Origin of the sequence: Mucilaginibacter ximonensis (assembly GCF_042686265.1) — a bacterium.
Classification (GTDB): domain Bacteria; phylum Bacteroidota; class Bacteroidia; order Sphingobacteriales; family Sphingobacteriaceae; genus Mucilaginibacter; species Mucilaginibacter ximonensis.
In genome coordinates, this window is record NZ_JBHUPD010000001.1 from 980,418 (window position 1) to 1,693,421 (window position 713,004).

General features: G+C 43.3%; 631 protein-coding genes, 7 tRNA genes, 1 other RNA gene and 3 pseudogenes (1 of these 642 cut by a window edge). 301 read left to right on the plus strand and 341 right to left on the minus strand.

What is annotated here, in order from left to right; translation table 11 throughout:
- The 14 genes from ACFS5N_RS04445 to ACFS5N_RS04510 all read right to left on the minus strand — a co-directional run.
- Window positions 1-758 carry the 5' portion of a vWA domain-containing protein gene (locus tag ACFS5N_RS04445; protein ID WP_377182649.1) on the minus strand. It extends 283 nt beyond the left edge of the window, so 758 of the gene's 1,041 nt are visible here — the first part of the coding sequence; the start codon lies at window positions 756-758; its stop codon lies off the left edge, out of view.
- On the minus strand, window positions 758-1,762 hold the full coding sequence (locus ACFS5N_RS04450; RefSeq protein WP_377182651.1) for a vWA domain-containing protein: 1,005 nt from the start codon (window positions 1,760-1,762) through the stop codon (window positions 758-760). Before ACFS5N_RS04450 ends, ACFS5N_RS04445 begins: the two co-directional genes overlap by 1 nt.
- On the minus strand, window positions 1,749-2,726 hold the full coding sequence (locus tag ACFS5N_RS04455; RefSeq protein WP_377182653.1) for a hypothetical protein: 978 nt from the start codon (window positions 2,724-2,726) through the stop codon (window positions 1,749-1,751). The genes ACFS5N_RS04450 and ACFS5N_RS04455 overlap by 14 nt, the downstream gene beginning before the upstream one ends.
- Window positions 2,723-3,604: a DUF58 domain-containing protein gene (locus tag ACFS5N_RS04460; RefSeq protein ID WP_377182655.1), complete on the minus strand. Its 882-nt coding sequence runs from the start codon at window positions 3,602-3,604 to the stop codon at window positions 2,723-2,725. Before ACFS5N_RS04460 ends, ACFS5N_RS04455 begins: the two co-directional genes overlap by 4 nt.
- Before the next feature lie 84 nt (window positions 3,605-3,688).
- Window positions 3,689-4,720 (minus strand): AAA family ATPase, encoded by a 1,032-nt coding sequence (locus ACFS5N_RS04465; RefSeq protein ID WP_449289009.1) that lies wholly within the window; start codon window positions 4,718-4,720, stop codon window positions 3,689-3,691.
- A gap of 100 nt (window positions 4,721-4,820) precedes the next feature.
- On the minus strand, window positions 4,821-5,108 hold the full coding sequence (locus tag ACFS5N_RS04470; protein WP_377182657.1) for a hypothetical protein: 288 nt from the start codon (window positions 5,106-5,108) through the stop codon (window positions 4,821-4,823).
- A gap of 285 nt (window positions 5,109-5,393) precedes the next feature.
- The gene (gene ggt / locus ACFS5N_RS04475; RefSeq protein ID WP_377182659.1) at window positions 5,394-7,082 is read right to left on the minus strand and encodes a gamma-glutamyltransferase; all 1,689 of its coding nucleotides are present in this window, start codon (window positions 7,080-7,082) and stop codon (window positions 5,394-5,396) included.
- Window positions 7,083-7,116: 34 nt separating this feature from the next.
- On the minus strand, window positions 7,117-9,267 hold the full coding sequence (locus tag ACFS5N_RS04480; protein ID WP_377182661.1) for a S9 family peptidase: 2,151 nt from the start codon (window positions 9,265-9,267) through the stop codon (window positions 7,117-7,119).
- A gap of 19 nt (window positions 9,268-9,286) precedes the next feature.
- Window positions 9,287-11,893 carry a zinc-dependent metalloprotease gene (locus tag ACFS5N_RS04485; RefSeq protein WP_377182663.1) on the minus strand — a complete coding sequence of 869 codons (2,607 nt, stop codon included), beginning with the start codon at window positions 11,891-11,893 and terminating at the stop codon, window positions 9,287-9,289.
- Window positions 11,894-11,915: 22 nt separating this feature from the next.
- Window positions 11,916-13,406, minus strand: coding sequence for a RagB/SusD family nutrient uptake outer membrane protein (locus ACFS5N_RS04490; RefSeq protein ID WP_377182665.1), 1,491 nt, complete (start codon window positions 13,404-13,406; stop codon window positions 11,916-11,918).
- Between the two features lie 11 nt (window positions 13,407-13,417).
- Entirely contained in the window at window positions 13,418-16,765 is a 3,348-nt protein-coding gene (locus tag ACFS5N_RS04495; RefSeq protein WP_377182667.1) for a TonB-dependent receptor, read from the minus strand.
- Window positions 16,766-17,116: 351 nt separating this feature from the next.
- A complete protein-coding gene (locus ACFS5N_RS04500; RefSeq protein ID WP_377182669.1) occupies window positions 17,117-18,271 on the minus strand; it encodes a FecR family protein in 1,155 nt (384 codons plus the stop codon).
- A gap of 175 nt (window positions 18,272-18,446) precedes the next feature.
- Window positions 18,447-19,001: an RNA polymerase sigma factor gene (locus tag ACFS5N_RS04505; protein WP_377182671.1), complete on the minus strand. Its 555-nt coding sequence runs from the start codon at window positions 18,999-19,001 to the stop codon at window positions 18,447-18,449.
- 421 nt (window positions 19,002-19,422) lie between these two features.
- On the minus strand, window positions 19,423-20,292 hold the full coding sequence (locus tag ACFS5N_RS04510) for an AraC family transcriptional regulator (RefSeq protein WP_377182673.1): 870 nt from the start codon (window positions 20,290-20,292) through the stop codon (window positions 19,423-19,425).
- Between the two features lie 142 nt (window positions 20,293-20,434).
- Between ACFS5N_RS04510 and ACFS5N_RS04515 the strand changes: the two genes are divergently transcribed.
- The 6 genes from ACFS5N_RS04515 (at window position 20,435) to ACFS5N_RS04540 (ending at window position 29,740) form a co-directional block, all read left to right on the plus strand.
- Window positions 20,435-23,374: a PVC-type heme-binding CxxCH protein gene (locus ACFS5N_RS04515; protein ID WP_377182675.1), complete on the plus strand. Its 2,940-nt coding sequence runs from the start codon at window positions 20,435-20,437 to the stop codon at window positions 23,372-23,374.
- 12 nt (window positions 23,375-23,386) lie between these two features.
- Window positions 23,387-24,940: an MFS transporter gene (locus ACFS5N_RS04520; protein WP_377182677.1), complete on the plus strand. Its 1,554-nt coding sequence runs from the start codon at window positions 23,387-23,389 to the stop codon at window positions 24,938-24,940.
- A gap of 9 nt (window positions 24,941-24,949) precedes the next feature.
- On the plus strand, window positions 24,950-25,810 hold the full coding sequence (locus ACFS5N_RS04525; protein WP_377182679.1) for a sugar phosphate isomerase/epimerase family protein: 861 nt from the start codon (window positions 24,950-24,952) through the stop codon (window positions 25,808-25,810).
- An 18-nt stretch (window positions 25,811-25,828) separates the two neighbouring features.
- The gene (locus ACFS5N_RS04530; RefSeq protein ID WP_377182681.1) at window positions 25,829-26,944 is read left to right on the plus strand and encodes a Gfo/Idh/MocA family protein; all 1,116 of its coding nucleotides are present in this window, start codon (window positions 25,829-25,831) and stop codon (window positions 26,942-26,944) included.
- A gap of 4 nt (window positions 26,945-26,948) precedes the next feature.
- Entirely contained in the window at window positions 26,949-28,583 is a 1,635-nt protein-coding gene (locus tag ACFS5N_RS04535) for an alpha-L-fucosidase (protein ID WP_377182683.1), read from the plus strand.
- A gap of 95 nt (window positions 28,584-28,678) precedes the next feature.
- Window positions 28,679-29,740, plus strand: a complete 1,062-nt coding sequence (locus tag ACFS5N_RS04540) for an endo-1,4-beta-xylanase (protein ID WP_377182685.1) — start codon at window positions 28,679-28,681, stop codon at window positions 29,738-29,740.
- Window positions 29,741-29,958: 218 nt separating this feature from the next.
- On the opposite strand, the gene ACFS5N_RS04545 is transcribed toward ACFS5N_RS04540, so the two are convergent.
- The 5 genes from ACFS5N_RS04545 to ACFS5N_RS04565 form a co-directional block, all read right to left on the minus strand.
- Window positions 29,959-30,372: a DUF6691 family protein gene (locus ACFS5N_RS04545; protein WP_377182687.1), complete on the minus strand. Its 414-nt coding sequence runs from the start codon at window positions 30,370-30,372 to the stop codon at window positions 29,959-29,961.
- Entirely contained in the window at window positions 30,369-30,929 is a 561-nt protein-coding gene (locus ACFS5N_RS04550) for a YeeE/YedE family protein (RefSeq protein WP_377182689.1), read from the minus strand. Before ACFS5N_RS04550 ends, ACFS5N_RS04545 begins: the two co-directional genes overlap by 4 nt.
- Before the next feature lie 43 nt (window positions 30,930-30,972).
- Window positions 30,973-32,388: an MBL fold metallo-hydrolase gene (locus tag ACFS5N_RS04555; protein ID WP_377182691.1), complete on the minus strand. Its 1,416-nt coding sequence runs from the start codon at window positions 32,386-32,388 to the stop codon at window positions 30,973-30,975.
- Window positions 32,389-32,707: 319 nt separating this feature from the next.
- Complete coding sequence (locus ACFS5N_RS04560) at window positions 32,708-33,511, minus strand: sulfite exporter TauE/SafE family protein (RefSeq protein ID WP_377182693.1); 804 nt, start codon at window positions 33,509-33,511, stop codon at window positions 32,708-32,710.
- A 75-nt stretch (window positions 33,512-33,586) separates the two neighbouring features.
- Entirely contained in the window at window positions 33,587-34,228 is a 642-nt protein-coding gene (locus ACFS5N_RS04565; RefSeq protein ID WP_377182695.1) for a Crp/Fnr family transcriptional regulator, read from the minus strand.
- 822 nt (window positions 34,229-35,050) lie between these two features.
- Between ACFS5N_RS04565 and ACFS5N_RS04570 the strand changes: the two genes are divergently transcribed.
- From ACFS5N_RS04570 to ACFS5N_RS04585, 4 genes are all read left to right on the plus strand, one after another.
- The gene (locus ACFS5N_RS04570; RefSeq protein WP_377182697.1) at window positions 35,051-35,683 is read left to right on the plus strand and encodes a hypothetical protein; all 633 of its coding nucleotides are present in this window, start codon (window positions 35,051-35,053) and stop codon (window positions 35,681-35,683) included.
- Between the two features lie 446 nt (window positions 35,684-36,129).
- Window positions 36,130-40,371 (plus strand): hypothetical protein, encoded by a 4,242-nt coding sequence (locus ACFS5N_RS04575; protein ID WP_377182699.1) that lies wholly within the window; start codon window positions 36,130-36,132, stop codon window positions 40,369-40,371.
- 188 nt (window positions 40,372-40,559) lie between these two features.
- The gene (locus tag ACFS5N_RS04580; RefSeq protein ID WP_377182701.1) at window positions 40,560-44,225 is read left to right on the plus strand and encodes a hypothetical protein; all 3,666 of its coding nucleotides are present in this window, start codon (window positions 40,560-40,562) and stop codon (window positions 44,223-44,225) included.
- Window positions 44,226-44,327: 102 nt separating this feature from the next.
- A complete protein-coding gene (locus ACFS5N_RS04585) occupies window positions 44,328-44,837 on the plus strand; it encodes a murein hydrolase activator EnvC family protein (protein ID WP_377183892.1) in 510 nt (169 codons plus the stop codon).
- A 268-nt stretch (window positions 44,838-45,105) separates the two neighbouring features.
- Here ACFS5N_RS04585 and mnmE read toward each other — a convergent pair whose 3' ends face one another.
- The gene (gene mnmE / locus ACFS5N_RS04590; protein ID WP_377182703.1) at window positions 45,106-46,467 is read right to left on the minus strand and encodes a tRNA uridine-5-carboxymethylaminomethyl(34) synthesis GTPase MnmE; all 1,362 of its coding nucleotides are present in this window, start codon (window positions 46,465-46,467) and stop codon (window positions 45,106-45,108) included.
- A 65-nt stretch (window positions 46,468-46,532) separates the two neighbouring features.
- On the opposite strand from mnmE, the gene ACFS5N_RS04595 reads away from it, so the two are divergent.
- On the plus strand, window positions 46,533-47,591 hold the full coding sequence (locus tag ACFS5N_RS04595; RefSeq protein ID WP_377182705.1) for a nucleoid-associated protein: 1,059 nt from the start codon (window positions 46,533-46,535) through the stop codon (window positions 47,589-47,591).
- A 217-nt stretch (window positions 47,592-47,808) separates the two neighbouring features.
- Here ACFS5N_RS04595 and ACFS5N_RS04600 read toward each other — a convergent pair whose 3' ends face one another.
- On the minus strand, window positions 47,809-50,001 hold the full coding sequence (locus ACFS5N_RS04600) for a hypothetical protein (protein ID WP_377182707.1): 2,193 nt from the start codon (window positions 49,999-50,001) through the stop codon (window positions 47,809-47,811).
- Window positions 50,002-50,155: 154 nt separating this feature from the next.
- On the opposite strand from ACFS5N_RS04600, the gene ACFS5N_RS04605 reads away from it, so the two are divergent.
- The gene (locus ACFS5N_RS04605) at window positions 50,156-51,247 is read left to right on the plus strand and encodes an AAA family ATPase (protein WP_377182709.1); all 1,092 of its coding nucleotides are present in this window, start codon (window positions 50,156-50,158) and stop codon (window positions 51,245-51,247) included.
- A 114-nt stretch (window positions 51,248-51,361) separates the two neighbouring features.
- Here ACFS5N_RS04605 and ACFS5N_RS04610 read toward each other — a convergent pair whose 3' ends face one another.
- The 3 genes from ACFS5N_RS04610 to ACFS5N_RS04620 are packed head-to-tail and all read right to left on the minus strand — an operon-like array spanning window position 51,362 to window position 53,647.
- Complete coding sequence (locus ACFS5N_RS04610; RefSeq protein WP_377182711.1) at window positions 51,362-52,225, minus strand: sigma-70 family RNA polymerase sigma factor; 864 nt, start codon at window positions 52,223-52,225, stop codon at window positions 51,362-51,364.
- Complete coding sequence (locus tag ACFS5N_RS04615; protein WP_377182713.1) at window positions 52,212-53,258, minus strand: fatty acid desaturase; 1,047 nt, start codon at window positions 53,256-53,258, stop codon at window positions 52,212-52,214. Before ACFS5N_RS04615 ends, ACFS5N_RS04610 begins: the two co-directional genes overlap by 14 nt.
- A gap of 29 nt (window positions 53,259-53,287) precedes the next feature.
- The gene (locus tag ACFS5N_RS04620; protein ID WP_377182715.1) at window positions 53,288-53,647 is read right to left on the minus strand and encodes a hypothetical protein; all 360 of its coding nucleotides are present in this window, start codon (window positions 53,645-53,647) and stop codon (window positions 53,288-53,290) included.
- Window positions 53,648-53,897: 250 nt separating this feature from the next.
- On the opposite strand from ACFS5N_RS04620, the gene ACFS5N_RS04625 reads away from it, so the two are divergent.
- The 3 genes from ACFS5N_RS04625 to ACFS5N_RS04635 all read left to right on the plus strand — a co-directional run bounded on the left by ACFS5N_RS04625 (window position 53,898) and on the right by ACFS5N_RS04635 (window position 55,080).
- A complete protein-coding gene (locus tag ACFS5N_RS04625) occupies window positions 53,898-54,092 on the plus strand; it encodes a cold-shock protein (RefSeq protein ID WP_377182717.1) in 195 nt (64 codons plus the stop codon).
- A gap of 94 nt (window positions 54,093-54,186) precedes the next feature.
- Window positions 54,187-54,636, plus strand: a complete 450-nt coding sequence (locus ACFS5N_RS04630; RefSeq protein ID WP_377182719.1) for a cold shock domain-containing protein — start codon at window positions 54,187-54,189, stop codon at window positions 54,634-54,636.
- Between the two features lie 48 nt (window positions 54,637-54,684).
- Window positions 54,685-55,080: a (R)-mandelonitrile lyase gene (locus ACFS5N_RS04635; protein ID WP_377182721.1), complete on the plus strand. Its 396-nt coding sequence runs from the start codon at window positions 54,685-54,687 to the stop codon at window positions 55,078-55,080.
- On the opposite strand, the gene ACFS5N_RS04640 is transcribed toward ACFS5N_RS04635, so the two are convergent.
- A complete protein-coding gene (locus tag ACFS5N_RS04640) occupies window positions 55,081-55,707 on the minus strand; it encodes a hypothetical protein (RefSeq protein WP_377182723.1) in 627 nt (208 codons plus the stop codon).
- A gap of 138 nt (window positions 55,708-55,845) precedes the next feature.
- Between ACFS5N_RS04640 and ACFS5N_RS04645 the strand changes: the two genes are divergently transcribed.
- From ACFS5N_RS04645 to ACFS5N_RS04660, 4 genes are all read left to right on the plus strand, one after another.
- The gene (locus ACFS5N_RS04645) at window positions 55,846-57,066 is read left to right on the plus strand and encodes an MFS transporter (RefSeq protein ID WP_377182725.1); all 1,221 of its coding nucleotides are present in this window, start codon (window positions 55,846-55,848) and stop codon (window positions 57,064-57,066) included.
- Window positions 57,067-57,189: 123 nt separating this feature from the next.
- A complete protein-coding gene (locus ACFS5N_RS04650) occupies window positions 57,190-60,144 on the plus strand; it encodes a glycosyl hydrolase (protein ID WP_377182727.1) in 2,955 nt (984 codons plus the stop codon).
- Window positions 60,145-60,159: 15 nt separating this feature from the next.
- Window positions 60,160-60,447 carry a hypothetical protein gene (locus ACFS5N_RS04655; protein WP_377182729.1) on the plus strand — a complete coding sequence of 96 codons (288 nt, stop codon included), beginning with the start codon at window positions 60,160-60,162 and terminating at the stop codon, window positions 60,445-60,447.
- On the plus strand, window positions 60,383-61,603 hold the full coding sequence (locus ACFS5N_RS04660) for an arabinose isomerase (RefSeq protein ID WP_377182731.1): 1,221 nt from the start codon (window positions 60,383-60,385) through the stop codon (window positions 61,601-61,603). Before ACFS5N_RS04655 ends, ACFS5N_RS04660 begins: the two co-directional genes overlap by 65 nt.
- Window positions 61,604-61,609: 6 nt before the next feature.
- On the opposite strand, the gene ACFS5N_RS04665 is transcribed toward ACFS5N_RS04660, so the two are convergent.
- Window positions 61,610-61,846: a 4a-hydroxytetrahydrobiopterin dehydratase gene (locus tag ACFS5N_RS04665; protein ID WP_377182733.1), complete on the minus strand. Its 237-nt coding sequence runs from the start codon at window positions 61,844-61,846 to the stop codon at window positions 61,610-61,612.
- Between the two features lie 288 nt (window positions 61,847-62,134).
- Here ACFS5N_RS04665 and ACFS5N_RS04670 point away from each other — a divergent pair, with 288 nt between their 5' ends.
- The 3 genes from ACFS5N_RS04670 to ACFS5N_RS04680 all read left to right on the plus strand — a co-directional run bounded on the left by ACFS5N_RS04670 (window position 62,135) and on the right by ACFS5N_RS04680 (window position 66,217).
- Window positions 62,135-63,514 (plus strand): sialate O-acetylesterase, encoded by a 1,380-nt coding sequence (locus ACFS5N_RS04670; protein ID WP_377182735.1) that lies wholly within the window; start codon window positions 62,135-62,137, stop codon window positions 63,512-63,514.
- 46 nt (window positions 63,515-63,560) lie between these two features.
- Window positions 63,561-64,742, plus strand: coding sequence for an MBL fold metallo-hydrolase (locus tag ACFS5N_RS04675; protein WP_377182737.1), 1,182 nt, complete (start codon window positions 63,561-63,563; stop codon window positions 64,740-64,742).
- Window positions 64,743-65,011: 269 nt separating this feature from the next.
- On the plus strand, window positions 65,012-66,217 hold the full coding sequence (locus ACFS5N_RS04680) for a M23 family metallopeptidase (protein WP_377182738.1): 1,206 nt from the start codon (window positions 65,012-65,014) through the stop codon (window positions 66,215-66,217).
- A gap of 150 nt (window positions 66,218-66,367) precedes the next feature.
- Here the strand turns inward: ACFS5N_RS04680 and ACFS5N_RS04685 are convergent.
- The 5 genes from ACFS5N_RS04685 to ACFS5N_RS04705 form a co-directional block, all read right to left on the minus strand.
- A tRNA-Leu gene (locus ACFS5N_RS04685) sits at window positions 66,368-66,449 on the minus strand.
- Between the two features lie 110 nt (window positions 66,450-66,559).
- A complete protein-coding gene (locus tag ACFS5N_RS04690; protein ID WP_377182740.1) occupies window positions 66,560-67,498 on the minus strand; it encodes a KpsF/GutQ family sugar-phosphate isomerase in 939 nt (312 codons plus the stop codon).
- Window positions 67,499-67,589: 91 nt separating this feature from the next.
- Entirely contained in the window at window positions 67,590-68,369 is a 780-nt protein-coding gene (kdsA, locus tag ACFS5N_RS04695; protein ID WP_377182742.1) for a 3-deoxy-8-phosphooctulonate synthase, read from the minus strand.
- A gap of 153 nt (window positions 68,370-68,522) precedes the next feature.
- The gene (locus ACFS5N_RS04700; protein ID WP_377182744.1) at window positions 68,523-68,723 is read right to left on the minus strand and encodes a hypothetical protein; all 201 of its coding nucleotides are present in this window, start codon (window positions 68,721-68,723) and stop codon (window positions 68,523-68,525) included.
- A gap of 157 nt (window positions 68,724-68,880) precedes the next feature.
- Window positions 68,881-69,027 (minus strand): hypothetical protein, encoded by a 147-nt coding sequence (locus ACFS5N_RS04705; RefSeq protein WP_377182746.1) that lies wholly within the window; start codon window positions 69,025-69,027, stop codon window positions 68,881-68,883.
- A 75-nt stretch (window positions 69,028-69,102) separates the two neighbouring features.
- On the opposite strand from ACFS5N_RS04705, the gene ACFS5N_RS04710 reads away from it, so the two are divergent.
- The 3 genes from ACFS5N_RS04710 (at window position 69,103) to ACFS5N_RS04720 (ending at window position 71,244) form a co-directional block, all read left to right on the plus strand.
- Window positions 69,103-69,175 (plus strand) — tRNA-Gly (locus ACFS5N_RS04710).
- Window positions 69,176-69,468: 293 nt separating this feature from the next.
- The gene (locus tag ACFS5N_RS04715) at window positions 69,469-70,038 is read left to right on the plus strand and encodes a Crp/Fnr family transcriptional regulator (RefSeq protein WP_377182748.1); all 570 of its coding nucleotides are present in this window, start codon (window positions 69,469-69,471) and stop codon (window positions 70,036-70,038) included.
- A 66-nt stretch (window positions 70,039-70,104) separates the two neighbouring features.
- Complete coding sequence (locus ACFS5N_RS04720) at window positions 70,105-71,244, plus strand: serine hydrolase domain-containing protein (protein ID WP_377182750.1); 1,140 nt, start codon at window positions 70,105-70,107, stop codon at window positions 71,242-71,244.
- A 220-nt stretch (window positions 71,245-71,464) separates the two neighbouring features.
- On the opposite strand, the gene ACFS5N_RS04725 is transcribed toward ACFS5N_RS04720, so the two are convergent.
- The 8 genes from ACFS5N_RS04725 to ald form a co-directional block, all read right to left on the minus strand.
- Entirely contained in the window at window positions 71,465-72,373 is a 909-nt protein-coding gene (locus ACFS5N_RS04725; RefSeq protein WP_377182752.1) for a metallophosphoesterase family protein, read from the minus strand.
- A 126-nt stretch (window positions 72,374-72,499) separates the two neighbouring features.
- Complete coding sequence (locus tag ACFS5N_RS04730; protein ID WP_377182754.1) at window positions 72,500-73,246, minus strand: MBL fold metallo-hydrolase; 747 nt, start codon at window positions 73,244-73,246, stop codon at window positions 72,500-72,502.
- On the minus strand, window positions 73,236-73,397 hold the full coding sequence (locus ACFS5N_RS04735) for a hypothetical protein (RefSeq protein ID WP_377182756.1): 162 nt from the start codon (window positions 73,395-73,397) through the stop codon (window positions 73,236-73,238). The genes ACFS5N_RS04730 and ACFS5N_RS04735 overlap by 11 nt, the downstream gene beginning before the upstream one ends.
- A complete protein-coding gene (locus ACFS5N_RS04740; protein WP_377182757.1) occupies window positions 73,378-75,372 on the minus strand; it encodes a hypothetical protein in 1,995 nt (664 codons plus the stop codon). The genes ACFS5N_RS04735 and ACFS5N_RS04740 overlap by 20 nt, the downstream gene beginning before the upstream one ends.
- A 58-nt stretch (window positions 75,373-75,430) precedes the next feature.
- Window positions 75,431-76,300 (minus strand): inositol oxygenase family protein, encoded by an 870-nt coding sequence (locus ACFS5N_RS04745; protein ID WP_377182759.1) that lies wholly within the window; start codon window positions 76,298-76,300, stop codon window positions 75,431-75,433.
- 20 nt (window positions 76,301-76,320) lie between these two features.
- Window positions 76,321-77,946 (minus strand): sodium/sugar symporter, encoded by a 1,626-nt coding sequence (locus tag ACFS5N_RS04750; protein ID WP_377182761.1) that lies wholly within the window; start codon window positions 77,944-77,946, stop codon window positions 76,321-76,323.
- A 132-nt stretch (window positions 77,947-78,078) separates the two neighbouring features.
- Window positions 78,079-78,300, minus strand: coding sequence for a hypothetical protein (locus ACFS5N_RS04755; RefSeq protein ID WP_377182763.1), 222 nt, complete (start codon window positions 78,298-78,300; stop codon window positions 78,079-78,081).
- Between the two features lie 311 nt (window positions 78,301-78,611).
- Window positions 78,612-79,718: an alanine dehydrogenase gene (gene ald / locus ACFS5N_RS04760; RefSeq protein WP_377182765.1), complete on the minus strand. Its 1,107-nt coding sequence runs from the start codon at window positions 79,716-79,718 to the stop codon at window positions 78,612-78,614.
- Between the two features lie 208 nt (window positions 79,719-79,926).
- On the opposite strand from ald, the gene ACFS5N_RS04765 reads away from it, so the two are divergent.
- Window positions 79,927-80,511, plus strand: coding sequence for a DUF6992 family protein (locus ACFS5N_RS04765; protein WP_377182767.1), 585 nt, complete (start codon window positions 79,927-79,929; stop codon window positions 80,509-80,511).
- 165 nt (window positions 80,512-80,676) lie between these two features.
- On the plus strand, window positions 80,677-81,105 hold the full coding sequence (locus tag ACFS5N_RS04770; RefSeq protein ID WP_377182769.1) for a hypothetical protein: 429 nt from the start codon (window positions 80,677-80,679) through the stop codon (window positions 81,103-81,105).
- A gap of 49 nt (window positions 81,106-81,154) precedes the next feature.
- Here the strand turns inward: ACFS5N_RS04770 and ACFS5N_RS04775 are convergent, their stop codons facing one another.
- From ACFS5N_RS04775 to ACFS5N_RS04800, 6 genes are all read right to left on the minus strand, one after another.
- Window positions 81,155-82,072, minus strand: a complete 918-nt coding sequence (locus tag ACFS5N_RS04775; RefSeq protein WP_377182771.1) for a hypothetical protein — start codon at window positions 82,070-82,072, stop codon at window positions 81,155-81,157.
- Between the two features lie 24 nt (window positions 82,073-82,096).
- Window positions 82,097-82,699, minus strand: coding sequence for a 4'-phosphopantetheinyl transferase family protein (locus ACFS5N_RS04780; RefSeq protein WP_377182773.1), 603 nt, complete (start codon window positions 82,697-82,699; stop codon window positions 82,097-82,099).
- Window positions 82,696-82,953: an acyl carrier protein gene (locus ACFS5N_RS04785; RefSeq protein WP_345100120.1), complete on the minus strand. Its 258-nt coding sequence runs from the start codon at window positions 82,951-82,953 to the stop codon at window positions 82,696-82,698. The genes ACFS5N_RS04780 and ACFS5N_RS04785 overlap by 4 nt, the downstream gene beginning before the upstream one ends.
- 9 nt (window positions 82,954-82,962) lie before the next feature.
- Entirely contained in the window at window positions 82,963-84,228 is a 1,266-nt protein-coding gene (locus tag ACFS5N_RS04790; protein WP_377182775.1) for a beta-ketoacyl-[acyl-carrier-protein] synthase family protein, read from the minus strand.
- A gap of 10 nt (window positions 84,229-84,238) precedes the next feature.
- Window positions 84,239-84,694 carry a 3-hydroxyacyl-ACP dehydratase FabZ family protein gene (locus tag ACFS5N_RS04795; protein ID WP_377182777.1) on the minus strand — a complete coding sequence of 152 codons (456 nt, stop codon included), beginning with the start codon at window positions 84,692-84,694 and terminating at the stop codon, window positions 84,239-84,241.
- 124 nt (window positions 84,695-84,818) lie between these two features.
- On the minus strand, window positions 84,819-85,619 hold the full coding sequence (locus ACFS5N_RS04800) for an SDR family oxidoreductase (RefSeq protein ID WP_377182779.1): 801 nt from the start codon (window positions 85,617-85,619) through the stop codon (window positions 84,819-84,821).
- A 127-nt stretch (window positions 85,620-85,746) separates the two neighbouring features.
- Between ACFS5N_RS04800 and ACFS5N_RS04805 the strand changes: the two genes are divergently transcribed.
- The 8 genes from ACFS5N_RS04805 (at window position 85,747) to ACFS5N_RS04840 (ending at window position 92,124) form a co-directional block, all read left to right on the plus strand.
- A complete protein-coding gene (locus tag ACFS5N_RS04805) occupies window positions 85,747-86,238 on the plus strand; it encodes a hypothetical protein (RefSeq protein WP_377182781.1) in 492 nt (163 codons plus the stop codon).
- A 4-nt stretch (window positions 86,239-86,242) separates the two neighbouring features.
- Window positions 86,243-87,142 (plus strand): hypothetical protein, encoded by a 900-nt coding sequence (locus ACFS5N_RS04810; protein ID WP_377182783.1) that lies wholly within the window; start codon window positions 86,243-86,245, stop codon window positions 87,140-87,142.
- Window positions 87,143-87,147: 5 nt separating this feature from the next.
- Window positions 87,148-88,287, plus strand: coding sequence for a beta-ketoacyl-ACP synthase III (locus ACFS5N_RS04815; protein ID WP_377182785.1), 1,140 nt, complete (start codon window positions 87,148-87,150; stop codon window positions 88,285-88,287).
- A 117-nt stretch (window positions 88,288-88,404) separates the two neighbouring features.
- Window positions 88,405-88,812, plus strand: coding sequence for a hypothetical protein (locus tag ACFS5N_RS04820; RefSeq protein ID WP_377182787.1), 408 nt, complete (start codon window positions 88,405-88,407; stop codon window positions 88,810-88,812).
- Window positions 88,802-89,818 carry a BtrH N-terminal domain-containing protein gene (locus ACFS5N_RS04825; protein WP_377182789.1) on the plus strand — a complete coding sequence of 339 codons (1,017 nt, stop codon included), beginning with the start codon at window positions 88,802-88,804 and terminating at the stop codon, window positions 89,816-89,818. The genes ACFS5N_RS04820 and ACFS5N_RS04825 overlap by 11 nt, the downstream gene beginning before the upstream one ends.
- Window positions 89,809-90,567 carry an ABC transporter ATP-binding protein gene (locus tag ACFS5N_RS04830; RefSeq protein ID WP_377182791.1) on the plus strand — a complete coding sequence of 253 codons (759 nt, stop codon included), beginning with the start codon at window positions 89,809-89,811 and terminating at the stop codon, window positions 90,565-90,567. The genes ACFS5N_RS04825 and ACFS5N_RS04830 overlap by 10 nt, the downstream gene beginning before the upstream one ends.
- Entirely contained in the window at window positions 90,567-91,853 is a 1,287-nt protein-coding gene (locus tag ACFS5N_RS04835; protein WP_377182793.1) for an ABC transporter permease, read from the plus strand. Before ACFS5N_RS04830 ends, ACFS5N_RS04835 begins: the two co-directional genes overlap by 1 nt.
- A gap of 7 nt (window positions 91,854-91,860) precedes the next feature.
- Window positions 91,861-92,124 (plus strand): phosphopantetheine-binding protein, encoded by a 264-nt coding sequence (locus ACFS5N_RS04840; protein ID WP_377182795.1) that lies wholly within the window; start codon window positions 91,861-91,863, stop codon window positions 92,122-92,124.
- A gap of 93 nt (window positions 92,125-92,217) precedes the next feature.
- On the opposite strand, the gene ACFS5N_RS04845 is transcribed toward ACFS5N_RS04840, so the two are convergent.
- From ACFS5N_RS04845 to ACFS5N_RS04880, 8 genes are all read right to left on the minus strand, one after another.
- Window positions 92,218-92,580 carry a hypothetical protein gene (locus ACFS5N_RS04845; RefSeq protein WP_377182797.1) on the minus strand — a complete coding sequence of 121 codons (363 nt, stop codon included), beginning with the start codon at window positions 92,578-92,580 and terminating at the stop codon, window positions 92,218-92,220.
- Window positions 92,581-92,586: 6 nt separating this feature from the next.
- Complete coding sequence (locus tag ACFS5N_RS04850) at window positions 92,587-93,651, minus strand: beta-ketoacyl synthase chain length factor (protein WP_377182799.1); 1,065 nt, start codon at window positions 93,649-93,651, stop codon at window positions 92,587-92,589.
- 3 nt (window positions 93,652-93,654) lie between these two features.
- Complete coding sequence (locus ACFS5N_RS04855) at window positions 93,655-94,854, minus strand: beta-ketoacyl-[acyl-carrier-protein] synthase family protein (protein ID WP_377182801.1); 1,200 nt, start codon at window positions 94,852-94,854, stop codon at window positions 93,655-93,657.
- Window positions 94,851-95,486, minus strand: a complete 636-nt coding sequence (locus tag ACFS5N_RS04860) for a hypothetical protein (protein WP_377182803.1) — start codon at window positions 95,484-95,486, stop codon at window positions 94,851-94,853. The genes ACFS5N_RS04855 and ACFS5N_RS04860 overlap by 4 nt, the downstream gene beginning before the upstream one ends.
- 67 nt (window positions 95,487-95,553) lie before the next feature.
- Window positions 95,554-96,711 carry a beta-ketoacyl-[acyl-carrier-protein] synthase family protein gene (locus tag ACFS5N_RS04865; RefSeq protein ID WP_377182805.1) on the minus strand — a complete coding sequence of 386 codons (1,158 nt, stop codon included), beginning with the start codon at window positions 96,709-96,711 and terminating at the stop codon, window positions 95,554-95,556.
- Window positions 96,681-97,097 carry a 3-hydroxyacyl-ACP dehydratase gene (locus ACFS5N_RS04870; RefSeq protein WP_377182807.1) on the minus strand — a complete coding sequence of 139 codons (417 nt, stop codon included), beginning with the start codon at window positions 97,095-97,097 and terminating at the stop codon, window positions 96,681-96,683. The genes ACFS5N_RS04865 and ACFS5N_RS04870 overlap by 31 nt, the downstream gene beginning before the upstream one ends.
- Window positions 97,094-97,822 carry a 3-oxoacyl-ACP reductase FabG gene (fabG, locus tag ACFS5N_RS04875; RefSeq protein ID WP_377182809.1) on the minus strand — a complete coding sequence of 243 codons (729 nt, stop codon included), beginning with the start codon at window positions 97,820-97,822 and terminating at the stop codon, window positions 97,094-97,096. The genes ACFS5N_RS04870 and fabG overlap by 4 nt, the downstream gene beginning before the upstream one ends.
- Window positions 97,823-97,826: 4 nt before the next feature.
- Window positions 97,827-99,365 carry an HAL/PAL/TAL family ammonia-lyase gene (locus tag ACFS5N_RS04880; protein WP_377182811.1) on the minus strand — a complete coding sequence of 513 codons (1,539 nt, stop codon included), beginning with the start codon at window positions 99,363-99,365 and terminating at the stop codon, window positions 97,827-97,829.
- Between the two features lie 234 nt (window positions 99,366-99,599).
- On the opposite strand from ACFS5N_RS04880, the gene ACFS5N_RS04885 reads away from it, so the two are divergent.
- Window positions 99,600-100,313: a hypothetical protein gene (locus ACFS5N_RS04885; RefSeq protein WP_377182813.1), complete on the plus strand. Its 714-nt coding sequence runs from the start codon at window positions 99,600-99,602 to the stop codon at window positions 100,311-100,313.
- Between the two features lie 6 nt (window positions 100,314-100,319).
- On the opposite strand, the gene ACFS5N_RS04890 is transcribed toward ACFS5N_RS04885, so the two are convergent.
- Both ACFS5N_RS04890 and ACFS5N_RS04895 read right to left on the minus strand, forming a co-directional pair.
- Window positions 100,320-101,600, minus strand: a complete 1,281-nt coding sequence (locus ACFS5N_RS04890; RefSeq protein WP_377182815.1) for a phenylacetate--CoA ligase family protein — start codon at window positions 101,598-101,600, stop codon at window positions 100,320-100,322.
- 152 nt (window positions 101,601-101,752) lie between these two features.
- Complete coding sequence (locus ACFS5N_RS04895; protein WP_377182817.1) at window positions 101,753-102,544, minus strand: alpha/beta hydrolase family esterase; 792 nt, start codon at window positions 102,542-102,544, stop codon at window positions 101,753-101,755.
- Window positions 102,545-102,749: 205 nt separating this feature from the next.
- Between ACFS5N_RS04895 and ACFS5N_RS04900 the strand changes: the two genes are divergently transcribed.
- Entirely contained in the window at window positions 102,750-103,001 is a 252-nt protein-coding gene (locus ACFS5N_RS04900; protein ID WP_377182819.1) for a hypothetical protein, read from the plus strand.
- 81 nt (window positions 103,002-103,082) lie between these two features.
- Here ACFS5N_RS04900 and ACFS5N_RS04905 read toward each other — a convergent pair whose 3' ends face one another.
- A complete protein-coding gene (locus ACFS5N_RS04905; RefSeq protein ID WP_377182821.1) occupies window positions 103,083-103,727 on the minus strand; it encodes a redoxin domain-containing protein in 645 nt (214 codons plus the stop codon).
- A 383-nt stretch (window positions 103,728-104,110) separates the two neighbouring features.
- Complete coding sequence (locus ACFS5N_RS04910) at window positions 104,111-104,278, minus strand: hypothetical protein (protein ID WP_377182823.1); 168 nt, start codon at window positions 104,276-104,278, stop codon at window positions 104,111-104,113.
- 135 nt (window positions 104,279-104,413) lie between these two features.
- Here ACFS5N_RS04910 and ACFS5N_RS04915 point away from each other — a divergent pair, with 135 nt between their 5' ends.
- Window positions 104,414-104,656 carry a MoaD/ThiS family protein gene (locus ACFS5N_RS04915; RefSeq protein ID WP_377182825.1) on the plus strand — a complete coding sequence of 81 codons (243 nt, stop codon included), beginning with the start codon at window positions 104,414-104,416 and terminating at the stop codon, window positions 104,654-104,656.
- 1 nt (window position 104,657) lies between these two features.
- Entirely contained in the window at window positions 104,658-105,077 is a 420-nt protein-coding gene (locus ACFS5N_RS04920) for a molybdenum cofactor biosynthesis protein MoaE (protein WP_377182827.1), read from the plus strand.
- On the opposite strand, the gene ACFS5N_RS04925 is transcribed toward ACFS5N_RS04920, so the two are convergent.
- The 9 genes from ACFS5N_RS04925 to ACFS5N_RS04965 form a co-directional block, all read right to left on the minus strand.
- Window positions 105,078-106,142, minus strand: coding sequence for a ThiF family adenylyltransferase (locus ACFS5N_RS04925; RefSeq protein ID WP_377182829.1), 1,065 nt, complete (start codon window positions 106,140-106,142; stop codon window positions 105,078-105,080).
- Complete coding sequence (locus ACFS5N_RS04930) at window positions 106,139-107,311, minus strand: NTP transferase domain-containing protein (protein ID WP_377182831.1); 1,173 nt, start codon at window positions 107,309-107,311, stop codon at window positions 106,139-106,141. The genes ACFS5N_RS04925 and ACFS5N_RS04930 overlap by 4 nt, the downstream gene beginning before the upstream one ends.
- Window positions 107,292-107,798, minus strand: a complete 507-nt coding sequence (gene moaC / locus ACFS5N_RS04935) for a cyclic pyranopterin monophosphate synthase MoaC (protein ID WP_377182832.1) — start codon at window positions 107,796-107,798, stop codon at window positions 107,292-107,294. The genes ACFS5N_RS04930 and moaC overlap by 20 nt, the downstream gene beginning before the upstream one ends.
- 9 nt (window positions 107,799-107,807) lie before the next feature.
- The gene (locus ACFS5N_RS04940) at window positions 107,808-109,007 is read right to left on the minus strand and encodes a molybdopterin molybdotransferase MoeA (protein WP_377182834.1); all 1,200 of its coding nucleotides are present in this window, start codon (window positions 109,005-109,007) and stop codon (window positions 107,808-107,810) included.
- A gap of 10 nt (window positions 109,008-109,017) precedes the next feature.
- Window positions 109,018-110,007, minus strand: coding sequence for a GTP 3',8-cyclase MoaA (gene moaA, locus ACFS5N_RS04945; RefSeq protein ID WP_377182836.1), 990 nt, complete (start codon window positions 110,005-110,007; stop codon window positions 109,018-109,020).
- Between the two features lie 68 nt (window positions 110,008-110,075).
- A complete protein-coding gene (locus ACFS5N_RS04950; protein WP_377182838.1) occupies window positions 110,076-111,143 on the minus strand; it encodes an aldose epimerase family protein in 1,068 nt (355 codons plus the stop codon).
- 8 nt (window positions 111,144-111,151) lie between these two features.
- Complete coding sequence (locus ACFS5N_RS04955) at window positions 111,152-112,012, minus strand: HAD-IIA family hydrolase (protein ID WP_377182840.1); 861 nt, start codon at window positions 112,010-112,012, stop codon at window positions 111,152-111,154.
- A gap of 20 nt (window positions 112,013-112,032) precedes the next feature.
- Window positions 112,033-113,070 (minus strand): hypothetical protein, encoded by a 1,038-nt coding sequence (locus tag ACFS5N_RS04960; RefSeq protein ID WP_377182842.1) that lies wholly within the window; start codon window positions 113,068-113,070, stop codon window positions 112,033-112,035.
- Window positions 113,071-113,205: 135 nt separating this feature from the next.
- Window positions 113,206-114,564, minus strand: coding sequence for a glutamine synthetase family protein (locus tag ACFS5N_RS04965; protein WP_377182844.1), 1,359 nt, complete (start codon window positions 114,562-114,564; stop codon window positions 113,206-113,208).
- Between the two features lie 62 nt (window positions 114,565-114,626).
- Between ACFS5N_RS04965 and ACFS5N_RS04970 the strand changes: the two genes are divergently transcribed.
- Window positions 114,627-115,034 carry a gamma-glutamylcyclotransferase family protein gene (locus ACFS5N_RS04970; RefSeq protein ID WP_377182846.1) on the plus strand — a complete coding sequence of 136 codons (408 nt, stop codon included), beginning with the start codon at window positions 114,627-114,629 and terminating at the stop codon, window positions 115,032-115,034.
- A 174-nt stretch (window positions 115,035-115,208) separates the two neighbouring features.
- Here ACFS5N_RS04970 and ACFS5N_RS04975 read toward each other — a convergent pair whose 3' ends face one another.
- Window positions 115,209-116,219, minus strand: coding sequence for a glutamine synthetase beta-grasp domain-containing protein (locus ACFS5N_RS04975; protein WP_377182848.1), 1,011 nt, complete (start codon window positions 116,217-116,219; stop codon window positions 115,209-115,211).
- Window positions 116,220-116,732: 513 nt separating this feature from the next.
- On the opposite strand from ACFS5N_RS04975, the gene mdh reads away from it, so the two are divergent.
- Window positions 116,733-117,671 (plus strand): malate dehydrogenase, encoded by a 939-nt coding sequence (gene mdh / locus ACFS5N_RS04980; protein WP_377182850.1) that lies wholly within the window; start codon window positions 116,733-116,735, stop codon window positions 117,669-117,671.
- Between the two features lie 131 nt (window positions 117,672-117,802).
- Window positions 117,803-118,198 carry a hypothetical protein gene (locus ACFS5N_RS04985; protein ID WP_377182852.1) on the plus strand — a complete coding sequence of 132 codons (396 nt, stop codon included), beginning with the start codon at window positions 117,803-117,805 and terminating at the stop codon, window positions 118,196-118,198.
- 42 nt (window positions 118,199-118,240) lie between these two features.
- On the opposite strand, the gene ACFS5N_RS04990 is transcribed toward ACFS5N_RS04985, so the two are convergent.
- From ACFS5N_RS04990 to ACFS5N_RS05000, 3 genes are all read right to left on the minus strand, one after another.
- Window positions 118,241-118,732: a gamma-glutamylcyclotransferase family protein gene (locus ACFS5N_RS04990; protein ID WP_377182854.1), complete on the minus strand. Its 492-nt coding sequence runs from the start codon at window positions 118,730-118,732 to the stop codon at window positions 118,241-118,243.
- A 70-nt stretch (window positions 118,733-118,802) separates the two neighbouring features.
- Entirely contained in the window at window positions 118,803-119,912 is a 1,110-nt protein-coding gene (locus ACFS5N_RS04995; RefSeq protein WP_377182856.1) for a Gfo/Idh/MocA family protein, read from the minus strand.
- 94 nt (window positions 119,913-120,006) lie between these two features.
- On the minus strand, window positions 120,007-122,607 hold the full coding sequence (locus tag ACFS5N_RS05000) for a M1 family metallopeptidase (protein ID WP_377182858.1): 2,601 nt from the start codon (window positions 122,605-122,607) through the stop codon (window positions 120,007-120,009).
- Between the two features lie 404 nt (window positions 122,608-123,011).
- Between ACFS5N_RS05000 and ACFS5N_RS05005 the strand changes: the two genes are divergently transcribed.
- Together ACFS5N_RS05005 and ACFS5N_RS05010 are read left to right on the plus strand one after the other, a co-directional pair.
- Window positions 123,012-124,325 carry a cytochrome ubiquinol oxidase subunit I gene (locus tag ACFS5N_RS05005; protein ID WP_377182860.1) on the plus strand — a complete coding sequence of 438 codons (1,314 nt, stop codon included), beginning with the start codon at window positions 123,012-123,014 and terminating at the stop codon, window positions 124,323-124,325.
- A 96-nt stretch (window positions 124,326-124,421) separates the two neighbouring features.
- Window positions 124,422-125,444, plus strand: a complete 1,023-nt coding sequence (locus ACFS5N_RS05010; protein WP_377182862.1) for a cytochrome d ubiquinol oxidase subunit II — start codon at window positions 124,422-124,424, stop codon at window positions 125,442-125,444.
- Window positions 125,445-125,586: 142 nt separating this feature from the next.
- Here ACFS5N_RS05010 and ACFS5N_RS05015 read toward each other — a convergent pair whose 3' ends face one another.
- Complete coding sequence (locus tag ACFS5N_RS05015; RefSeq protein ID WP_377182864.1) at window positions 125,587-127,788, minus strand: GH92 family glycosyl hydrolase; 2,202 nt, start codon at window positions 127,786-127,788, stop codon at window positions 125,587-125,589.
- Window positions 127,789-128,247: 459 nt separating this feature from the next.
- Between ACFS5N_RS05015 and ACFS5N_RS05020 the strand changes: the two genes are divergently transcribed.
- From ACFS5N_RS05020 to ACFS5N_RS05035, 4 genes are all read left to right on the plus strand, one after another.
- A complete protein-coding gene (locus tag ACFS5N_RS05020) occupies window positions 128,248-130,980 on the plus strand; it encodes an outer membrane beta-barrel protein (protein WP_377182866.1) in 2,733 nt (910 codons plus the stop codon).
- A 162-nt stretch (window positions 130,981-131,142) separates the two neighbouring features.
- Window positions 131,143-133,860, plus strand: coding sequence for a PQQ-dependent sugar dehydrogenase (locus ACFS5N_RS05025; protein WP_377182868.1), 2,718 nt, complete (start codon window positions 131,143-131,145; stop codon window positions 133,858-133,860).
- A 260-nt stretch (window positions 133,861-134,120) separates the two neighbouring features.
- Window positions 134,121-134,285, plus strand: coding sequence for a hypothetical protein (locus tag ACFS5N_RS05030; RefSeq protein WP_377182870.1), 165 nt, complete (start codon window positions 134,121-134,123; stop codon window positions 134,283-134,285).
- 25 nt (window positions 134,286-134,310) lie between these two features.
- Window positions 134,311-135,189 (plus strand): AraC family transcriptional regulator, encoded by an 879-nt coding sequence (locus ACFS5N_RS05035; protein ID WP_377182872.1) that lies wholly within the window; start codon window positions 134,311-134,313, stop codon window positions 135,187-135,189.
- Between the two features lie 66 nt (window positions 135,190-135,255).
- Here ACFS5N_RS05035 and ACFS5N_RS05040 read toward each other — a convergent pair whose 3' ends face one another.
- Genes ACFS5N_RS05040 through ACFS5N_RS05065 form a run of 6 tightly spaced genes read right to left on the minus strand, consistent with a single transcriptional unit; the run spans window position 135,256 to window position 144,448 of the window.
- Window positions 135,256-136,494, minus strand: a complete 1,239-nt coding sequence (locus ACFS5N_RS05040) for a DUF6786 family protein (RefSeq protein ID WP_377182874.1) — start codon at window positions 136,492-136,494, stop codon at window positions 135,256-135,258.
- A 33-nt stretch (window positions 136,495-136,527) separates the two neighbouring features.
- Window positions 136,528-137,364, minus strand: a complete 837-nt coding sequence (locus ACFS5N_RS05045; protein ID WP_377182876.1) for a fumarylacetoacetate hydrolase family protein — start codon at window positions 137,362-137,364, stop codon at window positions 136,528-136,530.
- 14 nt (window positions 137,365-137,378) lie between these two features.
- The gene (locus ACFS5N_RS05050) at window positions 137,379-139,037 is read right to left on the minus strand and encodes a UxaA family hydrolase (protein WP_377182878.1); all 1,659 of its coding nucleotides are present in this window, start codon (window positions 139,035-139,037) and stop codon (window positions 137,379-137,381) included.
- 9 nt (window positions 139,038-139,046) lie between these two features.
- Window positions 139,047-140,627, minus strand: a complete 1,581-nt coding sequence (locus tag ACFS5N_RS05055) for an aldehyde dehydrogenase (NADP(+)) (protein ID WP_377182880.1) — start codon at window positions 140,625-140,627, stop codon at window positions 139,047-139,049.
- A 19-nt stretch (window positions 140,628-140,646) separates the two neighbouring features.
- A complete protein-coding gene (locus ACFS5N_RS05060) occupies window positions 140,647-143,226 on the minus strand; it encodes a GH116 family glycosyl hydrolase (RefSeq protein WP_377182882.1) in 2,580 nt (859 codons plus the stop codon).
- 28 nt (window positions 143,227-143,254) lie between these two features.
- Window positions 143,255-144,448: a glycoside hydrolase family 172 protein gene (locus ACFS5N_RS05065; protein WP_377182884.1), complete on the minus strand. Its 1,194-nt coding sequence runs from the start codon at window positions 144,446-144,448 to the stop codon at window positions 143,255-143,257.
- A gap of 358 nt (window positions 144,449-144,806) precedes the next feature.
- Between ACFS5N_RS05065 and ACFS5N_RS05070 the strand changes: the two genes are divergently transcribed.
- From ACFS5N_RS05070 to ACFS5N_RS05080, 3 genes are all read left to right on the plus strand, one after another.
- Window positions 144,807-147,011: a GH92 family glycosyl hydrolase gene (locus tag ACFS5N_RS05070; RefSeq protein WP_377182886.1), complete on the plus strand. Its 2,205-nt coding sequence runs from the start codon at window positions 144,807-144,809 to the stop codon at window positions 147,009-147,011.
- Window positions 147,012-147,015: 4 nt separating this feature from the next.
- Window positions 147,016-149,250, plus strand: coding sequence for a GH92 family glycosyl hydrolase (locus ACFS5N_RS05075; RefSeq protein ID WP_377182888.1), 2,235 nt, complete (start codon window positions 147,016-147,018; stop codon window positions 149,248-149,250).
- A gap of 351 nt (window positions 149,251-149,601) precedes the next feature.
- On the plus strand, window positions 149,602-150,597 hold the full coding sequence (locus tag ACFS5N_RS05080) for an MBL fold metallo-hydrolase (RefSeq protein ID WP_377182890.1): 996 nt from the start codon (window positions 149,602-149,604) through the stop codon (window positions 150,595-150,597).
- A 74-nt stretch (window positions 150,598-150,671) separates the two neighbouring features.
- Here the strand turns inward: ACFS5N_RS05080 and ACFS5N_RS05085 are convergent.
- The 5 genes from ACFS5N_RS05085 to ACFS5N_RS05105 all read right to left on the minus strand — a co-directional run bounded on the left by ACFS5N_RS05085 (window position 150,672) and on the right by ACFS5N_RS05105 (window position 155,378).
- Window positions 150,672-150,751, minus strand: a tRNA-Leu gene (locus ACFS5N_RS05085).
- Between the two features lie 125 nt (window positions 150,752-150,876).
- Window positions 150,877-151,404, minus strand: a complete 528-nt coding sequence (gene hscB, locus ACFS5N_RS05090) for a Fe-S protein assembly co-chaperone HscB (RefSeq protein WP_377182892.1) — start codon at window positions 151,402-151,404, stop codon at window positions 150,877-150,879.
- Window positions 151,405-151,430: 26 nt separating this feature from the next.
- Window positions 151,431-153,203, minus strand: coding sequence for a cytochrome-c peroxidase (locus ACFS5N_RS05095; RefSeq protein WP_377182894.1), 1,773 nt, complete (start codon window positions 153,201-153,203; stop codon window positions 151,431-151,433).
- Window positions 153,187-154,506, minus strand: coding sequence for an alkaline phosphatase family protein (locus tag ACFS5N_RS05100; RefSeq protein WP_377182896.1), 1,320 nt, complete (start codon window positions 154,504-154,506; stop codon window positions 153,187-153,189). The genes ACFS5N_RS05095 and ACFS5N_RS05100 overlap by 17 nt, the downstream gene beginning before the upstream one ends.
- Window positions 154,507-154,538: 32 nt before the next feature.
- On the minus strand, window positions 154,539-155,378 hold the full coding sequence (locus ACFS5N_RS05105) for a polysaccharide deacetylase family protein (protein WP_377182898.1): 840 nt from the start codon (window positions 155,376-155,378) through the stop codon (window positions 154,539-154,541).
- Between the two features lie 121 nt (window positions 155,379-155,499).
- On the opposite strand from ACFS5N_RS05105, the gene ACFS5N_RS05110 reads away from it, so the two are divergent.
- From ACFS5N_RS05110 to ACFS5N_RS05140, 7 genes are all read left to right on the plus strand, one after another.
- Window positions 155,500-156,609, plus strand: a complete 1,110-nt coding sequence (locus tag ACFS5N_RS05110) for an SPFH domain-containing protein (protein WP_377182900.1) — start codon at window positions 155,500-155,502, stop codon at window positions 156,607-156,609.
- 21 nt (window positions 156,610-156,630) lie between these two features.
- Window positions 156,631-157,752 (plus strand): hypothetical protein, encoded by a 1,122-nt coding sequence (locus tag ACFS5N_RS05115; RefSeq protein ID WP_377182902.1) that lies wholly within the window; start codon window positions 156,631-156,633, stop codon window positions 157,750-157,752.
- A 97-nt stretch (window positions 157,753-157,849) separates the two neighbouring features.
- The gene (locus tag ACFS5N_RS05120; protein WP_377182904.1) at window positions 157,850-158,875 is read left to right on the plus strand and encodes a basic secretory protein-like protein; all 1,026 of its coding nucleotides are present in this window, start codon (window positions 157,850-157,852) and stop codon (window positions 158,873-158,875) included.
- An 87-nt stretch (window positions 158,876-158,962) separates the two neighbouring features.
- Complete coding sequence (locus ACFS5N_RS05125; protein ID WP_377182906.1) at window positions 158,963-160,132, plus strand: hypothetical protein; 1,170 nt, start codon at window positions 158,963-158,965, stop codon at window positions 160,130-160,132.
- A 118-nt stretch (window positions 160,133-160,250) separates the two neighbouring features.
- Entirely contained in the window at window positions 160,251-162,518 is a 2,268-nt protein-coding gene (locus tag ACFS5N_RS05130) for a GH92 family glycosyl hydrolase (RefSeq protein ID WP_377182908.1), read from the plus strand.
- Window positions 162,519-163,451 (plus strand): DUF6282 family protein, encoded by a 933-nt coding sequence (locus tag ACFS5N_RS05135; protein ID WP_377182910.1) that lies wholly within the window; start codon window positions 162,519-162,521, stop codon window positions 163,449-163,451.
- 29 nt (window positions 163,452-163,480) lie between these two features.
- Window positions 163,481-164,581, plus strand: coding sequence for an aldose epimerase family protein (locus ACFS5N_RS05140; RefSeq protein WP_377182912.1), 1,101 nt, complete (start codon window positions 163,481-163,483; stop codon window positions 164,579-164,581).
- A 226-nt stretch (window positions 164,582-164,807) separates the two neighbouring features.
- Here the strand turns inward: ACFS5N_RS05140 and ACFS5N_RS05145 are convergent, their stop codons facing one another.
- From ACFS5N_RS05145 to proS, 5 genes are all read right to left on the minus strand, one after another.
- On the minus strand, window positions 164,808-165,170 hold the full coding sequence (locus ACFS5N_RS05145) for a DUF5655 domain-containing protein (RefSeq protein ID WP_377182914.1): 363 nt from the start codon (window positions 165,168-165,170) through the stop codon (window positions 164,808-164,810).
- A 125-nt stretch (window positions 165,171-165,295) separates the two neighbouring features.
- Window positions 165,296-166,183 carry a TIGR02757 family protein gene (locus ACFS5N_RS05150; RefSeq protein ID WP_377182916.1) on the minus strand — a complete coding sequence of 296 codons (888 nt, stop codon included), beginning with the start codon at window positions 166,181-166,183 and terminating at the stop codon, window positions 165,296-165,298.
- A gap of 107 nt (window positions 166,184-166,290) precedes the next feature.
- A complete protein-coding gene (locus ACFS5N_RS05155; protein WP_377182918.1) occupies window positions 166,291-167,430 on the minus strand; it encodes a cystathionine gamma-synthase in 1,140 nt (379 codons plus the stop codon).
- Window positions 167,431-167,485: 55 nt separating this feature from the next.
- Complete coding sequence (locus ACFS5N_RS05160; protein WP_377182920.1) at window positions 167,486-167,860, minus strand: four helix bundle protein; 375 nt, start codon at window positions 167,858-167,860, stop codon at window positions 167,486-167,488.
- Window positions 167,861-168,012: 152 nt separating this feature from the next.
- Window positions 168,013-169,485 carry a proline--tRNA ligase gene (proS, locus tag ACFS5N_RS05165; protein ID WP_377182922.1) on the minus strand — a complete coding sequence of 491 codons (1,473 nt, stop codon included), beginning with the start codon at window positions 169,483-169,485 and terminating at the stop codon, window positions 168,013-168,015.
- 131 nt (window positions 169,486-169,616) lie between these two features.
- On the opposite strand from proS, the gene ACFS5N_RS05170 reads away from it, so the two are divergent.
- On the plus strand, window positions 169,617-170,573 hold the full coding sequence (locus tag ACFS5N_RS05170; RefSeq protein ID WP_377182924.1) for a hypothetical protein: 957 nt from the start codon (window positions 169,617-169,619) through the stop codon (window positions 170,571-170,573).
- Between the two features lie 8 nt (window positions 170,574-170,581).
- Entirely contained in the window at window positions 170,582-172,045 is a 1,464-nt protein-coding gene (locus tag ACFS5N_RS05175; protein WP_377182926.1) for an OmpP1/FadL family transporter, read from the plus strand.
- 71 nt (window positions 172,046-172,116) lie between these two features.
- On the opposite strand, the gene ACFS5N_RS05180 is transcribed toward ACFS5N_RS05175, so the two are convergent.
- Window positions 172,117-172,596 carry a Dps family protein gene (locus tag ACFS5N_RS05180; protein ID WP_377182928.1) on the minus strand — a complete coding sequence of 160 codons (480 nt, stop codon included), beginning with the start codon at window positions 172,594-172,596 and terminating at the stop codon, window positions 172,117-172,119.
- A 97-nt stretch (window positions 172,597-172,693) separates the two neighbouring features.
- Between ACFS5N_RS05180 and ACFS5N_RS05185 the strand changes: the two genes are divergently transcribed.
- From ACFS5N_RS05185 to ACFS5N_RS05195, 3 genes are read left to right on the plus strand one after another with little or no spacing between them, the layout of a single operon-like run.
- The gene (locus ACFS5N_RS05185; RefSeq protein WP_377182930.1) at window positions 172,694-173,443 is read left to right on the plus strand and encodes a DUF4905 domain-containing protein; all 750 of its coding nucleotides are present in this window, start codon (window positions 172,694-172,696) and stop codon (window positions 173,441-173,443) included.
- A 13-nt stretch (window positions 173,444-173,456) separates the two neighbouring features.
- Window positions 173,457-174,392: a LysM peptidoglycan-binding domain-containing protein gene (locus ACFS5N_RS05190; RefSeq protein WP_377182932.1), complete on the plus strand. Its 936-nt coding sequence runs from the start codon at window positions 173,457-173,459 to the stop codon at window positions 174,390-174,392.
- A complete protein-coding gene (locus ACFS5N_RS05195; protein ID WP_377182934.1) occupies window positions 174,385-175,026 on the plus strand; it encodes a uridine kinase family protein in 642 nt (213 codons plus the stop codon). Before ACFS5N_RS05190 ends, ACFS5N_RS05195 begins: the two co-directional genes overlap by 8 nt.
- Before the next feature lie 154 nt (window positions 175,027-175,180).
- Here ACFS5N_RS05195 and ACFS5N_RS05200 read toward each other — a convergent pair whose 3' ends face one another.
- The 3 genes from ACFS5N_RS05200 to ACFS5N_RS05210 form a co-directional block, all read right to left on the minus strand.
- Window positions 175,181-175,837: a 3-oxoacid CoA-transferase subunit B gene (locus ACFS5N_RS05200; protein WP_377182936.1), complete on the minus strand. Its 657-nt coding sequence runs from the start codon at window positions 175,835-175,837 to the stop codon at window positions 175,181-175,183.
- Window positions 175,827-176,288, minus strand: a complete 462-nt coding sequence (locus ACFS5N_RS05205; RefSeq protein WP_377182938.1) for a GNAT family N-acetyltransferase — start codon at window positions 176,286-176,288, stop codon at window positions 175,827-175,829. The genes ACFS5N_RS05200 and ACFS5N_RS05205 overlap by 11 nt, the downstream gene beginning before the upstream one ends.
- Before the next feature lie 75 nt (window positions 176,289-176,363).
- The gene (locus ACFS5N_RS05210; RefSeq protein ID WP_377182940.1) at window positions 176,364-177,065 is read right to left on the minus strand and encodes a CoA transferase subunit A; all 702 of its coding nucleotides are present in this window, start codon (window positions 177,063-177,065) and stop codon (window positions 176,364-176,366) included.
- Between the two features lie 97 nt (window positions 177,066-177,162).
- On the opposite strand from ACFS5N_RS05210, the gene ACFS5N_RS05215 reads away from it, so the two are divergent.
- Window positions 177,163-177,570 (plus strand): hypothetical protein, encoded by a 408-nt coding sequence (locus tag ACFS5N_RS05215; RefSeq protein WP_377182942.1) that lies wholly within the window; start codon window positions 177,163-177,165, stop codon window positions 177,568-177,570.
- Between the two features lie 107 nt (window positions 177,571-177,677).
- On the opposite strand, the gene ACFS5N_RS05220 is transcribed toward ACFS5N_RS05215, so the two are convergent.
- The gene (locus ACFS5N_RS05220; RefSeq protein ID WP_377182944.1) at window positions 177,678-180,038 is read right to left on the minus strand and encodes an endonuclease MutS2; all 2,361 of its coding nucleotides are present in this window, start codon (window positions 180,036-180,038) and stop codon (window positions 177,678-177,680) included.
- The gene (locus ACFS5N_RS05225) at window positions 180,038-180,532 is read right to left on the minus strand and encodes a DUF4296 domain-containing protein (protein ID WP_377182946.1); all 495 of its coding nucleotides are present in this window, start codon (window positions 180,530-180,532) and stop codon (window positions 180,038-180,040) included. The genes ACFS5N_RS05220 and ACFS5N_RS05225 overlap by 1 nt, the downstream gene beginning before the upstream one ends.
- A gap of 39 nt (window positions 180,533-180,571) precedes the next feature.
- Here ACFS5N_RS05225 and ACFS5N_RS05230 point away from each other — a divergent pair, with 39 nt between their 5' ends.
- The 6 genes from ACFS5N_RS05230 (at window position 180,572) to ACFS5N_RS05255 (ending at window position 184,518) form a co-directional block, all read left to right on the plus strand.
- On the plus strand, window positions 180,572-181,261 hold the full coding sequence (locus ACFS5N_RS05230) for a YggS family pyridoxal phosphate-dependent enzyme (protein ID WP_377182948.1): 690 nt from the start codon (window positions 180,572-180,574) through the stop codon (window positions 181,259-181,261).
- Window positions 181,262-181,325: 64 nt separating this feature from the next.
- The gene (locus tag ACFS5N_RS05235) at window positions 181,326-181,814 is read left to right on the plus strand and encodes a GNAT family N-acetyltransferase (protein WP_377182950.1); all 489 of its coding nucleotides are present in this window, start codon (window positions 181,326-181,328) and stop codon (window positions 181,812-181,814) included.
- A 7-nt stretch (window positions 181,815-181,821) separates the two neighbouring features.
- Window positions 181,822-182,634, plus strand: a complete 813-nt coding sequence (locus tag ACFS5N_RS05240) for a DUF3298 and DUF4163 domain-containing protein (protein WP_377182952.1) — start codon at window positions 181,822-181,824, stop codon at window positions 182,632-182,634.
- Window positions 182,635-183,891, plus strand: a complete 1,257-nt coding sequence (locus ACFS5N_RS05245; RefSeq protein ID WP_377182954.1) for an aspartate kinase — start codon at window positions 182,635-182,637, stop codon at window positions 183,889-183,891.
- Window positions 183,892-183,934: 43 nt separating this feature from the next.
- On the plus strand, window positions 183,935-184,288 hold the full coding sequence (locus ACFS5N_RS05250) for a thioredoxin family protein (protein ID WP_377182956.1): 354 nt from the start codon (window positions 183,935-183,937) through the stop codon (window positions 184,286-184,288).
- Between the two features lie 20 nt (window positions 184,289-184,308).
- A complete protein-coding gene (locus tag ACFS5N_RS05255) occupies window positions 184,309-184,518 on the plus strand; it encodes a hypothetical protein (RefSeq protein WP_377182958.1) in 210 nt (69 codons plus the stop codon).
- Between the two features lie 3 nt (window positions 184,519-184,521).
- Here the strand turns inward: ACFS5N_RS05255 and ACFS5N_RS05260 are convergent, their stop codons facing one another.
- From ACFS5N_RS05260 to ACFS5N_RS05270, 3 genes are all read right to left on the minus strand, one after another.
- Window positions 184,522-185,208: a hypothetical protein gene (locus ACFS5N_RS05260; RefSeq protein ID WP_377182960.1), complete on the minus strand. Its 687-nt coding sequence runs from the start codon at window positions 185,206-185,208 to the stop codon at window positions 184,522-184,524.
- Between the two features lie 79 nt (window positions 185,209-185,287).
- Entirely contained in the window at window positions 185,288-185,470 is a 183-nt protein-coding gene (locus ACFS5N_RS05265; RefSeq protein ID WP_377182962.1) for a hypothetical protein, read from the minus strand.
- Between the two features lie 423 nt (window positions 185,471-185,893).
- Window positions 185,894-187,648 (minus strand): tetratricopeptide repeat protein, encoded by a 1,755-nt coding sequence (locus ACFS5N_RS05270; protein WP_377182964.1) that lies wholly within the window; start codon window positions 187,646-187,648, stop codon window positions 185,894-185,896.
- A gap of 199 nt (window positions 187,649-187,847) precedes the next feature.
- On the opposite strand from ACFS5N_RS05270, the gene ACFS5N_RS05275 reads away from it, so the two are divergent.
- On the plus strand, window positions 187,848-189,140 hold the full coding sequence (locus ACFS5N_RS05275; RefSeq protein WP_377182966.1) for a DEAD/DEAH box helicase: 1,293 nt from the start codon (window positions 187,848-187,850) through the stop codon (window positions 189,138-189,140).
- Between the two features lie 78 nt (window positions 189,141-189,218).
- Here ACFS5N_RS05275 and ACFS5N_RS05280 read toward each other — a convergent pair whose 3' ends face one another.
- The 3 genes from ACFS5N_RS05280 to ACFS5N_RS05290 form a co-directional block, all read right to left on the minus strand.
- Window positions 189,219-191,906, minus strand: a complete 2,688-nt coding sequence (locus tag ACFS5N_RS05280; protein ID WP_377182968.1) for an alpha-L-rhamnosidase — start codon at window positions 191,904-191,906, stop codon at window positions 189,219-189,221.
- Between the two features lie 107 nt (window positions 191,907-192,013).
- The gene (locus tag ACFS5N_RS05285) at window positions 192,014-192,868 is read right to left on the minus strand and encodes an OmpA family protein (protein ID WP_377182970.1); all 855 of its coding nucleotides are present in this window, start codon (window positions 192,866-192,868) and stop codon (window positions 192,014-192,016) included.
- A 222-nt stretch (window positions 192,869-193,090) separates the two neighbouring features.
- Window positions 193,091-194,479 (minus strand): S41 family peptidase, encoded by a 1,389-nt coding sequence (locus ACFS5N_RS05290; RefSeq protein ID WP_377182972.1) that lies wholly within the window; start codon window positions 194,477-194,479, stop codon window positions 193,091-193,093.
- Between the two features lie 247 nt (window positions 194,480-194,726).
- Here ACFS5N_RS05290 and ACFS5N_RS05295 point away from each other — a divergent pair, with 247 nt between their 5' ends.
- A complete protein-coding gene (locus ACFS5N_RS05295) occupies window positions 194,727-197,183 on the plus strand; it encodes a bifunctional YncE family protein/alkaline phosphatase family protein (RefSeq protein WP_377182974.1) in 2,457 nt (818 codons plus the stop codon).
- Window positions 197,184-197,239: 56 nt separating this feature from the next.
- On the opposite strand, the gene ACFS5N_RS05300 is transcribed toward ACFS5N_RS05295, so the two are convergent.
- Window positions 197,240-197,809, minus strand: a complete 570-nt coding sequence (locus tag ACFS5N_RS05300; RefSeq protein ID WP_377182976.1) for a dihydrofolate reductase family protein — start codon at window positions 197,807-197,809, stop codon at window positions 197,240-197,242.
- Between the two features lie 236 nt (window positions 197,810-198,045).
- On the opposite strand from ACFS5N_RS05300, the gene ACFS5N_RS05305 reads away from it, so the two are divergent.
- The gene (locus tag ACFS5N_RS05305; RefSeq protein WP_377182978.1) at window positions 198,046-198,432 is read left to right on the plus strand and encodes a VOC family protein; all 387 of its coding nucleotides are present in this window, start codon (window positions 198,046-198,048) and stop codon (window positions 198,430-198,432) included.
- On the opposite strand, the gene ACFS5N_RS05310 is transcribed toward ACFS5N_RS05305, so the two are convergent.
- Window positions 198,429-198,557 carry a hypothetical protein gene (locus ACFS5N_RS05310; protein WP_377182980.1) on the minus strand — a complete coding sequence of 43 codons (129 nt, stop codon included), beginning with the start codon at window positions 198,555-198,557 and terminating at the stop codon, window positions 198,429-198,431. The genes ACFS5N_RS05305 and ACFS5N_RS05310 overlap by 4 nt on opposite strands.
- A gap of 77 nt (window positions 198,558-198,634) precedes the next feature.
- On the minus strand, window positions 198,635-200,257 hold the full coding sequence (locus ACFS5N_RS05315; RefSeq protein WP_377182982.1) for a redoxin domain-containing protein: 1,623 nt from the start codon (window positions 200,255-200,257) through the stop codon (window positions 198,635-198,637).
- Between the two features lie 490 nt (window positions 200,258-200,747).
- Here ACFS5N_RS05315 and ACFS5N_RS05320 point away from each other — a divergent pair, with 490 nt between their 5' ends.
- From ACFS5N_RS05320 to bla, 4 genes are all read left to right on the plus strand, one after another.
- Window positions 200,748-201,566 (plus strand): SDR family NAD(P)-dependent oxidoreductase, encoded by an 819-nt coding sequence (locus ACFS5N_RS05320; RefSeq protein WP_377182984.1) that lies wholly within the window; start codon window positions 200,748-200,750, stop codon window positions 201,564-201,566.
- Window positions 201,567-201,651: 85 nt separating this feature from the next.
- Window positions 201,652-202,542: a helix-turn-helix domain-containing protein gene (locus tag ACFS5N_RS05325; protein WP_377182985.1), complete on the plus strand. Its 891-nt coding sequence runs from the start codon at window positions 201,652-201,654 to the stop codon at window positions 202,540-202,542.
- A gap of 62 nt (window positions 202,543-202,604) precedes the next feature.
- The gene (locus ACFS5N_RS05330) at window positions 202,605-203,072 is read left to right on the plus strand and encodes a VOC family protein (protein WP_377182987.1); all 468 of its coding nucleotides are present in this window, start codon (window positions 202,605-202,607) and stop codon (window positions 203,070-203,072) included.
- A gap of 26 nt (window positions 203,073-203,098) precedes the next feature.
- Window positions 203,099-203,977, plus strand: coding sequence for a subclass B3 metallo-beta-lactamase (gene bla / locus ACFS5N_RS05335; protein WP_377182989.1), 879 nt, complete (start codon window positions 203,099-203,101; stop codon window positions 203,975-203,977).
- On the opposite strand, the gene ACFS5N_RS05340 is transcribed toward bla, so the two are convergent.
- Window positions 203,966-204,856 carry a glycoside hydrolase family 25 protein gene (locus tag ACFS5N_RS05340; protein ID WP_377182991.1) on the minus strand — a complete coding sequence of 297 codons (891 nt, stop codon included), beginning with the start codon at window positions 204,854-204,856 and terminating at the stop codon, window positions 203,966-203,968. The two genes, bla and ACFS5N_RS05340, sit on opposite strands and share 12 nt — an antisense overlap.
- 172 nt (window positions 204,857-205,028) lie before the next feature.
- On the opposite strand from ACFS5N_RS05340, the gene ACFS5N_RS05345 reads away from it, so the two are divergent.
- From ACFS5N_RS05345 to ACFS5N_RS05380, 8 genes are read left to right on the plus strand one after another with little or no spacing between them, the layout of a single operon-like run.
- Window positions 205,029-206,276 (plus strand): efflux RND transporter periplasmic adaptor subunit, encoded by a 1,248-nt coding sequence (locus ACFS5N_RS05345; RefSeq protein ID WP_377182993.1) that lies wholly within the window; start codon window positions 205,029-205,031, stop codon window positions 206,274-206,276.
- Window positions 206,277-206,288: 12 nt separating this feature from the next.
- Window positions 206,289-207,746: a TolC family protein gene (locus ACFS5N_RS05350; RefSeq protein ID WP_377182995.1), complete on the plus strand. Its 1,458-nt coding sequence runs from the start codon at window positions 206,289-206,291 to the stop codon at window positions 207,744-207,746.
- A gap of 23 nt (window positions 207,747-207,769) precedes the next feature.
- Window positions 207,770-208,435, plus strand: coding sequence for an ABC transporter ATP-binding protein (locus ACFS5N_RS05355; protein ID WP_377182997.1), 666 nt, complete (start codon window positions 207,770-207,772; stop codon window positions 208,433-208,435).
- A 25-nt stretch (window positions 208,436-208,460) separates the two neighbouring features.
- Window positions 208,461-209,699 carry an ABC transporter permease gene (locus ACFS5N_RS05360; protein WP_377182999.1) on the plus strand — a complete coding sequence of 413 codons (1,239 nt, stop codon included), beginning with the start codon at window positions 208,461-208,463 and terminating at the stop codon, window positions 209,697-209,699.
- Between the two features lie 31 nt (window positions 209,700-209,730).
- A complete protein-coding gene (locus ACFS5N_RS05365; protein ID WP_377183001.1) occupies window positions 209,731-210,918 on the plus strand; it encodes an ABC transporter permease in 1,188 nt (395 codons plus the stop codon).
- Between the two features lie 47 nt (window positions 210,919-210,965).
- Window positions 210,966-211,352 (plus strand): hypothetical protein, encoded by a 387-nt coding sequence (locus ACFS5N_RS05370; protein WP_377183003.1) that lies wholly within the window; start codon window positions 210,966-210,968, stop codon window positions 211,350-211,352.
- The gene (locus tag ACFS5N_RS05375; RefSeq protein ID WP_377183005.1) at window positions 211,353-212,726 is read left to right on the plus strand and encodes a sigma-54-dependent transcriptional regulator; all 1,374 of its coding nucleotides are present in this window, start codon (window positions 211,353-211,355) and stop codon (window positions 212,724-212,726) included.
- Complete coding sequence (locus ACFS5N_RS05380) at window positions 212,710-214,023, plus strand: sensor histidine kinase (RefSeq protein WP_377183007.1); 1,314 nt, start codon at window positions 212,710-212,712, stop codon at window positions 214,021-214,023. Before ACFS5N_RS05375 ends, ACFS5N_RS05380 begins: the two co-directional genes overlap by 17 nt.
- Before the next feature lie 208 nt (window positions 214,024-214,231).
- Here the strand turns inward: ACFS5N_RS05380 and ACFS5N_RS05385 are convergent, their stop codons facing one another.
- From ACFS5N_RS05385 to ACFS5N_RS05415, 7 genes are all read right to left on the minus strand, one after another.
- Complete coding sequence (locus ACFS5N_RS05385) at window positions 214,232-217,063, minus strand: M16 family metallopeptidase (RefSeq protein WP_377183009.1); 2,832 nt, start codon at window positions 217,061-217,063, stop codon at window positions 214,232-214,234.
- A gap of 294 nt (window positions 217,064-217,357) precedes the next feature.
- Window positions 217,358-218,476, minus strand: a complete 1,119-nt coding sequence (locus ACFS5N_RS05390; RefSeq protein ID WP_377183011.1) for a redoxin domain-containing protein — start codon at window positions 218,474-218,476, stop codon at window positions 217,358-217,360.
- A complete protein-coding gene (locus ACFS5N_RS05395) occupies window positions 218,473-219,933 on the minus strand; it encodes a hypothetical protein (protein WP_377183013.1) in 1,461 nt (486 codons plus the stop codon). Before ACFS5N_RS05395 ends, ACFS5N_RS05390 begins: the two co-directional genes overlap by 4 nt.
- A gap of 12 nt (window positions 219,934-219,945) precedes the next feature.
- On the minus strand, window positions 219,946-220,992 hold the full coding sequence (locus ACFS5N_RS05400; RefSeq protein ID WP_377183015.1) for a redoxin domain-containing protein: 1,047 nt from the start codon (window positions 220,990-220,992) through the stop codon (window positions 219,946-219,948).
- Between the two features lie 63 nt (window positions 220,993-221,055).
- Window positions 221,056-222,456: a RagB/SusD family nutrient uptake outer membrane protein gene (locus ACFS5N_RS05405; protein WP_377183017.1), complete on the minus strand. Its 1,401-nt coding sequence runs from the start codon at window positions 222,454-222,456 to the stop codon at window positions 221,056-221,058.
- Between the two features lie 6 nt (window positions 222,457-222,462).
- Window positions 222,463-225,996, minus strand: a complete 3,534-nt coding sequence (locus tag ACFS5N_RS05410) for a SusC/RagA family TonB-linked outer membrane protein (RefSeq protein ID WP_377183019.1) — start codon at window positions 225,994-225,996, stop codon at window positions 222,463-222,465.
- Window positions 225,997-226,182: 186 nt separating this feature from the next.
- Complete coding sequence (locus ACFS5N_RS05415; protein ID WP_377183021.1) at window positions 226,183-227,388, minus strand: FecR domain-containing protein; 1,206 nt, start codon at window positions 227,386-227,388, stop codon at window positions 226,183-226,185.
- 348 nt (window positions 227,389-227,736) lie between these two features.
- On the opposite strand from ACFS5N_RS05415, the gene ACFS5N_RS05420 reads away from it, so the two are divergent.
- Complete coding sequence (locus ACFS5N_RS05420) at window positions 227,737-228,342, plus strand: RNA polymerase sigma factor (RefSeq protein WP_377183023.1); 606 nt, start codon at window positions 227,737-227,739, stop codon at window positions 228,340-228,342.
- A gap of 171 nt (window positions 228,343-228,513) precedes the next feature.
- Here the strand turns inward: ACFS5N_RS05420 and ACFS5N_RS05425 are convergent, their stop codons facing one another.
- From ACFS5N_RS05425 to ACFS5N_RS05475, 11 genes are all read right to left on the minus strand, one after another.
- A complete protein-coding gene (locus tag ACFS5N_RS05425; protein ID WP_377183025.1) occupies window positions 228,514-230,916 on the minus strand; it encodes a TonB-dependent siderophore receptor in 2,403 nt (800 codons plus the stop codon).
- A complete protein-coding gene (locus ACFS5N_RS05430; RefSeq protein ID WP_377183027.1) occupies window positions 230,913-235,115 on the minus strand; it encodes a hybrid sensor histidine kinase/response regulator in 4,203 nt (1,400 codons plus the stop codon). Before ACFS5N_RS05430 ends, ACFS5N_RS05425 begins: the two co-directional genes overlap by 4 nt.
- A gap of 809 nt (window positions 235,116-235,924) precedes the next feature.
- Window positions 235,925-239,563, minus strand: a complete 3,639-nt coding sequence (locus ACFS5N_RS05435) for an ABC transporter permease/M1 family aminopeptidase (RefSeq protein ID WP_377183029.1) — start codon at window positions 239,561-239,563, stop codon at window positions 235,925-235,927.
- 21 nt (window positions 239,564-239,584) lie between these two features.
- On the minus strand, window positions 239,585-240,475 hold the full coding sequence (locus ACFS5N_RS05440) for an ABC transporter ATP-binding protein (RefSeq protein WP_377183031.1): 891 nt from the start codon (window positions 240,473-240,475) through the stop codon (window positions 239,585-239,587).
- The gene (locus ACFS5N_RS05445) at window positions 240,472-241,215 is read right to left on the minus strand and encodes a hypothetical protein (RefSeq protein WP_377183033.1); all 744 of its coding nucleotides are present in this window, start codon (window positions 241,213-241,215) and stop codon (window positions 240,472-240,474) included. The genes ACFS5N_RS05440 and ACFS5N_RS05445 overlap by 4 nt, the downstream gene beginning before the upstream one ends.
- 3 nt (window positions 241,216-241,218) lie before the next feature.
- Window positions 241,219-241,599 (minus strand): GntR family transcriptional regulator, encoded by a 381-nt coding sequence (locus ACFS5N_RS05450; protein ID WP_377183035.1) that lies wholly within the window; start codon window positions 241,597-241,599, stop codon window positions 241,219-241,221.
- Between the two features lie 11 nt (window positions 241,600-241,610).
- Entirely contained in the window at window positions 241,611-242,381 is a 771-nt protein-coding gene (locus ACFS5N_RS05455; protein ID WP_377183037.1) for a hypothetical protein, read from the minus strand.
- Window positions 242,374-243,222, minus strand: coding sequence for an ABC transporter ATP-binding protein (locus tag ACFS5N_RS05460; protein WP_377183039.1), 849 nt, complete (start codon window positions 243,220-243,222; stop codon window positions 242,374-242,376). Before ACFS5N_RS05460 ends, ACFS5N_RS05455 begins: the two co-directional genes overlap by 8 nt.
- A 568-nt stretch (window positions 243,223-243,790) precedes the next feature.
- A complete protein-coding gene (locus ACFS5N_RS05465; protein ID WP_377183041.1) occupies window positions 243,791-244,966 on the minus strand; it encodes a hypothetical protein in 1,176 nt (391 codons plus the stop codon).
- Between the two features lie 59 nt (window positions 244,967-245,025).
- Window positions 245,026-246,237 (minus strand): SIR2 family protein, encoded by a 1,212-nt coding sequence (locus ACFS5N_RS05470; RefSeq protein ID WP_377183043.1) that lies wholly within the window; start codon window positions 246,235-246,237, stop codon window positions 245,026-245,028.
- Complete coding sequence (locus ACFS5N_RS05475) at window positions 246,234-248,306, minus strand: Piwi domain-containing protein (RefSeq protein ID WP_377183045.1); 2,073 nt, start codon at window positions 248,304-248,306, stop codon at window positions 246,234-246,236. The genes ACFS5N_RS05470 and ACFS5N_RS05475 overlap by 4 nt, the downstream gene beginning before the upstream one ends.
- A 247-nt stretch (window positions 248,307-248,553) precedes the next feature.
- Between ACFS5N_RS05475 and ACFS5N_RS05480 the strand changes: the two genes are divergently transcribed.
- A complete protein-coding gene (locus ACFS5N_RS05480) occupies window positions 248,554-251,841 on the plus strand; it encodes a reverse transcriptase domain-containing protein (RefSeq protein ID WP_377183047.1) in 3,288 nt (1,095 codons plus the stop codon).
- A 32-nt stretch (window positions 251,842-251,873) separates the two neighbouring features.
- Here ACFS5N_RS05480 and mobC (ACFS5N_RS05485) read toward each other — a convergent pair whose 3' ends face one another.
- From mobC (ACFS5N_RS05485) to ACFS5N_RS05500, 4 genes are all read right to left on the minus strand, one after another.
- A complete protein-coding gene (mobC, locus tag ACFS5N_RS05485) occupies window positions 251,874-253,835 on the minus strand; it encodes a conjugal transfer protein MobC (protein ID WP_377183049.1) in 1,962 nt (653 codons plus the stop codon).
- A complete protein-coding gene (locus ACFS5N_RS05490; protein WP_377183051.1) occupies window positions 253,832-255,016 on the minus strand; it encodes a relaxase/mobilization nuclease domain-containing protein in 1,185 nt (394 codons plus the stop codon). Before ACFS5N_RS05490 ends, mobC (ACFS5N_RS05485) begins: the two co-directional genes overlap by 4 nt.
- Window positions 255,004-255,390, minus strand: a complete 387-nt coding sequence (locus tag ACFS5N_RS05495) for a plasmid mobilization protein (protein WP_377183053.1) — start codon at window positions 255,388-255,390, stop codon at window positions 255,004-255,006. Before ACFS5N_RS05495 ends, ACFS5N_RS05490 begins: the two co-directional genes overlap by 13 nt.
- Before the next feature lie 125 nt (window positions 255,391-255,515).
- Window positions 255,516-256,400: a toprim domain-containing protein gene (locus ACFS5N_RS05500; RefSeq protein WP_377183894.1), complete on the minus strand. Its 885-nt coding sequence runs from the start codon at window positions 256,398-256,400 to the stop codon at window positions 255,516-255,518.
- A 128-nt stretch (window positions 256,401-256,528) separates the two neighbouring features.
- Between ACFS5N_RS05500 and ACFS5N_RS05505 the strand changes: the two genes are divergently transcribed.
- The 33 genes from ACFS5N_RS05505 to ACFS5N_RS05665 all read left to right on the plus strand — a co-directional run bounded on the left by ACFS5N_RS05505 (window position 256,529) and on the right by ACFS5N_RS05665 (window position 290,865).
- The gene (locus tag ACFS5N_RS05505) at window positions 256,529-256,810 is read left to right on the plus strand and encodes a hypothetical protein (RefSeq protein ID WP_377183055.1); all 282 of its coding nucleotides are present in this window, start codon (window positions 256,529-256,531) and stop codon (window positions 256,808-256,810) included.
- Window positions 256,811-256,985: 175 nt separating this feature from the next.
- Complete coding sequence (locus ACFS5N_RS05510; RefSeq protein WP_377183057.1) at window positions 256,986-257,720, plus strand: hypothetical protein; 735 nt, start codon at window positions 256,986-256,988, stop codon at window positions 257,718-257,720.
- Between the two features lie 313 nt (window positions 257,721-258,033).
- Window positions 258,034-258,603: an RNA polymerase sigma factor gene (locus ACFS5N_RS05515; RefSeq protein WP_377183059.1), complete on the plus strand. Its 570-nt coding sequence runs from the start codon at window positions 258,034-258,036 to the stop codon at window positions 258,601-258,603.
- An 80-nt stretch (window positions 258,604-258,683) separates the two neighbouring features.
- The gene (locus ACFS5N_RS05520; protein WP_377183061.1) at window positions 258,684-260,198 is read left to right on the plus strand and encodes a serine hydrolase; all 1,515 of its coding nucleotides are present in this window, start codon (window positions 258,684-258,686) and stop codon (window positions 260,196-260,198) included.
- 50 nt (window positions 260,199-260,248) lie between these two features.
- Window positions 260,249-261,349 carry a FecR family protein gene (locus tag ACFS5N_RS05525; RefSeq protein WP_377183063.1) on the plus strand — a complete coding sequence of 367 codons (1,101 nt, stop codon included), beginning with the start codon at window positions 260,249-260,251 and terminating at the stop codon, window positions 261,347-261,349.
- 267 nt (window positions 261,350-261,616) lie between these two features.
- On the plus strand, window positions 261,617-264,949 hold the full coding sequence (locus ACFS5N_RS05530) for a SusC/RagA family TonB-linked outer membrane protein (protein WP_377183065.1): 3,333 nt from the start codon (window positions 261,617-261,619) through the stop codon (window positions 264,947-264,949).
- Window positions 264,950-264,963: 14 nt separating this feature from the next.
- Window positions 264,964-266,436: a RagB/SusD family nutrient uptake outer membrane protein gene (locus tag ACFS5N_RS05535; RefSeq protein WP_377183067.1), complete on the plus strand. Its 1,473-nt coding sequence runs from the start codon at window positions 264,964-264,966 to the stop codon at window positions 266,434-266,436.
- A 44-nt stretch (window positions 266,437-266,480) separates the two neighbouring features.
- Window positions 266,481-267,815, plus strand: a complete 1,335-nt coding sequence (locus tag ACFS5N_RS05540; RefSeq protein ID WP_377183069.1) for a thioredoxin family protein — start codon at window positions 266,481-266,483, stop codon at window positions 267,813-267,815.
- 255 nt (window positions 267,816-268,070) lie between these two features.
- Complete coding sequence (locus ACFS5N_RS05545) at window positions 268,071-270,932, plus strand: amidohydrolase family protein (protein WP_377183071.1); 2,862 nt, start codon at window positions 268,071-268,073, stop codon at window positions 270,930-270,932.
- Complete coding sequence (locus tag ACFS5N_RS05550) at window positions 270,922-271,590, plus strand: SGNH/GDSL hydrolase family protein (protein ID WP_377183073.1); 669 nt, start codon at window positions 270,922-270,924, stop codon at window positions 271,588-271,590. The genes ACFS5N_RS05545 and ACFS5N_RS05550 overlap by 11 nt, the downstream gene beginning before the upstream one ends.
- Window positions 271,591-272,832 carry a YdcF family protein gene (locus ACFS5N_RS05555; protein ID WP_377183075.1) on the plus strand — a complete coding sequence of 414 codons (1,242 nt, stop codon included), beginning with the start codon at window positions 271,591-271,593 and terminating at the stop codon, window positions 272,830-272,832. It begins immediately after the preceding gene.
- A gap of 34 nt (window positions 272,833-272,866) precedes the next feature.
- On the plus strand, window positions 272,867-273,334 hold the full coding sequence (locus tag ACFS5N_RS05560) for an ankyrin repeat domain-containing protein (RefSeq protein WP_377183077.1): 468 nt from the start codon (window positions 272,867-272,869) through the stop codon (window positions 273,332-273,334).
- The gene (locus ACFS5N_RS05565; RefSeq protein ID WP_377183079.1) at window positions 273,331-274,389 is read left to right on the plus strand and encodes a metallophosphoesterase; all 1,059 of its coding nucleotides are present in this window, start codon (window positions 273,331-273,333) and stop codon (window positions 274,387-274,389) included. Before ACFS5N_RS05560 ends, ACFS5N_RS05565 begins: the two co-directional genes overlap by 4 nt.
- 9 nt (window positions 274,390-274,398) lie before the next feature.
- Entirely contained in the window at window positions 274,399-274,917 is a 519-nt protein-coding gene (locus tag ACFS5N_RS05570; RefSeq protein ID WP_377183081.1) for a hypothetical protein, read from the plus strand.
- A 44-nt stretch (window positions 274,918-274,961) separates the two neighbouring features.
- Window positions 274,962-275,990, plus strand: a complete 1,029-nt coding sequence (locus tag ACFS5N_RS05575) for a PLP-dependent cysteine synthase family protein (RefSeq protein ID WP_377183083.1) — start codon at window positions 274,962-274,964, stop codon at window positions 275,988-275,990.
- 1 nt (window position 275,991) lies between these two features.
- Window positions 275,992-276,471: an Lrp/AsnC family transcriptional regulator gene (locus tag ACFS5N_RS05580; protein WP_377183085.1), complete on the plus strand. Its 480-nt coding sequence runs from the start codon at window positions 275,992-275,994 to the stop codon at window positions 276,469-276,471.
- Between the two features lie 661 nt (window positions 276,472-277,132).
- On the plus strand, window positions 277,133-278,209 hold the full coding sequence (locus ACFS5N_RS05585; RefSeq protein WP_377183087.1) for an IS110 family transposase: 1,077 nt from the start codon (window positions 277,133-277,135) through the stop codon (window positions 278,207-278,209).
- Between the two features lie 218 nt (window positions 278,210-278,427).
- Window positions 278,428-279,027 (plus strand): Crp/Fnr family transcriptional regulator, encoded by a 600-nt coding sequence (locus ACFS5N_RS05590; RefSeq protein WP_377183089.1) that lies wholly within the window; start codon window positions 278,428-278,430, stop codon window positions 279,025-279,027.
- A gap of 115 nt (window positions 279,028-279,142) precedes the next feature.
- Window positions 279,143-279,826: a hypothetical protein gene (locus tag ACFS5N_RS05595; RefSeq protein ID WP_377183091.1), complete on the plus strand. Its 684-nt coding sequence runs from the start codon at window positions 279,143-279,145 to the stop codon at window positions 279,824-279,826.
- Between the two features lie 164 nt (window positions 279,827-279,990).
- Window positions 279,991-280,416: a hypothetical protein gene (locus ACFS5N_RS05600; protein WP_377183093.1), complete on the plus strand. Its 426-nt coding sequence runs from the start codon at window positions 279,991-279,993 to the stop codon at window positions 280,414-280,416.
- A gap of 136 nt (window positions 280,417-280,552) precedes the next feature.
- Entirely contained in the window at window positions 280,553-280,861 is a 309-nt protein-coding gene (locus ACFS5N_RS05605) for a DUF4134 domain-containing protein (RefSeq protein ID WP_377183097.1), read from the plus strand.
- Window positions 280,858-281,163, plus strand: coding sequence for a DUF4133 domain-containing protein (locus ACFS5N_RS05610; protein WP_377183101.1), 306 nt, complete (start codon window positions 280,858-280,860; stop codon window positions 281,161-281,163). The genes ACFS5N_RS05605 and ACFS5N_RS05610 overlap by 4 nt, the downstream gene beginning before the upstream one ends.
- Window position 281,164: 1 nt before the next feature.
- Entirely contained in the window at window positions 281,165-283,564 is a 2,400-nt protein-coding gene (locus ACFS5N_RS05615) for a TraG family conjugative transposon ATPase (protein ID WP_377183103.1), read from the plus strand.
- Window positions 283,561-284,229 (plus strand): conjugal transfer protein TraI, encoded by a 669-nt coding sequence (locus ACFS5N_RS05620; protein WP_377183105.1) that lies wholly within the window; start codon window positions 283,561-283,563, stop codon window positions 284,227-284,229. The genes ACFS5N_RS05615 and ACFS5N_RS05620 overlap by 4 nt, the downstream gene beginning before the upstream one ends.
- Window positions 284,226-284,858, plus strand: a complete 633-nt coding sequence (locus ACFS5N_RS05625; protein WP_377183107.1) for a hypothetical protein — start codon at window positions 284,226-284,228, stop codon at window positions 284,856-284,858. Before ACFS5N_RS05620 ends, ACFS5N_RS05625 begins: the two co-directional genes overlap by 4 nt.
- Window positions 284,855-285,469, plus strand: coding sequence for a TerB family tellurite resistance protein (locus ACFS5N_RS05630; RefSeq protein ID WP_377183109.1), 615 nt, complete (start codon window positions 284,855-284,857; stop codon window positions 285,467-285,469). The genes ACFS5N_RS05625 and ACFS5N_RS05630 overlap by 4 nt, the downstream gene beginning before the upstream one ends.
- A gap of 3 nt (window positions 285,470-285,472) precedes the next feature.
- Window positions 285,473-286,606, plus strand: coding sequence for a conjugative transposon protein TraJ (gene traJ, locus ACFS5N_RS05635; protein ID WP_377183111.1), 1,134 nt, complete (start codon window positions 285,473-285,475; stop codon window positions 286,604-286,606).
- A 2-nt stretch (window positions 286,607-286,608) separates the two neighbouring features.
- The gene (gene traK, locus ACFS5N_RS05640; RefSeq protein WP_377183113.1) at window positions 286,609-287,226 is read left to right on the plus strand and encodes a conjugative transposon protein TraK; all 618 of its coding nucleotides are present in this window, start codon (window positions 286,609-286,611) and stop codon (window positions 287,224-287,226) included.
- An 11-nt stretch (window positions 287,227-287,237) separates the two neighbouring features.
- Window positions 287,238-288,308 carry a conjugative transposon protein TraM gene (gene traM / locus ACFS5N_RS05645; RefSeq protein ID WP_377183115.1) on the plus strand — a complete coding sequence of 357 codons (1,071 nt, stop codon included), beginning with the start codon at window positions 287,238-287,240 and terminating at the stop codon, window positions 288,306-288,308.
- Between the two features lie 2 nt (window positions 288,309-288,310).
- Window positions 288,311-289,993 (plus strand): hypothetical protein, encoded by a 1,683-nt coding sequence (locus tag ACFS5N_RS05650; protein WP_377183117.1) that lies wholly within the window; start codon window positions 288,311-288,313, stop codon window positions 289,991-289,993.
- A gap of 12 nt (window positions 289,994-290,005) precedes the next feature.
- Complete coding sequence (locus ACFS5N_RS05655) at window positions 290,006-290,287, plus strand: hypothetical protein (RefSeq protein WP_377183119.1); 282 nt, start codon at window positions 290,006-290,008, stop codon at window positions 290,285-290,287.
- Window positions 290,288-290,305: 18 nt separating this feature from the next.
- The gene (locus ACFS5N_RS05660; RefSeq protein WP_377183121.1) at window positions 290,306-290,572 is read left to right on the plus strand and encodes a helix-turn-helix domain-containing protein; all 267 of its coding nucleotides are present in this window, start codon (window positions 290,306-290,308) and stop codon (window positions 290,570-290,572) included.
- Window positions 290,572-290,865 (plus strand): hypothetical protein, encoded by a 294-nt coding sequence (locus ACFS5N_RS05665; protein ID WP_377183123.1) that lies wholly within the window; start codon window positions 290,572-290,574, stop codon window positions 290,863-290,865. The genes ACFS5N_RS05660 and ACFS5N_RS05665 overlap by 1 nt, the downstream gene beginning before the upstream one ends.
- A 46-nt stretch (window positions 290,866-290,911) precedes the next feature.
- On the opposite strand, the gene ACFS5N_RS05670 is transcribed toward ACFS5N_RS05665, so the two are convergent.
- The 3 genes from ACFS5N_RS05670 to ACFS5N_RS05680 form a co-directional block, all read right to left on the minus strand.
- Window positions 290,912-291,232 carry a helix-turn-helix domain-containing protein gene (locus tag ACFS5N_RS05670; protein ID WP_377183125.1) on the minus strand — a complete coding sequence of 107 codons (321 nt, stop codon included), beginning with the start codon at window positions 291,230-291,232 and terminating at the stop codon, window positions 290,912-290,914.
- Between the two features lie 71 nt (window positions 291,233-291,303).
- Window positions 291,304-292,323 (minus strand): PDDEXK nuclease domain-containing protein, encoded by a 1,020-nt coding sequence (locus ACFS5N_RS05675; protein WP_377183127.1) that lies wholly within the window; start codon window positions 292,321-292,323, stop codon window positions 291,304-291,306.
- 96 nt (window positions 292,324-292,419) lie between these two features.
- The gene (locus ACFS5N_RS05680; protein WP_377183129.1) at window positions 292,420-293,730 is read right to left on the minus strand and encodes a site-specific integrase; all 1,311 of its coding nucleotides are present in this window, start codon (window positions 293,728-293,730) and stop codon (window positions 292,420-292,422) included.
- 578 nt (window positions 293,731-294,308) lie between these two features.
- Here ACFS5N_RS05680 and ACFS5N_RS05685 point away from each other — a divergent pair.
- Window positions 294,309-294,458 carry a hypothetical protein gene (locus ACFS5N_RS05685; RefSeq protein WP_377183131.1) on the plus strand — a complete coding sequence of 50 codons (150 nt, stop codon included), beginning with the start codon at window positions 294,309-294,311 and terminating at the stop codon, window positions 294,456-294,458.
- 67 nt (window positions 294,459-294,525) lie between these two features.
- Here the strand turns inward: ACFS5N_RS05685 and ACFS5N_RS05690 are convergent, their stop codons facing one another.
- From ACFS5N_RS05690 to ACFS5N_RS05735, 10 genes are all read right to left on the minus strand, one after another.
- Entirely contained in the window at window positions 294,526-294,675 is a 150-nt protein-coding gene (locus ACFS5N_RS05690) for a hypothetical protein (RefSeq protein ID WP_377183133.1), read from the minus strand.
- A complete protein-coding gene (locus ACFS5N_RS05695) occupies window positions 294,672-294,851 on the minus strand; it encodes a hypothetical protein (RefSeq protein WP_377183135.1) in 180 nt (59 codons plus the stop codon). The genes ACFS5N_RS05690 and ACFS5N_RS05695 overlap by 4 nt, the downstream gene beginning before the upstream one ends.
- Window positions 294,852-294,862: 11 nt before the next feature.
- Window positions 294,863-295,681, minus strand: a complete 819-nt coding sequence (locus ACFS5N_RS05700; protein WP_377183137.1) for a PRTRC system ThiF family protein — start codon at window positions 295,679-295,681, stop codon at window positions 294,863-294,865.
- Window positions 295,678-296,427: a PRTRC system protein B gene (locus tag ACFS5N_RS05705; protein WP_377183139.1), complete on the minus strand. Its 750-nt coding sequence runs from the start codon at window positions 296,425-296,427 to the stop codon at window positions 295,678-295,680. The genes ACFS5N_RS05700 and ACFS5N_RS05705 overlap by 4 nt, the downstream gene beginning before the upstream one ends.
- On the minus strand, window positions 296,402-297,523 hold the full coding sequence (locus tag ACFS5N_RS05710) for a hypothetical protein (protein ID WP_377183141.1): 1,122 nt from the start codon (window positions 297,521-297,523) through the stop codon (window positions 296,402-296,404). The genes ACFS5N_RS05705 and ACFS5N_RS05710 overlap by 26 nt, the downstream gene beginning before the upstream one ends.
- Before the next feature lie 55 nt (window positions 297,524-297,578).
- The gene (locus ACFS5N_RS05715) at window positions 297,579-297,794 is read right to left on the minus strand and encodes a PRTRC system protein C (protein WP_377183143.1); all 216 of its coding nucleotides are present in this window, start codon (window positions 297,792-297,794) and stop codon (window positions 297,579-297,581) included.
- 10 nt (window positions 297,795-297,804) lie between these two features.
- Window positions 297,805-298,410, minus strand: a complete 606-nt coding sequence (locus ACFS5N_RS05720) for a PRTRC system protein E (protein ID WP_377183145.1) — start codon at window positions 298,408-298,410, stop codon at window positions 297,805-297,807.
- A 5-nt stretch (window positions 298,411-298,415) separates the two neighbouring features.
- Complete coding sequence (locus ACFS5N_RS05725) at window positions 298,416-298,667, minus strand: hypothetical protein (RefSeq protein ID WP_377183147.1); 252 nt, start codon at window positions 298,665-298,667, stop codon at window positions 298,416-298,418.
- Window positions 298,668-298,669: 2 nt separating this feature from the next.
- Window positions 298,670-299,044, minus strand: coding sequence for a hypothetical protein (locus ACFS5N_RS05730; RefSeq protein WP_377183149.1), 375 nt, complete (start codon window positions 299,042-299,044; stop codon window positions 298,670-298,672).
- A gap of 88 nt (window positions 299,045-299,132) precedes the next feature.
- Complete coding sequence (locus ACFS5N_RS05735) at window positions 299,133-299,501, minus strand: single-stranded DNA-binding protein (RefSeq protein WP_377183151.1); 369 nt, start codon at window positions 299,499-299,501, stop codon at window positions 299,133-299,135.
- Between the two features lie 677 nt (window positions 299,502-300,178).
- Here ACFS5N_RS05735 and ACFS5N_RS05740 point away from each other — a divergent pair.
- Together ACFS5N_RS05740 and ACFS5N_RS05745 are read left to right on the plus strand one after the other, a co-directional pair.
- Window positions 300,179-300,517, plus strand: coding sequence for a single-stranded DNA-binding protein (locus ACFS5N_RS05740; protein ID WP_377183153.1), 339 nt, complete (start codon window positions 300,179-300,181; stop codon window positions 300,515-300,517).
- Window positions 300,514-302,007, plus strand: a complete 1,494-nt coding sequence (locus ACFS5N_RS05745) for a YifB family Mg chelatase-like AAA ATPase (protein ID WP_377183155.1) — start codon at window positions 300,514-300,516, stop codon at window positions 302,005-302,007. The genes ACFS5N_RS05740 and ACFS5N_RS05745 overlap by 4 nt, the downstream gene beginning before the upstream one ends.
- Here the strand turns inward: ACFS5N_RS05745 and ACFS5N_RS05750 are convergent.
- Window positions 301,992-302,405 (minus strand): hypothetical protein, encoded by a 414-nt coding sequence (locus ACFS5N_RS05750; protein ID WP_377183157.1) that lies wholly within the window; start codon window positions 302,403-302,405, stop codon window positions 301,992-301,994. The genes ACFS5N_RS05745 and ACFS5N_RS05750 overlap by 16 nt on opposite strands.
- Window positions 302,406-302,480: 75 nt before the next feature.
- Here ACFS5N_RS05750 and ACFS5N_RS05755 point away from each other — a divergent pair, with 75 nt between their 5' ends.
- From ACFS5N_RS05755 to ACFS5N_RS05765, 3 genes are read left to right on the plus strand one after another with little or no spacing between them, the layout of a single operon-like run.
- Window positions 302,481-302,729, plus strand: a complete 249-nt coding sequence (locus tag ACFS5N_RS05755) for a DUF3276 family protein (protein ID WP_377183159.1) — start codon at window positions 302,481-302,483, stop codon at window positions 302,727-302,729.
- Window positions 302,730-302,749: 20 nt separating this feature from the next.
- Window positions 302,750-303,352, plus strand: a complete 603-nt coding sequence (locus ACFS5N_RS05760) for a UPF0758 domain-containing protein (protein ID WP_377183161.1) — start codon at window positions 302,750-302,752, stop codon at window positions 303,350-303,352.
- Window positions 303,353-303,394: 42 nt separating this feature from the next.
- Window positions 303,395-303,940 (plus strand): CHC2 zinc finger domain-containing protein, encoded by a 546-nt coding sequence (locus ACFS5N_RS05765; protein ID WP_377183163.1) that lies wholly within the window; start codon window positions 303,395-303,397, stop codon window positions 303,938-303,940.
- A 7-nt stretch (window positions 303,941-303,947) separates the two neighbouring features.
- Here ACFS5N_RS05765 and ACFS5N_RS05770 read toward each other — a convergent pair whose 3' ends face one another.
- Entirely contained in the window at window positions 303,948-304,580 is a 633-nt protein-coding gene (locus tag ACFS5N_RS05770; RefSeq protein WP_377183165.1) for a GIY-YIG nuclease family protein, read from the minus strand.
- Window positions 304,581-304,751: 171 nt separating this feature from the next.
- Between ACFS5N_RS05770 and ACFS5N_RS05775 the strand changes: the two genes are divergently transcribed.
- Window positions 304,752-305,438: a hypothetical protein gene (locus ACFS5N_RS05775; RefSeq protein WP_377183167.1), complete on the plus strand. Its 687-nt coding sequence runs from the start codon at window positions 304,752-304,754 to the stop codon at window positions 305,436-305,438.
- Here the strand turns inward: ACFS5N_RS05775 and ACFS5N_RS05780 are convergent.
- The gene (locus ACFS5N_RS05780; RefSeq protein ID WP_377183169.1) at window positions 305,406-306,116 is read right to left on the minus strand and encodes a DNA/RNA non-specific endonuclease; all 711 of its coding nucleotides are present in this window, start codon (window positions 306,114-306,116) and stop codon (window positions 305,406-305,408) included. The two genes, ACFS5N_RS05775 and ACFS5N_RS05780, sit on opposite strands and share 33 nt — an antisense overlap.
- Before the next feature lie 25 nt (window positions 306,117-306,141).
- Between ACFS5N_RS05780 and ACFS5N_RS05785 the strand changes: the two genes are divergently transcribed.
- A complete protein-coding gene (locus ACFS5N_RS05785; RefSeq protein WP_377183171.1) occupies window positions 306,142-306,588 on the plus strand; it encodes a VOC family protein in 447 nt (148 codons plus the stop codon).
- A gap of 5 nt (window positions 306,589-306,593) precedes the next feature.
- Here the strand turns inward: ACFS5N_RS05785 and ACFS5N_RS05790 are convergent, their stop codons facing one another.
- Both ACFS5N_RS05790 and ACFS5N_RS05795 read right to left on the minus strand, forming a co-directional pair.
- Complete coding sequence (locus ACFS5N_RS05790; protein ID WP_377183173.1) at window positions 306,594-308,543, minus strand: ATP-binding protein; 1,950 nt, start codon at window positions 308,541-308,543, stop codon at window positions 306,594-306,596.
- Window positions 308,544-308,689: 146 nt separating this feature from the next.
- The gene (locus ACFS5N_RS05795; RefSeq protein ID WP_377183175.1) at window positions 308,690-309,217 is read right to left on the minus strand and encodes a hypothetical protein; all 528 of its coding nucleotides are present in this window, start codon (window positions 309,215-309,217) and stop codon (window positions 308,690-308,692) included.
- Between the two features lie 18 nt (window positions 309,218-309,235).
- On the opposite strand from ACFS5N_RS05795, the gene ACFS5N_RS05800 reads away from it, so the two are divergent.
- Both ACFS5N_RS05800 and ACFS5N_RS05805 read left to right on the plus strand, forming a co-directional pair.
- Window positions 309,236-310,279, plus strand: coding sequence for an HNH endonuclease domain-containing protein (locus ACFS5N_RS05800; RefSeq protein WP_377183177.1), 1,044 nt, complete (start codon window positions 309,236-309,238; stop codon window positions 310,277-310,279).
- Window positions 310,266-312,713: a UvrD-helicase domain-containing protein gene (locus ACFS5N_RS05805; RefSeq protein ID WP_377183179.1), complete on the plus strand. Its 2,448-nt coding sequence runs from the start codon at window positions 310,266-310,268 to the stop codon at window positions 312,711-312,713. The genes ACFS5N_RS05800 and ACFS5N_RS05805 overlap by 14 nt, the downstream gene beginning before the upstream one ends.
- Window positions 312,714-312,735: 22 nt before the next feature.
- Here ACFS5N_RS05805 and ACFS5N_RS05810 read toward each other — a convergent pair whose 3' ends face one another.
- Window positions 312,736-316,782, minus strand: a complete 4,047-nt coding sequence (locus tag ACFS5N_RS05810) for a hypothetical protein (protein WP_377183181.1) — start codon at window positions 316,780-316,782, stop codon at window positions 312,736-312,738.
- Between the two features lie 148 nt (window positions 316,783-316,930).
- Here ACFS5N_RS05810 and ACFS5N_RS05815 point away from each other — a divergent pair, with 148 nt between their 5' ends.
- Window positions 316,931-318,823: a P-loop NTPase fold protein gene (locus ACFS5N_RS05815; RefSeq protein WP_377183183.1), complete on the plus strand. Its 1,893-nt coding sequence runs from the start codon at window positions 316,931-316,933 to the stop codon at window positions 318,821-318,823.
- Here the strand turns inward: ACFS5N_RS05815 and ACFS5N_RS05820 are convergent.
- The 4 genes from ACFS5N_RS05820 to ACFS5N_RS05835 are packed head-to-tail and all read right to left on the minus strand — an operon-like array spanning window position 318,816 to window position 322,146.
- Entirely contained in the window at window positions 318,816-319,763 is a 948-nt protein-coding gene (locus tag ACFS5N_RS05820) for a hypothetical protein (RefSeq protein WP_377183185.1), read from the minus strand. The two genes, ACFS5N_RS05815 and ACFS5N_RS05820, sit on opposite strands and share 8 nt — an antisense overlap.
- A 3-nt stretch (window positions 319,764-319,766) precedes the next feature.
- Complete coding sequence (locus tag ACFS5N_RS05825) at window positions 319,767-319,988, minus strand: hypothetical protein (RefSeq protein ID WP_377183187.1); 222 nt, start codon at window positions 319,986-319,988, stop codon at window positions 319,767-319,769.
- 3 nt (window positions 319,989-319,991) lie between these two features.
- Window positions 319,992-320,873 carry a hypothetical protein gene (locus tag ACFS5N_RS05830; RefSeq protein WP_377183189.1) on the minus strand — a complete coding sequence of 294 codons (882 nt, stop codon included), beginning with the start codon at window positions 320,871-320,873 and terminating at the stop codon, window positions 319,992-319,994.
- Window position 320,874: 1 nt separating this feature from the next.
- Entirely contained in the window at window positions 320,875-322,146 is a 1,272-nt protein-coding gene (locus ACFS5N_RS05835) for a hypothetical protein (RefSeq protein WP_377183191.1), read from the minus strand.
- 99 nt (window positions 322,147-322,245) lie between these two features.
- Here ACFS5N_RS05835 and ACFS5N_RS05840 point away from each other — a divergent pair, with 99 nt between their 5' ends.
- Genes ACFS5N_RS05840 through ACFS5N_RS05850 form a run of 3 tightly spaced genes read left to right on the plus strand, consistent with a single transcriptional unit; the run spans window position 322,246 to window position 324,362 of the window.
- Entirely contained in the window at window positions 322,246-322,968 is a 723-nt protein-coding gene (locus ACFS5N_RS05840) for a hypothetical protein (protein WP_377183193.1), read from the plus strand.
- A 37-nt stretch (window positions 322,969-323,005) separates the two neighbouring features.
- Window positions 323,006-323,560: a hypothetical protein gene (locus ACFS5N_RS05845; RefSeq protein ID WP_377183195.1), complete on the plus strand. Its 555-nt coding sequence runs from the start codon at window positions 323,006-323,008 to the stop codon at window positions 323,558-323,560.
- A complete protein-coding gene (locus ACFS5N_RS05850; RefSeq protein WP_377183197.1) occupies window positions 323,553-324,362 on the plus strand; it encodes a TIGR02391 family protein in 810 nt (269 codons plus the stop codon). Before ACFS5N_RS05845 ends, ACFS5N_RS05850 begins: the two co-directional genes overlap by 8 nt.
- A gap of 5 nt (window positions 324,363-324,367) precedes the next feature.
- On the opposite strand, the gene ACFS5N_RS05855 is transcribed toward ACFS5N_RS05850, so the two are convergent.
- The 3 genes from ACFS5N_RS05855 to ACFS5N_RS05865 form a co-directional block, all read right to left on the minus strand.
- On the minus strand, window positions 324,368-325,090 hold the full coding sequence (locus ACFS5N_RS05855) for a hypothetical protein (protein ID WP_377183199.1): 723 nt from the start codon (window positions 325,088-325,090) through the stop codon (window positions 324,368-324,370).
- A 63-nt stretch (window positions 325,091-325,153) separates the two neighbouring features.
- Window positions 325,154-326,611 carry a hypothetical protein gene (locus ACFS5N_RS05860; protein ID WP_377183201.1) on the minus strand — a complete coding sequence of 486 codons (1,458 nt, stop codon included), beginning with the start codon at window positions 326,609-326,611 and terminating at the stop codon, window positions 325,154-325,156.
- A gap of 86 nt (window positions 326,612-326,697) precedes the next feature.
- A complete protein-coding gene (locus tag ACFS5N_RS05865; RefSeq protein ID WP_377183203.1) occupies window positions 326,698-327,675 on the minus strand; it encodes a potassium channel family protein in 978 nt (325 codons plus the stop codon).
- A 55-nt stretch (window positions 327,676-327,730) separates the two neighbouring features.
- Between ACFS5N_RS05865 and ACFS5N_RS05870 the strand changes: the two genes are divergently transcribed.
- Window positions 327,731-328,477 carry a hypothetical protein gene (locus ACFS5N_RS05870; RefSeq protein ID WP_377183205.1) on the plus strand — a complete coding sequence of 249 codons (747 nt, stop codon included), beginning with the start codon at window positions 327,731-327,733 and terminating at the stop codon, window positions 328,475-328,477.
- Here the strand turns inward: ACFS5N_RS05870 and ACFS5N_RS05875 are convergent.
- From ACFS5N_RS05875 to ACFS5N_RS05890, 4 genes are all read right to left on the minus strand, one after another.
- Window positions 328,472-328,723, minus strand: a complete 252-nt coding sequence (locus tag ACFS5N_RS05875) for an RteC domain-containing protein (protein WP_377183207.1) — start codon at window positions 328,721-328,723, stop codon at window positions 328,472-328,474. The genes ACFS5N_RS05870 and ACFS5N_RS05875 overlap by 6 nt on opposite strands.
- 74 nt (window positions 328,724-328,797) lie before the next feature.
- A complete protein-coding gene (locus ACFS5N_RS05880) occupies window positions 328,798-328,983 on the minus strand; it encodes a hypothetical protein (protein ID WP_377183209.1) in 186 nt (61 codons plus the stop codon).
- Between the two features lie 76 nt (window positions 328,984-329,059).
- The gene (locus ACFS5N_RS05885; RefSeq protein ID WP_377183211.1) at window positions 329,060-330,952 is read right to left on the minus strand and encodes an Ig-like domain-containing protein; all 1,893 of its coding nucleotides are present in this window, start codon (window positions 330,950-330,952) and stop codon (window positions 329,060-329,062) included.
- Window positions 330,953-331,147: 195 nt separating this feature from the next.
- Entirely contained in the window at window positions 331,148-331,663 is a 516-nt protein-coding gene (locus ACFS5N_RS05890; RefSeq protein WP_377183213.1) for a hypothetical protein, read from the minus strand.
- Between the two features lie 98 nt (window positions 331,664-331,761).
- Here ACFS5N_RS05890 and ACFS5N_RS05895 point away from each other — a divergent pair, with 98 nt between their 5' ends.
- Window positions 331,762-332,724, plus strand: a complete 963-nt coding sequence (locus tag ACFS5N_RS05895; RefSeq protein WP_377183215.1) for a hypothetical protein — start codon at window positions 331,762-331,764, stop codon at window positions 332,722-332,724.
- A gap of 5 nt (window positions 332,725-332,729) precedes the next feature.
- Here the strand turns inward: ACFS5N_RS05895 and ACFS5N_RS05900 are convergent, their stop codons facing one another.
- From ACFS5N_RS05900 to ACFS5N_RS05965, 14 genes are all read right to left on the minus strand, one after another.
- On the minus strand, window positions 332,730-333,542 hold the full coding sequence (locus tag ACFS5N_RS05900) for an RteC domain-containing protein (RefSeq protein WP_377183217.1): 813 nt from the start codon (window positions 333,540-333,542) through the stop codon (window positions 332,730-332,732).
- 340 nt (window positions 333,543-333,882) lie between these two features.
- Window positions 333,883-334,905 (minus strand): PLP-dependent cysteine synthase family protein, encoded by a 1,023-nt coding sequence (locus ACFS5N_RS05905; RefSeq protein WP_377183219.1) that lies wholly within the window; start codon window positions 334,903-334,905, stop codon window positions 333,883-333,885.
- The gene (locus ACFS5N_RS05910) at window positions 334,899-335,822 is read right to left on the minus strand and encodes an NAD-dependent epimerase/dehydratase family protein (protein WP_377183221.1); all 924 of its coding nucleotides are present in this window, start codon (window positions 335,820-335,822) and stop codon (window positions 334,899-334,901) included. The genes ACFS5N_RS05905 and ACFS5N_RS05910 overlap by 7 nt, the downstream gene beginning before the upstream one ends.
- A gap of 222 nt (window positions 335,823-336,044) precedes the next feature.
- On the minus strand, window positions 336,045-336,398 hold the full coding sequence (locus tag ACFS5N_RS05915; RefSeq protein ID WP_377183223.1) for a hypothetical protein: 354 nt from the start codon (window positions 336,396-336,398) through the stop codon (window positions 336,045-336,047).
- 14 nt (window positions 336,399-336,412) lie between these two features.
- Window positions 336,413-336,838 carry a protein-disulfide reductase DsbD domain-containing protein gene (locus ACFS5N_RS05920; RefSeq protein WP_377183225.1) on the minus strand — a complete coding sequence of 142 codons (426 nt, stop codon included), beginning with the start codon at window positions 336,836-336,838 and terminating at the stop codon, window positions 336,413-336,415.
- Between the two features lie 268 nt (window positions 336,839-337,106).
- The gene (locus ACFS5N_RS05925; RefSeq protein ID WP_377183227.1) at window positions 337,107-338,108 is read right to left on the minus strand and encodes a hypothetical protein; all 1,002 of its coding nucleotides are present in this window, start codon (window positions 338,106-338,108) and stop codon (window positions 337,107-337,109) included.
- Between the two features lie 65 nt (window positions 338,109-338,173).
- The gene (locus ACFS5N_RS05930) at window positions 338,174-338,434 is read right to left on the minus strand and encodes a hypothetical protein (RefSeq protein ID WP_377183229.1); all 261 of its coding nucleotides are present in this window, start codon (window positions 338,432-338,434) and stop codon (window positions 338,174-338,176) included.
- Between the two features lie 79 nt (window positions 338,435-338,513).
- Window positions 338,514-339,002 (minus strand): MauE/DoxX family redox-associated membrane protein, encoded by a 489-nt coding sequence (locus tag ACFS5N_RS05935; protein ID WP_377183231.1) that lies wholly within the window; start codon window positions 339,000-339,002, stop codon window positions 338,514-338,516.
- An 11-nt stretch (window positions 339,003-339,013) separates the two neighbouring features.
- Complete coding sequence (locus tag ACFS5N_RS05940) at window positions 339,014-340,384, minus strand: alkaline phosphatase family protein (protein WP_377183233.1); 1,371 nt, start codon at window positions 340,382-340,384, stop codon at window positions 339,014-339,016.
- A gap of 16 nt (window positions 340,385-340,400) precedes the next feature.
- A complete protein-coding gene (locus ACFS5N_RS05945) occupies window positions 340,401-342,929 on the minus strand; it encodes a zinc-dependent metalloprotease (protein WP_377183235.1) in 2,529 nt (842 codons plus the stop codon).
- Window positions 342,926-344,284 carry a redoxin domain-containing protein gene (locus ACFS5N_RS05950; protein ID WP_377183237.1) on the minus strand — a complete coding sequence of 453 codons (1,359 nt, stop codon included), beginning with the start codon at window positions 344,282-344,284 and terminating at the stop codon, window positions 342,926-342,928. The genes ACFS5N_RS05945 and ACFS5N_RS05950 overlap by 4 nt, the downstream gene beginning before the upstream one ends.
- Window positions 344,285-344,286: 2 nt before the next feature.
- On the minus strand, window positions 344,287-345,720 hold the full coding sequence (locus ACFS5N_RS05955) for a RagB/SusD family nutrient uptake outer membrane protein (protein ID WP_377183239.1): 1,434 nt from the start codon (window positions 345,718-345,720) through the stop codon (window positions 344,287-344,289).
- A 31-nt stretch (window positions 345,721-345,751) separates the two neighbouring features.
- Entirely contained in the window at window positions 345,752-349,093 is a 3,342-nt protein-coding gene (locus ACFS5N_RS05960) for a SusC/RagA family TonB-linked outer membrane protein (RefSeq protein WP_377183241.1), read from the minus strand.
- Window positions 349,094-349,287: 194 nt separating this feature from the next.
- Window positions 349,288-350,397, minus strand: coding sequence for a FecR family protein (locus ACFS5N_RS05965; RefSeq protein WP_377183243.1), 1,110 nt, complete (start codon window positions 350,395-350,397; stop codon window positions 349,288-349,290).
- A 92-nt stretch (window positions 350,398-350,489) separates the two neighbouring features.
- On the opposite strand from ACFS5N_RS05965, the gene ACFS5N_RS05970 reads away from it, so the two are divergent.
- Window positions 350,490-351,779, plus strand: a complete 1,290-nt coding sequence (locus ACFS5N_RS05970; protein WP_377183245.1) for a DUF6602 domain-containing protein — start codon at window positions 350,490-350,492, stop codon at window positions 351,777-351,779.
- A gap of 18 nt (window positions 351,780-351,797) precedes the next feature.
- A complete protein-coding gene (locus ACFS5N_RS05975) occupies window positions 351,798-352,721 on the plus strand; it encodes a hypothetical protein (RefSeq protein WP_377183247.1) in 924 nt (307 codons plus the stop codon).
- Here ACFS5N_RS05975 and ACFS5N_RS05980 read toward each other — a convergent pair.
- Window positions 352,718-353,491, minus strand: a complete 774-nt coding sequence (locus ACFS5N_RS05980; protein ID WP_377183249.1) for an ion channel — start codon at window positions 353,489-353,491, stop codon at window positions 352,718-352,720. The two genes, ACFS5N_RS05975 and ACFS5N_RS05980, sit on opposite strands and share 4 nt — an antisense overlap.
- Window positions 353,492-353,771: 280 nt before the next feature.
- Window positions 353,772-354,338: an RNA polymerase sigma-70 factor gene (locus tag ACFS5N_RS05985; RefSeq protein WP_377183251.1), complete on the minus strand. Its 567-nt coding sequence runs from the start codon at window positions 354,336-354,338 to the stop codon at window positions 353,772-353,774.
- A 506-nt stretch (window positions 354,339-354,844) separates the two neighbouring features.
- On the opposite strand from ACFS5N_RS05985, the gene ACFS5N_RS05990 reads away from it, so the two are divergent.
- Window positions 354,845-355,708, plus strand: a complete 864-nt coding sequence (locus tag ACFS5N_RS05990; protein ID WP_377183253.1) for a hypothetical protein — start codon at window positions 354,845-354,847, stop codon at window positions 355,706-355,708.
- A gap of 2 nt (window positions 355,709-355,710) precedes the next feature.
- Here ACFS5N_RS05990 and ACFS5N_RS05995 read toward each other — a convergent pair whose 3' ends face one another.
- Complete coding sequence (locus tag ACFS5N_RS05995) at window positions 355,711-357,075, minus strand: aspartate kinase (protein WP_377183255.1); 1,365 nt, start codon at window positions 357,073-357,075, stop codon at window positions 355,711-355,713.
- Between the two features lie 123 nt (window positions 357,076-357,198).
- Between ACFS5N_RS05995 and ACFS5N_RS06000 the strand changes: the two genes are divergently transcribed.
- The 7 genes and pseudogenes from ACFS5N_RS06000 to ACFS5N_RS06030 all read left to right on the plus strand — a co-directional run bounded on the left by ACFS5N_RS06000 (window position 357,199) and on the right by ACFS5N_RS06030 (window position 361,615).
- Window positions 357,199-357,714: a hypothetical protein gene (locus ACFS5N_RS06000; protein WP_377183257.1), complete on the plus strand. Its 516-nt coding sequence runs from the start codon at window positions 357,199-357,201 to the stop codon at window positions 357,712-357,714.
- A gap of 1 nt (window position 357,715) precedes the next feature.
- A pseudogene (locus ACFS5N_RS06005) lies at window positions 357,716-357,907 on the plus strand (DUF4134 family protein); the annotation flags it as partial.
- Window positions 357,896-358,456: pseudogene (locus ACFS5N_RS06010) on the plus strand (conjugative transposon protein TraJ); the annotation flags it as partial. The pseudogenes ACFS5N_RS06005 and ACFS5N_RS06010, both read left to right, overlap by 12 nt.
- Window position 358,457: 1 nt before the next feature.
- A complete protein-coding gene (gene traK, locus ACFS5N_RS06015) occupies window positions 358,458-359,072 on the plus strand; it encodes a conjugative transposon protein TraK (RefSeq protein ID WP_377183259.1) in 615 nt (204 codons plus the stop codon).
- Window positions 359,073-359,195: 123 nt separating this feature from the next.
- The gene (gene traM, locus ACFS5N_RS06020; RefSeq protein ID WP_377183261.1) at window positions 359,196-360,191 is read left to right on the plus strand and encodes a conjugative transposon protein TraM; all 996 of its coding nucleotides are present in this window, start codon (window positions 359,196-359,198) and stop codon (window positions 360,189-360,191) included.
- 1 nt (window position 360,192) lies between these two features.
- Window positions 360,193-361,332 carry a hypothetical protein gene (locus ACFS5N_RS06025; protein ID WP_377183263.1) on the plus strand — a complete coding sequence of 380 codons (1,140 nt, stop codon included), beginning with the start codon at window positions 360,193-360,195 and terminating at the stop codon, window positions 361,330-361,332.
- A 55-nt stretch (window positions 361,333-361,387) separates the two neighbouring features.
- Complete coding sequence (locus ACFS5N_RS06030) at window positions 361,388-361,615, plus strand: hypothetical protein (protein WP_377183265.1); 228 nt, start codon at window positions 361,388-361,390, stop codon at window positions 361,613-361,615.
- Window positions 361,616-361,639: 24 nt separating this feature from the next.
- On the opposite strand, the gene ACFS5N_RS06035 is transcribed toward ACFS5N_RS06030, so the two are convergent.
- Together ACFS5N_RS06035 and ACFS5N_RS06040 are read right to left on the minus strand one after the other, a co-directional pair.
- Complete coding sequence (locus ACFS5N_RS06035) at window positions 361,640-362,743, minus strand: S1/P1 nuclease (RefSeq protein ID WP_377183267.1); 1,104 nt, start codon at window positions 362,741-362,743, stop codon at window positions 361,640-361,642.
- Window positions 362,740-362,982 (minus strand): hypothetical protein, encoded by a 243-nt coding sequence (locus tag ACFS5N_RS06040; protein ID WP_377183269.1) that lies wholly within the window; start codon window positions 362,980-362,982, stop codon window positions 362,740-362,742. The genes ACFS5N_RS06035 and ACFS5N_RS06040 overlap by 4 nt, the downstream gene beginning before the upstream one ends.
- 36 nt (window positions 362,983-363,018) lie before the next feature.
- On the opposite strand from ACFS5N_RS06040, the gene ACFS5N_RS06045 reads away from it, so the two are divergent.
- From ACFS5N_RS06045 to ACFS5N_RS06055, 3 genes are read left to right on the plus strand one after another with little or no spacing between them, the layout of a single operon-like run.
- Window positions 363,019-363,498: a hypothetical protein gene (locus ACFS5N_RS06045; protein WP_377183271.1), complete on the plus strand. Its 480-nt coding sequence runs from the start codon at window positions 363,019-363,021 to the stop codon at window positions 363,496-363,498.
- Complete coding sequence (locus ACFS5N_RS06050) at window positions 363,498-364,076, plus strand: Crp/Fnr family transcriptional regulator (RefSeq protein WP_377183273.1); 579 nt, start codon at window positions 363,498-363,500, stop codon at window positions 364,074-364,076. Before ACFS5N_RS06045 ends, ACFS5N_RS06050 begins: the two co-directional genes overlap by 1 nt.
- A gap of 44 nt (window positions 364,077-364,120) precedes the next feature.
- Complete coding sequence (locus tag ACFS5N_RS06055; RefSeq protein WP_377183275.1) at window positions 364,121-365,086, plus strand: quinone oxidoreductase family protein; 966 nt, start codon at window positions 364,121-364,123, stop codon at window positions 365,084-365,086.
- On the opposite strand, the gene ACFS5N_RS06060 is transcribed toward ACFS5N_RS06055, so the two are convergent.
- The 8 genes from ACFS5N_RS06060 to ACFS5N_RS06095 form a co-directional block, all read right to left on the minus strand.
- Window positions 365,083-365,913: an alpha/beta fold hydrolase gene (locus ACFS5N_RS06060; RefSeq protein WP_377183277.1), complete on the minus strand. Its 831-nt coding sequence runs from the start codon at window positions 365,911-365,913 to the stop codon at window positions 365,083-365,085. The genes ACFS5N_RS06055 and ACFS5N_RS06060 overlap by 4 nt on opposite strands.
- Window positions 365,914-365,963: 50 nt before the next feature.
- Window positions 365,964-366,767, minus strand: a complete 804-nt coding sequence (locus ACFS5N_RS06065; protein WP_377183279.1) for a helix-turn-helix domain-containing protein — start codon at window positions 366,765-366,767, stop codon at window positions 365,964-365,966.
- Between the two features lie 19 nt (window positions 366,768-366,786).
- Window positions 366,787-367,809 carry an SDR family NAD(P)-dependent oxidoreductase gene (locus ACFS5N_RS06070; RefSeq protein WP_377183281.1) on the minus strand — a complete coding sequence of 341 codons (1,023 nt, stop codon included), beginning with the start codon at window positions 367,807-367,809 and terminating at the stop codon, window positions 366,787-366,789.
- 91 nt (window positions 367,810-367,900) lie between these two features.
- The gene (locus ACFS5N_RS06075) at window positions 367,901-368,368 is read right to left on the minus strand and encodes an HXXEE domain-containing protein (protein ID WP_377183283.1); all 468 of its coding nucleotides are present in this window, start codon (window positions 368,366-368,368) and stop codon (window positions 367,901-367,903) included.
- 2 nt (window positions 368,369-368,370) lie between these two features.
- Complete coding sequence (locus ACFS5N_RS06080; protein WP_377183286.1) at window positions 368,371-369,816, minus strand: FAD-dependent monooxygenase; 1,446 nt, start codon at window positions 369,814-369,816, stop codon at window positions 368,371-368,373.
- A gap of 71 nt (window positions 369,817-369,887) precedes the next feature.
- Window positions 369,888-370,418 carry a Crp/Fnr family transcriptional regulator gene (locus tag ACFS5N_RS06085; protein WP_377183288.1) on the minus strand — a complete coding sequence of 177 codons (531 nt, stop codon included), beginning with the start codon at window positions 370,416-370,418 and terminating at the stop codon, window positions 369,888-369,890.
- A 26-nt stretch (window positions 370,419-370,444) separates the two neighbouring features.
- Entirely contained in the window at window positions 370,445-371,044 is a 600-nt protein-coding gene (locus tag ACFS5N_RS06090) for an alpha-ketoglutarate-dependent dioxygenase AlkB family protein (protein WP_377183290.1), read from the minus strand.
- A complete protein-coding gene (locus ACFS5N_RS06095; RefSeq protein WP_377183292.1) occupies window positions 371,032-371,223 on the minus strand; it encodes a hypothetical protein in 192 nt (63 codons plus the stop codon). The genes ACFS5N_RS06090 and ACFS5N_RS06095 overlap by 13 nt, the downstream gene beginning before the upstream one ends.
- Window positions 371,224-371,335: 112 nt before the next feature.
- Between ACFS5N_RS06095 and ACFS5N_RS06100 the strand changes: the two genes are divergently transcribed.
- The 12 genes from ACFS5N_RS06100 to ACFS5N_RS06155 all read left to right on the plus strand — a co-directional run bounded on the left by ACFS5N_RS06100 (window position 371,336) and on the right by ACFS5N_RS06155 (window position 382,137).
- Window positions 371,336-372,055, plus strand: coding sequence for an ImuA family protein (locus tag ACFS5N_RS06100; RefSeq protein WP_377183294.1), 720 nt, complete (start codon window positions 371,336-371,338; stop codon window positions 372,053-372,055).
- An 18-nt stretch (window positions 372,056-372,073) separates the two neighbouring features.
- Window positions 372,074-373,552: a Y-family DNA polymerase gene (locus tag ACFS5N_RS06105; protein ID WP_377183296.1), complete on the plus strand. Its 1,479-nt coding sequence runs from the start codon at window positions 372,074-372,076 to the stop codon at window positions 373,550-373,552.
- Window positions 373,549-376,740: an error-prone DNA polymerase gene (locus ACFS5N_RS06110; RefSeq protein WP_377183298.1), complete on the plus strand. Its 3,192-nt coding sequence runs from the start codon at window positions 373,549-373,551 to the stop codon at window positions 376,738-376,740. The genes ACFS5N_RS06105 and ACFS5N_RS06110 overlap by 4 nt, the downstream gene beginning before the upstream one ends.
- Entirely contained in the window at window positions 376,679-377,578 is a 900-nt protein-coding gene (locus tag ACFS5N_RS06115) for a helix-turn-helix domain-containing protein (RefSeq protein WP_377183300.1), read from the plus strand. The genes ACFS5N_RS06110 and ACFS5N_RS06115 overlap by 62 nt, the downstream gene beginning before the upstream one ends.
- A 58-nt stretch (window positions 377,579-377,636) precedes the next feature.
- Window positions 377,637-378,071 carry a VOC family protein gene (locus ACFS5N_RS06120; RefSeq protein WP_377183302.1) on the plus strand — a complete coding sequence of 145 codons (435 nt, stop codon included), beginning with the start codon at window positions 377,637-377,639 and terminating at the stop codon, window positions 378,069-378,071.
- 1 nt (window position 378,072) lies between these two features.
- A complete protein-coding gene (locus tag ACFS5N_RS06125) occupies window positions 378,073-378,516 on the plus strand; it encodes an SRPBCC family protein (protein WP_377183304.1) in 444 nt (147 codons plus the stop codon).
- Between the two features lie 218 nt (window positions 378,517-378,734).
- Window positions 378,735-379,322 carry a hypothetical protein gene (locus tag ACFS5N_RS06130; protein ID WP_377183306.1) on the plus strand — a complete coding sequence of 196 codons (588 nt, stop codon included), beginning with the start codon at window positions 378,735-378,737 and terminating at the stop codon, window positions 379,320-379,322.
- Between the two features lie 71 nt (window positions 379,323-379,393).
- A complete protein-coding gene (locus ACFS5N_RS06135; protein WP_377183308.1) occupies window positions 379,394-379,714 on the plus strand; it encodes an ArsR/SmtB family transcription factor in 321 nt (106 codons plus the stop codon).
- On the plus strand, window positions 379,701-380,165 hold the full coding sequence (locus tag ACFS5N_RS06140; RefSeq protein WP_377183310.1) for an SRPBCC family protein: 465 nt from the start codon (window positions 379,701-379,703) through the stop codon (window positions 380,163-380,165). Before ACFS5N_RS06135 ends, ACFS5N_RS06140 begins: the two co-directional genes overlap by 14 nt.
- Window positions 380,155-380,559 carry an LIC_13387 family protein gene (locus ACFS5N_RS06145; RefSeq protein WP_377183312.1) on the plus strand — a complete coding sequence of 135 codons (405 nt, stop codon included), beginning with the start codon at window positions 380,155-380,157 and terminating at the stop codon, window positions 380,557-380,559. Before ACFS5N_RS06140 ends, ACFS5N_RS06145 begins: the two co-directional genes overlap by 11 nt.
- Entirely contained in the window at window positions 380,520-381,257 is a 738-nt protein-coding gene (locus ACFS5N_RS06150) for an SRPBCC family protein (RefSeq protein WP_377183314.1), read from the plus strand. Before ACFS5N_RS06145 ends, ACFS5N_RS06150 begins: the two co-directional genes overlap by 40 nt.
- On the plus strand, window positions 381,250-382,137 hold the full coding sequence (locus ACFS5N_RS06155) for an SRPBCC family protein (RefSeq protein ID WP_377183316.1): 888 nt from the start codon (window positions 381,250-381,252) through the stop codon (window positions 382,135-382,137). Before ACFS5N_RS06150 ends, ACFS5N_RS06155 begins: the two co-directional genes overlap by 8 nt.
- Here ACFS5N_RS06155 and ACFS5N_RS06160 read toward each other — a convergent pair.
- The 17 genes from ACFS5N_RS06160 to ACFS5N_RS06240 form a co-directional block, all read right to left on the minus strand.
- A complete protein-coding gene (locus ACFS5N_RS06160; RefSeq protein WP_377183318.1) occupies window positions 382,120-382,566 on the minus strand; it encodes a PaaI family thioesterase in 447 nt (148 codons plus the stop codon). The two genes, ACFS5N_RS06155 and ACFS5N_RS06160, sit on opposite strands and share 18 nt — an antisense overlap.
- Window positions 382,553-382,921 (minus strand): hypothetical protein, encoded by a 369-nt coding sequence (locus ACFS5N_RS06165; protein ID WP_377183320.1) that lies wholly within the window; start codon window positions 382,919-382,921, stop codon window positions 382,553-382,555. Before ACFS5N_RS06165 ends, ACFS5N_RS06160 begins: the two co-directional genes overlap by 14 nt.
- A gap of 47 nt (window positions 382,922-382,968) precedes the next feature.
- The gene (locus ACFS5N_RS06170) at window positions 382,969-383,724 is read right to left on the minus strand and encodes a class I SAM-dependent methyltransferase (protein WP_377183323.1); all 756 of its coding nucleotides are present in this window, start codon (window positions 383,722-383,724) and stop codon (window positions 382,969-382,971) included.
- Between the two features lie 133 nt (window positions 383,725-383,857).
- Complete coding sequence (locus ACFS5N_RS06175) at window positions 383,858-384,715, minus strand: helix-turn-helix domain-containing protein (RefSeq protein WP_377183325.1); 858 nt, start codon at window positions 384,713-384,715, stop codon at window positions 383,858-383,860.
- A 9-nt stretch (window positions 384,716-384,724) separates the two neighbouring features.
- A complete protein-coding gene (gene mobC, locus ACFS5N_RS06180; RefSeq protein WP_377183327.1) occupies window positions 384,725-386,623 on the minus strand; it encodes a conjugal transfer protein MobC in 1,899 nt (632 codons plus the stop codon).
- 2 nt (window positions 386,624-386,625) lie between these two features.
- Window positions 386,626-387,831: a relaxase/mobilization nuclease domain-containing protein gene (locus ACFS5N_RS06185; RefSeq protein ID WP_377183329.1), complete on the minus strand. Its 1,206-nt coding sequence runs from the start codon at window positions 387,829-387,831 to the stop codon at window positions 386,626-386,628.
- Window positions 387,798-388,199, minus strand: coding sequence for a plasmid mobilization protein (locus tag ACFS5N_RS06190; RefSeq protein WP_377183331.1), 402 nt, complete (start codon window positions 388,197-388,199; stop codon window positions 387,798-387,800). The genes ACFS5N_RS06185 and ACFS5N_RS06190 overlap by 34 nt, the downstream gene beginning before the upstream one ends.
- Window positions 388,200-388,328: 129 nt before the next feature.
- Window positions 388,329-388,604 (minus strand): hypothetical protein, encoded by a 276-nt coding sequence (locus ACFS5N_RS06195; protein ID WP_377183333.1) that lies wholly within the window; start codon window positions 388,602-388,604, stop codon window positions 388,329-388,331.
- A gap of 30 nt (window positions 388,605-388,634) precedes the next feature.
- Window positions 388,635-389,240 carry an AAA family ATPase gene (locus ACFS5N_RS06200; protein ID WP_377183335.1) on the minus strand — a complete coding sequence of 202 codons (606 nt, stop codon included), beginning with the start codon at window positions 389,238-389,240 and terminating at the stop codon, window positions 388,635-388,637.
- Between the two features lie 52 nt (window positions 389,241-389,292).
- The gene (locus ACFS5N_RS06205; protein WP_377183337.1) at window positions 389,293-389,598 is read right to left on the minus strand and encodes a hypothetical protein; all 306 of its coding nucleotides are present in this window, start codon (window positions 389,596-389,598) and stop codon (window positions 389,293-389,295) included.
- Window positions 389,567-389,878: a DNA-binding protein gene (locus ACFS5N_RS06210; RefSeq protein ID WP_377183339.1), complete on the minus strand. Its 312-nt coding sequence runs from the start codon at window positions 389,876-389,878 to the stop codon at window positions 389,567-389,569. The genes ACFS5N_RS06205 and ACFS5N_RS06210 overlap by 32 nt, the downstream gene beginning before the upstream one ends.
- 1 nt (window position 389,879) lies before the next feature.
- Entirely contained in the window at window positions 389,880-390,155 is a 276-nt protein-coding gene (locus tag ACFS5N_RS06215; protein ID WP_377183341.1) for a helix-turn-helix domain-containing protein, read from the minus strand.
- A 165-nt stretch (window positions 390,156-390,320) separates the two neighbouring features.
- The gene (locus tag ACFS5N_RS06220; protein WP_377183343.1) at window positions 390,321-390,623 is read right to left on the minus strand and encodes a hypothetical protein; all 303 of its coding nucleotides are present in this window, start codon (window positions 390,621-390,623) and stop codon (window positions 390,321-390,323) included.
- Window positions 390,624-390,629: 6 nt separating this feature from the next.
- On the minus strand, window positions 390,630-390,887 hold the full coding sequence (locus ACFS5N_RS06225) for a helix-turn-helix domain-containing protein (protein WP_377183345.1): 258 nt from the start codon (window positions 390,885-390,887) through the stop codon (window positions 390,630-390,632).
- 117 nt (window positions 390,888-391,004) lie between these two features.
- The gene (locus tag ACFS5N_RS06230) at window positions 391,005-392,279 is read right to left on the minus strand and encodes a site-specific integrase (RefSeq protein WP_377183347.1); all 1,275 of its coding nucleotides are present in this window, start codon (window positions 392,277-392,279) and stop codon (window positions 391,005-391,007) included.
- Window positions 392,280-392,533: 254 nt separating this feature from the next.
- Window positions 392,534-392,620 (minus strand) — tRNA-Ser (locus ACFS5N_RS06235).
- A 76-nt stretch (window positions 392,621-392,696) separates the two neighbouring features.
- Window positions 392,697-394,760: an HD family phosphohydrolase gene (locus tag ACFS5N_RS06240; RefSeq protein WP_377183349.1), complete on the minus strand. Its 2,064-nt coding sequence runs from the start codon at window positions 394,758-394,760 to the stop codon at window positions 392,697-392,699.
- A 113-nt stretch (window positions 394,761-394,873) separates the two neighbouring features.
- Between ACFS5N_RS06240 and ACFS5N_RS06245 the strand changes: the two genes are divergently transcribed.
- The 12 genes from ACFS5N_RS06245 (at window position 394,874) to ACFS5N_RS06300 (ending at window position 407,114) form a co-directional block, all read left to right on the plus strand.
- Window positions 394,874-395,731 carry an SPFH domain-containing protein gene (locus ACFS5N_RS06245; protein WP_377183351.1) on the plus strand — a complete coding sequence of 286 codons (858 nt, stop codon included), beginning with the start codon at window positions 394,874-394,876 and terminating at the stop codon, window positions 395,729-395,731.
- A 5-nt stretch (window positions 395,732-395,736) separates the two neighbouring features.
- Window positions 395,737-396,249, plus strand: coding sequence for a hypothetical protein (locus ACFS5N_RS06250; protein WP_377183353.1), 513 nt, complete (start codon window positions 395,737-395,739; stop codon window positions 396,247-396,249).
- An 11-nt stretch (window positions 396,250-396,260) separates the two neighbouring features.
- A complete protein-coding gene (locus ACFS5N_RS06255; RefSeq protein WP_377183355.1) occupies window positions 396,261-396,794 on the plus strand; it encodes a hypothetical protein in 534 nt (177 codons plus the stop codon).
- A 3-nt stretch (window positions 396,795-396,797) separates the two neighbouring features.
- Window positions 396,798-396,965 carry an Arc family DNA binding domain-containing protein gene (locus tag ACFS5N_RS06260; protein WP_377183357.1) on the plus strand — a complete coding sequence of 56 codons (168 nt, stop codon included), beginning with the start codon at window positions 396,798-396,800 and terminating at the stop codon, window positions 396,963-396,965.
- A gap of 64 nt (window positions 396,966-397,029) precedes the next feature.
- Window positions 397,030-398,208, plus strand: a complete 1,179-nt coding sequence (locus tag ACFS5N_RS06265; RefSeq protein ID WP_377183359.1) for an acetyl-CoA C-acyltransferase — start codon at window positions 397,030-397,032, stop codon at window positions 398,206-398,208.
- Window positions 398,209-398,248: 40 nt separating this feature from the next.
- Window positions 398,249-399,169: a hypothetical protein gene (locus tag ACFS5N_RS06270; protein WP_377183361.1), complete on the plus strand. Its 921-nt coding sequence runs from the start codon at window positions 398,249-398,251 to the stop codon at window positions 399,167-399,169.
- Between the two features lie 75 nt (window positions 399,170-399,244).
- Complete coding sequence (locus tag ACFS5N_RS06275) at window positions 399,245-400,738, plus strand: POT family MFS transporter (RefSeq protein WP_377183363.1); 1,494 nt, start codon at window positions 399,245-399,247, stop codon at window positions 400,736-400,738.
- 117 nt (window positions 400,739-400,855) lie between these two features.
- Window positions 400,856-401,587, plus strand: a complete 732-nt coding sequence (locus ACFS5N_RS06280) for a polyprenol monophosphomannose synthase (RefSeq protein ID WP_377183365.1) — start codon at window positions 400,856-400,858, stop codon at window positions 401,585-401,587.
- Window positions 401,588-401,721: 134 nt separating this feature from the next.
- Window positions 401,722-402,744 carry a Holliday junction branch migration DNA helicase RuvB gene (gene ruvB / locus ACFS5N_RS06285; RefSeq protein WP_377183367.1) on the plus strand — a complete coding sequence of 341 codons (1,023 nt, stop codon included), beginning with the start codon at window positions 401,722-401,724 and terminating at the stop codon, window positions 402,742-402,744.
- 93 nt (window positions 402,745-402,837) lie between these two features.
- Window positions 402,838-405,153 (plus strand): GH92 family glycosyl hydrolase, encoded by a 2,316-nt coding sequence (locus ACFS5N_RS06290; RefSeq protein WP_377183369.1) that lies wholly within the window; start codon window positions 402,838-402,840, stop codon window positions 405,151-405,153.
- Window positions 405,143-406,261: a Gfo/Idh/MocA family protein gene (locus ACFS5N_RS06295; RefSeq protein ID WP_377183371.1), complete on the plus strand. Its 1,119-nt coding sequence runs from the start codon at window positions 405,143-405,145 to the stop codon at window positions 406,259-406,261. Before ACFS5N_RS06290 ends, ACFS5N_RS06295 begins: the two co-directional genes overlap by 11 nt.
- 70 nt (window positions 406,262-406,331) lie before the next feature.
- On the plus strand, window positions 406,332-407,114 hold the full coding sequence (locus ACFS5N_RS06300; RefSeq protein ID WP_377183373.1) for a polysaccharide deacetylase family protein: 783 nt from the start codon (window positions 406,332-406,334) through the stop codon (window positions 407,112-407,114).
- Window positions 407,115-407,221: 107 nt separating this feature from the next.
- Here the strand turns inward: ACFS5N_RS06300 and ACFS5N_RS06305 are convergent, their stop codons facing one another.
- Window positions 407,222-407,467, minus strand: a complete 246-nt coding sequence (locus ACFS5N_RS06305) for a hypothetical protein (protein ID WP_377183375.1) — start codon at window positions 407,465-407,467, stop codon at window positions 407,222-407,224.
- A gap of 80 nt (window positions 407,468-407,547) precedes the next feature.
- Between ACFS5N_RS06305 and queG the strand changes: the two genes are divergently transcribed.
- Window positions 407,548-408,486 (plus strand): tRNA epoxyqueuosine(34) reductase QueG, encoded by a 939-nt coding sequence (gene queG, locus ACFS5N_RS06310; protein WP_377183377.1) that lies wholly within the window; start codon window positions 407,548-407,550, stop codon window positions 408,484-408,486.
- Here the strand turns inward: queG and ACFS5N_RS06315 are convergent.
- Window positions 408,483-409,511, minus strand: coding sequence for an exonuclease domain-containing protein (locus ACFS5N_RS06315; protein WP_377183379.1), 1,029 nt, complete (start codon window positions 409,509-409,511; stop codon window positions 408,483-408,485). The two genes, queG and ACFS5N_RS06315, sit on opposite strands and share 4 nt — an antisense overlap.
- Before the next feature lie 228 nt (window positions 409,512-409,739).
- Between ACFS5N_RS06315 and ACFS5N_RS06320 the strand changes: the two genes are divergently transcribed.
- The gene (locus tag ACFS5N_RS06320) at window positions 409,740-410,546 is read left to right on the plus strand and encodes a TMEM175 family protein (RefSeq protein ID WP_377183381.1); all 807 of its coding nucleotides are present in this window, start codon (window positions 409,740-409,742) and stop codon (window positions 410,544-410,546) included.
- Here the strand turns inward: ACFS5N_RS06320 and ACFS5N_RS06325 are convergent.
- Together ACFS5N_RS06325 and mutS are read right to left on the minus strand one after the other, a co-directional pair.
- Window positions 410,543-411,127: a C40 family peptidase gene (locus ACFS5N_RS06325; RefSeq protein ID WP_377183383.1), complete on the minus strand. Its 585-nt coding sequence runs from the start codon at window positions 411,125-411,127 to the stop codon at window positions 410,543-410,545. The genes ACFS5N_RS06320 and ACFS5N_RS06325 overlap by 4 nt on opposite strands.
- 85 nt (window positions 411,128-411,212) lie before the next feature.
- Window positions 411,213-413,789: a DNA mismatch repair protein MutS gene (mutS, locus tag ACFS5N_RS06330; protein WP_377183385.1), complete on the minus strand. Its 2,577-nt coding sequence runs from the start codon at window positions 413,787-413,789 to the stop codon at window positions 411,213-411,215.
- Between the two features lie 372 nt (window positions 413,790-414,161).
- Here mutS and xth point away from each other — a divergent pair, with 372 nt between their 5' ends.
- Complete coding sequence (gene xth, locus ACFS5N_RS06335; protein ID WP_377183387.1) at window positions 414,162-414,929, plus strand: exodeoxyribonuclease III; 768 nt, start codon at window positions 414,162-414,164, stop codon at window positions 414,927-414,929.
- Between the two features lie 366 nt (window positions 414,930-415,295).
- On the opposite strand, the gene ACFS5N_RS06340 is transcribed toward xth, so the two are convergent.
- Together ACFS5N_RS06340 and ACFS5N_RS06345 are read right to left on the minus strand one after the other, a co-directional pair.
- Window positions 415,296-415,586 carry an antibiotic biosynthesis monooxygenase family protein gene (locus tag ACFS5N_RS06340; protein ID WP_377183389.1) on the minus strand — a complete coding sequence of 97 codons (291 nt, stop codon included), beginning with the start codon at window positions 415,584-415,586 and terminating at the stop codon, window positions 415,296-415,298.
- Window positions 415,587-415,606: 20 nt separating this feature from the next.
- On the minus strand, window positions 415,607-416,542 hold the full coding sequence (locus ACFS5N_RS06345) for a cation diffusion facilitator family transporter (RefSeq protein ID WP_377183391.1): 936 nt from the start codon (window positions 416,540-416,542) through the stop codon (window positions 415,607-415,609).
- Window positions 416,543-416,707: 165 nt separating this feature from the next.
- Here ACFS5N_RS06345 and ACFS5N_RS06350 point away from each other — a divergent pair, with 165 nt between their 5' ends.
- Both ACFS5N_RS06350 and ACFS5N_RS06355 read left to right on the plus strand, forming a co-directional pair.
- Complete coding sequence (locus tag ACFS5N_RS06350) at window positions 416,708-417,391, plus strand: DUF4397 domain-containing protein (protein ID WP_377183393.1); 684 nt, start codon at window positions 416,708-416,710, stop codon at window positions 417,389-417,391.
- Window positions 417,392-417,530: 139 nt separating this feature from the next.
- Window positions 417,531-418,205 carry a DUF4397 domain-containing protein gene (locus ACFS5N_RS06355; protein WP_377183395.1) on the plus strand — a complete coding sequence of 225 codons (675 nt, stop codon included), beginning with the start codon at window positions 417,531-417,533 and terminating at the stop codon, window positions 418,203-418,205.
- Between the two features lie 141 nt (window positions 418,206-418,346).
- On the opposite strand, the gene ACFS5N_RS06360 is transcribed toward ACFS5N_RS06355, so the two are convergent.
- Together ACFS5N_RS06360 and ACFS5N_RS06365 are read right to left on the minus strand one after the other, a co-directional pair.
- A complete protein-coding gene (locus tag ACFS5N_RS06360) occupies window positions 418,347-419,543 on the minus strand; it encodes a GAF domain-containing sensor histidine kinase (RefSeq protein ID WP_377183397.1) in 1,197 nt (398 codons plus the stop codon).
- Between the two features lie 80 nt (window positions 419,544-419,623).
- Window positions 419,624-420,505, minus strand: a complete 882-nt coding sequence (locus ACFS5N_RS06365; RefSeq protein ID WP_377183399.1) for a LysR family transcriptional regulator — start codon at window positions 420,503-420,505, stop codon at window positions 419,624-419,626.
- Between the two features lie 101 nt (window positions 420,506-420,606).
- Here ACFS5N_RS06365 and ACFS5N_RS06370 point away from each other — a divergent pair, with 101 nt between their 5' ends.
- The 3 genes from ACFS5N_RS06370 to ACFS5N_RS06380 all read left to right on the plus strand — a co-directional run bounded on the left by ACFS5N_RS06370 (window position 420,607) and on the right by ACFS5N_RS06380 (window position 422,506).
- The gene (locus ACFS5N_RS06370; RefSeq protein WP_377183402.1) at window positions 420,607-421,329 is read left to right on the plus strand and encodes a class I SAM-dependent methyltransferase; all 723 of its coding nucleotides are present in this window, start codon (window positions 420,607-420,609) and stop codon (window positions 421,327-421,329) included.
- 106 nt (window positions 421,330-421,435) lie between these two features.
- Window positions 421,436-421,717 carry a pyrimidine/purine nucleoside phosphorylase gene (ppnP, locus tag ACFS5N_RS06375; RefSeq protein WP_377183404.1) on the plus strand — a complete coding sequence of 94 codons (282 nt, stop codon included), beginning with the start codon at window positions 421,436-421,438 and terminating at the stop codon, window positions 421,715-421,717.
- Between the two features lie 573 nt (window positions 421,718-422,290).
- Window positions 422,291-422,506: a hypothetical protein gene (locus ACFS5N_RS06380; RefSeq protein WP_345100478.1), complete on the plus strand. Its 216-nt coding sequence runs from the start codon at window positions 422,291-422,293 to the stop codon at window positions 422,504-422,506.
- A 71-nt stretch (window positions 422,507-422,577) separates the two neighbouring features.
- On the opposite strand, the gene ACFS5N_RS06385 is transcribed toward ACFS5N_RS06380, so the two are convergent.
- Window positions 422,578-423,042 (minus strand): CYTH domain-containing protein, encoded by a 465-nt coding sequence (locus tag ACFS5N_RS06385; protein WP_377183407.1) that lies wholly within the window; start codon window positions 423,040-423,042, stop codon window positions 422,578-422,580.
- Window positions 423,043-423,211: 169 nt separating this feature from the next.
- On the opposite strand from ACFS5N_RS06385, the gene ACFS5N_RS06390 reads away from it, so the two are divergent.
- The 3 genes from ACFS5N_RS06390 (at window position 423,212) to ACFS5N_RS06400 (ending at window position 427,930) form a co-directional block, all read left to right on the plus strand.
- On the plus strand, window positions 423,212-425,965 hold the full coding sequence (locus tag ACFS5N_RS06390) for a carboxypeptidase regulatory-like domain-containing protein (RefSeq protein WP_377183409.1): 2,754 nt from the start codon (window positions 423,212-423,214) through the stop codon (window positions 425,963-425,965).
- Between the two features lie 200 nt (window positions 425,966-426,165).
- On the plus strand, window positions 426,166-427,026 hold the full coding sequence (locus ACFS5N_RS06395; protein ID WP_377183411.1) for an aldo/keto reductase: 861 nt from the start codon (window positions 426,166-426,168) through the stop codon (window positions 427,024-427,026).
- An 82-nt stretch (window positions 427,027-427,108) separates the two neighbouring features.
- Window positions 427,109-427,930 (plus strand): hypothetical protein, encoded by an 822-nt coding sequence (locus ACFS5N_RS06400; RefSeq protein ID WP_377183413.1) that lies wholly within the window; start codon window positions 427,109-427,111, stop codon window positions 427,928-427,930.
- Here ACFS5N_RS06400 and ACFS5N_RS06405 read toward each other — a convergent pair whose 3' ends face one another.
- Window positions 427,931-428,221: a YciI family protein gene (locus tag ACFS5N_RS06405; protein ID WP_377183415.1), complete on the minus strand. Its 291-nt coding sequence runs from the start codon at window positions 428,219-428,221 to the stop codon at window positions 427,931-427,933. It lies immediately after the preceding gene.
- Window positions 428,222-428,350: 129 nt separating this feature from the next.
- Here ACFS5N_RS06405 and ACFS5N_RS06410 point away from each other — a divergent pair, with 129 nt between their 5' ends.
- Together ACFS5N_RS06410 and ACFS5N_RS06415 are read left to right on the plus strand one after the other, a co-directional pair.
- Entirely contained in the window at window positions 428,351-429,520 is a 1,170-nt protein-coding gene (locus ACFS5N_RS06410; protein WP_377183417.1) for a galactokinase, read from the plus strand.
- Between the two features lie 68 nt (window positions 429,521-429,588).
- Entirely contained in the window at window positions 429,589-430,119 is a 531-nt protein-coding gene (locus tag ACFS5N_RS06415) for an RNA methyltransferase (protein WP_377183419.1), read from the plus strand.
- Here ACFS5N_RS06415 and ACFS5N_RS06420 read toward each other — a convergent pair whose 3' ends face one another.
- Entirely contained in the window at window positions 430,120-431,544 is a 1,425-nt protein-coding gene (locus ACFS5N_RS06420) for an ATP-dependent DNA helicase (RefSeq protein ID WP_377183421.1), read from the minus strand.
- 60 nt (window positions 431,545-431,604) lie between these two features.
- Here ACFS5N_RS06420 and ACFS5N_RS06425 point away from each other — a divergent pair, with 60 nt between their 5' ends.
- From ACFS5N_RS06425 to coaD, 4 genes are read left to right on the plus strand one after another with little or no spacing between them, the layout of a single operon-like run.
- A complete protein-coding gene (locus ACFS5N_RS06425) occupies window positions 431,605-432,417 on the plus strand; it encodes a DUF3822 family protein (RefSeq protein ID WP_377183423.1) in 813 nt (270 codons plus the stop codon).
- Entirely contained in the window at window positions 432,393-432,926 is a 534-nt protein-coding gene (locus ACFS5N_RS06430) for an RsmD family RNA methyltransferase (protein ID WP_377183425.1), read from the plus strand. The genes ACFS5N_RS06425 and ACFS5N_RS06430 overlap by 25 nt, the downstream gene beginning before the upstream one ends.
- Window positions 432,927-432,949: 23 nt before the next feature.
- The gene (locus ACFS5N_RS06435) at window positions 432,950-433,957 is read left to right on the plus strand and encodes a hypothetical protein (protein WP_377183427.1); all 1,008 of its coding nucleotides are present in this window, start codon (window positions 432,950-432,952) and stop codon (window positions 433,955-433,957) included.
- Window positions 433,958-434,000: 43 nt separating this feature from the next.
- Window positions 434,001-434,462 carry a pantetheine-phosphate adenylyltransferase gene (gene coaD, locus ACFS5N_RS06440; RefSeq protein ID WP_377183429.1) on the plus strand — a complete coding sequence of 154 codons (462 nt, stop codon included), beginning with the start codon at window positions 434,001-434,003 and terminating at the stop codon, window positions 434,460-434,462.
- Here the strand turns inward: coaD and ACFS5N_RS06445 are convergent.
- Window positions 434,431-435,069 carry an NUDIX hydrolase gene (locus ACFS5N_RS06445; RefSeq protein WP_377183430.1) on the minus strand — a complete coding sequence of 213 codons (639 nt, stop codon included), beginning with the start codon at window positions 435,067-435,069 and terminating at the stop codon, window positions 434,431-434,433. The genes coaD and ACFS5N_RS06445 overlap by 32 nt on opposite strands.
- On the opposite strand from ACFS5N_RS06445, the gene pyrE reads away from it, so the two are divergent.
- From pyrE to ACFS5N_RS06460, 3 genes are all read left to right on the plus strand, one after another.
- Window positions 435,068-435,721: an orotate phosphoribosyltransferase gene (pyrE, locus tag ACFS5N_RS06450; RefSeq protein WP_377183432.1), complete on the plus strand. Its 654-nt coding sequence runs from the start codon at window positions 435,068-435,070 to the stop codon at window positions 435,719-435,721. The two genes, ACFS5N_RS06445 and pyrE, sit on opposite strands and share 2 nt — an antisense overlap.
- 2 nt (window positions 435,722-435,723) lie before the next feature.
- A complete protein-coding gene (locus ACFS5N_RS06455; protein WP_377183433.1) occupies window positions 435,724-436,122 on the plus strand; it encodes an SRPBCC family protein in 399 nt (132 codons plus the stop codon).
- Between the two features lie 133 nt (window positions 436,123-436,255).
- On the plus strand, window positions 436,256-437,878 hold the full coding sequence (locus ACFS5N_RS06460) for an ABC-F family ATP-binding cassette domain-containing protein (RefSeq protein WP_377183434.1): 1,623 nt from the start codon (window positions 436,256-436,258) through the stop codon (window positions 437,876-437,878).
- A gap of 27 nt (window positions 437,879-437,905) precedes the next feature.
- On the opposite strand, the gene ACFS5N_RS06465 is transcribed toward ACFS5N_RS06460, so the two are convergent.
- Window positions 437,906-439,351: a family 43 glycosylhydrolase gene (locus ACFS5N_RS06465; protein ID WP_377183435.1), complete on the minus strand. Its 1,446-nt coding sequence runs from the start codon at window positions 439,349-439,351 to the stop codon at window positions 437,906-437,908.
- Window positions 439,352-439,454: 103 nt separating this feature from the next.
- Between ACFS5N_RS06465 and ACFS5N_RS06470 the strand changes: the two genes are divergently transcribed.
- Window positions 439,455-440,726, plus strand: a complete 1,272-nt coding sequence (locus ACFS5N_RS06470; RefSeq protein ID WP_377183437.1) for an FG-GAP repeat domain-containing protein — start codon at window positions 439,455-439,457, stop codon at window positions 440,724-440,726.
- Window positions 440,727-440,770: 44 nt separating this feature from the next.
- Window positions 440,771-440,846, plus strand: a tRNA-Lys gene (locus tag ACFS5N_RS06475).
- Between the two features lie 146 nt (window positions 440,847-440,992).
- Here the strand turns inward: ACFS5N_RS06475 and ACFS5N_RS06480 are convergent.
- Complete coding sequence (locus tag ACFS5N_RS06480) at window positions 440,993-442,228, minus strand: cation:proton antiporter (RefSeq protein WP_377183439.1); 1,236 nt, start codon at window positions 442,226-442,228, stop codon at window positions 440,993-440,995.
- 403 nt (window positions 442,229-442,631) lie between these two features.
- On the opposite strand from ACFS5N_RS06480, the gene ACFS5N_RS06485 reads away from it, so the two are divergent.
- The 8 genes from ACFS5N_RS06485 (at window position 442,632) to ACFS5N_RS06520 (ending at window position 454,991) form a co-directional block, all read left to right on the plus strand.
- Entirely contained in the window at window positions 442,632-443,477 is an 846-nt protein-coding gene (locus ACFS5N_RS06485) for a 3-keto-disaccharide hydrolase (protein ID WP_377183440.1), read from the plus strand.
- Between the two features lie 365 nt (window positions 443,478-443,842).
- A complete protein-coding gene (locus ACFS5N_RS06490; protein ID WP_377183441.1) occupies window positions 443,843-444,925 on the plus strand; it encodes a hypothetical protein in 1,083 nt (360 codons plus the stop codon).
- A gap of 373 nt (window positions 444,926-445,298) precedes the next feature.
- Window positions 445,299-446,006 carry a 3'-5' exonuclease gene (locus ACFS5N_RS06495; RefSeq protein ID WP_377183443.1) on the plus strand — a complete coding sequence of 236 codons (708 nt, stop codon included), beginning with the start codon at window positions 445,299-445,301 and terminating at the stop codon, window positions 446,004-446,006.
- Complete coding sequence (locus ACFS5N_RS06500; protein ID WP_377183445.1) at window positions 446,006-447,697, plus strand: ABC transporter ATP-binding protein; 1,692 nt, start codon at window positions 446,006-446,008, stop codon at window positions 447,695-447,697. The genes ACFS5N_RS06495 and ACFS5N_RS06500 overlap by 1 nt, the downstream gene beginning before the upstream one ends.
- Before the next feature lie 57 nt (window positions 447,698-447,754).
- Complete coding sequence (gene rnr / locus ACFS5N_RS06505) at window positions 447,755-449,893, plus strand: ribonuclease R (protein WP_377183447.1); 2,139 nt, start codon at window positions 447,755-447,757, stop codon at window positions 449,891-449,893.
- 75 nt (window positions 449,894-449,968) lie between these two features.
- Window positions 449,969-450,943, plus strand: a complete 975-nt coding sequence (locus ACFS5N_RS06510; RefSeq protein WP_377183449.1) for a polyprenyl synthetase family protein — start codon at window positions 449,969-449,971, stop codon at window positions 450,941-450,943.
- 129 nt (window positions 450,944-451,072) lie between these two features.
- Window positions 451,073-452,605 (plus strand): hypothetical protein, encoded by a 1,533-nt coding sequence (locus ACFS5N_RS06515; protein WP_377183451.1) that lies wholly within the window; start codon window positions 451,073-451,075, stop codon window positions 452,603-452,605.
- Window positions 452,606-452,675: 70 nt separating this feature from the next.
- The gene (locus ACFS5N_RS06520; protein ID WP_377183453.1) at window positions 452,676-454,991 is read left to right on the plus strand and encodes a GH92 family glycosyl hydrolase; all 2,316 of its coding nucleotides are present in this window, start codon (window positions 452,676-452,678) and stop codon (window positions 454,989-454,991) included.
- A gap of 170 nt (window positions 454,992-455,161) precedes the next feature.
- Here the strand turns inward: ACFS5N_RS06520 and rpmA are convergent, their stop codons facing one another.
- The 4 genes from rpmA to ACFS5N_RS06540 all read right to left on the minus strand — a co-directional run bounded on the left by rpmA (window position 455,162) and on the right by ACFS5N_RS06540 (window position 457,976).
- Entirely contained in the window at window positions 455,162-455,608 is a 447-nt protein-coding gene (gene rpmA, locus ACFS5N_RS06525) for a 50S ribosomal protein L27 (RefSeq protein ID WP_377183455.1), read from the minus strand.
- Window positions 455,609-455,660: 52 nt separating this feature from the next.
- Window positions 455,661-455,969, minus strand: coding sequence for a 50S ribosomal protein L21 (rplU, locus tag ACFS5N_RS06530; protein ID WP_377183457.1), 309 nt, complete (start codon window positions 455,967-455,969; stop codon window positions 455,661-455,663).
- A gap of 74 nt (window positions 455,970-456,043) precedes the next feature.
- Window positions 456,044-456,550: a hypothetical protein gene (locus tag ACFS5N_RS06535; protein WP_377183458.1), complete on the minus strand. Its 507-nt coding sequence runs from the start codon at window positions 456,548-456,550 to the stop codon at window positions 456,044-456,046.
- Window positions 456,551-456,572: 22 nt separating this feature from the next.
- Complete coding sequence (locus ACFS5N_RS06540) at window positions 456,573-457,976, minus strand: dicarboxylate/amino acid:cation symporter (RefSeq protein WP_377183459.1); 1,404 nt, start codon at window positions 457,974-457,976, stop codon at window positions 456,573-456,575.
- 54 nt (window positions 457,977-458,030) lie between these two features.
- On the opposite strand from ACFS5N_RS06540, the gene ACFS5N_RS06545 reads away from it, so the two are divergent.
- The 3 genes from ACFS5N_RS06545 to ACFS5N_RS06555 are packed head-to-tail and all read left to right on the plus strand — an operon-like array spanning window position 458,031 to window position 459,679.
- Entirely contained in the window at window positions 458,031-458,558 is a 528-nt protein-coding gene (locus ACFS5N_RS06545) for a hypothetical protein (RefSeq protein WP_377183461.1), read from the plus strand.
- Between the two features lie 46 nt (window positions 458,559-458,604).
- Window positions 458,605-459,102: an RNA polymerase sigma factor gene (locus ACFS5N_RS06550; protein WP_377183462.1), complete on the plus strand. Its 498-nt coding sequence runs from the start codon at window positions 458,605-458,607 to the stop codon at window positions 459,100-459,102.
- Window positions 459,089-459,679, plus strand: coding sequence for a hypothetical protein (locus tag ACFS5N_RS06555; protein ID WP_377183463.1), 591 nt, complete (start codon window positions 459,089-459,091; stop codon window positions 459,677-459,679). The genes ACFS5N_RS06550 and ACFS5N_RS06555 overlap by 14 nt, the downstream gene beginning before the upstream one ends.
- 154 nt (window positions 459,680-459,833) lie before the next feature.
- Here the strand turns inward: ACFS5N_RS06555 and ACFS5N_RS06560 are convergent, their stop codons facing one another.
- Window positions 459,834-460,544, minus strand: coding sequence for a hypothetical protein (locus tag ACFS5N_RS06560; RefSeq protein ID WP_377183464.1), 711 nt, complete (start codon window positions 460,542-460,544; stop codon window positions 459,834-459,836).
- A 31-nt stretch (window positions 460,545-460,575) separates the two neighbouring features.
- Here ACFS5N_RS06560 and ACFS5N_RS06565 point away from each other — a divergent pair, with 31 nt between their 5' ends.
- The 7 genes from ACFS5N_RS06565 to rseP all read left to right on the plus strand — a co-directional run bounded on the left by ACFS5N_RS06565 (window position 460,576) and on the right by rseP (window position 468,266).
- Window positions 460,576-461,304, plus strand: coding sequence for a hypothetical protein (locus tag ACFS5N_RS06565; protein WP_377183465.1), 729 nt, complete (start codon window positions 460,576-460,578; stop codon window positions 461,302-461,304).
- 84 nt (window positions 461,305-461,388) lie between these two features.
- Window positions 461,389-462,342, plus strand: a complete 954-nt coding sequence (locus ACFS5N_RS06570; RefSeq protein WP_377183467.1) for a glycosyltransferase family 2 protein — start codon at window positions 461,389-461,391, stop codon at window positions 462,340-462,342.
- 161 nt (window positions 462,343-462,503) lie between these two features.
- The gene (locus ACFS5N_RS06575) at window positions 462,504-463,472 is read left to right on the plus strand and encodes a glycosyltransferase (protein ID WP_377183468.1); all 969 of its coding nucleotides are present in this window, start codon (window positions 462,504-462,506) and stop codon (window positions 463,470-463,472) included.
- Between the two features lie 6 nt (window positions 463,473-463,478).
- On the plus strand, window positions 463,479-464,207 hold the full coding sequence (locus tag ACFS5N_RS06580) for a glycerophosphoryl diester phosphodiesterase membrane domain-containing protein (RefSeq protein ID WP_377183470.1): 729 nt from the start codon (window positions 463,479-463,481) through the stop codon (window positions 464,205-464,207).
- A gap of 3 nt (window positions 464,208-464,210) precedes the next feature.
- Window positions 464,211-465,710 (plus strand): GH3 auxin-responsive promoter family protein, encoded by a 1,500-nt coding sequence (locus tag ACFS5N_RS06585; protein ID WP_377183472.1) that lies wholly within the window; start codon window positions 464,211-464,213, stop codon window positions 465,708-465,710.
- Window positions 465,711-465,713: 3 nt separating this feature from the next.
- Complete coding sequence (locus ACFS5N_RS06590) at window positions 465,714-466,904, plus strand: 1-deoxy-D-xylulose-5-phosphate reductoisomerase (RefSeq protein ID WP_377183473.1); 1,191 nt, start codon at window positions 465,714-465,716, stop codon at window positions 466,902-466,904.
- 3 nt (window positions 466,905-466,907) lie between these two features.
- Window positions 466,908-468,266 (plus strand): RIP metalloprotease RseP, encoded by a 1,359-nt coding sequence (gene rseP / locus ACFS5N_RS06595; RefSeq protein WP_377183475.1) that lies wholly within the window; start codon window positions 466,908-466,910, stop codon window positions 468,264-468,266.
- 93 nt (window positions 468,267-468,359) lie between these two features.
- Here rseP and ACFS5N_RS06600 read toward each other — a convergent pair whose 3' ends face one another.
- The 4 genes from ACFS5N_RS06600 to ACFS5N_RS06615 are packed head-to-tail and all read right to left on the minus strand — an operon-like array spanning window position 468,360 to window position 472,944.
- Window positions 468,360-468,917: a DUF4199 domain-containing protein gene (locus tag ACFS5N_RS06600; protein ID WP_377183476.1), complete on the minus strand. Its 558-nt coding sequence runs from the start codon at window positions 468,915-468,917 to the stop codon at window positions 468,360-468,362.
- A gap of 11 nt (window positions 468,918-468,928) precedes the next feature.
- Entirely contained in the window at window positions 468,929-469,594 is a 666-nt protein-coding gene (locus tag ACFS5N_RS06605) for a hypothetical protein (RefSeq protein WP_377183478.1), read from the minus strand.
- Window positions 469,591-470,853: a dihydroorotase gene (locus ACFS5N_RS06610; RefSeq protein WP_377183479.1), complete on the minus strand. Its 1,263-nt coding sequence runs from the start codon at window positions 470,851-470,853 to the stop codon at window positions 469,591-469,593. Before ACFS5N_RS06610 ends, ACFS5N_RS06605 begins: the two co-directional genes overlap by 4 nt.
- Window positions 470,854-472,944: a BatA domain-containing protein gene (locus tag ACFS5N_RS06615; protein ID WP_377183480.1), complete on the minus strand. Its 2,091-nt coding sequence runs from the start codon at window positions 472,942-472,944 to the stop codon at window positions 470,854-470,856.
- A gap of 97 nt (window positions 472,945-473,041) precedes the next feature.
- Between ACFS5N_RS06615 and ACFS5N_RS06620 the strand changes: the two genes are divergently transcribed.
- Window positions 473,042-473,758: a DUF72 domain-containing protein gene (locus ACFS5N_RS06620; RefSeq protein WP_377183481.1), complete on the plus strand. Its 717-nt coding sequence runs from the start codon at window positions 473,042-473,044 to the stop codon at window positions 473,756-473,758.
- Here the strand turns inward: ACFS5N_RS06620 and ACFS5N_RS06625 are convergent.
- From ACFS5N_RS06625 to trxB, 3 genes are all read right to left on the minus strand, one after another.
- Window positions 473,755-474,522 carry a hypothetical protein gene (locus ACFS5N_RS06625; protein WP_377183483.1) on the minus strand — a complete coding sequence of 256 codons (768 nt, stop codon included), beginning with the start codon at window positions 474,520-474,522 and terminating at the stop codon, window positions 473,755-473,757. The two genes, ACFS5N_RS06620 and ACFS5N_RS06625, sit on opposite strands and share 4 nt — an antisense overlap.
- 8 nt (window positions 474,523-474,530) lie before the next feature.
- Window positions 474,531-476,831 (minus strand): family 20 glycosylhydrolase, encoded by a 2,301-nt coding sequence (locus tag ACFS5N_RS06630; RefSeq protein WP_377183485.1) that lies wholly within the window; start codon window positions 476,829-476,831, stop codon window positions 474,531-474,533.
- Window positions 476,832-476,971: 140 nt separating this feature from the next.
- On the minus strand, window positions 476,972-477,928 hold the full coding sequence (trxB, locus tag ACFS5N_RS06635; RefSeq protein WP_377183486.1) for a thioredoxin-disulfide reductase: 957 nt from the start codon (window positions 477,926-477,928) through the stop codon (window positions 476,972-476,974).
- Window positions 477,929-478,330: 402 nt separating this feature from the next.
- Here trxB and topB point away from each other — a divergent pair, with 402 nt between their 5' ends.
- Window positions 478,331-480,139 carry a DNA topoisomerase III gene (gene topB / locus ACFS5N_RS06640; RefSeq protein WP_377183488.1) on the plus strand — a complete coding sequence of 603 codons (1,809 nt, stop codon included), beginning with the start codon at window positions 478,331-478,333 and terminating at the stop codon, window positions 480,137-480,139.
- Here topB and ACFS5N_RS06645 read toward each other — a convergent pair.
- The 6 genes from ACFS5N_RS06645 to ACFS5N_RS06670 form a co-directional block, all read right to left on the minus strand.
- On the minus strand, window positions 480,136-481,344 hold the full coding sequence (locus ACFS5N_RS06645; RefSeq protein ID WP_377183490.1) for an NAD(P)/FAD-dependent oxidoreductase: 1,209 nt from the start codon (window positions 481,342-481,344) through the stop codon (window positions 480,136-480,138). The genes topB and ACFS5N_RS06645 overlap by 4 nt on opposite strands.
- Window positions 481,345-481,507: 163 nt before the next feature.
- Window positions 481,508-483,190: an aromatic amino acid hydroxylase gene (locus ACFS5N_RS06650; protein WP_377183491.1), complete on the minus strand. Its 1,683-nt coding sequence runs from the start codon at window positions 483,188-483,190 to the stop codon at window positions 481,508-481,510.
- Window positions 483,187-484,311: a 4-hydroxyphenylpyruvate dioxygenase gene (gene hppD, locus ACFS5N_RS06655; RefSeq protein WP_377183493.1), complete on the minus strand. Its 1,125-nt coding sequence runs from the start codon at window positions 484,309-484,311 to the stop codon at window positions 483,187-483,189. Before hppD ends, ACFS5N_RS06650 begins: the two co-directional genes overlap by 4 nt.
- The gene (locus ACFS5N_RS06660) at window positions 484,308-485,465 is read right to left on the minus strand and encodes a homogentisate 1,2-dioxygenase (protein WP_377183495.1); all 1,158 of its coding nucleotides are present in this window, start codon (window positions 485,463-485,465) and stop codon (window positions 484,308-484,310) included. The genes hppD and ACFS5N_RS06660 overlap by 4 nt, the downstream gene beginning before the upstream one ends.
- A 4-nt stretch (window positions 485,466-485,469) precedes the next feature.
- A complete protein-coding gene (locus ACFS5N_RS06665) occupies window positions 485,470-486,087 on the minus strand; it encodes a flavin reductase family protein (RefSeq protein ID WP_377183496.1) in 618 nt (205 codons plus the stop codon).
- Window positions 486,084-487,013: a fumarylacetoacetate hydrolase family protein gene (locus ACFS5N_RS06670; protein ID WP_377183497.1), complete on the minus strand. Its 930-nt coding sequence runs from the start codon at window positions 487,011-487,013 to the stop codon at window positions 486,084-486,086. Before ACFS5N_RS06670 ends, ACFS5N_RS06665 begins: the two co-directional genes overlap by 4 nt.
- A 142-nt stretch (window positions 487,014-487,155) precedes the next feature.
- On the opposite strand from ACFS5N_RS06670, the gene ACFS5N_RS06675 reads away from it, so the two are divergent.
- Entirely contained in the window at window positions 487,156-487,623 is a 468-nt protein-coding gene (locus ACFS5N_RS06675) for an Lrp/AsnC family transcriptional regulator (protein ID WP_377183499.1), read from the plus strand.
- Between the two features lie 69 nt (window positions 487,624-487,692).
- On the opposite strand, the gene ACFS5N_RS06680 is transcribed toward ACFS5N_RS06675, so the two are convergent.
- From ACFS5N_RS06680 to ACFS5N_RS06730, 11 genes are all read right to left on the minus strand, one after another.
- A complete protein-coding gene (locus tag ACFS5N_RS06680; protein ID WP_377183501.1) occupies window positions 487,693-489,966 on the minus strand; it encodes a GH92 family glycosyl hydrolase in 2,274 nt (757 codons plus the stop codon).
- A gap of 122 nt (window positions 489,967-490,088) precedes the next feature.
- Window positions 490,089-490,919: a hypothetical protein gene (locus ACFS5N_RS06685; protein WP_377183503.1), complete on the minus strand. Its 831-nt coding sequence runs from the start codon at window positions 490,917-490,919 to the stop codon at window positions 490,089-490,091.
- 96 nt (window positions 490,920-491,015) lie between these two features.
- Window positions 491,016-491,936 carry a hypothetical protein gene (locus ACFS5N_RS06690; RefSeq protein WP_377183505.1) on the minus strand — a complete coding sequence of 307 codons (921 nt, stop codon included), beginning with the start codon at window positions 491,934-491,936 and terminating at the stop codon, window positions 491,016-491,018.
- 53 nt (window positions 491,937-491,989) lie between these two features.
- A complete protein-coding gene (locus ACFS5N_RS06695) occupies window positions 491,990-492,682 on the minus strand; it encodes a hypothetical protein (RefSeq protein ID WP_377183507.1) in 693 nt (230 codons plus the stop codon).
- 77 nt (window positions 492,683-492,759) lie between these two features.
- Entirely contained in the window at window positions 492,760-493,614 is an 855-nt protein-coding gene (locus tag ACFS5N_RS06700; RefSeq protein WP_377183509.1) for a helix-turn-helix domain-containing protein, read from the minus strand.
- A gap of 30 nt (window positions 493,615-493,644) precedes the next feature.
- Window positions 493,645-494,232 carry an alpha-ketoglutarate-dependent dioxygenase AlkB family protein gene (locus ACFS5N_RS06705; RefSeq protein ID WP_377183511.1) on the minus strand — a complete coding sequence of 196 codons (588 nt, stop codon included), beginning with the start codon at window positions 494,230-494,232 and terminating at the stop codon, window positions 493,645-493,647.
- A 130-nt stretch (window positions 494,233-494,362) separates the two neighbouring features.
- Window positions 494,363-495,439, minus strand: a complete 1,077-nt coding sequence (locus ACFS5N_RS06710) for a Gfo/Idh/MocA family protein (RefSeq protein ID WP_377183513.1) — start codon at window positions 495,437-495,439, stop codon at window positions 494,363-494,365.
- Window positions 495,440-495,543: 104 nt separating this feature from the next.
- Window positions 495,544-498,912 carry a family 16 glycoside hydrolase gene (locus ACFS5N_RS06715; protein WP_377183515.1) on the minus strand — a complete coding sequence of 1,123 codons (3,369 nt, stop codon included), beginning with the start codon at window positions 498,910-498,912 and terminating at the stop codon, window positions 495,544-495,546.
- A gap of 43 nt (window positions 498,913-498,955) precedes the next feature.
- Window positions 498,956-500,236 carry a Gfo/Idh/MocA family oxidoreductase gene (locus ACFS5N_RS06720; protein WP_377183517.1) on the minus strand — a complete coding sequence of 427 codons (1,281 nt, stop codon included), beginning with the start codon at window positions 500,234-500,236 and terminating at the stop codon, window positions 498,956-498,958.
- 89 nt (window positions 500,237-500,325) lie between these two features.
- The gene (locus ACFS5N_RS06725) at window positions 500,326-500,802 is read right to left on the minus strand and encodes a hypothetical protein (protein WP_377183519.1); all 477 of its coding nucleotides are present in this window, start codon (window positions 500,800-500,802) and stop codon (window positions 500,326-500,328) included.
- A gap of 70 nt (window positions 500,803-500,872) precedes the next feature.
- Window positions 500,873-500,946, minus strand: a tRNA-His gene (locus tag ACFS5N_RS06730).
- 119 nt (window positions 500,947-501,065) lie between these two features.
- Between ACFS5N_RS06730 and ACFS5N_RS06735 the strand changes: the two genes are divergently transcribed.
- Entirely contained in the window at window positions 501,066-503,156 is a 2,091-nt protein-coding gene (locus ACFS5N_RS06735) for a heavy metal translocating P-type ATPase (protein ID WP_377183521.1), read from the plus strand.
- A gap of 99 nt (window positions 503,157-503,255) precedes the next feature.
- Window positions 503,256-503,726 (plus strand): ribonuclease HI, encoded by a 471-nt coding sequence (gene rnhA / locus ACFS5N_RS06740; protein ID WP_377183523.1) that lies wholly within the window; start codon window positions 503,256-503,258, stop codon window positions 503,724-503,726.
- Window positions 503,727-503,815: 89 nt separating this feature from the next.
- Here the strand turns inward: rnhA and ACFS5N_RS06745 are convergent, their stop codons facing one another.
- The 7 genes from ACFS5N_RS06745 to ACFS5N_RS06775 all read right to left on the minus strand — a co-directional run bounded on the left by ACFS5N_RS06745 (window position 503,816) and on the right by ACFS5N_RS06775 (window position 512,126).
- Window positions 503,816-504,346, minus strand: coding sequence for a metallophosphoesterase family protein (locus ACFS5N_RS06745; protein ID WP_377183525.1), 531 nt, complete (start codon window positions 504,344-504,346; stop codon window positions 503,816-503,818).
- Between the two features lie 32 nt (window positions 504,347-504,378).
- The gene (locus tag ACFS5N_RS06750) at window positions 504,379-505,086 is read right to left on the minus strand and encodes a tRNA1(Val) (adenine(37)-N6)-methyltransferase (protein WP_377183527.1); all 708 of its coding nucleotides are present in this window, start codon (window positions 505,084-505,086) and stop codon (window positions 504,379-504,381) included.
- Window positions 505,087-505,188: 102 nt separating this feature from the next.
- The gene (gene gloA2 / locus ACFS5N_RS06755) at window positions 505,189-505,578 is read right to left on the minus strand and encodes an SMU1112c/YaeR family gloxylase I-like metalloprotein (RefSeq protein ID WP_377183529.1); all 390 of its coding nucleotides are present in this window, start codon (window positions 505,576-505,578) and stop codon (window positions 505,189-505,191) included.
- Between the two features lie 121 nt (window positions 505,579-505,699).
- On the minus strand, window positions 505,700-507,922 hold the full coding sequence (purL, locus tag ACFS5N_RS06760; protein ID WP_377183531.1) for a phosphoribosylformylglycinamidine synthase subunit PurL: 2,223 nt from the start codon (window positions 507,920-507,922) through the stop codon (window positions 505,700-505,702).
- 169 nt (window positions 507,923-508,091) lie between these two features.
- Window positions 508,092-508,928 (minus strand): energy transducer TonB, encoded by an 837-nt coding sequence (locus tag ACFS5N_RS06765; RefSeq protein ID WP_377183533.1) that lies wholly within the window; start codon window positions 508,926-508,928, stop codon window positions 508,092-508,094.
- Between the two features lie 262 nt (window positions 508,929-509,190).
- Window positions 509,191-510,228, minus strand: coding sequence for an outer membrane beta-barrel protein (locus tag ACFS5N_RS06770; RefSeq protein WP_377183535.1), 1,038 nt, complete (start codon window positions 510,226-510,228; stop codon window positions 509,191-509,193).
- A gap of 287 nt (window positions 510,229-510,515) precedes the next feature.
- Window positions 510,516-512,126: an ammonium transporter gene (locus tag ACFS5N_RS06775; RefSeq protein ID WP_377183537.1), complete on the minus strand. Its 1,611-nt coding sequence runs from the start codon at window positions 512,124-512,126 to the stop codon at window positions 510,516-510,518.
- Between the two features lie 562 nt (window positions 512,127-512,688).
- Between ACFS5N_RS06775 and ACFS5N_RS06780 the strand changes: the two genes are divergently transcribed.
- The gene (locus ACFS5N_RS06780; protein WP_377183539.1) at window positions 512,689-514,863 is read left to right on the plus strand and encodes a glutamine synthetase III family protein; all 2,175 of its coding nucleotides are present in this window, start codon (window positions 512,689-512,691) and stop codon (window positions 514,861-514,863) included.
- Window positions 514,864-515,346: 483 nt separating this feature from the next.
- The gene (locus ACFS5N_RS06785) at window positions 515,347-516,528 is read left to right on the plus strand and encodes an AIR synthase related protein (protein WP_377183541.1); all 1,182 of its coding nucleotides are present in this window, start codon (window positions 515,347-515,349) and stop codon (window positions 516,526-516,528) included.
- A 70-nt stretch (window positions 516,529-516,598) separates the two neighbouring features.
- On the opposite strand, the gene ACFS5N_RS06790 is transcribed toward ACFS5N_RS06785, so the two are convergent.
- The 3 genes from ACFS5N_RS06790 to ACFS5N_RS06800 all read right to left on the minus strand — a co-directional run bounded on the left by ACFS5N_RS06790 (window position 516,599) and on the right by ACFS5N_RS06800 (window position 519,780).
- On the minus strand, window positions 516,599-517,954 hold the full coding sequence (locus ACFS5N_RS06790; protein ID WP_377183543.1) for an OmpA family protein: 1,356 nt from the start codon (window positions 517,952-517,954) through the stop codon (window positions 516,599-516,601).
- 186 nt (window positions 517,955-518,140) lie between these two features.
- Window positions 518,141-519,322: a trans-sulfuration enzyme family protein gene (locus ACFS5N_RS06795; protein WP_377183545.1), complete on the minus strand. Its 1,182-nt coding sequence runs from the start codon at window positions 519,320-519,322 to the stop codon at window positions 518,141-518,143.
- Window positions 519,323-519,342: 20 nt separating this feature from the next.
- Window positions 519,343-519,780 (minus strand): OsmC family protein, encoded by a 438-nt coding sequence (locus ACFS5N_RS06800; protein ID WP_377183547.1) that lies wholly within the window; start codon window positions 519,778-519,780, stop codon window positions 519,343-519,345.
- 191 nt (window positions 519,781-519,971) lie between these two features.
- Between ACFS5N_RS06800 and ACFS5N_RS06805 the strand changes: the two genes are divergently transcribed.
- Window positions 519,972-521,210, plus strand: coding sequence for a nucleoside recognition domain-containing protein (locus ACFS5N_RS06805; protein WP_377183549.1), 1,239 nt, complete (start codon window positions 519,972-519,974; stop codon window positions 521,208-521,210).
- Between the two features lie 128 nt (window positions 521,211-521,338).
- The gene (locus tag ACFS5N_RS06810; protein WP_377183551.1) at window positions 521,339-521,782 is read left to right on the plus strand and encodes a hypothetical protein; all 444 of its coding nucleotides are present in this window, start codon (window positions 521,339-521,341) and stop codon (window positions 521,780-521,782) included.
- Window positions 521,783-522,002: 220 nt separating this feature from the next.
- Here the strand turns inward: ACFS5N_RS06810 and ACFS5N_RS06815 are convergent, their stop codons facing one another.
- From ACFS5N_RS06815 to ACFS5N_RS06840, 6 genes are all read right to left on the minus strand, one after another.
- The gene (locus ACFS5N_RS06815; protein ID WP_377183553.1) at window positions 522,003-522,620 is read right to left on the minus strand and encodes a TetR/AcrR family transcriptional regulator; all 618 of its coding nucleotides are present in this window, start codon (window positions 522,618-522,620) and stop codon (window positions 522,003-522,005) included.
- Between the two features lie 143 nt (window positions 522,621-522,763).
- Window positions 522,764-523,249, minus strand: a complete 486-nt coding sequence (locus tag ACFS5N_RS06820; RefSeq protein ID WP_377183555.1) for a DUF4126 family protein — start codon at window positions 523,247-523,249, stop codon at window positions 522,764-522,766.
- A 164-nt stretch (window positions 523,250-523,413) separates the two neighbouring features.
- Window positions 523,414-526,857: an efflux RND transporter permease subunit gene (locus tag ACFS5N_RS06825; RefSeq protein WP_377183557.1), complete on the minus strand. Its 3,444-nt coding sequence runs from the start codon at window positions 526,855-526,857 to the stop codon at window positions 523,414-523,416.
- Between the two features lie 24 nt (window positions 526,858-526,881).
- The gene (locus ACFS5N_RS06830) at window positions 526,882-527,985 is read right to left on the minus strand and encodes an efflux RND transporter periplasmic adaptor subunit (protein WP_377183559.1); all 1,104 of its coding nucleotides are present in this window, start codon (window positions 527,983-527,985) and stop codon (window positions 526,882-526,884) included.
- Between the two features lie 19 nt (window positions 527,986-528,004).
- Entirely contained in the window at window positions 528,005-529,369 is a 1,365-nt protein-coding gene (locus tag ACFS5N_RS06835) for a TolC family protein (protein WP_377183561.1), read from the minus strand.
- Between the two features lie 82 nt (window positions 529,370-529,451).
- The gene (locus ACFS5N_RS06840) at window positions 529,452-530,063 is read right to left on the minus strand and encodes a TetR/AcrR family transcriptional regulator (RefSeq protein ID WP_377183563.1); all 612 of its coding nucleotides are present in this window, start codon (window positions 530,061-530,063) and stop codon (window positions 529,452-529,454) included.
- A 152-nt stretch (window positions 530,064-530,215) separates the two neighbouring features.
- Between ACFS5N_RS06840 and purB the strand changes: the two genes are divergently transcribed.
- The 3 genes from purB to ACFS5N_RS06855 all read left to right on the plus strand — a co-directional run bounded on the left by purB (window position 530,216) and on the right by ACFS5N_RS06855 (window position 533,233).
- Window positions 530,216-531,559 (plus strand): adenylosuccinate lyase, encoded by a 1,344-nt coding sequence (purB, locus tag ACFS5N_RS06845; RefSeq protein WP_377183565.1) that lies wholly within the window; start codon window positions 530,216-530,218, stop codon window positions 531,557-531,559.
- A 62-nt stretch (window positions 531,560-531,621) separates the two neighbouring features.
- Window positions 531,622-532,551: a hypothetical protein gene (locus tag ACFS5N_RS06850; RefSeq protein WP_377183567.1), complete on the plus strand. Its 930-nt coding sequence runs from the start codon at window positions 531,622-531,624 to the stop codon at window positions 532,549-532,551.
- 130 nt (window positions 532,552-532,681) lie between these two features.
- Window positions 532,682-533,233: a NifU family protein gene (locus tag ACFS5N_RS06855; protein WP_377183569.1), complete on the plus strand. Its 552-nt coding sequence runs from the start codon at window positions 532,682-532,684 to the stop codon at window positions 533,231-533,233.
- 95 nt (window positions 533,234-533,328) lie between these two features.
- Here the strand turns inward: ACFS5N_RS06855 and ACFS5N_RS06860 are convergent, their stop codons facing one another.
- The 4 genes from ACFS5N_RS06860 to mtaB are packed head-to-tail and all read right to left on the minus strand — an operon-like array spanning window position 533,329 to window position 537,084.
- On the minus strand, window positions 533,329-534,123 hold the full coding sequence (locus ACFS5N_RS06860; RefSeq protein WP_377183571.1) for an inositol monophosphatase family protein: 795 nt from the start codon (window positions 534,121-534,123) through the stop codon (window positions 533,329-533,331).
- Entirely contained in the window at window positions 534,089-534,577 is a 489-nt protein-coding gene (locus ACFS5N_RS06865) for a GtrA family protein (RefSeq protein ID WP_377183573.1), read from the minus strand. Before ACFS5N_RS06865 ends, ACFS5N_RS06860 begins: the two co-directional genes overlap by 35 nt.
- Complete coding sequence (locus tag ACFS5N_RS06870) at window positions 534,570-535,736, minus strand: prolipoprotein diacylglyceryl transferase (protein WP_377183575.1); 1,167 nt, start codon at window positions 535,734-535,736, stop codon at window positions 534,570-534,572. Before ACFS5N_RS06870 ends, ACFS5N_RS06865 begins: the two co-directional genes overlap by 8 nt.
- A 28-nt stretch (window positions 535,737-535,764) precedes the next feature.
- Window positions 535,765-537,084, minus strand: coding sequence for a tRNA (N(6)-L-threonylcarbamoyladenosine(37)-C(2))-methylthiotransferase MtaB (gene mtaB / locus ACFS5N_RS06875; protein ID WP_377183577.1), 1,320 nt, complete (start codon window positions 537,082-537,084; stop codon window positions 535,765-535,767).
- A gap of 110 nt (window positions 537,085-537,194) precedes the next feature.
- Here mtaB and ACFS5N_RS06880 point away from each other — a divergent pair, with 110 nt between their 5' ends.
- Window positions 537,195-539,453, plus strand: coding sequence for an ATP-binding protein (locus ACFS5N_RS06880; RefSeq protein WP_377183579.1), 2,259 nt, complete (start codon window positions 537,195-537,197; stop codon window positions 539,451-539,453).
- A 58-nt stretch (window positions 539,454-539,511) separates the two neighbouring features.
- On the opposite strand, the gene ACFS5N_RS06885 is transcribed toward ACFS5N_RS06880, so the two are convergent.
- From ACFS5N_RS06885 to ppk1, 3 genes are all read right to left on the minus strand, one after another.
- Window positions 539,512-540,075, minus strand: coding sequence for a UbiX family flavin prenyltransferase (locus ACFS5N_RS06885; protein WP_377183581.1), 564 nt, complete (start codon window positions 540,073-540,075; stop codon window positions 539,512-539,514).
- Window positions 540,076-540,232: 157 nt separating this feature from the next.
- Window positions 540,233-541,126 (minus strand): Ppx/GppA phosphatase family protein, encoded by an 894-nt coding sequence (locus ACFS5N_RS06890; RefSeq protein WP_377183584.1) that lies wholly within the window; start codon window positions 541,124-541,126, stop codon window positions 540,233-540,235.
- Complete coding sequence (gene ppk1, locus ACFS5N_RS06895) at window positions 541,123-543,180, minus strand: polyphosphate kinase 1 (RefSeq protein WP_377183586.1); 2,058 nt, start codon at window positions 543,178-543,180, stop codon at window positions 541,123-541,125. The genes ACFS5N_RS06890 and ppk1 overlap by 4 nt, the downstream gene beginning before the upstream one ends.
- 162 nt (window positions 543,181-543,342) lie before the next feature.
- Here ppk1 and ACFS5N_RS06900 point away from each other — a divergent pair, with 162 nt between their 5' ends.
- Window positions 543,343-543,840, plus strand: coding sequence for a YajQ family cyclic di-GMP-binding protein (locus ACFS5N_RS06900; protein WP_377183588.1), 498 nt, complete (start codon window positions 543,343-543,345; stop codon window positions 543,838-543,840).
- 257 nt (window positions 543,841-544,097) lie between these two features.
- Here the strand turns inward: ACFS5N_RS06900 and ACFS5N_RS06905 are convergent, their stop codons facing one another.
- Complete coding sequence (locus ACFS5N_RS06905; RefSeq protein ID WP_377183590.1) at window positions 544,098-544,535, minus strand: Hsp20/alpha crystallin family protein; 438 nt, start codon at window positions 544,533-544,535, stop codon at window positions 544,098-544,100.
- A 137-nt stretch (window positions 544,536-544,672) separates the two neighbouring features.
- On the opposite strand from ACFS5N_RS06905, the gene ACFS5N_RS06910 reads away from it, so the two are divergent.
- Both ACFS5N_RS06910 and ACFS5N_RS06915 read left to right on the plus strand, forming a co-directional pair.
- Window positions 544,673-545,119 (plus strand): acyl-CoA thioesterase, encoded by a 447-nt coding sequence (locus tag ACFS5N_RS06910; protein ID WP_377183592.1) that lies wholly within the window; start codon window positions 544,673-544,675, stop codon window positions 545,117-545,119.
- Between the two features lie 34 nt (window positions 545,120-545,153).
- Complete coding sequence (locus tag ACFS5N_RS06915; RefSeq protein ID WP_377183594.1) at window positions 545,154-545,555, plus strand: hypothetical protein; 402 nt, start codon at window positions 545,154-545,156, stop codon at window positions 545,553-545,555.
- A gap of 63 nt (window positions 545,556-545,618) precedes the next feature.
- Here ACFS5N_RS06915 and ACFS5N_RS06920 read toward each other — a convergent pair whose 3' ends face one another.
- Complete coding sequence (locus ACFS5N_RS06920) at window positions 545,619-546,302, minus strand: SIMPL domain-containing protein (protein WP_377183596.1); 684 nt, start codon at window positions 546,300-546,302, stop codon at window positions 545,619-545,621.
- Window positions 546,303-546,372: 70 nt separating this feature from the next.
- Window positions 546,373-547,068 (minus strand): class I SAM-dependent methyltransferase, encoded by a 696-nt coding sequence (locus ACFS5N_RS06925; protein WP_377183598.1) that lies wholly within the window; start codon window positions 547,066-547,068, stop codon window positions 546,373-546,375.
- A gap of 153 nt (window positions 547,069-547,221) precedes the next feature.
- On the opposite strand from ACFS5N_RS06925, the gene ACFS5N_RS06930 reads away from it, so the two are divergent.
- The gene (locus ACFS5N_RS06930; RefSeq protein ID WP_377183600.1) at window positions 547,222-547,725 is read left to right on the plus strand and encodes a lipocalin-like domain-containing protein; all 504 of its coding nucleotides are present in this window, start codon (window positions 547,222-547,224) and stop codon (window positions 547,723-547,725) included.
- A 1-nt stretch (window position 547,726) separates the two neighbouring features.
- Here the strand turns inward: ACFS5N_RS06930 and ACFS5N_RS06935 are convergent, their stop codons facing one another.
- Together ACFS5N_RS06935 and ACFS5N_RS06940 are read right to left on the minus strand one after the other, a co-directional pair.
- The gene (locus tag ACFS5N_RS06935) at window positions 547,727-547,924 is read right to left on the minus strand and encodes a YqaE/Pmp3 family membrane protein (protein WP_377183602.1); all 198 of its coding nucleotides are present in this window, start codon (window positions 547,922-547,924) and stop codon (window positions 547,727-547,729) included.
- A gap of 58 nt (window positions 547,925-547,982) precedes the next feature.
- Window positions 547,983-548,153: a hypothetical protein gene (locus ACFS5N_RS06940; RefSeq protein ID WP_377183604.1), complete on the minus strand. Its 171-nt coding sequence runs from the start codon at window positions 548,151-548,153 to the stop codon at window positions 547,983-547,985.
- A gap of 116 nt (window positions 548,154-548,269) precedes the next feature.
- On the opposite strand from ACFS5N_RS06940, the gene ACFS5N_RS06945 reads away from it, so the two are divergent.
- The gene (locus ACFS5N_RS06945; protein WP_377183606.1) at window positions 548,270-548,692 is read left to right on the plus strand and encodes a secondary thiamine-phosphate synthase enzyme YjbQ; all 423 of its coding nucleotides are present in this window, start codon (window positions 548,270-548,272) and stop codon (window positions 548,690-548,692) included.
- Between the two features lie 113 nt (window positions 548,693-548,805).
- Here ACFS5N_RS06945 and ACFS5N_RS06950 read toward each other — a convergent pair whose 3' ends face one another.
- A complete protein-coding gene (locus tag ACFS5N_RS06950) occupies window positions 548,806-549,774 on the minus strand; it encodes a GlxA family transcriptional regulator (protein WP_377183608.1) in 969 nt (322 codons plus the stop codon).
- 146 nt (window positions 549,775-549,920) lie between these two features.
- Between ACFS5N_RS06950 and ACFS5N_RS06955 the strand changes: the two genes are divergently transcribed.
- The 6 genes from ACFS5N_RS06955 (at window position 549,921) to ACFS5N_RS06980 (ending at window position 554,269) form a co-directional block, all read left to right on the plus strand.
- Window positions 549,921-550,346: a VOC family protein gene (locus ACFS5N_RS06955; protein ID WP_377183610.1), complete on the plus strand. Its 426-nt coding sequence runs from the start codon at window positions 549,921-549,923 to the stop codon at window positions 550,344-550,346.
- 48 nt (window positions 550,347-550,394) lie between these two features.
- Entirely contained in the window at window positions 550,395-550,892 is a 498-nt protein-coding gene (locus ACFS5N_RS06960) for a DinB family protein (protein ID WP_377183612.1), read from the plus strand.
- Between the two features lie 9 nt (window positions 550,893-550,901).
- Entirely contained in the window at window positions 550,902-551,114 is a 213-nt protein-coding gene (locus tag ACFS5N_RS06965; RefSeq protein ID WP_377183614.1) for a hypothetical protein, read from the plus strand.
- Between the two features lie 43 nt (window positions 551,115-551,157).
- Window positions 551,158-552,534 (plus strand): MATE family efflux transporter, encoded by a 1,377-nt coding sequence (locus ACFS5N_RS06970; protein WP_377183616.1) that lies wholly within the window; start codon window positions 551,158-551,160, stop codon window positions 552,532-552,534.
- Window positions 552,535-552,935: 401 nt separating this feature from the next.
- Complete coding sequence (locus ACFS5N_RS06975) at window positions 552,936-553,724, plus strand: 3-keto-disaccharide hydrolase (RefSeq protein ID WP_377183618.1); 789 nt, start codon at window positions 552,936-552,938, stop codon at window positions 553,722-553,724.
- A 302-nt stretch (window positions 553,725-554,026) separates the two neighbouring features.
- On the plus strand, window positions 554,027-554,269 hold the full coding sequence (locus ACFS5N_RS06980) for a hypothetical protein (RefSeq protein WP_377183620.1): 243 nt from the start codon (window positions 554,027-554,029) through the stop codon (window positions 554,267-554,269).
- Between the two features lie 232 nt (window positions 554,270-554,501).
- Here the strand turns inward: ACFS5N_RS06980 and ACFS5N_RS06985 are convergent, their stop codons facing one another.
- From ACFS5N_RS06985 to ACFS5N_RS06995, 3 genes are all read right to left on the minus strand, one after another.
- Window positions 554,502-557,288 (minus strand): PKD domain-containing protein, encoded by a 2,787-nt coding sequence (locus tag ACFS5N_RS06985; protein ID WP_377183622.1) that lies wholly within the window; start codon window positions 557,286-557,288, stop codon window positions 554,502-554,504.
- A 74-nt stretch (window positions 557,289-557,362) separates the two neighbouring features.
- On the minus strand, window positions 557,363-560,017 hold the full coding sequence (locus ACFS5N_RS06990) for a PAS domain S-box protein (RefSeq protein WP_377183624.1): 2,655 nt from the start codon (window positions 560,015-560,017) through the stop codon (window positions 557,363-557,365).
- A 452-nt stretch (window positions 560,018-560,469) separates the two neighbouring features.
- Window positions 560,470-561,873, minus strand: coding sequence for an FAD-binding oxidoreductase (locus tag ACFS5N_RS06995; RefSeq protein WP_377183626.1), 1,404 nt, complete (start codon window positions 561,871-561,873; stop codon window positions 560,470-560,472).
- Between the two features lie 73 nt (window positions 561,874-561,946).
- On the opposite strand from ACFS5N_RS06995, the gene ACFS5N_RS07000 reads away from it, so the two are divergent.
- Window positions 561,947-563,158, plus strand: coding sequence for a glycosyltransferase family 4 protein (locus ACFS5N_RS07000; protein WP_377183628.1), 1,212 nt, complete (start codon window positions 561,947-561,949; stop codon window positions 563,156-563,158).
- Window positions 563,159-563,161: 3 nt separating this feature from the next.
- Here ACFS5N_RS07000 and folB read toward each other — a convergent pair whose 3' ends face one another.
- Window positions 563,162-563,515 carry a dihydroneopterin aldolase gene (gene folB, locus ACFS5N_RS07005; RefSeq protein WP_377183630.1) on the minus strand — a complete coding sequence of 118 codons (354 nt, stop codon included), beginning with the start codon at window positions 563,513-563,515 and terminating at the stop codon, window positions 563,162-563,164.
- 197 nt (window positions 563,516-563,712) lie between these two features.
- Here folB and ACFS5N_RS07010 point away from each other — a divergent pair, with 197 nt between their 5' ends.
- Window positions 563,713-564,894, plus strand: a complete 1,182-nt coding sequence (locus ACFS5N_RS07010; RefSeq protein ID WP_377183632.1) for an acyl-CoA dehydrogenase family protein — start codon at window positions 563,713-563,715, stop codon at window positions 564,892-564,894.
- A gap of 210 nt (window positions 564,895-565,104) precedes the next feature.
- Window positions 565,105-567,096: a tetratricopeptide repeat-containing sensor histidine kinase gene (locus tag ACFS5N_RS07015; protein WP_377183634.1), complete on the plus strand. Its 1,992-nt coding sequence runs from the start codon at window positions 565,105-565,107 to the stop codon at window positions 567,094-567,096.
- Here the strand turns inward: ACFS5N_RS07015 and ACFS5N_RS07020 are convergent.
- Complete coding sequence (locus ACFS5N_RS07020; protein ID WP_377183636.1) at window positions 567,064-568,419, minus strand: GH1 family beta-glucosidase; 1,356 nt, start codon at window positions 568,417-568,419, stop codon at window positions 567,064-567,066. The two genes, ACFS5N_RS07015 and ACFS5N_RS07020, sit on opposite strands and share 33 nt — an antisense overlap.
- Before the next feature lie 289 nt (window positions 568,420-568,708).
- Between ACFS5N_RS07020 and ACFS5N_RS07025 the strand changes: the two genes are divergently transcribed.
- The 10 genes from ACFS5N_RS07025 (at window position 568,709) to ACFS5N_RS07070 (ending at window position 576,730) form a co-directional block, all read left to right on the plus strand.
- Window positions 568,709-569,272 (plus strand): methyltransferase family protein, encoded by a 564-nt coding sequence (locus ACFS5N_RS07025; RefSeq protein ID WP_377183638.1) that lies wholly within the window; start codon window positions 568,709-568,711, stop codon window positions 569,270-569,272.
- A gap of 1 nt (window position 569,273) precedes the next feature.
- On the plus strand, window positions 569,274-569,729 hold the full coding sequence (locus ACFS5N_RS07030; protein ID WP_377183640.1) for a DinB family protein: 456 nt from the start codon (window positions 569,274-569,276) through the stop codon (window positions 569,727-569,729).
- A 69-nt stretch (window positions 569,730-569,798) separates the two neighbouring features.
- Complete coding sequence (locus ACFS5N_RS07035; protein WP_377183642.1) at window positions 569,799-570,209, plus strand: lipoprotein; 411 nt, start codon at window positions 569,799-569,801, stop codon at window positions 570,207-570,209.
- Window positions 570,210-570,215: 6 nt separating this feature from the next.
- Window positions 570,216-570,860: an SCO family protein gene (locus tag ACFS5N_RS07040; RefSeq protein WP_377183644.1), complete on the plus strand. Its 645-nt coding sequence runs from the start codon at window positions 570,216-570,218 to the stop codon at window positions 570,858-570,860.
- Window positions 570,857-571,273 carry a c-type cytochrome gene (locus tag ACFS5N_RS07045; protein ID WP_377183645.1) on the plus strand — a complete coding sequence of 139 codons (417 nt, stop codon included), beginning with the start codon at window positions 570,857-570,859 and terminating at the stop codon, window positions 571,271-571,273. The genes ACFS5N_RS07040 and ACFS5N_RS07045 overlap by 4 nt, the downstream gene beginning before the upstream one ends.
- Window positions 571,274-571,988: 715 nt before the next feature.
- Window positions 571,989-572,376: RNase P RNA component class A (gene rnpB, locus ACFS5N_RS07050), an RNA gene on the plus strand.
- Window positions 572,377-572,465: 89 nt separating this feature from the next.
- The gene (locus ACFS5N_RS07055; protein WP_377183647.1) at window positions 572,466-572,954 is read left to right on the plus strand and encodes a DUF4488 domain-containing protein; all 489 of its coding nucleotides are present in this window, start codon (window positions 572,466-572,468) and stop codon (window positions 572,952-572,954) included.
- A 410-nt stretch (window positions 572,955-573,364) separates the two neighbouring features.
- Window positions 573,365-574,744: a sigma-54-dependent transcriptional regulator gene (locus ACFS5N_RS07060; RefSeq protein WP_377183649.1), complete on the plus strand. Its 1,380-nt coding sequence runs from the start codon at window positions 573,365-573,367 to the stop codon at window positions 574,742-574,744.
- 167 nt (window positions 574,745-574,911) lie between these two features.
- Complete coding sequence (locus ACFS5N_RS07065; protein ID WP_377183651.1) at window positions 574,912-575,679, plus strand: TatD family hydrolase; 768 nt, start codon at window positions 574,912-574,914, stop codon at window positions 575,677-575,679.
- Window positions 575,680-575,710: 31 nt separating this feature from the next.
- On the plus strand, window positions 575,711-576,730 hold the full coding sequence (locus ACFS5N_RS07070; protein WP_377183653.1) for an asparaginase: 1,020 nt from the start codon (window positions 575,711-575,713) through the stop codon (window positions 576,728-576,730).
- Window positions 576,731-576,789: 59 nt separating this feature from the next.
- On the opposite strand, the gene ACFS5N_RS07075 is transcribed toward ACFS5N_RS07070, so the two are convergent.
- The 4 genes from ACFS5N_RS07075 to gcvP form a co-directional block, all read right to left on the minus strand.
- Window positions 576,790-577,698, minus strand: a complete 909-nt coding sequence (locus ACFS5N_RS07075) for a helix-turn-helix domain-containing protein (protein WP_377183654.1) — start codon at window positions 577,696-577,698, stop codon at window positions 576,790-576,792.
- A 40-nt stretch (window positions 577,699-577,738) separates the two neighbouring features.
- Window positions 577,739-579,793, minus strand: a complete 2,055-nt coding sequence (locus ACFS5N_RS07080; RefSeq protein ID WP_377183656.1) for a T9SS type B sorting domain-containing protein — start codon at window positions 579,791-579,793, stop codon at window positions 577,739-577,741.
- A gap of 117 nt (window positions 579,794-579,910) precedes the next feature.
- Window positions 579,911-580,675 carry an SDR family NAD(P)-dependent oxidoreductase gene (locus ACFS5N_RS07085; RefSeq protein ID WP_377183658.1) on the minus strand — a complete coding sequence of 255 codons (765 nt, stop codon included), beginning with the start codon at window positions 580,673-580,675 and terminating at the stop codon, window positions 579,911-579,913.
- 268 nt (window positions 580,676-580,943) lie between these two features.
- Complete coding sequence (gene gcvP / locus ACFS5N_RS07090; RefSeq protein WP_377183660.1) at window positions 580,944-583,853, minus strand: aminomethyl-transferring glycine dehydrogenase; 2,910 nt, start codon at window positions 583,851-583,853, stop codon at window positions 580,944-580,946.
- Window positions 583,854-584,014: 161 nt separating this feature from the next.
- On the opposite strand from gcvP, the gene ACFS5N_RS07095 reads away from it, so the two are divergent.
- Window positions 584,015-584,473, plus strand: a complete 459-nt coding sequence (locus tag ACFS5N_RS07095) for an Lrp/AsnC family transcriptional regulator (protein WP_377183662.1) — start codon at window positions 584,015-584,017, stop codon at window positions 584,471-584,473.
- Window positions 584,474-584,610: 137 nt separating this feature from the next.
- Here ACFS5N_RS07095 and ACFS5N_RS07100 read toward each other — a convergent pair whose 3' ends face one another.
- Complete coding sequence (locus ACFS5N_RS07100) at window positions 584,611-585,330, minus strand: pyridoxine 5'-phosphate synthase (RefSeq protein WP_377183664.1); 720 nt, start codon at window positions 585,328-585,330, stop codon at window positions 584,611-584,613.
- An 87-nt stretch (window positions 585,331-585,417) separates the two neighbouring features.
- Here ACFS5N_RS07100 and ACFS5N_RS07105 point away from each other — a divergent pair, with 87 nt between their 5' ends.
- Both ACFS5N_RS07105 and ACFS5N_RS07110 read left to right on the plus strand, forming a co-directional pair.
- Window positions 585,418-586,419 carry a polysaccharide deacetylase family protein gene (locus ACFS5N_RS07105; RefSeq protein ID WP_377183666.1) on the plus strand — a complete coding sequence of 334 codons (1,002 nt, stop codon included), beginning with the start codon at window positions 585,418-585,420 and terminating at the stop codon, window positions 586,417-586,419.
- Window positions 586,420-586,621: 202 nt separating this feature from the next.
- Entirely contained in the window at window positions 586,622-589,585 is a 2,964-nt protein-coding gene (locus ACFS5N_RS07110; RefSeq protein ID WP_377183668.1) for an outer membrane beta-barrel protein, read from the plus strand.
- Between the two features lie 87 nt (window positions 589,586-589,672).
- Here the strand turns inward: ACFS5N_RS07110 and ACFS5N_RS07115 are convergent, their stop codons facing one another.
- Window positions 589,673-590,200, minus strand: coding sequence for an SHOCT domain-containing protein (locus ACFS5N_RS07115; protein WP_377183670.1), 528 nt, complete (start codon window positions 590,198-590,200; stop codon window positions 589,673-589,675).
- Window positions 590,201-590,286: 86 nt separating this feature from the next.
- On the opposite strand from ACFS5N_RS07115, the gene lepA reads away from it, so the two are divergent.
- Complete coding sequence (gene lepA / locus ACFS5N_RS07120; RefSeq protein ID WP_377183673.1) at window positions 590,287-592,074, plus strand: translation elongation factor 4; 1,788 nt, start codon at window positions 590,287-590,289, stop codon at window positions 592,072-592,074.
- A 135-nt stretch (window positions 592,075-592,209) separates the two neighbouring features.
- Window positions 592,210-593,091 (plus strand): bifunctional 5,10-methylenetetrahydrofolate dehydrogenase/5,10-methenyltetrahydrofolate cyclohydrolase, encoded by an 882-nt coding sequence (locus tag ACFS5N_RS07125; RefSeq protein WP_377183674.1) that lies wholly within the window; start codon window positions 592,210-592,212, stop codon window positions 593,089-593,091.
- Window positions 593,092-593,170: 79 nt separating this feature from the next.
- Here the strand turns inward: ACFS5N_RS07125 and ACFS5N_RS07130 are convergent, their stop codons facing one another.
- From ACFS5N_RS07130 to ACFS5N_RS07140, 3 genes are read right to left on the minus strand one after another with little or no spacing between them, the layout of a single operon-like run.
- Window positions 593,171-593,614: a hypothetical protein gene (locus ACFS5N_RS07130; protein ID WP_377183676.1), complete on the minus strand. Its 444-nt coding sequence runs from the start codon at window positions 593,612-593,614 to the stop codon at window positions 593,171-593,173.
- Window positions 593,611-593,949: a Rieske (2Fe-2S) protein gene (locus ACFS5N_RS07135; protein ID WP_377183678.1), complete on the minus strand. Its 339-nt coding sequence runs from the start codon at window positions 593,947-593,949 to the stop codon at window positions 593,611-593,613. Before ACFS5N_RS07135 ends, ACFS5N_RS07130 begins: the two co-directional genes overlap by 4 nt.
- A 4-nt stretch (window positions 593,950-593,953) precedes the next feature.
- Window positions 593,954-594,718 carry a hypothetical protein gene (locus ACFS5N_RS07140; RefSeq protein WP_377183680.1) on the minus strand — a complete coding sequence of 255 codons (765 nt, stop codon included), beginning with the start codon at window positions 594,716-594,718 and terminating at the stop codon, window positions 593,954-593,956.
- 169 nt (window positions 594,719-594,887) lie between these two features.
- On the opposite strand from ACFS5N_RS07140, the gene ACFS5N_RS07145 reads away from it, so the two are divergent.
- Both ACFS5N_RS07145 and ACFS5N_RS07150 read left to right on the plus strand, forming a co-directional pair.
- Window positions 594,888-595,511, plus strand: a complete 624-nt coding sequence (locus ACFS5N_RS07145) for a 7-carboxy-7-deazaguanine synthase QueE (protein WP_377183682.1) — start codon at window positions 594,888-594,890, stop codon at window positions 595,509-595,511.
- Window positions 595,512-595,550: 39 nt separating this feature from the next.
- Window positions 595,551-597,449, plus strand: a complete 1,899-nt coding sequence (locus ACFS5N_RS07150; RefSeq protein ID WP_377183684.1) for an OmpA family protein — start codon at window positions 595,551-595,553, stop codon at window positions 597,447-597,449.
- 49 nt (window positions 597,450-597,498) lie between these two features.
- On the opposite strand, the gene recQ is transcribed toward ACFS5N_RS07150, so the two are convergent.
- Window positions 597,499-599,691 (minus strand): DNA helicase RecQ, encoded by a 2,193-nt coding sequence (gene recQ, locus ACFS5N_RS07155; protein WP_377183896.1) that lies wholly within the window; start codon window positions 599,689-599,691, stop codon window positions 597,499-597,501.
- A gap of 250 nt (window positions 599,692-599,941) precedes the next feature.
- On the opposite strand from recQ, the gene ACFS5N_RS07160 reads away from it, so the two are divergent.
- Window positions 599,942-601,027: a mannose-1-phosphate guanylyltransferase gene (locus tag ACFS5N_RS07160; RefSeq protein WP_377183686.1), complete on the plus strand. Its 1,086-nt coding sequence runs from the start codon at window positions 599,942-599,944 to the stop codon at window positions 601,025-601,027.
- Window positions 601,028-601,172: 145 nt separating this feature from the next.
- On the opposite strand, the gene rlmB is transcribed toward ACFS5N_RS07160, so the two are convergent.
- Window positions 601,173-601,934 carry a 23S rRNA (guanosine(2251)-2'-O)-methyltransferase RlmB gene (rlmB, locus tag ACFS5N_RS07165; protein ID WP_377183688.1) on the minus strand — a complete coding sequence of 254 codons (762 nt, stop codon included), beginning with the start codon at window positions 601,932-601,934 and terminating at the stop codon, window positions 601,173-601,175.
- Between the two features lie 324 nt (window positions 601,935-602,258).
- Here rlmB and dnaB point away from each other — a divergent pair, with 324 nt between their 5' ends.
- On the plus strand, window positions 602,259-603,818 hold the full coding sequence (gene dnaB / locus ACFS5N_RS07170) for a replicative DNA helicase (protein WP_377183690.1): 1,560 nt from the start codon (window positions 602,259-602,261) through the stop codon (window positions 603,816-603,818).
- A gap of 11 nt (window positions 603,819-603,829) precedes the next feature.
- On the opposite strand, the gene ACFS5N_RS07175 is transcribed toward dnaB, so the two are convergent.
- The 3 genes from ACFS5N_RS07175 to ACFS5N_RS07185 form a co-directional block, all read right to left on the minus strand.
- On the minus strand, window positions 603,830-604,453 hold the full coding sequence (locus ACFS5N_RS07175) for a DUF2306 domain-containing protein (RefSeq protein ID WP_377183693.1): 624 nt from the start codon (window positions 604,451-604,453) through the stop codon (window positions 603,830-603,832).
- A gap of 259 nt (window positions 604,454-604,712) precedes the next feature.
- The gene (gene chrA / locus ACFS5N_RS07180; RefSeq protein ID WP_377183695.1) at window positions 604,713-605,912 is read right to left on the minus strand and encodes a chromate efflux transporter; all 1,200 of its coding nucleotides are present in this window, start codon (window positions 605,910-605,912) and stop codon (window positions 604,713-604,715) included.
- Window positions 605,913-605,996: 84 nt separating this feature from the next.
- On the minus strand, window positions 605,997-606,335 hold the full coding sequence (locus ACFS5N_RS07185; protein ID WP_377183697.1) for a tetratricopeptide repeat protein: 339 nt from the start codon (window positions 606,333-606,335) through the stop codon (window positions 605,997-605,999).
- Window positions 606,336-606,381: 46 nt separating this feature from the next.
- Here ACFS5N_RS07185 and ACFS5N_RS07190 point away from each other — a divergent pair, with 46 nt between their 5' ends.
- The 5 genes from ACFS5N_RS07190 (at window position 606,382) to ACFS5N_RS07210 (ending at window position 611,249) form a co-directional block, all read left to right on the plus strand.
- Window positions 606,382-607,119 (plus strand): electron transfer flavoprotein subunit beta/FixA family protein, encoded by a 738-nt coding sequence (locus ACFS5N_RS07190; RefSeq protein ID WP_377183699.1) that lies wholly within the window; start codon window positions 606,382-606,384, stop codon window positions 607,117-607,119.
- 16 nt (window positions 607,120-607,135) lie between these two features.
- Window positions 607,136-608,113, plus strand: a complete 978-nt coding sequence (locus ACFS5N_RS07195; RefSeq protein ID WP_377183701.1) for an electron transfer flavoprotein subunit alpha/FixB family protein — start codon at window positions 607,136-607,138, stop codon at window positions 608,111-608,113.
- Window positions 608,114-608,135: 22 nt separating this feature from the next.
- Window positions 608,136-608,741 (plus strand): bifunctional nuclease family protein, encoded by a 606-nt coding sequence (locus ACFS5N_RS07200; RefSeq protein WP_377183703.1) that lies wholly within the window; start codon window positions 608,136-608,138, stop codon window positions 608,739-608,741.
- 106 nt (window positions 608,742-608,847) lie between these two features.
- On the plus strand, window positions 608,848-610,107 hold the full coding sequence (locus tag ACFS5N_RS07205; RefSeq protein ID WP_377183705.1) for a nucleoside permease: 1,260 nt from the start codon (window positions 608,848-608,850) through the stop codon (window positions 610,105-610,107).
- A gap of 38 nt (window positions 610,108-610,145) precedes the next feature.
- Window positions 610,146-611,249: a DUF3667 domain-containing protein gene (locus ACFS5N_RS07210; RefSeq protein WP_377183707.1), complete on the plus strand. Its 1,104-nt coding sequence runs from the start codon at window positions 610,146-610,148 to the stop codon at window positions 611,247-611,249.
- On the opposite strand, the gene ACFS5N_RS07215 is transcribed toward ACFS5N_RS07210, so the two are convergent.
- The 3 genes from ACFS5N_RS07215 to ACFS5N_RS07225 form a co-directional block, all read right to left on the minus strand.
- Window positions 611,246-611,818 carry an outer membrane beta-barrel protein gene (locus ACFS5N_RS07215; protein WP_377183709.1) on the minus strand — a complete coding sequence of 191 codons (573 nt, stop codon included), beginning with the start codon at window positions 611,816-611,818 and terminating at the stop codon, window positions 611,246-611,248. The two genes, ACFS5N_RS07210 and ACFS5N_RS07215, sit on opposite strands and share 4 nt — an antisense overlap.
- 172 nt (window positions 611,819-611,990) lie before the next feature.
- The gene (locus tag ACFS5N_RS07220) at window positions 611,991-613,619 is read right to left on the minus strand and encodes an acyl-CoA carboxylase subunit beta (protein WP_377183711.1); all 1,629 of its coding nucleotides are present in this window, start codon (window positions 613,617-613,619) and stop codon (window positions 611,991-611,993) included.
- 315 nt (window positions 613,620-613,934) lie between these two features.
- Window positions 613,935-614,519: an LOG family protein gene (locus tag ACFS5N_RS07225; protein ID WP_377183713.1), complete on the minus strand. Its 585-nt coding sequence runs from the start codon at window positions 614,517-614,519 to the stop codon at window positions 613,935-613,937.
- 103 nt (window positions 614,520-614,622) lie between these two features.
- Between ACFS5N_RS07225 and ACFS5N_RS07230 the strand changes: the two genes are divergently transcribed.
- Window positions 614,623-615,369: a hypothetical protein gene (locus tag ACFS5N_RS07230; protein WP_377183715.1), complete on the plus strand. Its 747-nt coding sequence runs from the start codon at window positions 614,623-614,625 to the stop codon at window positions 615,367-615,369.
- A gap of 77 nt (window positions 615,370-615,446) precedes the next feature.
- Here the strand turns inward: ACFS5N_RS07230 and guaB are convergent, their stop codons facing one another.
- The 3 genes from guaB to ACFS5N_RS07245 form a co-directional block, all read right to left on the minus strand.
- Entirely contained in the window at window positions 615,447-616,916 is a 1,470-nt protein-coding gene (gene guaB / locus ACFS5N_RS07235; protein ID WP_377183717.1) for an IMP dehydrogenase, read from the minus strand.
- 188 nt (window positions 616,917-617,104) lie between these two features.
- Window positions 617,105-618,394, minus strand: coding sequence for a M16 family metallopeptidase (locus ACFS5N_RS07240; RefSeq protein WP_377183719.1), 1,290 nt, complete (start codon window positions 618,392-618,394; stop codon window positions 617,105-617,107).
- Window positions 618,387-619,634, minus strand: coding sequence for a M16 family metallopeptidase (locus ACFS5N_RS07245; RefSeq protein WP_377183720.1), 1,248 nt, complete (start codon window positions 619,632-619,634; stop codon window positions 618,387-618,389). Before ACFS5N_RS07245 ends, ACFS5N_RS07240 begins: the two co-directional genes overlap by 8 nt.
- 126 nt (window positions 619,635-619,760) lie before the next feature.
- Between ACFS5N_RS07245 and ACFS5N_RS07250 the strand changes: the two genes are divergently transcribed.
- Entirely contained in the window at window positions 619,761-620,312 is a 552-nt protein-coding gene (locus ACFS5N_RS07250) for a hypothetical protein (RefSeq protein ID WP_377183721.1), read from the plus strand.
- Between the two features lies 1 nt (window position 620,313).
- On the opposite strand, the gene ACFS5N_RS07255 is transcribed toward ACFS5N_RS07250, so the two are convergent.
- Both ACFS5N_RS07255 and ACFS5N_RS07260 read right to left on the minus strand, forming a co-directional pair.
- Window positions 620,314-621,264: an MlaD family protein gene (locus ACFS5N_RS07255; RefSeq protein WP_377183722.1), complete on the minus strand. Its 951-nt coding sequence runs from the start codon at window positions 621,262-621,264 to the stop codon at window positions 620,314-620,316.
- A gap of 132 nt (window positions 621,265-621,396) precedes the next feature.
- On the minus strand, window positions 621,397-622,314 hold the full coding sequence (locus tag ACFS5N_RS07260; protein WP_377183723.1) for an N-acetylmuramoyl-L-alanine amidase family protein: 918 nt from the start codon (window positions 622,312-622,314) through the stop codon (window positions 621,397-621,399).
- A 51-nt stretch (window positions 622,315-622,365) separates the two neighbouring features.
- Between ACFS5N_RS07260 and ACFS5N_RS07265 the strand changes: the two genes are divergently transcribed.
- The 4 genes from ACFS5N_RS07265 (at window position 622,366) to ACFS5N_RS07280 (ending at window position 628,532) form a co-directional block, all read left to right on the plus strand.
- Window positions 622,366-625,221, plus strand: coding sequence for a putative LPS assembly protein LptD (locus ACFS5N_RS07265; protein WP_377183724.1), 2,856 nt, complete (start codon window positions 622,366-622,368; stop codon window positions 625,219-625,221).
- Window position 625,222: 1 nt separating this feature from the next.
- Window positions 625,223-626,470 carry a competence/damage-inducible protein A gene (locus ACFS5N_RS07270; protein ID WP_377183898.1) on the plus strand — a complete coding sequence of 416 codons (1,248 nt, stop codon included), beginning with the start codon at window positions 625,223-625,225 and terminating at the stop codon, window positions 626,468-626,470.
- A 43-nt stretch (window positions 626,471-626,513) separates the two neighbouring features.
- Window positions 626,514-628,028, plus strand: a complete 1,515-nt coding sequence (locus ACFS5N_RS07275) for a dihydrolipoamide acetyltransferase family protein (RefSeq protein WP_377183725.1) — start codon at window positions 626,514-626,516, stop codon at window positions 628,026-628,028.
- 159 nt (window positions 628,029-628,187) lie between these two features.
- On the plus strand, window positions 628,188-628,532 hold the full coding sequence (locus ACFS5N_RS07280; protein WP_377183726.1) for a phosphoribosylpyrophosphate synthetase: 345 nt from the start codon (window positions 628,188-628,190) through the stop codon (window positions 628,530-628,532).
- A gap of 115 nt (window positions 628,533-628,647) precedes the next feature.
- Here ACFS5N_RS07280 and ACFS5N_RS07285 read toward each other — a convergent pair whose 3' ends face one another.
- The 4 genes from ACFS5N_RS07285 to ACFS5N_RS07300 all read right to left on the minus strand — a co-directional run bounded on the left by ACFS5N_RS07285 (window position 628,648) and on the right by ACFS5N_RS07300 (window position 632,004).
- Window positions 628,648-629,559 (minus strand): ribonuclease Z, encoded by a 912-nt coding sequence (locus tag ACFS5N_RS07285; protein ID WP_377183727.1) that lies wholly within the window; start codon window positions 629,557-629,559, stop codon window positions 628,648-628,650.
- Window positions 629,560-629,580: 21 nt separating this feature from the next.
- On the minus strand, window positions 629,581-629,958 hold the full coding sequence (locus ACFS5N_RS07290) for an STAS domain-containing protein (RefSeq protein WP_377183728.1): 378 nt from the start codon (window positions 629,956-629,958) through the stop codon (window positions 629,581-629,583).
- 48 nt (window positions 629,959-630,006) lie between these two features.
- Window positions 630,007-630,951 (minus strand): phosphoribosylaminoimidazolesuccinocarboxamide synthase, encoded by a 945-nt coding sequence (locus tag ACFS5N_RS07295; protein ID WP_377183729.1) that lies wholly within the window; start codon window positions 630,949-630,951, stop codon window positions 630,007-630,009.
- A 90-nt stretch (window positions 630,952-631,041) separates the two neighbouring features.
- Window positions 631,042-632,004 carry a PhoH family protein gene (locus ACFS5N_RS07300; RefSeq protein ID WP_377183730.1) on the minus strand — a complete coding sequence of 321 codons (963 nt, stop codon included), beginning with the start codon at window positions 632,002-632,004 and terminating at the stop codon, window positions 631,042-631,044.
- A gap of 103 nt (window positions 632,005-632,107) precedes the next feature.
- Between ACFS5N_RS07300 and ACFS5N_RS07305 the strand changes: the two genes are divergently transcribed.
- From ACFS5N_RS07305 to ACFS5N_RS07315, 3 genes are read left to right on the plus strand one after another with little or no spacing between them, the layout of a single operon-like run.
- Window positions 632,108-632,893 carry an SAM hydrolase/SAM-dependent halogenase family protein gene (locus ACFS5N_RS07305; RefSeq protein ID WP_377183731.1) on the plus strand — a complete coding sequence of 262 codons (786 nt, stop codon included), beginning with the start codon at window positions 632,108-632,110 and terminating at the stop codon, window positions 632,891-632,893.
- Window positions 632,890-633,417 carry a hypothetical protein gene (locus tag ACFS5N_RS07310; RefSeq protein WP_377183733.1) on the plus strand — a complete coding sequence of 176 codons (528 nt, stop codon included), beginning with the start codon at window positions 632,890-632,892 and terminating at the stop codon, window positions 633,415-633,417. The genes ACFS5N_RS07305 and ACFS5N_RS07310 overlap by 4 nt, the downstream gene beginning before the upstream one ends.
- Window positions 633,418-634,812: an MBL fold metallo-hydrolase gene (locus ACFS5N_RS07315; protein WP_377183735.1), complete on the plus strand. Its 1,395-nt coding sequence runs from the start codon at window positions 633,418-633,420 to the stop codon at window positions 634,810-634,812. It begins immediately after the preceding gene.
- 230 nt (window positions 634,813-635,042) lie between these two features.
- Here the strand turns inward: ACFS5N_RS07315 and ACFS5N_RS07320 are convergent, their stop codons facing one another.
- The 8 genes from ACFS5N_RS07320 to ACFS5N_RS07355 all read right to left on the minus strand — a co-directional run bounded on the left by ACFS5N_RS07320 (window position 635,043) and on the right by ACFS5N_RS07355 (window position 642,607).
- The gene (locus ACFS5N_RS07320; protein WP_377183737.1) at window positions 635,043-635,252 is read right to left on the minus strand and encodes a hypothetical protein; all 210 of its coding nucleotides are present in this window, start codon (window positions 635,250-635,252) and stop codon (window positions 635,043-635,045) included.
- Window positions 635,253-635,501: 249 nt separating this feature from the next.
- Window positions 635,502-636,455, minus strand: coding sequence for a D-2-hydroxyacid dehydrogenase (locus ACFS5N_RS07325; protein WP_377183739.1), 954 nt, complete (start codon window positions 636,453-636,455; stop codon window positions 635,502-635,504).
- An 88-nt stretch (window positions 636,456-636,543) separates the two neighbouring features.
- The gene (serC, locus tag ACFS5N_RS07330; RefSeq protein WP_377183741.1) at window positions 636,544-637,611 is read right to left on the minus strand and encodes a 3-phosphoserine/phosphohydroxythreonine transaminase; all 1,068 of its coding nucleotides are present in this window, start codon (window positions 637,609-637,611) and stop codon (window positions 636,544-636,546) included.
- 227 nt (window positions 637,612-637,838) lie between these two features.
- Window positions 637,839-638,489, minus strand: coding sequence for a ribulose-phosphate 3-epimerase (rpe, locus tag ACFS5N_RS07335; protein ID WP_377183743.1), 651 nt, complete (start codon window positions 638,487-638,489; stop codon window positions 637,839-637,841).
- A 189-nt stretch (window positions 638,490-638,678) separates the two neighbouring features.
- Window positions 638,679-638,954 carry a hypothetical protein gene (locus ACFS5N_RS07340; protein WP_377183745.1) on the minus strand — a complete coding sequence of 92 codons (276 nt, stop codon included), beginning with the start codon at window positions 638,952-638,954 and terminating at the stop codon, window positions 638,679-638,681.
- A 232-nt stretch (window positions 638,955-639,186) separates the two neighbouring features.
- Window positions 639,187-641,319 carry a polyribonucleotide nucleotidyltransferase gene (gene pnp / locus ACFS5N_RS07345; RefSeq protein WP_377183747.1) on the minus strand — a complete coding sequence of 711 codons (2,133 nt, stop codon included), beginning with the start codon at window positions 641,317-641,319 and terminating at the stop codon, window positions 639,187-639,189.
- 126 nt (window positions 641,320-641,445) lie between these two features.
- The gene (gene rpsO / locus ACFS5N_RS07350; protein WP_377183749.1) at window positions 641,446-641,724 is read right to left on the minus strand and encodes a 30S ribosomal protein S15; all 279 of its coding nucleotides are present in this window, start codon (window positions 641,722-641,724) and stop codon (window positions 641,446-641,448) included.
- A 94-nt stretch (window positions 641,725-641,818) separates the two neighbouring features.
- Window positions 641,819-642,607: a hypothetical protein gene (locus tag ACFS5N_RS07355; RefSeq protein ID WP_377183751.1), complete on the minus strand. Its 789-nt coding sequence runs from the start codon at window positions 642,605-642,607 to the stop codon at window positions 641,819-641,821.
- A gap of 142 nt (window positions 642,608-642,749) precedes the next feature.
- On the opposite strand from ACFS5N_RS07355, the gene ACFS5N_RS07360 reads away from it, so the two are divergent.
- The 4 genes from ACFS5N_RS07360 (at window position 642,750) to ACFS5N_RS07375 (ending at window position 648,254) form a co-directional block, all read left to right on the plus strand.
- On the plus strand, window positions 642,750-643,178 hold the full coding sequence (locus tag ACFS5N_RS07360; RefSeq protein ID WP_377183753.1) for an acyl-CoA thioesterase: 429 nt from the start codon (window positions 642,750-642,752) through the stop codon (window positions 643,176-643,178).
- Between the two features lie 126 nt (window positions 643,179-643,304).
- Window positions 643,305-646,673, plus strand: coding sequence for a non-ribosomal peptide synthetase (locus tag ACFS5N_RS07365; RefSeq protein ID WP_377183755.1), 3,369 nt, complete (start codon window positions 643,305-643,307; stop codon window positions 646,671-646,673).
- Window positions 646,673-647,113, plus strand: a complete 441-nt coding sequence (locus tag ACFS5N_RS07370) for a GNAT family N-acetyltransferase (protein ID WP_377183757.1) — start codon at window positions 646,673-646,675, stop codon at window positions 647,111-647,113. Before ACFS5N_RS07365 ends, ACFS5N_RS07370 begins: the two co-directional genes overlap by 1 nt.
- A 4-nt stretch (window positions 647,114-647,117) precedes the next feature.
- A complete protein-coding gene (locus tag ACFS5N_RS07375) occupies window positions 647,118-648,254 on the plus strand; it encodes an acyltransferase family protein (protein WP_377183759.1) in 1,137 nt (378 codons plus the stop codon).
- Between the two features lie 75 nt (window positions 648,255-648,329).
- Here ACFS5N_RS07375 and ACFS5N_RS07380 read toward each other — a convergent pair whose 3' ends face one another.
- Entirely contained in the window at window positions 648,330-649,307 is a 978-nt protein-coding gene (locus ACFS5N_RS07380) for a D-alanine--D-alanine ligase (RefSeq protein WP_377183761.1), read from the minus strand.
- Window positions 649,308-649,439: 132 nt separating this feature from the next.
- On the opposite strand from ACFS5N_RS07380, the gene ACFS5N_RS07385 reads away from it, so the two are divergent.
- From ACFS5N_RS07385 to ACFS5N_RS07410, 6 genes are all read left to right on the plus strand, one after another.
- The gene (locus tag ACFS5N_RS07385) at window positions 649,440-650,210 is read left to right on the plus strand and encodes a PASTA domain-containing protein (protein WP_377183763.1); all 771 of its coding nucleotides are present in this window, start codon (window positions 649,440-649,442) and stop codon (window positions 650,208-650,210) included.
- Window positions 650,210-650,512 (plus strand): rhodanese-like domain-containing protein, encoded by a 303-nt coding sequence (locus tag ACFS5N_RS07390; RefSeq protein ID WP_377183765.1) that lies wholly within the window; start codon window positions 650,210-650,212, stop codon window positions 650,510-650,512. The genes ACFS5N_RS07385 and ACFS5N_RS07390 overlap by 1 nt, the downstream gene beginning before the upstream one ends.
- Window positions 650,513-650,527: 15 nt before the next feature.
- Window positions 650,528-651,583 (plus strand): endolytic transglycosylase MltG, encoded by a 1,056-nt coding sequence (gene mltG / locus ACFS5N_RS07395; protein ID WP_377183767.1) that lies wholly within the window; start codon window positions 650,528-650,530, stop codon window positions 651,581-651,583.
- Entirely contained in the window at window positions 651,583-651,990 is a 408-nt protein-coding gene (locus tag ACFS5N_RS07400; RefSeq protein ID WP_377183769.1) for an acyl-CoA thioesterase, read from the plus strand. Before mltG ends, ACFS5N_RS07400 begins: the two co-directional genes overlap by 1 nt.
- 11 nt (window positions 651,991-652,001) lie before the next feature.
- Complete coding sequence (locus ACFS5N_RS07405; RefSeq protein ID WP_377183771.1) at window positions 652,002-652,973, plus strand: YihY/virulence factor BrkB family protein; 972 nt, start codon at window positions 652,002-652,004, stop codon at window positions 652,971-652,973.
- 107 nt (window positions 652,974-653,080) lie between these two features.
- A tRNA-Ser gene (locus tag ACFS5N_RS07410) sits at window positions 653,081-653,165 on the plus strand.
- A 757-nt stretch (window positions 653,166-653,922) separates the two neighbouring features.
- On the opposite strand, the gene ACFS5N_RS07415 is transcribed toward ACFS5N_RS07410, so the two are convergent.
- Together ACFS5N_RS07415 and ACFS5N_RS07420 are read right to left on the minus strand one after the other, a co-directional pair.
- Window positions 653,923-654,153, minus strand: coding sequence for a hypothetical protein (locus ACFS5N_RS07415; protein WP_377183773.1), 231 nt, complete (start codon window positions 654,151-654,153; stop codon window positions 653,923-653,925).
- 26 nt (window positions 654,154-654,179) lie between these two features.
- Window positions 654,180-654,314, minus strand: coding sequence for a hypothetical protein (locus ACFS5N_RS07420; RefSeq protein ID WP_377183775.1), 135 nt, complete (start codon window positions 654,312-654,314; stop codon window positions 654,180-654,182).
- A gap of 192 nt (window positions 654,315-654,506) precedes the next feature.
- Between ACFS5N_RS07420 and ACFS5N_RS07425 the strand changes: the two genes are divergently transcribed.
- Together ACFS5N_RS07425 and ACFS5N_RS07430 are read left to right on the plus strand one after the other, a co-directional pair.
- Window positions 654,507-655,475, plus strand: coding sequence for a carboxypeptidase-like regulatory domain-containing protein (locus tag ACFS5N_RS07425; protein ID WP_377183777.1), 969 nt, complete (start codon window positions 654,507-654,509; stop codon window positions 655,473-655,475).
- A 7-nt stretch (window positions 655,476-655,482) separates the two neighbouring features.
- The gene (locus ACFS5N_RS07430; protein ID WP_377183779.1) at window positions 655,483-656,439 is read left to right on the plus strand and encodes a hypothetical protein; all 957 of its coding nucleotides are present in this window, start codon (window positions 655,483-655,485) and stop codon (window positions 656,437-656,439) included.
- Here the strand turns inward: ACFS5N_RS07430 and ACFS5N_RS07435 are convergent.
- The 4 genes from ACFS5N_RS07435 to ACFS5N_RS07450 all read right to left on the minus strand — a co-directional run bounded on the left by ACFS5N_RS07435 (window position 656,436) and on the right by ACFS5N_RS07450 (window position 661,208).
- A complete protein-coding gene (locus ACFS5N_RS07435) occupies window positions 656,436-657,560 on the minus strand; it encodes a carboxypeptidase-like regulatory domain-containing protein (protein WP_377183781.1) in 1,125 nt (374 codons plus the stop codon). The two genes, ACFS5N_RS07430 and ACFS5N_RS07435, sit on opposite strands and share 4 nt — an antisense overlap.
- A gap of 212 nt (window positions 657,561-657,772) precedes the next feature.
- Entirely contained in the window at window positions 657,773-658,066 is a 294-nt protein-coding gene (locus ACFS5N_RS07440; RefSeq protein ID WP_377183783.1) for a hypothetical protein, read from the minus strand.
- A gap of 100 nt (window positions 658,067-658,166) precedes the next feature.
- On the minus strand, window positions 658,167-659,810 hold the full coding sequence (locus ACFS5N_RS07445) for a vitamin K epoxide reductase family protein (protein WP_377183785.1): 1,644 nt from the start codon (window positions 659,808-659,810) through the stop codon (window positions 658,167-658,169).
- Between the two features lie 21 nt (window positions 659,811-659,831).
- Complete coding sequence (locus tag ACFS5N_RS07450) at window positions 659,832-661,208, minus strand: hypothetical protein (protein ID WP_377183787.1); 1,377 nt, start codon at window positions 661,206-661,208, stop codon at window positions 659,832-659,834.
- Window positions 661,209-661,408: 200 nt separating this feature from the next.
- On the opposite strand from ACFS5N_RS07450, the gene ACFS5N_RS07455 reads away from it, so the two are divergent.
- Genes ACFS5N_RS07455 through ACFS5N_RS07470 form a run of 4 tightly spaced genes read left to right on the plus strand, consistent with a single transcriptional unit; the run spans window position 661,409 to window position 666,265 of the window.
- On the plus strand, window positions 661,409-663,595 hold the full coding sequence (locus ACFS5N_RS07455) for a peptidase domain-containing ABC transporter (RefSeq protein WP_377183789.1): 2,187 nt from the start codon (window positions 661,409-661,411) through the stop codon (window positions 663,593-663,595).
- A gap of 11 nt (window positions 663,596-663,606) precedes the next feature.
- A complete protein-coding gene (locus ACFS5N_RS07460) occupies window positions 663,607-664,680 on the plus strand; it encodes an HlyD family secretion protein (protein WP_377183791.1) in 1,074 nt (357 codons plus the stop codon).
- A 12-nt stretch (window positions 664,681-664,692) separates the two neighbouring features.
- A complete protein-coding gene (locus tag ACFS5N_RS07465) occupies window positions 664,693-665,385 on the plus strand; it encodes a hypothetical protein (RefSeq protein ID WP_377183793.1) in 693 nt (230 codons plus the stop codon).
- A gap of 19 nt (window positions 665,386-665,404) precedes the next feature.
- Window positions 665,405-666,265, plus strand: coding sequence for an alpha-1,2-fucosyltransferase (locus ACFS5N_RS07470; RefSeq protein ID WP_377183795.1), 861 nt, complete (start codon window positions 665,405-665,407; stop codon window positions 666,263-666,265).
- A gap of 72 nt (window positions 666,266-666,337) precedes the next feature.
- Here ACFS5N_RS07470 and ACFS5N_RS07475 read toward each other — a convergent pair whose 3' ends face one another.
- Window positions 666,338-666,592, minus strand: a complete 255-nt coding sequence (locus tag ACFS5N_RS07475; protein WP_377183797.1) for a hypothetical protein — start codon at window positions 666,590-666,592, stop codon at window positions 666,338-666,340.
- Window positions 666,593-666,611: 19 nt separating this feature from the next.
- Window positions 666,612-666,936, minus strand: a pseudogene (locus tag ACFS5N_RS07480) (DUF5712 family protein).
- A gap of 477 nt (window positions 666,937-667,413) precedes the next feature.
- Between ACFS5N_RS07480 and ACFS5N_RS07485 the strand changes: the two are divergent.
- From ACFS5N_RS07485 to ACFS5N_RS07495, 3 genes are read left to right on the plus strand one after another with little or no spacing between them, the layout of a single operon-like run.
- Complete coding sequence (locus ACFS5N_RS07485) at window positions 667,414-668,472, plus strand: PLP-dependent cysteine synthase family protein (RefSeq protein WP_377183799.1); 1,059 nt, start codon at window positions 667,414-667,416, stop codon at window positions 668,470-668,472.
- Window positions 668,473-668,492: 20 nt separating this feature from the next.
- Window positions 668,493-668,948: a protein-disulfide reductase DsbD domain-containing protein gene (locus ACFS5N_RS07490; RefSeq protein ID WP_377183801.1), complete on the plus strand. Its 456-nt coding sequence runs from the start codon at window positions 668,493-668,495 to the stop codon at window positions 668,946-668,948.
- A 1-nt stretch (window position 668,949) separates the two neighbouring features.
- Complete coding sequence (locus ACFS5N_RS07495; RefSeq protein WP_377183803.1) at window positions 668,950-670,572, plus strand: protein-disulfide reductase DsbD family protein; 1,623 nt, start codon at window positions 668,950-668,952, stop codon at window positions 670,570-670,572.
- Window positions 670,573-670,927: 355 nt separating this feature from the next.
- Here the strand turns inward: ACFS5N_RS07495 and ACFS5N_RS07500 are convergent, their stop codons facing one another.
- Window positions 670,928-674,101, minus strand: a complete 3,174-nt coding sequence (locus tag ACFS5N_RS07500) for a TonB-dependent receptor (protein ID WP_377183805.1) — start codon at window positions 674,099-674,101, stop codon at window positions 670,928-670,930.
- A gap of 274 nt (window positions 674,102-674,375) precedes the next feature.
- On the opposite strand from ACFS5N_RS07500, the gene ACFS5N_RS07505 reads away from it, so the two are divergent.
- The 3 genes from ACFS5N_RS07505 (at window position 674,376) to ACFS5N_RS07515 (ending at window position 678,024) form a co-directional block, all read left to right on the plus strand.
- Window positions 674,376-675,398, plus strand: coding sequence for an LLM class flavin-dependent oxidoreductase (locus tag ACFS5N_RS07505; RefSeq protein WP_377183807.1), 1,023 nt, complete (start codon window positions 674,376-674,378; stop codon window positions 675,396-675,398).
- A 291-nt stretch (window positions 675,399-675,689) separates the two neighbouring features.
- Window positions 675,690-676,106: a response regulator gene (locus ACFS5N_RS07510; protein ID WP_377183809.1), complete on the plus strand. Its 417-nt coding sequence runs from the start codon at window positions 675,690-675,692 to the stop codon at window positions 676,104-676,106.
- A 22-nt stretch (window positions 676,107-676,128) separates the two neighbouring features.
- Entirely contained in the window at window positions 676,129-678,024 is a 1,896-nt protein-coding gene (locus ACFS5N_RS07515) for an MGH1-like glycoside hydrolase domain-containing protein (protein WP_377183811.1), read from the plus strand.
- A 20-nt stretch (window positions 678,025-678,044) separates the two neighbouring features.
- Here the strand turns inward: ACFS5N_RS07515 and ACFS5N_RS07520 are convergent, their stop codons facing one another.
- Window positions 678,045-678,953 (minus strand): metallophosphoesterase family protein, encoded by a 909-nt coding sequence (locus ACFS5N_RS07520; protein ID WP_377183813.1) that lies wholly within the window; start codon window positions 678,951-678,953, stop codon window positions 678,045-678,047.
- A gap of 249 nt (window positions 678,954-679,202) precedes the next feature.
- Here ACFS5N_RS07520 and ACFS5N_RS07525 point away from each other — a divergent pair, with 249 nt between their 5' ends.
- Window positions 679,203-679,649 (plus strand): SRPBCC family protein, encoded by a 447-nt coding sequence (locus ACFS5N_RS07525; protein WP_377183815.1) that lies wholly within the window; start codon window positions 679,203-679,205, stop codon window positions 679,647-679,649.
- 70 nt (window positions 679,650-679,719) lie between these two features.
- Here the strand turns inward: ACFS5N_RS07525 and ACFS5N_RS07530 are convergent, their stop codons facing one another.
- Both ACFS5N_RS07530 and ACFS5N_RS07535 read right to left on the minus strand, forming a co-directional pair.
- A complete protein-coding gene (locus ACFS5N_RS07530) occupies window positions 679,720-681,891 on the minus strand; it encodes a TonB-dependent receptor (RefSeq protein WP_377183817.1) in 2,172 nt (723 codons plus the stop codon).
- A gap of 54 nt (window positions 681,892-681,945) precedes the next feature.
- On the minus strand, window positions 681,946-682,341 hold the full coding sequence (locus tag ACFS5N_RS07535; protein WP_377183819.1) for a hypothetical protein: 396 nt from the start codon (window positions 682,339-682,341) through the stop codon (window positions 681,946-681,948).
- 276 nt (window positions 682,342-682,617) lie between these two features.
- On the opposite strand from ACFS5N_RS07535, the gene ACFS5N_RS07540 reads away from it, so the two are divergent.
- Window positions 682,618-683,283, plus strand: coding sequence for a TetR family transcriptional regulator C-terminal domain-containing protein (locus ACFS5N_RS07540; protein WP_377183821.1), 666 nt, complete (start codon window positions 682,618-682,620; stop codon window positions 683,281-683,283).
- Window positions 683,283-684,596 (plus strand): ABC1 kinase family protein, encoded by a 1,314-nt coding sequence (locus ACFS5N_RS07545; protein WP_377183823.1) that lies wholly within the window; start codon window positions 683,283-683,285, stop codon window positions 684,594-684,596. Before ACFS5N_RS07540 ends, ACFS5N_RS07545 begins: the two co-directional genes overlap by 1 nt.
- Window positions 684,597-684,652: 56 nt before the next feature.
- Here ACFS5N_RS07545 and ACFS5N_RS07550 read toward each other — a convergent pair whose 3' ends face one another.
- From ACFS5N_RS07550 to ACFS5N_RS07590, 9 genes are all read right to left on the minus strand, one after another.
- A complete protein-coding gene (locus ACFS5N_RS07550; protein WP_377183825.1) occupies window positions 684,653-685,198 on the minus strand; it encodes a lipocalin family protein in 546 nt (181 codons plus the stop codon).
- Window positions 685,199-685,232: 34 nt separating this feature from the next.
- Window positions 685,233-685,949 carry a lycopene cyclase domain-containing protein gene (locus ACFS5N_RS07555; RefSeq protein ID WP_377183827.1) on the minus strand — a complete coding sequence of 239 codons (717 nt, stop codon included), beginning with the start codon at window positions 685,947-685,949 and terminating at the stop codon, window positions 685,233-685,235.
- On the minus strand, window positions 685,946-686,413 hold the full coding sequence (locus ACFS5N_RS07560) for a beta-carotene hydroxylase (RefSeq protein ID WP_377183829.1): 468 nt from the start codon (window positions 686,411-686,413) through the stop codon (window positions 685,946-685,948). The genes ACFS5N_RS07555 and ACFS5N_RS07560 overlap by 4 nt, the downstream gene beginning before the upstream one ends.
- On the minus strand, window positions 686,397-686,930 hold the full coding sequence (gene idi, locus ACFS5N_RS07565; RefSeq protein ID WP_377183831.1) for an isopentenyl-diphosphate Delta-isomerase: 534 nt from the start codon (window positions 686,928-686,930) through the stop codon (window positions 686,397-686,399). The genes ACFS5N_RS07560 and idi overlap by 17 nt, the downstream gene beginning before the upstream one ends.
- Entirely contained in the window at window positions 686,930-687,382 is a 453-nt protein-coding gene (locus ACFS5N_RS07570) for a hypothetical protein (RefSeq protein ID WP_377183833.1), read from the minus strand. Before ACFS5N_RS07570 ends, idi begins: the two co-directional genes overlap by 1 nt.
- Complete coding sequence (locus ACFS5N_RS07575) at window positions 687,379-688,215, minus strand: phytoene/squalene synthase family protein (protein WP_377183835.1); 837 nt, start codon at window positions 688,213-688,215, stop codon at window positions 687,379-687,381. Before ACFS5N_RS07575 ends, ACFS5N_RS07570 begins: the two co-directional genes overlap by 4 nt.
- 3 nt (window positions 688,216-688,218) lie before the next feature.
- Window positions 688,219-689,709: a phytoene desaturase family protein gene (locus ACFS5N_RS07580; protein ID WP_377183837.1), complete on the minus strand. Its 1,491-nt coding sequence runs from the start codon at window positions 689,707-689,709 to the stop codon at window positions 688,219-688,221.
- Window positions 689,710-689,711: 2 nt separating this feature from the next.
- Entirely contained in the window at window positions 689,712-690,596 is an 885-nt protein-coding gene (locus ACFS5N_RS07585; RefSeq protein ID WP_377183839.1) for a MerR family transcriptional regulator, read from the minus strand.
- Between the two features lie 132 nt (window positions 690,597-690,728).
- Window positions 690,729-692,141 carry an SDR family oxidoreductase gene (locus ACFS5N_RS07590; RefSeq protein ID WP_377183841.1) on the minus strand — a complete coding sequence of 471 codons (1,413 nt, stop codon included), beginning with the start codon at window positions 692,139-692,141 and terminating at the stop codon, window positions 690,729-690,731.
- Between the two features lie 438 nt (window positions 692,142-692,579).
- Between ACFS5N_RS07590 and ACFS5N_RS07595 the strand changes: the two genes are divergently transcribed.
- Window positions 692,580-693,290 carry a response regulator gene (locus tag ACFS5N_RS07595; RefSeq protein ID WP_377183843.1) on the plus strand — a complete coding sequence of 237 codons (711 nt, stop codon included), beginning with the start codon at window positions 692,580-692,582 and terminating at the stop codon, window positions 693,288-693,290.
- 212 nt (window positions 693,291-693,502) lie between these two features.
- On the opposite strand, the gene ACFS5N_RS07600 is transcribed toward ACFS5N_RS07595, so the two are convergent.
- From ACFS5N_RS07600 to ACFS5N_RS07640, 9 genes are all read right to left on the minus strand, one after another.
- On the minus strand, window positions 693,503-694,825 hold the full coding sequence (locus tag ACFS5N_RS07600; protein ID WP_377183848.1) for a redoxin domain-containing protein: 1,323 nt from the start codon (window positions 694,823-694,825) through the stop codon (window positions 693,503-693,505).
- Window positions 694,826-694,871: 46 nt separating this feature from the next.
- Window positions 694,872-697,367 carry a M1 family aminopeptidase gene (locus ACFS5N_RS07605; protein ID WP_377183850.1) on the minus strand — a complete coding sequence of 832 codons (2,496 nt, stop codon included), beginning with the start codon at window positions 697,365-697,367 and terminating at the stop codon, window positions 694,872-694,874.
- A 12-nt stretch (window positions 697,368-697,379) separates the two neighbouring features.
- Complete coding sequence (locus ACFS5N_RS07610) at window positions 697,380-698,777, minus strand: RagB/SusD family nutrient uptake outer membrane protein (protein ID WP_377183852.1); 1,398 nt, start codon at window positions 698,775-698,777, stop codon at window positions 697,380-697,382.
- Between the two features lie 3 nt (window positions 698,778-698,780).
- Window positions 698,781-702,101 carry a SusC/RagA family TonB-linked outer membrane protein gene (locus ACFS5N_RS07615; protein ID WP_377183854.1) on the minus strand — a complete coding sequence of 1,107 codons (3,321 nt, stop codon included), beginning with the start codon at window positions 702,099-702,101 and terminating at the stop codon, window positions 698,781-698,783.
- Window positions 702,102-702,372: 271 nt separating this feature from the next.
- On the minus strand, window positions 702,373-703,545 hold the full coding sequence (locus ACFS5N_RS07620) for a FecR family protein (protein ID WP_377183856.1): 1,173 nt from the start codon (window positions 703,543-703,545) through the stop codon (window positions 702,373-702,375).
- A 65-nt stretch (window positions 703,546-703,610) separates the two neighbouring features.
- Window positions 703,611-704,213, minus strand: coding sequence for an RNA polymerase sigma factor (locus ACFS5N_RS07625; RefSeq protein WP_377183858.1), 603 nt, complete (start codon window positions 704,211-704,213; stop codon window positions 703,611-703,613).
- A 188-nt stretch (window positions 704,214-704,401) separates the two neighbouring features.
- A complete protein-coding gene (locus ACFS5N_RS07630; protein WP_377183860.1) occupies window positions 704,402-705,532 on the minus strand; it encodes an efflux RND transporter periplasmic adaptor subunit in 1,131 nt (376 codons plus the stop codon).
- A 12-nt stretch (window positions 705,533-705,544) separates the two neighbouring features.
- On the minus strand, window positions 705,545-709,909 hold the full coding sequence (locus ACFS5N_RS07635) for a CusA/CzcA family heavy metal efflux RND transporter (RefSeq protein ID WP_377183862.1): 4,365 nt from the start codon (window positions 709,907-709,909) through the stop codon (window positions 705,545-705,547).
- A 93-nt stretch (window positions 709,910-710,002) separates the two neighbouring features.
- On the minus strand, window positions 710,003-710,392 hold the full coding sequence (locus ACFS5N_RS07640) for a hypothetical protein (protein ID WP_377183864.1): 390 nt from the start codon (window positions 710,390-710,392) through the stop codon (window positions 710,003-710,005).
- Between the two features lie 78 nt (window positions 710,393-710,470).
- Between ACFS5N_RS07640 and ACFS5N_RS07645 the strand changes: the two genes are divergently transcribed.
- Both ACFS5N_RS07645 and ACFS5N_RS07650 read left to right on the plus strand, forming a co-directional pair.
- On the plus strand, window positions 710,471-710,737 hold the full coding sequence (locus ACFS5N_RS07645) for a hypothetical protein (RefSeq protein WP_377183866.1): 267 nt from the start codon (window positions 710,471-710,473) through the stop codon (window positions 710,735-710,737).
- Between the two features lie 91 nt (window positions 710,738-710,828).
- Window positions 710,829-712,994, plus strand: coding sequence for a PAS domain S-box protein (locus ACFS5N_RS07650; protein WP_377183868.1), 2,166 nt, complete (start codon window positions 710,829-710,831; stop codon window positions 712,992-712,994).
- Window positions 712,995-713,004 lie beyond the last annotated feature (10 nt).

Genomic DNA, 713,004 nt, shown 5'->3' on the forward strand with positions numbered 1-713,004 from the left:
ACGGTATGGCCGGCACTGTCCAAATGATAACCCACCTGGCGATTGCCCTGATAAATTGGTATCGGTGCGCCATTTTCTGAGCCCATACCAATTACATTAACGGTAACATCCTTATCCAGTGCATTTTTTGCTGCCGCGACAGCATCGTCCTCATGGTTTTCGCCATCTGTAATAATGATCATCGATTTGCCGGTACCATCGTTAAAATCAAACGATTTCATTCCCAAATCAATTGCAGCTCCGATAGCAGTACCCTGCGTAGGCACCATACTTGGGTTTATGGTATTTAAAAACAACTTGGCGGCCGAGTAGTCGGTGGTCATTGGCAGCTGTACGTACGCCTCGCCGGCAAATACTACTATGCCAATCCGGTCGCTATGCAAATTATCAATTAGCTGCGCGATGGCCTGTTTAGCGTTCTCTAAACGATTAGGCGACATATCCTGCGAGAGCATACTGTTGGATACGTCAAGCAAGATCATCAAATCGGCGCCTTTGCGCTTCTCTTCTACTATTTTTGAGCCTATCTGCGGGTCGGCAATGCCAACAACCAGCAGCGCATAAGCCACCAAAAACAAAATAAACTTTAAGCGCGGAGCGGTGAAAGATACGTCGGCAACAATGTTGTTAACTACGCTTCTGTTACCAAACGCGTTCAGGGCCTTACTTTTCCATCGGCTTACCCAGATAAACAACAGGACAAACACCGGGATAGCAGCCAGGGCCCATAAATATGCTATGTGTGCAAAACGAAACATTAGGTTAATGCTCCTTTCAGTACAGTATTTTTTACTATAAATTCAAGTCCCAACAGTACCAAAGCCAATATGGCCAATGGCAAAAACATCTCTGTTTTTTTATGATACTGGGTTACGTCAATCTTGGCTTTTTCCAGTTTATCAATCTGGTCGTAAATATCTTTCAACTTGTTATTATTGGTGGCGCGGAAGTATTGGCCCCCGGTTATGTCGGCAATTTTCTGTAAGGTAGGTTCGTCAATATCAACCAAAGCCTGCTGATACTGGATACCCATAGGCGTTTGCACCGGGAAGGGTGCATAACCGTTGGTACCTACGCCTACCGTGTACACACGTACGCCGAATTGTTTAGCTATTTGTGCGGCGGTTATAGGCGGTATTGAGCCCATGTTGTTTGAGCCATCGGTCAGTAAGATCACTACCTTGCTTTTAGCTTCGCTGTCTTTTAAGCGATTAACCGCAGTAGCCAGGCCCATGCCAATGGCGGTACCATCATTAATCATACCGTAATGGATATCGTTATATAAGTTTATCAATACCGAATGGTCAATAGTTAAAGGGCACTGCGTAAAACTCTCGCCGCTAAAAATTACCAGGCCAATACGGTCGTTGGGGCGATTTTTAATAAAATCGATCGCAATTTTTTTACCGGCCTCCAGGCGATTAGGCTGAAAATCGGCGGCGAGCATACTGCCCGATATATCAGAAGCGATGATTATATCAATACCCTCGGTTGTGGTGTCCTGCCAACTTAACGAGCTTTGGGGGCGTGCCAGCGCTATGATTAAGGCGGCCAAAGCCAGTGATCGTAATACAATTTCCAAAAGCCTTAGCTTAGGCACCACGCTTTTTACAGGTACCGTAAAAGCTTTAGCGGTTGATACATTCAGGTAGCCGTAAAGCTTTCTTTGTCGCCAGATGTACCAGGCTATCATGGCCGGTATCAGCAATAAGAACCACAAAAAAAACGGATTGGCAAATTCTATGCTCTTAAACAGTTGCACCGTTACCTCCTTCTGTGTTTGCTGCAGGCGTTGCCGATTGCTGCGTTTTCACCACAAAATCCAGCGATTTTTCAAGCACCTCGTCATTCTCATGCGGAGCAGGCTGTTCTTTGGCAAATTTCACCAGATCGGCCGTTACCAATATGCGTTGCAGTTTGCCAAGATTATCGGCATTAAGTTGGGTTGACTTTAATGAAGTGATGATCTCCTCAGTAGTTTTTTCATAGGTTTTAATACCGTAGCGTCTTTCCAGGTACTCGCGCAGGATATCCGTCAGTTCGCTATAGTATAGTTTGGTTTCGCCAGCCTGCCATAGCTTTTTAGTTTGTAAAGCCTTTAGTTTTTCAATAGCTACGGTATGCGCCGGTATAGTTGGCTTTTTTACTTCAACTACCGGTTGTTTGGCTTTTCGGTTACCCAGATAATAGCCCAAGCCTACAACTGCGCCAACAACCAGCAAACCAATAACAATCCATACCCAATGGTCGTGCAGCCAATCCCAAATGGTATAGCTTACCGCAATAGGCTGTTTAATATCATAAATAGATTTTGTGGTATCAACTTTTACATTTTGCACCTGTATGGTTAATTCGCCGGTTTTAAGCGTGCTGCCGTTTACAATAAAGCTAAAAGCCGGCATGGTATGTACCCCGGCATCAAAACTGGTAATAACATAGCTTTGTGTAACGGTGATCTGACCTTTGTTTTTTTGGTCGATAACGGTGTCGGCTTTACCGGTGCTAACTACCTGTACGGTGCTGGTAATGGTGTCGCCTAGTTTTGGAAAATCAACACGGGCTTTTGCCGGTTGCGTAGCCACCAGGAACAGTTTGGTTTGGTCGCCCAGTTTAATAGTATAATCGTGCAGGCGGGCGTCAACCTGTATATTTTGTGCCGAGGCGCCACTGCCAACCAAAATAAGGAGCAGCAGGATGTAATTAAAAAACAGTCTTTTATAGCTCACCTCTTCCTCTCCCGTTTTTTAAATAAGTTCATTAAAGGTTTCACGTAAGTTTCATGCGTACCAATAGCGGCCACATCAACGCCCGAGCGACTGAAGGTGTCTTTCAATATTGCATTACGCTTATTAGCCTCAGTTTTAAACGCCGCGCGGACGTCCTTATCGCCGGTATTGACCCATAACAACTGGCCCGACTCTTCATCACGGATTGGAATCAGGCCCAAATCAGGGAATTCTTCTTCATGCTTATCATACAGGCGCAGGGCAATAATATCATGCTTTTTGTTGGCAATCTTCAATTCATTATCAAACGCCGGACTGATAAAATCTGAAATAATAAAAGCCGTACATTTCTTTTTAATGACCGATGTAAAATATTTCAAAGCTACGCCTACGTCGGTACCTTTATTTTCGGGCTTAAAGTCAATCAGTTCGCGAATGATCATCAGGATATGGCTGCGTCCCTTTTTAGGCGGAATAAATTTTTCAATCTTATCACTGAAAAATATCACGCCCACCTTATCGTTATTTTGTATGGCAGAGAAAGCCAGCACCGCGCAAAGCTCAGTAGCCAGATCCTGCTTTTGTTGATTTTGGGTGCCGAAGTTTTCAGAGGCGCTTACGTCCATCAGTATCATTACCGTCAGTTCGCGTTCTTCGTCAAACACCTTAACGTAAGGGTGATTAAAACGAGCGGTAACGTTCCAGTCGATGGTGCGGATTTCGTCTCCCACCTGGTACTCGCGCACCTCGCTAAAGGCCATACCCCTCCCCTTAAAAGCAGAGTGATACTCGCCCGAGAATAAGTGATTACTTAATCCACGGGTTTTGATCTCTATCTTTCGTACCTTTTTTAATAATTCCTGCGTGTCTTTAGCCATGATTTTTGGTCCATAGTTCACGGTCCATGGCCGATAGTTATTCAATTACTGACTATGGACTATCGACTATGGACTATCAACTCCCTACGGTACTTCTACTGCGTTTAAAATTCCGGTGATGATGTCCTCGCTGGTCATGTTTTCGGCTTCAGCCTCGTACGTTAAACCTATACGGTGTCTTAATACGTCATGACAAACCGCGCGAACATCCTCAGGTATAACATAGCCGCGACGCTTAATAAATGCGTACGCCTTAGCAGCCAGCGCTAAATTAATACTCGCACGCGGCGACGCTCCATAGCTTACCAGGTTTTTATAGTTAGGCAGCTTATATTGCTCAGGGAAACGCGTCGCAAAAACAATGTCAATGATGTATTGCTCTATCTTTTCGTCCATGTACACCTCGCGCACTACTTTGCGTGCACGTACAATGTCTTCAGGCTTTATAATCGGGTTTGGTTTCAGCATGCCTTGCGGCGCTATGTTGGCGCGCACAATTTGTTTCTCATCCTCTTTAGTTGGATAGCCTATAACCACTTTAAGCATAAAACGGTCAACCTGCGCTTCGGGCAGCGGGTAGGTTCCCTCCTGCTCAATCGGGTTTTGTGTAGCCAGCACCAGGAAAGGATTCGGCAGCGCAAAGGTTTTTTCGCCGATGGTTACCTGGCGCTCCTGCATAGCTTCCAACAAAGCGCTCTGTACTTTTGCCGGGGCACGGTTAATCTCATCGGCCAGAATAAAATTAGAGAAAATCGGTCCCTGACGAACAATGAACTCTTCTTTTTTCTGATTGTAGATCATCGTACCGATCACGTCGGCAGGAAGCAAGTCGGGCGTAAATTGTATACGGCTAAAATCGGCCTGAATAGCCTTGGCAAGCGTGTTTATAGCAAGGGTTTTCGCCAAGCCCGGAACGCCTTCCAGCAGAATGTGCCCATCGGCTAACAAACCTATAAGCAGGCGGTCAACCATGTACTTTTGCCCTACTATCACCTTGTCCATCTCCAGTTTAAGCAGATCGACAAATGCGCTTTCACGCTGTATCATCTCGTTGATCGCCCTGATGTCTGTCGAGTATGACGCAGGTTGCGACGTTGTATTTATTGAATCTTCCATTAATCAGCAATTATTTTGGTAGGCAAACTTAAACAGCAAACGTTTTTTTGCCAACTAAAATAGCGGGCTGAATTGTTAAAATTTGTTAAATTTTAACAATTCATTCATCCAGATTTTTTTGACGATACACTTCACGGGCGATTAACTTCATGTTTTCTCCCAACTGATCCAGCTTACAGCATTTACTTCTGATCTTCTCCGGGAGAGCATTAACGGTCTCGATTAAATCAATATGAAAATGATAATCTTCGCGTAATTGCTTATCACCTTTCAAACTGTCAAAAAGTGCGTAAGTCAGCTCCCGGTCTGTACCCACGGTAAATTCACCGAACGTGTCATAGCCATCCGGCGTTTTTAAGCTAAATAATAAATAAAACGGCGTTTCCATAATAACTGCAAATTTTTGAACCAATAACCTTGTTTCAAGGCATGTGCCAGAGCTTAACAATGCTATTTCGGACAAATCTTTTCAATTGCCACTGAAAATTTTTCAGAAATTTTGGTGCCAGTTTTTCATAAGCTGGCGCCTGACAATACTGAGGTTAAGCGGCAACGCGCTACTAACACCAGGCAAAACAGCAGAGCCTCCAACGCGGCTGGCGTTTTCACACCTATAACAAATAACAAAGCCTTTCACAAAAAAAGCAACCAAAGGTTGCTCTTTTTGTTATTATCACCAGCCTGATATACTATCATCTCCCCTGGGGTCGGCACCGCCTTCAAGTGAACCGTCCGGGTGTATCAATATGGCGTCAACCCGTCCTACAGAGCCACGCGTAACCAGCTTATATCCTTTTTGTTCCAATACCTGAATCACATCGTCGGTTAGTGCGCCTCTTTCTACAGCTACTTCGTCGGGTAGCCATTGGTGATGAAACCGTTTGGAGCCAACAGCTTCCTGCATATTTTGCTTATACTCCAAAACATTCATGACAACCTGAAATACAGATGTGATAATGGTCGATCCCCCCGGCGTACCGACTACCATAAATAACTTCCCACCTTTTTCAATTATGGTCGGCGTCATAGATGAAAGCATTCTTTTGTTGGGTTGAATACTGTTGGCCTTACCGCCAATCAGTCCGTACATGTTAGGTACGCCCGGTTTCGAGCTAAAATCGTCCATTTCATTATTCAACAAAAATCCGGCACCGCCGACAACTATTTTTGACCCGAACGAGCCATTCAAAGTAGTTGTGATAGATACCGCCGCCCCTTGTTTATCAACGATGGAGAAGTGTGTTGTTTGATCGCTTTCATAACCCACAAAAGTACCCGAACTAACTTCGCTGCTCGGCGTAGCATGTGCAAAAGTAAAATTGCTCATGCGCGTGTCTATATAAGCGGGCTTCAGTAAGCTATCAACCGGCACGTTGTAAAAATCGGGGTCGCCCAGATATTTTGACCTGTCTGCATAAACCCGCCGCTCGGCCTCAACCATAAGCTGAACCGAAGAATCGCGATTGTGCCCATAACGGCTTAGCGGATATTTTTCGACTGAATGCAGTAACTGAAGCAACGCAATGCCGCCGCTTGACGGCGGGGGCATGGTAATTATCTTATAACTCTTATACTTACCAATAACCGGCGTGCGCCAAACCGAATGATAGTTTTTCAAATCCTCTGCCGTAATAATGCCCTTGCCGGCCTGCATTTCGGCCACCAGTTTAGCTGCAACGTCACCTGAATAAAAACCATCACGGCCACGATCACGAATTAATGATAAGGTATGAGCCAGGTCCTCCTGCTTTAAAATATCCCCCTTCTTCCATAAAGAATCTTTTATGAAATAATGTTTGCCGGGATTAAGACGCATAAACTCGGCCCGGGTACCGTTTAAACTGGCAGCCAGCCTTTCGGTAATTATAAAACCTTTAGCAGCCAGGTCAACAGCTGGTTGTACCAGGTCGGCCCATTTTAGTTTACCGTATTTTTTATGCGCCTCAAACATACCGTCAACTGAGCCCGGTACACCTGAAGCCAGATGCGTGGTCAGGCTCATGCCTTTAATCACGTTGCCACAGGCATCCTGATACATGTTTTCTTTAGCTGCAGATGGGGCTTTTTCGCGGTAATCGAGCGTATTGATTTTTCCATCGGCTGCGCGATATACCATAAAGCCGCCGCCGCCAATATTACCGGCAGTGGGATGAACAACCGCCAGGGCAAACTGAACCGCCACGGCAGCATCAATGGCATTGCCGCCTTTTTTCATGATATCTACACCAACCTTAGCCGCATCGGGATAAGCGCATACCACCATGCCCTTTTTATAGGGGGATGATGCTTGCTGAGCAGTGCAAATCTGCCCTGCGAGCAGCAACACCGGCAAGCAATAAATTATATAAAGCTTTTTTATCATATCAAGTATTCCTGATCTTAAAATTATTAATCGGTTATTTTTTCTCTAACAGTTCTCTTTTTAAAAAGTCTGCAGCGGCGCTGTTTACTTTGACAATGTCGGCATAACTCATCCAATGATGCGAGTCGCCGGGAATAGCCATGTACTCAAAATAAGGATTTCCTTTCAATTCAAACCTGCGGATCAACGAAACACCCGAACTGAAGGCCACATTACGGTCGTCATCGCTATGAATGATCATAGTTGGCGAGGTCCAGTTATCCAGCGACTCTTGTGAATTACCGTGGATAATAACGCCCGCTTTGAACAATTTTGAGTCGCGCGCCAGCGCCGTTGCCGTTAAGGCGCCACCGGCAGATCCACCGTAAACACCTAGACGTGTGGTATCAATATCGGGCTGCGCAGCTAACCATTCGCCACCGGCCTTGCAATCAATATAATTGGCACCTTGCGCCGACGGGCGGTTAAAATCATAACCATACCCAATACCGTTACGATAATTGATAGCAAGCACCTCAAAACCTAGTCCCACAAGGTATTGATTCAGGGAATAATCGATAGAATAATAATCCATAGGATGCCAGCCCAAAAGCATTTGCCGCTGCGGGCCACCATGAATATATAAGATAGCCGGTTTTTTGGCGGGGCCGCTTACCGGTTTATACAACTGGGCATGTACAATAGTACCATCAGGCGATGTATAAATAACCTGCTGTGGTATGGCCATTTGTTTTAAAGGAAAATCGGCAGCCAATAATTTTTCGCCAATCAGCTTGATCTTTTTGGTGGCCAGCGGCATTTCGGCAACTGTTAATGGTCGTTGCCCGTTCGAGCTGAACATGGCCACACCAGCGCCGTCGCCGGTTAGTACAGGGTAAGTTTCGAGCCCGGTACCGGCAGTCAGCATTTCAGGGACGGGGTTGGTTACCGATACCCGCATGATATGCCGGCGGTCAATATCTTCCTTTTTATCGGGCCCGGTGTTGGCTGCGTAGATGATCCACTGGCCGTCGCTGCTTAACTTAAGGTTATCCACCTCATAATCGCCAAGGGTAAGCAACACAGGTGCCCCACCCGATGTGTTTAAGGAATAAGCATGCGGCCATCCGTCGGTATAGGACATAAATACCAACTTATTGTTCAAGGCCCAATGCAAGTTGGCACCGCCATCAATACCGGGAAAAGAGCCTCTGGCGGTTGCCGGCGCCTTCCAAAGCGGTGCGCCCTTACCGGTGGTTACGTCTGCTGTCCAAATGGCCCAGGGCTGCATACTACCCCTGCTACCACCCTCTCTGGGTGCTACGGCCGGGGTTGCGGCCGGCATATCTGCTACAGTTTTTGTTTGCGCCGCCAGATTTCTTCGCCCGCTACCTGTCAGTGCAGTAGCCGGGCCCTGGGTACCGGGTATTGTTGCAACAGCGGCCAGCAGATCAATTCCCGGGGTACGTATAAAAGCGATCTTCTTTCCGTCGGGCGACCACCGTGGAGAGGCATCGCGCGAAAATGAAGGCTCGATCCATTGAATAGGGGTATTATTGTTAATATAAACACCAATAAATGAATGATCGGTACGGTCGCACACAAAAGCCAGCTTTGAACCATCCGGCGAAAACTGCAGAGCGCTGCAATCGCCTTTAACATCAAACATTGGCTTGCCGGTTTTCAGCCCGTTAATAGATGCAACCCAAACCTGGTTATCATTAATAAACGCCACGCGATCACTTTTTGGTGAAACCGCCGGGTAATCGCCTTCGCCCAGTAACTTAGGCACGCCACCTGTAAAAGCGACGCTCCATACTTGTATTTTGGGTGCCTGCGGCAAATTTGCGGGGTTTACTATGACACTGCGATCTCGGTTGCCGCTATGCTCGCCGCCTCGTACGTACACCACCCATTTGCCATCGTTGGATATGGTTACACTAGTAATTTCCTGCCCGTCATCCATACGGTAGCCAGTTAGTTTACGGATGGTAAAATCCGGTCCGCCGGCTACATAAATATTTCTCTTGCCTTTATCTTCGATAGTAAAGGCAATTTTTGAGCCTTTGACGCAGCTGGTCAGTTCGCGCGGGAATGGGTAGTTGGTAACCTGCTCCATAGTAAAGCTCTGCGCGCTCAATCTAAATGCCATTAACGTAAACAGCAGCACGAGGCTGCTGTTTACTGTTGATCTTTTACTGTTCATTCGTTAACCGATTTAAGATTTAAAAATCAAAATCGTTATTTAAAAATGTCATGTCAGGCTCAATCGGTGCGCCCGGAGGCATCTCCTGGCCCGGCTCGATCTCAAATTTTGAAGGCGCCGATTTAAACTCAGCAATTTCATCAAGGCCGTAAAGAATATTGGCCTTTTGCTCGGCAGATGCAGATGCCAGTTTGCCGGTCATCCAATCTTTTAACTCTTCAATTTCCAGCAATGCCTGGCCCTTTACGTTTTCAGAGGCTTTACTGTCGGCCGCCAGCGCTAATAAATATTTCAGGGTCAGGTTATTCACCATTACCTGTAACTCGCCTTTATATCCAGGTTGCAAAGGCGCTTTCCAGGTTTCGTCAAGCAACTTGTTAGCTATGGCTATAAAACCCGGTTGTTTGGCATCGCGAGCGTGGTACTCTAACAGGCGCGCCGCACGTTCTGAGTTTAATAGCGATGAAATGGTCTCCGTCGCGGCAGATTCGGCAGCGGCAATCGGGTCGAAAGTCGGGCCGGTATTACCGGTAAAAATTTCGACAGTTGCCGGATAACCGGTTGGGCGCGGCGGTATTTTAGAGATCAATTCATCAGGCAATGCCAATGCATCAGGCGACACTGTATTCATCAGCGCGTCAAACGCTTTCCACTGTACAGCCGGGTCAACCATTTTGGTAGGCTCCTGGCCGTCGCCTTTTACTGCGTGGGTAAAATATAAACCACCAACCGATTTAGCTACAGCCTCAATCTGGTAACGATGTAACAGGTAAATAGGAACCAATACTTCATTCAGCGTTGTCAACGGCGCATCTTTTTTGATGGCTTTTTCAGAGAAATTATCCAATACATGACGGCGGATCTTCATCAACTTATCCAATTCGGCAATCGGGTCCGGGCCGTCGTCCCATTGATGCGATGCAGGGTGGGTATAACCCCCGATATCCGGAATATATTTAAAGCCCAGTTTCAGGGTTTCATTCATGATCTTGTCGAGCGCGGCGTTCTCATCAGTTCCTTTTGGAAAATCGCTGTAGCCCCACATGATGGCACGTTTGTCCCACGAGCCGATCCCTTTTGCATAAGCGTCAGAAACATCGATGCTGCCATCGGCTTTCATGGTAAGGCGCGGAAAAGGATAGTCCATTACCGAAGCACGATCTTTCTCGCTTGCAGCAAAGTTGTGCGTAAAACCCAATGTATGGCCAATTTCGTGTGCCGACAGTTGCCTTAAGCGTGCATAGGCAATTTGCTCCAGGCGTTTGTCCATTGGTTTGCCGTCCACATAGGGCTGCAATAAGCCCTCCATGATCAACATGTCCTGCCTGTGCCTGTCAGAGCCCAGCGTAACCACACCTTTTATGATCTCGCCGGTACGTGGGTCAATGTAAGAAGCTCCTGAAGAGAAAGCACGTGTGGGATTAGCACGATTGATCCAGTTTACTACGTTGTAACGGATATCCATAGGGTCAGCGCCTTCAGGAAGCTCTTTAACAATGAAGGCATTTTTATAACCTGCTGCTTCAAAAGCCTGGTTCCACCACGAGCCGCCCTCAATCAAGGCTTTCTTTACCATTTCAGGTGCGCCGCGGTCGACATAATAAACAATCGGTTCAACCGGCTCGCTTACAGCAGCGTTAGGGTCTTTTTTAAACAGACGATGCCTGCGCGTAAACTTTTTCTCAACCGGCTGATCAAGCGAGGCTGAAAAATCTATATAGCTAAAAACATTGAATGATGATCTTGAATCGAATTTTCTTGGCTTGTATTTATCGTCAGGTAATTCAACAAACGCCTGGTGCATTTTTACAGTAACTGCTGATGGATCAGGAGCAATACCTGCCCCACGTTCGCCACCAAAACCACCACCGCCGCCAGATCCGCCTACCAATGTAATCAGCGCCTCAAACTCAGAGTTTTTTGGGAAGTTTTTAGTATTAGGCAGGTAAACGGCCGAGCGACTTTCGTCAATGCGATAACCGCCCCCAGCACCCGCTGCGCCTATACCCGCGCGGGCACCACGGCCAGCACCGCGACCGCCGCCACCTCCCGGTTCGCCAAAGCCCGGGCTGCCTAAACGGCTGCCAATGTTTTGGCTATCGCGAATTAAAAATGGGGTCAGGTCAATCAGTGCCTTATCTCCTTCAACAGCTACTGGTGCAAACCCCCAGATAACAGATTTGGGATAAGCATTTTCTACCGCTTTTATTTGGTCAACATTGGTAGTAATAGCCCGATAAGCATAGTTTGGTTCAACAAGCATTACTTTAGGGCCAACTTTAACAAACTTGGCAACCGCATCGCTGGCCTGGCCTCTTTCGGCACTACGGCCGGCACCATCTGTAAGCGATTTGAAGTAAAGAAACTCGGCATCCCATTTTTCAGCATCAATCTCAAGTAAAACGCGGCCCGTTTTTTCGTCATAATAAAACGGAAAGTAGCCATCAAATTTTTTCATATTCTGCGTTACGGCAGCGATACTTGTTGCAGGCCCGGCCTCAGCACCGGCGCGTGCGCCACCACCGGTAAGCCCCCGGGTACTGCGGCCGGCGGGTGGCGCATCCTGTGCAGACGAATTCAGGCACAAGCCAACCATCCCGGTAAATAGTAATAGTTGTAATTTCATGATAAGAATATTTTTAATTGATTTATGAAGGGTTTGGTACACACAAAGTATTGATTGATGTTTCATTAGCCGGGATAGGCCAGATGTATTTATTTTCTGTAGGCGCTACGGCAGGCGCTGTGCCCGATGCTGCTGTTTTTGACGGCAATGTTTGCTGCAAACGCTGCAGATCAGGCACACGGAAGCCTTCCCCTAAAAACTCTATTCTTCTTTCAGTTTGAATGGTAGTTATTAAAGCGCCTTGTGTAGCTATGCTGGCCGGAGGGAAAACATACCCGGCGTTTGAACGTGTTCTAACCGCCGACAGTAAGGAGATTGCTTTAGTTATGCTGGCCGGATCGCCTGCCTGAGCCAGCGCTTCTGCATAGTTGAGTAAAACTTCCGGATAACGGATTACCGGTACGTAATCTGAATAGGTTGAGGCTACTTTGTACTTGGATAGCCATTTTTGACCGGTATTGGTAAATACAAAACCTTTCCGCGCGTCGGTTGACGCAGACGAATAAACCGGGTCTGAAATGATACCGCCTGCGTTAAGATAAAACTCGCCGTTGCCCGGTGAAATATTGAAGTAATAGGCCAACTGATTTTGAGTTCCCGGGGTTTCGGTCGGCGTAAAAGGCATTGAAAGTAAAGCTTCGGGCCCTACATAGCTGCCTCCAAAAACAGTGGCCACGTTAGCCTCCATTTTGTTGGCAACACCGGTGGGCGCCGTGTAAGGAGCCGCGGCCGAAACTATTTTGCCGGCCTCTGTTATTACATCGGCGTATTTATTCATTACCAGGTATACCCTGGTTTTTAAAGCTATAGCTGTATTTACACTTGCACGTGTAGTATTTAAGGAAGCTGAGGCATAGCTTGCGGGTAAACCGGCCTCGGCAGCATTGAGGTCGCTGATGATCTGGGTGTATATCTGAGCCACGGTGCTCCGGGCCAGCAGATTATCTGCCGATGAAATTTCGGGCTGCAAACGTAAGGGTAAGCCCAGGCTGGCCCCCTGATCTTTGGCATAGGGTTGACAATAGGTTTGTACCAGCGCAAAGTAACATAGCGCTCTCAAAAATTTAGCTTCGCTGCTGTAGTTGCTGTATAAGGTCGCGCTTACTTTGCTTTTATTAAGCTCAAGGCCGGCCAAAAATGTGTTAACAGAATTTATAGTGGCATAGCCTGCACTCCACAAGCCGTTAACCTCGCTGGTGCCGGAGTTTACCGACTGGCTCCAGGTTTGCTGGCCGGTTACAATATTGGGTTTGTTCATAATAAACTCATCGCCACGCAACTCATTGTATATGATAAGCCTGCCCCCATAAAACTGACCGCTTTTCAAGCTAGCATATAAGCCGTTTACCTGTGCCAGTATTCGGTCAGGGGTATCAAATGCTGATTTGTCTGCAATACTTGTTATGATAGTTGGGTCAAGTAAATTCTTTTTGCATGACAATGCACTAAACATCATTACAAAGCACAAAGAACCCTTTAGTATAATTTGGTTATATGTTTTTATCTTTTTCATTGCCTTAATCGTTAAAATCCAACATTTAATCCCAACACGAATGTCTTGCCCGCCGGAACGGAGTTTTTATCGTGGCCTGCCGCCGTATTTGAGTCGGCATTGGCAGATATTTCAGGATCTGAACCGGTGTATTTGGTATACAGGATAAAGTTGCTGGCTGCAGCGTACAGTCTAAGCGAGCTTATATGCAGTTTAGTAAAATACCTTGCAGGAAATCTATATCCTAATGAAACGTAGCTCAATTTGAGGTAGCTGTCATCTTCAACGTTAAAAGAGTTTGGCAGTACCGAGCCGCTGGCCTGTTGATCATTGTAATGCAGCGCAGGTATATCAGTTACTTGTCCGGGGTGTGTCCATCGTTGTAATATCAGCGTTTCATTATTAAAGAAACGATTATCTAACAGCGTAGCTTTGGTACCGTTGTAGATTTGGTTACCGCCAGAGTAACTAAGATTAATAGCCAGATCTACGTTGCCATATGTGAAAGTATTATTTAAGCCGCCATAATAAGTTGGTAAGGTGGTACCCATTACTACGCCGTCGGCATAAGCATCAAGTGCCGAGGCCGCTGTACCATCAAGGTGCGTCCATTTGCCGCTCACCGGGCTGTATTGTACTGTTTCGCCAGCCTTGTTTAAATAAGTACGCAAACCATTTGCCGGATTAACGCCCGTAGTTTTAACCACGTATATGGCGCCTACTGGTGAGCCAACCCTGGTAATATTTGAGGTTTCTAAACTGCTCGTCCAGATATCATTAACACCCGGAGCTAATGAGGTTACTTTGTTTTTTAAAGTACTGATGTTAAAGTTAGCCTTCCACCTGAATTTTGCATGGTCTATGATATGGGCATCGATATTAAACTCGAAGCCGCGATTGTACATGGTGCCAATATTCTCAGTTAGTGTGTTATTTGGAATACCTTTTGAAGCCGCTTGTGGTACATTCAATATCAAACCATCGTCGGCATTGTTAAAGTAATCAGCATCTAAAATGATGCGGTTATTCCATAAGCCGATATTTATACCGATATCAGTTTTTTTACTGGTCTCCCATTTCAGATCGGCATTACCAATTTGCGAAGCGGATAACGTTGCTATGCCACCATAAACCCCGGAAGCATACAACGACGATGATGCATAATTGCTAACACCGCTAATGTTACCCGTTATACCGTAACTGGCTCTCAATTTCACCATGGATACAGTTTTAGCAATAGATGAGTTTAAAAAGAAACCTTCCTCAGATAAATTCCAGCCTACGGATACACCGGGGAAGTTACCCCATTTATTGGCAAGTGCAGAGTAACCATCGCGACGGAAACTTGCGCTTAACAGGTATTTTTTATCGTAATCGTAATTTACGCTACCAAAAATTGAGCGTAAGCCATTTTCGCCGTATGACGCCGTTGAACCACTTACGGTTGAATATGCGCCGAAAAAGGTTTCATAATAGCGGTCTGTAAGATTAGTTTTGGTTACACCCCATGATGAGGCGAGCGAATAGATATCTTCATAAGCCGCTAATGCGCTGATGTGGTTTTTCTCGGCAATGGTGCCGCTGTAAGTTAACTGACCTAAGAAATCAGTGCGACGGTTTAGCGCACTGGTGTTGGTAGCCGAACCATTGGTTGCATAACCGCCCGCCTGGTAAGGGTTACTAAAGCCCATGTTTACGGTGTTTAAATCATTAAGGCTATAGTTAACTTTGGCTTTTAAGTTTTTTACAAACTCCCATTCCAGAAAGATATTACCTAACAGCGATTTACTTTCTGACGTAAATTTATCATGCTGCAACTGCGGAAGCGGGTTATAATAACCCGTTAATATGGTGTTTGCGCCTGCGCCTATACCGCTGCCACTTAGGTTGTATGAACCATCGCCGTTAAATGCCGAGATGTTAGGCGGCAACACCATCGATTCGCGTACCAGATTATTTAAACCAAAGGCATTGTTAAAACCGCTGGTTAAGTTGTTATTTAGTGCGTCTGTATAAGAAATATTAGAGCCAACGACGATGTTTTTTGTCAATTTGGTATCGAAGTTAAAGCGGGTGCCGCCACGTTCAAACGTGTTTTTTACCAGGAAACCGGTTTGGTCGGTATACGAGGCCGAGAAGAAATAGTGTGTATCACCGGTGCCGCCTGAAAGGCTTAGGTTGTGGTTTTGCGAATGACCGGTTTGATATACGTAGTCATACCAGTTTGTTTCTACATTGCTGCCATCAGGATTTTTTTGCAGGAAAAAACCCGGCGCGGTACCATTATTGGCTAACGACTCATTTTTTATAGTAACGTAATCAACCGAGTTAAGTAATTCAGGTAGTTTAGGTTTTTTCTGCATGCCGAAGTAGGTATCATAATTTATCTTCATTTTACCAGCTTTGCCACGCTTGGTGGTAATAACTACTACCCCATCTGTACCTCTTGAACCATATATGGCTGTTGCTGACGCGTCTTTAAGCACTTCAATGGATTCAATGTCATCAGGGTTAATGGTTGACAAGGGGTTGTTTTCGGCTGAGTTGCCTACGTTACCTGTAAAAGCCTGTACCCCATCAATAATAATAAGCGGGTAAGCACTTGAGGTGATAGAGTTTGTACCCCTGACCCTGAAAACCGGTGGCGAGTTTAACGAACCGCTTGATGATGTAAGTTTAATACCGGGCGCCTGTCCGGAAAGCGCCTGATCAAAACTGGTAACCGGGCGCTCGGCTATTTGACTACCGCTGATGTGAGCCGATGATCCTGTAAATTCTGATCTGTTTTGTACTGTATAGCCGGATACTACAACTTCGCTTAACTGGCTTTTTGTTTCTTCAAGCGTAATATTAAACACGCGTTTGCCATCAATACCAATTTCCACGCTTTTGAAGCTCACCATACTAAAAACCAGCACACTTCTTTCAGGTACACGTAATGAAAACTTACCATTTACATCCGTCTGTGTGCCAATTTGTGTGCCCTTAACCATTACGCTGACACCCGGCAGCGCTTCACCTTTTTCGTCCTTTACCTGGCCCGATATATCGACGTTTACAGGCGCCACGTAATTTGCCGGTGATGGCTTTTTTAGCTGTACAATAATTGTTTTGTCTATAATGCTATAGGTAAGCGGCTGGTTAGCAAATGAAATATCCAGCGCGTCTTTTAAAGGGGTATTTTTTACATTAATGTCTATTTTTTTTGAAAGCTTCATCCACTCAGGATTGTACACAAAAAGGTAGCCTGTTTGGAGCTTTATCTCAGTAAGTATTTTTTCAATAGAGGTGTTACGCTGATTAATAGTAACGTTTTGTGCCGACGTACTTGCGTGCACCTGCATAAATCCAATAAATAGCAGCGCAATAATTATCTTCATCTGTAACAGTAACTTATTATCAATAGCAAAAGCTGCTATAGTTTTTATTATGTATTTGAGGGCGCTTTTATATTTAAAAGCTGTGGTTGTTTGCCGGGCGGGCGCCGCGTTTGGATTTAATAGGCTTGCAATTGGCGCTTTTAATAACGCCGCCGGCCCTGGCCCTTTGTAAAATTTTACATGGTCAGTTGTGCAAGTAGCATTTAATTGCATAGTTTTGTATCGCTTTAGGGTTAAATATTAGATTGCTTCGAACGTTTTCTTTGTTTACCCTCAATCATTTAACCGGGAGTGGTGGTACATTTCCGGTTTTTTCATGAGCTTTATTTTCAGTTCATGGTCCCATATCTTTTAATTGTTAAATATTTTAATTTTCTTTCCTTCAATCTTTAGCTTAACACCACTTAGTTCAAGCATTTTTACCACCTCAGGTAAATTTGAACTGCGCGATATGTATCCGGTTATCTGATGGTCAGGTACCTTTGCCTCATATTCAATTGTAACACTATACCATCTTTCTATTTGCCTCAACACGGTATGTATATCCGTTTTATCAAAGCTGAACAGACCGTTTATCCAAGCTATCGACTCATCTGCATTTACTTCTTTCAGATTAATCTCATCAGTAACAGTTGCCTGCTGGCCCGGCACCATCAATTTGCTTTGGTTTCCTTTCCGGATGTTTATCGAGCCTTCTAATAAAGTAGCGTTGATACTACGCTCATTATCGTAAGCCATTATGTTAAAATGGGTGCCTAATACTTGTACAGATGTATTGTTGGTCATTTTTACTTTAAAAGGCATCGCCTTATTTTTCGCGACCTCAAAATAGGCCTCGCCATTTAATTCAACCACGCGTTCCTTTCCGCTGAAAGCTGTCGGAAATTTTAATTCCGTCAACGCATTTATCCAAACTTTACTGCCGTCGGGTAATGTTATTTGATAACTACCACCAGCAGGCGTACTTATCATGTTTATTTCGGGCTTAGCATCTGCTGCCGCGTCAGTATTTGCGTATAACAGTTTACCATCCTGCGTTTTTTTTATTTCGGTATGACCTTGTTTCGCTATCAAACCGTTGCCTGATTTATTTAGTATCAGCTTTTTTCCATTAGCCAGCGTCAAGATCGCCTGATTTGGATTTGAGACTGGCGCATTTACTTTTGTTTGAAATTCTTCATTAACAATTTGCTTATTACGCGTAGCTGGTAAATAATAAAAAACCACGCCGAATGCCAAAATCAGTGCTGCCGCCATCTGATACACTAACGGCTTTTTGTAAAGCGGGCGCAATACCTGCGCCTCAGCTTTCTGCATTTCGGTAATGTTATATAAAAGCCTCTCTCGCAGTTGCTCTTCATCGGCGTCTCCCGCCTGCCATCTTAAGTCGCCCTGGGGGTGTTGGTTATACCAACCCTCCAGTTGCTCAAGCTCTTCGGGCGTTATGGCTCCTCTCAACCATTTGTCCGATAATTCTTTTAATTTCTCAGTAGATAGGTTTTGCATTGGTTTGTGGCATTTACACTATAGCGTATCAAAGCATACCAATACCCTTAGTTGGTTTTGAAATATTTTTAATAAATATATTTTCAGGTAAAAAATAAAGCAACAAAATGCCTGTTATGTTGAAATTTGACTAATCCAAACAGTTTAATGATGTAAATAATATAATCGGGCCTGATTACATGAAGAAACTTCCCAAACTTATACGCAAGGTCTTAATTGCTTTGGAAATATGGGCTTCGACAGTTTTACGGGAGATATTCAGTGTATTCGATATCTGATTGGCGGTAAGGCCTTCTTCACGACTTAATCTGAACACCAGTTGACATTTGTCCGGAAGGGTTAGTATGGTATTTTGAATTTGATCTTTTAGTTCATCAAAATCCAGCCATTGTTGGGTTGAGTGGTCGGCCGGATTGGTGAAGGCAATGTCTTCAATAAATAGAGGTTGTTTATTGCGGTTAGCCAGCTTAGTCATTACTTCATATTTAACTACAGAGGCTATATAAGTATGAAAGCTATATTTAAGCTGGATGGTTTGCCGGCGGCGCCAGAAATTAATAAAGGCATCCTGAACTACTTCTTCGGCCAACTCGTGCGATTGCAGCGTCGACAGGGCTTTGACAAGCATACGGTCCCAATACCGATCATAAAGTGTTCTGAAAGCCTTTGAATTATTTTCAGTAATTAAGGCGACTAATTCTTCGTCAGAAAGCTTTTTGAATAAATCCATCCGCAATAACTCCAATAAACTAAAAATCAGTTAATCAATATCGTTGATTAGTTACTATCAACGTTATAAATTTAGTGAAATGCAAAATTAATTTACATTTATTTTGATAATTGGAGATTTTTTTATCAAATATTCAATTAAGCTATGGTCTATTTTTAATTAAAATAAAAAACTAAAAAAATAAAATGGCAAAAATGAATTATTTGCAAACATAAAATCATAAAACTATGATAAAATATGACTTATAAGTTTGCAATCAATACGTTAAATAGCTTTCTCAAAGAAAAATTACAATAAAATTTCATAAATATTCCGACAAAAAAAGATAATGCATACATGGTTTTTACTTAACATACCGGTTTACACGCCAGAAATATTTGTTTATAGGCAGATAATATTAGCGGCGATAATATCATTTCTGTTAAATATTTAAAAACTGGTGCCGGTAATCTGACGGTTTTGCCTTCATTTCTTCTTTAAATTGTTTATTAAAGTTGGATAATGTTTTAAACCCCGACTTCTCAGCCACCGTTGCAATACTCATATCAGTTTCCGTTAGTAATTTACAGGCGTGCTTAATTCTAAGTTCGCTTATAAATCTGGCAAAGTTTTTATTATTAACCGTCGTAAAATAGCGGCTAAACGATGTGGGCGTCATACAGAGTAAATCTGCCAACTCATTTTGATTTATTTTTTTGCGATAGTTTTTCAGGATATACTCGTAAACCCTGCTCATTCTGTCGGTTTCATTTTCTTTGAATGGATCAATATATTCTGTATGCGATATGTAATGATATTCTTTAGTACCCGATAAGAGGTTTAAAATCTTAAGCAGATGAATAAATGCATCAAGTCCTTTTAATTGCAGCAGTTCTTTCATCATTGCAATTACCTGCTGCCTGACCTGGCCATAAAACTCCAGCCCGCGCGATGACCGTTTAAAAAACTTATTTAACTGCAGCATCTCTTCCTTTTTCATTAAATGGTCGCCAAGCAAACTTTCCTGTAAATAAATAACTATGCCGCTTATCTTTAATGAGGTGTTTTTTTCAAAGTACGCTTCATCGCTTCGCCAAAGGTGGGGTAAATTTGAACCTGTCAATATCAATTCATTTGGCCCGAATGATTTGATGCTGTCGCCTATAAATCGGGTTCCACTCCCCTCCAGCGGAACAAATAACTGGTACTCAGAATGTGAATGCCAAACAGGATCAAAATATTGATCGTGCAGATATTTAACAATAAATACTTGAGAATCAGGTATAGGAGACTTGTGGATAGCTGGCTTCATAAGTTATTATTAGCCCAAAATAACATAAAATTAAATAATTAATGATAAAAAACAGTCAAAATTGGATAAAAAAGAAAAAGGTTTGATTCTCATATTTGCTTATATCTAATTCATCAATTAGTAAACCTATTTAGCTCATTTCATGAAAAAGTATTTGATCCTGGCCGCGGTTTGTTTGGCGGCTGTTATCAGTTTTAAAGGCACATTAATCAAAACCAATCCGCCACGCCGCCTGGAGATTTTGTTTTTGGGGCATACCGCTAACCATCACCTGTCAGAGAAACTGGCTGAAGTTGTCCAGCAATCTTTTTTTAAAGATGGGATCAATATTACCTACACGAACAACCCCGATGATTTGAACGAGGCTAATCTTTCAAAATATGATGGGTTGATGCTTTATGCCAATTACGATACGATTTCTGCTTCGCAGGAAAAAGCTTTATTAAGTTTTGTAAAAAACGGTAAAGGCTTCATTCCTATCCATTGCGCATCATTCTGTTTCCGTAACTCTGACGAGTATGTCAAAATGGTTGGCGGTCAGTTCAGCACACATAAAACCGATACATTTACTACGGTCATTGTCGACAAAAAGCACCCCATCATGAAAGGTATCTCCCCTTTTAATACCTGGGACGAGACCTATGTACATACCAAAATCAATAAAGCTATTCATGTGCTGACTGAGCGCGTAGAAGGTGATCATCATGAACCTTATACCTGGACAAATAATTATGGTAAAGGGCGCATATTTTATACTGCCTATGGTCACGATGAGCATACCTGGAAAAATCCGATGTTTTTAAAACTTCTGGAAAACGGAACAATTTGGGCTGTGGGGAAAAAGGCGGAAAAAGACCTCGATAAGCTTTCAAAACCTGCTCCGGATTATACGGCAGCTGATATACCAAATTATGAAAACAGAAATCCGGCACCAAAGCTGCAGGAACCGCTTTCACCTGCACAGTCGCAGCTTTTAACTCAAGTTCCTGTCGGTTTTAAAATGGAGCTGTTTGCCGCTGAACCCGATATTGAAAAACCTATTGCAATGGCATGGGACGAGCGCGGCCGGCTTTGGATATTAGAGACAATTGATTATCCGAATACGGTGATTGATAATCCTGAAGAAGGCCATGACCGCATAAAAATTTGTGAAGATACCAATGGTGATGGTAAGGCTGATAAGTTCACCATCTTTGCAGATAAACTTAACATACCTACCAGCATTGTATTTGCTAATGGTGGCGTAATTGTTGCGCAGGCGCCCGACTTCATTTTTCTCAAAGACACCAACGGAGACGATAAGGCCGATGTACGGGTAAAACTGATATCAGGTTGGGGTAAGTTTGATACCCACGCCGGTCCGTCAAATCTGCATTACGGTTTCGATAATAAAATTTGGGGAACTGTTGGTTATTCAGGCTTTAAGGGCGACGTAGGTGGTGAACATTTTGATTTTTCGCAAGCTGCCTATCGGTTTACACCGGACGGCAAACACCTAGAGCACATGGGTGCCACCAGTAACAATACCTGGGGTTTAGGATTTTCAGAAAATAACGATGTATTTATTTCAACAGCCAATAATTCGCACAGCGATTATTTAGGCATGCCGTTGTCATACATCAATAAGATTGGTTTGCCGCCAATGACCTCTGTATTAAAAATTGACGGCCATTACAATATGCACGTGGTTACAAAAAACTTAAGACAGGTGGATGTTCACGATGGCTTTACCGCTGCGGCCGGGCATAATCTTTATACCGCGCGTAACTTTCCGCAGGAGTATTGGAACCGCATAGCATTTGTAAATGAACCTACTGGGCGTGTTGTCCACCGGGCAATTTTAGAACCAGATGGCTCAGGCTTTAAAGAAAAGGATGGATGGAATTTCCTGGCCAGTGCCGATGAATGGTTGGCTCCTGTACAGTCTGAAGTTGGCCCCGATGGTGCTTTGTGGGTGGCCGACTGGTATAACTTCATCATTCAGCATAATCCTACTCCCAGAGGATTTGAAAACGGCAAGGGTAACGCCTACATTAATCCGTTACGTGACCGTACCCATGGGCGTATATACCGCATTATTTACGACAATGCAAAACCTTCAGCAATAAAGGCGCTGGATAAAAACAATCCCGATCAACTGGTGGCGGCGCTTCAAAGCGACAATATGTTTTGGCGCATGACTGCTCAGCGTTTAATTGTCGAAGGTGGTTATAAACAATTGGTACCCAAGCTTTACACACTGATACAAAATAGAGACATTGATGCTATAGGTATTAACGCGCCGGCTATACATGCCTTATGGACGCTTAAAGGTTTAGGCCTGCTAGGCGGATCTGATCAGCAAGCTATCGGCGTTGCCGAAGGTGCTTTAAGACATCCTTCGGCCGGGGTTAGAAAGGCCGCCGCGCAGGTGTTGCCGTTAACCAACCAGTCAATGGTGGCTATACAAAATGCCGGCTTATTGAATGATGTTAATCTGAATACCAGACTGGCTGCTATCCTGACCATTGCCGATATGCCGCAGTCGGACGCTATGGGTACAACCTTGCAAGCTATGCAAAAGGTACCGCAAAATATGAACGATTACTGGATCAGTAAAGCATTGCAGGCAGCGATAGCCACACACGTTAAAGGTGCGGCAGAAGAAATCAAGGATGCCAATATGGCCGCAAATGGCCGGCCCCGGGTGTCAAATGCTAAGCCCGATCAAATAGTCAAAATAAACGTGGTTCAAAACGCTATGAAATTTGATACTAAGGCCTTTACGGTTAAAGCCGGTAGTTTGGTTGAAATTGACTTTGCAAATCCCGACTTTATGCAGCACAATTTCCTGATACTGCAAAAAGGAAGTTTAGAGAAGGTAGGCTCCGCGGCCGATAAGCTGGCACAAGACCCGAAAGGTTTAGAACAAAGCTATATCCCTAAAATGCCGGAAGTATTGTGGTCGACTAAATTGATTGATCCGCAGGGGAAAACCATATTGAAATTCCGTGTACCGGCAGACGCGGGCGACTATCCGTTTATATGCTCGTTCCCAGGTCACTGGCGCATCATGAATGGCCTGATGCATGTCGTAAAATAAAAAGCTAAAATCATGGTCAATCCAACTTTAAGTAAGCGCACAGCAAGTACTGCACCCGATATGAAGCTTTTTTATGCCTGCTTCATCTCATTGGTAACAACAGCCTTTGGCTTTATCCTGCGGGCGATTGTATTGCCGCAATGGGGTGTTGACTTTAAACTTACCCAAACGCAGTTAGGAGAAATTGCCGGCGTAGGTCTTTGGCCCTTCGCTATAAGTATTGTATTGTTTAGTTTGGTGATAGACAGGATCGGCTATAAAACAGCAATGTTTTTTGCCGTATTCTGTCATATCGCATCTGCTATTTTAACCATTTTTGCTACGGGCTATTGGATGCTTTACATCGGATCGTTCATTTGCGCTATTGGCAATGGCACTGTCGAAGCGGTAGCCAACCCGGTGGTGGCCACCATGTTTCCGAAAGAAAAAATTAAATGGTTAAGCAGGCTTCACGCAGGTTGGGCCGGCGGTTTAGTTTTGGGTGGTATAATGGCTTTATTTCTTGGCGTCAATACCCGCTGGGAGTATAAAATAGCCTTAATACTCATCCCTACACTTATATATGCCATTATGATCATCTCCAGGAAGTTCCCGCTTAACGAGCGTGTTCAGGCTGGAGTGTCTTATAAAGAAATGTTACAGGAAGTTGGTGCGGGTGGCGCGCTTATTATCGTGGCCCTAATCATTTTTCAACTCGGCGCCGTATTCGGGTGGACAACTCTGGCAAGCGTCATCATCACCTTATTGATAACCGCTGGTTTTGGCTATTACACACGCAGTTTGGGTAAGCCCCTGTTTATTGTTTTGTTATTGATAATGATTCCATTAGCTACCACCGAGCTTGGAACTGATAGCTGGATAACCGACCTCATGACGCCTGAGATGAATAAGATAGGTTTTCAGGCCGGTTGGGTATTGGTTTATACGTCGGCAATTATGTTTGCCTTGCGTTTTTTTGCAGGGCCAATATCACATCGCTTTTCGTCTCCGGGCTTGTTAGCTATATGTTCTGCTATAGCGGGTATCGGGCTTTATATCATGTCTTTTTCCGTCGGCAGCCTTATTTTAGTTGCGGCAACCATTTATGGTTTGGGTAAATCATTTTTCTGGCCTACTATGTTAGGCATGGTGTCAGAGCGGTTTCCAAAAGGCGGTGCGTTAACTTTAAATATTACCGGTGGTTTAGGAATGATTGCTGCCGGCGTTATCGGTGCAGGCATCCTGGGGTTCATCCAGGATAAATCAGTTGATAATAAAATAACAGCCTACGACGTAGCCAACCACACAACCATTCACAGCACCTATGTAACTGAGCAAAAGACAAGTTTTTTTGGCGATTACAAAGCGCTTGATCAGGCTAAATTAGCTACAGCTAAAGCAGATGAGCAACACACGGTAACCACTATAAGCGACGCTGCAAAAAAGGAGGCATTACGCTACATCGTTATTTTTCCATTAATTATGTTGGTAAGTTTCCTTCTACTTATCCTGTATTTCAAATCTAAAGGCGGATATAAGGCCGTCACGCTGAATCAAACCGAAGAACCGGAAGCTACACCTTATTAACGAAACCATATGCCATTACCAGTAAAATTCGGTGTCAGCACCTGGCTATTTACCTCGCCATTTCAAACATCGTCCATAGAAGAACTATTTCCAAAAATTGCCCAAATGGGATTTGATACCGTTGAGATTGCGGTTGAAGATCCCTCCATAATAGATGGCAATGCGGTTAAGGCCGCACTACAAAAATATAAACTGAATGCTGTGGTTTGTGGCGCCTTTGGCCCCACCCGCGATTTAACAAACCAGGACCCGGCTATTCATGAAATCTGTTTTAAATACATTGAAGATTGTCTGGATCTATGCGTTTTGTGGGGCACTGATTTCTTTGCCGGGCCTATGTATTCGGCAGTGGGTAAAGCGCGTATGCTACCGCCTGCACAACGCAGGGCTGAGTGGGACCTCGCAGTAACCAATTTGCGCAAGGTTTGCGATATGGCTCAACAACGCGGTTTAGAAATAGCTTTAGAACCGCTTAATCGTTTTGAATCAGATTTAGTGAACACCGCCTGGGATGTTTTGAGATTAGTAGATGATATCGACCATCCCGCGGCTAAAGTTATTCTCGATGGTTTTCACATGAGCATTGAAGAACGCAATGTTGAAGAGGCTATCAAGTTGGTGGGCGATAAACTAATTCATTTGCAGGTGGCCGAAAACTATCGCGGCACTCCTGGTACCGGCCAAACAAATTGGGACGCTTACCGGCGGGGTTTAGAAGCCATTAATTACAAAGGCACCATTTCTATTGAAAGCTTTACGCCCAATAATCAGGAATTGGCGCAGGCGGTTTGTATTTGGCATCCGCTGGCCCTGAGTCAGGAAAAATTTGCTATTGAAGGCCTGGCATTTTTAAAACAATGGGCTCAATAATATCAAACTTTATAAAACATGGAAAATAAAAAAATTAACGTAGCAATTATTGGTTTAGGCTTTGGGGCTGAGTTTATTCCTATTTACCAGCACCATCCAAATGCTAAAATGTATGCTATTTGTCAACGTGATCACAAAAAGTTGCATGAAGTGGGCGACGCTTTTGGCGTTGAAAAGCGTTATACAGATTATGACGAATTATTACGCGATCCCGAAGTCGACGCGGTACATATTAACACGCCTATCCAAAACCACGCCGAGCAGTCTTTAAAAGCGCTGCGAGCTGGTAAGCATGTGGCCTGTACAGTACCAATGGCAACAACGGTTGAAGAATGCCGGCAAATAGTGGAAGCAGTTAAAGAAACCGGTTTGACCTACATGATGATGGAAACGGTAATTTATAGCCGCGAGTTTTTATTTGTTAAAGAATTATATGAAAACGGCGAATTAGGCCGCCTGCAATTTTTACGCGCTTCGCACCAACAGGAAATGGCAGGCTGGCCGGGGTATTGGGAAGGCCTCCCTCCTATGCATTACGCCACGCATTGTGTAGGCCCTGTTTTAGCGCTGGCGAAAGCAGATGCTGAATATGTATCATGCTTTGGCTCTGGCCGTATCGATGAAAATCTGATCAGCAAATATGGGTCGCCTTTTGCGGTCGAAAGTTGTCATATCAAATTTAAAGATTCTGATCTGGCGGCCGAGGTAACACGTTCGCTGTTTAACACCGCAAGACAATATCGCGAAAGCTTTGATGTATACGGCTCTAAAAAAACATTTGAATGGACGCTTATTGAACACGAGCCATCGGTGATCCACACCGGTGAAAACCCAGAAAAAGTGACGATACCTGACTATGCGCATTTACTACCTCAGGAAATCCAGGCATTTACCACGGGCGGTGTTTATGACGCCAACAGCAACCAGCACTTATCGTTTATACAAGGATCCGGGCATGGTGGCTCGCATCCGCACCTGGTTAATGAGTTTGTTTCTGCCCTGGTAAACCATCGACAGCCTTTCCCTAATGCCCGCCAGTCTGCAAATATTACTTGTGTGGGCATTTTAGCACATGAGTCGGCAATGAATGGCGGTAAAAAAATAAACCTGCCTAATTTTACATTAATTGATTAAGGTCGTGGAAAGAAGAACGTTACTTAAAGGGATTGCAGCTGGTGTCTCGTCGTTGTATTTATCAAAAAGCTACGCCGGCAGGTTATTAAAAGCGCCTTACGCCGCACCTGCTTTTAAACCTACCTGGGATTCATTGACGCAATATCAGGTGCCAGATTGGTTTCGCGACGCTAAGTTTGGTATGTGGGCGCATTGGGGGCCGCAATGCCAACCAGAGCGGGGCGATTGGTATGCCCGCGGAATGTACCAGGAAGGCAGCGATCAATATAAATATCACTGCGAAAAATACGGTCATCCGTCAAAATTTGGATTTAAAGACGTTATTAACGATTGGAAGGCTGAAAACTGGAACCCTGATGAACTGGTTGGCCTTTATAAAAAAGCGGGGGCTAAATATTTCATGGCACTGGCTAACCACCATGATAATTTTGATTTGTATAACAGCACCCATCAGCCGTGGAACTCAACCCGTATAGGGCCAAAAAAAGATTTAATTCGCGGCTGGGCAAACGCAGCTAAAAAATATGATATACCATTTGGTGTGAGCATTCATGCCGCTCATGCCTGGAGCTGGCTTGAACCATCGCAAAGAGCTGACAAAAACGGACCGCTTGCCGGCGTACCGTATGATGGCAAGCTGACTAAGGCCGACGGGAATGGCAAATGGTGGCAAGGCGAAGATCCGCAAGAACTTTACGCACAAAACCATCCGTTGAGTATGAATAGCCTGAATGACGGCACCATTCACAGCCAATGGAACTGGGGTAACGGTGTAACACCGCCATCGACTGAATACTGCGAGAAGTTTTATAAACGAACCATAGAGCTGATAGATAAATACGGTGTAGAAATATTGTATTTTGATGATACAGCCCTACCCTTGTGGCCGGTAAGTGATGCGGGATTGCGTATAGCGGCCCATCTTTACAATACCAGTATTAAAAAGCATGGCAAGTTAAATGCGGTTATCTTTGGTAAGATATTAAACGAGCAGCAGCGAAAATGCATGGTTTGGGATATTGAACGCGGTCAAAGCAACCAGATTGAATCATTCCCTTGGCAGACAGACACCTGTATTGGGGGTTGGCATTACGACCGTCGTATTTATGAAAACGGCAGTTACAAAAGCGCAAAAACGGTTATTCAAACTTTGGTTGACATAGTGAGTAAAAACGGTAACCTTTTGTTAAACATACCTGTACGTGGCGATGGCACCATAGATGACAAAGAGAGAACTGTTGTTGAAGGAATAGCAGACTGGATGCACTTAAACAGTGAAAGTATTTATGGTACCCGCCCCTGGAAAATCTTTGGCGAGGGCCCTGCCATTGCGTCAAGCGCCCCGCTTAGCGCACAAGGTTTTAATGAAGGAAAGGGCAAACCATTTGTAGCAGAAGATATCCGCTTTGCGACAAAAGGAAAAACACTTTACGCCACCATGTTTGGGTGGCCGACAAATCAACAAATAGATATTAAGGCGCTGAACACAAACTCCGGGCGAGTTGAGCAGATTGCTTTATTAGGTAATGGCCAAAAACTATCGTTTAAACAAACTGCAGATGGGCTTATGATAAATCTACCAGACCAACCGGTCGGCGCGCATGCATTTGTGCTTAAAATTGAAGGATCGATAACATAGTACCGGCGGCAGAGATTAAATAGTGATTGTACATCAATAATTCTGGCTAAATTTAGTCGGCAAATAGTGCTATTAAGCTGTAATAAAACAGACCAATGAAAAAGACTTTAACATGCATGCTGACATTGCTGTTTATTGCATTTGCTTCGCAAGCACAGCCTCCGGTAAAAAAGGGGTTAAAAGATTATTACAAAAACTATTTCCCTATCGGTGTAGCTGTGTCGCCGCGAAGCTTAAAAGATTCGGCAGAACGGCAGCTTATTTTAGAACAGTTCAACAGCCTGACTCCTGAAAATGCAATGAAGATGGGGCCTATCCATCCTCAGGAAAATACATATAACTGGAAAGATGCGGATGCCATCGTCGGTTTTGCGCAGGCGCATCATATGCGGGTGCGCGGCCATAACTTATGCTGGCACACGCAGGCGCCCGACTGGATTTTTCACGACAAAAATGGCAACCCGGTTAGTAAAGACGTATTGTTAACCAGGTTAAAAGACCATATTAATAATGTTGTTGGCAGATACAAAGGGAAAATTTATGCCTGGGATGTTGTTAATGAAGCCGTCTCTGATAACAATGATCAACTGCTTCGAAATTCATTATGGTACCAGATATGTGGCGAAGACTTCATTTTTAAAGCATTTGAATATGCGCATGAGGCCGACCCGAATGCCGTTTTGTTTTACAATGACTACGGAACTGAAAATCCTGCTAAACGCGAGCGTGTTTATCAACTTTTAAAGAAAATGCTGGATGCCGGTATACCTGTTAACGCGGTGGGTTTGCAGGCTCATTGGTCAATCGATGACCCATCTGAAGAAGCGATAATAACCAGTATTAAAAAATTCAGTTCATTAGGTCTTAAGGTTCAGATTACAGAGTTAGACATATCCGTTTATACCGGCAAAGATAAGGACGCCGCCGATGCTAATTTTACGGCAGTGCGAGAACAAAAACAATTAGAGCAATACGCTAAAGTTTTTAAAGTATTTCGCGATTACAAACAATACTTAACCGGAGTAACATTTTGGAACGTATCTGATAAGTATTCATGGCTTGATAACTTTCCGGTGAGAGGAAGGAAAAATTATCCATTGTTGTTTGATCAAAATTTAAAACCTAAAAAGGCTTATTGGAGTGTCGTGCAGTTTTGATTATTAAGAAGATCTAAAGCTCTTGCTTATATTTTATTAGCAGTTTATTTAACTGTGGCTAATACGCCAGATCAGAGTGACCGTCACCCAAACCGCTCGGTTAGCTGCATAGTAAATAAAAACGCCGCTCTGGCAAAATCAGAGCGGCGTTTTTATTTACTATGCGATTATTCTAGGGGTATCTTCTGCCCTACCGCGCTTTTTTCGGCTGATTGCAGTTAGTGCGGCAGTTTGTTTTTGAGCAAACCGTAAAGGTAAGTGCCCATTACTGCTCCGAATATGACAATAAGCATGGTAATATACCCATAGCCAACGTTTACGAACATTGGGCCGGGGCAAGCACCGGTTAACGCCCACCCTAACCCGAAAATTAGTCCGCCAATGATGTATTTTTTCCAGCCCTTATCCTTATCGGGGATAATGATAGGATTGCCTTGGGAATCTTTTATTTTTAATTTCTTTATCAGGTAAACGGCCAGCATACCTAAAACCACGGCTGTACCAATAATACCATACATGTGGAACGACTGAAAGCGAAACATTTCTTGTATGCGATACCACGATGCAGCTTCTGATTTTACCATAACGATGCCGAATACTATTCCGGCAAGAATAAATCTAACTCCTTTCATAAACCGAATATCAGTGGTAAAAGTAAATGTGTCATTATTAGGCCGCCCATGAAAAAGCCCGCAACTGCGATTAGCGATGGTAATTGAAGGTTTGATAAACCACTAATGGCATGGCCAGAGGTGCAGCCGCCGGCATAGCGTGAACCAAAACCGACAAGCACCCCTCCAAATAGCATTATCAGCACGTTTTTAAAAGAGATATTATGTACGCCAAATAACTGACCGGGATTAAACTGCCCGTCGAAATGTATACCTATATCGTTTAAATCTTTTACAGTAGCAGCAGATATTTTTAGAGGCGCATCGTTTTTCAAAAGCGTAGCCGATATGATACCACCTAAAATGGAACCCACCAAAAAAAGCAGGTTCCATTTTTGCGTTTTCCAGTCAAAATCAAAAAATGCAACTTTTTTTCCGGCACCGGCCAGAGTACAAATGGTGCGCAGGTTTGAGGAGAAACCGAACGACTTTCCAAAATACAACAACGTAACCATAATAATAGCTATAGCTATACCCGATGTATACCAGGGCCATGGTTGCTTCAGTAATTCAATCATATTAATATTTTAATCAATTTATAAACCTGTTTTGCTGTGTGATTTACAACATAGTGCTTGGACACATGTAATCGCTTATCTCGAATCTGCCCGATTCTTTCAATGCTTTAAACCCACCTTTGATATCAATCAAATTATGAAATCCGCGGGCCCGCAATATGGAGTTAAATATCATAGAACGGTAGCCCCCGGCACAATGGACGTAATAAGTTTTATCCTTGCTAATGCCGGTCATGTTTTTATTAATATAGTCGAGCGACACGTTTTCAACATTTAAAAGGTGTTCAGCGTAATATTCACTTTCTTTACGAACATCCAGAATATTTACGGATTTTTTTTGAGCGATTTCAGCTAGTTCATCAACCGAAACGGATTGGATCGCGTCTGTTTCTTTACCGGCTGCTTTCCAGGTTTCGATGCCACCTTGCAGGTAACCAATGGCATGATCATACCCAACCCTGGCTAATCGTGTAACTACTTCCTCTTCCCTACCCGGATCGGTAATAAGCAATATTGGCTGATCAATGTCTGGTATTAGGGCGCCCACCCACGGCGCAAAGCTACCGTCTATACCAATGTTGACAGAGTTTGGGATGAATGCCTGCGCAAAAGTTTGTGCATCGCGCGTATCAAGTAAGATGGCGCCTGTGGCGTTGGCTGCCGCCTCGAACTCGCCGGGTGTTAGGGGCTGGGTGCCCTTGCTTAGTACCTGATCAAAATTTTCGTACCCTTGCTTGTTCATCTTTACGTTGAGCGGGAAATAGGCCGGTGGCGGCGTCAGGCCGCGGGTTACCTCGGTAATAAATTCATCCCTGGTCATGTTTGGCCTCAAGGCATAATTGTATTTCTTTTGATTACCCAGGGTATCGGTAGTTTCCTTGCTCATGTTTTTACCGCAGGCTGATCCTGCCCCGTGGGCCGGGTAAACAATAACATCATCACTTAAAGGCATGATCTTATTACGGAGCGAATCGAACAGCATACCTGCCAGGTCTTCTTGTGTGAGGATACCTGCTTTTTGTGCCAAGTCCGGGCGGCCAACGTCACCAATAAACAGTGTATCACCAGAAAACAAGGCTGTTTCCTTACCCTGTTCGTCTATAAGTAAATAGCAGCTCGACTCCATCGTATGGCCCGGCGTATGCAAAACTTTAATGGTGGCCCTGCCTATCTTAAATTCTTCGTTGTCCCGTGCTATGCAGGCATCAAATCCAGTTTCGGCATTAGGCCCATAGACTATTTTTGCGCCAGTTTTACGTGCCAGGTTAACGTGCCCCGACACAAAGTCAGCGTGAAAGTGGGTTTCAAAAACGTATTTAATTTTTGCACCTGCGGCCTCAGCTTTTTGTATATACTGCGCTACCTCGCGAAGCGGATCAATGATGGCTGCCTCGTTTTCCGATTGAATGTAATAAGCTCCCTGCGCTAAACATCCGGTATATATCTGTTCTACGGTCATTGTGTTTGTTCCAATTAATTTTTCTATACAAATATCAGTTTGGTAACCCGCTACCAACGGTGATAAAAGTCACCAAGCATATTTTATTTTTCAGGTAAAACGCTGCGCTCATGTTTTAGGCTTTTTACAGCGACCTAAAAGTATGCTTCAAAAAGCTACAGCAGAGCATCCAGTTGCGGTGACAGCCTGAAATAAAACGCTTCGGTCTGCAATGCCTGCTCTTTATATTACCAGCCCAAGTATTAATCAGATTATCCGCATCACATTCGAGTTATAAAGCATACCGTTTAGTGTTTCAATATTCATTGTCTCTTGTATTTCATTTCGCCAGGAATAACTCCCTCGCGATGATGTATACACCCATAACCAATACAAACCAACCAAAACCCTTTTTAAGCTTGGCTCCGTCAATCATTTTATTGATAGTGCCGCCAGCGAATATACCGGTGACGGCGATTACGGTAATCTTCGCTAAAAACCACCAATCTATTTTAAAGTGCCCCAAATCGCCGGTAAAGCCAATTAACGAGTTCAGGGCTATAATCAGCAATGAAGTTCCAACTGCCTCTTTCATCGGTAGCCCAACCAGCAGCACCAGTGTTGGGATAAGCAAGAAGCCGCCGCCCGCACCTAATATACCGGTAGCCAAACCAATTGCGATGCCGTAACCTAACAACTTAGGTATATTAAGTTTCCTTTCATTTATAGGATCAATGGTTTCTTTTTTGCCACCGCTTTTTATCATGGCAGCCGCCGCAGCAATCATCAGCATTGCAAATAGCATCATAGTCATGGTGTTCTCGGTAAGCTCAAACGAACCAAACTGTGCAATATGCTTTGGTATAAGCGGAATAAAAAATTTACGGGTAACAAAAACGGTTGTTATGGAAGTTAAGCCAAAAAGCAATGCGGTTTTAACGCTCACCAATCCTTTGCGATAATTACTGTAGGCGCCTACCATACTGGTTGAACCCACAATAAATAAGGAGTAAGATGTTGCCAAAAGCGGACTGGTACCAAACAGGTAAACCAGTACCGGCACCGTCATGATGGAGCCGCCGCCACCAATTAGTCCGAGTGAGATGCCAATTAAAGCAGAAGCTATATAAGCGAAAATTTCCATGCCTGGTAATTATTGAAAAGCACAAAACTCGGTACCGTATAAGGCTTTAAACGGTGACTTATGTCACCCAGGTAGTTATTTTTTCCATTCTATAAAATTACGATGCAGTGCAATGTCACCGCGCTGCTCCATTTTTTTCAGGAGCCGGGAGATAACTTCTCTGGATGAGTTTAGGTCGGCCGCTATTTCGCTGTGTGTGATCTTGATTTCCCTTACCTCTAAATTGTTATACTGGTTTTGGAGATAATAGAACAGGCGTTCATCCATATCTTTAAACGCAATATGGTCAATTACTACCAGCAGCTCCTCATACCTGGAACGGTAGGTTTCGAGTACGAAGTAATACCATGTTTTGTAAGTTGTCATCATTGTATCCATCAGGCCGATGGGCACGGCCAGCACAGTAGTGTCTTCAATAGCCTTGCCCATTACCTCGCTGGTTTCTTGTTTGGCAGCACAAATCATGGTTAAAGCGCAGGCATCGCCGGGCTCCAGGTAATACATGAAGAATTCGCCACCGTCCTCACCCTCGCGGTAAAGCTTTACCCGGCCCTCAATGATCATCATCGTGCTTTTAATATACTGACCGGTGCGTAGAATAACCTCACCTGCCGGAACTTTGGCAACCAACGCGTTTTCGGCTATAAAGGTGTTAAGAGCGGGCTCAAATTGAGGGAACAGTTGGTTCAGATAATGCCCGATGTTTATATCACTCATTTTGTAAAATTAGACAAACTCAAATAAATAGTTAATCTAATGTGATAGAGATAGATGTTGTGAAACTTTCATTAAAGCTCATATTATTAATATGAGCGATAACTAAATCTGAATTTTCTATTACTTAGAATTATACTTATTGAAACAGCTACAGGTACACAAACATCACAACGAGGATACTACCGCATACAACTGCACCATCAGCCCATTCTCTTCGCATCAGCCGGGAAACTCCAGTGCAACACCGCCTCAGTTTTTCATGATCTGTAAGTGCATTAAAATCGTGAAGCGTCATCACGCTAAAGATAAATTAAAGCAGTTCACGAGAAAAATAAACCCTGAAATTTGCGCTAAGGATTAATCGTCCCATCGACGGCTGTTCCCGTCGGCACGCCCATGAAAGATACTTCTACTGCACCCGTTGGTGCCGTCAGAATAGTAATGTTATCCAGAAACTCTGATATCACCTGTGTATTGGTCCGGTCAAAATACCTTACACGGCACTTAATAATTGTACTCCCTACTGCATTAGCAGTGATATCGTAAGCAGTAACGCCAAACTGGCTGGCAATTTGGGTCCACGCACTCCACGTTGATGGCCCAGCATATGCATGATAAATTCTTGTAGGCATGGTTGATCAATTAAATACCTTGTGAGTTAACTATGATATAATTATGATGGTTGCATAATAAAACATTGATAAAGTCAGGGTCACCCTATCCGGCTATTTATTAAAGGTAGAATTTTTTTTTAACCAACTGTAATTGTTACCTTAGTTTACATCAAATAATTAATTTTCAATCACATAACGCACCTTCACCATGTCAATTATCACCCTTTCTCCAATAGTAATACAAGCATTTGATGAAGCCAAAGACGCTTTTGGAACGTTGTCAGATCTTAAATCGGCAGTTAATAATGTTGAAGCTGGCCAGCATCCCGATTTGCATGAACACGGCGACTGGTCGTCGATCGTCACTAAATATAATAATGCCGCGGCCACTATAAATGGCGCGCCGGTAGTTGATAATTTCGATTCCGGACCGTATACAATTAGTGCTGATGAGCTGGCTAATTGTGCTAACCTTAATAACAATGTTGCTAAACTCAATGCCTACAAACAAGCGCTGATCGATGCTGTGGATGGTGGGAACAATGGACTGGAAGTTATCCAGGGGCAAATAGACATTATCAATCAGACGAGAGATGCGCTGACTTATTTGATCGGGGTTTTCGCCGACGCTGCAACAAATCCATTGCTCACACCCTATAACGATATTTTTGTATTAGACTGGGATGAATTACAGAGTGATGTGAATCATGCATTAGAAACTTATGCGAGTGCAGTCAACAGCCAGAAAGCCCAGCTAACTACCGTTATAGCCAATATCAATACACAAATTGGTAACCTGGCTGCTAATATCAACACGATCATTGGGCTTTGCGGTGGATAACAGATATCAGTAAATCATCCAAGGGTAGCTTGTGTACGAAAAGAGTATTTTAAGCTTAATAATTACGAATAACCAAATATCCATTAAAGTTAAAGGCCTTCTTGAAAGCCATGAGGATTTTAACTTATATCATATCTTCTTTTCAGGATTAGCAACAATAAATAAAATATTAGATTTAAATAATAAAAATACTTAAATTTATTGTATCACATAAAGCGATAATCTTCAGTTGATTAGCTTAAATATTAACTGTTTTTCATAAACCTGTCACAATAAATGAAGACCACACCTTTCCACAAGAAAAATCAATATCTGTTCATTAATTACACAGCTTTCGCCATCAATTCCGGGAAAGCTATCACTAAACTGTCGGGATAGCGCGGCGGCTCCCCCACCGATGACTTGCCCCCCTTGAATCAATTACCTTAAACCTTGATTGCGATCTTATGAAACAGCCTGACTTTAACCGCAGGGATTTTATTAAAACCTCAACAATTTCCGTCATCTCGGCAACGCCGGTCGCGAGATCATTGGCACAGTTGTTTAATGTCCCTGCCGGTAAGGTGACGACGTTGATCGACTATGCTTTCCGCCTTTCAAAATGGCAGAATTTATTAAACATAGACTTTTATTTTGTCAATGTTGGCTACAGGGATCAATGTATCTTCCGGAAACGAAAACTGATTTTCAATTATCAGGAACAGAAGTCCTTCATGATCGTGCGCCTTCCGCAGCAGCATATCGCAGAACAGTCTTATGACGCGTCCTATACCCCGAATGGTGCAGTATTTAACGATAATAATGGTCCGGGCCAATGGACAGCGGTTACGCGAATCGCTGGTTATAGTTATCTGGTCTTCCGGATTATTTTCCCGGATGAAAAAAACAAAAAAAAGATATTACTGACGGAGGAAAGCCTGATGAACTGGAACGACACGTCATTATATAAACTTGTCGTGAAGCAAAACATGACCGAATCTTTGTTTGACATTGAGATTGAAGACGGGGCGAATATATCCTATGAAAATAGATATCCATTAAACTACAGCTCCGCGGGTGAAGGCGGCGTGTATGCTTATGATTACGACGCTTACCCAAAAGCCTATGGCGATCCGGTAACCGCTATTGAAGCGCCGTGGCGGCTATTTTTGAGTCCTAAATTACCCGACCAGGACAGGTTTAGGTTCCGTTGGGAGTTTTCAGCCCCACCGGTCTATACCCGCTCACACCAGCTTCCGCAAACCTTCCGTGCTGAACTTTGGACAGCCTCACTAACTATCGAAGAGAACCCGGACTATCTCCGATTGCTGGCCTTGCGCAGATCTTTTGAAAAAAAGAAAGATGAAGATAATCATGTAGACACAGCGGATGCTGTTATCGGTAAAATCGAATTAATGCTGATCGGTTCTCCTGACCACCCAAACGCGCAAGGGGTCGACGCCATTTTTACCACAGCCGCACCTTATCGTATTTTACCTGCGGCAGCCGACCGGAAGGATCTTGTCGAACTTTACATCAAATACAAAATTGTCGCCCGTACGAATAAGCTGATATTTTCACCGTTGGGCATATCCACATTTATTGAATTCAAGAACGATAAAATCGATACTGACAAGATCAATTTATACCAATGGAAGCAGTTAATATCCTTTGGCAGGGATGAAGAAGTTGAAGTGGTTACTTTGTGTCTGGAAAAAGAACACGGACATAAATACCTGCATATCAAAACAACAAAAAGAAGAACCAAACAAGGGGTTTCTTATTTGGATTACCGGGAGTATGTAATGCCGCTGGAAATCAGCAAAGACCTGCGCAACCATACGAATGAACATATCGGTGGCAAATTAGTCACCAAGTTCGCATCGCCCTTTAATCAGATCTATGTGTTAGACACGCAGCCTAAAAGAATAGCTCCACTATCTGCCGCAAACTATAATACCCCGGGGGAGGCACTTACGGATGCTGCCAACGCGGTCTTGGCTTTTATTCCCAAGGCGATCAGTATAGGTACCGACGGACAGAACTACAAAGAAAACGTAGAGTTTCAATACAAAGGAGTGGACTGGCAGGGAAATGTCACGTTGTATAAAAAGTCATTGCAACTGATCCCATTGGAAACGATACAGGGAATTAACAAGCTGGCCACACCCGTTTTAAGAGCGGCCGATATCAAAAGATTGGAAAGCTTTTTCAGCAGCGATAAGTTGGAAAGCCTGAATCTGAAATTAGCTGCGTTTGAAACCAGTATTTCCGCGATCAGTAAGCGTCTTTCAGACCTGGAGACAACAACTTTCCAACCAGCTACACAATTAAACCGGATAAAGGCATTATTGGTCGCGTCTGAGCTGAACAAATCTGTCCAGACTGCTGTGGCAAATTTCAAAGACCGACTTAAAACCTACGAAACAGATTTGGGTGGCAAGATCGACACGCTGAATCAAAAGTTAGATGCTATCTCGGCATTGGCCGCTCCCGGAGCAGCTGTTTTTAACATTTTTGATGCAAGGGTCGCGATCCCGGCTTTTACCGCCCTTGAAAATGAGATCGGGCAAATAGATCTGTTACCACCATTACCTGATCCGCGTGCTGACCGGGTGATACACAAACTTACGCCGCTCAAAACACAGCTTTTAGCCTGGTCAACTGACCTGACCTACGCCGATCTGCGGTCACTCAACAATATTAACATAGCCGGTGTACCGTTGACGATCTATACCGAGCTCTATACCAATTGGGGCGCAATACAGGCCTTGGAAAAAGACATCCCCAATTTGATTAATACCTATAAACAAAAAGTCGGTTTTGCCGTCAAAGACTTCAGAACGACGGCCGAGCAGCAGTTAAAGACAGAAACGGACAAGAAGCTGGGTGTGGTAAAAGAAGAACTTTCGATGCTTCAGGCTAACTGGATGGCTTTTAACGGGCAGTTAAAAACGGATATCAATAATCAGATTGATTTTTTTCATGAGTATGCTGCTATGCCGCAATTACAGCAGGCCAGTGTTTTCATTAGTTCATTGAACAAATTGGTCAATGAAGAGATACCGGTAAATATTCAATACGCACAGGATTATTTAAAAAATCAGCTAGACCAGCAACAACTAGAGGTCGAGAAAAACGCCTCGCGGGTTTTTGCCGAATTAACGACCAGCGCCAAAGCGGCTGTGAACGGGAAAATTCGACAGATATCAGCGGACATGGGTGGTTATATTAACCCGGAAATCCCTGTTGAATACCTCACCTACTTAAAAGATCCGAAGAAACTTTCAGATAAACTGGTAAACGATATCTTACAACAATACCCCGAGCTAAAAGCCTATAAAAACGAGATACAGGAGCAATATAATGACCTCGTGTTTATCAGCAATACGGCAAAAGAACAGTGGAAAAAAATTCAAGCCATAAAACCAGAAGCTTATTTCGCAGCACTGGAAGCTAAGATCCTGGGTAGTATCTCGCTAAAGGATATATTGGGCGTGGATTTTGAGATGCCGCGCCTTACCAATTACCCTGATAAAATAGTTTATAATTTCATCACCGATAAAATAGTCGATAAAGATCTTGGGGTGGTCTACTTCTATGCCCAAAACAGGGGCCAGAAAACATCTTTACAGATTTATTTAGAAAAAAGTACCAAAGACCTGCACCAGGCCCTTTCCTTTACCCGGCTATCAAATTTTTCTTTATCTGTACGTGTTTCCTCAGCGGATGTGCTCGTCATTTTGTTCAATAAACTCGAAGTATCGGCATCAAACCAGGGTAAAAGCACGACGGTCAAAATCGATGATATTTCCTTTGGCGGCCCTTTGGAATTTCTTGCCAAACTCGCGGAGGCCATCCAGATACCAGGAACAGGTCTTCACGTTAACCTGTCAGCAGCAAACATAAGCATCGGGTATGCATTCGCGCTGCCCGGCATAGAAAGCCCCGGCTTTAACTTTACCAATATCAAATTTGATGTCGGGTTAAATATACCATTACCAACATTCGGTGCTATAAAACCGATATCAACCACCATTGGAATCAACAGTCCTTTTGATAAGTTCCTGATCTCCGTGGGCATATTCGGTGGGCGGGGGCATTTTCAGCTTACCGCCACGCCAGATAGCATACAAAAGATCGACTCCAGCCTCGAATTCGGCGGATACCTTGGTATCAACCTGGGCATAGCTTCCGGCTATGTATACCTTTTTGCGGGAATACGTTTCGTATACTACGGGGATGGGGACATTATTTTTGACGGCTATCTGATCTGCGGTGGCGGCGTGACCGTTTTCGGTTTTATTTCCGTAAGCGTTACATTCCTGCTTATCATGGAATACCAAAATGTCGGCGGACAGGCCTCGCTGACCGGATCAGCATCTGTGTCTTACTCCATCAAGATCGGGTTCTTTAAAAAATCGTTTACTTTAAGTTACAGCAAAACAATAGCCGGAACGGGTGGCAAACGGATCGATCCTAATTCCCAGGCATCCCTTGTAAATAAAACATCACAGCCCATTTATTATGCCGATGCGGGACCAGAATTGATTATCCCTCAGGACTTGCTTAGAAAGGAACAAACAGCTACTCCTAAGAATATCAATACGACGACAAAAGACAGCCTGCCTGATAACGCAGCCGCGTTTAAAAATGTCTATACTGAAACGACCTGGAACGAATACCTGAACTCATTTATACGATCATAATCATGGGAAAGAACATAAAGCTTATATGCACTATCGTACCGAACAAATTTGAATCGGGGAATGGAAAATATTGTTTTTCTGTTTTCATCACACCCAGGCTGCCTGATTCCGGTCATATCAAAGACTATTATCAAATTTATTATTGGCATAAATTTTACGATTTTTTCACAAAATGCCCTTTGCGGGTTATGGTGGGAAAAATAACTCCGGTAATTAACGGTACCACAGCCGACTATACGGTAAATTCGACAAACACAGCGTCGGATAGCCTGATTAACGAAACCGAAAAAAACCTGCAAAACAAGCAGTTCCCCGACAGACTGATCTATTCGGACGACATCTGGCCATTGATCTGTAAAGCGGATACGCCGGTAGAGGGCTGGATCTACGATGAAGGCCCACCCAAAAAACATGTTACCCATCTGGTGCGGCCTAAGGGTATCACCGCCGGTGAGATCGGCCTTGTTGAACAATCGGTTGAAGCGCATCTTCAATCGCTCAAAGACGTTGCAAAAAACAACAAGTCTTTTGACGAAATAAAGATCATGAATAAGGAAAACGAGGAGTTTCACCGAAAAATGTCTATGCTCGCGGATCACCCCGACCTCTTGCGGGCTATGGGTTGGATCTATGATTTCAGTATTAAAGATACTGACGGATTAATTCCGGGTAACAACATTATCAAACTGACCATGCCTTCTCCGGAAGACGTGCTGAAAAGCTTTCCTCATGCAAAGGAGGGCGATGAAGCCTATCAAAAATGGGCCGGTTTTATTAATGAGATCGACTTCAAATGTCCGTATACTGCCTACGATAAGAATTTCGCTTACGCGTACAGTCAGTTGTTGTCTAAAAGTTATTATGAGACCCGGGATGGTTTTATCAATGGCAACCCTTCCAATAAATTTTACAGCTTTAGTGCTTCACAGATCGATGATAAACAGATCAAAGGCAAACTGGCACAGTTGATCAGTAATAACTCTGATAACGACCTGAACAACAAAGCAGCCGTAGCGTTTCAACAGCAATATAACGGTAAAAATATCGAAACCAATTCGACAGGAATAGGTCTTTCAGTCGTCGTTGCCACAGCCGGAACGTCGCCTTTATTGTCAGCCGCGGCAAATTCCCCTGAAACATTCAATGTGAATGGCGTTAATAATGAAACCGCGAATATTGATGATTACATTATCTGGGGGCACCATCTTGATGCCGGGTATAGAATTGACGTTGCCAATAAGGACGGGCATTTTAACAGTAGCAAATTTGCGTCGCTTTGTTTTCGTACCGCTGACTATTACATTGACCAATCCCCGGATGCCGAAAAAACAAAAACCGAACTTATCGTGAGAAATTACGGCGATGAACCTTGGATCGCCGAGTCTGCACAGGTGGGTAAATCCGGCAAATTATACGTGGACGCTGAGCTTTTCCGTTGGAATAACTGGAGCCTTACCTGCCCGCATATTGGCAACTACCCTCAGGAAGAAGAAGCGGCAATAAACCACGAATTTAATGATTTGCAACTTCAAAATATAAGGCCGTATAAAAATATGTTACCTAGTCTAATCCCGCTTCGCTTCGGGTTGGCTTATTTTTTCAGGTTGCGAATGGTTGATATATGTGGCAACGGTCCTCAACTGGAAGATGCACCAACACCTGTTGGAAAAGAACAGCCAGGCGACTTTGTAGTAGCAAGTGATTATTACAAAAGGTTTGAACATGTCAACCCGCCGGAATTACATTATACGGAAAATATTTATCAGCAAAAACTCAGTTCAAAAAAAGGAAAAGACCGTACTTTTTATGAAAGAGTACTAAAAAAGGAACATTTTGGTGAAAACTTAAACACACTGGTGATCAAAACCAGGGTGCATGGGCATAGCTTGTTAACCGGACCTGACTGCGAAAGGGTTATTTGTCCGCCAAGGGTAACCTATCAGTTTGCTGAACTGCACGGAACGTTTGACCGACCCGATGAGGAGGGTATCATCGCCAAATTGGATAACCACAGAAACATTTTCCAGAAAGCCGCATACAATAACATAGACCAGGATATGGAGTTGTTCCATGCTTTCGAGGAACTCCCGTTTATCACCGACCCCTGTGTAGAAAATGCCGAAATAACGACCACGCTCGGTACAAGAAGTTTTGACCTTTGGGGACATCTCAAACTTTCTCTTTATCTGAAACGCCGTTTTTTCAGTTTACTTTTATCCGGATCTGAAAAAACGACCAATGATATAATGCTGGACCACAATGACACAGGCAATCCGGTTAAAAATGGTGTGGTAAAAATTGAACTAAAGCCGGGATCTATTTATAAAGCATCGATTAAGAGTACCGTTTCACCGGAACCCTTAGGATACCCCGGGCTCTCGATCTTTAATATCGCCGGCGATATCACCACGCCGAAAGATTTACTCTTTGTCCATGCTGTTCAAAAACCTGTCGTTAAAAGCCTGTCTGGTGCGGTGAGGTTTATCGAAAAACCAGATATCAGCTGTTTTAGTGTGATTGACAGGTCTCCACTGGCGACCAATTGTGTTTTCCGTTTAAACTCAACTGATTTTCTTTTCCCGGTTTCTACTGCCGCTAACTTCAAACTGATTGCTCAGTATGAGGAAATAAGCGTAGACCGGACCAGACCGGATGGAAAAAAAACAACTCATAAAAAAATCATCACTTCTTTTTCCAATATGCCGGATGATAAAACAAGCATACACCTTAAATTAGAAACAGATAATGATCCGGCTGTTTTTTTAAACGCGTTCAACGGGCTCGCCAACCAATTCCCGGATACAAAATTCCATAACGTCAGCTATTCGCTGGAAGCAACTTCAAGATATAAGGACTATTTTCCTGATGAAACTGAATTTACCGTAACCGGTCATTTCAACGGACCGCGCGTAGTAAAGAATTCAAAGACCCCTTCCGTCCCGGACATCAATATTGCTATGCCTGTTTTTGACTGGCAATTGACAGACCCTTTGGTGACGCGTAGCCATTCTACCATCCGTATCTATTTCAATGACGATTGGTTTGAAACGGGGGATAGCGAACAAATAGCGGTTTTATATCTCCCTGATTCAAATACCGTCAGTGATGAAATGGAAAACCTGATATCGGAATTCGGGAAGGACCCGATAACAGCCAGCGATGGCAAACCTACAGCGGGCATAACTAAAGGTTTTTTTAGAGCCACTAAATGGGCCAAAGTTGATTCCAGGCTGCTTCAAAAAAGTGAATCGGAATTTTCCGCTCCCCTGGCTCCTGTTATTTCATTCACATCGCTGACCGCAGCTATTTTTGACGTCGCTTTTGATCTTCAAAAACAACAATTCTATTGCGACGTGTTGATCGATATGCAGGATATCAGTTTTTATTTCCCCTTTTTAAAGCTGGCCATTTGCAAATACCAGGCAAATTCCATCGCTGTGGACCAAAAATTTGACTACCGATTCTCCAAGGTAAAAATGGTACCGACTATCCAATTAATGCCGACTATCCGGATCAATACCAGCACCTATTCTTTTGAAACCGTAAGTTACTTGCCGCTTAAGAGGGTTGAACGCTACCTGATATTGGAAAAGCGCAAAACGGGAAATTTTGACATGTATATCCATAATAAAACCCTAACTCCGGTTCTCGCTATAAAACTAACTGGACAGGATGCCGCAACTCTCAAAAAATCGATTGCTGATTTCGGAGCAGAAAGTATATACCTGGAAGAGTTTGAGATTTACGAAACAGAACCTTCATTCACTATGCAGCAAAATGACGGTAAATATCAATTGTATAACCCACGTAACGATATGAGCAGACGTTTAACATTCACTTATCAGATAATTTAACCATAATATGATGCGTACATTTTTGTTTATTTTACTGGCAATTTACGGTTCTGTAAATACCGGCTTCATTCACAAAAAGCCCCAACCAATATTTCGTTCTCTCTGTTACGCGGTGGCCCGGGTGCCTATGGCGCACCCCGGGGTCAGGGTAAGACGCATTCGGGCGTTGATATTGTGGCCAATCAAAGTTCAATGGATAAATCAACCTATTCCGTTTACGCAGTAAATAGCGGAACTGTCGCCTATGCAAAAATGAACGGAACGAGCTCAACCGGATATGGGTATACCATCGTGATCGATCATGGAGACGGCAACTACAGCCAGTATTCGCATCTGGCAACAAATGCGAGCACCGGACTGGTTAAATTGGGGGACAAAGTAACCGCAGGCCAATTAATAGGTTATATGGCTGATCTTCGTAAAAATGAACGGTCTTCAGGAAATGTGTTAGCAGAGGTAGTAAAACCTTATGATAAGATTCAACTGCATTTTGAGTGCATTTTAAACAAGACCGGACTAAGGTCACCCACATCCCTTGCTATTTTTCACACTGGCGGTTTTTTGACGGATCCGACCAAAGACTTACAAAACTTAAGTTACAAGTCATTTTAATACTGGCGGGGAGTAATCTAAATAATAAGACAATCTATCTTGGTTATCCTTACTTCTCAATGTTACTTTTGATGAAACAAATACATCAAAACGATGAGAAATGAAAACGTATGAAAAGTACATCCGACCTTCGTTTTTGTTACTCGTTTTGGCTGGTAACAACAGTAACAAAAATTAAGGCAAATAAATGAAAAGCTTAGAAACCAGACAAAAGATAACCTATTGATTACTAATACAAATTAAAACAAGTGATAGGTGTGACACGCGTTTACTTACCGATACAGAACTTACTAAAAATATTATCTAATAAATCATCGGTGGTTACAGCCCCTGTGATCTCGCCCAGGTAGTAAAGTGCCTGTTTAATATCCATCGACAAAAAGTCGGAGGTTACGGCGTCAATTCCGCGCAATACGTTGGCTAATGCACTTTCTGTTTTTTGTAAAGCGTCAAGATGGCGGATATTGGTTACCAGCGTCTCATTACCATCAAGTTGTTCTTTTATGGCAGAGTGATATATTTTTGAACGTAATTCCTCAATAGCCGTCTTTTCCCTGGCAGATATTGTGACGATATTGGCTTGATTAAGTGCTTCAATTTTTTCAGGTAACAACAGATCGGTTTTATTGGCTACGGTTAAAATAGTTACATCCTCTCGCTGTAACTTTGCTAAATCGCTATTCAATTGTTCGTCTGTTAGCACAGCTGCGTCGTAAACATAAATTACCAAAGCCGATTGCGCTATTTTTTCCATAGTGCGCTCAACTCCTATCTTCTCGATAGCGTCTTTAGCTTCACGAATACCGGCTGTGTCTATCAACCGGAAATTAATACCATTAATGTTTAGCACCTCTTCAATGGTGTCGCGGGTAGTACCAGGAATATGGCTTACAATAGCTCTTTCCTCATTCAGCAACGCATTTAGCAATGTGGATTTACCGGCATTTGGTCGGCCAGCAATTACGGTATTTACGCCCTGTTTAATAGCGTTACCCAGCTCAAACGATTGTATCAATGCAGCGATTACTTTGATTATATCATGAATCAGCTTCTTCAACTGGTCGCGATTAGCAAACTCTACATCTTCTTCTGCAAAATCCAGTTCCAGTTCAATCAATGAGGCAAACTGAACCAGTTGCTCTCTAAGTTCTTGTAACTGGTTACTGAAACCGCCACGCAATTGCTGGAGAGCAATCTGTTGCGATGCTTTTGAATTTGAAGCGATCAAATCGGCCACCGCCTCCGCTTGAGACAGATCCATCTGGCCATTCAGGAAAGCGCGTAGTGTGAACTCCCCTGCTTTCGCCAGCCGGGCTCCCTTTTTAATGAGTAGTTTAATGATCGACTCAATAATATAGGCCGACCCATGGCAGGATATTTCTACCACGTTTTCGCGGGTGTACGATTTTGGCCCGACGAATAACGAAACTAATACCTCGTCTAAAATAGTGTCATCATCCACTATAGTACCAAAGTGAATAGTGTGCGAAGGCTGCTTAGTCAGATCTTTCCCTTTGAATACGCTATTGGCGATGATAATGGCATCAGGACCCGACAGCCGGATAACGCCTATGGCGCCCGTGCCAGAGGGTGTAGCTAAAGCAACAATAGTTTCTTCTGTATTTGTCATGGGCAGCAAAGGTCGCAAATTAGTGGCAGCAGTACCAAACTAAAAAAGTAAATTGCGCGTCAATTATGGTAACTGCATTCGAAGCTTCTTTAGATACTATTTCTGTACATCACGTTGGCAACCAGGCACAGGGCGAAATGTACAGCTTGTCAGATAATCCGCTTGAACTCAAAGATGAAATAATTTCAGGCATATTGAAGCAATATTTTTTATCACCCTTTGCTAAGGCTGTTGAGGTTTACCACTTGACGCATAGTAGCGGCGACCTGGCGTTAAACGAGGTTCACAACTTTGTATCTCAAATATTTGAGGATAAGGAAAAATTCCATCAAATGTCTGAGCAGTTAGCCAGGCATCTGTACAATTCATCCAATCATCCGAATATAAAACCGGGCGAATTGTACGTAGCTTATTTTAATGATGTACAGATAGAGGGTAATTTACTGGATGCAATCGGTATTTTCAAATCAGAAAATAAAGAGACGTACCTGAAAGTTTATCCGGATAAAGGAGGCTTTGCGGTCGACTATGAAGATAACGCCATCAACATCAATAAGCTGGATAAAGGTGTGCTGATATTTAATATCGAGAAAGAAAATGGCTATAAGGTGGTAGTGATAGATACGGCCAATCGTGGACAGGATGCCGCTGTTTACTGGAAAGATGATTTCCTGCAGCTTAAGATACGCAACGACAGTTTTAACCAAACCAGCAACGTTTTGGGTATCTACAAAAACTTTGTGACTGAGAAGATAGGCGAAGAGTTTGACATGACCAAGGCCGACAAGATTGACCTGTTAAACCGCTCCATGAAGTACTTCAAAGAAAAGGAGACGTTCGACCTGGATGAGTTTGCCGACGAGGTGATCAGCAACCCGCAGGCTATTCAATCATTCAAAACCTTTAAAAGCCAGTATGAGGATGAGTTTGAAACCCGCATTGGCGATACCTTTGAAATATCTGATAACGCGGTAAAAAAGCAGTCGCGCGTTTATAAAAGCGTTTTGAAGTTGGATAAAAACTTTCACATTTATATCCATGGCGACAATAAGCTGATAGAGAAAGGTTTTGACGACGACCGCGCGATGAATTACTATAAAGTTTACTTCAAAGAAGAGCAATAGTGGTTTCAAAGTGTTTCACTAAAATATGAAACACTTTGAAACAGCAATTTCATTTAAATTACTCATTTACAAAAGTTTAACAAAACCGGGTGAAACACTTTGAAACAGTAGTAAAGGTTTAGGTGAAATACATTAAAACATTAAATATCAACAATTTAAACCAAAATAGCAACATTCGCCAAAATTGAGTGAAACACCTCTGGTGAAACACCCCGGCTCAATTTTCCAATAAAATATAATAGGCATCCTGAGGGAGCCGGAGTGTTATACCATGAGCGGTTTTTTTTAAGTCGAGCGTTTTAATGGCATGCCCGGCAGCATTAAGCTGTATGGCTTTAGAGATCAATTTATTTTTCAGGCTGATACTACCTTCGGCTGGCATACCCAGCCAGGGCATCTTACCCGTCGAGGTAATTTTGAAACCTGGTATCGGTTTACCGTTATTATTAAAATTGGCCGGTTCTTCGCTCCAACCACTCGGCCTGAAAATAGTGCCTACCTGTAATAACAGTTTTTTTGATTGAGCGACGTCTCTCCCATCCATGCTCACTAATTCTATGGTAGCGTATGGGTTGTCAGACATAATGGTCAGTTCGTTTAAATCAAATGTCTTTTTGCTGTTTAAAAAACCTGAAACTGCTTTCGCTTTGGGTGTATTCAATATAAAAATTCCGTTTTTATAATCAAGCTGCTCCTCCCCGGTTATTGAATTAACCTTAGATGCATTCATATCGGTCAATTTATTCAAGTCGGCCCATAGCTTTACCGTGTCGCTTTTACTATCATAAATAACCGACACCCTGCCGGTTATAAAGGCAAGCGGTGAATACTTTCCCTGATCTTTATTGCCGCCAATCACGAAATCGCGGTTCGGGTCAAACGATTGCTCCTCGAAAATAGGCGGTACATCGCGGTTAAGCATACTTTTTAACGTACGCTGCTCCTGTAATGCAGAGGCCTGCTTAACATAACCGAGCCTCTGTATCAGGGCGTTAGCCGGAAACATCCCCAATTCGCCTGGCGTAGAGGTAGTCCACCGATTAAGAGGATGCTGCCCTTTAATATTTAAAAAAGTAAAGTAAGGCACCTGCATATAATTAGTTGCGGTTGGCGTGAACCAGAAGAAAGCATCGAGCCCGGTAAGCGAACCGTAAGCTGCAACCAACAAAGCACCCTCAGTTTGATACCTGTTGGGCAGGTTCCAACCGCTTTCAGTCACCATCATGGGGTGGCCCTCAACCTGTATTACATTCGTGGGCAAATCTGCCGGATTTTTCAAGGCCGACGGCGATCCGTAAAAATCGCCCGGATCTACCCGCCAGCCTGCATTAGGGCCCTTATGCTGCGGATCAAAGTATTTATTAACCGCAATTACATCCGCCGCGCTGTTGGCCCACCGCTCCAAGTCTAATAAACGGCTTTGCGAGGCTGTGCGCCAGTTACTGCCATTAATTAATTGCTTACAACCCAACACATTGCGGTAATAATGCACCATATCATCATAAAATGCCCGCTGATGCTCTGCATAAAACTCAACCTCGTCATTTAGCCTGCCGCTATCCTTCGGCGTTGATGGCCTGGTCATGTTGTAAATAGGCAGCAGTTCGGTGGTATCTTTTATATCCGCCTGCGGCCCGTATTTTTTGCGCAGCCATTCAGAAAATTGCGCGCCTACCATTTTGGCCAGTTGGGGTTTTATGCTGCTCATCGTCCAAAAAAATGGCGAATCTTCATTAATAACCTGTATTAAGGCAACCGCTGGCTCATCTTTCAGCGCAACTTTGATGTACGGATTAGGCGTTGTATATAAATATTTTACCCAGGCTTTATAAGCATTCTTTAACCGTTCATTAAAAAACAACACTTCCCACAAATCATCTTTGCCTGTGTAACCGTCAATACCCCAATCGCCGGGTATCCAGCCGCCCATGTGCCCGTTAGCCGGCCAGTAGGGCGAAATTACTGTATAGATGCCTTGCTTTTTCATAGCCGCAACACAGCGCCATATGTTACGGGCCTCTGCGGTATCCACATCCATTAACCGTGTATTTCTGCCGTGGGGATTGATAGCGCCATGGTAACGTATCATGTTAACCCCCATTTTAGCCAGGAAAGCAGCCAGGCTGTCCAATTGTTGATCATTGAATCCCGCAGCCAGGCTACCGCCGTTACAGGCCCAAAAGCGCATTGGCTTATGTTTACCGTCAATAAAATAATTGCCGTCGGCGCTTAGCTGAATAAAACCGTTCTCGCCGGCAAAACGCTCGTTTAAGTAGCGCAGGTTCAGCAAATCGCTATTTGCCGGGCTGTTGGCCGGGTATGAGAATGTCCACCAACTTTTGTCAGGCACCTGGGCAACTGCGGCAAGCGTCATACAAAGCAAGTAAATTGCAGCGGCGGCTTTTTTCATAAGGATGAAATTACAAGATTATCCTGACAGATGACAAATAAGCATTGAGTTACGCTTAAAAGAACTATTATGGCTATTGCGATATGTGCTGACAAACTGATGTCACCAAAATTTATCGCAAAGCGCTGTACCTTGCAGCATTCCATTAAATTTTATGAACTATAACAACACTTTCGAGCGGCCCGCCGAGATTGAGCTGATACGGCAAATGGCCAGAGGTACGCTAAAACCCAAACAAGAGCAGCAGTTAAACGATTGGCTCGCCGGCGAACCGGACAGCATGGACGCCTTTATTGTTAAACCTGCTGCCGCATTTTTACAGCAAAAAACGGACAATTGCCATAGCAGCGCCATGTTGTTTGGCGATTTTTGGTATGAAGGCGAGCTTTGTATTTTGTTTGCCGATACCAATGTGGGTAAATCCATCCTGGCGGTGCAGATTGGAGACGCACTGAGCCGCGGAATACCCATGCCTCGCTTTGCAATGAAGCAGCAGCCCGGTACCGTGCTGTATTTTGATTTTGAACTGAGCGATGCGCAGTTTGCCAAACGCTACACCAGCGATCTGCACGGTATGCACGAGTTTCACCCAAACTTTTACCGGGTGGTGTTTAATCCGGATGCTACAGGGGCGCGCCGTTTTGCCAGCTATCATGAATATATCAATAATGCGCTTGAAAATGCGGTAATTAACAGCCAGGCGCAGGTGGTTATTATTGATAACATTACCTGCCTGCGCAGCGGCACGCAGGCCGCTGCAACAGCCGTAAGTTTAATGCAGCATCTGCAATCGCTCAAAAAGCGATACGGACTGTCGGTGCTGGTGCTGGCCCATACGCCTAAACGCAACCCGGCACGACCCGTTACGCGTAATGACCTGCAGGGCAGCAAAATGCTCATCAACTTTGCCGACAGCGCATTTGCCATTGGCGAAAGCCAGACCCAACCCAACATACGCTACCTTAAACAAATTAAACAACGCAGCGGCGGCCAGGTGTACGGAGCCGGCAATGTTTACCTGTGCGAAATTATTAAGCCGTACAATAACCTGCACTTTGACTTTTACGGGCCCGCTAATGAAGCCGACCACCTGATACCTTATACCGAGCAGCATCGTAAAACACTCGAAAGTCGAATAATTAACCTGCATCAACAAGGCCGCAGCATCCGGCAGATAGCTAATGATACAGGTATATCAATTTCAGCGGTTTTTAGGTTAGTCAATAAGTTTCGCGATGCGGGATAATAGTAACTGCAATGCCTGGCTTGATTTCGTTAGTTGTCGGTAACCTCCCAGCTATTTACGTCGCGACCTTATCCCTCACCCTCGAAGTCCTGCCAATTTATTTCGGCACTTATGTTAAACCTCTAACAGCCTGATCAAATCGTGCCGCTTGGCGTGCTGTTTCAGGTAGGCCAGCGCTTTATCTTTAAGCTGCCTTACCCGTTCGCGGGTGAGGCCGAAATGGTGGCCTATATCTTCCAGGCTGGACGGTTGCGATTGCCCGATACCAAAATACAGTACTAAAATGGATCGCTCACGTTCGGGCAATGTTTTCAGCGTATCGCGGATGGTGAATGACAATGACTCCTGTAAAAGCAGATGATCCGTTGTTTCGCCTGATGAACTGATGGTATCGAGTAACGAATTTTCTGTTTCATCGCCAAAGGGTGCATCTAATGATACCTGCCGGCGCGATTTACTCATTACATCGGCCACTACATCTACGGTTTTTTCCATAGCTTCAGCCAATTCGTCGACAGATGGTTCACGGCCGAACTCCTGTTCAAGTTTTGAAAAAGTTTTATTGAGTTGCGAGAGCGACCCTATCTGATTAAGCGGCAAGCGCACCATACGCGACTGGTCGGCAATGGCCGACAGGATACTTTGCCGTATCCACCATACCGCATACGATATAAATTTAAAGCCCTTGGTTTCGTCAAAACGATGCGCGGCTTTAATGAGGCCCAAATTGCCCTCGCTAATCAGGTCGTTCAATGTTAGCCCCTGGTTTTGAAACTTTTTTGAAACTGACACCACAAAACGCAAGTTAGCCTGTGTAAGCTTATGCAGCGCTGCCTGATCGCCCTCGCGTATCAAGCGGGTCAGCGTTACTTCCTCGTCTGGTGTCACCATCCCTATTTTTGAAATATCGCTAAGATATTGATCTAACGACTTGCTGTCGCGGTTGGTGATGGTTGGTGTTATTTTAAGTTGTCTCATGAACAGGGGCCAATACCGGCCCAACATTTATATACTTGGTTAAAAAAGAAGATTTATCATCGCGATAGCTGATTACAACTCCCAGGCGATATAAAAAACGGATGTATTGCCAGGCTAAATCTAACTGATAGCGTTTAAAACCGCTGCGTGCGCTTTTAGGGTATAAATGATGATTGTTGTGCCATTCGCCGGCAACGAGTCCGGGCCACAGCTGGTTTATTGATTTATCTTTTTCATTATAATCAATTCCCTCGCGCCGCTTGTCTTTGCCATGCCCGTGGCCGTCATAATTAAAGGTGCGCACCCCTACCGCCCAAATGCCGGCGGCAGCAAACAGCGAAACCGCAAGTGCAATGCCGCCCATTAAATAAAAAGCGGTAAACCAAAAGGCCCAGTTTAACAACCATATGCCTATGGCACGCATTGGGTGGGCGTACGAGCCCCAAAATTGATATTGCTTATAGGTATTGCCTTTAACGCCCGTATGGGCCATGAGTTGTTTTACGCGGTTATAGTTAGCCTCGCAAAGGTTTTTTGCTATGGGCTGATGATTAACGTCGGCCAGGAAACAGTACCAGAAACCGGCCCCCGCGTTATAAGGGTCGCCGGGCTGATCTGAACAGGCATGGTGCACATGGTGCGATATGACGTAAATTTCTTCGGGGATTATATTGAGGGTGAGCTGCTGGGTAATAAATCGCCAGAAGGGATTTTTAAAACGGTAGGCTCTGTGTGTACAATAGCGGTGGTGCCATACGGTGCCGTGCGTCCCCATGATGATCATTCCGTAAATAAATGCCGCGAGCAGCATGTACAACGAAAAAAATTTAAATATAAACAACACCAGGAAAGGTACCAGGCATATTATTTTAAACCAGCTAAAAAAAGGCAGCCAATTTTTTCTGTCTCTAAATATGTTTAATCTCGTAAAAAACTCTTTCAGTATTTCTGAAGTAGCGGGGCGCACTAATTCGCCCTGGTTGTTTTTCCAGCCGTATGAAGGTGGCTGCAATACCTCGTTAATAAAAGCCATTAAAAGTAGGATCTAAACAGTTAAAAGGATTATTTACGAGAGTTGCGAATTGGAAATGCCACCAGGTGGTTTTTGCCGTCGCGGGTTAGGTCGGCTTCTGAAATGATAGCGTCGCTTTTATTGGTAAACTTTTGCAGTTTAATATTCACCTGCTCATAAACATGTAAAAGCGCCTCCGGCTTTAAGCGCATATATATTACCGGATAATGGGTTCTTTTAAGCGAAATTATTTCATCGTCGGTAACCATCTGTATATTCCACGACTCGCCCAATTTAAAGCCATGCTCGCTGGCTTCGTTCTTTAAATCAAATAAAAAGATGTTTACCTGGTTGTCCAGGAAATGTTGTTGCGCATCGGCGCCTGCCACGAGGGCACGTTGATTGTTCATATTATTAAGCTGATTCGGTTTTTCTATTTAATGGCTTAAAGATCACCTGAACCAGTTTAGGGTAACATCTAAGTAGTGGGGTTTGAAGGTTATGTATGCATATATACGTAAAGCATCTTTAATTGTTGCACAAAAACCAATATTTTTAACTTTTTATTAGTTGATTTAAATTTATTTTTAATTATTTGACCAAAAGTAGAAATATACCAACTATTAGGCGTACCTTGCACACTTATTAAATAATAATTCAATGCAAAAAGAAGGAACAGTGAAATTTTTCAATACTCAGAAGGGTTTCGGATTTATTTCACAAAATGACTCAAGAACAGAAGTTTTTGTGCACTCAACAGGCCTTATCGACGAAATTCGCGAAAACGACAAAGTTAGCTTTGACGTTGAAAATGGCAAAAAGGGCTTAAACGCAGTAAATGTAAAAGTAATTTAATCGTCACTATAAAACTTACGCGTAAACACCTGCCCTCCGCGGCGGGTGTTTTGTTTTTTAACCAAATCAATTTTTTATACTACTAAAACATAATATGGCGAAATCCAACGAAACATTTAACAAAAAAGAAAAAGAGAAAAAACGACTAAAGAAACAGCAGGAAAAGAAAGAAAAAGCCGAACTGCGAAAAACCAACTCAGATAAGGGCAAAGGTTTAGAGGATATGATGGCTTATGTGGATGAAAACGGCAACATCACTACAACGCCGCCTGTTTTTAAAAAGCCAAGCCAGGTATCGGTAGAAAGCATACAGATTTCTACACCCAAGCAAATAGACGAACCTGAAGATGCTGTTAAAACCGGCATTATCAGTTTTTACAATACCAGTAAAGGTTTCGGTTTTATACGCGATAGCAAAACGCAGGAAAACGTCTTCTTCCACATGAATAATTTAACCTACCAGGCAAAAGAGAACGACAAGGTAACTTTCACTGTTACCAAAGGGCCTAAGGGTTTGAGTGCAGAAAATGTTTCAAAACTATAAACTGAAATATTAGACCTGCATTTCATCATCAATTGAAACTGTATTGATATGGAAATTACAAGAAATGCTGCTAAAGCCTCTGTTATAGGGCCGGCCGACTGGTTTACAGGTGCAGTCAGAATTGATTCTTTATTTGATCCAAACGAATCTCGCCGCGCTGCGGCGGCTATAGTAACATTTGAGCCGGGTGCGCGGACGGCCTGGCACACGCATCCGCTGGGCCAGACGCTCATCATTACTTCCGGGTTAGGCTGGGTACAACGGGAAGCCGGCCAGGTGGAAGAAGTACGCCCCGGCGATGTAGTATGGTTTGAAGCCAACGAGAAGCACTGGCACGGCGCGTCAGCAACTAATGGCATGAGCCACATTGCCATACAAGAAAATTTAAACGGAAAGGTTGTGGATTGGCTGGAGCATGTCGCTGACGAAGATTACAAACTGTAATTACATCACTTCGGCAAAAAATGCCATATAAACGTTTTTAACGTTTACCCCCTTTTGGTAAACAGCAATGCCTGTAATATTGCCGCTGCGGTCGGCGTCAAAAGCTATACCTTCGGCTTTGTCATCATAGAGCCTCCGGCTGCTGCCGTTAAGTTTAAAAGTTCCTAATGTATCCAGTTTATATTGTTTTTGCGCGTCTGTAATCAGCAGGCCGGCATACAGCTGGTTTTTCGTTTTAAATGATGGCGAACTCACGCGGATAGCTTTAACGCGCGAAGTATCGTCATTACCCATATCAGTGGCAAAATACATATGCGTGGTGTAACCGTTTTTATTATGATCAGCATACCACGCACACACACTCTTACCCATAGCAGCGTCAGAAAAATCAGGTTTACCTAACCTTGCTATCACGTCACCTGCCGGTCTATCCAGAATCGTCCCGCCGATACTTTTACCAGGCACAATTAACCGGTCGGCAGCAACCGTAGCAGACACCGCGCGGGTGGTATCCGTATGGTTTTCGCTTTCATTCCTGATAGCATCTTTAAACGTTTTACTTTTATGCTTGCAGGCAAATAAGGTGATAGTGCAAATAGCGATCACTGTGTACCGGTTAATTTTCATGGCAGCGTAATTAATAATGGTGCTAAGATAACCCGTTGCCACGATTTTTTGTTTGCCGCTTAGTACCCGCCGAATTAAACCTTTTCTTTACGCTCAGCCAACAATCATCGCTGTTTCTATTTTTAACTTTGCGGCACAATGTTCACTACACCTGCTATATCCACCTCACAAATCAAAAATCAGCGCATTTCAACAGTGTTAGCTTTTGCTTTGCTGCCCTTATCAGGCTTCGCTACTGATATTTATATACCCTCATTGCCCAATATGGGTGCCGATATGCATATCAGCAGCATACAGGTACAATTAACACTTACACTGTTCCTGATCAGCTATGGTACTTCACAGCTTTTCCTGGGTAGTATATTAGATTCATATGGCCGCTATAGGTTCAGTATGGGCGCACTGCTGGTGTTTATACTGGCGAGTGTGGTTATCGCCATCACTAAAAACATTTACATTATTTATGCCATGCGGATAATACACGGCATAACCGTAGCTATGATTGTAGTGGCTAAGCGCGCCTACTTTGTAGATGTTTATGAGGGCGAACGATTAAAACATTACCTGAGCATGTTCACTATAATCTGGTCGGCCGGGCCTATTGTGGCTCCGTTTCTGGGCGGATACTTTCAGACGACATTTGGTTGGCAGTCAAACTTTTATTTCCTGGCGGCTATAGCTTTGGTTATAGCAGTTTTGGAAGCTATTTATAGCGGCGAGACCATTCGTCACCGTACCGAGTTTCATCTGAAAAAGATAGCCGGCCTTTATGCCGAAATGATTAAAACTACCACATTCAGTTTAGGTATACTGATGCTGAGTTTCGCGTACTCGATGGTAATTATGTATAACATGACCGGCCCGTTTATTATTGAACACCACTTACGTTATACGCCTGTTGTTGCCGGTTATTGTTCGCTTATCCTGGGTTTTGCCTGGATGGTTGGCGGTTTTATCGGCCGGGCTTTAATTCATAAACCATTCTTTGGTAAGTTATTCGTTAACATATTGTTGCAGCTGTTCTCGGTAGTAATTATGATATTGAGCATTAACTTCGTGAGCAATATTTATGCGATGGTATTTTTTGCATTTATTATCCATATCGGGGCGGGTTTTACCTACAATAATTATTTCACTTACTGTTTGGGACGTTTCCCTAAAAATGCTGCTATGTCGGGCGGTTTAACCGGCGGTATGATATATGTTATACTCTCACTGCTTACTTATATTGTGGTAGCGGCTATCCCGGCAAAAGACGAATATAATCTGAGCTACAGTTATCTGGTATTTATACTGATGTCTGTTGTAGTGATGTTTATTTTGTTCAGATTGAACCGAAAGCAGCCTTTGGTCGACTAGCCCCTGTCAAATCAATCCGTCCACTTAAGCTTAAAGCAGACAGTTGGTGTTGCCCTTCCCTTTGTTATTTGGTTATATTAGCCATAACCAATTATAACGAGGCTTAATGCGGCCGATACCCGTATGAAAAAACACTTTATACTCAGTGCGCTGCTCGGCATTGCCGCCGTTGCCGTTCATAGTCAAAATATTTCCAGTCCAACCATATCTGTTTTAAAAGCCGGTTTCATTAATCCGCCCGCATCGGCAAAACCGGGTGTTTACTGGTATTTTATGGATGGCAATATGAATAAGGAATCTATCACCAGGGATTTGGAAGCTATGAAGAAAGCCGGTATTAGTAATGTGATTTTCCTGGAGGTAAATGTAGGAATCCAAAGAGGTAAAGTAGATTTTTTAAGTGCCGACTGGCAGGAGCTGTTTAAACATGCGGTAAAGGAAGCCGAACGGCTTGGCATTGCAATTACCCTGGGTATCGGTCCGGGGTGGACGGGCAGCGGCGGCCCCTGGGTTAAGCCGCAGCAATCTATGCAAGTGTTGGTTTCAAGCATGGTTATTGTTAAAGACCATCAAAAAGAAAGAATCGTACTACCAATCCCTCAACCAAAAGCGCCCTATTTTGGCGAAGGAGCGTTTACGCCCGAATTAAAAAACGAATGGCAAGCCTTTTACGAAGATGTAGCGGTACTCGCCTATCCCACACCGGCAAAAAACCAGAAAATTGCCGATATCGACGAAAAAGCACTTTATTACCGTGCTCCATATTCGTCGGCCCCACATGTAAAACAATATTTACCTTCTAAGACCCAATTTATGCCCACCGATAATAAGGAGGCTGCAGATAAGAAACAGATTATCGACGTCGCCAGGTATTTAAAACCCGACGGCACGTTGGAATGGGCACCTCCTGCGGGTAATTGGACGATCATGCGCTTTGGCCGTCGTAACAATGGCGCCATTACGCGCCCCGCGCCGGTACCGGGGCTGGGGTTTGAGGCCGATAAATTTGATACTGTAGCTTTAAATGCACATCTGGATAGTTACGTTGGCAAGCTGCTCCGTAAAACCGGCGGGGTTAACCCAAAATTGGCCGGAGGATTGAAACGGCTACACATGGATAGTTGGGAAATGGGTTCTCAGAACTGGACGCCGCATTTTCGTGCTGAATTTATCAGGCGCCGCGGTTATGACCCTCTCCCATTTTACCCGGTATATGCAGGGCAGGTTGTTGAAAGTGAAGAGATCAGCGAGCGCTTTTTGTGGGACCTGCGCCAAACGGCACAAGAGTTAATACTTGAATACCATGCGCAGGCAGTAAAAAAATATGCGCACAAAAATGGGTTAGTGTTATCCATCGAGCCTTACGACATGAACCCTACCGCCGACCTGGAGCTGGGCGCGGTCGCTGATGTACCGATGAGCGAATTCTGGAGTAAAGGCTTTGGTTTTAACTCGTCATTTAGCGCAGTTGAGGCCACATCAATAGCACACATTAACGGTCGTCCATTAACACCTGCCGAATCATTCACTGCCCAAAACAATGAAAGCTGGAAACAATACCCCGGCTCGATGAAAAACCAGGGCGACTGGGCATTTGCCGCAGGTATAAACCAATTTGTATATCATACTTTTCAGAATCAATTTTTGCCAGACTCGCTACGTCCGGGTGCAACCATGGGCCCCTACGGTGTACATTGGGACCGCAACCAAACGTGGTGGCCAATGGTAAGCGCTTATCATCAATACATAAGTCGCTGCAGTTATTTATTGCAGCAAGGCAATACCGTGGCCGACGTACTGTACCTTAACCCCGAAGGCTCACCACATGTATTCCGTCCGCCTTTTTCTGCCTTTACCGGCAATGATACCATCCCTGACAGGCGCGGTTATAATTTTGACGGATGTTCGCCGGGTTTGTTATATAAAGCCACGGTAAAAAATGGCAATATAACTTTTCCCGGAGGCGCGTGCTATCGTATTTTGGTTCTCCCTTCCTTTGCAACCATGACTCCCGCCCTGCTCACAAAAATTGGGCACCTCATAAAAGACGGTGCAACGGTAATTGGCACGCCACCTGTTAAATCGCCCGGTTTATCTAACTATCCCGAATGCGATAAACAGATACAAAGCTTAGTCAACATGATTTGGGGCGATGATATTGATTTCGCTAAACAGACTACGCGCAACTACGGCAAGGGCAAAGTGATATGGGGATATGTTATTGATGGCCAGCTCGACAATCTTTATCCCAAATATGAAGTTACTGCAGCCATTTTGAAGGATATGAATATTGCTGAAGATTTCCAATCGAACGCGCCTTTGCGCTATACCCATCGCGCCACTGCTAACTTGGACATTTATTTCGTATCCAACAAAACCGACCAAACAGTCAGCGCCGATGCCATATTCAGAAGCACTAAAGGCCAGCCTCAGCTTTGGGATGCAGTAACAGGAAAGATCACCGCTTTGCCGCAATTTAAAAAGATAGCCGGACAAACCGTAGTCCAGTTGCAATTTGCTTCTTACCAAAGCTTTTTTGTAGTATTTACTAAACAAACTTTGCCGGCTTTAAAAACTGCAACAAATATTGCACGAAGCAGCAATATCGCTACGCTTACCGGCCCATGGCAGGTATCTTTCGACCCAAAGTGGGGTGGCCCCGTAAACAACACATTTACAGCGCTGAGTGACTGGACAATAAATACCGACGATGGAATTAAATATTACTCAGGGATCGCTACCTACACCAAAACTTTTAACCTGGTCGTCAAACCCGGCAAAACCGATAAGCTATTACTTAATTTAGGCGAAGTACACGATATGGCGCATATAAAACTAAATGGTAAGGATCTGGGCGTAGTATGGACAGCGCCATGGACTGTAAACATAACCCAGGCACTGCAAACAACAAATAAACTCGAAATTGAGGTGGTTAACCGCTGGCCCAACCGGCTTATAGGGGACGAGCAAAATACCGGCAAGCATTACACGTACACTACTTATAACCCTTATCGTAAAAACTCGCCCTTATTTAAGTCAGGACTGTTGGGCCCTGTCACTATCGAGTTAAGCAGGTAATTAAACATACATACTATGATATCTTCAAAAAATAAAAACACAGTCAGGATAGGGTTATTTGGGATCGGGCTGGATACTTACTGGGATCAATTTAAAGGCCTCGAGCAACGCTTGCGGGGATATATTGATGTGGTGAGCAGCAAACTATCAGGTTATGATGTGGAGATAATTAACCTGGGCTTGATTGACAATCCGCAAAAAGCCTTTGAAGCCGGACGTGTTTTTAAGCGCGAAGGATGTGGAGCTGATATTTTTGTATATAACCACTTATGCGTTATCATCTACTGTGTTGCCGGTTGTTAAAAAAGCCAAAGTACCTGTAGTGATATTAAATCTGGCTCCTGAAGCGTCTATCGACTATAACACGTTTAATAACCTTAATAATCGAACACAAATGACCGGTGAGTGGCTGGCTTATTGTTCAGCGTGCCCGGTGCCCGAAATCGCTAATGTGTTTAAGCGATCCGGCATTCCCTTTTACCAGGTAACCGGTATGCTGAATAACGATCAGCATGTTTGGCAGGAAGTTGAAGAATGGATAGCAGCGGCTAGGGTTGCTAACGCGATGTACCATAATACAATGGGCATAATGGGTAGCTATTATGGAGGCATGCTGGATATTTACTCAAATCTTACACTGCAATGTGCAACATTTGGCGGACACATTGAGGTTATTGAGGTGGATGAATTGTCAGGACTGCGCGACAGCATCAGCGAAGCGGAAATTGACCAGAAAACTGAAATTATAAACAACTGGTTCAATATACAACCAGACTGCCCGGCAGATGAAGTAAGACGTGCGGCACGCACAGCAGTAGCTTTGGATAAACTTGTCGATAAATATAATCTGGGTTCATTAGCATATTACCACAAGGGCAGCGGCAATTGGGTTAATGAGGATACCATGAGTTCAGTAATACTGGGCACCTCGCTCCTGACCGGTAACCACATACCTGTAGCGGGGGAGTACGAAATAAAAAACGTGCAAGCCATGAAGATCATGGATAGCTTTGGCGCCGGAGGCTCATTCACGGAATATTATGCCATGGATTTTAACGACGACGTGGTGCTCATGGGGCATGACGGGCCTTGTCATCCGGCCATCGCCGAAGGCAAAATTAAAGTAAAACCGTTACAGGTATATCACGGTAAGGTTGGCAAAGGCCTATCAGTTGAAATGTCGGTAAAACACGGGCCGGTAACGCTGTTATCAGTAGTTGAAACTCCAGACGGAAAGATCATGCTGCTCATAGCCGAGGGAGAATCTGTGCCAGGCCCTATACTGGAGATCGGCAATACTAATAGCCGCTATAAGTTTTTAATCGGCGCCCGTAAGTTTGTTGAAAGTTGGAACTCGCACGGCCCTGCGCATCATTGTGCCATAGGCAGAGGTCATATTGCTTCCAAAATCATCAAATTTGGCAACCTGCTGGGTTTAGAAAGTGTGCAAGTTTGCTAACCTTGCTTAGCTTTTCAACACAGCATCAATTGATTTGGCAAGCTCATGGTCTTTGGCGGTGACTATATCCCCCGCATCATGCGTATTGAGCCATATTTCAACTTTATTGTAGGTGTTTGTCCACGTTGGATGATGGTTTTGCCTGTCGGCTAATTCTGCAACAATGGTCATAAAGGCAAAAGCCTCCTTGAAATCCTTGAAGGTGAAGACCCGGTGCAGCTTATTATTTTCTTCAATCCACATAAAATTACCAATTATATAATTCTTAAACGCGCCCGCCGCTTTTTATACAACCTAAAAACACCACGATTGTTGGCAAGTTATAGCTTATTTTCACACAACGTGTAAAGTACCGCATATTCCTCTCAATAATAAATATTTGATATTTAAAAATATTTGTATATTTATTATAACCAATTGACTTAAAGTCGCCTAAGACTTCTTATTAACTTATTTATGAGACCAAAGTGGCCGCTAATTTTATGCTGCTTACTACTCTCCTTTTGCGCTTGCAAAAAGGATGGCAGCCTTATGTCTAATACGCCGCCCAAGCAAAGCTTTAATCAAAAAATCACATCCGAGGAGTTTGGCATAAGCAATGAGTTTCAAAACAACATGGTTGTACAACGCGATAAACCTTTGCCCATATGGGGAAAGGCAACAACCAACACTACCGTAAAAGTTAAAGTTAGCTGGGACAACGGCACCTACAGCGCAGTAGCCGATACTAATGGCAACTGGCGGGTTAGCATCCCGGCGGCAGGTGCCAACACCAACGCACAAACCATTAGTTGCAGTATTGACGAAACGCACATAGTTACCCTTACAAATATTTTAATAGGCGATGTATGGCTTTGCTCGGGTCAGTCAAACATGGAAATGGAGGTAGCACCCGTTTCGCCATATTGGGGCGTAATCAACTACGAGCAGGAGGTTGCCGCGGCAAATTATCCAAATATCCGGTTTCAAACCATACAGGCCGATCTTAATTCACCGATGTATGATTACTTTAGTAATACCAATTCGTGGCAGGTATGTTCGCCGGCTACAGTAGGCAATGTTAGCGCGGTCGGTTATTTTTTTGCCCGTAAGTTACACACAACGCTCAACGTACCTGTTGGAATCATTGTTTCAGCTTTCGAGAATACTTCGTGTTACGACTGGTGGGGGGGCGGCAGATGCTATGGTGGCATGATTAACCCGATGGCTAAACTGAGCATCAAAGGTTTTATATGGTACCAGGGCGAAACCGACCAGCACATGCTGCCGGTAACCAACTACACCGATGTAACTAATCGTTTAATTCAATACTGGCGCAATGCTTTTGATCAGGGCCTCCTTCCATTCTACTTTGTGCAGCTTACCCCTTTTGCTGAGGACTATTTTGACACCAATCCCGTCGGCGGCAATCTCGCTGACGACTATCTGGCTAAGTTTAGGGAAGCGCAGGCCGGGCTGCTTAAAATACCTGCTACAGGTATGGCCGTTACTATGGACGTCGGCGAAGCCTCCAACCATCACCCCCGTAATAAAAAACCTGTAGGCGAACGATTAGCTTTGCTTGCATTAAAGAATACCTATAATCTGGACGTTACCTGTAATGGCCCCAGGTATCTTTCATATACGCAAAACGGCTTAAAGCTCATTATCAACTATGTTAACGGCACTGCCGAGGGGTTAAATACCATCAATAACGCTGCGCTTAATCAGCTTTTTTTTGTGGCTGGCGCCGATGCTGTGTTTCGTAACGCACCGGCAGTAATAACGGGCAATACCGTCGTCCTGTCAGTGCCCGATAACTTACCGGGACCGGTAGTTGCTGTGAGGTACGCTTTTACTAACGCCCCTATTACCAATCTGCAGAATGCTGCCGGCTTACCGGCCGAACCATTTCGTACCGACAACTGGTAGTTTTGACAAAACCTAAACAAAGAGCACTGCTTCAGGTTCTTCAAAAGTGATTAATTTTAAATTGAGCCGTGTTATAGTATCGGCGGCTAAGTCGGTAATAAATAAAATAATGGGCGGTTTTGGCCGTTATTTGCCTTGTATGGGATACAGATATGTGGGGATTACCATAGCGGCGTTTATGCTTACGGCAATAGTTAGCTGCGGCGTGGTCAGATCAATGGGGCAAGATCCATATGGCGACGAGCTTTCGCGTTTAGACACTTTGCCTAATTATAAAAATGGCGCTTTTGAGAATTTGGCCGAACGCGCCGATTCGACCGTTAAAAGTAAATGGTTGTTTTTACGCAGCAAGCCTGAAACCATAAGGCCCAGCCGGGCATTACCCTGGGTTAAAACAGATTTAAAAACACTGCGCGCCAAGGCCCCTACTGTGGTATGGTTCGGGCATTCGTCATTGCTGATCAAAACCGGGCAGGGCAATATACTTATCGACCCTATTTTTAGCGACCATGCAGGGCCAGTACCTGGCGTAATGACGGCTTTTGCCGGAACCAAACATTACCACGCGGAAGATATGCCGACAATTGATTTACTCATCATTTCTCACGACCATTACGATCACCTGGATTACCGCACACTCAAAAAATTAAAAAGCAAAATCAAAATGGCTGTGGTACCCATGGGTATAGCTGCTGATTTAATATACTGGGGTTTCGACCCTAAAAAAATCATCCAACTAAATTGGAATGAATCAGCTGCCTTACCGGGCGGATTAAAAGTTACCGCTACACCGGCACAGCATAAAAGCAACCGCAGCTATAAAACTGAAAATAAGACGCTCTGGGCATCTTTTGTGATACAAGCAGGTAATTACCGGCTGTTTTATAGCGGAGACAGCGGTTACGGACCGCTTTTTAAACAAATAGGGCAAAAGTACGGCCCGTTTGATTTAGCGCTGTTGGAATGTGGCCAGTACAGCCCGAACTGGCCCTGGACGCACCTGTGGCTGGGGCAGGCCGCACAAGCCGCCGTCGACCTGAATGCACGTATGCTGCAACCCGTGCATTGGGGGAAATTTGAAGAGGCTAATCACCCCTGGAATGAACCTATAGAAAAACTGGTGCCCGCTGCTGAAAAGCTTCATATGCCGCTAAACGTGCCGCGCATTGGCGAGCCTTACACCGTCGGTGAGCCACCGAAGACTAAGGTTTGGTGGGATTTTGATTGAGGATATCTGTTAGCATATGAATCGATTAATTATTATTTCTCAGGTTACATATCTATAAGTTTCAATGACTAATCAGAACGGATCGTTTTTTATAAATCCTTTAACCATTTTTTGGAATTAAAGCCCTATAATCATTGCTGGTTTCGGTTTCACATCTACAATTATCTGCTTTGTGAATAAATTCAAAGCCTTTCTTTGTTTCGTCGTTCCACTTCATCCTGATCTACCAGCTTTTCTGTTATATTTGGTAATATTTTTAGATATAACTGATGACAAGAAAGGCTGTAATTTACCCCACCCATAAAAACAGTCTTTTGATGGGCTTTTATTTACCATTAGCAACATTCCTGCTGCTTCTTATACCAGTCTTCACCGCTAGGGCACAGGTGAACAATGCCCCGATCGAAGTATTGATCCCTCATCTTCCAGCCGTTATTAAGGGCAGTGATAATAGGCTTCATTTAGCTTACGAGCTCCATATTACCAACTTCTATCATTCAACCGGCCCGTTGACGGTGAAAAGTCTTTCCGTATTTGGGGATAAATCCTTACCCATTATCAGGTTTTCTGATGTATATCTATTGAAACTGCTCAATTCTGAAGAAATGCCCGGTAAAGGGGAAGATTTGATAATACCGCCGGGACAGCGGAAGGTTCTTTTTGTATGGCTAACCCTTCCATCGGGAGCCGTACCGCCACAAAGGCTTTATCACAAAATCACTTTAACCGACAAGAAAAAGACACAATACAAGCTTACCGGAGCGGTTACCATGATTGATCAAAAAAAGTTATCGGTGCTTGGGCCACCGCTTCGCGGACATAGCTGGTTTATAGACGAAGGGCCCGGCAACCCTAAATCACATCATTGGGGCAGCTTACTTGCGCAGAACGGCATAGTGACTATTCCGCAGCGCTACGCTATCGATTTTTTCGGGCTAAATGATGCCGGACATGCTGTAGAAGCCGCGCCGGGCAAACTTAATAAGTTACCTAACAAAAAATGGACGGGATTTGGCACTGAAGTGCTTGCGGTACATGATGCAGTTGTACGTGATATGCGCGACGGCATAGCAGACCATGAGCCATTAGCTCCGCTGCCAGAGCCTAAAGAGATCACAGCACCTGGGCTTTATGGGAACTTTATTGTACTTGAAATTTCGCCGGGCGTTTTTGTACATTATGCACACCTTCAGCATGGAAGTATTAAAGTGCATATTGGCCAGCGTGTAAAACTTGGAGATATTATAGCCCGCTTAGGCGATTCGGGAAATGCTGGGGCGCCGCACTTACATTTTCATGTCTCCGATAAACCAACGTTCGAGCTTTCTGAAGGAATGCCTTTTGTATTTTCAACGATCGACCTGCTTGGAAAAACCAATGAAGCAGCCATGCTTGACCCAACTTCAAAGCTCAAGACGAAAACAGTAAAACAAAATAATGTGCTGCCACTTTTTGGTGATGTTGTGCGTTTTTAATACGTAGTAACAACGCGCTCGATTATTATAGTTCTCTTCGATACGCGTTCAGCATTTCTCCTATAGGTTGAGCCAGATCAACTTATCCTTTATAGTAAAGGCAGTGACGCAAAAAAAAGCCGTCTTTACATATATGTAAAGACGGCTTTGTGCGGAAGAAGGGACTCGAACCCCCACGCCGTGAAGCGCCAGATCCTAAGTCTGGTGCGGCTACCAATTACGCCACTTCCGCATCGTTAGGATTTTTTAGAGCTGCAAAGATAGCTCAATTTAACAGAATATAAAATTGTTATTAAAAGTTTTTCTTAACCACCTGTTTATGCGGTAATTATATTTGTTTAGTTAACTTAACTGCTGGCTGTATATCTGGTACACACCCACAATTTTGCGCCCGTTACCCACCAAAACATTGGTAATTTTCTTTTCCATCATTAATGATTCTACCTGGCTTATAAAGTCGTCTTCTTTAACAATAACCGGGTTTGGGGTCATCATTTCGCTTACTGTTAATTTAGCAATATCCTGGTTTTTAAGCAAAGCACGTCGCAAATCGCCATCGGTAATAACGCCCTCAATATGGCTGCTGTCGCCAACCATTACCATACCCAGTTTACCTTCCGACATCCGGAGCAAAACATCTGTAAATGGAGCGCTATGCGGTATAAAAGGCAAGTTATCGGTACGCATCAAATCTTTAACCCGGCTCAATAATTTCCTGCCCAAGCTGCCGCCGGGATGAAAACGTGCAAAATCTTCTTCCTGAAAATTGCGCGACTCCATCAACGCTATCGCCAGGGCATCGCCCATAACCAGGGCAGCTGTGGTTGACGACGTTGGCGCCAATGCAAGCGGGCAGGCCTCGCGGGTGATATTTATATTTAAATGATGGCTGCTGTTTTTTGCTACGGTTGAATTGATATTGCCGGTTAAGCTGATAACCAGGTTTTTGTTCCATTTTAAAAACGGAATAATTTTCAATACCTCGTCCGTTTCGCCAGAGTATGAGATGAGGATAATAGTATCATCACTGCTTATTATACCCAGGTCGCCGTGAAAGGCATCGCCCGGGTGCAAAAATAAAGACGGCGTACCTGTGCTTGACAACGTAGCCGCTATCTTTTTACCAATCAATCCGGATTTACCCACCCCAATAACAATCACCTTACCGGTATTGGCCAAAATAGCCTCAACCACGGCGGTAAACTTATCATCAATAAGCCCGGCCACGTGTTGCAGCGATTCGATCTCGACCTCAAAAACTCTTTTAGCAATATCCTTCATTTATGTTGGACGTTGTACGTATTACGTTTGGTTAGTTCTTAAATATGTTCAATACGTAAAACGTAAAACGTTCAACGTAAAACCTAATCCTCTATCCTATCAAAGGTTTAATTACTTCTTCAAGCTGGTGCAGTTTTACCATATTTGGGCCGTCGCTGAGCGCATTGTCCGGGTCCGGGTGCGTTTCCATAAAATACCCGTCGGCGCCAAAAGCTTTGGCAGCCAGCGCCATCATAGGCACAAACGTACGGTCGCCGCCTGTTTTACCGCCGGCACCACCCGGGCGTTGCACAGAGTGTGTACAGTCCATACAAACCGGGTAGCTAAACTTTTTCATATCGTATATATTCCTGAAATCAACAGCCAGGTTGTTGTAGCCATACATATTACCGCGCTCGGTTAATATCACCTGGTTATTGCCCGCTTCAACTACTTTTTGAGCCGGGTAAAACATATCCTGACCTGAAAGAAACTGCGCTTTTTTAACATTGACAATTTTCCCGGTTTCGGCAGCGGCTACCAACAGGTCTGTCTGACGGCAAAGGAATGCCGGAATCTGTAAAATGTCAACCACCTGAGCCGCAATGGCAGCCTGAAAAGGTTCGTGAATATCCGTAGTAACCGAAAGATTGAATTTCTCTTTAACATTTTGCAGCATCTCCATGCCTTTTTCAATACCCGGCCCGCGATAAGAATGAATGGAGGTTCGGTTAGCTTTATCAAAAGATGATTTAAAGATAACCTGTACAGGATACTTCTGCCCTATCTCGGCAACCTTCTCGGCAACCTGATACAAAAGTTCCTGGTTTTCCATCACGCAGGGGCCCAATATAAAAAATGGCTTCTGCTGTATGTTTTCAAATAGTGTCATGCAGCAAAGATGATAAATTTTATGTTTAAGCACGAATATGCTGAAACTTCGGACGCAAACTAACACGCCCCGACGGTATAGCCCGTTTATCAAAAACAAAAAAAGCGGGAGACTCACGCCCCCCGCTCTTATTAAGTATGTTAAAACCCGTAATTATGGTTTTACCACTGTTTCCGGTTTCTCTACTTTCTTTTTCACTTTGTAGCCGCTGTAGTGCTTGTGTTTGCTAAAAGTGTTGTGTACTTTCTGACCAAGGGTCGAAGTGTGTTTAACTTTTACTTTTTCTGTGGTTTGTGCTAAAGTTGTTAAGCTGACAAAACAAGCCAGTGTTAACATGCTAATTACCTTTTTCATAGTTGACGGTTTGTGTTGTTAAGTTTGATTGACAATAGCACAAGTCATGCCAAAGTTATTTTTTAAAAAAGCATAACGCAGTTTAAAAATGCCTTTACCGGTAAAAAACTTAGCTAAATAGCAGCCGGCTTTAATATTTTTATAGTGTAGCGACGCATCAAATGGTATAAACCTGGTTGTGCGCCTTTAAATAAACTCTTTGGATGTACTGTATGGTATGCTGGTCGGCCATGTTCTTGCCTGATAGCTGCAGCCCAGCGAAATTTTGCGAATAAGGTATTTGCAGCAGGCATGCTATATTCATTATTTATTGACAATCAGACGAAATACATTTTTTCCTTGCAAAAAATGTATTTCTACCTATATTTGCAACCCCAACGCGAAAGTAGCTCAGTTGGTAGAGCACGACCTTGCCAAGGTCGGGGTCGCGAGTTCGAATCTCGTCTTTCGCTCAAAACCCCTCCTTAAACCGGAAGGGTTTTCTTTTTAATATCGCCCAATGCCAAAGAAGCCGCGTTATAAGTCAATTATGAGGCGGCTTCAAACCTTTGGTTTATGCTATAAAACTTCCCAACTATTCTCGTTGATTTTGATTAAGATGTGAATACCGATCTTGAAAAACTACTGAGCAATAATGTTTTGTGTGTACTTTAAAGCATAATTTTAACAAAAAAAATTCTATCGATAAGTACTACTTTTGTTGGGGTTGAACTACAGACTAAACTCATTCTCTCCCAGAGAACAAATGAAAGAATTATTAGAAATTTTTCGGGAATACGCTTCATTCAAACCTCAGGAGATGGAATTGATAAGAAAAAGTATTAAATACCGCAAATTAGCGGCTAACGATCACCTGCTTAATGAAGGCAGTTATTCAAGAGAATTAGTTTTCTTATCGTCGGGAATCATTCGTGTGGCACTTTATCTGGAAAGCGGGGAAGATATTACAAGAGCCTTTATTCCAGAATATCACTTTGCCGTTAATTTCAAAAGTTTTTTTAATCATGAACCTTCCAAAGTAAATTTTATCGCAGTGACAGATTGTGAGTTGCTTGTATTTGATGAGCGCACAATTTTAAAGCTTAGCAATGAAATACTTGGCTGGCATGATTTTCTGTTAAAGATTTCAAGTAAAGCGCTATCGAATAAAATGCATGTCCTTAATAACATGTTAATACAGGATGCGGAAACCAGGTATAAAGAATTTTTAAAAATTTATCCTGGCTTGGCAAATCGCGTTCCGTTATCTACACTCGCTTCGTACATTGGTATCAATCAGGCTTCATTAAGCCGGATACGGAAAAAGATTTCATAATTTTTTGACAATTGACAAAAAGTAAAGTTCAATCTTTATTTTCTTTTGCTTGAAAATAAAGTTACCATGTCAGCAAATTCCAAAAACAATATAGATATTTCTAATTGGCAGCAATGGCCTAATAATACGTGGGCATTTCAGCATGTCGATAAAATACTACCCACCGTCATTGTTAATAGCAATGCTAAAGGACACTCTGCATTTGACCAGGGTGAAAAATTTATTGACGACCCACAATTTAATCATTTTATAAGCGAGACAGAGACCGATAGTATTTTAGTGTTGCATCATGGACATATAGTTCATGAGCAATATTTTAAAGGAAATAATAAAGATACGCGTCATATTCTAATGTCGGCAACGAAGGCTGTAATGGGGCTCCTTGCCGGAATTTTAGCGCAACGCGAAATGATAAATCTTGATAAAACGGTCGAAACCTATATCCCCGAATTAAAAGAAACCGCGTACGGTAATGTCACACTCCGGTATTTACTTGATATGCGAATTGGCTTTACACTTGATGAAGATCAACAAAAACTTTATGCCGAAGCCTCAAACTGGGATCAGGCGAGGGATGTCAATGAGCGAATAAGCCTTCACGAGTTTTATGGAAAACTGAAAGAAGTTAAAGACAATGGGAATGACACTTTTAAATACATATCTGCTAATACTGACCTGTTGGGGTGGGCTATTGAGAGAGCAACCGAAACACCGATAAACGTTTTACTTAGTGAGATGATTTGGAAGCCAATCGGCGCCCGGCATGACGCTTATCTTACCGTGGATAGCAAAGGTTCGCCAAGATGCACAGGTGGTTTTTGTGCGACACTAAGAGATTTCGCCTTACTCGGACAATCCCTATTAGGCGATGGCCGTTTGTCTTCCTCTATTTTACCGCACGCTGTTGTGGACGACATTTATAAAAATGGTGATACCCGCGCCTGGCGTGATGGAGAGTGGGGAAAAGCATTCGCCGCTATCAGTTCAGACATGGCCTATCGCTCGGGGTGGTATGTAATAAACTCCAAGCCAAAGTTAATACTCGCTATGGGCATTTATGGACAAAATCTGTTTGTAGATCCTGTTAATGAAATAGTCGTTGCAAAATTTTCTTCATGGAAAGAACAATTAGATTATAGTGCAGTCTTTAAAACTCATCAACTTGTTGCCAGAGCCGTTACTTTATTAAGTGGCCAGGAAAAATAAATAAGTAAAAGTGATTAAAGTGTTTCACAACAAAGTGTTTCACTCTAAAAGTTTATATTTTCATAAAAACCAATAATTACCTGGTATTAAGTTATTTAATTGGTTTAACCTAAAGTATTGGTACTGTTTCAAAGTGTTTCACTGATTTTTAATAAACCACTGGCAATTAATCAGTTACTTAAAAATGGTGTTTCAAAGTGTTTCATTATTAGTGAAACACTTATACCAGGTAATTCACATATTGCTCCTCGAAAGTACCATCCTCGTACAGGTCAATCAAACCGTAGCCGGGTGCGGTTTCGTGCTTATTACCCTCCCACCAGGCGCCGCTAACCGCGCCGTTGCAAATGTAGGTTACGTTGTTATACAGCAGCCGCTCGCGCAGATGGATATGGCCGCTCAGGCATAGCTTTACATTTGGGTGCTTGTAAAATAAGCGTATCAGCTGTGCAGCATCGGTGTGCATATCGCCGCCATACATCGTCCAGCGGTTTACCACGCCATCGTCAACCAGATTGGTAGCTGTAAGTATCGGGATATGCGACAAGATAAGGACTGGTGTCTTAGGGTCGGTAGACTTTAATTCGTTCTCTAACCAGGCAAACTGCTCATCGCCCAGTTTACCGATATACCAGGTGCCGTCAATATCCAGGTGAACACTGTCTAAAACAATGAACTTCCACCCCGCCTTACTAAAGCTATGATAAGGTTTACTAAGTTGCAAACGATCAAGCGCGTATTGTTTGCCATAAACGGCCTGCCCTTTATCGTTTTCGTTCCACCATATATCATGATTGCCCAGGCATGAATGGGTTAATATACCGCACTCTTGTTTGTAAAGATTGGTTACCAGGTTCCATTGGGCGTTAATGGTGTCCATGTTTTCTTTATTCATGTCGAACACAAAGTCGCCACCATTCAAAATCAGATCAGGCTTGGGGTCTTGCTGTTGTAAATGATGCAGGCATTTGGCAAATTTGGCCGGAGCGTCAAACTTGTCTTTCAAATGCACGTCAGTAATATGCGCAACGCGTAAGGCACGTTTTTTCCTGCCGGCAGTCTCACCAAACCCTATTGAGGGTACCAGCAACAGGCCCCCCAGATTCTTCAGGGCTGATCTTCTTTCCATAAACTCAAACTAATAATTGGTTTCAAAGAACAAAATAAACTATTAAGCAGGTATTATGCTATCATTATTTAAAACAAAAAGACCCGTCTTGTAAACGGGTCTTTTTGTTTTAAAGTTTGGCAACTGTTATTTAGCGTACCAGTCTCTCAGGCGCACATCGATATTTTTGTCGCCGGCATTAACCAGTTTCTTAAATTCGCCCGTATCCTGCCCGCGATAATGGTATGGATAAACCACTTTAGGTTTAAATGCCAATACGCCGCTGGCTGCAGTTTTAACATCCATCGTATACGGCAGGTTCATACATACAAAAGCTATATCGATGCCTGTTAAAGCCCGCATTTCAGGAATATCAGCAGTATCGCCCGAGATATAAACTTTTTTACCTCCGAAGGTCAGCACATAACCGTTGCCTCTGCCCTTAGTATGAAAAGCCGTTGGCGATTCGGGCAGGTTATACATTGGGATAGCAGTTATTCCGATATCGAATTTAGTGGTGCTCTCGCCATTTTTCAGTACAACCAGCTTGGATTTATCTGCGTTGGGCAATTTATCAGCAACCGCTTGTGGCACAACAAGGATGGCATGTTTTGTATTTACAGCGTCAATAGTTTTAGGATCCAGGTGATCGCCGTGGATGTCGGTAATCAGGATCATATCCGGAGCTGGTTCGCCTTTAAATGCTTCGGCCCCGCCTACCGGATCGACATAAATATTTTTATGCTGATAGGTCAGCACCATAGTAGCGTGGTTAATCGGCTGAATAGTCAGCTCACCTCCTTTTGTTTTTTCATGATCGGGCACCGGGCGCTGAGCATTCGCTATAGAAGCTACGGCCGATACCAATAGGGTAAAGATTAATTTAAATTTCATTGTTTTTTTTGTTAGATGTTTTAGCTAATAAAGGTATTAATTTACTTACAATTGCAAGTATTGGCATTACGCTGGTTAAGGCACCTGGGTTGTCTTGCCCTAAATAATCGGCTTCCGGCATCAATTCAGCATCAGTTTTTCCAGATAACACGATAGTTAAACCGGCGGTTTGGTGCGCTGTCACCACTGGTACTTAGTGAAATTGGATCAATGAGGTTTGCCGGATTGTCGCACCAGTGATAATCAAAAGTTAATGTCTTGCCGCCTAGTTTCAATATTGACCTGGGTACGGCTACCTCCAGCTTGTTACCGGCATATCGATAATTTAACTTGGCTACCGTTACCCAATGGTCGCCTGGCGCTTTCGGGTCGTAATGCATTAAGGTAGTGGTATGGTTGTCGATCACTCTCTTGTTGATCATATAATCATAGCCATACCAACCGGTATTTGAGTTTCTGTCTGCGTCGATAAATAAAAGCATCCAGTTATTTCCGTTTGATGGTGTTAAAGGCCGATCTGTCTCTGCATAAAAATTAACGTTAACAGCATCCACTGCTATCTTGCAAGTTACAATATCATTCCGGCCGGAGGTATCGCGATAATGCAAGCCTCCATACCCGTTGTAATCCCGATGGAATACATCGCCTTTGGTATCCCGGTATTCTGTTTTAACAGCGGCCCAATCTCCAAAATTACCATCGATTTTTATACGGCTCAATCCTTTTAACTCAGGTATTGGCCGTACGCCTTTATACTTGCGGATATTTTCGGCCATCTGCATATAATAGTTGTCGGTATAGCCCCCTTTCATAGGCTGTATACTGCGGTTAAACTCGGCATTGTATTGGTCTACAAAAAAATACGTGCTTTTACGCCGCATAAAATCGGTTGTCTGGCCGCCATCGGGCTGATATTTGCCTGCCGTCCACTCGTTCCAGTCGTTGATATACATAAATGTCGGATCGGCCTTCAGGGCTTCGTCCCAGCGTTCCTGGAAATAAATACCATAACCTTCCGGATGTGCCACTTTCTTTTTGAGCCAGGGTACATAAGTCGGTACCGGTAAATCATACCCGTCCAGCATTGGCTCCTTATTGTCGCGCGACCACGATTTACCAATCAGGCTTGAAGGGTGCTGTGCAGGCGTTACGGCCATTTCCTCACGTTGAGCTTTGTGGGTAGCTGCCAAACTATCTACAGGCAGCTGTTGCACCTGCCGGTTGCCCATGTCAAAACCAAAGCTCCAATGATCTTCGGTACCAACGTAACGCTTGCCGTTCCATTTGTAATAGCCCCACCACATGCCCCGGCGGGTAAAGAAATTCTTTACTTCTTGCGTGTAATCTGTATAAAGCTTGGAGGTATAATCCTTATCTCCATAATGCGGATTATTTTTATCAGTCAAAGCAGCCTCGTCATAATGCGGATTTGGATTTTTCTGGATATTACCGGTTGCATCTTTAGCTTGCGGGTCACTGTTATACAACAGCAGCGGCTTGCCATCCCAATAAAACCACAGACCAGGATATTTATTGGCTTTATATATCTTATCATATAAGTCCTGCACCACGGTAATCACAGGGCCGTTAAACGCCCAGAAACAAAACTGTGGCACCTTGTTGCCTTCAGCCTTCATTTTTTCCATAACTTTAAAAATGGTTTGCCATTCATCCCAATAGCGTACGGCATTAGTTACGTCAAATATCAAAACGTCAATACCTGCATCCGTTAACATGGACATGTCTTTACGGATCACATATTCATCCTTACTTAAAAAATAGCCATTCTCAGGCTCACCCCAGTGATATGACGGCTCTTTCCATAGCTTGTTTTTAGCGTCCAATCGCGCATTTGAGTCGGCTGCCAGTACTTTAGTAACATCGCCGGCATAAGGCGCGCTTATCGACTTATTGAGATTGTCGCTGTGCCAGGTAATGTAAAATATCCCCACTACCCTTTTATGATCTTTTTTTACCGGGCCAACCAGATCAATCGTTTGCATATTCCGGCCCAATGCATCAGTAGCCACCCAGGTATCTGCGTACAGATCGCGTGGTTTTTCCTGGGCATCCGCAGAAAGAATAAATAAAGTCAATAACAGCGTCAGGCAGATTCTCAAGTTCATAAAGGCAGCAATTAAACGCAGAAAGCCCTTCATTGCTGAAAGGCTTTCTGTTTCAGTATTATAATTTCACCGTCGCCGGCAAATATTTAGCAATCAAATCTTCGTAGTAGGGTTTTAACTCGGCTACTACAGGTGGTTTAGGGCTTTTTGAGTACAGATCGTAAGGGTTAAACTTATCCACCCATTTAAACATCTCCTGGTCGTGCGCGCTCAATAAATGATCATATGCATGCTCGCGATGCTGTGAGTAGAACGAGTGATAACGGATCATATACAAAGCCGGCTCAGGCAAATAGTCCTTAGTGATCTGATACAGGTACTCATCATGTCCCCAGGACATATTTACATTATCCAACCCGCATTGATGGGTGTAAACGCCATATTTGGTATTAAACCGCCCGTCGTTTACATCCGGGTTTGCAGCAAAAAACTCGGGATAAACAATCTTGTCAGAAAAAGCGCAACCTACCGGAAAGGTGTCGCCAACCACGTTCCATTGCGGCTCGCCAAAAAGGCAAAGCACTTTACCCAGGTCATGGATAAAACCGGTCAACACAAACCAATCCGGGTGGCCGTCGGCTCGGATAGCTTCGGCAGTTTGCAGCAGGTGCTGCAGCTGATCTAAAGCAATATCTGGGTCTGAATCATCAACCAGCGTATTCAAATATTCCATGGCCTGCCACCAGGGCATTTCCTTTTTATCAAACTTCAGGAAATTCTCTTTTTTGGCCAGCACGTTTTCATAAGTCTGGTATTTATGATTCAGGCGATAAAATTCGCGCACGCTGTCACGTTCGGGAGAGTCGTAATTTCTAAACTCTTCCTTCTTTTTCGCAGGGCCTTCTTCAGGATATCGTTGCAAAACATCATCTTCCCACACGTCTAAACTTGACAATGGCGAATGGTCTTTTTCATTTAGATTTTCCATATCTGTTTTGTTTTAAAGGATTACCAAAATACCGTGTAAAGCGCTGTCAATATACCACATATAGCAACCGAAGCTACTACAAAGCCCGGCGTAACCCGAAACATGCTTTTATCAACTACAAGCGCTTGCTTATTATATTTACTTTTAGGATCTAATAAAGTTACGACAATTGTTAGCACCATTACAATAGCAAAAACCCAGGTCATGCGGTGCAAAAATGGAATTGGTGCAATGGCTCCGTGCGTCAGCTCTGGCAAATATTTAAATATCACCGAAAGCGGAATGGTAGCAATGGCTGTAACCAGCGCAGCTCTTGATGTGGTACGTTTCCAGAAAAAGCCTAATAAAAATATAGTAAAGATACCCGGAGAAATAAAGCCCACATACTCCTGTATAAACTGGTACACCTGGTCGAAGGTACGCAATGCTGGCGCTATGGTCATAGCGATTATGGACGCTACTATTACAGTTATACGACCAACATTCACCAGCTTTTTTTCAGTTGCATTTTTATCGATATATTTCTTAAAGACATCTAACGTAAATATGGTAGCTATACTGTTGCTTTTACCGGCTAACGATGCTACAATGGCAGCAGTTAATGCAGCAAAAGCCAAACCTTTCAATCCCGAAGGCAACAAATTCATTAAGGTTGGATAAGCGTGGTCTGGTTTTAACATGCCGTTATCCATCATCTCGGTATGGAAATAACCATGCTGGTACATTACATAAGCTGCAATGCCCGGAATAACAACAATAACCGGAATTAATAATTTGAGAAAGGCCGCAAATATCAAACCCGCGCGGCCGGTTTTTAAATCGGCGCCTAAAGCGCGTTGCACAATATATTGATTACAACCCCAATAGTTAAGGTTGTTAATCCATAAACCGCCTGCCAGTACAGCAACACCCGGCAAATCGTCGAAGTATTTGTCGCCTTTGTGAAAAATCATGTGAAAGTGGTCGCCGGCCTGTTCTCTTAATATGGGTAAAGCGCCTAATACGGTTTTGGCACCTAATTTTACCGATACCAGATCGAGCGCTTTGTAACAGGTAATTAATCCACCCATAATCAATACAAACACCTGTATTACATCGGTAAAGCCTATTACCTTCATTCCGCCCAGCGTAATAATTACCGAAAAAATAGCTAAGGCAATAACGCAATAATTAAAAGAAATGCCGGTAATGGTTTCAATAGCCAGGGCACCGAGGAAAAATATGGAAGTAAGATTTACGAAAATGTAGATCAATAGCCAAAAAACGGCCATCACGCCACTTACCGTGTCATTATACCGCGTTGATAGGAATTGCGGCATAGTATATATTTTATTTTTGATGTAAATGGGTAAGAAGAAAACCGCTACGATAATCAACGTCGCAGCAGCCATCCATTCATAACTGGAAATAGCCAGACCCATGGCAAAGCCCGAGCCCGACATGGCTATAAAATGTTCAGAAGAAATATTTGAGGCGATGATGGATGCACCGATGGCCCACCAGGTTAATGAGCCTTGTGCCAGGAAATAGTCTTTGGTATCGACGTTCTTGTTTTTTTTGCTGCGATAAACCCAATAACCATAGCCTGAAACAACGATAAAATAAATTAGAAAAACGATGTAGTCGCTGGTAGAAAGGTGGTTCATTTATACGATTATATTAGGGTAATAATTTGGTTATATCGAATTACCGCAAAAATATCGTGATTAACAAATTACCACGCCCTAATTAATCATATCGACCAGACAATGAAAGACGAGTAGTAAGGGTTAAACCGCCTAATTTTCAAATTCAGGCTTTTCGTCCCAATTAACTCTGTTAATTCGTTCGAGCGTGCCGAATTCATTAATTGCGTAATTGGCATTAGAGGTATCTGTGTCTATCCTGTAACTGCGGATGGGCTTGATTGCTCTGATGTTTTTAACTTTTACCCGCTTATTTTTTAGTGGCAATGCCAGGGCTGCTAACAATAAAACCACCTGTGATATAATAATTAACATAACATTTTTTTTAAGTCAATATAACGTTAACCCAAAAAGAATGCCGAAGCGTGATTAGACCGTAGTTATAGCGTTTAAAATGAGTATTTATCCGCAAAATTCATTTATAAATGCCACAAAACGGGTAATGTCCAAAATAAGTCACAATACGTTTCCCCAAAATTCCATCAAAAACCATTTCCAATTATCAAATGGCTGAGAATAATTACAATAAAATCAGGTGCTTTTAATAATGTTGTTCAAAAAATCAGACACAAAAAAAGCCGCGTTCTCGTAGAAGACGCGGCTTTTTGATATCGTTGAATCTGTTATTAAAATTTTGCTTCTACGTAATCGTATTTGTAAGCATCGGCAACTGCTTTGTAAGCTACCGTACCTTTGTATATATTCAAGCCTTTCAACAACGCTGGGCTTTCAGCAAATGCCTTAGCATAACCTTTGTTGGCAATTTGTAAAGCATACCCCAAAGTTGCGTTGGTAAGCGCATAAGTCGATGTGTGGGCTACTGCCCCCGGCATATTACCTACCGAATAATGCAATACACCGTGTTTTACATAAACCGGGTTATCGTGTGTGGTAGCGTGGTCGGCAGTTTCAAACATACCGCCCTGATCAATAGCTATATCTACAATAACTGATCCCGGTTCCATTTCGGCAACCATGGCTTCAGTAACTAATTTTGGCGATTTTGCGCCCGGTATTAATACCGCGCCGATTACGAGGTCAGAATTTTTAACCGCGTCTGCTATTGTAGTTGCATTTGACGCTAAAGTTGTGATCTGGTAACCAAAAATATCATCCAGTTCACGCAGTCTGTTTAAGTTGTTATCAATTATGGTAACGTCAGCACCTAAACCAACCGCAATTTTAGCTGCATTGGTACCGGCAACACCACCGCCTACAATAGTAACCTTAGCCCGGCGCACACCCGGAACACCGCTCAACAACACGCCTTTACCACCGTTAGGCTTCTCCAAGAAACAAGCACCTACCTGTACTGACATACGACCTGCAACCTCACTCATTGGTGTTAACAGCGGCAACTGCCCGTTTGGCAACTGAATAGTTTCATAAGCAATCGCAGTGATTTTACTTTTAAGTAAAGCGTCGGTTAATTTTGGTTCGGCAGCCAGGTGCAGGTAGGTAAACAACACCAGGTCCTCGCGGAAATATTGAAACTCACTTTCAATCGGTTCTTTAACCTTCATTACCATTTCGGCGCTCCAGGCTTCGGCAGCGGTTTCAACCAGGTTTGCACCTGCCTTTGCATAGCTGGCATCGGTAAAGCCCGACCCTTCGCCTGCTGTTTTTTGTACAGATACCTTGTGGCCTGCAGCTATCAAAGCCTCTACACCCGCTGGAGTCAGGGCAACACGGTTTTCGTTGTTTTTAATTTCCTTTGGAACGCCAATTGTCATTTTTTCAGTTAATTATAAGATAAATAAATACCAACACCGCTATATTTAAACTTAGCGATATGGCGTAGCTATTATTTCTCTGAGAAGTTAATTTCAGACAATCAAAAATAAACAAATTATTGACCAAATATTATTTTGTCAGTAATTATTTTTTTGTTGAAAATCTGATGACAAAACAAAACATGGCCCTGATAAGTTTAGTACAAAAATGAAAAAAGCGCTCCTATTCCTCTTAATTATAGTCAGTTCGCATTGTATGGCTCAGGATAGCCTGCAAATGTTAAACTTTAAACGCAACCAAATAAAAAATGGCGGAATGCAAGTTTTAGGCTCTTGGGCAGCCGCAAATATAGTGGTTGGCGGAATTGGTTGGGCCACAACTAAGGGTCAAACCAAATATTTTTATCAAATGAATACGCTTTGGAATGTGGCTAATCTAGGCGTCGCTTTTTTAGGTTACAACAGCACTATTCGTGATAAAAACCGCACCTACACAGCTCAAGAAAGCCTGGAAGAGCAACGCAAAATCGAAAATATTTTCCTGGTTAACGGCGCATTAGATCTGGGATACATCGGCGCAGGTATTTATTTAAGGCATAGAGGAATCACCAATAGTTCAAATCAATCAAAAGGATATGGATCGGCGGTGATTATGCAAGGCGCCTTTTTGTTATTGTTTGATGCTACCATGTACACCTCAGAGCGTAAGGCCGGCAATAAACTTCGGCGCTTTCTGATCAAGAACCCAATGACTTTTGATGGGCATAAAATAGGAACGATTATTAACTTTTAGCAGCTCATTAAATAGCTGAAATTCAATATCTTTAAATAATTTAATGTTAAGTACTAACCAATCCCGCTTCAATTTGTTAACATAAATATAATATTAATTACACATTGCATTAACCTAACTTTGCAGCGTTATAACAATGTTATTTTAGATACTCACACTATATATATGAAAAAATCCAAAACCAGTTCAGAAGCTAAAAAGGCAAAGAAAGCCGCGAAAAAACAATTAAGCGATAAAATAGCTGCCCAAATAAAAGCCATTATCGGCGAACTGGGCCCCGGCCTGAAAAAAGCTGAAAAATCGATAGAAAAAGCCGCCAAAACCTTAGCTAAGAAATTATCAGAGATCACTAACGATAAACCGGCCAACGCGCCTATAAAAAAGACTGCTCCGGTAAGTGTAGCTAAAACTCCGGCCGTTACAAGCAAAACAGAAACCAAGGCTGTAGAAACCGCACCAATTAAAGCTCAACCCGCTGCCGCTACAAAACCGGCTGCTAAAGCCACTCCTGTAAAATCAGCAGCAAAACCAGCCGCTAAAACTGCTCCGGCTGCTGCTAAATTACCGGCAAAACCGGCTACCGCAAAAAAATAAGTTAAGCGATATGTTTTTTAAGGCGGGAAGGCGGTGGCTTTTCCGCCTTTTATTTTTTGGAACCTGTAATATTGATTACGATAGCGCTATTGTGCGCTATGCCCAGCGATGTACCGGGTATTACTTTGAAATAAGCTTTCAAATAGCCGGCACAAATCCCATTGATAGCATGATCAGTAACCTTTCTAAACTCCGGCTCCACATAGATCATTGATTTTTGATAATGTACTGTTCCGGTTGTATCTACCGTGGCCCAGAACGAGTAATTAAAATCCTCATAAGCCTTGCTTATCCGTATATTATATTCCGGGAACATATATTCGTCAGAGTTATCCCATTTGTTCATTACGTCAGCCTCCACTCCTTTCTTTTCTACACTGGCTAATCTATTTATGCTGATAAACTGCACCGGCTTACGCGCTGCAAAGAAGCTGTCAGGCTTTGAAGTAATTGCTTTGCGTTTAAGTATATAAGCGGTGTCGCGCTTAAGTGGCTTGCGCTGCTCGTCAATATTACTGTGCAGGGTCTGGGTAATATATTTTTCTGAATACAGCGTCATATAAACGTTAGACTTTACATAATAAACCGTTTTACCTTCAACTTTTAATACCTGAAAGATCAAACTGTCTTTACTCACCTTCATGGCCTTAAGCCAAGTACCTGAAATATTAAATATCGAATCGTGATCCAGAGTCACATTAAATGGCAAAAATATCTTCTTGTCCGGATTGTAAACTCTGGCGGCGGTATCTGATAAAAACTGCACGCGCCATATCGGTGCCAGTTGATAACCATCTTTATTAAATATAAGCCCATTATCAAAGCTGCGACGCACCTCAATAAACACGGTTCCCTTTACCGAGTTGAATGATATTTTATTTTGGATGGGATCTTGAAACTTGCAGGCAAACAGTCCGACAGCAATTAAGGCCAATAACAGATAGCGGCGTATGGAAACAGATAGCATGTCGTAAAAATGCAGATTTAATTTTTATTTAGAAATTTGATAGGCGTAAGATATGTAACGATCATGATGTGCGAACGACACCGCAATATCAAGCTCCTGCCCTTCTTTAATTAGTATAGGATACCCAGCCGCGTGTTTTTCGATTGAAACGCCCGGCATTTTCAAGTTATCCAATAAAAAGTTCCTGACGGCTTTTGACTGGGTTTCATAATCAGACGCTTCGATCTGCTTAACTGCCCAATTAACGTCGCCCTGGTCAATAACCGTAGCTATAAACTGATCTGTTACTACAGCGAGAAATGGCAAAGTAGTATGATGTAGCTGCAATTCGCCTTTGTACTGATTATGCGCGTCAATGTCACTTTTCAGCTCACCAAGTACGCTTAATTGCTGCACCGCTATTTTAGCAGGCGTAAATGTCAATTCAGTATCTAAACGTTTCTGATATTTATAAGCAGACTCTTTTGCACTCCACAACAGCCAGACAAAGTTCACCAGGGCGATCTCATTTGGGTTATGCAATGCAAGTTCTGCTGGGGTAATAAATTTCGAATAGAAAGCGGGCAACCTGGTGCGCTGTACGTCGACAGCCTGCAATGCTACAATATCATTGCCCGCGCTGATCACGCAGGCTTATTAATCTTTTCCGAAATTACATCAATACAATTACCAACATTGTACATCTTTTCGGCTGCGTCAAAATCTATTTCGATATTGTATTGTGCTTCGGCATCTATAATGATATCAACCAGGTTAGCTGAGTTGATCTTCAAATCTTTTATCAGGTCGGTTTGCTCATTGATCCCCTCAAGCATTTCCTTGTTTTCTGTATAAGGGGTCAGTACTTTTTTTAATTCAACTAAAATTTCTTTTCTATCCATCAGTCGTTTTTAATATTTAGAGATCACTAAACAAGCGTTCACATCGCCAAAACCAAAATTAGCCTTAGCTATTGTTCTGATCTCCTTGTCTACTCTTGTTGTAGGCAAATTACTTTCCCCAATTATATCTAAAATTTCCGGTATTGGATCTTCTAAATTTAAATTAGGGTGCACAAAGTTATGCTTTAATTGCAAAACTGCGGCAACCATTTCAATTGAACCGGCAGCGCTAAGCGAATGCCCAACCATCGATTTTAATGAATTTACCATCGGGAACTTATCTCCCTCACGGCCCAACGCCTTCACCCAATTCTGTATTTCCAATTTATCGGCTATAGTAGCGGTAAGGTGTCCGCTTACCAAGTCAACCTCATTGGGGTCAATATTGGCATCGGCTATAGCCTCTTTAATACAACGCACCACACCTTCAGGCCCGGGTGCAGTCATGCTGCCTCCATTTTTCTGTCCGCCCGAATTAGTTGCACCGCCTTTTAATTCGCCATATATATTTGCCCCGCGGGCGAGAGCGAAATCAAGATCTTCTAATACTAACGCTCCCGCACCCGACCCGGGCACAAAACCACCGGCCGTAGCGCTCATTGGGCGCGAGGCACGTTCTGGCTGGTCATTAAACTTGCGCGACAGCACACGCATGGAATCAAATCCACCAAAAACATACCTGTCCACATATTCACAACTCCCCACCACCATACGCTTAGCCATACCATATTTGATATACTCATACCCCATTAAAATAGATTGGGTACCTGTGGCGCAGGCGGCAGAGTTATTAATAATCTTATTTCCTAAACCCAGACGACCGGATATATAAGCCGTAACGCCGCTGTTCATAATTTGCTCAACCACACGCGAGCCTAATTTTTTTGATTCGCGTGCGTCAACTTTGTTAATGGCGTTTTTGATTACATCAGTATCAGCCACGCTGCTGCCAAATACGCAGCCCGTTTCCCAAAGGGTTTCGTCGGTTACTATCGTATTACCGGCATCAGCCCAGGCATCTAAAGCAGCTTTAATACCATAGGCTATCCCTTTGCCTTTTAAGCCATACAAGCTGGTTTCGGTAATGTAATTGTGTAATACTTCCCATTCAAAATCAGGGATACCCGCTACCTGGCAATTAAATTTCAGATCCTCATACTCAGGCACGAACCGTATGCCCGATATACCGTTTTGAATAGCATGTAGAAAGTCAGGAATATTTAATCCGTTTGGGGCTACAACACCCAGGCCTGTAATTACAACGCGGTTACCCATTATTAATTAATTATCTGACGGCATTTTTTATAATACCTGAAAATATGCCTTTTGCTACCAAATCGCCGGCTGCATTTTGCATTTCAACTGAACACTTTAACTTACCGAAACGAAAATATTGCTTTTTTGAAGTTACGGTCACTTTTTCGCCCGGTAGTACCATTTTAAAAAAATCAACATTAGTGGATGTTAACAACGGAAATGAATCTGCATTCATAACTGCGCCTTCATGCGGCAAACCATCCAACATTAAAAATATCCCTAACACTACCAAACCAATCTGCGCCATAATCTCTGTAATAATCACGCCCGGCGTAACCGGGTTACCCGGAAAATGATCTTCATAAAAAAAAGCCTCAGGCTTTAATGTATGATCGCCGGTTACACCGTTCTCGTCTAACGCAGTTATGTTGTCGACGAATAAGAAAGACGATTTGTAAGGTAAATAGTTTAATATGTCGTTCATAGACCCCTCTAAATCTTCCGCCAATCGGCGGAGAGACTATTGAAACACTTATTGTTAATTTTTGATTTTCAATTTGCAAATCCTTCATATTCAAGCTCTCCCTCGGGGAGGGTTGGGTGGGGTATTATCTACAATTCTCTCCCCCATCAACCCGTACTATGGTGCCGTTTATCCAGGCGGCCTCATCTGTACAAAGCAGGTATATAACGTTTGCAACGTCTTCTGGTTTTGTAATTCTTCCTGAAGGATTTCTGGCGATGGCGTGCGCTATTAAACGCTCGCTGTCGGGTATGCGCATCAGCGAGGGCGTAGCGGTAATCCCGGCCAATACGAGGTTGGTTTTTAAGCCATATTTGGCAAATTCGACAGCCATATAAGTGGTCAGACTTTCTAAAGAAGCCTTTGCGACAGATACCGCAGCATAGCCCTCCCAATATTTATCTGATCCTTCACTGGTTAAGCCTATTATACGGCCGTCGGTATGAAATAAGCCGGCAGACAGCAGTTCCCGGGCCCAATCCAACATACTGGTGGCCATAGCGTAAGTGGTTAACTGAATATCCTGCTGGGTTAAGGACTCCTTGCCCGCATCGCCGACAAGCGGTTTTAAGTTGCCGCGAGCTATAGAATGCAGCAATACCTTTACCTGGCCTTTTTTGCTCTGTGCAAATTGCTCAATAAACGCTTTGCGGGCAGCATCGTCGAGGGCATTGATATTATGGGCCGAAATAGTTACCTCATGTTGTGATTCAAGCTCAGTAAATTTTTGTTTCAAGGCCCTTTCAGCAGCTGCAGTTTCGCGGTAAAGTACCGCTGTGTTCATTCCGTGGCTACTCAGTTTCTCAACGGTTGCCAATCCAAATCCGCTTGATCCGCCCAGAACGATTGCCCAGTGGCCTGAAAATTGTTTATTATTAGGATGCACTTATGATTGTAGATATTATTGCCTAAAAGTAAATAATTCTTCGAATTTTATCGATACGTACGCACACTTAATTAGGCAAACTGGTATTATTAGCTATATTTGTGGCACTGACACTCTGATGACAAACATGAAAACAAGAATATTATTTAGCTTGCTTCTTTTGTTACCTGCCGCTGTTGTTTTGAGTAAAAGCATACAGCAAAAACTGGATAAAGCTGCCTTTTACGAGGTAATGGATCGTGGTAAATTAGATGAAGTTGAAAAAGAGATAGAAATAGTAACTAACTTATCATTGCCTGAAAAAGATGGTTATATAGGCGCCTTACTGATGCGCAAAGCCGATTTACAGAAACTACCTGCCCAGCGCCTTAAGTCATTCAAAGCCGGCCGTATTAAATTTGACCCGGCCATCGCTGCTGATGCCGGCAATGTTGAATTTCATTTCCTTCGTCTTGCCATACAAGAGCATGCGCCCAAAATAGTTAAGTATAATAAAGATATCGAAGCGGATAAAAAAGCTGTCATCAAGGGCTATAAAGATCAGTCACCTGCCGTACAGCATGCTATTATGGATTATACAAAGAAATCAAAAGTGCTTTTAGCAGCCGATCTTAAATAAGCGAATGAGCAAAAAGGTATTAGCTATATATTATTCGCAATCGGGCCAGTTGGGCGACATCATTGACAATTTTACGCAACCACTTATAGATGCAGGCATCGAAGTTGAAAAAGTGCGGGTGCGATTGGTAAATGAGCCGGTTTTTCCGTGGACAGCCGATACTTTTTTTAGTGTAATGCCCGATTGCCAACTGGATGTTCCCGCCGAATTAGAACCGTTCGAGCTTCAATCAAAAAAATACGACCTGGTAATTTTAGGCTACCAGGCCTGGTTTCTGTCACCAAGCATACCATTTAACTCATTAATGTTAACTGGCCAGATGCAAACCGCGGTAAAAAACACACCGGTGATAACCATAACCGGCGCCCGCAATATGTGGTTAAGCGCCTTTGTACGGGTTAAAAAAATCTTGCGCTCGGCAAAAGCGAATCACGTGGGTAACATTGCCTTAGTTGACACTCACCCTAATCCGGTAAGCTTTGTAACCATTTTCCACTGGATGCTGCACGGAAAAAAAGATCGTTATTTAAACATTTTCCCGCCTCCCGGTGTTTCTGATGCTGACATTAAACATACCAAAGTTTTCGGCAATAGCGTTATACCTCACCTGATGAATGACGACTGGGAAAGCTTACAAGCCGAGCTTGATGCTAACAAAGCAGCCGTATTGAACTATAACCTGATGGTTATTGAAAGTACAGCGAGCAAAATATTTAAAGCCTGGGCCATGTTCATCAGCAAACGAAAGAACAAATTACCCTGGATCAGAGCTTATAAATATTACCTGCTGATAGCTTTTTTTGTAGGTGCACCCATATTGATCACTTTGGATGGCATTTTGTTCAGATTTACTTCGCCTAAACGCATAAGGGCGAAAAAGCAATATTATTTAAATTTAAATTAACCGGTATGCCCGTTTATATTACTAATACGTCTAAATTTTTGCCCAACAGCCCTGTCGCTAATGATGAGATGGAGGAATACCTGGGTTTCATTAACGGTAAACCGTCTAAATCAAAAAGTATTGTATTGCGTAACAATGGTATCACCAATCGATATTACGCATTAACCAAAGGCGGTAAGCCAACGCATACCAATGCGCAAATGACTGCCGAAGCTGTTAAAGAATTATTTAAAAACGATCCTGAAAAAATAACCGAAGTTGAGTTGCTATCATGCGGTACCTCATCGCCTGACCAAATGATGCCTTCGCATGGCGTTATGACTCATGGCTGGTTGCCTGAAATGGGTCCCATCGAAGTCGTATCGCCGTCTGGCGTTTGCTGTGCCGGTATGCACTCCTTAAAATTTGCTTACCTGGCTATTAAAGCTGGTGAGGTAAAATCGGCTATTGCTACTGGATCTGAGCGTTTTTCGGGCTTATTGGTATCGGATGTTTTTGAGGAAGAGGCACATAAACTTATTGAGTTGAATGCCAACCCATTCATTTCTTTCCAAAAGGAATTTTTACGCTGGATGCTGTCTGACGGCGCCTCAGCTTTTCAATTAAGCGATGAGCCTAATAAAGAAGGTTTGAGCTTAAGCATCGACTGGATAGAAGGTGTATCCTACGCCAACGAAATGGAAACCTGTATGTATATGGGCGGCGATAAATTACCTGATGGTACATTGAAAGGCTTTATGGATTATACTCCGGAGGAGATCATGACCAAGTCTATCTTCAGTGTGAAACAGGACATTAATATCCTGAGCGATAATATTGTTCCGCTGGGTGGTAAAAAGATCAAGGAGATATTCGACAAAAAAGGCTTAACCGCTAAGGATATCGATCATTTCCTTCCCCACATTTCAAGTAATTTCTTCCGCAGTAAAATTTATGACCTGGTGGAGATATATGGGGGCGGCATTCCTTACGAAAAGTGGTTCATCAACCTGTATACCGTAGGTAACGTTGGTGCAGCTTCCATTTATTTAATGATAGATGAGTTATTCCACAGCGGTAAATTAAAAAAAGGCGAAAAGATATTGTGTTTGGTACCTGAAAGCTCGCGTTTTTCGTATATGTACGCGATGATGACGGTTTGCTAGGGAAAAACTTTTCAAAACGATGTCATTCTGAGCGATAGCGAAGAATCTTATCAAAGCGACCAACAAAGCTTATAAGATTCTTCGCTATCGCTCAGAATGACAAAGTGGTAATCGACAATGAAAAAAAAAGACGTTCCGCAGGACTTAGGCGCATTGGGCAAAGTAACCAAGGAAGTTTGCTATGCCACTGACGAGGACGGCAGATACACCACCGCGCTAAGCAACGGCTGGGACGTCAAATCGACTGCGCTTGATACGGCCTGGCAAGATGTCGAGGACCGCATCGCGGCAGCAAAACAAAAAGTGTTAAATAAAGAGGCCAGCCCTATCCTATTCTTCATGGAAAAAGCGCTGATGGATGCCGAGATATTGGCAGGCTATACCGGTTTTTGGCAGTGGCAGGTAAAAAGGCACATAAAGCCCGATGTATTCAATAGCCTGTCTGAAAAGAAGCTGCAAAAGTATGCTGATGCGTTTAATATCAGCATAACCGATTTAAAAACTATGACTGTTAATGAAGCTTGACTTTAACCACATACAGGCCGCACACTGTGAAAACGGAGTGACCGTTGGTCTGTTAAAAAATAGTGGAGTTCAGCAAATCACCGAACCCCTGGCTTTTGGTATTGGCTCAGGGCTGTTTTTTGTATACATTCCTGTTCTCAAAATTAACAATGGGCCGGTAATTGCCTTTCGCAGCATGCCAGGGTTAATATTTAAACGCACCTGCAAAGCGTTAAATATCCCAATCGTCCGCAAAAAATTCAGCTCAAAAGAAGCGGCCGAAAAGTTTTTGAACGAGCGTTTGTCCGAAGGCCACCCGGTTGGTTGTCAGGTAGGAGTTTATTATCTGCCTTATTTCCCGCGTGAATACCGTTTTCATTTTAATGCCCATAATTTAATAGTTTTTGGCGCCGAAGATGGCAACTATATGGTGAGCGACCCCGTAATGGAAAGCACAAACGTTATGTCGGCCTATGAGTTGGAACGCGTGCGGTTTGCAAAAGGCGCCCTTGCTCCTAATGGACAGTTGTATTATCCGAAGGAAAACAAACCGGTCACTAACGAACAGATCAAGGCAGGTATAATTAGTGGGATCAAGAGGAATGTATTTAACATGATCTCGCCATGGATGGGTCCAATTGCAGGAGTGAATGGTATAAAATATACCGGCAACAAAATCAAACAATGGCGCGATAAATTAGGGGTAAAAGAAGCAGGTTCATACCTGGCGCAGCTAGTGCGTATGCAGGAAGAAATAGGTACAGGCGGAGGTGGTTTCAGGTACATTTACGGGGCATTTCTTCAGGAAGCTTACAGCTATATACCCAATGATGAATTGATGGAAATTTCTAAACAGTTCACGGCATCGGGAGATTTATGGCGCGAAGGTGCCATACAAGCGGCTGGGATATATAAAGGCCGTTTGGGCAGTCAGCAAGACTTTAACAAAATGGGCGACTACCTGTTAGAGATAGCAGAAATTGAACGCAAAGCCTTTGTGGCGTTAAAAAATGTAAAATGGCATTAACCGGCGAGCCACTGGCAATACATATCGAGCACATGGGTTTTCGTTATCCGGGTAACGAGAAGGTGTCGTTTACTGATCTGAACTTACAGATTATTAAAGGTACGCGCTTTGGCTTGTTCGGCCCTAACGGTGCGGGTAAAACCACCTTGATGAATTTGATGACCGGCGTACTTTCGGCCGATGAAGGCAGTATCAAATTACTTGGTGAACAAGCTGGCAAACAGAATAAGGAATTCAATAAATTATTTGGTTTTGTGCCGCAGGATTTCTCTTTCTATCAGGAACTGTCACCTGTTGAGAATCTGGAGTTTTTTGGCGCGTGGGCCGGTCTCCACAAACAGCAGATCATAGACCGCACCAATGAGCTATTGAATATACTTGGTTTGGAGGACGTAAGAAATAAACCGGTGGAAAAATTTTCAGGCGGTATGAAACGCAGGGTTAATTTGGCTATCGGCGTGATCCATAATCCGCAGGTTTTATTTCTGGACGAACCTACAGTTGGCGTCGATGTACAAACCCGTACGGCTATCATTAGTTATCTGCTCGAGTTAAATAAAAGCGGTACTACACTTATCTATACCTCACATCAACTCAACGAAGCTGAAGACCTTTGCGAGCAAATTGCGATGATAGACGAAGGCAAAATCATCACCCATGGGCGTATTAATGATGTATTGAACGCACATAATCACCAAAGTCTGGAAGATTTATTCATTAACTTAACGGGCAAAGCCTACCGCAACTAATGTTTAAGCTCTGGACATCCATAAAAAAAGACATCCGCATTTTATTGCGCGACAAAGTGGGTATCTCACTCATGTTTGTGATGCCAATTATATTGGTTGTAGTGGTTACCAGCATTCAAAACAGTACATTTCAGCTGGTAAATAAGAACAAATTACCAATTATAATCTGCAACACAGATACCGGCAAGTCGGCTAAACAGTTCATCGAGTCAGTTAACAAGATAGGCATGTTTACGGTTACCGAAACGAGTAAAGATAGGGCCGGAACTATTTCCAATGATATGCAGGACAAAGATGCGATGCTGGGCGTAGTCATTCCTTCAACTTTTTCGGCTGACATACAGCGAAGAGCGAAGGCAGCGTCAGATAAAGCGATGGCTGCTTTTAGCGGTCAGGCGGATAGCATTAAAGCAACTCCTCAACCCGCCGTTAGTGTGGATGCCTTGACGTTATATTACAATCCTGTTTTGCAGGAGTCGTTACGTTTCTCTATTCAGGGTGCCATTCAGAGCGCTTTACAGATCGTACAAACCCGTCAAACATTACGGACTTTGTATTACGACTCCAACGAAAAAGAGCTGCCTAAAAGCCTCGAAAACGAGATGCTGAACAGTAATACTAAAATTAATATGCTGCCGGTATCTAAAGATGGTACACGCTCAACACCGAACGCATCTCAACACAATGTGCCCGCATGGACAATCTTTGCCATGTTCTTTGTCATCATGTCACTGGGCGGTAGCGTGGTTCGTGAGAAGGTTAGCGGTAGTTTTATCCGCCTGAAAACATTGCCCACCAGCTATTTGACCGGGCTTTTATCCAAACAGCTCACCTACCTGGTTGTAACCTTAATACAGGCCGCAGTTATATTTTCAATTGGCATCTGGTTATTTCCGCTGATTGGTTTGCCACCATTAAATTTACCTTCTGACCTTTTTGCCTTATTTTTGGTGACGTTGGTTTGCGGCTGGTGCGCAGTAAGCTATTCTATTTGTGTAGGTGTTTTTGCTGACACACAAGAACAATCTAATGGTTTTGGGGCAATATCTATTGTAATACTGGCCTGTATCGGCGGTTTAATGGTACCGAGTTTTGCCATGCAGGGGTTGGCCAAAACGCTCACCAATATTTCGCCTATGCATTGGTGCCTAGAAGCTTATTACCGGCTATTTCTTGAAGGGGGCTCCCTTAAAGATATTTTAAACTATATTTTCTCGTTATTTATTATTACCGTCGTTATCCAAATAATAACTTATTTAGGCTTGAAACGAAAAAATTTGATATAATTACCCCATGGAAAAAGAAGCACTGAAAGAGCAACTGAAAACTCAGATCATACAATTTTTAAACTTAACCGACCTTACCACTGCCGATATTAAAGATGACGAACCTTTATTTGGCGATGGCTTGGGTTTAGACTCTATAGATTCGCTGGAGTTAATAGTCTTATTAAAAAAGGAATATGGTATTGATATCCGCGACCCTAAAGAAGGTCGGAAAGCGCTGGTTGATATCAATACTATGGCTGATTATATAGTAGAGTACAGAACTAAGTAAATCTCAAAGACAACAGTATTTAAAAGGCGCTATAAGCGCCTTTTTGCTTTAGTAAGATTGCAACGCTAAGTTGCCATGAATTTGGAATAAATATTATCGTTCGCTAAACAAAGCCTGAAGTTTCATACAGGCCGTTTCTCCGGTTGATAAACTTGCGATTACTTTTAAGTTATTGTCAGCCTGTTGATAATTGAGGCTTAATTGAAGTGATGCTGCAGAAGGTTCAACAAGCGAGAGGAATTTAATATTATCGGCCCGTGCCAAAACCAGGTCAGACTTTAAGGTGTCCGCCAGAACCTCTTTAACAATTTGCAGCATGCAGGCTCCCGGCACCACCGGCTGGTCAGGAAAATGCCCTGTAAATATTTCATTTTGCTGATCTATTTGTAATTCAGCGTCAATTTGTCCATCTGTGTGGTTAAGCGACAAAATTTTAAACAGAGGTTTTTTTAACATAATGAATTAGCAAGCCGATACCAGCATCAAAGAATGATAATTATTTTGATAATGATTATAGATTAATATTTTTTTGGGCGACGTTCTCTTAATTGCCCCGTCAGCCACCAAAGCAGGCACCTCACCTCTTTTAATAATGTTAGCTGCCAGCCATAAAGCAAAGGAAACTGAAACCTGGTAATCGCCGGTCAGGTGTTTATAATTTGCCTGCGATGTATCAGAAAATAAAGCCGACAATGAATCATTATAAACTGCATCGTTTTTCATATCACCGTTTTTTCCTGTGATTATAAGATCGATATCTTCAGTACTGATTAAGTTATCAGCCAAAAAGCTATTGATATTTAACAAGATATCTTCAGATGTTTGCGGCTTATAAAACACTTTGGTTGCCACTAACTCAGCCAGATTATCAGCCGAAGGCCTGTCACTAAACAAAAAGAATACAGCACCCTCGCCACCTATAGTGCCGGTGGTCTCAGTTTTGTACAGATCAGCATTTGATAGCGGCCGACGTTTGTAAAGGCCCAAACGGCTTAATATTTTGAACGCGGTATCGGTCATTTCTTCGGTGCCACCTACCAGGATATCATTGGCGTCGCCTTCTTTAAGAAGCAAAGTCGCGTCTAACAATGCGCTTTCAAAAGAAATACCTTTATGTACAAATGTATTGTTATAGCTGTGGCATTTAAGCGACAAGGCAATCTGAGCAGCCACGGTGTTGTGTGTAGACTGTATAAAAGCTGTCGGGGGCAACATTTCTTCCTGCATTTCAATTATGCGGGTTAAAAATGTGACGGTATCTTCCTGGCAACCTAAAGCGGTACCGGTAATGATAGCGCCTGGCATTTCTGTATTGCCTTGTCGCAAACATTGTAACGCTGAAGCTACACCCATTTTCACCATACGGCTCATGCGCCGTGCCAGCTTCGGATCAATATAGTCTTTATAATCGGGCTCAATAGCAGAAAGTCGTACGTCATCATATTCAATCAGCTCATTTAAAAACGGAACGTTGCCGAAAGTTTTCTGAGCGGTTATTGCAGCTGCTGAGCGGATGAATATCTTCATAAATTAAACAGCCGAAAAAATTAATGATGTACAATTACCGCCAAAACCAAACGAGTTTGACAAAACGTTTTTAATGGGCTGATCTTGTAGATACTCGGTTTCTGGTGCAAACGGCAACTCGTGCATCTGTGTCTTAAAACGCAGGTTCGGGTAAACGAGCCCGTACTTGACAGACAATGCTGAAAACACAGCCTCAACCCCACCGGCTGCACCAAGTGTGTGACCAGTAAATGATTTGGTTGAACTCATAGGCGGATAGCTTGGCCCGAATAAGCGTTTTATAGCCGTACCTTCTGCACTATCGTTGTTTGGAGTACCGGTGCCATGTAAATTGATATAGCTAATGTCGGAGGGTTTTAAGCCAGCTTTGTTCAGAGCGCCTTGCATAGCCATGTACGAGCCGGTACCATCAGGCGAAGACGCTGTTTGATGATAGGCATCATTACTGTTATTATAACCACTCAAACTGCAGTATACCGGCTTGTTGAGCATTTTAACGACCTTATCAGACACTAAGACCACATAACCCGCGCCTTCTCCTAAATTAAGACCTTCCCGAGTATCGTCAAACGGCCGGCAAAATTCCTTATCAAGAATCATCAGCGTGTTAAAACCGTTTAGTGTAAATTTAGCTAAAGCATCAGCTCCGCCGGCAACCACCACATCAAGCATATCATTTTTGATAAGTCTGGCCCCATAAAATATCGCATTAGCAGACGAGGAGCAGGCTGTACTTATAGTAGTCATATAATCGGTGATACCCAATGCATCAGCCACTACCTCGGTAATACTTCCGCATTCATGGTCGAAAATATAGCGCAATTTGCCCTTATTATTATCTTTCAGGAAATCGACAAAAAAGTCTTCACTCCTGTCCATACCACCTACCGTATTTGCCGACACAAAGCCAGTACGCAAATCAGAAAAGTTTGGTATCGCAGCATCATTCAGCGCTTCGCGTGCGGCAATAAGGCTCAGCATTTTGGTACGACTGGTTTGCGCCGAGATACCTGCCAAGGCAGCCAGTGCTTCATTATCCAGCTTAACTTCTGCTACAGGTAATACGCCTTTATGCTTAGTATTGAGCATAGTTATGTTGCCGATGCCTGCCTGGCATTCCCGAAAAGCCGCCAGATGTTGAGCCACGTTATTACCGATAGCGGTGATAACCCCAATTCCCGCGATATATATCGGTGAACTCATTTATATTTATCTATTACAAGGTTATCAAATATGGTATCCATGTTCCTGGCCGAAAAGGGTATGGCATTAGCCCTCGAAGTTTTTTCGACCCAAAACAGCACGGCTTTATAATCATCATCCAATACATCAACCCAACCACAGATACAAGCCTGCAGCACATTGCTGCCAAGCAGGTTGTTTACATATTGTTCGACAAAACCGGCATCGAACTTTTCAAATATAAAAAATGCGTCTTCACCTTTAAAATTATTACGGATACAGATCTCACCAATCATAATATTAGGTAAGGTGTAAACAAATAATGCGGGACTCGGAATATCCTGAACGCTTTGTATGTAACGTTGGTCGCTGTCTAAACTGGCATTGGCATTACTCAATACCAGACCAACTTCCTCAGCCTGATAAAGTTTAATATCCGTATCCTCTAATAAAACTTCGGTGGCCAGCAAGCCTAATTTACTCAGGTTATCCATCTTATAAAACTTAGGATAGTTAAGCTCAAGATGCTGATAAACCGATAGCAAAAACGCAGGCAGCCCGGCGTTCCTGTTTTCAAAAACAGGGCGCTCGCTGTGGTAAACCACGTTTTTTACTATAGTTACATTAGACGTTATGTAATAGTTTATATTCAAGTATTTATTGTGCTGATTATAAATTAATTATATATATAAAATGCCAACATGTCAGTCCATTTAAACCCTATTTACTATATAAAACTGCCGCATTACAGCCACCAAAACCCGATGCTGTTTTTAGGCAGGTCTTCAGTCGCTTCGGCGTTAATTGTGTACAAATATTTATAGGGCTACTAACACCGATTGTTTCGAAACCTAAAGTAGGCAATATCATATTTTGTTTGAGTGACTGAACAGATATAATGGACTCGATCAAACCTGCAGCACCCAGCGTGTGCCCGTAATATCCTTTCAAGCTGTTTGCAGGCACAGTATCCAGCCCGGAAAGTGCTATGGCTTTTGCCTCCATCTCATCATTATAGCTGGTTGCGGTACCGTGTGCTGAAATCAGATCCACGTCTTCGGCCGTAAGGGCCGACATACTGAGCGTACGGTTAATTGCCCCGGAAAGCTCTTCTCCGGTGCGTGAAGGCGCCGAAATATGATTGGCATCGTTAGATACTGCCCCGCCTAAAACCTTTATCCTGCCGGCGTATTTTGAGTTTGTTGATAAAATCATGGTAGCAGCTCCCTCACCCAATGTTATTCCGTTACGATTTTGATCAAAAGGCTTACACGGCTCATCACTAATAGCCTGGAACGATTGAAAACCAGATAGCACGAACTTACTGATCTCGTCGGCGCCGACAACTATCGCCGTTTCATATTTACCCGACTGCAGCAATCGCATTCCAGCTAAAACAGCCATGATACCGGATATACAAGCGTTGGATACGACAAGCGGTTGATTCGCCAATCCAAAATATCCTGCGACAATCCTGGCAGATGTATGCAGCGCTATTTTGTTTTGAAGCTCAGCATCGGCAGCATTAGTTTCCAGCAAACTGATATTTCCTTTGGTTGAGGATATGATAAGTATAGTTTTATCGTTTTCAACATCAATATCGACCTCGCTTAACGCAGCCTCAACTGATGCTATAAGTAAATTCTCAAACTTGCTGTTTTTGAACTGTTTAAGAACCTTGTTTTCTTTATAGTTAAACAAGGATGCATAAAATTCACCGTCAGAAATGGCCGGATTTTGATGCTTTTGGATACCTGAGATGCCTTGCTTTAGCGCCTCAAAGTTTTGAGCAGTGGTGGTGCCTATAGGTGAGTAAATGTTGTCGGCAACAATATAAACCGCGGGTGTCACTGGTTGATAAATATCTTCATTTCGCATTGCGCTACCTCCACTTCATTGCAACTTACCTTACCCGAAACTATACCTGCATCGAATACTTGTACCTCTATTTTTACCTCTGTAATCAACTTATCTCCTACCTTAGGCAAACTGTAAACTTCGAAATTTTTTACCTGGCCAATGTAGCCGTTGGCAACCTCCCGGTTTTCAATCCTCGCCATATTGCCAGATCCTGCAGCGGCGGTCTGCGCCATATTTTCCATCAAACCGGCCTCACTAAATTCGTTATTGATGACAAAGATATTATCGGCAGTAACAGTAAAGGATGTGCGGGTTATATTGTCGTCAGAGAATAGCAGTTCGTCCACCATTACAAATGGCGGTTTTTGAGGTATGATTGATAATATGCTTTGTCTCTCTGTCATGAATATAAGCCGCCGTTAATAGATAAAACTTCCCCCGTGATATACCCGGCCGCTTTGGAAGCCAAAAACCCAACAGCGGCAGCTACCTCATCTGGCGTGCCGAAACGGTTTACCGGGATATTGCGCTTTAATTCTTTCTCATCCAGCCCTTCGGTCATATCGGTTCTGATAAAACCTGGCGCAACCGCGTTAACGGTAATACCACTACGACCAACCTCTTGGGCCAATGCCTTGGTTGCCCCTATTACACCTGCTTTGGCTGCCGAGTAATTAGTTTGTCCCGGTAGGCCTTTTAGCCCGGATAGCGACACCACATTAACAATACGCCCATAACGGTTAAAAACCATGCCTTCCAGTACCAAACGGGTTACGTAGAAGAAACTATTCAGGCTGGTATTGATCACGTTATCCCACTGCTCGTCTTTTAACCAGGCCATCAGGTTGTCATCACGCACACCGGCGTTATTTACAAGCACTTCTATAAGTTTATCATCCTTAGCTTTAATCCAGCCACCCAAAACTTCATTAATCTGTTCTTTATCGGCAACGTCAAACTTTATTAATTCACCATCACCTCCGGCTTGCTTAACTAACTCCAGGGTTCTAATAGCCTCGTCGGTATTGCTTTTGTAATTGATGAGAACATAATATCCCATAGTGGCCATTTTTTCGCAAATGGCGCGTCCTATGCCTCTTGAGCCACCGGTGACTAATGCACATTTCATGGTTTTAGATAGTAGGTTTTGCTGCAGCCAAAAATTGCTTCACCTTTTCCATTTCTTTGTAACGCGGTGCGTCTTCAATAAATTTAGGAAAGATTTCTCTAACCTGATTATATATCGCCAAAGTGGCCGAGGCCAGCTTATCCTGACAGTTTAAATAGTCAATAGCCTGCACAATGGTCATTAATTGGATGGACAAAACGCTGAACGCATTTTCAATAACTCTTGAAGTCATTAAAGCGGCGTTACAGCCCATACTTACAATGTCCTGATTGTCATTATTATTTGGAATACTATGCACATACATTGGGAATGACAGGGTTTGATTCTCGGCCACTGTGGATGTTGCTGTAAACTGCACCCCCTGCATACCAAAGTTAAAACCCAGCACGCCCAAATTCACAAATGGCGGGAATTTCAGGTTCAGTTTATCATTCAGAAGGTAATTTAACTGACGTTCAGACAACATAGATAGCTTGGTGATGGCAATTTTCAATTTATCCATCTCAAGCGAAACATAATCCCCGTGAAAGTTGCCGCCGTGAAAAACGTTTTGATTTTCATGGTCAATTACGGGGTTGTCGTTAACCGAATTCAGTTCGTTTACCAACACCTCTTCTGCCTGGTTAATGGTATCCAGTATCGGACCTAATACTTGAGTTACGCAGCGTAACGAGTAGTATTCCTGTACTTTATCTTCAAACACTTCCTGATCGATATTATCAGGATGATACAAGTGATCAGTACGGCTGCGAATCATTTTACTGCCTGACAAAATATCGCGCAGCATAGCCGCTATTTTATTCTGCCCCTTATGATGTTTGACGATATTCAGCTCGTGCGAATAATGGTCGTCATAAGCCTGCACAATTTCATTGGTCATCGCTGAAAACATGGCTGACCAATTCAACAGTTTATGTGCCTGGATAATATTTACCATACCAATACCTGTCATGGCCGAGGTACCGTTAATGGTGGCCAGGCCCTCGCGCACATGTATTGACAAAGGTTTTATATTTAACCGCTTGAACACTTGAGCGGTTGATTGCAGTGTGCCTTCGTAAATTACCTCACCTTCGCCTATCAGCACCAGGCCCAGGTGTGCCAGCTGCACCAGGTCGCCGCTGGCTCCTACACCGCCGTGGTCAAATACACACGGAGTAATGTCTTTATTGATTAACTCTGTCAGCAACTCAACAATATCGGTATGTACGCCTGAATAACCCTGAATCAAACTATTTAAACGGGCAATCATTAATGCCTTTGCCTGTATCGGCGTCAACAAATTACCACTGCCCGAGCTATGGCTGCGAATAAGGTTATATTGCAGTTGCAATAAATTCTCTTCGCTGACCTTGTATTGGGCCATAGGTCCGAAACCGGTGTTGATGCCGTAAATAAGTTTGTTTGATGAGAAATTTTGCAGGAACTTGAAGTTGGTATCAATTTTAGATAAGGCTGCTGGTGATAAAGCAACCGACTTCTGGTTAAACACAATATCGTTAAAGTCGGTTAATGAAAGGACGTCCTGTCCAATAGTTATCATAGGCGAATATTAATAATCAAATCTCTTAAACCCAAACACGGTCTATATGTTTGCCATGATGGATGACAAATATATTGAAAATAGTGAAAGTTGTTAGTTTCAACAGCAGTTCAGCTTAATGAAGTTTAACAGCACATTTATCCGCCTTAAACAAGTTAAAAGATGTTAAACAGGTTTTATAACAGCCACCGCTTATTTATGTTTGTGAGGTCAATTATCGGGCAATCAAAATAAATGCGCTACCTTCTGGCTATACTTGTTTTATCCATAGGTATTAAAACTTACGCGCAACGGGCAAGCGGTTTTGTAACCGATAAACAAACCGGACTGTTTATTAGCGGTGCTATGATCAAATCAGCAGCAGCGACAACAGTAAGCGATCTGCATGGCCAATTCTCCATTAAAGTCAACAAAACGGATACGTTAAGGGTGAACATGCCCGGGTATGACGTTTTTGTACACCCTGTAACTGAGGCCGGAAACACACTGATTATCTCCCTGCACAAAAACACGCAACTTAAAGAGGTTACTATATCTGCACAAAGAGACAGGATTGCCGATTCTTTAGCCACACGAAAAACTTTCGCTAAGAATTTCAATTCAGCCGCACCAAAATTTGAGGATATTGTGCAGGTGCGTGCAGTGCCCGGAATAATACCGGTTGCAGGTATAACTATCATACCGTCTCAGTTAGTCAACGCTATCACTTATAAAAGCAGCAAAGGGTATAAATTGAAGAAAAGGCTTATACAAGATGAAAACGACAAATACATTAGCAGTCGCTTTAACAAAGCTTTGATAATCCGGCTAACTGGATTTTCAGGAGATTCATTAGCAAAGTTTATGGTTAAGTACAGGCCCACCGCCGCGGCAACTAAAAAAATGACCGCTTATGATCTAAGCACTTACATCAAGAACAACGCTGTTAATTACAGAAAAGGAGACTAAATACCTTTACACCCGCTTATCAATAAACTTAACCGCTTTACGCATGCCTTCAGGAAACTGCATCTTTTGGATATGCCCGGCGCTTACATAAGTTACATGCGGACTAACCCTTAAACGTGCTTGCAAATAAGCGCGAATGCGGTTATCTGTGGCCTTGCCGGTGTCTGACGGTAAAAGGTGAAGCAATACCTCGTCCATACCAATCTCGTTCGAGTATACCTCAACCACATAATCAAGCACCTCCTCCATCTCATTCAGCAAATCAAACATAGCCGGCGGATACAAGGTAGTGCCCTTAAACTTGATCATTTGTTTTTTACGACCGATGATCGGCGACAGACGCATGGTCGTTCGCCCGCAGGCACAAGGCTCGTTGTAATACATACATATATCACCGGTTTTATAGCGTAGCAGTGGCATACCTTCAACGCCCAAAGTGGTTATAGTCAACTCACCGGGGGTGTTTGCTGCAACCGGTTTATTATCTTCGTCTAAAATCTCAGCAATCAGCAAATCTGCCTGCAAATGGCCACCATTGCCCGCGCTGCATTCTGTAAATGCCGTCTGCATTTCGGTAGATGCATAGGTTGAATACAATTGAATATCCCAGGCCTCAGTTATTTTTTTTCCGAGGATATTTAATGAGAAGTCGGTATTGCGGATATTCTCGCCGATGCAAATAGCCTTTTTAACCGATGTTTGGTTGAGGTCGATACCATGGTCTTTAGCGGCTTGTATAAGCTTTAAAATAAAAGACGGCACGGCTACTATTGCCGTAGGTTTTAGCCGTTGTATGGTTTCCAATTGAAGCGAGGGCACACCCGGGCCCAGCCTGATAATGCCCGCGCCTAGTTTACGCAAGCCCGAGTAATAGGCTATCCCGGCCATAAACTGGCGATCAAGTGTCAACATCAGCTGATAAATATCCTCGCCACTGCCGCCTGCACAGACGAAAGAATTGTACTCGTTCAACGTAAGGCGTACCAGATCGTTCTCGGTAAGTGCGATAGTAACCGGACTACCTAAAGTGCCCGAGGTTGATGCATATTCAATGATCTGATGCTTCGGCACACACAAAAAATCCATATTGCGGCGCTGCAGGTCTTCCTTATGTGTAGTTGGAATGCGCTGCAGATCCTCCAAAGTTTTGATGGTAGCCACCTCGATACCATGCTCAGTAAATAGTTCACGATAAAACGGCGAGTTTTGGCTTAGATGCGCCAGCAGTTCGGCGAGCTTTTGCTCTTGAGTTATTTTAAGATTACCGGTGCTCAGGGATATGCTCATACAGGGCAAAGAAACAAATTTTAAAAGTCTATAACAATTAATCAAACCGGGTGTCACTCTCAACTCGGCATAAGAGTAAGCGGTGGGATTAGCACGCTGTTGTTTGGCCTTTGCGCTCATGCTTCGACGAGCTTAGCATGCCCCCCACCGAATTATCTGGCTAACTTATACTCCTTAAAAAAATTCCAGATTTCCTCGCAGGCATTCAAATTATGCGTGGTTTTCCCGACAATAAATTTGGGAAAGTACTGCCAGCCGCCCGGCCAGGTGTGGCCGCCGTTGTTGATGGTATAGCTAACAACTTTATTGCCGGTTGATGAATTCAAATACTCTTCTTTCAGTATACTGGTGCCGTCGCCGGTTTTGTCGGGTATATTGGTTACATAGGGTTCTTTTCCGGCTTTATTCATCGCTATCCATTTATCAATAACAGCTTTATGCGAAAAAATACTGCGGCCAAAGAGTTTGCCGCCGTCAATAGAAACTATAGGGTCTTTGGTACCATGCATGTATAAAACAGGCATAGGCTTTTCGAGGTCGTACCCCTCTCCCACATCTAGCGTAGCTGCAACAACAGCTATGGCTGTAATACGGTCGTGTAACTGGCAGGCTAATCGCGTGGTCATAAAACCACCGTTAGATATCCCGGTAACATAAATTCTATCCGGATCGATGTGATAAGTTTTGATCATGTAATCCATAAGCTGGTCAATGAATTTGACATCGTCAATACCGTGCAAATTAGCGCCGTCATGCCAAAAATGTTTTGATGCCGGGCAAACCACTATAAATTTTTCACGCTCGGCAACAGGCCTGAAATCGGCCAGATGAAACATCCCTTTAGGGCTGGCAAAGCCTCCGTGCAACGATATCACCAAAGGCATTTTATGCGTATGGCCGGCAGGCAGGTAGGTTAAAAACGACCGTTTTATACCGTCTACCATTATATCTCCTTTAATTTGCTTACCGGGGTATTGTGCCGATGATTTAAAAAAGCTTAAAAATATCATTATGAAAAGCAGATAGCGCATAATATGTGTGATTATAAAATCAACAAACGTATCCGTTGCCTGTATGGTTTTCAAAACCCTTTGTGACTTTTTAGGTTATTACAAGTAATTAATTTAATCAACTCACTATAAAGACGTCATGAAAACAATTAAAGCACTATTAATTGGCCTGTTTACAGTAGCTACCCTGTCTGTAGCACAGGCGCAGATCCATTTACCGCCACCTCCACCGCATCCGCCACACCCACCGCTGCCGAGAATACATTTAGGCACGCCACCGCCGCCACCACGTCCTGGAGGCCGTGTAGTAGTGACAGAACGCCGACGCGGGCACGTAGTTAGACGCCATTATTATTACAAACATGGTCGTCGCTACTACAGAACTTACTAAAACGAAAAGAGCCGCTCCTCCTTGCGACGAGCGGCTTTCTTTTCTACTGTAAACCAAACCAAATAGTTTATCTTTAATATTTTATGCAGATCGTTTCTGCACCTCTATCAGCGCCGACTCATAAACTGCAGTTATTACATCGTCCGTTCTGAAATTTGTTTCCATATCGCGGTCAATATAATGATAGGCAATATGCCTGTCGGTATCAATTACATATAAAGCAAGCAAGGGGATATTCACATCAATACCTGAATAAGTGTTCCAGGTGGGATCTTTTTCTGAATAGATCCTGAACTTTGCGGCTATCTTGTTAGCCACGTCATGATAAAAATTAAGCGTCAGGCTATGCTCCCAGCTAATGCGCGCCAGTTGCTCTTCATTAACATCGTTGGTAAACACCAGCAAATTACCTCCGTTGGCTTTAATTTCATTGTGAATTACGTTTAAACGTTTTAACTGCTCTATGCCCCTATCACCCCAATGTATCGAGTAAAATGCTATGGTAAGTGGCTTGCCGTACAGTTGTTTCCAGGAAAACTGCCCTTGTGTTGGCGCACCATTGTGAAAGTTTTTCCAGCGCTTATAGTCTGAAACCAGATCGATGTCAGGAACTAGGTTGCCGGTTTTAACGGGCTTTAATTTTTGATATATTTTTGGATTGAACTCGTTTTCGATATTTAAGTCTGACAGATCAAAAAACGGATATTTATTTATAGTTGATAACATGTTTTATTGAATTGAAATTAATAATGACGTTTGGCAGATGCAGGATCGACGACGATCAAGAGCAACACATTCGGAATCCCTTAGTCTGTCTGCCAGAGAGAATCTGTAGCTGATGTGGTGTTCGTTTGATGTTTTTCATAGCTGTGTTTCAATTACAATTCAAATATAAACTATAAAGTCTATATATTTAGTATACTTTAATTAAATATTTTATAATTTACTGATTATCAGTTTAAAAATTTTCTATAAAGCCATTACTTAATTAAATAGCTTGCCTTTTACAGCGTTAAAGCCGTCTTTTATTATGCAGATAACAATCCTACCCCGCCCACTGGCTGTTTAATTTAAAGCTTACCCGAAGCCGGCGAACCTGCAGCTAACTTTTAGGTTCGGTTATTAACCATAAGTTGGTAATTGTCGGCCGGCTGATTGTTTGAATTGTCGAAGTTATCCTCAATCAGCATAAACATTTCACCGTCTTCATTTTCAAAGCACGGTTTGTCAGTGCCAGGTTGTTGGGTGATCACAATTTTTGGTATATAAGTTTTCATTTGGAAGAGCATTTGATTTGTATGATTATTATTAGCGGGTATTAGTAACTTTGATAACAGTAGATTTAACAATTGCATTTGTTGTTTGTTTACCTTTACAGCGATCTTTCTTTGCATATTTGTACAGCTAATTTTATGAAAATTAATATACTGGCTTTTGGCATTGCCAAGGATATTTTCGGTGGACCGAGCATCAGTGTCGAAATGACTAATGACGCTACCGTTTCTAACCTGAAATACCTGCTGGAAAATCAATATCCAAAACTCAGGAAACTGGCGACTTACATGGTGGCTGTAAACAATGAATATGCACTGGAAGGCGATACTGTTCATGAGCGTGATGAGATTGCCATTATCCCCCCGGTAAGCGGTGGTTAACATGAATACAGATATTCAGATATCGGCTAAACCCCTAAGCGTGCAGCAATGTATTGATTGGGTAATGTCGCCCGACTGCGGGGGGATAGACGTATTTATTGGCACCGTGAGGAGTAACACCAAAGGAAAGATTGTTTTAAGGTTAGAATTCGAAGCCTACGAAAAAATGGCTTTAAACGAACTACAAAAAATCGCGCAGCAAAGCTTTGAAAAATGGCCGGTACAAAAAGTGGTGATCCGTCACCGAACCGGCATTTTACAGATTGGTGAAATACCGGTTATAATAGCCGTAGCAGCTGCGCACCGTGACGCTGCCTTTGAGGCTTGCCGTTACATTATTGACACATTGAAACAAACCGTTCCTATCTGGAAAAAAGAATTTTTTGAGGATGGCGAGATTTGGGTTGCCGCACATCCTTAATCAGGATTCCACGTACTCAAACCAGGCTTTAAGCCCTCCGGCTAATGAATAGACCTTAGCATCAGGCGATTGCTGTTTGATATATTTAACGGCTTCGGCGCTACGTTTCCCCGACGAGCAATATAACACCTTCACACGCGCATCAGTTAAATATTCCATATTTTCGTCCAGTTCATCGGCTTCAAAATGTACACCACCAATGTCAATCTCGTCACGCTCCTGATCTGTACGGATATCAACCAAATCTAAGCTATTATCTAATAACGCCTGCCTTACCTCGGCAACAGTTAAACTTGGTATATCTGCCGATTGCTTTAATGAATGGATATGGGTATTGGTAGTTTTACCAATTTTAATCACCCGGCTTTGCATGGTAAGCGCATCAAATATCATCACCTTGCCTGCCAGTAAATTACCTGTTTGGGTAATGTATTTTATAGCTTCATTAGCCTGTATGCAACCAATAATGCCTGCCAGCGTTGGAAGTACACCGCCGTCAGTACAATCAGGTATCTGTGTTGCGTTAACCTGCGGGAAAAGATCACGATAGTTGGGCGATTTGCTGCCATCCGGCTGCGTAATGTTCCACACGGCCGCCTGGCCTTCAAACTGATAGATAGCTCCGTAAACCACAGGTTTACCAGTCATCACACAAGCGTCGTTAATCAGGTACCGGGTATCAAAGTTATCAGTACAATCAACTATAATATCATAAGGTTCAATCAATGCTATAACATTGTCAGCGTTTACCTCAACATCATACGGTATTAATTTTATTGACGGATTTTGTGTTTGCAGTTTCGCACAGGCAATTGCGGCTTTCTTTTTGCCGGCATCATCCGGCCCAAATAGCACCTGCCTGTGCAGGTTACTTATCGATACGATATCAAAATCTGCAATGCCTAAGGTACCAACACCCGCTGCTGCCAGGTATTGCGCAACCGGACACCCCAGTCCCCCTGCACCAACAACTAACACGTTGGCTTGCTGCAACCGTGTTTGAGCAGTTTCGCCAAAATGCGGTAAAGCCACCTGGCAGCTATATCTTAACCAATCGGCGTTCATGTTGGAGTATTTGCTGCTTTCGCAGTTAAATGATGTTTAATCTTTTCGAAATCCTCAACTGTGTTAACGTTGGTCAACACCTCTTCGTCCAAAGGCTGCAGCAAATGGGTATCGCTATTAATTAACACTTTACGTGGGCAAGAATAACCCTGCGCCAAAAATGACAGCAACACCGGGTAGCTTTTAGGCTCCCAAATAGTAATCAACGGCTCAGCGAAACCGTCACCAGAATTTTTATAAGCGGTGGCGATAGAAGATGTCCGCCGGTTTTCAATTAAATGTTCAAAAGTTTCTGTATTCAGCAAAGGCATGTCGCAAGCCGCTACCACCCAGGCGCTGTCAGGCTTTTCACGAAATGCAGACAATATTGCTCCAAACGGCCCAAGGCCAAGGAAAGTATCCGGCAAAGTTTTGTATTGAGGTGATATATTTTCAAGCTGATCTGCACGGCAGGAAATAAAAACGTCTTCGCAATATGGTTTTAGCATATTGGCTAAATGATATCGCTGTTCTTTACCGTGCCAGTTTAATTTACCTTTATCGCTACCCATCCTGACACTTTGCCCACCAGCCAAAACCAAGCCATTTAAAACAGGTTTGGCTTGCTGCATTTTATCTTTAAAAAACGCGATAACTTGTCCGGTTTGGTTAAGGTGGTAAACTGGTAACTGCGCCCAATTGGGCACCGCATCTTTGACGAAATCAAAAATCCCGGTTGTGTGATCAGCCAACAAAAACATTTCGACATTGGTAAGTTGCGAAAGCCGTTTTTGCAATGAAGCGGCTTTATTTTCACAAATAATGACCACCTGAGATTTTGCCGGCTGATGATTACCATTTACTAAAACCAGGTCAGCATCGGTAAACTGCTGTTTGAAGGTCATTGGTTTTATCTCCAGGCTAAAGTTAAACTGGTGATTATTGATCTGATCAGTATATTCCACTATCGCACCATTGGCAAGCCGACCAGGTGGCAATACCTCTTCGTCATTGTGTACACTATCAGCATAAGCACATTTATATTGCGGCGAAAGTGCAGCTATAATCTCGGCTGCCAATAATTTGACGCTGGTGCATGGCGCCCCGACTATGGCCCATTCGTTACGATTAAAGTTACCAATGGCCGGGCGAGCCAGTTTTGTATGTTTTTTATGCTCTTTTGAAATCACGTTTACCTCCGGTTTTCTCCATAAGCTTAGTTTCTCTGATCACGATGTCATGGCTCAGGGCCTTGCACATATCATAGATAGTTAAGGCAGCAATGCTAGCGCCTACCAGGGCTTCCATCTCTACCCCGGTTTTAGCGGTAATGGTTGCTGTACAGTCAATTACCACCTCATTATTTTTATCAACGCTGATATTGATGTGGCAATTGTCTAAACCCAGTGGATGACAAAGCGGAATCAATTCGCCGGTTTTTTTTGAAGCCATGATACCCGCTATAACGGCAGTTTGAAATACCGAGCCTTTTTTAGTCTGCAAATCACCATCCACCAACTGCAACATTACCTCCTGTGGTAAATGCACAATACTGCGGGCCGTTGCCGAGCGTTTGGTAACCGCTTTTTCAGAAACGTCAACCATGGTTGCCTTTCCGGTTTTGTCCAGATGCGAAAATGTTTGAGCAGTATCTTTTAAGGTATTCTTTGCTTCCACAGTTTATGATTACGCGTTAAACGGCCATGTTTTGTAAACCTCGCCTTTTTTGAATTCTGTTTTATCAAGTGGCAGCTCTAAAAAAGCGTCTGTTTCTGCTAAGTTAGCAAAATCGCCAGAACCGTTGCCAGCCAATGGCATTGCCATTAACTGCCCTTCTTTATTATAATGCAATTTTACCTGCAAATAGTATTCAAGAGCCGGCTCAAATTTAAAATCATGAGCCAAAATCGCGTACATAGGCTGGCGGGGCTGCAAGCCTAATGAGGCATTTAACCAGGGCACAAAATACCGGTGCGTACACATAAACGAGGCAACCGGATTACCCGGAAAAGCAAATACTACTGCACCGTTTTCATGTTTGCCAAACCAAAATGGCTTGCCGGGCCGTTGTTGCACTTTATGAAACACCTGTTCAACGCGTAAGTCTTTTAAGGCTTGCGGGATGTAATCAAATTTGCCCATCGAAATACCGCCGCTTAACAACATCACATCATAATGTTGCAGGCAAAGCCCGAGCTGCTGTTTGATGATAGCTTCATCATCAGGAATATGCCTGATAGCCCCCGTGATACCATGCTGCGAGAGTATAGCCTGTAACATGTAACTATTTGAACGTCTGATCTGGTATGGCGATGGCACATCTGACACCTCCACCAATTCATCGCCTGATGATAAAATAACAACCCGGGGAATGCGCTTCACTCTCAGTTCCGTCTCTCCTACCGATGCCCCTAAACTGATAACCTGGGGTGTGATCAATTGGCCGGGATTTAAGATTACCTCGCCTTGTTGTTTGTCTGAACCCTTTAAATGTAGGTTCTGGCCTTTACTGATACCGTTGTTTATTAAAGTTGCTGTACCATTTTGGATTTCAATATCCTCGTACCGAATTACGGTATCAACCGAATAAGGCAGGGCTGCGCCGGTCATGATCTCAATACATTCGTCATCAGCATCAACCTCAACAGGCACATCGCCGGCTGCCTGGGTTGCTTTTATTTTAAAGTTTTTGATGCCATTAGCAACAGCTTCGTATTTCACGGCGATGCCATCCATCGTCACCCGGTTAAATGGCGGCAGGTCGCGATCAGCTTTTATCTGTTCAGCCAATACGCGGCCTAAGGCTTGGTCAAATAACACAATCTCGTTGCCGTAATCGCAACTGTTTTCCAATATCAGTTTTTCGGCTTGTTGAACCGTTATCATAAGTAAATATTTATCCTCCGATTGTCGCCATAGATTCATGGACGCCAACCTGTTTATTTCTCAAGCGCTCGGCTTCCCAACCGTTAAGCGGCCGCTGATTAAAAGCTTTTAACAGCTCGTTTTTTATATGTTGGTCTGTTGCTCCACTGCGCATCAAATCTTTGATATTTAACACGCCGTCATCGTACAAACAATTTTTCAAGCTTCCCTGCGGAGTTACTCGAATACGATTGCAGGTACCACAAAACGTGCGTGAATAAGCGGCTATTAAACCTATTGTGCCTGTATAACCGGCAATTTGATAATTGTATGAGGTTGAGTACGCATCATCAACCAATTTTTTGATGGTGGGATAATGCGATTTTATCTCATCCAGTATCCGCACATAATCCCACTGCACACCGGTGTAGCTATGACTTTCGCCATTAAAAGGCATCTCTTCAATAAAACGCACACTTACCGGCAGGTTTTTGGTTAACGCCACCATAGGTAAAATATCCTGCGTGTTTTTACCTTCCATTACTACAGCGTTAATCTTAACCTCGAAATCGTGTTTTAATAATTCTTCCAGTGTATGCATCACCGCCGCAAACTCATCCCTGCGGGTAATGGCAAAAAAACGACCCGCGTCCAACGTATCTAAACTCAGGTTGACTGATTTTATACCGATAGCTTTTAACTGAGTAATGTAGGAGGCTGTTAACACCCCATTGGTGGTGATTGACAAATCTTTTAAACCGTCGATTTCGGCAATTGCTGAAAGCAACTGCATCATATCTTTACGAACAAAAGGCTCGCCACCGGTTATGCGGATCTTTTCAATGCCCATTTGCACCATTAAGCGGCACATGCGCAGCATTTCTTCATAGGTTAGCAGTTCGGCCCGCGAAAGCCAGTCCAGCCCCTCTTCAGGCATGCAATAAAAGCAGCGCAAATTGCAGCGGTCTGTCACCGCCAGGCGCATATAACTAAGTTTCTTACCGTGATTGTCTGCCAGCACTGTTAACTTTTTTGGAAAGATATAAAGTTAACACCTTAGCCTGTTATTTCATTTAAAAAGATGACAGCTTATACAGATAACTTATAGATAGTGGTTGTTTTATAAACCTCACCGGCTTTTAGTACCGTCGATGGAAATTTCGGCCGGTTTGGAGAGTCAGGAAAGTGTTGAGTCTCTAAGGCAAAGCCGGTACGGGCCTTATCTTTTACACCACCGCGCAGGGTGTTTTCGCCGGTCATGTAGTTGCCTGAGTAAAATTGCATACCTGGCTGATCAGTATATACCTGAAGCTTGATGCCGCTCAAATCACCGGTAACAACCGCTACGGGCGAATGCATTCCATGGGGGTTAAGCACATAATTATGGTCATAACCAAAGCCCATTTTTATTTGCGGATGATCGGCATTGATGCGTTTACCAATACGCTCGGGCTGCGTAAAATCAAGTGGAGTGCTTTTTACCGCGGCAATTTCTCCTGTGGGTATCAAAGTTTTATCTATAGGCGTATACTTGTCGGCATTTATCTGTACAATATGATACAGAATATCGCCGTTCCCCTCGCCGTTTAAATTAAAATAAGCGTGATTGGTTAGGTTAACTACAGTTGTTTTATCGGTAGTAGCCTCATAGCTGATCATTAGCTCATTATCATCAGTTAGCGTGTATTTTACTTTGGCCGTCAGGTTACCGGGATAACCTTCGTCCATATGTTCAGAAAAGAGTTCAAGTTCAACAGCACTGCTGTCAAGCTGTTTAGCCTCCCATATTTTAATACTGAAGTTGTCGACACCGCCGTGCAAACTGTTAGGTCCGTTGTTAATAGGTAATGAATATTTCTGGCCTTCAAGCGTGAACTTACCTTTGGCAATCCGGTTAGCATACCGGCCTACGGTAGACCCATAATAACTTTTTTGGCGCGCAAGCCCTTCTATATTATCAAAACCTAAAATTACGCTGGTTAGATTACCCCGGCGGTCGGGCAGCCAGGCGCCGATAAGATGCGCACCAAAGTTGCTCACTACAACCTGCATGCCTTTATTATTTTTCAGGTAATATAATTCAACCTGCCTGCCGCCAATTTTACGATTATAATTTGCGGCCTCGGGTACTTTTATAGCGGTAGGGTTGTAAATCATGATAGTATTTAAATTTTGTCTTTTACTACTGCATTATCGCAGATGTATGTAGGAACAATGCCTGTAGCCTCGATACGGGTGTGTGCATCTTGCGGCAACGTATTGCCCGATAGCACCAAAACGGTGTCTAAACCATATTTATTGCCACCTAAAATGTCGGTATGCAAGGTGTCGCCCACCATTACAATTTCCTTTTTACTAATAGGCCGGTATTCACGAATCAGATCGTACGCAAACATAAACATCTGTGAATCGGGCTTACCAAAGCGGATAAAGTTTTTCTCGACGATTGATTCAACCATATTGGCTAAACCGCCAATCGCTATGGAAACGTCGTGTACAGTAACCGGGTAGGCATCGTCGGTATTAGCTACAATAGCCGGGATAGTACGTTTGCGCAATAAATTTACAGCGGTATTTAACCCGGTGGCCCAGTCAAACCCTTCGTCATCTAAAAACAATAAGGCATTTACCTTATCAATATTACTGGCGTCAACTTCGCTTACCGGCATGGGGTGCAAACCCATACTCTCAATATAGTGTGCTGAGTTTTCGGTACCCAGGTAAGCTACAATACCATCATAAACTTTCAGGTATAAATATTCTTTAGTTAACATACCTGATGAAATAATCCTGTCGGGAGAGATAGCATGCAGCCCCATTTTGTGGTACGACGTTGCCAGTTGTACCGGGCTGCGCGATGCATCGTTGGTTACGATGTAATATTCCTTGTTTTGCTCTTTCAGATATTCGAAAGTTTTCTCGATACCCGGCACCAGGCCGTGGTAATTTTTAAGCACCCCAAACGCATCGAAAAAAATAACATTGTACTTATCTACTATCTCTTTAAAGTTATCAATGCGTTTCATAGTGTCGGCTGGAGCAAAAATTATTTTAAGTTTAAGGCATTTATTATTTTATCGGCATTAAAATCCCTGTCTACTGATGGTAGATAATTACTGAATGCCTCGGCCTGCAGCTTACGGGCATATTGCTCGCTGAAAAAGTGACGGCCGTCTTTAATCACATAATTTAAGATAAAAAAACGATAGGCTTCTTTTAAAAATCTGATCTCGTTAGCGGTAAGCGGATTTACCTGATGATATTCCTGTAAGAAGATAATAAAACGATCTTCCATAAGGGTGTTAATGCCGTAGCTAAATACGGTCTTATCGCCCACGTTAGAAACCACTCTGCTCAGGAAATAAAAATCAAGTATACGATAACTCATCCTGAACCAGTCATAATCCCAGCGCGAGTATAGGTTCATGTTTTGATCGACCGAGAAATTACCAATATTCCAATCAATAAATACCGGAATAATCTCGAACGAGCTCATATTATATTTAGAGCGGTTGCGCAGAAACGTTTCGCAATGGTATTTCAAAAAATCAACCTGCATGGCCGAGCCGAAGTCTTTCTCATTAATCTCCAGTTGATGCAGCAACGAGTAAATGTCAGTACGTAAGGTTTTTGAAGATTTCGGCAACACATTCTTGATCCTGGAGCAGGCTTTATGAAACTTACCTACCTGCTGCCCCAGTTTACGAATATGCTCTTCTTCCAGCCGGCGCGGCATGCGCTCCATGATGCGGGTTGGATTATAAAATACCACCCAGGCATCTTCGCCGGCATGTTTGTAATGATATATGTAAACGCGGTTGTTTTTTAGCAGCGACTTAGCCAGAAAGTTTTCAAACGGATACAGCAGGTTATTGGACAGCGCGTGGATAATACGATGATCTTCCTTAAAATGCTCGAACTTGCCAAAAAGTGAAAGCTTGGCTATGATAATATCGTCATCGTCAAACGTTACCCTGAAAACCCGGTTCGTCGATACCATTGCACTGATGTCCTCAATTTTTGCAATACGCTTTGAAGCATCATACCCATCCCAGGCCTTGTTAATTATAAGAGAATAGTCCATCAGGTTTATATATTCAACGGATGGCAAAGATATAACAGAAATAAATTACAAACGGCTAGTTTTTTAAATAAGCGCAAGCAAACTCACAAACAGACCGTGAGCTTTTAATTATCAGGAAATGGTATATATTCTGGTTTATATTATCTCAAAATATCGCTTCAGCTCCCAGTCGGTCACGCTTTTGGCAAACTGGCGCCACTCCCACAAACGCGTTGCTGTAAAGTGCTCAACAAAATCGGCCCCTAAAATTTCTTTAGCTATTGCTGATTTCTGCATGTCGGTAGCCGCTTCATATAAATTAGGCTGTATGGTGCCGTTGCTGTTGTTTTGATAACCATTGCCAATGGTTTGCGGCACGTCTAATGTCAATTTATTCTTGATACCGTATAACCCTGAGGCTAATGCCGCTGCCATTACCAGGTACGGATTGGTATCGGCGCCCGGTATACGTGTCTCTAAACGGGTGTAGCCTTTTGACGAATTGATCACGCGAAAGGCCGTGGTCCTGTTTTCAACCGCCCAGGTAATGGTGGTAGGCGCCCAGGCACCTTCAACCAGGCGTTTATAGCTGTTAATGATTGGGGCATACATAGGTAAAATATGCGGCAGACAATACAACTGCCCGGCCAAATATTGCTTATGCAGCTCGCTCATTTTATTTACATCTTTCGCATCATGAAACAGGTTTTCTGTTTGATCTTTGCTCCATAAACTTTGATGTACGTGCCCGCCGCAACCGGGCAGGTTTTCGTTCCATTTAGCCATAAAAGTGGCTGTGATACCATGTTTATAGGCAATTTCTTTAACGGCTGTTTTAAATAATGCCGCCCTGTCTGCAGCTTCTAAAACATGCGAGTGCAAAATTGCGGCTTCATACACTCCCGGACCGGTTTCGGTATGAAAACCTTCTATAGGTACATTAAATTGATTAAGCCAATCAACCAGCTCATTGCAGAAATCATTGTTCTCTGATATGCGCAGCACAGAATAGCCAAACATTCCGGGTGTTAGCGGTTGCAAATTGGCAAATTGCTTATCCTGTAAACTTTGCGGTGTCTCCTTAAAATTGAACCATTCAAACTCTTGCGCAAACTCAGGGTGAAAGCCCAGGCCCTCACACTCTTTTGTGATACGTTTCAGTAATGACCGGGGACAGGCAGCCAGGCCTTTGCCTTCCGCATCACTAAAATCGCCTATAAAAAATGGGATATTTTCCTGCCAGGGAATGGTACGAAATGTCGACAGATCGATATGACAAGATTTATCCGGGTAACCGGTGTGCCAGCCTGTAAGCGAAACGTTATCATAACAAACATCAGCGCTATCCCAGCCAAAAACAACATCACAAAAACCGTAGCCATTTTGCAGGCCATCCAGAAACTTTTTAGGGTGAATAACCTTTCCGCGCAAAACCCCGTCGATATCGGCAAACGCAAATTTTATTTTCTGTATATTGTTTTCGTGTAAGTATGCTGTTATTTGTTGCTGATTCATGGTATAGGTAATGCCAATTTTAAGCAAGATAACTATCGTAACCCAAAAAACTCAATTTAAAAATGACAAATGACCTTTTGTTTGTTTACGGCACCCTGCTACTTGCTGATAATGAGTTTGCAAACTATTTAACCCGCAATGCTGCTTTTTATAGCAAGGGCACTATCCAGGGTAAACTTTATGATGTTGGACATTACCCGGCCCTTGTAATTGACGAATATGGTAATTATGACGTTTCAGGAACCGTTTACCGCCTGCACAATCCTGATGAAGTACTCAGACATCTTGATCCTTACGAGGGTTATGGCGAAGGAGAGGAACTACCCTATTTGTTTGTTCGCGAAGCTTTGCCTATTCAGACGGGTCAGGGAGTGATAACTTGTTGGGTTTATTTGTACAATCGATCCTTAGCGGGATTAAGCGAGATTTCGACAGGAGATTATCTTGATCATTTGCAACAGAAGCATTAAAACCACGTCATTGCGAGGAACGAAGCAATCTCTACACACGCTTTTCCGACACGCTTATCGGGGATTGCTTCGTTCCTCGCAATGACGAGTGGATGAAAGCGGCTTAAAATGTCCATAAAAACAAAAAAGCGATGAGCTCTCACCCATCGCTTTTGCTTATCTGTTTAACTAAAATTAGATTTTAGCTGATTTTACAGTTTTAATAATTACTGCAGCTACTTTGTATGGATCGGCAGCAGAGTTTGGACGACGATCTTCAAGGTAACCGCTCCAGTTATGCTCAACAGCATACAGTGGGATACGGATAGAAGCGCCACGGTCAGATACACCATAGCTAAAGTCGTGGATAGAAGCAGTTTCGTGTTTACCGGTTAAGCGTTGATCGTTATCAGCACCGTAAACAGCAATACACTCAGCAACCGCCGGACGGAAGGCCTCGCAAACAGCTTTGAATTTCTCTTCGCTGTTAGCAGTACGCAATAAAGTGTTTGAGAAGTTAGCATGCATACCTGAACCGTTCCAGTCTAATTGACCCAATGGTTTACAGTGCCAGTTAATAGCAACTCCGTATTTTTCACCAATTCTTTCCAGCAGGTAACGTGCAACCCAAATTTGGTCGCCAGCTTCTTTTGCACCTTTAGCAAAGATCTGGAATTCCCACTGACCGGCAGCAACCTCAGCATTAATACCTTCTACGTTCAAACCTGCTTCTAAACATACGTCTAAGTGCTCTTCAACAATCTCGCGACCGAAAGCGTTGTTAGCGCCTACAGAGCAGTAGTAAGGGCCTTGCGGACCTGGATAGCCACCTGCCGGGAAACCAAGCGGTTTGTTAGTTGCCGGGTCCCAAAGGAAATATTCTTGCTCAAAACCAAACCAGAAATCGTTATCATCATCTTGAATAGTAGCACGGCCGTTTGACTCATGTGGCTGACCTTTTGAATCCAATACTTCGCACATAACCAGGTATGCGTCTTTTCTTTGTGGATCAGGTACAGTGAATACTGGTTTTAAGATACAATCAGAAGAACCACCCGGTGCTTGCTCAGTTGATGAACCGTCAAAGCTCCAGTTATCAAGATCTTCTACTTTACCGCTAAAACTTTTAACGATTTTGGTTTTGCTACGAAGGCTTTGAGTTGGTTTGTATCCGTCAAGCCAGATGTACTCGAGTTTAGTTGCCATGTTTTAAATTAATTTTATAAAGTTTGATTCAGATAATAGTTTTAATTGCAACGTTTCCGTTTGTCTGAGCAAATTTATATTAATAATTCGCTTTTTTACAAATTTTATCAAAAAAAGTTTAAAAAAATGAAAAATGTTACATAAAAAGCAAACATATACTTCAAAAACAGCAAAACTTTATCTTAAAAAATGCAAATAATCATTTTTTGACAGTTTATTTAAGAAATTCAAATTTCAAAAGCTGGTTTTGCGTCTATTTTTATAAATTCCTTAATCATCAAACCAGCTAGTGGTGGCGTGAGCGACGGAAGAACTCTTATACATTACCATTTTTGCGGCGAGTTCCATCTTGAATTCGCACAAAATTCTACCTGTAAAAAAACAAACCGGTATAGCTAATTATAAAACATAATGACTTTAAGCACATTTAACAATAATGCGACGATGTTTTATAATTTTTTACTAAAATTGCGTCCGATATTTCAATCCCGTCTCATATAAATTTAAAATACTATGAAAATTACTGTTGTTGGTGCCGGAGCTGTTGGCGCTACATGTGCGGATAACATCGCAAGAAAAGAATTAGCAGAAGAGTTAATTTTATTAGATATCCGCGAAGGTTTTGCCGAAGGTAAGGCTATCGATATGATGCAAACCTCTGCCCTGCTGGAGTTTGATACTAAAATTAAAGGTGTAACTAACGACTATGCTGCTACTGCAGATTCAGAGGTAGTAGTGATTACTTCAGGCTTGCCCCGCAAACCAGGCATGACCCGCGAAGAGTTGATTGGTGTTAACGCCGGCATTGTAAAAAGCGTTACCGAGAATATCCTGAAACATTCTCCTAACACCATCATCATTGTGGTTTCAAACCCAATGGATACCATGAACTACCTAACCCTGAAAGCTTCAGGCTTGCCTAAAAACCGTGTTATCGGTATGGGGGGCGCTTTAGATTCAGCCAGATTTAAATACTACCTGAGCCAGGAATTAGGCTGCTCGCCTGCCGACTTGAACGCAGTAGTTATCGGTGGTCACGGTGATACTACCATGATCCCGTTAATTAACCATGCTACCTGGAACAGCACGCCGGTTACTCAGTTTCTGAGCAAAGAACAACAAGACAAAATTGTTGCCGATACCATGGTTGGCGGCGCTACCTTAACAAAATTAATTGGTACTTCAGCGTGGTACGCTCCTGGTGCAGGTACTGCCTTCATGGTTGAGTCAATCGTTCGCGATCAGAAAAAACTGATCTCATGCGGTGTCGCTTTAGAAGGTGAATATGGCCAAAACGATATTTCATTGGTTGTACCGGTTGTTTTAGGCAAAAACGGTTGGGAGAAAATCATTGATTACAAACTGACTGCCGACGAGCAAGCTACCTTTAACAAAAGCGCTGACGCCGTACGTGCCATGAACCAGGTATTAACTGACAGCAACCTGATCTAAGCAAGATCTGCTCTGCATAAATAAAAGGCTTCTACTTTTTGGTAGAGGCCTTTTTTTACCAGCTATTGATGATTTATATTTAACATTAAACCTTTTCTACATCTGTGTATCCTACCTGCAAACACACATTTATGAAAAGATTACTTTTAATGGCAGTTTTACTGACCGGGTCGGTATTATTTGCAAATGCACAAACAGCAACCAAATCGCCAGATCAGCGCGCAGCGCGACAGGTTAAAATGCTTCAGAAAAATTTAAATCTGGATGCTACCCAATCTGATAAGATAAGCGCCATATTGACCACCAGAGCTACAAAAGTAGACAGCTTAAGATCAAACCCATCGGCAGATAAAAGATCAAACAGACAAGCTTTAAAAGCCTTGATGCAAACTACTGACGATCAGGTTAACGCTGTACTTACCCCCGATCAGCAGCAAACTTACGCTAAGCTAAAAGAAGAGCGTAAATCGAGAATAAAAAAAGGGGCTGATCAAACCCAGGACACACCGCCACCATCAAAAGGCTAACAACATAAAAAAAGCCGGTTTTAATTAAAGCCGGCTTTTTATTTACAGTTGACTGAAGCGCCGCTGCCGGCGTTTTTCATCCGGATCAATTTTACAAGGCATTACTTTAATATGCCTGACGTAATCTGCGGGTAAACCTGCCTCGGTGGCCAGTTTTAATATTTTGGCATGATACCAGTCATAAGGCAGCAAATGTGTGGTAATAGCATGCGGCTGCGTTATAAAAACTTCGGCGTGATAAATATTATCGGCCATATCAAAGCAAAGTACGGGTTCCAATTTAAGGGTCGAACTCCACATCGGGTCGTGAAAGTTTGAGCGCTCTTCGTCTGCCAGTTCAATCAGCAAGCCCCAAACCATAGCATCCAGATCAAACGACTTCACAACATTGGCTTTCGCCGATTCATCGTCGCCGGTGCTATTGAACATAAAAGTATATCCGGGTAATTTAGCTATGCCTATTTTTTTGGCAGAAGGAACTGTTTTTGCAAACTTATCCACATTCATATTGCCCGCGTACGCAAATAATATCATAGTGTTTTGTAGGTGATAGATAGTGTTTAAACGCACCTGCCTGAAAAATGTTATAAAAAACTGCCGGTTACTATACAGTCACCGACACCTTTTTACCCGTTCTGGCAGCTTCATAAACAGCAGCGATGATCTTTAGATCTTTCACCGCTTCATAACCGTCAACCGGTATTGGCGGCTGCTTGTCATGAAATATGATATCGGCAAACTCATCCATCTGTACCGCCTGATGGATAGTTGCAGGTTGCGTCAATTCGCCTTGGTTGGTGCGGCCCATTATTGGCCCGTAATTGGTAGATGGCTGCATTTCTGCAAAACCACGTTCGCCATTCAGGAAAAACTTATCCAAACCATTCATATTATAAGTTGACAGGCATGAAGCTGTTGCGCCGCTCGGAAAACCAAATTGAAATTGAATAGTCTCGTCTACACCTTCTTTGAATTTAACCGGGTCGGTTTTAGTCTCCTGAGCGGTCACCCATATTGGCTCCTCGCCGGTCATATACCGCGCACCGTTTACGGCATAAATACCAATATCCATCATTGACCCGCCGCCGGCCATCTCGGGTTTTAAACGCCATTGTTTTGGGTCGCCTATTCTAAATCCGCAGAGCCCCTGAAAGAACATGATCTTTCCAAACTCTCCCTCTTTACGCATCCGTACCACCTCCAGGGTTTTGGGTTCAAAATGCATACGGTAACCCACCAGCAACTTAACCCCTGCCTGTTTACAGCCGGCAATCATTTCTTCAGCTTGCTTTACGTTGATAGCCATGGGTTTTTCGCTGATGGCGTGTTTGCCAGCCCTGGCAGTACGTAATATAAAATCATGATGCGTACTGTTTGGCGTAATAACATAAACCGCATCGATATCTTTATTATTTCTGATATCGTCGAAGTTCTGATAGTTGTAACAGTTTTTTGCCGGGATGTTATACTTAGCGCTCCACTTGGTAAGCTTATCGGGCGAACCACTTACCAAACCAACCAGCTTAGCTTTTGTACAGCTTTGCATGGCATCGGCCACACGTGCAGCATAATTACCTAACCCTAAAATAGCAACGCGCAGAACGGGTCCATCGTATGTTTCTCTTTTAGCTCCCCACGAGGTAATTGAGGCCAACTGCAGCGCCAATGCCGACGCGCCAACTTTCTGCAAAAAATCGCGACGTGAATTTTTCATAAACGGTTTAATTGGGTTTATTAAAGTTAATGCTTTAAAAGCAAAAAGGTTCGCATTAATGCGAACCTTTTTATCAATTTTTCACGTGAAAATCTTATTTAAAATCAGCGTCTTTTAAGCCCGTGTTAGCTTCGGCGTTATTTACTTTAAATTCTACCGCATAACCTAAAATTGCTGTCTTAGCGTCATAAGGTATTTTTACGCCGGCAACCTCACGGTAATCGCTGTATTCAGTCGGCGATGCGTTTGCAGCATCGTTTACCTGCTTTAATTTTAAGCCGGTTTGCCTGTCAAAATAAGCCTTCACTTTAGTGCCGTCGGGGTGAGTAATCAAGATCAAATAAGCCAGGCTACCGCTAACATCGTGCAGTCTGCTATCTAACGTCAAAACATAGCCTGATTTGCCATAATCAAGCTCAGGGAAAAATCCGAAACGGTTGGTTAAAATATGCCTGTACTCGGCTGGTGCGTTAACCGGCGTATTTTGTTGCACTATGCTTACGCTGTCACCGGCTCCTTTTACACGCAATAAGATAAAATTATTATAGGCCGGCGCCGTCAGGTTAAAATCAAACATATTGTCGGCTTTGTACTTATTTACCAGCTGAATCTGCGTGCCCTGAAACGCTGCAGACGATGTAATGGTCAGATCTTTTAAGGCTTTGACCTTATCGGCCCCGCCAATAGCATTCAGGTATGATTTGATCACCGAGGCCGCAGTAACGTTTTTGTCGATATCCAAACCGCTTAATGAGTTATTTTCAGGGTTGGTATCAGGCAACGCATGATCAGGATCGAGTGTTACCATCATTATTTTCGAAGTGGTTTTATTCAGGAAAGTCCAGGTGCCACCGCGCTGCCAAATTTCGGCAGGTAGTTTAACGATGCTGACTTTTCCATTTTCTTCTTTGATTTGAGCGGTTACTGGCAGTGCCATTTCGCCCAGGTTCTCGATGGTGATCAGTGAGCCTTTTGCAGGGTCATTATCTACATAGTCAATTGCTTTAACCGATTGGTCTAAAGACATAGTCCCCATAAACCACTCGTTCCAGAACCAGCTCAGGTCCTCGCCTGCGGCGTTATCCATTGAGTGAAAGAAATCCCACGGAGTAGGATGCTTAAATGCCCACCGTTTTATATAAGTTTTGAAAGCGTAGTCAAAACGTTCTTCGCCTAAAATCTGTTCGCGAAGAATTTTAAGGCCCAAAGCGGGTTTCTCATAAGCTGCAAAACCCAGGTAGTCATTTTGAATCACGTCAGGCGTGCTCATAATCGGGTCGGCCTCAGGCGCGAACATTGCCGCAGCTTCGCGCTGTACATCTTGCTTTACGTAATACTCGCCGTTGTTAAATACTTTAGTATCTACCTTATTAATAAAGGTATTAAAACCTTCGTCCATCCAGGCATATTTACGCTCGTTCGAGCCCACAATCATCGGGAACCAGTTATGGCCAAACTCGTGGTTGGTAACCTCCCACAGGTCGCCTGCTTTTGATTTCCAGTCGCAAAATACAATGCCCGGATATTCCATGCCGCCTACAATACCACCAACGTTGGTAGCTACCGGATAGGTAAATTCAAACCATTCTTTTGAATATAGTTCGATACAATTTTTTACATACTCGGTTGAACGGCTCCAGGCGTCCTGACCCATAACCTCAACCGGGTAAACCGATTGCGCTAAGGCTTTTTTGCCGCTTGGCAGGTTAATACGCGCTGCATCCCACACAAAAGCTTTAGAGGCCGCCCAGGCTACGTCGCGGGTGTTTTTACACAAAAAGTGCCAGGTTAAACTTGGTTTGTTGGGGTATGATGTTTTGCTGGCAATATCTGCAGCGTCGCGAATGGTTACGGTTTTATCACTATTGCGTGCATCAGCCAGTCGTTTTTGCACAGTAGCGGTCAACACTTCAGTCGGGTTTAACAAGCTGCCTGAGCCAGTTACTACCAGGTTAGCTGGCGCAGTGATGGTATAATCAATATCACCGTACTCCAGATAAAACTCTGATGCGCCCATGTATGGAATAGTGTTCCAGCCGCTAATGTCATCATAAACCTCCATGCGTGGATACCATTGTGCAACTTCGTATATCCATCCGTTTTTGGTGTTGATGCGCCCCATGCGGTCGGTACCATATTGCGGAATATCAAAGCCATAATCAATTTTAATAGCTATCTTTTTGCCATTGGCCTTCAACGAATCTTTAAGGCGAATCTGCATGCGGGTATCATTCACAATGTAATCGGCTTTCTCGGCTTTACCATTTTGTATAATGTATACGCCTTTAATCTCGTCGCCATTGGTGTAGCTTTTATTGGCGAACCTGCCGCCGGTAACCAAACTGGTGGCCTGTCCGCGCGAATCTTCGCGATAAATATTCTGGTCTAACTGAAGCCATAAAAATGGCAAGCCATCCGGACTGTTATTGGTGTAATTAATATTTACCGAGCCGGTAACACGGTGCTTAGCGGTATCAAGCACAACATTGATTTTATAATCGGCGCGATTTTGCCAGTATTTGGCGCTGGGTGCACCGCCGGCAGTACGAAACTGATTACCATTTTGCTGGTAAAACAGCGGACCGAAAACTTTATGCTGGTCGTACTTTGAGGGATTTGGATCGGCCGTTTGCGCGTTTGCAGTCAAAGCAGACGCCGCAAATGACAATAATAAAAGAGCTTTATTAAATTTCATATTGTTTGATAAATGTGGACAGCTAAAGATATACTATAGAGGGTGATAATCAAAATAACAAGCTAAGCACATATGATTAATGTATTAAGCAGGAAAAAATGTGGGATGCGAGCATATTAACTCCCTCCCGGGGAGGGGTGCGGCAGTGCTGAGCGAAAAGGCAGGGAGGGGTTTCGCCGCTCAACAGGTCCACAAACACCTCCCTACCCTCCCGGGGAGGGAATCGCACAATCCCTGGCTTTTACACTATTTTACATCCAAAAAATCACAAAGATACGCCGCTATTATTGGCGTAAGTAACTTATTATCAATTTAAATTCAATATGTATAACACATATTTTATAAAAAATAATATGGCTAGTTAGTAAGGCTTTATATTTGAGCATCTTGTTTATCACAGAAACATGAATGATTTTTTAGCCGCCAGATCGCAGATGGCCCTATCGCTGGGTTTTCACATCATTTACTCATGTATTGGTATGGTAATGCCCGTTTTTATGGCGATATCACATTACAAATATCTCAAGACACAAAACCCGGTTTATAAAAACGTAACCCAGGCATGGAGCAAGGGCGTGGCTATTTTCTTCGCTACGGGGGCAGTGTCGGGCACCATGTTGTCATTTGAATTAGGCCTGCTATGGCCAAAATTCATGATACACGCCGGGCCCATATTCGGAATGCCGTTTTCGTTAGAAGGTGTCGCCTTTTTTATAGAAGCGATAGCGCTTGGCTTTTTCCTCTACGGCTGGAACCGTTTAAATAAGTGGTTTCACTGGGCAACGGGCGTTATGGTCGGCGTAAGCGGTATCTTATCGGGCATACTGGTGGTTTCGGCAAATTCATGGATGAACAGCCCCTCCGGCTTTGACTTTGTGAACGGGCAATACCTCAATATCAGCCCCATAAAAGCCATGTTTAACGGAGCATGGTTCTCTGAGGCCCTGCATATGACCATAGCTGCCTTCTCAGCAACAGGGTTTGCAGTAGCGGGCATACACGCGCTGATGATCTATCGTAAACAAAACGTTGAGTTTCACTCCAAAGCGTTTCGTATAGCCATAACCTTTGGCGCCATTGCGGCAATTCTTCAACCATTAAGCGGCGACTTATCTGCTAAACACGCAGCCAAACGTCAACCGGCAAAACTGGCGGCAATGGAGTCCTATTTTCATACACAGCAATATGCACCATTGGTTATTGGCGGTATACCCGACACGGTGGCCAAAAAAGTAAACTATGGCCTGGAACTACCTGGAATGCTGAGCTTTTTGGTGAACGATAATTTCAAACAGGAAGTTAAAGGGTTAGACCAGATCCCGACCAAAGATCAACCCAATGTACCCGTAACGCATTATGCTTTCCAGATAATGGTTGGCTTTGGCATGTTAATGATGGCCGCAGGTATTATATATCTTATTGCCGTTTGGAAAAAACGCGGCTGGATGAGCAAGGGCTGGTTTCTGAAGCTCTTTATTTATTCAACGCCTCTGGGCTTTATTGCGTTAGAAGCCGGCTGGACGGTTACTGAAGTGGGCCGCCAACCCTGGATAATTCAGGATGTTATGCGGACTGCGGATGCGGTGACGCCAATGCCCGGCATTCAATATTCGTTTTACCTGTTTAGCTTCATCTATTTTACACTAAGCCTGGCGGTAATATTCTTGCTGCAAAGGCAAATTAAAATGGTACCTGAGATTTATGATATTAAAAAGTGAGTAGTGAATTGTTGATCAGGTGAGCGGTTCATTAGTTGAAAAAACCAGAACAACTCACTCAATCAACTTAATCAACCCATAAACAAACACCAAAATATGCTAACCGTAGTCATCATATTTCTATTCTTCGCTATACTGCTTTACTTTTTGTTAGGGGGTGCCGATTTTGGTGCGGGAATTATTGAGCTTTTTACCTCTGATACCAATAAACATCGTACCCGCGCTACCATGTACCAGGCTATAGGCCCCATCTGGGAAGCCAATCATATGTGGCTCATCATTGCCGTGGTTATTTTGTTTGTAGGGTTTCCGGATATTTATAGCGGCATGTGTACTTATTTGCATATTCCCTTACTGGCTATGCTAATGGGCGTTATTGCGCGCGGTACAGCCTTTGCCTTCCGTAATTATGATGCTATAAAAGGCGAACGCACACAAGCGCTTTACAATAGCATCTTTGTGTATTCCAGCTTTTTAACCCCGTTGTTTTTAGGGATAACAGCCGGCAGCGCCCTGTCACGGCAAATAGATTTTGATGCTAAAGATTTCCTGACTGCTTACGTTTACAGCTGGTTTAATTGGTTTTCCATCACTGTAGGGTTATTTACTGTTGCCCTTTGTGGCTTCTTAGCTGCCATATATCTCATTGGCGAAGCTACTGATGAGTATGATGTAAAGCGCTTCGTCAAAAAAGCCAAAGTATTAAATGCAGTAGCCTTTTTTTGCGGCGGCCTTGTATTTCTTGCTGCCGAAACCAATAACATTCGGCTGGCGCATTGGATCTTTGGCAACCCGGTTAGCTTGACGGCTGTTATTGCCGCATCGATATCACTAGTGTTACTCTGGATCAGCATCGCCAAAGGCGGCAAACAATTGCCACGGGTATTTGCAGCTTTCCAGGTGAGTATGATCTTATTATCAGTCGGCTACACCCACTACCCTAATTTCATCATGGGTAAAAACGGCAAAAATCTTTCTGTTTTGACCAATCATGCTACCGCAGGTACCATTAACACTTTAGGCACCGCACTGTTAATTGGCAGTTTGTTTATTCTGCCCGCATTATTTTACCTGTTTTATAGTTTCAGGGAGAAACAAGGCGTGGAAGATTTCCATTAATCCCCGTATAAAAGCGCGTCATTGCGAGGAACGAAGCAATCTCTGCGCGACAATTACCCCTTGCTGGGTTGACTGGCATGTGTAGAGATTGCTTCGTTCCTCGCAATGACGCTATGTGAAAACATTAAAAATCGTCTATTATTTACTTCGTCGCAATCAAAACATTCCCACCATTTTTAAACAAATCGTGCGATACGTAATAGTCCTTATTTAGCTTACCATTAACTTTTATTGCGGTTATAGCCCTACCCTTGCCCGGTTTTGATATGGTGATGTATTTGCCATTGCTGGTTCTCCATTTTACTTCGTCAAACAGCGGGGCGGTAACAATATATTTCGGATCAGTGGGCGATAACGGGTACAACCCTAACGAGCTAAACACAAACCACGCCGACATCTCGCCGGCATCATCCATACCCGCCAGTTGAATACCGCGCGGGCCCATCCCGTACAGGTTATTCATAATGTTATCCAACACTTTCTGGGTTTTCGCAGGCTTGCCTATCAGCGTGTATGAAAACGGCGCCTCATGGTCGGGCTGGTTACCCTGGCAGTACTGTCCAATAAATGTTTCAACGTTACGCGCTATATAATGCGGGTTCCAGGGTGTAGTAAAAAACGAATCAAGTTTGGCCTCAAACGGTTTAGGGCCGCCGTAAAGTGCTATCAGGCCGGGCATATCATGTGGTGCAAAGAATGACACCTGCCAGGCGTTCGCCTCGCGGAACTGCCATTCATAATAAGGGTATTGCGGATTGAAATTCTGTATCCATCCGCCATCCTCGGTTCGGCCGCGCATAAAATTGGTCGATTTATCAAATACGTTTTTATAATTTTTCGATCTGGCCATCAGGATGCGGTAATTAGCCGTATCGCCCAGTTTTTTAGCTATTTGAGCAATCGAATAATCGTCGTATGAGTATTCTAAAGTTTTTGATACCCCGGCGCGGCCCTTAGCCGTTTCAGTAGCATTCTGAATTTCAGGATCAGAAATATAACCTTTTTTCAAATACTCATCCAGATACTGACGGCCGCCACTCCGCTGACCGGCAGGCGGTAAATTGGCGTTGTTTAGCAATATCCTGTAGGTATCTTTAATATCAAAACCGTCAATACCACGCAGGTAGGCTCCGGCAATTGAAGAGGCCCCATGATCGCCGTGGAAAAAGGTCGGGATATATCCGGTCTTGTCTCCCTTGTCCTCCAACGATTTGATTACATTAAGCGTGACATTCGGCGATACCAGTTCTAACAGCACATCCTTATTACGGTAAGTATCCCAAAGCGAGGGTTCGGTATAATAATCAATCCCGGTGTTTACTACTTTGTGATTGATATCTGTAAAATCACCATTAACATCACTACGCAGTACCGGCCATAAAAACGAACGGTAAAGGCAAGAATACAGCATCGTTTTCTGCTTTTCGGTACCGCCCTTTACCTGTATGGTCGATAATAATTTTTGCCAGGCAGCGTGCGCGTCTTTACGCACAGTTTCAAAACTTTTATTGGCGATCTCTTTATCCAGATTCATCCTGGCATTGTCAGTACTTACAAAAGAGAAACCTATTTTCAGGTAAACCGGCTCTTTTCCATCGTCCACTAAATGAATTATGGCGTTGCCGCTTGGAGCGTTAACTTCCCGGCCTCTTACGTTTTTGGTAGTTGTACCATGGTTATTTACCAAATCGGCTATTTTTGAGCTGAATACCGCATAAAAGAAAATATTCTCGCCGCCTTGTTTGCCTTTAACCGCATAATCGCCGTCCTGGTTTATCTCCCAATCGGTAACACCGCTAAGCGCTTTTGACAGGTCAAATAAAACCTGACGATCGTTATCAGACTTATAATCAAACCTATAATAGGCGCATCGTAAAGTTGAGGTTAGCTGTACATTAATGCCATAATCGGCAAGATAAACCTGGTAATATCCCGGCGACGAGCTTTCATTTTTATGCGAGAACCTTGAACCAATGGTTTCGCCGGGTTTTGACATAGGCAGCACAGGCACATTACCAAAGTTCCAGTGGCCTTTATTGGTATGGGTGAACGATACGATCACCGAATCCTCATACTCATATCCTGCGCCGGCAGGCTGGTACTTGGTCATGGGGCTTACCTGAACCATGGCGTTAGGAAGGGAACTGCCCGGGAAAGTTAATCCAGACCATGGCCGCCAGTTTTTTGGGGGCACATAGCCCAGTAACTTATAGTCGGTCACTGCTTCAGTACCTACAAAGGTGTTAACGTATTTGGTATTATCGGGCGCGGTTTGGGCTTTGCCTGCAATGCCAATCAACAGCATTACTGAAACATGTAAAATGTTTTTTAATTGGATTCTCATATAGTCAAATATTCAGGTCTGTGGCGGCATCTTTTCAAAATTGGCTGATGAAAAAAAGCCGGTATTGGTTTGTTCAAATATAGGGTATAAGCCCGGCTGTAATTCAATATGTTAAGATTGTTACTATTTAAAAAGTTAATACTACTCAAATCATGATTTGAGTAGTTATATAGCGAAATATAATGTTCGTTTGTTCAAAACAATTATTTCATCCCGGTTTTTTGCGGTTTGGCCCCACTTGCTTTAAACAAAAATTAAGCTGGTCTATCTTGCACTTAAAAACAACGGATCAATATCAACCCAACAAAATCACTTTAAGCAAAACCTATGTAAATTCAAATTATCATTCCCTATTTAAATAAATTAACCCTTTTTAACACTTTAAAGGCTTTTTTTAGAAACTAATTACTTAGTTTAGTAACATCACAATTATCAACTAATTCTAAACCTTATCAATTAATGCGTGCTACATTTACCTTTAGTACAAATAAACTTATTGTTTGTACTCTTTTATGCCTGTTTTCGTTAGTTGCTTTTGGACAAAACAAAGCAACCATAGCCGGCAAAATTGCCGACTCGACTTTAAAGTCACCCATTGAACATGCAACTGTTGCTATTGTTACAGCGAAAGACACCACGTTAATTTCTTACACATTAACGCAAAACGACGGAACGTTCAAGCTGTCGGGCCTACCTGCCGGTGTTGAAACCAAACTGATTATATCCTCTATGAACTATGGTACTTTCAGGCAAACCATTGTTTTTAAGCCTGGCGAAAACAAAGTAATGGGCACCATTTTAGTAGGACTTAAAGCTTTACAAGAAGTTGTAGTTAGAGGTGAAAGATCGCCGGTAGTTATCAGAAAAGACACGATAGAATTTAGCGCCGAGGCTTTTAAAACCCGCCCAAACGCTGTTGTTGAGGATCTGCTAAAATTACTTCCCGGTGTACAGGTAAACATGGACGGTTCGATAGAAATAAATGGCCGTCCGGTAAGCAGACTTTTAATTGACGGAAAGCGTTTTTTTGGCAGCGATATCACTATCGGCACAAAAAATCTGGACGCCGAGCTGGTTGATAAAGTGCAGGTATATGATGACCGTGACGATGACCCAGATCATAAACTCACCGAAATGGAGCTGAGCAAAGTCATTAACCTAAAGCTTAAAAGCAAGATCAGAAAAAGCACCATCGGTAAAATATTTGGCGGTGCAGGCACGCGCCAGCGGTATGAGGCCGGCGGTATTATCAGCACATTCAGAGATACATTACAGATGACAGCTTTTGGTTTAGGTAATAATCTAACTCACACCGGTTTCTCTAGCGCTGACTTGACCGGCCTGGGCGGTTTTAACCGTTCCGGAGGAAATATTCAGTATGACGGCACTTTTGGCGGCACCGGTAATGGAGGGATAGAACAGATGCACTCGGCTGGTTTTAATATCAACAACGACTATGGCACCAAACTTAAACTTAACTTACAATACGGCTATTATAATTATATAAAAGACTATAAGACAAAATCGCTTACCGAACAACGGTTAGACAATACTTTATTAACCACGCAAAACGCAGGTACCGAGCATTCAAAAATGCGCAAGCATACCGTAGCCACCTTAATAGAATGGAAACCTGATACTCTTAGATGGTTAAGATTTACAGCTCAATTAAATATTGCACCAACCGGCGACGTTAGAAATGGCACCACCAACAATTTCAACACACAAACACCTCAAATAAGCGACCTGTTTAGTGAGGTAACAAATACAAGCCAGACTAATGAGTTTAATGACCGTTTAATTTATCACTACAAACGCAATAAAAACTCTGTGACTATTTTTCAAACAGCCGACATCAGAAACAGCGGCTCAGACACCTATAATTACAATAGTTTACACTCGTTTGTGTCCGCCGTTCCGTCGTCGGTTTTAGATAGGTTTACAGATAACAACCAGCGCTATTATTATGGCGAGTTATCAAGCGCATTTAATCATGACTTTAATAAGATGGTGAGTTACGAGGTGTTTGTTCAGTCAAGGTTTTACCTCACCGCTAACAGGGTTACCGCTCTTGATAAAAGTCAGGACGGTTTGTATGAAAATTTTGTACCTGATCAAAGTAATAACACCATCAGGGATCATTACGTTGAAAACCTGAAAAACACGGTCACCATAAATTTAAAGAACGCAAGAATACGGGCGGCCCTTGATCTGGAAATCCAATCCCTTACCAACAGGTACCATTCAGATATTCCTAACCTATCCAAATGGTACGCTTATTTGTTCCCAAGTGTCAATTACGTAAATTTTAAAAAACATTTTCAGTTAAGTTACTACGAAATGGCAGACCCACCGACTGTCGACCAGGTGCAGCCTATAACGCGCCAGATCAGTTCGCTGGAAACCCTGACCGGCAACCCTAACCTGACGCCGGGCATTGAGCGTCATTTCAATTACAGCTACTTCAACTATAATACCGATAAGCAATCAAATACAAATATGAACTTTTATGCCGGGGTAACCAGCAATAACGTGGTGCAGGTTTCAACCAAAGATGATAACGGTTTCATAACATCAACCTATGCTAATAAAAATGGGGGCTGGTACGGCGGCGGCGGCATTAGCAACGGCAAGCAATTCAAAAAATCGCGAATCTGGAAGTTTGGTTTGGGTAACAGGCTTTCTGCCAATTTTGGCCAGCAGTCTTTCTATTTTAATGGCGATGAGGGCACACAATTTAATTATGCTATTTCAGACGCTCCAACTGCGGTAATTAACTATAAATCTACCGTAAACTTAAATTTAACCTATACGTTTACGAAAAACATAACCACTTACAGGGGCGTAAATTACCCTTCGGTATCTACCATTTATCATAATATAACCGCTGCGGCGTCTGTTAACGCGCCTGCAAATTTTATTTTTGACCTGCAGTATCAGTACAGGTATAATCCGCAAATACCGGCAGGCTTCTCAAAATCAGCCAATGTGTTAAATCCGGCTGTTACCTATATGTTCCTGAAGCAAAACCGGGCACAGTTTAAACTATCGGCTTACGATTTATTTAACCAAAACACCAACGTTTACCGTTATGCCGGAACCAACTCAATCACCAGCGGCGAAACGCAGATTTTAAGGCGTTATTTTTTATTGACCTTTCAGTATAAGATTAATAGCATGAAGAGCAAATAGTAAGTCCTGGCTATGCATTTAAATGAGCCAAGCGAAGAATGACACCTTGATATTCCGTCAAAAATATTAAGCCATATTTAATAGCATGTTAAGTGTTAAATTATTAGACTTGTACTGGTAAACCAATATAAAAATCTTAAAACGTAAAATAATACTTACTTCATGCGCAAAGCAAAATACATAAAAGCGGCATTAACCGCGTGCGTAGCTGCATCTGTTTCGGCAGGGCTATTTGCATTTGATGTGATTCATCCGCATAAAACTATCACAAAAAAAGCCACAAAAAATCCTGGTATTTCTGTACTTAAAAAGCCGGAGGACAACCGCTTTGTTAAAACTATTTTGTATAACGACCTGAACGAACCCATGGAGCTGGCCGTTGCCAAAGACGGACGGGTATTTTTTATTGAGCGGTCGGGCAGCTTTTATGTTTATACCCCCGCAACCAAACAAACAGCGTTGGTGCATAAGTTTGATGTAAAAGCCGTTGATAAAATTTTGCAGGGTATGCTGGGCATGACCATTGACCCGGATTTTGCCACTAATAACTATATTTATTTTTACTACTCAACCAACGGTGGCGATGGCCTGGTTAACCGGCTTTCGCGTTTTACCATCAGTAAAACCAACGTGCTTAACCTGGCATCAGAAAAAGACCTGCTGGATGTACCGCTGGACGCTGAGGTAAGCGCCCACTCAGGCGGCGGTATGGATTGGGATAAAAACAAAAATCTTTATATCTCGACAGGCGACAATACCGTTCCGTTTGAATCTGAGGGCTTTGCCCCTATTGACCAGCGCCCAAACCGGCAGACCTTTGATGCCGAGCGGTCGGCAGGCAACACTAACGACCTGCGCGGCAAGGTATTGCGTATTCATCCTGAAGCTAACGGCACGTACACCATCCCGGCAGGAAACCTCTTCCCTAAAGGGACAGAGAAAACCAAGCCTGAAATTTACGTTATGGGTTGCCGTAACCCTTACCGTATTTCGGTTGATAAAGCTACAAGTACGCTTTACTGGGGCGAAGTTGGGCCCGACGCCGGTAATAACGGCGCGCAAGGCCCCCGCGGTTACGACGAAATTAACCAGGCAAAGAAAGCCGGCAATTTTGGCTGGCCCTTTTTTGTCGGCGATAGCAAACCTTATAACAAAATTGACTTTTCCACCCACGCCATCGGAGATCTGTACGATATTAATGCGCCCGAGAACACATCGCCTAATAACACCGGCTTAAAGATTTTACCACCCGCCCAAAAGGCCCTGGTTTGGTATCCGTACGATACTTCGCCTGAGTTTCCGGAGCTGGGCAAGGGCGGACGTTGCATCATTGGCGGGCCGGTTTATCATTATGACCCTGCCCTACAGTCAAAAACCAAGTTCCCGGCTTATTATGACAAAGTTTTATTTGTGGGCGATTACATGCGCAACTGGATATTTGGCGTGCGCATGGATGAACACCTTAATTTTAAAGCGCTTGACCAGTTGATGGAAAGCAATGGCGACTTTCGCCGCCCTATAGATATTAAATTTGGCCCTGAAGGCTCGATGTATGTGTTGGAATATGGGTCGGCCTACGGCCTGGATAACCCGGATGCCCGTTTGGTGCGTGTAGATTATAATGGCGGTAACCGCGCACCGGTAGCCCGCATTGCTACAGCTGATACCATTGGTTTAATACCATACAAAGTAGCTTTGAATCAAAAAAGCTTTGATTATGATGCTGATGATAACCTGAGTTACAAATGGATACTGAATGGTAAAACGGTGATCTCGAAGGCCCAGGCATCAACCTATACTTTTCGCAAAAACGGGGTTTATAAGCTGACGCTGAAAGTTACAGACGCAGCCGGCAAAAGCTCGACCGATACTAAATTGATCAAAGTAGGTAATACGCTGCCTGACGTTGCCATTACCACCACGGGTAACAGTACTTTCTTTTTCCCGGGCGAGCAAACGCTTGGTTATAACGTAGGTATTAAAGACAAGGAGGATAAAACTATTGACCCTAAGCGCGCTAACATCAGCCTGAGCTATATAGCCCGTGTAGAGAATAACCAGGCGCTGGTTGGGCACCAGCACATAGCGCCTACTTATAACTACGGCAAATCGCTTATGGCAAAAAGCGATTGTAAGGCTTGCCACGCTGTAAATACAAAAGTGCTGGGCCCTGCATTTATTGATGTAGCCAAACGTTATAAAGATGATAAGGATGCAGTTGACAAGCTATCAACCAAAATTATTAAAGGCGGTAATGGGGTTTGGGGCGAACATGCCATGAGCGCCCATCCGCAATTAACTAAAGATGATGCCTCAGAAATTGTTAAATATATTTTGACTTTGAACGATGCTAAACCAGCAACATCATTACCGCTGCAGGGAAATGTAACGCTTAAAGATCATGTAGCCAACAATAACGGTGGCCGGTATGTATTAACCGCATCATACACCGATAAAGGCGGCGCTATTACACCGCTAACCACTACCGAGTCGCTGGTATTGCGCCCGGCTAAAGTAGAAACCGAAAGTGCCGATAAATTTGAAAAAATGGATCATAACGATCGCGACGCCTGGACATCGGCTAATAACGCCTATTTTATGTTGAAGGATATCGATTTGAAAGGCATTGCTCAGCTAACTTACAGTTACACTTCAAAAGGCCTGGACGGCAAAATTGAAATACATACCGACTCGCCTGACGGAGCAGTAATCAGCATGCTGAATTATACGCCGTCGCAAACAAAGCAGGCAACGCAGCAAAGCACAGGCATCAACGCCCCACAGGGCAAGCACGACCTTTATTTTGTTATAACCAAATCATCGCTTAACGCCAAGGGCACAATAGCGATCGACTGGATTAATTTTGAAAAGATCAACTAAATTATAGCGTTCTGCTAAAATTTAAAAGCCGCTTGAATGATAAACTCAAGCGGCTAATTTTTTATAATTTATTTTTTTAAAGGTATTTCAATAAAAGTGTTTCACCCCAAAATGGCTAACATCGCAAAAAAACACATAAAAACTTATTAAACAGTTAATTAAGTAAGCTTACCTAAACTATTTGTACTGTTTCAAAGTGTTTCACCCCATATATTTAAAAAACTCATTTACAGTATTTTAATCTAAAACGGTGTTTCAAAATGTTTCATATTTTAGTGAAACACCTTGCCGATGTAAACCAGCTTGGTAATGCCGGTAAAATTGTAGAGACAGTGAAAGCACCATTGCCGGTAACAGATTGCGATATTGACTTAAATAAGCACGTTATCAATAATATTTCTAAATTTAGGTTAATATTTGCATAACGCGGATAAGGCATAGTGTTGATTCATGAAACCTATATTAAGAAAAGTAGACAGCGGCAACAATTCCTTCAGTATCCGGGAAGATATCTACCCCTTCCTGTACAATCACTGGCATTACCATCCGGAGATCGAGCTTACCTATATCCGTAAAGGTACCGGCGTACGATTGGTTGGTGACAGCATGTCGCCTTTTGAGGATGGCGACCTTATTTTGCTGGGCTCCAACCTACCGCATATGTGGCGAAGCGATTCTATCTATTTCAAAAACATCCCTACCCTAAATATTGAAGCCATTGCCATACATTTTAAAGAAGATTTTTGGGGTGCAGGTTTTATGCAGCTACCCGAGTTGCGCCTTATCAGGGAGATGCTTGACCTGGCAAAACGTGGACTCCAAATCAATGGCAAAACCCGCGACTATGTTATAAAGGCTATGGAAGATAACCTGCATATAACCGGTCCAAAACGTATTGAATTTTTACTTGGCATACTGGATATAGTAAGCCGCAGCGGTGAATATAATCTATTAGCTACACCAGGGTTCAACAAAACCTATGACTTGACTACTACCGACAAGATTAATCTCATATACACTTATACTTTTAATAACTTCAAAAACAATATCTCTATAAAAGCAGCAGCCGAGGCGGCAAGCTTAAGCCCCAACTCCTTCTGCCGGTATTTTAAAACACGAACGCTTAAAACCTATTGGCAGTTTTTGTTAGAAATCAGGATAGGCTATGCCTGTAAGCTACTGATAGAAAATCAAAAATCGGTATCGCAAATCTGTTATGAATGCGGATTTAACAACCTCTCAAACTTTAACCGGCAGTTTAAATCGTTGCTAAAGATCACGCCTTTGCAATATGCCAAGTCGTACACGGTACATGTTATGCACTTATAGATGTGCAAATGTGCGGATATGCAGATTTGATTAGCTTATATCTGCATATTTGCACATCTGCACATCCTATTTAAACACAGTCTCTACATCGGTCAGGTTTACACCCAACACTTTTTGTGCTATCGTGTTCAATGCCGTTTTATCTCCGGTAAAATGAAATACTTTATGCTGATGCCGCAGCTTAGCGCCAGGCTTCAGGAAAGCGGCCGGCGACACGCTCTCGATTTCATAAAACGGCCCCATCTGGCTGCCATTGGCGAGTGGGCCGTCGTTATAGGCATTAACCGCATCGCCGCTTAATGGCGCGCGGTCAGTGCGCCATTCCTGATTCAGGTATAAGCCATTGTTGTCCACATCGAATTTGGCAATAGTCAGCACGTTATTAGCTGCATCGTAACTACCAATAACCGGCATAGCTCTTTTAGGCGTGATGCCCAGTTTACCGCGCGATTTACCGTCGGCCTTGAAATATAAAACGTTGTTTTTATAAACAATCCTATCCAACGGTATTTGCCCAAAATAATCAGTAGTAGCAACCTTGGCAGTTTTGGCGTTGTTGTATGGTATAATGATTACCACTTTTGGCGATGGGGTAAACATATCCAGGTTCCACATACAAGGTGCACCGGTAGTTTGGTTCCATTCGGTATTACCGGTATTGGTTAAAGTATTATCGGCCTGAAAACCTACAGCTTTTACCGCCGATGCCAATTTAATACCTAAAGCACTTTCTATGCCTGCATTATCAAGCAAGGTAATATCCCGATCGATCTTTATCTTTAGCTGTGTACCAGCATAGTTCTGTAAATACATATCCTTGGTCATAGCCACCTTTTTATCATCGGCAGATACGATCTTCCAGCTTTCGGTATCAAAAGCTTTAGGCGTATGCCAGTCAGGGAAAGCCATTTTAGCACCGGGCTTAAAAAACAAGGAAAACTTACCGCCCTCCGGACCTAACCACAAACGGTTTTCGCTGCCATAGGCATTCATATGCGCATCAGTGTCGGCTTTAAAAGTTTTGTAATTGATCCAGCCAAAACTGCGGCCATTTAAACCATCGGCAGTTGATGTAAAAACTTTAGCCTGGTATTTTGCAGAGACAATAATCTGCGCTGCTCCATCCGCACTTTTTAGAACCTTTACGCTGTCGTTCTTTTTCAGAAAATCCAGGTCATAACCAAAAGTACCTTTGGCATAGGCAGATACTGAGTCGGCGGCTCCCTTTTTAGTTCCAGATTGACACGACGCTAATAGCGCAACTGAGCCTAAAGCCGCTATTTTTAATTTTAAATTACTCATCATTTCAGGTTTATAAGTTGATCATTAAAATTTAGCTTACTTGTTGTGGGCAACGGTGTTTGTTAAAGTACCAATCCCATCAATGGCAATTTCAACAACATCTCCCGGGATCAGGGTAAAATCGTTTGGCGGCACCAGGCAAGTCCCCGTCATCAGGAAAACGCCGTTTGGAAAGGTAAGTTCTCTGAACAGAAAGCCAACCAATTCTGTTAATTCACGTTTCATTCTCGATAAAGGCGTACTGTCTGAATAAACCGCTTCATTGTTTCGCTTAATAACAATACTGATAACTGTTTCTTTACTGATTGGCTCCGGCAATACAGTCAGGCATGGGCCAATGGCGGCGCTTTTATCGTATGTTTTCGCCTGCGGCAGATACAGGGCATTCTCTCCTTCTATACTTCGCGAACTCATATCATTACCAATCGTATATCCCTGAATATCGCCGTTACTGTTGGCAAATACGGTCAATTCAGGCTCTGGAACATTCCAGGTTGAATCTTTACGAATACTGATATCCTGGTCGTTGCCAACCACACGCGAAGCGGTTGCTTTAAAGAATATTTCGGGGCGCTCAGCATCATAAACACGTTTATACAGGTCTGATCCTCCTGACGATTGCGACTCTTCAACCCTGGCATCGCGGCTTTGCAGGTAAGTTACACCCGCCGCCCAAACCTCCTGACTTTCAATGGGTGGCAATAAATGGCTTTGCCAGTCACTACCGGTAACTTTGATAGCAATTTGCAGCGCCTTTTTTAAAAAATCGTGCAGACCGTCGCGATTCACCAGTTCATCCCACCCGTAATTTAATTGGTAAACCGATTGATTATCCTGCAAGTAAATTCCTTTGCTTGTTTTGTATAATTTCATTTGGTATAGTTTTTTTAAAGAGAGATACCTCTTTTCCATGGAATAAAATCGTCATGACCGCCCACAACTGCCTTGGCCTTTTCTTCGCCACTGGCTATGCGGATGATATGCTCAAGGATACGCTCGCCGGCCTCATTAATTGTTTCCGCTCCGCTGATCACCGTACCTGCATCAATGTCGATTATATCGTTCATTTTGTTATAGAGTTTGGTGTTGGTAGACACCTTGACAACAGGTGCAATTGGGTTACCTGTAGGTGTACCTAAACCGGTTGTAAACACCACAATAGTTGCACCTGAACCTACCTCGGCTGTCGTTGATTCTACGTCACTGCCCGGAGTACATAAAAGTGTTAATCCCGGCTTTCTAACTTTTTCAGGATAGTCGAGCACATCAGCTACCGGAGAAGTACCACCTTTCTTGGCCGCCCCTGCAGATTTGATAGCATCGGTAATCAAGCCGTCGCGCACGTTACCGGCCGACGGATTAGCGTCAAACCCGGAACCGAAAGCCTTAGCCTTATCATGATAAGTGCGCATGAGGTGGATAAACCGGCCGGCGGTTTCATCATCCACACAACGGTCGCTTAACTCTTGCTCAACCCCGCATAATTCGGGAAATTCAGACAGTATAACTGAGCCCCCCAAGCCAACAATAATATCCGAGGCATGTCCTAATGAAGGATTAGCCGAGATACCCGAAAAACCATCAGAGCCACCGCATTCCAATCCCACACACAACTTGCTTAATGGTGCCGGTTTGCGCGTATTTTGATTAGCTTCTATCAAACCGGCAAACGTTTTCTTTATAGCCTGGTTCAGCAACTCGGTTTCGCTGCCTATTTGTTGTTGTTCCAGAAGATATAGCGGCTTAGAGAAAGCAGGGTCGCGTTTATAGACCTCCTCTTTCAGCATATCTATTTGCGCATTTTGGCAACCCAGGCTCAGCACGGTTGCACCCGCCACGTTAGCGTGTGTAATGTATCCGGCCAGTAAGCCGCACAGTCCACGGGTGTCTTCTTTAATCCCTGCGCAACCTAAAGAGTGATTTAAAAATTTAATACCATCTACATTTGGAAAAATCTTTTCGTCCTTGGCTTTAACGTCAGTCCGGCCGCCCAAATCAACGGTTAATATTTCTGCCGGATTTTTCCCTTCGCGATAAAGCTGAATCAATTGCTTTACATGGTCACGTTCAGGCGAGATATCAGTTTGATAACCCAGCTCCTTGGCAAAAGCATCCTGGATCACCTGCACATTCCGGTTTTCACAAAAAACCAGCGGTATTACCAACCAGTAGTTAGCAACCCCTACCGAGCCGTCAGCACGGTGATAGCCCATAAATGTACGGTCCTTCCATGACGACAAATCCGGTGTGAGCCAATCTGTCTTGCGTTCGCGAAGTTCATAATCGCCAGAGGCATGCTTGATATTCCTGGTGGTAACCAGCTGACCAGTTTTAACAGGTTCTACCGCTTTTCCTACCAGCACCCCGTACATCACCACATCGTCGCCCGGATTAAGGTCATGAAGCGCGAATTTGTGCTTGGCCGCAACATCTTCGGTCAGTGTTATTGGGTTTCCGTCAGAAATTACGGTATCGCCGGCCTTCAAATCGGTCAGCGCTACTTCTATGTTATCTTTCGGGTGTATTTTTAAAGTTGTATTTCGCATAATAATTTTTTAAGCCAGAGCCTCTCTGGTCATTTGCCCGTCAACCTTGCGCCAAATACCCAATGGGTTGCTGTTTTGAAGTTCAGGCGGTAGTAATTCCTGCGGAAAATTCTGGAAACAAACCGGGCGTACAAAGCGGTAAATAGCTTGCGAACCGACCGAGGTAGTCCTGCTATCGGTGGTTGCCGGATACGGGCCGCCGTGCTGCATGGCATGGGTTACTTCAACGCCTGTCGGTACGTTATTAATCATTACACGGCCAACTTTCTCTTCCAGTATATTGAACAAATCTTTATGCGCTAGTCCGTCAACCAGGTTGGCCCAAACACTTGTGGTGATCTGCCCCGGGGTATTTTCAGCGATATCTAATAATTGCTTCTCATCATCGGCAACCACCAATAATGCTACAGGGCCGAAATGCTCTTCGAATAAAGCTTTATCCTTCAGGAAATCGGCACCCGAAACCGAAAACGCCTGCGGCGTAGCCTGGTTGTTAACTGAATTTCCTTTTCCTAACGATTTTAACGAACGCATCGACTCTAATTCAGAAATCCCCTTACAGTACGCGCCGTAAATAGCATCGGTCAACATCAAGCCACCATTGGCAGCCGCTAACGACTCAGCATATTGTGCCATAAACTTATCAGCGCTATCGCCTTTAACCATCAAAATAATGCCCGGATTGGTACAGAACTGACCAACACCCAACGTATTTGAAGCAACCAGCGATTTGGCGAGCCCTTCGGGATCTTCTTTCAATTTGCCGGGCAATAAAAACACCGGATTAACGCTGCCCATTTCGGCATAAACCGGGATAGGTTCATCGCGTTTCACCGCTAAATCAAATAACGCTTTGCCACCCCGCAGTGAGCCTGTGAAACCTACAGCTTTAATTAAAGGATGACTAACCAACGCCTTTCCTCCCTCAATCCCATGGCCTTGTATTAAAGAAAAAACGCCGTCGGGCATACCTGTTTTTTTTGCAGCCTCAATAATGCAATTACCAACCAATTCAGAAGTAACCGGATGGCCAAAATGTGCTTTATAAACTACCGGGCATCCTGCAGCCAGGGCTGACACCGTGTCGCCGCCGGCAACTGAGAATGCAAATGGGAAATTGCTGGCACCGAAAACCGCCACCGGCCCTAAGGGCCTTTCCATAAGGCAAAGTTGCGGTTTAGGTAAAGGTGGCCTATCTGGTATTGCGCTGTCAATTATAGCATTCACCCATGAACCTTCTTTAAGCAGCTTTGCAAAAAGGTTTATCTGGCCAATAGTTCTGTCTATCTCGCCATTTAGGCGTGGTTGCGGCAAATGGGTTTCCTGCATAGCGATGTTTACCAGCGCTTCGCGGATGCTGTCAATTTCGGCCGCAATAGCCTCTAAGAACTTTATCCTGCTTGGCGTGGGCAAGTGTTTATATATTCTGAAAGCAGCATTAGCTTTCCTGGCAGCTTCATCTACGTTTGCAGCCGTGGCTTCAGCAAAAAGGTAAGGGCCCGAATGGTCTTCCATGGCTATAGCGCTTTTGAATTTTTGGCCCCCATCGGCTGTAGAATAACCTATAATTTGTTTTCCTGTAATTTTCATAAATAGTATTAGCGGGATCTTATCCCCAATTTTTAGTCACACTTGATACGATCACTTTATTAACCGGGATCTTGCCATATACCACATCTAAATGTGGGGTACCTGCTTTTAAAGTCACGGTACCAAAACCGGTGGCTGTTGACAAAAAGCTGGTAAAATCGCCTATACGTGAATCTACGTGGAGCGTTTTATCAATTGCGTCATAACGTACGCCGGTGAGCCCCTCGATCATGCCATAGCTTGACATGGCACGAGCGTACCAATGGCCGCATTCATATTCGTTAAATGGATTACGAACTTCGCCATCATACCTGTCGCGGCAAGCACGTACTATGTCCAATCCCTTTTGTACCTCGCCCATTAACATTAAGTGCGATGCTACCTGGTATTCTATACCTGTCCAAACTTCATTGCTGTAAACAAATGGCAATGACAACATTCCTCCTTTGGGCCACGAACAAAGCAGTAAGCCTCCTTCATCACCAATGGCATAAGTCGGCCGTTGCGGATTTGAATGTTCATGCAGATTTGTCTTGAAGTTGTATTGATGGACAGCCTTCAGATGATTGGTTGTCTTCGTTTTATCCAGCGGATCACCCAACCCGCACATTCTAGATAGCCATCCACCCATCACACCGTCTGAAAGCACGCCGGTACCGTATTGATATTTGGGGCCTTCCTTTTCGAGCACTTCCCTGGCCTCGGGGGTATACCCTGTCGCGAATGATTGTACTTTAGTTGGATCAGGCGCTTGCAGCTCTTTCCACTCTATTATTTGGCGGAAATACTCGCCATCATAAAGTTCGTTTTCCATGTATTTTTTGCCTTTGGTATAAAGTGTTTCATACTTGCCCACATCTTTACCCAACGCTTTACCCATGGTAATGAACGCATTTAATGCTCCCAGGTAAAAGCTGGTCGCAAAGCCTGTCGGCCCCCAAAACTCGATATCATAAGTGTTATGATGCGGTTCCTGAATGACACCGCTACCTTTCGGATCCCAGGTTTTGCTGCAGTAGTCTAAGCTGGCTTGCACATTGGGATAAATAGATCTTAACCATTCGGTATCTCCGCTAATGCGCCATTCGCGGTGTACTTTCATGATACCACCCAGTTGCCCGTCGGACGCAGCATGGAAATTGTGTACGACCCGTGTGATCGGCAAGTTGGAGCGGAACATCTGGTGCCCTTCTGCATTCTGACTTTCATTAAACTCAGTATTGCGCAAACTACGCTCTAACGATGGAAACAAGTGCGAAACAGCCTGCGCGTAGTTCCAAACGTGAGTACATGAGCCGTGACAACTGCCCCAGCTATCGCCTGTGCCTTCCCAGGCCCAAAACCGCCCGTCGTATTGTCTCAATACCGTGGGCGATTTCAGGATGGTCAGGTTTGCCGCCACTGCCTCTATTACTTCGGGCGGTAGCGTACTTTTATAAAATGTATCTGTGAAAAGCTTTGTTTTTTTGCGTAGCTCAGTGTAATTACCACTCCAATAATTGGCTACCTCTTCAATAGTATTGAACTTGCTGCTGTACCATGGTTTATGAAATTGTAATAGCGGATTGGCTTCTACCTTCGCTTTATCCTCTGGCGCAACCTCGCCCATGCGCAACTTAGTATTAGGTACATACCATGCCATCATCAGGCGAATGGTCTTTTCCTCGCCTGGTTGTAAAGTAAAAGGCACGAACAGAGAAGCACCAGGCGCACCCGTATCCACCGGTGGATTATTTTTGGTTTCATGATTACGGATTGCTTTCCAGGCCATGGTCAAGCCATCAAACCAACCTCCTCTGAACCAGCAATGATCTACAATAGTATGTGCGTCATCCGTATAAATGGCAAAGTCGCCCTGTTTCTGCGGATCTTCCTTGGTTCCTTCAGATGAGAGCACGAAACCATTTTTGATAGCTTTAACCAAGTTTTTGGTCCCTGGCTGCTCCATAAAATTGCGGCTATTGTAGGAGAAAATACAATCCTGCGTTTTGTTGCTTGTGTTTTTAAAATGATATTCTAACGCGCCAACAGGTAAACTTGCACTATCTGCATCGGTAGGTACAAACGGGCTCCAGCCTTTTATATCGACATGCAAAGGAATGTCCTTATCAAACAAGTTAATATCAGCAAACGGGAAACGTGCATTAAATTCAGCCGATTCAAATCGGGCCAAACCCCAGGTAGCGCCACCCGTGCCACCCAAACCAGCGTCACGATTACCAAATTTTTTCCAGGCCGGCACCTTGGCTTCCAACACTTTGGCCCCGTTTGGGATACCTTTTATGCTGATAGCCGCAAACATAGCCGGCTCGTTAAACACATCAGGGTTGTTGCGTACCGACATGTGCGATATAGCCCCCGTACCTTCCAAACAAAACATACCCGCACCAATACCGCCGATTGGGAAAGCCACACGGTTTAAGTTTTTACCCGCATAGGCGCTATTGTATTTGCGTTTACCTGTTACAGCAGCAGCTAAAGACTGGCTTTCTGCGGATGTCTTTTCGGCGGCTTTAACGCGGCCTATAGGCAAAAATGCAGCAGCGCCACCTACGCCCAAATTCCTAAGAAAACCACGACGCCCTGATCCGTTTTTCATAGCAGATGAATATTAATTTATTAGCGTATTAGTTGATCTCTAACTCGTCTTTTGACGGCAATTTTGGATAAGCGCCATGTGCACCTTGCTGATACCAGAAAGCTACAGAGATGATATCAGAATGCTGTTGCAGGTATCTGCCACCCGATTTCCAACCCAAGTCCTGAATAGTCACTTTCAGATCTTTATCAAAACGAATAGGGTCCTGAATGTGCCATCTGTACAAACCGAAGCGCTGCCGGATTGAGTAATGCCCGTCGCCTCTGATCACCTGCGGTAAACCGGCATAAGGCGTTGAAAACTCGGTATATTGCGATTCATCGCCGCCGCCGGCTTTAGGTCTGCGGGTATCAAAGTCGTACGATCCGCAGAAGTAATCCTCTGTACCTGTACCTATAATGGTTGGGAATTTGTCATCGCCATCCATATAGAATTTAATCTCGCCTTCGCCCCACCAACCGTTGTTATTGATATCAAAGCCCATGTACACACCAACATACTGGCCCTTACCTTTTACACCATCGAGTATGGTATAAACTGAATGATCATTGGGAGTTGATTTTCTGAACTGCGCATGGAAATAACCTTCGTCATCAGCAACCTTAGTTAGGGTATAGTTCACAGAATAGTAAAGGCTCATTTCGCGATCGTCGATATTTTCCATAGTGATCTTACATTTTTTGCGGAAAGGCATTTTCCAGTAGCAGTTAAACGCACTGCCCGGGTTCACCGTAACTGGTAAAGAGTTTAGCGGAGCATACTGGTTCCAGCCCATGCCAAAAAATGCACCCACCGGAGCTTCAACAGACGGCGTAGTTTCATCGTCCCAATAAATACGCAGGATGGACAAGCGCCAGTTACCGGTCGGGGTCATCCAGATGTGTTGTACAGCGCCCGGGCCCTCCATTTCAGCAATGGTAATTGTCTCGCCCGGTTTAATCAGAATATAAGGGTTAACTTTCCAGCCCTGGCCTAGGTCGCGGGCAGCGCCGGCAGCATTCGCTACATTGCGTTTGCCTTTATCTTTTGCAGGATCGGCCATACCACCCTTGCCCTTTTCGCCGGTAAAATTCTCCGGACTAATAGAACGCGATTTTGCATCAGACACTTTTGACAAGCTGCCCAGATTCATATCCAGACCGTTAAACTTCTCGCCTTGCTGCGCGCGGCAGTTAAAAGCTACAGCAATTGCAGCTACGATAAAAAGTAACTTTTTCATCATTTAAATACGGTTATAATGTTGGTTTATAATGTTAGTACAAAGAAAGAACAATGACTGATAGAAAACTTTCATTAAATAGCCAATAGTGATACAATATTGGCATTTGATATTTCCACAGCTCAAAATCACCTACAAATAGTACTAGCCCCCACAGCTAAAAAGACAACATAATACTGTTTAACTCAAATCAAACAACGGCACTTTATACTATATTTATAGATGTACGATTGAATAAGTCAATTTCAAGTTGTATATACAAGATGTAATTTTTTGTTCTATATTTATTGCGGGCTTAACCTTTAAACAAGTCCGGCGGGCTATTGCCTGATACCAATTATCCTAAAATACGAATTACCTGATGAGAAACTTCAAAGCAGTTTTCGCCTGTTTGTTGTTGCTGGGAACGGCGGCTATCGCGCAGCAAAAAAAATCAAATTTGAGCTACGTCGATCCGTCGATCGGCGGTGTTGGGTTGATATTGGAGCCCACGCGCCCTACTGTTCAATTACCTAATCAATTGATCAGGGTTTTTCCGGTAAGGCATGATGCGCTGGATGACCAGATCTCCTATTTTCCGCTAACTGTTGCTTCACACCGGGTGGTATCGCTGTTTAGTTTCATGCCGGTGAGCGGCGCAAATCCTGACGCACTTTGGGACAAAAGGCAAGTATATAACTATGAGGTATTAACTCCGTATTATTATAAATCTGAATTAGGCGATGAAGGTAATCTGATAGAATTTACGCCATCCCAAAAAAGTGGCTTCTTCAAGATCAGCTTTAAGAAGAATGCAAGTAATTATTTACGATTAGGAATCTTGAACGAAGGCGGAGAAATAACACTGGCCGACAAACGCACACTAACCGGTTCAGAGATTTTTCATGGCATGAAAGCTTACTTTTATGCTGAAACCGATGCTGATATAAGCGAAGCGATTAGCAAAACCCGGAATGCACTCATCAAATCGCCCAAAAATATCAGCTTCAAATACGCCATCTCCTACATCAGCATTGAACAGGCTAAAGAAAACCTGCAAGCAGAAATACCGGGCTGGGATTTTAATAAAGTGAAGGCCACCGCATACAATGCATGGAACAAGGTTATGTCGCAGATTAATGTCGAAGGTGGTACCCTGGCGCAAAAGCGTGTATTTTATACCTCACTTTACCGTTGCTATGAGCGTATGGTTGATATCAATGAGCACGGCAAATATTACAGCGCTTATGATCCTGCGATACACGAAAGCAACAGACCATTTTTTGTAGACAACTGGATTTGGGATACTTATATAGCGCTCGGTCCGCTGCACATGATTTTGGACCCGGTTACAGAGCAGCAAAAAATCAACTCTTATATCACCATGTACCAGCAAGGCGGATGGATGCCGTCATTTGCTTTAATTTTTGGCGACTGGCCAGCGATGACGGGCAACCATGCCGCTTCATGGATGGCCGATGCATGGTTTAAAGGTCTGCGGAATTTTGATTTAAAAACGGCTTATGAGGGCTTACGAAAAAACTCATTAGAAGCTACCCTACTGCCCTGGAATAACGGACCTGCTACGGTGCTCGACTCATTCTACAATAAACATGGCTATATGCCGGGACTGCACTACGGCGAGCCGGAAACAGTACCACAAGTAGAAAAGGTTTGGGAAAAACGCCAGGCTGTTTCTGTAACGTTGGAGAATAGCTACAGCGATTGGAACATTGGCCGCATGGCAGCCGAATTAAATAAACCTGACGACGAAAAGCTGTTTATATCCCGTTCAAAAAATTATCAAAACGTTTTTAGGAAAGACAAAGGCTTTATGTGGCCCAAGGATAAGGATGGAAACTGGATTGATATGGATCCAAAAGCGGCCGGCCGCGAATTTTTTACCGAAAATAACGCTTACACCTATAACTGGGTTGTTAAGCATGATTTTAAGGGGTTATTTAATTTGATGGGTGGCCGCGAAAAAGCCGAAGCAAAACTGGATAACTTATTCCGGGAAGATTTGGGCACTGCAAAATTTATCTTCTGGAAAACACAGCCCGATGCATCAGGCCTGGTGGGCCAGTTTGTAATGGGTAATGAGCCTAGCTTTCATATCCCTTATTTGTATAACTATATGGGTGCGCCGTGGAAAACACAAAAACGTATCCGTATGCTGCTGAACACGTGGTATACCGACAACCTTTTTGGTATTCCCGGCGATGAGGACGGTGGCGGCATGACCTCATTTGTTGTTTTCTCAATGATGGGCTTTTTCCCGGTTACGGCTGGCATTCCGGTTTATAACATTGGTAGCCCTGTTTTTACCAAGGTGACAATTAACCTGCCTAGCGGCAAAGTGTTTACTATTAACGCGCCCAATAGCTCGGCAGATAATAAATACATCCAGAGCGCGACGTTAAACGGTATACCTCTGAACAAACCGTGGTTCACACATACCGAGTTAGTTAATGGAGCGACTATCAATTTCAAAATGGGCAGCCGGCCCAATAAAAGCTGGGGTGCCGCACCCAGCGATGCCCCGCCAAGCGATTGTAATAACCTTTATTTAAATAATAAATGGTAAGGTCATGAAGAAGTTATTAATTATAGCGTCTGCTATTTTATCGGTAGCGTTCAATTGCATCGCGCAGCAAAATAAAATATCATCGCCATTAGATTACGTCGATCCAACTATAGGTGGCTCCGGTATAGTTTTACAGCCTACACGGCAAACTGTACATCTGCCTAACTCCATGTTTCGAACTTTCCCCATGAAACAGGATCAACTGGATGACCAGATCATGTTCTTCCCGCTTTGTGTAGTATCGCACCGTATTGAATATGCTTTTCAATTTTTACCATTAAAAGGTAAAGTGGATGATAGTTTCTGGGGCAAACGTTTCACCATTGCCACAGAAAAATCGACGCCTTATTACTACCAGGCTGAAGAAGAAGACAACGGAACTGTCATTGAATTTACACCATCGGCAAAAAGCGGTTTCTTTCAGGCCAGCTTTAAAAATGACGATAATAATTACCTGCGGATTGGCTTAAATGGCAGTACCGGTTCTGTAGAGCAACAAGGCAAACGTGTTATCACCGGAACCGAGGAAGTATCCGGCCTTAAAACCTATTTCTACGCGGAAGCCGATCAGGACATCGACAAGATCATTTACCAAAACGATAAAGAAAAGAAGCATTTGCTGGCCAAATTCAAAAGCAGGCTGGTGAAATTTAAATACGCTATATCGTATATCAGCATTGAACATGCTAAGTCTAATTTGGAGGCGGAGATACCAGACTGGACTTTTAATACGGTTAAAGAAAAAGCTAAAAGTATTTGGAATAAAAAGTTGAGTCAAATTGAGGTACAAGGTGGCACTGTTGCACAGAAACGCACGTTCTACACATCGTTATACAGAACCTACGAGCGCATGGTTGATATCAACGAATATGGCGAATATTACAGTGCCTACGACCACCAGGTGCATCAAAGCAAAGAGCCATTTTTTGTAGATAACTGGATTTGGGATATGTACATAGCCGACGAACCACTGCACACTATCCTTGACCCGAAAAAGGAGACGCAAAAGATAAACTCTTACATCGCTATGTACAAGCAAAGCGGTTGGATGCCGGCCTTTGCGCTGGCTACCGGCGACTGGCCGGCCATGACAGGTAATCATGCTGCCTCATGGATGGCCGATGCCTGGAGTAAGGGCTTGCGTTTTGATGTGAGAACTGCTTATGAAGGATTAAAGAAAAACTCGTTGGAAGGTACGTTACTGCCCTGGCGTAACGGGCCGGCGACGGCTATCGACTCATTCTATAATCAGCATGGTTATCTCTACTCAACCCATCCCGAAGAGCGCGGTAGCAAAGATGGCGTTGATATGGATAAATGGTGGGAAAGCCGTGGTAACGAAGGCGTTTCCATTACTTTAGAATGGAGCATTTGCGATTGGGAGATTGCACAATTGGCTGATGCAGCCGGTTATCCGCAAGATAAGTCGTTGTTTTTGAAACGGGCGAGTAATTACAAGAATGTATTTAACGTAAAAGAAGGCTTTGTTTGGCCCAAGGACAAACAGGGTAATTGGATTTACCCCTACAATACCAAACTATTGGGCCGTGAGTATGTAACCGAAAACAACTCATACACCTATAACTGGACGCCTAAACATGACCTGACCGGCCTATTCAATTTAATGGGTGGCCGCGCAAAAGCCGAAGCTAAGTTAGATCAGCTATTCCGCGAGGATTTGAGCTTGCCAAAGTTTTTGTTCTGGCTAAATCAGCCGGACGCTTCAGGGCTGGTTGGCCAATTTGTAATGGGGAATGAACCCAGTTATCATATCCCCTACTTGTACAACTACCTGGACGCTCCATGGAAAACTCAAAAGCGTATTCGTATGCTGATGGATACCTGGTACCCCGACAATGTTTTTGGTATTCCCGGCGATGAAGATGGCGGTGGCACAACATCTTTTGTAGTGATGTCAATGATGGGATTTTTCCCGGTTACACCTGGTATCCCGGTTTATAACATTGGTAGCCCAAGTTTTAACGAGATAAGTATTAAGTTACAGAATGGCAAAGTGTTTACGGTTAAGGCCGTCAATAACTCTAAAACAAACGTGTATATTAAAAAGGCAATATTAAATGGCCGGGTATTGAATAAGCCATGGTTCACACATAAAGCTATCATTAACGGCGGTACGTTGGTATTGCAAATGGGTAACCGGCCTAATAAAGCCTGGGGATCAAGAATTCAGGACGCGCCGCCATCGGCTATTGAGGTCGACCCGGGTAAATATGAATAACCCAAACAGGAAGAAATACGGCCACAAAAAAAGCCCGATACTTTCGTATAGGCTTTGTAATAAAAGCCGCAGTCCCCACGAACCAGTTTCTAAACGATTTGAAACTTTTGAACTCTCTATTGGATGATTGACGCCGATTTGAAACATCCAACCGGTTTTTGATTGAACCGGAAATAATGTTTGCTTCATAATTAGTCGGTGAGATTAGCGCTATTGTACAACGGATTAATGGTGTGTCCGTTTCGGGATCAATTTGCTATTTAGATTTAAGCATCATATTATTAAAGCTTCAAAGTAATCTAAAATGGAAATTTAGTGTGCAGCTTTTATATTAGCTTGACTATTATAATTATGAAGGCCAGAAACTGCTATCGTTTTTTTGTTGCTATTATTTGGTGGGTCAGTATGTTATCCACAATTAGTTTAAGTGCCTTTTGCCAGGCAAATGTACCTGTCGACAATTGGTGCAGCACGCCGCTGCGACCAGGGCTTGAAAAGTTTAAAGAGATCAAGACTTCCAAACCATGGTTTAAGGTTTATGACGTGGGGCATAATACTTACGCAATAGACGAGCCTTATAATTGGGAAGAAACGATTGCTTACCTCATATTAGGTAAAGAAAAAGCATTATTGTTTGATACAGGCATGGGGCTCGATACGATTTCGTCGGTTGTAAAAGAATTGACTAAATTGCCTATCGTTGTACTAAATTCGCATACTCATCCGGATCATATAGGCGGCAATCACGAATTTAGCTATATTCTAGCCATGAACACCAGATATACCCGGATCAATGCAGCTAATGGCTACCGTCATAAAGATGTAAAATGGGAAGTTAGCCCGGCCGCATTTTGCCTTGCTCGTTTACCTCATCAAGATACCGCTGTTTATAATATAAAACCCTTTAAAGTATCACGGTTCATCAAAAGTGGCTATACAATCAATCTTGGTGGAAGAAAGTTACAAGTGATTGCTACTCCCGGACATACACCAGATGCGATTTGTCTGTACGATGAAAAAATAGGTTATTTATGGTGTGGCGACAGCTTTTATGAAGGCCCAATTTTGTTATCCTCTGATGGTACCGATCTGAAGGCCTATCAACAAAGCATAAAAAGGATGGCGCAATTGGCGGCTAAATCAATCTGCGTGTTGCCAGCCCATAACCTCCCAATTGCTAAACCAGGCCTCTTAATAGAAGCCGCAAAAGAATTTGATCAAATAGTATCTGGGATGAAGAAAGGAAAGCCTGGAGATAATTACACGCTTATATTTAATTGCAATAAATTTTCATACCAAATTGGTGAAAGGCATCTTAAGCAATTAGGGCAACTAAAGAGGGATTGATTTTCGTCACACATGTTCGGAGTTTACCCCATAAAAAAAGTAGCCAATAAAAATTGGCTACTTGTCATAAAATGTACCCAGAGCCGGAGTCGAACCGGCACGGTTTCCCACAGGTGTTTGAGACCAGCGCGTCTACCAATTCCGCCATCTGGGCATTGCTGTCACTGAGGTAACCCTCAGAAGCGGGATGCAAATGTATTTAAACTCCGTTTAATTCGCAATAAATATTTGTGAATATTTAACCACGAGCTGATTTACTGTTATTTAAAATAATAAAGCCTATAATCGCGAAGCTACATTACTCATACTCTCTTTAATACGCAACAAATATTTCTGGCGGTAATAAACGTTAGCAATATCGTTGAGGCGGCTTTCTTTGGCTGTATCATCCAACTGTTCGTAGTCGTCAGTTAACTTATAGAGTTCTTCATTCATGTCTCCCTCTATGGCCAAAACTTCGGCAGTGATCTTGCTTAATTCTTCGGTGGTGTCAACTTCCATTAGCCGCTCGTTCACGTCCATCATTTCCATTAAAAAGTCGGCCGGCAACTGTGGTTTAGCGCCTTCAGAAACCAGTCCGTGCAGCTTCAAAATGTACTCAAGGCGCTTTGCAGGGTCGGATAATGTTTGGTAGGCCTTATTATTTAGCGTTGACAGTTCAAGTATTTCCTGCTGTTTGGCGTCGTCCTCGTTGGCGTAAAAATCAGGATGATATTGCTTACTTAGTTCGTAAAATTTCTTCTTCAGGTAAGCAGCGTCCGGATTGAATGATTGCGGAATAGCGTAAAAGTCAAAATAATTGATCATGGCGCAAAGTTAGCGTAAACTTTGCTTTACCTGCTATTCAAACTCTTAATAAAAGCTATAAGGTCTCGTTTTTCTTTAAGCGTTAAATGCAGTTGGTCAGCCGGCAAAGTCTGGTTAAATACTTTAATTCCCGCACCTGCGCCACCACCTTTATTGTAAAAATCAATTACTTCTTCCAAAGTTTTGTAAATTCCATTATGCATATAAGGCGCCGTACGCGCGGCGTTGCGCACTGTAGTCACTTTAAAAGCATGATTATTAAAACCTAGAGGCTGAATAGCTGCAGTGCCCAGATCCGGATCAATTTGCCTGCTGTATTTACTTTTAGGTACACCAATAATTTCGGCTTCCATTTGCATATAGCGCGGTGGCAAAGCCCCATTAAACAGCGGCAGATAATGGCAGGTGCCGCACCTTGCTTTACCCATAAAAAGGTTAAAACCGTTTATTTCTGTAGCGTTTAATGCTTTTGAATTTCCCTGCATATAATCATCGAAACGGCTATTTAATGCCGTTAGACTACGAACATAGCTAGCTAAAGCATTCACTACCTCAAAAGTATCTATAGCTGTGCGATTTTCTACCTGATAGGCCTTTGCAAATTGATTGCGGTAGCTCTCATCCATCCAAAGCTTGCCTATGGCTACTTGCATATCGCCGTGCATTTCATCGCGGTTACGCACCACATCGTTAGCCTGATCTTCGAGCGAAGGAGCGCGCAGATCATAAAACTGCGCCGGTTGTAAAGCAGCGTTGATTAGTGTTGGTGTATTACGCGCGACCAACTTTTTGCCGGTAATGTCCAGATTTTTCGGTAAACCGTCGGTAAAGGCTTTGTCGGGCTGATGGCAGGTACCACAACTGCGTACGCCGTTACCCGAAAGTATTGGGTCGAAAAAAAGATGCTTGCCCAAAGCTATCTTATCTGCTGTAGCCGAATCTTGGGGTGAGGCTATAAATGCGTTTCTATTATAAGCATTTTTATCATACAACGTAGCAGCTTCCTGGTTCAACAGGCGATTATACTTGATATCAGGCAAGTTCAATCGCTTATGTAAAGCCGTCAGCTTACGCGTAAGCGGATTGGCATAACGCGTTATAAATGCGGCGCGGTCAAATTGATTAAATTCTGATTGCCGCATTATATACTTAATCGCCGATTCAAAGTTTATTCGCGCATCATATCTGCTAACTGCCCACTGAACACCTTGCAATGCCGCCGCCGACTCATTAAAACAGTTTTGCAGCAAAGGATCATCAAAATTGTTCAAACCCAATATCTCTATCTTAAAAACCTCCAGCTTGGCCGCGTCGAGTATCTGCCAGTCCTGTATATCTGCATGCTGAAAACGATCTTTACAAACTAAAACATTTTGAGTTAGCCGCTTTAAAAGTCCTCTCATCTCGACTTTTTTGGAAGTTGCGATAGTTGGGAAAATATCAGCTTCAATAACCTGCAAACCATCGGGCTGAATAATTACCCCGCTTAGCTCGGCCTCAGGTACCGGCGGACCGTTAACTAACCGGGTATTTACCGGATCAAAATATTCGGCTGCCCATTCTATACGCTTATAAACCAGCCGTAACTGTTTAAAGCGGTATTGCAACTGCGCCTTATGTGCTGCATCAAACGGCGTAGAACGCAACAATCCGACCGCCTTTAACAGGCTGTCGGATTGTTCTATTAATTTCTGTTGAATTTGTTTGGGCGGGCTATTGTCAGACTGTCTCAATGAAAGCAATGACACCGAAATGGCAAGCAACGCCCCAACTGCAATAATTTTAAAAGTTAAACGCATGGCTAAACGGATCGGCTTTTGCGTCGCGATCGGTCAATGGTTTGATGCCCCAGCGCTTTTCAATAAAAGCCAGGATACTTACAGTTTCATACTGAGTATGATCAACGTAGCCTTTTTTAGCGAAAGGCGAAATAATCAATGCAGGGATACGTGAACCCGGCCCCCATTTATCAATAGTTGGGGGCGCTACGTGATCCCAGAAACCGCCGTTTTCATCATAAGTTAAAATGATTACGGCATCTTTACCATTCGGTCCGTTCAATACAGCATTAATTATTTTAACGGCATGTTCTTCGCCTTGCTTGATAGACGAGTTACCCGGATGCTCATTTTCAACACCGGTAGGTTTTACGAAAGATACTTCAGGTAGCGTACCATTCTTGGCAGCTACAAAAAAATCGTCCTCATCTTTTAAATGTTCTTTACGATCTTTCGAGCCCGGCGTATAACGGGCAAAGTAAACAATTGGTTGGTGATGGTAAGAAAAACCTGGATCAGCATTCCCGGCGTCGGCTTTGTTCCACCCTCCCGCGTACCAGGCCCACGAAACGCCTTTATCGGTTAAACGGTCGCCGATGTTGGGGCCGGTTTGTATTGGCACCAGCGCAGCGGGATCCTCGTTTTTACGATGCAGGTTAACCGAATTCAAAGTGTTTACCGCGTAATCATCAGGAGTTACAGAACCATCTTTAATCAATTTGCCTGAAGCATCAAGCTTAGCTTTCATAACCTCGGGAGCATTGGGGAATGTTGGCGACGCTGCAGCCACCAGCCACTGGTGATTCAGGAACGACCCGCCAAATGCGCTATGAAAAAAATTATCGCAAAGCGTATATTTTTTTGCCAGATCATACAAAGGGATATCGGCGGTTTTATAATAACCCATAGCCAGGCCTTTAGAGTTATTATACACCGCAAATTTATCCATCTTGCCACCGTCTATCTGCTCCTGTTCCTGGTAAAAGCGGTGTGTAACGTCCGGCGTTATCTGGTCGGCTGGTACATACTGGTCTATGTTAAATAAATTGTTGGGCAGATTGGTTGGAAAAGCACTGCTGCGCGGAATTGGCGGCAGGGTTTCAAAAACTTTCCCATTGGCATCAACCTGAACTATATTTTCTTTTTTAGCTTTATCTAAACCGTTAGCACCCGGAAACTGCCCCCATAAATTATCGAAGCTGTGGTTTTCCATATAGATCACCACCACATGTTTTACTTTTTTTATCTGTGCATTTGCAGACACAGCGCCAGCCAGGCTCAATGCTGCCACAATTGAAATACGCTTATTGAACTTAGTTTTCATCAGAGAAAAAATATGCTACGAATATAAGATTATCATCGGCCGGTTGACGTTAACGCTGTATTAACTTTCGTCCGTTTAACCTGGCTATATACCTCATCCAGCGCTTGCTGAAATGTAGTAACCCAAATTTCCTTTTTATGATCTTTCAGATAATTAAGGAGTTGCTGATGCGCATCGGCAGAAATTCGGATATAATCGCCGCCTACCCCATGAATCATGATTATGCCCAGACCCCCTTTTTGTACCACATTTTTTACATAAGCAATTAGCTTATCGCCGTTCTCACCACCATCTAATCCGTATGACGGGATCCGTAAGGTGTCCAGATCTTTAAAATCAGTAATTATCGTACTGCTATCGCCGCCAATGCGGGCATATTTAGCTACCCGGTACCTGCGCAGTGAATCTACATAGTCTCTACCTCCGGCCAGCGTCTCGGCACATGGGTATGCAAAAGTTCTTTTGGTTTTACCATCTACGGCAAACAGCCAGCGGTCCATAACCTCTATTTCGCGTATCATACCATAAGCTGTATAGTTTTCGGATTTGGCCGGATTATCCTCAATGGCCAAACACGGATGATAAAGCGTATGATTGCCCAGCTCATACCCTTTTTTTGCCAGTTTACGCCATTTGGGTATGCTGGTACTATCAATATCGCTGGTAAGAAAAAATGTAGCTTTAAGACCTGATTTTAGCAGTTGCGGCACCGCATTATTTAGCTGCGAGCGCAAGGCATCGTCATAAGTGAGCACTATGGCTGCTTTTTTGTTTTTGGGCCAGTGTACCTGTTGGGCACGAGTCAATACGGGCATGAGCAGACACGCCATTAGCAGAAATCTAACTCTATCGATATTAATCAGTTTTACCATAGTGTTATCGCAAAGCTAAAATTTATTACGATGTATGAAAATGTAACTAAGTAAAAGCTTTGTGATCTAAGGTTTATTTAACATCTTTAAACGATTAACTTATAAACCGTATCAATATAAAATGGGACTGTTAGGCAGACTGATGAATGAATTTATCGACGTCATTGAATGGGTCGATAATACACAAAACACTATTGTTTGGAAGTTTCCGCGTTACGACAACGCTATCAAAAACGGCGCAAAACTGATTGTTCGCGAATCGCAAGCCGCAGTTTTTATGAATGAAGGCGAAGTCGCCGACATATTTATGCCGGGAACTTATAGTTTGGAAACTAATAATTTACCGATATTAACTACACTTAAAAGCTGGAAATATGGATTTAATTCGCCATTTAAGGCCGATATCTTCTTTGTAAGTTTAAGGCAGTTTACCAATCAAAAATGGGGAACAAAAAACCCGGTAATTGTGCGCGATGCCGAGTTCGGTCCGCTTAGGTTACGTGGTTATGGTACTTTTAACTTCAGGGTTAATGATCCGAAGAAATTCATCGGCGAAGTATCGGCAACTAATCCTGATTTTATTGTTGAAGAGATTAATGAGCAACTGCGCAATATCATTACCTCTCGCGGTATGGACGCTATTGCACAATCAAGAATCCCGGTTTTAGATATCGCATCGCACTACGACGAGTTAGGTAAAAGCATAAGCAATATCATCACGCCTGATTTTAACGAATTAGGTTTAGAGCTAAGCAAATTGCTTTTAGAAAACATTTCCTTACCACCCGAAGTTGAGCAAATGCTGGACAAACGCAGTAGCATGGGTATTATTGGCAATCTGGGCGCTTACGCTCAATTTGAAGCTGCCAACGCGATGGAGAAATCCGCAGAAAACTCAATGGGTGGTAACTTGGGTGCTGCCGGTATGGGTTTAGGGGTTGGCGCTGCTATGGCCAGCCAGATTGGCAACGTGTTTCAGCAAAATCAGTTTAACCCGAATACAGGCAGCGATGTGCCGCCGCCTGTCGCGCCTTCCATACAATATCACTTTGTAAATAATGGAGCTGCCGATGGGCCGCATACCTTTGCGGAGATCAACGTTCTGATCAATAACGGCACTATCAAAAGAGATACTTTGATCTGGAAAAAAGGCATGGCTAATTGGGTTGCCGCTAACACGGTTGATGATGTAGCCACATTATTTGACAATTTGCCTCCGGCTATCAGCTAAGCGACAAACCCTTCGACTAACATGGATCAGTTATCTGAAATAGCTCAGTTAAACAGCACACTGAAGTGTGATGGCTGCGGCGCATCTGTACACTTTAAACCGGGTACAGAAAATTTGCAATGCGATTATTGCGGCAAGGAAATTCACCTTGATAAAATTCAGGATGAACTTAGTGACCAGCCACCTATTGATTTTGACGATTATTTAGCATATACGCAATCAAACCGATCAACGGCCGATGTTAAAATGGCCAGTTGCAGCGGTTGCGGTTCAACTACTGCGCTAGACGCACTTTCTGTGTCTGATAAATGCCCGTTTTGCGGCTCTCCGCTGGTGCTCGACCCAAAGAAAGAGATACAGTTTGTAAAGCCCCATTATGTGCTGCCTTTTGCTTTAAGCCGCGACGAGGCTATCAATTTTTACACATTATGGCTAAAGTCTTCCTGGTGGACGCCGAATGACCTGGCAAAAACAGCTTCGCAAAACTCGGCGGGACTAACGGGTATGTATCTGCCATACTGGTTATATGATACCGTGGCCGAAACTGATTATACAGGTGAGCGCGGCGACTATTATTACACCACCGAAACTTATACAGAGACGGTAGATGGCGAAGAACGTGTGCGCACCCGGCAGGTAAGGCATACTGCGTGGTCGCCGGCATGGGGGCATGTAACTACCAATTTTGAAGGCATTTTAATACCGGCCAGTAAATCATTGCCGGATAAAACTTTGGATGCTCTTGAGCCCTGGCTGTTTGAAAAATCGGTGATGTTTGATGAGCGTTACCTGGCAGGTTTCAGGTCTGAGACTTATGCCATCGACCCAAAATCAGGCTTTGATATTGCGGCACAACGCACTTTGTCTCAAATTGAAAGTGATATTTGTAATGATATTGGCGGCGACGAGCAACGCATTAACAACAATAATATAGACTATACTGAAAAAAAGATCAAACAAATATTGCTGCCTGTTTGGGCCAGTTCATATCGTTATAAAGACAAGGTATATCAATTTACCGTAAATGCCACTACCGGCGAGGTTATTGGCAAACGGCCAAAGAGCATTGCCAAAATTGTGCTGCTGGTTTTATTTATTTTGATAGTGATTGCTTTGGGGGTAATTTATTTCGGCAACCGATAGTGAGCCATTTATCTTACTAATGCCGTCAACTGTAGCTTCATTTTTACATGCCGGTATTTTAACTTGATTTATATTTATGGCAATTAATCAATCAAACATGATCAGACACATTACCAACCTGGCTTTTTTTACCATGCTTTCGGTAGCAGCTGTAGCACAAACGGCTCCGCAAACGGGGCAGCCTCAGCGAAGACGCTACCAACCACGCCCCTACACTTTAACGGTTAACGACATAGCAAAAACCAAAGTTGACACTGCTAAATTAGGCGCCGCATTCAGAGCTGCATATCCGGCATTTGCTTATGCCGACGGTTACCGAACCAAACGTGAAGTAACGATGCGCATTATTGATACTGCAAAAAACTTTACCTTGTCTGCCCGCGAAGGCGAAATTGTAGCAAATGCTACATGGATCAAAAACAAAAAGAATCTGGCAGGTTTCCAGCAGTCTTTAAATGATGCTTTGCACAAAAACTGGGTGTCTGTAGATACCATCAAAAAGAATGGTTACTCATTGGTTTTCATTAACAAAAATGAGAAATTCAATCCTACTGTGCAGAAAAATCTGATCAACACCTATTTTGAAATTTATCCAAAACTGTGTGATATGTTTAATCACAAAGCTACTAAGGATGTAATTTTTGTTACAGATACAGCTTACAAAGGCGTAGCCGAAACCAGCGGTAGCCGCATTTTATTTGCTACCCATTACATGAACCAGCACCCTTACGATATCGACGTGGTAACGCACGAATGTACGCACATTGTACAAAGCTATGGTTACAGCTATGGCCGCGATCTGGTTTGGTTAACAGAGGGTATTGCCGACTTTATGCGCTATAAATTTGGTGTAGATAACGTGGGTTCAAAATGGTTTCTGCCCAACTTTAAATCAACACAAAGCTATAAAGACAGCTACCGGGTAACTGCGCGTTTCTTTGAGTGGATGGATCAAAAAATTAAACCGGGCATGATTGTACAGATTGACGAGGCCCTGAGAAATGGCTCGTTTAAACCCACCATCTGGGCTGATATGTCGGGCGGCAAATCGCTTGATGAATTATGGGCCGCTTATGCAGCTGACCCGGATTTACATCTGGTTTACAGCAGTGAGAATCCGTGATAATTAATTACTTTAATAAACAAAGCCCGGTACATTGTATTGGGCTTTGTTATTAATCTGCTAAATTTAGCTCCCAAATTATTTAAGATGTTTAAATCTTTACTACAATTAAAAAACATTGCGTTAGCTAACCTATTTTGTTTAAGCGGATTAATTGTGTCGGCACAAACCAACCTTAACAAAAAAGCCGCATCCGAACTTGCGGCAAGCGAACTAAAAGCTCAATTAGCTGCGCACAAGCCGAAAGCCGAAACCGAATGGACCGCTAAAAAAATTCAGTATAAAAACTTCACCATGAAGTTTACTACGCAGATTTTTGGCGACAAGCCAGCTGATGGCCGCAGCCTGTACATTTCATTACATGGCGGCGGGGGTACCGCTCCTGCTGTAAACGATCAGCAATGGGAAAATCAAAAGAAACTTTATAAGCTTAAAGAAGGCGTTTATTTTGTCCCGCGAGCACCGGTTGATGCCTGGAACATGTGGCACGACTACCCGATGGATGAACTGATTGCTGAAGTAGTTAAAGATGAAATTGTGTTGGACGACGTGAACCCTAATAAAATATACGTTATGGGTTACTCCGCAGGTGGCGATGGCGTTTTTCAACTTGCTCCCCGCCTGGCCGATTATTGGGGCGCTGCCGCTATGATGGCCGGTCATCCCGGCGACGCGCAGATTCTGAACTTAAAGAACCTTCCATTTGATGCGTTTGTTGGCGGCAAAGACGCAGCATATCACCGCAATGAGTTAGTGGCCCAATGGGGCGCCCGACTTGATAGTTTACAAAAAGTGTACCCAGGCAGCTTTGAACACAGACTGCATGTTTATCCGGATTTGCCACACTGGATGAATCGTAAAGATACCATTGCCGTTCCGTGGCTGGCATCCCATAAAAGAAACCCGATACCGAAGGATGTGATCTGGATTCAGGATGATATCCTGCGCGATCAGTTTTATTGGTTGGGTACTGATATAGCTAGTGCAAAACAAGGTCAGAAAGTACGGGTTAAAATAGATGGTAATAAAATTGACATTATCAACAACCAGGATGATATACTTTACATCTTCCTGAACGATAATATGTTAAACATGGATAAAAAGGTTGCCGTGAGCATTAACGGCAAGAAGGTATTCAAAGGTAAAGTGTCACGCAGCCCCGATATTATCAGGCAGACAGCAGCTGTCCGCTTAGACAAAGACCTGATATTTAGCGGAAGGCTAACAGTGAAAAATGGCCGGGTAACCAACAGTTAATTATAACGTAAGGAAGTTATTACAATAACCCTTTAAGGATAAAAGATTACTATAATTGAAGCCGATATGCGCTTTACCGGCGCTGCCCTCTAAATCAATATTGAACCAACATATAACAATGAAGATCAAACATCTTTTCTTTACGCCGTTGCTTTTTGTGAGTACGGCATTTGCACAACAACAACCAGACCTGGTACATTATGTAAATACGTTACAGGGTACAAATTCTGAATTTAAATTAACCAGAGGTAACACTTATCCAACAACAGCCCTGCCCTTCGGCATGCATACATGGACACCGCAAACCGGCAAAAACGGCGATGGATGGAAATACCAATACATGAAGGATCATATCCGTGGTTTTCAACAGGCACACCAGTGCAGTTCATGGACCCGCGACTATGCCGTCTTCTCGCTGATGCCAATGAGCGAATTGGTCGTTGATGAGGACAAACGCGAAGCTAAGTTTAGCCATGCCAATGAAATCGCGAAGCCAAACTATTATAAGGTTCAGTTTGATAATAAGATCACTACAGAGATTGCTCCTACGGAGCGTGGTGCTCATTTAAGATTCACCTATCCGTCGGGCCAGAAAAGTTTTTTGGTGCTTGACGGCTATATCCGGTTAAGCGGCGTAAAGATCGATCCGAAAGCTAACCGCATTACGGGCTGGGTAAACAATGGCGAAGGCTTTAAAAAAGGCTGGAAAAGCTATTTTGTAGTACAATTTGATCAACCAATAAAAGCGTACGGCACCTGGGACAATAAAACCAATACCACCCATGCCGACTCAACCGAAGCTGAAGGGCAAGGTAAGGGCGCTTACGTTCAATTTAAAAACGGCGCTAAAGTGCAGGTTAAAACGGCATCTTCATACATCAGTCTTGAGCAAGCCGAACTTAACCTGAAACGCGAATTGGGTAATGACAAAACTTTAGAACAAACCAAAGCTAAGGCAGCTGCGGTTTGGAATAAATCATTAGGTAAAGTTGTGGTTGAAGGCGGCACTGAAGCCGACCGGGAAACTTTTTATTCTTGTTTCTTTCGCGCCAGTTTATTCTCACGTAAATTTTATGAGCTGGATGCTTCTGGTAAACCTGTTTATTTTAGTCCTTATGACGGTATGGTACACCCAGGCTATATGTTTACTGATACCGGCTTCTGGGATACTTTCAGAGCGCAGTTCCCACTCAATGCACTGTTACAAACCGAAATGCACGGCCGCTATATGCAGGCTTTAATTGACGCCTATAAACAATGTGGGTGGCTACCGGCTTGGTCTTTCCCTAGTGAGGGTGGTAGCATGGTGGGCAATCATGGTATTTCTTTATTGGCCGATGCCTGGGCAAAAGGTATTCATACTTTTGATCCTAAAGAAGCTCTGGATGCTTACTTCCACGAAGCCACTAACAAAGGCCCATGGGGACCGGCAAATGGTCGCGAAGGCTGGAAAGAATATTATGAATTAGGCTACGTTCCTTACCCTAACTATCGCGAATCGACCGCTAAAACTTTAGAATATGCATACGATGATTGGTGCGGTTACCAGTTAGCTAAAATGACCGGCAACCAGCACTATATGGATGTTTTTGCGCGGCAGATGTATAACTATCGCAACGTTTACAATCCGGCTACTCATTTTATGGAAGGCAAAGGGCCGGATGGTAACTGGAGGCCAAACTTTGACCCAATAGAATGGGGCGGCCCGTTTACTGAAGGTAACTCATGGCATTATACGTGGTCGGTTTTTCATAACATCCAGGACTTAATCAATATGATGGGTGGCAATGCCAACTTCAATGCTAAATTAGACTCTGTTTTTTCAGTTCCGAATGCTGTTAAAGTTGGTACTTATCGCGGCATGATTCATGAAATGACCGAAATGGTGGCGGCCAATATGGGGCAATATGCACATGGTAATCAGCCAATCCAGCATATGATCTATCTGTATGACTATGCCGGCGAGCCATGGAAAGCTCAATTTCATGCACGCGATGCCATGTACAAATTGTATAATGCTACCGAAAACGGTTATCCGGGCGATGAAGACCAGGGGCAAACATCGTCATGGTATGTGTTAAGCGCGTTAGGCTTATATAGCGTAACACCGGGAACCAACCAATACGCTATTGGCAGTCCGATGTTCAAAAAAATCACCCTGAACCTGGAGAACGGAAAGAAATTCGTAATTGATGCACCGGCCAATGATAAAGATCATGTGTATATCCAGTCGGCCGAGTTGAACGGTAAGGACTTTACCAAAAACTATATCACGTATGACCAATTAACTAACGGCGGCGAGTTGAAATTGATCATGAGCGACAAGCCAAACAAAAGCAGAGGTACCGCTGCCGGCGATAAACCATATTCATTAATGAACCAATAAATGTTTAAAGCGGGATTAATATTTGCAGGCTGTTTGTTGAGTGCCCAACTAATTTGGGCACAGGGCAGGCAGTCTGCAAATAGCAATCCGTTGGCGGGCACTATTGACTTTCATTGTCATGCCGGGCCTGATGTGTCCGGTCGCTCTTTAAGTGATCTGGATTTGGCCCGATTAGCAAAAAAGGACGGCATGCGGGGCATCGTCCTCAAAAATCATTACACCATGACGGCCGACCGGGCCGAAACGGCTATGAAAGAAGTTGGCGGTATAGAGGTTTTTGGTGGAATAGCTCTTAACCGCTCTGTTGGTGGATTAAATGCGGAGGCCATCCGTCGCATGGCTGCCATGGAGGGCCATCGTGGTAAAGTAGTTTGGCTGCCTACCGTTGATGCTGAGAATAACTTTGAGCATGGCCCGGGGGCCCGCAAATTTGTAAGCGTTGTAAAAGATGGCAAGCCAGTGCCTGAAATGGCTGAGGTGTTTCAAGCTATTGCCAAAAACGACCGGATACTCGAAACCGGGCACTCCACTCCTGCCGAGTCGTTGATCTTGATACAGGCGGCCAGATACGCCGGTATTGGTAAGATTATCGTAACACATGCCCAGCTTTTGGGCGCCACTGTTCAACAGATGAAACAGATGGCAGACATGGGCGCTTACATTGAGTTTTGCTGGCAAAGCTATCTTGCCAAAACCGGCAACAAAAATGACGGCGACAAAAAAGCAGTTGCCGAATGTGTTAAAGTTATTCAGGCTATCGGGGCTGATCGTTGTATTATTGATTCTGATCTGGGCCAGCCGGGAAATCCATTGCATCCGGATGGAATGCGGGCCTTTATCTCGTCTCTAAAAGCTAACGGTATGAGCGAACATGATATTGACCTCATCGCCAGAAAAAATCCGGCTAAGCTTTTAGGTTTACCTACGGAGTAGTTTGCACTTTATAAAACCAATTAAACCTGATGAAAAACGTATTATTCGCTGTAATTGCTTGTTTATCGTTTGCCGGCGCCTATGCTAAACCGCAACCGGCAGTTAAAGCCAGGATCACCAAGGCGCCTTATGGCGAAATTGATGGCAGGCAGATTTTTCAATACACTTTGACCAACAGCAATGGCATGCAGGTGAAAGTAATTAATTACGGCGCCACCATTACAGACATCATTACCCCGGATAAAAATGGCAAAATGGGCGATGTAGTTTTGGGCTTCGATTCATTAAAACAGTATTTAGGCCGAGATAACGCCCTGCTGGGGGCTGTGGTAGGCCGCGTGGCTAATCGCATTGCTAATAAAAGGTTTATGCTTGATGGCAAAGAGTATATCCTCATGTCAAACATTCACGGCGGACCGAAAGGTTTTGACAAACAGGTGTGGAACATCGAAGAAATGCCCGGCAAAGAAGTCGCCTTAAAACTCACCTACTTTAGTAAAGATGGTGAAATGGGTTATCCGGGAAATTTGAATGTAACGGTAATTTACACCCTGACCAACAATAACGAGTTGAAACTGAACTATTCGGCAACAACTGATAAAGCAACGCCTGTGGTGCTTACCAACCACACCTATTTTAACCTGGCCGGCAATACTGCTAAGGTAACCGACTGGAAACTGACCATCCTGGCTGATCAATATCTGGAAGCTGATAAAGATGTGATGCCGAGCGGTAACCTGCTTGATGTGAAAGGCACCCCTTACAATTTTACCGAACCTACAGCAATTGGTAAAAACATTGCTGCCACCGGTAATGGCTATGACCTGAGTTATGCCCTGCGCAATAAATCTGGCGAGATGGCTTTGGCGGCCATGGCTTATGAACCTTTAAGCGGACGGTTGATGCAGGTTTATACCACTGAGCCCGGTTTGGTTGTTTATACCGGTAACCATTTCAGCGAACGCATTATTGGCCGCGACGGCCTGCATTTCAACAAGTGGGGTGCGCTTTGTTTAGAAACCCAGCATTACCCCGACGCACCCAATCACGCAAATTTCCCCAACGTAATTCTAAGACCCGGCGAGACATTCAGATCAGAAACTGTTTATAAATTTTCAGTGAAAAAATAACTGTTTCTGCTTGTGTGGTGTTTCACCAAATGTGAAACACTTTGAAACAGTAGTAAAAGTTTAAATAACCGCTATAAAAAACTAACAATAAGTTATTTATACAAAATAATCCCAAAACCTGATTTTGGAGTGAAACACTTTACGTGAAACACCTTATTTAACCAAAATTGTGATGAAAACCATCGGCCTATAACTCAACTATAGGCGCTTTAAAATGCGTGTTTTGTTACTTCTCTTCATTGTAGGCGATTTGCATAAAGCCAAGTACTTCGTTATTGATATCCTCTATATGGAGTATCCGCAAATGATGGTTAAACTGCTGTGAGCCGGGCACCTGCCCTATTTTTTGAAAGCAAAAATTATCCTTATAGGGCTTCCCGAACGGAAATACCACATGAATAAAATTCTTTCCTAGTTGTGTTACCCAGGCAATGCGTTTATGCGCGTTGGATATGCCGATCATTGTTTTGGTAGGCTCGATAAGTATATCACCCACCTTTTCAAATTCTGTTAAGAAATGATGATACAGCGTCAGGGTATGCGCTGATTTACCGGTGAGAAATTGAGCGATGCGCGGGTCCTGGTTCATAAATATATTTCCATTCACATTCTGTCATTTCGACCAACGGGAGAAATCTATACATAGACATGAAATCCATGCTTATGTGTGTATAGATCTCTCACTATCGTTCGAGATGACAACTTGAATAGTTATTACCCTAATATAGGCAAAATAGCGTCCCCGCCCCAACGTTCTTCAATTCCGAGCCCAAACAAGGCAAAATCATACTTAACGGGGTCTGCCGGGTCAAACTCCCTCAAACGCTGTGTTAGTTCAATGGCGGTTTGCCAGTCGGTTTGTTTGCGGTTAATGAGTTTGAGATGCCTGGCCACGCGGTCGACATGCAGGTCGCAGGGCATGATGAGTTCTGAAGGTTTAATCTGGTTCCAGACACCGAAGTCCACGCCTTGATTGTCCTTTCTGACCATCCAGCGTAAAAACATATTCAAGCGCTTGCAGGTCGACTTCTGCGAGGGCGATGATACATGTTTTTTGGTGCGATGCGGGTAATCGGGCAACGAAAAGAAATATTGACGGAAATGATTTAGATATTCTTCTACAGGTTCAATAGCAAGGCTGTCACCCTGAGCTTGTCGAAGGGCGCGCGGAGAGGCCTGCCCGTTATGCTTCGACGGGCTCAGCATGACAGCGCTCTTTGCCTTATCTGTTGATGATATAAAAGCATCTTCCAACGACTCATGCCGTTCATAATGATATCTGAAGAAAGCAATAAAATAAAGCGTATCAATATCATTAAACGTGCGATGCTTAAAATGCAGCAGCTTTTTCAGATCGATCTCCTGGTGATTCATGATAAAATCATGCGGGGCGCCGTCCATCAGGTCAATCAGTTCTTTACATTTTTTAATGATGGTTGGGCGTTGTCCCCAGGCCAGCGTCGCCGCCCAAAAGCCCACAATCTCGATGTCCTGTTTTTTGGTGAACAGATGCGGGATGCTTACCGGGTCGTTTGCAATAAATTGAGGTTGATTGTATTGCGCGACTTTGGCGTCGAGGAAGGATTTGAGATTATCTTGCATTTTATAAGAGGTTGTCATTCTGAGCAAAACGAAGAATCTTATAAAAGCGATATAGCAAATCGTATAAGATTCTTCGCTTTGCTCAGAATGACAATAAAGAATAGTGTTTACGCCAGCGCCTGCTTCAAGTCATCCAGCAAATCATCCACATCCTCAACCCCAACGCTTAAACGTAGCAGGTTGTCAACAACACCCACTGCCTCGCGGGCTTCTTTAGGTATGGAAGCATGTGTCATGGTAACCGGATGATTAATAAGCGACTCCACGCCTCCCAAAGACTCAGCCAGCGAGAACACTTTGAATGATGACGCTACGCGGAAAGTTTCCTGCAGGTCTGCTCCTTTTAACGTTATCGAGATCATTCCACCAAAATCGCGCATTTGCTTTTTGGCGATCTCATGGTTTGGATGGTCGGTAAAGCCCGGCCAGTATATCTTGTCTACTTTAGGGTGTGTTTTCAGAAACTCAGCTATTTTACGGCCGTTTTCGCAATGCGCTTTCATACGCAGATGCAGCGTTTTAATACCCCGCAGCACCAGGAAGCTGTCCATCGGCCCCGGCGTGGCGCCGCAGGAGTTATAAATAAACCAAAGGCGTTTATACAGGTCTTCATCGTTCAACATCAAAGCACCCATTACCACATCGCTATGGCCGCCAATGTATTTGGTAACCGAATGCATTACCACATCAGCACCCAGATCAATCGGATTTTGCAGGTATGGTGAGGCGAAAGTATTGTCAACCACCGTCAACAAACCCTTTTCTTTACCAATTTTGGTTACCGCAGCAATGTCAACAATTTGCATGGTTGGATTAGTGGGCGTTTCAATCCAGATCAGCCTGGTATTGGCATTTACGTGCTCGCGGATAATCTCCGGATTTGAAAGATCCAAAAAATGAAACTTAATGCCGTAGTTGGCAAATATCTTAGTGAAGATTCTATACGAACCGCCATACAAATCATTACCGGTAATCACCTCATCGCCCGGTGCTAGTAATTTCATCACCGCATCGGTAGCGCCCATGCCGCTTGAAAAGGCCAGCCCGAATTTAGCGTTCTCCAAAGCTGCCAAACACGCTTCCAACGCCTTGCGCGTCGGGTTAGTGCCGCGCGAGTACTCAAACCCCTGGTGCTCACCCGGCGATTTTTGCCAATAAGTTGAGGTTTGATATATCGGTGTCATTACAGCACCGGTTGATGGATCGGGCTCCTGCCCTGCGTGAATTGCTTTTGTTGCGAATTTCATACTTATGGTTGATTAAGTTGATTGGGTTGATTGGGTTGATTAGGTGAGTGGTTGCTTAACTCAATTCATCGACCTTTTTCTTTTTAAGATATTGGATATAACCGTTCAACAATCTTAAGCAGCTATCATACTCTAGTTGAAAATCATCAAGGGCAGATTGTTCGATAATTTTTTCATCGACGGCAATCATTAAATGATCGAGGGTTTCAGATAACGAACCACGAGCCATGATACAAAATCGAATATTATCCTGGTAATGAAAACGGCCGTGTCCTTCTGCTATATTATTTCCAACAGAACGAGAAGATCGTATAATTTGGTCTCCGAGTCGGTACTTTTCTTCTGAAGGAAATCTTTTAGCCAAAGCCGATACCCAGATTCTAATTTTTCTGGATTGTTTCCAAACTTCAAGTTCTGTAAAGGAAGCCATGGGTTAGTGAACGGTCGAGTAAGTTAATTAGGTGAATGGTTGATTGAGTGAATAATTTTTAAATCTAAATAAAGTTTTTGATGATAGACAAGTCTTACCACTCGCTCATTAAACTTAATCAACCATTCACCTAATCAACCACTCACCCAACATTAATACGCTCGCGCAAACAGAACGCGCTGCGTACTCGGCTTACCGGTCAAAATACACTTACCTTCTTCTTGCTTGTTATTTAAAGGAATACAACGTATGGTGGCTTTAGTTTCGTCTTTGATGCGTTGCTCGGTTTCAGGCGTACCGTCCCAGTGTGCTGACAGGAAGCCCGGTTTTTCATCCAATAATCGTTTAAACTCTTCGTAATCGTTAACCTCGGTGGTGTTTTCGGTACGGAAGTTAGCGGCTTTTTGGTAGATGTTGGTTTGGATCTCGGCCAATAGGGCTTCGATGGTATCAGCCAAACCTTCCTGATTTACAGTTTCTTTAGTTTTTGTATCACGACGGGCCAGTTCAACGGTGCCGTTTTGCATATCGCGGCTACCAATGGCAACACGCAGTGGTACGCCTTTCAATTCGTATTCAGCAAACTTGGCACCAGGGCGATGTGTATCGCGGTTATCAAATTTCACAGAGATACCTTTGGCTACCAGTTCTTTTTTAAGCCCGTTTACATAGTTGGTGATATTTTCCAGTTCTTCGTCATGCTTGTATATCGGCACTACAACCACCTGTATAGGCGCCAGTTTTGGCGGTAATACCAAACCAGCATCATCAGAATGCGCCATGATCAGCGCGCCGATTAAACGGGTTGAAACGCCCCATGAGGTAGCCCAAACGTAATCCAGTTTATTTTCTTTGTTGGTGAACTTAACATCAAAAGCCTTAGCAAAATTTTGGCCTAAGAAGTGCGAAGTACCTGCCTGTAAAGCTTTACCATCCTGCATCAAGGCTTCAATACAATAAGTATCCAAAGCACCGGCAAAGCGTTCGTTAGGTGTTTTACGGCCCTTCACTACCGGTAATGCCAAAAAGTTTTCTACAAAATCGGCATATACCTCCAGCATTTGCTCGGTTTCGGCAATAGCTTCTTCGGCAGTGGCGTGCGCGGTATGTCCCTCCTGCCATAAAAACTCACTGGTACGCAAAAACAAACGGGTGCGCATTTCCCAGCGCATTACGTTGGCCCACTGGTTAACCAGGATAGGCAGATCGCGGTATGATTGTATCCAGCCACGGTAGGTGTTCCAGATAATGGTTTCAGATGTAGGGCGGATAATCAGCTCTTCTTCCAGCTTTGCTTCCTCATCGACAATAATATTACCATCGCCATCATTTTTAAGGCGATAGTGCGTAACAACAGCGCACTCTTTGGCAAAGCCTTCAACGTGGCTGGCTTCTTTTGAAAAGAATGATTTGGGGATTAGTAAGGGGAAGTAAGCATTGCTGTGACCTGTGTCCTTAAACATTTTGTCCAGTATGGATTGCATCTTCTCCCAGATAGAATATCCATAGGGCTTAATGATCATGCAGCCCCTAACTGGCGAATACTCAGCCATATCGGCCTTTATAACCAGGTCGTTATACCATTGCGAATAATCTTCTTCTTTACTAATAACACCTTTACTCATTTGTAGCAGAATATATTTTGACTATTTAATTACTTAGATTTGTGGTCAAATTTATAAATTTAAAACTTAACGGCGCGGCAAATTAAACCTTCGGCGCAAATAATAGTCTATAGCTGCAAACCAAACCTGCAATGAAAAGGAACCTGTTAAAAGTAATTATTCTGTTCAGTGCTGTTACACTGAGTTCCTGCGCTACCCTTGCCGACTTGTCGAACCCCAAACCGTTTGGCGATGACGTATATTACACCAAAGCAAAGGCCGGCGTATCCAATACTTATGTGCCTGAGTATGTCTCCCAGCCACAGGAAACAATTGTCAGAAACGACGACTATTATTACTACGGCGATTATGAATCGCGCATCAGGCGTTTTGGCTATGCCTCGCCATTTGATTATGATGATGACTATTACGGCAGTTATATACCCTATTCGCCATCAGCATATGCAGATACCACCAAGTATGCCTACAATCCAGATGATTATACCGATGACGCTTACTATGATGATTTAGGCGTTTACTCAGCCTATGATTTTGGGTATGGCGACTATTGGGGCTACGATAACTTTTGTTACGGCCTGGCTTATTCAACTTTTATTTATAGTGGTGGTACACGGGCTACACACAGCAGAGATTATTCTTACTCGAACAATAACGACGGACCTGTTTTCAGCAAACCCTACAATAGCCGTTTTGGCGATGACGCTTATATAGGCAGAAGGGGCCAGTTTGGTATCACCGTGAAAAGAGTACCAACCGATTACGACCCTAACGCTGGCGGATTGGTATTTACCAAGCCGGGGACAGTTAGCGCCAATGGTTATAACAGACCGGTATTCACCGGCGCCCGCCCGGGTGGCAGCAATGCGGTATACCCCGGTCGCCCGGGTACTAATCCGGCTTCAACAAGCTCAAACGGTACTACTTTAGCCGGCACCAATCGCCCGATACGGCAAGCCAGCGAAGCACCACGATCTCAGACAGAAACTTCACAACCAAGCTTTCAGCGCAGTTCTTCTCCTCCGCCTTCCTCTTCAAGCAGCAGTGGTGGCAGTTCAGGCGGTGGCGGCGGCAGACCGGTTAGGCCATAAGCATCAATATGAAATTTAGATATACCATTTTATTAGTTGCATTTTTAGCAATTAGCACGCATAGTTTTGCCCAATATGCTAAGGATGCGGTACGTTTTTCGACTGCCCAAACCGGCACCACCTCTTGCCTGAAAGCTATGGGAAATGCGACTACTGCCGTTGGCGGCGATATGAGCTCCATCAGTGCGAACCCGGCCGGATTGGGTTACTTTACCCATTCAGAAGTTAGTTTCACGCCCGAGTTTGACAGTTACAGCAATAAAACCAGCTATATTGGTCAGCCAAGCGCCGCCACCAGAAATACGCCGAACTTTAACAATGCCGGAGTTGTATTTTACAATCAGCTCTCAAAAAACGCCGGTACCGACAGAAACAGAGGCTGGTTAAGTTTGAATGTGGGCCTGGGGTATAACCGTACCAATAATTACTACGAAAAAGTACAATACGGCGCAAAAAATAGCGCCAATTCCATTACAGACTATTACGCAAACCTGGCTAATTCGCAAGGGCTTACGCAGGGAAGCCTGCAGGATTGGGCATCACAGTCGCAACTGATAGATGCTTACGGTACCGCGACACACTTTCAAAGCAATACCTTCCCCGGCGTGCAGCAGGCAGGTTTTATCACCCGTACGGGTGGCGAAAGCGGCTACGATATTTCTGTGGGAGCTAATTACAGCAATAAGCTTTATTTGGGAATGGGTGTCGGCATTGGCGAGATACGTTACCACACCAATACCAGTTTTGGCGAAACCGGGCAATTGAGCGTTTTAGAAAACGGCAGCGCTGTTACCCGGGGTTTTAATTCGGTTTATTCTCAATTTCAAGACACCAAAGGCGAGGGTTATAACTTCAAATTTGGGGCGATGTACAAACTTATCGAAAATGTGCGTGTAGGCGGGGTAATTACCACCCCTACTTTTTATACGGTCGACGATTCATTTAACGAGGGGCTCACCAACAAACTAAGCAATGGCCCAAATTACAGCAACGGCCCGGTTGAGTATCCGCTAACTTACAATATGCGCACGCCGTTTAAGTTTGCGGGCGGCTTGTCTGTGTTTCTGGGCAACATTGGTTTTATTACCGGCGATGTGGAGCGCGTCGACTATACCACCACCCACATCAGCAGCAATGACACCTACACCAGCGATTATGACAACGGCCTTATCAAAGCCAATTACCGTGCGATAACCAATTACCACGCAGGGGCCGAGATTAAGGTTGCCGACACTTTCTTTTTGCGTGGTGGGTACGGTCTGCAAGGAAATCCGCTTAAAGGCGGTGCAGACACTAAAATGATAACCGGGGGTTTAGGCTATCGGGTTGGTAATTATTATGTGGATGCAGCTTACATTAATGTAAAAGGCTCACAAAATGTCACACAATACGATGCGGGGCCGGCTACACCTGCCGCAGCCGTCAGTGCAACTAACAATAACTTCTTTTTAACTATCGGATTAAGATATTGATCAGCTTAAGCTAAACCAAAAGAGCCGACTAAACAATCGGCTCTTTTGGTTTAATATATTTTCTGACTGGGTTAATCTTCATTCACAAATGAACGCAGCATCCAGGTATTTTTTTCCTTGAACTGCATAAAGCGGTTCACCATGTCGTTAGTACCGTCATCGCCGGCTTCGGCGGTAAGTTCTAAGAGTTGGCGCTCCATTTCAATAAGCTGAGCCATATCTTCAATAATGGCTTTAACCATTTTAGTATCTTTCAGGCCAATGGTGTCAATTTCTTTTAAGGTAGACGTTTTGATATAATCATTAAAGGTGCTGTACGGCGCTTTACCCAGGGTGAGAATACGCTCGGCCAGTTCATCAATTGTAAGCAGGGCCTGGGTGTATAATTCTTCAAATTTAAGGTGCAGGGTGAAAAAATTCTGGCCTTTAATATTCCAGTGGCAGCCTCTTAGCTTTTGATAGTGTATGTGGTAATTAGCCAATAAATCATTTAAATGATCTACAACGGGTTTTACTTTGCCTTCTTTAAGGCTGATTTCTTTTGCGTTCATAGTGGGTAATTGTTGTGTTTGTGATAACAGTTGCTAAATGCTTTTGTCGCCTAAAATTACTAATCCTATCAATATTAAATAGCATATTTGTATCCTTATGACTATGCTATTACCATCCATCAATAAGCCTCTTAACGGAGTTATCTGGAGAATGGAAATTGATAGCCTCAGTGATACTATTTACCTGGAAACACGTACACCCGAAAAACAGGTTTCTTTTACATCCATCGATCTTGCTACCGGCAAAACCAATTTTGAAAACTATACCACACCCGAACGCTGGCTCACCGGTATAGAGGCTGCTTACGACGGTGTTTTGCTGCTGCACGGCTATCAATCAGAAAACTCACCGGTACATAAAGGGCTAACCGCTATAGATAAAAATGCCCAAACAGTTTGGAGTAATTATGCTTACGCCTTTGACCATCTAACTGTTAACGGCGCCGTTGTTTTCAACACACAATTTCAGCCCAAAAAATTATTTTTGATTGATATCAAGACCGGTGCAACACTCAGGCCGTACAACCCGTGTATTGATTTAGAGGTGAATACAAGCATTCAATTTCCAACCGCGGCTTTACCGTCTGATTTAGATTTTGAAGTACACGGAAACATTGTACAATCCCTATACTACAATAAATTGAGAATTGTATCTTTGCACACTTTAAGCAAGGGGCAGCTTGAACAACGTCTGTTAATTACTGACGCAGCGGCTCTGGTATTCGAAGATTTATTAAATACCGATATACAAAAAATGCAGCCCGAGTCGTTTATCCTGTATAAAAGCTTGGTTATTTACATTAAAGACAAAGCAATTTTAAAAGTAATTCCCCTTATAAATTACTGAATAAGAATTTATTATGAAATTAAAAACTTTATGTTTACTGGCATCCCTGATCGTCTCATCAACTACACTCTTTGCAAAAAATAAACTTACCGACTCGATTGGTATTGAGAACCTGGATGGCAAAAAAGTAATCTTACATAAATTAGATCCAAAAGACAATTACTACTCAATAGGCCGTCGTTACAATGTAAAACCCGGCGAAATCATTAAATTTAATAATAACGCCCCACTTAAAATAGGTGGCATTATTAAAGTACCTACCAACAGGTCATTTCTTGAAACCACCAAACCGGCGGTAGTACAGCAGGCCAGCAAACCGGTAAGCGCGCCACCTGCGCAGCAACAACCGATAGCCAAACCTGATACACAGCCAAGCCAGTCGCCTACTAACTCGGGGCTTGCGGCGCAGCAATACAAAGTGTCGGCCGGCGAAACCCTGTATTCAATCGCCAAACGCTTTAACTCAACTGTTGAGGAATTAACTAAACTGAACAACCTGACAAATACTACCGTTACTCCCGGCCAGATCATCCAGGTAAAACCAAGCACACCAGATGTTGCGGCTCCTGCTGATGCACTTCGTACCACACCAAAAACCGATTCAACCAGCTATGTAAGCAGCCAGGACAGTGCTGAAAGACATATAAATGCCAACAGATACGGCTTATTCGAAAAAAGCGAAAAAGGCGTAGCCACCTGGATAGATGACACCAGTTTGGACCCCAACAAAAAATTGGTTTTGCACCGCACTGCCCCTATCGGCACCGTAATAAAAATTACCAATCCAATGACCGGTCGTACTACTTTTGCCAAAGTGGTGGGGCGCTTAAATGACAGCGAATCAACTAAAGACGTGATTTTGGTGATGACCAAAAACGTGGCCGAATCAATTGGTGGCTTAGATAAACGTATCCACGTAAACATTAGCTACGGCTCGCCTAATGAATAAACCCTATATTATTGGCATAGCCGGTGGCAGCGGCTCTGGCAAAACGTTTTTTTTAAAACGATTTCTGAATCATTTTTCTGATGAAGAGGTTTGCCTGATTTCGCAGGACGACTATTATTTTCCGGTAGCGCAGGATATGACACCCGAGGAAAATAAGCTTTACGATTTCGACAAACCATCGACCATTAATGCTGATCAATTTGAAAAAGATATCAAAACCCTGATATCCGGCGAGGTCATTTACAAGGAAGAATATACTTTTAACAACCCCAATATAGTACCTAAAATGCTGGAGATTAAACCGGCACCTATAGTTATTATTGAGGGACTTTTTATTTTCCATTTTAAACCCATAGAAGAGCTGCTGGACATGCGTATTTTCATCGACGCGCATGAATCTGTAGCACTTGAGCGCCGCCTGAAACGCGATCTTATTGAACGCGGTTACTCGCACGAGGATGTGATGTATAAATGGACAAACCACGTGGTGCCCGCTTATAAAGAGTTTCTGCTGCCTTACAAAGACGGCTGTCATAAAGTAATAATCAACAACTCAAACACCGCTGAAGGTATCCAGGCTGTAACTGATGAGATTTCTGAGGAATTGAGAAAACAGGTGTTGGGTAAAGCATAGTCCGCCTACCCATACAAATAACGTCATCCTGAACTTGTTTCAGGATCCTAACCGGCAATCTAGATTTTATTGCCCCATCTATGCTTTAAGATGCTGAAACAAGTTCAGCATGACGGATAGTTTTATGACGATTGATTTCATAACGGATAGTTTTCTATATCGTCATTTCAGGCACATCCCCTTCAATAACCAATTTCCCGGCCGTGGCTTGCTTTATTTCTTCGACGGATATTCCAGGCGCGCGTTCCAAAAGTTTAAATCCACCTCCAGGTAAAACATCCAGCACAGCTAATTCTGTCACTATCTTTTTAACACAACGCACGCCCGTTAGCGGAAGGCTGCACTGAGGTAATAGTTTTGATTCGCCGGCTTTATTGACATGTTGCATGGCGACAATAATATTTTCGGCAGAGGCAACCAGGTCCATAGCGCCCCCCATACCTTTAACCATTTTCCCGGGAATCTTCCAGTTCGCGATATCGCCGTGTTCTGACACCTCCATTGCTCCAAGAATGGTAAGGTTAACCTTCCGCGCGCGTATCATCCCAAAACTCATTGCCGAATCAAATACGGCCGAGCCTGGAAGCATGGTGATGGTTTGTTTACCGGCATTAATCACGTCAGCATCCTCTTCTCCTTCAAACGGAAATGGCCCCATCCCCAATAATCCATTCTCTGACTGCAATACTACGTCCATATCCCCCGGGATATAGTTAGCTACCAGTGTAGGTATACCAATACCAAGGTTTACGTAGTAGCCGTCTTTTATTTCTTTAGCAATACGTTTTGCTATTCCGGTCTTATCCAGCATAATCAGTTAATTTCTTTAAATAATATTTAGGCGACTCAGTGTATCCGTTTCTTTCATAAAACCGATGTGCGTCAACCCGGTGCTCATTACAATGCAGAAAAACACGATCACAATGTCTGTCTTTAGCCAGTTGCTCGGCACGCTCTAATAGTACAGCTCCAATACCTGAGCCACGGGTATCAGCATCGACACAGAAATACGTTATATGGGCAAAGTCACCCAGGGTTAACTGCGAGATAAAGTGCATATCAATAAAACCGACTACCCGTTCATCCTGCTCATAAACCAGTAATTCATGATCGGGATGATCGATTAAAAAGTCGATTTTGCCGGCTATCAATTGGCTGTCGGCAGGATAACCTAATTGGGCCAATAGTGTACTTATCGGGGGCGCGTCAATCATTTTAGCTTTTCTGATCATATTTTTTTCAATATCAATTAAGCTTGTCATTCTGAGCAAAGCGAAGAATCTTATACGATTTGCCTGCAATTTTTATAAGATTCTTCGCTTTGCTCAGAATGACAATTAGTGATTTTTACTCCTCACCGTTCTCTGTTCTATTCTCTTCTCATAATTTTCACCTTGAAATATCCGATGCACATAAATTCCCGGTGTATGGATCTGATCGGGATCAAGTTCGCCGGGTTCAACCAATTCTTCCACTTCGGCAATAGTTATCTTGCCCGCCATGGCCATAACCGGGTTAAAGTTTCTGGCCGTAGCCCTGTAGATAAGGTTGCCCATGGTATCTCCTTTCCAGGCTTTAACTATGGCAAAATCCGCATCAAAAGCCAACTCCATCAGGTAATCTTTCCCGTTAAAATTCCTGATTTCTTTGCCGATAGCTACCTCTGTACCTATACCGGCAGGCGTAAATATAGCCGGCATACCATAACCCGCTGCCATACAACGTGTTGCCAGGGTACCCTGCGGAATAAGCTCTACTTCGAGCTCGCCACTTAAAAGCTGCCGTTCAAACTCGGCGTTTTCACCTACGTACGATGCTATCATCTTTTTAACCTGTCGTTGTTTAAGCATCAGGCCAATGCCAAAATCGTCGACTCCGGCATTGTTGGATATACAGGTTAAATTTTTCACTCCTTTTTTAACCAGCGCCGCAATACTGTTTTCGGGCAATCCGCATAGGCCGAAACCACCCAGCAAAAGTATAGCGCCGTCATGCACATCGCGTATTGCGTCGTCGGCATTATGAAAGACCTTGTTCATTGGTTTATAATTGATTTAATAAATCTACTAAATCGTAATACACAAAAACAATTATCAAATGCATGTATTACTATTATATAACCATAAAACACAGATTATGTTACTTAATGATGATGATTTTGAAAAGGACAAAGGCGTTGAGCAAGGCCAGCCAAACGCTTACCGTGTAGATGATGACAAAAATCCGGAAGAGAAAGATCTGAAACGCAGCGGTGAAATGCATCCTGTCACTGAAGGGCAGCCTATGGGCGGTCAAAACTTCGGCGCAAATAATGTAACATCAGCCGGCGATGACAAGAATAACCCGTCGCAAAATGCGGGTTACGACAACGCTTATTTCAAACGTAACGAACCGGCCGAAGAACACCCTGAAAACAGTAATTTTAAACCGGATGAGAAGCTGGACTACGAAGAAGGCACCGCAGATAACGACGGTGAAAGCAACGACAAACCAAATATTCCGGGGCCTGGTGAGTTGCCTGACCAGCAGAAGGTTGGGGAGTGACCTCTTTTGTCATCCTGAGCATAGCGAAGGATCTTATACGCTTTACTAATCGCTCATACAAGATCCTTCGCTATGCTCAGGATGACAATTTATTATTTAAATATCCTTTACCGCAAATAAACATACGTAATCCCATCACCACCCCTATCAGCATGTTCATCCTCCATCCTATCAACCTGGTCGTATTTTTTGAGGTATTGGCGGATCATTTTTCGCAGGATACCGTCGCCTTTGCCATGGAGAATTTTCAGGCTGCCGTAGCCCATCATCACCGCGCGATCAAACAACCGTTCAATAGCTGCAAGAGCGTCCTCGGTACGCATTCCCCGCACATCAATTTCCGGACTAAAGCTGGCAATGTCGCCGGTATTAGCCGCAAAATTGCGCCGCACCTCTTTGGGTACTGATGATTTGGATACCTTCTGAACGCGCTTGCGTTTAGCAACGGTACGCAGGTCGCCGATGGCAATAACCACGCTATCTTTTACTATTTCAATTACCTGGCCGGTAGTCTCTGAGTCGGTTAGCTTTACCCAGTCGCCAGCTTTTAGTTCTTCATCTACGGCCTGCTTTTTAGGAGCTTCCGGCCTGATAGTATTTTTCTGCAGTTCCTTATTGAGATTTTCGCGCAGGTCCCGGGTCTTTTCTTTATCGGCATTACTGCTTTTTATCTCGGCTATGGTATTCTCAATCAGCCGGTTGGCATTAACAATTATATTCCTGGCTTCCTCTTTTGCTTCGCGAATCAGTACTTTCTTATTTTCTTCGAGATAACTTTTCAGTTTTTCATTCTCAGCAAGTAAAGTATCAACGCGGCGCTGTTGTTTGTCCAATTTTACGCGGGTATCCAGAATTTCTTTCTTTTCTCGTTCAAGTCCTACCAGCAAAGTATCGACATTTTTTTGTCCTGCACTGATCTTGTTCTTCGCCAGGTCAAGCACCTGTTTCGGCAGGCCTATTTTCTGCGCAATCTCAAAAGCGTAAGAACTACCGGGCTTTCCAACTTCAAGAATATACAGCGGCTGCATTTCAACATTATTAAACAACATCGAGGCGTTTTCAATCCCCTCGGTGTTGCCTGCAAATATTTTAAGGTTTGAGTAGTGCGTGGTTACCATGCCCTTAACCTTTTTGTAATTGAGCGATTCCAGAACGGCTTCGGCAATCGGTCCGCCAAACTGCGGATCGGTACCGGTACCAAATTCGTCTATCAATATAAGCGACTTGCCGTTAGCGTTTTCTACAAACTTTTTCATTTTGGAGAGATGCGCACTGTAAGTACTCAAGTCGCTTTCTATAGATTGGTCATCGCCGATATCGACAAAAAGCTGTTTGAAAATACCTGCCACGCTATCTTCACTAGCGGGAATGAGCAAACCGGCCTGTACCATCAGCTGCAGTAACCCAACGGTTTTCATACAAACCGACTTACCACCGGCATTGGGCCCAGAAACCACTACAATGCGGGTTTGTTCGTCTATCTGCACGTTAAGCGGCACCACGGTTTTGTGCTCCTTTTTAAAGTTCAGAAACAACAGCGGATGCCGCGCATTCATCAGCCTTAGTTTAGCCTCATTGACCACCTTAGGCATTTCGGCCTCAATATCAATGGCAAACAGCGCTTTGGCACGCACAAAATCAAGTTTGGTGAGCAAACCATGATAAGAAAGCAAAAGTGGCACATAGGGCCTTAATTCATCTGTCAGAATGGTTAATATCTTAATAATCTCGCGCCGCCGGTCAAACTCCAGATCGCGCACCCGGTTGTTTAGAGCAAAAACCTCTTCAGGTTCCATATAAACCGTTTGGCCCGATGCAGATTCGTCATGAATAAAACCCTTAAGTTTACGCTTGTTTTCGGCAAGCAGGGGGATACACAATCTACCGTCGCGCACAGTTAGCGAACCATCTGCTGTCCAACCATTCGCGGTAGCATTTTTAAACACCTGGTCAATTTTGCGGCGGGCCTCCTGTTCGGCCTTGGCTATACCGGCAGTTATTTCAGCCAGTTCGCGCGAGGCGTTGGGTTTTATCTTGCCCTTGGTGTCAATCACCTGTTCAATTTTGCGGATGATGGCTTTCTCAATCGGCAAGTGCTCAAACAACGCCTCCAGGTTGGGATATTGCCCCTCGCGCTCATTGAAATATCCAATGACAGCGAACACTGTAGTAAGCGAGGCGTAGATCTGAAAAAATTCTTCTTCAGTTAAAAACGCCCCTTCAAGCCTGGCCTTGTTGGCTAGTACTTTAATATCATAAAAATGGGTAATGGGCAGCGCGGCGTCATTTTGCAGGATATTTTTAAATTCATGAGCCTGGCTTAAAAATTTGCTGATCTGCTCAAAGTTGCTCATTACCTGAATACGATCAACCATTTGCTGGCCCATCACACTGAGGCAATGTGCTTTTATTAATTCTTTTACCTCAGTAAATCCTAATTTATCAATACTATTTTCGGGGAAGATCATTATTGTAGTCGCTTTTTGAAGCTATGCAACCGGACACCAGGCACAATGACAGAATTAGGTTTAATTCCTTTTTTTGTTAATGAATCTTTTCTGGTTTTTTCCAGTTTTAACTGCTCGGCTTCGGCACGCTTTCTTTTAACCTCGTTTTCTTTCGCCATGATAGCATTCATTGAGTCAGATTTAGCTTGCAGTATTTTAATTATATCGTCATACATCTTCATGAAATCATCAGGGTGCCTACTATAATAAAGCACACTTTTTCTGAATTGAGTAGAGTCTGTATGATGCTGTTTAAAAACATATACATAATGGCCGGTGCTTCTGTATAAGCTGTCGCTGTTTGATTGGTTTGACAAGGCGCCGTCCACCAGGTGAATATCAACCAGCAGGCTTATCATATCCCGCCGCGCAAGGACACCTTTTGCATCCTTATCGTCATTGCAGGCACACAATAAAACCAAAGCTGAAAAAAACAAGAGAATATGTTTACGCATTCTTTAATTTAGCGGTTTGATTGACAAAATTACGGATTAATGAGCATTGCAGATAATATCAAACGTTTAAAAACGCAGACTGTACCCAAAAAAGTATCGCTTATTGCGGTATCTAAAACAAAATCAGTCGAAGATATTCAGGAGGCGTATGACGCGGGTCAGCGATTGTTTGGTGAAAACCAGGTACAAGAGATGGTTGAAAAACACGAAAAACTGCCTAAAGATATTCAGTGGCACCAGATAGGCCATCTGCAAACTAATAAAGTTAAATACCTGGCGCCGTTTATTACCATGATACAGTCGGTTGACAGCCTGAAATTACTTCAGGAGATCGACAAACATGCGCTGAAAAACAACCGGGTGATTGATTGCCTGTTACAGATTTATATTGCAGATGAGGATACCAAATTCGGGCTGGGTTTTGACGAAGCTATCGAACTTTTAAGATCCGAAGAATTCGCCCGGTTAAAAAATGTTCGCATTCGCGGGTTGATGGGCATAGCCACCAATACCGACAAGGAAAAACAATTGAAGGATGAGTTCCACGAACTTAAAGTTTTCTTTGATGGCGTTAAAGTAAGCTTTTTCAGAAAAGAGGATAGCTTTAATGTAATATCAATGGGTATGTCGTCAGACTACGAGATAGCTATAGAACAAGGCAGCACCATGATTCGCGTTGGAAGCACTATTTTTGGCGAGCGTGTGATTAAGCACTGGAAAAATAACTAGATCTCGGATTTCGGATGTTCGATTTTGGATTAAAAACGTCCCGATCACCAATGACGCGAAGCAAATGACTAATGACTCAATGACCAACAATATACATTTAAGAATAGCTGAAAAACAAGATTGTGTTCGCCTGCTTGAACTGGTAAATGAACTGGCTTTGTACGAGCGGGCGCCCCAAGAAGTAACGGTTACGATCGAAGAGTTTGAAGACGCAGGTTTTGGTGAACGCCCGGTGTGGAAAGCTTATGTAGCGGAGGTTGATGGATTGATCGTCGGCTTTGCGTTGTATTACATACGTTTTTCAACCTGGAAAGGCTGCCGCATGTACCTTGAAGATTTTATAGTGACCGCACCAATGCGCGGCCGCGGTATAGGTAAGCTGTTGTTTGACCAACTGATACTTGAAGCCAAAGAAATGGGCTTTGCGGGTATGGTTTGGCAGGTGCTCGACTGGAACGAGCCTGCGCTTAATTTCTATGCCAGATATAACGCGGCGCTTGATGCGGGCTGGCTAAACGCATCATTATCGAAAGAACAGTTACTAACTTATTGATACATATATGAAAACCTGGCATCTTTTAACCATAGGTCTTTTTGCAACGTTAAGCAGTTGCAACTGGGGCGAAAAAAACACCACTAAGCCTGATATCAATACAGATACATTGGCCTACATCTATAAAACCGTAAAACAACGGGCTGCCGATTGCGGTAACAAGCCCGACACTGGCTGTACAGTGGCACAGGTAAAATATCCGCTATTTAAAAATCAGCCTGTTTTAAATGATACAGTCAACAAAAGGATAATCGGGCTTTTTGGTTATAACAATCCTGACAGAAAACCTGATACTAATCTTGCCAAATATATCATGAGTTTTGTAAAGCAGTACGAAAGCGATAAAGCAAAACAATTTACCAGAAACATGTTTTACACGCTTGACCTAACGGTAAAAATAGTAAGACAAGACTCAAGCCTGACCACCATAGAACTAAGCGGTTACAATTACGAGGGTGGCGCCCATGGTGGCAGTATAACTACATTTATCAACTGGAACACCAAGGCAAATAAAGATATAAAGTTAGGCGATATATTTACAGATGGCTACAAACAACAACTAACTACCATTGCCGATACTATCTTCAGAAAACAGGAAAAGCTTACGCCTACGCAATCGCTGGCTAACGACTATTTTTTCAAGGACAATAAGTTCGCGCTGAACGAAAACTTTTTGATTACGCCACTGGGTATCAAATTCCTTTATAATCAGTACGAAATTAAACCGTATGCTGCCGGGCAAACAGATCTGTTTATCCCTTACGCCAAAATCAAATCTTTGTTAAAACCTAATACGGTTATTACTCAATATCTTAAATAAATGCTTGTTTTTAAATTTGGAGGGGCATCGGTTAAGGATGCAGAAGGTATTATTAATCTGGCCAACGTAGTCGAAAAATATAAAAATGAGCAATTGCTTATTGTTGTTTCGGCTATGGGTAAAACTACCAATGCTTTAGAGGCGCTAACCAAAGCATACATAAACCAGGCCGATGATATGCATGACATTTATGAAGGCATAAAACGCTACCATTACGAAATTATGGGTAGCTTGTTTGAAAACGGCGACCCGGTTTTTGACGATGTGGCCAATACTTTTGTAGAGATTGATTGGATGATAGAGGATGAACCCCACGATGATTTTGGTTTTACTTATGACCAGATCGTATCTGTAGGCGAATTGGTTTCGACCCGTATTGTTGCAGCCTACCTGAATAAAGCCGGCTTAAAAAGTCTATGGCTTGACGTGCGTGGTTATATTCATACAGACAACAATTACCGCGAGGGGCGTGTGCAATGGGCCAAAACCCGCGATAGCATTAAGGGCAGCATTCCCGCTCAGCTTGAGCGTAGTTTTGTAGTTACCCAGGGATTTTTGGGCGGTACGTCTGAGAATTTTACCACTACGCTGGGTCGTGAAGGTTCTGATTATACCGCTTCAATATTTGCCGCAAGCCTCGGCGCAGATTCGGTTACTACCTGGAAAGATGTGCCGGGTATATTGAATGCCGATCCGAAACTGTTTAAAGACACGGTTAAGTTTGATGAATTAAGTTATACTGAAGCTATTGAGATGACTTATTACGGCGCTTCGGTTATCCACCCTAAAACCATTAAACCGCTGCAAAACGCTAATATACCCTTGTTTGTAAAATCATTTAATGATCCGGATGCTGCCGGAACGATCATCAAAGAAAACGCTGCTAACGTATTTAAAAAGCCGGTTATCATTGTTAAACAAAAACAGGTATTGCTGTCTATTGCGCCAAAAGATTATTCGTTTGTTACCGAAGATCATTTAAGTGATATCTTCAGGAAGTTTGCCGAGCACCACGTAAAAGTAAACGTTATGCAAACCTCAGCGCTGAGCTTTAGCGTTTGCTTTGATTATAAAGAAGAATACTTTGGCGGATTGCTAAGCGAACTACACGAAAACTATAAAACCAAGTACAATAGCGACCTGAGCCTGGTTACCGTAAGACATTATTCTGCGGGGACTATTAAAGAGCTAACCAGCGATAAAACCGTTTTACTGGAACAGGTAAGCCGTAATACAGCTCAACTGGTTTTGAAATAAGCCTTTATTCTGTTAACTTGTACAGCGCATAAAATATAACACCATGAAAAAGCACCTCTTATCACTCGCAACCCTAATTCTGGCTTTCTCGCTATCAACTTTCGCGCAGGATACTCCACCTCCTGCTACAGACGTTGTATTGAAACAAGCCTATGCCCAGGCCAAAAAAGAAAATAAAAAGGTGTTATTGATGTTTCATGCCTCATGGTGCGGCTGGTGCAAAAAAATGGACGCCAGCCTGGAAGACCCAAGTTGCAAAAAATTCTTTGATGACAACTACGTAATCGCACATTTAGATGTCTTGGAGCAACCGGCAAAGGCAAATCTGGAAAATCCGGGATCATTAGATCAGCTTAAAGCTTTTAAAGGCGAAAAAAGCGGCTTGCCTTTTGGCTAATACTGGATGCAAAAGGAAAGATGCTGGCCGATAGCCAGATCAGGCAGGCGGGCGCGTCATTGGATACTCCCGGCGAAAGTATAGGCTGCCCGGCTGAGGAGAGTGAAGTAGCTTATTTTCTGAAACTGCTAAAGTCAACCTCAAAACTAACTGACGACCAGTTATCAATTATCGGTAAGCGATTTGCACAAAACAAGCCTGCGCCTGTAAAACCATCTTCGTCTAAATAATAATTAGCGGCTTTGTTTAATGCTGCGATACGGCTTATCGTAGTCTGTGCTGCTGTACATAGTCAGGATGCTGTCTTTCAATGTCATGTAGTCGCCTTGCTGGCTAACCACCATTTTGCGCACGCCTTTAACTGTAACCTCCATTGGTGCAATGGCCGACACGACAGTACCCGCGCTGTCAAGCTCTAAAATATACAATTGATTGTCTTCGTGCTTGTCTTCAGCAATAAAGCTGATAGTTTTGGTAGCATCATCAATAAACTTACCTACTATTTGTTTGCCGTTTAGTTCTTTGGGATCAAGGGACAGCAGTTGTTTAGCTTTTTCGGGCGTAAAGCCTACAAACTCAAAACTTAAAAAATTTTTGTTTTTATCTGCAACGGTATCTGCCGGCGATACCACGTTTTTATCGTGATAAGCAGCGGTTGCATAAACGGTTACTCCGGCTTTATTAGCATAACTATTGCCCGGCAAGATAAAGTCTATCTGCAAATTGTTGTATTGTGTGCTGTCGCTTTTGATATAAGAAGCGATGTCAACCATTTCACGTTTACTGATACGGTCGTTTACCTGTACATCCAGCTTTACACCATCTTTTATTTTGGTAGATTTTAATACCTGAAAAGGAGTTTTGGGTTTTGAGTTACAAGCGGTAAGGATTACCAGGCACAGGATGAGAACTTTTTTCATATCGCTACAAAAGTAGCTATTAAACCCAGAAACACCTACATAAAAAAGCCCCCGATTGTATCGGAGGCTTATCCATTTTTTATAATAATGGTTTTCTTTTTTGTTGCTTATGTGCGCTGTCTTTACTTGACGTTTGAAATGAGCGCTGCCCACCGGCATTGCTAATACCCCTTTCTTTCATCCGCTCATTCTGGTCTGTAAAACCCCGGTCGGCAGTTGATGATCCCTGTCCGTTGCCGTTTTTAAAATCCTGTGTTTTCATGGTATCATAACATTAAGTTCACAAGATACAATGCAACAACTATACCAGTTGTTCAAACAAATCTTTTTTACTTTTTTTTTTCCATACCGAACCATATATATAGGTAGTATGCCAACAAAGGTTGCATCTATATCTTTTGATAGGTAACCAAAATAAAAAGGTCTTCACTATAAAACCTCTTGGAACCCGGGTATCCAATTCGCCCTTACTGCACTTAGTGCATCTTCTTCTTTCTCTGGTTGTGTCCATGGTAAGATTTGGTTAGGTTAACTAATTAACCTTAATACGTTTGGGCGAAAGCATACCGGGTTAATTAATAGTTGAACTAAGTTAACTATAGACAATAGCCGAACGCAATTTTTGAGGGTATACAAAAAGGGGACAAAACAGGTAAAAAGAGTGGACAAAAAGCAAATCTAAGCTTCACAGTCGCGCAATCACATCGTCAATACTAATGCCCTCAGCTAAGTGCATTTTTTTGCGTAGACGCTGCCTGGCTTTTTTTATACCGTCAGGTGTAATGCCCAACATACTTGCCATCTCCTTCTTTGACGATTGCAGCTTGATTAAAGTGAGTAAGCGAATGTCTGTCTCAGACAGGTTGAGAAAACTCTTTTTCAGGTTAAACAAAAAGTCAGGATATACCTTCATGAATATTTTTTTAAACTCGAGCCAATTAGAATCGGTCATGATATGAGCCTGCATAAGCTCTTCCAGATGTTCAACTACTGAACTATCCACATTTTTATTTTTGAGCTGATCTATCTGCTCCTTGAAACTGTCAATCAGTTTATTGTTTTTGCGTATATGTTCGGTATAAGTTTGCAGCTTCATGGCAGTATACTTCAGTTCCTCGTCCACCCTGCGTTTTTCTGCGCTTAGCAGTTCTTTATCTTTCCGGGCTTTCAAAGCTTGCCTGCTATAAAACAATATCAGTATAATGATCAATAAGAAAAGAATGATAAATGCGGCATCACGCTCCCGGGCCTGTGCTTTAAGCCGGCTATCTTCAGCCCTCTGCTTACCAATAGCATACTCCATTTTTACCAAATCAACTGCAGCTATGTTATTTTGGGCAGCCAGGCTATCTTTGGTTAACTCATAAATTTTACGAAAAGTAAGCGCTTTGGCAGGGTTGCCCATTTTATCATAACACTGGGCCCGCAGATCATAGATATCCGTTTTAATGTTTAGTACTGATACCGCGCTGTATTTGATCAGCGACTCGGCAGTATCCAATAATTTTAAGCTTGGCACCAGGGCATTTTTCTGAAGGTTGATCTTTACCAGCCTTAGCAAAGCAATAGCTGCGTTATTTTTTTCGCCGTACTTAAGCGACTGCGTATAATCTGTTGTAATGGCAGGCAGCGCTTTTTCATAATCACCCAAACTTAAATAAACCGAGCCAATGTTACCGGTAGCAATCCCAACCCAAACTGTATCTTTACTTTTTTTAGCCAAATCCAGCGCCTTATTAAAATAAGGCAAAGCCTGCTGATATTGCCCGTTATTTCGCCTGATCAGGCCAAGTGTGTTAATCATCGTTATCTTTTCGCGCGGGTTGCTTATAGGGTATTTTAAAGCATTTTGCAACTGTATCTCGGCATTATTATAATCGCCTAAATGATAATAAAAGTCAGCCACCTGGCTGTAATAAGTACTCATATCAGGCACCTTATCAAAACCTATCGACTTAAATACCTCCTGTGCTTTTAAAATATTAAGGCAGGCCCTCGTGTTATGCTTAAAATTGAAATAAAACATACCTTCATGGTGAAGGCATATAGCAACATACAGCGGGAGTTTGTTCTCTGTTGCAAATTCAATGGCGCGGCGATAATAGGCTATAGTTTTTTTATTGAATCGGAGATTAACAGCGTAATAATCGGCTTTTAAATCAAACACAATACACTCCAGGGCCTTATCATCAAGCTGCCTGGCTAATGATGTCAGTTGATCAAGGTAACCCATAGCTAAAGCTTCTGGTACATGCCTGAACTTTTTTTTATAAATATTGGTAGCTGTAGAAACACGTTCCCCTGGTTTTATATTTACAAGTGAATCGAATGGGTGTAGGGTGCCTTGTTCTACAGGTATTGTATTTGCATATGCAAATTGATAATTGGAAAAGAATAGTAAAAGCAATAAGACGAATACACCCTTGAGTTTGGCTGGCATACCGCAAAGGTCTCGGTTAAAAAGGGGGTCCATGTCTGATTATCAGCGACTAAAGTAATAATTAATCTTTAACCGCAACGTAAATAAGCTGTCAATTTACAGTCAATTGTTCCTATCTGGAATAAACCGTTAAGCAAATTAACCTAAATAAGGGTTTATTAAATTATAAAGGTAATTTTGCCCGACAATAAAAACATAAATGGCAGGGTTTGAAAAAATAAAACTGAGTAAACAATTATTGAGGTCCCTTACGGACATAGGCTATACGGCCCCTAAAGAAATCCAGCACAAAACCTTGAACCGTATTATTGGCGGCCAGGATGTAATAGCTATAGCTCCGAAGGGCTCGGGCAAAACCACTACTTATGTACTCGCTGCTTTAAACCGCTTCAACTATGCCCCCGAAGGCGTACCAAAAGTACTTATCCTGGTACCAGAAAAGGAGGACGTTTTAGCTACCATTGAGCAATTTGATAAATTCAATAAAAACAAATCCATTTCAATAACCGGGCTTTATGTTGCACCAGGGCTTGAAGCGCAGATGGATGCCTTAGCCGACGGAGCCGACATTGTTGTTGCTACGCCCGACCGCGCCCGTGCCATTTACCTGAAACTAGGGCTTAATCTTAATAAAATAGAGGTTTTCATTATAGATGATGCCGACAGGATAATAAAGAAAGGCATGCAACTGCCAATGACCGAACTGGCTAACAGCATAACCAAAGCCCAACGACTGATATTTACGGATGTGCTACACAGTAAATTAGAAAGTTTAATTGAACCATTCCTGAATAACCCGGCTGTTATTGAGGTAGATGAACTTCAAGAAACCGAACTTGTAACCTATCATCAGTTGCTGTATAAAGTACCTAACTTTTTAACCAAGCAAAACCTGTTGAACTTGTTTTTACAGGATGAAGAAGTATTTACCAAGGCAGCGGTATTTATCAATAACAAAGCATCTGCCGAAACGATATACCGCAGTTTGCATCGCCGGTTTTACGATGCTGTTGGTTGTTTAAAACCGCTATTCTTTGATATGAATGGCTATCAATCTGCCGAAGAATTTAGGGCAAACGCGGAAGCCCGCATAATGATTGTAGTTACAGAAAACAATGATGATATTGATTTAGGCGGCATTCCGTTCCTGATTCATTTTGACATACCACAGGATACTGAAACTTACATTAAACACGTAACAAACACTACAGGCAGCGACGAAACCATAGCCTTAACTTTTGCTACCGATATGGAGTTAAGCCTGGTAAAAGAGATAGAATACGCAACAGGGAACAAAATGGAAGTTTCTGCCCTGCCTGAAGACCTTGTCATTGTAAACGCGCCAAAGTCAAGAACAGAACCTAAAGCTGAAAAGAAACCAGAACCCGAAGCCGGTGCAGCTTTCCATGAAAAGAAAGCATCTAACAATAAAAACTACAATTTAAGCGCCAGCGAAAAGGCCAGAATGAATAAAAAGAAAAAGCACGGTTAATTGCGGCACTTAATGTAACAAGCTCAGCAACACCCCTGGTATAACAAAGAGACCCCGCCGATTGGCGGGGTCTCTTTGTTATTTTACTATAAAATCATAGCTACCGGACACAATCTGCAATCCATTAGCGTCAACAGACTTACCATCAAGTACTACATTTTTACCTGCCGGGAATACTATAGTGGCGGTTGAGTTAGCCGGAATAACTACATGATATTGAACTGTTTTACCTTTGCGTTTCCAGTTGGATATGATTTTGCCATAAGGCCCGATATGCTCGGCTTCAAAATGCTCCAAAGTTGAAATAAAAGCCGGCGTCAGCAATACATTTTTAAAGCCCGGACGGTTTGGATCAATCCCGATACCACCAATACCTTTGTAATACCACGCTCCTATTTCGCCAAACATGATATGATTTAACGATAAATCGCTTTTGGCAAATACGTCCCAGTTTTCATAAAGGGAGGTGGCGCCATTTTTGATCCACCAGCCCCATGACGGGTAAGTTTCCTGCGAAGCAATAGCATAGGCCACCTCAGCATAACCATTATCGCTCAATGCGCCCAAAATAGCTTTAGCGCCAAGTATGCCGGCATCCAGATGATTGTTATCTTGCTTAACGCGTTCAGCTAGATTGGCGGCAACTTTAGCTTTCAACTCGTCAGGGCAAACGCCCCAGTAAAGTGGCATACTTAACTCAGTTTGGTAGCCCTGGTCATAAATGCCTGTAGTTGTATTTAAATATTTGGCATTGATTGCGTTTTTAATTTTTGCGGCGATGGCGCTGTATTTAGCCTCATCATCGGTGCGGCCAAACATTTTTGCAGCTTTGGCCAGGATATTAGCATCCGTATAATAATAAATGCTTGATACAAACTCAACCGGCGATTTTGATTTTACAGGCACCCAATCGCCCAGGCCCCAGGTAGTAAGGCCGGTTGGGTAAAGCTCGTCGATATGGTTTACGTAACGTTTTATTGCGTCGTAATTGTCGTTTAGCGTCTTGCTATCGCCGTAAAACTGGTACAGGTTCCAGGGGATGATAGCTACGGTACTTGTCCAATCGGGGCCGTTACCCCATTCATATCCCCAGCCGTTCGACGGGATGATGGAGGACAAGACACCGTTAGGCTGCTGTTCATCGCGATGATCGGCCATCCACTTTTCATAAACGGTTATGCCGTCAAAGCCGTACAAACCGGTTTCGCTGGCTATGTGCGCATCGCCGGTCCAACCGTTCTTTTCGCGCTGGGGGCAATCAGTCGGATAACCAAAAAAGTTAGAAAGGTAAGAAACATTAGTAGCTGCCCAAATCTTGTTGAGTGTAGTGTTTGACGAGTTGATGGTGCCTACCGGCGTCACATCGCTATGCATAAAATAAGCGGTCAGGCTTTCCTTTTTCAAAGTAATCGGCTTATCGCTGGTTACCTCGACATATTGAAACCCTTTGTAGTTGAAACGCGGCATAAAAGTCTCTTCACCTTTTCCGCTCAAAATGAAAATATCCGTCTGAAATGGATCGGTATCGTCTGTAGGGCGATAGTGCACATCTATATTTGATTGATCGGCGTGCCCGTCTTTACCCAGCTTCTCGGCATGTTTTAAGCGAATTATGGTACCGGACTCACCGCTAACTGTAATCTTGCTTACACCGGCAATGTTGCGGCCGATATTGAACAAATAGGTATGGTCATCGAACTTTTTCATATCCACCGCAGGTATGATTTCAATAGCCCTTATAGGCTGCATAGCCTGCGAAACGATGTTGGCCGAAGGCGCCGGGCGGATAATGGTACCATGCCAGTTGCGGCCCTCTTTAAAATCAACAGTACTCCAGCCCGGTTGCTCCAGTCGCGCATCATAATGTTCGGCAGTATAAATGCTGTTAAATATGATAGGGCTTGATGATGATTTCCAGTTCCTGTCAGAAGTAATGGTTTCTACAGTGCCATCCTCATAAGTTATCCTCAGATCCAAGCAAAACGCGGGGCGATTGCGCCAGGGAGCTTTATGAAAATCCCACACCGCGGTACTTTGCATATTATACCAGCCATTGCCCAAAAGCACGCCAATCGCATTTTTTCCTTGCTGCAGCTGCGGAGTAACATCGTAAGTAACATAAAGCGTACGGCGGTCAAAACGGGTATACATAGGGTCAAGACGATGGTTACCTATTTTTTGACCGTTGATATATAACTCGTACAAACCGGCCACCGCAATATAAGCCCGCGCTGACCTAATCTTTTTACCCAAATCAAATACGTTTCTGAAATAGGGTGCTGGTTTTACCTCAGGACCCCTGCCATCGCTTATCCAGGTACCTTTCCAGTTACTTTTCTCCATAAGCCCGGTCTCAAAACTGGTTATCGGCGATACAATCGCTTTACCTTTTTCATCCCAAACCGACACGCGCCAAAAGTATTTCGTGTAAGGTTTCAATGCCTGCCCGTTATAACTTACCAGGTTATCGGCCGATGTTACTTGCTCAGATTTCCAGGCTTCGCCATTGCCGCCGGCTACCGCTGCCGAATCTGTACCAACCACAATCTGATAAGCAGTTTGCGCGGCGCCGTGACGCGGATCATTCATCATCCACGTAAAACGGGGATGTGGGGCATCAATACCAAGGGGATTAATAAGGTATTCGCATTTTAAACCTTCAACAGTTTGGGCTCTAACAGTCGTTGTAAATAAAGCGCTTACCGTAAGAAAGAGGCAAGCTACAGTTTTTAGCGAAACAGGTTTAACAGATAAAATCGGGTTCATTAGCTATATTGGTTGGTAGGGCCAAGATAGAAAATAAACACTGCTTTTAAGCAAAAAATGCCCTTGCGATTTACACAAGGGCATTTCGTAATAAAATTATTACGACTTTATTTTTGAACCGGTTTACCAATTAAATCCATAAACTGATCCAATTTTGGTGTGATGATGATCTGTGTACGACGGTTTTTAGATCTGCCGTCTTCTGTGCTGTTATCTGCAACCGGGTTGTACTCGCCACGGCCGCCGGCGGTCAAACGCTTCGGATCTACCCCATAGGTATTTTGCAGTGACTGAACTACCGACGATGCGCGCAAAGCACTTAAATCCCAGTTGTTACGAATGTTGGTTTGTTTGATAGGTACGTTATCGGTGTTACCTTCAATCAATACATCATAGTCTGAGTAGTCTTTGATAATCTTTGAAATCTTGCTCAATGTTTCGCCGGCTTGGTCTGATATCTCATAGCTACCAGATTTGTATAACATTTTATCAGATAATGAAATATAAACAACACCTTTCAGCACCTGCACATCTACATCTTTCATCTCGGCCTGGCTTAATGAACGCGTTAAATTGTTGGTTAACACCATATTTAACGAGTCGCTTTTACTTTTTGCAGCAATCAGTTCTTTGATGTATCTGTCAGAAGCGTTGATTTGGTCTGCCAATTTTGCGATGTTTACGTTACCCTGGTTGTTACCAGCTAAACATTTGTTAAGCGCGTCTTGTAACGCAGCCCGGTTTGCTTTTTCTGATTCAATTTGCTCTTCCAAGCTTTTAACTCTTGAACGCGAACCTTCAAGCTCACGCTGGGTAAGGTCATAGCTTTGTTTTAATTCTGTTTGTTTAGTCTGTAAGGCATTATAGTTACTTTGCAGCTCGGCATACTTTTTATTGCTTACGCAACTTTGCGTAAGGGCAGCTGCCACAAATAGCAGGGGCAATATAATTTTAGTTTTCATAATAAAAGGGTGTTTATTAACTAATTACCTTTCTTAAACAAAATATAGGCCAAATTGATTTAACTATTATGCGTTTCCCAAACATTAAGTTCAAACACCAACTAAATCGTATAATATTGTTACTTATTATTTACAGCTGCACCATCTGATAATATCTGTAAACCATACAATAATATAATAAAGGGCCCAGTTTTTTGCAGCTTTAGTTTGTAAGTATTGTTTTTAAATCTTTTTAATAGGCATTGCCGTAGTTGATATCCGGCCATTGCCACCAAGCGTTTTACGGGTCAGGCTTTCCACTTTGCCCTTTGCATCGCGGTTAATATACACGCGCGAAACGTTAGGCCCAATGTTGGCATTTAAACCGGTAACAACCAACACATCCGGCTTAACTTCTTTTAGCGGGTAGCTTTCTATAGGTTTACCCGGCTCAACACGGTTCCATAATAATTCGCCCTTAACATAAGTAATGGTTAGGTTACTATTATATTTACCAATTAGTTCGCCGTATTTAGCTTTCATATTAACGGAAGCATTTGCAGCTATGCCTGCGTCGTCCAAAACCCATTGCGCGGCCGCTTTCTGCACCGTATCAGTCGAGTTTTTAAGAATGTCCTGCAATATCAAATTATGAGTTGCAGCAAGAGCGTCTTCTTTACCCGTTTCTACATCAGGTATTACGCCTATACCCTCCCAGCCATGATTATCATGCGGGCCAACCACCATTTTAACCGGTACAAAGGCAACCAGGTTATTTTTTAGCGCCACATTACCTCCTGCAATACCGGCACCCGCGCTGGTATCGCCCACGATAGTGGCGCGCTTAAGCTGTTGCATGGCATAGGCAAATCCTTCTGATGCCGAACCCGTGCCACGGCCCGTCAGAATGTAAACTTTAGCGTCGGGCATATGCCTGCCGGGTACGTATGAGTAGGTCCACTCCTGTTCGTCGCGTTGACGGTCTTTATAAAACCCGTTCAAATAAAACTGCTCGCGACCGGTAGGATAAAAATACGACGCCAAAAAACGGCCCATTTGTCCGGTACCGCCTGGGTTGTGTCTAACATCCAGAATAACATATTTACTGTAAGCACACATGTTCATACTAGCAGCAGCCATATCAAGCGCCTCTTGCGAAGCCAGGAACGGGCCTGGTATTTCAACATAAGCGGTTGAGGTAATGCCGTCTACCTCGACACGTTTAAAGCCGTAATTTGCTCTTTCGTTTGAATTGTCTTCCGATGTTCTGGCGCCGCCTCTACGGCTGCGAGGTTCGGTCATACTTTTATAGCTTTCTTCATTTCGGCTAACGCGCAGGTGTACATCTTTGTGAGTAGCGCGCATATCTGCTGTTAGTTTTGCTGCGAGCTCACTTTCACTTAAATTATGGTAGTGGCCTGCTGCCTCATTTTTAAGCAGGTCTGCCTTGTATTTAGCGCTAATTTCAGGAAACGGGTATACGTCCACCAGTCTGTCGCCAAGCTTGGCAACTATTTCATGAGCATCAGCGTCGCTAACGGTTTGCGCAAAAGTGGGCATGTTACTGCTTAACAGCAATGTGGTTGCGGCACACAACAACCGGCATGTCTGTTTGATAAAAGTGGGTTTCATTAATTGAGTTAAGTTTGAGGTGATTAATTTTCAATCAAATATAAAAGTCTGTGCAACAAAACGCTCTTTGTATAAAGTAACTTGATTGATACAACCCTTTCATATATATACCAATATCTCTTTCTATTTTTGTTAAGCATTCATTATCTAATTATTAACTATCAAAAACTTCAGAATTTATACAAAATTTCTTTCGGATTTTTATGGCGCAATAAATTCTTTAATAACCAGATCAACACCCTCTAAAATGAAGTCATTATACTTTAAATCTATTTCTTCAGGCAGGATGCTGGGTACAGCGGCTTTGCTAACGCTTGGCTTGTGTACACAAGCACAAACTCCGGGCAAAACCAAAATTCCCGGACAAACCTTGTTGCCCAACGGATGGAAACTTAGTCCCGCGGGGCGGCAGTTAGAAGTGGGCGATTTGCCGCTCAACCTTCAAATAAGCGCCAGCGGCAAATTCATGGCGGTGAGTAACAACGGGCAAAGCACACAATCTGTACAGCTAATTGATCCGCGCAGCGAAAAACTGCTGGATACCCGTGAGCTTAAAAAATCATGGTATGGCTTGTCATTTAGCCATGACGAGCGCCACCTTTACGTTGCCGGCGGGTATGATGCCATGATTTTCGACTTTCATATTACCGCTAATGGTCTTGGCGAAGCAGATACTATACGGTTAGGTAAACCGACGGCAAAAAAACCTATTTGCCCTACCGGTTTGGCTGTTGATAAAACCAATACCAACTTATACGCGGTAACCAAGGAAGACAGCACCCTATACATCATTAACCCTGCAAATTACAGCATCACCAAAAAGGTGCACATACCGGGCAACGCTTACAGCTGTTTACTATCGGCCGACGAGAAAAGTTTATATATTTCTTTATGGGAAAAAGCGGCAGTTGCGCGCTATGATATCGCCGCAGGCAAAGTTACCGCCGTTATACCAACCGGCGATCACCCTAACGAATTGCTGCTGAATAAAAAAGCAACTTACCTGTTTGTAGCTAACGCGAATGACAACACAGTGTCGGTTATCCAAACTGCTACCGGCAAAGTGGTCGAGACTATTTCGACTGCCTTATACCCGACCAAACTGGCAGGCTCGACCACCAACGGCCTGGCACTATCGGCGGATGAAAAGACGCTTTACATTGCTAATGCCGACAACAACTGTCTGGCAGTATTTGATGTAACCACCCCCGGTAACAGCAAAAGCATTGGTTTTATACCGGTTGGCTGGTACCCAACCAACGTAAAAGTACTGGGTAATAAAATTATCGTAGCCAATGGTAAAGGCCTTACCTCAAAAGCTAACCCGGGCGGCCCGCAGCCTTTTCAAAAAGAAAATAATGTGGGCGAACATGTAGGCCAGATTGGTAAAAGCAAAGTAGAATATATTGGCGGTTTATTTATCGGCACGGTATCATTTATTGATGCGCCTAAGCCCGAACAAATGAAGATTTATACCAAACAGGTTTATGCCAACACGCCGTTTACCCAAAAAGGTATTATAAACGCCAAAGGCGAAGAAGGTAATCCTATCCCGCACCGTCTGGGCGATAAATCGCCAATCAAATATGTATTTTACATTATCAAAGAAAACCGCACGTACGACCAGGTTTTAGGTGATATGACCAAAGGCAACGGCGATACTTCGCTTTGTATTTTCGGCAAAAACATTACCCCTAACCAACATGCTTTGGCTAACCAGTTTGTGTTGCTTGATAATTTTTATGTGGATGCCGAAGTAAGCGAGGACGGCCACAACTGGAGCATGGGCGCTTACGCTACGGATATCATCGAAAAAACCTGGCCTACCAACTATAGCAATCGCGGTCCATCGTACAATGGCCCGGCAACGGGTACCCGCGACGGTTATATATGGGATGCCTGCAAACGCGCAGGTGTTACCTACCGTAGCTATGGCGAATTTGGTGCATATGGCAAAGCTCAGCTTAAATCATTGCAGGGACATATGGGGCCTCATTCGCCGGGCTTCAACTTAAAGATCAAAGACCAGGTGCGTGCCGATGCCTGGATACATGACTTCGACTCGTTGATGAATATAAATGCGGTGCCACAATTAAGCACCCTGCGTATCAGCGACGATCACACCAGCGGCCAAAAAATTGGCGAATATTCGCCAATTGCAGCCGTTGCAGACAATGACCTTGCTGTAGGCCGCATTGTTGAGCACTTATCGCAAAGCCCTATCTGGAAGGAATCGGTGGTATTTATTTTGGAGGATGACGCCCAGGCCGGCCCTGACCATGTCGATGCGCACCGCTCTCCGGTTTACGTAGCCGGGCCTTTTGTAAAGCGCGGGCAGGTTATTCACAGCATGTATTCAACTACCGGCGTAGAGCGAACTATTGAGCTTATTCTGGGTTTACAGCCCATGAGCCAGTATGACGCCGCAGCGGTGCCATTCTTTGAGTGTTTTACAAGCAAGGCTGATGTAACGCCGTTTAAAGTTATACCAGCACATGTAGATATAGACCAACGCAATATTGCCGTTAATAAAAGCAGCAAACGCTCGGAGTATTTTAACCTGGCTAATGAAGATCAGGTGCCCGACAGGGATATGAATGAGGTGATATGGAAATATTTTAAAGGCGAAGACGCCGTAATGCCCGCGCCTAAGCGTAGCGCCTTTGTAATGCTTGAGAAGAAAAGAAAAGACGACGATGACTAATTCGCGTCACTAGATACTACAAAGCCTGACCGTTTGGCCGGGCTTTGTAGTTTAATTTATTGCTGAAACTGGTGTTGAAGACAAACTACGCCCGAGCTGAATACATGCGTTTTCAGAAGCTTCAATGAGTGCCTTTCTTTAATACCTTTAAACACCGGTATTCCATCACCTAACAATACCGGATTAACAAAAAGCCAGCATTCGTCTACCAAATTTTCTGCCAGCAAGGCATGGGCCGTGGTGGGGCTGCCAAATAATAAAATCTCGCCGTGCGTTTCTTCCTTTAATTTACGCAGAGCTACCGCATAGTCCGTTCCTATTACCGTCGTGTTGGTAAATGCTGTCTGGTTTAACGTAGTTGACAACACTACCTTATGCGCGTTCTTGTACCAGGCCGAATGCACCTTATCATGTTTACTTGCATCGGGCTTATCGGCTGCTGTAGGCCAGTAGCTTTCCATCATCTCAAACGTAACCCGCCCGTATAAGGCGGTATTGGTTTGTGCGATCCTTTGCTCTACAAAATCAAAAATTTCCTGATCTACACGGATCCAGTTCATCTCGCCTTTGGTACCGGCAGCAAAGCCGTCAAGCGACTGATGCATGAATAATACTATTTTTCCCATAAATGGTTATTGTTTGTTGCTTAGTTTACGACACGAATCTAAGACAAATAGATTCAATAAAACTTGGGCAAAAATGACAAACAGCAGGGGCATTCAGGACAAATGCAGTTAACTAAACCCGCCATTGTCAATATAGTGTACATACACTGTATATGAACCGATAATTTAATAGCCACATAATATTAAGTGCGCAGCCCAATGTTACTTTTAAGTAATTACTTTAAAAGCAACTAATTATGGAATCAACAGCAAATGCATTAAACTGGTTTGAGATACCGGTTGATGAAATTGAACGCGCACAAGACTTTTACGAAGGCATTTTCGAGATGGAAATGACCCCCATGCAGGAAATGCCGGGAATGAAAATGGTAGGCTTCCCTATCGACATGGAAAGCGGCAAGGTTGGAGGCAGCCTGGTTGAAAGCGACAACCACTACCCGTCTGAAGATGGCGCCGTAATTTACCTGAACGCTAACCCCGACATGCAGATTATCCTTGACCGTGTGGAAGACCTGGGCGGTGAGATCATCATGCAACGCACCCAAATAAGCCCCGAAATTGGCTACATGGCTTTTATTTTAGATACCGAAGGCAACAAAATCGGCCTGCATTCAAATAATTAAGTATCTCTTTTTTTAATGGTTTGAAGCGCCTCGGGTTGTGATGATTCGGGGCGTTTTTGTGTTGAAGGGAAATTACAAGCTTCAGACAGCGCGGTAAAATTTAAGATGGAAATTATCTGGCGCATACGTCAGCTTGTGGCTTTTCATCGTTGGCACAAGCGGACGCTTGCGCCAGATTGGGGAGAAAGTACAGAGCTGCAAATCAATCCACTAGCTTCAGAGCGGCGTTTAGCTCATGTTCAAATTGTTCTACCGGCATGGGTGTGTACGGAAAGGATTTATACCTGACAATTCGATTTTTATCGATTACATAAAACTGGCAAACATCTCCGGAGCTATAATTATCAGCAGTATAATAAAAACTGGAATTTGAGTTTTGATCTTGATGATAATTATCCATCAGCACCTTAAAACTTAAGTTATTTTTTGTTAAAAATTCATTGATTCTTTGAATACGTAATGGCCTGCCATTGGCTTCATCCTGTTCTGATACGCGCCCTTTATCAATCGCTAAAAATACAACCGGGCTTCCTGAATATTCCTTTACTATTTTATTAAAGTAATTGTTAAAGTCGTTGCGCTGCGTGTTGTTGTAATACGTAGAGAAAAAATAGAGTATCAAAGGTTTCTCTTTAAAATCGGTAAGTGATATTGTTTTACCATAAATATCTTGTAACGAAAAATTTATAGCAGGCACATTGAGTTTTCCATATTCGGGCAATACATATTTTTCTTGCCCCTTTTTCATCAGCGACTGGAAATAATTAGTGTAGCCATCTATCAGGCCGTTTTCTTTAACATAGGCCTCTTGCAAAAATTTTTTAATTTCTACTGATACCTGATCGTTTTCAATATATTTGGATGCAGCATCAAGAGCGGCTTTATTTTCGCCCGTATCCATCAGGTATTGCAGATAATGCGCCTTTATTTCAACATTGTTACTCGCCATTTTCATGGCTATGTTCAGGCAATTAATGGCCTGCTTAATGTTACCTAATTTGTACTGTATCTGCGCAGCAAGATCAAAATAATCGCCCGTAGTATTTATTACCATTTGGCTCCATTGTTTTTTATCAAAGACATAGTAAGGCATTGGTTGAAATTTTTCCAAAGCAATAGCTCGCTCAATATATTTCTCGGCCAAATGAAAGTCGGACGAGCTACTGTTTAACATGGCACGGACAACACTAACATAAAAATCTTTTTGCATGTATTTGAACCTGATTTCATCTACATAACGCTCAGCATTATTAATATCACCTTCCGCAAATAGCATATACGCAACAGTAGTGTAAATACGATCAAACTTTCCTTCGGCCACAAACTTTGGATACTTGATTTCCATAGCTGTCAGTTCGGTTAAGAAATTACCCGCAGGTATTTTGTTTTTAATCAAATCGACTGATTCTTTATTGAAGGCTGCTATATTTTTATCCTGAACAACTGCTATCTGATCGCTTTGCTTTTGACTGATATATGGTTTTCCATTTTTTGTGACGTTAAATATAAATTCTTCTGTAGTGTCGCGCTCATTGCGGGTTTTTATATCTATTGATGATGTGGAGTCGGGTATAATAAACGAGCCGGTAGTGGTTGTGCCATTGTATTTGGCGTCGAGCGTTTTCCATCTCAAATGATCATTAACTTTGTAGTACATGCTTAAACGCGGGTCTATCTTTTTGGAGAAGGCCCCGGAATAGACGAAATGAATTTCATGCCCAACTTCAAGCTTATCAGTGTTTAATTGAAAGGCCGCATATTTCTGGGCAAATGCTGAGATTGACAAAGCAAATAAAAAGATAAGTAATGCGGTTAGGTATTTCATGGTTAGCTTAGGTTAGTCGGTACCTTAACTATACTAAGTTAATATAAGTTACTGAATGCAACAAACGCTACCTTTGTTACACGGTTGTCGCAAGCCTCCTCGCTTGTGGTAATACAATTTGCCGCTTAACCACAAGCGGACACGCTTGCGGTAACGTACTAACAACTTTATCAAAGGTGTTTCACTCAAAAGTGTTTCACCCAAAAATAGCTAACATCCCAAAAAACACATAAAAAATTACTAATCAGTTAGTTAAGTAAGTTTACCTAAACTATTTGTACTGTTTCAAAGTGTTTCACCTCACATAATTAAAAACCTAATTTACAGCACTTTAATCTAAAACGGTGTTTCAAAGTGTTTCATATTTTAGGCGGAACAGTACACGCTCATGCCGTAGCCTCGTACAAATGTGCCAAACTTCCCTACTTCTGTATAAATTCTCGTGAGGCGGCCACGCTAACTTTGTCTTAGTTATTTAAACACAAACAAAATGGCAAAGACAATTTTTATTACCGGCGCTTCACGAGGCTTCGGTAAATTATGGGCCGAGGCGCTTTTGCAACGCGGCGATAAGGTAGCAGCTACAGCCCGCGATTTAAGTGCGCTTAACGACCTGGTAAACAAATATGGCGACAACGTACTGCCCCTGCAACTTAACGTAAACGACCGCGAAGCCGGCATCGCTGCTATCGCGAAAGCAAAACAACACTTTGGAAGCATAGACGTGCTGATCAATAACGCAGGTTACGGTTTGTTCGGCACTGTTGAGGAGACTACCGAGCAAGAGGCCCGCGAACAAATGGAAACCAATTTCTTTGGTTTGTTATGGTTAACCCAGGCGGTATTGCCAGTAATGCGCGAGCAAGGGCATGGCCACATCATCCAGCTATCCAGCGTATTGGGTCTGGTAACCCTGCCTGTGCTGGGCTTATACAATGCTTCAAAATTTGCCGTCGAGGGCTTGAGCGAAACCCTGGCGACAGAGGTTAAAGGTTTCGGCATTAACGTCACGCTGGTTGAACCAAATGGTTTCGCAACCGACTGGAGCGGCGCGTCGGCCACACAAACTACGGCAATGCCTGAGTATGATGCCGTACGCGCAGCTTTCCAGGAAGGTGTAAGCGGCGATATCTGGGGAGTGCCTGAAGCTACCACCCCGGCAGTACTAAAACTGATTGACAGCGAGAACCCGCCGCTGCGTTTGTTCCTGGGTAGTATGGCTTATCCTTGGGTTAAACAAGTAAATGAAGGTCGGTACGCCGAATGGGATAAATGGGCCGAAGTTTCGACCGCAGCACACGGTAAATAATTTACCCGCTTATTTAATGGTTTAATACTGACAAATCTACACCGGCTTTTGGTGTAGATTTGTCTTATACTTCAATCAATGCGTTATGCAACATTATAAAAGTTTAGCAGAGATGAACCGTGCTAACGGTTTCCCACCGCCTGAGCATCCGCTGCTGAGCGTGTACCGTTGTACGCAAACCTGCGGCATGGGCGAGCGCGCCTTCACTTCTGATTTTTATATGATAGGCTTTAAAAAGCTGCGCTCGGGCAGTATTTTGTATGGCCGCACCAAATATGATCACGACACCGGCAGCATGATGTTTGTAAAGCCCCGCCAGATCATTGAGTTTAAAAATCCCGAATTTGAGGAAGATGCCTTCATTATTTTTATTCATGAAGATTTTCTGAGCGGACATAACCTGCATGAGGATATCACCAGATATTCATTCTTTGAATATGAAACCAATGAGGCCCTGCATGTATCCCCGCGCGAAGAAAAAATCATTTGGGATCTGTTTTTCAGCATCGAAGCCGAATATAAGGACAACCCCGACGAGTACAGCCGCGACATTATCCTGACGCATATTGACTCTATGCTGCGCTACGCGCAACGTTTCTACAAGCGCCAGTTTATTAACCGGGCCGAGCTATCAGGCAAAACGGTATCAAAATTCAGCGAGGCGCTGAACACTTATTTTAAAAATGGCTCATTACTAACTTCAGGTTTGCCAACGGTTACCGCATTGGCCAATCAGCTAAATTTATCAACCCGTTATCTGAGCGATTTGTTGAAACAGGAGACCGGCAAAACGGCTATTGAGCTTATCCATATCCACCTCATCAACGAAGCTAAGAACCGCTTAAAAGGTGAAGATCGTAGTGTTTCAGAAATAGCCTACCTGCTGGGGTTTGAAAATCTACCCTATTTTTCAAGGCTATTTAAAAAAGAGACAGGCATCAGTCCAAATCAATTCAGAAAACAGATATTGAATTAGACAGCGGCAGGCTTTCCTTTTCGGTATAAAATGCACTATCTTCATTTTTAAATTCAATTGTAATGAAGATAAAAAAAGCATTGATCGTCACCGCTTTATTAGGGTCGTTTATGTTAGGCTATGGCTTTCACAGCCTTACCAAATCAGAGCAGCTGGGTCCGCGGGCAACAGGCATAGGCGGCATATTTTTTAAATGTAAAGATCCAAAGGCGCTCAAGCAATGGTATGCCGATAACCTGCATATGCAAGTAGTAGCAACAGGTGCAACCTTCGCCTGGCGCGAGGATGCAGACAGTAAAAAAAAAGGTATAACGCTATGGACGCCCTTCCGCGAAACTACGACCTACTTTGCTCCTTCCGACAAGCAATTTATGATCAATTACCGCGTGGTAGGGCTTAACGCCTTACTGGCCAATATGAAAGCCAAAGGTATTTCGCCGGTTGATTCGGTCGAAAAAACCAGCTATGGCGATTTTGTACATGTAATGGACCCTGAGGGTAATAAGATAGAGCTTTGGGAGAGCAAATAATGCTATAATATGCTGATATTCGAACCATGAAGAATATCCTGCTGCTTGCTGCGTTTTTGTGCTTTAACACGCTCGCTATTGCTCAAAAAGTTGTCGAGCCATCTACACAGGCGCATCCCGAATGGTCAAAACCTTACCCGCCGTTTCAAATTGTGGGTAATCTGTACTATGTAGGCACTTATGATCTGGCTTGTTACCTCATCACCACACCGAAAGGCCATATCCTGATCAACACAGGTCTGGCCGCATCTGCGCCAGCTATTAAAACAAGCATTCAAAAGCTGGGCTTTAAATTTTCGGACATTAAAATACTGCTCACCACCCAGGCGCATTTTGACCATATGGGTGGGATGGCTGCTATTAAAAAACTAACTCATGCTAAATTAATGGTTGATGCCGGGGACGTAGGTGTAGTTGAAGACGGCGGTAAGTCTGACTATGCTATGGGTGCCGGGGATTGTGTTTTTGAACCGGTAAAAGTGGACAGAATATTAAAAAATAACGATGTCATTAAACTGGGCGGTATGCAAATCATCATGCTACATCATCCTGGCCACACCAAGGGTTCATGTAGTTTTTTGTTTGACATGGCTGATAACACCCGTAGCTACAAAGTACTCATTGCCAACTTACCCACCATTATTACCGATAAGAAATTTTCTGAGGTTTCGGTCTATCCAACCATAGCGCAAGATTATGCTTACACTTTAAAAGCCATGAAGGGTTTAAAGTTTGATATCTGGCTCGCCTCACATGCAAGTCAGTTTGGGTTGGCGCGCAAACATCATCCGGGCGATAAATATAACCCTGCTGCTTTTATTGACAGAAAAGGTTATGATGCGCAGCTGAATGAAATGCAAAAAGCTTACGATTTAAAGGTGAAGCAAGATAAACTATCGCACTAATAACCGCTGAAAATCCAAACTGTCACCTTTAAAGGCATCAAAATCAGTTACATGGTTAATACCGTTTATAGTGGCAATATCTGAGTGTTGCCAAAACCACCAACCGGTGCTTTTTGGCAATTGCAGCTCTTCCTGGTAGTAATGGGCTATCCACAAAGGGTAACCATCAAAATATCCTTTAAGATAGTCCTGGTAATACCTTATGCCTGTGTAAATTATAGGCTTAACCCCGGTTGTGCTTTCCACTTTTTTAATGAAGGCTTTAAGCTCCTGCCGCATTTTGTCCGGGGCTACCCCGTCTAATACTTCAATGTCTACCACAGGCGGCAGATCGCCGCTTTCAAGCTTAACATTTTGCAGGAAGAAACGCGCCTGCCACAACCCGTCTTTTTTTGGGCGGAAGAAATGATAGGCACCGCAAGTAATCCCCGCTTTAGCAGCCTCGCGCCAGTTACGTTTAAAATAGGGATCGACTTTAAGCAAACCCTCCGTTGCCTTAATAAACGCAAAGCGGATGCGCACACTATCCTCTTCCATGGCTGCCACCTTGGGCCAGTTTATTTTACCTTGTGCGTAAGATACGTCGATACCATGCCATTTATAATTTGTTGGTATGGGGATACCAAAACTATGATAAGTGCGATAATTGGGCGACGATCCCATATCCGTGACCCAGCGCCAGGTAGAGCTGAACAGTTTAAGCACATAGCCATAATACAAAGGTGATAAGATAACGAGTAACAAAACCGCTAACAACCATCTGAGTGTTTTCTTCGCGCCACTGCCTGCAGGCTTCTTCTTTTTGGAGGCCGGTTTCTTCCTGGCCGGGACACGCCTGGTAATGGTTGGGGCTTTGTATTTGTGCTGCGCGCGATTCACTTTGCGAAGATACAATTTGACGCCGGTTTTATATCGCGTAAGCAAACAGCGCGATACCGAAAAATATGTTCGATATCGAACATATTTTAAAATCAAATTTCATATAAATACCTAATTTACAACAATTTAAGTTTGGTACAACCATTGCAAAGTTGTCGTCAAAATACTTTGTATGGATATAGAAATTACGCAAGAAGTTAAAAATCAAAAACGCCGCCGGTTGGTCATTATAATCGCCATAGCCGTCACGATTTTGGCAGGATTGTTCTGGCTTATAAACCTTTGGCTTAACTCCAGCATATCGCGCAGCGAATTTACTACGGCGCGCGTCGAGGTTGGCAATGTCGAAAACACCATTAACGCAAGCGGCGAAGTTTTGCCCGAGTTTGAAGAGATTATCACCAGCCCTATCAATGGCTCGATAAAAAGTGTGACCAGCGATGCCGGTGCAAAAGTAAAACCGGGTCAGCCAATATTGGAACTGGACAAGTCGGCCTCAGAAACCGAATACGACAAACTAAAATTTCAACTGGAAGATAAACGTAATGAGATAGCCAAACTAAAGCTCGACCTTGATAAAAGCTTTTATGACATCAAGGCTAACAACGATATTAAACAACTCAAAATAGGCGACCTTACAAATGCTGTTGAAAACGCCAAACGATTGTACAAAGCCGGCGGTGGTACCCGCGAGGATATTGAACAGGCCGAGCTGAACCTGAAAGTGGCCAACGTTGAAAAAGCACAATTGGAGAACGAGGTGCGCAACAAACAAAAAACCATGCTGCTGGAGGAAAAGGAAGCCGAACTGGCCGCCAGCATTCAGCAAAGCGATCTGAAACAGCTTGAACATAAACTGAAACTGGCCAACGTGTCGGCTACGCGTAACGGCGTTATCACCTACGTTAATAAAAACATTGGTGCGAATGTTAAAGAAGGCGAAACGCTGTTACGCATTGCCGACCTGAGCAGTTTTAAAATAAGCGGCAGCTTGTCTGATAACTATATTGACCAGTTGCACAATGGCATGCCGGTTATTGTAAAAATCAATGACACTCAGCTGCAGGGCCATGTCTCCAACATATCACCCTCTGTACAAAATAACCTGGTAAGTTTTGATGTTCAGCTAAATGACCGTGCGAATAAGCAGTTGCGCCCTAATTTAAAGGTTGATGTGTATTTGGTTACCGCAGTGCACAACAAGGTAATGCGCGTAGCTAATGGCGCGGCGTTTAAAGGCGCCAGTCCGCAGGATGTATTTGTGTTGGATGGCGATGGTGCTCAGCGCCGCAGCGTTCATACAGGTCTTAGCAATTTTGATTATATCGAGTTGCAGGACGGCGTTAAACCGGGCGATATAGTAATCACTTCAGACATGAGCAGCTATAAAAACACTAAGCGTATTAAGATCACTAATTAAGCCCCTGAGACCATGAAACGTATCTATTTTACACTTTTCCTGATCTTTGCTAACGCGATGTTTTGCCTGGCGCAAAGCGACACTTTAAGGCTGTCGCTGAGCGATGTGGTAGAGCTGGCCAAGGGTGGTTCTATCGAATCAAAACAAGCCACTACTACTCGTGAAACCAAGTACTGGCAATGGCGGTCGTTTAAATCAAATTATGCGCCGCAGCTGTCGCTGAGCGGCACTTTGCCTGGCTATAGCAAAACCAACCAGCAGGTTATACAACCAGACGGCACAGTACTTTTTCAGCCTATACATTACGACAACTCTCAACTTACTTTAAATTTCAGCCAAAGTATCACCGCTACCGGGGCCACCATTTATGGTATGAGCCAGCTGCAGCGTTTTGATGATATGGATCGGCATAATATCCTGTATAACGGTGTGCCTTATGCTATTGGCATCAGCCAGCCACTTGGGCAGTTTAACAGCCTGAAATGGGATAAAAAGATCCAGCCCCTGCTTTATAATGAAAGTAAACAAGCTTACATGGAAGCCAAAGAGCAAATTGCCATTAAAGCAACTGGCTACTTCTTTGACCTGCTGCTGGCACAGGTAAATCTGCAAATAGCCGAGACGAATTATAGCAATACCTCTAACATCCTGAAAATCGCTAACACCAAATTTGAGATGGGCAAGGTAAGCCGCAACGAGCTGCTGCAATTACAGCTAGAACTTTTGAATGCACGCAAGGCTGCCGGGGCTGCGCGCCGCGACCTGGAAGTAGCTTCACTGACCCTGCGCAGCTATATCGGGCAAGATGGAAATCAACCCATAAAATTGGTTACGCCGCAAACGGTGGGCGAACTAAAAATTTCTGCGGATAGTGTATTGACGCAGGCTTACGCCAACCGATCGGACGCTATTGGTTTTGTACGCCGTATTACCGAAGCCAGGCGCGATGTAGCTTTGGCTCGGGGACAGACAGGTTTGACAGCCTCGTTAACGGCAAACCTTGGTTATTCAAATAGCGCCCGTAACATTCCGGATGTATATAAATCGCCGCAAAACCAGCAACTTCTGCAGTTAACTTTCAGTATTCCGGTATTAGATTGGGGACGCTCGAAAGCTAAGATAAAAACAGCCGAGGCAAACGAGCAACTAACTACCTACACCGTTGAGCAGGATAAGCAGAACTTTAAACAACAAATCATCACCCAGGTAACCTTATTCGACCAGATGAAAGAGCAAGTGGGCCTGAGCGCCGAAGCCGATAGTATTGCCGGCGAAAAATATAAAATAGCGAAAGAACGCTATATCTTAGGCAATACGGGCATCACTGATCTGAGCATTGCCTTCGAGGAAAACGACCAGGCCAAGCGCGACCACGTAACCGCCCTGCGCGATCTTTGGGGAGCCTATTACCAACTGCGCTACCTATCGCTCTACGACTTTGAGAACCAGAAAAAAATAATCTATAAATAAACCCTAAAAATATATCAGCAAATATGATAAGCTTACAAAACATTGAAAAAGTATATCGCACCGATACAGTTGAGACCCTGGCGCTAAACAGCATCAGCCTGGACGTTGCCAAAGGCGAGTTTCTGTCAATCATGGGTCCCTCGGGATGTGGCAAAAGTACCCTGTTAAATATTATGGGTTTATTGGATGCACCCAGCAAAGGTGTAGTGAACATTGCAGGCCAGCAAACCGGCAGTCTTAATGATAAAAGCCTGGCTGCGTTTCGCAATAAAACATTGGGTTTTATCTTTCAGAGCTACCATTTGATTAATGACCTGCAGGTAATTGACAATGTCGAGCTGCCGCTACTATACCGTAATATATCGGCCAGGGAGCGACGCGAACTAGCCGCAGAGGCCCTGGCAAAAGTGGGGCTGGCCAATCGTATGAAGCATTTCCCTACTCAGCTTTCAGGCGGGCAAAGGCAACGTGTAGCCATAGCACGCGCTATTGTAGGCCGACCGGAAATTATACTGGCGGATGAGCCTACTGGTAACCTGGACAGCGCTATGGGTAATGAGATCATGGACATACTTATGCAGCTTAATCAGCAGGACGGGACTACCATTGTCATGGTAACGCACGACGAATATATGGCCGGTAAGACACACCGCCTGGTGCGATTATTCGACGGCTCGCAGGTTCAATAATAATTAACCTAAATTATTTACAACAATGCTTAAAAACTACTTTAAAATAGCCATAGCCGTACTTAAACGAAGGAAGTTCTTTACGTTTATCAGCTTGTTTGGCATTAGCTTCACGCTTACCATATTAATGGTATTAACCGCTTTTATGGATAACGTGATTAACCCCACCTATCCTGACTTAAAACGCGACCGCTCGCTGTACATTGGCCGGGTTGAAATACGCAATACCAAACTGGGCTGGCGAAATACATCTTCCCCTTCTTTTTACTTTTTGACCCGCTATGCCGGCAGTATGAAAACGCCGGTAAATATGGCCATATCATCTAACACAAGTTCATCTAACGCCTACGTTGGCGACAAAAAAATTGTGATGGAGATTAAATATACCAACGCAGCATTTTGGGACGTAGCCGATTTCGAATTCACCGAAGGTAAGCCTTATGATAAAGCGCAGATAGAGCAGTCACAACATCTGGCAGTTATCACTGAAAAAACCAAGGCAAACTATTTTGGCGACGAGCGCAGTGTAGTAGGTAAATACATCGAGGCCGACAATATTAAATATCGGGTTATTGGTGTAGTTAAAAATCCACCTATAACCAGTAGCACCTACTATGCCAGCATGTATCTGCCGTATACGCTAACTAAGGGCAATTATAAAGATACCGGCAACATGGGAGAATTCGGTGCCGTTCTGTTAGCTAAGTCAACTGCCGATGTCCCTAAAATGCAGAAAGAGTATGATCAGATAGTCACAAAAATTCCAACCGGCGATAAAAATATGGACGAGTTGTTTAGTAGCGCCGATACTTATTTCAAAGAGAAGGTCAGAGGCCTGTATGGCAACGGCCCCAGTTCAGGTTTTAGTCACTTTTCCATTCTGTTTGGCGCCGCTATCTTCCTGTTCATGTTGTTACCTACAATTAATCTGGTAAACATCAATATCACCCGCATTATGGAACGCTCGTCAGAAATTGGGGTGCGCAAAGCCTTTGGGGCATCGTCAAAAACTTTGGTGTATCAATTCATTATTGAAAATTTGATTCTGACAGGTATTGGTGGGCTTTTAGGCGTTTTGTTATCGACGCTGGCGCTTTACTTCATTAACCAGTCTGATTTCTTAGATGGCCTGCATTTAACCTTGAATTTCACCATACTTTTTTATGGGCTTATAGCCTGTTTAGTGTTTGGTATTTTATCGGGTGTTTATCCGGCCTGGCGCATGTCAAAACTGGCTATAGTAAAGGCCCTGAAGGCACAGTAGATCAATTTTATCACTCTTTATAAAAAATATTATGTTCAAGCATTTATTTAAACTGATCTGGAACAAGAAAAAGCAAAATTCCCTGCTGATAACCGAAATGCTGGTTTCATTTATGGTGATGTTTGTTGTGTTCTCCATGGTCGTTAATTTTTACAATAATTATAAAATCCCCATGGGGTTTGAATACAAACAAGCATGGTTAATAAATGTCAATAATCCACCTAAGTTTAACAATATTGACTCATCGCGCATGTATTACCGAAACCTGCGCAATGTTTTAATGTCAATGCCACAAATTGTAGAAGTAAGTTATTCTAGTGGTAACACGCCATTTACCGGCAGTATGATGAGTACGGCCTATACCTACAAAGGTAAAAAATATGATAATGTTAACTTTTATAGAGTTGACGATCATTATAAAGACGCCTTTAAAATGAACGTTTTAGAAGGTCGTTGGTTCGGCAAACAGGATGAAGCAGACGCTTATGAACCTGTGGTGATCAATCATACACTTAAAGAAAAAATATTTGGAAACGGCGACGCGATTGGTAAAAGCTTAGATGATTATGATGGTAAGCCAACAAAAAACAGGATAATTGGCGTTGTTGCCGATTTAAAATATCATGGCGATTTCAGAACGACTGAAAGCGGTTTGTATAACAGGCCTGATAGCAGTTTTTATAAATACGTAAGCCGAATAATTGTAAAAGTTGCCCCGTCTGCCGACGCCGCTTTTGAGGGCAAACTATATAAAACAGTGGCAGGTATGATGAAGCAGTCATCAATTGATATAGAACATTTCACCCAAAAACGCGACAACACAAACAAAGAAGCACTGACACCAATAATCATTTTGATCATACTCGCCACTTTCCTGATCATCAATGTGGCGCTAGGCTTGTTTGGCGTACTCTGGTATAACATCAACAAGCGCCGGGGCGAGATAGGCCTGCGTCGCGCTGTTGGGGCAACGGGCGGTTCTGTATCATGGCAAATTGTGACTGAATCAATGGTACTGGCAACTCTTTCGCTCATCATCGGGACATTCTTCGCAGCGCAGTTCCCGGTGCTAAATTTGTTTGATTTGCCGGCTGGGGTTTATATCGCAGCTATTATTTTGTCCATCCTGTTTATTTATGTGCTGGTGCTTCTATGCTCGCTTTATCCTGGCAAGCAAGCTGCGGCAGTGTATCCGGCGGTCGCCTTGCATGAGGAATAATATAACACCGTACTTGAATTTTTTAAAGAACAATCAATCCAAACAATATGAAACCAAAAATTTTAATTGCACTATGTATACTTTTCGGCGTAGCCTTGATTGGCAACCGGATGAAAGCACAGACAAAAACAGGCAACATCTCCATCAGTGTATCTGAAGATGAAAAGACCTATGAGTTCTCGGCCAAATTTGATGCAGAAAAAATGCCTAAAGTATTAGGTTATATGGATGACCATTTGAAGGGCGCCGGCATATCTTTTAAAAACACCCAGGCCGATGCCGACCTGACTTTAGATAACAAAATGATCTTCCACATGAAGTCGTCGCCGGGAAAACTTGCGTTTAAATTCGATAAACGAAAAAATTCTGCCGAATTTTATAGGCAGTTTAAAGCGATGTGCGAAGGACTCAGGGATTTAATCCAACAAAAATAAATGATACTGGTTATTGATGACGATATTGCAGTACGCGCCTCGCTTTGCCTGTTATTGCAGAGCGAGGGTCATACTGCTGCCCAGGCCGGCGGGCCGGCCGAAGCGCTGGCCATCATCAAAAAAAAACAGCCTGAGCTTATTATTCTCGACCTCAATTTTTCTATAGATACCTCGGGCGATGAAGGCATGGCGCTACTGGGCAAAATCAAACAGCAGAGCCCCAACACACCTGTTATTTTATTGACCGGCTGGGGCAGTATTGACCTGGCCGTTCGTGGTATGAAACTAGGCGCAAACGATTTTATAAATAAACCCTGGAACAATGATTACCTGCTGCAAAGCGTTAAGACCCTAATAGACCTGCAAGGCCAAAAAACCGTAAGCCATACCCGCAAACAGCTTGACAGCAAATACAATTTTCAGCACATTATCGGTCAGGACGCCAAAATGATGGATATACTGGAGACCATTGGCCGTGTGGCAGCTACTGATGCCTCAGTACTAATCATGGGCGAAAGCGGTACAGGTAAAGAATTGATAGCCGAAGCCATACATCAAAACAGTCAAAGACGCAACCGCCCTTTTGTTAAGGTTAACCTTGGCGGTATATCAACCTCTCTATTTGAAAGCGAGATGTTTGGCCACGTACGCGGGGCCTTTACCGATGCCCGTTTTGACCGCACCGGCCGTTTTGAAATAGCTAACAAAGGCACTATATTTTTAGATGAAATTGGCGAACTCGATGCAAGCAGCCAGGTAAAATTATTGCGCGTATTGCAAGATCGTACGTACGAGGTGCTGGGTAGTAGCCGTACCAAATCGGTCGATGTCCGGGTGGTTTGCGCCACCAATAAAAACCTGAACGAAATGGTGGCGCACCATAGTTTTCGCGAAGACTTGTTGTATCGCATTAACCTGATCACCATTTATCTGCCGCCGCTGCGCGACAGGCCTAAGGATATACCATTGCTGGTTGATTTCTTTATTGGTAACTTAAAAGAGATTTATAATCGCCCCAAATTATTTGTCGCGCCTGCAGCCATGAAGTGGTTACAGGCTTTGCCTTTGCCGGGCAATATCCGCCAGTTAAAAAATTTAGTAGAGCGATCGGTACTGGTGAGCAGAAATGATGAATTGACTATCGACGATCTGCGTTCGCAACTGGATATATCGCCGGCTAAAAGCGGTAAGTCGCATTTACCGGGCGTGGGTGCCTTAACTTTGGAAGAAATGGAAATAGGCATGATCAGAAAAGCGATGGAATTTCATCAAAACCGTATTGCCAAAGCCGCCCGCTCTTTGGGAATAACACGCAGCGCGCTATACCGCCGGTTAGAAAAATATCAGATACCATACGATGAAACTGAGGACTAAGTACATTGCCTTTGTAGCCATTTTACATATTGCTGCACTGGCAATGAGCTGGGTTATTTTTAATCAGAATCGCATTTTTTTTATTATTGCCGAAGCTGTTATCATCATATCTGTTATTATCTCGTGGAACCTATATCGCGAGCTTTTACGACCCTTACGTTCCATGATGCAGGGTATTGAGGCCATCAGGGATCAGGATTTCAACGTTAAATTTGTACATACAGGTAAGTATGAGGTTGACCGGCTTATTGGAGTTTATAATGATATGATAGACCATCTGCGTACCGAACGTACCAAGCAGGAAGAGCAACATTTTTTTCTCGAGAAGCTGGTACATACATCGCCCTCAGGCATTATTATTTTAGACCATGACAACTGCATTCAACAAATAAATCCAAAGGCAGCCGATATGCTGCAGATCGATGTACGTTTGTTAATGCGTCAGCCGGTAAGTAGTCTGCCAGAGGTATTTGCCAAAACAATTGGCGAGCTTAAATCGGGCGAATCAAAAACAATTAAAATAAAAGGGGCAACTACCTGCAAAATAAATTGTTCACAATTTATCGACCGGGGGTTTGCCCGCAATTTTGTGGTGATCGAAGAGCTTACGGCCGAGCTTTTAGCAGCCGAGAAAAACGTCTATGGTAAGGTAATACGCATGATGGCTCACGAAGTAAACAATACCATCGGGCCGGTAAACTCAATCATCAATACAGCATTAAACACACCAATATTGTGGCAAGCTAACGATCTGAATATGCTTAAAGATGCCATGCGTATAGCTGCCGATCGTAATCAGAATCTTAACGTGTTTATGCGCAACTTCGCCGACCTTGTCAAGCTGCCACCGCCTAATAAAAAGCAGATCGACCTTTGCCTTACTGCTCAGAACGTTGTACAATTAATGCAACTACCTGCCGAGGAAAAAAAGGTTGCCATAAGTACAGATCTGCCCCGGCAAAAAATGATGGTGATGGCAGATGAGCAGCAATTGGAACAGGTACTTATCAATGTTATAAAAAATGCTATTGAAGCCACCGAAAATAATGGCAAGGTACATATCACCATCGATGCTCAAAAAAGGCTATTAACCATAACCGATGACGGCAAAGGTATAAGCGCCGAGCAAAGTGCTCATTTATTTACCCCGTTTTATACCACTAAGTCCGATGGGCAAGGCATAGGCTTGACCTTAGTTAGGGAGATATTAACGAATCACGGTTTTGATTTTTCTTTGAGGACAATAGTCCCGAATGAAACTGTTTTCAAAATCGATATGACAAAAAAAAAGCGATAGTTACCTGACATGTGTAACCTCTCAAATAAAAAAAAGCACACGACGCCCTGGGACGATGTGCGCTTTTTTAAACTAACTACTATTAACTGTATATAAAGAACGAGTAGTGTCCGCGGGGGATGCTGTAGCCGTTGTCACCGCCGCGGATATCTTAACATTGCCGCAGACCGGGATGGCCGCAGCTGAATTTCAAACTATCTCCTGGATCTTACTTCATGTTCTCCGGCATAAGTACCAGTTTTATGTAGTTTTTTCCGCTCAGGTACTTTTGCGCTGCCACTTTAATTGCAGATGGGTCTATACTTTTCAAAACAGGGACATAATCGTCCAAATCTTGCAGACTTTCTCCATTTTGCAGACTCTCGTAGATGGATGAATGCCACCATTCATTTGTCAACACATAGGTTTCCCGCTGGCGCAGTGTTTCTGTTATCAGCTTATCTACGTTAACCTGCGGCGGGCCCAAAGTTTTTAGCTGCTCAATCTCATCCAGCGTAGAAGTAATAAGCTTTTCCACATTTGCCGGGGAGCAGCCAAACGATACGGTAAAAACATAACGCCCGGAAGGTATTTTGACACTGTGTGCAGTAACTGAAGGCGAGTAAACTCCACCTTCATCTTCACGAAGCCGCGCTATCAAACGCAAAGAGAGCGCCTCTCTTAGCGCATCAAGCTCTATCCTGTCCCTGAGGGTGTATTGGAAGGGACCTGAAAAGTACAGCTGAACGGTGGCTTTCGGCTCAGTACCTTTGTAAACCGTTTTTGAGACTATTCCGGGCGGGATATGAATACCCAAGTCATTGATTTTTGCCGGCGTATGCTTAGCTGGCAGCCCGCCGATGTATTTTTCTATAAAGCCTTTAATGCTGTCGGGCTTAAAGCTGCCGGTAAATATGAAAGTGAAACCCGAAACATCACCAAAACGTTCCTGGTAGATCTCATAGGCTCTATCAAGAGAGATCTGACTGAGCTTTTCAACACTCGGACCGGTTTTGCGGACATTATAATTACTCAGTATAGCAGCTGATGTATCCTGGAAAACACTACTCGGGTCATTTTTTCTGTTGATCAGGCCAGCTTTCGCATTTGATATGATACTGGCAAACTTCGCTGAGTCTTTCCTTGGTTCAGTCAGATAAGCATACATTAACTCAAGCATTGCCGGCAGATCTTTTGTAGTCGAGCCGCCGCTTATTTGTTGACTGGTCTCCCCTATGCCGGTACTTATCGCTATCTGTTTGCCGGTAAAATATTTACTTAACGCTACAGGTGAATAATTACCTGCACCAAAGAAGTTGATGAGGCCCGCAGCATTAGCGGCCGATTGATAGTCCTGATCGCTATAAAGATTGGTACCCCCCGGAGCGAATGCCGACATCAGCACCTGGTTGTTTTTATAAGTGGTTGGTTTTAAAACAACCTTTACATCGTTGCTTAGGGTCAGGGTAGTTATATTGAATTCCGGGTCAGTCGCCTCCTTAACGATCCTTCCGGGAACAGGAGTTTTAGTAAGAAAGGGTTGAAGACTGGATGCCTCCTGGTAAGCCTGCATCGGCTCGGCAGCCACCTCCTTAAGCCAGCTATTGATAGTTGATTCATCGGGCAGGTTTGCCTTATCCTTTTCCGGAGCCAGTACCAGTACATCCCTGTCAGTATCTTTTATGAGAGACCGTGCGGCATAGTTAAGTTCTGCTAACTTAATGCCCGGCAGCTTGGCTTTTACAAACTGATACTCAAAAGGCAGCCCTGGGGCAGATTCACCTTTTAAAAAATGCTGAACATATTCATTGACGTAGCTTCCTGATTTGACTTTGTCGGCCTCTTTGAAAATATTTTCAATACTGTTCATATAGTTTGTCTTTGCCCTGGTCAATTCAACTTCTGTAAAGCCTTGTTCACGCAGTCGGAAGGCTTCGCGCCAGATGGCTTTGAATGCCTTTTCCAATCCTCCTTTTTCGGGCTTAGTGACGGCCTGTGCGGTAAAAGATTTAAGGCCGCCAATAAAGCCGCCAATGCCGGCACTCCCCTGCAGAAATGGAACGTCTGGTTTCTGCCTTATCTCGTTCAGCCGCTGGTCCAGCATTTGATTAAACAATGCTTCAATCATGGAGTTGCGGTAATCAGCACCGGTCCTGATCTCCTTTCCCTTACTTTTAATAATTATTTCAGCGACCGTTGAGGTCATTTCCTTGTCGGTAACCGCCATGTAACGATTTTTACCGGTAAGTTCTACAGCGTAATTTGCCCTGGCCTTCTCAGGCGCCGGGTTTTTGAGATCAGCAAATTTATCCCTTATTGCCCTTTCCATTTCCTTTACGTCCACGTCCCCTACCACAATCAACGCTTGCAGATCAGGCCGGTACCAATCTTTGTAAAATGCTCTTAGCGTCTCTGGTTTAAAACCGGTAAGTACTTCGTCTGTTCCAATAGGAGAACGTTCGGCATATTTTGAACCGTTTAGCAAAAAGGGATAGTATTGTCGCTGCATACGTTCCCCGGCGCCTTTTCCAAGTCGTTTTTCCTCCAAAATAACCCCACGCTCTTTATCTATTTCGGCAGTTTCCAGCAATGCCCCATGCGCCCAATCCCTCATGATCTGCAAACCGTTCCTAAGTATCTCCGCATTATCTGAAGGCATCGGAAGCTGGTAAACGGTTTCATCAAAGCTGGTATATGCGTTGATGTCCGCTCCGAAGCGCACACCTGCCTTTTCCAAATAATCAACCAGCTGGTTTTTCGGGAAATGCGTAGTGCCATTGAAATTCATGTGCTCCATAAAATGCGCAAGGCCGCGCTGTTCCTGCGTTTCCAGGATGGAGCCGACCTTATTGACCAGGTACATAACGACCCTGTTTTTCGGCTCCGCATTATACCGGATGTAATAAGTGAACCCATTAGCCAGACGTCCTGTATGAACAGATTTGTCGAAAGGCAGTGGTTGTTGCAGCTGATAGCTAACCTGTGCGCTGCAAATACTGTTGAAAGTCACAGCGACGAGGCCAATTAGCAGCCTGCGGGTAAATTGATTGATGATTTTCATTTATTTTATTATTTATTAAGGACAACTATATCATGCTTGTCAGCCGTAAGCGGCTGCAGCTTGTAGTTATGCCCGGATATTGCCCTCTGACCCGTTGGCCGAATGAGGAATTATAGATTATTAAATTTTGCTTAAATCACAGAGTCCTTTGTATAATATATATTATCCGGTTGAATGTGACAGGTAACAGAAAAGCGCCAGGCCCGCGCCGGAGCTGACGCCTAACTAAACTAACTATATTATCATATTAATAAGATCTGCCGTTGATTTACAGCTGCTGACAAACAGGGACGGCTAAGGAATCAACTTAGAAAGCTGCTGGTCCAGCATTTCACCTCTCAGGTCCTTTGCAATGATTTTTCCCGAAGGGTCTATCAGAAAATTGGCCGGGATACTGGTGATGCCATATTTAACTGCAACGGCGTTTTTCCAAAACTTAAGATCAGAAACGTTGGTCCAGGCCAGCCCATCTTTTTCAATTGCCTTTAACCAGGATTCTTTTTTGCCAGGCTGGTCGAGAGAGACGCTCAACACGGTAAAATTCTTATCCTTAAATTTGGCGTAGGCCTTGACCAGGTTCGGTGACTCGGCTCGGCATGGGCCGCACCATGATGCCCAGAAATCCAGCAAAACGTACTTCCCTTTAAAATCAGAAAGCCTTACCGGTTTATCGTTAACATCATTTTGCGTAAAATCGATAGCTGGTAAACCTATCTTCGTTTTAGTTGCACCCTCAATCATGTCGCCAATCATCTTCCCCAGTGCCGTTTTTCTGACCTCCGGAGAAAATTTATTGTATTCTTCGGCAGTTGCATCCAGTTTATCCTTCACGTCAATTTCGTCGTTTGAAGCATAAGCTACCAAACCGATATACGAATCGCGGTGGCTCATGTAAAAGTTCCTTTTAGTGTCTTTATATGCCTTTTGTATTGCTAATTGCTTTTGACGGTAAGCGTTCAGGGTGATTGTATCCTGACGTTCCTGCTCTGTCTTACTCATCCACGCTTTTACCAAAATATTGCTTTCGGCACTCAGACGGCCAAGTTGTCCGTTATAGAGCCTGAAATCGTCGTTGACCTTTGAGCCGGTAACAACTGCATCTTTTATAAAGCCGGTTGCAGAAGTTACGTTGATATTGCACGGCTCCAGATAAATCGGCAAGATGTCTACCGATTTGTCCTGATGACTTACAGTTAACCGTGCCATCGGAAGGGTCGACGCAGAATTTGACAAGGAAAATTTCCCGTCAATAATCTTTGCCGAATCAACTATTTGTTTATCGTCTTCTGAGAAGCTCAGGTAAGCCATCAGCGGCGCGTTTGCGGTGTTTACCTGACCTTTTATAGTAAACTTTCCCTGGGCGAGCGCCATTACAGGCAGCAAGCCAATGATCGTCATTATTATCTTTTTCATATTGTTTTTTTTGTTCTGGGTTTAGTTGAACCCGTTTTTATTTGTCGTGATGGTAACAGGGTGGCTTGTATATAATTTTCGCCGCTAAAAAATTGACTGGCGGCTTTCTGCAATGACTCCTGAGAGGCTTTATGAAAGTTGTACGGATAATGCGCCACATCGTAAGGGTCGTCATGGTTCATGAATTGCAATTCGAGGTAATTCAACCAAAATGTATAGTCGAAGGTTTGCGATTTGAGTTCGCGTTTACGCAGCGCTACATACTGTTTCAGCTGTTCGGGTCTGATTTCCACGTGCAGCGCTTTGACCGTCTGCTGTGCGATGTCAACCAACTTACCGGCTTGCTGCGGGGAGCATTTGAACGCAATATTAATCGCATACTCTTCTTTTGGAAATTTATTCAGCGTAAGGGTAACAGTTGGTTTGCTAACCCCACTGAAAGCATCAAGCGTATCAAGATTTTTTTCCAACAGATAGGAAAGTACCTTTAATTGGAGATTGACTGAATCTGAATGCTGGTATTCCCCGCTGTAGATCATATGCACGGCCGCCAGCGGAGCATTGCCGTTATATACTTTTCTTACTATTCTGCCATTGGGTATTTCCGTATTTCTGTTAATAATTTTTTGCGAATCCGCGGTAGCCGGCAATGCAACGAGATATTTACTCAACGTGTCGATGGCTTCCCGCGAAGGCTGGTTCATTCCATCCACCTTAAAGTCGCCGGTAAAGATGAAGGTATAACCGTAAGCATTACCAAAGCATTTGCGATAAATTTCATATGCTTTATCCAGGTCAATCTGATTGATGTTAGCCATATTGAGGATGTTAACCCTGTTTTTATTTCGGGTTGCAAGAAACTTAACCGTGTCTTCCAATACCTGATAAGGATCTTTTTGCCGGGCGGCAGAAATTTTTTTAAGGTTCGCTATATAAGTTTTAAAATAATCCCTGTCCTTACGTGGACTGGTAAAATACAGCGTCAATGCCTGCATGAAGGTTTCAATATTACCGCGGCTAAAACTCCCTTTTAAAGTGCTGTATTTTTCGTCTATGCCCGGACTGAGCGTGATATTCTTCTGCTTAAAATACTTTTCTGTCTCGGCCCCGTTAAATGCCCCCAGTCCGCCGTTACCGACTATCGCTCCGGCGTGCATAGCAGACATAAAATCCTTGTCGTCGGCAACAGATCCGCCACCGGGACAAACGGCGGTCATCAGGATATCTTTCCTCCCTTCGTCTGCCCTGAAAACAAGGTGCACACCATTAGCAAGCGTTAATTCATAAGCCCGCAGCTCTGAGTACTTGTAAAAGGTTCGGATGGCATAAAATCCTTTTTTTGCTGCCGGAGGTTTTGCTTTAAGCAGCATTGATTCAAAAGACTGCCCCCGGGCGCCTGGGCCAAGAAAGGTGAAAGCGCCAAGTATGCTTAGGAACGTATAATTGAGTATTTTCATATGATGATCAGGCTATTTGATGAATTTCTCCAGGGTGGGTTCTACCATTTCGCCTCGCAGGTTAACAGCTATCACCTTCCCGTCCGGATCTATCAGGAAATTAGCCGGTATACCATAAATCTGGTATCTTATAGCTGCGGGTTCGTCGTGCCCCAGCAAATTAGAGATATTGAGCCATGGTACATCGTCGTTTTCGAGTGCGGATACCCAAAGCGACCTTTCGTTATCTATCGAAAAACCAAGTATCTCAAAGTTCTTGCTCTTAAAACGGCTGTAAGCTTTTTTCAGGAACGGAAACTCGGCCCGGCATGGAATACACCAGGATGCCCAAAAGTCAACCAGCACATATTTACCGCGAAAATCATGGAGATTGACAACCTTTCCTTCCGGAGTTTTGGCGGTAAAATCAGGAAGAATGCCTCCGATGACCAAACTCCTGTTATCTTCAATCGCCTTGCCAAGAGCCGCACCATCCTTTGTGCTTTTGATACGCGAAGAAAAAGCATTGTAAATGTTTAGTATTTCAGGCAACTGCTCGGGATAGCCTTTGGAAAGGTTTTGGCCAAAGCGGCCGGCAAATACAGCTAGAGCCATTTTAGAATCGGGATATTTTTGAATCACTTGCTTATAAACAGCAAGTTGTTTGTTGATATCCCTGGTGCCTGCTAAACTGTCCTGCAGGTTCCGGTAAGCTTCACTTTGTTCAGAGCCCGTAATCGTCGCCTCGCTGACCAGGCCCTTGATATTCACTGATATTTTGTCACCTTTCCTGGCAAATAATATGATCTGGCTTTCCGTCCGGCCTTTTTGCTGCAACTTACCAACAGTAATTTTGGCTTCGTTATATTCATCATTCAGCATAGTTCCTGAAAAATCAAATTCGCCGTTTTTCTTCATCATGGTTGAATCAACCGATCTCTTCTCACCGTTATCATAACTCAGATAAACCTTTTTGCGCTCGTTTCCCGGTGCGCTGATATTGCCCTTTATGGTAAAATTATTCTGCGCCAATAACACTATCGGGCATAGCATTAATACGCCGGTTATTATTTTTTTCATGGTATTAATATTGTGTAAGTAGCCGCCCGGAATGTTCCCGGGCGGCACTGATGGTAAATAAGATTAAGGATTTTGCTGCCAGTTTGCGTTAAAATACATCACCTGCGCAGGAATCTGCAGCGTGTATTTGGTACTATTTGGCGGCAGGCTTGCAATCTTTTGTCCCGATGCATCATATCTGTCTACTTCAGGCATCCGGTTTTCTGCTGCCAGTCTTTTCATATCAAACCAACGCAAACCGTTGTATGGGAATTCGAACGTGCGTTCTGCCAGTACCCTTTTTAATACATCATCCTGGTTAGTAGATTGATACTTTACATAGTTTGCCGGCAAAAACCGCTTTTTACGGACAATATCTAATTGATCTAACGCCAGCGGCAGGTTGTTTGCACGGGCCGCCGCTTCTGCAATGATCAAATACATTTCTGCGGCAGAAGTACCCCAATCCGGATAACCATTACCTACCAGGTTTCCATACGGATAGTATACAGTTTTTCCCCTCTGTGTAAAGTTTGGATCGCTGCTTTGATCATACCATAGTTTTAGCCTCAGATCATTTTTGTCAAACGACTTAAGGAAATCAAGTGTCGGAATCTCCTGTAAATAATAAGTCGAACTCTGCCTCGCATATATCTCGCTGGTGCTACGGATCATAGCCGGAAGCTGCGCATAGGGTGCCAGGGTGCTATAATCTGTAATAGTGAACTGCCCGCTGCTTAAGGCCTTTCCGGCGTTATCGGCCGCTTTTTGGTAATCTCCCATATATAAATAGGTTCTGGCCAAAACACTATAGGCAGCAGCTACCGATCCGCGGTAACGGTTGCTTTTATTGTCTGCAGGCAGGTTTGTAAGCGCTTCATTAATATCAGCAATAATATGTCCGTATATTTCTTTCACAGTGCTTCTGTTGGGCAATTTGTCTGAAATGTCCAGCGTAGTAACAAATGGCACAGCCAGGTCTTTGTCTGCAGTAGCTGCATTATACTGTTTGCCGTATAAATTGACTAATGAAAGGTAATCAAGAGCCCTGCCAAGTAAAGCTTCTGCCTTTAAGGCGTTCTTTTGCTGCGCAGTTCCATTCTCCGCCCCGTCAATATTGTAAATTACTGCATTGAAAAGGTAGATTGACTGATAGTAATTATACCAGATATAGGCCGTGCCGGTTACCTTCTGATCAAATTGGTCCTGCCAACTATAGACACGATCAATAGCATCGACTGGTGGAGAAGGAATAGTTACATTGTCAACAAGATCAGAGAGTAAATTAAGTTCTCTTGGCATTTCTGCTTCCAGCGCATAATTGTTCAACCACAAATTATAGTCGTTGACCGTCTTCAGCAGGCGCGAACCCTTGGGCTGCACATCAAGGTATTTATTGCAGGATATCAATGTCGCGGTCAAAAACAGGCTAACCAATAACCGTAACCCTTTGCCTTTATTGGTATTGAATATTGCTATTTTCATAATTTTTTATTTAAAGTTGATATTAACTGCCAAAGTATAAGTAGGTGTGATATATGATTTGGCATAACTGCCGGTTGCGAGGCTGTAATTGTCTTTATTAAAGCCCTTTGTGTAAACATTAGAAGCTTGCGCCTTAAATTCTACCGCGTTTAAGCCGATTTTTTTTACCAAATCGTTTTTCATGTTATAGGCAAAGGTCACGTCACCTAATGTAACGTAGGCTCCGTTCATTGTGTAGCGGTCAGAAGCCATTACGTAAGGGTCATAATCCCGATAATTCGCCGCGGGCAGTATGTCAGGAATATTTTCATCGCCCGCTTTTTTCCAATAATTGCTTGCGCCTTCAAGCGGCCTGCCTGATCTTAAAGTTGGAACCGGTTTGCGAATTTTGTTGCCACCGTAATAGTTAACCATGGCGTATACATAAAAACTTTTGTAATCTATTCTATTACTCAATCCAAAGTTCAGGGATGGTATAGCGGTACCTGCATAGCTAACATCATCATCCCGATCATTGGAAGTAATGCGTTTCACTTTACCGTCACTGCCGTAAATTGTCGGGAATCCGGTATTGTCAACGCCCGCCAGGTGGTAACTGAACAAGGCACCTACCGGGTATCCCTGCAGATAATTGGAGTAAACACCGGTCACATATTGGGTGCCACCGGTAACATTGCCGCTATAAACTTGTAATACTTTACTGGTGTTGCGGGAGAAAGCAAAACCTGTGTTCCAATTAAATCCCGGATGTGTGATCCAATCTGCATTGAGGCTAATTTCAAACCCCTGATTTCTGATAGACGCCTGATTGATCAAGGCAGATTGTACACCGCGGGTCGGGTCTACCTGTTGGGCCGCAAGCAGGTCTACGCTCGTCTTGACATAGTAGTCAAAGCTACCACCTATGTTTTTAAACAGGTTAAAATCCACACCGGTATTGAAGTTATGTGTTTGTTCCCAGCGAAGGCCCCTGTTAGCCGGAGATGACAAATAAAGAATTGGAATGTTGCTGTCGAAGTTATTAACACCGTTTGAAGCAATGATCTCGGGAAGAGAGTTTTTGGCTACGTTGCCATTAAAGCCGTAAGCTACGCGCATCTTCAGGGTGTTTATCCAGTCGTAGGTTTTTATGAAATCCTCCCGGTCCATGTTCCAGGCAGCTCCTACCGACCACAGCGGCCTGTATCGATATTTGGGGTCTGTACCAAATAAATTTGACTGATCTACCCTAATGCTCCCCGTTGCAGAATATTTTCCTTTGTAGGTGTAGGCCAGGTTAGAATAGGCTGACACATAACGGTTTTCCTCGTATAGAATATTGAACAGATCAGTGTATTGCGGCCGCGGATTTGCAAAGGCATAAGTCGCCGGTAAACCATTAACGAACAAGCTTTGATAATTGACCGCCTGTTGGGTTAAAGTTTGATCATTGTAACCAAAATTGGCCGAAGCATTTGACTGTGTGATGATGCCTCGAACTTCAGAACCTAATATGGCGGTTATTACATGATCCTGTTTAATGGTTTGGTTAAAATTTAACTGAGCCCGGAGGGTGTAACCTTGGGTGCTCGAAAATTGCTGTTTTAAGAACCCACCTTTTGGCAAATTAAAAACTAAAGCGGTAGCTGGGCCTGATGTGTAACGATTAATCAGCTGACGGGTTACGGATGAATTTTCACTGGCCAGCGACCGCGAGTCGCCCCTGCTGAGTTCATAAACACCTCCAAATGTGAAATTAAATTGCCTGTTAATCTTATAATTAAAATCAGCAGTAAAACGGTTGCTGATCGTTTTCAGGTCGTTATTTATCTCATGCACATCCACTAACGGGTAATACATGTTGTCCTGCAAGCCGGCTGCTATCAAGGCCTTATTATAGTAAGGGCTTGCATTAGAGCCATTGAATACAGGCAAAGGATTCCCCTTATCATCTTGCAGGCGCTCATAAGGCAGGAGGCTATTAATGTCCGGTACAGGCGCTCCGTTAGTATTGGTTTGCATAAAATTATTCGTAAGCGCCAGCGAAAAACGATCGGAGAAATTAAATGTACCCCTTCCGGATAGTTGCCAGGTTTTCTTGCCGTTCTCAATTTGTGTGGACTTGGTATCTATATAGTTGGAAGACAAATAATACAGTACGTCCTTGCTACCTCCTGACAGGTCTAAATTATATACGTTGGACACAGCGGTACGGAGGAATAATCGGGCGTAGTCATCGGCGTTATTATACGCTCCCAAAGCCGCAAACTGTGCATCCGCCTGCGCGGGTGTTATTACGCCGGCCTTCTGCTGTGCGATGATGAGGCCAGGCGTTTGGTAATTGTAAAACGCACCGTTTGTTAAGCTGTTGATGTTATTCCAGGTATTGGCGTTAATGCTGTTCTGGCTGACCGCCCGATAGTAGTCAATAACCGCCGATGAGCCGTTTTTATCCCACCGGTACCTTTCATAATTTTCTTTGGGGGTCAAGCTGGTAGTTGCACGAAAGTGTACCTGTACTTTTCCGACCCTGGCCTTCTTCCGTTCCACAATGATTACGCCGTTAGACGAACGCGCACCATATATTGCCGCAGCTGCCGCGTCTTTCAATACCGTTACCGATTCGATATCGTATGGATTGATCATCTCTAAAGTAAGCTCTGTCGGGTAACCGTCCACAACGATCAAAGGTTGTTTATTCCCTTTTATGGTGGAAATACCCCTTATCTGGAACAAGTTGTTGCCCTCGAACTTGATATCATTATTGATGAGTAAACCCGGTATCTTATTTTGAAGCCCTAGTAAGAAATCCGTCGTATTGATACGGCTGTTATAATCTTTTTCACGGATGACAGCAATACTGCCGGTGCTTTGTATCGGACTTAATCTTTGATAACCCGTGCTGATTAGCTGAATCTCTTTAAGGTTTAAAATAGCTTCTTTAAGAACAATGCTGAGGTGATCCTGATTACCAACAGTAATTTCTACCGTTTTATAATTGACGGAAGAGAAAATGAGTACGCTTTCAGGGCCCGTTGCTTCGATCTGAAAATTACCATCGGCATCTGTTATCACTCCCCTGGAACTTCCCTTGAGCCTTACTGTTACCCCTCCTATAGGGCGACCAGCCGTATCCGTCACTCTGCCATTTACAACAGCAACTTTTAGTTGTGATAGTATTTTCGAAAAAAAGGAACTTTCCTTCTCATGTAAAACAATGGTTCCTTCCTTGATCTCATAAGTTAGCGGCTGGTTGCTGAATATACGTTCCAGCACTTCTTTAAATTCCGTATTGCTAACCGTGATGTTTACGGGATAAGCCTGATCAAGAAGATTATCGGTTGAAAGAAAATTATAACCGCTTTGTTTTTTCAGTTCTTTGAGTACTGATTTCAACGTTGTGTTGGATTCTGACAAGGTAATCTTTTGCGCAGATCCGTTAACAGCGAAAACCTGCATGAGGGCAGTCAATAATATAGCGGCGGTAAGTCGCATAATCAGCCAAATTTTGGAGGCATAGGCATTCCATATACCTTGGTTTCTGGTAAGTTTTCTATACATTTGTTTGTTTGGTAAGTGCAGTCCGCTTCAGTTTACGAGGCTTTTAGCGGCTGCGTGTGATAATTAAAATTAAACGGCCAGACTTAGCCAGGGGGATATCATCCTTCTGGCTTATCTTTTTTTGGGGGTCAATTCTTTTGTAGCTGTTTTGTCATACGTTGTTTAAGGGTGAAACAAATAGTTAATTTAATTATAGGGTGATCGATTACTCTTAAAGACATAGATAGTTCTTCCTTTTATTTCGAAATGAACTTTTCCGGTTAATTCGAGGACATTCAAAACTTTGGAAACATTATCAAGACGTGAAACCCCGCCCCAGAACTTCTCTTGTGTTAGCGCCCCCTTGTACTCCACCTTGACATCATACCAGCGCTCAACCATGCGCATGATGGTTTGAATATCTTCGCTCTCAAAACTAAACTGATTATTTTTCCAGGCCACATAGGGATTTGTATCCACATCCGTGATCGTTAAACCTGCGGCGTCATTACTTTTAGATCGTTGCCCCGGTTTAAGCACCGCTGTTTTATTTTTCCAAGTTACTTTAACAGACCCTTCCAATAGTGTCGTAGCTATAGTGGGCTCATCACCGTAGCTATTGATGTTAAAATGGGTACCCAAAACCTCTACCTCATGCGCGCCGCTTCTTACAATAAACGGATGTTTCTTGTCCTTTGCAACTTCAAAATAACCTTCGCCTGTCAACTTTACACTACGGATGGGGCTATGCACAAAATTTGAATTATAAGTAAGGCTTGAACCTGCGTTCAGCCACACCTTCGAGCCATCTGGAAGTTGTAACTGATACGTCTCTCCATTTGCTGTGGAAAGCGTGTTCATCATATCAGCCTTAGAATCATGTTTGATGGTGTAAACCAATTGACCCGAAGAAGTTTTTGAGACCACTACACCGGCCTGGTTTGTTATATGACCGCTAGGGGTTTCATTCAGTCTGATCTTTTTACCGTCTGCCAATGTCAGTGTAGCACCTTGTTTTCCCGGAGATACATCGTTCGCGTAGGTCACCGGTTCTGCAACGCTATTTCGACCCTGATAATAAAACCATAATCCGGCCGCAATAAAGATAGTTACAGCAGCAGCTAAGCCAACCAACCACCTGTATCTAACCTGAATAGCCCTAATATTCAAAGCGGGTGAGCCCTTTTGTGCCATTTTTTCCTGGGTCCGCTGCCAAATATCTTCTGACTTAATTGACTCAAACCGAATAAGTTCTCGCTGAAAATTTTCGGGAGCTGTCAGAGCTTTATAAAAGTTCAAATTATCAGGTTGTTCATCGAGCCAGCGCTGTAACTGTTCAGCCGATACATCATCCAACTCATTGTTTAGTTGCGCTTTGATCAATCTTGCGATATGAAACTCCTGGTCAAGCATTATTTTAATAGTAATTTATTATTAATATAACATAGAAACACCATTTACCTGCAAAACAACCATATCTTATAAAATTATTTCTGGGGCATGTACAATTATGGCAATAAAACGACTTACAAAATGGCAAAGGCGGTATTAATTGCAGGCGCATCCAAATTCGGGTTGAAAATCAAAGATTGCTATGTTTATTACTTAAATTTTAGCCATCCGGGTACATTTTTCTAATCAAATTGAATAAAGTTTACGATTACTTAAGTAATTTAAGCCCTGTTTTGGTTTTATGTTGAATGTGCCGAATCATTCTTCATACTTCAATAACCAAAGCGCTTAGTAATAAGTTAGGTATTGATGGACGTACAAGAAATAAAAGATGCACAGGAGCAGTGGATAGAGCTTTTCAGGGAAGGCGATGACCGTGCGCTTGCTTATTTTTTTAAATTATATCATAAATCGCTCTTTTACTTTTCTTATAACTTACTGGATGATGAAGCAGCCGCACAGGAAATTGTTTCCGATTGCTTTATTAAGCTATGGCAAAAGCATGCAGATTTTCAAACATCGCAGAATATAAAAGCTTTCCTTTTCATCAGTTGCCGCAACGCCTGCTTAAACTTTATCAGACAACTAAAGGCGCATACGGCTTCGCAGGAACGTTATTTATCTGAAATGGAGTCTGACGAAGACACAAATGATTATCAGATTATCCAGGCCGAATTACTGCAACTGGTTAGTCATGAGATGGATGCTTTACCTGAAAAAATGAGGGTGGTTTTTAAATCACTTTATCTGGATGGTAAATCAACTAATGAGGTGGCCCTGGAACTAAATCTCTCCGTCCAAACTGTTCGCAATCAAAAAACAAAAGCCATCGAGGCGATTAAGAACTCCTTGTTGAGAAAAGGTATTTCATTAGGTATTTATCTTGCTTTCCTGCTGTTTATTGAGGGGAAATAGACGAACAACCCAGCCAGGTTGGCCCATAGCCTGTCAATGACAATCAGCGATTACCAATAATTTACCTGCAAGTATATTTTTACGAGGCGATCAGTTTTTTTTCAGAATAAAGCCGCGTTAGCTAAACGGGGGTGGTTTAGCACCTCCATTATAACTGAACGTATTGAAGCTCTATCGCGCTTTTCCGAATCTGTAAGTTAATGTCAGGATAAATTGGCGCAATGGCTGTACATCAAATAAATTAAATTGCCACGGGTTCAGGTAAGATACCCTATTGGTAATATTGCGAACGTTGAGTTGCACACCTATCGATTTATAATGGTAACCGGTTGCAGCGTCTAAGGTATAATTAGCCGGTACTTGCAAAATCGGGTTATTAGCTATAGTCGAGAAGAATTTATCCTTGTAAAACGCCCCGGCACCAATAAACCATCCCTTAAATATATTTTGCGGCGAATAGTTAAACCAGGCATTGGCCGTATATTTCGATGCATTAGGTAAACTATTACCGGTGGGGTATCCGGGATCATTTATTACACGAGTAATAGTATATGCTGCGGCGGCGGTTAACGACAGTTCTTTCGTTAAATAGCCATTAGCTTCTAACTCAATACCGCGGCTACGATGATGACCTTCATAATATACGTTGTATAAATCATAATCCGGATGATCTGGGTTTAAATAAACGAAGCCGTATGGATTGTGTTTATTGATCTCAAACAAGCTAAGAGTTAAGCCTAGTCTGTTTTGCAACAAACTTGTTTTGGCGCCAAATTCTACTTGCTCGCTGATGGTAGCGGGGGGCGTCATGTAATCGCGAAAATTTTGAGCAAATACATCGGGTGAGTTGATCTCGTAGCCTTTTGCCCAGGATACATAAACAGAGGTTTGTTCGCGTAACTTGTATACTATCCCTACCCGGGGTGTATAAATCATCTTTGAAATGATATTGTCTGTATAACCGGCGTAAGCGTTACCCCCTAGCTGATCCTGGAAGTAATGCTCGCCCTGGCGTGTGCTGCCCATCCGAATACCAAGCAACAACTGCAAATGCTCCTTTAGCATTTCTACCTGGTCTTGTAAAAACAAACCCCGGCGTTCGATAATAGATACCAGAGGTTGTAAGGGCGAAGAAGGAGGATCAGGCGTGATATGATTAATAACCGGCCGGTTAATATTGCTCGTGTCCAGGCGACTTAATTCGCCTAAATTTGTATAACGATGACGGGTTGACTGGTACTCGAAACCTGCCAGCAGATGATGTTTTGCACCACCGGTATAAAATGTTCCATTTACCTCAACGGTTGCGGTTCCGTTGTGCGCAATCTGGTAAAAGCCGTAAGCATTTCGACCAAAGTTACCGGCCGAGTCGGGCTGGTCAAACCAAATACCGAACGGCCTGTTGGTACTATTGGCGTAAAAACCTGCCAATTTCAATCGCCAACTTTTATTAATCTGATAGTTAGCGGTAACCATATAGTTCTGATTACTGTATAGATAACGACGACTTGGCTCGCCAAGATAAAGCGATGGCGACAAGCGGTGAAGCCCGGCTATACTACCGTCAGGCGATACCAGGCCTGCATCGTCCGTATTGCTGGAATGATTGAAAGTTGCTTCAGCGTTGATGCTCAACTTTGGCGTAATATCCCAAGCAAGAGCAGGCGCTGCGAATAATTTTCTTGAGACAACAAAGTCGCGAAAGCTACCCTGATATTCAAAAGAAGTATTTAAGCGATAACGAAGATTGGCGCTAGACGTTAACGGGCCGGTAATATCTAAAGAGGGACGAGCAAGTCCCCAAGATCCTGTTTTAAAACTCACCTCGACAGCAAACTCGGCCAGCGGCTTTTTGGTAACCATATTTAGCACACCACCTGGGGCCACATCGCCATACAGAATCGATGTCGGGCCTTTGAGGAATTCTACCTGCTCAATATTGTCAGCATACATATTGCCCCAGTTCCAGACCATCATCCCGTTCCAGCGATAGTTTTGCGTTTCATTAAGGTCAAAACCTCGAGCATTAAAAAACTCGGCAGACCCACCCCCACTATAGTTACCGGTAAAATTTAAACCACTGATATTTCGGGTAATGGTGGTCAGATCAAAGGCAGCCTGTTGCCGGATGTCCTTCTGACCGACGATGCTGATTGCCTGAGGGATGTCCTGCAACTCCATAAGTGTACGCGTAGCAGTAGCGGTTTTTACCCTAACACCTGTAACAGCCACCTCCTGAATCAGCTTAGCGGCATGAACTAATTGCAGGTTAAGTTTTGTTTGCCGCTCCGGCCTTACATTAATCGTTGTGGTTGTCAAATCAAAACCTAAAGCTTTTACACTAACTGTATAAGATCCTCCTGATAGTTTTAACAGGAAATAACCTTTTTCATCGGTCACTGTGCTCAACAAAGTACCACTGAAGGTAAGTTTTGCATAAGGAACCGGCTGCTTATATTCATCGACTATTTTTCCAGTGACAGAACCACCATTTTGCGCGTAGCCCCGCAGGAAAAAACTAAGTAAGAGTAAAATGAGCAATGTGGCCCTGAAATAAAACGTACGCAATTTCAACTATTAAAGTATTGTTGATATATATTGGTTAAAGTTTGTATCAGTTGCTCAATATTTATTGGCTTGGCCAAATAGCCATTCATACCAGCTTCAAGGCAACGATCGCGATCTTCGGTCATCGCATTTGCTGTCAATGCCATTATCAGAGGTTTATCGCCATATTGTTGACGAATTGACCGCGTAGCCTGCAATCCGTCCATTTTTGGCATTTGCACGTCCATCAAAATTAAATCGTAGTTATTGTCCGTTAATTTTTCAAGAACCTCTTCACCATCCCCCGCTAAATCAGGCTGATAGCCCAATTTATGTAGTACACGCATAATCAGTTTTTGATTCATTGGGTTATCTTCTGCAACAAGTATATTAAATGGATATTGCAATGCAAAGTCATCGCTCAACAAAGTTTTTTTAACCACCGAAGCCTCTCTGTTTTGTTGTGCAAGTACCATCTCGATAACCTCTAATAGTGCTTGTTGCCGTATTGGTTTGGTTAATACAGCTGCCAGTAGCTCCCGGCGACGGTTTTTAACTTCTTCACCGATAGAGCTAAGGAGGATAATAGGCAAATCCGGTTGCACCGTTTTTACTTTTTCACTTAAAGTTAATCCATCCATATCTGGCATTTGCATATCTGTTATCAGTAAATCAAACTTCGCTCCGGCAGACAAAATTGCCAATGCTGACTGTCCGGAATGTGCAGATTGTGTTTGCAACTGCCGTTTGCCAAGCTGGGTTTCTAAAATCCGCAGATTGGTTGGATTGTCATCGACAAGCAACACTTTTTTCCCTTTAAAATCAATAAGAGGTTTAGCTTCTGCTGATTGTTCCAGATTTCCCTTTTTACATTTTACAGTAAACGAAAATGTACTACCCTTACCCGCCTTGCTCTTTACAGATACCTCGCCATCCATAAGCCGGATCAGGCGGTCGCAAATTGCCAAACCCAAACCTGAACCACCATATTTTCGCGTGATAGAGGAATCAAGTTGATTGAACGCCGTAAACAGGTGGTCAACCTGTTCCTCGGGAATCCCGATACCTGTGTCCCTGACTTCAAAACACAGCATCATGCTATTGTCAGCTGCGCCCTGTTCCATCTTGACGCTGATAAACACTTCGCCTCGCTGTGTAAACTTAACCGCGTTACCAACCATATTGATCAATATTTGCTTCAGCCGAAAACTATCGGCATACAAATACGCAGGTACATCATCAGCAATTTGATATAAAAGGTCTACTCCGGTATGAGCAGTTTTTGCGGCAAAAAGGCTGAGCACATCTTCCAGACATTTATGCAGGTCGAAATCGTGCGGGTCAAGCTCCATATGCCCGGACTCTATCTTAGAAAAATCCAACACATCATTGATAACATTTAGCAACGATTCGCCGCTATTTAAAATTGCATCTGTATAATCTCGTTGTTCTGCATCCAGCGATGTTTCAGCTAACAACGACGCCATGCCTAAAACGCCATTCATTGGTGTGCGGATTTCATGACTCATAGTTGCAAGGAACGTGCTTTTTGCCTTATTTGCCTTTTCTGCCTCCTGACGCGCCAGCGCCTCCTGTGCCCGCTGTTCTGCAAGCTGGTTATTTAACAGTTCAAGGTCACGTGTTTGTGAAATCAGTTCTTCCGACTGAACTTGCAATTCTTCTGATTGTGCCTGCAATTCTTCAGATTGTATCTGTAAATGCTGATTAGCCAACTCTAACTCCTGAGTGCGGTGTTTTACCTGCGCAGCCAATTCAACCTTTTGTCTGTTCAGGAAACGCACACGGTAATAATAGCCGATATAAGTCAACACAACAATTACCATTGCAGCTAAAATACGGAACCACCAGGTCAACCAATATGGTGGTTCAATTACAATAGTCATTAAAGACGGCTCAGAATTCCACAGCCCGTCATTATTTGCAGCTTTTACCTCAAGCGTATACGTACCCGGGTTAAGATTGGTATAGGTAACGTGGTGCTGATTTCCAACGAATCGCCATTCGGTATCAAAACCATCGAGTTTATAAGCATAACTATTTTGTGTCGGAATAGAATAATCAAGTGCCGCAAAATCAATGCTAAATACCGATTGACGGTAACCCAGTTTGATGGTTTGGGTTTTCAACATACTTTGAAGTAGCGGACTACCTTTCTCCCCCGGCAATACCTGCCGATTAAATAACTCCAAACCTGTAAACACTACCGTTGGCTTATTGTTGTTGGTCGATAAATCTGCCAGGGCAACAATATTAAAACCGTTAATACTCCCAAAAGCTAAGTCTCCGTTTGACAGGTTTACCCCTGCGCCGGCACAAAACTCAAGTGTCCTGAGCCCATTAAACAGGTTAAAGTTACGGAACGTTTTGTGTTTTGGATCAAAACGTACTATACCCTGGTTAGTAGTTAGCCACAAGTTACCTGATTTGTCGCCGGTAATGTAATTAACTGTATTATTAATCAATCCATTACTTTCCGTATAAGCACTAAATTGTTTTGTTTTTTCATTATAGCAATTTAGCCCACCCTCTGATGTTCCAATCCACATGTTGCCCGCTGTGTCTTCATATAGCGCGTTAATTATATCGCAATTCAATTGACTGTTATGAGAATTTAGCTGACTAAACTGCTGTGTTGACGGATCAAAAATACTGATACCGTTGGTGTAGCCCCCCATCCATATGCGGCCCTTGCTATCCTCATACAATACATCAATTGTATTGTCACAAATACTGTTCGTCTTGTCGTTTCTCAGATAGTGTGATATTTTGCCCGTCGCCGGGTCCAGCATATTAACTCCACCGTAGTCAGTAGCTATCCAGATATGTCCCTTACGGTCTTCTAACAAGGCGTCTATTGAGTTACTGCTCAATTGCCCAACCTGCTTTCCGGCTTTATAATGTGTAAACGCTCCTGTTTGCGGATTTAACTTATCCAAACCGCTACTATAGGTACCAATCCACACCATTCCGTCGTTTCTGCCAACTAACACTGTTGTTGTGTAGTTGCTTAACAGACTGTTAGTATTAGTCCGCTGATGGGTATATTCCTTATAGTTATTATTCCTCTTGTTATAATAGCTTAGGCCCGCGTCAGTAGCTAAATATAAATTATGTTTTGCATCCTCAGCAATACCACGAATAATGTTTTTGGCCGAGGGAATATGCGTTAAGGACGTTTTCAGTGCCGGAAAAACCGATAAATTGCGGTCGTATTTTAAAGCCCCTTGGCTGGTGGTACCTATCCACAAAATATCATTAGTATCCCGAAGCATTGAATAAATACCATCGTTAGGCATTAAATTATCCTCAATCGTTTTTTCTTTTAAGGGTTTCAATTGCTTGCTGGCAGCATCAAACAATTGAAGTGTGGTGTTAGTGCCCAACCAAAACTGATCCCGGCCAGCCGGCTGAATACAGAACACAGGGTTAATACCGTCTGCTGAATTGTCGTCGGGCTCAACAGCGTAGTAACTGAAAGATCCGTTTTCAGGTAAAAAAAGCTTCAATCCTTTATCAGTGCCTAACCAAAGATGATGAGATGCGTCTTCTTGTATGGCGTAGATATTATTTCCTGTCAGAATTGCTGATTTATCACGATATTGAGTTATATTACCAGTAACACGGTTAAGACCCCGAAGGCCAGTTGCTGTACCTATCCAAAAGCGGTGATCATCATCTTCAAACATGCTACTTACGAAATCGGTTCCGTAACGTTTAAAGTTTGCGTCCCCCTCGAAAAGGTCGAGTCCCCTGGCGGTTCCAATCCATAGTCTCGATGAACGGTCTTTATAAATGCAATTTATATTATTATCACTTATAGAAGTTTGGCGCCCGCTGTTAAACCAAAAGTTAGTGAATTTGTCATTAGATCGATCAAGCCGGCTTAAGCCAGCAGTACGGGTGCCAACCCATAAATTTCCACTGGCATCCTCGCCGATAGCAGTAATATGATTGGCGGGAAGAGAATTCTGATTATTTAGTTGGTGTTTATAGACAGTGATATGATAACCATCGTATTTGTTAAGACCATCCTGAGTGCCAAACCACAAAAAACCATAGCGATCTTTAAACAGGCAACTGATGGTGTTTTGCGAAAGCCCGTTAACGCTGGTTAGTAATGAAACACTGATCTTTTGCTGCGCTAATGCCCCTATGCATTGTACGTAAAAAACAATCAAAAGTGCGATTAGTAATTTTCTGACCATAGGGGCTGTAGGTTCTCAGCCTAATTATACACAAAATTCAAGTAAATGTTTCATAATCGTGACGTAAATTTGAGTTTCAAACTATTTATAATCTGAAATTAAATTAACTTTTAATTCACAAAACATTCTAATTGAGGCATTTCCAAAACTATCTATAGAAATATAAATATGTCTTCCTTATTCGATTTTACTATCCAAATACGAACTTATTAGCCCAGATTATTAACGAAATTATGATGATAGAAACGAATATAAGTTAGTCAAAACGCCAAAAGAAGGATAATTTACCCCACCGCCGTTTTGCACCCGACGCGAACAAAAAAGCCTAACAACTAATATGGTGCTGGGTGTTGCATTCCTTCTTTTCAAAAGCAAAATCAAACCATTTGCGGCTGATAGCGTAGCCTGTTAGTGTTTCATTCGACATCCGTTAAAGTAATTTATCAGTTGAAGAGGCCGGAGCATTCGTACTTATTGCTAAAGAATAGAAATTTACCGTTCTACCAGTGATTGGACATTTGTCTTTATGGTGAATTATTACCAGGCCAATCTTTATTAATTCATAGATCGCCCTCGTCATATTGGCCCGTTCTTTTTTTGCGGTAATTGATAATTGACGGCTGGTGATCGGATCATCAGCCTTTAATATCCTAACCACTAAATTACGTTCGGCTTCAGGTATGCCTTCCTCAACTATTTCGTGATATGCTTTTCGTGACGTGTCCGCTATGTTACGCCTTTTCGTTGCTGTTTATCCTTCATCCCCCCCACTACTGCCGATACTCTTATAATTAACTGCATTTCTTTTATCATTTAATATCCTGCCAATTATCATTCGGATTACGATCAAGTTGATAGGCTTGCGGGTCAAGCACTACAGCTTTAGGTTTACCTTGTACAACCATTCGGAGTTCATGATCGCCTGTTGTTAGCTTAAAACGTTGTTGCTTTATGATATGGCCAATATTTCGACCGTCTTTATCTTTGGTGTCGTTCCCATAAACTCCAACATCAAAATAATCATTCATATTTAATACCGGTGTTTCCTGTCCGTTATTCTCCAACCAACTTTTTGCCATGTGCACTTTAAAACTGATCTCATATTCGTTCGGTTTGCCGGTAGGTTTAATGTGGTTAAAGAGCATTTTGTTATCATAAAGCGTTATTTTTTGCCAGGTATCATTAAGGTAATATTGCAAAGAATCTGGCGTATATTTTTGCAACACCCGGTACAAATCCGGCGCACCGGCGAACGGTCCGGATTGTTTGAAAGCGTAGGCATTTCTAAATTCAAGCAGCGCCTTATTCATTTGTTCCGCGCCAATTAGCTCTCGTAAACCATAAAGTACAGTTCCGGTTTTAAAACCCCATTCAACAGACTGATTTGATTTGATAATTGGCCGCTCGGGCTCGTCTATGCGGCGCCGAATAAATAAATAGTACCATAACGAATTAATAATATCGTTACGCAATGTACCCCGTCCATATCTTCGCTCATTCACTACTAAAGCGTCATAACAAGAAATACCCTCGGATATAACAAGCGAGCCAACAGCTGCATTAGGCGCCACCTGGAAACGCCACCATTGTTGGGCGGTATTGTACACCGCGTTGTTGTAAAGATAATCTTGCTGATTTGGATCAGTAAAATTGGCGTTCCAGCCAGATAATTCATTATGAAAATCGACCGTAGTGGATGAGCCTTCTTCAGACTCATAGGGCGAACACTGTATCATGCGTATTTCTTTAAACGGATAGTTTCCGTAAGTTTTGCTCATGTATTTTAGTCCATCTTTATAACCTCGTACGAAGCGCTGAATATTTGACCCTTGCGCTGGATTGTAGTAGATTTCAATTGGTATTGCTCGATCAAGTGTTATGCTATCACGCAGCACGGCATACTTAGCAGAGAATATTCCAAATGGCATGTACATTCCAGGATTGTTCTGCACATAGTGAAAATAATTACGGCCGTTTGCTTTCCATTGTTTTATTAAGTCGCCATTTGCAACGGCAATTTGGTTGTTATCTGTACTTACAGTAATATCCAACGCCAGCAAATCAGTAACAGCACCAGCTTTCAGGTTAAACAAACCCCTAGGGTCATTCTGAGCGGTTTCCTCTTCAACTCTTGGTGGAAGGCCTGCTTTTTTCCGCTCATACGGGCTCGTTAGCTCATCATCATCGTCGTACCCTAAATTAGGTAGCCCACCTTTTGAAAATGTTCCGTTATTAAGCATTGACCCGGCGTAGAAGCCGTTTTGGAACCCTTTGAATATAATTGCCGAACGAATATGAAGTGTAGCCGAATCGCCGGAGGCCAGTGGCTTATCAAATGTATATAGTCTAAAGGCTGCGGTGTCTATTTTGGGCCTGAACCAGCTAAAAAATCCACGCTTGTATAAAAGTGGGTATGTATAAGCTATTGGTTTGCCATTTAAACTCATCGAATAGCTGGTTAAAATATCGCCGTCTACCAATAGCTCTTTTATAGGCTGGCTATTTTTATTAACGATAGTAATTACAGCATCAGTAAATGCCTTTTTATCTTTAGGATACAGATCTGTTTTTAAGATAATGCGAGTTGCTTTAGGTAGCGGTAAGTCACTATAACGTTTTAACGTTTTTTCATAAATAACAGCACGATCGATGTTTTCTTGTTTAGTCAGATATTCATTAACATAGCTAACGTTATAATATATGTAACCACCTACTAAAAGAAATAATGGTATAAGGACCGCTACTGCGCGTTTGCTGCTTTTGTTATATCTTTCAGAAACTAGCTGCAGGCGCTCCTTAAAAGAGATGCTAACACCACGGTTATAAAATAAAGCCGCCACTACGATTAATAAACCGGCAGCCAACAACCAATAGCAATCAAACCAAAGTATTGGGCGCATCATATGGCCCATGCCATCCATGTCATTTATCCCAGCCTTTGGTGTATAGGAATACATTAAAAGATGATAGTCAAAAGTGCTTGTCGTGTCGAGGAAAAATAGGCCGATCCATAACGTAATGCCGAAAGCAAACGCCGCAAACTTGTTATTAAATAACACTTGTATAACATAACAAAATACCGTAGCTGCCAAAAGTTTTGGCATCAATAGCACAAAGATGTAGCTTAAATAAGCTGATAAATTGAAATGCGTATATCCCTTTAACAATTGAATAATTACACCCAATACAATTGGTACAAATGATAAACCTGCAGCAATTAGTAGAAGTGCGACCAATTTTGAAGCATTCATTACCCAGTTTGGTGGGGGCAACGAGTCGCTTATAAAAGCATAGCGGCTTAAGCGGTCGCGCTGCAATATTTCACCTGTGTAAAACATGAGTACGAAAAACAAAAAAAATGGAAACGTTTCGGCAAATAGGCCCAGGTAGACAACAGTACGCGGAAGATCGGCCACGTTATGATGATTGTCTCCTAACCACATAATGAATCCTAACCATAAACTCCCAACACCCAGTATAACCGTGAAATAGTTATCGCGTAATACGTTAATTAGCTCGAGGCTAATTAGATTTTTCAGGGTGTTAAAATTATAACTACCAGAAAAACTTACCGCCGGACGGATGAGAAGTTGATGGGTTTTACCGCTTGTTGCATTAATTCCGGATTTATCGCGCTTACCGGCGAAAAAGCGTTCGAAATTAAAACGCCAATAAGTGATGAGTAATATGATCAAACTTAGCCCCGGCCAAAGTATACGGTTAAACGCCAATACGCCCGACATCGTTACCATAGAATTATTATGCTGTTCTGTATTAGCAATGCTCATCTGAAACCGGATACCGCTAAGTCCAAACGGATCAGCAATGCTGATTACAGCTATATTTTGTGTGTGATTTAAAAAATACACAGATAGCATGTAAAACATAAACAGCATTAAGCCACCGAAATAAATAACCTTTACATTACGCACAACTGCTACCAGCCCAAAAAACAATGAGGATGAAAAGAAAACATTGGGCAAAGCGACGAAAAGAAACGGATACCAATAATAACCAGGCTTATTGGGTCCATAGTGTGAGACAACAGTTTTTCCAGTCATCGGCCCAATGAATGTGCTGAGGTAAATACCAATAGGTATAGCAAGAGCGATAATTACCATGAAAGTAAATGAGCCCAGGTATCTGCCCCAGAAATAACCGTTTTTTGTGATAGGGTAAGTAAGATAATAATCCTTGGTTTGGTATTCTATGTCACGATACAAGGCTGTACCCATTACAGAAGAGCTGACCAGCATCATGAGCATACTCATGGCTGCGCACCAAAAAGTGATCATATAGGGCGAGTTGATATGCTCTTTTTCACCCAGCGGAAGTGACCCGGTAGCGAATGAAGCGATAGTAAACGCTAATGCAGCGAAAAAATACAGATATACGGCGGGCCTGCGGATCCTGTTTTGGATCTCAAACCAAAATATTTTCGAAAACATAAGTTATTGTTTAATAGTGGCTTATATAGTATTTATATCTACACGTTTGGCTATGTTGCTAAAGTAAACGTCCTCGAGGTTTGGCGTGGTAGTTATAAAACCATCTTGCGGTGTACCATGCTCCATTAGGATGCGGATATGTAGTTTGCCGGATTTTAGTTGTGTGGATATAACACTATATACTTCGTTATAATACTTTAACTCAGATTTATCAATAGCCTTTGAGTAAATCTTTCCATCCAACGCTTTCACCGCAGTTTCAGGATCCCCGGCGTAAAGTACTTCCCCCAAACAAATAATGGCAAAATTAGAGCAAAGTGTACTTACATCTTCAACGATATGTGTCGATAAGATGACAATGGTATTCTCACCCAATTGACTTAGTAAATTGTAAAAGCGATTGCGTTCTGCAGGGTCGAGGCCGGCCGTAGGTTCATCAACAATAATCAATTTGGGCGCGCCTATAAGTGCCTGGGCAATGCCAAAACGCTGTTTCATACCACCGGAATAAGTGCCCAGGTTTTTTTTGCGGTCTTTAAAAAGATTCACTTTTTCCAACAAGCCCTGTACAAGTTCTTTCCGCTCACCGGCATTGCCGACGCCCTTTAGCTGAGCAATATGGTCAAGCATTCTTTCTGCCGGGATTTTAGGATACACACCAAACTCCTGGGGCAAATAGCCTAATAGCTGCCTTACACGTGTTTTGTCTTTTAAAACGTCCAGTTCGTCCAGCATAACGCTGCCGCTATCGGCCTCTTGTAAAGTAGCGATAGTTCGCATTAACGATGATTTTCCTGCGCCGTTGGGGCCAAGCAAGCCAAACATGCCATTATTGAGCGTGAGCGATACATCTTTGAGCGCATGTACGCCATTGGCATAAGTCTTTGATAGCGAATTGATAACTAATTTCATGGTTGTAAGGTTTTGGTAAAAGGTTTTGCAGCGATACCGTCAACGTAAAGATGAGCGCCGTCGGCTATATGGTAGTTACTGATTCCGTTAGTAGTTGCCTGTAGACGCAGTTGGCCGTAGTTACGAATGTCAAAATTGGCTTTCCGGATTTGATTACCGGCACCTATGCTGATACCTGAGCCAGCATGTCGGCTCAGACCTGCGATAACGTTAAGATTATTGATCTGGTTATTTTCCAGACGTACATTTGCAGCATAATCTGCTTCGATGCTTAAACTGTCTGCTTTAAATCCTGAGATTAATGTTGGTCTAAATTCAAGATCTCGTGCTACAGTGTCAGTATTTGGATGACCGCCGAACGTGTATAATGCGGTCGCTTTAAATAATTTTAAAACAGGACAACGCACATAAACTGCGTACGGAGCGTTAAAACCCTGATAATGTTCAGGAAATGCTACGCTGATGTGTAAAGTGCTACCTTTTTGAGTGATCTTTAAAAAGCTTGACGTTATTGGGTTGGTGCTAACTTCAAATGGTCCTTGTTCTATTTTTAAGTTAGCAGCTGTGGAAGCATCTAACTCAATACGGTCAAATGATTTAAAGTTTTGGCGTTCAAAACCATAATCAGGTTTCTTATAATCCCCTTTTAAGTAGGCGGCCCGCAAACCCAAATCGTGTAAAACGAAGCTTGATAATAAGACTAATACTGCAGCGGCAAATATCTTTGTACTTTTTTTCATGATTTAGTTTTTATCAATTCCTTGTTCTTTTTTAAAAGCTTCATATTGGCTGACTATCTCCTCCATCGGAATATCCAGCAGGTAAAGCTGCTTGAAAAAATCTGGCATATATTGAGCTACAAATTCTTGTTTGCGATGCGCTTTTACTTTTTCAACTGCATCATCGGCCACAAATAATCCTACACCACGCTTATTGTATAAAACACCAAGTGTTTGTAAAAAATCATAAGCGCGCATAACCGTATTCGGGTTTACTTCGAGCTCAACGCCCAGGTCACGAACCGATAATATCCGTTGTCCGGTTGGCCATTGACCGATAATTATCTTTTCGCAAACCAGCGCAGCGATTTGAACATATATAGGTTCGTTATCTTTAAATTCCATACAATATCTCTCTATACTTGCTGCTCTTTTAATTTAAAGTAGGCCGATACCCATAATAATAATGAAACTGTAGTACCTACCAAAAGTATAGTTGTTTCAGAGGTGGGAAATTGTACCAAATAGTACTTACTATTTTCCATAAAACTCAATCCCCCGAAAGGTATATCAAAGTGTACGAGCTTGACACCGGTAATTTGATGTAAAAACAAATAGTTAAGAAACATCAATATGGCATAAGCCAAAAAAAATAGGAATGCTGTCTTTATAAAATGTAGCTTTTTGAAAGCTATGGCTCCAAATAAGGCAATAGCATGTAATAAAGAATATAAAGCAAAGGCGGTAAGAGCAATTTCAGCCCCTAAGCCGGATATAATAAATGGTTTATCTCCCCAGGTTCTGAAACTGGAAAGCCCATATAAAGCAATAAAAAATATAGCTGTGTAAGCAAGTATGAAAATCAGGTAAGAGTACAGCCAGCCGACCATAAATTTTTCAAAAGTTGTAGCGGGTAGGGTAATAGTAGCCGCGGCTTTATTCTTTTCACCAAAATCACTGAATATGGTGCTGGTAAATATGGTGCCCGACAAAAGCATTAACATTAGGTAACAAGCATTTTGAAAACCGGTGTCGGGCGGCTCGGGCATCAGGAAGAAAAGAAAACCGCCACCAAAAAGCATAACCCCGGCCAATACACCAGTTGCCATAATGTAAGTACGATAATGTTCTGCCGTATGTTTGATGAGCAGACGTATAAAGCGCCACGGTGAAAAGTACCTAGACATTTGCACCTCCTTCATTTAAAATTTCTAATAAAGGGTTATTGCCCGTTACTATAGCATTAAATAGTAATTCGAGATCGGTTCGGGTATACTTACGGCTTTTGTTTCGTGCTATTACATAACGACCTTTCAGCGTATCTTCCGAATAGACGACATCTAGTCCGGTGGTATCATCAAAAAAGCCAAAAATTAACTTGTCACTTAATTCATCGACAGAAACATTCACAACAATACGCTCGTGGTCCACCAATAAAAGTGTATCTATAAGGTTATCCAGGTCTCTAACCTGGTGTGTAGAGATCACAATGCAACGGTCATCAGACACTGCTGACGCGATAAGTTTACGAAACTGAATTTTTGAAGGAATATCTAAACCATTGGTAGGCTCGTCCATGATCAGTAATCTTGTACCTGATGCTAAGCCAAAAGCGATGACTGCCTTTTTCTGCTGTCCGTAAGAGAGCTTATCCATTGGCCGGTTAGGATCGACCTCAAACACTTCTAAAAAATCATGGTATTGTTTTCGGTTGAACCGGGGGTAAAAGCTCGCGGTATTTTTAACAAATTGCTCCGGGCTTAAAGCCGGCACATAAATATCCTCAGGTACAAAATAAAGCTCCTGCAGCACATCTATTGAACGCTGAGCAGTATCGTTACCTTCGAGCAAACAGGTGCCTGATGTAGGGAATACCAAACCGGCAATGCACTTTAAAAGGGTTGATTTGCCTGAACCATTTTTACCCAGCAAACCATAAATATGTCCGGGCCTAAGGTTGAGATTTATGTCACTTAAGACTTTCTTGTCTCGGTGATAAGCAAAATAAAGGTGATCAATTTGAACCATATTAGTGTATTAAGGTGATAATACACTTCAAATGTAATTATTCTTTTATTAGAAACAAGTTAATTTTCAAATAAAATCATCTGCCCTTTTTTTATAAATCCAGTAATTGGAAAACTAACGTCGCATTAGTACCATTTAAATGCAAACAATTGAAAGATGAGGAGCAGTATTTTCTGGTACATTTTCTTAATATTTTACAATCTGGCAAAATTGCCCCCCATTTTGCCCCCCTAGAAAATCTTATTGCATAAAAAAGGCCATAGCAGAATGCTATAGCCTTTTTTACAAAAATAGTCGCGGTGAGGGAGGGAAAGTAACCCATCCAGTTAATTCGCTATTTATCAATTAGTTACCTAATATTTTCAATTCATTGCCACGATTCTGCCACGAATTTGGAAATAACAAACAAATAAAAGAGCGTTAACGTCTTAATTTTCACCGATTTATGTCATCAGTTTCAACTGCTGTTACCTAAGTCACAGCCCTGTAACTGTAAATCGTTTTCTGATATAAAAATAAGAAAAATCAACTTAATATGAAAGATAAAAAAAGCTTTGACCATGGACTATTAATATTTTAATTTCTGGTAGTGTTGTTGCCAAAATTTCAGGCTTGAATTTTTTTCTAAAAAGTCGTCTGGCACATCTTCGGTACTTTGTTGTGTCAGTGTACAATGGTTTGCTAATACCTCCTTCATCGCTCTAACTTTCGCAATAGTTTGAAGATAGGCGAGTTGGTGGGTTTCAGGGAAAACGCCATCCTCTTTCGACCAGGAAGAAGTAATTTCATCCAAAGTTAAGTCATCTTGACTATCGTAAAACGCATCCAGGTCGCTAACGACCTGTTGTTCTCCACTGAATTTTTTAAATAAATTGAGGTCTTCTGTTGATAGTGAATTTTTGACAATATTATAATGCAGTTCTGAAATAAATAAACCAGCCGGATAATTGAAACCGAATTTTTTCAAAATGTTCTTCGGCTGAAAAATCATCGGATAAAGTAAATAATAAGACCAGACCACCGGGGTAATAATTAAGTCCAGTTTGATCCAGAACACCATTGAATCAGGTGTATATTCAAAATGCAATCTGCCGTGATACCTGCTCGAATTGTCAGGATTAAAAGCATGGGAAGATGAATTTGAAAGCCTTTTTAGGAGGTTTTGAATATTGACTTTTGTAGCCTTGCCTAAGCTATCATTCGGCAAGAATGAATTGAGCATGCTTTGATTAGTGGGGCAGTGCCCTTTTTCAAGGTATATTTTTACGGGGTTAAAACTTTGCGTTTCCTCGCTTTTCTGGCTGAAATAACATTGGCGGATATTGAATTCCAGTATTGTCCGCAATAAGTGATCGGCCGCTTTTAAAAAATTGTTTAATCCTACATAAAAGAATTCGCGAATGAGGTGAAGGCCTTCATAGTAAAAGTAATATTGCGCATTGTAAACGTCCAGGGAGAAATCGTTGTATATCCTGCCTGGGAATATATCCTGAATAATTGTAAGTGCCCATATTTTCCATTTAAACCTTAAAAATTCAACATGGTGTACAGCCTCCCGATCGTTTTCAAGAATATCTAAAATCAGTTTACCTTCTTCACTTATTTTCGTTTCATCGAGGTTCAAAATTCTGATCAAAGGCATCTTCGTCTCGAAACTATCATCCATCGGAAAGATCGCGGTTGAGCTCAAAATTGACTCCCCAACATTACTGAACATATTCTTAAGGAATTCGTCCTTTGTCATTATTCATTATTTTGCAGATAAATTTCCAACGTAGTTTAAACACTAACGTGGTTAACTAGTTAGAATTCTAAGTCGTCTTTATTTATCTCACTTAAAAATTGAATTAGTCGTTCACATTTATTGCTAAAAAAGTCCTTATAGAAACTTTTAGCCCCTGAAACTTCTGCGTTGTCGTTTTTATAAAATTGCAGCCTGCTGGAATATAAAGTAGTATAATTGTTCATACTCAAATTACTCGTGTCCGCCTGTATTAATTTTAAATAGGTTAAAAATTCATCTTCGGGCTTTTCCTTCGCAGACCAATAAGGGTCAACAATCAACAAGCGTCCTTGCTCATTTTTGTTAAGATGGCGAATGATAATATTATTCAAATAGTTATCAAAAAAACTATAACCGATAACCACTAATAATTTGGACGTCTTCAATTTTTGAATAAATTGCTGTAAAAGGGTAAAAAAAGGATCGACAGAAAACAGCTTATATTCGAAACCTAATATAATATGGGGCTTCCGTTCGTCTGGATTTAAAGGATTGAAGGCAACCTCATGATCCGGTAAAGAATAAGTATCATCTTCGCTTAGGTACCAGTCCAGTGAGCCGTGTATTTTGCTGAAATTAATTTTCGCTTCCGGCGTATTAAATGCGTTGTCATTCCAGACTCCATCTGAATTAAAGCCTGTGTTCACAGGGAATTCAGAATCCCGGTTGAACACTTTTTCAAATATCAAATCATAGTTTAAAGTGAAAATATTAACGTGATAATCCTGATCATTGGTTTCTTTTAATAAGTCGACCAAGGGTAGTAATAATTCTTCTGCACCTTTGTACTCATCTTTAGGTGTTATCCATTCAATTACTTTTTCGTAAATGAAATTCAAATAGATTTCAAAAATATTGGGGTTTTGAATTTCCAACCGCATTAATCTTTCGCTCCAGCTACCTACCAGTGGTTCAGGTATTATGTAATCCTTGTTGATAATCTTACGTATAATCAAAATATAGTCTTCGATGTTCGGAGAATAAATATTGTCTGCACTACCCGATTTGATATTCCGTAAATCACTTTGAAATGAAAGCGATGGTCTGATAAACTGATATAACTCGATAAAGGCACCTTTATAATCCTTATATATAATGTGGTCCTGTGGTATATCCATAATAGCCTGATGCAGCTTGCCCAACATAGCCTTTGATATAAGGCAATTAGCCTCGTAGGAAGCTCCGGCACCTAATAGGAATACGGTATTATCAAAAGTTTCCTTTAGTGTCATAGGAACCAGAGATTGGAGTGTGCAACAGGATTTTCAGGAAGCTTGTTATCAGGAAAGTGAGCAGCAAGGTTTGCAACGATTTTTGAGTAAGAAATAGTCACCGGCAAACTGGCTTGCCCAATAGATTTCCAATAAATCCTGGAAAAGCTATATACCTGGTCAAGTAGCTGTTTTATATCAAATACGTCATGCAACACGTTTTCCGACTTGTTAATCTTTATTTTTAATGGAAAAGGAAACTGTCGAATATTATAAAACTGCGTTTCGTCATGGCGCATATTGTTGGAAAGTAAGTATTCCGACCGGTATTTTAATTCAATGATTGTTCCGCTCACAGGCATGATCTTATCGTACATGGTGTCAAAAAACAAATAATCCTTGCTACGGGAATCATTGATCGTCAAAACGACATAAGGAATATTCAAGTTGAAAAACTTGAGCACTCTTTCTATTTCCTCCCCTTCTTCGTCGTTTAGCGTTTTATAATAATGAATGACCAATTTGCTGACATTTAATTCCCCTTGTTGTAAAACTGTCTCGATGTTTGCCTTTAAGGCATCTCCAATCGAGTTCAAACTATTATTCTGAAATGATTCAAACTTGTGAAACGTACCATCCTCTTTAAAAAACAAACTATTTCCCAAAAACACATTATTGTCCGTTCTTTTTACTCCGAAGCCTATAATTAATTTGTCGGTTGAAAAAGTATCCAGTTTCCATGGTATGCCGCCCAACTTTGCCAATATTGCTACCTGTATATTAGGCAAGTGGTATCGGAAACTGGCACCCAATATATTGGCATGATAAATAAATTGTGATAAAATGCCTTTTTGCAGCAACAGGTATTTTACCTTATAGTATTCTTCATCATTGTCTTCATCACTTTCAAAACGGGTATGATCGGTCAGGTAAATAACAAAGTATTTGAAGCTATCCTGGAACGGATATTCATTTAGTTTACCCACCAATTCTTCATAGGGGTCGTCCGATTCCAAAACTATACGGTGTTGGTCGGCCATCTTGAAATTGACCTTTAAGTAATCTTTCAAACCGGGAGAAAAACTACCTTCCTTCAAGCCTAAAGAAAGTGAGGTATGTAGTTTTTTTGCAGACTCGCTATGCCGCGGTTTATAAATGAAAATAAAGCGCAGATTTTCAGTATCTGGCACTGCGTAAGGCCCATAACGCTTTAAGCCACTTGGTACATTGTTATCCTCGCCCTCATTGCCAAAACGCAGCTTATTTGAAACAAATTTTGTTTTATGGATTTCATTTTCACTGAGTTTAGCGAAGCTATCATCGTAAATTTGGATATTGTCAGCAATAAGTTTACCCTGCAAATAAGTTGTAAAAAAAGCACTGATCAACTGATAATATTCCAAATATGTATTTTTGGTCGGCGAATTATCAAATTGAAAATTAAGCTCCTTTTTTAGCGAGTACCCAAGCACCGGATATACCGTTTCAGGTGCACCTACCACTTCGCCAGCATGATGCCTTTTAACCTGGCCATTTTCAACATATTTAGAAAAACCGCTTCGTATCGAAACCGCAGATAAAGGCTGTAGAGTGGTGTACGATCTCCCATCAAAAGAAACGAGTAATTCCAATTTTGATATATTCGAAACAGATACCTGCCTCAAACTGATTTTTTCGTATTCTCGAAATGTTTGCTTCGTTCCTTTTTTTTGCCATACCTGTAAACCATTGATAAAATCATCGATGGTCATCATCTCCTGAGACTCAAAATAAACCCTAAACTTTGAGGTGACATACGGCTTAATAAAATATTTCTTTTCCAGGATGTTGATCGAATATTGGGCTGCCGATTGCGTTGGTTCAAATGAGTAATACACATATTCATTCTCCTGAATGATAGAAATATCAAGCACTCCATCAAAGCGCGTAGACAATTTTTTATGCGCCCCGATAAAATACTCGGTACTAATCCAAATAGGAATTAATGGATTTATAATTTTAAAAAATATCTTATTTAAAATAAGGTTGGCCATAGTGCTGATTTTATAAACAATAACCTCAAAATATTTGGCTGCGAACACCCAATTCATCTCTTGATTATTTAAGAATATAAAAGTCGTTAATTAGTTGCATAGTCAAGATATTTTGATTTGCACATACTAACATATCACTAAGGAGTTTATGGATACGTTTTTGGGGCTAAACATCCCTATATTTTTTCTTCGTCCGCAATATTTAGGGTGGTAAAGCAAGTTTTTTATAAATATTTACCGTATGTAGGAGCGCTGTTATTGTTATTTATATTTCTTAGGTTTGATAGTCTTACTAAATCATATCATGTTTACTCTCGAACAGATCACCAATGCCTACATCAAATTAAAATCTTATATCTACTATGATAATACAGATATATTATTGCGAAGACAGCTTGTTGAATTTGAAACAAACAGAACGAAGGACGTTACGCCAATTTTTGGAGGTGGGCCAGCATCTTTATATAACTTGAAGAAGAAAAAGGCTCAAACCGTAAGTGATATTATTAACTTCAAATTAGAGAGAATAACTGAGGAGATCAACCAATATCATGAGAATCCGGAATTTTGGAACCATTGGTTGAGCAAAATTGAGGTTAGCGTATATCCAAAGAAAATAACAGAGCCGAAAGCAGAAAAGAATTTCATTACAAACAAAAGAGTAAATGCTGATTACTTGGTTGAACGGGAAACGGCATTTATTAAAGCTCCTATAGAAATTCACTTGTTGTCATCCTTATGGATATTAATGGAGGGGATTAAACTTGATGCAAGTCTTGGAGACTGTACGTACGGCAATCGTTTGCTTTTAAATAAAGATAAAAGTGCGGTTGTTCAGGGGTCTGGATTATTTAAACCTTATTTCAAGCAGTATCAAAAATGGCGGGATGAGTCGGTTCAAACGGCAAAAAATCAGTTAGATAAAGGTAAAGACGTACTTTTTTTAAATTTAGATATCCGGGACTATTTTCATTCGGTGAGAATTAGTTCGTCGAAACTATATAACGGAAATCGTAGAAGACATTTGGAAGAATTAAAAAATCTTCAGGAATTATTCTTGAAAATTCACCAAAAATATACGGGCCTTATCTGTGATGTTTACAAAACACCCTATGATTTTTCCGCTGAAATGTCGGAGGGTAAAAATACTGAAATCAAAGAGGTTATACTTCCAATAGGATTATTATCCTCGTATGTGCTTGCAAACGATTATTTAAGAGACTTTGATAAAAGAATCACAGAGAAAATAAAACCTGCTTATTATGGCCGGTATGTTGATGATATCCTAATCGTTATTAATGATCCAAATCCAGATTATAGTAATCAGGAAAGCTTAGCTGATCTCAAATTTTCTTTTAAAAAGTATAAGAATAAAACGACAACTGTCCGAAATGAAAGCATCAGTTTTGAGGAAAAGGACATGACCATACTGGAGAAGTTTGTTTTAGAGAACTTTTATCCGGTCATCACATTGGTAGATACCCCCTCTTATGCGATTTCCGACGATGCAAAAAAAGAAAAAGTTGACAAGTCGTTCAAGTTAAATGGTTATCCGAAACTTTATTGCCAAAGCGACAAAACGCTATTATATCTGTTTGATCATCTTGAGTCAGATCTGGTAATAGATAAGTTAAAAAAGGAGTTGGATGCGCGTACAAGTGAATTTCGGGATTTCCCAACTGAAAAAGAAAATCAGGAAACATTTGAAGAAAGCGCTTATCACTTATTATACGATGGTACGGAGGGGAAAATAAGAACACTTAAAGATTATAAAGAAAACCGGTTCGGTTTAACAATCTATCTTGCCAATAGAATATTCAGCGCTCTGCGGCATGACAGCGCAAGTGCTGGCGAAGAAGTTGACCAGGTGTTAAAATTTTTCAGAGGAATAAATTGCGTAAGCTTTTATCGTCTTTGGGAGAGGATTTTAACCTATTTTCTGGTAAATAATGCTGCTGACGCCTATGTGAGATTTTACTTGCATTGTGCAGAGCAAATCCAAAAAATAAGGCCTAAAGAAGAGAAAGATTATGCCGTCAATGAATCATTGCACACAACAATGGTTGATTTTTTGGATTGCGCGCATGAACTTGCAATATCGCTTAATCCAAAATTCATCGATGAAACTAGCGCAGCAGCCAAAAATTTTGAATTTCAAATCAATAAAATCGGCGCGGAGGCATTCGCTTATTTCTCGACAAATTTTGAGCCTACCAGGTCGGACTCCTTTTGGGTACAGCGGTTCCGGGAATCAAATATGATACGGCATAGTTATGTAATCCATCCGCTATTAAATTTCACAACAGAAGCAAAGAAAGGCTGGGTTAAGCTAACAAGCCTGGCATTAGATTTTACTAAATATAATTTAGACCCTGAATTAGTAAAAAATTCACCAAGGCCAATAAAATTTTGGGAATGCAGTTTGGCAAAAGCTTACGAAAACATCGGCAAGGCAAAGAAAAGTTTTTCAAAAGAACACGAGCATGTAACAACACTTTTAAATATTGACGATGGATTAAACTTAGATGTAAAAAAAGACGGCAAATCATTTTATCTTGACGATGCGTTTGAATTGTATAAGCAAATCAATGGAAATCATAGTGCAGAATATATTTTAGAAGACCCTTCACTCCGGGATAAATTTTATGTTAGAAAAGCTAACCGTCTCACATATGATGATATCACCCCAATCTGGGGACAAGAAATCGGTGTTAGTTCGACAGCGAAAAACATGTTAAGCCGACCAATCATTGCTTTTGCCAATACTCAGGTGCAGGAAAAAGATATAGCGGACAGCATACGTAACAAGCCGAGATTGGATAAAGCGCGGTATAAAAAACTTGCGGAGATACTTGAAAAGGCAAGGAAGGAAAAAACGGACATGTTGTTATTTCCTGAATTTTTTACGAACATCAACTTACTTTCAAGCTTAGTGCGATATGCCGCGAAAAACGATGTGTTGGTTGTAACTGGTTTGGAGCATATACAGATGGCTGGGTATGTATATAATTTTATCGTAACCATTCTACCAGTGAAGGTCGGCGGCATTACAGATGCGGTACCGGTTTTTAGATTAAAAAATCATTATGCCCACGCAGAAGAACATCTAATTGAAAAATATCACCTGCGTGTTCCAAGACCATTAGTATATCGTTATGATGTATTTAACTGGAAAAATATATATTTCTCCAGCTATTATTGTTTTGAGTTAGCAAATGCACTGCATCGGAGTATGTTCAAATCGAAACTGGACTTATTAATAGGTGTTGAATGGAATAAGGATACTCCCTATTTTTCTAATATCGTTGAAGCTGGTTCGCGAGATTTACATCTGTATGTGGCACAAGTTAATACAAGTCAATATGGGGACACCAGACTGACTCAGCCCGTAGAAACCGCAAGAAAAGATATTTTAAAATTAAAAGGTGGTAAAAATGATGCCATATTAACCGGGGAAATAGATATCTTCTTATTGAGAGAGTTTCAATTAAGAAAATATGATCCGGAGGACAAATCTTTTAAGCCGCTGCCACCGGATTTCTCGGTTGCAGATGTGCAAAAAAGAATTTCAAATCAAAATGTGTTGATATAGGGCATCTATGTCTTGTTAATGCCATCCATCATTCATTTCTTTTTCTGTATCACCAAATGCATGAGTGACGGATCGCTTAGTATGCGCTGCATTTCGGATTGAATGAGGTCGTTGATGTCTTGTTTGATCTGTTCGTAGTTGCGCTGTATCATGGCTGGGGTTGTTTGGCGGACTTGAGGAATATCGAGATAATTTTCTTCTTCCTTTTTGATGGCTTCATGGTCGTTGATGATGCGGCAATGGAAGGTTTTGAGGTTGATTAATTCATCGGGATTATCGGCTACCATGCCAACAAATTCGCCGGAACTCAGGCCGGAGATTTTTGAGGCGGGTACGGCAAATTCCAGTTGCTTGGAGCGGCTGATGGAAGTATCCTGGCGGTTGATAGATATGCTTTCCCGGTCCTGCATGATCTTGCCAAAACGCTCGGATAAATGTTTGGCGGTGTCACCGGTTACCTGCCCGCAAACCACGTTTCCTACAATGTTGCCGATCACATCGGCCTGTTCGCGCCCGTAATCTTTACGGAGCTGGCTGAAATCCTGTATGCCTAATGTGGTGGCTACCTTATTGCTTCGGGCGGTGGCAATGAGGTTATCTACGCCGTTGAGATAGATGGTCGGAAATTCGTCAAAGATCAGGCTGCTTTTTAGCTTGCCTTTTTGGTTGACTTGTTTAATCAGACGGTTAACATACAAAGATATTACCGCACCATAGACCTGTATCTTTTGCGGATTATTGCCAATGCAAACGAGCTTTGGTGCGGCGGGATTATTGATGTCTAAGGTGAAATCATTACCTGATAATACATAATATAATTGCGGTGAGGACAATCTTGCCATGGCGATCTTAGCGGCGGCTATTTGTCCCTCTAATTGCTCGGTGGCATCATTCAGGTATGCATTAATAAAAGGATTGATCAGTACTTCGATTTCCTTTTCTGTTCGCAATACAGAAAACAGGTCATCATAACCCACCTGCATGAGTTCGATAACGTGCGGCAAGGTGCAAAACTCCCCGTCACGGAAACGGCGCAAATACCAGATTATAGCAGTTAAAAAATTGATGGGTGACTCGACAAAAAAATCACCCTGACGTTTGATCCATTCCCGGTTGAGGCCCATTAAGATCGTGCGGCCTGATTCCGCCGCGTCGGTAATGTCGTTCATCGATGCCGGGTCCAGCGGATTGCAGCGATGCAATAAACGGTCAAAATCAATGAAGAAAATTTGGGTGTTAGCCGGGTAAAGATGCCGGTAACGTAAAAAGGTATTGTAAACGATCTTTGATAGATCATCGAACTTAAAGTCATAGGAAAATACCGCGAAACCTTTGCGAATATGCTGCTCGATGATGTGACGGATCACAAAGTACGACTTACCACTGCCGGGAGAACCAACGACCAATGTGCCGCGAAACGGATTAATGATATTGATCCAGCTTTTGCGCAGCTTATTTTTGAGCCTGTATTCGGCGGGCAGATTGATGGAATATTCATTTTCTAAAAGCCTTTCTTCCTGCGGGAAGGTTTCATTCTCCGCATTAAAAATATCATCACGCAAGCGGTCTTTGATTATGCGTGACAGCCAGGTACTGCCGCTCAGGAAAATCAGCATACCTGCCCCTGAAAACACGATGTATAACAATGGCCATAACCATAATAAGCATACATAGCTGCCGAAATAAAGTAGCAACCCAAACAGGATATAGAGTAATGGCATTTTCCAGTTCATTTTTTCATCCTTCCGGCCACTGGCACCCAGCGTCGAGATGGCCATAAATGCTAATGCGATGAGCTTACATTTGAAGGGATTGCTAAACAAGCCTGTCCGGTAAATATTGTCAATCAGTTTATTTAATAGCGGCAAGGTCAAATGCCAGCTTACAAAAGCTGCGTAGCAGGCAAAATAAAAATGCAGTAATAATAATACGATACTGATGAGCCTGGTCATGTCCAGTATTTTGCGTAATCCTTGTTCGTTTTCTCCGTTCATTGCTGTAAGCGTTTGCGTTTCTTCTTTTTTTGTTGTTTTAATTCAAAGGGTAAGGCTTCCGATGGTTCCTGGGTATCCAGTAAAATGGTTGCTAAGTCCAGCTTCAATTCCAAAAGATTTGGCTGTTTTAATAATGGCAAAGCACACCGTTCCTGTATGGCTTTGGCGCTGTAATTTTTACCGAGATCGCTTCCGTTAAAAACCACCTTTTCCTTATGGTCAACATAAGTGATCCCGTAAATAATTCCGTCGAGACTTTTGCGTAATATGGCATCAATCCCGTCCTTTTTTAATGATTCGATCAGCTTGTCAATTGAAATGGATTTTAGCAAAGCAAGGTCAACCGTATTTTTAATGTGTGTTTTTTTGGATAGCCTGGCCGCTTCATTTGCTGCGTATTTTTTGCTTAAAAATTTGAGTGTTGGCTGGATATGAAAGTCGCTGGCTTTAATCGGCACACCCACTTTGTTGCCTTGCTTATCCAACATGGAATACACCAGCCCATTGTTGCGATACATCCTTGATTCTTTGTCACCCCGGTCGGCTACGATATTGTAGCATTTTAAAACGGCATTTAATTCTGGCAAGGATGCAAATTTGTAAGCACTCAAAACATAATTCAGCACGCCTGAAATCGCACGTTTGGTTTCCGTTTTACCATAGAGCGCTTGCTGAACATTAACAGGTTTAACGCGTTGTTTTTCTTGCCGCTCCGAATCCTGCGCCTTCACCAGACCGAAAGCAATTTCGATTGCTTTCCGGGCAATTTCAGATTGCACCGAACCGATGTTGTGCAACTCAATAGCCGAACCGTCGGCACGTATATTGGTCGTCACGATGTGGACGTGTGGGTGACCACTATCGTAATGCTCATATAATAAATAAGGCTGGTCTTTAAAGCCGATCTTTTCCATATAGTCAGCCGCGATAGCTTTTAGCTTTTCCGCACTTAATTTCTCGGATGGATCGAAGTTGAGCGATATATGGACGCTGTTAATTTTACGGGTACTCAATGACCTTAATTTATCCAGACCAGCCATCTTTTGATAGAAGTTTAGGCCGGCTAAATCTTTAGGATAATGGGCCGCTTCTAAACATTTTGCGATGCCTTCACCCACCTTATGCTCATTGTAATTGAGCATCTTATCGATGCGGTTACTATGATGGATTACTGCAACCATTTGTCGGCTATTAAATTGATCCGCTCCTGCACCTCGTCCACTTTGGTAAAGAATACATTTTTATCCCGCTCAAATATCTCCAGCCAGCGCAACATTTGCGGCAAATGGTCGAGCGTATGTAGCCGGTGAACCGCCTGGTTAAAATTGTTGCCGATGGCATTGAGTTCCTGCCTTAACACGATTAATTCCGCCATCAAATCATCCTGTGATTTATCGCGTATAAAAACGGTAACGGGCTTGTTAAATAGTATGCGCCGGACGTATTCACTCAATTTTTTTAGCGGCGTTTTTTGCCACTTCTTTTCGAGTTCGCCATACTCCTCTATGGTCAAGCGTAATCCAATTATGCGGTTTCTGTTTTTTTTTCCTTCCATTACAAAATCCTTCAAAAGTTGACAAAATCCCCGCCAGCGACGTCCCGAGCGAAAAGGCGGCCAGATCCGGTTGTTTAACAACCGTACATCTGGCCGGGCGCGGCGAAGCGCGCAGGCGGCCTAATTCATGATATTCTTGGTTTGAGTTGCTGTTTTTGGTTTTGTTTGCGTTTGACGAGATAGTCGTTGAGGTCTTTATGACCTGTATAGAACTGGCTTTCGTCTTTGTACCGGTTACTTTGAGATAGGGCATATTGGGTGCATTTCCTGCCGGTTTCATCGTGGTCGAGATAGAGCCGGATGTTTTGAAATTGCTCCAGGTGCGGGCGGGCCTTTTCAAAGAATTTGACGGTATTTAAAATGACATAGCTGGCCGGTTCCAGCGCCCGGAAATTGGGCAGGGATAAATAAGAAAGGAAGTCGGTAAAGCCTTCAAAAACATGGACGGTTGAATTGGTGGCCGGGCCGATGGTGGTATAATCTTTTGGTGAGCTACTTTGCTGGAAACGTTCGTTGCGTAATTCATAGCCACCGCTGTTATTTTTGAATCCGATGGCATAATAAGTGCCGCCCTTTAATTGATAATGCACTTCCTTGCACCAAGCTTTGGCTAAGGCAGCCGAAATGCCGCGCCGCTGCAAATAATCCAGTAACACATGCGAGGTTAATGGGCGCTCGGCGACAATGGCAATTTGATGGTCTTTGGTTTTTATCGCAGGCAAAATATCACGATGTAATACCAAGCCATTATCCAGCTTTGCTAAGAAATCTGCTACTGAACAATTAAAATAAGTAATTCCAAAATCAACCAGGTTACCCCGGTCAATGCTGTTCACCAAACCATAATCTCGCCAGCGGTTGAGTTTGCGGTTAATTTTAAAGGACGCTGTCTGCTCATCATGTAAGGGCGACAGGTACCAATAGTTATGGCCGACAATTTTTTGTGGTTGATACTGTAGGTGTGCTAAATAATCCACCAGGTCAATTTCTTTCGCCTCCTTAATCCTCATCACGCCCTCCGCATTTGTTTAACAAAACGAAATTAGAGAGCCGTGCTCAGATTCACCTATCCCCGGTATATTTTACTGAGGATCAAATCAGTACAACGTTTTAATTTTACAACAAAAAAATCAAGCGTATGAATGCAAGTGATGTAGCGAAAGTGTATGAGACGGTGCTCTCCATACCTGGAATGAACGAAGGCGTAAAAATCGATGTAAAGATCAACCGCAAGGCAGTGCTCCTATTACACAGCGTGGTGGGCAACGGATTAAGCGCCAAAGAAGGCGAAACTGCCGAATTGTTAAAGTTGCTGCCGGAGGAAACGGTTAAGGAACTCAAAGATTTTAACGAAGAATGTCTCAAAAAGGCTGGGCTGACCGAACTCAGCGAAAAACTGAAGGGACTTACCAGCAAGTAAAAGCGATCTTAAAAGTGCGCGGGGTTTGGCTGAGCGCGATAGAAAATCCCTGCCCGGCGATAGCGTGGCAGTGTGGTTTTCGGGCGGTGCGATGGAACAGCCAAATCCCGCGCTCTTTTAATGCGATAGAAAAGCGGGTGAACCGGCTTTTCTATTCTTATTGTATCTTAGGGCTATGAATAACCGTTCACCTGGTAATGTAGACTGCTGGTTCGTTAGTGAAGACGAGGTGCGTAATGCAGCTAAGGGCATTCCTTTTAATCCCGGTTACCTGGTTTATGCTTATTTCAAACGAATGAATCGTTTGGATGATAATACGATAGAGGGCTGGATCGGTCGTATCGATAGGATCAACGAGAATTTCCATTGCGCGATTGATAACACCTATACTTATTTCAATGATTACCGGGCAAACAAAAAGGTGTATGTGACACTTGATAAGACCGTGTTTTATGAGATTAGTGAAATCTTTCCTTTAAGGCCGTTATTGTTTTTGCTTAAAAAAGTTGACCTAAAAACGGAATTTAAAAACCCTGTAACAACACCTATACCAATTACTGTACACCGTTTGCCCTTTAGTGTACTCGGCGGCGAGAACTTCGAGCGATTGATTTTCGCATTTCTGCAACAAACGGAGCATTGGAAAAAAATCGAATGGCATGGCGAAGCGGGCCAGGACAATGGAAAAGATATTTGGGCTGAAAATGAAAACGGCACCCATTGCTTTCAATGTGCCAATTACCAGCAACTCACCTCTCAAAAAGCAATAAGTGATATCGAAAAGTTATTAGTCAACAAAATTATCCCCGACCAGTTGACCATCGTTTGCGGCGGCAAAGTCACCGAAGGTTTGCGGCAGAAAATCAAATCCTATGCCGCATCCAAAGGAATCAAGGTGATAGCGATATAGAGTGGTTCAGAATTAGAGCAAAAAATCCGAAAGCAGGCGCCTGACCTCTTGGCTCGTTTTTTTGAAGGAAAAACATTTCCGGAACTCAGATAGTATAAAATAGCCCTGCTAAATGAATAGCAGGGCTTTACCAGATTTGTCCTGTCACTACCGATTATGCCGTAGCATAAGGATAGCTGCCATTCAAAAGTAGGATAAAATCACGACGTAACAATTTTGTAAATCATTACAGGTTAACATTAGCTTCATATCCGGGCGTTTCTTTTGACGAATATTTATTATATTCGTTTTCCCAAAACGTACTTTTTTTAACATGCGCGCCCTGATTACCCTTTCTGATCTGGAACTGGTTGGCCTTTTAAAGGCGGGTGATCATGCTGCGTTCGCTGCGATCTATGACCGTTATAAAGGACTGTTGTATGTTCATGCGCTGAAACTTTTAAAAGATGAGGATGAGGCGCAGGATGTGATACAGGAGGTTTACGCCGCGCTATGGAAAAATGCACCTCATTATAATGAGGCGATACCCTTAAAAGCCTATTTGTACCGGGCCGTAAAAAACAAAATCTTTGATATTTTCTCGCATGAGAAGATCCGTTCGGAATACGTTATCCAATTTGACGAAATCATACAAAAAGGCACCTGGATTACGGATGAGCAGGTAAGAGAACGGGAACTGATTGCCGCAATTGAAGCTGGCCTGGAGCAAATGCCGCCAAAAATGCGGGAGATATTTGAGTTGAGCCGCTTTTCCGGGATGAGCCATAAAGAGATCGCGGAAGAATTGAACCTCTCCGATAAGACGGTCAAGACACAGGTGCATAATGCCCTTACGATCCTGCGCTTAAAACTCGGCTCTTTTTTCTGTTTCTTTTTGCTGTAAATTATTTTTTACGGCATTAATGGGTGATACCTTCGTTTTTATACGAAGAATTTCGTAATTCTGCCAGAAATGTAATGCTTATGAACAATCGTTTGGGGTTGCTGCTGTTACCGGCGGTATTGCTTTGGGTTACCGTACGCGGACAAAATCCAACACGCAACATTGATAGCCTGGTTAACAGCCTGAATAAAGAACATGCGCTGAGCGGTAATGTCCTGATCGCGCAAGATGGAAAGGTTATTTATCGTCATGCTTATGGCCCTGCGGTGGTTAACGATGGCCGGCCGGTGAATGATGCGACCACCTTTTTGCTGGCTTCGCTGGCTAAGCCGTTTACCGCCACGGCCATCTTGCAATTAAAAGAAAAAGGTAAACTAAAATTGGATGATGCGGTCATTCAATACTTGCCGGATTTCCCATACCGGCAGATCACCATCAGGCAATTACTAACCCATACCTCGGGCCTGGTAGACCTGCAAATATTTGAAGCGCCGTACAAAGCGGATACCGCTAAAGTCTTTTCCAATGCCGATGTGATCCCGGCTATCCGGGCCGACCAACATGCGCTATTAGCGCAGCCCGGTGAAAAATACAGCTATTCCAACACGAACTACGCGCTGCTCGTACTGATCGTGGAAAAGATCAGCGGCCGCGCGTTCCCGGATTATTTGCAGCGCTATGTCTTCGGGCCTGCCAGCATGACGCATACGTATATCCGTACCCAGCTCATCGACCAGCGCCCCAACGATAGCAACCGTTCTGAAAATTATGATTTCCCCGGTTACGCACCGGATCATTTAGTACCGGCAAAGTCGATAAAAAAATACCGTATCTCGCTGGTTAATTTGGGCGGTTTGCTTGGGCCGGACGGGGTGGCCAGCACGGAGGAAGACCTGCTGCGTTTTGACGAGGCTTTATATAGTAACAAATTATTAAAGCCCGCTACCTTGCAAGAAGCTTTTACGCCCGGAAAGTTAACTAACGGGCAACCCGCCGCGGGCGGCGGCGGTAAACTGGCCTGGTACCAGGGGCTCGGCTGGATGATCCTGCGGGATACGACCGATGGCAAAGTGGTTTTTCATCCCGGCGGTAATATTGGCGCGGTAACGATCCTGCTGCGCAATATCGACAAACGGCAAACGGTTATCGTATTGGATAATGAAACCCATCGCGGCGTGCATGAAACCGGCGTCGATCTGCTGAACCTATTAAATGGCCGGCAATTGGTTGCCGCCAAACGTTCCGCTGCGACCGCCTACGTTCGTGCCTTGTATGCCAAGGGCACTGACTACGCCGTCAGCCGGTTTAACAGCCTGCGGAGCGATACCGCAGCCTACTACCTGAATGAAAACGAGTTCAATTCACTCGGTTACGAGTTACTGAACGACGGCCACCGTGAACAGGCCCTGGAAGTGCTGCGCATGACAACCCTGTTATACCCCAATAGCTGGAACGCTTTTGACAGTTACGGTGAATTGCTGCTGGCGCTTGGAAAAAAAGAAGAAGCCATCGAAATGTACCAGCTTTCCCTACGCTTAAACCCTCATAATGAGGGCGGCAGAAAGGTATTGCAGCAACTCGGTCAAAAAAAGTAAAATTCTTCTACACCCAAAGTGCGAGTTACCCGTAGTGCTATTAAATGCAGATGGATAACGAACAACTACAAGCACTTTTACGCAAGCAAAAGAACGGCACCTTAACCGAAGTCGAACAGGCTATTTTGGATACCTGGTATCTAAAGCTGAGTCAAACCGAAACGACTATGGTCGATACGCCGGATATGGAACGCCGTTTAGACGCCGTCTGGAACAATCTTCAGCCACGCGACCGGGCTAAAATTGTCCGCATGAATATCAGGCGGATCGCGGCAGCAGCCATTTTACTGATCATCGCCGGTGCCATGTTCTTTAAACTGCGGCATCATCCGGAGCCAGTTCAAGCCCTGGCGAACCATGACTTTTTACCGGGCACCAATAAAGCGACGCTGACGCTGGCCAACGGGCAAAAGATAGTACTCTCGAAAAACAATAAAGGCCAAATCGCCGTGCAGGGCCAAACCAGTATCCAGATGCAAAACGGCACGGTTACTTATGCCGGTGATAACGACCAGATTGTTGCCACCAATACGCTGACCACTCAGCGAAAAGAAGAATTTCCGTTGGTATTAGCTGATGGAACCGAAGTGATGCTGGATGCGACATCATCCATCACTTATCCTGTTGCCTTTAATGGCAAAGAACGCCGGGTTAAAATAACCGGGCAAGCCTACTTTAAAGTCGTTCATAATGACAAGCAACCATTCGTGGTAGAAGTCAAAGGACAAACCATCCGGGACATCGGCACGGAGTTTAATATTAATGCGTATGACGACGAGCCCGTCGTAAAAACCACGTTGGTCGAGGGAAGTATTTCGGTTGATTATAACCAAAATCTGAAAACATTGAAACCTGGCCAGGAAGCCGACCTTGCAAACAATTCATTAGTCGTTAAAGCAGGCGATATTGAAGGCGCTACCGCCTGGAAGCATGATAACTTTCATTTTACAGGTAATGATGTAAAAACCATTATGCGGCAGTTCTCCCGCTGGTACGATGTAGACGTGACCTACGAGGGAGAAATACCCGATCATGAATTTGGCGGGGATATCTCGCGTAACGTACCCGCATCCAAAGTATTTAAACATTTAGCCCATTACGGCCTGCAATTTAAAGTTGAAGGCAAAAATATAATCATCAGCAAAAAGTAATCACCACTAACCCTAATTAGCATGAACAGAACTCTACATAGCCAGTAACCCCAAAAGGGTAGCCACAAAAAAGCCGGAAAATGTACCACCATTCCCCGGCAAAATCATTGGGCTAACCCATTTGCCAACCGCAAGGCGGAAAGCAAATAAATTGATTGGATAGCAATTACTTAATTAACCCAACACACAAAAATAATGAATTTTAGTGCGATCAGCATCGTTATGCAAAAAAACAAACGATGTCAACTCAATAAGTTCCTACTGGTTATGAAACTAACAACCCTTATGTTGCTCATAGCCCTTGTTCACGCAAGTGCGGCCAGCTTCAGCCAAGTCAAGCTGAACACCAAAAACGCCCCCCTTGAAAGCGTACTCAAAACCCTAAAAGATCAAACCGGCTACACCTTTTTCTACGATCTCAAAGACATCCGAGACACCAAGGTCACCGTCCAATTAGCAAACGCTTCCCTAAAAGAAGCCCTGGACAAATGCCTCACCGGATCAACCCTCGGTTACGAAATCGAAGACAAAACCGTCTTTATCTCCAAAAAACAACAAACCCTCCTCAATAAATTAGAGGACAAAATCAAAGAGGTCTTTGCCCCACCTACCGCCATCACCGGCAAAGTCACTGACGAAACCGGCCAGCCTATGGCTGGAGTGACCGTAAAAATTAAAAGCACCGGCGGCGCGACAGCAACCGACAAAAGCGGTGCCTTTGAAATTACTGTTCCTAATGATCAGGAAGTCATCGTTTTTTCTTCTGTTGGGTACGAAACGCAGGAAATTACCGCCAAGAATATCACTAAAGGCGGGACGATTACTCTGAAAGCAGTAGCGACCAATTTGCAGGAAGTCGTGGTCAATAAAGGCCCCTATTCTGTTAAACAGGAATTAAATACGGGCGACGTAACGGTCGTTACCTCCGCGACTCTGCATGAGCAGCCGGTGACTGATCCCATCGATGCTTTGATCGGAAGGGTGCCGGGGCTGAATATTCAACAGACTTCCGGTATTCCGGGAGCGTTTGCAACGATCCGAATTCGCGGGCAAAACAGCATTAATAACGGAAATGACCCTTTTTATATCGTTGATGGGGTGCCGTTTACCAGCACCACTTTGTCGGCCGGTGGTGGTCTATTGACTCCTTTCGGCAGCCCCAATCAATCAAAAAACGTGTCAGGTACGGGGATGAGCCCGTTCAACGCGCTTAGCCTCGATGATATCGAAAGTATTGAAATATTGAAAGATGCCGACGCTACAGCGATCTATGGCTCCCGGGGCGCCAATGGGGTGATCCTGATTACCACAAAAAAAGGGAAGCCGGGAGCGCCGCGATTTAATCTCGACATGCAACAGGGTGTCGGACAAATTGATCACAAAATCAATTTTTTAAATACGGCTCAATATATTCAGTTGCGTAAAGAGGCGTACACCAATGACGGGCTTCCTGTTCCGTCATTCGGTGCCGATCCGACGGATGTGAATTACGATATTAATGGCTATTGGGACCAATCCAGATATACCGACTGGCAAAAAGTACTGATCGGTAATTCTGCAGGATTTACCAATATGAAGGGTTCTTTATCCGGAGGTACAACCGAAGATCAATACCTGTTAAGTGCGGGCTATAGCCGTCAGGGTACGGTTTATCCAGGTAGTTTTTCTGATAAAAAGATCTCGGTGCTGTCGAACTGGACCCACAGTTCCGTTGATAAAAAATTTACCTCTACCTTTAGCGCGAGCTATGTGAATGATAATAACCAGCTGCCTTATGCGGATCTGACGGGTTACATCACGCTTCCGCCCGACGCTCCGGCCATGTACGACCAATATGGAAAGATTAACTGGCAGACCCTCAATGGAAACGCTACTTTTTATTCCAACCCCGCAAGCGTATTACTTCAGCCGAGCAATGCACTGACCAACAATCTTGTGAGCAGCATTAACCTCAGCTATCAGTTGGCCACGGGACTTAGCATCAAAGCAACAGCAGGGTATAACCATGATGAAATGCAGCAACAGTATCTTAGTCCGCTTAGTGCTATTTTCCCGCCATACAATACTGACCCATCGTTCCGGTCCAGTACCTTCGCTAACACAGAACTGAACAAATGGGTCGTTGAACCGCAGTTGAATTATCATAGAAAAACCAGTGCCGGTACTTTCGATTTGCTTTTGGGCAGTAGTTTTCAAAGCAGTACGACCAGTTCATTGACCACAAACGCTCAAGGTTTCGTGAATGATGCATTTTTGACTAACCCCCAGGCAGCATCGGTGGTTGCATTAACTGGTTCTAATTACCTAAATTATAAATACAGCGCGATCTATGGACGTGTAGGCTATAACTTGGATGATAAATACCTGGTCAACTTAACAGCAAGGCGCGATGGCAGCAGCCGGTTCGGGCCGGGTAAACAGTTTGGTGACTTTGGTGCAGTCGGCGCAGCCTGGCTCTTTTCCAAAGAGCAATTTATCCAGCGGGCCATCCCTTTTCTGAGTTTTGGAAAATTAAGGGCCAGTTATGGAACCACCGGAAATGATCAGATCCCGGATTACCAATTCTTGAGTACTTATAGCACTTCGAGCGGGACCTATCAGGGACTAAGCGGTCTTGCGCCAACGGGTTTAGCTAACCCGGACCTGCGCTGGGAGGTAGTGAAAAAGCTGGAGTTTGGTCTGGATGCAGGTTTCTTAAACGACCGGATCAATTTATCGTTAAGTTATTACCGGAACCGCACAGGTAACCAATTGATTAGTTACGGCCTGGCATCCAGCACGGGATTTGCCAATATTCAATATAATCTGCCGGCGGTGGTCCAAAATGCAGGTACGGAGATATCCCTAAATACCAATAATATCTTGAACCACGATTTTAAGTGGAACACCAATTTTACGTTGACTGTGCCCGAAAATAAGTTGGTCGCTTTTCCAAACATCGCCGCGTTTCCGAATTACGTGTCGTCTTACACGGTAGGGCAGTCCCTGTTCGCACGCCGCATATTTCATTATACGGGTATCGATCCGCAGAGCGGCGTGTACACCTTTGCGACGTCAAATACTTCCGGTTTACCAGCAAACGCTGACAAAATATCCGGGCCTGCTGTTACCCAGCAATATTATGGCGGCTTACAAAATACCTTTAGTTACAAGCAATGGTCACTGGATATTTTTGTACAATATGTCAAGCAACTCGGCAGGGATTACAGAACCAGCCCCACCTTCGCTAAGTTTGGATTTAATTTTGACGACGGTAACGCCCCAGTGGAATTTTTGAACCGCTGGCAGCCCGGGAGCAATAGCGCCACTGTGCAAAAGCTATCCACAGACTATTCCGTTGTTACCCGTAGTGCGGATTACTTATCAGCCAGTGATGGTATCATCACCGACGCTTCCTTTATCCGCCTGAAGAATGTCTCACTGGCATACCGCTTGCCGGAAAAATGGACGAGCCAACTCCATATGCAAAGCGCCAGGATCTATTTACAAGGGCAGAATTTATTGACCTTAACACATTATAAAGTGCTCGACCCGGAAACGCAAACTTTAAGTTTGCCACCCTTAAGAATGATCACTGCAGGCCTTCAAGTCACTTTTTAGTTAACCATACAGCCATGAAAAAGTATCAATTTTATCTATATCTCGCTCTTGCTATTTTAGTACTTAGCCTGAGTCTTTCGGCCTGCCGAAAATTTGTGCAACTCGATCCGCCAAACACTAAACTGGCGACGGTTAGCGTCTTTACTTCTGATTTAGCCGCCACAGCAGCACAGGTCACTATCTACCAAAATATGAATCAGCAATCAGAGTCATTCAAAATCTCTCAATTCGGTGGTCTATTGGCTGATGAATTAAAAAATTACTCTACAAATGTTAGCCTGGTGCAATATTATACCAATTCCATGGTGTCTAGTAATGCACTATTAGGAAATTGGTCCAGCACTAGCGCGTATTTCTACATTTACCAGGCAAACTCCATCGTCGAAAGCTTGCATGGAAATGCGCAAATCACTCCAACTGTGGCCCGGCAACTTACCGGTGAATCGTTATTTGTACGCGCTTTCTGGCATTTTTATCTGACCAACGAGTACGGTGATGTGCCGCTGGTCACCAGCACGAACTACCAGGTGAACAACCAGTCCGGCAGGACACCGCAGGCCCAGGTATACCAGCAGATCATAATTGACCTGGCTGCTGCACAGGGATTACTGAACGGCAATTATATTGATGCTTCGGATACGACTGTAACGACCGAAAGAACAAGACCTAATCAGTCCGCTGCTACGGCCTTGCTTGCCCGCGTATATCTGTATACCAAACAATATCCCCAGGCGGAGGCGGAGGCTACCGCGGTCATTAACAATACCCTTTATAAACTCTGCCCTAACCTGAGTGGCCCTGCGAATAGCGTATTCTTAAAAAACAGTTCCGAAGCCATATGGCAGTTACAGCCAACACTGCCCGCTAACAGTAATACCAAGGAAGCCCCAAGCTTCATTCTAAAAGGCGCCCCGGGTACTGGAACGGTCAATAGCGCGACGATCAGTACACAGCTTTACAACAGTTTTGAGCCGGGGGATAAAAGACAAACAAATTGGATCAACGTGTATACCGCGACAAAAGCCCCCTTTACGCAATATTACTATCCCTATAAATATCAATCCAATAATGTCAGTGTGACCGATCTGTCTACGGCAACGGAATACAGCATGGTGCTTCGTCTGGCAGAACAATACCTGATTCGCGCAGAAGCAAGGGCATATAATGGTAATACTGCTGGTGCGTTAGACGATTTAAACAAGATACGCAACCGGGCCGGCTTGTCTAACTATGCAGGGGCGACAGATCAGGCTTCCATATTAACGGCTATCTTACATGAACGACAAGTGGAGTTATTTACGGAATGGGGACACCGATGGTTCGACCTGAACCGAACAGGGAATATTACTACAGTTATGGGTTTGCCTGGAAATGCCTACGCCGCTAAAGGTGGTATAGGCGCTTGGAGCGATACTAAACGGCTGTTCCCGGTGGCCCAGGCGCAGATAAACGCTGACCCCAATCTGGTCCAAAACCCGGGTTATTAACCTATAGTGAGCCTTAGGGCTCACTATACTAAAATCAACAATTAATGATAAAAAAAATCGTGTTATTAACAGCGCTCTTGGCGCTGTCCGGAGTCGCTTTTTGCCAAAAAGAAGTGGTCTTTGAAAAGTTCACCACCTGGCAACAGGTGTTGGCAAAAGCAAAAAAAACAAAAAAAATGATCTTCGTGGATTGTTATGCGACCTGGTGCGTACCCTGTAAATTAATGGACAGTGCAGTGTACGCGAACAGTGCCGTAGGCAGTTGGATGAATGACGCTTTTATCAACCTCAAAATTCAATGTGATCGGAAGAAATCAGACGCCAAATCGGTTAAGGCAGCATACCCGATTGCCCATAAGTTGGTTGCCGAAAATCAAGTAAATGCATACCCGACCTTATTATTTCTTACTCCAGAGGGTAAACTGGTCCATAAAGGGGTAGGCTACATGGAACCAACTGCATTTATGCAATTGGCCAAGGATGCCCAGGACCCGATGAAGCAAACCTATGCGCAGTTGGAACGATACCGGCGGCATCAAATGAACTACCCGGATATGGTGCATTTAACGGAACTGCTCAACACGGCGGAAGATACGACAGCTTGCCGAACTGTGGTGACCGATTATTTGAAAAACTATGAGGGCCGGCTTACGGACCGGGATTTTTATACCCAGGAAAACCTGATGCGTTTAAGACATTTCAGCAAATATCTATTGGCGAGGTATCCCGCTTTTCAGAAGGTTTACCAAAACCCGGCCCTGGCTGACTCCGCCGTTCATGATCGTCAATTCTCCGATGGCCTGATCAATTTGGTTGCCTATAACGAGCAAGTCGCCGGACCGCTTGCATCAGCTTTAAAAACAGGTAGCGCCCCCGATTGGTCTGCTTTAGGCAGCATCATCACTAAAAAATTCGGTCACAGTTATGCATTGAAAACAATCTCAAAGGCTAAAACAACCTGGTACCAGTCTCAGAAAGATTGGGAAAATTACAGCCAGGCCGTTATTGATCGGATCAATGCGGGCGAATTTAAAACCGCTTTGAACGTTCCTAATAACATCTCCATCTTAAATACATTCGCCTGGGAAGTCTTTTTGCATAGCACGGACACGTTGAAACTGACGACCGCGCTGGCCTGGACCAAATTAGCCCTGGAAAATATCAGGGACGGAGTCAAGTACCCGCATGACATCCATCCAGGCGATGTGCTAGACACCCAGGCCAATATTGAATACAAAATGGGTCAAAAAGAGGTGGCTTTGAGTGACGAAAACCGCGCATATCAATTGAACGCAGCCATACTAGGTACCGACGACCAACAAACCAAAAGTATCGCTGCAAACTTTAGAAAAATGCAAGCCGGGTTACCTACTTGGTAACGCCTTAAATTACACACCATGCGCTATAACTATTTATTACTAACCCTGGCTATTGTTTTCGTCGTTGCAGACAGCCGGGCTCAACATATGATCCTCAGGCCCTCGAGAACAATAATATTTACCACCAATGAGGGAAGTTACTTGGATGTTGCGGTATCGCCTGACGATAAATTAATCGCTTTCGGCCTCCTGGGAGATCTTTATACTATGCTGGCAACGGGCGGTAAAGCAAAGCAATTAACACGTGGGCTGTCTTTGAACTTGCATCCTGTGTGGTCGCCCGACGGCCATAAGCTTGCCTTTGTCAGTGACAGAACGGGCTCTTATCAGTTGACGCTGATCGACCTGGGGACAAAAAACAAGCCAGTCGTTACGCTCAGTCATTGGACGAGTGATCCGGACTATGAGAAAAATGCAATTGCCTGGTCACCCGACAGCCGACAGGTATGGGTAGGTGATACGGCCTATGTGGTAGCTACAAAAAAAGCTTTATTAAGAAAAGGTAAAGAAGCAAAGCCGGCATCGGCGCTTCCAGCGGACTGGGGGTTGATATCTCCCGATGGACGTTGGTATAGTTACATCGCCAATGACCATGGCAAACGAAGGCTGTTGCTGAAAGACCAGCGAAACAACAAAGAGCGCGTATTAGTCAACCGGCTGATCACCCAGGACAGCAGTTATAACTGGGAAGTTCCAATTAATCGTTTTGGCTTTTCTTCCAACTCTAAAAGAATCTACATCGGTTATGGGGGAAAAATACATCAAATCGACATCAAGAGCGGCCAGGACCTGGTGGTCCCCTTTTTGGCTCAGGTCCATGCTGATCTGGCACCACTGGTTAAATATAACTCGCGGATTCATGACGGAAAGTTTAAGGTCAAATATATGCGGGACGCAGTTGCTGATCCTTCCGGAAAGAAAATCGTGTTTTGCGCGTTAGATCAACTTTATCTGAAAGACCTGGTTAAAGGTTCTACCCGGTTGTTATGTTCGCAGGCGATAAATCAATTTCAGCCCGCCTGGTCACCTGATGGTAAATGGATCGCTTATGTAAGCTGGTGTGATACCACTGGTGGCGCAGTCTGGAAAGTAGCCTCAGACGGAGGGCAGCCAATCAAATTGACAACAACGCCGGGACAATACCGCCACCCGGTTTGGTCACCTGACGGGGCTTCGATCGCGGTGGTAAACGGCAAACCTATATTGCATATTAAAGATTATATCGCTTCAAGAACTGGCCCAAGTACCATTGAACTCATTAAAATTCAAAGTAATGCAATAACCACACTGGCTGACTCGGCATCCCTGCAATCTATTCCCAACTTTTCGGGGGATGGCAGCCGGGTGCGTTATCTGCCAATGGAAGCCGATTTTCACCAAACTGTATTATCAGTGGATACGGGCGGGAAAAACAAAATTGGTTTGATGACAATACCAAGTCTTGTGCCGGTGCTAGGTAATTCGCAGGTTCGGCTATTATCCCCCGATGGGCAGTTCATGATTGTATCGGCAGCCGAAGATATCTTTTTGTTGCCTGCAAATCGCCTGCACTGGTCCGGTCGTTTACCACTGATCCGGATCTCAAGAGGTGTGGACCCGCATTGGGACAACAAAGGTGCATTCCTGATCTGGAGTTATGGTACTCGCTTTTATCGCTTGAGCCTCAAGAATATCATGGCTGCTTTGCAGCGCCAACATCCCGGGTTCGAAAAAATTTGGGCGGCAAAACAATCAAATGAAGACCACCATGAGGACCAAAGCGATTTTGTAGACATTCACCTAAAACCGGATCAAAACATAGCCTTGGATGTATCGTCAAATACAGCTCATAGTCAAGGTGATATTGCCTTTACCAATGTTCGGATCATCACCATGAACAAGGCCGAGGTGATCGAAAGGGGTATTATCGTAATCCATAACGGCCGGATTCTTTCGGTAGGGTCGGTAAACCGGGTGCAAATACCTGCCGGTGCCCAACTAATGGACCTGCAAGGTGCAACCATCATGCCCGGTTTGATAGACCTGCATCTGCATACCTACGTACCCTCGGATATTTTCCCCCAGCAGTACTGGGAGTTTTTAACTAACCTGGCCTATGGGGTGACCACAATGCGGGATCCTTACAGCAATTTTAGTTCCTATGGTTACAGCGAGCTTTTGCGCGCGGGTAGCATGTTGGGACCACGATTATATACAGTGGGTGTAGCCGCTCACATCGGCGATGGAATGCTACATTTTAATGATTTAGGGGATGCGCAGCAACTGATTAGTAAAAGAAAGTTAATGGGAAGCACTTTCGTGAAAGATTACATTGCTACGCCACGCGCAGACCGGCATTTGCTGTTGCTGGCTTGCAATCAGCAAATGCTGAACATGACCAACGAAGGTTGGCGCAATCCGGTTCTGCAATGGTCGATGCTTAAAGACGGAAGTACCGGTATCGAGCATAACCCGATGTGGGGGGATGTATACGGAGACGTGATCACATTATATGCCAAGTCGGGTACTGCCTTTACGCCTACCTTACAGATAACCGAAGATGCGCGGAATGGATCTATCCCCGGTAAAGAGTATTTCAAATACAAATACTGGCAGAGAGCGGATCAAAAGCTGGCGCATTTTTATTCTTTCCTTGACCCGAAAATGAAGCCGCTCGTCAATACCATTGAATCCCTGGGTGTGATCAGACAGGCGAAGCCGGACGATACGCTTAAAACTGGGTTTCTATCTGCAGCGAAAATCGATGCCCGAATCCGTCATGCAGGCGGACAGGTCACCTTAGGTAGTCACGGCGAAAACCCCGGGATCGGCACCCATGACGAACTCTGGGCCTTACAAATGGGCGGGCTAACGAATATGGAGGCGTTGCAGGCTGCTACGATAATGGGTGCGGAAGCATTGGGTGTACAAAAAGATTTAGGTTCCATCGAAGCAGGCAAAATTGCCGATCTGGTTATCCTAAATAAGAATCCATTGGATGACATTCACAACAGTCGTGAAATACGGTATGTCATGAAAGATGGAATTTTATATGATGGAGACACGCTTGACGAGATCTGGCCGGTGAAAAAGAAATGTCCGGAATGGCAGTTAAAAATTAAAACCAATGAAAAATAGAGTTTTATTATTAGGGCTTAGCTTATTATGCGGTAAGGCCGCAATGGCCCAGCAGGACTGGCCGGATTTGAAACGTTATCAGGAAGCGAATGCAAAATTGACTGGCAAGCCTGTGGGTATCGTTTACATGGGTGATTCGATCACGGATTTCTGGATCAGATCGGACTCTGCTTTTTTTAATGATCACCAGTATGTGGACCGTGGCATCAGCGGGCAAACTTCGCCGCAGATGCTGCTGCGCTTTCGGCAGGACGTTATTGCGCTTAAGCCAAAGGCTGTGGCGATACTTTGCGGGACCAATGACATCGCGGGCAATACCGGGTCATCGAGTCTAGAGATGATCGAAGATAACATCAGTTCTATGACGGAATTGGCCATAGCCAGTCATGTTCGGCCAATCCTATGCTCGGTCTTACCGGCCAATAAATTCTACTGGGCACCGCAAATGCAACCGGCGGATAGTATTATCATGTTGAACAGTTGGATCAGCAGCTACGCCAAGAAAAAACATATTCCATATGTCGATTACTATGCTGTGATGGTCGATGATCAAAAAGGCTTGAAAGCAGTTTATAGCAAAGATGGCGTGCATCCTAATGGGGTCGGGTATGCCGTCATGGAACAAGTCATTCAACCAGTTATCAAAAAGATATTATAAATGAGATATATCGCCATCACACTCTGGTTACTTTTACTGTCGGTAGTCGGCAATGCTCAACCCGGTAAGGGGTTTCAGCAACGCCACCAGCTACTCCGTTCCGGTAATACCACCGCTGATAAAAACTTCTACCTGCTCACGGTATTCGGACACTCTGCCGAATTAAAGCAGGTGTTCGCCCGCGATACGTTACTCAAGGCAGCAGCTAGCCGTAAAGCTGCATTGCTACGAGCCGGAAAAAGCAATTTAGCCGGTTTTAAATGGTCAGCAGCAGATTCCCTGCAAACCTGCCTGGAACTGCAAAAACTTTATGCGCAGCACAGGGTGCTGTTTGACTACATGATCAACGGGGAACTCCGACCGTCGGGCTGCTACGAACGGTTCAAAAACCTGGATAATCTCACCTGTTTACTTAAGGCCTGGGTGCAAAGCATGGCCGGGATGAATCATCTCATCGATCAGTATGGCTTTAGCAAAGGCATGCGTTACCCTGCGGTTGACTCCGCCAGCTATGATGTTCACAGCGCGAATTATGCGGATATGGTTAGTACCATGCTGCATTACCTGAACGAGCGGGTTAAAAACAAGGACCTGTTTTACCAGCCAACGCTTTCTGTAGCCCTGCAACTGATGGGTCTGAATAACCGGGATGAACCCTCACGTTTTGAACCATTGGAAAAAAAGGAAAACCAGGCAGCAGTCACCAAAGCCAAACAGACGAACTGGAAGTCCTATCCCTACAGTGCCATTATGGTTCCCGGCGAGGGACTGGAAGAAGGTCAGCGCGGCATCAGCCCCATCAGCAAAATACGTTGCGACCTGGCAGCGGACCGTTACAGGCAAAAAAAGGCATCCTTTATCATCGTCAGTGGCGGTTTTGTGCATCCTTTTCAGACACCTTATTGCGAGGCCTATGAAATGAAAAAATACCTGATGGCTCAATACCACATCCCCTCAAGTGCGATAATAATGGAACCACAGGCACGTCATACGACAACAAATTTCCGGAACAGTGAAAGGCTGATGATCCGCTACGGCTTTCCGTTAAGCAGACCTGCCCTTTGCGTGACCACCAAGGACCAGGCAGATTATATTGAGGACTCGCGCTTCGACCAGCGCAATATCAAGGAACTCGTTTACGTACCCTATACCGACAAAAAGCGCCTGGGCGATCACGAACTCAGCTTTAACATCATTAAAGACTGCTTACAGATCGATCCCATTGACCCGCTTGACCCATAAACCATTGAATTATTTATCTAAAAACAACAATAATATGAGAATCATCAAAATCCTAACTATAGTACTATTGATCGCTTTCGGCTATAACGCAAACGCGCAGGAAGTTCCCACCAACATAACAGCCGCATTAAAAGCCGATGATGCCACCGAACTGGCCAAGCTGGTGACCAAAGACAATATCAATAACTGTTACCAGATCGGCGACTGGCAATACAGCCTGCTCGCTCAAACCATCCGGAGCAAGGCCAAGAAATGCTTTGATTATTTGATTGCGCAAGGCGCTGATGTCAATAAAGCCTGTGATGGCTATGTGCCGCCGCTATTTCATGCCGCCAAATACGGCAGTTTGGAAATGTTGAAGATCCTCGTCAGTAAAGGCGCTAAGGTAGATTATGTTTACGCGGGTGATTACTCGCCGGCTGATGGAAAAACGCCGGTCACCTACGCGGAAGATAATAACCAAAAAGAAATCGCGAAGTACCTCCGTTCAGTAAAAAAATGAGGCGCTTACTATTTCTTCTGACCTTGCTGCCTGGATTGTCATGGGCACAAAAGTCTGTCCAGGTGGACGGCCCCTATGTGCGCTATGAAGGCCAGCAAAGGATCGTAAAAACCATCTGGCAGGATGATGATGACCTGGTGGTTAAAACGGAACATGGTGCGCTCAACGTGGTGCCAGAAGGCCATCCGGAATGGGCTTTTCAGGTGAAGCTACATACAATAGGCAGTGAAAACGCTGCTCAGCCATTAGCCGAAAAGACTTTGTTTATGTCGGATATAGAAGGCGAATTTGCGAAGTTTCGCAAATTATTGCTGGCTGCACAAGTCATTGATTCGGCTTATAACTGGACCTATGGCCATGGTAGTTTAGTAATCGCAGGTGACTTATTTGACCGTGGCAAGGATGTAGTGCCGGAATTGTGGCTGTTGTATAAACTTGAAGACGACGCAGCGGCCGCTGGCGGAAGTGTTCATGTATTGCTCGGTAACCATGATGTCATGAACCTCTCCGGCGATTATCGGTATACAGATGCTAAGTATTTTAAACATGCCTGGTTTTTGAATACAGGCTGTGCGGGTTTGTTTGGCGCTGATACGGAACTGGGGCGTTGGTTACGCAGTAAAAATATTATCGAAAAGATCGGCAATGTACTGGTGATGCACGGCGGGCTTTCGCCTGCATTGAAAGGGTTGACACTTGATGAAGTCAATAAAAAATATCAGCCGTATGGCCAACAAGTGAAAGTAGACCGTAACGCACCATTTTGGTATCGGGGATACTTTAGGGCACCCAAAATCAGCATGGCGGGCGTAGACAGTACATTAGCTGCTTATAGTTGTAAATATATTGTTGTAGGCCATACCATCATTAAATGGAATATCGCCAGTTTTTATGAAGGCAAAATCATCGGCGTAGATGTGGACGAACATAAAGGAAAACCGATGGCCGCATTACTGGAAAATGGCCAATGGTTTACGATTGATGACACCGGTGAGAGAAAACGATTACAGTATAAGCCGTCCAACGATCAAATCAACGAAAAAGATATTTTATAAAAAATGAGCATGAAAGCAACTTATGTATTAACCATTAAAGCAGAAGACCGGCCTGGCCTCTTACACCTGGTCACTGGGATGATTGAGAAACGGCTTTTGCGAATCAAAAGCCTCAGCTTAGCACCAACCGACATCAGTTTTATCCTTCTGATAAGCATAGAACTGGATTCAACTGATAGAGAAATTACTTCGTTGGCATTAAAGCTGGAAAACATTGTCGAAGTTATGCAGGTAGAGGTCAAATTATACGAACAGGTCGTGTGTTTACGTGCAGCTTATTTCAAACTGGACAAGGGTCTATTAGCATCTCCGCAGGCATCAGCATTGGTTAAGTATGGCGCGGTGATCGTTCAAATGACCAGCGATAACTTTTTAGCTGCCAAATATGGTAGCGACATAGCTATCCTCAACTTATACAATGAACTGGAAGGCCCGCATTTATTGGGTTTCATCCAAACAGGATTTATAACGGACACCAACCTGATCGGCGAGGATGAGTCATCGGTCATTAACCGGCTGGCCGCCTAACGGTTTTTTACTATCAAGAATAAAAGAAATAGAAAAAAATGCTTATGCCCGATTTATATAAAACCACCGCTATACCAAAAATCGCCGAACTCTGGCGGCTGGTGGGTAATACGCCAATGGTCAGGGTGAGCTACCGCTATCGCGATTTGCCGGAACAGGAAATACTGGTCAAATGCGAGCAATACAATATGACAGGCAGTATCAAGGATAGAATGGCGCTGTATATTTTGCAAAAGGCCTACGAAACCGGTAAAATCAATCCAGGCGATAAGATCGTCGAAGCCACCTCCGGTAATACCGGAATTGCATTTGCCGCCATCGGGCGCGCATTAGGTCACCCCGTAAAAATCTTAATGCCCGATTGGCTAAGTACGGAGCGGCGAGCGATCATCAGCAGTTATGGCGCGGAAATCCAACTGGTGAGTAAAGCGGAAGACGGCTTTTTGGGCAGCATCAAAATGGCCAACGCCATGCAATATTTGGATAATGTATTTTTACCCAAACAGTTTGAGAACCGCTATAACGTGGAAGCGCATGAGCAAACTACCGGGTGCGAGATCGACCACCAGCTTCTGAAGAAACGTATCCGGCCGGATGCGTTTGTAGCGGGGGTCGGAACGGGCGGTACCATCATGGGTGTCGGCAATTATTTAAGGGCCGGCTATCCCGACATTAAGATTTTCCCTATTGAGCCTGCCGAAAGCCCGACGCTATCGACTGGCCGCAAAAACGGAAGCCATCGGATACAAGGCATTAGTGATGAATTTATCCCCGCTATCGTTAACCTGCAAAAGCTTGATACCGTGATCGCGATATCTGATGGTGATGCCATCATCATGGCGCAGCGTTTGGGCAGAGAATTAGGGTTAGCGGTTGGTATATCCTCCGGGTGCAATCTGCTGGGTGCTATCCAAGCACAGCGATTATTAGGTAATGGCCGGGTAGTCATTACCGTATTTCCGGATTCAAACAAAAAGTATTTGAGCACCGATCTTTTTAAGGAAGAACCGGTAAAGCCGGGTTATTTAAGCCCGTATATTAAACTAACCGGCTATTCGGTTTTAAACAGTTAACATGAAACGCATCGACCAAAAGGACATTACGCTCATCAACATCCTTCAAAAGGATGCCCGCACCAAACTGCGTCGGTTAGCGGCGACTTTACGGTTGACCACTTCGCCGGTGCATGACCGGATCTTATTACTATTGAAAGAAGGCTATATCAAAAACTTCAAAGCAGTGGTAAACCGACGGAAATTCGGTTATCACTACCAGGCTTTTGTGCGGGTTGAAACCGTAGCCGAAAACTTTGACGCTGTAATGGCCGCCTATCATGAGGTCGAATTGGCTTATCAATTAAAAGATCATTCCTTCCTATTATTAATAAATACTAAGGATGAAAAAGCCTATAGCCGCTTTGTGGTCGAACGGCTGCGTCCCTTAGTCAATGATTTTAAAACCTTTCCGGTAAATCGCGAAATCAAAACCTTCGCCCGGCTGGATTTTGAAGATATCAAAGCCTGCTCCAACAGGTTAGTGAGTATAGTTAGTTAATTAGTAAATGCCGATGTCCGCGCCGTTGGAGAGGCGCGGTACATCGTTCAAAAAAGACTCGTTTTGTTCTTTATAAGATCAGTTAATAAAAATCAAAGCGTCGCCGGGAGCGGCGGCGCTATTTAAAACAATGCAAAGAACACATCAGCGGCAGCGGCACTAGCCGTCGTTCCAAGTTTAAAGACTTTATAAATGGTCAAAGTAGCTGCCCTGATGTTAATGAACATACATAGACGATCAAACAGTGGAGACTTAGACTTCGCTCAAGGCCCGGGCCTGTTGGATGAATGAAGCCACTGTTTGCTCGTCCCGTCAACAATAGCGAGCGCATTAAACTTCTGACAAGGTCAGCCCTGCTGGATGTCCGAATCCCGCTATTGCTGATTTAAATAATGCCCTTTGTAAACGGCTGGGCGCATTATAATTATTCCAAGGAAACAGGCCTAAAAACGGTCTTAATGCCAGTCGTTTACAAATAAAATAGAATACGGGCACGCAGGCGCATTATATCTTCTCCCAGGCTATTGGCCTTGGACGGGTCTTAATCCTGCCGCCCGTTTTTATGATAGTAGCATACGGGCAGGCAGGGGCATTATGTTTTCTCCCTGGTGATAAACCATCAACCGGTCGAAATCCTGCCGCCCGCTTTTAATTGAAACCTATGATCGTCAAAGAAAAGACACGCATAAAAAAATATACCTTCTTCATCGGTACCGACGTATCCCGCAATAAGCTGGATCATGCAGTAATGGAAGGGAGAAACCTGTTGTTTCATACCCAAACCGAGAACAATGGCGAAGCCATTGCCGCATTCGTTACGGAACTTAAAGCCCTGAAAGGATTTACCGTCACCAAATCGGTATTTTGCCTGGAACAAACAGGCATTTACGGCAGGCCGATCCTTTCTGCCTTGCAGCGACAGAAAGCCAATATCGTACTGGAAGGCGCATCGCACATTCGCAGCTCGATGGGCAATATCCGCACGAAGAACGATAAAGTCGATTCCATCCGTATCGCCGAGTACGCTTATAAACACCGCGAAGAACTGCGGCTGTATATTCCTAAACGTCCGCTGATCCAGGAATTGAAAGAATTGAGTGCTTTGCGCGAACGATTGATCACCACCCAATATATGCTCAAAGTTCCCATTAAAGAGGCCAAAATATTTACCAAAAAGTCTGTCGTCCAGCAAAGTGAGAAACTTTGTATGCAAAGCCTGCTGGCCATCAAAAGTGACCTGGAAACACTGGAAACGGAGATCAGCAACCTTTGGAAAGCCGATGAACGATTGAACCGTCTGATGGCGATCATCACCTCTGTACCCGGTGTCGGGCCAGTGACCGCGCTACAAATTATCATTTGTTCCAATGAATTCAAGGATATCAGGGACCCGAAAAAATTTGCCTGTTATTCAGGTGTAGCACCTTTTATCAAAGAATCCGGTACGATTAAAGGCAAAGCAAAGGTATCCCATATGGCGAATAAAAAGGTGAAGGCCTTATTGCATACCTGCGCCATGAACTCCCGCAGAAGCGACGCGGGGATCAAAGCCTATTTTGACCGCAAGACCGTCCAGGAAGGAAAGAATAAAATGTCGGTACTAAATGCCATCCGTTACAAACTGATCCTGCGGATATTTGCCTGTGTCAACCAGGACCGGCTTTATGAAAAGAACTATATTCGTCCACAACAACAACAACAAAAGTCTAATGTAGAACTAACAGCAGCAGTTATGTAGAAAAAATCAATCCACATAAATATTTATTGAGCGTTTGAACGCATCCCTCATTAGAATTACGACAATCTACTATAATCAGGAAGGGAAGCAGGCTTACGCCCGCCTTGACGCGGGCCGGCCTGTATTCGCAACCTGACAGCCGTCGTAAGCTGGATGAAAATTGTGGTACAGTCACCGGTCCGCCCCACGGGGTCTAAACCAATCTATCTGTACTACCTATGAAAAAACACCAACCTATCCTCGACCAGCTTTTTAAAGTGCTGGATGGCTTTAAGCCACAACCGCAAGCGTATTACGATCATTTAGCTGAAGTTTTACACCCACAATACTTTCCCGATGACCAAGTACTATTTGAACAAGGCGATACCGTTCAACACGGCTATTTTTTAGCCAGCGGCTTTGCTATCTCTTATTATTACAACGATCAGGGGGAAAAGCAAGTCATCCGGATTTATCAACAGAACGAAATCATCAAAGGCAAAAGCTTCACCCAGCAAAGCCCATCTGCGGAATATCTAATGATCTGTGCTGACAGTTATGTATTGAGCGTTAGTCACCAGGATATGGAAACAATCTATGAGCGCTTTCCAAGCGTCGCCGAACTTTCCCGTATCGTTTTGGCCCATCGTGAAGTTAGAGAACTGGAACATAAACAACTGCTGGCTAAAGAAACCCTGCTCATGGTCGAAGCGTTTTACAAGGCCTATCCAGGGCTTTCCGACCCCGGTAAAGTATTGGTTGATGCCGATATCGCCTCTTATCTGCTGATCAGCGGACGCACCTTACGTGCTTCTCGTGCTCAATTAAAATTAACCTAACGTTAATAAATTAACTATCCGAGGCAATATTGCCACTTTGTTTTAAGGCAATTTGGACATTTTTGTAAAAACGAAGTGCCTATGCAGCAAACCGGACTGAACAAAATGAAAGATTATGCAGACAAATGTAAATACGCAGGCTTATCCGTTCGCCTGGCTGGATGAATTGATAGAGATCACACTGCATCCAACAACTATCCAATTAAAAGCGATCACGCCGAAGCGTCTCGAAGAAGTTTGCGATCAGCTACCTGTCGCGACCAAAGAGGTGGAAATGAGCCTGAGAACACAAATCTTCGGCTTAGACAAAAGCAACGTAAAGACCGTTGTGGAACTCTACTACAATGCCTTGCAGGAATTACGCTGGCAAGCGACGCAGAACCTGACGGCCTATACCCACAATGCGCCCTTAGCTAAGGCAGGCAAAATCATTCTTTCCGTTCTTGATGAGCTGCATCAGCGTATTACTGAACGTTACCGCGTCTATTTACCCAAAGAGGAATCCCATACATTTTTACCGGCGATGCTCTTCAAGCTGCTCATCAAACTGAGTGGCGACCAGATCAGTATCCTTGTAAAAGCCGCCTTCCAAGCCGGGTTGATACCTGCCAGATCGCTACGGCAAGCCTGCCGGTTGCTCGCCCCATATCTGTCCACTGACCGGGAGGAAACGCTGTCGGCCAACAGCTTGCGCAGCCACGCCAGTCAGCCGGAAACACCTGACCTCGATATTGTATTAAACTACCTGGAAAAGGTAACCGCCATTGTCAAAGGCTATTACCGGCGCGGCAGGCGCTAAATCCCACCTTTACTAAAAGCTCCTTTATCGGAGCTTTTTTTACGTCCGAACACACCATTTTTATCCACTGATTATCAGCTGGGTACAAGGGTACAACCGGGGTGCCAGGTAAAATTGTACTTTATGCGCATCGCCCAACCCGCCACCTTTGTATCAGAAACCAAATGAAAGATATTATGCTACTCAATCATTTTACCTGGATGCAATACTTGGAAGCCTTAGCGGTATTGCTCCTCATTTATTACGGCGTGATCCTGGCCAAATATTACCTGCCGGAATTGCAGCAAAAAATAAACGGCACTAAACCCGCTGTTGCAGCGCCTATCAGCGCTTTGCAATTTAACGAACAACCGAGCAACGAACAGGAAGAACCGCTTTTGACAGAAACCGAACAATTGATCGCCCAGCTAAAGCAAAGTATCCACCGGGGTTACGAACCGGCAGAAATCAAAAAAATATTACAAAATCATCCGGTGATCAAAGATACGCCGCTCCGTCCCGCCATCAACGAACTGGTGGTAACAGAGTGTGAAAAAACAGATGCCGCCCTGCTGACGGAAGCAGAGGTAAACGAGTGGTGGGAAGCGTAGCAGGCGGCATCAACCCATAGCTGGCCAAAGTCCGACGCAGTAGTGCAAAGTGTTGATCGATTAGGGGCAAAACGGCAGCCATACCCTGTTCCGCGTTGCGGAACAGGGTTAATTAAAAACTTAATGTGTAAAGGATATGTGTAAAGGAAAAATTAAAAAAATGGCGATAGCAGCGTTACTGCTGTTGATCGGCTTACAAGGGCATTCCCAAGATGGGAATGCGGGGATAACGCAAGCGACCAGCCAGGTCAAAGGTTATTTTGACACAGGCTGTAATTTAATGTATGCCATCGGCGCGATCCTGGGATTGGTTGGTGCGGTAAAAGTGTTTTCCAAATGGATGGGCGGACACCAGGAAACGCAGCAGCATGTCGCCGCCTGGTTCGGGGCCTGCGTATTCTTAGTGGTGGTTGCCACCGTCATCAAAAGCTTTTTCGGCGTATGAACTCGGTATATCAGATCAATAAAGGTGTCAACGCCAGCATGGAACTGAAAGGCCTGAAAGCGCAGTACATCGGCTATATGGCGGCCTTACTTTTAGTAGCTTTTATCCTATTCGCTATCCTGTTTATTGCCGGTGTACCGGTTTACATCTGCCTGATCCTGATCGGCGGGACCACCGGTTTCGGCGCTTTTAAAATCTATGCGCTGAGCCACCGTTATGGCCCGCACGGCTTGCAAAAGCTAATCGCGCGCAAACGCACGCCCAAATTCATCAAGGCCTACACCCGCAAAATCTTCTACTGAAATGGAAATCAACTTAGCCGAGCATTTACCGATCATGGGTGTGGAACATGATTGTATCCTGTCCAAGCAGGGCGATATCACCATCGCATTTAAAATAGCGCTGCCTGAAGCGTTTACGCTTTCGGATGAAGACTACGAAGAAATGCACCAATGCCTGGTCAAAGCTGTTAAAATCCTGCAGCCGGGTACGATTCTGCATAAACAGGACTGGTTCGTACAAAGCGAATACAAGCTGGAGGCGGGTGGCAGTTACCTGAACCAGTGCGCCGCCCGGCATTTCGCAGGCCGTGCTTATTTTAAGCATGATTGTTATATCCTGCTGACCCGCAAGCCCAGAAACCGCCAGCCGTCAGGCAGTTTAGTCCATCCCGTTATGGTGCCGCCCGAAACACTCGATCCGCAGTTTTTACGGGCTTTCACCGATAATGCTAACCAATTCAAACGTATACTGGAAGACAGTAAACTCATCAAATTGATCCGCTTAAAATCAGATGATCTTTTAAGTCATTCCAAAAAGACTGGCCTGATCGAGCGGTATTGTTTTTTAAGCGACCAGCAACAATACAAAGACATTCAATTCGGCGACGAGATCAGGATCGGTAACGAACATTTAGCCGTTTACACGCTGGGTGATGCCACCGATCTGCCCGCTGCCTGCGGTTCACGCATCGACTACGATCAATTTAGTACGGACAAGACCCGCTTCCCAGTCAGCTTTGCTGCTGGCCTCGGCTTGCTGTTGCACTGCAACCATCTCTATAACCAATATCTATTCGTCGATGATGCGCAGGCCACGCTCAAACAAATGGAGAAAAAGCGCTTGCGCCTGCAATCCCTGTCCGGCTATTCGAGGGCCAACGTCATTGCGCTGGAAGCCACCAATAACTTTCTGAACGAAGCGATCAGCCAGCAGCGGCTACCGGTCAAAGCCCATTTTAACGTGATGGTCTGGTCGAATAACACCGAGCAATTAAAAGACCTGAAAAGCCAGGTCGCTTCAGCGCTGGCAGGTATGGATGCCGCCGCCAAACCGGAAACCGTTGGCGCGGCACAACTCTGGTGGTCGGCCATTCCCGGCAACGCAGCCGATTTCCCGATGAACGACAGCTTTGATACGTTCGCTGAGCAGGCCTGTTGTTTTTTGAACCTGGAAACGAACTACAAAAGTGTTAACCCAAAAGAAGGCATCCGCTTTTGCGACCGGCTGAATAACCGCCCTGTATATGTCGATCTATTTGATGCCCCGCGTACATCAGGCATCACCTCCAATATGGGTATGCTGGTTTGCGGCGCTTCGGGCGGAGGTAAATCCATGACCGTTAACCATATCTTGCGTACCCTTTACGACCAGGGCGCGCATTGCGTGATCGTGGATATCGGCGGCAGTTATGTCGGACTATGCGAATCGGTAAAGGGTTACTATTTCACTTATAAAGAAGATGACCCGATCCGCTTTAATCCCTTTTATCTGCCGGAAGGCCAATCGCTGGATACGGAGAAAAAAGAAAATCTGAAGGCGCTGCTGGTATCGCTTTGGAAAGACGAAAAGGAAAGTTTTGACCGCAGTGAATACGTGGCCTTATCCAATGCTTTGCAAGGCTATTACGAAACGGAGGTGTTTCGTTGCTTCGATAGCTTTTATGAATATCTAAAAAACGATTATGTGCAGGTATTACGGGAGCACAAAGTCAAAGACCATCATTTTGATCTGGATAACTTCCTGTATGTGCTGCGCCCTTATTATAAAGGTGGTGAATTTGACTATTTATTGAACGCCACCGAAAAACTCGATTTGCTCAATCAGCCTTTTGTGGTGATCGAGCTCGACAATATCCGCGACCATCCGATTTTATTCCCGGTCGTGACCCTGCTCATCATGGAGATGTTTATGTCCAAAATGCGCAAGCTGGCAGGTGTTCGCAAAGTACTATTTATCGACGAAGCCTGGAAAGCTATTGCAAAATCCGGCATGGCGGAATTTCTGCGCTACGCCTTTAAAACCATCCGCAAATTCAACGGTATACCCGGCGTGGCCACGCAGGAACTGGACGACCTGGTATCCTCACCGATCATTAAAGACGCGATCATTAATAACGCCGATATCAAAGTGCTAATGGAGATGAAAAAGTTCATTAACAAGTTCGACAAGCTGCAAGACACGCTCGGATTATCAGATAAGGCCAAAACCATCCTGTTATCAGTCAATAAAGACGACCGGGAGATCTTCATCGATTTGGGCGGGCAAGTGCAAAAGGTTTACCGGAATGAACTCTGCCCCGAGGAATACTACACCTACACGACCGAAGGAACTGAAAGAGTCAAGGTGATGGAAATGGCAAAGCTGCATGGTAGCATGGAAAAAGGAATCGAAGCATTAATCAAAGAAAAGGAGGCCAAATGAAAAAGATAGTTATTCTAATTTTAACCGGTGGGCTGATCAGCCTGGCACCGAAAGCAGATGCCCAAATACCCGTAGTGAGCCTGGTGAGTGGTATCATTAAAAAGGTCATTATCGCTATCGACCTGAAAGTGCAGCAGCTCCAAAATCAAACCATTGCCCTGCAAAATGCGGAAGCGTCGATTGAAAATAACCTGCACCTCAACAGCCTCAATGACATTAACGGCTGGCTTGGTAAAGAAAAAGCTTTGTATCAACAGTACTATCAGGAACTTGCTACCGTGCGAACCGTCATAGCGGATTACGACGAAGTGAAACGAATCATCAGGCAGCAGCAGCAATTGCTTGCTGAATACAATAATGCCAATAACCTGTTCAAGCAAGACAAGCACTTTACAGCGGCTGAACTCCAACAAATGGGCACCGTCTATAGCGGTGTTATAGAGGAAAGCGCCCGGAATTTACAGGAGGTGGTTACAGCGGTCACGTCCATTTCGACGCAAATGAAAGATGCGGAACGCTTGCTCTTGGTGCATCATGCCACGGCAGGAATGCAAAAGAACCTGGATGATTTGCGGCAATTCAACAATAATAATGTTCGATTGAGCCTGGCCAGGGCGCGGGATGAACAGGATCGGCAACAAATACGACAACTCTACGGATTATGAAAAAAATAATTTTCTTAGTGCTATTGGCGCAAGGCGCGAAGGCACAATTTTTAGGCGGCTTTTTCAGCCAGCAATCCGACAAGGAAAAATTGATGCTCACGCAGATCGCCGAATACGACGTGTATCTACATGCGCTCAAAACTGGTTATACCATTACCCAGGCCGGGCTAAATACTGCCCAGCAACTCAAAGGCGGCACATTCAATTTGCACACGGCCTACTTTAAATCATTGGCGCAAGTCAACCCGGTGGTGAGCAATAATCCCAAGGGAAAAGCCATTATTTCGGTAGCTGCAAAGATCGGCACCGTATTTTCAACGGAGGTTAGTTTTCAACAGCAGCAAAAGCAGTTAAGCAGTGCGGAAATGACCTACTTACGAAAGGTCTATGATAACCTGGTCAGCAAATGCCAAACTGATATTAACGATTTGACCGCTGTACTCACACCCGGCAAATTGCAACTCACCGACCAAGAGCGGCTCGATCGCCTGGATAAAATTTATGCGGTCATGCAGGACAAATATGCTTTTTCCTGTTCGTTCACGGCGAAGTGCCATACGCTGGCGACCAGCCGGGCGCAGGCAAAGAATAGTAAATCCCAACTCAAACAATTATACGGCATCCAATGAAAAAGCTATTGATCATATCGCTCATTTTTATGGCGCAGGTTTGCAAAGCGCAAAGCATTGCCCAGTGCCTGGAGCAACTCTCGCTGGATTACCAGAAACTGGCCGGGCTGAAAAGCATCTTGTCCCAAATGTATACCGGCTATGAAGTACTGAGCAAGGGCTATGGCGCGGTCAAAGGCGTCGCGCAAGGGAACTTTTCCATTAATGAAGCTTTCCTCGATGGCTTGTACGTCGTCAGCCCGACCGTGCGCAAATATCCCAAGATCGCGCAGCTCATCAGTAACCAGGAAATGCTGGTCAGCGAAATCCATGCCGTCAAAACCGCGTCGTTCAGCCCGGATGAGGTTGGCTATATGATGGATGTCTACAACAATTTAATTACGCAAAGCCTGAATAACCTGAGCGCGCTGACGATGGTCGTTACGGATAGCCAGCTACGCATGAGCGATGCGGAGCGCATGGGGATGATCGACCAGCTGTACGAGGAAAGTAAGAATGAACTGGGTTATTTGCGCAGCTTTAATAACCGGCTGTACCAAACCTCACTGATCCGCGCCCGGCAAACCCAGGATAAAAATAATGTCAAAAGCCTTTATGGTTTAAACCCTTAAACGATGAAAAACAAACTTTTGAAAGCCACCTTTTTGGTGGGCTTAGCCACGCTTTTTCCTTTATTTTCCCAGGCCCAGGATACCGGCGTATCGGGCGGTCTGTATAGCTTACAGTCTGTCCTGGAAAATCTCTATACCCAAATGATGCCTCTATGCAGCGGGGTGATGGGTGTAGCGCAAGGAATAGCCGGATTTGCCACCCTTTGGTACATCGGTGCCAGGGTTTGGAAACATCTCGCGGCTGCCGAACCTATCGACTTTTACCCACTATTGCGCCCGTTTGCATTAGGCTTTTGTATCATGATCTTTCCGTCGGTATTGGCTTTAATGAACGGTGTCTTACAACCAACCGTTACCGCTACGCAAGCGATGGTGACCAATTCCAATGCAGCCATTGCCAATATGCTAGCCGATAAACCCGTAACAGACACCGAGCAGCCTTCACCAGGTACGCAAAATGCCGACCCGGATAAATGGTACCAGTATAGCCACCCCGATAATGCCACTGCTACCGGCACGAATACCAACCCGATCTCCGATGCTTTTTCCGGCTGGAGCATCAAGGATATGGCCAAAAAATGGATCGCCGAACTGCTCAATATCCTGTTTGAAGCGGCGGCATTATGCTTAGACACCATCCGCACCTTTAAACTCATTGTGCTATCTATACTCGGTCCGCTGTGTTTTGGCCTGTCGGTCTTTGACGGTTTCCAGCATACGCTCAAGCAATGGATCGCCCGCTATGTGAACGTCTTTATGTGGCTGCCCGTCGCCAATATCTTCGGTGCCATTATCGCCAAGATCCAAGAGAACATGATCGCATTACAACAATCGGGTAACCTCGGCGGCAACAGCTTTGGCAATGACAATACGATTTACCTAATCTTTCTGCTCATCGGCATCGTAGGCTATTTTACCGTACCGAGTATCGCCAATTACATCATGAATGTTGGCGGCCACGCCCTGTTTAATAAAACCAGCGCACTGGCAACAATGGCGGTGACCGCCACGACCAATGCCTTTATGCAAAGCTTTAGCAAAAGCAGCACGACCAATTCACCCACATCGCAGAACAACAACTATATCGAAAACAAGCTATCCGGCAACAACGGCCAGGACAGCAAAACCAAAAAATGACCATGTTCAAGAAAATGAAAAATATCGATACGGCCTTCCGGGATTATAGGCGCTATACGCTCATTACCATTTGCGGCAGCCTATTGGCGGTTGGCTTTATGGCTTATGAATGCAAAAGCCTGATTGCTTCCCTGCAAAACAAGATTTATGTACTGTACAATAACTCGGTCTTATCGGCAGTGGCTTCCGACCGCAGGGATAACCTGCTGGTCGAAGCCAAAGGCCATGTCCGCAATTTTCATGAGCTGTTCTTTACACTCGACCCCGATGATAAAGTGATCCAGGCCAATGTCACCAAAGCCCTGTATCTGGCCGACGCTTCCGCCAAAAAGGAATATGATGACCTGACCGAAACGGGTTATTACGCCGGGATTATCTCCGGTAATATCAGCCAGCGCATCCAGGTAGACAGCATCCAAACCGACCTGCGCAGCGAGCCTTACATCTTTCGCTGTTATGCCACGCTGACCATTACCCGGTCTACCAGTACCGTTACCCGCAGCCTGGTGACGCAGGGTGACCTGCGCCCAGTATCGCGTAGCGATAATAATCTCGGCGGCTTTTTGATCCAGCATTGGGCGATCCTGGAAAACAAAGATTTAAAAGTTGTGAACCATTAATATGCAAAACCATGAAAACGATTATCTCTCTTTCCCCTCAACAGCAGCGCCAACGGAAATTCCTGCTTGGCCTACCCGTATTGATTATTCCATTTCTAACCCTACTATTCTGGTCGCTCGGCGGCGGTAAAGGCAACCAGGCTCAAGCGGAAACGCCCAAAGGCTTTAACAGCCAACTACCGCAGGCGGTCCTGCCAGGCAAAAATGACCTGAACAAATTAAGCTATTACGCCCAGGCTAAGGTTGATTCTCAAAAGCGGCAACAGGCGCTGCAAAGCGATCCTTATGCGAAACGGGCAGCGGATTCCGCAGGGAAATCGGCTGCATTAGGCGGGCCTAATCATTTTGCCGGTAATAAGCTCAACGGCTTTTCCGGCGACCCCGGTGCCGGTGAAGCCAAAATCTACCAGCAGTTGGCAGCTTTACAAACCGCGATGAACAAGCCTGCCAGCGCACCTGTACAAACTACTACCGCCGTCAAACCGGTCACCATTTCAAAACAAACGGAAGATCCCGAACTCAAACAAATGAATGGCCTACTCGAAAAAGTGCTGGACATACAGCATCCTGAACGAATGGCCGCAAAACAACCAACTAATACCTCGCCTGACAGACAATTCGCCGCCATCCCTGCCGTAGTAGAAGGCAATCAAAAGGTCGTTACGGGCACGGTAGTCAAATTAAAATTGCTGGATAGTGCAGTGATCAATGGCCAAACCATTCCCAAAGGCACTCTGCTTTACGGTGCGGGAAACCTGTACAACCAGCGCCTGACCATTATCATCAAAAACATCGGCTTAGGCAATACCATCTTGCCCGTAGACCTGACCGTTTTTGATAAAAACGATGCCTTAGAAGGGATTAGTGTACCTGAGGCCGTGACAGGCGATGGCCTGAAAGAGGGCGCAGACCAGGGCGTGCAAAGTATGGAACTCATGAGCTTGGACGGCTCGCTTTCCGCGCAGGCGGCTACCGCCGGGCTAAATACCGCCAAAGGCTTATTTTCCAAAAAGATCAAGCGCGTCAAAGGCAAGATCAAAGACGGGCATTTGGTGCTGCTGCGGGATAACAAAAAGAAATAGTGATGGAAATCGAAACGCTCAATATCGCGGAATTACGGCAATTTGTGCAGGAAGCCAGGGAATACGGCTGGAACTGGGTGGCGATGGATACCACGCCGGTGGACAGCCATAGGAACACCGTGCTTTACAGCTTTGAATCCGCTAACGAGGCAGAAGCCTTTTGCGAGGAAGGCAATATGCGGTTCGATTTTATGGCGCAAGACTGGATGCCGGGCTATTTCCAATTTATGCCGACCCACAATTTATGGGCAGCCATTCAAAATAAAGAACTCGCCGTATCAAATGACGCGGTGGAGGCCTTAGCTGCACAATTGCAACGCGAAGGCTTACAATTACACCCGGCTTACGATATGGGACGGCTGCAACCCTGGCTGAAACAAGAACTGATTTTCCAGGTGCAATGGAACAAAATGATTTATCCGGGAGAAGAAGCTGAGCGTTTTCATGTTGTTGCGCACCAATACCCCGGCCACCAGGAGTACGAATTGGGGCACGTTAAGGGCATCGTTGGCTCTTTCGACACGTTGGGAGAAGCGGCTACGCTGTTCAAAACCCTGACCCGGCAGTCCATCGATAACCCGGATAATAATGATTACCTGCTGATCGCAGAATATAAAGATCATCACCTCAAACTGAATATGGAAGGCTGGCCGGAGGAGCATTGCGGCCTGACGCTTCAAACTGCCTATTATGAGTATGACGCTGACATACAAGAAAAGGCTTGGCGGGTGCAGGAAATCAACACACTGGATGAGCCAAAAAATATCCGTCACTTTTTGTATGCCCGCTTTCATTTGAACGAAAACCAATTAAAGCTGTATGACGACCGGCTGCAAGTGACCAGCACCGAAGAATTAAAGATAACCGCCTATCCCTCACATTTTATCAGTGAAAAATTAACCATTAAAAACGTAATGACCATGAACATGAAAAATTTTGAATATCTGAAAGATCAGCTCAAGTACACCGGCTTCGGCGACATCGCTGAAAAGGAGTTAAAAACCAAGTTGGAGGGCGATGAACCCAAATTTACGCTCACCCATGAACGCGAATTTGATGACCGTAAAGTCGTCGCTCAATTGGAGTTTAACCGCTCTAAAGAAAGCGATATGTATTTTTTTAACGGATACAAGGTAACGACCACGCCTGAAAATCAGAAAGAGGCCATGACCCAACATTTTTATGTGAATCATAAAGGACAGAATATCACCCTGAAAGAAGCCTATAATTTGATGAATGGCAGAGCGGTGTTTAAACAGGAATGGTCCAATCGCGAAAACCAGCTCTATCCGGCCTGGCTGAAGCTGGACTTTACTAATCCTGATGATAAAGGCAGCTTTAAGCTGAAGCCTTACAATGAGAATTACGGCTACAACCTGGAAAAATCCCTCGAAAAACACCAGGAAATCAAAATCGTGGGTGAAGCTGCTGCGCAACAATTGGCAAAAGACTTGCAAAAAGGCAACCGGGTGCCGATCACCATCAGTAAAGACGGTGCTTCCGCTAAAATTTTTGTTGAAGCCAGCCCGACCACACACGGCCTGAATGTCTATGACGAAAATATGAAGCTGATCCATCCAAAGCAAAACAATGGCGAACGCCAGGGACAAGCCGAAAAACAAGGACAAAAAGTTGCGGATGACGTTAAGCCGACCAATAAAAGAAGACAGGCGCAGCATCATTAACAAACCCTAATCATGGAAGAACAAGATCTTTTAGCGGACTTCTTTGCGGCGATTGAGAATGATGCACGGATCAGCATCACGCATATTGGCATTTATTCGGCGGTATTGCGCTACTGGCAGCTGGCAGGCAGGGCTAACCCATTTCCGGCTTATAGTTACCAGATCATCAAAATTGCAAAGATTTCCGCTAAGACTTACCATAAGATCATCCGGGATTTGAGCGCTTATGGCTATTTGCGATACGAGCCATCATTTAAGCGTAACCAAGCCAGCCGGGTGTTTTTATTGATTTAATTATAAAATGTGAAAGAGATGAGTGTAGAGATAGTAACCAAAGATGATTTGCAGATCTTTAAAAACGACCTGCTTAATGATATTAAGACAATGCTCGGTAATGCAGCCGAGCAACCAAAAGAGTGGCTGAAGGCGCTGGAAGTGCGCAAACTGCTCAAAATATCCGCAGGCACCTTGCTAACGCTACGCGCCACCGGGAAGCTGGCATATTCCAAAATCGGCGGCACGTATTACTATCGTTATGCCGACATACAAAAAATGCTGGCCGCCAGCACTTCCTGGTAATGGAAACGGGTATTGTATTTCATGAGCTTTTCCGGTTGCTCGCGGCGGATAAACGGATCACCGTCTGGCATTTCGCCATTTATATGAGCCTGTTCCGTAAATGGGCATTGAACGGGCTGCAAAACCCGGTTAGCGTATCGCGTAGCGAGATCATGAGCCAAACGCATATCGGCAGCATTGTTACTTACCATAAATGTATCCGGCAACTGCGGGACTTTGGCTATCTAATCTATGAGCCGTCCTATAATCCGTTTATCGGGAGTTATGTGAGTTTACTGGTGCCGGGGCAATAAAAAAAACCATGTGTGATCACATGGTTTTTTATCTCATTGATTATCCTTAACACAGTTCCCACTGCCGTCCATTCAGCTTTACAGTAATTCGGATAGGCAGGTCCAAAGCTTTGGAAACTTTAGCGATGGTCGCAATAGTCGCATTGCCATATCCTTTTTCCAGTTGGCTAATCCGCGCTTTTTTTACGCCAATCAATGCTGCCAATTCCTCCTGGGAGAGATTTTTCTTTTTACGGGCTGCGACAATCAGTTCCTGTAAAACCTCCATACTTAAATCCGATTCAAACCGTTCGCGTTTTTCAGTGCCTGATTCTCCTGCGGCCTTGTTAATAAACTGTTCTATGTTTTTTCCTTTTCTACGTTCCATTTTAGTATTTTTTTTTATATAGTAAATTAACGTCCACTTTTTGCCTCTAAATCAATTTATCGCGTACAACGCTATTGATTACTATTCAATTGTTCTTCTATTACTGCTCTTAGTTCTTCTTTATCCGGTAGATAAAGCTGATACTTGCTTACAAATAATTGAGAAGAAATATTGTGCATAGCATACTTGATTAGCAAATCGTCTTTTTGTTTTGCCAGGATAATCCCAATTGGCGGGGCGTCGCCTTCTGTATTTTCTTCGTGTTCAAAATAGCCTAAATACATATTCATTTGCCCAATATCCTCATAACCTGCCCTTTCTTTTTTTAGATCGATCAATACAAAGCATTTCAGTATCCGGTGATAAAAAACCAAATCAACATAATGATGTGTGTTGTCTAAGGTGATGCGATATTGCCGCCCTACAAAAGCAAATCCTTTTCCGAGTTCTAAAAGGAAATGTTGCAAATGTTCAATAATTCGTTTTTCAAGTTCGGATTCTGAGTAATGATTTGGCTCAGGTATTTTCAGGAAGTCAAGAATGTAGGGATCACGTATTATGTCCAAAGGGTGCGTAACCGTCTGGCCTTGTTTTGCAAGGTGCAAAATTTGCTCTTTATCTTTGACTGTGGCAAGGCGAAGGAATAATGACGAACTTATCTGGCGTTTTAATTCCCTTACACTCCAACGCTCACGAATGCTTTGTTTTTCATAAAATGATCTTTCCAGTTCGTCGTCCAACTTTAATAATTCGACATAATGCGACCATCCCAATTGGTCAGACACCGTCTGGCTTTTTGAGTAGCAGACGTAAAGCTGCCTCATTAATTTCAAGTTGCTCAAACTGAAACCTTTCCCATGAAGTAGTGATAGGTCTTTTGACAAAACTGATAATAATTGAGCGCCGTACTTTGCCCGTTCTGCACCACCTTGTTCAAATTCGATGATGTGCTGGCCAATCTGCCAGTAAGATTTCAGTAAAGTGGCGTTTACTGCCTGGATTGCTTTAAGCCGTCCGTCAGTGTAAACCGTTGTGATATTGCCTATTAATTGTTGATAGTCTTTAGATGTTTTGATGATATTTTCTTTCATAATTTTAATCGTTAAAAGTAAAGTGATGTCTTTTTTGATATCACAGATTGTGATGTCAAACTTGATATTCCGATTTGGAATATCAAGTTTGGTACATTAAGAAGCTACCAATACATAATTGTACTGAGGCAATGCTGGTCGCGGTTTAGCAGGCTCCAGGACAGCTTCTGCACATTCCAATTCAGGTTCAGCTTTTATAGCCAATTTCTCCCGTAGTGGTGCCATATCTGCGCTGATCTTGGTATGCAGGATTTTCGCATAGTGCAAAGTCTGTTTAAGGGTCGTATGCCCCAGCATTTTAGAGACGGTTTCAATCGGTACGCCGTTGCTCAAAGTAATGGTAGTCGCAAATGTGTAACGCGCTAAGTGAAAGGTTAACAACTTATCAATACCGCATAAGTCCGCGATCTCCTTTAGATAGGCGTTCATCTTTTGGTTAGATAAGGTTGGTAACACCTTAACTTCATTCAGGCATTTAGGATGCTTGGCGTATTTGTCCAATATTTGTTTGGCAACTGGTAAGAGCGGAATGGCACATTGGGTTTCTGTTTTTTGACGATAGGTGCTAATCCATAATTCGTTGTCAACGCCGGTGATGATCTCTTTGCGTGTCAATTTTTTAACATCCGCATAAGCAAGCCCGGTATAGCAACTGAAAACGAATATATCTCGCACGATACTTAACCGTTCATTCTGAAAATCCTTTTTGATGATCTTATCCAGTTCCCATTGGGTCAATGGATGGCGGATCACTTCCCTGCGGGTCAACTCAAAATCAGGGAAAGGGTCAGCAGGTAACCATTTGTTTTTAACGCAAATCAATACGATCTTTTTAAAATTGGCGATGTACTTCATCGTCGTATTGTGGTTGCATCCTTTAACCGTCTTCAACCAAAAAGAGAACCGCTCCATAAAATAATAATCCAGCTTGCGGATGTCCATATCTTCCGCCCGGTATTGCCATCGGATAAACGCTGTTGCGTGGTCGTAGGTGGTCGTAAAACAGGTGAGCGTGCCATCGGCATAGTCCTTGCCGATCAGTTCTTCCATGTCGGTATTGTGCTGTGCAAACACCTGTAAGATCAGCTTCCGGTCGCCGGTTCTGCCAGTAACCACATCCCGGATCAGTTCAGCAGTAATGAACTCCTCATCATCAACCAGCTTTTTCCTCGCTTTAAAGATTTTGTTTTCCAGGGTACCCAGGAAGGAATTAATGGCTTTCGCATCTTCTTTGTTGCCGGTGGCCTGGCCCTTGTCCTGATCCCAGCGGTCTTCATACCACTGCATTTTGGTAGACCATTCAACGGAGTGTCCGTTTACCGTAATCCGTAAATAAATGTACTTTTTCGCCCCTTCGGTTTTTGATTGCTTTAAAAAGAAAAGCAATGCAAAGCTTTTTTCTAACATAACGACACAATTTAAAAGTGAATAAATGTCGAAATGCAGTTTCAGGAAATCAAGATGTTCACCTCGTGTACAACTTGGTAATCAACGACTTAGGTAGTTTGGCGTGGCAATTATTTTCAAATAGTGAATTGCCACGATTTTGCCACGAAATTCGTGGCAATTTTGTCCATTTTTGTGCAGTTGATAGAAAAAACAAAGCCTGTAAACTATTGATTTACAGGCTTTTGTTTGTTTTTGATGACCTTAATGGCGGTGAGGGAGGGATTCGAACCTATCCTCATATATCATTGTAAATTAGTGTTTTAGACTAAGGCAAACCAATTGAACTACACGAATAACTCACTTTTACTATTTCGGGCACTTCAAATCGTCTGAACAAATATAAGATTTTCTATTCATTAAACCCAATAAAATCAACCATTTAGTCAACGAACAAACTTCTTAAATAGGTTCCTGGAATGGCTTTGGGCGGGCGTTACGGGCTGGCTCGGATGTCAAATAATAAGTTAAACAATAGCTATTATAATGGGTTGTTTTAATACCTGGCCTGTTGTTGATCATTCATAAATATAACCGTTATGATAAGGAAATTAAAATCCGGGCAATACCGCATCTATTCGAGAAAGGTCGACCCAGAAACCCATAAACGTAAGAACCTGGGTACATTCGATTCTATGGAAGCTGCAAAAAAACACGAAAAGGAAATCCAGTATTTCAAACATCATTAATCAAAAGCGCCCCGTGTTTGAGAAAACGCGGGGCGAAAACGGCTCCCCGGTGGGGAGCCGAATTATTTTAAAGTTCTATTACCATTCCCTCCTGACAGTCGTCAGCTTCTGCCTCCGCATCTTGCAGATTAGCAAAGACTTTATTTTCGCCATTTTCATTGGTAACAATGATGGCATATTCTGCGCCACCATGTGTTTCTATCATGATATAACTCATGATTGTAATTGTATTAGTTTTTGGTAAACATCGTCCCAATAAGCCTGTAGCTTGGCATCTAAGGCTTGATATTCGAGGTTTAAATGTTTCATGTGCCTGTAATCATCTGCCTGCATGATAGCCAATTGCAGGTCGTCTATTTCAAGGTCAAAACCATTTATGTCTGTAATCTTCATAACGTTCGTTATTAAGCCACTTTGAGTGGTTGTGTCCTGAAATCTGCGAGGTTCAAAAAGAAACCCCGGTTAAATAATATGCCCTCTCTGAATAATTGCCATAGTAATGATGCGCCACAATTAGCGAGTGCCGAGTTAATAAACAAGTCTTGTTTAGTCAAGGCTTCGGCTAAAGAACAGCTTGGGATGTTGTCTGCTTGTTCAGAGGAATAAAGCAGTTCTTTAAACTCATCGGTAACTAAGGGTAAGTTATCGATAGGCTTATATATTTCTGACGAGGGTTGTTTGATTTTCTCTAAGGTTGATAAAATAACCTGTCCGCTTGTTCGGCTGTTGCCAAAATCCATCCAATATTGCACATGATTGCGACCACCGTAGTTTTTAGACAGATATTTTAATACTTCGGCGATATTAAAACGTGCCTGAACCGTGTCGACACAGGAAATAGTTATTACCGCACTGGCGACATCTTTATCCTTTAGCTGTTCTTTTTCATAGCGCACAGTTTCTGCTTTCCAATTTGTTCCAAAAAAACGGTTGACACGGTTTATCAGCGCAACAGATTTATATAAGCCTATTTCGGCGGTTGTGAATAGTTGCCTGCCGAGGTTGGCATCATCTATCTTATCATCGTCAAACACTCTCACGGACAGCCCTGCATGACCCAAAGCCGTCAGCGCATGGTTCATTCGTGCAAGGGCGGTCAATACCTGCCCTCCTGTCCCACCCGCACCGATCAAGTTAATACTTACTGGGTTATAAGGCTGTAACAGTTCCTTTTGTACGATATGCACAGCAGGTTTTATGGTTTTATTCTTCCTGGCTTTCATTCGATAATATTTTTAAGGTTGTAACCAATTTTAATTAATTCATCCTGCGGGAAATCCGCATCTGTACCTGCGTGCGAACGCCATAGTTCGGTAGTATTGCTCTTTGTACTGTTATTACCACTAATGGAATGGCTGAAATAACTATTAAAGAAATACCGCTCCCATAGGTGCATAAAATCCTCTAAACATTCGGTTTTACCGATGGCGATATTTACCGTTCCCATACACACCTGCCCCGAATGATAAATGTTCAGGTACGGGGCATGGCAAAGCGGTGTTTTGTCCGTTGGTTTGTTTTTGCCTTTGAACGCATAGACACTTAATCGTTCTGCATTCGCTTTCCAAACCATCGCAGGTATTTTGAACTTACCTGATGGTATTTTTAAGCTATCTACAAAAAATAAACGCACTTCCTGCGGTGGCGTGTACCAAACGGCATAGCCGTTTGATTGCTGATTGACATAAAGAATATTGGCAGGTAATAAACTACGGCTTTTGAGATACCCGCCTTTTAATTCCTGTGCTGTCTGTAGCATTTCGCTCAAAGTCGCCATTTCTTTAACGGATAAGGGATGTGCGTTAATCGGCTGACCCGTTTGTCCAATGTCATAACTCTCGACATAAATGTGCGTTTGCTTATCGCTGTGCTGATAGGTGGTACGTTGCTCTGCCTTATCATGCCTGTATAACAACAGGGCTTTAAAGGGCTGAAATTCGCTATTAAATTGTTCTGTTATGTTCTTCATGGTCATAATCATCTAATAAATCCCTCAACCGCTCTATTAAACCGAACAGCCGTGTTTCAAAATCAAAGTCTGTGGTCAAATGAATGGGCATCTTATCAAAAAGCTGTACGGCGGTAGGTTCATCCATGACAGCGATTTCCTGAAAACTGCAATTAATCATATCATCCAGTTCATCCGCAAAACAATCCCTGTTACTCCAATGAAAACCTGTGTACTGGTAGCAACTGATGCGCTCGTCTTCGTCAGGATAAACCAAATCCGTATGAATGCAATCGGGTAAGGACCGTTTGGGGTATTGTCGGTAAAGCTGTAAAAACTCCACGCCCAACAGTTCCCATTCCAGTTCCCAATTATCCCGATGCTGATAACCCGTTACCACTTCCTCCATGCGGTTAAGGTAATCGGGGGTTTGTATCAACCGTAAGATATGATTACCTGCCTGCCTTAATTCATACATCGTATCTTCACGTTCCTCCCGCCATTCCTTTTCTTCGGCATCGTCTTGTCCCTCATCCTCGGCTTCGCTTAACCATTGCTCCAACGTATCATATTCGCCATTCATAAAACTGCCGTTCTCGGCATAAAAGGGAATTTCCACAATTTGGTACAGGTAAGCAAAAATCACCGTAATTAATTCGGCTATTCGCTGCTGCTCGGCACATTTTGACCAACGCCAATAAGAGCGCACGGGTATGTAGTACAAACCGTTCAAATTGAACGTTTTAACCACGCCAATGACCGCCCGCTTGTTTTCGGCTTCCAAAATCATACAATGGCTATGTTCATCCAGCCCAGTGATTTTATCAGCGATTTCTTTCCATGACTGATAAATATTTTGCGGAAAAGCCATCCCTGTTACTGCCGGATACGGCAATTGATAATAATTACATAAGTTGGTAAGGGAGTTAAAATACTCCCTTACCATGCGTTCCCTGTTACCCTCAACACCCCAAACCGATTGAAAATAATGGCTTAGAAAACCATTTCCGTTAGCCCTATGGGTGCGCTTTTTGGCGGGTTGCGCCTTATTTCGTTCGCATCGGGCAGACGGTCTAATTGCACCGCCAGTTCCCTGAACAATTGTTGTAGTTTCCATTGATTACTATTTGGATTTAGTTTGACAATCCTGTTCACTGTTCGTGTTTTCATACTCACCCCTTTGTTCCCATTGTGCTTTCAAAACGGTACTGCATTTCGTCGTCCTTAATTTCAGGGCCAAAGACTTTTGCATTGGTCAGGACGGGATAAGTGCCTGCAAAAAAGTTCTGTACATCAGCTACCGTAAATCCCTCGTTCGGGTCGGTCAATTTGAGTTCCTGCCCATTCTCCTTGTGCAGAAACACCCTTTTCAATATATTCACTTTCATGGTCGTAGAGTTAATCGTTAAACTGTTGGGCTAATTTGTCGTACAGGTCTTTCCCCGCTTGTATCTCCTGCCGTTTGGCTTCAATCAATTCGGCTTTATCGGGATATTCCGCAGGATCGGGTAGTTGTGCTAATGCCTCGGCATACTTCATTTGCTTAGCCAGTTCCTTTACCCTGTCCATTGCTTCCTCGTAAAGCCGTTTTTTTTCGGCTTTGGCTTGCTTATCGTCCTCCTGTGGCGTAAACAAATTGTTGTCGTCCTCTTTATCGTCCTCCTCGTCAGGTTCAGCCGTTGTTGCCTTTGCGGTCTTGTCCTTGTCAGGCTTGGCGTTCTTTTTCGCTTTCTCGACTTCCTTTTGGTAAGTTTCGAGATTGGTTATTAAGCCTGCGGTTTGTTTTACAGGCTGTGCCAGTTGTTCAAAAAAGCCCTCGTCCAGTTCCTGCGCTGTCGCTTTAAACAGCATCGGTGGCAGGTTAGTCCCTGCGGTAGCTTTGACGCTTTCTCTTTTTAATATAACTGAAACAGTTTGCACCCCTGTTTCGTCTTGATGGATATTAAGCAGGAAATTGCCGTTAAAGCCTAAGCCTGCGATTTGTTCAAAAAAGTTCGTTTTCATAATTCTTAAAATTTAAAATGATGATTAAAGCCTGCGAGGGCAAGCAACAGCAAGCCCCCTAACAGACATAGGTTACCGATGAATAATATCAGCGTTTCCATGAACCGTATAACCACACCATAGCCGTATGAGGGAAATTGTTGTAAACCCGCCACTCCCCTGCGCTGAAACTTGCGTTTGCCAATCAGATAGCGGACAAAAAGCCCGATGCCTAACAAAAGTGAACCGTAAATAATGGTATGGTCTTGCGCTTTCATGGTCAGGTAAATAAAAGTTCAACGGCGGGTTTAAACTTCGGGTCGGTGTTTTTGCTTAACGCCACGTACTGTGTTAAGCCATGAATAGTAAATATGGCTGTATAACCATCAAATAACTGGTCGGCAAAAACGTTGGTACTTTTGTACAATTGTTTGGGATATTTTGCCATCACTTTTTGTACCTGTTCTGCGAGTTCAAACCAAAAATCAGGGTTAATCATTTGGTCGTTCCATTCTGATTTGATACGTTCTTTATCATTCAATACCGTTTCGGTCAGTTCATTGAGATAACCTAAAAACTCAGGTATTTCTTGTATCAATAAGCTATGCAAAAGCCTTGCTTTCTGCACGTTGTTCAACATTTTTAATGGTTGCATAACATTCGTTTTGTGTTCAAAATTCTGTTACTTGGATGATTTCAAACGAAGTACAGCCGTTTAGAAACGGCTATACTCGTTTAGGGAACTATCCCTGTCTTTTTAAAGTGCTTTTTGCACCGTCATTATAAGGTTCTCCGCCATTTCGATGCGCAGATGCGCCTAACAGCGTAATCTCATTAGTATGAAAATTCAGGCTTGCCATAGGCTCACCATCTTTGCTGACCCAAGGTCTTGCGCTGATGTGTCCGTAAACCTGAACCAATAAACCTTTAGTTAGGTATTGGGCTAATTTGTCGGTGCGCCAATACGAGCAATCCACATAAGTGGTTTCTTCTTTTTGCTCGCCGCCTGATTTGTACCTGCGGTTAATAGCTACTCTAAAATTTGTTACTTTTCTGTCGCTTGCGACATTTCTCACAGTAGCGTCTGCCACTATTCTTCCAGTCAATTCCATTTTCTTTTATTTTTAAATTTTACTTCTATTATTTTTTTACTCTTTCAGGTTTTTTGGCATCCTGCCTGCCTTACCATTTTGTTTTTTCTCTTTTTCTGACCTCCTTTCGCTTTTTTTTGTGCTTCCCTCTATCTGGCGGCTGATGGATACCCAACTCAAAAGCGCAGTCACTGAGGCAAGGCCGCGTAGCGCTCGTATAGCCTTGCTTCAGTAGCGAGCATTTTGTCCCTTTGTGCAGTCAGTCCGCCCAGATAGAGGGAAGCTCCCGGACCTGACTGGTTGTAGTAGGCGGAGAAAAAAGTGAGCCTGCGCCCGCGAAACGATTTGCCTTGGAGGAACGGAGAGGCAATAAGTGGGAGCTTTTGGCGCACCTGGAAGGTCCGGAGGAGTCACTTTTTCTTCGCCGCGTCTTTCAGAAGCGCAAAGCGTCCGCGAATTCATTGAGTATGAATTTTAGCGTTAATATGGTCTTACCGGCTTTTGCAGCTCGGCGAAAATGCCGTACAGGAGTCCCAATGGCGCGTGACAACCTGGTTGTTTCGAAACCGCCATGATTAGCGTTATTTAGCTTGCTCTTTGAGGAAATTGTTTTAAACGGGTAGAGCCGTTTATAAACGTATAATTGGCTACAAATGCCCCAACCGATCGTGAGATTTGACCCAACAAATTTTAACGATATGAATAATTTAAGTAACAGCGTGCGGTTGACCGGGAGGTTGGGCGCGGCACCGGAATTAAGAGAATTAGAAAATGAGAAGAAGGTGGCTAAGATCAGTTTGGCGACGCATTATTACCGGAAGAATGGTAAGGGCGAAACGGTGGAAGAAACGCATTGGCATCAACTGGTGCTGTGGAATAAGCATGCGGATCTGGCGGAGAAGTATTTGAATAAGGGCAGCCAGATCGCTGTAGAAGGCAGGTTGGCGAACCGTTTTTATACGGATAAGGATGGTGCGAAGCATTATGTGACGGAGGTGGTGGTCAGTGAGGTGATGTTATTGGACAAGGCGTCATGACGGTGAGTGTTTTGAGCGCGGCATTGGCGGGGATCGATGCTGCGCTGATTACGGTGGAAACGCGGATCTGTCCGGGGCTGGGCTATAATATTGTGGGGCTGGCTGGTGAGGCGGTGCGGGAGAGTTTGTACCGGGTGGAGAGCGCGGTGAGTACGGTGGATTTACAGATGCCGCGGCAAAAGATGCTGGTGAGCCTGGCGCCTGCGGGTTTGAGAAAAGACGGCGCTTTTTTTGATCTGCCTATTGCGCTGGGTATCCTGGCGGCTTCGGGGCAATTAGACCCGGAAAGGTTGTCGGGGTATTTGTTTACGGGCGAGTTATCTTTAAATGGGAAACTGCGACCAGTTAGGGGTGCTTTGTCGATGGCGATTGAAGCGCAAAAAATGGGTTGTAAGGGAATGATCGTGCCAGGTTCGAATGCGCAGGAAGCGGCAGTTGTAAAAAATCTGAAGGTATATGGTTTTGATGAACTGGCAGGTGTCCTGGCTTTTTTGAATGGCGGCACAGTTGAACCTACGGAAGTCAAAGAATTGATCAGTCCGCAGCCGGCTTTATATGCGGCGGATATGGCGGATGTGAAAGGACAGGCGGAGGTGAAACGGGTTTTGGAAATTATGGCGGCGGGCGGGCATAATGGTTTGTTGTCGGGGCCGCCGGGTAGTGGTAAGAGTATGCTGGCGGCGCGGTTGCCGGGTATATTGCCGCCTTTAACGTTGGCTGAGGCTTTGGAAACTACACAGGTACATTCGGTTGCAGGGCTATTGGATCAGACCGGTTTGTTATTGCAGCGGCCTTTCCGGGCGCCGCATCATACGGCGAGTGATATCGCGATGGTGGGTGGCGGTTCGGTGCCGATGCCCGGGGAGATTTCTTTGGCGCATCATGGGGTATTGTTTTTGGACGAACTGCCGGAGTTTAAACGGCGGGTTTTGGAAGTGTTGCGACAGCCTCTGGAGGAACGGAAGATATTGATCTCGCGGGCAAACTTTTCGGCCAGTTTCCCCGCGAATTTTGTTTTACTGGCAGCGATGAATCCTTGTCCTTGCGGGTACTTTGGGCACCCTTCTCGGAAATGCACTTGTACCTTTGCGGCCATTCACCGTTATAGGCACCGGATCTCGGGGCCATTGCTTGATCGTATCGACTTGCAGGTAAATGTATTGCCGGCCGACCTGTCGGATGGCCAGGTTTTAGAGTCCAGCGCGGTGATCCGGGCACGGGTAGTTGCCGCCAGGCAACGCCAGCAGCAGCGGTTAAGCTCGGTGGCTTGTAATGCACTATTGAATACAGCGATGGTCAAAGAGTTTTGTAAGCTGGATGCGCAGAGTAATGCTTTATTGCAGGCGGCGATGGTGCAGCATAAGCTGAGCGCCCGGTCTTATGAACGAATTTTAAAGGTCGCGCGGACGATCGCTGACCTGGCGGGCAGCGCTGCTATCTTATTACCCCATTTGGCGGAAGCGATCGGCTTACGTCAGTTAGCCGGATAGGCCGGGCCGCTCAGGCGTACCATGGTGTCATCCTGCACGATCAGCACCCGGGTTTCGTCATCCAGTAGTAAATAGCCCATATCATATACAAAATAGTAACACTCGCCGTCGCTGTCATTAATCCTTTCGGCGGTAGCGAATTTGAAATTGAATCCACGGCCGCCCAGGTCGCGTACACGCATTTTACAGGTGTCCTTGTCGCCCAGGCATTCCTTGAGGATCTTCCAGTTTTTGATCAGGATGTTGTTGATCGTTGGAATATATTCCGGCAGTTTATTTTGATTGTTGGCTTCGCTTTTGCAAGCATCGCTGCAATATTTTTTGTCGCTGCGGCCCTGACCGACCGGGCCACCGCAATAGTTGCACACTTTGGCGGCTGTTGTTGAGGTTTCTGGCATATCCTTAAACGTTTAGAAACGGCTATATACGGGTAAAACAACGTTTTAACGTTTTGGTTCGCAGAATTTTGCGTTATGAAAAACTTAGGCAAAAATCTGCTGGACTCGGAGAGTTTTGGCGGGAAGGGCCGGCATTTTTTTGTCGACCTGGTGAAGGCGAAGAATAATGAGCCGTATTTACAGATCACGCGGGCGGATTACAAGGATGAGCAATTTTATGAGCGTTCGTCGGTGATCCTGTTCGAGGAAGATTTTGATTTTTTTGTGGAGGCGCTGTCGATGGTGCTGACGCGTTATACGCACGGTGAAGGGAGGCCTGCCTGATGGAAAATATCAAGCATTTGTTGCCGGTGGACCGGCCGCGGGAAAAACTGCAGCTGCAGGGGCCGCAGGCTTTGAGTGATGCCGAGCTGCTGGCCATTGTTTTTGGCTCGGGTAATCGCGGTTTGCCTGTGTCGCAGGTCTGTGATGAGTTGTTAGATGCCATTCAATTGAAAGATATTCCCGACGCGGAAGTGAAAACGCTCTGCCAAACCAAAGGCATCGGCCCGGCTAAGGCGCTGGTGTTATTGGCTATCGCGGAGATCGGTCGCCGGTTGTATGTCCCGCCTCCACTACGTTTACCTGACCACGAAGCGATAGTACAGCACGTAAGGCCCATTTTGGAAGCCAGCGACGGATTATGTTATTTGATGGTCTTGATGACCGCAGACCGGGAATTACTGGCAATCTGCGAGCTGGGTAGCGTACTGCCTGACCTGCAAAGAACCTTACAATTAGCTGCCGAGTCCGGCGCGAAACGTGTCCAGTTGGCGCGTAATGGCTGGCTACAATTTAGCCGGTTGGAATGCGAATTTCAGCGAAATTTAGAATTGGCTTGCGGGGCATTGACCATCATTGCTTACGAAATGATGGCGGTAAATGCCCAGCAGTTTAAAATTCAATAGACTTTAGTAATAATCATTTCAGAGTGGTCGTTTTAATTAATTATGATTCACGACATTAGCCATTTGATAGGAAAGTACGCGAAACTTCACCCCCTCGGGGAAGACTATCGTTGCCGTTGCCCGTTTCACACGACGGAACAACTTCAAATGGTGGTAAGCCCGCAACTTGATTATTTCGAATGCTTTCAATGCGGCAAAAAAGGTAATGCCGGCGAATTTGCCATTTTGTTGAGAAAACAGCGGTTTCCAAAGCCGCGCCATGGCAGGCTCATTGTTTCAGAAAACGAAATCACCGGTTGTGTCTATGTCCTGGTATTGGATGATAACCGGTACTACATCGGATTCACACAAAAGTTGGATGATCGCTTGCGTTGTCATTTTTCCGGAAGACCTACCGCCTGGACAAGAGAGTTCCGCCCTGTTAAAGTTGAACAGATTTATAACAACGTGCCGATCGGCTTTGAAAACGAGCTCACCGAAACATATATTCACAAATACGGTTGGCAGAACGTTCGTGGCGGAGATTACACCTATTTATTAGCCATCAAGGCAATTAAACGCGGGCGTCCAAAAAAAACAACTAACTGAATAGCTATCAGCTGATATTGCCGGCAACTACTTTATTCTTTCCATAGCATTGGCGGTATTGCTCCGCTAAACTTCTTTTAAATTCTAAATAATTGCCGTTTTCAGGTTTGATGACCTGCCATTCGGCTACCTTCAACGGTGGGTGTTCGCGGGTGAACGCGATGGTCTGGCCGTTGAAATGATCGCCGAGGGCTTTGCCTAAGCGTTTGCCGCTGCCGATGTAATAATAGCCGTCGGAAAGTTCCAGTACGTAGACCAGCCAGTGGTGGGTGGCGCCGAATAGGTATGGGCAGTCGGGGATGTACTGGCGGATTTTGTTGGTATTGAGGTCGTAGATATGACTGATCTTTTCGGCGATGCGTTCGTTTTCTATGTCGAGGTACTCACCGCCGCGGACGTTCTGCCAGCCGTATTGTTCCATGTAGTGGAGGGTGAGCCAGTTTTCGTAGAGGCAGGCTTCGCGTAAATCTTCGACCTGGATCGTTTTTGTTTTGAGCAGTGCCTGGGGCGGGTAAAGCCGGGTCCACTTTCCCCCCTGCCCGATTTGGTGATCAGAGAAGCGTACTTCGGGGCGGCTGCTTTGGCCGACGTAGTATTTTCCGTCCCGGAGTTCCAGTAGGTATAATTGCAGGCTGATCATTATTTAAATAACGTAAATTTTTTTCCATTGTTTCTACTGGTGTTTCACCAAAACTGACATGAACTGGTTTATTTCATTATTGGTGAAATTATATCCGGAATAGGGAATAATTTGAAGATATATACCAAATGGGGTATATTTTAGAAAGCTTGAAATTTGTTATTTTGGACTATGGAAAAAGCGGTTTTAGCGGAATTGAAGGCGATACGTGCTGCGCTGGCAACTTTGGCTGGGACAAGTGATTTGCCGGAGGGCGAGCAGTTGAATTTGGTGGCGTTGGAGAAGGCGGCGAAGGAGTTTAAGAAGTTGAGCACGCTGCGGAAGGCTTGGGTGGAGGAGTATCAGTTGAGCAGTGTTTTTAAGGACGTGCGGCATGGGACGGGTAAGTTTTTGCGGGAGGAACTGGGGTTTACGGCTTATTTTACGCATGGGCGGGGGCATTTTTATAATAGAAAGGCTTTGCTGGCGCTGGCCAGGGAGTTGAAGGAGCGAAAGGTGAATTTGGCGCGGTATATGGAGTATAAGACGGACCGGGCGAAGTTTGAGGCGAAGGTGAAAAAGGCTAAACTGGCGGTGTATGTGTTGGCGGATGATATGCGGAATATTGAGACTTCGGTTACCCCTGCCCCATCCAAGATTTTGGTGACGGATGAGATCAAACGGTTAGAGGGCGAGTTTGACGAGTTTAGGGAATATGTGGACGCGTATGAGGGATTCGCTATGATGAAGTCGGATTATTTCTTTTCGAAGTTCCGGGATGCGGCGTTCCGGGCGCGGTGTAAGAAGTGGATCGAAAGTTATAATTACGCCCATGAGGCGCTGCGCTTACTGAAAGACCGCGCGGGGGTCAAAGCCTAGTTTTTGGACTAAATCATTATAGGCGATGACCCGTTCGGGTAGTTTGCTGCGTTTTTCATCAGGCAGATTGGGCATCCAATAGGCTAAAGTGGTTTGGTTGTATTCGATGACCTTCCAGTAATGGCTGGGTATACTGAAAGTGCCCCAGGTGCCGCACCAGATTTTTACGGTGTCGTTGGTTAGCGTGAGTTTGCGGGTGAGTTCTTCGGTGGCGATCTCGGTGCCGATGTTCTGGCCCTGGTATTCCATGGCGGCGTTGAAGGTATAAGTATTGGAGAGGATCGCGCCGTCGGCGTCGTAGGCTAAAAGTATCCAAGCCTGGCAGTGGCCCTTGGCGATCATGTCGGCGGATTGTTGATTGGCGGCTTTATAGACCTTGGTTTCGTCCGGCTGGCCGTAAGCCGGGTGCCAGGCGGCGTAGATGCCGGTGCGCGGTACATTTGCCGCTTCCTGTTGTTCGCGGTGCGCTTTGGTGTAGATGTAATAAGTGACCACCGGCGCGTGCTTCACCGTATCCGCAATGGACTTATAATAAGGATTGACCCAAAGTTTGCAAGCCGGGCAAAAATCCGACTTTTGCGTGGGATATTTCTGATACAAGGCCTTGACATAGGCGGCGTTAATTTGCGCGGTACCCAGTAAAGGAAACAAAAAGAAAAACAAGGCCAGGCGTTTCATGTTCAAATATAAATAATCGCAGCGGATGAGCAATTTAGTCAGTATGAACAATATGGGCATTGTCGTGGAGAACCTCGATAAGGCCATTCAATTCTTTGAAGCCATAGGCCTGAAACTCGAAGGCCGCATGAACGTCGCCGGCCCCTGGGCAGGCAAAGTCACCGGCCTCGGCGACCAAAACGTCGAAATCGCCATGCTTGTCACCCCCGACGGGCATAGCCGCCTCGAACTCTCCCGCTTTATCGAACCCGAAGTCATTAGTGATCATCGGATGGCACCGGTAAATGCGTTGGGATATTTGCGGGTGATGTTCCAGGTGACGGAGATTGATGAACTAGTCAATCACTTAATTGAGCAGCATGGCGCGGAACTGGTTGGTGAAATAGTGCAGTATGAAAATATTTATAGGTTGTGTTATATCCGTGGTGTGGAGGGTATTTTAGTTGGCCTGGCAGAACAATTGAGTAAGTAAATCACTTAATCATTAGTTCCTTCTTTTCGGAAGTCAACTGATAGTTGTGGCGGATATTTTTGATTAAACAGGTCCATGCCGGGTATATCGTCGTATCGTTCATTGAGCTTTTGCCTTAATCCAAACAATCTTTTTTCTGCGGTGTCAACCAATTGGCTAAAAGTGGTGATGCGTATCTTGCCCAATTCGACGTTGTTATCATTTTTAACCGTCGCGATAGGTGTTATTTTCTCGGAGAATTGATCACCTACGACAAAGGCTTCCACGTAAGGCGACCCGATCAATGCGCCACAGTTCACAAAATCTTCCACATAACCCTGGGCTTGGTTTCTTTCCGCGCGGGTAAGTTTAAACGCCCCTCTTTTGAGTTCGATAATCAGCACTTTATTGACCGTGGCGAGATTTGATTCCGTATCAAAAACTTCCGTTCCTGTAATCGATGCTGTGGCATCGTTTAGTAATACGATATCCGGTCTTTGTTTATAGTTATTAAAGCTTTTAGTGCTTATCCTTTTCTTAAACACAGTCTCTACTGCTGAGTGCAATTGTCTGTTAGAAGCGTATTCGGCAGACTCAAATTCGGGGCCGAACAGCCATCGCGCATCCGTAACCAAAGGATGCAACACATGAAGCTCATCCACATTTTCGTCTTTAGACAACTTGCGGATCGCTTCAATTACTGATAGCCGATTATGAATTTCATCTAATACAATTAGAGCATCTTTGATGGACCATTTATCCAGCAAACTTTTCAGACCGTCGATGTCTGCGTCGGAAAGCTTCGCCAATTTCACCAATAGTTCCTTTCCGCTACGCGTTTTTTCAAGATTAATAACCGCTTCTACCGCTATACTTAACGACTCTGGCCTTGCGGTCGGATGAGATAGCGATATCGCTTCAATGACTTCGCTGATTTCGTATCTTCCCAATGGTGAAAGACTGTCGATCTCTCGTTTAAAATCGTTGGCGACCTGTTGTTTGGTTTCCTCGATATTCTCCATGGCGATCTCGGCAAACATTTTATTGACGTATTCCGCTACTGCTTTATACACTTTATCCATGGTGGCGACCCTTTTAAACCCGGTCCAATCCTCATAAACATAATCAGCCAGGTCATTGGTTTGAATAACCACCGTATATCTTTTGGCGAAAGTTGTACGGCCATCCACCACGGCTTCGAAGCCCAAAATCCAGGAAGGTTCGCCTACCAATCGGTTACTTTGCCAAAATGCAATTCCCTGATGAACGGTCGATCTGGATGATCTTAAAGAATCAATAAAGTGGGCGGTTAACTTAATGTTGTCAATAACCAATTCGGTAGTATCAATAAGCCCAGAGTGTTCCTCCAGTTGAACCGTTTGCTTATTGATCGAAACCACAAAATTCGGATCATGAAGAAACCGGGCAGAAATTATCTTTAATATCTTTTCTGCTTTAGGAAGATTTTTAGTGACCAGAACCTCCAGTCGGGTACCCGTAGTGGTTGCTTTGCTAAAACTCGCCTCTTTTATGACAAAGGGTTGCTCTTCATTTAAAGTCGTCACTACAAATTTAGACGCTTTACCGTCATGGTTGGTGATGACCGTGTACTCATTCCCAAAACAAAGCAAACCATGCCTACCCACACCATTACGACCATAGGCCAGGCGTTTGCCAGTCACCCCTGGCGGAAACAAAACATTTTTACCCTGGTGTTTCAACCGGTTATAGCCGAGTTTCATCCAGCGCTGCTCAAACTGGTCCTTTGAAAGACCAGTACCATTATCTGATACCACTAATTTTTGATGAAAGTCCTCCGGAATAAATATTTCAACCTGGGTGGCTCCCGCGTCCCAAGCATTTGCTACTAATTCGGTCAATGCTATGTCTGCATTATGCACCAAAGCACCCATGGTTCTTACCAAATAGCCTTCTTCGAATAACGACCCAGTAATGTAGCTTGCTTTTTTTGCCATGGATAATTGGTTAAGTCCGAACAAATGTAATAAGTGCGGTGCTAAATTTACTAATTATTTTAGTTTCAGAAAAAAATGTTCAGGGTATTTCCGATCATTTTAAAAAGAAGTTGTAATGGGTGCCATAGGCACCCATTTAATAATGATCAATAGTTAACGAATCGTTGTGTGGCGTCTAGCAAACCAGCAATGACGTCGGCCAGAGAATTCTCATCATTAGCCACAGATAGCTGACTTTCATAGAAGGTAACGGCACGACGTTCATCAGGATTGAGTTTCCATTTCAACACTTTATCAATGGCTCTGAACAAATAGTTTTTGATTTTGATGACTTGTTTGGGATAGTCTCTGGGTTTGCCATAATAGCCACAGTCAATGTCATTCAATAGCCGGAAGACGGAATTGTCAATTCCTCGGCTAAAGTCCCGTTCGGCGCGATGTGCGCGTTTCATGAATGCTTCGTACCGGTAAGAGTCCGAATAGCTTTTTTGATTTGTTGTCATTTTAAAAAAATTAAGGGTTAATAAATATTTGTTAAAGTATATTTTCTGCTTTGCGTGGTAAACGACAAAGCGTGCACAAGCTATAAATGAAGGCGGTTGTAATAAAGGACAGCCTTTTTCAGCCTTTGCGCACAGAAAAATAATGGGGCTGTTTTGTCTAATAAAGGACACGGTGTTTTATATTTGGTGATGGACTTGCCTGATCACGATGGTTTACCGGTGCATTTGCTGGCGGGGTGTTTTAATAATACCTCGGCGACGTATAAGTTTTACTGGTTCCTGGCTTTGCTGGAGCGGGTGGAACTGGGTCAAAGGGAAATACCGAAGCGAAATTTGTTTGCGGCGATGATCGCGCATGCCTGGTATACGGTGAATTATTTTAAAGTATCTTTTGGAAAACAAGACAAACTCCAAGAAGCGATTAACCAGATCAAAAATTTAGAGCAGCTGACGATAGATGCGGATAGGTCATTTATATTCAAACAGTTAGCCAGCACGAACAATAAAACAACTTTACGTGAATTACGCTATTTTAACAGCGAAGTACCCCATCGTTTTTTAAGTCCGTGGTTTCGCGCTGCTGATGCCAAAGCAGCTTACGCTGCCTCACAGCGATTTGAAAATCAAAGTATCTACGCGCTATACGCTGACCATATCGAGATCAATCCGGCTTGGATAAACTACTTGCAGCGCCACGCCCGTATTCTGAAAAACTTTTGCTACTGGAACCTTGCGGTCTACCTGCAAGCCAAAAACCCAAACGTACCGGATATCCCCAACAAACTTATTAAACTACCAGTACGCAAAGCGCTGACCGAACAACGCAAATTCTGGGACATCGTTCTTGGTGAATTGGGTAGTGTGGATTGTATCTATACCAATAAACGCCTGACGATTGGTGATTATGCGGTAGAGCACTTCCTCCCCTACGCCTTCGTTTCTCATGACCTCATGTGGAACTTGATCCCAGCCGACCGGTCTTTTAATAGTTCCAAAAGCGACAAGCTACCACCATTGGAAACCTATTTTGAACCCTATTTCAACTTACAGCGATCCGCTTTAGAAGTGGTACAACAGGTTGCACCCAAACATAAATTTCTGGAGGACTATTTAACGATTGTACCCCACCTCAGTTTATTTGAACATCAACGGGTATTGGAACAATTACAACCATTGGCGACTATCGCCAGGAATAACGGATTTGAAATTTTGATGCCGTATGACCGTATCTAAGCTTTTTAAAATCATCCGTTTTATCTTGCTGTTGATCTCGGTCATTGGGATCTGGTATTTGGTGAGGGATTGGTTGAGGAAAAGGGCTTTTCACAAAGATATTGCTGCTATACTGGATCAGGTTAGGGTGGCCAATAGTGAATTTTCGGGCTTGACAGGGTTTGAGCGGTATTTCGCTAATTGGGATGAGCAGAGGTTTTTAAACGCTTATCATGTGACGCGTGAGGCTATTGTGGTGGATTATGCGGAGATGGGATTGGTGGAAACGGAGGTTGAGGATTTAAGATTGTTTTGTGAGAATTTTGATGGTTGTGCGGTGAAGCGGAGGGATTATAATGATGAGTTTGTCAGGCGCGAACAGGTAAAGTATGCGGATTTTTTTGCGGGGTTGGAGGCTTATCCCCTTTCGGCGGATCAGACGGAGGCGATCATTCGGGATGAGAATAATAATTTGGTGCTGGCGGGTGCGGGGACGGGAAAGACGACGACTATTTCGGGTAAGGTGGCGTATTTACTGGAGAAGGGAATTGCTAAGCCGGAGGAGTTGTTGATCATTTCTTTTACCAATAATGCCGCTAAGGAAATGCAGGAACGTTGTAAGCGGTTTTGTGGGCCAATTAATTTGCAGGTGCGTACTTTTAATAGTTTTGGTTTCCTGGTTTGTAGAAGTTGTTCTAATCAGGAGATTACGGTAGCTTTTGACGATAACGAACAGGCTAAATTATTTCTGCAGGAAAAATTTAATGAATTGCTGCGGAGTGATACGGATTTCCAGCGAAAAGCGGTTAATTATCTGGCGTTCTTTAACCGGCCGCAAAAAGACGAATCGGAGTTTGCGACGAAAAATGATTACTTGAATTATGAACAGGGCTTTAAGAACATCACGCTTGACGGTAAAACAGTAAAAAGCCAGCAGGAACTCCAAATTGCCAATTTCTTTTGCCTGTTTAATATCAATTATGAGTATGAAAAGCATTATCCGCTGGAAGAAGAAGACCGCAATCCGACGTTCGGTGCTTATCAGCCAGACTTTTATTTAACCGACTATAAAATCTGGCATGAACATTACGGGATTGACCGCAATGGTGATGTCGCTAAGGGGATAAAGCGAGAGCAATATCATGCCGGTATGACCTGGAAAGAACAAATCCACAGCAAATACCAAACAAAACTGATCAAGTCCTATGGCTATGAAGCCTCGGAAGGAACCCTGATCCGTAACCTGAAACAAAGATTATTGGACGAGGGCGTAGCAATGCGGGAACGCAGTTCGGAGGAACTACTGGAATTGATCGAGCAATCACCCGATTACGAAGACTTTATCAACCTGATCCAAGTCTTTTTGACCCTCATGAAGTCCTGCGGCAAATCACCAGAACAATTAGTAACCTTCAAAGCCGATAAACGCTTCCGCGTTTTCCTGGACCTGATCGAACCGCTATATAACGCTTATGAACAGCACGTGGCCAGCATTCCTGCCGTAGACTTTAACGACATGATCAACCATGCCGCCCAGCATTTCAGAAACGGCGCCTTTAAAAAGCCCTATAAATATATCCTGGTCGACGAGTTCCAGGACATGTCGCTGGGCCGTTACGAACTCATTAAAGCCATTCGCAGCCAAAACCCCGGTACCAAACTATATGCCGTAGGTGACGACTGGCAATCCATCTTCCGCTTTACCGGCAGCGATCTGTCCATTATCACCCAGTTTGAAAAACATTTTGGCGTGACCAGCCAAACCGCGATACTCAAAACCTACCGTTTCAACGACCAGATCCTGCAAACCAGCAGCAACTTTATACAGCAAAACCCCGCCCAGCTCAAAAAACAATTGGCCGCTCAAACCCCTACCCCAGACGGCCACACGAGCTTTGAATTCGTCAAATTCAAAACCGGCATCGAGCGCCAAAATTGCCTGACCGAAATTCTTGAAAAAATCCATACCGCCCAACCCGGTGCCAGCGTATTCCTGATCGGCCGCTACAAAGTCAACAAGCCAAAAGCCTTAAAACACCCCGGCCTCAACCTCCAGTTCTTCACCGCCCACGCCGTCAAAGGCATGACCTGCGACTACGCCATCCTGCTCGACCTCAACGCCGGCCAACTCGGCTTCCCCTCAGAAATGGCCGACGACCCCATGCTGAACTACCTGCTCCAGGAAGGCGACAACTTTGAAAACGCCGAAGAACGCCGCGTCTTCTACGTCGCCCTAACCCGCGCACGCCATAAAAACTACCTGCTCTACCACGAGCCCCAACCCAGCAAATTCATCACCGAACTCCAAGCCACCGACAACAGCACCCCCAAATGCCCCGAATGCAGCGGCCCCATGACCAAACGAATGGGCCACAGCGAATTCTACGGCTGCCTGCACTACCCGAAATGCACCGGAAAAGTCGCTATAACTCAACTAGAGCAGACTCTAAAATAATTAGTGTTACTACGGCAATAATTTAGGTATCTTCCTCCTCCCCTCGTACGGATTTACGTATGGTAGCCAAATGATAATTGATATTGATAAATAGATGATATAGTTTGGTATTAGTACCATGCAGTGTCATTCCGTGTTTGATGCCTGCATGATCCCCTTGCAATGGTAAGGCGTTCATTGACCCATTTAATTTATAACCATCAGGGAATTCTATGAAAGTCGCTAATATTTCTCCATATTTCTCCCAAGCGCTAAGGAAATTTTCAGATTTGCCTTTGTAATAGATGAGTAAATAAAAGAGCTGTCTGGAAGGGTCATAGTTAAATATTTTGAGATTGTGCGACTGCGTTTCCAATGAATTTTTCCCTTCCAAAATTAGCGCCTCGCCAATTGCAAATCGCCTGTGGGAACTTGTTAGAATCCCAAGGTCAATCTCTCCGGGATTCGGCTTTGCGTTTTTTTGACCGTCCTCAGTATCTGAATAACCACCTCGTAAATTGGCTGCGTACCACTTATAATTAACCAGCCTGCCATTTAAAGAGAGTAGGATAAGGTCGGTGAACTTATCCTCATAATCGATATTTGGCAAGACATTGACAAGATCCAGCATATCTTTCGCAGCTTGTGCTAACTCATTTAACAAAAAAGTCGGAAGATCCCGTCCGCTGTTTACAGCAGGTGGTATTACTTGGATCAGCTCTTCTGGGGCTAAACGGAATATGCGGTCATATTGCAGCATTAAAAAATCGATCGTTTCTGGGTTATTGGCAATACGTTCAAGTTCATTGATAAAATCCGGATAATTGCCGTCGGCCAATACGTGGTACTTTTTGGCGTCAGCTAATAACTCCTCCGCGGTGTATTGCATTTTTCGTTTTAATAATTCTCCCAGCCGGATGCTCAGAAAATCAGGCCGCATCTTGGTTTCTGCATCAACCTCTGCATAGGTGTTGTCGAAAGCATCATGATCATTCAAGAGTTCCGCAGCATGCAACAGATCATACCATACATTTTCCTGAATGTCAGGCCATTTTTTCTTGTCTGCAGACCTACCCTCGAAATCCTTCCATTGTGTCAGTGCCTCTTGGGTCAAAGCTTTTTGGATTTTTAAATCTTTAGTATCATTTGCCCACTGTAACTTCGCTGCAAATCGGTTAAGTGCCAGTACGGGTCTGTCTTCCGACGCTCTCGATATGAGCTGATCAAAAATCTCATAAGCGCTCTTTCCGTCTTCGGTACGTAGCGACAATAAAGCCCGGTAAAAATCTTTCTCATCCTCAGCATTGAAGGTTTGACCATTATAGCTGGTGATTTCCGGTGCAGGCATATCGTTGATTGCAGACAAATCTTTCTTTTGATAAGCCAGTAAGAGTTGCATCCTGAACAGGAATACTGTATTTTCATGACGAGTGTAGGTGTGATTTTGTGCGACCTTTTTCGTATGCGCCAATGCATCTTCTGCGATTTGCAACAAATCGTTGTGTTGCGTTAATATCGAAACAACGAATTGACTGTCCTGAAACGAAAGTTGTCCAAGTATCGTTTGAAAATCATCGCGCCCGGTAATGGATCTGAGCAACCTTGATCGTTCTTTTTCACTGATAACGCGATCCAGCATTTTCAGCGACCTAACGAACTGGTCCGCTTGTGTCAGCGCCAAAATGATACTTTCCCGATGTTCGTTTGTAAATCTATTACTAATGGAACCGATTAATGGCAGTAATTCCTTATTCTCAGAAAGGCCTGACCATCTTTCCAGACTCTCGTGAAAGATATCGAATCGCCTTGCGCCAGGATCAGCAACACAATAACGTATAACAAAATCATGTATAGTAGATTCAAGCTTCGTCATTACCTGTCCGACTGGTTGTCCTGACCTTTCCAAGTATTGGCGTTTACGAAACAAATCGTTGAAGCCGTCGATCAGCACAAACAAATGTGTTCGTAGTTTTTGGGCAATAAACCGGTTTTTTTCATCATAAATACCGGGAACTGCGCTAAAGACCAAACCACTTGGCCTTAAAAACGCGTCTAATTCAAAAGCACGCTCCAAATGCAAAAAAGCATCAGCCCAACTGATCAATGAAATGTTTCTGCGGTACTCCTGCCATAAAGGGATTCCCAATTTCATACCGTCCTTAAAATCCCGTTGCAAGATCTCGGTGGTATTGATTGTCGTGAGGTAGGTGTCTTTAAAATAGCTAATCAGTGTTTGCTGAAGCTCTAGCTGATTTTCACTGACTTCATCACCTTGCTGTGTTGCAAGAAATTCCAACAACCATAGGGCGATATCAAGTTGAGGGACAGGCAGGCTGAGTGAACCATTTAGGTGCTTATCAGACGGCCGATAATTGATCAGGAGATGTACGAGATCGTCGAGAATAACCGGAAGGTACAGTGGCCGGATTTTCTTTGCGCCACTATAATGTTGCCCGGGAAGGGCGGCATCTACAATTTGGGATCGAAATGTCTGATCTAGTTCATTCAACTGGCGTCGATTGGGTACTGACCCTAATTTCTTGTTGGCTGAACGCTCCAGGCATTGAAAAAGTACCAGGGCTTTATCACCGTTTTCGACTTGATAAGCTTGCGTCATCGCGTCAATAATCAACCGGGTTAAGTCAGTCATCAAAGAAATCCAGATCCGATCATCGGTATCAGCAGCATAAGACGTTAATCTTATTTTAGACAATAAAATAAAATATAAGGATGCGGTCGCCAAGTTTTTTGCCAAAATGGGAATAAGCTCCGGTCGATGCCAACGAACAGTAAAACAGGTATAAAGGAATATATAGGGCTGTTCTTTCGCCTGGGCAAATAGTTCTTCGGCCATCTTATAGGTGTTGTCCTGCGAACCATTGATAAGCTGATAAATAAAATATTTGATTGCGTGCCGGCTTTCTTGTTTAAGAAGGACGTCATCCAGTTCGCCTTGGAACACGGCAGAAAAATTATTATAGATATCGTATAGACTGGTCAGTGTGGGGTCACATTTGACGTAAGATTCTGCTCCAAGTAGCAGGAATATGTCCCCTCTGCCGTAGCGTGTATCACTTCTTAATTTATAAATTTCACGTTCTCCAGCCGTCAAATCAGGATCAGACATTATTAATGCCTGCGCAGCTGTTAAAAACCGGGAGGCTTGTTCTGCTGAAAAGAAGTTCTTAATATTTACATACCCTTGATGATAGACGGTTAGAAAATACCATTGGCGAAGGCGTGCCTGATCGGTTTCGAAGTCATCTGAATCCAACAGCTTCTGCCAAACGATTGCGCCACATTTATCCTGTATGGCCTCGTGACGCCAGCCACCCTCATACTTTATTTTGAGGTGGAAAAACTGCCCTGATTGATCGGGCTTGAACATCCCGGCAGTTACAAGCAAGTCTAATGCAGGTGTATGTGAAAAAAAAGCAGCATGGCGGGTATGAATGTTGGCCAGATCCGTGTATCCAATTTTCAATTCGTTGTCACCTAACAGCGTCATCAACCTACTTAAAAAATCAAACTCCATTGTATGATTCAATAAAAACCGATCGAGGTCCAGCCGGAGTACCTCTACTTTTTCCTTATTTAAATGCCAAAATAAATTCTTGGTTTCATTTAATGTTCGGCCGACAAGACTGTCCTTACCGCCCGCCAGTTGTAACAGATCATCTTCTGTTTTGATGGCTTTGACCTGCTCCACGCTCAGATTTTCAAAGAACGTGAGTTCGTTAGTAAAGGGTAAAATTTTTCGATATTGAGAACACGCATGCCAAATCATTGAAGGAATCTGAGCCTGATCCATTACAACACGTATCCAGTCCTTTTCCAAAAGGCTCGGCAAGTCAATTTCGAGGTTATGCTCTTTTCCGTAAGTTTCGGTCAACTCCGTTAGTCGGCGTCTACTGATGATCGCATCATTTTTAAAATGACTTTGAAATAAGACCTCAGCCAAAAAATAAGATGCCCCCCATTCATTATCCGGTTTCAAATCGTATTCACAGGCGTTAACCGGTCGGTCTTTATGCTCTTTGTAAAGAGTGATCCGATCGTGAAGTTGGTTCGCAAAATCATGTATGCTCATTGGTTCAGGATATTTAAGATTTACAAATATAGGCGTGTTATCCTGCCGCCCGATATTTGTTTTATAGCTTAGTTATTGCTTGGGTAACTCGTATTGAAAATTGTTATCTTCGGACATGCACGAGCCAATCGCAGACCAAGATATCAGAATGGAGAATGTTATTCTCAATTATTTGAGCATGGAAACCAGTTATGCACTCTTAATCAATGGCAAACGTGGTATAGGTAAGACATTTTTCATCAAGGAGAAAATTATTCCGCAAATTAAGAAGTTAGCGACTTTGCATGATCCGCAAAAGAAATATAAGCCAATTTATATTTCCTTGTACGGATTGAAGAATATAGAGGACGTCTATAAAGCGATGGCTATTGAATTTATGACCTGGCTGAAACAAAAGGGCATTAAGGTCGCCCCAGCTATGAGTAAGATCGTAGCACGGGGAATGCTTAATCTTAAAATTGGTGATGCAATGGAATCTAAGTTAGCTGAACTCCCTTCGAAAAGCCAGCATGCTATGGATACCAAAGACTTTGTAATTATACTCGATGACCTGGATCGGATTTCTGATTCTTTAGGAATAAATGAAGTGATAGGCTTTGTCAACTCGTTGGTTGAGCATGACAATAATAAAATCATGGTTATTGCTGACGAAGAACACCTGAACAGTAGCCAAGCTTATTTGGCGGTAAGAGAGAAAACGATTGGTACGGTTATCGAATATTCTGCCACATTCATTACCAACTTTCAATCTATAATTGACAGCAAGTATAAAAAGCGGCACCCTTTATTCTATCAATACTTGTTATTGCTTAAAGATGATTTATTATACTGGTTCCAGTCAACCAGTACGGAAAATCTCCGGACATTGATTTACTTCCTGGAACACTTTTACGAAGTGTTTAAAAAGGTCGAAGTACCATTGGCGTTAACAACAGTCGACTTGGAAAGCTTAAGTTTTAGAAAACTAAGGGCCATATTACATTTTTCAGCTGCCATAAGTATTGAATTCAAAAAGGGAGAAATCAGTTATAAGCACACCAAAGGCATCGATGACATGCGTGCCATCGGTGAGGTTTTAATGGGTAAGCAGCTAAAGGAGATGTTCGCCGATCACCAGCGATCTTCTCAACTAGATAATGAACAAAAACTACCGCCAAACTACCGCGACAAATTTCTTGCAAACTTCTACAGTCATCAGGAATATCAGTTCTACCAAGCACTTTATAATTTCATTACCGGTGGTAATGACCTCGATACTGCTGATTTGCTGGCTCAACTGAAAAAGAATTTTGACGATCGCATTTTTACGCCCAGTGAGCAGGATCAAGTTTACAATCAATTGAGCGATCCGCAGGTGCTCGATCTCCCCGACGTTGAATATATGCGATTGACCGATCAAATGTTGCACTTTGCCTATGTAGGAGAATATCCATTAGACCGTTACATATCTGTCTTGTTTTATGCAATGCGTTACCCTGAAATCATTGAATATGAAATAAACGAAACCGTGGACAAATTGATAGCCGGCGTTCAGGGATCTTCAGCCAAATTTAAATACATTGACCACTTAAGTCATAGTTTTGGATTTAAGGAAAACAATCCCCATTACCAAGTCTATTTAAAACTACACCGCGCCTTGAACGAGGTTAATAACGGTATTGACAAAGCCCGTTTAGAGAATATCCGAGCTGATACGCTGAAGGAGTTCATTGAAAAGCCAGAGCAATTTTACAACAAAATTCAAAGCTACTACGACTATGATATGCCCATGCTGGCCTATTGGAATTTCGATCGTTTTTATACGCATTTTCAAACGTTGAAAACTTCCGAGCTTCCCCGTTTTCGCCGTTTATTAAAAGGTCGCTTCGGAGAGGTGTTGATCAAAGAAAGAATGGAATATTATTTCCTCGAAAATCTCTATGATAAAGTCACCAAAATAGATGACAAGGTACCCACCATGCGGGAAATCGAATTTAAATCACTGGCGACCTTGTTACAAGACATACTGACCCGTAACCACGCGTTAAAGGAGACTAAATAAGATCGCCTTCTGTAACGCTCAGCGTTTCGATTTTTCCTATTTTACTCGCTGACGCGGTTTCCAGACAGTTGATTACGATAAAATAAAAGTGTTTATTGTTATAGCTTAATACCGGTGGAAAACGGTGGTTTGCGTCGGGAAATTCAAAACTGATCTCTGCCTCATCCATATTGAAAATAACCAAATACCCGAAGTCTTTATTATAGTCCCCTGTATATTTTACGATTTGAGCAAACCCCTCCTTAATGCGGTTTTTTCCATAGTTTTTAGCCTTATCGACTATTTTTACTTCAATCACTATCGGATTGTCGGTATGTATTTCACCAACAATATCCGTTCGACCTGAGGTCGATTTTGGTGTCGAGAAGGGATAATCTATACCCTGATCGAATAAATAAAGCCTGAGGTCATCTTCAAAAATCTGTTCGTAGTTGGCGGTGGCAGCGTAATACAATGTGCTCAATTTTTTTTTCATGAACCACTCTGTACGCATTTTATATTTTTCTAACAGATAAATGGTGGAATTGCTATTATCCAGTTTGTCGTGTAGATAATAAATAAATGGAGTGATTAGCTGTTCAATGATATTATTTTGCGTTTCGTTACCACTGCCATGAAACATCATCAATAAATTTAAACTCTCATAGCCATTCTCTTTAATAAGATATTTAAGAAATTGATATCCAAAGGCAGCATGTTGTGCATCATTCTCGAAGCTGAGGTCATCGCCTTGTTCCAGGCCTTGCTCTATTTCTTGTAGCGCATCATCATTATACTGGTATTTTGTGCTCAATTCAGCCAGCATTCCCGCTAAAAGTTTTTCTTGCTCAATCTTGGCTAAGAAATATTTCATTTGTGCGCCAAACTGTCCAAAAGATGCACGTGCCAAGCGATTCTTCCACTCCTGAATGTTTGCGCGTAGATTATGTGTGAGGTACATAGGTTATTTTATTTTCTTTAAAATCTTATTAAGTTCATTCATCGCTGTATCGATCTGTTTTTTGCCTGCATCCACGGAAGCGTCTGCATCGTTCAACTGAATTTGCTGCTTACAATTGTGACACCAAACCAGGCTTTCCAAACGTATCTCAAGCATCAAAACAACATCCGGATAACTACAAGCCGGGCATTCCAGGTCAATCCAAATTTCATCAATATTAAACATATATTATCTATAGTTGACCAGCTGAAAGTCAATCAGCTGCCCGTCTTTTGAGAAACGATAATCGAAGCGGTTAAGTCTCAAAACAACATCACCAGTGCCATCGCCGCTTATGACCTGGTAGCGGCCAAAATTGAGTTCCTGAAAACTTTTCATGGTTATCGGATAACCATAATGTGTCACTCGGATCATATGTAAATTGACCAATCCATTTTCATAGGTATGCAAAGGAATGAATTCATTACCGAAAGCTGCCGGTATTGCACCCCACGCTTCACACTGCATATTGACTTCCTTTTGTAATTGAAAATCGTTGCCTGCACGATATTTGTAAGCGCCTTTTGAAATACGGTCGTAAACAGTTTTGTTTACTTTTTGCAGGTGCTTGGCCCAGTGTGAAAATCCATCATCATATTGAAAATTTGTCAGTAAACCGTTTGTAAAATATAAGTAAGTCTTGATCTTACTGGAGTAAAACATACCATTGCGGGAAAGATTAGACATATTCAACACCTTAGAAAGAAATTCAACAGACATCGACTCAGCTTCAATGCCAGCCTCCAGGACATCCTTTATTTTCATGCTTTCATAATGTTTGGTCACCGAAAAATCGCCCATAACTTTTTTCACATCGCGCTCGCTAATAAATGTCGCTTTCTTATCCGTCAACATAAACACGATATTGCGCGTGAATACCTCCATTGCAATATTTGATACCGTACTTTTTCTGTCGGTAGTGAAAATAATTTCTATTTGGCTGGTATCATAACCAAAATGCCACATTAATTCGTTAAGGGATGCATTATCGGGCACATCTGTTGCTTCCCTGTAACCACCTTTTTCGCTAGGAACAAATACTCCGCTTGTTTTTCTTCCAAAAATCGACATGCTAACTCAGGGTTTTAGGTAAGTTTTGAACTTGATTATTGACAAAATCATGCACCCTGTTAAGTTCAGCTGTGGTAAATTTGACGCCGAACAACCGCTCAAAATGACCAAGTTGTTGACTGATGTTGTCACTATTCTGAAATAGTTCCCAAATATTAGTTAGGCCTTTAAAACGATTAATCACTTTACGGTCCTGGAACCATTCCCAGGAATGAGTGATGACTTTACCCGCTATTTTTGCTATATTCAATTCTTTGAAAATATCTTTAGTATCTCCGGTTTTGATAATACTATTGGCACTTTTATCCGCATCCACATTTTGGAAAACATCTAAGTGCTGATAGAAAAGCCGGTGGGCCTGATTAGCATACTTCTTAGCGAACGCGTCCCAGAAACTGGTAAATTCTTTGTAAGCTTCTAATTGTTCTTTTATAGTCGGGGAAGCATAAATCTGTTCCTCGAATTTTACAAACCGGTCCCGAAGCTCCTGAAAATCCGCTCTGAGCTGAGTCAGTTTACTCGGAATATCATATAAGTCATTTACCTGACTGAGTAAAATATTGGTAAAGGGCGGGATGGGCATATATTGTAACCCAATGCTTTTTACTAAGTCGTCTACTTGTATCTTATGCAGCGCCGCCAATTTTTCCAAGGCGTCAATGGAATATGGTACCGGTCTGAGCCGGTTCACTTGCTGGCCATACAAATTAATCGGCAAAGTAGTTTGAATGCTCGATGTGTTTGATACGCTGATCAAATTAGCTATAAGATCGTAGGTGTTACTCTGTACCTCTGAAACGATAAATTCACTATCCCCGAATTTTGAAGTGACTAGCGGCAGTTTATCTGGTAAGTTGTCTACATTACTCATCGAAAAATAATCATTCCTGAGCGTTTGGCCGTATTCAGCAATAAAGTCTTGTTCCGCTTCTTTTCTGGTTTTACCGATCGTTTCCTCGCGGTAAATCACTTTGCCCGGTAGGTCCAGCACGCCACTCACAAACTTAAGGCCCGTTTCACGCACCACTAAGTTTAAAATCGGCCGGCCGTTGGGAAAGATCGCCCCGGCAGTCAAATTAAGATGGTTTAACTCATCCAGCGAAGTATAAAACTCTGAACACGCCATAAACGACTCTACGAACGTATTTAATGAGAAAATAAACTCCGGCGTTGGCTTGCCATAGCCGCCGATACAATAGTCTAATTCGTCCAGCAGATTTAAACTAATATATGCACTATTATAATTAACAGAATCTTGGATAAGGTTGTCCATAAACAAATTTACGGTTTAGTTAGCTTATTCCAATTACCAAGTAAAACACTGATAACTAAACTAAAACTGTCTATCTTTAATGATTGTAATAATAATCCTATGATCGACCTGAACCAATTAATTGATGATCGTAATCGCCCGCTTTGGAATACACTGAATCAGCATTTCAAAATCGATATTCAGTCTTCAGTTAATAATGAATATCACTGTTACTCCATTAATGACACCGCAACAATTTACGTTGTACCATATGATTTAAGTGCCGATTCTTTTACCCACGAACTCCTTCATGTCTACTTACGATATAGGCGTGTTTTTATGGGGGCAGCCTTTACCAACACAGTTAATAGCAGTACCACTTTAAAACGTTTACTAAACGTAAGGTTGGTTGAGCATGTGGGCAATTGCTTAGATCATATCAAAATGCATGAACAATATGAAGTCATGGGCTTCGACCCGGCCAAATTCATTCTAGATTTTACACTTCATAAATGTAGTAGTTCCGAGCTCCGCGACCTGCGAAAATATTATAAGCAAAACGGAATGTACAATAGCCAGGCGATTAGCCTTTATTTCGGTAAATTCTTCGCCATGTGTGCTGATTTTAATCCCGCTTTCGATTATGAAAAATGCTTCGAAGCGCTGGATAAGCTTGATCCGCAATTATTTGCAATTCTTGACCAACTGGTGAGTGATTGGGAAGGATTTGATATCGAAGATGATGATATATTGCGCTCTGATTATCATACGATGCTTACTAATTTCTACGAAAGCATGAAGCGCTGGATGACCGGTAAAAAATTTCATTTTGCCGAGGATTAGCACCAGAATAAATACTATGATTTATATTTAGAAATATATGGCAGAGCAAACAAAAATGTATGAGTCTTTTGAGGATATGCTGAATGCCGGGCAAATCATGCATAAATTTCAAACGATCCATAATGTGCTCCGAAAAGATTACATGGAGTTGTTGCGATTAACGGAAGAGCATCGTGCTTCTAAAGTAAGTTTTGACGCGCTTTACCGAGCTAGTCTCCGTAGTTTATTTTCACTGATAGAAGCCGATATTTCCGGTCTGAATGCTTTAGACGGTTATCCAGGTTATGATGATCGCAAGCATCAGCTGATCCCAAAATTCAAAAAGACGTTCAAACAAATTGCAAAAACCTGGAATAAAGAAGCCATTCAACAACAGTATTTTTCGGCAAAAATTTCGGCGTTACTGCTATTAAAAACAAAACGCGACGAATTGGTTCATCCTAAAGAACATGTTCACCTTCATGAAGCTAGTCCGGAAGATTTTACGCAACTAAAAAAGGTGTTTGAAGACTACGATAGTTTTATCAATGAATTAATGAACGGTTTTTTCATCGGTACGAAGATCAAAGTAGATTGGGGGAACCGTGGCTAAAGTATTTGACCCAATACCGCCTCAGGTACTTGAAGCGATTTGTCGCGGGATCGGCGATATTGGCCAAGGTTTGTCCGGCACGGATATCAATAAATATTTACAGGACTGTAGAATCGAAAACCCTACGCCGGATATCACTAAATGGAAGCGCCTTTACAATGCATTTGATAAAAAGCAGCATGGCACCGGTAATGCAAACGATATTCTGCGTTTCGTGCAATTGGCGGTACACCCGTCTCGTTATATCAATTTTGGAGCGGATTATTTTACCGGCATTGTAGCTAACCTAAATCAACCTTTTTCGTTCGTAGGTTTAGAATTAGGCGTTGATGGAAAATTCAGGAATGTCATAGCCTCAAAAACGATCAGCGATGCACAAAAGCGGGCTAATACTTTATTACAGAAATTACAGGCACGCGAAGTTCATGCTGATATTTACAGATACTGTACAGCCGAATTACTAACTGAAAATTATTTCCATGCTGTTTTTGAAACCACAAAAGGAGTTGCAGATCGCTTACGGTATTTGTCTGATCGAACAACCGATGGCGCACCGTTGGTGAGCGAAGTTTTCGCTTCTTCCAACCCTATATTAATCATCAACAATTTCACAACAGAAACTGACATTAGTGAACATAAGGGATTTGCGAATTTACTGATCGGCTTCTTCGGTATGTTCAGAAACACTACCGCGCACATTCCAAAAACAAGTTGGGTCATGACCGAGCAAGATGCCTTGGAAATTATGACCATTGCTTCGTTATGTCATAGAAAGCTGGACCGATCTCACAAAATCAGATAAACAGCTCAGTAGACTTTTTTGATGATACTCATTGCTTCATCAAAGGCTTCTTTGACCGTACTAAATTCTTTTTTAAAGAAATAGAATACCGCAATCTGATATTGGGGTAATTCCAGAAATATGAATTCGTCAATGGTATGAAAGAAATGAAACCCTTTATTCGTGGTTTTGAAGACAACCAGTGAATTGACATGATCATATTTTCCGGCAACGGATAATCGCTTTAAGGATCGCCGGATTGCGGATAACACCTGAAATGGGGTGTAGTCTTTATTAGGTAAAAGCATATATAAAGGAAAATCCATTAAATAATCAATTTTACCAGCTTCCTTCGACACTTTAAAACGGCGAGTTATATTATAAATCTGGAACTTGTAATCAATCAGCTCCAGCCAACGAATGATTTCTTGTATCTCTTCCCACTCAAACGGATTGGCGCTCACGTCTCTATTCGTAAATAGGTTTTGTATAAGTCGCTCCAGATCATTGAGCAAATCAGAATTGCACTGCTGGCATGCAGGAATAGTGGCTTTATTATAAGTTTGATCCAGCCCATTTAGTGTTATCGTAAAGAAAGCCTTGGTATCTTTAGCAAAAATCCATCTGGGTATGATGTGTTCCTTGGTTATCAATTGTCCATTTCCACAAAACATGCAAATCAAATCTTTTGACGGCGTAACCGCTTTGTCGTTTTCACGCCAGATGTAATTCCGGTCAATATAGTCCATTACGATTTTAACGTTCTGCCGGACGGTCTTCCGAAAGTGCTGGGACTTGCTGGCCATAATAATTTACGCTACATCCTTAAAAAAATATTCCTTCAGGATTTCTGAAAACTTACTAGTTTTAAGCTCAGCAGCTTTTGCGAGAATATCCGGTTTTTGTAAATAATTCACGGAGTATTTTTTCGTCTTTGAACGCGCTTCATCAAGCTTTTCCAAAGCTTTTGCCGTGAAGCCGCCAGTGCTCCACAATTCAAAGGCACATTTCTTTTCCGGGAAAGTCTTTTTTTGCCATTTAAAAATTGCGGGAAGTATTTCTCCTAAGTACCTGTCGACATAATCAACATCTACTGGGTAGTTATAGCCTTTACACTCCACAATTCGCACTTCATCTTGATAAAGGGCCATCACATCGATATCGCGTTTCTTTTCCCAAGGCTCAGGTACTACTTTTTTTCCAATCTCCAGAAACTGACAGTGCTGGCCATAATAGTAACCTACCGCCAGTTCAAATAATTCGCCCTTAAGATTGTTAGTCTTTCCATCAACCAGCTTGGTTAATTGCGTCATTAAATGAATATATTTTTCAGGGTCCTTTTTCAGAATAGTCCCGGCGTTAGTGATCGTAGCGATGAGATCCTTAATCAATTCGTTGTAATTGTCGCCGAACAGTTCTTTGACTGAGCCAATCATAACGCCAGCCTTACGCAACGCCTGAAAAGCTTCGGGTTCTAGTCCATCCACTATCAAGACTGGCAGCAATCGTATTCCTTTGTTAGATGCTCGAATGACGGCGAGCTTTTGAAGAAAAAAATGAATACTCTTGGTTGAAGTTACGTTTCCGATCAATATATCCGCCACTAGAAAACCAGGTTGTGGTACACCGTCCTTATACTTGACAAAACCATGCAGATAGCTCGGCGCTGTATAAGCGAATTGAAACCCTGCCACTACACTATCAAACGTTCCAGCGTTGAACGAACCCAAACCGATATGTCCACTCCATGTCTTTAAATTTTGCAGCAATAGTTTTTTTGCAAGTTGAATCGCTTTGAAATGACTTATGTTCGGTTCTGCAGGTGAAATGTAGCCATTTAGGGTATACAAATTGTCATCATAATCTGACAATACATTTAACTCGATTAATTTATCTACTATCGTATAGAAATTCATGTGTCCAATGATGTTGTGCACCGGACTCATCGCATAATTCGCTAACTCATTTTTATCAATCAGACCGTGATGATAATCAATCGCCTCAAGTAACACGGCACATCGAGTAGCGGCTTTTTCAAATGATTGAACTAATTCATCAAAATAAGTTCCGCTATTGTAAGCCGAAGAATGATAAACAAAAGATTGGTTGTCGGCAAATAAACCCTTGATCTTATGAACCGGTGATTTTGCGCGCTCAACGCGCTTGCGCGCAGCATTGATTTCGATACCATTTGCTTCAGCCAATAGATGTGCGAGTTCGCCCGATAGCAGCGCTTTTTTTTTCTCTACAATGGCTTCTATAGTTGTCATACCACGCTATTTATAAAATCCTAACATACAGCAGGCAAAGAAATTTTCAAAACTATTTGATTTTCAAATAATTATAAAAACGTCATTTATTCACTTTCAATGATCAAAATACATTTTTTACATAACTTATTGGTCATCCCTATTTCTGCTGCAATCTGTCGATGATTGGCTAACATATCAGGATACTGTGATTGATAGCCTTTTACCGCATCTATTAATTCAGGAGTTATCTCGGTGCGGTCTACAACTTTAGTGTTGTTTTTTCCACGCTGTAATTCTAGCACTAACTCATTAAGCACACCCATCGTCTTGGGCTCTTTTTGATGAAACTGTTGCATGAGCTCTCCTATCGTGCCGATAGTTGAAACAGCCCTATTTGCATCCGTTTTGATTTGTTGGCGGATTCCTGAAGTCCTAATGACCAATCCACAAGTTTTTTGTACAGTAGCTAACGATGAGTAGAGACGCTTTAAAGTATACTCATTACCATATTCGGTCAATTCCCCTTCCAGGGACTGCTGTGTTAAATACTTTCTGATAACCGACACGAAATCGTAAAGATCTTCCATCTTCTCTTCCAACTGCTTATGTGCATGATGTGTGTAGTAATCCATTAACATTTCATTTAACGAACCTAAATCCTCTATATAGGTAGTGATACGTTGATGATTTAGTGTGGAATAAATGAGGGTAAGTTTGCTGGCCTGACGCTCCGACGATAACTTACCTATAAACAGCGCCATTAATGCCATACCACCAAAAACCTCGACCACGACAAGTGCTTTGCCAATACCCACCGGTGAAATGTCGCCATACCCTAGAGTGGCAAAGGTTACCACGCTAAAATAGATCGCATCCCCAACATTCAGATCTGTACTATTCGTACCTTGATGGTAAGGATTCAATACCCAATAAAGCAGGCCGCAGCCAATGATAAGAACCAGGATATAAATGAAAAGACGAGGGTAACTCAATTTATTGATATAACCGCCCAAGGGGGTATTCAATTTCGGTGTTAGTTTTTTTGCCATGGCAAAGACTTGTGCATTTAAGTTTAAGGTCATTAAAGATAGTTTTAAAGTTCTAAATTAGCTGGCACGAGCACAAATAATGAGCGCCATGGAAAAAATCATTATTCAAACAAATCCGGCTGGTAAAAGGCTTTATCAGGCTTGCCAGGATGGCTTTGCTGTTTATGCTGCGCAATTGGATCAGGTGCAGCAATGGTCAGGTACCTTAAAATTTTTAGAAGAGCGAGACAACGCGATTTTCGAAAAATTGGGTTACCAAAATATGAAAGGCTTAATGACCACCAGTTCATTACTTACCATTGCTGCCTCTGACCTGAGTATCATCGTTAGCGCCTTGTATCTGACCAAGCAGCGACTGGAACAAATCTATTACATGAAAAGCGCCTATTTGATCGTTTACGAAACTTACATGGCTTTTCAAGGCAAACAGCAACTACTCAAAAAAGAAGTTAATGAAGCTGATGAGGAATTGCAGGCTAAACATAAATTGATCATTAAGTCATGGCGTAAGTTTATAGCTGATTTCAAATTGGATTCGGACGTTAAAAATGTCCGCCATAAAACCGGTGGTCATATCAATACTGATTTCAGTGAATGGTATGCCATCGTCCTTAGTTTAGATCCGCAGCATACCGCCAATATGTTGATCGCTTTTACCCAAATTATTCAGGATCTGCAATTTCTCCTCAATCCGCTGATCCAGCGAAGATTAAATAGTATCCTGACAGCAGGTAACCAAGCCAAAGAACGCAGCATGAACATGGTCGAAAAAATGGAACAAATGGTACCTCAACTGGATTTCTCTGCCTTAAAGGACATTATTAATAAGTTATAAACCCATTTTATCCGTTATCCAGCGCAATAAGGCATTCGTTAACTTATTTAAGAAGACGGGGATTTCTTTTTTGCGGTTGGTGATGTCGGTGAATTTGTGGTAGGATTCTTTGAGGTCGAGTTGGAAGATGGTTTCGAATAGGGTGACGAGTTCGGCGATGTCGATGTTGCCGTTATTGATGGCACTGCTGGCTTTGAGGGCGTAGATGAGTTCGACGGCGTCTATTTTGGCGGCGGTCCAGTGCATAAGTTTGAAGGGTATAGGACCGCTTACGTAAATGCCCTGAGGTCATTTGTATGACCCCAAGGCATTCAAATTGATCAATATGTAATTGTTATAGCAGGTGCATCGTATTGCACGATTCCGGAGGTTACTGTTTGTACAATAAATGGATGATAGACTTTGGTGTTCACCATATTTACGTCAGTAGCTACAACTCTAACCGTGGCATCTCCGCTGTTGAATGCGCCAAAGCCATAAGTGATATTACCACAAAGGTCATTCACCACATTTATGTGTCCGGCGGCAGTAAAAGTAGTACCGTTGCACTTTTTGAGTTCAAAGGTAATTTGGTGATTCGCCTTATCTATACTTACAACGCGCGCGGTAAGTATTGCTCGCCGAAGAGTTAATCGTGATAGAGCCAGTTTTTACACCAGTCACGGTTGGTTTAAAGGTTACGTTGACATCCGTATAATTATTCCCCTGGATCGTACCGCCAGTCCAATCGAGGGTGAACGGTCCACTTGCGCTTATGCTGTTTACGGTAACGTTTTTGGAACCAATTACGGACAGACGGCACGCCTTGCTGGCGGAGCTATACACATAGACGTCACCAAAATCGATGCTCGTTACTGCAGACTGTAACGCGCTATTTGCTACAACTGCACTTGACGTTGTGAAATTTTTGATTGCCCCGTAAGTTGTACCGCCGGCATTGGTCGCGTAGGCGCAATAATAATATTTTGTAGCGGGCTGCAAGCCGGTCAACGTACTGGTGAACGTGCCGGTGCCGGTGCCATCCGATGTTTTATTGCTGTTTACGGTTGGCGTACTGGTCGTGCTCCAACATACACCACGGGAAGTCACAGCTAAGCCACCAGATGCGCTTATGGTACCTCCGCCGACGGCACCGGTTGACGTTATTGAAGCCATGTCTGTTGTGGTCAATGTGGGCGCATTGTAGTCCTTACTCCAAATGGGGTAAGTCGCAGAGAATAGGGTATTATCATAGCTGATCACCGAGTTACCGAACAAGCTCATATGGGCCGTTGCTGTAAAAGCAACTAACCACTTCAGGCTGGCCGATATGCCGTTAGTTGCTGAGGCGGTGGCCTCAGCCGCTAGTGAAACCTTATCTCCCAAATAAATATCGCTTTTAAACACCCCAAAATTGCTGATATTGTAAGGCAATATCTGATATTTTGCCTGTGCGTAGGGCGCGATTTTACCGGTAAGGTCAAATGCCGGCGGTTGAAAATCAAAAGTATTGGTTTGACCTTTCATGATGGTCCATTGCCCGTTAGCATAGGCTATGCCCAGGTCCGAGGTTTCGGTGGCTGTTACGCCCGTAGTGATCTTTGCGGATATCTCGCCATCAATACCCAAAACAAATACCAGTTTATTAACCAGCACGACCGGTACCGGGCCGATATAACCCGTCACGGTACCCAGGTAGATCGATGCCAGTTGAATTTCTTTGGCGATCGCTTTCGTCGCTACCTGGCGGGTGACGGTAAGGGCAACCTTTTTCTGAAGAATAACCTCGGCCTGCGCCTGCTGCACTTTTATGCCGCTGATTTGCAAATTGAAGATCAGGTTGACACCCATAGCCAGCGACCCGCTTACAATGGTCTGGTCATTCTTCGTTTTCAGATCGCCGTCGTCATCGTAAACATGATCCAGGCTAATATTTACCAGGCCGTCGCCGTTATTACCGTCACTTAACACCTTCAGCCGGGGCGCACCATCATTATTAAAAGTCCCCCCTTCCTGGAGATCCTTAGCTGTAAAAGTCTTATTGATGACCAGCTTACCTTCTTGTACCGCATCCGTTAACAAGGCCTGTTCCGTAGTGCATACCAATGTTGTACCCACTATTTTTACGGCGTTTACTTTCCGTAAAAAACCATAAGGCGCAAGGCGTGACGTATCGCTAACTAAAATAACCCCGGCCTTTACCCTGGCAACACCAGCGCCATTAGCCCTAAAAGTGAGTTGCGCCGAATCAACCGTCAGCAAACTCAAACGGATCGTGTCTTTGTTGACCACAATTACATTATCGTTGACCACTGTTCCATCACCCCAGGTGTTAGAATAAGTCTTATTTGGAGCAGCCGGTTCCTCCTGTTTTGATTTTTTGCAGCTAACGTAAAGCAAAGTACCTGTAAGTACGAGCAGCATCAATAACAGCCTGCTGCGTTTTAAACCCGGCGCTGTCCAGCGCGAGGGTGGATGTGTTGTTTTCTTTTTCATATTCGTAAAAATTAATTAGGAGTAAAATTTATTCATGTATTCATTAATATAGTGGCGTATAAAAAAAGGGAGCTTTTCAGCTCCCTTCTCTTTTCGTCATAAAAGATACGGCGGAGCCTTTCGCTACGCCGCCCATAAGACCGCGTACCTATAATAGTCGGATAATAAAACGTGCGGATAAATGCTGATTTAACATTAGTATCTATCGGCCAGAGTTAGATAAAATAAATAAGCCTGCTCATAGGGTATGCCCTCAGATATGCTCATTAAAGCAGGATGGTCAAAGTCGCAACCCGTCAAATTTTTGGATGGGTTATCATTACAACAATTTGACTTATTACAACAGGGCGAACTGCATTCACCGTCCGGTGCCAGACCTGCGGGAAAAGACGGTTTCGGTAAATGGTGCAAGTAAAACCCGAACATCTTGTCGCAATCCAAGAAATATTTGTTGCTATGCAAAATGTGCTGGTGCCATACCTCATCGATATCCGCAGTTGGTGCAATTGGTTGGTTAAACAATTGGGTAAACAGCAGATAATAACGATAACTCTCCAATGCGTCCAGCGCGCGCGCCGTATCCCAATAGAATTTATACAACAAACGGCTGAGCAATACGCTCATATCGATCGCCCATATTTTCGCCTTTAGGTCGGGTTGAATTTGCTTAAGTTGCCATTGTTCAATTGGCAATCGTTCTTCTTTTACCATTAACTTCATCGCCTGAATATTTTATTATTTTGTTATTGTAAATTTAGTAAATGTTTTATTATGTTTACAACATAATAACCTGATTCACAAATGTTTGCTTGAATTTTTTTGAATTCGAGCGAATTCAAAAAAATTCAGACCTCATGGACTCTCGTTTACCGGCTGACCTTCTTAATCCGGCGCTTAAGCAATTCGGTGCCGACCTCATTTTGTTCCTTCGGGGATCCTATTTACAGAAAGATATTGCTACAAAAATCAAGCACCCCGCAAGTTTGATTTCGGCCATAAAAAACATGGAGTTTGGGTCGGATCATGCTAAGCTGCGAGGGTATCTTGAAAAAATCATGAACATATTTCAGGTTTCATTTGATCCTGCTCAAAAAGAATTCATTTTTGATGTTGCAGTTAGTGCTAGATCGCTAATCAACGAGAAAGCAGGTAAGGATAACTACTTTATCGGCGGCCCTGAAGCTACTGATTGGAAGATCATGGTGCATCTGCCAGACAGATATGATCAACGTGATCTTGTAGGTATCAGATTTTTGAAACTGAATACCATCAAATCAGCCGAGTTGATCGTGAAACTTGATAAACATGTAGATTACATTGGACAAGGCGAATTTGACCCGTCAGGCCGCCAGCTTAACTTTAATTTTGAAATCAACTCGGATATAAAAGAGCACAAATATGTCTCGCTACACCTGATTACCGGCAGCCGAACTGCTAAGCCGGCCTTTATGGCTGGCATTATGAAACATGGCCATATTGATAAAAACGCATTATCCTGTCATACCGTCTTTGCCCAGAACATAACGGGCCAAGCCGGACCCTTTGAGGCCGATAAAATCACGTTTGAAGAATTTGCCAAGGATAATCCCGAGATCGCGACTTATTTCACCTTGCATAATACTGGCGTACATACACCAACCGGTATTTGTTCTTTAAGCGATATCCGCAATAATAATGATAAGCGGAAGCGCAAAGACCGCGAGCTCGAATTGCGAAAGAAAGAGCAACTCGAAAAAGAAACGCAAAGCGTTAACGCTCCCCCTACAGCATAAGTCAGCTATAAACCCATTTTGTCGGTGATCCAGCGGAGGAGGGCGTTGGTGAGTTTGTTGAGGAAGACGGGGATTTCTTTTTTGCGGTTGGTGATGTCGGTGAATTTGTGGTAGGATTCTTTGAGATCGAGCTGGAAGATGGTTTCGAACAGGGTGACGAGTTCGGCGATGTCGATGTTGCCGTTGTTGATGGCGCCGCTGGCTTTGAGGGCGTAGATGAGTTCAATGGCGTCTATTTTGGCGGCGGTCCAGTGCATGAGTTTGAAGGGGATGAGGTCCTGCCAGTCGTGGGCGCCACTGTTGAGACGGGCGGTTTCCAGATTTAAATAGTCCTGGAATTTTTCGTTGGCGATGATCTTGCTGAGTTTGTAATCGTGGGAGGTAGAATATTGTTCGTCTTCTTCAAAGTCTTCGAGTTCAGCATGGACATCAAAGGCGCCCCGGGTATAATAGATTTGGTCGAGCTGGGTCATACCCGCGCGGTAGTAGGCGTAAAAGGCGCGGTTATGGTCAAAGAAGGTTTTAATTTCATTGAGGTGCATCTGGATATAAGCATGCTGGATATCATTACTGCCCGTCGGCTTTTGCAGCGTATAATTATACAGGCTGATGTAGTAAATATACTTGCTGTAGAACTTGGGCTTGACCTCTTTGAAAAAGTTAATCTCTTCTTCCACAGAATCGAAGCTGTAGCTTGCCACATAATTTTTGAGCTTGGTCATGGCCTTTTTGCAGATCAGTACGGAAGTACGCAGGTCGGCAGACCCGGCTAACTGGTTTTCCAGGGCGATGTAGAATCTTTCGGTAAATGGTTTCATAGGTGTTATAAGTATTTCACTCATACACGGGCTGAAAGCACCGCACAGGATCGGCTCTGGTAAACCGGGCACAGCACCAACAACCCGCGTATCAGCAGCTGTAAGTGCTCCCGTGCCCTTATAAAATTTACCAGATTTTTCCTGTAACGGGAGGTAGAATGTCTTTTAAAAATAGCCCGCCGCGCTTACGGCGGGCATCTTCTCTTATTATTAACTAATTTATTACTGATCCATTTTTTGCTAAAAATGAAAAAACGATAAAGAACGAAGCGAAGAATTTTTAGTAATGGCGCCCCGCCATAGACAGGGCAGCCAAAACGCGCACTAATCAATTTAGTTTCTATATAATTTTATCGTGAATAGTGTAGCCATCTAGTTTAATTGCTGAACTTAAATAACCGGTTTGTTGTGGTTCTTGTTGAAACAACGCGGTGCTCAAATACTTTTGGTTGCTGTCCGGAAAAACCGTGACGACGACCGATTTGGTTCTCATCTCCAGTTGCACCTTGATCGCGCCCAGCAAATTGGCGCCGGACGAAATGCCCACCCCTAAACCCAGTTCCTTGCCTAAACGCTGCGCCATCAAAATGGCATCGCCGTCATTGACCTGGATCACCCGGTCTAATTTTTTCAGATCGACAATGGCGGGAATAAACTCATCGCTGATCCCTTGTATCCGGTGGGAACCTAATTTATGCCCGGTGGTCAGGGTCGGGCTTTCGGCAGGCTCCAGCGGATGTATTTTAATGTCGGGGTAAATGCTTTTCAAAAAGCCGCCAACGCCCATGATCGTACCGCCCGTACCCACACCGGCTATAAAGGCATCCGGCTTTAATTTGAGTAACAATAACTGCCGGTCCAGTTCCCGGCCCGTCGTCCTTGCATGTGCCTCGACATTGTATTTGTTCTGGAACTGCCGGGGCAGGAAAACGCGGTCATGAAAACTCATTGCCTCGGCCCGCTTGATACTGCCCAAGAATCCGCCTTCCGCTTTACTGACCAATTGCACTTCCGCACCATAGGCCTTCAGGATATCGATCCGTTCTCGGCTCATCCAGTCCGGCATAATGATGCGCACCGGATGTCCCAGTTTGGTACCAATAGCTGCTAAAGCAATGCCGGTATTGCCGCTCGTGGCTTCCACGATCAGGTCACCCGGCTCTATCTGGCCCAATTCATAAGCTTTTTCTAAAATATACAGGGCCATCCGGTCCTTAATACTGCCAGTCAAATGGCCTTGTTCGCACTTAACCAGAATGCGTTGCAACGGTCCGCCACGGTAGCTGTAACGCACTTCGATCAGCTTGCTGTTGCCGACCATTTGCCAAAGGTTAGCCAGCTTTTGTTTGTTTTCCTTCAGCATAGCTCTTTCTGCATTAAATGCGCCAACATATCTTCTGTCATTCGGGAAATATCATAGGCTTCCTGCCAGCCCCAGTCACGGCGCGCACGATAATCGCTGACGATCATGGGCCAGCTTTCCGCGATTTCCTGACGGAAATCCGGGTAACATTCCAGCTCGAAACCGGGCAGATGCGACCGGATATGCGCAGCCAGGTCGCGCGGCGAAAAACTCATAGCCGCCAGGCTGTAAGACGTCCTGACCGTAATATTTTCCTTCGGTGCATCCATTAACTCCAAAGTTGCCCGTACCGCGTCCGGCATATACATCATCGGCAGCGTCGTATGCTCTTTCAAAAAGCAGGCATATTTGCCCGACCTGACCGCCTCCTGAAATATTTCCACCGAATAATCAGTCGTGCCGCCACCAGGCTTGGTCTTGTGACTGATCAGCCCGGGGTAACGCAAACTCCGTACATCCAGCCCGTGCCGCTCAAAATAATACCGGCACCATTGTTCCCCTGCTGCTTTGGAAATCCCGTACACCGTCGATGGATTCACCTCCCCCTTGGCATCAAATACGGCGATACTGCTCGGCCAGAATATTTTCTGCACTTTACTATCCTTAGACACTTCCAGCACGTTCAGCAAGCCCTGCATATTGATCTCCCAGGCTTTCTGCGGGTTTTGTTCACCCGTGGCCGACAGCACGGCTGCAAGGTGGAAGATCTGCTTGATTCCGCGGTGCTGTACCAGGTAAGCCAGCTTTTTTTTGTTCAGCACATCCAGCCGCACATATAGTCCCGAGGTATCCGTTGCCGGGTGCACATCCGCGCTGATCACATTTTTCCAGCCATATTTTCTACGCAAAGCTTCGACCAGCTCAGTACCCAGCTGCCCGCAGGCGCCGGTGACCAGTATCTTTTGTTGGATTGCCATGCTTAAATTTTGGAGATCATCGTTTCGTTGTATTTCTTATTTCTACTTCATTCTTTTTGCTCGCTTTGGACAGCTAGCTTGCTCATAACGTCTGCAAGTGCAGCGGCGCGTGACTTTTACTTTCCGCAAGGACAAAGCTGCTGGCCGTATGTTCAACGTTCACTATCCTGCTGACCCGCTTCAGTATCCGCGGGTCGATCGCATCCAGTTTCCGCTCCTGCATCATTCTTCCCTTTCGATCGTCCTCACCATCAAGCCAGCAGTGTTCAACGCAGCCGGCAACTTATCGCGCTGGCTCTCACTGATCAGGCGTACATGAACTATCTGTAGTTCCGGCCCATTGTTCAATCCCGTCGTGACCGAGGGTTCTGTACTCAAGAACACAATGCCATTCGCGGCCAGATCAGCCAACTGCACAGCCGCATTTTCGCCCGGTTGGGCGACTACCGTAACCCGGTAGTTCACGGCGGTAGCTACAGATCCCTCCTTCCGCCATACCGAGCAAGAAGCAATCGGCAATAAAAACAACAAGCAAAGGCGTGGCCCGGCTTTGCTTAAAAAGCCCTTATTTTTCATCTTAAAATGTATGACTAGTTCGTGATCGGTATCGTAAAATCTAAACTGGTTTGCGGTAAGCAGTGCTCATGCGTACAGGTCTGGTAGATGACCTTGCCTTTTATTTCTTTGGTGCCCGGCTTTATGGAGACGAGTTGTACAAAATCGACCCTACCACTGTACTCATAGTTTTTGATATCGACTTCTTTGACCACATAGGTGTCCTTCTTGCCTTTTTCCAGCGGCCTGCCGATCAGTGTTAAACCAGGCTGCTTGTTAAAAATGATCTTTGTCGCTGTACCGATGAAACCGGGCCCCTGCTTTTGTGCATAAATATGCCATTCTTCATCCAGTGTACATTGCAGATGCACTTCATAACGATTGCCTGTCAGTTTCTTTATACCATAGGCCCAGTGGCTGGGGTCATTCTGAATCTGTGCTCGGGCACTATAGCTAGTCATGACGAACAGGCATCCGATGATTAGTCTTATTATTCTTTTCATTTTCTTACTTCAATTTGTGGTTAATATATCTTCGACCAAATACCCGTCAAATGTTTTAAATTCGATACCTAATGGTTTGTAATCAGCGGCGGTGAAAGGTCGACTACCGCATTCCTACGATATTTAAATCATGACCATCGTGGCCGCCAAATGACCGCACAAACCAACCCTCATACTTGACCACGTTCGTTCCATTTCCATCATTGATATTTTATTAGAACTATGTTCAAAAATTAAGTTTGTAGAAATACAGACAGTCAGGATATAAAACCAAAAGCCTGTTGCCAAATACTCTAAACTCCCTTAGCTTGCTATTCTTAAACAAGGGCAAATAAAAACTATCAAAGTAATGCCCATTCTTTGCCAGATAAACGTCGATCACAGCATTTGTATTAAAAGCTTCGTCAGCATCGTTGTCTGCTTTTAATCCTGAGTTGATAAATAAATACTTGCCATTTGTGGCACTATTTTTATTTACAAAAACCGGAGGAGTTGCAAGGGTTATTTCATTTTTCGATGTAATAGTCGCATCCTTAATGGTCGGATGACCTACTGTATCGATCGTCTTGCCCTTGTATAGGATATGTAAGTTAGAATCAAGGGATAGGAACTGGTTACGATAGAAAAAGGTATAAAATAATCTGCCCGTAGGATCGGCTGATAATTCTCCATCGGAGGAAAAATAACTTGCTTTTGACTCGCTTAATCTGTAGTTAGATACCACCTGGTCATTCAATAATTTCACTAAGTAATTTTGTCTGTCTCCCTTTACTTCCCGTAAAATAAAAGAACCGGATGAAAGCGGAAGCGCAGCAGTGAAATATGGGCTCCGATGAATATTGTTTAACCTAAGATTTGATTTATCGCCTGTTATAATTGACGGTTTCTGCCCGTCAAAAAGGAAAACACCCGATGGATTTATATGGACAAAAAAACCCCTGTATAATCTTACAGTGTCACAACCGGTTATTGTTTTGGAAATAGTGTCTTTATCGGTTATTTTAGCAAAAAGTAATTTATTAGGAACCTTACGGTCATTTAAAATGGCTGTAATAGAATCTCCTCCTGCAAATGTCCAATTTCCAGAATTTAATCTTATAAAACCGGTGCCCACTAATTGAAGGGGACGGTACTTTCTAAAAAATGCATTAGGTTGCTCGGTTCGCCATTTGGAAATCATTGCTAATGCAACTACCACCAGAACGCTTAATGTAAAGGAAAATGCCAATGTTATTAGTCTTCGTCTCATTTTTTTTTTGTTAAGCATCCGGTAATTAAACCGGATGCTTCATTTTAAAACCAGTCATATAAGGGCCTCACACATACATCCTGTGGGCCATTATCCAGATAAGCCGGAACATAAGTATTGGAATTCCAGTCAATTATTGTACACTGTGCGCCGGTGTGATCTATGGCACAATTATCGCCAACTTGGAATCCATTTGCACATGTCCATGGTAGATAAACAGGATGATACGACGCATTAACATTACTTTGTTTGGCCGATTTGAACGCAAATGAACATACCACGGCAAGCGCAATAGCACTACTCATTACTAACTTTTTGATTTTCATAATTTTATCAAAAAAATATTTTTGCTTACTCTTTGCAGGTTTTTCAGCATACACCTCATTATTGCAATAATTTCTTATTCGATGGATAGATCAATATTGACAACACACCTAAGCCGACAAAGCATAGATTGAACCATAAATGCTGATGCCAGTTCATACTTTCGAGTATACCGCCACAGGAGCAGGGTATATAGCTGCTGAAATTCAGTATGATAATGATATAAGCCGTAAACATTACCATCATTGAAAATGCGGCATAGAAACCTAGAAGCCGCCTTTTGGAAAACACCAGCAACATAGAAATCAGTAATTCCACCCCTGGGACCAACCATTTTACTGGTCGTGACAGGCCTGTTAATACCGGAGATTTATCCAATTGCACCTCGAACTGCTGAAAATCAATTAGTTTACTGATTGCAGCATAAACGAAAAGAAAAATAAATAAAAATGCTATGACGTCAAGAGTTGTATTTCGAAAGTCAAAATGCTTTGGAAACTTTGTCTTTTGACCATTCGTTAATAATTCGATAGTGTGGTTCTTCGGCATATAGGTTTGTATTATTTGATAATTATGTCTTGAGGAAAACGGCTGTCGGGCGTTTTAAAATCAATGTTTAATAGTTTCGCGATCAGCGGCGAGATATCCACCACCCGCATTTCCGGGATATGGCCCCCTTTCTTAATGCCTGCTCCGGCGGCGATAAAGCCCGTCCACATTTCCGGGATATTCGGGTCATATCCATGATGACCGCCTGTTGATGGCACGATGAGTCCCTCGTATTGGAGTTGTTGGATCAGGGTACCTGGTCCATGGTTGACCGTTTGAGCGGCTCCTGTGGAACCGCTGAATACCGTGCCGGGTACTGCTGTCAGCGCCAGTAAGGCTGAACTGTCGGCACCCATTTTATCCAGTTCCTTGCGGTCGACAATTCGAAATAGGGAACGGATATCCTTGGGCAGATAATTCAGGCTGTCGGTTACCGCTTTAATGATACTTGCTTCATCAGTACTTTTGGTATTACTATACCGGTACAAAAAGCAGGAGCCGCCTGCTGCGATGAAAGTTGCGGGTACGTTTTTGATCAGCCGGTTCGGCCGCATCACTTGGTGGTAATCGCTGAAGCCATGGTCACCGGTGATCAGGATGGTGGTACTGTCTTTTAATCCACTTTGCTGAATGGCCTGCAGGATACCGCCGATGGCCCGGTCATTGGCGGCTACCGCGAGCCTTACGCTATCAGCATTCAGGCCATATTCATGTTCTGCGCCATCTACGCAGGCGAAATGCAGCGCCATTAAGTTGGGTTTGTATTTCTTAAAGATATAAGCGGCCATCCGGCCAGTATTCTCATCCAGAGTAAACAGTTCGTCATTCTGGCTGGTGCTATCCAGTTTACCCGTAGCGTTTTGTTCCAGTTCTTCATAAATACCTATTGGCCTCGCATGCTGGCGCACCACGGTTGCCCTATCCGATGGATGGTCCTTGTCCCATATTTCTGATACATTCCAGTTGATATCTCCATCTACCGTATTCGGCCACATGACTGCTGCGGTGGTCATACCGGCTTTTTTTAAGGCTTCAAAAATAGTCGGTACCTTGATCTGCTTATAATACCAGTTCCAGTTGCCACTGCGGTCATTCACTGGCTGATTATAGGTGATCTTGCTCCTGGCGGGCATGGAGCCGGTGATCATCGCTGCATGTGCCGGGTGGGTATAGGCCGGGAATACCGACAGGTTATGGTCAACGTAGGTGCCCTGCTTCATCAGTATTTGCAGGTTGGGCGTGGGCCAGTTTTTATCCAGGTACATCGCCGGACGGAAACCGTCGATCGAAATCAGGATGACGTGCCTTGATTGTGCATAAGCTGTGCCTGAAAAAGAAGCTGCCGAGCAAATCAAGACCATAATTGAAAAAAATTTCCTCATATAAGCATTTACTTTATTATTTAATGGATTGAATAGGACCCAATACGTTTTTGATACGCACTAAAACGTCCCTAAGGTGATATCTACTTAATTGATCCTTCTGCTTGACCGTTGCGCGTGAAATTTCACCCTGGAGCATCTTCAATTCATTTCGAACAATAGAAGGCACATCGGTGTCCCAGATGTTAAATTGATTTATAAGTGTCGGCGAGCTGGCGCTAATGCCTCCCGATGGACGTTCTTTAATTAAAAGGCTCAGCGCATCAATATATTTTTTTTGGATATTCCGCCGGTAAGGATCAATAGCTTGTCCGGTTACCAGTTCGCTCCAAATACCTTCTTTCAAATCGGACAACAGTTCAACTACCGTATAGGCCTTTTTCCCGTAACGGATTTCACATGCTTCTATTCGATATAAATAACCCGGGTCCAAAAGCAGTTTGAGTTTGTTGGATTGAATTTCGGTAACAGCTGCAAACCCGCCCGGATAGCCAATTTTATTTAATATACTCTTATTTAATAGCCATGATGGAGTCGTGAACAACTGTGCGTTTAAGAATGCGACGGCCCTTTGTTGCTTTTTTTTAGGCACTATTTGATACGTACCTCCACCGGGGGTTGCGGTTTCAAAGGTCGTTTTTATCCCACCGACAGTTCTAAAAACGTGATCCATATACAACCCGAACTGATCCAACAATTGCATGTACATTTCCGTCAGGTAGTTATATTGACCCGCTTCTTCCTGGGTCCATTCCGGGAGGCTCTTCAGTATCCTTTTTAAATTTCTTATACCATATTCGCTTGCTGAAATAGCATCATCTCCCAGGTCTTCGCTTTGAGCACGTGGATCAAGGTTGGGGTTTCCGTCAACAAAGTCGGGGCCATAGCGGAGTCTGGCATTCGTCTTCAGGCTATCTGTTACCCAACGGTTTAGGATATGCTGATCTTCGGATTCATTCAAGCTATTTAAGATTGGGAAATAACCCCAACGGATGGCCCAGTTATCATAATCGCCTATCTTACCAAATAACCCGTTAGCTGAAATATGATCCTCCGGCTGTGCAACATAATTAAAACGTGAATAATCCATGATGGAAGCGGTATGGCCATGCGTTTCCAGCCAAGCTCGGTTGCGAAGCATTTCTACAGGCGTCTGGCTGCTACTAAGAAAGTTATGCCGCAAGCCCAAGCCATGACCAACTTCATGAGAAATAACCCATGTAATAAGCTCACCCATCAAATTTTCATCAAATCGCATTAATCTTGCCCGCGGATCAGACATCGACGCCTGTATCATACATTTGTCGTGGAGCCATTTCATAAAGCCGTGGGAGAAAAGAATACGGCTCTGCAATATTTCTCCGGTGCGCGGATCCGCTATAAAGGGTCCTTCGAGGTAAGCGCCTGCTCCTTCATCACCTGCAAGATAACTAATGATCGAATACCTTGCGTCCTCCAGGCTCATGGTGGTATCGGACGCAGGCCATTCTTTACCAATAATAGCGTTTCTAAAACCGATTTTTTCAAATGCCCTTTGCCAGGCATTAATGCCCGCGATGATATATGGCCTCCATTGTTTTGGTGTTGCGGGGTCGACGTAATAAACGATCGGCTTTTTAGGTTCGACCAGTTCGCCGCGTTTCCATTTTCCGAAATCCTCATCGCGGGGTTCCAGACGCCAACGGTAGATAAATTTTGATTTTTCTACGCGTTGCTGGCTGTCAGCATAAATGGTGCTGCTTGCCGAATAGTAACCTACCCGCGGATCGAAAAGCCGCTTACGCATTGGAACCTTAGGAAGCAACAAAAAAGAGTTCTCTAGTTCAAACGTCACAGCGCCAGCGGCTTCCGCACCCGACATTGTTGCAGTTCCCGGAGATCCTGAGGCTATGGTAAATGTTTTTATGGTTCGCACCTCGGTATTGAAATGATAGGTTGAAATAGTTTCAATATAACTACGGTCTGACGCAAATCCGGCTATATTTAACCTTCGTTTAGCAGCATTGTCCAAGCCCGTTATCGGATTATCTCCCTTGAATAAATCGGTCACCTCAACAAGGCTGTTTCCGGACGTATTAGACAGGTTATCCCGGGCTTTAACCTCGAAGGCAGCTGCAATGGGTGTTACATTAGAACTGGCAACGGCGCGTGCAATCGCCTGTGTGCTATCTTTTGTAACATTTGAAATTGTCATGATTTTCAGGTACAACATCCTGCCGGCTCCTTTCTCCCAGTAAATTATGCGGCTACTTGCCAGGGAGTTTCCATACCCTCCTCCGGAAGGTGTTTTAACAAACCGGGTATTTAACAATATTGGCCTGCCCAAGATAGAATCAGGTATTTCAAAATACCATTTGTCATTATTCTTGTGAATAGTAAACAATCCCTTTTGGCCACCTTCTTTCTTACTAAGAATATCAATAAAAACATTATCGGCCGTCGAAGTAGATATAGATGGTTGCCCGTGTACAACAAAAAACGTTAATAATAAGAGGAACGAAAGACAGTCCTTAGTTCCCTTACCCAACATATGTATTAATCTCATGGCTCCAAGTTAATTGCGTCTCTTAACACCAACGTTTTCATTTCCTTTTCACCTGACACAAGATCCAATCCATGACGGTTAAGCTCCTCTTTCACCGCAGCAAAATCTGTAGCCCAATCAATGTCCATATCGATATTTCCAGCAATTCCTGTTTCATCAATGACAGGTATGCCATCTCTCTCGACAACCCCTGAATACATGCCCACAATTTTCACTAAATATGACATCGGTTGGTTGCGCATAGAGATTTGTTGCCACGGCTTACCATTATCGGAAAGCTTACTCGGACCGCCTTTCGTTTTGAGTTCGCTTTTTGCCTTAGCCGTAGCAATTAGTCTCCAATAAGGCATTTTTCGCTTTTCTATCGTTGCTTCATAACCAAAATAACTACGGAGGTCAGCTTGCATCCGATTTAATATAGACTCTTTTGAAGCGTGTGAATTCGGTACGACCAAACTATAACAGAATAAATTTTTATTTCCTGCAAAATCATATTGGAAAATGCTGGTGTCTTTGAGTTTCAACACGGGCGTCAACCAAGTGTCATTCAATAGCGAATCGTTTAAGCCCCTCAGGTACTTACCAAAGTAAGCTTGAGCATATAAATAGGTCAGCGGATATCCTAGCATTTCAAGCCGCCCCTTCTTGTAGTCAACAATTTCGCTGGAAGGCGTCTTAGCAGAAGCCATCGTTAACATCGACCTGAATGAAAATGTGCCATCTATGCCGCCGTTACCATTCACGAGATAGGGCAAATTACGGTTATATTGAAATTTTTCTTCACCAGTTATATTTTTATCATTCAGATAACTGGGTGTTGGAAAAGAAACTGGCTTTCCGGCCATAAATGCCTTTAATTTTTCCCCTAGCAGTTTAGATGTTATTACCCGAACAATACCCTTGGGATCCACAACAATATTATGCGGCAACAGTCCTACATTAAATTCTCTAAACAATGTTGAATCCGCGTCGTCAAATGCGCATGGCATTTGCAGGTTAAGTTTTTTTTTAAAACTCGCATACATGGTCCGATTGACATGCTTTACATCGTCGTAGGTAACCATTAAGAACTGAACGCTATCTTTTAATTGTTGCTGTTCCCTGTTTATCGACGGAAAACTTGCTATACAACTCGAACAATCTTTACTCCAGAAATCCAGGATCAGCCATTTACCTTTGAAGTCACTAAGTGAGACGGCTTTTTTGGAGTAAAAATCCACCTGGTTGAAATGAAATTCAGGGCAGGGTTTGCCAATAATCGGCTCCCCTGGGAGATCACGCACAGGAACAGACTGTCCAAATATATTACTGCAGAAGTTTATAAAAGCGAATGAAAATAATAAAACACGTTGCATGGTTAATAGCCTTTATTTTGAATAATGTTGTTGTTAACTTGTATATCGCTTACGGGGATGGGATATAGTTGGCTATGGCTGTCCCAGGTTCCTCCCTTGGCCTTGCAAGCGCCGGCGGGCCCACCCATCACGGCATCGATTGTTCCAGTTCTTTTTAAATTGAACCAACGATCACCTTCGGTGAATAACTCTACCTGGCGCTCATGTGCGATGGCATTAAGTAAGGAAGCCTGATCCGTCTGTCCGGAATAATCGGCAAGACCGGCCCGACGCCGGATCACGTTTAGATCGGCCAGGCAACCAGCTGTATTTCCTTGTTGGAGGCGCGCCTCTGACCGGATCAGATATTGCTCCGCCAGCCTGAGCATCATCGTGTATTCGTTCACTGAAGTGGCCTTATTATTGTCTTTATATTTAAAAGCATAATACCAGGTACTGGTTCCGGAAGTGAAAGCTTTGACCCAGTTTGCTTTGCGCTGGTCATTGGCTTCAAAAACACTAAGTAATTGTGCATTAAGTGCGAGGTTATTCAAAGAAGCATTTACAGGGCTAGCTGTTAAAATAAAAATATAACCATCGTTTGTATAAAAACTGGCACCAGGTAATGCCAGTTGCCAGATAGCCTCTGAACTGTTTTTTAAAAACACTTTGTTCAGATCAGTAAGCAGGGAAAATTGCGAGGTATTGCCTATAACGATATTGGCCTGTATTTCCGCGCTATCGGGCTTACCCATATACAAATAGGTCCTTGCCAGTAAAGCAGCGGCGGCCCAGGTGGTTGGACGTACTCTTTCTGTAGTGGGGCCATTCGCGGCATCAACATAAGTACTGCTGAGTAAGCTCGCGGCTTTCTTAATGTCGTTAACGATTTGACGATAGACCGCATCTTTTGCCGTTCTGGGCATCACACTGTTCACCTTGTAATCGGTGGAAGTAATTAAAGGAACATCGCCATATAAATTGACCAGGTTAAAGTAATAAAGGCCCCTTAAAAAATAGGACTCGCCGCTTAACTGATTTTTAACCTTCTCGCTTACACCGCTGTAAGTTTGCAATCCCTCAATGATGGAATTGGCTTGGTAAATATAATTGTAGGTTGGTGACCAGGTGTTGATACTCGCGTCTTGAGCATCCGTAGTTGCAATCAAAGAATTTAGATACAAATTCTTATCATTTTGATTAGTAGAATAGGTAGTGAGTTCATCTGACGACAAGCCGGTGTTTCTGTGTAAATAGTACGGATAATTTTGTGCTTGCATTTGTGAATACAAACTTAATTGTGCCCCGATTGCGAAATTATCGTTACGGAAAACGTTGGAAGCGGTCACTAAAGTAACAGGTGGGCCCAATTCTACCTGTTTCCTGCAACTCGCAAAAACAGCAAGCGCTACCACGAACAATGGCAGGCATCGGTTATATTTATAATTGAAAGTCATACAATTCGATTTGAAGTTGATTGTTAAAAAATTATAAGGTTAGTTGGATGCCTGCAGTGATCATTTTCAATGGCGGCAGACTCAAGCCCTGCGTTTCCGGGTCAAAACCCTGGTATCTGGTAATCGTAAATAGGTTCTGACATTGCAAGTACACCCGTAAATTTTGCAAGTGAGCTTTTTTTAGCCAATTCTGTGGCATGCTATAGGCAAGTGAAATATTTTTTAAACGGATAAAAGACGCATCTGTAATCATATAATCGCTTGATAACAAATTAGCTCTGGCAATCAGCGCTGGCGTCGATCCCTGAGTATATTTTTGATATTCTGCAATGTCTCCCGGCTTTTGCCATGCGTCCAAAGCATATGAAAGCGGATTTGCATTAAAATTGCCTGGAATCAAAAACTGACTAGACCGTCGTCCGGTTTGTTTCACGAATTGCACGAGGAAAGACAGGTCAATACCGTGGTAGGAAAAAGTATTTTCAAATCCACCGTAATATTTTTGCGTAACAACAGCGCTTGGTAAGAACTGCTTATCGCTGTTATTGATGGCTCCATCTTTGTTTACGTCCTGGAACGTATACAAGCCGGTTTGCGAATCGATGCCGGTATATTTGTACGATGGTATAATGAATAAAGGCTGGCCAACCATATACAAAGAACTGTAGCTAAGATTTGAAGACAAACCGGGGAATGAGACCAATTTATTACGTGGTATTGTAAGATTGACAGAGCTGCTCCATTTAAATGATTTGTTTTGGATGATAGCTCCGTTGACCAGCAATTCAACCCCCGTGTTTTGTACCACCGCCGGCAGGTTGCTGACAATACGGGTGAAGCCGGCAGTGGACGGCAATGGCTGACCGACTAATTGATTACCCGTCCGGTTGCGGTAATAGCTTGCACTGATGAATACGCGGTCTTTTAGAAATCCAAGTTCGATGCCGCCTTCCAATTTTTTCACACTTTCCCATCCAAAATAAGAATTCGCGATCGAGGTGGGATACAGCGTAGAGGCTGACTGATAGGTTCCGCCTGTACCGTTATAAGTAGCATAAGTACTTAAATATTGATAATCCGTGATCTGGTCGTTTCCGCTGGAACCATAACTTGCACGCAGCTTACCAAAGCTCAAGAAGGGCAGGTTTTTGCTTATGAACTGCTCTTTTGAAAAAATCCAGGCCGCTCCTGCAGAAGCAAAATTTCCGAACTGGTTGTTCGGCCCAAAACGGCTGCTGCCGTCTCTTCTTGCAGTCGCATTGACCACGTATTTCTCCTCCCAATTATAACTTACACGGCCATAAAGGGCATTATAATTATACTGAGTGATACTATTACCTCGAATAATTATGTTGGAAGCTGCAGCGATGTTGCTTAATGCATCATCTGAAGCAAAATTATAGGCATATAGTCCCAGTGAACTTTGTTTATTGCCTTGAAAAGTTGACCCTACTAGTAAATCGAGTGTCCCTTTGCTAATTTTGCGGGAGTAATTGAGCTGTGGCTCGATGATCCAGGTGTTAAAATCGGATTTGGCAAACTGGTGGTTTCTTAAGAGAGGGTTGGTATTATTTGGCGGGGCCACCGAAGTTAAAGGCTGGACATTATCCTGGTTTAACTGCAGGTGGGTATAGCCAAAGCTACTCTTGATTTGTAGCCCGGGTAAAACCTGGTAACTTAAATTTAAATTGCCCCCCAGATTATCGGTTACCGCTTTGCTGGTCTGCAGCATCGGCGCCAAGGGATTCGACCACGTGTTATTTTGCCAATTAAGGTTACCGTTCGCGTCATAAATTGGCGGAGCATCAGGCGCTAAATTGATACTTCCTGCCAGATCAGATGAAGGCAATACACTGTAGTCATTTAAATATTGAGCCGAGAAGACCGCGTGGAACCGCTGATCTGCGGAAGCATGGTTCAGGTTGATGTGAAGTGAAGCCTTCCGGTCTTCAAAATCTCCCGGGTAAACTGTGGTCTGCCGGCTATAACCACCCGAGATCAGGAATTGGGTGTTCACACTTCCCCCGGACAGTGATGCCTGTGCATTGGTGAATTTCGCTGTCCCGCCGATCAGTTCCTTCTGCCAGTTGGTATAGCGGGTTGTGTCCCATACACCGTTAATGTCATAATCTGTAGGTTTAATGGCAACGCCGTCGTTTGCAAAAGCCTTATGCCGCACTGCCAAATATTGCTGCGTATTCAGGAACGGTAACTGTCGGGTAATTTGTCCTGCACCACTGTAAACATTTACATCAAATTTGGTGATTCCTGCTCTTCCTTTTTTGGTGGTGATTAGAATGACGCCATTAGCTCCCCTGGAACCGTAAATTGCCGTCGCATCCGCATCTTTCAACACCTCTATGCTTTCTATATCCGAGGAGTTTAAGCTGTTAAATGGGCTCATGCCGGTTCCCTGAGAAGCACCAAAACCAACAGCCCCACCACCAATATTGGTGTTGGTTAAACTAGTCGCGAGAAATGGCACACCATCAACAATGTAAAGAGGATTATTGCCTTGTGCGATACTATTTCGCCCGCGTATCATAACGGTGTAGCCCGCTCCCGGGATACCTGAGGTTTGGGAGATGTATACGCCCGGAACTCTTCCTTCCAGGGCAAGGATCGGATCGCTTACCGGTTGCTTTTGGATATCCGCTGCGGTCACCCGACTAACGTTACCTGTGTTCAATTCCTGCTTTACCGAATAATAACCTTTACTCACCACAACCTCTTGAAGATTGGTAGTCGTAGCTTTAAGGGTAATGGTTGCTTTGGTCAAAAAATCACCTGCCGAAATTTCCCGGGTTTCAAACCCAATAGAGCTAAATACCAGAATGGAATTGTTGTAAGCCACAGTGATAACAAAGACGCCGTCTTTATCAGTAACTACACCATTGTTAGAATCTTTTAACTTAACTGTGACACCGGGCAACGCCTGTCCGGTTTCATCGGTTACTTTTCCGGTTACGGTTACCTGCGCAAAAAAAGCCCGGGCCTGGTCGATAAAACTCGGTTCACTCTTTTCTGCTTTTTTCAATAAAATATTGTTGCCCACGACCTTATAATCAATAGCCGTCTGATCAAAAGCCGCTTTCAAAGCCTCCTCAATCGAAGCCCCGGCGACCCGCACCGTGATCCGCTCCTCTTTCAAAGCCGGATCCGTAAACAAAAAAACATAACCGGATTGTTGCTTAATAGCACCAAGGACCTTTTCTAAGGGTGCGTCCCGCTCATTCAAACTGATCTTCTGAGCAAAACCGGCCGCACTGGCCTGGACAAGGGCTATGACCAACAAAAATGTCGTTAATTTCATAACCTTATAAATTTGCGGCGCACGCGATCTCGCGTATACGCCAATAGCAGTAAAATTCATTACTTTTGTAAAGTTTTGGGTTAATACTAGTGTCAACTATCTTTTTCCTTGGGAAAGGGTTAACCCGGACATTTGCCGTAGCATGCTTCGAACCACGCTGCGGCTTTTTTATGCCGGTACCCTGCTCATACTGCTAAATGCGTAAATATTTTTTCATGGTCATGGGGGTTAAGGGTTAATCAATATTAGGTTCTTTATGGTTTCACCAGGATCTTCTTCCCGTCAGATCCTTGTACGATTTGAAAATTAACTTTAAAAAATTTCAGTACTTCCAATACCTGTGAGGCATTGACATTGCGGTGCATCTCCCCATGGAACACCGTCTTCGGTGTCCCATCGGGGTATTCCACCTCCACGTCATACCAGCGCGAAATTTGGCGCATCGCCTCTTCGAGTTTCATCCCCTCGAAATTGAACAGCCCGTTCTTCCAGGCAATCGCCTGATCAGTATTGACTGCTTTGACTTTGATCTGGTTGTTCGTTATGATAGCTTGTTGTCCCGGTGTTAAAGTCGCCTGGTTAATTTTCACGCTGCCTTCAATCAGCGTCGTCTTGATATTCGGCTCATCCTCATAGGCATTCACATTGAACGCTGTACCAATATCCTCGATCGTCTGTCCTTTTACGCTTACCCTAAAAGGCATTTTAGCATTGTGTTTTACCTCAAAATAAACCTGGCCCGTGATCTCCACGCGCCTTTCATTGCCGATGAAATTCACGGGATATTTGATCGATGAACCCGCATCGAGAATAGCGACGGTACCGTCGGAAAGGGTTAATGGATAGAAATTCCCGCGTTTGGTGGTAACCGTATTGTACACTAATTCGGTGCTTGGCGCGCCGGCTTCATACATCACTTTATTATCCGCGGTCTTAATGATATTGGTATTGCCCTGCGTGGCAATAGCGCCTGTTTTGGCGCTGTTTAGAGCGATTTGTTGACCATTGGATAATTGGAGTACCGCAGATTGATTACCGGGTAGGACATCGACCTTTTGGAGTGCTGCTACTTGTTGCGGCGCTTTTTCCTTCCGCAGTAAGAAATAGCCGCCTGCCGACAGGAATACTACTATGGATGCCGCTGCCGCGATGCGATACCACATTGGCCGGGTTTTCGTACCCTGCGCAGCCTTGATCGCCTGCCACATCGCCACCCTACCCTGCTTTAAATCCTCATCAGATAAGCCCGAGGCACCCTGCTGGTTCAACTCATGCAACCAGCGTTTCACCGCGGTTTCTTCAGCCGGCGTAGCCGTGCCAGCCTTGACTTTATCCAATAATCCGGTAATGTCTTTTTTCTCCATTTCAGAACAAAGACGATTGTGAAAAAGGGATTAGGTACAAGGGGTAAAAATAAAGTTTAAAATATTTTAATTTTGATGAAAACCTTATCCAAATGATCAACACCGTCGCTGACTTTTTATATCAACTTCAGCAAGAACAAGAAAAAGTAGCCGAAGCTCAAGGCATCACTCATCGCGTGACCATAGGCGAAATGTATGAACGCATAGCGGGCAACCTTTTGGAAAAAGCGATCTTCACAGGTTACAATATTAATGTGATCAGCCGCTCCTTCATCAAAGACAAGGACGGCAAGCGCAGCAAAGAACTTGATTTGATGATCATCGAAGGCGAAGGTGAACCTATCCCGCTGACGGACCGCTTTGATGTGAAATTTGAGCAAGTCATCGCCGTTATTCAAATAAAAAAAACGCTGAACCTTCAGCAACTGGAGGACGGTTATATGAACTTATACAGTGTTTACGAAATCGCGCCGGAGGGCGTCCAGCAATACCAAGCTGACATGTTCAACGACGCCTATCGTTCGATATGTCGGCAAAGTACGGCCGTAAACGGCAAAATCCGCAAGACGTTTGAAAACAGTACCGCTGAGGGGCTTTATGAGATACTCAAATGGGAAGCTATCTTACCTGCCCGTATTTTATTCGCGTTTAATGGCTTTCAAACTGAGAAAGGACTGCGGGATTCTTTTTATAATTTCCTGGCCAAACAACGAAGCACCCCTCAAGAATTAATACCCGGCTTTGGGCCGCTGAACTTTCCCAACCTGATCGTCAATGATGAATTTATATTGATCAAAAATAACGGACTGCCTTTCGTTGCGCCATTGGATGGGGCCGACTGGGATTTTTATACGTCCGCACGCGGCAATCCCTATCTGGCCCTGCTGGAAATCGTTTGGACACGGTTAACTTACCGTTACGGCCTGTCTTCGGACATATTCGGAGAAGACCTTCAATTGGCAGGTGTCACGCGTTATTTGACTGCAAATACCGTTTGGGTAGCCGGACAACGCGGCTGGAATTATCACTACACGCATTTGCGCCAGGCTACGCTTGGAAATGCGGATAATACGCACATGGATTGGTCGCCGGTCTTATTGAACTTTAACCAGTTCCATATCATCAATTATCTATGTGCGCATACCGTATTGAAGCTAAATAAGATCCGTCAGGTGTTGGGTTTCCCTAGCGACAGCGAAGTAAACATTGACGAACTGATCCGATCCTTATTAGCTACGGGCTTAGTTTATATTTCCGGACAAAAGCATTTACGGTTATTGACCGATAAGTGTCAGACTATGATCATGCCTGACGGGAATTACTACGCCGCTGACAATAAAACAGGGCGCATGACACGCTGGTCGCTCAAATTTGTACCTTAGGATCAATCGAGAAATTTAATGACCCCACAAGAAGCCCTGCAAACACTGGAAGAACGTGCGACACATTTAGAAACTGTGGCCTACGACGAAATTATGTACTTATTACAGCATGGAATACGCCGCATTCCTATTCCGGTGGCTAGATTATTCCGGGGCGCCCTTATCGATCGCGTGCGACCAAACATTGGCGAAAACCTGTTTACCAGCGTGGATGAACTGACCTACATCAAAAACGAACAGGTCATCCGCGAAAGGCTAACCGAATTTGGCCGCGGCAACTGCCCGCACCAGCCGATGTTTTATGGCGCCATAGAAACAACGGAAATACCGGAGCAACGCATTACCGCGCTCGCGGAAACCTCGACTCTCTATCAAGACCCCGCCGGTATTAATCTGGAAGGCGAACTGTACACCGTCAGCCGCTGGCGGACGACGCAAGAGTTACAGGTAGTAGAAATGGTTTTCTCGCCGGGTGCCATTGCCGCCAGCCCGGATACCGAAAGAGCTTTCCATAATCAAGTAGCTTTACTAGCAGCCCACGGCTTAGGCGATGAAGCGTTTTTGCGCAAGTTCCTGGTATTTATCAGCGGGCAATTCGCCCGGCCTAAACGAACGCACCACGATTATAAAATATCGGCAGCTTATACCAACGCGGTATTACGACATCCGGACATCAATGGCGTCAGCTATCCCAGTGTTCAAACAGAATATAAAGGCTGGAACCTCGTATTGCCACCATCAACCGTAGAACAGCATTTAACATTGGAAAGTACCATTACCCAACGGCTGCATAAAAACGCGCCGCACATGTATATCAACAACCATATGGAATGTATTGATCCCTTGCGCGATCCGCATCAACTAAACTGGTTGCCAACCGACCCCATACACATAGCCGTACCGGAAGAAATACATGCGGCCTTATTTCCGCCTCAGGTTTAACCTTGAGCTTTTGCCTTTGCTTTCTCCGCTTCTTCTTTTTCTTTTTTCTTTTCTTCCTTGTTATAGAACGTGTCATCCTGCAATTTACTCGCCAGGCTGGCAATGATGACAACGACCATAAACAAGCTGATAATGATCTGCGCATTCACTACTGACTGAACAAAAGGATCAAACGGTGAAATATCACCATAACCGATAGTCGCCGCGGTCACAAAACTAAAATAGATATAAGTAACCGGCGGCAGATGATCTTGAAATTTGGCCAATTTATCGTTTACCGAAAACACGTGGTAGCCATTTATCGAATAAGCATGATCCCAGTAGTAATAGATGGCGGCAAAACACAGGCATATCTCAGCATAGTTAACAAACGTCATGATCAAACTTCTTTGAAAGCTGATCGGTTGCCGCCAGATATCGTTTAGAATAATACGACCCAATAAGAAATGTAAAGTATCCGCGGTCATGATAACGATAAACACGGTTACCCAGCCGTTGGAGGTCCAGCCATGGCTAATCGCTTGCCAGGCAAAAACAACTTTGCCGATCGCATAGACCTCAATACTGATCTTTCTTACTAATAGATTTTTCGATTTTCCGGTCACCCAGCGTATAAGCCCTGCCGGCGTCGCAAAAGAAAGTAACTGAATGGTAAGCCGGATCAATCGTTCGATCCCAAAGTCCTTATATTTTTTGTTATGCCAGATCGTGGAAAGATTCGCGCATTGTTGCTCGTAGAAACCATTTGGCACGTATTTTTTCTTGGGCACGCCTATCAATAGTTTAATATAGAAGTGCCGTGCCTTCACAAAAGGTAACGAGATTAGGATCAAGATAAACGCAACGGAAAAGAACAATTCCCAAAATGACAGGGATTGTATTAAAGTTAAAAAAGACTGCATCGACAAGTAGGTTTTAACCAAAGTTAAAACTATTCCCTTAAACGCATAGAAACGTTTATAAACGGGTAAAGTAGAAGATTTTGTTGTGCAACTGCTGAATTTTGTCGGCGTACAGCGCGAGGTTTCCGTTGTGCGCTGTTCTTTGAAATTAATGCAGAATATAAAGGAGATAGACCAGTATACCGAGTTTTACACGCAAATGTTGCAGTGCACGCTTCATTTGCGTGTTGACAGTATGCTCAGACAGGCCCAGTTCTTCGGCGATCTCTTTGGTCGATAAGCATTGTTTGCGTTTTAAAATATAGATCTCGCGCATCTTCGGCGGCATGGCTTGAATCTCTCTTTCAATTAACGCCTCCAGATCTTTCTCGCGAACCAAAAAGTCCGTTTCCACGCTATCGACCTCAACATATTGATTCGCGTAAGCCAGCTTCACATCCCGGTGCTTAAACACATCCAGCACCCGGTTCAGCACCGACTTATATAGGTAACCCTGTAAAGTGGTCTTTAATTCAAAATCATGACGCTGGTGCCAGAGTTTAATAAACACCTCCTGCACGACATCCTGCGCCTCCTGTTTATTCTTCAATTTACGATAAGCATAACTATATAACAACGCATCATACCGCAGGTACAATTCCTCAAACGCCGCCTGCCCGTCCCCTGCAATCAAGGATAGTAATTCTTGGTCGGAAAGCGTTTGCAAAGCAGCCATACACAGTTAATGTCGTCCGAATTTACTGAAATAATCGCAATAAAGAAAATAAACGATTGTAAATTAGGTGTTAACAAGCTGTAACAAACTTATATTAATTTGCTTTTATCAATTATTTTGTAAATTTGTAGTTCTTGAATTAGCAGATGACTGTCGAAAATATAAACACCTATTCGACGATAGTTGTGAATTTAATTGGAATTAGTTCCACGATTATTGTCCTTCGGAAATATCTTATGAAGCTCTTTGTTGAAGAAACAAGTGAGGGTGTTAAAAAAAAATCTTTTTTTTCAGTGAATTATAGTTTAATTGATTGATATACAGTTAATTAGCAAAAAATCACTAAAATTCACAACTTTTCCAATAGTCTAGGACATTCGATTCCGACATTCTTGGAATGAAAAGACTCTCTAGAATTTCTCGAAATTCTTCCATTTTTGAGATCCATTCGACAATTGTCTTTGGAATAAATCGACAATTCCGACACTTTTCCGATGTTTGTTTTCATGGACGAACAATTATTTTCCAAAGAGGAACTCGCAGAAATCCTCAAAGAAGCGACTGTCAATGAAAATAAATATCTAGACACCACGGTCATCGATGGGAAAGCGACCGAAAAATCTATTAATACGATTTCCTTAAATAATCAATTGATCTTTACTGTCGGAAATGACTTCACTGGCTATAAACATTTGAGGGAGCGTCATAGTCGTTTTACTTACAAAAATTATTGGATCAAAACGGAAGACGGAACTATAAAGTTAGACCGACCGAGCAAATTCCATCCAGACATGGCACCCGGAATTGATTATACAAAGATCGCCGACGCGATTTTCGCTGAAGAAAATAAAAACGTTACCATAAACCATCGACCGGACGTGTTCGATAAATACACCGGGACTTATGCGCATAAAGATAATCCCCCCGAAAAATATCATTTGCTAACTTATAAGGATACCAAAATCGTTCACACGATGTACCCTGATAAAAAGAAACATAACTTAAAAGCAGTCGCTAAGTTTGGGAAGGGACACGTTAAAGCGACCCGTCAGTTAAATCCTGAAAATGATTACGCGGACCTATTCATTCCTTATGAAGATCCGGAGGGAAAAACTGCCTACTCTATTCTTATCCGGAAATTCTATCAGGAACAAATCGAAAGAGTCTTTATCCAACAGCACGGTGAAAACGAAGCAGTAGAATCCTTGTTTTTATTGGGCGAACGTGAAATCCATGATTTTGCGTCATTCGATCATCCGATGATGTCCCATTTCCAGCACCGCGATTTGATCGATTATGAAAAGATCATCAATCAAATGGCAGAAGGCGCAGAAACAATTGAAATCGATCCGTCGACATTCAGATGGTAGGACTAGCCTACCGTCTGGTTCAAAGCGATAATCGCCGTTTTGAATTGCTCTCGGTTGATCAAAAACTGGATATTGACCTTACCCTTAGCGACGCCGGTACTGATGATATTGATATCCGCTTTAGCCAATGCCGTGGCGGCTTTGGCTAATAGGCCCGGCTGATCCATATTCGTCCCCAATAAACACACCATCGCTACCGGCTCATAGGTTACTTTTTCAAATGAGGACTGCAAATCATCGATCAAGCCCTGCTTGAAATCGCTTTCCCAGATCACAATAGTGATACTATTGGCACTCGTGGTTTTAAAGGTATAACTGATCTGATGATTAAAGAATAGTTGCATGATCTGCAAATCACTGCCGACATTGCCAGTCATCAAGGGATCGTATATGTCAATCAATAATAATTGGTCTGTTCCAGTGATCACCTCTACCCTTTTTAACGCCGAAACATACTCCCGCGTGATCAATGTACCCGGATGCGCTGGCTCAAAGGTATTTTTGATGCGTAAATGAATCCCGGCCATTTCCAATGGCTTAGACGCTTTCGGATGGATCGCTTCCATGCCCACATCGGCTAATTGATCAGCGATGTCATAATTCGTGTTACCCACCGGTTTCACATTATCGATACCCACTAAGCCAGGGTCGGCAGTACTTAAATGATATTCTTTATGAATGATCGCTTCCTGTGGTTTTAATATCTCGGCGATCTTACTAAAGGTCACTTCCGAATAACCCCGGTCAAACTCCCGCATAATGCCTTCGGTGCCTTTGGCATAACCGGTAGCAACGACAATGCCTTTACTTAAATCAACTTGGCTAAACGCATCTTTGATGCGCTCACTGATCGTTAACGGCCTGCTATCAGAAGAACCCGCCAAATCAATAAGATCGACTTTCAATCGGCGTATTTGTAAGATGCTGGCTAAAACATAAGCCGAATGACTTTCGCCAATCGAGGCCAGGATTTCCCGTGCGGCTAATAAAATGCCTTCGTTTAAATAACCCGATGCCAGCATGGTTACGGCACTGTCCAAATAAACGGTTGCCTGGCTAATCATACCATCAACGACCTCGTTGGCATCAGCGACATTTAATCCTAAAGGCCCATACTGTGCATTCAGTTCTTTGAGATAAGCGGTAACATCCGCCAACGCTTGTTTAAAATCCTCACCATTGGCCAGACGGTGATAGACACCCGGCGCTTTGGTCTTTTTGTTTTCTAATAATAAGTTCGTCACACCCGAAAAAGCGGACACAACAAAGACCCGCCCAGTCAATTGGTCATTATGGTAGACGATGTTTTCAATCACTTCTTTCAGCGCACTCATTGAAGTGCCGCCGATCTTTTCAACAGTTAGCATAGGGCGAAACTAAAAAATTCTCAGGAATAAACTTCCACCCTAAAAACGCCACCCCTGATTATTCAAGGTGGAAATAAGCATTTGTAGCCTGCCCAACTTTGCTGTCCACAAAATTGAAAGCTTATGTTACACACCATTTCCTGGCAGCAATACATTACTGCCGTCCTCTTGCTCACCGCGGCCTGGTATGCCTATGTCGGTTTGAAATACTATTTACCCGAACTGCGCGCCTGGTTGCGCATCAGGACAACTGATACCATGCCACCGGTCGCCGTAGCACCGATGCATGCGGTGATAGGCGGTATCCAAGCAGATCAGGATAATCAGTCGCATGATGCCGAAGAATTACAATTTGGTTCGGCTGAACCCGACGACATCAGTGAGGCAACTTTACCGAAAGGTCCCTCAGATGATTTGCTGGCCGAAGCTACTACTTTAGTAAATGCTTTTGCTGAAAGCGGCACTAAAACGGATTTTCTATCCCTTTTGCAAGTACTGTTGGATAAGTATGAAATCTACCGCGATGAAATCAGCCTGAAAGTATTTACCGCAGTATTAAAACCAATGGCGGGTATCTTGCCCTTTGAATTATCTGAACACGACCTGGACCTGCACTGGCCAGCTGAAAACTATGCTTAATATGAAAAAGATAAAATTAATTATCAGCCTGATGCTGATCTCTGCCATCAGCCTTGCCCAGGACGGCAACGCCGGCATTAACGAAGCAACCACCCAGGTTAAAAGTTACTTTTCGACCGGCACCAACTTAATGTATGCCATCGGCGCCATTGTCGGCCTGGTTGGCGCGATCAAAGTCTATAAAAAATGGAGCGAAGTATTGCAAGTGGTATTTGAAGCAGCCGCGCTTTGTATCAATACCATCCGCACCTTTTACTTGATTGTATTAGCCATCTTGGGTCCGCTGGTGCTCGGCTTATCGGTATTCGATGGTTTTCAATTTACCCTGAATACCTGGCTGGCCAAATACGTTAACGTATTTTTATGGCTGCCGGTCGCCAATATCTTCGGCGCGATCATCGGTAAAGTACAAGAGAACATGCTGAAGTTGGACATTCAGCAAGTACAAACGGCGGGCGATACCTTCTTCTCCTCTACCGATACCGCTTATCTCATATTTCTTTTGATCGGCATCGTCGGTTATTTCACCGTACCCGCTGTCGCCGGTTATATCATTAACCCCGGCGGCGGCAATAGCCTGGTCAATAAAGTCAGCACCCTCGCTTCGACTGCTATCCTGTCTGCGGCCAGCGCTATTAGTATAACCAATAAACAAAGTATGTCATCGCCTGCGCCAGAATCATCGGCGAACAGCGATTACCAAAAACAAAAACTGGATTACGAACCCACAAAAACTAAATAGCATGTTCACCCACCTCAAAAATATCGAAACGGCCTTCCAGCACATCAAGCGCTTTAGTTACTTACTGATCAGCGGCTGCATACTGATCAGCGGCTTTGCCTTGTATAAAAGCTATCAATTCGCTTCGGCCACGAATAACCATGTCTATATTTTAGCTAACGGCAAGGCACTGGAAGCCTTTGCGGCTGACCGCAAAGACAATATCCCGGTAGAAGCCCGCGATCATATCCGTATGTTCCACCATTACTTCTTTACGCTTGACCCCGATGAAAAAGTGATCGATGCCAATATCGGCAAGGCCCTGTATTTGGCTGATGAATCTGCCCGCAACCAATATAACGGCCTGAAAGAAAAAAGCTATTATAATAACCTGATCTCGGGTAACATCAGCCAGCAGATCCAGGTCGACAGCATCCAATTGGATATGAATCAGTACCCCTACTATTTCAAATGTTATGCAATTCAAAAATTAACCAGGTCAACGTCCAATGTCAATAAAATGCTGATTACACAAGGTTACCTGCGTAATGTAAGCCGCAGTGATAATAATCCCCATGGCTTTCTCATTGAACGTTGGGAAACGTTGGCTAACCGCGACACCACTCTAAGCCCATGAAAACCAAACTCATCCTTTGCGCAACAGCCTATGCATTATTGTTAGGCTGGTCACTCAATCATAATACAATTAATGTTAAACCCGGCTCGGTGCCATCATACATCGGCCATAATTTATCAGATCATGGAAAAACAACGCAAATTCTACCTCGTTATCCCGCTCCTGGTGATACCCTTCCTCACGATGGCCTTCTGGGCCCTCGGCGGCGGACAAACCAAAGCCGACAGGCCGACAGCAGCCAAAGGTATCGACATGACACTGCCCGAAGCCCAGTTCAAAAAAGACGAACAACAAAATAAATTGGCGGTTTACCAAGCTTCCATGCGGGATTCCGCACAAAATGGGGTGAGCCCCTCCTTTTTAAAAGCGATGGGTATGCACAACGATTCGGCTAGTGCCGATCAAAGTGCCGAACGCATCGAGACCAAACTGGCGCAGTTGAACAAGCAAATGAATCAGCCGCCAGCACCGGCTTATGATCCGCAGGTAGAGGCTACCGAACAAAAGATCAGGCAACTCCATCAAATGGTAAAGTCGGCAAAAAGCGGACGTTCTGAAGAAGATCCGGAAATGGCGCAACTCAGTAAAATGCTGACCCAGATCCAGCAAATTCAAAATCCCGGCTCTGTTAAAGTTGAAAAGAAACCCGAAGACAACACGCCCTTTAAAGCGATACCAGCGGTGATCGACGGCAAACAAAAAGTTATGGATGGCGCAGCCGTTCGGCTAAAACTGACTGATTCGGTATTGCTCAAAGACCAATGGATACCCAAAGGCCAGCAAATCTTTGGTGTTTGCTCCGTCACCAATCAAAGGCTACTGCTAAATATCCAAAATATCAGGCTGGCTCAACAAATTATACCCGTGAGTTTAACGGTCTTTAGCCTGGACGGTATGCCCGGCATCCCTGCTCCTGAAGCGGAACTCGGCGGCGCAGCCGCTGGTGGCGCGGATAACGCCTTGCAGAGCATGCAATTTATGACCATGGATCAAACCATTGGCGCACAAGCCGCAGCCGGTGGCATCAACGCGGCTAAGGGCTTATTCAGCAAAAAAATCAAGAAAATCAAGGTTAAACTGGCCGATCAATTCCCAGTGCTGCTTAAAATCAATAAATAATATGGATCAGGCCGTTAATTTTTATGAGTTAAAAACGCAACTGGCGGATCTTGGCTTCGCCGATCCGGAAATTGTCGACCGGCTCCGTGAACGTATGGTCGGGGGCACAGGAGATTTTCGCCTGCTACATCGTGAAAACCGAAACGGGCTGATCACCGAATATGCTTTTGACGTTCAGCGGCATGACCCCAATGACTCGCTGCAATATGACCATCTGGAGGCGGCACTCTATCAACCGGGAAAAGAAGAATATTTCTATGCGATCTTCTCACCGGATATTACCCGCGATGAGATCGGGCAAATCCTTCAACAGGGCATCGAAGGCCCGTTCATAGAGGAAAATCTACCAGATTACTTTGACCGCACTAAAATTTCAAACATTTTAAATCAAAATACCATGAACACACAGAATTTAAGTTACCTGCAAAAACAATTATTGAACCTCGGCTTCGGCGAGGGGATGAACAAAGAACTGGAAAAAAATATCGAGGCCAAAGCGCCCGAGTTTACCTTGAACAGTACCAACGAATACAATAAAGACAAAGTCGATTATACTTTGCATTTTAAAGCCGGCGAGGATATGTATTTCTTTAATAAGTACGACGCCAAACTCAACGACACCCAGCAAACCTTTTACATCAACAAAGGCAGCGGCATCACCGCCAAAGAAGCTTATAACTTAATGGATGGCCGTGCCGTGCACAAGGAACTGGAAAACCAAAAAGGGGAAAAGTATAACGCCTGGGTGGTACTGGACAAAGAAAACAAAACCGAGAACGGCAACATGAAATTGCAAACGTTTAGCGACGGGTGGAACTATAAACCTGAACGCGCGATAGATAAAATGGCTATCGTCGGCATTGATGAACCCGGCGCCAAAGACAAGCTGTTGAAGTCACTGGAAAAAGGCAACCGTCACCAGGTCGAAGCCCTCAAGGATGGCAAACCGGTTAAACTCTTTATTGAAGCCAATCCAGCCGAACACCGCGTCAACCTGACCAATTATAAGGGCGAAGCGCAGCAACTGGAGCATTATAAAAAGCCGGAGTTCAAAAACGAAAAGAAACCGGAGCAAAAACAGGGCGCAGCCGATGAAGGCACAAAAAAAAAGCGCTCACGGAGCGTTAAAATGAGCGTCTAATAAAAGGCCCTTTCTATTTCGGAAAGGGCTTTCTTATAAATTGTATTTTTGTCTCATGCGACGTAAACATTTACATGAGCTTAAGCTTCAAGAACAGTCCGAGTTATTAAACGCAATCGCTAAAAAAATAGCACAGCAAAACTGGGATAATGGCCTGTATAATATTTATCAGCATTCTACGGACAAAAAATTGTTAGTCCATGATTACAGTGATAAGCAAGAAATCGTTTTTGTAAATGCAGAAACAGGAAATACGGATATTATCGAAACCATCATCAAATAAATCACCGCCGCACTCTAACCAGTATTAAAACTTCACTTGATTTTTGTCGGTGACAATGATCTCGGGCTTGCCTTTATAATCGATCACCTGGCCGGTCACCGTAATGGTTTTACCATCAACCGCGAGCGATTTGGTATCACCTCTTAAAACCACCGTTAATGGACTATCCGGGTATGGCGCACCTACATTGACTAAAATCATACTGCCCACATCCTTCGTGCCATATACTTTAGCTGTAATCGTTACCGTCTCATTTAAATGGCTGGCTGCTTCTTTGATGTCAATGACTTTAGCCGGGCCCATCGCTGCTACCGCTTTAGTATCTCCCGGCAGCAACGGCGCTTCATGAGTCGAGGCATAAACTTTACCGCTGTAGATATCATTCAGGATACCCGCCAAACGAATACCCGCCTGGTCGATCCGCATTTGAACGATCCCGATATGATTTTGATAATATTGCGCATCAACGGGCTCCGTATAGAGCTTACTGCTGATCACATAACTTTCCCATAACCAGGTCATCGGCTGGTCTTGCTGCCATGCCTTAATTTGATCGGGCGTGGCCTTATCATATTGCTGGCTCATTTCCACCACACTCAACCCCTGATGATCCAATAACTTGCTGTCCCACAAAGTATGCAAATTGGTACCGGCATTATCAAACCTTACCTGTATCGTATTACCACCCTTGTCTTCTTTGTGGCTGATATGCATCGGCTGGTGCGCATCACCCACGAAATGCACCAAAAATTTCAGGGCTTCGATCTTTTGTTCGCGGCTGCTTTTGGGATGCGTCAACACGATCCGCGCTTTTTGCATCGCGCCGTAGACATTGTTTTCACCCTGGGCTTTCACCTCGGCGCTGAAAGCAGCTTCCGTCAGTCCTGACGGCACATTCACAAAATGCCAGCCCTCCGTGCTTTTGAACGCCGGTTCCTCCCGAACTTCATCCGCCCAGGTGGCAACATCAGCCAAACTTTGATTACCTAACAGCTCTTTCACCGCCGCTTTTGCCTGCGGCGTCAAATGATTTTCGGCGATAGTACCTACGGCCTGGTGGCCTTTAAAACCCCAAGACGTTAATATAATTGTACCAATCAACAGGGCGAACGTATATATTCTTTTCATTTGATATTAAATTTAATATGGGCCAGGTAAGGCACTAAAAAGCTTTTCGAACTAAACGCATGGAACTTTAAAATCTTATTGGCCAATTGGTCATAAAAGACTTCTACGTAAAAGCTGTCAACAGCATACAATTGTATCATTAACCCATTCTCTTCGCGGTCCGCCAAAAAACTACCGCTCCAAACCGAATTGGCTTTATCGTCTTCAGAAAATGTGTTGAAATCGTCAAGCGTCAGCATGGTTCAAAACTATCCAAAAAAACATTAATTTTAGGCATGACAACCTATAACGACTTCTTTGTGGCCTCGGCCGGTGCGGCAGCAGCGCTGACCGGGCTGATCTTTGTCGGGATATCCATCAATCTGAAGGAGATCATTAAACATAAATCATTACCGACCCGTGCCTCACTCGCGTTGATCTTACTGATGGCCATTCTCATCAACTCGATGATTTCCTTGGTTAATCTACCAACACAGCTTTGGGGAATAGTGCTGCTTATCATTGGTTTTGGCTTATGGCTGATACTGCTGATTAAAGACATCGGTATTTATAAAAAGACGGCCAAGCTTTATAAAAAAATCGCCTTGCTCACACTGGCGGTTGATCAACTAGCTTCTATTCCCTATCTGGTCGCCGGGCTCTGCCTCTTGAACTATTGCGAATACTGGATCTATTTGATCGTGGCCGGCTTCGTGTTGTCCTTTGTCAAAGCGGTGTGGGATGCTTGGGTATTATTGATCGAAATCATGCGCTGATGTTTGAGCACTTAAAAACAAAATTTCCGGAACTGACCGATCATTGGGAGCGATACGCTCACGTGTATAAACGGGAAGAAGTGCCCGCGCGGACGATTTTATTAAGAGAGGGCGAAGTTTCCAAACGTTCGTTCTTTATTGAGACGGGTTGCCTGCGCGCCTGGATCAATAACCAGGGCAAGGATACCACTTTCCAGTTCTTTTTTGAGCACGAGGTCATCTCGTCGGCGGAAAGCTTCCGCAAGAATATTCCGAGCATGTGTACCATCGAAACGGTCGAACCTTCAGTGATCAACGTCCTGACCAAAAAAGACTATGAGCTCATTATGGCTGATCTAAAGACACAGCCGGAATTGCTCAGCAATATGCTCGATATCACCTTCGAGCGGCAACTGCACTATATGCGCGAGTTCCTGTCTTTTATCCGCGATACGCCGCAGGAACGTTACTTGAACCTGCTCCGCGAAAAACCGCAGATCGTCCAGCGCGTGCCCCAGCACTATATCGCTTCTTACCTGGGCATCACCACTGTACATTTGAGCCGTATCAAAAATAAGATCCTGAAAGAAAAACGATAACAAATGTTATCGTCTGCCCAATTTTTACGCCGCAATTTTGGGTCATGAAAGCAGCAGTAATCCACCAACTCGGGCAAATTCCTCAGTATGAAGAAATTGCCGACCCAATAATCGCAGACAATCAAGTCATCGCCTATGTCAAGGCCGCCTCGATCAAAAATTTGGATAAGTCACTGGCCAAAGGCAGCCATTATGATCACACTTTTCAATTCCCGGCCATCATGGGCGTGGACGGCGTGGTTCAACTCGAGGATGGCAGCCGTGTCTATACCGGCGCCAAGGCGCCTTATGGCATGCTCGCCGAAAAGACGGTGATCCGCCCGGGCTATACCGTGCCTGTACCTGACGGGCTGGATGACGTGACTGCCGCGGCTTTACCAAATCCGGCGGCTTCGGCCTGGATGGCGCTGGCCTGGCGCGGGCAGTTCAAAAAAGGCGATAATGTCCTGATATTGGGGGCCACGGGCGTAACCGGTAAATTGGCTATTCAGATCGCCCGGCATTGGGGTGCAAATAAGATATTTGCCGCCGGCCGTGACGAAAACAAACTAGCTCAATTAAAAACTTTAGGAGCAACCGAAACCATCTCGTTATCGCAACCGGAAGAAGAAATTATAGCCAGCTATCAGCAGATCGCGAAAGAAGTTGATATTGTCATGGACTACCTCTGGGGCCGTCCCGCCGAAATCTTACTGGAGGCGCTGACCGGTCATGACCTGCATGCCGAAGGCAAAGTGACGCGTTATATCCATATCGGCGGTATGGCCGGGCAAACCATTACTTTACCCGGCGCGGTCCTGCGCAGTACCGGCCTCGAACTGGTCGGCTCCGGTGGTGGCAGTATCAGCAAGGAAGCCATGCGCGCTCTTTATACCGACGTCGTGCCTGAAATTTTCCAATTAGCGGCTGAAGGCAAACTCCTCATAGATACCGAGATCATGCCCTTAGCTTCGATCAGCGAAGCCTGGGAAAAAGCCGATGGTAAACGGATCGTAATTCAATGCAGTTAACTAAAGAAGCGCTTTAATTCCGCGGCGACCTGTACAGGATCGCCGCTATTATCTGCGGCCAGATGACCCTGCCTTTTAAACGTCACCAACCTTGCCTGTGGTAGCACTTTTTTCAAATGCGCGATAATAGCTGTTAAAAAGCGCTGGCTTTGAGCGCCCTGCATTAGTAACACCTCCGCACTCAAGTTTTGGGACTGTTCCACCAATTGTTCCGAACCTTGAAGTATGATCAGATCATGCGCAAAAGTCGGCACCAGGTTACGCACCGTAGTTTCGCCCTTCATCATCAGATTGAACGCGGGCGTTAACACCACATAAGGCAAGCGGGTAAACCACGAGGTATCGCCAGTGCCTTTCAATATCGCCGCAAAAGCCCGGCCCAAGTTTGCTTCCGACATCGCGCCGCTATAACTTGAATTTAGTTTTTTATACCATGGCTGCTGCAAAGGAATCGGCGGCTCATATAAGGCTATTTTTTGAATGGACGGCTCCAGCAAAGCCGCTTGCAACGTCAGGATCGCACCGGAACTCAAACCAAAAATATAAGATATGGCTTTAGTCTTTATTAAAGCCAATAAATCATTGGCTTCCGTGAGCCGGTCATCGCTTTCACCATAAGCACCGCTCAAGCCGCGCCCGCGCCGATCCACCACATAAACTGTAAAATCTGCCGACAGCGCTCTGGCCAGTATGGTAAAGCTTAAAGAAGATTGCATCCCCCCATGTACCATTAAGAGGCCAGCCCCTTGCCCGATCTGGCGATAGCCGATGACCGTGCCATCATCCGCCTGCAGTGTTGCTGTGGTAAAACCGGTTAATTCGTTCATTACTTGCTTAGACGATTGCGCAAAGAAAATATTTTAAACGCTATACCTTTTTAATAAATAGCTTGCGGTGAATAACCGAATTGCTTTTTAAAAGCATGGGAGAAATGCGACAGGTTCTCAAAGCCGGCTTCCATATAAATATCACTGGCTTTTCGCTTTTTTTCGGCCAATTGGTAATGCGCCAGTGCCAGCCTTTTTTCCGTCAGCCAGTGTTGCGGTTTGGCGTTAAAGGCTTTTTTGAAGTCCCGCCGGAAAGTGGCCAGGCTGCGCCCGGTCAAATAAGCGAACCGCTCCAGGTTCATATTGAACATATAGTGGCGCTCCATAAAATCCGTCAGGTTGATCTTCCCGGGTTCTGCAAAATCCGCCAGCAAAGCGTCCACCTGTGGGTCGACCGACCGGAGGATACTGATCGCTTCTTCCATTTTAAGGTCCGCGATATTTGACGGCAGGCTTTCCCCCAGGTCAAAGTAAGGGATCAGCGAGGCCAGGCAACTTTCCAGCAAGGGGTGTTTGGAAAAGCTGTAGATCTTTTTCAGCGGTGTCGCCTTGCCGGCCGTTGGATGCCGGGCGTAAAAATCACTAAGCCGCTCCTTGGTCAGGTGCATGGCCACCGCTTTATGCGGTAAGCCATCTTTGGGATAATTGATAATGGTCGCCAATTGGTTACGGGGGATCAAAAAGATATCGCCGGCCGTAAAAATATGCGTGGCATCCGCCTGTATAATTTTCGTTTCACCGGACAGGAACCAAACCAGCATATGGTGTTCAAACATCACTTCGGTTTTAAAGAGTTTACCTTTAAATTCCGAAAGCTTGATATCAGCTGTGATATACTGGGTTACATATTCCATCCTCAAAAATAACAAACGCTTAGTTAACCGGAAACGGTACCCCCGTCATTTGTTCGGTCAAGGCCCATAACTTTTGCGCGTTTTCCGCTGCCACCGAATAGGGCTGTACGCCGCGTAACGAAGCCGGGTCGCTATAATTATGTTCGATATGGCCTTGATCCAGTTCGGCCACCTCCGCATTTTCGCAATAGACACCGCCAATAGCATTCAAAGCAGGGCTGACTGCACACCAAACCGAGGTCGCCGCGCCCTGCGCTACATTTTTCAGCTTGGCCGCTACCTCCGGAAAGATCTCCCCGTTTTCATCATGCGTGCCCATTTGCTGAAATAAAGCCATCGGCGCCACCCGCCCCAGGTCGGTACCGATCACTGATCCCGGATGCACCGCAAAGGCCCGGACCTTAAATTCCTTGCCGCGGTGGTCAAGCTCCACGGTAAATAAATTATTGGCTGTTTTGGATTGCCCGTAACCCTGCAACGTTTCATATTCCCGGCGCAAGAAATTAGGGTCCTCAAAATCAAAAGGAGCCATTTGGTGCCCATAGGAAGATAGGGTTACGACCCTCGCGCCATCTGCTTTTTTCAGCGCCGGCCAAAGTTGTGCGGTTAACTGAAAATGCCCGAAATGATTGGTCGCCAACTGCGATTCATTACCGGCCTTATCCCGCAACAAAGGCACCCACATAATGCCGGCATTATTGATCAGCAAATGCAGTGCATCGTTTTCTGCTAAGAACCGTTGGGCAAAGGCCGCAACCGATCCCGGATCCATCAGGTCCATTTGCTCGATAGACACGTTTTTCACCCCTGCCAGGTTATTTTTGGCTTTAAGGATATCGCGGGCGGGTACCATAATTTTAGCACCTGCGGCTGCCAGGACCTTGACCGTTTCCAGGCCGATCCCGGCGTAGCCGCCGGTGACGATAGCCGTTTTACCAGTCAAATCAATTCCTTTGATCACCTCCTGCGCGGTTGAGGTTATGCCAAATCCGGAATCGAGGGGTTGCTGCAGCGCGCCATTGTAATTGTCGTTTAATTTCATCTTATTATTTTTTAGACAAAATTAGCGCCCGGAACATCCAGGCGTTTTGTTTAAAACGTCAATTTACTTTGTTTAAAGCGTCAAATGGTCTCTATTTGCTTTGCCTGATCACCGAAAAGATATGGTAGCCAATGCCTAAAGCAATAGCTATGATGGCTTTTGTAAGCGGTAGTTCGCCAGAGCCGACCAGTTGTTTAGTGCCGATCACAAATAGCGGAACATATAAAAGCAGACCGGTTACTACACCCGGCGAATAGGCTTTCAACTTAAAGACGCCCCATAAATGAAACAGTGCATTGGCTGCGGCGATGGCGGCGTTATAATACCAAAAAGTATAGCCCAGGGCGGTATTGCCAAAATACAGCGCCAGCGCGCAGACAAACATCATCAGGGTATTGATCCAGACAAGAAACCCGGTATTATTTTTCTTTTCGGTTTTGGGCGGCATGAGCCGGGCGTACCAGTCGGCAAAACCACCAGGCACTAAAAATTCTTCGGTCACGTGCAGCATCACGGCTGCGGTTAATAAAATAGCTAAGGTTGAAAAAGTGATGTTCATGATTATAGGTTGTTTAAATAAGTGTTTACTTGGTTGGCTTTCCCGATCATAGCGATATGGCCATCGGGACGGATCAATACGACGCCGGAATTAACGCCATAGCTTACCCGGACAGCTTCTTCGGCAGGAATGACCTTGACACGGTCAGTGTTTGGCATTTCTGTATTAAAAACCAATAGTTTCCATTCCGTGCCGCGCAATTGGTCAGACAGCCAAGTACCATTGTTTAATTGTACATCAGGTGCACGGTCGCCGGCTAGTAAGCAGGTGCTTGTTTGGCTACCAGCGTTTAGAGAACTACCGCGGTAATTCAGATTCAACTGTGTAGTATCAGTGGTGCCCAGCGTTTCCATACCGCTTTTACCACTGGCAGCACCAGCCATCATCACTTTTTGCCGTTGTGAGGTGGTTTCCAGCAGCCAGTCCGCGATTGGGATGCGTTCTTCGCCATAGGTATTCAATAATTGGTCAGTTGCTTCGCCATTAATAACGGTTGCGAGTTTCCAACCCAGGTTATACGCATCCTGGATACCCGTATTCATGCCCATACCACCGGCTATCGAATGTACATGGCCCGCGTCGCCCGCGATAAAAGCATTACCCACCCGGTAAGTTTCGGCGCGGCGCACATTCACGCGGTAGATGGACTGCCAGGTACTATTAGTAAAGGTCACCCCTTCCATTTGGGTACGTTCTTTAAAAATTCTGTTAAAACCCTCTAAACTTGGCGTTGGTACAATGCCATCCTTCTCGGCCGGCATTACCGCCTGTAATTGCCATTGGTTACTGTTCTTGAACGGGAATAAAGCCATCGCGATCCCATAAACCGGGCTCAGCCAGTTATACCAGGCATCTGGTGTCAGGCCTTCCACTTCGACATCGCCTACCCACATGGTTTCCTCCTGGTGCGTTTCGCCCACAAATTGAATACCCAGTTTTTTACGGGTGGTGCTTTTACCGCCATCGCAAGCCACCATATACGTAGCATTCAGTTCCTCGCTCCAATTGGGATTTTCCAATTTGCAGATAATACCTTTCTCAATTTGTTTGAAATCAACCAGTTCGGTCGCCCATTCGATACGGCCGCCTAGTGCTTCCAGTTTTGCGCGCAAAGCTCTTTCCACCGCAGGCTGCGGCAACAACAAAGTTTTTGGAAAACGGGTATCGTTTCGCGGAAAGCCCGTGCGTGGCGTTTCGCCTAAGAACTGGTTGCCGGCATATTTACGAAAAGGTAATTCGGTGGTGCCTACCGCCAGCAACTCCTCGGCAATACCCAAATCATTTAAGATTTCCAGGCTGCGGGGTTGCAAAGCTTTGGCCCTTGATCCCTGTGATGCCACAGGTGAGCGTTCGATAATTCGATAAGAAACATGCCGGCGGGCCAGTTCGCAGGCTAAAGTCATCCCTACCGGGCCGGCGCCAATAATTAAGACTTGTGTGTGGTTCATCGCTTTGATCTTTTTGTTGGGACAAAATTACCAGCGATCAACAGGGGCCAGCGATAACAATTGTTAATTAATCACTTGCGGTTACGGATACGGCTCAGCGATACCGAAGTGATCCCCAGAAAAGAAGCGATATAATGCTGCGGGATACGCCGGATGATCTCCGGCTGATGTTCCAACAGTTCCTTATACCTTTTTTCGGGGCTGTCCTTAATATGGGCGACAAACAGCTTATGAAAACTCTTCAGGCGCTCTTCGATATAATGCACGTAAGACGCCCGGGCCAAAGGATTATTTTCCTGCGCGTTTTTAAACCGTTCCATCGGCACGCTATAAACCACGGCCGGTTCCAGCGTTTCAATACTATACCAGCTCACCTCACCCGAGGTTATTGTTTCAAAAGACGAGGCAAAACTCCCTTCAAACAAAAATTGGAAGGTCACATCCACCCCATCATTATTGAACCAGCAGCGACAGCAACCCTGATCAATAAAAAACATCTTTTTGGCCACCGCGCCCTCTTTCACCAACAGCGTTTTCGCCGGCAGTTCTTCGCGGGTATAATGCGTTTTGATACGTTCGATAAAATCGGCGGCTTCAGGCATCAACAAATATAATGAATTGTACTACTTTATACCACCACCCGGAAAGTCAGATTAACGCGGGCTTTCATGGGCTTGGTGGATTTGGCGATCCGGTGCTCCCAATGTTCTTGCAGCCCGGCTTTCATTAACAAAAAGGAACCATGCTCCAGTTTGACTGAATAATGTTCGCTATGATCGGCTTTATTGCGGATATCAAAGCTCCGCACCTGCCCAAAACTCACCGACGCAATAATGGGGTTTTTACCCAGTACGCTCTCCCGGTCGCTATGCCAGGCCACGGAATCATTACCATCGCGATAGTAATTCAATAAGACACTATTAAAAGTAATGCCCGACAGCGGTTCCACCAGTGATTTAATAGACAGCAGCTCTGGCGTCCAGGGATTCGGATTAGAAATCTTACCCGATACCGAATAATCCGTCCCGACATCGCCATGCCATGAGGTAAGTCGTGGCGTTAAATATTCCTTGTCCCACATCTTCTGCGTGCTTTGCTTCCAGGGTATCGTCGCGATAAAATGTTCCAATAAACCATCATCATCAATAAAACCAGGCCTGTATTCCAATAATTCAGTAGGTAATCCTTTACTCTGCCCCGCTTCCGCGAAAAAACTCAACTGCTCCATAACACCTCCATATTATGCTGAATAAACTTCCCCAGTTGCTCCTGCTCCGCCACCGTCAGTTCTTCCCCATCATAAATCCAATAACCTTGCTCATCAAACAAAATCCGGCCCAAATATTCTTGTTCATAAGCCTTATGCAGCTCATAAACTAACGTCGCGTCTTTGCAGTTCGTGTCCAAAACCACATTAACGACTTCATCAGGGCCATATTTTCGTTTCAACCAGGCATTCACAAAACAAATGTAAAAATAATTTGCAAAATGCTAAAAATATTAGCATAAATTTGTTGCGATGGCGCTTGCAAAAAAAGATATCGTGGAAAGGCTGCAAAAGGAGATTTTGCAATGGGAAGGTTATAAGCCGCCTGTAGCTGGCCAGCGGGATCAATTGGGCTTAGGGCCATTGGAAAATGCTTTTCCGAATAGGGTGTTTCCGCAACATGGAGTGCATGAACTGGTTTGCGCTAATGCCGAGCAAGCTGCTGCCTCTGGTGGTTTAGTGACCGGGATATTATCTATGTTGATGCAAAATGGCGGGGTTTGTGTGTGGATCGGCAGAGCGAGGCGCTTGTTTGCGCCTGCGTTGGCGGCTTTTGGGGTAGCGCCGCACCAGGTCATTTTTATCAGTTTGCATAAAGATAAGGACACGCTGTGGGTGATGGAAGAGGCGTTGAAGTGTTCAGGTTTAACGGCGGTGGTTTGTGAACTGCGGGAAATGGATTTTAAACAATCGCGGCGTTTTCAGTTAGCCGTGGAAAATAGCCGGGTGACGGGTTTTGTGTTGCGGAATGCGGGTAAACTGGCTTCGACCGCATGTGCGGCACGTTGGCAGGTGAAGTCTTTGCCAAGTACGGATTTAAACGGCTTGCCAGGTTTGGGCTTTTTACGCTGGCAAGTGGACTTGCTCAAAGTGCGTAACGGGCATACGGGTAGCTGGCAATTGGAATGGCAAGACGGGCGATTTATGCCTGGTGAAGAAAATTTGATTGTAGAAGAAAGGCAGGTGGGTTGAGGTATGCAGCGGCGTTTTATGGCGATCTGGTTCCGGCACTTGCTGACGGACGGGCTGGCGCGGCGGCGGCCCGAATTAAAAGAGCTGCCTTTTGTATTAGCCGCTCCTGTTAAAAATAAGATTATCATCACCGCTTCCAGCCTTGCTGCTGAACGCGAAGGTGCTTTTGTGGGTATGGCGGTGGCGGATGCTAGAGCGGCGGTGCCGGAGTTATTGGTGATTGATGCTATTCCTGATCAAGCGGCGAAACTGCTTAGATTGATTGGCTTGGGTTGTATTCGTTATACGCCTATTGTTTCCTTAGATCGTGATGGCTTGCTGCTGGATATTTCGGGTTGCGCGCATTTATGGGGCGGGGAACGGGAATATTTGAAGGAAATCGTATTGAAGCTACGCGCGGCAGGTTTTGATGCCCGCGCGGCCATTGCCGATACGCCCGGCACGGCCTGGGCGGTGGCACGGTTTGCAGCCCGCCATCCAATCATTGCTTCCGACCAACAAGTTGCAGCGATAAGTAATTTGCCACCAGTGGCTTTGCGTTTGGAACCTGAAGTCTTAGAACGTTTGCAAAAGTTAGGTTTTCGGAGCATCGGGCCATTATTAGCTATCGCACCACAAAGTTTGAGGCGGCGTTTTGGTACTCATCTTTTATTACGTATTGATCAGGCTTTAGGCCGGGTGGAAGAATATTTAGAGGTACTGGTTCCTCCGGTACCTTATACCGAACGATTGCCGTCATTAGAACCGATACGAACCGTACCGGGTATTGAGATTGCCATTGAGAAACTATTGGAAATGCTTTGCCTGCGTTTGCAAGGTGATGGCTTGGGTGTACGCAGAGCGATCTTGAAATGCCATCGTATAGATGGTAAAAAAGTACAGGTCGGTATTACCACCACCAAAGGTTCGCATAGTGTTTCGCATTTGATGCGGCTTTTTAGATTACAGATTGACAAGATCGAACCTGCTTTAGGTATTGAACTGTTTGTGCTGGAAGCCCCGCGTACCGAAGAAATGGAAGTGGTGCAGGAACAGCTTTGGGCCGAAAGTAAAGGTCTGGGCGATACTTCGCTCGCGGAATTGCTGGACCGTATTGCCGGCAAGGTGGGCGCTAATGCCATTCAGCGCTTTTTGCCCTCAGAAAATCATTGGCCCGAACGCTCGGTGAAACTGGCGGGCTCGTTAACCGAACAGCCCGAAACGGCCTGGCCGGAATTGCCCCGCCCTATTCGTCTCTTAAATGAGCCGGAAAGCATTGAGGTCATGGCGCTGGTGCCCGATCATCCGCCCAAAGTATTTGTCCATAAAGGTAAGCGGCATACGGTCACTAAAGCCGATGGACCCGAGCGTATCGGGCGGGAATGGTGGCAGGATCATGGGCAGCACCGGGATTATTATGTGGTCGAAGATAGCGAGGGCTGCCGGTATTGGGTTTTTCGTTCGGGGCATTATGACGGCGGCGATGCCCGCTGGTATTTACATGGATATTTCGCATGACGTACGCCGAACTACAGGTAACGTCCAATTTTAGCTTCCTGCGCGGCGGCTCGCATCCGCATGAACTGGTGGAGCAGGCAGCGGCATTATGTTATTCGGCTATCGCCATTACTGATCGTAATTCTTTAGCGGGTATTGTACGGGCACATATGGCGGCTAAACCTTTAAATATTCAATTTATACCGGCTTGCCGGTTGGACTTAATGGACGGCACCAGTTTACTGGCTTATCCGACTGATATTATGGCTTACGGCCGCTTGTCCGCCTTATTGACCTTAGGTAATAAACGAACCGAAAAAGGTAAATGCGAACTCTATAAAAAAGATGTTTATGACCACGCTCAAAACATATTGTTTGTTGCAGTAGCGCCAGAAAAATTGAATAAACGGTTTGAATTTGAAGCTGCATTTTTAAATGATTTGAAAGAATACCGCCAGCGTTTCGGGCGGGCTTTATATGTCGCGGCTTCGTTTAATTACCAGGGACAGGATGCCAAACGGCTTTTTAGGTTAGTTGAAACCGGCGTGCCTTTGGTGGCAACAGGTGATGTGCATTACCATACCTCCGAACGCAGAGAATTACAAGATATTTTAACGTGCATACGCGAGAAATGTACCATTCATAACGCAGGCTTTAAACTACATCCTAATGCCGAACGGCATTTAAAAGAACTGAGCGAAATTGACCGGTTATTTAGCCGATACCCGGAGGCTTTGGCCAATGCCAATGCCATCGCTAACTCCTGTATTTTTTCGCTGGATGAACTCAAATACCTGACACCGGAAGAACAATTGGTGGATGGCTTAACCTCCCAACAGCGAGTGGCGAAACTCGCCTGGGATGGTGCCAAGGAACGTTTCGGCGACCCGGTGCCGGAAAAACACCGCCAGCAGATCGAGTTTGAACTGGCTTTTATTGAAAAAAGAAAATTAGCCTGGTATTTTCTGCGGGTGTATCATTATACCCAAAAAGCGGAAGAGCTGGGTATTTTGCATCAAGGGCGCGGTTCGGCGGCGAACTCAACGGTTTGTTTTTGTTTAGGCATTACGGCGGTTAACCCGGCGAAATCCCGCTTATTATTTTCCCGTTTTATGTCCGATGCCCGTGACGAGTGGCCGGATATCGATGTGGATTTTGAGCATGAACGGCGGGAAGAGATTATCCAGTTTATTTATAACGACTATGGGCGGCATCGCGCGGCGATCGTAGCGACGGTTACGCAGGAACGGCATAAAGGCGCTATACGGGATGTGGGTAAAGCGATGGGGCTGTCGGAAGATACCATTAAACGAATTGGCGGAACGATCTGGAGCTTTAGCGAGGAGGGCTTTGATGAAGTGCGGTTGCGGGAACAGGGCTTAAATCCTAAAGACCCCTTAATATTAAAAGTCTTGCAATTGACCAGTGAGCTTATCGGTTTCCCGCGACAGTTGGGGCAGCATACTGGCGGCTTTGTGATCACGGAAGGATTATTATCAGACCTTTGCCCGGTATTGAATGCCCGGATGGTGGACCGCACACAGGTGGAATGGAATAAGGATGACCTGGAAGACCTGCAAATCCTAAAGGTGGATGTATTAGGTTTAGGGATGCTGACCATGATACGCAAAGCTTTTGACCTGGTATTGAAACACTATGGCCGGCAATTGACTTTAGCCAATGTTCCGCAGGATGACCCGCTGGTCTATGATATGATCTGCAAAGCCGATACCATCGGTGTCTTTCAAATTGAAAGCCGGGCGCAGATGTCCATGCTACCGCGCTTAAAACCACGCGAGTTTTATGACCTGGTGATCGAAGTAGCGATCGTACGGCCCGGGCCGATACAAGGTGATATGGTACACCCCTATTTGCGCAGGCGCAATAAGGAAGAACTGCCCGAATATCCTAAACCCGAACTGGAAGAAATCCTAAGCCGGACATTAGGTGTTCCGCTTTTTCAAGAGCAAGCGATGGAAATTGCCATTGTCGCGGGCGGCTTTACCCCGGCTGAGGCTGACCAGTTACGCAGGAGCATGGCTTCGTTTAAAGCCAATGGCAAGCTGCATTTATATGAAAAGAAGCTAGTGGAAGGCATGATGGCCCGTGGTTACGAAGAAGATTTCTCGCGGCGTATTTTTAAACAACTCCAAGGTTTCGAAGGCTACGGCTTTCCCGAGAGTCACGCCGCTTCTTTTGCCCTCCTGGTTTATATCTCCTCCTGGCTGAAATGCCATTATCCCGATGTCTTCTGCGCGGCGCTCTTAAATAGCCAGCCGATGGGTTTTTACCAACCCGCCCAGATCGTGCAAGATGCCAAGAATCATGACGTGCAGGTCTTAGCCGCTGACGTCAACTATTCCGAATGGGATAATATTCTGGAACAAAAGAATGGGCAATATTATGCTGTGCGCTTAGGCTTTAGGCAAATCAAAGGCTTGCGGGAAGAAGATATGCTAACGCTCACAACCATGCGGAATAACGGCTATCATCATGTAGACGAATTACGGACAGCAGGTGTACCCGAGGCCGCCTTAGAAAAGTTAGCCGATGCTGATGCGTTCCGCTCTATAGGTGCTGACCGGCGCACAGCGCTTTGGGAAGTGTCCGCTTTAGCTGACCACCCTATTGCGCTTTTTGATGGACAGGTTTCCGAAACCGTGTTGGAAGCTGCCGTACCCCTGCCGCTCATGACCCGTGGCGAGCATGTCGTACAGGATTATATTTCCACCGGGCTGTCGCTTAAAGATCACCCTGTCGGCTTGGTGCGTACGCAATTGGCACGCCTGCGCAATGTCCGCGTCAGTGATTTAACTAAGTATAAAGACGGCGACTTTGTTTGTTTAGCCGGGCTGATTACCGTCCGTCAGCGGCCCGGTACGGCCAAAGGCGTACTCTTTATGACCCTCGAAGATGAAACAGGTTCGGCTAACCTGGTGGTCTGGCAGCAACTTTTTGATACCTATCGTAAAGAAATTGTCCAATCTAAATTATTAATGGTTATGGGCAAACTACAGATCGCTAATGGCGTAACGCATTTGGTGGTGCGCAAATGCTTTAACCTGAGTGCACTCTTTCGCAGCCTGACCGAAACCGAGCTGCCGCAAACGCTGATGCGGGGTGATGAAACGACCCAGCCGGTCAATTATGATGGCAGGTCCGGTAGCCAAGCAGAAGCCGCGATCCACAAAGGGCGGAATTTTCATTGATTATTTTTATTTTTACTTGATGACCGGATTTCGTTTCCTGCCCGTGGCACCACTGCCTGTACTCGCACCCTATGTCGCGAAGATGTATGTGTTCGAGAGTGGCGGCCGTTTGCCCGAAGCGGACCGGAAACTGATCGTTCCCAATGCCAACCTGAAGCTGACGCTGACCTACAGCAACGGTATTGCCGCCACGATCGCCGGCCAAACCTACCGGCAGGCAGAACACCAACTGAGCCTGACCGGCCTGATCGATACCCCGGTGAACTTGGACCCGACCGAAGACCGGTCCACCGGCACGATCATCATCGAGTTTTACCCGCTGGGCGCTTACCGCTTTTTTAAACTGCCCTATGGCGAGCTGCAAAACCAGATCCTTGACCTGCAGGCACTGCTCGGCCCCGTAGTACGAACACTGCAGGAACAATTAGGCGAGACAGAAACGCCTGAGCAAAAGCTGGAACTGCTGCAAGCCTTTTTACTGTACCGGCTTTCCCAAACCACGGCCGACCCCATTTTTGATTATTGCATGGGCAAGATCACCGCGACCAACGGGCTCATCAGCGTAAGCCAGCTCGAAAAAGAGACCGGTTACAGCAGCCGCTGGCTCCATAATAAGTTCAGCAACCATTTGGGCACCGGGCCCAAGAACCTGGCTGAACTGCTGCGTTTCAAACAGGTGTACCAGGCTTATACCCTGGATAACCAGGTCAAAGAAAATATCTATCAATATTACCACGACCAAAGCCATTTCCTGAAAGCCTTTAAACGCTTTACCGGCGCCACCCCTACTGCGTTGCGCGAAGACAACGAACTCGCCGCCAGGCATTACCGCGCCTGACTTCCGATTTTTACAATACCCGCAGTTTTAGCTTGCCCATCTTTGACAAAAAAAGAAGATGAGCCAGATCAATTTCAGCAATCATTCCTCCGTCATCGTTCCGCGCAGCGAGCGGGAAAGCATCCGCGCCTTTTATATCGGCACCCTGGGCGGCCAATTGACCCGCGAAGACCCCGACCGCGATATCCTGCGCCTGGGCGATAACTTTTATATCGCTTTTCTTTATGGTGACGTGCCTAACGTCAACGACATTGGTCGGCAAGCACGTTTTCTCTGGCTGGAACTCCGGTCGGATGAAGTACCGGCCATGACCGAAAAGATCCTGGCGGCGGGTGTACTTAAACTGGACATCCCCGATCCGCATCTTTATTTCCAGGCGCCCGGCGGGCAGGTCTGGCGGCTGGTAGGCACTGATGAGGATATGTCCTTTTATGAAGGCCGCGGTGATGGCCCTGATGTGAACAAAGTCAAACAAGCAATCAACAGTAAATAAAATGGAAACACAAAATTTCAACATTAGGATCGATGTGCCGCTGCCAGCGGCGGAGATCATGAACAAGATCGCCAATGTACCCGCTTGGTGGGGCGTGGGTTTTGAGGGCAAAGCTGACCAACAGGGCGACCAATTCGTCATCAAAATGGGCCCCGAAGCCTATTTCAACTGTACCGTCAGCGAAGTAGTACCCGGCAAAAAATTAGTCTGGACGGTAGACGAATGCTTTATGCCCTGGTATACCGACAAAACCGAATGGACCGGTACCAAAATGATCTTTGACCTGGAAGAGCAGGCTAAGCAAACTAATCTTACTTTTACGCATGAAGGGCTAACACCGCAATCAGAATGTTATAAAGATTGCAAACCGGGCTGGACGCATTGGATCAGCCGCAGTTTAATGTCCTATTTAACAACGGGTAAAGGAGACTTTCAGCAGCGATGAATTTGAGTTTTACCATCGGCACGAATACCTCACCGGACGAGGTGTTCGCTGCCTTATTGAACGTTGTCAAATGGTGGGGATTCCAAGACCTGGAAGGCCGGAGTCTGGCTTTAGGGGACAGCTTTACCATCACCCATCCCGGCACGCATTATTCCAAACAAGTCGTAACGGGATTCGATCCGGGTAAACGGCTCGTTTGGTCGATCACCGAAAGCCGCATGCCCTGGCTGAAAAACCAGCAGGAATGGACCGGTACCCGGCTCGTCTTTGAGTTGCTTCCCGGCCAGCTTCGTTTTACGCACGAAGGCTTAACCCCCGACAAAGAATGTTATGCCCGTGTCAGCGAAGGCTGGCGCGAAGTGATCGGCACCAATTTTTTGAACTATGTCGAAAAACAACAGATCCGCACAACTTATCAGCTCCAGGTCGACTTTAGGCAACCCTCCGCCCAGGTTTTCAAATCTATTTGTGACCCCGGTCGCTGGTGGCCTGAGGACATGGAAGGTATTGCCCAAGCCCTTAACGACGAATTTATATTCAAAAGCGGTGATGCGCATTTTTCAAAAAATATAGTCACCGAATTTATCCGGGATCAAAAAGTGGTTTGGCTAACCACCGAAAGCCGCCGCGGCCAGGATGATTTTGACTGGAGCGGCACCCGCTTTATTTTTGAACTCCTACCCGACGGCGAACACTGCAACCTGCATTTCACCTATGACGGCTGGGTACTGGAAAGTGAGGAGCAGCGGCTACGGGAGCTTTGCGACCAAACGCTCAGACAAGCCCTGGTACAAGCCGCAGGTTAAAACAATAAAAAAATTTGCAAGTCTAAAAACTATTGGTAAGTTTGCACTAACGGTTAGTTTAAACTTACGATATGAATTTAGGAACAGCAGCTTTAAATGCCTTGGGCGACCCGACCCGGCGGTCCATCTTTGAGAAACTGGAAAAAGGGCCCTTATCAGTCGTGCACATCGCGGAGGGAATGGCGGTCAGCCGCTCAGCGGTATCGCAGCACCTCAAGGTGCTCAAAGAAGCCAAGCTTATTTCCCTGGAACAAAAAGGCACACGCAGTATGTATAGCATTGAACGGGAAGGCCTGCTGGCCATCCGCAATTACCTTGACCGCTTCTGGGACGAAGCGTTGGACAATTTCAAAAACTTAGCAGAACAAACAGAAAAAAATGGAAACCATTAATCTGACAACGATCAAAAAAGAAGTGCTGGTCAATGCCTCGCAGGAGACCGCCTTTAAAGTATTTACCGGGCGTATGGATGCCTGGTGGCCCAAGACCCACCATGTGGGAAAATGCCCGATGGTAGAATCCGTCCTGGAACAAAAACAATCAGGGCGCTGGTTCTCCCGGCATGAAGATGGCTCGGAAGTGGAGATCGGGCATATCCTGAAATGGGAGCCTTACGGACAGGTGATCCTGGCCTGGCAGATCGATGGCAATTTCCAGTATGATCCGGCGCTTATTACCGAAGTGGAAGTGAATTTCATCGCCGAGGGTCCGAAGACGACCCGCGTGGTCATGGAACACCGCGACCTGCAGAAATTGGGCGGCGGCGCTAAAGTGGTCGGCGATATGGACAATGGCTGGGGCATGATCCTGAACCTTTATAAAGTGGTAGCCGATGAAGCCTAAAATTTTATTGCGCGCCGCGGCGGTACTGATGTTGCTGCATACCATCGGGCACACCTTTGGCGCGCTCGGCTGGGCCAAAGCACCAAATACCAAAGTGGCGGCTGTGATCAGCGGGATGCAAAATGAGCATTTTGATTTTATGGGCCGCAGCGTCACGCTGGCGCAATTCTATATCGGCTATGGCATCAGCATGATCCTGATATTACTTTATTTTAGCCTCCAGTTATGGCTGCTTGCGATAAGCCCTACCCGCCCCATGCTCCTGTTGACGGCATTGTTGCTCAGCGGATTGGCCGTTTGCGAATATGTTTATTTCTTTCCTTTCGCAGCATTGTTTACCGCGATCGCGGCGGCATGTACCTGGTTATCTTTCAAACAATTGCCTCAACCATGAACAATTACCAAGCTCTATTTACAACTAAACTTTCACAGGCCAAAGCCAAAGATGGAATTTGTCGAGTGCAAAACTGGTGGTCTGCCGATGTGCAAGGCCATAGCGCTGATGCCGGTGATACGTTCCGGGTGCGCTTTGGCAAGACCTGGGCGGATATCCGTATCACCGAAGAAGGTCCTCAACGACTGGTCTGGACCTTCACCGACTGCTACCTCAACTTGCTGAAAGACCCGCAGGAATGGAAAAATACGCGCGTAATTTGGGAATTAATTCCGGCTGGCGACGGCACCGAACTAACCATGACCCATGAGGGCCTAACCCCGGCGCTGGAATGTTTTGAGGACTGCCGCCAGGGCTGGGATTTCTTTGTGCTTAGCAGCCTGCGGCAATACCTGGAAACCGGCAAAGGCCTGCCCGCAGCAGGGATACACGCCCGAGTGAACCTGAATGGCGAGCTTATCAAAGGCACCTTATATTATAAACAGGATCCAGCGCCAACCCTTCAGGCGGGCGATATTCTGATCGATGTCAAAACCAATGCCGTCGAAGAGGTCACCGGTGCTTTTGCGGTTTTAGATTACCGACCAGAAAATTTTGATCCGCAACTATTCCAGGGAGATAATTATATGGTCATCAGCGCTGGTGAAGCCGACCTGGGTCAATTGCAGCGTTATTTTGCCGTCAACCCTCATGCCTGATATCCGACATCAGCTCAGCATCAGCGGCGAAATCCATGAGGTATACACCGCATTGACTACGGCGATGGGTATCCGACGTTGGTGTACGAAAAATGCGGACCTGGATCAGCAGGTTGGCGGTCAGGGCATATTTCGTTTTGATTACCAGGGTAAGGTGGAAACCATCATGCGTATACTGAACCTGCAAGAGCCCGTTTTGGTGACCTGGGCGGTAGAAAGCTCCTTTCGCCCCGAACAGGTCGGCACCCTGATCAGCTTTGAATTATGCCCCGGAAAAAAGGGCATCGTACTCAGCTTCAGTCAAACCGGTTACCGGGAAGCGGGCGAAACCTTTGAATTAATGCATAAAGGCTGGGCCTATTACCTGGTCAGCCTGAAAAGATATATAGAAACCGGTCAGGGTGCCCCCAGCCCCGATCTTAACTGGAACATTATGAAAGAAAACACCACCGAATTCAGCTGCACCATCAGCGTACCGCAGCCTGCAAGCGAGGTTTTTAAAGCCATCAGTCAAGTATCCCAATGGTGGGTGGCCGATGTAGACGGTAGTGCCGATCAGCCGGGCGCTGTTTTTACCGTCCATTTCGGCACAACCTGGGTCAAATTCCAGATCACAGGCTGGACGCCCGGCCAGCAAGTAACCTGGCAGGTGATCGACTGCACGCTTCCCTGGAACCGGACCGATGAACAGGAATGGAACGGTACAGCTATTTTATGGCTATTGGAAAATGACGGCGCATTAACCCGGGTGACGTTTACCCATGAGGGCCTGTCCGTGCTGGACTGCGCCGGGCAATGCGAAAAAGCCTGGACAGGTTATATCCAGCAAAGTTTATTTAACTATGTCAGTACAGGCAAAGGATTACCCAACCGCTTTTAAGATCAATTCCGTCTTCAGGCAATTCGAATAACCTCGGGCTAATAATCTTTTCTTTGCCAGGTTCCAGAGTTCAAATTGTACATTGATGATCTCTCGTCCGGCTTTAATGATGGTGGTGCGACCCGTTACCACGTCGCCTGGTTTGGCCGGGGCGAAATAATCGATCGCGTTATTGACCGTGGTATAAAGGTGTTGCCGCCCTGAAGTAATGATGGTCGCGCCGATCATATCGTCCATGATCGCCGCGGTTATCCCGCCATGCAAGGTGCCCGCCGGGTTGGTCATCACGGGGTTGACCGTAAACTCAAAGGTTAAAGCGCCGTCTGCTACTGCGCGTACTACCGGCGCCAGCCACAGCATCAACGGTGAGGGTGATTCGGTAACAGTTTGGCCAAGCTGTTTGGCAAGTTGTTCTTTAAGATGGTTCATATTTTGGAAGGGTTATGCTATAACTGTAAATAAATAAACCCAGCATCAGCAAGTCGGGTGAAGAAGCAATAAGCATTTCTTTGGCCAGCCGGCCATGTACAAATAGTAAAATACAACTGATGATATAGCCGCCTTTAGCGATCATGCCGGGCAACATCGCCTGCCGGTATTTTACGGGGTCGGACGCAATAAGTAAAAATAAAAACTGGAAGGCCAGCGTGACTAAAAAGAACCCATAATAAAACTCGGGGTGCGTCAGCGGCGCGAAAACCTGTTCCCGGAAAAGCTGCGGCACCAAAATAATGATGCCGTAGATACCGGAAACTAAAAAAATATAACGGACTGTTTTCATCATCAAGTCATAATTCGAACCACCGTTGCCGGTGGTTCGCGGAAATACTATTAACGTTTTACGGTAACTTTTAGAAAAGTAGCCGGTATGGAAGTCGGTGCCTCGCTACCATTTTTATTCTGGCTATTGAACAAGTCAGTAAGCTGTTGGTACAATTCCGCAGCCTGGCCATTTTTTTCAGCCGCTTCAAAGGCATTCATGGTGGGGCCATAATAGCTCCGGAATATATTCACCAAGGCTGAGGGCGGAAAAGGTCCGCTGAAGGTAAAGGTTGCCTTTTCAAAACCGATATTGGCTGCCGGGATACCCGCCTGAACAAAACGTTCCGTCACCTTATCTTCCACTCCCCAAAGCATGGGGCTGATAAAGCCTTCCGGTGGTGGCGGCGTAAAGGCTGAACTCACTTTAAGGATCTGCGCCACCAGCGTCGGGTCGCCCGGTATCCAGTTCCCCATGACGATCTTTCCGCCGGGCTTGGTCACACGCACCAGTTCCTTAGCCACGGCATCCGGGTTGGAAGAGAACATCGCGCCGAATATCGTAACGACTAAGTCAAATGATTGGTCATCTAAATTGATCAGGTTGCTGGCATCGCCCTCCTGAAAAACACAGTTCTTTAGTTCAGCAGTTATTGCGCGTTCGTTGCCGGCCTTTACTAAATTAGCGGCGATATCTACGCCTAAAACGTTCGCACCTAATTTGGCAGCAGGTATTGCAGTTGTGCCGTCGCCACAACCCAGGTCTAAAACGTTTATTCCTTTGTTAATGCCAAGCGTGGCCACAAGTGCTGCGCCGCTTTCTCTCATCGTTGCGGCGATCTGGGTAAAGTCACCCTTTTCCCATAATAATTTGTTTGGATTCATATCAATAAAAATTTGATACAAAACTAGGTGGAGCCCAGTCGCCGGAATGCGCTTAAAAGTCCAAAAAGGTGATGATTTAGGCCAGTACCCTACGGCTCCGCGGGGTAACGCCAAAGCGGGTACGGAAAGCGCGGCTGAAATGGGATCGGTTGCCAAAACCGCTTTCAAAGCCGGCTTCGGTAACGGTCTTGTCCGAATGGGTCAGCAAATGCATGGCCTGGTCCAGGCGTTTTTCCAGCAGCCATTTGCCGGGGCTGCAGCCAAATTGTTTTTGAAAATCGCGTTTAAAACTGGACAAGCTGCGGTTGCTGAGCTGCGCGAAATCTTCCAGCCCCAGGTCAAAGCAGTAATTATCTTCCATGACCATTTGCAGCGATATTTCCTGGGGTTTTTGCAGTAAGGCGCTGAAGTAGGCGATCAGTTCAGCGTTACGGGTATTGCCTGCCAAAGTCAACACAATCTCGCGGAATTTGACTTCGATCAACGCCGGGTCAGGTTCCAGCCCGCTGCCAAACAAAGCGATCATCGAATTAAAAAAAGCATTGACCGGTTCATCGCTATACAGGGCGATCACGGCTTCGTATTTTTTATCCGGCTGGTAAAGCGGGAAAGATTTGCTGCGTAGTACTTCGCAGATAAAATCATCGGGCAAAAAGAACATCACCAGGCAGAATGCCCCGTCAAAAAACTGCTCCAAGATCGCAGCGCCTTTTCTGACGAACACACAATCGCCCGGATTCAGTTCATAGCTGCCCTGCGCGGTATGCCAGACTTTATGGCCCTCGACCACGTAAACAATATAGCTATGATGGCTCCAGGCATCCTGAAATTTATCTTTGAGCGGGCAATTATAGAGCGTGATCAGGCTCTCTTTACACCTGAACTGGCGGAAGAACTGGGGATTGTGGAGCTTTCGGTTGTAAATATTGATCACGGGGCAAAACTACGATTTATCCTGCTTATCTTCCACTAAGCTGCTGATATCTTGCTTAATGCGCTGGTAATTGACTGATATCTCGGTATTGCTGATTGCCCGTATAGCTGGTATATCCTGATAACTTCTTTCTTCGGCGGCTATGGCCTCGTGGTCATTTTGGATCTGGCAATGAAAGGTTTTGAGTTCGACCTTATTGGTCGGGTCATCGGCTACCATGCCGACAAATTCGCCCGATGAAAGGCTTGCGATTTTTGAAGCCGGTATGGCATAATCCAGTTGGGTCGAGTGACTCACGGAGGTATCGGTGCTGTTAATGGAGACGCTTTCTTTTTGCTGGTTGATCTTGCCAAAGCGTTCGGAGAGTTGTTTGGCCGTATCGCCGGTGACCTGTCCGCAAATAATATTACCGACAATATTCATGATCACCTCGGCTTGTTCGCGGCCATAGTCTTTTTTAAGCTGACTGTAATCCTGCACCGCCAACGTTACCGCCACTTTATTAGACCGCGCGGTTGCGATCAGGTTATCAATGCCGTTAAAATAAATGGTGGGAAATTCATCAAAGATCAGGCTGCACTTTTGTTGATGCTTGCGATTCACCAGCTTGTTAATCCGGTTCACATAAAGCGATAGTACAGCACCATAAACCTGTGACTTCTGTGGATTATTGGCCAAACAGACTACTTTAGGATCATTGGGATTATTGATGTCGAGTGAAAAATCATTACCGCTTAAAACATAATAAAGCTGCGGTGATGATAGTCTGGCGAGGCTGATTTTAGCGCTGGCGATCTGTCCTTCTAATTGCTCATAAGCTTCGTTTTTCCAGGCGGAGATAAAGGGATTGATCAATACTTCAATTTCCGGCTCGCTGGTCAGGACCGCAAACAAATCTTTGTAGTCGACTAACGAAAGCTCAATGACATGCGGCAACGTACAATAGCGCCCGCCTTCATATTTATTCAAAAACCAGATCAGCGCGGTGACAAAATTGATGGGCGACTCGACAAAGAAGTCGCCTTGCTTCTTGATCCATTCCCGGTTCAGGCCCAGCATGATCGTTCGCGCCGCTTCCATCGCATCCGTGATATCGGTCATGGTTTGCGGTTCTAGCGGATTGCTGCGGTGCATGATGTTCTCAAAATTGATGACATAAAATGCACGGCCGCCATGTTTTAAAAGCGCATTATAAGCGATCTTGGAAAGATCATCGTATTTAAAGTCATAGATGAGCATACTGAAACCTTTGGCAATATGTTGGGTGATGATGTGCCGGATAACGAAATAAGATTTACCCGCGCCGGGACTACCTCCTACCAGCATTCCCCTAAATGGGTTGATGACGTTAATCCAGCTTTTGAAAGTCTTGCCCCGGAAAATATAAGATGCCGGCAGATTGATCGAATATTCATTTTCCAGCAGCCGTTGTTCCTGCGGAAAGGATTCATTGTCCTTATTAAATATATCGCGGCCCAATTTCAACTTCAAGATTCTAAAAAGCAGTCCGCCGCCGGTCATAAATAATAAATAACCAAAGGAAGTTGCGCCGATATAAAGCCAAGCTAAACCAACTACATAATTACTGATGAAGTAAATTAACAGCCCGGTCAGGCAATAAGTAGCCACAGCTCTGCCCCTGATCTTTTCATCACGCTTGCCTTTGGAACCGACCAGCGAAACAATTAATAATCCCAATGCGCTGAGTTTAGCTGACCACGGGGTTTTGAATATGGCCATTTTGGATAACGGCAATAAAATATGGTCAACAATTTTATGCGCCAGTTTCAATTGCTCGAAGGTGCTGTAACAACATAAATAAAAATGGATGAGCAGTATGGCAATGCTGAGTAGCCTGGTAAAGTCGATGATCTTCCTGAGGGCTTGTTCGTTTTCTCCGGTTTGCATAATTATAGATTTAATCCCTTGCGTTTCTTTTTGCTTTCGCGTTTGATCTTATTGAGCGCGCCTATGTCTTCCTGGTCGGGTGCTAGTAAAATGTCGAGCAAATCAGCATTTCCATTTGACGGTTCTGTTTGGGCGATTGGTGATGACGAAGTCGTTTGCTGAACGGACTCGTTTTTATGAAAGCGGTCGTTGAGGGGGTTTGCGCTAAATTCTTTGCCAAGATCGCTGCCGTTAAAGACTGCTTTGTTTTCGTGGTCAATAAAGGTCGCACCGTAGATACGGCCGTCATCGCTCCTTCTGAATAGCACTTCAATATTTTGTGCTTTGAGCAATTTTTCGAATGAGGTTCGATCAGTTGATTTTTGCAGTGCTTGGCTGATGGTTGTTTTCAGTTTTTCTTTTAGTGGTTTGCGCAGCGTTTCATTCAGCCGGAATTTTTCCTCCAGCGTTTTGAGCGTTGGTTTACCATAGATGCTGCTGGCCTTGATCGGCACGCCGGTCTTGTTACCTTTTTTGTCGGTGATCCAATATACCAAACCACCTTTGGCATAGACGCGGGAATCTTTGGAACCCCGGTCAGCTTCGATATGATATTGGCGGAGTACTGCGTTGAGTTCAGGAATACTGGTGAACTTATAAGTGCGGATAGTTTGGTTAACAATATTAGTAATGGCCCGTTTGGTTTCCTGCCGGCCATATTCCGCGGGTATGGCTTTGATGTCCGGCTTTTGCTTTTGCTGTTCTTCAGCTTTGACCAGTTGGTATTTGATCTCGATCGCTTTGCGGGCTTTTTCGGATTGGTTCTGACCTAAGTAATGTAGGCTAATCCGCTCGCCGCTGGCTTTAATGTTAGTTGATACGATATGGATGTGCGGGTGGCCTGCGTCTGAATGGCGGTAGACCAGGTAAGGCTGGTTTTCAAAGCCGATGCCTTGCATATAATCCTGGGTGATCTGCTGGAGTAATTCGGTCGGCAGTTTTTCGCCGTTCGCGAAATTCAGGGAGATATGCACCGTATTGGTTTTGGTGCGTTCGTTTCTTTCCGCCAGGTCAGTCAGCCGCAACAGTTTTTCATAGAAAGATAGGTTCCTAGGTTCTTTGAGGTAGCCAACGGCGCCGATCAGTTCGGCTTTGCCTTGCTTCACTTTGTTTTCGTTATAGTTTAGCGCGCCTTTCAGGCTTTTTCCGCTTTTGATTTTTGCGACCATAGATCCGCATATTTATTCATCTGTTCTTTGATCTGGTTGATAGCTGGCTCTACCCTGCTGTTGATCGTCGTCAGCAGGTTCATCCATAATTTCGCGTCCGCATTGCCATGCGTCGCATTGATGTTCCGCATGGCCTGGTTTAAATTATTGCCAACTGCGTTGAGTTCGCGCCGCAATAAAATCAACTCCTCCAGGATATCATCCATCGCCTTATCGCGGTAAGTGACGGTAATGGTTTTCTCCAATAGCACGTTCCGGGTGTACTCACTCAGCTTGCGGAATAGCGTCTTTTTAAAACGCTTTTCGATCAGTTCAAACTCGGTGGGTTTGAAGCGGACGATCAATCGATGGCTGCGGTTTTCTTCCATTTCGGTGTCTTTGAAAAATGCGACTTCGGAGCTTTTTTTGGCTGGTAGGGTCATCCCCGGGAGCCGGGGCAAGATGCGTTTGTATGACAAACGTACATCTTGCTGACTGCTTCGAAGAGGCAGTTTGAACTACTGTTTGATTGTGTGTTCTTGATTTTTAGGATAGGTTTCGAGGTATAGTTTTAATGCGGTTATGGTAATATCTTTTAACGACAGGTCATGTTCGTTACTATGGGCTTTAAGCTGTTTACGGAGCGATTTGGGTATCTCGGTGTTGAACTGAACATCGGTCGCCCGTTCGGACGCAGGAGCTTTAATTGGCTGCACCTTTTGAATAGGCGGCTGCACTGGCGCCGTTTTGAGTTTGTCTGCCAGGCCGCCGAGTTTATCTTTATAATTAGTCATAGTTTGCTAGGTTAATAGATTGATAGTTTGCTAGCTTGCTATGAGCTGGACTATTTCTTCGGCCAGGGAAGTAATTTCTGCAATGGCTTTGGGGTCGCCGCTGTTTAGAACGCCGCCGGTCATCGACGAGCGGGCGATGCTCACCCGGTCGTGTATCCTGGTATGGAGCATTGGTGCTTCCATCACCTCCATTAGGCCCAGGGTTTCTTTGGTGATGCCGGAGCGTGGTTTGATCATATTTAAAACTACGCCGCAGCGGACATTAAAGGTACGCTGCTGGACCTGTCTGACCATCGCCAGCGTAGACCTAATGGCCATGACATCAAAGAAACCGGCCTTGGTCGGAATTAAAATAAAGTCAGAGTGAAAGAACAGTTCGGGTAACTGATCGGACAAATACGGCGGGGTATCCACGATGATCAGGTCTTCTTCCAGTTCCTGTAAATATGCCACTTTATTGGGCATCAGGACGGGCAAGCCCGGGAACTCGTCGCGGATATGAAATAAGCTGCCTTGCAGGTCGGTGTCTACGATAGCTACGCTCAGGTTGTCCCGGAAACAAAGGGCCAGGTTCAGGGCCAGCGTGCTTTTGCCGACGCCGCCTTTTTGATGGGCGATGGTGATGATCTTTGCCATAGAAAATTAGATTTATAGGTATATAGGAATATAGATTACTAGTTTTATAGAATTATAGCCGGTTGCGCCGCAGTCGCTTAGTGAGCTTCAGTTGCTGGTGGTAATTGAAAATCCAGTCGGAGGCCAGTATTTTCCAGTTCCGGTAAGGCGCGGCGCGCGGGCCGGTCCAGTTGATGCTTTCATACCAATTGAAAAAAGACGAAGCTTGATTAGCTGCTTCCTTCTGATCAAAATAGATGACCACCAGTGCATAGTCCGGCGGCATTTCCGTGCCGAAGCCTTTTTGTTTAGAAACCGGTTTTTTGATTTTCGGTTGTTCGCGTGGCTTAAACCGTTTGGCTTTTCGTTTGATGATCATGGATTTTGTCTGAGTTCATTAAGTCTTCAATTTCCCGCAGGTTATAATAAGTGACGCCACCAAGCTTGGTAAAAGGGACGATGCCTTTATCACGCAGGTATTGTAATTTGCCATCGGAAAGGCACAACATCGTTTTGACTTCTGCCGATTTGATCCATTGTTTGTTGGGCTTACCGTGATAGCTAATTAGCTTGCGGATGCCAATCAATAATTCCTCGCCGAAATCTGCCAGATCTTGTATCGTGAGCAACTGATCGCGTTTGATTTTCTCGTTGAGCATATTATTGGGTTTTGTTAGTAGCCATCATTTGGATGATGTCCTGGTAATCGTAATAGACCGCGCCGCCGATGCGGGTATAAGGCAAGATCTTTTCATCGCGTAGCATTTGCAAAAAGCCGTGAGAAATGCCTAAGATCTTTTTGACATCCGCGGATTTGAGCCATCGCTTATTCGGCGCGTGTGCAAAGGCTTCCGTGATCAGGTCACGAAAATCTTTAAGCAAATCGGTTTTGAGTTGGGCGATGTCTTCCTGCGTCGCCAGCGTGTTTCTGTCCATGACCCAAAATTCGGGAGGTTATTTCGCCGTACTTGCACACCTGTGAATTAGGGGCCTACTTTTATAGGAAGCTAGGTCAATAATAAAATAGGTTCCTATGAACCATTCGTGTTTGAGATCGCAAATTGCGACCTCAACATAAGGTATCGCAAAATGCGACACCTCTTAAGCAGATTTACGCCCGGTATTCGCCAGGTAAATCAAACTGCCCTGATAATAATTATAGGACGGCACATAGCCTATAACGCCCATGGCGCTCAAATCTTTGATACACTTATGATAAGTAGCGATGGAGTTGATACGTGCCAGCGCCATCAGGTCTTTGCGGTAAACCGGGAAGGGTTCGCAAAAATTATTTTGTTTCCAGCTCACAAATAAAGCCAGATAAAGGCTGATATGCGTGGGTAACACCTCGGTATTTTTGGCTGCTTGAATCATGAAGCGGGCCAAAGCGTTTAGTTGTTTCATAATAGATCAGCTACCGGTCAGCATTTTGTTGATGTCATCTGTGTTGTAATACATGATGCCGCCAACCCTGGTGAATTTAATCGTACCATTAACTCTGAGGCTAGTGAGCGTATTCGGGGAGATATTGAGCATTTTGCGAACTTGTGCACTGCGTAGCCATTTTCTTGATGGATCGCTGGTGTGGCCCATCATCTTCTTTAGGGTGTCTAAAAGCCGGTTCTCAAACTCAACCAGGTCTTCTTTGGTGATAATTTCTGCTGCCATAGTGTTCAATGTTAAGTCATAAAAAAGCCCCGCCTAAAATTAAGCGGGGTTCAAATTTGCTCAAGCGTCGTCAAACTATTTCAACCCTGATGACGAGGTGGGTGTTTTTTAGCGGATTTAAACGATACGCATGATGGGTTTTGGTGTTTCCAGGATAGGTGAATCGTCCAAAAACTTGGTATCGTTTAGCCGTTTGTTCAGATCGGCCATATCCTCAGTAACTTTGACCGCCAGCACTTTAGCGTAGTGTTGCGTTTGACGAAGACTTTTGTGCCCCATCATTTTGCTGATCGTTTCCATAGGCACATTATTCGCCAGCGTAATCGTGGTGGCAAACGTGTTGCGGGCCATTTTAGAACTCAATTCCAGGTCTATGTCACAACGTTCAGCGAGGTCCTTTAGGTAGCTGTTATATTTCTGATTACTTAACACGGGTAACAGCATATCTTTCACCAAACAATACTCATCGTCTTCGTATTTTTTCAGGATACCTTTGGCGATAGGCAACAAGGGAATAACCGCCGGCGTACCGGTCTTTTGACGATTTTTGTATATCCTCAACTCGCCATCATTAGTAAACACCTCCGAGCGTTTCAACTGCTTCATATCAATAAACGATAGCCCGGTAAAACAGGAAAAGATAAACAGATCTCTTACCCGGCTTAATCGTGGGGTATTGATAGGTTTATTAGCTATAGCTTGCACCTGCTCTTTAGTCAGATAAATCGTATCCACTTCATCCCGGGTCATTTCGAACTTCGCAAACGGGTCGGCGACGAGCCAACCGTTGTCCACGCAGTCCAGTACGATCTTTTTCATGTTGGCGATATTCTTCAGCGCAGAGTTGTGATTGAGATTTTTGACCGTCCGGTACCAGTGATACAGTTTTTTGATGAATTCCAGGTTAAGCGACAGGATATTGATGTCGTCGATTTTGTAATTGGTTTTCAGGAAGCGTGCGGTATGCTTATAAGACGTTTCAAAGTTAGTATGCGTGCCTTTTGCTACTCCTTTGCCAATCAGTTCCTCCAATCCTTTGTTATGATCTTTAAATAAGGCCATCAGCATCCACTGCCGTTGATCATTACCGGATACAATATTTTTCAAAGCCAGTGCGGTAACAATTTTTCCCCGGTCGATTAATTGTGTCCGGGCATCATAGACCTGGTTTTGCAACATATCGAGGTAGGCGTTAAGCGTTTTGGTTTCTTCTTTATTGCCAATAGCGCGGTTAGCTTTGGCATTCCATTTTTCCGGCTCACAAAACCGTTTGGTCGACAGTTCTTTTTGATCGCCGTCAACAGTAATTCGAAGATAGATTAATACAGGCCCTGCTGTATAATCTTTCGGTTTTTTCAGGTAAAACAGTAAACCTAAGGTTTTTTCAAGCATGATCACTCACGATTTTAAATGAATAAATATCGATATGAGCGCCTCGATAAACAAGATATTCAATGATTGAACATCTTGTTTATCAGTAAGTTATAGCGTTTCCAGTGAGTAAATTTTAAAAAATTTGACTTTACTCACCGAATAACTCACTAAACTCATGAGTTTTAGTGTGTTTCTTTGGTTCACCGTTAAAACAAAAAAACCTGTAAATCAACGATTTACAGGTTTTTGCGTAGTTTTGAACTCCTAATTTGCGGTGAGGGAGGGATTCGAACCCTCGGTACAGTTTCCCGTACGTCAGTTTAGCAAACTGATCCTTTCGGCCTCTCAGGCACCTCACCATTTCCTTTTTACAAGAAGTATCCCTTTTTTCAGGGACTGCAAATATAGTAATTACAGCATCCTGTCAAAAAAAAATTAATAATCTATTCTAACATGATAAATACTCATTAACATTCTTTTGAAAATGGCCTTGATGGTTTCAATATCCTTCAAAGTTATATCGCAGTCTTTCAACTGGTTCTGATCTAATTTGTATTTTACAATGCGATCAACCAGGGCACTGATAGATTTCTCATCAGGCTCTTTTAAAGACCTCGAAGCGGCTTCAACCGAGTCGGCGAGCATTAAAACACCTGTTTCTTTTGAAAAAGGGATGGGCCCCGGATACCTGAAAGTGTTCTCATTGATGATTTTTTCGGGGAAATTTTTCAGAAACGACTGGTAAAAATAATCTACCCGCGTGTTACCATGATGTGTACGGATAAAGTCGATCACAATTTCGGGAATGTTTGCTTTGTGAGCCATCTCTATCCCTTTATGAACGTGACGAATGATGATCTGCGCACTCTCTTCATAGGTCACTTTATCGTGCGGATTAAAGCCCGAGTTTTGGTTCTCCACAAAAAACAGCGGATTCTCCATTTTACCGATATCATGATACAATGCCCCCGCCCTAACTAACAGGGCATTGCCTCCAATGGCGTATATGGCGTTCTCGGCTAAGTTAGCCACCTGCAACGAGTGCTGAAAAGTCCCTGGTGCGGAAAATGCCATTTCCCGAAGCAGGGGTGCGTTGGTATTGGTGAGCTCAATGAGTGTTATGTCTGAGGTAATAGCAAATACTTTTTCAAACAGGTATATCAAAGGATAAGCCAGTAAGGTGAGCAGAACACTTACCACAAAGGGTATGAAATTGTACCACTCGATATCGACTATAGTCCCTTCTTTAATTAAGGATATACCCAGGAACGAAACAAAATAAGTAAACGTGATGATCACTGCCGATATCAGAAACTGCTCACGACGAACCAGATTTTTGATGCTGTAGATAGAAACCATACCTGCTGTGATTTCGAAATATGCAAACTCAAAGCTGTTGGGCACAAAAAACCCGGCTATCAATACCACCAGCATGTGGATATTTAGCGCCAAACGGGTATCAAACAATATTCTGATAATGATGGGCACTATACAGTAAGGGATATAATACAAATTAGGTATCTGCAGCTTAATAGCCATTGACAGTGTGACTAACATTGCTGTAATTACCAGCAAAATCAAACTCACGAGACGGTTATCTGAATAAATGTCTTTTCTGAACAGGTACAGAAAAATCATCAAAAGTGCGATGGTTATGGCTACTAAAAGAAACTGCCCGGCAAGCACCAGCTTAGGGTTGCCATTTATACGCGAGTTATCCTCAAATGCTTTTTTGTATGATATCAGCTTTTGGTACACTTCATCATTCACTACTGAACCTTTAGCAATAATTACATCACCCTTTTGCACCATACCCCGGGTTGTCGAGATATTTTCGAGCACCTCCGTCTCTAAACGAGCTGTTAATTTATCGTCAAAAACTATATTGTTTTGTATGCGATTTTGAAGTAAATCAAGCAGAAATGTTTTGTCAACATCCTTGCGCTTGCTCAGTATTTGATTACAGTAAGCCAAAGCACTTTCTTTTGTCAACAGATCTACAGTACTCTTCTCTGTAGCAATGTTACCCTGCAAAATAGTAAGCGTGTATGATTCTGTTTGCTGATATTTTGAGTTAAGCGAAACTATCCCCTTATCATATACTTGTTTCAGCAAGCCCAGTCCCGCTTGCAGGTATGCAGGCTTTTTACGGTCATCAATACCGGCGTTATGCCACTTAAACTCCAGGTCGTTTTTAAAGCCGTCAAGCTGGCGCTGCTCTATATTGGTATCCAGCTGATAAAGCTGCGTTGTGCTTGCCAAGGCATTTTTACGGTCATTCTGAATTTCGGCGGCAGTTTTGAGAATTGCAAAGTTATATGGTGAAATCAGGTCTTTTTGGTTCCAGATGCGCCCCTTTTCTATTTCATAGCTAAACTTAGCTTGTTTTGGCAGCGAATACACAATTAAACAGGTACTCACCACCATCATTAAAAACTTAACGTTGCGGGCGTATTTGCGCAGTAAAGCCTTTTGGCGCGAGGGTGATAGTGTTGCCATTTATTGAATTAAGCAGTCAAAAATAACACATTTTAAACTATTGCTGTTTTTTTATTGTTTTTATGAAAGTTGTTTTGATATCTTTGTGATATCATTTTAAAATCAAAACCGTCATGAATACTGAAAAAATTATCAACCCGCCTTCAGGTTATTTAACCTTGTTCGTCTTCTTAATATTATTAGGGGCCACTATCTATTGCGGCGTTGCTCAAATGTTTGCTACCGCCATAATTTTAGGTTTGATAGACCTGATATTGGTATTACCCGGCTTAATCATTGTAAACCCCAACGAAGCCAAAGTGCTTACCCTGTTTGGCAAATATGTAGGCACCGTAAAACAAGACGGTTTCTTTTGGGTGAATCCATTTACGCAGAAAAAGAAAGTATCATTAAAAGCTTATAATTTAAATGGCCAGCAGCTTAAGGTTAACGATGCCGTGGGCAACCCAATTGAAATTGCCGCGGTTATTGTATGGCAGGTAAACAACACCGCCAGCGCAGTTTTTGCTGTAGAAAATTATATTCAGTATGTTAACATTCAAAGTGAAGCCGCCGTACGTCACCTGGCTAATAGCTTTCCTTACGATAATATCGAAGACGAAACTGCCAGCATTACCCTACGCGGTGGTGCAGAGCAGGTTAGTGTAATGTTAGAGAAAGAATTGAACGAACGTTTGGACCGCGCAGGTATTGTGGTATTAGAGGCCCGCATATCTCACCTCGCCTATGCTCCTGAAATTGCGCACACTATGTTGCAAAGACAACAGGCATCCGCCATTATCTCGGCCCGCCGGTTAATTGTTGAAGGCGCTGTAGGTATGGTTGAAATGGCTTTGAATAAACTATCAGAAAAAGAAATAGTTGAATTGGACGAAGAACGCAAGGCGGCTATGGTAAGTAATCTGCTGGTAGTGTTATGCGGCGACAGAAGCGTTAACCCCGTAGTGAATACCGGCACTTTATATCATTAATAGCCATGTTTAAAGAATTGTGCATTAAACACACGCCGCATTTATGGTTTACCCGCAGCGGATGGTTTGCCACCGAATATCAGCTTACTGATGGTACTGATATTTATGGCGTGCTTAACTATGAGTGGTTTAGCCGCAACCAATGCGATGCGCAAACCGCCGCACATCAATGGCACTTTAGCTTTTGGAGCTTGTTTTCAAGAGAACTGACCATCACAGATGGCAATGGCGAAGTTATAGGCAGTGCTGAACGCGAGTTATTTAGCAATACCTATACGCTAAACTTAAAGAGTGGCTTCAGAGCCAGGTTTTACCGCCCGTCAATCTTCTCGCGGCGGTATCTGTGCGAGTCTGAAGGTTACGGACCTTTAATTACTATCGAGAATAACTTTCCATTTGGTTTGAATAACGATGTTTATATTGAAGAAAGCCAGGCGCCCGCATCCGTAATCCCATTATTAATATTTTTCGGGATGCATTTGACTATTTACAGACGGGGCCGCCGCAAGCGGCGTTAATTTTAAAGATAATGAGCAATTACAGAGATATTGACATGCTGAGAACCACCGAGCTTTACGTAACCCGTAAAGGTTGGTTTAAACCTGTTTATACTTTAACCGACGGGCAGTTTGATTACGGTTGCATAACACACGCCGGCGCTTTCACCCGTACCCGGAATATCGAGACAGCCGAAGCAAAGTTCAGCGTTAAGCCCAGAGGCTTTTTTGGTAAAGAGGTTGAAATTATAAACCAGGACAAAAGTGAAGTTGTGGGCTGCTATAGAAAAAACGGATGGGAAACCCGTATTACCTTAGAAATGAATAACGGATTTAAAACTCTACTTAAAAAAGGTAAAGGGATCTTTTCCCGAAAAATGATCTGGACTGATGAGCGATATGGAGATTTTATTGAAATTAATAACTGTGGCCGCCTGCACAAACCTTTTAAAGTAAAATTAGAACCCAATAGTATAAAAACCAGATTGCCTTTAGCGTTACTTACATTAATAGGTGTGAATTTTATATTAGTTAAACAAGCGCAAGCCGCAAGCGCAGGTGTTTAAATCATGGCTGAAAAAAAAGCATTTATATTAAGGGTAAACCCGGATATGTTAAAAGATATCGAAACCTGGGCCAACGACGAATTTAGAAGCACCAATGGCCAGATCGAGTATATCTTACAACAGGCTTTACTTGCGCGTAAAAAACAGGCAAAAAAGAAAAAAGAATCCTAAATACTATGCAAGCATAATATTTCTCAAAATAAATTAGATAGATTTGCAATATCAAATCTATTTTATGAGAGAAGTAGTTATTGTATCAGCAACCCGCACGCCGATAGGCAGTTTCGGGGGCGCATTGTCTTCATTCGGCGCCACGCAATTAGGCGCTGTTGCCATCAAATCTGCAGTTTCAAAATCAGGTTTAAAACCAGAACAGATTCAGGAAGTGTTTATGGGGAATGTGCTATCGGCCAATATAGGTCAGGCACCTGCTACACAGGCAGCAATATATGCAGGCTTACCTTATCTACCGGCTACTACTATCAACAAAGTCTGTGCATCGGGTATGAAAGCCATCATGCTGGCTGCTCAGAGCATTGCTTTAGGTCATAATGATATCGTAGTAGCCGGGGGCATGGAAAGCATGAGCAATGTCCCCTACTACCTTGCCAAAGCGCGTACCGGCTATAAATTAGGTAATGATTTACTAATAGATGGTTTGGTTGAAGATGGCCTTTGGGATGTCTACAACAATTATCATATGGGCTCGGCTGCCGAATTATGTGCTGCAGAATGCCACATTAACCGAGAAGAACAGGATGCTTATGCTATTGAATCATACAAAAGATCCATCGCCGCGCAAAACAGCGGAAAGTTTGTGGCCGAGATCACCCCTATCGAGATTAAAGACAGAAAAGGCGAGGTTACATTGGTTGCTGATGACGAAGAACCATCGACTGTAAAATTTGAAAAGATCCCATCATTAAAACCTGTATTTCAAAAAGACGGCACCGTTACCGCAGCCAACGCATCAACCTTAAATGATGGGGCGGCGGCATTGGTTTTAATGAGCCGCGAAAAAGCCGACGAATTGGGCATTAAGCCACTTGCAAAAATAATAAGCTATGCCGACGCACAATTAGCACCCGAATGGTTTACCACTGCCCCATCAAAAGCAATTCCTTTAGCTTTACATCGTGCCGGTTTAAAAGGCGATGATATTGATTTTTATGAGATCAACGAGGCCTTTTCAGTGGTATCAATAGCCAATAACCGCGAGTTAAAACTCGATCCGTCGAAAGTAAACGTAAATGGTGGAGCCGTTTCTTTGGGGCATCCCCTGGGTGCTTCAGGGGCGCGTATTGTGGTTACATTACTTAGTGTACTGCAACAAAACAACGGAAAATACGGCGCTGCCGGAATTTGCAATGGCGGCGGCGGTGCAAGTGCAATTGTTATCGAAAATTTACGTTAACCATAAAATCGTATATATTTACGGCATTAAAATTTCAAGAGTGATAAGAAAATCAGTCATTGCATTTTTTCTGATAGCGCTAACTACCAGAACATTTGCACAGCAGATAGGCGCAGAGGGATTAAAACAGCTTAACTTTTACCAGGACAGTTTAAAGCATTTAGGTGCAACCATTGTAAATAACCAAAATGATCTCGCCCGTAAAAATGCAAATTACCAATTTATCAAAACACTGGTAGCCGCCCTTAAAACGCCTTTTTCGTTCGATTTCCCTTTTGACTCGGTTAAAACTGTTACGCTTACGACATCGCCCGATCAGAAATTCAGAATTTTTAGCTGGCACGTAGCTAACGACGATGGCAGCTATCGCTTTTACGGCGCTATACAAATGAAAACCGCCGGCCCCCTTAAACTTTATGGCCTGGAGGATTATACCCCGCTTATCAAGGCAGCAGAAGATACCATTGGCGATAACCATAGCTGGTTTGGTGCGCAATATTATACTATCATCCCTGTGCTGGGCTATCACCCCTATTACGTAATGTTGGGCTGGAAAGGCAACAATGATAAATCGACCAAAAAAGTAATTGAGGTATTGTCTTTCCAGGGTGATAAACCTGTGTTTGGTATGCCGGTATTTAATGGCAATGGCAAACGTCGTGATCGTATTGTTTTTCAGTATGCCAGGCAGGCTTCTATGCTATTAAAATATGTGCCGTCGCAAAATCTGATCGTATTCGATCATCTGGCTCCGCCGGATAAAAAATCAGCCGACCGACCTGAAACCTACGGCCCCGACCTGAGCTACGATGGCTACAAGCTTAAAAATGGCGAATGGATCTATATGGATAACCTTGACATGCGTAACGTGCCTGACGACCAGGATCAAACTTATATAGACCCCAAACTGACTGAAAGACCGAAAACTACGCAACCAATACGTAAAAAAAAGGTGCAATAACTGTATACCATTAATATTCCCCTATATTTTTATTTAATAGAATAATAGTATTTTAGGCCAAATTAAACTGATCTTATGTCTGAAACATCCCTAACAGCTGAAGCTGTTACTACGGAAGCAAAGTATCCCAAAAGCGTTCCGTATATTATTGGCAACGAAGCCGCAGAGCGTTTTAGCTTTTATGGCATGCGCTCTATACTGGCTACTTTCTTAGTTGCTCAATTTTTCAACCCCACACTCAACCCGGCGTTGCAAACCGTTGCCGAAGCGAAAGCAAATGAAAGTACACACTTCTTTGTAACTCTGGCTTATACCCTGCCTTTTGTCGGCGGTTTGGTGGCCGACTGGTTTACTGGAAAATACCGCATTATTCTTACCATATCAATAGTTTATTGCCTGGGTCATCTTTGTCTGGCTGTTTTTGATAGTAACCTGAATGGTTTTATCGGTGGTTTGGTTTTGATAGCGATTGGCGCCGGTGGTATTAAATCATGCGTATCGGCAAATGTTGGCGATCAATTTGACAAATCAAACCAGGTATTGCTTTCAAAAGTTTATGGTTGGTTTTACTTCAGTATCAACGCAGGTTCGGTTATTTCAACCATATTGATTCCATGGGTTTATGCAGAATGGGGCGCAAAATGGGCCTTTGGTATTCCAGGTTTATTAATGGCTTTAGCTACAATCATTTTCTTTTTAGGCCGTAAAAAATATGTACGCGTTCCGCCAAGCGGCATCAACCGAAATAATTTTGTCTTTATTTCGGTGTATGCGTTAACCCACTTGGGCAAAAAACAAAAAGGCCAGTCATGGCTTGATGTTGCTAAAGGCGAGTATAATCCTGAAAAAGTTGAAGGTGTAAAAGCAGTTTATCGCGTAATGGCTGTATTTATCTTTGCACCTATATTTTGGGCCATGTGGGATCAAAACCTGTCAGAATGGGTATTACAAGCCGAGAAACTGGATCGTCATATCAATTTAGGGTTTGGCAGCTTTACTATATTAGCAGGTCAGGTTCAGACAGCTAACCCTATTTTCTTATTATCGTTCATCCCACTTTTTACTTATTTCGTTTATCCTTTTTTGGATAAAATCGGAATCAAAACTACACCACTGCGTCGATTAGGTGCCGGCTTGGCTTTAACAGCCTTGTCATTTGTGATTATTGCGTTTGTACAGGAGAATGTTGACAAAGGCTTACATCCGTCTGTTTGGTGGCAAATATTTGCTTACGTAGTATTATCGGCAGCCGAAGTTCTGGTATCAATCACCGGTTTGGAATATGCTTACACCCAGGCACCAAAATCAATGAAAAGTACCATGAGCGCCATTTGGTTATTAACCGTCGCTGCCGGTAACCTGTTTGATGCTTTAGTTAACAGCAATATTGCTGAACATGGCTTTTTCTCTAAATTCACCGGCGCTAGTTATTACTGGTTGTTTGTAGGTATATGTACTGTATTTTTAGTAATTTACTTATTTGTAGCCCCACGCTTGAAAGAGCGCAGCTATATTGAACAGCCGGAAGAAGAAGAAAACGATATTATCGCACAGACCAACAATCTGTAATAATAAACATTGATGCAATTAAAAGAGCGGGGAATTATTTAACATTGCCTGCTCTTTTTTATAACAGATAGCCTATTTTTGCCAACTCTTTTAATCAGAAAATAATATAATCAATACGTGCCTGATAGCATAGTAATCATACCTACCTATAACGAAAAGGAAAACATCGAACGGATGATCCGTAAGGTATTTTCTTTACCATTTAATTTCCACATTCTGGTCATTGATGACGGTTCGCCTGATGGCACGCCGATTATTGTCAAGCATTTGCAAAATACTTATCCGGACAGCCTATTTATGGTTGAACGTGCAGGTAAACAAGGTTTAGGCACCGCTTACATACATGGCTTTAAATGGGCCATTGAGCATAATTACGAGCATATTTTTGAGATGGATGCCGACTTTTCGCATAATCCCGAAGACTTGCTGCGTTTACGCGAGGCCTGTGTTCAGGGCGCGGACGTTGCAGTTGGATCGCGATACATTAAAGGCGTAAACGTAGTAAACTGGCCCATGAGCCGTGTACTGATGAGCTATTTTGCCTCGGTATACGTGCGCTTCATCACCGGCGTAAACATCCAGGATTTCACAGCAGGCTTTATGTGCTACAAACGTAAAGTATTGGAAACCATAGAGCTTGACAAAATTAAGTTTGTGGGCTATGCCTTCCAGATTGAGATGAAGTATACTGCGGTAAAACACGGTTTCAGGGTTACTGAGGTTCCAATTATATTTACCGACCGTACGGCAGGCGAATCCAAAATGTCAAAAGGCATTTTCAAAGAAGCCATTTTCGGCGTTTTAACCATGCGCTTTAATGCACTGTTTAGAAAATACCCAGAGGGGTGAAGATTGGTTATTGAAGACTAAAGATTGGACCTGTAGATAGTTTCTAATCTTAAATAATTGCTCTTCACTTTTTAGTTGATAACTAATCGTTAATCTTTAACGACTAATCTTTCAAAAATCTTATTTTTGAAACAATGAACGAGCATCTCAATCCTGAGGGTGAACGCCTGTCGCCGGCCGAACGTGATATTGAAAAAGTGTTACGTCCGCAGGCATTTGAGGACTTTACCGGTCAGCATAAAATACTTGAAAACTTACGGATTTTTGTAAAAGCGGCCCGCATGCGCGGCGAGGCGCTTGACCACGTATTGCTGCACGGACCTCCGGGTTTGGGCAAAACTACCCTGTCGTACATTATTGCTAATGAGATGGGCGTAGGCATCAAAATCACCTCAGGCCCCGTACTGGATAAGCCCGGCGACCTGGCTGGCTTGCTCACCAATCTTGAAAATGGCGATATTTTATTTATTGATGAGATACATCGCTTAAGTCCGCTGGTTGAGGAGTATCTGTACTCAGCAATGGAAGACTTTAAGATAGATATTATGCTGGAAAGCGGCCCTAACGCCCGTTCAGTACAAATCTCGTTAAATCCATTTACGCTGGTTGGCGCCACTACTCGTTCAGGCTTGCTTACAGCGCCGCTGCGTGCCCGCTTCGGCATTAACTCAAGGCTTGAGTATTACGATGCTAAGCTTCTAACAACCATAGTTTTAAGATCGGCATCTATCTTAAACACACCTATCAGCGATGAAGGTGCTTACGAGATAGCCCGCCGTAGCCGCGGCACACCGCGTATTGCCAACGCATTGCTGCGCCGTACACGCGATTTTGCCCAGATAAAAGGCAATGGTAAAATAGACACTGAAATTGCTAAATACGCCCTGAACGCGCTTAATGTTGACGAGCATGGCCTGGACGAAATGGATAATAAGATTCTGCTTACCATCATCGATAAATTTAAAGGCGGCCCGGTTGGTTTAAAAACCATAGCCACTGCCGTAGGCGAAGATGAGGGCACTATAGAGGAGGTGTATGAGCCCTTTTTAATACAGGAAGGGTTCTTGATGCGAACTGCCCGCGGGCGCGAAGCCACGGAAAGTGCATACAGGCATTTGGGTAAAATAAAACTCGGCGGAAATCCTTCCTTATTTTAAGTTTTTATTGCTACTATTGCCGTTATAATTAATCTGTTACAAACTTAAATTATCAATCAAACAACGTAGTTTTATAACTATTAATAACCCTTTATGAAACGTATATTTCTTTTAGCCTTAGCATTGGTAGGCAGTCGCGCAATGGCCCAACAGGTTACCACCGTAACCGACCCGGTTGATTGGGTGAACCCGCTGATGGGTACCGATTCAAGGCCAGACCTTTCAAACGGAAACACCTACCCTTGTACTGCCCTGCCATGGGGTATGAACTTTTGGAGCCCGCAAACCGGACCTAACGGCGACGGTTGGGCGTACACTTACGATGCGCATAAAATTCAGGGCTTTAAGCAAACTCACCAGCCATCGCCATGGATGAACGACTACGGTATGTTCTCGATCATGCCAATGACTAAACACTTGAGCGTTGAACAAAGTGCACGTGCAAGCTGGTTCTCGCACAAAGCAGAAATCTCAAAACCATACTACTACAGCGTTTACCTGGCAGATCATGATGTAACAACTGAGATCACTCCTACTGAGCGCGCCGCACAATTTAAAATTACTTTCCCTAAAGCAGATAGCTCATTTATTTTAGTTGACGCTTTTGCAAAAGGCTCATATGTAAAAATTATTCCTGCCGAAAATAAAATCATAGGCTATTCTACACAAGCCGCAGGCCCGCAACTAAAAAACTTTAAAAACTACTTCGTAATCTATATCGATAAACCCTTCACTCTCTCGCACACTTATAGTACCAGCGAAAAAGGCGAAGGCAGAAACCGTTCTGAAGTAGCTCAATTAGAACCTTCATTAGAAACTAATGCACAACACGCTTTAGCAGCTATAGGTTTCCAAACTAAAAGAGGCGAAGTTGTTCACCTTAAAGTAGCTTCCTCATTTATCAGCCTGGAACAAGCTGAGCTGAATTTGAAACGCGAAATCGGCAACGATAGCTTCGAGCAAACCGAAAAGAAAGGCCGCGACATATGGAACAAAACCCTGGGACGGATCAACGTATCTGGTGGTACAATTGACCAGGTTCGTACTTTCTACTCATGCTTATACCGCATGTTGTTCTTCCCGAACAAAATGTACGAGATCGATGCCAAAAACGAGCCGATGCACTGGAGCGCTCAAAACGGCAAAATTATGCCGGGCTACAAATTTGCAGGTACTGGTTTCTGGGATACCTTCAGAGCTTTATATCCATTCCTGAACCTGGTTTATCCGTCTATCGACCAGCAAATGCAGGCCGGTTTGGTTAACGATTATAAAGAAGGTGGCTGGTTGCCTGAGTGGTCAAGCCCGGGCTACTCTGACTGTATGATCGGTAATAACTCTGCTTCAATTGTTGCTGATGCTTATTTAAAAGGCCTTCGCGGTTACGACATCAACACGCTTTGGGAAGCTGTAAAACACGGCGCCAACAACACCGGACCTAATGCTACCGGCCGTCGTGGTGTCGAATATTACAACACACTGGGCTATGTGCCTTATGATGTTAAGATAAACGAAAACGCTGCCCGTACCTTAGAATATGCTTATGACGACTTTGCTATTTATCAATTAGGTAAAGCATTAGGCAAGCCCGAGTCTGAAATTGCTATCTACAAAAAACATAGCTTGAACTATCGTAACCTGTACAATAAAGAAATAGGTTTGATGCAGGGCCGTAACAAAGACGGATCGTGGGTTAAGCCATTTAACCCATTGAAATGGGGAGATGCCTTTACCGAAGGTAATGCATGGCACTATAGCTGGGCCGCTTTACACGACATTCAGGGTATGATTAACCTGGAAGGTGGCCGCAAGCAGTTTGTTAACAAACTGGATTCTATATTTATCATCCCACCTATTTTTGATGATAGCTATTATGGCGGTGTTATCCACGAGATCCGCGAGATGCAGATTATGAACATGGGGCAATACGCACATGGTAACCAACCTATTCAGCACATGCTATACCTGTACAACTTTGCCGGCGAGCCTTGGAAAACCCAAATGCACGTGCGTGACGCAATGGCCAAACTATACAAAGCTACGCCTGATGGTTACTGCGGCGACGAGGACAACGGTCAGACCTCAGCATGGTATGTATTTTCAGCAATGGGTTTCTACCCGGTTTGCCCGACAAGTTCACAGTATGTATTGGGTACCCCATTGTTTAAAACGATGACTGTTACGCTGGAGAATGGAAAGAAAATTGTGATAAATGCGCCAAACAACAGTGCTCAAAATCAATATATACAATCGCTTACCGTTAACGGTAAACCGTACGATCTGAATTACTTTACACATACTGCTTTGACAAAAGGCGCTGTATTGAATTATGTGATGTCTGATAAGCCTAACACGCAAAGAGGTACAAAACCATCAAGCTTCCCATATTCGCTTTCAAATGAAAAATAAAGTTTCAGGCCTCTTGGTAACGGCTGTTTTGGCGGCATTCTTAAGCGCATTGGTCGTCAACGCCAATGCGCAGGATAAGCACCTTAGATTAGGCATCTACGGACTTAACCATGACCATATTCTTGGCTTTTTTAACCAGCGTAAAAATGGCAAGGCTAATGTGGTAGGTGTTTATGAGCCCAGCCGTGCGCTTTGGGAGAAGTACAAAAAACGCTTCAATCTGCCCGACTCGCTTTATTTTGACGATGTTCATAAAATGATCAAAGCCGTTAAACCTGATGTTATGTTGGGTTATAATGCTGTTGGCAAACACGTGGATATTGTTGAAATATGCGCTCCACTGCACATCCCGGTAATGGTTGAAAAACCACTGGCCGCTACTTTAGCGCAGGCTAAACGTATAGAGGAACTGGCCAATAAATACAAGATCAAAGTATTGGTTAACTATGAAACTACCTGGTACCCATCATTCCAATACATTCATGATATGGTTGGGCAGGATAGCATAGGCAAAATACGCCGTATGGTTATTCGCGATGGTCACAGCGGCCCTAAAGAAATTGGTTGCAGCCCTGAGTTTCTGGCCTGGTTGACTGATCCGGTTTTAAATGGCGCAGGTGCACTGAACGATTTTGGTTGCTACGGTGCCGATCTGGCTACCTGGCTAATGCATGGCCAACGCCCTATCGCGGTTACTGCCATCGCCAAACATTACAAACCGCAGGTTTATCCTAAGGTTGAAGATGATGCTACCATACTGGTTGAGTACCCTACCGCCACCGCTTCTATCGAAGCGTCATGGAACTGGGCTTTAAATATTAAGGATATGGAAGTTTGGGGCGAAACAGGAGTTATTCATGCCTTTAATGGGCAGCGGGTTCAATTCAGAACACCAAAAGACGAAACCAGGTTTACTTTGATCAAAGAGGCAAAACCTATCCCTGCACCAAATAATGACCCGCTGGTTTATTTAACGGCGGTGCTAAGAGGGCAATTATCTGACGAGGGCACCCAGGCTTCTTTGCCATACAACATGATCGCAATGGAAATTCTGGATGCTGCAAAAAGATCTATCCAATCGGGGAAAAGGATAGTTTTGCAACCTTAATAAAACAAATACCAGACTTGCGGGGTTACACCACCTCGTAAGTCTTTTTTTAATTTAATATCCATCTATAATGTCAAAACAAATCACTGCTTTACTATCGTTTTTTTTAGTAATCAATCTGTGTGCTAAAGCGCAAAATAACGCGGCTATTATGGCGCGTAAACAAGTGCCTGTAGTATGCTGGCACCAAATACGCGACTGGCGTGCAAAAGACTCTAAAAACGCGAAAGATTATATTGTACAAATCGCCGCGTTTAAAGAACACATTAAGATGTTGGCCGACAGTGGCTATCATACCATTTTGCCTGATCAGTTATATGCTTACCTAACCACCGGTGCAGCATTACCCAAAAAACCCATCATGCTTACCTTTGATGATACCGATGAGGATCAATATACTATAGCCGCACCGGAGTTGAAGAAATATGGTTTTAAAGCGGTTTATTTTGTGATGACGGTATCTATTGGCCGCCCGCATTATATGACTAAAGAACAGGTAAAAGCGCTGTCTGACGCAGGTAACGTTATCGGCAGCCACACCTGGGATCATCACATGACCAGTAAGTACAAACATGATCCAAATCCTAAAAAGGATGATTGGGTAATACAACTGGACAAACCAACCCAAAAACTGGAAGAAATCACCGGTAAAAAGATCAATTACTTTGCTTATCCTTTTGGCATATGGAATAAATCAGGTTTCCCGGAATTGCATAAACGCGGTTTCAAAATTGCGTTCCAACTAGCTGAAAAACGAGATCCTAATGATCCGTTAATGACCGTTAGACGTATCCTGGATAGTGGTTACTGGAGTACTAAAACATTAGCAAAAGCTATCAGAACTAGTTTCTAATTAATAGAACATTAAAAAAAGGGGAGCTCGAGTTTTTCGAGCTCCCCTTTTATTTCTTGTCATTCTTCGCTATGCCCAGAATGACAATCTACCAGTATTGTTGAGTACTACAAATTCTCCCCTTTCGGTCCCTGTCCTTTGTTAGAGGTATCTTCATCCTCAGGCTTTGGAGCGGTTGGGTCGCCGCTATCATCGGTACTTGGTATTACGGTGTCAACATCGTTATCGGGATTATTTTGCGCGTCAGGCTGTTTGCCTTGTTCCAGGTCGTTGTCGCCGTCTTTATTGGTAACAGATGTATCCTCATTGGTAATCTGTTCATCTTTTGGGTCTTTAGCTTCGGTGGTTTCCATGGTGTAGACATTATAGTTTTCAGATCGCCGTTCATAATCTGCTGCAAGCTGTCGTTTTTATTTGTATTATCTTTGCAACAATGCAGCAAAACAAGTCGGTATATAGTAAACTCATCAAAGACGAAGCCAAAAAATTAGGCTTCCTGTTTTGCGGCATCTCCAAGGCTGAATTTTTAGAAGAAGAGGCTCCGCGACTGGAAGCCTGGCTCAGCAAAAATATGCACGGCGAGATGCGTTACATGGAAAACCATTTCGACAAGCGCCTTGACCCGCGCTTGTTGGTTGACGGCGCAAAATCGGTGATTTCCATGGGTCTGAATTACTATACCGAAGATACGCAAGCAGACCCATCGGCACCTAAAATATCCAAATACGCGTACGGGCAAGACTATCATATTGTAATTAAGGACAAACTGAAACTACTGCTGGAAACCATCAACGAAAGGATTGGTCAGGTTGGCGGCCGTGCTTTTGTAGATTCAGCACCTGTATTAGATAAAGCCTGGGCAAAAAAAGCCGGATTGGGTTGGATTGGCAAAAACACCAACCTCATTAATCAAAAAAGCGGTTCATTCTTTTTCCTGGCCGAACTGATTGTTGATATTGAACTGGAATATGACGTAGAGCCTACTGCCGACCATTGCGGCACCTGCACCCGTTGTATTGATGCATGCCCTACTGATGCCATTGTAGGGCCCTATGTTGTCGATGGCAGCCGATGCATATCTTATCTTACCATCGAGCTTAAAAACGAATTACCGCAGGAATTTAAAGGCAAAATGGACAACTGGATGTTTGGCTGCGATGTTTGCCAGGACGTTTGCCCCTGGAACAAATTCTCGGTGATACATAGCGAGCCGGCATTTAATCCGCATCCCGAATTATTGGGACTAAATCATAGCGATTTGCAAGACATCACCGAAGACACCTTCCAAAAAGTATTCAAAAACTCAGCCGTAAAACGAACGAAATTCAGCGGTCTGAAACGCAATATCGACTTCCTTAAAAAGATCGATTAACCTTTTTTAAACTTATCAGCTAATAACTTCAGCATATCATCGTCAACAGGTTTAGCGGGTTCCTCTTTCTTTTTATACGGCTGCTGATTATAGTTTGGTTTTTGATACGCTTTCTGCTGATATGCAGGCTTATTTTGAGCAGGTTTTGCCTCAGCAGTAGCTGCAGATGGTACAGTTGCCGGCTTTGGCTGCGCAGGCTGTTGCTGACGTTCGGCTTTTCTTTTATCGTTCCAGCGTTTGTAAATATCTTCTAGTTTACGTTTGGTGTATAGCGGAAAATCGCCCTGCATCATCCATGAATAATAGCTTGGCTCAATGTTAAAGACATCTTCAACCCTTTTGCCCTTATGCTTGCCAAAGTTAAACACCTCTTCGCCTGCTTCATTGTAAGCCATACGGCCGGCAAAATCAACCGGGCGGTTAAGGTTAGTGAACGTATGCAGGCCCTCTACGTGGTTAACCACCGGTTTGCTTCTGTTTCCTTTTTTATCTTCCCATTCAATATCAGCATAGCGTTCAATCTGCGCCAGTAATACCTCCATGGTTGCACGGGTGTCGGCTTCAGCACTGTGTGCATTAATAATTTCTTTTTGGCAGTAAAACTGATAAGCGGCTTTCAAGGTACGCTGCTCCATTTGATGGAAGATATTTTGTACGTCAACAAAATGACGATTATCCAGACTGAAATCTATACCCACACGCAGAAATTCCTCCATCAGCATCGGGATATCAAATTTGTTAGAGTTATAGCCTGCCAGGTCGCTATTTTCTAAAAATTCGGCTACTAAAGGGGCCAATGCGCCAAAATTAGGTTCGCCGGCGATATGCTCATCGTAAATACCATGTATTAACGATGACTCAATTGGAATAGGCATTTCGGGATTAATCCGCCACGTTTTAACTTCTTCGCTCCCATCCGGGTGTAATTTGATAACTGATATTTCAACAATACGGTCAACACCTATGTTTATACCGGTAGCCTCAATATCAAAAAAAGCCAGTGGGCGCTTTAAGTTTAATTTCATGGTTTTAATATTGGTAGTTCAGGTTGTAAAAGTCTTAAAAATTAGTCACTATATAAAAGAATATCTATTTAATGTGACTTAGCTGAATATCCATATACCTAGTATAATGCCCAATACCATGATTACGTAAAGTAATATTTCGGTGCCGGCAAATCTTTTGTATTTTGTCCAGAATGAATAATCTTGCTTTGACATATCGCAGACAAAATTATTAATTTAAATCAGCTTATGCATATAAATGAAGAAGAAGAGATAAAGAAAGAGTTTCAGTTGGAACGCGTTATCCTATTCACCGATGCTGTTTTTGCTATTATCCTTACCATTATGGTGCTGGACATTAAACTGCCGGAGGAAATAAAAAACATTGACGCCATTGGTTTTCACCATGAGATTAAGTTGTTAGTGCTGCGTTTGATAGGCTACCTGGTAACTTTTGTACTGGTAAGTCGTTTTTGGATGCTTCACCTTAATCTGTTCAGATACCTGAAAGATTATGACCGTAACTTATTGATACTTAACCTGGCTTTTTTATTTTCAGTCACCTTATTTCCATTTGCTATATCCAATTTATTTCATGAAATGCCCGGCCAGCAAATTAAAGATTGGAAACAGCTAAATATCCAGGACTCATGGAGCCTACAGATATATATCACGATTGCCTTGCTAACCACATCTATGCAGTCATTAATTTCGTGGTATTTACTGAGCAACCGTCAGCGCTTGTGTATTAATACCAACGATCTGGAGACCACACTGCAGTGGAAGGTAACCCGGGTAATGTTATTTTTGGCCCCTGCATTTTTGATACTATTACTAATACTTAATTGTTTCCCGTTACCCTATTACACGCCATTTATTATAGTTGGCCTTTTTGGGTTCAGCACAGGCAAGTTGAAACAACATTATTATCCTAAAGGATCTTACAGCGGGCCGGTTTTATGGCGACTTTACAATTACGCCAAAAACAATCGCTTTAAACGCCCCATGCATCGTAACACTTTAAAAAAGGAGCAACCCGAAAAAGAGCAGGATTAGTCGTCTGATTTTTGAGCAGATACCACTAAGCCGGTGCTATCTACATTTATTGAACCCGCCCGCGAAAAGTATTTGTAGATGGCGCCGTGCAGCGGCACTATGATCACGCCCTTAGTTGAGCTGGCATGTACAATGTAGCCATTTTGAAGATACACGCCTACGTGGCTAAACTGCTTACCATCAAAGTCAAAGAAAACAAGGTCGCCCTCTTTTAAATCGCTTTCATATTTACGTTTAATAACAGCCACTTGCTGCCAGGTTATTCTGGGCAGGCTTATATTATAAACCTCTTTCTCCAATAAAAAAGCTAACCCGGAGCAGTCTATCCCGTCTTTATCCAAACCGCCAAATTTGTAGGGGACACCGACCCAAAGTTCAATAAAATTATACAGGCGGCCATTGGTAATATCTTCAGACTTCACGCCCATAATCTGGGCGTATTTGTCGGCAATGCTGGCTTGTGGTTGAACAATTTCGCCGGGCTGGCCTTTGAGTACGGCCTTTTTGGCGTGACACGATGATAATATCAAAGCACCCATCAACAGCAAAAAACAATATTTTAGGCAGCTGTTTATATTCATGCCATAAAAATAGACCGAACAAGCGCAAGCTGTCTGCGGATATTTTTAACATATCAACATTTATAACAAGTCGGGAAGTAATAATCTAGCTTTTAATAAGCCGCTGTATCTCATCCAGCTTCATCAGCGCCTCCACGGGAGTTAAAGTATTGACATCGAGGTTATTCAGCGTGTCGCGAATTTTTACTAAAACGGGATCATCTATACTAAACATCTGCATCTGTACAGCCTGTTTTTGTACTTTGCGAATGCTTTCTTTAATATGCTCGCCGCCGGTACGTTCGTTTTCGAGCTTTTTAAGGATCTCATTAGCGCGGCTCAACACTTTAGGCGGCATACCCGCCAGCTTGGCTACGTGTATACCAAAGCTATGCTCGCTCCCGCCAGGCACCAGCTTACGCAGGAAAATAATTTGGTGGCCAATCTCCTTCACCGTCACATTATAGTTTTTGATGCGGTTAAAGCTATTGCTTAACTCGTTCAACTCATGATAGTGCGTAGCAAATAAGGTTTTGGCTTTTGCAGACGGGTGATTATGCAAATATTCGGCTATGGACCAGGCGATAGAAATACCATCGTAAGTTGACGTACCACGGCCAATCTCATCTAACAAGATCAAGCTGCGGTCTGACAGGTTATTCAGAATACTAGCCGTCTCGTTCATCTCCACCATGAAGGTTGATTCGCCTGACGATAGGTTGTCTGACGCACCCACCCTGGTAAATATTTTATCCACTAAACCAATTGAAGCCGATTTAGCCGGAACGAAACAGCCCATCTGTCCCATTAACACTATTAAACCGGTTTGTCTTAGCAAAGCCGATTTACCCGCCATATTCGGACCTGTTATAATAATGATCTGCTGGGTTTCAGAGTCAAGGAAAACGTCGTTGGTAATATAGTCCTCCCCGCGCGGCAAAGTCTTTTCAATTACCGGGTGCCGGCCGCCTTTTATATCAATTACCTTTCCCTCATTAATTTCAGGCTTAACGTAATAGTTTTTAATGGCAATAGTGGCAAAATTAAGCAATACGTCCAACCGGGCTATTAACTGGGCATTTAGCTGAATAGGTTTAATATATTCAGTAAGCGCGTACAGCAGGTCGTTATAAAGCTTCGTTTCCAACGCCAGTATCTTTTCTTCGGCGCCTAATATTTGTTCTTCGTATTCTTTAAGCTCGGGGGTAATGTAACGCTCGGCGTTTACCAGGGTTTGTTTACGTATCCAGTCGGCCGGTACTTTATCGCGGTGTGCGTGGGTAACTTCGAGGTAATAGCCAAAGACATTGTTAAAAGATACCTTTAACGACGGTATACCAGTAATCTCAGCTTCGCGACGTTGAATTTCAATCAGGTAGTCTTTACCCCCAAAGGCAATTTTACGTAATCGGTCCAGTTCCGGATCGATACCGTCATTCATTACTGAACCTTTTACCAGCATTACCGGGGGTTCAGGATTAAGTTCACGAGCTATCTTCTCGCAAATGGTAACACATGGGTTTAGTTGTTCGCCAATTGCTTTAAGTGGTTCGCTGGTTGAAGCTTCGCATAATTTCTTGATGCACTCTATCGCCATCAAGGCCCTTTTCAACTGACAAACCTCGCGCGGATTGGCTTTTTGCAAACCAATTTTCGAGATCAGCCGCTCTAAGTCGCCAATTTGCCGGATTTGCTGTTGTATTTCTTCCCGCAGTTCCTCTTCGCCTATCAGGTATTCAACAACCCCAAGGCGATCATTGATCGGTTTTAGTTCTTTGAGTGGCATCACTATCCAGCGGCGCAATAGACGAGCCCCCATGGGCGAGCAGGTTTGATCCAATACATCCACCAGGGTATGCGCATTCTCGTTGGCAGACCCGATGAGCTCCAGGTTACGTACACTGAAGCGGTCAAGCCATAAATACCTGTCTTCCTCTATCCGGCTAATGGCCGAGATATGCTGCAGGTTACGATGCTCCGTCTCGTTCAGGTAATGCAGGGCTACACCGGCTGCCACAATTCCCAGATTTAGTTTATCTATCCCAAAGCCCTTGAGCGATTTTACGCCAAAATGCTTCAATAAGGTTTCGTAGGCGTAGTCGCCGCTGTAGGGCCACTCGTCGAGCATGTAGGTGTAGTAGCGGTCGCCGTAATTGTCTTTAAAATCCGAATGCCGGCTTTTCGGAAATATCACCTCGCTGGGGCTAAAGCCCTGTAATAGCTTGTCTATATAATCGCTGTTGCCCTGGGCAGTCAGGAACTCGCCGGTCGAGATATCAATAAGTGCTATCCCAATGCTGTTTTTGTCGTAGTACAGCGAGGCCAGGTAGTTATTGCTTTTTTGGTTAAGGATATTGTCATTAGTGGCTACGCCGGGGGTTACCAGTTCAGTCACTCCGCGGCGCACTATGGTTTTGGTAGTTTTTGGATCTTCCAATTGATCGCAGATGGCCACCCGCTGCCCGGCGCGCACCAGCTTGGGCAGGTAGGTTTCGAGTGAATGATGCGGAAAGCCCGCCAGCTCAATATGCGTGGCAGCGCCATTGGCGCGTTTGGTGAGTACAATGCCCAGGATGCCGGCCGCCTTTACAGCGTCCTCACCGAAAGTCTCGTAAAAGTCGCCTACGCGGAACAGCAGCAAGGCACCGGGATACTTTGCCTTAATGGTGTTATACTGCTGCATTAAGGGGGTTTCTTTCGTGGCGTTCTTTGACAAGCTATTCTTCCTTTTTAAATGACCCGTAAAGTTAAATCATTGACCCGGTTTTAGCGGCATTGTTGAAAAGTCGTACCGGTGTTGATACTCTTGCTTAACTGTTTCACAAAATATGAAACACTTTGAAACACCATTTTTAATTAAACAACTAATAATCAACAACTTAACAAAACATAGTGAAACACTTTGAAACAGTACTAATACTTTAAGTAAAGTTATTTAAAATACTTACTACCAGCCAATTGTCGATTTTTATAAGAATTTGAATTTTTAGGGTGAAACACTTTGCTGTGAAACACCTTAATAAATTATGTTGTAATATTTTTTTAAGTTTAAACTATGAAAATAGCTACCTATAACGTCAACGGCGTAAACGGCCGGCTGCCCGTGCTGCTGCGCTGGCTTGAAGAAACGCAGCCCGATGTGGCCTGCCTGCAGGAACTGAAAGCTCCGCAAGAAAATTTCCCGTTACAAGCCATCAGCGACGCCGGCTACAATGCGATATGGCACGGCCAGAAAAGCTGGAACGGCGTGGCCATTTTAGCCAAGGGCGAAATACAGGAAACCAAACGCGGCCTTCCCGGCGACCCGGAAGATTTACACAGCCGCTATATTGAAGCCATTGTTAACGGCATTGTTATTGGCTGCCTGTACCTGCCCAATGGCAACCCCGCTCCCGGACCGAAATTTGATTATAAACTGCAATGGTTTGAGCGTTTTATCAGCCATGCCCAGGGACTGATGGCACGCGGTATTCCGGTAGTGCTTACCGGCGACTACAATGTTATGCCAACCGAAAAAGACGTTTACAAACCTGAGCGCTGGCTGGATGATGCTTTATTTCGCCCGGAGAGCCGCGAGGCTTTTCACCGGTTAGTGAGCCAGGGATGGACTGATGCACTGCGCAAACTGTATCCGGATGAAACGATTTATACTTTCTGGGACTATTTTCGCAATGCTTACGGCCGCAACGCAGGGCTGCGTATCGATCACTTTTTATTGAGCCCCGATGTGGATGAGCGGCTGGTGTCGGCCGGCGTTGATAAACAGGTACGTGGCTGGGAAAAAACCAGCGATCATGCGCCGGTATGGATTGAGTTGAAGTGAGTTGTTGGTGACAACACTAATTGCGGAAGAACAAGAGTTGTTGTCATCTCGACCAACCGGAGAGATCTATACACAGGCATTTACGATTGCTTAAATTCGCCCAGTCATGACTAAAGCCATAAAAATAATCTTTTCTGTTGCATGCATTCCATTAGGTTACTTTTTCCTAGCGATCTCATGGGGCGGAGTTTACAACTTAGGGGTGCAAATTAACTCTTTAATGTTTTGCGCAGGCCCACTATTAATAATAGGTGGCTTTGTTTCTTTGATAAGAGTTTTAGCGAAACGATAACCCCGGTTTGGTCTAACAGTATATAGTTACCAGATATGATCAACGGGGGCAGAGATCTACATACCCATTCACAACTACCCCACCGGCTCAAAATGCTCAACCACAGGAAAAGGATCATAATAATGATGCAGCAGCTTTTTCCATTCCTGGTATTGAGGCGACTGCCGGAAACCGACGGTGTGATCTTCCAGCGTATCCCACTCCACCAGTAAGATATATTTGCCGGGCTGCTCAATACAGCGGCTTAATGAGTGTTTTTGATAGCCTTGTATGGCGCTTATGTATTTACCGGCAGTAGCAAAATCCTGTTCAAATTGCCGTTCCTTACCGAGTATAACGTGCAGAATAGCTGCTTCCAGTATCATACGCGCAATATAGGCGTATTTTAAATATAGGTCTGCACATCGGGGTTTATTTTTCCCTTAAAAGCATCTGGCTGGATAATCACAAAACGTATGCGGCCAAATTCTTTTTTTATTTCGCCGCGTATACGGTCTATAGATTCGTCGATATCTGCCGTACTTAGGTTTGGTTTAAATTGGATGATGAGCATTAGCAAAACCTCTTCTGGCGATTGATAGGTAGAGAGCAGATGCATCAGTTTTAGCACAGCTTTGTCTCCTTCCACTATCTTGCAGATGCGTTGTTTGGTTTGTTTCTTTATCCCCTCGCCCATTAGTAAGCTCCGGCTTTCGCGGGCCAGAATGAGTGAAACAATAACTAAAATAACACCAATTAATAATGATGCAACACCATCAAGATAGGGCTTGTTAAGATGATGGCTCAAGTACAAAAATAAGGCGGCGATTGATAATCCCGCGACAGCGGCACTATCTTCAAACAACACCAAAAAAGTCGAGGGGTCTTTACTGTTAACAATAGCTTGCCACCAGGACTGGCCGTCGCGCAGCTTATTAAATTCAATAGCGGCTATAACCAGCGAAGTTCCTTCAAATACCAGCGATATGGCCAGCACAATAAAACTCCATTTGGGGTCGCCCAAAGCTTCCGGATGCAAAATATGCGTAATACCCTGGTATACAGATAAGCCTCCGCCTAAACCAAAAATTAATATCGATACCACAAACGACCAGAAATACAATTCTTTGCCATAACCTAAAGGATGATATTTGTCAGGATTGCGCTTGCTCAGATTGATTCCCATCAGTAAAAGCAACTGATTGATCGTATCGACTACTGAATGCACTCCTTCAGCAATCATAGCTGCACTGTTGCTTATACCACCGGCAATAAACTTAGTTATCGCTATAAACAGATTTGCTAAAAGTGCGGCGTATATGGTTTTTTTTATTGCTGCCATTAATATCTAAATAATACATGTACAGCCCTTTATGTTTGAATTTATAGCAAAAAAATATTGAAACAGATATCTATATATAACGGGTGATAAATATTAAAATAATATTTTTTTTAAAACCCTGAGTGCTATTTTATGTTAACTCATTAAATATATTTATTAATAACTATGAAAAAAATTATCAATTACACGACCCCTAGAACCTTATTTGCTGTGGCAGCACTGGCATTTGCAACATGCTTAAGCGCTTGTACCAAAAACGACGGTGATGTTACTACACCAGCTACATCTGCATATGTTATGGCTACCAATACTGCTGAGGCCTCTGATGCGCAGGATTTTTACGCTGATAATAACAAAGTAAATTCTTCGGCACTGGCCTACACGCAGTCAACCGCTTACATTAAAGTTGCAGCCGGTAACCACAATCTGCAGTTTAAAAGCAGCGCAAATGCCAGCGTTAACAGTTCGGCAACGTTAAATGCGCAGTCAGGTAAATACTACAGCGTATTTTATACCGATGATAAATCAACCGTTACGGTTACTGACGACCACACTGCCCCACAAAGCGGCAAAGCACGTGTGCGATTTATTAACCTGAGTTCAGCGTTAAACTCGGCAGTTGATTTTGGTGTCAGCGGTGGTAACAAACTGATTACTACACTGGCTTACAGAGCCGCATCTGCCTATGCAGAAGTTGACGCAGCTACCAAATTTTCGTTATACATAGCAGGTTCAACTACCGTTAAATTAGATATGCCGGTAACCATTTCTGCCGGTCATATTTACACCATTTATATTTCGGGCGCTACCGCTGCTACCATACATTACAATGTATTAGTACAAGACTAATTTACGGCAAAGCAATAAATGCCTATAAAAGCCCGTTATAAAACTAACGGGCTTTTTATTTAAGCTATAGTTAATAATTAGGATAACTATACCTCAAATAACCCGTAATCTTTGTATAATTGCTTATTAAAACACAGCCATGAAACACACTTTTACTTTTAAACACACCAAAAAATTATTGCCGTTACTGGCGCTATTGCTGCTTGTTGCAACCGCTTGTAATAAAAAGAACGATGTAAATTTAAGTGGCACCGCCTACATTGAGTTTACCAACGCTTCTCAGACCGACTCGCCGGTTGATTTTTATGTAAGCTCAGCCAAAAAGAACACACTGCCCGTGCCTTACGGCCAAAGTACCGATTACTTTTCGGTGAATACCGGTACAACCCTGCCGGCATCGATCAAAGTAAATACAACCGGCGTTTCACTTGCTAGTTTAAACTTAACCCCGCTACCTAATGCTTACTACAGTATTTTTTATTTTGGTGGCATAACCGTTGCGTACATTGACGATTTAAGTATAGCCGCAGGCAAATCGCGCATTCGTTTTATCAATTTAAACAAAGGTTTAACAGGCAGCCTTGATTTTGGCATTAAGGGTGCACCAACCCCATTGGTTACCGGCCTTGGCGCTGCATTTGATTCTGCTTACTACAGCGTTACTCCGGGCTCTACATTCTCTGTTTATGCTGCCGGCACAACCAGTTCAATATTAGATATACCTACCACTACAGAAGCTGGCCACGTATACACCATCTATCTGTCGGGCGCTACTACAGCCGATTTACAGGCAAACATTTTATTACAGAAATAATATATCACCTATTAAAATATAAAAGCCCGGTGATACTAACCGGGCTTTTATATTTTTGGCAAATATTTTATCATGAAGATAGTTTACCTTGCCGTTATTTTTATTGCCGTTATGATGTTTGTACGCACCATGAGGCGGTAGCTAGGACCTGACAACAGGGATGCTTACCTTAAAGCTTGTTCCTTGCCCTACTTGCGAGTCGATATGTAATTTGCCATTCAGGCTTTCAATTAAATGTTTAACCAACGCCAGGCCAAAACCATAGCCTACCTCGCCACCCGTACCGGTATTTGATTGCATATTGCCATCAAGTATCTTATTTATACCTTCCTGATTTAAACCAATTCCGGTGTCTGATACTTTGATCCTGAGTATAGCAGAACCTTCATGGCTTTCAATATCCATACTAACCGTAACGTCACCTTGTTCTGGTGTAAATTTAATGGCGTTTGAAATCAGGTTACCTACAATTTGCAGCAACTTATTTTTTGAAAAAGGCGTATTCGCATTTTCCGGCGATATATTTACGGCAAACTTTATTTTTTTATTACGGGCCTGTGCCATGTACAGCTTTTCCAGCTTGTCTTTAAACAGCGATAAATTGAACTCATCGGCTTTTAAAGGCCTGGGTTCGCTTGAACTTAATATTTCGTCGGCCAGCTCTAAAATTGAACGGCCGCTTTTGTGAATCATATTTATAAATTCCAGCACTTCGTCAATCTGGTTTTCATGCCCCTGCTCGCTAATCACCTGCGCCAGCCCGATAATGCCCCCCAACGGCCCGCGAATATCATGAGCCACCTTTTTTTTATCCTCATTGGCTTCGTTAAGTTTGTTTTTGAGGTTTTTGATAAGTTTAATTCCTTTTAAGCGATTTACAATCTCATCGGCTATGATCTTTAATAGTTCGGCTTTCTCGGGTGTTATTTCATGTATTTTTTCGTCAAGTACACACAACGCGCCTAAGTTGGTGCCATTGCTGGTTAACGGTACACCGTAGTAATACCGCAGATTCGGGTCGTCGACAACATAAAACTTATCCTTAAAACGTTCGTCAGAGCTTAGATCTTTAACCTCAAAACCTGTATTGCCCATCACGGTATATTGGCACACACTATCCTCGCGCGGCATTTGTTCAATATCAAGCCCATGCCTGGATATTGACCATTGGGTATAGGCATCTATCAAATTAACTAATGATATATCGGTTCCGGCTACTTTCGCAGCCAGCTTTGCCAGGTCGTCAAAGCTTTCGTCATAGTTGGTGTAATCAAGATCAAGTTCAGCCAGGTTTAGCAACCTGTCCATTTCATTTGCTGGGATCGGCGCGTTAGACATATGTATGATATTCAGTATTTACAACTAATCTTGTCATTACTTACGATTAGCTGCTCTTTTTGGTTTTAAAAACTTGCTTTTTACTTTCTGGGATAGTTTTGTATAAACCATTTAAGTGCTTTACTCCTATTGGATTTTTTGTAAGCTAAAACAACTTCGGTTACTACGGGTATATCTGCCAGGTTAATAAAGGTTAATTGCAAATTAGCATATTGCTGTTGTAATGACAAGGGCAAAATTGAAACGCCTAAACCTGCCTCAACCAATTGTAATATAGAATGTACATTATTTACCTCGTGTGTTATATCGGGTTTAAAACCCATGCGATGGCAAATTTCAACCAGTTTACCGTGATATTGTGGTGCATACTCCTTATTAAAAAAAATAAACGGTTTATCTTTTATAAAAGCTGATAGCTGGTCTCTATTCCTAAATGCTTTATCGTTAGCGGGCATTACTACCATAAAGGGGTCAAAAAACAGACTGTGTACAGTTAAATTTTCTGATTGCACCGGTGCCCGCAGTATACCCACATCCAATTGTCCTTGTTCCAGGGCTTCAATCTGCCTGATGGTGGGGCGCTCATATAAATTGGTTTTGATGTATGGAAACTCCGCACGCAGCGCCTTCAATACTCCGGCCAGATAAGGCTGATAAACAGAACTGATGTAACCTATCTTTAACTCCCCGCTAGCTGCCGCATTATGTATTTGCCGGGCTATATTTTTACTTTCCTCAAGCTGCGCGAATATCGAATCCACAGACGCGGCAAAATACTTGCCGGCCTCCGTAAGTGCAACGCGTTTGTTATTACGTTCAAATAATTGCATCCCGAGCTCTTCCTCCAATTCTCTAATCTGCCGGCTTAGCGGCGGTTGTGAAATAAACAGGCTGGCAGCCGCATTTCTGAAATGCAGATGCTCAGCTACCGCTTTAAAGTATTGCAGGTGCCTGATTTCCATTTTTATGATACTTTACGGATATCAATAATTGATAAAATTGATATTTTTCAAATATTATAAAAACAGATAGCTTTGACAAATCAAATCTAACACAACAACTTATGAATACTGATTATTCAACAAAATCGACCAACGAGGAGATCAGAACACGTTTTGATAACGATGTAGAGCGGTTCTCGAATTTAGAAACCGGGCAAGCTACCACTATTGATGCACCGCTTACGATGGAACTTTGTACTGAAGCCGCTAAATATGTAAACCCCAACGCCACCGACCTGCTTGACATTGGCTGCGGTGCAGGTAACTATACTTTAAAAATGCTGAGTAAAATCAGTAACCTTAATTGTACTTTAAATGATTTAAGCCTGCCCATGCTGGAACGTGCCAGGCAGCGCGTCGCACCGCAAACCAGCGGTAAGGTAACCATTATTCAGGATGACATGCGTAACCTGGATCTGACGGACGAAAGCTTCGATATTGTTTTAGCTGCCGCGACATTTCACCACCTGCGTGACGACAACGATTGGGAGCATGTATTCAGTAAATTATATAAAGCTTTGCGCCCCGGAGGCAGCATCTGGATATCTGACCTGATAACCCATGACACCGCGCCGTTGGAGAAACTTTTTCACCAGCGCTACAGCGATTACCTGGATACGCTAGGCGGCCCCGACTATCGGGAAAAGGTGTTGGCTTATGTTGATCATGAAGATACACCACGCTCGGTAAACTTCCAGATGGATTTATTAAAGAAAGTAGGCTTTAAGCAAGTAGAGATTTTACATAAAAACTCATACTTCGCGGCATTTGGCGCTATTAAGTAATCGCGCTGCATCTACCTGTGTAAATACCGGCACTGAGAATTTTCAAATTTCAGGGAGCCGATATTTTTATTTTTGCCATCTTCGGCGACATAAAATGCTAGATACAATGATCAACGTAAACGAATATTTCGGCGGTGCAGTTAAATCGCTTGCTTATACCGTTGCCGATGGCAAATCAACCATAGGCGTAATTGAAAAGGGTGAATACGAATTTGGTACCTCAACCCCAGAGACCATGACTGTTATTGAAGGCGAACTGATTGCCCTGTTACCCGGCGAAACAGAATGGAAAAGTTACACCAATGGCCAGTCGTTCAAAGTACCTTCAGATACCTATTTTAAAGTTAAGGCCAAGGGGCAAACCTCCTATTTGTGCAAATACCAATAACAATTAATACCGAACATTGAATTTCCAATACAAATAATGAAGGAAAATCTGGTGTTCGGTATTCAACACTTATCATTGGAAATTATTTCCACTTAATTAAAATAACTCCACGGTATATGTTTCCACATGCCGTGCGATAAGCCACCGGTTAGCAACTCATATATTAAATATATCGGCCAGAATATATAGCAAAGTATAAGCAGTATAATTGAGTGGTTATAATACCAGTTTATCATTAATGCATATATACCTAGTAAAAGGTACAACAGGCTTGAATCTCTTTTGCGCATATAGCTACAGGTTGTTATATGGTTTATTGGGCGCACTAAGTTAACTAATCCGGCATTAACTTTTAGGCACATTTTATGCCGTCAAAAAGTATTGTCAAGAGCAGTGAGCTAAATAAGTTTTCCACAAAATTGAAAAAATGGCCTAAAAGCGCCTATTTATCCACATTTTAACCAATAAAAAATTTTAACATTTATGCACTACTTAATAAAAGTAGACTATGTTTGTGAAAACAATTCACACCTAATACAAGGTTAACTTTTTTAAAACAATTAAAAACTTATCATGGCAACACCTACAAGTGGCGGCATTACCGCCTATTCAGTAAAAACTAAAACCAAAAACGTACCAATGGTAAACCCTGTTATTGATGTAAAATCAGGCAGATATATTGCTACAGGTACTGATGCTGCAGGCAACAAAATGGCTGCAATTTTGAACAAAGCTACGGCTGAAGGTCATATTGCCAGCGGCGCTGCTAAAAAAGGCAGTGGCTGGTAAGAAAAAACAATAGGCTATGGCCATTGTAAATAAATAAGGCAGCGCTGTAAAAAAACGCTGCCTTATTTATTTTACCAATTTTTAAAAGGGTTTACAGATAGGCTTGAGTTATAATACCGGCCGTCATGGCTTACCTCTTGCCCTGCCCAGGGTGGAAGTTCAAATTGCTCGTACTCATTATCCAGTTCTATCTCGGCTACAATTAAGCCTTCATTGTCACCTTCAAAAACATCAACCTCCCATAATTTATCAGCATAAGTTATATGGTAGCGTGTTTTTTCAATACCGGTTTTTACAAACTGCCTAAAAAGTTCGGTAGCCTCGTTGGCAGGTATCTCGTACTCGAACTCGTGACGGCTTATTCCTTTACCGCTCTTAAATGTCAGGTAGGCAATGTCGCCGGCTATGCGCAGGCGTATCGTGCGATCTTGTTCATTCACAATGTATCCCTGTTGCATTTTTTGGCCTTCTGGTTTATCGGCAGCCTCCCACTTTTTATGATCAACCAAAAACTTACGTTCAATTTCAATACCCATATTTCTATTTGTTATCCGGTATTAACAGCTTTATCATACCATTGTTACGGTTTAATGGCACCTGCTTATACTACATAATGTAAAAATATGTTAAAGTAACATATGCCCTGCTTTACCTAATGCATAAATAGATATATTTATCCATCTTTTAATACCTGGAATTACACTAATGAATCTTAGAAAAATTACTACGCTACTATTTTCATTATTAGCCATAAGCTTGCCTGCTTTTTCGCAATCTGATACGGTAAGTGCACAAACCATTGTTAATAAAACTATAAAATACAACGCCGATTATCCGTTCGAAAAAGTTTACCTGCATTTTGATAAGCCTTATTACGCCGTTGGCGATACCATCTGGTTCAAGGCCTATATAACCGTGGATGTCACCATTAATGACGACATGACCAGGAATAAACACCTGCCTACTACTTTTAGTAAGGTGCTTTATGTAGATATCTTAAACGCTCGCGACTCGGTGGTTCAACGCTTCAAATTGCCGGCTACCGACGGTTTTGCATATGGCGATATTAAGTTATTGAGCGAGCGTTTTAAAGAAGGTAACTATCATGTGCAGGCCTATACCAACTGGATGCGTAATTTTGACCCGGCTTATTTCTTTAACAAAACAATTCCGGTCGGTTCAATTGTAGATAAGTCGGTATTTAGCAATATCCGGCTGGCCGGCCAGGTAAAAAACGGAACTGCCAAAATCGACGCAGTGGTACATTTTACTACCGCCGATAACCGCGATTACGTAACCCGCAGATATAGCTGGCACGTTCAAAACGCCGAGGATGATAACATAGCCAAGGGCCGTGGTACTACTGATGCTAAAGGCAACATGAACATTACGTTCAGCACTAATAAAATAGACGAACTTAAAACGGCCACACTCATCACTGACCTTGATTTGGGGACAAATACGGTTAACAGGTCGTTCACACTTAAAAATACCGCCGCTGCTGTTGACGTGCAGTTTTTTCCGGAAGGTGGTAACCTGATTAATGGTATCAAATCAAAAGTGGCATTTAAGGTAGTAAAGCCCGATGGCCTGGGCTTAGATGTTACCGGTATTGTGACCGACAACACCGGTGCAACGGTGGCCAATATCAGCACACAGCATTTAGGCATGGGGGTATTTGAACTTACACCAACCGCAGGCAAAACCTATAAAGCCGCCATTAACCTTCCCGGCGGGCAAACCACTTATGAGTTACCGGTTGCCAAAGATGACGGCATGACCATTGCTGTCAACAACGCCGATCCGGAAAAAGTGATTGTTTCTGTAGAAACAAGCGACGCTTTCTTTGCCTTAAACCGAAATAAACGGCTTACTTTACTGGGCCAATCTGGCCAGGTAGTTTGTTATGCCGGCCAAACTGCGCTGGCAAGCAAAACTTACGATATTACCATTCCAAAATCTAAGTTTCCATCGGGCGTAGCCAAATTTGCCGTTTTTTTAGGCAGCGATGATTTAGCTGAACGGATAGTTTTTATTCGTCGTGATGATCAATTAAAGATAGCCCTGAGTACGCCAAAATCTGTTTTTGGCACCCGCGATAACGTTCCCTTTACGGTAACCGCAAAAACACCGGCTAACACACCCGCATTGGCCAACCTCTCGGTAACGGTGATTGACGAAGGCAAAGTACCTTATAACGAAACCTCAGAAACCACCATTTTAACTAATTTACTGTTAACCTCTGAGTTAAAAGGATATATTGAAAAGCCAAACTACTACTTTACCGGCGTAAACGATAAGACAGCCGCCGACCTTGACGTGCTGATGCTTACACAGGGCTATCGCAGAATTAGTTATCAGGATATATTAGCTAACAAGGCCCCTGCCATTAAATATCTACCCGAGGATGGTATTGTTGTTTCGGGTACTTTGCGTACGGCCTCAGGTATGCCTGTGCCAGGCGGCATTGTGAATTTTTATGTAAAAAACATGCGTGTATCGGCAACTGTAAATACCAATAAAGATGGCGAGTTTTTTATTCCTAAACTGTATTTTCCAGACTCGGTAAAAGCTGTGGTAAACGCCCGTGGCAATACTAATGGCAATAACATGCTAATTATTGTAAACAATATCACTCCACAACCGCCGGTACCAAGTATAACCGCCCCTGACGAGATTGCGAATATCGATACAGTGATGAGCGCTTATCTGCAAAACGATAAAAAAATTGCTGCTAATTCGCGTAACCTGAAAGAGGTAGTAATTAAAGACACACGCGGGCCAAAAAAACAAAGTCACCAGGACTACCCTATGCTAACTGGTCTGGGAAATATACCTGACCATGTTATGGATGGTTCGCGCTTTACAGGTTGCGCTACATTATATGATTGTTTGAAAGGTATGATACCCGGAGTAACCTGGGATAATGATAAATTATATATCAGCCGAAATTACAACATGGGCGAACGTACACCGATGGCTATTTACATGGACGGCATGCCGTTTGATTTTTTAAACCTGCAAAGCTACGACCCAAAGGATGTTGACCAGATTGAAGTTTATATGAACGACGGATTGAGTGGGCTGAACAAAATGGACAATACCAAAGGCGTAATTGTAATCAGTAATAAAAAAGAGAAAAAGAAACCGGTAGACAAAGAGCTGCTTAATGAATTATTGACGCCACAATACAGCGCCGTAAAATTTGAACCCAAAGGCTTTTATATGACCCGCGAATTTTATTCGCCTAAGTATGACGCCACTAAAACCGGCGCTTTGGGCGGTGACCTGCGTACCACCATATACTGGAACCCCAAAGTAGTTACAGACAAAGCAACAGGCACCGCTAAATTTGACTTTTTTAATGCCGACGGAACAGGTACCTATCGCGCCATCATTGAGGGTATCGATGACAAGGGAAATATTGGCCGCACGGTTTATAGATATACGGTAAGGTAAAACGCCTCCTCCCTTTTTTGTCATCTTGAGCATAGCGAAAGATCTTATACGCGCGACTCAGCAAATTGTATAAGATCTTTCGCTACGCTCAAGATGACAAGTTGTAAAGGGCTTTGCACCAAAAATGACCGTCAATCAACCATCATCCAAAACCATTAGCCGTATTTTGTAGTTCTACTTTAACTACAAAAACAAAAACTATGGCTACTACAAATTCTTACAGCAGAACTTTTACTGTAGGCGGCGACTTAACCGTAAACAGGTTGGGTTACGGCGCCATGCGCATAACCGGCAAAGGTATCTGGGGCCCTCCGAAAGATCATGATGAATCTATCCGCGTACTGAAACGTGCGGTGGAGCTGGGTGTGAACTTTATTGATACGGCCGACAGTTACGGGCCGTATGTATCTGAAGAATTAATTGCCGAGGCACTTCACCCCTACCCGCAGGGATTAGTGATAGCCACCAAAGGTGGCCTTGAACGTACAGGCCCAGACCAATGGCCAATAAACGGCCATCCCGACCATTTAAGAGAAGCGCTAAACGGCAGCCTTAAAAGGCTAAAGCTTGAGCAGATTGAGCTTTACCAACTCCATCGTATAGACCCGAAAGTACCGGCCGAACTTACCTTTGAGTTTTTGCAGGAGGCCCAGCAAAGCGGTAAGGTAAAACACATTGGCTTATCTGAAGTAAGTGTTGAGGACATTAAGGACGCACAGAATTATTTCGATGTAGTATCGGTACAAAACATGTACAGCGTTGACAACCGCAAATGGGAGCCGGTATTGAAATATTGCGAAGAGCAGGGCATTGCATTTATTCCCTGGTTCCCGCTAAATGCCGGTAATGTTGCGGCACAGGATAAATTGAAAACCATAGCCGATAAACATGGGGCAACCGTACATCAGGTAGCGTTAAGCTGGTTGCTGAATCACTCTGATAATATTTTATTGATACCGGGAACATCAAGCGTTGAGCACTTGGAAGAGAATATGAAAACAACCAATATCCAATTAACCGAAGACGACATCAAGGAGTTGGATACCATATCGCCGGCGTAAGTTTTTTAATATCGAACACATAAAAAGGGCACGGTAAATACTGCGCCCTTTTTTGTATATTGGTGTTTATAAACTTAAACCTATGAAATCACCGTTTATTTTGGCTATGTTTTGGATGGCGTCGCTGAATATTTATGCGCAAACTACATCCACCACAAAACCCAGGATCAAATCTGTCATAGAATACGCTTACAACATCCCTGACAAAATAACTTCGACACATTCAACAAAATGGGCAGTTCGCTTTGAAACACATTTTGACACAGCCGGGCGTGCCATATGGGAAACTATGCTTGATAAGTCAGAAAATAAAGAGAAGGACACTACCAAATTCACTTATGACAACGAAGGCATGATGTTAAAATGGTATAGCAAAAATTACGTAGTTGCAGATTATAGCTATGACCACGACAAGCAGGGACGAATAATAATAACGGACAAAACAAAGCGCGGTAGAATAATTAGAATAATTGATAAAAAAAACGGGATAGATACGCAATATGTACGATATAATTCAGGTGGAATACAAATCAAAAGGGTAAATCAATACAATACCGATAATACAATTCGCCGTATAACAGAGTTCGATGAAAACGGAGCGCTGACGAGTCGATCAATAGAAACCTACGACGACCGGCAACGAAGAATAGATCAAGTAATTTTCAATAATGATGGCAGTAGAAAAAGCCATGAAACCGTGAAGTACGAGAAAGATGGCTTTATACGCGTAGATTCTAATCAAATGTATATCGGCGGGCCACCGGCAACAGTTATCGGCGATAAACTTACCCGCTTCACCTATAAATACCCAAAGCTGGACAAGTATGATAATCCTCTTATCATCAGCTTTTTATATGACGGCAAATATGTGATTGCGGCTGTAAAGAAATATGAGTATTATTGATCACACAGTCGCCACCTTAAATGGCTTAATATCAACCGACTCCCAAACGCCCTGCGTGAGGTAGGGTTCGGCTTGCTTCCAGGCTTCAAGTTGCTCTTCGTTCTCAAATTGCATGATCATGGTCGAGCCTATCATTTTGCCTTCATCATTGAGGATGGCGCCGCCTATAATATAAATGCCCCGCGCTTTCAGATCGCGCAAGCTGTCCAAATGATGCGGGCGTGTATTTAAACGGCGCTCCAACGCGCCTTCGTCGGTATAATCGTATCCGGTAATCAGGTATTGATTCATGGTTTATATCATTTAAAAGTGAACAAGCATTTGCTAAATGTGTTTAATAATTTGACAATTATTGTAACCAATATTACGGCTAATAGTGTAATATTTACAATATTTGCCAAATCAATATAAAGCCTTAAAATGAAACATCAACTTTCGCAAAAATTTAACGAAATATACAATAAAGAAGCCCAACATGCCTTTTTTTCGCCGGGCAGGGTAAATCTTATCGGCGAACATATTGATTATAACGGGGGTCTGGTTATGCCATCAGCAATAACTTTCGGCACCTATTTACTAATCAGCCCGAATGAGGATAATGTTTTTCGCTTTAAAAGTTTAAATTTCGATGAGAGCCCGACGATCCCTGTGCGAGACAGTTACCAAAAAGACGGCGACGGTTGGTTTAACTTCCCGCTTGGCGTCATTGAACACTTCACCCGCGACGGCCACAAAATTACCGGCCTGGATATGTTATTTTTTGGCGATATACCAATTGGCGCGGGGTTGTCGTCATCCGCTTCTATTGAGGTGGTGACCAGCTATGCGCTTAATGAGTTGTTTAATGCCGGTTACAGCAAACTGGAATTGGTTAAAATCGCCAAATCGGTCGAGAATAATTTCATGGGCCTCAACTGTGGCATTATGGATCAGTTTGCGGTAGCTTTTGGCGAAAAAGACAAAGCAATTGTATTAAACTGCGATACCCTGGAGTACGACATTGTCCCAAGCAACCTGGGTGATTACGTGCTGGCTATTATCAATACCAATAAATCGCGCAAGCTGGTTGAGTCGAAATACAATGAGCGGGTTGAAGAATGTCAGACTGCTTTAAAAGATCTGAATAAAGAATTAAGTATTGATTACCTGTGTGATATCGATGCCGAAACATTTAACAAATATAAACACCTTATTGCCAACGAGACAGTACGCAAACGCGCACAACACGTTGTTGAAGAAAACGACCGAGTTAAGTTAGCTGCCGCTACCCTGGCAGCCAATGACCTTGCCGGGTTTGGCAAACTAATGTATGCTTCGCACGACTCATTGCGCGATCTGTATGAAGTAAGCGGCAAGGAACTGGATGCCGTGGTTGAGTATGCTAAAACCAACCCGCAAGTTGCGGGCGCCCGCATGACTGGCGCCGGTTTCGGCGGTTGCGCCATTGCCCTGGTTCACCGGGATGCTTTTGATACTTTCAGCAAAGAATTAGAAACTTTTTACACAGATAAAATTGGCTATGCTCCATCTGTTTACCAATCATTGATTGGTGATGGAGTGGGTACTTTGGCAGTTGCCAGCGTAGCCTAAAATATTTCTATTACCAGCCTTACGAAGTCTTCAAGACTTTGTAAGGCTATTCAACAAACTACCCAACCGTGCGCAAACTAAAACTGGATGAGCTTAACCGCGCCACTGTATCTGAATTTAAGGAACAGGACAAACTGCCCGTAACCGTAGTATTGGATAACGTGCGCAGCATGCACAATATTGGTTCTATATTCCGCACGTCGGATGGCTTTGCGGTTGAGCAGGTTGTTTTGTGCGGCATAACCGCTCAGCCACCACACCGCGAAATTGAAAAGACTGCACTCGGAGCCACCGCTTCAGTTAACTGGACGTATCATAAAGATGCAGTTGAGGCTTTAAACCAGCTACGCGCCGATGGCTATCAAATCATAGCCATTGAACAGGCTGAAAACAGCGTGATGTTAAATACATTTACGCCGGATAAAAATGTTAAATATGCACTAATTTTCGGTAACGAGGTGAATGGTGTGAGCGATGAAGCCATGCAAATTATTGATACCTGCCTTGAAATACCTCAGTTTGGTACTAAACATTCTTTTAACATCGTAGTATCAGCAGGTATTGTGTTGTGGGATTTCTTTGCTAAGTTGAATTTATAACTAAAATGCGGGTTGTCCACCGTAAAACTTATCACTAAAGTTCACCAAAAACAACTCTTTAGTTGCCCGGGTACAGGCCGTGTAAAACCACCGAAGAAAGTCGGTATTTACCATCTCATCCGTTAAATATCCCTGGTCGACAAATACAGCATCCCATTGGCCACCCTGGGCTTTGTGGCAGGTTATCGCGTAAGCAAATTTTACCTGCAAAGCGTTGTAATACGGGTTAGCTTTAAGTTCGATATGTTTGAGGCGCTTGTTAGGGATATGATCATAATCTTTCATTACCTCCAGGTAAAAGCGTTTCTGATCATCCTGTGTTAATGCCGGCGATTCAGTATAAAGCGTATCCAGTAAAACCTTACAGTCCAATATCGGGTCCTCGGCATAGTCTATAAATTCAAGTTGCACATCAGCAAATCTGAACCCATACATATCTTCTATCCTGCGCACTTTACGTATACGGGCTATGTCGCCGTTGGCTATAAATGAGGTACTGTTCTCTTGCTGATCCTGCAGCCAGAAGTAGTTGTTTTTAACCACCATAAGCTGGTCGCCGCCCGTTAATTCTTCTTCGCGCCAAAGCAGTCGCGCGCGGATTTGTTTATTGTAGAGATTGGCATTTTTGTTAGACCGGCAAATTACCAGCGTATTTTCGTTGCCATATTTATTGTAGGCATATTCCAGGCCTTCTTCCAGTCGTTCGCCGGTCATGCGGTAAACGTCCTTGTAACCTTTGGTAGTAATTTGAGGAATAAGCTCTTTGCCCAACCTAATATTGTCCCTTACCCGCGTTGCATTGTATAATATACCTGAGTCTTTTTGCTGGCGCAAAACTTCGGTCAGTTCAAAACTAAACACTTCTAAGCCATAGTCGCCTTTTAATACTTTGTCACTCAACGCCGGGCTGTCGTCTGATCCTACCGGCGGTAACTGTGCCGTATCGCCCACCAGCATGAGCTTGCAATTTTTCTGATTATAAACGTATCGCACCAAATCATACAGCAAAGTATGGCGCGACATACCATTTGGCATATCAGAGATCATTGAAGCCTCGTCGACAATAAACAATGTGTTCGCCGACATATTTTCGGCTATCATGAAATTTTCGTCAACATCCAACGCCGTTTTTTTGCGGTAGATGCGTTTATGAATGGTAAATGCTTTTCGGCCTGAATAATTGGTGATCACTTTAGCAGCCCTACCCGTAGGCGCCAGCAATACCGATTTAAAGTTGTAAGCACGCAACGCTTTAACCAACGCGCCCACAATGGTTGTTTTACCGGTACCGGCATATCCACGCAAAATAAAACATTCATCACCCTCGTCTGTCAATAAAAAATTATGCAGCAGGCCAAACAACTGTTGCTGCTGTACGGTAGGTTCGTGCGGAAAAGCTTTTCTGATCTGATCTGGTGCGGACACCTTGCAAAAATGCGGATAACTACCTTAACTAATTCAAAAAATATTACTTTTGTTAATAGCATGAGCGAACAAATCTACATTTTCCGCGACCCGTCATTTAACCTTAACCAGGCTTATTACTACACGTTGTTGATACAGATCGACGGCAAGTCGTTCTCGTACGCTATCACCTACAAAGAAGACGTCGTGGCCTGGGGAAGCAACTGCAACCTGGCAGAACTCTCTGACCCGCAAGAACTGGCTGAAGAATTAACGGCTACTTATAAAAAGGTGATTGTGGGTGTACCGTCAGACTTTTTTACGCTGGTGCCTAATGTACTGTTTGATAAAGCTCAAATTGCAAATTATGCGCGTCTGCTGGATGTTAAAACCGATGAGCGCGTTATAGCAGAAACGTTAGACAGCGAAAATTACATCATTTACAAGGTTGACAAAAAGATCGTATCGGCCGTACAGAAATTCGATCTGCAAAATGTGGTTTACCTGGCTAAAGGTTGGATTACAGCTGCCGCGCAAGATAATTCGGACAGCCAGAGTTTATTTCTGAATGCAGAAGCCGGAAAAGCCGCGTTTTTATATTTTAAAAACGGCGTTATCCGTTTCTATAATAAATTCGATTATCAAACTGAAGGCGATTTAGGTTATTACGCGGCTTTTGTTTGCGAGGAACTGGGCTTAACGCCAAACGGCGTACACCTGAAACTAAGCGGCAATTTGAAACCAAATGACAAGTTTACCACAAGCCTTAGCCAGTTTTTCCTGAACATAACTTTCTTTAACCCGCACTTGTTGAATTTGCCGACGCAAATATCGCCTCAGCAAATATTAACCTTAGCGGCATTGTCATTATGCGGATCATCGGAGGTAGTTTAAAAGGTTTACGCCTTAATCCACCCAAAAACCTGCCGGTTCGCCCTACTACTGATCTGGCGAAAGAAGCATTGTTTAATATTTTGCTAAACCAGATTGAGTTTGAAGACATTGACGTGCTTGACCTTTTTTGCGGCACCGGTAACATCAGCTACGAATTTGCTTCACGCGGAGCGGCAAAAGTTATCAGTGTCGACCGCAGTATACATTGTATCAATTACATCAAAGACACGTCGCGACGACATGGCTTAGACCAGATCAAGATCTTCAGAGCCGATATTTTTAAATACCTGCAATTGGAGACCGATCCATACAACCTGATATTTGCCGACCCGCCATATGATTTGAACCAGATACCAGAAATTCCTAAAATTGTATTTGATAAAAATTTACTAAAAAAGGATGGCCTGTTAATCATTGAGCATCAGTCGATGCAGAATCTGAGCAATCATCCGGCCTTTGTTGAGCAACGCAAGTACGGGCATTCATCATTTTCATTTTTTAAAAATTAGAGGACACCTTTCTATCATATCTCATGAAAAAAAGCATCATATACCTTTTTACAGCACTTTTATTTGTAACTGCATTTCAGAGCTGCAAAAGTAATTCAGACACCAAGGTAAACAGCGAAATAAGCAGTGACACCCGCGCCAAAATTGCAGAGCTTAATAAAAAACTATTTGAGGGTATCGTCACCAACAATGTTAATGCGGTAAAATCTTTGCTTTCGCCAGATCTGTTAAAAAGATCTGGGTCGCAGTTAGATATGGTGATTGATCGCGTAAGCAAACGCTACCCGGCCAAAGATTTTGAAATACTTGATGAATACCTGAGCACCGGCCTTAAAAAGAAAGATAACGACACGGTTAGCTCAAAACATGGCAACGACAACGACTATACCGTTGGGTTCAAAGCAATGAATGATGAAATGTACACTTCGGTGCTGCTCACCAAAGGCTTGGCCGTTAACGGTGCCATACTTGCGGTTTACGGCAAATATGGCGACGACTGGAAAATAAACATCCTGCAAATGGGCGATTACAGCATTATTGGTAAAAACGCAGTTGATTATTATAAAGAAGCTAAGACGCTATACAGCAAAGGCAACCTGGTTGATGCAGCCGATATGATTGTTATTGCATCGCAACTGGTTAGCCCCGGCGGCAATTATTTTTCTTATAAAAACGAGTCGGAGATACATGAGCTCTTCTCTAAGATTGTTGATGAGGCTAATGCAAGCTTTAAATTACCTGTGGTAATAAACCAGGTTAAAACTACGCCGCAGATTTTTGAAATGAGCCCGCAGGTGGTTGAGGAGCCGGGGCATCAGGGCGTATTTCCGTTGATTAAATATAAATCGTCTATTAAACTCAGCGATACAGTGGCTTTGAAAGCCGAAAATATGGCTTTGCAACAAAACATCGGTTCGCTGTTCAAAGGCATTGATCAGAACAACCAATACATACTTTACCAGGCTTATAACGGAATGCCAGATGGTAAAACCGAAACTAAGCATTACGGATTTATACAAAAATTAAGATAGAGATAACCTACTTAGTATTAACTTTATCTAAAATTGTTCGCTCATGAAAATTGCGCTGTTTCCCGGGTCCTTTGATCCTGTTACCAAGGCTCACGTCGATATCGTTAAAAGGTCAGTCGACCTGTTTGACAAGTTGTACATCGGCATAGGCCATAACAGTACCAAACCAGGATTTTTATCTGTCGAAAAACGCGAGGAAATGCTCAGAGCCGTATTTGAAAATGAGCCGCGCATACACATTATAGCTTACGAAGGCCTGACTGTTGATTTTGCCAAAAGCATTGGCGCCGCTTACATGGTTCGTGGCATACGCACGGTATCTGACTTTGAATATGAAAAGGCAATAGCCCAAATGAACCATTCGCTGGCGCCGGATATTGAAAGCATCTTTATTGTAAGCAAGCCGGGATACTCGTCTATCAGTTCGACTATTGTGCGCGAGGTTTTACGTTATGGGGGCGATATCTCGCAGTTTATTCCGAAAGAAGCATTGGCACTTCTGTAATCAGATCCATCTCCGCAAGCACATCTAATATCGACGGGAAAGTATTAGCTAATATTGCGTCGATATCGTTTGGTTTAAACCAGCGTACGTCGGTTATGCCCTCCTCCTTTTGCGGTTTCAATTTATTTTGACCGCGCGCCTTCATCTTAAACCAGTGCGTTTTCTTTAACACTACTTCGTTTTTATAAATATAAACATGATAGGTTTTACAGATCTTTTCTTCACGCTTAAAGATGGTGATATTACATTCTTCTTCTACCTCGCGTACGGCTGCCTCTTTTATCGTTTCCCCCTTTTCTATTTTACCTTTCGGTAAATCCCATTTATCGTTTCGGTAAATAAACAGTAAGTCTTTGTTTTCATTCTTAACCAGCCCGCCCGCGGCTTCTATTACTTTAACACTTTGCTTAATTTGTTTCAAAAATGCTTTGGCATCAGGGCATAATACATAAAACAGGTCGCTTTTATGTGCCAACACCCAGGTATAAATTATTTTCAGATCAAAGCTCTGGCTATCAATCTCTTGATAGGTTGATAGTTGTTTTGGAGCTGATTCTGTTAATAAGATAACTTTTTGGTTAATATAAATTCTGTATTTTTGAGCCATGTTTAATACTACTGAAACCGAACAACAGGTAGCGGAATTTCTATTGCAAATTAAAGCAATTAAATTGCAACCTAATAATCCTTTTACTTGGGCGTCAGGCTGGAAATCGCCGATTTACTGCGATAACCGTATTACGTTGTCACATCCTCCTATACGCACTTACATCCGTCAGCAGTTAACTAAAGCCATCCAGGAAAAATTTGGTTCTGTTGGCTGTATCGCCGGCGTTGCAACAGCAGGTATACCACAAGGTGCATTAGTAGCGCAGGAATTGGGCCTGCCTTTTATCTATGTGCGCTCTAAACCCAAAGAGCATGGTCGTGGCAACATGATTGAGGGCGATGTACTTACCGGCAAACGTGTGGTAGTTATTGAAGATTTAATATCAACCGGCGGCAGCAGTTTACAGGCGGTAGCTGCATTGCGCGAAGCCGGTTACGATGTAGCAGGGCTGGCAGCCATATTTAGTTATGGATTTGACATAGCTACAGAAAACTTTAAGGCAGCTAACTGTCCATTCATTACACTATCAAACTATTCGGCATTGATTAATTATGCCGAAGAACATCAGTATATTACACGTAAAGATGTTGAAGTGTTAAGAGAATGGCGCGCAAGCCCGTCAACATGGGGTGTTGAAGCCACCAATTAAGCATGGCAACATTTGAAAGCAAAATAGCTATTAACCGGTCGGTAAATGACGTATATCAGTTTCTGGCCGATTTTAATAACCACGGGCAGCTGATGCCTGATAATGTACAAAACTGGTCGGCCAGCTACGATGAGGCTGGTTTTATGGTACAAAATACCGTCAGGTTATCGCTACAGATTACAGAGCGTATTGAAAATCAGGCAGTAAATATCACAGCTATTAATAATCCGCCTTTCCCGGTACAATTACATTGGTCGCTTATTGCTAACGGCGAAAGCACGGACGTAACCTTCACCATTAATGCCGAACCAGGCGGGCTGATGAAAATGATGGTATCAGGCCCTTTGCAGAAACTGGCCAATCATGAAGTGAGTAGCTTAGCTGCGTTGCTAAAAAGTTAAAGATTAAAGAATAACGATTAGTTCTGTACAAATACTCTAATAACTAATCTTCAATCTTTAATATCTAATCTTCAATAACCAATCTTTAATCCCACTCAAAAACCCTACCTTTGCGCCAAATTCAAGGTGCAGCATGATTAATGTATCAAATCTAACTTTACGCTATGGTAAGCGTACTTTATTTGAAGATGTTAACTTAAAATTTACCCAGGGCAACTGCTATGGCATTATAGGTGCCAACGGTGCGGGTAAATCAACATTTTTAAAAATTCTTTCGGGCGAGGTTGACGCGACAAGCGGCTCAGTAGCATTTACTCCCGGCGAGCGTATGGCGGTGTTAAGCCAGAACCACTATGCTTTTGACGAGTTTACTGTGCTGGAGACCGTGATGATGGGTCACAAAGAGATGTATGCGGTAATGAAGGAAAAAGACGCCATCTACTTAAAAGAAGATTTTACCGATGCTGATGGCGAGCGCGCCGGCGAGCTGGAAAACCTTTTTGCCGAAATGGATGGCTGGAACGCTGAGAGCAATGCCGCTACCCTGTTGAGCAACTTAGGTATTAAGGAAGAATTTCACTATCAACTGGTAAAAGACCTGGACAATACCCAGAAAGTACGCGTGTTATTGGCACAAGCGCTTTTTGGGAACCCGGACATACTGATCCTCGACGAGCCTACCAATGATTTGGACATCCATACGGTGAGCTGGTTAGAAGATTTCCTGGCGGGATATGAAGCTATTGTATTAGTGGTATCGCACGACCGTCACTTCCTGGATGCAGTTTGTACACACATAGTGGACATCGACTTTGGTAAGATGACCATCTTTACCGGTAACTATACGTTCTGGTACGAATCGAGCCAGTTGGCTTTGAAACAACGTGCCGATCAGAATAAAAAGGCCGAAGAACGTGTTAAAGAGTTACAGGAGTTCATCCGCAGATTTAGCGCTAACGCTTCGAAATCAAAACAGGCAACCAGCCGTAAAAAAGCATTGGATAAGATCAACCTGGACGAGATCCAGCCATCGAACCGTAAATACCCGGGTATTATATTCAACAACCAGGGCCGTGAAGCAGGCGACCAGATCTTACAGATTGAAGGCCTGACTAAAACACTGAACGGCGAGGTGTTATTCAAGGACATCAACCTGATGGTAAATAAAGGCGACAAGATTGCTATCATCTCAAATAATAGCTTGGCGACTACCGCTTTCTACAACATCCTTACGGGCCGTGATAAAGATTTTAAAGGTGAGTTTAAATGGGGCGTTACCATCAACTATGCTGACATCCCGATTGACTCGACCGAATACTTTGAAGGTAAAAACGACAATCTGATCGACTGGTTACGAGAGTACTCTCCGGGCGAAAAAGATGATCAGTTTATCCGTGGCTTTTTGGGTAGAATGCTGTTCTCGGGCGAAGAAGTATTGAAGAAAAGCTCGGTACTTTCAGGGGGCGAAAAGATGCGTTGTATGTTTAGCCGTATGATGTTGCAATCGGCCAACTTGTTGATGTTTGACGAGCCAACCAACCACCTGGATCTGGAATCAATAACCGCGTTGAACAATGGCATGAAAGATTTCCGCGGTACTATCCTGTTTACTTCGCGAGATCACGAATTGGTTGAAACCGTAGCTAACCGCATTGTGGAACTTACCCCAGGCGGCGTAATTGACAAGCTGATGAGCTATGACGAATATATCAACAGCGATGCTATCGAAAAACTAAAAGAAGAACGTTACGCCTAAGTAACGCTGATAGATATAGTAAACCGTTTAACGGTTTACTATATCTATCTTATATAAAAATGCAGGTTCCGGGCTTTCCATTGTCGCCCTGTCATATTCCAAACCATAACATCCTGTTGAAGAAGCCGAACTTATGCTTATGGTGTAAGTTTTTCCTGCTGTCACTTTTATCTCGGGATGCAATACCAGATTTTTAGGCGACCAGCTTAGTTTTTCAGATTTTATTTTGAAGGTCTTTAATGGCTGATCATTTCCTTCGGCCGATATACTTACCTGTAATTCAGCATCGGGATAAGCCGATTTAAAAGCGGAGATACGCAAAGCGGTAAGCAACCCGGTTTTAGTAGCTTTGAATGTACCGGTGCGTTTTTGAGTTGAATTGATATCGCAACCGGGCGCATAATTTAAAGCTGAGGCCTTGCCTTTTTTTGCCGATGATGGAATAGCCGCCGTATTATCACATTCGATAGGTTTAATGGAGCCATCTGCGTTGAATTTTAAAGGCGCCCAATAGTAATTGGCAAGCGATTCGTTTTTAGCGGCATTGTTCCATAAATCGCTTCCAAATAAAAATACGTCACCGCTTTTAAGTTTAATAGATGATACGAATGATGGCTGTCCACCGCAGGAGTTGTCGCTTATCTTAACCCCTTCAGACCACGGCCCCAACGGCGATGTGGCCGCACGATAGGAAGTGCCCGTGCCACCGCAATAACCGCAATTTGGATCAGAATACACCAGGTAATAAATACCTTTTCGCTTAAACAGCGCCGGGGCCTCCGTACTTGATTTAGTGACAGCCTGAATAACCTTGCCGGTACCTGTTAGGTAATCGTCGCTTAATTGTTCAATGGCAATGGCACCCTTGGCATGCCAGTCGGTATAAGCCAGGTAAGCTTTGCCATCGTCGTCAACAAATGTGTCATGATCACCATTATTGAGGCCCGCTACGGCGGCATCGCTATTTACGGCTAAATGAGGTTCGGCCTGTTCAATAAAAGGTCCGACAGGCGATTCACTGGTAAATACGCGGTACCCTACCCTGTTGTCATAAACGTTGATCCAAAGCACATAACGTTTAGTCTTTTTATTATAAATAACATGCGGACGGAAACAGCCATAAGTATTACCATTGCAACGGGTTTGCCAAACTGGTGTACTGGCGTCAAATAATTGCCCCCAGTCGGTCCAGTTTACCAGATCTTTTGATGTATAAACCTCAAAACCGCAGAACGGCGCATCTTTATGCCCCCACTCAAAACCACAGCCATAGCTGGTGCCGTACAAATAATAAGTGCCATTAAAATAGGCAATTTCGCCATCGTGAGCGTCTATGGCATCGCCTAACTTACCAAAGCGTGTAACCTGCTGCCCCTTGCTGTTAAAATTGGTAAGCGTTTGTGCTTTTAATGATAACGGAATTATACAGGCAAAAGCCAGCACATAGATAAATAGTTTTTTAATGGTCGTCATAGCAGGCTTGATTGGTTTATGCACCCGGGCAGGTTGTAAATATACCGATACAGATTAATTTATAGGATGCGCTTTTCTATATTGCATGGCCAATCAACCGTTTATGAAAAAAAATGTACTTGCTTTAATTGCGTTAACCATCGCAGAACAGGCTTTTGCTCAGACACCTGTTTTTAAACGTATAGTAATTGATAGTACAATACAATATAACTCGCACAAGCCAAAGGTATTAAGTAAGTTTTCAAAAGATAAATATAATGATGTAGGCACACTGAATAATCAGGGTTTTAAGCTGTATCGGTATACAGAAAATTGGAAACCTTATGTTATCTTCTCCCCCGGCGCTTCCCAAGGTTTTGAGGATGCACAAGTGGCTGACATTAACGGCGATGGTTGGAACGACATCATCATGGGCGGCTGGAGCAACCATACCCTTTGGGCCGAAAACCCGATGGGTCAGGGTAACGACCCCTATAAAAACACCTGGATTATTCATACTATCGACAAAACAAGATTTTCGCACGAGGTTTGCATCGCAGATTTAAACGCAGATGGCAAACCGGATGTGATAACCACCAGTGGCTTATATATCCAGGGTGCAACTGCTGATAGTTGGATATTTGTAAACATAGGCCGCAGTGGTCAGGGAACTTTTGCTGTAAATATGTTAAACAATAAGGATGGTTATGCCGATGTCGTGGGTTTATATCGTACGGAAACTGAAAACCAGATAGCCTGGTTTGAGAATCCCGGACACAAAGGCGGCGACCCCATTAAAGATAAATGGCAGCCTCACGTTATTGATCCATATCCCGGCGATTTATCAAATCCACAAATGACTACGATGGCGTTTAACTGCGGAGACATTAACAGCGACGGCCGCACAGACCTGGTTTGTGCCAGTCAGGGCGAAGGCCCGGGCCCGGGCGATAGTAACCAGCAGGTAGGCGACGGTCTGGTTTGGTATGAGGCGCCAGCAGACCCACGTAATGGGGGATGGATAAAACATGTGATAAATCCCGCTATAGCCTGGATACACGCCTCTTCCCTGCAGCTGGCAGATTTTGACGGTGACGGTCACCTTGATATTAACTACGCCCAGCAAGACCAAAGCAAAGACCGTAAAGATGGCAGCAACATCAAACAGCAACTGGGCATTTATTACAACATTGATGGTAACGGAAAAACATGGGGTAGCCAAATCATCAGCAGGTATAAAGAATATGGGGCGGGTGGTTTCAACTCAAAGGTCGGTTTGATTGGTAACGACAAGCTGCCAAGCATTTTTACCGCGCTGCACGGTTACTTTGGCGATGCCAACCCGGTGTTTTTGTGGCGCAACCGGTCAGCTAAAAATCATAGCCGGAAAAAGTAATTGGCAATTGGCGATATTACTGTATATTTGACATTCATCAACCCGACTCCGTAGCTCAGCTGGTAGAGCAAATGACTCTTAATCATTGGGTCGAGAGTTCGAATCTCTCCGGGGTCACCAGAATCAACCGCATATTTTCATGCTGTAGATTTTACAACTTTGATAATGCCAGGTTTAACACTAAATCTGGCATTATTATTTAAACAAGAATTTACAGTAAACTTTATCGCCAACAAACTGATCCAATATTTAAATTAAACCTTTGGCTATGCTTTCTTAAGCAATCTGCGGGTTATACTACCAATGCTTAAGCCCTGTACCAGGATAGAAAACACCACGATGATATAGGTCATGAGTACAAATGTATCGCGGTGCATTTCTGGTCGCAATGATAAAGCCAGTGCTACGGATAGCCCGCCCTTAAGGCCGCCCCAGGTCAGGATGGCGATAGCGTTTCGCTCAAAACGGACCTTGCGTCGCAGTAAGGTAACCGGCAGAGCCACCGAGATCCAACGCGACAGCAGCATCACCGCTATAGCCGCCAGGCCAATGATAAGCACTACCGGCTCAATCTTTAGTACCACCATCTCCAGGCCCACCAGCATAAATAATACAGCATTCAATATCTCATCTACCAACTCCCAAAACTTGCCCAGGTAATCCCAGCTGATATCTGAAAGACCATCGCGGCGGGACTTGTTACCGGTGATCAATCCCGCAACTACCATGGCCAACGGGCCTGATATGCCTAAGATATCGGCCAACCAGTAACCGCCGATAACTAAAGCCAGCGTGATCAGAACTTCCACTTTGTAATCATCTACCGAACGTAATAGCCAAAAGCCTAAATAACCTAGCAATGCGCCAAATGCCAAACCGCCGCCGGCTTCGCGTAAAAAAAGTTCGGTAAAAGTTATCAAAGAAAAGCTGCCGGAGTGAGCGGTCTCTGTCAATGTAACGAACAGCACAACACTTACGCCGTCATTAAATAACGACTCGCCGGATATTTTGAGCTCCAACGACTTCGGGATACGAGCTTCTTTGAGTATGCTTAATACAGCCACCGGATCTGTTGGCGATATTACGGTTCCAAAGATCAGACAATAAATCAAAGGAACAGGGTACCCAAATAAGCCAAACAGAAGCCAGCTTAAGCCTCCAACCAGTGCAGCCGAGATAATGGTTCCAAACAACGCAAGTACGCTAACAGGTAGGCTTTCTTTACGCAGCTTTTTGCCGTCCAGATGGATGGCTCCTGCAAAGAGCAGAAAGCTTAACATAAAGTTCAGCAGTACCTTTCTAAAGTCGATATGATACGCAAGTTGCGCTAACCTGTCAAGCGGCAACCAGTTTAATCCGCGAAGTAATACCAGGGCTACCGATAAACCCAGTGACAAGACCATAATACCGATAGCGGGCGGCCATTTGATAAACCTGTAATTAATATAGGCGCAGGCTGCGGTGAGCACTACAACAATGGCTAAAATAGCTTCAACGTTCACAATGCAAGATACAAATTAGCTTTATTTCATCGAAGGAAATACAATGCGACTATTCCGCGACACCACTACAGGCCAGACAGCAGCAAAAAGTAACGACTTTGTAGCTTAATCCATGAAACAACTGTTTCAGAAAATATGAAACACTTTGAAACACCTTTTTTACATAAATAACTGTTAATGAATAATTTAACACTTGATAGTGAAACACTTTGAAACAGTAGCATTAGTTTAATAACATAAGTAAAGCATTGTTAAATAGTCATTTATGTCATTTTTAATATTTTAAGCAAAATGCAGTGAAACAGTCGAAATGAAACACTCTATTCAAATGAGTGATATGTTTAAACCCACTTCATTGCGTTTACGTTTTAGTTTATATCTTTAGCTAACCAATTAACCTGCTATGCGTTATAAACTTTCTGTTGCTGTCTTATTGAGTGGCCTCTTGCTGAGCTTCACTGTCAGATCAACCAAGTGGCAGTCGCTTTTTAACGGCAAAGATTTAAAGGGATGGGATTCATACCTCGGTCCAGATCTTGATGACAATGGCAAAGCTATCACAACAGAACCGCTGGGTTTAAACAATGACCCGCGACATGTATTTACTGTTATAAAAGAAGATGGTGAAAGTGCCATTCGTATTTCTGGCGATGGCTGGGGCGCCATCATCAGCCAAAATGAATATGAAAACTACCATTTAAGACTGCAGTTTAAGTGGGGTAAGCTATTATGGGGACAGAAAAAGAAAGGCAACCGTAAAGACAGTGGTTTACTATATCATTCTGTGGGCCCGTATGGAGCCGATTACGGCGCCTGGATGCGTGGACAGGAATTTCAGGTTGAAGAGGGTAATTGCGGTGATTATTGGGGTTGCGCAGGCGGCACTGCAGATATCCCGGCTCATGCCCTGCCAAATGCCGATCCGGTTTACGATGCGCAAGCTACGCTGTTGCATTTTGCCGAAGGTGCTAGATACGGGCGCCATTGCAGTAAGCAGGGCGCCAACTATGAATATCCGGCAGGGCAATGGAATACGCTTGACTTATACTGCCATGGCGATACCAGCATTCACGTCGTAAACGGGCATCTGGCCATGATTCTTTACCATAACAGTCAGACGTATAAAGGCGTGGCTACACCGATGACTAAAGGAAAGATACAATTGCAATCAGAAGGCGGAGAGGTATTTTACAGGAAGATCGAGATACAGCATATTGACAGACTGCCGGCCGAGTTGTTAAAACAGTAGGCCCTTGCATTCTTACAATCTTGCGATTATCACTGGTCTTAATAAAACTAAACCCAGACTCCCATGTCATGCTGAACCTGTTTCAGCATCCCACACACCAAGTAACACGTTTCTGTTATAATGAGGTGTTGAAATAAGCTGGCTTGACAAAAAATACAAAGTCATCGCAATCGTTTCCGTATTTAATCGCTAAAATTCTGCGCAATCGTTACCGCGTCTGGTTTCTTGTATAAAATTTGTGGTATCCCTGGCATTTCCAGCGGTTTACGGCTTTATATCAAACCTTCAAATTTTTATAATAGCCACAAATATTTCTATAATTACCGGTGTTTTTAAACCAAAACATCAAACCCAACTTATTGACGATGAAAAATTTGAGAAGCTTTTCGTTTGCCTTATTGGCAATTGCAGTACTGCCGGCTTTCGCTCAAAAAAAGGGCAAAACCAATGCTACACCCTGTATGGATGTACTTAAGCTTTTTACTGCACCTAACGTACCGGCTATGGCGCCCGAAGAAGAACCTGCTGATTTAATCAATTCGACGGAAGAGACACCGTCAAACCTGCCGGGAAAGGGTTTGGCGCAGCACACAATGCTTTATGTTGGCGAAAACTGCAACCGTATGTCATTGGTAAACGACGGTAAAGTAATCTGGACCTACCAAACCGGAAAAGGCCCTGAATATGATGACGTTTGGATGCTATCTAACGGCAATATCATGTTTACGCGCATGAAATACATTGCGGTAATTACGCCCGGTAAAAAAATAATCTGGAAAATGGACTTTAAAGTACCGCAGGGCGAAGACCATGCCGAGGTACATACCTGCCAACCCATTGGTTTGGATAAAGTAATGTTTGTGGTAAATGCTGTGCATCCACAATTGTACATTGTTAACTATAAAACGGGCAAAATAGAGGTTCAACATGAGGTGCCTTATCAAGGCGCCGATTCAAGAGGAATACATGGTCAGTTCAGGCGGGCACGCCTGACTGCGAAGGGCACTTACCTGATTTCTTACCTAAGCCAGGGGCGTGTGGTAGAATACGATAGGGATTTCAAAGAAATATGGAGTTACAATACACCAAAACCATGGGCGGCAATACGCTTAAAAAACGGTAATACCTTAATTACAGATGAAACGGAGTGGGTAACCAAAGAAGTAAACAGCAAAGGCGAAACTGTTTGGGCATTTAACTGTAAAACCGATCTGCCGGCCCAATATCAATTTACCTCTGCCCCGCAAACCTGTACCCGTTTAGCTAATGGCAATACCATATTCACGTCGCGCGGACAGAACGGCAAGGGACCGCAATTGATTGAAGTAACCCATGATAAAAAAGTAGTTTGGGTACTACATGACTATCAGCATGTTGGCGACGGTACGGCTCTACAGGTATTGGACGACCCGGGCGTGCCAGAAATACCGGGAGAATCGGAACATTAAATACCCCTATCTTAATAATGGCCCGTGCAGTTAAGTTTGCCGGGCTTTTTTTGTTCATGGCTTATTAAACATCTTCATAAAACCATTTTTTCATATCAGCATGGTGCCTCATTTGGCGTTTGTTGCAATTGATACAGGTGCGTCGAAATTTGCTCCTGTTAACCCACTCATGCCAGCCCAAAAGGCAGCAAAGTTTATTAAAGTATTTCAGTAATGGCATGTAACAAAGTATAGTTAACTATTAATACTTCGGGCCGTGTACCAGGTTCGTTGGGTTGGTTTAAACTATTAAATGAAGAGGAGGCATTGTCACTACCCTGTCAGCGCTCTGCAAAAATTGTTCGAATACACTGTATATAGCTATATTAGCTGTATGCTTGAACAATATGACCTGGGCCAGCTTATGGTACTGGATATCGAAACCGTGCCTCAGTATGCGACACACGCCGAAGTGCCCGAACATTTACAAAAGCTTTGGGACCTGAAAACCCAACGTCTTCGCAAAGAAGAAACCGCCGAAGAGTTTTATGAAAGTGCAGGCATTTGGGCTGAGTTTGGTAAGATCATTTGTATTTCGGTAGGGATTTTCACCAACGCTTCGCCAAAAGGGTTGCGTATAAAATCATTTGCCGGGCATGATGAGAAAGAACTGCTGGAGAAATTTTCGCACATGCTGGCGGGCCAGCCACCCAGCTTAATTTTGTGCGCACATAACGGCAAGGAGTTTGATTTCCCGTACCTGTGCCGCCGGATGCTTATTAACGGCCTAAAATTACCCGGTCAGCTTGAAATATCAGGCAAAAAGCCATGGGAAATTAATCACCTGGATACTATGGAGCTTTGGAAGTTTGGCGATTATAAAAGCTTCACATCGTTAAGTTTGCTAACCGCAATATTTAATATTCCTACCCCAAAAGACGATATAGATGGCAGCATGGTGGCCTCAGTTTATTGGAAAGACAACCAACTGGAACGAATATGCACCTATTGCCAAAAAGACGTTGTGGCCACCGCGCAGCTAATCAGGCGCTATCGTGGCGAGGAACTTATTGAGGACGAAAACATCACTATTGTAGGTTAATGCTCACTGTTAACAACCTAAATATTCAGTTTAAAACACCGGGCGGCTTTTTTGAAGCAGTACAGGACGTTTCATTTGCCTTAACTAAGGGTGAAACGGTAGGCATAGTGGGCGAATCGGGTTCAGGAAAATCAGTTACCTCGTTAGCCTTGATGCGTTTACTGGATAAAAACACTTCGGTTATACAGGGCAAGGTAACAATGGGCGATATTAATATCCTTGATTTGCCTGAAGACAAAATGCGCGCCTTTCGTGGTAATAAAATTGCCATGATCTTCCAGGAACCCATGACCTCATTGAACCCGGTGTTAACCTGCGGCTTTCAGGTTGCAGAGGCTATACAATTGCACCTGGGCGTCTCAAAACAAGAAGCACGGGCACAAACTATCAATTTGTTTAAAGAGGTACAGCTTCCGCGGCCTGAAAATATTTTTGATAGTTATCCCCATCAAATATCAGGCGGGCAAAAACAGCGCGTAATGATAGCTATGGCATTGTCATGCAACCCTGATATACTGATAGCTGACGAGCCTACCACCGCACTTGACGTTACCGTACAAAAGACAATAATCGAGCTGTTAAAAAAACTCAAGGCAGACCGCGGCATGAGCCTGATCTTTATTTCGCACGATTTAGGGGTGATCAATGAAATAGCCGACCGCGTACTGGTGATGTACAAGGGCGAAGTTGTTGAACAAGGCGATGTAAAACAAATTTTTAGGCATCCGCATCATCCTTACACCAAAGGCTTGCTGGCCTGCAGGCCCTCTGTAAAACTACGGTTAAAGAAACTCCCTGTTATCGCCGATTTTATTAACGGCGGCGAGAGTATTGAAAATATCCGCAAAGACTACGCATATACTAAAGCTGAACTTAGTAACCGGCAAAACAATATATACAGCCAGCAACCAATATTAACGGTCAATAATTTAAGTACATGGTTCCCGGTGGATAATGGTATTTTTGGAAAGCCGACAAATGTAATCAAGGCAGTAAACGACGTAAGCTTTGAAGTTTATCCCGGCGAAACATTAGGATTGGTTGGCGAATCGGGATGCGGCAAAACCACGCTTGGACGCAGCATTTTAAGATTAATTGAGCCCACCGCCGGCAGCATAAACTTTCAGGGCACAGACTTGCGTAAGTTAAGTAAATCAGCTATGCGCGAGATGCGTCGTGATATTCAGATCATTTTTCAGGACCCTTACTCCTCTTTGAATCCGAGGTTAACAGTCGGGCAATCGCTCATGGAGCCTTTGCAGGTGCACCGGCTTTGCCATAACGACACGCAACGTAAAAGGCATGTGCTGGCACTGATGGAACGTGTTAATCTTTCCGCCGAACATTTTGACCGTTATCCGCACGAGTTTTCAGGCGGCCAGCGGCAGCGAATTGTAATAGCCCGAGCTTTGGCGCTGCAACCTAAATTTATTATTTGCGACGAGTCGGTTTCAGCTCTCGATGTTTCCGTGCAGGCGCAGGTATTGAATCTTATTCGCGAACTGCAGCAGGAACTAAATCTTACCTACATTTTCATTTCGCATGATCTGTCGGTCATTAAACATATATCAGACCGCATGATGATGATGAACAAGGGGCAGATTGTTGAAATGGGCGATCCTGAGCAAATTTACCATCATCCGCAGCAAGAATATACCCGCCGGCTCATTGAGGCGATACCCCAGTTTTAACTGCGGGGGCTATTTTTGCGAACATATTCCCGTATCTTCGTACAAATACGATTATCTATGTCAAGAAAGAAGAAAAAAGGCCCATCCATAAACCAGGTGCTCACGCAAATGGTGCTTGATGTGTTTGAGCACGGCGGCAATCAGCCGCTTAACTACAAACAGGTATGTGCCAAACTAAATATACAAGACCCTGAAGCGCGCGAGACTATACTCGAAATATTGGAAGAGGAAGCTTTTAAGCAAGTACTTAAACAGGTTTCGCCGGGCAAATTTCAACTTATCGAACTTAAAACCTTTATGGAGGGGATTGTCGATATGACGGCCGATGGCTCGGCTTTCATAGTTACCGACGATCCGGACGAAAATGATATTTATGTAGCCCCACGTAAATTACGCACCGCATTAAATGGCGACCGCGTTAAAGTATATGTTTATGCCAAAACTAAAGGCCGGCGTAAAGAGGGCGAGATCATCGAGATACTGAAGCGTGCTAAAACTGAATTTACCGGTATCGTTAAATTATCCGCGCATTACGCGTTTTTCATTCCTGATGACCGGAAGATGATGCACGATATCTTTATACCGATAGAGGCTTTAAATGGCGCCAGGAATGGCATTAAAGCCGTCGCCGAGATTACCGACTGGCCGGCAGAGGCCAAGAACCCAGTCGGGCGCATCAAGCATATCCTGGGTGTACAGGGCGAAAATGATACGGAAATGAACGCCATCCTGGCTGAATACGGTTTTCCGCTTGAATTTCCGGTTGAGGTTGAACGCGAGGCCGAAGCAATCCCCGTAGACATCACCCGGGAAGAAATTGCCAAACGCCGTGATTGGCGCGACATCACCACTTTTACTATCGACCCATTTGACGCTAAAGATTTTGACGACGCTTTATCTTTCAGGATACTGGAAAATGGAAATTACGAGGTGGGCGTGCACATTGCCGATGTATCCCATTATATACTCCCGGACTCCGTTTTAGATAAGGAAGCATTTGACCGCGGTACCTCTGTCTACCTGGTCGACCGGGTAATACCCATGTTGCCTGAGCGTTTATCGAACGGCCTGTGCTCATTGCGCCCAAACGAAGACAAGCTTTGCTTTGCCGCCATATTTGAGCTGGATGAAAAAGCCAACATCATTAATGAGTGGTTTGGCAAAACAGTAATTCACTCAAACCGCCGTTTTACTTACGAAGAAGTTCAGCAAGTAATTGAAACCAAAGAGGGCGATTACCGGGACGAGATACTGAAGTTAAACGAATTAGCTTATATACTGCGCGATCGTAAATTTAAAGCCGGCGCAATCAGCTTTGAAACTACTGAAGTTAAGTTTAAACTTGACGAGCATGGCAAGCCCACTGGCGTTTATGTAAAAGAACGTAAAGACGCGCATAAACTGATTGAAGACTTTATGTTGCTGGCCAATCGCAAGGTAGCTGAACACGTGAGCAAAATGGGTAAAGGTAAACACAAGTACACCTTTGTTTACCGTACGCACGACTCGCCAAAGCCCGATGCCTTAAATAACTTTGCACAGTTCGCTTCGAGGTTTGGGTACAAGATCAATACTAAGTCTGACAAAGAAATTGCCCGTTCATTAAACTTCCTGATGGAAGATGTGGAGGGTAAGAAAGAGCAGAACGTATTAACGCACCTGGCCATACGCTCAATGGCGAAAGCAATTTATACTACCAAAAGCAGCAGCCATTACGGTTTAGCTTTTGACCATTATACACACTTTACCTCGCCTATCCGCCGCTACCCGGATGTGATGGTGCATAGACTCCTCGAACATTATTTACACGGCGGGCAATCAGTCAATGCAGAGCATTATGAAAAAATGTGTCAGCATGCCTCGCAGATGGAAAAACGCGCGGCCGATGCCGAACGCGCCTCCGTTAAATATAAACAGGCTGAGTTTCTGCAAGATCAGATTGGTCATATTTACAGCGGCGTAATTTCAGGTGTTACCGAGTGGGGAATGTATGTCGAGATCATTGAAAATAAATGCGAAGGTATGATCAGACTGCGTGATATCTCTGATGATTTTTATACTTTAGATGAGAAAAATTACCAGATTATAGGTCAGCGTAAAAAGAGAGTGTACCGTTTAGGTGATGAAGTAAAGATCCGCGTAAAAAACGTCGATCTGGCAAAAAAACAAATTGATTTTTCGTTAGTACAAGAATAGAACAAAGTTGATTAGGTTGGATTGAATTGATTGATTAACCACTCACTTATTCGACCCAATCAACACATACCACACATGAGAGAACTACAAAAGCTGCAGCTATTAATCGATAATGCCGTTACCGAGCTCCAATTTTCGCCCTACCCGGCCGAACTGTATGAGCCGATCTACTATATACTTAGCATGGGCGGTAAGCGTATGCGCCCCGCCCTGCTGCTCATGGCCTGCGATTTGTTTGGCGGCGATGTTGAGAAAGCGGTACCTCCTGCCCTCGCAATCGAGGTGTTCCATAACTTCACGCTGATGCATGATGATATTATGGATAAAGCACCGCTTCGCCGTGGTAAAACTACCGTACATGAGCGTTGGAATCAAAACGCAGCCATTCTGTCGGGCGATGTGATGCTGATTGAAGGCTACAAGCTGATGATGCAGGTTGAAGACAGATTATTGCGCACCATTCTGAATGTTTTTAACGATACCGCAGTGGGCGTTTGCGAAGGCCAGCAGCTTGATATGGATTTTGAGATACGCAACGATGTCAAGATCGATGAGTACATCTATATGATCCGTTTGAAAACCGCGGTTGTATTAGGCGGCGCTTTAAAAATAGGTTCGCTCTTAGGTGGTGCTGAAATGAAGGACGCCGAACTAATTGCCGAGTTTGGTGAAAATTTAGGTTTGGCATTTCAGCTACAGGATGATATTTTGGACGTTTACGGTTCACCCGAAAAATTTGGTAAACAAGTTGGCGGCGATATCATCTCCAACAAAAAAACCTATTTGTTGCTAAAATCGCTTGAACTGGCTAATGTGGAACAATCGACCGAGCTGAATAAATGGATTAATGCCGGGAGCTTCGACAACCAGCAAAAAGTGGAAGCGGTAACTGGCATCTATAATGCTGTTGGCGTAAAACAACATGCAGAAGACACCATGCATGCTTATGCCGACAAAGCTTTTGAAGCATTGGAAAAACTAAATCTGCCTGAAGAAAACAAGCAATACCTGCGCGGTTTTGCCGATAGCTTGATGGTAAGAGAGTATTAGTCATAACTTTTTTTTGCGCTTTCCGGACGGAGCTTAATAACATTTAGTATCAGCTTTTTTACAGCCGTAAGATTGCCATATCTCGATAATAATCAGCATATTTAGGTAATCCAATTAAACCTGAATATTATGAAAGCTGATCAACTGTCGCCGGGCAATAGCGCCGCGGGCAATTATTCACGTCGTGTGTTTTTAAAAAACAGCGCTGTGCTCAGTTTGGCCGTTGCCGGCAGTCCTTTACTCAAATTGTCAGGGGCAGCACCCGCAAAGGAATACATTAATGGCCTGCAAGTTGGCATGGCTTCGTTTGCCGACGAGGGCGTGGATACCGTTTTAGACGTGCTGCAAAAACGGGGCGCTATCAATACCATTTTCCTGAATACTTTTACTTATGGTGATGGCTTATCAGGCCGTCAGGTACCTGGGCAACCTTTTCCTGATCACGGGCCACAGGAAGCTGATAAAAACTATCATGGCGGCAACTACGCCATCCCTCATGCTAAATACTATCAAAACACCATTTTAAAAGATACGCGTTCGCCCGAGTATGGTAACCGTGACTTGGTAGCCGAAGTAATTAAGGGCGCGCACAAACGCGGCATGAAGGTTTATGCCACTATCGAAGACCAATGGCGTGACGATGTGCCCGGCATAGATCAATGCAAGGAAGTTGATTTGATGGGCCGTAAAGCCAGAACAACCTGTTTATTTAACCCAAATGTTCGTGCATTCTGGACAGACCTGGCTACAGATACCTGCGCCAGCTATGATTTGGATGGTATAGTATTCTTTAACGAGCGCAACGGCCCGCTACTGAATGCATTAGGCGCCAGTCATTTAATGGGGGCGGTTGATCCGTCGCGCTCTACCTGCTTTTGCGAATATCATCAGACGGCGGCCAAAGCCAAAGGCATCAGTTTTGAACGTACTAAAGCAGGCTATTTAAAACTGGATGAGTTTGCCAAAGCCTGTAAGGCCGACCAGCGCCCGAGCGACGGCTACTATGTAGAGTTTCAACGCATCATGCTGGAATACCCTGAGATTGTTGCCTGGGACAAATTGTTTGATTTTGGTAAACATCAAATCGTGGACGATGTAAATAAGGCAGTCAAAGCGCTAAATAAGAAGCAATTGGTGGGCTTACATATTGAGCATATCAATTCCTTCAATCCTTTTTTTCGGGCAACCCGCGACTATGAAGATCTGGCCGGGAGAGTTGATTTCCTGAAGATCGTAGTTTACAATAACTGCGGGGGCGAGCGTTATCAGCATTTTATCCGCAATATCCATTCTACTATATTTAAGGATATCCCGTTAGAAGAATTGATGCGCTTCAATAATCACCTGTTAGGCTATAGCGTAAGCGAGGCGGCCTACGACGATTTGCCGAAGGCGGGCCTATCGCCAGATTATGTTTACCGCGAAACGCAACGCGCACTTAATGGTGTAAAGGGCAAATGTTTAATTCTTCCCGGTATTGATATCGGCATTCCGGTAGGGAAAAACAGCCGTAAGCAATCACCCGATGATGTGTATCAAGCTACCATGGCCGCTTATAAAGCCGGCGCCAATGGGGTCATCATCTCCAGAAAATATTCTGAAATGAATTTGAGTTTAATTGATGCTGCAGGGCGTGCTATACGTGAAGCAACTAAGGGATAACAACATTTATAGATACACAATTTTGCAGGCTTTGACTTGATTAAATGCGTGATTAAAGAATTTTACATCAATGAAAGAAGAAAATAAAGACGGCTTGTCGCGCCGCAAATTTATGCAGGCGGGTGGTTTAATTGCGGCAGCAGCAGCTATACCAACGCAATTAAAAGCATCTGCAGATAACGTTAATGGCACAGCGCCCGTTGTTGCGCCCGAAGCTGACTTTTTAGAATACATCGATCCCTTTATTGGTAACATAGCTCCGCTGTTAAACACCAACCGCCCCGTGGTACATTTGCCCAATCAGATGGTCCGTACACACCCGCGCAGGCAGGACTATCTGGACGACCAGATCACCGGGTTTCCATTACTGTCATTGAATGTCATCACGCCTCAAACCATATTTTCGGTTCGCCCGGCTAAGGGTAAATTAGATAACTCCTCATGGTATGACCGGCTAACTTACGATCATGACATGGAGATCTGCCGCCCGTGGTACTATTCAACCATGCTGATTGAGAAAGGGATTCGCGTTGAAAATACCGTAGGCAAAAAAGGTGGTATTTACCGGTTTACTTTCCCTAAAGGCGTGAAGAAAAACATACTACTTACTCACTGTTACGATAACGGGGTTTACGATATCGGCAATGATAATGCTGTTAGCGGAACGGAGTTTGTAAACGATGCCATACATGCGCAAAAAGGCAAGGCATATATGTATGGCACTTTTTCGGGCAAACCGGTAACTGCTAAAACCGAAGGTGATAAAGATTGGGGTAAGTACACCGTGCAGGGTGCTTTGGCAACACCTAAAATGATGAATGGGCAAAAAATTTCAGCAACCTACTCAGAATCTCACCCAGATCAGGTAGAGTTTAAATTTGCGGTATCATTTGTTAGTGTGGAGCAGGCTAAAGAGAATTATGAGAAAGAGATAGCCGGTGTAACATTCAATCAGCTGGCGGAGAAAGGCAAAGCCGTATGGAAAAAGACAATCAACCAGATAAAAGTTGAAGGTGGCACGGTGAGCCAGCGGCGCACTTTTTACACTGCCTTATACCGCAGCTATGTGCGTATGGTAGATATTAACGAATATGGTAAGTACTACAGCGGTTATGATGACAAAGTACACAATGATAAACGCGCTATGTATACCGAAGACTATACCTGGGGCGATTATATTGCCCAGCATCCGTTGCGTGCGCTGCTGAACCCTGAGCAGGAAGGCGATATGCTTCAATCATACATAAACATGTATGAGCAAAGCGGCTGGATGCCCGAGTATCCTAAAGTTTATGGCGACAGACCCGGCATGTTTGGTTTTTATTCGGCGGTAATGTTTCTGGATGGGTACCGTAAAGGTATCCGCAACTTTGACGCAAAGAAAGCCTTGGAAGGTATGCTTAAAAACGCGGAGCAGGCGACCATGCTGGCCTCAACCAATGGCCCTAAGGGAGCGCTGGAAGACTTTTATCACGAAAAAGGCTACTACCCTGCCCTGCGCATCGGTGAGGCTGAAACCGATCCGTTTGCTGCCAAACATCATAGCGCACGATCAGCAGTGGCAGTGACTTTAGCAGCGAGTTATAACGATTGGGCGGTTGCGCATTTAGCTAAAGAGCTAGGTAATGATGAGGTTTATAAACGTTACCTGCCTAAAACTCAAAACTACCAAAACTTGTGGAGTAAAGAAAAAATGCTCTTTATGCCGAAGGATGATAAAGGCGAGTGGGTAGATATTGATCCTAAAATGCAGGGACAGCCATACTATAACGAAAACAATGGCTACACCTATAAATGGAACGTACAGCACGACATACCGGGCTTAATTGAACTGATGGGCGGTCAGGATAAATTTGAGGCCGAGCTGGATCAGCTTTTTCGGGAAGGATTAGGTACCAGCCGTGCTGCGTTTTTAAACAAATTCCCGGACATGACTTCGCTGATCGGCCAGTTTTCGATGGGTAATCAGTGTTCGTTCCAGATACCATATCTGTTCAATTACACCAAAAACCCATGGAAGACGCAGAAATGGACAAGGTTTATATTGGACGTTTACTTTAAGGACAATGTTTTAGGCGTGGCCGGCGATGAAGATGGCGGCTCAATGTCCTCGGTAGTTGTTTTTGCCTCGATGGGCTTCTTTCCGGTACAGCCTGGTTTGCCAGAGTATACCATAACCAGCCCGGTGTTTAGTAAGGTCAGCATCGATCTGCATAATGGTAAAACGTTTACTTTGATTGCCAAAGGCGCTTCAAAAACCAAAAAGTATATTCAGTTGGCAACTATGAATGGAAAAAAGCTGGATAAACTATGGTTCTCGCACAACGATCTGATTAATGGCGGTACTTTGGTTTTGGAGATGGGCGATATGCCGATACAGGCGTAGGTCCCCCTCCCCAAAAAACAGGAGTCACCCTGAGCTTGTCGAAGGGCGCGGGTTAGCCTTTGCCCACATGCTTCGACTGGCTCAGCATGACACCCTTCTTCTTGAATATATACCAACAAAAAAGCCCGCATCATCGATACGGGCTTCTATATTTTGAGCGCCAATCTTGATTATTCAGCAGCTTCTGTTGCTTCTTCAGCGTCAGCAGCTTTCTTTTTAGGAGCAGCTTTCTTTGCTTTTGGAGCTTCTTCTGCAGCAGGAGCAGCAGCTTCTACAGCAACTTCTGGTGCTTTCTCAGCAACTGGTTTAGCAGCTGCTTTAGCTTTTGGAGCCGGAGCAGCGTCTTCAACTACCGGAGCAGTTTCGAAAGGAAGAACAGAAACGTATGAACGGTTGTCTGCTTTCTTTTTGAATACTACCTGACCAGAGATCAAAGCGAATAATGTATGGTCTTTACCGATACCTACGTTAAGGCCCGGATTGTGTTTGGTACCACGCTGACGAACGATGATGTTACCTGCAATAGCCGGCTGACCACCAAAAATCTTGATACCTAAACGTTTGCTATGCGATTCGCGGCCGTTTCGTGAACTACCGGCCCCTTTCTTGTGTGCCATTCTTTTATATTTTTATGACCAGCCAAAAGCCAATCGTTTTAAAAATCAATTATTATAAAGTGATACCAGTGATCTCGATCTTGGTAAATTGCTGACGGTGACCGTTTTTCTTTTTGTAACCTTTTCTTCTTTTCTTTTTGAAAACAATTACTTTATCACCTTTCAAATGAGACACGATCTTAGCTGATACTTTAGCGCCTTTCAAATCAGTACCTAATTTGAATTTACCTTCGTTTTCTGCTAACAACACATTGTCAAATTCAATACTAGCGCCCTCGTCACCTTGTAGTCTGTGTACAAAGATCTGCTGGTCTTTAGCAACTTTAAATTGCTGTCCTGCTATACTTACTATTGCGTACATGGTTTGTTAATTATGTTTGTTTAAAAATTCGAGGTGCAAATATAGGTAATACATTTGCATTATGCAACAGGCTTTTATTTTTTCTGATTGATCTCTTCCTGGTTCAAAACCTGCATAATCTCCTTGATCAGGCCCTGATTGGCGTCAATTAAGCGCTGGTCGCCCACGAAGTTACTATCGTAAACTACTTTTTTACTTTTGCGCTTGTATTTATATTCGATAATGTAACGCACCGGCTGCTCCTCACCTTTTTTTACACTATCACCGGTTTCATCTTCCGGAAAATCCCAAAAACCAAGATCGGCGGCTTTGCGGTGCAGATAAAGCAAATCTTTATCATTTAAGCGCAAATGCATTTTTACCAGCGAGTCGCGGTTATTTAAATACTGATAATTACCGCTCTTTGATTCAAACTTATTCAGCATACTATCGCGGTTACCGTATTGAATACTCATCGATTCAAACTCCGTGAATTTATACGGAGCATTCTTTAACATGTGATGATAGTAATACAAACAGTAAAACAAAAACGGCAAAATAACGCTCAGTGCCAGGAATATTCTTTTCGATCTTGAAATCATGGATTTATAATTATTACATTAACTAGTTATTCAATTCCGTAGGAGAATAATTACCCGCTGTTAATTCTCCCTCCCATTTACTTACAACAGCGGTAGCCATAGCATTGCCCAAAACGTTGGTCGCCGAGCGCCCCATGTCCAGCAGCGGATCTATGCCGATTAATAAAGCCAAACCGGCTTCGGGAATATTAAACATGGCAATTGTCCCGGCTATCACAACTAACGAAGCCCGTGGCACACCGGCGATACCTTTGCTGGTTAACATTAATGTTAACAACATAGTTAACTGCTGTGCGAATGAGAGATGTATATTGTATGACTGCGCCAGAAATAATGATGCAAAAGTCATATACATCATCGAGCCGTCCAGGTTAAATGAATAGCCCAGCGGCAATACAAAACTTACTATTTTGTTGCTGCAACCAAAGCGTTCCATTTCAATCAGTACTCTTGGATACGCGGCTTCGCTGGTTGATGTTCCAAAAGCCACTAGTATAGCATCTTTTATATTAGCTAATAACCTGAATACACGATTTTTTAAAACAACAAAACCAGCTAAAACTACTACCAGCCACAATAGTATCAGTGAAAAATAAAATTCGCCGATGAAAACAGCGTAAGTAGACAGAATGCCTATGCCTTGTTTGGCAACTATAGCCGTAATTGCTCCAAATACTGCCAGAGGCGCCAGCATCATAACATATCCTGTTATTTTAAGGATAACGTGTGCAATGGCATCAAAAGCTTTAATGACGATCTCGCCTTTTTCGCCGATGGAGGCAGTAGCAACGCCAAAGAATAAAGCAAATACAACGATCTGCAATATCTCGTTGTTGGCCATCGACTCGAAAAAGCTTTTTGGAAATACGTGGCTGATAAAGTCTTTTAGCGACAAGGCCGCCTTTTGTATATCTGTTCCTAAATGGCTGTCGGGCAGCATGAGGTGCATTTCGCGGCCGGGCTCAAAAAAGTTGACCATCAGCATGCCTATCAGCAGAGACACTATGGTAGCGCTTAAAAACCACAGCAGGGTTTTGCCCCCTATGCGCCCTACAGCTTTGATATCGCCAACCTTGGCTACCCCCACAACCAGCGTTGTAAATACCAGTGGCCCGACTATCATTTTGATCAACCGTAAAAAAACATCACTCAAAATGCTGAAATATTCTACTTTGTCCTCGCGGATGACATCGTTGGTTTTGCGGATTTTAGCCTGGGCAACACGTTGCGTTTTAAGGTCTTTATATAGTTGCGAACTGGTATCTTTAAGTTCAACCAGTTTATTATCAAGCGCCTTGATGCTGGTTTCGGCGGCATTAATTTTGTTATTGTAAGTTGAAACAACAGTTACATTATATACGTATCCAACAATAACACCCAGAACAAGTGCAATAAAAATAAAAACCGTAAGCTTGTTCTTTTGCATAACAGCGCGAAGCTACGACTATTTACTATTTTGCTGAAAATATAAATTATAAACATGAGCACAGCCAACTACGGCTTACAGGACATTAAGAAAGAACTACAGCATTTACCGGGCCTGCAGATAGCCGATCTGTGCTTACGATTGGCACGGCATAAAAAGGAAAATAAAGAACTGCTGGCCTATCTGCTGTTTGAATCCAACAACCAGGCAGATTTCATAGAAAAGGTAAAAGCCGAAGCCGGTTTTATGTTTAGCCAGTTGCCGGTGCGCAGTTACGAGGCGGCTAAATATCTGCGTAAAATATTAAGGCTCATTGGTAAGTATGTTAAGTTCATTGCTTCGAAAGAAGCTGAGATTGATTTACTGCTGAACTTTTGCAGCAACTACATACAATATGCCGACAGGAAGACTTCCTATAAACCATTACGTTTAATATTGATCCGCCAGGTCGAAAAAATTCGCACCGCTGTAGGCAAACTTCATGAAGACTTGCAGATGGACTTTGCGAACGAATACAACGCTATGCTGAATGAGGCCGAAAAAAAACTAAGCTGGTTTAACAAAAGCAGTTATTTATTGTAACAATGCGGCTATATTAGCGTCTCAATACAAAAACTTACCTATTACTGTGGCGCATAAGGAAATTGTCTTTAAACAAATTTTTGAAGCTAATTCAAAAAAGATTTTCCATTTGTGCTATGGTTACACAGGCGATGACGATGCTGCGAACGACCTGCTGCAAGAAACATTTTTAAAAGTCTGGCAAAATCTGGATAAGTTCAGAAATCAGGCTATGATATCTACGTGGATTTACCGTATTGCGGTAAACACCTGTTTAACTTATCTTAGATCAGAAAAGCGCCAGGCCAAAGACGAGCTTACCCCTCAGATTGCCGAAACCAAAATGGAAGAAGTTTCGGAAAAAAATGAGCAGGTGGCTATGCTTTATAAATGTATTGCTAAGTTGGAGGAGTCTGAAAGAATTATTATAACCATGGTGCTTGATGAGGTGCCATACCCGGAGATAGCTGATATCTCTGGTATATCTGAAGGGAATTTGAGGGTGAAAATACATCGCATTAAACAAAAATTGACAGAGCTGTACAATCAATATGAAAGACTTTGATCATATAATGTCGGTTTGGCAAGACCAGCCAAAAAAGGATCAGCTTTCTGTAGATGATGTGCTGAAACAAGTAAAAAAAGGGGTTAACAGCCTAAGCAGGAAGCTGTTTTGGAATATTACCATAATGGGCATCACCCTATCGGGGATACTGGCCGTAATGCTGTTTTTTGTATTTAATGCCTGGCAAACGTATCTGGGTATTGTTATTATATTAGCCACCGTGCTGTTATCGTTACTGGTGATGCTAAGAGATTACCGCATCATCAGCAAACATGATATAACCATAAACCCGGCGGCTTATCTTCAAGATCTGAAGGAATACCAAAGAAATCGCTCAAAATTATACGGACGCCTATATTACATTTACGTGCTGATGATGAGCACCGGACTATTTCTATATTTTATGGAGGTACTACAAAGCTCGTCTACCATGTTTAAAGTGGTTTCGTATACCGTGTATGTAGCTTTTATATTATTCTCAACCTTTTATATCAGAAGACAATTTGTCAAGAACGAGCAGGAAAAGCTTAACCTGATCATAGACAGGCTGACGCGCTTGCAAAACCAGTTTGATTAGTTACCTGGTTAATTTAGTTTGCCGGCTACATCACTTTCTATACCGGCAAACTCTTGTGATAGGGTTTATTTCGAATGCAATCAAAAATAATTCTTATTTAATTGATATACAAAACCTTAACAGAAGTTAACATAAGCGTTAATTTATGTTAAAATCAATAACCGGCAGCCGCCCAAAACATCAGGTAAGTTTTTGACAAATTCTTTATCCGTATTTGCTTAAGTACATGTTTTAAAGTTGGGTGTATATTCAAGGCATCAATATTATGATGATCGGGCTCAGTTCGTGAACCTTTATTACTCCATTTTGGCAGATCATGAACCACGTAGCTAAGGTCGGGGTCGTTATCTGGTATATCATTTGCCCAATCGGGCACGGTAAAATTTTTAACTTCTGCACTGTCGTTGTAAATTAATTCAACCTTTAATTCTGACTTACCGTATGCGCTGGTAAAGCACAGATACATGTTTTTGTATCTGCCGGTAAGCACATCAATGGTTGTAGTACCGGTATCCAGTAACCTGGCCTGGTAGCCCATTGCATCCTCATTGCTATAATGAAGCAAAATAGCCGGGTGATGACTGTTGCCGGGAATCAACGGATCGTCAGGCAATGCCTTAGAGCCAACCTCGCCGTTAAATTTAGCTGCCGAGGCTGTCAGGTAGCCATTCTCGCGGTCCACTCCTTTCGTCCAGTGCACCAGCATCCCACTGCTTAGCGTAGTTACCGGCCGGGCATTTAATAAATGGCCCACATCAATTTGAAAAGCGCCTCTGTCGGTTTTGGTTGTGTAACTTGAGTTAACCAAAAAGCCGGTGGCCAAAGCGCCACCTATTAAATATTTTAAGGTTGATTTAGATTGCATAATATAAAGGTAAATATTTATTTTGTGTGGCATGCAAGCCCGATCCTATCTCAATTTACCCAACATAACGCTGGCAATAAGCCTCGGTTTATACCTGGTGTCGTTAACCCAACAGGGTTACTGTATTTCAGGAGCTTGTGGCGATCATTGGATAGGAGCTTATTTAGTAGCGATGGGCGCTATAGGTGGTATCATGAGCATTGCCGGCTTAGCGTGGTATGCCAACCCTGCTTTGTGGGCAGCCTGGTCGCAGGTTAACAAGCACCCTAAGCGGGCTATGATATTTAGCCTGATTGGCACCCTGCTTGCTGCTTCATTTTTACTTGCCACTAAAATATCCGACATCAAACCCAATACTGTTTCTTACATCACAGGCTATCAGGCAGGTTATTGGTTATGGCTGGCCAGTATGGGTGTTATGTTGATTGGAAGCGCCATAAGTTATCTGATGGGCCGGAAACAGGGAGTAAACAGTGGACGATTGATACTGATACAGGTTGACTTCAACGATCGCTACCCGGGCGGCGTTAAGTTAAACACCCGCAAAGACGTGTATCGCTATAAAAAAACAAAGATTAAACTGCACTACGGCATCAAGGCTATACTTTGGGATGAAGATTATGATGATAAAAAGCGTGACGATTTGGCCGTAGAGGCATTCATTTACTTCAACCCAACCGAAAAAAGCTGGGTTGCCCGGTTTAATTTTGAAGACCTGCTACATGAATCGCAGCGTGAAAAACCGTTACTGGATAATTGATATCCGACAGCTATAAATCATTCCTCATTTTTTATATTTTTGCATGGGTTTGAAATAGCTTAGCTCTGGCCCCATAACCAATAAATGGATATATCAGTAGTAATACCTTTATATAACGAAGTTGAATCATTACCTGAACTTACCTCATGGATAAGCCGTGTAATGGCCGAAAATAGTTTCCTTTACGAAATTATTTTAATTGATGACGGAAGCACCGACGGCTCGTGGCAGATGATCAATAAACTGCGCCTGGACAATACTTTTATTAAAGGCATTAAGTTTCGCCGCAACTATGGCAAATCGGCCGCACTCAACGTGGGCTTTGATGCCGCTCAGGGGAATGTGATTATTACCATGGATGCAGACCTGCAAGACAGCCCGGATGAGATTCCGGAACTATATCGCCGTATTGTTGAAGAAGGCTACGACCTGATATCAGGCTGGAAAGCTAAACGTTATGACCCTTTGAGTAAAACCCTCCCTACCAAGGTATTCAACTGGGCTACACGCAAAATGTCGGGCATTGACAACCTGCACGACTTTAATTGCGGACTGAAATCATACCGCAAAAACGTAGTTAAAAATATAGAGGTTTATGGCGAGATGCATCGTTATATCCCGGTTATAGCCAAATGGGCAGGTTTTACTAAAATTGGAGAACAAGTAGTTGAACACCGTGCCCGTAAATATGGTGTCACCAAGTTTGGCATGAGCCGCTTTATTAACGGTTTGTTAGATTTGATGTCGATATTCTTTGTCGGTAAATTCGGCAAGCGTCCTATGCATTTCTTTGGTTCACTAGGAGCGCTGAGTTTCTGTGCAGGAACCATTTGCGCCTTGTGGCTGGTTGGCGATAAGTTATACGATCTGGCAAACCACATCCCAGTTTCTCGGGAGATCACCGCCAAACCGCTGTTTTACTTTGCGCTGGTAGCCATTATCATCGGCTCGCAAATGTTCCTTACCGGTTTTGTAGCCGAGCTGGTAGCCCGCGCCGCACCCGAGCGTAATAAATACCAGATAGAAGACAGCATTTAAATGTGCAAATGCGTGGATATGCAGATGTGCAGATGAATTTGAGTGTTGATAAATTTGCTTATCAATATTTGAGTGCGCCTTGCATATTTGCAAATTGAATAATTGAAATCCGATAACGAAAAACTAATCTGCACATTTGCATATCTGCACATCAAACCAACATGTTTTTTTCCATCATAATACCTTTATACAATCGCCCGCAAGAAATCAGGGAACTGCTTGGAACGCTAACCACGCAGACTTATAAAAACTTCGAGGTTTTGGTAATTGAAGATGGATCAAAAATTGACGCTGCCGATATTGTAAAAAGCTTTGAAAGCGAGCTAAATCTACATTATTTCGTCAAAGAAAATGCCGGCCAGGGTTTTGCCCGCAACTATGCTTTTGAGCGTGCTAAAGGCGATTACTTCATTATATTCGACTCAGACTGTTTGATCCCGCACGACTATCTGGAGATCGTCAACAATTCACTTAACGAAAACTGGCTGGACGCTTATGGTGGCCCCGATGCAGCGCACGAGTCGTTCACTCCTACCCAAAAAGCCATCAGCTACGCCATGACCTCCCCCTTCACTACCGGTGGTATCCGCGGCAATAAAAAAAGCCTTGGGCAGTTTCATCCCCGCAGTTTTAACATGGGGATTTCGCGCCAGGTTTGGGAAAAGGCCGGCGGCTTTATCATCACCCGTTCAGGCGAAGATATTGAGTATAGCATCCGCATCCATTCCATGGGGTTTAAGATCGGCTTGATTCCGCGCGCCAAAGTTTATCATAAACGTCGCACCAACTTCCTGCAATTTTATAAGCAGTTACACTTTTTTGGACGGGCGCGCATCAATGTTTATAAGTTCTTCCCCAATGAATTAAAGCTTGTGCATTTCTTTCCGGCCATGTTTACGCTCTGTGTTATTTTTACACTTATCGCAAACATTTTTGGCTGGTCGATTGCTATTTTATGTGATATTATTGCCGCACTTATTATTTTGTTGATATTTTTTCATTCGCTGAGTAAAAATAAGTCGGTAAAAATTGCATTTTTGAGCGTCGTGGCCTCATTTATTCAGCTTACTGCCTACGGGTTGGGTTTTATGCAAGATGTTTGGCGCAGGCTCATATTAAAACAGTGGTAAAATAAGATGTATCATCCGTTTTCGGTCGCAGAAACAACTAAAGCTGCCTGGACTATATTCAAGAAAAACTTTGTAACCATAATTGTTTATTCAGTTATATCATTCCTGCTGCTTTCTATTCTGGGTGTCGTAATTGAGTACGTTTTCTCTACCGACTCATTTGCAGGCACCACAGCCGTAACTTTCCTGACCATATTTGTACAAGCCTATACCACGCTGGGTTTATATAAATTGATATTCACCGTTATTGATAGTGAATATTACGAATTTGAATTTAACCAGGTACTGCCGGCTTTTAAAAGCATTGTGAGCTACCTTATTGTAGTTTTTCTGATCGCATTTATTATTACCACCTTCCACTTTTCTATGAAAGGCCTTGATGCTTATCCAAATCTGCAGACATTGATTGAAGATATTTTTGCATTAATTGCCTTGTACATAGCGCTGCGTATGATGTTCTTCATCACCTTTGTTGTTGATGACCAGTCCGGCGCCTTTGAATCCATCAAACAAAGTTTCGATTTAACACGTGGTTACTTTTTCAAGGTATTAACCATGCTGATCATTATTTTGGTGCTGATTGCCTTACCTGCTATTCTATCGCAGCACTATCCCATTATTTCTGTCGCCATTATATTCACCTATCCTTTTGTAAATATTATTCTTGCGGTAACTTACCGCAAACTGGTTTACAGCCACCAGGATGTTGATGACGATATTGCCGAAACCAATTAAGCTATGGGTTTAAAAGCCATATTGAGTAAGGTATTTGCGGCATGGGTTAATAGAGACATTAATCAGATCCGCAAAGATGCAGTAGCGCTACAGCAGAAAACCTTTGCAAAACTCATTAGTCAAGCTAAACACACCTCCTTCGGTAACGACCACAACTTCGGGCAGATCAAAACCTACGAAGATTTTAAAAAACAGGTACCCATTCGTGATTACGAAGAATTGAGCCCATACATAAAAAGGGTAACCAATGGCGAAGAGAATGTATTGTGGCCGGGCAAACCAACTTATCTTACTAAAACATCGGGTACTACATCAGGCGTAAAATATATTCCTATCAGTAAAGAAAGCATGCCTGAACATATTAAGGCTGCACGCAACGCTTTATTAAGCTATATTCATGAAACAGGTAAGGCCGATTTTGTGGATGGCAAAATGATCTTTCTGCAAGGCAGCCCTGAACTGTCAGAAAAAGCCGGTATTCCAACCGGGCGACTTTCAGGCATTGTAGCACATCATGTGCCGGCTTATCTTCAAAAAAACCGGCTGCCAAGCTATAAGGTAAATTGTATTGAGGACTGGGAAGAAAAAGTAGATGCCATAGTTCAGGAAACCGCAAAAGAAGATATGCGCCTGATATCGGGCATACCCCCCTGGTGCCAGATGTATTTTGACAGATTGTCGGCTGTTTCGGGCGGCAAAAAAATCAAGGACATCTTTCCTAACTTCAAGCTGTTTGTATACGGCGGCGTCAATTACGAGCCATATCGTTCGCGGATACAGGAAAGCATAGGCTTTGCCATTGATACTATTGAAACCTACCCTGCTTCTGAAGGTTTCATCGCCTTTCAGGATTCGCAAAAACAGCGGGGATTACTATTGCTGGTTAACTCAGGTATTTTTTATGAGTTTATCCCTACAGATGAATATTATAACGAAAATCCCCCCCGTTTAAGTCTGGCAGATATTGAATTAGATAAAAACTACGCGCTGATATTAAATACTAATGCCGGCCTGTGGGGATATAGTATTGGCGATACCGTGAAGTTCATCTCTAAAAATCCGTATAAAATATTAGTGACCGGGCGTATTAAACACTACATTTCTGCGTTTGGTGAACATGTTATTGGCGAGGAGGTGGAGCACGCGTTGATGAGTGTTGCAAATGAAGAAGGCATAGACATTGTGGAGTTTACGGTAGCGCCACAGGTAAATCCAGCCGAGGGCGAACTACCCTACCACGAATGGTTTGTAGAGTTTGGCGCTGAACCTAAAGACTTGAAAGCATTTGCTTTAAAAGTTGACAAAGCCTTACAATCAAAAAATATTTATTATTTTGACCTGATTGATGGTAACATTTTGCAACCTTTGATAATCCAAAGTTTAAAAAAGGACGCATTTATAAACTACATGAAATCGCAAGGCAAGCTGGGCGGGCAAAATAAAGTGCCGCGCTTAGCTAACGACAGGAAGATTGCAGACGGATTGAGCGAATTTATTCTTTAAGAATTGAGTAAAAGTTTGAAAAATATAGCTATTCTTGGCTCTACAGGAAGCATAGGTACACAAGCATTAGAAGTGATCGGCGAAAACCCTTCGCTGTTTAATGCTTATGTTTTAACAGCAAATAGCAATGCTTACCTGTTAATACAACAGTCTTTAAAGTTTAAGCCCGCCTACGCTATTATTTGCGACGACAGCAAATATGCTGAAGTTAAAGGGGCATTGGCAGGAACTACCACCAAAGTTTTATCGGGCATTAAAGCTATCATCGATATTGTTACCGATGCACAGATCGACATTGTACTAACCGCCATGGTTGGCTTTGCCGGCTTGGAACCTACCATATCAGCTATTAAAGCCGGCAAAACCATCGCATTAGCCAATAAAGAAACGCTGGTTGTTGCCGGTGAGTTAATCACCGACCTGGCCAAACAGCACGATGTTAAAATATTACCGGTAGATTCAGAGCATTCGGCGATTTACCAATGTTTGGTTGGTGAGGAAAATAACACAATCGAAAAGATTATCCTCACGGCTTCCGGAGGCCCCTTCCGGGGTAAAAATGCAGATTTCCTGGCGAATGTTACCCGCGAACATGCACTGAGGCACCCTAATTGGGTAATGGGCGCCAAGATCACCATTGATTCGGCTACGCTGATGAATAAAGGTTTGGAAGTTATCGAAGCCAAATGGCTATTTGACCTGTCGGCCAATCAGATTGATGTCATTGTGCATCCTCAGTCAATTGTTCATTCGCTGGTGCAGTTTGAGGATGGTTCCATAAAGGCGCAAATGGGCTTGCCGGACATGAAGTTACCGATACAATACGCATTAGCTTATCCGGGCCGGTTAAAGAATAATTTTAAGCGGTTTAATTTCGTTGATTATCCGCAGCTAACGTTTGAAAAACCTGACCTTATGACATTTCGTAATTTAGGATTTGCGTTCGAAGCCCTGAATAAAGGTGGAAATATGCCTTGTATTATCAATGCAGCTAACGAAATAGCCGTAGCCGGATTTTTAGCTGATAATATTGGATTTTTAGCTATGAGCGAGGTTATTGAAAACTGTATGCAACGCATAAATTTTCAAAGCCAGCCTACGCTGGATGATTATTTGAATACTGATAAAGAAACGCGCATATTTGCGCAAAATTTAATAAAACTAATGCCGCAAAAGGCATACAACGTAATATAAAGAATGAGTATAGTAATAATGGTTGGCCAGTTGATACTGGGACTTTCGATTTTAGTGATTCTGCACGAACTGGGCCACTTTTTAGCTGCAAGAGCTTTTGGTATTAAGGTAGATAAGTTTTACCTGTTTTTTGACGCATGGGGTTTTAGCCTTTTTAAATTCACTTATAAAGACGTAGAGTACGGCATTGGTTGGCTGCCTTTGGGTGGCTATGTTAAAATTGCCGGTATGATAGATGAATCGATGGATACCGATCAGTTACAAGGCCCACCGCAACCCTGGGAATTCCGTTCAAAACCGGCCTGGCAACGACTGATTGTAATGCTGGGGGGTATCATCGTAAACTTTTTACTGGCTATATTTATATTCTGGATGCTCACTGCACGCATGGGCGATAGCTATATAGCTAACTCAAGCGTAAAATACGGTATTGTGCCCGGAGTTATTGGAAAAAAGATGGGCCTGCAACCCGGCGATAAAGTAGTTGCTGTAAATGGCAAACCAGTTAATAAATTTGAAGACCTGATTGGCCCTAAGGTATTGCTGGACCACACCGTACTTACCGTACTGCGTGATGGCAAAACCTTAAACTTTACGGTACCTGCCGATATTATCAACGATGTATCTGATTACGGTCCTGATCAGTTTATTACGCCTTTGCCTCGCGCCAAATTTACCATCGACTCTGTTGTAAAAGGAAGTAACGCCGATTTAGGCGGCCTGAAGAAAGGCGATAGTGTAACCGCGGTTAACAGTACTAAGATCCAATTTTTTGATCAGATGCAATCTGAATTAAAAAAGAATATCAACAAACCCGTTTCGCTGGAAATAAAGCGCAATAATGCGGCACAAGTGGTTACGGTTAACGTTAATAAAGATGGTACATTAGGCATGAAGGACGGTGGTTTTGGTATATCGGCTAAATTTGACCTGCCTAAAGAAACTACGGTGCATTATGGCTTTTGGGGTTCATTGCCAGTTGGTGCAAAAAAAGCCTGGAACACTTTTGCCGGTACTGCAAAAACTATGGGTAAGGTATTTAAAGGCGATGCTAAGTTTGGCAAGGTAATAGCCGGGCCGGTTGCTATAGCCACACAGTTTGGTAACCAGGTGATATGGGTACGTTTCTGGACCTTGGTTGGCTTATTATCAATTGCGTTGGCATTTACCAATTTGTTACCAATCCCGGCGCTTGACGGCGGCCATTCGCTGTTTCTGATTATTGAAATGATTAAAGGCAAACCCCTTAGCGACAAGTTCCTGGAGCGTGCTCAAATAGTAGGTTTTGTACTGTTACTTTCGCTTATCGTATTTGTATTTGGTAACGATATCATTAAGATAGTGATGAAAAGCAGATCATAAAAGATCTTTGAAATACTAAATAAAACTAAACTAAAACAAAAGATGCCGCTTCGGTTACCCGAAGCGGCGTCTTAATTAATACCTTTTTAGTTGTTATACGGTTGGATCAATTGCATCGTCAATTAAGTCCTGCCCGGTACGTTCTCTTTTAAAAATAGCGGCACCAATCAGGCTCACAATTGCGCCAAAAATAGGGTAACTGATAGCTGTAGCAAAAGCGGCAAACAATGGCCCCCAACTTTTAGCCATCCCCATGGCTTTTTCAATTTGTGCGTCCGACATATTTTTGGCCTCCATTTGTGCCCTTGACGCTTCAAGTGATTTGTCAAATAAATCAGGACTCAATACCTTCAGATAAAGAAAAATAAATACTGCCATCATCAAACCAACAAATACGGAGAATCTGAAACCGGCCGAGAACCCACTGCCAAAGGTCATAAAGCCTTTCTGGCTATCCCTGAACTCCTTCTGCGCCAAAAACAGGAAAATAATAAACGGCACAAAGCCTATGTACTTGAGCGGCGAATTCGGGTCTGCATTCAAAAATTCGAACGCATACGTAATAATAATCGCTGTAAGCACATCTATCAGCGCCCATTTGGTAGCAATTTTTGTTGGGTTGGGTTTTTCAACCAATTTGAACTCTTCCATATTATTGTGATTTAAAATGAGGTTAATATCGCAAGTACAGCCATGTCAAACTCTTTTGAAATTGCACTGGCAGCTATTTGATCTTTTTCGACTACAGATGGCTGAGGATTTTGGAAAAAGCACATCATTGGATAAAATAGCTCTTTCAATTCTGAATCTTCAGGTAATTTCTGAGCTACTTTTGCAATCTCCCCGACAGGGCTTTCAATCAGTATCTGATGCGAGATAACAGGCTCGTAGATACGATACTCATCCTGAAATTCATCTTCATCAACCAATAAAAACTCTTTCAGATAATCGTCAAGCTCGGGCTCAATTTCTTCATCTTCGCATTCATTCAGATAAAGCAGTAAGTTTAACAACTCGGTACCCCTGTCCAGGGTTTCTTCCTCAATGTCTTCCCACTCCTTGCTGTCCAGGTAGTCTTCTTCCAGCTTTTTAACATCGGCGCTAAAAAAATTGATCATCAGTAAATCGAAGAATACTTCACGCAGAACCTCAAACTTCGGATGATTATCAAAAACCTCATCCAAAGCGTCGGCCTTACTTAAAAAATCATCTTCCTGCTCAAATACAGCTCTAAACTCATCTGTAATTTGCGTAGCATCATTACCGCTGTATTTCGAAAAAGCCTGCAGCGCCGCAGCTAAAGCTTTATTTATTTTTTGATCGATCATTTTATATTGGATTGATATACCTGGTTATTGTTACAAGTCAACAAAACTTGCCCCTTTAGGTTTTGCCCTATATATGGCGAATTACTTGATTTAGACAGGTTGTTTTCCTTCGTATAACCCCATTCGCCCTGAATGTTAAACACCACCAGGTTAGCCTGTTTACCGGCAGCTATTACCGGTACATTAATTTCTAATATCTTTCTGGGGTTTATCGCCAACTTCTCGATAATTAAAGTTACATCCAAACCGGCTTGTAAAGCCAGCGAGAACGCCGTTTGGAGCCCAATGATACCAAATTCGGCCACCTCAAATTCTACGTCCTTAAACTCGATCTCGTGCGGTGTATGTTGCGACACGATAGCATCAATTGTACCGTCTTTTAAGCCCGCCAGTAAAGCGTCTACATCTTTCCGGGTACGCAGTGGTGGTTTTACTTTATAAAGGCTGTCAAAGCCCGCTAAAGCTTCGTCTGTTAACACCAAATGGTGTGCAGCTACATCACAGGTAACTTTCAGACCTTTATTTTTTGCTTCGCGGATTAATTCAACCGATCGCGCGGTAGATATCGTAGTAAAATGAATCTTTGAGTCAGTATATTCGGCCAGGTACAGATCGCGGGCTATCATCAGCTCCTCAGCTAACGATGGAATGCCTTTCATACCCAATAAGGTACTCATCTCCCCTTCGTTTACTTTAGCCTTACCGGCAATAGCAGCATCTTCAGGATAAGAAATCACCGTACCGTCAAAGCCTTTGGTATATAGCAGCGCGCGTTCCATCAAGCCTGAATCCTGCACCGGGCGCGTACCGTCAGTGAAAGCTTTGGCCCCACTTTGATGCATATCGTACATTTCGGCCAGATCTTTTCCCTCACGCTTTTGCGACAGAGTGCCCAGTGGAAATACATCTACCAGGTAATTCTTTGCACGGTTAAACAGATACTCAACTTCGGCTTTTGAATGCACAGGAGGCTGGGTGTTTGGCATCAGTGCTACACCGGTAAAACCACCGGCGGCGGCGGCGGCCGTACCCGTCTTTAAATCTTCTTTAGTTTCCAAACCAAGTTCTCCGATATTACAATTCAGGTCGAAAAAACCAGGAGATACTTGTTTGCCTTGAGCTTCAAATACTTCTACGTCGGCCTTAATATCTTTGGCAACTTCGGCGATGGTTCCGTCTTTTATTAAAATATCGGCAACTTGTTGGTTGAAAGGCGAATTGGGATCAACAATTGTTGCGGATTTGATAAGCAAATTCATTTATACTGCTTTATGTGTGGATTGAGGGCGATTATCTTGTTGCGAAACCTGTTTATCTGTGGCGGTTCTAACATTAAAATACCGCGTCAGCAATATTTCGGCAGCCAGGAAAATCAATGCCAAAATTATACAAAGTTTCCATAATTGCATACCAAAATCTGTCTGGCTAACCATATCTTTTACCGGGCCGCGGTTAGGCTCAAACACATTGCCCTTATTAGCTAATAATTTGTTTAATTCGTCAGCATTATAATAGCTTAGGTCAGATTCAGTACGATTATCATTAAAGGCCATGACAGAAACAGTGCTATCCTGCCTTTTTAAGTCGTACAAGCCTGTTTCCTGTAATTGGTCAGACACATATAACAAGGTACTTCCCTCTTGCTGTTTTACGTCAGGAATAATGCTTTGCTGCCCTTTAACAAGCTTCAGTAATTGTTTGTCTGAAGATTGCACGGGCGGTACTTCAAGGGTTTCATCGTGCCCTAACGAATAAAATAAAGGCTGATCGTGGCCACTTAACAAAGCTATGCGGAACATTATCGGTACAAATAAGGCATGACGGGGCAGATTGCTAAAATCTGTATTTAAAGGCGCAGCACAAACGTAAACTTTGCCCTTACCGCTGGTATATCCTGCCCAAAAAGGCGTGCCTCCCTGAATTTGCATCAGATTCTCATTTCGGCCGGAGGCTGCACTTAGCCGATAATATTTTTTAATAACAGGCAGATCCGGATTTTGTGGAAAATCTTCAAAGATATTTTTAAATACCGGGCTTTGCAGGTTTAAGGACGATACCTTAACATCTTCAGTCAGTAACTTTTCCGGATATGCTGCTCCCACTTGCTGAAGGAAGGCTTTATAATTATTTAAATCAGCATCGACGGCCGGAAACATGGCCAGTGTCCCTCCTTTGTTTACATATGCTTTTAATTGTTGGGCCAGGCCGGCAGATATAGCTTTAACGTCACTCAATACAACCAACGGATAAGTATTCAAACCTGCATAGTCAACATTGCCGTCAGAAGCCCGTATTAAACTAAAAAATTGATCGGTACCAAACAGGGCTTTCAGATATGGGTTTGCCGTACCACCGTCAATGACCAATACCGGCAGTTGCTGCTTTACATTGAAGCTAAAATAAAACCGGTTGTCGAACGTAACCGGGTTGTCCTGCAATGTAATTTCGCCGCGTTGCCATCCTGGTTTAAGGCCTGAAAAAGTGAGCGTGTCATTTTGTACCCCCCGGGCATTGACAATATACCCTCCTAAAGCTTTTTGCTCGCCGTTGATACTTAGTTTAAGCGGGATCTTTGTAGAATTTTCACTGGCATAATTGTGCAGACGCACTACCAATTTCTCCGTTTCGCCGGGGCGATGGATAGCGCTGAGCAGCCAAACAGAATCTATCGCCACATTCGCCGGTGTATGGGCTCTTAATTGCACCAAATTAATGCGGATACCGGTATCGATTTTTAATGGCTGGCCATTACTTATATTTTTCTGAAAATCTGAAATTATATCAATAGACCGGCCGGTGCCAGGCTGAAGATTCAGCAAATTTTCTTGCCTGTCAACAATCTGTTGCAGATCTCTGCTACGCGGACTGATCTGAACGGCATCCACAGCATCAACAAATTCGTCACGACTCATTAAACGTTGATGCCTGCCTTCAAAGTCCTGTGTAAGTAACTGAAACTTATCGTTCATGGAGTAAGCCGCGGCAATCTCTTTCGCCCGGCGCTTGGCTTCGTCCAATAATGAACCTTCGCGGTTTAGCGTTTGCATCGAATACGAGTTATCTATAAAAATGCTTACCACACGCTGAGCGCCGGCTTTTGTACTTTTTTGATTTGAGATATATGGACGGCTAAATGCCAGCACCAAAAAAAGCAAGGCTAACAATCTCGCCGCTAAAATTAAACGCTCTTTTAAGTTTCGACGTGACGATTGCTGTTCCTGTATTTCTTTCAGAAACTGCACGTTACTAAAGTAAATTTTCTGGTAGCGCCTAAAGTTGAATAAATGAACCAATACCGGGATAGCCAACGATACTAATGCAAATAAAAAGACAGGATATATAAAATGCATTATTAAGTTCAGTAGGTGCTTTATACAAATGTGCAAAATTCGGGCTAACAATTGTCTATCCGCCAAACAAAAATTTGAAGCCACGGGTTACTTCAATATGGAATGGTATATAGGGTGTTCAGGCTTTCATTACAAGGATTGGAAGGGTAAATTTTATCCTGAAGGTTTACCGCAGCGCAAATGGTTTGATTACTACTGCGAACACTTTGATACAATTGAGCTTAACGTAACTTTTTATCGTTTTCCGCAGTTATCGTTTTTACAGAATTGGTATGATAAATGTCCGCCGGAATTCAGATTTTCAGTAAAAGCTCCACGGGCCATCACTCATTACAAAAAATTCAATGACTGTACTGATTTAATAACCAGTTTTTACGATACCATCAATAGCGGATTGCAAGAAAAGTTAGGCCCGGTATTATTCCAAATGCCGCCGAGCGTTCATTACAGCGAAGAGAAACTGGATAAGATCATTGAAAGCCTTAATCCCCAATTCAACAATGTATTGGAGCCACGCCACGTGAGTTGGTGGAATAACGAGGTTTATACGAAGCTGGCAAAGCACAATATCACTTTTTGCGGCATGAGCCATCCTACTCTGCCCGATGATGTAATTCAGAATACTTCATCGGTTTACTATCGATTTCATGGCACGCCAAATTTGTACCGTTCGCCTTATTCAAAAGATTTTCTGCAAAAGGTGGTCGATTCTGTTAAGCACAATCCGGAGGCGCGGCAAGGATGGTTCTATTTCAATAATGATTACGATGCAGTTGGCGTTTACAATGCCAAAGACATGATCAGTTTAATTTAACCACGATGATGGTGTCTCTTCTTCTTTTTATGCGAGGTCTCTTCGTGATGATGTTTTTTACTGCTTTTTTTGCTAACGGATTTCTTTGTTTCTGTCGATTTCTGTTCAACTGATTTGCTTTCCTGATTAACAGCTTTATCTTTAACCAAGGTCGAATCTTTACTCAGTTGCTTTACATTAAAGTTGTTATTACTGAGTGTATATTCTAATTTACGTTTAGCTCCGGTCGCTTTGGCTGACGATCCGCTGCCTTCATAAATTGGAAATTCACGTTCCAGCTTACCTTCAGAAATATAGAAATTATCATTACCTCTATAACCTGCACGCTGCGACTTAGATAGCTTTGGAAAATCCAGCTTTTCAACCTTTTTTTCGTAAAACTCATAAGCGTACATGGTGGTGTAATTGATGGTATCCTTGCGTTTGGCCTGTATCAATATTTCAGGGTGGCCATCAATATCCATATCAGAATTATACGCATCTACAATCAAACCATTAATATCGCCGGTTGTGGTAGTATATGTACGGGTGGTTGAATCTGAGTGAAGAATTAACAATGAGCTGGTATCTGCCCCGCCGCGTCCCCAGCTAAAAACATCATAATAGTTACCAGGAGAAACTTCGATCAGTTTATGAAACTTAAACGGCTCCATGATCTTTGGAGTCACCGGCGTGGTATTAACTACCGGCTTTTTCTCTTCGCGTGTGCAACCTGATATAGCAGCACAACCCATCAGTATAAAAATATAAGATCTTAGACGCATAGAATCTTTTAGTTATAGAGCAGATCTGAACCTAGTTCGCCGGTTGGTTTGCCCGGTATAGTGATAAACACTTTCAGGCTGCCTGTAGTACCGACGTTAAAATATTTAAGTGTAAATTTATGATATCCTTTTTGTAAAGCTATACCACCGCTTTTGGCACTTATTGGGTGTTTACCATCATTATCAACTACCAATTGGTTATCTATCAGCAAAGTCGAACCGTCATCCGATGAAGTCGAAAACCCATAAAAACCATCACTATCAATACGGATATAACCGTTGTATATTATTGCAAAACCACCGTTTTTTCTGAAAGGATTAATATTAAAGCTCTTTGAGATAAGTGAATCAGCGCCATCGGCAGATTGCTTAAAGTCATTCGTGCTGTTATATTCGCCCGGTATCAATTCATATCGCAGCCCCTGGTTATTACCCTGATAGACTACTGGCGGCAACGGCTTTTTATTATAAATCATCATTCTGGTTACCACACTCCGTTTGCCGGTTGGGGTAATCACAATGGTTTGTAATTCGCGATATTGATCAACAGGTACGTTGTAGGTTTTAGGTAATGTATATTCAATATCAGTTTCGCGCGGTGTATAACCGTCAATAGTATAGTAAATTTTTGCCCCGGTAACCGGCGGTTTCAGATTTACCGTCATAGTAGTGCCAAAACCAACGGAATCCTTGGCGCCGATAGCAGTCGGCACCCTGTAATCAAAACCATTTTTATCTAACCACGCCAAATGGTTTGGCAGGCGGACTTCAGAAAAATCTTTAAAATTTTTATTGGCCAACGGTGTCCAGGCTACCTCTGATACAGCAAACATTCGCGGCAGCAACATATACTCAATTTTGTTTTCGGTGGCTATATATTCTGTCCACATATTAGCCTGAACGCCAAGAATATGTTTTTTCTGGTCATTGTTCAATTCTTCAGGGGTTGGATCATAACTATAAGTTTTTTCAAGTGGAGCGAAACCTCCGATGGTAAGAGGCTCAGTACTTAATTTGCCTTGTGCGTGATCCAGGTACAATCCGCCGCTGCCCGGCGTCATAATCACATCATGGTTTTGTTTGGCGGCATTGATACCACCCTGTTCGCCGCGCCAGCTCATAACAGTGGCATTGGGTGCAAGGCCGCCTTCCAAAATCTCGTCCCAACCTATAATACTGCGGCCTTTGGTGTTTAAGAATTTCTCAATACGTTGTATAAAATAGCTTTGCAGACCCTCTTCATCTTTAAGTTTATATTTTTTAATCAGCTTTTGGCAAAACTCTGATTGCTTCCAAACATCTTTAGGCGCTTCGTCGCCGCCAATATGGATGTATTTGCTTGGAAAAAGCTCCATAACCTCAGTCAGTACATCCTCCAGGAAAGCAAAAGTTTTGTCAGACGGGCAATATACATTTTTGGAAATGCCCCAGGTAGTTTGAACCTGATAACCTAAATCAGGCTCGCATCCCAGTTCTGGGTAAGAAGCCAGGGCAGCCATAGCGTGGCCCGGCATTTCAATTTCAGGGACAACTGTAATGTATCTGTCGGCAGCATATTTCACCACGTCTCTAATTTCGTCCTGGGTATAATAACCATCAACCGGGGTGTCATCATATTGCTGCGGCGTGCGATCATGATAATTACCTATTACTGTTGAAGTGCGGTGGCTACCAATTTCGGTCAATTTGGGGTATTTTTTAATCTCGATGCGCCAGCCCTGATCATCTGTTAAATGCCAGTGAAATCGATTGAATTTATAGGCAGCCATTAAATCGATATACTTTTTTACAAACTGTACATTAAAAAAATGACGGCAAACATCCAGCATTAAACCGCGATAGCCAAAGCGCGGATAATCTTCAATTTGTACACAAGGTAACTTTGCTGTCGCGCTTTTATTGGCCGGGATTAATTGTATTAAAGTTTGTATGCCATAAAACATACCGGCCCCCCTGGCTGCAATGGTAACGTTGCCTGATGTTATGGTTAAGCGGTACCCTTCGGCCGGCAAGCCATCTGTGCCGACGCTGGTAAGTACAATGCTGTTATTTGCTATCGTCCCGCTGTTTTGTTTAACCGGGATATGCAGCATAGCGCTGTTTTTTAAATAATCTGCCAAAAATATTACCGCTTTGTTGTCTACCGAGTCGGCCAGCAAAGTTGTCTCCTGGCTCAGCGTAAACGCTCCACTTGTTTTCTTTACCGATACCGGCGCCGGAATAATACCCAGGTTCGGATTGTTATCCTGTGCCCGTGCGGTACCTAAACCAACACATGCAACCAACAGCAGAATTATTTTTTTATACATATTAAGACAGATCAATAATTTAAAGTTGGTGAAGTTAAAAGATTTTGAAAATAAATTGAACCTCAGCATGTAAAAATATGGCACAAAAAAAGGCTGCCTGTATAGACAACCTTTTAATATCTCGTATGGTCAACTTAAAATCAAGCCGTAACCACGTGCTCTTTAGCAGCCAGGTAACGCTCTGCATCAATTGCAGCCATACACCCTGTGCCTGCCGCAGTAACAGCCTGCCGATAGATATGATCCTGGGCATCGCCGCAGCAAAATACGCCTTCTACGTTTGTTTGGGTTGAGCCTGGTCTGGTTTTAATATAGCCTGTTTCATCCATATCAATCCATCCTTTAAATATTTCGGTATTGGGTTGGTGACCAATAGCCACAAAAAAACCGGTGACATCAAGTATTGTCTCCACGTTTGTTTCATTGTTGATGACCTTCACAGCATTTACTGACTGCCCGTCGCCCAAAATTTCTTTGGTTTCAGTATTGTAAAGGATTTCGATATTTGGCGTATTCAAAACGCGGTGAACCATTGCTTTCGAGGCACGGAACTCATCGCGACGCACAATCATATAAACCTTATTGCAAAGCTTAGCCAGGTAAGTTGCTTCTTCGGCAGCGGTATCGCCGGCACCTACTATGGCAACGTCTTGTCCTTTAAAGAAAAAGCCATCGCAAACCGCACAAGCCGACACGCCAAAGCCGCTGTATTTTTGCTCAGACTCCAGTCCCAGCCATTTTGCCGAAGCACCTGTTGAGATAATTACCGTATCAGCCAATATAGTTTTGATCTCATCAACTACAACTTTATGCGGGGTGCTTGAAAAATCAACAGAACTTACGTAGCCAAAACGGATGTCAGTACCTAACCGTTCAGCTTGCTTCCGAAAGTCTTCCATCATCTCAGGGCCCATAATTCCTTCGGGATAGCCCGGAAAGTTTTCGACATCAGTAGTTTGAGTAAGCTGACCGCCGGCTAACATACCGGTATACATAACCGGTTTCAAATCGGCGCGCGATGCATATATAGCTGCAGTGTAACCTGCGGGACCTGAACCAATGATCAGGCATTTAACGTGTTCTAAGTTTTCAGACATCTATTTAAAATGAATCACAAAAATAGAATTTAAAAGAATGGACGGCAATAGTTATTAGTCAACATACTGCCATTAGATTTTAACATTTTCATGTGTTTCATAAAAATATGAAACACATGAAACACTCTTTTATAATAAAACACTGAAAATTAATTACTTAAACAAACACAGTGAAACACTTTGAAACAGTAGCTTAACTTTAACTAAATCACTTCAATAATCTGAAAACAAATGACATATGCATTTTTAGGGTATTTTTCATTTTTGGAGTGAAACACTTTGATTTGAAACACTTTTTTGTTTGTTGAAAACTTTATATACCTATAAAAGGCATCAAACCAGTCAGCAGTTTTCCACACCGTTTGGCGGCTGTTGCCGTCTTTGTTAGCTTCGCTGTGTTTTATGAAAGTAATCATTGCAGAGAAACCATCAGTTGGGCGTGAAATAGCGCGCGTATTTGGCGCCAATACAAAAAAAGACGGCTACATCGAGGGTAAGGGTTATACCTTTACCTGGGCCTTTGGCCATTTACTGCAACTGGCAGCCCCGCAAGAGTACGGTTATTACGGCTGGAGCGTACAAAACCTGCCCATGCTACCGCCTAAATTTAAACTAGCTATCCGCAAGGTAAAATCAAAAGACGGGTTGATAGATGATCCGGGCGTTAAGAAACAACTTGATATCATTAAATCTCTTTTTGACGAAGCTACAGAGATCATTGTAGCGACCGACGCCGGGCGCGAGGGCGAGCTCATCTTCCGCTACATTTATTATTATTTGAAATGCAAAAAGCCGTTTAAACGCTTATGGATATCGTCACAAACTGACGAAGCCATTAAGGAAGGCTTTCGCAACCTTAAACCGGGTTCTGACTATGATACCTTATTTAATTCGGCACATTGCCGCTCACAATCCGACTGGCTGGTGGGTATGAATGCTACGCAAGCGCTCAGCCTGGCGTCGGGCAATAAGGGTGTGTTATCGTTGGGGCGCGTGCAAACCCCAACGCTGGCCATGATCTGCGCGCGATACCTCGAAAACCGGGACTTTAAACCCGAGACTTATTACCAGGTGGCCATCTTTCCGGATAAAGATGGTCAGAAATTTAAAGCTGTATCTGACAAAAACTTTAAAACCCGCGAGGAAGCTGAGGCGGTGCTTCAGGCCGTCACTGCGACTGCAAACGTAATTTCTGTTGAAGGCAAACCGCGTAAAGAGCCGCCACCGCTGTTGCACGACCTGAGCAGTTTGCAGCAGGAAGCAAATAAAAAGAAAGGCTTCACTGCCGATCAGACTTTAAGTTTGCTGCAAACTTTGTATGAGGGAAAATTGGTTACTTACCCCAGAACCGGCAGCCGGTATATTGGTGATGATGTATTTGCGCAAATTCCCTCATTGATCAGCGGCTTGCAACATCACCCCGATTTTGCTAAACAGGCTACGGTGCTTAACGGCGCCAAACTGAGCAAACGGAGCGTCAACGCTAAAAAAGTAACCGATCACCATGCTATTTTGCCTACCGGCGAAAAGCCCTGGCAATTATCTGCTGATCTGCAAACGGTTTATGACCTGGTGGCAGGCCGTATGCTGGAAGCTTTTCATAGCGATTGTATTAAGGACATCACCAAGATTACCTTACTATCGGGCACCAGGTTTAACGCCAGTGGTACAGTAATCAGAGAGGCCGGCTGGCGGGCTGTTTTTAATGACCCTGAAGAAGATAAAAAAGACGAGGATAATGCCGCTTTACCAAAGCTTACGCAAGGCGAAGACTTGCCGGTAGCCGATAAAACGCTTGTTGAAAAACAAACCAAGCCAAAGCCTTTATACAATGAGGCCACCTTACTTAAAGCTTTAGAAACAGCCGGTAAAGAAATTGAAGATGAAGAACTTAGAGAAGCTATGAAGGCGGGCGGATTGGGTACACCCGCCACCCGAGCAGCCATTATTGAAACCCTGTTAAGTCGCAAATACATCCTGCGCGAAAAGAAAAACCTGGTGCCTACGCCCACCGGGCTGGCAGTGTATGATGTAGTGAAAGGCCAGCGCATTGCCCAGGCTGAACTAGCGGGCAGCTGGGAAAAACGTTTAGAGGAGATAAGAAGCGGAGCCTCGGTGAGCTTATTTCAGGAAGAGATTAAAGCTTACACACGCGAAATTACACAGGAGCTATTACGTTCAGGCAAAGGCGTTGTGCTGCAAAGCGCCTAAATAATATCTGATAAATACTGATGTACCTGTGTAACAGCCATAGCGCCGTCACCAACAGCCGAAGCCACCCTTTTTACCGAGCCATAACGTACATCGCCGACAGCGAAAAACCCCGGCACACTGGTTTCCAGATGAAAGGGTAATCTGTCAGGCTGCCACTGCTCCCGGAACCCGTCATGCTTCAGCAGGTCATTGCCCGTAACCAGGTAACCTTTTTTACAGCGTAAAAGCGGGGTATTGATAGCCCAATCAGTATTGGGGTCGCCGCCAATACAAACAAAAAGCTTCCCGGTTTCCCTTAAGCTTTCATCGCCGGTTATATTGTGTTTAAGTTTTATCTGCTGAAGCTCACGATCGCCATCCATAGCGGTAACTTCGGTATGGTAAATAACCTCTATGTTTTTAACTGATTTGATACGCTTCACCAGGTAATCTGAAAGCGTTGATGAAAGATTGCCACGTCGCACCACAAGGTAAACTTTCCGCGCAAAACCCGAAAAGTAAATAGCGGCCTGGCCGGCCATGTTACCGCCACCCACTATGTAAATATCTTTGTCATAACATAAAGTGGCTTCGCTTGCTCCTGCCCCGTAATACAGCCCACGGTACAAAAAATGGTCTTCATTCGGCAATTCGAGCCGGGCGTACTCTACCCCGGTGGCACAGATATTTGCCTTTGAACGAATGACAGTTCCGTCCCTCAGTTCCACAATAATTCTATTCTCTTTGAAACAAACGCTAACACCCTCTTTTAATAAAAGTATCTCGGCGCCAAATTTCAGTGCTTGCTGGCGGGCGCGATCGGCCAGCTGTGCGCCGGCTATGCCCTCTGGGAATCCCAGGTAGTTCTCAATCATGGAACTGGTACCAGCCTGCCCGCCAATAGCGCTACGCTCAACCAGTATAGTTTTTAACCCTTCAGACGCCGCATATACCGCTGCGCTCAATCCAGCCGGCCCGGCGCCATAAATGGCCAGGTCATATTCATCATACCGTGGTTTAGCGAGCCACCCTAATTGGTTGGCAATATCTTGTAATGAAGGGTTTATCAGTCGCGTACCATCTTCAAACTCAACTTCTGGCGGCGCGTCCGAGCGGTCAAATGGGTTAGCAAGCTCATAGCCTACAACGCTGCGTTGCAAATAATCCCGTATGGTATACATCTCGGGAGAATCGGGGCAACCATAAAGTCTCAATTTTTTCATAAGCGATGAACAAAAGTCTCACAATTTAATAATTAGTGAACGCTTGTAAAAAAGTTAAGTAATAAAAAACATGCCTTGTAGCAAGGCGCAGCGTGAAAGTGCAGTACCGTCGGAAATGAACGTTAAAACAACGCAGTACCGTTATGCCGCTAAAAGGTTAATTTTATTGAAGCGATGCAGCCCTGATCAAAGCCAGACCATCATTAATTAATTTGGTAAACCTGGGATCCCGAGTTTTAGCGTTGAGGCAATTTTCAATCTGCGTATGCGAGCCAAGGAGTTCTAAAATTTCTAAAGCACAAAGCCAATCTTCAGGAAATTGCTCGTGCAGGCTTTGCCATATTTTTTCCAGGTTTGAAAAATCACGCTGTTCGCGTGCTTGTCTTACTTGCTGATATAAACTATGAAGCTGCTGCGTGAGGGCATCATAAACAGGGTGATAGGTGCTGGTTTTAGGCTTGTAAGCTATATCTTCAAAATTGTTTTTGTCGGCAGCACCGCTAAAAACCGAAACTATTGCTTCGCCAATTGCTAAATCATAATCTCCCCATTCCGGGCAGAAAAGAATATGGTCATTTGCATCAGTTACCGTGCAGTCATTAAAAGTAACCAGCATAGGTTTTCCGCCGTCATTATATAATATTTTAGCAAGCGTGCCTTCTACCCTGACACCATTTTCGTATAACCAGGATTGTCTGCCGGGCTCAACTTCACCGCTTATAAGCTTTCCAACCGGGCTGCTGTAACCATCAGGGTGCCGCGCTTTGCCATGCCCGTTGAGTTGCCTGTCATCTTGGGCAAGCGCTACGGGCCCTTTAAAACGCACAAACGATGGCTGGTCATTCCAGGTATAAAAATCAACTAATATACCTGAGATCTGCAAGCCTGAACTATATACTATCGTACAGGTTTGCTGGCTATCCATCGCTTTTTGCAAGCCGGCTAGCCCACCTGTGCGAAACGCCATCTGGTTGGCGAATTGTTCCAGCACGTCTATCAGATTTTGAAAATTGGGTGTAACAAACAGTTGCTGCTGCGGGCGGGTAATGTCGTATGTATAATTAACCGCTTCTGGCGTGTACCACAGTTTGAGTACGTCAGGCTTCATGCAGCTGGCACTTTCGCCGATTGATGACAGTAAACCCGCGCCATATATTTTAGGATCTTCCAGTGTGCCTATTAAGCCGTATTCTACTGTCCACCAATGCAAACGGCTCAACAGGGCCATTTCCGACGGTTCGCCCATGTTTTCCTGCCAGTAAGTTACCTGCTGCTCGGCAGCGCGCAATTCATCGGCATCAGGATTCGGCATTTCTTTAAGTATAGATAAAGCCCTGATGGCCTCGTACAGTTCATAATCCTGTGCCGAATACATGGCTTTAGCACCTATGGAGCCAAAATAACTCAAATAACGGTGATAGTCGGGTTCTGCAATAATAGGTGCATGGCCCGCCGATTCATGGATGATATCCGGAGCCGGTGTATAATCAATATGCTGTAGCTGTCTGATATCCGCAGCGATTACTAAAACCCGGTAAGCCTGGTACTCCATAAAAGCCGCCGGCGGGATAAAACCGTCTACCGTAACAGCCCCCCAGCCTATCTTTCCCAGGGCATCATTCATTTCCTGCAAACGGGGAATATGCTCGATACTTAGTCCGGCAGCCTTAAGACCGGGTATATACGGATAATAAGCAACATCTTTCAGGTTGGCATAATTTTGACGCATTACATACCGCCACACAGCCTGGTCAACAGGTGTATAATGTTCGTAATGCTGCTCAACAATGTATTGCCGCAAGTGCTGTGGCAACGCTGCTACCTGCGGATTGCCAAAGTCGTTCATAAATTGCCCCTGATTTCCTGTTCGCGCTCAATAGCCTCAAATAGTGCCTTAAAGTTTCCGGCGCCAAATGAACGGGCTCCTTTGCGTTGAATGATCTCAAAAAACAAAGTCGGCCTATCCTCTACCGGTTTGGTAAATAGCTGCAATAAATAGCCCTCATCGTCCCGGTCTACCAATATGCCCAATTCCTTTAACGGTTCAATATCCTCATCAATTTTCCCCACACGGGCCTCCAGCTCATCATAGTAACTTGACGGAACCTGTAAAAACTCTACCCCGCGGTTTTTCAAAGCAGTGACGGTAGCCACAATATCATGAGTAGCCAGCGCTAAATGCTGCACCCCTTCACCTTCGTAAAACTCGAGGTATTCCTCAATCTGCGATTTCCTTTTACCCTCCGCAGGTTCATTTATTGGAAATTTGACATAGCCGTTGCCGTTGCTCATTACCTTACTCATCAGCGCCGAATATTCGGTAGAGATCATTTTATCATCAAAGGTCAGGATATTTTTAAAACCCAACACATCTTCATAAAAATTAACCCAGCTATTCATCTTGTGCCATCCCACATTGCCCACACAGTGGTCTATATATAACAACCCTGCAGGTTCAGGCTGATAGCCGGTATTTAAGGCCTTGTAGCCCGGCAAAAAGGCGCCGTGATAATTTTTTCGTTCAATAAATAAATGGACGGTGTCGCCATAAAGCTTGATACCGCTGGTACGCACTTCGCCAAATTCGTCAGTAAACGTTTGGGGCTGCTGGTAAGGTATGGCACCGCGATTGGTAGTTTGCGTAAAAGCATCGTAGGCATCGTCCACCCAAAGGGCTAGCACTTTCACGCCGTCGCCATGTTTTTTGATATGTTCTGCAATAGGATGTTCGCTATGCAACGGTGTGGTAAGCATAAGGCGGATTTTTCCTTGCTGCAAAACATACGACGCACGGTCGCGTAAGCCGGTTTCGGGCCCGGCGTAGGCCAGATCCTGAAAGCCAAAGGCGGTTTTATAGAAATGCGCTGCCTGCTTGGCATTGCCAACGTAAAATTCTACATAGTCGGTACCATTTAATGGCAGAAAGTCTTGTACGGTTTGTGGTGATGTTATGGTCTGTGTGTTCATGGTTGCCAGCTTTTATAATAAGTAGGGTCTTCAATTTGTAAGGCGTAGTCGGTTAGCATCAATGGCCTGAATGGGTCTATCATAACCGCCAGTTCTTCGGTAGCCTCTTTACCGATGGATTTTTCCACCGCGCCGGGAGCAGGCCCGTGTGGTATACCTCCCGGATGCAGGGTAATTTGCCCTTTAACTACGCTTTTGCGGCTCATAAAATCGCCGTCCACGTAGTACAGTACCTCATCACTGTCCACATTACTATGGTTATAAGGTGCAGGTATAGCCAGCGGGTGATAATCAAACTTACGCGGCACAAAAGAGCAGATTACGAAATTATTACCTTCAAAGGTTTGATGTACAGGCGGCGGTTGATGTACCCGGCCGGTAATAGGTTCAAAATCGTGGATAGAAAATGCCCATGGGTAGTGGCAGCCATCCCATCCAATAAAGTCGAAAGGGTGAGTGCCATAAATATAGGGATACATTAACCCCTGTTTTTTTATCAGGATCTTGAAATCGCCTTCCGTATCGTGCGTTTCTAATTGTACAGGTTTGCGAATATCACGATCGCAATACGGAGCGTGTTCCATCAACTGCCCATAAGTGTTCAGATAACGTTTTGGCGGGCGAATAGGGCTAAAGCTTTCAACAATAAACAGACGGTTGTCTGCCCCATCAAACTCCAATTGATAAATAGTTCCTCGGGGGATAATCAGATAATCGCCATAGCTAAACTTAAGGTTTCCAAAACCCGTTTTAAGCGTACCGCTACCCTTGTGAACAAACACAACCTCATCGGCCTGGCTGTTCTTGTAAAAATAGTCGGTCATTGATTTGCGTGGCGCAGCCAACGAGATATGCAAGTCGTTATTTACCAAAACAGGTTTACGGCTTTGCAGGTAATCATCCTCAGGGGCGATATTGAAGCCAATGAGGCTGGTATGTTTTAAATGTTTTCCGCGGGCAATCTTAGGCTCCACCGAATAGGGTTCGCCCAGCTCTTTAACCAGTGTGGGCGGGTGTACATGATAAACCAGCGAGTAAAGGCTGGAAAAACCTTCAGTCGATACTAATTCTTCAGCATATAAACTACCGTCGGGCTTACGAAACTGCGTGTGCCTTTTGGCCGGAATTTTTCCTAAACTATAATAACTCGGCATAACTTTATGGTTTTGGAAGTTTGAATAAATTTTCAGGAGTAACACGGCAATACCAGTTGCCGCCCAAACGGGCTACCAGGTCAAAATTTTCCTGTATGGGCAAGCCCTGGCTGTCCAGCAGATTTTCTTTAAAATGAATCTGCTTAACTTCGGCCAATACCAGGTTACCTGCCCCCGGGCCTTTGCCCAAAGGCATGATATGTATAACCGAACATTCTAATTGGACCGGAGATTCAGCTACTCGGGGAGGCTTAACTTGCAACGAAGTCAATTCTGTAAGTCCGGTCTGTTTAAACTCATTTATACCTTTGGGGTAATCGGCACTGCATTGATTTACCTTATGCAGAATGTTATGATCAACTATATTAATTACACATTCGCGCACTTCGTATAGGTTTTCCAATGTGTGCTTGGTCGTGTTATCTTTAACCCTGCGGGATGGTGAAAAAACACATACAGGTGGGTTAGCACTAAACAGATTAAAGAAACTAAACGGACTAAGATTAACATTTCCGGCCTGGTCTATAGTCGAAACAAGAGCTATGGGACGTGGAGCAATAGCATGCTGCAAATAGTTTTGCAACTGCGGTGTATTCAGTTCGCTGGCGTCAAAACTTCTCATTTCTTCAAGTTTAAAATAGACCAATCAGAAGTTTCTGCCACTATGGTATTGCTTAAAGTGCCTAAGCCGGTAATAGTAAGTTCCACTAAATCGCCGGGCTGCAGCCATTGCGGCTCATAAGCCGGATCATTAAGTTTGCCGGTGCCATTAAGTTCAAGGAAACACCCGGTACCTACCGTACCGGAGCCAATTACATCGCCTGGAAAAAGGGTACATCCGTAAGAGGCGCGTTCAATCAATTCAGCGAAGGTCCAATCCATATCGGCCATATTGCCCTTAGAAACCGGTATGCCGTTAACATGACAGGTCATTTCCAATTGGTATGCGGCACCGGTATGTCCGGCTTTAGGGCTAATACGGTAGGGTTCTAATTCATCAGGGGTCACCAACCAGGGGCCAATGGCTGTCGCAAAATCTTTTCCCTTAGCAGGGCCCAGATTTAGCAACATTTCTTCCATCTGCAACGTACGTGCACTCAGATCGTTCATTATCGTGTAGCCTGCTATGTAGCCGTCGGCGTCATCTGCCTTGATATTACGTCCTTGTTTGCCAATAACTACAGCGATCTCCAACTCAAAATCCAACTGTTTAAAATGATCAGGCATACAGGCTATATTACCAGGCCCATAAACAGCCTGGTGGTTTGTAAAGTAAAACACCGGGTACTCATCAAACGCTGCTATCATATCCAGACCGCGGTTTCTTCGGGCTGTAGCAACATGTTGCCTGAAAGCGTACCCATCGCGACAGGACGTTGGTTTGGGTATAGGAGCCAGCAACGTATAATCATTAACCCGTTCCAGTGGCTCAAAGTCCCCACGTTTTATCACATCAATCAGCGTTTCGCCGTTTAAACGATATAAATTTCCTTCGACGATAATGCCGGGATATTCTATGTTATTTTTACTGTAGGTAACGAGTTTCATATCTGATTAAAATTCGGAATATATTGGCTATAAAAACACATATCGGCAAAAAATCAAATATTTATCCGATATTTATCAAATACATCCGGACATTATCCGACTTTGCATTTTTAGCAAACCTATTATTCGTACAAACAACGACATGCTTGAAAAACTTGACCAGACAGATATTCGTATCCTGCAGATTTTACAGGAAAACGCACGGCTAACTAATAAAGAAATTGGCGAGAAACTCTATAAAAGCGCCAGCACTATTAATGACCGCATACGCCGGATGCAGGAAAAAGGCTACATCAAAAAATATGTCGCCGTGCTAGACCCATCGATGATTGGGCGGGGACTTACGGCTTTTACCCACGTTAAATTAAAAGTTCATAGCAAGGAGCATATACTTCACTTTGAACAGGAGGTCATTAAATTTCAGGAGGTATTGGAGTGCTACCATATGTCAGGAGATTATGATTTTATTATCCGCATAGCCGTGCGCGATCTGGACGCTTATCATACTTTCCTGATGAACCATTTGTTTGACTCTATTGATATTGCATCTATACAGAGCACATTTGTCATGCGTGAGGCAAAAATGGTCATGCCATCTCCTATAGGTTAATTGTAAAAAGCAAAAGCCTCAGATCTTTTAGACCTGAGGCTTTTACCTATTCTTGTAATCAAGTTAAATTTACATAGGCATTGGCGCTGCCGATGGCGGCGGATTATTCGCGCCCCAGCTTTTGTTAGCAACCGGGCCCATAACCAATTCTAATACACCGCCGTTAGCAATATCGCTGTGTTTAAACCACGGCTGATTAAGCGGTTTGCCATTCAACTTCGCCGACTGGATGTATTTATTAGTGAATGAAGCATTTTGCGCTTTGATCTCAAAATACTTACCATTACCCAAATTCATTTTGACATAAGGGAAGCAAGGGCTGCCAATGTTATAGGTAGGCGAACCAGGAGTTACCGGGTAAAAACCCATCTCGCTGAATACCACGAATGCCGTCATGCCACCACCATCTTCATCGCCGGGGATACCCATCAAATCGTTACGATACCATTGGTCAAGCAATGAGCGGATGCGTTTTTGTGTGCGCCACGGAGCGCCAGCATAATTATAAAGGTAAGGAATATGAAAACCCGGCTCATTAGCCATCGAGAACATGCCTACGTTACCGGTATGGTCTGGCAGTTGAGCATAAAAATCCCAGCGCGAAGTTGGGTAGCCGGTGTTAAACATATCTTCAAGCGCGTCAACAAATTTTTGGTTTCCGCCAACCATTTTAACCAGATCGCCAATGTTATGTTGTACGTCCCAGCGATACTCATAGCCGTTGTTTTCGTCATAATATTGACGTGCGCCGGGGCCGCCATCCATACGGTAATCTAACGGCTCAATAAAATTACCGTCTTTATCTTTTGGGTGGAAGAAACCTGTTTTTGGGTTAAATACTTTACGATAATTATATGACGCTTTCAGATAATGGTTAGCATCATCAGTTTTACCCAAATCCTGCGCAATTTGCGATAAGCACCACTCATCAAACGAAGTACCCAGGGTAACTGCAATTGGCTGGCGTTTTTCCCAGTCGCTCACGTTTGGCACTGTTTCTTTTTCGCCTGGTTTTAAGGCCGGCAGATAACCATTCTTTTTGAAGAAATCATCTAACTCGCCCGAGGGTGCGTAAGACCATGGCAGTAACGATTTAGTTTCAATAGATGCTTTACAAGCAGCATAGGCGCGCTCCAGGTCAAAACCGCGTACACCTTTAGCATAAGCATCGGCAACGCTGGCAATACCGTGGTTTGAGTTCATGCAGTGTTGCTCGCCACTTACGCCGGGGAAAGTCGGGAACCAGCCTTTGCCGGTTTGCTCAGACATCAGGATATATGAGTTCAGGATATCGCTTTCACGTTGTTTGTCGATCAAGACGCGCAGCGGGTGCGCAGCGCGGTAAGTGTCCCATGTCCAGTCGTCTGTTGAGAACGGGTGGCCTTCGTCGCTATGAACTTTACCGTCAGAGGCGCTGAAATATTTACCGTCTTCGCTTATTACGATAGGGCGCTCATAAGTACGGTACAATGAAGTATAAAACACGGTAGTTTCTTTATCAGACGCGCCGCTTACAGCAATTTTACCCAAAGCCTCGTTCCAGATTTTGCGACCGGCTTCGGCAACAGCATTTACATCAAAGTTGTGTATCTCGCGATCTAAGTTCTTTTTTGCCTGCTCAACGCTGATGAATGAAATACCATAACGCATACCGATCTTTTTAGTACCGGCAGGATACGACACCACCAGCGAGGCCGACGGCGATCCGCTCCAGTCAACACCTCCACCACGTTTTGCAGTACCTACTTTTGAAGGCGCTACATCAGTTACAGCGTAAATGTAAACTGAAGTAGCATCGCCAAGCGACTGGTAACCGCTGATTACACTACCCGCAGCTTTAATTTCGCCGTGGTGGCAATTAAATACCAGATATGGTGCGCCCGGCTTATCAAACGTAATGCTGTAAACCGCACTTTGGTGTGACGGTGCAAAATCTGTAGCAATATTCGCTTCGTCTAAATATTCTTTGTAACGATAAGGGGTAACCTTTTCCTGGTCGTAGCTGAGCGTAACAGTTGGCCTGATACCACTCTCGTTCCCCTGATACGGGTAAAAATTAAAGCTTGATTCTTCTCGGTGGTGTGTAACGATCAACGGCAAGCCACCGATGCGGTTAGTAGTATAGTCGTGACGTACCGGGAACACGCGCATCATGCTGTTTGGCAAGTGCGTAGTTGGGTAAGTTGGCACCAGCATATGGCTGATGTTACCGATATTAGGATTGACAAAGTCGACCGGCTCTTTGGCGGGGGCTTTTTTTGGCTTAGGGCCATCGATTGCATACGAGGCCGAAAACATACCCACAACTCCTGCAAGAGCCAATAAGTGTTTAGCTTTCATCATTAAATAATGTTTTACAAATTGGTGTTTTGATTCAACGTAAAGAAACGAAAAATCCCCCAAAAACCAATTGTTACCTTATAAAATGGATAAGCTTTTTACTGATTTCATTCAGGCGAATCCGATTAGCGAAAATCTTGTATATTGATTACCGCTGTTGCATTTGCAAGTACCAACGCTTTGTGCGAATTATCGGTATAAACAAAACCGGTTGACGGATTTATTTCATAAAGATTACAACTAAAGGTTACTTTTACCTTAACACTATCGTGATAAAACGGTTGAGCCGCTTTATTTTCTACGCTTACTACTGTAAAACTATTTCCAGATTGTGAGCCATCGGTTGTATAGTTATTGCCTTTTTCATCCTGATATGAAATCTTTGCCACCTTTGCGTTAGCTGAAGCAGCTGTATATGGAAAATCACCTACGGCACCGGCAAAAAATGCACTAAAAGCTGTTTCGTCTGAAACATTGTTTACATTATAATTGAAGGTGCCTAACTCTATGCTTATCGATGCTGTATTAGGTAAAGTATTAGTTAACAGCCCACTGCGAGTGCCGTTTACTATACCCGTGTTCCCGTCAAAAGTCAGCGCACTTCCAGATCCCGGTAACCAGCCATTACCGTCAGCAGTTTCTTCCCAGTCTAACTGTTTCCCATCTAAAGTCGCTTTAAGATAATAAGCACCAGGAGTGTTTATTTCATTGTCAGTATTACCTGTCGAGCCGGTGGCTCCCGTGGTGCCAGTACTACCGGTTGAACCCGTAGCACCTGTACTTCCGGTAGCGCCAGTGCTCCCCGTAGAACCGGTAGCACCCGTGCTTCCTTTGGCGCCGGTCACTATGCCATTAATATAATTATTGGGGTCGCTAAAATCGGGTGCGTCTTTTTTACAAGACGATAGCAAAACTACTAATAGCGTGATAAGGAAAAGGTTGCTGTAAGCTTTCATAATAATATTAGTGCAAAGCTACCAAAAATAAACGTTCTAGACACATAACCGCCTTATATACTGCTAAAAAAGCAAGGCATCCGTAATTTTACGTTTTTAGTTAGATACCGTTGCTATGGTGTTTTTATAGAAAGATGTACGCGTAAGCTCGCCCCCATCGGTACTATTAAAAGCCGATAGATCTGCACCATAAGCATCTTTATTAGTACCTGTTTTATTATAATTAAACATAGTGGTAAACTTTCCATCGCCGCCTACCAAAATGCCCAAGCCGCCAAAACTGTTTATGTTGTCTATTTTATTGTCGTTATGTATAATTTGCGACTTGCCACCGGCATTCACTACAATGTAATTAGATCCATCAGCATTCATGACCGCGCTATCTCCGTCGCTATCGTTAACTACCAGCGCTTCGGCGCCTTTTGAATCAATAACTACTGATGTTTTGCCCGTAGTGATCATCACCTGGTAACTACCATCTCCCCTCATTATGGTAGCAATATTTGCTTTTCGTTCAAACTTAAAAGCAGTTCCGTAAACTGTCCTTATCTCTGATACGTTTTTATTATAATCAGCCATATACATAGGGTTATCATCCGCTGATTGGCTTGGAGCAGAAAGTTTATAGATGAATTTACTTACTCCTCCTGCTGCGTTTATGCTGATGGCATCGCCGCTATCATATATATTGGATATTGTACCATCAGGGTGCGTTATAACGGTGGTAGAGCCATTTCTGGCTATGCTTACGCGATACGTAGTTGTATCCCATTTATTATTTTCTTTTTTTGCGGCTTCGTTGCCGCTATTTAAACAATAACTTATGCGGGTAACGGCACCGTCCCTGTAAGATACACCCGCCTGGCCCATTGCGCCGGAATACTTGCTTGAAGTTATTCCTGAAACCTGGCTAACTACTGTTTTACTTGTATAAATAGGAAAATTAAGACCTTGCTGAGCCTTTACAAACGCAGTTGATGATAGAATTATGAAGACGGATGTGATGAAGTTTTTCATAAGCTTAGGTTTATAGCATAAATATAAAAAGTATTATCCTATAAACCTATACCTCAAGACCAAAAGCCTTTTACCTTAATTTGCTGGTGACCAATGTTTTTTAGCTGCCGCCTGATTTTGCTTACCAGACCATTATGTCCCGTTAGGTAAAAATGTGAATGACTTGCGCAATAACCTTGCTCATTTATCCAATCCTGTACCTCACCCACATTGCTCAATATTTGCACCGGCGATCTGAAATATTCGCTAAACAACTTGCGTTGGGTACGGTCGGGCAAAAATGCTGCGCCTGCAAACCGACTTACCGGCAAGGTTAATTGCTGTAAGGCCAACAGATGCGCCAGGCTGCTGGCATCGCCCATACCAACTACCAGGTCGGTAGCATGAGGCGTTTGGTGTGTTGTATCTATTTTAAAGTACTGTACCGCGTCGCCTGTATTTACCAGGCGGGCCCATTTACTACCGGGTCCGTCATGACCGACGTCTATAAGCAGTGAACAAGTCGATGTATCGGCATCCCAGCCAAAGGGTGTATAATCGCGATAAGTAAAGTCGGCTACTTTAAATTTGATGTAGGGTACAGCTTGCCATTGGTGCACATCAACCTCTGGCAAATGCAGGTCGATCTCCGTCATAGTACCGCCCTCCCAGGCACGCACTTCCAGCACATGGCCGGCATTCAGAAAGCGATTTTCGGTTAGGCGACTGGCAACGGCTTTGATTTTTTGTATAGTGGATGTTTCCATGTGAATAGATTTTTGATATCACAAAGAAACGTTGGTTTTTAGCTTAAAACAATTAAGTTATTATGGCAAAGATTGGACTATTCACGGTATTGCTCGCGAAATACTAAAGGCGTTAATCCGCTTTGCTGCTTAAAAATGCGCGAGAAATAGGTATGATCTTCGTACCCTAACTCATGGGCAATTTCTTTTACGTTCAGGGCCGTGTAAAACAGCAAACGCTTAGCCTCGAGCATTACTTCCTGCATAATCCAATAGCTAACAGGGAAGCCGGTGGTATTCTTCAAGGCCTCGTTAAGATATACTTCAGAAACATTTAATTTCTCTGCATAAGCCGACGGACTTTTAACTTCTTTCAAATTATTGCTCAGCAAAGTTTTAAACTCTTGCGTAAGCTGATATTTACGGTTAAACAGCATACCGCTTTGCGCCTCCTGCTCCTTGTATTGTGCCGCCACCATACCGGTAAAAGCCTGTAATAGAGAGTACAATACCTGCCTATAAAAGGGCTGCCCTTCATTATCGCAATAATGTCGAAACAAGGGCTTTAACACCTCTTTAAATTCGCCGGCCATTTCATCACTTAAAGCAATTGGCAGTTGCAACGTTAAGCGCTGCTCAAAAACCTGCCGCTGTTCATTAGTTAACAAACCGGTATCAACGGCCAAAAACCAACCATAAGCCATATCGGCACTGATACGATGATGTACCTGACCCGGTAAAACGAAATACAAGGTATTCGGTGTGAAACGCATCACCTCAAAATCAATCATCAACTGTGCTGCGCCCCTCTCAACCAAAAAGAAAATATAATGATCATCCCGATGCGCTCCGAGTGGCTCTTCCTCTTCAGGCTTGTCGCCGGGCTTGAAATAGTCTATTTCTATACCTATTTCAGCCCGATCCTGCAATAAGTGCATAGGGATTGTTGGCATAGGGTAAATATAGGGTTTTGACTAAAAATTTTATAACACAAGTCTGAACGTCAAATTTACCCTGGCTTTCATTGCTTGCGTTGATTTAGCGATGCGATGCTCCCAATGCTCCTGCAACCCTGATTTCATGAGTAAAAAAGATCCATGTTCAAGCCTGATAGAATAATGCTCTTTATGATTGCTCTTACATCGGATATCAAAGCTTCGCACCTGCCCAAAACTAACCGAGGCTATGACCGGTTGACTGCCCATGATACTTTCTTTGTCACTGTGCCAGGCCACCGAATCATTGCCATCCCTATAATAATTCAACAAAACGCTGTTGTACTTTATACCCGCTAAAGGCTCTACAATTGCCCGAATGGCTTGCAGCTCTGTAGTCCAGGGTAAGGTGCCGGCTATCCGGTCAGTTTCGCCATACCAGCACGTCAGGCGCGGTGTCAGATATTCCTTATCCCACAATTTCTGCGTGGTTTGCTTCCAGGGCGTTTCTCTGATAAATTTTTCTAACAAGGCATCGCTTTCAATTTTACTGAACAAACCCGCCTTATAAGCTAACAAGTGCTCTGGTAAACCGTTGCTTTGACCGGCTTCTGTAAATAACGCTAATTGTTCCATCTCGCTTCCCCCCACATAATTCGTATATGTTTACAAATATATACTAAAAAATTTAGCAAACGAAAGTCAAATTGAAACAAAAACGCCTTCCTGTTCAGGAAGGCGCGTATTAAATGTTGGTTTATGAAATTTATAATTTTACGATCTCACCTGTCTTTACTGACTCATCGCAGGCAAAAGCTATTCGTAAGCTGTTAATCGCATCTTCGGTAGGATGTGTCAGATCCAGATCCTCATGTATTGCTTTCAGGAAAAAACGTTGCTCCCGGTTACACAGTTCCTGGTGATCGGGTTCATCATGCATATCTATCCATTCGTCGGGCTTGGTAAACTCGTCATCTTTGTTAAGATCGGCATGATGTATTTTGATCGACTCTGTTTTGGTATGCGAATCTACAGAGTCTGACTGGCCGGCTTTTGAAGCTTCTTTAGCGACAATTGACACCGCGCCCTTCGGACCGAAAACATCTTTAATAAAAAATGCCGTTTCGCTCACCATCGGCCCCCAACCTGCCTCATACCAGCCCACAGAGCCGTCTTCAAACCTAATTTGCAATTGGCCATAATTATAGTTCCATTCAGGTACTTCATCAGTCAACCGGGCCCCTATAGCACTAACTTGTACCGGTCTTGAACGCGTCATCTGGCACATAACATCAATATAATGTACGGCGCAATCTACAATAGGGCTCAGACTTTTCATGAGGTTGCGGTGCACCGTCCACATGTAACCATGGCTTTGCTGGTTCAGGTTCATGCGCATCACCAGTGGTTTACCCATTTGCTGCGATACTTCAATAAATTTCTCCCACGACGGATGATATCTCAAAATATAACCCACCACCAGCTTTTTACCGGCTTTTTTAGCAGCCTCGGCTACCCGGACAGATCCTTCGACAGTATCAGCCAGGGGCTTTTCTATAAATACGTGGCAGCCCGCTTCAAAAGCTTTAATGGCAAATTCCTCGTGTGTATCAGGATAGGTAGATATACAGACTGCATCAGGTTTGGTTGCTGCCAGCGCTTCGTGGTAATCACTATACAACGCATAGCCGCCGCCTAAGCTTTGGTTCAACACTACTTTACTATTCCCGGTAGATACCAGGCCGACTATCTCAAACCCATCAAGATTATGGTAAGCGGTGGCGTGCGAGGCACCCATGTTGCCACAACCCACCACCAGTACTTTTATATTTTTTGCAGACATTACAGCCTCCTCTAAATCCCCCCCGGCAGGGGAGACTTTTTTATTTTAATTTGATTTACAACATTTTCAAACGCCCTCCCCTGCCGGGGAGGGTTGGGCGGGGCTTATTTCAGCTCCTTAACCCGGATATTTCTAAAATATACCACATCACCATGACCCAGGAAACCGATGTGACCACTTTCGCGCTGTAAGCCCGGGTGCGGCTTGCCATCGGCGGCTCCATTTTTGCGGGCGTCGGTAATATCGGCATCATTAATTAAAGTGCCGTTCAGTATTACTTTAATCTTAGGGCCCTTAACAATTACTTCCTCGTAGTTCCATTCGCCCACGGGTTTCAGGAACCCTCGTTTGGCAGGTATAGTACCGTACACCGACCCATGATATTGGTAAACGTGCAGGTCTTTATACTGAGGGGCCTCATTATCTAAAATTTGCAGCTCCATGCCCGTGTACGCTGCATCACCCTCTAAAGGCGCGCGAATACCCAGACCATTGTTTGCTCCCGGCGTCAATTTAAACTCAAATCTGAATACAAAATCGCTGTACTCTTGCTTGGTATACAAGTTGCCGCCGTTGCCTTTACCCGGTCTTGGATGAATAACGATATTACCATCCTCAGTGGTATAATCAACGGTGTTACCGATCCAGTTAAACATATTTGTACCATCGAAAAGTACTTTAAAGCCATCTTTTTTCTCTTCGTCGCTCAACTCAAAAGGTTTGGTCTGTGGCAGTTCTTTTATATACAGGTCACGATACGCAACCGGCGAGCCATGCGCCTGAAGTTCAATTTGCTCGATCGGAAAGATAGGTTGTTTGCGGTCCCAGTAATTTTCAAGGATAACATTATCAGTAACCAGCTGCCCGTTCAGATAAACCGTTACTCGATCATCTTTCATAATAATATGGAAAGTGTTCCACTCATCCAATTTATTGTCGGCAACCTTAAGCGGTTTACTCTCGTTAACCTGGTTATTGTACAATCCACCCGAGCCCACCTGCGCACCTACGCTGTGACGGGTGGTATCCCAAATTTGCACCTGCGGCGAACCACGCAAATAAATACCGGCATCGCCCTGCCCTTTATGATCGTCTATGATCTTCCAATCGACATACATTTCAAAATTGCCGTATTTTTTTACGGTGCACAGGTTTTGGAAACCCTTACCTTCAAACAGCAACTCGCCGTTTACAGGTTTCCAGTCAACTTTGGCTTCGGCATCCGCTTTTTGTTGAGCAGCAGCTAAAGTTTTCGCGTCCATTTTGGCACGTTTAATCGGGTCGGCTACCAGGCCTTTCCAGCCGGTAAGATCAGTACCGTTAAACATCGATACAAAGCCTTCACTCGGTTTCATAGCGGCAATATACTTATCAACAGCTTGTTGCTGCCGGTTATTTACCAGTGGTTTAGCTTTGTTCAACAGGTCTTTGATCATATCGCCATCATATTCACCTGCAAGGGTAACCTTTATCAATGAGGTTGCCGCTTCTTGTTTTAAATCGGCATCGTCCAGGTATTTTCCGGCGAAAATAATGGCGTCGAAACACTTAGCCTGCTCCACGCTGCGCATTATCTTTTTTCTTTGTTCGATCTCTTTAGTAGCGTCCATTGCTTCGCGAAGCATGAGTAAATGTTGCTCTGGCGTGTAGTTATTTTGGGCAATGGTATACAAATAAGCACCAATGGCATATTTACTTAAATCAGTATCTTTTTCGCGGCGCGCTATTTTGATCAACTCATGCGATGCGCCGCCGTTTACCCAACCAGACAAAGCAGCTAAAACAGCTTTTTTGGTATCGGCATTTCCGGCATCATAAGCTTCGGTTACTGTCTTTAAAGCCTTATCGCCACCCAAGCTAGCCAAAACCTTGTAGTAGGCGGACTTTTTATTTTCAGGTGCCGATGCCATTTGTTTCAAAGCAAAGTCGGTTTGCTGAGTTTTGTTATCGTCGCCGTTTATAATACTAATAAGTGCATTTTGCACGGCTTCTTCATCATCGCTGTTTGTCGTACCATTTAGCAACGTGTATAGTTGCGCTGTGTTGTTTTTGTCAGACACACGTCTCAATGCCGAAAAAGCTGCCGAACGTGTTCTGGAATTTTCACTGGTTAACTGCGCATACACGGCCTTAAATTGATCGGTGGCGGCGCGGCTATCCAATATGCCGATCAAAGCAACCTGTACACTTTCTTTAGCGTTTGGAATTGCCGCTGCAACCTGCTGTGTTATACCGGCGCCCTTCATACGGTTAATGGCATCCACAATTACGTCAACACCATCTGAATCGCTGCTCTCCATTAACTTAATCAAGTCGCCTAAAACCTGCGACTGTCCTATGTTAACAGCAGCATTAATGGCGGTCGATCTAACTGTAGCATTTTTGCTCTTGCCCTGTGCAAGGATAGCCGGTAATGCTGCTTTAATAGAGGTTTGGCCCAACATATAAAGGATGTCGATTTTCACATCGTCATTCACCGTAGCTAATTTCTTTGTCCATAATGAAACATTAGCTGCATTTAGGTAAGGTAAAGCATATCTGAGTGCGGCCGCCCTGTATTGAGGGTTGGCGTCTGCGGCGGCAGCAAGCAACAACGTTTGCTTGTTTGCACTGGCTTCAACCAGTAATTTTAAAGCATTAATGCGCACGTTTATCAGCTCAGGAGCCTTCAATTTGGCGATAAGTACGGTAGCTATTTTTTGCGCTGCCAGTTTATTACCGCCCCGCAATAATTGCTCAGCATAAACTAAATATGATTTGGTAGCATTTGTATTTTCATATTTGTAGCCACTTTTTGCAGCCGCAGCAGCCAACACTGTCTCTGACGACGGATCAGCAATTTGCGACAAGGCATAATAGCAAACTTTGGCTTGTGCAGCGTCGTTGGTTTTGGCCAGCAGGTTGATTGGCTTGGCAGCAGCTTTATAACGGGCATTGCCCAAAGCCTCAATAACCGATAGCCTGGCAGCGCCTTTGGCTTTTGTTAAAGCGGCCAGCAACGCAGATTTAGATGCCGGTGAGTTAATTTTAACCAAAGCCCTCGAAGCAGCGTCGGCCAAATCATTATCGGTTAAATAAGCTTTTAAACAAGCCACGGCATCATCCTTACCTACCAAATCAAACTGACTGATGATAAATTGCCTGCTTTGCTCGTCTGTAAGCAGGGGCAACGCCTTTATGTAGGCCGCAACAGCCATTGTGCGTAATTTTTCGTTCCCGCTTTGTGTGGCATATGCTGTAAAGCCACCAACGGCATATTGTATGGCCGCATTGCTTGGTGTACCGGGCGCTTTCAATCCGTTGATTAAAGTTACCAGTTCGTCTTCACTCAACTCGGCAACACCGGCCATGTCCTTGTTGAACGAGGCAGCATTATAAGCAGGCATTTTTGAAAGCACAGCGGCTACCTTATCCTGCGCAAAGCCTACGGTTTGAAATAAGGTTATTATAGAAAGAAGGTAAATCTTTTTCATCAATATGTTCTTTTATTCTTACTAAGAAATTGATTGTTAAATGTTAAATACTATACGGTTCACGCATAGCCGGGTTCATTAAGCGGTTTGCTGCCTCGTCATCAATAAACTCCAGCTTCACCGGGTCAAATTTTAACGAGCGATTAAGTTTCAGCGCTATTAAACCCATATTAACGATAGTGCATGAACGGAAAGCATTTTCTTCATTCAACGTAAATTTCTGACGTGTTTTAACCGATTCAACAAAACTGGTCATTTGCGGCGGCGGCTCTGGGAAGGCCGCCAGTTTGCGCTCCAGGTCAGGGATATCTGATTTGAAACCCGGATACAATTTACCCTTCGGCCCTTCAATATAAGGTGCATTTACGTCCTTACCCTCGCCGTCCAGGATAATCTGGCAGCCATCAGCATAAGTAAATGTTATTCTGCGCCAGGTGCCTACCGCATCGGTATGCTGCTGTGGTGCGTCTACTTCAACAGATATAGGATTAGTATCATCTTTACCCAGGAAATATTGCACAGGGTCCATATAATGCTGGCCCATATCGCTCAATCCACCGCCATCATAATCCCAATAACCTCTAAAAGTTTGGTGGACGCGATGTGGATGATAAGGTTTGTATTGCGCCGGCCCCAACCATGTCTCGTAATCCAGCTCGGGCGGAACCGGTTGCGGTTCAAGGTTTTCTTTGCCAACCCAATAAAACTTCCAGTCGAAACCGGTGTATTTACCTATAGTCACCTTCAACGGCCAGCCCAGCAGGCCACTGTCAACCAGCTTTTTAATTGGCTGTGCCGGTGTACCCATTCCGTAAAAAACATCTTTATACCTGAACCAGGTATTAATACGAAACATGCGCCCGTTTGCCTGAATAGCCTCTTTAACCCGTTTGCCCTCGCCTATGGTATGCGTCATTGGCTTTTCGCACCAAACATCTTTACCGGCGTTTGCTGCATCAACCGAGATAATACCGTGCCAATGCGGCGGGGTAGCAATATGAACAATATCAACCTCAGGCAGCTGAATCAGCTCCCGGTAATCGGCGAAGGTTTTAACGCCGTTGCCCACCATGGCGGCAACATCTGCCAAATGTTTTTTATCGACATCGCAAATGGCAACAACCGGTGTTTCCTCATAAGGGATGTGATTGCGGCCCATACCGCCAACGCCAATAATGGCTTTGGTCAGCTTATCGCTCGGAGCCAGGTATTTGGGCCCGCCCAGTACAAAACGGGGTACTATACTAAAAGCAGCCACGCCGACCGCCGATTTTTTGATAAAATCTCTGCGTGAGTTTGGATTTTCCTGTTTGGAAAGGCTCATAATTATTGGTTTAATAAGAAACTCTGAATTTAAGTACCTTTTACCAACAATGCAACATGAACCCGCTGATTTTAGAGAAATGAAGAATATTAAAAACGGCGGCCCAGTAAAAAGCCGATAGCCAGAGCTACCAAAATAAGCACACAGAGCAGGTATCGCCATAGTTGTGTTTTAGCTATACGCTCCTTCAGCCTTCTTATTTCTGCTTCGTTAGCCAGCTTCTCGTTTTGCAGGCGCATATTTTGCTGCTGTAATTTAAAAAGCGTACCGCCCACCTCAACCGGCTTTTGCTGCTCCATTTTATAACGCCGGGTAAAACCACCCTCTTTCAGAAATTTTTCACCTTTAGGCTTAAGAATAAGACGCTCGGGTAATTCATAGGCGCCTGCCTTGCCCGATTCAGTAATCAGGCCCTCGCGCGAAAGAATTTGCATCATGGCAAAAGCCGTAGCTTCGTCGCCGTCAAAAAGCTCAAGCATTTGCCGGCGCGTCAGGCTATCCGGAATCCCGAAGGCCTCCAGTACGGCGTCGAGCAATTCGCACTCATATTCATTCAGATCGGTCATGCTGTGCAAATTTAATAATCTTATAGTGACCTGAAACAAAAAAGCCCCTCATTTTCATGAGAGGCTTTTGGGTAAGTAATCGGGCTCGAACCGACGACCCTCGGTACCACAAACCGATGCTCTAACCAACTGAGCTATACCTACCGTGTTGGGAGTGCAAATGTATAAATTTAGGCTTACATGTCAATATAAAATTTAAAATTACAATTTGCTTACGTTAATATTTAGAATGGCTCTAAATAATAAGGTAGATTTGTATTACTATGACAGAACAACTGATAGAACTTAACGTAACAGGGATGCACTGTAACAACTGCGCCCTGTCTGTACATAAATTACTTGAAAAGAAAGGCTTGCACAACATACTCGTCGACTTTGCCGGTGAGGAGGTGAAATTCACCAAGGATAATGAGGCCAGTTTACCCGATATTATTAAAAGTATAGAGCAATTGGGTTATAAGGTGGTTGAAGACCCAGCCTTGCATGCGCCTAAGTTTTATGAGAAGGTAGAAAATAAGTTTTTGTTCTGTGCGATATTTACTGCTCCGCTCCTCTTGCATATGATTTCGCCATGGCATGTGCTGCATATGCCGATAGTTCAGTTATTACTCTGCCTGCCCGTATTTATTGTAGGATGCGTTCATTTTGGTAAAAGCGCCTGGCATTCAGTTAAAGGCGGCACGCCTAATATGGACGTGCTGATCTTTATAGGCTCAACCTCCGCCTTTGTATATAGCCTGGTGGGTACCATTCAAAACCTGGGTGAACAATATCAGTTTTACGAAACCTGTGCTACTATAATAACGCTGGTATTATTAGGTAATGTATTTGAAAAGCGTTCGGTAAATCAAACTACATCTGCCGTTAAAGACCTGGTAAAAATTCAACAGGTAAATGCAAATCGAATTATTGACGGAACGATTGAGGTTATCAGTGCCCGGGATGTGCGTCCGGGCGATGTTTTAATTGTTAATCATGGCGATAAAGTACCGGTAGATGGTGATATTTTAGAAGGCAATGCATCTGTTGATGAGTCGATGCTTACCGGTGAAAGTATCCCGGTTGAAAAGGAAAAATACGACAAGATCATTGGTGGAACGATAGTGGTTCAAGGCAATTTCAGAATGATTGCTACTAAAACAGGCTCGAATACCGTGTTGTCGCAGATCATTGAATTAATGAAAAAAGCACAGGCTGCTAAACCGCCCGTGCAAAAGCTGGGCGACAAAGTAGCTTCGATATTTGTACCGGCTGTGGTGCTGATTTCACTTTTAACTTTTGTATTAACCTATTTCATAACCGATAAAGGTCTGCAGCAATCTCTCATGAATGCCATAGCGGTATTGGTAATTTCATGCCCCTGCGCTATGGGTTTAGCAACACCAACGGCAGTAATGGTTGGCCTGGGCCGCGCTGCTAAAGGTGGCATATTAATTAAGGGCGGCGATACTATTGAAGCCGTTGCCGATACAAAATATGTGGTATTTGATAAAACCGGCACACTAACCACCGGCAAATTCAGTATCGGGGAAATTAAAATTGAGGGTGAAACCCCTATTGAACAAGTTTGCGGCATTATTGTGGCTATTGAGGAGCGGTCTAATCACCCTATAGCCAGATCGCTGGTAGCTGAATTAAAGGGCAAGCCGCAAAATAAAGTGATCTTAAAATTGGTGTCGGAGGAAAAAGGATTAGGCATGCGCGCTGAGGATGTTGAAGGTAATCATTATTTTTTGGGCAGCGCAAAGTCAAATAACGACGGACTCTTTAATTTAGCCTTATATAAAAATCAAGTATTGCTGGCGCAAATTGCTATTGACGATACTATTAAACCCGAGGCCACTGCCCTGATTGCGCAGCTAAAAAAAATGAATATTGTGCCTGTTTTATTGAGTGGCGACCGCCAAAGCCGCTGTACTAAAGTAGCCCATACTATAGGTATAGACGAGGTACATAGCGAGAAGTTACCTGACGAAAAGCTCAGCGTTATAGACATCTATAAACAAAAGGGCAAAACCATAATGATTGGCGACGGCATTAACGACGCCCCTGCCCTCACCAAAGCTGATGTTGGGGTATCTATGAATGACGCCAGCCAGATTGCCATACAATCGGCCAGGGTTATTTTGTTAAATACCGATCTGCAGTCGGTAGTTAAATTTCTGCAGATCAGCAGGCATACGTTACTCACCATTAAACAAAACCTGTTCTGGGCATTTGCTTATAACGTTGTCGCTATCCCGGTAGCCGCACTGGGTTTTTTAAATCCAATGGTTGGCGCCTTTACCATGGCTTTCTCAGATGTGGTGGTGATTGGTAACTCCATTAGATTGAAAAGCAAGCGGATAGGTTAATGGTTCATGGTTGATGGTTCTCAGTTCATGGATTATAGGGTTGATTTTTTAACTTTACAACTTCGTGGATTGAAATGCCATGAACTATCAGCTTAAATAATGATCGAAATCTACACAGATGGTGCTTCAAGTGGCAACCCTGGTCCGGGGGGGTATGGCGTGATATTACGCTCGGGCCAGCATTATAAAGAACTTTCTGAGGGATTTCGTAAAACCACTAATAACCGTATGGAACTGCTGGCGGTAATCAAGGGATTGGAAGCGCTCAATAAACCCAACCAGGACGTCACCATTTATTCTGACTCGAAATATGTTATTGACGCTATTGAAAAGCGCTGGGTTTACGGCTGGCTGCAAAAGGGCTTTAATGGCAAAAAAAATAAAGACCTTTGGTTGCGCTATCTCGAGGTCAGCAAGTTGCACAAAGTAAAATTTGTATGGGTGCGCGGGCATAATGGGCACCCTGAAAACGAGCGCTGCGATGAGCTGGCTGTTGCTGCCGGCAAACGTAAAGATTTACTGATTGATTCTGTTTTTGAAATGGAAGCCAGTAAGCCGGGGATGTTGTAAAAATCAAAAGGGCTGTCACCCTGAGCCCGTCGAAGCGCGAGCGACGGCCTACGCACTATGCTTCGACAAGCTCAGCATGACATCCGTGGTTAAATTGAATTTCCCCCCATCATCTTACCCGGCGATTTATTCACGCCCAACTCAATTACCTGCAAATCCTGAATTTTCGCCCCGTCAATACTAAAACGCATCAATGTGCGCACTTTTTGCCAGCCCTGTTTACCGGCAGCGCCGGGATTCAAATGCAGGCAGTTGATCTTTTTATCAAAAATAACTTTTAGAATGTGCGAATGCCCCGAGATAAATAGCTGCGGCGGATTAGCATAGATTTCCTGACGTATTCGCAAGTCATATTTATCCGGGTACCCACCGATATGCGTCATCCAAACATCTACATCCTCACATTTAAAGCGCAGGTTTTCGGGACAGATCTGTCGGATCTCTTTTCCATCAATGTTACCATAAACCCCGCGTAGCGGCTTAAAAGCAGTGAGCTTATCAACCAGGGCCATATTACCAAAATCGCCGGCATGCCATATCTCATCGCAGTTTTCAAAGTGCTTAAAAACGGCGTCGTCGAGAAAGCTGTGTGTGTCCGAAATAAGACCGATCCTTGTCATTTACGATTTAGATTTACCAATTACGATTGATGTTAGGCGAAGATAGTAAAGAATGGCCTCAACGTGTTTTGATATTGTTGCGAATATTTTTTGGGAGCGTCGTAAATCACGAACTTACCGGGATTACGCTTAGCTTTATTTGAACCAAACACCAGCATCTCACGGTGCGCTTCGCTATCCGGATAGCTGAATATTTGAATAACTTTTTCCAAATTCAGATGAATTGAGTGGCCGATCAACTTTACTAATTCAGCGGTTTCCACAGGCAAAATCAACCATAACGTACCGCCATCAGCCAAAAATGCCCCCGCCGACTTAACTAATCGTTCAAAAAAATCGGCATCGGCATGTTTAGCCAAAGTTTTCTTTTCGCCCTGCGATTTTAGCGTATTTATATAAAAGGGAGGATTTGCAACGATGAGATCGTATTCCTTTTCAGGGTGAGCTTTAAAAAAGTCATCAAAATCATTGGTGTATATCTGAAGTCTATCAGCAAAAGGCGAATTTCTAAAATTTCGTTTCGCTGTTTCGGCAGCTAGTTCATCAATCTCAACGGCATCTATTTGCGCCTCAGGAAAACGCTGTGCCAGCATCAGGGCAATAACGCCGGTGCCGGTGCCAATATCCAGTATAGTTTTGGGTTGATCTGCTTCAACCAAAGCACCCAGCAACACGCCATCGGTATTGATCTTCATGGCGCAGTTGCTTTGGTCGACGTTAAATTGTTTAAAGCGGAACATTGTGCGAAGATAAGAAAAAGGGTGTCACCCTGAGGCACTCGAAGGGTCAGCGAAGGCCTTTGCCCTCATGCTTCGAGAGCCTCAGCATGACAGCCAATGCGCTTATCGCTCGTAAAATTCTATTGGCAAACCATCCGGGTCAGCAAAAAAAGTAAAGCGCTTGCCGGTAAACTCGTCCACACGTATCGGCTCGACCTCTACGCCATCGGCAGTAATAGCGGCTATTGCTTTATCAATATTATCTACCTCAAAAGCTAAATGACGTAAGCCTGCAGCCTCCGGTCTCGACGGGCGCTTCGCGGGATCAGGGAAAGAAAAAAGCTCAATCTGGTAGAGGTTGCCCACTGCCAGATCAAGCTTGTATGATTTGCGCTCCGCGCGATAATTTTCAGCGATGATCTTAAAACCGAGTATCTGCGTATAAAAATGCTTTGATCTTTCGTAATCAGAGCAAATAATCGCTATATGATGTACCCGGTTAATTTTCAGCATAAAATCGTGGTCGCTTTATACAAAAATTGTCATTCTGAGCATAGCGAAGAATCTTATAAAAGCAACTAGCAGATCGTATAAGATTCTTCGCTATGCTCAGAATGACAACTCTTTTATCCATTTATTCGCCTAATATACTATGCAATACGTTGTCATAAACCAGTTTCACATCAGTAACGTGGCCAAATGATTGTTCATCAACATGCATATAACCGTTTGTAACAGTGCCTAACAAGCTAAATTCAACCTCGCTGGTAGCCATCATTTCAATAAAACGTTCCTGATCGGCAGCAGCAACGCTCACTACTACCCTGCCCTGCGCTTCGCCAAACAGGAATGCATCCTTACGGATATTAGCATCAGAAGCGATCTCGAAACCTAAGCCATTTGGCAATGACGACTCAACCAAGGTGATAAACAAACCACCATCAGCAACGTCATGTGCCGACTGGATTACTTTATGTTGAATCAGTTGTTTTACTACCTGGTGCATTGCGTATTCTTTCTCCAGATCAAAGTACGGCGCCGGAGCAGCCAATACTTTGTGATAAGAAGCTAAGTATTGTGACGATGCAATATCATTAACAGATTCGCCGATCAAATAGATCAGATCATCAGGCTGTTTAAAGTCTGACGTCATGATGTTTGAGATATCATCCATCACACCCAGCATACCGATAGTCGGGGTCGGGAAAACCGGTCCGTCGTCAGTAGATTGATTATAGAAACTAACGTTACCACCGGTTACCGGGGTTTCAAATTTACGGCAAGCTTCGCCCATACCTTTAATAGCGCCTACAAACTGCCAGTAAACTTCAGGAACGTAAGGGTTACCAAAGTTTAAGCAGTTGGTAATTGCCACTGGCTCGCCACCGGCGCAGGTAATATTACGTGCAGCTTCGGCAACTGCAATTGAGGTACCTTTTTCAGGATCGGCATATACGTAACGCGAGTTACAATCAACGGTTATCACAATGGCTTTATTCGTGCCGATAACGTTAACTACTGCAGCATCGCTTGGACGGTTGGTAGTCATTGTTGATACACCTACCATTGAATCATACTGATCGCTAACCCAACGTTTTGAGGCAATATTAGGGTGAGCTATTAAATGCTCGGCCACGTCAACTAAATTTTCAGGCTCGGCGATATCTTCAATTTTAAATTTCTGATTTTCTGCAAAATATGCAGGCTCTTTGTATTCGCGCTGGTAAACCGGAGCGCCACCGCCCAGTACCAAATCATCGGCAGGCACATCAGCAACCAGTTTGCCGCCTGCATAATATTCCAGGCGTTTAGTATTAGTTACCTCACCAATAATGGCGCAGTTCAGATCCCATTTATCAAATACAGCTTCAACGTCTTTTTCACGGCCTTTGTGAACCACGATCAACATACGCTCCTGCGACTCTGACAACAAAATTTCGAAAGGTTTCATGTTAGGCTGGCGGGTTGGCACGGCATCTAAGTTGATACGCATACCGTGCTCGCCTTTGGCAGACATTTCAGAGTTTGAGCAGATAATACCTGCCGCGCCCATATCCTGCATACCTACAACGGCGCCTGTTTTGATCACCTCAAGTGTAGCTTCTAATAATAATTTCTCCTGGAATGGGTCGCCTACCTGTACGGCCGGTAAATCGTTCACAGAATCTTCGGTAATATTTTTTGAGGCGAACGCCGCACCGTGAATACCATCTTTGCCCGTAGCCGAACCTACGATGTAAACCGGGTTACCTACACCATATGAGGTTGCAGACACCGTTTCGCCGGCTTTAACAATACCTGCCGAGAAAGCATTAACCAATGGGTTGATATTATAACAATCGTCAAAAAACAACTCGCCGCCAACAGTTGGTATACCAAAGGCATTGCCATAATGGCTGATGCCTTTAACAACGCCTTTAATTAACCATTTGGTTTTATCTAAAGTGATGTCGCCAAAACGCAATGAGTTTAATTGCGCGATTGGGCGTGCGCCCATGGTAAAAATATCCCGGTTAATACCGCCAACGCCGGTAGCTGCACCTTGATACGGTTCCAAAGCCGATGGGTGGTTATGCGATTCAATTTTAAAAGCGCAGCCTATGCCGTCGCCTAAATCAACCAACCCTGCGTTTTCTTCGCCGGCTTTAGCCAGCATGCGCGGGCCATCTTTAGGTAAAGTTTTTAGCCAGGTTATTGAGTTTTTGTATGAGCAGTGCTCGCTCCACATTACCGAGAAAATTGATAGCTCGGTAAAGTTGGGCACACGGCCCAATATTTCAATAATGCGTTCGTATTCGGTTGGGAGTAAGCCTAAATCTTTGGCGGTTTCAACGGTGGTAAGTTCCTGCGTCTCCAATGTTGTGTTATTTGATGAAAGGATGCGCAAAAGTAGGGAAAAAAGCGGAAAGCAGAAAGCTTAAAGCAGAAAGTCAAAAGCAGAAAGTCAAGAAATACCCGAATAATGTTACTTGCTTTTACCTTTTATCTTCGCCTTAAGCTTTATGCTTTTACCTTTCAATTGTGCATTAATCTCCTAACATAAAATTCACCGGCAAGGTTAGCTGCACACGCACGGCGCGCCCGTTTTGCATACCGGGTTTCCAGGGCTTAGCTAATTTTAAAACGCGCACAGCCTCCTCATTCAAACCAAACCCCGGCCCGCGTTCTACATGTATATTGGATATTGATCCGTCTTTTTCAATAATAAAGGTCACGAACACCTTGCCGCTTACCTGATTTTCAAGCGCTTTATCGGTGAAACGCAGATTAGATTGCAAAAATTTCGACCAGGCGGCCTCGCCTCCAACAGGCTGCGGCATAATCTCGGCAACGTGCAGCGCTTCCGTATTATTCGCATCACCGTACCCTGTTCCGGAAACAATCGATTTTTTGTCGGTGCCGTCGCCGCCTGAGGTGCCGGTACCGGCGCCTTTTATATCAACCGGACCAACAGCAGTTTTATTCAGATCTTCAATTTTGGGCGGCTCCTGCGCTAAAAGGTCCTGCGTTACAACCGGCGGCAAATTTTTAATCATATTTACCGGTGCTGCGGCTTTAGCAGCGGCAGGTTTTTGGATTTCAACTTTTGGTTTAGGCGGTTGTGGTTTTGCTGCCGGGGGTACTTTGTACAAAAAATCGGTGGTTTTCACCTCGACTATTCTGTCAAATGCCGGCTTGGTTTTGATAATCGCTCCAATTACCCCTACCAGTACCGCCACACCAAACACGCCGATAACAAATGATTTAACTACAATTTGTGAGTAATGCTGGCGAATGTAATAAGCGCCGTATTCTTTGTTTCGTTTGGCAAATACAAGTTCGAGCCACTCGTCCTTGTACAAATTAAAGTTTGAAATTAACATAGTGATTAAAATTTAAAGTTTAATCAAATAACGTTTTCAAAACATTAGTTGTTGCAACAATATTGCTTTTTAGTAATTTTGCAACACAATTGCAATTAAACTATTTTATTGTCAATAATCAGACATTTTATTAATCACTTTTATTAAATAATGCAACTTTATTGCAATTGATAATTTTGCAAAATCCACTTCAAACAAAAAAGCTGCCCCGTTTTCGGCGGGACAGCTTCATTTTTTACTAAAATTTATAAAACAGGGTATCTTAGAATGCGTAAACCGCAGCTAACAAGAATTGAGAAGCAGTTTTGGTTGGCGCACCATCTTTGTCAGTAAAGATCTTGTCTTTACCGCCATCCAGTCTAACTTCCGGAATGAAAGTAAGAGGGCCAGATTTGATGTTAGCAGTTAAGGTTAACGCAGTGATGTCAGTACCACCGGTTACGTCTTGTTTAAAGTACTCGCCTCTTAAACCGAAAGTTACAGCTTTTGATACCGCCAGTTGAGGATATAAGGCTGCACCTTTATAGTTTGCAGCGCCTTTACCGGTTTTATCAGCAGCGTTTAAGCCTAATTTGAAAGCGTCAGTGATTTGGTAAGCAGTGGTTAAGTCAACAATAGTACCTGAAGTTGGGCCAGTTAACAAATTTACATAGGCGGTCCATCCTTTAACCGGGGCAACCATTAATTGTGCACCAAAGGTATTGATCTTGCCTATTGAAGTACCACCACTGGTAACCACATTTGTAGAATAAACATTCCACTGATCGTTAAAAATACCAACCATTAAGCTTGCAGCCGGAGAGAAGGTATAAGTAGCTTTAACACCAGCGTTTTGGAACGGGCCGGCCGTGAACAGGTATGAAGTTGAATAGTTAAAGTTTCCTACCGGAGAGATTACTTCATAACCTACAAAAGTACCAAAGTAACCACCTGCTAAGTTGAAGTTATCAGTCACATCGTAAGAAACGTTTAAGTTTTGGATGTGGTAGTACTGACCAGAAGGGCCTGTTGGCAATGATTGCTCCTGACCGCGCGGACCAAAAGATATCTCGCCCAGGAAAGATGCTTTACCCACTTTCTTTTTAGCGGCCAGGTCAAACATACCTATTGAGAATGAATTTTGATCGGAAGCAAAGCTGGTTGGAATATTTGGGTGTCCTGAGAAATCATATTTATAATAAACGTCGGCCGAGCCTGAAATAACCAATGGAGCATCGCTGGTAGTTTTTACCGTGTCCTGCGCTTTTGAAGCTAAGCTAAATGCAGATACACCAAGGACTAATAGTAATAGTTTTTTCATGATTTAATTGATAAGTGTTAATTGATAATTTGTTGTGTTTGTTGATTTGATATTTATTGTTATTTAATTATTGACACACATTTACAAAGAGGTTGCCATTATTTTTATTAATAATTAAGCATCTGACATTCATTTACTTGCATTTATACATCGTATCGACAGCGCACTCCATTCCTACCAAAATGGCAGGGTATATGATAGAATAATCTGGATATAACAAACCCTTGTACGGTTAAGTAATAGCGTGGCCATTACCAGCCGCACAAGGGTTAAATATGTTCAAATCCTTAAGCAGTTACTTTAGCACCTTTGTCAAAAAGGCCGCTTAAGCTGATATCTTCATCAGTATTTGGATATACCTCCATACCGTGATCAAAGATGTCAATACCGCCAACACCAAGCTCACCTTCTTCTTCGATACGCAGTTTCCAAGGATGCGGTAATACATTAATCACTTTCATCATGATAAAGGTTACTGCAAATACTGCAATGGCTATAGTAAATGTACCTATTGCTTGTGCAGCTAAAACGCTGGTACCACCGCCATAGAATAATCCGGTTACCGGAGCGCTATTGTCCGGAGCAAATACGCCGGTTACACCATATTGGCCTGAAGCAAATAAACCTAATGAAAGTGTACCCCAGATACCGCAAGCTCCATGCACAGATACAGCGCCTACCGGGTCGTCAATACGTAACCACTCTATAAAGTTCATCGCGAAATACACTAAGAAACCGGCAACGGCACCTAATAACAGCGCGCCAAGCGGGCTTACCCAGTAGCAAGGGCAGGTAATAGCAACCAAGCCACCTAATAAACCGTTCAGGGTATAACCCAAATCAAATTTACCTTTGGTTTTGCCCCACCATAAGCCGGCCAACATAGCCATCATACCTCCAGAGCAAGCTGCCAGTGTAGTGTTAGCAGCAACACGGCCGATACCTTGCACGTCCATACCTGATAAAGTACTTCCAGGGTTAAAGCCATACCAGCCAAACCATAATATAAAAGTACCTACAGCAGCCAATGCCATATTGTGTCCCGGTGGCATGCCTCCTTTTTCTTTGTCGTCGCGGGCAAAGATTCTACCCAAGCGTGGGCCTAATACCACTGCACCTGCCAATGACGCTATACCACCTATGGTGTGTACTACTGTTGAACCGGCAAAATCGCGGAAACCCTGACCTAATGATGGTAAGAAACCGGTTGCAGAACCCATAGTTACTAACCAACCATCCGGACCCCAGGCCCAGTGACCGATAATTGGGTAAATGAAACCAGTAATACCGATAGAGTATAAAATATCGCCACGGAAGCTTGTACGGCCAATCATTGCGCCTGATACGATGGTTGAGCAGGTATCAGCAAATGCATATTGGAAGATCCAGTGTGCCAGGATTGGAACACCATAAGCTTCGTAAGTAGCAGGAGTATTTTGAAGGAAGAACCAGTTTTTACCGTCAGGACCACCCCAACCAATAAAACCGTTTCCATGACCAAACATGAAAGCATAACCTACAGCATAAAATAAAATACCGCAAAGGCAGGTATCATATATACACTCCATTAACACGTTCACCGTTTCGCGCTTGCGGGCAAAGCCAGCCTCAAGCATTACAAAACCAGCTTGCATACCAAATACTAAAAACGCTGCAACCAATGTCCAAACTGTATTTATCGAATTGGCGATCGAAGTTTCCAGATCAGTTGGTTTTGGAGCAGCCGTAGCAGCGTGTGCTGCAGTAGGCAATAAACCAGGAATAGTAAACATTGCTGCCACTACCAAGCCTAAGCCAATCATCTTTCCAGTTAAAATGGTCGCACCCAGCGCCCATTTTTCCCTCGTCAATCCGCGAAACGCGCTTAGCAGGGTGAATTTTGGTGTTTTTACTTTCATTTTGTTTGTTGATTTAGAGAATTAGTTAAATGTGATTCTTTCTTTACTATATAATTTATAAGTGTTGTTGCAATTTTTTCTATCAAACATTAGCAATATCGCTTTTGAAATATCACTTTGTTAATATTTTCATAAAAATATAGACCGAAATCATAAAAAACAATAGTTTGTTTAAAAAAATGGCATAAAAAATCTGTTTTTTACAAAAAATATAAAATTTAACAATTATTTAATCGGTTTTTTGAATAATTTTCAATAGTAAATCCATAGTGAATTAAAATTATGTAATTTTTTATTTCGATTTTTTCAAAAAAAACCAAACAAAAGGCAATTTACAGGGTTACAGATCGGCTAAAAATCAAAATTTCTTCGCAAAAAGCGGTTTTAAAAACAAAAAATTTAAAAAATCGACGTTTTTCGATCAATATTTTTCAATAATTATCAGCCAAAACAAAAAATCAAAGAAAAACACCAATCTTTTGTAATTCGTCGGGTAATTAGTCTTTATTTATGATAGATAATTCTATTTTTGATGTAAACCATCAAAAATAAATCGCATAACATGCCTAATATTCGTTTTCAAGCGCTTCAAGCGGTGCTAACACGTACAATTCCTGAAACAAAAGCACCTTCTACCAAAATTTCTGACTTTTTTGGTTCAAACGTGTTTGATATTAAAAAAATGAAAGAGCTTCTGTCAAAAGAAGCATATAATAGTATAGTAAACTCAATAGAAAAAGGCGAACCTATTCCCCGGGATATGGCAGAACACGTAGCAACTGCTATGAAAGCCTGGGCCTTAAGTAAAGGCGCTACGCATTATACGCACTGGTTTCAGCCATTAACCGGCACTACTGCTGAAAAACACGACTCGTTTTTTGAGCCCACACCCGATGGCGGCGCTATAGAGGTTTTCTCGGGTGATGCATTGGCGCAACAAGAGCCCGATGCGTCAAGCTTTCCGAGCGGCGGTATCCGTAATACTTTCGAGGCACGGGGTTATACCGCCTGGGATCCATCGTCGCCTGCCTTTATTATGGCGCGTACCTTATGTATTCCTACCGTGTTCGTGTCATACACCGGCGAGGCGCTGGATTACAAAGTACCTTTATTAAAGGCGGTAAGCGCGCTTGACAAAGCTGCAGTTGATGTTTGCCACTACTTTGATAAAAGCATTGAAAAAGTAAATGCCTCATTGGGTATTGAACAGGAATATTTTTTAGTCGACTTAGCTTTATTTAATGCCCGCCCGGATCTTTACCTGACCGGCCGTACCCTGTTTGGCCACATGTCTGCCAAAAACCAGCAGCTGGAAGACCATTATTTTGGATCGATCCCTGAGCGCGTGTATGCATTTATGCAGGATATGGAAACTGAGTCATTATTATTAGGTATACCTTTAAAGACGCGGCACAATGAGGTTGCGCCATCGCAATTTGAGTGCGCGCCCATTTACGAAGAGATCAACCTGGCTATAGACCATAACCAATTACTGATGGATTTAATGGACCGCGTAGCCAAGCGCCATAACTTTAAGGTATTGCTCCATGAGAAACCGTATGCGGGTATTAATGGTTCGGGCAAGCACAACAACTGGTCGATGATTACCAATACGGGTAAAAACCTTTTGTCGCCCGGCAAGACACCTAAAAACAACCTGATGTTTTTGACTTTCTTTGTCAATACCATTAAAGCGGTATATGAACATGCCGACCTGTTACGCTCATCAATTGCGTCAGTTAACAATGATCATCGTTTGGGTGCTAATGAGGCCCCTCCGGCTATTATATCCATTTTCCTGGGTAGCCAGCTAAGCGAATTATTAGACGAGATTGAAACTTCACGCATCAGCAAAAAAATTAAAGACGAAGCTTTGCTATGGCAGGGCATTCCTAAAATTCCGCAGATATTAAAGGATAATACAGACCGCAACCGCACTTCGCCGTTTGCCTTTACCGGCAATAAGTTTGAGTTGCGGGCAGTGGGTTCTTCGGCCAATTCAGCCAGCCCGATGACTATATTAAATATGATCGTAGCTGACCAGCTGAAGAAATTCAAGTATGATGTAGATAAAATTTTACGCAAGGGCGAGAAAAAAGACGTTGCCTTATTAATGGTATTGAAAAAATACATCAAAGAATCTAAGAGCATACGCTTTGAAGGCAACGGCTACAGCGAGGAGTGGGAAAAAGAGGCCGAGCGCCGCGGTTTGTCTAACATCAAAACCACACCAAAAGCACTGGATGCGCTGATCTCTGAAAAATCAGAGATATTATATGAAGAAACCGGCGTTTACACCCGCCGCGAAGCGCATGCCCGCCATGAGATATTACTTGATTCTTTCTATAAGAAATTACAGATCGAGGCCCGGGTAATGGGCGAGCTGGTGATGAACGTCATCATCCCCAGCGCGGTTGAGTACCAAAGCAAACTAATTGAGAACGCCAGAGGTTTAAAAGATCTGGGTCTGGATAAATCAACCTACCAGGTACAAATTGACATTATCAATAAACTGGCCGAACACATTAATTTCATCAAATCAAACTGCGATGCCATGGTTGCCGAGCGTAAAAAAGCCAATGAAATTGAGGATCTGCGCGAAAAAGCCATTGTTTACGACGAGAAAGTTAAATCATACTTCCAGCCAATACGTTACCATGTAGACAAACTGGAGCAACTGGTTGACGACTCGCTATGGCCGCTGCCTAAGTTTAGAGAGTTGTTATTTATTAAATAATAAGGAAAGCCTTTCGTCAGCCGACGGAAGGCTTTTTTGTTAAATAGCATTTACAAGACCCTCTTTACACGCAGCGAAGAAAGGGTTGACGAGAGAAACGGTGTCGGGGTGAGTCTTCGGGGCGGTCGCTTCGCCGGGACTCACCCGGTCTGCTTCATCAGCTGACGGACGGACCGCCCTCTCTTTCGCCGAAGGCGAAGAGGGTTTTTCACTTTCAAAGTGTTTCACCAAAGGTGTTTCACTCATTTTTTGCCCGATTTTTAAAAATAGCTTAAAACACTTAAATTCAATAATTTAATACAATTAAGTTAAAGCTTTACTACTGTTTCAAAGTGTTTCACAACATTTAGTTATATGGTTTATTATCAGTATTTTAACCAATTTTACTGTTTCAAAGTGTTTCATATTTCAAGTGAAACAGTACAACGCATTTCAAGCGCTTTTTCAATCAATAGGGTTTCATAATTAAGCGTATATTTGCCCATGGCTTCTTCACAACGATATGACCAGCGAGGCGTCTCGGCCTCCAAAGACGACGTACACAACGCAATTAAAAATATAGACAAAGGCATTTTCCCGAAAGCTTTCTGCAAGATTATCCCCGATATACTGAACGGCGACCCTGACTATTGCAACATTATGCATGCTGATGGTGCAGGCACCAAATCATCACTAGCCTATACTTACTGGAAAGAAACCGGCGATATTTCGGTTTGGCGCGGCATTGCGCAGGACGCCATCATCATGAACCTGGACGACCTGCTTTGTGTTGGCGCAACGGACAATATCCTGCTGTCGTCAACCATAGGCCGCAATAAAAACCTCATACCGGGCGAAGTGATTGCCGCTATTATTAATGGTACCGAAGAGATCCTGGCCGAACTGCGCGAAGCCGGCATTGGCATTTACTCAACCGGCGGTGAAACCGCCGACGTAGGCGACCTGGTACGCACCGTAATTGTCGACTCGACGGTTACCTGCCGCATGAAACGTGAAGACGTCATTTCAAATGACCGCATTCAGCCGGGTGACGTAATTGTTGGTTTAGCCTCATACGGTCAGGCTACTTACGAGAAAGAGTACAACGGCGGTATGGGCTCAAACGGACTGACCTCTGCCCGTCATGACGTATTTAACAAAACCATTGCCCAAAAATACCCTGAAAGCCATGATGCTGCTATTCCGGATGAATTAATCTTTTCAGGTACAAAGAATTTAACAGATCCGATTGAAATTGGCAAGGGAGAAATGGTTACTGCAGGTAAACTGGTACTGTCAGCTACCCGTACCTACGCTCCTGTCATTAAGCAAATATTAGATAAATACCGGAGCCAGGTCCATGGTATGGTACATTGCAGCGGCGGCGCCCAAACCAAAGTGCTGCACTTTGTAGATAACCTTCATATTATTAAGGATAACCTGTTTCCTATTCCACCATTGTTCAAACTCATCCATCAGGAGTCAAAAACCAGCTGGCAGGAAATGTATAAGGTATTCAATATGGGGCACCGGATGGAGCTGTACGTGCCGCACGAAATTGCTGTAGATCTGATTCAAATTTCTAAAAGCTTCGGTGTAGATGCACGCGTAATTGGACGCGTTGAGGTGGCCGGGCAAAAGCAAGTGACCATCCGCTCTGAGTTTGGCGAATTTGTATATAACTAATTGACATCAAATTAAAAAAGCCCGTTCGTTAATAACGAACGGGCTTTTTTAATTTCGGCTTTTATGCAGATTAAAACAATGTGAATTCAACACGACGGTTCATCTGACGGCCTTTTGCAGTTTTATTACTTGCAATAGGTTGAGTTTCGCCATAACCGGTGGCCTCTATACGTGATGGATTAGCACCTTTGCTTACCAGGAACGATTTAACTGATTCAGCACGATCTTTTGATAATCGCATATTAGCATCGTCTGAGCCAACATTATCGGTATGACCGGCAAGTTTCAAACTGAAGTTTTTATCAATCAGTAACCTGGCAACTCTCTCTAACGTTGGATATGAATGTGCGCGTATAGTTGCTTTACCAAAGTCAAATTCCAGGTTTTTAATGGCCTCTCTAACAATTCTTCTATCCTCTTCAGTAATAATAACTTTGGCAGGCGGAGCGACAGGAAGCGGGCAGCCTGAACCGTCAACTTTAACACCAGCCGGAGTACCAGGGCATTTATCAAAGAAATCCGGAACGCCATCACCATCTTCGTCAGCGGTAAATTTAGCCAGATTAGCATTAGTAGCAGCCAAACTTGCTTTTGTAGCATCCAAATCGCTTCTTAACTGTGCATTCTGAGCTTTCTGTGCATCAACTTCAGACTGCAGATTTTGCTCAGCCACTACATACTCATGGCGCATAGATGCAACCGGATTGTGCGCTGCCATCTGTGGTTTTGATTTGGCCCCAAGGGCAAATTCCAAACCAGCGTGCGCGTAGCCATATTTGTCATTATTACCATTAGCAGCATAGCCATCCACATTATCAGCATTTGAAAAATGAACAGTATAACCTAAGTCAAGATTTACACCTTGAGATAGTTGAAATTTTATCCCCGCACCAACCGGGAAATAAAAACTTTTGTCTTTGGCAGCCAGAACAGTACTGCCATTTGCAAGCGTACTGGTAGCCTGATATTGCTCATAACCAACACCACCAATTCCGTATAATTGTATCCCGTTTTGTTGATTACGCCAGCTTATATTAGCAAATGTAAAGTTGCCTACTATATCGCCAGCCCAGCTTAATTTTGTTTTAAATGCGCCTAATGATCCAAAATCAGCTTGGTGCCCAGCTACTTCACCTCTAAGGAAATCAGCCTGTATGCCCCACGAATGACTAAGTTGGTCTTTAATGTAAGCACCATAGCCCAATTTGATATCTCCACGGTGGTAATCGGCGTTATAGCCGGCGAAAGGAGTATAACTACTTAAGATGCCGGCGTTTACACCAATTGACCAGGTACGAAAAGAACTGCTGGGAGAAAAAGGCGGAACATACTGCGCATTGCCAGAGTCGGTGTTTTGCGCAAAAGCACTACCGCCTAACAGGATGCCTGTCGCCATCAGAACGGCTTTTGTTAAATTTGTTTTCATAGTTGTTGTTTTTGTTGTAATATGCTCTAAAAGAGCAAATGTTACCCACTAAAGGCAATTGCAATGCCATAAGGCGCAAAACCAACTAAACTTACTGTAATACAACCGCTAACAAATAAGGGCAATGAATTATCATTGCCCTTAAAAATATACAGTTTTGTATGATATGATTAAGATATAAGCATACTAGCTCGCACTTTTCGCCAATGCCTGAGTGATATCCGCAATGATATCTTCAGCTTTTTCAAGACCTGTGGATATGCGAATTAAACCCGGTGTTATACCGACAGCCAGTTGTTCTGCACTGCTTAATTTAGAATGCGTGGTACTGGCAGGGTGCGACGCAATACTGCGTGAATCGCCAAGGTTAGCGGTTACAGTAAGTAATTCAAGCGCGTTCAGGAATTTACGACCCGCTTCTACGCCGCCTTTCAATTCCATGCAAAATACACCACCACCCATTTTCATCTGTTTTTCAGCTATATCAAATTGAGGATGGCCTTCCAGCAGCGGGTATTTTACCCAGGCAACTTCAGGATTACTTTGGAGAGCCTTGGCAACAGCCAAAGCATTTTCGCAATGACGTGTCATACGGACATCTAATGTTTCCAGGCTTTTGCTAAGTACCCAGGCATTAAACGGTGATAATGAGGGTCCTGTATTACGGCAAAACAGATAGATTTCATTGATCAGATCTTTACGCCCCAAAACAATCCCCCCCAGCACACGGCCCTGGCCATCAATCCATTTAGTAGCAGAGTGCACTAGCAGGTCGGCACCGTATTCAATAGGTTTTTGCAGCAAAGGTGTCGCAAAGCAATTATCTACATTTAAAATGAGGTTATGCTTTTTAGAGAATTTGCCGGCCCACTCCAAATCTAAAACCTCTAATTGCGGGTTAGTAGGCGTTTCCAGGTAAACCATTTTGGTGTTTGGCTTTACAGCAGCTTCCCAGGCAGCTTCATCATTGGCGGGCACCAGCGTATGCTCAATGCCATAACGTTGAAGATACTTGGTAACAATAGTATAGGTACTACCAAAAACCGAACTGCAACAAATCAAATGATCGCCCTGCTGCAGCAACGCAAAGAAACTGCCAAACACTGCAGCCATGCCACTGGCGGTTGCAAAACCATCTTCAGCCCCTTCCAAAACACACATTTTCGCAATAAACTCATCAACATTCGGATTGCTGAAACGGCTGTAAATATTATCTTCATTTTCGCCGGCGAAAGCAGCGCGCATAGTATCAGCATCATCAAAAGTAAAGCTGCTGGTTAAATATAGTGGCGTAGAATGTTCCCGTTGCCGGGTTTTTTCGGTTTGAATACGTATAGCCTGGGTTATTGGGTCTAATTGAGATGACATTAATTAATTAATTTATTTTTTTATTTAGCCTCAGCAGGATGTACAAACACCTGCGTTTTAATACCGGCGCCGGCTTTTTCCAAGGTAGCCGCTACCGAACAATATTTATTTACAGACAGTTCAACCGCACGGCTCGCCTTGTCCGGGTCGATATTACCGTATAAATGAAACTCGATCGTAACATCTTTCCATAATGATGGCTCAACCCCTGCTTCGCGATCGCCTTTAATCACCATCTTATAGTCAATGATATCCTGACGTTGTTTCTTCAAGATGCTGATTACATCAATGGCCGAACAGCCACCCAGGCCCATTAATAACATTTGCATAGGGCGTACACCAAAATTCTGACCGCCGCTTTCGGGGCTGCTGTCCATTTGTACGGTATGTCCATTCTCATCACTCGCGGCAAAGCCAAAATCGCCATGCACACGCTCTAAATTGATAGTAGTAGCCATAATATTTGTAAAGAAGTGTGCTAAGTTATAACTTTTGAATCATGAAAATTAGTCAAAAAGCAACATTAGTGTAATTTTAAACATGACCTTTTCGGGATAATAAAACAGCTTTCGCCGATTTTTAAATGCAATAATAAGTTTATCAAACCAAATTGCATATTTTCACACTTGCATAATCTTACCAATCTCGCATGGCTTTAAATTATATCTGGATTGCCTTCTTTGTTATTTCACTTGTTATTGGCTTAGTTAAGCTGATATTTTTTGGCGATACTGAAATATTTAAATTGATGGTTGACGGCACGTTCGATGCCAGTAAATCTGCAGTTATGGATATCGCTTTACCATTAGTTGGAATTATGGCGTATTATTTAGGCATATTAAAAATTGCCGAAAGGGCGGGCGCTATCAATTTTATGTCACGCGTAGTGAGTCCATTTTTTAACCGTTTGTTTCCTGAAGTACCTAAAGATCACCCTGCAGTGGGGCAGATGATGATGAACTATTCGGCTAACCTTTTGGGGCTGGACAATGCCGCTACACCATTCGGTTTAAAAGCGATGAAGGAGCTGCAAGAGTTAAACCAGGACAAAGAGACAGCTTCAAACGCACAAATCATGTTCCTGGTGTTACACGCCTCAGGATTAACCTTGTTACCTATAGCCATTATAGCGCAGCGGGCAATTTATCATTCCAAAGATCCTAGCGATATTTTTATTCCGTGCATTATTGCTACCTATGTAGCAACTCTTGCTGGGCTTATTGTAGTGGCTATAAAACAGAAGATAAATCTGTTTGATAAAGTGATACTTGCCTGGTTGGGCAGCATTACAGCGTTTATCGCAGCGCTGGTATTTTATTTCAGCCGCTATTTGACACACGACGAGATAAGTGAAGTGTCTAAAATATTCAGTAACCTGGTACTATTTGGTTTGCCTGTACTATTTATACTTGGCGGGCTACGCAAAAAGATTAACGTGTTTGAGGCATTTATTGATGGCGCTAAAGAAAGTTTTGACGTAGCAATAAAAATTATTCCTTACCTGGTGGGGCTTTTAGCAGCCGTAAGCATGTTTCGCATCAGCGGCGCCGTTGGTTACCTGGGCGATGGCTTAAAATGGATTTTTAGTCATTTTAATATTGATACCCGTTTTACAGATGTGCTGCCTATAGCCTTTTTGCGACCGCTTAGCGGTTCAGGAGCCCGCGCTATGATGTTGGATAACTTAAAAACATTTGGCGCCGATAGCTTTGTGGGACATTTATCAAGCGTTTTGTACGGTACCGCCGATACAACATTTTACATTGTAGCGCTGTATTTCGGCGCTGTAGGCGTAAAAAAAACCAGGTATGCAGTACCAGCCATGCTCATAGCCGATTTTTTTGGCATTATCACCGCTATCTTTATCTCCTATTTATTTTTTGGTTAAGCAAGGCGTAAAACATTTAGCATTTGCGGTGGACAATGGGCGGACAGTCTGTTATTAGCCCTTGCGAAAATGCCTTTTATATTTAATTTTGAGGCATAGATTTTTACCTCTAATTAATTATATCTTGCATGGCAAATAATATACCCTCCTCTCCTAAAAACAAGTCTGAACAGTATTTAAAGCAAAAAGCTGCTAAAAAGCGTAGCGGTAATAAAGCCGTATTTTTATTTCTGTTTTTTGCCGCCGTTGCGGTGGCTATAATAGCTAAGATATTTTTAAGCGGGACCCTCAAACCTGAATTTTTTAAAGGCATGCCGGGTAGCGAAGACGCTTATGCTATGGCAAAATTATTTATCAAACCGACGTTAAAATCTTCAAGCGCTAACTTTTCTGACGAACATTACCAGTTCGGTAAACAATCAGACTCCGTTTACGTAATTCAATCGTCTGTTGAATCGACAGACGATAGTGGTGAGAAAATTAATACTGAATTTAAGATCATTTTAAAATATAACGGCGGCGAGGTCGACAAACAAAAAAACTGGAGTTTGATAGACTTGAATATCCACTAATATCTTGGCTCCATAAAGTAAAAAAGCCGGCTGCAATAAATTGAAACCGGCTTAATCACTCTAAAACAATCACCTCTTAACTTTGTAGAAGTATCTTTAATAATTATATATTGATACGATTATTTGCTAACTAAAAAGTTTAGTCAAAGATACCAATAAATAGCTGTTTAAACTTACACTATATTCTTTATGACTGCGGGGTGACAGTCGTCTATACAACTTAACACGTCAGCCCTTTTATAAAGATATCCAGCAGTTGTAAACGTTTGGTATGTATTTCATCTAAATGCTCTTTTTGCGGAAACATTACCTTTTTGTGAGACACGGCGCTCACCCTTACTCCATGCAAGGCGTCAATTAAAAGGTCGACAATCTGTTCAGGATTTTCAACCGGTTTGATATGTCCCTTCTCTTCCTCTACACGAATAGCGGCGGCTAATAACACCAATTCGGCCTGCCGTATTTCAGTAATAATCTCCCAGATGGTATCGGGCAAATTCTGCTCATTTACCCTGAAAAAATCAAAGAAATTATAGTTTTTTACAATAAAGTTATGCTGCAAATCAACCTGCGCGGCAAATGCTTCTTTGAGCGTATTAAATTGGTTGAGCTTGTTTTCCAGGTTTTGAATGTATTCGCCGGCGAGCTTCCGCATCACTGCAATATAGAGCTGGCTTTTATCGGGGAAATAGTAATATAGCAAGGCTTTTGACAGGGACAGATCGCCGGCGATTTCATTCATTGTGGTTTTTGAATAACCATAATGCAGAAAGCGCTGGTAAGCTGCTTCTAATATCTTTTCACGCTTAATGTCTTGCTGATCAACTACTGTACTCATTATAACTCCCAAATGCAAAAACTGACTATTTAAACAAAATTATCAAATATTCTACATTAATAACTTACAATAAGGTGCTTAAGTGTTTAAACGCACAAAATTGATACACAAATTACATTTAAATTAAGATTTTCTAATGCATTTTAAGCCAGCTGCGCTATGCCGACGCCTGCACCTACCACCAACGCATCCTCAAGTGCGCCGATAATTGGGTCAATAACGCCAGAGGCTTTAACCGTTGCTTTGCGTAGAAAGAAACTGCCGTAAGTTGAAGCTACAGCGGCCGATGCGCCTATTAAAGCGCCCAGCCTGGCATTGCCACCGCTGGCTTTAAAAATACCAGCTCCGGCTAAAGCGCCTGACACGCAGCGTGCAACTATCGACACGGGTTTGACTCTATCAGGAGCGGTTGGGAGTTTATCGCCGATAAATTCAGCTATTGCCATGTATTTTAATCCGTTGGCTATAACGTTAGTCTGCATAAAGCTCAAACCTGATTTAGCCAGGGCCTTTGTTTTGTGATGACTTAATATATAGCTTGTAATGGCCGGAGCTGATGCAGAGCGCATACCCGCCAATACCCCAATACCTATGGTTTGCCAAAACGGCTTTTCAATTCTGCTTTTCATAGTGATAGTTTTGTTATAAGAATAAAGTTGCAATAATCATTCCTAAACTGACATAGTGTTTAAGCCAGCTGTATAATCTATATTGAAATAAATCATAAATATAACCTATTAAAAAGGCCGCTTTCATTGGAAAGCGGCCTTTTCGTTATCAAGTAAAAAACTTTTTAGTGTGCAGGTTCGGCAACCGCATGTTCAACAGCTTTATTTTTGTTTTTTCTGTTTTTAAACCTTTGTTTAATGTTGTAGTGAAGTAAGTACATACATGGAACTACAATTAACGTAATAATGGTTGCAAAACCCAAACCAAAGATCATTGTCCAGGCTAACGGCCCCCAGAAAGCTACGTTATCACCGCCGAAGTGTATATGCGGCGCCAAATGCGTAAACATACCTACAAAGTCGATATTTAAACCCACGGCAAGCGGTATCAAACCTAATATTGCCGCAGTAGCAGTTAACAATACCGGTGTCATACGTGTATGGCCAGCTTCAACTACAGCGTCATGAATATTGGCGCCTTGCTCAATCAGCATATCCGTAAACTCTACCAATAATATACCGTTACGTACTACAACCCCTGCCAGCGCAATGATACCTATACCCGTCATTACGATTGCCATGGTTTGGCCGGTTAAACTTACACCCAATAATACGCCGATGATACTGAAGAAGATCTCGCTGATAATGATCAGCGTTTTACCAATAGAGTTAAACTGGATCATCAGGATGATCAAAATTAAACCGAACGAGGTCAATAAAGCGCCACCCAGGAATATTACGGCTTCCATCTGATCTTCCTGACCACCACCCTGACGGATAATTACGTCGTCTGGTTTCTGAAAGTCTTTAATGGCTGTTAATATGGCTGCGTTAACATCGTTAGGATTATACGGTTTAATAACGTTCGATCCTAACGTTAACACACGGCGTTGTTGCTTGTGTTTGATATTACTGAAAGTATTGGTATATCTTACATCAGTAAAGGCCGAAATAGGCACCTGGCGTATAGCACCACCCGAACCCATATCACGGTAAGTGATCTTCATATTCCGCAGTTCGTCAATATTGCTGCGCTGGTTTTCCATTGCACGTACCTGGATTTTGTAATCATCCTCCTTGGTGTTTCTGAAATCAGACACCGGGATACCGAATACGGCAGCTTGCAATGCATCAGTTATATCTTTGGTGCTGATACCTTCGCGGTTTGCACGCTCGCGGTTAATATCAAATACAATCTCAGGTTTATCGCTTTGCACGTCGGCCTGAAGGTTTTCAATACCCGGGATATTTTGTTTAGCAATGAAAGCTTTTAAACGGTTACCGGTTTTCACCAGGGTATCCAGGTTATCGCCAATAATTTCAATACTAATATCTTTTTGTACCGGCGGGCCGCTATTTTCCTGCGCTACCGAAACTTTTGCACCTGGCACAACGCCTACTACAGCAGCACGAATGTTTTGCAGGATTTTCTTGGTGTCTTTGCCGTCACGTTTACCAAACTCAACAAAGGCAACCGTTACTTTACCCTTATTTTCGTAATCGCCCTGATCTTCGTCAGTTGGATCAGTTACACCTTTGGTTACGTTAGATATTACTGACGACACTACGTCTTTGTCAGGCTCAACAGCTTTAGCAACGCGTTCTTCCAGTTGCCTGGTTACCTCATTTGTGGTAGCCTGGTCGGTACCTATAGGCATTGTAATATACACATAGGCAAAGTTAGGGTCGCCAGAAGGGAAAAATACCGGCGTTTTACCCAGGAAGTGGTTTATCACAAAAGCGAGAATAAACAGGCCAAACGTGCCAAACAAAACTGTTTTTGGACGACGTACCGCGCGCTCCAGCCATTTAGCATACCAGTCGCGGAATTTGGGCCATACGTTATTCTGAAAGCTGTCTATAGCTCTCAGTAACACAAAATGATTCAGCAGGTATAACGCGGTAGCCAGTAAGAAAACGTTACCCATGCCCATCGTCCATTTACCAGCAAAAAACATCAGGTAGCTTAATACCGCTAAACCGCCAAGTATGGCTGTGGTACGTTGTGTTTTCCTGTCAAATTTGGGGTTATCATGCTCGCCTTGTACGTGCGGTTTCATAAAATCAACCGCGAATACAGGGTTCATAATATATGCCACTAATAATGACGCCAACAAAGTAATAATCAGCGTAATTGGCAGAAAGAACATAAAGTGTCCTATCAAACTGTTCCAGAACGCCAATGGGATGAATGGGGCCAAAGTAGTCATGGTACCAGAGAACACAGGGAGAAACACCTCGCCGGCAGCCATTTTTGCGGCTTCTTTAATAGGCACTTTGCCGTTGTCAAAAATACGGTGCGTGTTTTCAATAACCACAATTGCGTCATCCACCACAATACCCAGCGCGAGCAGGAAGGAGAACAATACGATCATGTTCAGTGTAAATCCAATCGCCGGCATTACCAGGAATGCCACAAAACATGATAACGGTACCGAAAGTGCCACGAAGAACGCGTTGGTAGTACCCATGAAGAACATCAAAATCACAGTCACCAAGATGAAACCAATAACGATGGTATTGATCAAATCATTAAGCGTAGTACGCGTTTTATCAGACTGGTCGCCGGTTACCGTAATGTTTAAGCCTTTAGGGAAAGTGGTTTTCTCTTTATCAAGGATCAGTTTATTGATCTTGTCCGAAGCTTCGATCAGGTTTTCACCTGCACGTTTGCTTACGTTGAGCGTGATTACATTTTTAAAATTAGGATTGTTGGGCGTTTTTAAACGGGCGTAACTTTCCTGCTCCAAAAATGAATCTTTAACTTCGGCAATATCGCGCAGATAAACAGCCTGCCCTTTAGGGTTCCTAATGGCCATGGCATTAATTTCATCGGCATTCTTAAAGTCTTGCTTGATATCAATGGTACGTCGTACACCATCAGTTTTAACAGTACCTGCCGATGACAGAATATTCTCTTTACCTATCGCCTGGATAATGTCGCCGAAACTTATTTGCGCGGCGGCCATCTTATTCAAATCAACGTTAATCTGTATCTCCGGCGTTAACGCGCCTACCTCATCAACTTTTGATATCTCGCGGTAACTTTCTATCTCATCCTTCAAAATGTCAGCATACTCCTTCAATTTCTTCAGATCGTAATCACCCGAAATATTGATATAGAGAATCGGCAAATCAGCAACGTTAATATCTGAGATCACCGACTCTTTCAGGTTGGCATCACCTTGCGGTAAATCCTGCTTAGCTTTATCAACCGCATCTTTTACGTCTATCTTGGCATCCTTAATATTAATGTTAGCCTGAAACTCAGCGGTAATAATAGACACATTTTGCACCGAGTTTGAGGTCACTTTTTTCAAACCTTTAAGCGATTTTAACTGCTTCTCGATTTGGCGGGTAACCAGGTTCTCGACGTTTTGAGGCGATTGCCCCAGCCAGGTTGTAGTAACAAATACTTTCGACTGGGCAATATCCGGAAAGTTCTCTTTCGGGAGGTTATTATAGCTTATCAGACCTAATACCGTAATCAGTGCAATAAGCACATATACGGCGGTCTTATTTTCGATGGCCCAACTTGAGGGGCCAAACTCTTTGTGTACATCTTTCATAATTGACAGATCAAATGTTAATTATTAGTAACTGGCAGATTTCAACACTTTAACCTTGTCACCGTCTTCGATGTCGGTTGCGCCGTCAATGATGATCTCATCGCCTGCTTTTAAGCCTGATAAAATTTCAGACTGGCCATTATAGGTATTACCCACTTTTACATTTAACTTCTTAGCTGTGCCGCCATTATTCAGGAATACGTAATCGCCGTTCTCTGATTTCTGCACTGCCTTAACAGGTACCACAATAGCATTAGGATTATTATAACTGGCAATTTTCAAAATAGCTGTCATATTAGGGCGCAGAGTTTTGCGTTGCGGTAATCTAACCTCTATAGCAAAACTGCGTGATGTAGGGTCGATAACTTTAGCAGCGAAAGTCAATTTAGTCATTAAGGAGTCGTTAGCATCCGGAATAACTACGTTTACATTATTACCTTGATTAACAACACCTGAGTACGATTCTGGCACATCGGCCTTAACTTTTAAAACGTCGGCGTTTACAATACGGATACCATTAGCACCCGGCTGAATGGCTTGCCCCAGTTTTAAATCCATTTGGTCAATTGTACCACTTATTGGCGAGGTAATACGATACAGATCTGCCTGCTGACTTAAAGCGTCAACAGCTTTTTGTGCGGTTTGCATTTGCGTTTGTGCCTGGAGGAATTGAACCTCGGTACCAATTTTTTGATCCCACAGGTTTTTTTGGCGAGCAAACAAAGTTTTAGCCAAAGCAGCTTGCGCCTGCGCCTGCGATATTTGTTGCTTTAACACCGCATTATCTAATTGCACCAAAACCTGGCCTTTACTTACATGCTGGCCAACCTTGGCATAAATACCGGTAATAACACCCGGAGATTGCGGATAAGCCATTACGTTGTCCTGTGCATCAATTTTACCTTGTATTTGTACATAGTTAGTAAAGGTGCTGCTTTTTAATGCCAGGGTGCTAACATCGGTACTTTTACTTGAATCCTGCGGCATCTGTGCCTCTAATGCGCTTATTTTAGCATTAATGTCGGCCTGTTGCTTTTTCAGATCAGCCAGTTCTGCTGTTTTATCTTTAGGCTTTTGCGAGCAGGCAGCCAACAATAATAAAGCCGGTATGTATATGTATTTTTTCATGTTTATGTTAAGTTTAGTTTTAGTTGATTCGTGCATATGCTTTGTCAAGGTCTACCTTGCTTATCAAGGCATTATATAGTGCTTGTATGTATTGATTGTCGGCGCTTTCCAAATCAGTTTGGGCCTGTGTTACTTCAATGTTTGAGCCAACACCTTGCTGATATTTGATCTTGGTTACACGCAACACTTCTTGCGCCAGCTCGCGGCTACGCTTTTGATTTTCAAGCGAATGCATACTGTTTTCATAGGTTATGCGTGCCGAATTAGCCTGCAATTTAAAGCCATTAGCAGCATTATGCAGATCGTTCTGCGCCTTCATGACACTTATTTGCGATTGACGCAATTGCGCAGTGCGTTGCCCACCACTAAAAATTGGTATATTTATACCTAAACCGATAAAGCTGTTGGGATAGGCGTTGTTATACAAAAACTTCGCATGATTTTCTTGAAACACCTCATTAAATCCACCGTTTAGTTGTACCGAGGGCAGATAAGCCGCTTTCTTACTTTTTACATCTAATTGATTTAGCGTGATATTAGTTTGCAGCAACTTGTACTCAATACGGTTTTGAACAAAACTGGTGTCGCCGGCATCGGCTGGCGCTGCACCGTTAATATTTACATCTGACAGCTTATCAGTCAATATCAGTTCTTGCTCAATTGGCATACCCATCTGGAACTTTAACATCTGTGAGCTCAGCACCAAAGCGCGCTGCGCATTGTCCCGGTTAGTTACAAGATTATTATATTGAACTGACAGGCGGTCTACGTCAATCTTTTCAACAAACCCTTGTTTATTTTGCTGAGTAGTTTGATCTAAGGTTTGTTTTAGCTGCTCAATATTGGCATCCAATAATTTGATCTGCTCGCCCGATACCAGCACCTGATAATAGGCTTTGGTCACCGATACATTAATATCAATTTTTGAACGTGTTAAACTGCGTTGCGACAATTCCCTGAAAGTCTTGGCTGCTTGTAAACCCACCAAAAAAGTTCCGCTAAATAATAACTGACTCGCGGTTAAACCATAAGTATTATTGTACTTTAGAGCTCCAAACGGCAGTGGTACCAGGGGGGCATTAAAGTCGGGTTTACCTGCAAAAATACCTGCAGGTGCTAACGAAGCCGGAGTTTTCAAAAAGTCCTGAAAACTAATAGAACCGTTAACCTGCGGCAAACCGGTGGCAATGGTTTCTTTCACTTTGTACTCTGCACTTCTAACATCCAGAGCGGCGTTTTTTACAGAGTCCTGGTGTGTATATGCATAATTTATACAATCGGCCAGGCTGTAGCTCACCGGTGTATTTGGCGGCGGGGCTTGTTGCGCAAAGCCTGAAAAGACAATGCTGCAAATTAGCGTCGCTGTTATAAATATATATCTCATAGTAATTGTGTATGTATTTTGTATTGTTTAGTTTCTGTTTCAAATTTGCCTCAGGGTTTTGACAACCGTATGTCAGCAGTAATTAATGAGCGGTTACATTTTTATATTCGTCTAAAAGTTTAAATCCTTTAAGGGTACAAATACCAAAGTTAAAGTGTTCCAAAAGCTGGTATTGAACCGTCCACGGGTTAAATTCGGCTATCGGAAAAATATTGGTGTTAAAACCCATCTCCACCTGCATAACCCGCATGCGCGCCATAATCTTAACATCAATATCCGGGCGTATATAACCTTGTTGTATTCCTTTGATTAGCAGTTCTTCCAAAGTGCGTACTATCACCCCTGCTTTAAAATCCTGGAATTGCTGCCAGGCATCCGGATGATATTTTTGCAAGTCGTGAATCACAATTGGGTTAATCCTTGAAAAAATCTCTTCTGAACATTTCATCATATTGATCATTTCCTCAATCACGTTGCCCGATTTACTAATCAGCGCGCACATCTGATCTTCATCTTCCTGCAATTTCTTTTTAACTAAAGCTATAACCAATTCATTCTTATCCTTAAAGAACTGGTAGATGGTTTTTTTTGACATACCCAAATGCTTGGCAATGTCATCCATCGTAACGCTCTTTATACCAGCTGTTAAAAACAGCTCCTCTCCACCTTGTATTATTCTATCTATTTGACCCATTGACTTGATTGGTCAAAACTATGGAAACATTTTTAGATTACAAAGTTTCCAACAAAAAAATATTTACACAGATGTTTGGTCAGCATCCTCTTAGCATTACAACATCATTATCTTTCTTATTTTGTTACCTTTGCAGAAAATTCAAATCACTCATGACACTCACTCCACTTTCTGCAATTTCACCTATTGATGGCCGCTACCGAAGAACAACTGCCGACCTGGCTGCCTATTTTTCGGAATATGCTTTAATCAAATACAGGGTGTTTGTAGAGATTGAATACTTTATCGCTTTAGCTCAGCATCCGCTACCTCAACTTCAGAATTTTGATAAAAATCTGGAAGAAAAGTTACGCGACATTTACAAAAATTTTAGCGAAGCTGACGCACAAAGTATTAAGGATATTGAGAAAGTAACCAACCATGATGTTAAGGCTGTAGAGTATTTTATTAAGCAAAAATTTGATGAACTGGGCTTGCAAGCGTATAAAGAATTTATCCATTTTGGCTTAACCTCACAGGATATTAATAACACAGCTATTCCTTATTCATTCAAGCTGGCTTTAAATGAAGTTTACTATCCGGCTATTGAAGAATTGGTAGCAATGCTGAAAAAGTATGCAGGCGATTGGGAACAAGTACCAATGCTAGCGCATACTCACGGTCAGCCTGCCTCACCTACCCGTTTAGGTAAAGAGATCCAGGTATTTGTGGAACGCTTGGAAAATCAACTGACTTTACTGAAGCAAGTACCCACTTCGGCTAAATTTGGTGGTGCAACCGGTAATTTTAACGCTCATAACGTAGCCTATCCGGCTATTGAATGGAAAGCCTTCGGCAACCATTTCGTAAATAACATTCTTGGCCTAAACCGCTCCCAATACACTACTCAGATTGAACATTACGATAATTTTGCCGCACAATGCGATGCCTTAAAGAGGATAAATAATATATTGATAGATCTTGACCGTGATATGTGGACCTATATATCGATGAATTACTTCAAACAGCAAATTAAAGCTGGCGAAGTTGGTTCATCAGCCATGCCACACAAGGTTAACCCGATAGATTTCGAAAACTCGGAAGGTAACTTAGGCATAGCGAATGCTTTGTTTGAGCACCTGGCTGCCAAGCTGCCCATATCAAGACTACAGCGCGATCTAACTGATTCGACCGTGTTACGTAACATCGGCGTACCGGTAGCCCATACATTGATTGCCATTAAATCAACCGTAAAAGGTTTAGGTAAATTATTACTGAACGAAAGCGCCCTTGATGCTCACCTTGAAGCTAACTGGGCCGTAGTTGCTGAGGCTATCCAAACCATATTACGCCGGGAGGGTTATCCAAACCCATACGAAGCTCTAAAAGAGCTAACCCGCACTAATACAGCCGTTAATGCGCAAACTATAGCTGAGTTTGTGGATACTTTGAATGTAAGCGATAGTGTGAAAGAGGAAATTAAACAAATTAGCCCAAGCAATTACACTGGTATTTAATTTTGATGTGCTAATTTGCGAATGCTTTTACAAGCATAACCAATAACCTAAAAGCACATCTGATGATTAAAAATAAAAACCGCTTTTTTTTACTGTTAATTGCGCTATTGCCTTTTAATATAAAGGCTATTGCTCAAAAAGCGCAAATTACAGAAACCGTTTACCATAGCCCGGGAGGCACTTATTCAGACTGGTATTTTCCTAAGGACGTACATTATACCAGTTTAGAATGGACCTTTGTGCCGGTGGCCGATCCTCCTGCCTCATTGACCGAAGAAGGCTTACTGCATTACTACGCCTACAATTTTGCGTTGGTAAATGCAACGGATGCCGTTGGCGGTGGCTACGCAGGCTTTCAAACTAATGGCATTTTTAAGGACAAACCAGAGGGAGAGGTTATTAATTTTTCTATATGGGGTTCAAATGCCGGTAAAACAAACGGCATGCTTAACACCGCTAACATTGAAAGTGGCGGTGTTCAAATAATGTTCAAATACCGCTGGATGGTAAAACACCGTTATCGTTTTGAGTTAAAGCAGGGCCCAAGCGGCACAGATGCTTCAGGGAAATGGTGGGGACTTTGGGTCACAGATGAATCGACTAACATTAAAACCTTTATCGGGGAACAACGCGTACCATCAGTGATTAATGGCAAACCAGCCGAATATTGGAATGCACATACTTCCATGTTTGGAGAAGATTTGCATTGGTGGAAATCTTTAAATGGCAACGTAAAATATCCTGATTGCACTGCCTTTCAGCCTTCGGCAATGGCGGCAATCAATATCACAGCCAATGGTGGCGCTGTAAAACCTGTCAGATTTACCAATTACGACAATTCAGGTAAGCCTGTAACGGGCAGTAACGGCTTTAAGTCTGTTAACTGCGATGTTTCCATATATCGCGATTCGCTTGATTTCAATGTGCAACATAACCTGGGTTATTGGAGCGTGCCTGCGCCTGATTTTATTAAACAGATTAACAAGAGATAAATCAGTATTCATCTATGCATCGTATATACCTGCGTATTAAAATCGTCCGTCATTAACCCGTCATAACTAATTTAGTATAGCATAATTACCAAAAAGCTATTTAAATTTGTTCTTATTAAACATAGATAAGATGAATATCAACGTATATACCGAATCAACGCCAAACCCGGCAACCATGAAGTTCATTGTGAACAAGTTGCTGATCAATGGTAGTGTTGACTATCCTACCCGCGAAAGCGCCGAGCAATCGCCCTTTGCTAAAGAACTTTATAAATTCTCTTTTGTGAATGGTGTATTCTTTGCCAGCAACTTTGTTACGGTCACCAAAACCGAAGGTAGCGAGTGGGCAGACCTGGAGCCTATACTGAAAGAATTTGTTAAGGGAGCCGTTGAAGCTGAGATTAAAGTACAACTTGAAGAGCAAACAGAGGACGTTGCTTTTGAAGGTACTGAGACTGAAATCAAAATACAGCAAATCTTAAACGACTATGTTCGCCCGGCTGTTGAGCAGGATGGCGGCGCTATATCATACCGCTCGTTTGAAGAAGGTGTAGTGACAGTTGAGCTGCGCGGTTCATGCAGCGGTTGCCCATCATCAACAATTACTTTAAAAGCCGGTATTGAAAATCTATTAAAACGCATGGTTCCTGAGGTTACCGAAGTGGTATCGGAAGCATTATAAGATTTTGGGATTTCACCGATTTTGATGGTGATTACACTGATAACAAAAAAGGATCGTATGTTGAATACGATCCTTTTTTGTTGGGGTTAATTTTTTTATTTATTGAAATGCTCATGTATTACTTTCAGCATTTCGTCGGTTATCTTTCCGTTTGTAGCCAGTATCTCCCTTGCATCCAATACTTCATCGCCGCCATTGTAGTTTACCACCTGGCCACCCGCCTGCTTCACAATTACAATGCCTGCGGCTACATCCCAGGCATTTAAATTATACTCATAGAATGCGTCAAAGCGCCCTGCGGCGGTATAAACCAAATCTGTCGCAGCTGACCCCAGCCTGCGAATGCCATGACAGCTTTTCATCAGGTGAGTGAGCAGATCAATATATTGGGGTTGCTTTTCAAAGTTATAATATGGAAAGCCGGTAGCAATTAAACTATCACTGATCTTTGGCGCCGGGCTTACCTTTATTTCTTGCCCATTCAGATAAGCGGGCGAACCTTTCCAGGCGTAGAAACATTCATCCTGGTTTATCTCATACACCACGCCCAATACCAATTCATCATATTCTTGCAGGGCTATGCTCACAGAAAATACGGGCACGCCATGGATAAAATTGGTAGTACCATCCAATGGATCAATGATCCAATTGTAGCGTTCGGCTACTTTGGTGCTGGTTTTTTCTTCGGTGATAAAACCTGAATCGGGTAAGATCTTCTCCAAACCGGCAACAATGATACCTTCAGCAGTTTTGTCTACATATGATACCAGATCGTTCAAACCTTTGTATTCGATCTTATCGGCACTAAAGTTTTTTCTTTCCTGCCGGATAAAGTCTCCGGCCTGTTTTGAAAGCTCAATTACCTGTGTTGCTATCTGCTCCAGTTGCATGTTGATGTCTTAATGATAAACTGAATGAGAAAAATTTGTGTATAAAGAAGCTGGCGAAAAACAAGCTCAAGGCAGCAGTAATACGCGCTACCGGCGGATACAAACCTACCTGTTGTATAAAGAAGTCGAGCACCAATAAATTGGCAAAAAATCCAATAACGGCTACTGAAGCAAACTTGATAAATTGGACGGTGCCTGATGTTTTTGACTCTGTAAATACTACATATTTAGTAATCAGAAAGTTAACGATTACCCCTAAAAAGAAGGAAACGGCTAATGAAAGCTTATAATTATTTACTGTAAAATTGAATATGTTATATCGCGGTTGTTCTAAAAAGTTATGATATAGTACATAAAAAGCCAGTATATCAACTACAAAGCCCATACCCGCCGAGAAAATAAACCGCACAACCTGGTTTTTAAATAATGTTTTTCTGAGCGAATGTTTAGCCATGCTTTACAGCACCTTTTTTACGGTGATTTATTCCATTAATAATTAAAGCAATTCCACCCAGAGTCATAAACAGCGAAATCATTTCAGCTTGTGTAAACGATATCCCAAACAAATGGTAACGTGTATTTACGCGAATAAGCTCAATGCAAAAACGCTCTACACCATTCATGATCAAATAGATGCCAAACAAGACACCCGGCATTTTAATACGATCGCGTATGCTCCACAATACAAGGAACAACAAGATGCAAACTACCGACTCATAAAACGACGTGGGGTAAACCGGTTGTGGCAATACGCTGCAAAATTTACCGATACAGCCAGGTATAGGATTGCCTTCGCCGCCTACATTGTGCGGAAAATTAAATGACCACATCCAATCAGGTAACCAACCTAACCAATGCGGTTTTTGAGCCAGGTTAGGTATTCCCCAATCACCATCGCCTGACATTTGACAACCAATACGACCCAGTCCATAGGCCAACATCATACCCGGTCCACCTATGTCCAACATGGTAAGTGGTTTAATACCGTGTTTATTAGCTATATAAAGTACAGCTGCGCCACCGCAAATCAATCCCCCGTAAAAAGTAAAACCACTATTGCCTATCAGCATACCTACCGGGTCTTTCATAAAGTCGTCCCAGTTTTCAAGGCCATTAAATAATTTAGCGCCCGCAAAACCACACAGCGCAGCCCACACCAAAATATTCCCCATTAATTCATAGGGATGCACCTTGATTTTTTTGGTTTCAGGTTTGGGTAGTACATGCTTTTTATTTTCGGCATAGGCCCAGTAAGCAAGCGCTGCTGCCAGCACCACACCGCCTATAAAGTTACCCTGCAATGAAGTTAGAAAGCCAGACGGATCATCGACAAATGCGGTATAGTTAAATGCTATATATACTAACTTATAACCAATTACAAAACCAAACAGCGCGTTGGTAATTAACTCTGTTATGGTTATAGGCTGCCCTACTGTAACTGTTTTTTCAAACGAATGGATAACACCCAATTTTTCTTTGCGCTTAAACTCCTGCACAAATGCCCAATAGGCCCCTAAAAATGCCAGCGCTACAAAAAAACCAAAACTTTGTATGGGAAGCGGAATATTAACACCAAAAAGATATTTGATGATATAAGTTAAGTTTGGAAACATTACTAACTATTTTGCTGCGAATATAGGCTTAATGAACCAATATTTCGTCGCTTTCAGTTATTTCAACATCACCATCCGGTGAAATATTTGTTAAGGTTACTCTTTTTATCTCGTTAACCAGTACCGGGTCAAATTTAGTTTTAACCTTTACATAATTACGGGTAAAGCCATGCATAAAGCCCGCTTTGATATCGCCCTCAAACAAAACTTCATCTGCTTTGCCTAACTGACTTTCATAAAAAGCGCGGCGTTTTTTGTCTGACAGAATGTGCAGCATTTTGCTTCTTTCGGCGCGGGTTGAGCCGGGCACGGCGCCGCTCATTTCGGCAGCAAGCGTGTGTTCCCGTTCAGAGTAAGTAAATACATGCAGGTAAGATATATCTAAACTATTCAGAAAGTTATAAGTGTCAACAAAATCCTCGCGCGTTTCGCCAGGGAAGCCAACAATCACATCGACACCGATACAACAATCAGGCATCAGTTCTTTGATTTTTGCTACGCGATTTGCATACAACTCGCGTTTATATCGCCGGCGCATCAGTCCCAGTATTTTGTCAGAACCCGATTGGAGCGGAATATGAAAATGCGGTACAAAACGCTTCGACTGCGCCACAAATGCGATAATATCATCGCTTAACAAATTGGGTTCAATAGATGAGATACGAATACGGTCAATTCCCTCTACTTCGTCCAAGGCCTTTACCAGATCAAAAAACCTGGTTTTACGCTCGCCGTTGATAATGCCGTAATCGCCGAGATTAACACCGGTAAGTACGATCTCCTTTACACCTGAATCCGCGATTTGCCGAGCCTGCTGAATAACGCTCTCGATGGTGTCGCTTCTGCTGGCACCGCGAGCCAGCGGAATGGTGCAAAATGAACATGAGTAATCGCAACCATCCTGCACTTTCAGGAAGGTACGCGTACGGTCGCCAAATGAATAAGCAGGCACAAACTCATTAGCCGCTGATACCGGCTGATTATAAACTACCGTTTTTTCTTTTTTAGTGAGGTCGGTAATATGATCAATAATCTGAAACTTTTCGGCAGCACCCAAAACCATATCCACACCCGGTATTTCAGCTATCTCTTTAGGTTTCAATTGCGCATAACACCCCACAATAGTCACATAAGCATTTGGCGATACCTTCAACGCCTCTCTTACCACTTTCTTACACTTCTTATCGGCGTTATCAGTTACCGAACAGGTATTGATCACGTATACATCAGGTGTATCAGTAAAGTCCACGGTATCGAAGCCTGCGTTGCCAAACAATCGGCCTAGTGTTGAGGTCTCCGAGTAATTGAGTTTGCAACCCAGTGTATAAAATGCTACTTTCTTATTCATTTGCGGCTGCAAATATACTAAATATAGCTTAACCACTAAATTGCTCAGGTTCAGCCTGTTTTTATGACTTACATCAGACCAACAATTGTAATAAAGCAGTTGCAAAGGTCATGTACAACCTGAAGGAGTTACTAACCGGGAACCTTTTCTATAAACCGACGTTAACAATACAACTGCTGAATGATGAAAACAAATACCCCGCTCGCCGCTTAATGATTGTACGTACCAGAAAAATACCCATTTTAAGATTTGTACTGATTATTACGTTGATTACTTTGCTTTTTGGTGGTACCGAATACTTATATCTGCGTTACAAAAAAGCGCAGCTTCTGCGCGGTAATATCGAAAATCTAATCAGCTCGCGCGAAAACTCCGCTTTAATTGATACCTGTATTTACCGGCTGTATAGTGCCGATAACAATACGCGTCTTTACGCAATTACCAACGACAAAAGCTATCTGAGACAGTCGGCCGCCGATATGGATAAAGTCTTGAAAACAATAAACAGGATTAAATTCGGCGATAGACAAATACAGAGTCCAGACCAATTTAAAAAACTGGTTCAGGAAAAGATTATCAAAACCAACGATTATGTTAAACTGCGCCTGCAGCAGGATAAACTGATTAAGAAATCAGAAACCATTAACAAATCGCTGGATAATATACAGAAAGCGAGGCCTGAACTGGTAGCCCATCATGTAACCACGCTGGATACCATTAAGGTATCGCCTAATAAACAGCCTAAAAAGAAATTCTTTGGCCGAGTTATCGCTTCGCTTTCGCGAAAAAAAGAACCTGAAAAACCCAAAGCTGTAGTAGTTGCCAGGGATACGGTAATATACTCGCAAAAAATATCAAAAGCTACTATTGCTAACGGGAAGGCTGCCTACAGCTACTACAAAAAACTAAACCGGGCAAACAAAAAACTAATACAGGGCGAACAAAAAATTTTGCAGTTGAATAATAACCTGGCGCAAGAAATTATTGCAAGCTTAAGAGACTATAAAGCTATTGAGCAGGCCTACATTAACCGCAGTAAGCAAGAATTGCGAGCCAATATGGGCGACGTATTCTCTGATTTTGGAAAAGGGTCGGCACTGAATTTTGTGTTTATGGTACTGGTATTGATTGCTGTGTTTTACAACATCTGGAAAATTTTCCGCAACGAGCAAGAGATCATAGATTACAGCAATAGTGCCGAGCAATATGCACAGCTTAAAAGCAAATTTTTGGCCGGCATGAGCCATGAGATACGTACGCCGCTTAATTCAGTAATAGGTTTTTCTGAGCAATTAAGCCTGGAAGAATTGCCACCCCACCAAAAAGAACAGGTAGCCGCCATCCGCAAGTCGTCTGAAATGATTTTAGATCTGGTGAATGAGATTCTGGACTTTTCAAAGTATGAAACCGGCAAGATGAATTTTGAAAGCGCGCCATTTATGCTGAACCAGGCGATAACTGAAGTATATCAAACGATGAGTATTCATGCCATGAAAAAAGGCATCGAACTGGAAATATCCAGCAGCGTCGATGATAATGTCTGCGCCGAAGGCGATAAGGTGCGACTAAAACAGGTATTAATGAACCTTACCGGTAACGCCATAAAATTTACGCGCCAGGGTAAAGTAACTATACAAGCCAAAGTTGAGACTGCCCTACCTAATGATTTTATATTAAAGATAACAGTGATTGATACCGGTATTGGCATAGAGAAAGCCGATCTGCCGCATGTGTTTGACGAATTTTCGCAAGTTGCAGAAGCGCAAAAAGCTACCCGCCATAAAGGCACAGGCCTGGGACTGGCCATTTGCAAAAAAATCATCGAATTGCAAGGCGGGAATATCACCGTAACCAGCGCCCCGGGCCAAGGTTCTGCATTTAGTTTCGAGCTGCCGTTAAAGCAATTAGCAGAGGGTACCTGTTCGACAGAATCTGCCATCAATGAAGACTTACTTACCCATTTGGTTAATGACAAATATATACTGGTAGCCGACGACAACAAGTTGAATGTTCTGCTGGCCAAAACTATTCTAAAAAAATGGGGAATAAGATGCGATACTGCTAATGACGGTTTGGAAGCATTTGATTTATTTAAAGCAAACAATTACGACATGGTGCTAACCGATATCCAAATGCCAGATATGGATGGCTTGCAACTTACCGGGCATATCCGTGACTTTGCCGACCCCGCCAAATCAAAGGTAATTATCATGGCGCTTACCGCCAATGTATTGAAAGAAGACCGCGACAGCTATATGAGCGCGGGTGTAAACGGCGTTATCCTCAAGCCATTTTTGGAAAAAGACCTCATTGAAAAGATTGCATCAGCAATTCAGAATGAAACTACAGCGTTGAAGTTTATAGCTTGATTTTTAATGAGTGCCTTAGTGCATTAATGCATGAGTAAATGATTAATTCGCTCGCTTATTACTCCTCGCTCCACCTAAAGCTGTCATTTTCCAGCCCTATCAAATCTATAATCCGGTTTACAACGGTCATTGCTACATCCTCAATAGTTTTTGGCTTACTGTAAAACGATGGCACAGCCGGGCAGATGACCCCCCCTGCTTCGGTTATAGTAGCCATGTTGCGGATGTGGATGAGGTTAAAAGGCGTGTCTCGAGCCACTAATATCAGTTTGCGGCGTTCTTTCAATATTACATCCGCTGCACGGGTGATCAGGTCGTCAGAAATCCCTCCTGCAATCCGCCCCAAGGTACCCATTGAGCATGGCACAATCACCATGGTATCAAACTTTGCTGATCCAGACGCAAAGGGTGCCATGAAATCAGTCTTCGCGTAGAATTTATAAGGTAGGTTTTGGTAATCCTGATTATCCAGTTCAAACTGCCATACCTGCTTGGCATTGTCTGACATCACCACAGCAACTTCAGCAATTTGGCTTTGGAGTTGTTGCAGTTTCTCCAGTAAAAGTTTAGCGTAAACAGCGCCACTGGCACCGGTAATAGCAATTACAATTTTTTTCTTCATGATGATTGGTAAACAACCCAAAGGTAGGAAAGTTACGGGCACAAAAAAGGGTCGAATACAAGTACCCGACCCTACATCTACCTATGAAAAACATGCCCTTTGAGAGGGCACTACAAATATAATAACAGTTTCTTAATTATTAAACAAAAAATTGAAATTATTTTAATGTGGTTTTCATAAACTTTTCATCTATTAAAGTCTGAATAATCCCGTCAACCATACCAACGGTAGGAACATAAATATTTTTAATGCCGGCCCATTTCATTACAGCTAAGTAAATCTCGCAGGCAGGAATTATCACGTCGGCGCGGTCTTGATTGAGGCCCAGTACGTTAATCCGGTCTTTCAATGAAAATGAATCCAGGTAATCATATAATGACTTAAGTTTACCCAGGCTCATGGGCGAACCATTTTTCTCTTCAGACAATCGGTACAGTTTATTAATATTACCACCGGTACCAATGCCGGATATGCCTTTAAAATGGCGCGTATGCTCACGTATAAATTCACGCATGGCACTCCATGACTCCTCTGTATCCTGATTATCCAAAATACGTATAGTACCAATGTTAAATGATTTAGAAGCTACCAGCTCGCCCGATGCAAACAGTGAAAGCTCTGTGCTACCACCGCCAACATCAATATACAGGTAGTTTTTGTTTTTGTCGATATTTTGTTCGGCATGGCTGGCATAAATAATCTTAGCCTCTATTTGGCCCTGAACAATTTGAAGAGTAATACCGGCTTCGTCTTTAATACGTTTAACTACCTCGGCACCGTTACGGGCTTCGCGCATGGCTGATGTTGCACATGCCATACATTCGCTCACTTTGTAAACATCCATCAGGTTTTTAAAGGCCTGCATGGTTTTAATGAGGTCGGTTGTCTTCTTTTCAGATATTTCGTGGTTCAGGAAGGCGTCGTCACCTAAACGCAGGGGAACGCGCACCAGCGTATTTTTTTTGAACGACACCGTTCCGTCATTCTCTTTAATATCTGCAATGAGTAACCTCACCGCGTTAGATCCGATGTCAATAGCTGCGTATCTCAATTTGTTTTATTTTTATTCTTTAGATAAGTATAAATATCAATCTGTGCCCTTACCGGCAGTTCAGACTTGGTTTTGTGGTATTTGTTGGTATTATCCTTATTAATCTCCCTCGATTTGGTATTATCGCTCAACTGGATATTAATAATATCCCTGATCTCTCTCTTCACTTCTTGATCATAAATCGGGAAACCAACCTCCACACGGCTTTCAATGTTACGCGTCATAAAATCGGCCGACGTCAGGTATACCAATTCATCACCACCATTGCAGTAAACATGAACACGGGCGTGTTCCAGGTATTTATCAATAATGCTGATAACCTCGATGTTTTCGCTATAACCCTTTATGCCCGGTACAAGGCAGCACATACCTCTGACAATGATCTGAATTTTCACACCCGCATTGCTGGCCTGATATAATTTCAATACCATCTGCTCGTCGGCAAGGCTATTCATCTTTAATATCATATAAGCTTGCTTACCGGCTTTGGCATTTTTAATCTCGTTATCAATGAGTTTATAAATAGCCGGACGTGAGTCGAACGGAGACACAATCAAATGCTTTAAACCTTTTGGTAACACGCCTTTGTTTATGTCTCTGAATACCTTAACCAAATCGCCGGTTATTTTCTTGTTGGCAGTAAGCAGGGTATGGTCGGCATATATACGGGCCGTTTTCTCATTATAGTTACCGGTTGACAAGCAAGCAAAATAAGTAGGTTTACCGTCCTTACCGGTACGATTTATCAGACATATTTTAGAATGAACTTTGTAGCCATCAATGCCATAAATAACGTTTACCCCCTCCTCTTCAAGTCTACGGCTCCATGTAATGTTATTTTGCTCGTCAAAACGGGCGCGTAACTCAACCAGGCAGTTTACCTTTTTCCCATTTTTGGCTGCATTAATCAACGCATGCATGATGCGCGAGTTTTCAGCCAAACGGTACACAGCTATACTGATTTCTTTTACGAAAGGATCTATCGCGGCCTCACGGAGAAAATGAATTACATAATCATAGGTCTGGTATGGTGTGCTAATAAGGTAATCCTTTTTGGCTATCATCGTCATCAAGCTCCTGTCAAAAGTCAGATTACCGACCGGCAAAGCGGGATATTTAGCATATTCCAACTCAGGCGAGCCAACGTTAGGGAACGATATAAAATTCTTAAAGTTATGGTAACGGTTTCCCGGTATCAGGCTTTCGCCGTGCAAACCCATTTTGCTTACAAGATATTTCAACATATCCAGCGGCATTTCAGAATCGTATAACAAACGCATGGGCTTGCCTTTCTTTCGTTTTTGTAAGCTGCGCGACAAGGCGTCAATGAACTTACCGCTCACTTCTTTATCCAGATCCAGTTCCGCGTCGCGGGTTAACTGTATCGAGTAGGCTTCAATGCTGTCGTGTTCAAAAATGAAGAAAATATCCTCCAGACAATACCTCACAATATCATCCAAAAGGATAATAAACTTCAGGTTATTAGTTTCGGGTAGTACAGTAAACCGAGGCAGATTATCTGGTATCTCAATCAGCGCATAAGTTATCTTTTTGTCTTTGGTTAGCTTCACAAAGAAGTATATCGCACGGTCGCGCAACTCAGGCAATGCACTGGCGTTGTTAAGCATAATTGGCACCAGCGTCCCCAGTAACTTTTCTCTGAAATGATCACGAACAAAGGCCCCCCGGGCAACGTTTAGCTGTTTATCGTTAAGCAGGAATATCTTTTCTTCAGCAAGTTGCTTTACAATGATATTTTCATACAGATCGTTAAATTTACGTTCTTGCTTTACTACCAGATTTTTGATTTGGTTTAGCAGTTTTTTAGGGCTGTAGCCCAGTATTTCCTTAGATTTTTCGTTCAGGCTGGCTAAGCGACTTAAGGTAGCTACCCTCACGCGGTAAAACTCATCCAGGTTTGATGAAAATATGGCCAAAAACTTAATTCGCTCTATCAGTGGTACCGTCGGGTCGGCAGCTTCTTGCAGTACACGCTCATTGAAATACAGCCAGCTAATCTCTCTGTTTATTAAAGGTACCCGTTTTAAATCCATATTAAATGCTACGCCGGCAGGCATTATGGCAAAACTGCCAATTTATTTGTTAAGTTAATATTAATATATTACTATGCCTGCCTGTTTTAACACATAATTGTAGTATTTGATTTTATAGCTATTTAAGTAATTTTGTACCTCACACCAAAAAACGATTTCCCTATGCCTAGTTTTGATATAGTAAGTAAAATAGACGGACAAACACTTGACAACGTCATTAATATTGCAAAAAAAGATATTTTGAACCGTTACGATTTTAATGATTCAAAAAGCACTATCGACCTGGATAAAAAAACCAATATAGTAACCGTAGTTACTGAAAACGACATGCGGCTGAAAGCCATTCAGGATGCTATTATCAGCCGCATGGTTAAACAACAGCTTGATCCAAAAGCTTTAGACCTTGATTTTGGAAAGGAACAATCAGCCTCAGGCAATATGATACGCAAAGAAATCAAGGTTAAACAAGGGATTGATCAGGAAACCGCCAAAAAGATAGTCAAAAAAATAAAAGACAGCGGCCTTAAAGTTCAGGCCAGTATTATGGACGACCAGGTACGTGTACAAGGTAAAAAAATTGACGACCTGCAGGATGTTATTGCACTATGCCGCAAAGATGACTTTGGACAGCCGTTGCAGTATATTAATATGCGCAATTAGCAAGATTTACGACTTTAGATTTACGAATTACGATTTTAATGGTTCCTAATCGTAATTCGTAAATCTAAAATCGTAAATAACAAAAGAGCCATCTCCTTGCAGAGACAGCCCTTTTCAAACTAAACCAACATTACTTATTATGAAAACACTCTTTACCGGTAATTCCTAAGTCCGGGCCCGTAGACACAATCACCCTCACCTATCACACGCGCAATCACCCTCACTGTCGCGGACTTTCGGAACATCCCGATATGATATTATTTTACAGCTATTTCTCTGGTTTGAAATTTAGCTTCTTCTTTTTTAGCGATAGTCAATTTCAAAATACCGTTAACATAATCAGCTTCAATTTTTGACTGATCAGCGCTTTCTGGTAAAGTAAATGATCTGCTGAAGGAACTGAAGTTGTATTCGCGTTTGCTGAATTTCTTGTTTTCATCAACGGTTTCAGTTTTCTTATCTGCCGAAACGCTTAATACATTTTTATCCAGATTAATTTTGATATCTTCTTTGGTTAAGCCCGGGATTGCCAGTTCAACTTCAAATTGCGCATCGGTTTCTGCAATATTTACTGCAGGGGTACGAAAAGCTGCTCTTTCATTTACAAATGAGTCGTTTAATACCGAGTAAACATCGTTAAAGAAAGGGGTTACAAAACCATTTTTTGCCTCTTTTCCAAATTTCACTAAAGTCATGTTTATATCCTCCTAAAGTTTTTTATTTTATGTTAATTTGTAAGTGTTTGGTCAATCGCCATACCAATGGCTATTAGAACAATAATAGATGACTTTTCGTCACTTAAACCAATTTTTAACCGACATAATGACATTTAATGGCTGAAAAAATAGCTGATTACAAGTTTCGCACCCCTATACATGTTCGCTTTTCGGATATCGATGCGGTAGGTCATGTTAACAATGCGATATATCTTACTTATTTTGAAATAGCCCGATTTAATTATTGGAAACACGCTATCGACTGGAATTTAAGCGAACATGGTATTATTGTAGGACGTGCCGAAGTAAACTATTTAAAACCTATCAATTTGTATGACGAGGTTGCTTGTTATGTACGTGTAGTGCGTATTGGCAACAGCAGTTTTGATGTAATGCAAATATTGGTAAAGAGTACACCAGCGGGCGAAGAAATTTGCACTACCGGCAAAACCGTTTGTATTAGCTATGACTATTCAGCTAATAAATCAGTACCTATCCCTGCCAGAGAGCGGGAACAGATGATTGCCTATGACGAACCGCGTTTAATACTGAATACTAATTAATTACGCAATCCGTTTAAAAAGAAAAGACACTATAATGAAAAAGCATTACCTGAGTATATTATTATTGTTGTTTATTTTGGGGGGCTGTAAAAAGAACAGCGGCAACCAAATTGACAACAACATAACCCCTGCTGCTAACGGCACTATGCATGTGGTTGTTAACAGCGATCACACCTTCTCTTATAACATTACTGAATCAAACACCTCAACGGGCGATTTTGGCACCAAAGACGACTACAATATTTCAAAATTGGATTATTACTTCACGCCCAAACCGGGCAATACCGTAACTATTGAGTGCGAGTCGGACTATACCAGTAACATGACGGCTACGGTTACTTATAAAGGCACTACGCTGGGCCCTATTACCACGCACGGCAACGGCAGTAGCCAGGGTACCGGTTTTGAGTTTACTTATGTAGTACCCAACAATTAATAAAATTTTAAACAACAAAGCTCCGGTATAATAAACCGGGGCTTTGTTGTTTAAAAGCATAAATTATTTGCCGATCTGAAACACGGCATTGATCTGGAAACTCAGCTTAATCTTTTTAAAATCGATGTCTGATTCAGGCACAGCACGATCAGCAGACATCGCCGCTGTTTTAAACATGATGGCACGCGGTTGTGCGTAGACACTATTATCGTTTTCAGTAATATTTAATACCGGACCCAGATTTTCATTTAAACCGGTTAACAGGTAAGTGGCTTTCGATTTAGCCGACATCAGCGCTTTCAATTTCAACTCGTTCTTCAGATCCTCTATTTTTGAATAATCATAGCTGTCAATATTTGTGCTTTGGATACCTTTCGGGTCTATTTTAGCAATAATCTGGTCAAACTTGTTAAGGTTGTGGAAGCGGATACCATACTGTTTTGAAGCCATGAACGCAGGGTCTTTCTTTTTCTGGTATTTATAGTTGTACGACGACAGGTTGTTCACCGTAAAGTCTTCTTTCGGTATACCTGCCGCTTGCACCGCATCTTCCAGTTGTTTTTCCAATTGGTCGATGGTTACTTTACCATATTCTTGCAAGGATATGCTGACGTTAATAATATCAGGCGTTACCTCCTGTTCGGCTATTCCGGTTACTTCAATTTTACGGCGCAGATCAACGCTCTGCGCAAAAGTGGTATACGTTGTTGCAATAGTAAGGGCTGCAATGATCAATAGTTTTTTCATATATTATCGTATTTTGTAGATATAGAACAAATAATAAGCACAAAGTTTAACGGTAGTTATAATTATTACGTTAACTCATTATTGTTAAACGGGTTAAATATTGACCATACTCATCTTCTATCAATACCTCCATCAGGTAGCCGCATTCGGCAGCGACAGACTGCAGCGTATGCTCATCAATATATAACCATTTGAACCAATCTGTTTTAAGCTTTTTATAAGTGTATTGATATTCTATTTCACCATAATATCCCTGTTCAGGCAGTTTACCTTCGTACAAATACGCAATATCTGATGAATCAAATAATATCTGCCCGCCAGTACCAGTATTTAATAATTTTTTAAGATGAATAAGCAATTCCTTCAATCCGTCAATTGTGCCTGCTAAACCAATACCATTCATCAACAGTAATAAGGTATCATATTTACCTATGCTAAATGAATAAATATCGCCGGCTAAAGCTTTATTAACGCCCCGCTCCTGCATTACTTTTATACACAAGGGAGAAATGTCTATCGCCGTAACATCAAAACCTTGCTGTTGTAAAAACAAGGCATGACTGCCGGCGCCGGCGCCTATATCAAGCACTTTGCCACGGCATTGTTCAAGCGCCATCCACTCGATATCCGGCATATCATCCTCTTGGCGAAAATAGGTTTCAACAGGCATCTCTTCTCTCGGGCCGTATTTATTATTGATCCAAAGCCTTGAACCGGCTTGCTTTTGCCAATAATCATAAATGGCCTGGCCTAAAACATCATTCATCACATATAAAAATATCGCGCAAGTTAACTAAAACATAAGTTATCGCGTATACGTTAGATAAGCACCTGGCTGTCAGTCTAAAATTGTCGTTACAAAAAACTTACTGTTATATATTTAGATATTTTTATGCATAGCCCCTAAATCTTATTACCCATGAAAAAAACTTATTTACTACTATGCCTTGCTATACTGGCTGTCGCCTCCTGCAAAAAAGATGATAGCACGAAGATAGAATATACCAAACTGATAGTCGGTTCATGGAAATCGACAGGAAAAAACACTAAAGTATATGATTTGAATACCGACGAACTGTTAAAGGATTCAACAATCAATTTTACCGGCAAAAATGCAGGCAGCTCCTGGTTCGAAATTTATAATACCGATGGCAGCAGCTATGTAACCACCCTGCCAATAGCCCAACAAGGCACACTGGTAGCACGGGCAGACACGACTTCTTTTTTAACGTATGCCATTTTAGGAAATAACCTGTTACTTAAACAAACTAACGGCGGCAGCACAACAAAGCCTATTTTAGCTTTAAGCAATACCACCATGGATCTTCAAAGCACCAGCTCTGGCGTGTTAACAGGAAACTGGGGATTGGATGCTAACGCGACTTACAAAATTACTGTATCTACTCATTACACAAGGCAATAGGTTAATACGACCGTTTCATTACCCTTACCAACTGGCGGTGGCGTTTGGCCGCATAATAATCGTTGGTCACCAAAATAGCATGGATTACACCGGGTATCCAAAAACACAAAGTGAGTAACAGATTGAGTATAAATGCGCCTATACGGCCTGTAGTAAACACCGCTAAAGGTGGTAATATGAGACAAAGAAAATAACGCATAATACCAATTTATAAGTTGTTTTAGCATTGGACCCTTAGCGTTACGGATAGTTACAACTTAATGATAATCTATACGTTTTTTCTTGCGACGGCGCCAGCTTGTGAGCCGTTTGCCCCATTCGTCAAAAGTTCCACCCGTAACCAATGCCCCGCCAATACCCATTACAAATATCATGATGACGATAAAAACGTGCAGACCGTCAGAAAAAAAATCTTTTATAGCTTGCATAATAATCTATGTGCACTAAATAACGCAATCATTATGCCTTGAAGTGGCGATACAACGTATAGCTATCACATTAACTAATTTGCATTGTTATTGTATTGACTTTAATTTACAGTGTTATGAAAATTTTCCAACAACAATTGCAATTGAGTCAGCGCCGTCGGGGCTTTCATTTAATAACAACAGAGGTTTTACAAGCGCTACCTCAGATTGCTGAAATTAAAACAGGTATTTGCCAGGTTTTCATCCAGCATACATCAGCGTCGCTCACTATCAATGAAAATGCAGACCCAACAGTGCGCAGCGATTTTGAAATGTATTTTAATAAAACTGTTCCTGAAAACGATCCGGATTATATACACGACGATGAGGGCCCCGACGATATGCCGGCCCACCTGAAAGCGGCCATGCTGGGCAGTTCAGTAACGATTCCCATTCGCAACGGACGATTTGCTTTAGGGATATGGCAAGGTATTTATTTGTGCGAACATAGAAACTACGGGGGCTCACGCAGCTTAATGATTACCGCCTGGGGTGAGTAGCACACCCCTCCCAACCCTCCCCAAAGGGGAGGGCTTTCCTTTCGAATATTATTATTTACAGATAGCCGCCAAGCGTTTCAAAGTCCTCCCCTTCGGGGAGGGTTGGGAGCGGCCTATCCCATATAAAACTTCTCCCGATACCCCGTCGGCGTCATCCCTACCGTTTTCCTGAATATCTTGCGAAAAGCCTTGGGATCGCTGTAGCCTGAATTGATCATCACCTCGGTCATTTGCTGGTTAGTTTGTATTAACAGGCGTTTTGCGGCTTCAATACGGGTTTTCTGCAGGTATTCAATTGGAGTGATGCCTGTAACCAGTTTAAACCTGCGTGCTATGTTACGCCGGCTGCCTGGGATCTCTTTGATTAACTCTTCAATAGTTCCTGCATTATGGTATGAACTTTCAATACTTTGCTGCGCCATCGCTACCAATTCATCGTTGTGCGCTTGTACCGGCGAAAAAGTACTGAAATAAGTTTGCTGCTCACGGTCCATATCTATCGAAAACATCTTGGCAATACGCACCGCAATTTCGCGCCCGCAATGTTTTTGCAGCAAGTGCAGCATTAAATGAAAACTTGACGTTGAGCCGCCGCTGGTATAAAGCCGCTCGTCGCCAGTTACAACTTTGTCAACCTGTAATTTAACCTGCGGGAAGGCCTGGGCAAACGCCTCGGACGCATCGACATGCGTTGTCGCTGTTTTACCATTTAATAAACCTGTAGCGCCTAACAAAAAAGCGCCAGTACATACACAGGCCAGCTCGGCACCGCTTTGATATTGCTGTTGCAGCCAGGGAATAAAGCCATAATTTTCTTGTATCGCCTGCGCTATATCGACTGCGTTAAATGCCGGAATAAAAACCAGGTCCTGCGCTATTGGACTACGTAACGACTGAATGGGATAGCCGCTAAATTCAGGCAGGCTTCCATCTGGATTTGTATCACTAAATAACAAAATTTCAAACACCGGGTCCTTGCCATCGGCAGTATAAAACTTGTTTACGCTTTCAAATACATCCAATATCGCGGCCACGCTCAGTAAGCGATATTTATTGGTGAGCAGGATACCTAATCGTGTCATTTGGTGGAATTTAATGATTCGATAAATATATAAAAATGTCCCGAATACCCCCTATTATTGACATTTTCGCACACCACGATATCAGAAAATTGAACCTAATTTAGCACTATTAAAATAAACATCTGAAACTCTTAAAAACCAAAATCATGGCAAACATCAATCCTTACGTAAACTTTATGGGAAACACCGAGGAGGCATTTAACTTTTACAAATCAGTTTTTGGCGGCGAATTTTTAGCGCTAAGCCGCTTTGGCGATACGCCGCATGGCGACAACATGCCAGCCAACGAAAAAGATAAGATCATGCATATCTCTTTACCTATAGGCAATACCATATTAATGGGCACTGACGCGTTGGAGTCGCAAGGACACACGCTGACTTTTGGCAATAACTTTTCTATTGGCATCACTCCGGACAGTATGGACGAGGCACACCAAATTTTTGACGGACTATCAGCCGGCGGCAACGTAGATGTGCCTTTACAAAAGATGTTCTGGGGCGCCTGGTTCGGTATGTTTAGCGATAAATTTGGTATTAAATGGATGATCAATTACGACGATAGCCAGAAATAAACACATCAGCGCCTTGCCTAAACGGCCAGGCGCCTGTTAAATCAAACCATGGAAAACACAATCAATAAAATTGAAAGCACCTACAACGGACTAGCCCAAGCGATAAACGCCATCTCTGCCCGCGATATAAATGCTGTGCCTTACAAAGGCAGCTGGACGGCCGCACAGGTAACCGAGCATGTTTTAAAAGCAATTGGGGTTGAGGTGTTATATGGCCAAACCCGGGTAACCAATCGCGATATTGGTGAGAAGATCAAACCGGTTTCAGATTTGTTTCTGAATATGGATATCAAAATGCAGTCGCCTGATTTTATTTATCCGTCAGATAAAGAATATGAAAAACAGGAATTGCTTGAGCTGGTAAATGACAAATTTACCCGGCTGCTTGAAGCCGCGAAGACGCTTGATTTAAGTTTGACCTGCCTTGATTTTGAGGTACCTACGCTGGGGCCATTCACACGGCTGGAATTTATTTGGTTTTACATTGTCCATACACAACGCCATACTTTTCAATTGCAAAAAATAGCCCGTGCATTGGCTATATAACTAATTAAGATGATTGTCGAAGTTTTCAAAACCAATGTCAGCGAGATTGAGACCTCTGAACGCTTAATCAGGCAGGTGTTACATCAGTTTCCGCAAAGCAGGGTTAACTTTGATATGGAAGACTGCGACCGCATACTACGCGTTGAGGCCGACACTGTCGTACCTGAAAAGATCATCGAAATTTTAAAATCAAACGGATACCTTTGCGAGGTTTTAATCTGAAAGCCAAAGCCTTGCAAAGGCACACTCACGATACAAATCCAGCATGTCACTCAAAAATATATTTACCATTATTAAAGAATCGCTCAACGGCGAGAACCATGATTTTACGACGGGCAGCATACGTCGTGCGGTGTTTTTATTGGCGGTACCAATGATTTTGGAATTAAGCCTTGAAAGCGTTTTTGCCCTGGTCGATATCTTTTTTGTGGGTAAACTCGGCGAAAATGCTATCGCCAGTGTGGGATTAACCGAGTCAGTAATTACACTTGTTTATAGCATGGCTATGGGCCTGAGCACAGCCGCCGGGGCGGTTGTAGCGCGCCGTGTGGGCGAAAAAGATCTGGAAGGCGCGGCACATGCAGGTGCACAATCACTTATTATAGGCTTTATTATCTCAATTATACTCACCGCGGTGGGAATGATTTACGCCGGCGATATTTTGGCCGTAATGGGCGCCAGCAAAGAAGTAGTTGCCGATGGAGCCATTTTTACCCGCATTATGTTTGGCGGCAGCATATCCATCACCTTGATATTTTTAATTAATGGTATTTTCCGCGGCGCAGGTAATGCAGCCATGGCCATGAAAAGCCTTTGGATAGCCAGCTTTATAAACATCCTGCTTTGCCCGATTTTGATCCATTTTTTCGGTTTAAAAGGCGCGGCTATGGCAACTGTTACAGGCCGCACTTCGGGCGTAGTTTACCAGGTTTATCATTTAATAAAAGGCAACGGTAAGCTAAAATTCAAAATACTGCATTTTGGTTTTGATGGCACGGTGGTTAAAAATATCATTAACATAGCATGGCCTGCTACGTTACAATTTATCATTGCCAGCGGCAGTTGGATAGCAGTAGCGCGCCTGGTTGCAGAAACCGGCGGAACAGCCGCCTCAGCAGGTTATCAGATAGCAATACGTAATGTGATATTTTTTATCCTGCCGGCTTGGGGATTGAGCAACGCAGCCGCCACACTGGTTGGCCAAAATCTGGGCGCCAAAGAAATTCATCGCGCAGAAAAAAGCGTAATTATTACTGCCAAGTACAACGCCGTATTTATGGGCGCGGTAATGCTGATCTTTTTATTTTTCTCAAACCATATCATTCGCTTTTTCACTACTGATGCAGAGGTGATCAAATATGGCGTAAAAGCTTTGCAGACATTTGGCTCAGCTTATATTTTTTACGGCATTGGCATGGTAATGACCCAGGCCCTTAACGGTGCAGGCGATACTAAAACGCCAACCTGGATAAACTTTATATGTTTTTGGCTCCTTCAAATTCCGCTGGCCTGGTACCTGGCCAAGCCCCTGCAAATGCATGCCGGCGGCGCGTTCCTTTCCATCCCCATTGCAGAGACTATATTGGCAATAGCGGCCTGGTATTTCTTTAAGCGGGGTAAATGGAAAGAAGTAAAAGTTTGATGCATTAATCAGCCTTATGCGCTTTTGTACTCAGCGACACTTTCCTACCCAAATTCGACGCTGATATACGAATAAACGGTATAACGAAATTTGCATTATCAATTTAAAAGATGCACCAAAGCAGGTCGACAGTTAACACGATAGCGACCACCCAATTTAAAATCACAACACCTACTGGCTTTTCGTACGGGTCTTTGTCTAAAAATTCCATATTTATCAAGAGTATTAATTAATGTAATTATTGGTTTGTACGTAAGCGGTTGTTGCAAGGTTATACCTTAACAAAAATTTCAGGCTGTTTAACTAACAGTAACACTTTCAATACAGTCAAAAAAAGCTGTGCGGGTGTATTGAAAATCTTATAGATTTGAATAATTTATCATTCACACAATTAACCAATTATGAGATACAACCTGTTTTTAACAGCTGCACTGTTTGGCGCGTCTACCATAGCCTACGGTCAAACTACATCTGCCGATATCAGAAAAGCTAATTTACCAGCATCAAACCCAACTGATGCTGAGATGTTTTCGCCGGTACCTAACGTGGTGACTCCTGCAAAAACCTTTGGCCAGGCACCGTCAGATGCTATCATTTTGTTCGACGGCAAAAACCTGGACGAGTGGCAGGACGCTAAAGATCAATCGCCGGCCAAATGGAAAGTAGCTAAGGATGTATTAACCGTTGATAAATCAGTTGGGGATATTGAAACCAAGCGTAAATTCACCAGCTTTCAACTGCATATCGAATGGAAAATCCCTGCTGATATTACCGGTACAGGCCAGGCACGTGGCAACAGCGGTATTTTTTTGTCAAGCAGGTACGAGATCCAGGTTTTAGACACTTATAATAACGACAATAAAACTTATACTAATGGTATGGCGGGTGCGGTTTACCGCGAGTCTATCCCATTGGTTAACCCCGCTCATAAAGCAGGCGAGTGGAACGTTTATGATATAGCTTACCAGGCTCCTGAGTTTAATGACGATGGCAGCGTAAAGCTTCCTGCCCACGTTACTATTTTCTTTAACGGAGTGATGGTTCAAAACAACACCGAGATTAGAGGTGGTACGTCAATGACTAACGTTGCGCATACCTATAAAACACATGGCGCCATGCCGCTGAAACTACAAGCTCACGGCGACAAAAGCGAACCCATTAGTTACCGAAATATTTGGATCAGGGAATAATAATCCTCCCTCAATCGAGGGCTTTGATTAATCTTTCTTACATTTTTAAAGCAAAGGCATTCCATGAGAATGCCTTTACTTTTAAAGATAAGCACGATTATCCTCCCAAGTGGGGAAGTTGGAAGGGATGATAAAATATTTTTTGTATTTCATTATTAATTACTTACATTCATTCTATATTTTTTGCTGTCGCGACACGCAATATTCTATCTCCTTCTGCGTATTTTATTTTATTTACTATAGCTATTCAATTGCCTATCGAGTACAAACGGACTATTCAATTATCTAAATCATTACAGTCAATGAATTACAAAGTGAAGTTAGCCGACGGAACCACACAATTAATTGAGATAACAACCGGTCATTTTAAAAACTGGAAAGTGTGGATTGTAAACATTAACGGTAAAGCAGCTATGCTTTATAAACTGGGCACCGAGTGGATGCAGCGCAACGAAGATTTTCTGGACAGCCGCACCCTAAGAACCATAGGCGAATTTATTGATACTATTATTTCACCTTCGACGGACACGATCTCGCTGGCGTAATTTATAAGCCAGCACTTTAAACACTTCACATTTATTTTTGATACTTAAGGGTTGATTACTTTAACTCATGAGTTAAGGCATTGCATTAGCTTTGACTTTCGTTTGCATAACTATAAGCAATATTAACTTAGCTTATTGGTATCAACATCTGGCGTTTATTGTTTGATTACTGCCGATAAGTTAGTTTCTATTAATATAAGCTGCCGGCTAAAGCAAGCATATCCGGCTTTTTTTATCTGATGATGGTAACATAGCCCGAAATTACTTTTTGGCCATGTTTGGGATTAATGATATAATAATAAACGCCTACCGGCAAATCTGAACCGCTAAAACGCCCGTCCCACCCTATGGCCGAATAACCTACAGATGTAAAAACTTTTTGCCCGTTACGGTTAAAAACATCAACGGTGCAATCTTTATAAGCCGATAAGTTTTTAATCACCCAGGTATCATTAATACCATCTCCATTAGGCGTGAAAGCATTTGGCGGAACCACTCCGTGCAAACTTACGATACTGATCTGATCGCTCACCGAACAACCGTATTTATTGGTTACCGTAAGTGTATAAGTCATATCCTGATTAATTTTAACCATCGGGTTAGCAATCGTATCGCTGCTTAAACCCGTAGCAGGCGTCCACTTAAATTTCAGCCCATCGCCAGATACTGTTGGTTGTAGTGTCGTGCTCTCATAATCAGGCAGAGCTATATCCGGTCCCAGGTTGACCGTCCCTATTGGATTTACTTTTATTTTGTGCACAAGTGTATCTGCACAGCCAGTGCTGGCAATATAAATATATTGGATATTATAACTACCAACGCCGGCTTTGAGAGGGTCGAATAGGCCGGTCGAACTTATGGCGGTTCCTGAAAAACTGCCGCCGCCGGTAGCGCCGCTGGTTTCCTGAACCGCAAATTGTACATTCCCAAAGTTAAGGCATACAGAATCAGGCGCACTCAAAGTTACCTGAGGTACAGCTAGCAACGTGACCGTTTGCGGTGGTGATTCTTCAACACAACTAGCCTCTCCTGAGCCGGAATAGGCCGTTAAAATAATGTTATAATTTTTAAACGATGTGGGGAGATTAACCTCAGGATACCTATGATGGTATGTTTTGCCTAAAGTGGGATTATCGTCAACTAATGGAGGCGTACCGTCGCCAAAATCCCATTTAAGCCGGGCAACGGTTCCAAAGTCAACCGTGGAGTTGTTTACGACGAAAATATCCTGATTGCTGCAAACAGTGGGGTTCGGTATAGTAAAAGCAGCATGCGGATTAGCGCCATTTACCGTAAAGGTTTTAGTGATGGTTTGCTCGCAACCGTCGCTGGTGTTTATTTTGAGTGTAACCTGGTAATTATTAGCCTGCGTGTATTTGTGAAAAGGATTCCTCTGCGTCGATGTATTATCGGCTGGAGCAGCGTTGCCGTCACCGAAATTCCACAAGTAGCTAACTGTAACACCGGGATCAACCACCGTGCTATCCAAAAACTGTGCAACGTCCGACACGCAAACCTCAGGCAGCTTAAAATTAACAATAGGCGGATTATATACGGTAATGTTTTTAGAAAGCGTATACTGGCAGCCGCTGTTGGTTTTAATAGTGAAGATTACTTTGTAAACGCCGGCAATATTATATTTATGCTGCAAATTGGGTTGGTTTGCAACAAGCGGTGCAGTACCATCGCCAAAATCCCAGGTGCGGCTTACAATGTATCCTTCGGGCATAGCCGTTTTGTCCTCAAAAAGCAGCGTTTTAGTGGCGCAGTCGGCCAATGAATAATTAAAAGCTATTTGCGCAGGTGCTACCACATGGATAGGCCTGGAAAATTCACTACTGCAACCCAGATCAGTATTAACAGTTTGTTTGACAGTATAATCGCCGGATGCCGCGTAGTTATGGGTGGGATTCTGGTCTGAAGACGTGGCACCGTCGCCAAAATCCCAGGTACGGCTGGTTATAACCACACCCTGAGTGAGCGTTTGATCTTTGATCCTGACCGTATCGCCAAAGCAAACAGTATCGGGCATTAAAAAGTTGATAAAAGCCGGCGGAACCACGCTTATGGGGAGCGTGTTTGACGCCACCACGCACTTCGAGTAGTCGATATTTCCCAAGTCGGCTTTGATTAGCCGGTAAGTATAAACACCAGGTGTATCCGGCGTCATAAAGGTTATGGCTGTATCTTTAGTGGGTAAACTATGATTTAGCCACTGGCCATTATCGTAACGCTGCAACCTTTGTGCAAATCCGGTATCAAGCGGCGTTAGCGATCTTAAAGTAATGCTTTGTGGATTTTTAGAACAAAAGGTTGAAAGGCTAGCATTGTCAAACGCCGTGGTAAAGGCTGTACCGTATGGTCTGAAGGTAATGTCATCAATAGCCATATCATTTCCTCCGCCTCCAAATGCGTTATTGGTCATTTTAACAACTACCGATTGCACACCGCTGGGTGTAGTAAATGTGAAGCCGTATTGTCGCCAGTTGTAATAGTTTTGGATATCGCCCGTGTCAAGACTATCCAAGACTTGTCCATCGGGTGTTTCAATAGAAAAAATCACATTCGGCAATATCCCATTCCCTCTTAAAATATTTCTGATCCAGGCACCAAACTGATAGGTTGTGCCACCGCATAAGCCATGAATCGTACGCGTATAAAACAAACCCTTAGTGTAATCGGCGTTTACTATCATCATATAACCGTTTGGATCACCTGTGTGGTCAGTTGTAACTATCCAACCAGGGTTTAAGCCGGCGGTAGTATTAAATATACCATATTGACCATCATCGGGCGACTTTGGTGCGGTCGGCGTGTAAGTGGTATAACCTGAATCAGGCGCCAATGGAGGCGCGTAAGAACTGGTACCCGAGCCGAAGGTAATATGGACTATAGGGTCGCCTAAACTTTGCGCCCGGGTGTACTGCGTAATAAACAGCAATACAAGGCACATCCAGACGGCCCGGCAAACGCGCTTGTTTAAATGCTTATTCAATAAAACCGGCAGTAATTTATCCACCCCTCGTTGTTCTAATAATTGGTGAGGATAAATATATTACAAAAAGCTATATCTTGAGTGGATTTGGCTGTCTTTTAACCGCGATTTTTGGGCTGAAGGGGGATCGCAAAATAAAAAGTTGAGCCCTTACCTACTTCACTGTTTACCCATATGCGGCCACCTTCGCGCTTAATGATCTCTGAAGATATGTAAAGCCCCAGTCCCAGTCCCGGAAAAGTATGCTGCATATCGCCGCTAACCCGATAAAACTGCTCAAAAACCCGGGTTAGTTTATCTTCAGAAATACCAATGCCAAAGTCCTGTACAGACAGTTGCACCTCGTCATCCAGTAAGCATGAGTTTATAATAATCTTGTCGGCCTGTGGCGAATATTTGATAGCGTTGGTTATTAGGTTGGATATTACCTGTCCTATGCGTTCCTTATCGCCATAGATCATACCTATCGGCTCGTGCTGCTCAATCAGGATATGCCTTTCGGTTGTACGTTGCAAGTCTTCAACCAACTCGCGCACCATCGGCACAAAATCAAACTCACTATCGTTAAATTGCAGTTTGCCGGAATTTATCTTGGTAACATCCAGCAAATCGCCGATTAAACTGGTTAAACGATTTATTTGCGCATCCATGCGCCCAATCATCTGCGCTTCTTTGACATCACCTTTACGGGTAAGCATTCTCTCCAATACCTGGGTATAAGCTTTAATACTGGTTACAGGTGTTTTTAATTCGTGACTGGCAATGCCGATAAAATCGTCCTTTTGTTGTTGTAACAGTTTCTGATCGGTAATGTCGACGCAAGAGCCTATGTAACCGGCAAAATTATTACGGGCATCATATTGAGGCTGGCCAGACAACATACACCAGTGCATAGTGCCATCAGCATGATTCAACCTGAACTCAACTTCAAATAACCCATGAACCACAATGTCGCCGGTAAGCTTCTCGGCAACTTTCGGCCTGTCGGCGTGATAAATGGAGTGTAGCCAGCCGCTACCCAGGTGCTTGGCATATTCGCGCCCTGTCCAGTCTATCCATGTCTTATTGACATAGGTTACAGAGCCCTCTTTGTCAGACATCCATAACGTGGTTGGCGCCGCGCTTGTGATATTCCTGAGCAATTGTTCGCTATCGGCCAGCGCCTGTTTAGCAGCAATTTCAGGGCGCAGATCGCGCATGACGGCACCAACGCCTATAGGTACGCCGGACACCGGATCATCAATACGGATACAATTGTTATAAACCGGAAATATTTCGCCGGTTTTTAAGTGCCGCACCAGCATAGTGCCTTCCCACCGGCCCTTACCCATCACGCTGGGTAAAACCTCCCGCTTTACCTGTTCAAAGTGAGCCGGGTCATGTAACTCAGAAATAGGCACCTGGGCTACATGGTCTGCGTCTTCAAAACCCAGCATGTTCATACCAGCCTTATTGATATAAGAGTTAGTGCCCTCCAGGTTTAATATTGACATCAGATCGACGCTGTTATCTACCAGGGTTATCAGCTTTTGCTGCTCCTCCCGCGCCTTACGCTGGTCGGTTATATCAAGCAAAGTACCTATAATTCTTACAGCCACGCCGTCTTCGCCAAATAAAACTTTGCCTTCCAGTCGTATCCAGTGAATAGATTTATCCGGCCATATTACGCGAATCTCGTAAATCAGTCTGCCGGTAGCCAAAGCCTCTTCATGAGCTTTGTTTCGCAACGGTAAATCATCCGGGTGAAAAGCGGCGACGTATTCTGCGCGGGTTGCAGGGCGTTCAAAACCCAGAATATTAGCCGCTATCTTTGAAGTAACCATTTCACCCGATATCAAATCAAGATCGTAAGTACCAAGGCCAACTGCATCTACAGCCAGGCGGGCACGCTCTTCGGCTTCTTCCAGTAATTTACGGGCCTTAAACATCTCCGTCACTTCGGTAGCCACCACAATGACTCCGCTTACGGTGCCATCTGGCTCGCGGTATGGTTCATAAACAAAGTTTACATAAACGGTTTCCAAAACACGCTCACGTACCAGTAACACAGGCACGCCCTCTCCGCTTACAGCTGCACCACCGGCCAGAACGCTATCCAGCATCTCTTCAAAACCTTTACCCCTGACAAAGGGTATACAATCAAAAATTGGCCTGCCCATCATTTCTTCAGGGCGCTGCCCATATAAATCACAAAGCGAAGGGTTGATCAAATCAACCACATAATTATTCCCCATCAATATGGCTATGCCCACAGGCGCCTGCATAAACGTGCCGAACAATTGCTGCCGCTGAAGTTTTAACGCTTCTTCATTTTTCTGTTCGCGCTCGGTTATCTGATGCAGCTCTGTTACATCTGCTGGCGAATGGATAAGATAACTAACCTCACCGTTAGCATCCAAAACCGGAGTATTGGTGGTTGTCCACCACCGCTCTTCAAATTCTTCGGTACCCGCCACCGGTATATCATAACGGTAATTGGTCATCGTATGGGGCTTTTTGGTTTTTATAGCCTCATCAAACGAAACAATTGTCAGTTCAATATTTTCGGATTTTTCATTCTTCGGATTTCTCGGAAAAACTTCAAAAACAGACGTCCCTACCAAAGCCTCCCTTGTGCTGTTTGTTGCTCTTAAATAAGCATTATTTACATCGATAATGGTATAATACGGCTTATCAACGCCTATAATCAGCATTGTAGCTTCGCTGTTGTAAAAAATATCTTTATAACCGTTATCTGGTAAAAGTTTAATCATAAAGTTATACTATATATAAACACATTAACAGCATCTGCCTAATGGGTTTAAAAGTCAAAATATAGGTTTTATTTTAATATAATCAATGTAAAAATTGATGTTGTATTAGTTAATACCGTTTTATAACCCATATGTTTAAATAAATGATAATTAATATATTTTTTGGGGGTATTACAATATTTTAATAACAATTTAACATCATCAATAACATATTAAATTATATTTGCTTAAACTTTAATAAGCAAATCAATACAACATCCCCTTAACTTGTATGAAAACCACGCTCATTTCGCAGGCCAATAAAAAATACCCGGTTTGCCCCAAATGCAATAAGCCTATGGAAGACAGAGTGCCGAGAGGATGGTTCGTCAAATCTTTTTTGTTTTTTGTACCTATGAAAAGGTATCGCTGCTATAATTGCCAAGCCAAAAGGTACGTTCGCGCTTAGTATATCAGCTATTAAATATTTTTGACGGATTTAATATATGGTTTTTATCAAACACCTGTTTGATACCCCGCCACAACTCAAAATGTACCGGTGAGTATTTAATAGGCATAAAATCTTTCTGGACAAAACCAATACCATGTTCGCCTGACAGCGTCCCCCCCAGCGACACCGTCAGTTCAAATATTTCACGAATACCGTCCTTAAGTTTAGTGTTCCAGTCAGCATCACTCATATTAGCTTTAACAATATTGACGTGCAAGTTACCATCACCTGCATGCCCATAGCAAACCGATTCAAAACCATAACTGCTGCCAATTTGTTTAATACCTTTAATTAATTGCGGCAACGCTGCACGGGGCACCACGGTATCCTCCTCTTTATAAACTGAGTTTGATTTTACTGATACGCCCATAGTTCGCCTGATGCGCCATAGCTCCTCTTTTTGGGCGGCCGATTCAGCAAACAGCACATTGGTACAACCATGTTGTTCAAGCACCGCATTAATTTTTTCACATTCATCAAATATTACGTTAACATTGGTGCCGTCAACTTCAATTAGTAAAAAGGCAGCATCTTCCGGTTTCATGTCAAAGGACAGGCCGTCTTTATCTATTACCCACTGCACACCTTTTCGTTCCATAAATTCAAGGGTAGACGGTACAATGCCCGCCCTGAAAATTGCTGACACGGCTACACAAGCTGCTTCATTTGAATTAAATGACGCCATCATTAAAGCATCAGCAGTTGGTGCCGGTATCAGCTTCACTACTGCTTTGGTTATTACCCCCAACGTTCCCTCAGACCCGATAAACAATTGTGTCAAATTATAGCCCGACGCATATTTTAAAGTGTTAGCGCCCGTCCAAATAATCTCGCCAGAAGGTAATACCACCTCCAGGTTCAAAATATATTCGCGTATGGTTCCATATTTTACCACCCTGGGCCCGCCCGAACCATGAGCTATATTACCCCCTATAAAACAGCTTCCTTTACTGGCGGGGTCAATGGGATAAAACAGCCCTTTGGCTGCAACCTGGTTCATAAACTCCTCGGTAATTACACCCGGTTCAACCGTAGCCTGCAGGTTTTCCTCATCAACGTTTAATACCTTGTTAAAGCGCTCCATAGCCAGCACTAATCCGCCCATAACAGGTAAGGAACCACCGCTCAAACCTGTACCGGCGCCGCGTGGTGTAACCGGAATAAGGTACTGATTACAAACTTTAAGCAAAGCCGATATTTCAGCAGGTGTTTGTGGCTTAACCACTACCTCCGGGTAATAACGCAGATCCTCTGTTTCGTCATGGCTATACCTCTCCAGATCGGCTGTATCGGTAACAACGTATTCATTCCCAATTATTTGCTTTATTTCACTTAAAATCGGTGCTGTTATTTTATTATAAGTCATAAACATATTGAAGATTAGCTAAGTTATTAACTTATATAATTTAATTTTGAGTATCAATATCTACACGTTCTTGATGAAAAAAATCTTACTATCTGCTTTTGCCTGCGCACCCGGAAAAGGATCAGAAGAAGGCGGTGGCTGGAACTGGGCAACAGAGCTTGCAAAACTTGGCTACGAGGTGCACTGCATAACCCGCTCTGCCAGCCGGCAGGATATAGAAACTACGCCCCCTGTACCCAATTTACATTTTTATTATGTTGAAGTACCGATAGTAAATACCAACTTGAACAGGATGGGTTTATTTATTTACCCATACTATTTAAGCTGGCAATACCTGGCTTATAAAAAAGCAAAAAAACTGCATAGCGTTTTAAAATTTGATATAGCGCACCATGTTAGCTGGGGCAGCACTCAAATGGGTTCATGGATGTACAAGTTAAATATCCCATTTATATTTGGCCCGGCCGGTGGCGGCCAGCATGCTCCGGTAGCCTTCAAAAAATACTTCGGCGACAAATGGGCCGAAGAAGAGAAACGCGAAAAAGTAAGCAATATACTTGTAAAGTTTAACCCAGCCTGCAAAACCATGTTGCGTAAAGCGCATACCGTTTTGGTACCCAATACTGATACCATGGATCTGGTAAAATCTATAGGTGCTAAAAACGTAGGCCTAAGTTTTGATGCAGCGCTGCCTGACACTTTCTTTCCAAAAACTTTTAAACCAAAGGCTCCGGCAAGCGGTACTTTAAACTTACTATGGGTAGGACGTTTTATGCCCCGTAAAGGTTTGATTTTAACGCTCGATGTAATGCGTGAGTTGCGGGAAACGCATCCAAACATTAAACTAACTGTGGTTGGGTACGGCGAGCTGGAAGATCAGATCAAAACCTACATTGAGCAGAATCAATTACAAAATACGGTAACATTAACAGGCAAGGTCCCTTATCAACAAGTGCGCGATTATTATGAGAGTCACGATATCTTCTTTTTCACTTCGCTGCGCGATTCAGGCCCGGCCCAGGTATTGGAAGCATTTGCCTTTGGTATGCCAATAGTAACTATCAAATTACACGGCCAGGCTATTTTGGTGAGCGACGAAACAGGAATACGCTGCAGTGTCGATTCGCCCGAAAAAACTATAGCAGAGCTTAAAGATGCCCTGATTTATCTTTACGACAACCCGCAAAAGGTAACCGAAATGAGCTATGCCGCTATGAAATTTGGGCGCACGCAGGCCTGGCCCGAAAAAATTGCGGGTATAACCCGCAATTATTATCCGCAATAAAAATCATTTACGGTAAGTAAGCGTAACGCTTGATGATTTGGTTTTTAAACCCAGCGGTGGGTTTAATTTATGTATGGTTAATTTTATAGTATTTACAAAGCTATATTGCTTCACTATACCATCCATAATATTTTGGGCAACAGTTTCAATTAGCTTCCTGGCAATCTTCATTTCTTCACAGGCAATTTCATAAAGCTTTTCGTAGTTCACGGTGTTGTCCAGGTTATCTTCGCTGATATCGCCCACAGGTATAAAATCAACCTCGATATCTACGGTGAAATAACATCCTAATTTTTGTTCTTCGGGATAAAAACCGTGGTAAGCAAAAAACTCCACGCCATGTAAGGCTATGATCATGGTCAAAAATAGTATTTTATTTCCTTTTACGTCATTGCGAGGAACGAAGCAATCTCCACACCTGCTATCAAATAGCAGGGTGTAACTGGCGCGCAGAGATTGCTTCGTGCCTCGCAATGACGCGTTGGTGATTAAACCTACTATAAGTCTCCCACAATATATCCCAATAAACTATATTTGTTTAAACCGATATTATTATGGCCAAAACCGATCTTTTCGAATCGCCCGATTACTATCTGATTGATGAATTGCTCACCGACGAACATAAACTGATACGCCAGAGTGTTCGCGATTGGGTAAAAAAAGAAGTATCGCCAATTATTGAAGATTATGCCCAGCGTGCCGAGTTTCCGAAGCAATTGTTAAACGGGTTGGCCGGGATAGGCGCCTTCGGCCCTGCCATACCTGCGCAATATGGCGGGCTCGGACTGGATTATATCTCCTACGGACTCATTATGCAGGAAATTGAGCGCGGCGATTCGGGCATCCGCTCAACCGCGTCGGTTCAGGGATCATTGGTGATGTATCCTATCTACGTTTACGGCTCAGAAGAACAAAAACTAAAATACCTCCCCAAATTAGCTGCCGGCCAACTGATGGGATGCTTTGGACTTACCGAACCTGACCACGGCTCTGACCCGGGCGGCATGACCACCAATTTCAAAGATGCCGGAGATCATTACGTGCTCAACGGGGCCAAAATGTGGATCTCGAACGCACCATTTGCCGACATAGCCATAGTATGGGCCAAAAATGAGCAGGGAAAAGTGCAGGGATTGATAGTAGAGCGCGGCATGGAGGGCTTTACCACACCTGAAACACACAACAAGTGGTCATTACGCGCCTCGGCAACGGGGGAATTGGTATTTGATAACGTAAAAGTGCCTAAAGAAAATTTATTACCTGACGCAACCGGATTAAAAGGACCGCTAGGGTGTTTAAACCAGGCCCGTTACGGCATTGCCTGGGGAGCCCTCGGCGCTGCGATGGATTGCTATGATACCGCACTGCGCTACGCCAAACAACGTAAACAATTTGGCAAACCTATCGCCGCTTTTCAATTGCAGCAAAAAAAACTGGCCGAAATGCTCACCGAGATAACTAAGGCCCAACTGATGGTTTGGCGCCTGGGCACTTTAAAAAATGAGAATAGGGCAACACCGGCCCAGATATCAATGGCTAAACGAAATAGTGTAGAAACAGCGATCAACATAGCTCGCGAGGCCCGCCAAATACTTGGCGGCATGGGAATTACCGGCGAGTACCCTATAATGCGACATATGGCGAACCTTGAGTCGGTGATTACGTATGAAGGCACGCATGATATTCACCTGCTGATTACCGGCCTGGATATTACGGGGTATGATGCTTTTAAATAATCATAAAAAAGCTATTCCTGACAGCTCTAATATGCCGGCGAATAGTATATTTGTAATGACCCAGAATTTTAAAAAGTGTTGAAATGCCGTGACACTCATTTGTTAGTACGCTATGCTGGTAACATTTTGTTGCTAAGCTTGTTGGTGTCGGCTTTTTTTTCTTGTAAAAAGAAAGAAGTGCAAGTGGGTAATTCGCAGGCGTTTTTGCGGATGAGGGCACATGTAGACACGCTTTTTGGCACTAACCGTGTAAATGAAGGCATGCGCGAACTGGAAGCCTTTGTCAACAATGCTAAAGACCTCACGCTTGAAGATAAGTATGCTACCTATGGCTACCGTTACTTTTATTACCACCGTGCTTTAGGCGACCATAAAAAGGCGCTGCTTTATGCAGATACTATGCTGAGCATAGCTAACGAGGTTGTAGGCAATCAGCAACAATATGAGCATTTGTATATTGACGCCCAAATGGCCCTGGGCGATACTTATTTTAACCTGGGCAATTACAGTGCCGCTTATCAGCATTTGTTTCAGGGCTACCTGGTAGGCAAAAATGGCCTAAACCGCTCCGCGCTTTCAGAATACATGTACCGCATGGGTATGATTACTTATAAAATGGGCAATTATAAACTGGCGAAAGACTACTTCATGCGCAGTTATATGTATTATACTATTGTGCCGTCTGATTTTGTGAATTACTACCATGTGCAGGAGTTATTAGACAACATAGCCTTAAGCTATAAGCACAACGATCAGCTTGACAGCGCCGTTTTTTACTTCGATAAATCATTAGCCTTCATCAACAAATACGGTCCGCAGTTTAAGGACAGGCTTAAAATGATGGAGATTGCGCAAGGCGTGGTTTATGGTAATAAAGCCGAGATCTACATCCTTCAAAAAAAATACCAGCAGGCCATCGTCCTGCTTAAAAAGAGCATAGACATAAACCTGAAAAAAGATTATGATAATGCCGATGCCGAACTAAGCGAAATCAAGCTAGCCCAGATTTACGACCAGTTTAAACGCGACACAGAATTATACGGTTTGCTTACTGCCCTCGGCCAGCAGCTCAAAACCATCAAAAACCCTGATGTTGAGGCCGACTGGAATCATCTGATGAGTAACTATTACGAACGACGGGGCGATTTAGCAAAAGCGATAAACCATCTAAAAACCTATAATACGTTAAAAGACTCAAACCTGGCGCGATATACTGTGCTTAAAGAAAGTGATATCGATAAACAGTTTGATACCTATGAGAAGCAACAGCAAATTAATGAGCTGAGCAATAACAATAAGATACAGCGCATTTTATTAGTGGTGATTTTGGTTTTTGCAACAATGTCACTCATTATTATCTTTTTGGTTTATCGCAACTGGCGCCGTTCTAAAAAGGATGTCCAGACCGTTAAATTGCTTAACCAGCAAATTAATGAGCAAAACGCCGAACTGGGCAAGGCGCTTAACGAATTAAAAATAAGCAGCCAGGAAAAAGACCGCATTCTGCGCACCGTGGCGCATGATTTACGTAACCCTATTGGCGGCATAGCCTCGTTAACCACCATGATGGCCGATGACGGTTATACCGATGAGCAGAAAGAGTTGATTAACCTGGTAAAAGAAACCTCGCATAACTCGCTCGAACTGATCAATGAGATTTTGGAGGCTACCAATGTTACCTCGATCGAAATCCATCCGGAACTGGTTGAAATTAATGCGCTGACCAGCACTTGCGTTGAATTGCTGCGTTTTAAAGCCGCCGAGAAAGCTCAGAAAATATTCTTCGAGCCACTGGATAGCCCTCAGCAATTGATGATAAGCCGCGAAAAGATTTGGCGCGTAATCAATAACCTTATCACCAACGCTATTAAGTTTAGCCCTACCGGTGCCCCCATCTTTGTTAAGATTGTTAAAGAAAAAGGCGAAGTAGTAATTTCTGTATTAGATAACGGCATCGGCATTCCGGATAAGCTCAAAGACGATGTGTTTAATATGTTCACCAAGGCGCAGCGTCCGGGGACATCGGGCGAAAAATCGTTCGGGCTGGGATTGTCTATTTGCAAACAGATCATCGAGAAATCGCATGGCAAGATTTGGTTCGAGAGCAGCAATCGTGGCACCATCTTCTACATCAGCCTGCCCATGCCTGGTAAAGACGGATTGGATAAATTACCTCAGCAGTTCAGCGTACCACAATCCTGACGCTTTAACAATACGCTCCTGCGTTTCAAAATCAACATAAATAATACCAAAGCGGGGGTGATAGCCCTCTGCCCACTCAAAATTATCGGTAAGCGTCCAAATAAAATAGCCCTCTACTTTACAGCCCTCATTTTTGGCCCTGAGCACTTGCTGTAGGTATCGTTGCAGGTATTCTGTACGTTTAGGGTCGACTACCTGGTTGTCAATCACCTCATCTTTAAAAGCAGCGCCACTTTCAGTAAGGTATATTTTTTTGATCTGCGGATAAGCGTTATATTTTTTGAGAATATGGTAGATTGACTCCGGATACACTTCCCATTTCATCGAGGTAACAGGCACGTTGCGATGCTCAGCCTTAACCAGCGACGCATGAATGTAAGGCGTAAAGAAAGAATATTTTACAATTTCGCGCGTGTAGTTTTGCAGGCCGATGAAATCAAAGTCGAAAGCGATCTTCTCCATATCACCGGGCATAATGTATTTATCAAGCCCTTTCAACGTCTGAAAATCGTCTACCGGGTAACCTAAACCCAATATCGGCTCGATGAACAGGCGGTTAAGTAATGCGTCAACACGTTTAGCAGCCGCTATATCCCTGGGCTTATTGGTATAAGGTTCAACCCATGAGCATGAAAAGGTAGTGCCCAGCTCAACATGCGGCAAAAGCCTGCGAAGTATACGTCCGCCTTCAGCAATACACATGATAGCATGATGAATAGCGGGTAAAAAGTTTTTCAGCCCCTTACGTCCCGGCGCATGTATCCCCAAAAAATAACCCGCGCCGGTGAAAACCGCCGGCTCATTCATTACCATCCAATGTTTAACCTGGTCGCCAAATGCATTGGCACAAACGGTGACAAACTCTGCAAACCAGCTTATAACCTCCCGGTTAGTCCAGCCGCCTTTGTCTTCTAAAGCTTGCGGCAGGTCCCAGTGGTAAAGAGTTATCCAGGGCTCAATCCCGTTGTCAAGGCAGTACTGAATAACCTTACGGTAATAGCCAATCCCCGCTTGGTTAACCTCGCCGGTGCCATTGGGCAAAATGCGCGACCATGCAATCGAGAACCTGAAATTTGGAATATTTAGTTGTTTGATGAGATCGATATCGGTTTGATAACGATTGTAAAAATCGGTAGCCGTATAGTGATGATGACCGTTGAGTATTTTACCTTTTTTAGCGGTAAAAACATCCCAGATGGACTCACCCTTGCCTTCAACATCCCATGCGCCTTCTATCTGCACAGCAGCAGTCGACACTCCCCATATAAATCCCTCGCCGAAAAGTTGTTTGCTCAGCGGTGTATCCTGAATATTAGACTTCATTAAATTGAGCTACGCAACGCCCAAATTGTGTATTATAATTTGATAAAAGAAACGTTAGCAAAAATAAAATTAATGAATGAAAGATGAACCGATACTTTTCAGAATGATCCACTCGCGTAAGCTGCTGAACAAATTGCCTATAAATTTCATCGCCGTTACTTTTTGATTTATACTAAAGTACTGCGGCAGTGTGTGTTTACAATGACGCCAACATTATGTTATTGTTAACTATTGTGCATAACCTGCTAATGTAAATAATGCTTAAATTAGCGCTGTACATCAATAACATATGCACCTATCCTACTATACCATTGCTGAGCTGTTCGGCGTTTCAGAAGTATTGCTACTCGTTGCCCGCCGATCAAAAAAAAGCGGCACTAAAAATCAGGCAGACAGAAGTTCATTACTCCTGCTTTGGCTTGTAATATCGGCAACTATAGCCATTAGTGCTTATACCACTATTATGGGTATTGGTCAGTTATCGCGCACTAATCTGGTAGTTGATATTGGCTTTGCTGTCGCAATATTAGGCTTTATAATCAGATGGATGGCTATTTTGCAGCTGGGTAAAATGTTTACGGTTGATGTTTCCATCAGCAGCGATCATCAGTTAAAAACCGACGGACTGTATCGTTTGGTGCGTCACCCCAGTTATCTGGGCTTGTTACTTATTATCTGGAGTATTGCCATTTGTGAGCATAACATCGTCGGCTATGCGGTGGTCATTATCCCCACTTTCCTGGCGTTGAATTATCGTATTAATGTTGAAGAGAAAGCATTAATTGCCGAGTTTGGCCAGCAATACATCGACTATCAAAAAACTACCGCCCGCCTAATACCGGGCGTTTACTAATATGAAAGACTATTTTTTGCGCATGTTTGGTTACGACCTGTATGCCAATAATCAACTGTTAACTGCCATTCGTGCCAGCAATAATCCCGAAAAAGCCGTACAACTCATGGGGCACCTGCTCGCCGCACAGCAACGCTGGCTGCGCCGGTGCAAAAACGAAAGCGACGCCGATGTTATCATCTTCCCAAAAACAGAAATAACGCCATTTGAAAAGGTGATCGCCCAAAATAATAGCGAGTGGGTAGCATTTTTGAATGACCTGGATGACGCTGGTTTAAATAAGACTATCACCTACCAAACCTCCGTCGGCTCGCCGTTTACCAATACCGTTGCCGAATGCATTACCCAGGTTGTTAATCATGGTACGCATCATCGGGCGCAAATAGGTCAGCATTTAAAAGCGGCTGGACTGGCAACCTTACCCCAAACTGATTTTATATTTTATATACGCCAATAATTTAACCGGCAGATTACACAAAACAACCAACTTAATGTAATTTTGCCGCTGTATATGCTCTTAAAACCTATGAAAAAAATATTTCTATTGGCTATTGCCGCGCTGGCATTAACTGCTTGCAGCGATGAAAAGAAAAGCGAAAAAGCGCTGCTTGACGATGTAATTAAAATGCATAACTCTGTAATGAGCATGGACGAACAGCTGGTGCACAACAAAATGAAGCTGGATACCCTTATTACAACTGCAGACGATACTGCAAAAGCCAAAATGAATGCCATGCGTGTCCAGATAGATAAGGTGGATAATAATATGGAAGACTGGATGCAGAAATTTGATCCGGATACCAAAGGCAAATCGCACGACGATGTTGTGAAATATATGACCGAACAGAAGGTGCGGATTCAACAAATCGACTCCATCATGCGGGCGGCTATCAAAGAATCGGGCGAATACATCAAACAAAAAACAACCACCAAATAAAATAACATGAAGAAATTGATTGGTGCCGTGGCCATGTTACTTTTAGCAAGCGCGTGCAAGTTTAATTCGGGCGATAACGCAAAACTGCCTATTTATGGCAACCATACACCGGTAACCAAAACTGTAAACGGCCAAACCGTAACAGACACCGCTTATCAAACCATCCCTGACTTTAAAACCGTTAACCAATACGGCGACAGCATTAAAAGCAAAAATCTGGACGGCAAAATCTATGTGGCTGATTTTTTCTTTACCACCTGCCCTTCCATCTGCCCCATTATGCACCGCAACATGCTTAACGTGTATGAGGCTTATAAAAACGACCAGGACGTAAAGATCATTTCATACACCATCGACCCTAAACATGACAGCGTAAGCGTATTGAAAAAATATGCCGATAAACTGGGCATAGCCGGTAACACCTGGTGGCTGCTGCAAGGCAAAAAAGAAGAAATTTACAAGCTATCTGAAAGCTACCTGGTACGTAAGCCTGAAGAAGACGCCAAGCAATTATTTATTCACGACGGCTATTTTATTTTGGTTGACAAACAAAAACGCATCCGCGGAACATATGACGGCACCGTGCCCGAGCAGGTGACACACCTTATAGCCGATATTAAAACGCTTAAAGCCGAACCCGACCAGAAATGAAGCTGAAAGTAATTGGCGCTATTTGTTTTTTGCTGGCGATGCTGATCTATTCGTGCGGCGAAAACGATATTACCTTTAAGCGCTATTACACCACCGGCAGCGTTATTTATACCACGCATTGCCAAAACTGCCACGGCAGCGATGGGCTGGGCCTTTCTGCCCTTATGCCGCCCTTAACCGACAGTGCTTTTCTGCGTAAAAACAAGTCGGCACTGGCCTGCTACATTAAATACGGCATTAAAAGCAAAATCCTGCTCATCAACAAAAAGAATTATGACGCCGATATGCCCTTAACCGACCTCTCGCCTATTGAAATTGCCGAGGTGCTGACCTATGTCGGTAATTCCTTTGGGAACAATATGGGGTTGGTACCGGTTGAGCAAGTAAATGGAGATTTGGCAAAGTGCCGGTAGTGCTTTAGTCCGAAAGTCCGAAGGAGCTAATCGCTGCTACCCCACAACGTCATGGTGAGCGAGGAAAGAGCGTGACAACTTCAGGCTCGCGTTTTCTACAAGCTATATTCCAACAACAAACATTGTCCCGCTCATGGCCGCGGGAAGGCCTAGTCCTTTTTCCTTAGATGAAAAAGGACCAAATACTTAGCGCAGCGATCTCATTCACACCAACAAATAAATAACTCGTGAATAAATCAAGTCAGAACGACCGCTTCCACCTCCCCAGGGCCAGACTCCCGGCCGCGCGCCCTGACAGGCCTTTACGCTCATTTTTAATTTTCCAATTTCTCATCTAAGCACAATGTTCAATTTATTCATCCAACCGTCAGCTGTGCAGCTTCGGGCGAAAGCAGGTAAAACAATGCTGGCCAGGTGCGGCTGCAGGGCTGTTGGGAATGTTGCCTGAAGCGATGGCTTTGTGCGACATTGGGGCAACAGGCCCCTGCCCAGGTTTTACCTGATTTGCAGGGCAGGCCATGAGCGCAAAGAAGCATCACAACTGACTTGACTTTTGGTTCTTTGTGTCAAGACAAAGAACAAAGCCTACCCGCGGCGATTGAGCGGGCGCGTCTTCACAACTAGGAACACTCTTAAACCCGGGCATAAATCTACCAAGCACACTAACCATACAAAGCAACTTACGGACTTCCCGACTAAAAACCCTACCTTTAGCCCTGCAAAACGTTCTATCGCTGCTGCGGCAACGCGGCGGAGGAAAGTCCGGGCAACATAGAGCATCCTGCTTCCTAACGGGAAGGCGCCGACAGCCGGCGACAGCAAGTGCCACAGAGAATATACCGCCTGCTTCGGTGGGTAAGGGTGAAAACGTGAGGTAAGAGCTCACGGCTTTTCCGGGCGACCGGGATTGCGGTAAACCTCAGGAGTTGAAAGACCAAATAGGTCCCGAATGCGAAGCTGCTCGCTTCCGTCCGTCAGCTGACGGACATAGGGATGGGTAGGTTGCTTGAGCCTGCCGGCAACGGCAGGTCCAGATCAATGATAGAAGTCGTCCCGCCCACCGGCGGACGATACAGAACCCGGCTTACAGCTTTGCTTGCTGATAAAAACGCCCGGCCGTAAGGCTGGGCGTTTTGTTTTTTGTTTATAGTATTCACAATTTATATATTTGGTTAAACCAATAACCTCGTCTATGAAAACCTTCTTAAGAATCGCCATTTTACTAATCTGTTTTAATTTTTTAGCGAATAACTTATTTGCACAAGCCGACGAAAAAGCATTTTACGGCATCTGGGAACTCGATCAGTCGGCCTATTATGGAAAGCAGGAACCTCCGGTACATTACACTAAGGAATTTGACCCAAACCATACTTTCATTAATCGACAAACAAAGGATTCAAAGACATTTACATCACATCTCGGAAAATATCAGGTTAATAATGACGGCACCTACACCGAAAGGGCATCTTATGTTAAAGAAGGGATGTCTTTTGTATTTAAAGATAAAGATGTTATCATCCGCTACCAATTCAGCGACGACAAAAAAATGCTCACCCTAAGCTTTACAGTAGCAAACGGCGCTTCTTTTACAGAGCACTGGCGAAAAACAAATGAAATGATGGTGATTTTTACAACGAAAAGCCTTTCTCGCTATTGGTCAGAATTTTTGGCCTCGATATAATCACCCTCACCGCATAATTGCAGCAAAGTTGAGAATAACGATAACAGCAATTCATTCGATACCTAAGAGTATTATGCATGTTTCACATTAAGTGTTTCACCCTTTACGGCGCTGAAACCCCAAATCAACACAAATAACTCATATACAACAATTTAAAGTACCCAACTTAAAGCTCTACTACTGTTTCAAAGTGTTTCACTACGTTTAACTAAGTTATTAACTAACAGATACTTAACTAAAATAGGTGTTTCAAAGTGTTTCATGTTTAAGTGAAACACTTTATCGCGCATATTTACAAAATCCAAAAAATTCGATTGCTTCAAAACAAGTCGGTGCTAAAAGTGTTTAGTTTCCTATACAATACCTATATTAGTTAACATTATTACAAGAAAGTCTATCTGAACATTATAATGGCTAAAATTTTAATTATTGACGACGAGCGGGCGATCCGTAATACCCTGCGCGAGATACTGGAATACGAGGACTACGAAGTTGAGGATGTAGATAACGGCATTGACGGATTGGATATGATTCGTACCAATGACTACGACCTGGTACTTTGCGATATAAAAATGAGCCGCATGGACGGCATGGAGGTACTTACCGAGGGCCTTCAGATTAAACCCGACCTGCCATTTATCATGATATCGGGCCATGGCACTGTGGAGACAGCTGTCGAGGCCAGCAAAAAAGGCGCGTTCGACTTCATCTCTAAACCACCTGATCTGAACAGGTTGCTCATCACCGTACGCAACGCGCTTGACCGTGGTAGCCTGGTGGTTGAAACCAAGGTGCTAAAACGCAAAGTATCTAAAGTAAGGCCAATACTGGGCGAGTCGCAGGGCATTCAAAAAATTAAAGAAACCATAGAGCGCGTGGCCCCTACCGATGCCCGCGTATTGGTTACCGGCGCCAATGGTAGCGGTAAAGAACTGGTGGCCCGTTGGCTGCACGAAAAATCAAACCGCGCCAATGCACCTATCATCGAAGTAAACTGTGCGGCTATACCTTCAGAGTTAATTGAGAGCGAGTTGTTTGGACATGAAAAAGGTTCATTTACCTCGGCTATCAAGCAGCGTATCGGCAAGTTTGAGTCGGCCAATGGCGGCACCCTGTTCATGGACGAAATTGGCGACATGAGCCTCTCTGCACAAGCCAAAGTATTGCGTGCGCTGCAAGAAAATAAAATAACACGCGTAGGTGGCGAGAAAGAGATAGATGTAGACGTACGCGTTGTAGCGGCAACTAATAAAGATTTGCTGAAAGAAATCGAAGCAGGTAACTTCCGGATGGACTTGTATCACCGCCTCAGCGTGATTCTGATTCACGTACCACCGCTTACCGAGCGTAAAGATGACATCCCACTACTTACACAAAGCTTTTTGGAGGAGATCTGTAACGAATACGGCATGCCGGTTAAGAAAATCTCAGAGGGTGCTCTTGAAGCCTTGAAAGCCCTGCCGTGGACCGGTAATATCCGCGAGCTGCGCAACATGGTTGAGCGCCTGATCATATTGAGCGATAAGACCATTACCGAGGATGATGTGAAAGCATTTGCTAATCCATCGGCGCCTGTTACTGCCGGGGCACAAGCAGCTGCAGCTCCACAAACAGACTTTAACCAATTTAAAAACTTCCAGGATTATAAAGACTATGCCGAGCGTGAATATATCAAGTTCAAACTTGAGAAAAACAATTGGAACGTTTCAAAAACTGCCGATGATATAGATATTCAGCGTAGTCACCTGTATAGCAAAATCGAGAAATATGGCTTAAAACGCGGGGAATAACCTAATCAAAGTTTAAGCATTTAAAAGCGATTGGGATTTACCTGGTCGCTTTTTTATTACCGGTATATGAGTCTACGTTATTTCAGGTTGAGCTTATTAAAATAAGTACATCAACCAGAAGCTTTTTGAGCCTTCGTTATACCGAAAGGCTTTGTTAATTTTGCAGCATGATACTAACGGACACGCATACCCATTTATACTACCAGCAGGATGATCAGAAACGCGCCGAGCTAATACAGCGATGCCTGGATAACGATGTGAAACGGCTGTTTCTACCCAATGTGGATGCGGCATCTATACCGCAGGTATTTCAATTGGTAAAAGAGTATCCAGATATGTGTTACCCGATGCTGGGCATGCATCCGTGTTCAGTTAAAGAAGGTTGGAAAGCCGAATTACAAGTCATCCGCGACAGCCATAAAGATAATACCATTTACGCCATTGGAGAGATTGGGATTGACCTGTATTGGGACAAAACCACACTTGACATTCAGGTGCAGGCTTTTCGCGAGCAGATTAACTGGGCTAAATCCTTAAAGCTGCCTATTGTGATTCATTGTCGTGATGCTTTTAATGAAGTATTTGAGGTTTTGGAGCAGGAGAACGACGATGATCTGCATGGTATATTTCACTGCTTTACTGGCAATTTAGAACAAGCTCAAAGGGCCATCGATTTAGGATTTTACCTGGGCATAGGCGGCGTGGTAACTTACAAAAACGGCGGCCTTGATAAATTTTTACAGCAAATTGATTTAAGCCATATCGTTTTAGAAACGGATTCTCCGTATCTTACGCCCGTTCCGCACAGGGGTAAACCCAATGAAAGTTCATATCTGATTTACGTTGCACAAAAGGTTGCAGAATTATATCAAACCGATATAAGTACCGTAGCAGATATAACAACAGCAAACTCCAAAAAGATATTTGGTGTGTGAGAACCTATATTTTTAGCTTAACCCTGAATTAATGAGCCAGATACTCATCATATATACCGGTGGTACAATTGGCATGATGTCCGACCCCGTAACCAAAGTGCTCAAGCCTATCAACTTTGAGCAAATTATGGATAATGTGCCTGAATTAGAAAAGCTTAATTGCAAGATCAAGGTACACTCGTTCGACGAGATTATAGACTCATCGAACATGAACCCCGAGATTTGGAGCGAACTGGCCGGACTAATCGAATCGCATTATGACGATGTGGATGGTTTTGTGATTTTGCATGGCTCTGACACTATGGCTTACACAGCATCAGCTCTAAGCTTTATGCTGGAGAACCTGGCCAAGCCCGTCATCTTCACCGGGTCGCAATTGCCTATCAGCGCCATACGTACCGATGCCAAGGAGAACTTGATGACGGCCATTGAAATTGCTAATGCGAAAAAGAATGATCGTGCGCGCGTTCCTGAAGTTTGTATCTATTTTGATTATAAACTATTTAGAGGCAATCGTTCTTTTAAATATAACTCATCTAAATTCGAGGCGTTCCGTTCGCCAAACTGCCCTATCTTGGCCGAATCTGGCGTACATTTACGCTTTAGTGTAAATGAGATACGTCAACCGGCCGCTGAGCCATTGAAACTGCACAAAAACCTGGTTAACGAGGTTGCTGTGCTAAAGTTATATCCCGGCATTAGTCCGAAAGTAGTGGCGGCTACGCTTGAAGCCGACGTACGTGGCATTGTAATGGAGACCTTTGGTGCAGGCAATACCACAACCGACCAATGGTTTATAGACCTGCTTAAAAAAGCTATCGACGGCGGCAAAGTTGTCCTCGACATTTCGCAATGTAAGGTAGGTACGGTTGAGCTTGGCCGCTATGAAACCAGCAAGCAGCTTAAAGACATCGGCGTAGCCAATGGCTATGATATGACGTTTGAAGCTGCTGTTACCAAAATGATGTACCTGCTTGGCCAGATTGACGACCCGAAAGAGGTAAAACGTTTGCTGGAGGTTGATTTGCGTGGGGAATTGACGGTATCGTAAAGCGTCATGCTCTCACGATGAGGTGACGGTTGTAAAGCTCGCGATAACAAATATTGCAATTACCCTCTAAACGCCACCGGCGCTACACTGGTTTGTTTCTTAAAGAAATTTGAGAAATGGGCGATATCGTCAAAGCCAAGGGTGTATGATATTTCCGCTATATTCCAGTTGGTTTGTTTGAGCAGGATCTTGGCTTCCTGAATAATACGGTTCGCGATGATCTGGGTAGTGGTATTCCCGGTAACTTCCTTTAAAACCTTATTAAGGTGATTCACGTGAACTGCAAGCCGGTCGGCATAATCTTTAGCAGTACGCAGGTTTAATCGCTGATGTTGTGACTCAACCGGGAACTGCCTTTCCAACAACTCCATAAACAAAGACGATATTCGTTCTGACGCATTATGCGCTGTCTCGACGTTGGCCACAGGCTGCAACTTTTGACCGTAATGGATTAACTCTAAGACCAGGTTACGAAGCAGGTCGTACTTGAACCGGTAGTCGGACGCTATTTCGCGATGCATCTTTTTGAAGATATATTCAATTTCTTTAACCTCGTCAGGATTGAGTTGAAACACGGGTACCTGGCCCGGTTGAAAAATTGGTAATACGTCCAGATCGACACCACTTTTGCCCTGCGCCAGAAAATCAGCAGTAAAAATACAGAACATGCCTGTTTGATTACCAGTTTCGGGTATCCAGTTATAGGGGATCTTTGGCGTGGCAAAGAGCAGGGCCGCTTCCGGAATATCAATTGTTTTGTCCGCATACTCTGCCCTGCTTTTCCCTCTTATCCAGCTTATTTTATAGTAAGCGCGGCGACTATAGGGCATCTCGCGCGCACCGCTTCTCTTATCAAACAATGATTCTGTAACAAACACATTAAAATGCCCTATCTCTTTAGCCGCACCAGTTGGTAGCGGCCTCGAAATCTCCTCATAAAACTCATTTAAAGATGTCTTGTTAATCATAATCCCTCAGTTATATAATTCAAAGTTAGCCATCATTGGCCTATCTTACTATAGTGATGCTGCCAGAAAATTCTCCACCCTTTATTCCCGTTTTTATAACATAAAAGTATACGCCATCTGGTATATTCTTATTAAGATAACGCCCATCCCATGGCAAGCTATATCCTTTTGAAAAGAATACCTGCTGGCCGTAACGGTTAAAAACAGTTACTGTGTTTTCAGGATAACTGGTTATGTTTTTTATAACCCATGTATCATTAACGCCGTCGTTATTAGGTGTAAATGTATTAGGTATACTAAGCACTCCCGTGTTTTCAACTACAAACATTACACCGGCTAAATAATTAAATGTGTAATTAATCGCCTGCGCATTAATCGCAACAATTGGATAATTACCAATAGGTGATGTAATAACAGCCGTTGTACTGATTGATGGTAATTGTGCCAGATCTGATAAGGTTTCATTATTTACAAAGCCCGTATAACTTGCGGTTAACACAGGGTTGTCCGTGCCGAAGAATTTGGTTTTATCATCAGCTTTTATAGTTAATAAAGCCGGTTTTACCTCGCTTTCAGGTATTGGCACTTTTATGTCGGAGGTTGCGTTACTACTAATGGTTATATCGCCACTATATTTATTTACTGCGGTTTTGGCCGAGAGGCGTACGTAAATAGTGGCGCTTGCTTTACCTGATGATTGATCGATAGTCAAGGTTTTGCTAAAAGTTATGCCATCTTTGCTTATTTCAAATCCTGCAGGTGCACTTAAGGTTGGTGCCGATGTCAACCAGGTTGCAGAAAGCGTAAAAGATGTAGTTGCCGAGTTGCTACCGTATGTTGTTGATAACGCCGATAAGTTGCCGTTTATTGTAATGTTGGGCGATGGGTTAACAGTGATCTTAAAAGTAGTTGACGAACAATTGTTTCCTCCCATTATGATATTGCCCCAACCCAATGACTCATCGCCCGGCGTTTGTATGTTTGCTACGATTGTGTTAGTGGAAGCATCAATAACCGTAACTGTAGACTGCAATTGATTTGTTGCAAGGATGCGTTTACCGTCAGGACTAATACTTAATCCGGCAGATCCATGATCAATTAGTTGTATAGTAGCTTTGACACTAAAATCGGTAGTACTGTAAACAGATAAAGTGTTATTATATCCCGCCCTAACATAAAATAAAGAACCATCCGGACTGAAAATAACATGCCTTGGCGCATATTCTGTTGGTATAGTTGCTGTTATTGTGTTGGTGCTGGTATTTATAACGGAAATACTCGAGCCCCCTTGATTGGTTACGTAGGCAAACTTACCATCTGGGGAAGTGTTAACATCCCAAGGCTGCGTGCCTACGGTTAAGGTGGTTATATTGGCACCTGTTTTAGCGTCAAGCACCGTTACTAATCCCGGCACATTGTAACTAAAATCATAATTTACTACGTAAAGATATTTGTCATCTGTACTGCTAGTCATGAAACTGGGGTTAGGAGCCGAAAATTTGCCAATCACCGTATTGGTAGTAGTGTTTATAACGGATATATTATTGTCATTTAAATTGGCAACAAAAGCTCGCGAATCATCCCGACTTACGTACACGCCAAAAGGATAAGAGCCTACACTAATAGTTGTTTTGACAGTATTATCACTAGTGTTAATAACCGAAACAGACCCACTGCCTGAATTGCCAACGTATACCTGGTTATTGATAGGATTAACCACCGCCGTAATAGGACTATTCCCTACATTTAAGGTTTTAATTACAGTGTTTGATGATAAATCAATAATTGATATAGTATTGGCATAGTTATTCGTTATGTATGCCATACCTGAGATTGCCGGTGTAGCGGTTACAGTAGCAACTATCGGGCTATTGGTTGTGTTTTTGGCGATAAACGATGCGATTGTTCCTGTGCCTCCGGAAGCTAAACCTATATTAGTATTGTCATTAGTCCATTGATATGAACATAGGATACCAGGAAAATTGATGGGGCCTATGATCGCGCCATTTGATACCTGGATATCTGACTGGGCTTTACAGCAAAAGTTAAAGAAAAAAACAGCTAGGATTAAATTTAAAAATAAGGTTTTATTCATCAAGAAATTACAGGTGGCCAAATATAGCCACAGTAGTCAGATTTATAAAACTAAAAAGATTTCGCATATGGTTTTATCTTTGCACCATTATCCGAAATCTTTTATTAGGCTTATAAATTAAACGAACATACCACCGGATGCCTCGATGCGCTGACCGGTGATCCAACGCGCATCATCAGTACATAAAAAGGCAACAATGCCGCCAATATCTTCAGCCTCGCCCGGGCGACCCATAGCTGTGTTATTGCTTACCATTTGATTAACCTGTTGATTGTCGCGCACGGTACCGCCATTAAAATCGGTTGCAATAGCACCCGGGGCTACCGTATTGGCACGAATTTGTCTAGCACCCAGTTCTCTGGCCAGGTAACGGGTAAATACTTCAATTGCCCCTTTCATCGCTGCGTAAGCAGATGCACCCGGCATAGCGAAACGTGCCAGGCCTGATGAAATGTTTACAATACCGCCACCATCGTTTAATATCGGCAATATGCCTTGTGTCAGAAAGTAAACGCCTTTAAAATGAACGTTCATCAGGTCGTCAAAAGCCTCCTCGGTAGTTTGGGCAATAGGTGCGTGGTGACCAAAACCCGCGTTGTTGATCAGAAAGTCCAGATGATCTGTACCGAACTGATCTTTCAAAACACCTTTGATGGTTTCAATGAATGCGGTAAAGCTTTTAATGTCGCCGGTGTTTAGTTGTAAGGCCATAGCTTTTTGTCCGCCTTGCTGAATCTGGCTTACTACTGCGTTGGCTTCGTCAGCCTTGCTGTTATAGGTTAAAATAACGTCGATGCCTTTTTCGGCCAGGCGCAACGCCATGTCTTTACCTAGTCCACGGCTGCCGCCGGTTACCAAGGCTATTTTATTTTTGCTTTCCATTTTCTTCTTTGTTTTTGTTGACACAAAGATGGTGCTAAAGCAAAAGCAGTTGTTTGGAAAAATCAATCGGTTATTTGCGAAAATCAAATAACACTCTCCGCTATCGCGTCATTGCGAGCGTAGCGTGGCAATCTCCGGTGCGCTTTCAGAGATCGTCATACTCGTACCTAACTTACGATGACTTGGCGGGGAAGCGATAGTAACAAAAAAAGGCTGACGATCATTACAATCATCAGCCCCATAATATTATTATTTAGAAATCAGGCTATTATGTTCCATATTCAGGAGTAGTCACCTCGGCTTCCTCAAACTCGTAATCTGTTAGCGGAGGACACGAGCAGATCAGCGTACGATCACCATAGGTATCGTTAACACGACCAACTGACGGCCAGAATTTGTAAGCGGCTACATAAGGCAACGGGAAGCCGGCTTTTTGGCGGCTATATGGTTTGTTCCAATCGTCGCCGGTTACTACGGCAGCGGTATGTGGCGCATTTTTAAGCGGGTTATTGGCTTTGTCAGACTTACCGGCTTCAACTTCAGCAATCTCTTTGCGAATAGCAATCATTGCATCGCAGAAACGATCTAATTCATGCTTAGGTTCAGACTCGGTAGGCTCAACCATTACCGTGCCTGCAACCGGAAAGGACACGGTTGGCGCGTGGAAGCCGTAATCCATTAAACGTTTGGCAATATCAACAACCTCAATGCCTGCTGCTTTGAATGAGCGGCAGTCTAAGATCATCTCATGCGCACAACGACCATGCGAGCCAGTGTATAATACCGGGTAATGATTCTCTAAGCGAGCTTTGATATAGTTGGCGTTTAGGATTGCGTATTTAGTAGCATTAGTTAAACCTTCAGTGCCCATCATAGCGATATAAGCGTGCGAGATCAACAGGATTGAAGCTGAACCCCAAGGCGCTGCCGACACTGCATGGATAGCTTTACCATTATCAATATCAACCACAGCGTGACCAGGCAGGTAAGGCACCAGATGCTTGGCTACACCAATAGGGCCCATACCGGGGCCGCCGCCACCGTGAGGTATACAGAAGGTTTTGTGCAGGTTAAGGTGACAAACGTCAGCCCCAATGGTAGCCGGGCTGGTTAAGCCAACCTGCGCATTCATGTTAGCACCGTCCATATAAACCTGACCGCCATTGTCATGAATGATCTGGCAGATATCAATAATTGATTCTTCGAATACACCGTGAGTTGACGGATAAGTCACCATCAGGCACGATAGGTCGTCTTTATGCTCTTCGGCTTTAGTTTTCAGGTCGGCTACATCGATGTTACCGTTCTCGTCGCATCTAACCACAATTATCTTCATACCGGCCATAGCTGCAGATGCAGGGTTGGTACCATGTGCAGACGACGGGATCAATACCACATTACGGTGCGCATCGCCACGGTCGATATGATACGCGCGGATAACCATCAAACCTGCGTATTCGCCCTGCGCACCGGCGTTTGGTTGCAAACTCATGGCTGCAAAGCCGGTTATCTCGCTTAGCCAGCGGTTAAGCTCGTCAAATATTTGCATGTAACCGCCTGTTTGGTCGACAGGCGCAAATGGGTGCATACGGCTAAATTCGGCCCAGGTAACCGGTACCATCTCGGTAGTTGCATTAAGTTTCATGGTGCATGACCCTAAAGCGATCATCGAGTGGCAAAGCGAAAGATCTTTTGTTTCCAGCGATTTGATGTAACGCAGCATCTCATGCTCAGAATGATGCCTGTTGAAAACAGCGTGCGTTAAGTAAGCAGAGGTACGCTGTAGTCCCGCTGGGATCACAGTTTCTAAATTAGCTTGCAAGCCTTCAAAATCAACATCGTTTACCGATTTGCCTTTTACTTTGGCAAAAATGTGAACCAGCGTTTTGATGTCGTCCGGAGTAGTAGTTTCATCGACAGCGATAGTAACTACCGGGCCATTATAATTAAAATTGATATCGTTGTTCAGGGCCTCAGCGTGAATGGATCCAACCAGATCACCCAGGTCTAACTTAATGGTATCAAAGTATGAGTCGTTTAATTGTTTGTAGCCTAATGCTTCCAGGCTTTCACTCAGCAGGATAGACAAACCGTGAATACGCTCAGCTATCAGCTTTAAACCTTGCGGGCCATGATATACAGCATACATACCAGCCATGATAGCTAGTAAAGCCTGCGCAGTACAAATGTTTGAGGTAGCTTTATCTCTGCGGATGTGCTGCTCACGGGTTTGCAAAGCCATACGCAGGGCGTAGTTATCGGCACTATCAATGGTCACACCAATAATACGGCCGGGTATAGAGCGTTTGTACTCTTCTTTTGTTGCAAAATAGGCAGCATGCGGGCCACCAAAGCCCATCGGTACGCCAAAGCGCTGGCTTGTACCTACTACAATGTCGGCACCCCACTCGCCCGGAGGGGTTAACAGCACCAGGCTCATAATGTCGGCAACAACGGTGGTTTTAATGCCTTTATCGTGGCCGGCAGCTACAAAGTCTTTATAGTCGTACACCTGACCTTTACCGGCCGGGTATTGTACAATGGCCCCAAACATATCGTCGGTTAGTTCAACGGTACGGTGGTCGCCTATTTGCAGGGTAATGCCATAAGGCTCTGCACGTAGTTTTAAAATATCTATAGTTTGCGGAAACAGCTCTTCAGAAACAAAGAATACTTTGGCGCTGTCTTTTTTACGCAGTGTATATTGCATAAACATAGCCTCAGCAGCAGCAGTACCTTCGTCAAGCAATGATGCATTGGCAATTTCCATACCGGTTAGATCAATGATCATGGTTTGGTAGTTTAGCAGTGCCTGCAGACGACCTTGCGCAATTTCAGCCTGATAAGGTGTGTATTGCGTATACCATCCCGGGTTTTCCAAAATGTTACGCTGAATAACACCTGGTACAATCACATCATAATAACCCTGGCCAATATAGCTTCGGTTTACTCTGTTTTTTGATGCTGTTTGTTTAAGGTCTTTAAGGTAGGCAAACTCGCTTTTTGCTGTAGGCAGGTTAAGCGGTTTTTTTAATCTGATCTTGGCGGGTACCGTTTGGTCTATCAGCTCTTCAAGCGCTTTTACACCTGTGGCTTTTAACATTTCGGCGGTGTCCGCTTCGTTCGGAGCAATGTGCCTGCCCTCAAATTTTTCCTCGTACTTGGTATTTAATTTCATTTCTGCCTGCTTAATAGTATTCCCCGCCAAAGTTACGTAATAAAGATTTTTTATTGAATAAACATAACTGTATCGGTAAATTTTGCTGCAAAAGTTTATAATTTTATAAAAAATATCTTTGAATAATAATTATTACCTGCAATCTTAGAAAAATTATCCTGATGGACGGCATAGACGAAATTGACAAAAGCATATTACGCGAATTACAGAAAAACGCCAAGGTCACTACCAAAGAGCTGGCCGCGAAATTAAACCTCACCATATCGCCGGTTTACGAACGTATTAAGCGGCTGGAAAATGCCGGCTATATTAAAGAGTATGTAGCTATTCTGGACAAAAACCTGGTTAATAATTCATTTACCAGCTACTGCCAGGTTTCCATGCGTTACCATGAAGAATATATTGACAAATTTGAGGAAGAAATATTAAAGCTCGACGAGGTACAGGAGTGCTACCATATTGCCGGGCAGATAGATTTCTTGCTCAAAATCAACGTAGGAAGTATCGATGAATATCACGATTTTATACGCTACAAGCTATCCAAGATCAATAACATTGGCTTATTGAACAGCGCCTTTGTGTTGAAGGAGATTAAGAAAACGTACGCGTATAATATTTGAGATAATAAACTGCCATGAACAAAAAAGGATGTCACTCTGAGCTTCGTCGAAGAGTGAGCGCAGGCCTGTTCGTTTTATTAGGCCAACGCGCATGCTTCGAGAGCCTCAGCATGACACCCCTTTTGATAATAGGTTTGCTATTTGGCTAACTGTCTCAAATACATCTGTACCGTGTTCTCCAATCCCAAATACAAAGCATCGCTAACCAAAGCATGGCCGATGCTAACCTCGTCCAATGACGTTATGTTTTGGGCGAAAAATTGCAGGTTATTCAAATCCAGATCGTGGCCGGCATTAATGCCTAAGCCCAGTTGATGCGCGGTCTCTGCTGCCTTGATATAAGGGGCAACAGCAAGGTCTTTATTGTTTAAATATTGGTGGGCATAAGCTTCTGTGTATAGTTCAATACGGTCGGTACCTGTTGTTGCGGCAGCTTCAACCATCTCCACAACCGGATCAACAAATATTGATACGCGGATGCCTGCTTTTTTAAACACAGCGATGATCTCTTTCAGATAATCCTGGTTTTTGATAGTATCCCAGCCATGGTTTGAGGTAATCTGGCCCAATGCGTCAGGCACCAGCGTAACCTGTTCGGGTTTTACAGCCAATACCAGGTCTACAAATTTTTGTTCCTGACAGTTGCCTTCAATGTTAAACTCGGTGGTGACTATCTTTTTCAACTCATAAACATCAGCATAGCGTATGTGGCGCTCATCAGGGCGGGGATGCACAGTTATACCCTGGGCACCAAAACGTTCGCAATCTTTAGCAACCTGTATCAGGTTAGGGTTGTTGCCCCCGCGCGAGTTTCGAAGGGTTGCTATTTTATTAATATTGACAGATAATCTGGTCATACGTAGTTTTGTGAGCTTTAAAACTCAAATATCACCATTAGTTAATTAATTGACCAAACATTTTTAATTGCTTTTAGTTCAAAAGCCATGACCAGAACCGTTTTTAATTTTTTTTCGATCACTTTAACAATAGTTGGCTTTACCCTCACAGCCAGTGGCGAGGCCAATTACTTAAAAATTCAAAATTACCGGGTGGCATACGGATGGGCTAAACGTTTCCCGCAGGATTGGATCATCTTACGCAAATTCGAGAATGCAGGCAGGGATTATATGCTGATGGTAAATCCGCAGACTTTAGAAACCAAGGTCGACGAACCAAAATATTACCAGGTAAAAGATATGACGATGACGCAGGTGCGCGACATATTTGGCACATCGCCCTATCAAAAAGCATTAGCTAAAGCCGAAAAGCAGTCGGCTAATATACAGAATGCGGGTATTGAAATGGGTATGCCGAAGGAGGCTGGCATTAGCTTAACTGCCGATCTTTGCCCCTCGCACCGCCCGCTGGACAAAAAGATATTCACCGATCTCTTCACTGAGTTTCAAAAAGTAGAAAAGCCCGTCCCTATCGCTCTGTCTGTTACCGGCATCTGGATGCGCCAGCATCCCAAAGACCTCGACTGGCTTAAAATGATGGAGCGTAATCATGAGATATACATCACCTGGATAAACCACTCGTTCAATCATCGCGTTAGTAAAACGTTACCACTTAAAGAAAACTTTTTACTGGAGCCCGGTACCGATATTAATTACGAGGTTTTAGAGACCGAGAAAGCCATGCTTAAAAATGGTCTGCAGCCTTCAGTTTTCTTCCGGTTTCCAGGCTTGGTTTCTGATCAGCATCTGGTCAACAAAATCTCGTCTGATTTTGGATTGATCACCGTAGGTACTGATGCCTGGTTAGCAAAGGGACAGCAGCCGCAGGCCGGTAGTATTGTACTCATTCACGGAAACGGCAATGAGCCCATAGGTGTTAAAGATTTCATTAACCTTCTCGAATCAAAGTCACAGTCTATCGCAAAAAAACAGTGGCTGCTATATGACCTGCGTGAAAGCGTAGATGAAGAGTTTGAAAGCTCAAACTAGCATCACGCTATAAGGTTTAATTGCTGATATAGTTGATTTATAGTACGCCAATGTAACAATTATGGTATTATAGAACTATTACGGGCGCTTAATGTAACAATAGTATTAACCATAATTATTAATAGTAATTTAAGTTGAACCTTTGCATCCGAATGATTTTAAAGCAAAAATCTTTTTAACTAAACGTACCACACATTCCATTATGAAATTTATTTTTATCTCCCTATTGCTGATATTTTGCCTGACGGGAAGCTTATTTGCACAGTCGACACATAACGTTCGCGGAACGGTTATCGACACCACCAAACAGGGTATTCCGGCAGTAACCGTAAAAGTAATAACCGACCTTGGCGACAGCTTACAGGTAGGTACAGACCTTGACGGTAAGTTTTTATTATCAAACATTAAAGGCACCAAAATCACCCTTTATGTATCAACCATTGGCTATCAGGGTGTTATCAAACACTTTAACTTTTCGCCGACCGATACTACCCTGCTTGTGCCGCCCATTATTTTAAAAGGCGAAAGCAGACAATTAAAAGAGGTTACCATTGTAGGTATTAACCCTGTCAAATTCACAGAAGATACTGTGACCTATAAAATTGCGGCTTATCCCGTTCGTGCAAATGCGCCGGTTGAGGATGTTTTAAAGAAGATGCCGGGTGTTGATGTCGATGTAAACGGCAACGTGAGCGTACAGGGTAAAACGGTTACCAAAGTACGCATCAACGGTAAAGACTTTATGGCCGGCGACGTTCAGTCGGTAACTAAAAACTTCCCGGCCGATTTGCTGGAAAGCGCCCAGATCATTGACGACTATGGCGATCAGGCCAACCTCACCGGCATTAAAACCGGCGAGCCCAATAAAATTTTAAATTTCACTATCCGCCAGGATAAAAACTATGGATATTCCCTGCAAACTAACGCAGGCATAGGGCGCGATGCTTTACCCCAGGCGCCAGCTATAAACGGCCAGCCGGCAGTAAGTGATGCTATGCGCTATCTGGGATCACTGAATTATCTGAATTTTAAAGGCACCCGGCAGATTACCGTTTTAGGCAATATTAACAACACTAACACCAATACCTTTAACTTTGGCGGTGGTGGCTTCGGCGGCGGCGGCGGTTTTGGCGGCGGTGGCGGTGGTCGTGCTCAGCGCGGCGGCGGCAATGGCCTGGCCAGCACTAAAGATGGTATTACCATTGCGCGTGCTATTGGCACAAACTACCGCGACCAATGGGGCAAATATATATCTGTTTATGGCAGCTATAGTTTTTCTGACAACTCAACATTTACGCAAAGCGATAATTTGCAAACCAATATCGGCGCCGGAACAAAAACCACCAATCACACCGAAGCTAATGACAATCCGATAAACCATCGTTTTACGTTTAACCTGGAATACAAGCCCGATACTATTAACTATTTGAAAGTATCGCCTTCATTTAGTTATTCGAGCACCAATTCAAGTTCATTGGAGAATGTAAATTACAGCCTTAGAGATTCCACCCTGCAAAAATACACCACTAATCTGGTTAGCAGGTCGCACTCGCCGTCGTTCGGTACAAACTTGCTGTATAATCACCGTTTTGCAAAAAGCGGGCGCAATTTTAGCTTATACGCGCAAATAAATACATCAACCAGTAACTCATATAGCAACCCAATTTTAAATTACACTGCAGGTACGCCAAACGTGCCTATTAACCAGGTAATCAATACTGATAACCGTACCACCTCGTTTGGCGGTAACCTATCATACATGGAGCCACTTGGCAAAATTTCGTATTTAGAGTTAAACTACAACTATAATCACTCTTATACCTCAAACGATAAAGAGACTGATACTTTATCAGCAGCTAATACATATAATAATTATACGTTGCTGAGTAACAATTATAATTACACCTTTACAACCAACCGTGTAGGGTTAAATTTCAGGGTGATTGATACCAAGTATAATTACACTTTAGGTTTGGGTGTGCAGCCTTCAACACTGGATGGCCGCTCAATTACCAACAACATTAATACGCATCGCACCGAAACCAACATAGTTCCGGCTGCACGCTTCTTGTATAACTTTTCAAGAAATGAATCATTGAGCTTTAATTATAACGGCTCGTCCACACAGCCAACATTTAACCAGTTACAGCCGGTTGTCGATTTGTCAAGCGCCTCATACCCGGTACAAGGTAACCCTGACCTTAAACAGTCATTCACTAATAACCTGTCGTTGCGTTACAACTCTTTTGGTTTAGCCACCGGTAATATTTTGTTTTTAAATACACAATTTAGCCAGGTAAACGATTACGTAGCAACCCGTACTACTACTTACCGTAGGCTAAGCTCGGCTGTGTTAGCGGCAGATCCGTCTTTGAAAAACTTTAGCAATACAACCTTAACCCGTTATTTAAACTCCGACGGCTACTACTCTGCTTCAGCGCAGGCGTTATTTTCAAAACCATGGGATGACCGCAAATATACGGTGAGTGTTAATGGCAACATCAACTATTCAAAATATCCCGGCTTTGTAGATATGGTTGACAGCAATAACGTACAAAGCCCTACATTGAAAAACATATCAAAAACATTAACTTTTACACCCGGAGCAAGGTTCAGATTAGACCTGCAGGATAAAGTTGATGCCCAAGCCAGTGTGAACTATTCCATAAGCAAAACCGATAACTCGCTTACCGGAAATAACGCGTTGGCCCAAAACACCAACGTGCGTGCCTTAACACTGGGTTTAACCGGCAAAAACTATTTTGGCGACTGGACTGTAAGCTACGACTACTCCAAACAGATCAACTCAGGTTATTCAATCCCGGTTACTAACCCCAACATTTTGAGTGCGTATATTGAACGCAGGTTCCTGGCGCAAAACCGGGCAACTATCCGTTTAGCAGCATTTGATTTGTTTAACCAAAACACAGGTTTCTCATACACCGCTAATGGCGCCAGTGTTACGCAGACCAGCGTTAACAGATTGGGCCGTTACTACATGCTAAGTTTCTCACTGCGTTTGCAGAAATTTGCGGGCCGTGCGCCAATACAGGATGATGGCGGGGGCCAGTTTAGAAGAGGTGACCGTGGCGGCAACGGCGGTGGCGATCGTCAACGCGGTGGCGGCTTCGGCGGCGGTGGTAATTTTGGTGGCGGCCCTCAGTAATATCACCTGTTTAAATAACACAGCTTGATATACAAAAGAAAATGCCTTCCATTTGCGGAAGGCATTTTCTTTTGTATATCAAGCCATTTATTCTCCTAATAGTTTCTTTTTCTGTGCGTCATATTCTGATTTTGTGATAGCGCCCGAGTCAAGCAGCACTTTTAATTTTTTGATCTCATCGGCTACCGCCCCTGTCGTAGTTGCAGCGGCAGAGGCATCGCTTTTACAGGGTCTCACCTCGCAGGCGGCTATGGCATCATCAATGTAAACCGTATAGCGCATCGGCCCGCCAGGATTTACGCTAAAAGCGTATTTTGAAACACCATTGGCCGAAGTTTTAGTAATGCTTTTAATCACAGCACCTACATTGGCAAAGTCCTTAGGCAGGCTGCGGGCGGGCTGGCTTCTGCCGGGACCAATATTACCAAATGGCCCTAAGCCCCCTAAAGGGCCTTTATCTTCTACATATAAAAATGAGCCGTCGGCCTTTGAGCCAAGTCCCAGTCGCAGGGTGTCCCCTACGTGATATGTTATTCCATTTGATGCTTTGTATTCTTTTTGCGCTTGGCTTAAAAAGGGTATAAGCACAAGCATTGCAATAGTCAGTCTTTTCATAGTGGTGTTAGTAATGGTCAATCAAGTTAGGTAAATCGCTCACGGCATACAAATTTATCGCTCAAAAAAACTATTTTTGCGGCTGAATGAAGCACATACGTAATTTTTGTATCATAGCGCATATTGACCATGGTAAAAGTACCCTTGCCGATAGGTTATTAGAGTATACTAACACTATTACCCAGCGCGAAAGTCAGGCCCAATTACTGGACGATATGGACCTGGAACGCGAACGCGGTATCACCATAAAAAGCCATGCCATACAAATGGACTATGAGCTTGACGGCCAGAAATATGTGCTCAACTTGATTGACACGCCCGGACACGTTGATTTTTCATACGAGGTGTCACGCTCAATTGCTGCCTGCGAAGGCGCTTTGCTGATTGTTGATGCGGCTCAGGGCATACAGGCTCAAACCATATCCAACCTTTATTTAGCTTTAGAGAACGATCTGGAGATTATCCCGGTATTGAATAAAATGGATTTACCGGGGGCTATGCCTGAGGAAGTGAAAGATCAGATCGTCGACCTTATTGGTTGTAAACGCGAGGAAATCCTGGCAGCATCCGGCAAAACAGGCTTGGGTGTGCATGATATTCTGCGGGCCATAGTTGAACGTGTGCCGGCTCCGGTTGGCGATCCTGAAGCTCCGCTGCAAGCTTTGATCTTCGACTCTGTGTTTAACTCGTTTCGCGGTATCATTGCTTACTTTAAAGTTGTAAACGGCGAAATCAGAAAAGGCGATCGTGTAAAATTCGTTGCTACCGAGCGCGAATACATTGCCGATGAGATTGGCACCCTAAAATTAAAACAATTACCTAAAGACGTCATTAAAACCGGCGATGTAGGCTATATTATATCAGGCATTAAAGAAGCGCGGGAAGTAAAAGTTGGTGACACCATCACCACTATTGACCGCCCTTGCGAGCAAGGTATCCAGGGTTTTGAAGAGGTTAAACCTATGGTATTTGCAGGTATTTATCCTGTTGACACCGAGGATTATGAAGAGCTTCGCGAGTCAATGGCTAAACTGCAATTGAATGACGCTTCTTTGGTTTTCGAGCCGGAGTCATCAGCCGCTTTGGGCTTTGGTTTCCGTTGCGGTTTCTTGGGCATGCTGCACATGGAGATTATCCAGGAGCGCCTGGAGCGCGAGTTCAACATGACGGTGATCACTACCGTTCCTAACGTATCTTACCTGGCTTATACCACCAAAGGCGACGAAATGGCGGTAAATAACCCGTCTGACCTGCCTGACCCAAGTAAGATAGATCGGGTTGAAGAGCCCTACATCAAGGCTACCATCATCACTAAGGCCGATTTTGTTGGCCCTGTGATGTCTTTGTGTATTCAAAAACGCGGTATGATTGTGAACCAATCGTATCTGACTTCAGATCGCGTAGAGCTGGTGTTCGAGATGCCGATGGGCGAAATTGTATTCGACTTTTATGACAAGCTAAAAACCATATCAAAAGGCTATGCCTCTTTTGATTACCACCAGATTGGCTATCGAGCCAGCGACCTGGTAAAACTAGATATCCGCTTAAACTCTGAGCCGGTAGATGCATTATCATCACTGATACATCGCAGCAACTCGTACGATTTTGGTAAAAAGATCTGCGAGAAACTGAAAGAGCTTTTACCGCGTCAGCAATTTGAGATCATTATACAGGCTTCAATCGGCGCCAAGATCATAGCTCGCGAAACTGTTAAGGCTATGCGTAAAGACGTTACCGCTAAATGTTATGGTGGCGATATATCGCGTAAGCGTAAACTGTTAGAGAAACAAAAAGCCGGTAAAAAACGCATGCGCCAGGTGGGTAACGTAGAAATACCTCAGAGTGCGTTTATGGCGGTGTTGAAACTGGATTAATTAGATGTGAGATATGAGATTTGAGACGTGAGATGACTCAAATCCGTATTTCAAGTTATAACAATTTATAACCGATTTGCTGATTAGGGTTGAGGGAAATCTCAAATCTCCTGTCTCAAATCTCAAATCTCAGTAATGAAATTACTCGACGGAAAATACGTATCAGAAAAACTTAAAGTTGAAATAGCCGAAGAGGCTGCGCAAATATTAGCAACCACCGGCCGCAAGCCGCATTTGGTAGCTGTGTTGGTTGGCCATGATGGTGGCAGCGAGACTTATGTGGCCAGCAAAATGAAAAACTGCGAAAAGGTTGGTTTTAAATCGACATTAGTACGCTATGAGGATACGGTTAGCGAGGCCGAGCTATTAAAAAAAGTTGAAGAGCTAAATGCCGATGTTGATATAGACGGTATTATTGTACAGCTTCCTCTACCCAAACATATCGACCCGGAGAAAGTGACTGAGCGCATTGACCATCGTAAAGATGTGGACGGTTTCCACCCCATTAACCTGGGCCGCATGCAGCGTAACTTGCCGTCGTTTATTCCGGCTACGCCTTATGGCATTACTTTAATGCTCAAGGAATATGGCATTGATACATCAGGCAAACATTGTGTAGTTGTTGGTCGCAGCAATATTGTTGGCTCGCCAATGAGCATTTTGATGGCGCGTAATACCACCCCAGGCAACTGCACGGTAACTATTTGCCACAGCCGCACACCTGATATCAAGAAATTCACGCTTGACGCCGATATACTGATTGTGGCCATTGGTAAAAAGAATTTTATTACTGCCGATATGGTGAAAGAAGGTGTTATTGTTGTTGATGTAGGCATGAACCGTGAAACTTCAGAAACTACCAAATCAGGCTTCAAACTTTATGGTGATGTCGATTTTGAAGGTGTAGCGCCAAAATCATCGTGGATAACCCCGGTACCTGGTGGTGTTGGTTTAATGACGATTATTGGCTTGTTAAAAAATACTTTGGCTTCGGCTAAGAAGGAAGTGTATCAATAAAAGTTGAATGGTTGATTAGGTTAGATTAAGTAATTAGTTTACTTAGCTAACTTAATCAACCATTCTTCCAATCAACTATTCACATCTTCCCCGCCAAATAATCCTCTGGAATCTGGTAATCCTCATTCTCGTCGTTCCAGACCATTGAGGTAATGTTCCAGTTCTCTCCTATCTTAACATATTGTATAAAGTTGATACCTCGCGGATTGCGGTCTTGTTCATAATCGTAGAAACTGTATTCGTAAACACTAATACGCTGCGCTACTTTGCCAAACAGTTCGGTTCTCGAATAAATTTCGCGTTGCGTAAATTGAGCAATTTCGCCCAGGGCAATGCGCGACTCAATATCTTGCACAAAAGATTCTGCAGTATATAGTACCGCTTCCTGAGCAGTATTATTTACCATTAGTCCGGCACCATGAAATATCGAATGAAGAGTAGTAACGTCGGGCGTTACACTGTTTTTAAAGCTGATTGTCTTGTAAAAGTCGTCCGTTAGTGTATCTATAGCTATAATGCTCATTTAAAGGCCTGTTTAAGTTTTTCAAAAAAAGAAGTTATTCCAATGTAGACGCCATCCTCTCTTATTTCAACAGGATAAACATCTACATAATCATTCTGGCCAGGATCTCCCTTACCGGTATGAATATCGTACGAATAACGATGCAGGGGACAAATAAGTTTGCCATCTTTGCACCAGCCGCCGGCAAGTTCGCCTCCGGCGTGCGGGCAGGTTGACGATAAAGCATAGATATTACCCTCGTAACCAACCATACAAATACCTTTGCCGTTAACTTTTACTTTCCTGAGAAATGGCTTGTCGGTATCCGGAAAGTCAGGAACTTTATACCAGGTCATAGCATTAAAAGTCGATCTTCAGGTTCATGATGTTGGGGTCCTTGATCACGTCGTCCATGCTGGTGATCAGGGTTACGTGGCGCCTGTCAGCAGAGACAATAGCTCTGGGATTGTTTACTTTTTTAACGGGCTTAGCAAAGTTTAAAATTACCTTGTAAGGCATGTCAATAAGCATGGCCTTAGCCATTACGAGCGTATTCTGTGTTTTTTTCAGGAAGGCGTTGAACTTGGCTTTATCGATAATGCGGTAAAATTTGTGCGGAGTTACATCATAATCATAATAATCCTGTCCGGCAATTAGCTGTTGCGCGTCATACCCTCTTACCTGTTTGCTGTTTTTTGTTACCGCATCGAGCTGGCTGCTCATGGATATTTTCGACACATGTTCAAGATAATATTTCAGATCATCTGCATTTTTAGCTATATGGGTGATATTAACTTTCATGATGCTTTTTTGCAGATCCATTTTGATAGACAAATTACTTTTAGCGGCAAGAGCCAATTCATCTTTACTAAGTTTGGCCTCCAAGCTATCAGGCATAGCCGCCAAAAAGCTCATGGTGGTATCTTTAACCAGGTTAAATTGAGGAGTTTGCTTAACTGAATCTGATATTATATTTTTGAAAACAGCTATGGCTTTACTCATATCAAAACCTGAAACTACATTACATGAACCATCTGCTTTAAAATCATACTGCTCCTCAATGTCCACACATGAGGTAAGGCAAAATAACAGACATGAAAATATAAGCAGGTAACGTTTCTTCATCTATATCAAAGCTAGTTAATAAACCTGAAAGCAAAAAGACTAAAGCTTAAAGCTTTTGTGCCTAAAAAAATCCATATTGGTCAAAATAGTGTCGCTTTATGCTTTGGTCTTTTTGCTTTTAGCTCAACCGCTTTCTGCTTTAACCTCAAAAGCGTACCTTTGCGGCCTTATGGCACACCAGGTTCCGGAAGACGGCACGTTGCTTCCTTTAATGGAAGAATTTTACACAATCCAGGGCGAGGGATATAATACCGGCAAAGCTGCTTATTTTATCCGCCTGGGCGGTTGCGATGTAGGCTGCCATTGGTGCGATGTTAAAGAAAGCTGGGACGCGGAATTACACCCACTTACCGCGGCAGATACCATTGTTGCGAATGCCGAAAAATTTCCCGGAAAAGCGGTAGTAGTAACGGGCGGCGAACCGCTTATCTATAACCTGGATTACCTGACTGCTCAGCTACAGGGTAAAGGCATCAAAACTTTTATTGAAACATCGGGCGCTTACCCGCTATCAGGCCATTGGGACTGGATATGTCTGTCGCCAAAAAAATTTAAAGGCCCTATGCCGCATATCGCGCAGCATGCTAACGAGCTGAAGGTTATTGTGTTCAATAAATCTGACTTTGAGTTTGCCGAGCAATACGCTAAACTTGTATCGACTAACTGCAAATTATATCTTCAACCAGAATGGTCGAAGGCTAAAGAAATGACCCCGCTTATTGTAGATTACGTAATGAATAACCCGAAATGGGAAATATCTTTACAAACGCATAAATACTTAAATATCCCTTAATAAGTACTAAATTAGCGTGATATATAAAGCGCTAACCACATGAAAAATGTAATACTTACATTTTTACTGCTTTTTCTTTCAGGTATTGCATTTGCACAACAGCCCTATTCCACTACCAACCAGGAGGCTATCAAGAATTATGCGCTGGCAAACCAGGCTATTGATGAACATAGTTTCCCGGAAGCAATTGACCTTCTTCAAAAGGCTATCAAAGCCGATGACAAGTTTGTCGAAGCCCACGCCTTGCTGGGTAACACCCTTCATCTAATTAAAAATAACAAGGCAGCTATTAATGAATTTAGAAAGGTTATTATCTTAAATCCTAATTTCAGCCGGGCCATATATATGAAAATTGCTGATATGGAGATATCAGAAGCCCAGTACCCGGAAGCTCAGGCACATTTGCAAAAATTCATGGCGTTACCTAACAATGCTGATGCTGACCGCGCCTATGCACAAAAGCTTTTAAAAGACTGTATTTTTGCTATCGATGCATTACAGCACCCTGTCCCGTTTAAACCCATTAATATGGGGCCCAATATCAACACTGCAGCCGATGAATATTCACCGGTATCAACCGCCGATGATAAGACTATTATTTTTACCAGGCAAATAGCCCAGAACGAGGATTTTTATCAGGCTAATAAAGTTGATAACCAGTGGCAGAAAGCAGTTTACTTAAGCGACCGCATTAATACACCTAATTATAACGAGGGTTCTGAATCGGTATCGCAAGACGGTAAGTTTCTATTTTTTACAGGATGTAACCGGCCGGATGGTAAAGGGCGTTGCGATATTTATGTTACCACAAAAAAGAACGACGACTGGGGCAAGCCATTTAGTTTGAGTCCGCCGGTTAATACCTCAGGCTGGGAGTCGCAACCGTCTATCAGCGCCGACGGGCGCACCTTATATTTTGTGAGCAACCGCAAGGGCGGTTACGGCGGGTATGATATCTGGAAGTCAACCCTGACCGATAAAGGCTGGAGCGAGCCGGAAAACCTTGGCCCTAATGTAAACACGCCTAATAATGAACAGTCACCATTTATACATCCCGACGACAGTACCCTTTACTTTTGCTCAAATGGCTGGCCGGGTATGGGTAACCAGGATTTATTTGTGAGCCGGTTAGCAAAAGATGGCAAGTGGCAGGTACCTAAAAACCTTGGCTATCCTATCAATACCAATGGCGATGAAAGCGGACTAAGCTTAACAGCCGGGGGCGCCTATGCGTTTTTTTCATCAAACAAGTTAGACGGCTATGGCGGTTTCGATATTTATACTTTTGAGATGCCGCCAGATCTGCGCCCGCATATGGTAACTTATGTTAAAGGTTTTGTTAGCGATGCTAAGTCACATCAACCTTTGGAGGCCGCTGTCGAGATCATCGCTTTAGAAAACAATCATCCGGTTTACCGTGACTTTAGCTCGGCCGATAAGGGAGATTTTTTGGCAACCATAACTGCCGGTAAAAATTACGGGCTTAACATATCCAAATCAGGCTACTTGTTTTACTCAGATAATTTCTCGCTGGTAGGGCATACTTCAAGCAACCCGTTTTTTATAACTGCTTTGCTGGAACCTATTGAAATAGGTAATAAAGTGATTTTAAAGAACATTTTCTTTGACACCAACAAATACCAGCTACAGCCCGATTCAAGAGCCGAATTGCAAAAACTGATTGAATTTATGGAGCTGAACCCTACGGTTAAAATAGAGATTTCGGGACACACGGATAATGTAGGTAACGATGAGTTGAACCAGACGCTCTCTGAAAATCGGGCTAAATCAGTTTATAATTTCCTCATCAGTGGCAAGATAGATCCGTCGCGAATGGTATTTAAGGGCTATGGCAAAACGCAGCCTATTGCCTCTAATGACAATGACGAGAACCGTGCGAAGAACCGGCGTACTGAGTTCAAAATTATTGCTAAGTAATCAGGACATATATTAATAAAAAAGAGAGAACTTTATTCTCCCTTTTTTATTAGTTCCCTAATTCTGACATGAATTTTATCCGCATCAATTGTACTTCTTCTCGGGTATAATCGTCGGCACCGAGTTCGGCCAATGCATCGTCAATCGAGTCAACCTCAGCAGTCTTGAAATAATCGAATACTTCATCCTGCTTATCTTCATCAATTACTTCGTCAATGTAATAGTTCAGGTTTAACTTGGTGCCCGAGTTAACAATAGTTTCCACCTCCTTCAATATCTCTTCGTAGGTAAGGCCCTTTGAGGCAGCGATATCTTCGAGATTTAAATGGCGGTCGATATTTTGGATAATGAATACCTTAAGCGCTGATTTATTGGCCGCGCTTTTTATCACCATATCAACCGGGCGGTCAATATCATTATCTTCAACATATTTTTTGATGAGGTCAATAAACGGAGCACCAAATTTCATGGCTTTGCCCGCGCCTACACCTGATATTTGCTTTAGTTCGTCCTGCGTAATCGGATAGTGGGTACACATTTCCTCTAACGATGGGTCCTGAAACAGCACAAATGGCGGCAGTCCTTTCTGTTTAGCCATTTTCTTGCGCAAATCCTTTAGCATTTGCAGCAAAGCCGTATCTAAAGCGCCACCGGCTTGTTTAGGGCCGTCTTCGCCATCCTCATCATCCCCGGCTTCAATAACACGGTTCATGATAAAGCGCAAACTGTGCGGATTATCGAGGAACGAATTGCCAAGCTTGGTTAAACGCAACAAACCGTATTGATCAATATCTTTTGACAGATAATTATCCAACAAGGCTTGGCGCAGTAATGATGTCCACAATATTTCCCCGTCTTCTTTACCCGTACCAAATAGTTCCAGCAAATGATGCTCATAACTGTGAACCTGTTGGGTCTCTACGCCCATTAATATATTGATGATGTGATGATCATCAAACTTCTCGCCGGTTTGCTTAATCAGATTTAAAACTTTGTGTAATTGGGCCTCAGCATCAAAATAAGTTTTGGGGGCACAGCAATTGTCGCACATGTTATTACAGCCGGCTTCGTTAAAATTCTCGCCAAAATAATGCAGCAACTGCTTGCGCCGGCAAACAGACGACTCGGCATAGTCAATAACCTCTTTTAATATCTGAGTACCTATTTCGCGTTCTGAAACAGGTTTATCCTTCATGAATTTCTGAAGCTTGTCAATGTCTTTCTGCGAATAGAAAGCTACGCACACACCTTCGCCGCCATCACGGCCTGCACGGCCGGTTTCCTGATAGTAACCTTCCATGCTCTTGGGCACGTCGTGATGTATTACATAACGCACGTCGGGCTTATCAATACCCATACCAAACGCAATAGTGGCAACGATAACGTCAACCTCTTCCATCAGGAATTTATCTTGGGTATCGGCACGTACTTTAGCATCCAAGCCTGCATGATAAGGCAAAGCCTTTACACCATTGAGTGAAAGCACTTCGGCAACCTCTTCAACTTTTTTACGGCTCAGGCAATATATTATGCCCGATTTACCCTGATTTTGCTTAACGTATTTAACAATCTCCTTAATGACGTTCCGCTTGGCCCGAACCTCATAAAACAGGTTAGCACGGTTAAAAGACGATTTATAAACCGTCGCGTTATTCATTTGCAGGTTTTTCTGGATATCCTGCTGTACCTTCGGAGTAGCGGTAGCAGTTAATGCGATAATGGGTATATCATCGCCTATATTGCTAATAACCTGGCGTATTTTGCGGTACTCGGGCCTGAAATCATGACCCCACTCTGATATACAATGCGCTTCATCAACCGCAACAAATGAAACATTATTGAGGCGTAAAAAGTCAATATTTTCCTGTTTGGTTAATGATTCAGGGGCTACGTAAAGCAACTTGGTTTTGCCGCTCAGCACATCATCCTTCACTCTTATAATATCGGCTTTGGTTAATGAAGAATTTAAGAAATGTGCGATACTGTCAGATCCGCCAAAAGCCCTGAGCTGATCAACCTGGTTCTTCATCAGTGCTATAAGCGGAGAAATAACAATGGCCGTACCCTCACTCATTAAAGCAGGCAATTGGTAACACATTGATTTACCACCACCTGTTGGCATGATTACAAACGTATCATTGCCGGCCAAAATGTTGGTTATAATCGCTTCCTGCTCTCCTTTAAAGTTATCAAAACCAAAAAAGTTCTGGAGGTTATCAAAGAGCGATTTTTTTGTTTCTATCATTATAGATACTCGTATTTATGATAAGACAATTAAAAGTTTAAAGTAACTAAAATTTATGAATAAACGGTAGATTTAGTTTAAAATTTTATACAAAAATGATTATCGGACAAAAAACAATTTGTTTATTTATTCTTTTATATGCTTAAGCAAATTGCGGCTAATTATATTACGCGGATTGATACTGAGTTAACAGATAATTACCACTTTTGCTATTGCTAACACCAAACTAAATTTCTACAATTACAACATGAATAAAAACTATTATGCCATCATTATGGCAGGCGGTATCGGAAGCCGTTTTTGGCCTATAAGCCGTACCTCGCACCCAAAACAATTTATTGATATCTTGGGGACGGGCAAAACACTTATACAGCAAACGTATGATCGTTTTTTAAAAGTATGCCCAAAAGAAAATATTTTTGTTGTTACCAACGAAAGCTATACTGAACTGGTAAAAACCCAGTTGCCAGACATGGCGGACAATCAAATTTTAACTGAACCGGTAATGCGCAATACTGCTCCTTGCGTTGCCTATGGCTGCTTTAAAATTGAATCTATCAATCCGGATGCGGCCATTGTTGTGGCCCCTTCAGATCACCTGATACTTGATGAGCCGGCATTTATCGCTACTATTGAAAAATCATTGCAAACTGCCGAGAAGCATCAATGCCTGGTAACGCTTGGAATCAAACCCTCGCGCCCTGATACGGGTTATGGCTACATTCAATATACCGAAAACGTGATTGACGGTGAGTTTCACAAAGTAAAAACCTTTACGGAGAAACCCACTTTGGAGATTGCCAAAACCTTCCTTCAAAGCGGCGACTTTTTGTGGAACGCCGGTATCTTCGTTTGGTCGGCCAAAGCTATTGTGAAAGCTTTTGAACAATACCTTCCGGATATGAATGATATTTTTGCCGAGGCGCGTCCGCACTACAATACCGAAACAGAACGCAACCATGTAAATCAGGCTTATCTTCAGTGTACCAATATATCTATCGATTACGGTATCATGGAGAAAGCTGATAATGTATATGTTATCCCTTCAGAATTCGGCTGGTCAGATCTTGGAACCTGGGCTTCGATATATGACCTGGCCGAGAAAGACTATGTAGGCAACGCCGTCATTCCATCAGAAAAAGTGATTATGTATGATTCATCAAACTGTATGGTTAACGTGCCCGACGAGAAACTGGTGATCCTTCAAGGTCTGCATGACTTCATCGTGGTTGAATCAAATAATACCCTACTTATTTGCCCACGCGATCAGGAACAAAACGTCAAGAAAGTGGTTGCAGATGTGAAGCAACAGTTTGGAACGAAATATATTTAGAGATTAGAGACTGGCCGGATTAAAGATTAGTTAGCCTATTACAACAAAAAAAGCGTTTGATATTCAAGCGCTTTTTTTGCTATATCTGAAACCGCGTCGTTGCGAGGCACGAAGCAATGACGCTTCAAAATGCAAGCAATACTAATTAATCTAACCTTTGCCTTATTGCTTCATAAAGTATAATGCCGGTAGCCACCGAAACGTTGAGCGACTCAATTTCCCCGTACATGGGTATCTTAGCTAAATGATCGGCAATGCGGATGATATCATTCCTTACACCATCTTCTTCTGACCCCATTATAATGGCCGTAGGCATAGTATAGTCAGGCTTGTAGATAAACTCCTGTGTTTTTTCTGTGCAGCAAACCAATTGCAGGCCGCTCTCCTGGATAAATCTTACCGTCTGCATAAAATTATCATGACGGCAAACCGGGATTTTATACAGCGCCCCCGCTGAGGTTTTAATAGCATCCGGATTAATTTGCGCTGACCCTTTAGCAGGCACTACTATGGCGTGTACACCGCTGCATTCTGCCGTACGGGCTATGGCGCCCATATTGCGTACATCGGTTATCGAGTCTAGGATGAGGATGAGCGGGGTCTCCCCTTTTTCAAATATCTGCGGAATGATATCCTCTATTTTTTGATAAGTAATTGGCGATATAAAAGCGATAACCCCTTGATGGTTTTTCTGAGTTATGCGGTTCAATTTCTCAACCGGCACCTGCTGGGCGACAATCTGATACTCCGCCAGTAATTCTTTCAGCTCATGAAGCAATCCGCCGCCTATGCCGCGCTGTATGTATAATGATTCAATTTCTTTACCTGATTTGATGGCCTCAATAACCGCGCGGATACCAAAAACTACCTGGTTACTTTCGCGGGGCTGTCTGTTGTTATTATACATTTGTAATATTTCCTAAAATACCAAAAGTAGCTATATTAATTGATTTGGCAGTTATTGAACCCAAGAGGCGTTCTGGTATTTTTTTAATAATTAACAATTGAAATGTTTATCCACACCAATTATAACTTCCTAAAAACCAAAAACTTAATAGCCTAATCAAATTTTAATCAACATTTTGACGTTGATAAGTTAAGCTTGTTAACAAGCCGCTGTTAATTATAAATAGTCAAATTATCAGACTGTTAATTACTAATACGCAACAAAAAAAACTTATCAAGGCTGCTCAACGCTAATCAGTTAATTTTTTGTATAATTTTGATGACCATGATTTTTGAGAACGATAACCAATATAACAAGCAAAACACCAACGAAAGGCGCAGCCGTTTTACTACGCCTAACCCAAACAGCGCACTGGGAAAACTCCCTCCGCAAGCTATTGATTTAGAAGAAGCTGTATTGGGGGCTTTGATGTTAGAGAAAGACGCGTTATCGTCTGTAATTGATATCCTTAAGCCTGAAGTTTTTTACAAGGATGCGCATCAGCGTATTTTTAAAACAATCCATTTGTTGTTCGAAAAAACGTCGCCGGTAGATATTTTGACGGTTACAGCTCAATTACGTGCCCAGGGCGATCTGGAAATGGTTGGCGGCGCATATTACATAACCGAGCTAACTAACCGTGTGGCATCGGCAGCTAATATTGAATACCATGCGCGTATCATTATTCAAAAATTCATCCAGCGCGAGCTGATCCGTATCTCAACAGAAATTATAACCAGCGCTTACGAGGACACTACAGACGTGCTCGACTTGCTGGACAAAGCCGAAAAAAATCTTTTTGATATCGCCCAAAATAACCTGCGCCGCGATTCACGTAAAATGGATGATATTCTGCGTGAAACCCTGAAAGAAATTGAGGCCCTGAAAGATAAAAAAGACGGCCTTACCGGTGTAGCCTCGGGTTTTACTGACCTTGACCGTATGACCTCGGGCTGGCAAAAATCTGACCTGGTGATCATTGCGGCTCGCCCGGCAATGGGTAAAACTGCTTTTGTACTTACATGTGCACGTAATGCGGCGGTTGATTTTGACAAGCCGGTTGTGGTATTCTCGCTCGAGATGTCGTCTGTACAATTGGTGAATCGTCTGGTATCGGGCGAGACCGAAATTGAGCAGGAAAAAATCCGTAAGGGAACTTTAGAGGAATGGGAATGGCAGCAGATTCACTCAAAAATCGGCCGTCTGGAACAAGCACCGCTGATTATTGACGATACCCCGGCTTTAAATATCTTTGAGTTCCGTGCCAAATGCCGCCGTTTAAAATCACAATACGATATCCAGTTAATTATTATTGACTACCTGCAGCTCATGCACGGCAAAAGCGCCGACGGCAAGGGCGGTGGTAACCGCGAGCAGGAGATCGGTAGTATCTCGCGTGCCTTAAAGTCGGTTGCCAAGGAGTTGAACGTACCGGTTATTGCACTATCGCAGTTGAGCCGCGCGGTTGAGAGTCGCCCAGGAGCGTCAAAACGACCAATGTTATCGGATTTGCGTGAGTCGGGTTCAATTGAGCAGGATGCAGATATGGTACTGTTCCTTTATCGCCCTGAATACTACGGCATGGAGGTTGATGAAGATAACAACCCAACCAAAGGCGTGGGCGAGGTAATTATTGCCAAGCACCGTAATGGTGAAACGGGCATTGTGCGACTGAAATTCGTTGGTAAATACGTTAAGTTCCAGGATTTGGATGGCGGCGACATGTTCCCTGATTCAGGAAGTGCATTTTCGGCTTTAGGTCCGTCAAACGATTTTGATAAGCCGAACAACTTTATTATCAGACCTTCAAGAATGGATGATATTGATGATGAGCCGCCGTTTTAACGAGATCCATTTTATTTGCGACTATACCTGATATACCATTCTGCAACAAGCAGGTGAATTGAGAATCCAAGCCAAAAAGCTGTTCCAAAAAACACCTGCGGACTGCTTCGGGTAAATAAAAACAACAGCACATTGATAAGGCGTATGGTAACAACCGCCAAACCGAGTATAAATGTCCTGATCATCCACTCCCGGTGAGCGTCGATATCCTTTTTAACAACGCTCCTAATTGCGTTAAACGCGTATAATAAAAAGATAAAACCAAAAAACACTGTAGCCGCGCCTTCGTTAAACCCGCCTATAAGTTTAATAACAAATGGCAAGGCCAATGCCGAACATCCAATTACAAAAGCGGCAGCTATAAATAACCAGCCAGCAAAACGATGATAGGATAAATATGAGCGCCTGATTTGAGGTATGAATTGAAACGGGCCTAATGACACGAACAGGGCACCGGCTATAATGTGTATATAGGTTATACACTGATGAATACCAAATTCAGCGTCCGGGTCGAATTTAAATGGCGGCTTTGCTACCGGCATACCATTTAACACCATAATTCTACGCGCCACCATAGCAAAACCAATAAGGCAAAATATTGACATCAAAACCCACTTGATCGATTTTTTCCGCATAAACTTTATGGGGCATAAAAATAATGCTGTCAATCAGTTACCTATAAAAATTTCGACATATCGGTTTTTTATCTCGACAAGCTTGGCAAATATAACCCGTTAGTCCAGTTTTGAAATCAGCGTGTTCAAACGTCGGTAACCGCTCGAAAGATCGAGAACGGGGTAAAAACTTGATCCGGGCGTTATCAAAATTTATAGGCATTATCTAGCAGACTTACCTTAGCCACACATATAGTTCCCCTTCAGTGGGTTAAGGGTGCTAAAATATCAACCCTAATAACACCCCTATCACAATAACTACGGGTGTCTTTATCCGTGTAAATTGCAGCAAGCAAAAGGTAACAATCATAATGGCGTAAGCTAATGGGTCCAAACCAAACGGTCGACTTAATGAGATGAGCGCCGTCGCCATAAAGCCTACAGCCACAGCATTAATACCACTTAATGAGTTTCTAATACGGGTGATCTTTTTCAAATCTTCCCAAAAGGGTACAATAAACAAGATCAGTATCAACCCGGGCGAATTGATACCGATAACCGCAATCAGGCTACCCAATATTTGCCCCCAAAAGCCAAAGCCCTGATTACCCATGGTTACGCCGCCCACAAAAGATGTAAAGCAAAATGTCGGTCCGGGGAGGGCCTGCTGCAGGGCATAGCCAGAGAGAAACTCGGCGCTCGAGAGGTAATGCTTCACCTCCACAAACTCGGTATACATCAGCGGCACCAGCACCTGGCCTCCGCCAAATATCAGGATACCGTTACGGTAAAAGTTCTCGAACAAACGTATAGGCAAACTGAATGGCGATGTCCGGTTAATAATAGCACCCAAAGCTGCAAAAGCTAACAGCACGCCAATAAAATACATTACCTTATTAGGATTCACGTTAGCAAATAGCTTAACGCGCAATTCGTTCTCCTGCGGTTGGGTTTCTAAAGCCGATGACACAATGCCGCCCAACATGATCAATATTGGGAAGGCATAAGCGTTTCGTAAAATCAGCGTTACTATAAATGAACCTATAGCCAGCATTGCGCTCACCCGGCTTTTTAAAAATCTGTTAGCGAAGGTGTATGTTGCGTAAGCTACTATTCCAACTGCCGCGGGCCTGATAAATTTGAGTACATCTACCATCCTGCCTCTATCGGCAAACATTTTATAACTAATGGCTGCCGCACACATAATAGCTGCCGATGGCAATACCCAAATCAAAAACGTCGCGATAGCGAGCCATAAACCGCCCACCTTCCAGGCTATGCCTACCAGGGTTTGGGTTGATGACGGTCCGGGTAATACCTGTGCCAGCGCGTTCAGCTCCATCAATTCCTCTTCGGTAATATAGTTACGCTTCTGCACAAACTCGCGCAGCATAACCGCAATATGCCCCTGCGGGCCGCCAAATGCACTCAATGTGTAAACGAATGCATCGCTCAAGAATAGTATGTGGCGTTTTTTCATCACCCCTCTTAATCTCTCCAAAGGGGAGAAACTATTAAAATATTTATAAAAAGCCCTCTCCCTCGGGGAGGGTTGGGAGGGGTATTAATAATCATCGTCATCATCCCAACCAATCAACTCACGGTAAACGCTCTGCAGTTCATTAAAAGCATGATTATCGCGCTTAGCTTTGGTTATTTCCATCCCTTTCTCATAGGTCTTAACAGCGTCGTCTTTACGGTCAAGCGCTTCGTACAATTTGCCTAAGTGGTAATAGGTGCCCGAGTATTGCGGGTGATTGGTCACCAGGTCCTCGTAATAGTAAAGTGCTTTATCGGCGTCGTTTAAACGGAGATATTCGGTAGCCAAGGCATATTTTAAAAACTCATCATTGGGTTCGTTTTTTATAAATTCCAGCAGCTTCTCTAATCTGTTTGTCTCCATTTTTAATCCCTGTCTTTTTTATCTAAATTTGTGAAAAACCTATGATATGGATATTCTTGTATGTATAAGTAATGTTCCGGATACCACGACAAAAATAACTTTTACCGATAACAACACGCAATTTAATACAAACGGGGTACAATTCATTTTGAACCCGTACGATGAAATTGCCCTTGCACGCGCTATTGAGTTAACAGACGGCGGTAATGGTACGGTAACCGTTATAAATGTTGGCGATGCAACAAGCGAGCCGACAATACGCAAAGCCCTTGCCATAGGCGCAACAGATGCCGTACGCATCAATTCTAAACCGCACGACGCGTGGTTTGTGGCCTACCAGATTGCCCAATACGTCAAATCCAAACCATTTGACCTGATACTGACCGGCCGCGAATCTATCGATTATAACGGCTCAAAAGTAGCCGCTATACTGGGTGAATTGCTTGACCTGCCGTCGGTATCTATCATTAAAAAGTTAGATATAGATGGTGATAAAGCTACCGTTGAGCGCGAAATTGAAGGTGGCAAAGAAATATTGACTATCCCCTTCCCTTTTGTGGCCGGAGCTGCCGAGGGCGTTGCCGAACCAAAGATCCCGAATATGCGGGGCATTATGTCGGCGCGTACAAAACCCTTGGCTGTGATTGAACCGGTTGAGGTAAAAACAAATTCGCAGATCATTAGTTATGAAACACCAGCGCCACGCGAACAGGTTACACTGGTGGCTGCCGATAATCCGGCTAAATTGGTTGAGTTGCTGCATACTGAGGCACGGGTTATTTAATTTAAGAGAAGATACTATGTCAGTTTTAATATATGCTGAAAATGCCGACGGCAAATTCAAAAAATCAACATTTGAAGCCGTAAGCTACGCCCGTGCCATTGCCGATCAAGGCAATACCTCGCTTACCGCCATCTCTATCGGCAACGTAGGTGCCGACGAGCTAAACACACTGGCCAAATATGGCGCTGATAAAATATTGAACGTCAGCAATGCCCAGCTTAAAAACTTTGTGAACCAGGCTTACGCTTCGGTTATTGCCGAGGCCGCCAAGAAGGAAGGCGCCGATGTCGTTGTATTATCCAACTCATTTTCGGGCCGTGGCCTGGCCCCGCGCATCGGCGTAAAACTGGACGCCGGCGTTATTGATGGGGCTGTAGCATTGCCTGAGCAAAACGGTGGAAAATTTACTGTTAAAAAGACCGCCTTTTCGGGTAAAGCCTTTGCTACCGTTGAATTATCATCAGCCAATAAAGTTATCGCACTTACACCCAATAGTTACAAGATAGTTGAGGTTGCCAAAGCGCCAAAGATTGAGGATTTTAGTGTGGACGTTAAAGAATCGGACCTTAAAACCATTTTGAAGGATATTGTACGATCGACCGATAAAGTTTCATTGCCTGATGCCGAGATCGTAGTTTCTGGTGGCCGTGGATTGAAAGGGCCTGAAAACTGGGCCATGCTTGAAGAACTTGCCAGCCTGCTGGGCGCGGCGACAGCCTGTTCAAAACCCGTATCAGACGCTGGTTGGCGACCACATAGCGAACACGTTGGACAAACCGGCATAGCTGTCAGCCCAAATTTGTATATTGCGGTGGGAATTTCAGGAGCTATACAGCACCTGGCAGGCATCAGTTCGTCTAAGGTTATTGTGGCGATAAATAAAGATGCCGAAGCACCAATTTTTAAGGTGGCCGACTATGGCATAGTTGGCGACGCCTTTGAAGTGGTACCAAAATTGATAACAGCTATTAAAGAATATAAAACCTCAGCATAAGCACGTTGCGATGGGTAATAATATGAAAAAAATAAAGCTTGATATTGTTGGTTTGTCTTATAGCCAAACCCAATCGGGCGCGTATGCGTTGGTTTTAGGTGAGGTTAGCGGACGTCGCCGTTTGCCAATCATTATCGGCAGTTTCGAAGCTCAGGCTATTGCAATTGAGATTGAAAAGATGACCCCTAGCCGTCCCCTCACCCACGATCTGTTTAAGAGCTTTGCTGAAGCTTATAACATTATGGTGCAGGAAGTGATCATTTACAACCTGGTTGATGGCATATTTTATTCTAAACTAATTTGCAGTGATGGCAAAAAAGTAATGGAGATTGACGCACGAACGTCGGACGCTATTGCCATAGCCGTGCGTTTTGAGTGCCCTATTTATACTTACGAGTTTATTCTTTCAAGCGCCGGTATTGTTATTGAAGGTAACGACTTTGTTTACCTGGAAAATATTAGCGAAACTCCTGAAGAAATACCTTCGGTAGCGCCGACAGCAACTTCAGGCTTCGGAGCACTCAGCATTGAAGAACTAAAGGCAAAATTACAAGAAGCGCTGGCTGAAGAGTCTTACGAAAAAGCGGCTAAGATTCGTGATGAGCTAAATCGTAGAAAAGAGTCGTGATTTAGTTGGTAACTTATCTCTAATCTCTCTTTTATTCTTTCCCTAAAATTCATTACTTTCAGATTTTGAAATTTTAACTGATCGTAATTGACTAATACCAGCCCGTATGAATATTAAGTTTCGCTTGATAGTGATGAATTTTATGCAATTTTTTATATGGGGGGCCTGGCTGCTTACCATAGGTGCATACTGGTTTCAAAACAAGCATTGGTCGGGCGCTCAATTTGGTATTATCTTTTCTACCATGGGTATTTCGGCTATCTTTATGCCGGCCATCACCGGTATTATCTCTGACAAATTTATTAATGCCGAAAAGCTTTATGGCATCATGCATATCCTTGGCGCCGCAGTGTTAGCCTGCCTGCCCATGGTCACTAATCCCACGACATTTTTTTGGGTAATGCTATTGAATATGGTGTTTTATATGCCTACACTTTCATTATCTATCACGGTAGCTTATTCGGCTTTAAAAAAGGCTGATATTGATGTAGTGAAAGAATACCCGCCTATCCGCATATGGGGCACTATAGGCTTCATTGCTGCTTTATGGGCGGTAAGCTTAACGCACAACGAAACCTCGGCTAATCAATTCTACATAGCGTCGGCAGTAGCTTTAGCTTTGGGTTTATATTCATTTACGCTTCCAAAATGCCCGCCGCTTTTAGGAAATGTCGATAATAAAACATTGGCGGGTTCATTAGGCTTAAACGCGTTTGCGCTGTTTAAGTCTTCACGTTTTGCGATATTCTTTGCCTTTTCGCTATTGCTGGGCGCGGCCTTACAATTAACTAATGCCTACGGCGATACCTATATTCATGATTTTGCGAAAATACCTGCTTATCAGGATACTATAGCCGTAAAATATCCGGCAATCATCATGTCTATCTCGCAGATCTCAGAAACTTTATTTATCCTGGCAATCCCGTTCTTTTTACGTCAATTTGGTATAAAGTATGTAATGCTGTTCAGCATGCTGGCCTGGGTGTTGCGCTTTGGCTTGTTTGCCTTTGGTAACCCGGCCGATGGTTTATGGATGATTGTTCTGTCATGCATTGTTTACGGTATGGCTTTCGATTTCTTTAATATCTCCGGCTCATTATTCGTAGAAACACAGGCATCTCCCGAAATTCGGGGCAGCGCTCAGGGCTTATTTATGATGATGGTAAATGGCTTTGGGGCTTTATTTGGCAGCTTTGCCAGTGGTTTGATCATTGACAAATTTTTCACGCTGTCAACAGGCGATAAAGACTGGCATGGCATATGGCTTTGTTTTGCAGCTTATGCATTGGTTATCTCGGTAATTTTTCCGTTTGTGTTTAAATACAAACACAATGCCGCATTGGAGCATGCTATAAAACACGCTTAATATTCACCTAATATCCATTTGTTAATTTTAATTAACTGATGAAAAAACATTATCGCAAAGAACAAGACTGCGCCAACTGCGGCACACACCTGGAAGGCAAATTTTGCCACGCCTGCGGGCAGGAAAACCTCGAGCTGCACGAAAGCTTTGGCCATATGATGAATCATGCCATAAGCGATTACTTTCACTTTGACCATCAATTTTTTCATACTTTAAAACCGCTATTTTTTCAGCCCGGTAAGTTGACGGTGGAATATATGGCAGGAAAACGGGTTCAGTACCTGCACCCGGTAAAAATGTACATTTTCATTAGTTTGGTCTTCTTTTTATTGTTTTTTCAGACAGACAAAAAAGAAGTTAAAGAAACTCATCACCCAAAAAATAAAAAAGAGCTAGCTACAGCTAATAAAAAGCTGGATAGCTTAATAAAAGATAATAAAACAAATGCGCTTGAAAAAAGCATATTGACCACCGCGAAAAACAATAACGGAGCCGTAACTATTACCGGCGATGATGATGACGTTATAGTAGGTACACCAAACGGCGATAAAAAGGTTCAAAACAATGTTACCTTTTGGGATGACGAGGACGAAACCGGGCATTCAACCCGCAAGCAGGATACTACCTATGAGCTTTACCAGGCCCGTCAAGCTAAACTGTCTCCCGCAAAAAGAGATAACTTCATGGTGCATTATATTCGAAAACGCGAATATGAATTAAACGGCAGCCATCAAAAAATTGGAGAGGTGGTGTTAGAAGGCCTAAAGCACTACACACCCAAAATGATGTTTTTATTGCTGCCTTTATTTGCCTTGCTGTTAAGAATTGTTTTCTGGAAAAATAAAAAATATTACGTTGAACACCTCATTTATTCGTTCCACTTTCATTGCTTTTTATTTTTGTTTTTGTCGATCATTATGTTGATCAAGCTCCTGTTTCCTCAATCGTGGGACGTTGGAGGTTACCTTGATTTTATTGCCACGATAGTTATTATATGGTACAGCTATCAATCTTTGCGGGTTGTTTATCAACGCTCTAAAGGAAGAACCATCACCAAGATGATAGGGCTGTTTTTAAGCTACTCATTTGTTTTCGCTATTTGCATGGGCTTCCTGGTGATGGCTGTAGCATTATTTGATTAAAATATTTTGTAAGCTAACGATAAGTTGAACAGGTTAATTTTTGTTGAACCAGTGCCATAACTTTGTTTGCTCAACCCTGCTTCATAACGTAAATCGACCGACACGCTCCGAATGTCAATACCTGCACCTACGTTCCAGGCATAATTTTGGTCTTTATAATTCAGATGTGCAATATTACCGGCTGCAGTGCCATAATTTTGATCTTTATTAATAGCAAACGACACCAACGGGCCGGTGTAAAACCTTGCGCCTAAACCAAACGCGCCAATTTTGCCGCCAAATAATAAAGGCACATCAACACTGGTAAATTTTTGTTTAACACCATCAACCGTTACATTCTTGCCGGTAATATAAGCCTCGGGCTGAAAATTAAAGCCCAATGCACCAAATCTCGCCCAAACGCCACCCAGGTATCCGGCCTGATTGCTGGCGTCAAAAGTTCCACTTTTTGAAATGCTGGTAAGATTCATACCGCCTTTAATTCCAAACGCAAAGCTGGGAATAACCTGTGCTCTAGAGGGCAAAGCTGTCGCAAAAACGACCGTCAGGATCAATAAGATTTTTTTCATGGTTTATGATTTGATTTATGAAGGGCAAAATTATAATTTTTTGTCATTGCATCCGGTAAACTAACCGATATGTCATTTCGAGTGAAACTAGAAATCCATACACATGCAATCGATTTAAATGCATGTGTATAAATTTCTCCCGTTGGTCGAAATGACAAACGGAGCATATCACTTAAGTCTGTATAATGCCTACATTAAATGGCTTATCAATAGGTGAATGATTAGCCGCCTCTATACCCATGGATATTACTTTACGTGTCTCAAGCGGATTAATAATACCATCAACCCAAAGCCTGGCTGCCGCATAGTAAGGCGTCGTCTGCGAATTATAGCGTTCTGTAGTTTGTTTAAGTAATTCGGCTTCCTGTGTCTCACTAACTTCTTCGCCCCTGGCTTTCATACCGGCGGCTTGCATTTGTACCAGCGTCTTCGCGGCCTGCGTGCCACCCATAACGGCTATTTTGGCTGTCGGCCAGGCATAAATCAATCTCGGATCATACGCTTTACCGCACATGGCATAATTGCCCGCACCATACGAATTACCTATTACAAAGGTAAACTTAGGCACTACCGAATTAGCTACGGCATTCACCATTTTAGCGCCATCCTTAATAATGCCCCCTTGCTCTGACCTGCTGCCCACCATAAACCCGGTTACGTCCTGCAGAAAAACCAGGGGGATTTTTTTCTGATTACAGTTCATTATAAAACGTGTGGCCTTATCGGCCGAATCAGAATAGATCACCCCACCAAACTGCATCTCGCCTTTTTTTGATTTAATTACTTTACGCTGATTTGCGACAATACCCACGGCCCATCCGTCAATGCGGCCCAATCCGCAAATAATGGATTGCCCATAGCCCTCTTTGTATTCTTCGAAAGCTGAGTCGTCCAATAAACGGAGGATGATCTCACGCATATCGTAGGCTTTTTCACGATTATCTGGAAGCAAACCGTATATCTCTTCTGCCTTTAGCTTTGGAGCAACGGGTTTAATGCGATCAAAACCTGCTTTAGTGAAATCACCGACCATACTCATAATATTTCGAATAGAGTCAAGTGCAGCCCTGTCATTGGGCTGTTTATAATCGGTAACGCCCGATATTTCACAGTGTGTGGTTGCACCGCCCAGGGTTTCATTATCAATGTCCTCACCAATTGCAGATTTAACCAGGAATGATCCCGCAAGGAAAACAGAACCTGTGCCTTCTACTATCATGGCCTCATCGCTCATAATTGGCAAATAAGCACCACCCGCTACACATGAACCCATGATGGCCGAGATTTGGATAATGCCCATGCTGCTCATTTGCGCATTATTTCTAAAAATGCGACCAAAGTGTTCCTTGTCGGGAAAGATCTCGTCCTGTAATGGCAAATATACCCCGGCCGAATCAACCAGGTAAATTATTGGCAGGCGGTTTTCCATAGCAATCTCCTGCGCACGCAAATTTTTCTTAGCCGTTATAGGAAACCAGGCACCGGCTTTAACCGTAGCATCATTGGCAACAATTACACATTGCCGGCCAGACACATAACCAATACCCGCCACTACACCGCCAGATGGGCAGCCGCCATGCTCAGCATACATGCCTTCGCCGGCAAAAGCGCCTATTTCAAGCCAGTGTGAATCTTTATCAATCAGGTAGGCTACACGTTCGCGCGCCAGCATTTTTCCTTTTTCTTTTTGCCGGGCTGCAGCTTTCTCGCCACCACCCTGGTATATCTTCTTAAGTCGACTGTTTACCTCAAAAACCAGTTGCTTATTGATATCCTCATTTTTATTGAATTCGATATCCATTGGTAAGGTTATAATTGAAATACAATTTAGGTAAAAACGTTAAATCGGCACGTTTTGTGTTTATATAACTAAATAACACATTTTGCAACATTTGTGTTACAAAAAAATTTGGAAGTGAAACTATTAATCAGTTAATTCGTATAACTATTAATTAAGCCCCTATTAACGATGATTTTTTTAACAATAGCTTACTTGTGCCGTCGATTTAATGTGCTGCCCCGAGTGTATAGTTTGGTGTTGATTACCCGAATTCCTGCCGTGACGCTCGCTGCTTTTGCTGCCTGTGCCTACCAGATGCAATAATCAATATAATTTTCAGGATAAATTTCTGTTTTTGAACCACACTTCGTCAGGTTCAATTTTTGCGTGTTCCATCAGTTCAACCAATTCTATAGCATCGCCCGAAGTAATGACTAGTTGACGATTTACAGGTTTCAGAAAACGTTGCTCAACCATTACGTCCATTTGCTTTAGTAAATTATCATAAAAGCCATCAACATTTAAAACGCCTACTGGATGCTGGTGCAAACCGAGCTGCAACCAGGTTAATACTTCAAAAAACTCTTCTAAAGTTCCGAAGCCTCCGGGCAGCATGATGATACCGTCGCTCAAATCATTCATCATTTGCTTGCGTTGGTGCATGGTTTCAACAATGTGCATTTCGGTTAATCCGGTATGGCCAACCTCCTTATCCATCAAAAAGCCGGGTATCACGCCCACAGCCTTACCACCACGACTCAAAACTGCATCGGCTATTAAGCCCATCACGCCTACTTTGCCACCGCCATATACCAGCGTAATGTTTTTATTTACCATTACTTCGGCCAGTAATTCGACAGCTTCTTTCAAAACAGAATTGCCGTTGTAGTTGGCACCGCAGAATACGCAGATAGATTTCATGGCCTAAAGATACCCTTAAAAATTACTTTAATAAATATCGATATCAATTAAGCAGATATAACTTTTGTGCCTTATATTTAATCCTATCAATCCTTTATCACAAATGAAAAAGAGTCTGCTTATTTTATCGCTGGCGATCTTAACTTTAAGGTCTTCGGCACAAACCATTGAAAACCCCTTTGTTGAAAAATCTGAAAACGGAAGTGCCACCATCACCAAAATTGCTACCGGCGAGCATTTTACAGCGGTAACACTGAAATATACTGCGCCAGCTGATGACTCCTGGGCCGATATCAATAAAGAAATTTTTATACAAACTGATGTCGACAACAAACATTATGATTTTGTTAAAGCAACAGGCATTACATTTTCGCCCGAAAAAACGACGTTAAAAAAAGCCGGAGACGATCTGGTCTTCACCGTCTTCTTCAACAAGATACCCGCCGACGCAAAAACCATTGACATTATAGAACGTGCCGGACCGGATAACAGCAACTACTTTAACTTTTACGGTGTACATCTTGAAAAAAGCCAAACGGGGAAAGTGATTACCGATGTGGTACTAACCCCACCGCCGCCGATTCCAGGCAATAACAGTGTTGTATTTGGCGGCAATCCGGCCGAAAACAATATGTTTAACGCTATGGCTCCTATGTTCGGAACAATGATAAAAGCGGTAATGGACGCCCAATTAAGCTTTTATCAAGACGACAATAAAATTAAAGAAATAGCCAAAGCGACACATAAATATTATGAAGCACTAATTACAGAAGGCTTTAGTCAAGATCAGGCGCTTAAAATTATCACATCTGAAAGCTTGTTACCTAAAGGCAATTTGTCGAGCAAATAATTTATTGAGGATCAGCAGTAAACAAAAAAGCTTGAGATTTATGACCTCAAGCTTTTTTGTTTTTAACATAACCGCTATTAGCGCGTATAGTTAGGTGCTTCTTTAGTAATCGTAATATCGTGTGGGTGCGATTCGCGGATACCTGAAGCAGTGATTCGCACAAATTTAGCTTCCTGCAGGGCTTCTATATTTTTAGCACCACAGTAACCCATACTAGCGCGTAAACCGCCAACAAACTGGTAAACTACCTCGGCCAGGGTGCCTTTATATGGCACACGGCCTACAATACCTTCGGGTACCAATTTCTTGATATCATCTTCAACATCCTGGAAATAGCGATCCTTTGAGCCTTGCTCCATCGCCTCGATTGAGCCCATACCACGATATGATTTGAAACGACGCCCCTCATAAATAATACTTTCGCCTGGTGATTCTTCAACGCCGGCAAACAGTGAGCCTGCCATAATGGTGCCTGCACCGGCTGCTATAGCTTTGGCAATGTCGCCGGTGTGTTTGATGCCACCATCGGCTATTACCGGTACTCCGGTACCTTTAAGTGCTTTGGCGCATTCATATACCGCATATAACTGCGGAACGCCGACACCTGCAATGATACGGGTAGTGCAAATTGAACCCGGACCGATACCAACTTTAACGCCATCGGCACCGGCTTGTGCCAGGGCCAAAGCACCGTCGCCGGTGGCTACGTTACCTGCAATAACCTGCAGGCCGGGATATTTTGCTTTTACTTCTTTTAATTTATCAATAACACCCTTTGAGTGGCCATGAGCTGTATCTATAGCAATAACATCGACACCGGCTTTTACCAATGCGTCAACGCGCTCCATGGTATCGGCGGTAACGCCAACGGCAGCACCTACTCTAAGTCGGCCATGCTCGTCTTTACAAGCGTTAGGGAAGTTTTTAAATTTCTGGATGTCTTTGAAAGTAATCAGACCTATCAGTATGCCTTTGTCGTCAACAACCGGCAGTTTTTCGATTTTGTACTGTTGCAAAATTTCTTCAGCCTGCGATAAGGTAGTGCCCTGTGGGGCTGTGATGAGGTCGGCTTTGGTCATAACCTCCTGCACCGGTTTGCTCATATCCTTCTGGAAACGCAGGTCGCGATTGGTAATAATTCCTTTCAACTTGTTAGCCTCGTCAACTACAGGGATACCGCCAATTTTAAATTCGCGCATGATCTTTACCGCATCGGCGACAGTTGAAGCTTCGTGCAGCGTAACCGGGTCCTGGATCATACCGCTTTCTGAGCGTTTAACTTTGCGCACTTGCTCGGCCTGGCGCTCGATGCTCATGTTTTTATGCAGCATGCCCAATCCGCCGGCCTGTGCAATAGCAATAGCCATTTTTGACTCGGTAACGGTGTCCATTGCGGCAGATACCAACGGAATGTTCAACTTGATCTTTTTGGTTAAAAAAGATGAAGTGTTTACATCGCGTGGTAAAACTTCTGAATAAGCCGGGAGTAATAGTACGTCGTCGTAGGTTAAACCTTCTCCGACAAATTTTGATGGGTCTGACAACATAGCAAATAATTATTTGGAGGTATTATTTGCCGGGCAAAGCTAAGATTTTATTTCGGATTTCGGAAGCAGGATTTCGGAATTGCTTAAGATTTACAAAATGATGATGTTGTAATATCGGACCCCGGATGTTCGATTTCGGATTTGACTAGTTTCCTTAAATCCGAAATCGAAATTCCGACATCCGCAATTTATTCGTATTTTCCCACTATCACCTTATAAAAGCTATCAAAATCATAATATTCTTTGGCTAATCTAAGGAGCTCGCCAGCAGTTACGTTTTTAACGATTTCAGTATAGCGGTCATAATAATCATAATCCATACCTGAGAAATAAAGATTCTTGAACTTGTCGGCGTGCGAGAATACGTTTTCCAAACTTCCAAGCAATGAACCCATCATATAGTTGCGCACCAGGCTCAGCTCGTCTTCGGGTATTAGTTCTGTTTTGAGGCGGTTAATTTCTTTTTCGATTTCTCCGACAGCGGCTTTACAGACATCCGCTCCCACCTCGGTAGCAATAAACATGGCGCCACCCTGACGGTAAGAAACAATACCCGCACCAATGCCATATGTATAGCCTTTATCCTCACGGATGTTATTCATCAATCGTGAACCGAAATAGCCACCCAGCACCGTATTTAAAACCTGTACTGCCGGAAAATCAGGGTGCTGACGATTAATAAAGGGTGTGCCAATGCGTATGGCCGATTGCAGGGCCTCGGGCCGTTCCAGAAAATAAAACTTCTCTATAGCCGGCTTTAGCGCGGGCTGCGACGTGTTCGCTGTTAACGACTGGCTTTCCCACTCAGTTCCGAAAATATTTTTTAACAAGTCTATAGATGATGAGTCAACTTTACCGGCAATAACCAACGTACAGTTTGAAGGCTGATACATTTGTTGGTAATGCGTTAGCAAATCTTCGCGTTTAACGGTGTTATAGGTTTCAACTTCAGCATTTAAACCGTAAATAGTATCGCCATATAAGGCTTTATTGAACGTGCGACGCGCAACTATATCATTCTTTTTCAGATTTACCTGTAGTTTTTGCTGTTGATTGCGGATATAAGTATCCAGCTCTTTCTGAGGAAAAATCGAATTAATTAGGATATCCTTCACTACCGGTAAAGTTTTACCGAGGTGTTTAGTTAGCGAGTACAATGTAACCTGCGACTGCTCAAAACCGTAATCGACGGAAAGAAATGCTCCATAAAAGTCTATCCGGTCTGCTATCTGGGCGGCAGTCAGGGTTTCGGTACCATCTGTCAGCATGGTATTAACCGCGTTATTTAACAAAGGTTTAGCCGGATCAAAACGCAGGTTATTGAATATCCATTCAATACGCACCAATTCCTGGCCGCCTGAGTTAAGCACAAACAATTTGCAGCCGTTTGGCAACTCACTTTTTTCGGGCCTCAGTAAGTTTATATGTTCAACACCTTTAAATTCAGGGGCTATGGTTCTATCTAATATATTACTCATTGGTTTCCTCCGCCAAATAAATTAATGTAGATGAGTTATCTTTTCTAAACAACTTGATTGCCTCTGCCTTGATGCCGGCAGGTGTTACTGCAAGAAACTTTTCTGTCTCCTGGTTAAACATCTCAGCATCACCAAGCAGTTCAAAATAAGCTAGGTTCATTGCTTTATCCAACAAAGCCATTTCTGAAAAGATCATTGTTGACTCAGTTTTGTTCTGCACTTTAGCTAGCTCTTCCAACGATACCTCATCTTGAGTTAGTTTTTCAACCTCGGACCAGATTGCGGCCTCAGCCTCTTCTATGGAAACGCCTGCATTGGGCTTTCCTTCCAGCACGAACATACCTTTATCCAAACTACCGAATACATAAGCATGTATCTCGCTAAATAGTTGTTTATCTTTAACCAGTGTGCGGTATAATCTCGACGAATTACCACGCGACAAGATGTCTGAAATCAACTCAATAGCATAAAACTCTTTCTCTCTGCGTCCCGGCATTTGCAAGGCTATATAGATATCGTTAACCGGTACTTTAGCGGTTATAGTATCTCTACGCTCTTCGTGCTGGTCATCCTCCTGGGTTAAGTTACGTACATATTTCTCGCCTGCTGGTATCGGGGCAAACCATTTTTCGGCAAGTTCTTTTACTTGTTCAGTCTTAACGTCGCCGCCCACAACCATAATGGCATTTTGCGGGTTGTAATGTTTTTTAAAGAATGCTTTAACATCCTCTATCTTCGCATCGGCTATGTGTTCAATACTTTTGCCAATCGTATCCCAGCGGTAGGGGTGCTTTTTAAACACCATCGGGCGCAAACGCAGCCAAACGTCACCATAAGGCTGGTTCAAATAACGCTGCTTAAACTCTTCAATCACCACATTGCGTTGTACCTCCAAACTTTTCTCGCTAAAAGCCAGGCTTAACATACGGTCGCTTTCCAGCCAGAAGGCAGTCTCCAGGTTGGCTGATGGAAGGGTGATATAATAATTGGTGATATCGTTACTGGTGAATGCGTTATTTTCGCCTCCTACTTTTTGCAGCGGGCCGTCATAGTTTGGAATATTTACTGACCCACCGAACATTAAATGCTCAAATAGGTGAGCAAAGCCGGTTTGTTCAGGATTTTCGTCGCGCGACCCAACATCATATAAAATATTGACTACAGCCATTGGGGTGGTATTATCTTCATGAACAATAACGCGCAGGCCGTTGTCCAGTATAAAACGGTTGAATTTAACCATGTATAAGTAGTTGTTATTAAATTGAAGTGAACAAATGTATAATTTTTTAGATGCTTAGTATGTAATTTTAAGAATTTGAAGTTAAGGTGATATGACCATCGTAATATTGCAAGACATCTGCCGCTAATGGATCAGCAAAAACTTATTGAACGTATTAAAGAAACCTTTGGCAAGCTGAAAGTGCTTGAGTTGGGCGCCATATTGCGGAAAGAGCAATTCGATCTGCGCGACCTGATTCAAATAACCCATCACCAAGACGAAGCCATAGCATTCAGAGCAGCCTGGATACTGGAAAACCTGTATTTGTACAATCCAGAACTATATGTTGATTATTTGCAGGACATGTTGACTGCTATGCATTCCATAAAATGGCCAGGGGTAAGCAGGCATTACGCTAAAATAGTGATGCATGCCACATCGCCAAAGGCATCAAAAATAACCAAAGAGCGATTGGCGGAATTAGATATAGAACCGATTATTGAATTACTTTTCGATTGGCTGATAGATCCTGAAATTAAAGTTGCCGTAAAATCTTTTGCTGCCGAAGCGTTGTTCAACTTGCGCCAACAGCACGACTGGATCAAAGACGAACTACACAATCAGCTTGAATTCTTAATGCGCGATGGATCGGCAGCTATACAAAGCCGCGGTAAGAAATTACTGAAGGGCTTAAATTAAATCAGTCTTTTTTATTCCCGCCGCCAAATACCGAAAAATGAACGTAACGTTTTGGGTTAGCTTTCAGATCGATGAATAGCAGATTCAAATTATCAGACGCTGCCTGTAAGTTTCTGTACAGCGAATCGTTATGCAATAACAAACCTAAAGACCCCTTGCTACTGTTTACGTTAGCTAATGTTTGTTGCAAATCGGCTACCGCTTTATTGGCGTTATCTAAGGTTTGAGAAATGTGGCCATTAGCAAGATCGCCGCTGAATTTCTGGAAATTATTAGTAACATTATTTAAGCCGGCCGTAGTAACCTTTAAATTGGCAGAAACCATTTCGGCATTGCTTAATATACCATTGATATGTCCGGTTTGCGAACCAACCAGGGCGTCAATCTTCTTAGTCGTACCTTCCAGCGTTTGCAGTGAGTTAGCAATGCTGGCAAAACTACGATCCACGTTTTTTTGAAAATTTGGGTTCAATATAGCATTTATAGCTGCCAGTGACGAGTCAAGCTTTGTCATCAGGTTTTCGGCCTTAGTTTGTATAGGCTGCAAGCTTTCAGCCAAAGTACCCTGAATGTCAGCGCGCAGGGTATCTTTGTTTTCGGCCAGCTGTTTGCTGTCACCCAGCAAAAAAACTATGGCTTTGCTACCCAACAAATCGGTACTTACCAATTTGGCTAAAGTATTAACCGGCACATTATATTCTGATTTGATTTTGAACTCGACAGTGGTTTTACCATCGCCCCGCAATTGCATTTTTGATACGTGGCCTATTTGGAAACCATTTACCAGTACCGGTTTCGAAACGGTTAAACCGTCAACACTGCCATATACAGCATAAAATTTATTAGAACCCGAGAATACGTCATTACCCTTTAAAAAGCTATAACCTAATATAAGTACCGCAACGACAATAACGGTAAGTGCGCCTATTTTGGTTTCGTTTGATATTTTCATATAGTAGAATTGTGATGTTAGTTTGGAGATTAAATTTTCCGGGTGTGAAGCTATTTATTTTTTCCCACTCCTCCGTCTCATCAATCTCACATTAATCCCGATAGCTATCTGGATTCACACCACTATAACCAATTATCTGGCCACTTGTTCTACATCGGCCTTATAATTCTTAAGCGCGCGTATAATAGTAGCCACTATTTCGTTCTGCCCGGTTTCAGAATTCAGGTACTCTTCATCGTCCGGATTATTAATATAACCGGTTTCAATAAGCACAGATGGCATAGCGCTGTGACACAATACCAATACGCCCTGTTCGCGTATACCTTCGCTAGGCCGCCCATCAGTTTGAGTAAATTCATCATTTACCAAAGTAGCAAAATGTATACTGCGTTGCCTGAATTTGCTTTTGTATTGATTGATAAGGATAATGGACTCCGGATCATTCGGATCCAATCCGGCGTTCATTTCTGCCCCTTCTCCTTCCTCGCCTTCCGCCAACTGGCTTTTACTGATTGCCCGTTCCTCCTCGCGTCCGCGCCAGGTGCCATAAACCAATACCAGCACGCCTTTGCCAGATCTGTTTGGCTCGCGCACAGTTTTATAGATTGTTTTACCATGTTTACGCCCCACAGCCTCCCGCACTACTCTGTCGGCAAGCGAGTTACAATGAAGTGAAATAAATAAATCGCCTTTATTATCGTTAGCTATTTCAGACCTCCGCTCCCACGAAACGTCGTCTTCATTGGTACGGGTAAGTACTCCTTTTACGCCCGGCAATTCTTTTTCTATCGCGGCCTGCAATTTTAGGCCGATTGCCAGCGTTACACCTCTTTCAGTAGAGAAAGAGCCATTTGCTCCATGAGAGAAATGGCCGGTACCGGTAGGTTTACCACCGTGCCCGGGATCAATAATAACGGTTTTAAATTTGAAGCCGCTATTTACAAGGGTATCTTTTTTTACTGGTTGAGGTAATGTAAAAGAAAATAACGAAAAGCAAACGGGTAATGCCAATATTCCAAAAATCAATCTTTTCAATGCTTTATTTTTCATTATTTTTGAACGCTGTTAACTATATCTGCAAAAATACTATTCATAATTAAATTGAAATTCGTCAACTTATCTTTTCTATTTGCACTTATATTAATAGTAAACCTGATTGCGTTTGCTCATAAAGGCCGGGCTATCAGATTCAGATCGACTGCAGATACTATTATACAACTTGACTCAACAGATAAATTTCCTAGAATAACTGCTAAGTTAAAAAAAACTAAGAGAACGTATAAGGCAAAAAACGACACCGTACCCGGAATTATTGCGGGCGATACTATCAAAAAAGACACTTCAAAAAAGCGCAGCCCTTCGGGGAAGCTCGTTTTGTCTAACGATACTACAAAACGGCGTATCCCTTTAGAAGACACAACCAAGAAAGGCTCCAACCTTGATAGCGATATTAAAGAGATAGCCGACTCAAGCTATAATGATATAAAAACGCAAATAAGCTACCGTATAGGTAACGCCCGCGTAACTTATGGCGACTTTGAACTAGACGCTGAGTATATACGAATTGACCGTAAAAACCACTTGATTTTTGCCAGTGGCATGCATGACAAAAAGGGCCGTTATATTGGCCGCCCGATATCAAAACAGGGTAAGGAGTCGCCGGTTACATCAGACTCGCTGTTGTTTAACTACGCAACCAAAATAGGAAAGATATATAACCCATATACCGAACAGGACGGCAATTATATTTCGCATGGTGAAGCAAAGCGACTTAATGAGGATGAGGTAGCTTATCATAACGTTATATTCAGCGCCTGCGACAAGCCCTCAAGAGGTGAGACACCTGATTATGGTATCGTGATTACGAAAGGTATCGGCGAGCAAAAGCGCATTATATCGGGCCCTGCTTACCTGGAAATTGAGGGCGTTCCTATCCCTATCGGTATACCGTTCGGATTCTTTCCTAAACCAAACACCCGGTCGTCGGGTATTATGCTGCCAACGTTTGGCGAGGATGCTACGCTGGGCTTTTTCTTGCGCGATTTTGGTTATTACCTGGCTTTAAGCGATTATGCCGACTTGACCAACCTGGGTACATACTATTCAAATGGATCATACGAAGTAAGCAGTGCGCTTAATTACATGAACCGTTATAAATACAACGGTAATCTTACACTGGCTTACAGCTCGCATAACTACGGTTTGGCCGGCGACCCGCCGCACAAAGACTTTCATATAAACTGGCAGCACTCACAAAATCCAAATGCCAGTCCGGGTAGTACGTTTAGCGCGTCGGTGAACGCGGGTACCTCAAGCTTTTATCAAAACAACCCGGCATCTACCGGATACAACCTGCAACAGCTAACGCAAAACAATTTACGTTCAAGTATATCATACTCCAGAACGTGGGCCGGTACTCCTTTTAACTTAACTACCAGCATTGACCATAGCCAGGATCTAACTAATAAAACGGTATCGTTGACCTTGCCTAACATTAATTTCAGTATGTCAAGTATCAATCCGTTCGCCTCGAAAGATCAGGTTGATGTGCCAAAATGGTATCAAAAAATCACGTTGGCTTATAACATGACTGCCACCAATACCCTAACCAACGTTCCTGAATCGCAGTTATTTAAAAGCGAAACGCTTACCAAGCGCATGCAAAATGGCATTCAGCATCAAATACCGGTTGGCTTGAGTCTTAACGTATTTAAATATTTCCAGTTTAACATCAATACCAACTATACCGAACGCTGGTATTTTCAGTCAATTTACAAACATTACGCCCGGGCCGACTCATTGGCTACCGATACCATTCCCGGCTTTAAACGCGCAGGCAATTATAATGTAAGCACCGGTTTATCAACCAAAATATACGGTACTTTTAACTTTAAAAATAGCAGGCTTAAGGCCATACGCCACGTAATTACACCTAACATTGCATTTAGTTATTCGCCGGATTATTCCAGTTTAGAAAGATCTTACAACCGCATTATCGTAAGCAATGCCACCGTACCCTATCCGGTTGTATCGCAACGTTATTCTATTTTTTCCAACTCCTCAATCGGGTATCCGGGCGGCGGCACACAAGCGGGTTTAAATTTCAGTATTGACAATAACATAGAAGCAAAATTCAGGGCAAAAAGCACGGATACTTCGCAAACAGACAAGAAGGTGCAGCTTTTGCAAAGTTTAGCATTTTCAACTTTCTATAACTTTGCTGCCGACTCATTTAAATTACAACCCATTGCCTTATCCGGCCATACCGGTTTCTTTGGCGATAAAGTTAATGTGAGTTTCTCGGGATCATTCGACCCCTATGTTACCAAAGTTTATGATACCGTAGCCAGCGGGCGGGTATTTGCTTACGCACGCAAGTTTAACCGCTATACCTGGTTAGACGGCAAAATACCCAGATTAACTAACTTCAACCTTTCAATTAGCGGTACGTTAAACCCAGCGGCATTTCACCCCTCGGCTGTTAATAATAACAATATGATGGCCGGGCAATTTAATCCAAACCTGCCCAATACGCTCAATAACACTACGGAAGCGCAACGGCAAAGCTTAGCCTTATTAAATAGCGACCCGTCTGCTTATGTCGATTTTAATATCCCCTGGAACTTGTCAATAAACTACAGTTTTACTTATGGGGATGCTTATACCAGCTCACAACACGTCAATACCGTGATGTTAAGCGGCGACTTCAGCCTAACGCCCAAGTGGAAAATACAGTTTAATACCAACTATGACTTGCAAGCCAAACAGTTAAGTAGCGCCACGTCATTTGCTATCTATCGCGACCTGCATTGTTGGGACTTATCCATTAACTGGCTGCCTTTCGGCTTCTATAAATCGTACAACGTTACATTAAAAGTAAAATCAGACATCTTGCAGGCCTTAAAGCTAAGCAAGCGCAGCGATTATACCAGCAATGCTAACTTCAATAACTACTAAAATGCTTGCAGAGATCATAACCATAGGCGATGAGATTTTGATAGGTCAGATTGTCGATACTAACTCTGCCTGGATGGCCCAGCAGTTAAACAATACAGGCATCCGCGTAAAACAGATATCATCCGTATCTGACGGTAAACAGCATATACTCAAAGCGCTTAAAGAAGCCAGCGAACGCGCTGATCTTATCTTCATCACCGGCGGCCTTGGCCCCACCAAAGACGATATTACCAAGAATACACTTGCCGAATATTTTGGCGTCGGCCTGGTTGAAAACCAGGAAGCGTTGGATAACGTGATGCGCATCTTTGCCAAATATAACCGCCCTATGCTTGATATTAACAAAGCACAGGCATTGGTTCCATCAAACTGCGAGGTAATTTTAAACCATAACGGCACTGCGCCGGGAATGTGGTTTAACACCGGCGAAAAGATCTATGTATCCATGCCCGGCGTACCTTTTGAAATGATGTACATGATGGAAGAGGAAGTGATTCCGAAAATTAAAACCTTATTCAAACTGCCTGCTATCGTCCATAAAACAATATTAACTGTAGGCGAAGGCGAATCATTTCTGGCTACACGCATTGCTGACATTGAAGATTCGCTGCCACGGCATATTAAACTGGCATACCTGCCCAAATTGGGCCAGGTGCGGCTAAGATTATCCGGCGAGGGTGAAAACGAACAACAACTGCGCGACGAAATTGAACAATACGCCGCACTGATTGTTGAGCGTGTAGGCGAAAACGTAGGGGCCGAAGAAGACGTCGCGCTCGAAAAGGCGATATTGGATTTTATGGCCGGGCGCGGCCTTACACTATCGGTAGCTGAAAGCTGCACAGGTGGTTATATCTCGCATTTATTTACACAGCACCCCGGATCGTCGAAAGTATTTTTTGGTGGCGCGGTTTCTTATTCGTACGAGTTAAAAGAAAGCATACTCGGTGTTAAAAAGGCAACTTTGGAGAAATTTGGAGCGGTGAGTGAAGAAACGGTTGTAGAGATGGTAGAAGGCGCGCTGCGTAATTTCAAGTCGGATTTTGCCATTGCAGTGACCGGTATTGCGGGGCCCGAGGGCGGGACGCCCGATAAGCCGGTAGGTACGGTTTGGATAGCTGCAGCATCGGCACAAAAAACTGTGCGAAAGAAATTCACATTTGGCAGCAAGCGGCTGCAAAACATCGAAAGAAGCGCCACAGCGGCATTATTTATGTTGAATACTTTACTTAAGGATGTTGAAAAGTAAGCAACAGATTTTCTAATTTTGACCAAAGAACTATATTATACGTATGGCTAAATATCAGCTGTTATTGCCAAAGATGGGTGAGAGTGTTGCAGAAGCAACGGTGATTAAATGGATAAAAAATCCAGGAGATTACATAGAAGCCGACGATGCGGTAATGGAAATTGCCACCGATAAAGTTGACTCAGAAGTACCGTCGCCGGTTAGCGGCCGGCTGGTTGAACAACGTTATAAAGAAAATGATGTGGTACAGGTGGGCTCTGTTATAGCAATTATTGAGACTGACCAGCCCGAAAAAGAAGAATCAACACCGGCAGCGGCATCAGTGCAACCACCTGCACCGCAGCCTGCGGCAACACAGGCTCCGGCTCAGCAATATACACCACCGCCAGCCCCTGCACCGCAAACAAGCTATGCATCTACACCTGCCCCGGCCCCACAGTCGCAGGAAATACCGGGTGCTGATCAATTAGCTTCAAGGTTACAAACAGCGCCGCCAGCGCAACCACAAGCAGGTTCTGCCCGATTTTATTCGCCGTTAGTAAAGCACATCGCGCAGCAGGAAAACATTAGCCAGGCCGAATTAGACAGTATACCGGGCAGCGGTTCAGATGGCCGTTTAACAAAAGACGACCTGCTGGCTTACGTAAAAAACCGCGTAGCAACACCAGCAGCAGCTTCTGCTTCTCAAACGCAGGCACCTGCTCAACCCGTTTATCAAAACAGAACCCATTCGGCGCCTTCGCCGCAGGCCGCTTCTGCACCAGAAACTGCACCGGCTGCGGCAAGACAAGAAGCAGCCAAACCGGGGCAGACTAAAATTGAACACGCCCGCACACTTACTGCAAGCGGCAGCGACGAAATTATTGAAATGGACCGTATGCGCCGCCTTATTGCCGACCATATGGTTATGAGCAAGCATACATCACCACACGTAACTTCGTTTGTGGAGGCTGATGTAACCGGCCTGGTATTATGGCGCGAAAAAATTAAAAACAGTTTTGAAAAACGCGAAGGCGAGAAGATCACCTTCACTCCTATATTCATTGAGGCGGTAGTAAAAGCCATCAAAGACTTCCCGATGATCAACATATCAGTTAATGGTACACAAATCATCAAAAAAGCTTCGATCAACATCAGTATGGCTACTGCATTGCCAAATGGAAACCTTATTGTTCCTGTTATTAAAAAAGCCGAAGAGTTAAACCTGCTTGGCTTAACTAAAGCAGTAAATAGCCTGGCCGGTAAAGCCCGCACGGGTAAGTTGCAGCCTGACGATGTCAAAGACGGAACTTTCACAATAACCAACGTAGGTGCATTTAATAACCTTTCAGGTACACCAATCATTAACCAGCCGCAGGTTGCGATTTTGGCGGTAGGCACCATTAAGAAAAAGCCTGCTGTTATTGAGACGCCTCAAGGCGATGTTATTGCCATCAGGCACATGATGATGATGTCGTTATCCTACGATCATCGTGTGGTTGACGGCGCGCTGGGCGGGTCATTCTTAAGCCGTATCAGCCATTACCTTGAAAACTGGGACGGCGAAAGACAGGTATAAGTTCGAGTTCAGAGTCTTGAGTTCAAAGCCATTTTGAATTCTGACTAAGATTCTGGACTCAATCAAATTCTTCCCGAAAAAATCAAACAAGCTTCCGCTGTTTGTGGTTTAATATTTGAGGTAGTCAAGGCACTATCGCTTACTTAAACTACATTAACCATGGAAAACTATGAAACCTTAGTGGACGCCACTAACGATTTAATGAAAAGAGGATATACCGCTAACCTAAGCATGGAAGGCGATACTGTTGACGATAAGTCGCAAAATATACACATGACCGCTGATGATTTTTCGATCGATGAATTTTACCGTTTTGAAGGTCCAAGCAATCCGGCAGATATGTCCATAGTTTATGCGGTAAGCTCGCCCAAATATAATCTGAAAGGCATTATAGTAAACGCTTACGGCACCTATGCCAATGACAGTTCGTCGGCAATTGAGGCAAAGCTGCATCATTATATGGTGAGCCATAATTTGCATAGCAGTGACAGGCCGCAGGCTTAGTATTTATAAAATTGTCATTTCGAACGTACAGAGAAATCTATACATAGGTATTAACATTTGCTGAGCATGTGTATAGATTTCTGTACATTCGAAATGACATATCTAGGTAACCCCCTTATATCAAAAACGTTCTGCCCTCAATAGCCAAAGCCGTGTCCGGGAACACACTTTGCGCTTCGGCCAGCAATTCGTCAAGTGTTTTATAGCGGGCCGAAAAGTGCCCGATTAACAACTTCTTCGCATTTACTTTGATGGCAATTTCGGCAGCCTGTAAGGCCGTAGTATGATGGGTTTCATTGGCACGGTCAAGCATATTGTGCATGAAAGTTGCTTCATGGTACAGCAAATCTGCATTTTTGATTTGCGCAAAATATGATTCGTTGTATTTGGTATCAGAGCAATAGGCATACGCACGCGGTTCGGCCGAATCGATGGTTAGCGTATCATTGGGGTATACCTTACCTTGATTATCGGTATAGTCCTTTCCCTTTTTTAAAGCAGTAAAATATTCAACCGGTACGCCTATGCGTTCAACCTCTTCTTTAATCAGCTTACGCAGGCGTTTCTTCTCCCTGAATATAAAACCGGTGCAATCGATACGATGATCAAGTGGAATAGTTTCAACCATTACATCATCGTTTTCTAATATAAGGTTTGGCGATTTAGGATTGGTCGGATAAAAGAGTATTTCGTATTGTAGAATAGTTTCAGAGTACTTAAACTGCAGCTCGATAATCTCCATCAAATGCGGCGGGCCAAACAGCTTCAGCGACTTTTTACGCCCGTTTAAATGCAATGACGAAAGAAAACCAATAAGTCCTAAATAATGGTCGCCATGAAGATGGCTGATGAATATATGATCAATGCGGCTGCCCCTGATATCAAAGCGAAGCATTTGTTGTTGTGTGCCTTCGCCGCAATCAACCAAATACAGGCGCTCATTGATATTAAGCACCTGCGAAGTGGGGTTTCTGTTATAGATGGGGGTAGCAGAGCTACTGCCTAAAATTGTTACCTCAAATCTCATATCAGGTAAACAACTAAGGTACTATCTTGCTTCTTTTTTTAATTCTTTTTCTATTTCCTCCATAAAGATCAGGTCAATTGCCTCTTCGGTTGTAGGAACAATAGTCAAAACGGTTTCTAACTGCGAAATGGTTACAAGGCGAGAAACCGCGTCGTTTAATCCCGTAAGTATGAAAGAACCGGTTGCGTTTTTACATAAACGGTGACCAACTAACAAACTGCTTAAACCGGATGAATCCGCAAATTTAACCTGGGAAAGATCAAGGATAATGTTACGCTGACCTTCAGTGTTGATCAGAATCAACTCAGATTTTAATTGCGGCGTGATCAAAGAGTTTAACTTAGACTCGTTGAGCTTAAGTAATATATATTTCTCGTGTTTGTCTACTGTAAACTTCATTTCATTAATAATTTGTAACTGCTAATATATACAATATTCAGGAATATATTACAACGTGGTTAACGCGTTTTTTATAGCCATCTCTACCCTATCCAAAACATTATCTGCGTTCGGTTTAACAAACTTTTCGCCGGTTATTTGTTCGTAAAGCTCTATGTAACGTTCTGAAATTTCTTCTACTTTCTGGGGCGTCATTTCAGGTACGGTTTGTCCGTCTTTTCCCTGAAAACCATTTTCTATTAACCATTTACGCACAAACTCTTTTGAAAGCTGTTTTTGTGGCTCGCCTTCTACCTGACGCTCGTGATAACCTTCGCTATAAAAATAGCGCGATGAATCCGGGGTATGAATCTCATCAATAAGATAGATCTGGTCGCCTATTTTGCCAAACTCATATTTGGTATCCACCAAAATCAAACCCCGTTCGGCAGCAATCTCGGTTCCGCGTGCGAATAACGCCCGGGTATATTTTTCCAGCAGCTCATAATCTTCCGGCGATACAATACCTTGTGCTAAAATATCTTCTCTTGAAATATCCTCATCATGCCCTACCGCTGCTTTGGTGGTTGGGGTAATGATAGGTTCAGGCAGTTTATCATTTTCGCTTAATCCTTCAGGTAAAACCACGCCACAAACCTGGCGCTTCCCGGCAGCATACTCGCGCGCAGCATGACCGGCTAAATATCCCCGTATTACCATCTCCACCTTAAAAGGTTCGCAAATACGACCAATGGTTACGCTTGGATCGGGCACACTTACCACCCAGTTTGGTACAATATCAGACGTAGCTTCTAAAAACTTGGCGGCAATTTGATTAAGCACCTGGCCTTTAAAAGGTATAGCTTCAGGCAATACCACATCAAAAGCAGAGATTCTGTCGCTCACTACCATTACCAGGTATTGATTGTTGATCGTATAAACATCCCTCACCTTCCCCTTATAAAAACTGGTTTGGCCAGGAAAATTAAAATTGGTTTCTTTTATTGCATTCATGGTGGTTGAAGATTGAAGAATAAAGATTAAAGATTAGTTGGCTAGCGATTTGCTAATAACTAATCTCTAATCTTCAACCTCTAATAACTATTATTGTATATCCCCGTAAGCGGCTAATATCTTTCTTACTAATTTATGGCGTACAACGTCCTCACCGCTCAGGTAAACTATGTCTATACCCTTAATATCGGTAAGGATGCGCAAGGCAGTATGCAAACCTGACTGTTGTTTTTTGGGTAGATCTATCTGCGTAACGTCACCGGTGACAATAAATTTTGCCGATGGCCCCATACGGGTCAGGAACATCTTCAATTGCATATCGGTAGCGTTCTGCGCCTCATCTAAAATCACAAAACAGTTATCAAGCGTACGGCCGCGCATAAAAGCCAGCGGAGCTATTTCTATAGTCCTATTTTCCAGGTAAACCTTCAGTTTTTCTGCCGGGATCATATCATCCAGCGCATCATATAACGGGCGCAGATAAGGGTCGATCTTTTCTTTCAGGTCGCCCGGCAAAAAGCCCAGATTTTCGCCGGCCTCAACAGCCGGACGGGTTAATATAATGCGTTTGATCTCCTTATTTTTTAGTGCGCGAACAGCAAGTGCCACCGCTGTATAGGTTTTACCCGTACCTGCGGGGCCAATGGCAAACAAAATATCGCTTTTGGCAATACTCTCTACCATTTTTCGCTGGTTAGCTGTACGAGCCTTAACCATTACGCCATTAGGGCCAAAAACAATAACCTCACCACTGGCAAACTTGTCGGCAGACGCGTCAGCAGCAGGCGCGGAAGTATCAACTTTTGAACCCAGAATCCGCTCCAGGTCCTGAATGCTGATATTTTCGTATTTCTCGACGTGCTCGATCAGATGCTTGAACTTTTCTTCAAAAACAACCAGTTCACGCTCATCGCCCAACACCTTTACCTCGCTGCCGCGGGCAACTATTTTAAGTTTAGGATATTGTTTTTTGATGATCTCGAAATGATCGTTATTAGGCCCCCACAAAACTGCCGGATTTATATTCTCGATTGATAATTTGAGTTCGTTCAAGAGTAATTTTGATTATATTATTACTGATTTTTATGAATTAAAAATTGAATATTTGCAGCGTCTAACGCTTGTACAAGATTAGCAATAAATATTTAAATAATTAATGGCAATAATAACTTTAACTACTGATTTGGGCGATAAAGACATTTATCAGGCTGCCCTTAAAGGAAGCATCTTAAAGCTATTGCCAACTGTTAATATTGTTGATATTACCAATAGTGTACCTGCCTACAATGTACAACAAGCGGCTTTCATTTTAAAAAATAGTTTTCACTATTTTCCTGACGGAACGGTGCACCTGATTGGTATAGATACCGTATACAGCGACGACACCAAATATCTGGCTCTTAAGTATAATAACCATTACTTTGTAGGTTCAGATAATGGTATCTTTTCGCTGATGTTTAACCAGGAACCTCAGGAGATTGTGGAGATCAACATTATGCAGGATCTGAAGTTTCTGCATTTCCCCCTGGCTGATATTTTTGTGAAAGCGGCGTGCCATTTGGCGCAGGGAAAAAAACTGGAAGAGATTGGTTTACCAACAAGCGGTGTTGAACAAAAAATGAATTTGCAGCCCGTGATCGAGAAAAACGTAATCAAAGGTTCTGTAATTTATATAGACTCTTTTCAAAATGTTATTACTAATATTACCAAAGAGTTTTTTAATAAAGTACAACAGGGCAGGCAATTTACGCTTTACTTTAAACGTAACGAGACTATCAATCACCTGAGCTGGCATTACAGCGAAGTGCCCGAAGGCGAAAAACTGTGTTTGTTTGGTATTAGCGATCATTTGGAGATTGCCATCAATAAAGGAAACGCCAGCGGATTGCTGGGGCTTAACTTAGGCGACAGCGTTATTATTGACTTTGATTATCGTAGATGAAAAAATTAATATCATTTTATTTACTGTGTTTTTTATGCACCTGTGCGTCGGCACAGTTCAAGGCTGATTCAATTGCCTATCAGCGTCAGCGTGCCAAGATTAATGCTATGCTAGCCAGCCGTAGTAGAAAATTTGGGCAATATGATCAAAGCTTAAGTCAACATACCGGCATTTTCGGGCTGCAAACCAAAAAAGACATTCGCCGGAGCAATGACATTTTGATGGATATTGTTAAAACCGACAATGATATTTACCGCGAATTAAAAGTATTACTTGATTATCGCGCTTTCCAGCAAAGCGAAGCTCAGGATCGCTCTAAAGAAACCGAACAAACGGCTACTGAATCAATGTATACCATTAGCCGTCTGCAAGATCAAATAGTAAAACTCAAAAAACAAAACGACGATTATACAAAGTTGATAGATAAAGAGTCGCTTAACTTTAAGATCATTGTTTTTATTCTGGTGATCATCATCCTGTTCCTGCTGAGAAACCAGATACGCCGCAAGGAGAATAACGCTTAAATGAATTTAACCATACACGGTGCAGCGCGCCAGGTAACCGGCAGCATGCACTTGCTTGAAGTTGGCACCTATAAAATACTGATAGATTGCGGACTTGATTACGAAAAGGATCGCAGTATACAATCTAACGAAGACTTTCCGTTTGACCCTGCCAGCATTGATGTGGTGGTGTTAACACATGCACATATCGATCACTCTGGTAACATACCCACATTGGTTCGCCTGGGTTATGAAGGGCAAATTCTTTGCACCCCACCTACTGCCGACCTGACCGAGCTCTTACTGCTTGACTCGGTAAGCATTTTTACTAATAAAGCTGAAAAAAGCCGCAAGCACAAAGGAAAGGGCAAGTTTGGCACCAACTTGCAGCCGTTATACCTGCAAAAGCACGTAATGGATGCTATGGACCGCTTTGTAACCATTGGGTTTAACAAACCTTTTCGGATTACGGGCGATATCGAACTTACTTTTGTACCTGTCGGGCATTTGCTCGGCGCCGGGGCAGCTGTGTTTAAGATCAATGATCACGGCGAAGAAAAAACCATAGCTTTTACCGGCGATATTGGCCGCAAGAACTATCCAGTGTTGGACGACCCGCAAGTATTGCCTGCGGTTGACTTCCTGGTTACAGAATCTACCTATGGCGGGCGGATGCATACTAAAGACAAGACTGTACAAGATACCCTGATAGAGATTATAGACAAATGTTGCGTAAAAGAGCAGGGACGCCTGATCATTCCGGCGTTTAGTATCGGGCGAACCCAGTCGCTGGTTTACTCGTTGAATAAGATTTTCAGCAGCGGCCTGTTGCCGCCGGTTAAGGTGTTTGTTGATAGCCCCATGGCTACCCGGGCTACCGAGATTTTCCGCAAACACCATCACCTGGTAAATGCAGAAGCTCAGGATTTTTATAAGCAAAAGGGCGACGAGTTTGAGTTTGATAACCTTACCTATGTGGAAACCCTGCAGGATAGCCGCCAGGTATCCAACTATTATGAGCCTTGCATCATTATCTCCTCTGCGGGGATGCTGGAGGGTGGCCGCATACAGGATCACCTGTTTTACAACATTCAGAACTTTTACTGCACCATCCTATTCATAGGCTATTGCGCCAAAGGTACACTGGGTTACCGGCTATTGCGCGGCGACTCGATAGTGCACATCAAAGACCGCGACCTGGCCGTTTATGCCACCATCAAACAAACCGATGTTTTGAGCGCTCACGGCGACCATGATGATTTGATGAACAATGTGCGTTCGCAGGATAAAGTTAAATTAAAACATACTTTCCTGGTACATGGCGAGGATAGCAGTATGCAGGCTTTAGCTGAAAGTCTCGGGAACGAGGGCTATAAAGTTACCATACCAGAGAAGGGCGTTAGCTACACATTGTAATGTAATTAGTGTTTCAAAAAATATGAAACACTTTGAAACACCATTTTTGTCTAACTTGCTAATAATTAAACATTTAACTAAATGCAGTGAAACACTTTGAAACAGTACTAAAGCTTTAGCTTAATTACATTAATACGCTGTATTTCAGTTATTTAAATACAATTTACCAAATATTCCTAAAAAGAGTGAAACACCTTTTGGTGAAACACCACAAAAGATAAATTACATTATTACCGCATAAACCAATGCATATAACCGCAACTGGCGCAAACAAAACAGGTAGCGGTTCTGTCAGTCCATTCCAGGTTTAAAAATGTGCGTCCGGGCGAATGCAATTGCTCTGTCCGTGTATGAAAGGTCCGGTTATTGCAAAACATGCAAATCAATTGCTTATTATCAATTTCGTACGATTTTGGTTCGTCGGCAGTGAATAATCCCATGGTGTTTAAGTTTCTTTAAGATGGTTTGTTATTAGAGCGATAAAGTTATTGGAAGTTACAAAATCGGGATAACATACACATCTCAATTCAGCTGTCATTTCGAGCGATAGCGAGAAATCTATACACGGATTAATAGATTTATTACCGCATGTATAGATTTCTCCCGTTGGTCGAAATGACAACTATTAATGGGAATACAAACAAAAAAGGCGCTTACCGCGCCTTTCCAACTATTGTGAGTATAATCTCTTATTTTTTAAAATGACCGATAATTAAATTGGCCAGTTCAACACCAATACGCTCCTGGGCTTCGTTGGTTGCAGCGCCGATGTGCGGCGTTAACGAGATTTTCGGGTGTGACAGGATCTCCTGGCGCGGGTTGGGTTCGTTATCAAACACGTCCAAAGCTGCGTATGATACCTGGCCGCTGTTCAGGGCATCGATCAAAGCCAGTTCGTCGATCAAACCACCACGGGATGCGTTGATCAACTGAACACCTTTTTTAGTTTTAGCCAATTCTTCGGCACCGAGCAGGGCCTTATCGATAAACGGTGTATGCAAAGTGATGAAATCAGCAGTGGTAATGATCTCATCCAAAGTTGTTTTTTTAACGCTCACGTTAACTTTTGTACCACCTGATCCCAGTACAATCTCAACCTCCGGGTTAAAATCAAACAGGTCATACGCCAGCACGTCCATACCAACGCCAATAGCAATTTTAGCTACCTCGCGACCGATACGGCCAAAACCAACAATACCCAAAGTTTTGCCACGCAGCTCAATACCTTTGGCATAAGCCTTCTTTAAACCGTTAAAGTTAGTTGCACCTTCAACCGGCATTTTACGGTTACTATCATGCAGGAAACGTACACCGGTAAACAGTTGGGCAAACACCAATTCGGCTACTGATAAAGACGAAGAGGCCGGAGTATTGTAAACACCTATGCCTTTTTCTTTTGCGTAATCAACATCAATATTATCCACACCAACGCCGCCACGGCCAATCAGTTTCAAATTAGGGCAGGCATCAATCAGGGCCGCACGTACCTTGGTAGCACTGCGCACAGTAATAGCATCGTAAGCATTCAGTTTAGCAGGCAGTTCATCCTGCGGAATATTGTTAGTATCCACCTCAAAACCGGCTTCCTCTAACATTTTTTTACCGATAGGATCAATCCCATCGTTAGCTAATATTTTGATCATTGTTTTATGTCATTGAGTCATTTGGTCATTAAGTCATTATGATCACAAAAAATGACCGAATGACTTAATGACCTAATGACGTTTTAAACTATTTATTTTTCTCTTGAAACTCCTGCATTACGTCAATAAGCGCGTGTACGCTGGTGATTGGCAATGCGTTGTAAATTGATGCGCGGAAACCACCCACACTTCTGTGGCCCTTCACCCCTACTATGCCTCTTTCGTCGCATAGTTTCAGGAAAGGCTTTTCGTGTTCAGGGTTTTCCATTACAAAGCAAACGTTCATGTCTGAACGGTCTTCAACAGCGCAAACCGGTTTAAACAACGGGTTACGGTCAATCTCTGTATACAGCGCTTTTGATTTTGCTTTATTTTCCTGCGCAATAGCTTCAACACCACCTTTTGATTTTAACCAACGCAGGGTCAACATTGAAACGTAGATAGCAAATACCGGCGGCGTGTTATACATTGATCCGCCTTCAATTTGCGTTTGATAGTTGTACATTGAAGGGATCTTACGGTCAACCTTACCCAATATCTCGTCTTTAACAATAACCAGGGTAGTACCGGCAGGGCCCATATTTTTCTGAGCACCGGCATAGATCAAACCAAAATCGGCAACGTTGAATTTGCGGCTAAATATGTCTGATGACATATCGGCCACCATCGGGATTGGCGATTTAGGGAATTCGTGCAACTGGGTACCATAAATGGTATTATTTGACGTGATGTGGAAATATGCCGCATCAGTTGGTATAGTATAATCTTTAGGAATATAGGTATAGTTGCTCTCTTTTGATGTGGCAATAACATCTACCTCACCAAAGTATTTAGCTTCTTTTAAAGCCTTGCTAGCCCACACACCCGAATCAAGGTAAGCAGCTTTTCCGGTTGAAGGTAAAAGGTTTTGAGGCACCATGGCAAACTGAGTGCTTGCACCGCCTTGTAAAAACAATACCGAATAACCTTCCGGAACTTCTAACAATTCTTTAACTAACTTAACAGCTTCGTCAAGCACAGCCTCAAACTCTGCCGAACGGTGCGAGATCTCTAACAGAGATAGCCCGATTCCATTAAGATCAACAACTGCCTCGGCAGCTTGCTTTAAAACTTCATGAGGTAAGATGCCCGGTCCGGCACCAAAATTGTGTTTCATATGTTATTAAATTGGTTGTTGCCCATACAAATTAAGAACTTTGTATTTTGTTGCCGCAAAGGTAGTCAATTTGACAAAATAGGAAGGTTTTATTTGCATTTATTTTAAAAAATACAAATATTTAATAATTATTGCTTTAAAAGCGCTTTGTTTAAAGAATTTTAAATGGCAGCCCTATGTTTATTACGATTGTAATAAAATGTTTGCGCTATTACCGCTGTAATATATTAAGCGTGTTTTAGCGTTGAAATCATGGCAGAAGGATTGCCCGAAGCAAATACCGAACTGCCCGCAACCAGAACATTAGCGCCCGCAGTATAAAGTTTACCGGCGTTGCTTTTATCCACGCCGCCGTCAACCTCAATCAGGGCTTTTGAGTTGCGTTTTGCAACAAGGTCGCGCGTCTCTGATACTTTTTTGTAGGTATTTTCAATAAAGTGCTGACCACCGAAACCCGGGTTTACAGACATTACCAATACCAGATCCAGGTCGGCTATGATATCATCCAGCAAAGCCACCGGCGAGTGCGGGTTAATGGCTACACCGGCCCTGCAGCCTGCTTCTTTAATAAATTGGACGGTACGATGCAAATTAGGGCAAGCCTCCAGCTGCACGGTTAAACCATAAGCGCCGGCATCGGCAAAACGTTTGATATAACGATCAGGCTCAACAATCATTAAATGCACATCAAGCGGTTTGGTAGCGTGTTTTTTAGCTACCTCGGCCACCGGGAAACCAAATGATATGTTAGGCACAAATACACCATCCATAATATCCACATGTATCCAATCAGCCTCGCTGGCATTCAGCATTTCGATATCGCGTTGCAGGTTACCAAAATCAGCCGATAAAATGGATGGGGATACTAGGTGCGTCATTGCAGATTGTATTAGTGTGCTGCAAATATAGTTATTTCATTTGCTTCGCGTCATTGCATTTGGTCATTGAGTCATTAAGTCATTGGAAAGTTTGCCATTTAAAGCGCAGCGAAAAACGACGGGATGTCTAAAGGAAATATTAATGACTGAATGACCAAATGACGCGAAGCTAATGACTGGCAAAACCAGCTAATCGCAGTTCTGCAATAAATCGAAATATTTCTTCATAAGCACGAGGTCATAGTTTACAAGCGAGTTGTAAGCCTCGGTCACCAGTTCGGTAAGTATAGACGAGCCAAGTTGGCCGCCTCCGTTGGGGATGGAGTCGTAATAGGCAATAAGTTCTTTCACCCTTATAATTTCGTACAATAACTGTTGCACCAGGTCAGCATTCGGGCCTGCCGGTTTACCAGAATTATTGCCGCTATTGAGGAAATCTAAGGGGTTGGTAGGCGTAGAATTCATCGTCAAGTTGCGGATCGACTATCAGCTTTTATGCATTACTATAAAAATTATTAAGTTGAATAGACAACTTTTTGTTTTAAAAAAATGAAAATAATTAAAACAATTTCTCTGTTAAAAGGTAAAAGCCTTGTTTCCAAGGCTTTTACCCCTCCCAACCTCTCCGTCAGCTGACGGAAGGGCTTAAAGAGTTAATTATTTTTAAAGCCTCCCCTTCGGGGAGGTTGGTGGGGTGTTATTTAGCTTCAGGTTTTTCAGGCTTAGGTAATAACACTTTGCGAGAAAGTTTTAATTTACCTTGCTTGTCAACATCCAGCAATTTAACACGCACTTCGTCCCCTACGTTAAAAATGCCGTCCATGGTTTCAAAACGTTTGTGATCAATCTCTGAAATATGCAGCAAACCGTCTTTACCCGGCATAATTTCAACAAATGCGCCGAAAGGCATAATTGATTTCACTTTACCTTCGTAAATCTCGCCTACCTCAGGTTTTGAAGCAATGGCTTTGATACGGCGTACAGCAGCGTCAATAGACTCTTTGTTATCGGCAAAGATCTGAACAATACCCTGGTTGTCAACTTCCTCGATAGAGATGGTTGCACCGGTTTCGCGTTGCATTTCCTGGATAATTTTACCACCCGGGCCAATAACCGCACCAATAAATTCTTTATCAATTTTGATGGTGATGATACGCGGAGCGTGCGGTTTGTAATCCTCGCGCGGCGCGCTGATGGTTTTAGCCATTTCGCCAAGAATGTGCAGACGGCCATCTTTAGCCTGATTCAAAGCGTTGGTTAATACTTCGTATGAAAGGCCATTGATTTTCAGGTCCATTTGTACCGCAACGATACCGTTTTTAGTACCGGTTACTTTAAAGTCCATATCACCCAGGTGATCTTCATCGCCTAAGATATCAGAAAGAATAGCGTATTTGGTACCCATTTCATTAGTGATGAGGCCCATTGCGATACCTGATACCGGGTTAGTGATTTTAACACCGGCATCCATCAAAGCCAATGTACCGGCGCAAACCGTAGCCATTGACGATGAACCGTTTGATTCTAAAATATCAGAAACTATACGAATAGTGTATGGATTTTCATCACTTGGTGGTAATACTTGTTTTAACGAACGCATGGCCAGGTTACCGTGGCCAATTTCGCGGCGACCGGCACCACGGTTTGGACGAACCTCGCCGGTTGAAAAACCAGGGAAGTTATAGTGCAACAAGAATTTTTGATATCCATTAATAAACGCGCCGTCAATCATTTGCTCGTCGTCTTTAGCGCCTAAAGTAACGGTGGTTAATGATTGGGTTTCGCCACGGGTAAAGATAGCCGAACCGTGAGCAGCAGGCAGGTAACCCACCTCGCTCCATATCGGGCGAATCTGGGTAGTAGTACGACCGTCCAAACGTTTACCTTCGTCCAATACCAGGTTACGGATAGCGTCATACTCTACATCATGGTAATATTTTTTAGCCAATGATTTGGTGATATCATCAATCTCGCCTAAAGTTTCAATATACTCATCGCGTACCGCTTTGAATTTTGCAGCGCGTTCTTCTTTGGCAGAAGCTTCGGCGGCAATAGCATAAACTTTATCGTAAGTAGCAGCATAGATAGCTTTTTCAAGCTCATCATTGCTGTGCTCATGGCTATAAGTACGTTTTTGTGTTTTACCGGCCTCAATAGTCAATTCTTTTTGAATAAAGCATTGTACTTTGATAGCCTCGTGTGCAAACTTGATGGCCTCAACCAGTTCTTCTTCCTGAATCTCTTTTGACTCGCCTTCAACCATGTTGATATCGTGCTCGCTACCTGCAACAATAAATTCTAATGTTGCGTTAGCTAACTGGCTCAATGTTGGGTTGATAACCAGCTTACCATCAATTTTAGCTACGCGAACTTCTGAGATAGGTCCATTGAAGGGAATATCAGAAACTGCTAAAGCAGCAGATGCCGCCAAACCGGCTAAAGCATCAGGCATGATGTCTTTATCGGCAGATATTAAGCTGATCATTACCTGCGTATCGGCATGGTAATCATCAGGGAACAGCGGACGTAAAGCGCGGTCAACTAAACGAGAGATCAATACCTCATAGTCTGACAAACGGGCCTCACGGCGCAGAAAACCACCCGGGATACGGCCTGTTGCAGCGTATTTCTCCTGATAGTCAACAGAAAGCGGTAAAAAATCAACGCCCTCTTTAGCCTCAGGCGATGAAACTACAGTAGCCAGCAACATGGTGTCGCCCATTTTAACTACTACTGATCCATCAGCTTGTTTGGCCAGTTTTCCGGTCTCGATCTCGATGGTGCGTCCATCGCCCAGATCAATCACTTTTTTAATTACATTTAAACTCATTTTGTTTTTGTTGTGATGTGCTTTTCATCTTGGGGAGCACATCGGTTTTTATGGTGTGTAAATTGTTGCGTAAAATTAAAAAAGCCATCCACAATGAGACGGCTTTTTTAAAAAAATAAGTTTTGATTACTTGATGATATCTCTCAGCTGCAATGCTTTGATGATAGCACGGTATCTTTCAATATCTTTTTTGTACAGGTAAGCTAATAACGCACGACGTTTACCTACTAATTTCTGCAGTGATAACTGCGTAGAATAATCGTGTTTGTTTTTTTTCAAATGCCCGGTTAAGTGAGCAATACGAGTGGTGAATAAAGCTACTTGTCCTTCAGCAGATCCTGTATCTTCAGGCCCTTTGCCGTGTTTTGCGAAAATTTCTTTTTTCGCTTCAGTACTTAAATACATTACTTGAATAATATTAAAGCGTTAAATATTTTTGTTAATTGTGGGGCAAAGGTAATGTTTTAATTCAAAAGTAAAAAGTTAATATTCAAAAGATTTATTGGTTTGCAACCGGTGCTGCAATATCTTTTGACTCACTTTCTACCCCTTGTTTTTGACGCTGTAATATAGTGTTATGACCAAACACCGTAAAATGATCGGGACGATCCTTATCCGGCGGGAATAATTCCAACCTGACATAATTATATGACTGAAAAACCAGATACCCATGCATTACCTGCGAGCCGGCAGCAAAATCTATCGGCGTAGGTTGTTGGGTAAAATTGATGTGATAACTCATGGCCTGTTCCCTATCGGTATAAGTAAAAACAGCATGTACCGAGTCGATAAATCTGACACCGGTGGTCATTACCTGCTTTTTAAAATAAGTGCGCCAATTGCCCAGCAGGTCCTTATAAGTTGGCAACCGCGGAGCATCGTTCCATGATGGCTGTTTTATCTTCCTCAAAACAGCACCATGCTGATAGGTGGTATCTGCCCCTTTGCCTATTGGCCACCCAATTCTGATTAAAGCAGTACTGTCATTCAAAAGTTTGATATAACCACTCACGTATTTAGGATGCGTGCGTTTAGGTTCAATGGTAAATTTAAATTCCATGTATCTGTCACCAGGTTTTTGGATACCGCAAGTATATTTAAACCGGTTAAATATAAAACCATCCTGTTGTAACCAGGCGCCGGTGCTGTCGCTGCTGAATAAAATGTTGGCTTTTTTGTTGCGGGTAAACTCCCAACGTCCCGCCAGATCTTTGGCGGTGTAGGTTTGGGCGTTTGCGGCAGCGGTACCGACCATTAAAATAATGGCAAGTTTAAGTTTTCTAATCATTTTGCGGATTAAGGTTTAGCTCAAATATATCGATACAATTCAATTATCATTATCAACCCATCAAAATATTTCGATAGCTTCCTACACAAATGAGATTTGATGTATCCGCGGTTTTTGAATTATAACTATTTATTTTTGATTTATGAACTACGCCACCTTTGAAACCGAATACCGTGTTCGTCCTGACGACATAGATATGTTTCGTCACGTACATAACAGCAAATATCTGGACTATGTGCTGGCCGCCCGTTACGACCAGATGGAGCGCTGTTACGGTATGTCAATGGAACATTTCTTACAAAACGGTTATGGGTGGTTGGTACGCGCTGTTTTTATTGATTACAAGCGCCCGCTTTTATTAGGCGATTATTTTGTAATAACAACCAGTATTGAAAACATAGATGAGAAAAATTGCAGGGTTAAATTCAACATTAAAAATAAAGCTACCAACAAAGTGTGTTGCGACGGATGGTTTGACTTCGTAATGATTACGCTAGCGGATGGAAAATCATGTAAGATACCGGGGCAGGTAATTGCTCATTACGCATCTTTCAAAAAAGAAAACGCCTAAACGTTGCTTAATAGCTAAAAGTTGTACCGGTAACGAAATCTAACGATTTTGTTACAAAATTATCATAAAACAAAAAAAATTTACAGCTAATTTCAGGTCGCATTCAAGATACTACGACCTTATTACATGCCTGAACTTTTCCTTATTAGCCAAGAAACACTCAAAGACTTTGCAGTTTTAAAAGATAATTTCCGATCTATTTCTACCCTGAAAATTGCGGCCGCCAACCATACAGAGTCCCGTGCCGTTGCTCCTGGTTACAACAACTTTAATATAAATGGCGATCTGTTAACTGCGATTGATGCGCTTGCAAAAAAGTTTGATTTACCCAGAATGGCTGTTTTGTCGCAGTCATTTCAGACATTACTATATCGTTATACCGGGCAGGAAGCTACATTGATAACCCATCTTTGTACAAACCAAAATCAGGGCAACACTACCGGTTATCTGGCAGACTATAGCCATTTTGATAACCACACCACGTTTGCATCATTGCTGCAACTACGGCAAACCCCGCATTGGGTAAACCGCGGTTTACTTACCTATGAGCAATTGGATGGCTTTTTAAAAGGCATAGAAACCGGCTCCGAGGTATTACAAACTTTTATATCATACCAGGAGTGCGTTGAGGTTATTGATAAAACTGTCATTGAAACAGCTTTATTGCCATTCAAAAATTTCCATATCGGTTTATTTTTAAGTGCTACACCCAATGGGCTTAAAGCAACCCTGGTTTACAACAGCGTTTTATTAAGCAACGATTTTGCCCATGCTTTTCAACAGCATTATATCAACCTGTTACAGGCGGTAACTACAGACCCCGGCAAACATATCGCTGCCTATCAGCTATTAACCGACGAAGAATGGCAGGCCACGATAATTGATTTTAACAATACCATTGTGCCCTACCCCAAAGCGCGCACCTTGTTTAGTTTTTTTGAGGAACAAGCAGCAGCATTACCTAACCAAATCGCACTGCGCAAACATCAAAAAAATATCACTTATGCCGATTTGAACAAACAGGCAAATCAACTGGCGCATTATCTGATAAACGAAGGCGTTTTACCCGGCGATAACATTAGCTTAATGACGGCCCGCGACTTTGATATGATTGTGGGGATGCTGGGCATTTTAAAAGCCGGAGGGGCCTATGTACCTATTGACCCCGATTACCCGATTGATCGTCAGGAATACATTTACCGGCAATCATCTGTCAAAATGATTATAGCAGATAAGCACTATCCTATTAAATCGCTATTGGGCCCAGAGCAATATTATGTTATTGATGCCGATGAACTGACCGGTTATCCAACTACTAATCCCGACGTAGCTATTAATAGTCGGCAACTGGCCTATACCATTTATACATCAGGATCAACCGGCCGGCCAAAAGGGGTTATGATTGAACATCATTCGGCAGTAAACCTGTGTTTGTGGGTTAACAAGACATTTCATGTAGGCAGTAACGACACCTTGCTGTTCATTACCTCGATGTGTTTTGACCTTTCGGTTTATGATATTTTCGGGATGCTGGCCGCGGGCGGTTGTATTGTGATAGCAGAGCAACAGGAAATACAGGATGTTAAGCAGCTCCAAAAAATGCTTAATAACTATAAAATCACTTTTTGGGACTCGGTACCTACCACAATCGACTACCTGATACGCAACCTTGAACTCACCGAACCAGAGTATAGGTGTAACAGCCTTAAAACTTTATTTATGAGCGGCGACTGGATCGCGGTTGATCTGCCTGAACGCATCAAAAAATTCATGCCGCAAACAAGGGTGGTGAGTTTAGGCGGAGCTACCGAAGGTACTGTCTGGTCAAACTATTTCGAGGTTAAAGAAACATTAAAAAATTGGAGAAGTATCCCCTACGGAAAACCGATTGACAACAACTTTTACTACATATTAAACAGTCAACTACAGCCGGTGCCCATGGGTGTGGTTGGCAATTTGTATATAGGTGGCGCAGGTGTGGCCCGCGGTTATGCCGCCGATCAGGAAAAAACAGATGCGTCTTTTATTCCCGATCCGTTCAATAATGAGCTCGGCGGCATGATGTACCGTACGGGCGACCTGGGCCGCATGGGGCCTGACATGAATATGGAGTTTATGGGGCGTGCGGATAATCAGGTAAAAATCTCCGGCTTCCGGGTTGAACTGGGGGAAATTGAGAGCGTACTTAACAGCTGCGAATTAGTAAACCATGCTGTGGTTTTAGCCAAAGACGATGCTAAAGGGAAAAAACAGCTGGTAGCCTACGTGGTGTTTAAAGGCAAGCCGGATAAAAACAGCCTGAATGCACATTTAAAAAGCAGGCTGCCGAATTACATGGTTCCGTCAATATGGATTACGCTTGATGAACTGCCACTGACATCAAACGGCAAAATAGACCGTAAAAACTTGCCGGAGGCCGAAGAAGTGACGCAGGCTAAAAAATCGGTATCTGCCGCTACCGGGACCGAAAAAATTTTAAAATCTATCTGGCAGGACTGTATGGGATTGAGCGAATTGAGTGTCGAAGATAATTTTTTTGAAATTGGCGGGCATTCACTCATCGCAGCACAGATACTGTCTATCTTCAAAAATGAAACCGGCCACAATTTACAATTGGCTATACTGTTTGAGTATCCGGATATCAGATCGCTTGCTAAATTTATTGACAGCAAACGTGTAGAAGATAAGCCTTATACCTGCCTGGTGCCTATGAAAACTACAGGCACCAGACCGCCGCTTTATATTATACATGGAGAGGGCCTCAATGTATTGAAGTTTAGCCCACTGGTTTCGTTAATAGACCACGACCAGCCAGTTTGGGGATTACAAGCCCGCGGTTTAAATGGCATTGACCAACCTATGGATAATATGCAGGATATTGCCAAAGACTATCTGAGCGAAATTTTACAGCATAATCCCGAGGGCCCCTATTATCTGGCCGGCTATTCGTTTGGTGGCTATGTAGCGGTTGAGATCCAGAAGCTATTGAAGGACATGGGTAAGGAAGCCGACACCCTAATTATGTTTGACACGGACAGCGAGCGCATGGAAAAAAAATTGTGGTACAAAATTATATTCAAAAAAATCATTCGCAACACGCTGCGTTTTCCCGCTTTTGTCAAAGCAAAACTTGCAGATAAAAAAGGCCTGTTTAAATTAACCGGTAACTTAACAGAAAAGCGTACGGGAACTTTTTATGCGCAAATTTCACAGATACGCAAGCAACATGCTATTGCGTTTCGCAACTATAAGTTAACCGACTTTGATGCTAAAGTTATTCTGTTTAAAGCACAAATTTCAGTACACTACCCTAATGATACCGTAACTTATGGCTGGAAACGCTTCGCAAAAAAAGGTGTAGAAGTTGTTGATGTACCCGGTGATCACCTTTCAATGCTGGAACACCCTCACGTAAATACGCTTGCAAAAGCGCTGCAACACCAGTTAGACAAGATGGCTTTTAAAAATACTAAACCTATAAATTATCCCTTTTAATGTGTATACTGCCTATTACCCGCGACAACATCGACGATTGCCTGCCTGCATTTATAAAATCATATAACAGTGCGCCCTGGAACGCCCAATGGACGACCGAAACGGCCAGACTATACCTGAATGAATATTTGGCCAACCCGCACTTTGCAGGTTTTATCCTGAAGGACGAAAACGATGTTATCGGCGCAGTTTGCGCGCATAAAAAAACGTGGTGGACCAACAAGCAGCTCTTTATTGATGAGTTTTTTATATCCCCCGAAAAACAGCGTCAGGGCTACGGCAAACTACTGATGAACCAGTGCGCAGAATATAGCCGGGAAAACGGATTGGAACTATTGGTTTTGATGACAAATAAGTATATGCCGGCCTACAAATTCTATAATAAAACAGGCTATGTCAACGCCGAGCAGTTTGTTTTTATGTTTAAGCAGATTATTTAAAAAAATGATATCTAAAGCCGCAAAAAAAAACTGGGATATTTTTAACTCCAAATTTATCCTGCAGGAAAAACGTTTTATTTGGTTAGATTATGACAAGGGTATCAGCATTATACTGGTTGCTTATGGCCACAGCTACTTTACGCTTACAGATCATGGCTTAAACACATCAGCTTTTCCACTTATCAATTACATCGGCACTTTTTTATGGGGTTTCAGAATGCCGTTGTTCTTTATTGTATCTGGCACGCTGCTATCAAACAGCTTACGTAAACGCGGGTTGGGCGCCTACCTGATTAACCGCAGCAATAACATTTTATACCCATTACTAATTTGGGGTACTGTAGGCATAGCACTATCGTTCGTTAAATCGCGCGATGTGCACGAGGCGGTACAAACTTTCGTTAAATTATTTATCTCGCCGCGAGAGCTTGGGCCGCTCTGGTACCTTAATGCGCTGTTTTTTATCGGCGCTATTTATTCATTGCTCAAAGCAAAAGCTAAAATAAACTCATACCTGCAGCTGGCTATAGGCGCGGTGTTTTTTATTATTGCAGGGTATATAACGGTTAACAATATCAACATGGGCATGCTGACCGATGTATTGGAGTATTACTTTTTCTTTGCCCTGGGCGATAATATATTGAAATTGTTCTTCGACCCGGAGTATGTTAAACGGCTCACATCATGGAAGATATTTTTCCCACTATTTGCAGTGTTTTTGCTTGTTCAATACCTGTGCTGCCAATACAACCTAAATGGCGGCGACGACGGTATTAATTTTGTGCAGCACAAAATGCCATGGTTGTATATGGTTGAATCATTGATTGGCTGCGCGGTATCCATCAGCTTTTCATTCCTGCTGCAAAAATACCGGTGGTTTAAATTTTTGCGCATTGTGGGTTACCACTCTTTGTTTATTTATATTATGCAAATTATCACCATGAATGCCGTGCGTGCTATTTTGGTAAATGCCCTTCACATAACATATGTACCAGCCCTGTTTATGGCGGTATGGTTCCTGGGGGTATTTATCCCGATATTGGTTTATAATATCTGCCTCAAAATAAATGCATGGTGGCTGTTTACCTTTAAAAAGCCAAGGCAGCATTATGAGTTTGTGCAGCAGGCGGAGTTGCAATAGCTATTCTTTTTGTATTAAAAAAAAGAGGTGTCACCCTTCGAGAGCCTCAGGGTGACACCCCGGCTTTCTTATTTTTTACAAATTACTCTCTATCAGCTCAGCATAAAAGTCAGACAATTTCATACCCGCTGCCCTTACCTGCTGCGGTATTAAGCTGGCTGATGATTGGCCTGGCGTAGTGTTGATTTCAATAAAATAAAACTCCTGCGTATCGTCAAGTAAAATAAAATCTACCCGGGCCATACCGCGACAATTTAATCGCAGGTAAACCTCGGTAACTATTTCAGCTATTTGGTTGTACTTGGTCTGTGGCAAATCGGAAGGTGTAATTTCTTCTGACGCCCCGGCGGTATATTTCGCCTCATAATCAAAAAAATCTTTTTTGCTGATAATCTCTGTAGCCGGTAAAACGGTAACCTTACCATGCAGGCGCGCAATACCAATGCTAAACTCACGGCCTTTTATAAATTCTTCAATCAATATCTCATTGTCTTCATGAAAGGCTTTTTCAATAGCTCCGGGCAATTCGCCTGCCGTATAAACCTTACTCATACCCACACTACTACCGCCATTATTGGGCTTAATAAAAAGCGGGAACTTTAAATTAGCCGTGATAGTGCCTATATCATGGCCATCCTTTTTAAACAGACGGATAGACTTGGCCGTATTTAAACCATGAATGCCATGCACTATGTTTTTGGTATAAGCCTTATTCATGGTAATGGCCGATGTAGTAACGTCGCAGGTGTTGTATGGTACCCCAATAATGTCCAGGTAGCCCTGCATTTTGCCGTCTTCGCCCGGCGTGCCATGTATGGTAATGAAAGCAAAGTCAAATTTAATCTTTTCCGCATCGATAGTCAGACTAAAATCGTTTTTATCAATGTCAAAACGCTGGCTGCCCCGCTCATAAAACCAGCGGTCGCGGTTTATTAAAATAGTATAAACGTTGTATTGGGTTTTATCTAAATTATCGGCAATGTTGCGTGCGCTATTCAAAGATACTTCGTACTCGCCGGTGAAACCGCCGGCCAAAAGTGCTATGTTTTTCATGGTCATACGGCCAAAGATAAATATTTTTTCAGGGCGCATACACAATAAACACATTAGTTTTTCAGTCAATATAAATCCGAAATTATCCTTATGTTTGAAGCATAATTAAGTATAATATCTACCAAAACGCTGATGAGTAAATTTGGGTCTTACATAAAAACTAAATCTTTCCGAAATACGCTTTTAATGGCCATTGCCTCTGTTATAGCTGTTGTTTTGATTGCTTTTTTCAGTCTTGATTTTTATACTAATCATGGATCGGGCATACCGGTACCCAAATTAAAAGGTTTACCTATTGAAAAAGCTATCGACATATTGAAAGACCAGGGATTTGATTACCAGGTTGACTCGGTTTATGTAGGTGATACCGCGCCGGGCACTGTTGTTGAGCAAGACCCTGACCCAGGGACTAATGTAAAAGAAAACCGTAAGATATACCTTACCATGGTGACGCTAAAGACACCGCCTACGGCATTACCTGACATTGACCAAATGCCATACATACAAGCCGTGGCCACCCTGCAAAACGCAGGCTTGAAAGTTGGCGATACCACTTACAAGGCAGATATAGCGCTTAACGTAGTTTTAGAAGCCAAAATGGGTGGACAAACACTGAGAAGCGGCCAGCGCATACCGAAAGGCTCGCGCATTGATTTGGTTTTGGGTAACGGCATAGGCGCCAGCGAAGTGGATATCCCTGATTTGGTTAATCAGGATTTAGACGCGGTACGTTTCATTTTAAAAAATGCTAACCTGGGCATAGGTACCATCACCTATGAGGGTGCTATAACCGACTCAAGCAATGTGGTGGTAGTAAGCCAGTTTCCGATGAAAACTGATTCGGCATCGAAGATCAGTATTGGCACCAAAATTAATTTAACCGTTAGTCAGGCTAAAAAGTAATGCGGCAAATTGATGCACCAAGTTTTAAAAGCAGGTTACAAAGCGGCGAGCCGCTTAACCTGTTGGATGTGCGTGAAGAAATTGAATATCATACCTATAATATAGGCGGCAAAAACATCCCGCTATCTAAATTAACTGAAAAACTTAGCCTTGTGCATCATAACAAAACCGACGAAATTATTGTTATATGCAAAGCCGGCTTGCGCAGCCAAACCGCGCAAACAATTTTAATACAAAACGGCTTTACCAACACAATAAACTTAACCGGCGGGCTGTTAGCATTGCAAAAACTACAGGCATAAATATTACACATAACAATGGCTACAAAAAAGGCATCATCAGGCGGTACATTCAGCAAGTTCATTATCACCCTGATAGTTTTAATTATATTAGGTTTAGGCGGCACTGCGGTGTTTTATTATCTGCGCTATTTCGGTCCGCAGGTTACAGCTAACCAGGAGTACTTATACATTCACACCGGCTCAACTTTTGACGACGTTTATAAAACCATCCGCGACGAAAAAATTGTGCGTGACACAGCTACATTTTCATGGGCGGCGCACCAGATGAAATATGTAGGCCATGTTAAACCGGGCCGGTACAAACTAACCGACGGCATGAGCAACCGCAAATTTATACGGATGTTACAGTTGGGCGAACAAGATCCGGTCGACTTGTCATTTCATGTATTCAGAACCAAAGAACAATTTGCGGGCTTTGTAAGTAAAAAAATGGAGGTTGATTCATTGACCTTGCTGCGCTACCTCGACTCGGCCAACTATGTGCAGCAATTTGGTTTGGATACCAACAATGCTTTTGTGATGATCATGCCTGATTCGTACAAACTCGACTGGAATTTATCGGCCGATAAATTTTACCATCGCATGTATAACCATTACCAGAACTTTTGGACGGATGAGCGTAAGCAACAGGCTGCCGCCATCAATCTGACGATTCCGCAGGTGTCAATCTTAGCTTCAATAGTTGACGCCGAGGCTGTTTATGACGATGAAATGCCAACCATTGCCGGGCTATATCTAAACAGATTGCGCAAAGGCATGAAGCTTGAATCAGACCCAACGATTATTTTCGCAATGCATGATTTTACCATCCACCGTGTATTAAATAAATACCTGTCTGTGATGTCTCCTTATAACACTTATGTGCATACAAGCTTGCCCCCCGGCCCTGTAATGATGCCATCGGTAGCAGCGGTTAAAGCCGTATTGAACTATCAAAAGAACGACTACCTGTACATGGTAGCTAAAGAAGACTTTTCGAACCGCCATAACTTTGCCAAAACGCAGGCAGAACATAATATCAATGCGGCCAAATTCCGTAAGGCGCTTACCGAACACCACATCATGAAATAATGTTCGAGAACTCGACTAAGATCAGGGTTCGTTACGGCGAAACCGACCAGATGGGTTATATGTACTACGGCAACTATGCCGAGTTTTATGAGGTGGGCCGCGTTGAAATGCTGCGTAGCCTGGGCCTTACCTATCGCGGCATGGAAGAGTCGGGCATCATGATGCCGGTGCTTGAAATGAAATGCAAATACCTTAAGCCGGCACGTTACGATGAAGAGATCACGGTAAAAGTGATCATGGATAAAATGCCGGGCGTAAAGATCCATTTCAGATACGAGTTATTTAATGAAAAAGACGAACTGATTCACCAGGGCGAAACCCTATTGGTGTTTGTAAACATGGCTACCGGTCGCCCATGCTTGCCGTCGGCTGATTTCCTGGAGAAATTAAAGCCATTTTTTGAGTAAATTAGCCCCTGATGAGATGGTTGCACCGACTATTTTTACGCATTCACCCTTATCGCTCAGTTATTAAGTGGGCGCGATCGGTTGTGCTGCCTGGTTTCGGCAACCTTTCTATCTATGCAGTAGTAGTATCGCTGCTGAATGAAATTCTGGAAGATTCATTGTTAAGCAAAGCATCTGCATTAGCCTACAATTTCCTCCTGGCCCTCTTTCCCGGGACGCTATTTTTATTTACGTTAATAGCCTACATTCCGGGCGACAAGTTTCAGGAAAAGCTTTTAGAGCTTATTCACACCATACTCCCAACTTACGCCTACCTGGCTTTTGAGACAACTATTGAAGATATCATTAAGCATCGAAACGCCGGCCTGTTATCCCTGGGTTTCCTTACCGCTTTATACTTTGCTACCAACGGCGTGAGCAACCTTATGCGGGCATTCAATAACTCATCATTACAATTAGAGAAACGTACCTGGTTAAAGCGGCGTGTTATAGCCATGCTGCTTACCGTTGTAATAACCATTGCGTTGATTATTGCTATAGCTGTCATGATAGCCGGCGAAAGTGTTATTGGCTACCTGCAGGCACATATTGCCAGCAAAAGCCACTTATGGATCTACATTCTGGCGTTATCACGATGGGTAATCATTATTACCATTTTCTTTTTCACCATATCGCTGCTGTACAGGTACGGGCCTTCACACAAACTGAAGTGGCCGTTTTTGAGCCCGGGCTCAATACTGGCTACAGGACTTGCAATCCTGACATCGTTGGGATTTACGTACTACATCAATCATTTCGCCTCGTATAACAAAATTTATGGCTCCATAGGAACGGTTATCGTAGTTATGTTATGGCTGTATTTAAACTCAGCAATTTTGCTGATCGGCTTTGAATTAAATGCCAGTATTGACCTTTCCAAACGCAATATTAAGGTGGTAAAACCAAAATTCAACTCATTTAAGACGGAAAAATTGATAAATTAGAAAAATAACCAGCCTAGTTTTCAAACACTTACCTTCGTTGTAAAGAATTGTTAAAAAAAATGAAATTCCGATTTGCCAATTCCGGCCGGATTTGTACTTTTGTCCCCGGAGAGTTGGCAGAGTGGTCGATTGCGGCAGTCTTGAAAACTGTTGACTGTAACAGGTCCTGGGGTTCGAATCCCTAACTCTCCGCAAATAACCCTGTCAAAAACAGCCAAAAGCCTGCAAATCAAATGTTTGCAGGCTTTTTTTTGGTGCTAATTACCCAATTTATGCACCAAATCACAATAAAAATGTGCGTATTTCGGTGCGTTACCTTTAGTTGTTGCCTTACGCACCGGAATTGATATATACATATACATACTTGATAATCAAACAGTTAATCAACTGAACATCTTGATTATCCTTGATCGCAAACCTAATTTTGTTTCACTTTTAACTGAAGTGGTGAATAAGTGGATTATTTATGCAAACGGCAGTCGCGGTTTGCTCTTACAGTGAGGCTGGCGCGTAACATGAGGCCACCTCGGCGCAACTGCTGATTTACTAGTATCAAACTATATAGTGATAACGCAAGTTGCTTTGATTCCGCTGTCTTAATCATTTACAAAAATGGATTTATTTCTAAAAATTAAATAGGGCTGGAGTTTTTTTATTGTTAAAAAGATTCTTTATACGCTCCCACGAAAAATACTCTGTATAGCTTTGAAATCACGCCGGTTGCTTAACTTCCAAAGCATTTCATATTCTTCATCAATATAGGGTAATGGATCAGGATGGTATTCGATCTGCTTGGTCAAATGATCATATCTTACAATAGTATAGTAATAAAAGCGTAGAGCCTTGATCACCGGGTAAGAACGAATGGATAAACCCGTAAAGCCAGTTATCAGTAGCGCCTGGTTCTGCCAACAATGGAGTTCCTCCGCGTAATTCTCCGTATTTCCATCTAGTCGTATTTTCTGTCGAGAGATATTTCTCCAGCAACAATCGCATCATTCTTGTAGCTCATTTTTATAACCCTTAAAAAAGGATCAAAATCAGTCACCATGAACAATTCATCATTATACACGTAGGGCGACCAATTTTTTTCTTCCCATCGTCGGGCAAGTCCGTGCAAAGAAGTTTGATTTCTGATAACCCCAGCTTCTATATCAACTTCCCCCGAAGCCTGTTGCATATTGAGTCAGCCAGCCACCGTTCTCTTTAAGAGGTAAATAGTTGTAGAACGCCAGTAATTTCTCTGTAACAGAACAGGCGAATATCTTCAAAAGCTGTATTGCCATTTTTTGCCGTTAGCCATTTCTCTGAGGCAGGCTCAAAACCGGCACCTAATTCCATCAGCACGCATTCAGCGTTACGATTGTATAAATGTTGGGTTCTGAAGGTACACCATATCTTGTGGTTGTGACTTGCAATCGAGGCATTTATTTGCAGCATTGTTGGTTAAGGCTAGTTTTATAAATTAACTACTAACTTTCAATAAATGCAAAAAATAGTATATTTGATAGATCGACCCTAAATCATTATCTCGTGAAAATAAATTTGTATAGTTTGTTTTTTCTTCTTTGTTTGATGATTGTAGGAGTTCAGCCTGCAAATTCGCAGACTATTTTTGAAGGCCAAGTCCTAGATAAAACCACTGACTTACCTATACCTGCCGTGACGGTAACCCTATTGAAAAAGCATATCATAGTACTATCTAATGACCAGGGCTATTTCAAAATAATAGTAGACGGGGTTTTACCTGAGGATGAACTAATTTTCACATCAATAGGATATGAAACATATAAGTTGCCAGTCAAAATGTACACGTCAGATTCTTACATAAAGATGCAACCCACCAATACATTGCTTAACCAGGTGAATGTTAAAGCTGGCAAACTAAAGCAAATGACAATAGACAAATTTTTGGTGCCTAACATTAATCCGTTTGAAACGAAAGCGACGGGTGTTATGGCTATCAGTAATACATTGGAAGCGAAGCTATTTAATATACCAACGAAAGATGCAACACTAAAAAGCGTTCAATTTGGCAGAAGGGATTATGGTGATCATTTTATAACTACAAACAAGTTTGCGCGGTTTAAACTCCATATTATGAATGTTGATACGATAACTGGAGCTCCGGGAAAAACAATTTTCACTAAAGACGTTAATTTACAAGACAACTCCCATATCGTTTCGATTGACCTTAGTAAAGATAAAATCGTTCTGCCTTCAACTAGGTTTTTTATTGCTATCGAGCATTTGTTTATTCCATACAATGAAGTGGTTAGTATAGAGGCTAGCAAAAAGGTAGCTGGGACTGATAAAAAAGGGGATCAAGTCCTGGAAGATACACCCTTATATTATGTCGAATACCAACCGTTTCTAGCAACGTATCCACAGAATCATCCGATAATGTTTTGGTATAAAAAGGATCAATATAGTTCTTGGCTCTCGCGTTCCATTGCAGCAAATAATGATACAATGACTTTGTCCGTCACTATACTTTATTAAGTGCTACATGAAGAACTTTTTCATTTTTATTTATTGTATTATCTCCTTAAATGCAATCGCTCAAACAGGGAAGCTCAATAAATTTCATTTAGTTGATAAAATCACGAATAAACCGGTGGTTACTTCGGTATCCATTTTGAAGGCAAAACTATCTATCACTACTGAAAAAGATGGTATTTTTGTAATTCCTGGAGAATTAAAAACTATGACCGATAGTGTTATTTTCAGTGCACAAAATTATGATGATATTAAAATGCCTTTAGCAGCATTGAGCGCATTAGACACCATTAGATTAAACAGATCGAATTTTGAGGAAAACAGAACCGAACGGAAATTTGTCAAGGATACGCTGTTAAATGACTTTAGAGATGAAGATGTTGTACACTTTGCAGGACTCCATGATGGTGCTGGTAGTTTTAACTACCTGCAAATTGCTCAAGAATTTTATACCGATAAAATAAATACAAGATTAGACGCGCTACAAATAGAACGATTGTCTTTTAATTTAGATACCAGATATGGAATGGCAATCTCTGATGAAAAGCATCAAAAATACCAACAGATTGAATTTACCAAATTTAAAGTGCGAGTATACGATATTGACGCCGCAACCGGCAAACCTGGAAGAGATTTATGTGACCGCGTTATTGAAGTAAATATAAAATCATCCGAAAGGGCTCGGATAAAATTAAAAAGCTACAACATAATTATTCCCCATAAGAGTTTTTTTGTTGCTATTGAATGGATGCGCGATTATTACAATGCTCACTATACTGTTATCCTTGCTCCCAATACGAGTACACGAGATAAGTTGATGAGTTATAAGCCAGCTATAGGCATATCACCTGTGACCGGTAAAAAACTTAATATATGGGTGCTTAGTACTAACCACGATTGGTTCCCCTTTACAACCTTTAGCCCCTTCGGAACCGATCTCGCTATAAAAGCAACAGTGTCCTATTAAAAGGAGGGTGGTTGATATTCGTACGGTAATTGATCGCCCACTCGTTTACGGCCCCAGAAACCACGTATCAGAAAAGTTCGATAATCTGCAAAACTACCTTTTTGATCTATGATGGCCCTGTCCAAATACAGGCTTAAAATTGAACCTGTATCTGAGAGGTTACTAATTTTTTGCATACTGTTTATACCTTTTAACATAGATGAATTCATATCTGCTACCGCTTTCGGGTCATAGACTACATACAAGGACGTAAATTTCATACTGATAAGTGATGAATCGATCCTTGTGAGAATTGTATCAAATTTGATTGGCGCAATGTAAGAGCTAAAATTACCGGGAGCATTTTTGGGTACGTATAATTGGCGAGTAATAAACCCTTCAGCCAAAGTACTACCCATGTAGACCGATCTCAAAAAATGCATGAACGATCCCTTATAGGCGCTCAAACGATTGATATTCCACAGCTTTTTTTCTTCTTCTGTTCCATTCATTTCTTCAAACACCGTATTGCCATCATAGCTTGTAATTTTTGTAAAGCCATTATATGTAAATGTTTTAAGTAAGTATTTTATCCGATAACCTAGTCGCTTGTTCTCTATTTCTAAGAATTCATCGGCATCTGCATTTAAAATAATCCGATTCCAAAGCGTCTTTTTTGTACTAAAATTTATGACCTCCGGGTTTAATATAACACATTCATTCGCGGTGGAGTCCCCCAGAAATTGTTCCTTAAAGATTGCATATTCTTTTTGCCATGCTGCTCTTTTTCCGATGGTAACTTCTTTAAGTTTTATTGACTGCGGAGACAATGATAATTGAATATCAAGTGGTTTATCACTTATAATAATACTTTGCTGATAAGGTGAATATCCGAGCATTTTCACGATTAATTGAAATGTGCCTGCACTGATATCTGGAAATTCAAACTTTCCAAATTCATTAGAGATTGTCGCTGTTTTAGAACCACTTAAAAATACTGTTGCGCCGTTTAGTGGCTTACCATGTTCATCGTTAACTGTTCCTGACAGTTTGTAGCGACTTTGAGCAAGCAAATCTATGTTAGTGGTCAGTAATATGATGAGAAGGCAATTTCGCAGCAATACGATGGATATTTTATGCATTTTGATGAATTCGATTTAATTCCGACGTTGAATTATTCAATGTTTCATATAATTGAACTTGCAAATAGAGCGAAATTTTAACGGTTGTCGTTGTTTCCTCTTCACGAACTTTTGTAGGCAAATTCCACACTCGAAAATTTTGATGTCTTTAGGGAAAAAAATTCCAGTGTTCAAATAAATTAAGGTCTGTTAAAGTAACAGACCTTAATTCATTATTGATAGCAAGCCATATTACATTGATCGTAAGTCAAGCAGCCATAGTCAATATTATCGCAGAAGCAGTCATTAGTATCGCCGCTGCAGTCACCATGATCGCCGCTGGCGGTAGAACCATTACTCCCGCTAGGTGGACCTGAATACACGCATGTGCCACTTTGGCAAAAATAGTCAATGGGACAGTCTAATGCACTGTTGCAATCGCTGCCACCAGTCACGGCTTTCAATTGCTCTCTGCTTAAAATTTCTCTCGCGCCTAAGCTTAACGCTTTCAGTCTTAATTTTTTCATTTTTCAATGATTAAAGGTTTAAAAAATTGTTGATTATATAATCCTCATAGGCTAGCACAACTTGGATTATGTCTTTATATAACGTAGATTATATTTTTCCTTAAGTCGATAAAAAATATTTGAGGTCATGAACCGAGTAATTGGATGGTAGCTGGTAACCGTTAACAAAAAAAGTGGGTGTGAATCTTATCTCTGTTTTCTGACACCATTCGTGCATCGCTTTAATTTTGTCACCCTGCTTTTTTAGCTCTCCATTCATTGGGTATTTTTCTGAAAAAGCTTTGTAATCTTTCTTCTCAGCATGATACCAATCTTCTAGTGCCTGTTTTATTAGGCCTGTCTCCTGTTTCTGATCTATAGCCAAGAGATGCTTTACCGGCTGCGATTTGATATCCTTTTCATCATTTGATGCCGTAAAAATAATTTGCACCTGCAGCTCGGTGTTGTTATTCAGCAAATCTTCAATTGGTGTATGGGCCCGAGCACACGGACCGCAGTAGGGATTGCACACCTTTACTATTTTAAATTTCCCATTTGGGTTACCAATTGTTATCCCCAAGCCCGCAGTGCTGTATTCAATAGGTTTTTGCTTTTCGAGCAATGCAATGAAAATTTCAGGGCTATGTTTTAGCCTTTGAATTTCGTGGGTCAACTGTTCGCTTTTTTTAGCTTTGCTCAAGGCTGGTATCAGGAGTGTAATTATAATGAATGGCACCACAAATGCGGAAACAGTTTTTATGGCCAGATCAGCAAAATTAGCACCTTGTAATATGGAGAAGTCGTGCCACCCTCCGAAAAAGGTTACTGTGCACTGCAATACCAATACGAGTTGTACAGACAAGCAAAGCACGCACCACTGTTTAGCTACCTGCCATTGGTAAAACACTGAATAAAGCACATATGGGGTTGCAGCCAGCGTTAACCACGACAAAATGTTCAACATGGCGACATTACTTAAGCCTGAAAGTAAAAACAGGGCAAGGCTGCCCGCAAAGTAAACAAAGCCTACAGTGCTCCAACTTATGCCAAGTATTTTGGCATCTTTTGATTGCAAGATAGCGCTACAATTCACTTTTTTGTTACCCATGCAAATATCCTGTAAGACGATATTGCTTTGGTCTACCTCATACCAGAGCAATAATACTGTAATGGCAACGCCACACAGGGTTAGCATTGCATAAAGTGATGGTAATATCGCACGCGTGCCATCAATAAAAAAGGAAGAAATGGCAGAAGCAATAAGCAATAGAGGAAGGGCAGTAATCATTAAGATTTGGGAAAGCCTTACTCGTTTTTCTTCGGCTAATCTCTTCTCATAGTCTTTTTCTTTTACAGGTTCTTCAATTTCAGCCATTAAAACATTTCCCGACGATTTTTTAGTAAACTCATGTAAGGCGATAATACTCCACCTTTGGTTTTCCGGGTCATAATACTGTGCTTGTTTATCATTTATCTCTTTAACTACCGTGAATTGGTTTACCTGATTTTCGCCGTTAAACTGCGTTATAAAAGGGGTTGGTATTTCAGGCAGCTTTTCTTTGTCAAAGCGCGCCGTTAGATTTTCAATCCCATGGTTATTAAGTACATCGCTTATGCTTAAAAAAGTTGGATAATTAGGATGATCTTTAATACTTTTCTCTAATGTAGACCAAGAAATTTTAGCACCCAACAAGTCTGTTAAAAGGTAAGCAGCCTCAGGAGCGTTGTCTTTGGGTTCAAGCAATCTGGTGATTAACTTTCTCATGATTTATATTTATTTGGTGAGCTATAATATTTTGTGATTATATTTTAAATAGGCCTCTTGTATACGTTTAAGTTTTAAGTCACTGCGCACAAACATTTTAGTAACTAGATCTTTTTGATCGTTATGAACACTTGTGATATCCGAGTATCCGAAATCTTTCTGCGTTGATATAAAAGGATAAAGCAACATTTTATGCGGAGTCATTCGAGAGTAAGCCAGGTCAGCCACCATTTTTTCATCAAAAGGCTCATCCAGGATATACTGAAAAAAGTCTTTGTAAATCACCATGAACTGAGTTGACAGCAAATGCCTGACCCAATACCGGTTTTTAGTGATCGGTATAACGTTATTGAACTTACCGGAGCCGCCAGATAATAAAAAAGCGCCATCTTCATTTGCTTCGATAATATTCCTAATTAAGAATTGCTTAGAATAGTCCCTAGTAAATTGATGATCGTCTTCGCAAATCACGATTACATCATCGCCGTTGGCAGTTGCGATTTCGATTACTTTTCGAATACTCATCCATAGTCCTAAAGCCCCAATCTCATGTTTGCAGGCGGTTATAATCTGTACATCAAATTCTGGTTTGTCAGCAAATTCAGCCTTAATATGTGCCAGTCGCTCAGTTCGTTCAGGAAGGTTAATTACATAAGTAGGAATGGTGATAGTATTATAAGCAGCCTGATCTAAGCACTCGGCGTTGTCCTTTGGAAGACTGTTATAAAGATCTTTTACCCTGATAATATCCAGAAGATTTCGATTAGAATGAACGAAGTAAGAACCGACCTTTCCCTCTTCATTATTGTTTGCCGTCGCGTCTGAGTATCCGAAATCTCTCTGGATAGCCAAAAAGGGATGTCTCAGAAAGACATGGTTTGATAGCCGTGCAATTTGAAAGTCAGCGGCCCGGTAACCAACGAGTCTGACATTTTTGAGTACATCAATGAATTTTCTAAAAATTATTGTGAATTGCAATCCTGTAAAGTTGTTGGTCCAAAATACATATTGCGAAACTTGGACTGCATCGTCCACCCAACTTACACCACCCAATAAAACGTCAGCATCAAGTTTTTGAGCATGATGGATAGCATCAATTAAGTGTTGTCTTGAGTAATGCTCCGTAAACTCGATGTCGTCCTCACATATAATTATGTATTCCGCGTTCGAAGGAACTAGGTCTATTAAAATGTGTCGGATTGTAGTCCACAACCCTAACGCACCGAACGAATGCTCAAATGCTTCGACAATTTGAAGCCGAAATTCATCCCGCCCGGCAAATTGTCCAACAACATGTTCTTTACGATCAGTTCGTTTTTTAAGATTTATGACATAGGTTGCAATTCCAAAATCGTCAATAACAGTCGACGACGGCACGCTGCCCGACTTATTTTTCATCTTTAGGTAAGCTAATAACTCATACCTAAGCTTTGGGGCTCACTTTAGGAATGCGTTAAGGTTATTGGTTATATAGTAAGTAAAATTAATATTTGGATTTGTAAAAACAAATGAATATCAAGTATTTATAAAATAACTTGTTTTTTATATATAATTTTTGGTTACTTTACATATACCCTTAACCTGATAAAAACCTTATCATGCGCTTCTCTTTTTACAAGCAGCTAAATGCAATGGATTGTGGGCCCACTTGTCTGCGGATGATTGCTAAACATTATGGTAAACATTATAATGCGAGCACATTACGTTCAAGAGCCGGCTTTAACCGTGGTGGAGTTTCCATGCTTGGCATTAGTGAAACTGCTGAACAAATAGGCTTCAGGACAAGAAGCGCCCAAATTAATTTCGACAAGTTATTAGTTGCCCCGGTACCGGCAGTCCTACACTGGAACAAGAATCATTTTGTGGTTTTGGTCGATTTAACAAAAAGAAAAGCCATCATCGCAGATCCCGGCCGTGGCATGATCACGTATACTAAAAAAGAATTTCTTCGATATTGGATATCTAACAGGGATGAAGAATTTGGTGAGGTCGGAACGGTATTGCTATTAGAGCCTACAGCCGCTTTTTATGAAGAGGAAGGAGAAAAAGAGCATAAACTCAGATGGAGTGTTGTTGCTCAATATCTGAAATTGAGCAAGAAGCAGTTCTTTCTGGTATTCGTTTCCTTAATAGTCACCTCGATGATGCAGCTCATACTACCATTTTTGACTAAAAGCATGGTTGATGTCGGCATTAATACCCACAATCTCCAATTCATCACCATTGTATTGATTGCCCAATTGACTTTGACATTAAGCAGCACCGTTATTGGATTTATCAGAAGCCGACTCCAATTAAACATATCAAATGTTACAAACATATCCATTCTCTCCGATTTCTTAATCAAGCTAACCCGGCTTCCCGTGTCATATTTCGAGACACATCAACCCGGGGATACTATGCAGCGAATAGGTGATAACCGGCAGATACAATCTTTTTTGACAGGGCAAACCATGTCAACACTTTTTTCATTTTTCAACTTTATAGTTTATGCTACCATACTTATCACTTTTAATATCCAACTTTTTATTGCATTTGCGATAGGCAATTTCGCGTATTTCGGCTGGGTACAGCTTTTTATGGGAATTCGGAGAAAACTTAATTATCAAAGTTTTGAACTGTCATCAAAAGCGAACAGTGCAACGATCGAGCTGGTGCAGGGAATGCAGGAAATACGATTAAACAACGCAGAACAGCTTAAACGGTGGGAATGGGAAAACATCCAGGTAAATGTATTTAAGCTAGGCTACAAAAGCATGGACTATGGCCAGATACAAACGATCGGTGGCCTTTTTATTAACCAAGCCAAAGACATTTTTATAAGTTTCATGGTCGCACAGATGGTGGTAACAGGCCAACTGACCTTTGGCGCCATGCTGGCAGTTCAATATATCATTGGATCGTTGAGCGGACCTGTAAGTCAGTTCATAGGACTGTCACAAGTTATACAGGATGCCAAGATCAGCATGGAACGTTTAAATGAGGTTCATGGCCTTGAGGACGAAGAACCTGCCGACAAAAACCTGATTGCTCATTTGCCGGAAAATAAAGATATCATCTTCGATAAATTATCATTTACTTATCCAGGCGCAGGCAATGAACCAGTTATAGAGGATATCAATCTTATTATACCGCAAGGAAAAGTTACCGCAATAGTCGGTGTAAGTGGTAGTGGTAAAACAACGCTGTTAAAATTGCTTTTGAAAATATATGATCAATATGACGGCGAGATCAAAGTTGGCGGTAGCAATTTTAAGAATCTAAGCGCATCCTTTTGGCGAAGACAATGCGGTTCTGTATTACAAGATGGATTCATCTTTAATGACACTATAGCCAAAAACATTGCGGTAGGATTTGAAGAAATTGATAAAGACAGGCTGCTTCAAAGCTGTCGGATGGCCAATATTTTAACGTTTATCGAAAACCTGCCGAACGGATTCAACACTTTATTGGGAGGAGGCGGTGTCGGCGTAAGCCAAGGTCAAAAACAACGCTTGCTTATTGCGAGGGCAGTGTATAAAGAACCCGAATATCTTTTCTTTGACGAAGCAACAAATGCGCTTGATGCCAATAATGAAAAAGAAATTGTAGAACATCTAAATGATTTTTTCACAGGCAGAACGGTCGTGGTAGTGGCTCACCGTTTAAGTACTGTAAAAAATGCAGATAAGATAGTGGTGCTGCATCAGGGTAAAATAGCTGAAGAAGGCACACATAAAGAGTTGACTGCACTTAAAGGCAGATACTATGAATTGGTGAAGAATCAATTAGAACTTGGAAATTAAATTAGCACGCGATGAATGAAGAAACATTAAGAGACGACGATGAAGAGATAATCGCGAAAGACCGGCCTCTATCCGTTCAGATGCTGCGCTCTGAATTAGCACAGGAAATAGTATCCAGAAGGAACGGGGTTTTGGAAAAATGGGCATTGTTTATTTTTCTCGCGATGTTGCTCCTGGTATTTGGTGGTACCTGGTTTGTTCATTATCCCGATATCATTACAAGCTCAGCAGTGCTAACTGCAGAGAACAATCCAAAAGAAATTACAGTAAAGCAAGAAGGGCATCTGATCAAACAATTTGTTACAAATAATCAATCGGTAAAGCAAGGCGATATAATAGCTTGGATGGAAAGTTCAGCAGATCCTAATCAGGTTAATGAGCTTGCTAAAGAAATTGATAAAAGCATTGATTTACTCACTGAAAATCAACCACAAAAAATATCAAACATTATCAATGTAAATCTAAGTAAGCTTGGCGAAATACAACCTGATTACCAGCAATTCTTACTAGCGGAGGACGCTTTTAATAATTACATTTCAAACAATACCAACCTTGCAATAGCAACATCTGAACATAAACCGGATCACGCAAAAATTGCATTTCAACAACAACTTCAGCTTTTGAAAAGCAGGATCCAATTGTGGACAAGTAAATACATTTTACAAGCGCCAGTAGAAGGGCGAATAGCAATCAACGAAAACATAAAACAAGATGATTATTTAAGGGCAGGCGCCTTGCTTGGCTATATTATGCCCTTAAACAGTCGGTATTTTATGCAGACCATAGTACCACAAAGCAATTTCGGCAAATTAGATACCGGCCTGCATGTACAAATAAGATTCGAGGCTTATCCTTATGAAGAATGGGGATTTGTAAACGGCATCATCAGTAATATTTCCAATGTATCTACCGGAAATGGCTTTATGGCAACTATAAAGTTCGACAATGGCCTTGTTACCAGCAACCAAAAGACACTTCCATATAGAAGTGGATTGAGAGCCCAGGCAATCATTATTACAAAAAACATGAGACTGTTGCAGAAATTTTATTATGGCTTTGTCAAGTCTACATCTATAAATAAATAACCTAACAATGTCATGAAAGCAGTAAGCAATAGAAAAAATTTCAGGGAATTGTATAATTCAACTATTTTCACCAATATCTACAAAAGAAACGCCTGGGGTGGCAAAAAAGGTGAATTTTATTCCGGCGCAGGCTCCCATAATGCCTATATAGATGAATATGCCGGTATAGTTTCTGACTTTGTAATTCGGCATAACATAAATGATATTGTAGAGATAGGTTGCGGCGATTTTAATGTAAGCAATGCTATCTTAAATAAATTAAACAATTCTGATTATAGATTTACTTATACAGGTTATGATGTAGTAAAGCCACTCATCGCCCAAAACACATCTAAATACGGATCTTCCACCGTAAAATTTGTTTGTAAAGATTCATGTGTCGGCACGGTCAAGACCGGGGATTTGCTTATTATAAGACAAGTGCTTCAGCATCTCAGCAATAAATCCATTAAACAGATTATCGACAAATTCAAAAACTATAAGTATATCATTTTTACAGAGCATCAACCTGCAGACAAATACAATGCTATTATAAAGCCCAATATAAATCAACCAAGTAGTGCTGAAAACAGGTTACGTTTCAAGTCAGCCGTTTATTTGGATAAGGCTCCTTTTAATTGCGTAGTCCATTCAAAACTATTTTCGATCATGGAGTGGGTATACGGGATGGAAGCTTATATAAATACCTTTCTGATAAAAAATTAAAAAGTTAGCGGTTACTAAAATGATCATTGTTAAACTACAAGGCGGGCTTGGAAACCAGATGTTCCAATATGCAACTGGTAGAGCGTTAGCTATAAAACATAATGTACCCATGTTTCTTGATCAATCTTTTTTGGAAAGGAATAACGTAAGTCGAAACGGCTTCACTGCGCGTAAATATGGTTTAGACATTTTCAATATCGTTAGCAGCAGGATAACTGCACAAATTATCGACCGGTATTTTGAGAAGAATCCTGATAGCATTATGATTAATTATAAAGAGCTTCCGGTTAGTTTTGATAAGACATTCAGAGTCCTTCCTTCTTCGGTTTATATTAGTGGTAACTGGCAAAGCCCTAAGTATTTTGCCAATATTTCATCTGACATTCGACAAGAATTCACCTTTAAATATTTTGAATTTGACCCTGATTTTAAATTGATCGCTGATGAAATATCAGAAAAAACTTCTGTGGCTATACATCTGCGTCGCGGAGATTACATTCCAGAAAAAGGTAGTCCACAAATCTATTTTATTTGCGATAAAAGTTATTATTTTAAAGCCATGAGTTTTATAAGAGAACGCTTTCCCCACGCAGCATTTTTTGTTTTCTCAGATGATATCAAATGGTCTAAAGATCACTTCAAATTTGACCATTTCGATGTAAACTTTGTTTACAATGAAAAATTTACGGACTGGCAAGAGATGTTCTTAATGAGCAAATGTAAGCATAATATCATGGCGAACAGCACTTTTAGCTGGTGGGCTGCTTGGCTTAATGACAATAACAACAAAGTGATTATTGCTCCCAAAAACTGGTTTAATATTGTTCCTCCGGGTTTTAATTTAAACCATCTATATCCAAAAGAGTGGATAAGGATGTAAAACACGACTTAAATAGTTAGTGAATCAATTTATTTTTGAATGAGTGCGTGCTTGACTGTGTATTCTTCCCCGTTAAATCATTAGCTGGCTTTGTGACCGCTTCTTTCGTCTTTTCTTTTGCTCGGCCTCGGTTTCTGAAAGGATATTCGCCCGTCCTGTATAAACTGGTTCCATCGGTACTTCCAAAAAAACCGCTGCCGTTTTATCAACGGCTGCCACCATATCGCCGGTAGTTTTGAACAAACCCTCCGCAATTCCCTGGGCAAGCTCGTTAGCGATGGCTTTTCTTTGATAATTTGGCGAAGCCCCCCCGGTAAGCAGGCCCATTTGTTCCCGTTGCAGCAGTTCACCGTTCTTTTGACATTCGCATAAGCCAAGTATCGTTTAGCTGCCGGTCAAACGAAAATAAGCTATCAAACAGGGGTTCTCCACTCTGCTTGAATGCCTTGCGGTCAAACTGCCCCATTTTTTTAGAGTGCTCGGCATTACTGCCTCGCGAAGTGTTCATCGGCTAAGTTTGATGCTGTTGGTTACATCCTTGCGGCTGACAATCACCTGTATATGCATCTGTTCTCATCCTTTCGATCTCCTCGTCTTTTAAGCCCTTGCTTGACGTCTGGGTCTTTATGACTGTAACAGCGGTAGTTTTCCAGCTTGGCGAACCATAGCAAGTCTCGTGACTGCTGATGCCCTCGCGTTTAAAATTTTGAGCGTAGGCATCCATTACACGGACGGCAAAACCCTTTCTTTGTTCCCTGGCACCAGCCTCGATGTGCAGGGCAGCAACTTAAAAATAACAGGATGATAAAGTAATAACGTTTCAAAGGTTATAGTTTGGTTGCACTAATATATACATCAGTTGGACAATTGCGTTATCAACTGTCTGTATATTCCTTTATTGTGCTCAATCTTCTTGTCAGCCTTATATAGCTGTTTCAAGGTTGTGGGTCAAATTTCAAAAGGTAAGTTATAAACAATATCAATCCTTAATTCTCATCGCTCCGGAAATAACTTCAGTTAAACAGAGGCACCAAACGTAAAACTGAAAATAAGCACTATAATCTCATGTTTATTCATAAAATTTACGGATTTAAGACAATTGGTTGTAATAATAATTAGTGTTATTGATTTTTACCGAAAATTAATTTATGCAACTGCAAGCAGAAAAGGTTTCACCTTCAGATCAGGACAACACTTTTAAAAATTTGTGGCACATGGTGGGTAACACACCCATGATTGCCCTAAACTATATTTTTAAAGGAAAACCTGGTACTATTTATGCCAAATGCGAGCATTATAATTTAACCGGTAGTGTTAAAGATCGCATGGCTTTATATATAATGTATCAGGCTTACAAAAACAGCAAAATTAAGCCAGGCGATACTATAGTGGAGGCCACCTCAGGTAACACCGGTATAGCCTTTGCAGCCATTGGTAAGGCTTTGGGTCACCCGGTGAAAATTATTATGCCCGACTGGTTAAGCAAAGAACGCGTAGACATTATTAAAAGCATGGGAGCCGAAGTGATCCCAATAAGTAAAGCCCAGGGAGGATTTTTAGGCAGTATTAAACTAGCCGAGGATATGGCCAAGGCAGACAGTAATGTATTTTTGCCACGTCAATTTGAAAACGATTTTAATGCCGAAGCTCATGAAAAAACCACCGGCAGAGAAATTTGGCGCCAGCTGGCCTCAAATGGGTTAATGCCCGATGCCTTTGTGGCCGGCGTAGGTACCGGCGGTACGGTAATGGGTGTTGGCCGATACCTGAAAATGCTGAATCCAAAAGTTAAAATACACCCTTTAGAACCTGCTGAGTCGCCGACGTTAACTACCGGCCATAAAGTTGGCAATCACCGCATACAGGGCATTTCTGACGAATTTATTCCCGCTATAGTACGTTTAGATGAACTGGATGAAGTGATTCAGGCCAATGATGGCGATGCTATTATTATGGCGCAAAAACTAAGCAAACAATTGGGCCTGGCAGTAGGCATATCGTCAGGCGCTAATGTTATTGGCGCTATCAAGTTAAAAAATCAGCTGGGCGAAAACGCCGTAGTTGCTACTTTACTTTGTGATAGCAATAAGAAATACCTGAGCACAGACCTGGTGCGAGAGGAACCGGTTAAAGAAGGTTATTATTCTACCGATACGCAATTTGTCAATTACAAGCCCATGGCCCGCTTAAGTGAACCATTTCAATGATAATATAATCTATAAACAGAATGAAAAAAATATTTATTGTAGCAACCTTCCTGTTAATAACATGCCTGACGTATAACGTATCGGCGCAAATTTTAACCCCTGTACACTGGAGCTATGCAGCTAAAAAAATTAATGCCAAAGAGGCTGTGGTATTTATGAAAGCTTCTATCGATGATGGCTGGCACCTGTACTCGCAGTTTGTAAAAGATGGCGGCCCGGTCAAAACCACCTTTACTTTTACCCCAGCAAAAACTTACACCCTGGATGGCCCAACCAAAGAGCCAACGCCAATAACCCGTAATGAAAAGGTATTTAACATGGACGTAAGCTTTTTTGAGCATGAGGTAATTTTCCAACAAAAAATTAAATTAAAAGCCGGGCAGGCCCTTGTTAAAGGCAAATTGGAATATATGACCTGCAACGACAAACAATGCCTGCCACCAGAAGACCTTGACTTTAGCATCCCGGTGAAATAAGATGAGAAAGCTGGTTTTTATTATTTTTTGTTTATTAACCCAGGCTTTGTTTACCAATGCGCAAAGCTTGGATACATCCGGGGTTGTGTTCAGCTCAGCTGCAGGCGCGGCACCTGCAGCTACAGTAGTACGACCCGCCGCAAGAAAAGCTGAAAAAGCCATTATCAAAAAAACAGAGCGGTCGGTAAAGCAGTCTTTGTGGGCTATTTTCATTGCTGGATTTATAGGAGGAGTGCTGGCATTCTTTATGCCGTGCATTTTCCCGATGCTGCCTATGACTATTGCTTTTTTTACAAAAAGCGCCGGTAAAAAAAATAGCGCCGTTGGTAAAGCATTGATCTATGGCATAAGCATTATCGTTATTTATGTGGTGCTGGGCTTATTGATCACGCTTATTTTCGGTCCGGATGCTTTGAATTCATTAAGCACCAATGGTGTATTTAACTTGCTGTTTTTTATAATGCTGGTAGTCTTTGCCGCCTCTTTCCTGGGCGCCTTTGAATTAGTGTTGCCATCGCGCTGGGTAAATGCAACCGATGCCCGATCAGACAAAGCAGGTTTGGCCGGGTTATTTTTTATGGCAGCTACCTTGGCGCTGGTGTCGTTTAGCTGTACCGGGCCCATTATTGGTACTTTATTGGTACAAGCTGCTACGCAGGGAGCTTTGTTAGGGCCCATAGTTGGCATGTTTGGCTATTCGCTCGCGCTGGCTTTACCGTTTGCGTTATTTGCCATGTTTCCGTCCTGGATGCAATCGCTCCCAAAATCAGGTGGCTGGTTAAATAGCGTGAAAGTTGTATTAGGATTTTTAGAGCTGGCTTTGTCATTGAAATTCTTAAGCAACGTTGATCTGGCTTACCATTGGCATTGGTTTGATCGTGAAATATTTCTGGTGCTTTGGATCGCTATTTCAGCCTTGTGCGGTTTTTACCTGCTGGGTAAGTTAAAATTCTCTCACGATAGTACCCCGGCTTTCATAACGGTTCCTCGATTGTTTTTATCAATTATTGTTTTTGCATTCACGATGTATCTGGTGCCCGGTTTATGGGGAGCGCCGCTCAAATCGGTTAGTGCCTTTCTTCCACCAATGTCGACGCAAGATTTTGACTTGTCATCAGTTAACACGCCGGCAGCCAGTACCGGTGTTACAGACACAACCAAACACAAATACAGCGATCTGTTTGATAAACCCAAAGGCTTCAATCCTTTTTTTGATTATGATGAAGGCCTGGCCTATGCGAAGAAAATGCACAAGCCCGTAATGATAGATTTTACCGGGCACGCCTGTGTTAACTGCCGTAAAATGGAAGCAAATGTATGGCCAGATCCGCAGGTGTCTAAAACGATTAACCAGGACTATGTACTTATACAGTTGTATGTGGATGACAAAACCGACCTGCCGGCCAATGAACAAACGCTAACGCCTGAAGGCCGGGCCATTAAAACCATCGGCAACAAATGGAGCTACTTGCAAACCAGCAAGTTTGTATCTAATTCTCAGCCTTTTTACGTATTGCTTGATCCCGAAAAACAAGAACCCTTAGTACCACCGCAAGGTGCCAATTATGACGCCGCAAGCTATTTAAAATATCTGCAAGGCGGCTTAAAAATTTATAATCCATAATAAAACACAGTTTAAAATCAATTACCAAAAGTCTTCAGTCGTTCTTATCAGTTACTAGTTAATTAACCCATTAAAGCATCGTCGAAGCAGATGCTTTTTTTTATAAGCTACTTAGTTCTCTGTTTACAAATATTTGACGGGTATGGTTGGTATGCAACAACCTGTGATTAAGATATTACCGGTCGACGATACAGCTTCCCTAATCTACGCAGCCAGGTCGGTCACATAGTGATCAATATAAACTATACACTTCTGAAAGTATAATTTAAACGCTAAAAAGCCCCAAGCCTTCAAATACTGATTGAAGGCTTGGGGCTTTTTTAGCGTTTTCGGTTATGAAAAAACAGACAAGCTTTTAAAAGCTATATCTGGCACCGAACTGAATAGAGTAATAATTACCCGTATATACTTTAGTACCGGCGTTAGTATTTACCGAATAAATGTATGAATTGGTAGATGGATCAAATCCTTTCAGGTTATATAAAGTGGTATTAGAGATTTGATTATAGCCACCCCATTTATAATTAAATAAGTTTAACATATTGAATACGTCAACACGAAAAGTTATTTTATTGGTTTTGGCTATCTTTAAATCATAAGAAACGCTTGTATTCCATTGCGTATTCCACGGCTGCATGCCGCCATTGTATGCTGCAAATTTGCCAAAGTTACTTTCCAGATATTTTCTGAATTCAGGACTGGTTTTGGCCAGCAAAGTTCGCATATCGGTAGCAATGTTTGCCGGTGTTTTTGGATCATTCGGGTTAAAAATATATGCCAGATCCTGTCCGTCGTTCCCTTCGCCAATGATATCTTTATTTACGTTAACTGTATAGTGTCCGTTTTGGTAAGCCTGAAAAGAAGTGCTTACGCTAAACCCATGAAATACAGGGCTAAGGAATAGCAATACCAACTTATGTCTTTGATCGCCATCGCTTAACCAATTCTTTCCGTACGACGCATAGTCCCAATATGAGCTTCCTACGCTAAAATTAGCGTTTCGAGGGTCGCCGTTGTCATATGGAGGTGTTCCCGTAGCTTTACCATAAGCGTACGACACGCTGGCCTGGCCCCCATTGCCAACCTGTGCAGCCACGTCGGCAACAGCGCCCCAGAATTTAGATGACCATTTAGCATTGGTAAAGTAGCGTACCTGGTTAAAGTCTGACGATATTCTTGAATTAGCAATTGGCAGCCCGTTGGTGTTTGTTGTTGGGATGGTGCTTGGCTGAACATATACTTCACGCCCTTCATTGGTTACAAATTCCGGGTTGCGTTTAAGATTTAAATCATACAGATAAAAATTGTCCCAGGTATTGTTAAAATAAACGTTTCCGCCGGCGCGCAACCAGTCATTAAAGTAGTGATAATAACTAACATTTGTTTTGAAGGTGAGCGGTGTCTTTAAGTTTTTATCCAAAACCAGCACAGTGGCCGGTTGTGTTGTTCCGAGCGAGTTATAGTAAGCAACGCCAGGCACCTTACTAAAATCTTTTTGATATGCTTTCCAATCTGGAACCGGCACATTGGTACGTATGTCTATCTGGCGAAAATCTACACCATTATCGATATGGGAGAAAGTAATTGGCTGAGTAGTTAATTCTGAAGCAAATAGCCCGGCGCCAAATTTCACTATATCACGGCCATTACCGTTCACATCCCATATAACATTTAAACGTGGTTGGATATTTTTTGCATCAAAAGGCACTACGTGCGTATTTACGCCCAACTCTTGATATAGCAACGGGTTATAGGTCGGTGCGCTACCGATAATCTGTCCGTCCCAGCGAAGACCAAAGCTAAAATCGACATTAGGGCGAAGCTTGGTTTCCATCTGTGCAAACGCTCCCAATTCAAGCAACGGGACGTGTACCTCCGGGTTTTCGCCATCTAACGGAATTTTCCTGTTGAAACGATACGGATTATTGGCTTGCATATCGGCAATGCTGTTATAATAAAACTGCCCCTGCTGGTCATGCGACAACTGGTCTGAAATAAAATTCAAATTGTTATCTGTACCAAATACGTAGTTGATATTTCCTTTTTTCAGGCGCAGATAATCCACCAGTTGCACTACATCAGAAGCGTCTCTTTCAGGAACCCAGTTTTGATTCCCAAATGCAACGGTTGTAGTGCCTGTGCTGCCGTCTGCAAATGTTGATTTTACGTTTACAAATCCTTCAGGCACATGGTTGCCTACAAATCCTAATTTTTTGCGATAAGTACTGTATTGTAATTTTAACTCATTGGTTGTTGTTGCGTTTATTTCAGAGCGTAAACTCAATTCGGCAGAATGATCTATTTCATGCCCTATATATTGGGTGCTTAGCAAGCCACCGCTTTTGAGTTTGTTTGGATCTGTAAAATACAGAAAATTGTATTTAAAGGTCAGTAAGTTCTTTTGGTTGATGTTCCAGTCAAGCTTTACAAATGCGTTTTGCGTTTTTTGCGTGATATTGATGGGACCATATTCCTGCATAACCGGAAATCCAAACTGGTTTTCCATGATATCCACAACCTGCTTAAGATTGGCTTCTGTAATGCCTAAGTTTTTTTCTGCCTGGTCATGTGTAGGCCCGGCAAAACCAAAATCATAAGCACGGAAAGGCATAGTTTTAGTGTACTGATCGTAAGAAACCAGGAACAATAACTTGTCTTTAACAATAGGTCCGCTAAATAAAAAGCCCTCCTGGTTTATGTTATATTTTGTGGTGATTGGATTGCCATATACGTCTTTTTTTGCGGCCAGCGCGTTGGCTCCATAATACCCCCATGCCGAACCAGAAAACGTGTTGGTTCCTGATTTTGTGATAGCTTTTACAAGCCCGCCTGATCCTCTGCCTGAAGTCACGTCATAGTCGTTTGTTGAAATTTCAAACTCCCTTATAGTTTCTGACGAAATAGAAAAAGCAGCATCTGTTACGCCGCCAAATGTAGCGCGCCTGTTGCTTACCCCATCCAGCATATAACCCGTACCCCCGCTTTTAGCACCCGCCAGTGCACCGCCGCTTGCTAAAGGAGACAGAAACATCAGGTCGGTATAATTACGCGTGGCAATAGGTAGTTTTTGCATGGTACGACTCGTAATGGCAGTACCTCTTCCAAGACGGTCAATACTGTTGGTAAAACTGCTGGATTTTACTACAACTTCAGCCAGTTCTTCGCTTTTATTGGTTAGTACAATTTGCTTTAATACCAAATGGTCGCCAAAATTTAAGTTAATGCCTTTTAAAACCTGGGGAGCCATGTTTATTTCTGCAACCTGTACCGAATACATACCAACCGGCAATTCGTTAAAAATAAAATACCCTTTCTTATCAGCTGCTGTTTTGGCCGTAAAACCATTGTTTATATTGGTTACAGTTATTGTAGCAAGTTCGGCAGGTTTTTTATCATCATGATAAACAAAACCGCTGATGCTGGTTCCGCTACCTTGCGCAAAAGATTGCTCTTTTGACAAGAATAAAATCGAAATAAATAAAATGATAAATCGGACGAATGTCCCGGTTTTTAAAAGTTGTGGGCTCATGCTGTTGTTTGTTGTATTGTTTTCGCGTTTAGTTAGAGCGCGAAAATAGCACGAGTTTTATCATAAAAAAATAGTAAAAAAATAAGTAACAATAATATAATATACAGTGAACAATAGCAGCAACATTGAATTCTATATAAAACATATATGCAGGAAATTAAATTATAAATAACAATATATTGTAGTTTTAAAGACATATCCTTTACATCTCCTCACAAAATGCACCTGCCTTAGCCGGGTGATTATTATCTTTACCTCATCTATTTTAAAGCTTATGAAAAAAATAGGATTCTTATCGTTCGGGCATTGGTCTGATCATCCTGCATATAAAACACGTACAGCGAGCGATACGTTGCTTCAATCCATTGATCTGGCTGTTGCAGCGGAAGATATAGGTATTGATGGCGCTTATTTCAGGGTACATCATTTTGCGTCACAATTAGCTTCACCCTTTCCATTGCTATCTGCTATTGGTGCTAAAACAAGTAAGATAGAGATAGGCACTGGTGTGATTGATATGCGCTATGAAAATCCCTTATATATGGTAGAAGATGCCGGGGCAGCCGATCTGATTTCAGGCGGGCGATTGCAATTGGGTATAAGCAGAGGATCGCCCGAACAGGTTATAGACGGCTGGCGCTACTTTGGTTATGAACCTGCCGATGGTGAAACTGACGCCGACATGGGACGCCGGAACGCTATGCAATTTTTACAGAGGTTAAACGGTGTGGGATTTGCGGAACCCAATCCCTACCCCATGTTTCCAAATCCACCGGGATTATTGCGTTTGGAACCCTATTCGGAAGGGTTGCGCGAACGGATCTGGTGGGGAGCGGGCTCAAACGCAACCGCCATCTGGGCTGCTGAAAACGGCATGAACCTGCAAAGCTCAACACTAAAATTTGATGAAGGCGGTAAACCTTTCCATATCCAACAGGCCGAACAGATCAGGTTATATAAAGAAGCCTGGAAAAAGGCCGGACATAGCCGCGAGCCAAGAGTTTCAGTAAGCCGCTCAATTTTTGCACTGGTGAACGACCAGGACAGGTATTTATTTGGGCAGGAGAGCGGACAAGTTGATAAAATAGGATATCTGGAAAGCGATAAGCGGGCCATATTTGGCAGAAGCTATGCAGCAGAACCAGACCAATTAATCAAAGAGCTGGCCAACGACGAGGCCATTCGCGAAGCTGATACATTGCTGTTGACCATACCCAATACGCTTGGCGTGGATTATAACATTCATGTGTTATCAGCTATCCTGGAGCATGTTGCACCTGGATTAGGATGGCGTTAATTTTGTAAAAGAAAACAATTGGCGCATGTTGGCTTATACTTTAATGAAAAGCTTACTATTATTTAAGCAATATTGCTGCTTTCTTTTTAATTGCCATAGCGCAACTTTTCTTACTAATTAATATATTAACCAATAAATTATGAATTGCAAAAGTAAATACCCACCTTTGTTTTGTATGGTTTGATCAACCTGTTAACGGTCGACTTGCGAAGAGGGCCCTTATACCCGGTTCTTCGAACGACTTTATCGCTTTCAGCTTCTTCGAAGTTACCGCCATGCTGAAAGCGTTTTATGAAAAAAGTCTTGTTATTAGATGACGAACTGGACATCTTATACTGTGTTGAGCACTTTTTATCGCTCGAGAAATTCGAGGTTAAAAGTACCGTTACCTGCCATAATTTTATAAATATAGCCGAGCAATTCAGACCTGATATAGCGATACTTGATTATCGTTTGGCAGATGGTGACGGTGGTGAAATATGCCGGATGATGAAGGCGCACCCCACGCTAAAACACGTACCGGTTATCATATTTACCGCTTATGTAAAACGGGGGTTAAACTTTTTTGACTTTGGCTGCGACGAAGTAATCATAAAACCATTTGATCTGGAAAATTTGTTATCAACTATCAACCGTTTGACAGGTATCAGGCCAATAAATGAGTCCCAGCTACATTTTATTGATAAAGCGGGGAGAGCACTGCTTTAACAATTCATAATATTGTACATTCGTGCCCGGGAAAATACAGTATTACATGGGCGCAACCAATTATTTACTATACAACGTCTTGAAGCATGTCAACAAGTTTGGCCACTGCGCAGTTTATGTTATTCTGGTATTCACTGCCTCGTTGAGTTACGGGCAAAACACCGTTTATACCACCGAGCTTTACCGTTTAAAAAATGAAGCAAAGGTCAAACTTGCCGGTCACATAGACCAATTTAATGCGTATAAAAATCGCCCTGCGCCTGACGGGCCTTATAATCAAACAAATAACAAGGATTTTTTGCTGGCCAATGTACCGCTGTTTTTAAGTTCAGACAGTACCATCAGCAAGGTATATGATTATCGTTTCTGGATGATCAGCAAACACTTAAAACAGTATCATGATCCTTACGACGGTAAAGATTACTGGGTGGTAACCGAGTTTTTTGGCGTGATGCCATGGGCATCATTAAGCGGGGCAATTACCTGCCCCGCGGGGCAGCAATTTTACGATGTGAGATGGTTACGGGATGACAGGTTTTTAAAATCATACGCCGATTATTTCATGAAAGGCTCGGCTTCTAAATTAAATCAAAGAGAGAACGGTAATTTTTTAACCTATTTGAGCAGACCTGAAAGTGTTCACTTTTCAAGCTGGATGATAAACGGTGTAGACGCATTTTTGAAAATACATCCCGATAACTGGTGGCTGCATCAGGAACTTCCCTATCTTGAAAAGCATCAGCGGATATGGGATAGTCTGTTTATGGTAAAAAGCACAGGCGCCAAAACCGCCGGCCTGTACAAAATATTAGACCTGTACGATGGCATGGAATTTAGTCTCTCGGCAGTAGAGGGGCTGATACACAGCAAAGGCGCATATAGTTTATATACGCCCGATACCTGGCGTAACTACTACCTGGGCTGGGGCACAACAGGCAACGCAGAACAATCAAAACAGGCCAAAGAATATCCAAAAGCTTTTCGTAAAGGATACCCTGATTTTTACCTTGCCAGGCCGTCTATTAACAGCTACATGTACGGCAATATAAGGTCGCTGGCTACTTTATATGGTGTTGACGAGGCTAACTACCGCGGGGCGGAAAAGACTCACAAAGCGGCCTATTATACCTTAAAAGCTAAAAAACTACAGCAAAAAGTTTTAAATGTACTTTGGGACAAAGACGATCAGTTTTTTAACACTTATACCGCAGGAGATAACGCATATGGGGCCCGCGATTACGAGGCCAGGGTGAGAGAATCTGTGGGTTACACGCCGTGGTATTTCCACTTAATTCCTGAAAATAAATACGTTGGTTATAGCAAAGCCTGGAAAATGTTTTCATCAAGAAATGGTTTTTATAACACCGCGGGCATGACTACCGCCGAGCAGCAGCACCCTTATTATAACGAGCAGGCCTACGCCTGGAACGGCCGGGGCTGGCCATTTGAAAACTCAGTGGTATATAAAGGATACGCCAACTACCTGCGCGACTACAAAAAGACAAGCACCTTAGCCGAAAAGGATCTGCTTTATGACTATATCAACAAACTGGCAAAAATGCATGGCGACAAAGAGCTTAACATTGGCGAATGGTATATCCCAAGCGACGGAAAAACATTTGGCGGACAACAGGATTATTTTCATTCAACTTTTCCGGATATTATTATTGAAGACTTGCTTGGCTTCAAGTCGTACCACGACGAGAAATTTTCAGTTAGTCCGCTGCTACCTGAGGATAAATGGGATTTCTTTTATTTAGGCAACATACGCTACCACAATCATGATATAGATATAGTGTGGAAGAAAGATTGGGAACCCAACAAACCCGGCCAGCAAGCTAAACTTTGCATTTGGGTAGACGGTAAATTAAGAGCAACTACCTCATCACTTAACGCAACAACTACCGTTAAGCTTTAAGAAAACATCCTTTACCAACATCATTTGGTTATCTGAAGAAAATAGCCGTCACTAAACCCTTTAAAATCAGGGCTTAACTTACGCGATAATACATTAAGCGTATTACCCGCTCTTTTTACCTCCAGGTAATGAAATGCGGGTTTATAATCTTCTGTAAGATCATGCATTTGCGCATTGTTAGCCCGTAATGGTTGATGCAATCCACCGCCCCCTCCTATTACCAGAAAATATTTCCCCTGCACTTTAAAACTCTCGAAGTTGTGCGAATGCCCGGACAGGAACAATATCGCTTTTTTTGATTTGATGAATGGCGGCACAAAATTTTGCCTGACGTCTGCCGAAGGTTTTACTATCGTACTATTGGTATAAGGCGAATGGTGACAACCAACAATAGTCAGTTTGATGGCGTTATCGTTATCCAGCGAGTCCAGTTCATTACTATACCATTTATTTTGCCGGTCAATCTCTAAAGCCGACATTTCTGCAAAATTTGAATTAAGCAGTATCACGGCAACTGAGTCTATAACTTCTACATAACCAAGCGGATTGTATGCCGTAAAACGCTTTTTAAAATTGAGTATTCCTTTTTTAGCGTTAAACATTACTTCGTGGTTACCCAGGGTAGCATAAATGGGAATGGAATCTTTAACGGCCTGCCCGATATACCGGTCGATATTTTTCCATGCTTTTTTACTTTTTCCAAGCGACACGACATCACCCAAAATAAAAAAGGCTTTAGGGCGCAGGCTATCTACATTTTCAAATATCATCTTAGTAGCCTGCAAGTTATGGTCAGATTTAAGCCACAGTGTCTCAATCCACATAGGCTCTTGTGTATCGCTGGCAAAGGCAATTGCGGGTTTTTTATTTTGAGCAGTAAGCAACTGCACCAAACAAGTTAATAAAATGCTCAAACATAACCTCTTCATGCACTAAAAACGCCATTTACTAATGTTTAGTTTCAATAATCATCTGGTATTTCAACCAACTACGGTGTTAAACACCTAATTATACCATAAACACACAGCGGCACCTTGTCCAAATTACCCTTTAAAGTTGTCTAAATTTACCCGTTGTAATTAAATGTTAGTGAGTTAATTTTACGTAACCGAACGGTTACAAATTAATTAATCGTTTTAGGTATCGTTTGATAAATTTTAATTAACAATACAATTGACATGACAACAACAAATTTCACTACGACACTGGTGGTTGACCAAACGCCAGCGCAAGTTTTTAAAGCAGTAAATAGCCCTCAAAATTGGTGGTGGGGGGACATTAAAGGCAATGCGGCAAAACTAAATGACCAATTTGAGTACCGTTACGAAGACATGCACTATTCAAGGCAAGAAATTATTGAAATGATTGCCGACCGGAAAGTAGTATGGCTGGTTACCGACAGCAAGCTCAATTTTATAGAACGAAAAGACGAATGGACCGGCACCAAAATAATTTTTGAGATCAGTAAAAATGGCGACAAGACCCAGTTATGTTTTACACATGCCGGCTTGCAACCAGCTGTTGAATGTTACGATGGATGCACTATAGCCTGGACACGACTGATCCAACAAAGCTTACATAAATATATTACCGGCGGTGTAAGTGAAAAATCCCGGTTAGGCTAATTTAAAATGCTAAAAGCCTGTAAATTAGTTACAGGCTTTATAAATGACTTCCCGACCCCTCGACTTTTACTTACAACACCTTTAAACGAATACCCGCATTTACTACCCTACCATCAAGCGGAGCATAAATGTCTTTAAATACCGGATTGGTTATGGTACCGGTATAAATGGTACCCCAACGGCTTTGGCGTTGGTCGGTAAGGTTTTCGGCATTGATAAAAATATCAAAGTGCTTCCACATTTTTTGTACCAGCAGGCCAAACGTCCAATATGACCGCCCCACTGCGCCGTCGCCCAGTAGTTGCGAACCGGTATAAAACCCCTCAACACCGGCGCGAAAACTATTCTCGACTTCGTAGGTGAGGTCGGCGTTTAATTGATTTTTGGGTGTCAGTGTCTGCAGCTTGCCAGAGCCATTAAAATGTTGTTGAACGTCCACGTAGGTATATCCAAAGTAAATACCTAACTCATCCATCAGCAATTTGACATTTGTTTCTGCGCCTTTGCTAATCAGATAACCCGGCGCATTCACAAAAGCATTGTGCTGCAATACCAGCGGATCATTAACCCGGTTTAAAAACACTAACGCGTTTAATTGTAAGAAGGTATCACCCAAAGCACCTTTATAGTTCATGTCTGCATTGGCTCCGGCAGATCGCTCTGCTTTAGTTGCACCCAGGTTTAGAGGTTGCAGGTAACGATAGCCTTGTTCCTCGGCGTCGTCATTAAATATATCTGGCATTTTATAACCCAGCCCGCCACCCAGGCGGCTGCTCCAATGATTATCAATGATGAACAAGGTATTTATCCGCGGCAGCAAAAACCAACCATTTGAAGGCGACGCAGGCGAGGGTGAATTACCGTCCAGCCGTAACCCGCTTTCAAGCGCAAACCACTTAGCGGGTTTAAATGTATTCTGCACAAACGCCCCATAGGTGTTACGAGAATAAGCCAGACTGGCGTTACCTGACTGGGGTTTCAGTTGGTCTGTCCAAACGTCGATACCTGCTACCCAACCGGTAATTTTACCGTTTAGCACATAGTTAGCTTCGGTGTACGAGGATACCTGATTGCCTTTAAAATTAAATGCCGGTTGGCTTAAGGTGCGGCTAAAATAGCCGACGGTATTTTTGAAATTGAACCTGGTGTTGCTATCCAGTTTGTGTGTATACGAAAACTGCGAAGACAGCCGATTGCTGGTATTACGCTCAAAATATTGATGCTCGCTGTTGGTATTGCCAGCAATAACCTGCATATCGCCACCCAGCCTGTTCTCATGTAAAACATTCACACCGAGCCACAGCGAATCTTTGGAACCTATCTTCCAGAATATCTTAGGATTCAGAGAAAAACGATTGGTTTTTGGCACCGCCGAAAAGCCGGTATTGCCGGCATCAAAAGCCCCGTTGTAGTTATATGAGCTGAAAATTGTTGTACCGATATTTTTGTATTTCCGGTTATAAAAACCGCTTACATCCGTTCCTTTTGCTGAATTTTGATTAATCAGGAAACTCAGCTCGGGTTTAGCGGCAGGCGTTTTACTGATCAGGTTAACCAAACCGGCAATTGCACCTCCGCCATACAAAGTTGAAGCTGATCCTTTGATGATCTCTACCTGTTTTAAATTAAGCGGCGATACCTGCACCAGGCTCAGTCCGCCTGAAAAACCGTCGTACATAGGCAAACCGTCCTGAAGCAATTGGGTGTAGCGACTATCAAGCCCCTGTATCCTGAAACTTGCAGTACCGCTCACTGCCGATGTGGCCTGCACATGTATGCCGGTTATCTCGCCCAGCAGCATCTTAATATCACCGGGGCGCATGGTGCCTTTTTCGTCGAGCTCTTCGGCAGGCAGGGCCTCAATGCGCGTAGGCACCTCGCTGCGGTTATGGCCCGTGCGGTTGGTTTGTATTACCACCTCTGCCAACTCGCCCGACATGGGCTCCAGATAAATTTCTACCGGCTGGTCAGCATTTTTCAACGGGAAGGACAGTTCCTTGTCCCGGACAAAATGCCCAACCATACTTACGCTAACCTCATATTTCCCGGTTGGGATGTTAGGCATGTTAATGCCACCATTGGTATCTGAAAGGGAGATAATATTTAGTTGAGTAATAGTGGCGGTAGCGCCCGCCAGCGGTAATTTGGTTTCATCGTCCTTAATAACCAAATGCAAAGTATGTTGCGCGCTAGCCGAAACAGAAATCAGCAGCAGCACAACCCATAAATAGATTTTGCGCATAAAAAATAGCGTGTTGTTTAAACTAAAAGAATGAATAAAAAAGCGGGGGTACGCTTAAGCCAAAGGCGGACGAAATAGCGAAGGATGGTAATAGCTTAAAGCAATAGGTAAATAGCTAACGGTATACGCAGATTGAGCCGGCATTAATACCGGACCAAGCAATGGGGCGTTAGCATGAATGATAACAGCGAAAGCCATAGCATGCTGAAATTGCAGATCGCAGGCTCTGGCAGGTTGGTCATGTTGATTATGACCCAGCAGGTCTTTCCCATTCAACAGATAATCACCCACAAAATCAAGTACACCTTTCTCATCAGGATCGGCTATCTTTTCGTAGGCGCGATACATTGCAGGCAATTGCTTCAACAACGAAAAATCGCCCAATGGCAAGGCAATACTTCCAAAAAGCATTTGCGCAGTCATCAGGAAAATCATAAGTCGCCGTATCATGCGGTAAAGGTATGCCTAAATCTTAATTAATTAAAAAAAATGCATTGCATGTGATAATTAGCTTTAAGACCAGAAAATTCAAAGAGACGGGCAAAAAAATATATCTAACGGCCAAGTATGAAGCTGAAACGATTGTTATAATAATGAGATAGATATTGAGTTATATTAATAATATTCTTCAAACCTCTTAATACTATCAAATTAACGGCTTTTATTGAATTTTGCTGACATTTAGGGCCAATGGTATCCGTAAATTTGATATACAAAACCAAAGTTATGGCTGATAAAGAAAATATTAGAAACGCTTACATCGATCATGTTTTAACAGAAGGCTCAAGACCAAAGTCGGTGTATATTTTTGCAAAAAACCTGCAAATGAGCGAAGCTGAATTCTACGAACTGTTTGGCTCATTTGACGCTTTGGAACAAAGCATCTGGACCGACATGGGCAAATCTGTAATAGACGAAGTGAAAGGCCAGGAAGTATGGGCAGGCTATGCTGCCAGAGAGAAGGCTCTTTCATTTTTTTACGGTTTTTTTGAACAATTGAAAAAAAGCAGAAGTTTTGCAATTTACAGCCTACGTAATACCCCTAAAGGGCTTAACACACCTTTTGTATTTGACGGATTAAAAGCCTTATTTATCGACTTTGCAGCTGAAATACTAAATGAAGGGCTGGAAAGTGGAGAACTTACTGATAGAAAGTTTTTCGCCAAACGCTACAAAGATGCCCTGTGGGGTCAACTTGTATTTATACTTCATTTTTGGGTTAAAGATGAATCCGCCGGTTTTGAGAAAACCGATGAAGCGATTGAAAAGGGCCTAAACGTAACTTTTGATCTGTTTCAGCGTTCGCCTATTGATAACCTGATTGACTACGGTAAGTTTCTGGCACAGAACGGTGACCTGAAGGGGTTTATGAAATTTAGTGAGGCTAATTAATGTCAGACGAGCAAACCAAAGTACAAGAAAGCATTCCCACCAGCAAATTAGAGCGTTCGGGCACGTTTGTAAAAGCCGGCCTGAAAGTAGGCGGAAATTACATTAAGCATTATTCAAAAAAACTTTTCAATCCTGATATTGACCGCAAAGAACTTGACGAAGGAAATGCAGCCGATATTTATGAGTCGCTGAGTGTATTGAAAGGCAGCGCCCTCAAAGTTGCCCAAATGCTTAGCATGGATAAAAACCTGCTTCCACAGGCTTACGTAGACAAGTTTTCTCAGTCGCAATATAATGCACCGCCCTTATCTGGCCCGCTGATATATCAGACTTTTAAAAGATATTTCGGGAAATCTCCCGATAAGATCTTTGACAAGTTCGATCTGAAGTCTACAAACGCAGCGTCTATCGGACAGGTGCACCGCGCCGAATTAAATGGTAAAAAACTTGCGGTGAAGATCCAATATCCGGGTGTCTCCGATTCGATATCATCCGACCTGAAATTAGTGAAGCCTTTCGCTTTCAGAATAATGGGCGTAAGTGGAAAGGATCTGGATATCTATATGAAGGAGGTTGAAGAACGCCTTTTAGAAGAGACAGACTACGAATTAGAAGTTCGCAGGTCATTGGAATTTTCCGGCGCTTGTGCCAATCTGAAAAATGTGATCTTTCCGCATTATTATCCGGAGTTATCCAGCAAACGCATCATCACCATGGATTGGCTGGAGGGGCAGCACCTACGCGAGTTTTTAAAGACTGATCCACCACAAGAATTAAGAAATCAATTGGGGCAGGCGCTTTGGGACTTTTATAATTTTCAGCAGCATGAATTGCGTGCGGTACATGCAGATCCTCATCCGGGTAACTTTCTGATCACTCCGGACGGCAAATTAGGCATTATTGACTTTGGTTGTATCAAAGAGATGCCGGACGACTTTTACACGCCATTTTTCTCTCTGATCTCAGGAAATACGCTCGGGGATGAAGCGAAAACGATAAAAGCATTTCGCGAACTGGAAATGATACATGCGACTGACACGCAAGATCAGGTCAAATTTTATTATTCCGTTTATAAACAAATGGTGAGCCTATTTGCCAGACCTTATATCGTTCCGGAATTTAACTTCGGGCAAAACTCCTTCTTTGATGATTTATATGCTTTTGGCGAAAGCATTTCAAAAATGCCGGAATTTAAACAGCCCAGAGGCGTGAAGCATTTTATCTATATCAATCGTACCAATTTTGGCCTGTATAATATTTTGCACGATTTGAAGGCGAAGGTTAAAACTGACACCTATAAGCCACATTTTTGATCATAATTAAAGTTGTGGCTTAGTTGATAACTGAACCGTACATCTAAAATAGCGGTTCAATTTTTCTGATTAGTCCAGACTAATTTTTCAGTGCGGTATCCTAATGACTTTGCCAGGCTTAAATATTCGTCCTTGATATGCTGCGGCATATTTTTATATCTGGAAAGCAACCATAAGTAATTCAAATTATTACCTGCAACTAGCGCGTACTTGTAATCATGGTCAATTGCTATGATATTATAACCTGCATAAAAAGGCCCAAAAAACGACACCTTTAAACGTCCCTCATTAGGCAGCCCGGCGAGTTTGGCTTTGCCGACACTTTGTTTCCATTTCATATCCTTAGCACTATACCCTTTATTGTCCACACGGATTGTATTTTCATCCAATAAAGAGTAGGTGGCCGTAACATGGTCAAGCCCGCGTTCAAACTTAAAATCCATCCGCGCAATCTCATACCATTTACCCAGATATTTTTCCTTGTTAAATGGTTTTACAGCATTGGCCCCTTTTGGAATTGTTACGCATGAAACCAAATTAGCTACCATGACCGACGCTGTAATTACAATTAGTCCGAGCAAAAATTCACTTCCCTTTTTCATTCCAATCATAAGTTGTTTATTTCGTCATTCTCAATTATCCGTTCGCTATTGCGGCGTTTGCTATCTGATTCTTTTTACTGAGAATTTCCTGATAAATCCACACATTTACCAGTACAAGACCCATCCCATAAAAAACATCTTCGACCGGTATAGTTAATATCCGTGGCCCGATAATTTCAGCGTTATTATACCATACAACGGGAGCCGCCAAGCCGGTACCCGTAAGCAAGCCGTTTACAATAAGAAAAGGAATAAGTAAAACGGCATACACCATATAAAAGCGCTTCATCCATGATACTCTTTTAACACCGGCTAATAATACAAGTAAAGCCAGAACCGCAAAAGCGCTTGCTGTGTAATAGTTGTTGCGATAGATGATTGCAATAATGGCAAATAGCACCGCCAGGACAATGTTAAAAATTTTAAGCCCACGGCTCATTTGTTGATCAGGAATCAACGAAGATGCGCTATCAAAAGTAAATACGCAGGCATATGGTATACATACAAAAAAAAGCACTTCTTCAAGTGGTAGATTCCAAAGATTCACGCCTAAAAGATAATGCCTGTTAAACCCCCAGATACCCATTTGCGTAAACCAGGCGTCCCATATACAATATCCAATAGTTGTTATTACAATCGCTGGAAACAGGGCGTACCACCGCCGGTAAAGCATGCTTGCCGGATGGAAAGAAGCCGCCAGGGGCACAATCACGCTCAACAGATCAATCAATATATAGGTCTGACTGATCATGAAACCTGATTTTTCTTCTCTTTGAAAAACTTTTTTGGCACCCATAGCATCCCGAAGCACTCTCCATGCTCTTTACCTAAGTGCTTGTGATGCACCTTATGCGCACGGCGTATACCCAGCAAATAAGAATTGTTACTGTTTCTGAACAATTTGATACGCTGGTGGATAAATATGTCATGAACCAGAAAATAACACAGCCCGTAAAGCGAAATGCCGATGCCAATAAACAACGCATAATTTGCAGTGGTGTAAATGCCAATAGCCAGACAAGCCATGCCGGGAGTTGCAAAAATCAAGAAAAAGAAATCATTGTGCTCAAGAACACCATAGTGCTCTTTGTGGTGATGGTCTTTGTGCAATCCCCACAAAAAGCCATGCATAAGGTATTTATGCGCCAACCAGGCAACAGCTTCCATCGACGCGAATGAGCTTATACCAATCAGAATATTAAGCAAGACTTTCATTTTCCTTTCTTTTTAAATCGATCTTTTCAAGACATAAACTCAACCAGGGTGTATAACGTTCGGGATATTCCTCAATCAGCCGTTTTAACCTATCCATTTCTACATACTCATATGCTTCTGCCTCGGCAGGGTTAAGTACCGGCAAACGATTAGTTACACCAATAAAAATATGGTCATACTCATGTTCTATTAAACCGTTATCAAACTCCGCCCGATAAAGCAAATCACACCAGTCAATCAGCTCGCAATCCATGCCCATCTCTTCGTTTAACCTGCGCCTGGCAGCAATTGCATTTGTTTCTCCGGGATGCGGGTGCGTACAGCAAGTGTTGCTCCATTTACCAGGTGAATGATATTTAGTACCGGCCCGCTTTTGAAGTAACAGCTGGCCACCGCCATTAAATACGAACACAGATATGGCACGATGCAAAGCGCCGGTTACATGGGCCTGCATTTTCTCCATCTTTCCTAACACGGTATCATTCTCGTCTACCAGTATCACTTCTTCCAACATCATCACCCCCGTTTTATAAAATTTATTATACGCTTCTTTAAATCCTGGTCTGTTATTGTATCAAGCCGGTTATTAATTAATGTACTGTCATTTTTAAGATGACTATGATAACTGAGAACAGCCGGCAAATTTCGCTGAATACCGTAGCGGATAAAACGGCACTCAACATTGTCAGAATCTGCGGCAATTGCCTGTTCAATTAATTGCTTCCCCTTGTCAAATGCGCTTAGCTTATTTAACGGATTTAAAGCATATTTAGCTTCGATCATTTCGGCAGCCCCACGATAACAGTTAATCAGAGGGTCAGCTGGTGCAGCGGCTAAGATTTTTTTCAGATGAAGAAGTCCTGATTTATGCGTTGCCGCAGCTACGTAAGCCGTCCTTATGGCTATTAAATCATAACCGTTTTGTATCGTATTAATTCCAATGAGTATCAACGCGATCACGATTTTCATATCCAATTCAATTTATGTTTAAGCAACGTATTAACAAGTAAAACAAGCTTTCGGCTGTTAGATACGCTGAACCTTTTTGAAAATACGGCACAAGCCCTTGCAAGCTGTATTTTTTCGAACAAAGCCCGGTAATACTGATACGCCAGATAAACGCCCCGTCTTGATGATCTGGGTAATTCCCGGATACCTTCCAACGCCGCATCAAAATCTTTTTCAATATCCTCCTCTATCTTTTTCTTATCGTTCTCGGTAAAATTAGCTAAGTCTATTTCAGGAAAATAGGTGCGGTTTAACTGCAGGTAGTCGGCGCCAATGTCGCGCAGAAAGTTGATCTTTTGAAAGGCCGCTCCCAATCGCATGGCCTTAGGTTTCAGTACTTCATAACTATTCTTGTTTCCACCGGTAAAAACATATAAACACATCAGCCCCACAACTTCGGCTGATCCAAGGATATATTCTTCATAACTTTGCTGATCATACTGCTGGCTGCTCAGATCCATTTCCATGCTGTGAAGAAACTGCTCAATCAGCTGATGATCTATTTGATATTTATTTACCGTATGCTGAAAGGCATTCAGTATTGGGTTTAAGCTTATGCCCAGGTTAATGGCCTCGAAGCAGTCTTTTTTGAACTGCTCCAGCAACTGCTTTTTATTGTAGTCATGAAAACTGTCAACAATCTCATCTGCTAACCTTACAAAGCCATAAATTGCATAAATAGGCCCATGGAGCTCTTTATCCAGGAAACTGATACCCATGGAGAAACTGGTACTGTAGCGTCGGGTTGTCAGTTTACTGCATTCTGCTGACAGGCGGTCAAACTTCTCTTTCATATCTCAGTTTTTCAAGTAATTTAATAGCTGATTTGCAGCGACATTTCCGGATATTATTGCCGGCGGAACCCCGGGTCCCGGCACGGTTAAATGACCTGCAAAAAATATATTCTGCAGGTGCTTGTTTTTTATCGAAGGCTTTAATACCGCGGTTTGACGGAGCGTGTTTGCCAGTCCATAGGCATTGCCGCCAAAAGAATTATAATCGGCTACAAAGTCAGCAATGCAATAGCTTTTGCGGTAATCTATGGCTGACCTGATGTCCTCGCCGCAGTAAGTTTCCAGGCGGGTCATAATGGTATCAAAATAAATTTCACGTAACGCTTCGCTATCTTTTATACCTGTGGCCAAAGGCATCAGGATAAACACATTTTCATGACCCGCCGGCGCTACCGTCGAGTCGGTTTTAGACGGGCAGCATACATAAAATAAAGGTTTTGACGGCCATTGGGGATTTTTGTATATCTCATCTGCGTGGGTTTCAATAGCTTCGTCAAAAAACAGATTGTGATGTATAAGCCTTTGCACCTTGCGCTTAACGCCAATATAAAATATTAAGGCAGAAGGCGCCATAGTCCTTTTATTCCAATAAGCCTGATCGTAATTACGAAACTTCGCGTCAATCAGTTGTTGGTCAATGTGGTGATAATCGGCGGCGCCTATAACGCCCTCAGCCTCATAGCTACCGCGATTTGTAATTACCTTACTAACCCGCTTATTATTTATTTCAAAGCCGGTAACGCTTTCGTTTGTAATAAACTTCGCACCGGCATTTTCGGCAACGGTTTTCATCGCTGCGGTAACCTGGCCGAAGCCTCCTTGCGGATACCACGTACCTAAAGCCAAACCCGCATAATTCATCAGGCTATAAAGCGCCGGCGTGTCCTGGGCTATAGCACCCAGAAATAATGCAGGAAACTCCATCAGCGCCCGTAATTGAGGATGCTTAAAGTTTTTTTGGACATGTTTACTTAGCGATGTAAAAGCCTGCAGGCGAAACGCTCCCCGAATCAGGTCGATATCTGCAAACTCCAACAGGGAAAGACCCGGCTTATAAACAAGTTTTTCAATACCGACTTTATATTTATAGGCAGCTTCGCTCATAAAGGATTTCAACGCATCTGCCGCGCCTTTTTCCAGTCCTTCAAAAAGCCGGGCAATGCCCGTCATATCAGAAGGTATATTCATAATATCCTCTTTACCAAACACAATGGCATATTGGGGGTCTAATTTGGTTAGCGTGTAAAAATCAGACGCCTTGTATCCAAAATCGGCAAAAAAGCGTTCAAAAACATCCGGCATCCAATACCAGCTCGGACCCATATCAAACGTATACCCTTTATCTGTGCGAATTTGCCTGGCACGGCCGCCTATCTCGGCGTTCTTTTCAATAACGCTAACGCTATGCCCGGCTTTGGCCAGGTAGGCGGCAGCGCTCAGGCCGGCAAAGCCCGCACCTATAACAATTATATTTTTGGGTTCATTTTGCATCATAACTATTCACTGATTAGTTTCTCAAAATCCGGCAAAGTTGCTAACCAGTGGATATTATCAGCACATTTAAGGCCGCTCATAACATTTTTATTGCCCGAAATATAAATTTGCGCTGAAGGAAATAGCGCTGCCAGACGGGTCACATATAGTTGTGCATCATCAATAGGTCTTACCCTGGTCATAAAAAGCATCAGATTGTGCGGCTGCGTCGCAGTTACTGTGTTACTAACAGCAGTTAAAGGTACTTTAGCTCCAAGATAAACAACCTGATGACCGGCTGCTCTCAGCAGATAATTTGCGAGTAAAAGGCCTATATCATGGTCTTCATCTTCAGGTAAAAACAACAGCCATTTTTGCTTGCCGGCTTGCTGACCTACGGTGCCATCAATTGCCGCAAATAATTTTTGCCGTATAATTGATGAAAGAAAATGTTCCTGTGCAGGACATAGCGATTCGGTCAACCACATCAATCCAATACGCACCAACATAGGGTAGATCACAAATTTATATGTTTCTGCAACACCGTTTTGCCGGAAGGATTTAGCAATATGATCATTAACACCGCGTTCGTCAAAAACAAGAGCATTGCTTATAATTTGAGATATAAAATAACTGTACCGGTTTTCAGCCGGCAACGTATTATCCACCTCCTCCTTCAGTAGCTTCCCCATGTCATCTGAGCTTAACCGGCATGCTTTTGAAATTTTATAGCCCGCGTGGTATAGCCCGGCTATGCTTAATAAGCGCTTTAGTTGATCGTCGTCATAAAAACGCACGTTTCCGGGAGTTCTTGACGGGCTGAGTGCACCGTATCGCCTTTCCCAGATACGTATATTGTGTACTGAAACTCCTGAAAGCTGCTCTAAATCAGAAATGGAGTAATTCATTTTGTCTAATTTTTTATAATACAAACTTAGACAAATAATCGAATTTTTAAAATTTTGTTTGACTTACAATGAATTATCGTCGTGTTTTACATTGAATATAAGGGATTGCGTTAAAGCATTAAAGGGTAAAAATCATTTAGCAATCTCGTGTAACATCCCCCTGAAAATAAAATGGTGAAAGGGCAGCATTGCATACCAATATAAACGCCCGGCTACACCGTGAGGACGAAAGGTTGCAGTTTGATGTACGCATTGATTTTCACCAATTGAAAACTCCAGCCATGCTTCGCCAGGTAGCTTCATTTCAGCATAAAGCAGCAGCCGTTTGGCTTCGCGGTCGGCCAGGATGACCCGCCAAAAATCCAAAGCATCGCCTGCACTTACCTCGCTTGCGTTTTTTCTGCCCCTACGCAAGCCCACACCGCCGAACAATCTGTCAAGCCAACCCCGAAAAGCCCAAAGCCAATTGGCATAATACCAGCCCGACCGACCACCGATAGCAAATATTTTAGCTTCGGCTTGCGCTGTATCTGGCGTTTTTTCTGTTTTTTTATCCTGAAAAACACCAAATTTCGGTACCTCGATATATGCGGCAAGGCCTTTTTTAAAGACAGCACTCCCCGAATCATTCCAAGCCGACAAAACCAAATTTTGCTCGATTTTATCAAACGCCATCTTTATCGATTCTTTATACGGGATAAGTTTGATTTTTAACTGTTTAGCCAGATCATTCGGAATACCTATCACATCTACTTTCATGCTATCCACCAGGTTTATAGCTAAACGGTAAGAGGTAGACGTCATAAAGTATAACCAGTAAGATGATACGCGTGGCGTCATTACCGGTACGATGATAATTCGTCTTTTCAATTTACGAACCTGTGCAAACTGCAGCAGCATTTGTTTATAGGTAAGTGTATCAGGCCCGCAGATATCAAAATGCTGACCAAACGCTTCTTTATGGTCTAATATCCCTGACAAAAATTGTATCACATTTCTTACAGCTATGGGTTGACACTTTGTATTCAACCATTTAGGGGCTACCATAAGAGGTAATTTTTCCACCAGGTCACGGATAATTTCAAACGATGCGCTCCCCGACCCAACGATGATACCCGCCCTTAAAGCGGTCAACGGCACCTTACCTTGCGCCAAAGTATCTTCAACTGTTTTTCTGGATTGCAAATGAGGTGACAACTCCTTGCTGTTGACGATTCCCCCCAGGTAAATTAACTGCCTGGCCGTAGTTTTATCTAAATACTTAATGAAATTTTCGGCCGATATTTTCTCCTGGTTTTCAAAGTCTTCGCCGGTCATTGAATGCACCAGATAGTAAGCTGCATCAATGTCTTTAGGAAGCGCATTGAGCGTATCTGGCATAAGCAGGTCACATTCCACCAATTCAACCTGCCGCGCCTGGTATTTCTTCAAATCTACACGTTGCTTATCCCTAACCGCGCAAACAACCCGATGCCCTTGTTGAAGCAAAACGGGAAGCAACCTCTTTCCGATATAACCGGTACCACCTGTCAAAATTATTTTCATAAGATCACTAACACGATGATTTAACTTTTTGATTTACGAAAATTTAAACCTTTACGGTTTGAAGGGTGGCTAATGTTGAAAACCATTATACCTTCGGCTCACATATCGTAGGCGGTTACATGTTAACGCAAAAAGCAATCATAACATCCTGGTATGTCTACAATCTCCGCTTTTTATTATAAATAACTTTTAACTTAAAATTAAACTCAACTTAAGGGCAGATTGAAGCATGCAATGTGAAATTTACGCCGAGGAACAGCCCCTAAATACGTATAAATACAAATTGCGACAAATACGGTATTTCATCAAAATTTCATTTAATCAAAACATTGGTAAAAAAATTAAATTAATACTATAGCAAATTTCAAATCCGTGGCCGCGTATTGCGGCAAATTAAGTTGCCGTTATTTTTTTAACAGTTAAATTATCAAACAGTATATGATACGTGTGTTAATCGCTGACAGCGACAAAAATAGTTTGGATGGTATTACTAATTTGCTGGCTAATGAACCGGAAATTAATGTAATTGGCTACGCACAAGACGGGGAAGCACTGCTTAACCTGGTCAGAGCGGGAAAAATACCTGACGTGGTTTTAACCGATGTCCACTTGCCTAACATGAACGGCATCTTATTGGCCCAACATTTCAGTCGCCATTTTCCGTTTATAAAAACAATCGTCTTTACGCTCGAAGATCAGGAGTGTTATATGGCCGATGCTTTTAAATCAGGCATCAAAAGCTATATCAACAAGTCTATCTCCCGCGAAGAATTACTTTTTGCGATTAGACAAGTGTATCATGGTAAAAACTATATATGCACACATTTGGCAGCGAAACTTGCGCAATTGTTTATAAAGGGACAAGATACACCAGGCTTATATGCCGAACCTATGATTGACTTTTCGCCGCGTGAACTGGAAGTATTACAATTAATTGCCGATGGTGCAACTAACCAGGAAATTGCAGATCAGCTTTTTACCAGCCGTCGCACAGTTGAGGGACACCGCCAGGCTATGATTAATAAAACCGGCGTAAGAAACACACCGGCACTGGTAAAATACGCTATGCGCTATCAATTATTGAAGTCAACTCCGCCAAAAACCGACATTGAAAAACAAAAGCACCATAACCATACAGTAAATCTATAAAAATCTACGAAACAGTTTTTCTCATTCGAACCAAGCTTAGCCCCTGCCGCGACCAATCTTACATAGATCAGACTGGTCGCAGCATGAGATAAGGGACTTATATTAGCTCAGTAGCAGCCTGCAGCGCCGGGGACAGGCGGCCAACGCGGCCAACCATTGCAGGAAAATACGCTCCAAGGTTTTATACGACTGTACGGTATTAATATAGCGCTTCAACCTGCCTTTTTTGCCAATTCGATCATAGTACATAATTCTTCTACCGCAGCTTCATTGGTGCCCGAAAAACCAACTACCGAAAAACGAATATTACCATTTCCATCAATGACCATTTTAGTTGGGAGTCCGCTGAGTTTGTAGCGCTCGGCTACAGGATTAGCCCCCTCCGTATTCTTCAGGTCCATCAATACCTCAAAGGGATAATGATTTTCGTTGATGTAATTTTTCGCAAGCGTTGAGGCATTGGCGTCACGTTCGTAAGTGTGGATAAACAAGAACATTACATTAGGATCATTCTTAAATCGCTCTAGCGCGGCCTTCATGATCGGGAAGGAACTTTTACAAGGCCCGCACCAGGTTGCCCAAAAATCCAGAACGACAGTTTTCCCTTTCAGCTCTGACAAAGAAATGGTTTTTCCGTCCAAATCTTTTAAGCTAAAATTTGCGGCAGGGGCACTAACCATAGTTTTTGCCACATCTTCCCTGATTTTTTCTCTCATAGCTTTGTTGACAGCCGCCATATAATCATTTAAGTTGGCTCCGTTTCCGTTCAATTTTTTGAATAATGTCCTCAAATCGTTCGTCATAGCTTCGTTAGCTAAACCCAATCTGGCAGCTTTATCCAGCACATTAAAACTTTCACGGTCATTGCCCACCCGCATGAGTATTGAAGCATAGTCCTGGTAAGCTTCGGTATCTGCATACTCCGGCCGCCCACATAACTGCTTCAGAGCCGACAGGGCCTCAGGATATTTTTTTAGCTTAATGTATAATTTAATTAATGACTTGGCATAAAGCTGATACCCCGCGGCGGCAATTTGCACAGCTAAATCATAATTATTTGAAATTACACAACTATATGAATGGGCGTATGCTCGTTTGTAGAGTTCAACCGCTTCTTTAAAATGCCCGTTCTTTTCGAGCTCCGACGCAACGTTCCACCATCCTTGCGCCTTCCAATTGATAGTTTCAAACTGATTTGCATATTGCATAGCTTTTGTAACATTGTTCACTCTTGCGTAAGCAGCAGCTACAGAATAGCCCGCGTAGTCATATTTTACCCGTTCTGCAGAATCACTCTTTAGCGGTGGATAGCTTTGAAGCCACAAATGGAATACCTTTTCCTTCTTTTCAGGATCTTTTTCATTGTAAATCAGCTTTAAGTTTTCGTTCCGCAAGCTGTCTACTTTTTTTGGTTCATTATCGGTTTGCGCAAAAGAGTGGTAAACACACAGTTGCGATAGTATTAATGTGAGAAAGATACCTTTTATGCTTAGGCTAATAGCCAAAGCACGTTTTCTGATTATATTAGTTGTCATTTAGAGTTAATTTTGTTTTTGTTAAACTTGAGTTTAAATAATCCGGTTATTTGCCACCCGATCCGGTTAAAACGGCGATGCCTTTTTCAATTTCTGAGTTTAAAGATGCGTCTCCGGCTTTCGCTCTAGCCTCTTCGATCTCTTTTAAAATTCGCGTTACCTTTACCCCTAAACCATAGGCTTCATATTTCTTGCCGAATTCAATGATAGCCTCAATACCTTTTTTTGCATTGTTTACCGAACGAAGTCTTCCGGTCATACCGCCAATTTTTTGGATGAGGTCAAATTGGGTCTGAGGTGATCCATCGATAAACGCATTATAGACCATTGGCCATTCATTATCAGCACCTGCCGTTGCGTAGGTCATCAATGCGGCTTGTTTTAATCCGTTATAACTATCATTGATAAAGGTATCGGCAACTTTTAGAGCCTCCTGCGGAGCCACCATAACCAATGCGTTCAAAGCAGCCTGTAATATGGCGTAAGACTGGCTTTTCAATGCCCTTTTAAAAAGACCCTTATTTCCTGGCGATTTCAATTTACCCAATACCGCAATGGCTGCGGCTCTTACGAGCGTATTCGGATCGTGTTCGGCTAATTGAACCAAGACAGGCTGCGCAAAATCGCACACATCCTTCTTATTCAGATCTGCACCGCGAATCGCTTTAAGCTGCAACTCAAAATATTTATCATGAAGTGCAGCAATTATTACTTTTTGTGCAATGGGATTTTTTTGAAATTTAATTGCAGCATCAATAGCTTCAAAACGATCTAAGTATAACGGCGCGTTAAAGTATTGGAAGGCAAACTCGTCAATTGTTTTGTTATCCGTTTTTTGGGCTAATAGCATTTTATCCCCATCGACGTTAATCAAGCTGGGTTTTACATCAGCGTGAAATACCAGGCTGTCAATTTTGCTTCGAATCCAGAATTGTTTGCGTTCTGCCTTGCCACCACTATACACATCAACAGCTATCGGCAGGATGAACGCATCCTCGTCCTGTTTCTGGTTGATGTATACGGTCTGGGTTTTGGCAGCATCATTCCATTTGTAAGTGATGTCTAAGATGGGGTGACCGGAACCAAAATACCACTGGTTAAAAAACCAGGTAAGGTCGCGCCCGCTGGCTTCTTCCAGGGCTAAACGCAACTGCTCAGCCTCGCCATTTTTAAAGGCGTTTGTTGTTAGGTATATATTTAAGCCTTTGTAAAAAGCTTCTTTACCCAGGTAGTTTCGCAACATGTACAACACGCTGGCGCCCTTTTGGTAAGTGACGGCATCAAACATGTCTTCTTTATCGTGGTAGTGAAATCGCACAAGTTTGTTTTTGTACAGGGCCGGCTGGCTCAGGTAGGTTTGCCGGTCAGCATTAATGTGGGCATCACCGGCATCTTTACCGTATTTATATTCGGCCCAAAGGGTTTCGCTGAAATCAGCAAACGACTCATTTACCGTCAAATTACTCCAGCTCTCCGCAGTAACATAGTCACCAAACCATTGGTGGAAAAGCTCATGTACAATTGTGCTTTTGCCCTGGCCGTAGTAATCATCAAGTAATTCACGTTTAGTTGCCTGCACATAATCGCCATGCAGGGTAGCTGATGTATTTTCCATTGCGCCGCTTACGTAGTCGCGTACCACTATTTGCGAATATTTATTCCACGGATAATCAACGCCCAATAGCCTGGAGTAAAAACCCAACACCTCTGGGGTAAAGCCGAAAATATCCCTTGCGTACGGTGCGTATTTAGGCTCCAGATAGTAGCTGACTTCTTTTCCTCTCCAGGTATCTTTAATAATTTTAAAGTCGCCTACAGCCATCATGAACAGGTACGGCGAGTGCGGCAATTCCATTTTCCAGGTATCGGTACGAGTCCCATCGCTATTGACTTTTTGGGATGCCAGACGACCGTTAGACAAGGTGACATATTTGGCTGGCACCGTCATGCTGATCTCATCAGTAGTTTTTTGGTTTGGCTTGTCAATAGTTGGGAACCAAACAGAAGACCCTTCAGTCTCGCCCTGAGTCCATATTTGGATTGGCTTATCCCTTTCGGTACCGTCGGGGTTCACAAAATATAAACCTTTCGCGTCAGCAATGGCCATGCTGCCTTGCGCTTTAAATTCATTTGGCCTGGCGATATAGTCAATGTAAATGGTATAAGTTTCATTGCTATAATAAGTACGGTCTAACCGGACTTTGATTACAAGGCTGTCATAAGTAAACTTCAGCGGAAGGTTCCTGCCATTCTTTACAATAACTACCGACCTTAGATCCATGCCTTTTGCGTCAAGTGACAAGGAATCGGTTGGGTAGAACTGCGGCTTTAATGTAACCCATTCTTTACCATACAAATAGCGCTTTTTGTAATCAAAACGAACATTGAGCCTGGTATGTACCAAATTACTGTACTTTGTAGGTGTTTCACGGTATATGCTTAATGTCGAGTTTGTTATTCGTGCAGACTGCGCGACCGTCGATTTAGGAATGCAGGTACCGATACTGCCAATTATAATTATGGCTAAGCAAAAAAATTTCATTTTATATGAATGTTATCGGTAACCAGGATTCTGATTCAGGTACGGGTTGGCTTGTCGCTCATTATTGGGAATCGGGAAGAGACTATCAGTTGGAACCCAGGATGACTTTATCGGCCCCAATACCGCGTCAATCATTTTGGTACGTTTCAGGTCAATCCAACGGTTACCCCATTCACAAAATAGTTCAACCTGGCGCTCGTGGGCTATTAAAGTTAAAGCTTGCGTTTTTGACGCCGCGGTTAAATCCGGCCGGTCTGCTGCCCTGTCTCTTACTGTATTTAAGTCTGCCATTGCCTCTGTATATTTTTCCAACTCAGCGAAAGCTTCTGCACGCACTAAATAAATATCTGCCAGTCTTAATATCATATAGTCTTCCAAAGGTGTTTGCCCCGGAAGCGTATTTTTATATTTATTCGGGTAGTAATAGGTGTCGGTTCCTATTGTATTAGCGTTAGTCCATTGTGTCAAACGGGGATCATTGCTCTCAAACGCGCCAAGTAGTTGAGGAGACATCACAAAATTGGGCTGGTAGGTTGCGTCAAACGGTATAAATGAGGCGCCCTCGGGTGTTTCCTGGTTAGCACCGTTAGCTGGCAATTGCCAAATGGCTTCACTGCTTTCGCTTAAGAAAACGCGATCCAGCGTTTCTAACCTGTATAGCGGCGAACTAATCACAGTACTCGCCGCATCTATCGCATTTTGATATTGGCCGAGATATAAATAAACCTTTGACAACAAAGCTTCCGCCACGTAAAGATTTGGACGTTTTCGACCGCTTGACGGATAAGCTGCTGTTAATAGTTGCTGCGCGTCTTTCAAGTCGGTCAACACAAAATTGAAAACATCAGTTAAAGTTGCCCGGGGAGTGCTCTGGGTGACTTTATAGTCTGTTGAGGTAATTATAGGCACACCTCCCCATATATTTGCCATAAAGTAGTAGTAAAATGCACGGTCTGTCTTTAATTCCCCAATCAGTTGGCGCTTTAGCTTATCGCTGATGGCTGTTGTTTTAGCAACCCCGTCCAAACAAATATTGATCTGATAGATGTTTTTATAGGCGTCAGACCACATACTTGCTACTATAGAATTATCTGGTAATATAGTATTCTCAAAAAATGCGGGGGCTGTATACGTCTCAGAACCTACAATAAGTTCGTCACTTGCCAACCCGGTGTATATGGTAATAGCACCATTGCCAAAACCCAAATTTGATTGAGTCACTCCGAAGTTGCCGTAAACGCCCGCTACAGCTGCTACAATATTGGCGCTGTCAGCAAATATTCTGTCTTTAGAAAGTTTATTGGTTGGGTTAGTGGGTATTTGTATTAACTTTTTGCAGGAAGTGGCTGCAACAACAATCATTAAGATGACCGTTAAATATGTTTTGGATAGACGTGTAATCGGTTTCATAGACTATAAATTAATGTTAAAGCCAAAATTCAGGGTTCTTTGTATCGGGAAACTAAAAATATCCGCCAGTTCAGGATCACCAACTTTATATTTTGTCAGTAATAATAAATTCTGCCCGCTTATATAAAATTTACCATCTGCTATCCCGAGGACTTTGCAGATACCTGCAGGAAGAACATACGATATAGCTGCAGTTCTTAGCCGTACATAAGAACCGTCGCTGTATGCCCCTGATGAAGTGGTGAAATAATACTCGGCAAGGTTAAAGTCCCTGGTTAACCTTTGAATGCTGGAGTTATCACCCGGCTGTTTCCAATGGTCTAAAATTTCAACTGGTTGGTTTGACAGTGTTCCCGGCCGTGCATTTAAGTAGAGACTTCGTAAATAGTTTGCCTGTTGCTTGCGCTGAAACTGAAATTGAAAATAAAAACTGAACTGTTTATACGAGATGGTATTTCCTAAACCGCCAATGAATTTCGGATCGGTATTAGCTATCGCTCGGAAATCTCCCCCAAAAGATGGACTCCCGTAATTAGGATAATCCGTTATAGAGCCATCACTTTTATAGAACTGATAATAGCCGGTTTGCGGGTTTACGCCAGCAAGGCCATACCCTTTTACCGTATTAACCGACTCTCCTATCGAATAAATCGCTCCATAGGACGACTGCTCCAGGCCTGGGAAAGCAATTAATTTATTACTATTCGCTGAAATATTGAAACTTGTACTCCAGGAGAACTTCTTCCCTATTATATTTTTCGAGGTCAAATTCACTTCAATCCCCTTATTCTGTACAACTGCGGCAAAGTTCGACAGAACAGCATTAAATCCTGTTTGAGATGGAAGGGTGTAATTGACCAATTGATTGCCGATCCGGTCGCGGTAATAATTAACGTTTAACAGGATACGGTCCTTAATAAAGCCAAGATCAAGTCCTAAATTGATTGATTTTTTTGTATCCCATCCGTAGTCCGGGTTATAAGGATTCTGGACATAAAGCGGCCTGGTTCCTTGAAAGTTTTGCCCTGAATTATCGCCTGCAAAAAGTTGCTGGTATTGATAAGGGGTTGTCACATCTGTACCGACCGTTCCATAACTTCCGGACAATTTACCGTAAGATATAACGGGAATAGCATTTTTAAAAAACGTCTCCTCCGAGAAAATCCAACCCAGAGCTACAGAGCCGAAATTTGCAAATTGCCTGCCAGGGCCAAAATTACTTGAACCGTCTCTTCGGCCGGCCAGTTGAATAATATATTTCATATCATAGGTATAACCCAGCCTGGCAAAAGCGCCAACGTATTTATAAGGATTGTAAGAATCAGTTGCTAGAATAGTGGCGGCCGAGCCAATAGAACCAAGCAGCGCTTCATCGCTAAATCCCGACCCATTAAGCTGTACTTCTGAGATGTTATTGTTTTTATATGTTCCGCCTAAAAGGGCATTAAATACGCCAGGGCCAAAACTATGCTGATAATTGAGCTGTGGTTCGATATTTATTGTTTCGAAAGTATTCTTTGTAAAATTAGCCATGGAGACAGCGCCTAACCGTGGGTTAATAGTACTTGAAGGCAATCGTTGATCTTCATCACTTGCAATGCGGTTATACCCGAGATTAACGCTAATTTTCAGATCACTAATAATCCGATAGCTTAAGGTCATGGAGTTAATAAGATTATAAGACCTTAAAATGCTAGGTTGCTTCAGGCTGGCAGCATATTGAACAAATTGAGAGGTGTTGTATCCTTTATAATTCCAGTTAGGATTGCCCGCAGCGTCATATAAGTCAGGGAAATTTGGCGGAGTTAAAATGGCCTGAATGAGCGACGTGGTTGCGGCGGTATTATTTCTTTCATATGAAAAATCAGACCCAAAACTAATATTGAAGCGATTGTCTGGTGTCGCATAGTTTAGATTGGAATGCAAGGTTAAACGCTTGTCAGCAAAATCTCCGGGAAAGTTGTATTGTGAGTTAGTAAACCCTGTGGAAATCAAATAAGTGGTTTTCTCTGACCCGCCAGACAAACTCAAATGTGCATTGGTATTAACTGTGTTTTTACCAAGATAATAATCTACCCAGTCGGTGTTTTTATTTTGGTCAAACAATAACAGATCCGGATAAGCAAGCGGCGAAACCTTAGTTAGGTCGACATTATCATTTTTGGCAGATTCTCGCCGGTAATCCAAATATTGCTCCCGGTTAAGCAGCCGAATCTTTCTGGTAGGCGAGTTAAACCCGGTATTAAAATCGGCCCTTACTTGTGCTTTGCCCGCTTTCCCTTTTTTTGTGGTAATCAAAATTACCCCATTGGCTCCCTGCGTTCCATATATGGCCGTAGCCGAAACATCTTTAAGGATGCTTATACTTTCTATATCCGCAGGATTTAAGCTATTAAAAGGGCTTATACCGCCAAAGTTACCTTCAGTACCATCGCCGCCACCAAAAGCATTTAGCGCGTTTATGTTGATATTCTGAGCTGCAGCCGGCACGCCGTCAATCACAAACAGCGGTTGGTCGTAAGGCTTGCTCCCAAAACCAGTTTGCGATAGCGAATTTTGACCCCGTATTTGAACTCTTATTGCAGCACCTGGAGCACCGGATGATGGCGTAATGTTGAGCCCCGGAACCAATCCCTCTAATGCTGCCAAGGGGTTGGTTACAGGTTGGTTTTCGATATCAGAAGCTGAGACAGAGCTAACCGCACCAACACTAAACCGGCGGCTTTCTGTGCCATAACCAATCACATGAACTTCGTCAAGCGGCGAGACAAATTCTTCCAATACAATATCATGGGTTAGTTCCCCCAGCGCAACTTCTTTAGTTTTGAACCCGATATGGGAAATAACCAGTATGGAATTTTCGTCCACGATCGATATAGTGAACCGTCCGTCGGCTCCTGAAACAGCAGATTGCGATTTCCCCTTTACAGAAACTGTTGCACCATTTATAGCTTTGCCTTTGGCATCAACAAGGCGTCCGGATACTTTTATATCACGCTCTTCTTTGCTCACATTCCGGATTAAAAGTTGTTTTTTTTCCGTAATCACAACAAATTTATCCTCGATGGTATATATCAACGGCAAATCTTTGAATATCAAATCCAACGCCGTTGTTAAATCCATGCCTTTTACATCCAGCGTTATATTTTTATTCTGCTTTAATAGGTTGGACGATATGAAAAAGTCGACGTTGGCCTGAACTTTTATTTCTTTAATAACTTTTGATAGTGAGGCATTTTTTACGGATAGCGTTATTTTCTGTGCTAAAGTAGATGCACTTACCTGCATCAGGCACACGCACAATAGTAGAGTGGTTAATCGCATAATCAGCAAAATCTTATGGCAGGGCCTATTAGGCCGGGCTGATATTCCAGCATTTTTTTTGTACATTAGTGTTAGTTTGGTTATATGATGTGCTTTAGTTTCCAAGCGCCGGCACATCACAGTGAATAGTTGATACTTTGATCTTGGCTATTGCCAAACGTAACCGGTCCCAATCCGTTGGGGCTGGTTATTATATTACAGACTTAAATTCTTGTATTTATTTTACCATATTCCTCGTTTTAATGAATAATTAATTATTGGGGTTAGCTATTTATTTGCTTACATAAAGTTTTTTTCCGTCGAATTTAAACTTGACTTCGTTGCTTTTTTGCATCATACGTAACACCTGACTTAAGCGGCGTTGCCGGGATATAGCGCCGGTCCATGTTCCTTCAGGAATATCCGAATTGAAAATTACCTGAACATCGTACCACCTGGCAATCTGCCGCATAATTTCCGGTACCGTTTTATTGTCAAACTGTAACTGGTCCTTAGTCCAGGCTACCGCATCTTCCGGATCGACATTAGCAGTACTGAAAGTAGCACCAACCATTGATACTTCCTGCCCCGGCTTCATTTTAATTGTGTTGCCGTTTACTGATGTGATCTGTACCGAACCTTCCAGCAAGGTGGTTCTGACAGCCGGCTCATCTTTATAGGTATTGACATTGAAATGTGTTCCCAAAACCTTGATTTCCTGCTTTTCAGAGGCAACAATGAAAGGATGTTTTTTGTCTTTTGCGACCTGAAAATAAGCTTCGCCTGTTAATCTGACCATCCTTTTACCGTCCTCTATCAGGGACGCTTTATAGGATAAACTTGATGCTGCATTTAGCCACACCTCAGACCCATCCGGTAACTTTAAATGATATGTTTCACCATTAGCTGTGCTTAATGTGTTGTATTGATTTGGAGCCGGGGTTGAAGCCTGTGCTGTACTATCGTAAATTATTTCGCCTTCGGCAGATTTGGTTATGACCGCCCCCGGTTCTACGGCTAATTTCCCATTTGCAGCAGCTATCAGTTTTATTTTTTTTCCATTGCCAAGCGTTAGCGTAGCACTGTTCTGGCCTGGAGACCTGTCAACAATGGTGGAACTAAGGTTGGATTGCTGAGGTAGAGGTTTTTTATAAAACAGCAGGATAAAACTGCCAATGACAATCGCAATAGATGCGGCAATACCCAAGTTCCAGCGCAGTTTTGTATTCCGTGAGGGTAACAACCCCTGCTCTTTGATATCGGCCAGCACCCTGGCCCACCTTCGGTGATCTAAAGAGGCGTCAGGGGTTGTTTTACTTATTATATCCTGCATGCTGCTGCTGATCTCCTGATCAAACGTACCCTGAGATAATAATTCCAGAAACTCCTCCACCTCCTCTGCAGAGGCTTTCCCCGAAGCGTATTTTGAAAATAAGATTTTTATATATTCTGATTGATCGTCCATGCGGGCTTCTTTGAAGAGAAGACAATCAAAGTTGAAGAGCGTACTAAGCCGCTGTTAATTAATTATTATTTTTTTGTTAGCAGATAAAACAAGGCGAAGGAGAAAAACGATTGCCGGTGTTCCATATAAGTACGGATATTTTTTAAGGCGGTAACTAACTGATTTTTTACCGTTTGTTTTGCTATTCCAAGCTGCTGTGCTATTTCTTCATTGCTCAACCCTTCTTGTCTGCTCAATTCAAAGATAAGTTTGCGCTGTTCAGGCAGCGAATCTATTGCCAGGCGAAGAATTTCCGATGTTTCTTTTAGATCCAGCCCCTTATCAGTTCCGTAGGTCACTTCAGAATGTGATTTAGCGTAATTTTCGAGTATACGAGAACGGTTGCTTTCGCGCTTTAAATAGTTAAGTGTTTTATTAGATGCAATCTGAAACAAGTATGAGGTTGGATACTGCACATTTTTAAGTTGTGCCCGTTTTTCCCACAATTGAACAAAGACTTCCTGAATAATTTCTTCAGCGGTTACTTCATCATGGGTCATTTTTAGCACGAATGGATATAATCTTTTTGTGTAATTCCAATAAATTTTGACAAACGCCTTTTCACTTCCCTGCGCCAATTCCGCAAAAAGGTTTAAGTTATCAATTAACTGTTTGTCATTTACATCCATCTTCTACATCGTAGCAACCAATAAATAACGATATTAAAGAAATTTTAACAAACAAACAAGCTCATTAGGAGACTGAAACACAGAGATACCCATGTTATAATCTAATTAGATTTATTGCGAACCTCATGGCCAGGTTGTTTATGCCATTCCGCTTTCTGATCGGAATGGCATTATTTTTTATCATACTATTATTCGCTTTTGTTTTTTAACATCATGAGCAGCGAATAAGCGCCTTTGGTTACAAACAGCGTGCTATCCGACTGCGCAACCTCAACCCGGCTATAACCGTTTTGCGCTTGTTCACTTTTCACTTCAACCATTTCGTAAGTTTTATCACCTGCAACTTTAAATACATAAGACTTGCCCTCGAAATCAACAATAGCATCTGCAGGCAGCATATTAGCGACACTGTTTTTTATTTCCACCTCGGCGTTCATATAAGTACCAGGCACAAGGGCTTTGTCATATGTCTCAAAGTGGCAATGTACGTCGGCGGCCCGGTCGGCAGACAGGTCATGACCTATAAGTAGTATTTTACAATCGTATTTTTTGTTGGGATTATTGTTGGTGTAAGCCACCACTTTTTGCCCCAATTGTAACTTGCCAAGATCTTTTTCAAATACTTTTAAGGCCAGATGTATATCGGTGGGGTTAACCAATTCAAACAGTACCTCGGTGGGGGATACATATTTACCGATATTGATATTCACCTTGGATACAAAGCCATCTATTGGAGAATGGATATTAACACTCTTTTCGATATGTCGCTCATTAATCCGGGTTGGATCAATGCCTGCAAGCCGCAACTTTTCCGCCAGGGTGGTTACCAGTATGCGGTCGGCGCGGTAATCGGTTTCAGCCTGTTGGGTCACCTTGTCGCTAGCTGCCTGGCTTGTATTTAGTTCCTTTTGCCGCTTATAATCTTTTTCTAAACCGCTTAGTTTAGCTACAGCTGTCAGATAGTCCTGCTGAAGCTGAATATATTGCTGATCTTCGATCACGGCGATTGTTTCACCTTTTCTTACGTGCATACCCGACAGCAGATTGGTAGATTTAAGGTATCCGCCCAAAGGCACACTCACAGAAATCATGTTTTGTGGCGGGACGTCTATCTTACCATTTAATTTAAGTGTCCCGGAAATTGCTCTTTGTACCAGCCTGCCGGTCTCGATACCTGCGTTACGGAACTGCGCAGCGGTTAAAATAACTGTATTTTCATTTACGATAGTGGATGGAGTCTTATCGTCCGCAGTTTGCTTTTTATCGCCGCAGGCACTTAACAGTAACGCTGCCGCGATTATAAATATATTGGTTTTCATATTGCTTTCAGATCATTTGTTGATTATGTAGTTCAATTGTATGGCCGCCTCGTTCAGGTTTCTTACTGCGTCCGCATACTCGTTGCGGATATTAATAGCCTGCGCAGTAACTTGTACCCATTCCAGATAGTTTATTGTACCTGCGGCCAGCTGTTTGTTGGCGGTTTGGCTAATCAGGTCTGCATTTTTTAGATACCTTGATTCAAACGCAGCAACGTTATTCAAAGCCATTTGATAACGCTGCCGGGCGATTACCATCCCTATTTTAAAATTCTGTATACCGGTTTGGTAAGAATCCGCCGCTATCTGTCGATAAAGCTTTGCCCCATTTATACGCGCTTGCTGGCCGCCGGAAAATACAGGAATGCCTATGCTCAATAAAACGGCGTTAAAACGATGGCTCGCATTATAGTACCGATCATCGGCTCCAAGCCCTTTAATGCTACTATTGGCATAACCTACGGACAGATCTGGTAACAGCCGGCTCTTTTCTAATTTCCAGGCTGCATTTGCAGCTTCCTGCTGCTGGGCCAGCACTAATAAAGTGGGATGCTTAATAACATCCGGGGTATCAACAGTGGTTATTAAAGGAATGGTTATTTTTAATGCGCCACCGTCTGGGCGAAAGGTTGTTACGGTATTGAGCAGCAATTGAAATTGCAATTGTAACACTACCTTGTCTTGCATGAGCTGGTTCTGCTGCAGCTCCATCTGTGCTAATAATGCTTCTGCGCTGCTTTTTTCCAGTACATTGGTTTCGCCTTTACTTAAGCGTAGTTGCGCACGGTTATAAAAAGCACGATATAAACTATCGGTATAATTTAATAATCGCTGTTTTTGATCCAGGAACACAAGCTCTGCGTAAACCTGCCCAACTTGCCTTCTTAACTCAGCTTCTTTTACTGCGGTATTTAAAACAGCGCTTCTCCATTCCTGACGAAGTAATTCCTTTTGTCGCGAGTATACGGTTGGAAAATTAAAAGACTGATTGATGAAAAGCCGTGTATCCGTATAAGCACTGTTGATCTGTCCAACGTCTGCCGATACGTTGGCTTGCGGCAACGCGGCTCCGCTTCCGATCAACAATTGCTGGTATCTTGCTTTCAATTGCTCGTTTTTTAGCAGGCGGCTATTTTTGAGTGCAGTATCGGTAGCCGCTTTTAAACTAATAGGCGTTTGTGCGGAGGCAGACCGGCTAATACCGGCAAGCACAATAACCGTTATAAGCGCTGTTATTCGTGTAGTTTTACCTACTTTGGGCCTGATGTCTTTTTCAAAAATAACATAGAGGACAGGAAGCACAAATAGTGTTAAAAATGTCGCAATTAACAACCCACCAATTACTACTGTAGCTAAAGGCCGCTGCACTTCTGCACCTGCGCCATTGCTTACGGCCATAGGCAAAAATCCAAGCGATGCCACAAATGCAGTCATCATCACCGGTCGCAGCCTTACTTTGGTACCCATCAATACAATACGCTTCAAGTCAGTGAGCCCGGATTGCCTGAGCTGATTAAATTCGGCTATCAACACAATGCCGTTAAGTACCGCTACACCAAATAATGCAATAAAACCAACACCGGCGCTTATGCTGAATGGCATTCCGCGCAGAGCGAGAAATAAAATGCCACCTATAGCAGATAGCGGTATGGCTGAATAGATAAGCAACCCCTGCTTAACCGAGTTGAAAGCAAAATATAATAATACAAAGATGAGAAGCAAAGATACCGGTACGGCTATCATTAGCCGCTGCCGGGCCGCGTTAAGATTTTCAAAGGCGCCACCATAGGTAATATAATAGCCTGCCGGAAGCTTCAACTGGCTATCTGCCTTAGCCTGCAATTCCTGTACGATGCTTTGCACGTCGCGCCCATGTACATTAAAACCTACCACAATACGCCTTTTAGCATCCTCACGCTGGATCTGGTTGGGTCCGTTCTGTATTTCAACACCAGCAAGCTGGTACAAGGGCACCTGCATGCCGCCAGGCGTAGCAATTAACAGATTCTGTATATCTTTCAGATCTTTCTTTTGTTCGCCGCTTACACGTACCATTACATCAAAACCTTTCTCACCCTCGAACATCATTCCTGCCTTTTGGCCGGCCAGCGCGGTATTGACGGTTCTATTGACATCGTCGATATTCAGTCCATACTGAGCGATGGCATTACGGTTATAATTTATCAAAACCTGCGGTACGCCGCCAACGGCTTCTACATAAAGATTTTTTGCACCATCCACCGTATTAATGATCTTGCCTAAACGGCTGGCATAAAGTGCAAGCGTGTCCATATCTTCACCAAATATTTTACAAACTACATCCTGCCGTGCACCGGTCATTAACTCATTGAAGCGCATTTGTACCGGAAATTGAAATCCGGCCGTAACTCCAGGAACGGCTGCCAGTGCAGCGCCCATTTTTTGCGATAGTTCGCTAAATGTTTTTGCAGAGGTCCAGTCCGCTTTAGGTTTTAAGATAACCATCATGTCACTTGCATCCATCGGCATCGGGTCGGTGGGTACCTCACCGCTGCCTATCTTGGTCACTACTTTTTCTACTTCCGGGAACTGTGTCTTCAACAGGTGTGCCGCTTTCTGCGTATTAGCGATAGTGGTATTAAGATTGCTCCCGGTTAGTACCCGGGTGTCTACCGCAAAATCTCCTTCCTCTAATGCGGGGATAAACTCACCGCCCAGTGTGTTCAAAATCAGGATAGCCGCAATGAAAAGGCCGATAACAACCGCAACCACCGTTTTTGGAAACCCTAATACTTTTTGCAGTGCGTGCTGGTAAGCATGCTCTATTTTAGCCATCACCCGGTCAGATAAGTTAGGAGCCTGCTTAATCTTTTTACTTAAAAAGACTGAGCTCATCATGGGGATATAGGTCAGCGAAAGCAAAAAAGCACCGATTAAGGCAAAGGCCACCGTTTGGGCCATCGGCTTAAACATTTTGCCTTCAATACCCTGCAAAGTAAAAATGGGCAGATAGACAACCAAAATGATGATCTGGCCAAAAACCGCGCTATTCATCATTTTACCGGCCGATTCTTTTACCTCCTTATCCATTTTTGGCTGTTCCAATTGGTTAATGTTTGTAAAATGCTTACTATGACTAAGCTTGTGCATAACAGCCTCTACAATAATAACCGCACCATCTACAATCAGGCCGAAATCAAGCGCTCCAAGGCTCATCAGGTTACCGCTTACACCGAATAAGTTCATCATAATAACGGCAAAAAGCATTGCTAAAGGAATTACAGAGGCAACAAGCAATCCGGCGCGCAGGTTGCCTAAAAAAATCACTAGTACAAAGATCACGATCAGTGCGCCTTCCAGCAGGTTATGCGCTACGGTACCAATGGCATTGTTCACCATTTTAGTACGGTCAAGAAACGGTTCGATAACGACGCCTTCTGGTAACGTTTTCTGCACCAATGCAACCCGCTCTTTTACATTTTTAATTACCTCGCTGCTGTTGGCCCCTTTTAGCATCATCACCACCGCGCCGGCAACCTCGCCCTGGTCATTATAGCACATGGCGCCATAACGGGTAGCATAGCCGGTGCGTACTTCGGCAACGTCCCGTATAAATAAAGGCTGACCGTTCCCGATGGATTTGATAACAGTGTTCCTGATATCATCGACAGACTCAAAAAGTCCCTGCGTTCGTATATACAGCACGGTTGGCCCCTTTTCAATGTAAGCCCCGCCGGTATTTTTGTTATTGCGCTCTACGGCATTAAACACATCGTTGATAGTAAGACCGTGAGCCTGCAGGCTATTCGGGCTTACTTCAATGCTGTATTGTTTAAGCTTACCGCCAAAACTGCTTACCTCGGCCACACCTTTTACACCCAGCAACTGGCGGCGTACTATCCAGTCCTGGATGGTACGTAACTGCATGGCGTCATATTTTTTTTCGTAGCCAGGTTTTGGCCTTACTACATATTGATAAATTTCGCCCAATCCGGTACTCACAGGACCGAGTTCTGGGATGCCTACACCCTCAGGGATGTCTGCCTGCACTTTTTGCAGGCGTTCGGCCACCTGCTGCCTTGCCCAGTAAATATCTGTGCCGTCATCAAAGACGATGGTAACCAGGGACAGACCGAAGCGGGAAAAGCTCCGGATCTCTTTCATGCCGGGTATATTGGTATTGACCTGCTCTATCGGATAAGTGACCAGGCGTTCTATGTCGGTAGCGCCGAATGATGGCGCAAGGGTAATTACCTGTACCTGGTTATTGGTGATGTCAGGCACTGCATCTATGGGTAAACGGCTAAGTTGAAAAATACCGTACCCAATAAGCGCTATGAGAAAAAGGCCCACAATAAGCTTATTTCTCACAGAAAATTCAATGATTCTGTTAAGCATATTAGAAAATATTTAAATGAATAAACCGCCCGTGAGAATCCACAGGCATTAGGAACAAGACATTTGTCTTGTTCGATCAAATAAATGAGTCGCTTAACAAAATTTTGGTGGCTGCCAGACGCCGGAATGGTAACCGCTGTCGACAAAACAATCTTTGTACGTATTGTTCACCTCCCGGCAGACCTCCAGGGGCTTGATCACCTTGGGAGACAGCAACGGCAGTAAAAAAATGGTGGACTGTCCCGACTGACACTTGTCAGGCGCTTTAAAAGGCAACTTCATATCCTCATCATAGTCACGGTCTTTAGGGCTGCCGTGCATATAATGCAGGTCCAGAAATCTGATAAAAGAAAGCTGGCTGTTTTGCCGGTGATGTTCAGCAAAATGGGTAAAAACATAGGGAATTCTCAACAACTGATGCGCTTCAGTTGAAGAAAACACAAATATCGCGAGGAACAATATAGCTATGAACCTTTTCACCATTTCAAAACTAAATAAATATCTTTATAAATTGAAAAGTGTTTTCAAGTGCTTTTAGCTCGCATTTAATTAACTTAATAATTGAATATCAATATTTTGGCAAAAGGAATAGAGCAAAAACAAAAATGTTTTTTGGTCGCAGGATTAGTTGCCAGCCCTGTACACTTGAGATTAATGAAGAAAACAACCGTTACAAATCTGAGTATCACAGCAATTTCGACGGACGGCTCGACAGTAGAAATGTCAAAAATTATTAACAGCTGTGCCAGTGATGACATCACCTTTTCAGAGCTGGCCTTCGCCAAAGATAGCACTCACCAAGCCCCCATGAGACGGTCAGTTAGTTAGTGTATGGTAAAAATAATCCCGATGGCTGCCTGCACACCTGATCAACAAACAAAAGCTTCGCTCCGGCGTTTAAGATTTTGATTTTTTATTTATGCAAAACCGTAAAGCACCTGACGCCCAGATTTTGAAAGCGCTGGAAACAGCGCCGAATATGTATTTGGTACTATCGCCCGACCTTTACATCATCACGGCAAGCGACGCCTATTTACAAGCGACCGAAACCACGCGGGAAGCCATCGCCGGCAAATATATCTTTGACGCTTTTCCTGATAACCCAGAGCTGCCTGACGCAGATGGCGTTCAAAACATCAATGCTTCGCTGCAGGCGGTGCTACGTACTAAAAAGCCGGATTATATGCGCATCCAGCGCTATGATGTGCCCGACAACCAAAACCCCGGCAAATTCATTACCCGTTACTGGGACCCGAGTCATACTCCGGTACTTGATGAGGACGGGGAGATCGCTTATATCATCCAACTGGCCACCAATGTTACCGACAAGATCATGACCGAACGGGCTCTGCTCAAAAGCCAGCAGGAACAGGGCGAAACTTTAGCGGAATTATTACTTATCAACACCCAGCTGCGGGAAACCCAGCATCACCTGAACGCACTAAATGCGCAACTGGAAGACCGGGTGGCAAGGCGCACCGAAGAACTGGAAGAAAGCGAAAAAAGATATATCGAGAAGTTTAATGCAGAACAAGCATTGAATGAAGAGCTGGCGGCCTCCAACGAAGAATATACAGCGATTAATGAGGAACTGGCGACTACGAACGAGGAACTGATAGAGGCCCAGCGGCAACTGCAAACAGTCTATGACGAGCTGGCGGCAAGCTCTGAGCGCTTGCAACTGGCTATTGAATCAACCGAGCTGGGTACCTGGGATTACAACCCGATTTCCGGCGAGTTGTATTGGTCGGCAGAATGCCGTGCGATTTATGGCCTGCCGGCCGATGAGAAAGTCAGCCTGGAACTTTTTTCCGCCCTGATCCACCCGGACGACAGCGAATGGGTGCAGCAAAAGATCGCCGAAAGTATCGATCCTGAACAAAGAAAGCGTTATGATGTCAGCTACCGCATCATTCGTTTTGACAACAGGAAAACCCACTGGATCAAGGTGAAAGGCAAGGTCTATTTTAACGGCGGGCAGGCGACGCGTTTTATCGGCACCGTTTTGGATATTACCGATATCAAACTGGCAGAAATCAACAATGCCCGGTTGGGCGCGATCATTACATCCTCGGACGATGCCATTATCAGTAAAACATTGGATAGCGTGATCACCAGTTGGAATACGGCCGCCGAGCGCATGTTCGGCTGGACGGCAGCGGAAATGATCGGTCAGACCATTTATAAGATCATTCCCGAAGACCGCCAGGACGAAGAGCCGAAACTCATCGCGCGGCTCAGGTCAGGTCAGCGGGTGGAGCATTTTGAGACAAAGCGATTGACAAAAGACGGTCGGCTGATCGATGTGTCCGAAACGACCTCTCCTATCAAAGACGGCGAAGGCCATATCGTCGGCGCCTCAAAAATAGCAAGGGATATTACCGAGCGAAAACAGGATGAAACGCGCAAAAGCGATTTTATCGGTATGGTGAGCCATGAACTCAAGACGCCGCTGACCTCACTGAATGCGATCCTCCAGATTGCGGGGCAAAAGTTAGCGCACAGCAAAGATAACTTTCTGCCCGGTGCCATAGATAAGGCTAATATCCAGGTAAAACGGATGACGAATATGATCAACGGGTTTTTGAATGTTTCTCGCCTGGAATCTGCGCAGCTGATGATCGAACCACAACATTTCCAGCTGGATGCTTTGATAAACGAGGTGATCGAAGAAACCAAACTCACCGTCAACGGTCACCGGATCGAATGTCAGCACTGTCCGCCGGTTGAGATCTTTGCAGATCGGGACAAGATCAGTTCTGTCATTTCCAACTTGCTGGTCAATGCGGTCAAATATTCACCGAAAGGTTCGCGTGTCACGCTCACTTGTGTAGCCGGTAAAGACCAGGTGATAATCAGCGTCCGGGATGAGGGCATGGGTATCAGTGCCGAAGATGCAAAAATGATTTTCGACCGCTACTACCGCGTCCAGTCCACCCACGGGAAACACATTTCCGGTTTTGGCATCGGCTTATATCTTTCCGCCGAGATCGTTAAACGTCACGGCGGAAAGATCTGGGTAGAAACTGAACTAGGCAGCGGCAGCACTTTTTCTTTCAGCCTCCCGCTCAATTACCCGGGCTAAAATTTCAAAT

Excerpts from the sequence above, each read along its gene's own strand:
- ACFS5N_RS07160 (WP_377183686.1), top strand. The coding sequence starts at position 599,942 with ATGAATAAAAACTATTATGCCATCATTATGGCAGGCGGTATCGGAAGC.
- ACFS5N_RS05125 (WP_377182906.1), top strand. The coding sequence starts at position 158,963 with ATGTTTAAATCTTTACTACAATTAAAAAACATTGCGTTAGCTAACCTA.
- ACFS5N_RS05685 (WP_377183131.1), top strand. The coding sequence starts at position 294,309 with ATGATAAGGAAATTAAAATCCGGGCAATACCGCATCTATTCGAGAAAG.
- ACFS5N_RS04580 (WP_377182701.1), top strand. The coding sequence starts at position 40,560 with ATGGTGGGAAAAATAACTCCGGTAATTAACGGTACCACAGCCGACTAT.
- ACFS5N_RS05870 (WP_377183205.1), top strand. The coding sequence starts at position 327,731 with ATGGAAAAAATCATTATTCAAACAAATCCGGCTGGTAAAAGGCTTTAT.
- ACFS5N_RS05820 (WP_377183185.1), bottom strand. The coding sequence starts at position 319,763 with ATGTACCTCACACATAATCTACGCGCAAACATTCAGGAGTGGAAGAAT.
- ACFS5N_RS06090 (WP_377183290.1), bottom strand. The coding sequence starts at position 371,044 with ATGGAGCAGTTGAGTTTTTTCGCGGAAGCGGGGCAGAGTAAAGGATTA.
- ACFS5N_RS07015 (WP_377183634.1), top strand. The coding sequence starts at position 565,105 with ATGAGGGCACATGTAGACACGCTTTTTGGCACTAACCGTGTAAATGAA.
- ACFS5N_RS07525 (WP_377183815.1), top strand. The coding sequence starts at position 679,203 with ATGACAACAACAAATTTCACTACGACACTGGTGGTTGACCAAACGCCA.
- ACFS5N_RS06600 (WP_377183476.1), bottom strand. The coding sequence starts at position 468,917 with ATGGAAGAGTTCAAATTGGTTGAAAAACCCAACCCAACAAAAATTGCT.
- ACFS5N_RS05540 (WP_377183069.1), top strand. The coding sequence starts at position 266,481 with ATGATAAAAAAAATCGTGTTATTAACAGCGCTCTTGGCGCTGTCCGGA.
- ACFS5N_RS04825 (WP_377182789.1), top strand. The coding sequence starts at position 88,802 with ATGAAGCTTGACTTTAACCACATACAGGCCGCACACTGTGAAAACGGA.
- ACFS5N_RS05565 (WP_377183079.1), top strand. The coding sequence starts at position 273,331 with ATGAGGCGCTTACTATTTCTTCTGACCTTGCTGCCTGGATTGTCATGG.
- ACFS5N_RS05725 (WP_377183147.1), bottom strand. The coding sequence starts at position 298,667 with ATGAAAGCGCAAGACCATACCATTATTTACGGTTCACTTTTGTTAGGC.
- ACFS5N_RS05245 (WP_377182954.1), top strand. The coding sequence starts at position 182,635 with ATGCTTGTTTTTAAATTTGGAGGGGCATCGGTTAAGGATGCAGAAGGT.
- ACFS5N_RS07360 (WP_377183753.1), top strand. The coding sequence starts at position 642,750 with ATGAACTACGCCACCTTTGAAACCGAATACCGTGTTCGTCCTGACGAC.
- ACFS5N_RS06430 (WP_377183425.1), top strand. The coding sequence starts at position 432,393 with ATGCGGATCATCGGAGGTAGTTTAAAAGGTTTACGCCTTAATCCACCC.
- rplU (WP_377183457.1), bottom strand. The coding sequence starts at position 455,969 with ATGTACGCAATAGTAAGTATAGCAGGACAGCAATTTAAAGTTGCTAAA.
- ACFS5N_RS07115 (WP_377183670.1), bottom strand. The coding sequence starts at position 590,200 with ATGAAAAGACTGACTATTGCAATGCTTGTGCTTATACCCTTTTTAAGC.
- ACFS5N_RS04845 (WP_377182797.1), bottom strand. The coding sequence starts at position 92,580 with ATGTTAAAAAAACCTCTGTTTAAAATTTTGTCGCTTAACCACACAGAT.
- ACFS5N_RS06580 (WP_377183470.1), top strand. The coding sequence starts at position 463,479 with ATGTATCATCCGTTTTCGGTCGCAGAAACAACTAAAGCTGCCTGGACT.
- ACFS5N_RS04890 (WP_377182815.1), bottom strand. The coding sequence starts at position 101,600 with ATGAGCATATCCCTGAGCACCGGTAATCTTAAAATAACTCAAGAGCAA.
- ACFS5N_RS06855 (WP_377183569.1), top strand. The coding sequence starts at position 532,682 with ATGAATATCAACGTATATACCGAATCAACGCCAAACCCGGCAACCATG.
- ACFS5N_RS06920 (WP_377183596.1), bottom strand. The coding sequence starts at position 546,302 with ATGAAAAAACTATTGATCATTGCAGCCCTTACTATTGCAACAACGTAT.
- ACFS5N_RS05470 (WP_377183043.1), bottom strand. The coding sequence starts at position 246,237 with ATGACACTAAAGGAAACTTTTGATAATACCGTATTCCTATTAGGTGCC.
- ACFS5N_RS04840 (WP_377182795.1), top strand. The coding sequence starts at position 91,861 with ATGGAAAAAGAAGCACTGAAAGAGCAACTGAAAACTCAGATCATACAA.
- traM (WP_377183261.1), top strand. The coding sequence starts at position 359,196 with ATGGAAAAACAACGCAAATTCTACCTCGTTATCCCGCTCCTGGTGATA.
- kdsA (WP_377182742.1), bottom strand. The coding sequence starts at position 68,369 with ATGACACTATTTGAAAACATACAGCAGAAGCCATTTTTTATATTGGGC.
- ACFS5N_RS05910 (WP_377183221.1), bottom strand. The coding sequence starts at position 335,822 with ATGGCAATCCAACAAAAGATACTGGTCACCGGCGCCTGCGGGCAGCTG.
- ACFS5N_RS06915 (WP_377183594.1), top strand. The coding sequence starts at position 545,154 with ATGAAAAAGCATTACCTGAGTATATTATTATTGTTGTTTATTTTGGGG.
- ACFS5N_RS06080 (WP_377183286.1), bottom strand. The coding sequence starts at position 369,816 with ATGAACCACACACAAGTCTTAATTATTGGCGCCGGCCCGGTAGGGATG.
- ACFS5N_RS05985 (WP_377183251.1), bottom strand. The coding sequence starts at position 354,338 with ATGGCTGCTTTGCAAACGCTTTCCGACCAAGAATTACTATCCTTGATT.
- ACFS5N_RS04720 (WP_377182750.1), top strand. The coding sequence starts at position 70,105 with ATGTCAGCAAATTCCAAAAACAATATAGATATTTCTAATTGGCAGCAA.
- ACFS5N_RS05595 (WP_377183091.1), top strand. The coding sequence starts at position 279,143 with ATGCAGACAAATGTAAATACGCAGGCTTATCCGTTCGCCTGGCTGGAT.
- ACFS5N_RS07185 (WP_377183697.1), bottom strand. The coding sequence starts at position 606,335 with ATGGAGACAAACAGATTAGAGAAGCTGCTGGAATTTATAAAAAACGAA.
- ACFS5N_RS04730 (WP_377182754.1), bottom strand. The coding sequence starts at position 73,246 with ATGAAATTTAAATTAATCTTTACCCTATTGGTATCGGCCGTAGCTTCT.
- ACFS5N_RS05815 (WP_377183183.1), top strand. The coding sequence starts at position 316,931 with ATGGAGAATGTTATTCTCAATTATTTGAGCATGGAAACCAGTTATGCA.
- ACFS5N_RS05175 (WP_377182926.1), top strand. The coding sequence starts at position 170,582 with ATGAAATTTAGATATACCATTTTATTAGTTGCATTTTTAGCAATTAGC.
- ACFS5N_RS07025 (WP_377183638.1), top strand. The coding sequence starts at position 568,709 with ATGCACCTATCCTACTATACCATTGCTGAGCTGTTCGGCGTTTCAGAA.
- ACFS5N_RS05020 (WP_377182866.1), top strand. The coding sequence starts at position 128,248 with ATGCGTGCTACATTTACCTTTAGTACAAATAAACTTATTGTTTGTACT.
- ACFS5N_RS06320 (WP_377183381.1), top strand. The coding sequence starts at position 409,740 with ATGCATATAAATGAAGAAGAAGAGATAAAGAAAGAGTTTCAGTTGGAA.
- ACFS5N_RS06485 (WP_377183440.1), top strand. The coding sequence starts at position 442,632 with ATGCGTTATAAACTTTCTGTTGCTGTCTTATTGAGTGGCCTCTTGCTG.
- ACFS5N_RS05905 (WP_377183219.1), bottom strand. The coding sequence starts at position 334,905 with ATGCTGAAGGAAAACAAACAAAAGCTGGCTAACCTTTGGCAAATGGTC.
- ACFS5N_RS05255 (WP_377182958.1), top strand. The coding sequence starts at position 184,309 with ATGCTGGCCGATAGCCAGATCAGGCAGGCGGGCGCGTCATTGGATACT.
- ACFS5N_RS05655 (WP_377183119.1), top strand. The coding sequence starts at position 290,006 with ATGGAAGAACAAGATCTTTTAGCGGACTTCTTTGCGGCGATTGAGAAT.
- ACFS5N_RS04785 (WP_345100120.1), bottom strand. The coding sequence starts at position 82,953 with ATGGATAGAAAAGAAATTTTAGTTGAATTAAAAAAAGTACTGACCCCT.
- ACFS5N_RS05195 (WP_377182934.1), top strand. The coding sequence starts at position 174,385 with ATGAATAAACCCTATATTATTGGCATAGCCGGTGGCAGCGGCTCTGGC.
- ACFS5N_RS07010 (WP_377183632.1), top strand. The coding sequence starts at position 563,713 with ATGGCCAAAACCGATCTTTTCGAATCGCCCGATTACTATCTGATTGAT.
- ACFS5N_RS07490 (WP_377183801.1), top strand. The coding sequence starts at position 668,493 with ATGAAAAAAATATTTATTGTAGCAACCTTCCTGTTAATAACATGCCTG.
- ACFS5N_RS06840 (WP_377183563.1), bottom strand. The coding sequence starts at position 530,063 with ATGGGTCAAATAGATAGAATAATACAAGGTGGAGAGGAGCTGTTTTTA.
- ACFS5N_RS05035 (WP_377182872.1), top strand. The coding sequence starts at position 134,311 with ATGAAACCTATATTAAGAAAAGTAGACAGCGGCAACAATTCCTTCAGT.
- ACFS5N_RS05770 (WP_377183165.1), bottom strand. The coding sequence starts at position 304,580 with ATGATCAGCCTGCAATTATACCTACTGGAACTCCGGGACGGAAAATAC.
- ACFS5N_RS05420 (WP_377183023.1), top strand. The coding sequence starts at position 227,737 with ATGGACGTACAAGAAATAAAAGATGCACAGGAGCAGTGGATAGAGCTT.
- ACFS5N_RS05915 (WP_377183223.1), bottom strand. The coding sequence starts at position 336,398 with ATGAAAAATAAGGGCTTTTTAAGCAAAGCCGGGCCACGCCTTTGCTTG.
- ACFS5N_RS04630 (WP_377182719.1), top strand. The coding sequence starts at position 54,187 with ATGGCGAAATCCAACGAAACATTTAACAAAAAAGAAAAAGAGAAAAAA.
- mltG (WP_377183767.1), top strand. The coding sequence starts at position 650,528 with ATGGCTACAAAAAAGGCATCATCAGGCGGTACATTCAGCAAGTTCATT.
- ACFS5N_RS07630 (WP_377183860.1), bottom strand. The coding sequence starts at position 705,532 with ATGAAAACCAATATATTTATAATCGCGGCAGCGTTACTGTTAAGTGCC.
- ACFS5N_RS05710 (WP_377183141.1), bottom strand. The coding sequence starts at position 297,523 with ATGGAAACTACAACAATTGTTCAGGGAACTGGCGGTGCAATTAGACCG.
- ACFS5N_RS06065 (WP_377183279.1), bottom strand. The coding sequence starts at position 366,767 with ATGGAATATGTAACCCAGTATATCACAGCTGATATCAAGCTTTCGGAA.
- ACFS5N_RS04830 (WP_377182791.1), top strand. The coding sequence starts at position 89,809 with ATGGCATTAACCGGCGAGCCACTGGCAATACATATCGAGCACATGGGT.
- ACFS5N_RS05065 (WP_377182884.1), bottom strand. The coding sequence starts at position 144,448 with ATGATGAAAAAGTTACTTTTTATCGTAGCTGCAATTGCTGTAGCTTTT.
- ACFS5N_RS06035 (WP_377183267.1), bottom strand. The coding sequence starts at position 362,743 with ATGAAAAGAATATATACGTTCGCCCTGTTGATTGGTACAATTATATTA.
- ACFS5N_RS04680 (WP_377182738.1), top strand. The coding sequence starts at position 65,012 with ATGACAAGAAAGGCTGTAATTTACCCCACCCATAAAAACAGTCTTTTG.
- ACFS5N_RS07145 (WP_377183682.1), top strand. The coding sequence starts at position 594,888 with ATGGCACACCAGGTTCCGGAAGACGGCACGTTGCTTCCTTTAATGGAA.
- ACFS5N_RS05800 (WP_377183177.1), top strand. The coding sequence starts at position 309,236 with ATGGACTTGCCTGATCACGATGGTTTACCGGTGCATTTGCTGGCGGGG.
- ACFS5N_RS07150 (WP_377183684.1), top strand. The coding sequence starts at position 595,551 with ATGAAAAATGTAATACTTACATTTTTACTGCTTTTTCTTTCAGGTATT.
- ACFS5N_RS07620 (WP_377183856.1), bottom strand. The coding sequence starts at position 703,545 with ATGGACGATCAATCAGAATATATAAAAATCTTATTTTCAAAATACGCT.
- ACFS5N_RS07470 (WP_377183795.1), top strand. The coding sequence starts at position 665,405 with ATGATCATTGTTAAACTACAAGGCGGGCTTGGAAACCAGATGTTCCAA.
- ACFS5N_RS06250 (WP_377183353.1), top strand. The coding sequence starts at position 395,737 with ATGTTTAAAGAATTGTGCATTAAACACACGCCGCATTTATGGTTTACC.
- ACFS5N_RS06650 (WP_377183491.1), bottom strand. The coding sequence starts at position 483,190 with ATGAACGACTTTGGCAATCCGCAGGTAGCAGCGTTGCCACAGCACTTG.
- ACFS5N_RS06295 (WP_377183371.1), top strand. The coding sequence starts at position 405,143 with ATGAAAAATAAAGTTTCAGGCCTCTTGGTAACGGCTGTTTTGGCGGCA.
- ACFS5N_RS05720 (WP_377183145.1), bottom strand. The coding sequence starts at position 298,410 with ATGAAAACGAACTTTTTTGAACAAATCGCAGGCTTAGGCTTTAACGGC.
- ACFS5N_RS04565 (WP_377182695.1), bottom strand. The coding sequence starts at position 34,228 with ATGAGTGATATAAACATCGGGCATTATCTGAACCAACTGTTCCCTCAA.
- ACFS5N_RS05510 (WP_377183057.1), top strand. The coding sequence starts at position 256,986 with ATGAATAACCGTTCACCTGGTAATGTAGACTGCTGGTTCGTTAGTGAA.
- ACFS5N_RS05140 (WP_377182912.1), top strand. The coding sequence starts at position 163,481 with ATGAAAAACGTATTATTCGCTGTAATTGCTTGTTTATCGTTTGCCGGC.
- ACFS5N_RS07535 (WP_377183819.1), bottom strand. The coding sequence starts at position 682,341 with ATGATACGGCGACTTATGATTTTCCTGATGACTGCGCAAATGCTTTTT.
- ACFS5N_RS04705 (WP_377182746.1), bottom strand. The coding sequence starts at position 69,027 with ATGAATATAGCATGCCTGCTGCAAATACCTTATTCGCAAAATTTCGCT.
- ACFS5N_RS07385 (WP_377183763.1), top strand. The coding sequence starts at position 649,440 with ATGAGTAAATTTGGGTCTTACATAAAAACTAAATCTTTCCGAAATACG.
- ACFS5N_RS07325 (WP_377183739.1), bottom strand. The coding sequence starts at position 636,455 with ATGATCAAAATATTAGCTAACGATGGGATTGATCCTATCGGTAAAAAA.
- ACFS5N_RS04605 (WP_377182709.1), top strand. The coding sequence starts at position 50,156 with ATGAACTATAACAACACTTTCGAGCGGCCCGCCGAGATTGAGCTGATA.
- ACFS5N_RS05530 (WP_377183065.1), top strand. The coding sequence starts at position 261,617 with ATGAAACTAACAACCCTTATGTTGCTCATAGCCCTTGTTCACGCAAGT.
- ACFS5N_RS04820 (WP_377182787.1), top strand. The coding sequence starts at position 88,405 with ATGAAAAAAAAAGACGTTCCGCAGGACTTAGGCGCATTGGGCAAAGTA.
- ACFS5N_RS05370 (WP_377183003.1), top strand. The coding sequence starts at position 210,966 with ATGAAACCAAAAATTTTAATTGCACTATGTATACTTTTCGGCGTAGCC.
- ACFS5N_RS05225 (WP_377182946.1), bottom strand. The coding sequence starts at position 180,532 with ATGCGTAAACATATTCTCTTGTTTTTTTCAGCTTTGGTTTTATTGTGT.
- ACFS5N_RS06240 (WP_377183349.1), bottom strand. The coding sequence starts at position 394,760 with ATGGCAACACTATCACCCTCGCGCCAAAAGGCTTTACTGCGCAAATAC.
- folB (WP_377183630.1), bottom strand. The coding sequence starts at position 563,515 with ATGATCATAGCCTTACATGGCGTGGAGTTTTTTGCTTACCACGGTTTT.
- ACFS5N_RS05400 (WP_377183015.1), bottom strand. The coding sequence starts at position 220,992 with ATGAAAAAAATAATAACCGGCGTATTAATGCTATGCCCGATAGTGTTA.
- ACFS5N_RS05380 (WP_377183007.1), top strand. The coding sequence starts at position 212,710 with ATGAAACTGAGGACTAAGTACATTGCCTTTGTAGCCATTTTACATATT.
- ACFS5N_RS07615 (WP_377183854.1), bottom strand. The coding sequence starts at position 702,101 with ATGCGATTAACCACTCTACTATTGTGCGTGTGCCTGATGCAGGTAAGT.
- ACFS5N_RS07200 (WP_377183703.1), top strand. The coding sequence starts at position 608,136 with ATGAAAAAAATAAAGCTTGATATTGTTGGTTTGTCTTATAGCCAAACC.
- ACFS5N_RS05435 (WP_377183029.1), bottom strand. The coding sequence starts at position 239,563 with ATGTTTTCGAAAATATTTTGGTTTGAGATCCAAAACAGGATCCGCAGG.
- ACFS5N_RS05000 (WP_377182858.1), bottom strand. The coding sequence starts at position 122,607 with ATGAAATTTAATAAAGCTCTTTTATTATTGTCATTTGCGGCGTCTGCT.
- ACFS5N_RS07355 (WP_377183751.1), bottom strand. The coding sequence starts at position 642,607 with ATGATTAGAAAACTTAAACTTGCCATTATTTTAATGGTCGGTACCGCT.
- ACFS5N_RS07445 (WP_377183785.1), bottom strand. The coding sequence starts at position 659,810 with ATGAGAAAGTTAATCACCAGATTGCTTGAACCCAAAGACAACGCTCCT.
- ACFS5N_RS07520 (WP_377183813.1), bottom strand. The coding sequence starts at position 678,953 with ATGAAGAGGTTATGTTTGAGCATTTTATTAACTTGTTTGGTGCAGTTG.
- ACFS5N_RS05480 (WP_377183047.1), top strand. The coding sequence starts at position 248,554 with ATGTTTACTCTCGAACAGATCACCAATGCCTACATCAAATTAAAATCT.
- ACFS5N_RS06125 (WP_377183304.1), top strand. The coding sequence starts at position 378,073 with ATGGAAACACAAAATTTCAACATTAGGATCGATGTGCCGCTGCCAGCG.
- ACFS5N_RS06490 (WP_377183441.1), top strand. The coding sequence starts at position 443,843 with ATGAAAAATTTGAGAAGCTTTTCGTTTGCCTTATTGGCAATTGCAGTA.
- ACFS5N_RS05885 (WP_377183211.1), bottom strand. The coding sequence starts at position 330,952 with ATGAAAAAGAAAACAACACATCCACCCTCGCGCTGGACAGCGCCGGGT.
- ACFS5N_RS05900 (WP_377183217.1), bottom strand. The coding sequence starts at position 333,542 with ATGAAACCATTTACCGAAAGATTCTACATCGCCCTGGAAAACCAGTTA.
- ACFS5N_RS04975 (WP_377182848.1), bottom strand. The coding sequence starts at position 116,219 with ATGGCAACTAAACTCGAGTACATCTGGCTTGACGGATACAAACCAACT.
- ACFS5N_RS05200 (WP_377182936.1), bottom strand. The coding sequence starts at position 175,837 with ATGCTGGATAAGACCGGAATAGCAAAACGTATTGCTAAAGAAATAAAA.
- rseP (WP_377183475.1), top strand. The coding sequence starts at position 466,908 with ATGAGTATAGTAATAATGGTTGGCCAGTTGATACTGGGACTTTCGATT.
- ACFS5N_RS07640 (WP_377183864.1), bottom strand. The coding sequence starts at position 710,392 with ATGGTGAAAAGGTTCATAGCTATATTGTTCCTCGCGATATTTGTGTTT.
- traK (WP_377183259.1), top strand. The coding sequence starts at position 358,458 with ATGTTCACCCACCTCAAAAATATCGAAACGGCCTTCCAGCACATCAAG.
- ACFS5N_RS04665 (WP_377182733.1), bottom strand. The coding sequence starts at position 61,846 with ATGTGGATTGAAGAAAATAATAAGCTGCACCGGGTCTTCACCTTCAAG.
- ACFS5N_RS06260 (WP_377183357.1), top strand. The coding sequence starts at position 396,798 with ATGGCTGAAAAAAAAGCATTTATATTAAGGGTAAACCCGGATATGTTA.
- ACFS5N_RS05670 (WP_377183125.1), bottom strand. The coding sequence starts at position 291,232 with ATGGAACGTAGAAAAGGAAAAAACATAGAACAGTTTATTAACAAGGCC.
- ACFS5N_RS06205 (WP_377183337.1), bottom strand. The coding sequence starts at position 389,598 with ATGATCATCAAACGAAAAGCCAAACGGTTTAAGCCACGCGAACAACCG.
- ACFS5N_RS06775 (WP_377183537.1), bottom strand. The coding sequence starts at position 512,126 with ATGAAAGTAAAAACACCAAAATTCACCCTGCTAAGCGCGTTTCGCGGA.
- ACFS5N_RS05750 (WP_377183157.1), bottom strand. The coding sequence starts at position 302,405 with ATGCCAGAAACCTCAACAACAGCCGCCAAAGTGTGCAACTATTGCGGT.
- ACFS5N_RS04485 (WP_377182663.1), bottom strand. The coding sequence starts at position 11,893 with ATGAAATTACAACTATTACTATTTACCGGGATGGTTGGCTTGTGCCTG.
- ACFS5N_RS05830 (WP_377183189.1), bottom strand. The coding sequence starts at position 320,873 with ATGTCGATTTTTGGAAGAAAAACAAGCGGAGTATTTGTTCCTAGCGAA.
- ACFS5N_RS06105 (WP_377183296.1), top strand. The coding sequence starts at position 372,074 with ATGGCGATCTGGTTCCGGCACTTGCTGACGGACGGGCTGGCGCGGCGG.
- ACFS5N_RS07040 (WP_377183644.1), top strand. The coding sequence starts at position 570,216 with ATGAAGAAATTGATTGGTGCCGTGGCCATGTTACTTTTAGCAAGCGCG.
- ACFS5N_RS06400 (WP_377183413.1), top strand. The coding sequence starts at position 427,109 with ATGAAATCACCGTTTATTTTGGCTATGTTTTGGATGGCGTCGCTGAAT.
- ACFS5N_RS07420 (WP_377183775.1), bottom strand. The coding sequence starts at position 654,314 with ATGGAATTAGGTGCCGGTTTTGAGCCTGCCTCAGAGAAATGGCTAACG.
- ACFS5N_RS06670 (WP_377183497.1), bottom strand. The coding sequence starts at position 487,013 with ATGAAACTCGTTACCTACAGTAAAAATAACATAGAATATCCCGGCATT.
- ACFS5N_RS06690 (WP_377183505.1), bottom strand. The coding sequence starts at position 491,936 with ATGAAAAACTTCATCACATCCGTCTTCATAATTCTATCATCAACTGCG.
- ACFS5N_RS06455 (WP_377183433.1), top strand. The coding sequence starts at position 435,724 with ATGGCAACATTTGAAAGCAAAATAGCTATTAACCGGTCGGTAAATGAC.
- ACFS5N_RS04725 (WP_377182752.1), bottom strand. The coding sequence starts at position 72,373 with ATGGAAAGAAGATCAGCCCTGAAGAATCTGGGGGGCCTGTTGCTGGTA.
- traK (WP_377183113.1), top strand. The coding sequence starts at position 286,609 with ATGTTCAAGAAAATGAAAAATATCGATACGGCCTTCCGGGATTATAGG.
- ACFS5N_RS07065 (WP_377183651.1), top strand. The coding sequence starts at position 574,912 with ATGATACTAACGGACACGCATACCCATTTATACTACCAGCAGGATGAT.
- ACFS5N_RS05605 (WP_377183097.1), top strand. The coding sequence starts at position 280,553 with ATGTGTAAAGGAAAAATTAAAAAAATGGCGATAGCAGCGTTACTGCTG.
- ACFS5N_RS06605 (WP_377183478.1), bottom strand. The coding sequence starts at position 469,594 with ATGATCGATCAAAAAATAAATAAAGCTTTAGCTGCGGCGCTGCAGGCT.
- ACFS5N_RS06160 (WP_377183318.1), bottom strand. The coding sequence starts at position 382,566 with ATGAACCATCTTAAAGAACAACTTGCCAAACAGCTTGGCCAAACTGTT.
- ACFS5N_RS06170 (WP_377183323.1), bottom strand. The coding sequence starts at position 383,724 with ATGAGAGAAAGCGGCGCAGCACTTGTGGCCACGCTTGGCATTAACAAA.
- ACFS5N_RS06570 (WP_377183467.1), top strand. The coding sequence starts at position 461,389 with ATGGATATATCAGTAGTAATACCTTTATATAACGAAGTTGAATCATTA.
- ACFS5N_RS07635 (WP_377183862.1), bottom strand. The coding sequence starts at position 709,909 with ATGCTTAACAGAATCATTGAATTTTCTGTGAGAAATAAGCTTATTGTG.
- ACFS5N_RS05535 (WP_377183067.1), top strand. The coding sequence starts at position 264,964 with ATGAAAAAGTATCAATTTTATCTATATCTCGCTCTTGCTATTTTAGTA.
- ACFS5N_RS07450 (WP_377183787.1), bottom strand. The coding sequence starts at position 661,208 with ATGAAAAATAAGTCGGGCAGCGTGCCGTCGTCGACTGTTATTGACGAT.
- ACFS5N_RS07255 (WP_377183722.1), bottom strand. The coding sequence starts at position 621,264 with ATGAAAATATCAAACGAAACCAAAATAGGCGCACTTACCGTTATTGTC.
- ACFS5N_RS06675 (WP_377183499.1), top strand. The coding sequence starts at position 487,156 with ATGCTTGAAAAACTTGACCAGACAGATATTCGTATCCTGCAGATTTTA.
- ACFS5N_RS07210 (WP_377183707.1), top strand. The coding sequence starts at position 610,146 with ATGAAAAAACATTATCGCAAAGAACAAGACTGCGCCAACTGCGGCACA.
- ACFS5N_RS04600 (WP_377182707.1), bottom strand. The coding sequence starts at position 50,001 with ATGAAAAAAGCCGCCGCTGCAATTTACTTGCTTTGTATGACGCTTGCC.
- ACFS5N_RS07495 (WP_377183803.1), top strand. The coding sequence starts at position 668,950 with ATGAGAAAGCTGGTTTTTATTATTTTTTGTTTATTAACCCAGGCTTTG.
- ACFS5N_RS05455 (WP_377183037.1), bottom strand. The coding sequence starts at position 242,381 with ATGTCTAGGTACTTTTCACCGTGGCGCTTTATACGTCTGCTCATCAAA.
- ACFS5N_RS06405 (WP_377183415.1), bottom strand. The coding sequence starts at position 428,221 with ATGAATCAATACCTGATTACCGGATACGATTATACCGACGAAGGCGCG.
- ACFS5N_RS06410 (WP_377183417.1), top strand. The coding sequence starts at position 428,351 with ATGAAACATCAACTTTCGCAAAAATTTAACGAAATATACAATAAAGAA.
- ACFS5N_RS06050 (WP_377183273.1), top strand. The coding sequence starts at position 363,498 with ATGTTTGAGCACTTAAAAACAAAATTTCCGGAACTGACCGATCATTGG.
- ACFS5N_RS05240 (WP_377182952.1), top strand. The coding sequence starts at position 181,822 with ATGAAAACCTGGCATCTTTTAACCATAGGTCTTTTTGCAACGTTAAGC.
- ACFS5N_RS04920 (WP_377182827.1), top strand. The coding sequence starts at position 104,658 with ATGAATACAGATATTCAGATATCGGCTAAACCCCTAAGCGTGCAGCAA.
- ACFS5N_RS05385 (WP_377183009.1), bottom strand. The coding sequence starts at position 217,063 with ATGAAAATCATCAATCAATTTACCCGCAGGCTGCTAATTGGCCTCGTC.
- ACFS5N_RS07435 (WP_377183781.1), bottom strand. The coding sequence starts at position 657,560 with ATGCATAAAATATCCATCGTATTGCTGCGAAATTGCCTTCTCATCATA.
- ACFS5N_RS07625 (WP_377183858.1), bottom strand. The coding sequence starts at position 704,213 with ATGGATGTAAATGACAAACAGTTAATTGATAACTTAAACCTTTTTGCG.
- ACFS5N_RS06625 (WP_377183483.1), bottom strand. The coding sequence starts at position 474,522 with ATGCGTCTAAGATCTTATATTTTTATACTGATGGGTTGTGCTGCTATA.
- ACFS5N_RS04570 (WP_377182697.1), top strand. The coding sequence starts at position 35,051 with ATGTCAATTATCACCCTTTCTCCAATAGTAATACAAGCATTTGATGAA.
- ACFS5N_RS04575 (WP_377182699.1), top strand. The coding sequence starts at position 36,130 with ATGAAACAGCCTGACTTTAACCGCAGGGATTTTATTAAAACCTCAACA.
- ACFS5N_RS04540 (WP_377182685.1), top strand. The coding sequence starts at position 28,679 with ATGAAAAAGACTTTAACATGCATGCTGACATTGCTGTTTATTGCATTT.
- ACFS5N_RS05625 (WP_377183107.1), top strand. The coding sequence starts at position 284,226 with ATGAAAAAAATAATTTTCTTAGTGCTATTGGCGCAAGGCGCGAAGGCA.
- ACFS5N_RS07125 (WP_377183674.1), top strand. The coding sequence starts at position 592,210 with ATGAAATTACTCGACGGAAAATACGTATCAGAAAAACTTAAAGTTGAA.
- rnr (WP_377183447.1), top strand. The coding sequence starts at position 447,755 with ATGTCAAGAAAGAAGAAAAAAGGCCCATCCATAAACCAGGTGCTCACG.
- ACFS5N_RS07000 (WP_377183628.1), top strand. The coding sequence starts at position 561,947 with ATGAAAAAAATCTTACTATCTGCTTTTGCCTGCGCACCCGGAAAAGGA.
- ACFS5N_RS05135 (WP_377182910.1), top strand. The coding sequence starts at position 162,519 with ATGTTTAAAGCGGGATTAATATTTGCAGGCTGTTTGTTGAGTGCCCAA.
- ACFS5N_RS07415 (WP_377183773.1), bottom strand. The coding sequence starts at position 654,153 with ATGCAACAGGCTTCGGGGGAAGTTGATATAGAAGCTGGGGTTATCAGA.
- ACFS5N_RS06460 (WP_377183434.1), top strand. The coding sequence starts at position 436,256 with ATGATTAATGTATCAAATCTAACTTTACGCTATGGTAAGCGTACTTTA.
- ACFS5N_RS06140 (WP_377183310.1), top strand. The coding sequence starts at position 379,701 with ATGGAAACCATTAATCTGACAACGATCAAAAAAGAAGTGCTGGTCAAT.
- ACFS5N_RS06715 (WP_377183515.1), bottom strand. The coding sequence starts at position 498,912 with ATGAAAAAGATTTACCTTCTTTCTATAATAACCTTATTTCAAACCGTA.
- ACFS5N_RS05855 (WP_377183199.1), bottom strand. The coding sequence starts at position 325,090 with ATGGACTATATTGACCGGAATTACATCTGGCGTGAAAACGACAAAGCG.
- ACFS5N_RS05210 (WP_377182940.1), bottom strand. The coding sequence starts at position 177,065 with ATGAACAAGGTCTTTCATAATGCCGACGACGCAATACGCGATGTGCAT.
- ACFS5N_RS05745 (WP_377183155.1), top strand. The coding sequence starts at position 300,514 with ATGACGGTGAGTGTTTTGAGCGCGGCATTGGCGGGGATCGATGCTGCG.
- ACFS5N_RS04690 (WP_377182740.1), bottom strand. The coding sequence starts at position 67,498 with ATGAAGGATATTGCTAAAAGAGTTTTTGAGGTCGAGATCGAATCGCTG.
- hscB (WP_377182892.1), bottom strand. The coding sequence starts at position 151,404 with ATGATCAATTATTTTGACTTTTACGCTATTCCGCAATCATTCAATCCG.
- ACFS5N_RS05235 (WP_377182950.1), top strand. The coding sequence starts at position 181,326 with ATGACTAATGACTCAATGACCAACAATATACATTTAAGAATAGCTGAA.
- ACFS5N_RS06265 (WP_377183359.1), top strand. The coding sequence starts at position 397,030 with ATGAGAGAAGTAGTTATTGTATCAGCAACCCGCACGCCGATAGGCAGT.
- ACFS5N_RS06350 (WP_377183393.1), top strand. The coding sequence starts at position 416,708 with ATGAAAAAAATTATCAATTACACGACCCCTAGAACCTTATTTGCTGTG.
- queG (WP_377183377.1), top strand. The coding sequence starts at position 407,548 with ATGCAGCAAAACAAGTCGGTATATAGTAAACTCATCAAAGACGAAGCC.
- ACFS5N_RS06225 (WP_377183345.1), bottom strand. The coding sequence starts at position 390,887 with ATGGCAGCAGAAATTATCACCAAAGAAGACCTGGTTGAGTTTGAGAAC.
- ACFS5N_RS06790 (WP_377183543.1), bottom strand. The coding sequence starts at position 517,954 with ATGAAAACAAATTTAACAAAAGCCGTTCTGATGGCGACAGGCATCCTG.
- ACFS5N_RS05560 (WP_377183077.1), top strand. The coding sequence starts at position 272,867 with ATGAGAATCATCAAAATCCTAACTATAGTACTATTGATCGCTTTCGGC.
- ACFS5N_RS07405 (WP_377183771.1), top strand. The coding sequence starts at position 652,002 with ATGAGATGGTTGCACCGACTATTTTTACGCATTCACCCTTATCGCTCA.
- ACFS5N_RS07465 (WP_377183793.1), top strand. The coding sequence starts at position 664,693 with ATGAAAGCAGTAAGCAATAGAAAAAATTTCAGGGAATTGTATAATTCA.
- ACFS5N_RS04910 (WP_377182823.1), bottom strand. The coding sequence starts at position 104,278 with ATGAAAACTTATATACCAAAAATTGTGATCACCCAACAACCTGGCACT.
- ACFS5N_RS06785 (WP_377183541.1), top strand. The coding sequence starts at position 515,347 with ATGGCTTCTTCACAACGATATGACCAGCGAGGCGTCTCGGCCTCCAAA.
- ACFS5N_RS05515 (WP_377183059.1), top strand. The coding sequence starts at position 258,034 with ATGCGCGCCCTGATTACCCTTTCTGATCTGGAACTGGTTGGCCTTTTA.
- ACFS5N_RS06695 (WP_377183507.1), bottom strand. The coding sequence starts at position 492,682 with ATGGAAACATCCACTATACAAAAAATCAAAGCCGTTGCCAGTCGCCTA.
- ACFS5N_RS06700 (WP_377183509.1), bottom strand. The coding sequence starts at position 493,614 with ATGCCAACAATCCCTATGCACTTATTGCAGGATCGGGCTGAAATAGGT.
- ACFS5N_RS04940 (WP_377182834.1), bottom strand. The coding sequence starts at position 109,007 with ATGATAACGGTTCAACAAGCCGAAAAACTGATATTGGAAAACAGTTGC.
- ACFS5N_RS05840 (WP_377183193.1), top strand. The coding sequence starts at position 322,246 with ATGATCGACCTGAACCAATTAATTGATGATCGTAATCGCCCGCTTTGG.
- ACFS5N_RS05150 (WP_377182916.1), bottom strand. The coding sequence starts at position 166,183 with ATGCAAGATAATCTCAAATCCTTCCTCGACGCCAAAGTCGCGCAATAC.
- ACFS5N_RS06395 (WP_377183411.1), top strand. The coding sequence starts at position 426,166 with ATGGCTACTACAAATTCTTACAGCAGAACTTTTACTGTAGGCGGCGAC.
- ACFS5N_RS06500 (WP_377183445.1), top strand. The coding sequence starts at position 446,006 with ATGCTCACTGTTAACAACCTAAATATTCAGTTTAAAACACCGGGCGGC.
- ACFS5N_RS06535 (WP_377183458.1), bottom strand. The coding sequence starts at position 456,550 with ATGATTTCAAGATCGAAAAGAATATTCCTGGCACTGAGCGTTATTTTG.
- ACFS5N_RS04560 (WP_377182693.1), bottom strand. The coding sequence starts at position 33,511 with ATGGAAATTTTCGCTTATATAGCTTCTGCTTTAATTGGCATCTCACTC.
- ACFS5N_RS07060 (WP_377183649.1), top strand. The coding sequence starts at position 573,365 with ATGGCTAAAATTTTAATTATTGACGACGAGCGGGCGATCCGTAATACC.
- mobC (WP_377183327.1), bottom strand. The coding sequence starts at position 386,623 with ATGCAAACCGGAGAAAACGAACAAGCCCTCAGGAAGATCATCGACTTT.
- ACFS5N_RS04615 (WP_377182713.1), bottom strand. The coding sequence starts at position 53,258 with ATGGCTTTTATTAACGAGGTATTGCAGCCACCTTCATACGGCTGGAAA.
- ACFS5N_RS06945 (WP_377183606.1), top strand. The coding sequence starts at position 548,270 with ATGAAAATTTTCCAACAACAATTGCAATTGAGTCAGCGCCGTCGGGGC.
- ACFS5N_RS06725 (WP_377183519.1), bottom strand. The coding sequence starts at position 500,802 with ATGACCGATCTGAATGAATATGAGTGCGAATTGCTCGACGCCGTACTG.
- ACFS5N_RS07280 (WP_377183726.1), top strand. The coding sequence starts at position 628,188 with ATGGAAAACTATGAAACCTTAGTGGACGCCACTAACGATTTAATGAAA.
- ACFS5N_RS05285 (WP_377182970.1), bottom strand. The coding sequence starts at position 192,868 with ATGAAAACTAAAATTATATTGCCCCTGCTATTTGTGGCAGCTGCCCTT.
- ACFS5N_RS05790 (WP_377183173.1), bottom strand. The coding sequence starts at position 308,543 with ATGGCAAAAAAAGCAAGCTACATTACTGGGTCGTTATTCGAAGAAGGC.
- serC (WP_377183741.1), bottom strand. The coding sequence starts at position 637,611 with ATGAAACACAATTTTGGTGCCGGACCGGGCATCTTACCTCATGAAGTT.
- ACFS5N_RS04550 (WP_377182689.1), bottom strand. The coding sequence starts at position 30,929 with ATGATTGAATTACTGAAGCAACCATGGCCCTGGTATACATCGGGTATA.
- ACFS5N_RS07370 (WP_377183757.1), top strand. The coding sequence starts at position 646,673 with ATGTGTATACTGCCTATTACCCGCGACAACATCGACGATTGCCTGCCT.
- ACFS5N_RS05730 (WP_377183149.1), bottom strand. The coding sequence starts at position 299,044 with ATGCAACCATTAAAAATGTTGAACAACGTGCAGAAAGCAAGGCTTTTG.
- ACFS5N_RS05675 (WP_377183127.1), bottom strand. The coding sequence starts at position 292,323 with ATGAAAGAAAATATCATCAAAACATCTAAAGACTATCAACAATTAATA.
- ACFS5N_RS07560 (WP_377183829.1), bottom strand. The coding sequence starts at position 686,413 with ATGAAAGTCTTGCTTAATATTCTGATTGGTATAAGCTCATTCGCGTCG.
- ACFS5N_RS07020 (WP_377183636.1), bottom strand. The coding sequence starts at position 568,419 with ATGAAGTCTAATATTCAGGATACACCGCTGAGCAAACAACTTTTCGGC.
- ACFS5N_RS04900 (WP_377182819.1), top strand. The coding sequence starts at position 102,750 with ATGAAAACAATTAAAGCACTATTAATTGGCCTGTTTACAGTAGCTACC.
- ACFS5N_RS05110 (WP_377182900.1), top strand. The coding sequence starts at position 155,500 with ATGGGACTGTTAGGCAGACTGATGAATGAATTTATCGACGTCATTGAA.
- ACFS5N_RS06060 (WP_377183277.1), bottom strand. The coding sequence starts at position 365,913 with ATGAACGAATTAACCGGTTTTACCACAGCAACACTGCAGGCGGATGAT.
- ACFS5N_RS04520 (WP_377182677.1), top strand. The coding sequence starts at position 23,387 with ATGGTCAATCCAACTTTAAGTAAGCGCACAGCAAGTACTGCACCCGAT.
- ACFS5N_RS05700 (WP_377183137.1), bottom strand. The coding sequence starts at position 295,681 with ATGAAAGCCAGGAAGAATAAAACCATAAAACCTGCTGTGCATATCGTA.
- ruvB (WP_377183367.1), top strand. The coding sequence starts at position 401,722 with ATGAACGAGCATCTCAATCCTGAGGGTGAACGCCTGTCGCCGGCCGAA.
- ACFS5N_RS07085 (WP_377183658.1), bottom strand. The coding sequence starts at position 580,675 with ATGGAAAGCAAAAATAAAATAGCCTTGGTAACCGGCGGCAGCCGTGGA.
- ACFS5N_RS06070 (WP_377183281.1), bottom strand. The coding sequence starts at position 367,809 with ATGAAATTAAACGACAATTACAATGGCGCGCTGCAGCAACCCCTCGAT.
- ACFS5N_RS05320 (WP_377182984.1), top strand. The coding sequence starts at position 200,748 with ATGGCAAAGACAATTTTTATTACCGGCGCTTCACGAGGCTTCGGTAAA.
- ACFS5N_RS05325 (WP_377182985.1), top strand. The coding sequence starts at position 201,652 with ATGCAACATTATAAAAGTTTAGCAGAGATGAACCGTGCTAACGGTTTC.
- ACFS5N_RS06705 (WP_377183511.1), bottom strand. The coding sequence starts at position 494,232 with ATGGAACAATTAGCGTTATTTACAGAAGCCGGTCAAAGCAACGGTTTA.
- ACFS5N_RS05495 (WP_377183053.1), bottom strand. The coding sequence starts at position 255,390 with ATGGAAGGAAAAAAAAACAGAAACCGCATAATTGGATTACGCTTGACC.
- ACFS5N_RS06100 (WP_377183294.1), top strand. The coding sequence starts at position 371,336 with ATGGCGCTTGCAAAAAAAGATATCGTGGAAAGGCTGCAAAAGGAGATT.
- ACFS5N_RS05180 (WP_377182928.1), bottom strand. The coding sequence starts at position 172,596 with ATGAACGCAAAAGAAATCAGCCTTAAAGAAGGCAAAGTAAAACCCGTT.
- ACFS5N_RS05660 (WP_377183121.1), top strand. The coding sequence starts at position 290,306 with ATGAGTGTAGAGATAGTAACCAAAGATGATTTGCAGATCTTTAAAAAC.
- ACFS5N_RS04555 (WP_377182691.1), bottom strand. The coding sequence starts at position 32,388 with ATGACCGTAGAACAGATATATACCGGATGTTTAGCGCAGGGAGCTTAT.
- ACFS5N_RS04495 (WP_377182667.1), bottom strand. The coding sequence starts at position 16,765 with ATGAAGATAATTATTGCGCTGCTATTTATTGGATTTATGCAGGTGCAC.
- ACFS5N_RS06645 (WP_377183490.1), bottom strand. The coding sequence starts at position 481,344 with ATGAAAAAATTGAGACTTTATGGTTGCCCCGATTCTCCCGAGATGTAT.
- ACFS5N_RS04925 (WP_377182829.1), bottom strand. The coding sequence starts at position 106,142 with ATGAACGCCGATTGGTTAAGATATAGCTGCCAGGTGGCTTTACCGCAT.
- ACFS5N_RS05095 (WP_377182894.1), bottom strand. The coding sequence starts at position 153,203 with ATGCGTTTAACTTTTAAAATTATTGCAGTTGGGGCGTTGCTTGCCATT.
- ACFS5N_RS06710 (WP_377183513.1), bottom strand. The coding sequence starts at position 495,439 with ATGTCTGCAAAAAATATAAAAGTACTGGTGGTGGGTTGTGGCAACATG.
- ACFS5N_RS07375 (WP_377183759.1), top strand. The coding sequence starts at position 647,118 with ATGATATCTAAAGCCGCAAAAAAAAACTGGGATATTTTTAACTCCAAA.
- ACFS5N_RS07245 (WP_377183720.1), bottom strand. The coding sequence starts at position 619,634 with ATGGTTAAATTCAACCGTTTTATACTGGACAACGGCCTGCGCGTTATT.
- ACFS5N_RS07610 (WP_377183852.1), bottom strand. The coding sequence starts at position 698,777 with ATGAAACCGATTACACGTCTATCCAAAACATATTTAACGGTCATCTTA.
- gcvP (WP_377183660.1), bottom strand. The coding sequence starts at position 583,853 with ATGAAATTAAATACCAAGTACGAGGAAAAATTTGAGGGCAGGCACATT.
- ACFS5N_RS05280 (WP_377182968.1), bottom strand. The coding sequence starts at position 191,906 with ATGAACCCGATTTTATCTGTTAAACCTGTTTCGCTAAAAACTGTAGCT.
- guaB (WP_377183717.1), bottom strand. The coding sequence starts at position 616,916 with ATGTTGTCAGACCCATCAAAATTTGTCGGAGAAGGTTTAACCTACGAC.
- ACFS5N_RS05975 (WP_377183247.1), top strand. The coding sequence starts at position 351,798 with ATGACCCCACAAGAAGCCCTGCAAACACTGGAAGAACGTGCGACACAT.
- ACFS5N_RS04790 (WP_377182775.1), bottom strand. The coding sequence starts at position 84,228 with ATGGGTAACCGCGTTGTAATTACAGGCCTGGGTGTTGTAGCCCCAAAC.
- ACFS5N_RS06360 (WP_377183397.1), bottom strand. The coding sequence starts at position 419,543 with ATGTCTAACGCGCCGATCCCAGCAAATGAAATGGACAGGTTGCTAAAC.
- ACFS5N_RS07105 (WP_377183666.1), top strand. The coding sequence starts at position 585,418 with ATGACCAGAACCGTTTTTAATTTTTTTTCGATCACTTTAACAATAGTT.
- ACFS5N_RS05570 (WP_377183081.1), top strand. The coding sequence starts at position 274,399 with ATGAAAGCAACTTATGTATTAACCATTAAAGCAGAAGACCGGCCTGGC.
- ACFS5N_RS06770 (WP_377183535.1), bottom strand. The coding sequence starts at position 510,228 with ATGAAAAAACTATTACTATTAGTCCTTGGTGTATCTGCATTTAGCTTA.
- ACFS5N_RS04460 (WP_377182655.1), bottom strand. The coding sequence starts at position 3,604 with ATGGCTAAAGACACGCAGGAATTATTAAAAAAGGTACGAAAGATAGAG.
- ACFS5N_RS07030 (WP_377183640.1), top strand. The coding sequence starts at position 569,274 with ATGAAAGACTATTTTTTGCGCATGTTTGGTTACGACCTGTATGCCAAT.
- ACFS5N_RS05835 (WP_377183191.1), bottom strand. The coding sequence starts at position 322,146 with ATGGACAACCTTATCCAAGATTCTGTTAATTATAATAGTGCATATATT.
- ACFS5N_RS06300 (WP_377183373.1), top strand. The coding sequence starts at position 406,332 with ATGTCAAAACAAATCACTGCTTTACTATCGTTTTTTTTAGTAATCAAT.
- ACFS5N_RS04755 (WP_377182763.1), bottom strand. The coding sequence starts at position 78,300 with ATGTTAATTATTATATCACAGGTGGTTTTATTGTTAGCAGCCCTGGCA.
- ACFS5N_RS05375 (WP_377183005.1), top strand. The coding sequence starts at position 211,353 with ATGATACTGGTTATTGATGACGATATTGCAGTACGCGCCTCGCTTTGC.
- coaD (WP_377183429.1), top strand. The coding sequence starts at position 434,001 with ATGAAAATTGCGCTGTTTCCCGGGTCCTTTGATCCTGTTACCAAGGCT.
- ACFS5N_RS04715 (WP_377182748.1), top strand. The coding sequence starts at position 69,469 with ATGAAAGAATTATTAGAAATTTTTCGGGAATACGCTTCATTCAAACCT.
- ACFS5N_RS07430 (WP_377183779.1), top strand. The coding sequence starts at position 655,483 with ATGAAGAACTTTTTCATTTTTATTTATTGTATTATCTCCTTAAATGCA.
- ACFS5N_RS05965 (WP_377183243.1), bottom strand. The coding sequence starts at position 350,397 with ATGGAGAAAAAAGACATTACCGGATTATTGGATAAAGTCAAGGCTGGC.
- ACFS5N_RS06340 (WP_377183389.1), bottom strand. The coding sequence starts at position 415,586 with ATGATACTGGAAGCAGCTATTCTGCACGTTATACTCGGTAAGGAACGG.
- ACFS5N_RS04620 (WP_377182715.1), bottom strand. The coding sequence starts at position 53,647 with ATGAACAATCAACGTGCCCTCGTGGCAGGCGCCGATGCGCAACAACAT.
- ACFS5N_RS07340 (WP_377183745.1), bottom strand. The coding sequence starts at position 638,954 with ATGAATTCTACGCCTACCAACCCCTTAGATTTCCTCAATAGCGGCAAT.
- ACFS5N_RS05810 (WP_377183181.1), bottom strand. The coding sequence starts at position 316,782 with ATGAGCATACATGATTTTGCGAACCAACTTCACGATCGGATCACTCTT.
- mtaB (WP_377183577.1), bottom strand. The coding sequence starts at position 537,084 with ATGAATAAGAAAGTAGCATTTTATACACTGGGTTGCAAACTCAATTAC.
- ACFS5N_RS07100 (WP_377183664.1), bottom strand. The coding sequence starts at position 585,330 with ATGACCAGATTATCTGTCAATATTAATAAAATAGCAACCCTTCGAAAC.
- ACFS5N_RS04480 (WP_377182661.1), bottom strand. The coding sequence starts at position 9,267 with ATGAACAGTAAAAGATCAACAGTAAACAGCAGCCTCGTGCTGCTGTTT.
- ACFS5N_RS05970 (WP_377183245.1), top strand. The coding sequence starts at position 350,490 with ATGATCAACACCGTCGCTGACTTTTTATATCAACTTCAGCAAGAACAA.
- ACFS5N_RS06030 (WP_377183265.1), top strand. The coding sequence starts at position 361,388 with ATGCGACGTAAACATTTACATGAGCTTAAGCTTCAAGAACAGTCCGAG.
- ACFS5N_RS05145 (WP_377182914.1), bottom strand. The coding sequence starts at position 165,170 with ATGAACCAGGACCCGCGCATCGCTCAATTTCTCACCGGTAAATCAGCG.
- ACFS5N_RS07575 (WP_377183835.1), bottom strand. The coding sequence starts at position 688,215 with ATGAAAGAGAAGTTTGACCGCCTGTCAGCAGAATGCAGTAAACTGACA.
- ACFS5N_RS07270 (WP_377183898.1), top strand. The coding sequence starts at position 625,223 with ATGCTTGCAGAGATCATAACCATAGGCGATGAGATTTTGATAGGTCAG.
- ACFS5N_RS05190 (WP_377182932.1), top strand. The coding sequence starts at position 173,457 with ATGAAATTAAAAACTTTATGTTTACTGGCATCCCTGATCGTCTCATCA.
- ACFS5N_RS05345 (WP_377182993.1), top strand. The coding sequence starts at position 205,029 with ATGGATATAGAAATTACGCAAGAAGTTAAAAATCAAAAACGCCGCCGG.
- ACFS5N_RS06685 (WP_377183503.1), bottom strand. The coding sequence starts at position 490,919 with ATGAAAGCTTACAGCAACCTTTTCCTTATCACGCTATTAGTAGTTTTG.
- ACFS5N_RS07475 (WP_377183797.1), bottom strand. The coding sequence starts at position 666,592 with ATGGGCCTGCTTACCGGGGGGGCTTCGCCAAATTATCAAAGAAAAGCC.
- ACFS5N_RS04645 (WP_377182725.1), top strand. The coding sequence starts at position 55,846 with ATGTTCACTACACCTGCTATATCCACCTCACAAATCAAAAATCAGCGC.
- ACFS5N_RS06515 (WP_377183451.1), top strand. The coding sequence starts at position 451,073 with ATGAAAGCTGATCAACTGTCGCCGGGCAATAGCGCCGCGGGCAATTAT.
- ACFS5N_RS06040 (WP_377183269.1), bottom strand. The coding sequence starts at position 362,982 with ATGCTGACGCTTGACGATTTCAACACATTTTCTGAAGACGATAAAGCC.
- ACFS5N_RS05945 (WP_377183235.1), bottom strand. The coding sequence starts at position 342,929 with ATGAGATTAATACATATGTTGGGTAAGGGAACTAAGGACTGTCTTTCG.
- ACFS5N_RS05050 (WP_377182878.1), bottom strand. The coding sequence starts at position 139,037 with ATGCGAAATACAACTTTAAAAATACACCCGAAAGATAACATAGAAGTA.
- ACFS5N_RS06150 (WP_377183314.1), top strand. The coding sequence starts at position 380,520 with ATGTACCTGGTTATCTTTCAAACAATTGCCTCAACCATGAACAATTAC.
- chrA (WP_377183695.1), bottom strand. The coding sequence starts at position 605,912 with ATGAAAAAACGCCACATACTATTCTTGAGCGATGCATTCGTTTACACA.
- ACFS5N_RS06275 (WP_377183363.1), top strand. The coding sequence starts at position 399,245 with ATGTCTGAAACATCCCTAACAGCTGAAGCTGTTACTACGGAAGCAAAG.
- ACFS5N_RS05690 (WP_377183133.1), bottom strand. The coding sequence starts at position 294,675 with ATGAGTTATATCATGATAGAAACACATGGTGGCGCAGAATATGCCATC.
- ACFS5N_RS07110 (WP_377183668.1), top strand. The coding sequence starts at position 586,622 with ATGAAATTTATTTTTATCTCCCTATTGCTGATATTTTGCCTGACGGGA.
- ACFS5N_RS06780 (WP_377183539.1), top strand. The coding sequence starts at position 512,689 with ATGCCTAATATTCGTTTTCAAGCGCTTCAAGCGGTGCTAACACGTACA.
- ACFS5N_RS06495 (WP_377183443.1), top strand. The coding sequence starts at position 445,299 with ATGCTTGAACAATATGACCTGGGCCAGCTTATGGTACTGGATATCGAA.
- ACFS5N_RS06000 (WP_377183257.1), top strand. The coding sequence starts at position 357,199 with ATGTTACACACCATTTCCTGGCAGCAATACATTACTGCCGTCCTCTTG.
- ACFS5N_RS05875 (WP_377183207.1), bottom strand. The coding sequence starts at position 328,723 with ATGCACTGGACCGCCGCCAAAATAGACGCCGTCGAACTCATCTACGCC.
- ACFS5N_RS05990 (WP_377183253.1), top strand. The coding sequence starts at position 354,845 with ATGGACGAACAATTATTTTCCAAAGAGGAACTCGCAGAAATCCTCAAA.
- mutS (WP_377183385.1), bottom strand. The coding sequence starts at position 413,789 with ATGCAGCAGTATAACACCATTAAGGCAAAGTATCCCGGTGCCTTGCTG.
- ACFS5N_RS07075 (WP_377183654.1), bottom strand. The coding sequence starts at position 577,698 with ATGATTAACAAGACATCTTTAAATGAGTTTTATGAGGAGATTTCGAGG.
- ACFS5N_RS05500 (WP_377183894.1), bottom strand. The coding sequence starts at position 256,400 with ATGAGGATTAAGGAGGCGAAAGAAATTGACCTGGTGGATTATTTAGCA.
- ACFS5N_RS07315 (WP_377183735.1), top strand. The coding sequence starts at position 633,418 with ATGAATTTAACCATACACGGTGCAGCGCGCCAGGTAACCGGCAGCATG.
- ACFS5N_RS06230 (WP_377183347.1), bottom strand. The coding sequence starts at position 392,279 with ATGCTTGAAAAAACCTTAGGTTTACTGTTTTACCTGAAAAAACCGAAA.
- ggt (WP_377182659.1), bottom strand. The coding sequence starts at position 7,082 with ATGATAAAAAAGCTTTATATAATTTATTGCTTGCCGGTGTTGCTGCTC.
- ACFS5N_RS04805 (WP_377182781.1), top strand. The coding sequence starts at position 85,747 with ATGAAAACAAGAATATTATTTAGCTTGCTTCTTTTGTTACCTGCCGCT.
- ACFS5N_RS05005 (WP_377182860.1), top strand. The coding sequence starts at position 123,012 with ATGAATGATTTTTTAGCCGCCAGATCGCAGATGGCCCTATCGCTGGGT.
- ACFS5N_RS07220 (WP_377183711.1), bottom strand. The coding sequence starts at position 613,619 with ATGGATATCGAATTCAATAAAAATGAGGATATCAATAAGCAACTGGTT.
- ACFS5N_RS06220 (WP_377183343.1), bottom strand. The coding sequence starts at position 390,623 with ATGAAACAACTAAACGCTTTGGCCCGCTTCATGATTCAAGCAGCCAAA.
- ACFS5N_RS05230 (WP_377182948.1), top strand. The coding sequence starts at position 180,572 with ATGAGCATTGCAGATAATATCAAACGTTTAAAAACGCAGACTGTACCC.
- ACFS5N_RS06885 (WP_377183581.1), bottom strand. The coding sequence starts at position 540,075 with ATGAAGAAAAAAATTGTAATTGCTATTACCGGTGCCAGTGGCGCTGTT.
- ACFS5N_RS05860 (WP_377183201.1), bottom strand. The coding sequence starts at position 326,611 with ATGACAACTATAGAAGCCATTGTAGAGAAAAAAAAAGCGCTGCTATCG.
- ACFS5N_RS05805 (WP_377183179.1), top strand. The coding sequence starts at position 310,266 with ATGACCGTATCTAAGCTTTTTAAAATCATCCGTTTTATCTTGCTGTTG.
- ACFS5N_RS05265 (WP_377182962.1), bottom strand. The coding sequence starts at position 185,470 with ATGAAAACACAGGATTTTAAAAACGGCAACGGACAGGGATCATCAACT.
- ACFS5N_RS05505 (WP_377183055.1), top strand. The coding sequence starts at position 256,529 with ATGAATGCAAGTGATGTAGCGAAAGTGTATGAGACGGTGCTCTCCATA.
- ACFS5N_RS04640 (WP_377182723.1), bottom strand. The coding sequence starts at position 55,707 with ATGAAAATTAACCGGTACACAGTGATCGCTATTTGCACTATCACCTTA.
- ACFS5N_RS06835 (WP_377183561.1), bottom strand. The coding sequence starts at position 529,369 with ATGAGATATATATTTATAACAGCGACGCTAATTTGCAGCATTGTCTTT.
- ACFS5N_RS06215 (WP_377183341.1), bottom strand. The coding sequence starts at position 390,155 with ATGGACAGAAACACGCTGGCGACGCAGGAAGACATCGCCCAACTCAAA.
- ACFS5N_RS05105 (WP_377182898.1), bottom strand. The coding sequence starts at position 155,378 with ATGGTAAAACTGATTAATATCGATAGAGTTAGATTTCTGCTAATGGCG.
- ACFS5N_RS04960 (WP_377182842.1), bottom strand. The coding sequence starts at position 113,070 with ATGGACTATTCTCTTATAATTAACAAGGCCTGGGATGGGTATGATGCT.
- ACFS5N_RS06245 (WP_377183351.1), top strand. The coding sequence starts at position 394,874 with ATGAATACTGAAAAAATTATCAACCCGCCTTCAGGTTATTTAACCTTG.
- ACFS5N_RS05755 (WP_377183159.1), top strand. The coding sequence starts at position 302,481 with ATGAAAAACTTAGGCAAAAATCTGCTGGACTCGGAGAGTTTTGGCGGG.
- ACFS5N_RS07130 (WP_377183676.1), bottom strand. The coding sequence starts at position 593,614 with ATGAGCATTATAGCTATAGATACACTAACGGACGACTTTTACAAGACA.
- ACFS5N_RS06045 (WP_377183271.1), top strand. The coding sequence starts at position 363,019 with ATGACAACCTATAACGACTTCTTTGTGGCCTCGGCCGGTGCGGCAGCA.
- ACFS5N_RS06110 (WP_377183298.1), top strand. The coding sequence starts at position 373,549 with ATGACGTACGCCGAACTACAGGTAACGTCCAATTTTAGCTTCCTGCGC.
- ACFS5N_RS06305 (WP_377183375.1), bottom strand. The coding sequence starts at position 407,467 with ATGGAAACCACCGAAGCTAAAGACCCAAAAGATGAACAGATTACCAAT.
- ACFS5N_RS05275 (WP_377182966.1), top strand. The coding sequence starts at position 187,848 with ATGGCAGGGTTTGAAAAAATAAAACTGAGTAAACAATTATTGAGGTCC.
- ACFS5N_RS05775 (WP_377183167.1), top strand. The coding sequence starts at position 304,752 with ATGGAAAAAGCGGTTTTAGCGGAATTGAAGGCGATACGTGCTGCGCTG.
- ACFS5N_RS05045 (WP_377182876.1), bottom strand. The coding sequence starts at position 137,364 with ATGAAATTATACAAAACAAGCAAAGGAATTTACTTGCAGGATAATCAA.
- ACFS5N_RS05845 (WP_377183195.1), top strand. The coding sequence starts at position 323,006 with ATGGCAGAGCAAACAAAAATGTATGAGTCTTTTGAGGATATGCTGAAT.
- ACFS5N_RS04850 (WP_377182799.1), bottom strand. The coding sequence starts at position 93,651 with ATGAAGATATTCATCCGCTCAGCAGCTGCAATAACCGCTCAGAAAACT.
- ACFS5N_RS06435 (WP_377183427.1), top strand. The coding sequence starts at position 432,950 with ATGAAAAAAAGCATCATATACCTTTTTACAGCACTTTTATTTGTAACT.
- ACFS5N_RS07070 (WP_377183653.1), top strand. The coding sequence starts at position 575,711 with ATGAGCCAGATACTCATCATATATACCGGTGGTACAATTGGCATGATG.
- ACFS5N_RS06380 (WP_345100478.1), top strand. The coding sequence starts at position 422,291 with ATGGCAACACCTACAAGTGGCGGCATTACCGCCTATTCAGTAAAAACT.
- ACFS5N_RS05295 (WP_377182974.1), top strand. The coding sequence starts at position 194,727 with ATGAAGTCATTATACTTTAAATCTATTTCTTCAGGCAGGATGCTGGGT.
- mobC (WP_377183049.1), bottom strand. The coding sequence starts at position 253,835 with ATGAACGGAGAAAACGAACAAGGATTACGCAAAATACTGGACATGACC.
- ACFS5N_RS05360 (WP_377182999.1), top strand. The coding sequence starts at position 208,461 with ATGCTTAAAAACTACTTTAAAATAGCCATAGCCGTACTTAAACGAAGG.
- ACFS5N_RS05620 (WP_377183105.1), top strand. The coding sequence starts at position 283,561 with ATGAAAAAGATAGTTATTCTAATTTTAACCGGTGGGCTGATCAGCCTG.
- ACFS5N_RS06055 (WP_377183275.1), top strand. The coding sequence starts at position 364,121 with ATGAAAGCAGCAGTAATCCACCAACTCGGGCAAATTCCTCAGTATGAA.
- ACFS5N_RS04970 (WP_377182846.1), top strand. The coding sequence starts at position 114,627 with ATGACAAATGACCTTTTGTTTGTTTACGGCACCCTGCTACTTGCTGAT.
- ACFS5N_RS07650 (WP_377183868.1), top strand. The coding sequence starts at position 710,829 with ATGCAAAACCGTAAAGCACCTGACGCCCAGATTTTGAAAGCGCTGGAA.
- ACFS5N_RS05920 (WP_377183225.1), bottom strand. The coding sequence starts at position 336,838 with ATGACTAGCTATAGTGCCCGAGCACAGATTCAGAATGACCCCAGCCAC.
- ACFS5N_RS05270 (WP_377182964.1), bottom strand. The coding sequence starts at position 187,648 with ATGCCAGCCAAACTCAAGGGTGTATTCGTCTTATTGCTTTTACTATTC.
- ACFS5N_RS07095 (WP_377183662.1), top strand. The coding sequence starts at position 584,015 with ATGGACGGCATAGACGAAATTGACAAAAGCATATTACGCGAATTACAG.
- ACFS5N_RS05490 (WP_377183051.1), bottom strand. The coding sequence starts at position 255,016 with ATGGTTGCAGTAATCCATCATAGTAACCGCATCGATAAGATGCTCAAT.
- ACFS5N_RS05765 (WP_377183163.1), top strand. The coding sequence starts at position 303,395 with ATGATTCACGACATTAGCCATTTGATAGGAAAGTACGCGAAACTTCAC.
- ACFS5N_RS07540 (WP_377183821.1), top strand. The coding sequence starts at position 682,618 with ATGGCTGATAAAGAAAATATTAGAAACGCTTACATCGATCATGTTTTA.
- ACFS5N_RS05785 (WP_377183171.1), top strand. The coding sequence starts at position 306,142 with ATGAGCAATTTAGTCAGTATGAACAATATGGGCATTGTCGTGGAGAAC.
- ACFS5N_RS05070 (WP_377182886.1), top strand. The coding sequence starts at position 144,807 with ATGAGAAACTTCAAAGCAGTTTTCGCCTGTTTGTTGTTGCTGGGAACG.
- ACFS5N_RS05395 (WP_377183013.1), bottom strand. The coding sequence starts at position 219,933 with ATGAAAATACTCAATTATACGTTCCTAAGCATACTTGGCGCTTTCACC.
- ACFS5N_RS06365 (WP_377183399.1), bottom strand. The coding sequence starts at position 420,505 with ATGGAAATCAGGCACCTGCAATACTTTAAAGCGGTAGCTGAGCATCTG.
- ACFS5N_RS07605 (WP_377183850.1), bottom strand. The coding sequence starts at position 697,367 with ATGAAATTTTTTTGCTTAGCCATAATTATAATTGGCAGTATCGGTACC.
- ACFS5N_RS07390 (WP_377183765.1), top strand. The coding sequence starts at position 650,210 with ATGCGGCAAATTGATGCACCAAGTTTTAAAAGCAGGTTACAAAGCGGC.
- ACFS5N_RS06345 (WP_377183391.1), bottom strand. The coding sequence starts at position 416,542 with ATGGCAGCAATAAAAAAAACCATATACGCCGCACTTTTAGCAAATCTG.
- ACFS5N_RS04950 (WP_377182838.1), bottom strand. The coding sequence starts at position 111,143 with ATGATTTACAACCCTACCGCTATAAAAGTACCCGAGGCCGCAAATTAT.
- ACFS5N_RS04835 (WP_377182793.1), top strand. The coding sequence starts at position 90,567 with ATGTTTAAGCTCTGGACATCCATAAAAAAAGACATCCGCATTTTATTG.
- ACFS5N_RS07590 (WP_377183841.1), bottom strand. The coding sequence starts at position 692,141 with ATGAAAATAATTTTGACAGGTGGTACCGGTTATATCGGAAAGAGGTTG.
- ACFS5N_RS06545 (WP_377183461.1), top strand. The coding sequence starts at position 458,031 with ATGAGCACAGCCAACTACGGCTTACAGGACATTAAGAAAGAACTACAG.
- ACFS5N_RS06390 (WP_377183409.1), top strand. The coding sequence starts at position 423,212 with ATGAATCTTAGAAAAATTACTACGCTACTATTTTCATTATTAGCCATA.
- ACFS5N_RS05205 (WP_377182938.1), bottom strand. The coding sequence starts at position 176,288 with ATGACAAGCTTAATTGATATTGAAAAAAATATGATCAGAAAAGCTAAA.
- ACFS5N_RS07545 (WP_377183823.1), top strand. The coding sequence starts at position 683,283 with ATGTCAGACGAGCAAACCAAAGTACAAGAAAGCATTCCCACCAGCAAA.
- ACFS5N_RS06735 (WP_377183521.1), top strand. The coding sequence starts at position 501,066 with ATGACAGAACAACTGATAGAACTTAACGTAACAGGGATGCACTGTAAC.
- ACFS5N_RS04795 (WP_377182777.1), bottom strand. The coding sequence starts at position 84,694 with ATGAACGACATATTAAACTATTTACCTTACAAATCGTCTTTCTTATTC.
- ACFS5N_RS06870 (WP_377183575.1), bottom strand. The coding sequence starts at position 535,736 with ATGTTTCCAAACTTAACTTATATCATCAAATATCTTTTTGGTGTTAAT.
- ACFS5N_RS06795 (WP_377183545.1), bottom strand. The coding sequence starts at position 519,322 with ATGTCATCTCAATTAGACCCAATAACCCAGGCTATACGTATTCAAACC.
- ACFS5N_RS05350 (WP_377182995.1), top strand. The coding sequence starts at position 206,289 with ATGAAACGTATCTATTTTACACTTTTCCTGATCTTTGCTAACGCGATG.
- ACFS5N_RS05930 (WP_377183229.1), bottom strand. The coding sequence starts at position 338,434 with ATGAGTAGTGCTATTGCGCTTGCCGTGGTATGTTCATTTGCGTTCAAA.
- ACFS5N_RS05185 (WP_377182930.1), top strand. The coding sequence starts at position 172,694 with ATGACTATGCTATTACCATCCATCAATAAGCCTCTTAACGGAGTTATC.
- ACFS5N_RS04815 (WP_377182785.1), top strand. The coding sequence starts at position 87,148 with ATGCCCGTTTATATTACTAATACGTCTAAATTTTTGCCCAACAGCCCT.
- ACFS5N_RS05580 (WP_377183085.1), top strand. The coding sequence starts at position 275,992 with ATGAAACGCATCGACCAAAAGGACATTACGCTCATCAACATCCTTCAA.
- ACFS5N_RS06990 (WP_377183624.1), bottom strand. The coding sequence starts at position 560,017 with ATGATTAAACTTTTACCAGATAACGGTTATAAAGATATTTTTTACAAC.
- ACFS5N_RS07595 (WP_377183843.1), top strand. The coding sequence starts at position 692,580 with ATGATACGTGTGTTAATCGCTGACAGCGACAAAAATAGTTTGGATGGT.
- ACFS5N_RS04510 (WP_377182673.1), bottom strand. The coding sequence starts at position 20,292 with ATGAAGCCAGCTATCCACAAGTCTCCTATACCTGATTCTCAAGTATTT.
- ACFS5N_RS06255 (WP_377183355.1), top strand. The coding sequence starts at position 396,261 with ATGAGCAATTACAGAGATATTGACATGCTGAGAACCACCGAGCTTTAC.
- ACFS5N_RS05300 (WP_377182976.1), bottom strand. The coding sequence starts at position 197,809 with ATGGGAAAAATAGTATTATTCATGCATCAGTCGCTTGACGGCTTTGCT.
- ACFS5N_RS04865 (WP_377182805.1), bottom strand. The coding sequence starts at position 96,711 with ATGCGAAATGAAGATATTTATCAACCAGTGACACCCGCGGTTTATATT.
- hppD (WP_377183493.1), bottom strand. The coding sequence starts at position 484,311 with ATGAACACACAGACCATAACATCACCACAAACCGTACAAGACTTTCTG.
- ACFS5N_RS06865 (WP_377183573.1), bottom strand. The coding sequence starts at position 534,577 with ATGGCTAAACATTCGCTCAGAAAAACATTATTTAAAAACCAGGTTGTG.
- rpsO (WP_377183749.1), bottom strand. The coding sequence starts at position 641,724 with ATGTATTTAAGTACTGAAGCGAAAAAAGAAATTTTCGCAAAACACGGC.
- ACFS5N_RS05440 (WP_377183031.1), bottom strand. The coding sequence starts at position 240,475 with ATGAAATTAGTTATCAATTCGCTATCAAAGACTTATGCCAATGGCGTA.
- ACFS5N_RS06085 (WP_377183288.1), bottom strand. The coding sequence starts at position 370,418 with ATGCCTGAAGCCGCCGATTTTATCGAACGTATCAAAACGCATTATACC.
- ACFS5N_RS05215 (WP_377182942.1), top strand. The coding sequence starts at position 177,163 with ATGTTACTTAATGATGATGATTTTGAAAAGGACAAAGGCGTTGAGCAA.
- ACFS5N_RS07260 (WP_377183723.1), bottom strand. The coding sequence starts at position 622,314 with ATGAAAAATAAAGCATTGAAAAGATTGATTTTTGGAATATTGGCATTA.
- traJ (WP_377183111.1), top strand. The coding sequence starts at position 285,473 with ATGAAAAACAAACTTTTGAAAGCCACCTTTTTGGTGGGCTTAGCCACG.
- ACFS5N_RS06860 (WP_377183571.1), bottom strand. The coding sequence starts at position 534,123 with ATGCAACTGGAGCAGATAGCAACACAGGTAATTGAGCTTTCAAAACAG.
- ACFS5N_RS06325 (WP_377183383.1), bottom strand. The coding sequence starts at position 411,127 with ATGAATATAAACAGCTGCCTAAAATATTGTTTTTTGCTGTTGATGGGT.
- ACFS5N_RS06385 (WP_377183407.1), bottom strand. The coding sequence starts at position 423,042 with ATGGGTATTGAAATTGAACGTAAGTTTTTGGTTGATCATAAAAAGTGG.
- ACFS5N_RS06610 (WP_377183479.1), bottom strand. The coding sequence starts at position 470,853 with ATGAATTTGCTTATCAAATCCGCAACAATTGTTGATCCCAATTCGCCT.
- ACFS5N_RS04635 (WP_377182721.1), top strand. The coding sequence starts at position 54,685 with ATGGAAATTACAAGAAATGCTGCTAAAGCCTCTGTTATAGGGCCGGCC.
- ACFS5N_RS05995 (WP_377183255.1), bottom strand. The coding sequence starts at position 357,075 with ATGCTAACTGTTGAAAAGATCGGCGGCACTTCAATGAGTGCGCTGAAA.
- proS (WP_377182922.1), bottom strand. The coding sequence starts at position 169,485 with ATGAGTAAAGGTGTTATTAGTAAAGAAGAAGATTATTCGCAATGGTAT.
- ACFS5N_RS06955 (WP_377183610.1), top strand. The coding sequence starts at position 549,921 with ATGGCAAACATCAATCCTTACGTAAACTTTATGGGAAACACCGAGGAG.
- ACFS5N_RS04985 (WP_377182852.1), top strand. The coding sequence starts at position 117,803 with ATGAAAAGATTACTTTTAATGGCAGTTTTACTGACCGGGTCGGTATTA.
- ACFS5N_RS05940 (WP_377183233.1), bottom strand. The coding sequence starts at position 340,384 with ATGAGGAAATTTTTTTCAATTATGGTCTTGATTTGCTCGGCAGCTTCT.
- ACFS5N_RS04955 (WP_377182840.1), bottom strand. The coding sequence starts at position 112,012 with ATGAAACGCATTGATAACTTTAAAGAGATAGTAGATAAGTACAATGTT.
- ACFS5N_RS04525 (WP_377182679.1), top strand. The coding sequence starts at position 24,950 with ATGCCATTACCAGTAAAATTCGGTGTCAGCACCTGGCTATTTACCTCG.
- ACFS5N_RS06615 (WP_377183480.1), bottom strand. The coding sequence starts at position 472,944 with ATGCATTTTATATATCCTGTCTTTTTATTTGCATTAGTATCGTTGGCT.
- bla (WP_377182989.1), top strand. The coding sequence starts at position 203,099 with ATGAAGAATATCCTGCTGCTTGCTGCGTTTTTGTGCTTTAACACGCTC.
- ACFS5N_RS06445 (WP_377183430.1), bottom strand. The coding sequence starts at position 435,069 with ATGGCTCAAAAATACAGAATTTATATTAACCAAAAAGTTATCTTATTA.
- ACFS5N_RS05155 (WP_377182918.1), bottom strand. The coding sequence starts at position 167,430 with ATGAAATTCGCAACAAAAGCAATTCACGCAGGGCAGGAGCCCGATCCA.
- ACFS5N_RS06720 (WP_377183517.1), bottom strand. The coding sequence starts at position 500,236 with ATGAGCCTTTCCAAACAGGAAAATCCAAACTCACGCAGAGATTTTATC.
- ACFS5N_RS04500 (WP_377182669.1), bottom strand. The coding sequence starts at position 18,271 with ATGCAAAACCTATCTACTGAGAAATTAAAAGAATTATCGGACAAATGG.
- ACFS5N_RS06925 (WP_377183598.1), bottom strand. The coding sequence starts at position 547,068 with ATGAATGATGTTTTAGGCCAGGCCATTTATGATTATTGGCAAAAGCAA.
- ACFS5N_RS04885 (WP_377182813.1), top strand. The coding sequence starts at position 99,600 with ATGCGCTACCTTCTGGCTATACTTGTTTTATCCATAGGTATTAAAACT.
- ACFS5N_RS05120 (WP_377182904.1), top strand. The coding sequence starts at position 157,850 with ATGATCAGACACATTACCAACCTGGCTTTTTTTACCATGCTTTCGGTA.
- ACFS5N_RS05310 (WP_377182980.1), bottom strand. The coding sequence starts at position 198,557 with ATGCGCCAGATAATTTCCATCTTAAATTTTACCGCGCTGTCTGAAGCT.
- ACFS5N_RS04465 (WP_449289009.1), bottom strand. The coding sequence starts at position 4,720 with ATGGAAGATTCAATAAATACAACGTCGCAACCTGCGTCATACTCGACA.
- ACFS5N_RS06825 (WP_377183557.1), bottom strand. The coding sequence starts at position 526,857 with ATGAAAGATGTACACAAAGAGTTTGGCCCCTCAAGTTGGGCCATCGAA.
- ACFS5N_RS06950 (WP_377183608.1), bottom strand. The coding sequence starts at position 549,774 with ATGACACGATTAGGTATCCTGCTCACCAATAAATATCGCTTACTGAGC.
- ACFS5N_RS07310 (WP_377183733.1), top strand. The coding sequence starts at position 632,890 with ATGAAAAAATTAATATCATTTTATTTACTGTGTTTTTTATGCACCTGT.
- ACFS5N_RS06850 (WP_377183567.1), top strand. The coding sequence starts at position 531,622 with ATGATTAAAAATAAAAACCGCTTTTTTTTACTGTTAATTGCGCTATTG.
- ACFS5N_RS05865 (WP_377183203.1), bottom strand. The coding sequence starts at position 327,675 with ATGACCTTAAACTTAAATGCACAAGTCTTTGCCATGGCAAAAAAACTA.
- ACFS5N_RS07290 (WP_377183728.1), bottom strand. The coding sequence starts at position 629,958 with ATGAAGTTTACAGTAGACAAACACGAGAAATATATATTACTTAAGCTC.
- ACFS5N_RS05935 (WP_377183231.1), bottom strand. The coding sequence starts at position 339,002 with ATGCCGAAGAACCACACTATCGAATTATTAACGAATGGTCAAAAGACA.
- ACFS5N_RS07140 (WP_377183680.1), bottom strand. The coding sequence starts at position 594,718 with ATGAAGAAACGTTACCTGCTTATATTTTCATGTCTGTTATTTTGCCTT.
- ACFS5N_RS05950 (WP_377183237.1), bottom strand. The coding sequence starts at position 344,284 with ATGCAACGTGTTTTATTATTTTCATTCGCTTTTATAAACTTCTGCAGT.
- ACFS5N_RS04505 (WP_377182671.1), bottom strand. The coding sequence starts at position 19,001 with ATGGATTTATTCAAAAAGCTTTCTGACGAAGAATTAGTCGCCTTAATT.
- ppnP (WP_377183404.1), top strand. The coding sequence starts at position 421,436 with ATGATCAACGTAAACGAATATTTCGGCGGTGCAGTTAAATCGCTTGCT.
- ACFS5N_RS06620 (WP_377183481.1), top strand. The coding sequence starts at position 473,042 with ATGGAATGGTATATAGGGTGTTCAGGCTTTCATTACAAGGATTGGAAG.
- ACFS5N_RS06820 (WP_377183555.1), bottom strand. The coding sequence starts at position 523,249 with ATGAAAAGCAGAATTGAAAAGCCGTTTTGGCAAACCATAGGTATTGGG.
- ACFS5N_RS07240 (WP_377183719.1), bottom strand. The coding sequence starts at position 618,394 with ATGAGTAATATATTAGATAGAACCATAGCCCCTGAATTTAAAGGTGTT.
- ACFS5N_RS07580 (WP_377183837.1), bottom strand. The coding sequence starts at position 689,709 with ATGATGCAAAATGAACCCAAAAATATAATTGTTATAGGTGCGGGCTTT.
- fabG (WP_377182809.1), bottom strand. The coding sequence starts at position 97,822 with ATGAAATGTGCATTAGTCACCGGTGGCTCAAGAGGCATAGGACGCGCC.
- ACFS5N_RS05260 (WP_377182960.1), bottom strand. The coding sequence starts at position 185,208 with ATGAAAAAAGTTCTCATCCTGTGCCTGGTAATCCTTACCGCTTGTAAC.
- ACFS5N_RS07305 (WP_377183731.1), top strand. The coding sequence starts at position 632,108 with ATGGCAATAATAACTTTAACTACTGATTTGGGCGATAAAGACATTTAT.
- rnhA (WP_377183523.1), top strand. The coding sequence starts at position 503,256 with ATGATCGAAATCTACACAGATGGTGCTTCAAGTGGCAACCCTGGTCCG.
- ACFS5N_RS07195 (WP_377183701.1), top strand. The coding sequence starts at position 607,136 with ATGTCAGTTTTAATATATGCTGAAAATGCCGACGGCAAATTCAAAAAA.
- ACFS5N_RS05650 (WP_377183117.1), top strand. The coding sequence starts at position 288,311 with ATGGAAATCGAAACGCTCAATATCGCGGAATTACGGCAATTTGTGCAG.
- ACFS5N_RS05405 (WP_377183017.1), bottom strand. The coding sequence starts at position 222,456 with ATGAAAATAGCAATATTCAATACCAATAAAGGCAAAGGGTTACGGTTA.
- ACFS5N_RS06900 (WP_377183588.1), top strand. The coding sequence starts at position 543,343 with ATGCCTAGTTTTGATATAGTAAGTAAAATAGACGGACAAACACTTGAC.
- ACFS5N_RS04650 (WP_377182727.1), top strand. The coding sequence starts at position 57,190 with ATGAAAAAACACTTTATACTCAGTGCGCTGCTCGGCATTGCCGCCGTT.
- ACFS5N_RS04870 (WP_377182807.1), bottom strand. The coding sequence starts at position 97,097 with ATGACAGAGAGACAAAGCATATTATCAATCATACCTCAAAAACCGCCA.
- ACFS5N_RS05955 (WP_377183239.1), bottom strand. The coding sequence starts at position 345,720 with ATGACTTTCAATTATAAATATAACCGATGCCTGCCATTGTTCGTGGTA.
- ACFS5N_RS07505 (WP_377183807.1), top strand. The coding sequence starts at position 674,376 with ATGAAAAAAATAGGATTCTTATCGTTCGGGCATTGGTCTGATCATCCT.
- traM (WP_377183115.1), top strand. The coding sequence starts at position 287,238 with ATGAAAACGATTATCTCTCTTTCCCCTCAACAGCAGCGCCAACGGAAA.
- ACFS5N_RS04770 (WP_377182769.1), top strand. The coding sequence starts at position 80,677 with ATGAAAAAATCCAAAACCAGTTCAGAAGCTAAAAAGGCAAAGAAAGCC.
- ACFS5N_RS06665 (WP_377183496.1), bottom strand. The coding sequence starts at position 486,087 with ATGAGAAGTTTTGACGCCAGCGAACTGAATACACCGCAGTTGCAAAAC.
- ACFS5N_RS07400 (WP_377183769.1), top strand. The coding sequence starts at position 651,583 with ATGTTCGAGAACTCGACTAAGATCAGGGTTCGTTACGGCGAAACCGAC.
- ACFS5N_RS05520 (WP_377183061.1), top strand. The coding sequence starts at position 258,684 with ATGAACAATCGTTTGGGGTTGCTGCTGTTACCGGCGGTATTGCTTTGG.
- ACFS5N_RS05705 (WP_377183139.1), bottom strand. The coding sequence starts at position 296,427 with ATGAAGAACATAACAGAACAATTTAATAGCGAATTTCAGCCCTTTAAA.
- ACFS5N_RS06135 (WP_377183308.1), top strand. The coding sequence starts at position 379,394 with ATGAATTTAGGAACAGCAGCTTTAAATGCCTTGGGCGACCCGACCCGG.
- ACFS5N_RS06120 (WP_377183302.1), top strand. The coding sequence starts at position 377,637 with ATGAGCCAGATCAATTTCAGCAATCATTCCTCCGTCATCGTTCCGCGC.
- ACFS5N_RS07585 (WP_377183839.1), bottom strand. The coding sequence starts at position 690,596 with ATGAATTACTCCATTTCTGATTTAGAGCAGCTTTCAGGAGTTTCAGTA.
- ACFS5N_RS06025 (WP_377183263.1), top strand. The coding sequence starts at position 360,193 with ATGGATCAGGCCGTTAATTTTTATGAGTTAAAAACGCAACTGGCGGAT.
- ACFS5N_RS07555 (WP_377183827.1), bottom strand. The coding sequence starts at position 685,949 with ATGATCAGTCAGACCTATATATTGATTGATCTGTTGAGCGTGATTGTG.
- ACFS5N_RS06585 (WP_377183472.1), top strand. The coding sequence starts at position 464,211 with ATGGGTTTAAAAGCCATATTGAGTAAGGTATTTGCGGCATGGGTTAAT.
- gloA2 (WP_377183529.1), bottom strand. The coding sequence starts at position 505,578 with ATGCTGAAAATTAACCGGGTACATCATATAGCGATTATTTGCTCTGAT.
- ACFS5N_RS05330 (WP_377182987.1), top strand. The coding sequence starts at position 202,605 with ATGAAGATAAAAAAAGCATTGATCGTCACCGCTTTATTAGGGTCGTTT.
- ACFS5N_RS07500 (WP_377183805.1), bottom strand. The coding sequence starts at position 674,101 with ATGAGCCCACAACTTTTAAAAACCGGGACATTCGTCCGATTTATCATT.
- ACFS5N_RS06830 (WP_377183559.1), bottom strand. The coding sequence starts at position 527,985 with ATGAAAAAATACATATACATACCGGCTTTATTATTGTTGGCTGCCTGC.
- ACFS5N_RS06540 (WP_377183459.1), bottom strand. The coding sequence starts at position 457,976 with ATGCAAAAGAACAAGCTTACGGTTTTTATTTTTATTGCACTTGTTCTG.
- ACFS5N_RS05590 (WP_377183089.1), top strand. The coding sequence starts at position 278,428 with ATGAAAAAACACCAACCTATCCTCGACCAGCTTTTTAAAGTGCTGGAT.
- ACFS5N_RS04995 (WP_377182856.1), bottom strand. The coding sequence starts at position 119,912 with ATGAAAAATTCACGTCGCGATTTTTTGCAGAAAGTTGGCGCGTCGGCA.
- ACFS5N_RS07380 (WP_377183761.1), bottom strand. The coding sequence starts at position 649,307 with ATGAAAAACATAGCACTTTTGGCCGGCGGTTTCACCGGCGAGTACGAA.
- ACFS5N_RS06370 (WP_377183402.1), top strand. The coding sequence starts at position 420,607 with ATGAATACTGATTATTCAACAAAATCGACCAACGAGGAGATCAGAACA.
- ACFS5N_RS05290 (WP_377182972.1), bottom strand. The coding sequence starts at position 194,479 with ATGAAACCCACTTTTATCAAACAGACATGCCGGTTGTTGTGTGCCGCA.
- ACFS5N_RS05060 (WP_377182882.1), bottom strand. The coding sequence starts at position 143,226 with ATGAAAAACGGATCAGGGCGTCGTGGTTTTCTTAGGAATTTGGGCGTA.
- ACFS5N_RS05390 (WP_377183011.1), bottom strand. The coding sequence starts at position 218,476 with ATGAAAAAGATAATAATGACGATCATTGGCTTGCTGCCTGTAATGGCG.
- topB (WP_377183488.1), top strand. The coding sequence starts at position 478,331 with ATGAAAGTAATCATTGCAGAGAAACCATCAGTTGGGCGTGAAATAGCG.
- ACFS5N_RS06975 (WP_377183618.1), top strand. The coding sequence starts at position 552,936 with ATGAGATACAACCTGTTTTTAACAGCTGCACTGTTTGGCGCGTCTACC.
- ACFS5N_RS06510 (WP_377183449.1), top strand. The coding sequence starts at position 449,969 with ATGAGAGAACTACAAAAGCTGCAGCTATTAATCGATAATGCCGTTACC.
- ACFS5N_RS06935 (WP_377183602.1), bottom strand. The coding sequence starts at position 547,924 with ATGCGTTATTTTCTTTGTCTCATATTACCACCTTTAGCGGTGTTTACT.
- ACFS5N_RS05100 (WP_377182896.1), bottom strand. The coding sequence starts at position 154,506 with ATGAAAACTAAGTTCAATAAGCGTATTTCAATTGTGGCAGCATTGAGC.
- ACFS5N_RS05415 (WP_377183021.1), bottom strand. The coding sequence starts at position 227,388 with ATGCTTGACCAGGAGTTTCATATCGCAAGATTGATCAAAGCGCAACTA.
- ACFS5N_RS06680 (WP_377183501.1), bottom strand. The coding sequence starts at position 489,966 with ATGATGAAAGCTAAACACTTATTGGCTCTTGCAGGAGTTGTGGGTATG.
- ACFS5N_RS06810 (WP_377183551.1), top strand. The coding sequence starts at position 521,339 with ATGGCAAATAATATACCCTCCTCTCCTAAAAACAAGTCTGAACAGTAT.
- ACFS5N_RS04610 (WP_377182711.1), bottom strand. The coding sequence starts at position 52,225 with ATGAGACAACTTAAAATAACACCAACCATCACCAACCGCGACAGCAAG.
- ACFS5N_RS04470 (WP_377182657.1), bottom strand. The coding sequence starts at position 5,108 with ATGGAAACGCCGTTTTATTTATTATTTAGCTTAAAAACGCCGGATGGC.
- ACFS5N_RS05130 (WP_377182908.1), top strand. The coding sequence starts at position 160,251 with ATGAAGATCAAACATCTTTTCTTTACGCCGTTGCTTTTTGTGAGTACG.
- ACFS5N_RS04750 (WP_377182761.1), bottom strand. The coding sequence starts at position 77,946 with ATGAACCACCTTTCTACCAGCGACTACATCGTTTTTCTAATTTATTTT.
- ACFS5N_RS06970 (WP_377183616.1), top strand. The coding sequence starts at position 551,158 with ATGTCACTCAAAAATATATTTACCATTATTAAAGAATCGCTCAACGGC.
- ACFS5N_RS06555 (WP_377183463.1), top strand. The coding sequence starts at position 459,089 with ATGAAAGACTTTGATCATATAATGTCGGTTTGGCAAGACCAGCCAAAA.
- ACFS5N_RS06905 (WP_377183590.1), bottom strand. The coding sequence starts at position 544,535 with ATGACTTTAGTGAAATTTGGAAAAGAGGCAAAAAATGGTTTTGTAACC.
- ACFS5N_RS05220 (WP_377182944.1), bottom strand. The coding sequence starts at position 180,038 with ATGATCTTCCCCGAAAATAGTATTGATAAATTAGGATTTACTGAGGTA.
- ACFS5N_RS07460 (WP_377183791.1), top strand. The coding sequence starts at position 663,607 with ATGAATGAAGAAACATTAAGAGACGACGATGAAGAGATAATCGCGAAA.
- ACFS5N_RS07440 (WP_377183783.1), bottom strand. The coding sequence starts at position 658,066 with ATGAAAAAATTAAGACTGAAAGCGTTAAGCTTAGGCGCGAGAGAAATT.
- ACFS5N_RS07275 (WP_377183725.1), top strand. The coding sequence starts at position 626,514 with ATGGCTAAATATCAGCTGTTATTGCCAAAGATGGGTGAGAGTGTTGCA.
- pyrE (WP_377183432.1), top strand. The coding sequence starts at position 435,068 with ATGTTTAATACTACTGAAACCGAACAACAGGTAGCGGAATTTCTATTG.
- ACFS5N_RS05600 (WP_377183093.1), top strand. The coding sequence starts at position 279,991 with ATGAAAGATATTATGCTACTCAATCATTTTACCTGGATGCAATACTTG.
- lepA (WP_377183673.1), top strand. The coding sequence starts at position 590,287 with ATGAAGCACATACGTAATTTTTGTATCATAGCGCATATTGACCATGGT.
- ACFS5N_RS04765 (WP_377182767.1), top strand. The coding sequence starts at position 79,927 with ATGAAAAAAGCGCTCCTATTCCTCTTAATTATAGTCAGTTCGCATTGT.
- ACFS5N_RS05960 (WP_377183241.1), bottom strand. The coding sequence starts at position 349,093 with ATGAATTTTACTGCTATTGGCGTATACGCGAGATCGCGTGCGCCGCAA.
- ACFS5N_RS05040 (WP_377182874.1), bottom strand. The coding sequence starts at position 136,494 with ATGATGAGTAATTTAAAATTAAAAATAGCGGCTTTAGGCTCAGTTGCG.
- ACFS5N_RS06115 (WP_377183300.1), top strand. The coding sequence starts at position 376,679 with ATGATGGCAGGTCCGGTAGCCAAGCAGAAGCCGCGATCCACAAAGGGC.
- purB (WP_377183565.1), top strand. The coding sequence starts at position 530,216 with ATGACACTCACTCCACTTTCTGCAATTTCACCTATTGATGGCCGCTAC.
- ACFS5N_RS07035 (WP_377183642.1), top strand. The coding sequence starts at position 569,799 with ATGAAAAAAATATTTCTATTGGCTATTGCCGCGCTGGCATTAACTGCT.
- ACFS5N_RS05160 (WP_377182920.1), bottom strand. The coding sequence starts at position 167,860 with ATGGCTTCCTTTACAGAACTTGAAGTTTGGAAACAATCCAGAAAAATT.
- ACFS5N_RS05555 (WP_377183075.1), top strand. The coding sequence starts at position 271,591 with ATGAGATATATCGCCATCACACTCTGGTTACTTTTACTGTCGGTAGTC.
- ACFS5N_RS07455 (WP_377183789.1), top strand. The coding sequence starts at position 661,409 with ATGCGCTTCTCTTTTTACAAGCAGCTAAATGCAATGGATTGTGGGCCC.
- ACFS5N_RS07225 (WP_377183713.1), bottom strand. The coding sequence starts at position 614,519 with ATGAAATCTATCTGCGTATTCTGCGGTGCCAACTACAACGGCAATTCT.
- ACFS5N_RS05025 (WP_377182868.1), top strand. The coding sequence starts at position 131,143 with ATGCGCAAAGCAAAATACATAAAAGCGGCATTAACCGCGTGCGTAGCT.
- rpmA (WP_377183455.1), bottom strand. The coding sequence starts at position 455,608 with ATGGCACACAAGAAAGGGGCCGGTAGTTCACGAAACGGCCGCGAATCG.
- rlmB (WP_377183688.1), bottom strand. The coding sequence starts at position 601,934 with ATGTATAATAACAACAGACAGCCCCGCGAAAGTAACCAGGTAGTTTTT.
- pnp (WP_377183747.1), bottom strand. The coding sequence starts at position 641,319 with ATGAGTTTAAATGTAATTAAAAAAGTGATTGATCTGGGCGATGGACGC.
- ACFS5N_RS07570 (WP_377183833.1), bottom strand. The coding sequence starts at position 687,382 with ATGAAAATCGTGATCGCGTTGATACTCATTGGAATTAATACGATACAA.
- ACFS5N_RS05015 (WP_377182864.1), bottom strand. The coding sequence starts at position 127,788 with ATGAGAATCCAATTAAAAAACATTTTACATGTTTCAGTAATGCTGTTG.
- ACFS5N_RS05080 (WP_377182890.1), top strand. The coding sequence starts at position 149,602 with ATGAAGGCCAGAAACTGCTATCGTTTTTTTGTTGCTATTATTTGGTGG.
- ACFS5N_RS06930 (WP_377183600.1), top strand. The coding sequence starts at position 547,222 with ATGAAAAAAACTTATTTACTACTATGCCTTGCTATACTGGCTGTCGCC.
- ppk1 (WP_377183586.1), bottom strand. The coding sequence starts at position 543,180 with ATGGATTTAAAACGGGTACCTTTAATAAACAGAGAGATTAGCTGGCTG.
- mnmE (WP_377182703.1), bottom strand. The coding sequence starts at position 46,467 with ATGACAAATACAGAAGAAACTATTGTTGCTTTAGCTACACCCTCTGGC.
- ACFS5N_RS05365 (WP_377183001.1), top strand. The coding sequence starts at position 209,731 with ATGTTCAAGCATTTATTTAAACTGATCTGGAACAAGAAAAAGCAAAAT.
- ACFS5N_RS05055 (WP_377182880.1), bottom strand. The coding sequence starts at position 140,627 with ATGAAAATTACAGGAAAACAAATTATAGGTTATTCTACAGCCGATGGG.
- ACFS5N_RS04655 (WP_377182729.1), top strand. The coding sequence starts at position 60,160 with ATGATATCTTCAAAAAATAAAAACACAGTCAGGATAGGGTTATTTGGG.
- ACFS5N_RS06995 (WP_377183626.1), bottom strand. The coding sequence starts at position 561,873 with ATGACTTATAATAAAATAACAGCACCGATTTTAAGTGAAATAAAGCAA.
- ACFS5N_RS06880 (WP_377183579.1), top strand. The coding sequence starts at position 537,195 with ATGTACAACCTGAAGGAGTTACTAACCGGGAACCTTTTCTATAAACCG.
- ACFS5N_RS04700 (WP_377182744.1), bottom strand. The coding sequence starts at position 68,723 with ATGAAAAAGGTAATTAGCATGTTAACACTGGCTTGTTTTGTCAGCTTA.
- ACFS5N_RS06195 (WP_377183333.1), bottom strand. The coding sequence starts at position 388,604 with ATGACTAATTATAAAGATAAACTCGGCGGCCTGGCAGACAAACTCAAA.
- ACFS5N_RS05460 (WP_377183039.1), bottom strand. The coding sequence starts at position 243,222 with ATGGTTCAAATTGATCACCTTTATTTTGCTTATCACCGAGACAAGAAA.
- ACFS5N_RS05450 (WP_377183035.1), bottom strand. The coding sequence starts at position 241,599 with ATGGAATTTAAAGATAACGAACCTATATATGTTCAAATCGCTGCGCTG.
- ACFS5N_RS05465 (WP_377183041.1), bottom strand. The coding sequence starts at position 244,966 with ATGACAAAGGACGAATTCCTTAAGAATATGTTCAGTAATGTTGGGGAG.
- ACFS5N_RS06630 (WP_377183485.1), bottom strand. The coding sequence starts at position 476,831 with ATGTATAAAAAAATAATTCTGCTGTTGGTTGCATGTGTTGGTTTAGGT.
- ACFS5N_RS05890 (WP_377183213.1), bottom strand. The coding sequence starts at position 331,663 with ATGGTAAAAGAAGAACGATTGCCAATTGAACAATGGCAACTTAAGCAA.
- ACFS5N_RS05075 (WP_377182888.1), top strand. The coding sequence starts at position 147,016 with ATGAAGAAGTTATTAATTATAGCGTCTGCTATTTTATCGGTAGCGTTC.
- ACFS5N_RS05525 (WP_377183063.1), top strand. The coding sequence starts at position 260,249 with ATGGATAACGAACAACTACAAGCACTTTTACGCAAGCAAAAGAACGGC.
- ACFS5N_RS06965 (WP_377183614.1), top strand. The coding sequence starts at position 550,902 with ATGATTGTCGAAGTTTTCAAAACCAATGTCAGCGAGATTGAGACCTCT.
- ACFS5N_RS04810 (WP_377182783.1), top strand. The coding sequence starts at position 86,243 with ATGAGCAAAAAGGTATTAGCTATATATTATTCGCAATCGGGCCAGTTG.
- mdh (WP_377182850.1), top strand. The coding sequence starts at position 116,733 with ATGAAAATTACTGTTGTTGGTGCCGGAGCTGTTGGCGCTACATGTGCG.
- ACFS5N_RS05250 (WP_377182956.1), top strand. The coding sequence starts at position 183,935 with ATGAAAAAGCACCTCTTATCACTCGCAACCCTAATTCTGGCTTTCTCG.
- ACFS5N_RS07295 (WP_377183729.1), bottom strand. The coding sequence starts at position 630,951 with ATGAATGCAATAAAAGAAACCAATTTTAATTTTCCTGGCCAAACCAGT.
- rpe (WP_377183743.1), bottom strand. The coding sequence starts at position 638,489 with ATGACGCACCTAGTATCCCCATCCATTTTATCGGCTGATTTTGGTAAC.
- ACFS5N_RS04530 (WP_377182681.1), top strand. The coding sequence starts at position 25,829 with ATGGAAAATAAAAAAATTAACGTAGCAATTATTGGTTTAGGCTTTGGG.
- ACFS5N_RS06560 (WP_377183464.1), bottom strand. The coding sequence starts at position 460,544 with ATGCAATCTAAATCAACCTTAAAATATTTAATAGGTGGCGCTTTGGCC.
- ACFS5N_RS06960 (WP_377183612.1), top strand. The coding sequence starts at position 550,395 with ATGGAAAACACAATCAATAAAATTGAAAGCACCTACAACGGACTAGCC.
- ACFS5N_RS07285 (WP_377183727.1), bottom strand. The coding sequence starts at position 629,559 with ATGAGATTTGAGGTAACAATTTTAGGCAGTAGCTCTGCTACCCCCATC.
- ACFS5N_RS07175 (WP_377183693.1), bottom strand. The coding sequence starts at position 604,453 with ATGCGGAAAAAATCGATCAAGTGGGTTTTGATGTCAATATTTTGCCTT.
- ACFS5N_RS04515 (WP_377182675.1), top strand. The coding sequence starts at position 20,435 with ATGAAAAAGTATTTGATCCTGGCCGCGGTTTGTTTGGCGGCTGTTATC.
- ACFS5N_RS07485 (WP_377183799.1), top strand. The coding sequence starts at position 667,414 with ATGCAACTGCAAGCAGAAAAGGTTTCACCTTCAGATCAGGACAACACT.
- ACFS5N_RS05585 (WP_377183087.1), top strand. The coding sequence starts at position 277,133 with ATGATCGTCAAAGAAAAGACACGCATAAAAAAATATACCTTCTTCATC.
- ACFS5N_RS06800 (WP_377183547.1), bottom strand. The coding sequence starts at position 519,780 with ATGGCTACTACTATCAATTTAGAGCGTGTGCATGGCGATTTTGGCTTT.
- ACFS5N_RS06290 (WP_377183369.1), top strand. The coding sequence starts at position 402,838 with ATGAAACGTATATTTCTTTTAGCCTTAGCATTGGTAGGCAGTCGCGCA.
- ACFS5N_RS05825 (WP_377183187.1), bottom strand. The coding sequence starts at position 319,988 with ATGTTTAATATTGATGAAATTTGGATTGACCTGGAATGCCCGGCTTGT.
- ACFS5N_RS07250 (WP_377183721.1), top strand. The coding sequence starts at position 619,761 with ATGGATCAGCAAAAACTTATTGAACGTATTAAAGAAACCTTTGGCAAG.
- ACFS5N_RS06210 (WP_377183339.1), bottom strand. The coding sequence starts at position 389,878 with ATGCTCAACGAGAAAATCAAACGCGATCAGTTGCTCACGATACAAGAT.
- ACFS5N_RS05115 (WP_377182902.1), top strand. The coding sequence starts at position 156,631 with ATGGATCAGTTATCTGAAATAGCTCAGTTAAACAGCACACTGAAGTGT.
- ACFS5N_RS05680 (WP_377183129.1), bottom strand. The coding sequence starts at position 293,730 with ATGTTAGAAAAAAGCTTTGCATTGCTTTTCTTTTTAAAGCAATCAAAA.
- ACFS5N_RS05355 (WP_377182997.1), top strand. The coding sequence starts at position 207,770 with ATGATAAGCTTACAAAACATTGAAAAAGTATATCGCACCGATACAGTT.
- ACFS5N_RS07600 (WP_377183848.1), bottom strand. The coding sequence starts at position 694,825 with ATGACAACTAATATAATCAGAAAACGTGCTTTGGCTATTAGCCTAAGC.
- ACFS5N_RS05715 (WP_377183143.1), bottom strand. The coding sequence starts at position 297,794 with ATGAAAGTGAATATATTGAAAAGGGTGTTTCTGCACAAGGAGAATGGG.
- ACFS5N_RS04915 (WP_377182825.1), top strand. The coding sequence starts at position 104,414 with ATGAAAATTAATATACTGGCTTTTGGCATTGCCAAGGATATTTTCGGT.
- ACFS5N_RS06315 (WP_377183379.1), bottom strand. The coding sequence starts at position 409,511 with ATGAAATTAAACTTAAAGCGCCCACTGGCTTTTTTTGATATTGAGGCT.
- ACFS5N_RS05735 (WP_377183151.1), bottom strand. The coding sequence starts at position 299,501 with ATGGAATTGACTGGAAGAATAGTGGCAGACGCTACTGTGAGAAATGTC.
- xth (WP_377183387.1), top strand. The coding sequence starts at position 414,162 with ATGAAAATAGCTACCTATAACGTCAACGGCGTAAACGGCCGGCTGCCC.
- ACFS5N_RS05010 (WP_377182862.1), top strand. The coding sequence starts at position 124,422 with ATGCTAACCGTAGTCATCATATTTCTATTCTTCGCTATACTGCTTTAC.
- ACFS5N_RS07550 (WP_377183825.1), bottom strand. The coding sequence starts at position 685,198 with ATGAAAAAGGGAAGTGAATTTTTGCTCGGACTAATTGTAATTACAGCG.
- ACFS5N_RS05550 (WP_377183073.1), top strand. The coding sequence starts at position 270,922 with ATGAAAAATAGAGTTTTATTATTAGGGCTTAGCTTATTATGCGGTAAG.
- ACFS5N_RS04595 (WP_377182705.1), top strand. The coding sequence starts at position 46,533 with ATGGTAACTGCATTCGAAGCTTCTTTAGATACTATTTCTGTACATCAC.
- ACFS5N_RS06940 (WP_377183604.1), bottom strand. The coding sequence starts at position 548,153 with ATGCAAGCTATAAAAGATTTTTTTTCTGACGGTCTGCACGTTTTTATC.
- ACFS5N_RS05445 (WP_377183033.1), bottom strand. The coding sequence starts at position 241,215 with ATGAAAAAAAGTACAAAGATATTTGCCGCTGCAGTATTAGTCTTATTA.
- ald (WP_377182765.1), bottom strand. The coding sequence starts at position 79,718 with ATGACAATTGGCGTTCCAAAGGAAATTAAAAACAACGAAAACCGTGTT.
- ACFS5N_RS04855 (WP_377182801.1), bottom strand. The coding sequence starts at position 94,854 with ATGAGTTCACCGATATATATCGCGGGAATTGGGGTTATCACCGCTATC.
- ACFS5N_RS06520 (WP_377183453.1), top strand. The coding sequence starts at position 452,676 with ATGAAAGAAGAAAATAAAGACGGCTTGTCGCGCCGCAAATTTATGCAG.
- ACFS5N_RS05315 (WP_377182982.1), bottom strand. The coding sequence starts at position 200,257 with ATGAAATACCTAACCGCATTACTTATCTTTTTATTTGCTTTGTCAATC.
- ACFS5N_RS04490 (WP_377182665.1), bottom strand. The coding sequence starts at position 13,406 with ATGAAAAAGATAAAAACATATAACCAAATTATACTAAAGGGTTCTTTG.
- ACFS5N_RS04905 (WP_377182821.1), bottom strand. The coding sequence starts at position 103,727 with ATGTTATCAACTATAAATAAATATCCGTTTTTTGATCTGTCAGACTTA.
- ACFS5N_RS05630 (WP_377183109.1), top strand. The coding sequence starts at position 284,855 with ATGAAAAAGCTATTGATCATATCGCTCATTTTTATGGCGCAGGTTTGC.
- ACFS5N_RS07320 (WP_377183737.1), bottom strand. The coding sequence starts at position 635,252 with ATGGGATTATTCACTGCCGACGAACCAAAATCGTACGAAATTGATAAT.
- ACFS5N_RS07205 (WP_377183705.1), top strand. The coding sequence starts at position 608,848 with ATGAATATTAAGTTTCGCTTGATAGTGATGAATTTTATGCAATTTTTT.
- ACFS5N_RS05665 (WP_377183123.1), top strand. The coding sequence starts at position 290,572 with ATGGAAACGGGTATTGTATTTCATGAGCTTTTCCGGTTGCTCGCGGCG.
- ACFS5N_RS06185 (WP_377183329.1), bottom strand. The coding sequence starts at position 387,831 with ATGGTCGCAAAAATCAAAAGCGGAAAAAGCCTGAAAGGCGCGCTAAAC.
- idi (WP_377183831.1), bottom strand. The coding sequence starts at position 686,930 with ATGATGTTGGAAGAAGTGATACTGGTAGACGAGAATGATACCGTGTTA.
- ACFS5N_RS05305 (WP_377182978.1), top strand. The coding sequence starts at position 198,046 with ATGGAATCAACAGCAAATGCATTAAACTGGTTTGAGATACCGGTTGAT.
- ACFS5N_RS06980 (WP_377183620.1), top strand. The coding sequence starts at position 554,027 with ATGAATTACAAAGTGAAGTTAGCCGACGGAACCACACAATTAATTGAG.
- ACFS5N_RS04740 (WP_377182757.1), bottom strand. The coding sequence starts at position 75,372 with ATGAACTTGAGAATCTGCCTGACGCTGTTATTGACTTTATTTATTCTT.
- ACFS5N_RS06145 (WP_377183312.1), top strand. The coding sequence starts at position 380,155 with ATGAAGCCTAAAATTTTATTGCGCGCCGCGGCGGTACTGATGTTGCTG.
- ACFS5N_RS06075 (WP_377183283.1), bottom strand. The coding sequence starts at position 368,368 with ATGAACATCACTTTTTCAACCTTAGCTATTTTATTAACCGCAGCCGTG.
- ACFS5N_RS07055 (WP_377183647.1), top strand. The coding sequence starts at position 572,466 with ATGAAAACCTTCTTAAGAATCGCCATTTTACTAATCTGTTTTAATTTT.
- ACFS5N_RS07530 (WP_377183817.1), bottom strand. The coding sequence starts at position 681,891 with ATGCGCAAAATCTATTTATGGGTTGTGCTGCTGCTGATTTCTGTTTCG.
- ACFS5N_RS04745 (WP_377182759.1), bottom strand. The coding sequence starts at position 76,300 with ATGGAAAATCTAAATGAAAAAGACCATTCGCCATTGTCAAGTTTAGAC.
- ACFS5N_RS06465 (WP_377183435.1), bottom strand. The coding sequence starts at position 439,351 with ATGACGACCATTAAAAAACTATTTATCTATGTGCTGGCTTTTGCCTGT.
- ACFS5N_RS06190 (WP_377183331.1), bottom strand. The coding sequence starts at position 388,199 with ATGGAAGAAAACCGCAGCCATCGATTGATCGTCCGCTTCAAACCCACC.
- ACFS5N_RS06470 (WP_377183437.1), top strand. The coding sequence starts at position 439,455 with ATGAAAAAAAATGTACTTGCTTTAATTGCGTTAACCATCGCAGAACAG.
- ACFS5N_RS07135 (WP_377183678.1), bottom strand. The coding sequence starts at position 593,949 with ATGACCTGGTATAAAGTTCCTGACTTTCCGGATACCGACAAGCCATTT.
- ACFS5N_RS04880 (WP_377182811.1), bottom strand. The coding sequence starts at position 99,365 with ATGATAACTATTGGACAGGACGTCCTTTCATTAACCGACTTTAACGAT.
- ACFS5N_RS06910 (WP_377183592.1), top strand. The coding sequence starts at position 544,673 with ATGGCTGAAAAAATAGCTGATTACAAGTTTCGCACCCCTATACATGTT.
- ACFS5N_RS04545 (WP_377182687.1), bottom strand. The coding sequence starts at position 30,372 with ATGAAAGGAGTTAGATTTATTCTTGCCGGAATAGTATTCGGCATCGTT.
- ACFS5N_RS04965 (WP_377182844.1), bottom strand. The coding sequence starts at position 114,564 with ATGAATCAGCAACAAATAACAGCATACTTACACGAAAACAATATACAG.
- ACFS5N_RS07230 (WP_377183715.1), top strand. The coding sequence starts at position 614,623 with ATGAAAAAGAGTCTGCTTATTTTATCGCTGGCGATCTTAACTTTAAGG.
- ACFS5N_RS05030 (WP_377182870.1), top strand. The coding sequence starts at position 134,121 with ATGTTTCATATTTTAGTGAAACACCTTGCCGATGTAAACCAGCTTGGT.
- ACFS5N_RS06200 (WP_377183335.1), bottom strand. The coding sequence starts at position 389,240 with ATGGCAAAGATCATCACCATCGCCCATCAAAAAGGCGGCGTCGGCAAA.
- ACFS5N_RS06355 (WP_377183395.1), top strand. The coding sequence starts at position 417,531 with ATGAAACACACTTTTACTTTTAAACACACCAAAAAATTATTGCCGTTA.
- dnaB (WP_377183690.1), top strand. The coding sequence starts at position 602,259 with ATGATTTTTGAGAACGATAACCAATATAACAAGCAAAACACCAACGAA.
- ACFS5N_RS04990 (WP_377182854.1), bottom strand. The coding sequence starts at position 118,732 with ATGATATTATTTGCGTACGCGGGCAATATGAATGTGGATAAGTTTGCA.
- trxB (WP_377183486.1), bottom strand. The coding sequence starts at position 477,928 with ATGTCTGAAAACTTAGAACACGTTAAATGCCTGATCATTGGTTCAGGT.
- ACFS5N_RS06425 (WP_377183423.1), top strand. The coding sequence starts at position 431,605 with ATGAGCGAACAAATCTACATTTTCCGCGACCCGTCATTTAACCTTAAC.
- ACFS5N_RS04895 (WP_377182817.1), bottom strand. The coding sequence starts at position 102,544 with ATGGTAGACGGTATAAAACGGTCGTTTTTAACCTACCTGCCTGCCGGC.
- ACFS5N_RS06155 (WP_377183316.1), top strand. The coding sequence starts at position 381,250 with ATGCCTGATATCCGACATCAGCTCAGCATCAGCGGCGAAATCCATGAG.
- ACFS5N_RS06815 (WP_377183553.1), bottom strand. The coding sequence starts at position 522,620 with ATGAGTACAGTAGTTGATCAGCAAGACATTAAGCGTGAAAAGATATTA.
- ACFS5N_RS05610 (WP_377183101.1), top strand. The coding sequence starts at position 280,858 with ATGAACTCGGTATATCAGATCAATAAAGGTGTCAACGCCAGCATGGAA.
- ACFS5N_RS06130 (WP_377183306.1), top strand. The coding sequence starts at position 378,735 with ATGCCCTGGCTGAAAAACCAGCAGGAATGGACCGGTACCCGGCTCGTC.
- ACFS5N_RS05170 (WP_377182924.1), top strand. The coding sequence starts at position 169,617 with ATGAAAAGGAACCTGTTAAAAGTAATTATTCTGTTCAGTGCTGTTACA.
- ACFS5N_RS07510 (WP_377183809.1), top strand. The coding sequence starts at position 675,690 with ATGAAAAAAGTCTTGTTATTAGATGACGAACTGGACATCTTATACTGT.
- ACFS5N_RS05780 (WP_377183169.1), bottom strand. The coding sequence starts at position 306,116 with ATGAAACGCCTGGCCTTGTTTTTCTTTTTGTTTCCTTTACTGGGTACC.
- ACFS5N_RS05740 (WP_377183153.1), top strand. The coding sequence starts at position 300,179 with ATGAATAATTTAAGTAACAGCGTGCGGTTGACCGGGAGGTTGGGCGCG.
- ACFS5N_RS07080 (WP_377183656.1), bottom strand. The coding sequence starts at position 579,793 with ATGAATAAAACCTTATTTTTAAATTTAATCCTAGCTGTTTTTTTCTTT.
- ACFS5N_RS06750 (WP_377183527.1), bottom strand. The coding sequence starts at position 505,086 with ATGTTCCGCTTTAAACAATTTAACGTCGACCAAAGCAACTGCGCCATG.
- ACFS5N_RS04670 (WP_377182735.1), top strand. The coding sequence starts at position 62,135 with ATGTCTAATACGCCGCCCAAGCAAAGCTTTAATCAAAAAATCACATCC.
- ACFS5N_RS05475 (WP_377183045.1), bottom strand. The coding sequence starts at position 248,306 with ATGAATTGGGTGTTCGCAGCCAAATATTTTGAGGTTATTGTTTATAAA.
- ACFS5N_RS06165 (WP_377183320.1), bottom strand. The coding sequence starts at position 382,921 with ATGATGAAAACAGTCCGTTATATTTTTTTAGTTTCCGGTATCTACGGC.
- ACFS5N_RS05430 (WP_377183027.1), bottom strand. The coding sequence starts at position 235,115 with ATGGTCAGAAAATTACTAATCGCACTTTTGATTGTTTTTTACGTACAA.
- ACFS5N_RS06565 (WP_377183465.1), top strand. The coding sequence starts at position 460,576 with ATGCAAGCCCGATCCTATCTCAATTTACCCAACATAACGCTGGCAATA.
- ACFS5N_RS05575 (WP_377183083.1), top strand. The coding sequence starts at position 274,962 with ATGCCCGATTTATATAAAACCACCGCTATACCAAAAATCGCCGAACTC.
- ACFS5N_RS06745 (WP_377183525.1), bottom strand. The coding sequence starts at position 504,346 with ATGACAAGGATCGGTCTTATTTCGGACACACACAGCTTTCTCGACGAC.
- ACFS5N_RS06805 (WP_377183549.1), top strand. The coding sequence starts at position 519,972 with ATGGCTTTAAATTATATCTGGATTGCCTTCTTTGTTATTTCACTTGTT.
- ACFS5N_RS05615 (WP_377183103.1), top strand. The coding sequence starts at position 281,165 with ATGGAAATCAACTTAGCCGAGCATTTACCGATCATGGGTGTGGAACAT.
- ACFS5N_RS05410 (WP_377183019.1), bottom strand. The coding sequence starts at position 225,996 with ATGTATAGAAAACTTACCAGAAACCAAGGTATATGGAATGCCTATGCC.
- ACFS5N_RS07190 (WP_377183699.1), top strand. The coding sequence starts at position 606,382 with ATGGATATTCTTGTATGTATAAGTAATGTTCCGGATACCACGACAAAA.
- ACFS5N_RS04625 (WP_377182717.1), top strand. The coding sequence starts at position 53,898 with ATGCAAAAAGAAGGAACAGTGAAATTTTTCAATACTCAGAAGGGTTTC.
- ACFS5N_RS07215 (WP_377183709.1), bottom strand. The coding sequence starts at position 611,818 with ATGAAAAAAATCTTATTGATCCTGACGGTCGTTTTTGCGACAGCTTTG.
- ACFS5N_RS06765 (WP_377183533.1), bottom strand. The coding sequence starts at position 508,928 with ATGTTAATTTCAAACTTTAATTTGTACAAGGACGAGTGGCTCGAACTT.
- ACFS5N_RS04775 (WP_377182771.1), bottom strand. The coding sequence starts at position 82,072 with ATGCTATCTGTTTCCATACGCCGCTATCTGTTATTGGCCTTAATTGCT.
- ACFS5N_RS06575 (WP_377183468.1), top strand. The coding sequence starts at position 462,504 with ATGTTTTTTTCCATCATAATACCTTTATACAATCGCCCGCAAGAAATC.
- ACFS5N_RS05695 (WP_377183135.1), bottom strand. The coding sequence starts at position 294,851 with ATGAAGATTACAGACATAAATGGTTTTGACCTTGAAATAGACGACCTG.
- ACFS5N_RS07045 (WP_377183645.1), top strand. The coding sequence starts at position 570,857 with ATGAAGCTGAAAGTAATTGGCGCTATTTGTTTTTTGCTGGCGATGCTG.
- ACFS5N_RS07365 (WP_377183755.1), top strand. The coding sequence starts at position 643,305 with ATGCCTGAACTTTTCCTTATTAGCCAAGAAACACTCAAAGACTTTGCA.
- ACFS5N_RS06660 (WP_377183495.1), bottom strand. The coding sequence starts at position 485,465 with ATGCCGAGTTATTATAGTTTAGGAAAAATTCCGGCCAAAAGGCACACG.